At 54.7% G+C, this 922,746-nt stretch carries 815 protein-coding genes, 21 tRNA genes, 3 rRNA genes, 2 other RNA genes, 1 pseudogene, 1 riboswitch and 2 other annotated features (2 of these 845 cut by a window edge); of the genes and pseudogenes, 514 read left to right on the top strand and 328 right to left on the bottom strand.

Annotation, left to right across the window (positions count from 1 at the left end; genetic code table 11):
• From P6287_RS16275 to mrdA, 7 genes are all read left to right on the top strand, one after another.
• Positions 1 to 883 carry the 3' portion of a DUF6363 domain-containing protein gene (locus P6287_RS16275; RefSeq protein WP_110867276.1) on the top strand. Its footprint begins 170 nt before the window's first position, so the window shows 883 of its 1,053 coding nt (coding positions 171–1,053); its start codon lies beyond the left edge, outside the window; the stop codon is at positions 881 to 883.
• Positions 880 to 1,659, top strand: coding sequence for a TatD family hydrolase (locus P6287_RS16270; protein ID WP_192412101.1), 780 nt, complete (start codon positions 880 to 882; stop codon positions 1,657 to 1,659). The genes P6287_RS16275 and P6287_RS16270 overlap by 4 nt, the downstream gene beginning before the upstream one ends.
• Before the next feature lie 291 nt (positions 1,660 to 1,950).
• On the top strand, positions 1,951 to 2,730 hold the full coding sequence (gene deoC, locus P6287_RS16265; RefSeq protein WP_277974105.1) for a deoxyribose-phosphate aldolase: 780 nt from the start codon (positions 1,951 to 1,953) through the stop codon (positions 2,728 to 2,730).
• Between the two features lie 64 nt (positions 2,731 to 2,794).
• On the top strand, positions 2,795 to 4,117 hold the full coding sequence (deoA, locus tag P6287_RS16260; RefSeq protein ID WP_101761828.1) for a thymidine phosphorylase: 1,323 nt from the start codon (positions 2,795 to 2,797) through the stop codon (positions 4,115 to 4,117).
• A 94-nt stretch (positions 4,118 to 4,211) separates the two neighbouring features.
• Positions 4,212 to 5,435 carry a phosphopentomutase gene (deoB, locus tag P6287_RS16255; protein ID WP_277974104.1) on the top strand — a complete coding sequence of 408 codons (1,224 nt, stop codon included), beginning with the start codon at positions 4,212 to 4,214 and terminating at the stop codon, positions 5,433 to 5,435.
• Positions 5,436 to 5,468: 33 nt separating this feature from the next.
• Positions 5,469 to 6,182 carry a purine-nucleoside phosphorylase gene (gene deoD, locus P6287_RS16250; RefSeq protein WP_008103284.1) on the top strand — a complete coding sequence of 238 codons (714 nt, stop codon included), beginning with the start codon at positions 5,469 to 5,471 and terminating at the stop codon, positions 6,180 to 6,182.
• Between the two features lie 223 nt (positions 6,183 to 6,405).
• The gene (gene mrdA / locus P6287_RS16245) at positions 6,406 to 8,280 is read left to right on the top strand and encodes a penicillin-binding protein 2 (protein ID WP_277974103.1); all 1,875 of its coding nucleotides are present in this window, start codon (positions 6,406 to 6,408) and stop codon (positions 8,278 to 8,280) included.
• A gap of 74 nt (positions 8,281 to 8,354) precedes the next feature.
• On the opposite strand, the gene P6287_RS16240 is transcribed toward mrdA, so the two are convergent.
• Complete coding sequence (locus P6287_RS16240) at positions 8,355 to 9,677, bottom strand: PAS domain-containing methyl-accepting chemotaxis protein (RefSeq protein WP_277974102.1); 1,323 nt, start codon at positions 9,675 to 9,677, stop codon at positions 8,355 to 8,357.
• A 193-nt stretch (positions 9,678 to 9,870) separates the two neighbouring features.
• Between P6287_RS16240 and P6287_RS16235 the strand changes: the two genes are divergently transcribed.
• Positions 9,871 to 9,946: transfer RNA gene (locus P6287_RS16235), tRNA-Phe, on the top strand.
• A 131-nt stretch (positions 9,947 to 10,077) separates the two neighbouring features.
• Here P6287_RS16235 and tssD read toward each other — a convergent pair.
• From tssD to P6287_RS16220, 3 genes are read right to left on the bottom strand one after another with little or no spacing between them, the layout of a single operon-like run.
• Positions 10,078 to 10,569, bottom strand: a complete 492-nt coding sequence (gene tssD, locus P6287_RS16230; RefSeq protein WP_277974940.1) for a type VI secretion system tube protein TssD — start codon at positions 10,567 to 10,569, stop codon at positions 10,078 to 10,080.
• A gap of 1 nt (position 10,570) precedes the next feature.
• A complete protein-coding gene (locus tag P6287_RS16225) occupies positions 10,571 to 10,834 on the bottom strand; it encodes a hypothetical protein (RefSeq protein WP_277974101.1) in 264 nt (87 codons plus the stop codon).
• Positions 10,812 to 11,330: a DUF2778 domain-containing protein gene (locus P6287_RS16220; RefSeq protein WP_222185473.1), complete on the bottom strand. Its 519-nt coding sequence runs from the start codon at positions 11,328 to 11,330 to the stop codon at positions 10,812 to 10,814. The genes P6287_RS16225 and P6287_RS16220 overlap by 23 nt, the downstream gene beginning before the upstream one ends.
• A 360-nt stretch (positions 11,331 to 11,690) precedes the next feature.
• Between P6287_RS16220 and P6287_RS16215 the strand changes: the two genes are divergently transcribed.
• Positions 11,691 to 12,149, top strand: a complete 459-nt coding sequence (locus tag P6287_RS16215; RefSeq protein WP_277974100.1) for a GNAT family N-acetyltransferase — start codon at positions 11,691 to 11,693, stop codon at positions 12,147 to 12,149.
• A 6-nt stretch (positions 12,150 to 12,155) separates the two neighbouring features.
• Here the strand turns inward: P6287_RS16215 and P6287_RS16210 are convergent, their stop codons facing one another.
• The 7 genes from P6287_RS16210 to P6287_RS16180 form a co-directional block, all read right to left on the bottom strand.
• Complete coding sequence (locus P6287_RS16210; protein WP_277974099.1) at positions 12,156 to 14,198, bottom strand: pyridoxamine 5'-phosphate oxidase family protein; 2,043 nt, start codon at positions 14,196 to 14,198, stop codon at positions 12,156 to 12,158.
• Positions 14,199 to 14,208: 10 nt separating this feature from the next.
• Positions 14,209 to 14,826 (bottom strand): glutathione S-transferase, encoded by a 618-nt coding sequence (locus P6287_RS16205; protein ID WP_101761859.1) that lies wholly within the window; start codon positions 14,824 to 14,826, stop codon positions 14,209 to 14,211.
• Between the two features lie 129 nt (positions 14,827 to 14,955).
• Complete coding sequence (locus P6287_RS16200; protein WP_137386456.1) at positions 14,956 to 15,468, bottom strand: DUF892 family protein; 513 nt, start codon at positions 15,466 to 15,468, stop codon at positions 14,956 to 14,958.
• A gap of 70 nt (positions 15,469 to 15,538) precedes the next feature.
• Entirely contained in the window at positions 15,539 to 15,721 is a 183-nt protein-coding gene (locus tag P6287_RS16195) for a general stress protein (protein ID WP_110867269.1), read from the bottom strand.
• A gap of 414 nt (positions 15,722 to 16,135) precedes the next feature.
• The gene (locus tag P6287_RS16190) at positions 16,136 to 17,542 is read right to left on the bottom strand and encodes an MFS transporter (RefSeq protein ID WP_277974098.1); all 1,407 of its coding nucleotides are present in this window, start codon (positions 17,540 to 17,542) and stop codon (positions 16,136 to 16,138) included.
• A gap of 160 nt (positions 17,543 to 17,702) precedes the next feature.
• The gene (locus P6287_RS16185) at positions 17,703 to 18,791 is read right to left on the bottom strand and encodes a tartrate dehydrogenase (protein WP_192412092.1); all 1,089 of its coding nucleotides are present in this window, start codon (positions 18,789 to 18,791) and stop codon (positions 17,703 to 17,705) included.
• Positions 18,792 to 18,809: 18 nt separating this feature from the next.
• A complete protein-coding gene (locus tag P6287_RS16180) occupies positions 18,810 to 20,120 on the bottom strand; it encodes an MFS transporter (RefSeq protein WP_101761864.1) in 1,311 nt (436 codons plus the stop codon).
• A 130-nt stretch (positions 20,121 to 20,250) separates the two neighbouring features.
• Between P6287_RS16180 and P6287_RS16175 the strand changes: the two genes are divergently transcribed.
• Positions 20,251 to 21,159 (top strand): LysR family transcriptional regulator, encoded by a 909-nt coding sequence (locus P6287_RS16175; RefSeq protein WP_277974097.1) that lies wholly within the window; start codon positions 20,251 to 20,253, stop codon positions 21,157 to 21,159.
• A 134-nt stretch (positions 21,160 to 21,293) separates the two neighbouring features.
• Here the strand turns inward: P6287_RS16175 and P6287_RS16170 are convergent, their stop codons facing one another.
• Entirely contained in the window at positions 21,294 to 22,448 is a 1,155-nt protein-coding gene (locus tag P6287_RS16170; RefSeq protein WP_277973747.1) for an IS481 family transposase, read from the bottom strand.
• Positions 22,449 to 22,657: 209 nt separating this feature from the next.
• Between P6287_RS16170 and P6287_RS16165 the strand changes: the two genes are divergently transcribed.
• The 11 genes from P6287_RS16165 to P6287_RS16115 all read left to right on the top strand — a co-directional run bounded on the left by P6287_RS16165 (position 22,658) and on the right by P6287_RS16115 (position 32,015).
• On the top strand, positions 22,658 to 23,617 hold the full coding sequence (locus tag P6287_RS16165; RefSeq protein WP_199559714.1) for a LysR family transcriptional regulator: 960 nt from the start codon (positions 22,658 to 22,660) through the stop codon (positions 23,615 to 23,617).
• Positions 23,618 to 23,968: 351 nt separating this feature from the next.
• Entirely contained in the window at positions 23,969 to 25,423 is a 1,455-nt protein-coding gene (locus P6287_RS16160; RefSeq protein ID WP_277974096.1) for an NAD(P)/FAD-dependent oxidoreductase, read from the top strand.
• On the top strand, positions 25,420 to 25,902 hold the full coding sequence (locus P6287_RS16155) for a hypothetical protein (protein WP_110867263.1): 483 nt from the start codon (positions 25,420 to 25,422) through the stop codon (positions 25,900 to 25,902). Before P6287_RS16160 ends, P6287_RS16155 begins: the two co-directional genes overlap by 4 nt.
• Positions 25,899 to 26,465: a peroxidase-related enzyme gene (locus tag P6287_RS16150; RefSeq protein WP_137386449.1), complete on the top strand. Its 567-nt coding sequence runs from the start codon at positions 25,899 to 25,901 to the stop codon at positions 26,463 to 26,465. The genes P6287_RS16155 and P6287_RS16150 overlap by 4 nt, the downstream gene beginning before the upstream one ends.
• 10 nt (positions 26,466 to 26,475) lie before the next feature.
• Entirely contained in the window at positions 26,476 to 27,213 is a 738-nt protein-coding gene (locus P6287_RS16145; protein WP_277974095.1) for an amino acid ABC transporter ATP-binding protein, read from the top strand.
• Between the two features lie 20 nt (positions 27,214 to 27,233).
• Positions 27,234 to 28,049, top strand: a complete 816-nt coding sequence (locus P6287_RS16140) for a transporter substrate-binding domain-containing protein (RefSeq protein WP_277974094.1) — start codon at positions 27,234 to 27,236, stop codon at positions 28,047 to 28,049.
• A gap of 82 nt (positions 28,050 to 28,131) precedes the next feature.
• The gene (locus P6287_RS16135; protein WP_277974939.1) at positions 28,132 to 28,818 is read left to right on the top strand and encodes an amino acid ABC transporter permease; all 687 of its coding nucleotides are present in this window, start codon (positions 28,132 to 28,134) and stop codon (positions 28,816 to 28,818) included.
• 15 nt (positions 28,819 to 28,833) lie between these two features.
• Positions 28,834 to 29,526, top strand: coding sequence for an amino acid ABC transporter permease (locus P6287_RS16130; RefSeq protein ID WP_192412085.1), 693 nt, complete (start codon positions 28,834 to 28,836; stop codon positions 29,524 to 29,526).
• Between the two features lie 172 nt (positions 29,527 to 29,698).
• Positions 29,699 to 30,244 (top strand): helix-turn-helix domain-containing protein, encoded by a 546-nt coding sequence (locus tag P6287_RS16125; protein ID WP_277974093.1) that lies wholly within the window; start codon positions 29,699 to 29,701, stop codon positions 30,242 to 30,244.
• Positions 30,245 to 30,286: 42 nt separating this feature from the next.
• The gene (gene fabF / locus P6287_RS16120; RefSeq protein ID WP_277974092.1) at positions 30,287 to 31,549 is read left to right on the top strand and encodes a beta-ketoacyl-ACP synthase II; all 1,263 of its coding nucleotides are present in this window, start codon (positions 30,287 to 30,289) and stop codon (positions 31,547 to 31,549) included.
• A 43-nt stretch (positions 31,550 to 31,592) separates the two neighbouring features.
• On the top strand, positions 31,593 to 32,015 hold the full coding sequence (locus P6287_RS16115; RefSeq protein ID WP_265299140.1) for a MarR family transcriptional regulator: 423 nt from the start codon (positions 31,593 to 31,595) through the stop codon (positions 32,013 to 32,015).
• Here the strand turns inward: P6287_RS16115 and P6287_RS16110 are convergent.
• The 4 genes from P6287_RS16110 to P6287_RS16095 all read right to left on the bottom strand — a co-directional run bounded on the left by P6287_RS16110 (position 31,998) and on the right by P6287_RS16095 (position 37,754).
• Positions 31,998 to 32,411 carry an ester cyclase gene (locus P6287_RS16110; protein WP_277974091.1) on the bottom strand — a complete coding sequence of 138 codons (414 nt, stop codon included), beginning with the start codon at positions 32,409 to 32,411 and terminating at the stop codon, positions 31,998 to 32,000. The two genes, P6287_RS16115 and P6287_RS16110, sit on opposite strands and share 18 nt — an antisense overlap.
• Positions 32,412 to 32,645: 234 nt before the next feature.
• Positions 32,646 to 33,710: a mannonate dehydratase gene (gene uxuA, locus P6287_RS16105; RefSeq protein ID WP_192412082.1), complete on the bottom strand. Its 1,065-nt coding sequence runs from the start codon at positions 33,708 to 33,710 to the stop codon at positions 32,646 to 32,648.
• A 118-nt stretch (positions 33,711 to 33,828) separates the two neighbouring features.
• Positions 33,829 to 34,533: a response regulator transcription factor gene (locus P6287_RS16100; protein WP_277974090.1), complete on the bottom strand. Its 705-nt coding sequence runs from the start codon at positions 34,531 to 34,533 to the stop codon at positions 33,829 to 33,831.
• Positions 34,530 to 37,754, bottom strand: coding sequence for a transporter substrate-binding domain-containing protein (locus P6287_RS16095; protein WP_277974089.1), 3,225 nt, complete (start codon positions 37,752 to 37,754; stop codon positions 34,530 to 34,532). The genes P6287_RS16100 and P6287_RS16095 overlap by 4 nt, the downstream gene beginning before the upstream one ends.
• 350 nt (positions 37,755 to 38,104) lie before the next feature.
• Between P6287_RS16095 and P6287_RS16090 the strand changes: the two genes are divergently transcribed.
• Positions 38,105 to 39,052, top strand: a complete 948-nt coding sequence (locus tag P6287_RS16090; RefSeq protein ID WP_192236376.1) for a sensor domain-containing diguanylate cyclase — start codon at positions 38,105 to 38,107, stop codon at positions 39,050 to 39,052.
• A gap of 159 nt (positions 39,053 to 39,211) precedes the next feature.
• Here the strand turns inward: P6287_RS16090 and treF are convergent, their stop codons facing one another.
• Together treF and P6287_RS16080 are read right to left on the bottom strand one after the other, a co-directional pair.
• The gene (gene treF / locus P6287_RS16085; RefSeq protein WP_052026007.1) at positions 39,212 to 40,870 is read right to left on the bottom strand and encodes an alpha,alpha-trehalase TreF; all 1,659 of its coding nucleotides are present in this window, start codon (positions 40,868 to 40,870) and stop codon (positions 39,212 to 39,214) included.
• Positions 40,871 to 41,283: 413 nt separating this feature from the next.
• The gene (locus P6287_RS16080; RefSeq protein ID WP_110867251.1) at positions 41,284 to 42,138 is read right to left on the bottom strand and encodes an SDR family oxidoreductase; all 855 of its coding nucleotides are present in this window, start codon (positions 42,136 to 42,138) and stop codon (positions 41,284 to 41,286) included.
• A gap of 97 nt (positions 42,139 to 42,235) precedes the next feature.
• Here P6287_RS16080 and P6287_RS16075 point away from each other — a divergent pair, with 97 nt between their 5' ends.
• Complete coding sequence (locus P6287_RS16075) at positions 42,236 to 42,598, top strand: helix-turn-helix domain-containing protein (RefSeq protein WP_110867250.1); 363 nt, start codon at positions 42,236 to 42,238, stop codon at positions 42,596 to 42,598.
• 33 nt (positions 42,599 to 42,631) lie between these two features.
• Here P6287_RS16075 and yghX read toward each other — a convergent pair whose 3' ends face one another.
• Positions 42,632 to 43,522, bottom strand: coding sequence for a YghX family hydrolase (yghX, locus tag P6287_RS16070; protein ID WP_277974088.1), 891 nt, complete (start codon positions 43,520 to 43,522; stop codon positions 42,632 to 42,634).
• Positions 43,523 to 44,088: 566 nt separating this feature from the next.
• Between yghX and P6287_RS16065 the strand changes: the two genes are divergently transcribed.
• The 7 genes from P6287_RS16065 (at position 44,089) to P6287_RS16035 (ending at position 49,856) form a co-directional block, all read left to right on the top strand.
• Complete coding sequence (locus P6287_RS16065; protein WP_277974087.1) at positions 44,089 to 45,510, top strand: cytochrome ubiquinol oxidase subunit I; 1,422 nt, start codon at positions 44,089 to 44,091, stop codon at positions 45,508 to 45,510.
• Position 45,511: 1 nt separating this feature from the next.
• Entirely contained in the window at positions 45,512 to 46,516 is a 1,005-nt protein-coding gene (cydB, locus tag P6287_RS16060) for a cytochrome d ubiquinol oxidase subunit II (RefSeq protein WP_064738586.1), read from the top strand.
• Position 46,517: 1 nt separating this feature from the next.
• Positions 46,518 to 46,685 carry a DUF2474 domain-containing protein gene (locus P6287_RS16055; RefSeq protein WP_101761885.1) on the top strand — a complete coding sequence of 56 codons (168 nt, stop codon included), beginning with the start codon at positions 46,518 to 46,520 and terminating at the stop codon, positions 46,683 to 46,685.
• 222 nt (positions 46,686 to 46,907) lie between these two features.
• Positions 46,908 to 47,774 (top strand): helix-turn-helix domain-containing protein, encoded by an 867-nt coding sequence (locus P6287_RS16050; RefSeq protein WP_277974086.1) that lies wholly within the window; start codon positions 46,908 to 46,910, stop codon positions 47,772 to 47,774.
• Between the two features lie 252 nt (positions 47,775 to 48,026).
• Positions 48,027 to 48,170 (top strand): hypothetical protein, encoded by a 144-nt coding sequence (locus tag P6287_RS16045; protein WP_162129952.1) that lies wholly within the window; start codon positions 48,027 to 48,029, stop codon positions 48,168 to 48,170.
• Positions 48,171 to 48,444: 274 nt separating this feature from the next.
• Positions 48,445 to 49,227, top strand: coding sequence for a siderophore-interacting protein (locus tag P6287_RS16040; RefSeq protein ID WP_277974085.1), 783 nt, complete (start codon positions 48,445 to 48,447; stop codon positions 49,225 to 49,227).
• An 89-nt stretch (positions 49,228 to 49,316) separates the two neighbouring features.
• A complete protein-coding gene (locus P6287_RS16035; protein ID WP_217549367.1) occupies positions 49,317 to 49,856 on the top strand; it encodes a PadR family transcriptional regulator in 540 nt (179 codons plus the stop codon).
• A 69-nt stretch (positions 49,857 to 49,925) separates the two neighbouring features.
• Here the strand turns inward: P6287_RS16035 and P6287_RS16030 are convergent, their stop codons facing one another.
• Positions 49,926 to 50,213: a SelT/SelW/SelH family protein gene (locus tag P6287_RS16030; RefSeq protein ID WP_101761890.1), complete on the bottom strand. Its 288-nt coding sequence runs from the start codon at positions 50,211 to 50,213 to the stop codon at positions 49,926 to 49,928.
• Positions 50,214 to 50,433: 220 nt separating this feature from the next.
• On the opposite strand from P6287_RS16030, the gene P6287_RS16025 reads away from it, so the two are divergent.
• The 5 genes from P6287_RS16025 to P6287_RS16005 all read left to right on the top strand — a co-directional run bounded on the left by P6287_RS16025 (position 50,434) and on the right by P6287_RS16005 (position 56,546).
• Positions 50,434 to 52,767, top strand: a complete 2,334-nt coding sequence (locus P6287_RS16025) for a TonB-dependent receptor (RefSeq protein ID WP_277974084.1) — start codon at positions 50,434 to 50,436, stop codon at positions 52,765 to 52,767.
• 48 nt (positions 52,768 to 52,815) lie between these two features.
• Positions 52,816 to 53,838, top strand: a complete 1,023-nt coding sequence (locus P6287_RS16020) for a ChuX/HutX family heme-like substrate-binding protein (RefSeq protein ID WP_277974083.1) — start codon at positions 52,816 to 52,818, stop codon at positions 53,836 to 53,838.
• The gene (locus P6287_RS16015) at positions 53,835 to 54,677 is read left to right on the top strand and encodes a hemin ABC transporter substrate-binding protein (RefSeq protein ID WP_137386433.1); all 843 of its coding nucleotides are present in this window, start codon (positions 53,835 to 53,837) and stop codon (positions 54,675 to 54,677) included. Before P6287_RS16020 ends, P6287_RS16015 begins: the two co-directional genes overlap by 4 nt.
• A gap of 95 nt (positions 54,678 to 54,772) precedes the next feature.
• Complete coding sequence (locus P6287_RS16010) at positions 54,773 to 55,774, top strand: iron ABC transporter permease (RefSeq protein ID WP_277974082.1); 1,002 nt, start codon at positions 54,773 to 54,775, stop codon at positions 55,772 to 55,774.
• Positions 55,767 to 56,546: a heme ABC transporter ATP-binding protein gene (locus P6287_RS16005; protein ID WP_277974081.1), complete on the top strand. Its 780-nt coding sequence runs from the start codon at positions 55,767 to 55,769 to the stop codon at positions 56,544 to 56,546. Before P6287_RS16010 ends, P6287_RS16005 begins: the two co-directional genes overlap by 8 nt.
• A 72-nt stretch (positions 56,547 to 56,618) precedes the next feature.
• On the opposite strand, the gene P6287_RS16000 is transcribed toward P6287_RS16005, so the two are convergent.
• On the bottom strand, positions 56,619 to 57,602 hold the full coding sequence (locus tag P6287_RS16000; protein ID WP_277974080.1) for an MDR family oxidoreductase: 984 nt from the start codon (positions 57,600 to 57,602) through the stop codon (positions 56,619 to 56,621).
• A gap of 303 nt (positions 57,603 to 57,905) precedes the next feature.
• Between P6287_RS16000 and P6287_RS15995 the strand changes: the two genes are divergently transcribed.
• Complete coding sequence (locus tag P6287_RS15995) at positions 57,906 to 60,056, top strand: ornithine decarboxylase (RefSeq protein ID WP_277974079.1); 2,151 nt, start codon at positions 57,906 to 57,908, stop codon at positions 60,054 to 60,056.
• Between the two features lie 85 nt (positions 60,057 to 60,141).
• Here P6287_RS15995 and P6287_RS15990 read toward each other — a convergent pair whose 3' ends face one another.
• The 4 genes from P6287_RS15990 to mutY all read right to left on the bottom strand — a co-directional run bounded on the left by P6287_RS15990 (position 60,142) and on the right by mutY (position 63,978).
• Positions 60,142 to 61,296, bottom strand: coding sequence for an IS481 family transposase (locus tag P6287_RS15990; protein WP_222233525.1), 1,155 nt, complete (start codon positions 61,294 to 61,296; stop codon positions 60,142 to 60,144).
• A 190-nt stretch (positions 61,297 to 61,486) separates the two neighbouring features.
• Positions 61,487 to 62,566 (bottom strand): membrane-bound lytic murein transglycosylase MltC, encoded by a 1,080-nt coding sequence (gene mltC / locus P6287_RS15985; protein WP_192236401.1) that lies wholly within the window; start codon positions 62,564 to 62,566, stop codon positions 61,487 to 61,489.
• A 54-nt stretch (positions 62,567 to 62,620) separates the two neighbouring features.
• Complete coding sequence (locus P6287_RS15980) at positions 62,621 to 62,893, bottom strand: oxidative damage protection protein (RefSeq protein ID WP_007890330.1); 273 nt, start codon at positions 62,891 to 62,893, stop codon at positions 62,621 to 62,623.
• Positions 62,893 to 63,978: an A/G-specific adenine glycosylase gene (gene mutY / locus P6287_RS15975; RefSeq protein WP_277974078.1), complete on the bottom strand. Its 1,086-nt coding sequence runs from the start codon at positions 63,976 to 63,978 to the stop codon at positions 62,893 to 62,895. The genes P6287_RS15980 and mutY overlap by 1 nt, the downstream gene beginning before the upstream one ends.
• A gap of 154 nt (positions 63,979 to 64,132) precedes the next feature.
• On the opposite strand from mutY, the gene trmB reads away from it, so the two are divergent.
• From trmB to P6287_RS15955, 4 genes are all read left to right on the top strand, one after another.
• Positions 64,133 to 64,852, top strand: a complete 720-nt coding sequence (trmB, locus tag P6287_RS15970; protein ID WP_008107230.1) for a tRNA (guanosine(46)-N7)-methyltransferase TrmB — start codon at positions 64,133 to 64,135, stop codon at positions 64,850 to 64,852.
• Positions 64,852 to 65,178 (top strand): YggL family protein, encoded by a 327-nt coding sequence (locus tag P6287_RS15965; RefSeq protein ID WP_008107231.1) that lies wholly within the window; start codon positions 64,852 to 64,854, stop codon positions 65,176 to 65,178. The genes trmB and P6287_RS15965 overlap by 1 nt, the downstream gene beginning before the upstream one ends.
• Positions 65,179 to 65,335: 157 nt before the next feature.
• On the top strand, positions 65,336 to 66,052 hold the full coding sequence (locus P6287_RS15960; protein WP_277974077.1) for a DUF2884 domain-containing protein: 717 nt from the start codon (positions 65,336 to 65,338) through the stop codon (positions 66,050 to 66,052).
• A 176-nt stretch (positions 66,053 to 66,228) separates the two neighbouring features.
• Complete coding sequence (locus P6287_RS15955; RefSeq protein ID WP_277974076.1) at positions 66,229 to 67,992, top strand: Ig-like domain-containing protein; 1,764 nt, start codon at positions 66,229 to 66,231, stop codon at positions 67,990 to 67,992.
• Between the two features lie 40 nt (positions 67,993 to 68,032).
• Here P6287_RS15955 and hemW read toward each other — a convergent pair whose 3' ends face one another.
• From hemW to P6287_RS15935, 4 genes are read right to left on the bottom strand one after another with little or no spacing between them, the layout of a single operon-like run.
• A complete protein-coding gene (gene hemW / locus P6287_RS15950; protein ID WP_277974075.1) occupies positions 68,033 to 69,184 on the bottom strand; it encodes a radical SAM family heme chaperone HemW in 1,152 nt (383 codons plus the stop codon).
• Entirely contained in the window at positions 69,177 to 69,770 is a 594-nt protein-coding gene (locus P6287_RS15945) for an XTP/dITP diphosphatase (protein ID WP_110868025.1), read from the bottom strand. The genes hemW and P6287_RS15945 overlap by 8 nt, the downstream gene beginning before the upstream one ends.
• A gap of 20 nt (positions 69,771 to 69,790) precedes the next feature.
• Positions 69,791 to 70,345 (bottom strand): YggT family protein, encoded by a 555-nt coding sequence (locus P6287_RS15940; RefSeq protein WP_008107240.1) that lies wholly within the window; start codon positions 70,343 to 70,345, stop codon positions 69,791 to 69,793.
• 12 nt (positions 70,346 to 70,357) lie between these two features.
• Positions 70,358 to 71,065, bottom strand: a complete 708-nt coding sequence (locus tag P6287_RS15935; RefSeq protein WP_101761905.1) for a YggS family pyridoxal phosphate-dependent enzyme — start codon at positions 71,063 to 71,065, stop codon at positions 70,358 to 70,360.
• 16 nt (positions 71,066 to 71,081) lie between these two features.
• On the opposite strand from P6287_RS15935, the gene P6287_RS15930 reads away from it, so the two are divergent.
• Positions 71,082 to 72,074, top strand: coding sequence for a type IV pilus twitching motility protein PilT (locus P6287_RS15930; protein ID WP_101761906.1), 993 nt, complete (start codon positions 71,082 to 71,084; stop codon positions 72,072 to 72,074).
• Between the two features lie 144 nt (positions 72,075 to 72,218).
• Here the strand turns inward: P6287_RS15930 and ruvX are convergent, their stop codons facing one another.
• The 8 genes from ruvX to metK form a co-directional block, all read right to left on the bottom strand.
• Entirely contained in the window at positions 72,219 to 72,635 is a 417-nt protein-coding gene (ruvX, locus tag P6287_RS15925) for a Holliday junction resolvase RuvX (protein WP_277974074.1), read from the bottom strand.
• Positions 72,635 to 73,198, bottom strand: a complete 564-nt coding sequence (locus tag P6287_RS15920) for a YqgE/AlgH family protein (protein WP_101761908.1) — start codon at positions 73,196 to 73,198, stop codon at positions 72,635 to 72,637. The genes ruvX and P6287_RS15920 overlap by 1 nt, the downstream gene beginning before the upstream one ends.
• Positions 73,199 to 73,280: 82 nt before the next feature.
• Positions 73,281 to 74,225 (bottom strand): glutathione synthase, encoded by a 945-nt coding sequence (gene gshB, locus P6287_RS15915; protein WP_101761909.1) that lies wholly within the window; start codon positions 74,223 to 74,225, stop codon positions 73,281 to 73,283.
• A gap of 77 nt (positions 74,226 to 74,302) precedes the next feature.
• Complete coding sequence (rsmE, locus tag P6287_RS15910; protein ID WP_008107252.1) at positions 74,303 to 75,034, bottom strand: 16S rRNA (uracil(1498)-N(3))-methyltransferase; 732 nt, start codon at positions 75,032 to 75,034, stop codon at positions 74,303 to 74,305.
• Between the two features lie 73 nt (positions 75,035 to 75,107).
• The gene (gene endA / locus P6287_RS15905) at positions 75,108 to 75,815 is read right to left on the bottom strand and encodes a deoxyribonuclease I (protein ID WP_277974073.1); all 708 of its coding nucleotides are present in this window, start codon (positions 75,813 to 75,815) and stop codon (positions 75,108 to 75,110) included.
• Positions 75,816 to 75,903: 88 nt separating this feature from the next.
• The gene (locus P6287_RS15900) at positions 75,904 to 76,416 is read right to left on the bottom strand and encodes a SprT family zinc-dependent metalloprotease (protein WP_277974072.1); all 513 of its coding nucleotides are present in this window, start codon (positions 76,414 to 76,416) and stop codon (positions 75,904 to 75,906) included.
• 82 nt (positions 76,417 to 76,498) lie between these two features.
• Positions 76,499 to 77,893 carry a sugar porter family MFS transporter gene (locus P6287_RS15895; protein ID WP_110868021.1) on the bottom strand — a complete coding sequence of 465 codons (1,395 nt, stop codon included), beginning with the start codon at positions 77,891 to 77,893 and terminating at the stop codon, positions 76,499 to 76,501.
• A 460-nt stretch (positions 77,894 to 78,353) separates the two neighbouring features.
• Complete coding sequence (gene metK, locus P6287_RS15890; protein WP_061720231.1) at positions 78,354 to 79,508, bottom strand: methionine adenosyltransferase; 1,155 nt, start codon at positions 79,506 to 79,508, stop codon at positions 78,354 to 78,356.
• A gap of 782 nt (positions 79,509 to 80,290) precedes the next feature.
• On the opposite strand from metK, the gene speA reads away from it, so the two are divergent.
• The 10 genes from speA (at position 80,291) to P6287_RS15840 (ending at position 111,605) form a co-directional block, all read left to right on the top strand.
• Entirely contained in the window at positions 80,291 to 82,270 is a 1,980-nt protein-coding gene (gene speA / locus P6287_RS15885; protein WP_101761914.1) for a biosynthetic arginine decarboxylase, read from the top strand.
• Between the two features lie 714 nt (positions 82,271 to 82,984).
• A complete protein-coding gene (locus tag P6287_RS15880; protein ID WP_277974071.1) occupies positions 82,985 to 83,674 on the top strand; it encodes an EAL domain-containing protein in 690 nt (229 codons plus the stop codon).
• A gap of 376 nt (positions 83,675 to 84,050) precedes the next feature.
• Positions 84,051 to 100,076, top strand: coding sequence for an Ig-like domain-containing protein (locus P6287_RS15875; RefSeq protein WP_277974070.1), 16,026 nt, complete (start codon positions 84,051 to 84,053; stop codon positions 100,074 to 100,076).
• Positions 100,077 to 100,150: 74 nt separating this feature from the next.
• Positions 100,151 to 101,602 (top strand): TolC family outer membrane protein, encoded by a 1,452-nt coding sequence (locus P6287_RS15870; protein ID WP_277974069.1) that lies wholly within the window; start codon positions 100,151 to 100,153, stop codon positions 101,600 to 101,602.
• On the top strand, positions 101,599 to 103,770 hold the full coding sequence (locus tag P6287_RS15865) for a type I secretion system permease/ATPase (RefSeq protein ID WP_277974068.1): 2,172 nt from the start codon (positions 101,599 to 101,601) through the stop codon (positions 103,768 to 103,770). Before P6287_RS15870 ends, P6287_RS15865 begins: the two co-directional genes overlap by 4 nt.
• Positions 103,767 to 104,993, top strand: a complete 1,227-nt coding sequence (locus P6287_RS15860; RefSeq protein ID WP_277974067.1) for an HlyD family type I secretion periplasmic adaptor subunit — start codon at positions 103,767 to 103,769, stop codon at positions 104,991 to 104,993. Before P6287_RS15865 ends, P6287_RS15860 begins: the two co-directional genes overlap by 4 nt.
• A gap of 490 nt (positions 104,994 to 105,483) precedes the next feature.
• The gene (locus P6287_RS15855) at positions 105,484 to 106,632 is read left to right on the top strand and encodes a capsule biosynthesis protein (protein ID WP_277974066.1); all 1,149 of its coding nucleotides are present in this window, start codon (positions 105,484 to 105,486) and stop codon (positions 106,630 to 106,632) included.
• Positions 106,633 to 106,655: 23 nt separating this feature from the next.
• Positions 106,656 to 108,332 carry a polysaccharide biosynthesis/export family protein gene (locus P6287_RS15850; RefSeq protein WP_277974065.1) on the top strand — a complete coding sequence of 559 codons (1,677 nt, stop codon included), beginning with the start codon at positions 106,656 to 106,658 and terminating at the stop codon, positions 108,330 to 108,332.
• Between the two features lie 12 nt (positions 108,333 to 108,344).
• Positions 108,345 to 110,375, top strand: a complete 2,031-nt coding sequence (locus P6287_RS15845; RefSeq protein WP_277974938.1) for a capsular polysaccharide biosynthesis protein — start codon at positions 108,345 to 108,347, stop codon at positions 110,373 to 110,375.
• A gap of 3 nt (positions 110,376 to 110,378) precedes the next feature.
• Positions 110,379 to 111,605 (top strand): capsular biosynthesis protein, encoded by a 1,227-nt coding sequence (locus P6287_RS15840; RefSeq protein ID WP_277974064.1) that lies wholly within the window; start codon positions 110,379 to 110,381, stop codon positions 111,603 to 111,605.
• 98 nt (positions 111,606 to 111,703) lie between these two features.
• Here the strand turns inward: P6287_RS15840 and P6287_RS15835 are convergent, their stop codons facing one another.
• From P6287_RS15835 to P6287_RS15810, 6 genes are all read right to left on the bottom strand, one after another.
• Entirely contained in the window at positions 111,704 to 112,345 is a 642-nt protein-coding gene (locus tag P6287_RS15835) for an acyltransferase (protein WP_277974063.1), read from the bottom strand.
• A gap of 84 nt (positions 112,346 to 112,429) precedes the next feature.
• Complete coding sequence (locus P6287_RS15830; protein ID WP_277974062.1) at positions 112,430 to 113,548, bottom strand: Stealth CR1 domain-containing protein; 1,119 nt, start codon at positions 113,546 to 113,548, stop codon at positions 112,430 to 112,432.
• A gap of 57 nt (positions 113,549 to 113,605) precedes the next feature.
• Entirely contained in the window at positions 113,606 to 114,526 is a 921-nt protein-coding gene (locus tag P6287_RS15825) for a hypothetical protein (RefSeq protein WP_137386410.1), read from the bottom strand.
• The gene (locus P6287_RS15820; RefSeq protein WP_277974061.1) at positions 114,523 to 116,925 is read right to left on the bottom strand and encodes a glycosyltransferase; all 2,403 of its coding nucleotides are present in this window, start codon (positions 116,923 to 116,925) and stop codon (positions 114,523 to 114,525) included. The genes P6287_RS15825 and P6287_RS15820 overlap by 4 nt, the downstream gene beginning before the upstream one ends.
• A 46-nt stretch (positions 116,926 to 116,971) precedes the next feature.
• On the bottom strand, positions 116,972 to 117,655 hold the full coding sequence (locus tag P6287_RS15815) for an ABC transporter ATP-binding protein (protein ID WP_277974060.1): 684 nt from the start codon (positions 117,653 to 117,655) through the stop codon (positions 116,972 to 116,974).
• Entirely contained in the window at positions 117,652 to 118,428 is a 777-nt protein-coding gene (locus P6287_RS15810) for an ABC transporter permease (RefSeq protein WP_277974059.1), read from the bottom strand. The genes P6287_RS15815 and P6287_RS15810 overlap by 4 nt, the downstream gene beginning before the upstream one ends.
• 488 nt (positions 118,429 to 118,916) lie before the next feature.
• Here P6287_RS15810 and speB point away from each other — a divergent pair, with 488 nt between their 5' ends.
• Entirely contained in the window at positions 118,917 to 119,837 is a 921-nt protein-coding gene (speB, locus tag P6287_RS15805) for an agmatinase (RefSeq protein WP_101761932.1), read from the top strand.
• A gap of 54 nt (positions 119,838 to 119,891) precedes the next feature.
• Positions 119,892 to 120,296, top strand: a complete 405-nt coding sequence (locus tag P6287_RS15800) for a YidB family protein (RefSeq protein ID WP_277974058.1) — start codon at positions 119,892 to 119,894, stop codon at positions 120,294 to 120,296.
• Between the two features lie 160 nt (positions 120,297 to 120,456).
• Here the strand turns inward: P6287_RS15800 and P6287_RS15795 are convergent, their stop codons facing one another.
• Positions 120,457 to 121,209 carry a M48 family metallopeptidase gene (locus tag P6287_RS15795; RefSeq protein WP_101761934.1) on the bottom strand — a complete coding sequence of 251 codons (753 nt, stop codon included), beginning with the start codon at positions 121,207 to 121,209 and terminating at the stop codon, positions 120,457 to 120,459.
• Between the two features lie 273 nt (positions 121,210 to 121,482).
• Here P6287_RS15795 and tkt (P6287_RS15790) point away from each other — a divergent pair, with 273 nt between their 5' ends.
• The 6 genes from tkt (P6287_RS15790) to argO all read left to right on the top strand — a co-directional run bounded on the left by tkt (P6287_RS15790) (position 121,483) and on the right by argO (position 129,052).
• Complete coding sequence (gene tkt, locus P6287_RS15790) at positions 121,483 to 123,474, top strand: transketolase (RefSeq protein WP_277974057.1); 1,992 nt, start codon at positions 121,483 to 121,485, stop codon at positions 123,472 to 123,474.
• Between the two features lie 343 nt (positions 123,475 to 123,817).
• Complete coding sequence (gene epd / locus P6287_RS15785; RefSeq protein ID WP_277974056.1) at positions 123,818 to 124,837, top strand: erythrose-4-phosphate dehydrogenase; 1,020 nt, start codon at positions 123,818 to 123,820, stop codon at positions 124,835 to 124,837.
• A 51-nt stretch (positions 124,838 to 124,888) separates the two neighbouring features.
• A complete protein-coding gene (pgk, locus tag P6287_RS15780) occupies positions 124,889 to 126,052 on the top strand; it encodes a phosphoglycerate kinase (RefSeq protein ID WP_101761937.1) in 1,164 nt (387 codons plus the stop codon).
• Positions 126,053 to 126,156: 104 nt separating this feature from the next.
• Complete coding sequence (fbaA, locus tag P6287_RS15775; protein ID WP_110868001.1) at positions 126,157 to 127,236, top strand: class II fructose-bisphosphate aldolase; 1,080 nt, start codon at positions 126,157 to 126,159, stop codon at positions 127,234 to 127,236.
• A gap of 188 nt (positions 127,237 to 127,424) precedes the next feature.
• Entirely contained in the window at positions 127,425 to 128,300 is an 876-nt protein-coding gene (gene mscS / locus P6287_RS15770; RefSeq protein ID WP_277974055.1) for a small-conductance mechanosensitive channel MscS, read from the top strand.
• A gap of 128 nt (positions 128,301 to 128,428) precedes the next feature.
• Positions 128,429 to 129,052 (top strand): arginine exporter ArgO, encoded by a 624-nt coding sequence (gene argO, locus P6287_RS15765; RefSeq protein WP_110868000.1) that lies wholly within the window; start codon positions 128,429 to 128,431, stop codon positions 129,050 to 129,052.
• Here the strand turns inward: argO and P6287_RS15760 are convergent.
• Positions 129,049 to 131,310 (bottom strand): FAD-dependent oxidoreductase, encoded by a 2,262-nt coding sequence (locus tag P6287_RS15760; protein ID WP_277974054.1) that lies wholly within the window; start codon positions 131,308 to 131,310, stop codon positions 129,049 to 129,051. The genes argO and P6287_RS15760 overlap by 4 nt on opposite strands.
• A 54-nt stretch (positions 131,311 to 131,364) precedes the next feature.
• Between P6287_RS15760 and P6287_RS15755 the strand changes: the two genes are divergently transcribed.
• A complete protein-coding gene (locus tag P6287_RS15755; protein ID WP_101761942.1) occupies positions 131,365 to 132,063 on the top strand; it encodes a transcriptional regulator in 699 nt (232 codons plus the stop codon).
• Here the strand turns inward: P6287_RS15755 and P6287_RS15750 are convergent.
• Positions 132,050 to 133,357, bottom strand: coding sequence for an MFS transporter (locus P6287_RS15750; RefSeq protein WP_277974053.1), 1,308 nt, complete (start codon positions 133,355 to 133,357; stop codon positions 132,050 to 132,052). The two genes, P6287_RS15755 and P6287_RS15750, sit on opposite strands and share 14 nt — an antisense overlap.
• Positions 133,358 to 133,574: 217 nt before the next feature.
• Here P6287_RS15750 and P6287_RS15745 point away from each other — a divergent pair, with 217 nt between their 5' ends.
• Positions 133,575 to 134,303, top strand: a complete 729-nt coding sequence (locus P6287_RS15745; RefSeq protein WP_101761944.1) for an oxidative stress defense protein — start codon at positions 133,575 to 133,577, stop codon at positions 134,301 to 134,303.
• 39 nt (positions 134,304 to 134,342) lie between these two features.
• On the opposite strand, the gene P6287_RS15740 is transcribed toward P6287_RS15745, so the two are convergent.
• Positions 134,343 to 135,248 carry a LysR family transcriptional regulator ArgP gene (locus P6287_RS15740; protein ID WP_007890292.1) on the bottom strand — a complete coding sequence of 302 codons (906 nt, stop codon included), beginning with the start codon at positions 135,246 to 135,248 and terminating at the stop codon, positions 134,343 to 134,345.
• Between the two features lie 181 nt (positions 135,249 to 135,429).
• Here P6287_RS15740 and rpiA point away from each other — a divergent pair, with 181 nt between their 5' ends.
• Complete coding sequence (rpiA, locus tag P6287_RS15735; protein ID WP_137386398.1) at positions 135,430 to 136,089, top strand: ribose-5-phosphate isomerase RpiA; 660 nt, start codon at positions 135,430 to 135,432, stop codon at positions 136,087 to 136,089.
• 278 nt (positions 136,090 to 136,367) lie between these two features.
• A complete protein-coding gene (gene serA / locus P6287_RS15730) occupies positions 136,368 to 137,606 on the top strand; it encodes a phosphoglycerate dehydrogenase (RefSeq protein ID WP_137386397.1) in 1,239 nt (412 codons plus the stop codon).
• Between the two features lie 38 nt (positions 137,607 to 137,644).
• On the opposite strand, the gene P6287_RS15725 is transcribed toward serA, so the two are convergent.
• The 3 genes from P6287_RS15725 to zapA form a co-directional block, all read right to left on the bottom strand.
• Positions 137,645 to 138,241: a 5-formyltetrahydrofolate cyclo-ligase gene (locus tag P6287_RS15725; RefSeq protein ID WP_137386396.1), complete on the bottom strand. Its 597-nt coding sequence runs from the start codon at positions 138,239 to 138,241 to the stop codon at positions 137,645 to 137,647.
• Positions 138,242 to 138,321: 80 nt separating this feature from the next.
• A non-coding RNA gene (gene ssrS / locus P6287_RS15720) (6S RNA) lies at positions 138,322 to 138,505 on the bottom strand.
• Between the two features lie 40 nt (positions 138,506 to 138,545).
• On the bottom strand, positions 138,546 to 138,875 hold the full coding sequence (gene zapA / locus P6287_RS15715) for a cell division protein ZapA (RefSeq protein ID WP_007890288.1): 330 nt from the start codon (positions 138,873 to 138,875) through the stop codon (positions 138,546 to 138,548).
• A gap of 170 nt (positions 138,876 to 139,045) precedes the next feature.
• Here zapA and P6287_RS15710 point away from each other — a divergent pair, with 170 nt between their 5' ends.
• From P6287_RS15710 to P6287_RS15670, 9 genes are all read left to right on the top strand, one after another.
• Positions 139,046 to 139,627: a YecA family protein gene (locus P6287_RS15710; RefSeq protein ID WP_277974052.1), complete on the top strand. Its 582-nt coding sequence runs from the start codon at positions 139,046 to 139,048 to the stop codon at positions 139,625 to 139,627.
• Between the two features lie 50 nt (positions 139,628 to 139,677).
• A complete protein-coding gene (gene pepP / locus P6287_RS15705; protein WP_137386394.1) occupies positions 139,678 to 141,000 on the top strand; it encodes a Xaa-Pro aminopeptidase in 1,323 nt (440 codons plus the stop codon).
• Positions 140,997 to 142,175 carry a 2-octaprenyl-6-methoxyphenyl hydroxylase gene (ubiH, locus tag P6287_RS15700; RefSeq protein WP_277974051.1) on the top strand — a complete coding sequence of 393 codons (1,179 nt, stop codon included), beginning with the start codon at positions 140,997 to 140,999 and terminating at the stop codon, positions 142,173 to 142,175. The genes pepP and ubiH overlap by 4 nt, the downstream gene beginning before the upstream one ends.
• A 20-nt stretch (positions 142,176 to 142,195) precedes the next feature.
• Complete coding sequence (gene ubiI, locus P6287_RS15695; RefSeq protein WP_101761951.1) at positions 142,196 to 143,398, top strand: FAD-dependent 2-octaprenylphenol hydroxylase; 1,203 nt, start codon at positions 142,196 to 142,198, stop codon at positions 143,396 to 143,398.
• Between the two features lie 422 nt (positions 143,399 to 143,820).
• Positions 143,821 to 144,918, top strand: coding sequence for a glycine cleavage system aminomethyltransferase GcvT (gene gcvT / locus P6287_RS15690; RefSeq protein ID WP_192412046.1), 1,098 nt, complete (start codon positions 143,821 to 143,823; stop codon positions 144,916 to 144,918).
• A 23-nt stretch (positions 144,919 to 144,941) separates the two neighbouring features.
• Entirely contained in the window at positions 144,942 to 145,328 is a 387-nt protein-coding gene (gene gcvH, locus P6287_RS15685; RefSeq protein WP_101761953.1) for a glycine cleavage system protein GcvH, read from the top strand.
• A gap of 99 nt (positions 145,329 to 145,427) precedes the next feature.
• Complete coding sequence (gene gcvP / locus P6287_RS15680; protein ID WP_277974050.1) at positions 145,428 to 148,301, top strand: aminomethyl-transferring glycine dehydrogenase; 2,874 nt, start codon at positions 145,428 to 145,430, stop codon at positions 148,299 to 148,301.
• Between the two features lie 185 nt (positions 148,302 to 148,486).
• On the top strand, positions 148,487 to 149,230 hold the full coding sequence (locus P6287_RS15675; protein ID WP_277974049.1) for an SDR family oxidoreductase: 744 nt from the start codon (positions 148,487 to 148,489) through the stop codon (positions 149,228 to 149,230).
• Positions 149,231 to 149,437: 207 nt separating this feature from the next.
• Positions 149,438 to 150,091, top strand: coding sequence for a hemolysin III family protein (locus P6287_RS15670; protein ID WP_101761956.1), 654 nt, complete (start codon positions 149,438 to 149,440; stop codon positions 150,089 to 150,091).
• Between the two features lie 60 nt (positions 150,092 to 150,151).
• Here P6287_RS15670 and ygfZ read toward each other — a convergent pair whose 3' ends face one another.
• Positions 150,152 to 151,135, bottom strand: coding sequence for a tRNA-modifying protein YgfZ (gene ygfZ / locus P6287_RS15665; RefSeq protein ID WP_101761957.1), 984 nt, complete (start codon positions 151,133 to 151,135; stop codon positions 150,152 to 150,154).
• A gap of 218 nt (positions 151,136 to 151,353) precedes the next feature.
• Between ygfZ and sdhE the strand changes: the two genes are divergently transcribed.
• The gene (gene sdhE, locus P6287_RS15660) at positions 151,354 to 151,620 is read left to right on the top strand and encodes an FAD assembly factor SdhE (RefSeq protein ID WP_192412043.1); all 267 of its coding nucleotides are present in this window, start codon (positions 151,354 to 151,356) and stop codon (positions 151,618 to 151,620) included.
• A 34-nt stretch (positions 151,621 to 151,654) separates the two neighbouring features.
• Positions 151,655 to 152,014 (top strand): protein YgfX, encoded by a 360-nt coding sequence (locus P6287_RS15655; RefSeq protein WP_271461227.1) that lies wholly within the window; start codon positions 151,655 to 151,657, stop codon positions 152,012 to 152,014.
• On the opposite strand, the gene fldB is transcribed toward P6287_RS15655, so the two are convergent.
• Entirely contained in the window at positions 152,011 to 152,529 is a 519-nt protein-coding gene (gene fldB, locus P6287_RS15650; RefSeq protein ID WP_101761960.1) for a flavodoxin FldB, read from the bottom strand. The genes P6287_RS15655 and fldB overlap by 4 nt on opposite strands.
• A 100-nt stretch (positions 152,530 to 152,629) precedes the next feature.
• On the opposite strand from fldB, the gene xerD reads away from it, so the two are divergent.
• Genes xerD through recJ form a run of 3 tightly spaced genes read left to right on the top strand, consistent with a single transcriptional unit; the run spans position 152,630 to position 155,993 of the window.
• Positions 152,630 to 153,523, top strand: a complete 894-nt coding sequence (gene xerD, locus P6287_RS15645; protein ID WP_277974048.1) for a site-specific tyrosine recombinase XerD — start codon at positions 152,630 to 152,632, stop codon at positions 153,521 to 153,523.
• Positions 153,524 to 153,545: 22 nt separating this feature from the next.
• On the top strand, positions 153,546 to 154,259 hold the full coding sequence (gene dsbC / locus P6287_RS15640) for a bifunctional protein-disulfide isomerase/oxidoreductase DsbC (protein ID WP_101761962.1): 714 nt from the start codon (positions 153,546 to 153,548) through the stop codon (positions 154,257 to 154,259).
• Between the two features lie 6 nt (positions 154,260 to 154,265).
• Positions 154,266 to 155,993 carry a single-stranded-DNA-specific exonuclease RecJ gene (gene recJ / locus P6287_RS15635; RefSeq protein ID WP_277974047.1) on the top strand — a complete coding sequence of 576 codons (1,728 nt, stop codon included), beginning with the start codon at positions 154,266 to 154,268 and terminating at the stop codon, positions 155,991 to 155,993.
• A gap of 95 nt (positions 155,994 to 156,088) precedes the next feature.
• Here the strand turns inward: recJ and P6287_RS15630 are convergent, their stop codons facing one another.
• Positions 156,089 to 158,851, bottom strand: coding sequence for an autotransporter domain-containing protein (locus P6287_RS15630; protein WP_277974046.1), 2,763 nt, complete (start codon positions 158,849 to 158,851; stop codon positions 156,089 to 156,091).
• A 554-nt stretch (positions 158,852 to 159,405) separates the two neighbouring features.
• Between P6287_RS15630 and prfB the strand changes: the two genes are divergently transcribed.
• The 9 genes from prfB (at position 159,406) to P6287_RS15585 (ending at position 167,503) form a co-directional block, all read left to right on the top strand.
• Positions 159,406 to 160,504 (top strand): peptide chain release factor 2 gene (prfB, locus tag P6287_RS15625; protein ID WP_277974045.1). Its coding sequence is split into 2 segments (ribosomal slippage): positions 159,406 to 159,480 and positions 159,482 to 160,504, totalling 1,098 coding nucleotides; the frame shifts between segments, so codons are not numbered across the junction.
• Positions 160,505 to 160,513: 9 nt separating this feature from the next.
• Entirely contained in the window at positions 160,514 to 162,034 is a 1,521-nt protein-coding gene (lysS, locus tag P6287_RS15620; RefSeq protein WP_277974044.1) for a lysine--tRNA ligase, read from the top strand.
• A gap of 248 nt (positions 162,035 to 162,282) precedes the next feature.
• Entirely contained in the window at positions 162,283 to 163,134 is an 852-nt protein-coding gene (locus P6287_RS15615) for a MurR/RpiR family transcriptional regulator (protein ID WP_277974043.1), read from the top strand.
• A 262-nt stretch (positions 163,135 to 163,396) separates the two neighbouring features.
• The gene (locus tag P6287_RS15610; RefSeq protein WP_277974042.1) at positions 163,397 to 164,233 is read left to right on the top strand and encodes a transporter substrate-binding domain-containing protein; all 837 of its coding nucleotides are present in this window, start codon (positions 163,397 to 163,399) and stop codon (positions 164,231 to 164,233) included.
• 2 nt (positions 164,234 to 164,235) lie between these two features.
• Positions 164,236 to 164,868, top strand: a complete 633-nt coding sequence (locus tag P6287_RS15605) for an urea carboxylase-associated family protein (protein WP_101762022.1) — start codon at positions 164,236 to 164,238, stop codon at positions 164,866 to 164,868.
• Complete coding sequence (locus P6287_RS15600) at positions 164,852 to 165,499, top strand: urea carboxylase-associated family protein (protein WP_277974041.1); 648 nt, start codon at positions 164,852 to 164,854, stop codon at positions 165,497 to 165,499. The genes P6287_RS15605 and P6287_RS15600 overlap by 17 nt, the downstream gene beginning before the upstream one ends.
• A gap of 3 nt (positions 165,500 to 165,502) precedes the next feature.
• A complete protein-coding gene (locus P6287_RS15595) occupies positions 165,503 to 166,153 on the top strand; it encodes an amino acid ABC transporter permease (protein WP_192412037.1) in 651 nt (216 codons plus the stop codon).
• Entirely contained in the window at positions 166,153 to 166,818 is a 666-nt protein-coding gene (locus tag P6287_RS15590; RefSeq protein WP_101761970.1) for an amino acid ABC transporter permease, read from the top strand. The genes P6287_RS15595 and P6287_RS15590 overlap by 1 nt, the downstream gene beginning before the upstream one ends.
• A gap of 13 nt (positions 166,819 to 166,831) precedes the next feature.
• Positions 166,832 to 167,503, top strand: coding sequence for an urea carboxylase-associated family protein (locus tag P6287_RS15585; protein ID WP_277974040.1), 672 nt, complete (start codon positions 166,832 to 166,834; stop codon positions 167,501 to 167,503).
• 196 nt (positions 167,504 to 167,699) lie between these two features.
• Here the strand turns inward: P6287_RS15585 and P6287_RS15580 are convergent, their stop codons facing one another.
• The gene (locus P6287_RS15580) at positions 167,700 to 168,326 is read right to left on the bottom strand and encodes a hypothetical protein (protein WP_101761972.1); all 627 of its coding nucleotides are present in this window, start codon (positions 168,324 to 168,326) and stop codon (positions 167,700 to 167,702) included.
• 362 nt (positions 168,327 to 168,688) lie between these two features.
• Here P6287_RS15580 and P6287_RS15575 point away from each other — a divergent pair, with 362 nt between their 5' ends.
• Complete coding sequence (locus tag P6287_RS15575) at positions 168,689 to 169,852, top strand: MFS transporter (RefSeq protein ID WP_277974039.1); 1,164 nt, start codon at positions 168,689 to 168,691, stop codon at positions 169,850 to 169,852.
• Here the strand turns inward: P6287_RS15575 and P6287_RS15570 are convergent.
• Positions 169,849 to 170,769 (bottom strand): LysR family transcriptional regulator, encoded by a 921-nt coding sequence (locus tag P6287_RS15570; RefSeq protein ID WP_277974038.1) that lies wholly within the window; start codon positions 170,767 to 170,769, stop codon positions 169,849 to 169,851. The two genes, P6287_RS15575 and P6287_RS15570, sit on opposite strands and share 4 nt — an antisense overlap.
• Positions 170,770 to 170,879: 110 nt before the next feature.
• Here P6287_RS15570 and lysA point away from each other — a divergent pair, with 110 nt between their 5' ends.
• Both lysA and P6287_RS15560 read left to right on the top strand, forming a co-directional pair.
• Positions 170,880 to 172,133, top strand: coding sequence for a diaminopimelate decarboxylase (gene lysA, locus P6287_RS15565; protein ID WP_277974037.1), 1,254 nt, complete (start codon positions 170,880 to 170,882; stop codon positions 172,131 to 172,133).
• Positions 172,133 to 172,582, top strand: a complete 450-nt coding sequence (locus P6287_RS15560; protein ID WP_277974036.1) for a GNAT family N-acetyltransferase — start codon at positions 172,133 to 172,135, stop codon at positions 172,580 to 172,582. Before lysA ends, P6287_RS15560 begins: the two co-directional genes overlap by 1 nt.
• A 151-nt stretch (positions 172,583 to 172,733) precedes the next feature.
• Here P6287_RS15560 and galR read toward each other — a convergent pair whose 3' ends face one another.
• Positions 172,734 to 173,735, bottom strand: coding sequence for an HTH-type transcriptional regulator GalR (galR, locus tag P6287_RS15555; protein WP_036649453.1), 1,002 nt, complete (start codon positions 173,733 to 173,735; stop codon positions 172,734 to 172,736).
• Positions 173,736 to 173,931: 196 nt separating this feature from the next.
• Between galR and P6287_RS15550 the strand changes: the two genes are divergently transcribed.
• The 12 genes from P6287_RS15550 to lplT all read left to right on the top strand — a co-directional run bounded on the left by P6287_RS15550 (position 173,932) and on the right by lplT (position 197,327).
• Positions 173,932 to 176,193 (top strand): molybdopterin-dependent oxidoreductase, encoded by a 2,262-nt coding sequence (locus tag P6287_RS15550; RefSeq protein ID WP_277974035.1) that lies wholly within the window; start codon positions 173,932 to 173,934, stop codon positions 176,191 to 176,193.
• 273 nt (positions 176,194 to 176,466) lie between these two features.
• Positions 176,467 to 178,197, top strand: a complete 1,731-nt coding sequence (locus P6287_RS15545) for a penicillin-binding transpeptidase domain-containing protein (protein WP_101761978.1) — start codon at positions 176,467 to 176,469, stop codon at positions 178,195 to 178,197.
• Between the two features lie 405 nt (positions 178,198 to 178,602).
• On the top strand, positions 178,603 to 178,791 hold the full coding sequence (locus P6287_RS15540) for a hypothetical protein (protein WP_061719884.1): 189 nt from the start codon (positions 178,603 to 178,605) through the stop codon (positions 178,789 to 178,791).
• Positions 178,792 to 179,094: 303 nt separating this feature from the next.
• A complete protein-coding gene (locus P6287_RS15535) occupies positions 179,095 to 180,231 on the top strand; it encodes an efflux RND transporter periplasmic adaptor subunit (RefSeq protein ID WP_277974034.1) in 1,137 nt (378 codons plus the stop codon).
• Between the two features lie 9 nt (positions 180,232 to 180,240).
• The gene (locus P6287_RS15530) at positions 180,241 to 183,378 is read left to right on the top strand and encodes an efflux RND transporter permease subunit (protein WP_277974033.1); all 3,138 of its coding nucleotides are present in this window, start codon (positions 180,241 to 180,243) and stop codon (positions 183,376 to 183,378) included.
• Positions 183,365 to 184,765 carry an efflux transporter outer membrane subunit gene (locus P6287_RS15525; protein WP_277974032.1) on the top strand — a complete coding sequence of 467 codons (1,401 nt, stop codon included), beginning with the start codon at positions 183,365 to 183,367 and terminating at the stop codon, positions 184,763 to 184,765. The genes P6287_RS15530 and P6287_RS15525 overlap by 14 nt, the downstream gene beginning before the upstream one ends.
• A gap of 142 nt (positions 184,766 to 184,907) precedes the next feature.
• Positions 184,908 to 186,155, top strand: coding sequence for an MdtA/MuxA family multidrug efflux RND transporter periplasmic adaptor subunit (locus tag P6287_RS15520; RefSeq protein ID WP_277974031.1), 1,248 nt, complete (start codon positions 184,908 to 184,910; stop codon positions 186,153 to 186,155).
• Positions 186,152 to 189,304 carry an MdtB/MuxB family multidrug efflux RND transporter permease subunit gene (locus P6287_RS15515; RefSeq protein WP_277974030.1) on the top strand — a complete coding sequence of 1,051 codons (3,153 nt, stop codon included), beginning with the start codon at positions 186,152 to 186,154 and terminating at the stop codon, positions 189,302 to 189,304. Before P6287_RS15520 ends, P6287_RS15515 begins: the two co-directional genes overlap by 4 nt.
• Positions 189,301 to 192,405: an efflux RND transporter permease subunit gene (locus P6287_RS15510; protein ID WP_277974029.1), complete on the top strand. Its 3,105-nt coding sequence runs from the start codon at positions 189,301 to 189,303 to the stop codon at positions 192,403 to 192,405. The genes P6287_RS15515 and P6287_RS15510 overlap by 4 nt, the downstream gene beginning before the upstream one ends.
• Positions 192,406 to 193,800 (top strand): efflux transporter outer membrane subunit, encoded by a 1,395-nt coding sequence (locus tag P6287_RS15505; RefSeq protein ID WP_277974028.1) that lies wholly within the window; start codon positions 192,406 to 192,408, stop codon positions 193,798 to 193,800.
• Between the two features lie 189 nt (positions 193,801 to 193,989).
• Positions 193,990 to 196,140 (top strand): bifunctional acyl-ACP--phospholipid O-acyltransferase/long-chain-fatty-acid--ACP ligase, encoded by a 2,151-nt coding sequence (gene aas, locus P6287_RS15500; RefSeq protein ID WP_137386371.1) that lies wholly within the window; start codon positions 193,990 to 193,992, stop codon positions 196,138 to 196,140.
• A complete protein-coding gene (gene lplT, locus P6287_RS15495) occupies positions 196,137 to 197,327 on the top strand; it encodes a lysophospholipid transporter LplT (RefSeq protein WP_192412026.1) in 1,191 nt (396 codons plus the stop codon). The genes aas and lplT overlap by 4 nt, the downstream gene beginning before the upstream one ends.
• A gap of 47 nt (positions 197,328 to 197,374) precedes the next feature.
• On the opposite strand, the gene P6287_RS15490 is transcribed toward lplT, so the two are convergent.
• The 3 genes from P6287_RS15490 to mutH all read right to left on the bottom strand — a co-directional run bounded on the left by P6287_RS15490 (position 197,375) and on the right by mutH (position 199,569).
• The gene (locus P6287_RS15490) at positions 197,375 to 198,415 is read right to left on the bottom strand and encodes an NADP(H)-dependent aldo-keto reductase (protein WP_110867968.1); all 1,041 of its coding nucleotides are present in this window, start codon (positions 198,413 to 198,415) and stop codon (positions 197,375 to 197,377) included.
• A 144-nt stretch (positions 198,416 to 198,559) separates the two neighbouring features.
• A complete protein-coding gene (locus P6287_RS15485; RefSeq protein WP_101761992.1) occupies positions 198,560 to 198,778 on the bottom strand; it encodes a YgdI/YgdR family lipoprotein in 219 nt (72 codons plus the stop codon).
• 104 nt (positions 198,779 to 198,882) lie between these two features.
• Positions 198,883 to 199,569 carry a DNA mismatch repair endonuclease MutH gene (mutH, locus tag P6287_RS15480; protein WP_110867967.1) on the bottom strand — a complete coding sequence of 229 codons (687 nt, stop codon included), beginning with the start codon at positions 199,567 to 199,569 and terminating at the stop codon, positions 198,883 to 198,885.
• Positions 199,570 to 200,251: 682 nt separating this feature from the next.
• Here mutH and rppH point away from each other — a divergent pair.
• From rppH to recD, 12 genes are all read left to right on the top strand, one after another.
• The gene (rppH, locus tag P6287_RS15475; protein ID WP_007890933.1) at positions 200,252 to 200,779 is read left to right on the top strand and encodes an RNA pyrophosphohydrolase; all 528 of its coding nucleotides are present in this window, start codon (positions 200,252 to 200,254) and stop codon (positions 200,777 to 200,779) included.
• A 12-nt stretch (positions 200,780 to 200,791) separates the two neighbouring features.
• Positions 200,792 to 203,038, top strand: coding sequence for a phosphoenolpyruvate--protein phosphotransferase (ptsP, locus tag P6287_RS15470; RefSeq protein WP_277974027.1), 2,247 nt, complete (start codon positions 200,792 to 200,794; stop codon positions 203,036 to 203,038).
• Positions 203,039 to 203,132: 94 nt separating this feature from the next.
• On the top strand, positions 203,133 to 204,014 hold the full coding sequence (lgt, locus tag P6287_RS15465; protein ID WP_008109262.1) for a prolipoprotein diacylglyceryl transferase: 882 nt from the start codon (positions 203,133 to 203,135) through the stop codon (positions 204,012 to 204,014).
• Positions 204,011 to 204,805 carry a thymidylate synthase gene (gene thyA, locus P6287_RS15460; protein WP_277974026.1) on the top strand — a complete coding sequence of 265 codons (795 nt, stop codon included), beginning with the start codon at positions 204,011 to 204,013 and terminating at the stop codon, positions 204,803 to 204,805. Before lgt ends, thyA begins: the two co-directional genes overlap by 4 nt.
• Before the next feature lie 177 nt (positions 204,806 to 204,982).
• Positions 204,983 to 205,453, top strand: a complete 471-nt coding sequence (locus tag P6287_RS15455) for a prepilin-type N-terminal cleavage/methylation domain-containing protein (RefSeq protein WP_101762023.1) — start codon at positions 204,983 to 204,985, stop codon at positions 205,451 to 205,453.
• Positions 205,444 to 205,983 carry a prepilin peptidase-dependent protein gene (locus P6287_RS15450; RefSeq protein WP_277974025.1) on the top strand — a complete coding sequence of 180 codons (540 nt, stop codon included), beginning with the start codon at positions 205,444 to 205,446 and terminating at the stop codon, positions 205,981 to 205,983. The genes P6287_RS15455 and P6287_RS15450 overlap by 10 nt, the downstream gene beginning before the upstream one ends.
• On the top strand, positions 205,980 to 206,402 hold the full coding sequence (locus tag P6287_RS15445; protein ID WP_110867963.1) for a DUF2509 family protein: 423 nt from the start codon (positions 205,980 to 205,982) through the stop codon (positions 206,400 to 206,402). The genes P6287_RS15450 and P6287_RS15445 overlap by 4 nt, the downstream gene beginning before the upstream one ends.
• The gene (locus tag P6287_RS15440) at positions 206,335 to 206,676 is read left to right on the top strand and encodes a prepilin-type N-terminal cleavage/methylation domain-containing protein (RefSeq protein WP_110867962.1); all 342 of its coding nucleotides are present in this window, start codon (positions 206,335 to 206,337) and stop codon (positions 206,674 to 206,676) included. The genes P6287_RS15445 and P6287_RS15440 overlap by 68 nt, the downstream gene beginning before the upstream one ends.
• Before the next feature lie 69 nt (positions 206,677 to 206,745).
• Positions 206,746 to 210,126 carry an exodeoxyribonuclease V subunit gamma gene (recC, locus tag P6287_RS15435; protein WP_277974024.1) on the top strand — a complete coding sequence of 1,127 codons (3,381 nt, stop codon included), beginning with the start codon at positions 206,746 to 206,748 and terminating at the stop codon, positions 210,124 to 210,126.
• A 107-nt stretch (positions 210,127 to 210,233) separates the two neighbouring features.
• A complete protein-coding gene (gene ptrA, locus P6287_RS15430; protein WP_277974023.1) occupies positions 210,234 to 213,131 on the top strand; it encodes a pitrilysin in 2,898 nt (965 codons plus the stop codon).
• Complete coding sequence (gene recB / locus P6287_RS15425; protein WP_277974022.1) at positions 213,128 to 216,667, top strand: exodeoxyribonuclease V subunit beta; 3,540 nt, start codon at positions 213,128 to 213,130, stop codon at positions 216,665 to 216,667. Before ptrA ends, recB begins: the two co-directional genes overlap by 4 nt.
• Positions 216,664 to 218,502 (top strand): exodeoxyribonuclease V subunit alpha, encoded by a 1,839-nt coding sequence (gene recD, locus P6287_RS15420; RefSeq protein ID WP_277974021.1) that lies wholly within the window; start codon positions 216,664 to 216,666, stop codon positions 218,500 to 218,502. Before recB ends, recD begins: the two co-directional genes overlap by 4 nt.
• Before the next feature lie 142 nt (positions 218,503 to 218,644).
• On the opposite strand, the gene argA is transcribed toward recD, so the two are convergent.
• Positions 218,645 to 219,973: an amino-acid N-acetyltransferase gene (gene argA, locus P6287_RS15415; RefSeq protein ID WP_007891884.1), complete on the bottom strand. Its 1,329-nt coding sequence runs from the start codon at positions 219,971 to 219,973 to the stop codon at positions 218,645 to 218,647.
• 233 nt (positions 219,974 to 220,206) lie between these two features.
• On the opposite strand from argA, the gene amiC reads away from it, so the two are divergent.
• Complete coding sequence (amiC, locus tag P6287_RS15410) at positions 220,207 to 221,442, top strand: N-acetylmuramoyl-L-alanine amidase AmiC (RefSeq protein WP_277974020.1); 1,236 nt, start codon at positions 220,207 to 220,209, stop codon at positions 221,440 to 221,442.
• A gap of 73 nt (positions 221,443 to 221,515) precedes the next feature.
• Here amiC and P6287_RS15405 read toward each other — a convergent pair.
• From P6287_RS15405 to P6287_RS15395, 3 genes are all read right to left on the bottom strand, one after another.
• Positions 221,516 to 221,592, bottom strand: a tRNA-Met gene (locus P6287_RS15405).
• A 51-nt stretch (positions 221,593 to 221,643) separates the two neighbouring features.
• Positions 221,644 to 221,720 (bottom strand) — tRNA-Met (locus tag P6287_RS15400).
• 53 nt (positions 221,721 to 221,773) lie between these two features.
• Positions 221,774 to 221,850: transfer RNA gene (locus P6287_RS15395), tRNA-Met, on the bottom strand.
• Between the two features lie 204 nt (positions 221,851 to 222,054).
• Here P6287_RS15395 and mltA point away from each other — a divergent pair.
• Together mltA and tcdA are read left to right on the top strand one after the other, a co-directional pair.
• The gene (gene mltA / locus P6287_RS15390; protein ID WP_101762003.1) at positions 222,055 to 223,203 is read left to right on the top strand and encodes a murein transglycosylase A; all 1,149 of its coding nucleotides are present in this window, start codon (positions 222,055 to 222,057) and stop codon (positions 223,201 to 223,203) included.
• Positions 223,204 to 223,231: 28 nt separating this feature from the next.
• The gene (gene tcdA, locus P6287_RS15385; RefSeq protein ID WP_101762004.1) at positions 223,232 to 224,038 is read left to right on the top strand and encodes a tRNA cyclic N6-threonylcarbamoyladenosine(37) synthase TcdA; all 807 of its coding nucleotides are present in this window, start codon (positions 223,232 to 223,234) and stop codon (positions 224,036 to 224,038) included.
• On the opposite strand, the gene csdE is transcribed toward tcdA, so the two are convergent.
• Both csdE and csdA read right to left on the bottom strand, forming a co-directional pair.
• Positions 224,026 to 224,481 (bottom strand): cysteine desulfurase sulfur acceptor subunit CsdE, encoded by a 456-nt coding sequence (gene csdE / locus P6287_RS15380; protein ID WP_110867956.1) that lies wholly within the window; start codon positions 224,479 to 224,481, stop codon positions 224,026 to 224,028. The genes tcdA and csdE overlap by 13 nt on opposite strands.
• Before the next feature lie 4 nt (positions 224,482 to 224,485).
• Positions 224,486 to 225,691, bottom strand: a complete 1,206-nt coding sequence (csdA, locus tag P6287_RS15375; RefSeq protein ID WP_277974019.1) for a cysteine desulfurase CsdA — start codon at positions 225,689 to 225,691, stop codon at positions 224,486 to 224,488.
• A gap of 206 nt (positions 225,692 to 225,897) precedes the next feature.
• Here csdA and P6287_RS15370 point away from each other — a divergent pair, with 206 nt between their 5' ends.
• The 4 genes from P6287_RS15370 (at position 225,898) to rlmM (ending at position 228,909) form a co-directional block, all read left to right on the top strand.
• Positions 225,898 to 226,122 (top strand): YgdI/YgdR family lipoprotein, encoded by a 225-nt coding sequence (locus tag P6287_RS15370; protein ID WP_008109575.1) that lies wholly within the window; start codon positions 225,898 to 225,900, stop codon positions 226,120 to 226,122.
• A 331-nt stretch (positions 226,123 to 226,453) separates the two neighbouring features.
• On the top strand, positions 226,454 to 227,371 hold the full coding sequence (locus P6287_RS15365; RefSeq protein ID WP_101762006.1) for a transcriptional regulator GcvA: 918 nt from the start codon (positions 226,454 to 226,456) through the stop codon (positions 227,369 to 227,371).
• Positions 227,372 to 227,420: 49 nt separating this feature from the next.
• Entirely contained in the window at positions 227,421 to 227,816 is a 396-nt protein-coding gene (locus tag P6287_RS15360) for a DUF423 domain-containing protein (RefSeq protein ID WP_101762007.1), read from the top strand.
• Complete coding sequence (gene rlmM, locus P6287_RS15355; RefSeq protein ID WP_101762008.1) at positions 227,809 to 228,909, top strand: 23S rRNA (cytidine(2498)-2'-O)-methyltransferase RlmM; 1,101 nt, start codon at positions 227,809 to 227,811, stop codon at positions 228,907 to 228,909. Before P6287_RS15360 ends, rlmM begins: the two co-directional genes overlap by 8 nt.
• Before the next feature lie 380 nt (positions 228,910 to 229,289).
• Here the strand turns inward: rlmM and xni are convergent, their stop codons facing one another.
• The 3 genes from xni to queF form a co-directional block, all read right to left on the bottom strand.
• Positions 229,290 to 230,060 carry a flap endonuclease Xni gene (gene xni, locus P6287_RS15350; protein WP_101762009.1) on the bottom strand — a complete coding sequence of 257 codons (771 nt, stop codon included), beginning with the start codon at positions 230,058 to 230,060 and terminating at the stop codon, positions 229,290 to 229,292.
• Positions 230,061 to 230,098: 38 nt separating this feature from the next.
• A complete protein-coding gene (ppnN, locus tag P6287_RS15345; RefSeq protein WP_101762010.1) occupies positions 230,099 to 231,463 on the bottom strand; it encodes a nucleotide 5'-monophosphate nucleosidase PpnN in 1,365 nt (454 codons plus the stop codon).
• Between the two features lie 182 nt (positions 231,464 to 231,645).
• Positions 231,646 to 232,491, bottom strand: coding sequence for an NADPH-dependent 7-cyano-7-deazaguanine reductase QueF (gene queF / locus P6287_RS15340; RefSeq protein WP_277974018.1), 846 nt, complete (start codon positions 232,489 to 232,491; stop codon positions 231,646 to 231,648).
• Positions 232,492 to 232,553: 62 nt separating this feature from the next.
• Here queF and syd point away from each other — a divergent pair, with 62 nt between their 5' ends.
• The 4 genes from syd to P6287_RS15320 all read left to right on the top strand — a co-directional run bounded on the left by syd (position 232,554) and on the right by P6287_RS15320 (position 235,259).
• The gene (gene syd / locus P6287_RS15335) at positions 232,554 to 233,102 is read left to right on the top strand and encodes a SecY-interacting protein (RefSeq protein WP_192412009.1); all 549 of its coding nucleotides are present in this window, start codon (positions 232,554 to 232,556) and stop codon (positions 233,100 to 233,102) included.
• Positions 233,103 to 233,694: 592 nt separating this feature from the next.
• Entirely contained in the window at positions 233,695 to 234,021 is a 327-nt protein-coding gene (locus P6287_RS15330) for a YqcC family protein (RefSeq protein WP_101762014.1), read from the top strand.
• Positions 234,021 to 234,800 (top strand): tRNA pseudouridine(65) synthase TruC, encoded by a 780-nt coding sequence (truC, locus tag P6287_RS15325; RefSeq protein ID WP_210081674.1) that lies wholly within the window; start codon positions 234,021 to 234,023, stop codon positions 234,798 to 234,800. Before P6287_RS15330 ends, truC begins: the two co-directional genes overlap by 1 nt.
• 12 nt (positions 234,801 to 234,812) lie before the next feature.
• Complete coding sequence (locus P6287_RS15320) at positions 234,813 to 235,259, top strand: flavodoxin (protein WP_277974017.1); 447 nt, start codon at positions 234,813 to 234,815, stop codon at positions 235,257 to 235,259.
• A gap of 123 nt (positions 235,260 to 235,382) precedes the next feature.
• On the opposite strand, the gene garD is transcribed toward P6287_RS15320, so the two are convergent.
• Complete coding sequence (gene garD / locus P6287_RS15315; RefSeq protein WP_277974016.1) at positions 235,383 to 236,942, bottom strand: galactarate dehydratase; 1,560 nt, start codon at positions 236,940 to 236,942, stop codon at positions 235,383 to 235,385.
• A 509-nt stretch (positions 236,943 to 237,451) separates the two neighbouring features.
• Between garD and P6287_RS15310 the strand changes: the two genes are divergently transcribed.
• From P6287_RS15310 to P6287_RS15285, 6 genes are all read left to right on the top strand, one after another.
• On the top strand, positions 237,452 to 238,798 hold the full coding sequence (locus P6287_RS15310) for an MFS transporter (protein WP_101762584.1): 1,347 nt from the start codon (positions 237,452 to 237,454) through the stop codon (positions 238,796 to 238,798).
• Positions 238,799 to 238,807: 9 nt separating this feature from the next.
• A complete protein-coding gene (locus tag P6287_RS15305) occupies positions 238,808 to 240,148 on the top strand; it encodes an enolase C-terminal domain-like protein (protein ID WP_277974015.1) in 1,341 nt (446 codons plus the stop codon).
• A 16-nt stretch (positions 240,149 to 240,164) separates the two neighbouring features.
• Entirely contained in the window at positions 240,165 to 241,496 is a 1,332-nt protein-coding gene (gene gudD, locus P6287_RS15300) for a glucarate dehydratase (RefSeq protein WP_192412005.1), read from the top strand.
• Between the two features lie 52 nt (positions 241,497 to 241,548).
• Entirely contained in the window at positions 241,549 to 242,316 is a 768-nt protein-coding gene (gene garL / locus P6287_RS15295) for a 2-dehydro-3-deoxyglucarate aldolase (protein WP_101762587.1), read from the top strand.
• 19 nt (positions 242,317 to 242,335) lie between these two features.
• Positions 242,336 to 243,220: a 2-hydroxy-3-oxopropionate reductase gene (gene garR, locus P6287_RS15290; RefSeq protein ID WP_064738030.1), complete on the top strand. Its 885-nt coding sequence runs from the start codon at positions 242,336 to 242,338 to the stop codon at positions 243,218 to 243,220.
• 84 nt (positions 243,221 to 243,304) lie between these two features.
• Positions 243,305 to 244,444 carry a glycerate kinase gene (locus P6287_RS15285; protein ID WP_277974014.1) on the top strand — a complete coding sequence of 380 codons (1,140 nt, stop codon included), beginning with the start codon at positions 243,305 to 243,307 and terminating at the stop codon, positions 244,442 to 244,444.
• A gap of 145 nt (positions 244,445 to 244,589) precedes the next feature.
• Here P6287_RS15285 and barA read toward each other — a convergent pair whose 3' ends face one another.
• Complete coding sequence (gene barA, locus P6287_RS15280; protein ID WP_277974013.1) at positions 244,590 to 247,319, bottom strand: two-component sensor histidine kinase BarA; 2,730 nt, start codon at positions 247,317 to 247,319, stop codon at positions 244,590 to 244,592.
• A 90-nt stretch (positions 247,320 to 247,409) separates the two neighbouring features.
• Here barA and rlmD point away from each other — a divergent pair, with 90 nt between their 5' ends.
• From rlmD to queE, 6 genes are all read left to right on the top strand, one after another.
• Positions 247,410 to 248,726 carry a 23S rRNA (uracil(1939)-C(5))-methyltransferase RlmD gene (rlmD, locus tag P6287_RS15275; protein WP_277974012.1) on the top strand — a complete coding sequence of 439 codons (1,317 nt, stop codon included), beginning with the start codon at positions 247,410 to 247,412 and terminating at the stop codon, positions 248,724 to 248,726.
• A gap of 32 nt (positions 248,727 to 248,758) precedes the next feature.
• On the top strand, positions 248,759 to 250,990 hold the full coding sequence (relA, locus tag P6287_RS15270) for a GTP diphosphokinase (RefSeq protein WP_101762592.1): 2,232 nt from the start codon (positions 248,759 to 248,761) through the stop codon (positions 250,988 to 250,990).
• 112 nt (positions 250,991 to 251,102) lie between these two features.
• Positions 251,103 to 251,894: a nucleoside triphosphate pyrophosphohydrolase gene (mazG, locus tag P6287_RS15265; protein ID WP_277974011.1), complete on the top strand. Its 792-nt coding sequence runs from the start codon at positions 251,103 to 251,105 to the stop codon at positions 251,892 to 251,894.
• Positions 251,895 to 252,135: 241 nt separating this feature from the next.
• Positions 252,136 to 253,773, top strand: a complete 1,638-nt coding sequence (pyrG, locus tag P6287_RS15260) for a CTP synthase (glutamine hydrolyzing) (RefSeq protein ID WP_007891723.1) — start codon at positions 252,136 to 252,138, stop codon at positions 253,771 to 253,773.
• Positions 253,774 to 253,848: 75 nt separating this feature from the next.
• On the top strand, positions 253,849 to 255,147 hold the full coding sequence (gene eno / locus P6287_RS15255) for a phosphopyruvate hydratase (RefSeq protein WP_101762594.1): 1,299 nt from the start codon (positions 253,849 to 253,851) through the stop codon (positions 255,145 to 255,147).
• Between the two features lie 149 nt (positions 255,148 to 255,296).
• Positions 255,297 to 255,968: a 7-carboxy-7-deazaguanine synthase QueE gene (gene queE / locus P6287_RS15250; RefSeq protein ID WP_110868307.1), complete on the top strand. Its 672-nt coding sequence runs from the start codon at positions 255,297 to 255,299 to the stop codon at positions 255,966 to 255,968.
• A gap of 54 nt (positions 255,969 to 256,022) precedes the next feature.
• Here queE and queD read toward each other — a convergent pair whose 3' ends face one another.
• Positions 256,023 to 256,382, bottom strand: coding sequence for a 6-carboxytetrahydropterin synthase QueD (gene queD / locus P6287_RS15245; RefSeq protein ID WP_167391191.1), 360 nt, complete (start codon positions 256,380 to 256,382; stop codon positions 256,023 to 256,025).
• A 297-nt stretch (positions 256,383 to 256,679) separates the two neighbouring features.
• Here queD and cysJ point away from each other — a divergent pair, with 297 nt between their 5' ends.
• The 3 genes from cysJ to P6287_RS15230 are packed head-to-tail and all read left to right on the top strand — an operon-like array spanning position 256,680 to position 260,937.
• Entirely contained in the window at positions 256,680 to 258,482 is a 1,803-nt protein-coding gene (cysJ, locus tag P6287_RS15240) for an NADPH-dependent assimilatory sulfite reductase flavoprotein subunit (protein WP_277974010.1), read from the top strand.
• Positions 258,482 to 260,206, top strand: coding sequence for an assimilatory sulfite reductase (NADPH) hemoprotein subunit (gene cysI / locus P6287_RS15235; RefSeq protein ID WP_101762597.1), 1,725 nt, complete (start codon positions 258,482 to 258,484; stop codon positions 260,204 to 260,206). Before cysJ ends, cysI begins: the two co-directional genes overlap by 1 nt.
• The gene (locus P6287_RS15230) at positions 260,203 to 260,937 is read left to right on the top strand and encodes a phosphoadenylyl-sulfate reductase (RefSeq protein ID WP_192236506.1); all 735 of its coding nucleotides are present in this window, start codon (positions 260,203 to 260,205) and stop codon (positions 260,935 to 260,937) included. Before cysI ends, P6287_RS15230 begins: the two co-directional genes overlap by 4 nt.
• A 318-nt stretch (positions 260,938 to 261,255) precedes the next feature.
• On the opposite strand, the gene P6287_RS15225 is transcribed toward P6287_RS15230, so the two are convergent.
• The gene (locus P6287_RS15225; protein ID WP_277974009.1) at positions 261,256 to 261,540 is read right to left on the bottom strand and encodes a YciI family protein; all 285 of its coding nucleotides are present in this window, start codon (positions 261,538 to 261,540) and stop codon (positions 261,256 to 261,258) included.
• 9 nt (positions 261,541 to 261,549) lie between these two features.
• Complete coding sequence (locus P6287_RS15220; protein WP_277974008.1) at positions 261,550 to 262,572, bottom strand: aminopeptidase; 1,023 nt, start codon at positions 262,570 to 262,572, stop codon at positions 261,550 to 261,552.
• 248 nt (positions 262,573 to 262,820) lie between these two features.
• Between P6287_RS15220 and cysG the strand changes: the two genes are divergently transcribed.
• The 15 genes from cysG to P6287_RS15145 all read left to right on the top strand — a co-directional run bounded on the left by cysG (position 262,821) and on the right by P6287_RS15145 (position 276,452).
• Positions 262,821 to 264,236, top strand: coding sequence for a siroheme synthase CysG (gene cysG, locus P6287_RS15215; protein WP_192236509.1), 1,416 nt, complete (start codon positions 262,821 to 262,823; stop codon positions 264,234 to 264,236).
• Positions 264,237 to 264,245: 9 nt separating this feature from the next.
• Positions 264,246 to 265,154 (top strand): sulfate adenylyltransferase subunit CysD, encoded by a 909-nt coding sequence (gene cysD / locus P6287_RS15210; RefSeq protein WP_007893231.1) that lies wholly within the window; start codon positions 264,246 to 264,248, stop codon positions 265,152 to 265,154.
• Positions 265,155 to 265,164: 10 nt separating this feature from the next.
• Positions 265,165 to 266,592, top strand: coding sequence for a sulfate adenylyltransferase subunit CysN (gene cysN, locus P6287_RS15205; RefSeq protein ID WP_277974007.1), 1,428 nt, complete (start codon positions 265,165 to 265,167; stop codon positions 266,590 to 266,592).
• On the top strand, positions 266,592 to 267,197 hold the full coding sequence (cysC, locus tag P6287_RS15200) for an adenylyl-sulfate kinase (RefSeq protein ID WP_008104549.1): 606 nt from the start codon (positions 266,592 to 266,594) through the stop codon (positions 267,195 to 267,197). Before cysN ends, cysC begins: the two co-directional genes overlap by 1 nt.
• 55 nt (positions 267,198 to 267,252) lie before the next feature.
• Positions 267,253 to 267,573 (top strand): DUF3561 family protein, encoded by a 321-nt coding sequence (locus P6287_RS15195; protein ID WP_101762603.1) that lies wholly within the window; start codon positions 267,253 to 267,255, stop codon positions 267,571 to 267,573.
• A 171-nt stretch (positions 267,574 to 267,744) separates the two neighbouring features.
• Entirely contained in the window at positions 267,745 to 268,062 is a 318-nt protein-coding gene (gene ftsB, locus P6287_RS15190) for a cell division protein FtsB (RefSeq protein ID WP_101762604.1), read from the top strand.
• Between the two features lie 3 nt (positions 268,063 to 268,065).
• The gene (gene ispD, locus P6287_RS15185; RefSeq protein ID WP_192411996.1) at positions 268,066 to 268,782 is read left to right on the top strand and encodes a 2-C-methyl-D-erythritol 4-phosphate cytidylyltransferase; all 717 of its coding nucleotides are present in this window, start codon (positions 268,066 to 268,068) and stop codon (positions 268,780 to 268,782) included.
• On the top strand, positions 268,782 to 269,264 hold the full coding sequence (gene ispF, locus P6287_RS15180; protein WP_061719965.1) for a 2-C-methyl-D-erythritol 2,4-cyclodiphosphate synthase: 483 nt from the start codon (positions 268,782 to 268,784) through the stop codon (positions 269,262 to 269,264). Before ispD ends, ispF begins: the two co-directional genes overlap by 1 nt.
• On the top strand, positions 269,261 to 270,304 hold the full coding sequence (truD, locus tag P6287_RS15175; protein WP_277974006.1) for a tRNA pseudouridine(13) synthase TruD: 1,044 nt from the start codon (positions 269,261 to 269,263) through the stop codon (positions 270,302 to 270,304). Before ispF ends, truD begins: the two co-directional genes overlap by 4 nt.
• The gene (gene surE / locus P6287_RS15170; protein WP_222185583.1) at positions 270,285 to 271,046 is read left to right on the top strand and encodes a 5'/3'-nucleotidase SurE; all 762 of its coding nucleotides are present in this window, start codon (positions 270,285 to 270,287) and stop codon (positions 271,044 to 271,046) included. Before truD ends, surE begins: the two co-directional genes overlap by 20 nt.
• A complete protein-coding gene (locus P6287_RS15165) occupies positions 271,040 to 271,666 on the top strand; it encodes a protein-L-isoaspartate(D-aspartate) O-methyltransferase (RefSeq protein WP_008104533.1) in 627 nt (208 codons plus the stop codon). The genes surE and P6287_RS15165 overlap by 7 nt, the downstream gene beginning before the upstream one ends.
• Before the next feature lie 166 nt (positions 271,667 to 271,832).
• A complete protein-coding gene (gene nlpD / locus P6287_RS15160) occupies positions 271,833 to 272,954 on the top strand; it encodes a murein hydrolase activator NlpD (protein WP_277974005.1) in 1,122 nt (373 codons plus the stop codon).
• 48 nt (positions 272,955 to 273,002) lie between these two features.
• Positions 273,003 to 274,001, top strand: a complete 999-nt coding sequence (rpoS, locus tag P6287_RS15155; protein WP_007893257.1) for an RNA polymerase sigma factor RpoS — start codon at positions 273,003 to 273,005, stop codon at positions 273,999 to 274,001.
• Positions 274,002 to 274,459: 458 nt separating this feature from the next.
• Complete coding sequence (locus P6287_RS15150) at positions 274,460 to 275,635, top strand: MFS transporter (protein WP_277974004.1); 1,176 nt, start codon at positions 274,460 to 274,462, stop codon at positions 275,633 to 275,635.
• Positions 275,636 to 275,705: 70 nt separating this feature from the next.
• Positions 275,706 to 276,452, top strand: a complete 747-nt coding sequence (locus P6287_RS15145; RefSeq protein WP_101762610.1) for a GolD/DthD family dehydrogenase — start codon at positions 275,706 to 275,708, stop codon at positions 276,450 to 276,452.
• 108 nt (positions 276,453 to 276,560) lie between these two features.
• On the opposite strand, the gene mutS is transcribed toward P6287_RS15145, so the two are convergent.
• Positions 276,561 to 279,104, bottom strand: coding sequence for a DNA mismatch repair protein MutS (mutS, locus tag P6287_RS15140; RefSeq protein WP_192236515.1), 2,544 nt, complete (start codon positions 279,102 to 279,104; stop codon positions 276,561 to 276,563).
• 366 nt (positions 279,105 to 279,470) lie between these two features.
• Here mutS and mltB point away from each other — a divergent pair, with 366 nt between their 5' ends.
• Both mltB and P6287_RS15130 read left to right on the top strand, forming a co-directional pair.
• Complete coding sequence (gene mltB / locus P6287_RS15135; protein WP_277974003.1) at positions 279,471 to 280,553, top strand: lytic murein transglycosylase B; 1,083 nt, start codon at positions 279,471 to 279,473, stop codon at positions 280,551 to 280,553.
• A gap of 85 nt (positions 280,554 to 280,638) precedes the next feature.
• The gene (locus P6287_RS15130; RefSeq protein ID WP_277974002.1) at positions 280,639 to 280,974 is read left to right on the top strand and encodes a zinc ribbon domain-containing protein YjdM; all 336 of its coding nucleotides are present in this window, start codon (positions 280,639 to 280,641) and stop codon (positions 280,972 to 280,974) included.
• A 32-nt stretch (positions 280,975 to 281,006) separates the two neighbouring features.
• Here P6287_RS15130 and P6287_RS15125 read toward each other — a convergent pair whose 3' ends face one another.
• Entirely contained in the window at positions 281,007 to 281,894 is an 888-nt protein-coding gene (locus P6287_RS15125; RefSeq protein WP_277974001.1) for a dihydrodipicolinate synthase family protein, read from the bottom strand.
• 166 nt (positions 281,895 to 282,060) lie between these two features.
• Here P6287_RS15125 and tam point away from each other — a divergent pair, with 166 nt between their 5' ends.
• The 15 genes from tam to luxS all read left to right on the top strand — a co-directional run bounded on the left by tam (position 282,061) and on the right by luxS (position 292,860).
• Positions 282,061 to 282,837, top strand: coding sequence for a trans-aconitate 2-methyltransferase (gene tam / locus P6287_RS15120; protein WP_192411990.1), 777 nt, complete (start codon positions 282,061 to 282,063; stop codon positions 282,835 to 282,837).
• Between the two features lie 102 nt (positions 282,838 to 282,939).
• Complete coding sequence (pncC, locus tag P6287_RS15115) at positions 282,940 to 283,434, top strand: nicotinamide-nucleotide amidase (RefSeq protein ID WP_192411989.1); 495 nt, start codon at positions 282,940 to 282,942, stop codon at positions 283,432 to 283,434.
• 93 nt (positions 283,435 to 283,527) lie between these two features.
• On the top strand, positions 283,528 to 284,598 hold the full coding sequence (gene recA / locus P6287_RS15110) for a recombinase RecA (protein ID WP_137386329.1): 1,071 nt from the start codon (positions 283,528 to 283,530) through the stop codon (positions 284,596 to 284,598).
• A 115-nt stretch (positions 284,599 to 284,713) separates the two neighbouring features.
• Positions 284,714 to 285,229, top strand: coding sequence for a regulatory protein RecX (locus tag P6287_RS15105; RefSeq protein ID WP_192411988.1), 516 nt, complete (start codon positions 284,714 to 284,716; stop codon positions 285,227 to 285,229).
• A gap of 135 nt (positions 285,230 to 285,364) precedes the next feature.
• Positions 285,365 to 287,992, top strand: coding sequence for an alanine--tRNA ligase (gene alaS, locus P6287_RS15100; RefSeq protein ID WP_192411987.1), 2,628 nt, complete (start codon positions 285,365 to 285,367; stop codon positions 287,990 to 287,992).
• A 249-nt stretch (positions 287,993 to 288,241) separates the two neighbouring features.
• Positions 288,242 to 288,427: a carbon storage regulator CsrA gene (csrA, locus tag P6287_RS15095; RefSeq protein ID WP_008104508.1), complete on the top strand. Its 186-nt coding sequence runs from the start codon at positions 288,242 to 288,244 to the stop codon at positions 288,425 to 288,427.
• Positions 288,428 to 288,732: 305 nt separating this feature from the next.
• A tRNA-Ser gene (locus P6287_RS15090) sits at positions 288,733 to 288,825 on the top strand.
• 8 nt (positions 288,826 to 288,833) lie between these two features.
• Positions 288,834 to 288,910: transfer RNA gene (locus tag P6287_RS15085), tRNA-Arg, on the top strand.
• A gap of 85 nt (positions 288,911 to 288,995) precedes the next feature.
• Positions 288,996 to 289,072 (top strand) — tRNA-Arg (locus tag P6287_RS15080).
• A 55-nt stretch (positions 289,073 to 289,127) separates the two neighbouring features.
• A tRNA-Arg gene (locus P6287_RS15075) sits at positions 289,128 to 289,204 on the top strand.
• A gap of 44 nt (positions 289,205 to 289,248) precedes the next feature.
• Positions 289,249 to 289,325: transfer RNA gene (locus P6287_RS15070), tRNA-Arg, on the top strand.
• 241 nt (positions 289,326 to 289,566) lie between these two features.
• The gene (yqaB, locus tag P6287_RS15065) at positions 289,567 to 290,133 is read left to right on the top strand and encodes a fructose-1-phosphate/6-phosphogluconate phosphatase (protein WP_008108985.1); all 567 of its coding nucleotides are present in this window, start codon (positions 289,567 to 289,569) and stop codon (positions 290,131 to 290,133) included.
• Positions 290,130 to 290,558 (top strand): YqaA family protein, encoded by a 429-nt coding sequence (locus P6287_RS15060; protein WP_101762620.1) that lies wholly within the window; start codon positions 290,130 to 290,132, stop codon positions 290,556 to 290,558. The genes yqaB and P6287_RS15060 overlap by 4 nt, the downstream gene beginning before the upstream one ends.
• Positions 290,559 to 290,589: 31 nt before the next feature.
• Positions 290,590 to 292,194 carry a glutamate--cysteine ligase gene (gene gshA, locus P6287_RS15055; protein ID WP_110868328.1) on the top strand — a complete coding sequence of 535 codons (1,605 nt, stop codon included), beginning with the start codon at positions 290,590 to 290,592 and terminating at the stop codon, positions 292,192 to 292,194.
• Positions 292,195 to 292,344: 150 nt separating this feature from the next.
• Entirely contained in the window at positions 292,345 to 292,860 is a 516-nt protein-coding gene (luxS, locus tag P6287_RS15050) for an S-ribosylhomocysteine lyase (protein WP_192236523.1), read from the top strand.
• A gap of 53 nt (positions 292,861 to 292,913) precedes the next feature.
• Here the strand turns inward: luxS and P6287_RS15045 are convergent, their stop codons facing one another.
• Positions 292,914 to 294,200: an HlyC/CorC family transporter gene (locus P6287_RS15045; RefSeq protein WP_110868330.1), complete on the bottom strand. Its 1,287-nt coding sequence runs from the start codon at positions 294,198 to 294,200 to the stop codon at positions 292,914 to 292,916.
• Between the two features lie 10 nt (positions 294,201 to 294,210).
• Positions 294,211 to 295,005, bottom strand: coding sequence for an inner membrane protein YpjD (locus P6287_RS15040; protein WP_101762623.1), 795 nt, complete (start codon positions 295,003 to 295,005; stop codon positions 294,211 to 294,213).
• Positions 295,006 to 295,172: 167 nt separating this feature from the next.
• Here P6287_RS15040 and ffh point away from each other — a divergent pair, with 167 nt between their 5' ends.
• From ffh to tyrA, 7 genes are all read left to right on the top strand, one after another.
• Positions 295,173 to 296,534: a signal recognition particle protein gene (gene ffh, locus P6287_RS15035; RefSeq protein WP_277974000.1), complete on the top strand. Its 1,362-nt coding sequence runs from the start codon at positions 295,173 to 295,175 to the stop codon at positions 296,532 to 296,534.
• 142 nt (positions 296,535 to 296,676) lie between these two features.
• Positions 296,677 to 296,925 carry a 30S ribosomal protein S16 gene (gene rpsP, locus P6287_RS15030; RefSeq protein ID WP_007893313.1) on the top strand — a complete coding sequence of 83 codons (249 nt, stop codon included), beginning with the start codon at positions 296,677 to 296,679 and terminating at the stop codon, positions 296,923 to 296,925.
• Positions 296,926 to 296,943: 18 nt separating this feature from the next.
• Positions 296,944 to 297,492: a ribosome maturation factor RimM gene (rimM, locus tag P6287_RS15025; protein WP_277973999.1), complete on the top strand. Its 549-nt coding sequence runs from the start codon at positions 296,944 to 296,946 to the stop codon at positions 297,490 to 297,492.
• 35 nt (positions 297,493 to 297,527) lie between these two features.
• A complete protein-coding gene (gene trmD / locus P6287_RS15020) occupies positions 297,528 to 298,292 on the top strand; it encodes a tRNA (guanosine(37)-N1)-methyltransferase TrmD (protein ID WP_192236546.1) in 765 nt (254 codons plus the stop codon).
• 42 nt (positions 298,293 to 298,334) lie between these two features.
• Positions 298,335 to 298,685 (top strand): 50S ribosomal protein L19, encoded by a 351-nt coding sequence (gene rplS, locus P6287_RS15015; protein WP_007893316.1) that lies wholly within the window; start codon positions 298,335 to 298,337, stop codon positions 298,683 to 298,685.
• Positions 298,686 to 299,072: 387 nt separating this feature from the next.
• Positions 299,073 to 300,152 carry a 3-deoxy-7-phosphoheptulonate synthase gene (locus P6287_RS15010; protein WP_101762625.1) on the top strand — a complete coding sequence of 360 codons (1,080 nt, stop codon included), beginning with the start codon at positions 299,073 to 299,075 and terminating at the stop codon, positions 300,150 to 300,152.
• 6 nt (positions 300,153 to 300,158) lie between these two features.
• Positions 300,159 to 301,280, top strand: coding sequence for a bifunctional chorismate mutase/prephenate dehydrogenase (tyrA, locus tag P6287_RS15005; protein ID WP_061719956.1), 1,122 nt, complete (start codon positions 300,159 to 300,161; stop codon positions 301,278 to 301,280).
• Positions 301,281 to 301,312: 32 nt separating this feature from the next.
• On the opposite strand, the gene pheA is transcribed toward tyrA, so the two are convergent.
• The 4 genes from pheA to bamD all read right to left on the bottom strand — a co-directional run bounded on the left by pheA (position 301,313) and on the right by bamD (position 304,063).
• Positions 301,313 to 302,476 (bottom strand): bifunctional chorismate mutase/prephenate dehydratase, encoded by a 1,164-nt coding sequence (pheA, locus tag P6287_RS15000; RefSeq protein WP_277973998.1) that lies wholly within the window; start codon positions 302,474 to 302,476, stop codon positions 301,313 to 301,315.
• Positions 302,477 to 302,498: 22 nt separating this feature from the next.
• Positions 302,499 to 302,623: a sequence feature (Phe leader region), on the bottom strand.
• Positions 302,575 to 302,622, bottom strand: a complete 48-nt coding sequence (pheL, locus tag P6287_RS14995) for a pheA operon leader peptide PheL (protein ID WP_100703679.1) — start codon at positions 302,620 to 302,622, stop codon at positions 302,575 to 302,577. (Overlaps the previous feature by 48 nt.)
• A gap of 96 nt (positions 302,624 to 302,719) precedes the next feature.
• Entirely contained in the window at positions 302,720 to 303,046 is a 327-nt protein-coding gene (gene raiA / locus P6287_RS14990; RefSeq protein WP_008109009.1) for a ribosome-associated translation inhibitor RaiA, read from the bottom strand.
• Positions 303,047 to 303,322: 276 nt separating this feature from the next.
• A complete protein-coding gene (bamD, locus tag P6287_RS14985; protein ID WP_277973997.1) occupies positions 303,323 to 304,063 on the bottom strand; it encodes an outer membrane protein assembly factor BamD in 741 nt (246 codons plus the stop codon).
• A gap of 130 nt (positions 304,064 to 304,193) precedes the next feature.
• Here bamD and rluD point away from each other — a divergent pair, with 130 nt between their 5' ends.
• The 9 genes from rluD (at position 304,194) to P6287_RS14940 (ending at position 315,957) form a co-directional block, all read left to right on the top strand.
• On the top strand, positions 304,194 to 305,174 hold the full coding sequence (gene rluD / locus P6287_RS14980; RefSeq protein ID WP_008109013.1) for a 23S rRNA pseudouridine(1911/1915/1917) synthase RluD: 981 nt from the start codon (positions 304,194 to 304,196) through the stop codon (positions 305,172 to 305,174).
• Positions 305,171 to 305,899, top strand: a complete 729-nt coding sequence (gene yfiH / locus P6287_RS14975; protein ID WP_192411984.1) for a purine nucleoside phosphorylase YfiH — start codon at positions 305,171 to 305,173, stop codon at positions 305,897 to 305,899. Before rluD ends, yfiH begins: the two co-directional genes overlap by 4 nt.
• Before the next feature lie 126 nt (positions 305,900 to 306,025).
• On the top strand, positions 306,026 to 308,599 hold the full coding sequence (clpB, locus tag P6287_RS14970; RefSeq protein WP_277973996.1) for an ATP-dependent chaperone ClpB: 2,574 nt from the start codon (positions 306,026 to 306,028) through the stop codon (positions 308,597 to 308,599).
• A gap of 474 nt (positions 308,600 to 309,073) precedes the next feature.
• A 16S ribosomal RNA gene (locus P6287_RS14965) occupies positions 309,074 to 310,622 on the top strand.
• Between the two features lie 73 nt (positions 310,623 to 310,695).
• Positions 310,696 to 310,772, top strand: a tRNA-Ile gene (locus tag P6287_RS14960).
• 117 nt (positions 310,773 to 310,889) lie between these two features.
• Positions 310,890 to 310,965, top strand: a tRNA-Ala gene (locus tag P6287_RS14955).
• 203 nt (positions 310,966 to 311,168) lie between these two features.
• Positions 311,169 to 314,079, top strand: a 23S ribosomal RNA gene (locus P6287_RS14950).
• A 225-nt stretch (positions 314,080 to 314,304) separates the two neighbouring features.
• Positions 314,305 to 314,420: ribosomal RNA gene (rrf, locus tag P6287_RS14945) — 5S ribosomal RNA — on the top strand.
• Together the 16S, 23S and 5S rRNA genes with 2 tRNA genes alongside form the textbook arrangement of a ribosomal RNA operon.
• A gap of 232 nt (positions 314,421 to 314,652) precedes the next feature.
• Complete coding sequence (locus tag P6287_RS14940; protein ID WP_277973995.1) at positions 314,653 to 315,957, top strand: MFS family transporter; 1,305 nt, start codon at positions 314,653 to 314,655, stop codon at positions 315,955 to 315,957.
• On the opposite strand, the gene P6287_RS14935 is transcribed toward P6287_RS14940, so the two are convergent.
• The 5 genes from P6287_RS14935 to trxC all read right to left on the bottom strand — a co-directional run bounded on the left by P6287_RS14935 (position 315,958) and on the right by trxC (position 321,714).
• Positions 315,958 to 316,278, bottom strand: a complete 321-nt coding sequence (locus P6287_RS14935) for a YfiM family lipoprotein (RefSeq protein WP_101763428.1) — start codon at positions 316,276 to 316,278, stop codon at positions 315,958 to 315,960.
• A 3-nt stretch (positions 316,279 to 316,281) separates the two neighbouring features.
• Positions 316,282 to 317,637: a CDP-diacylglycerol--serine O-phosphatidyltransferase gene (gene pssA / locus P6287_RS14930; protein ID WP_101763429.1), complete on the bottom strand. Its 1,356-nt coding sequence runs from the start codon at positions 317,635 to 317,637 to the stop codon at positions 316,282 to 316,284.
• A gap of 116 nt (positions 317,638 to 317,753) precedes the next feature.
• Positions 317,754 to 320,411, bottom strand: a complete 2,658-nt coding sequence (locus tag P6287_RS14920; protein WP_192411948.1) for a bifunctional acetate--CoA ligase family protein/GNAT family N-acetyltransferase — start codon at positions 320,409 to 320,411, stop codon at positions 317,754 to 317,756.
• Positions 320,412 to 320,498: 87 nt separating this feature from the next.
• On the bottom strand, positions 320,499 to 321,203 hold the full coding sequence (locus P6287_RS14915; RefSeq protein ID WP_110868291.1) for a tRNA-uridine aminocarboxypropyltransferase: 705 nt from the start codon (positions 321,201 to 321,203) through the stop codon (positions 320,499 to 320,501).
• Between the two features lie 91 nt (positions 321,204 to 321,294).
• Positions 321,295 to 321,714 carry a thioredoxin TrxC gene (gene trxC, locus P6287_RS14910; protein WP_110868290.1) on the bottom strand — a complete coding sequence of 140 codons (420 nt, stop codon included), beginning with the start codon at positions 321,712 to 321,714 and terminating at the stop codon, positions 321,295 to 321,297.
• A 156-nt stretch (positions 321,715 to 321,870) separates the two neighbouring features.
• Between trxC and P6287_RS14905 the strand changes: the two genes are divergently transcribed.
• Complete coding sequence (locus tag P6287_RS14905) at positions 321,871 to 322,983, top strand: tRNA/rRNA methyltransferase (RefSeq protein WP_137386321.1); 1,113 nt, start codon at positions 321,871 to 321,873, stop codon at positions 322,981 to 322,983.
• Positions 322,984 to 323,020: 37 nt separating this feature from the next.
• Here the strand turns inward: P6287_RS14905 and emrB are convergent, their stop codons facing one another.
• The 11 genes from emrB to P6287_RS14850 all read right to left on the bottom strand — a co-directional run bounded on the left by emrB (position 323,021) and on the right by P6287_RS14850 (position 335,610).
• Positions 323,021 to 324,556 carry a multidrug efflux MFS transporter permease subunit EmrB gene (emrB, locus tag P6287_RS14900; protein ID WP_101763434.1) on the bottom strand — a complete coding sequence of 512 codons (1,536 nt, stop codon included), beginning with the start codon at positions 324,554 to 324,556 and terminating at the stop codon, positions 323,021 to 323,023.
• A gap of 17 nt (positions 324,557 to 324,573) precedes the next feature.
• The gene (gene emrA / locus P6287_RS14895) at positions 324,574 to 325,746 is read right to left on the bottom strand and encodes a multidrug efflux MFS transporter periplasmic adaptor subunit EmrA (RefSeq protein ID WP_110868299.1); all 1,173 of its coding nucleotides are present in this window, start codon (positions 325,744 to 325,746) and stop codon (positions 324,574 to 324,576) included.
• Positions 325,747 to 325,894: 148 nt separating this feature from the next.
• Positions 325,895 to 326,425, bottom strand: a complete 531-nt coding sequence (gene mprA, locus P6287_RS14890; protein ID WP_008101638.1) for a transcriptional repressor MprA — start codon at positions 326,423 to 326,425, stop codon at positions 325,895 to 325,897.
• Between the two features lie 707 nt (positions 326,426 to 327,132).
• A complete protein-coding gene (gene proX / locus P6287_RS14885; RefSeq protein WP_101763435.1) occupies positions 327,133 to 328,128 on the bottom strand; it encodes a glycine betaine/L-proline ABC transporter substrate-binding protein ProX in 996 nt (331 codons plus the stop codon).
• Between the two features lie 63 nt (positions 328,129 to 328,191).
• Complete coding sequence (gene proW / locus P6287_RS14880; RefSeq protein WP_210081438.1) at positions 328,192 to 329,373, bottom strand: glycine betaine/L-proline ABC transporter permease ProW; 1,182 nt, start codon at positions 329,371 to 329,373, stop codon at positions 328,192 to 328,194.
• 2 nt (positions 329,374 to 329,375) lie between these two features.
• Positions 329,376 to 330,566: a glycine betaine/L-proline ABC transporter ATP-binding protein ProV gene (gene proV, locus P6287_RS14875; RefSeq protein WP_277973994.1), complete on the bottom strand. Its 1,191-nt coding sequence runs from the start codon at positions 330,564 to 330,566 to the stop codon at positions 329,376 to 329,378.
• A gap of 482 nt (positions 330,567 to 331,048) precedes the next feature.
• Entirely contained in the window at positions 331,049 to 332,008 is a 960-nt protein-coding gene (gene nrdF / locus P6287_RS14870) for a class 1b ribonucleoside-diphosphate reductase subunit beta (protein ID WP_036647504.1), read from the bottom strand.
• Between the two features lie 8 nt (positions 332,009 to 332,016).
• Positions 332,017 to 334,098 (bottom strand): class 1b ribonucleoside-diphosphate reductase subunit alpha, encoded by a 2,082-nt coding sequence (gene nrdE / locus P6287_RS14865; protein ID WP_254633558.1) that lies wholly within the window; start codon positions 334,096 to 334,098, stop codon positions 332,017 to 332,019.
• A 35-nt stretch (positions 334,099 to 334,133) separates the two neighbouring features.
• Positions 334,134 to 334,538: a class Ib ribonucleoside-diphosphate reductase assembly flavoprotein NrdI gene (gene nrdI / locus P6287_RS14860; protein WP_061718050.1), complete on the bottom strand. Its 405-nt coding sequence runs from the start codon at positions 334,536 to 334,538 to the stop codon at positions 334,134 to 334,136.
• A gap of 3 nt (positions 334,539 to 334,541) precedes the next feature.
• On the bottom strand, positions 334,542 to 334,784 hold the full coding sequence (gene nrdH, locus P6287_RS14855) for a glutaredoxin-like protein NrdH (protein ID WP_008101624.1): 243 nt from the start codon (positions 334,782 to 334,784) through the stop codon (positions 334,542 to 334,544).
• A gap of 505 nt (positions 334,785 to 335,289) precedes the next feature.
• Entirely contained in the window at positions 335,290 to 335,610 is a 321-nt protein-coding gene (locus P6287_RS14850; RefSeq protein WP_008101623.1) for a DUF883 family protein, read from the bottom strand.
• Between the two features lie 150 nt (positions 335,611 to 335,760).
• Here P6287_RS14850 and P6287_RS14845 point away from each other — a divergent pair, with 150 nt between their 5' ends.
• The 4 genes from P6287_RS14845 (at position 335,761) to P6287_RS14830 (ending at position 339,077) form a co-directional block, all read left to right on the top strand.
• Complete coding sequence (locus P6287_RS14845; RefSeq protein ID WP_008101622.1) at positions 335,761 to 336,099, top strand: DUF2002 family protein; 339 nt, start codon at positions 335,761 to 335,763, stop codon at positions 336,097 to 336,099.
• Positions 336,100 to 336,232: 133 nt separating this feature from the next.
• Positions 336,233 to 337,648: an S-methylmethionine permease gene (gene mmuP, locus P6287_RS14840; protein ID WP_101763440.1), complete on the top strand. Its 1,416-nt coding sequence runs from the start codon at positions 336,233 to 336,235 to the stop codon at positions 337,646 to 337,648.
• Positions 337,638 to 338,573 carry a homocysteine S-methyltransferase gene (gene mmuM, locus P6287_RS14835; protein ID WP_277973993.1) on the top strand — a complete coding sequence of 312 codons (936 nt, stop codon included), beginning with the start codon at positions 337,638 to 337,640 and terminating at the stop codon, positions 338,571 to 338,573. The genes mmuP and mmuM overlap by 11 nt, the downstream gene beginning before the upstream one ends.
• A gap of 84 nt (positions 338,574 to 338,657) precedes the next feature.
• Entirely contained in the window at positions 338,658 to 339,077 is a 420-nt protein-coding gene (locus tag P6287_RS14830; RefSeq protein WP_008101619.1) for a hypothetical protein, read from the top strand.
• 101 nt (positions 339,078 to 339,178) lie between these two features.
• Here the strand turns inward: P6287_RS14830 and speG are convergent, their stop codons facing one another.
• Genes speG through P6287_RS14800 form a run of 6 tightly spaced genes read right to left on the bottom strand, consistent with a single transcriptional unit; the run spans position 339,179 to position 344,703 of the window.
• Positions 339,179 to 339,724, bottom strand: coding sequence for a spermidine N1-acetyltransferase (gene speG, locus P6287_RS14825; protein ID WP_008101618.1), 546 nt, complete (start codon positions 339,722 to 339,724; stop codon positions 339,179 to 339,181).
• Entirely contained in the window at positions 339,721 to 340,413 is a 693-nt protein-coding gene (locus tag P6287_RS14820; RefSeq protein ID WP_137386313.1) for an ABC transporter ATP-binding protein, read from the bottom strand. Before P6287_RS14820 ends, speG begins: the two co-directional genes overlap by 4 nt.
• On the bottom strand, positions 340,406 to 341,239 hold the full coding sequence (locus tag P6287_RS14815) for an ABC transporter ATP-binding protein (protein ID WP_061718038.1): 834 nt from the start codon (positions 341,237 to 341,239) through the stop codon (positions 340,406 to 340,408). The genes P6287_RS14820 and P6287_RS14815 overlap by 8 nt, the downstream gene beginning before the upstream one ends.
• On the bottom strand, positions 341,229 to 342,086 hold the full coding sequence (locus tag P6287_RS14810; RefSeq protein WP_101763443.1) for an ABC transporter permease: 858 nt from the start codon (positions 342,084 to 342,086) through the stop codon (positions 341,229 to 341,231). The genes P6287_RS14815 and P6287_RS14810 overlap by 11 nt, the downstream gene beginning before the upstream one ends.
• Positions 342,083 to 343,135, bottom strand: coding sequence for an ABC transporter permease (locus P6287_RS14805; RefSeq protein WP_192411360.1), 1,053 nt, complete (start codon positions 343,133 to 343,135; stop codon positions 342,083 to 342,085). Before P6287_RS14805 ends, P6287_RS14810 begins: the two co-directional genes overlap by 4 nt.
• A complete protein-coding gene (locus P6287_RS14800) occupies positions 343,135 to 344,703 on the bottom strand; it encodes an ABC transporter substrate-binding protein (protein WP_277973992.1) in 1,569 nt (522 codons plus the stop codon). Before P6287_RS14800 ends, P6287_RS14805 begins: the two co-directional genes overlap by 1 nt.
• Before the next feature lie 806 nt (positions 344,704 to 345,509).
• Between P6287_RS14800 and mgtA the strand changes: the two genes are divergently transcribed.
• Positions 345,510 to 348,233, top strand: coding sequence for a magnesium-translocating P-type ATPase (gene mgtA, locus P6287_RS14795; protein ID WP_277973991.1), 2,724 nt, complete (start codon positions 345,510 to 345,512; stop codon positions 348,231 to 348,233).
• Positions 348,234 to 348,367: 134 nt separating this feature from the next.
• Here mgtA and P6287_RS14790 read toward each other — a convergent pair whose 3' ends face one another.
• Entirely contained in the window at positions 348,368 to 349,027 is a 660-nt protein-coding gene (locus tag P6287_RS14790) for an epoxyqueuosine reductase QueH (RefSeq protein WP_008101584.1), read from the bottom strand.
• 122 nt (positions 349,028 to 349,149) lie between these two features.
• On the bottom strand, positions 349,150 to 349,506 hold the full coding sequence (locus tag P6287_RS14785; RefSeq protein ID WP_110868297.1) for a hypothetical protein: 357 nt from the start codon (positions 349,504 to 349,506) through the stop codon (positions 349,150 to 349,152).
• A 224-nt stretch (positions 349,507 to 349,730) separates the two neighbouring features.
• Between P6287_RS14785 and P6287_RS14780 the strand changes: the two genes are divergently transcribed.
• Positions 349,731 to 349,898 (top strand): hypothetical protein, encoded by a 168-nt coding sequence (locus P6287_RS14780; RefSeq protein ID WP_192411362.1) that lies wholly within the window; start codon positions 349,731 to 349,733, stop codon positions 349,896 to 349,898.
• Here P6287_RS14780 and P6287_RS14775 read toward each other — a convergent pair.
• The 5 genes from P6287_RS14775 to P6287_RS14755 form a co-directional block, all read right to left on the bottom strand.
• A complete protein-coding gene (locus tag P6287_RS14775; RefSeq protein ID WP_192411363.1) occupies positions 349,865 to 350,719 on the bottom strand; it encodes a PA4780 family RIO1-like protein kinase in 855 nt (284 codons plus the stop codon). The two genes, P6287_RS14780 and P6287_RS14775, sit on opposite strands and share 34 nt — an antisense overlap.
• Before the next feature lie 244 nt (positions 350,720 to 350,963).
• On the bottom strand, positions 350,964 to 351,656 hold the full coding sequence (locus P6287_RS14770) for a hypothetical protein (RefSeq protein ID WP_277973990.1): 693 nt from the start codon (positions 351,654 to 351,656) through the stop codon (positions 350,964 to 350,966).
• A gap of 1,184 nt (positions 351,657 to 352,840) precedes the next feature.
• Positions 352,841 to 353,446, bottom strand: a complete 606-nt coding sequence (locus tag P6287_RS14765) for a GNAT family N-acetyltransferase (protein ID WP_277973989.1) — start codon at positions 353,444 to 353,446, stop codon at positions 352,841 to 352,843.
• A gap of 181 nt (positions 353,447 to 353,627) precedes the next feature.
• The gene (locus P6287_RS14760; protein ID WP_277973988.1) at positions 353,628 to 354,761 is read right to left on the bottom strand and encodes an aminotransferase; all 1,134 of its coding nucleotides are present in this window, start codon (positions 354,759 to 354,761) and stop codon (positions 353,628 to 353,630) included.
• A gap of 1 nt (position 354,762) precedes the next feature.
• Positions 354,763 to 355,725: a hypothetical protein gene (locus tag P6287_RS14755; RefSeq protein ID WP_277973987.1), complete on the bottom strand. Its 963-nt coding sequence runs from the start codon at positions 355,723 to 355,725 to the stop codon at positions 354,763 to 354,765.
• A 275-nt stretch (positions 355,726 to 356,000) separates the two neighbouring features.
• Between P6287_RS14755 and P6287_RS14750 the strand changes: the two genes are divergently transcribed.
• From P6287_RS14750 to sugE, 3 genes are all read left to right on the top strand, one after another.
• Positions 356,001 to 356,627 carry a PAS domain-containing protein gene (locus P6287_RS14750; protein ID WP_277973986.1) on the top strand — a complete coding sequence of 209 codons (627 nt, stop codon included), beginning with the start codon at positions 356,001 to 356,003 and terminating at the stop codon, positions 356,625 to 356,627.
• Between the two features lie 371 nt (positions 356,628 to 356,998).
• Positions 356,999 to 357,400: an ACT domain-containing protein gene (locus P6287_RS14745; RefSeq protein WP_277973985.1), complete on the top strand. Its 402-nt coding sequence runs from the start codon at positions 356,999 to 357,001 to the stop codon at positions 357,398 to 357,400.
• A gap of 286 nt (positions 357,401 to 357,686) precedes the next feature.
• Positions 357,687 to 358,004 (top strand): quaternary ammonium compound efflux SMR transporter SugE, encoded by a 318-nt coding sequence (sugE, locus tag P6287_RS14740; protein ID WP_191938891.1) that lies wholly within the window; start codon positions 357,687 to 357,689, stop codon positions 358,002 to 358,004.
• Between the two features lie 423 nt (positions 358,005 to 358,427).
• Here the strand turns inward: sugE and P6287_RS14735 are convergent, their stop codons facing one another.
• The 9 genes from P6287_RS14735 to P6287_RS14695 all read right to left on the bottom strand — a co-directional run bounded on the left by P6287_RS14735 (position 358,428) and on the right by P6287_RS14695 (position 365,343).
• The gene (locus tag P6287_RS14735; protein WP_191919577.1) at positions 358,428 to 358,997 is read right to left on the bottom strand and encodes a TetR/AcrR family transcriptional regulator; all 570 of its coding nucleotides are present in this window, start codon (positions 358,995 to 358,997) and stop codon (positions 358,428 to 358,430) included.
• A 105-nt stretch (positions 358,998 to 359,102) separates the two neighbouring features.
• On the bottom strand, positions 359,103 to 359,939 hold the full coding sequence (locus P6287_RS14730) for an enoyl-CoA hydratase/isomerase family protein (RefSeq protein WP_277973984.1): 837 nt from the start codon (positions 359,937 to 359,939) through the stop codon (positions 359,103 to 359,105).
• 386 nt (positions 359,940 to 360,325) lie between these two features.
• The gene (locus P6287_RS14725) at positions 360,326 to 361,042 is read right to left on the bottom strand and encodes a biotin--[acetyl-CoA-carboxylase] ligase (protein ID WP_277973983.1); all 717 of its coding nucleotides are present in this window, start codon (positions 361,040 to 361,042) and stop codon (positions 360,326 to 360,328) included.
• Positions 361,043 to 361,147: 105 nt separating this feature from the next.
• Positions 361,148 to 361,291: a hypothetical protein gene (locus P6287_RS14720; protein WP_277973982.1), complete on the bottom strand. Its 144-nt coding sequence runs from the start codon at positions 361,289 to 361,291 to the stop codon at positions 361,148 to 361,150.
• 147 nt (positions 361,292 to 361,438) lie between these two features.
• A complete protein-coding gene (locus tag P6287_RS14715; RefSeq protein WP_277973981.1) occupies positions 361,439 to 363,763 on the bottom strand; it encodes a phage/plasmid primase, P4 family in 2,325 nt (774 codons plus the stop codon).
• Between the two features lie 14 nt (positions 363,764 to 363,777).
• A complete protein-coding gene (locus P6287_RS14710) occupies positions 363,778 to 364,101 on the bottom strand; it encodes a DUF5375 domain-containing protein (RefSeq protein ID WP_277973980.1) in 324 nt (107 codons plus the stop codon).
• Positions 364,098 to 364,322 carry a hypothetical protein gene (locus P6287_RS14705; RefSeq protein ID WP_110867847.1) on the bottom strand — a complete coding sequence of 75 codons (225 nt, stop codon included), beginning with the start codon at positions 364,320 to 364,322 and terminating at the stop codon, positions 364,098 to 364,100. The genes P6287_RS14710 and P6287_RS14705 overlap by 4 nt, the downstream gene beginning before the upstream one ends.
• Positions 364,319 to 364,858 (bottom strand): host cell division inhibitor Icd-like protein, encoded by a 540-nt coding sequence (locus tag P6287_RS14700; protein ID WP_277973979.1) that lies wholly within the window; start codon positions 364,856 to 364,858, stop codon positions 364,319 to 364,321. The genes P6287_RS14705 and P6287_RS14700 overlap by 4 nt, the downstream gene beginning before the upstream one ends.
• Before the next feature lie 218 nt (positions 364,859 to 365,076).
• Positions 365,077 to 365,343 carry an AlpA family transcriptional regulator gene (locus tag P6287_RS14695; protein WP_277973978.1) on the bottom strand — a complete coding sequence of 89 codons (267 nt, stop codon included), beginning with the start codon at positions 365,341 to 365,343 and terminating at the stop codon, positions 365,077 to 365,079.
• A gap of 628 nt (positions 365,344 to 365,971) precedes the next feature.
• Here P6287_RS14695 and P6287_RS14690 point away from each other — a divergent pair.
• Complete coding sequence (locus P6287_RS14690) at positions 365,972 to 366,241, top strand: ogr/Delta-like zinc finger family protein (RefSeq protein WP_271460760.1); 270 nt, start codon at positions 365,972 to 365,974, stop codon at positions 366,239 to 366,241.
• Between the two features lie 242 nt (positions 366,242 to 366,483).
• Here the strand turns inward: P6287_RS14690 and P6287_RS14685 are convergent, their stop codons facing one another.
• From P6287_RS14685 to smpB, 5 genes are all read right to left on the bottom strand, one after another.
• Positions 366,484 to 368,253, bottom strand: a complete 1,770-nt coding sequence (locus tag P6287_RS14685) for an ATP-binding protein (RefSeq protein WP_277973977.1) — start codon at positions 368,251 to 368,253, stop codon at positions 366,484 to 366,486.
• A complete protein-coding gene (locus P6287_RS14680; protein WP_277973976.1) occupies positions 368,241 to 369,365 on the bottom strand; it encodes an SIR2 family protein in 1,125 nt (374 codons plus the stop codon). The genes P6287_RS14685 and P6287_RS14680 overlap by 13 nt, the downstream gene beginning before the upstream one ends.
• Positions 369,366 to 370,568 carry an integrase domain-containing protein gene (locus P6287_RS14675; protein ID WP_277973975.1) on the bottom strand — a complete coding sequence of 401 codons (1,203 nt, stop codon included), beginning with the start codon at positions 370,566 to 370,568 and terminating at the stop codon, positions 369,366 to 369,368. It lies immediately after the preceding gene.
• Between the two features lie 193 nt (positions 370,569 to 370,761).
• Positions 370,762 to 371,124: a transfer-messenger RNA gene (ssrA, locus tag P6287_RS14670) on the bottom strand.
• Positions 371,125 to 371,168: 44 nt separating this feature from the next.
• Positions 371,169 to 371,651 (bottom strand): SsrA-binding protein SmpB, encoded by a 483-nt coding sequence (gene smpB, locus P6287_RS14665; protein WP_007886141.1) that lies wholly within the window; start codon positions 371,649 to 371,651, stop codon positions 371,169 to 371,171.
• Between the two features lie 159 nt (positions 371,652 to 371,810).
• Here smpB and P6287_RS14660 point away from each other — a divergent pair, with 159 nt between their 5' ends.
• Both P6287_RS14660 and P6287_RS14655 read left to right on the top strand, forming a co-directional pair.
• A complete protein-coding gene (locus P6287_RS14660; protein WP_008101549.1) occupies positions 371,811 to 372,245 on the top strand; it encodes a type II toxin-antitoxin system RatA family toxin in 435 nt (144 codons plus the stop codon).
• Complete coding sequence (locus P6287_RS14655) at positions 372,238 to 372,528, top strand: RnfH family protein (RefSeq protein WP_137386307.1); 291 nt, start codon at positions 372,238 to 372,240, stop codon at positions 372,526 to 372,528. The genes P6287_RS14660 and P6287_RS14655 overlap by 8 nt, the downstream gene beginning before the upstream one ends.
• A 54-nt stretch (positions 372,529 to 372,582) precedes the next feature.
• On the opposite strand, the gene bamE is transcribed toward P6287_RS14655, so the two are convergent.
• The 3 genes from bamE to nadK form a co-directional block, all read right to left on the bottom strand.
• On the bottom strand, positions 372,583 to 372,930 hold the full coding sequence (gene bamE, locus P6287_RS14650; protein WP_101763449.1) for an outer membrane protein assembly factor BamE: 348 nt from the start codon (positions 372,928 to 372,930) through the stop codon (positions 372,583 to 372,585).
• A 187-nt stretch (positions 372,931 to 373,117) separates the two neighbouring features.
• Positions 373,118 to 374,779 (bottom strand): DNA repair protein RecN, encoded by a 1,662-nt coding sequence (recN, locus tag P6287_RS14645; protein WP_217548991.1) that lies wholly within the window; start codon positions 374,777 to 374,779, stop codon positions 373,118 to 373,120.
• An 85-nt stretch (positions 374,780 to 374,864) separates the two neighbouring features.
• On the bottom strand, positions 374,865 to 375,743 hold the full coding sequence (nadK, locus tag P6287_RS14640; protein ID WP_061718023.1) for an NAD(+) kinase: 879 nt from the start codon (positions 375,741 to 375,743) through the stop codon (positions 374,865 to 374,867).
• Positions 375,744 to 375,865: 122 nt separating this feature from the next.
• Here nadK and grpE point away from each other — a divergent pair, with 122 nt between their 5' ends.
• Positions 375,866 to 376,444 (top strand): nucleotide exchange factor GrpE, encoded by a 579-nt coding sequence (gene grpE / locus P6287_RS14635; protein WP_277973974.1) that lies wholly within the window; start codon positions 375,866 to 375,868, stop codon positions 376,442 to 376,444.
• A gap of 46 nt (positions 376,445 to 376,490) precedes the next feature.
• Here grpE and ung read toward each other — a convergent pair whose 3' ends face one another.
• Positions 376,491 to 377,168 carry a uracil-DNA glycosylase gene (ung, locus tag P6287_RS14630; protein WP_008101537.1) on the bottom strand — a complete coding sequence of 226 codons (678 nt, stop codon included), beginning with the start codon at positions 377,166 to 377,168 and terminating at the stop codon, positions 376,491 to 376,493.
• A 265-nt stretch (positions 377,169 to 377,433) separates the two neighbouring features.
• On the opposite strand from ung, the gene grcA reads away from it, so the two are divergent.
• A complete protein-coding gene (grcA, locus tag P6287_RS14625; RefSeq protein WP_008101535.1) occupies positions 377,434 to 377,817 on the top strand; it encodes an autonomous glycyl radical cofactor GrcA in 384 nt (127 codons plus the stop codon).
• A 186-nt stretch (positions 377,818 to 378,003) separates the two neighbouring features.
• Here grcA and srmB read toward each other — a convergent pair whose 3' ends face one another.
• Positions 378,004 to 379,332 (bottom strand): ATP-dependent RNA helicase SrmB, encoded by a 1,329-nt coding sequence (srmB, locus tag P6287_RS14620; RefSeq protein ID WP_101763453.1) that lies wholly within the window; start codon positions 379,330 to 379,332, stop codon positions 378,004 to 378,006.
• A 141-nt stretch (positions 379,333 to 379,473) separates the two neighbouring features.
• Between srmB and P6287_RS14615 the strand changes: the two genes are divergently transcribed.
• Positions 379,474 to 380,223: a tRNA1(Val) (adenine(37)-N6)-methyltransferase gene (locus tag P6287_RS14615; RefSeq protein WP_277973973.1), complete on the top strand. Its 750-nt coding sequence runs from the start codon at positions 379,474 to 379,476 to the stop codon at positions 380,221 to 380,223.
• Here the strand turns inward: P6287_RS14615 and nadB are convergent.
• Positions 380,189 to 381,826 (bottom strand): L-aspartate oxidase, encoded by a 1,638-nt coding sequence (nadB, locus tag P6287_RS14610; RefSeq protein ID WP_101763455.1) that lies wholly within the window; start codon positions 381,824 to 381,826, stop codon positions 380,189 to 380,191. The genes P6287_RS14615 and nadB overlap by 35 nt on opposite strands.
• 440 nt (positions 381,827 to 382,266) lie before the next feature.
• Between nadB and rpoE the strand changes: the two genes are divergently transcribed.
• The 11 genes from rpoE (at position 382,267) to acpS (ending at position 391,613) form a co-directional block, all read left to right on the top strand.
• A complete protein-coding gene (rpoE, locus tag P6287_RS14605; protein WP_007886161.1) occupies positions 382,267 to 382,845 on the top strand; it encodes an RNA polymerase sigma factor RpoE in 579 nt (192 codons plus the stop codon).
• Between the two features lie 27 nt (positions 382,846 to 382,872).
• On the top strand, positions 382,873 to 383,529 hold the full coding sequence (gene rseA / locus P6287_RS14600) for an anti-sigma-E factor RseA (protein ID WP_277973972.1): 657 nt from the start codon (positions 382,873 to 382,875) through the stop codon (positions 383,527 to 383,529).
• Positions 383,529 to 384,485, top strand: a complete 957-nt coding sequence (rseB, locus tag P6287_RS14595) for a sigma-E factor regulatory protein RseB (protein WP_110868278.1) — start codon at positions 383,529 to 383,531, stop codon at positions 384,483 to 384,485. Before rseA ends, rseB begins: the two co-directional genes overlap by 1 nt.
• Positions 384,482 to 384,946 (top strand): SoxR-reducing system protein RseC, encoded by a 465-nt coding sequence (gene rseC, locus P6287_RS14590; RefSeq protein ID WP_217548987.1) that lies wholly within the window; start codon positions 384,482 to 384,484, stop codon positions 384,944 to 384,946. The genes rseB and rseC overlap by 4 nt, the downstream gene beginning before the upstream one ends.
• A gap of 218 nt (positions 384,947 to 385,164) precedes the next feature.
• The gene (lepA, locus tag P6287_RS14585) at positions 385,165 to 386,964 is read left to right on the top strand and encodes a translation elongation factor 4 (RefSeq protein ID WP_101763458.1); all 1,800 of its coding nucleotides are present in this window, start codon (positions 385,165 to 385,167) and stop codon (positions 386,962 to 386,964) included.
• A gap of 9 nt (positions 386,965 to 386,973) precedes the next feature.
• Complete coding sequence (gene lepB / locus P6287_RS14580) at positions 386,974 to 387,945, top strand: signal peptidase I (protein ID WP_101763459.1); 972 nt, start codon at positions 386,974 to 386,976, stop codon at positions 387,943 to 387,945.
• A 118-nt stretch (positions 387,946 to 388,063) separates the two neighbouring features.
• Positions 388,064 to 388,744, top strand: coding sequence for a ribonuclease III (rnc, locus tag P6287_RS14575; protein WP_036620136.1), 681 nt, complete (start codon positions 388,064 to 388,066; stop codon positions 388,742 to 388,744).
• 49 nt (positions 388,745 to 388,793) lie between these two features.
• Positions 388,794 to 389,699: a GTPase Era gene (era, locus tag P6287_RS14570; RefSeq protein WP_008101512.1), complete on the top strand. Its 906-nt coding sequence runs from the start codon at positions 388,794 to 388,796 to the stop codon at positions 389,697 to 389,699.
• Between the two features lie 3 nt (positions 389,700 to 389,702).
• Positions 389,703 to 390,431: a DNA repair protein RecO gene (gene recO, locus P6287_RS14565; protein WP_008101510.1), complete on the top strand. Its 729-nt coding sequence runs from the start codon at positions 389,703 to 389,705 to the stop codon at positions 390,429 to 390,431.
• 70 nt (positions 390,432 to 390,501) lie between these two features.
• The gene (gene pdxJ / locus P6287_RS14560; protein ID WP_007886179.1) at positions 390,502 to 391,233 is read left to right on the top strand and encodes a pyridoxine 5'-phosphate synthase; all 732 of its coding nucleotides are present in this window, start codon (positions 390,502 to 390,504) and stop codon (positions 391,231 to 391,233) included.
• On the top strand, positions 391,233 to 391,613 hold the full coding sequence (gene acpS, locus P6287_RS14555) for a holo-ACP synthase (RefSeq protein ID WP_101763460.1): 381 nt from the start codon (positions 391,233 to 391,235) through the stop codon (positions 391,611 to 391,613). The genes pdxJ and acpS overlap by 1 nt, the downstream gene beginning before the upstream one ends.
• On the opposite strand, the gene P6287_RS14550 is transcribed toward acpS, so the two are convergent.
• Both P6287_RS14550 and P6287_RS14545 read right to left on the bottom strand, forming a co-directional pair.
• A complete protein-coding gene (locus tag P6287_RS14550) occupies positions 391,610 to 391,858 on the bottom strand; it encodes a YfhL family 4Fe-4S dicluster ferredoxin (protein WP_101763461.1) in 249 nt (82 codons plus the stop codon). The genes acpS and P6287_RS14550 overlap by 4 nt on opposite strands.
• 55 nt (positions 391,859 to 391,913) lie before the next feature.
• Complete coding sequence (locus P6287_RS14545) at positions 391,914 to 392,753, bottom strand: MurR/RpiR family transcriptional regulator (protein ID WP_101763462.1); 840 nt, start codon at positions 392,751 to 392,753, stop codon at positions 391,914 to 391,916.
• Between the two features lie 167 nt (positions 392,754 to 392,920).
• Here P6287_RS14545 and yfhb point away from each other — a divergent pair, with 167 nt between their 5' ends.
• Both yfhb and tadA read left to right on the top strand, forming a co-directional pair.
• Positions 392,921 to 393,559: a phosphatidylglycerophosphatase C gene (gene yfhb, locus P6287_RS14540; protein WP_277973971.1), complete on the top strand. Its 639-nt coding sequence runs from the start codon at positions 392,921 to 392,923 to the stop codon at positions 393,557 to 393,559.
• A gap of 64 nt (positions 393,560 to 393,623) precedes the next feature.
• On the top strand, positions 393,624 to 394,118 hold the full coding sequence (gene tadA / locus P6287_RS14535) for a tRNA adenosine(34) deaminase TadA (protein WP_192411380.1): 495 nt from the start codon (positions 393,624 to 393,626) through the stop codon (positions 394,116 to 394,118).
• Here the strand turns inward: tadA and mltF are convergent.
• On the bottom strand, positions 394,115 to 395,572 hold the full coding sequence (gene mltF / locus P6287_RS14530; protein WP_222233815.1) for a membrane-bound lytic murein transglycosylase MltF: 1,458 nt from the start codon (positions 395,570 to 395,572) through the stop codon (positions 394,115 to 394,117). The two genes, tadA and mltF, sit on opposite strands and share 4 nt — an antisense overlap.
• A gap of 270 nt (positions 395,573 to 395,842) precedes the next feature.
• Between mltF and purL the strand changes: the two are divergent.
• From purL to glnB, 5 genes and pseudogenes are all read left to right on the top strand, one after another.
• Positions 395,843 to 399,735: pseudogene (gene purL, locus P6287_RS14525) on the top strand (phosphoribosylformylglycinamidine synthase).
• Between the two features lie 319 nt (positions 399,736 to 400,054).
• Positions 400,055 to 401,482, top strand: a complete 1,428-nt coding sequence (locus tag P6287_RS14520) for a HAMP domain-containing sensor histidine kinase (protein ID WP_101763467.1) — start codon at positions 400,055 to 400,057, stop codon at positions 401,480 to 401,482.
• A gap of 3 nt (positions 401,483 to 401,485) precedes the next feature.
• Entirely contained in the window at positions 401,486 to 402,157 is a 672-nt protein-coding gene (qseG, locus tag P6287_RS14515) for a two-component system QseEF-associated lipoprotein QseG (RefSeq protein ID WP_277973970.1), read from the top strand.
• Positions 402,158 to 402,159: 2 nt separating this feature from the next.
• Positions 402,160 to 403,491 (top strand): two-component system response regulator GlrR, encoded by a 1,332-nt coding sequence (gene glrR / locus P6287_RS14510; protein ID WP_101763469.1) that lies wholly within the window; start codon positions 402,160 to 402,162, stop codon positions 403,489 to 403,491.
• Between the two features lie 75 nt (positions 403,492 to 403,566).
• A complete protein-coding gene (gene glnB, locus P6287_RS14505; RefSeq protein WP_007886217.1) occupies positions 403,567 to 403,905 on the top strand; it encodes a nitrogen regulatory protein P-II in 339 nt (112 codons plus the stop codon).
• A gap of 51 nt (positions 403,906 to 403,956) precedes the next feature.
• On the opposite strand, the gene hmpA is transcribed toward glnB, so the two are convergent.
• Positions 403,957 to 405,141 (bottom strand): NO-inducible flavohemoprotein, encoded by a 1,185-nt coding sequence (gene hmpA / locus P6287_RS14500; RefSeq protein ID WP_277973969.1) that lies wholly within the window; start codon positions 405,139 to 405,141, stop codon positions 403,957 to 403,959.
• Positions 405,142 to 405,480: 339 nt separating this feature from the next.
• Here hmpA and glyA point away from each other — a divergent pair, with 339 nt between their 5' ends.
• Entirely contained in the window at positions 405,481 to 406,734 is a 1,254-nt protein-coding gene (gene glyA / locus P6287_RS14495; RefSeq protein ID WP_101763471.1) for a serine hydroxymethyltransferase, read from the top strand.
• Positions 406,735 to 406,862: 128 nt separating this feature from the next.
• On the top strand, positions 406,863 to 408,002 hold the full coding sequence (locus P6287_RS14490) for a 3-phenylpropionate MFS transporter (protein ID WP_222233811.1): 1,140 nt from the start codon (positions 406,863 to 406,865) through the stop codon (positions 408,000 to 408,002).
• Here P6287_RS14490 and csiE read toward each other — a convergent pair.
• Positions 407,999 to 409,267, bottom strand: a complete 1,269-nt coding sequence (csiE, locus tag P6287_RS14485) for a stationary phase inducible protein CsiE (RefSeq protein WP_110868270.1) — start codon at positions 409,265 to 409,267, stop codon at positions 407,999 to 408,001. The two genes, P6287_RS14490 and csiE, sit on opposite strands and share 4 nt — an antisense overlap.
• A gap of 155 nt (positions 409,268 to 409,422) precedes the next feature.
• Between csiE and P6287_RS14480 the strand changes: the two genes are divergently transcribed.
• The 3 genes from P6287_RS14480 to P6287_RS14470 all read left to right on the top strand — a co-directional run bounded on the left by P6287_RS14480 (position 409,423) and on the right by P6287_RS14470 (position 412,225).
• Positions 409,423 to 410,049 (top strand): DUF1007 family protein, encoded by a 627-nt coding sequence (locus P6287_RS14480; protein WP_101763474.1) that lies wholly within the window; start codon positions 409,423 to 409,425, stop codon positions 410,047 to 410,049.
• The gene (locus P6287_RS14475) at positions 410,040 to 411,020 is read left to right on the top strand and encodes a nickel/cobalt transporter (protein ID WP_277973968.1); all 981 of its coding nucleotides are present in this window, start codon (positions 410,040 to 410,042) and stop codon (positions 411,018 to 411,020) included. The genes P6287_RS14480 and P6287_RS14475 overlap by 10 nt, the downstream gene beginning before the upstream one ends.
• Before the next feature lie 191 nt (positions 411,021 to 411,211).
• Positions 411,212 to 412,225, top strand: a complete 1,014-nt coding sequence (locus P6287_RS14470) for a hypothetical protein (protein ID WP_277973967.1) — start codon at positions 411,212 to 411,214, stop codon at positions 412,223 to 412,225.
• A 37-nt stretch (positions 412,226 to 412,262) separates the two neighbouring features.
• Here P6287_RS14470 and suhB read toward each other — a convergent pair whose 3' ends face one another.
• Positions 412,263 to 413,066, bottom strand: coding sequence for an inositol-1-monophosphatase (gene suhB / locus P6287_RS14465; protein ID WP_008108283.1), 804 nt, complete (start codon positions 413,064 to 413,066; stop codon positions 412,263 to 412,265).
• A gap of 121 nt (positions 413,067 to 413,187) precedes the next feature.
• Between suhB and trmJ the strand changes: the two genes are divergently transcribed.
• The 5 genes from trmJ (at position 413,188) to sseB (ending at position 417,991) form a co-directional block, all read left to right on the top strand.
• Entirely contained in the window at positions 413,188 to 413,931 is a 744-nt protein-coding gene (gene trmJ, locus P6287_RS14460; protein WP_110868266.1) for a tRNA (cytosine(32)/uridine(32)-2'-O)-methyltransferase TrmJ, read from the top strand.
• 135 nt (positions 413,932 to 414,066) lie between these two features.
• On the top strand, positions 414,067 to 414,564 hold the full coding sequence (gene iscR / locus P6287_RS14455; protein ID WP_008108287.1) for a Fe-S cluster assembly transcriptional regulator IscR: 498 nt from the start codon (positions 414,067 to 414,069) through the stop codon (positions 414,562 to 414,564).
• Positions 414,565 to 414,652: 88 nt separating this feature from the next.
• On the top strand, positions 414,653 to 415,825 hold the full coding sequence (locus P6287_RS14450) for an IscS subfamily cysteine desulfurase (RefSeq protein ID WP_110868265.1): 1,173 nt from the start codon (positions 414,653 to 414,655) through the stop codon (positions 415,823 to 415,825).
• A gap of 62 nt (positions 415,826 to 415,887) precedes the next feature.
• Positions 415,888 to 417,174, top strand: a complete 1,287-nt coding sequence (gene pepB, locus P6287_RS14445; RefSeq protein ID WP_101763480.1) for an aminopeptidase PepB — start codon at positions 415,888 to 415,890, stop codon at positions 417,172 to 417,174.
• A gap of 49 nt (positions 417,175 to 417,223) precedes the next feature.
• A complete protein-coding gene (gene sseB / locus P6287_RS14440; protein ID WP_137386289.1) occupies positions 417,224 to 417,991 on the top strand; it encodes an enhanced serine sensitivity protein SseB in 768 nt (255 codons plus the stop codon).
• A 30-nt stretch (positions 417,992 to 418,021) separates the two neighbouring features.
• Here the strand turns inward: sseB and sseA are convergent, their stop codons facing one another.
• Entirely contained in the window at positions 418,022 to 418,861 is an 840-nt protein-coding gene (sseA, locus tag P6287_RS14435; RefSeq protein WP_101763482.1) for a 3-mercaptopyruvate sulfurtransferase, read from the bottom strand.
• Between the two features lie 147 nt (positions 418,862 to 419,008).
• Here sseA and P6287_RS14430 point away from each other — a divergent pair, with 147 nt between their 5' ends.
• The 13 genes from P6287_RS14430 (at position 419,009) to P6287_RS14370 (ending at position 439,155) form a co-directional block, all read left to right on the top strand.
• Positions 419,009 to 423,895, top strand: coding sequence for an alpha-2-macroglobulin (locus P6287_RS14430; protein ID WP_277973966.1), 4,887 nt, complete (start codon positions 419,009 to 419,011; stop codon positions 423,893 to 423,895).
• Between the two features lie 6 nt (positions 423,896 to 423,901).
• Positions 423,902 to 426,226, top strand: a complete 2,325-nt coding sequence (gene pbpC / locus P6287_RS14425; protein ID WP_277973965.1) for a peptidoglycan glycosyltransferase PbpC — start codon at positions 423,902 to 423,904, stop codon at positions 426,224 to 426,226.
• 168 nt (positions 426,227 to 426,394) lie between these two features.
• Positions 426,395 to 426,826 carry a nucleoside-diphosphate kinase gene (gene ndk, locus P6287_RS14420; protein WP_007884899.1) on the top strand — a complete coding sequence of 144 codons (432 nt, stop codon included), beginning with the start codon at positions 426,395 to 426,397 and terminating at the stop codon, positions 426,824 to 426,826.
• 188 nt (positions 426,827 to 427,014) lie between these two features.
• The gene (locus P6287_RS14415) at positions 427,015 to 428,184 is read left to right on the top strand and encodes a bifunctional tRNA (adenosine(37)-C2)-methyltransferase TrmG/ribosomal RNA large subunit methyltransferase RlmN (protein ID WP_007884898.1); all 1,170 of its coding nucleotides are present in this window, start codon (positions 427,015 to 427,017) and stop codon (positions 428,182 to 428,184) included.
• A gap of 75 nt (positions 428,185 to 428,259) precedes the next feature.
• Positions 428,260 to 428,994 (top strand): type IV pilus biogenesis/stability protein PilW, encoded by a 735-nt coding sequence (gene pilW / locus P6287_RS14410; protein ID WP_277973964.1) that lies wholly within the window; start codon positions 428,260 to 428,262, stop codon positions 428,992 to 428,994.
• The gene (gene rodZ, locus P6287_RS14405; RefSeq protein ID WP_192411389.1) at positions 428,984 to 430,000 is read left to right on the top strand and encodes a cytoskeleton protein RodZ; all 1,017 of its coding nucleotides are present in this window, start codon (positions 428,984 to 428,986) and stop codon (positions 429,998 to 430,000) included. The genes pilW and rodZ overlap by 11 nt, the downstream gene beginning before the upstream one ends.
• A 38-nt stretch (positions 430,001 to 430,038) precedes the next feature.
• Positions 430,039 to 431,160 carry a flavodoxin-dependent (E)-4-hydroxy-3-methylbut-2-enyl-diphosphate synthase gene (ispG, locus tag P6287_RS14400; protein WP_101763487.1) on the top strand — a complete coding sequence of 374 codons (1,122 nt, stop codon included), beginning with the start codon at positions 430,039 to 430,041 and terminating at the stop codon, positions 431,158 to 431,160.
• Positions 431,161 to 431,265: 105 nt separating this feature from the next.
• Positions 431,266 to 432,540 (top strand): histidine--tRNA ligase, encoded by a 1,275-nt coding sequence (gene hisS, locus P6287_RS14395; RefSeq protein WP_277973963.1) that lies wholly within the window; start codon positions 431,266 to 431,268, stop codon positions 432,538 to 432,540.
• Between the two features lie 39 nt (positions 432,541 to 432,579).
• The gene (locus P6287_RS14390; protein WP_101763489.1) at positions 432,580 to 433,197 is read left to right on the top strand and encodes a YfgM family protein; all 618 of its coding nucleotides are present in this window, start codon (positions 432,580 to 432,582) and stop codon (positions 433,195 to 433,197) included.
• A gap of 19 nt (positions 433,198 to 433,216) precedes the next feature.
• Complete coding sequence (gene bamB / locus P6287_RS14385; RefSeq protein ID WP_110866466.1) at positions 433,217 to 434,398, top strand: outer membrane protein assembly factor BamB; 1,182 nt, start codon at positions 433,217 to 433,219, stop codon at positions 434,396 to 434,398.
• Positions 434,399 to 434,576: 178 nt separating this feature from the next.
• Positions 434,577 to 436,067: a ribosome biogenesis GTPase Der gene (gene der, locus P6287_RS14380; protein WP_101763491.1), complete on the top strand. Its 1,491-nt coding sequence runs from the start codon at positions 434,577 to 434,579 to the stop codon at positions 436,065 to 436,067.
• A gap of 94 nt (positions 436,068 to 436,161) precedes the next feature.
• Positions 436,162 to 436,389, top strand: a complete 228-nt coding sequence (locus tag P6287_RS14375; protein ID WP_210081469.1) for a zinc ribbon domain-containing protein — start codon at positions 436,162 to 436,164, stop codon at positions 436,387 to 436,389.
• A 327-nt stretch (positions 436,390 to 436,716) separates the two neighbouring features.
• A complete protein-coding gene (locus tag P6287_RS14370) occupies positions 436,717 to 439,155 on the top strand; it encodes a glucose/quinate/shikimate family membrane-bound PQQ-dependent dehydrogenase (protein WP_192411392.1) in 2,439 nt (812 codons plus the stop codon).
• A gap of 86 nt (positions 439,156 to 439,241) precedes the next feature.
• Here P6287_RS14370 and P6287_RS14365 read toward each other — a convergent pair whose 3' ends face one another.
• The 4 genes from P6287_RS14365 to xseA all read right to left on the bottom strand — a co-directional run bounded on the left by P6287_RS14365 (position 439,242) and on the right by xseA (position 442,287).
• Positions 439,242 to 439,424 (bottom strand): general stress protein, encoded by a 183-nt coding sequence (locus tag P6287_RS14365; RefSeq protein WP_045814915.1) that lies wholly within the window; start codon positions 439,422 to 439,424, stop codon positions 439,242 to 439,244.
• Positions 439,425 to 439,527: 103 nt separating this feature from the next.
• A complete protein-coding gene (locus P6287_RS14360) occupies positions 439,528 to 439,854 on the bottom strand; it encodes a protealysin inhibitor emfourin (protein WP_192411393.1) in 327 nt (108 codons plus the stop codon).
• Entirely contained in the window at positions 439,839 to 440,864 is a 1,026-nt protein-coding gene (locus tag P6287_RS14355; RefSeq protein WP_277973962.1) for a M4 family metallopeptidase, read from the bottom strand. The genes P6287_RS14360 and P6287_RS14355 overlap by 16 nt, the downstream gene beginning before the upstream one ends.
• A gap of 49 nt (positions 440,865 to 440,913) precedes the next feature.
• Positions 440,914 to 442,287, bottom strand: a complete 1,374-nt coding sequence (gene xseA / locus P6287_RS14350) for an exodeoxyribonuclease VII large subunit (protein ID WP_277973961.1) — start codon at positions 442,285 to 442,287, stop codon at positions 440,914 to 440,916.
• A gap of 169 nt (positions 442,288 to 442,456) precedes the next feature.
• On the opposite strand from xseA, the gene guaB reads away from it, so the two are divergent.
• The 3 genes from guaB to P6287_RS14335 all read left to right on the top strand — a co-directional run bounded on the left by guaB (position 442,457) and on the right by P6287_RS14335 (position 446,523).
• Positions 442,457 to 443,923 (top strand): IMP dehydrogenase, encoded by a 1,467-nt coding sequence (guaB, locus tag P6287_RS14345; protein ID WP_101763497.1) that lies wholly within the window; start codon positions 442,457 to 442,459, stop codon positions 443,921 to 443,923.
• A gap of 72 nt (positions 443,924 to 443,995) precedes the next feature.
• Positions 443,996 to 445,576, top strand: a complete 1,581-nt coding sequence (gene guaA / locus P6287_RS14340; RefSeq protein ID WP_101763498.1) for a glutamine-hydrolyzing GMP synthase — start codon at positions 443,996 to 443,998, stop codon at positions 445,574 to 445,576.
• A 170-nt stretch (positions 445,577 to 445,746) separates the two neighbouring features.
• Positions 445,747 to 446,523, top strand: a complete 777-nt coding sequence (locus P6287_RS14335) for a DUF3750 domain-containing protein (protein WP_008108318.1) — start codon at positions 445,747 to 445,749, stop codon at positions 446,521 to 446,523.
• A 27-nt stretch (positions 446,524 to 446,550) separates the two neighbouring features.
• Here the strand turns inward: P6287_RS14335 and P6287_RS14330 are convergent, their stop codons facing one another.
• A complete protein-coding gene (locus P6287_RS14330) occupies positions 446,551 to 446,730 on the bottom strand; it encodes a DUF2158 domain-containing protein (RefSeq protein ID WP_101763499.1) in 180 nt (59 codons plus the stop codon).
• 216 nt (positions 446,731 to 446,946) lie between these two features.
• Here P6287_RS14330 and P6287_RS14325 point away from each other — a divergent pair, with 216 nt between their 5' ends.
• Positions 446,947 to 447,204: a hypothetical protein gene (locus P6287_RS14325; protein ID WP_277973960.1), complete on the top strand. Its 258-nt coding sequence runs from the start codon at positions 446,947 to 446,949 to the stop codon at positions 447,202 to 447,204.
• Between the two features lie 13 nt (positions 447,205 to 447,217).
• On the top strand, positions 447,218 to 447,718 hold the full coding sequence (locus tag P6287_RS14320) for a DNA-binding protein (RefSeq protein ID WP_277973959.1): 501 nt from the start codon (positions 447,218 to 447,220) through the stop codon (positions 447,716 to 447,718).
• Here P6287_RS14320 and mgtE read toward each other — a convergent pair.
• The 5 genes from mgtE to ppk1 form a co-directional block, all read right to left on the bottom strand.
• Positions 447,715 to 449,148 (bottom strand): magnesium transporter, encoded by a 1,434-nt coding sequence (gene mgtE / locus P6287_RS14315; RefSeq protein ID WP_277973958.1) that lies wholly within the window; start codon positions 449,146 to 449,148, stop codon positions 447,715 to 447,717. The genes P6287_RS14320 and mgtE overlap by 4 nt on opposite strands.
• Before the next feature lie 121 nt (positions 449,149 to 449,269).
• Positions 449,270 to 449,455 carry a YfgG family protein gene (locus tag P6287_RS14310; protein ID WP_110866478.1) on the bottom strand — a complete coding sequence of 62 codons (186 nt, stop codon included), beginning with the start codon at positions 449,453 to 449,455 and terminating at the stop codon, positions 449,270 to 449,272.
• A 153-nt stretch (positions 449,456 to 449,608) separates the two neighbouring features.
• Complete coding sequence (gene tehB, locus P6287_RS14305) at positions 449,609 to 450,208, bottom strand: tellurite resistance methyltransferase TehB (protein WP_245250861.1); 600 nt, start codon at positions 450,206 to 450,208, stop codon at positions 449,609 to 449,611.
• Positions 450,209 to 450,235: 27 nt separating this feature from the next.
• Entirely contained in the window at positions 450,236 to 451,762 is a 1,527-nt protein-coding gene (gene ppx, locus P6287_RS14300) for an exopolyphosphatase (protein WP_101763505.1), read from the bottom strand.
• Positions 451,763 to 451,767: 5 nt separating this feature from the next.
• On the bottom strand, positions 451,768 to 453,828 hold the full coding sequence (gene ppk1, locus P6287_RS14295) for a polyphosphate kinase 1 (protein ID WP_101763506.1): 2,061 nt from the start codon (positions 453,826 to 453,828) through the stop codon (positions 451,768 to 451,770).
• Positions 453,829 to 454,010: 182 nt separating this feature from the next.
• Between ppk1 and P6287_RS14290 the strand changes: the two genes are divergently transcribed.
• From P6287_RS14290 to pstB, 3 genes are read left to right on the top strand one after another with little or no spacing between them, the layout of a single operon-like run.
• The gene (locus tag P6287_RS14290) at positions 454,011 to 456,104 is read left to right on the top strand and encodes an ABC transporter permease subunit (RefSeq protein WP_277973957.1); all 2,094 of its coding nucleotides are present in this window, start codon (positions 454,011 to 454,013) and stop codon (positions 456,102 to 456,104) included.
• On the top strand, positions 456,101 to 457,699 hold the full coding sequence (gene pstA, locus P6287_RS14285; RefSeq protein ID WP_192233025.1) for a phosphate ABC transporter permease PstA: 1,599 nt from the start codon (positions 456,101 to 456,103) through the stop codon (positions 457,697 to 457,699). The genes P6287_RS14290 and pstA overlap by 4 nt, the downstream gene beginning before the upstream one ends.
• 11 nt (positions 457,700 to 457,710) lie before the next feature.
• On the top strand, positions 457,711 to 458,478 hold the full coding sequence (gene pstB, locus P6287_RS14280; protein WP_101763509.1) for a phosphate ABC transporter ATP-binding protein PstB: 768 nt from the start codon (positions 457,711 to 457,713) through the stop codon (positions 458,476 to 458,478).
• Positions 458,479 to 458,587: 109 nt separating this feature from the next.
• Here the strand turns inward: pstB and purN are convergent, their stop codons facing one another.
• Both purN and purM read right to left on the bottom strand, forming a co-directional pair.
• Positions 458,588 to 459,226 carry a phosphoribosylglycinamide formyltransferase gene (gene purN / locus P6287_RS14275; protein WP_277973956.1) on the bottom strand — a complete coding sequence of 213 codons (639 nt, stop codon included), beginning with the start codon at positions 459,224 to 459,226 and terminating at the stop codon, positions 458,588 to 458,590.
• On the bottom strand, positions 459,223 to 460,263 hold the full coding sequence (gene purM / locus P6287_RS14270; RefSeq protein ID WP_277973955.1) for a phosphoribosylformylglycinamidine cyclo-ligase: 1,041 nt from the start codon (positions 460,261 to 460,263) through the stop codon (positions 459,223 to 459,225). The genes purN and purM overlap by 4 nt, the downstream gene beginning before the upstream one ends.
• Positions 460,264 to 460,492: 229 nt before the next feature.
• Here purM and upp point away from each other — a divergent pair, with 229 nt between their 5' ends.
• The 3 genes from upp to hda all read left to right on the top strand — a co-directional run bounded on the left by upp (position 460,493) and on the right by hda (position 463,388).
• Positions 460,493 to 461,119, top strand: coding sequence for a uracil phosphoribosyltransferase (gene upp / locus P6287_RS14265; RefSeq protein WP_008108331.1), 627 nt, complete (start codon positions 460,493 to 460,495; stop codon positions 461,117 to 461,119).
• A gap of 190 nt (positions 461,120 to 461,309) precedes the next feature.
• Positions 461,310 to 462,593 carry a uracil permease gene (uraA, locus tag P6287_RS14260; RefSeq protein ID WP_192233027.1) on the top strand — a complete coding sequence of 428 codons (1,284 nt, stop codon included), beginning with the start codon at positions 461,310 to 461,312 and terminating at the stop codon, positions 462,591 to 462,593.
• A 93-nt stretch (positions 462,594 to 462,686) separates the two neighbouring features.
• The gene (hda, locus tag P6287_RS14255; protein ID WP_036649513.1) at positions 462,687 to 463,388 is read left to right on the top strand and encodes a DnaA inactivator Hda; all 702 of its coding nucleotides are present in this window, start codon (positions 462,687 to 462,689) and stop codon (positions 463,386 to 463,388) included.
• On the opposite strand, the gene arsC (P6287_RS14250) is transcribed toward hda, so the two are convergent.
• Positions 463,385 to 463,732, bottom strand: coding sequence for an arsenate reductase (glutaredoxin) (gene arsC / locus P6287_RS14250; protein WP_277973954.1), 348 nt, complete (start codon positions 463,730 to 463,732; stop codon positions 463,385 to 463,387). The two genes, hda and arsC (P6287_RS14250), sit on opposite strands and share 4 nt — an antisense overlap.
• Before the next feature lie 4 nt (positions 463,733 to 463,736).
• Positions 463,737 to 465,200 (bottom strand): M48 family metallopeptidase, encoded by a 1,464-nt coding sequence (locus tag P6287_RS14245; RefSeq protein ID WP_277973953.1) that lies wholly within the window; start codon positions 465,198 to 465,200, stop codon positions 463,737 to 463,739.
• 641 nt (positions 465,201 to 465,841) lie between these two features.
• On the opposite strand from P6287_RS14245, the gene P6287_RS14240 reads away from it, so the two are divergent.
• The 9 genes from P6287_RS14240 (at position 465,842) to P6287_RS14200 (ending at position 474,540) form a co-directional block, all read left to right on the top strand.
• Positions 465,842 to 466,447, top strand: a complete 606-nt coding sequence (locus P6287_RS14240) for a DsrE family protein (protein ID WP_192411400.1) — start codon at positions 465,842 to 465,844, stop codon at positions 466,445 to 466,447.
• Positions 466,448 to 466,470: 23 nt separating this feature from the next.
• Positions 466,471 to 467,079, top strand: coding sequence for a DsrE family protein (locus tag P6287_RS14235; protein WP_101763515.1), 609 nt, complete (start codon positions 466,471 to 466,473; stop codon positions 467,077 to 467,079).
• A gap of 126 nt (positions 467,080 to 467,205) precedes the next feature.
• Complete coding sequence (locus tag P6287_RS14230; RefSeq protein ID WP_110866487.1) at positions 467,206 to 468,231, top strand: substrate-binding domain-containing protein; 1,026 nt, start codon at positions 467,206 to 467,208, stop codon at positions 468,229 to 468,231.
• Positions 468,228 to 469,241, top strand: a complete 1,014-nt coding sequence (locus P6287_RS14225; RefSeq protein WP_192411401.1) for an ABC transporter substrate-binding protein — start codon at positions 468,228 to 468,230, stop codon at positions 469,239 to 469,241. The genes P6287_RS14230 and P6287_RS14225 overlap by 4 nt, the downstream gene beginning before the upstream one ends.
• Positions 469,241 to 470,104, top strand: coding sequence for an ABC transporter permease (locus tag P6287_RS14220; protein ID WP_192411402.1), 864 nt, complete (start codon positions 469,241 to 469,243; stop codon positions 470,102 to 470,104). Before P6287_RS14225 ends, P6287_RS14220 begins: the two co-directional genes overlap by 1 nt.
• Positions 470,101 to 470,913 carry an ABC transporter permease gene (locus P6287_RS14215; protein ID WP_192411403.1) on the top strand — a complete coding sequence of 271 codons (813 nt, stop codon included), beginning with the start codon at positions 470,101 to 470,103 and terminating at the stop codon, positions 470,911 to 470,913. Before P6287_RS14220 ends, P6287_RS14215 begins: the two co-directional genes overlap by 4 nt.
• Positions 470,910 to 471,893: an ABC transporter ATP-binding protein gene (locus P6287_RS14210; RefSeq protein ID WP_110866491.1), complete on the top strand. Its 984-nt coding sequence runs from the start codon at positions 470,910 to 470,912 to the stop codon at positions 471,891 to 471,893. Before P6287_RS14215 ends, P6287_RS14210 begins: the two co-directional genes overlap by 4 nt.
• Before the next feature lie 58 nt (positions 471,894 to 471,951).
• Complete coding sequence (locus P6287_RS14205; protein WP_277973952.1) at positions 471,952 to 472,782, top strand: phosphodiesterase; 831 nt, start codon at positions 471,952 to 471,954, stop codon at positions 472,780 to 472,782.
• Positions 472,783 to 472,947: 165 nt separating this feature from the next.
• On the top strand, positions 472,948 to 474,540 hold the full coding sequence (locus P6287_RS14200; RefSeq protein ID WP_101763522.1) for a sensor domain-containing diguanylate cyclase: 1,593 nt from the start codon (positions 472,948 to 472,950) through the stop codon (positions 474,538 to 474,540).
• 32 nt (positions 474,541 to 474,572) lie between these two features.
• Here the strand turns inward: P6287_RS14200 and bcp are convergent, their stop codons facing one another.
• A complete protein-coding gene (gene bcp, locus P6287_RS14195) occupies positions 474,573 to 475,040 on the bottom strand; it encodes a thioredoxin-dependent thiol peroxidase (RefSeq protein WP_277973951.1) in 468 nt (155 codons plus the stop codon).
• Between the two features lie 140 nt (positions 475,041 to 475,180).
• Positions 475,181 to 475,747, bottom strand: coding sequence for a glycine cleavage system transcriptional repressor (locus P6287_RS14190; RefSeq protein WP_101763524.1), 567 nt, complete (start codon positions 475,745 to 475,747; stop codon positions 475,181 to 475,183).
• A gap of 143 nt (positions 475,748 to 475,890) precedes the next feature.
• Between P6287_RS14190 and dapA the strand changes: the two genes are divergently transcribed.
• The 6 genes from dapA to ypfH all read left to right on the top strand — a co-directional run bounded on the left by dapA (position 475,891) and on the right by ypfH (position 482,603).
• Positions 475,891 to 476,769, top strand: coding sequence for a 4-hydroxy-tetrahydrodipicolinate synthase (gene dapA, locus P6287_RS14185; RefSeq protein WP_101763525.1), 879 nt, complete (start codon positions 475,891 to 475,893; stop codon positions 476,767 to 476,769).
• A gap of 14 nt (positions 476,770 to 476,783) precedes the next feature.
• The gene (gene bamC, locus P6287_RS14180; RefSeq protein WP_101763526.1) at positions 476,784 to 477,812 is read left to right on the top strand and encodes an outer membrane protein assembly factor BamC; all 1,029 of its coding nucleotides are present in this window, start codon (positions 476,784 to 476,786) and stop codon (positions 477,810 to 477,812) included.
• 266 nt (positions 477,813 to 478,078) lie between these two features.
• Positions 478,079 to 478,792, top strand: coding sequence for a phosphoribosylaminoimidazolesuccinocarboxamide synthase (gene purC / locus P6287_RS14175; RefSeq protein WP_176971088.1), 714 nt, complete (start codon positions 478,079 to 478,081; stop codon positions 478,790 to 478,792).
• A gap of 214 nt (positions 478,793 to 479,006) precedes the next feature.
• Positions 479,007 to 479,876 carry a neutral zinc metallopeptidase gene (locus P6287_RS14170; RefSeq protein ID WP_110866495.1) on the top strand — a complete coding sequence of 290 codons (870 nt, stop codon included), beginning with the start codon at positions 479,007 to 479,009 and terminating at the stop codon, positions 479,874 to 479,876.
• A gap of 26 nt (positions 479,877 to 479,902) precedes the next feature.
• Entirely contained in the window at positions 479,903 to 481,834 is a 1,932-nt protein-coding gene (locus P6287_RS14165; RefSeq protein WP_277973950.1) for a GNAT family N-acetyltransferase, read from the top strand.
• A gap of 73 nt (positions 481,835 to 481,907) precedes the next feature.
• The gene (ypfH, locus tag P6287_RS14160; protein WP_101763528.1) at positions 481,908 to 482,603 is read left to right on the top strand and encodes an esterase; all 696 of its coding nucleotides are present in this window, start codon (positions 481,908 to 481,910) and stop codon (positions 482,601 to 482,603) included.
• Between the two features lie 47 nt (positions 482,604 to 482,650).
• Here ypfH and P6287_RS14155 read toward each other — a convergent pair whose 3' ends face one another.
• The 6 genes from P6287_RS14155 to narQ all read right to left on the bottom strand — a co-directional run bounded on the left by P6287_RS14155 (position 482,651) and on the right by narQ (position 490,759).
• Complete coding sequence (locus tag P6287_RS14155; protein ID WP_277973949.1) at positions 482,651 to 482,839, bottom strand: YpfN family protein; 189 nt, start codon at positions 482,837 to 482,839, stop codon at positions 482,651 to 482,653.
• 19 nt (positions 482,840 to 482,858) lie between these two features.
• Positions 482,859 to 483,986 (bottom strand): succinyl-diaminopimelate desuccinylase, encoded by a 1,128-nt coding sequence (dapE, locus tag P6287_RS14150; RefSeq protein ID WP_277973948.1) that lies wholly within the window; start codon positions 483,984 to 483,986, stop codon positions 482,859 to 482,861.
• Position 483,987: 1 nt separating this feature from the next.
• Positions 483,988 to 484,356 carry an ArsC family reductase gene (locus P6287_RS14145; RefSeq protein ID WP_101763530.1) on the bottom strand — a complete coding sequence of 123 codons (369 nt, stop codon included), beginning with the start codon at positions 484,354 to 484,356 and terminating at the stop codon, positions 483,988 to 483,990.
• Positions 484,357 to 485,016: 660 nt separating this feature from the next.
• Positions 485,017 to 488,133 (bottom strand): multidrug efflux RND transporter permease AcrD, encoded by a 3,117-nt coding sequence (acrD, locus tag P6287_RS14140; protein ID WP_277973947.1) that lies wholly within the window; start codon positions 488,131 to 488,133, stop codon positions 485,017 to 485,019.
• Between the two features lie 195 nt (positions 488,134 to 488,328).
• The gene (locus tag P6287_RS14135) at positions 488,329 to 488,961 is read right to left on the bottom strand and encodes a response regulator (RefSeq protein ID WP_110866498.1); all 633 of its coding nucleotides are present in this window, start codon (positions 488,959 to 488,961) and stop codon (positions 488,329 to 488,331) included.
• Between the two features lie 109 nt (positions 488,962 to 489,070).
• A complete protein-coding gene (gene narQ / locus P6287_RS14130) occupies positions 489,071 to 490,759 on the bottom strand; it encodes a nitrate/nitrite two-component system sensor histidine kinase NarQ (protein WP_277973946.1) in 1,689 nt (562 codons plus the stop codon).
• A gap of 244 nt (positions 490,760 to 491,003) precedes the next feature.
• Here narQ and P6287_RS14125 point away from each other — a divergent pair, with 244 nt between their 5' ends.
• The 8 genes from P6287_RS14125 (at position 491,004) to nudK (ending at position 498,286) form a co-directional block, all read left to right on the top strand.
• Positions 491,004 to 491,276 carry a YdgH/BhsA/McbA-like domain containing protein gene (locus P6287_RS14125; RefSeq protein WP_101763534.1) on the top strand — a complete coding sequence of 91 codons (273 nt, stop codon included), beginning with the start codon at positions 491,004 to 491,006 and terminating at the stop codon, positions 491,274 to 491,276.
• Positions 491,277 to 491,555: 279 nt separating this feature from the next.
• Complete coding sequence (gene ansP / locus P6287_RS14120) at positions 491,556 to 493,058, top strand: L-asparagine permease (protein WP_101763535.1); 1,503 nt, start codon at positions 491,556 to 491,558, stop codon at positions 493,056 to 493,058.
• A gap of 164 nt (positions 493,059 to 493,222) precedes the next feature.
• Positions 493,223 to 493,693: a ferredoxin-type protein NapF gene (napF, locus tag P6287_RS14115; RefSeq protein WP_277973945.1), complete on the top strand. Its 471-nt coding sequence runs from the start codon at positions 493,223 to 493,225 to the stop codon at positions 493,691 to 493,693.
• A complete protein-coding gene (locus tag P6287_RS14110; protein WP_176971097.1) occupies positions 493,683 to 493,961 on the top strand; it encodes a chaperone NapD in 279 nt (92 codons plus the stop codon). The genes napF and P6287_RS14110 overlap by 11 nt, the downstream gene beginning before the upstream one ends.
• A complete protein-coding gene (gene napA, locus P6287_RS14105; RefSeq protein ID WP_277973944.1) occupies positions 493,958 to 496,444 on the top strand; it encodes a nitrate reductase catalytic subunit NapA in 2,487 nt (828 codons plus the stop codon). Before P6287_RS14110 ends, napA begins: the two co-directional genes overlap by 4 nt.
• Before the next feature lie 11 nt (positions 496,445 to 496,455).
• Positions 496,456 to 496,887 carry a nitrate reductase cytochrome c-type subunit gene (gene napB / locus P6287_RS14100; RefSeq protein WP_277973943.1) on the top strand — a complete coding sequence of 144 codons (432 nt, stop codon included), beginning with the start codon at positions 496,456 to 496,458 and terminating at the stop codon, positions 496,885 to 496,887.
• Positions 496,888 to 496,894: 7 nt separating this feature from the next.
• Positions 496,895 to 497,479, top strand: coding sequence for a cytochrome c-type protein NapC (gene napC, locus P6287_RS14095; RefSeq protein WP_101763540.1), 585 nt, complete (start codon positions 496,895 to 496,897; stop codon positions 497,477 to 497,479).
• Between the two features lie 228 nt (positions 497,480 to 497,707).
• Positions 497,708 to 498,286 carry a GDP-mannose pyrophosphatase NudK gene (gene nudK / locus P6287_RS14090; RefSeq protein ID WP_101763541.1) on the top strand — a complete coding sequence of 193 codons (579 nt, stop codon included), beginning with the start codon at positions 497,708 to 497,710 and terminating at the stop codon, positions 498,284 to 498,286.
• A gap of 103 nt (positions 498,287 to 498,389) precedes the next feature.
• Here nudK and P6287_RS14085 read toward each other — a convergent pair whose 3' ends face one another.
• Genes P6287_RS14085 through P6287_RS14050 form a run of 8 tightly spaced genes read right to left on the bottom strand, consistent with a single transcriptional unit; the run spans position 498,390 to position 506,316 of the window.
• Positions 498,390 to 499,352 carry a ribokinase gene (locus P6287_RS14085; protein ID WP_277974937.1) on the bottom strand — a complete coding sequence of 321 codons (963 nt, stop codon included), beginning with the start codon at positions 499,350 to 499,352 and terminating at the stop codon, positions 498,390 to 498,392.
• Complete coding sequence (alsK, locus tag P6287_RS14080; protein ID WP_101763543.1) at positions 499,352 to 500,245, bottom strand: allose kinase; 894 nt, start codon at positions 500,243 to 500,245, stop codon at positions 499,352 to 499,354. Before alsK ends, P6287_RS14085 begins: the two co-directional genes overlap by 1 nt.
• Positions 500,242 to 500,934: a D-allulose 6-phosphate 3-epimerase gene (alsE, locus tag P6287_RS14075; protein WP_061717928.1), complete on the bottom strand. Its 693-nt coding sequence runs from the start codon at positions 500,932 to 500,934 to the stop codon at positions 500,242 to 500,244. The genes alsK and alsE overlap by 4 nt, the downstream gene beginning before the upstream one ends.
• Complete coding sequence (locus P6287_RS14070; RefSeq protein WP_277973942.1) at positions 500,934 to 501,983, bottom strand: ABC transporter permease; 1,050 nt, start codon at positions 501,981 to 501,983, stop codon at positions 500,934 to 500,936. The genes alsE and P6287_RS14070 overlap by 1 nt, the downstream gene beginning before the upstream one ends.
• A gap of 16 nt (positions 501,984 to 501,999) precedes the next feature.
• Complete coding sequence (locus P6287_RS14065; RefSeq protein ID WP_277973941.1) at positions 502,000 to 502,989, bottom strand: ABC transporter permease; 990 nt, start codon at positions 502,987 to 502,989, stop codon at positions 502,000 to 502,002.
• Entirely contained in the window at positions 502,982 to 504,487 is a 1,506-nt protein-coding gene (locus P6287_RS14060; RefSeq protein ID WP_277974936.1) for a sugar ABC transporter ATP-binding protein, read from the bottom strand. The genes P6287_RS14065 and P6287_RS14060 overlap by 8 nt, the downstream gene beginning before the upstream one ends.
• Positions 504,488 to 504,489: 2 nt before the next feature.
• Complete coding sequence (locus P6287_RS14055; RefSeq protein WP_110866506.1) at positions 504,490 to 505,473, bottom strand: substrate-binding domain-containing protein; 984 nt, start codon at positions 505,471 to 505,473, stop codon at positions 504,490 to 504,492.
• 12 nt (positions 505,474 to 505,485) lie between these two features.
• The gene (locus tag P6287_RS14050) at positions 505,486 to 506,316 is read right to left on the bottom strand and encodes a DeoR/GlpR family DNA-binding transcription regulator (RefSeq protein ID WP_101763547.1); all 831 of its coding nucleotides are present in this window, start codon (positions 506,314 to 506,316) and stop codon (positions 505,486 to 505,488) included.
• A 488-nt stretch (positions 506,317 to 506,804) separates the two neighbouring features.
• On the opposite strand from P6287_RS14050, the gene P6287_RS14045 reads away from it, so the two are divergent.
• Complete coding sequence (locus P6287_RS14045; RefSeq protein WP_277973940.1) at positions 506,805 to 507,878, top strand: DUF1176 domain-containing protein; 1,074 nt, start codon at positions 506,805 to 506,807, stop codon at positions 507,876 to 507,878.
• 92 nt (positions 507,879 to 507,970) lie between these two features.
• On the opposite strand, the gene ampH is transcribed toward P6287_RS14045, so the two are convergent.
• The 3 genes from ampH to tal form a co-directional block, all read right to left on the bottom strand.
• The gene (gene ampH / locus P6287_RS14040) at positions 507,971 to 509,140 is read right to left on the bottom strand and encodes a D-alanyl-D-alanine-carboxypeptidase/endopeptidase AmpH (protein ID WP_137386250.1); all 1,170 of its coding nucleotides are present in this window, start codon (positions 509,138 to 509,140) and stop codon (positions 507,971 to 507,973) included.
• A 146-nt stretch (positions 509,141 to 509,286) separates the two neighbouring features.
• A complete protein-coding gene (tkt, locus tag P6287_RS14035; RefSeq protein ID WP_277973939.1) occupies positions 509,287 to 511,296 on the bottom strand; it encodes a transketolase in 2,010 nt (669 codons plus the stop codon).
• A gap of 69 nt (positions 511,297 to 511,365) precedes the next feature.
• Positions 511,366 to 512,316 (bottom strand): transaldolase, encoded by a 951-nt coding sequence (tal, locus tag P6287_RS14030; RefSeq protein ID WP_101763551.1) that lies wholly within the window; start codon positions 512,314 to 512,316, stop codon positions 511,366 to 511,368.
• A gap of 341 nt (positions 512,317 to 512,657) precedes the next feature.
• Between tal and maeB the strand changes: the two genes are divergently transcribed.
• Complete coding sequence (gene maeB / locus P6287_RS14025; protein ID WP_277973938.1) at positions 512,658 to 514,937, top strand: NADP-dependent oxaloacetate-decarboxylating malate dehydrogenase; 2,280 nt, start codon at positions 512,658 to 512,660, stop codon at positions 514,935 to 514,937.
• A 104-nt stretch (positions 514,938 to 515,041) separates the two neighbouring features.
• On the opposite strand, the gene hemF is transcribed toward maeB, so the two are convergent.
• Positions 515,042 to 515,962 carry an oxygen-dependent coproporphyrinogen oxidase gene (gene hemF, locus P6287_RS14020; RefSeq protein WP_277973937.1) on the bottom strand — a complete coding sequence of 307 codons (921 nt, stop codon included), beginning with the start codon at positions 515,960 to 515,962 and terminating at the stop codon, positions 515,042 to 515,044.
• Between the two features lie 48 nt (positions 515,963 to 516,010).
• A complete protein-coding gene (gene amiA, locus P6287_RS14015) occupies positions 516,011 to 516,868 on the bottom strand; it encodes an N-acetylmuramoyl-L-alanine amidase AmiA (protein WP_277973936.1) in 858 nt (285 codons plus the stop codon).
• A gap of 211 nt (positions 516,869 to 517,079) precedes the next feature.
• On the opposite strand from amiA, the gene P6287_RS14010 reads away from it, so the two are divergent.
• The 11 genes from P6287_RS14010 to P6287_RS13960 all read left to right on the top strand — a co-directional run bounded on the left by P6287_RS14010 (position 517,080) and on the right by P6287_RS13960 (position 526,887).
• Positions 517,080 to 517,505: a GNAT family acetyltransferase gene (locus tag P6287_RS14010; protein ID WP_061717913.1), complete on the top strand. Its 426-nt coding sequence runs from the start codon at positions 517,080 to 517,082 to the stop codon at positions 517,503 to 517,505.
• A gap of 8 nt (positions 517,506 to 517,513) precedes the next feature.
• The gene (locus P6287_RS14005) at positions 517,514 to 517,966 is read left to right on the top strand and encodes a DUF2919 family protein (protein WP_277973935.1); all 453 of its coding nucleotides are present in this window, start codon (positions 517,514 to 517,516) and stop codon (positions 517,964 to 517,966) included.
• Positions 517,967 to 518,029: 63 nt separating this feature from the next.
• A complete protein-coding gene (locus P6287_RS14000) occupies positions 518,030 to 518,650 on the top strand; it encodes an RpoE-regulated lipoprotein (RefSeq protein ID WP_192411420.1) in 621 nt (206 codons plus the stop codon).
• Between the two features lie 101 nt (positions 518,651 to 518,751).
• Positions 518,752 to 519,648, top strand: coding sequence for a Dyp-type peroxidase (locus P6287_RS13995; RefSeq protein ID WP_277973934.1), 897 nt, complete (start codon positions 518,752 to 518,754; stop codon positions 519,646 to 519,648).
• A gap of 270 nt (positions 519,649 to 519,918) precedes the next feature.
• Positions 519,919 to 520,935 carry a sulfate ABC transporter substrate-binding protein gene (locus tag P6287_RS13990; RefSeq protein ID WP_277973933.1) on the top strand — a complete coding sequence of 339 codons (1,017 nt, stop codon included), beginning with the start codon at positions 519,919 to 519,921 and terminating at the stop codon, positions 520,933 to 520,935.
• Entirely contained in the window at positions 520,935 to 521,768 is an 834-nt protein-coding gene (gene cysT, locus P6287_RS13985; RefSeq protein ID WP_064739484.1) for a sulfate/thiosulfate ABC transporter permease CysT, read from the top strand. The genes P6287_RS13990 and cysT overlap by 1 nt, the downstream gene beginning before the upstream one ends.
• Complete coding sequence (gene cysW, locus P6287_RS13980) at positions 521,768 to 522,640, top strand: sulfate/thiosulfate ABC transporter permease CysW (protein ID WP_277973932.1); 873 nt, start codon at positions 521,768 to 521,770, stop codon at positions 522,638 to 522,640. Before cysT ends, cysW begins: the two co-directional genes overlap by 1 nt.
• A complete protein-coding gene (gene cysA, locus P6287_RS13975) occupies positions 522,630 to 523,718 on the top strand; it encodes a sulfate/thiosulfate ABC transporter ATP-binding protein CysA (protein WP_277973931.1) in 1,089 nt (362 codons plus the stop codon). Before cysW ends, cysA begins: the two co-directional genes overlap by 11 nt.
• Positions 523,719 to 523,790: 72 nt before the next feature.
• Complete coding sequence (gene cysM / locus P6287_RS13970) at positions 523,791 to 524,672, top strand: cysteine synthase CysM (protein WP_110866517.1); 882 nt, start codon at positions 523,791 to 523,793, stop codon at positions 524,670 to 524,672.
• A 176-nt stretch (positions 524,673 to 524,848) separates the two neighbouring features.
• Complete coding sequence (locus tag P6287_RS13965) at positions 524,849 to 525,529, top strand: response regulator transcription factor (protein WP_008107810.1); 681 nt, start codon at positions 524,849 to 524,851, stop codon at positions 525,527 to 525,529.
• On the top strand, positions 525,526 to 526,887 hold the full coding sequence (locus P6287_RS13960; RefSeq protein WP_210081296.1) for an ATP-binding protein: 1,362 nt from the start codon (positions 525,526 to 525,528) through the stop codon (positions 526,885 to 526,887). Before P6287_RS13965 ends, P6287_RS13960 begins: the two co-directional genes overlap by 4 nt.
• A gap of 224 nt (positions 526,888 to 527,111) precedes the next feature.
• Here the strand turns inward: P6287_RS13960 and crr are convergent, their stop codons facing one another.
• The 5 genes from crr to cysZ all read right to left on the bottom strand — a co-directional run bounded on the left by crr (position 527,112) and on the right by cysZ (position 532,058).
• A complete protein-coding gene (gene crr, locus P6287_RS13955; RefSeq protein WP_008107804.1) occupies positions 527,112 to 527,615 on the bottom strand; it encodes a PTS glucose transporter subunit IIA in 504 nt (167 codons plus the stop codon).
• Between the two features lie 41 nt (positions 527,616 to 527,656).
• Positions 527,657 to 529,384 carry a phosphoenolpyruvate-protein phosphotransferase PtsI gene (gene ptsI / locus P6287_RS13950; protein WP_110866519.1) on the bottom strand — a complete coding sequence of 576 codons (1,728 nt, stop codon included), beginning with the start codon at positions 529,382 to 529,384 and terminating at the stop codon, positions 527,657 to 527,659.
• A gap of 157 nt (positions 529,385 to 529,541) precedes the next feature.
• The gene (gene ptsH / locus P6287_RS13945; RefSeq protein ID WP_137386243.1) at positions 529,542 to 529,799 is read right to left on the bottom strand and encodes a phosphocarrier protein Hpr; all 258 of its coding nucleotides are present in this window, start codon (positions 529,797 to 529,799) and stop codon (positions 529,542 to 529,544) included.
• 388 nt (positions 529,800 to 530,187) lie between these two features.
• Positions 530,188 to 531,159 carry a cysteine synthase A gene (cysK, locus tag P6287_RS13940; protein ID WP_277973930.1) on the bottom strand — a complete coding sequence of 324 codons (972 nt, stop codon included), beginning with the start codon at positions 531,157 to 531,159 and terminating at the stop codon, positions 530,188 to 530,190.
• 140 nt (positions 531,160 to 531,299) lie between these two features.
• Entirely contained in the window at positions 531,300 to 532,058 is a 759-nt protein-coding gene (cysZ, locus tag P6287_RS13935; RefSeq protein WP_101763578.1) for a sulfate transporter CysZ, read from the bottom strand.
• A gap of 217 nt (positions 532,059 to 532,275) precedes the next feature.
• Between cysZ and zipA the strand changes: the two genes are divergently transcribed.
• The 3 genes from zipA (at position 532,276) to P6287_RS13920 (ending at position 535,560) form a co-directional block, all read left to right on the top strand.
• Complete coding sequence (zipA, locus tag P6287_RS13930) at positions 532,276 to 533,253, top strand: cell division protein ZipA (RefSeq protein ID WP_277973929.1); 978 nt, start codon at positions 532,276 to 532,278, stop codon at positions 533,251 to 533,253.
• A gap of 68 nt (positions 533,254 to 533,321) precedes the next feature.
• Complete coding sequence (ligA, locus tag P6287_RS13925; RefSeq protein WP_277973928.1) at positions 533,322 to 535,340, top strand: NAD-dependent DNA ligase LigA; 2,019 nt, start codon at positions 533,322 to 533,324, stop codon at positions 535,338 to 535,340.
• A gap of 1 nt (position 535,341) precedes the next feature.
• Complete coding sequence (locus P6287_RS13920) at positions 535,342 to 535,560, top strand: DUF3820 family protein (RefSeq protein WP_101763581.1); 219 nt, start codon at positions 535,342 to 535,344, stop codon at positions 535,558 to 535,560.
• Positions 535,561 to 535,591: 31 nt separating this feature from the next.
• Here the strand turns inward: P6287_RS13920 and P6287_RS13915 are convergent, their stop codons facing one another.
• Positions 535,592 to 536,593, bottom strand: a complete 1,002-nt coding sequence (locus P6287_RS13915; protein WP_101763582.1) for a bile acid:sodium symporter family protein — start codon at positions 536,591 to 536,593, stop codon at positions 535,592 to 535,594.
• Between the two features lie 102 nt (positions 536,594 to 536,695).
• Between P6287_RS13915 and P6287_RS13910 the strand changes: the two genes are divergently transcribed.
• Positions 536,696 to 537,616: a LysR family transcriptional regulator gene (locus P6287_RS13910; RefSeq protein ID WP_101763583.1), complete on the top strand. Its 921-nt coding sequence runs from the start codon at positions 536,696 to 536,698 to the stop codon at positions 537,614 to 537,616.
• Here the strand turns inward: P6287_RS13910 and P6287_RS13905 are convergent.
• The 5 genes from P6287_RS13905 to P6287_RS13885 form a co-directional block, all read right to left on the bottom strand.
• Positions 537,613 to 537,942, bottom strand: a complete 330-nt coding sequence (locus tag P6287_RS13905; protein ID WP_101763584.1) for a FlxA-like family protein — start codon at positions 537,940 to 537,942, stop codon at positions 537,613 to 537,615. The genes P6287_RS13910 and P6287_RS13905 overlap by 4 nt on opposite strands.
• Before the next feature lie 161 nt (positions 537,943 to 538,103).
• Positions 538,104 to 538,179, bottom strand: a tRNA-Lys gene (locus tag P6287_RS13900).
• 4 nt (positions 538,180 to 538,183) lie between these two features.
• Positions 538,184 to 538,259 (bottom strand) — tRNA-Val (locus P6287_RS13895).
• Positions 538,260 to 538,300: 41 nt separating this feature from the next.
• A tRNA-Val gene (locus tag P6287_RS13890) sits at positions 538,301 to 538,376 on the bottom strand.
• A gap of 49 nt (positions 538,377 to 538,425) precedes the next feature.
• Positions 538,426 to 538,501 (bottom strand) — tRNA-Val (locus P6287_RS13885).
• Between the two features lie 273 nt (positions 538,502 to 538,774).
• On the opposite strand from P6287_RS13885, the gene gltX reads away from it, so the two are divergent.
• On the top strand, positions 538,775 to 540,196 hold the full coding sequence (gene gltX / locus P6287_RS13880; protein WP_101763585.1) for a glutamate--tRNA ligase: 1,422 nt from the start codon (positions 538,775 to 538,777) through the stop codon (positions 540,194 to 540,196).
• Positions 540,197 to 540,231: 35 nt separating this feature from the next.
• Here the strand turns inward: gltX and P6287_RS13875 are convergent, their stop codons facing one another.
• A complete protein-coding gene (locus tag P6287_RS13875; protein WP_110866524.1) occupies positions 540,232 to 540,585 on the bottom strand; it encodes a YfeC-like transcriptional regulator in 354 nt (117 codons plus the stop codon).
• Positions 540,586 to 540,696: 111 nt separating this feature from the next.
• A complete protein-coding gene (locus P6287_RS13870; RefSeq protein WP_277973927.1) occupies positions 540,697 to 541,485 on the bottom strand; it encodes a formate/nitrite transporter family protein in 789 nt (262 codons plus the stop codon).
• Between the two features lie 362 nt (positions 541,486 to 541,847).
• Here P6287_RS13870 and P6287_RS13865 point away from each other — a divergent pair.
• Together P6287_RS13865 and P6287_RS13860 are read left to right on the top strand one after the other, a co-directional pair.
• Positions 541,848 to 541,923 (top strand) — tRNA-Ala (locus P6287_RS13865).
• A 42-nt stretch (positions 541,924 to 541,965) separates the two neighbouring features.
• Positions 541,966 to 542,041 (top strand) — tRNA-Ala (locus tag P6287_RS13860).
• A gap of 124 nt (positions 542,042 to 542,165) precedes the next feature.
• On the opposite strand, the gene P6287_RS13855 is transcribed toward P6287_RS13860, so the two are convergent.
• From P6287_RS13855 to P6287_RS13840, 4 genes are all read right to left on the bottom strand, one after another.
• Positions 542,166 to 543,782, bottom strand: a complete 1,617-nt coding sequence (locus tag P6287_RS13855) for a rhodanese homology domain-containing protein (RefSeq protein ID WP_277973926.1) — start codon at positions 543,780 to 543,782, stop codon at positions 542,166 to 542,168.
• Positions 543,775 to 544,365 (bottom strand): cysteine dioxygenase, encoded by a 591-nt coding sequence (locus P6287_RS13850; protein WP_192411429.1) that lies wholly within the window; start codon positions 544,363 to 544,365, stop codon positions 543,775 to 543,777. The genes P6287_RS13855 and P6287_RS13850 overlap by 8 nt, the downstream gene beginning before the upstream one ends.
• Before the next feature lie 5 nt (positions 544,366 to 544,370).
• Positions 544,371 to 545,459: an LLM class flavin-dependent oxidoreductase gene (locus tag P6287_RS13845; protein WP_277973925.1), complete on the bottom strand. Its 1,089-nt coding sequence runs from the start codon at positions 545,457 to 545,459 to the stop codon at positions 544,371 to 544,373.
• A 192-nt stretch (positions 545,460 to 545,651) separates the two neighbouring features.
• Positions 545,652 to 546,842 (bottom strand): NupC/NupG family nucleoside CNT transporter, encoded by a 1,191-nt coding sequence (locus P6287_RS13840; protein ID WP_101763591.1) that lies wholly within the window; start codon positions 546,840 to 546,842, stop codon positions 545,652 to 545,654.
• A 369-nt stretch (positions 546,843 to 547,211) separates the two neighbouring features.
• On the opposite strand from P6287_RS13840, the gene P6287_RS13835 reads away from it, so the two are divergent.
• Positions 547,212 to 548,453 carry an Nramp family divalent metal transporter gene (locus P6287_RS13835; RefSeq protein WP_008101352.1) on the top strand — a complete coding sequence of 414 codons (1,242 nt, stop codon included), beginning with the start codon at positions 547,212 to 547,214 and terminating at the stop codon, positions 548,451 to 548,453.
• Between the two features lie 45 nt (positions 548,454 to 548,498).
• On the opposite strand, the gene P6287_RS13830 is transcribed toward P6287_RS13835, so the two are convergent.
• On the bottom strand, positions 548,499 to 548,855 hold the full coding sequence (locus P6287_RS13830) for a DUF2502 domain-containing protein (protein WP_101763592.1): 357 nt from the start codon (positions 548,853 to 548,855) through the stop codon (positions 548,499 to 548,501).
• A 159-nt stretch (positions 548,856 to 549,014) separates the two neighbouring features.
• Entirely contained in the window at positions 549,015 to 550,004 is a 990-nt protein-coding gene (mgrA, locus tag P6287_RS13825; protein ID WP_277973924.1) for an L-glyceraldehyde 3-phosphate reductase, read from the bottom strand.
• A gap of 213 nt (positions 550,005 to 550,217) precedes the next feature.
• Between mgrA and P6287_RS13820 the strand changes: the two genes are divergently transcribed.
• Positions 550,218 to 551,870, top strand: a complete 1,653-nt coding sequence (locus P6287_RS13820; protein WP_277973923.1) for a thiamine pyrophosphate-binding protein — start codon at positions 550,218 to 550,220, stop codon at positions 551,868 to 551,870.
• A gap of 160 nt (positions 551,871 to 552,030) precedes the next feature.
• Positions 552,031 to 552,996 (top strand): glucokinase, encoded by a 966-nt coding sequence (gene glk / locus P6287_RS13815; RefSeq protein ID WP_101763595.1) that lies wholly within the window; start codon positions 552,031 to 552,033, stop codon positions 552,994 to 552,996.
• A 31-nt stretch (positions 552,997 to 553,027) separates the two neighbouring features.
• On the opposite strand, the gene P6287_RS13810 is transcribed toward glk, so the two are convergent.
• Entirely contained in the window at positions 553,028 to 553,753 is a 726-nt protein-coding gene (locus P6287_RS13810; RefSeq protein ID WP_277973922.1) for a LytTR family DNA-binding domain-containing protein, read from the bottom strand.
• Positions 553,750 to 555,441, bottom strand: coding sequence for a sensor histidine kinase (locus P6287_RS13805; RefSeq protein ID WP_110866529.1), 1,692 nt, complete (start codon positions 555,439 to 555,441; stop codon positions 553,750 to 553,752). The genes P6287_RS13810 and P6287_RS13805 overlap by 4 nt, the downstream gene beginning before the upstream one ends.
• 270 nt (positions 555,442 to 555,711) lie before the next feature.
• Here P6287_RS13805 and P6287_RS13800 point away from each other — a divergent pair, with 270 nt between their 5' ends.
• Entirely contained in the window at positions 555,712 to 556,236 is a 525-nt protein-coding gene (locus tag P6287_RS13800; RefSeq protein WP_101763598.1) for a GNAT family N-acetyltransferase, read from the top strand.
• A 118-nt stretch (positions 556,237 to 556,354) separates the two neighbouring features.
• Positions 556,355 to 557,593 carry an alanine transaminase gene (gene alaC, locus P6287_RS13795; protein WP_008101332.1) on the top strand — a complete coding sequence of 413 codons (1,239 nt, stop codon included), beginning with the start codon at positions 556,355 to 556,357 and terminating at the stop codon, positions 557,591 to 557,593.
• 41 nt (positions 557,594 to 557,634) lie between these two features.
• Here alaC and ypdK read toward each other — a convergent pair whose 3' ends face one another.
• From ypdK to P6287_RS13780, 3 genes are all read right to left on the bottom strand, one after another.
• Positions 557,635 to 557,706 (bottom strand): membrane protein YpdK, encoded by a 72-nt coding sequence (gene ypdK, locus P6287_RS13790; protein ID WP_099686956.1) that lies wholly within the window; start codon positions 557,704 to 557,706, stop codon positions 557,635 to 557,637.
• 202 nt (positions 557,707 to 557,908) lie between these two features.
• The gene (locus P6287_RS13785; protein ID WP_101763599.1) at positions 557,909 to 558,937 is read right to left on the bottom strand and encodes an HlyD family secretion protein; all 1,029 of its coding nucleotides are present in this window, start codon (positions 558,935 to 558,937) and stop codon (positions 557,909 to 557,911) included.
• 5 nt (positions 558,938 to 558,942) lie between these two features.
• On the bottom strand, positions 558,943 to 560,544 hold the full coding sequence (locus P6287_RS13780; RefSeq protein WP_192411437.1) for an MFS transporter: 1,602 nt from the start codon (positions 560,542 to 560,544) through the stop codon (positions 558,943 to 558,945).
• Between the two features lie 150 nt (positions 560,545 to 560,694).
• Here P6287_RS13780 and P6287_RS13775 point away from each other — a divergent pair, with 150 nt between their 5' ends.
• The 4 genes from P6287_RS13775 to P6287_RS13760 all read left to right on the top strand — a co-directional run bounded on the left by P6287_RS13775 (position 560,695) and on the right by P6287_RS13760 (position 563,287).
• Positions 560,695 to 561,480: an IclR family transcriptional regulator gene (locus P6287_RS13775; RefSeq protein WP_008101326.1), complete on the top strand. Its 786-nt coding sequence runs from the start codon at positions 560,695 to 560,697 to the stop codon at positions 561,478 to 561,480.
• A gap of 7 nt (positions 561,481 to 561,487) precedes the next feature.
• Positions 561,488 to 561,940, top strand: coding sequence for a universal stress protein (locus tag P6287_RS13770; RefSeq protein WP_101763602.1), 453 nt, complete (start codon positions 561,488 to 561,490; stop codon positions 561,938 to 561,940).
• A 9-nt stretch (positions 561,941 to 561,949) separates the two neighbouring features.
• Positions 561,950 to 562,753, top strand: a complete 804-nt coding sequence (locus P6287_RS13765; RefSeq protein ID WP_277973921.1) for a hypothetical protein — start codon at positions 561,950 to 561,952, stop codon at positions 562,751 to 562,753.
• A 252-nt stretch (positions 562,754 to 563,005) separates the two neighbouring features.
• Positions 563,006 to 563,287 (top strand): membrane lipoprotein lipid attachment site-containing protein, encoded by a 282-nt coding sequence (locus P6287_RS13760; protein WP_008101319.1) that lies wholly within the window; start codon positions 563,006 to 563,008, stop codon positions 563,285 to 563,287.
• A gap of 515 nt (positions 563,288 to 563,802) precedes the next feature.
• On the opposite strand, the gene P6287_RS13755 is transcribed toward P6287_RS13760, so the two are convergent.
• Positions 563,803 to 565,020, bottom strand: a complete 1,218-nt coding sequence (locus P6287_RS13755) for an MFS transporter (protein WP_277973920.1) — start codon at positions 565,018 to 565,020, stop codon at positions 563,803 to 563,805.
• 269 nt (positions 565,021 to 565,289) lie between these two features.
• On the opposite strand from P6287_RS13755, the gene P6287_RS13750 reads away from it, so the two are divergent.
• The gene (locus tag P6287_RS13750; RefSeq protein WP_008101313.1) at positions 565,290 to 565,529 is read left to right on the top strand and encodes a hypothetical protein; all 240 of its coding nucleotides are present in this window, start codon (positions 565,290 to 565,292) and stop codon (positions 565,527 to 565,529) included.
• Between the two features lie 38 nt (positions 565,530 to 565,567).
• On the opposite strand, the gene P6287_RS13745 is transcribed toward P6287_RS13750, so the two are convergent.
• On the bottom strand, positions 565,568 to 566,467 hold the full coding sequence (locus P6287_RS13745) for an EamA family transporter (RefSeq protein WP_277973919.1): 900 nt from the start codon (positions 566,465 to 566,467) through the stop codon (positions 565,568 to 565,570).
• A gap of 180 nt (positions 566,468 to 566,647) precedes the next feature.
• On the opposite strand from P6287_RS13745, the gene P6287_RS13740 reads away from it, so the two are divergent.
• The 3 genes from P6287_RS13740 to P6287_RS13730 all read left to right on the top strand — a co-directional run bounded on the left by P6287_RS13740 (position 566,648) and on the right by P6287_RS13730 (position 568,170).
• Positions 566,648 to 567,517, top strand: a complete 870-nt coding sequence (locus tag P6287_RS13740) for an AraC family transcriptional regulator (RefSeq protein WP_277973918.1) — start codon at positions 566,648 to 566,650, stop codon at positions 567,515 to 567,517.
• A gap of 187 nt (positions 567,518 to 567,704) precedes the next feature.
• Entirely contained in the window at positions 567,705 to 567,935 is a 231-nt protein-coding gene (locus P6287_RS13735; protein ID WP_137386900.1) for a hypothetical protein, read from the top strand.
• Between the two features lie 25 nt (positions 567,936 to 567,960).
• Entirely contained in the window at positions 567,961 to 568,170 is a 210-nt protein-coding gene (locus P6287_RS13730; protein WP_192411441.1) for a hypothetical protein, read from the top strand.
• A gap of 108 nt (positions 568,171 to 568,278) precedes the next feature.
• Here P6287_RS13730 and P6287_RS13725 read toward each other — a convergent pair whose 3' ends face one another.
• The 17 genes from P6287_RS13725 to P6287_RS13645 all read right to left on the bottom strand — a co-directional run bounded on the left by P6287_RS13725 (position 568,279) and on the right by P6287_RS13645 (position 575,799).
• A complete protein-coding gene (locus tag P6287_RS13725; RefSeq protein ID WP_064739444.1) occupies positions 568,279 to 568,473 on the bottom strand; it encodes a hypothetical protein in 195 nt (64 codons plus the stop codon).
• Positions 568,474 to 568,650: 177 nt separating this feature from the next.
• The gene (locus tag P6287_RS13720) at positions 568,651 to 568,944 is read right to left on the bottom strand and encodes a hypothetical protein (protein ID WP_277973917.1); all 294 of its coding nucleotides are present in this window, start codon (positions 568,942 to 568,944) and stop codon (positions 568,651 to 568,653) included.
• Positions 568,945 to 568,990: 46 nt separating this feature from the next.
• Positions 568,991 to 569,224, bottom strand: coding sequence for a DUF4060 family protein (locus P6287_RS13715; protein ID WP_167135515.1), 234 nt, complete (start codon positions 569,222 to 569,224; stop codon positions 568,991 to 568,993).
• Positions 569,208 to 569,492 carry a DUF5405 family protein gene (locus tag P6287_RS13710; protein ID WP_277973916.1) on the bottom strand — a complete coding sequence of 95 codons (285 nt, stop codon included), beginning with the start codon at positions 569,490 to 569,492 and terminating at the stop codon, positions 569,208 to 569,210. Before P6287_RS13710 ends, P6287_RS13715 begins: the two co-directional genes overlap by 17 nt.
• 63 nt (positions 569,493 to 569,555) lie before the next feature.
• Positions 569,556 to 570,188, bottom strand: coding sequence for a hypothetical protein (locus P6287_RS13705; protein ID WP_277973915.1), 633 nt, complete (start codon positions 570,186 to 570,188; stop codon positions 569,556 to 569,558).
• Between the two features lie 97 nt (positions 570,189 to 570,285).
• Positions 570,286 to 570,657, bottom strand: a complete 372-nt coding sequence (locus P6287_RS13700; protein ID WP_277973914.1) for a hypothetical protein — start codon at positions 570,655 to 570,657, stop codon at positions 570,286 to 570,288.
• A 98-nt stretch (positions 570,658 to 570,755) separates the two neighbouring features.
• The gene (locus P6287_RS13695) at positions 570,756 to 571,313 is read right to left on the bottom strand and encodes a hypothetical protein (RefSeq protein WP_277973913.1); all 558 of its coding nucleotides are present in this window, start codon (positions 571,311 to 571,313) and stop codon (positions 570,756 to 570,758) included.
• A complete protein-coding gene (locus tag P6287_RS13690; RefSeq protein WP_277973912.1) occupies positions 571,310 to 571,690 on the bottom strand; it encodes a hypothetical protein in 381 nt (126 codons plus the stop codon). Before P6287_RS13690 ends, P6287_RS13695 begins: the two co-directional genes overlap by 4 nt.
• Positions 571,683 to 571,880: a hypothetical protein gene (locus tag P6287_RS13685; protein ID WP_277973911.1), complete on the bottom strand. Its 198-nt coding sequence runs from the start codon at positions 571,878 to 571,880 to the stop codon at positions 571,683 to 571,685. The genes P6287_RS13690 and P6287_RS13685 overlap by 8 nt, the downstream gene beginning before the upstream one ends.
• The gene (locus P6287_RS13680) at positions 571,880 to 572,308 is read right to left on the bottom strand and encodes a hypothetical protein (protein WP_277973910.1); all 429 of its coding nucleotides are present in this window, start codon (positions 572,306 to 572,308) and stop codon (positions 571,880 to 571,882) included. Before P6287_RS13680 ends, P6287_RS13685 begins: the two co-directional genes overlap by 1 nt.
• A gap of 50 nt (positions 572,309 to 572,358) precedes the next feature.
• Positions 572,359 to 572,691 carry a hypothetical protein gene (locus P6287_RS13675; protein WP_277973909.1) on the bottom strand — a complete coding sequence of 111 codons (333 nt, stop codon included), beginning with the start codon at positions 572,689 to 572,691 and terminating at the stop codon, positions 572,359 to 572,361.
• A gap of 26 nt (positions 572,692 to 572,717) precedes the next feature.
• The gene (locus P6287_RS13670; RefSeq protein ID WP_277973908.1) at positions 572,718 to 573,113 is read right to left on the bottom strand and encodes a single-stranded DNA-binding protein; all 396 of its coding nucleotides are present in this window, start codon (positions 573,111 to 573,113) and stop codon (positions 572,718 to 572,720) included.
• 2 nt (positions 573,114 to 573,115) lie between these two features.
• Entirely contained in the window at positions 573,116 to 573,613 is a 498-nt protein-coding gene (locus P6287_RS13665; RefSeq protein WP_277973907.1) for an HNH endonuclease, read from the bottom strand.
• Positions 573,613 to 574,242, bottom strand: a complete 630-nt coding sequence (locus P6287_RS13660; RefSeq protein WP_277973906.1) for an ERF family protein — start codon at positions 574,240 to 574,242, stop codon at positions 573,613 to 573,615. Before P6287_RS13660 ends, P6287_RS13665 begins: the two co-directional genes overlap by 1 nt.
• Positions 574,220 to 574,384, bottom strand: a complete 165-nt coding sequence (locus P6287_RS13655; RefSeq protein ID WP_277973905.1) for a hypothetical protein — start codon at positions 574,382 to 574,384, stop codon at positions 574,220 to 574,222. Before P6287_RS13655 ends, P6287_RS13660 begins: the two co-directional genes overlap by 23 nt.
• 273 nt (positions 574,385 to 574,657) lie before the next feature.
• Positions 574,658 to 574,795, bottom strand: a complete 138-nt coding sequence (locus tag P6287_RS13650) for a protease FtsH-inhibitory lysogeny factor CIII (RefSeq protein WP_277973904.1) — start codon at positions 574,793 to 574,795, stop codon at positions 574,658 to 574,660.
• Between the two features lie 32 nt (positions 574,796 to 574,827).
• On the bottom strand, positions 574,828 to 575,799 hold the full coding sequence (locus P6287_RS13645) for a hypothetical protein (protein ID WP_277973903.1): 972 nt from the start codon (positions 575,797 to 575,799) through the stop codon (positions 574,828 to 574,830).
• A gap of 119 nt (positions 575,800 to 575,918) precedes the next feature.
• Here P6287_RS13645 and P6287_RS13640 point away from each other — a divergent pair, with 119 nt between their 5' ends.
• Positions 575,919 to 576,185: a hypothetical protein gene (locus P6287_RS13640; protein ID WP_277973902.1), complete on the top strand. Its 267-nt coding sequence runs from the start codon at positions 575,919 to 575,921 to the stop codon at positions 576,183 to 576,185.
• 102 nt (positions 576,186 to 576,287) lie between these two features.
• A complete protein-coding gene (locus P6287_RS13635; protein WP_277974935.1) occupies positions 576,288 to 576,431 on the top strand; it encodes a DUF2256 domain-containing protein in 144 nt (47 codons plus the stop codon).
• Positions 576,432 to 576,444: 13 nt separating this feature from the next.
• Here the strand turns inward: P6287_RS13635 and P6287_RS13630 are convergent, their stop codons facing one another.
• From P6287_RS13630 to P6287_RS13610, 5 genes are all read right to left on the bottom strand, one after another.
• Positions 576,445 to 576,768, bottom strand: a complete 324-nt coding sequence (locus tag P6287_RS13630; RefSeq protein WP_277973901.1) for a hypothetical protein — start codon at positions 576,766 to 576,768, stop codon at positions 576,445 to 576,447.
• A 60-nt stretch (positions 576,769 to 576,828) separates the two neighbouring features.
• Positions 576,829 to 577,050: a hypothetical protein gene (locus P6287_RS13625; RefSeq protein WP_277973900.1), complete on the bottom strand. Its 222-nt coding sequence runs from the start codon at positions 577,048 to 577,050 to the stop codon at positions 576,829 to 576,831.
• A gap of 67 nt (positions 577,051 to 577,117) precedes the next feature.
• On the bottom strand, positions 577,118 to 577,348 hold the full coding sequence (locus P6287_RS13620) for a hypothetical protein (RefSeq protein ID WP_277973899.1): 231 nt from the start codon (positions 577,346 to 577,348) through the stop codon (positions 577,118 to 577,120).
• A gap of 236 nt (positions 577,349 to 577,584) precedes the next feature.
• On the bottom strand, positions 577,585 to 577,845 hold the full coding sequence (locus P6287_RS13615; protein WP_277973898.1) for a hypothetical protein: 261 nt from the start codon (positions 577,843 to 577,845) through the stop codon (positions 577,585 to 577,587).
• A 354-nt stretch (positions 577,846 to 578,199) separates the two neighbouring features.
• Complete coding sequence (locus P6287_RS13610; protein WP_277973897.1) at positions 578,200 to 578,913, bottom strand: S24 family peptidase; 714 nt, start codon at positions 578,911 to 578,913, stop codon at positions 578,200 to 578,202.
• Between the two features lie 107 nt (positions 578,914 to 579,020).
• Here P6287_RS13610 and P6287_RS13605 point away from each other — a divergent pair, with 107 nt between their 5' ends.
• The 40 genes from P6287_RS13605 to P6287_RS13410 all read left to right on the top strand — a co-directional run bounded on the left by P6287_RS13605 (position 579,021) and on the right by P6287_RS13410 (position 609,116).
• Positions 579,021 to 579,218: a Cro/CI family transcriptional regulator gene (locus P6287_RS13605; RefSeq protein WP_061718632.1), complete on the top strand. Its 198-nt coding sequence runs from the start codon at positions 579,021 to 579,023 to the stop codon at positions 579,216 to 579,218.
• Between the two features lie 113 nt (positions 579,219 to 579,331).
• Entirely contained in the window at positions 579,332 to 579,622 is a 291-nt protein-coding gene (locus P6287_RS13600; protein WP_277973896.1) for a CII family transcriptional regulator, read from the top strand.
• 34 nt (positions 579,623 to 579,656) lie between these two features.
• Positions 579,657 to 579,800: a hypothetical protein gene (locus tag P6287_RS13595; RefSeq protein ID WP_277973895.1), complete on the top strand. Its 144-nt coding sequence runs from the start codon at positions 579,657 to 579,659 to the stop codon at positions 579,798 to 579,800.
• Positions 579,797 to 580,885, top strand: coding sequence for a replication protein (locus P6287_RS13590; protein WP_277973894.1), 1,089 nt, complete (start codon positions 579,797 to 579,799; stop codon positions 580,883 to 580,885). Before P6287_RS13595 ends, P6287_RS13590 begins: the two co-directional genes overlap by 4 nt.
• Positions 580,882 to 582,267, top strand: a complete 1,386-nt coding sequence (locus P6287_RS13585; protein WP_277973893.1) for a replicative DNA helicase — start codon at positions 580,882 to 580,884, stop codon at positions 582,265 to 582,267. The genes P6287_RS13590 and P6287_RS13585 overlap by 4 nt, the downstream gene beginning before the upstream one ends.
• A gap of 51 nt (positions 582,268 to 582,318) precedes the next feature.
• On the top strand, positions 582,319 to 582,603 hold the full coding sequence (locus P6287_RS13580) for a hypothetical protein (RefSeq protein ID WP_277973892.1): 285 nt from the start codon (positions 582,319 to 582,321) through the stop codon (positions 582,601 to 582,603).
• Positions 582,584 to 583,051, top strand: a complete 468-nt coding sequence (locus P6287_RS13575; protein WP_277973891.1) for a hypothetical protein — start codon at positions 582,584 to 582,586, stop codon at positions 583,049 to 583,051. The genes P6287_RS13580 and P6287_RS13575 overlap by 20 nt, the downstream gene beginning before the upstream one ends.
• Before the next feature lie 90 nt (positions 583,052 to 583,141).
• Entirely contained in the window at positions 583,142 to 583,459 is a 318-nt protein-coding gene (locus tag P6287_RS13570) for a DUF3850 domain-containing protein (RefSeq protein ID WP_277973890.1), read from the top strand.
• A 3-nt stretch (positions 583,460 to 583,462) separates the two neighbouring features.
• Positions 583,463 to 583,639, top strand: coding sequence for a hypothetical protein (locus tag P6287_RS13565; protein ID WP_277973889.1), 177 nt, complete (start codon positions 583,463 to 583,465; stop codon positions 583,637 to 583,639).
• The gene (locus P6287_RS13560; protein ID WP_277973888.1) at positions 583,611 to 584,039 is read left to right on the top strand and encodes a recombination protein NinB; all 429 of its coding nucleotides are present in this window, start codon (positions 583,611 to 583,613) and stop codon (positions 584,037 to 584,039) included. Before P6287_RS13565 ends, P6287_RS13560 begins: the two co-directional genes overlap by 29 nt.
• A 3-nt stretch (positions 584,040 to 584,042) precedes the next feature.
• Complete coding sequence (locus P6287_RS13555; RefSeq protein WP_222182475.1) at positions 584,043 to 584,237, top strand: hypothetical protein; 195 nt, start codon at positions 584,043 to 584,045, stop codon at positions 584,235 to 584,237.
• A 572-nt stretch (positions 584,238 to 584,809) separates the two neighbouring features.
• Positions 584,810 to 585,100 (top strand): DUF1364 domain-containing protein, encoded by a 291-nt coding sequence (locus P6287_RS13550; RefSeq protein ID WP_277973887.1) that lies wholly within the window; start codon positions 584,810 to 584,812, stop codon positions 585,098 to 585,100.
• Positions 585,097 to 585,462: a RusA family crossover junction endodeoxyribonuclease gene (locus P6287_RS13545; RefSeq protein ID WP_277973886.1), complete on the top strand. Its 366-nt coding sequence runs from the start codon at positions 585,097 to 585,099 to the stop codon at positions 585,460 to 585,462. Before P6287_RS13550 ends, P6287_RS13545 begins: the two co-directional genes overlap by 4 nt.
• A 111-nt stretch (positions 585,463 to 585,573) precedes the next feature.
• Complete coding sequence (locus P6287_RS13540; RefSeq protein ID WP_277973885.1) at positions 585,574 to 586,062, top strand: antiterminator Q family protein; 489 nt, start codon at positions 585,574 to 585,576, stop codon at positions 586,060 to 586,062.
• A 725-nt stretch (positions 586,063 to 586,787) separates the two neighbouring features.
• Positions 586,788 to 587,030 carry a phage holin gene (locus tag P6287_RS13535; RefSeq protein ID WP_224934050.1) on the top strand — a complete coding sequence of 81 codons (243 nt, stop codon included), beginning with the start codon at positions 586,788 to 586,790 and terminating at the stop codon, positions 587,028 to 587,030.
• A gap of 4 nt (positions 587,031 to 587,034) precedes the next feature.
• The gene (locus tag P6287_RS13530) at positions 587,035 to 587,538 is read left to right on the top strand and encodes a lysozyme (protein ID WP_277973884.1); all 504 of its coding nucleotides are present in this window, start codon (positions 587,035 to 587,037) and stop codon (positions 587,536 to 587,538) included.
• 55 nt (positions 587,539 to 587,593) lie between these two features.
• Positions 587,594 to 587,986, top strand: a complete 393-nt coding sequence (locus P6287_RS13525) for a lysis protein (protein ID WP_277973883.1) — start codon at positions 587,594 to 587,596, stop codon at positions 587,984 to 587,986.
• A gap of 195 nt (positions 587,987 to 588,181) precedes the next feature.
• The gene (locus P6287_RS13520) at positions 588,182 to 588,466 is read left to right on the top strand and encodes a hypothetical protein (RefSeq protein WP_277973882.1); all 285 of its coding nucleotides are present in this window, start codon (positions 588,182 to 588,184) and stop codon (positions 588,464 to 588,466) included.
• Between the two features lie 59 nt (positions 588,467 to 588,525).
• A complete protein-coding gene (locus P6287_RS13515) occupies positions 588,526 to 588,720 on the top strand; it encodes a hypothetical protein (protein WP_277973881.1) in 195 nt (64 codons plus the stop codon).
• A gap of 202 nt (positions 588,721 to 588,922) precedes the next feature.
• The gene (locus P6287_RS13510; RefSeq protein ID WP_277973880.1) at positions 588,923 to 589,357 is read left to right on the top strand and encodes a ubiquitin carboxyl-hydrolase; all 435 of its coding nucleotides are present in this window, start codon (positions 588,923 to 588,925) and stop codon (positions 589,355 to 589,357) included.
• Positions 589,354 to 590,607, top strand: a complete 1,254-nt coding sequence (locus P6287_RS13505; protein ID WP_277973879.1) for a phage terminase large subunit — start codon at positions 589,354 to 589,356, stop codon at positions 590,605 to 590,607. The genes P6287_RS13510 and P6287_RS13505 overlap by 4 nt, the downstream gene beginning before the upstream one ends.
• Positions 590,608 to 590,625: 18 nt before the next feature.
• Positions 590,626 to 591,963, top strand: a complete 1,338-nt coding sequence (locus P6287_RS13500) for a DUF1073 domain-containing protein (protein ID WP_277973878.1) — start codon at positions 590,626 to 590,628, stop codon at positions 591,961 to 591,963.
• Positions 591,914 to 592,876: a phage minor head protein gene (locus tag P6287_RS13495; protein WP_277973877.1), complete on the top strand. Its 963-nt coding sequence runs from the start codon at positions 591,914 to 591,916 to the stop codon at positions 592,874 to 592,876. The genes P6287_RS13500 and P6287_RS13495 overlap by 50 nt, the downstream gene beginning before the upstream one ends.
• A 13-nt stretch (positions 592,877 to 592,889) precedes the next feature.
• Positions 592,890 to 594,164 carry a hypothetical protein gene (locus P6287_RS13490; protein ID WP_277974934.1) on the top strand — a complete coding sequence of 425 codons (1,275 nt, stop codon included), beginning with the start codon at positions 592,890 to 592,892 and terminating at the stop codon, positions 594,162 to 594,164.
• The gene (locus tag P6287_RS13485; protein ID WP_277973876.1) at positions 594,164 to 594,616 is read left to right on the top strand and encodes a hypothetical protein; all 453 of its coding nucleotides are present in this window, start codon (positions 594,164 to 594,166) and stop codon (positions 594,614 to 594,616) included. Before P6287_RS13490 ends, P6287_RS13485 begins: the two co-directional genes overlap by 1 nt.
• Before the next feature lie 14 nt (positions 594,617 to 594,630).
• On the top strand, positions 594,631 to 595,728 hold the full coding sequence (locus tag P6287_RS13480) for a major capsid protein (protein WP_277973875.1): 1,098 nt from the start codon (positions 594,631 to 594,633) through the stop codon (positions 595,726 to 595,728).
• Positions 595,729 to 595,737: 9 nt separating this feature from the next.
• On the top strand, positions 595,738 to 596,034 hold the full coding sequence (locus P6287_RS13475) for a hypothetical protein (protein ID WP_277973874.1): 297 nt from the start codon (positions 595,738 to 595,740) through the stop codon (positions 596,032 to 596,034).
• 57 nt (positions 596,035 to 596,091) lie between these two features.
• Positions 596,092 to 596,493: a hypothetical protein gene (locus tag P6287_RS13470; RefSeq protein WP_277973873.1), complete on the top strand. Its 402-nt coding sequence runs from the start codon at positions 596,092 to 596,094 to the stop codon at positions 596,491 to 596,493.
• Positions 596,490 to 596,657 carry a hypothetical protein gene (locus tag P6287_RS13465; RefSeq protein ID WP_277973872.1) on the top strand — a complete coding sequence of 56 codons (168 nt, stop codon included), beginning with the start codon at positions 596,490 to 596,492 and terminating at the stop codon, positions 596,655 to 596,657. The genes P6287_RS13470 and P6287_RS13465 overlap by 4 nt, the downstream gene beginning before the upstream one ends.
• A gap of 1 nt (position 596,658) precedes the next feature.
• A complete protein-coding gene (locus P6287_RS13460) occupies positions 596,659 to 597,006 on the top strand; it encodes a hypothetical protein (protein WP_277973871.1) in 348 nt (115 codons plus the stop codon).
• Positions 597,007 to 597,008: 2 nt separating this feature from the next.
• Complete coding sequence (locus tag P6287_RS13455; protein ID WP_277973870.1) at positions 597,009 to 597,377, top strand: HK97 gp10 family phage protein; 369 nt, start codon at positions 597,009 to 597,011, stop codon at positions 597,375 to 597,377.
• Positions 597,374 to 597,757 carry a hypothetical protein gene (locus P6287_RS13450; RefSeq protein ID WP_277973869.1) on the top strand — a complete coding sequence of 128 codons (384 nt, stop codon included), beginning with the start codon at positions 597,374 to 597,376 and terminating at the stop codon, positions 597,755 to 597,757. The genes P6287_RS13455 and P6287_RS13450 overlap by 4 nt, the downstream gene beginning before the upstream one ends.
• A 26-nt stretch (positions 597,758 to 597,783) precedes the next feature.
• On the top strand, positions 597,784 to 598,530 hold the full coding sequence (locus P6287_RS13445) for an Ig-like domain-containing protein (RefSeq protein WP_192233194.1): 747 nt from the start codon (positions 597,784 to 597,786) through the stop codon (positions 598,528 to 598,530).
• A 59-nt stretch (positions 598,531 to 598,589) separates the two neighbouring features.
• Positions 598,590 to 599,267, top strand: a complete 678-nt coding sequence (locus tag P6287_RS13440; protein ID WP_277973868.1) for a DUF6246 family protein — start codon at positions 598,590 to 598,592, stop codon at positions 599,265 to 599,267.
• A 43-nt stretch (positions 599,268 to 599,310) separates the two neighbouring features.
• A complete protein-coding gene (locus P6287_RS13435) occupies positions 599,311 to 602,769 on the top strand; it encodes a tape measure protein (RefSeq protein ID WP_277973867.1) in 3,459 nt (1,152 codons plus the stop codon).
• Between the two features lie 2 nt (positions 602,770 to 602,771).
• Positions 602,772 to 603,269 (top strand): hypothetical protein, encoded by a 498-nt coding sequence (locus tag P6287_RS13430; protein ID WP_277973866.1) that lies wholly within the window; start codon positions 602,772 to 602,774, stop codon positions 603,267 to 603,269.
• Positions 603,269 to 603,739 (top strand): DUF1833 family protein, encoded by a 471-nt coding sequence (locus tag P6287_RS13425; RefSeq protein WP_277973865.1) that lies wholly within the window; start codon positions 603,269 to 603,271, stop codon positions 603,737 to 603,739. The genes P6287_RS13430 and P6287_RS13425 overlap by 1 nt, the downstream gene beginning before the upstream one ends.
• Positions 603,732 to 604,151, top strand: coding sequence for an NlpC/P60 family protein (locus P6287_RS13420; protein WP_277973864.1), 420 nt, complete (start codon positions 603,732 to 603,734; stop codon positions 604,149 to 604,151). Before P6287_RS13425 ends, P6287_RS13420 begins: the two co-directional genes overlap by 8 nt.
• Positions 604,111 to 606,603 (top strand): host specificity factor TipJ family phage tail protein, encoded by a 2,493-nt coding sequence (locus tag P6287_RS13415; RefSeq protein ID WP_277973863.1) that lies wholly within the window; start codon positions 604,111 to 604,113, stop codon positions 606,601 to 606,603. Before P6287_RS13420 ends, P6287_RS13415 begins: the two co-directional genes overlap by 41 nt.
• 56 nt (positions 606,604 to 606,659) lie before the next feature.
• On the top strand, positions 606,660 to 609,116 hold the full coding sequence (locus P6287_RS13410) for a tail fiber domain-containing protein (RefSeq protein ID WP_277973862.1): 2,457 nt from the start codon (positions 606,660 to 606,662) through the stop codon (positions 609,114 to 609,116).
• A gap of 29 nt (positions 609,117 to 609,145) precedes the next feature.
• Here the strand turns inward: P6287_RS13410 and P6287_RS13405 are convergent, their stop codons facing one another.
• From P6287_RS13405 to P6287_RS13395, 3 genes are all read right to left on the bottom strand, one after another.
• Entirely contained in the window at positions 609,146 to 610,438 is a 1,293-nt protein-coding gene (locus tag P6287_RS13405) for a hypothetical protein (RefSeq protein WP_277973861.1), read from the bottom strand.
• Positions 610,439 to 610,448: 10 nt separating this feature from the next.
• Entirely contained in the window at positions 610,449 to 610,784 is a 336-nt protein-coding gene (locus P6287_RS13400; RefSeq protein ID WP_277973860.1) for a hypothetical protein, read from the bottom strand.
• Positions 610,785 to 610,907: 123 nt separating this feature from the next.
• A complete protein-coding gene (locus P6287_RS13395; protein WP_277973859.1) occupies positions 610,908 to 612,056 on the bottom strand; it encodes an acyltransferase in 1,149 nt (382 codons plus the stop codon).
• 207 nt (positions 612,057 to 612,263) lie between these two features.
• Between P6287_RS13395 and P6287_RS13390 the strand changes: the two genes are divergently transcribed.
• The 4 genes from P6287_RS13390 (at position 612,264) to P6287_RS13375 (ending at position 614,656) form a co-directional block, all read left to right on the top strand.
• Entirely contained in the window at positions 612,264 to 612,461 is a 198-nt protein-coding gene (locus P6287_RS13390) for a hypothetical protein (RefSeq protein ID WP_277973858.1), read from the top strand.
• Positions 612,462 to 612,858: 397 nt separating this feature from the next.
• Positions 612,859 to 613,098, top strand: a complete 240-nt coding sequence (locus P6287_RS13385; RefSeq protein ID WP_192413970.1) for a DNA polymerase V — start codon at positions 612,859 to 612,861, stop codon at positions 613,096 to 613,098.
• Positions 613,098 to 614,360: a translesion error-prone DNA polymerase V subunit UmuC gene (umuC, locus tag P6287_RS13380; RefSeq protein WP_277973857.1), complete on the top strand. Its 1,263-nt coding sequence runs from the start codon at positions 613,098 to 613,100 to the stop codon at positions 614,358 to 614,360. Before P6287_RS13385 ends, umuC begins: the two co-directional genes overlap by 1 nt.
• Positions 614,357 to 614,656: a hypothetical protein gene (locus P6287_RS13375; protein WP_277973856.1), complete on the top strand. Its 300-nt coding sequence runs from the start codon at positions 614,357 to 614,359 to the stop codon at positions 614,654 to 614,656. Before umuC ends, P6287_RS13375 begins: the two co-directional genes overlap by 4 nt.
• A 6-nt stretch (positions 614,657 to 614,662) precedes the next feature.
• Here the strand turns inward: P6287_RS13375 and P6287_RS13370 are convergent, their stop codons facing one another.
• The 3 genes from P6287_RS13370 to P6287_RS13360 all read right to left on the bottom strand — a co-directional run bounded on the left by P6287_RS13370 (position 614,663) and on the right by P6287_RS13360 (position 617,059).
• Positions 614,663 to 615,820: a tyrosine-type recombinase/integrase gene (locus P6287_RS13370; protein WP_277973855.1), complete on the bottom strand. Its 1,158-nt coding sequence runs from the start codon at positions 615,818 to 615,820 to the stop codon at positions 614,663 to 614,665.
• A 162-nt stretch (positions 615,821 to 615,982) separates the two neighbouring features.
• Positions 615,983 to 616,057, bottom strand: a tRNA-Arg gene (locus tag P6287_RS13365).
• 87 nt (positions 616,058 to 616,144) lie between these two features.
• Complete coding sequence (locus P6287_RS13360) at positions 616,145 to 617,059, bottom strand: formate/nitrite transporter family protein (RefSeq protein WP_137386225.1); 915 nt, start codon at positions 617,057 to 617,059, stop codon at positions 616,145 to 616,147.
• A gap of 243 nt (positions 617,060 to 617,302) precedes the next feature.
• Here P6287_RS13360 and ccmA point away from each other — a divergent pair, with 243 nt between their 5' ends.
• The 10 genes from ccmA to mlaA are packed head-to-tail and all read left to right on the top strand — an operon-like array spanning position 617,303 to position 625,061.
• Complete coding sequence (ccmA, locus tag P6287_RS13355; RefSeq protein WP_192411448.1) at positions 617,303 to 617,917, top strand: cytochrome c biogenesis heme-transporting ATPase CcmA; 615 nt, start codon at positions 617,303 to 617,305, stop codon at positions 617,915 to 617,917.
• Positions 617,917 to 618,576: a heme exporter protein CcmB gene (gene ccmB, locus P6287_RS13350; RefSeq protein WP_192411449.1), complete on the top strand. Its 660-nt coding sequence runs from the start codon at positions 617,917 to 617,919 to the stop codon at positions 618,574 to 618,576. The genes ccmA and ccmB overlap by 1 nt, the downstream gene beginning before the upstream one ends.
• A 57-nt stretch (positions 618,577 to 618,633) precedes the next feature.
• Positions 618,634 to 619,374, top strand: coding sequence for a heme ABC transporter permease (locus P6287_RS13345; RefSeq protein WP_277973854.1), 741 nt, complete (start codon positions 618,634 to 618,636; stop codon positions 619,372 to 619,374).
• Complete coding sequence (ccmD, locus tag P6287_RS13340; RefSeq protein WP_210081314.1) at positions 619,371 to 619,604, top strand: heme exporter protein CcmD; 234 nt, start codon at positions 619,371 to 619,373, stop codon at positions 619,602 to 619,604. Before P6287_RS13345 ends, ccmD begins: the two co-directional genes overlap by 4 nt.
• Positions 619,601 to 620,086, top strand: a complete 486-nt coding sequence (gene ccmE, locus P6287_RS13335; protein ID WP_008101293.1) for a cytochrome c maturation protein CcmE — start codon at positions 619,601 to 619,603, stop codon at positions 620,084 to 620,086. The genes ccmD and ccmE overlap by 4 nt, the downstream gene beginning before the upstream one ends.
• A complete protein-coding gene (locus P6287_RS13330; protein ID WP_277973853.1) occupies positions 620,083 to 622,041 on the top strand; it encodes a heme lyase CcmF/NrfE family subunit in 1,959 nt (652 codons plus the stop codon). Before ccmE ends, P6287_RS13330 begins: the two co-directional genes overlap by 4 nt.
• Positions 622,038 to 622,595, top strand: a complete 558-nt coding sequence (locus tag P6287_RS13325; protein ID WP_101763614.1) for a DsbE family thiol:disulfide interchange protein — start codon at positions 622,038 to 622,040, stop codon at positions 622,593 to 622,595. Before P6287_RS13330 ends, P6287_RS13325 begins: the two co-directional genes overlap by 4 nt.
• Complete coding sequence (locus P6287_RS13320; RefSeq protein ID WP_101763615.1) at positions 622,592 to 623,047, top strand: cytochrome c-type biogenesis protein; 456 nt, start codon at positions 622,592 to 622,594, stop codon at positions 623,045 to 623,047. Before P6287_RS13325 ends, P6287_RS13320 begins: the two co-directional genes overlap by 4 nt.
• Complete coding sequence (gene ccmI, locus P6287_RS13315; protein ID WP_192411451.1) at positions 623,047 to 624,258, top strand: c-type cytochrome biogenesis protein CcmI; 1,212 nt, start codon at positions 623,047 to 623,049, stop codon at positions 624,256 to 624,258. The genes P6287_RS13320 and ccmI overlap by 1 nt, the downstream gene beginning before the upstream one ends.
• Before the next feature lie 35 nt (positions 624,259 to 624,293).
• Entirely contained in the window at positions 624,294 to 625,061 is a 768-nt protein-coding gene (mlaA, locus tag P6287_RS13310) for a phospholipid-binding lipoprotein MlaA (RefSeq protein WP_101763617.1), read from the top strand.
• Positions 625,062 to 625,107: 46 nt separating this feature from the next.
• Here mlaA and fadL read toward each other — a convergent pair whose 3' ends face one another.
• A complete protein-coding gene (fadL, locus tag P6287_RS13305) occupies positions 625,108 to 626,391 on the bottom strand; it encodes a long-chain fatty acid transporter FadL (RefSeq protein ID WP_101763618.1) in 1,284 nt (427 codons plus the stop codon).
• A 359-nt stretch (positions 626,392 to 626,750) separates the two neighbouring features.
• Here fadL and P6287_RS13300 point away from each other — a divergent pair, with 359 nt between their 5' ends.
• From P6287_RS13300 to sixA, 4 genes are all read left to right on the top strand, one after another.
• Positions 626,751 to 627,047 carry a YfcZ/YiiS family protein gene (locus P6287_RS13300; RefSeq protein WP_101763619.1) on the top strand — a complete coding sequence of 99 codons (297 nt, stop codon included), beginning with the start codon at positions 626,751 to 626,753 and terminating at the stop codon, positions 627,045 to 627,047.
• Positions 627,048 to 627,213: 166 nt separating this feature from the next.
• Positions 627,214 to 628,524 (top strand): acetyl-CoA C-acyltransferase FadI, encoded by a 1,311-nt coding sequence (fadI, locus tag P6287_RS13295; RefSeq protein ID WP_277973852.1) that lies wholly within the window; start codon positions 627,214 to 627,216, stop codon positions 628,522 to 628,524.
• Entirely contained in the window at positions 628,524 to 630,653 is a 2,130-nt protein-coding gene (gene fadJ / locus P6287_RS13290; RefSeq protein ID WP_277973851.1) for a fatty acid oxidation complex subunit alpha FadJ, read from the top strand. Before fadI ends, fadJ begins: the two co-directional genes overlap by 1 nt.
• 195 nt (positions 630,654 to 630,848) lie before the next feature.
• Positions 630,849 to 631,331: a phosphohistidine phosphatase SixA gene (gene sixA, locus P6287_RS13285; protein WP_101763719.1), complete on the top strand. Its 483-nt coding sequence runs from the start codon at positions 630,849 to 630,851 to the stop codon at positions 631,329 to 631,331.
• 51 nt (positions 631,332 to 631,382) lie between these two features.
• Here sixA and smrB read toward each other — a convergent pair whose 3' ends face one another.
• Positions 631,383 to 631,931, bottom strand: a complete 549-nt coding sequence (smrB, locus tag P6287_RS13280; RefSeq protein WP_101763622.1) for an endonuclease SmrB — start codon at positions 631,929 to 631,931, stop codon at positions 631,383 to 631,385.
• Positions 631,932 to 632,091: 160 nt separating this feature from the next.
• On the opposite strand from smrB, the gene prmB reads away from it, so the two are divergent.
• The 6 genes from prmB to P6287_RS13250 all read left to right on the top strand — a co-directional run bounded on the left by prmB (position 632,092) and on the right by P6287_RS13250 (position 636,845).
• On the top strand, positions 632,092 to 633,024 hold the full coding sequence (gene prmB, locus P6287_RS13275; RefSeq protein ID WP_110866547.1) for a 50S ribosomal protein L3 N(5)-glutamine methyltransferase: 933 nt from the start codon (positions 632,092 to 632,094) through the stop codon (positions 633,022 to 633,024).
• Positions 633,025 to 633,070: 46 nt separating this feature from the next.
• Positions 633,071 to 634,156 (top strand): chorismate synthase, encoded by a 1,086-nt coding sequence (aroC, locus tag P6287_RS13270; protein ID WP_101763624.1) that lies wholly within the window; start codon positions 633,071 to 633,073, stop codon positions 634,154 to 634,156.
• 8 nt (positions 634,157 to 634,164) lie between these two features.
• Positions 634,165 to 634,989: a penicillin-insensitive murein endopeptidase gene (mepA, locus tag P6287_RS13265; protein WP_277974933.1), complete on the top strand. Its 825-nt coding sequence runs from the start codon at positions 634,165 to 634,167 to the stop codon at positions 634,987 to 634,989.
• Between the two features lie 133 nt (positions 634,990 to 635,122).
• Positions 635,123 to 635,920, top strand: coding sequence for a sulfite exporter TauE/SafE family protein (locus P6287_RS13260; RefSeq protein WP_137386214.1), 798 nt, complete (start codon positions 635,123 to 635,125; stop codon positions 635,918 to 635,920).
• Positions 635,921 to 635,987: 67 nt separating this feature from the next.
• Positions 635,988 to 636,533, top strand: a complete 546-nt coding sequence (locus tag P6287_RS13255) for an elongation factor P hydroxylase (protein WP_101763626.1) — start codon at positions 635,988 to 635,990, stop codon at positions 636,531 to 636,533.
• Between the two features lie 30 nt (positions 636,534 to 636,563).
• Entirely contained in the window at positions 636,564 to 636,845 is a 282-nt protein-coding gene (locus P6287_RS13250; protein WP_008101252.1) for a YfcL family protein, read from the top strand.
• Positions 636,846 to 636,874: 29 nt separating this feature from the next.
• Here P6287_RS13250 and mnmC read toward each other — a convergent pair whose 3' ends face one another.
• Entirely contained in the window at positions 636,875 to 638,887 is a 2,013-nt protein-coding gene (gene mnmC / locus P6287_RS13245; RefSeq protein WP_277973850.1) for a bifunctional tRNA (5-methylaminomethyl-2-thiouridine)(34)-methyltransferase MnmD/FAD-dependent 5-carboxymethylaminomethyl-2-thiouridine(34) oxidoreductase MnmC, read from the bottom strand.
• A gap of 153 nt (positions 638,888 to 639,040) precedes the next feature.
• Here mnmC and fabB point away from each other — a divergent pair, with 153 nt between their 5' ends.
• Both fabB and P6287_RS13235 read left to right on the top strand, forming a co-directional pair.
• Positions 639,041 to 640,261, top strand: a complete 1,221-nt coding sequence (fabB, locus tag P6287_RS13240) for a beta-ketoacyl-ACP synthase I (protein WP_101763628.1) — start codon at positions 639,041 to 639,043, stop codon at positions 640,259 to 640,261.
• Positions 640,262 to 640,492: 231 nt separating this feature from the next.
• Entirely contained in the window at positions 640,493 to 641,674 is a 1,182-nt protein-coding gene (locus P6287_RS13235; protein WP_277973849.1) for an MFS transporter, read from the top strand.
• A 115-nt stretch (positions 641,675 to 641,789) separates the two neighbouring features.
• Here the strand turns inward: P6287_RS13235 and flk are convergent, their stop codons facing one another.
• Together flk and P6287_RS13225 are read right to left on the bottom strand one after the other, a co-directional pair.
• Positions 641,790 to 642,821: a flagella biosynthesis regulator Flk gene (gene flk / locus P6287_RS13230; RefSeq protein ID WP_101763630.1), complete on the bottom strand. Its 1,032-nt coding sequence runs from the start codon at positions 642,819 to 642,821 to the stop codon at positions 641,790 to 641,792.
• 112 nt (positions 642,822 to 642,933) lie between these two features.
• The gene (locus tag P6287_RS13225) at positions 642,934 to 643,839 is read right to left on the bottom strand and encodes an EamA family transporter (RefSeq protein ID WP_137386208.1); all 906 of its coding nucleotides are present in this window, start codon (positions 643,837 to 643,839) and stop codon (positions 642,934 to 642,936) included.
• A gap of 94 nt (positions 643,840 to 643,933) precedes the next feature.
• Here P6287_RS13225 and P6287_RS13220 point away from each other — a divergent pair, with 94 nt between their 5' ends.
• The 15 genes from P6287_RS13220 (at position 643,934) to hisP (ending at position 658,087) form a co-directional block, all read left to right on the top strand.
• Complete coding sequence (locus tag P6287_RS13220; protein ID WP_192411461.1) at positions 643,934 to 644,713, top strand: helix-turn-helix transcriptional regulator; 780 nt, start codon at positions 643,934 to 643,936, stop codon at positions 644,711 to 644,713.
• Between the two features lie 56 nt (positions 644,714 to 644,769).
• Positions 644,770 to 645,894, top strand: coding sequence for a 4-phosphoerythronate dehydrogenase PdxB (gene pdxB / locus P6287_RS13215; RefSeq protein WP_277973848.1), 1,125 nt, complete (start codon positions 644,770 to 644,772; stop codon positions 645,892 to 645,894).
• A gap of 101 nt (positions 645,895 to 645,995) precedes the next feature.
• A complete protein-coding gene (locus tag P6287_RS13210; RefSeq protein ID WP_277973847.1) occupies positions 645,996 to 647,006 on the top strand; it encodes an aspartate-semialdehyde dehydrogenase in 1,011 nt (336 codons plus the stop codon).
• Positions 647,006 to 647,812: a tRNA pseudouridine(38-40) synthase TruA gene (gene truA, locus P6287_RS13205; RefSeq protein WP_277973846.1), complete on the top strand. Its 807-nt coding sequence runs from the start codon at positions 647,006 to 647,008 to the stop codon at positions 647,810 to 647,812. Before P6287_RS13210 ends, truA begins: the two co-directional genes overlap by 1 nt.
• A gap of 36 nt (positions 647,813 to 647,848) precedes the next feature.
• Entirely contained in the window at positions 647,849 to 648,502 is a 654-nt protein-coding gene (locus P6287_RS13200) for a DedA family protein (RefSeq protein WP_061717855.1), read from the top strand.
• Positions 648,503 to 648,634: 132 nt separating this feature from the next.
• Positions 648,635 to 649,543: an acetyl-CoA carboxylase, carboxyltransferase subunit beta gene (gene accD, locus P6287_RS13195; protein ID WP_008105205.1), complete on the top strand. Its 909-nt coding sequence runs from the start codon at positions 648,635 to 648,637 to the stop codon at positions 649,541 to 649,543.
• 126 nt (positions 649,544 to 649,669) lie between these two features.
• The gene (folC, locus tag P6287_RS13190) at positions 649,670 to 650,935 is read left to right on the top strand and encodes a bifunctional tetrahydrofolate synthase/dihydrofolate synthase (RefSeq protein WP_192411464.1); all 1,266 of its coding nucleotides are present in this window, start codon (positions 649,670 to 649,672) and stop codon (positions 650,933 to 650,935) included.
• Positions 650,925 to 651,674, top strand: a complete 750-nt coding sequence (gene dedD / locus P6287_RS13185; RefSeq protein ID WP_192411465.1) for a cell division protein DedD — start codon at positions 650,925 to 650,927, stop codon at positions 651,672 to 651,674. The genes folC and dedD overlap by 11 nt, the downstream gene beginning before the upstream one ends.
• Positions 651,675 to 651,924: 250 nt before the next feature.
• Positions 651,925 to 652,410, top strand: coding sequence for a colicin V production protein (gene cvpA, locus P6287_RS13180; RefSeq protein ID WP_064739347.1), 486 nt, complete (start codon positions 651,925 to 651,927; stop codon positions 652,408 to 652,410).
• Between the two features lie 36 nt (positions 652,411 to 652,446).
• Positions 652,447 to 653,964: an amidophosphoribosyltransferase gene (gene purF / locus P6287_RS13175; RefSeq protein ID WP_101763639.1), complete on the top strand. Its 1,518-nt coding sequence runs from the start codon at positions 652,447 to 652,449 to the stop codon at positions 653,962 to 653,964.
• 116 nt (positions 653,965 to 654,080) lie between these two features.
• A complete protein-coding gene (locus P6287_RS13170; RefSeq protein ID WP_277973845.1) occupies positions 654,081 to 654,650 on the top strand; it encodes a UbiX family flavin prenyltransferase in 570 nt (189 codons plus the stop codon).
• 278 nt (positions 654,651 to 654,928) lie between these two features.
• Complete coding sequence (gene argT / locus P6287_RS13165) at positions 654,929 to 655,711, top strand: lysine/arginine/ornithine ABC transporter substrate-binding protein ArgT (protein WP_101763640.1); 783 nt, start codon at positions 654,929 to 654,931, stop codon at positions 655,709 to 655,711.
• Positions 655,712 to 655,905: 194 nt separating this feature from the next.
• Positions 655,906 to 656,592 carry a histidine ABC transporter permease HisQ gene (locus P6287_RS13160; protein ID WP_008105192.1) on the top strand — a complete coding sequence of 229 codons (687 nt, stop codon included), beginning with the start codon at positions 655,906 to 655,908 and terminating at the stop codon, positions 656,590 to 656,592.
• Entirely contained in the window at positions 656,589 to 657,305 is a 717-nt protein-coding gene (locus P6287_RS13155; protein WP_008105190.1) for an ABC transporter permease, read from the top strand. Before P6287_RS13160 ends, P6287_RS13155 begins: the two co-directional genes overlap by 4 nt.
• Before the next feature lie 8 nt (positions 657,306 to 657,313).
• Positions 657,314 to 658,087 (top strand): histidine ABC transporter ATP-binding protein HisP, encoded by a 774-nt coding sequence (gene hisP, locus P6287_RS13150; RefSeq protein WP_101763641.1) that lies wholly within the window; start codon positions 657,314 to 657,316, stop codon positions 658,085 to 658,087.
• A 146-nt stretch (positions 658,088 to 658,233) separates the two neighbouring features.
• Here hisP and P6287_RS13145 read toward each other — a convergent pair whose 3' ends face one another.
• Entirely contained in the window at positions 658,234 to 659,181 is a 948-nt protein-coding gene (locus tag P6287_RS13145; RefSeq protein ID WP_192233261.1) for a sugar-binding transcriptional regulator, read from the bottom strand.
• A 195-nt stretch (positions 659,182 to 659,376) separates the two neighbouring features.
• Between P6287_RS13145 and dalD the strand changes: the two genes are divergently transcribed.
• Genes dalD through P6287_RS13130 form a run of 3 tightly spaced genes read left to right on the top strand, consistent with a single transcriptional unit; the run spans position 659,377 to position 663,554 of the window.
• A complete protein-coding gene (dalD, locus tag P6287_RS13140; protein WP_277973844.1) occupies positions 659,377 to 660,771 on the top strand; it encodes a D-arabinitol 4-dehydrogenase in 1,395 nt (464 codons plus the stop codon).
• 10 nt (positions 660,772 to 660,781) lie between these two features.
• Positions 660,782 to 662,251: a xylulokinase gene (gene xylB / locus P6287_RS13135; RefSeq protein WP_137386202.1), complete on the top strand. Its 1,470-nt coding sequence runs from the start codon at positions 660,782 to 660,784 to the stop codon at positions 662,249 to 662,251.
• 22 nt (positions 662,252 to 662,273) lie between these two features.
• Complete coding sequence (locus P6287_RS13130) at positions 662,274 to 663,554, top strand: MFS transporter (protein WP_192233267.1); 1,281 nt, start codon at positions 662,274 to 662,276, stop codon at positions 663,552 to 663,554.
• 32 nt (positions 663,555 to 663,586) lie between these two features.
• Here the strand turns inward: P6287_RS13130 and P6287_RS13125 are convergent, their stop codons facing one another.
• Entirely contained in the window at positions 663,587 to 664,480 is an 894-nt protein-coding gene (locus P6287_RS13125; protein WP_277973843.1) for a TIGR01777 family oxidoreductase, read from the bottom strand.
• A 204-nt stretch (positions 664,481 to 664,684) separates the two neighbouring features.
• Here P6287_RS13125 and yfcF point away from each other — a divergent pair, with 204 nt between their 5' ends.
• The gene (gene yfcF / locus P6287_RS13120; RefSeq protein ID WP_008105173.1) at positions 664,685 to 665,326 is read left to right on the top strand and encodes a glutathione transferase; all 642 of its coding nucleotides are present in this window, start codon (positions 664,685 to 664,687) and stop codon (positions 665,324 to 665,326) included.
• A gap of 111 nt (positions 665,327 to 665,437) precedes the next feature.
• Positions 665,438 to 665,983: an NUDIX hydrolase YfcD gene (gene yfcD, locus P6287_RS13115; RefSeq protein WP_007889295.1), complete on the top strand. Its 546-nt coding sequence runs from the start codon at positions 665,438 to 665,440 to the stop codon at positions 665,981 to 665,983.
• Positions 665,984 to 666,029: 46 nt separating this feature from the next.
• Here yfcD and P6287_RS13110 read toward each other — a convergent pair whose 3' ends face one another.
• From P6287_RS13110 to ackA, 3 genes are all read right to left on the bottom strand, one after another.
• Entirely contained in the window at positions 666,030 to 667,289 is a 1,260-nt protein-coding gene (locus tag P6287_RS13110) for a 4-aminobutyrate--2-oxoglutarate transaminase (RefSeq protein WP_277973842.1), read from the bottom strand.
• 129 nt (positions 667,290 to 667,418) lie between these two features.
• Positions 667,419 to 669,563 carry a phosphate acetyltransferase gene (gene pta / locus P6287_RS13105; RefSeq protein WP_277973841.1) on the bottom strand — a complete coding sequence of 715 codons (2,145 nt, stop codon included), beginning with the start codon at positions 669,561 to 669,563 and terminating at the stop codon, positions 667,419 to 667,421.
• A 73-nt stretch (positions 669,564 to 669,636) separates the two neighbouring features.
• Positions 669,637 to 670,839 (bottom strand): acetate kinase, encoded by a 1,203-nt coding sequence (ackA, locus tag P6287_RS13100; RefSeq protein WP_277973840.1) that lies wholly within the window; start codon positions 670,837 to 670,839, stop codon positions 669,637 to 669,639.
• Positions 670,840 to 671,178: 339 nt separating this feature from the next.
• Between ackA and yfbV the strand changes: the two genes are divergently transcribed.
• The 3 genes from yfbV to P6287_RS13085 all read left to right on the top strand — a co-directional run bounded on the left by yfbV (position 671,179) and on the right by P6287_RS13085 (position 672,950).
• A complete protein-coding gene (yfbV, locus tag P6287_RS13095) occupies positions 671,179 to 671,631 on the top strand; it encodes a terminus macrodomain insulation protein YfbV (protein WP_101763650.1) in 453 nt (150 codons plus the stop codon).
• Positions 671,632 to 671,781: 150 nt separating this feature from the next.
• Positions 671,782 to 672,276 (top strand): YfbU family protein, encoded by a 495-nt coding sequence (locus P6287_RS13090; RefSeq protein WP_101763651.1) that lies wholly within the window; start codon positions 671,782 to 671,784, stop codon positions 672,274 to 672,276.
• Positions 672,277 to 672,290: 14 nt separating this feature from the next.
• Positions 672,291 to 672,950 carry a sugar phosphatase gene (locus P6287_RS13085; RefSeq protein WP_192233271.1) on the top strand — a complete coding sequence of 220 codons (660 nt, stop codon included), beginning with the start codon at positions 672,291 to 672,293 and terminating at the stop codon, positions 672,948 to 672,950.
• 27 nt (positions 672,951 to 672,977) lie between these two features.
• On the opposite strand, the gene yfbR is transcribed toward P6287_RS13085, so the two are convergent.
• Both yfbR and P6287_RS13075 read right to left on the bottom strand, forming a co-directional pair.
• Positions 672,978 to 673,577, bottom strand: coding sequence for a 5'-deoxynucleotidase (gene yfbR, locus P6287_RS13080; RefSeq protein WP_277973839.1), 600 nt, complete (start codon positions 673,575 to 673,577; stop codon positions 672,978 to 672,980).
• 70 nt (positions 673,578 to 673,647) lie between these two features.
• Positions 673,648 to 674,865, bottom strand: a complete 1,218-nt coding sequence (locus tag P6287_RS13075) for a pyridoxal phosphate-dependent aminotransferase (protein WP_277973838.1) — start codon at positions 674,863 to 674,865, stop codon at positions 673,648 to 673,650.
• 966 nt (positions 674,866 to 675,831) lie between these two features.
• On the opposite strand from P6287_RS13075, the gene lrhA reads away from it, so the two are divergent.
• From lrhA to P6287_RS13000, 15 genes are all read left to right on the top strand, one after another.
• Complete coding sequence (lrhA, locus tag P6287_RS13070; RefSeq protein ID WP_021509211.1) at positions 675,832 to 676,755, top strand: transcriptional regulator LrhA; 924 nt, start codon at positions 675,832 to 675,834, stop codon at positions 676,753 to 676,755.
• 660 nt (positions 676,756 to 677,415) lie between these two features.
• Positions 677,416 to 677,859: an NADH-quinone oxidoreductase subunit A gene (locus P6287_RS13065; RefSeq protein ID WP_277973837.1), complete on the top strand. Its 444-nt coding sequence runs from the start codon at positions 677,416 to 677,418 to the stop codon at positions 677,857 to 677,859.
• 15 nt (positions 677,860 to 677,874) lie between these two features.
• Positions 677,875 to 678,555: an NADH-quinone oxidoreductase subunit B gene (locus P6287_RS13060; RefSeq protein ID WP_008105151.1), complete on the top strand. Its 681-nt coding sequence runs from the start codon at positions 677,875 to 677,877 to the stop codon at positions 678,553 to 678,555.
• A gap of 116 nt (positions 678,556 to 678,671) precedes the next feature.
• The gene (gene nuoC / locus P6287_RS13055; protein ID WP_101763654.1) at positions 678,672 to 680,471 is read left to right on the top strand and encodes an NADH-quinone oxidoreductase subunit C/D; all 1,800 of its coding nucleotides are present in this window, start codon (positions 678,672 to 678,674) and stop codon (positions 680,469 to 680,471) included.
• 2 nt (positions 680,472 to 680,473) lie between these two features.
• The gene (nuoE, locus tag P6287_RS13050; RefSeq protein WP_101763655.1) at positions 680,474 to 680,989 is read left to right on the top strand and encodes an NADH-quinone oxidoreductase subunit NuoE; all 516 of its coding nucleotides are present in this window, start codon (positions 680,474 to 680,476) and stop codon (positions 680,987 to 680,989) included.
• Positions 680,990 to 680,991: 2 nt separating this feature from the next.
• Entirely contained in the window at positions 680,992 to 682,332 is a 1,341-nt protein-coding gene (gene nuoF / locus P6287_RS13045) for an NADH-quinone oxidoreductase subunit NuoF (RefSeq protein ID WP_176519213.1), read from the top strand.
• Between the two features lie 103 nt (positions 682,333 to 682,435).
• The gene (gene nuoG / locus P6287_RS13040) at positions 682,436 to 685,159 is read left to right on the top strand and encodes an NADH-quinone oxidoreductase subunit NuoG (RefSeq protein WP_277973836.1); all 2,724 of its coding nucleotides are present in this window, start codon (positions 682,436 to 682,438) and stop codon (positions 685,157 to 685,159) included.
• Positions 685,156 to 686,133: an NADH-quinone oxidoreductase subunit NuoH gene (nuoH, locus tag P6287_RS13035; RefSeq protein WP_008105140.1), complete on the top strand. Its 978-nt coding sequence runs from the start codon at positions 685,156 to 685,158 to the stop codon at positions 686,131 to 686,133. The genes nuoG and nuoH overlap by 4 nt, the downstream gene beginning before the upstream one ends.
• Before the next feature lie 11 nt (positions 686,134 to 686,144).
• Positions 686,145 to 686,687: an NADH-quinone oxidoreductase subunit NuoI gene (nuoI, locus tag P6287_RS13030; RefSeq protein WP_007889332.1), complete on the top strand. Its 543-nt coding sequence runs from the start codon at positions 686,145 to 686,147 to the stop codon at positions 686,685 to 686,687.
• Positions 686,688 to 686,697: 10 nt separating this feature from the next.
• Positions 686,698 to 687,249: an NADH-quinone oxidoreductase subunit J gene (gene nuoJ / locus P6287_RS13025; protein WP_008105138.1), complete on the top strand. Its 552-nt coding sequence runs from the start codon at positions 686,698 to 686,700 to the stop codon at positions 687,247 to 687,249.
• Entirely contained in the window at positions 687,246 to 687,548 is a 303-nt protein-coding gene (gene nuoK, locus P6287_RS13020) for an NADH-quinone oxidoreductase subunit NuoK (protein ID WP_007889334.1), read from the top strand. Before nuoJ ends, nuoK begins: the two co-directional genes overlap by 4 nt.
• Entirely contained in the window at positions 687,545 to 689,380 is a 1,836-nt protein-coding gene (gene nuoL / locus P6287_RS13015; RefSeq protein WP_137386193.1) for an NADH-quinone oxidoreductase subunit L, read from the top strand. Before nuoK ends, nuoL begins: the two co-directional genes overlap by 4 nt.
• 84 nt (positions 689,381 to 689,464) lie before the next feature.
• Positions 689,465 to 690,985, top strand: coding sequence for an NADH-quinone oxidoreductase subunit M (gene nuoM, locus P6287_RS13010; RefSeq protein WP_192411474.1), 1,521 nt, complete (start codon positions 689,465 to 689,467; stop codon positions 690,983 to 690,985).
• Positions 690,986 to 690,991: 6 nt separating this feature from the next.
• Positions 690,992 to 692,449 carry an NADH-quinone oxidoreductase subunit NuoN gene (gene nuoN / locus P6287_RS13005; RefSeq protein WP_008105131.1) on the top strand — a complete coding sequence of 486 codons (1,458 nt, stop codon included), beginning with the start codon at positions 690,992 to 690,994 and terminating at the stop codon, positions 692,447 to 692,449.
• A 189-nt stretch (positions 692,450 to 692,638) separates the two neighbouring features.
• Complete coding sequence (locus P6287_RS13000; protein WP_277973835.1) at positions 692,639 to 693,091, top strand: GNAT family N-acetyltransferase; 453 nt, start codon at positions 692,639 to 692,641, stop codon at positions 693,089 to 693,091.
• Positions 693,092 to 693,120: 29 nt separating this feature from the next.
• On the opposite strand, the gene P6287_RS12995 is transcribed toward P6287_RS13000, so the two are convergent.
• Positions 693,121 to 694,779 carry a glucan biosynthesis protein gene (locus P6287_RS12995; protein WP_277973834.1) on the bottom strand — a complete coding sequence of 553 codons (1,659 nt, stop codon included), beginning with the start codon at positions 694,777 to 694,779 and terminating at the stop codon, positions 693,121 to 693,123.
• Between the two features lie 291 nt (positions 694,780 to 695,070).
• On the opposite strand from P6287_RS12995, the gene elaB reads away from it, so the two are divergent.
• Both elaB and P6287_RS12985 read left to right on the top strand, forming a co-directional pair.
• The gene (gene elaB, locus P6287_RS12990; protein ID WP_008105125.1) at positions 695,071 to 695,379 is read left to right on the top strand and encodes a stress response protein ElaB; all 309 of its coding nucleotides are present in this window, start codon (positions 695,071 to 695,073) and stop codon (positions 695,377 to 695,379) included.
• Between the two features lie 144 nt (positions 695,380 to 695,523).
• Positions 695,524 to 696,720 carry a nicotinamide mononucleotide deamidase-related protein YfaY gene (locus P6287_RS12985; protein WP_277973833.1) on the top strand — a complete coding sequence of 399 codons (1,197 nt, stop codon included), beginning with the start codon at positions 695,524 to 695,526 and terminating at the stop codon, positions 696,718 to 696,720.
• A gap of 37 nt (positions 696,721 to 696,757) precedes the next feature.
• Here P6287_RS12985 and yfaE read toward each other — a convergent pair whose 3' ends face one another.
• The 4 genes from yfaE to ubiG form a co-directional block, all read right to left on the bottom strand.
• The gene (gene yfaE / locus P6287_RS12980) at positions 696,758 to 697,018 is read right to left on the bottom strand and encodes a class I ribonucleotide reductase maintenance protein YfaE (protein WP_061717835.1); all 261 of its coding nucleotides are present in this window, start codon (positions 697,016 to 697,018) and stop codon (positions 696,758 to 696,760) included.
• 2 nt (positions 697,019 to 697,020) lie between these two features.
• Positions 697,021 to 698,151: a class Ia ribonucleoside-diphosphate reductase subunit beta gene (gene nrdB / locus P6287_RS12975; protein ID WP_101763665.1), complete on the bottom strand. Its 1,131-nt coding sequence runs from the start codon at positions 698,149 to 698,151 to the stop codon at positions 697,021 to 697,023.
• A gap of 53 nt (positions 698,152 to 698,204) precedes the next feature.
• Positions 698,205 to 700,490, bottom strand: a complete 2,286-nt coding sequence (gene nrdA / locus P6287_RS12970) for a class 1a ribonucleoside-diphosphate reductase subunit alpha (RefSeq protein WP_110866577.1) — start codon at positions 700,488 to 700,490, stop codon at positions 698,205 to 698,207.
• A gap of 842 nt (positions 700,491 to 701,332) precedes the next feature.
• Entirely contained in the window at positions 701,333 to 702,058 is a 726-nt protein-coding gene (gene ubiG, locus P6287_RS12965) for a bifunctional 2-polyprenyl-6-hydroxyphenol methylase/3-demethylubiquinol 3-O-methyltransferase UbiG (protein WP_061717833.1), read from the bottom strand.
• Between the two features lie 176 nt (positions 702,059 to 702,234).
• On the opposite strand from ubiG, the gene gyrA reads away from it, so the two are divergent.
• Both gyrA and rcsC read left to right on the top strand, forming a co-directional pair.
• Complete coding sequence (gene gyrA / locus P6287_RS12960; RefSeq protein ID WP_277973832.1) at positions 702,235 to 704,874, top strand: DNA topoisomerase (ATP-hydrolyzing) subunit A; 2,640 nt, start codon at positions 702,235 to 702,237, stop codon at positions 704,872 to 704,874.
• Positions 704,875 to 705,038: 164 nt separating this feature from the next.
• Positions 705,039 to 707,894 (top strand): two-component system sensor histidine kinase RcsC, encoded by a 2,856-nt coding sequence (gene rcsC / locus P6287_RS12955; RefSeq protein WP_101763669.1) that lies wholly within the window; start codon positions 705,039 to 705,041, stop codon positions 707,892 to 707,894.
• A gap of 48 nt (positions 707,895 to 707,942) precedes the next feature.
• Here the strand turns inward: rcsC and rcsB are convergent, their stop codons facing one another.
• The 3 genes from rcsB to P6287_RS12940 are packed head-to-tail and all read right to left on the bottom strand — an operon-like array spanning position 707,943 to position 712,442.
• A complete protein-coding gene (gene rcsB / locus P6287_RS12950) occupies positions 707,943 to 708,593 on the bottom strand; it encodes a response regulator transcription factor RcsB (RefSeq protein WP_007889370.1) in 651 nt (216 codons plus the stop codon).
• Between the two features lies 1 nt (position 708,594).
• Positions 708,595 to 711,264, bottom strand: coding sequence for a phosphotransferase RcsD (rcsD, locus tag P6287_RS12945; protein ID WP_277974932.1), 2,670 nt, complete (start codon positions 711,262 to 711,264; stop codon positions 708,595 to 708,597).
• A gap of 23 nt (positions 711,265 to 711,287) precedes the next feature.
• Positions 711,288 to 712,442, bottom strand: coding sequence for an MFS transporter (locus P6287_RS12940; RefSeq protein WP_110866581.1), 1,155 nt, complete (start codon positions 712,440 to 712,442; stop codon positions 711,288 to 711,290).
• 562 nt (positions 712,443 to 713,004) lie between these two features.
• Here P6287_RS12940 and P6287_RS12935 point away from each other — a divergent pair.
• The 4 genes from P6287_RS12935 (at position 713,005) to ompC (ending at position 719,883) form a co-directional block, all read left to right on the top strand.
• Positions 713,005 to 714,789, top strand: a complete 1,785-nt coding sequence (locus P6287_RS12935; RefSeq protein ID WP_277973831.1) for an Ig-like domain-containing protein — start codon at positions 713,005 to 713,007, stop codon at positions 714,787 to 714,789.
• Between the two features lie 72 nt (positions 714,790 to 714,861).
• Positions 714,862 to 716,994 (top strand): type I secretion system permease/ATPase, encoded by a 2,133-nt coding sequence (locus P6287_RS12930; RefSeq protein WP_277973830.1) that lies wholly within the window; start codon positions 714,862 to 714,864, stop codon positions 716,992 to 716,994.
• Complete coding sequence (locus tag P6287_RS12925; RefSeq protein ID WP_192233289.1) at positions 716,991 to 718,160, top strand: HlyD family efflux transporter periplasmic adaptor subunit; 1,170 nt, start codon at positions 716,991 to 716,993, stop codon at positions 718,158 to 718,160. Before P6287_RS12930 ends, P6287_RS12925 begins: the two co-directional genes overlap by 4 nt.
• Before the next feature lie 598 nt (positions 718,161 to 718,758).
• Positions 718,759 to 719,883, top strand: a complete 1,125-nt coding sequence (gene ompC, locus P6287_RS12920) for a porin OmpC (protein ID WP_101763675.1) — start codon at positions 718,759 to 718,761, stop codon at positions 719,881 to 719,883.
• A gap of 24 nt (positions 719,884 to 719,907) precedes the next feature.
• Here the strand turns inward: ompC and P6287_RS12915 are convergent, their stop codons facing one another.
• Positions 719,908 to 720,471 carry a TetR/AcrR family transcriptional regulator gene (locus tag P6287_RS12915; protein ID WP_192233291.1) on the bottom strand — a complete coding sequence of 188 codons (564 nt, stop codon included), beginning with the start codon at positions 720,469 to 720,471 and terminating at the stop codon, positions 719,908 to 719,910.
• A 93-nt stretch (positions 720,472 to 720,564) separates the two neighbouring features.
• Between P6287_RS12915 and P6287_RS12910 the strand changes: the two genes are divergently transcribed.
• Positions 720,565 to 721,020: a nuclear transport factor 2 family protein gene (locus P6287_RS12910; RefSeq protein ID WP_217548719.1), complete on the top strand. Its 456-nt coding sequence runs from the start codon at positions 720,565 to 720,567 to the stop codon at positions 721,018 to 721,020.
• Positions 721,021 to 721,023: 3 nt separating this feature from the next.
• Here the strand turns inward: P6287_RS12910 and P6287_RS12905 are convergent, their stop codons facing one another.
• A complete protein-coding gene (locus P6287_RS12905; protein ID WP_168197464.1) occupies positions 721,024 to 721,182 on the bottom strand; it encodes a hypothetical protein in 159 nt (52 codons plus the stop codon).
• A gap of 402 nt (positions 721,183 to 721,584) precedes the next feature.
• Between P6287_RS12905 and apbE the strand changes: the two genes are divergently transcribed.
• The 3 genes from apbE (at position 721,585) to P6287_RS12890 (ending at position 725,442) form a co-directional block, all read left to right on the top strand.
• Positions 721,585 to 722,622 carry an FAD:protein FMN transferase ApbE gene (gene apbE / locus P6287_RS12900; protein WP_277973829.1) on the top strand — a complete coding sequence of 346 codons (1,038 nt, stop codon included), beginning with the start codon at positions 721,585 to 721,587 and terminating at the stop codon, positions 722,620 to 722,622.
• A gap of 11 nt (positions 722,623 to 722,633) precedes the next feature.
• Positions 722,634 to 723,275 carry a DNA oxidative demethylase AlkB gene (gene alkB / locus P6287_RS12895; RefSeq protein ID WP_192411484.1) on the top strand — a complete coding sequence of 214 codons (642 nt, stop codon included), beginning with the start codon at positions 722,634 to 722,636 and terminating at the stop codon, positions 723,273 to 723,275.
• Positions 723,276 to 723,789: 514 nt separating this feature from the next.
• Positions 723,790 to 725,442: a multidrug ABC transporter permease/ATP-binding protein gene (locus P6287_RS12890; protein ID WP_277973828.1), complete on the top strand. Its 1,653-nt coding sequence runs from the start codon at positions 723,790 to 723,792 to the stop codon at positions 725,440 to 725,442.
• Positions 725,443 to 725,598: 156 nt separating this feature from the next.
• Here the strand turns inward: P6287_RS12890 and P6287_RS12885 are convergent, their stop codons facing one another.
• Together P6287_RS12885 and P6287_RS12880 are read right to left on the bottom strand one after the other, a co-directional pair.
• Positions 725,599 to 726,324: a 4'-phosphopantetheinyl transferase superfamily protein gene (locus P6287_RS12885; RefSeq protein ID WP_277973827.1), complete on the bottom strand. Its 726-nt coding sequence runs from the start codon at positions 726,322 to 726,324 to the stop codon at positions 725,599 to 725,601.
• 77 nt (positions 726,325 to 726,401) lie between these two features.
• Positions 726,402 to 726,605 (bottom strand): hypothetical protein, encoded by a 204-nt coding sequence (locus P6287_RS12880; protein ID WP_008105079.1) that lies wholly within the window; start codon positions 726,603 to 726,605, stop codon positions 726,402 to 726,404.
• Between the two features lie 291 nt (positions 726,606 to 726,896).
• Here P6287_RS12880 and P6287_RS12875 point away from each other — a divergent pair, with 291 nt between their 5' ends.
• The 4 genes from P6287_RS12875 to P6287_RS12860 all read left to right on the top strand — a co-directional run bounded on the left by P6287_RS12875 (position 726,897) and on the right by P6287_RS12860 (position 730,205).
• Entirely contained in the window at positions 726,897 to 727,217 is a 321-nt protein-coding gene (locus tag P6287_RS12875; protein WP_277973826.1) for a metalloregulator ArsR/SmtB family transcription factor, read from the top strand.
• Between the two features lie 41 nt (positions 727,218 to 727,258).
• Positions 727,259 to 728,548 carry an arsenic transporter gene (locus P6287_RS12870; protein WP_277973825.1) on the top strand — a complete coding sequence of 430 codons (1,290 nt, stop codon included), beginning with the start codon at positions 727,259 to 727,261 and terminating at the stop codon, positions 728,546 to 728,548.
• 12 nt (positions 728,549 to 728,560) lie between these two features.
• Positions 728,561 to 728,986: a glutaredoxin-dependent arsenate reductase gene (arsC, locus tag P6287_RS12865; protein ID WP_277973824.1), complete on the top strand. Its 426-nt coding sequence runs from the start codon at positions 728,561 to 728,563 to the stop codon at positions 728,984 to 728,986.
• 289 nt (positions 728,987 to 729,275) lie between these two features.
• Positions 729,276 to 730,205 (top strand): hypothetical protein, encoded by a 930-nt coding sequence (locus P6287_RS12860; RefSeq protein ID WP_277973823.1) that lies wholly within the window; start codon positions 729,276 to 729,278, stop codon positions 730,203 to 730,205.
• A 65-nt stretch (positions 730,206 to 730,270) separates the two neighbouring features.
• On the opposite strand, the gene P6287_RS12855 is transcribed toward P6287_RS12860, so the two are convergent.
• From P6287_RS12855 to P6287_RS12845, 3 genes are all read right to left on the bottom strand, one after another.
• A tRNA-Pro gene (locus P6287_RS12855) sits at positions 730,271 to 730,347 on the bottom strand.
• A 70-nt stretch (positions 730,348 to 730,417) separates the two neighbouring features.
• Positions 730,418 to 732,172 carry an LPS biosynthesis-modulating metalloenzyme YejM gene (yejM, locus tag P6287_RS12850; RefSeq protein WP_101763685.1) on the bottom strand — a complete coding sequence of 585 codons (1,755 nt, stop codon included), beginning with the start codon at positions 732,170 to 732,172 and terminating at the stop codon, positions 730,418 to 730,420.
• A 22-nt stretch (positions 732,173 to 732,194) separates the two neighbouring features.
• A complete protein-coding gene (locus P6287_RS12845; RefSeq protein ID WP_036648480.1) occupies positions 732,195 to 732,422 on the bottom strand; it encodes a YejL family protein in 228 nt (75 codons plus the stop codon).
• 158 nt (positions 732,423 to 732,580) lie between these two features.
• Here P6287_RS12845 and yejK point away from each other — a divergent pair, with 158 nt between their 5' ends.
• Positions 732,581 to 733,585: a nucleoid-associated protein YejK gene (gene yejK, locus P6287_RS12840; RefSeq protein WP_101763686.1), complete on the top strand. Its 1,005-nt coding sequence runs from the start codon at positions 732,581 to 732,583 to the stop codon at positions 733,583 to 733,585.
• Positions 733,586 to 733,620: 35 nt separating this feature from the next.
• Here yejK and P6287_RS12835 read toward each other — a convergent pair whose 3' ends face one another.
• The 3 genes from P6287_RS12835 to P6287_RS12825 all read right to left on the bottom strand — a co-directional run bounded on the left by P6287_RS12835 (position 733,621) and on the right by P6287_RS12825 (position 739,820).
• Entirely contained in the window at positions 733,621 to 737,433 is a 3,813-nt protein-coding gene (locus P6287_RS12835; RefSeq protein ID WP_277973822.1) for a S6 family peptidase, read from the bottom strand.
• Between the two features lie 216 nt (positions 737,434 to 737,649).
• The gene (gene rplY, locus P6287_RS12830; RefSeq protein WP_101763688.1) at positions 737,650 to 737,934 is read right to left on the bottom strand and encodes a 50S ribosomal protein L25; all 285 of its coding nucleotides are present in this window, start codon (positions 737,932 to 737,934) and stop codon (positions 737,650 to 737,652) included.
• Positions 737,935 to 738,065: 131 nt separating this feature from the next.
• Positions 738,066 to 739,820 (bottom strand): DEAD/DEAH box helicase family protein, encoded by a 1,755-nt coding sequence (locus tag P6287_RS12825; RefSeq protein WP_101763689.1) that lies wholly within the window; start codon positions 739,818 to 739,820, stop codon positions 738,066 to 738,068.
• A gap of 166 nt (positions 739,821 to 739,986) precedes the next feature.
• On the opposite strand from P6287_RS12825, the gene rsuA reads away from it, so the two are divergent.
• The 3 genes from rsuA to P6287_RS12810 all read left to right on the top strand — a co-directional run bounded on the left by rsuA (position 739,987) and on the right by P6287_RS12810 (position 742,579).
• Positions 739,987 to 740,709 carry a 16S rRNA pseudouridine(516) synthase RsuA gene (gene rsuA / locus P6287_RS12820; RefSeq protein ID WP_101763690.1) on the top strand — a complete coding sequence of 241 codons (723 nt, stop codon included), beginning with the start codon at positions 739,987 to 739,989 and terminating at the stop codon, positions 740,707 to 740,709.
• 12 nt (positions 740,710 to 740,721) lie between these two features.
• Entirely contained in the window at positions 740,722 to 741,915 is a 1,194-nt protein-coding gene (locus P6287_RS12815) for a Bcr/CflA family multidrug efflux MFS transporter (protein WP_137386172.1), read from the top strand.
• 337 nt (positions 741,916 to 742,252) lie between these two features.
• Complete coding sequence (locus P6287_RS12810) at positions 742,253 to 742,579, top strand: hypothetical protein (RefSeq protein WP_101763692.1); 327 nt, start codon at positions 742,253 to 742,255, stop codon at positions 742,577 to 742,579.
• Here P6287_RS12810 and yejF read toward each other — a convergent pair.
• The 9 genes from yejF to yeiP all read right to left on the bottom strand — a co-directional run bounded on the left by yejF (position 742,573) and on the right by yeiP (position 753,505).
• Positions 742,573 to 744,162, bottom strand: coding sequence for a microcin C ABC transporter ATP-binding protein YejF (yejF, locus tag P6287_RS12805; RefSeq protein WP_277973821.1), 1,590 nt, complete (start codon positions 744,160 to 744,162; stop codon positions 742,573 to 742,575). The two genes, P6287_RS12810 and yejF, sit on opposite strands and share 7 nt — an antisense overlap.
• A complete protein-coding gene (locus P6287_RS12800; RefSeq protein ID WP_101763694.1) occupies positions 744,163 to 745,185 on the bottom strand; it encodes a microcin C ABC transporter permease in 1,023 nt (340 codons plus the stop codon).
• The gene (locus P6287_RS12795) at positions 745,185 to 746,276 is read right to left on the bottom strand and encodes a microcin C ABC transporter permease YejB (protein WP_137386169.1); all 1,092 of its coding nucleotides are present in this window, start codon (positions 746,274 to 746,276) and stop codon (positions 745,185 to 745,187) included. The genes P6287_RS12800 and P6287_RS12795 overlap by 1 nt, the downstream gene beginning before the upstream one ends.
• A gap of 10 nt (positions 746,277 to 746,286) precedes the next feature.
• A complete protein-coding gene (locus P6287_RS12790) occupies positions 746,287 to 748,095 on the bottom strand; it encodes an extracellular solute-binding protein (RefSeq protein WP_277973820.1) in 1,809 nt (602 codons plus the stop codon).
• Between the two features lie 65 nt (positions 748,096 to 748,160).
• Positions 748,161 to 749,726 carry a cyclic di-GMP phosphodiesterase gene (locus P6287_RS12785; protein WP_277973819.1) on the bottom strand — a complete coding sequence of 522 codons (1,566 nt, stop codon included), beginning with the start codon at positions 749,724 to 749,726 and terminating at the stop codon, positions 748,161 to 748,163.
• A gap of 280 nt (positions 749,727 to 750,006) precedes the next feature.
• Positions 750,007 to 750,582, bottom strand: coding sequence for a bifunctional murein DD-endopeptidase/murein LD-carboxypeptidase (gene mepS / locus P6287_RS12780; protein ID WP_008105015.1), 576 nt, complete (start codon positions 750,580 to 750,582; stop codon positions 750,007 to 750,009).
• A gap of 514 nt (positions 750,583 to 751,096) precedes the next feature.
• Positions 751,097 to 751,804 carry a phosphatase PAP2 family protein gene (locus tag P6287_RS12775; RefSeq protein WP_101763698.1) on the bottom strand — a complete coding sequence of 236 codons (708 nt, stop codon included), beginning with the start codon at positions 751,802 to 751,804 and terminating at the stop codon, positions 751,097 to 751,099.
• Between the two features lie 44 nt (positions 751,805 to 751,848).
• The gene (locus tag P6287_RS12770) at positions 751,849 to 752,823 is read right to left on the bottom strand and encodes a GTP-binding protein (protein ID WP_277973818.1); all 975 of its coding nucleotides are present in this window, start codon (positions 752,821 to 752,823) and stop codon (positions 751,849 to 751,851) included.
• A gap of 106 nt (positions 752,824 to 752,929) precedes the next feature.
• Positions 752,930 to 753,505 carry an elongation factor P-like protein YeiP gene (gene yeiP / locus P6287_RS12765; RefSeq protein WP_008105009.1) on the bottom strand — a complete coding sequence of 192 codons (576 nt, stop codon included), beginning with the start codon at positions 753,503 to 753,505 and terminating at the stop codon, positions 752,930 to 752,932.
• Between the two features lie 152 nt (positions 753,506 to 753,657).
• On the opposite strand from yeiP, the gene P6287_RS12760 reads away from it, so the two are divergent.
• From P6287_RS12760 to fruA, 4 genes are all read left to right on the top strand, one after another.
• Positions 753,658 to 753,912, top strand: a complete 255-nt coding sequence (locus P6287_RS12760; RefSeq protein WP_008105007.1) for a YkgJ family cysteine cluster protein — start codon at positions 753,658 to 753,660, stop codon at positions 753,910 to 753,912.
• Between the two features lie 278 nt (positions 753,913 to 754,190).
• Complete coding sequence (gene fruB, locus P6287_RS12755; protein WP_101763701.1) at positions 754,191 to 755,321, top strand: fused PTS fructose transporter subunit IIA/HPr protein; 1,131 nt, start codon at positions 754,191 to 754,193, stop codon at positions 755,319 to 755,321.
• Positions 755,318 to 756,256, top strand: coding sequence for a 1-phosphofructokinase (gene fruK, locus P6287_RS12750; protein ID WP_101763702.1), 939 nt, complete (start codon positions 755,318 to 755,320; stop codon positions 756,254 to 756,256). Before fruB ends, fruK begins: the two co-directional genes overlap by 4 nt.
• A 16-nt stretch (positions 756,257 to 756,272) precedes the next feature.
• On the top strand, positions 756,273 to 757,970 hold the full coding sequence (fruA, locus tag P6287_RS12745) for a PTS fructose transporter subunit IIBC (protein WP_277973817.1): 1,698 nt from the start codon (positions 756,273 to 756,275) through the stop codon (positions 757,968 to 757,970).
• 55 nt (positions 757,971 to 758,025) lie between these two features.
• Here the strand turns inward: fruA and nfo are convergent, their stop codons facing one another.
• On the bottom strand, positions 758,026 to 758,871 hold the full coding sequence (gene nfo, locus P6287_RS12740; RefSeq protein WP_101763704.1) for a deoxyribonuclease IV: 846 nt from the start codon (positions 758,869 to 758,871) through the stop codon (positions 758,026 to 758,028).
• A 57-nt stretch (positions 758,872 to 758,928) separates the two neighbouring features.
• Positions 758,929 to 759,972, bottom strand: coding sequence for a YeiH family putative sulfate export transporter (locus P6287_RS12735; protein ID WP_277973816.1), 1,044 nt, complete (start codon positions 759,970 to 759,972; stop codon positions 758,929 to 758,931).
• A gap of 138 nt (positions 759,973 to 760,110) precedes the next feature.
• Here P6287_RS12735 and yieE point away from each other — a divergent pair, with 138 nt between their 5' ends.
• The 4 genes from yieE to P6287_RS12715 all read left to right on the top strand — a co-directional run bounded on the left by yieE (position 760,111) and on the right by P6287_RS12715 (position 764,614).
• Positions 760,111 to 760,977 carry a DNA-binding transcriptional regulator YeiE gene (gene yieE / locus P6287_RS12730; protein WP_101763706.1) on the top strand — a complete coding sequence of 289 codons (867 nt, stop codon included), beginning with the start codon at positions 760,111 to 760,113 and terminating at the stop codon, positions 760,975 to 760,977.
• Positions 760,978 to 761,113: 136 nt separating this feature from the next.
• Positions 761,114 to 762,580, top strand: a complete 1,467-nt coding sequence (locus P6287_RS12725; RefSeq protein WP_101763707.1) for an amino acid permease — start codon at positions 761,114 to 761,116, stop codon at positions 762,578 to 762,580.
• A gap of 169 nt (positions 762,581 to 762,749) precedes the next feature.
• The gene (locus P6287_RS12720) at positions 762,750 to 763,829 is read left to right on the top strand and encodes an iron ABC transporter permease (protein ID WP_101763708.1); all 1,080 of its coding nucleotides are present in this window, start codon (positions 762,750 to 762,752) and stop codon (positions 763,827 to 763,829) included.
• Positions 763,829 to 764,614 carry an ABC transporter ATP-binding protein gene (locus tag P6287_RS12715; protein WP_277973815.1) on the top strand — a complete coding sequence of 262 codons (786 nt, stop codon included), beginning with the start codon at positions 763,829 to 763,831 and terminating at the stop codon, positions 764,612 to 764,614. The genes P6287_RS12720 and P6287_RS12715 overlap by 1 nt, the downstream gene beginning before the upstream one ends.
• Before the next feature lie 171 nt (positions 764,615 to 764,785).
• Here P6287_RS12715 and fghA read toward each other — a convergent pair whose 3' ends face one another.
• The 3 genes from fghA to P6287_RS12700 all read right to left on the bottom strand — a co-directional run bounded on the left by fghA (position 764,786) and on the right by P6287_RS12700 (position 767,744).
• Positions 764,786 to 765,628: an S-formylglutathione hydrolase gene (gene fghA, locus P6287_RS12710; protein WP_222233712.1), complete on the bottom strand. Its 843-nt coding sequence runs from the start codon at positions 765,626 to 765,628 to the stop codon at positions 764,786 to 764,788.
• Between the two features lie 12 nt (positions 765,629 to 765,640).
• Positions 765,641 to 766,765 (bottom strand): S-(hydroxymethyl)glutathione dehydrogenase/class III alcohol dehydrogenase, encoded by a 1,125-nt coding sequence (locus P6287_RS12705; RefSeq protein WP_064739274.1) that lies wholly within the window; start codon positions 766,763 to 766,765, stop codon positions 765,641 to 765,643.
• Positions 766,766 to 766,832: 67 nt separating this feature from the next.
• Positions 766,833 to 767,744, bottom strand: a complete 912-nt coding sequence (locus tag P6287_RS12700; protein ID WP_101763711.1) for a LysR family transcriptional regulator — start codon at positions 767,742 to 767,744, stop codon at positions 766,833 to 766,835.
• Positions 767,745 to 767,843: 99 nt separating this feature from the next.
• On the opposite strand from P6287_RS12700, the gene P6287_RS12695 reads away from it, so the two are divergent.
• The 7 genes from P6287_RS12695 to mglC all read left to right on the top strand — a co-directional run bounded on the left by P6287_RS12695 (position 767,844) and on the right by mglC (position 776,070).
• Entirely contained in the window at positions 767,844 to 768,971 is a 1,128-nt protein-coding gene (locus tag P6287_RS12695) for a YbfB/YjiJ family MFS transporter (protein ID WP_101763712.1), read from the top strand.
• Positions 768,972 to 769,088: 117 nt separating this feature from the next.
• Positions 769,089 to 769,754 (top strand): GTP cyclohydrolase I FolE, encoded by a 666-nt coding sequence (folE, locus tag P6287_RS12690; RefSeq protein ID WP_049852430.1) that lies wholly within the window; start codon positions 769,089 to 769,091, stop codon positions 769,752 to 769,754.
• A 53-nt stretch (positions 769,755 to 769,807) separates the two neighbouring features.
• The gene (gene yeiB / locus P6287_RS12685) at positions 769,808 to 770,968 is read left to right on the top strand and encodes a DUF418 domain-containing protein YeiB (protein WP_277973814.1); all 1,161 of its coding nucleotides are present in this window, start codon (positions 769,808 to 769,810) and stop codon (positions 770,966 to 770,968) included.
• Positions 770,969 to 771,110: 142 nt separating this feature from the next.
• Positions 771,111 to 772,151 carry an HTH-type transcriptional regulator GalS gene (galS, locus tag P6287_RS12680; RefSeq protein WP_277973813.1) on the top strand — a complete coding sequence of 347 codons (1,041 nt, stop codon included), beginning with the start codon at positions 771,111 to 771,113 and terminating at the stop codon, positions 772,149 to 772,151.
• 303 nt (positions 772,152 to 772,454) lie between these two features.
• The gene (mglB, locus tag P6287_RS12675) at positions 772,455 to 773,450 is read left to right on the top strand and encodes a galactose/glucose ABC transporter substrate-binding protein MglB (RefSeq protein ID WP_101763715.1); all 996 of its coding nucleotides are present in this window, start codon (positions 772,455 to 772,457) and stop codon (positions 773,448 to 773,450) included.
• Between the two features lie 70 nt (positions 773,451 to 773,520).
• Positions 773,521 to 775,041 carry a galactose/methyl galactoside ABC transporter ATP-binding protein MglA gene (mglA, locus tag P6287_RS12670; RefSeq protein ID WP_110866613.1) on the top strand — a complete coding sequence of 507 codons (1,521 nt, stop codon included), beginning with the start codon at positions 773,521 to 773,523 and terminating at the stop codon, positions 775,039 to 775,041.
• A gap of 18 nt (positions 775,042 to 775,059) precedes the next feature.
• Positions 775,060 to 776,070 carry a galactose/methyl galactoside ABC transporter permease MglC gene (mglC, locus tag P6287_RS12665; RefSeq protein ID WP_007889502.1) on the top strand — a complete coding sequence of 337 codons (1,011 nt, stop codon included), beginning with the start codon at positions 775,060 to 775,062 and terminating at the stop codon, positions 776,068 to 776,070.
• A gap of 128 nt (positions 776,071 to 776,198) precedes the next feature.
• Here the strand turns inward: mglC and sanA are convergent, their stop codons facing one another.
• The 5 genes from sanA to P6287_RS12640 form a co-directional block, all read right to left on the bottom strand.
• Positions 776,199 to 776,918, bottom strand: a complete 720-nt coding sequence (gene sanA, locus P6287_RS12660; protein ID WP_008104952.1) for an outer membrane permeability protein SanA — start codon at positions 776,916 to 776,918, stop codon at positions 776,199 to 776,201.
• Between the two features lie 134 nt (positions 776,919 to 777,052).
• On the bottom strand, positions 777,053 to 778,750 hold the full coding sequence (locus P6287_RS12655; RefSeq protein WP_176972365.1) for an NAD-dependent malic enzyme: 1,698 nt from the start codon (positions 778,748 to 778,750) through the stop codon (positions 777,053 to 777,055).
• A 160-nt stretch (positions 778,751 to 778,910) separates the two neighbouring features.
• On the bottom strand, positions 778,911 to 779,807 hold the full coding sequence (cdd, locus tag P6287_RS12650; protein WP_277973812.1) for a cytidine deaminase: 897 nt from the start codon (positions 779,805 to 779,807) through the stop codon (positions 778,911 to 778,913).
• A 124-nt stretch (positions 779,808 to 779,931) separates the two neighbouring features.
• On the bottom strand, positions 779,932 to 780,624 hold the full coding sequence (locus tag P6287_RS12645; RefSeq protein WP_101763323.1) for a CidB/LrgB family autolysis modulator: 693 nt from the start codon (positions 780,622 to 780,624) through the stop codon (positions 779,932 to 779,934).
• Complete coding sequence (locus tag P6287_RS12640) at positions 780,617 to 781,000, bottom strand: CidA/LrgA family protein (RefSeq protein ID WP_110866616.1); 384 nt, start codon at positions 780,998 to 781,000, stop codon at positions 780,617 to 780,619. Before P6287_RS12640 ends, P6287_RS12645 begins: the two co-directional genes overlap by 8 nt.
• A gap of 152 nt (positions 781,001 to 781,152) precedes the next feature.
• Here P6287_RS12640 and P6287_RS12635 point away from each other — a divergent pair, with 152 nt between their 5' ends.
• Positions 781,153 to 781,461: an endonuclease domain-containing protein gene (locus tag P6287_RS12635; protein ID WP_277973811.1), complete on the top strand. Its 309-nt coding sequence runs from the start codon at positions 781,153 to 781,155 to the stop codon at positions 781,459 to 781,461.
• A 206-nt stretch (positions 781,462 to 781,667) separates the two neighbouring features.
• Here the strand turns inward: P6287_RS12635 and P6287_RS12630 are convergent, their stop codons facing one another.
• Together P6287_RS12630 and metG are read right to left on the bottom strand one after the other, a co-directional pair.
• Entirely contained in the window at positions 781,668 to 782,822 is a 1,155-nt protein-coding gene (locus tag P6287_RS12630; RefSeq protein WP_277973810.1) for an IS481 family transposase, read from the bottom strand.
• Positions 782,823 to 782,935: 113 nt separating this feature from the next.
• Complete coding sequence (gene metG, locus P6287_RS12625) at positions 782,936 to 784,969, bottom strand: methionine--tRNA ligase (protein ID WP_210081971.1); 2,034 nt, start codon at positions 784,967 to 784,969, stop codon at positions 782,936 to 782,938.
• A gap of 161 nt (positions 784,970 to 785,130) precedes the next feature.
• Between metG and apbC the strand changes: the two genes are divergently transcribed.
• Entirely contained in the window at positions 785,131 to 786,243 is a 1,113-nt protein-coding gene (apbC, locus tag P6287_RS12620; protein ID WP_110866619.1) for an iron-sulfur cluster carrier protein ApbC, read from the top strand.
• On the opposite strand, the gene P6287_RS12615 is transcribed toward apbC, so the two are convergent.
• Entirely contained in the window at positions 786,240 to 786,692 is a 453-nt protein-coding gene (locus tag P6287_RS12615) for a GNAT family N-acetyltransferase (RefSeq protein WP_110866620.1), read from the bottom strand. The two genes, apbC and P6287_RS12615, sit on opposite strands and share 4 nt — an antisense overlap.
• Before the next feature lie 226 nt (positions 786,693 to 786,918).
• Here P6287_RS12615 and ahpC point away from each other — a divergent pair, with 226 nt between their 5' ends.
• Positions 786,919 to 787,482, top strand: coding sequence for an alkyl hydroperoxide reductase subunit C (ahpC, locus tag P6287_RS12610; RefSeq protein WP_101763328.1), 564 nt, complete (start codon positions 786,919 to 786,921; stop codon positions 787,480 to 787,482).
• Positions 787,483 to 787,549: 67 nt separating this feature from the next.
• Entirely contained in the window at positions 787,550 to 789,118 is a 1,569-nt protein-coding gene (ahpF, locus tag P6287_RS12605) for an alkyl hydroperoxide reductase subunit F (RefSeq protein ID WP_192233344.1), read from the top strand.
• Between the two features lie 69 nt (positions 789,119 to 789,187).
• On the opposite strand, the gene P6287_RS12600 is transcribed toward ahpF, so the two are convergent.
• The 6 genes from P6287_RS12600 to P6287_RS12575 form a co-directional block, all read right to left on the bottom strand.
• Positions 789,188 to 789,391, bottom strand: a complete 204-nt coding sequence (locus P6287_RS12600) for a hypothetical protein (RefSeq protein ID WP_277973809.1) — start codon at positions 789,389 to 789,391, stop codon at positions 789,188 to 789,190.
• 185 nt (positions 789,392 to 789,576) lie between these two features.
• Positions 789,577 to 791,442 carry a GNAT family N-acetyltransferase gene (locus P6287_RS12595; RefSeq protein WP_192411513.1) on the bottom strand — a complete coding sequence of 622 codons (1,866 nt, stop codon included), beginning with the start codon at positions 791,440 to 791,442 and terminating at the stop codon, positions 789,577 to 789,579.
• Complete coding sequence (galE, locus tag P6287_RS12590; RefSeq protein WP_277973808.1) at positions 791,442 to 792,473, bottom strand: UDP-glucose 4-epimerase GalE; 1,032 nt, start codon at positions 792,471 to 792,473, stop codon at positions 791,442 to 791,444. Before galE (P6287_RS12590) ends, P6287_RS12595 begins: the two co-directional genes overlap by 1 nt.
• A gap of 56 nt (positions 792,474 to 792,529) precedes the next feature.
• Entirely contained in the window at positions 792,530 to 793,654 is a 1,125-nt protein-coding gene (locus P6287_RS12585) for a sugar efflux transporter (RefSeq protein ID WP_192411515.1), read from the bottom strand.
• A 53-nt stretch (positions 793,655 to 793,707) separates the two neighbouring features.
• Positions 793,708 to 796,371 carry a beta-N-acetylhexosaminidase gene (locus P6287_RS12580; protein ID WP_192411516.1) on the bottom strand — a complete coding sequence of 888 codons (2,664 nt, stop codon included), beginning with the start codon at positions 796,369 to 796,371 and terminating at the stop codon, positions 793,708 to 793,710.
• A gap of 51 nt (positions 796,372 to 796,422) precedes the next feature.
• Positions 796,423 to 797,820 carry an OprD family outer membrane porin gene (locus P6287_RS12575; RefSeq protein WP_192233354.1) on the bottom strand — a complete coding sequence of 466 codons (1,398 nt, stop codon included), beginning with the start codon at positions 797,818 to 797,820 and terminating at the stop codon, positions 796,423 to 796,425.
• A gap of 266 nt (positions 797,821 to 798,086) precedes the next feature.
• Positions 798,087 to 798,182: riboswitch (TPP riboswitch) on the top strand.
• 33 nt (positions 798,183 to 798,215) lie between these two features.
• Between P6287_RS12575 and thiM the strand changes: the two genes are divergently transcribed.
• The 3 genes from thiM to fbaB all read left to right on the top strand — a co-directional run bounded on the left by thiM (position 798,216) and on the right by fbaB (position 800,998).
• On the top strand, positions 798,216 to 799,001 hold the full coding sequence (gene thiM / locus P6287_RS12570; RefSeq protein WP_277973807.1) for a hydroxyethylthiazole kinase: 786 nt from the start codon (positions 798,216 to 798,218) through the stop codon (positions 798,999 to 799,001).
• Positions 798,998 to 799,798, top strand: a complete 801-nt coding sequence (gene thiD / locus P6287_RS12565) for a bifunctional hydroxymethylpyrimidine kinase/phosphomethylpyrimidine kinase (RefSeq protein ID WP_137386135.1) — start codon at positions 798,998 to 799,000, stop codon at positions 799,796 to 799,798. Before thiM ends, thiD begins: the two co-directional genes overlap by 4 nt.
• Positions 799,799 to 799,945: 147 nt before the next feature.
• A complete protein-coding gene (gene fbaB / locus P6287_RS12560) occupies positions 799,946 to 800,998 on the top strand; it encodes a class I fructose-bisphosphate aldolase (RefSeq protein ID WP_176972393.1) in 1,053 nt (350 codons plus the stop codon).
• A 156-nt stretch (positions 800,999 to 801,154) separates the two neighbouring features.
• Here fbaB and P6287_RS12555 read toward each other — a convergent pair whose 3' ends face one another.
• From P6287_RS12555 to P6287_RS12535, 5 genes are all read right to left on the bottom strand, one after another.
• A complete protein-coding gene (locus tag P6287_RS12555) occupies positions 801,155 to 801,841 on the bottom strand; it encodes a GntR family transcriptional regulator (protein ID WP_101763339.1) in 687 nt (228 codons plus the stop codon).
• A 98-nt stretch (positions 801,842 to 801,939) separates the two neighbouring features.
• On the bottom strand, positions 801,940 to 803,400 hold the full coding sequence (locus P6287_RS12550; protein WP_277973806.1) for a mannitol dehydrogenase family protein: 1,461 nt from the start codon (positions 803,398 to 803,400) through the stop codon (positions 801,940 to 801,942).
• A 44-nt stretch (positions 803,401 to 803,444) separates the two neighbouring features.
• Complete coding sequence (locus tag P6287_RS12545) at positions 803,445 to 804,728, bottom strand: MFS transporter (protein ID WP_101763341.1); 1,284 nt, start codon at positions 804,726 to 804,728, stop codon at positions 803,445 to 803,447.
• 84 nt (positions 804,729 to 804,812) lie between these two features.
• Positions 804,813 to 805,823, bottom strand: coding sequence for a Zn-dependent oxidoreductase (locus P6287_RS12540; RefSeq protein ID WP_277974931.1), 1,011 nt, complete (start codon positions 805,821 to 805,823; stop codon positions 804,813 to 804,815).
• Positions 805,824 to 806,031: 208 nt separating this feature from the next.
• Positions 806,032 to 806,107 (bottom strand) — tRNA-Asn (locus tag P6287_RS12535).
• A gap of 306 nt (positions 806,108 to 806,413) precedes the next feature.
• Between P6287_RS12535 and P6287_RS12530 the strand changes: the two genes are divergently transcribed.
• Positions 806,414 to 807,535, top strand: a complete 1,122-nt coding sequence (locus tag P6287_RS12530) for a Gfo/Idh/MocA family oxidoreductase (protein ID WP_217548664.1) — start codon at positions 806,414 to 806,416, stop codon at positions 807,533 to 807,535.
• 77 nt (positions 807,536 to 807,612) lie between these two features.
• Here the strand turns inward: P6287_RS12530 and yegS are convergent, their stop codons facing one another.
• The 10 genes from yegS to P6287_RS12480 all read right to left on the bottom strand — a co-directional run bounded on the left by yegS (position 807,613) and on the right by P6287_RS12480 (position 821,910).
• Positions 807,613 to 808,512, bottom strand: coding sequence for a lipid kinase YegS (yegS, locus tag P6287_RS12525; protein ID WP_110866633.1), 900 nt, complete (start codon positions 808,510 to 808,512; stop codon positions 807,613 to 807,615).
• A gap of 249 nt (positions 808,513 to 808,761) precedes the next feature.
• Positions 808,762 to 810,129 carry a tRNA 5-hydroxyuridine modification protein YegQ gene (yegQ, locus tag P6287_RS12520; RefSeq protein ID WP_101763345.1) on the bottom strand — a complete coding sequence of 456 codons (1,368 nt, stop codon included), beginning with the start codon at positions 810,127 to 810,129 and terminating at the stop codon, positions 808,762 to 808,764.
• A 145-nt stretch (positions 810,130 to 810,274) separates the two neighbouring features.
• The gene (gene baeR, locus P6287_RS12515) at positions 810,275 to 810,982 is read right to left on the bottom strand and encodes a two-component system response regulator BaeR (protein WP_101763346.1); all 708 of its coding nucleotides are present in this window, start codon (positions 810,980 to 810,982) and stop codon (positions 810,275 to 810,277) included.
• A 9-nt stretch (positions 810,983 to 810,991) separates the two neighbouring features.
• Entirely contained in the window at positions 810,992 to 812,377 is a 1,386-nt protein-coding gene (gene baeS / locus P6287_RS12510; protein ID WP_101763347.1) for a two-component system sensor histidine kinase BaeS, read from the bottom strand.
• Positions 812,374 to 813,780 carry a multidrug transporter subunit MdtD gene (gene mdtD, locus P6287_RS12505; RefSeq protein ID WP_192411522.1) on the bottom strand — a complete coding sequence of 469 codons (1,407 nt, stop codon included), beginning with the start codon at positions 813,778 to 813,780 and terminating at the stop codon, positions 812,374 to 812,376. The genes baeS and mdtD overlap by 4 nt, the downstream gene beginning before the upstream one ends.
• Positions 813,781 to 813,796: 16 nt before the next feature.
• Positions 813,797 to 814,195: a tRNA(fMet)-specific endonuclease VapC gene (vapC, locus tag P6287_RS12500; RefSeq protein WP_217548660.1), complete on the bottom strand. Its 399-nt coding sequence runs from the start codon at positions 814,193 to 814,195 to the stop codon at positions 813,797 to 813,799.
• The gene (gene vapB, locus P6287_RS12495; protein WP_101763423.1) at positions 814,195 to 814,428 is read right to left on the bottom strand and encodes a type II toxin-antitoxin system VapB family antitoxin; all 234 of its coding nucleotides are present in this window, start codon (positions 814,426 to 814,428) and stop codon (positions 814,195 to 814,197) included. Before vapB ends, vapC begins: the two co-directional genes overlap by 1 nt.
• 71 nt (positions 814,429 to 814,499) lie before the next feature.
• Complete coding sequence (gene mdtC / locus P6287_RS12490) at positions 814,500 to 817,571, bottom strand: multidrug efflux RND transporter permease subunit MdtC (RefSeq protein WP_277973805.1); 3,072 nt, start codon at positions 817,569 to 817,571, stop codon at positions 814,500 to 814,502.
• Positions 817,568 to 820,690, bottom strand: a complete 3,123-nt coding sequence (locus tag P6287_RS12485) for an MdtB/MuxB family multidrug efflux RND transporter permease subunit (RefSeq protein ID WP_277973804.1) — start codon at positions 820,688 to 820,690, stop codon at positions 817,568 to 817,570. Before P6287_RS12485 ends, mdtC begins: the two co-directional genes overlap by 4 nt.
• Positions 820,690 to 821,910 (bottom strand): MdtA/MuxA family multidrug efflux RND transporter periplasmic adaptor subunit, encoded by a 1,221-nt coding sequence (locus tag P6287_RS12480; protein WP_277973803.1) that lies wholly within the window; start codon positions 821,908 to 821,910, stop codon positions 820,690 to 820,692. Before P6287_RS12480 ends, P6287_RS12485 begins: the two co-directional genes overlap by 1 nt.
• A gap of 240 nt (positions 821,911 to 822,150) precedes the next feature.
• Between P6287_RS12480 and P6287_RS12475 the strand changes: the two genes are divergently transcribed.
• Both P6287_RS12475 and P6287_RS12470 read left to right on the top strand, forming a co-directional pair.
• A complete protein-coding gene (locus tag P6287_RS12475; protein ID WP_110866641.1) occupies positions 822,151 to 823,113 on the top strand; it encodes an aldo/keto reductase in 963 nt (320 codons plus the stop codon).
• 218 nt (positions 823,114 to 823,331) lie between these two features.
• Positions 823,332 to 824,666: a carbohydrate porin gene (locus P6287_RS12470; RefSeq protein ID WP_167391199.1), complete on the top strand. Its 1,335-nt coding sequence runs from the start codon at positions 823,332 to 823,334 to the stop codon at positions 824,664 to 824,666.
• Between the two features lie 56 nt (positions 824,667 to 824,722).
• Here the strand turns inward: P6287_RS12470 and yegD are convergent, their stop codons facing one another.
• From yegD to P6287_RS12455, 3 genes are all read right to left on the bottom strand, one after another.
• On the bottom strand, positions 824,723 to 826,075 hold the full coding sequence (yegD, locus tag P6287_RS12465) for a molecular chaperone (protein ID WP_110866643.1): 1,353 nt from the start codon (positions 826,073 to 826,075) through the stop codon (positions 824,723 to 824,725).
• Between the two features lie 77 nt (positions 826,076 to 826,152).
• Entirely contained in the window at positions 826,153 to 828,717 is a 2,565-nt protein-coding gene (locus P6287_RS12460; protein ID WP_277973802.1) for a diguanylate cyclase, read from the bottom strand.
• A gap of 161 nt (positions 828,718 to 828,878) precedes the next feature.
• Positions 828,879 to 829,490 carry a phosphatase PAP2 family protein gene (locus P6287_RS12455; protein WP_101763357.1) on the bottom strand — a complete coding sequence of 204 codons (612 nt, stop codon included), beginning with the start codon at positions 829,488 to 829,490 and terminating at the stop codon, positions 828,879 to 828,881.
• A gap of 230 nt (positions 829,491 to 829,720) precedes the next feature.
• Between P6287_RS12455 and udk the strand changes: the two genes are divergently transcribed.
• From udk to asmA, 3 genes are all read left to right on the top strand, one after another.
• Positions 829,721 to 830,359 (top strand): uridine kinase, encoded by a 639-nt coding sequence (udk, locus tag P6287_RS12450; RefSeq protein WP_008104883.1) that lies wholly within the window; start codon positions 829,721 to 829,723, stop codon positions 830,357 to 830,359.
• Positions 830,360 to 830,431: 72 nt separating this feature from the next.
• Positions 830,432 to 831,013 carry a dCTP deaminase gene (gene dcd / locus P6287_RS12445; protein ID WP_007888946.1) on the top strand — a complete coding sequence of 194 codons (582 nt, stop codon included), beginning with the start codon at positions 830,432 to 830,434 and terminating at the stop codon, positions 831,011 to 831,013.
• Positions 831,014 to 831,159: 146 nt separating this feature from the next.
• A complete protein-coding gene (asmA, locus tag P6287_RS12440) occupies positions 831,160 to 832,959 on the top strand; it encodes an outer membrane assembly protein AsmA (protein WP_277973801.1) in 1,800 nt (599 codons plus the stop codon).
• A 36-nt stretch (positions 832,960 to 832,995) separates the two neighbouring features.
• On the opposite strand, the gene P6287_RS12435 is transcribed toward asmA, so the two are convergent.
• Positions 832,996 to 834,552: a TerC family protein gene (locus P6287_RS12435; protein WP_277973800.1), complete on the bottom strand. Its 1,557-nt coding sequence runs from the start codon at positions 834,550 to 834,552 to the stop codon at positions 832,996 to 832,998.
• Between the two features lie 786 nt (positions 834,553 to 835,338).
• Here P6287_RS12435 and wbaP point away from each other — a divergent pair.
• From wbaP to P6287_RS12310, 25 genes are all read left to right on the top strand, one after another.
• Positions 835,339 to 836,772, top strand: coding sequence for an undecaprenyl-phosphate galactose phosphotransferase WbaP (gene wbaP / locus P6287_RS12430; RefSeq protein ID WP_101763360.1), 1,434 nt, complete (start codon positions 835,339 to 835,341; stop codon positions 836,770 to 836,772).
• A 273-nt stretch (positions 836,773 to 837,045) separates the two neighbouring features.
• The gene (locus P6287_RS12425) at positions 837,046 to 838,176 is read left to right on the top strand and encodes a polysaccharide export protein (protein WP_101763361.1); all 1,131 of its coding nucleotides are present in this window, start codon (positions 837,046 to 837,048) and stop codon (positions 838,174 to 838,176) included.
• A 9-nt stretch (positions 838,177 to 838,185) separates the two neighbouring features.
• Entirely contained in the window at positions 838,186 to 838,620 is a 435-nt protein-coding gene (locus P6287_RS12420) for a protein tyrosine phosphatase (RefSeq protein WP_101763362.1), read from the top strand.
• A gap of 12 nt (positions 838,621 to 838,632) precedes the next feature.
• Positions 838,633 to 840,810, top strand: a complete 2,178-nt coding sequence (wzc, locus tag P6287_RS12415) for a tyrosine-protein kinase Wzc (protein WP_137386121.1) — start codon at positions 838,633 to 838,635, stop codon at positions 840,808 to 840,810.
• Between the two features lie 181 nt (positions 840,811 to 840,991).
• Complete coding sequence (locus P6287_RS12410; protein WP_277973799.1) at positions 840,992 to 842,128, top strand: EpsG family protein; 1,137 nt, start codon at positions 840,992 to 840,994, stop codon at positions 842,126 to 842,128.
• Between the two features lie 15 nt (positions 842,129 to 842,143).
• A complete protein-coding gene (locus tag P6287_RS12405) occupies positions 842,144 to 842,866 on the top strand; it encodes an SGNH/GDSL hydrolase family protein (RefSeq protein ID WP_277973798.1) in 723 nt (240 codons plus the stop codon).
• 24 nt (positions 842,867 to 842,890) lie between these two features.
• Entirely contained in the window at positions 842,891 to 844,069 is a 1,179-nt protein-coding gene (locus P6287_RS12400; RefSeq protein ID WP_110866650.1) for an acyltransferase, read from the top strand.
• A 74-nt stretch (positions 844,070 to 844,143) separates the two neighbouring features.
• Complete coding sequence (locus tag P6287_RS12395) at positions 844,144 to 845,061, top strand: glycosyltransferase family 2 protein (protein ID WP_192411530.1); 918 nt, start codon at positions 844,144 to 844,146, stop codon at positions 845,059 to 845,061.
• 73 nt (positions 845,062 to 845,134) lie between these two features.
• On the top strand, positions 845,135 to 845,887 hold the full coding sequence (locus P6287_RS12390; RefSeq protein ID WP_277973797.1) for a glycosyltransferase family 2 protein: 753 nt from the start codon (positions 845,135 to 845,137) through the stop codon (positions 845,885 to 845,887).
• A gap of 50 nt (positions 845,888 to 845,937) precedes the next feature.
• Positions 845,938 to 846,972, top strand: coding sequence for a glycosyltransferase (locus P6287_RS12385; RefSeq protein ID WP_101763369.1), 1,035 nt, complete (start codon positions 845,938 to 845,940; stop codon positions 846,970 to 846,972).
• A 57-nt stretch (positions 846,973 to 847,029) separates the two neighbouring features.
• Complete coding sequence (locus P6287_RS12380; protein WP_110866652.1) at positions 847,030 to 849,240, top strand: phage tailspike protein; 2,211 nt, start codon at positions 847,030 to 847,032, stop codon at positions 849,238 to 849,240.
• 232 nt (positions 849,241 to 849,472) lie between these two features.
• Positions 849,473 to 850,735 carry a colanic acid biosynthesis pyruvyl transferase WcaK gene (gene wcaK, locus P6287_RS12375; protein WP_101763371.1) on the top strand — a complete coding sequence of 421 codons (1,263 nt, stop codon included), beginning with the start codon at positions 849,473 to 849,475 and terminating at the stop codon, positions 850,733 to 850,735.
• Between the two features lie 4 nt (positions 850,736 to 850,739).
• Positions 850,740 to 851,963, top strand: a complete 1,224-nt coding sequence (locus P6287_RS12370; protein ID WP_192411955.1) for a glycosyltransferase — start codon at positions 850,740 to 850,742, stop codon at positions 851,961 to 851,963.
• Entirely contained in the window at positions 851,960 to 853,300 is a 1,341-nt protein-coding gene (locus tag P6287_RS12365) for an MOP flippase family protein (RefSeq protein ID WP_008104858.1), read from the top strand. The genes P6287_RS12370 and P6287_RS12365 overlap by 4 nt, the downstream gene beginning before the upstream one ends.
• A 326-nt stretch (positions 853,301 to 853,626) precedes the next feature.
• On the top strand, positions 853,627 to 854,520 hold the full coding sequence (galF, locus tag P6287_RS12360; protein WP_101763372.1) for a UTP--glucose-1-phosphate uridylyltransferase GalF: 894 nt from the start codon (positions 853,627 to 853,629) through the stop codon (positions 854,518 to 854,520).
• Between the two features lie 48 nt (positions 854,521 to 854,568).
• Positions 854,569 to 855,582 (top strand): UDP-glucose 4-epimerase GalE, encoded by a 1,014-nt coding sequence (gene galE, locus P6287_RS12355; protein ID WP_137386113.1) that lies wholly within the window; start codon positions 854,569 to 854,571, stop codon positions 855,580 to 855,582.
• A 325-nt stretch (positions 855,583 to 855,907) separates the two neighbouring features.
• Positions 855,908 to 856,975, top strand: a complete 1,068-nt coding sequence (locus tag P6287_RS12350) for a glycosyltransferase family 4 protein (RefSeq protein ID WP_277973796.1) — start codon at positions 855,908 to 855,910, stop codon at positions 856,973 to 856,975.
• Between the two features lie 19 nt (positions 856,976 to 856,994).
• On the top strand, positions 856,995 to 857,807 hold the full coding sequence (locus tag P6287_RS12345; RefSeq protein ID WP_277973795.1) for an ABC transporter permease: 813 nt from the start codon (positions 856,995 to 856,997) through the stop codon (positions 857,805 to 857,807).
• Positions 857,797 to 859,185: an ABC transporter ATP-binding protein gene (locus tag P6287_RS12340; RefSeq protein ID WP_277973794.1), complete on the top strand. Its 1,389-nt coding sequence runs from the start codon at positions 857,797 to 857,799 to the stop codon at positions 859,183 to 859,185. The genes P6287_RS12345 and P6287_RS12340 overlap by 11 nt, the downstream gene beginning before the upstream one ends.
• 4 nt (positions 859,186 to 859,189) lie before the next feature.
• Positions 859,190 to 861,136 (top strand): hypothetical protein, encoded by a 1,947-nt coding sequence (locus P6287_RS12335; RefSeq protein ID WP_277973793.1) that lies wholly within the window; start codon positions 859,190 to 859,192, stop codon positions 861,134 to 861,136.
• Between the two features lie 62 nt (positions 861,137 to 861,198).
• On the top strand, positions 861,199 to 862,392 hold the full coding sequence (locus tag P6287_RS12330) for a glycosyltransferase family 4 protein (RefSeq protein ID WP_277973792.1): 1,194 nt from the start codon (positions 861,199 to 861,201) through the stop codon (positions 862,390 to 862,392).
• Positions 862,393 to 862,397: 5 nt separating this feature from the next.
• Positions 862,398 to 864,419 carry a hypothetical protein gene (locus tag P6287_RS12325; RefSeq protein ID WP_277973791.1) on the top strand — a complete coding sequence of 674 codons (2,022 nt, stop codon included), beginning with the start codon at positions 862,398 to 862,400 and terminating at the stop codon, positions 864,417 to 864,419.
• A 109-nt stretch (positions 864,420 to 864,528) separates the two neighbouring features.
• Complete coding sequence (gene gndA / locus P6287_RS12320) at positions 864,529 to 865,938, top strand: NADP-dependent phosphogluconate dehydrogenase (protein ID WP_277973790.1); 1,410 nt, start codon at positions 864,529 to 864,531, stop codon at positions 865,936 to 865,938.
• Between the two features lie 122 nt (positions 865,939 to 866,060).
• Positions 866,061 to 867,116, top strand: coding sequence for an acyltransferase (locus tag P6287_RS12315; protein WP_277973789.1), 1,056 nt, complete (start codon positions 866,061 to 866,063; stop codon positions 867,114 to 867,116).
• A 16-nt stretch (positions 867,117 to 867,132) separates the two neighbouring features.
• On the top strand, positions 867,133 to 868,662 hold the full coding sequence (locus P6287_RS12310; protein ID WP_277973788.1) for a hypothetical protein: 1,530 nt from the start codon (positions 867,133 to 867,135) through the stop codon (positions 868,660 to 868,662).
• Positions 868,663 to 868,696: 34 nt separating this feature from the next.
• Here P6287_RS12310 and P6287_RS12305 read toward each other — a convergent pair whose 3' ends face one another.
• The 15 genes from P6287_RS12305 to hisL all read right to left on the bottom strand — a co-directional run bounded on the left by P6287_RS12305 (position 868,697) and on the right by hisL (position 881,883).
• A complete protein-coding gene (locus P6287_RS12305) occupies positions 868,697 to 870,046 on the bottom strand; it encodes an NAD(P)/FAD-dependent oxidoreductase (RefSeq protein ID WP_277973787.1) in 1,350 nt (449 codons plus the stop codon).
• Complete coding sequence (locus tag P6287_RS12300) at positions 870,039 to 871,007, bottom strand: lysylphosphatidylglycerol synthase transmembrane domain-containing protein (RefSeq protein ID WP_277973786.1); 969 nt, start codon at positions 871,005 to 871,007, stop codon at positions 870,039 to 870,041. The genes P6287_RS12305 and P6287_RS12300 overlap by 8 nt, the downstream gene beginning before the upstream one ends.
• Positions 870,994 to 871,947, bottom strand: coding sequence for a glycosyltransferase family 2 protein (locus P6287_RS12295; RefSeq protein ID WP_277973785.1), 954 nt, complete (start codon positions 871,945 to 871,947; stop codon positions 870,994 to 870,996). Before P6287_RS12295 ends, P6287_RS12300 begins: the two co-directional genes overlap by 14 nt.
• A gap of 44 nt (positions 871,948 to 871,991) precedes the next feature.
• The gene (locus tag P6287_RS12290; RefSeq protein WP_277973784.1) at positions 871,992 to 873,104 is read right to left on the bottom strand and encodes a succinylglutamate desuccinylase/aspartoacylase family protein; all 1,113 of its coding nucleotides are present in this window, start codon (positions 873,102 to 873,104) and stop codon (positions 871,992 to 871,994) included.
• 112 nt (positions 873,105 to 873,216) lie between these two features.
• Positions 873,217 to 874,014: an ABC transporter substrate-binding protein gene (locus P6287_RS12285; RefSeq protein WP_277973783.1), complete on the bottom strand. Its 798-nt coding sequence runs from the start codon at positions 874,012 to 874,014 to the stop codon at positions 873,217 to 873,219.
• 67 nt (positions 874,015 to 874,081) lie between these two features.
• On the bottom strand, positions 874,082 to 874,558 hold the full coding sequence (locus P6287_RS12280) for a YbaK/prolyl-tRNA synthetase associated domain-containing protein (RefSeq protein ID WP_277973782.1): 477 nt from the start codon (positions 874,556 to 874,558) through the stop codon (positions 874,082 to 874,084).
• An 88-nt stretch (positions 874,559 to 874,646) separates the two neighbouring features.
• Complete coding sequence (hisIE, locus tag P6287_RS12275; protein ID WP_101763386.1) at positions 874,647 to 875,258, bottom strand: bifunctional phosphoribosyl-AMP cyclohydrolase/phosphoribosyl-ATP diphosphatase HisIE; 612 nt, start codon at positions 875,256 to 875,258, stop codon at positions 874,647 to 874,649.
• Complete coding sequence (gene hisF, locus P6287_RS12270) at positions 875,252 to 876,028, bottom strand: imidazole glycerol phosphate synthase subunit HisF (protein WP_101763387.1); 777 nt, start codon at positions 876,026 to 876,028, stop codon at positions 875,252 to 875,254. The genes hisIE and hisF overlap by 7 nt, the downstream gene beginning before the upstream one ends.
• Positions 876,010 to 876,747, bottom strand: coding sequence for a 1-(5-phosphoribosyl)-5-[(5-phosphoribosylamino)methylideneamino]imidazole-4-carboxamide isomerase (hisA, locus tag P6287_RS12265; protein ID WP_192411542.1), 738 nt, complete (start codon positions 876,745 to 876,747; stop codon positions 876,010 to 876,012). Before hisA ends, hisF begins: the two co-directional genes overlap by 19 nt.
• Complete coding sequence (gene hisH / locus P6287_RS12260; protein ID WP_101763389.1) at positions 876,747 to 877,337, bottom strand: imidazole glycerol phosphate synthase subunit HisH; 591 nt, start codon at positions 877,335 to 877,337, stop codon at positions 876,747 to 876,749. Before hisH ends, hisA begins: the two co-directional genes overlap by 1 nt.
• On the bottom strand, positions 877,337 to 878,404 hold the full coding sequence (gene hisB, locus P6287_RS12255) for a bifunctional histidinol-phosphatase/imidazoleglycerol-phosphate dehydratase HisB (RefSeq protein WP_192233424.1): 1,068 nt from the start codon (positions 878,402 to 878,404) through the stop codon (positions 877,337 to 877,339). Before hisB ends, hisH begins: the two co-directional genes overlap by 1 nt.
• A complete protein-coding gene (gene hisC, locus P6287_RS12250) occupies positions 878,401 to 879,477 on the bottom strand; it encodes a histidinol-phosphate transaminase (protein ID WP_061717707.1) in 1,077 nt (358 codons plus the stop codon). The genes hisB and hisC overlap by 4 nt, the downstream gene beginning before the upstream one ends.
• The gene (gene hisD / locus P6287_RS12245; RefSeq protein ID WP_277973781.1) at positions 879,474 to 880,781 is read right to left on the bottom strand and encodes a histidinol dehydrogenase; all 1,308 of its coding nucleotides are present in this window, start codon (positions 880,779 to 880,781) and stop codon (positions 879,474 to 879,476) included. Before hisD ends, hisC begins: the two co-directional genes overlap by 4 nt.
• Positions 880,782 to 880,785: 4 nt before the next feature.
• Complete coding sequence (hisG, locus tag P6287_RS12240; protein WP_008104821.1) at positions 880,786 to 881,685, bottom strand: ATP phosphoribosyltransferase; 900 nt, start codon at positions 881,683 to 881,685, stop codon at positions 880,786 to 880,788.
• Between the two features lie 53 nt (positions 881,686 to 881,738).
• Positions 881,739 to 881,860, bottom strand: a sequence feature (His leader region).
• The gene (hisL, locus tag P6287_RS12235) at positions 881,836 to 881,883 is read right to left on the bottom strand and encodes a his operon leader peptide (protein WP_100396937.1); all 48 of its coding nucleotides are present in this window, start codon (positions 881,881 to 881,883) and stop codon (positions 881,836 to 881,838) included. (Overlaps the previous feature by 25 nt.)
• Before the next feature lie 176 nt (positions 881,884 to 882,059).
• Here hisL and P6287_RS12230 point away from each other — a divergent pair, with 176 nt between their 5' ends.
• Positions 882,060 to 882,887 (top strand): SDR family oxidoreductase, encoded by an 828-nt coding sequence (locus P6287_RS12230; protein ID WP_277973780.1) that lies wholly within the window; start codon positions 882,060 to 882,062, stop codon positions 882,885 to 882,887.
• Positions 882,888 to 882,987: 100 nt separating this feature from the next.
• On the opposite strand, the gene P6287_RS12225 is transcribed toward P6287_RS12230, so the two are convergent.
• From P6287_RS12225 to puuD, 3 genes are read right to left on the bottom strand one after another with little or no spacing between them, the layout of a single operon-like run.
• Positions 882,988 to 884,265: an FAD-binding oxidoreductase gene (locus P6287_RS12225; RefSeq protein ID WP_137386093.1), complete on the bottom strand. Its 1,278-nt coding sequence runs from the start codon at positions 884,263 to 884,265 to the stop codon at positions 882,988 to 882,990.
• Between the two features lie 24 nt (positions 884,266 to 884,289).
• Positions 884,290 to 884,847: an HTH-type transcriptional regulator PuuR gene (gene puuR / locus P6287_RS12220; protein ID WP_277973779.1), complete on the bottom strand. Its 558-nt coding sequence runs from the start codon at positions 884,845 to 884,847 to the stop codon at positions 884,290 to 884,292.
• Entirely contained in the window at positions 884,844 to 885,608 is a 765-nt protein-coding gene (gene puuD / locus P6287_RS12215) for a gamma-glutamyl-gamma-aminobutyrate hydrolase (RefSeq protein ID WP_277973778.1), read from the bottom strand. Before puuD ends, puuR begins: the two co-directional genes overlap by 4 nt.
• Positions 885,609 to 885,818: 210 nt before the next feature.
• On the opposite strand from puuD, the gene P6287_RS12210 reads away from it, so the two are divergent.
• Complete coding sequence (locus P6287_RS12210) at positions 885,819 to 887,237, top strand: glutamine synthetase family protein (RefSeq protein ID WP_192234497.1); 1,419 nt, start codon at positions 885,819 to 885,821, stop codon at positions 887,235 to 887,237.
• A gap of 371 nt (positions 887,238 to 887,608) precedes the next feature.
• Complete coding sequence (locus P6287_RS12205; protein ID WP_101763400.1) at positions 887,609 to 888,967, top strand: APC family permease; 1,359 nt, start codon at positions 887,609 to 887,611, stop codon at positions 888,965 to 888,967.
• Positions 888,968 to 889,132: 165 nt separating this feature from the next.
• Here P6287_RS12205 and ygbI read toward each other — a convergent pair whose 3' ends face one another.
• Positions 889,133 to 889,894, bottom strand: a complete 762-nt coding sequence (ygbI, locus tag P6287_RS12200) for a DNA-binding transcriptional repressor YgbI (protein WP_277973777.1) — start codon at positions 889,892 to 889,894, stop codon at positions 889,133 to 889,135.
• A 259-nt stretch (positions 889,895 to 890,153) separates the two neighbouring features.
• Between ygbI and ltnD the strand changes: the two genes are divergently transcribed.
• The 5 genes from ltnD (at position 890,154) to P6287_RS12175 (ending at position 895,197) form a co-directional block, all read left to right on the top strand.
• Positions 890,154 to 891,062, top strand: coding sequence for an L-threonate dehydrogenase (ltnD, locus tag P6287_RS12195; protein WP_101763402.1), 909 nt, complete (start codon positions 890,154 to 890,156; stop codon positions 891,060 to 891,062).
• Between the two features lie 2 nt (positions 891,063 to 891,064).
• Positions 891,065 to 892,324, top strand: coding sequence for a 3-oxo-tetronate kinase (gene otnK / locus P6287_RS12190; RefSeq protein ID WP_277973776.1), 1,260 nt, complete (start codon positions 891,065 to 891,067; stop codon positions 892,322 to 892,324).
• Positions 892,321 to 892,947 carry an aldolase gene (locus tag P6287_RS12185; RefSeq protein ID WP_222184835.1) on the top strand — a complete coding sequence of 209 codons (627 nt, stop codon included), beginning with the start codon at positions 892,321 to 892,323 and terminating at the stop codon, positions 892,945 to 892,947. The genes otnK and P6287_RS12185 overlap by 4 nt, the downstream gene beginning before the upstream one ends.
• Positions 892,947 to 893,726, top strand: coding sequence for an HPr family phosphocarrier protein (locus tag P6287_RS12180; protein ID WP_277973775.1), 780 nt, complete (start codon positions 892,947 to 892,949; stop codon positions 893,724 to 893,726). The genes P6287_RS12185 and P6287_RS12180 overlap by 1 nt, the downstream gene beginning before the upstream one ends.
• A 118-nt stretch (positions 893,727 to 893,844) precedes the next feature.
• Positions 893,845 to 895,197 carry a GntP family transporter gene (locus P6287_RS12175; RefSeq protein ID WP_101763406.1) on the top strand — a complete coding sequence of 451 codons (1,353 nt, stop codon included), beginning with the start codon at positions 893,845 to 893,847 and terminating at the stop codon, positions 895,195 to 895,197.
• A 128-nt stretch (positions 895,198 to 895,325) separates the two neighbouring features.
• Here the strand turns inward: P6287_RS12175 and sbcB are convergent, their stop codons facing one another.
• Complete coding sequence (gene sbcB / locus P6287_RS12170; protein WP_110866679.1) at positions 895,326 to 896,747, bottom strand: exodeoxyribonuclease I; 1,422 nt, start codon at positions 896,745 to 896,747, stop codon at positions 895,326 to 895,328.
• Positions 896,748 to 896,949: 202 nt separating this feature from the next.
• Here sbcB and dacD point away from each other — a divergent pair, with 202 nt between their 5' ends.
• From dacD to tmaR, 3 genes are all read left to right on the top strand, one after another.
• Entirely contained in the window at positions 896,950 to 898,116 is a 1,167-nt protein-coding gene (gene dacD, locus P6287_RS12165) for a serine-type D-Ala-D-Ala carboxypeptidase DacD (RefSeq protein ID WP_192233442.1), read from the top strand.
• A gap of 308 nt (positions 898,117 to 898,424) precedes the next feature.
• On the top strand, positions 898,425 to 899,483 hold the full coding sequence (locus P6287_RS12160; protein WP_110866681.1) for an FUSC family protein: 1,059 nt from the start codon (positions 898,425 to 898,427) through the stop codon (positions 899,481 to 899,483).
• A gap of 161 nt (positions 899,484 to 899,644) precedes the next feature.
• Positions 899,645 to 899,965 (top strand): PTS system regulator TmaR, encoded by a 321-nt coding sequence (gene tmaR, locus P6287_RS12155; protein WP_008110563.1) that lies wholly within the window; start codon positions 899,645 to 899,647, stop codon positions 899,963 to 899,965.
• A gap of 84 nt (positions 899,966 to 900,049) precedes the next feature.
• On the opposite strand, the gene P6287_RS12150 is transcribed toward tmaR, so the two are convergent.
• From P6287_RS12150 to P6287_RS12140, 3 genes are all read right to left on the bottom strand, one after another.
• Complete coding sequence (locus P6287_RS12150) at positions 900,050 to 900,877, bottom strand: glycosyltransferase family 8 protein (RefSeq protein ID WP_271460772.1); 828 nt, start codon at positions 900,875 to 900,877, stop codon at positions 900,050 to 900,052.
• An 18-nt stretch (positions 900,878 to 900,895) separates the two neighbouring features.
• Positions 900,896 to 902,278, bottom strand: a complete 1,383-nt coding sequence (locus P6287_RS12145) for a D-arabinono-1,4-lactone oxidase (protein WP_277973774.1) — start codon at positions 902,276 to 902,278, stop codon at positions 900,896 to 900,898.
• A gap of 74 nt (positions 902,279 to 902,352) precedes the next feature.
• Positions 902,353 to 902,994, bottom strand: coding sequence for a TetR family transcriptional regulator (locus P6287_RS12140; protein WP_210082094.1), 642 nt, complete (start codon positions 902,992 to 902,994; stop codon positions 902,353 to 902,355).
• A 214-nt stretch (positions 902,995 to 903,208) separates the two neighbouring features.
• Here P6287_RS12140 and P6287_RS12135 point away from each other — a divergent pair, with 214 nt between their 5' ends.
• From P6287_RS12135 to P6287_RS12105, 7 genes are all read left to right on the top strand, one after another.
• The gene (locus P6287_RS12135; RefSeq protein WP_110866684.1) at positions 903,209 to 904,036 is read left to right on the top strand and encodes a MetQ/NlpA family lipoprotein; all 828 of its coding nucleotides are present in this window, start codon (positions 903,209 to 903,211) and stop codon (positions 904,034 to 904,036) included.
• A 12-nt stretch (positions 904,037 to 904,048) separates the two neighbouring features.
• Positions 904,049 to 905,179 (top strand): ATP-binding cassette domain-containing protein, encoded by a 1,131-nt coding sequence (locus P6287_RS12130; RefSeq protein ID WP_277973773.1) that lies wholly within the window; start codon positions 904,049 to 904,051, stop codon positions 905,177 to 905,179.
• Positions 905,160 to 905,816, top strand: a complete 657-nt coding sequence (locus P6287_RS12125; protein WP_192233454.1) for a methionine ABC transporter permease — start codon at positions 905,160 to 905,162, stop codon at positions 905,814 to 905,816. The genes P6287_RS12130 and P6287_RS12125 overlap by 20 nt, the downstream gene beginning before the upstream one ends.
• Before the next feature lie 97 nt (positions 905,817 to 905,913).
• Positions 905,914 to 907,113 carry a M20 family metallopeptidase gene (locus P6287_RS12120; RefSeq protein ID WP_277973772.1) on the top strand — a complete coding sequence of 400 codons (1,200 nt, stop codon included), beginning with the start codon at positions 905,914 to 905,916 and terminating at the stop codon, positions 907,111 to 907,113.
• Positions 907,114 to 907,124: 11 nt separating this feature from the next.
• On the top strand, positions 907,125 to 908,429 hold the full coding sequence (locus tag P6287_RS12115; RefSeq protein WP_277973771.1) for an NtaA/DmoA family FMN-dependent monooxygenase: 1,305 nt from the start codon (positions 907,125 to 907,127) through the stop codon (positions 908,427 to 908,429).
• A gap of 417 nt (positions 908,430 to 908,846) precedes the next feature.
• Entirely contained in the window at positions 908,847 to 909,104 is a 258-nt protein-coding gene (locus tag P6287_RS12110; protein ID WP_075808466.1) for an antitoxin, read from the top strand.
• The gene (locus P6287_RS12105; RefSeq protein WP_277973770.1) at positions 909,105 to 909,437 is read left to right on the top strand and encodes a type II toxin-antitoxin system PemK/MazF family toxin; all 333 of its coding nucleotides are present in this window, start codon (positions 909,105 to 909,107) and stop codon (positions 909,435 to 909,437) included.
• A 768-nt stretch (positions 909,438 to 910,205) separates the two neighbouring features.
• Here P6287_RS12105 and P6287_RS12100 read toward each other — a convergent pair.
• Positions 910,206 to 910,281: transfer RNA gene (locus P6287_RS12100), tRNA-Asn, on the bottom strand.
• 507 nt (positions 910,282 to 910,788) lie between these two features.
• Here P6287_RS12100 and P6287_RS12095 point away from each other — a divergent pair.
• The 6 genes from P6287_RS12095 to P6287_RS12070 all read left to right on the top strand — a co-directional run bounded on the left by P6287_RS12095 (position 910,789) and on the right by P6287_RS12070 (position 918,035).
• A complete protein-coding gene (locus tag P6287_RS12095; RefSeq protein WP_110866691.1) occupies positions 910,789 to 911,712 on the top strand; it encodes a sugar ABC transporter substrate-binding protein in 924 nt (307 codons plus the stop codon).
• A gap of 33 nt (positions 911,713 to 911,745) precedes the next feature.
• A complete protein-coding gene (locus P6287_RS12090) occupies positions 911,746 to 913,230 on the top strand; it encodes a sugar ABC transporter ATP-binding protein (protein WP_101763420.1) in 1,485 nt (494 codons plus the stop codon).
• A 14-nt stretch (positions 913,231 to 913,244) separates the two neighbouring features.
• Positions 913,245 to 914,276 (top strand): ABC transporter permease, encoded by a 1,032-nt coding sequence (locus P6287_RS12085; protein ID WP_101763421.1) that lies wholly within the window; start codon positions 913,245 to 913,247, stop codon positions 914,274 to 914,276.
• 569 nt (positions 914,277 to 914,845) lie between these two features.
• On the top strand, positions 914,846 to 915,763 hold the full coding sequence (gene nac, locus P6287_RS12080) for a nitrogen assimilation transcriptional regulator NAC (protein WP_101763422.1): 918 nt from the start codon (positions 914,846 to 914,848) through the stop codon (positions 915,761 to 915,763).
• A 352-nt stretch (positions 915,764 to 916,115) separates the two neighbouring features.
• Positions 916,116 to 917,075, top strand: a complete 960-nt coding sequence (gene cbl, locus P6287_RS12075) for an HTH-type transcriptional regulator Cbl (protein ID WP_101762578.1) — start codon at positions 916,116 to 916,118, stop codon at positions 917,073 to 917,075.
• Positions 917,076 to 917,189: 114 nt separating this feature from the next.
• A complete protein-coding gene (locus P6287_RS12070; protein WP_277973769.1) occupies positions 917,190 to 918,035 on the top strand; it encodes a GNAT family N-acetyltransferase in 846 nt (281 codons plus the stop codon).
• Between the two features lie 196 nt (positions 918,036 to 918,231).
• Here the strand turns inward: P6287_RS12070 and P6287_RS12065 are convergent, their stop codons facing one another.
• Positions 918,232 to 922,746: the 3' portion of an Ig-like domain-containing protein gene (locus tag P6287_RS12065; RefSeq protein WP_277973768.1), read on the bottom strand. 456 nt of this gene lie beyond the right edge of the window; only the last 4,515 of its 4,971 coding nucleotides appear in the window; the start codon falls outside the window, past its right edge; its stop codon occupies positions 918,232 to 918,234.

Genomic DNA, 922,746 nt, shown 5'->3' with positions numbered 1-922,746 from the left:
ACTCGGCACCTCGGCCGGGGCGCAAAACCTGTCGGCGTTTGTCTGTGGCCAGCCTGGCTACGCGCGACGCGTGATCTCCCGTTACACCACCAGCAAACTGTTCTTTGATCCGCTACGATTCGTGCGCGGCGGGCATCTTATCGATCTCGATTGGCTGATCGATATCACTAAACAGGAATTCCCGCTGGCGCTCAATACCGCCGAAGGGCTGTTTGCCAAAGGCAGCGAATTCTATATGTGCGCCTGCCGCAGCGATGATTACCGCGCCGAGTACTTCAACCCGATCAGCACCAACTGGCACGACATCCTAAAAGCGTCCAGCGCGATCCCCGGTTTTTACCGCAGCGGCGTGCAGATGGACGGCGTGAGCTATCTTGACGGCGGCATCAGCGATGCCATTCCGGTACGCGAAGCTGCGCGCCGTGGCGCGGATACCATTGTGGTGATCCGCACCGTGCCGTCGCAGGTGTCCTACACGCCGAAGTGGTTTAAACGCATGGAACGCTTTTTGTCCGACAGCGCATTGCAGCCGATGATCAACATCCTGCATCAGCATGAAGAGAGCTATCGCGAGATTCAGCAGTTCATCGAGCAGCCGCCGGATAATCTGCGCATCATCGAAATCTGTCCGCCAAAACCGCTGGCGAGCATGGCGCTTGGCAGCCGCTTGTCATCGCTGAATCAGGATTACCATTTAGGCCGCCGCAGCGGGCGCTATTTCCTCGCCACGCTTGGTCAATGGCTAAGCGATGCTGAGCCGCTGGTGCGTTCAACCACGGTTACGCCGCCGGCAGCAGTGGCGAATGCGCCCGACAATCGCCCGCTGATTACGCCCGCGCTGGCGGAAAACGATGCCGATTTTGATAAAGGCTCGCTGGCATGAAGTTTATCGACACGCATTGCCACTTCGATTTCCCGCCGTTCGTTGATGATGCGCACGCCAGCATCGCGCGCGCTGCGCAGGCCGGCGTGGAACGCATCATTGTACCGAGCGTGGATGCCAGCCGTTTCGCGCTTGTGACGCAACTGGCGCAGCAGCATCCGGCGCTGTATGCCGCGCTGGGCCTGCATCCAATCAATATTGCTGAGCATCAGGAAGATGCGCACCTTGATGAATTAGCGCGCTGGCTGAAAAAGCCCGATAGCAAGCGTGTGGCGATCGGCGAGATCGGTCTCGATCTCTATATGGACGATGCGCAATTTGCCAAACAGACGCGGCTGCTCGATAAGCAGCTCAAGCTGGCGAAGCAATACGATCTGCCGGTGATCCTGCACTCGCGCCGCACCCACGATCAATTAGCGCTGCATTTACGTCGTCACGATCTGCCGCGTCGTGGCGTGGTACACGGTTTTGCGGGCAGCCAGCAGCAGGCGGAGCGCTTTATTCAGCTTGGCTATGCCATTGGCGTTGGCGGCACTATCACCTATGAACGCGCCAGTAAAACCCGCAACACCATCGCCAACCTGCCGCTCAAGGCGTTATTACTGGAAACCGACGCGCCCGATATGCCGCTGCACGGTTTTCAGGGCCAGCCCAATCGTCCGGAGCGGGCGCGCAACGTGTTTGACGTGCTGTGTCAGTTACGCAGCGAATCCCCTGAAGCGATCGCCGATGCGCTTTGGCATAACAGCCAGCAGCTGTTCGCCTTGCCTGCCTGATTCTCACCCGACAGATTCTGCATTTACGCTGCCTTACGCCTGATTAGCTACATTGATAAAGCTGAGAGTACACTTTTGCGTCCATTTTTGTGATAATAATAACAATGTCCATCACGGCGCATTCCCGCCTGGTTAGCAATTATTTGTGATAATCATCACTAAATAATTGTATTTAAATGACAGGTTTTCTTTTTCGTGTGACGTGAAGCGCAATTTAACGTCACGGTATTTGTTAGAATTATCACATTCCCCGGTGGGTTGTGCCCGCCGATCTGAATTTTGGAGAGCATCATGACCGACTTGAAAGCAGCAGCACAGCGCGCATTGCAACTGATGGATTTAACCACCCTGAACGAAGACGACACCGACGAGAAGGTGATCGCGCTGTGCCGTCAGGCGAAATCCCCAGCCGGTAACACCGCTGCCATCTGCATCTATCCGCGTTTCATCCCGGCAGCACGTAAAGCGCTGCGCGAGCAGGGCACGCCGGAAATCCGCATCGCCACCGTCACCAATTTCCCGCACGGCAACGATGACGTTGAGATCGCGCTGGCCGAAACCCGCGCGGCCATCGCCTACGGCGCTGACGAAGTGGATGTGGTGTTCCCGTATCGTGCGCTGATTGCTGGCAACCGCGATATCGGTTTCGAGCTGGTGAAAGCCTGTAAAGAAGCCTGCACGGCGGCGAACGTGCTGCTGAAAGTGATCATCGAAAGCGGCGAGCTGAAAGACGAAGCGCTGATTCGTGCCGCTTCGGAAATCGCTATTGATGCGGGTGCCGATTTCATCAAAACCTCCACCGGTAAAGTGCCGGTCAACGCGACGCCAGAAGTGGCGGCGATCATGATGCAAGTGATCCGCGACAAAGGCGTGAAGCAGCAGGTTGGTTTCAAACCGGCGGGCGGCGTGCGCACTGCAGAAGACGCGGCGCTTTATCTGCAGCTGGCGGACGACATTCTGGGTGAAGGCTGGGCGGATGCGCGTCATTTCCGCTTCGGTGCCTCCAGCCTGCTGGCAAGCCTGCTGAATACGCTGGGCCACGAAACCGCGACCAGCAAAGCCGGTTATTAAGTTCACATCATTCTTTGTAGGGTCGCCATTTATGGTGACCTCTTTTTTATTCCGGGAGGCCATTGTGTTCCTGCCACAAGAAATTATTCGAAAAAAACGCGACGGCCAGGCGCTGAGTGAAGCGGAGATTCGCTTCTTCATCAACGGCGTGCGCGACAACAGCGTTTCGGAAGGTCAAATTGCCGCATTGGCGATGACCATCTATTTCCATGATATGACGCTCGACGAGCGCGTGGCGCTGACTATGGCGATGCGCGACTCCGGCACGGTGCTGAACTGGAAATCGCTGAATCTCAACGGCCCGATTGTTGATAAACACTCCACCGGCGGCGTTGGCGATGTCACTTCGCTGATGCTCGGCCCGATGGTAGCAGCGTGCGGCGGTTATGTGCCGATGATCTCCGGGCGCGGCCTCGGCCACACCGGCGGCACGCTGGATAAACTGGAAGCGATTCCGGGCTTTGATATCTTCCCGAGCGATGATCGTTTCCGCCAGATCATTAAAGACGTCGGCATCGCGATTATTGGTCAGACCAATTCGCTGGCGCCGGCCGACAAACGTTTTTACGCCACGCGCGATATCACCGCCACCGTGGACTCCATTCCGCTGATCACCGCGTCGATCCTCGCCAAAAAACTGGCGGAAGGATTGGATGCGCTGGTGATGGACGTGAAAGTGGGCTCCGGCGCCTTTATGCCGACCTTCGAAGCCTCAGAAAATCTGGCACAGGCGATTGTTGGCGTCGCCAATGGCGCAGGTTGTAAAACCACCGCGCTGCTCACCGACATGAATCAGGTGCTGGCTTCTACCGCCGGTAATGCGCTGGAAGTGCGTGAAGCGGTGCAGTTCCTGACCGGCGAGGCGCGCAATCCGCGCCTGCTGGAAGTGACGATGGCGCTGTGCGCGGAAATGCTGATCTCCGGCAAACTGGCTGAGAATGACGCCGATGCGCGCCAAAAGCTGCAGCAGGTGCTGGATAACGGCAAAGCCGCTGAAGTATTTGCCCGCATGGTGGCGGCGCAAAAGGGTCCGGTAGATTTCATCGAGCGCATGGACAGCTATCTGCCCGCGCCAACGCTGAGCAAAGCGGTATACGCCGATGGCGCCGGTATCGTCAGCGCAATGGATACGCGTGCGCTCGGCATGGCGGTGGTTGCGCTCGGCGGGGGGCGCCAGCGCGCCAGCGACAGCATTGATTACAGCGTGGGCTTGAGCGATGTGACCACGCTCGGCACGCAGATTGACGCGCAGCGTCCGCTGGCAATTATCCACGCCGCGTCGGAAGCGCAGTGGCAGCAGGCCGCCGCCGCCGTTAAAGCAGCCATCACGCTGAGCGATACTGCGCCAGCGATCACGCCGGTAGTTTATCGTCGCATTAGCGAATAACTGGCGCTTCTTCGTGCCAGGCAGCGGCCGTTCGGGTATACTGATCTGATCGCTTTTTTTTGACTTGTCATCGCGCATTGCGCAGGAGACTTGCATGAAACGTGCTTTTATTATGGTTCTCGACTCCTTCGGGATCGGCTCCAGCAAAGACGCCGATAAATTCGGTGATGAAGGATCGGACACGCTCGGCCATATCGCCGAAGCCTGTTTCGAAGGCCGCGCCAATGAAGGTCGCGAAGGCCCGCTGCACTTACCTAACCTGACCAAACTGGGCCTCGGCAAAGCGGCTGAGCTCTCTACCGGTCGTTTCCCGCCAGGCCTCGATCCCAACGCGGAAATCATCGGGGCGTATGCTTACGCCAGCGAATTGTCGTCCGGTAAAGATACGCCGTCGGGCCACTGGGAAATCGCCGGCGTGCCGGTGCTGTTTGATTGGGGCTACTTCAGCGATAAAGAGAACAGCTTCCCGCAGGCGCTGCTGGATACTCTGGTGAAACGTGCCGATCTGCCGGGATATCTCGGTAATTGTCACTCATCGGGCACGGTGATCCTCGACCAGCTCGGCGAAGAGCACATGAAAACCGGCAAGCCGATTTTCTACACCTCGGCGGATTCGGTTTTCCAGATTGCCTGCCATGAAGAGACCTTTGGCCTTGATCGTCTGTACGAACTGTGTGAAATCGCCCGTGAGGAGCTGACCAATGGCGGCTACAACATCGGCCGCGTGATTGCGCGTCCGTTCGTGGGCGACAAAGCGGGTAACTTCGAGCGTACCGGCAACCGTCACGATCTGGCGGTGGAGCCGCCTTCAGCGACCATGCTGAAAAAACTGGTCGATGAGAAGGGCGGTGAAGTGATTTCGGTGGGTAAAATTGCCGATATCTACGCTGAGCAGGGCATCACGCAGAAAGTCAAAGCCACCGGCTTAGACGCGCTGTTCAACGCTACGATTGAGCAGATGAAGAAAGCGCCAGATACTTCGATTGTGTTCACTAACTTCGTTGATTTTGACTCAACGTGGGGACATCGTCGCGATATCGCCGGTTATGCGGGCGGACTGGAGTTGTTCGATCGTCGTTTGCCAGAGCTGATGGAGTTGGTGCAAGAGGGCGACATTCTGATCCTCACCGCCGATCACGGCTGCGATCCAAGCTGGAAAGGCACCGAGCACACGCGTGAGCACATTCCGATTCTGATCTACGGCCCGAATGTGAAGCCAGGATCGCTGGGATACCGCGATACCTTCGCGGATATCGGCCAGACCATCGCAAAATATTTTGGCCTGTCCAGCATGGACTACGGCAAGAGCATGCTGTAAAACAGCGCCCCAAATTTAATAAGGAAAATAACCATGGCAACGCCTCATATTAATGCAGAAATGGGTGATTTCGCGGACGTCGTGCTGATGCCAGGCGATCCGCTGCGCGCAAAGCACATTGCGGAAACCTTCCTCGAAGATGTGGTGGAAGTGAACAACGTGCGCGGCATGCTGGGTTACACCGGGACTTATAAAGGCCGCAAGATTTCGGTGATGGGTCACGGCATGGGCATTCCATCCTGCTCGATCTACACCAAAGAGCTGATCACCGATTTCGGCGTGAAGAAGATTATCCGTGTCGGTTCTTGCGGCGCAGTGCGCGCAGACGTGAAACTGCGCGACGTGGTGATTGGTATGGGCGCCTGCACCGATTCCAAAGTGAACCGCATGCGCTTCAAGGATCACGACTTCGCGGCGATTGCTGACTTCGACATGGTGCGTAACGCCGTTGATGCCGCGAAAGCGCTGGGCGTTGATGCGCGCGTGGGTAACATCTTCTCCGCCGATCTGTTCTATACGCCAGATCCGCAGATGTTCGACGTGATGGAGAAGTACGGCATTCTGGGTGTGGAGATGGAAGCGGCGGGTATTTACGGCGTGGCAGCAGAGTTTGGTGCGAAAGCGCTGACCATCTGTACCGTGTCGGACCACATCCGCACCCACGAGCAGACCACGGCGGCTGAGCGTCAGACCACCTTCAACGATATGATTAAGATCGCGCTGGAGTCAGTGCTGCTGGGCGATTAATCTCTTTTCCCTCACCCTAACCCTCTCCCGCACGCGGGAGAGGGGACCAGTCGGCGCTTTTTTTCTCCCTCTCCCGGTGGGAGAGGGCCGGGGTGAGGGCACCAGACCGCACCATCCCGTAAACATCTGACACACTTTTACCCAGGCTTGTGCATCTTCGTGCTGGCTCTGAAACAATCTCTGCTTATCATTAGCGTGATAACAAAGAGATTAAGCCCACCTGATGAATTTCCGTAATTTCGAAGCAGAAGAAAAGCTGTTTGCCCGCCGTGCGATTGTCGCTTTTGCCCTGGTTGTCATCTGCTTTACCATTTTAGGCATCAACCTGTATCGCCTGCAGGTCGATCAGCACAGCTATTACCAGACGCGTTCCAACGAAAACGACATCAAAATGATCCCCATCGCGCCCACGCGTGGATTGATCTTCGATCGCAACGGCATTCCGCTGGTGCGCAACGTCAGCTGGTATGACATTCACATCACGCCGTACAAAATCGACAACATGCAGGAAACGCTGAAAGAGCTGACGCCGATTGTCGATCTTACGCCGGAAGAGATTGAAACCTTCGAGCACGAGCTCAAACAGAACAGCCGCTACAAGCCGGTTGAACTGAAAGCGGAACTGACTGACGAAGAAGTCGCGCGCTTCGCCGTCAATCAATTCCGCTTTAGCGGCGTCACCGTCGATACCTATCAGGACCGTGAATATCCTTACGGTGCCGACCTGGCGCACGTGCTTGGCTATGTTTCGAAAATCAACGATAACGACTACAAACGCCTGAACGCAGAAGGCGTTGGCGAGAACTACGCGGCTGACCACAACATCGGTAAGCAGGGCATTGAAGGCTATTATGAATCGCTGCTGCACGGCAAAACCGGCTATCAGGAAGTGGAAGTGGATAACCACGGCCGCATCGTGCGCGTGCTGAAAGAGGTGCCGCCGGTGGCCGGTCAGAACATCACGCTGACGCTCGATCTGCATCTGCAGCAGTACGTCGAGAGCCAGCTAGCCGGGCAACGTGCGGCGGCGCTGATTGAAGATCCGCACGACGGCAGCGTGCTGGCGATGGTTTCCGCGCCGAGCTACGATCCCAATCCGTTCGTCAAAGGCATCAGCTACAAAGCCTATAAAGCCCTGCTGCAGGATAAAGATCTGCCGCTGATCAACCGCGTTACGCAAGGCTTGTATCCACCGGCGTCCACCGTGAAGCCTTATATGGCGATGTCGGCGCTGCTGACCAAAGTCATCACGCCGAGCTTTACCCTATTTGGCGCGCCGACCTGGACGCTGCCGGGCACCGATCGTAAATATCGCGACTGGAAAAAAACCGGTCACGGCATGCTGGACGTCACCAAAGCCATCGAAGAGTCGGCGGACAGCTTCTTCTATCAGGTGGCGTTTATGATGGGCATCGATCGCATCCACACCATGTTGAGCCAGTTTGGCTACGGAAAATCGACCGGCATCGATCTTAACGAAGAGTACGCCGGATTGCTGCCGAGCCGCGAATGGAAGCAGAAGGTGCACAAACACGTGTGGTATCAGGGCGATACCGTTTCAGTGGGCATTGGACAAGGTTATTGGGTGGCGACGCCAATTCAGATGGTGAAAGCGATGGTGGCGCTCATCAACAACGGGCGTGTGATCAATCCCCATCTGCTGGAGAAATCACAGCGCGGCAAGGAGGTGCAGCTCTACCAGGCAAAACTACCCCAGCCGCAGATTGGCGATGCTAAATCGCCGTATTGGTCGCTGGTGCGCCACGCCATGTTCGGTATGGCGAATGCGCCGAACGGCACCGGCTACAAATACTTTCACACCGCGCCGTACGGCATTGCGGCGAAATCCGGCACCTCGCAGGTATTCAGCCTGAAACAGAATCAGGTGTATAACGCCAAAATGACGCCGATGCGCCTGCGTGACCACATCTTCTACACCGCATTTGCGCCGTTTAGCGATCCCAAAGTGGCGGTGGCGTTGATTCTTGAAAACGGCGGCAACGAAGGCGTCACGGCGGCGCCGCTGATGCGCAATATTCTCGACCACATTTTTATGCCGGAAGCCACACCGCCGCCGGTGGCGACGGCGGCGCACTAAACCATGCGGCCTTGGCAGGTTATTGTCATGCCGCCTGGTTTGTGGGGTCGCGGTGCATTGCGACCTGCAACGCATCACTCCTCTCGCAATGTCGCGGTAACATGCCCAATCGCGCGCACCACTTCGCTGGAACTGTCACGAATATCCGCCATCATGCCGCCGGCTTCTTTCGCCAACCCCACGCCCTGATCGGCGCGTTTCAGGTTGGAGGCGATACCTTTCAGCGCTTTCTCCGCCAGCGTATGGTTCTGCTGCACCATGTTCTCAATTTCGGAGGTGGCGCGGTTGATGTTGGCCGCCAGCGTGCGCACTTCATTGGCCACCACGGCAAAGCTGCGACCATGCTGACCGGCGCGCGCCGCTTCCACCGCGGCGTTCAGCGCCAGCAGGTTAGTTTGATCGGCAATCCGGCGAATACTCTCAACAATGGCGCCAATGCGATCCGACGACTGACTCAGATCGTTGATATCACCAGAAATGCCGTGCAGCTCGCCCGCCAAATCATTCATGGTCTGCACGCTGTTCTCAATCACCGTGGCGCCAAGGCGCGTGCTTTCGCTGGTTTGCAGTGCGGTTTGATACGCCTGCTGCGCCGCGTCGCGCTCTTGCTGATTCTTCTCCACCTGCGCGGTGACATCGGTAGCGAACTTCACCACTTTGTACAGCTCGCCGGTTTCGTTAAACACCGGGTTGTAAGTGGCGCGCAGCCACACCGTTTGGCCGCGTTTATTTACGCGCTGGAACTGGCCGGAGATAAATTCGCCCTGATTCAGCTTGTGCCAGAAGCGGCGATATTCGTCGCTGTTGCGCATATCCGGCGGGCAGAACTGGCTGTGATGCACGCCGATCACTTCTGACGCGTTATAGCCCATGGTTTTCAGGAAGTTGTCGTTGGTCATCAACACTTCGCCCTTGAGATTGAAGGCGATCACCGCCATCGAACGCTCAATCGCAGTGGTCATGGCGCGCTGCTCTTGCGCGTCCATGATGCGCGCGGTGATATCGCTCGCCAGCTTGACGATTTTAATCACGCGGCCGCTGCGATCCTGCACCGGCACGTAATTCGCCTCCAGCCAGATAGGACGGCTGTGTTTTGCCACGCGCAGGAATTTATCGCTGAAGCCTTCGCCGCGATTCAGGCGTCGCCAGAAGTCGCGGTATTGCGGCGAGTTAAGCATATCGGCGGTGCAGAACATGCTGTGATGCTGACCAACAATCTCTTTGAGCGTGTAACCCATACGCTCGAGAAACAGCTCGTTGGCGGTAAGGATCTTACCTTCTGGGGTGAATTCGACCATGGCGATGGCATCTTGTAATGAACTGAGCGTTGCCTTGCTGTGACCGCGTTTTTGCCACGCAAGGCGTGACAGTATTCCTGATGTAATAGTGCTGAACATGGTGGACCTTATTATTGGTATCGGTTGTCAGCAAGGTTATCGGCACAAGCGACTAAAAATTCACCTATACCAGCGATAGGCGAATGAATTTTTACCGGTTGGTCTGAAGGTTGCTGTAAAAGGCATCAGTCAGCTGATTTTTGCCGAAAAGCGTTTGACGGTGCCGCGCGAGTAGGGTTTAATGCGCCCCGTTGCCCGGATAGCTCAGTCGGTAGAGCAGGGGATTGAAAATCCCCGTGTCCGTGGTTCGATTCCGCGTCCGGGCACCAACATTCTGAAAACCCAGCTTATGGCTGGGTTTTTGCTTTTCTGGGTTTCATCACTCTTCATACAACCTTGCGACGATTACGGCTCGATGCGGTGCTTGAGTCTCTGTATCTCTAAAGCAGGAAAGGTTGTTCTAAGCGGTTGGACGCTCGTTCCAAGCATCGGTGTACTGGATGTTGCCATCCACAATTCGCCACGTGATTTTTTCATACTGCAAACTGACGCTTTCCGTATGGTTTAGTTTGTCATTGCCTGCAAGCTTCACATTTGCCACGCCGCAGTTAACGCCGGTGACTTTCACGTTTTCCATCAGCACTGTGTAATAGCAAACCTCCTGGCCAGCATCGCTAATGTTATAGAAGCGAAGTTCAGCGCTTTTTAGCGTCTGCCCGGTGGCTGCTGCCTTGTACAGATAAGGCGTGGAGCTATCCACTTCTTTCTCAATCATCATTGATGAATGCTGGCGCGTACCGGTGATCCTACCGTTAGATCCGTCCACTGGCAGGTTAATGTCGTGGCTCATGCCGATAATTTCAATGCTGCCTTCACGGTCGTGAACATCGACAGATCCTCGAATATCTGCGCCACCATCATCTTTAAGCCACATATACGGAGGGATTGGTATTTTACTTGCTCCTTATTTTTTTGATTAACTTCATGGTTATTAAGTAAACAGCCGTGGTGATGGACATCACGATGACAACATCAATGTAGAAATAGGCGTCGTAGAGAGTTTCAATGTTGGATTCGCCGCTTATTAACACGGCAACCTTTCGTGCGAAATTCTGTGAGATGTACGTTTCAGCGCCACCGAGCGATCTGCCCACAGCCAGCGTTACTAGTATGAAGAAAACGCATTTTGCGGCCCTACGGGCAAGTGTTTGAGCCATTGGCAACAACCTCAATTAATCCTCGGGCCATCAGCGAAGGCTTGCCTGGCACGGGCACCATTAATGTGTTCATAAACGCCTGGCGGATACGCGCATAATCGGAGTTGTGGGGGATGGTGATGCAACCTTCTGACACGGTTCCCGGATGAAGCCGGAATAATTCGCGGCGCACGCCCTCATACCATGTTTCATCGTCAATGGCTGCATCCTCCCGATAGAGTGCAAACCATTCACTTCGGCCAAAGGCCACGCCTTTCGTGTACTTGTTCCAGGCGTCCTGTAATTCCGCCTTTCGCTTACCAAAGAAACCACCCGCGCCGCGATCGACAACCCAGTATTTCCCCGGTGGCAATGGGCCGTCACCCGAAACTGCGCCGCATCCACCTCGATTTCGATAAGCGCCATTACCAGAAAACGCCATGAAAACGCCGACGCCATAGATGTTTAACGGTGCGTAATCCGCGCCGTTAAGAATAAGTGTTCCATTCAATGCCATCGTTCCCTCATTAACCATGTAATAACCGTGGGTGATAGTAACAATGAATGGAATATAGTGCCAAAAATTGTTAGGGCTTCTTATGGGTTGATCTAACGTTTTGAACTAATGTTTTTTTTGAATGGCGTAGTTTTTATTTTTTTTATTTAATATAAAACAGTTGGATATAAATATTTATCTCTAAAATTTGTTTGATAAAACCAGCACTGCCAATTGAATTATTGATAAGACTTTAAAAAGGTTAACTCCAGAAATCAGTCTAACCACAGCAGCTATGTCCAAATAAAGAATCGCTTGTCGCCCACAACAATCCTTCATAAATTCTCTTACACCCCAACCCAATTATCGTAGGCCGCAGAGATGAGTGAGTTCGTCATAGAAGAGTGGAACAAAGAGGGTTATTTGATCAGCACGGATGAAAATAAACTGGACCTCGCCGCCATACACCGTTATCTCACCACTTCGACATGGGCAGCAGGTATTGATGAAGAGACGGTTAATGCTTCGATACAAAACAGCCTTAACTTTGGTCTTTACCATCAGAGCGAACAAATTGGCTTTGCGCGGCTCATCACGGATTACGCCACCTTCGCTTATCTGTGCGATGTTTATGTGCTCGACGCGTATCAGGGAAACGGCCTGGCACGCTGGTTGATGGCGTGCATTCATGCGCATCCGGTTTTTGCGCGGCTGCGCAGAATTACGCTGTTCACCAGCACGGCGCCGTGGCTGTATGAAAAGTTTGGCTATCAACCGGTCAACCAGCCGAACTACGCGTGGACGATTACCCGGCCTGATATCTACAAAAACAAAGCGTGATAAATCTTACAGCGCCAGCTGAATCGCCTGCACCTCATCCTCCTGCTGCGCCGGCCGCGCGCAGCAGATCAGCACTTCATCATCCGCCACTTGCGCGCTCGGTGGCGTTGGGTAAGTCACCGCGCCTTGCAGCAGTTTGGTTTTACAGCTGCCGCAATGTCCGGCGCGACAGCTGTACGCTGGGCTCAGGCCACGCGCTTCAGCCAGCTCAAGCAGCGAACCGGTATCCGGCGTCCAGCGCGCCTCTTTCAGTGAATCCATGAACTTCACCGGCACCGATTGGGTTGCTATCGGCAATAGCGGTTTTGCTTCTTTAACAATATCGTTGGTGCGCTGCAGCGACGACGGCCCAAAGGCTTCGGCGTGAATGCGATCGTCGGCGATATTCAAGGCGCGCAGCCCGTCGTACAGCGCCTGGGTAAATTGCGGCGGACCGCACAGATAGAAGTCGTAATCGTTAAACGGCAGCACCCGCGAGAGCAGCGCCATATCGATGCGGCCGGCAAAATCGTAATCAACATCCGGTTCTGCATCCGCCGTCTGGCTTAGCACGCGCACCAGTTTCACCGCGCCGTGCGCCGCCGCCAGCAACTGGTCGAGTTCGCGCACAAAAGGGCGCTCGGCTTTGCTGCGCGCCGACTGGAACAGAAACGTAGGGCTCAGGCGCTGTTTGCGCGCTCCTTCGTATATCAGATGGCGCAGCATCGCCAGCATCGGCGTGATGCCCACGCCAGCGGCAAGCAGCACCGCCGGACGCGGTTCGCTGGCGTCGAGAGTAAAATCACCCGCCGGCGCACGCGCTTCCAGCGTATCTCCGGTGTGGAGATGATCGTGCAGGTAGCACGAAACCACGCCTTCACGCTTGACGCTGATGCGGTAAAAATTCTCCGATGGCGCGACCGAAAGCGTGTAGGCGCGCATCAGCGGCTTATCCGTACCGGGCAACTGCAGGCGAATCGGCAGATGTTGACCGGCCAGATGCGGCAACAGACCCGCGCCATCATCCGGCACTAAATGAAACGAGCGGATCGTGGCGCTCTCATCCACCACCTTAATCACCTTGAACGGACGCCAGCGCGAAGCCAGATCTGCTGCACGCAGGCGTTCGGCGGCGGCTTGCCAGTCGCCGGTCATCAGCGAACTGGGTGCGACGCCATCCGGCGGCGTTAACCAGCGTAAGGCGAGGGCGGCACGACGACGCACGATACGGCGCGCACGAAACGTCCACAGCCGCTCGGCACCCTGAAAGGCGGCGATCTCGGGCGAGTCGAGAATCACTTCGGCATCGCCGCTCAGTTGCAGCGTGTCGCCGCTGGCGTAATCAACAAACAGCAATCCCGCTTTGCCATTCTGGTGAATGTTGCCCAGCGTGGAGAAAAACAGATTGCCGTTGAAGTCGGGAATGGTCAGCAGGCCATCTTCACTGACGCGTACGAAACCCGGTTTACCACCGCGATGCGAGGCATCAACCTGGCGTTCGGCATAGGTGGCGACGTAGAAGGTATCCGCCGCGCCGATGCTGGCGCGCGCGGCATCATCCAGCGCGCTCAGGGTTTCCACCTCACCGCGATAAGGTTCAGCGGGAGGATGTGCAAAGTGAAAGTCACGCAGCTGGATATAGCGCGGGCAGTTGCCAAAACTCTGTTCCACCTGCACGCGAAAACCAGCGCCAATCGCCTGCAGCACGCCGTTCATGCGGTTACGTCGCCGCGTATGCAGTTCGATGCCCAGCAGCCCAATCGGCGCGCCATCCTGCATGCCCGCCGCCGCGGGATCGCCTTGATGCGGACGCGCCTCGATATCCAGCGTGGTGGCATTGGGCGAGAAGATAAAACCGGGTTGGCCTTCCAGCAGCGTGGCCCACGCATCGCCGTGCGCATCCACGCTGCCCGCCACAATAAACGGCAGCTGCGCGTAGAAGTCGCGGTGTTGATCGGGCATGTGATCGCGGATCACGCGCTGGCCGACGTCCGCCATGCGCTCCGCCACACCCGCCTGTTGCTGAAGCGCAATTTCACCCTGATGCCAAACCGGTAGTTTCTTGCTCATGATGGTGGACTCAGGCGATGCTGCGCAGGCCAGCCGCAGTTTGAGGGAAGGGCACAAAGCCCGGCAGCGCTTCGATGCGACGCAACAGCGCGTTCACCGCCGGATAGCCGGAGAGATCGACATTGCCTTCTGGCGCACCCACGATATAGCTGTACTGCGCAACGTCGGCAATAGTCGGGCGATCGCCAACCAGCCATTCACGGCCTTCAAGATGCTGCTCAATGCGTGACAGCACCAGATGCGCGCGGGCAATCACCTCTTCAGGATTGAACGGGCGGCCAAACACGGTAATCAAACGCGCCGCGGCTGGACCAAAGGCGATATCACCGGCTGCCACGGTGAGCCAGCGCTGTACCGCCGCCGCGCCCAGCGCATCTTCCGGCAGCCATTCGCTGCGACCGCTTTTCTTCGCCAGATAGACCAGAATGGCGTTGGAATCGGCAATAAACACGCCGTCATCTTCCAGCACCGGCACCTGACCAAACGGATTCATGGCGAGGAATTCCGGCGTTTTGTTTTCGCCAGATTTGAGATCAACATCGATGACTTCATGCGGTAAATCCAGCAGCGACAGGAACAGACGTGCGCGGTGAGCATGACCAGAAAGCGGGAAGTGATAGAGTTTCATGTTGCGGTTCCTTAGGTGTTGCTCGGGATAATCCCGAGCCTTGCCATAAGGTTCGCATAGACAATTTAGCGGCAGAATAGCCGGGTTAGCGAAGTCATTGTTGCGAAAAATGGAAGAATCGTGCCGGAGCTACTTCTTAGCTTCCACGCCTGGCGTAGCGGAGCGAATCAAATACTGTTCGGTCACGTCCGGCAAATGCGTCAAGGTCCAGTCGGCCATGGCGATTTCCTGCTCGCGGATGCGCGAGAAGATATCGGCACTTTCGTGATCGTTGAGATGCTGCGCCGCCGCAATCAGTGAGGTGTAGCTGGCAATCTCAAGGTGCTCAAACACGTGGCCGCTGATCGCGCCTTTCACCACTTCATCTTCCACCATCACGCCGCCAATCGACTGACCGAAAGCGGAGATTTTGCCGGCGAGATCTTTCAATACCGATTGAGAAGTGGAGTAGCGATCGATCACGCTCTGCACCAGCGTCTGATGTTCACGGGTCTCAACAATATGCTGTTCGATACGCAGTTTAAGGTCGGGATAGTGTTCAAGGCGCGAGGCCATTTTTTCCAGCATGCTTTCAGCCTGTTTTTCCATGGCATGGGCATCTTTTACCCAATCGAGAAAGTGCTCTTCGCTGTTGTGGCTCATAATATTTTCCTGACAAATAAATAAAAGGAGATTGCGGCTGTTGCCGAATTACCGGCCAGCCGCAATAACGTTATGCGGGAGATTTATCGACGACTCGACGGCTTTTTTTACCGCCTTTTCGTCCCGCTTCAATCGCACGCTCTGGATTATTACGAAAATTGCCGCCGCTTAATTGGCCGCCTTTTTTACCCGCTTCGCGGGCTCTTTCCGGGTCCATGGCAAAATTGCCAGAACCGCCACGTGGTGTTGTCATAATGAATACCTCAGATAAAGGGGATAACGCATATTTCATTTGCTACTTAAGGTTAGCCCTAAAAGCCAAACGTACAACCAATTGCAATTAGGAATTATCCTAAGATGGTTGAAATCGTTAAGTTATTTTACATACTTAAAATAATTTGATTTGGCAAAAAAGATAATTAAAGCTTCGCGATTAATGGGTGAGAGAAAATAATTGACCGCTGCGCTTATAACTTTTTTCTCTTCCAACGTGATGAAATAAATTAACATTCCTGATGCTTTTATTTATTTCTCAGACAGAGAGTGGCGACCAGATCATTAGCCATAATCTTAAAAGGGGTTTAATAAATATAAATGCTAATAAAAAGGGATTATTTTAAGCGAAGCGCACTATTTCTGCTTTTTAACCATAAATAGTGCGTTGGGATTATTTTACCAGCACCTGCGCACCGGCGTTTTTCTCCAGTCGCGTTACGTCAAATAGCGACAGCAGCACCAACAGCGCCACACCGGCAAAGGCGATATGAATATCGCTTTGCGCAATTTCGCTATGCTCCTGCCACAACATGGATGCGCGCAGGAACAGCGCCGCCAGCGCAATACCCGCGCTCATGCTGAACTGGAAGAAGATGCTGAACACCACCGAGGCATCGCTCATCTTGTTTTGCGGCACATCGGCGAAGCCCAAGCTGTTGTAGCAGCTGAACTGCAGCGAGCGCGACAGCCCGCCAACAAACAGAATCGCGGCAATCGCGAAGTAGCCCAGCGACGGAGTGAGCAGCAAGCAGCCGAGCATCGCCGCAAGGCTGATCATGCCATTGAACATCAGCACGCGACGAAAGCCCCAGCGCTTCATCAACCAGGTTGTCGCTGGCTTCATCGCCAGGTTTCCGGCAAATACCCACAGCACCATCGCACCGGCCTGCGCCGCGCTCCAGCCAAAGCCAAGCTGAAACAGCAACGGCAGCAAATAGGGCACCGCGTTGATTGAGGCGCGGAAGAACGAGCCGCCAATCACCGCATTACGGAAGGTGGCAATTTTCATCGCGCTAAACGGCAGCAGCGGCTGCGCATGGCGGAAGCTGTGACGATACGCCAGCCAGCTGCACAGCATGCCCAGCAGCAGCAACGGAATGCCAAAACTGAGATGCATCTGCCCGAGCGCTTCCAGCGCGATAATTAATGAGGTGCAGGCGGTGGCGGTAAGCACAAAGCCGCGCACATCAAATGGCCGCCGCCGTTCGGCTTTGAACTGTGGCACCAGATAAGCGGTGGCGATGATAGCAAGGATGCCGAGCGGAATATTGAGCCAGAAAATCCACGGCCAATGGCCGTAAGTGACAATCAATCCGCCCAGCGGCGGGCCGAGCACCGGCGCAATCAAGCCCGGCCAGGTAATAAAGGCGATGGTTTTCACCATCTCCTTTTTTTCGGTGACGCGCAGTACTACCATGCGACCCACCGGCACCATCATCGCGCCGCCAATGCCTTGCAGAATGCGGCTCAACGTGAACATCGCGAGCGTGTCGCTCAATCCACACAGAATCGACGCGAGGGTGAAAATCAGGATCGCGCTGGCAAAAACCGTACGCGCACCAAAGCGCTCTGCCAGCCAGCCGCTCATGGGAATGAACACTGCCACCGCCAGTAAATACGCGCTGACGCCAATGTTCAGCGCTACCGGGCTGGAAGCGAAGTCGCGCGCCATCTGCGGAATCGCGGTGGTGATCACCGTGGCATCGAGGTTTTCCATAAAGAAGGTCACGGCAACCAACAACGCTAACAGCAGGGTGCGATGGGAATTCGGTCGGGCTTCTCTGCCTGAGTCGATCATGCGAGGTCCTGCGAAAACAGAAGGATGCAAAGACTTTTAATGAAAAGCGCAGCAGGTGCAAATCAAAATCACAGAATGCATGAGTCGTAGCGGCGCAATTCATTGCGCGATAAACGCGCCGCTAAGCAATGTGCGATGACAGGATGCGCACTGGATAAAATCAGATGGCTTCTGCCACAGTAGCTTTTGCCTCAATAAACTCCACCACCGCACGCGTTACCTCAGCGGTATTCGCCGTGCCGCCGACATCCGGTGTCAAAATGCCCTGAGCGCAGACATATTCAATACCTTGCATAATCAGCGCCGCAGCATCCCGCTCGCCGAGATGCTCCAGCATCTGCACCGCCGTCCAGAACGTGGCGATCGGGTTGGCGATGCCTTTGCCGGTGATATCAAACGCCGAGCCGTGAATCGGTTCGAACATCGACGGGAAGCGACGTTCAGGATCGATATTGGCGGTGGGCGCCACGCCCAAACTGCCCGCCAGCGCTCCGGCCAGATCCGACAAAATATCGGCGTGCAGATTGGTGGCGACAATGGTATCGAGGCTCTGCGGATGCAGCGTCATGCGATGCGTCATCGCATCCACCAGCATTTTGTCCCACTGCACATCCGGGAACTCCTGCGCCACTTCGGCGGCAATCTCATCCCACATCACCATGCCGTGACGCTGGGCGTTGGATTTGGTCACCACCGTCAGCAGCTTGCGTGGGCGTGACTGCGCCAGTTTGAAGGCATAACGCATTATGCGCGTCACGCCAACGCGGGTGAAGATCGCCACTTCGGTGCCGACTTCTTCCGGCAAACCACGATGCGCGCGCCCACCATTACCGGAATATTCGCCTTCTGAGTTTTCCCGCACAATCACCCAGTCGAGATCGCCGGGGCCGCGATTGCGCAGCGGCGAGGTGACGCCCGGCAGAATTTTGGTCGGACGCACGTTGGCGTACTGGTCAAAGCCCTGACAAATTGGCAAACGCAAACCCCACAGCGTGATGTGATCCGGCACGTCGGGCGCGCCGACCGCACCAAAGTAAATCGCATCAAACGTCTTCAGCGTTTGCAGGCCATCTTCCGGCATCATTACGCCGTGTTGCTTGTAGTAATCCGAGCCCCAGTCAAAGGTTTGCACCGTAAACGTCAGCTGCGGATCGCGGCGCGTCAAGGCGTGCAGCACGGCAACGCCAGCAGAGATCACTTCCGGGCCAATACCATCCGCAGGAATCGCGGCAATTGAGTAGTTACGCATGATGTTTCTCCAGTTAGGTCAATGTGTATGAGGATGAGCAAGCTCTGCGGGATGCGGTGTTTTGCCGCGGGCAGAGAGAATCAGAACCACAATCGCCGATAGCACCAGCAGCCCGGCAACAAAATAGAGGCCCCACGTATAGCTGCCCGTTTGCTGACGGATCACGCCAATCATCATCGGGCCGACAAAACCGCCAAGGTTGCCGATAGAGTTGATGGTGGCGATGCCCGCGGCCGCCGCGGGACCGCTCAGGAACAGCGTCGGCATGCTCCACAGCGGCGGTTTGGAGGCGCTGATGCCGACGGTGACCAGCGTCAGGGCGATAATCACCGTAAACAGCGTGCTGACGTTCCCGGCATAAATCAGTCCGGCAGCCGCCAGCAAACAGGCACCGATAACATGCCAGCTGCGCTCTTTGGTGCGGTCCGAATGTCGCGCCCACAGAATCATGCCGATCACGCCCAGTACCGCCGGGAAGGCGTTGAGGAAACCAATTTCTATTGAGGACGCGCCGAAGCTGCGGATGATTTGCGGTGACCAAATGCCCAACGTGTACAAGCCTGCGGATGTGCCGAAATAGACCAGCGCCAGCGCTAACACACGCTTATCGGCTAGTCCGCGCCAGGCGCTGCTGTGGCTTTGATTGGCCGCGCGCGCCTGTTCTTCGGCCTGCATGGTCTTTTCCAGCCACGCCCGTTCTTCATCGGTGAGCCACTTGGCTTTCGCCGGGCGATCGGTGAGGTAAAACAGCACCACGATGCCGAATATCAGTGCCGGTATCGCTTCGAGCACAAACATCCATTGCCAACCGGCGTAGCCAAGCAGGCCATGCATCTCCAGTAATGCGGCGGAAATGGGCGAACCTAACGCAGTGGAAAGCGGGGCCGCAGCCATAAAGATGGCGGTAACCTGGGCACGTTTTGCCGCCGGGAACCAGTAGCTGAGATAGAGGATGATGCCGGGGAAGAAACCGGCTTCTGCCACGCCAAGCAGAAAGCGCAGCAGGTAGAAGCTGGTGGTGCCCTGCACAAATGCCATGCAGCCGGAAACCAATCCCCATGTGATCATGACGCGCGCAATCCAGATGCGGGCGCCGACTTTATGCAGAATTAAATTCGACGGCACTTCAAACAGAAAATAACCGAGGAAAAAGATTCCAGCACCAAAGCCAAATACCGTGGGCGAGAAACCTAAATCCTGATTCATAGTTAATGCAGCAAAACCAATATTGACGCGATCGAGAAAAGCGATGAAGTAGAGCAGCATGATGAAGGGCACAATGCGTAACGTCACTTTACGCATCACCCTTTTTTCGAGGTGAGAGTTCATATTAAAGTGCTCCAGATTGTGTAGGGTGGTGTTATTTTTTTGTAATCGAGTTCAGTATGCAGTTTTGCTTTGGCTTATCATCAGATGTGGATTATATAAACTATTTGCATAATCAGCAGGTGAGGGGAATGTGGATATAAATCAATTGCGTTGCTTTATTGCGGTCGGTAAAGAACTGCATTTTGGCCGCGCCGCACAAAAGATGGAAATGATGCCTGCGTCACTTTCTCGCTTCATTCGTTTACTGGAAGAGGACCTCGGCGTGCGTCTGTTAAATCGATCGACGCGTAATGTTTCATTAACTGCCGAAGGCGCGCTCTTTTTTGACGACGCCAGAAAATTAATCGATCAATTTGATGCGCTGGCGAAACGTTTTAAAGTGGGATTAAAAGATGAACGCCGCACATTACGTATTGGTGCGATTGATAGTGCCGCGCGTGGGTTAGTTCCGGCGTTACTTAATTTATTTGTTCCGCTGCATCCGCACAGCGATATTCATATTATTGAAGACAAAACCATTAATTTAATTCCGAAATTAAAGTCGGGTTGGCTGGATATGATTTTTATTCGCGAGCCGCAAAGTATTGATGCGTCATTAGCGGTGCGCTTTATCACGCGCGAAAGCTGCGTGCTGGCGGTGCCGATTCAGCATGCCCTGGCGGATCGTGAACGGGTGGCGGTGGCTGATTTTCAACACGAAGCGATGATCATTCCAGACCGCCGCACACGCCCGCACAGTCACGATCTGACCATGAGCCTGTTTAAACTGGCGGGATTCACGCCGCACATCGCGCAGTTTGCTGAAGAGAAGCAAACCATCCTGAGCCTGGTTGCTGCGGGGCTGGGATTGGCGGTGGTGCCCGCCTCGTATCGCACCATGAACAGCGACAGCGTGCGCTATATCGCGCTGGATCTGCCGGAGCAGATCAAAGGTTTGCCACTGAGTATTGCCTGGCAGAAGGGCAACGAAGATCGGTTTCTGCGCGAGATGCTGCGCCTGTTGCATGAGCATCAGCGTGAGCTGACGGATAAGTTGTGATTTCCCTCACCTTAACCCTCTCCCAGAGGGAGAGGAAACTGGCCGCTGCGGAGTTTAACAATTCCCTCTCCCGCCTGCGGGTGTACAGTCCGGGGACATGGTAGACAGGTGTTCGGGGACATGGTGAACACTTTTTAACATCCTTTACCCATGGTGATCGACTTTTTCTTCAGGTCGATCACCCCCACTTTTGTGCTGTACCACCATACCTCGTAGCACCCGTCTTCCTGCATCTCCTTCAGGCCAACGTGCTCTCCCCTGAACGCCTTGCCTGCCTTCAGACTCAGGCCTTTTATAGTCAGCTTCCCACTGATATCTACCTTCCTGACCATCACGCCCTCGTCGTATTCCGCTGACGTTACGCTGGCGCTGTACTGCCGAGCCGATGGCTGATAGCGCGACGCCGGCACCGCCATATCCAGCGCCTCATGCGGGCGTTCAAGGTTATAAACCGTCCGCCAGTGGTCGAAGGCGCGCTGCAGCTCACCGTCGTCCGCGAACCACTTCCCCTGCAGCACTTCAGCCTTCAGGCTGCGGTGAAAGCGCTCCAGCTTGCCCTGCGTCTGCGGATGATAAGGCCGGGAGTGCCCCACCCGGATACCCTGGCGCATAAGCCACAGCTCGACGGCCGTCCAGGTCCCGGTAGTGTCGCCCCACGGTGAACCGTTATCCATCGTCATCCGGTCCGGCAGGCCGTAACGTTCAAAGACTCTGACCAGCTGCTTCTGCACCGTCTCACGCCGCTCATCAGCGCAGTGTACGAGGCAAAGCGAGAAGCGGGAGTGATCGTCAAGGAGGGTAAGCGGGTGGCAGCGGCCGCCGCCAAAGGGAAAATGCCCCTTGAAATCCATCTGCCAGAGCTGGTTCGGGGCCGCATGTTCAAACCGGCCCGTGGCCGGGACACCCGGAGGTGAGCCCGGCAGCAGGTCGTGGCGGGCCATCAGGCTGTGGACGGTGCTGAAGGCGGGCATGCGGTGTCCGCGGTCTTCGAGCCAGCGCTTTATCTTGCGCGCGCCCCAGTGCTGATGAAGTTCATGCGCCATACGAAGCAGGTCAGTGATGTCGTCAGACGAGCGGTTGGGAGAGTGATGGGGTATGCAGGGGCGGTCCTCAAGACCGGATTCTCCCTCTTCAGCCCAGCGGCGAAGCCACTTGTAGGCAGTGGCGGAAGAAATGCCGTAGTGACGGCAGAGTGCGCGGATGTTCGCCCCGTCTTGCGAGGCGAACAGAACAAACTCTTTACGTAATGACATGGTATCTCTCGCATCCCAGGACATAAGCGACTCCATAAACGGGTTCTTATGCCTTAGTTGTAAGTGTCTACCATGTCCCCGAACAAGTGTTCACCATGTCCCCGGACTGTACATGCGGGAGAGGGCCAGGGTGAGGGGCAAAGCGCACTTTCCACCCTGTGGCTAATTCCCACCACTCTCTCTATGATGAAAACTTTCCCGCGCCAATGTCGGGAACGATCAATGAGTTAGGGAAAAATTGCGCGATGACCATTTTAAACGACCTGGATTTGCGGCAGCTGGAAGCCTTTTCGGCGGTGATCTCTGCCGGTAGCGTCACGGCGGCGGCGAAGGCGCTCAATCGCTCGCAGCCGGCGGTGTCGCGTTTGATTCAGGAGCTGGAACAATCGCTGGGTTATCCGCTGTTTATCCGCAACGGGCCGCGCATTCATCCTTCGGAAGAGGCGCTGCAGCTGCATCAATACGTGCAGAAAGCGCTGCTCTCACTGCAGCAGATTCGCCTGCGCGCGCAGGAGATCGCCCATCAGCAGCATCGTCCGCTGAGCATCGCCGCCACGCCGGCATTGGCGGCGGGTTTGCTGCCGCAGGCGCTGGCCGCGCTGAATCTGCAGAACAAAGTGCAGATCATCAGCGAATCCGCAGTGCAGACGGCACATGCGGTGATCACTGCCGAAGCCGATCTCGGTTTATGCAGTTTGCCGCTGGAGCATCACGCGGTGGAGCTGCACTGGATTGGCCAGTCGCAATGCGTGGTGGCGCTGCCAGAGCATGACGAGCTGGCGGCGCAATCTCAGCTGTCGTTGAGCAGCCTGGCGGGACGCCGTTTGATTGCACCGTGGAGCCCGCAGCGGTTGCGCGGGCGCTACGAAAAGGCGCTGAAAATGGTCAAAACGCCGCTGCACGAAACCATCGAAACCAACTCCTCCGCCAATATTCTTGGCTGCGTGCGCGCCGGGCTGGGCGTGGCGATTCTCGAACCGGTCACCGGTTGGGGCATGCCGCTGGCCGGTGTGGCGATCCGTCCGATTGAGGAGGATATTCCCTACTACTTTGGCGTGATCACGCCGCAGGGAAGACAGATTTCAGCTGCCGCGCAGGCGCTGGTTGAGGCGTTAGCCAGCGTGGCCGCCGATTTGCTGCCGGGTTTTGAGCGTCTGCCCGCCAGCGAGCATCCGCGTATTATGCGGTTGATTAATCAGGATTAAATATCTCACCCCAATCGTATTTTGTAGCGGCGCAATGTTTTGCGCGATAAATCGCGCCGCTACGGAATGTACGTGATTTCAGTCATCAGCCTGCGTATGAAAATCTTCTTTTAAAAGCCTTATAACATTTCCGGCATAAGATATAAGAAATCCATTGGTCAAAAGCTGAGCGCGATTATTGACTCTGTTTTAGGGCAAGAGGACTATGCGAAACCTTAGCTCTTACTATGTGATTTAGTGATTAATGACCATTAACTATGTGTTATCAGGATAATGGAAATGCACAATCACTTACGCGATTTGGTGGTTTCGTCCGCACCCTGGCCGCCGCTTATTTCTGGGAAAACATGTATGACTTATGCCGCCGATGGCCTTGCCGCGCTGGAAGCTCAGCTTCAGCAGGATCTGGAATATCTTGAACTGCCCGCTAAATCCTGGGTGCCCGAGCGCACGCAGGATGGCGCACCCGTGCGTGACGTGGTGGTGATCGGCGCGGGCATGTGCGGGCTGGCGGCGGTGGCGAAATTGCAGTTCAGCGGCATCAGCAATGTGGTGGCGTATGACGCCGCACCCGCCGGGCTGGAAGGTCCGTGGGTGACCTTTGCGCGCATGGAAACGCTGCGTTCACCTAAATCTCTACAAGGCCCGGCGCTCGGCATGGCGCAACTGACGTTCCGCGCGTGGTTCACCGCGCAGTGGGGCAAAGAAGCCTGGCAAGCGCTGGATAAAATTCCCAAAGCGCAGTGGATGGATTATCTGATTTGGTATCGCAAGGTGCTGAATCTGCCGGTGCGCAACAATGTGCGCGTCACCCATATTGGCTTTGCTGGCGATCTGATTGCGCTCGATGTAAGCGGTGCCGAAACCGGCCGCATATACACTCGCCGCTTGGTGCTGGCCACCGGACGTTCTGGTCTTGGCGGCTTCGCCGTGCCGGATTTCCTGCAAGGTATTAGCCGCCAGTTCTGGGCGCACTCCGCTGACGACATTGATTTCTCAGCCCTAAAAGGCAAACGCATCGCGGTGATTGGCGCAGGTGCATCGTCAATGGATAACGCCGCCACCGCGCTGGAAAACGGCGCGGGCGCGGTGGATCTGCTGATTCGTCGCAAGCAGATGCCGCGCATCAACAAAATGACCGGCATCGGCAGTCAGGGCGTGGTGCACGGCATGCATCAGCTGCCGGACGCGTGGAAGTGGAAGTTTGTCGATTACACCGCCACCACGCAAACGCCGCCGCCGCGCTCCTCGACGCTGCGCGTATCGCGTCATGCCAATGCTCGCTTCTTGCTTAATTGCGGCATCAAAGCGGTTAAGCAAGAGGCCGATGGGCTGCTGATCGAAACCACGCAAGGCGCGCTGCGCTACGACTACCTCATTGCGGCTACCGGCTTTAGTAACGATTTCCACGACCGCCCGGAGTTTGCCGCGCTCGCGCCACATATCCGCAGCTGGCGCGACGGACGTTATCAGCCCGAAATGGGCGCGCCGCGAGCCAATCTGCTGGAAGCGCCGGATCTCGGCCTCGCCTTTGAATTCCGCGAACTGACACCAGGCGCATGCCCGCTGTTGGCGCACATTCACTGCTTCAACGATGCCGCGATGCTGACGCACGGCAAAGTCTCCGGCGATATCCCGGCGGTGAGCGCCGGTGCCGATCGTCTGGTGCGCGGCATTACCGCTTCGCTGTTTGCCGAAGACGTCGAGCAGCATTACGCCAACTTACAGGCTTTTGACACCCCTGAATTGCAGGGCGATGAATGGGTGGATTCTACGCCCTTACTCAACCAGGAGAACGCGCAGTGAGTGACGCAATTGATCGCGCAGTCGGTTTAAACGCTGAAGATGCGCTGTACGGCACGCGCCGCCTGCGCCCGGAATTTGTTGACGGCGCGGAGCAGTGCCGCATCTCGGTGCTGGCACCCAACGACGATCAGGGCTTAGCGCCGGATGTGCGTTTAGCGCTGGCGCAGCGCATGGCGCAGCTGAATAACGATGCCGCGCTGCAACAGGATTATCAGACGCAGCTGGCGGCGTTGCAGCCGTCAGAGGCGCTGCTGGCGCTGGCGGCAGGCGCCACCGACCTGCCAGAACCGCTGGCGACCATCGCGCGCCACGCCGATCTCATTACCCAGCAGCCAATGCACGCCACCGAGCAGCACATTCGCCTGCTGGAGCAAGCCGGATTGAGCAATTCACAGATTGTGGCGCTCTCCGAGCTGATCGCTTTTATTAACTTCCAGACGCGCGTCGCGGCCGGATTACGTTTGTTGAGGTCTGCATGATTCCGTCGGTTAATCTCAAGCCGCTGCACTGGCATCCGTATATCGCGCCGGTTGAGGTAGAGGAGGCCACGCCCGCGCAGCTCGATGCGATGAAAGTGACGCCATCGAATAAGAAGATCTCCGAATATGTGCGCACGTTAGCGCACGATCCCGACAGCTACGTGGCGCGTACCGTGCTGTTCAACGCCATTATGTATGTCGATGGCGGGCTGGATCGCGCGGATCGTGAACTCGGCGCGCTGGGCGCGTCGATCGTTAACGGCTGCAAATATTGCGCGGTGGTGCATGCGCGTCGCCATGCGCAGCTGGCGGAGAGCGATGCGGTAGTGAGCGCCATCTACTTTGATCGTGCGGATGTGCTCGGTGAGCGAGATGCGGCGATCTACCGTTTTGCCCGCCGCCTGTCGGTGACGCCGTCAGAAGCCAGCGTCGAAGATATGGCGGCACTGCGCGCGGTCGGCATGAACGATCAGGAGATTATCGATCTGATCCACGCCATCGCCATTTTTGGCTGGGCCAACCGTCTGATGCATGTGCTTGGCCATGCTGACCTGCACAAATAAGGGCTGCTGCATGTTAGAACTCAACGATATTACGCTCTCTTACGGCAGCACGCCGATTCTGAAAGGTGTCGATCTGTCGGTGAAACGTGGCGATGTGGTGTCGATCATCGGGCCAAGCGGCACCGGCAAAACCACGCTGCTGCGCTGCATTAACTATCTGGCGAAACCGGCGTCGGGCACCATTCAGCTCGATCAGATCCGCATGGATTATCAGTCACCGGATAAAGCGGCGATCCAGGCGATCCGCCTGCGCACCGCGATGGTGTTCCAGCAGTTCAACGTGTTCAAAAACATGACGGTGCTGGAAAACGTGATGGATCCGCTGATCGTCATTCAACGCAAAAGCAAACAGCAAGCGCGCGATATCGCCGTGCAGGAGCTGGAGCGCGTCGGATTGGGCGCCAAACTCGATCACTATCCGTCGCAGCTTTCCGGCGGTCAGCTGCAGCGTACCGGCATCGCCCGCGCGCTGGCGGTGCGTCCTGATGTGATGTTGTTTGATGAACCGACCTCATCGCTCGATCCGGAGCTGGTGGGCGAGGTGCTGAAAGTGATTAAAGATGTGGCGTCCTCCGGCATTACCTCGCTGCTGGTGACACACGAAATGCAGTTCGCCAAAAGTATCTCGAACCGCATCGTCTTTATGGATCAGGGCGTGGTGGCCGCGCAGGGCAGCCCGACTGAGATATTTGATAATCCAACCCTGCCGCGACTTGCTCAGTTCCTCAATTCAGAACGCGTATTCTAATAATCAAAGGAATCAATGACATGCCTGCAATCAAAACCACTTTACGTCGCCTGGCTGCGCCTGGCATCATCGCGCTGGCACTCATCAGCGGTAACAGCTTCGCCGACGCGGTGCGCACTATCAAAATCGCCACTGCGGCGGAGTCTAAACCGCTGTCGTGGGGCGCGATTGGTCACGAGCCGCAGGGCTACGAGCCGGACGTGCTGAAAGCCATCAACGCTAAACTGCCGCAGTACAAATTTGTGATGGAAGGTGCGGCGGATATCGCCCAGGAAACCGGCCTCGCCACCGGCAAATATGACATGGCGACCGGCGGTTATTACAAAGCGCCAACGCGCAGCAAACAGTTCCTGATTCCGGATGCACCGATCGGTGCCAGCCTGATGAAAATCTACAGCCGCAGCGATAGCACCATCAACAGCATGAAAGATCTGGTCGGCAAGAAGATTGTGCCGGTTACCGCCGGCGGCGGCGTGTACAAATTCGTGACGCAGTGGCAGCAGGACAACCCGAACAACAAAGTTGAGATCAAAGCTTCGAGCGCAGGCGTGCCTTATCCGGATCGTCTGAAAGAGGTGCAGCGTGGCAAATATGATGCGCTGATCCTGCCTTCGAACCTCGGCGAGCAAACGGTGATCGACAACCAGAAACTGGCGATCAAAGCCAGCGAGCCGGTTGCCATTAACAACACTTACGTGCTGATTCACCGTTCAGCCGAGAACCAGGCGCTGAACGATGACATCAACAAAACGCTGCAACAGCTGAAAGCGGACGGCACGCTGGATAAGCTGGCGCAGAAGTGGTTTGGCGAAGACGTCACGAAGTACATGAAGTAAGGATTCACTAAAGCTGCGCCCGGTGCTGAGCCGGGCGTTGCTTCATTGTTAGCAGGAGTGTTTCACCGTGAATCTGACTTCGATGATTCCCGAGCTGCTCTCGGCGCTGCCGTTGACGCTTGGCATAATGTTTGTCGCGATGATCGTCGGGTTCTTCCTGGCGCTGATCGCCACCGTGTTCCGCGTGCGCCGCATCCCGGTTATCAGCCAGTTTGTGGATTTGTACGTCTCGTACGCGCGCAGCGTGCCGGTGGTGCTGCAGCTGTTTGTCGCGTTTTATGGTTTGCCGCTGGTGGCCGAGCAGTTTGGCTTCAGCGATTTTGTCACCGCCAACGTCGCGGCGATGATTGGCCTGAGCCTGTATCACGGCGGTTATCTGTCGGAAGTGATGCGCCCGGCGTTCCTCGCCGTGGAGAGCGGTCAGCATGACGCCGCCGACAGCATGGGCTACAGCTTCCGCCAGAAAATGCTGCGTATTGTCGGTCCGCAAGCGGTGCACTATGCGCTGCCGGGTTACGGCAATGCGATTATCTATCTGATTCATAACGTGGCGCTGGTGATGTACATCGGTGCGGCGGATGTGATGGCGACTGCGCATCTGATCATGGAACGCGACTACAACCAATATCAGTTCGGCACTTATCTGGTGCTGGCGGTGCTCTATTCGCTGCTGTGCGGCGTGGCCTGGTTGATTATCCGTTTCTTCGAACAACGTCACGCGAAGTACAGCTCGAAAACTGCTGCACGCGTCAAATTCACCAGCGTCTGATAAGGGAGAGAAACCATGTTTGATCTTGAGGTTTTACTGCCGGACTTCTGGAGCATTCTCGATGCGGTGCCGGTGACGCTGCTGATGGCGGTGACGGTGTTTATCTGCTCAACGCTGCTCGGCGGGTTGTTTGCCTTTATTGAACATCGCCGCATTCCTGTGCTGCGCCAGTTGGTGATCGCGTACAAGATTGCCTTCAAAGGCGTGCCGATGGTGGTGGTGATTTTCCTCGCCTATTACGGTTTGCCGCCGGCGCTGGATTTCGTCGCCACGCTGATTGGCGTGAAAGTGAATGCGCACTCGCTGCCGAACTGGGTGATCATCATCGTCGCCCTGAGCGCCTGCGTCGCGGCGTTTCAGGCGGAAGTGTGGAAGGGCGCGCTCAACTCCTTTGATAGCGGACAATCGGATGCGGCGCTGTCGCTCGGTTACAGCGGCGGCCAGCTGTTCCGCCGCGTGATGTTCCCGCAGATTATCGTGGCGGCGATTCCCGATCTGGCCAACGCCTTTATGGTGATCATGAAAGCGCTGTCGCTGGCGTTTGCCATCGAAGTGGTGGATATCTTCGCCCAGGCGCAACTGACCGCGGCGCTGAATTTCTACTACCTCGAAGCCTTCCTGGTGGCGGTGGTGTTTTACATGGTGATTGCCTATGTGGTGACCAAGATCGCCGATAAGATTGAGGCGAGATTGCGGGTACGGACCTGACCCAATCCGCGCGATAAATCGCGCCGCTACGATCAAGTGCGCCCAACCGTAGCGGCGCACTTTGTTGTGCAAAGAAGCCACCGCCAAATCACTTTCATTCTGCAAGTTACTTGCAAAATGAAAGTCACTCTGCAACAGTATCCGCCATCAAACCGATGTGGGATAGCCAACCTTGAAAAACCAAACGCTCCACAACATGCCTTGTCCCATCGCGCGCAGCCTTGGGCGCATTGGCGATGGCTGGAGCATACTGATTATGCGCGATGCGCTGGCCGGTTTTACGCGCTTCGATGAGTTCCAGAAAAGCAGCGGTATAGCGCCCAACATATTGTCGCGGCGCCTGAAAGAGCTGGTGGACGATGGCTTGCTGGAGAAGGTGTGTTACAGCACCAGCCCGGCGCGCTTCAAATATCACCTGACGGCCGTCGGTCGCGATTTTCGCGGCGTGATTCTGGCGCTCACCGAGTGGGGCAGCACGCATTTCTCGCCGGAAGGTCGCCAGATGCAGCTGGTGGAAAGCGCTACGCAGCGTCCGGTGAAGATGCAGCTGGTCGATAGCGAAAACGGCCAGCCGCTGACGCTGGATAACTATCAGATGGTGCCCGGCCCGGCAGCGGAGCCGATGATGCACTATCGCCATGATTATCTGCAGAAAAAACGCGCTGGAGATAACACCCAGAAATTTGCGCCGCCGCCGCTGCACCAGCCGCAGTCATAACGCTAACGCGCAAGTAAGCATCCGCAGATTAAGGAATGAAAAATGAAACGAATTGTCATTACCGGCATGGGGCTGGTATCGCCGCTGGGCTGCGGCACGGTAGCGGTTTGGCAGTCGCTGCTGGCGGGAAAATCGGGCATCAGCGCCTTGCCGCCAGAGATGGTGCAGGACATCGCCTGCAAAGTGGCGGGACAGGTGCCGACGCTGGAGCAGGATCGCCAGCACGGTTTTAATCCCGACGGCATTATCGCCGCCAAAGATCGCAAGAAAATGGATCGCTTTATTGAGTTCGCGCTGGTGGCGGCGCATGAAGCGCTGACGCAGGCCAGCTGGTTCCCGCAGGACAGTGCGCAACAGCAGCGCACCGCCACGGTGATCGCCACCGGCATCGGCGGCTTTAACGAAATCGCCAACGCGGTTGAAACCACCGCCGAGCGTGGGCCGCGTCGCTTGTCGCCGTTTACCATTCCTTCGTTTCTCGCCAATCTGGCCGCCGGACACGTTTCGATTGCACACGGTTTTCGTGGGCCAATTGGCGCGCCGGTAACCGCGTGCGCGGCGGGTGCGCAGGCGATTGGCGATGCAGCACGGCTAATTCGCAGCGGCGAAGCGGATATTGCGCTGTGCGGCGGCACCGAAGCGGCGATCCATCGCGTGAGCCTGGCCGGATTTGCCGCAGCGAAAGCGATGTCGGGCGGCTTTAACGATCGTCCAGAGCAGGCTTCGCGTCCGTTTGATCGCGACCGCGACGGTTTTGTGATGGGTGAGGGCGCGGGATTGCTGGTGATTGAATCGCTGGAACATGCGCAGGCGCGCGGCGCGACACCGCTGGCGGAGCTGGTGGGTTACGGCACCAGCGCAGATGCTTACCATCTCACCGCCGGTCCGGAAAATGGTGAAGGGGCACGCCGGGCAATGGAAACCGCGCTGGCGCAGGCGGGCATTACGGCGAGCGAGGTGCAGCATATCAATGCACATGCTACGTCGACGCCGGTCGGCGACAAGGGCGAACTGGCAGCAATTAGCTCACTGTTCGCTGGCAGTAAGGTAGCGATCACCTCCACTAAATCGGCCACCGGACATCTGCTCGGTGCGGCGGGTGGCGTGGAAGCGATCTTCTCGATTCTGGCGCTGCGCGATCAGGTTGCTCCGCCGACGCTCAATCTGCAGTATCCGGATGGTGCGGCTGTTGGGCTGAATCTGGTGGCGCTCACGCCACAGCCGACGGTGATGACCTATGCGCTATCCAACGGTTTTGGCTTTGGCGGCGTGAATGCCAGTTTGTTGTTTAAAGCCTGGCAATAGGTTTCCTATAATGGACCGACGATAGCGCGCAGGAATCGCCCCTTTGAGCACTGAAAATGAAACCCAGCAGCTGGCGGAAGAGCTCCGTAAGATGGTCAGTCATTTGGTACGTAACGTCCGCGTCAGCACCGCGACCGTGCGCACCTCGCAATATGAAACCTTAGATCTGCTCGACAGCCATGACGCGCTTTCTATCGCCGATCTCGCGCGGCTGCGCGGCGTGAAGCATCAAAGCATGCGATTAGTGATTAACGAACTCGAGGCGCAAGATTTGGTGCTGCGACAAAAAAGCGCGCAGGACGCGCGGGCGCAGGTGATTGTGCTGAGCGATCAGGCGCGCGCTGCGTTGGCGGCCGCACGTCAACAGCGTGCCGACTGGCTTGCGGCGCGCATCAATCAAACACTCGACCAGCAGGATCGCGACGATCTGCAAAAAGGGCTGGCTGCGTTACGCAAACTGCTTTAACTGCGTCATCACCGCCGCCAGCGTGTTCATGCCCCAATGCTCCGCGTATTTTCCCTCTTCAATTCGCACCATATCGATCACCGCGATCGTTACAGGTAAACCGGTGGGCGTGATGCCCATCAGCGATCCGCTGTGAACGCCGGTTATTGTTTTGCGCGTGGTGACCCAATCGCGCTCGGCGATTTGATCTTCAATGTGCACCTGAAGATGGGAGAAAGCGGGGCGCAGGATCTGATCGAAGGTGTGCCAAAGACTTTCGCGATCGCTGGGCGTGCTGGCTGGCGCTGAGCGGTTAATGAAGTTTTCGCCGACGAGTTGATCGAAAGCCTGGCGATCGCCTTCGGCAATCACCTGCTGATTGAAACGACGCACAACGGCTTTGTTATGTTCTGACATGGTGTTTCCCCGCTGAATATGTACAGTTTGACTGTATATATTTAACAGCAAGTGGGAAGGGGGAGTTTGATAGCTTGTGCGGTGAAGGCTGCTGCGCGTTGATGCCCTCACCCCGGCCCTCTCCCACAGGGAGAGGGAGTAAAAAATCCCATCTCCCACAGAGGGAGAGGGAGCAAAAAATCCCCTCTCCCGCTTGCGGGAGAGGGCTAGGGTGAGGGACAAAGCGCACTCAACTCAGCGCTTACCCAGCGCTTCCCACAATCCCAGCAGATAGGTGGTGCCCAGCGCGCGGTCGTACAAACCGTAGCCCGGACGGCCGGTTTCGCCCCAGATAAAGCGGCCGTGATCTGAACGGATGTAGCCATCGAAGCCGTTGTCATACATCGATTGCAGCACTTTATACATATCCAGCGAACCGTATTCGGTTGGGTGCGCGCATTCGTAGAAATCTTTATCCCGAATAATCTTGATGTTACGCACATGGGCGAACGGAATACGTTTGCGGCGCGAGAACTCCGCCAGAATGGCGTACACATCATTACTCGGATCTTCGGCAATCGATCCGGTACACAGCGTGATGCCGTTAGCCTCGGAATCGACCACGTTACAGATCCAGTCGAGATCGTCGCGGTTCTTCACCACGCGCGGCAGGCCGAAGATCGAATACGGTGGATCGTCCGGGTGGATCGCCATCTTCACGCCCACTTCTTCACATACCGGGATCACCGCTTTCAGAAAGTAAGCGAGGTTTTCACGCAGCTTAGCGTCATCAACATCTTTGTATTGGGCAAACAGATCCTGCACTTTTGCCAGACGCTCCGGTTCCCAGCCCGGCAGGGCGAAACCATTGGCGTTGCCCAGCACTTCCTGCACCACTTCGTCGAGGCTCTTATCAATGCCTTTCTTCTCGAACGCCATGGTGAGCGAGCCGTCTGGCAGCACGTAGTTCATGTCGGTCTTCATCCAGTCAAACACCGGCATGAAGTTGTAGCAAATCACTTTCACACCCGCTTCGGCCAGGTTACGGATGCTTTGCTGATAATTTTCGATGTAACGATCGCGGCTTGGCAGACCGATTTTGATGTCGTCATGAATGTTGACGCTTTCGATCACTTCCACGGTCAGCCCGGCGGCATGCACCTGCTCAACCAGCGCGTTAATTTTCTCTTTCGGCCAGGTTTCACCCACCGGCACGTCATACAGCGCGCCCACGACGCCGCGCACGCCCGGCACCTGACGAATATATTCCAGCGAAACTTTATCTTCTTTCGGACCAAACCAACGCATTGTCAGCTGCATAATGTCATCCACCGTTATCGTGTCTGTGATAACTGATAAACTACCATTCTAGTAAACATCATGACAGCGCAGCGCGGCCAATAAGCCTTGATCCGCGTCACAGAACACAATTTATGCATCAGTGATGCAGCACAATTTCACCGAAATGCTCTTTGTATTTGAATAATTCCAAATCAGATCGCAGACCCAATTTACGCAGTGCAGTCTGTTTTTGCCCGCTGATGGTTTTACGGCTGCGCGCATATTTTCCGGCGATTTGCGTAATGCTTAATCCATCCAGATAGCAACGGATCACCTCGATCTCACGTGGGCTGAGATTGCGCAGCAGCAGCGTGATATCTTCGCCAGTTTGACGCGGCAATAAATAGTCATGCATTTCCCGATCGCTTTCCTGAAACTTATCCATTTCCAGCAGCATATCGGCGGTGAGAAAACGCTTGTTACGGCATACCTGATGCAGGGCGGTAATCAGCACTTCCTGGTCTTCACTTTTACCCACAAAGCCATGCACACCCGCTTTTAACAGCAGTTGCACTATTGCCGGTTTTTCTACTGCCGAGGAGATCAGGATTTTTAAATCGGGATATCGCGCGCGCAGCTGTTTCACCATCTGCAGGCCGTCGAGTTCGTCTTCGCCAAGCATGTAGTCCAGCACCAGCACGTCCACTGAATGACGCTGTAGAAATGCCATCAGCTGTTGGCGTTGCGAAAAGGCGCCAGCCAGGTCCAGCAGCGCTTCCTGCGCCAGACGATACTGAATTGCTTTGCCGATCAGGGGATGATCGTCTAATACGGCAACCTGCCAGATTGCATCTTGTTTCATGGTTTCACCTCATTATCAGGATTATTTTTTAGTGCGTGGAGGAAGATCGCTTCCAGTTCGGCCACTGCTGTAGCGACTGCGGGAATCAGCTGCTGCAGGAACGCACTCTCTCGTTGTTCGGCTGCCTGCTCGGCGGCAAGGCAACTCTGTTGTAGGCTTTCAGCACGCAGTAATTTGGCGCTGCCAAGTAATTGATGTGCAGCGTGGTGCGCGCTTGGGAAGTCCTCCGTCATGGCAGCTTGCTCCAGTTGTGCAAGATCGCGCGCATTTTGCTGCTGAGCGGTGGTGACCAGATCGCGCCAGGCTTGCGGATCATTGGCCGCGAGGTTTTCCAGGGTAAGCAGGGTTTCATTGCGCACACTGCTGGCAGCGCTGCCGGTGACCACTCGCAGCAGTTGGGTGCGCTCCAGCGGTTTAAACAGGCAACCATCCATGCCAGCCTGCGTCGCGAGTTGTGCAACGCGCTCTTCTGCCATCGCCGTCAGGCCATAAATCGGGACTGCGCGGCGATTCAGCAGCTTCTCCTCAATACGTAACTGGCGGGTAAATTCAAAGCCATCCATACCAGGCATATTGCAATCGGTGATGACACGATCAACGTCATGTTCGCGCCACAGTGCCAGCGCCGCTTCACCGTCTTCTGCCACCAACACATGATGCCCGGCGTAACGCAACTGTTGTGCCAGCAGCAGGCGATTGGTGGCGTTGTCATCCACAACCAGCATTCTTAAGGATGCGTGCACAACGTCATCAACTGGCTCAGCTTCTGCTTCAGTCAGCGTGGCGGGCTGGGCGATGAAGCGCAGCATAAACACGCTGCCCTCATCGGGCTCGCTCTCTACATGCAGCTCGGTTCCCAGCATCACCGCCAGACGGCGACAGATATTGAGACCCAGTCCGGTGCCACTGACGCGATTAGTGCCCTGATCCACCTGAACAAAGGGCTCGAAAATCGCCTTTTGCTGTTCTGGCGTGAGACCCACCCCACTGTCGCAGACTTCCAGTACGTATTCGGGTTTAGTGATATCTGCCTGGTAAAGCGCCACTTCAACTTCACCCTGCGCGGTAAACTTAATGGCATTGCTGACCAGGTTCGCCAGGATCTGCTTCAACGCCACGGGATCAAACAGCACGCTGTCCTGATCGATATCCAGCATGACATTGAGCGCCAGCCCTTTATTTAGCGCCACCTGACGGAATAGCGCTTCAGTGTCGTAAACCACATCGCTCAGTGACATCGGCATGTGGCGAATGCTGAAATGACCGGATTCGATTTTCGCCAGGTCGAGAATATCGCCGACCAGCGAGAGCAGTGAACGAGAAGATTCCCATGCCAAATCGATATTCTTTTGCCGCTGCGCTTCGTCGCTCTGACCTAAATGTTCAATCTCCAACAGGCCAATCAGTGCCGCCAACGGCGTGCGGATTTCATGGCTCATATGTGAAAGGAAAGTACTTTTCGCCTCGCTGGAGCGCAGTGCCGCACGCTTCGCTTTACGCACGTCTTCTAACAACGTTTCGATCGTGTGCAGTTGGTTACTGATTTCACGCTCGTGCTGGCGCTGCCTCGCCAGCGACGATTTCAGCAGATGGTTGCGCCACAGGAAAAACAGCAGGCAAATGCCGGCCACCGCAGCAATACGCAGCACGTAACTGCGATAGCTCTGCCAGGACGTGCTGGTTGCGGGCGGCGTGTACTTGATCCAGCGCTCCATCAGTGACTGCATGGTTGGCTGCGGAATATCGGACAGCGCTTTATTCAGGATGGAATTCAGATGCTCATCTGCCACATTGGTGGCCATCGCCATGCGAAACATCGGCAACGGTGCGACAAACGCCACTTTGAAGCGATCGTTGAAGTGGTTATTCAGCAAATATTGCGCCGATTCGTAGGGCACGATAAAGCCGTCAACCTCTTTGTCCTGCAGCTGCCCGAGGGAGTCGAGCGAAACCGCATTTTCACTAAAATCGATGGTTGGCCAGCGGCGACGCAGATCAAAGCGATAGTAAGAACGCTCGTAGATGCCGATGCGTTTCCCTGTCATCTCATCGAAATTGTGCCAGTTACTGTCGCTGCGGGTCATCACCACCCAAGGCGAATAGACATAAGATCGCGTGTATTGAATCTGCGGGCTCTGCTTTGACGCGCCGTCACTCACCACAATCAGGGAATCGCGTTGATTAACCAGCGCATCGCGCATATTGCTCAAGCCCCGCATTGGGTTGTAATGAAAACGAATACCGGTGCGTTGCGAGATGAGATTTAACAAATCGACGCTGAGTCCGGCGACACGCTGTTTGCTGTCGAGAAAGGTGAAAGGCAGATGTGTAGGGTCGTAATTCACCGTGATGTCGCGGTGCTCCGCCAGCCATTTTGCTTCGGCTTCGCTAAGGTCCAAAGGATGATTCTTCACCACCGACCGGTAATCAAGCCCCCAGGCTTCGGCAATTTGTACGGCATTACGTAGCGGGATATTTTTAAGAATTTCATTAATGGCGTCGATCAGCTCAGCATTGTCCGCGCGGGCGGCAAAGCGTGCATCCACATCGTTCATGTAAGGCGTGCTATGGCCTTCAATGATGTTCTGCAAGCCGCGCTGCGACAAATAGCGCTGCGTGGCGGAGTTACTCCAGAACACCATGTCCTCATTAAAAGCGGTATCGGTATAGGCCCAGAGCGGCGGTGAGGCGGGCGCTAATGTGGCTTCGGGATAGCGTTTATGCAGCAGCGCTTTCAGTTCGTCGTCACCGTAGTACATCAGGCGATAGCGGCTGTCATTCAGCTGACGATCAAATTTTGCCTGGCGGCGGCTAATCAACACGCTTTGCGCCAGCGAATAGGGAATACTCAGCGCCAGTTTGGTTTCATGATTAGCAGCCTGCGGGTAGTAAGGAATTAAATCGACTTGCTTGTTATTGAGCGCGTTAACCAGATCGAGACGGGTGTTATAGCGCTTAACTTCGACCGGGCGATTCAGCGTTTTCGCGATGATGGCCAGATAATCGGCGGACAGTCCTTCAAAGGTGTCCTCTTCGAATTCAACCGAATAGGGCGGTAACGTATGGCTCCATACGCCGACGCGCAGCACCGGATGACGTTTTAGCCACTGCTGTCCCTCTGCATTCAGCGTCACTTCAGGGGAAACCAGACCGTAACGCGGCGTGAATTTTAAGGTGGTGGCGCTCCAGGCCGACAGGCAAAAGCCCAACAAAAAAATCATGCTAAAAATGCGTTTGACCACGAATTGATTCTCAGTTTTCTTTGCTGCTGTAGGCACTGCCGTGCGGCGGTGCGGCCCTCTGGCTGCGCTTTAATGCGCCAGTGACCCTTCACAGCGGCACGAAACTCAACGGTTATTAAATACTTTTTAAGAAATTTCTTACGTATGTAGGCGGGGCTTACTACAGGCTGGTACTTAAGTAAGTTAAGTCAGCTGTTTTGACAGGAAACTTTCGACGTAACTCCTGAAGTTTCTCCAATTTGCCGCTGCTAATCGGCTTTTCATTTGTTTTATTTACAGAAACTTCCCGGCAGGCAAAATAGCGCTTATTTCCTCTCCTTCAGCCAACCATGTCAGAAGAAGCGCTGCGTCAGCAGATTCAGAACCTGAAAAAGCATAATGCGCGGTTAAAGCGTATAGCGCATGACGCGCGTAATAAGCTGAGTGCAGCGCTGGATGGAACCGGTTTATGTTTGTGGCAGCTGGATATTCCCAGCGGCAAGCTGGTGATTTTTAATCGTCGCTGGGGTGCGATGCTGGGTTTTCAGCCGAAAGAGACCAAAGCGCAGTTCGATGTGTGGCGCGAACGCCTGCATCCGGATGACGCCGACGAAGTGCTCAAAGCTTTTTACGATCACATTGAAGGGCGCGCGCCTTATTACGAAGCGCTGCACCGTATGCTGGGCAAAAACGACAACATTAAATGGGTGCTGGATCGCGGACGCGTTACCGAATGGGACGCAGCGGGCAATCCGCTCAAAGTCACCGGCACGCACATCGATATGACCAAAGAGAAGCAGTACGAAGCGCAGCTCTCATCGCTGGCGCATCACGATCCGCTAACCGGACTGACTAATCGCCATGCGCTAAATACGCAGTTCAGCAGGATGAAAGCGCTGGGCCCACTGTGCGTGGCGTTTATCGATCTTGATAACTTCAAACACGTCAACGATACCTTGGGACATCGCAGTGGTGATGAGGTGTTGATTCAACTGAGCCAGCGCATCATCGACGTGGTGCCGCCAAACGTGGTGATTGGCCGACTCGGCGGCGACGAGTTTGTGCTGCTGATGCCGTTCCTGATCGACTATCCGAAAGTGCGCATTATGATGCAGGCGGTGCTGGATGCCGCGCTGACGCCGTTTGATATTGATAATGGACATGCGCAGATTGGTGCGTCGATTGGCATTGCGCAGGTGCAGGAACGCGACAGCTTTGATGAAGCCCTGACGCGGGCCGATGAGGCGATGTATCAGATTAAGAAAAATGGTAAGCAGGGGTTTGGGTTGGCGGGGTAGTTTTTACCCTCACCCTAACCCTCTCCCGCAGGCGGGAGAGGGGACCGATCGAGCGAATACGTGTGGATATGTGGCAGCGTTTCCCTCTCCTCAGGCCCATCGAGCTTACTTATGGCAGCATTTAGAGGGCCAGGGTGAAGGCATCAAGCCGCACCAATCTCAATCCGCCAGCAAATGCCCATACATGGTCATCAATCTGCGGGTGACGCCATTAGTCCAGCCGAAGCCGTCCTGCAGCGGATATTCGCCGCCGCCACCCGGACGGGCGCGATCGCCGCTGATGTCATACTTCTCCACCAGCTTATGATGCAGTGAATAGAAATTATTTACCGTATTCAGCCAGTTAACGGCAATTTCTGTCGCCAGCGTCTCTTCACCGTAGTGATTCAAACCGACCACCGCCATCCACTGCAACGGCGCCCAGGCATTGGGTTTATCCCATTGTTCGCCGCTCTCCACCATTGAGGTCAACAAGCCGCCTTGCGTCAGTAACAGATGACGCAGCGCAACGGCCTGCAGGTGCGCCTGCTCGGGCGAGGCGAGGCCGAGGAACAGCGGCACCACCGCAGCAGCGGTGAAGGCGCCAAAGCGTTCGCGACGCCAGTCGTAATCGCGGTACACCCCGGCAGTGTTATCCCACAGATAGCGATGAATCGCCTGCTTACGCGCATCGGCTTTTTTCTGCCACGCCAGCGCCGTTAACTCTTCACCTTTAGCGTGCGACAGCGTCGAAATCATCAGCTCCAGCTTGTAGAGGAACGCGTTGAGATCGATCGGAATAAATTGCGTGGTGCGGATGCTCGCCAGACGCTGCGGATCGCGCAGCCAGCGTGAAGAGTAATCCCAGCCCGATGCGGCACCGGCACGCAGATCGCGATAAACCTCGTTGGCCGGACGACCTGATTTCTTCGCGGTTTCAATATCTTCCAGCCACGACTCATCGCGCGGCGTGTCGCGATCGTCCCAGTAACGGTTGAGCAGCGAACCATCTGGCATGCGCACCACGTGGCGATAGGCCTGATGCGGCATCAGCTCACCCGCGCCGTCCATCCAGAACTGGTACTCTTTCATCAGTTGATCGAGATAGCGTTTCGCACCGCGAATGCCATCTTCTTCAAACAGTTCCACCATCAGCGCAAACACCGGCGGCTGCGAACGGCTGAGGTAGTAAGTACGGTTGCCGTTCGGCACGTGACCGTAGTTATCAATCAGCCAGGCGAAGTTATCCGCCATATGACGCAGCAGATCGTCACGGCCTGCATCGGCGAGGCCGAGCATGCTGAAGTAGGAGTCCCAGTAATAGGTTTCTCCAAATCGGCCGCCGGGCACCACGTAAGGTTTCGGCAACGGCAGCAGCGATGAGTGTGCCAAATGTTGCTGTGGCATTTTGGTTAACACCGGCCACAGATCGTCAATATGTTCAGTTAAAGTTTTGTCTGGATTGGAAACATAAAAACTCTCATTCACCTGAGGTGAATAAAAATGTTCGTGCACGAATGCTTCCAGATCAAAATCCGCTGCGCGTTTACGGCGACGAAAACGGATTAAAATATCCAGCGGATCGAATTTTGGTGCGCAGTCCGGAAACGTTTTGCTGTCAGCAAATATGTGCGATGTCTGTACCTGCTCAAACAGTTCCATGTAGCGATCGGCAGGCGTCAGCGCATCCGGCGCGGGCAAACCTTCAATCAGCTCGGGTTCCGGCTCCGAATCCTGCATACCTTCGCGAACGAACTCGTGAGGATTATATTGATACTCCAGTTCAGCATCAGCGCGTCGATCCTCGAAAGCGTTATATTGCTGTTGGTTAGTATTAATAGCAGCCTCCTGGTAAATTCTTGAATGCGTAAAGAACAAATTATAGAGCTCTGAACGGGCGAAACAACAATGCGATTTATCTATGAACGTAATAAATCATGTCGATGGATCCGGTGTTTTTATGATTTTTCAGTGATTACAACGGACTATATTTCAGGAAATGAAAGCGGCTTTTAAGATGGATGTTTAAATAGCTGCACAGAAATATCTGTATTTAAGAAAATCGCTAAAATTTGCGCAAAAAAGCGTGGAATGGCTTGATCAATTTATGGCAAACGCAGCGGAAATAGAGCTGTATTTCCCTCACCCTAACCCTCTCCCGCAGGCGGGAGAGGGAACCGATCGAGTTAACATGTGGCAGCGTCGCCCTCTCCCGGTGGGAGAGGGCCGGGGTGAGGGCATCAGACCGCACCTTACTTCTGCAACGCCGCCTTTATCACGTCCGCATACGGCGTGGTGGGGCGGCCAATCAGTTTGCTTAGCGTATGGCTATCGTCAAACAAACCGCCTTTTTCGGCGCCGGCATCTGAATCTGCCAGCATCTCTGACAAGCCCTCTGGCAAACCGGCACCTTTCAGCGCGGCGGCAAATTCGGCTTGTGGCAGATTGATGTAATCCACTTGCTCGCCAGACTGTTTAGCAATCTCGGCGCTGAACTGCGCCAGCGTGTAGCTGTCGTCGCCAGCCAGTTCATACACCTTGCCCGCCTGATCGTCACGGCTGATCACTTCGGCCGCTGCCGCCGCATAGTCAGCGCGCGCCGCGGAAGCGATGCGACCTTCGCCGACCGCACCAATAAAGGCATGATGCGCCAGCGCGGGTGCAATACTCGCGGCATAGTTTTCGGTGTACCAGCCGTTACGCAGCAGCGCGAAAGGAATGCCCGAGGCTTTCAACTGGGCTTCAGTCGCACGATGCTCAACGCCTAATCCCAACGGCGAGGTATCGGCATGCAGTAAGCTGGTGTAGGCGATAAAGCCAACGCCAGCGGCTTTTGCCGCATCGATCACCGCCTTGTGCTGCACTTCACGCTGGCCGACTTCACTGGAAGAGATCAGCAGCAGTTTATCGACACCGGCAAAGGCGCTTTGCAGCGTTTCCGGTTGGCTGTAATCCGCCGCTCGCAGCGTTACGCCCAGCGCCTGCAGATCGGCCGCTTTCTCGGGCGAACGCACCGCCGCAATGATTTCGCTAGCCGGCACTTTTTTCAATAACGCGTTAATCACCAGACGGCCCAGTTGGCCTGTGGCACCTGTAATCGCAATCATGTTGTTCTCCTTTTGAACTGGTATGAAAACAGCCTAAGCGATAAACTAACTTTTAGTAAGTACTTACAGATTTGTTAGTTTGGAGAAGCTGAGTTAAATGTCTGAAAAGTTGAGTGTAAAATTTACGCGCGGTGAGTTGCTTAACGTGAATTGCCCGTCACGCGACGTTTTGAAGCGCATTACCAGCCGCTGGAGCGTACTGATTTTGCTGGCGCTGCGCGAAGAAACCCTGCGTTTTAGCGAGCTGCGCCGCAAGATTGGCGGCGTCAGCGAACGTATGCTGGCGCAGACGCTGCGCCATATGGAAGAGGATGGTTTTGTGGAACGCATTGCCTATGACGTGGTGCCACCGCACGTTGAGTATCGTTTGACGTCGTTAGGCCGCGAAGTGGAAGGGCAGGTGACTGGACTGGCGGATTGGCTGGAGAGCAATGTGCATCGGATTTTGAAGGCGCATTGAGAAGGGCCGCCATTTATGGCGACCGCCGCACCCTCAAGCGCGTAAATACTTCTCAAACCAACCCAGCGTGCGGCTCCATGCTAATTCGGCGGCGGTTTTGTCATAACGCGGCGTCGAATCATTGTGGAAGCCATGATTCACACCGGGATAAACATAGCCTTCATAGATTTTGTGATTGGCTTTCAACGCCTCTTCATAGGCTGGCCAACCTTCGTTGATGCCTTTATCCAGCGCGGCGTAGTGCAGCAACAGCGGCGCTTTGATGCGTGGCACATCTTCCGCTTTAGGCTGACGGCCGTAGAACGGTACCGCGCAGGCCAAATCAGGGAACGCGACGGCCGCCGCATTGGCTACGCCGCCGCCGTAGCAGAAGCCGGTGATACCCACTTTGCCGGTGCCCTCTTCGTGGTGCATCAGGAAATCAATCGCGGCGAAGAAGTCATTCATCAACTTGGTGGGGTCGACTTTGGCCTGCATCACTTTGCCTTCATCATCATTCCCCGGATAACCGCCCAGCGAGCTCAAACCATCGGGTGCCAGCGCGATGTAACCGGCTTTCGCTATCCGTCGCGCCACGTCTTCGATATAGGGATTGAGGCCACGATTCTCGTGCACCACTGCCACCGCAGGCACTTTGCCGGATGCATTGGCCGGTCGCACCAGATAGCCGCGCACCTCGCCGTGACCTTGCGGTGACGGATAGTGAATGTATTCCGGTTTGATCGCCGGATCGGTAAATTCCACCTGCTGCGCCAGCGCATAATTGGGGCTCATGGCGCTGAGCAGCGTGGCGCCGGTCATGCCAGCGATGGTGAATTTCGCCGCCATCGCAATAAATTCACGTTTGCTGATTTTGCCGTGGGCGTAGTAATCGTAAAGCTCGAGCAGTTCCTGAGGGAAATCCTGTGCAGTAAGACGGGCCATAACCTCTCCTTCGCTGTTTAACTGGTTGATTACTGCTCTAAAAAAGCACAGCTTGTCGCCGCTGGCAAATACCATGCCGCAGCAGGTTAACGTCACTGCGTTTACATCACCTGTTTAATAAACAGCAGAAATATATCTTTTTGTTCTAAAAATATTAGCTTTTAATTAACAATTCTGATCATTCTGCGCTGTCCGGAAATATTTACATGCTCAACGTATTTACCGTAAATAACGCCATTTTTTCTTCGCACTAAAAAATAAATAAATGAAGTGCTTACCTGATAAGCACAGCGGGAATAGGCGGAAAACAATAACAATATTGTCACAATGAATGAGGGTGTTTAACCTTAACGTCGTGATTTTTAAAGTATTAGTTTCTGCTGAAAACAATGATCGAAATCAAAAAACACTGTTATAGTTTTACCGACTTCCCCTGTATCTTTTTGTTCGCACCACTTCCTTTTACATTGGCGCGACATTTCTTTAAGCACGGCGAAATAACCGCTGCGCTCTGCTTGTTAATTATAAGTAAAAATTCGGTGTAATTTGTGGCAATGAGGTAAGCAATGTTTGGATTAGACGCCTTTCATCTGGCCAGGATTCAGTTCGCATTTACTGTTTCCTTCCATATTATCTTTCCAGCCATCACCATCGGTCTCGCCAGTTTCCTGGCGGTGCTTGAAGGGATGTGGCTGAAAACCCGTAACGAGACCTATCGCGATCTCTACCATTTCTGGTCAAAAGCGTTTGCCGTTAACTTCGGCATGGGCGTGGTATCCGGATTGGTGATGGCGTACCAGTTCGGTACTAACTGGAGCGGTTTCTCACAGTTTGCTGGCAGTATCACCGGCCCGCTGCTCACCTATGAAGTGTTAACCGCCTTCTTCCTTGAAGCGGGCTTCCTTGGCGTAATGCTGTTTGGCTGGAACCGCGTCGGTCCAGGCTTGCACTTCTTTGCAACCTGCATGGTCGCGCTCGGCACCATCTTCTCCACCTTCTGGATTCTGGCGTCAAACAGCTGGATGCATACGCCGCAGGGCTATATCATCCAGAACGGCATCGTGGTACCGGAAGATTGGCTGAAAATTATCTTCAACCCCTCGTTCCCTTATCGCTTGTTCCACATGTCGGTCGGTGCCTTCCTGGCCAGCGCCTTCTTTGTCGGCGCGTCGGGCGCATGGCATTTACTGCGCGGTAACGACAATCCAGCGATTCGTAAGATGTTCTCGATGGCGCTGTGGATGGCGCTGATCGTGGCACCGATTCAGGCGATGATCGGTGATGCGCACGGCCTGAACACCCTTGAGCATCAGCCTGCGAAAATCGCGGCAATTGAAGGACACTGGGAAAACAAGCCGGGTGAAGCCACGCCGCTGATTCTGTTTGGTGTGCCGGATATGGAGCAGGAGCGCACCAAGTACGCACTGGAAATCCCGTACCTCGGCAGCCTGATTCTGACGCACAGCCTGGAGAAGCAAATTCCTGCGCTGAAGAGCTTCCCGAAAGAGGACCGTCCAAACTCCACCATCATCTTCTGGTCATTCCGCGTGATGGTGGCGCTGGGCCTGCTGATGATTACGCTCGGCGTGGTGTCTTTGTGGCTGCGTTTCAAAGGCCGTTTGTATCACTCGCGTCCGTTCCTATGGTTCACGCTGCTGATGGGTCCATCGGGTTTGATCGCCATTCTGGCCGGTTGGTTTACCACCGAGATTGGGCGTCAGCCGTGGGTGGTATATGGCGTGCAGCGCACCATTGATGCGGTCTCGGCGCATGGCGATATGCACATGAGCATCAGCCTGCTGGCGTTCATTCTGGTCTACTCGTCGGTGTTTGGTGTCGGTTACCTCTACATGATGCGTCTGATCAAAGAGGGTCCGGTGACCGGCGAAGGTAAAGAGGTTGATCACGGTGGTCCGGGTCAGCATTACACGCCAGCGCGTCCGTTGTCGGCGGCCAAAACCCATAGCGAAAAGAGTGGGGAGCACTAAGATGATCGACTTTTCAATTATCTGGTTTGCCATCATCGTGTTTGGCACCTTGATGTACATCGTGATGGATGGTTTCGATCTCGGCATTGGCTTGCTGTTGCCGTTCAATAAAGATCCCATCGAACGCGACATGATGGTTAATACCGTTGCCCCGGTTTGGGATGGCAACGAAACCTGGCTGGTGCTGGGCGGCGCGGCGCTGTATGGCGCGTTCCCGCTGGCCTACTCGGTGCTGCTGGATGCGCTGTCGATTCCTTTGACGGCGATGCTGATTGGCCTGATCTTCCGTGGCGTAGCGTTTGAGTTCCGCTTTAAAGCCACGCTAGAACACCGTGCATTCTGGGATAAGTCATTCATTGCCGGTTCACTGCTGGCCACCTTCAGTCAGGGCGTGGCCGTGGGCGCTATTCTGAATGGTTTCCCGGTGGTGGGCCGTGAATATGCGGGTTCAGCGATGAGCTGGTTAGCGCCGTTCCCGCTGTTCTGCGGCGTCGGTCTGGTCATCGCCTATGCACTGCTGGGTTGTACCTGGCTGATCATGAAAACCGAACACGATCTGCATCGTAAGATGTCTGCGCTGGCGACGCCGCTGACGCTGACGTTGCTGCTGGTGGTGGGCATTATCAGTATCTGGACGCCGCTGACGCACGCGGATATCGCGCAGCGCTGGTTCTCGCGTCCGAACCTGTTCTGGTTCCTGCCGGTTCCGGTACTGGTGGTGCTGTGTTCGTGGGGGATTGTGCGCGCCATCAAACGTGAAGCGCATTACTCGCCGTTCATCCTGACATTGGCGCTGATTTTCCTTGGCTTCTCGGGCCTCGGTATCAGCATCTGGCCGAACATCATTCCACCGTCGATCACCATTTGGCAGGCGGCGTCTCCGGCGAGCAGCCAGGCGTTTATGCTGGTGGGCGGCTTGCTGATTATTCCGGTAATTCTGGGTTACACCTTCTGGAGTTACTACGTGTTCCGCGGAAAAATCAAAGCCGACGAAGGATACCATTGATATGAAAACCGAGGTCAGCAACATGAAAACTCACTCTGAAACGAAGATTCCGTGGTGGAAGCAGGTGATGTGGCTGGTAGTCATTTACGGCGCAAGCGTGCTGGCACTCGGTGTGGTGGCATCACTGTTTCGTATGATGATGACGGCAGCGGGCATGCGTTCGCACTGAGCCCGCGCACCGCTTCAATCTGTTGATATCACCGTAAGGTCGTCATTCGTGACGACCTTTTTCTTTTCGTGCGCGATAAAAACGTTAGTAACCTAAGCAATTAATGCTTTTCCCGCTGCGCTACCTTTACTCTTCCTTACGTTGGTAATACGTTTTTGTTATATTTATGTGACGAATAACGCAAATTCATGACGTTAACCACCTCATTCGACTATCAAAATCATGCTCAGCCTGAATGTAAAAAAACAGTACATCAACGATCTGGTGGACTGGATAGAAGCGAACCTGACCGACGAGCTCAACATCGATCTGATTACCCTGAAATCCGGTTACTCCAAATGGCACATGCAGCGCATGTTCAAAGAGATGACCGGACAAACGCTGGCGTCCTACACGCGCAAACGTCGTCTGACCATGGCGGCGATGGCGCTGCGTCTGACCAGCATGCCGCTGATCGATATTGCGGTGCGCTTTGGTTTTGATAATCAGCAGAATTTTACCCGTGTGTTTAAAAGTCACTTCTCGATGACGCCGGGTGCTTATCGTCGCATTCCGGAAATGCTGATGAAGGATTTCCACAGCCGCATCTCCACGCAGCGTGAGTGGGTCAATGCGCGTCTGGCGCAGAAGCCGGAGATTCAGCTGTGTGGCGAAGTGATTGAGTGGGAATGCCGTTTCGGGGAATACATCGATCATCAAAATCATGTGGTGGCGCAGCATACGCGCGATTTCATCGCTTTTGCCGGTCAGCATGTGAACCGCGGCTGGCTGGGCTTTCAGTTTAGTCCGGGCGTGCATTCTGCCGACCAGCAACACATCAGCCTGTTCCAGGCGCTGGAGAGTCAATACGCCGATGTGCTGCCGTGTAACGTGCAGAACTGGACCGGCGAGAGGGGTTTGTATGCGGAGATTGACTGGCACGGCGCGCCGGAAGAGATCAACGCATTCACCGCGGAGATTTACTACAACCATTTGCCAGCGCTGGGCGTGGCACGCCGTACGGGCAAAGATTTGCTTAAGCTGGATCTGAAATACAGCACGCCCGATCTGCTGCAAGGCACCTTCTATATTCCGGTGACGGATAAGTAATGCATAATTCGTGCGGTAAACCGTGACAAACCGCACGATTTTATAAACTCACTGACGTAATGAGCGTAAAATTCTTCATCGAAACCTGATTGGCCGCGTAAATCACCAGCCGCCATACATCAGGCTGGATAATCACCTGCATTTCTGGTCCATTCCGGGCCGCTATAGTGAACAGACAAAAAAATTATGCGACTTCTACCGTTGTTCCTCATGACAGCGCTTGTAGCGTTTTCTTCGCTGGCAAGTGCACAAATGGCTGAGCCTTTTTCACCGCCGGGCGGACTGCATCCGCATCAACCGCACTGTGCGCAGCATGAAATCCTGGGCGACAATGTGCTGCCGAAACATAGCCAGGATGATGGCAGTTTCGTGACCTGCGGCAATCACCAGGCGTAATCCGGCTTTAAAATCCGTGACCGCTGCAATCTAAGCGCGGTCTCGGCAGTCAAACGCATTTATGTATTGCGTAGTAAATTGCGCCGCTACACTTTCTGCTTGTCATTTGCACCTTATCCCTCACTGCTCTTCATCGTAGCGGCGCGATTTATCGCGCTGTTTTAACGTGCCAATTTTCCAATAGCATTTTTCGGCATTGCGTCGAAGATATATCATAACTATTCTCTCCCCATCAGATGAGAATGACTTTCACTATCTTTTAGGGAGACACCACTTGCAAACTCACCCTTCCGAACGCGCGCCACGTCGTGTGCGCAATGAACTGCGTTTCCGCCACATCAGCGTGGTCAGCAAGACGCTGATTGCCGGTGAATTCTGGCGCATTGTTTTCAACGGCAGCGATCTGGCCGGCTTCAACTCGCCATCGTTTGACGATCACATCAAAGTGTTCTTCCCGGAACATGATGGTGCAGAGCTGGCGCTGCCGCAGATCACCGATGAAGGCATCGTTTGGCCGAATGGCGTGCGTCCTGCCGCGCGTGATTACACGCCGCTGGAATTTAACGGCGTCGATTCTCTGACCATCGATTTCTACATCCACGACGGCGGCGTTGCCAGCAGCTGGGCAAACCAAGCCAAAGTGGGCGATCGAATCGCGATGGGCGGTCCGCGCGGTTCGTTGGTGATCCCGGCGGATTACGCCTGCCAGATTTACGTCTGTGATGAGACCGGTCTGCCCGCCTTTAAACGTCGTTACAGCGAAATCCAGGCGCAGGAAATTCACCTGCTGGCCTATGCCGATGAAGCCACCGGCCGCGATTATCTCGGTGATCTGCCAAATGTACAGGTGAGTTGGTTGGGCAGCGGCACCATGCAGGCCGATAACCTGGCACCGATTAAGGCGCAGCTGGATAGGATTGCGCTGCCTGCCACTGAATACTTCATCTGGCTGACGGGCGAGGGCGAAGCGGTGAAACTGCTGAGCGATTACTTCACCCAAGGACGCGGTGCACATACCGATTTCGTGCGCGCCGTAGCTTATTGGCATCAGAAATAACGCCAACGTCGCGCGCGCTGCCGCCTGTGTTGAATTTTGCCAGGTGGCAGACTACTATCAACCTCCCTTAATTAGCGCTCAGGAAGGCAATGAAACAGCAGCGGGATTTTCCATGGCAGTCCGATCACGCACAGCGCACCGTCTGTACAGGCGCACGTAAGAAGCGTCGGGAGCGGATGCTGGATGCTAGCGATATCCGCCTGTTAATGCTGCACTTTCTCGCCATCAGCTCTGCGCATGGGTATGAGTTGATCAAATCGGTTGAAGAGCTCTCCAAAGGGGAATACTCACCCAGCCCCGGCATTATCTATCCCAACCTTACGTTGCTCGAAGAGATGGATGCGATTCGCGTGGTCGATGCCCAAGCATCTCGTAAAGCCTATGCGCTGAATGAAGGCGGCGAGGCGCTGCTGGCGGAGAATCGTGACAATGTGAATGCGATTATCGAGCGCTTAACCTCGCTGGCGATTCTGGTGAATAACCGCAGCATTCCGCAGGTTGAACAGGCGATTCATCTGATCAAACACACCTTGAATCATCGTCTGGCGCAGGAAGAGATTTCGGATGAGGCGCTGGAGATCGTGATCAGCGCGCTGCAGGAAGCGGCGGAAAAAATCGCTAAAAGTTAGCAGGTCGCCATGAATGACGACCTTAGGTGCGTGTACATCCGTTTATTCCGATAACGCACGAACCCCAAATCAACTCTTCTTCTTATCCACATGCCCCAACGCGCGATCCGGCCAGCAGAGGTCGCGCACGCGCTGCTTCAGCGCTGCCGCATCCGGGAATCCGCCTTCCTGCTTACGCTCCCAAATCACCTGACCATCAATGGTAATCTCAAACACGCCGCCGGTTCCCGGCTGTAGCGTTACCGCGCTTAAATCCTCGGCAAAGGTATGCAGCAACTCCTGCGCCATCCAGGCGGAACGCAGCAGCCAGTTACATTGTGTGCAGTAATGAATGGTAATCGCCGGTTTCTGTGACATAACGTGTCTCATTTAGATAATGAAGTTAACAAAATGTGCGGTCCAAGATACATCTTAGCTTACTGCTAGTTGATAATGATTACCACTTGCATTACATTCCTTTCGACATCATTTATTACAAAAAATAAGTCCATAATTTTTACGGTCTTTTAACCAAGGTCCGTACTTTCCGGCAGCAAGCAAGTGAGCGAATACTAACAATTAACCAGGTATTTCGCGCATGTCTTCACTCTTTCAGGGAACGGCCCAGCAACGTCTTTTTAAAGTTGCCATCTTATCTTCAGCTATTCATGCCGCTTGCAGCTTTGCCGCCAGCGATAGCACCAGCAATGAACCGGTTCTCACCGTCACCGCGCCAAAACAGCAGGCCGGCAATAAAACCACCATCACGGCACAAGAGCTGCAAAAACGCGGTGCGAACGATTTCGGTTCGATCATGCGTTATGAGCCGCTGATCAGCGCCACCGGATCCAGCGGCGGATCCTCTGCCGGCAAAAGCGGTTTTGACCGCGCGGGTTACACCGGTTACAACATTCGTGGTCTGGAGAGTAATCGCGTCGGCATGGATATCGACGGCATTCCGATTCCGGATGCCACCGGCCGCCCTTACGTCAGCCGCACCGGCAACAACACCTTTGGTATTGGCCGCGATTACATCGATCCCTACCTGTTCGGCAGCGTTGATATTGAGAAGGGCGCCACGGCGGTGGATCAGCCGAATACCTCGATTGGCGGTAACGTCTCGTTCCACAATAAAACCGCTGACGATTACCTTAGCAGCGACAAAAATAGTTACTTCGGTTACCAGAGCGATTACGACTCATCGAATCGCAGCTGGCACAACGGCATCACCGCCGCTGCTGGCGATGACGAGCTGCGCGGCCTGTTTGTTTACAGCCGTCGCGACGGCCAGGAAACCCGCAACAACAGCGACGTGAAACAGGCTTATCCGGCCAACTGGCACTCTGACGCCTTTATGACATCCGGGATCTGGCAGCCGAACGATCAGCACAAGCTGAGCGCCACCTTTGATTACTATCACAAAACCAACCACAGCCATTACGATACCTGGGACACCAGCGGCAACACCGTTTGGGGCACCGCGCAGCAGCAGAGCGATACGCGCCGTTGGGGCATCAATCTGGCGGATGAGTGGACGCCGTATAACGACTTTATCGATACGCTGACCACGCGCCTTTACTGGCAGCAAACTCAGGCGCACGACAATACCTATCTGCCGACCAGCGCGAGCGAGTACGGCTTTGTCTATTCCGATTTCAACGTCGATACCTACGGCTTCGACACGCGCGGCACCAAAACGCTTGGCCGCCACGAGCTGAGTGCCGGCGTCAATGCGCGCCTCGACAACAGCGAGCGTCCGTTCCGCCAGGAGCCAGCGCCGAGCGCCTTTAGCGCCATCACCCAACCGCAGTCTGACAGCCGCACTTTCGCGGTGGCAGGATACCTGCAAGATAAGATCAATTTCGATCTTGATAGCCACAACTTCGCGGTCATTCCCGGCGTGCGCGTAATGTATCAAAGCACCAAGCCGAAAAATCTCGGCGATCTCACCACCGGCAGCACGGTGCTGACCGAAGAGCAGGTTGATGCGCTGTATGGCAAAACTAACTCCGATACGCAGGTGCTGCCATCGCTGACCTTCCAGTACGATTTAACGCCAGCGCTGACCACCTATCTGCAATACAAACGCGGCGTGCAGTTCCCCACTACCAGCCAGCTGTATGGCTCATGGAACCTGGGTTCCAGCTATGCGGGTAGCGCGCAATATGCGCTGATTGGTAACACCGATCTGAAAACCGAAACCAGCAACAACTTTGAGTGGGGCCTGAAAGGCCAGGCGACAGAAGGCGTAACGGTCAACACCTCGGTGTTCTATAACCAGTACAAAAACTTCATCGCCTACACCCGCTACCGCCGCGCCACCAATCCGGAGATGTTCGTCAACGTTCCGAGCAACATCTACACCAGCTATCAGGCTGAAAACCGCGATAAGGCCTACATTTATGGTGCTGAGATATCCACCAAAGTGAATTACGGCACCTGGTTCCCGCAGGTCGATGGCCTGAGCAGCACCTTTGCGCTGGGCTATAACGAAGGTAAATCCAAGTCCAGCTACGCCGGTGACAAGTACATCGATCTCGATAGCGTCGCGCCATTGAAAGCGATTGTTGGCCTGGCGTGGGATGACAAAGCGCGCGGCTACGGCGCCGCGCTGACCGCCACCTTCGTGAAAGGCAAGCAGGCCACGGCGACCAACCGCGAAAGCTACACCAACACCGGCACGGCGATCACCGATTCCACCACGGAATATATGCGCGTGCCGGGTTACGGCATGGTGGATGCAACGGCTTACTGGCAGGCGACGAAAAACGTCAAGCTGAGCGGCGGTATCTACAACATTACCGATCGCAAATACTGGGATTACACCAGCAGCCGCACGCTGACCAGCAGCAACGCCCAGGAACGCAACGACATCAACCTGGCGGTGATGCCAGGCCGCACCTTCCAGTTGGGTGTGAACGTCGATTTCTAATCCCTTTTCGCCCTGCGGCAGCGCAGGGCATTTTCATGGAGCAAGGCAATGAACTCACGTTACGATCACTATCTGGCGCTGAAAGGCGAGCATCCGAAAAAGTACGCGCGCGATTTCGCCGCGCTGATGGGCATTGGCGAAGCGCAGCTGTGTGAAGCGCGTGTCGGCCAGGATGCAAAGGCGTTAAAAGCTGATTTCCCTGCGCTGCTGGCAGCTCTGGCGGCGGTGGGTGAAACCAAAAGCATCACCCGCAATGCATATGCGGTTCACGAGCAGGTGGGCAAATATGAAAACCTGCACCTCGGCGAACACGCCGGACTGATTCTCAACCCGCGCGCGCTCGATCAGCGTCTGTTCCCGCATCAGTGGCACAGCGCGTTCTTCCTGCGTGAGCAGAGCGCCCACGGTGAACGTCAAAGCATCCAGATTTTTGATCGCCACGCTGATGCGGTGCTGAAAATCTACACCACCGACAACACCGATTTCGCCGCGTGGGATGCGCTGATTGCGGCGTTTGTGCTGGAGAACGCAGCGGCGCTAGATCCGCAGCCCGCCAGCGCGCCGCAATACAGCGGTACGGTTGATGCCAGCAAAGTGGAAGCCGAATGGCGCGCCATCACCGATGTGCATCAGTTCTTTGGTCTGCTGAAGCGCCACAACATCTCGCGCCCGCAGGCGTTTCGCGCGGTGGCGGACGATCTGGCGCGTCAGGTGAGTAATGACTCGCTGGCGCAGCTGCTGGATCTGGCGCAGCAGGATGGCAATGAAATCATGATTTTTATCGGCAACCGTGGCTGCACGCAGATCTTCACCGGCGCGGTGCAGAAGCTGATGCCGATGGATAACTGGATCAACATTTTCAATCCCACCTTCACACTGCATTTGATGGCGGATCACATCAGCGAAAGCTGGGTGACGCGCAAACCGAGCGGCGACGGCTTCGTCACCAGCCTGGAACTGTTTGCCGCCGACGGCACGCAGATCGCGCAGTTGTACGGTCAGCGCAGCGAAGGCACGCCGGAGCAGGCGCGCTGGCGCGAGCAGGTGATGTCGCTGGAGGCGTTAGCATGAGAAAACTTCTGTTGCTGCTGACTGCGCTGGCGCTGCCCGCTGTTGCGGCCGAGCGGGTGATCTCGATTGGCGGTGACGTCACGCAAATTATCTATGCCTTGGATGCGCAGCAGGATCTGGTAGCGCGTGACAGCACCAGTCAGCATCCGGCGCAGGCCAACAAGCTGCCGAATGTCGGTTATATGCGGCAGTTGAATGCCGAAGGGATTCTGGCGCTGAAACCGACGCTGGTGCTAAGCAGCGAGCTGGCAAAACCGTCGCTGGTGCTGCAGCAAGTGGCGCAAGCTGGCGTAAAAGTGGTGGATGTCACCGGCAAAAACAGCCTCGACGCCATCGCGGAAAAAATCGCTACCATCGGCAAGGCGCTGCATCGTGAAGAGGAAGCCAACGCGCTGATCGAGAAGGTCAACAAGCAGCGCGCGCAGATCCCACAAAAACCGTTGCCGATCAAAGTGCTGTTTATCATGGCGCACGGCGGTATGCGCACTCAGGCGGCGGGCGCACAAACTGGCGCGGACGGCGCGATTCGCAGCGCGGGTCTGATCAATGCGATGGCGGCGGTGCCGCACTATCAGCAGCTGTCGCAGGAAGGTGTGATTGCGGCGGCACCGGATTTGATCGTGGTGGGTGAAGATGGCCTGCGTACGCTGGGCGGCGAAGAGAAAGTGTGGTCGCTGCCAGGTTTGGCACTGACGCCAGCCGGTCAGCATCGCGCGTTGCTGGTGGTGGATGAGATGGCGCTGCTGAGCTTTGGCCTTGATACGCCGGGCGCGATTATCAAACTGCGCCACGCAGCCGAAGCGGCTTCCCCGTCATACTTCAAGCCGCAGGCGCGTTAGCTGCGTGTTCTCACCCCAGTCACTTACTTGTGTAAGCTCCTGGGGATTCGAACACTTGCTGCCTTCCTGCACCTTGAATTATTTAGGGGAAAAATATGGCAACTACATCCGTGATGCGCTGGCTCGGTTTGATGGCCATCAGCACGCTGATATTAATGCTGATGGCGGCCAACTTCGGCGCGATGCCGCTTTCAATGCGCACTTTGTTGCGTGCGCCGCTCAGCGATATGGCGTGGCAAATCTGGATCAACATCCGCCTGCCGCGCGTGCTGCTGGCGGTGCTGCTCGGCATGGCGCTGGCGGTGTCCGGCGCGGTGATGCAGGGATTGTTTCGCAATCCGCTGGCCGATCCCGGTTTGCTCGGCATCAGCAGCGGAGCGGGTTTAGCGGTGGCGATATCGATCGTTATCCCGCTCGGCTTGCCGCCGCTGCTGGCGCTGTGGCTACCAACACTCGCCGCCTTTGTGGGCAGTTTGGTGGTGACGCTGCTGATCTTCAGCTTTAGCCGTCTGGCGCTGGGCAATTTGTCGCGCTTGCTGCTGGTCGGGATCGCCATCAACGCCTTATGCGGCGCGGCGGTCGGCGTGCTGTCGTGGTTGAGTAACGATCAGCAGTTGCGTCAGTTGGCGTTGTGGGGCATGGGCAGTTTGAGTGCGGCGCAGTGGCCGAGCCTGGCGGTGTGCGCGGTGCTGATTCTGCCGGCGCTGATAGCGATTCAGCTGCGCGCGCGTCGTCTCAATTTGCTGCAACTCGGCGAAGAGGATGCACATTACATGGGCATCGACGTTAAGCGCACGCAGCGTCAGCTGCTGGTGTTGAGCGCGTTGCTGGTAGGCACCGCCGTGGCGGTGAGTGGCATTATCGGCTTTGTCGGTTTAGTGGTGCCGCACCTGATGCGTTTCTGTCTCGGCAGCGATCATCGCTGGATGCTGCCCGGTTCGGCGCTGGCGGGCGCGATTTTGCTGCTGCTGGCCGATACGCTGGCGCGCACCGTGGTGGTGCCGGCGGAAATGCCGGTGGGCCTGTTAACCAGCCTGCTGGGCGGCCCGTGGTTTCTCTGGCTGATTCTGCGTGAGCAAAGGGGGATGAATGAGTGACTGCATGCAGGCGCGCGGGCTGCGATTTAGCCACGGCTCACGCGCGTTGATCGACGACGTTTCCCTGACTTTGCAGCCTGGCGAAATGATCGCGCTGATCGGCCCCAACGGCGCGGGGAAATCCACGCTGCTGCGCTTGCTGACCGGCTTTCTCACACCGCAAGCGGGCGAGTGCTGGCTCGGCGATCGTCCGCTAAACAGTTGGCCGCGCGAACCGCTGGCGCAGCGCCGCGCGGTGATGCGTCAGCAAAATAGCGTCAGTTTTCCGCTGCCCGCCGCCGATGTGGTGGCGATGGGCCGCGCGCCCTGGCCGCGCGCTCAATCCAGGGCGGTGATTGACGAGGTGATGCACATTACCGGCAGCCTTGAGCTGGCACAGCGCGATTATCGATCGCTTTCCGGTGGTGAACAGCAGCGCGTGCAGCTGGCGCGCGTGCTGGCTCAGCTGTGGCACGATGACGGGCCACGCGGCTGGCTGTTTCTCGACGAACCCACTTCCGCGCTGGATCTGTTCTGGCAGCAGCACAGTTTGCGTTTGCTGCATCGCCTGACGCGCAACGGACGCTTCAGCGTCTGCACCGTGCTGCACGATCTTAACCTCGCGTCGCTGTGGTCGGATCGCGTGCTGTTACTGCATCAGGGCAAGCTGGTGGCGGAAGGCGCACCCAATGAGGTGATGACCGAACACACGCTGACGCGCTGGTATCAGGCGGAGTTGGATGTGGTGATGCAAGATGAGAAGGGCAGACCGCAGATTCAACTGCGTGCCTGAAACCGTAGCGGCGCGATTTATCGCGCTCTGTGAAAAGACGCGCCATAAATTGCGCCGCTACGTATTGTGCGATTATCTGCAATCGACGATCAATCTGCCGCGTACTTTACCGGCCAGCAGCTGCTCGGCACCTTCGCGCGCTTCGCTCAGCGGAATCACCTTGGTTAACTGCTGTAGCAGGTCGCCATCCACCAGTTCCGCCAGGCGCTGCCACGCCTGCTGCCGCAGCGGTTTTGCACACATCACGCTATCCACGCCCGCCAGCACCACGCCGCGCAGGATGAACGGCGCGACGCTGGTCGGCAAATCCAAACCTTGCGCCATGCCGCACGCCGCCACCACGCCATCGCGCTTGATGCCCGCTAACACATTGGCCAGCGTGTGGCTGCCGACGCTATCAATCGCCGCCGCCCAGCGCTCTTTCGCCAGCGGTTTGCCCGGCTCGCTCAGCTCTGCGCGATCAATAATCGACGTCGCGCCCAGCGTGTTAATCAGGTAATCGCTGTCGCTGGCGCGACCGCTGGAAGCAATAACCTCATAGCCGAGACGTGCCAATAGGCTAACGGCAAAGCTGCCAACGCCGCCACTCGCGCCAGTGACTAAAACCGGGCCGTGCTGCGGCGTGATGCCCTGTTTTTCCAGCGCCAGCACGCACAACATGGCGGTGAAGCCCGCGGTGCCAATTGCCATGGTTTGTAGCGGGCTGAGTGCGGCCGGCACTTTTACCAGCCAGTCGCCCGAGACGCTGGCTTTCTGCGCCAGTCCGCCCCAATGCTTTTCGCCTACGCCCCAGCCAGTGAGCAGCGCCACGTCGTCCTGCTGCCATTCGGCATGGCGGCTGCTGATCACCCGACCAACAAAGTCGATGCCCGGCACCATCGGGAATTGCCGCACAATCGGGCCTTTGTTGCAGATGGCGAGCGCGTCTTTGTAGTTGAGCGTGGAGTAGCTTACTTCGAGGGTGACATCCTGATCGGGCAGTTGTTTTTCTGACAGATCTTTCAGGGATGTGCGACATCCCTGTTCATCATTTTCAATGACCAATGCCTTGAACATGCAGCCTCCGGCTGGTTGAGGAAAGTGGGGGTATAGTACTCCTTTTTTGCCCTCACCCTAACCCTCTCCCACAGGTGGGAGAGGGAACTGATCCAGCATACCTTAACTCTCGCTCGGACGGCGCCCTCGCCCGCTTGCGGGAGAGGGCTGAGGCGAGGGGCCAGCGCAGCGGTTGTTCCGGCAAAAAAAAGATGACATGATTGCGCCCCAGTTAGTGTTCAACTCCCAGATTGACTTCGCCGAGGAAACCTCCTCATTGCTGTGCCATCGGCACCCACTCATCCTCTCTCAGGGATTTGTGTTATGAACCCATTGAAAATTGCTGCCAGCGTTGCTGTAGCGCCAACCCTTAGTCTTAACACTGCGCGCGACGTGGTGACGCTGGACAATACCGACTTTACCGATGTCGCTGCGGTCGTGATCACCTTGTCGGACACGCGCAGTGGCGTGCTGACACTATTGCGCAAGGTCGGCTTTAATCTGCCGGTGTTTGTCGCCAATGCGTTCGATGAAGAAGTGCTGAAGCTGCCGGGCGTCACCGGCGAAATCAACGGCGCGCCAGAAGAGTGGGACGCGCTGGAGGACGCCGCGCAGGCGTATGAAGCCGAGTTGCTGCCGCCATTTTTCGACACGCTCACGCGCTACGTCGATATGCAGAACAGCACGTTTGCCTGCCCGGGACATCAGGGCGGTGCCTTCTTCCGCAAACATCCGGCGGGACGTCAGTTCTATGAGTTCTACGGCGAGAACGTCTTCCGTTCGGATATGTGCAACGCCGACGTCAAGCTCGGCGATCTGCTGATCCACGAAGGCTCAGCCAAAGATGCGCAGAAGTTCGCGGCGAAAGTGTTTAACGCTGACAAAACCTACTTCGTGCTTAACGGCACCTCCAGCGCCAATAAAGTGGTCACCAACGCGCTGCTGACGCGCGGCGATCTGGTGCTGTTTGACCGCAATAACCACAAATCCAACCATCACGGCGCACTGATTCAGGCGGGCGCCACGCCGGTGTATCTGGAAGCGGCGCGTAATCCGTTTGGCTTTATCGGCGGCATTGATGCGCACTGTTTTGACGATGCTTATCTGCGCGACCAAATCGCCAAAGTGGCGCCCAATCGTGCCAACGATCAACGTCCATTCCGCCTGGCGATTATTCAGCTCGGCACTTACGACGGCACGGTGTACAACGCGCGTCAGGTGGTCGATCGCATCGGACATCTGTGCGATTACATCCTGTTTGATTCGGCGTGGGTTGGCTACGAGCAGTTTATTCCGCTGATGGCCGGCTGTTCGCCGCTGACGCTGGAGTTGAACGAGAACGATCCGGGCATTTTTGTCACGCAGTCGGTACACAAGCAGCTGGCCGGTTTCTCACAGACGTCGCAAATCCATAAGAAAGACAATCACATCCGTGGGCAGCAGCGTTTCTGTCCGCACAAACGCCTCAACAATGCGTTTATGCTGCACGCCTCAACCAGCCCGTTCTATCCGCTGTTTGCCGCGCTGGATATCAACGCCCGCATGCATAAAGGCGAGGCCGGACGCAGCATGTGGCACGAGTGCGTCACCATCGGCATTGATGCGCGTAAAGCGATTCTTGAACGTTGCGAAATGATTCAGCCGTTCCTGCCGGAGAAAGTGCACGGCAAGCTGTGGCAAGCTGCGGAAACGGAAGCCATCGCCATCGATCCGGCATACTTCAGCCTTGAGCCGGGCGCAAAGTGGCACGGTTTTGAAGGCTATGCGCAGGAGCAGTATCTGGTGGATCCCTGCAAGCTGCTGCTCACCACCACGGGGATTGATGCCGCCAGCGGTGAGTACACCAGCTTCGGCATTCCAGCGACCATTCTGGCCAACTATCTGCGCGAGAACGGCATCGTGCCGGAGAAGTGCGACCTCAACTCGATTCTGTTCCTGCTGACGCCAGCAGAAACGCCTGAGAAGATGGCGCATCTGGTGGCGATGCTGGTGCAGTTTGAGCAGCACGTGCGCGAGGATGCGCTGCTGGCGGAAGTGCTGCCGAGCGTGTATCGCAAGAATATTGAGCGTTACAAAGGCTACACGCTGCGCCGCTTGTGTCAGGAGATGCACGATCTCTACGTCAGTTTTGACGTTAAGGATCTGCAGAAAGCGATGTTCCGTTCAGCCTGCTTCCCGCCGGTGCAAGTGAATCCGCAGGATGCACATCAGGCTTATATTCGTGGCGAAGTGGAGCTGGTAAAGATTGCCGATGCTGAAGGGCGCATAGCGGCCGAAGGCGCGTTGCCATATCCGCCCGGCGTGTTGTGCGTGGTGCCAGGCGAAGTGTGGGGCGGCGCGGTACAGCGCTATTTCCTCGCGCTGGAAGAGGGCATCAATCTGCTGCCGGGCTTCTCGCCAGAGCTGCAAGGGGTTTACACCGAAGAAGATGAGCACGGGCGTAAGCATCTGGTGGCGAATATGATGGTGAGCTGATTGCACTTGCCCTCACCCTAACCCTCACCCGCTGTACAGTCCGGGGACATGGTAGACAGGTGTTCGGGGACATGGTGAACACTTTTTAACATCCTTTACCCATGGTGATCGACTTTTTCTTCAGGTCGATCACCCCCACTTTTGTGCTGTACCACCATACCTCGTAGCACCCGTCTTCCTGCATCTCCTTCAGGCCAACGTGCTCTCCCCTGAACGCCTTGCCTGCCTTCAGACTCAGGCCTTTTATAGTCAGCTTCCCACTGATATCTACCTTCCTGACCATCACGCCCTCGTCGTATTCCGCTGACGTTACGCTGGCGCTGTACTGCCGAGCCGATGGCTGATAGCGCGACGCCGGCACCGCCATATCCAGCGCCTCATGCGGGCGTTCAAGGTTATAAACCGTCCGCCAGTGATCGAAGGCGCGCTGCAGCTCACCGTCGTCCGCGAACCACTTCCCCTGCAGCACTTCAGCCTTCAGGCTGCGGTGAAAGCGCTCCAGCTTGCCCTGCGTCTGCGGATGATAAGGCCGGGAGTGCCCCACCCGGATACCCTGTCGCATAAGCCACAGCTCGACGGCCGTCCAGGTCCCGGTAGTGTCGCCCCACGGTGAACCGTTATCCATCGTCATCCGGTCCGGCAGGCCGTAACGTTCAAAGACTCTGACCAGCTGCTTCTGCACCGTCTCACGCCGCTCATCAGCGCAGTGTACGAGGCAAAGCGAGAAGCGGGAGTGATCGTCAAGGAGGGTAAGCGGGTGGCAGCGGCCGCCGCCAAAGGGAAAATGCCCCTTGAAATCCATCTGCCAGAGCTGGTTCGGGGCCGCATGTTCAAACCGGCCCGTGGCCGGGACACCCGGAGCTGAGCCCGGCAGCAGGTCGTGGCGGGCCATCAGGCTGTGGACGGTGCTGAAGGCGGGCATGCGGTGTCCGCGGTCTTCGAGCCAGCGCTTTATCTTGCGCGCGCCCCAGTGCTGATGAAGTTCATGCGCCATACGAAGCAGGTCAGTGATGTCGTCAGACGAGCGGTTGGGAGAGTGATGGGGTATGCAGGGGCGGTCCTCAAGACCGGATTCTCCCTCTTCAGCCCAGCGGCGAAGCCACTTGTAGGCAGTGGCGGAAGAAATGCCGTAGTGACGGCAGAGTGCGCGAATGTTCGCCCCGTCTTGCGAGGCGAACAGAACAAACTCTTTACGTAATGACATGGTATCTCTCGCATCCCAGGACATAAGCGACTCCATAAACGGGTTCTTATGCCTTAGTTGTAAGTGTCTACCATGTCCCCGAACAAGTGTTCACAATGTCCCCGGACTGTACACCCGCAAGCGGGAGAGGGAATGTTTAGAGGGCGCTCATTGTTACGTACGTGCTGGATCGGGCCCTTCTCCCGCGGGCGGGAGAAGGTTGGGATGAGGGACAAACCGCATCAGCTTAAAATCGTCGATAACTGCGCTGCGCCTGGCTCACTTTATACAGATAACGCCGTGATTCTGCCGATGGATGGTTGGTGGTCAGCGTCTGGTAAACTTCCGTCGGCGACATACTATTTATTGACGAGAACGCGCGATCCTTATCGCTGGAGAACACGCGTAGCACGCTGCCCGCGCCGCCGTTGTACGCGGTGATCACCGCATAACGCCGTGATGTCGGATCCTGAATCCCACCTAAATAACTTCTCTGCAGCAGCGACAAATACGCGGTGCCCGCATCAATATTATTCTCAGGATCAAGCAGATAGCTGCGGCTCGGTTTGCCACCTTTGCCCTTCATACGGAACACATCAACACCGGCGGTATGCTGCACCACCTGCATTAATCCCAGCGCATCAGCGTGGCTCACCGCATACGGGTTGAAGCTCGATTCAATCTGCATAATCGCCAGAATCAGTGACGCATCCACGCCATATTGTTCAGCGGCTTTACGCACCATTGGCAGATATTTGTGCGCACGTTTGTCGAGGTGGTTTGGCACCATCGGAATGGTAACCGACCAGATGACGTGCAATCCGGAGGTGCGTTTCTGCAGTTTGTTTTGAATCAGATAATCAGCAAAGCTGCCGGCGCGGCCCTGCCAGCGGATCGGCTGGCCGGTATTATCCAGCACCTGGCCGTACAGCAGCGGCTCTTTACTGATTTGAATATCGTTGGCATCGGAGTAGAGATCGACATTGCCCGGATCTTCGCCAATCAACAGCGTGGTGATGATCGCCTGACGCAGGCTGGCCATCGGATCGGTGCCGGAAATGGTCTCAATGGTGATGCTACCGCTGTCAAAGTTGATGTGACTGCGGGTGTAATAACCGTCGCTATATTTGACGTAATCTTTCGGTCCGGCGATCAGAACTTCATTGATTCCCCAAATGTTTTCAATATTGTGGGCAAACTGGCCCATCAAAATATCGAAACCGTTGGTGTCCTTGACCCACTCTTCATGAAACTGCGATTTTTTTTGTCCGGAGCAGGAGACCAAAAGTGGTGCAATCACCAAGAGCGCTATCAGTTTTTTATTCATTGTTAATGCGTGCCTGAATCGAAAAAGAGGGCCTCAAAGGGAAGCCCTGAACGGTTATTTTTCTGGCGGGGTGTAACCTTCAATGTGCACATCTTTGCCTTCGAACAGGAAATTGATCATCTCCTTCTCCAGCACTTTGCGATCTTCCGGGTTCATCATGCTCAATTTCTTCTCATTGATCAGCATGGTTTGCTTGGACATCCACTGCTGCCAGGCCTCTTTGGAGATCTCATTAAAGATGCGCTTACCCAATTCGCCAGGATAGAGCTGAAAGTCCTGACCTTCAGCGTCGCGTTGCAGATAAGTACAAAAAATGGTGCGGCTCATTACTCTTCCTCTTCGGTCACGTCTGCTCGACGCGTAAGCTGCTGGGGATGGCGCAATTCATGCAGCAAGCGCTCAACCGGCGCCGCCAAACCCACTGACGGTGGTTGCGCTAAGTTATACCAGAGACCGCCCGCTTCATCCATCAGCGACCCAGCGGAAGGCTTTGCGAGCCACATAGGCACAATATCTAAGTGGAAATGGCTGAAGGTGTGGCGGAATGCGGTGAGCTGCTGCGGTTTAACATGAATGCCGCGCTCAGTTAGCCAGTCAGTTAGCGCTTGCTCACTTGTAAACTGCGGGAAGCAGAACAGTCCGCCCCACAGGCCAACCGGCGGGCGCTGCTCTAACCACACGTCATCGTCATCCTGCATCATCAGCATCCAGCCGCTACGTTCTGGCAAGGTCTGTTTGGGTTTCTTACCGGGATACTCCGCCCAGCTGTTGTTGGCATAAGCAACGCATCTGCTATTAAGCGGGCAGATTTCGCATTTAGGGCGTGAGCGAGTACATACTAATGCGCCAAGGTCCATCATCGCCTGATTGAACTGGCTGACGCCTGCCGCTGGCGTCACTTCTTCGCTGATCTGCCATAGCCGTTTTTCAACCTCCTTTTTACCCGGCCAGCCGCCCACCGCGTAGCAGCGCGCCAGCACGCGTTTTACGTTGCCATCCAGAATTGGGAAGTGCAGACCGAGCGACAGCGATAACACCGCGCCCGCGGTAGAACGGCCAATGCCCGGCAGCGCCGCGACATCGTCGAAGTTTCGCGGGAACTCGCCGCCGTGCTTCTCCACCACCTGTTTCGCGGCTTTGTGCAGATTGCGCGCGCGCGCGTAATAGCCGAGACCGGTCCACAGATGCAGCACTTCGTCCAGCGGTGCCGCTGCCAGATCGGCCACCGTCGGGAAGCGCGCCATAAAGCGTTCAAAATAGGGAATGACGGTAGCAACCTGGGTTTGCTGCAGCATCACTTCAGAGAGCCATACCTTGTACGGCGTTTTCTCCTGCTGCCACGGCAGGGTTTTGCGACCAAAGCGCTGATACCAATCCAGCACTTGTTGCGCGAACGTCGGCGCTTGCATCATAAGAAGGAAATTTTCCGTGTTTACTCTACAATCAGGCAGGAATTCCAGCACAGAGACCTCAGGGTGTAAACCGGAACATTGCAAAGGCTTGCTTCTGCTTCCTAACTTTGCATAATGCCCGTTTCCCAGAACAGGCTAACCAGCAGGCTTCAACATGATTAATGACGTCATCACCCCAGAATTTGATGAGAACGGGCGGCCATTACGCCGTATCCGCAGTTTTGTGCGCCGTCAGGGGCGCTTAACGAAAGGACAGCAGCTCGCGCTCGATAATTTATGGCCGGAGATGGGCGTGGAGTTCCAGCAGGAGCCGCTGGATCTGGTGACGCTGTTTGGCCGTGACGCGCCGGTAGTGCTGGAGATCGGTTTCGGCATGGGCGCCTCGCTGGTGACCATGGCGCAGAACAATCCACATCAGAATTTCCTTGGCCTGGAAGTGCATGCGCCGGGCGTGGGTGCTTGCCTGGCGTCGGCGAAGGAAGCGGGCGTGGAGAACCTGCGCGTAATGTGTCACGACGCGGTAGAAGTGCTGCAGAAGATGATTCCGGATAACTCGCTGCGCATGGTGCAGCTGTTCTTCCCGGATCCGTGGCACAAAGCGCGCCATAACAAACGTCGCATCGTACAGGTGCCGTTTGCTGAGCTGGTGATGCGCAAATTGAAGCTGGGCGGCGTGTTCCATATGGCGACCGATTGGGAAGCCTACGCCGAACATATGTTGGAAGTGATGAGCAGCATCGACGGATATAAAAATCAGTCGGAAAGTAACAATTACGTGCCGCGTCCTGAAACGCGTCCGTTAACCAAGTTTGAGCAGCGCGGGCAGCGACTGGGCCATGGCGTGTGGGATCTGATGTTTGAGAGGGTGAAATAATGGCCGTACAGCGTAGCCGTCGTTTGCGTAAAAAACTGCATATTGATGAGTTTCAGGAATTAGGCTTCTCCGTCGCCTGGCGTTTCGCCGAAGGCACCACCGAGGAGCAAATCGACGCCACTGTTGATCAGTTCATTAATGAAGTGATCGCGCCGAACGGTCTGGCGTATGACGGCAGCGGTTATCTGGTGTGGGAAGGTCTGGTGTGCTTGCAGGAAACCGGCAAATGCACCGACGAGCACCGCGAACTGGTGCGTAAGTGGCTGGAAGCTCATAACCTGACGGATGTGCAGGTGACTGAACTCTTCGACGTTTGGTGGGACTAAAGATCGTATCGGGCTAGCTTACTTGCCCTTGTTGCACCGGGCAGTGCTCGCATTCCTCACGTACTTATGTACGCTCCGGATGCTGCGCGCTGGCCGCCACAAAAATGGCTGCGACGCTCAACGCCCGACCTTTCAGCGCGTAAAAAAGGGAGATTTCATGGTTCGTAAGGTACTTATCGCCGCGCTGCTGCTGGCGGCAACTCAGGCTCAGGCTGCATACGAATGCAGCGTCAAGCCACAGGATGATGTGATCATTAAACCGCAGAGCGTGCAGGTGGTGGGAACCAACGGCAACCTCGAAATCACTCCGCAGGGTGACGTGCAGTTTAATGGCCAGAAGGTCAACGTTGATAACGCCGCGCGCCAGAAAGCCATCGACTACCAGACCGCGCTGCGTCGCGATTTGCCGTGGATCGATAGCGGCGCAACCTCGCGTCTGGAACGCAGCCGCGTGGCGCTGGATAAAGTGATTGTCGAAAAGCTCGGCGCGAACAGCAATGTGCGTAACCGTCTCACTAAACTGGATGGCCAGCTCAAGCAACAAATGAACCGCATTATTGAGCATCGTCCCGACGGACTGACGTTCCATCATCAGGCTATCGATCAGGTGCGCGCGGAAGGCGAGAAGCTGGTGCAGAGCACGCTAGGCGGCATCATGCAGGATAGTCTCAACGAAATGGGCAGCAGCCAGGCGGCGAGTGGCAGCAATCCACTGCAGGCCATTATGGGCAACCTTGGCGGTTTACAACAGTCGGTGCAGGCGGAGTGGAATAAGCAGGAGCAGGATTTCCAGAACTTCGGCCATGAAGTATGCAACCGCGTAACCGTGCTGGAAGAGCAGCGCAAAGGACTGATGCAGAACGTTAAAAGCTAATGATTTGCTTCAGCTAACAAAGCCAGCCCAGTCCCGGCTGGCTTTTTGCTTTTAAGATGCACTGCATTTAAGAACCTTAGATTCGGGACGAATCTGATAACCGTAAAAACACCAAAATAATAAAGATGAAAGTGAGTTAGCAACTCATTGAAATTATTTATTTTTAAGGAGTTTTTATGTTATTTTTTAACGCCTCTGCTTCCAGTAATACCCCTTCACCTCACACCGTGCATATTCAATCCGACTGGTATAACGATGCGCAGAAGCGATGGGAAGGCAGTGCGCATTCGCCAGATACCGTTGCAGTCATCATCATGGTCAATGGTAAAAACCCAACAAGTGTGCCAGTGAGTGGCGGCCGTTTTTCCTGGACGCCTTCTCAACCGTTGCCTGACGGTGAACATGTGCTGACCTTTGTTGCCGTTGATCGCGCTAATAACCAAAGTGATATCGTTTCGGTCAATTACAACATTGATACTATCGCGCCTGACAAGCCGCAAATTACTGCAATCGAAGACTATGCAGCGGGTGGAATACATAACGGCAATAGCATTAAGCGACATGGTTACACCAACGACGCAAATCCTGTCGTGCGTGGCGAGGCAGAAGCAAATAGCCTGGTATACATCTACAACAAAAACAGCAAAACGCCCCTGGCTTCGGTAACCGCTAATCAGCATGGTAAATGGGAGGTGGAAGTGAACCTGCCTAACGACGGTGCATATGAGTTGAGTGCCGTGGCAGAAGACCGGGCAAATAATCGCAGCCAGCCGTCGCTAAAATGGCCATTTCAGCTTGATACCGAGAAACCGGATAGCGCCACCATCAATTACTTTGAGGATGATGTTGGTTTGTATCGCGGACAGTTTGATCTCATCCGGGCTACTGACGATCGCCGCCCTGAGCTGTACGGCACTGGCGACCCTAATGAATATGTACGCGTTCAATACGCCAGCAAAAACGGCAATTGGGTAACAACCGCGACCGTTGCGGTAGACAGTGATGGCACCTGGCTGTGGACTCCACCGCAAAATCTCTCCGATGGCGAATGGAATTTTCGCGTACGTAACATTGATCATGCTGGCAACGTCAGTAAATGGAGCAGCACCGTCACGCTGCTGATTGATACCACAACAATTCAGCCCCTCATTATGCAGGTGCTCGATGATAGGGGACCGATTGAATCGGTATTGCCAGGGCAAAATACCGACGATGCACGTCTGGATTTTATCGGTAAGGCCGAAGTTAACAGCCTGGTGATTCTGTATCAGGATGGTACGGCGGTGGGATCGGCTTATGCAAATAGTCAGGGTGACTGGAGAATGACTCCGCAGCAAGATATGCGTGCAGGGCTGAATAATTTTGGTGTGAAGGCGATAGATGAAGCTGGGAATGAAAGTGCCTACTCTGCAAATTATCCGGTGAGATTCATCCCGTCACCCCAATATGAAGCCAATTATGAAAGTGAATCAAGAGATGATGGGAATGGGACGAGCTATTTGCCCATCCCAGGAGAACGCCACATTTATGATGTCGCGAGCTGGTTAAATACTTATCCGTCTCATTATCTGGTGAAAGCGGCAAATATTATTTTTTCGGGTGAAAACCAGATAATTGATTTTGCTGCGCTAAGTGCACGTGTGGAAGGTTTGCAGAAAATAGATATAAGTGGCAAAGGTAATAATCTGCTTAATCTCGATCTGCACTCGTTACTGAATGAAGGCGGTGAGGGGCTATTTATTAACGACGATAGTCAGCAATTGATGATTGATGGCGACATGGGCGATCGCATCACGCTTGATCGCACGCAATTCAGCGACGGCTGGTTAACTTCGCAGAATAAAGTCCAGATCGGCGGGGAAAACTGGACACTCTTAACCCATAGCCAGGCGCATTACACACTGTTAGTGAATCAGGAAATTGAAATTACTTACGGCTAATACGCGAAAAAAATGCCCGGTATAAGCCGGGCATTTTTCATTACTCTTCCGTCAGGAACAGTTCCAGCAGCGAGTTCAGGAACAGTTTGCCTTTCTCAGTGATCTGCCAGCTCTCCGTGGTTTCCTCCACGTATCCTGCACTTATCGCCGCATCAATTTGCGGGCGAATCACTTGCTCATCCATGCCGGTATAGCGGCGGAAATCGGCGCGCGGTGCGGCTTCCAGCAGACGAAAACGGTTCATAAAGAACTCGAACGGTTTGTCGTTCTCGGCCACATCGTGCTGCTTATCGAGATAGTTGCCTTTCATAAAGCCGCGCGGATGACGGGTTTTCACCGTGCGCACGATGCGACCATCGGCTTGCGTCAGCTTACCGTGGGCACCACAGCCAATGCCGAGGTAATCCCCGAAGCGCCAATAGTTGAGATTGTGCTCGCAGCGATAACCCGGTTTGGCATATGCCGAGGTTTCATATTGCTGATAACCTGCGGCGCTCAGCAGTTGATGACCTTGCTCAAAAATATCCCACAGCGCATCGTCATCCGGCAGTTTTGGCGGGCGCGAACCGAATAATGTGTTCGGCTCAATCGTCAGCTGATACCAGGATAGATGCGGCGGATTAAGCGCAATCGCCTGGCGCAGATCATCCAGCGCTTCCTCCAGTGACTGATCCGGCAAGCCGTGCATCAGGTCGAGGTTAAAACTGCGCAGGCCTAATCCTTCCGCCAGCTGTGCGGCGCGCACGGCTTCTTCCGGCCCGTGAATGCGGCCTAAACGCTCAAGCTTCTGTGGACTGAAACTCTGCACGCCAATCGAAATACGGTTAATACCGGCTTTCTGGTAGGCGCTAAAGCGATCGGCTTCAACGGTGCCTGGATTGGCTTCCATGGTGATTTCCGCATCGGCCGCCAGCGGCAAACGCGCACGCACGCCGTCCATCAGCATCTGCATCGCATTGCTGCTCAACAGGCTTGGCGTGCCGCCGCCGATGAAAATCGTGCGCACTTCACGGCCGCCGGTCAGCGGTAAATCCTGTTCGAGATCGTTGAGCAGGTGCTGCACATACTCAATGTGCGGCACCTCGCCTTTTAACGCGTGAGAGTTGAAATCACAGTACGGACACTTCTGCACGCACCACGGAATATGGATGTACAGGCTTAATGGCGGCAACGTAGGTGAAAACTCAGGCATTGCGCATCGCTTCCAGCAGCAGCGTCAGTGCTTTACCACGGTGAGAGACGGCGCGCTTTTCGTCTTTACTCAGCTCTGCCGCCGTTTTACCCAATTCAGGGACATAGAAGATGGGATCGTAACCAAAACCGCCTGCGCCCGCTGCCGCGCGGGTGATTTCCCCAGCCCAGCTACCGTGGAACACCAGCGGCGTGGGATCGGCAGCGTGACGCAGGTAAACCAGCACGCAGTGGAACTGAGCCTGACGTTTGCCATCCGGCACGTTTTCCAATGCCACCAGCAGCTTATCCAGATTTTGCTGGTCGCTGGCATCAACACCCGCATAGCGCGCGGAGTAGATCCCCGGCGCGCCGCCCAGCGCATTGACCGCCAGACCGGAATCGTCGGCAATCGCCGGTAAACCGGTAATCTCAGCCGCATGACGCGCCTTCAGGATGGCGTTTTCGATGAAGGTCAGGCCGGTTTCTTCCGCCGACTCAACGCCGAGTTCGGTTTGCGCCACGATATCAAGTCCGAAGGCCGCTAACAGATCGGCCAGTTCGCGGACTTTGCCGGGATTTCCGGTCGCGAGTACAACTTTTTGCATAACAGTTCCAGATAGACGAATTACAGCAAATACCAGAGACCTGGGAACAGGTCCATGCCGAGGAAATTCAGCGCGTACAGCACCAGAATCACAATCATGGCAGAGAAATCGATACCGCCCATCGCCGGCAGAATACGGCGAATCGGTGACATCAGCGGTTCAGTCAGCTGCATCAGAACCTGATCCACCGGGCCGCGACCCTGGCTGATCCAGCTCATCAGCGAACGAATGATGATCACCCAGAACACCAGATAACCGGCGGACTTCACCAGCGACAGCAGGCCAACCAGCAGGTTGGTGGGATCAACGGAGAACACGCCGACCTGAATCAGCAGCAGGATCGGATATTTCAGCGTGGTCAGCACAAAGGCCAGCAGCAGCGATGCGGTATCAATCGGGCCAATGGCCGGAATGACGCGGCGCAGCGGCTTGATAATCGGTTGGGTGATCTTCACGACAAACTGCGCCAGCGGGTTGTAGAAGTCACAGCGCGACCACTGCATCCAGATGCGCAGCAGCAGCACCATCACGTACAAATCGATCAGCGTTTTGACTAAAAACGTCAGTGTTAACATGAGGTTCCTCAATTATTGTTGTGAAGGTCGCGCATAATCCCGCGCGCCAAAAACGGCGGTGCCAATACGCACCATGGTGCTGCCCGCGGCGATTGCCGCGTCCATATCGTCGCTCATTCCCAGAGAAAGCGTATCGACGTCAGGATAGTCCTGTTTTAAGGTTTGAAACGCGGCGGCCATCTGCTGACACACCGCCAGTTGCCGTGCGTATTCTGACTCTGGCGCCGGAATCGCCATCAGCCCACGCAAGCGCAAATTCGGCAGTGCGGCGATCTGCTGCGCCAGCTCCGGCAACGCCTCCAGCATGATGCCAGATTTGCTGTTCTCGTCACTGATATTTACCTGAATTAACACGTTGAGCGGCGGCAACGACGCCGGGCGCTGATCGTTCAGACGCTGCGCGATGCGCTGGCGGTCCACGGTGTGGCACCAGGCGAAGTTTTCCGCCACCAGACGGCTTTTATTGGATTGCAGCGGGCCGATAAAGTGCCATTGCAAATCAGGATGTGCGGCCAGCTCAGCCACTTTTTCAACCCCTTCCTGCACGTAATTCTCACCGAACGCGTGTTGTCCAGCGGCAATGGCTTCTGCGACCGCGCTCGCAGGTTTGGTTTTGCTCACTGCAAGCAGCGTAATTTCTTCTGGCGCGCGGCCGCAACGTGCGGCGGCGGCGGCGATACGCTCACGCACTTGCTGTAAGTTGTGCTCAATGGAAGTCATAGTCAGGAGAAGCTAAATGGAGTTGGATGAAATAGTGGCCCTTAGTGTAAAGCATAACGCCGCCGATCTGCACCTTTGCAGCGGACATTTGCCGCACTGGCGGCGACAAGGCGTGCTGGAGCCGATTCCGCAGCAGAGCGCGCTGGATGGCGGCTGGCTGGAAGCCTTTATGCAGCAGTGGCTCACGGCGTCGCAGCAGGCCGAGCTGGAGGAGAACGGCCACGTTGACTTCGCGATTACGCTTGCCAGCGGCATACGGCTGCGCGCCAACCTGTTTATGCAGCGTCACGGCTTATCGCTGGCGCTACGGCTGATTGCCAGCCAGGCGCCCGATCTCAGCAGCCTGCATCTGCCCGAGGTGGTGAGCCAGCTGTTACAGCTGGAAGAGGGACTGATTTTAATTACCGGCGCCACCGGCAGCGGCAAATCGACCACGCTGGCGGCAATGGTGGATTGTCTGAATCGTCAGCAGGCGCGGCACATTCTGACGCTGGAAGATCCGATTGAGTTTGTGCATCGCAGCCAGCGCTCGCTGATTCAACAGCGCGAAGTAGGTGCGCACTGCGCCTCGTTTCAACACGGGCTGAAAGCCGCGCTGCGTGAAGATCCTGATGTGATTCTGCTCGGCGAACTGCGCGACAGCGAAACCATCCGCCTGGCGCTCACTGCAGCAGAAACCGGGCATCTGGTGCTGGCTACGCTCCATACGCGCGGCGCAACCCAGGCGGTTGATCGGCTGGTGGATGTCTTTCCCGCCGAGGAGAAAAACCTGGTGCGCACTCAATTAGCGGGCAGCCTGAAAGCGGTGCTGGCGCAACGTTTAGTGCCGGCAAAAGCGGGCGGGCGGATTGGCTTGTTTGAAGTGTTGGTGGCGACGCCAGCGGTGGCAAACCTGATCCGCGAAGGCAAGATGCATCAGTTGCCTGGCGTGTTGCAAACCGGCGCGCAGGCTGGCATGCAAACTTTTGCGCAGAGCGAGCAGGGGCGTCAGGCGGCGGGGATGATTTGAAGAGATCCAGTTACGCCATCAGAGGCGGAAAACCAACCCATTGTAGCGGCGCGATTCATCGCGCATGTTTATGCCGCTGTCCTGCTCATCCGTGGCAATGCGCAATAAATGCGCCGCTACGCCATGTGCCAGATCTGGATGGCTTTAATGCGTATCAAACCAATCTTCGAGGATAATCACCGCGGATTGGGAATCAACCTGGCCTTTCTGCAACGCGCGAAAGCCGCCGCGTTCAAACAGATCGGCACGCGCTTCAACGGTGCTCAGGCGCTCGTCCTGCAGCTCGACGCGTACGCCAAAACGACCATGCAGGCGATTGGCGAACTTACGTGCGCGCGCAGTAAGTTCCTGTTCGGTGCCATCCATATTCAGCGGCAAGCCCACCACCACATAATTGGGCTGCCACTCTTTCAGCAGCTTTTCGATCAGCTTCCAGTCCGGCGTGCCATCCTGCGCTTTTAGCGCCGTCAACGCGCGCGCGGTGCCCGTTAATTGCTGACCGACAGCAACGCCGATGCTTTTGGTGCCGAAATCGAAGCTCAGTAAAGTTTCACTGGCCATCAGGCGTGCCCTGCATCGGTGGCAATGTTGTGAATATCGACGCCCAATCCGCGTGCCGCTTCACGCCAGCGTTCAGCGATGGGCGTCTGGAACAGAATATTGGTGTTAGCGGGCGAGGTGAGCCAGGCATTCTCCAGCAACTCCTCTTCCAGCTGACCTTTCTCCCAGGCGCAATAACCCAGCGCCACCAGCACGTTATCGGGCTGTGAAGTGGTGCCGATCGCTTCCAGCACATCACGTGAGGTGGTGATTACCGTGGTGTCTGAAATACGAATGCTCGAGGAGTAAATGCGCTGCGCCGAGTGCAGTATGAAACCACGATCTTCCGCCAGCGGACCACCGGCAAACACTGGCTTGTCCAGTTTGATGGCAGGATCGCGTTCGGATGGGCTAATTTTAAGCTTTTTAAGGATGCCTTCGACCGTCAGGTTGTCCATTGGCTTATTAACGATCAAACCCATGGCGCCATCTTCATTGTGCTCGCAGATATAGACTACCGAGCGTTTGAACAGTGGGTCCTGCAGCGACGGCATCGCAATTAGAAAATGATGCTGTAAATTCATTATCACTCGTATACCAAAAATAACCGGCGCAGCCGCGGCAGCGCCGGTTTTGGGTGTTCACGGAGTGGAGACTCCGACGGCATCAGCCCAGGCGTTTCTCAATGGCATCCATCAGCATGCCAGTGATCGATATCGGGAACGCGGCCTCGATTTCACGTACGCAGGTTGGGCTGGTCACGTTAACTTCAGTCAGTTTATCACCGATAATATCCAGGCCGACAAAAATCAGCCCTTTGGCTTTCAGCGTTGGGCCAACGCGACGCGCAATTTCCCAGTCGCTGTCGCTCAGCGGACGCGCTTCACCACGGCCACCGGCTGCCAGATTACCGCGCGTTTCGCCGCCTTGCGGAATGCGCGCCAGGCAGTAAGGCACAGGTTCGCCATCCACCACCAACACGCGTTTGTCGCCGTCTTTGATCGCCGGCAGATAGTTCTGCGCCATGCAGAAGTACTGACCGTGATTAGTCAGGGTTTCGGTGATCACGCCGAAGTTGGGATCGTCCTGTTTCACGCGGAAGATCGAGGCGCCGCCCATGCCGTCCAGCGGCTTAAGGATCACGTCGCCATGCTCCTGCCAGAAGGCGCGCAGCTGCTCTTTATTACGCGTGACCAGCGTATCTGGCGTCAGGTCGGCGAACCATGCGGTATACAGCTTCTCGTTGCAGTCGCGCAGGCTCTGCGGTTTGTTCACGATCAGCGTACCTTGCTCTTCTGCGCGTTCCAGCAGGTATGTGGCATAGATAAATTCGGTGTCGAACGGCGGATCTTTACGCATCAGCACCACGTTAAGATCGGCCAGCGGGATATTCTGCTCGCTGCCAAACGTGTACCAGTTGTCGTAGTTCTGCTCAACGCTCAGCAGACGCGTGCGCGCGTAAGTCACACCGCCGCGCAGGGAGAGATCGCCCATCTCCATGTAATGAATTTCGTAACCACGGCGCTGTGCTTCCAGCAACATGGCGAAGCTGGTGTCTTTTTTAATATTGATGGACGAAATCGGGTCCATAACGATGCCAAGCTTAATCATTATTCTCTCCTAAATGGGGAAGCATTTACCCCGAAAGCGTTGTGCTGTGAAGTTACGTTCGAACCCGAAAGTATCGCTTAACCGAGGTCACCAAACCTCACCTGAAGTGCCGTAATGGCGGTGAGTGCGGTGGTTTCGGTGCGCAACACGCGGGGTCCAAGCAGAATATCGGTAAAACCCTGCTGCGCGGTCATGGCAATTTCATCGGCGGTTAAGCCACCTTCCGGCCCAATCAGCAAGCGCAGGCGCTCTACCGGCTGCGGCAGCGTGTTGATGCTGTGGCTGGCGCGCGGATGCAAATTGAGCTTCAAACCGTCTTCGGCTTCCGCGCACCAGGCTTGCAATGTCATCGGCTCGCGAATTTCCGGCACACGATTACGGCCGCACTGTTCACAGGCGGCAATCGCGATTTTCTGCCATTGCTGAATTTTTTTTGCCAGCCGCTCGGCGTCCAGCTTTACGCCGCAGCGTTCAGAAAACAAGGGCGTAATCACATTCACGCCAAGTTCGATCGATTTCTGGATAGTGAATTCCATTTTTTCACCGCGCGACATCACCTGACCGAGATGTAAATGCAGCGGGGATTCACGGTCATCAGCCTGGCTGGCAAGGACCCTTACTTTTACACGCTTTTTATCAGCCTGGGTGATTTCGGCGCTAAAAGTCAGATTACTGCCATCAAACAGCTCAATTTGCTGACCGGCCGTCATGCGCAGCACGCGTCCAACATGGTTAGCGGCATCCTCATCGAGGAAGACTTCACTGTTAACTTCGAGAGATTCGGGATGATAAATGCGAGGTATACGCATGCGGTTCCTGCCAGCGTTATGCCGTGTCAGCGGACACGGCGCAATCGAAAAAAGCTAGTGTAGGGTAGCGCTTTTAGCGCTGGCAAGCCTGCTGTACGTAGGAATTGTGATTTCCCTGCACTTTGGCGATGCGATTGTCGCGCTCACACTCCCAGCTCGTCACCGGATATTGCTTATCCCACGCGGTAAACAGCTGGGTTTGCTGACGCGACAGGCGCAGGTGATATTGGTCGCGCATATAGAAGTAAGTGCGGGCAATGGCGCCACGCGCACGCTCCGGCGGCTGCGCCAGTTTCTGCTTAAAATCGATCTTCATGCTGCATTGACCGTACTGCTGTTCGCCGCCGTTCCATTGGCTGTACTGGAAATTATTACGGTCGCCGTTCACTTCACCAATCGCCGGCTGCAGGTTATGCAGATCGCTCTCAATGCGGCGGTAATCGGCATCTTTGCTGCAGCTTTTGCGGCCGCCGTTTTGCCAGCACTGACGCTGATGGCCGAACTCCCACGCGGGCATCACATGTTCCCACTCAATGCGTTCGGCGCGATTGGCGTTCTTACGCACGCTGTAGCCGCAACTGCTTAGATCCGGTACGCCCTTTTTGCCGTGCCAGCTGATTTTGCAGCCGCAGTAAAAGTCGGCGGGCGCATCTGCGTTGATCTGCGCGGCATAGGCTTTGGCCTGACTAAAATTGTTTTGATGATAGTGAGTGAAACTGAGGCTGTAAGCGCTAAGTGGGGCAACTAACAAGGTAAGTAACAGCAACGTTTTGCGAGACATATTCCAAAAATTAACCTGGTCCTGAAAAAGGGCGGCAGGGTAACAGAATGATGACGCACGGGATATGAGATTAGGCTAGGTTGCTGAACTAATTCGATAAATACTCACCGGGTTGCAGCAGGGATTTGCAGTGCACACAGCGATATTCGCTTTCTCCGCGCAGCACACGATTATGGCGCCGTACGGTGAGCTGATGCTGCTGACAGCGGCAGCGATAGGGGAAGGTGTTGCTGCGCACCGAGGCGATTTCAAACTGGTGGGTGCGGCGCGCAGGCACGCCGAGCACGCTCTCCATCATCCATTTCCACTCTTTGCCGTGCGGCGGCACGCGACCAAAGGTTTTCCACACCAGCAGATGCGCCAGTTCGTGCGGCACCACTTCATCAACGAATGCCTGCTGATTCTCCAGCAGCAGCACCGGATTGATGCGGATTTCCCACTTCTCCAGCCATGCGGTGCCCGCAGCGGTGCCGCGCTGCTGATAAACCAGCGAGGGCTCATCAAAGCGGCGTTCCAGCTTTTCGTTGGCCTGCTGTAAATAGTGGCGCAGCGAGCGCATAACGGCTTGTTGTAAGGCGATGGGAAGGCGCGGTGTTTTCATGGAGGGCAGCATAAAAGGTTGCCGGAACGATCTCAAATAAAAAGGGCTGCCAATTGGCAGCCCTTGCATTCGCTCATCGGGATTACTTCTGACCGATATCGCGCAGTTTTTTGCCGGACATCAGGTTGCGCTCGATGTGCTCCAGCGAAACGTTTTTGGTCTCTGGAATCAGCGCCAGCGTCAGCAGAATGAAGAACACGTTCAGACCGGCGTAAACCCAGAAGGTTGGCGCGTTGCCCAGCGTATTCAGCATGGTCAGGAAGGTAGCACCGACAATCATGTTGGCAATCCAGTTGGTCGCGGTGGACACCGTGATACCGAAGTCGCGGCCTTTCAGCGGCTGAATCTCGGAACACAGTACCCAAATCAGCGGGCCAGCAGACATCGCAAAACCAATGATGAACATCAGCAGCATCGCCACCGCGAAGTATTGCGCTTCTTGAGAATGGATGCCGATGTGCAGCATGGTGCCGAGAATGCCCATACCCAGCGCCATCACCAGGAAGCCCAGCAGCAGCGTAGGTTTACGGCCCCAGCGATCCACCAGACCGATAGCAATAAAGGTCGCCAATACGTTCACCAGACCAACAATCACCGTGCCCCACATTTGTTGCGTGGTGTTGGCAAAGCCAGCGATTTCGAAGATCTTCGGTGCGTAGTACATGATGACGTTCATGCCGGTGAACTGCTGCATCACCTGCAACAGCACGCCAAGGAACACTGCGCGGCGGAAGTTGCTGTTGCTCTGGAACAGCTGCCAGCCCGACTGTTTAATTTTCAGGCTTTCACGGATTTCATCCAGTTCACGTTTTGCTTGCTCGCTGGTATCACGCAGACGCGATAATACGCGCTCAGCACTGCGGAAATCACCTTTAGCCGCCAGCCAGCGTGGGCTGTTGGGCAGGAAGAAGACGCCAACCAGCAGCAGTACCGCAGGAATAGTGATGATGCCCAGCATCCAGCGCCATGCGCCAGCGTCGCTGAACGCGGTATCGGAGAGATACGCCGCCAGAATACCGATGGTAATCATCAGCTGATACAGCGAAATCATACTTCCGCGAATCTTCTCTGGTGCGATTTCCGAGAGATACAGCGGCGCGGTGTAAGAGGCAACACCCACGGCCAGGCCAAGCACCACACGCGCGGCGATCAGCATTTCCGGGCTGGTTGCACCCGCAGACCACAGTGAACCGATAACGAAAAGAATCGCACCGGCCATCAGGCTCTTTTTACGACCCAGACGCGATGACATCCAGCCGCTGCCGACAGCACCGACGGCAGCACCAAACATCATTGAGCTGACGATCCACTCTTGCTGGTGGGCAGTGACGTTAAAGTCTTTCGCGATGAAAGGCAGAGCACCGGCGATAACACCGATATCCAGACCAAACAGCAAGCCGGCCAGCGCCGCTAAGAAGCAGACAAACAAGGTCATGACCTTATTTGAAGTTCTGCTCTTGTGATTATTACCAGGCATGAAGCCTCCAAAGTTTATCCATCGTTGTTGTTATCAATGTTATGAAACCTGTCGGCGGAAAAAAGTGAGTAAGATCACATCAGTGTAATCGGTTACACACGCTGAAACCCTGCAATCCAGCATTTTCCGCCCGAAATAGTTACGTAACCAGTAAGGTATAGCACCCTTTAAGTTTCTGACATCGCACTAAATACCGGCTATCAGACGACGCTGAAAATAACGCATTTTCAGAGTAATAACTACGCTGAAAAATCTCTAAATTGCCGATTGATAAAGGATTTCAAAATGTAATCGTTATCACTAAGTTGTAAGCGAGGTGAAAGAAGTGTAGACGGCGGAGAAAAATGTGCCTGACGATGCAAAGGCATAAAAAAAAGCCCGCCAAAAGCGAGCTTCGATGTCAAATTGTGCAGCGTCGCCCTCTCCCGTGGGAGAGGGCATCAGCCCGCAGAGGAGTCTGTTACTTCAAACCCGCCGCTTCGCGCAGCTGCGCGGCTTTGTCAGTCTGCTCCCACGGGAAGTGCTCACGACCAAAGTGACCGTATGCTGCGGTCTCTTTGTAGATCGGTTTCAGCAGATCCATCATCTGAATCAGGCCGTATGGACGCAGGTCGAAGAACTCGCGCACCAGCAGCGTCAGCTGCTCGGTGGAGACTTTCTCGGTACCGAAGGTTTCAACCATGATCGAGGTTGGCTCAGCCACGCCGATGGCGTAAGAAACCTGGATTTCACAACGGTCAGCCAGGCCAGCCGCGACGATGTTCTTCGCCACATAACGTGCAGCGTAAGCGGCAGAACGGTCGACTTTTGACGGATCCTTACCTGAGAACGCGCCGCCACCGTGACGCGCCATGCCGCCGTAGGTATCAACGATGATTTTACGACCGGTCAGACCGCAGTCGCCCATTGGACCACCGATGACAAAACGGCCAGTTGGGTTGATGTGGTATTTGGTGCTGGCGGTGATCCACTCAGTCGGCAGAACCGGCTTGATGATCTCTTCCATCACCGCTTCACGCAGATCGGCGGTGGTCACATCTTCAGCATGCTGGGTCGAGAGTACAACTGCATCGATACCGACAATTTTGCCGTCATCGTACTGGAAGGTGATCTGGCTTTTTGCATCCGGACGCAGCCACGGCAGTGAACCACTTTTACGCACTTCAGCCTGACGCTGCACCAGACGGTGCGCGTAGGTGACCGGCGCTGGCATCAGCACATCGGTTTCGTTGCTGGCGTAGCCGAACATCAGGCCCTGATCGCCCGCGCCTTGTTCCAGCGGATCGGTACGGTCAACGCCCTGATTGATGTCTGGAGATTGCTTACCAATCGCGCTCAGCACTGCGCAAGAGTTCGCATCAAAGCCCATATCGGAATGGACATAGCCGATTTCACGTACGGTATTACGGGTGATCTCTTCGATATCCACCCATGCGCTGGTGGTGATTTCACCGCCAACCAGCACCATACCGGTCTTCACGTAAGTTTCGCAGGCCACGCGCGCTTTAGGATCCTGCTCGAGGATCGCATCCAGCACGGCATCGGAAATTTGGTCAGCGATTTTATCAGGATGTCCTTCTGATACGGACTCAGATGTAAAAAGGTGTTTAGCCATTCTGTTCTTTACCTTAAAAATGGTTTGAATACGACTGCATAGCGTAAGCGGGATCAGACCGACTCGACGCCCCTTCAGGCAAAGCCGCAAGCAGTGGCAGCGAGAGCATTAACTCACACCGCCTGGATGTTAATCAGTTTAGATGGAAAACCATCTGGACGGCTATTCTAGGTTACTCAGTGAGCACTTTTCCAGTGCTTTTTCCGATCCCGCATTTTCCGCAACATCCTAAGTGGAATCATTTCCTGACACCGCGCGCAGTTACTGACAAAGATTTTGCAATTTACCCCGCGTGGCTGTATAAAACGCCGCTGCTGTCGACCACAGCCGCAAAGGATGACGCCGCCGTGCGTCGCGCTGTCAGATGCCATTTAATCTGACCTTCACCCAAGCCGTTTCTCGCATGCTTTAAGCAGGCGATGGAGGTGATTAAAGTAATGAACCACTCTTTCTCTCGCTTTGGTTCACTGCGCTGTTCCGGCGCGCTGGCACTCCTTTCACACTCCAAACCCGTTCTTTTCTCTTATCGACGTTGTGTTCATTCTCCCGACACGCGCGCCGGTTAACATTTCTCTGCATCTATTACTCTATTTCGCTGTCTACTGACCGTGGAAGTCTCAGGCTATTTGCCCCGACTTTGGCGCGGTGTTTTACACTTAGAGTCAGCATTGCACAGTGCAACCTTACAGAGGCAGCAAGCAGGATGAGGCAATTTTTACCTGGCGCCACCATGAAAAAACTCGGTAACAAATTCATATTTCAACGGAAAATTGAGGTTCGCGATGTCTGACGACATGAAGAATATCAAGGGTTCGTCAGCTGGCGAACAAGGTGTACTCCGCTCCATGCAGGAGGTGGCAATGAACGATCAGGAAGCGAGCAGAATGCTGCGTACCTACAACATTGCCTGGTGGGGAAATAACTATTACGACGTCAACGAACTGGGGCACATCAGCGTGTGTCCCGATCCGGATCAGCCGGAAGTGCGCGTTGACTTAGCGAAGCTGGTGAAAGAGCGCGAAGCCGACGGTCAACGTCTGCCGGCGCTGTTCTGCTTCCCGCAGATTCTCCAGCATCGTCTGCGTTCGATTAATGCCGCCTTCAAACGCGCGCGTGAATCTTACGGCTATAAAGGTGATTACTTCCTGGTTTACCCAATCAAGGTGAATCAGCATAAGCGCGTGATTGAGTCGCTGGTCAACTCTGGCGAACCGCTGGGCTTGGAAGCCGGTTCGAAAGCCGAGCTGATGGCTGTGCTGGCCCACGCCGGCAAAACCCGTTCGGTGATTGTCTGCAACGGCTATAAAGACCGCGAATACATTCGTCTGGCGCTGATCGGTGAAAAGCTCGGCCACAAAGTCTATCTGGTGATCGAGAAGATGACCGAGGTGCGTCTGGTGCTGGAAGAGGCCGAGCGTCTGAATGTGATTCCACGTCTCGGTATCCGTGCGCGTCTGGCGTCGCAGGGCTCAGGCAAGTGGCAGTCAAGCGGCGGTGAAAAATCGAAGTTTGGTCTGGCAGCATCGCAGGTGTTACAGCTGGTCGATATCATGCGCAAAGCGGGCCGTCTCGATAGCCTGCAACTGCTGCACTTCCATCTCGGTTCGCAGATGTCCAACATCCGCGACATCGCGACCGGTGTGCGTGAGTCGGCGCGTTTCTACGTGGAGCTGGCGAAGCTGGGCGTTAACATCAAATGCTTCGATGTGGGCGGCGGTTTGGGCGTGGATTATGAAGGAACCCGCTCGCAGTCAGATTGCTCGGTCAACTACGGTCTGAACGAATACGCCAACAACGTGATTTGGGCGATTGGCGATGCCTGTGAAGAGAACGGGCTGGAACATCCAACCGTGATCACCGAGTCAGGTCGTGCGGTGACGGCACACCACACCGTGCTGGTGTCCAACATCATTGGTGTTGAGCGTAACGAGTTCAGCACGCCGGTGGCACCGGATGCCGATTCACCGCGTCCGATTCAGAGCCTGTGGGATACGTGGCAGGAGATGCACGAACCTGACGTGCGTCGTTCGCTGCGCGAATGGCTGCACGATAGCCAAATGGATCTGTTCGACATCCATACCGGTTATTCATCAGGCACCTACGATCTCGGCCAGCGTGCCTGGGCAGAGCAGCTTTATCTGAGCATCTGCCACTACATTCAGCAGCATCTCGATCCCAGCAACCGCGCGCATCGCCCGATCATCGATGAGCTGCAGGAGCGCATGGCGGATAAGATTTACGTCAACTTCTCGCTGTTCCAGTCAATGCCGGATGCGTGGGGCATCGATCAGCTGTTCCCGGTGCTGCCGCTGGAAGGGCTGAATAAAATGCCGAAGCGTCGTGCGGTGTTGCTCGACATCACCTGTGACTCCGATGGCACCATCGATCACTACGTCGATGGCGATGGCATTGCCACCACCATGCCGATGCCGGAATACGACATCGACAATCCGCCGATGCTCGGCTTCTTTATGGTAGGCGCGTACCAGGAAATTCTCGGCAACATGCATAACCTGTTCGGTGATACCGAAGCGGTTGATGTGTTTGCGTTCCCGGATGGCAGCGTGGAAGTTCAGCTGTCGGATGAGGGCGATACCGTGGCGGATATGCTTGAGTACGTGCAGCTGAATCCTAACGATTTGATGACGCTGTTCCGCGATCAGGTAACGCAACAAACGGATATAGATGAAGAGCTGCGCGCGCAGTTCTTGTCTGAATTCGAGAGTGGCTTGTACGGTTATACCTATTTAGAAGATGAGTAATTAATTGTTCTTAAACCGAGCTCGCAAGGGCTCGGTTTTCGCTTTTCCTGCTATATCCGCGCCTGAAAATAATAATTTAATTTGATTTGTGAAGACGATCACCTTTGGCTTATTTGTAACCCGCCACGTAAATCCCACATTTACCTCCCCAAATGTTATCTCCTTCTTTTCTCTAATAAAGCGAGTCGGCAACGCTGATTATTTTCTTAATATCCTTACCTTACTTACTGATTCATCATGGATTAAGCAGTTATTCTGTTATGTATTCTTTGTAATGCATAATAAAAATTTAAACATTAATGTTTTAATAGTCACCATAGAAATTAGTGGTTATTGGCGCTTTTTGGAAGCATAGATGCCAGATAAAACATTTTGCAATTTGAGTTAAGGAGAGCTATTAAATCGTGCAGAATCTTTTTTTATCGTTATTTTTCAATTCGATAAGGTTTTTACAGATCTCTTAAAGTAAACGATAAGTTAAATTATATTAAGAATTTTCTGAGCTTTTGTGAATTTTAGAGAAATTTACTTACGTTATTGATTGATTTAAACGATTGAAGTTACCTAAAGTGTTTACTGAAATCTATTTCTCAAAGTGTAAGTAGTACGTTAACCTTCAGTTAAGACATTAAGTTTTATCAATGTTTACCTTACTTCTTACATGAGAAATCCTGACAGTTTAAGGCTATCAGGCAGTTGCAGTAAGGATATGAAATGAGCAATCAACCGAAGACAGTGTTCTTGTTGGAGCCGGTTTACGATTTATCCGGCCAGGTGATTGCCAGGGAATTGTTAACGCGTCTTGCAGACGACGCAGATATCAATAATAAGCGTAACCCTGAAAGGGATGTTGGGTTCTTCAGTCAGCTTTCTGCTGACGTTAAATGGCAGTTATTCCTCCACCAGATCGAAAAACTTATTCAGCTATACCAGAAAGGGTTCGACCAGATTGTCAGTGTCAATGTTGATAGAGATATCGTAGCCAGCATTTTTAAAGATGCTGAAATACAAGAAAAACTGGCTCAACTGACGCTGTTGCGTCTGGAAATATCAGCATTCTTTACTGCGCGATTTAATAGCGCCGATCTGTTGATTTTAAAAGGTGTCGCGAAAGTGACGCCGGCCCCTTTATGGCTCGATGACTTTGGTCCGGGTTATTCCAACCTTTCCATGTTTGATAGCGGAATATTTGAAATCGTCAAGATTGACAAAGAATTTTTTTGGCAATTTGGCGACGGTCGCACCTTTGACATTCTGCTCGACCATCTCAACGAATTATGCAACGGCGTCATCGTTGAGGGTGTTGAAAATCAACAACAGGTCGACCTGCTGTCGCATAAAGCAATTTATGGCATGCAGGGCTATTTGTGGCAGAGCGTCTATCTCGATAATTTATTAGCTTAATCCTGAAATTATTGGGTTGGTTTCATCCCTCGGGGAAGTAAAAAAATGTCAAAGCCTGGGCTTTATGCGTTTCACGTCATTTGTGCCCGGCCGCTTGAGAATAAATATATTTTTCCCGCGGTGATTTTAAGAAATAAAACCAATCAGTTATCAGGATGGCGGCTAAACAAAACTCAACGCGATTTCATTCTCAGCCTGTATGAAATCGATCAAGAGAAGAAGTGAATAATCGTCGCGATTATTCGCTGTAAAAGCCGGTGTCTGCTGATACCGGGCGTGATTATGGAAACTGCGGGATCTCGATAACATGAATAATATCTCAGTAACCCCAAAAGGTGGGACCGTTGCTTCTGAGCTGAGTGGAAATCAAGTTAATTTGACCGCTCCGAGTTTGGTGAAGCTGCATCTTAATCAGTCTGATATTAAGTCTTTCACACGCAATGGTAATGATTTAGTCGTCACCACGAAGTCTGGTGAAGTGGTTGTTATTCATAATTTTTATAGCCCGAATGGCGATAGCGATCTGGTTCTGCAGGACTATCGCGGCGCCATGTGGTGGGTTGAAGATCCCGGTACAGAAGGTTTCCAGTACGTTTCAATCGACAGCACCGAAGGGCTGTTAGCGGAAAACACCACCAATAACGGCACCATTGCCGCCTTTGGTATCGGTGGTGCGGCGCTGGCGGGCTTAGGTGCGCTGTTTGCCGGTTCAGGTGGTGGTGGCGGTAATGCCTCGCCGACCAATCCCGATGACGGTAACAACGGCGGCAATCCCACCAACCCAACTAATCCTACCAACCCAACCAATCCCACCGATCCCGGTGGAAACGACACTACGCCGCCAACCGCCATCGCGGATTTGGTGATCAACGACGCCGTAGGTCCGTACCAGGGCGCGATTGGCGCGGGTGCCATTACCGATGACAACACACCCACGCTGAGCGGCACCGCTGAAGCGGGCGCGATTGTCAGCATTTACGATGGCAGCACGCTGCTCGGCACTGTCACCGTTGGCGCTGATGGCCGCTGGAGCTTTACCACGCCAGCGCTGGCGGAGGGTCAGCATAGTTTGACCGCTACCGTCACCGACGCGGCGGGGAACACCAGCCCAGCGACCAATCCGGTGGATTTCACCGTGGATACCGTGGCGCCCGCAACGGTTGGCGACCTGAGCGTCATTAACAACAGCGGCTCGACTGCGCAGCCCATCACCAACGGCGGCGCGACCAAAGACACCACGCCAGTGCTGAGCGGAACGGCGGAAGCGGGCTCGATTATCACCATCCGCGATGGCGATACGGTGCTCGGCAGTGTCACCGTGGGCAGCAACGGTGCATGGAGCTTTACCAGCCCAACGCTGGGCGAGGGCAGCCATACGTTGAGCATCACCGCCACCGATGCAGCGGGCAACGTCAGCACGCCAGCGACCATCACCTTCACCGTGGATACGCAAGCGCCAGCAGCAGTCATCGACCTGCAGGTTAACGATAATTCAGGCGGCAGCGGCGGCACCGTAACTAACGGCGGGACAACCGATGACAATACGCCGACGCTTACCGGCAGCGGTGAAGTGGGCGCGATTGTCAGCGTTTATGATGGGCAAACGCTGCTGGGTACGGCGGTCGTGGGTTCCGATGGCAGCTGGAGTTACACCACCAGCGCCCTGAGTAACGGCAGCCACAGCCTGACTGTGACCGTGACCGATGCGGCTGGCAACGTCAGCGCGCCATCAGCCCCTCATGAAATCACCGTGCAGGCCGCTATTCCGCCTGCCACAACGTCGCTGGAAATCACCGATGACTCCGGCAACACGCTGGTGCAGCTCAGCAACGGCGCCAGCACTCAGGATAACACGCCAACGCTGAGCGGCCTGGCGACGGCGGGTGCGCTGATCACGCTGTATAACGGCACCACGGTGCTGGGTAGCGTGGTTGCGGGCAGCGATGGTCAGTGGACCTTTACCCCAACTGCGTTGGCTGACGGTGCCTACGCGCTGCACGCCACCGTTGATAACAACGCGGGCAGCGTGACGCAAACGCCAACCATCACCATCACGGTGGATACCGTCGCGCCCGCTGCAGCTGGTGGCGTAACGCTGAGCGATAACGATGGCAGCACGCTACAACCGATTGCCGCCGGTGGCGCGACCAATAACACCACGCCGGTGCTGAGCGGCACCGCTGAACCGGGTAGCACCGTCATCGTGCGTGATGGCGATAGCGTGCTCGGCACGGCAATCGTGGGCAGCAATGGGTCATGGAGCTTCACTGCGCCGACCTTAACCGAAGGCGGTCACAGCCTGACCGCCACGGTCACCGACGCGGCAGGTAATGTGGGTCCAACCTCGACGCCGATCGCCTTCACCGTGGATACTCAGGCACCTGCGGGTGCCAGCAATGTGGTGATCAGCGATAACGTCGGTGCTGCAACCGGCCCAATCACCGCGGGCGGCACCACCGACGACAGCACACCCACGCTATCCGGTAACGGTGAAGCCAACGCCATCGTCAAAATTTATGATGGCAGCACGCTGCTCGGCAGCGTCACCGTTGGCAACGACGGCACCTGGAGCTTTACCACGCCAACGTTGAGCAACGGTAGCCATTCGCTCAGCGTAACGGTGACCGATGCGGCAGGTAACGTCAGCCCGGCGACAACCGGTGTTGGCTTCACCGTCAACGCTGGCGTACCGCCAACCACCAGCACGCTGGAAATCACCGATGACAGCGGCAGCACACTTCGCCTGTTGCCAGAAGGTTCCAGCACGCAGGACACCACGCCAACCTTGAGCGGTCTGGCCTCGGCGGGCGCGCTCATCGAGTTATATAACGGCACCACGCTGCTCGGCAGCACCGTCGCGGGTGCGGATGGGCAATGGAGCTTTACGCCAGCTACCGCGCTGGCTGACGGGACTTATGCCTTCCACGCCACGGCCACTGATACCAATGGCAATGTGACTGATTCCGGCACCCTTAACATCACTATTGATAACACCGCGCCGGCAGCGGCTGGCGACTTGCAATTGAGCGATAACAGCGGCAGCACCGTGGTACCCATTGCCTCTGGCGGCACCAGCAATGACAACACGCCAACCTTGAGCGGCACCGCAGAACCGGGTAGCACCGTTACCGTGCTGGATGGCACCAACGTGCTCGGCAGCGTAACGGTGGGCAGCGACGGCAGCTGGAGCTTCACCTCGCCAACCCTGAGTGACGGCAACCACAGCCTCACCACCACCGTCACCGATCCGGCCGGCAACACCGGTCCGGCGTCGCCTGCCGTTACTTTAACAGTGGATACCACGCCGCCAGCCGTTATTGCCGATCTGGTGATCGAAGATAGCGTCGGCGCGGTACAAGGACCGTTAACGTCCGGCGATACCACCGATGACCGCGCACCAACCCTGAGCGGCACCGGCGAGCCGAATGCCACCATCAGTATTTACGATGGCACCACGCTGCTGGGTAACACCACCGTGGACACCGACGGCACATGGCGTTTCACCACGCCAGCGTTGAGCAATGGCAGCCATACCTTCACCGTCACCGCCACGGACAGCGCCGGTAACGTTGGTCCAGCCAGTCCACCCATCGTGATTAACGTTGATGCGGCTATTCCGCCAGCCACATCGTCGCTGGAAGTGACGGATGAAAACGGCAATACCGTGGGTCAGCTGACTGACGGCGCCAGCACCAACAATGACAGCCCGGTATTAACCGGTTTGGCGGGGCCCGGCAATATCATAACCCTTTATGACGGCACCACCGTGCTGGGCAGCACCACGGCGGGCAGTAACGGTCAGTGGATTTTCTATGTCACCGGTTTAGGCAATGGTCCGCATGCGTTGCACGGCACCATTACCGATGCCAACGGCAATGTCACTGATACCGCCACCATCAACATCATCGTGGATACCATCGCGCCCGATGCCGCAACCGACGTGGAACTCACCAACGATGCGGGCAGCATTACGCAGCCAGTTACCGCCGGCGGTGCCAGCAATGACGCGACACCAGTCTTAAGCGGCAGCGCGGAAGCGGGCAGCACCGTCACTATCCTTGATGGCACCACCGTGTTGGGTACCGTGACGGTCGGCAGCGACGGTAACTGGAGCTTTACCACACCGACGCTGGCGGAGGGCAATCACAGCCTGAGCACCACCGTGACCGATGCGGCGGGCAACGTCAGCCCGGCGACCACACCGATCGCCTTCAGCGTAGACACCACCGCGCCAGCGCCGGTCAGCGGTTTGGTGGTAAACGATAACGTCGGCGGCAGCACCGGTCCGTTGACTTCGGGCACCATCACCGACGACAGCACGCCAACTTTGAGCGGCAGCGCCGAAGCGGGATCGGTGGTGCGCGTCTATGACGGCACCACGCTGCTGGGCTCAGCGACAGCGGGCAGCGACGGTAGCTGGAGCTTCACGCCAGATGCCGCGCTGACTAACGGCCAACACAGCCTGACCACCACCGTTACCGATGCGGCAGGCAATGTTAGCCCGTCGTCGCCGGTATTTACCCTCAATGTCGATGCTGGCGTTCCGGCGACCAGCAGCCTGCTGGTGGTGACCGACGACAGCGGCAGCACGCTGGTTGAACTGCCAAACAACTCCAGCACTAACGACACCACGCCGATTCTTAGCGGCCAGGCAGGCGCGGGCGATCTGATCACGCTGTATAACGGCACCACCCTCATTGGCAGCACGGTCGCGGGTAGCGATGGGCAGTGGAACTTCACACCTGCGGCGCTGGCCGATGCCACTTACGCTTTCCACGCGGTCGCCACTAACGCCACAACCGGCGTGGAGACCGATTCGCCAACCATCAACATCACCATTGATACCGTGGTGCCGACCGCGCCAACCGGCGTGGCGCTGGAAGATGGTGCGGGTGTGCCGATCCCGGAAGGCAGCAGCACCAACACCAACACGCCAACCTTGAGCGGCAGCGGTGAAGCGGGCAGTACGGTCACCATCTCGGATGGCACCACCGTGCTCGGCACCACCACGGTGGGCAACGATGGCAGCTGGAGTTACACCACGCCACCGCTGAGCGATGGCGATCATAGCCTGACCTCAACCGTTACCGATGCCGCTGGCAATACCGGCCCGGCTTCTACGCCGGTGACGGTGACCATCGATACCCAGCCGCCTGCCGCAGCGGGCAATGTGCAGTTCACCAACGACGACGGCACGCCGCTGGCTTCAGGTAGCACCACCGGCGACACCACGCCAACCCTGAACGGCACCGCCGAACCGGGCAGCACCGTGACGGTGAGCGATGGCACTACGGTGCTGGGCACCGCAATCACCGGCATCGACGGCAACTGGAGCTTTACACCAACCGATCCGCTGACTGAAGGGCAGCACAATCTCACCACCACCGTCACCGATACGGCCGGTAACGTCGGCCCTGCGTCGTCGGTGGTGATTGTGATTGTGGATACCACGCCACCGGCAGCGGCTACCGATTTGCAACTGAGCAACGATGGCAGCGGCACGCTGGTGCCGGTCGCGGATGGCGGCACCACCAACGATGTCACGCCAGTGTTGAGCGGTCGTGCGGAACCAGGCAGCGTCGTGACGGTGTCTGATGGCAGTACGGCGTTGGGTTCGGTGACCGTCGGCAACGATGGTAACTGGAGCTTTACCTCTCCGGCGCTCGGCGATGGTTCACACAGCCTGACCACCACCGTGACCGATGCGGCGGGCAATACCGGCGCGGCCAGCACGCCATTGACCTTCACCATCGACACCACGGCACCGCCAGCACCGGGCGGTGTGCAGCTGAGTAACGACAGCAGCGGCACGTCTGTACCTATTCCCTCTGGTGCGGCCACCAACGATGCAACGCCAGTATTGAGCGGCACCGCAGCAGCGGGCAGCACCATTACCGTTTCTGATGACGGTACCGTACTCGGTACCGTCACCGTTGGCAGCGGCGGAACATGGAGCTTCACCACGCCAGCACTGAACGAGGGCAATCACAGCCTGACCGCCACCGTTACCAGTCCGGCGGGTAACACCGGTGCGCCCTCTGCGCCCATTGTGGTCACTGTGGATATCACGCCACCTGCGGCGGCAACGGGTCTGCAACTCAGCAACAATGAAGGAGCGACGCCGGTACCGATTGCTGCGGGCGGCACCACTAATGACACCACACCTGCGCTGAGCGGCATCGCAGAAGCGGGCAGCATCGTCACGGTGAGTGATGGCACTACCGTGATCGGCAGCGCAGCCGTTGGCAGCGATGGCAGCTGGAGCGTGATCCCAACCGCACCGTTGACGGCGGGAGAGCACACGCTTACTGCGACCGTCACCGATCCGGCCGGTAACGTTGGCCCGGCATCGGCCCCCATCGTCGTCAATATCGACACCGCCCAACCGCCAGTCGCAGCTGATCTTGAGCTGAACAATGACAACGGCGGCACGCCAGTTCCGATTGCGTCCGGCGGCGCGACCAATGACACCACGCCGGTGCTCAGCGGTAGCGCAGCGGCGGGCAGCACCGTCACCGTACTGGATGGCACCACCGTGCTCGGCACCGTTGTGGTTGGCAGCGGCGGCAGCTGGAGCTTCAGTACGCCGGCGTTAAGCGAAGGCGCGCACAGCCTGACCACCACCGTCACCAGCGCATCGGGTAATGTCAGCGATCCGTCTGCGCCGATTAACTTCACCGTGGATACGCAGCCACCAGCAACCTCAACCGGTCTGCAACTGAGTAACGACGGCGGTACGGCGATTGCCGCTGGCGGTATCACCAACGACAACACGCCCGTGTTGCGCGGCAGCGCCGAAGCGGGCAGCACCGTCACGGTACTGGATGGCACCACCGTGCTGGGCACCGCCACGGCGGACACCGACGGCAACTGGAGCTTTACGCCAACGATCGCGCTGGGCGAGGGCGCACACAGCCTGACCACCACCGTCACCGATGCGGCGGGCAACAGCAGCGGCGCATCCACGCCGGTTACCTTTACCGTGGATACCTCACCGCCAGCCGCCGCCACCGATCTGCAGCTCAGCAATAACAACAGCGGCACGGCGATTCCTGTTGATACCGGCGGTCGCACCAACGACACCACGCCAGTGTTGAGCGGCAGTGCCGAAGCGGGCAGCGTCGTCACGGTGCGTGATGGCACCGAGGTGCTGGGCAGCACCACCGTCGGCACCGATGGCAAATGGAGCTTCACTCCGGCCAATCCGCTGGACGAGGGCGCGCACAGCCTGACCGCTACCGTCACCGATCCGGCCGGTAACGTCGGCCCGGCCTCTACGCCGTACGCGGTTACCATCGATATCACCGCGCCGCCAGCCGTGATTACGGTAGCACTCAGTAACGATCAGGGCAGCACGCCAACGCCAATCGTCTCGGGCGGAGCCACTAACGACACCACGCCGGTGCTGAGCGGTACCGCCGAGGCGGACAACATCATCATCGTGCGTGACGGCACCACCGTGCTGGGCTCGACGATTGTTGGCACCGATGGAACCTGGAGCTTCACTTCACCAGCGCTGAGCCAGGGCGCGCACAGCCTGACGGCAACCGTCACTGACGCCGCAGGCAACAGCAGCGCTCCGTCTACGGCAATCGCCTTTATCGTCGATACCGAGGCACCGAATGCGGCGACAGGGCTGCAACTGAGCAATGATTCCGGCCAAACGTCGGTACCGATTGCTGCAGGCGGCGCTACCAACGACACCACACCGGTGTTGAGCGGCAGCGCTGAAGCAGGCAGCATCGTGATTGTTTCTGACGGCAGCAACGTGCTGGGCTCGGTTGTGGTCGGCAGCGGCGGCAGTTGGAGCTTCACTTCGCCGGAGCTGGGCGAGGGCGATCACAGCCTGACCACCACGGTGACCGATGCTGCAGGTAACGTCAGTTCGCCGTCCGCGGCCCTGAACTTCAGTATTGATACCACGCCGCCAGTGGCGCCGGGCGCGATCGCGCTGAACAACAACAACGGCAGTTCACCGGTTACGATTGCGGCAGGCAGCACCACCAACGATGCCACACCGGCGATCAGCGGTACCGCTGCAGCCGGCAGCACCGTGACCGTGCTGGATGGCGCTACCGTGCTGGGCACCGCGATTGTTGGCAGTAACGGACAGTGGAGCTTCACCACGCCAACGTTGGGTGAAGGTGCGCACAGCCTGACGGCGACCGTCACCGATCCTGCGGGTAACGTCGGTCCTGCCTCCGCAGCAATCGCCTTTAACGTTGATACCGTTGCGCCTGTTGCGGCAACCGGACTGGTGCTGAACAACGACAACGGCGGTTCGCCGGTGCCGATTGCTAACAACGGCACCACCAACGACAACACGCCAGAGTTGAGCGGTACCGCAGAAGCCAACAGCATTGTGATTGTGTCTGACGGCACCACCGTGCTGGGCAGCACCGTCGCCGATGCGCAGGGCGCCTGGAGCTTCTCACCCAGTCTGACCGATGGCACGCACAACCTGAGCGTGACGGTGCGTGACGCCGCAGGTAACACCGGACCGGCAAGCAGCACCATCACCGTCACCGTAGATACCGTGGCACCACCAGCGGCGACCGGCCTGACGCTGACCAACGATATTGGTACACCCGTTAGCATTCCGAACGGCGGGCTCACCAACGACAGCACACCGGTGCTGAGCGGTTCTGGACAAGCGGGCAGCATCATCACCGTATCCGATCAAAACGGCGTGTTGGGATCCACCACCGTCGGGGCGGGCGGAACCTGGACCTTCACGCCGGCGAACGCGCTGGCGGATGGAACCCATACCTTTAGCGTCACGGCCAGCGATGCGGCAGGAAACGTCAGTGCGCCGAGCACCATTGGCGTCGTGATTGATGCCACACCGCCAGCGGCGGCGCTGAACGTGGTGGCCAGTAATGATGAAGGCACGTCGCCAGTGGCTATCACCAACGGCGGCTTCACCAACGACAACACGCCATTCCTCACCGGTACCGCCGAAGCGGGTAGCACGGTGATTATCCGTGACGGCACAACCATCATCGGTAGCGCTTCGGTGGGCAGCAACGGCCAGTGGAGCTTCACCTCACCCACGCTGGATGAGGGCGCGCACAGCCTGAGCACCACCGTGGTGGATGCGGCGGGCAATGTGAGTACAGCGTCACCGGCGATTGATTTTACCGTCGACAGCGTGGTTCCAGCGCCAGCCACGCTGGTGGTGAACAATGACAACAGCGGGACGCCCGTACTGGTGCCGAACGGCGCCACCACCAGCGACAACACGCCGTTGCTGAGTGGCACAGCGGAAGCGGGCAGCCTGGTCACTCTTTATGATGGCACCACCGTGATCGGCTCGACCACCGCAACGGCGGGCGGAACCTGGAGCTTCAGCTCACCGACCTTAACTGAGGGTTCGCATACGCTGACCGCCACCGTAACCGACGAGGTCGGCAACGTCAGTTCGCCATCCTCGACCTTTACCGTGGTGGTGGATGCCACCGCACCGCAACCGGCTGACGATCTGCTGCTGCAAAATAACAATGGTGGCTCACCGGTGACCATTGCCGATGGCGGCATTACCAATGACAGCACGCCAGCCATCAGCGGCACGGCGGAAGCCAACGCGATCGTTCGCGTTTATGACGGCACCACCTTAGTGGGTTCAGCCGTAGCAGGCAGCAACGGCGCATGGAGCATCACCACCAGCGCGCTGACGGACGCCACCCATACGCTGAATGTCACCGTGACCGATGCGGCGGGCAACGTGAGCGCCAATGCCTCGGTATCATTGACGGTGGACACCTCTACGCCGGCAGCGGTGTCGAGCTTCGCTATTTACAATAATGCGGCCACTACCACCGTGCAGGTGGCGGATGACGGTGACTCCAACGACAACACGCCTTTGCTGAGCGGAACCGGTGTAGCGGGCACCATCATCAACATCTACGAGGGCAGCGATCTTCTTGGCACCACCACGGTAGGCGACAACGGCGAGTGGCGCTTTGAAACTGCGGCTTTAGATGATGGCCAGCACAGCTTCACCGTTTCAGTCACCAACGCTGCGGGCACCACGGGCCCGGAAGCGATACCGATTACGATTAATATTGATACGGCTGCACCGGCAACGGTCAGCAATCTTGTCGTAACAGACGATGAGGGGGGCAGCACCGGTCCGTTGCTGTCGGGTGACACCACCGATGACAACACGCCAACGCTGAGCGGCTCCGCTGAAGCGGGCAGCCGAGTGTCGGTTTACGATGGCACCACGCTGCTGGGCACCGTGATCGCCACTGGCGGCACATGGAGCTTCACGCCGGGCAGCGCGCTCTCAAACGGCGAGCATAACTTCACCTTCACAGTGACCGATGTAGCAGGCAACGTCAGCGCGGCAAGCAGTCCGGCGTTTACGCTCAATATCACGGCGGATCTGCCGCCAGCGGTCAGTACGCTGGTGATCACCGACGATAGCGGCAATTCACTGGTTACCGTGAATGACGGCGCCAACATCAAGGACGGTACGCCGGTATTAACCGGCGCGGCAGATGTGGGGGATGTGATTACCATTCACGATGGTGCTACCGTGTTGGGTAGCGTTACCGTCGGTGCGACCGGACAGTGGACCTTCACGCCAACGCTGAATGATGGACCGCACGGCATCTATGTCACCACGGTCAATTCAGTGGGTAATCCGGGCGCAACCTCGCCAACGGTGAACTTCACTATTGATACCGTGGCACCGCTTGCAGTAACTAACCTCTCTGCCGCTAATAACAACGACGGCGTAACCGTGCCCATTGCTAACAATGGCACCACCAACGACAGTACCCCGCGGCTCGCCGGTCTCGCGGAAGCCAACGGCATTGTTACGATTTATGACGGCAACACGGTTATCGGCTCAACGGTCGCCAATGGTAGCGGTGAGTGGGACTTCACGTCGCCAACGCTGAGTCAGGGCGGACATGCGCTGAGCGTCACCGTGACGGATGCGGCGGGTAACGTCAGTCCACGCTCTGATGTTGTGAACCTCACGGTCGATACCGTGGCACCCAACGCTTCGACGCTGGTGGTCACCAACGACGTCACCAGCACAGTGGTGCCAAATGGCGGTTCGACCAACGACAACACGCCGACGCTGAGCGGTACCGCAGAAGTGGGCAGTGTGATCACCGTTTACGACGGTACGACCTTGCTCGGTTCGGTTGCTGCCGGAACAGGCGGAGCATGGAGCTTTATTTCACCGGTACTGGGCGAAGGCAGCCATTCGCTCACCGTTCGCGTAACAGATGCCGCCGGTAACACCAGCGCGGCATCCAGCACGGCAACGGTGATCGTAGATACCGTCGTACCAACGGCGGTGAGCGGTTTGACTGCTGCCAACAACAACGGCAGTTCGCCGGTGACCATTGCTGCGGGGGGTAGCACCAATGACAACACGCCAGCACTGAGCGGTACGGCAGATGCGGGCAGCGTGGTGGTGATCCGTGATGGCACCGACGTTATCGGTTCTGTCACCGCAGGCAGCAACGGCGCATGGAGCTTCACGTCACCCACGCTGGCTGATGGTCTGCATACCCTGAACGTGACGGCGACCGATCTCGCCGGTAACGTCAGCCCGAATGCGGCGATCAGCTTCACTGTGACCACAGCAGCACCAACGCCAGTCACCGATCTGGTGGTTTCTGACAACGTAGGTGCAACACAAGGGGCACTCACCAGCGGTGCGGCGACCGATGACAACACGCCAACGCTGAGCGGTAATGCTACCGCTGGCAACATCGTGATTATCTCGGAAGGCACCACGGTGCTGGGTTCTGTGGTGGCGGGCAGCAATGGTGCGTGGAGCCTTACCACAGCCGCATTGAGCGACGGATCGCATCCGTTGAGCGTGACGGTACGCGATGCAGCCGGTAACACCAGCGCGGCGACCAACTTCACGGTCAATGTCGATACGGTGGCGCCAGCCAACGCAACCTTGTTAATCACTAATGATCTCACCAGCACCACGGTACCGAATGGTGGTGCAACTAACGACAGCACGCCAACGCTGAGCGGTACGGCGGAAGCCGGCAGCCGCGTGTCGATTTACGATAGCGGCACCCTGCTGGGTACGGCGGTGGCAGGCAGCAACGGCGCATGGACCTTCACCACCGATGTGCTGACGCAAGGCGCTCATCCACTGAGCGTCACGGTTACCGATGCGGCGGGTAACGTCAGCGGCAGCACCTCGGCCACGGTGATTATCGATACCGTCGCGCCGGGGGCGGTAACCGGTCTGGCCGCGGCCAACAACAACGGCAGCACGCCGGTGGCGATTGCCAATAACGGCAGCACCAATGACAACACGCCAGCGCTGAGCGGTACGGCAGAAGCGGGCAGTCTGGTGATTATCCGCGATGGCACCTCGATTATCGGTTCTGTTACCGCAGGCACTAACGGCGCATGGAGCTTCACCACGCCAACGCTGGCGGAGGGGGCGCACACCTTCAACGTCACGGCGACGGATGCAGCGGGCAACGTCAGCCCGAATGCGACGCTTACCCTGACCGTGGATACCGTGGCACCTGCGCCCGTCACTAACCTGGTGATCAACGACGATGTGGGCGGCATTCAGGGGCCGCTGGCGAACGGTGCGGTGACCGATGATGCCACACCAACGCTGAGCGGTACGGCGGAAGCGAATGCGATTGTCACCATTTACGACGGCACCACGGTGCTGGGTTCAGTGGTGGCCGGCGCGGGCGGTGCGTGGAACTTCACCACTGCCACGCTAGGCAACGGTGTGCATCCGCTGAGCGTAACGGTGAAAGATGCAGCGGGTAACACCAGTGCCGCCACCACGCCGGTTTCCATCACGGTAGACACCGTGGCGCCAGCGGCCTCAACGCTGGTGATCACCAATGACATCACCAGTACCACGGTGCCGAGTGGTGGCTTCACCAACGACAACACCCCAACGCTGAGCGGCGTGGCGGAAGCGAGCAGCCGCGTGTCGATTTATGATGGCGCGACGTTGCTGGGGACGGCGATTGCGAATGGCACAGGCGCATGGACCTTTACCACCGGCGTGCTCACCACCGGCACGCATCCACTCAGCGTCACGGTCACTGACGCGGCGGGTAACGTTAGTGGCAGTATCTCGGCCTCGGTAACCATCGATACCACGCCGCCAGCGGCAGTCACCAATCTGGTGGCCGCTAACAATAACGGCAGTACAGCGGTGACCATTCCGAACAACGGCGTGACCAACGACAATACGCCGCTGTTGACCGGATCCGGCGAGATTGGCGCGAAGATCAGCGTTTACGATGGCACCACGCTGCTGGGCACCACCACGGTGGGCAGCGGTGGCACATGGAGCTTCGTCTCGACGGCGCTGAGCAACGGTGTACATACGCTGAACGTCACGGCAACCGATGCGGCGGGCAACGTGAGCCCGAACGCCTCAACCATCCTGACGATTGATACCGTGGCGCCGAATCCGGTGACCAATCTGGTGATCAATGATGACGTCGGCACTCTTCAGGGGCCGCTGGCGAACGGTGCCTTTACCGATGACGCCACGCCAACCCTGAGCGGCACGGCGGAAGCCAACGCGATTGTGACCATCTACGACGGTACCACCGTGATTGGTTCCACCACCGCCAATGGTTCAGGTGCATGGAGCTTCACCACCGCGACCCTGAGCAACGGTAGCCATCCGCTGAGCGTGACGGTGACCGATGCAGCGGGTAACACCAGTGCGGCATCGGCGACGGTTTCCATTACGGTGGATACCGTGGCACCAGCGGCGTCAACGCTGGTGATCACCAATGATGTCACCAGTACCGTGGTACCGAGCGGCGGTGCTACCAACGACACCACGCCAACGCTGAGCGGCGTGGCGGAAGCGGGCAGCCGCGTCTCGATCTACGATGGTGGCACCTTGTTAGGCACGGCGATTGCGGGTAGCACTGGCGCATGGACCTTCACCACCGCCGCGCTCACGCAGGGCACGCATCCATTGAGCGTGACGGTAACGGACACGGCCGGTAACGTCAGCGGGACGACGTCGGCGTCGGTCATTATCGATACCACGCCGCCAGCGGCGGTCACTAACCTGGTTGCCGCCAATAACAACGGCAGCACGGCGGTGACCATCCCGAATAACGGCATTACCAACGACAGCACGCCGCTGTTGACCGGTAACGGCGAAGTCGGGGCACGGATCAGCGTGTACGACGGCACCACACTGCTGGGCACCACCACGGTGGGCAGCGGTGGCACATGGAGCTTCGTCTCAACTGCGCTGAGCAACGGCACCCATACGCTGAACGTGACGGCAACCGATGCGGCGGGCAACGTCAGCCCGAACGCCTCGACCACGCTGCGCATCGACACTGTGGCACCAACGGCCAGTACGCTCACCATTACCGACGACGCCGGCAGCACGCCGGTGACGTTGACCAATGGCGCGTACACCCGTGACACCACGCCGGTGTTGAACGGCACGGCGGAAGTGGGCGCGATTGTCACCATCTACGATGGCACCACCGCGCTGGGTTCAGTAACGGTTGGCGCCGGTGGCAGCTGGACTTACACCCCCAGCGCACTGGCGAACGGTGCGCATCCGTTGAGCGTAACGGTGACTGATTCGGCGGGTAACGTCAGCACCGGTAACACGGCGGTGACGGTGAACGTCGATACTGTGCCGCCTGCGGCGGTAAGTGGCCTGGCAATCAACGGTGCCGGTACCACGGTCACCGGTAGCGGTGAAGTGGGGGCAACGGTAACGGTACGTGATGCGGGCGGTAACGCGCTGGGTACAACGACGGTAGGCAGCGGCGGTTCATGGTCGGTGAGCCTGAGTACGGCGCAAACCACCGGTGCTTCGCTGTCGGTGATTCAGACTGACCGCGCAGGCAACATATCGACCAGCACCCCGCTGACCGGTGCGATTCAAATCGTGGCAGCGAATGATGTCAACGAAGTGGATTACACCACCCAAATCGGCACCATCACCAATGCCAATACCAGTTCGACCAGCGTCGCATTGCTGAGCGTTAACCTCGGCAGCGTGCTGGGTGTGGGAGTATTGAGCAGCACTAACGCCTATATGTTTAACGTTGGCGCAGGGGATACGCGCACGGTGACATTACACGCCTCGGCCACCAGCCTGGCGGCGCTGACATCGACTTATACCTTGTACCTCTATCAACAGCAGGCGAACGGCACCTGGGCGCTGAAATCCAGCAACGCCAACTACATCACCACGGTTCTGACCATTGGTACACAAACCGGTGGCAACGTGACTTACAGCAACCTCGGTACAGGTAACTATGCCGTGCTGTTGGGCACCAGCACCGGTGTTGGTGTGTTGCCATCGACTACCGTCACCACCACGTCGGATATTACGACGCTGGCGTTGACCGTGGCGGCAACTGTCACCGGCAACCTGTTGACCAACGATACCAGCTCCGTCGCCGGTACGGTGCCGAACGGTACGGTGGTCACCCAGGTGACTGGCAATGCGATTGCGGCCACCGGTAACACGGTGATCACCAGCAGCTACGGTACGCTGACCATCGATTCGCACGGTAACTACACCTATACGCTGAAGGCGGGACTGGATGCCGATCTGGTGCCAGCCACCGACGTCTTCACCTATTCGGTGCGTGATGCCAGCGGCGCGGTGACCTCGGCGAGCCTGACGGTGAACCTGCACAACGGTGCATCCACCAGCACGCTGCTGGCGACCAACAGTCTGGTGGCCGAAGCCACCAATGACCACGATGCCAGCGGCAGCATCTACGGTTCAGCATCGGGCACGCACACCGGAACCTTGAGTATCACTAATGAACACGGCGATATCACCACGGTTCACAGCGTGGGTACGACGTCGATTGCCGGCGACTTTGGTGTGCTGAGTATTGCCGCCAACGGTAACTACACCTATTCACTGAATGCGGGCGTGGATGGACAATCCATTACCCATAAAGAGGTGTTCAGTTACACCCTGGCGGCGAGCGATGGCACCATCACCACGCAGTCGTTCACCATTGAGCTGCATCCAACTATCACAGGAACCACGGGGGCTGACACGCTAACCGGCGGTGCCTACGACGACACCATCACCAGCGGTGCCGGCGCAGATACGTTGGTATATCACTTACTGGCGAGTGCGGATGCTACCGGCGGTAACGGTCACGATACCTGGACCGACTTCAATGTCGCGCAAGGCGACAAAATTGACGTCAGTAACTTGCTTATCGGCTGGAATGATTCCACAAGTAATATTAATGATTTCGTGAAAGTGGATCATACTTCAGATGGCAATACGGTGCTCTCCATTGACCGTGATGGTACCGGTACGGGTTACAGCACCACTCAGCTGATTACGCTGGAAGGCGTGAACGTTTCTCTGGAGGAGCTGCTGCAACAACCGCACCAAAACCACACGGCGTAATCGCTCTGTGATGCAGGGATGCAGTTAGGGCACAGGGATGTGCCCCTTTCTCTTTATTGACTGGTGGACTATCGATGGAACTGATGCACTCAGGCGCAACTTTTCGCCGTTCGTTTAAGCTCAGCGTTCTCTGTGCGGGCATGGCTTTACTTTACAGTTCTCCACTTTTAGCGGCCAGTGACGCGTTAACCCGGGCGGGGCACATCACCTCAGCAGGTTTAGCGCAACAGCAAGAACTGCCTTCATTAACCGGTGAAGTGGCGGAACCCGCCCTCGCCAACGTCCCCGACTTTCTCACCATCAACCAGGCGGTACAGCGCGCCATTCAGTGGCATCCCGATATCGCTCAGGCGGTGGGGAAAATGCTGGAGCAGGCCAATCAGGTTGATGTGGCGAAAGCCAAATACTATCCACAAATCAGTGCCGGCATGAACAACGGCTACAGCAATGCTTACAGCGAAAAGGGCTTCAGCCCATCGTTTGTGCTGTCGGTTTCACAGATGTTGTATGACTTCGGCAAGGTCAGCAGTTCGGTGCGTTCCGCCGAAGCGGGCGTGGCGCAGGAGCAGGCCAACGTGCTGGTGAGCATTGATACCGTGGCGCACGATACCGCCGCGGCGCTGGTGGAAGTGCAGGGTTATCAGCAACTGGTCAAAATTGCGCGTGAGCAGCTCACGGCGCTGAGTAAGATTGGCGATCTGGCGCGCCAGCGTAATGAAGAGGGCGCGGCGTCGCTTTCGGATGCCACCCAAACCGATGCGCGTATCGAAGGCGCGCGTACCACCCTAACGCAGTATCAAGCCAACCTCGACCGCTGGCGCGCCACGCTGGCAACCTATCTTGGCTGGCCGCTGGTGAAAAAGGTCAGCGACGATTTTCCCACCAAACTCACCCAGTCCTGTCAGGTGGCGAAAGCCGATGACAAGCTCAATCCGTCGGTGCTGGCGGCCTGGGCGCAGGCCAATCAGGCGCAGGCCAAACTCGATAATGCTAACGCGCAAAACATGCCAACCATCTCGCTGGAACCGCAGGTGACGCATTATCTCAATAATCACTATTCCGGCAGCGAATCGCTGGATCGCACCCAATATTCGGCGTTTGTGAAAGTGGAAATGCCGCTCTATCAGGGCGGCGGCATCACCGCCAGCCGGGACGCGGCCGCCAATGCATTGCAGGCCGCCAATGCGGCCGTCAACTCGGCGCGGCTTAAAGCGCGTCAGCAGCTAAGCGAGTCGCAGAACGCGTCGCAAAGCCTGGCGCTCAGCCTGGCGATCATGGGACGGCAACAGACGCTGGGCGAGAAAACCCAGTCGCTCTATCAGGATCAGTATCTGCAACTCGGCACCCGTCCGCTGCTGGACGTTCTCAACGCCGAGCAGGAAGTGTTCCAGACCCGTTTCACATTGCAGCAAACCATCAGCCAGTTACGCTCACTGCAGCTCGATTGTCTCTACAGCACCGGGCATATGCGGTCGGCGTTTGCTTTGAATAATCAGCGGATCCAGTCCGTGGAGATCCAGCCATGACGCAATTACAGATTCCCGACGCGCCTGATAGCGCGTCCGGGGGAAACGTGCCCTTACACGGATGGGCCACCGCAATCATCCTGATCGCCAGCCATTATCGCTTGCCCTGTTCGCCGGGCATGATCATGGCCGCTGCCGAATGGCAGGGCAAACAGTCACGCGATAAAGCGTTACGCCATCTGGCGCGCCAGGCCGGCTTATCGCTGCAATTATATGAAGAGAATAAGTGGGAGATCACCAGCTGGCGCTTGCCGCTGGCGATTGAGCTGGCCGACGGTCAGGTGGGCGTTATCACCCAGTTTGATGGCGACGATGACGTGCGGGTGCATTTTGCCGGTGATGAACAGCCAGCACCAATTGCGCTGGAGACGTTGCTGCCGGAAATCCGCTTTGCCGCCGCGCTGCGTCCGGTTACCGCCGCCAAAGATAGCCGCGTCGATCGCTATCTCGCCACGGTAAAACCGGATTGGCTGCGCCGTCTGGTGCTGCACGATCTGCGGCCGTACGGCTACGTGATGCTCGGATCCTTCCTGATCAACCTGCTGGCGCTGGTCGGCATTATCTTCTCGATGCAGGTGTACGATCGGGTGATTCCGGCGCAGTCCTATCCCACGCTGTATGTGCTGTATATCGGCGTGATCATCTCGGTGGTGTTCACTTATATTCTGCGCGTTGGGCGCGATCACGTGACCGATCTGCTGGGCAAGCGTGCCGATATGCGCGTCTCCGATCGGGTATTTGGTCACGCGCTGCGGCTGCGTAACAGCGCGGTGCCGCGTTCGACCGGCACCTTTATCTCGCAGCTGCGCGAGCTGGAGGCGATCCGCGAAATGGTTACGTCCACCACGGTCACCTCGATTGTCGATATGCCGTTCTTCCTGCTGTTCATGCTGGTGATGGCGATTATTGCGCCGCAGCTGGCGTGGATTGCGCCGGTGGCGGTGCTGCTGATGATCCTGCCGGGCGTGCTGAGCCAGAAGAAGCTGGCGAAGCTGGCGCAGCAGAACCTGAAAGAGTCGACGCTGCGAAATGCGGTGCTGGTGGAGAGCGTGCAAGGGCTGGAAGATATCAAGCTGATGCAGGCGGAAGATCGCTTCCTGCAACAGTGGAACAGCTACATTCGTATTACCGCGCAATCCGGCGTGGAGATGCGCAAAGTGATGCACTCGCTGATTACCTGGGGCGTGACGGTGCAGGGTTTGGTATACGCCAGCGTGATTGTGATCGGTGCGCCGATGGTAATCAACGGCGATATTACCACCGGTGCGATTGTGGCGGCGTCGCTGCTCTCCTCGCGCATGATTGCGCCGATGGCCACGCTGTGTGGCGTGCTGGCGCGCTGGCAGCAGGTGAAGGCGGCGAAAGGCAGCCTTGATGCGCTGATGAATTTGCCGGTGGAAAACAGCAAAGACGAAACGCGGATCCACACGCCGGTGCTGTTTGGTCACTACCAGTTCACCGACGCAATGTTCCGTTACTACACCGATTCGATGAACATCGCGCTGCGCATTAAAAGCCTGACCATCAAACCGGGCGAGCGCATTGCGGTGCTGGGACGCAACGGTTCGGGTAAATCGACCTTGCTGCAGGCGATGATTGGCGGCATCGATCTGGTCGGCGGTGAACTGCGGCTGGATAACCTCAGCCTGCCGCACATTGATGTGGCGGATGTGCGGCGTAACGTTGGCCTGTTGACGCAAAACGCGCGGCTGTTCCACGGCACGCTACGCGAGAATCTCACTATGGGCGCGGCGCACGCCACCGATGATGCGATCTTTGGCGCGCTCACCGTCAGCGGCGGCGCAGATTTCATTCGTCGTCTGCCGCTCGGCCTCGACCATCCGATCATGGAAGGCGGCGTTGGGCTTTCCGGCGGACAGCGTCAGTCGCTGCTGCTGGCGCGCATGCTGCTGCGCGATCCCAACATCATCCTGCTGGATGAACCGACGGCGGCGCTCGACGATCACACCGAGAAAGAGTTTATCGAACGTCTCGGTCAGTGGCTCAACGGGCGCACCTTGATCGTGGCGACGCACCGTGCGGCGATCCTCGCGCTAGTGGATCGTGTGCTGGTGTTGAAAGAGGGACAACTGGTGATGGACAGCCCGAAAGAGAACGCCTTGCCAACACCGCGTACTAACGGCAACCTGTCGGAGGCGCAATCATGATCAAACAATTACCGGCAAGACTGCGCTTAGTGACGGCGGCAGAAGTGGATTCCTCCGACGATCTGCTCGGCGAGCTGCGATCCGAAACCCATTACACCGGCGCGGTGCGGCTGATCGTCATCAGCACCGCACTGATCCTCGTTGCGGTGATCTGGGCCTGGTTTGGCGTGCTGGATGAAGTCTCAACTGGCACCGGCAAAGTGATTCCTAGCTCGCGCGATCAGGTGCTGCAATCGCTGGAAGGCGGCATCCTCACCGAGCTGTATGTGCACGAAGGCGATCAGGTGCAGGCCGGGCAAGTGGTGGCGCGCCTCGATGCCACGCGCTCGCAATCCAACGTCGGCGAAAGTGCGGCACGCTATCGTGCGGCATTGGCTGCCGCCGCGCGTCTCAATGCGGAAGTGAACGATCAGCCGCTGAGTTTCCCGGCAGAGTTGAATAAGTTTCCCGATCTGATGGCGTCAGAAACGCGGCTGTATAAAACCCGCCGCGCACAGCTCAGTGATGCGACTGCGCAGTTTAAAGAGTCGCTGGCGCTGGCTAACCGCGAGCTGGCCATCACGCAGCGTCTGGCCAAAACCGGTGCCGCCAGTAGCGTGGAAGTGCTGCGTTTGCAGCGCGATAAATCAGATCTGGAGCTGAAACTCACCGATATGCGTTCGCAATATTACGTGCAGGCGCGTGAGGAGCTGGCGAAAGCCAACGCCGAAGCTGACAGCATGGCGCAAGTGGTGAAAGGGCGTGAAGACACGGTGACGCGACTGACCATCCGTTCGCCGATGCGCGGCATCGTAAAAAACATCAAAGTCTCCACCGTGGGCGGCGTGGTACCGCCGAATGGCGAGCTGATGAACATTGTGCCGATGAACGATCGTCTGCTGATTGAAGCGCGTTTGTCACCGCGCGATATCGCCTTTATCCGTCCCGGCCAGCGGGCGGTGGTGAAGATCTCGGCGTATGACTACGCCATTTATGGCGGCCTGAACGGCGTGGTGGAGAGCATCTCGCCGGATACCATTCAGGATGAGGTGAAACCGGAAATTTACTATTACCGCGTGTTTATCCGCACCGATAACGACTACGTGCAGAATAAAGCCGGTAAGCGCTTCTCCATCAGTCCCGGCATGGTTTCTACCGTGGATATTAAAACCGGTGAGAAGACGGTGATGGATTATCTGATTAAGCCGTTTAACAAAGCGCAAGAGGCGATGCGGGAACGCTAATTGGAACGGTATAACGCGTTAGTTTAAAACCGCTGTTTTCCTCAGGAAACGGCGGTTTTTTATTTGGGTGATTGATGAGGGCACCATGAAGTTTCGGCAACTATTACACGAACCGTTAAATATCAAATTCCGCACTTATATAATTAATTACAGCAAGAAATGTCTTGAGCTGGCTTGTTATTAGAGAAAAGGGTTTCCCGAAGTGAACGATAACAAGCCGTTTCTCAAAGGCGCTAAGTGCGCTTAACGCTAAGCTGAGCGCTTTGATACGTTACGCACATGAAATTATGAACAAATCAATGTGGTTTTATTTTCGAGCGCGGGAAGACGGACGCGGTACTTTTCTTTAATGCGCTGCAATTTTCCACCAAAAAACATCCCGAAATATTGGATTTTCCTCGAGGGGCGGCAGGGTTATTAATGCGCAGAGCCGCAGGCCGAACCTCAATGATGTGCTACGGCACGCTTATGAATATTTGATGATTGCTCCATGTTAATAAAAGAGAATTCCACCTTATCAAAATTTGAAAAAAGATTAGGCGTTGTTTCTTTCGCCAATCTTAAACGGCACCTCGGAAAAGCGATCATTTTTCTCCCAATGACGTTGCTGATTATTTATCTGGCAATATTCAGTCAGCCGCGTTTTGTGAGCGAATCCAAAGTCGCGATTAAACGCTCAGATGATCTTGCCAGCAATAGCGTGAATTTTGGCTTGTTGTTAGGGGCGATTAATCCCAGTTCGGTGGAAGATGCACTCTACTTAAAGGAGTACATCAATTCGCCGGATATGCTGGCAGTGCTAGATAAACAACTTAATTTCCGTCAAGCCTTCAGCCAAAGCGGGCTGGATTTCTTGCACCATCTGTCTCCTGATGAAACTGCCGAAAAATTCCTGCGTTATTATCGTGAACGTATCAGCGTAACGTATGACGATAAAGCGGGATTGCTGGCTATTCGCACGCAAGGCTTTACGCCGGACTTTGCCCTTAACTTTAATAAAGCGGTGCTGAAAGAGTCCGAACGCTTTATTAATGAGTTGTCGCACCGTATTGCGCGTGATCAGCTGACCTTTGCGGAAAAGGAGATGGAAAAGTCCCGCTCACGCCTGAATAACAGTAAATCCGAGCTACTGGCGTATCAGAACAGCAACAATGTGCTGGATCCTGAAGCGCAAGCGTTAGCAGCCAGTTCACTGGTTAACACGCTGATGGGGCAGAAGATCCAGATGGAAGCGGAGCTGCGTACTCTGCTGACCTATCTGCGTGATGACGCTGCGCAAGTTGTCAGCGTACGTAACGCCATTGCCTCGATGCAGGCGCAGATCGATAACGAGAAAGGCAAAATCACCGCGCCGCAGGGCGACAAACTTAACCGCATGGCGGTGGAGTTTGAAGAGATTAGATCGCGTGTCGCCTTTGATAATGAGCTTTACAAGCTTGCGCTGACCTCTATCGAAAAAACACGCGTGGAAGCCGCTCGTAAACTGAAAGTGCTTTCGGTGATCAGTTCACCGCAGCAGCCGCAAGAGTCCACTTTCCCCAACATTCCGTATTTGATCGCCTGCTGGTTGCTGGTGTGCTGCTTAATGTTTGGCACCCTGAAACTGTTATTGGCGGTGATTGAAGATCATCGGGATTAATGCTGTCGCAGAATGAGTCTGTTATGAAAATTTTAAAATCATTTGTAATGATCGCAGCTTGCTTCACTGCGCAGGCCAGTGCGGCCTTAAATATTAACGCTGATGCAAACTTAACCGGCGTTAAAACACAATCTCTGCTCAATTCGGCACCGGCAAATATCAGCAGCAATAACAGCGGATTTGATGATACGCCTCTGCCAGCCGCACCTGTGGTACTTAGCCGTATGTTTGGTGCTCAGCTGTTTAATGGCAATAGCGGAGAGAACGGGGCAAGCGTAGGTTTCAATCCCGGCTATATCCTGAATCCAGGAGATAGCGTTCAGGTGCGTTTATGGGGCGCATTTACTTTTGACGGCGCGTTGCAAGTTGATCCCAAAGGCAACATTTTCCTGCCAAATGTGGGGCCGGTAAAAGTCGCTGGCATCAGTAACAGCCAGCTAAACGCGCTGATTACCAGCAAAGTGAAGCAGGTCTACCAAGCCAACGTCAGTGTGTATGCATCGCTATTACAGGCACAGCCTGTGAAAGTCTACGTCACCGGTTTTGTCCACAGCCCGGGTTTATATGGCGGCGTGACGTCGGATTCCCTATTGAACTATTTGATTAAAGCGGGCGGCGTTGATCCTGAACGTGGTAGCTACGTCGATATTGCAGTGAAACGTGGCAATAAAGTGCGATCCAATATCAACCTGTATGATTTTTTGCTTAACGGTAAATTGGGATTATCACAATTTGCCGATGGCGACACCATTGTGGTCGGGCCGCGTCAGCATACGTTCAATGTGCAAGGCGATGTATTCAATAGCTATAACTTTGAATTTCGCAACAGCACTATTCCTGTCACCGAAGCTTTGAGCTGGGCGCGAGTCAAACCGGGTGCGACGCATATTACTATTGTGCGCCAGCAAGGTTTAGCAAAGCGCAGCGAATATTATCCAATTCGCGAGGCGAACGGCCGCTTCCTGCAAGATGGTGACAGACTGATTGTGAGCACCGATCGCTATGCCAGCACGATTCAGGTCCGCGTTGAAGGCGCACACTCAGGTGAACACGCGATGGTACTGCCTTACGGATCCAACATGCAGGCGGTGTTGAAGCAGATTCGACCTAATAGTATGTCGCAGATGAGTGCCATCAAGCTGTATCGTCCCTCCGTGGCCTCCCGCCAGAAAGAGATGATGAACCTGGCGTTGCAGAAGTTAGAGGAAGCCTCGCTTTCTGCGCAATCATCCACCAAGGAAGAGGCTGGCCTTCGCTTCCAGGAAGCGCAATTGGTCAGCCGATTTGTGACGAAAGCGCGTCAGGTCGTGCCAAAAGGTGAAGTCATTCTGAACGAAAAAAACCTCGCGGCCACCCTGCTGGAAGATGGTGATGTGATTAGCATTCCTCAGAAAACCTCACTGGTGCTGGTACATGGTGAAGTGTTGTTCCCGAATGCAGTGAGCTGGGAGAAAGGCTTACGAGCGAAAGATTACATCGCCAAAAGCGGTGGCTTTACGCAGAAGTCCGGCAATGCGCGCGTCATCGTTATTCGCCAGAACGGCGCGGCTGAAGACGCGGAAGATGTCGGTGCGCTGAATCCAGGTGATGAGTTAATGGTGCTGCCGAAGTATGAATCGAAGAGCATCGAAGTGACGCGTGGCATTTCCACCATCCTGTATCAATTAGCCGTTGCGGCGAAAGTGGTTCTTACGCTGTAAGGGTGCATCGTGATGATTGGTATATTCTCTTCAGGCATCTGGCGAATTCCATTTTTGCGTAATTTCCTGGCCCAGCCGTGCCAGAAATTATCGCGGCAACGGCCTGTTTCCGATGCCGTGACCACCATTGCAGTGTGGGGATATCGTCCCAATACACGTCAGCCGGTGGCGTGGGCGCGTGGTGTAGGAAAATCAGTCCTGCGACTGGAAGATGGCTATATCCGCTCGCTGGATCTTGGCGTTAATGGCGCGCCACCTTTTTCACTGGTGCTGGATAGATTGGGGATCTATTACGATGCTAACCGGCCCAGCGAGTTAGAGAAGATGATCCAGGAAAGAGCCGTTAATCAACGGCTTGCCGATGACGCCAAACGAGCAATGAGCATTATCGTTGAGCAAGATTTATCGAAATATAATCAGGCTCCGGCTTTTATTGCTGGAGCACATGCAACCAGCAATGTGGTATTGGTTATTGACCAAACGCTAGGTGACATGTCCGTCACCTATGGCAATGCGGGGCCGAATAATTTTGTCCTGATGTTAGAGGCGGCGATACGGGAAAATCCTGGTGCCATGGTGTGGATAAAAGTCCATCCGGACGTACTACAAGGCAAGAAGTCAGGATATTACCACTCCTTTCAATCCACGCATCGTATACATCTCATGGCTGATGATGTGAGCCCACAATCTCTGTTGCGGCATGTCTCACGTGTCTATGTCATGACTTCGCAGTATGGATTTGAAGCATTGATGGCAGGTAAACCGGTGACGTGCTTTGGCCAACCCTGGTATGCCGGTTGGGGATTGACCGACGATCGCCATCCACAAGCTAAGCAGCTAAGTGAACGGCGTGGCAACGCTACGCTTGAGCAACTGTTTGCGGCGGCCTACTTGCGCTATAGCCGCTATATCCACCCGTTGACCGGCGAGCCCGCAACGCTGTTTGATGTTTTGCATTGGATCCAATTGCAACGCAACTATCAGTTACCACGTATCGGACATCTCTGGGCGCCGGGTCTATCGATGTGGAAATACACCATCCTTAAACCGTTTTTGCGTACCGCTACCAATACGTTGAGTTTTTCAAAAAGTAATAAGCTGGCTACCGCGTGTGTGGTATGGGGAATTGCTGGCGAGCAGCGTTGGTTGGAAAAAGCGCAAGCCCAACAATTACCTGTTTGGCGGATGGAAGATGGTTTTTTACGCTCTTCGGGCCTGGGTTCAGATCTTCTGCCGCCGTTGTCCTTGGTATTGGATAAACGTGGTATTTATTACGATGCCACGCGACCCAGTGATTTAGAGATGTTGCTCAATGAAAGTGAATTAACCGATGCTCAATGTTCGCGGGCGAGGAAGATTCATCATCGGCTCGTAAATAACAGAATCAGTAAATACAATCTTGGCGCTGATTTTACTTTGCCAGCCGATTCAAAAGGTAAACGCGTATTATTGGTGCCAGGCCAGGTAGAAAATGATGCATCTATTCAGACTGGCACCTTTACAATCTGTACTAATCGGGATTTGTTACGAACCGTACGGGAGCGTAATCCTGCGGCATACATTATTTACAAGCCACATCCAGATGTAGTAGTAGGCAACCGCAAAGGGCATATTACTGATAGAGAAATTAATCAATATGCTGATTATCAGGCGCTGGATGCAGACATTATTCAATGTATTCAGGTTTCCAATGAAGTACATACGATGACATCGCTCTCAGGATTCGAAGCTTTATTGCATGGCAAACGCGTGTACTGCTACGGCATGCCATTCTATGCTGGATGGGGATTAACATATGACGAGCATGATTGTTTCCGCCGAGTGAAACAATTAGGCCTTTACGATTTGATCTATCAAGCATTAATTGCCTATCCGACTTACATTCATCCGTTACGACTGGATGCTATTTCAGTAGAAGAAGCCATTGAAATTCTCATCAATACGCCACGAGCAAATATGGTGATTGATAAAAATTGGCGAGACAGACTTATGCGGATGGGAAAAAAGTTATCAATGTTTATTAAGGTTAAATTAGCATTTTAAACCATGAGTGAAGCTATTAAAAAGCTGCTAAAAGGAAAGCAGTTCCTATTGTTGCAAGGGCCAATGGGACCTTTCTTTAATGACATGGCTTATTGGCTGGAGTCATTAGGGCGTGAAGCCGTGAATGTCGTATTCAACGGCGGCGACCGCTTCTATTGCCGTAAACGTAAATACCTCGCGTTCATGCAAACAGAAAAGGAGTTTTCGGCTTGGCTCAACCAAGTTAAGCGGGATTATGACTTTGATACGATTTTGTGCTTTGGCGATTGCCGGACGCTGCATAAGGTAGCGAAGGGCTGGGCGCATACGCAAGGGGTAAGATTTTTCGTATTCGAAGAAGGATATCTGCGACCAAATTTTATTACGCTCGAGGAGGGCGGTGTCAATGGCAACTCTTCATTGCCGCGCGATGCTGAGTTCTATCGACAGCTACTGGCGCAGCCAGCAGCGAAAATAGAGGCATGTTATCCATCTAAAATCCGCAGGATGGCGCATGCCAGTTGGTATTACTTCATTAGCTGGTATTATCGACATACCTTTGACCAATATTGTCACCATAAACCATTTTCACCTTGGCGCGAAGCCACATATTGGTTTCGTGCTGGGTGGCGCAAGACATTATATCAGTTTAAGCAGAGATATATACTTAATAGATTAACGATTGAGCTAGATCAGCGCTATTACCTGGCGATTTTACAAGTTTATAATGACAGCCAAATAGAGCATCATAGCCCTTATAATGATGTGCGGGATTATATCCTTGAGGTAATGTGCTCTTTTGCGCAGCATGCACCAGCGGATACTTATCTGGTGATTAAACATCATCCAATGGATTGCGGGCATCGCAATTACGCAGCGCTGATCAACGAGCTCTGCAAGCGTTTAAATATTATAGATAGAGTAGTTTATATTCATGATCTCCCTTTGCGGGAATTAATTTCACATGCTCAAGGTGTGGTAACGATTAACAGCACCGCAGGGATTTTAGCGTTGATGCATGGTAAGCGGCTAAAAGTGATGGGCGAGGCATTGTACGACATTCGAGGAGTAACGTTTCAGTCGGGATTGGATTTTTTTTGGCGGGATCAGTTTATTACAGATGATTATTTATTCAAAAATTTTATGTCACATTTGACCTGCCAGACGCAAGTTAATATCCATTATTACCAATGGAACGTTTTTTCGAGTAAAGTTTGGTGTGAATTAGAAGACGTGCAAAACTTTAAATGAGCTCAATTTCAGCGTTGTTAATTAACGCCATGCTGACACTCAGGCGCAGCATGGTTCGTCAATTACGGGTTCCCATTCAATATTTAGCCCATTTTAGTTTAGTAAGGTTCTGCTGGCAGGAAGTCCATAGGAATGAGTGTACGCTGCCACCTGACGTTTTCTCTGATTATTTTTGCAGGAATACCAACGGCTAAACTTCCTGGCGGAATGGTTTTTGTCACTAAAGCTTTTGAGCCAATTATACTATTCTTTCCAATCGTAATGCCTTTTTGAATTGTGACATTCTCACCCAGCCATACTGAATCCTCAATGACAATACATTTGGCAGGATTTATTCTTTCTCCAGTCATATCATCAATGATTGAATGCCAATCTGTCGTAGACATCGTTATGTCAGAGAAGAGGCAATCCTTGCCTATGGTGATTGATGCGCCTTCAGTAGCAACAATAAGTACATGACGATTCATTGCTGTTTGATCTCCGATTTCAATTTTAGATCCAGCACCAATAAAGTAACGTCCGCGAATGTAGGTTTTTTTACCAACTTTCCATTCACCGTTACCATTTTCCATATTAATAGATACATTATTTAATATGCATCCTTCGCTGAAAGTAATGCTGGAGTTCTTACCTGATTGAAAATTTAGACTGAAATCACCTAAAACTTTTTCGGGTTTACCTATAACAACATTTCCTGCTGCAATGAAGCTTGCAATCTGTTTCTCATAACTATCATTCATAACAACGTTGATCCTATTCATTTTAAGTGTTTTTCGATTGCAATCACTATAAAGAAGCTTTGTCATTCTTTTTACGTCATGACTTTACGAGATAAAAAATGATGATAGAAATTCATTTAATCTTTCACTGTAACCATCATGATTAAATTCATTAGAGCTAAAGTCATTTGCACAAAATGAATGTGGGAGATTATTGTCTTTTTTGCCATTAATAAGCGCTCGATAGAAACTGCCTGATGCAGGAGAACGGATATTAAAATAAAAACAGATGTCCAGATTCGGCGCGGATTTACCCAGAATATATTGATGATATGGAACGAGGAAGGTAGCAACATTTAAGTCATTCGTCGCTCTGAATTTGTTTCTGGAAAATGCAGCGATTTCATGTTGAAACATAGACGTACTTTCTTCAAAAACAGATTTAATCAAAGGTACATAAGTATGAGTCAGTGTATTGTCAAATCGAACAGCAAATTTTGATTCGAAGATATCGTTACAATTCTGACATGCTGATAAAGTTGCTGTTGTTCTTTCTTTCCCTGGAGAATATGAAGTGCTTTTGTTACCAACAAATAAACTCGCTATCCCATTTGACTTGAAGAAATGCTCAGGGTTGTTTTTTTGAGCAACAAAGAAGTCATCGTTAAAGTAAATAAAGTGTTCTGATAATCCCTTAATTTTGTATAGGTAAGCTTCAATTACATGTGAGTTAAATGTAGGCAAATATTGTTGTGGAATGATTTCGGAATGGTCAACTAATACCACTCTATCCTTGAGGCTATCTGGAATTAATGGTGTTTGATGGTCAGTGACTATAAATATCCTGTTTACCCACGGTATATTTTTTTCAATACTGAGTAGGGAGTAATAGAGTTCATTATGGTTACTGAATCTTGATTCTTCAGTTGCATAAAGTGCATATGATATATTTGCATTGCTGTGCAGCCTTTTTTTTTGCAACCATGCTGAATCATTTGCATCGACCCAGGTGTATACAACATCGATTTTGAAGTTAGGTTTGAAGGAAGATATTGAGTTTTGTAAAGCACTAACAATAATACCTTCTGTTGCATTGATTATATTGTTATGATTTAAGATTAAAGGGTGTCGTTTTAGTAGGTAGTCTCTCAAAAAGAGTATTGGTGCTCTTTTGAATTTCCTGATTTTTCTAAGAGAAATAGTTAGCATCTTATTGGGTTTCATTTTTAAAATTAATCCACCCTGTAAATTTTGAGAATGGACTAATTTATTTTTTTTATTTCAATGACTCAATTCCTGCTTCACGGATAAATAGTGTTCGTCACGTGAAACATGAGGAACAATCGTATCTAAAAACATAGCATAGTCATCGTTTTTATCATTCATCTTGTTGAATGTTACGGCGAGAGGACATCGTTTCGAGCCATGCACAGATTGTATCCAGATGAATTTTTCTTCATATCCTCTATCAAGCAGGGCAAACTGAATGGGTGATTTAATTATACTTTGCTCTCCCTTAGTCATAGTGTTAGAAATGGGTAAGAACTCGAATAAGTAATCGTGTGGGTTACTGACAGACTCAAGTATGTTGTTGTAATGACAAAGTTGCATATTATCAACGCAACAGAATTTTTCAGCGGGTGAAAAATTATAATCAAATTCACAGAAGTGTTCTGCGAAGGTGTTTTTTACTCGGTCGATGTTTCTTTTTTTATTCTTAATAAAAGTATAAGGAATACCCGTTGGAGATATAAAATCTTTATTCGTAACCTTCTTAAGGAATAGAAAGTTTAAATCTATAAATATAAATAATTCTCGTTTTGGACTGATGTTTCTTATCTTATTTTTGAAAGCCTCACTGTAGTTTTTAAAAACACTTATGTCACTGTTGTTGCTTATTATACTTTGGCTAATGTATGAGAGACTTTTAAAATTAGTGTACTTAATAATACTACGATACTGATACCTTACTAAGCTTTCTTTGAATTTTATTTTATCACTTATAGTGTCGATGACTATTAAATGAATGTTTAATTTTTCATTATCATATTTTAGTAATGGAGGCTCAGTGATTGTTTCAACCGTTGGCGTTGTGTTTACTGCATTAATTATTTCTTTTGATCTTCCACCCAGAATATTCTTAAAAGCATCCTTAACGAAAAGACCGGGGGTATTTAATAATTTTGATGTTTTAGTCATCATTCACACTCCTTTAATAGCTTATCCATAACTTTAGATATTTCGTATTTTTCAAGATAGGTTTTTCGACTGTTCTCTCCAAGTTGAATTAGTAAGTTCTCATCAGCCATAAGTCTTTCCATGTTCATGGCAAAGTGTTGTGTATCAAAACAGGGAGAAACTAAAGCGTTATATTCATTCACCAGGAAATCTTTAGGACCATAGCCTATATCATAACTAACCACAGGTTTGCTCATGCTAAATCTTTCAATATAGACCATCCCAAAAGCTTCTTTAGCAGATGTGAGTGCGCAGAATGCACTATTGTAGATCTCTTCATAAACTAATGATGTCGGTGGATGAATGGTAACTTGTGATGTTAAACCTAGCGTTGCAATTTGATTGATAAGGTTTTCTTTTTCATCACCGTCACCAAAAATATCTAAAATCCAATCTGGGAATTTTTTTGCTATTTTTGCAAAAGATTCTATTAATAAATTGAATTGTTTTAACTCAATCAAACGACCAAAAGAAACAATTCTTTTCTTCTGAGTATCCCTACCCGATTGTGAAATTAGTGGAAACTTATCTTCGAGTCCATTTGGAATGGGGGTAACCTTACTAATTCCTTGAGCATTGTACTCTTCTTTTTGAAAAGAGGTGAGAGTAAGTACCTTGTAAGCTTTAGGATAGTTTCTTAACAAAGTTATCTGTATTTCTTTAGAGTGTGAGCTAAATTCACGATGTTCTTGAACAATGACTTTATTCGACTTATGGGCATGCTTGATGATATTCACACATAGGCCTGGGAATGTGCCTATAATTATTGCGTTCTTAATAGTTTTTAAAATGCTTACCAGTTTGAAGTCTGTCAACAAAGATAAGCCATTGTAAAGATCTTCTGATTTTTTAAAAATCTTTGAAGAATATTGAGCGAGGTGACTATCCAGCTTTGTGCGGAACTTGCCATTGCTGCGTGCGTCATTGAGATATTCAATACGTACACTGGGATCAAGTTGTAGCTTAGGTGTATCACTGGTGCGCCGCATTGAGATAATGGATACCTGATAGCCAACAGAAACCAGATAATTTGCCTGGTTTATAACTGTTTGTACTGTTCCACCTACGCCATAGATATTATAACAGCAGTAAACAATGTGCTGTTGTTTATCGGCAATCACGTTATCCAGAAATTTATTAGTTTTATTAAAATTTTCATAATCACGGATGACTTTAAGGAAATCCTTTCTGGCTCGATGTTTGATCTTGAAATCAATGCTTTTGTCTGAAAATAGGTCTTCAAGTTCATCAATAGTACGCACGACTGAACCGTTGAATTCATAGGGGGATTTTAAAAAATGACCTCGTTCAAACTTGTAATTATCATAGTCAAATTGTAGGAAAATAACCGGTGTTTTTATCAGGTTAAATTCAAAGGCAATTGATGAGTAATCTGTTATGCATACAGCCGTATCTTTTAATACTGCTGAAAAGTCATCATGCCCGACAAATGAAATAGCTCCATCAAAGAGTTTTTCTATCATTGGTTTAAGATGGAGTATCTTTTCATGCAAATAAAATGCGATGTTTAAATTTCTTTTATTTGCATAATCAATTATTCCTTGGCTGTTTTTAATCTGCTGGACTATGTCTAAAAATGGATTGTCATCGCCAGGTTTTGTCCACTCTTCACGCCAGGTAAAAAAGAATAATATGTTTTTTTCATTTTTCTTCTTCATTGGTAGTAGCTCATGTCGCGACAAGCCACTATTGATCACTCTTTTGTCGAGGAAACCAATATTCAGTATGAGTTTCTTTAGCGCCTGTAAATCATCGACCTCAACAGAATTTTTGTTAACGTAATAGCGCTGGAGTAGCAAGATGTAGAAATCTTCCAGGTTATTCCTGGAAAAAAAGTCATCGTAGTGTGGTATTTTGTATTTGATGGCTAATCTTTTTGTTTGGTTAATATCTTTTTGTGTTTGTAGTGTATTGATAACGATATTTTTTTCTGACTTCAACGAAGTGCTAAAATATCTTATTCTACCGTTGTAGTGACCTTTAAATATGAATATTCTCTTGTAAGAGATGATTCCGTGTTGAAGGTACACGATGGGAGCCCAGCCCTTTTCTAATGGTTTTTTATTAAAAGAGGGGAAAGTATCAAGATATCCGTCATTAAGCAGGAGGTAATCTGCATTAAAAAATATCTTATAATGCTTTTTGCTATCCTTAAGTATGATGTTTTTATTAAAAGGTAAAAGTTTTTCTATGTCGACATTCTGTTTGCTATATATGAAAAAAGTGTTTTTAAATCCTGACTTCATTCTATGCTGAAAATAACAAAAGCCATTATCACGGGCCTGCAACCCTCCTTTTTCTCCAATGAGTATCAACAAATCTTGATGTTCGATTCCCTTCATTTCTCTTACCTAAAATAGATTGTTGTAAAATGATCAGCGGTGTTATTTATATTGGAATAGTATTTTTGTTATTTTCACTTCTTAAGTAAGCTTCAATAGCATCATTTACCGAGTCATAATAATTGACATAATTATCCCTACCAATGAAAATAGCTGCGTCACAATACTCTTTGAGCGTACTTAAGCTATGCGACACCATCAAAAAACTCGCACTTTTATGTCGTTCCTGGAACATCTTTGAGCATTTTTCTTTGAAGCGCGCATCACCTACCGCGGTGACTTCATCCACAAGATAATAATCAAAATCAAAAGCCATGCTTAAACCAAAACTTAATCTTGATTTCATTCCGGATGAATAAGTTTTGATCGGCATATTGAAGTATTTACCCAATTCAGCAAATGACTCAACAAAATCTATTTTCTCTTTCATCTCATTATGTTTGGCATATAAACGCGCGACGAATTTAACGTTTTCCCTACCGCTAAGACTGCCCTGAAAACCGCCAGTAAGGCCAACCGGCCAGGAAATCGTTTTATTGGTAGTGATTGCGCCGCTATCAGGCCGGTCAATACCACCAATCATGCGCAATAATGTTGATTTACCTGCGCCATTTCGGCCAACCAACGCCACACTTTTTCCACTTGGAAGGGTGAGGTTCAAATCTTTAAACACGAAGTGCCGGCCTGATGAGGTGCGGTACGACTTTGTAAGATTTTCAATCTTAATCATGATGTCAGCATTGCCTCTTCACGGGTGCGATAGATGGCAAGCCCCAAAAATAATGTCGTTAGTGTGAGAATGGCGAGATAAACGAGGCTGACGCCTTCGCTACTATAGCCCGGCATCACTGCTGCTCGGCTGAGTTCCACCACATGCAGGAGGGGATTCCAGATTAGAAATGGCCAGTAATCTTTCGGCACTGCGTGCAGTGGAAACATTATTCCCGAGATGAAATAGAGCGGTTTAAGGAGAATTGGCAAAAGCTTCTGCGTTTCTGTGTAGGTTTTACCTATCACCATAAAAATGAGTCCAGCGCCACATGAGAAAATAATCAAAAGACTCCATGCACCCACTAATTGCAGTAGATTTGCCACAGAAAAATACTCCCCGGCAGCCCAAACAATCAACATCAGAAATATATAGACAGTTACGTAGATAATCGTCTCTAACATCGCCCTTGCTAAAACAGTATCGATGGGTTTAACCGGACGATAGTTAAATAAGCCTTGGTTCGCGTCAATTGCTCCAAGTGATCGAGTAGAGATATTAGAAAAAATGAAAAAGGGAATAATCCCATTAAGTAAGAATACAGGGAAGGAAATGTCTGGCATTATCCTATGCATGATGAAGCCAAAAATGGCCATCAATATTAATAAATGGGCTGATGGTTCTAGTATCGCCCAGAGATACCCCAAACGGAACTTACCGAATCTGGTTCTTATCTCTCTAAAAAACAATGCGTTAATCGTGGCGCTTTGTACATTTAATCCACTTCTTGCCATTTAAAACTCACAGTATTCTTGATTAATAGATATGCTACCGCCCTTGGCTTAACAGTTACCAATGCGCTGAAGATAAGATAATAGATAATAAGCAGACTCGAATGGTCGCGTTGATTTGCCATCTACAGTTAGCTGATTAAATGGGTTGTTATTTGATTTGTATCGTATTTGCTACTTTTCAATCGATGAAATTATTGCCTGCCTTCCTATGAAGATAATTGAGAAAAGGCTCAATTTTCCTTATTCACTTTGCTCAAAACATTCTTGATTAAATTATTATCGTTTGTGGTTTCAAGCTCTCTCCAGCCGAAATGATTGACCTTGATTTTTCTGGAGGCTTACCACGTCAAAGCATTGATTGCACCCAACTTCAATCTTCGTAATAATCACGCCCATCTATCCCTTCCTCGTAGTATTTACGTTGAGGGGATTTTTTTCATCTATACCTAAACAGACCTATCGACTTACGGATCTTAAGAGGACCAGTTATGCATAACACCTTGGGCAATCAGTATGATAACTCATTGGTTTCTAACGCTTTTGGTTTCATGCGCTTCCCCCTCAACTTCCAGCCTTACGACAGTGACGCTGAGTGGGTGATCACCGGTGTTCCTTTCGATGCCGCGACCTCCGGTCGTCCAGGCAGCCGTTTAGGTCCGGGGGCAATCCGCCAGATTTCCACCAACCTGGCGTGGGAAGGCTGTCGCTGGCCGTGGGATTTCGATCTGCGCCAGCGTTTGAACGTGGTGGATTGCGGCGATCTGGTTTATGCCTTTGGCGATTCACAGGATCTCTCTGACAAACTGCAGGCGCACGCCGAGAAACTGCTAGCGAACGGTAAGCGCATGCTGACCTTTGGCGGTGACCACTACGTCACTCTGCCGCTGCTGCGTGCACACGCTAAGCACTTCGGCAAAATGGCGCTGGTGCATTTCGATGCGCACACCGATACCTATTCCAATGGTCCTACTTTCGATCACGGCACCATGTTCTTCACCGCGCCAAAAGAGGGTTTGATCGATCCGCAGCACTCTGTACAGATCGGTATTCGTACCGAGTTCGATAAGAGCTTGGGCTTCAACGTGCTGGATGCCGCGCAGGTCAACGATCGCAGCGTTGATGACATTCTGGCGGAAGTGAAGCGTACCGTTGGCGATCTGCCGGTGTATCTGACCTTTGATATCGATTGTCTGGATCCCGCCCATGCACCGGGCACCGGCACGCCAGTGATTGGCGGCTTGAGCAGCGATAAAGCCACCAAGCTGATTCGCGGTTTGCAGGGCATGAATATCGTCGGTATGGATCTGGTGGAAGTGGCGCCGGGCTACGATCACGCCGATCTGACCTCGCTGGCCGCAGCCACACTGGCGCTGGACATGCTGCACGTGCAGGCGGCAAATAAAGGTTAATCCTTTCTCCTGCGGCTACACTTATTGGCGGTTAATTAATCTGCGGAGGCGACTATGGGTTTACTGGACGATTTAGCTGGATCGCTGGGAAACAGCAACGGAAGCGGGCAGGGCAACCAGATGCAACAGCTGATGGCAATCTGGAACTGGGTGCAGGAACAGGGCGGCGTTGAAGTGCTGCTGCAGAAGTTTCAACAGGGCGGACTCGGGCAGGTGCTGAATAACTGGCTTGGCAGCGGCAGTAACATGTCGATTGATGGCGGCGAGATTCAAAATGCGCTTGGCAATGATCAGCTGCAGTCGCTAGCGGATAAGCTCGGCACCGATGTACAGGGTGCGTCCGGTACGCTGGCTGCCTTATTGCCGCAGGTGATTGATAAGCTGTCGCCGCAGGGCCACATTAAGACGTCGAATACCCAGGATTTGGGTGCGATGGTGGATGGATTGTTTAAGCGTTGAAGATTGTTTGCTTTGATCTTTGCTTATGTCCCCCATCCCGGCCTTCCCCCATGAATGGGGGAAGGAGAAGCAGCTAAATGCAGCTTCCTCACTGACATGTGGCAGCATCTTCCTCCCCCATTCATGGGGGAGGACCGAGGAGGGGGACAGCAAGCACGATCTATTTCCCAGCCGCAATACGCTCACGAATATGCTGGGCGCGGGCTTCCGAATCCGGATGCGAATCAAACATCGAACTCTGTCTTCCTTGCTCCAGTTTCGCTAGCTTCTCAAAGCTGGTCGCTAATCCCATCGGATCAATGCCGCGCTTTTTCAGCAGGTCGAACGAGTAGTCATCGGCTTGTGTTTCCTGAGTTTGCGAGAATTGCGCATTCACCAGCTTCTCACCCATTTCACCCAATTGTGATTGTGACAGCGAGCCAATCACGCCGCCGACAGAAGCCGCAGCGGTGCGCGTTGCGGTGGTCGTCAGCGCCACCTGCATCGCTTTGCGCGTATGGCCCAGCGCGACGTGGCCCATTTCATGGCCCAGCACACCTTCGACTTCGTTATCGGTCATCATATCCATCAACCCGCTATAGACGCGGATACAACCGTTCGCCATCGCCCAGGCGTTAACGTCTTTGGTCTGATAAACCTTGTAGTTGGCAGGCACGCCGTTGATGTTGTCGCCTAGCGCCGCCGCGATTTTGTTCAGGCGCTGCTGGTATTCACTGTTAGCGGGCGCAACCTGATTGTCTTTATCCATCTGCGCACAGGATTGATCGCTCAACTCTTTTACCTGCGTATCGTTCAGCGCATAGGCCTGATAAGCCTGCGCACCCGATTGTAGCAGCGCATTGTTATCAAACCCCTCGCAGCCGCTCAGCAGCGAAGCCATTCCCAGAGCAACAATTGTGGCTCTCATTTTCATATCGGCATCCTTTGGGTAACAAGGTAAAGAAAACAAACACCTGAAACTGGCCCAGGTGTTTAAACGCTTTGGTTATAGCTCGCATGTTGTTCAATGACTAGCAGACAAGCCCGGAAATGCAAACGGTTACCCGTGATTTAGCACCCAGATGCATGTACTTTTGTCCTGATTTTCATGTACATTGATGTGCGACTTTTTTCTCGCTTCGCCTTATAACTGATTAATTACAATAAGTTAAGCGTGGCGGAGCATTAATCCGACCTGGAGTAGAAGATGCCCTCTCGTAAAGAGCTTGCCAACGCCATTCGCGCGTTAAGTATGGATGCAGTACAGAAAGCCAATTCGGGACATCCGGGTGCCCCAATGGGCATGGCGGACATTGCCGAAGTGCTGTGGCGTGACTTCCTGAACCATAACCCTACTAACCCGCTGTGGGCAGACCGCGACCGCTTTGTGCTGTCGAACGGTCACGGCTCAATGCTGATTTATAGCCTGCTGCACCTCACTGGCTACGATCTGCCAATGAGCGAGCTGCAGAACTTCCGTCAGCTGCACTCTAAAACTCCAGGCCACCCGGAATATGGCTACACCGCAGGCGTTGAAACCACCACCGGCCCGCTGGGTCAGGGCATCGCTAACGCAGTGGGTTTTGCCATTGCCGAGCGCACGCTGGCGGCGCAGTTCAACCGTCCGGGTCATGACATCGTAGACCATAACACCTACGTGTTTATGGGCGACGGCTGCATGATGGAAGGCATCTCACACGAAGTCTGCTCCATCGCCGGTACGCTGAAGCTGGGCAAACTGGTTGCTTTCTATGACGACAACGGCATCTCCATCGACGGTCACGTTGACGGCTGGTTCACCGACGATACCGCCAAACGTTTCGAAGCCTACGGCTGGCACGTGGTGCGCGGCGTGGACGGTCACGATGCGGACGCGATTAAAAAAGCGGTGGAAGAAGCCAAAGCGGTTTCCGACAAGCCTTCACTGCTGATGTGCAAAACCGTTATCGGTTTTGGTTCGCCGAACAAAGCCGGTACGCACGACTCGCACGGCGCGCCGCTGGGTGCCGATGAAATCGCGCTGACCCGCAAGCAGCTGGGCTGGAACCACGGTCCGTTTGAAATCCCTTCAGACATCTACGCGCAGTGGGATGCCAAAGAAGCCGGTCAGGCGAAAGAGTCCGCGTGGGACCAGAAGTTTGCCGCCTACGCCGCCGCACATCCGGAGCTGGCTGCCGAGTTTAAGCGCCGCGTGAACAATGAGCTGCCGGCGAACTGGGCCAGCGAGTCGCAGAAGTTCATTGAGCAGCTGCAGGCCAGTCCGGCGAAAATTGCCAGCCGTAAGGCCTCGCAAAACGCCATCGAAGCCTTCGGCAAAATCCTGCCGGAATATCTGGGCGGCTCCGCTGACCTCGCGCCGAGCAACCTCACCATGTGGTCCGGCTCGAAGCCGATCAACGAAGATGCGGCGGGCAACTACATCCATTACGGCGTGCGCGAGTTCGGTATGACCGCGATCGCCAACGGTATCGCGCTGCACGGCGGCTTCCTGCCGTACACCGCCACCTTCCTGATGTTCGTCGAGTACGCGCGCAACGCCGCACGTATGGCCGCGCTGATGAAGATCCGTCAGATTATGGTCTACACCCACGACTCAATTGGTCTGGGCGAAGATGGCCCGACGCACCAGCCGGTTGAGCAGATGGCCAGCCTGCGCGTGACGCCAAACATGAGCCTGTGGCGCCCGTGCGACCAGGTTGAGTCAGCGGTGGCGTGGAAGTACGCGATTGAGCGCGTTGACGGCCCGTCGGCGCTGATCTTCTCGCGTCAGAACCTGGCGCAGCAGGATCGTAGCGCTGAGCAGCTGGCCAACGTGGCGCGCGGCGGTTACGTGCTGAAGGACAGCCAAGGTACGCCAGAGCTGATCCTGATCGCCACCGGTTCAGAAGTGGAACTGGCAGTGGCTGCGTTTGATCAGCTGACGGCGGAAGGCCGCAAGGTGCGCGTGGTGTCTATGCCATCCACCGACGCCTTCGACAAGCAGGACGCGGCGTACCGTGAATCCGTGCTGCCAAAAGCGGTTGCCGCACGCGTGGCGATTGAAGCGGGTATCGCGGATTACTGGTTCAAATACACCGGCCTGAACGGCGCGATCGTCGGTATGACCACCTTCGGTGAGTCAGCGCCTGCGGATCAGCTGTTCAAAGAGTTTGGTTTTACGGTTGAGAACGTGGTGAAAACGGCGAAATCGATTCTGTAACTTTGCGCAGTAAATTGCGCCGCTACCGGTTAAGCACAGCCTGTAGCGGCGCGATTCATCGCGCGCACCTGCAATGCAGGCGTATCTAACCTGAAACGGTTCAATTATTCCTGCAGTAATAATCCGTCAGTGGAAAATTTGTGACGTAGATCCAATATTCAGCCACTCACTTGATCGCAATCATTCCCGTTATTCCTCTCTTGCATTACTCTAGCTGAACCGTTTCAGTTGTGAGCGAAATCGTGCATCTCACTCATGTGGGTAAGCAATAATTCCCTGTACAAACCGGTGTGAAACGCTCAGGCTAATCGGCACGTTTTTTCGGGTGTGGTTGAAGGTAGAGATGACCGTTCGCGTAGCAATAAATGGTTTTGGTCGTATCGGGCGTAATGTGTTGCGTGCCCTGTATGAAACCGGTCGCCGGGCTGAGATCACCGTGGTCGCCATTAATGAGTTGGCAGACGCCGCCGGCATGGCGCATCTGCTGAAGTACGACACCAGCCACGGCCGTTTTGCCTTTGATGTGCGCCAGGAGCGCGATCAGCTGTTTGTCGGTGACGACACCATTCGCATCCTGCATCTGGCCGAAATAGATGTGCTGCCGTGGCGCGAGCTGAGTGTCGATATCGTGCTGGATTGCACCGGTGTGTATGGCAGCCGTGATGATGGCGAAGCCCATTTACAGGCGGGCGCGAAGAAAGTGTTGTTCTCGCATCCGGGCGGCAACGATCTCGATGCCACTGTCGTGTTCGGTGTCAACGAACAAGCTCTTAAACAAACTGACCGCATTGTCTCCAACGCATCCTGCACCACCAACTGCATTATTCCGGTGATCAAGTTGCTGGATGACGCCTTTGGCATTGAGTCGGGCACCGTGACCACCATTCACTCGGCGATGCACGATCAGCAGGTGATCGACGCCTATCACAGCGATCTGCGTCGTACCCGCGCCGCCAGCCAATCGATCATTCCGGTAGATACGCGTCTCGCTGCTGGCATTACCCGTATTTTTCCGAAATTTAACGATCGCTTTGAGGCGATTGCCGTGCGCGTGCCCACCATCAACGTGACAGCCATTGATCTGAGCGTGTCGGTGCGCGAAGCGGTGAAGGCGTGTGAGGTCAACGCGTTGCTGCAAAACGCGTCAGAAGGGGCGTTTCGTGGTATAGTTGACTATACGGAATTACCGTTAGTCTCAGTAGATTTTAACCATGATCCGCACAGTGCCATAGTCGATGGCACGCAAACGCGGGTCAGTGGTCATCACCTTATCAAAACGCTGGTTTGGTGTGACAACGAATGGGGCTTTGCTAACCGCATGATCGACACCACGTTAGCAATGGCCGCAAGCGGTTTCAGGTAAGACGCGGACTGCGTCTGGCAAAACTTATGAGAATCAACGAGAGGGTTCACCATGTCTGTAATTAAGATGACCGATCTGGATCTTGCTGGTAAACGCGTTCTGATCCGTGCCGATCTCAACGTGCCAGTGAAAGAAGGGAAAGTGACGTCAGATGCACGTATTCGTGCTTCTCTGCCTACCATCGAAGCGGCGTTGAAACAGGGCGCGAAAGTGATGGTTACCTCTCACCTGGGTCGTCCGACCGAAGGTGAATACAACGAAGAGTTTTCCCTGCTGCCGGTTGTTAACTACCTGAAAGATAAACTGAACGGCACCAACGTTACCCTGGCAAAAGATTACCTCGACGGCGTTGAAGTCGGCGCGGGCGAATTGGTTGTGCTGGAAAACGTGCGCTTTAATAAAGGTGAGAAAAAAGACGAAGAAGGGCTGTCGAAGAAATATGCCGCACTGTGCGACGTGTTCGTGATGGATGCCTTCGGTACCGCGCACCGCGCACAGGCTTCTACCCACGGCGTGGGCAAATTTGCCCCAATCGCATGTGCCGGTCCGCTGCTGTCAGCTGAGCTGGAAGCGCTGGGCAAAGTGATGAGTAATCCAGAGCGTCCGCTGGTTGCTGTGGTTGGCGGTTCTAAAGTGTCGACCAAATTTGATGTGCTGCAGTCGCTGGTGAAGATTGCTGACACCGTTATTGTCGGCGGCGGTATCGCGAATACCTTCGTGGCTATCGATAACAACGTCGGTAAATCTCTGTATGAGCCAGACTTCGTCGAAGCAGCAAAAGGTCTGCGTGATCAGTTTGGTATCCCGGTTCCTACTGATTCTCGCGTAGGCACGGAATTCTCTGAAACTGCCCCGGCAACCGTGAAAAAGGTTTCCGAAGTGGCGGATAACGAAGAGATTATGGACTTCGGCGACGAAACCGCACAGGCGATGGCCGCTATTCTGAAAGGCGCGAAAACCATTCTGTGGAACGGTCCGGTTGGCGTGTTCGAGTTCCCGAACTTCCGTAAAGGTACCGAAATCGTGGCAAATGCAATCGCCGATAGCGATGCATTCTCAGTGGCAGGCGGCGGCGATACGCTGGCTGCAATCGATCTGTTCGGTATCGAAGATAAGATCTCTTACATCTCTACCGGCGGCGGCGCATTCCTCGAGTTCGTGGAAGGTAAAAAACTGCCAGCAGTTGCTATGCTGGAAGAGCGCGCGAAGCAGTAACTCTTTGGGGGCGACGCTTGGGCGTCGCCTGAAGGCTAGCCCTTTATGGGGCACACAAATCGCAATCCCTTCGGGGATGAACGGTAACGAAACGGGACACAAACATGTCTAAAATTTTTGATTTCGTAAAACCCGGCGTTGTCACTGGTGACGACGTTCAGAAAATTTTCCAGGTAGCGAAAGAGAACAAATTCGCTCTGCCAGCAGTTAACTGCGTCGGCACGGATTCTATTAACGCGGTATTGGAAGCTGCGGCCAAAGTGAAAGCGCCGGTCATCGTTCAGTTCTCCAATGGTGGTGCTGCCTTCATCGCCGGTAAAGGTTTCAAAACCGACAAGCCGCAGGGCGCGGCTATCTTCGGCGCTATCGCGGGTGCATACCATGTGCATCTGATGGCTGAACAGTACGGTGTGCCAGTAATCCTGCATACCGACCACTGCGCCAAGAAACTGCTGCCGTGGATCGACGGTCTGCTGGACGCGGGTGAAGAGCACTTCAAGAAAACCGGTAAGCCGCTGTTCTCTTCTCACATGATCGACCTGTCTGAAGAGTCACTGGAAGAGAACATCGAGATCTCTTCTAAGTATCTGGCGCGCATGGCCAAACTGGATATGACCCTGGAAATCGAACTGGGTTGTACCGGTGGCGAAGAAGACGGCGTGGACAATAGCCACATGGACGCTTCTGCGCTGTACACTCAGCCAGAAGACGTTGATTACGCTTACACCGAGCTGAGCAAAATCAGCCCACGTTTCACCATCGCTGCTTCATTCGGTAACGTGCACGGCGTGTACAAGCCAGGCAACGTGAAACTGACGCCGACCATCCTGCGTGATTCTCAGGAATACGTGACTAAAAAACACAACTTGCCGCATAACGCGCTCGATTTCGTGTTCCACGGCGGTTCAGGTTCATCTCCAGAAGAAATCAAAGAATCAATTGGTTACGGCGTAATTAAAATGAACATCGATACCGATACCCAGTGGGCAACATGGGACGGTATTCTGAAGTTCTACAAAGAAAACGAAGCATATCTGCAAGGCCAATTGGGCAACCCTAAAGGCGTGGATAGCCCGAACAAGAAATACTATGATCCACGCGTATGGCTGCGCTCAGCGCAGGCTTCCATGGTGACTCGCCTGGAGCAGGCTTTCAAAGAGCTTAACGCTGTCGACGTACTGTAATTTTTCCGTACAGTACAAAAAAGGCCCGCAAGGGCCTTTTTTTATGCGTCTCATCCAGAAAATCCCACGAATTCAGGCCATTTTTGGCGCTTCGCCTTATTTTTGTTTACCCTTGTATTCGGAGTGTCGGAGTCAATCTGGCAGTTTTTGGCAATTTCCCGCGGGAAACTCAACAACAGGGCTAACAAATGGAAGATTTACATGTCGTTGATGGCATTAATAGTGCTGGTGGATGGCTGATACGTAATCAGGCGTTGATCCTGAGCTATGCGGTCAATATTGTGGCGGCGATTATTACCATCATCATTGGTATGTTCATTGCGCGCATCGTCTCCAATGCGATTAACCGCGTTCTGCTAGCGCGTCATATTGATGCCACTGTGGCAGATTTCCTTTCTGCAATGGTGCGATACGGAATTATCGCTTTTACCGTCATTGCTGCACTGGGACGCGTTGGCGTACAAACCGCCTCAGTGATTGCCGTACTGGGTGCTGCTGGCTTGGCTGTGGGTTTGGCGCTGCAAGGTTCGCTGTCCAACCTGGCTGCTGGCGTGCTGTTGGTGACCTTCCGCCCGTTCAAAACCGGTGAGTTTGTCGATCTCGGCGGCGTGATGGGTACCGTACAGAACGTGCAGATTTTCTCCACTACGCTGAAAAGCGCTGATGGCAAAATCGTGGTGGTACCTAACGGTAAAATTATCGCCGGCAATATCGTTAACTATTCACGTGAACCGATCCGTCGCAACGAGTTCATTATTGGTGTGGCTTACGATGCGGATGTCGATCAGGTTATTAGCCTGTTACGTGAAGTGGTTGATGCGGACGAGCGCGTACTGCAAGACCTCGGCGTACAGATCGGCCTAAATGAACTGGCGGCTTCATCGCTCAATTTTGTGGTGCGTTGCTGGAGTAAAAGCAGCGATCTGCAAAACGTCTATTGGGATCTGATGAAGAACTTCAAACGTACGCTGGACGCGAACGGCATCGGCATTCCTTACCCGCAGATGGATGTGCATCTGCATCAGGTGAAGAGCGAGCAACAACAGCCTTCACGCAGCGAATAATAGAGAAGGGCACCTGCGGGTGCCTTTTTTATTACACATTCTAATAGCCTATTAAATATTTCAATTTCCTCTAATATCTTCGCGTCACTATACTGCATCGCATCTCCTCAGTTATTAAGGTTATTTCCGTGTTATCTGTTTATTTACAAGGGCTTGCCCTTGGTGCTGCGCTGATTTTGCCGTTAGGCCCGCAAAATGCTTTTGTGATGAATCAGGGCATTAAGCGCCATTACCACTTGATGACCGCATCGCTGTGTACCCTTAGCGATATTGCGCTGATCTGTGGTGGGATTTTTGGCGGCAGCGCGTTGCTGAATCAATCGCCTCTCTTACTGATGCTGATCACTTGGGCGGGCGTGGCGTTTTTGCTGTGGTACGGTTGGGGCGCGCTGCGCGCTGCATGGCAAGGTGATGTGTCGCTGGCATCTGATGCGGAGATAAAGCAAGGTCGCTGGCGCATCATCGCTACTATTCTGGCGGTGACCTGGCTCAATCCGCACGTCTATCTCGACACCTTTGTGGTGCTCGGCAGCCTCGGTAGCCAGCTTCCGTCTGAAGACGCGCGTCGTTGGTTTGCATTTGGCACCGTGAGTGCCTCAATTATTTGGTTCTTCGGCCTGGCGCTGCTGGCCGCGTGGCTGTCGCCGCGGCTGCGCACCGTGCGGGCGCAGCGCATTATCAATTTGCTGGTCGGCGGCGTGATGTGGTTTATCGCCATTCAGCTGGCGCGTCAGGGCATTGCTGCACTCTAATGCAGATGTAATCCGTACAGTGCGGGCAGCGCGCCCGCACTGGCGAGCAACTCAAGTCGAATCTGGCTAAAACTCACGCCTTCTGGTACCAAGTGATGACACAGCGAGTGATGATTTTCCGTCACGTCTGCCAAAAGCATCTCATCCAGCCATACGCGATAATGCGTGGTGCAGTGCGGCGTCACAGCCAGCGCGTGGCCCATTTGCACCGTTTCCATCGCATGGTCGAAGTCGTTGTCAAACAGCAAGGTAATGTGTTTCGCCTGCTGCGGTTCATTCCAATGCCAGCTGACGTTGGGATGCGTGTCATCCTGCGCCGGCACCCAGCAGTTAGTGTGCTGTTCCGGCCGCAGCTTGCCGTTGAGCAGATAGTCGCGGTGCCAAAGCTGCAGCGGCGTTTCCAGCGCAAAGGCCAGCAGGATTTGCTGTGGAGCCCGGCGCGGCAGCCAGAAATCAAACTCATCAACGCCGTAATCGCCATCGTTAATCTGGCGTGTGCGTTTCGCCACGCGCGGATTGAGACTGTTGAACACCATCATCACGCCCGGCAAACGCTGGCTGGTTAATGCAACCTCAATCGCAGCGTTCTCCTCAAAGGCGATAAACAGATAGCGATCGCAATCGGCGCGATAATCAAAGCTCAGTCGATAAGTGCCTTGCTCAGTAACCGTGATGCTTTGCGTGCTCAGTTGGCAGTCGCCGCAGGTATTGGCCGGATTAGCGCTGGTGAGCAGCGATACCTGTAATTTTTGCGCGTTGGCGGCGCGCAGCTGCACACTGATTGCCGGCAAGCGTTCGCCCGCTTTGAGCGGCAGCAGCAACGCACAGCGAGATTGCAGCGGCTGCCAATCGGCATCGGCGGGCAGGGCGCGCAACTCTAAGGTGCTGCTCACCGTGACATGCGCCTGGCGCGCTGGGTTGGCCAACGGATGTCGCGGGATAAACGCACCCTGACGCAGCAGATGCTGCTGCAGCTGCCCAACGCGCTCAGGCTGCGCCAGTTCGGCGGGCGTGATCTGCTGTTGCTGGCACAGCGCCGCCGCGCGGCCCACCACTTCGCCCAGCACGCCGCAGGTGCACATGACGCGTGCGCTGCCAAAGGCTACGTGCGTAGCGGAGATCAATCGGCCGGTGAGCAGCAGATTGTCCAGCGACTGGCTGTAGAGCGCGCGGAAGGGAATGGTGTAAGTCCCTTTGCTGTGGAACTGACGACAGCCATCGTGTTCGCTGTAGACGCCGTCGGCCGGATGCAGATCAATCGACCAGCCACCATACGCCACTGCATCATAGTGGTCGCGTTGTTCGATGATGTCCTGTTGGCACAGCATCGTCTCGCCGAGAAAACGCCGGCTCTCGCGCTTGCCGGGAATCAGGCCCACCCATTCGATGGTGAGGTTATCGGCATCGGGAAATTCACCGGAGTTTTTGATGTAATCCCACACGCCCCAGACAATTTTCCACAGTTCCCACTTGATGGTTTCGCTCTCATGCACGGTATCGAGCCGTCCGCCCCACTCCAGCCACCATAAATCGCAGCCGTTCAGCTCTGAACTCAGCCGTTTATAGCGCGGAATGGCGGTGATCTCTTTTAGTGCGAAAGAGGGCGCAACGAAGCGTACCGGTTGTGCCGTGCGCTTGGTGTAGAAGTAAATCGAATGTCCGAGCTTATGGCCGAAATTCTCGCCCGGCGCCATCTTCTCGCCAAACTCCTCCACGGATTCCGCGCCCACGCGATGCGCTGCACCGGCCAGATAGCCCAATACGCCATCGCCGCTGGCATCGATAAATTGTGTAGCCGAAACCCGATAACGCGTTTGATTAATGGCATTGAACGCCTGCACTGACAGCAAACGGCGGCCAGATTTTTCGATATCGGTCACCACCGTATTGAGCAGCAAAGTCACGCCGGGCTGCGCCTGTACGATGTCCAGCAGCACCATATCGAACAGTACCGGATTGCCCTCTTTATTGCGCCACAGGTTCTCCTCCATGATCTCGCCCATGATGCCGCCTTCGCGCGCCCAACGATTGTTATTGCCCATGTGTGAGGTCGCACCGTTGGCCCACAAGCGCACTTCGCTGGAAGCGTTGCCGCCCAGCACCGGGCGATCCTGAATCAGCACCACATCAAGGCCATCGCGTGCGGCGGCCAGCGCGGCACACACGCCCGCCAGTCCACCGCCGACGATCAGTAACTCCGCTTGTAGTCGTTGTTGCGGAAAGTGGCGCTCATTTTGCGTAGAGAAAGTCTGCATCATTTCATTCCTCTGACTCTAAGGCTAAGATTGGAGTTTGCCCGCCGCAGGTGATCTATGTCTTCTCAACCGAACCAAAGCCTGATTGACGGTATTCGCTGTCTGCAATATCTGGTGTCCAGTGATAAGGCCGTGGGTTGCCGTGAACTGGCGCGCCAGATGGGGATGAACAGCACGCGTGTGAATCGACTGCTGATGACCATGGCGTCGATTGGACTGACGACGCAGGATGAGCATCGACGCTATCTGCCTGGCCCCGGTATTCACGCGCTGGCGGCACAGGCGATTCGCGGATCTTCGCTGTTCGCGCAGGCGTTGCCGCAGCTGGAACGTCACGCGCCGCGCGATATCGTGGTGGCGCTGGGCGTGCTGTGGGAGGATCAGGTGATCTATATCTGGCACTCGGAACCCGGTGAACGCATCAACGCCAGCCAGGCGCTGGCCGGTTTCCGCATGCTGCCCGCGTGGCAATCGGTGATTGGCGTGTCGTTGCTGGCGGCGGAAAGTGACGAGGCGCTGCGCCCGCGTTTTAGCGAAGAACAGTGGCTGCAAATCGCGCCGCTGCTGGCGCGTAAGCGTGCTGAGGGTTACCTGATCTGGCACCGCGATGATGGCGAAATCAGTATGGCGCAGCCGATTGATCACAATCGCGCGGCATTGGCGTTCGCCAAAATCTGGCAGGACGATGAGGCGCACCTCGCGCAGCGCCTGCAACAGTTGCAATCGCTGGCGCAAACCGTGTTCACCCCGCGTTAACATGATCGATTTTCCCGACAATAAACAGGTAACTGCAGATGCCAATCGCGGCCAGCACGGCAATAAATGCCAGGGCTGGCGCGAAGTTATCGCCGTCGATTAACGCACCAATGGCAATCGGCACCACGATGGATGACAGCGCACCGGTGAAGTTAAATACCCCGCCCGCCAGACCAATTAAGTGGCGCGGCGCCAGCGCCGTGACAAACACCCAGGTAATGGTCGCCAGGCCGTTGCCGAAGAACGCCAGCGACATAAACAGAATAATCAGCGTGGAATCGTCGGTGTAATTGGCGCCAAGGATAAACAGCGTCAGGAACAGGCCGAGAATCACCGGTAGCTTGCGCGCCACGCTAGCGGAGATACCGCGACGTATCATGCGATCTGAGGCAAATCCGGCCAGCAGCACGCCACAGAAGGCGGCGAAGTAGGGCACCGAAGCAACATAGCCGCTTTTGATGAAGCCCATGTGACGATACTCCACCAGATACGTCGGGAACCAGGTAAGGAAGAACCAGAAGGTGGCGGAAATGGTGAACTGGCCAATATAGATGCCGACCAATTTACGACTGCGGAACATCTGCGCCAAATCGCCCCAGCGCGCTATGGGCTGCTGCGAATGTTGTCGACTCTCCAGCAGCGCACCGTTGTCACGCAGATAGCTGAGCTCAGCTTTTGACACGCCTTGATGTTGATTCGGCTCGCGGTAGAGCCAATACCACACCAGCGCCCAAATCATCCCCGCAAGTCCGGTGATCAAAAACAGTCCGCGCCAGCCAAAAGCATCCTGCAGATGAAACAGCAGCGGCGTCATACACGCCAGGCCGACAAACTGCGCTGAGGAGTAAATGCCGATGGCACTGGCGCGCTCTTGCTCCGGGAACCAGCTAGAGATCACCCGGTTGTTGGAGGGCATCACCGGCGCTTCAAAAGCACCGACGCCGAGCCGCAGACCAAATAGCGCGCCAAAGCTGTTGGCAAGCGCATGCAGCGCGGTGATCAGCGACCAGGCAAATAAACCGACGCCATAAACGACGCGCGCGCCAAGGCGATCGATGAGGAAGCCGCCGGGAATCTGTAGCGCAGCGTAGATCCAGCCAAAGGCGGAAAAGATCAATCCCATCTCCATGGGCGAGAAGCGCAATTCGCCAGCCATTGCCGTAGCGGCAACCGACAGGTTAGTGCGATCCATATAGTTGATAATGATGTTAATAAACACCAGACCGAGCATCAGAAAGCGCGTGCGTCCCGCGCGAGCGCTGGCAACGGTTTGGCTAAGTGGCTGTTCTGTCATTGGCAACTCTCCCGAACTCAGAGGTGTTTCTTTAATAGAAACGAATAAGTGTTTTATTGGCGAATCCGTACAGCTAAATTTGCGATCGCGGCTACGTTAAAAAGGAGATTGCTCGAACTTTTGAGCCGTTTACTAATCAGATAAGCACACATGTTAATGTGTTTTGGGTTTAGCCATAATGGCGACCTGCAAATTGAATCCCTCAAGGAGGACTTTCGTGAAACTGAAAGCACTGGCGCTGGCCGCCGTAATGAGCACGGGCGCACTGTCCGGTTTAGTTCAGGCAGGCGAATTGCCGAATGGACCGCATGTGGTGACTTCTGGACAGGCAAGCGTTGATGCCACGCCAGATCTCGCGACGCTCGCGATTGTGGTGAATGTTTCGTCGAAAGACGCGGCAGAAGCGAAGAAACAAGCTGATGACCGCGTGGCGCAATATTTCGATTTCCTGCAAAAGAACGGTATCGAGAAAAAAGATATTGATGCGGCAAACCTCAGCACGCAGCCAGAGTACGATTACACCAAAGAAGGTAAGTCGGTACTGAAAGGCTATCGTGCCGAGCGTCAGGTACAGGTAACACTGCGCCAGCTGGACAAACTCAACGAGCTGTTGGATGGCGCGTTAAAATCTGGCCTGAATGAAATTCGTTCGGTCGAGTTAGGTGTGGCGAATCCGGACAGCTATAAAGAGAAGGCGCGTAAAGTGGCCATCGCGAATGCTACGCAACAGGCTAACGCGCTGGCAGAAGGGTTTAACGCTAAATTAGGTTCGGTTTACAGCATCCGCTATCACGTGGCGAACTATCAACCGATGCCGATGGCGCGCATGTATAAGGCCGCCGCAGTACAAGCTGATACCACCGCGCAGCAAACTTACGAGCAGCAGAGCATTCACTTTGACGATCAGGTGGATGTCGTCTTTGAAATCAAACCAAACACGCCGTAAGGTTTGATATCAGGTCGCCATGAAGGGCGACCTGAATCTTTACGCTGGCAACACATCCTGACGCAGCACGCGATGTCCGTGCGCAATCAGCGCGTCGGTCACGCTGCGCATTAAACGACTTTCCGGCGCAAACCGGTGCCAGTACAGCATACGACGCTGATACAGGCCTGGCGTCAAATCCACCAGTTCACCTTGCGCTAACTCGCGCTCAATCTGCAGATGCGGAATCATACAGCACACCGAACCCTGACGCGCCAGCTGCACAAAGGCTTCTGACGAGTTAACGATGTGGCAAGGCACGCTGCCCGGCGACAGGTCAAAGTTCTGCTGTAAAAACGCCTGATGCATATCGTCCAGATGATCAAATGCCACCGCCGGCGCTTTCAGCAGCGCAGAGCGTGTTACGCCGTTCGGGAAATAGCGAGCAGCAAAATCAGGTGAGGCGCAGAACAGATAATCGAGCGCACCCAGTTGATCCACCAGACAGCTTGGCAGCGGCTGCGGCTGAATACTCACCGCGCCGACCACTTCACCGCGACGTAGACGTTCCTGCGTGCGGGTTTCATCTTCCACCTGCAAATTCAGGCGCACTGGCGAATCGGCCAGCACGTCTTTCAGCGCGGGCAGCAGCCAGGTGGCCAGGCTGTCGGCGTTGACCGCCAGCGACAGCAACAGCGGCGTGGTTCCACCGTTATCATCACCCAGCCACTCCTCTTCCAGCAGTTCAACCTGATGCAACAACGCCAGTAACTTTTGTCCCTGCTCGGTCGGACGCGGCGGCACGGTGCGCACCAGCAGCGGCTGACCAAATAAATTTTCCAGCTGTTTAATACGCTGCGAAACCGCCGATTGGGTAATGCAGAGTTTTTGTGCCGCACGCTCAAAGCCGCGCTCGCGAATCACAGCATCCAGCGCCTGAAGCGTTCGATAATCCGGGCGTTTCATTGTTGTTCTCTCTCGTTCAGGGTGGACATTACTATGCCATAAAACTGTCAAATTGTGCTGCGGCGCATTTTTGCGGGCTGGCTTCCAAAGCGTTAAATCGGCTGTCTAACTGTCGCGCTTTTTTACAGCGCCTTGTTTTATACTACGCGCACTTCGATGTCGCACAGGTTTTAAACATACCATGACCCAGGATGAACTGAAAAAAGCGGTAGGTTGGGCAGCCCTGCAGTACGTAGAGCCCGGCACTATTGTCGGCGTAGGCACGGGATCGACGGCAGCGCATTTTATTGATGCACTCGGCACCATGAAGAATCAGATTGAAGGTGCGGTTTCCAGCTCGGAAGCCTCAACGGAGAAACTGAAAGCGCTGGGCATTCACATCTTCGATCTCAACGAAATTGATGAGCTGTCGGTGTATGTTGATGGCGCCGATGAGATCAATCCGCAGATGCAGATGATCAAAGGCGGTGGCGCAGCGCTGACGCGTGAGAAAATCGTTGCGGCGGTGGCGAAGAAATTTGTCTGCATTGCCGATGCATCGAAAGAAGTTGATGTGCTGGGCCGTTTCCCGCTGCCGGTTGAAGTGATTCCGATGGCGCGTTCGTATGTGGCGCGTGAACTGGTCAAACTCGGCGGCTTGCCGGAGTATCGCCAGAACGTCATTACCGACAACGGCAACATTATTCTCGACGTGCATAATCTGCGTATTCTCGATCCCATCGAACTGGAAAAAACCATTAATGCGCTGCCGGGCGTAGTGACCGTTGGCCTGTTTGCGGGACGTGGTGCGGATGTCGCACTGATTGGTACCGCAGAAGGCGTGAAAACCATCGTAAAATGATCTGTCCGGCGCGCGTAATGCGCCGGTTATTTCCATCCGAAAACATCTTTTCTCACCAGGCTGAAATTTGGTGACTTATGTCACAAAAGATTCATCAGCAGTAAGTTCGTACTTCGTCCATTAAGGATGTCACGATTTTGTACGGCATTGTGCTGTCTCCGCGTGGGCGCGTGCTGGCTCCCAGGCAATCGTTTGTATTGCTGCGCACGAAATTTTTGATATTTTGACAGAAGGCTACCTTATGGTAGTCCTCATTGAATTCTGAATAGGGTCGGGAAATGGCAAAGGTATCACTGGAAAAAGACAAGATTAAGTTCCTGCTGGTGGAAGGCGTTCACCAGAGTGCGCTGGAAAACCTGCGTGCAGCAGGCTACACCAACATCGAGTTTCACAAAGGGGCGCTGGATGCGGAGTCGCTGAAATCCTCCATCCGCGATGCGCACTTCATTGGTATCCGTTCCCGTACCCAACTGACTGAAGAGATCTTTGCTGCCGCTGAAAAGCTGGTAGCAGTCGGCTGCTTCTGTATCGGTACCAACCAGGTTGATCTCGGTGCAGCGGCGAAACGCGGTGTGCCGGTGTTCAACGCGCCGTTCTCCAACACCCGTTCTGTTGCAGAGCTGGTGATTGGCGAAATGCTACTGATGCTGCGTGGCATTCCGGAAGCCAACGCCAAAGCGCACCGTGGCATCTGGAATAAAGTCGCCAACGGTTCGTTTGAAGCACGCGGCAAGAAACTGGGCATCATCGGTTACGGTCACATCGGCATGCAGCTGGGTGTACTGGCAGAAAGCCTCGGTATGCATGTGTTCTTCTACGATATCGAAAGCAAGCTGCCGCTGGGTAACGCCACTCAGGTGCGTCATCTCTCCGATCTGCTCAACATGAGCGACGTGGTCAGCCTGCACGTTCCTGAAACGCAATCCACTCAGAACATGATTGGCGCGGAAGAGCTGGCGCTGATGAAGCCGGGCGCGCTGCTGATCAACGCCGCGCGCGGTACCGTGATCGATATTCCGGCGCTGTGTGATGCCCTGGCGAACAAACATCTGTCTGGTGCCGCTATCGACGTCTTCCCGGTCGAGCCTGCGACTAACAGCGACCCGTTTAACTCACCGCTGTGCGAGTTCGATAACGTGATCCTGACGCCGCACATTGGTGGTTCAACGCAGGAAGCGCAGGAAAACATCGGTATCGAAGTGGCTGGCAAGCTGGCGAAATACTCCGACAACGGTTCTACGCTGTCTGCGGTTAACTTCCCGGAAGTCTCACTGCCGATGCATGCGGCAAGTGCTAGCCGTCTGCTGCACATCCATGAAAACCGTCCGGGTGTGCTGACCGCTATCAACCAGATTTTTGCCGAGCAGGGCATCAACATCGCCGCGCAGTATCTGCAAACCACGCCAATTATGGGCTACGTGGTGATCGATATTGATGCTGAGCAGGATGCAGCGGATAAAGCGCTGCAGGCGATGAAGGCGATTCCGGGCACCATCCGCGCCCGTCTGCTGTACTGATTAAACAGGGCGCCATTGGCGCCCTTTGTTTTTCCTGCTCACGCTTCCCACTGCCATAGTTTCGATGGCGTCAGAATCGCGGGGAGCGGCACATCCCAGGCGGCGACCGGCAATGCTTCTACGCGCTGACAATCATGTGCGATGCCCACCGGAAGAAAACCATGCTGCTGCCAGTTTTGCAGCGTGCGATCGTAGAATCCGCCACCCATTCCCAAACGTTGGCCAGCATAGTCAAACGCCACCAGCGGCACCAGCATCACATCCAGCTGATCCAGCGTGGCCAGTTGCGTGATATCCAGCGGCGGTTCCGGGATGCGAAGTTTATTTGGCGCGAGTGGCGTTTCTGGCGTGTAACGGATAAACAGCAGATTGCCCGGCGAGAAGGGATGAAGCACCGGTAAGTAAACCTGCTTTTTTTGCTGCCAAAGTTTGGCGATTAGCGGGCGGGTGTTGATCTCTCCATCGACAGATAAAAACAGCGCAATGCGTTGGGCATTAGCGATCGGCGCAATGTTGATGGCGTGTTCAGCCAACTGATCGGCGGCTTGTTCCTGTTGCTCAGACGTGAGATTACGGCGCAAATGGCGCACATGCTGACGGATGTCTTGACGGTCGAGAAGGGAGGGCGCTGGCATGATATCTAAATCCCCGGAATAATCGCTTCTTAAAAGCGATTATATCATGCGAACCGGGGAAACAGACTTGCTACTAAATGGAGATCTCCGAGATGCCGCCGCAGGCTGTAACCCTTGAACCCTTGGTTCAAGGTGAACATGCCGTCACAACTATTAGGCTTCTCGGACGAACCGAGCATGCGCACAAATTGTGGAGCGTCACATTCTGTTGGTATGAAATATCGGCTCAGGGGACTGGCCCGCTTGCAAACATCTCAGAGAAAATTTACTTCACCGTCACTATAGCATGAGTGACCATGAAGCTTTATTCAAAATTAGGGCCCTGGCGGTCAGTTATGCGACCTTGCTCTACTAACGCTTGTTCAATGGTCTGCTGCAGCATGCGGATACGTTGTTCCATGTTTGCTGCATAGTCGCGCGTCTTACCTTTCTCTTGTGCCAACTCGTGGCAGATGTTTAACGCGGCGATGAACACCAGTTGCTCTGTATTGGTGACTCTAGTGCGAACTTTTAAATCTTGCAACCGTTGATTGAGATCCTCTGCGGCCAGATTCAGCGCATCTTGCTGTTCAGGCGGGCAATTCACTCTTAACGAACGACCAAAAATTTGAATATCTACTGGTTGTGCAGACATGCCACCATCCTAACTGATTACTTCGATCGCATCTCCCTTACCGGTCAATGGGTTGGGAGGTGCGAAACTATATATACCCGAGTTATAAGTTACAACCCCTTTTCTGGAAACCCAGAGGCACCTGGTGGTAGCATAACACGAACTTATTCTGCCAACGACGACCAAAGCTTATGTCTTTACAGAACGCAACGCCGAGTTACAACGTGCTGGCCGCGGCCCTTTCACAGCAGGGCGTGGGCATGACGCCAGCCGAAATGCATGGTCTCCTTTCCGGGATTCTGTGCGGCGGCAATCAGGATACCAGCTGGAAAACCATGGTTCACGATCTCACCAACGAAGGCATGGCGTTTTCGCAAAGCCTGTCTCAGCCGCTGCAGGCGCTGCATGAAAGCCTGGCGACCACGCTGGAAGACGAAGGTTTTATGTTCCAGCTGATGTTGCCGGAAGACGATGACATCACGGTATTCGATCGCGCGGATGCGCTGGCCGGTTGGGTAAACCACTTCCTGCTCGGTTTGGGGGTCACGCAACCGAAGCTGGAGAAAGTGACCGGCGAAACTGGCGAAGCAATTGACGATTTGCGCACCATCGCACAACTTGGCTATGACGAAGATGAAGATCAGGAAGAGCTGGAGCAGTCACTCGAAGAGGTGATTGAGTACGTGCGCGTTGCCGCTCTGCTGTGCCATGACACCTTCACGCGTCCGCATCAGCCAACGGCACCAGAAGTACAGAAACCTACGCTACATTAAGCGCGTCAATGCGGGTGCGTTGTGGCCCGTCTTCAACAGGGAGTGCAAACATGATTACCTTGGATACGTTTCAACAACGTCGTCAGGCGCTGATTGCCCGCATGGCGCCAGGCAGTGCGGCGTTAATTTTTGCTGCACCTGAAGTGACGCGCAGCAACGACACCGAATACAGCTTTCGTCAAAACAGCGACTTCTGGTACTTCACCGGTTTTAATGAACCGCAGGCGCTGCTGGTCTTAATCAAAAGTGATGATAAGCACAATCACAGCGTGCTGTTCAATCGCGTGCGTGACCTGACGGCCGAAATCTGGTTTGGTCGCCGCCTTGGCCAGGATGCCGCACCGGCGAAACTGGGAGTCGATCGCGCTTTGCCGTGGGATGACCTCGGCGAGCAGCTGCATCAACTGCTTAACGGCCTGGATGTGGTTTACCACGCGCAGGGCGAATATGCAGAAGCCGATCAGCTGGTGTTCAGCGCGCTGGACAAACTGCGTCGCGGCTTCCGTCAAAACCTTAGCGCGCCCAACACAGTTACCGACTGGCGTCCGTGGGTGCACGACATGCGCCTGTTCAAAAGCGCAGAAGAGATTGAGATTCTGCGCCGCGCCGGAAAAATCAGCGCGCTGGCGCACACGCGAGCGATGCAAGCCTGTCGTCCGGGCATGTTTGAATATCAGCTGGAAGGCGAAATTCATCACGAATTCAATCGCCATGGCGCGCGTTTCCCCTCGTACAACACCATTGTCGGTTCGGGCGAAAACGGCTGTATTCTGCACTACACCGAAAACGAATCGGAAATGCGCGATGGCGACTTAGTGCTGATTGACGCAGGCTGTGAATTCCACGGCTACGCGGGCGATATCACCCGCACCTTCCCGGTCAACGGCACCTTTAGCGAGCCGCAGCGCGCCATCTACGACATCGTGCTGGCTTCGCTCAACAAAGCGTTGTCGATGTTCCGTCCGGGCATCAGCATCCATGACGTCAACGACGAGGTGGTGCGTATTATGATTACCGGCCTGGTCGATCTCGGCATTCTGGATGGCAATATCGATACGCTGTTTGAAGAGCAGGCGCATCGTCCTTTCTTCATGCACGGTTTGAGTCACTGGCTGGGGCTGGATGTGCACGATGTCGGCCATTACGGCACGCCAAGCCGCGACCGCGTGCTGGAGCCGGGCATGGTGCTGACGGTTGAGCCTGGCTTGTATATCGCGCCAGATGCCAAAGTACCGCCACAATATCGCGGCATTGGCATTCGCATCGAAGATGACATCGTCATCACCGCCGACGGCAACGAAAATCTCACCGACAGCGTAGTGAAAGACGCCGATGCGATTGAAGCCTTGATGGCGGCGGCACGTCACGCATGAGCATTTTGATTGCCGGCGGCGGCATGACCGGTGCGACTCTGGCGCTGGCGATTTCACATCTGACGCAAGGCCAACTGCCGGTTACCCTGATTGAGCGCAGCCAGCCCGACAGCCGCGCACATCCTGGCTTTGACGGACGCGCGATTGCCCTGGCTGCTGGCACCTGTCAGCAGTTAGCAGATATCGATCTGTGGCGCTCGCTGGCCGATTGCGCCACGCCCATCACCGATATTCACGTTTCCGATCGCGGTCATACCGGCTTTGTTTCGCTTAAAGCGCAAGATCATCAGTTGCCTGCGCTCGGTCAGGTGGTTGAACTGTTTGATGTCGGCCAGCGGCTGTTTCAACGCCTGCAAAAAGCGCCGGGCGTCACGCTGCGCTGCCCGGATCATGTAACTTCGGTAGCGCGTACGGCGGATAATGTGCAGGTGATGTTGAACAGCGGCGAACAGCTGGCAGGCGCATTACTGGTGGCCGCCGACGGTTCGCGTTCACCTTTAGGCGCGTCCTGCGGTATCACCTGGCAGCGCGACGATTATCAGCAGTTGGCGGTTATCGCCAACGTGTCGACGCAGTTGCCGCATCAGGGCCGCGCCTTTGAGCGCTTTACCGAATACGGCCCGCTGGCGCTGTTGCCGATGTCCGGCAACCGCATGTCGCTGGTGTGGTGCCACCCGCTTGAGGCGCAAGCAACGATTAAGCAGTGGGATGATGCGACCTTCCTGCAAGAACTGCAACGCGCATTCGGCTGGCGTCTGGGGCGCTTCACGCATACCGGTCAACGCGAGCATTATCCGCTGGCGCTGCAAACCGCTGAACGTCAGGTGACACATCGTCTGGCGCTGGTGGGCAACGCGGCGCAAACGCTGCATCCAATCGCCGGACAAGGCTTCAACCTGGGTCTGCGCGACGTGATGTCGCTGGCGGAAACGCTGGCAGGCGCATATCGTCAGCAGCAAGATCCCGGCAGTTTCGCGGTATTACAGCATTTTGCCGCGCGACGTCAGCCCGATCGTGCCGCCACTGTTGGCGTCACTGACGGTTTAGTCCGACTGTTTGCTAACCGCTATGCGCCGTTGGTAGCAGGACGAAATCTTGGGCTGGTGGCGATGGACCATCTGCCTTGGCTACGAAATCCACTTGCCGCGCGCACGCTCGGCTGGGTTAAGCGTTAAGCACGAATTAAGGGGCAGCAATGCAAACTTTTGATGTGGCAATTGCCGGAGGCGGCATGGTGGGTTTGGCCGTCGCCTGCGGACTTCAAGGCAGCGGCTTACGCGTTGCCGTGCTGGAAAAAGCACCCGAGCCACAGTTTGATCCGGCGGCCAATGCGTCGATTCGCGTCTCCGCCATCAACGCTGCCAGTGAACGTCTGCTGCAAAAGCTCGATGTCTGGTCGAGCATTCTGGCGCTGCGCGCCAGCGCCTATCACGGCATGGAAGTGTGGGATCAGGACAGCTTTGGCTCAATCAGCTTTGATGACGAGCAGCAGGGTTTATCCCATCTTGGCCATATTATTGAAAACGAAGTGATTCATAGCGCGTTGTGGCAGCGTGCCAGTCAGAGCAGCGATATTACGCTGTTTGCCCCGGCGCAGCTGCAGCAAGTGGCGTTTGGCGACAACGAAGCCTTCATTACGTTGCAGGATGGCAGCATGATGAGCGCACGTTTGCTGGTGGCGGCCGACGGCGCCAATTCGTGGCTGCGCGATAAAGCGGATATCCCGCTGACTTTCTGGGATTACGAGCATCACGCGCTGGTGGCGAACATCCGCACCGATATGCCGCATGATGCGATTGCGCGTCAGGTGTTTCACGGCGACGGTATTCTGGCGTTCCTGCCGATGCAGGATCCACACTTATGCTCGATCGTCTGGTCGCTCGCGCCACAGGAAGCGGCACGCCTGCAATCGATGCCGGAAGCGCTATTTAATCAGCAGCTGTCGGTGGCGTTTGATATGCGTCTTGGCTTGTGTCAGGTCGAGAGTGAACGTAAAACCTTCCCGTTGACGGCACGTTATGCGCGTAACTTTGCCGCGCACCGTTTGGCGCTGGTCGGCGATGCCGCCCACACCATCCATCCGCTGGCCGGGCAGGGCGTAAATCTCGGCTTTATGGATGCGGCTGAATTAATTGGTGAAATTCGTCGATTGCATCAGGAAGGCAAAGACATTGGTCAGCATCTCTATCTGCGTCGCTATGAGCGCAGCCGCAAGCACAGTGCGGCGATGATGCTGGCGGGGATGCAGGGTTTTCGCGAGCTGTTTGCCGGCACCCATCCCGCGAAAAAGCTGCTGCGTGATGTTGGCCTCAAGCTCGCCGACACGTTACCTGGCGTTAAACCGCTGATGCTGAAACAGGCGATGGGGCTTAACGATCTACCCAGATGGATACGCTAATCATCTCAGCTAACGGCGCCCCATTGGGCGCCGTTTTTCTTTGCTGCACCCCAATGATGCAGCGATGCACCGCGATCGCGCCTCGTTTGATTTATTCTAATTTGACGCCTTAATTCGCATTAGATTAATTCATGTCACGGCCCTGCGCATGCCGGACCATTTCTTAATCCTGTGGCGTGTATTCCCTCAATTTGCTGCATGAAAGTAATTTAGTCGTATTTTGTGCGAGGCTAATCACAATAATGCAGTGATTTATGCTGGGCGCTGTTCGATGATTTGATGAAAGGTGGTAGTGTTTCGCCCTCGTTTTCCTCATAGTTAATTGCCACATTAGGTGATAACTTCAGCACAAAGAGAACGTTTGCGTCAGCCTCATTAGGCGACGCAGGCGCGTCACACTCACTTGTCTTCACAGGATGGTTATGACTCAGCAAACGCCTCTATTCGAACAGCATCAGGCAAGCGGTGCACGCATGGTGGACTTCCACGGTTGGATGATGCCGCTGCATTACGGCTCGCAAATGGATGAGCATCACGCGGTGCGTAACGATGCCGGCATGTTTGATGTTTCCCACATGACCATCGTCGATCTGCACGGCGCACGCACCCGCGAATTCCTGCGCTATCTGCTGGCAAACGATGTCGCCAAGCTGACCCAGCCGGGCAAAGCCCTGTATACCGGCATGTTGAATGCCTCTGCTGGCGTCATTGATGATTTGATTGTTTACTTTATGAGCGAAGATTTCTTCCGTCTGGTGGTGAACTCCGCTACGCGAGAGAAAGATTTAGCCTGGATTAAACAGCATGCGCAGCCGTTTGGCGTTGAGCTGACCGAACGTGACGATCTGGCGCTGATTGCGGTGCAAGGTCCAAACGCGCAGCAGAAAGCACAAACGCTGTTGAGCGCCGCTCAGCGTGATGCCGTTGCCGGCATGAAACCCTTCTTTGGCGTGCAGGCCGAAAACCTGTTTATCGCTACCACCGGCTACACCGGCGAAGCGGGTTATGAGATTGCCATGCCAGCGACTGAAGCCGCCGCTTTCTGGCAGCAGCTGTTGGCCGCAGGCGTTAAACCGGCTGGACTCGGTGCGCGTGACACGCTGCGTCTGGAAGCGGGCATGAACCTGTACGGTCAGGAGATGGATGAGGGCGTTTCGCCGCTCGCCGCCAATATGGGCTGGACCATCAGCTGGGAACCTGCCGATCGCGATTTCATTGGCCGTGATGCCCTGCAAGCGCAGCGCGAGCACGGAACCGAAAAGCTGGTTGGCCTGGTGATGACCGAAAAAGGGGTGCTGCGTAACGGGTTAACGGTGCGCTTCACCGATCAACAAGGTCAGCCGCAGCAAGGTATTATTACCAGTGGTTCCTTCTCACCAACCCTGGGTTACAGCATCGCGCTGGCGCGTGTGCCAGCCGGCATTGGTGAGCAGGCGATTGTGGAAATCCGCAACCGTGAAATGCCAGTGAAAGTCACCAAACCGATTTTTGTTCGCGCCGGTAAGCCGGTTGCCCAGTAATTTTTTTTCAGGAGAAATGGCCAATGAGCAATGTGCCAAATGAATTGAAATACCGCGATAGCCACGAATGGGTCCGTAAAGAAGCCGACGGCACCTTCACTGTGGGTATCACCGAACACGCACAGGAACTGCTGGGCGATATGGTGTTTGTCGATCTGCCAGACGTCGGTGCCACCTTCTCGGCCGGTGATGACTGCGCCGTTGCGGAGTCGGTAAAAGCGGCTTCAGACATCTACGCGCCACTGAGCGGTGAGATTGTGGCGGTGAACGACAATCTGGGCGATTCGCCAGAGCTTGTGAACAGCGCGCCGTACGCCGATGGTTGGCTGTTCCGCATCAAAGCCAGCGACGAATCAGAACTCGACGCGATGCTGGATGCCGATGCCTATAAAGCCGCAATCGACGAGTAACCGGTAGTGGCAGAAGGTGGCGCGCTGCGTCGCCTTCTTTTTTATCTGCCTGATTTAACGCCATTTTTGTAACCCAGCCCGATTCAGGATTTACTGCAAATGACCCAGACTCTCAGCCAGCTTGAACACAACGGTGCTTTCATTGAGCGCCACATCGGTCCTACGCCGGAACAACAGGCCTTAATGCTGGAAGCGATTGGTGCCAGTTCGCTCTCCTCATTGATCAGTTCTATTGTGCCTGCCGACATCCAACTGCCAGGCCCGCCTGCAGTAGGCATTGCGGCGACCGAGCAGCAAGCGCTGGCAGAGCTGAAAGCCATTGCCAGTCAGAACCAACGCTACAAATCCTGGATCGGCATGGGCTACAGCGCGGTGATCACGCCGCCCGTCATCCTGCGCAATATGCTGGAAAATCCAGGCTGGTACACCGCGTATACGCCGTATCAGCCAGAAGTGTCGCAGGGCCGTCTTGAGGCGCTGCTCAACTTCCAAACTCTGACGCTGGATCTGACCGGTCTGGACATCGCTTCCGCATCACTGCTGGACGAAGCGACCGCTGCTGCCGAAGCAATGGCGATGGCCAGGCGCGTTAGCAAACTGAAAAGCGCCACCAAATTCTTCATCGCCGATGACATCCATCCACAGACGCTGGATGTGGTGCGCACCCGCGCAGAAACCTTTGGTTTTGAACTGATTATTGATCGTGCTGACAAGGCGCTGGATCACGACGATCTGTTCGGCGTGTTGCTGCAACAGGTGGGTACGCACGGTGAAGTGCACGATTACCGCTCACTGATTGCCGAGCTGAAAAGCCGCAAAGTGGTGGTGAGTGTCGCCGCAGACTTCATGGCACTGGTGCAGTTAGAGGCGCCAGGCAAGCAGGGCGCAGATATCGTCTTTGGTTCTGCCCAGCGTTTCGGCGTGCCGATGGGTTACGGCGGACCACACGCCGCGTTCTTCGCCAGTCGCGACGAGCACAAACGCTCAATGCCTGGCCGCATCATTGGTGTATCACGCGATGCCGCCGGGAACACCGCGCTGCGTATGGCGATGCAAACCCGCGAGCAACACATTCGTCGTGAGAAAGCCAACTCCAACATCTGTACATCGCAGGTGCTGCTGGCGAACATCGCCGGTCTCTACGCGGTGTATCACGGTCCGGTTGGCCTGAAACGCATTGCCTCACGTATTCACCGTCTGACCAGCATTCTGGCCGCGGGCCTGCAAAACGGTGGCCTGAAGCTGCGCCACAACAGCTGGTTCGATACGCTGACGGTTGAAGTGGCCGATAAAGCGGCGGTGCTGAACCGCGCGCAAAGCTTCGGCGTCAACCTGCGCAGCGATATCCACAATGCAGTTGGTATTACGCTGGATGAAACCACCGCCCGTGAAGATGTGCTGGCGCTGTTCGCCATTCTGTTGGGCGATGCGCACGGTCAGGACATTGATGCGCTGGATGCCGCTGTTGCTGCGGAAAACAGTGCGATTCCGGCTGGTCAGGTGCGTGAAAGCGCCTTCCTGACGCACCCGGTGTTCAACCGTCATCACAGCGAAACTGAGATGATGCGCTACATGCACAGCCTGGAGAAAAAAGATTTGGCGCTTAACCAGGCGATGATCCCACTCGGTTCGTGCACCATGAAACTTAACGCCGCGGCGGAGATGATTCCAATCACCTGGCCGGAATTTGCCGAACTGCATCCATTCTGCCCGGCTGAGCAGGCGTCGGGTTATCTGCAGATGATTGGCCAGTTGTCGCAATGGCTGGTGCAGTTGACTGGCTACGATGCGCTGTGCATGCAGCCCAACTCAGGTGCGCAGGGCGAATACGCCGGCCTGCTGGCGATTCGTCGTTACCACGAAAGTCGTAACGAAGGCGGCCGTAATGTTTGCCTGATCCCGAGCTCGGCGCACGGCACCAATCCGGCATCGGCGCAGATGGCGGGCATGTCAGTTGTGGTGGTGGCGTGTGATAAACAAGGCAACATCGATCTTGGCGATCTGCGTGAGAAAGCCGCGCAGGTGGGTGAGCAGCTGTCGTGCATCATGGTGACCTATCCGTCAACACACGGCGTTTATGAAGAAACCATTCGCGAGGTGTGCCAGATCGTGCATCAGCACGGCGGCCAGGTGTATCTCGACGGCGCCAACATGAATGCGCAGGTCGGTATCACCACGCCAGGTTACATCGGCGCGGATGTATCGCACCTTAACCTGCACAAAACCTTCTGTATCCCGCACGGCGGTGGCGGTCCGGGTATGGGCCCAATCGGCGTGAAAGCGCATCTGGCACCGTTCGTGCCAGGTCACAGCGTGGTGCAAATTGATGGCGTGCTGACACAGCAGGGCGCGGTATCTGCCGCACCGTTTGGTAGCGCATCGATTTTGCCAATCAGCTGGATGTATATCCGTATGATGGGCGCAGAAGGTCTGAAGCAAGCGAGTTCGGTGGCGATCCTGAACGCCAACTACATTGCCAGCCGTCTGCAATCGGCCTATCCGATTCTGTATGCCGGCCGCGATGGCCGCGTGGCGCACGAATGTATTCTCGACATTCGTCCGCTGAAAGAGCAGACCGGTATCAGCGAGCTGGATATTGCTAAGCGTCTGATCGATTACGGTTTCCACGCACCAACGATGTCATTCCCGGTTGCGGGAACGCTGATGGTTGAACCCACGGAATCGGAAAGCAAAATCGAGCTGGATCGCTTTATCGATGCGATGCTGGCTATTCGCATGGAAATCGATCGCGTTGCCGATGGCGAATGGCCGCTGGAAGATAACCCGCTGGTGAACGCACCGCACACGCAGACAGAAATCGTCGGCGACTGGGCGCATCCGTATACCCGTGAGCTGGCCGTATTCCCGGCCGGTAGCGCCAATAAATACTGGCCGACGGTGAAACGTCTGGATGATGTATTTGGCGATCGCAATGTCTTTTGTTCGTGTGTACCAATGAGCGAATACCAATAATTTAGCCGTCATACTTTGAGCCACAGCGGCGTTGGCTGCGCTCATTCACCCCGGTCACTTACTGATGTAAGCTCCCGGGGATGAATGAACTTGCCGCCTTGCTGTATCTCAAATTATTTAGGCTAAAGTTGCGGGTGATATTTATGAAAGGGCCGATTGTTCGGCCCTTTTTTGTGGAGGCAAAAATGGATCTGGCTTTGATTACCGGCGGTAGCCGCGGCATTGGACGCGCAACCGCATTATTGCTGGCGCAGGCGGGTTATCGCGTGGCGATCAACTATCGTCATCGTGCAGCCGAAGCGGCAAGCGTGGTGGCAGAGATTGAAGCGCAGGGCGGCAGTGCGTTTGCGCTGCAGGCCGATATTGGCGATGAAGCGCAGGTCATACGTATGTTTGCCGAATTGGATCAGCAAAAGGGCGCGCTGCGAGTGCTGGTGAATAATGCCGGTATTTTGTTTACCCAATGTCGGGTGGAAGATCTGGATGCCGAACGTATTCAGCGCGTGTTCGCCACCAATGTCACCGGCACGTTCATCTGCTGTCGTGAGGCGGTAAAACGCATGGGCACGCATCATGGCGGCAAAGGGGGCGCCATCGTCAATGTGTCATCCGCTGCGTCACGTCTCGGTGCGCCAGGCGAATATGTGGATTACGCCGCCTCAAAAGGGGCGATGGATACGCTGACTAAAGGGTTGTCGCTGGAAGTGGCATCGCAAGGCATTCGCGTCAACAGCGTGCGTCCTGGCCTTATCTATACCGACATGCACGCCGATGGCGGCGAGCCGGGTCGAGTCGATCGCCTGGCGAGCGCATTGCCAATGGGACGCGGCGGCCAGGCAGAAGAGATTGCTGCAGCAATTGCCTGGCTAGCGAGCGATGCCGCGTCATACGTGACGGGCACCTTTATCGATGCGGCTGGCGGACGATAATCACCAAGCCGGTATCAATACCGACCCCATAAAACAGTATCCGTGCGGAGTGTCGCCATGCATGGCGACCGATTCATTCAAACCCTCGCCTGTCACACCCACTCACAGATTTATTTTAGCGTACATGTGTACTCTGAAAATTATCCCGGTTACTCTGGTTGCTCAGAAATAGCACACTCGCTTTTTCCGTTGTTCAGGAATCCCCTCATGGTACAAACCCCAGTTCTTGCCCAAGGCTACTCATTGGCCGAAGAGATCGCCAATAGTATCAGCCACGGAATCGGCTGCATTTTCGGCATCATTGGCCTGGTGTTGATGTTGACGCAAGCCGTTGAATCCCAAGCTAACGTTACCGCGATCACCAGTTACAGCCTGTACGGCGGCAGCATCATTCTGCTCTATCTCGCCTCAACGCTGTATCACGCCATTCCCCATCAAAAAGCCAAATACTGGCTGAAGAAATTTGACCACTGCGCTATTTATCTGTTGATTGCTGGCACTTACACGCCGTTCTTGCTGGTGGGGCTCAATTCGCCGCTGGCACAGGGCTTAATGGTGGTGATCTGGAGCCTGGCGCTGGCCGGTATCCTGTTTAAAATCGCCTTTGCCCACCGCTTTGAAGCGCTGTCGCTGGTGACCTATCTCGGTATGGGATGGTTGTCGCTGGTGGTGATTTATCAGCTGGCGATCAAACTGTCGCCGGGCGGGATTTGGCTGCTGGCTGCCGGTGGCATTGTCTATTCGCTAGGAGTGATATTCTACGTCTCGCGCCGTATTCCTTACAGTCACGCCATCTGGCACGGTTTTGTGCTCGGCGGCAGCGTGTTGCACTTCTGCGCGATTTATTTTTACGTGATGTAAGCTCAATCCAGGTCGCCGAAAATGGCGACCTTACGTGTTTAGTACGGACCCGGCCCGCAATTATTCGGTTAATGAATACGGCAGCGGCTGAATGGTCAATTTGCCACTTTCGTCGCCTTCCACGCGCAGTACGCTATCCGGCTCCAAATCATTATTCATCACCACCTGCACCCAAACGCTGCCGTCATCCAGCTGCACGCCGCTCAATACGGTGCCGGTGCGACGCCATTTATCGCCCATCTGCAGCTCCATCGAACCGCCAACCTCCGGCACTTTGCTGGCTTTACCTGCCAGCCAATAGAGTGCGCGTTTGTTCGCACCGCGGAATTTGGCGCGTGCCACCATCTCCTGGCCGGTGTAACACCCTTTTTTGAAGCTGATGGCATCCAGCGCCTGTAGGTTAGTGGCTTGTGGAATCAACTGCGCGCTGGTGGCGCTTTCAATCACCGGAATGCCCGCTTCGATATCCAGCGCCAGCCATTGCAGGCTGTCGTTGAACTGTGCTTCTCCCGCCAGTTTCTCTTTCAACGCATTCGCCTGTTCAGGCGTGGTCACCAGCAGGAAACGTTCGGCTGGCTGATCAAACCACAAAAGCGTGCTCTCACCTTGCTGTACTACCGGCGTTTCGGCATCCGGCAGTGTGCTGAATACGCCTGCCAGCGCGGCGCGCGCCTGGAAACCGGCAACGCCGAGCAGCACCGCTTCATCGTCAGCCACGATGGTGACTTTGGCGAACACCGCGTATTTCTTCAGTTCGGTAAGCTGCTGCTCACGCAGGTTGCGACGCACCACGTAAGCGTAACCTTCGCTGCGATGGAACAGACGAATGTTGCTCCACATTTTGCCTTTGGCATCGCAGTGCGCGGCGGGACGATGCTGCGTCTCGCCCATCGCCGCGACATCCAGCGTCAACTGACCTTGCAGATAAGACGTGCTGTCGTTGCCTTGCACCTTAACCAGCGCCCATTCGTCGAGCGAAATCAGGGTTAAAGGCAGGCGTGACGATGCAGCAGGCTGGCGAGGTGGAAGGGTAAAAATCGACATGTCTCTTTCCTGATTAATGAGGTAATAGGTTGCAATGGTAAAAGAGCAGTGCGGCTTTGCAACCTGTTTACTGAATATGGCGCACAAATCGCGTGATACCCATTGCAAACTGGGGGATGTAACGCCGAGGTATTGCACAGGGTTAAGCACAGCGCCTGCAGCGAGAAAAAAAAGCAGGTACACTGAGCCCCACTGTTTTTAGTCATGGAACCTGAGACATGGAAATTAACGACAAAGCCCGCGTCCAATGGGCATGCCGTCGCGGCATGCTGGAGCTGGATATGGCTATCATGCCGTTTTTCAAATTTGAATATGATTCGCTGGACGACACCGATAAGCAGGTTTTTATCGCGCTACTAAAGAGTGACGATCCCGATCTGTTCAACTGGTTGATGAATCACGGTGAACCGGTTGATCCCGAGTTCAAACGTATGGTGAAACTGATTCAGCAGCGCAACCGTGAACGCGGTCCGGTGGCAATGTGATCTGCGAGCGTCACGCAGTGCGCGCGCACTGAATGTGACGCTTTCTCTACTGTGCACCGGTTTGCTGCTGGCGCTGGAGTGGCCTGACGCGTGGGCGTGGAGCAAAGCGCCGGTGTTAGTGCTGCTGCTGGCGGAGTGCTGGCGTAACGAGCGTCGTCTGGTACAGCGCGTAGGTCATTTGGGGCTGGACGTGAAGGGCAATTGGCTGTGGCGCGGCGTGCGCTGGCGAGCGGAACGTAAGGCGGATTGGTTGCCGTATGGCGTTTTGCTGGTGCTGCGTAATCAGCAGGGAAAACGCTGGCGGCTATGGTTAATGCATGACAACCTGCCGCCCGGTGAATGGCGCACGCTGCGCGCCTGCTGTTTTCTAAGGGATGGTCAAACGCTGCCTTAAAGCAGCGCTGCGGTTTCCGTCAGAATCTGTTCGCACCACTGCTCAATGCGCTCATCGCTCTGTTCGAACTGGTTAACATCGTCGAGCGCCAAACCGACAAACTGCGTGCCATCGGCGGTCAGCGGTTTTTTGCTGGTGAACTCATAGCCTTCCAGCGGCCAGTAACCCACAAACTGCACGCCCATCGGCTGCAGCAGTTCGTGCAGCATGCCCAGCGCATCAAGGAACCATTCGGCGTATTCGCCCTGATCGCCCATGCCGTACAGCGCCACGATTTTTCCGCGCAAATTCAGCGCCGGAATCTGCGGCCAAATCGCTTCCCAATCTTCCTGTAACTCACCGAAATCCCACGTCGGAATGCCGAGGATCAGCAAATCGTACTGCTCCATCAGCGACGGATCGTCATCTTTCAAATTGTGCAGCGTGACTAATTCTTCACCGATAAAGTCGCGAATCTTCTCCGCCGTCATCTCGGTGTAACAGGTACTCGAACCATAAAACAAACCAATATTCATGCAATTAATGCTCTGTCTGAACCTGACTCGGGGGCAATTGTACCAGAAGCAGGCTACTTTCAGGCATAATGAGCACGATTTCACACGGGCGGAGAGTACAGTGCAGGACAGCGATCTGATCGAACAGTTTCTGGATGCGCTTTGGATTGAGCGTAATCTGGCGCAGAACACGCTCGCCTCTTACCGGCAGGATCTGCAAACGCTCACCGGCTGGCTGCATCACCACGATCGCACGCTATTAACGCTTGAAGCGATTGATTTGCAGCAGTTTCTTGCCGAACGCGTTGAGGGCGGCTACAAAGCCACCAGCTCGGCGCGCACCCTCAGCGCCATTCGCCGCTTGTGCCAATATCTCTATCGGGAAAAAGTGCGCAGCGACGATCCCAGCGCGCTGCTGTCGGCACCGAAACTGCCGCAGCGTCTGCCGAAAGATCTCAGTGAAAACCAGGTCGAACGCTTGCTACAGGCACCGAGCATTGATGTGCCGCTCGAACTGCGCGACAAGGCGATGCTGGAGCTGCTGTACGCCACCGGTTTACGCGTAACGGAGCTGGTGGGTTTGACCATCAGCGATATCAGCCTGCGTCAGGGCGTGGTGCGCGTGATCGGTAAAGGCAACAAAGAACGTCTTGTGCCGTTAGGTGAAGAAGCGGTTTACTGGATTGAATACTATATGGAACATGGTCGGCCGTGGCTGCTCAACGGGCAAACGCTGGACGTGATGTTTCCCAGTCAACGCGCGCAGCAAATGACGCGGCAGACCTTCTGGCATCGCATTAAACACTATGCGACCCTTGCCGGTATCGATAGCGAAAAGCTGTCGCCGCACGTGCTGCGCCACGCATTTGCCACACATTTACTGAACCACGGCGCCGATTTACGCGTCGTACAGATGTTGCTGGGCCACAGCGACCTCTCGACCACCCAAATTTATACGCACGTCGCCACTGAGCGCCTGCGTCTGTTACATCAACAGCATCATCCGCGCGCTTGAGATGCGGTAACAAGGATTTAAGATGAAAAAGCAGCTAACGATGCTGGCTCTGCTGGTCAGTGCATTCACTGGATTGGCGCATGCCGATGACAACGCTATTCAGCAAACGCTGAAAAAACTGGGATTGCAGCAGGCTGAAATCCAGCCGTCCCCGCTGCCGGGTATCAAAACGGTGCTGACCGAAAGCGGCGTGCTTTACGTCTCCGAAGACGGCAAGCACATGATTCAGGGCCCGCTATATGATGTCAGCGGCACCCAGCCGATCAACGTTACCAACCAGCTGCTGGACAAAAAAGTCACTGCGCTGGCGCCAGACATGATTGTCTATAAAGCGCCGAAAGAGCAGCACGTCATCACCGTGTTCACCGACATCACCTGCGGCTACTGCCGCAAGCTGCATGAGCAGATGGCCGACTACAACGCGCTCGGCATCACCGTGCGCTATCTGGCCTTCCCGCGTGAAGGTCTGAATGGTCAGGTAGAAAAAGCCATGCGCGCCATCTGGTGCAGCGCCGATCGTAACAAAGCTTTCGATGCAGCAATGAAAGGCGATGCGCCGCAGATGGATGCGCCAGCGACCTGCAAAATCAATATCGAGCAGCAGTACAAACTCGGCATCCTGTTTGGCATTCAGGGTACGCCAGCCATTCTCACGGATAGCGGCATGATGATTCCTGGCTATCAGGGACCGCAAGAGCTGAAGCAGGTGCTTGACGGCCAGAAGCGTGGCGGTTAACGCACAGTGATTCATTCTGTTGAATTGCGTCGGCGCGAAGCCGAGACCGAAGCCAGCTTACCCGCTGATTTGCCCCCTTTGCTGCGCCGCTTGTATCTGCAACGCGGCGTGAAAGAGGCGATGGAACTGGAGCGCGGCGCTAAACATCTGCTGCCGTGGCAAACGCTGGGCGGCATCGAAGCCGCCGTAACGTTGCTGCATCAGATGCTGCTGGCGGGCAAACGTATCGTGGTGGTGGGCGATTTCGATGCCGATGGCGCCACCAGCACCGCGTTAACCGTGCTGGCGCTGCGCAGCCTCGGCGGTAATGTGGATTATCTAGTGCCAAACCGTTTCGAAGATGGCTACGGTTTGAGTCCGGAAGTGGTCGAGCAGGCTAAAGCGCGCGGTGCGGAGATGATCCTCACCGTCGATAACGGCATCTCATCACATGCCGGAGTGGATACCGCGCATCAGCACGGCATTCCGGTGCTGGTTACCGATCACCACTTGCCGGGCGAAACCTTGCCCGCCGCCGAAGCGATTGTTAATCCGAACCTCAACGACAGCGAATTCCCCTCACGTTCGCTGGCGGGTGTTGGCGTGGCCTTCTATCTGATGCTGGCGCTGCGTGCGCACCTGCGTCAGCAAAACTGGTTTAGTGAGAGCCGAGCCGAGCCAAATCTGGCGGAGCTGCTGGATCTGGTGGCGCTGGGCACCGTGGCCGATGTGGTGCCGCTGGATGCCAACAACCGCATTCTGGTGTGGCAAGGTTTGAGCCGTATTCGCGCGGGCAAATGCCGTGCCGGGATTCGCGCGCTGCTGGAGATTGCCAACCGCGATGCGCGCCAACTCGCCGCCAGCGATCTCGGTTTTGCCGTGGGCCCGCGCCTGAATGCTGCCGGTCGTCTGGATGATATGTCAGTCGGCGTGGCGCTGCTGCTCACCGAAGATATTTCCCAGGCGCGCATGCTGGCGAATGAACTCGATGCGCTGAATCAGACGCGTAAAGAGATTGAGCAGGGCATGAAGAGCGAAGCGCTGGCGCTGTGCGATGAGCTGGAGCGTCAGCATACCGATCTGCCGCTTGGACTGGCGTTCTACCATCCCGAGTGGCATCAGGGCGTGGTGGGGATTCTGGCGTCGCGCCTGAAAGAGCGCTTCCATCGCCCGGTGATCGCTTTCGCCCCCGCCGGAGACGGCACGCTGAAAGGTTCGGGCCGCTCAATTGCGGGTTTGCATCTGCGCGATGCGCTGGAGCGTCTCGACACGCTGTTCCCAGGCTTAATGATCAAATTTGGTGGTCACGCCATGGCGGCCGGATTGTCACTGGAAACCGCGAAGTACGAGGAGTTCCGTGCGCGATTTGCCGCGTTGATTGATGAGTGGCTGGATGGCGAAGCGTTGCAGGGCGTGATTTGGTCGGACGGCGAACTGCATGCGCAGGAGTTTACCCTGCATACTGCCGAAATGCTGCGCGAGGCCGGTCCGTGGGGCCAGGCATTCCCGGAACCCGTGTTCGATGGCAAGTTCAAGCTGTTACAACAGCGGTTAGTGGGCGAGCGTCATTTGAAAGTGATGGTCGAGCCGCTCGGCGGCGGCCCGCTGTTGGATGGGATTGCCTTCAACGTGGATACCACGCTGTGGCCAGACAGCAGCGTGCGTCAGGTGCAGCTGGCCTACAAGCTGGATATCAACGAATACCGCGGCAATCGTTCGGTGCAATTGATCATCGATCACCTTTGGCCGATGTAGTTCACTACCAAAACGCGCAATGCATCGCGCCGCTACCTGTGCACGTATCCGTAGCGGCGCGATTTATCGCGCTCAGTTGACCGATTAAACGTTTATCAGAAACTCACATCCACACCGCCGCGCAGCACTTTTTCGTCACCGCGATCGGCGAAGTGCTGATCGGCGCGCAGGAACAGGCGCGCGCGTGACGTCTGCGCCACATCCAACCGCACACCTAACCACTGCGAACGGCGATCAAGCTGCATGCCGGGAATCGTGAAACGGTTCTGGTCATCGCCAAATCCGCCCCAGCGCGCGCTGACATCCATCGACGGATTGTTGAATGCGTACTGATATTCGCCATAAAGACTCAGCATGCTCCACAATCCAGCCGACCAATCCTGCCGTGCGCTGATACTCAAACCGCTATAACCGACGCTGCGTCGATAGCTGTCGCCGTCGCCGCTTAGACCAAACGCGCTGCCCTTATCCTCAAACGCACCGGTATCCAGCCCGGTTTCACGCCAGCCGAGATAGGGTTCGAGGCGATAATTCTCCTCAATTGTCCAGCGATAGCCGCTTTGCAGCGCCGCCTGCCAGCTGTTGCTGCTGGTGGTCGATGACACCGGCGAAGCTTCATCCAGCAACACCAGACGCTTTAACTCATCGCGACCATGTTGATAGCTGAGATTGCCCTGCAGATACCATGCTGGCGTCAAATCGTAGCGGCCATACAGCATCGCGCCTTGCAGGCGATTACGGCTGGTGCCGCCGCTTTGGTCGTAGGTTGAGTCGATCTGATTCTGCGTCCAGGCCACGCCCACACGCAGACCAGAAATACCCAAATCGCTATCCACGCCCAATGCGGTAAGCGTGTTGCGGTAATCGGTGCCGAGGTAGCCCGCCTGATCCAGTGAACCGCGCAGTTGACCGCTCTCCAGCCAGAAACCGTAACGATTGTCAGCGCTGGCATCGGCGATACGGTTACTCAACAGGCGGCTTTGATAATCCAGCGCGTTAAACAGTACCGCGTTGCTGGAAGCGTGCGCCTGACCGGAAAGTGAATTGATGGCGGCCTGCGCACTGCGGGCATCTGCCAGCGACTGAAACGCTCCTGCTGCGCCCAGCGCTGACTGCTGCGCACTGCTCAGTGAACCCTGTTGCTGCCAGCTGTCCGCTACGCTAAACGCCTGCTCCAGATTCGCGGCCGTTTGCTGAGTGCTGGCGCTGTTCATGCCCAGCGCTGCCGCTACTGCTGCGGTATTTTTACGCGTCAGCTGGCCAGTGACGCTGTTAGCGTTGTAGCTGACCGAACCATCAAGAAACACGCCAGTATTGACCTGGCTGAACTGACCGCTAACACCCGCATCGCTGGTCAGCAGCGTTTCCTGCTGTTTCACCACATAAGTTGATGAGGGGGGCGCGAGGTTCATCGTGCCGTCCAGCGTCGAGTGGCCCGCTACACGCAGCGGGCTGTTTAACGCGATATTGAGCACGCCATTACTGCGTTGCTGGTAATCGCCTTGCACCTGCAAACCGCCGTTGACCGTTCCCTGATTGAGTAAGCTGCCGCCAATCACACCGCTGCCACCTAAAGTGCCACTGCCGCTGACGTTGGCACTGCCAGCAATCGCACCCTCAATCAGCAACGTATTGGCGGCAACGCTGGTCTGGCCGAGGTAACTGTTGTTAGCGGTTAACCGTAGCACGCCGCCATTATTGGCGCCGTCGAGTATCAGGCCACGATCGCCGCTGATGGCATTCGAGAAGACATAGCTACCCGCATCCAGGCTGGCGTGAAAATCATTGGCCCAGAACATTGCCGGACCGTTGAGCGCTTTCGCCTGGTTGAGGTCGCCCCAGCCGAAGGTGTTGTTGTAAGGCCGCCCGTTGGCGCTATCCGCAGCGCCTGCGTAAGCATCACTGCGATAAGTGGCGGTGGTCAGCAACGTTTGCTGCAGGTTGTAGCCGCTCATCCACGGAAAGCGCTGCAACACTTGCGAAGCGGCCGCAGCGGCGCGCGGCGCGGCAAACGAGGTGCCGTAGCTGCGCGCATTCACCCAGGTACCATCGGCGTTCTGAAAGCGATAATCGGTGTATCCCGGTGCGCTCAGGCACCATGCCGCGGCGTTACCACAGGCATCAAACGGCCCGGTTAACGCCGCGCGGTTCGCCGTGTCGTATGAGGTGCTGTCCATCACGCCGGTAACGGCCAGCATATTCTTTTGCAACGCGCTGTCCTGATAAATCAGCGGCAGCTGCGCGTTAGGGGACGGTGTTGCAGTGCCGCCATTGCCGGTGATCACCACCGCCAAACCGTTAGCGGCCGCAATCTCACGCATGCTTTGCACCAGCACCTGATAGTGCGGCTGCGCATCGGATAGCGCCTGTGCGGAGGTTAAGCGCTCGTTGGAGGCATACGACATATTGAAAACCCGCACGCCCTGGCTCAGCAGGCCGCTCACCGCACGGGCGGTATCGTCGTATTGAAAGATATTGTTCTGCGATGCCTGCGCCACATACAGTGTGCTGCCCGGCGACAGGCCTAATAACGTCAGCGCCACCACGGTGCCGTGACCGTTAATGCCCTGATTATCATTCAAACTACTGCCGCCGCCGACGTAGCTGGTGAACTGCACGTTGGCGTAATTGATTTCACTGCGATCGGGCGATAACCCTGAATCAATAATGCCGACTTTGCTGGCATTGCCTGAAGCGCTGGGCTGAGCTGGCGTGGGTGTCTCAGGGGTGCCGGTGGTGGGCGAGGTTGCCGCGCTACCGCCACCTCCGCCGCCGCCACCGCCTCCGCAGGCGGTAAGTAACAAAGGCATTAACAAGGCAAGCAGGCGCGGTGAAGTGCGCAAACCGGGAATAAACATCGATACTCCTTCATGTCTCTCAGGACATGTTGTGCCCGCTCACGTTTACGGGCGCTGATTACTGTGTCATTCCCTGTCGAAGCTGCGCATTCCTGGCGATCGTGGTGACAAACGGTCTGGACGTCAGTGATGTCCATCGGGGGGATAGTCACTGAGCAAAATGATAAAAGGGCGCTAATAAATCGATAGGCTGAATATCAGCTGCTTAATGGCGTTATTTGAGACGTGTCTGCTTTCTTGCAGGAAATTTCTCACAAGACAATTCTTAATGATTTATCGTTATAAATCATGATCTTTAATGACGTCATCTGGCGCCAATTGCCTAATTTTTGCAGGAAAACTCCTAAGAAGGTTCTGAAGGCGAGGTATTTGCGGGGGTGTTTGGGAAAGCGTAGCGGGTAAAGCTTTCCAGAAGGATAAGAACTTTTTTTCTTACGGCGGAGGCGCGCTCACTCAGGCGGCGTGCAATGCTACAAAGTGCGCACACTTTCGGGTAAACTAGCGCGTTAGTTTTTATCTCCTTTCACCGAATCGTCAAAAAAGACTGAAAAGCCATGTTTGAAATTAATCCGGTCAAAAATCGTATCCAGGACCTCAGTGAGCGCAGCGACGTTCTTCGGGGGTATCTTTGACTACGATGCCAAGAAAGAACGCCTCGAAGAAGTAAACGCCGAGCTGGAGCAGCCTGACGTCTGGAACGAACCTGAGCGCGCGCAAGCGCTGGGTAAAGAACGTGCTTCACTGGAAGCGGTAGTGGAAACCTTAGATCACATGACGCAAGGCCTGGAAGATGTGCAGGGCCTGCTGGATCTGGCGGTGGAAGCTGACGACGAAGAGACTTTCAACGAAGCGGTTGCCGAGCTTGATGCACTGGAAGTGAAGCTGGGCGAACTGGAATTCCGTCGTATGTTCTCTGGCGAATATGACAGCGCCGACTGCTACATGGACATTCAGGCCGGTTCCGGCGGCACTGAAGCGCAGGATTGGGCCAGCATGCTGCTGCGCATGTATCTGCGCTGGGCGGAAGCCAAAGGCTATAAAACCGAAATTATTGAAGAGTCAGACGGTGAAGTGGCCGGAACCAAATCCGCCACCATTAAAATCATCGGCGACTACGCGTTTGGCTGGCTGCGTACCGAAACCGGCGTTCATCGCCTGGTGCGTAAGAGCCCGTTCGATTCCGGCGGCCGTCGTCACACCTCATTCAGTTCGGTGTTTATCTACCCGGAAGTGGATGACAACATCGATATCGATATCAATCCTGCCGATCTGCGTATCGACGTTTACCGCGCCTCCGGTGCGGGTGGCCAGCACGTAAACAAAACCGAGTCTGCGGTGCGTATTACCCACTTGCCGACCAACATTGTGGTGCAGTGCCAAAACGACCGTTCACAGCACAAGAACAAAGATCAGGCCTTCAAGCAGTTACGCGCCAAGCTGTACGAATATGAGATGCAGAAGAAAAACGCGGATAAGCAGGCAGCGGAAGATAACAAATCTGATATCGGCTGGGGCAGCCAGATCCGTTCTTATGTTCTCGACGATTCACGCATCAAGGATCTGCGTACCAACGTAGAAACCCGCAACACCCAAGCGGTGCTGGATGGCGATATCGATCGTTTTATTGAAGCAAGTTTAAAAGCAGGGCTATAAGGAACCGACATGTCTGAACAACAACCGCAGAGCGCTGATGCCGCCCTTGAGTTAAACAACGAACTGAAAGCGCGTCGCGAAAAACTCAGCGCGCTGCGTGAAAAAGGCGTGGCGTTTCCTAACGATTTCCGCCGCGATACCACGTCCGATGTGCTGCACGCCAGCTATGACGCGAAAGAGAATGAAGAGCTGGAAGCGCTGGGCGTTGAAGTGAGCGTGGCCGGTCGTATGATGACGCGCCGCATCATGGGTAAAGCGTCATTCGCGACCCTGCAGGATGTCGGCGGCCAGATTCAGATCTACGTCTCACGCGACGATCTGCCAGAAGGCGTCTACAACGAGGAGTTCAAGAAATGGGATCTCGGCGATATCCTCGGTGCGCGCGGTAAGCTGTTCAAAACCAAAACCGGTGAGCTGTCGATCCACATCACTGAGCTGCGTCTGCTGACCAAAGCGCTGCGTCCGCTGCCGGACAAATTCCACGGCCTGGCCGATCAGGAAACCCGTTATCGTCAGCGTTATCTCGATCTGATCTCCAACGACGATTCGCGCAAAACCTTTAAAATTCGCTCACAAATCATGGCTGGCATTCGTCAGTTCATGGTTAACCGCGACTTTATGGAAGTGGAAACCCCGATGATGCAGGTGATTCCGGGCGGCGCATCTGCGCGTCCGTTCATCACCCATCATAATGCGCTCGATATCGATATGTACCTGCGTATTGCGCCAGAGCTGTATCTGAAGCGTCTGGTGGTTGGCGGTTTTGATCGCGTGTTCGAGATCAACCGTAACTTCCGTAACGAAGGGATTTCGCCACGCCATAACCCAGAGTTCACCATGATGGAACTCTATATGGCGTATGCGGATTACAAAGATCTGATCGAACTGACCGAAAGCCTGTTCCGTACGCTGGCGCAGGATGTGCTGGGCACCACGGAAGTGCCGTATGGCGATCACAGCTTCGATTTCGGTAAGCCGTTCGAGAAGCTCACCATGCGTGAAGCGATCAAGAAATACCGTCCGGAAACTGACCTGAGCGATCTGGAAGACTTTGATAAAGCGGTAGCGATTGCCCAATCACTGCACATCAAAGTTGAGAAGAGCTGGGGCCTGGGCCGCGTCGTTACAGAGATCTTCGAAGAGACCGCTGAAGCGCACCTGATTCAGCCAACCTTCATCACCGAATACCCGGCTGAAGTATCACCGCTGGCGCGTCGTAACGACGAGAACCCGGAAATCACCGACCGCTTTGAGTTCTTCATCGGCGGCCGCGAAATCGGTAACGGCTTCTCAGAGCTCAACGATGCAGAAGATCAGGCTGAGCGTTTCCTGCAGCAGGTGAATGCGAAAGAGTCTGGCGATGACGAAGCGATGTTCTACGACGAAGACTACGTCACCGCGCTGGAGCACGGCCTGCCGCCAACCGCTGGTTTGGGTATTGGTATCGACCGTATGGTGATGCTGTTCACCAATAGCCACACCATCCGCGACGTGATCCTGTTCCCGGCACTGCGCCCGACCGGTAAGTAGTATTTCGCCGCAGTCCCCCATCCCGGTCCGTGCTGGCTGTCCCCCTCCTCGGTCCTCCCCCATAAATGGGGGAGGAAGATGCTGCAAAATGTGACTTCTGAAGCTGCATGTGGCAGCGTCTCCTTCCCCCGCTAGCGGGGGAAGGCCGGGATGGGGGACAGCCAGCACATTCCCCCCAACACAAAATTCCTGATGACAACCCGGCACGCTCTGTGCAGGATGGTTTTTTTCTTTTTCAGGGAATCACCATGAGTGCAAAAGCGGCAACGTTAGAGGGCCGGATTCGTCAGCACTGGGATCAACTCTCCAGCCACGAGCAGCGACTTGCCGATGTGCTACTCGCCGCACCAGGCCAGTTAGCCATGAACACCGCCACCGAACTGGCACACAGCGCGGGCGTGTCCAAAGCCACCACCACGCGCTTCTTCCGCCATCTCGGCTATGAAAGTTATGAAGCCGCACGTCGCCAGGCGCGTGACATGCAAAGCAGCGGTTCACCGCTCTATCTGCAACCGGCACCCAGCGCGTCGCCGCTGGCGAGCATCATGCAGCAGCATCTGGAAAGAGAGATCGCCAACCTGGTCAACAGCTATCGCACGCTGGACAGCGAACAGCTGCAGCAGGCGGTCAGCGCCATCAGCCAGGCGCGACGCGTGGTGGTCATGGGTTGGCGCCACAGCCAAACCATCGCGCATCTGATCTATCGTGACCTGATCCATATTCACTCCGATGTGCGTCTGCTGCCGCGTCCCGGCGATTCGCTGGCGGAACATGTAGCGGCGTTGACTGCCGAGGATGTGGTGATCTGCGTCGGTCTGCGTCGGCGCATGCCCGCGCTGGAGGCGGCGATGAACGCGCTGGCCGAGCGCAACGTGCCGATGTTGTATATCGCCGACGTGCTCTCCGGCAAACCGGCGCGCCATGCGCGGTGGGTAATCCGCTGTCACACCGACAGCAGCCTGATTTTCGACAGCACCGCCGCGCTCTCTGGCGTGTGTAATCTGCTCTGTTCACTGGTGGCCCGGCAAATGGGTAAAGCCAGCAACGATCATCTCGCGCAAATCGAAGCGCTGCACCAATCCCTCGATGAACTGGAATAATGCGCCTTGCTGGCGCATTGTGCGCCAGAAAAATCACCAAAACGGTGCAATTCTGTCCAGTGCCCACCCATCCAATTATCCCCGTCTTACCGTGTGTGAAATAACAGAAACTAAAAATAAAAATTAAGAAACAAATGTTTCCATTTGATTTTATTCAATAAAAGATGGTTTTTATCAGGTCTCCCTGCATGGTAGTGAAAAAGCTGGCACAAAATATGCTCATTAGAAAATGACATTTCACCAACACCAGGGAAACACCATAATGAAAAAAACAGCACTGCTGATTGCCGCACTTCTCTCCGTCGGCACCATGGCGCAGGCACAAGCCGATACGCTGGCCGACATCAAAAGCAGCGGCAAAATCACCGTCGGTATCGATCCAACCTTTCCTCCCTACGAATACACCGATGACAAAGGTGAGATCACCGGTTACAGCGTGGCGATCATGCAATCCTTTGCCAACGATCTCGGTGTGAAACTGGAGTTTCAGAAAACCGCCTTCAGCGGCATTCTGCCGGGCCTGATTTCGGGCTCTTTCAATGCCGAAGGTTCATCCCTCAACGTCACGGCGGAACGCGCGAAAAAAGTGCTGTTTACCGTGCCGTACAGCAAAACCGTCAACGGCGTGCTGGTGCGTGAAGCCGAGGCGAAATCCTTCAGCGGCAAAACCCTGAGTCCGGAAAGCTTGTCGGGTCTGCGCGGTGCGGTGAAAACCGCCAGCGTGCCAGAGCAGCTGTTGAAGGGCTTCAACGAACAGTTGAAGAAGGAGGGTAAAAAACCGATCACCATCATCAATGTCGATTCACTCGATCAAACCGTCAGCACCTTGATGACCAAACGCGCCGACTTCGTTTATGACGACATCTCGGTACTGGCGCCGGTAGCAAAAAAATATGCCGGCAAAGTGGCGCAGGTGGGCGAAGTCGGCCCGTCGCAGTGGATGGGTTGGGCGACTCGCAAAGAAGATGGCAGCCTGAACAAAGCCATTAGCGACCACATCCTCGCGATGCAGAAAGATGGCGAACTGACCAAACTGCAACAGCAGTATCTCGGCACTACCTTTACCGTGCCCGCCAGCGACTTCATTCCGCAGGAGTAATTATGTGCCAGTCCAACCTGACGGTGCCTGCCGGCTTTGGCAAAACCTTCCGCGTGCGCAAGGGCCAGTTTATTACCGTGATTGACAGCGAAGGGCAGCAGGCGGCCGATTTTGTCGCGGTGAATGCCGATGACCTGAACGAGAAGCTGTCGCCGGTGCACACGCGCCAACAGCTGCGCTCGCTGTTCTTTAAGCCGGGCGACGCGTTGTGGTCGAGTGAAAACCGCCCGATGCTGCGCATTCTTGCCGACAGCATCGGCATCCACGACGCCAACGTACCGGCCTGCGATCGCACCCGTTTCAGCATCGATTTCGGTGTCGAAGGGCATCGCAACTGCGTCGATAACCTGCTGGAGGGGATGAAGGCGTTTGGCGTCACCTACTTCTCGCTGCCGGAACCGTTCAACCTATTTCAGAACGGCCCGGTCACCGCCGATGGTCGCATGGAAGTGACCGATCCCAACAGCAAAGCGGGCGATAGCATCACCTTTGAAGCGCTGTGCGATCTGATCTGCGCGGTCTCATCCTGCCCGCAGGACATTATTCCCGGCAACGGCCTGCAGGTGACGCCAATCGACATCGTGGTCAGCGACCATTTTCACGCTCAGGAGATGAATCATGCTGTTAATGCGTGAAAGTTATGAAGAAACCGCCGTGCGCACGCTGGCTGAACCGGTGCAGGTTGCAGCGGGCAGCATCGGTTCGATTAGCGTGCTGCGCGGTCAGTTGCTGCGCATCACCGCTCAGGGCGACGGCGCGGTGGCTTCGCTGTTTGGCTTTAGCCTGGCCGATCCCGCCGTGTGGCTGTCGGTGCACCACACGCGGGTGTTTAGCAACAGCTACCTGCTCGGTTCCGGCATGCGTCTGGTGAACAACCGTCGTCGTCCGATGATGGTGCTGGGCAAAGACAGCGTGAAGCGTCACGACCTGCTGTTGCCGGCCTCCACCACGGCGTTTCTCGCTGAGCGCGGTTATCCGGGCGAAGGTTGCCTCGATGCGCTGCGCGGCGAGCTGGCGCGTCTGGGCATGGTGGTGCCGAAGCTGCCGGATCCCATCAACCTGTTTATGCACGTCAAGCTGACGCGTGAAGGCGAGATTCTGCCGGAAACCAACCTGACCCAAGCTGGCGACAGCATTACCTGTCGCGTGGTGATGGACACGCAGTTCATCGTCTCCGCCTGCAACACCGGCATTGAGGGCAACGATCGTCCCGCGCCGCTGCTGGTGTCGGTGGCGGAAAACCTGCACGACTTTAACGCGGAGTAACGCATGGGGCTGGATCAACAGGTAGTGGCCGCGCTGCCGGAACTCGGACACGGCCTGCTGATGACGCTGGTGCTCACCGTGCTGGCGTCATTAGTCAGCGTGGTGATGGGGCAGCTCGGCTGCTTCCTGCAGCTGCGTCGAGCCTGGATCTGGCGCGCCATCGGGCGTTGCTATGTCAGCGTGATGCGCGGAACGCCAGCGATTGTGCAGCTGTTTGTGGTGTTTTTCACCTTGCCGCGGCTGGGATTGGGCGGTCAGCCGATGCTGGCGGCGGTGATTGCCATTGGCCTCAACAGCGGCGCGTACGTGGCGGAAATCCTGCGCGTGAATCGCAGCCTGGTGACGCGCGGACAGCTGGAAGCGTCGCGCACGCTGGGTCTGAGCCGCCTGCTGACGTGGTGGTACGTCATCAATCCCCAAGTGATGCGCGCCAGTCTGCCGATGCTGGTGAATGAATTCACCATTCTGCTGAAAACCACGCCGCTGGCGTCGGTGGTGGCGCTCACTGAACTGACCTACGCCGGACAGATCGTCATCGCCCGCACCTACGAAGCCACGCAGGTGCTGCTGCTGGTGGCGGCCGGTTATCTGCTGATCGCCATGCCGTTAATTGCGGCGGCGCGTCGTTTAGAAGCGAAGCGGAGGTTGGCGTAATGGATTGGCAGGCAATTATCACCTCTTTGCCGTCACTCGGTGACGGCCTGCTCGCCACCTTGCAGCTTTGTCTGGTGGCGGCGCTCTGCTCGCTACTGTGGGGCGCGCTATTGGCCGTGCTGCTGATGCGTGCCTCGCGGTTCTGGCTGCGTTTGCTCAATCTTTACAGCGGCTTAACCCTCGCGCTGCCGCTGCTGGTGGTGATTTATCTGCTCTATTTTGTGTTGCCGGAATATGACATCACGCTGTCGTCGCCGGTGGTGGGCGTGCTGGCATTGACGCTCTACTACGCGCCTTACATTGCGCAGGTGATCCGCTCGGCGATTGATGCGCTGCCGCAAGGGCAGTGGGAAGCGTGCCGCGTGTTGGGCCTGAGCCGCAGCGAACAACTGCGTGACGTGGTGCTGCCGCAAACGCTGCCGCAGATGTTGTCGCCGCTGGTCGGGCTGATGATCGGGTTGATTAAAGACTCCGCGCTGCTGTCGATTGTCTCGGTGCAGGAGTTTATGTACGCCGCCAAACAGGCGATTTCGGATACCTACGCGCCGCTGGAGATCTATCTCACGGTGGCGCTCTGTTACTGGCTGCTCAACAGCATTATCGACTGGCTGGCGCGCGGCCTTGAATCTCGCATGACGCGCTATCGTCGTGCCATGCAGCATTAATCAGGAGAACAACATGTCGGCTGAATTTCAGCATCGTGAAGCGATGACCATCCCGGCGCGCTACGGCAAAGCGGTGCGCCTGAAGAGAGGTGAAGCGGTGCAGGTGATTAACCTGCACGGCACGCAGGTGGTGGATTGCTGGGCGTACAACGCTGAGGATGTGAGTGAATATATGTGTATGGAGGCGACGCGCGTGTGGAATCAGCGTCTCAATCCCAAAGTGGGCGACAGCTTTATCACCAGCCAGCGCCATCCGATTTTGACGCTGGTGGCGGATACCTCGCCAGGCGTGCACGACACCTTTATGGCGGCCTGCGATGCGCGTCGTTATGAGCTGCTCGGCTGCACCGAACCGCATCGCAACTGCCATGACAATCTGTTTGAAGGCATGCGTGAACTGGGCGTGACGCTGCCGCATGGCAATCTGGCCTCGTTTAATATCTTTATGAATATTCAGGTGCAGCCGGATGGCATCACGCTGAAGACGCTGCCGGTGGTGACGAAGCCGGGTGACTATATTGTGCTGCGCGCCGAGATGGACTGTTTTGTGGCGTTTTCCGCCTGTCCGCAGGATATCGTCAGCATTCAGGGGCAGGGCGACAACACCCCGCGCGATGCCGAACTGCGTATCCTGACCAGCGGTTTCCCGCAGGTGCAGGTGCAGGGGGCGTGGGTTCCGGCTTGACTGTGCACGCTGTCCCCCATCCCGGCCTTCCCCCATGAATGGGGGAAGGAGACGCTGCCACATGCAGCTTCAGAACTATCATATTGCAGCATCTTCCTCCCCCATTTATGGGGGAGGACCGAGGAGGGGGACAGCAATCACCGACCGAGGAGGGGGACAGCCAGCACCGACCGAGGAGGGGGACAGCCAGCACGATCTAAGACTTCACCACCCCATCCAGCCACGCCTGAAACCGTGCGTACGGCACATACAGCGCCACATTCTTAAACAGCGTTTTGCCGCTTTTATTGTCATCAATCTGGCTGCTGTAACCGACAATCACCCCCGCCAGCGTATCATCGCTGGCGTTATACACCGCGCCGCCGGACATACCTTTCACCACGCCGGCATTGGCCGCCACCACCACACAGCTGGCTTTGTTCCAGTCATTCGCCAGCGTGGTATTGATCAGATTCTTGCCGCTTGACGCTACCGGCATCGCGGAAATAAAGCTGTAGCCATACAGATTCACGTCGTCGCCGATATGGCTATTGCGGAACGGCGGCGGCAAATTGGCTTCGCTGTTTTTATGGTACACCACAGCGATATCGCATTCGGGATGCCAGGCTTTCACCCGATAGAGTGAATACTTCGCCACGTGGGCCGCCGTCAGGCTGTATTCGGGCGTGAGAGGAATGGTGGTGCCAAGCGCACCAATGCCCAGCACCGTTGGAATGCCGGTGACGGTCATATCGACGCGTTTTGCTGCTTCTTTGCTGTATTCGTAATGCCCAACAGAGCAGCCGCTTAGGCAGCCAACCGTTAGCGCGATGAGCCATCGCATACGCTTTCCCCTCGATTTTTGACACCCCATAACCGGGCAATCCATTGAGGTATCGGCAGTGCACGTCCATCTTTTACTGTTTGATTTTGCGTCAAAAGCTGACTCACTGTGATAACGATCACATCCTTTTCAAGCGTAGCGCGGAAACCTCCATCTGTCTCAATGGTTAGTCAGTGACATTTTCGCGCGCAGGGATTATTGCTGCGGGCGCAAAATAGTCTTGCGGCGCGCAGGGTGGTTGGCATGGAAGGGCTATGCTTTAATAACAATGTGACGCAGTTCAAATTTTAATAAGCGTCTGTTGTTACCGTACTGCGTTCGCAGTGCGGCCCGCCTGCAAAAAATTATTGGGAGAGTGTGTTATGCCTGTTGCATTACTGGCGCTGGCGCTGAGTGCGTTCGCCATCGGCACTACGGAATTCGTCATTATGGGATTGCTGCCCGAGGTGGCTGGCGATCTGCAAGTGACCATTCCTTCTGCGGGATGGCTGATCAGCGGCTATGCGCTGGGCGTCGCTATTGGCGCGCCGATCATGGCGTTGCTGACCGCCAAACTGCCGCGTAAACGTACTCTGATTCTGCTGATGATCATCTTCATCATCGGTAACGTGCTCTGTGCATTGGCCTACACCTACAACCTGCTGATGCTGGCGCGTGTGGTGACGGCGCTGTGTCACGGTGCGTTCTTCGGCATCGGTGCAGTGGTGGCGGCGAGCCTGGTCGCTCCAGGTAAACAAGCTTCTGCCGTGGCGCTGATGTTCACCGGTTTGACGCTGGCCAACGTGCTCGGCGTGCCGCTCGGCACCTGGTTTGGTCAGATGTTTGGCTGGCGCGCCACCTTCTGGGGCGTGGCGATCATCGGCATCTTCGCCTTTATCGCGCTGATGGTGAGCCTGCCGACCAACAAAGAAGAGAAGCCGGTGCATCTGGCGAGTGAAATCAGCGCGCTGGCCAACGGCAAACTGTGGCTGTCGCTGCTGATGACGGTATTCTTTGCGGCGGCGATGTTTGCGCTGTTTAGCTACATTGCCCCGCTGCTGTTGCAGGTGACCGGTATCTCGGATCGAGGTGTTAGCTGGACGCTGTTCCTGATTGGCGCGGGTCTGACCGTCGGCAACATCCTCGGCGGCAAGCTGGCCGACTGGAAAGTGTCGTTCAGCCTGATCCTCAGCTTTGTGCTGATTGCAGTGTTCTCGCTGCTGTTCAGCTGGACCAGCCATGCGCTGTGGCTGGCGGAAATCACGCTGTTCCTGTGGGCGATGGCGACCTTCGCCACCGTGCCGGGCTTGCAGATTAACGTGGTGCGCCACGGCAAAGATGCACCCAATCTGGTCTCCACGCTGAATATCTCCGCCTTTAACGTCGGCAATGCGCTCGGCGCGTGGGTCGGTGGCGCGGTGATCGAGAAAGGTTATGGCCTGACGTCGGTGCCGGTTGCCGCTGCTGCGCTCGCCGCGGTCGGACTGGTGATCTGCCTGATCACCTTCCGCAAATCGGGCGGGCAGGGCGAAGCGGTCAACGCTTAAGCCAGCCGCTCGGCAATACGTTGTGGAAACGCCGCCACGTGCCGTTGCAGGTGGTCGCAGAAGTGATCGACCAGCGCCGAAGCCGGTCGATGCTGCGGCCGCACCAGGCTAACGGTGAAGGGCACAGCAATACTGAAGCGACGCATCACCACACCGCTGTCGGCGTAATCCAGCGCCGTCAGCGGATTCACAATTGAAATCCCCACGCCCGCGCGCACCATCGCGCACACTGAAGCCGCACTGTGCGTCTCCAGCACCAGACGACGCTCCACATTCTGCTCATGAAACAGCGAATCCAGCAGCTGGCGATAGCTATCGCTGCGCGACAGGCTGACGTAGTTTTCACCGTGGAAATCCTGCGGCATCAGCACCTCGCGCTGACACAGCGGATGCTGTGGCGGCAGCACGCACACTTCGTCACAGGTCAGCAGCGGCAAGCGTTCGGTGCCCGCCGGTGCGTGTTGGGTTTCGGTCAGGCCGAGATCGTAACGCTGTGCCGACAGCCACTCTTCCAGCAGCGGCGACTCCTGCGGAATGATATTCAGGCTAACCTGCGGATAGCGCTGAAGAAAGGGCTGTAGCAGCGGCGGCAACAGCGACTGCGAAAACACGGGCAGGCAGGCGATCGACAATTCACCCTGACGAAACTGACGCAACCCTTCGGCGGCATCCATGATGCGATCCAGTCCGTACCACGAGCGCTGCACCTCTTCGTACAGCCGCAAGCCTTGCACCGTGGGCTGCAGGCGGCCGCGCACCCGTTCGAACAGCTGCAGGCCGAGCTGCTGCTCGAGGCGCGCCAGTTCGCGGCTCACCGTGGGCTGCGAAGTATGCAGCAGCGTCGCCGCCTGCGTCAGGTTGCCGCTGGTCATCACCGCGTGAAAAATTTCGATATGTCGCCAGTTAATTTTTGCCATTGTCTCCTCCAGATAACCCATATCATATTTGTATAGACGTCGCTAAAACAGATATTTTTCTGAATTGATGCGCTGTGGCTAAATAGCACCGATGACACAGGAGAATTGACATGCCACGCCCACTCAACAACACCGAAACCGCGTTAACTGCCGCCAACTTACTGCCGCTGGCGCAGCGTTATGCCGGCCCATTCTGGGCTTACGATGCGGCGATTATTCAGCAGCGCATTGCGCAGCTCGGCGCCTTCGACGTGGTGCGTTTTGCGCAGAAAGCCTGCTCCAACATTCACATTTTGCGTCTGATGCGTGCGGCGGGCGTCAAAGTCGATTCGGTATCGCTGGGTGAAATCGAGCGTGCCATTGCCGCTGGTTATCAGCCGGGCGGCGAAGATATCGTCTTCACCGCCGATGTGTTTGATCAGCCAACCCTGACGCGTATCGCCGAGCTGAAAGTGCCGGTCAATGCCGGTTCGGTGGATATGCTGCATCAACTGGGCGAGCTGTCGCCGGGCCACGCGGTGTGGCTGCGCATCAATCCGGGTTTTGGTCACGGTCACAGCCAGAAAACCAACACCGGCGGTGAGAACAGTAAACACGGCATCTGGCACAGCGATCTGCCGCTGGCGCTGGCGGCGATTCAGCAGCACGGCCTGCGTCTGGTCGGCCTGCATATGCACATCGGTTCCGGCGTGGATTATGGCCATCTGCAGCAGGTGTGTGACGCGATGGTCGATCAGGTGGTGGCATTTGGGCAGGATTTGGAAGCGATTTCTGCCGGTGGCGGTTTGTCGATTCCGTATCGTTTTGACGAAGAAGCCATTGATACCCAGCACTATTACGGCTTGTGGAACGGCGCGCGTGAGCGTATCGCTGCGCACCTCGATCATGCGGTGAAACTGGAGATTGAGCCAGGCCGCTTCCTGGTTGCTGAATCGGGCGTGCTGGTGTCACAGGTTCGCGCGGTAAAAGAGATGGGCAGCCGTCACTTTGTGCTGGTCGATGCCGGTTTCAGCGATTTGATGCGTCCGTCAATGTACGGCAGCTATCACCACATTTCTCTGCTGCCGGTCGATGGCCGCGCGCTGGGCGACGCCACCGTGGAGAGCGTAGTGGCCGGTCCGCTGTGTGAATCGGGCGACGTGTTCACGCAGTTGGAAGGTGGCAAAGTAGAAACCCGTGCGCTGCCTGTGGCGCAGGTCGGCGATTATCTGGTGTTCCACGATACCGGCGCATACGGCGCGTCGATGTCGTCGAACTACAACAGCCGTCCACTGATTCCGGAAGTGCTGTTCGAGAATGGCGCGGCGCGTGAAATTCGTCGTGCGCAGACCATTCAGGAGCTGCTGGCGCTGGAGCTGATTTGATGAAGATCGTTGCGCTCAGCGAGGTGCCGCATCACGCCACGCAGATCACCGACTGGCTGTGGCAGGCGTTTGGTGACGGTACGTCGCGTGAGTTTTACCACAGCATTGTGCGCAGCAGCCTCAACGGCGCCGACTTTCCGGTGACCTTCGTGGCGCTTGACGGCGACATACCGCTCGGTACGGTGGGATTCTGGCGCTGCGATTTGATCAGCCGTCAGGATCTCACGCCGTGGGTGGCGGCGCTGTTTGTTGAGGAGTCCGCGCGCGGCAAGGGATTGAGCAAAGCGCTGCAGCAGCATGTGATCGATTTCGCGCAGCAGCGCGGTCATGACAAGCTGTGGTTATGGTCCACCTTTGGCGGCTATTACGAACGTTTTGGCTGGCAGTATCAATGCGACGCGCTGGATTTCCCGGATGTGCGGGTGAAGGTGTATTCGCGGGATTTGTGATGGGTGCGCGTTGTCCCTCATCCCAGCCTTCTCCTGCAAGCGGGAGAAGGAGCCGCCCGAGCAAGCTGTAAATCCGAGGTCCACTCCACCTAATCATTCCCTCTCCCGCTTGCGGGAGAGGGTTAGGGTGAGGGAAAGCGCGCACCAGGATTTAACCCGGCCCACTCACCGAATGCCGTCTTACCAGCGTGGGGCTAAACATATTGGTCACTTCCGGCATCTCGCTGCCATTGGCTAACGCCAGCGCCAGTTGCGCCGCCTGTTGCGCCATCGTGACAATCGGATAACGCACCGTCGTCAAACGCGGGCGCACATAGCGCGACACCAGCACATCATCGAAGCCAATCAGCGACATCTCTTCCGGCACGCGAATGCCGTTATCACTCAGCACCGCCAGCGCACCGGCGGCCATCGAATCGTTGTAACAGGCCACCGCCGTGAACTGCTTGCCGCGTCCCATCAATTCGGTCATCGCCTGCTCGCCGCCCACTTCGTCCGGTTCGCCCCACGCCACCAAACGGTCATTACACGGCAAACCGTGCTCTTTCAGCGCGTCGTAATAGCCTTGCAGACGATCTTCGGCATCGGAAATGGTGTGCGTGGAGCAGATAAAGGCGATTTGCGTATGGCCTTGCTGAATCAGATGACGCGTTGCCAGCCAGGCGCCGTAGCGGTCATCCAGCGCGATGCAGCGATGTTCAAAGCCTTTCAGCAGGCGATTCAGCAGCACCATGCCCGGCACCTGCTTCATCAGCATCTCTAAATCGTCGTCGGGGATTTTCTTGGCGTGCACCACTAAGGCGGCGCAGCGATGGCGCATCAGTTGCTCAATCGCCTGACGCTCTTTTTGCTCATTGTGGTAACCGTTACCAATCAGCAAAAAGTTGCCGGTCTGGCCCGCAACTTCATCCACCGCTTTGACCATCGCGCCAAAAAACGGATCGGAAACATCGCCCACCACTAAACCCAGGGTTTCGGTGGATTGCTGCGCCAGGGCGCGTGCGTTGGCGTTCGGGTGATACTGCAACTGCTCCATTGCCGCCGTAACGGCGAGGCGAGAACTCTCGCTGGCTTTGGGCGAATTATTGATGACGCGGGAGACGGTCGCAACCGACACCCCAGCCATTCGGGCAACATCCTTAATGGTAGCCATGCGATTATCGACATCCGGGAAAACGTTTACACATGCCACCAGTGTTACGGAAAACCCACCCTGTAGCAACCCGGCAGAATGCCAGCGCTGTCGCAAAAGCACGGAAAATCAGGCGCTCACAGCCGCGCTTTAGCTCGGTTACAGGCTCATGTTATGCTGCCAGACATAATCACACCTGCCTGCCGGACCAAAAACCATGAAAACTCGCGTGCCACACCTGGCGCACTGGGGCGCATTCACTGCCGTCACCGAAAACGATCGCCTGATTGGCTGTGAACCCTTCTTCGCCGATGCCGATCCCTCGCCGATGCTCAACACCATTCCTGAACTGGTCTATTCGGATAAGCGTATTCGCCAGCCGATGGTGCGCCGTTCATGGTTGAAGTCGCGCGAGAACAGCGATCGCACCTTACGCGGTCGGGAAGACTTCGTGGCGGTAGATTGGGATACCGCGCTGGATTTAGTGGCTGAAGAGAATCGCCGCGTGCGCGATCGCTACGGCGCAGCGGGCATTTTCAACGGCTCTTACGGCTGGTCATCGGCGGGACGCGTCAACCACGCGCGCACGCTGATTCGTCGCTTCTATTTTCAGGGCGGCGGCGGCGTCGACCAGCAAGGTAACTACAGCTGGGGCGCGGCTCAGTTCTTCCTGCCGTACGTGATTGGCACCTACATGCCGCTCACCGGCCGCGTCACCGACTGGCCGGAAGTGGTGCAGCACGCCGACATCTTTATCGCCTTCGGCGGCCTGGCGCTGAAAAACGCGCAGGTGGCGTCCGGCGGCGCAGGGCAGCACAGCCTGAAACCGGCGCTGGAGCAGCTCAGCGCCAAAGGCACGCCAATTATTAACATCAGCCCAATGCGCGATGACTGCCCGGCGTTCGTCAATGCCGAGTGGATTCCGATTCGCCCGAACACCGACGTGGCGCTGATGCTGGCGCTGGGTTTTGAAATCACCAGGCGTAACGCGCTGGATGAAAGCTTCCTCGCCAGCCACTGTACCGGCTGGCCGCAGCTGCGCGGCTATCTGCTCGGTGAAAGCGATGGCATCGCCAAAACGCCTGAGTGGGCCAGCAGCATTACCGGCATTCCGGCGGCGCGCATTGCTTTGCTGGCGCAGCAGCTGATCGGCAAACGCAGCTTTATTACCTGCTCCTATTCGGTACAGCGCGCCCATCGCGGCGAGCAGCCGTATTGGATGATGATTGCGTTGTCATCAATGCTCGGTCAGCCAGGCTTGCCGGGCGGCGGTTTCTCCTTTGGTCATGGCTCGATGAACAGCGTCGGCAATCCGCGTCAGGATGGCCCGGCACCCATGATGAGCACCGGCCCGAATCCGGGCAATTTGTCGATTCCGGTGGCGCGCATCAGCGACATGCTGCTCAATCCCGGCCAGGCGTACGCATTCCAGGGTGAAACCCAGCACTATCCGGATATCCATTTGGTGCACTGGGCGGGCGGCAATCCGTTCCATCATCATCAGCAGCTCAATCGTCTGGTGGAAGGCTGGCAGCGCCCGGATACCGTGATTGTGCAGGATATCGTCTGGACGCCGGCGGCGCAGATGGCGGATATCGTGTTGCCCGCCACCACCACGCTGGAGCGTAACGACATCGGCGGATCGTCGCGCGATCGCTTCGTGCTGGCGATGCATCAGGCGATCAAGCCGCAGCATCAGGCGCGCAATGATTTCGACATCTTCGCTGATATCGCCGATCGCCTCGGCTATCGTGATGTGTTCACCGAAGGGCGCAATGAGATGCAGTGGATTGAGCATCTGTATCAGCAGTGCGCGGTAGCGCATGCGCGCCGTGATATTCCGTTCCCGGAGTTCGGGGAATTCTGGGAGCGCGGTTTTGTCGAGATTCCCGAAGGCGGCAAGCCGTTCGTGTTTATGGATGATTTCCGCGCTAACCCAGAAACGCATCCGATTCAAACCGCCAGTGGCAAGATTGAGCTGTTCTGCCAAACCATTGCCGATTATCAGCTGGAGGATTTCGCCGGACATCCCGAGTGGCGCGAGCCGCAAGAGTGGCTGGGCGCGCCGCTCAGTTCACAGTTCCCGCTGCATATGATCTCGATTCAGCCATCCGATCGTCTGCACAGCCAGATGGACGCCACCGCCACGGTGCAAGGCAACAAAACCGCCGGACATGAGACGCTATATATGCATCCGCAGGATGCGGCAACGCGTGATATTCAGGATGGCGATGAGATTGAGGTGAGCAATGCGCGCGGGCGCATGCTGGCCGGTGTGCGCCTGACCGACGGTGTAACGCCGGGCGTGGTGATCATCGCTACCGGCGCCTGGTTCGATCCTGGCTTTGGTCGCGCCTGGCAACCGTGGGATCGCGCCGGCAACCCGAATGTCCTGACATTGGATATCGGCACCTCGTCGTTAACGCAGGGTCCTAACGCCATGAGTTGCCTGGTGGAAATCAAAAAACATCTGATGTGAATGGGCAACGAATAATCTCATCGCTGGTTACATTTTGCCGGTAACTGTTGCGTTTAGGCGATGGTTTCCCAGCGTGCCACCTTGCTACAGTCAGGGTCCCAGAGGTATTGATGGGTGAACATCAAAAAGTTTTCTTGATTACACCGACCTGCGCAGATGCGCAGGTTTTTTTTTGCTTAACGAATCGAAACACAGTTTTCCTGTCAACTCGCTTTACGTTTCTTTATAACTGCAAGCAATAAGCTTCAGATTCACTTACAGCAGCGGATTGCCATGCCTCAAATAAAAAAATTTCTGGGAAAAGACCAGATAAAAGCGCCCTTTAACCCGTTTCGTTTTCGCCTGATCTGCCTTGGCGTTTTCTGCTGTTTGGTGCTGTTGCTGATTTGCGTTGGTGACCTGCAGCTGATCAAGCATCCGATGCTGGAGCACGAAGCCGATCAGCGCTCGCTGCGTACCGTAACGTTGCCAACTAACCGTGGCACCTTGCTGGATCGTGACGGCCAGGCGTTAGCGCTGAGCGTTCCGGCACGTGACATCATCGCCGATCCAATGCGCGTGCTGGAGGCAAATCCCGATTTCACCAGCGCCAAATGGGCTTATCTGGCGGCCGCGCTCAATCAGCGTCCGGAAGATCTGCGCGCGGCCATCACCGCCAACCCGAAAAAACGCTTCCTCTATCTGGGCCGCAAAATCGAACTCGGCATCGCCAAAGATATCGCCGAGCTGAAACTCAAAGGTATCAGCTCGGTGTATAACGACAGCCGTTTCTATCCGATGAGTGAAGCAGCTGCGCCGCTGATTGGCATTGTAGGGGCCGACAGCAACGGCCTGAACGGCATCGAGAAGGGCTTCGACCATGTGCTGCAGGGCGATCCGGGCAAAGAAGTTTATCGTCAGGATGGTGAAGGCAACATCATTGCGATGATCGATTACCAGCCGCCACAGCAGCCGCCAACCGTGCAGCTCAGTATCGATAAGTTCGACCAATTCACGCTCTACAGCAAACTGCGCGACGGCGTGCTGCTTAACAAAGCGGATTCGGGTGCGGCGGTATTGGTGAAAATCGATACCGGCGAAATTCTGGCGATGGCCTCTTATCCGTCGTTCAACCCGAACAACTATGAAAATGCCACGCCGGCGCAGATGCGTAACTCGGCGATCAACGACAGTTACGAACCCGGCTCCACGGTGAAACCGCTGGTGGTGATGGAAGGGCTGGAACGCCATCTGGTGCGCGCCGATTCGGTGATCGATACCACGCCTTACAGCGTCAACGGCCACTTAATTCGCGACGTTGGTCACTGGCCGCGCCTCACCATGACCGGCATTTTGCAGAAATCGAGTGACATCGGCGTCTCGCACATTGCGCTGGCGATGCCCGCTGAAGCGCTGGTTAATACCTATCAGGCATTTGGCCTGGGTAAACCTACCGGGCTGGGATTGACCGGTGAAAGCGTGGGGTACTTCCCGCTGCACCGCGAGCGCTGGGCCGATATCGAACGCGCCACCTTTGCCTTTGGCTACGGCCTGCGCGTCACGCCGCTGCAGATTGCGCGTGAATACGCCACGCTTGGTTCGTACGGCGTTTATCGTCCATTGTCGATCACCAAAGTGACGCCGCCGGTGTTAGGCAAACAGGTGGCGAATCCGCAGGTGGTGCAAACCGTGGTGCATATGCTGGAGAGCGACGTACTGCCGGGCGGGACCGGGGTAAGAGCGGCGGTGCCGGGTTATCGTCTGGCGACCAAAACCGGTACCGCAGAGAAGATGGGCACCAGCGGCAAGTACGATGGCGGTTATATCAACTACACCGCCGGCATCGCGCCCGCCAGCCATCCGGAAGTGGCGCTGGTGGTAATGATCAACCATCCCACCGCGGGCGATCACTTTGGTGGCTCGGTGGCGGCACCGATCTTCGGCAACATCATGGGCCCGGTACTCAAGCACATGAACGTGGCACCCGATGCGATCTACAGTAAACCTTCTTCAGACAAATCTTAGTTAAATCAAAAGTGTAAGTGAGGTGTGGAGAATATTAACACCTCGTTTCACTTCCCCAAACACCGTTGCTTTTTGCACCTGTCTTTCACCGACTCATCGGTGCGAGTATGGAGATCCCAGAGGTATTGATGGGTGTGAAACAAGCTGCTTTGGCAGTACCCTGTTATTACACCGACCCACGCAGAAGCGTGGGTTTTTTTTGCCTGTAATTTACTGCCGTGCGAACTCGCTCACACCTCTTGTCTGAGTCTTAACACTTCCCCGGCAACATAAAAATATCGGGTTGTGTAACCTGTAGGTAACGCACCGCGATGTCGCATTCCATGGCGGTTCGCTAGCCCCTTACGGTGTTGGTAGCGCTTTAAGGGGCGATTTTTTATTGCGACTCGTTGAGGCCAACCCGCGATGCCAAAAACCAAAGACCGCACGCCAAAAGGCGAGGGCCGTTCTTCGGCGTTTCAGTTACGTATTCACCCAGAGCTGCACGAGCAGCTGCGCAGTGTGACCGACGACGACAACGTCACGCTGTCGTGCTGGTTAAAAGAGCTGGCGCGCCGCGAGCTGCGCCGCCGCGGCATTGAACCCAAAGGTTGAATCGGTTGTTATTGCGTGCACATAACCGTAGCGGCGCAATTCATTGCGCTCCGTTGACCTTTTTCCCGCTGTTATCTTGCGCAATAAATTGCGCCGCTACGAAATTTTCGATAATCGATTTCGGGGCTGAAAACCCGCAAAACGCTAAAAATCCCAACCCTTTATGGCACGAAAGGTTTACCATTTTCCTTTGGAAAATATATTTTACGCAACCTTAACAACCCCGCTTAACCCGCCTCCCTACAATGGCTTTCAAGTCATTACCTTCGTGACTATTCCCTTCCTATCTTTTAGAGAACAACTATGCGCCTGAAACTTCTTTCTGCCAGCGTGGTGTTTTTACTGGCAGCCTGTGACCAGGGCGGAGCAAAGCCCGCCGCATCCGCCACCCCGCAAGTGGGGGTGGTCAACCTGAAAGCGCAACCCGTTACGCTTGTCAGCCAATTGCCAGGCCGCACCACGGCGGTGAGAACTGCGCAGGTGCGTCCGCAGGTGAGCGGCGTAATTGAAAAAATCCTGTTTACCGAGGGCGGTGAAGTGAAAGCCGGCCAGCCGCTGTATCAAATCGATCCGGCCACCTATAAAGCCGCCTACGACAAAGCCATGGCGACCTGGCAGAACGATGCGATGGTGGTGAAGCGCTATCAGCCGCTGGCCAACGCGCACGCCATCAGCCAGCAAACCTACGACGATGCGGTCGCCGCCGCGCGTGAAGCGCAGGCCGACGTGGAAACCGCCAAAGTGAATCTCGACTACACGCTGGTGAAAGCACCGATTTCCGGCCACATTAGCCGCTCGCTGTACACCGCCGGTGCGCTGGTCACCAACGGGCAAACCGATTATCTCGCCACCATCACTCAGCTTGATCCGATCTACGTCGATGTCAGCGAATCCTCCACCGATCTGCTGCGCCTGCGCCGTGCGCTGGCCGATGGCAAAATCGCCAAAGTGGCCGACAACACCGCCGCCGTGGGCTTGTCGCTGGAAGATAACAGCCAGTACGCCGAGCAGGGCAGGCTGGCGTTCTCGGAAGTGAACGTCGATACCGCCACCGGCACCGTGGTGCTGCGCGCGGTGTTCCCGAACCCGAATAACGAACTGCTGCCGGGCATGTACGTGCATGCCAGCTTCCCGCAGGGCATTCAGCAGCAAGGCATTTTGCTGCCGCAAGAGTCGATCATGCATGACACCAAAGGTCAGCCGTATGTCTTTGTGGTGAAAAGCGACAACACCATCGAGCAGCGCAGTATCCACACCGGCGAGATGATCAACGGAGAATGGCTGGTGACCTCGGGCCTGCAGCAAGGGGAAAACGTGGTGGTGAACAACCTGCAAAGCGTGCGCAGCGGGGTGAAAGTGACCACCACCGCCGCCAATACCAACGACACGCCATCCGCCAATGCGGTGAGTCTTTCGATGACTGACGCAGCGGCGCAATAAGGGGGCGGCATGTCGAAGTTTTTTATTGAACGTCCAATCTTCGCCTGGGTTATCGCCATTATCGTGATGCTGGTCGGCGCGATTGCCGCCATCAGTTTGCCGGTCAATCAATATCCCAATATCTCCGCGCCAGCGGTCTCTATCTCGGTGACCTATCCGGGTGCCAGCGCCGAAACCACGCAAAACACCGTGGTGCAGGTCATTGAGCAGCAGCTGAATGGCCTGGATGGTTTGCGTTATCTGGAGTCGAGCAGCGCCTCGGACGGCAGCGCGCAGATCATCGCCACCTTTAATCAGGGCATCAATCCCGATATCGCCCAGGTTCAGGTGCAGGATCGCGTGTCGCTAGCGGAGTCGCAGCTGCCCACCGATGTCACCCAGCAAGGTATCCGCATCCGTAAGTACCAGAAAAACTTCATGATGGTCATCGGGCTGATCGCCAAAGACGGCAAGCTGACTAACGGCGATCTGGCCGACATGCTGGTGTCGAAACTGGAAGATCCGATCTCGCGTACGCCGGGCGTCGGCGACTTCATGGTGCTGGGATCCGAATACGCGATGCGCATCTGGCTCGATCCGGCCAAATTGTACAAATACAACCTGATGCCGAGCGATGTCACCACGGCGATTGATAACCAGAACGTGCAGGTGTCGTCCGGTTCACTCGGCGGTTTGCCGACCATTCAGGGCGCAAAAACCCAGGCGACGATCCTCGGCAAAACCCGTTTCACCACCGTGCAGCAGTTTGAGAATGTGCTGCTGAAGGTGAATAGCGACGGCTCGCAGGTGCGGCTGAAAGATGTGGCCAGCGTCGCGCTCGGGCCGCAAAGCTACGGCATCGATGCCACCATGAACGGCAAACCGGCCGCCGGTATCGCGCTGCGTCTGGCAACCGGTGCCAATGAACTGGATACCGCCAAGGCGGTGCGCCAAACCATCGCCGACCTGAAAGATTCGCTGCCGGATAACGTCGAGATTCAGTATCCGTACGACACCTCGCCGGTGGTCAGCGCCTCAATTGAAGAGGTGGTGAAAACGCTGATCGAAGCGGTGGTGCTGGTGTTCTTCGTGATGCTGATCTTCCTGCAAAACCTGCGCGCCACGCTGATCACCACGCTGGTGGTGCCGGTGGTGCTGCTGGGCACTTTTGGCATTCTTTCGGCGTTTGGTTACAGCATTAACACCCTCACCATGTTCGGCATGGTGCTGGCCATCGGGCTACTGGTGGATGACGCCATTGTGGTGGTGGAGAACGTTGAGCGCGTAATGCACGAAGAGCAGCTCGACCCAAAAGCCGCCACCATTAAATCGATGCAGCAGATTCAGGGCGCGCTGTTTGGCATTGCGCTGGTGCTGTCGGCAGTGCTGCTGCCGATGGCGTTCTTTTCGGGATCGACCGGCGTGATTTACCGCCAGTTCTCGGTCACCATCGTCTCGGCGATGGCGCTGTCGGTGATCATGGCGCTGATCTTCACGCCTGCGCTGTGCGCCACCTTGCTGAAACCGGCAGCGGCGGAGCACAAAACCACCGGATTCGCCGGTTGGTTTAACCGCAAGTTCGACAGCGGGGCAATGCACTACACCCACGGCGTCAGCAAAGTGATTTCCCGTCGCGGCCTGTTCCTGATGATCTATCTGGTGATCGTTGGCGTGACGGGATTTTTGTTCACCCGTGTACCGACCACCTTCCTGCCGGGTGAAGATCAGGGCTTGATGATGGTGCAGATCACGCTGCCGGTGAACTCGTCATCGCAGCGCACTCAGCAGGTGATCAACGATCTCAACGCCTATCTGCAACAGAACGAAGCGTCGGTGGTGACCACCACCTTTGGCGTGGCGGGCTTTAACTTTGCCGGTCGCGGCCAGAGCAACGCCATGGCTTTTGTGCGCCTGAAAGATTGGGGCGACCGCACGCACAGCGGGCAAAGCGTGCAGGATTTGGCGAACCGCGTGATGGCGCACTTCGCCAACTATCAGAACGCCAAAATCTTCGCCATGGTGCCGCCGGCAGTGATGGAGCTGGGCAACGCCACCGGTTTCGATCTCTATCTGCAGGATACCGGCGCGCACAGCCATCAGCAGATGATGGATGCCGCGCATCAGCTGATTACGTTGGCGAACAACGATCCACATCTGGCGCAGGTACGTCTTAACGGGCTGGAAGATGAGCCGCAGTATCAGCTGGAGATCAATGATGAGAAGGCCAGCGCGCTCGGCCTGAGCATGACCGACATCAACAACACTTTGTCGGTGGCGTGGGGCTCCAGCTACATCGATCAGTTCATGTATAACGGCCGCGTGAAAGAGGTCTATCTGATGGGCAAAGCGGACTCGCGCGTCACACCGTCGGATCTCGACAAATGGTACTTCCGCAACAGCAGCGGCACCATGGTGCCATTCTCCGCCTTCGCCTCTGGCAAATGGGTGTACGGCTCGCCGCACTTTGAACGCTTTAACGGCTTAACCGCTGAGGAGATCCTCGGATCGCCCGCGCCGGGCCAGAGTACCGGTGAAGCGATGAAGGCGGTGGAACAGCTGGCGAAGCAGCTGCCGCACGGTTTCCGCGTGCAGTGGTACGGCATTTCGTATGAGGAGCAGGCATCTGGCAGTCAAACCACGCAGTTGTATCTGATCTCGATTCTGGTGGTGTTCCTGTGTCTGGCAGCGCTGTACGAGAGCTGGTCGATTCCGTTCTCGGTGATCATGGTGGTGCCGCTCGGCATCCTCGGCACCATTAGCGCGGTGCTGCTGCGTGGCCTGCAGAACGATGTTTTCTTCCAGGTTGGCCTGCTGACCACCGTGGGGCTGGCGGCGAAAAACGCCATCCTGATCGTGGAGTTCGCCAAAGAGCTGCATGAGCGCGAGGGCAAAACGCTGGTGGAAGCGGCGGTAGAAGCGGCGCGGCTGCGTATCCGTCCGATTATCATGACCTCAATGGCGTTTATTCTCGGCGTGCTGCCGCTGACCATATCCAACGGCGCGGGCGCAGGCAGCCAGCATTCGATTGGTACGGCGGTGGCGGGCGGTATGATCACCGCGACTTTCCTCGCCATCTTCTTTGTGCCGATGTTCTACGTGGTGGTTTCGCAGTTCTTTGCGCGTAAGAAACAAACATCCGCAGAGGGGGTTAAAAATGAACATGAATAACTTCCGTCTGGCGCTGTTGCCGCTCGCGCTGGCATTGGCCGGTTGTACGCTGGCACCGCACTATCAGCGCCCGGCGCTGCCGGTGGACGCTAAATACGATCAGGCGACGCCCGTCGGCAACGTCGCCGATTTGCCGTGGCAGAACTTCTTCACCGATGCCACGCTGCGCAACCTGATCCAGCTGTCGCTCGATAACAACCGCGACCTGCGCGTGGCGGCGCTGAACGTGCAAGAGGCGCAGCAGGGCGTCACGGTGCAGCGCGCTGCGCTGATGCCGTCGATCAACGCCACGGCCAGCCAGACTTCGGCGCATGAACCGGCCAATCTCTACAACACCAAAACCAGCGGCGCGGTGACCTATCACGAGCTGAACAGCGGCTTGAGCGTCACCTCGTGGGAGCTGGATTTCTTCGGCCGCCTGCAAAGCCTGAGCGATCAGGCGCAGGAAACCTATCTGTCGAGCGCCGCCACCGAACGCGCCACGCGCATTTCACTGATCGCGGAAGTGGCGACGGCGTGGCTGACGCTGAGTTCGGATAACGATCTGCTGCATCTGGCGCAACACACCGCGCAAAGCCAGCAGGAATCGTATCGCCTGACCAAGCTCAGCTACGACGGCGGTGCCAGCAGCGATCAGGATCTGGCGCAGGCCGAAAGCACGGTGCGGGCGGCGCAGGCGGACGTGGCGAGTTACACGCGGCAGGTGCGGCAGGATGTGGATGCGCTGCGCTTGCTGGTCGGCACCGATCTGCCCGCCACGCTGCTGTCACACGCCACGCTGGACGCCAACTGGCACTTCCCGGCCACGCCCGCTGGCTTACCGTCGGATCTGCTGACGCGTCGCCCGGATATCATGGCGGCGGAGCACACGCTGAAGGCGGCTAATGCCAATATCGGCGCGGCGCGTGCCGCCTTCTTCCCGAGCATCACGCTGACCGCGTCCGGCGGCTCCACCAGCAGCTCGCTTGGCAGCCTGCTGGGCGGCGGCACCGGCGCATGGTCATTCATGCCATCGATTAACCTGCCGATTTTTGACGGTGGTAAAAACCAGGCCAACCTAAATATCGCGCATATCGAGAAACGCATTGAGATTGCTGACTATGAGAAGGCGATCCAGACCGCGTTTAAAGAGGTGAACGATGCGCTGGCCGGTCAGGATACCTGGCAGGATCAGCTGACGGCGCTGCAACAGGAGGTTGGCGCCAATCAGCGCGACTACGATTACTCCACATTGCGCTTCAAGCAAGGCGTCGACAATTATCTCAATGTGTTAGTGGCCCAGCGATCGCTTTACAGTGCGCAGCAGTCGCTGATCAGCGCGCATCTCGGCCAATTGAACCAGAAAATCACCCTGTACAAGGCGTTAGGCGGCGGCTGGAAATCTTAATCACCTTAACGAAACCCTTACGGTTCGCGTATGGAATTCGCGCGGGCATTCAACCGATAATGCGCGTAGTGATGATTTCCCCTTGAAATAGTCCCCTGTTTTACAGGGGATTTTCCGTTTTCTGGCTAACCTGAAGATCCTGATGACTAACAACGCTTTCCGCTCCCCGTTTTCCCGCTGGCTGAAATGGCTCCTGTTGTTGCTTGTGCTGTTGATTGTGGCGGGCGTGATCTGGCGCGTGGTCGGTGGTCACGGCGGCATGCCGGGCGGCGGAAAGCCGCCGGGCGCACGCGGCGGTCATCGCGGTGGCGCGGGTGGCCCGCCGGGCATGGCGACGATGATGGGCGGTGCCACGCTGGTACACAGCGGCGTCGCCAGCAGCGCTGATGTGCCGGAATACCTCAACGCGCTCGGCACGGTGATCCCTAACGCCAGCGTCACGGTCACCAGCCGCGTCGCTGGACAGCTGGAAAAAGTGTTCTTTACCGAAGGGCAAAAAGTTAGCGCCGGCCAGCTGCTGGCGCAGATCGATCCGCGCAGCTATCAGGCCACGCTGGCGCAGTATCAGGGCGATCTCAATCAGAATCAGGCGTTGCTGAAAAGCGCACAGTTAACGCTGGCGCGCTATCAGAAACTGGCGGCGCAGGACTCGCTATCGCGCCAGGATCTCGATACCCAAACCGCCACCGTCGGCCAGTACAAAGGCGCGGTCGCCGCTGATGAAGCGCAGATCGCCAGCGCCAAACTGGATATCGAGTATGCGCGCATCACCTCGCCAATCAGCGGACGCGTCGGTTTGCGTCTGGTCGATCCCGGCAATATGGTGCAAACCACCGATACCACCGGCATCGTGGTGGTGACGCAGATGCAGCCCGCCGCCGTGACCTTTAGCGTGCCGCAGGGCAACATTCCGCAGCTGACCAAAGCGCTGCACGGCGGGCAAAGTCTGCCCGCCACCGCCTTTGATCAGGACAACAGCCGCGCGCTGGCGCAGGGCGAGGTGAAGTTCATCAGCAACCAGATCGATACCGCGACCGGCACCATTGAGCTGAAAGCCACCTTCCCGAATGAAGACGAATCGCTGTTCGCTAACCAGTTCGTCAATCTGCGGCTGCAAACCAACATCCTGAAACATGCCACGGTGATCCCGGCGCAGGCGCTGCAGCTGAGCAGCGACGGCAGCTTCGTGTTTGTTATCAATAAAGACAACACCGTGACGCGCAAAGCGGTCACCACCGGGCCAACGTTTGGTGAAGATCAGCAGGCGATTCTCAACGGAGTGGAACCGGGCGATCGTCTGGTCACCGAAGGCATCGATCGCCTGACCAACGGCAGCAAAGTGCAGCTGGCGGATGAGCGCAAAACCACCGCGACCGCCGAGGCCAAATGAATCCGTCTCGCCTGTTTATCCAGCGTCCGGTCGCCACCATTTTGCTGATGGTCGGCGTGCTGATCGCTGGGATCTTCTCTTACCGTTTTCTCTCCACCTCGGCGCTGCCGCAGGTGGATTACCCAACCATTCAGGTCACCACGCTCTATCCCGGTGCCAGCCCGGATGTGATGGCGTCGTCCGTCACCTCGCCGCTGGAGCGCCAGCTGGGTCAAATGGCTGGGTTGAGCCAGATGACGTCAACCAGCTCAAGCGGATCGTCGATCGTCACGCTGAAGTTCAGCCTCGATCTGTCGCTGGATGTCGCCGAGCAGGAAGTGCAGGCGGCGATCAATGCCGCCAATAATTTGCTGCCGAGCGATCTGCCCAATCCGCCTACTTACAAAAAGGTCAATCCAGCCGATACCGCCGTGATTACGCTGGCGGTAAGTTCCGACACGCTGCCGCTGACGCAGGTGCAGGATCTGGTGAACACGCGCGTGGCGCTCAAGCTGTCGCAGATTAACGGCGTCGGCATGGTGACGCTGGCGGGCGGCCATCAACCGGCGATTCGCGTGCAGATGGACCCGAAAGCGCTGGCGGCGCATCAGCTGTCGCTGGAGGACGTCAACACGCTGATCGGCAACAGCAACGTGAACGGCTCGAAAGGCGGCTTCGACGGCAAATATCACTCGGTGACCATCGACGCCAACGATCAGCTGCGCACCGCCGATGAGTACGGCAATTTGATCATCACTTACCAAAACGGTGCGGCGCTGCGGCTGAAAGATATCGCGCATATCGAACAGGGACCGGAGAACAGCTTCCAGTCGGCGTGGGCCAACAACAGTCCGGCGATTGTGATCAGCGTGCAGCGCCAGCCGGGCGCCAACGTGATTCAGGTGGTGGACAGCATCAAAGCGCAGCTGCCGAAGCTGCAGGCGGCACTGCCGGACGGCGTGAAGATGAGCATCTTGTCGGATCGCACGCAAACCATTCGCGCCTCGATCAGCGACGTGCAGTTTGAGCTGATGCTGTCGGTGGCGCTGGTGGTGATGGTGACGTTCCTGTTCCTGCGCAACGTGGCGGCGACGCTGATTCCCAGCGTGGCGGTGCCGCTGTCGCTGATTGGTACCTTCGGCGTGATGTATCTGGCCGACTTCAGCCTGAATAATCTTTCGCTGATGGCGCTGACCATCGCCACCGGCTTCGTTATCGACGATGCGATTGTGGTGGTGGAGAACATTTCACGGCGGCTGGAAGAGGGCGAAACGCCGATGCAGGCGGCGCTGAAAGGCTCGCAGCAGATTGGCTTCACCATCATCTCGCTGACCTTCTCACTGATTGCCGTGCTGATCCCGCTGCTGTTTATGGGCGACGTGGTTGGGCGGTTGTTCCGCGAATTTGCCATCACGCTGGCGGTGTCGATTCTGGTGTCGATGGTAGTGTCGCTAACGCTGACGCCGATGCTGTGCGCCTATCTGTTGCAGCACATTCCGCCAGAAAAACAGTCGCGCTTCTCGCGTAAAGGCGGCGAACTGTTCGACAAGCTGGTGCGCGGCTACGACCGCATGCTGACGGTGGTGCTGAACCATCAGAAGCTGACGCTGCTGGTGGCGCTGGCGACCTTTGCGCTCACCGCGCTGCTTTACATCGCCATCCCAAAAGGCTTCTTCCCGACCCAGGATACCGGGCTGATTCAGGGCGTCACCGTGGCGTCGCAGGATGTGTCGTTTAGCGAGATGTCGAAGCGGCAGCAGGCGCTGGCGAAAGTGATTCTGCAAAATCCGTCGGTGGAGAGTTTGTCCTCAACCATCGGCATTGATGGCAGCAACACCAGCCTGAATAGCGGGCGCATCCAGATCAACCTCAAGTCGTTTGAACAGCGCGACGACAAAGCCGACGTGGTGATTAAACAGCTGCAACAGGCGGCGCAGCAGGTGGCGGGCATTCAGCTCTATCTGCAACCGGCGCAGGATTTGACCGTTAACGATCAGGTGTCGCCGAGCCAGTATCAGTTCACGCTGGATGATGCCGACAGCGAAAACCTGGTGCGCTGGACGCCAAAGATGGTCGCCGCCTTGCAGCAGCGTCCGGAGTTTAACGGCGTGGTGAGTAACCTGCAGGATCAGGGCCGCGTGGCCTATGTCGAGCTGAATCGCGATAAAGCGGCGCGCTACGGCATTACCGCCGCCGACGTCGATACCGCGCTTTACAACAGCTTCGGTCAGCGTTTGGTCTCCACCATCTTTACCCAGGCCAATCAATATCGCGTGGTGCTGGAAGTGGCGCCGCAGTATCAGCAATCGCCCGCTTCGTTTGATGATGTCTATTTGCCGGTGACCAGCGCGAGCAGCAGCACTTCCACCACGGATGACACCACCACAACCACCACCGGCATGGTGAAGCTCACGTCCATCGCCACCATTCACCAGCGCACCGGTTCACTGATGCACATGCGGCTCAATCAATTCCCGGCGGTGATGGTGTCGTTCAATCTCAATAAAGGCTATTCGCTGGAAGAGGGGCAGAAGGCGATTGCCGCAGTGACGCAGCAGCTGAATTTGCCGTCGAGCATCACCTTGCGTTATCAGGGCGAAACCTCGGCATTCCAGAGCGCCATCGGCAACACCCTGTGGCTGATTCTGGCGGCATTAATCACCATGTACGTGGTGCTCGGCATTCTCTATGAGAGCTTTATCCATCCGGTGACCATTCTCTCGACGCTGCCGTCGGCGGCGGTCGGCGCGCTGTTGACGCTGCTGCTGGCGGGCAGCGAGTTCAGCCTGATTGCGCTGATTGGCGTGATTCTGCTGATCGGTATCGTCAAGAAGAACGCGATTATGATGATCGACTTCGCACTGGAGGCGGAAAACAAGCAGCACATGAGCGCGCGGGACGCGATTCATCAGGCCTGTTTGCTGCGCTTCCGCCCGATTCTGATGACCACCATGGCGGCGCTGCTCGGTGCGCTGCCGCTGATGCTGGCGTCCGGTTCCGGTGCCGAGCTGCGGCAGCCGCTCGGTCTGGTGATTGTTGGCGGTTTGATCGTCAGCCAGGTGCTGACGCTGTTCTCTACGCCGGTAATTTACCTGTGGTTTGATGGCATCGCGCAGCGCGGCAAGCGCTACATGCAGCGCAAGCAGCAGCAGGCGCGGGGCGAGCGATGAACCTCACCCGGCTGTTTATCTTCCGCCCGGTTGCCACGTTATTGCTGACGCTGGCGATCCTGCTGCTGGGCGCGTTGGGCTATCGGCTGCTGCCGGTGGCGCCGCTGCCGCAGGTGGATTTCCCCACTATCATGGTGAGCGCCAGCCTGGCCGGTGCCAGCCCGGAAACCATGGCAGCCACCGTCGCTACGCCGCTGGAGCGTTCGCTGGGGCAGATTGCCGGCGTCACCGAGATGACCTCGACCAGTTCGCAGGGATCGACCAGCGTGATTTTGCAGTTTGACCTCGATCGCGACATCAACGGCGCAGCGCGTGACGTGCAGGCGGCGATCAACGCCGCACGCAGTTTGCTGCCGAGCGCGATGGAGTCGCTGCCGACCTATCGCAAAGCCAATCCATCGGATGCGCCGATTGTGATGCTGGCGCTGACGTCCGCCACGCGCACGCCGGGCGAACTCTACGATCTGGCCGAAAGCAAAATCGAGCAGGCGATGGGCCAGGTGAAAGGCGTGGGCGAAGTGTCGCTGATGGGCAGCGCCTTACCGGCGGTGCGCATCGATCTGCAGCCGCTGAAGCTGGCGCAGTATGGTATTTCGCTGGATACGGTGCGCAGCGCCATCGCCAACAGCACCAGCAATAAGCCGAAAGGGATTTTGCAGGGCAGCAGCCAGTCGTGGGTGGTGGACAGCAACGGTCAGCTGGATAAAGCCGCGCAGTATCAGGATTTGATTGTCACGTATAAACAGGGCAAAGCGGTGCGGCTGCATGATGTCGCCACCGTGTATGACTCGGTTGAAGATCAGTATCAGGCCGGTTTCCTCAATGCCATGCCATCGGTGATGGTGGGCATTAAGCGCCAGGCCGGTGCCAACATGCTCGACACCATTGATGCCATCAAAGCGCAGCTGCCGGCGCTGGAAAAAAATCTGCCCGCCGATACGCAACTGAAAGTGGTGGTGGATCGCTCGCCGACGGTGCGCGCCTCGCTGTATGACACCGAAGAGACGCTGCTGGTGGCGATGCTGCTGGTGATCGCCGTGGTGTTTGTGTTTCTGCGCAACGTGCAGGCGGTGATTATCCCGGCGCTGGCGCTGCCGGTCTCGCTGATTGGCACCTGCGCGGTGATGTATCTGCTGGGTTACAGCCTCGATAACCTGTCGCTGATGGCGCTGATTATCGCCACCGGCTTTGTCGTCGATGACGCGATTGTGGTGCTGGAAAACATCACGCGCCATATCGAAGAAGGGCTCAGTCCGCTACGCGCGGCGCTGCGTGGCGCGCAGGAAGTGAGTTTTACCGTGCTGTCGATGACTATGTCGTTGATTGCGGTGTTCATCCCGATACTGCTGATGGGCAGCATCGTCGGACGCTTGTTCCGCGAATTTGCCGTCACGCTGACGGTATCGCTGCTGATTTCGATGTTTGTCTCGCTGAGCCTGACGCCGATGCTGTGCGCGCGCCTGCTGAAGCCAAAGCCCAAAGTCACGCAACGCCCGCATCCGCTGTATCAGTTTATCGAAAACCAACTTAACGCATTGCTGGCGGCTTATTCGCGCGGGTTAACCTGGGTGATGGCGCACCAAAAGCTGACGATGTTCAGCCTGGTGCTGACCGTGCTGCTCAACCTGTTCCTGTTTTCCGTGGTGCAGAAAGGCTTTTTCCCCAATCAGGATACCGGCCTGCTGATGGGCGCGCTGCGTGCCGATCAGAACATCTCCTTCCAGGCGATGAAGCCGAAAATGCTGCAGTTCACCCACATCATCCAGTCCGATCCGGCGGTGGAGAGCGTGATGTCGTCGATGGGCAGCGGCATGTTCGGCTCGCGCAACAGCGCCAACTTCTTTGTGCGCCTCAAGGATTTTGACAAGCGCGATGCCACCGCCACCGAAGTGGCGAACCGCCTGAGTATGAAAACCAGCCATATCGCCGGCGCGCAGATGTTCCTGATGGCGGCGCAAGATCTGCACATCGGCGGGCGCAGCGCCAACGCAACCTATCAATACAGTTTGCAGGCCGACGATCTCGATCTGCTACGTGAGTGGACGCCCAAAGTGCAGGCAGCGCTGGCGGCAATCCCGCAGCTGAACAGCGTCGATTCCGACTCGCAAACCGGCGGTCAGGAAGTGGTGATTAATATCGATCGTGACCGCGCGAAACGGTTGGGCGTGGATGTGCAGATGCTCGACATTCTGCTGAATAACGCCTTCAGCCAGCGTCAGGTCGCCACGCTCTATCACACGCTTAATCAGTATCATGTGGTGATGTCGCTGCAGGATAGCTATACGCGCGATCCGGCGATTTTGCAGCAGCTGTATGTGATTAACGACAGCGGCGATCGCGTGCCGCTCGCCGCGTTCGCCAGCTTCAAGGGCGGCAACGCGCCGCTGTCGGTGGCGCATCAGGGCCAATCCGCCACCAGCACCGTGGCGTTTAACCTCAACGATGGCGTGTCGCTGGAGCAGGCGCAGGCGCTGATTAAGCAGGCGATGGCGCAGCTCGGTTTACCCTCCAGTATTCAGGCCGGTTTTGCCGGCACCGCCGCCGCCTTCGCCCAGCTTACCGCCACCATGCCGTGGCTGATTATCGCGGCGCTGGCGGCGGTGTATATCGTGCTCGGCGTGCTATATGAGAGTTACATCCATCCGCTCACCATTCTCTCAACACTGCCGTCGGCGGGTGTGGGCGCGTTGTTGTTGCTGTTGCTGACCAACACGCAGCTGACGGTGATCGCGCTGATCGGCATCATCCTGCTGATTGGTATCGTGAAAAAGAACGCCATCATGATGATCGACTTTGCGATTCACGCCGAGCGCAGCCAAGGCATGACGCCGCAGCAGGCGATCACCCAAGCCTGCTTGATGCGTTTCCGGCCGATCATGATGACCACGCTGGCCGCCTTCTTTGGCGCGCTGCCGCTGGCGCTGGGCAGCGGCGGCGATGCCGACTTACGTAGCCCGCTCGGGCTGGCGATTGCCGGTGGTTTGGCGCTGAGCCAATTATTAACGCTGTTTACTACGCCGGTGGTTTATCTCTGGCTCGACCGTTTAAGCCGCGCCACGCAACGTCAGTGGCAGCGGTTGCGTCATGTGGAATCCCGATAGATGAAAATGTCTCTGAAAATTACGCCGTTGCTCACCGTGATGTTGCTGGCGGGCTGCGCGGTTGGCCCCGATTATCAGCGCCCGAGCATGGCGATGCCGACCCATTTCAAAGAAGCCAAAGGCTGGACGCAGGCGACGCCGCAGGATGCAAACAGCAAAGGTGAATGGTGGCAGGTTTATCATGATGCCACGCTGGCTAGTCTGCTGAAGCAGGTGAGCATCTCCAACCAGAACGTTGCCAGCTATGCCGCGCAGTACCGCGAAGCACAGGCGCTGGCTGGGCAATCACGCGCGGAGTTGTTGCCGTCGCTAGGCTACGACGCCAGCAGCACGCGCAGCGGCAGCCGCGCCAGCGCCAGCGATCAACGCAGCGTCAGCAACAGCCATGCCGCCGATCTCAGCGCCAGCTGGGAGCTGGATGTGTGGGGCAAACTGCGACGCACGCTGGAGGAGAACCATGCCAGCGCCGAAGCCAGCAAAGCCGAGCTGGCGAATATCACCTTGAGCGCGCAGTCCGAACTGGCGCAGGACTATTTCCAGCTGCGCATCATCGACGAGAAAATCGCGCTCTATCAGCGCAGTATCGCGGCCTATCAACGCTATCTGACGGTGATAGAAAACAAATACGCGGCGGGCAGCGAATCACGCGCCACCTTAGCGCAGGCGCAGATGCAGCTGGAGAGCGCCCGCGCCTCGGCGCAGGATTACCAGTGGCAGCGTGCACAGATGGAGCACGCCATTGCGTTGCTGCTGGGCCGAGCTCCGGCGGATTTCTCCTTGCCGGTGGCGAAGCTGGAGGCCGCGCTGCCCGCGATCCCGAACAGCGTGCCGTCGCAGCTGTTGCAGCGCCGTCCCGATATCGCCTACGCCGAGCGCAACGTGGCGGCGGCGAATGCGGCGGTCGGCGTGGCGATTGCCGGTTACTACCCCGATTTGACGCTGAGCGCCAGCGGCGGCGTGAGTTCATCGGCGATCAACAGTTTGTTCTCGCTGCCCAATCGCGTCTGGTCTTTGGGGCCGGAGCTGAGCGGTACGCTGTTAGATTTCGGCGCCACCTCAGCGAAAGTCGAACAGGCGCGCGCCGCCTATGATGCCAGCGTTGCCAGCTATCGCCAGTCGGTGCTGACCGGCATGGGCGAAGTGGAGGATTATCTGGTGCAGCTGAATACTTTGCAGGGCGAAATCGCCGCACAGCAGCGCGCCACCGACGCGGCGCAGGAATCGGCGCGCGTAACGCGTAATCAGTATGATGCCGGAATGATCGACTATCTCGACGTCGCCACCACCGAAAACAGCAGCCTGAGCGCGCAGCAGAGTTTGCTGTCGCTGCAGAGCACGCAGTGGGTCAGCAGCGTCGGTCTGATCGCCGCGCTGGGCGGTGGCTGGCAGCCATAAATCAGGTCAACACTGCGCGATAAATCGCGCCGCTACAAAAGCGCGCCTATTCCGTAGCGGCGCAATTTATTGCGCAATGTTGGTCGGGGCTAAGAATGCCAAACCAGCACGAATATCACCACGCCACTTGTCGAAAATCCCCAGATCCTGCATCGTAAGAGCCATTTTTACGATTGCTAAGGAGCTGGCATGCTACTCACTTTTTTCCGTTTCCTGTTCCGCCTGCTGTGGCGTGTGGAACTGCGCGGCGACCTCGCGGCACTGCATAAAGAGAAAGTGCTGATCACCCCCAATCACACGTCGTTTCTGGATGGGGTATTACTGGCGCTGTTTCTGCCGATCAAACCGGTGTTCGCGGTCTATTCCTCGATCAGCGATCAATGGTTTATGCGTCTGCTGAAGCCGATCATCGACTTCGTTCCGCTCGATCCCACCAAGCCGATGTCGATCAAACATCTGGTGCGCATGATCAATCAGGGCCGTCCGGTGGTGATCTTCCCCGAAGGGCGCATCACCGTGACCGGATCGCTGATGAAGATCTACAGCGGCGCCGGCTTTGTGGCGGCGAAATCCGGTGCCACCGTGGTGCCGATGCGTATCGAAGGCGCGGAATATACGCCGTTTGGTCGTCTGGCGGGCGTGTTTAAACGGCGCCTGTTCCCGCGCATCACCTTAACGGTGCTGCCGCCAACGGTAATCCCGATGCCTGAAGCCAGGCGCGCGCGCGATCGTCGCACGCTGGCGGGCGAGCACCTGCATCATGTGATGATGGAAGCCCGCATGGCGGTGCGTCCACGTGAGACGCTGTTCGAAGCTTTCCTGAATGCGCGTCAGCGTTATGGCGCGATGAAGCCGTGTATCGAAGACGTCAACTTCAAACCGGATAGCTACACCGGTTTGCTGAAGAAAGCGCTTGGCGTGGGCCGCATTCTGGAGCGCTACAGTCAGCAAGGTGAATACGTCGGTCTGCTGCTGCCGAACGCCACGGTGACGGCGGCGGCGATTCTCGGTGCTTCGCTGCGCGGCCGCATTCCGGCGATGCTCAACTACACCGCAGGCGTGAATGGCATGCGTGCGGCGTTGACCGCATCGCAGGTGAAAACCGTGTTTACCTCGCGGCAGTTCCTCGAAAAAGGCAACCTGTGGCACTTGCCGCAGGGACTCAGCGAAGTGCAGTGGATCTATCTGGAAGATCTGAAAGATACCGTTACGCTGCAGGACAAGTTGTGGATTGTGGCGCATCTGCTGATGCCGCGCCGTGCGCTGGTGGCGCAGCAGCCGGAAGATGCGGCGATGGTGCTGTTTACCTCCGGTTCGGAAGGCCATCCCAAAGGTGTGGTGCACTCGCATAAAAGTCTGTTGGCGAACGTTGAGCAGATTCGTACCGTGGCGGATTTCACCCCGCGTGACCGCTTTATGTCGGCGCTGCCGCTGTTCCATGCTTTTGGTTTAACCGTTGGCCTGTTTACCCCGTTGCTGACCGGCGCACAGGTGTTTCTCTATCCGAGCCCGCTGCATTACCGCATCGTGCCGGAGCTGGTTTACGACCGTAACTGCACCGTGCTGTTTGGTACCTCAACCTTCCTTGGCAACTATGCGCGTTTCGCCAGCCCGTACGATTTTGCGCGTCTGCGCTATGTGGTGGCGGGCGCGGAGAAACTGCAGGAAGCGACGCGTCAGATCTACATGGAAAAATACGGCATCCGTATTCTCGAAGGCTACGGCGTGACGGAGTGCGCGCCGGTGGTGGCGATCAACGTGCCGATGGCGGCGAAAAATCACACCGTGGGCCGCATTCTGCCGGGCATGGATTCGCGTCTGATTTCGGTGCCGGGCATTGAGCAGGGCGGTCGCCTGCAGCTGCGCGGTCCGAACGTAATGAACGGGTATCTGCGCGTGGAAAATCCAGGCGTGCTGGAAGTCCCGGTCGCCGATAACGGCGAAGGCGAGATGGAAGCGGGCTGGTACGACACCGGCGATATCGTCAGCTTTGATGAAGGCGGTTTCTGCCAGATTCAGGGCCGTGCGAAACGCTTCGCCAAAATTGCCGGTGAGATGGTGTCGCTGGAGATTGTGGAGCAGATTGCGCTAAAAGCCTCTAACGAGAAGCAGCATGCGGCGTCGCTGCGTCCGGACGGTAATCGTGGTGAAGCGTTGGTGCTGTTTACTACCGACAGCGAGTTGGGCCGCGACACGCTGCTGAAAGCGGCGCGTGAAATTGGCGCGCCGGAACTGGCGGTGCCGCGCGATATCCGCGTGATGAAGCAGCTGCCAATGCTGGGCAGCGGCAAACCGGACTATGTCAGCCTCAAGCAGCTGGCGGAAGAGGAGCAGGCATGAGCCAGGCGTTAAATAAGGATGCACCGCTGTTATCGCGCAACATGCTGGCGGTGATTGTGGCGCAGTTCTTCTCGGCATTTGGCGACAACGCGCTGTTGTTTGTGACGCTGGCGGTGCTGAAAAATCAGTTCTATCCGGACTGGAGTCAGCCGATCCTGCAAATGCTGTTTGTAGCCACTTACATTCTGCTCGCGCCGTTCGTGGGCCAGATGGCGGATAGCTTTGCCAAGGGGCGGGTAATGATGTTCGCCAACAGTCTTAAGCTGCTCGGCGCGCTGGTTATCTGTTTCGGCTTCAATCCGTTCCTCGGCTATACGCTGGTGGGGATTGGCGCGGCATCCTATTCGCCGGCCAAGTACGGCATCCTGACGGAGATCACCAGCGGTGAAAGGCTGGTAAAAGCCAACGGCTTAATGGAAGGTTCGACCATTGCGGCGATTCTGCTGGGTTCGGTAGCGGGCGGTATTCTGGCGGACTGGAACCTGGTCGCCGCGCTGGTGGTGTGTGCCATGACCTATGCGATGGCGGTGGTGGCGAACATCTTTATTCCGCGCCTGACGGCGGCGCGTCCCGGCCAGAGCTGGCATTTTGGCGCCATGCTGCGCAGTTTCATCGCGGCCACTAAGCTGCTGTGGCGCAACGGCGAAACGCGCTTCTCGCTGCTCGGCACCAGCTTGTTCTGGGGCGCGGGCGTGACGCTGCGTTTCCTGCTGGTGCTGTGGGTGCCGGTGGCGCTCGGCATTAGCGATAACAAAACCCCGACCACGCTGAATGCCATGGTGGCGATTGGCATCGTGATTGGTGCGGCAGCGGCAGCGAAGCTGGTGACGCTGCAAACCGTGCGTCGCTGCATGCCAGCCGGTGTGCTGATTGGCGTGATGGTGGTGGTGTTCGCGTTGCAAACCAGCTTGCTCAATGCCTATCTGGTTTTGATGCTGATTGGTGCGCTGGGTGGTTTCTTCGTGGTACCGCTCAATGCGCTGCTGCAGGAGCGTGGCAAGGCATCCGTGGGTTCGGGCAACGCGATTGCGGTGCAAAATCTCGGTGAGAATACCGCGATGCTGCTGATGCTGGGATTGTATACCGTGGCGATTAAGCTGGGCGCGCCTGCGGTGGCGACCGGCGTCGGATTCGGCGCGATTTTCGCCGTGGCGATTGCGGTGTTGTGGTGGAAAGCGCGGCGGTAGATGGTGAGGTAATTAATAAGGTCGCCTTGAATGGCGACCTTACGGTTTTACGGGGCTGGATAGGTAAACTGGCGATGAATCGCTTCCAGTTCCTCTAACACCTCGGCATTCAGCGTCAGATTGAAACTCTCTACGTTAATCTTCAGCTGCTCCAGCGTGGTGGCGCCCAGCAAGGTGCTGGCGACAAACGGCTGTTGACGCACATACGCCAGCGCCATCTGCGACGGATCCATATTGTGCTTCTGCGCCAGCGCAACATAGGCAGCAATCGCCTGCTGTGACTGATCGCCGCTGTAGCGGGTAAAGCGGCTAAACAGCGTATTGCGCGCACCGGCTGGTTTCGCACCGTTCAGGTATTTCCCGCTCAACGTACCAAACGCCAGGCTGGAATACGCCAGCAGCTCAACGCCTTCATGCTGGCTGATCTCCGCTAAACCGACCTCGAAGCTGCGGTTCAGCAGGCTGTACGGGTTCTGGATGGTGACGATACGCGGCAGCTCATGCTTTTCAGCCAGCTGCAGGTAACGCATCACGCCCCACGCGGTTTCGTTCGACACGCCAATGTAGCGAATCTTACCGGCGCGCACCTGTTCGGTCAGCGCTTCCAGCGTTTCCAGCAGCGTCACCGGCACGCTGGAATCGGTGTATTGATAGCCCAGCTTGCCGAAGTAGTTGGTCTGACGCTGCGGCCAGTGCAGCTGATAGAGATCGAGATAATCGGTGTTCAGGCGTTTCAGGCTGGCATCCAGCGCTTCGCGGATGTTTTTGCGATCCAGCGCCTGGTTCGGGCGAATCGACGCATCCGCGCCGCGTACCGGACCGGCTACTTTGCTGGCGAGGATGATTTTGTCACGGCTGCCGCGCTTCTTCAGCCAGCTACCAATGTATTGTTCGGTTAATCCCTGGGTTTCCGGGCGCGGCGGCACCGGATACATTTCTGCGGTATCAATCAGGTTGATGCCACTGCTAACCGCGTAATCAAGCTGTGCGTGGGCGTCGGCTTCGCTGTTCTGCTCACCAAACGTCATGGTTCCAAGCCCCAGCTGACTCACTTCCAGCGTGCTATGGGGAATACGGTGATAGTGCATGTGCCGGCATCCTTTTTTCATTATGAAAGGGAATGTTGTGTCCTTTGGGACTATAGCGTGTGAAGCGGCGCGGAAGGAAGAGGGGAAAGTTCGGGAAATCGCCTGCACAAGGGGAAAACGCGTGCAGGCAGGGCAATTTGGCACTTAACGCTCAATGATGGTTGAAACCTCGTCACCATTGATCTGCATCTGATGGCCTTGCTCATCGGTGTACTGTACCAATCCGGTCTCTTTATCGATGGCGGGTTTGCCATCTGTCATGATCATGCGGCCATCTTTGGTCGCCATGACGTAATCACTGCTACAACCACTCAATAACAGCGTCACCAAGGTTAAACCTACTGCACTCACCAACCCTTTCATTCTTATCTCCTTCTCGCGACTTCAACAGCAAAAGTGTAGTAATAAATGCTTTCGTCGTTAGGAGTAATCGCATCATTCCTAAAATTATCGGCAGCAATATGCATTTACAGTAAAAAATGTCGCGCCAAAAGCGGACCGGTGAAGCTCTTCTTCAGATAAAAGCCGCGCGGCAGCGTCATGATCGGCTCGCCGTGTTCGCCAATCGCTTCGGTCAACGCTTTGCTGTTGGCGGCTTTAGGGCGGATTTGCAGCCAGGCACCGTGACGTGCGGTGATGCGCTCCACCTGACCGAGCACAATCATGTCCATCAACTCTTCCCAGTCTTCGCGCAGCTGTTGCTCCTCTTCTGCACTCGGATGCCACAGCAGCGGCGAACCGACGCGGCGCTCGGCCAGCGGCAAAGCACGATCGCCTTCGATCGGGATCCACAGTACCCGCGCCAGTTTGTGCCGCACATGGCTGGTTTGCCAGGTTACGCCACTATTGCCGGTTAACGGCGCGACGCACACGAAGGTGGTCTCCAGCGGTTTGCCCTGCGCATCTACCGGAATCGTTTTCAGCTCAATGCCGAGATGGGCGAAATCCTGCTCGGCTTTGCTGCCAGCGCTGGCACCCAAATGCAGCTCTAACAGCATGCCAACCCAGCCTTTGTCGCGTTTCAAATCTGCCGGAATCGGCAGGTTAATCTGCGCCGCCAGCGCGGCAAAGGTCTGTCCCGCCAGCTGCTGTGCGCGCTGCAGTAATTCCGCTTCGTTTTCAGGTGGCGATGGCAATAACGGTGAGAAGTGCATGCTAAAACTCACATTGGTTAAAGAGTGAACAGTAAACGCGAGCCGGGTTTGTCCACATGGCAGTTAGTTGAATAAAGGTGATAATAGCATGATTCAGCATGCTTTTTTATTTCAATAGAATGGGACGATCCAGTGATATGGCCCGGTTATCCCAGCTTGTTATCGACAATGAACAGGTGTTGAACCTGGTTATCCACAGAAAAGTGGGGTAACACCCTTTTGGGCATACCCCTGTTTCCATTTACAGCCTTGACTTTCGCGTTTTGAACGCTTTTTTTCCTTTCTTTGACCAGGTTTAGGGCATTCTCTGTGGATAAAAACGTCGGTGATGGATCTTTAACCGATCGAAAAAACTGAGCGGAGTATAACTACGGATCCTGGTAACGATTTAACGGTTAATAAGTCATATCCCGATGAATATGATGATTTTTTTGCGTATTGTTATGTTGGGTGATGAGATTTATCCGAAGGGGTTATTCAATTCATTCCCGTGTTCTGCACAAAGCTATCCACAGAAAAGGTGAATAAGATCGCCGATAAATGGGGGCATCTGTTTATAACTTGGCTAATCTCTGTGAGTTATCCTGTTTTTATTCCGCCTGCGGCCCGCTATCCAGTGGTTTACCGCCTGTAAGGAGTGTGAAACAATCAGGCTATTCAAATTTAGCTTTGAGGTAGTCCAGTGATCGATGATGATGGCTACCGCCCGAATGTTGGTATCGTAATCTGTAACAGGCAAGGACAAGTGTTGTGGGCCAGGCGCTTTGGACAGCACTCCTGGCAATTTCCTCAGGGAGGCATCAATCCGGGTGAAACTGCTGAACAGGCGATGTATCGCGAACTGTTCGAAGAAGTGGGTTTACACCGCAAAGATGTTCGAATACTTGCTTCAACCCGAAACTGGTTACGCTACAAGTTGCCAAAACGTTTGGTGCGTTGGGACACAAAGCCGGTGTGTATCGGCCAGAAACAAAAGTGGTTTCTTCTGCAGTTGATGTGCAGTGACGCGGAAATCAATGTGCAGCACAGCAGCACACCCGAGTTTGATGGTTGGCGCTGGGTTAGCTTCTGGTATCCGGTACGTCAGGTGGTCTCTTTCAAGCGCGATGTATATCGCCGCGTAATGAAAGAATTCGCGGGCGTAGTGATGTCTATGCAGGAGAGTGCGGGGCAGCGTAATAACGCCGCCCAACGACGTAAAAGAGGATAGGCCACGCCCTTTATGCTCACTCAGTTACGCGAAATAGTAGAGAAAGTGGCGAGTGCTCCACGTCTGAATGAAGCACTCGACATTCTGGTAAACGAAATTTGCCTTGCGATGGAAACCGAGGTTTGCTCGGTTTATCTCGCCGATCACGATCGTCGTTGCTACTACCTGATGGCGACACGCGGGCTAAAAAAGCCGCGTGGTCGTACGGTCACGCTGGCGTTTGACGAAGGCATTGTTGGCCTCGTTGGACGCTTAGCCGAGCCGATCAACCTCGCCGACGCGCAGAGCCATCCCAGCTTCAAATACATTCCTTCTGTTAAAGAGGAGCGTTATCGCTCCTTCCTCGGCGTGCCGATTATCAGCCGCCGCCAGCTGCTTGGCGTGTTGGTTATCCAGCAGCGCGAACACCGTCAGTTTGATGAAAGCGAAGAGTCATTCCTCGTCACGCTCGCCACGCAAATGGCGGGATTGCTGTCGCAGTCGCAGCTCGGTCAACTGTTTGGTCAATTCCGTCAGACGCGGGTAAAAGCGATTGCCGCTGCGCCGGGCGTGGCGGTCGCGCCGGGTTGGGTGGATGAAACTCAGCCGCTGCTCGATCAGGTTTCCGCTGCGTCCACGCTTGACGTGCAGCGCGAACGCGAGCGTCTGGTGCTGGCGATGGGCGAGGCCGGCAACGAATTCCGCCGCTTCAGCAAACGCTTTGCTGCCAGCGTGCAGAAAGAGAGCGCGGCGATCTTCGATCTCTATTCGCACCTGCTCACCGATGCACGGCTGAAAAAAGATCTGTTTGATGAGATCGAGCGCGGATCGGTCGCGGAGTGGGCGGTTAAAACGGTGATCGAGAAGTTCGCCGAGCAGTTCGCCAACCTGCAGGATCAATATTTACGCGAGCGCGCTGGCGATCTGCGCGTGCTCGGTCAACGTCTACTGTTCCACCTCGATGATTCGCTGGTCGGCACCAATGCCTGGCCGGAACGCTTCGTGTTAGTCGCGGATGAACTCACCGCCACCACGCTGGCTGAATTGCCGCAGGAGCGTCTGGCTGGCGTGGTGGTGCGCGACGGTGCCGCCAACTCGCATGCGGCGATTTTGACGCGCGCGATGGGCATTCCCACCGTGATGGGCGCTGATATCCTGCCGGCGCAGCTTAACAAGCGCTTGCTGATTGTTGATGGTTATCGCGGCGAAGTGCTGATCGATCCGGAACCGGTGCTGGTGCAGGAGTATCAGCGCTTAATCAGCGAAGAGAACGCGCTGAGCAAAATGGCCGAAGGCGTGGTCGAGCAGCCCGGCGAGCTGAAAAGCGGTGAGCGCGTTCAGGTGATGCTGAATGCCGGCCTCAGCCCGGAACACGAGCAGGCGCTGGATAACTGGGTGGATGGCATTGGCCTGTATCGCACCGAAATACCGTTCATGCTCCACAACGGCTTCCCGTCCGAAGAGGAGCAGGTGGCGCAGTATCAGGGCATGCTGCAGCTGTTCTACGACAAACCGGTGACGCTGCGTACGCTGGATGTCGGTGCGGACAAACAGCTGCCGTATATGCCGATCAGCGAAGAGAATCCGTGCCTTGGCTGGCGTGGCATTCGCTTAACGCTCGATCAGCCGGAAATCTTCCTGGTGCAGGTGCGCGCGATGCTGCGCGCCAACGTGGCGTCTGGCAACCTGAGCATTCTGTTGCCAATGATCAGCCACATCGATGAGATCGATGATGCGCGTCGTCTGATTGATCGCGCCGGCCGCGAAGTGGAAGAGATGCTTGGCTATGTGATTCCCAAGCCGCGCATTGGCATCATGATTGAAGTGCCGTCGATGCTGTTTATGATCCCGCATCTGGCGGATCGCGTCGATTTCGTCTCGGTTGGCACCAACGATTTGACGCAATATCTGCTGGCGGTTGATCGCAACAATACGCGCGTGGCGAACCTGTATGATTCGCTGCATCCGGCGATGCTGCGGGCGCTGCACACTATTGCCAGCGAAGCCCGCCAGGCCAAGCTGGAGCTCTGTTTGTGTGGTGAAATGGCTGGCGATCCAATGTGTGTCGCGCTGTTAGTGGGCATGGGATATCACCATCTCAGCATGAACGGCAAGAACGTGCCGCGGGTAAAATATCTGCTGCGCCATCTCAATTTTGAAGAGGCGCAGAAGCTCAGCGAGCATGGACTGGCCGCGCATACCGCCTCGGAAGTGCGCCATCTGGTCTCCACCTTTATGGAGCGCCGTGGTTTAGGCGGTTTGATTCGCGGCGGGCGTTAACGGTTACAACTTCACGACCTGTAAAAAAAGTGGCTGTGCTATCATGCGCAGCCTTTTATTGTCCCGTTTCAGGGCAGAAAAATGATGGTGAAAGATGACTGACGGCTACATTTCGTTTCCCCAATTCGATCCGGTAATTTTCTCTATCGGACCGGTTTCGCTTCACTGGTACGGCTTGATGTATCTGGTGGGCTTTGTATTTGCTATGTGGCTGGCGACGCGACGCGCCAACAAACCTGGCAGCGGCTGGAAAAAAGAGGAAGTGGAAAACCTGCTGTATGCGGGCTTCCTCGGCGTATTCCTCGGTGGACGTATCGGCTATGTGTTGTTCTACAACCTGCCGCTGTTCCTGGAGAATCCGCTGTATCTGTTTAAGGTCTGGGATGGCGGCATGTCGTTCCACGGCGGCCTGATTGGTGTGATTGTGGTGATGCTGATTTTCGCACGCCGTACCAAGCGCACGTTCTTCCAGGTAGCGGATTTCATTGCCCCGCTGATCCCGTTTGGTTTGGGTGCCGGTCGTCTCGGTAACTTCATCAACGGCGAACTGTGGGGCCGCGTGGCGCCCGATTTCAAATACGCGATGTTGTTCCCCGGTTCACGCAGCGAAGACATCGCGCTGGCAGCCAACAATCCGCAGTACCAGGAGTTGCTGAACACCTACGGCGTGCTGCCGCGTCACGCGTCGCAGCTGTATGAGCTGTGCCTCGAAGGCATTGTGCTGTTCATCATTCTCAACCTGTTCATTCGCAAGCCGCGCCCCATGGGCAGCGTCTCGGGCCTGTTCCTGATTGGCTACGGCGCATTCCGCATCATCGTGGAGTTCTTCCGTCAGCCGGATGCGCAGCTTGGCCTGTTTGAAGGCGGCGTCAGCATGGGACAGATTCTGTCGATCCCAATGATTCTGGCCGGTGTAATTATGATGATCTGGGCGTATCGTCGTCGCCCGCAGCAACAAACTCGTGAGGTAAAATGAAACAGTATCTGGACCTAATGCAACATGTGCTGAATGAAGGCGCAGAAAAGGCCGACCGTACCGGCACCGGCACGCTCTCCATCTTTGGCCACCAGATGCGTTTCAATTTGCAGGATGGTTTTCCGCTGGTCACCACCAAGAAAGTGCACCTGCGCTCCATCATTCATGAGCTGTTGTGGTTCCTGAAAGGTGAGACCAACATCGGTTACCTGAAAGAGAACAAGGTTACCATCTGGGACGAATGGGCCGATGAGAACGGCGATCTCGGCCCGGTCTACGGCAAGCAGTGGCGCAGCTGGGGCAGCGCCTCGGGTGAAGAGATTGATCAAATCAGTAAAGTGATTGAGCAGCTGAAGCGTGACCCCGATTCGCGTCGCATCATTGTCTCGGCGTGGAACGTGGGCGAGTTGGATCACATGGCTCTGGCGCCTTGCCACGCCTTCTTCCAGTTCTACGTGGCTAATGGCAAGCTCTCTTGCCAGCTCTATCAGCGCTCATGCGATATCTTCCTGGGGCTGCCATTCAACATCGCCAGCTATGCGCTGCTGGTGCATATGGTGGCGCAGCAGTGCGATCTCGATGTGGGCGATTTTGTCTGGACCGGTGGCGATACGCATCTGTACAGCAACCATTTAGAGCAGGCGCGCCTGCAGTTAACGCGTGAGCCGCGCCCGTTACCGAAGCTGGTAATCAAGCGTAAACCGGCTTCTATCTTCGATTATCAGTTCGATGATTTCGAGATTGAAGGCTACGATCCGCATCCAGCCATTAAAGCGCCCGTCGCCATTTAACGCCACTCCCGCAAGGTCGCCATTCATGGCGACCACGCCCAAATCGCACCTTAATCCTGAATCTGTCTCACAAAACGCTGTATCTCTCTGCACCTCTCCTCGATTTCCTGCGCAACGTTTCCCAACGTCGATTTCTCTCCCTTGTTGAACTTCATGTTGCTGGGCACATTAGCCGCCATGAACAGAAACGTTAACCACGGCTTCACTTTGCCCGAACTGTTATTGGTGATGGTGATCGCCGGCATACTTAGCGTCGGCGCGCTGCAGGGTTGGCAGCGCTGGCAGCAATATCAACAGCTGCGCGACAGCGTACTGCAACTGCAGGGATTTCTTCTGCGCTTGCGCGCCCATGCTAACTGGCACAACCGCGATCTCACGCTGTGGGTACAGAGCGGTGAAAACGGCTGTCTTGGCGCAGGACCTAAACCTGCAGAAGGCTGCGCACTGCCCTCGCGCTGGTTATTTAAACCGCCGCACGACAGCGTGCGCCTTGTCGGCATCAATGGTGACGTCGGTTTTTACGGTCGGCGTGATGTCGCGCGTCCTGGCAGCATCGATCTCGCCAGTGCGGCGGGGCGCTGGCGCTTAATTATCTCCGCCAGAGCGCGCATCCGTGCCTGTCAGCCGGGAGAGAAAGGATGCGAATAACACAACGCGGATTCAGCCTGCTGGAGATGCTGATTGCCATGGCGATTGGCGCGGTACTGATGATCAGCGTCGGGCGATTTTTACCGCTGCTGCTGGAGCAGAATCTGCGCCTGCAACAGCGCGTACAGTTACAGCAGGAGCTGCAGCAGATCGCCAATACGCTGCAAAAAGCGCTGCGCCGAGCCGGCTATTGCCACGGCCAGTGCAGCGGTTCGGCGCTAACGATTGCCGCCAGCGGCAGCTGCGTTTTACTGCGCTGGGATGAGAACAGCAACGGGCGCTGGGAAGGCGTGGGTCACAGCGAAAGTGACTATTACGGCTATCGGCTGCGCAGCGGACAGCTTGAAATGCAGCGTGGCGTGGATGAGTGCAACAGCAGCGGCTGGGAGAAACTCTCCGATCCGGCGTTTCTCACCATCGATACCTTCAAGCTTGAACGGCAGGGATCGCGTCTGGTGCTGCTACTGGCGGGACACGCCAACAGCCAAAGCGTAGAGCTGGCAAGCTGGATAGAAGGAATCAATCTGTGAAGCAGCGCGGCAATAGCACGCTGGGTATGGTGCTGATGATGTTACTGATGGGCGGATTGACGCTACACGCCACGCGAACGCAGCTCTCGCAAGGCATGGTGTTAGTGGCTGATGAGCAGCTGCACAGTCAGGATTTCTGGCAGGCGCAGGCGGCGTTAACGTGGGGCAGCGTGCAAAACTGGCCGCAGGCCACCGGCTGGCAATGTCAGCAATGGACAGCAGAACAGTGGCAAAGCTGCCTGCTACGAATGGAGGATGACAATGCGTTGTTATCGGGACATGGAGAAGGGCGCGCGCTGTGGCTCTATCGTTGGGTATCCATCCCCAACACGCAACCCCAGCCGCAAGCGCATGGCTGGATCGATTACTGCCCGCTGTCGCAGCCGGCGCTGTGCCAGCCAGAAGCAGCAGGGCTTTAGCCTGGCGGAAACGCTGGTGGCGATGCTGTTGCTGGCGATGACCATCAGCACATTACTGCAATATCATCGCGCGCTGGCGCTGGGGTTTAGCCAGCAGTGGCAGCAGCGTCAGGCGTGGCGCGTTGCCGGCCAGGCGTTGCTTGGCCGTGACGTTGAGGGATGGCAGAGTCAGCGCCAGCAGCAGAGCCTGGCGGGCGGCTGCACGCTGGAGCGCGTCACGGTTACGGGGCCACAGCAGCGTTCCGCCTCACTGGCGCAGCTCAATTGCCACTAGCGGTAGGCATCGCAGGTGATAAACGGTAGAGTGGCTCGGCTGCGTTGTTGTCTTGTATTTAGGAGAAATATGTTCCGGGTCTATCACTCTAATCAGCTTGATCTGTTGAAAAATCTGGCAGGTATTCTGATTGAAAATCAACCGCTGGCCGATCCGCTGGCGGCTGAGCAGGTGCTGGTACAAAGCCCAGGCATGGCGCAGTGGCTGCAAATGGAACTGGCTAACAGTTTCGGCATTGCCGCCAACATTGATTTCCCGCTGCCTGCGAGCTTCATCTGGAACATGTTCGTTAAGGTGCTGCCCGATATTCCTGAAGAGAGCGCCTTCACCAAGGCCAGCATGAGCTGGAAGCTGATGCATCGCTTGCCAACTTTGCTGGAGCAGGACGCTTTCCAGCCGCTGCGTCACTACCTCAATGATGACGACGACAAGCGCAAGCTGTATCAGCTCAGCGCCCGTGTTGCCGATCTGTTTGACCAATATCTGGTGTATCGCTCGGACTGGCTCAACAGCTGGGAGCGCGGTGAACGGATTGATGGCTTAGGCGAATCGCAGCAGTGGCAGGCGCTGCTGTGGTGCGATCTGGTTAACTTTACTGAAAGCCTGGGTCAACCGATGTGGCATCGCGCTAACCTCTATGCGCGCTTCATCCAAAAGCTGGAACAGGCGCAAATGCCGCCGCCGGGCTTGCCGCAGCGCGTGTTTATTTGCGGTATCTCCGCGCTGCCGCCGGTTTATTTGCAGGCGTTGGAAGCGCTGGGCCGTCACATTGATATCCATCTGCTGTTCACCAATCCCTGCCGTCACTATTGGGGCGACATTCAGGATTATGCCTTTTTGGCGAAGCTGCAAAGCCGCCAGCGCCGCCGCATCCAATCGGATGAGCTGCAGCCGCTGTTCCGCGATCCGGCTAGCGCGTCAGCATTGTTCAACGATATCGGCGAGCAGCAGCTGACCAATCCGCTGCTGGCGTCATGGGGCAAGCTGGGGCGCGATAACCTGTTTCTGCTGAGCCAGATGGAATCCGCCGCCAACGACATTGATGCTTTCGTCGAGGTGCCTCAAGACAATCTGCTGCACAGCGTGCAAGCGGATCTGCTCAATCTGGACGATAAAGCGATCATTGGCCTCAACGCCGGTGAGCTGGCGAACAGCGCCGAAAAACGGCTGCTTGATCCTGAAGATCGCTCGATCACGCTGCAGGTGTGCCACAGCGCACAGCGTGAAGTTGAAGTGCTGCAGGATCATCTGCTCACGCTGATGGAAGCCCATCCCGAACTCAAACCACGCGACATCATCGTGATGGTGGCGGATATCGACAGCTACGCCCCTTTTATTCAGGCCGCTTTTGCCAGCGCGCCGAGCGAACGCTATTTGCCGTTCGCCATCTCCGACCGCCGCGCCAGTCAGGCGCACCCGGCAATTCTGGCGCTGCTCAGCTTGCTGTCGCTGCCTGAAAGTCGCTTTGCCTCCGAAGATGTGCTGGCGCTGCTTGAGGTTCCCGCATTAGCGCAGCGCTTCTCGGTGGATGAAAGCGGGCTGCGCCTGCTGCGCCGCTGGGTGATGGAATCCGGCATTCGCTGGGGACTGGACGATGCCAGTGTGGAAGCGCTGGCGCTGCCGGTAACCGGACAACACACCTGGCGCTTCGGCCTGCAGCGTATGCTGCTCGGCTATGCGCTGGAGAGCCGCAACGGCGACTGGCAAGGGATCCTGCCGTATGACGAATCCAGCGGTTTGATCGCTGAGCTGGCGGGGCATCTGGCGGAACTGCTATCGCGACTCGAAGAGTGGCGTGCGCGTCTGGCAGAAGAGCGCACGTTAGCGGAGTGGCAGCCGCTGTGTCGTGAGCTGATTGAGTGCTTCTTTAGCGGAGACGCCGAAAGTGAAGCCGCGCTGCTGCTGGTGGAAACGCAGTGGAAACAGATTATCGAGCAGGGCATGCAGGCGGCGTATCAACAGCCGATTCCGGTTACGCTGCTGCGTGATGAGCTGCGTTCACGCCTCGATCAACAGCGTATCAGCCAGCGTTTCCTCGCCGGTCCCATCAACTTCTGTACGCTGATGCCGATGCGTTCGATTCCCTTCAAAGTGGTGTGTTTGCTGGGCATGAACGATGGCGTCTATCCGCGCACCTTAGCGCCGCTGGGTTTCGACCTGATGCAGCAACAGATGCGCAAAGGCGACCGTAGCCGCCGCGATGATGATCGCTATCTGTTCCTTGAAGCGCTGATCTCGGCGCAGCAGCAGCTCTATATCAGTTACATCGGCCGGGCGATTCAGGACAACACCGAGCGCTATCCATCGGTATTAGTGAGCGAGCTGGTGGATTACCTGGGGCAAAGCTTCCGTCTGCCGGGTGATGAAGCGCTCGAACCTGATATCAGCGAGCAGCGCGTGCGTGAACATCTGCAAAAGCTGCATAGCCGCATGCCGTTTGCCGCAGAGAACTTCCAGCCGGGCGCTCACGGGCAAAGCTTTGCTGCGGAGTGGTTGCCCGCAGCCACCGGCAGCGGCGTGGCACAGCCGGATTTTGTGCAGCCCTTGCTGCCTGCACCGATAGAAACCTTGTCGCTGGAGCAACTGCTGCGTTTCTGGCGCCATCCGGTGCGCGCCTGGTTCCAGCAGCGCTTGGGGGTGGCTTTCTGGATGGAAGAGAGCGAGCTGCCCGACAGCGAACCGTTCGCGCCTGACAGCCTGGAACGCTACCAAATCAACGCCCAATTGCTGAATACGTTGGTCAACGGTGACGATCCGGCGCAGCTGTATGCGCGTCACCGCGCCGCTGGCAATCTGCCTTATGGCGCGTTCGGGGAACTTTTCTGGCAGAGCCAAACCGAAGAGATGCAGGAAGTGGCCGCCGAGGTGAGTGGTCAACGCCAGCCCGCTGAAAGTTGGGAAATCAATCTGACGATCGGCGCAGTGCAATTGACCGGCTGGCTGACGCAGGTGCAAGCTGATGGCCTGCTGCGCTGGCGTCCGGGCGTGCTGAACATGAACGATGGTCTGCTGCTATGGCTGGAACATCTGGTGTATTGCGCGTTGGGCGGCAGCGGTGAAAGCCGCATGTACGGCCGTAAACAGAGTCACTGGCGCTTCGCGGCGCTGCCTGCTGAACAGGCGCTGTCGTTTCTGCATGCGTATGTTGCGGGTTACCTGGCCGGATTAGTCGAGCCGCTGATGCTGCTGAATAAATCCGGCGGAGCCTGGCTGGAAGCCAGCTTTGATAGCAAGTCGCAGCAGTTGCTGGAAGACGAAGCCACGCAGAAAAAGGCACTTAATAAATTACTGCAAGCCTGGCAGGGTGGTTTCCAGGTGGAAGGCGAGGGCAGCGATCCCTATCTGCAACGCCTGAGTCGGTCTTTGGACGATGATGCCGTGCAGGCGATTACTGCCGCCGCACGCCAATGGTATTTGCCGGTGCGCCTGGCGCATCAAAATGATGAATAGCAAGGGGATACGCCCTCGTTTGAGGTTGTTCCTGACACGATAAGAAAGTTTGTCTATTTCACTGCTGGGCACACAGCCAGCGGAAAAGGGTAATGTAAGGGGTTTAAATGCGGATTTACGCACGCTGGATTGGAGCGCTGCTGCTGAGCACGTTAGCGCTGAATGCCTTTGCCGATACCGATCGCGGCTGGCAACCCATCAATGACACCATTCGTAAAAGCGATCACGATCCACGCCGTTATCAGGCGATTACGTTAAACAACGGCATGACCGTGCTGCTGGTCTCGGATGCCGAAGCGCCTAAATCGCTGGCGGCGCTGACCTTACCGATCGGTTCGCTGGATGATCCTAATCAGCAGCTGGGTCTGGCGCACTATCTCGAACACATGGTGTTAATGGGCTCAAAGCGTTATCCGCAGCCTGATAATCTCGCCGAATTCCTGAAAAAAAATGGTGGCAGCCACAATGCCAGCACCGCGTCGTATCGCACGGCGTTCTATCTGGAAGTGGAAAACAGCGCGTTGCAGCCCGCAGTTGATCGTCTGGCCGATGCGATTGCTGAACCGCTGCTCGATCCGGTTAATGCCGATCGTGAACGCCATGCGGTTAATGCAGAGCTGACCATGGCTCGCTCACGCGATGGCTTGCGTATGGCACAGGTGGGTGCAGAAACTCTCAACCCTGCGCATCCCGGCTCGCGCTATTCCGGTGGCAACCTTGATACGTTGAGCGACAAGCCAGACAGCAAATTGCATCAGGCGCTGACCGATTTTTATCACAGCCACTACTCCGCCAATCTGATGAAGGCGGTGATTTACAGCAACAAACCGCTGCCAGAGATGGCCGACATTGCGGCAAAAACCTTTGGTCGTGTGGCTAATCATCAAACGACGGTGCCAGAGATTGACGTGCCGGTAGTGACCGACGCGCAGAAGGGCATCATTATCCATTACGTGCCCGCACAGCCGCGCAAGCAGTTGAAAATTGAGTTCCGCATCCCGAACAACAGCGGCCAGTTCCGCAGTAAAACCGATACGCTGATCAGCTACATTCTGGGCAATCGCAGCAAAAACACCCTCAACGACTGGCTGCAAAAGCAAGGGCTGGCGGATGGCGTCAGCGCCGGTGCAGACCCGATGACCGAGCGCAACAGCGGCGTCTTCGCTATCAGCGTGTCGTTAACCGACAAAGGTCTGGCGCAGCGCGATGAAGTGGTGGCTGCGGTGTTCAACTACCTTGATATGCTGCGCACCAAAGGCATCAGTAAAGAATACTTCGATGAAGTCTCCCACGTGCTGGCGCTGGATTTCCGCTACCCATCAATTACCCGTGATATGGATTACATCGAGTGGCTGGTAGATACCATGCTGCGGGTGCCAGTTGAACACACGCTGGATGCGCCTTATCTGGCCGATCAGTTCGATCCCGCGGCAATCAAAACGCGTCTCGACGAAATGACGCCGCAGAACGCGCGCATCTGGTACATCAGTCCGCAGGAGCCGCATAACAAAGAAGCCTACTTTGTGAATGCGCCCTATCAGGTGGACAAAATCAGCGACGCCCAAATTAGCGACTGGCAGCAACGTGCCGCGCAGCTCCAGCTGTCGATGCCCACGCTGAATCCCTACATTCCGTCGGATTTCGCCATTATCCCCTCCGATGGCAAAACCTACGATCATCCGGTCGCACTGACCAATGGCGACAGCATGCGTATTTACTGGATGCCAAGTCAGCAGTTTGCCAGCGAACCGAAAGCCGCTATTACCTTAGCGCTGCGCAACAAATCGGCGATCAGCGACGCGCGCCAGCAGGTGCTGTTTGGGTTGAATGACTATCTCTCCAGCCTGGCGCTGGATGAAATGAATTCGCAGGCTTCGGTTGGCGGCATCAGTTTCTCAACCGGGGAAGATGATGGCATCGTGTTTAGCGCCAGCGGGTTTACCCAACGTCTGCCGGAATTGCTGAAGAAGCTGGTGGAGGGTTACGCCACCTTTACGCCGGACCAGCAGCAGCTGGAACAGGCCAAATCCTGGTATCTGGATCGACTGGAAGCGGCTGAGAAGGGCAAAGCGTTTGAGCAGGCGATTCAGCCGATGCAGATGTTGTCGCAGCTGCCTTACACCCAACGTGAAACGCGCCGCAATCTGGTGAAAGATATTACTCTGAAAGAGGTCACCGATTACCGCGATGCGCTGATTCATCATGCAACCCCGGAGATGATGGTGGTGGGCAATCTCTCTGCAGAGCGCGTGAAACAGCTCGGCGATGAGCTGCAGCAACAGTTGCACAGCGATGGCCACGGCTACTGGCACAGTGATTATGTGACGGTGGATAAAGCAATGAAGGCCAATCTGCAGAAAGCCGGCAGCAGCACTGATTCAGCGCTGGCCGCGCTGTATGTGCCGTTGGGCTACAGCGAATATCAAAGCATGGCCAACAGCACCATGCTGAGCCAGATCGTTCAACCCTGGTTCTACAACCAGTTGCGCACCGAAGAGCAGCTCGGCTATGCGGTTTTTGCTTACCAGATGCCGATCGGACGCCAGTGGGGCATCGGTTTCCTGCTGCAAAGTAACAGCAAGCAGCCAGCGTTTTTACTGCAACGCTTCCAGGCGTTTTATCCGCAGGCTGAACAGCGTCTGCGCAGCATGAAAGCAGAGGATTTCGCCCAGTATCAGCAGGCGCTGATCAACGATATGAAGCAGCGTCCGCAAACGCTGGATGAAGAGGCGAACCGCTTTAACCGTGACTTTAAACGTCAGAACTTTGCCTTCGATACGCGTGAAAAAGCGATTGAGCAAATTCAGCAACTAACGCCAGCCGGCCTGGCCGACTTCTTCAATCAGGCGGTTTTAGCGCAGCAAGGCATGGCGATGATTTCGCAGATCGGTGGCAGCCATGATGGCGCGACCAAAGATGACTACGCCCAGCTGCCGGGCTGGACCACATGGGATGAGGTCCAGAAGCTGCAGCAGTCGTTGCCCGTGAAGAGTGATGCCCAATGAGTCTGCTACCTGAATCGCTCAATCCTCTGACGCTGCCGCTGCGCGGTGAGCGTCTGATTGAGGCCTCAGCCGGCACCGGCAAAACCTTCACCATCGGCCTGCTCTATCTAAGGCTGCTACTGGGATTGGGCGGACAACATGCTTATTCGCGCCCGTTGTCGGTAGAAGAGATTCTGGTCGTGACCTTTACCGAGGCCGCGACCGCTGAACTGCGCGGGCGTATACGCGCCAACATTCACGAGCTGCGGCTGGCCTGCCTGCGCGGCGTCAGCGGCAACCCGATGCTGATGCAGCTGCTGCAGGAGATTCCACAGCCCGCCGATGCGGCTTCGCTGCTGCTGGCCGCTGAACGACAGATGGATGAAGCCGCCATCTTCACCATCCACGGCTTCTGCCAGCGCATGCTGAATCTCAACGCCTTTGAGTCCGGCATGCTGTTTGAACAGCAGCTGATTGAGGATGAACAGCTGCTGCTGCGCCAGGCGACTGCCGATTTCTGGCGTCGTCACTGCTATCCGCTGACGCTGGATGTCGCGCGAGTGATTGTCAGCGAATGGAACGGCCCGGAGCAGTTGCTTTCCACCTTGCGTCCGTGGTTGCAGGGCGAATCGCCCAGCCTGCGTCTGCCGCCTACCGACAGTGAAACCCTGGCTTCGCGCCACAGCGAAAACCTGGCGCGTATCGCCGCGATGAAAGCGCAATGGCTGACGGTGGGTGACGAAGTGCTGACGCTGGTGGGGCAATCTGACGTGGATAAGCGCAGCTACAGCAGCAAGAATTTGCCGGTTTGGGTCAATAAAGTCAGCTTTTGGGCGCAGAGCGAAACGCTTGATTATCAGGTGCCCGCCGAACTGGCGCGCTTCGGTCAGCGCATGCTTGAAGAGAAGACCAAAAAGGGCAATCCGCCGCATCACAGTGTGTTTGACGCCATCGACACTTTCCTTGTTCAGCCGCTGTCGCTGCGCGATCTGGTGATTGCGCGTGCGCTGGTAGAGGTGCGCGCTGCGGTGCGCAAAGAGAAACGTCAGCAGGCACTGTTGGGTTTTGATGACCTGCTGAGCCGCCTCGACGAAGCACTGCAGCAGCCGAGCGGTGAGCAACTGGCTCAGGCTATTCGCCAGCGTTTCCCGGTGGCGCTGATTGATGAGTTCCAGGATACCGATCCGCTGCAATACCGCATTTTCCGCACGCTTTATATCAATCAGCCAGCGCATGCGCTGCTGTTGATTGGCGATCCCAAACAGGCGATTTACGCCTTTCGTGGCGCGGATATTTTTACTTATATCCGCGCGCGCAGTGAAGTCAGTGCGCACTACACACTGGATACCAACTGGCGCTCGTCGCCTGCGATGGTCAACAGCGTTAACCATCTATTTGCGCGCCTCGACGCGCCCTTCCTGTTCGCTGAGATCCCGTTCCAGCCGGTGCAGTTTGCGCCTCCCAACCAGCAACTGTCGCTCAGTATCGATCAGGTTGAGCAAGCGGCGTTACGCTTCTGGCTGCAGCCGGGTGAAGGCTGCAGCGTTGGAGATTATCAACAACGTATGGCGCAGCAGTGTGCGGCCGATATCAGTCGCTGGTTGCAGGCCGGGCAGCAGCAGCGCGCGATGCTGGGCAAAGCGCCCAATTTGCGGCCGGTACAAGCCTCTGACATCACAGTGTTAGTGCGCAGCCGTAACGAAGCTAACCTGATTCGCGAAGCGCTCAATCTGCTCGGTATTCCGTCGGTTTACCTGTCGAATCGCGACAGCGTTTACACCACGCCGGAAGCGCGAGAGCTGTTATGGCTGTTGCAGGCGGTACTGGCACCGGAGCAGGAGCGTATGCTGCGCACTGCACTGGCAACCTCGCTGTTTGCTTTTGATGCCTCGCAGCTGGATGCGCTGGATCAGGACGCGCGCGGCTGGGATGAACTGGTGGATACCTTTGCCCGCTGGCAGCTGGTGTGGCAGCAGCGTGGCGTCTTGCCGATGCTGCGCGAGATGATGCTGGAGCGTCAGCTGGCGGAAAATCTGCTGGCATCGGAGAACGGCGAGCGTCGTCTGACGGATTTACTGCATCTCGGCGAACTGCTGCAGGAAGCGGCTGCGCAGCTGGATAGCCCACACGCGCTGGTGCGTCATCTGGCACAGCAGATCGCCCGCCCGGATAGCCAGTCTGCCAGCCAGCAACTGCGTCTGGAGAGCGATCGTCATCTGGTGCAGATTGTCACCATCCACAAATCTAAAGGGCTGCAATATCCGTTAGTGTGGCTGCCATTCGCCGCCGGTTTTCGCGAGGCGGATACCGCGCTTTATCACGATCGTGAGAGCTTTAACGCGGTCCTGGATCTGCAAGCCGATGAAGAGAGCCTGGCGCTGGCCGAACAGGAGCGTCTGGCGGAGGATTTGCGTCTGCTCTACGTGGCGTTGACCCGTTCGATCTATCACTGCAGCGTCGGCGTGGCACCGCTGTTTCGCGGCACGCGCAAGAAAGAGGGCGAGAGCGATTTGCATAAAAGCGCGCTCGGTTTTCTGTTGCAGCGCGGTGTAGCGGCAACAGCCGAACAGCTCGGCGCGTTGCTGCATAACATGGACGCGGCGGGCACCGAAGTGGTGCTGGCCGAAGATATGCAAGCCGAGCGCTGGCAGGTTGAGGCGGTCGCCGATAGCGAGTTGGGGGCGCGAAGCGTAACGCGCGTGCTGGCCGACCCGTGGCGCGTCACCAGTTATTCCGGTTTGCAGCAGCACAGTTCTCACCGTCTGCTTGAGGTGATGCCGAATTTCGATGTGGAAGCAGCCGGCGAAGAGGATCGGGAAGAGGAAGGGGAAGCGGCGCTCACGCCCCATCACTTCCCGCGCGGTGCCGCGCCGGGAACGTTTTTGCATGAGCTGTTCGAATCGCTGGATTTCCCGCAGCCGCCTTCCGAGGAGAAGCTGGCGCAACATCTGCAGCAAAACGGCTATCCGCTGCACTGGCAGCCGATGCTCAGTGCGTGGATCAGGCGTGTATTGAGCACGCCGCTTAACGTGCAGGGTATTCATCTGGCGCAGGTGCAGAGCAGCGATCGTTTGGTGGAGATGGCGTTCTATCTGCCAATTGACAACGTGCTGACCGCGCGTGAACTGAGCGCGTTGATTGCTCAGGATGCGTTATCGGCGCAGGCTCCGCCGCTCGATTTCCGTCAGGTGCAGGGCATGCTGAAAGGCTTTATCGACCTGGTGTTCCGCTGGCAGGGCAAATATTACCTGCTGGATTATAAATCCAACTGGCTCGGTGACAGCCATGAAGCTTATACGCCGCAGGCAATGGCGCAGGCGATGATCGACCACCGCTACGATTTGCAGTACCAGCTCTATACGCTGGCGCTGCACCGCTATTTACAACATCGCGTGCCGGATTACGATTATGAGCAGCATTTCGGCGGCGTATTTTATCTCTTCCTGCGTGGCATGGACGGCAGCTCGCCAGACAACGGCGTGTTTCATACCCGTCCCACCTTCGACTTCATTTCACAACTGGATAGCCTGTTTCGCGGGCCGGGAGCGACAGCATGAGCGGTATGACCGCGCTTTTAGCACAGGCGGCTGAGCTGCGTTTGTTGCGCTCGCTGGATGTCCAGTTCGCTCAACTGCTGGCGGATGATGATCAACCGGCGCGTTTGCTGCTGGCGGCCTGCCTGAGCGCGGAAGCGGGAGATGGGCATGTCTGTTTGCCGTTATCACAGCTAAGCCGCGACAACCTGTTTAAAGGGCGTCATGCGGAGCTGGCCCAGGCCATCTGGCAAGCGGCAGGCGAACCGCAGGATTGGCCTGCAATTTTAGCCGGCTGGTCGGCGCTGAGTAGCAGCGAGCAAGCGGCACCCATCGTGCTGAGCGAAGATCGTCTCTATCTGCATCGCCTTTGGCACAACGAAGGGCAGGTGGCACGCTTCTTTCAGTCACAGTCAACAGCACAGCCTTTTGCGCCTGAACGGGTCAGGGAAGTGCTGGATCAGCTGTTTGGCAGCGAGCCGGATAACTGGCAGAAGATTGCGGCTGCGGTGGCGCTGACGCAGAAAACTGCGGTGATCTCGGGCGGTCCCGGAACCGGAAAAACCACCACGGTGGCAAAACTGCTGGCGGCACTGATCCGTCTTAGTGAAGGCGCGTTACGTATTCAGTTGGCTGCACCAACCGGCAAAGCGGCGGCGCGTCTCACCGAATCGCTGGGCAAGGCGCTGCAAAAGTTGCCGGTGAGCGAGGCGGAGCGGCAGCGCTTTCCGGCCGATGCCACCACGCTGCACCGCTTGTTAGGCGCGCAGCCGGAAACGCAGCGCCTGCGCTATCACGCCGGCAATCCGCTGCATCTGGATGTGCTGGTGGTGGATGAAGCCTCAATGGTCGATCTCAGCATGATGGCGAATTTGATTGCCGCATTGCCAGCGCAGGCGCGCGTGGTGTTCCTCGGCGATCGCGATCAGCTGGCATCGGTGGAAGCGGGCGCAGTGCTCGGTGATATTTGTCGCTGTGCGGAAGCCGGTTACAGCCCGATGCGCGCTGCGCAGCTGAGCGAGCTCACCGGCTGCGGGGTGGCGGGCATCGATGACAGCAGCGCACCCGCGGTACGCGACGCGATTTGCCTGCTGCGTAAAAGCTACCGCTTTGACGCCAACTCCGGCATTGGCCAACTGGCCGCAGCGGTTAACGCCGGTGATGCAAAGGCGGTTGAAGCCGCATTCAAGGCTGGTTTCAGCGATATCACCCGTCAACCTTTGCAGGATGCTGATGCGTATCAGGCGATGCTGACGGAGATTGCCGCCGGTTATCAGCCGTTCCTGAAACTCATTCGCCAACGCGCTGATCCTGCTGAGATTATCGCGGCGTTTGGCCGATATCAGCTGCTGTGCGCACTGCGTGAAGGGCCGTTTGGCGTGCAGGGATTGAATCAACGTATTGAGCAGAAGCTGATGCAGCTGCAGCTGATTCGTCGCCCAACCGGCGGCAGTCGCTGGTATCAGGGACGTCCGGTGATGGTGACGCGTAACGACAGCGCGCTGGGCCTGTTTAACGGCGATATCGGCATTACGCTGTTTGATGAGGAAGGTCTGCTGAAGGTGTTCTTCCCGTTGCCGGATGGCAGCATCAAAGCGGTGCAACCGAGCCGCTTGCCGACGCACGATACCGCGTGGGCGATGACGGTGCATAAATCGCAGGGTTCGGAGTTTGACCACACGGCGTTGGTGATGCCGGCGCAGTTCCTGCCGGTGTTAACGCGCGAGCTGATTTATACCGCGATTACCCGCGCGCGTAAGCAGCTGACGTTGTACAGCGATGACGGCGTGTTCCGTCGTGCCGTGCTGTTGCGTACCCAGCGACGCAGCGGATTACTGGAGCGGTTGAGCGGGGAGTAATTAAATATCGATTCAGCACAATCCGTAACGGCGCAATGAATCGCGCATATCAATGGCGGCAGCTTGCCCATGCGGATATTGCGCAATAAATTGCGCCGCTGCGGTATGTGCAACTACGCAACGGCACAGTTAAATGATGCGACTATCCCAAATCCGCCATCAGCACTTTTGAACGGCGCTGGTAGTTATACATCTGCTTCTTGCTCTCGGGCAGGGATTCAATATCCACCGGCGTAAAACCGCGCTCCTGGAACCAGTGAATGCTGCGCGTGGTTAACACAAACAGCTTCTTTAGCCCCATCTGACGTGCCTGCAACGCCACGCGATCCAGCAACAGTTCTCCACGCGACGAGCTGCGATAATCCGGATGCACTGCCACACAAGCCATCTCACCAATCTGCTCGTCCGGGAACGGGTAGAGCGCGGCACAGGCGATGGTTAAATTATCGCGCTGAATAATGGTGAACTTATCAATCTCCATCTCCAGTTGCTCACGGGAGCGACGCACCAGAATCCCTTGCTGCTCCAGCGGGCGAATCAGTTCGAGAATACCGCCGATATCGTTGATGTTGGCGCGACGAATCTGCTCGGCCGACTCCATCACGATCTGGGTACCGATACCGTCGCGCGAGAACAGTTCTTGCAGCAACGCACCATCTTCCTGATAGCTAATCAGGTGGCTGCGGCGTACACCGCTGCGGCAGGCTTTGACCGCACCACGTAAGAACCGCACGGTGCCTGAGAGGAAATCGCCGTCGCTCTCCATTTCGTCGATGCGCGCCTGAGCTTCGTTCGGAAACAATTCAGAAATAATCGCGCCTTCGCGGTTGGTCACGCCCTGCTCGGAGCAGAAACCAATCATCTTCTCGGCCTTCAATTTAATTGCCAGCTGCGTCGCCACTTCTTCTGACGTCAGGTTAAAACTTTCGCCGGTCACAGAAACCGCTACCGGACCGAGCAGCACAATCGCATCGTTATCCAACTGACGATGGATCGCTTCCTCATCAATACGACGAATACGCCCGCTGTGGCAGTAATCAACGCCATCATCCACCCCCAGCGGCTGCGCAATGATGAAGTTGCCGCTCACTACGTTAATGTGCGCGCCTTGCAGCGGCGTGTTATTGAGGCTCATCGACAGACGCGCGGTGATATCCAGCTGTAAACGACCGGCGGCCTGCTTTACCAGCTCAAGCGACTGCGCATCGGTAACGCGCGTATGTTTGTGGTAAATCGGTTCCAGCTGTTGCTGGGCCATGCTGGCGTCAATCTGCGGACGCGCACCATAAACCACCACTAAGCGAATGCCGAGGCTATGCAGCAGACCGATGTCATTAACGATGCTTGAGAAGTTCTCATGCTCGATGGCTTCGCCACCCAACATGATGACAAACGTCTTGTCACGATGGGTATTTATATAGGGAACGGTGTGGCGAAAACCCTGAACCAGTTCTGTACTGCGTTCCTTCACGGCAAAGCCCTCTGTGCATGTTTATTCGTAATTTTCGTATTTTTATGCTCTTTTGCTCTTTATTGCAAGCGCCGGGCCTGACGTTACTTTACGATTTTCATGATGCAACACGCGCTAACAGACTGCATTATCTGGTTTTTCCGGCAAGACAAGACAATTCTCATCGAGTAAAGTTTTCACTTTCTTGCCATCGAGTGATGATTTTTTAGACATAACACAGCAGTTGGAGCGGCATGTCCGAAGCTTTTACACGACGACGATTATTACAGGGCGCTGGCGCATTATTAATGCTAAGCGTGACGCGTACCGGGCTGGCTGCCAGCCAGCATATTGTGGCGGTGCGCATCTGGCCCTCATCGACTTACTCCCGCGTAACCCTGGAATCAAACGTTCCCCTCAAGTACAAACAGTTCACGCTGGGGAGTCCCGATCGTCTGGTTATTGATATCGAAAATATGCACATCAACCCGGTCCTGAAAGGAGTCGATAAGCTGGTGCGCGTGGACGATCCCTATATCAAAACCGCACGCGTCGGTCAGTTTGACGCTAACACGGTGCGACTGGTGCTGGAACTCAAGCGTAGCATTGCGCCCAAGACATTTACTCTTGCGCCAGTGGCAGGTATCAAGCATCGCTTAGTGGTCGATCTCTATCCTAATCAACAAGCACGGGAAGAGGATCCGCTACTGGCATTACTGCAGAATTACAATCAGGGCGATCTTGAACGCGATCAGCCGGTGCAGGCGGCGCTGCCGGGCAAAGCGGGGCGCGATCGACCGATTATCATCATGATCGATCCTGGCCATGGTGGTGAGGATCCCGGCGCGCATGGCAAATATAAAACGCGTGAGAAAGATATCGTGTTGAAGATCGGTAGCTATCTGAAGGCGCTGATCGACAAAGAGCGCAACATGAAAGCTTACATGACGCGCAATGAGGATGTGTTTATCCCGCTGCGTGTCCGCGTGGCGAAAGCGCGAAAGCAGCGTGCGGATCTGTTCATTTCGATCCATGCTGATGCCTTCACCAGTCGGGCCGCGCGCGGTTCGTCGGTGTTTGCCCTTTCGACCAGCGGCGCTACCTCAGCGGCGGCGCGCTTCCTCGCACAAACGCAGAATGAAGCCGATTTGATTGGCGGTGTCAGCATGAGCGGCGATCGTTATCTCGACCACACCATGTTCGACATGGTGCAGCGGCAAACCATCAGCGACAGCCTGAAGTTTGGTAAAGAGGTGCTGTCACGCATGGGACATATCAATCACCTGCACAAGCGCACCGTCGATCAGGCGGGATTTGCGGTGCTGAAAGCCCCGGATATTCCCTCGATTTTGGTGGAAACCGCGTTTATCAGTAATGTCGAAGAGGAGCGCAAGCTGCGCACGTCGCGCTATCAGCATCAGGTGGCTGAGGCGATTCTGCATGGGATTAAGGCGTATTTTGATAAGGGTGCGGCACTAGCGCATCGCTGAGGAGGGCGGCAGCAATGCCGCTTTTTTCCGGACGCCAGAAACAAAAAAACACCCGTTAAGGTGTTTAAATGATTGGTTGCGGGGGCCGGATTTGAACCGACGACCTTCGGGTTATGAGCCCGACGAGCTACCAGGCTGCTCCACCCCGCGTCCGTCTGTCGCATTAAGCGACTTTTCACATTGTATTCTTCTTAAGACAATTGGTTGCGGGGGCCGGATTTGAACCGACGACCTTCGGGTTATGAGCCCGACGAGCTACCAGGCTGCTCCACCCCGCGTCCGACTGACGCGTTACACGACACTTCACATTGTCTCTTCATTTAAGAAGAATTGGTTGCGGGGGCCGGATTTGAACCGACGACCTTCGGGTTATGAGCCCGACGAGCTACCAGGCTGCTCCACCCCGCGTCCGTGGATGCGCACTATACTCTGGACGCGCGGCGATGCAACCCCTTTTTGAGACAAAACGTCAAATTTACAGTCAGTTGATGAATAAACTCGCCATTGGGTGGATTATTGTACAGATGTGAGCGTGACCGCTGATGGCAGATTTCATTCTCTCTGCCCCTTTGCTATCGTCGCCGGGCAAACAATCGATAAAAAGAGAAGGTTATGAAAGGACATTGGGCGAAGTATGCACTTACTGGCGCATTTATCGCGCTGTTAGCGGGCTGTAGTTCCAAACCGACCGACCGCGGTCAACAGTATATCGATGGCAAGCTGGAGCAACCGCTTGGGCTGGTCAACCAACCGAATGCTAAAGGGCGTCCGGTGAACGGCAAAGACTTTAGCGATCAGGTAGTGCAGATTCAAACCGCCTCATCCGGCCTGTTCGGGCGCAACAACGGTACTTACAGCGCAGTGCAAAACTGGCTGCTGTCCGGCGCGGATACGCGCCAGCTCAACCAGTTTGGTTTGAATGCTTATCAGATGGAAGGCACTGACAATTACGGCAATGTGCAGTTCACCGGTTACTACACGCCGGTTGTGGAAGCGCGTTATACCCGTCAGGGCGAGTTCCAGTATCCGATTTATCGTATGCCACCGCGTCCGCGTGGACAGAAACTGCCGAGCCGTGCTTCTATCTATAATGGTGGGCTCGACGATCGCTACATCATTGCCTATAGCAATTCGCTGATCGATAACTTCATGATGGATGTGCAGGGCAGCGGCTACGTTGATTTTGGTGATGGTCGTCCACTGCGCTTCTTTGGTTACGGCGGCAAAAATGGCTGGGCTTATCACAGCATCGGCAAAGAGCTGATCGATCGCGGTGAAGTGAAGCGCGAAGATATGTCGATGCAGGCGATTCGTCAGTGGGCGCAAGAGCATTCGCCACAGGAAGTGCGTTCGGTGCTTGAAACTAACCAATCCTTCGTCTTCTTCAAACCGGAAGAGTATGTGCCGGTGCGCGGTGCCAGCGCGGTGCCGCTGATTGCCAAGGCTTCCGTTGCCTCCGATCGTTCATTGATTCCGGCCGGAACCGTGCTGTTAGCCGAAGTGCCGCAGCTGAACGAGAAGGGCAAGTTTAATGGCAAATATGAGATGCGTCTGATGGTGGCGTTAGACGTGGGTGGCGCGATTAAAGGCCAGCACTTCGATATCTATCAGGGCGTTGGCCCGGATGCGGCGCATCTGGCCGGTTTCTACAACCATTATGGCCGCGTCTGGGTGCTAAAAGCCGCGCCGGGCACCGGTCAGCCGCTGTTTAGCAACCCACAAAATGGCAACAACGGTTCGCTGCTGTTAGGTTCTAATTAATGTCCCGTTTTCCCGGAAAGGTTTGGTTATGACAGTAGTAAGCGACGCCTGGCGACAACGTTTTGGCGGCACGGCGCGTCTCTATGGCCAGGACGCGCTGCAGCGTTTTGCCGACGCGCACTTTTGCGTGATTGGTATTGGCGGCGTGGGTTCGTGGGCAGCGGAAGCGCTAGCGCGCACCGGTATCGGTAAAATCACCCTGATTGATATGGACGATGTCTGCATCACCAATACCAACCGCCAGATTCACGCGCTGCAGGGCAAAGTGGGCCAGGCGAAAACCGAAGTGATGGCCGAGCGTATGCGCGCCATCAATCCGGAATGCGAAGTGATCTGCATCGATGATTTCATCACACCGGAAAATACCGCTGAACTGTTATCGGCGGGTTTTGACTACGTGATTGATGCGATTGACAGCGTGCGCCCCAAAGCCGCGTTGATCGCTTGGTGTCGTCGCAACAAGATCCCGCTAATAACCACCGGCGGCGCGGGCGGCCAGATCGATCCCACGCAGATCCAGGTGAGCGATCTGGCAAAAACCATTCAGGATCCGCTGGCGGCAAAGCTGCGTGAGAGATTGAAAGGGGATTTTGGCGTGGTGAAGAACAGTAAAGGCAAGCTCGGCATCGACTGCGTATTCTCGACGGAAGCGCTGATGTATCCGCAGCCGGACGGCAGCGTGTGCACTTCACGCTCCACCGCCGAAGGCCCGAAACGCATGGATTGTGCCGCCGGATTTGGCGCGGCGACCATGGTTACCGCCACGTTCGGGTTTGTGGCGGTTTCCCATGCATTGAAGAAGTTTCTGGCGAAGGCAGCGCGTCAAACGGCCTGAGCGTGCTGACGGGCAGCGCGTTGCACTGCATCCGCCAGCGCCTGTAAACCGCTGCTGCGCGACGCACTGAGCTGTGCGCGCAGACCTAACGTATCAAACAACGCCAGCGGATCTTGCTGCAGCAAGTCGGCTGGCGTTTTGCCTTCCACCGCCGTCAGTAACACCGCTAGCAATCCGCGCACGATGCGTCCTTCGCTGTCACCATAAAAGTGCAGCGTGCCGTTGTTCAGCAACTGGCTGCTTAGCCACACGCGATTTTCACAGCCCGTGAGTTCGATATCTGGCGTCTTTAACTCTTCCGCTAACGCAGGCAGCTGGCGGCTGAGCTGGATCAGTTGACGATAGCGATCTTCCCACTGATGAAAATGGGTGAATTTTTCCGTCAGGCTGGCGGCGGTAATCAGATCGCCGAACGGATGCGGGGCGAGCAGGGTTGATGTCATGGGCTTATTCACTCAGTAAGTCTACGGCATGGCGCATGGCGTGCACCAGCGCATCCACGTCCTGCAAATTATTATAGGGGGCGAACGAGACACGCAGCGTGCCGGTGACGCCCAGCGCCGCCATCAGCGGCTGCGCACAGTGCTGCCCGGCGCGCAATGCGATGCCATGCTCGGCGAGCAGCGTAACGATATCGCTGTGGTGAATGCCGGCAATATCAAACGCCAGCAGGCTGGCATTGCCACAGCGGAAGCTGCGAAAACCGGGGATCTCGCTCAGTTGCTCCTCGGCGAGGCTCGCCAGTTGCTGGCTCCACATTTCGGCCTTTTTGTCATCATGTTGCGCCAGCCACTCTAGCGCGGCACTCAACCCCACCACGCCGGCAACATTAGGCGTTCCGGCTTCAAAACGCCACGGCACCGGCTGCGGTGTAAAACTGTCAAAATCGACCTGCGTCAGCATTTTGCCGCCGCCTTGCCATGGATCCATCGCTTCCAGCAGTTCCGCTTTGCCATACAGCACGCCAATGCCCATTGGGCCGTAAAGCTTATGGCCGGAAAAAGCATAGAAATCAATATCCAGCGCCTCTACATCCGGCGGACAATGCACCACACCTTGTGCGCCATCGACCATCACTTTGGCACCGACGTCATGGGCTAAACGGATCGCCTGCGCCAGATCCGGACAGCCGCCGGTGACGTTCGACATCTGACCAACGGCCAGCAATCGGGTACGTGAATTGAGCAGTGCTGGCAACAGCGTGATATCCGGCAAACGATCGTCGCCCAACGGCCATTTCACCACTTTTGCGCCCGCCGCTTTTGCCACCATCAGCCACGGCACCAGATTGGCATGGTGTTCGGCTTCGCTAACCACGATTTCATCGCCAGCCTGCAATCGCGGAGCCAGCCAACTGTTCGCCACCAGGTTGATCGCTTCGGTGGTGCCGCGCGTCCAGACAATCTGCCGATCGTCCGCAGCATTGAGCCAGCGCGCCACTAATCCGCGCGCCTGTTCGTATTTTTCCGTTAATGCGCGAGCGGCAGCGAACTGGCTGCGATGCACGGTGCCAGCGCTGAGGCTGTAGAACTGTGCGGTTGCGTCGATCACCGCCTGCGGCTTGAGCGCAGTAGCCGCGCTATCGAGGTAGATTCCGGCATCGCTCAGCGCGGGGAACTGCTGGCGGAAGGCGCCGGGAGAAAAAATGGTCATACTCAGCCCACTGTTAATCATGTTAGGACCAGGCTGAAAGCTGGCCCGTTGCCTGGCAAAGCTGGAAAAGCGCGTTATGCTAATTATTGCAAGGTTTGAACCGAAACCCGCATAACGCGTCGCTATTCATAGTCGATTTCACTGGCGCTACCCTTGGTGAGCGCATGCGGGTGGTTTAATGCAATTAATCTGCAAGGAGATAGAAGATGAATAAACTCACCGCAGTGCTGGCCGTGTGTACTCTGGCCTTTACCCTGTCCGCATGTTCCAGCAATTACGTAATGCACACTAACGATGGTCGCACCATCGTCGCCGATGGCAAACCTAAAGTTGATGACGAAACCGGTATGATCAGCTATCAGGATGCCAATGGCAACAAGCAGCAGATTAACCGCTCTGACGTCAAAGAGATGGTGGAGATGGGGCAGTAAGGCAAAAAAAAAGCACCGCAATTTGCGGTGCTATTTAAAATCACTATGGACAGACAGGGTAAATCTACAGGAATTAAAAGCTTGATCTGCAAGCGTCAGATCAAAATGCAAACACAACATCACGACCACAAGCCAAAAGCTCTCCAAAAGTCTGCGATCTCTCGCACGTTTCCAGAAATCTTTTCGTTCCGGCTCAGGAAGTGCGGCAACTATAGGTATTTGCTGGAGCTTCCTCAACGGACAAATTATAATGTCTCGGATTAAAAAAACTAATACGTAGCGACTTTGTATAAGTTGAAGTATTACCTTGTCAATCCGGATACGGAAAACCATGTCTAAACGCCTTCCGCCGCTTAATGCTTTACGCGTCTTTGATGCTGCTGCCCGTCATTTGAGCTTCACCAAAGCCGCTGAAGAGCTGTTTGTTACCCAGGCTGCTGTCAGCCATCAGATCAAATCTCTGGAAGATTTCCTCGGTCTAAAGCTGTTTCGCCGGAGGAATCGTTCGCTTTTACTGACAGAAGAAGGTCAAAGCTACTATTTAGATATTAAGGAGATTTTCTCCGCTCTTAACGATGCCACGCGCAAGTTGCAGGCGCGCAGCGCTAAGGGTGCGCTGACCGTCAGTTTGCTGCCGAGTTTCGCCATTCAGTGGCTGGTTCCTCGCCTTTCCAGCTTTAATATGGCTTATCCGGGCATCGACGTGCGTATCCAGGCGGTGGACCGTGATGAGGAGAAATTGGCGGACGATGTCGACGTGGCGATTTTCTACGGTCGTGGCAATTGGCCAGGCCTGCGGGTTGAGAAATTGTATGCCGAATATTTGCTGCCAGTCTGCTCACCGATGTTGCTGACGGGTGATCATCCTCTCAAATCGCCGGCCGATTTGGCGCACTGCACGCTGCTGCATGATGCATCGCGTCGTGACTGGCAATCCTATACGCGTCAGCTGGGCGTGCAGCATATTAATGTGCAACAGGGCCCGATCTTCAGCCACAGCGCCATGGTGTTGCAGGCGGCGATTCATGGTCAGGGCGTGGCGCTGGCGAATAATGTAATGGCGCAGAGTGAAATTGAAGCCGGTCGTCTGGTGTGTCCTTTTAATGACGTGTTGGTCAGTAAAAATGCTTTTTATCTGGTTTGTCATGACAGCCAGGCAGAACTGGGTAAAATAGCCGCCTTTCGTCAGTGGATCCTGGAAAAAGCGGCCAATGAACAAGAAAAATTCCGTTTTCGCTACGATCACTAATGCGTTGCTGGCTGCACAATGATGTGCGCATTACCTTGAGGATTGTTTGATGTCCAGTCGTGCCATGTTTGTTTTTGCTGCCATTAGCGGATTTATGCTGGTGGCGTTTGGTGCTTTCGGCGCGCATGTGCTGAGCAAATCGCTCGGCCCAGCCGAAATGGCGTGGATACATACCGGCCTTGAATATCAGGCGTATCACACGCTGGCAGTGATTGGCCTGGGTGCCGCTATGCTGCGTCGTGCCAACATCTGGTTTTACTGGAGTAGCGCCGCGATGGCGCTCGGTATCGTGTTGTTCAGTGGCAGCCTCTATTGTCTGGCGCTGTCGCACATGAAGTTTTGGGTTTTTGTTACGCCGGTGGGAGGCTTATGCTTCCTTATTGGCTGGTTCTTGATGTTGATTGGCGCACTGCGTCTGAAACGAAAGGCAGATCGCCATGAATAAAGTTTTACTCTATTGCCGTCCAGGATTTGAGAAAGAGTGCGCGGCAGAAATCAGCGCGAAAGCGGCTGAGCGCGAGATTTACGGCTTCCCGCGCGTCAAAGATGACTCAGGTTACGTGCTGTATGAGTGCTATCAGCAGCAAGATGCTGAAAAGCTGATCCAAACGCTGCCGTTTGCCGAACTGATCTTTGCGCGGCAGATGCTGGTGGTGGGAGAGCTACTGCGCGATCTGCCACCAGAAGACCGCATCACGCCGATTGTCGGCATGCTGACCGGTGTGGTGGAGAAGGGCGGTGAACTGCGGGTTGAAGTGCCGGATACCAATGAAGCGAAAGAGCTCACCAAGTTCTGCCGTAAATTAACCGTGCCGCTGCGTGCCAGCCTGCGTGAAAGCAAAATCCTGCTTAATTACGAAACGGCTAAGCGTCCGGTAGTGCACGTGTTCTTTATTGCGCCGGGCACCTGTTACGTCGGCTATTCGCTGCCGGAAAACAACTCGCCATTCTACATGGGCATTCCGCGCCTGAAATTCCCCTCCGATGCGCCGAGCCGTTCTACGCTCAAGCTGGAAGAGGCGTTTCACGTGTTTGTGCCTGCGGATGAGTGGGATGAGCGTTTAGCCAGCGGCATGTACGCCGTCGATCTCGGCGCTTGCCCCGGCGGCTGGACCTATCAACTGGTGAAACGCAGCATGTGGGTTTTTGCGGTAGATAACGGCCCGATGGCGCCAAGCCTGATGGACACCGGACAGGTGACGCACTGCCGCGAAGATGGTTTTAAATTCCGTCCGCCGCGTACCAATATCAGCTGGCTGGTGTGCGACATGGTGGAAAAACCGGTGCGCGTCGCAAGCCTGATGACCGAATGGCTGGTGAATGGCTGGTGCCGCGAGGCGATATTCAACCTCAAGCTGCCAATGAAAAAGCGCTACGAAGAAGTGACACAGAACCTGGCGATGATTGATGACGCGCTGAAAGCGCAGGGTATTAATGCCCAGATTCAGGCGCGCCAGCTTTATCACGACCGAGAAGAAGTGACCGTTCACGTACGTCGACTTTGGGCGGCTGTTGGCGGCCGTCGCGACGAGCGCTAATCCTGCTTCATACTTTGCACTACAGCGGTCCTGCTTCATACTTTGCACTACAGCGGCGTTGGCTGCGCTTGCTCGCCCCGGTCACATACTGATGTATGCTCCCGGGGACTCGCGCACTTGCCGCCTTGCTGTAGCACAAATTATTTCGCAGGATGCCAGCTTTATACTTTGCACTACAGCGGCGTTGGCTGCGTTTGCTCGCCCCGGTCACATACTGATGTATGCTCCCGGGGACTCGCGCACTTGCCGCCTTGCTGTAGCACAAATTATTTCGCAGGATGCCAGCTTTATACTTTGCACTACAGCGGCGTTGGCTGCGTTTGCTCGCCTTGCTGTAGCACAAATTATTTCGCAGGATAACTGTTTTGCACAGTCGCCATTTATGGCGACGGCTGTTTCGTTTGAAATCTCAATGTATTGAGATTGCCTTGCAGTACCAAATCACGCTTTAACGTCGATACTTTGCGGCAAATTTCTGCCATTTCCCGCTGTTCCTGCAATTTTCCCTGCCATTTGCTCGGTACCTGATCCCATTGCTGGTAGATCGCATCCAGCGATCCAAACTGCATCAACAACTCACGGGCGCTTTTCGGGCCAATGCCGGGCACGCCGGGAATTTTACTGCTGCTGATACCACACAATCCCCAATAGTCGGGCAACTGCGCGGGCGTTACGCCAAACTCTTGTTCAATAAAAGGCACATCCAGCCAGCGCTTCTGGAAATAGTCGCGAATACGAATGTTAGGTGCCAGCAGCTGGCAATAACCTTTATCGGTAGAAACAATCGTTGCTTGATGACCAGCGTCCGCCATTTTCACCGCCAGCGTGGCGGCGAGATCGTCGGCTTCGTCTAAATCAGCCACCCAGCAGTTAACGCCTGCTGCGCGGAAGGCGTCCTGCAGCGCGGGCATCTCTAGATGCAAATCCTCCGGCATCGGCGGGCGACCCGCTTTGTAATCCGGTAATAGCTGATGGCGCCAACCGGGCTGACGCTCATGGCTATCAAACACCGCCACCACGTGCGTGGGTTGTGTATGTCCCAATAACTGATGCAAGGCGGCAACGCAGCTGTCGCGGCACGGCGAACCCTGAACAGCGTGCAGACGGCGAATCAGATTGAGTGCATCAATGATAAGAAGATGAAGCGACATAGCGATAGCGGCAGCCCGCAGGCTGCCTTCCTGATGGGTTATTTGATGATTTCGTAGCAAGGCGTGTAGGCGCTGCCCGGCAGCTTCATGCGCTGCTGTGCGACAAAACCTTGCAACAGTTCGTCCATGCGGTGCATGAGATTGGCATCGCCGTGCAGTTTGTACGGGCCTTTCTCGCGAATTTCACGAATTCCGATCTCTTTGACGTTACCCGCCACAATGCCGGAGAAGGCGCGACGCAGATCGGCTGCCAGCAGCTCGGCGGGCTGATCCGGGAACAGCTTCAGGTTTGCCATATTCTCGTGCGTCGGCAGGAAGGGCACCTGCAATTCGGGTGCGATACGAATCGACCAGTTGAAGCTGTAGGCATCGCCGGTTTCGCGGCGATACTCTTTCACCTGCGGCATGGCTTTCTTCATCAGACGCGCCACTTCAGCGGCATCATCAATGATGATTTTATAATGCTTACGTGCGGCTTCGCCCAGCGTATTTACGATGAAATCATCCAGCACGCGGAAGTAGTCGGCGCTCTCTTTGGGTCCGGTCAGAATCAGCGGCAATACCTGATCGCTGTTGTGCGGATTCATTAAAATACCCAACAAATACAGCAGCTCTTCTGCTGTGCCCACGCCGCCAGGGAAGATCACGATACCGTGGGCGATACGCACAAAGGCTTCAAGGCGTTTTTCGATATCCGGCATGATGATCAGCTCATTGACCAGCGGATTCGGTGGTTCGGCGGCAATGATTGAGGGCTCAGTCAGGCCGATAAAACGGCTGTCATGATAGCGCTGCTGCGCATGTCCCACCGCCGCACCTTTCATCGGTGCTTCCATGACGCCAGGTCCGCAACCGGTACAGATGTTGAGTTCGCGCAGGCCCATTTGCGTGCCGACGTTGCGGCAATATTGGTATTCCACCGCATTGATTGAGTGGCCGCCCCAACACACCACGGTATTCGGATATTCGCCGATGTGCAGTGCACGCGCGTTACGCAGAATCGAAAACACCTGATTGGTGATATGCGCAGAGTCTTCCGGCTCCTCGTTCTGGTAGCGTTCTGTTGCCGCCAGTTGTCCGTTTACAAACAGAATGTCGCGCAGCACGGCAAACAAGTTTGCCTGCAGCGAACGAATAATCCGGCCATCAACAAATGCCTCTTCCGGCGGGTTGATCAGCTCCAGTTTCACACCGCGCTCACGGCGCAACACGTTGATGTCGAAGTTTTCAAAACGCGAAAGCAATTCCTGGCTGCTGTCGGTCTGGCTACCGGAGTTGAGTACCGCAAGAGAACAGTTACGAAACAGCTGATAAAGGTCGCTGCTAGCAGTGCGCTTCAGCATGTCGACTTCAAGCTGGGAGAGCAGATCCATCGAGCCAAGTGGGCTGATATGTGTAATCAAGAGAACTCCTTTACACGCAAATGCGTGGCTGGTGACGCTGCGCTTAACTCATTAACGCAGCGACGAAAATCCCTGGTCGCGCATGCTTCGATCGCGCCTTCAACAGAGTAACGTTGTCCGCTGTGAATGCTCAAGGGGAACCGCGCATCCGTGCAGCGGCCTGCGAGGCGTCTCGCAAACTATTACTGGCGAACCAGGCGGGAAAATCCCGGGGAGAAGGGCACGTTACTGCGCCACGGATTGATATCCAGACCACCGCGCCTGGTGTAGCGTGCATAAACGCTCAGGGCTTCTGGCTGACAAAAGCACTGAACGTCGTTGAAAATGCGCTCAACGCACTGCTCATGAAACTCATTATGCTGACGGAATGAGATGAGATAACGCAGCAGCGCTTCACGATTAATACGCGGGCCTTTGTAGCGAATCATCACCGAGCCCCAATCGGGCTGATTGGTAATTAAGCAGTTCGATTTCAGCAGATGGCTAACCAGCGTTTCTTCAACAATTTCACGGCCTGCAGCCTGCGCCAGATAATCCGCATTGAAGGCGTAATCGTGAATTTCGATATCCTGTTCATCAATCACTTCGCCACTGAAGTGGCCGATCGGCTGGCCTTCCACTTCGCTGAGACGAAACAGCGCCACGCTGACCTGACCCTTCGCGCAGGCGCTGAGATCACGCTCCAGCGTCTGACGCACTTCGCCCCAGTCGGCGAAAACGCTCTGATTAAAACTGTTAAGATAGAGCTTGAAACTCTTCGACTCGATCAGGTTTTGGCTATCGGCGCGCAGTACCACTTCGCCCACTGCGACCTGCGGAACGCCTTTGCTGTTGAGCCAGGAGAGTTCGTAGAGCGTCCAGATATCTGCGCCAGTAAACGGCAGATTATCGGGATACAGCCCCAGCGGCTCACGGTTAAGGCTGCGCGGCACGGATTGCAGCAGCGTGTTATCGTAGCGATCAACATAAGCCGTGGGCTTACCTAAGGTCAGGCCGCTTAATGCCTGATCCCGGTTTTCAGAAGACATAACGGTTACCACTGAATTTCATCAAAGTGGTTAAGTGTAACCTAACACTTGCGAGAATATGAATGATGCAGCAAACCGTAGATGCTCTGCGTGAGTTTACCGCCCGGTACGTGGAACATTGGCAGCAACAAACCGGACATTTTCCCGCCAGCGCCGATCTGCTTGGCGTTCCCTCCGACTGCATTATCAGCACGCTGGATGACCGCGTGTTGTGGCAGCCGCAGCCGTTTACGTTACCGGCCACGCTTGAAGCGGTAGAGCGTGCGCTGGATCTGCAACTGCAACCAGAAATCAGTGCGTTTTACACCAGCCAGTTTGCAGGTGATATGACGGCAACCTTTGAACTGCAGCCGATTACCCTGCTGCAGGTATGGAGTGAAGCAGATTTCACTCGCCTGCAGGAAAACCTGATTGGTCACTTGGTTATGAAGCGCCGCTTAAGACAAGCGCCAACGCTGTTTATTGCCACCACCAACTCAGAGAATGATGTGATTGCGCTGTGCAATCTTACCGGCGAGGTCATTATTGAGGAGCCTGGCACTAAAAAGCGTGAAGTCCTGGCGACATCGGTTAAGACATTTCTTAATGCTTTACAACCGGTTACTCAGTGATTTGCAGATTTTTAGGCTGCGCTTTGTGAGAGATCTCTCACGTTAGGTGTGAGAGATCGCTAGATCATTGCGCAGACTTGCGGAAGCCCTAAATGTAAAAATATTGTGAATCATGAACTTATGGCATCAATCTGAAAATTAAGACAGGACTTAATCCATTAACGCTTCTTACTGGCTTGTTATTGCGATGGTTTCTGGGAGAATAGTCACCACTGGCAGGATGCTGGGGATTAAGAGACGTTCAGGAGAATGTCAGCCATGAGGCGGGAACGTAACGGAATTTACGGCACACGGAAGGCTTTAGGACGAAGCAGGACACTCAGGATTGAGTATAAAGGACACCTCCAGGACGGAGAATGAGAGCCACGCGGAACGTGGCGGGCCAGGATGCTAAGGACCAATGTCATGATGACAAGCGACGGAAAGCGCAGGAAAAGTTGTCATGGATGAGCAGGGAGCACAGCAGTAGCTGGAATGCTGCAAACGAAAACCGGGAGCACTGTAATCACAGTGCTCCCTTTTTTTATGCCATTTTTACGCCGGGCGTGACTGATGGTATGCTTGCCGCCCAATTTTTCTCTGGAGGTGGCGCATGTCGTCGCAAATGATTTTTCAGCGCCTGCAGCAGGTCGAAGCGGTGATGCGTGAACACGGCCATTGGCAGTCACAATCCCCCGAGGCGGGCGCCTTCGCCAGTACCGAACCTTTCTGTCTTGATACCATGGAGCCGCTGCAATGGCTACAATGGGTGTTCATGCCACGTTTTTATGCGCTGCTCGAAAGCGGCGCGCCGTTGCCGCAGAATTTTGCTATCGCTCCCTATTATGAAGTCGCATTGCCAGCCGACACGCCGGGCTATGCGGTGCTATTGCTGACGCTCAACAAGTTTGATGCGCTGTTCCAGGAACCTTCCGCCTGATGCTCGAAATCCTTTATCAAGATGCGTGGCTGGTCGCGGTGAATAAGCCGGCCGGCTGGCTGGTGCATCGCAGCTGGCTCGATCGCAATGAAAAAGTGGTGGTGATGCAAACGGTGCGCGATCAGATTGGCCAGCATGTGTTCACTGTGCACCGCCTCGATCGCCCAACGTCCGGCGTGTTGCTGATGGCCTTATCGAGTGAAGTCGCCCATTTACTGGCGCAGCAGTTTGAACAGCACCAGATGCAGAAAACCTATCATGCGGTGCTGCGCGGCTGGCTGGAAGGCGGCGCGACGCTGGATTATCCGCTGGTGGAAGAGCTGGATAAGATTGCCGACAAATTTGCCACCCAGGAACCTGTTGCCCAACCGGCGGTAACGGATTACCAGGCGCTGGCACACGTTGAGATGCCGGTCGCCATCAGCCGCTATAACACCGCGCGCTATACGCTGGTGGAGATGGCGCCGCACACCGGGCGTAAACATCAGCTGCGTCGCCACATGGTGCATCTGCGTCATCCGATTATTGGCGACAGCGCGCACGGCGATCTGCGCCAGAATCGCGGTGCGGCGGCACATTTTGGCCTCAATCGCCTGATGCTGCACGCCAGCGCACTCAGCTTTACCCATCCCGTTACCGGCGAGCCCATAGTGATTCGCGCCGGGTTGGATCGCGTCTGGCAGCAGATGCTTGAGCAGTTTGGCTGGCAGGATCAGATCCCTGATGTTCCCAGGGTTGAGTTTGCCAGTGATGCAGTCCAGGATAAGCCGACAGAATAAAGGAGCGGCAAGATGGCAAAGATTGGCATTTTTACAGGTACGGTTTACGGCAATGCGCTGCTGGTAGCTGAAGAAGCACAGACGGTGCTGGAAGAGCAGGGCCACGACGTGAAGGTGTTTGAAGATCCGTCGATGGCGGATTGGCAGGCATACAGCCAGGATGTGGTGCTGATTGTCACCTCAACCACCGGTCAGGGCGACTTCCCGGATAACATTGCCCGCCTGTATGTTGCAGTGCGTGATCAGCTGGGTTATCAGCCAGAATTGCGTTATGGCGTGATTGGCTTGGGTGACAGCAGCTATGACAATTTCTGCGGTGCAGCTAAAACCTTTGATACCACCTTGCAGGAGCAGAGCGCGCAGCGCATCGGCGAGGTGCTGTTGGTGGATGCGACGGAAGATCCGGAGCCCGAATCAGTGACCTCACCGTGGGTGGAGAACTGGGGTAAGTTGCTGTAAGGACTTTTCCCTCACCCTAACCCTCTCCCGCCAGCGGGAGAGGGAATATTTAGAGGGTGCAGCCCGCACGGTTTGTTCCCTCTACCGCGAAGTGGGAGAGGGCCAGGGTGAGGGCAATAGCCATCACGTCACCGGCGCCGGATTAAACACCGCCAGCTGATTACGAATCCCCCAACGATCCGACCATGTCTGCTTGCGCCCGCTGGCAATCTCCAGAATCAACTCAAACAGTCGCCAACCGACCTGTTCAATACTCTCTTCGCCCGTTGCAATGGTTCCGGCATTAATATCCATCAAATCATGCCAGCGTTCGGCCAGCGCATTGCGCGTTGCCATCTTGATTACCGGAATGGCGGCCAAACCGTAAGGCGTGCCGCGCCCGGTAGTGAACACCTGCAAGGTAATGCCCGATGCCATCTGCTGCGTGCCACACACGAAATCGCTGGCTGGTGTGGCCGCATAAATCAGCCCGCGTTTGGTGGGGCGCTGTCCGGGCGATAACACTTCAACAATCGGACTGCGACCTGACTTGGCAATCGAACCCAGCGCTTTCTCCACCACATTCGCCAGCCCGCCTTTTTTGTTGCCCGGCGAGGGATTGGCGCTGCGATCGGTTTGGCCCTGGCTGAGGTAATCGTCATACCACGCCATCTCTTCCAGTAGTCGTTTACCGACCGCTTCATCCATCACGCGCGGCGTCAGCAGATGGATAGCATCCCGCACTTCGGTCACTTCCGAGAACATTACCGTTGCGCCGCAGCGCACCAGTAAATCAGAAGCAAATCCCACGGCGGGGTTCGCCGTTACGCCCGAGAAAGCGTCGCTGCCGCCGCACTGCGTGCCGATCACCAATTCCGATGCTGGACAGGTTATGCGCTGACGTTGATTAAGCTTTTTCAGATGGCGTTCGGCGACCTGCAGGATTTCATCCACCATCGCGCCGAAGCCCACCAGCCGCTCATCCTGCAATCGCACAATGTCGTTGTCATCCAGCGAAATGGCCTGCACATCCGGTGTGCCGGTCAGCAGACGTTCGGGCTGTAACTTCTCGCAGCCGAGGCTGACGATCATCACTTCGCCACCAAAATTGGGATTCAGCGCCAGGTTATGAATGGTGCGAATCGGCACCACCGCGGCGGGCGCATTGATTGCCACGCCGCAACCGTACAGATGATTCAGCGCCACCACGCCATCGACATTGGGATAACGCGGCAGCAAATCACGCTCAATGATCTGCACTACATAATCCACCACGCCCGCCACGCAGTGAACGCTGGTGGTGATGCCGAGCAGGTTGCGCGTGCCCACGCTGCTATCTGCATTGCGATAGCCTTCGAAGGTATAACCTTCCAGCGGCGGCAGCGCGGGCGGTACATTGTTTGCCAACGGCAAACTGTTGAGTGGCGGCGCTTCGGGCAGCGCTACCAGTGATTCTTCAATCCAGCTACCTTGTGGGATGGGACGCAGCGCGTAGCCAATCACTTCACCGTAGCGCAGGATCGCGCCTGCTTGCGGGATATCGCTGAGCGCGACTTTATGTCCCTGTGGCACATGCTCAGTCAGTTGCAGTCCGTCGTCGAACAGGGTGCCAGACGGTAATCCCTGATTGTTGACCACGATCGCCACGTTATCGGCATCGTGCACTTTGATATAGAGCGGTTTTTCTGTCAGAGGACGGTTCATTGCTCACCTTCCAGTTCGTCGCACCGTACGTAGCAGCGCGGTTTAAAATACGTCCATCACGTCATCGTTTTTTGCCAGCCTCAGTATATGCAGGGGTATTTGCCGTATGCATTGTGCAACTGACTGGCTTTAAGGAGATTTATCAGGGGAATTTGGTTCGTTTATCCAAACACAAGTGAAGGGACTCACAAACTGCCGTTATCCTGTACGTTAACCAGGCAAAATCAGGGAGCAAAAAAGCGTTCCGTGAGCCACGCCGCAGCGTTATGTGCAGATGCCATAAAATCATTCTCTTTCAACCCTAATCCTCATGCGTTCTTCCAGTGTTTCGCCGCCAGGCTGTTCCTATACTGATTCTCGTTCTTCAACGTTAGGTTATTCGTCACGACGCATCATCGTATTGCCAAATATAAAAATCGCCGTGTTTAACCCGACTTCATTCTGATACCCAACGCGATGTGTATGCAGTCAGAGTGGATGTAGCGTTCGCTATATTTCAGGAGTGCATCATGAATAGTTTCAGCCAGACAGCGGAAGCGGTGCAAAAGCGCACCAATGCCCGTTACTGGATTGTGGTGATGTTATTTATCGTCACCTCGTTCAACTACGGTGACCGCGCAACCATTTCGATTGCCGGTTCGGCGATGTCCAAAGAGATCGGCCTTGATTCGGTCGGCCTTGGCTATATCTTCTCCGCCTTTTCCTGGGCGTACGTGATTGGGCAGATTCCGGGCGGCTGGCTGCTCGACCGCTTCGGCTCAAAACGCGTCTACTTCTGGAGCATCTTCCTCTGGTCGCTGTTTACCTTGCTGCAAGGCTTCGTCGATCTGTTCAGCGGTTTTGGCATTATCATTTCGCTGTTCCTGTTGCGCTTCCTGGTCGGCCTGGCTGAAGCGCCATCCTTCCCCGGCAATAGCCGCATTGTTGCGGCCTGGTTCCCGGCACAGGAGCGCGGCACCGCCGTCGCAATCTTTAACTCGGCGCAATACTTTGCCACGGTAATCTTCGCGCCGATCATGGGTTGGCTGGTCTCCGAAGTGGGCTGGGCGCACGTGTTCTGGTTCATGGGCGGATTGGGCATCATCCTCAGCTTTATCTGGCTGAAAGTGATCCACGATCCCACCGATCATCCGGGCGTCAACAAAGCCGAGCTGGAGTACATGGAGCAGGGCGGCGCGCTGATCAACATGGACGTCAAAAAGGATGACCGCAAAGTGAGCTGGAGCGAGAAGTGGTTCCAGATCAAACAGCTGCTGACCTCACGCATGATGCTGGGCATCTATCTCGGCCAATACTGCGTCAACGCCTTAACCTACTTCTTTATTACCTGGTTCCCGGTGTATCTGGTGCAGGCGCGCGGCATGTCGATTCTGAAGGCCGGCTTTATTGCTTCGATCCCTGCGGTGTGTGGCTTCCTCGGCGGCGTATTGGGCGGCGTGATTTCTGATTACCTGATGCGTAAAACCGGTTCGCTGAACATCGCGCGTAAAACGCCCATTGTGCTCGGTATGCTGCTCTCCATCTCGATGGTGATGTGTAACTACACCGACACCGAATGGGTGGTGGTGTTCTTTATGGCGCTGGCATTCTTCGGCAAAGGCATTGGTGCGCTGGGTTGGGCGGTGATGGCAGATACCGCACCGAAAGAGATCAGCGGTTTGAGCGGTGGCTTGTTCAACATGTTCGGTAACTTCTCCGGCATCGTCACGCCAATTGCCATCGGTTACATCATCGCCACCAGCGGATCCTTTGAGGGCGCGCTGATTTATGTCGGTATCCATGCCTTTGTCGCCGCATTTAGCTTCCTGGTGATTGCTGGCGATATCAAACGCGTTGAACTGAAAACCAGGCCATAAGGACGGAATATGACTACGCAAAGCACGCCGGTCATCACCGATATGCAGGTGATTCCGGTTGCCGGTTACGACAGCATGCTGCTCAACATCGGTGGCGCGCACAGCGCCTGCTTCACCCGCAATATCGTGGTGCTCACGGATAGCGCGGGACACACCGGCGTCGGTGAGGCCCCGGGCGGTGAAACCATCTACCAAACGCTGGTTGAGGCGATTCCGCAGGTAAAAGGTCAGCAGGTTGCCCGCATGAATCGTCTGGTGCAGCAGGTGCACAAAGGCAATCAGTCGGCGGATTTCGATACCTTCGGCAAGGGCGCGTGGACCTTCGAACTGCGCGTCAATGCGGTGGCCGCGCTGGAAGCGGCGCTACTGGATTTACTCGGCCAATGTCTCGGCGTGCCGGCGGCGGAACTGCTCGGTCCGGGCCAGCAGCGCGATGAGGTCACGGTGCTCGGCTATCTGTTCTATCTCGGCGATCGTCGCAAAACCGATTTGCCGTATCTGACCGGCGAAAATGCTAGCCACGACTGGTATCACTTGCGTCATCAGGAGGCGCTGACGCCGGAATCTGTGGTGCGTCTGGCGGAAGCGGCGCAGGACAAATATGGCTTCAAAGATTTCAAACTCAAAGGCGGCGTGCTGCCGGGCGAGCAGGAGATTGAGTCGGCGGTGGCGCTGAAAAAACGCTTCCCCGATGCGCGCATCACCGTCGATCCCAACGGTGCCTGGATGCTGGATGAAGCCATTCGCTTGTGTAAAGGCATGGGCGATGTGCTGACCTACGCCGAAGATCCGTGCGGTGCCGAGCAGGGCTATTCCGGCCGCGAAGTGATGGCCGAATTCCGCCGTGCGACGGGGTTGCCGGTCGCCACCAACATGATCGCCACCAACTGGCGCGAGATGAACCACGCGGTGATGCTCAATGCCGTCGACATCCCGCTGGCCGATCCGCACTTCTGGACGCTGAGCGGCGCAGTGCGCGTGGCGCAGCTGTGTGATGACTGGGGGCTGACGTGGGGCTGTCACTCCAATAACCACTTCGATATTTCACTGGCGATGTTCACCCACGTTGGCGCCGCTGCGCCGGGTAAACCCACCGCGATTGATACGCACTGGATTTGGCAGGAGGGCGATCAGCGCCTGACCAAAGAGCCGCTGCAGATCCGCAACGGCAAAATCGCCGTGCCGGATAAGCCGGGCCTCGGCGTCGAGCTGGATTGGGATCGCCTGCATCAGGCCAACGCATTGTACAAATCACTGCCAGCGGGCGCACGTAATGACGCCACCGCGATGCAGTATCTGGTTCCCAATTGGGCATTCGACCGCAAGCGTCCAGCCTTTGGTCGCGGCTAAGTTTAAGGAGCAGGAAATGAGTCAGACACCGAAAATAACATCGCTGCAGGTCATTCCGGTGGCCGGTCACGACAGCATGTTGCTTAACCTGAGTGGCGCGCATTCGCCGTTCTTTACCCGCAACATCGTCATCATTAAAGACAATGCCGGACACACCGGCGTCGGTGAGATTCCGGGCGGCGAAAAGATTCGTCAGACGCTGGAGGATGCTGCGGCGCTGGTGGTGCAGAAAACCGTTGGCGAATACAAGAACATCCTCAACCTGGTGCGCAGCACCTTTGCCGACCGCGATTCCAGCGGACGCGGCAACCAAACCTTTGATTTGCGTACCACCATTCACGTGGTTACTGGCATCGAAGCGGCGCTGCTCGATCTGCTGGGACAGCATTTAGGCGTGAACGTCGCCTCGTTGCTTGGCGATGGTCAGCAGCGCGACCGGGTAGAAATGCTCGGCTATCTGTTCTATGTCGGCGACCGCAAGAAAACCTCGCTACCGTATCAGAGCCAGGAAAATGACAAATGCGATTGGTATCGCCTGCGCCACGAAGAAGCGCTGACGCCGGATACGGTGGTGCGCCTGGCGGAAGCGGCCTATGAAAAATATGGCTTTAACGATTTCAAACTGAAAGGCGGCGTGCTGCGCGGTGGCGAAGAGGCCGAAGCGGTGACGGCGCTGGCGAAGCGCTTCCCGCAGGCGCGCGTGACGCTTGATCCTAACGGCGCCTGGTCGCTCAACGAGGCGATTCTGCTCGGTAAGCAGCTGAAAGGTGTGCTGGCCTATGCGGAAGATCCGTGCGGTGCTGAGCAGGGCTATTCCGGTCGCGAAGTGATGGCGGAATTCCGCCGCGCCACCGGCATGCCGACCGCCACCAATATGATCGCCACCGACTGGCGTCAAATGGGCCACACGCTGTCGCTGCAGTCGGTCGATATCCCGTTGGCCGATCCGCACTTCTGGACGATGCAGGGTTCGGTGCGCGTGGCGCAGATGTGTCACGACTTCGGCCTGACGTGGGGCTCGCACTCTAACAACCACTTCGACATTTCACTGGCGATGTTTACCCACGTTGCCGCCGCCGCACCAGGTGCGATTACCGCCATCGATACGCATTGGATTTGGCAGGAAGGCAATCAGCGCCTGACTAAAGAGCCGCTACAGATTAAAGGCGGCATGGTGCAGGTGCCGCAAAAACCGGGTCTCGGCGTCGAGCTGGATATGGATCAGGTGATGCAGGCCAACGCGCTGTATCAGAAACACGGTTTAGGCGCGCGCGACGATGCGCAAGCCATGCAGTTCCTCGTACCGAACTGGACCTTTGATAACAAGCGTCCGTGCCTGGTGCGCTAACTTTTCCGGCTCCCCGCGCGGGAGCCTGCTGTAACCGACAGGAGTGAAGACAATGAGCAATGCCTGGCCGAACCCTTTTCGTCGCCGTTTGCTGGCAGGAGAAACCCTGATTGGCAGCTGGTGCGCGCTGGCTAATCCCCTTACCACTGAAGTGCTGGGCCTGGCGGGCTTTGACTGGCTGGTGCTGGATGGCGAACACGCGCCGAATGACATCACCACCTTTGTGCCGCAGCTAATGGCACTGAAGGGCAGCCACAGCGCGCCGGTGGTGCGTCCGCCGTGCAACGAACCGATCATCATCAAGCGCTTGCTGGATATCGGCTTCTACAACTTCCTGGTGCCATTTGTGGAAACCGAGGAAGAAGCGATTCGCGCGGTGGCATCTACTCGCTATCCACCGGCGGGCATTCGCGGTGTGTCGGTTTCACACCGCAGCAACATGTACGGCACGCTGCCGGATTACAACAGCACCATTAACGACAACATCACGGTGCTGGTGCAGATCGAAACGCAACAGGCGGTGGACAACATCGATGCTATCGCCGCGGTGGAAGGTGTTGATGGCATCTTCGTTGGGCCGGGCGATCTCTCGGCCGCGCTCGGCTATCTGGGCCAGCCTGCGCATCCCGAAGTATTGAAAGTGATTAAACACGTCTTCGAACGCGCCAAAGCGGCGGGGAAACCGAGCGGCATTCTGGCGCCGGTGGAAGCCGATGCGCGCCGCTATCTGGAGTGGGGCGCCAGCTTTGTGGCGGTAGGCAGCGATCTGGGTGTGTTCCGTAACGCCACGCAGGCGCTGTGTGACAAATTTAAAAAATAACTGACTGAGAGGAAAGGCAATGAAAATTGGATTTATCGGCCTCGGCATCATGGGCAAACCGATGAGTAAAAACCTGGTGAAAGCCGGTTATTCGCTGGTGGTGCGCGACCATAATGTTAGTAACGAAGCAGAGTTGGTGGAGCTGGGCGCCACCGTAGCCAAGACGCCAAAAGAGGTGGCTGAACAGGTGGATGTGTTGATCACCATGGTACCGAACTCGCCACAGGTTAAAGAGGTGTGCCTCGGTGCTAACGGCATCATCGAAGGCGCGAAGCCGGGCCTGATCGTTATCGACATGAGTTCCATTGCGCCGTTGGCCAGCCGCGAAGTGCATGATGCGCTGGCGGCGAAAGGCATCAAAATGCTCGATGCGCCAGTCAGCGGCGGCGAGCCGAAAGCGATTGAAGGCACGCTGTCGGTGATGGTGGGCGGCGATAAGGCGGTGTTTGATCAGTGCTACGACATCATGAAAGCGATGGCGGGTTCAGTGGTCCACACCGGTGACATTGGTGCGGGGAATGTGACTAAGCTGGCAAATCAGGTGATCGTGGCGCTTAACATCGCGGCGATGTCAGAAGCGCTGTCGCTGGCGACCAAAGCGGGCGTTAATCCTGAGCTGGTTTATCAGGCGATTCGTGGTGGTCTGGCAGGCAGCACCGTGCTGGATGCCAAAGCGCCGATGGTGCTGGATCGTAACTTCAAACCGGGCTTCCGCATCGATCTGCATATCAAAGATCTGGCCAATGCGCTGGATACCTCGCACGAGATCGGTGCGCATCTGCCGCTGACTGCCGCAGTGATGGAGATGATGCAGGCGCTGAAAGTGGATGGACAGGGCACTTCCGACCATAGCGCGCTGGCCTGCTATTATGAAAAATTAGCGAAAGTTGAGATCACCCGGTAGTGCAATCGTCCGGCGTCTACGGATGTCGGGCGGCTCGCTGCCTTCGCAGGACGGATGTCCGTCATCAACCGCGCTGGATTGCCTATGAAAATTGTCATCGCACCGGATTCATATAAAGAGAGTTTATCCGCCCTGGAAGTGGCTTCGGCGATTGAAGCGGGATTCCGCGAGATCTTTCCCGAAGCTGAGTACGTGAAAATACCGGTTGCCGACGGTGGTGAAGGCACGGTTGAAGCGATGGTGGCGGCAACGCAGGGAAACATTGTCCGGCTGACGGTTACTGGACCGCTCGGCAAGCCAGTGGAGGCGTTCTACGGTTTGTCAGGTGATGAGCGTACCGCATTTATCGAAATGGCGGCAGCCAGCGGGCTGGAGTTAGTGCCCGCGGCACAGCGCGATCCGCTGATTACCACCTCGTTCGGCACCGGCGAGCTGATCAAAGATGCGCTCGATCGCGGTGTCGATCACTTCATTATCGGCATTGGCGGCAGCGCCACCAATGATGGCGGTTCCGGCATGATGCAGGCGCTGGGCGCACAACTGCTGGATGAGCACGGCAAGCAAATCGCCTACGGCGGCGGCGCATTACCGCAGCTGGCGCGCATCGATATCGAACAGCTGGATACGCGTATTAAGCAGTGTCGCTTTGAAGTCGCCTGCGATGTCAGCAATCCGCTCACCGGCGATAAGGGCGCTTCGGCGATCTTCGGTCCGCAGAAAGGTGCGACGCCGGAACTGGTGCAGCAGCTGGACAAAGCACTGGAACATTACGCCAACCTGATTCATCGCGATCTGGATATTGATGTTTTACACATTGATGGCGGCGGCGCGGCGGGCGGCATGGGCGCGGCGCTGCATGCGTTTTGTCAGGCCGAGTTACGCAGCGGCATTGAGATTGTCACTGAAGCCTTGGGCCTGGCCGAGCAGGTGAAAGATGCCGATCTGGTGATTACCGGCGAAGGGCGCATTGATAGTCAAAGCATTAACGGCAAGGTGCCGATTGGTGTGGCAAAGGTCGCGAAGCAGTTTAATAAACCGGTGATTGGCATTGCCGGAAGTTTAACCGCGGATGTCGGCGTGGTGCACCAACATGGGCTGGATGCGGTGTTCAGCGTGCTGTTTAGCATCTGCTCATTGGATGACGCGCTGGCCAACGCGGCGCAGAACGTGCGCCTGACGGCGCGCAATGTGGCGGCGGTGATAAAGCTGGGGAAAGGGAGATAGTTTTCCCTCACCCTAATCCTCTCCCAGAGGGAGAGGGAACCGATCGGAGCGATGGAATAAGTTTGCACGTAACTTAAGCATGCTCAGGGCAACTCCCTCGCCCGCTTGCGGGAGAGGGCTGGGGTGAGGGGAAAATCGCACCGCACTAACCCAACGCCAACAATTTCCTCGCTTCACGCGCCACGTTCGCCATCTCATCACTCAACTCCAGCAGCTCCGGCTCCAGCGCGTCGATATCGCTCTCCTGATGTAAACTCTTCTCCAGCTGCTGACACAGCTGCTTCAAGCGCGGCACGCCGCTGTAGCTGGCGCTGCCGTGCAGCTTGTGGATAATCTCGCGCAATCCCACCACATCATTGCTCGCCATTGCACTCTCTACGCGCTCTTCCACTTCCGGCAGGAAATCGAGCAGCATTTGCAGCAAATCGCGGGCTAAATCGGGTTTATTGGCGGCCTGACGTAGCGCCAGCGACCAATCCAGTGACGGCGCCACGTGCGGCTGTTGCGGCTGTGGCATGACCCGGTTCGGCGCGTAACGCTGCAGCAGTTGGCTCAGTTTGTCCTCATCAATCGGCTTCGCCAGATAGTCATTCATACCAGCGTTAATGAGCTGCGCTCGTTCGCCATCCAGCGCATGCGCAGTAACGGCGACAATCGGTGTGGTGGCGTGCAGCGGCAGGCTGCGGATGATTTCGCTGGCGCGGATGCCATCGATATCCGGCATCTGAATATCCATCAGAATCACATCCAGCTTGTGCAAGCGCGCCTGGCGAATCGCCTGCTCGGCGTTATCACACAGAATGATGTGCTGCACCTGCTCCTCCAGCAGCGCGCCAATCAGTTTCAGGTTGGCGGGATTGTCATCCACCGCCATTACCGTCAGCGGCTGACGTGCACCGCGCGGCAACGCATCGCTTTGCCAGTCATGTAAGTCCAGCAGCATCGGCAGCAAGCGCGTCAACGAAACCGGTTTGGCGATACACCCGGCAATGCCGCGCGCCCGTAAGTCATCGGCAAACAGCATCATTTCACTCGGCAGCGCCAGCAGCACCGAGTCGGCACGCGCATGCAGACGTTTAATCAATGCATCCGGCAACGTCGCAGGATGCGGCTCGGTGACCGGCAAACCCATCAGCAGCAGCGGGAAGTGCGTCTCGGGCATCTCTTCCAGGCTGGAGAAGTGCTGCACCTGCAGCGGCGTGATGCTTAGCATCTCCTGCACCGCTTTCGCCACCGCTGGATGTGGCTCGATATACGCCAGCGGCGTGGCGCGCAAATCGTCCAACATGCGCGGAATGGCTGGTGCATTGGGATTGAGATCGAGATGAATATGCACCCAGAAGGTTGAACCCTGATTCGGGCGGCTGTGGAAGGCAATTTCGCCGCCCATTTCGCTCACCAGTTTCTGCGTGATCACCAACCCTAAACCGGTGCCGCCATGACGGCGCGTAATGCTGGCATCGGCCTGACGAAACGCCTGGAATAGCTGCGACTGCTGCTGTTCAGAGATACCGATGCCGGTGTCATGCACCTGAATCTCCAGCTCGACGCGCGTAGTGTTGATGCTGCGCAGCTCAACGCGCAAATCGATATGACCGTGCTCGGTGAACTTGATCGCGTTACCAATCAGGTTAATCATGATCTGCTGCAGGCGCAGCGGATCGCCAATCACATTATCCGGCACCTGTTTTTCCAGGCACACGGTAATTTCCAGCCCTTTGTCATGGGCGGACGGCGCCAGCAGCACCAGGGTTTCATCCAGCGTGGCGCGCAGCGGGAACGGGATCGACTCCAGCACCAGCTTGCCGGCTTCCAGTTTCGAGAAATCGAGCACGTCATTAATGATGCTCAGCAGGTTATTCGCCGAACGCTCGATGGTGCTCATGTAGTCGCGCTGGTTGGTGCTCAGCCCGGTTTTTAGCATCTGACGGGTAAAGCCAATTACGCCGTTCAGCGGCGTACGCAGCTCATGCGACATGTTGGCGAGGAATTCCGATTTGATGCGCGCCGCTTCCTGCGCGCGCTTCTTCGCCAGATCCAGCTCCACGTTCTGAATCTCCAGTTGCTCCAGCGTTTCACGCAGATCGTAAGTCGCCTGATCGATGTTTTGCTGCATCTCTTCGTGATAGGCGGTGAGCGACATCGCCATGGCGTTGATGCCGTTTTTCAGAATGCTCAGCTCGCCCAGCATGTAGCCATCGACGCGGCTGTCCAGCTGGCCACGACGAATGCGGTCCACGGTGGTAACCATATTGCGAATGGGACCGGTGACGTCGCGCATCAGGCGATAGGCAAACAGCATGGCGATGCACAGGCAGAACAGCAGCAGCAGCGTGGCGACAAATACTTCTTTGTACTGCTCCAGCCGCACTGATTGCAGATCCAGTTCGATCGCCACATAACCCAGCGGATTCCCGGCTGGTTTGGCATCTTCGCCCGGCAGCTCATCCACCGAATAGCGTTCAGAGATAATCGGCGTGCGCAGAATCATAATTGTGCCTTGCCGCTCCACCGAGACGCCATCTTCCAGCGTGGAGATGTCCTCTTTTTGCAGCAGCGCCAGATTCTGATTGTTATTCGAGGTGACGTAGACGTGATTGTTGTTGTCGAAAATGGTGATGGCACGGACAATATCGGAGTGGCGGCGATGCAGCAGACTGACTAACTCGCGAATCGCATCGCGGTTGTGCCACGTCATGCCGTATTCACTGGAGACCGCCAGCGGTTCGATGATGTTCGCTCCCGCGTCGTGCACCTGATGCTGTAATTCGTTGTAGCGGTGCACCACAAAGAAGGTACTGAGCAGCAGACCAATCATCAGCGTTGGCGCCAGTATCAAAATCATCATTCGCGCCCGCAGGCTGTATTTGGTCATAATTGTGGCCTGGCGACTCCTGGCATTTTTTCCCTGTGCGAGCACGGTTGGTGGCTGCACACCCAATTAACGTAGAGATTTCACAATACTATGGCGCAATTTTACTCCGCAAAACAGCGTGTGACGACGAAGGCTCGCATATCCGTCACCATTGAAGACCTCGATCCTTTCGGACAAGGTGTTGCGCGCCATAAAGGCAAGGCGATGTTTGTTAGCGGCGCGCTGCCCGGTGAACAGGCGGAAGTGACGGTGTTCGAGGATAAAAGCAAATACGCACGCGCCAAAGCCAACAAGATCATTAATCCCAGTCCACAGCGGGAAACACCGCGCTGCGTCCATTTTGGCGTGTGCGGCGGCTGCCAGCAGCAACATGCCTCGGTGGCTTTGCAGCAGGAGAGTAAAGCGCGCGCCTTGAGCCGCATGTTAAGCCGCGAAGCGCCGCTGCCGGTGAAGGTCGATGAGATCATCAGCGGCAGCGCGTGGGGCTACCGTCGCCGGGCGCGTTTAGGATTGCAGTGGCAGCCAAAACAGCAGCGTTTGCAAATGGGGTTCCGTCAGGCCGCCAGCAACGATCTGGTTGAACTGAAGCAATGCCCGGTTTTGGTGCCCGAACTTGAAGCGTTGCTGCAGCCGCTGCACCAGTGCCTCAGCGATTTACAGGCAGTTAAACGGTTAGGCCACGTAGAATTGGTGCTGGCGGATAATGGCCCGCTGATGGTACTGCGTCATCTTGATGCATTATCTGCAGGCGATCGCGCAAAACTGGAACGCTTTTCGCATGAGCAGCAACTGTCGCTCTATCTGGCTGATGGCAGTGAAAGTTTGCTGGCGCTGAATGCGCGCGAACCTTTTTATCACTCGTTGAATTTGCCACTATCCTTTAGCCCGCAGAATTTTATTCAGGTCAACGATGGTGTGAATCAGCAGATGGTCGCCAAAGCCATTCAATGGCTGGATTTGCAGCCAGAGGATCGTGTGTTGGATTTGTTCTGCGGCATGGGAAACTTTACCTTGCCATTAGGAAAGTTCGTACAAAATGTTGTAGGTGTGGAGGGCGTTGCAGCATTAGTGCAGCAGGCAGCGTATAATGCTGAGCAGACTAATCTCAAGAATGTTCGCTTTTTCCAGCATAACCTGGAGGAAGATGTATCGCGTCAGCCGTGGGCGACGCAGGGATTTAACAAGGTGTTACTGGATCCAGCGCGTGCTGGGGCCGCGGGCGTAATGGCGCATGTGGTTAAACTTGCGCCGCAACGTGTGGTCTATGTTTCCTGTAACCCTACAACGCTGGCGCGTGACAGTCAGACATTGCTGTCAGCGGGCTACCATTTGGAAAGGGTCGCGATGCTGGATATGTTTCCCCATACCAGTCATCTCGAATCCATGGTGCTGTTTAGCAAAGCATAAGCGATGTCCACATCGCTGTGGCAGGAGAGGATATGGTTGCGGTTAGAAGTGCGCATTTAAATACGGCGGGCGAATTTGCCCTCGACCAGTGGATCGCCAGTTTGAGTATCAACAATCCGCAATCCTGTCAGCGACTGGCGGATGCGTGGCGCTACTGTGAAGCCGAAACGCACAACCATCCTGATCAAGCTCTGCTGCTGTGGCGCGGTATTGAGATGGTGGAAATTCTCACCATGCTCAGCATGGACATTGACAGCCTGCGCGCGGCGCTGCTGTTCCCGCTCGCCAACGCCGATGTGGTGAGCGAAGAGGATCTCGAAAAAGCCTTTGGCAAAGAGATTGTGATGTTGGTGCACGGCGTGCGCGACATGGATGCCATTCGCCAGCTGAAAGCGATTCACAACGATTCGATGGCCTCCGAGCAGGTGGATAACGTGCGCCGCATGCTGCTGGCGATGGTGGAAGATTTTCGCTGCGTGGTTATCAAGCTGGCAGAACGTATCGCCCATCTGCGTGAAATGAAAGACGCGCCAGAAGATGAGCGCGTGCTCGCGGCGAAAGAGAGCACCAATATCTACGCGCCGCTGGCCAACCGCTTGGGTATCGGCCAGCTCAAATGGGAGCTGGAAGATTACTGCTTCCGCTATCTGCATCCCGATGAATACAAACGCATTGCTAAGCTGCTGCATGAACGCCGTATTGATCGCGAAGGCTACATTGAAAGCTTCGTTGCCAACCTGCGTGCCGAGATGCAGAAAGAGGGCGTGCGTGCTGAAGTGTATGGTCGTCCGAAACACATCTACAGCATCTGGCGCAAGATGCAGAAGAAGTCATTAGCGTTCGATGAGCTGTTTGACGTGCGCGCGGTGCGTATCGTGGCGGAACGGCTGCAGGATTGCTACGGCGCGCTTGGTACGGTGCATACGTTGTTTCGCCATCTGCCGAGTGAGTTTGACGACTACGTTGCCAATCCCAAGCCTAACGGCTATCAATCGATTCATACCGTGGTGCTGGGTCCGCAGGGCAAAACGGTGGAAATCCAGATTCGTACGCGCCAGATGCATGAAGATGCCGAGCTGGGCGTCGCCGCACACTGGAAGTACAAAGAAGGTCCAACCTCCAGCAACGCGCGCGGCGCGGCAGGACATGAAGGGCGCATCGCCTGGCTGCGTAAGCTGATTAGCTGGCAGGAAGAGATGGCTGATTCCGGCGAGATGCTGGAAGAGGTGCGCAGCCAGGTATTCGACGACCGCGTGTATGTGTTTACCCCGAAAGGTGACGTGGTCGATCTGCCGGCGGGATCAACGCCGCTCGACTTCGCCTACCATATTCACAGCGATATCGGCCACCGCTGCATTGGCGCCAAAATCAGCGGGCGCATCGTGCCGTTTACCTATCAGTTGCAGATGGGCGATCAGATTGAAGTGATCACCCAGAAACAGCCAAACCCAAGCCGCGACTGGCTGAACCCGAACCTCGGCTATATCACCACCAGCCGCGGACGCTCGAAAATTCACGCCTGGTTCCGCAAACAGGATCGTGACAAAAATATCATTGCTGGCCGTCAGATCCTCGAAAGCGAGCTAAATCAGATGGATATCAGCATGCGCGAAGCGGAAAAACTGCTGCTGCCGCGCTATAACGTCAGTTCGCAGGATGAGCTGCTGGCGATGATTGGCGGCGGCGATATTCGCCTCAATCAGATGGTGAATTTCCTGCAGGGCAAGCTCAACAAGCCGAGTGCCGAAGAGGAAGATCGCGAGGCGCTGCGCCTGCTGACGCAGAAGTCACATGCGCCGTCCGCGCGCAAAGAGAGCGGTCGCGTGGTGGTGGAAGGCGTGGGCAATCTGCTGCACCACATCGCCCGCTGCTGCCAGCCGATTCCTGGCGACGATATCGTGGGCTTTATCACCCAGGGGCGCGGCATCTCGATTCACCGCGCCGACTGCGACCAGTTAACCGAGCTGATTTCGCACGCACCGGAACGTATCGTTGATGCGGTGTGGGGCGAGGATTACTCCAGCGGTTATTCGCTGGTGGTACGCGTTACCGCCAACGATCGTAGCGGCCTGCTACGCGATATCACCACCATTCTGGCTAACGAGAAGGTCAATGTGCTCGGCGTCTCCAGCCGCAGTGACACCAAAAAGCAGCTGGCGACCATTGATATGGATATTGAGATCTATAACCAGCAAGTGCTTGGCCGCGTGCTGGCACGTCTCAATCAGGTGCCGGATATTATCGACGCGCGCCGTTTGCATTGATTCAGAGCCGTTTGTCCCCCATCCCGATCTTCCCCCTTTCGCGGGGGAAGAAGACGCTGCCGTATGTGTAACCGTCGCAGTATCTCCCAAAATTTTCCCAAAGGATCCTTTCATGACGCCCTTAAATCGCCTGCTCACCATCATGCAAACCTTGCGCGACCCGGAGCGCGGCTGCCCGTGGGATCGTCAGCAAACCTTCGCCTCGATCGCGCCTTACACGCTGGAAGAAACCTACGAAGTGATCGATGCCATCCAGCGTGAAGATTTTGCCGATCTGCGCGGTGAACTTGGCGATCTGCTGTTTCAGGTGGTGTTCTACGCGCAGATGGCCGATGAGCAGCAGCGCTTTAATTTCGATGACATCTGCAACGCCATCAGCGACAAACTTGAGCGCCGTCATCCGCACATTTTTGGCGATGTTCAGGCTGCAACCAGCGAAGAAGTGCTGAAAAACTGGGAAGCCATCAAGCACAGCGAACGCGCAGAAAAATCGCAGCACTCGGCGCTGGACGACATTCCTAAAGCGCTGCCGGCATTGATGCGCGCGCACAAAATTCAGAAGCGTTGCAGCTCGGTGGGCTTCGACTGGAACAATCTCGGCCCGGTGCTGGATAAAGTGCATGAAGAGATCGATGAGGTGATGCACGAAGCGCAGCAAGCGGTGGTGGATAACGCGAAGCTGGAAGAGGAAATCGGTGATTTGCTGTTCGCGACCGTCAATTTGTCGCGCCATCTAGGCAGCAAAGCGGAAATCGCATTGCAGAAAGCCAATGATAAATTTGAGCGCCGCTTCCGTGAAGTTGAAGCCATCATCGCCTCACAAGGGTTAGCCATGAGCGATGCGACCCTGGACCAAATGGAAGCCGCCTGGCAGCAGGTGAAAGTGAGCGAGAACAAACAGTAAGCGAATCTGGCGATTATTCCAGCGCTGCGCATAAATTCGCCGCTTGAGCTTACTCGATTCAGCCTTGCGGCGACTTTGTGACGTACATCAACATTTCGCACCATGCTATCCGCTATGTTACCGGCTTACCTGTGGAGGACGATGGTGTGATTCATCAATTGTGGCTTAAGACGACTTCAAGTATACTATTTTCCCGTCTTGGTTATTCCACCGTCTTTAAACCTAAACTCTCAGGTTCAGCATGACAACGAATTATATTTTTGTGACCGGCGGGGTTGTTTCCTCTCTGGGCAAAGGCATTGCCGCAGCCTCCCTCGCAGCCATCCTTGAAGCACGTGGTCTTAATGTGACCATCATGAAACTCGATCCGTACATCAACGTCGATCCGGGTACCATGAGCCCAACGCAGCACGGTGAAGTATTTGTTACCGATGATGGGGCCGAAACCGATCTGGATTTAGGTCACTACGAGCGCTTCATCCGCACTAAAATGTCGCGCCGTAACAACTTTACTACCGGTCGTATCTACTCAGAAGTGCTGCGCAAAGAGCGTCGCGGTGACTATCTGGGCGCCACGATTCAGGTTATTCCACACATCACCAACGCCATCAAAGAACGCATTATTGAAGGCGGCGAAGGTCATGACGTGGTTCTGGTCGAGATCGGCGGTACCGTGGGTGATATCGAATCTCTGCCGTTCCTCGAAGCGATTCGCCAGATGGCAGTCGATGTCGGTCGTGAACACACCATGTACATGCACCTGACGCTGGTGCCGTATATGGCGGCCGCAGGCGAAGTGAAAACCAAGCCAACCCAGCATTCAGTGAAAGAGCTGCTGTCGATCGGGATTCAGCCAGACGTGCTGATCTGCCGTTCTGACCGCGCGGTGCCAGCGAACGAACGCGCTAAAATCGCGCTGTTCTGTAACGTGCCAGAAAAAGCGGTTATTTCCCTGAAAGATGTGGATTCCATCTACAAGATTCCAGGCATGCTGAAATCGCAAGGTCTGGATGATTACATCTGCAAGCGTTTCAATCTGAACGCGCCGGAAGCGAACCTGGCCGAATGGGAACAGGTTATTTACGAAGAAGCCAATCCGGGCGGCGAAGTGACCATCGGTATGGTCGGCAAATATGTCGAACTGCCGGATGCGTACAAGTCAGTGATTGAGGCCTTGAAACACGGTGGCCTGAAAAATCGCGTTACCGTGAATATCAAATTGATCGACTCGCAGGATGTTGAAACGCGCGGTGTCGAATTACTGAAAGATCTGGATGCTATTCTGATCCCTGGCGGCTTCGGCTACCGCGGTGTGGAAGGCAAAATGATGACGGCGCAATACGCCCGTGAGAACAACGTGCCTTACCTGGGAATTTGCCTGGGCATGCAGGTTGCGCTGATGGAATTCGCCCGCAACGTTGCCGGTATGGAAGGCGCGAACTCTACGGAATTTGTGCCAGACTGTAAGTATCCGGTGGTTGCGCTTATCACCGAATGGCGTGACGAAGAGGGCAACGTTGAACAGCGTACTGAGCAGAGCGATCTGGGCGGCACCATGCGTCTGGGCAGCCAGCAGTGCCAGTTGACGCCGGAAAGCAAAGTGCGTCAGTTGTACGGTTCTGAAATCATTACCGAACGCCACCGTCATCGTTACGAAGTAAACAATATGTTGCTGAAGCCGATTGAAGCGGCGGGTCTGCATATTGCCGGTCGTTCTGGCGACGATCAGCTGGTTGAGATCATTGAGATCCCGAACCACCCGTGGTTTGTTGCCTGTCAGTTCCACCCGGAATTCACGTCGACCCCACGCGATGGTCATCCGCTGTTCGCTGGCTTTGTGAAAGCCGCGCAGGAACACCAGAAGCGTTTAGCGAAGTAAGTTTCACGAACAACGCGCGAACTTTTCGCGCGTTGTTTGTCTTAGGATTGACTAACTTGTACTGAGGAAAATCGAATGTCCAAAATCGTAAAAGTCATCGGTCGCGAAATCATCGACTCCCGTGGCAACCCAACTGTAGAAGCAGAAGTGCATCTGGAAGGCGGTTTCGTTGGTCTGGCTGCTGCGCCATCAGGTGCATCAACCGGTTCTCGCGAAGCTCTGGAGCTGCGTGACGGTGACAAATCTCGTTTCCTGGGCAAAGGCGTAACCAAAGCGGTTGCGGCTGTTAACGGTCCAATCGCTAACGCGGTAACCGGTAAAGATGCCAAAGACCAGGCGAACATCGATAAGATCATGATCGAGCTGGACGGTACTGAGAACAAATCTAACTTCGGTGCTAACGCCATTCTGGCGGTTTCACTGGCTGCTGCTAAAGCTGCTGCTGCCTCTAAAGGCCTGCCGCTGTACGCACACATCGCTGAACTGAACGGCACCCCAGGCAAATACTCTATGCCGCTGCCAATGATGAACATCATCAACGGTGGTGAGCACGCCGACAACAACGTCGACATCCAGGAATTCATGATTCAGCCGGTTGGCGCGCCAACCCTGAAAGAAGCGATCCGCATGGGTTCTGAAGTCTTCCATCACCTGGCGAAAGTGCTGAAGTCTAAAGGCATGAGCACTGCAGTTGGTGACGAAGGTGGCTACGCGCCAAACCTGGGTTCTAACGCCGAAGCGCTGGCTGTTATCGCTGAAGCGGTAAAAGCAGCAGGCTACGAACTGGGCAAAGACATCACCCTGGCGATGGACTGCGCAGCATCTGAATTCTACAAAGACGGCAAATATGTGCTGGCTGGCGAAGGCAACAAAGCCTTCTCTTCAGAAGAGTTCACCCACTTCCTGGAAGACCTGACCAAACAGTACCCAATCGTTTCTATCGAAGACGGTCTGGATGAATCTGACTGGACTGGTTTCGCCTACCAGACCAAAGTGCTGGGCGACAAAATCCAGCTGGTGGGTGACGATCTGTTCGTAACCAACACCAAGATCCTGAAAGAAGGTATCGATAAAGGCATCGCTAACTCCATCCTGATCAAATTCAACCAGATCGGTTCACTGACCGAAACTCTGGCTGCAATCAAGATGGCAAAAGATGCGGGTTACACCGCGGTGATTTCACACCGTTCAGGTGAAACCGAAGATGCAACCATCGCTGACCTGGCGGTAGGTACGGCGGCTGGCCAGATAAAAACCGGTTCTATGAGCCGTTCTGACCGTGTTGCTAAGTACAACCAGCTGATTCGTATCGAAGAAGCGCTGGGCAGCAAAGCACCGTTCAACGGTCTGAAAGAAGTTAAAGGCCAGGCGTAATCGCCTTAGTATGCTGCCTGCGCGCAGCATCGTCTGAATGAAGCCCCGCCTTGTGCGGGGCTTTTGCTTTTATTTGGCACGAAGCAACTGTGACCTGGCGCATAAGATCTGCCATAATCTGCGCCTCAAATTTTAGACGTGAGTAAATAATGTTCTACCCGATTAACGAAATGTTCCAGACGCTGCAGGGCGAAGGTTTTTACACCGGTGTTCCGGCGCTGTTCATCCGCTTACAAGGATGTCCGGTGGGCTGTAGCTGGTGTGATACCAAACATACCTGGGAAAAGCGGGCGGATCGGGAGACCTCGCTGGGTGATATTCTGGTCAAAACCGTGGAAAGCGATGCGTGGGGCAGCGCCGATGCGGCCATGTTGATCGACACCATCCAACGTCAGGGCTGGACCGCACGTCATGTGGTGATCACCGGCGGCGAACCGGCGATTTTTGATCTGCGCCCTTTGACGGAACAATTAGAAGCGGCGGGTTTTGCCTGCCAGATCGAAACCAGCGGCACGCACGACGTGCAGTGTTCCGACGCAACATGGGTGACGGTTTCACCCAAGGTGAACATGCGCGGTGGCTATGATGTTTTGCCGCAGGCACTGCAGCGTGCAGATGAGATTAAACATCCGGTGGCGCGTGAGCGTGATGTGGAAGCGTTAGATGCGTTGCTGGCAGGATTACACGACGATAAAAAGCGCATTGTGGCACTGCAACCGATCAGCCGTGGTGATGCGGCAACGAAACTCTGTATTGAAACCTGTATCGCCCGCAACTGGCGGCTTTCGATGCAGACGCACAAATACCTGAATATTGCCTGAGTTCTAAGGTCGCCATGCATGGCGACCTCACTCACGGTTACGGCTTCACTGACCTCAACCGCGATAAACGCAGCCAGCGGTGCAGGTCTCTTTAATCATTACCGCACTCAATTCCGGCAGAATCGGCTTCATCTGATCCCAAATCCATTTCGCCAGCACTTCACTGGTAGGATTCTCCAGACCCGGAATGTCATTCAGATAGTGATGATCGAGGCGTTCATACAGCGGCTTGAACTTCGCCTTCAGTTCGGCAAAATCCATCACCCAACCGGTATGCGCATCCACTTCGCCGGTAATTTCTAATCGCACCAGGAATGAATGGCCGTGCAAACGCCCACATTTATGGCCTTCCGGCACGTGAGGTAAGCGGTGGGCAGATTCAAACTGGAACTCTTTAAATAACGTGGTAGACATAATGGCTCTCAGACTTAAAAACCGCTGAAGTCTACCTGAATTGCAGATTTTTCGCACCCGCTGGCAACGAAAAGGGCATTTTGCGCCATCCCGCCAGCAAAACGCCTAATTAACTCATTGAATCATATCGCCTTCATTTACCACTTTTGCTGGTTAACATTACCCGAAAAACCACTTAGTCATTTTGGTTATTTAATATGTCGAAGGCGTATTTAATCGTTAATATACAGCCCGGTAACCTACGCACTCTTTCGCAACATATTGATCCGGACTTCTGACACTGGAATTTTTAACGTAATGACGACTCAGGCACCAGGTTCACTGCTTCCGTTATCACCGGAGCAACTCGCGCGCTTACAGGCGGCGACCACGGATTTCAACACCACTCAGATGGCCTGGCTCTCCGGCTATTTCTGGGGCATGGTCAATCAGACGCCGGGTGCGGCTGCCGCGCCAGCGCCTGTGCAGGCAGAAACCCCGACCATCACGCTGATCTCCGCCTCGCAGACCGGTAACGCGCGTCGCCTGGCTGAGCAACTGCGTGATGACCTGCTGGCTGCCAAGCTGAGCGTCAATCTGGTTAACGCCGGCGATTATAAATTCAAGCAGATCGGTCAGGAAAAGCTGCTAGTGGTGGTGACTTCCACGCAAGGCGAGGGCGAGCCGCCGGAAGAGGCGGTGGCGCTGCATAAATTCCTGCTGTCGAAGAAAGCGCCGAAGTTTGCAGGCACAGCGTTTGCGGTATTCGGTCTCGGCGATACCTCTTATGAGTTTTTCAGCAAAGCCGGTAAAGACTTCGATGAACGTCTGGCTGAGCTGGGTGCAGAACGTCTGCTGGATCGTGTGGATGCCGATGTTGAATACAAAGAGCAGGCGAACGCCTGGCGTCAGCAGATCACCGAGATTCTGAAAGCGCGTGTGCCGAGCGAATCGCCAGCACAGGCCGCCATCACCGCGGCGGGCAGCGTTAACCTGGTCGACAGCAGCCCGTACACCAAAGAAGAGCCGCTGGTGGCCAGCCTGGCGGCCAACCAGAAGATCACCGGACGCGATTCGGATAAAGATGTGCGTCACATTGAGATCGATCTTGGCGATTCTGGCCTGCGCTACCAGCCGGGCGACGCACTCGGCGTGTGGTTTGAAAACGATGACGAGCTGGTGCAGGAACTGCTGCAGCTGGTGTGGCTGAAAGGTGACGAGCAGGTAGACGTGCAGGGCAAAACCCTGCCGCTGGCCGAGGCGCTGAAAACCCATTTCGAACTGACGGTCAACACGCCACAAATCGTCGAACAGTATGCCACGCTGTCCCGCAATGACGCGCTGCTGGCGCTGGCCGGTGATAAGCCGAAGCTGCAGAGTTATGCGCAGAGCTTCCCGATTGTCGATATGGTGCGTCAGGCACCGACCGAACTGAATGCCGAACAATTAACCGGCCTGCTACGTCCGCTGACGCCGCGCCTCTACTCCATCGCCTCATCGCAGGCGGAGAACGAAACCGAAGTGCACATCACCGTAGGTGCGGTGCGCTTTGAAATCGACGGTCGTCAGCGCGGCGGCGGCGCCTCAACCTGGTTGGCGGATCGTATTGAGGAAGAAGGCGAAATTCGCGTCTTCATCGAGCACAACGATAACTTCCGTTTACCGGCTAACCCGGAAACGCCAGTGATCATGATTGGTCCGGGCACCGGCATCGCGCCGTTCCGCGCCTTTATGCAGCAGCGCGATAACGATGGCGCAGGCGGTAAAAACTGGCTGTTCTTCGGTAACCCGCATTTCACCGATGATTTCCTCTATCAGGTGGAGTGGCAGAAGTATGTCAAAGATGGCCTGCTGACCCATATTGATCTGGCATGGTCGCGCGATCAGGCCGAGAAGGTTTACGTACAAGATAAAATCCGCGCCAAAGGTGCGGAGGTGTGGAGCTGGTTACAGGAAGGCGCACACCTTTACGTCTGCGGCGACGCCAATCGTATGGCGAAAGACGTTGAGCAGGCATTACTGGATGTGGTGGTCGAACACGGCGGCATGGATCGTGAAACGGCTGACGAATTTTTAAGTGAGCTGCGCATTGAGCGCCGTTATCAGCGAGACGTTTACTAATGAGCGAAAAACATCCTGGACCGCTGGTCGTTGAAGGCAAGCTGGTCGACGCTGAGCGTCTGAAAAAACAGAGCAACTACCTGCGCGGCACCATCCTCGACGATCTCGACGATGGCCTGACCGGCGGCTTCACTGGCGACAACTTCCTGCTGATCCGTTTCCACGGTATGTACCAGCAGGATGACCGCGACATTCGTGCCGAGCGTGTAGCGCAGAAACTCGAACCGCGTCACGCTATGATGCTGCGTTGCCGTCTGCCGGGCGGCATCATCACGCCAACGCAGTGGCTGGCGATTGACAAATTCGCCACCGATAAAACCATTTATGGCAGCATCCGGTTGACCAACCGCCAGACCTTCCAGTTTCACGGCATTCTGAAGAAGAACGTCAAGCCGACGCACCAGATGCTGCACGAAGTCGGGCTGGATGCGCTGGCGACCGCCAACGACGTGAACCGTAACGTGCTGTGCACCTCGAATCCGGTGGAATCAGAGCTGCATCAGGAAGCGTACGAGTGGGCGAAAAAGCTGTCAGAGCATCTGCTGCCGCAAACCCGCGCTTACGCGGAAATCTGGTGGGACAAAGAGAAGGTCGCCACCACCGATAAAGAGCCGATTCTTGGCGAAACCTATCTGCCGCGTAAATTCAAAACCACGGTGGTGGTGCCGCCGCATAACGATGTCGATCTGCACGCCAATGACCTGAACTTCATCGCCATCGCCGAGCAGGGCAAGCTGATTGGCTTTAACCTGCTGGTGGGCGGTGGCTTGTCGATTGATCACGGCAACAAAGCAACGTATGCGCGCACCGCAAGCGAATTCGGCTTTCTGCCGGTCGAGAAGATCCTCGACGTGGCGGCTGCGGTGGTCACCACGCAGCGCGACTGGGGGAATCGTACCGATCGTAAAAATGCCAAGACCAAATACACGCTGGAACGCGTCGGTGTTGAAACCTTCAAAGCGGAAGTGGAAAAGCGTGCCGGTCTGACCTTCGAACCGATTCGTCCGTATGCGTTCACCTCGCGCGGCGATCGCGTTGGCTGGGTGAAAGGCATCGATGAGAAATGGCACCTGACGCTGTTCATTGAGAACGGCCGTCTGCTGGATTATCCTGGCCGTCCGCTGAAACGCGGCATCGCCGAAATTGCCAAAATCCATCAGGGCGATTTCCGTCTGACGGCTAACCAGAACCTGATTGTGGCTGGCGTGCCGGAGAAGCAAAAAGCGCAGATCGAAGCCATCGCCCGTGAACACGGTTTGATGGAAGCGGTCACGCCGCAGCGTGAGAACTCGATGGCGTGTGTGGCGTTCCCGACCTGTCCGCTGGCGATGGCCGAAGCCGAGCGCTTCCTGCCGTCGTTCGTGACCAAAGTGGAAGAGATCATGCATAAGCATGGTGTCGGCGAAGAGCACATAGTGTTACGCGTTACCGGTTGCCCAAATGGTTGTGGCCGTGCTTTGCTGGCGGAGTTGGGTCTGGTGGGCAAAGCGCCGGGCCGTTACAACTTACACATTGGCGGCAACCGCGAAGGTACGCGCATTCCACGCATGTACCGCGAGAACATCAACGAAGGCGAAATCCTCGCCAGCATTGATGAGCTGGTGGCGCGCTGGGCAACCGAGCGTCAGGCCAACGAAGGCTTCGGCGACTTCGTGATTCGCACCGGCATTATTAAAGCCGTGGTTGATCCCGCCCGTGATTTCTGGGACTCGGAGGCAGTATGACGGTACTCGATCTCGCAGCACTGAATGGTTCATCAAAAGTTGACCGCATCATGGCGCTGGCGGAAAGCAACGTGCAGCTGGAGAAACTCTCCGCTGAACAACGCGTGGGCTGGGCATTAGAACAGCTGCCGGGCGCATTTGTGCTGTCATCCAGCTTTGGTATTCAGGCGGCGGTTTTGCTGCATATGGTGACGCAGCAGAAGCCGGACATTCCGGTGATCCTGACCGATACCGGTTATCTGTTCCCGGAAACTTACCGCTTTATTGATGAGCTGACCGACAAGCTCAATCTCAACCTGCAAATCTTCAGTGCGGAGACCTCAGCGGCATGGCAGGAAGCGCGTTACGGCAAACTGTGGGAGCAGGGCGTCGAAGGGATTGAGCAGTATAACCAGATCAACAAAGTGGAACCGATGAACCGCGCGCTGGAAACGCTGGGCGCGCAAACCTGGTTTGCTGGCCTGCGCCGCGATCAGTCTGGCAGTCGCGCCAGTTTGCCGGTGCTGGCGGTGCAGCGCGGCGTGTTCAAGATTCTGCCGATCATTGATTGGGATAACCGTCAGGTGCATCAGTATCTGACCCAACACGGATTGAAATACCATCCGCTGTGGGATGAAGGTTATCTGTCAGTGGGCGATACGCATACCACCAAAAAGTGGGAACCGGGCATGGCAGAGGAAGAGACACGCTTCTTCGGCCTGAAGCGCGAGTGCGGGTTGCATGAAGGTTGATTGGTAGGTGCTCGTTGTCCCCCGTCTTTGGTTTGTGCTCGCTTTCCCCCTCCTCTGTCCTCCCCCATAAATGGGGGAGGAAGATGCTGCCAGTTGGTGCTCGCTTTCCCCCTCCTCGGTCCTCCCCCATGAATGGGGGAGGAAGATGCTGCCAGTTGGTGCTTGCTTTCCCCCTCCTCGGTCCTCCCCCATGAATGGGGGAGGAAGATGCTGCCACATGTGAGTGTTGAAGTTGCATGTGGCAGCGTCTCCTTCCCCCGCTTGCGGGGGAAGGCCGGGATGGGGGACAGCCAGCACAATCTGGGACGGCCAGCACAATCAAACCCCCTGTAACCCCGCAAACTCTTCCGCCGCACGCGTCACATTCACTTTCGTCACTTCATAATGCGCCACCGCCACAAACGGATCTTCCGCCAGGATGGTATCTAATCGCGCACGATCAATATCCTTCACCAACAGCACGCCGCCGATGCGCGGATCTTTGCGTCCCGCCGCGATAAACACGCCGTTAGCGAAATAGCGATCCAGCCAGCTAATGTGCGGTTCCAGTAACGCTTCCACTTCTTCTACCGGACGAAAATAGTTCAGATATACCACGTACATAGGGAATCCTCAGGTTGTCGGATTAGCAAGCTCGGTCAGCAGCGGCAGCAGAATCTTCACGCTGTCACGCGTGCGCTGGGTGATGCGGCCAGGCAGCCAGTGATCGAGGTAGTTGAGATTATCGCGCTCGGTTTGATGGCGCACATTGCCTTCCGGGAAGTGGCTGGAACGCGCGCGCTGCTGCTGCCCATCTTTGTTGCCCAGCGTCCAGTTGGCGGCGGTGACATCCATCAGTGGCATGCCGGCTTTGTCGAACGGATTGACGCCGGGATAATCGCGTGCGGTCATCGCGTGGCTGGCGGCGGAGATACCGTAACGGTGCGCCAGCTGCACGGCACGCGCGCTGGTCTGTTTGCGCACTGCCGCTGGCGTATTGATACCGCTGTTAAAGTAGAGATGATCGCCGACAATCAGGCTATTCAGATCGATCACCAACAGCGTGTTCTTCTTCTCCTGCACGCTCATACGCGCCAGATAATCATCCATGCCTTGCAAACCCGCTTCACCGGCGCTCAGCGCCACAAAGCGCACGCCGTAGTGCAGCGGCGTTTTGCTGAGCGCCTGCGCCAGCTCCAGCATCACGCCAAGCCCGGAGGCATTGTCATCCACGCCCTGCAAACGCAGGCCGCCGAGATTGTTATCGGCTTCGTGGCGGCTGAGCGGCGTCCAGGTATCCAGGTGCGTAACGATCAGGATCTCCTGCGGCACTTCACCGGCACGCGCGGCAATCACCGACGTGGCCGTAACTTTGTGGGTGCGGCTCTCGCCCTTTTTCTCCAGCCAGCTATAGCTGGTTTTAAACTGGCGGGTATTACTCTGATATCCCAGCTGGCTGAACTGCTGCTGCAGATAATCGGCAGTCAACAACTCGGCGGGACTGCCGCTCATGCGGCCGGGGAAATAGGTGGCGATATGGCGAAGCTGCTGTTCGGCAAAATGCCCTGGCGCGCTTTTGCTCGCAGCCTGAACAAAGAAAGGCAAACCGCCCGCGAGCAGTGCAGCCAGCACAGTGCGGCGGAGAGTGGCAAACATAGTTAGCGTCCTTTTCTGACATCCGGTCATGCTAAAAAAATTCCGACTTAGTATGAAACTGTGACGACGCTTGCACAATTTGATTTGCACCGAAACACCAGCAATATCATTTGTTAAGCACAAAATGTTATCAGCAATCCTGGGTCGTTATTCCATTCGGTAACTACTCATTCCAATTCGTAATTTCATCTGCTGGAAGGCCGGGACGTATAGTCGCGTTAACTTATTGTAAAACTAGCAAGGTTAACGTGGATTATCTGCCTCTCTTTGCCGATCTCAAAAGCCGTCCGGTGCTGGTTGTCGGCGGTGGCGACATCGCGGCGCGCAAAATAGAACTGCTGCGGCGTGCCGGTGCGCGCGTGCTGGTCGCCGCGCGCGAACTCGGTCATGAGCTGCAGGCGCTGCTGGAAATTGAGGCGATTGAATGGATCGCTGAACGCTTTGATCCGGCGCAGCTGGATGGCGTGTTCCTCGTGATTGCCGCTACCGATGACAACGCGCTTAACGCGCAGGTGTTCGATGCCGCCAATGCGCGCCACAAGCTGGTGAACGTGGTGGACGATCAGCCGAAGTGCAGCTTTATCTTCCCGTCGATTGTCGATCGTTCACCGCTGGTGGTGGCGATCTCCTCTAGTGGCACCGCGCCGGTGTTGGCGCGTCTGCTGCGTGAAAAAATTGAAGCGTTACTGCCGGCCAATCTCGGACAGATGGCGGAAGTGGCTGGGCAGTGGCGCGACAAGGTGAAGCAGCGCTATCACCGCATGTCTGACCGCCGTCGCTTCTGGGAGCGCGCCTTTAACGGTCTGTTCGCCAGCCAGATGGCGGCGGGTAACGTCCATGAAGCGCGGCGCACGCTGGATCACGAACTGGAAAACGATAGCGACAATCAGGGCGAAATTACGCTGGTAGGCGCCGGTCCAGGCGACAGCGGTTTGCTGACGTTGCGTGGCTTGCAGGTGATGCAGCTGGCCGATGTGGTGCTGTATGACCATCTGGTCAGCGACGAAGTGCTTGAGCTGGTGCGGCGCGATGCCGACCGCATCTGCGTCGGTAAACGCGCTGGTGCGCATTCGGTGCCGCAGGAAGAGACCAATCAGATGCTGGTGACGCTGGCGCAACAGGGTAAACGCGTAGTGCGCCTGAAAGGCGGCGATCCGTTTATTTTTGGCCGCGGTGGCGAAGAGCTGCAGGCGGCGCAGGCCGCGGGCATTCCGTTCCAGGTGGTGCCGGGCATCACCGCTGCAGCAGGCGCAACCGCCTATGCCGGTATTCCACTGACCCATCGCGACCACGCGCAGAGCGTGCTGTTTATTACCGGTCACTGTCGCGCGGATGGCGACGGCATTGATTGGCCGTCGCTGGCGCGCGCACGTCAAACCTTAGCGATTTATATGGGCACGGTGAAAGCGGCGGAAATCGCTGCCGGGCTTATCGAACATGGCCGCGCCGCCTCCACGCCGGTGGCGGTGATTGGGCGCGGCACGCGTCAGGATCAGCAGGTGCTGACCGGCACATTGGATCAACTGGAGGCGCTGGCTGCGGCCGCGCCCACGCCAGCACTGTTAGTGATTGGCGAAGTCGTAAATTTGCACGGGCAATTGGCCTGGTTCCAACATTCGGCACAGCAGGGGGCTCGCGAGTCCGCCGTTGTCAATTTGGCTTGAGGAAAAATTATGGACCAAAATCGACTTACTCATCTGCGCCAGCTGGAGGCAGAGAGTATCCATATCATCCGCGAGGTGGCGGCCGAGTTCAGCAATCCGGTGATGATGTACTCCATCGGTAAAGACTCCTCGGTAATGCTGCATCTGGCGCGTAAAGCCTTCTATCCGGGCACGCTGCCGTTTCCGCTGCTGCATGTTGATACCGGCTGGAAATTCCGTGAAATGTACGAGTTCCGCGATCGCACCGTGAAAGCGATGGGCGCGGAGTTGCTGGTGCATCGCAACCCGGAAGGCGTGGCGATGGGCATCAACCCGTTTGTGCACGGCAGCGCCAAGCACACCGACATCATGAAAACCGAAGGCCTGAAGCAGGCGCTGAACAAATACGGTTTTGATGCGGCATTTGGCGGCGCACGTCGTGATGAAGAGAAGTCGCGCGCGAAAGAGCGTATCTACTCCTTCCGCGATCGCTTCCACCGCTGGGACCCGAAAAACCAGCGTCCTGAGCTGTGGCACAACTACAACGGCCAGATTAACAAAGGCGAAAGCATCCGCGTGTTCCCGCTCTCCAACTGGACCGAGCTGGATATCTGGCAGTACATCTTCCTCGAGAATATCGAGATCGTGCCGCTCTACCTCGCCGCGCCGCGTCCGGTGCTGGAGCGTGATGGCATGCTGATGATGATCGATGACGACCGTATCGATCTGCAGCCAGGTGAAGTGATCAAGCAGCGCATGGTGCGTTTCCGTACGCTCGGCTGCTGGCCGTTGACCGGCGCGGTGGAATCAGAGGCGCAGACGCTGCCGGAAATTATTGAAGAGATGCTGGTCTCCACCACCAGTGAACGCCAGGGACGCGTGATTGACCGCGACCAGGCCGGTTCGATGGAAATGAAGAAACGTCAGGGTTATTTCTAAGGAGACGCAGATGAATACCGTTATTGCACAACAGATTGCCGATCAGGGCGGCGTAGAAGCCTGGCTGACCGCGCAACAACATAAAAGCCTGCTGCGTTTCCTGACCTGCGGTAGCGTCGACGACGGCAAAAGTACGCTGATTGGTCGCCTGCTGCACGACACGCGTCAAATTTATGAAGACCAGCTCTCCTCGCTGCACAACGACAGCAAACGTCACGGGACGCAGGGTGAGAAGCTGGATCTCGCGTTACTGGTTGATGGCTTGCAGGCCGAGCGCGAGCAGGGCATCACCATTGATGTGGCGTATCGCTATTTCTCCACGGAGAAGCGCAAATTTATTATTGCCGACACGCCAGGACACGAGCAGTACACCCGCAACATGGCGACCGGTGCATCGACCTGCGATTTGGCGATCCTGCTGATCGATGCGCGTAAAGGCGTGCTGGATCAGACGCGTCGTCACAGCTTTATCTCCACGCTGCTGGGCATTAAGCATCTGGTGGTCGCCATCAATAAGATGGATCTGGTGGAGTACAAGCAAGAGACCTTCGAGCAGATCAAACAGGATTACCTCGATTTCGCCGCGCAGCTGCCGGAAGACCTTGATATTCGCTTTGTGCCAATGTCGGCGCTGGAAGGCGATAACGTGGCAACGCCCAGCGTCACCATGCCGTGGTACAGCGGCCCAACGCTGCTCGACGTATTAGAAACGGTTGAATTGAACCGCGTGGTGGATCATCAGCCAATGCGTTTCCCGGTGCAGTATGTGAACCGTCCTAACCTCGATTTCCGTGGTTATGCCGGTACGCTGGCTTCGGGCGTGGTCAACGTCGGTCAGCGCGTGAAAGTGCTGCCATCGGGCGTGGAATCGACCATCTCGCGCATCGTCACCTTCGATGGCGACCTGCCTGAAGCGGGTGCCGGTGAAGCGATTACGCTGGTGCTGAAAGATGAGATCGACATCAGTCGTGGCGATCTGCTGGTGGATGCGGAAGCCGAGCTGCAAGCGGTGCAATCCGCCACCGTTGACGTGGTGTGGATGGCGGAACAGCCGCTGCAGCCCGGGCAAAGTTACGAAGTGAAGATCGCCGGTAAGAAAACCCGCGCGCGCGTTGAGAAAGTGATCCATCAGGTGGAGATCAACTCGCTGGAGAAGCGCACCGTGGACAGTCTGCCGCTTAACGGCATTGGCCTGGTCGAACTGACCTTTGACGAACCGATGGTGCTGGACGCGTATCGCCAGAATCCGGTGACTGGCGGCATGATCTTTATCGATCGTCTGAGCAACGTGACGGTGGGCGCGGGCATGATCAATCAGCCGCTGACCGATGTGCGTACGCAATCAGGTCAGTTCAGCGATTTCGAGCTGGAGCTGAACGCGCTGGTGCGTCGTCACTTCCCACACTGGAACGCGCGCGATCTGCTGGGTGGCAAGTAATGGCGCAACACGATGAAAACGTGGTGTGGCACGATCATCCGGTAACGCGCGAGGAGCGCGAACAGCAGCACGGCCATCAAGGCGTGGTGCTGTGGTTCACCGGGCTTTCGGGCTCGGGGAAATCCACCGTGGCCGGCGCGCTGGAGCAGGCGCTGCATCGGGCCGGTGTGAACACCTATCTGCTGGATGGCGACAACGTGCGTCACGGTTTGTGCCGTGACCTCGGCTTTAGCGATGACGATCGTAAAGAGAATATTCGTCGCGTCGGCGAAGTGGCGAAACTGATGGTCGATGCCGGTTTAGTAGTGCTGACCGCATTTATCTCGCCGCATCGCGCGGAACGCAACATGGTGCGCGATCTGCTGGCTGAAGGGCAGTTCATCGAAGTGTTTGTCGATACGCCGTTGGCCGTGTGCGAAGCGCGCGATCCCAAAGGTTTATACAAAAAAGCCCGTGCCGGTGAGCTGCGCAATTTCACCGGTATCGATAGCGTTTACGAGGCGCCAGACGCCCCGGAAATCCACCTTGATGGCGAACAATTGGTTACAAAACTCGCCGGCCAATTGTTAGACCTGCTGCGTCACCGCGATATCATCAGATCCTGAACCGACAGCGGCAAATCCCTTTGGGTTTGCCGCGCTTAGCGTCAACAGGATCTCTATGCAGAACGTAACGCCCATGCTAGCCCGTAAAGATGAACGCACCCCGGATGAGTCTCGCTCATCACTGCCGGGCGGCGTGTTTGGCTTTCTCTCGTACTGGTGCGCACTGGCGATTCCGTTCATGCTCTACGGCTCCAACACGCTGTTCTTCTTCCTCTACACCTGGCCATTCTTCCTCGCGCTGCTGCCGGTTTCGGTACTGATTGGTATCGTGCTCAGCCTGATGATCCGCACTCACTTATTCTGGAGCGGGATCGCCACGGCGATTGTGGTGGTGTGCTTGTTCTGGCTGCTGTTCTCATTTCTCTCCGGTTGGTAACGCCCAGCTGATGTGCAAACGCATCGGCAGGTTACAAAACTTTACCTGCCGTCTCGCCTCCCACTCTGGCATTATTTGCACGGCTAAACGCCCGTGCGCGGCATTTTCGCCGTCGCAGTGGAGTCCAGCGTCAAGTTATGGGATGATTGGGCCGTTTTTCAGGGGGCGGGGATGGGAAAACTGACGTTACTGCTACTCGTGCTGCTGGGATGGCTTCAATATTCCCTGTGGCTGGGTAAGAACGGTATTCATGACTATACGCGCGTCAACGAAGACGTCGCGACACAACAGGCGAATAACGCCAAGCTTAAAGCGCGTAACGATCAGCTATTCGCCGAAATTGACGATCTCAATGGCGGCTCTGAAGCGATCGAAGAACGCGCACGTAATGAACTGGGCATGATTAAGCCCGGTGAGACTTTCTATCGTCTGGTGCCAGACCAGAACAAACGTAACGCGCAACAAGCTGCGCAAAATCAACAACGATAAGCCATGAACAAGCGCCCGATCCTTGCGGATGTGATTGCCGTGGTGCCCGCCGCAGGTGTGGGCAGCCGAATGCAGGCTGCCTGCCCAAAACAGTATCTGACCATTGGTCAATTCACCCTTCTTGAACACAGCGTCGCACGTCTGCTGGCACATCCTGCGGTAAAACAGGTGATTGTGCCGGTCAGCAATGATGATGGCTGGTTCGATTCACTGCCGCTGGCGCAGGATTCCCGTATTCTCCGCGTGACCGGTGGCGACACGCGCGCCGAATCAGTGCTGGCGGGCTTAAACGCCATTCAACACAGCGAATGGGTGCTAGTGCATGACGCTGCGCGTCCTTGCCTGCATCCGGACGATTTAGCACGTCTGCTGGCGGTACGTGAGTACAGCAAGGTTGGCGGAATTCTGGCGGCGCCGGTGCGCGACACCATGAAACGCGCCGAACCGGGCAAAACCGCCATCGCTCACACCGTTGAACGCGAGGATTTATGGCACGCGTTAACGCCGCAATTTTTCCCGCATCAACTGCTTACCGCTTGCCTGACGCGCGCACTCCATGAAGGCGCTACCATTACCGATGAAGCGTCGGCGCTGGAGTATTGCGGTTATCACCCGGAATTGGTGAGTGGACGCAGCGACAATATTAAGGTGACGCGGCCAGAAGATCTGGCGCTGGCGGCCTTCTATCTTACCCAGATTCAGTTACAGGAGAGCGCATGATGCGTATCGGTCACGGTTTTGACGTTCACGCTTTTGGCGGCGAAGGTCCGTTAGTGATTGGCGGGGTGCGTATTCCCTTCGAACACGGTTTTATTGCCCATTCTGATGGTGATGTGGCGCTGCATGCGTTGACGGATGCCTTGCTCGGCGCGGTGGCGATGGGCGATATCGGCAAGTTGTTCCCGGATACCGATCCGGCGTTTAAAGGCGCTGACAGCCGCGGTTTGCTGCGCGAAGCCTGGCGTCGGATTCAGCTGAAAGGCTATCGCATCGGTAACGTTGATGTGACCATCATTGCGCAGGCACCGAAAATGTTGCCGCATGTGCCGCAGATGCGCGTCAATATCGCCGAAGATCTTGGTTGCCATATGGATGACGTCAACGTCAAAGCCACCACCACCGAAAAGCTGGGCTTTACCGGGCGTGGCGAAGGCATTGCCTGTGAAGCGGTTGCGCTGCTGATAAAGGCCGATCAGGCATGAGTGAACTGCATTACCTGCACGGCGTGCCGACTGCCACCGGCGTCATCAAAGCCAATCCCGAAGATTTCGTGGTGATTGAAGATCTTGGCTATCCCTATGATGGCGAAGGTGAACAGCTGTTGGTGCGCATCCGCAAAATTGGCTGCAATACGCGCTTTGTCGCTGAAGCCATCGCCAAATTTCTCGGTGTGCCGGTGCGCGACCTTAGCTATGCCGGCATGAAAGATCGTCATGCAGTCACCGAGCAAACACTCTGTTTCCGCGTGCCCGGCAATGGCATGCCGAATCTGGCGGGATTCCAGTTGGAAGGCGTTGAAATCCTGCAGGTGATTCGCCACAAACGCAAACTGCGTACCGGCGCGCTGGCGGGCAATGCGTTCCGCTTAGTGGTGCGTCAGATCTCCAATCGCCGTGAAGTCGACGCACGTTTACAGCAGATTCAACAGCGCGGCGTGCCGAACTACTTTGGTGAGCAGCGCTTTGGTCGTGGCGGCAACAACCTGACGCAGGCGAAACAGTGGGCGAAAGAGACATTCCGTCCGCGCGATCGCAATATGAAAGGTTTGCTGTTGTCAGCGACCCGCAGCCATCTGTTTAATCAGGTGACCAGCGCGCGTTTGCAGCGTGATGGCGCACTGGATGTGGTGCAGGTGGGCGATGCGGTACAGCTGGCCGGTCGCGGCAGCTGGTTCGTGGCGCAGGCGGAAGAGTTGCCTGACTTGCAGCAGCGCATCGATAATCATCAACTGCGCATCACTGCGCCGCTGCCGGGTCGCGGTGATGCGGGTCCGCAAGGCGACGCGCTGCTTTTTGAGCAGCAAAGCCTGGCAGGCGCAGAAGAATTGATTACACTGCTTGAGCGCGAGCGGGTTGATGCCGCGCGTCGTGCAATGCTGGTGGTGCCAAAGGATCTGCGCTGGGAATGGTGGGACGATGTGACGCTGGAGATGCAGTTCTGGCTGCCCGCGGGCAGTTTTGCCACCAGCGTGGTGCGTGAGCTTCTCCAACAAGAAGGTAACGATGCGGATATTGCTGAGTAACGATGATGGAATCCATGCGCCGGGTATTCAGACGCTGGCGCGTGCTTTACGTGAGTTTGCCGAGGTGCAGGTTGTCGCGCCCGATCGCAATCGTAGCGGCGCATCAAACTCGCTCACGCTGGAGACGCCGCTGCGTACCTTTACACATGAAAACGGCGATATCGCGGTGCAGATGGGCACGCCGACCGACTGCGTGTTCCTCGGCGTGAACAAGCTGATGCAGCCGCGTCCCGATATCGTAGTGTCCGGCATCAACGCCGGTCCAAACCTTGGCGACGATGTGATTTACTCCGGTACCGTCGCTGCGGCAATGGAAGGGCGCCATCTTGGCTTGCCTGCGCTCGCTGTTTCACTCAATGGACATCAGCATTACGACACCGCCGCATCCATCACTTGTACGCTGTTACGTGCGCTGTCGCGCGCTCCGCTGCGTACCGGCCGTATTCTTAATATCAACGTGCCTGATTTGCCGTTAGCGGAGATCAAAGGTTTCCGCGTGACCCGCTGCGGCAGCCGCCATCCCGCCGATCAGGTTATCTGCACCGAAGACCCGCGCGGCCAGCCGCTTTACTGGATTGGCCCGCCGGGGCAAAAGCTGGATGCAGGCCCGGATACCGATTTCGCTGCGGTGGATGCGGGCTACGTTTCGTTGACCGCGCTGCATGTGGATTTGACCGCGCATGCTGCACAAGAAGTATTAAGTGACTGGCTGACCCAGGCAGAGGTAAAACTCGCATGGTGAATCGCCGCATCGAAACGCTTTTGGAGCAGCTGCGCGCGCAGGGCATTCATGATGAACACCTGCTGAAAGCCATTGCCGATGTGCCTCGTGAGCGTTTTATCGATGAGGCGTTTGAGCATAAAGCGTGGGAAAACGTTGCGCTGCCGATTGGCAACGGCCAGACCATTTCTCAGCCTTACATGGTGGCGCGCATGACCGCCTTGTTAGAGCTCACGCCGGAATCGCGCGTGCTGGAAATCGGCACCGGTTCTGGCTATCAGACCGCGATCCTGGCGCATCTGGTTAATCATGTTTATTCCGTCGAACGCATCAAGGGCTTGCAGTGGCAGGCTAAGCGTCGCCTCAAGCAACTCGATCTGCATAATATCTCTACCCGGCATGGCGATGGCTGGCAGGGCTGGGCGACGCGAGGTCCGTTTGATGCCATTATCGTGACCGCCGCACCGCCTGAAATTCCGACTTTGCTGATAGCGCAATTAGGTGACGGCGGCAAAATGGTGCTGCCGGTTGGTGAGGATCAGCAGGTATTGAAGCGTTTGCGTCGTCAGGGCGATGAATTGATTGAAGAAATCATCGAACCCGTGCGCTTTGTGCCGTTGGTTCAGGGCGATCTGGCCTAGGACAGCATTACGCAATTCTTCACAACTGTTACATGGCACGGCACAGTTGATATTGTTACTATCCTTGTTTATCAATGCTAAAAACCGTTTTTAACGTTACGCGCAGTGGATAATGCGGTTAACGCCGTTACACATTTATATTCAGGGTTGCCATCACGGGGGATCAGTGAGCATGGGAAGCACAGCATTTCAATTACGCCGTTTGGCGGCACTTTCTTTGGTAGGTTTTTGGCTGGCGGGCTGTAGTTCTGGCGATAATACACAGGCACCCATTAGCCAGATTGGTGGTAATAGCGGCGATAGCGGGATGGCTTCAGCCCCAGGCGGCGGCATGATCTCTTCGCAAAACAGCGCTGTGCCCGCGATGCCACGTGGCGGAATGTTAAGCGGCGGCACACCATCCCCACAACCGTCAGGTGGAATGGTAAGTGACAATAACAATGTGGCCACGGAAAATGGTCGCATTGTGTACAATCGCAATTATGGGAATATTCCTAAAGGTAGCTACGGTGGTGAAACCTATACCGTAAAACGTGGCGATACCCTGTTCTACATTGCCTGGATTACCGGCAACGATTTCCGCGATCTGGCACAGCGTAACAATATTGCAGCCCCGTATGGCTTGAACGCTGGGCAAACGCTGCAGGTTGGTAATGGTAACGGCCAGACCATTACCGGTGGAAACGCGATTACTGCTGCCGATGCAACGCAGGGCGGCGTGCCAGTTACACCGAGCCAGACGCAAATTAAATCCACCCCTGTTGCACAGCAACCTGTTATTACGTATTCTGATGATTCGGGTAATTCGTCGGGTAGCAAATTGCTGCCGTCGAAAGGAGCAAATAATGTGGCAACGACCACAGCTCCGGTTGTCGCACCACCTACAGTCAGCAGCACGACTAATAGCACAACTCCAGTGGGAAGCTGGCGTTGGCCGACTGATGGGAAGATCATCGATAACTTCTCCGCTGCGGAAGGCGGAAATAAAGGGGTCGATATCGCCGGTTCGCGTGGACAACCTGTTGTCGCCACAGCTTCGGGAAGAGTGGTGTACGCAGGCAACGCGCTCCGTGGGTACGGTAATTTAATCATCATCAAACACAATGATGACTACCTGAGCGCCTACGCCCATAACGACTCTATGCTGGTCCGGGAACAACAGGAAGTTAAGGCGGGGCAAAAAATCGCTACCATGGGTAGCACCGGTACCAGTTCAGTACGATTGCACTTTGAAATTCGTTACAAGGGGAAATCCGTAAACCCGTTGCGTTATTTACCGCAGCGATAATCCGGCAGAACCTTGGTTCTGCCCTTGGATCACGGGTAGGAGCCGCTAATGAACCAGAATACGCTGAAAGTTAACGATTTACATGAAGATGCGGAATTCGAGGAAAACAACGGAGCTGAGGTTTTTGATGAGAAGGCTCTCGTTGAGAACGAACCTGGTGATAACAACGACGTAGCGGAAGAAGAGCTGTTGTCACAGGGTGCGACGCAACGCGTTTTGGATGCGACGCAGCTTTACCTCGGAGAGATTGGTTATTCACCGCTGCTGACGGCAGAAGAAGAAGTCTTCTTTGCGCGCCGTGCACTGCGGGGTGACATTCCATCTCGCCGCCGCATGATTGAAAGTAACTTACGTTTGGTAGTAAAGATTGCCCGTCGTTATAGCAATCGTGGTCTGGCGCTGCTGGATCTGATTGAAGAGGGTAATCTCGGCTTGATTCGCGCCGTAGAGAAGTTTGACCCAGAACGTGGGTTCCGTTTCTCAACTTACGCCACGTGGTGGATTCGTCAGACAATTGAACGGGCGATTATGAATCAAACCCGTACCATCCGTCTGCCAATCCACATCGTTAAAGAGTTAAATGTTTACCTGCGTACCGCGCGTGAACTTTCGCACAAGCTTGATCATGAGCCAAGTGCTGAAGAGATTGCCGAGCAGCTAGACAAGCCTGTTGATGACGTGAGCCGTATGCTGCGTCTCAATGAGCGCATTACCTCGGTCGATACACCTTTGGGTGGCGATTCCGAAAAAGCGCTGCTGGATATCCTGGCCGATGAGAAAGACAACGGTCCGGAAGACACCACGCAAGACGATGATATGAAACAGAGCATCGTTAAGTGGTTGTTTGAACTGAATGCCAAGCAGCGTGAAGTGCTGGCGCGTCGTTTCGGCCTGTTAGGCTACGAAGCGGCAACGCTTGAAGATGTCGGTCGTGAAATCGGTTTGACCCGTGAACGCGTACGTCAGATTCAGGTGGAAGGACTGCGTCGTCTGCGTGAGATTCTGCAGACGCAAGGTTTGAACATCGAAGCACTGTTTCGTGAATAACAGAATACGTGGTTAATACAAGAAGCGGTGGTGAAAACCACCGCTTTTTTATTGGTTAAAATAAACAGACAGCACTTTGTTAATTGATCGAAGTAAAATCTTTTAACGCTATCACTTAAATCCTCACCTAAATAGATAAACGTAAACTAAATCCATTAGATGTTAATTAAACATCTAATAAATGCTCAATTTATCTTGCTCTCATTTAGAGAATTGTAATGCTGCGCACGACTTTCTTTGCAATTTTGCCTTATTTCCTTTCTCCGTGTCACTCTGATAAAAGTTTTTAACACGGTGCTATGCCATTTTCTTGCTCGCTGTATCACCAGGATATTCAAGCAATGAATAACTAAAAGGGAGTGAGAAGAACAATGCGTGTGCAAAGCAGCAGTACAAAGTCACAATACTCCAGAGTGGTTTTTGGGATGCCAATATCTCTGCTATGGGGATATATTGCGATGGCCATCTTCATGACCGGCGATGGCATCGAACTGGCTCATCTCTCCCGATATCTCTACGATCTCGGCTATGGAGAAAAACAAGTTTCATTAGTTTTCACCGTTTATGCGTTAACGGCAGCAGTTTCAAGTTGGCTTTCCGGTGCCGTGAGTGAAATTTATGGTCCGAAGAAAATTATGCTCACCGGCGCTATTTGGTGGATGGTGTTACATGCCGTATTTGTTTATTTTGGCGTAAGTGAAAATAACTTTACCTTGATGTTGGTGAGTTATACGTTGCGCGGCTTCGCTTATCCGCTGTTCTTTTATGGATTCTATGTATTAGTGGTGCAGCGCACGCCTGAGCATCGACTTGCCTCCGCAACCGGCTGGATATGGTCGATGTTTACCATTGGTTATGGCATTACCGCTTCCTTCCTCTCCGGCCTTCTGGTGCCTGAAATTGGGTTCATCAATACGCTTTGGCTTTCACTGCTGTTTGCTGCGGTGGGCGGTGTGATTATATTGTTTACGGTTAAAAATCAGAGTGAACACAATCTAAATAGTGACGGCGTCAGTCGCAAAGAAAAATTGCGGGAAATATCGCGCGGAATAACCTTGATCTTCGAAGACCGCAGTATGTTCTTTGCGCTGATAACACGCATCTTATGTAATGTGGCATTATTTGGCCTGCCGGTATTTATGCCGATCTATTTCACCCGTGAATTAGGATTTTCTACTAAAGAGTGGGCGACTATCTGGGGCGTATTTTTCCTGGTTCAACCAATAACCAATGTGCTTTGGGGCATTATTGGCGATCGTATTGGCTGGATTTTTCAAATGCGCTGGTTTGGTTTCTTCGGATGCACGATTACCACTGCCGCTTTCTATTATTTACCCTCATTTTTCCCAGGTAATCTGGCGTTAGCCATTGTCTGCGCGCTGTTATTAGCCTTAACGCTTACCTCCTTTGTGCCAATGGGGGCTATTTTCCCGATGCTGGCGCCGCAGCATAAAGGCGCTGCGGTTTCGGTGCAAAATCTGGGTGGTGGTTTCGGTAATCTAATTGGTCCGGCGGTTGCCGCACTAATGTTCGGCCTGTCATTTGAAATCAAGCACGTGATTATTACTTTCTCCGTTCTCTATTTTGCTGGCGGCGTCATGACATTCTTTATTCGTGATCCCCAACCAAAATAGAGCGTAACGCTCCTTTCAAGACCACGGCCAGCGAATCCGAATAAATACCCCCAATGAAAAGGACCACAATATGACAACACCATTTTCACTGCAAAATAAGGTCGCCATCGTCACCGGCGCCGCATCGGGAATTGGTTACGCCATTGCCCGCTGTTTAAGTGCTGCGGGTGCCCAAGTGGCGATGATCGATCGCGCAGAAGAGGTAAAAACGGTTGCCAGCAAGATGGACAACCCTGCGCGAGGTTACGTTTTCGATCTGGCTAATGTCGAAGCGCTTGGCGAACTGGTTGAGCAGATTCACCATGATTTTGGCCGCATTGACATCCTGGTCAATAACGCCGGTATTGGCATGCTGGAATCCGTGGGCGAAGTGCAACTCGCCAGCTGGAATACCACGATGTTGATTAACATGACCGCGCCATTCTTCCTCGCTCAGCATTGTGCTCGATATATGAAAGAACACGGTTTTGGCCGCCTGATTAACATCGCCTCACAGGCCAGCGTCATTGCACTCAATGAGCACGCGGCATATTGCACCAGCAAATCAGGTATGGTGTCTTTCACGCGGGTGTTGGCAGCGGAGTTGGGGCCGTTTGGTATTACCGCTAATGCCATTTCACCAACGGTGGTTGAGACGGAATTAGGTAAGCGTTACTGGCATGGGGAGCGAGCGGAGCAGATGAAATCAAAAATCCCATCACGACGTTTTGCCACACCTGACGAAGTCGCGAGTACGGTGTTGTATCTCAGCAGCAATGAAGCGGCAATGGTCAATGGCGAGAATTTAGTGATCGATGGGGGATATAGTGTGATTTAAAGCCGGGCGAGTTGATTAGTATGAGCCCGCTGAAATTGCTTAACACCAGGGAATTGTAAGAAAGAAAAAATGGCCCGCACAGAACGTTGCTTCTGGGCGGGCGAATAACTACACCAGCGTTTTCAAGCGATAGATCCATTCCAGCGCTTGCTTCGGCGTTAAGCTGTCTGGGTCCAGTGCCTCAAGCGCATCAACCGCCGGTGAGGTTTCTGCCACCAGCAACTGCATTTGCGAACCTTCCACTGTGGATGCGGCGGAGCTGCCAGATAACGCTTCCAGCTCCTTCAGCTTGTTACGCGCGCGCTTAATCACTTCCTTCGGCACGCCCGCCAGCGCCGCCACCGCGAGACCATAACTTTTGCTTGCTGCACCATCCTGCACGCTGTGCATAAAGGCGATGGTGTCTCCGTGTTCGACCGCATCCAGATGCACATTCACGACACCTTCCATTTTTTCCGGCAGCGTGGTCAGCTCGAAATAGTGGGTGGCAAACAGCGTCATGGCCTTAATGCGATTCGCTAAACTTTCAGCGCAGGCCCATGCCAGCGACAAACCATCATAAGTTGAGGTGCCGCGCCCGATTTCATCCATCAGTACCAGACTGTTTTCGGTAGCGTTATGCAGAATGTTGGCGGTTTCCGTCATCTCCACCATAAAGGTCGAGCGTCCGGAAGCCAGATCATCAGCAGCCCCGACGCGCGTGAAGATGCGATCGATAGGGCCGATGACGGTCTCCTCTGCTGGCACATAGCTGCCTATCCACGCCATCAGCGCGATCAACGCTGTCTGGCGCATGTAGGTACTTTTACCACCCATATTGGGGCCGGTAATGATCAGCATGCGACGCTGCGGTGAGAGTGACAGCGGATTCGCGATAAACGGCTCTTTCAATACCTGCTCGACCACCGGATGGCGGCCTGCAGTAATACGGATGCCGGCTTTTTCTTGCAGCACCGGGCGGCAATAATTCAGCGTCCATGCACGTTCGGCCAGGTTTGCTAGCACGTCCAGCTCAGAGAGTGCAGCCGCACTGATTTGCAGGGCTTCAAGATGCGGTAGCAAGCGGTCAAACAGCTCATCGTAAAGACCTTTCTCCAGTGCCAGCGCTTTGCCCTTCGACGTCAGGACCTTATCTTCATACTCTTTTAGTTCAGGAATGATATAGCGTTCAGCATTTTTCAGCGTCTGGCGGCGAACGTAATGAATCGGCACCAGATGGCTTTGACCACGGCTGACCTGAATGTAGTAGCCGTGAATCGCGTTAAAGCCGACTTTCAGCGTATCCAGCCCGAGTTTCTCGCGCTCTCGGATTTCCAGACGATCAAGATAATCGGTGGCACCATCGGCTAGCGCACGCCACTCGTCGAGTTCAGCGTTGTATCCCGGAGCGATCACGCCACCGTCGCGCACCAGCACTGGCGGCGATTCAATGATCGCCTGTTCCAGCAACTCACGCAGTTCGGTAAATTCGCCCATCTGAGAGCGTAGATTAATTAACTGCGTGGCCTCAACGCCTTCAAGTTGTTGATTTAACGCTGGCAACTGCTGGAAGGCATGGCGCATACGTGCCAAATCGCGTGGGCGCGCGGTGCGCAGTGCCAGTCGCGCCAGAATACGCTCCAGATCGCCCACCTGGCGCAGCACCGGCTGCAGCTCCTGACTAAGCGATTGCAGTTCTGCGATAGACTCCTGACGCCGGGCAATGGTAGTGACATCGCGCAGCGGCATATGCAGCCAGCGTTTCAGCATACGGCTGCCCATCGGCGTGACGGTTTTATCCAGTATCGCCGCCAGTGTATTCTCGATGCCGCCGGCCAGGTTTTGCGTTATCTCCAGGTTGCGGCGCGTAGCAGCATCCATGATCACGCTATCCTGCTGACGTTCCATGCTCAGTGAGCGAATATGCGGTAACGACGTGCGTTGCGTGTCTTTAACATATTGCAGCAGACATCCTGCAGCGCGTAGCGCCAGATGCGCCTGCTCAACGCCAAAACCACTTAAGTCGCGGGTGCCAAATTGCAGATTGAGCTGCTGGCGCGCCGTATCGATTTCATATTCCCACAGCGGGCGGCGACGCAGGCCACGGCGTTGATCGATCAACGTCATTGCCTGGAAATCTTCGGGATAGAGCAGTTCAGCCGGATTGGTGCGCTGCAGTTCTGCTGCCATCGTCTCCAGATCGCCGGGTTCACTCAGGCGGAAGCGGCCAGAACTGATGTCCAGCGTTGCATAACCAAAACCGCGCTGGCTCTGGAAGATGGCGGCGAGCAGGTTATCCTGGCGCTCTTGCAGCAACGCTTCATCGCTGATGGTGCCGGGTGTAACGATACGCACCACTTTTCGCTCAACCGGGCCTTTGCTCAAGGCTGGGTCGCCAATCTGCTCACAGATCGCCACCGATTCGCCGAGCTGGACCAGTTTCGCCAGATAGCCTTCAACCGCATGGTAAGGCACGCCCGCCATCGGAATCGGTTCCCCAGCAGAGGCGCCGCGTTTAGTCAGAGAGATTTCCAGCAGTTGCGAGGCGCGTTTCGCGTCATCGTAAAACAGCTCGTAAAAATCGCCCATGCGATAAAACAGCAGGATGTCAGGATGATCGGCCTTCAGGCGCAGGTATTGCTGCATCATCGGCGTATGGCCACTAAAGTCCATTTGCTCTGCTCCTTTCATCTCATTCTCACTCAACATTCATTCTTTTAATTACCTGAGGCTGGGTCAATGCAGCCCGGAAGTGTCGTTATCACTTGGGCGGATAACGAAAGCGGGATATTACCATTTTTGCCGCGTAACCTTCATCCGCCAGCAGGGCTTTATGGCTGCCGACCATAACAAATTGCCGCAAACGGTAAAAAGCAAAATTTAATGAAAAAGGTAAAGTGTGGAGCGGTTTCGCAAATTCGCGTTGCAACCGGCTGAAACGGGCGGGAAACGGCTAAATTTTAAGATATTGCTCTGTATGTCACCCCGATGAACGATTACCATGAGTGCTTCCGGTTTCACCTGGCTTATGGATATCCAATGCGTTTTAAGGTTGCTCTTCTTCCGCTTATTACTCTGCTTGCTGCCTGCAGCAGTAAGCCTGCATCCCATCAGCAGCCCGCCGTTGTGCCTGCACCGAAAGGCGGTTTTTTGCTGGAACCTTCGCACGCGGTTCAACCGATGTTTGGCGATTTTGCGGGTAACCCCGCCGCTGAACAGTTCATTGATCAAATGGTGGCAAAACACGGTTTTAACCGTGAGCAATTGCATGCGGTTATCGGCCAGGCGAAGCGTCTGGATTACGTGCTGCGTTTGATGGATCAGCAAGCCCCGAGCTATACGCCGCCAACCGGGCCAAATGGCGCGTGGATTCGCTATCGCAATAAGTTTATTACTCCGGATAACGTGCAGAACGGCGTGGCATTCTGGAATCAGTATCAGGATGCGCTAATGCGTGCGCAGCAGGTTTACGGCGTGCCGCCGGAAATCATTGTTGGCATTATCGGCGTTGAGACGCGCTGGGGCAGGGTAATGGGCAAAACGCGCTTGCTGGATGCGCTGGCAACCTTGTCATTTAGCTATCCGCGTCGTGCAGCTTACTTCAGCGGTGAGCTGGAAACCTTCCTGCTGATGGCGCGAACAGAGCAAGACGATCCGCTGGATCTGCGCGGCTCCTTTGCCGGTGCGATGGGTTATGGACAGTTCATGCCATCCTCTTATAAGCAATACGCAGTCGATTTTAATGGCGATGGTCATATCAACCTTTGGGATCCGGTTGATGCGATTGGTAGCGTAGCCAACTACTTCAAAGAACATGGCTGGCGTGCGGGCGAGAACGTTGCGGTACCAGCCAGCGGGCAGGCTCCGGCATTGGAGAATGGCTTTAAAACCAAGTACCCGGTCAGCACCTTAGCCGCGAGTGGGTTAACGCCGCAGGGATCGCTGGGCGGCAATACTCAGGTCAGTTTGCTGCGTTTGGATCTCGGCACCAGCTATCAATATTGGTATGGTCTGCCCAACTTCTATACCATTACGCGCTATAACCACAGCACCCACTATGCAATGGCGGTGTGGCAGTTGGGTGAAGCCGTGGCTAAAGCACGCCAGGGCAGCCTGTTTTAATGCTGTCCATATAAAGTGTGAGGGTATAAGATGGCGCCCCATTTGCGGTGCCATCTTCACCGCATCCGACTTCTGAGGAGCGCTTATGAGTACCTTTCCTGCCTGTCCTGTCTGCCACGCCGATTACACCTGGCAAGATGGCGAGAACCTGAATTGCCCATCTTGCGGCCATATCTGGACGGCAAACGCCGATGATGCATCGGAAGGTATGGTGGTACGCGATGCCAACGGCAACCTGTTAGCCGATGGCGACAGCGTCACTGTCGTTAAAGATCTTAAGGTTAAAGGCAGCTCTTCGACGTTGAAAATTGGTACCAAAGTCAAAAGCATTCGCCTGGTCGAAGGCGATCACAACATTGATTGCAAAATTGATGGTTTTGGCCAGATGAAACTCAAATCTGAGTTCGTCAAAAAGAATTAATTATGGGACGGCTTTGCGCCGTCCTGTTTGTTTCAACTCAGTAAACGATCCACTTCCTCGCACTGTTCCGCTGTTAGCTCGCCACCATAATTGCGCGAGTCGCTGCGCATTGAATCAAATCGACGTGCAACAGCCGTTTTTATGGTGGTAACAAAATCATCGCCGATAGTGTAAATCGCCATCAGTTTACCAATACGTTGCTGAATCTCACTGAGCTGCGCTACATCGCCCGCCCGCCAGGCCTGCATCGCACGGGCAAATAGCTCCGGTACAATATTGGTCAAGCCGGAAATCACACCTGAACCGCCAGCCAGTAGATTGGGCAACAGATATTCGTCATAGCCGGAAAGCACGGTGAAATCACTGCGCACCTGCTTCGTTTCTTCAATCATTGCGCGGTTGTGCGACAAGCAATCCATGGTGTCTTTGATGCCAATAAAGTTGGGCAGCTCTGCCGCCAGTTCTGCGACCAACGCAGGCGTTAAATCACAGCCGGTGCGTGCGGGGAAATTGTAGGCGAACCACTTGCCGCCCAGCTGTGTATCCAGCGCTTTGAAATAGCGCAGCAGCTGTTTATGTGTCTGCCCGTAATAGTAAGGAGGCAGCACCATTACAGCATCAAATCCGTTCTGCCAGGCCGCATCTGCCAGTTGCAGCATGTCCGCAATACAGGTGCTGGAGACATTTGCCACCATGGTCAGGGGCGAGAGTTGACGCGCCTCGCGGGTCAGTAACAGGCGCTCCTGCTGCGAGAGCGAGGCAAATTCGCCAATACTGCCCATCAGCAGCAAGGTATCAATGCCTGATTGGCTCAGGCGAGAAAAATGGCGGCCAAGCGCATCAATATCGAGATTATTGTTGCTATCAAAGGGCGTTACTGACGGACACCATACGCCGGGCAATGCGGGTTGTGCAGACATATCAAGCTCCTTGGTTGGAAAATGAAACGTCGTTTTAACTTAATGCTATCTGCACAGGCTAACCAGCTAACGAGGGCAAAAAGGTGAGATATCGCACTTTTCTCTTTCTATAAACGCATGAAAAGCAGGTAGTGTTTAACCCCTCAGCCAAGACAGGAGCATTGCCATGCAAGACTGGAATCCACAGCTGTATCGCCAATTTGAATCAGAGCGAACCCGCCCGGCGCGCGAGCTATTGGAGCGCATTCCGCTCGATGATGTGCGCTTTGCCACCGATCTTGGTTGCGGACCCGGCAACAGCACCGAGCTACTGGCACAAGCCTGGCCGGAGGCGCAGATAACCGGCATTGACAGTTCTGCGGCAATGTTAGAACAGGCGCGCGAACGTCTCCCCAACTGCCATTTCCTGCAGGCCGATATTCGTCGCTGGCAGGCTGAACAGCCGCAGCAGGTTGTCTATGCCAACGCCTCGCTGCAGTGGCTGACCGAGCATCACACCTTGCTGCCGCATCTGGTTGATCAATTGGCCATCGGTGGCGCGCTAGCGATTCAGATGCCGGATAATCTTGAAGAACCATCGCACCGTCTGATGCGTGAAGTGGCGGCGAATGAAAAATGGCAGGCGCTGATTTCGCCACAAGCGGCGGATCGCAAACGTCTGCTAACCACCGATCGCTATTACGATCTGCTGACCGATGCGGGTTGTCAGGTTGATGTCTGGCGCACTACTTATTATCACCCGATGGCAGATGCGCAGGGCATCATTACCTGGTTGCGTGCCACCGGGCTGCGTCCTTTCCTCGCGGGGCTGGATGAAACGCAGCAGGCAGCATTTCTTCATGATTATCATCAGGCCCTCATTCCGGCTTACCCCGCACGCAGTAACGGCCAGGTTTTGTTAGCCTTCCCGCGTCTGTTTATGGTTGCAGTGAAAACAGGTTGAGGTATCTGGAATCCACTGCGCAGAAATGATGGCTGAAGGTTGAAAAGGGCTTTTCAGTGCACCATTTACTGCTAACGTGAAGCGCCACAACGGGAGAAGGCGATGAACGATGAACAGTTACAGCAGCTAAGCCACCGCATTGGCGAACAGCTGAAGAGACGTCAGGCCACGGTGACCGCTGCAGAATCCTGCACCGGCGGCTGGATTGCGAAAGTATTTACTGATATCAGCGGTAGCTCTGCCTGGTTTGAGCGCGGTTTCGTTACTTACAGCAATGAAGCTAAGCAGCAGATGGTCGGCGTACAGGAGACAACGTTGCAGCAGCATGGCGCCGTAAGTGAACAGACGGTGCGTGAGATGGCTACCGGTGCGGCTAAAGCGGCAGCGGCAGAATACGCCATCGCCGTAAGCGGTATTGCCGGTCCTGAAGGTGGCACGCCCGATAAACCGGTGGGCACCGTGTGGTTTGCGATTGTGGGTCCAGAGGGGCGCGTACTAGCGCAGCGCCAGATCTTTGCTGGCGACCGTGATGCGGTACGCCGTCAGTCAGTGGCTTGGGCGCTGCAAACGCTGCTTGATGAATTTCTGATAAATTAAAACTTGATACTGTATGACTATACAGTATAATTAGCTGCAACAGAACGAGCGACATACTTGATGTCGACTCACCCAGCATGATTAGGAGTGGAAATGGCGATCGACGAGAACAAACAGAAGGCTTTAGCTGCCGCACTGGGCCAGATTGAGAAGCAATTTGGTAAAGGCTCCATCATGCGCTTGGGTGAAGACCGCTCAATGGATGTCGAAACCATCTCTACCGGCTCACTGTCACTGGATATCGCGCTGGGCGCGGGTGGCTTGCCGATGGGCCGTATCGTTGAGATTTACGGACCGGAATCTTCGGGTAAAACCACGCTGACGCTGCAGGTCATTGCTTCTGCACAGCGTAAAGGTAAAACCTGTGCCTTTATCGATGCTGAGCACGCACTGGATCCGGTGTACGCGAAAAAACTGGGCGTTGATATCGATAACCTGCTGTGTTCACAGCCGGATACCGGTGAGCAAGCGCTGGAGATTTGTGATGCGCTGGCGCGTTCAGGCGCAGTTGACGTCATCATCGTCGACTCCGTGGCGGCGCTGACGCCGAAAGCGGAAATCGAAGGCGAGATTGGCGATTCGCACATGGGTCTGGCCGCTCGTATGATGAGCCAGGCAATGCGTAAGCTGGCGGGTAACCTGAAGCAGTCCAACACGCTGCTGATCTTCATCAACCAGATTCGTATGAAGATTGGTGTGATGTTCGGTAACCCGGAAACCACAACAGGCGGTAACGCACTGAAATTCTACGCTTCTGTTCGTCTGGATATCCGCCGTATCGGTGCGATTAAAGAGGGCGACGAAGTGGTAGGTAGCGAAACCCGCGTGAAAGTCGTGAAGAACAAAGTTGCGGCACCGTTTAAGCAGGCTGAATTCCAAATCATGTACGGCGAAGGTATCAACACCTTTGGCGAGCTGGTGGATCTTGGCGTGAAGCACAAACTGGTTGAGAAAGCCGGCGCGTGGTACAGCTACAACGGTGAGAAGATTGGTCAGGGTAAAGCTAACTCCACCAACTTCCTTAAAGAGAACCCGGCGATTGCGAATGAAATCGACAAGAAGCTGCGTGACTTACTGCTAAGTGGTGATGCCGCCGCCGCAGACACCGCGAAAATCTCCGCGGATGATCGCGAAGAAGCCAGCGAAACCAACGAAGATTTCTAAAATATTAACGGGAGCAGAAATGCTCCCGTTTTGCTTTTCCCCGCCAGCGCTTTTCCTCTCTGCCTTCTTGCTTTACTCTGCGACCCTGCACGACTGTTAGAACAAGGTTGATCCTATGTCATCATCACCATCTGCGGCACCGGTGCCAACATATTCCCGTTTACTCGACCGCGCTATGCGCATCCTTTCGCAGCGCGACCACAGTCGTGAAGAGCTGAAGCGTAAATTACAGCTCTCTTCCCAACGTGCGGCTTATCTGCAGCAGCAGGAAAATACGCCCATTCCCGACGAGTTACTGGAAAAAGTGCTCGACTGGTGTCAGGAAAGCGGTTGGCTCAACGATGAGCGCTTTACCGAACGCTTTATTCAAAGCCGTGCACGTAAAGGATATGGTCCACAGCGCGTGCGTATGGAATTGCAGCAAAAGGGCATTGGCCGTGAGGAGATCAATCAGGCGCTATTCGATACCGAAGTAGACTGGAGCCAGTGCGCAGCCGATCTTGCCAAACGCAAATTTGGCGAACCCTTACCGCAAACCTGGACTGAGAAAAGCAAGGTACAGCGTTTTTTAATGTCGAAAGGCTTTATGATGGAAGATATTCAGGCTGTTTTCAGAAATAGTGACGACTGAAAGGCGATGTGATTTTACTTCCCACTGAAGAAAATTTATCTTATTCCCACTTTTTGTTCCTCAGTCAGCGGCAGGCCGGATGGATAGGGTTTGCCAGCGAAAGGGAACGTTCGTTAGCGTGATTCCAGGAATTTTATGAGCAAGAGCACTGCTGAGATCCGTCAAGCGTTTCTCGACTTTTTTCATAGCAAGGGACATCAGGTTGTAGCCAGCAGCTCCCTCGTACCGAACAACGACCCGACTTTGCTGTTTACCAATGCCGGGATGGTCCAGTTTAAAGACGTTTTCCTCGGTCAGGATAAGCGCGACTATGCGCGTGCAACGACGTCGCAGCGCTGTGTGCGTGCCGGCGGCAAGCATAACGACCTCGAAAACGTGGGCTACACGGCACGTCACCACACCTTCTTTGAAATGTTGGGCAACTTCAGCTTTGGTGATTACTTCAAGAAAGAAGCGATCGCTTATGCATGGGAACTGCTGACGGGTGAGCAGTGGTTCAAGCTGCCTAAAGAGCGCCTGTGGGTGACCGTCTATGAAACAGACGATGAAGCCTTCGAAATCTGGGCTAACGATATTGGTGTGCCGCGCGAGCGCATTATCCGTATCGGTGACAACAAAGGCAGCGCTTTCGCATCAGACAACTTCTGGCAGATGGGCGACACCGGACCTTGCGGTCCATGTACCGAAATTTTCTTCGATCACGGCGATCATATCTGGGGCGGCCCACCGGGCAGCCCGGAAGAAGATGGCGATCGTTACATCGAGATCTGGAACATCGTCTTCATGCAGTTCAACCGTCAGGCCGACGGCACCATGGAGCCGCTGCCTAAACCGTCAGTGGATACCGGCATGGGTCTGGAGCGTATTGCTGCCGTGTTGCAGCACGTTAACTCCAACTATGAAATCGATCTGTTTGCCAAACTGATCAAATCAGTTGCGCAGGTAACTGGCGCAACCGATCTGGATAACAAGTCGCTGCGCGTTATCGCTGACCATATTCGCTCTTGTGCCTTCCTGATCGCCGATGGCGTAATCCCATCGAATGAAAACCGCGGCTATGTGCTGCGTCGCATTATTCGTCGCGCGGTACGTCACGGCAATATGCTGGGTGCGAAAGAAGCCTTCTTCTACAAGCTGGTTGCGCCACTGATTGAAGTGATGGGAGCTGCAGGCGAAGACCTGAAGCGTCAGCAGAAGCATGTTGAAAACGCGCTTAAAAACGAAGAAGAGCAGTTTGCCAAAACGCTGGAGCGTGGACTCGCGCTGCTGGATGAGGAATTGGCCAAGCTGCAGGGCGATACGCTTGATGGCGAAACGGTGTTCCGTCTGTACGACACCTTCGGTTTCCCGGCGGATTTGACCGCTGACGTGTGCCGTGAGCGCAATCTGAAGATTGATGAAGCGGGTTTTGAAGCCGCGATGGAGCAGCAGCGTCAGCGTGCGCGTGAAGCCAGCGGTTTTGGTGCCGACTATAACAATGTCATTCGCATTGATGCCGCAACCGACTTTAAAGGCTATGACCATCTGGAACTGAATGCGACAGTCGAAGCACTGTTCGTCGACGGTCAGCAAGTTGAGCAGATCAGCGCAGGTCAGGACGCGGTGGTCGTGCTGGACGAAACGCCGTTCTACGGCGAGTCAGGTGGACAGGTTGGCGATACTGGCGTGCTGGCTGGGCAGAATGCTGAATTTAGCGTTCAGGATACACAGAAGTATGGTAAAGCGATTGGTCATATCGGTAAGCTGAGCAACGGTCAGTTACGCGTTGGTGACCGTTTGCATGCGCAGGTTGATGAAACGCGTCGCGCGCGCATCCGTTTGAATCACTCCGCCACGCACTTACTGCATGCAGCACTGCGTCAGGTGTTGGGTGATCACGTAGGACAAAAAGGCTCGCTGGTTAACGATAAATATCTGCGTTTCGACTTCTCTCATTTTGAAGCCATGAAACCGCAGGAAATCCGTCAGGTCGAGGATATTGTTAACGCGCAGATTCGCCGCAACCTTGTCGTTGAGACCGAAATCATGGATCTCGATGATGCAAAACAGAAGGGCGCAATGGCGCTGTTTGGTGAGAAATACGATCAGCGCGTACGTGTGCTGACCATGGGCGATTTCTCTACCGAACTCTGTGGTGGTATTCACGCGCTGCGTACCGGTGATATTGGCCTGTTCCGCATTCAGTCTGAATCGGGCACTGCTGCAGGTGTACGCCGCATTGAAGCCGTAACCGGCGAAGGTGCGTTGGCACAAGTGAATGCGCAAAGCCAACAGTTGCTGGATGTGGCGCAATTGGTGAAAGCCAATAGCAGTAACCTGAATGAGAAAGTGCGCGGCTTAGTTGATCACGTCCGCGCGCTGGAAAAAGAGTTGCAGCAACTGCGCGATCAGCAAGCTGCGCAGGAAAGCGCGTCACTGAGCAGTAAGGCGATTGACGTTAAAGGCACGAAGTTGCTGGTCAGTGAACTGAGCAACGTTGAGCCGAAAATGTTGCGTACCATGGTTGACGATCTGAAGAACCAGTTAACGTCTGCCATTATCGTGCTGGCAACGGTTGATGATGGCAAAGTTTCATTGATTGCTGGCGTGACCAAAGATCTTACTGACCGTGTAAAAGCCGGCGAGCTGATTGGCGAACTGGCCTCTCAGGTTGGTGGTAAAGGCGGTGGTCGCCCAGATATGGCTCAGGCCGGCGGTACAAATCCGCAGGCGCTGGCTGGCGCGCTGGCAGGCGTGCAGGAATGGGTCAGTGACCGACTGTAACGTATAAAATTTCGCATTGTGATAAGCGCCAGAAGCCCGTTTTCTGGCGCTTTTTTAACGCGGTGCACACCAGGTAATGACAAAGTCCGGTTGATGTAGTGTATTTCGGCTAAACTAACTATCAGCAGAATGTATTGGCATGGCGAAGCACAATGGTGTATTTGTCATAGGCATTGTTCAGCGTTATATGATGGATACGGCCGGGAGACCGAACAAGCCCGACTCTTTTAATCTTTCAAGGAGCAAAGAATGCTTATTCTAACTCGTCGAGTTGGTGAAACCCTCATGATTGGCGATGAGGTGACTGTAACGGTGCTGGGTGTAAAAGGTAACCAGGTCCGCATTGGGGTTAACGCGCCTAAAGAAGTTTCGGTACATCGCGAAGAGATCTATCAGCGTATTCAAGCCGAAAAAACTCAAGCCTCGAGTTACTAACGGATTCAGCGCCTCGCTCATGAGCGAGGCGCTACCGGTTTTTCCTCTCCAGCCCCACACATCTTCCGCTTTTCGCTCTCTATTACCAATTCTCTTTAACGCCCATTTCTGTTCTCCAGCAGGCTTTCTTTGTTGATAAATCACTCTTTTTGTCGCTAAAGCATCCGAATTGAGTGTCATTTGTGCAATCAAACAAAAGGCTGGAAATAAATGTTTGACTTATAAGTCCGGGAAAGTAATATGTGCGCCACGCAGTGCCGATGAGCAGAAACAAGTTCAGAAGCACGGTTCGGAAGAACGCGTAAGGTGAGGTGGCCGAGAGGCTGAAGGCGCTCCCCTGCTAAGGGAGTATGCGGTCAAAAGCTGCATCCGGGGTTCGAATCCCCGCCTCACCGCCATTTCCGATGCATCCATAGCTCAGCTGGATAGAGTACTCGGCTACGAACCGAGCGGTCGGAGGTTCGAATCCTCCTGGATGCACCATTCGGAAAGGTGAAGTAAGAGTGAACGAGCAGTTCCTTTCATGGTGAGTTGTTAGCACCCTGCGTTGTACAAGAATTAACTCGATGCATCCATAGCTCAGCTGGATAGAGTACTCGGCTACGAACCGAGCGGTCGGAGGTTCGAATCCTCCTGGATGCACCATTCTTCGTATCATCCTCAGGTTGTTTCAGTTAGTCCATCGTAAGAAAACCTCAATGCATCCATAGCTCAGCTGGATAGAGTACTCGGCTACGAACCGAGCGGTCGGAGGTTCGAATCCTCCTGGATGCACCATTCCTCTTCAAACTTCTCAAAATTTTCTTCAGCAGTAACTCAATGCATCCATAGCTCAGCTGGATAGAGTACTCGGCTACGAACCGAGCGGTCGGAGGTTCGAATCCTCCTGGATGCACCATCTCTTCTTCGATACCTTTCTGTTTTTGACTCTCAGTTTCTGAATCCTGCAGCAATCAAATCAACTTGTAAAAAAATCGCTGAATTTACCGGCGTTTATCCACGGCATTGCACTCTGACCTTTTTCTGAAAACGAAAAAAACTAATGCTTTCAAAGCATTTGCGGTTAAGCGTGCCTGGCGACAACCTGAGCGCATTACGCTAAAGTAATGGCTCATTTTGTGGTGCTCGATGGAGTGACAATGTACGACCAATATGACGCCCTGATTTTCGATATGGACGGCACAATTCTGGATACTGAGCCGACACATCGAAAAGCCTGGCAGCAGGTGCTTGGCCGCTATGGTTTCACCATGGATGAAGAAAAAATGGTGGGCTTCAATGGCGCTCCAACCTGGCAACTGGCGCAGTTCATTCTTGAGCAGAACAATGCAACGCACGATCCGCATCTGCTGGCGGCGGAAAAAACCGCTGCACTGAAAGCGATGTTGCTGGATGACGTGCGTCCGCTGCCGTTGATGGACGTGGTAAAGGCTTATCATGGTCGCCGTCCGATGGCGGTGGGCACCGGCAGTGAACACAGCCTGGCAAAAGCCTTACTCGAAGAGTTAGGTGTTTACCACCTGTTTGATGCGGTGGTCGGAGCGGATGACGTACAGCGTCATAAGCCGCAGCCGGATACCTTTTTACGCTGCGCTGAATTAATGGGTATCGCACCCGAGCGCTGTGTAGTGTTTGAGGATGCTGACTTCGGCGTACAAGCCGCCAAAGCAGCAGGCATGGACGTGGTTGATGTCCGTTTACTGTGAATGAATTTCTGACCTATGGATCGTTATTCGGCAGCAGCTTTCTTAGCGCGACTCTGTTACCGGGAAGCTCGGAAGCGGTGCTGGTTGCACTGCTGATCGCCCAAAAAGGTTCGGTTTATGGATTGTTATTGGCTGCATCAGTGGGAAACACGCTGGGTGGCCTGACCAACATTCTTCTTGGTCGCCTGATGCCGCCAAAAGGGCAAGGGCGATGGCACGACACAGCAATGACGTGGTTACACCGATTAGGACCTGCAGCACTGATTTTTAGCTGGCTGCCGGTAGTGGGCGACTTACTCTGCGTGCTCGCAGGTTGGTTGCGCTTTGCCTGGCTACCTTCAGTGCTGTTCCTCGCCATGGGTAAAACGCTGCGTTATATCGTTATCGCGACCGCCACATTGCAAACAATGCAATGGTGGCATTGATTCGCACAGATTCGAGGCTACGGCTAACATTATGCTGAACAAAAATAAATTATTAACACAGCGGGAGGTTAACGTGATCCCGGACGTATCTAAGGCACTTTCCTGGCTGGAGGCGCATCCTGACGCGTTAAAGGGTATCGGCCGTGGTATTGAGCGCGAATCATTACGCGTAAAACCCGATGGTCACCTGGCAACCACAGGACATCCTGAGTCACTCGGTTCGGCGCTTAAGCATGATTGGATCACCACCGATTTTGCCGAAACGCTGATGGAGTTCATCACGCCAGTTGATCAGAGCATCGATCGCTCACTGGCGTTTCTGCGCGATATTCACCGTCATGTGGCGCGTGAGTTAGGCGAGGAGCGCTTGTGGCCTTTCAGCATGCCGGGCTTCATTGATGACGTTGATAGCATCGAGTTGGCGCAGTATGGCAGCTCGAACATTGGCAAAATGAAAACGCTGTATCGTCAGGGGCTGAAGAATCGCTACAGCGCGCTGATGCAGATTATCTCTGGCGTGCACTACAACTTCTCGTTGCCGCTGTCGTTTTGGCAGGAGTGGGCGGATGTAAAAGATGCCGAAAGCGGTAAAGAGACCATCTCTGCCGGCTATCTGCGTTTGATTCGCAACTACTATCGTTTCGGCTGGGTCATTCCGTATCTGTTCGGTGCATCGCCAGCGATTTGCTCCTCGTTCCTGCAAGGGCGCGAGAGCAATCTGCCGTTTGAAGGTGATGGCAAGGGTACGCTGTGGCTGCCTCACGCCACCTCACTGCGCCTGAGCGACCTTGGTTATACCAACAAATCGCAGAGCGGTTTGGGTATCACTTTTAACTCGCTGGAAGGTTACGTTGCAGCGCTGAAAGCGGCGATTAAAACGCCGTCGGAAGAGTATGCCGCCATGGGCACCAAAGACGCCGATGGCAACTGGCTGCAGTTGAACACCAATGTGCTGCAAATTGAAAACGAGCTGTACGCGCCGATTCGTCCGAAACGCGTTACGCGTTCAGGCGAGGCACCATCCGATGCGCTGTTGCGCGGAGGTATTGAATACATTGAAGTGCGTTCGCTGGACATCAACCCATTCTCCGCGATTGGCGTAGATGCCGATCAGGCGCGCTTCCTCGATCTGTTCCTGATTTGGTGTACGCTGGCTGATGCGCCAGAAATGAGTGCGGATGAGCTGCTGTGTACGCGCAAAAATTGGAATCGCGTGGTGATGGAAGGGCGTAAGCCTGGCCAGGTCATTGCTGTAGGTTGCAGCGAAAAAGAACACACGCTGGTTGAAGTGGGTAAAGCGCTGTTTGCCGATCTGCGTCGCGTGGCGGAAGTGCTCGACAGCAATCACGGCAACACGCAATATCAACAGGTTTGCGATCAACTGGTGGCATCTTTCGACGATCCTGAGCTAACCTATTCGGCGCGCATCCTGCATGCGATCAAAGAAAACGGTTTGACCGGCGCGGGCGTGGCATTGGCAGAGCAATATCGTCATCTGCTGTGTGAAGAGTCGTTAGAGATTCTGACTGAAGAAGATTTTAGTCGTCAGGCGCTGGAGTCGGTGCAGGCACAAGAGAAGCTGGAACAGAGCGATACGCTGGATTTCGAAAGCTACCTTGCGGGTCGCGAAGGCTAGAAAAGAAAATGGCCACATCAATGTGGCCAAAATAAACATCTCTGTTGTCAGGGATGATGATAACAAATGCGCGTCTTTCATATATTCAGACGCTGGACGAACAGAAAAGTTTCATCGTTTTAAAAAAAATCTCAAAACAGGAGGTGACGTATGCCACTACTGGATAGTTTTACTGTTGACCATACCATCATGGGCGCACCTGCAGTACGCGTAGCAAAAACCATGAAAACTCCGCATGGCGATACCATCACCGTTTTCGACCTGCGTTTTTGCCGTCCGAATATTGATATTCTGACTGAGCGTGGCATCCATACGCTGGAGCACCTGTTTGCTGGCTTCATGCGTAATCATCTGAATGGTGATGGCGTTGAAATCGTCGACATCTCGCCAATGGGTTGCCGCACCGGCTTCTACATGAGTTTGATTGGTACGCCTGACGAGCAGCGTGTTGCGAAAGCCTGGAAAGGCGCGATGGAAGATGTTCTGAAAGTCAAAGAGCAGGGCCAGATTCCAGAGCTGAACGAATATCAGTGCGGCAGCTACAAACTGCACTCACTGGATGAAGCGCAGCAGATCGCGCGCAATGTGCTGGCGCACGACATCGGCGTGAACCGCAACGAAGATTTGAAGCTGCCAGCGGAAAAGCTGAAAGAGCTGCACATCTAGTTGAGACACCATGAAAAACGCCGCGATTATCGCGGCGTTTTTGTTTACAGGCTTCAGGAGCCGATGGTGGATTTCAGTGCGTGGTGTGGCGTAATGCGCACCTGCTTCACCATGTTGTCCTGCACATCAAGGATATCGATATCGTAGGCGCCAAGAGTGACGCGAGTATCGACCAGCGGAATCTCTTCCAGTGCTTCCAGCAGCATGCCGTTAATGGTGCGCGCATCCTCTTCCGGTAACGTCCAGTTAAAGGCTTTGTTGATTTCACGCACATTGGCGCTGCCTTCAATCAATACCGAACCATCATTTTGCGGCATGACTTCTTCGGCCAACGACGGCGACATGGAGGTGGTGAAATCGCCGACGATCTCTTCCAGAATATCTTCGATCGTCACTAAGCCTTTAACATCGCCATATTCATCAACCACCATGCCGACTTTCTTTTTGTTGCGCTGAAATTTAACCAGCTGCACGTTAAGCGGCGTGCCTTCCGGTACATAGTAAATCTCATCAGCAGCACGCAGCAGGCGATCTTTGTTGAACTCTTTCTTCTCGGTCATCATGCGCCAGGCTTCACGCACGCGCAGCATACCAACACAGTCATCCAGCGAGTCACGGAACAGGACGATACGCCCATGCGGCGAATGACTCAGCTGGCGCTCAATCGATTTCCAGTCATCATTGACGTTGATGCCGACGATCTCATTGCGCGGCACCATGATGTCATCCACGCTGACTTTCTCCAGATCAAGCACTGACAGCAGCATGTCCTGATTACGCCGCGACATCAGCGAGCGCGATTCATGCACAATGGTGCGCAACTCTTCTTTGCTTAACGCCGAACTGATGGAACCGTCGGTTTTAATGCCCACCATGCGCATCAAAATGCGGGTAATGGTATTCAGCAGCCACACCAGCGGCAGCATCACATACTGCAGCGGAGCCAGTAACACGCTGCTGGGATAGGCCACTTTTTCTGGATAGAGCGCCGCGACCGTTTTCGGCAGCACCTCGGCAAATACCAGCACGACAAAAGTCAGAATGCCGGTAGCAATCGCTACGCCAGCATCACCATACAGGCGCATACCGACAATGGTGCCGAGTGCGGAGGCGAGAATATTAACGAGGTTGTTGCCAATTAAAACCAGGCTGATCAGACGGTCGGGACGACGCAGAAGTTTTTCTACCCGACGCGCACCGCGATTGCCGCTTTTGGCTTTATGGCGCAGTTTGTAGCGATTAAGCGTCATCATGCCGGTCTCTGAACCGGAGAAATAGGCAGAGACCAGCACCATGATGACCAGCGTAATGATCAGCGTGGTGGTTGAAACGTGTTCCAACACAAAATCCTTAGTGAGAGGTGAGCAGGTGCTGAAGCACGCGGCTGCCGAAGTAGGCCATGGTTAGCAGCAATGCGCCGCCACAGTTAAACCACACGACGCGGCGTCCGCGCCAGCCTTCACGATAGTGTCCCCAAAGCAGAACGATGTAGACAAACCAGGCAATGATGGAGAGAACCGCTTTATCCACATTCTCAGCGCTAAACAGGTTATGCATGAAGAGCAAACCGGTGCACAGCACCAGCGTCAACAGCACAACGCCAATCTGCGTGATGTGGAACATTTTGCGCTCAATGCTGAGCAGCGGCGGCATATCCTGAGTGAAAGCCAGTTTCTTATTTTTCAACTGGTAATCGATCCACGCCAGCTGCAGCGCATACAGTGCCGCGATGATCAGCGTGGCATAGGCAAACAGCGACAGACCGATGTGAACCATCATGCCCGGCGTGGTTTCCAGATGCGTAATAAAGGCATTGGGCACAAAGGTGGCAAAGGCCAGATTAATCAATGCAAAGCTGTAAACAATCGGCAGCAGCAGCCAGCCACGATTGCGCGAGGCGACAATTGTCATGATGGCGCAGATCAGCAGGCTAACCAGCGAGCCGATATTAAGCAGGCTGAGGTTTTGCCCGTTATCAACAGCAAAAATGCGCTGCTGCAGAGCAATGGCGTGCGCAATCAGCGCCACGCAGGCAGAAAGCACAGCAAAACGACGCCAGCCACCGTTGCGTTTAAGCAGGCTGGGAATGATCAATGCAAGGCTGAGGGAGTAGGCGAACAGCGCCACGATCGCGAAAACGAACATAGATCCTTTCAGGTATCGGTCAGATAAGGAAAAAAGCAGTATAGCGCCAGCAGCAGCAGGCTCCAAACGATCTGACGGTCAATTGCAGAGATCGCTTCGTCTTCGTGTTATAATCCGCCGCATTGTGTCGCCTATGGCGGCCTCGCTACGGTTCTAAGTGAGAGAGCATGTTTGATAATTTAACCGATCGTTTGTCGCAAACCCTGCGCAATATCAGCGGCCGCGGAAGGCTGACTGAAGACAACATCAAAGACACGCTGCGTGAAGTCCGCATGGCGCTGCTGGAAGCTGACGTTGCGCTGCCGGTAGTGCGTGAATTTATTAATCGCGTGAAAGAGGCCGCCGTTGGCCACGATGTGAACAAAAGCCTGACGCCAGGCCAGGAGTTCATCAAAATCGTGCGCAACGAACTGGTTGCGGCGATGGGCGCTGAAAATAATGCGCTCAATCTGAATGCTCAGCCGCCAGCCGTGGTGCTGATGGCAGGTTTGCAAGGTGCCGGTAAAACCACTAGCGTGGCGAAACTGGGTAAATTCTTGCGCGAGAAGCATAAGAAAAAAGTGCTGGTAGTTTCTGCTGACGTTTATCGCCCTGCGGCGATCAAACAGCTGGAAACCCTGGCTGGCCAGGTCGGCGTGGATTTCTGTCCGTCCGATCTGACTCAAAAGCCGGTCGATATTGTTCAGAACGCGCTAAAACAAGCCAAAGTGCAATTCTACGATGTGCTGCTGGTGGATACCGCCGGTCGTTTACACGTCGATGAAGCGATGATGGACGAAATCAAACAGGTACACGCCGCGATAAATCCGGTGGAAACCCTGTTTGTGGTCGATGCCATGACCGGCCAGGATGCCGCCAACACCGCGAAAGCCTTCAACGAAGCGCTGCCGCTGACCGGTGTGATCCTGACTAAAGTCGATGGTGATGCGCGCGGTGGTGCGGCGCTGTCGATTCGTCACATTACCGGCAAGCCAATCAAATTTATGGGGATGGGCGAGAAGACCGAAGCGCTGGAAGCTTTCTATCCAGAGCGTATCGCGTCGCGCATTCTTGGCATGGGCGATGTTCTGTCGCTGATCGAAGATATTGAGAGCAAAGTTGACCGCGATCAGGCGGAGAAACTGGCGAAGAAACTGAAAACCGGCGACGGTTTTGATCTCAACGACTTCCTTGAGCAGTTGAAGCAGATGCGCAACATGGGCGGCATGGCGAGCCTGATGGGCAAACTGCCGGGCATGGGGCAACTGCCTGACAACGTGAAATCGCAGATGGATGATAAAGTGCTGGTCCGCATGGAAGCCATCATCAATTCGATGACGCGTAAAGAGCGTGAGAAGCCAGAAATTATCAAGGGGTCGCGCAAACGTCGTATTGCGTTGGGCTCAGGCATGCAGGTGCAAGATGTCAACCGACTGCTGAAACAGTTCGATGATATGCAGCGCATGATGAAGAAAATGAAGAAAGGCGGCATGGCCAAAATGATGCGTGGCATGAAAGGTATGATGCCGCCTGGATTCCCTGGTCGCTAAGGCGACCATCATAAAGCCGGAAATTTGGCACGCTTAGGTTGCTTTTTGCGCCAAAATGAGTAAAATTTTCGGGCTTTTTATATCGCGCTCGGGCCCCGTTCCTCGATGGGGCCCGAGCGCTTTATTAACTAATGAGGATGTTATGGTAACAATTCGTTTGGCACGTCACGGCGCTAAAAAGCGTCCGTTCTATCAGGTCGTCGTCACTGACAGCCGCAATGCTCGTAACGGTCGTTTCATCGAGCGCGTAGGTTTCTTCAACCCGATCGCTTCTGGTCAGGCTGAAGGTCTGCGTCTGGATCTGGACCGTATTGAGCACTGGGTTGGCCAGGGCGCAACGCTTTCTGATCGCGTTAACGCGCTGATCAAAGAAGCAAAGAAAGCAGCTTAATCTGTCACGGTGGTGAGCATGAGCATTAAACCTGCCGGGCAGCCTCCCGTTAACCCGATTGTATTGGGAAAAATGGGCGCGGCTTACGGAATTCGGGGTTGGCTCAAAGTGTTTTCCTCCACTGAAGACGCTGAAAGCATCTTCGACTACCAACCTTGGTTCATCCAGCGCGCCGGTAAATGGCAGCAGGTCGAACTCGAGGGCTGGAAGCACCACAATCAGGACCTGATCATCAAAGTCAAAGGCATTGACGATCGGGATGCTGCGGCACAGTTGACCAATTGCGAAATTACGGTCGACTCCACGCAGCTGCCAGCGCTGGAAGTAGGCGATTACTACTGGAAAGACCTTATGGGAATGAAAGTAGTGAACCTCGAAGGCTACGAGATGGGCAAAGTCATTGATTTGATGGAAACCGGATCGAACGACGTTCTCGTCGTTAAGGCAAACCTGAAGGATGCATTCGGTGCGCAAGAGCGGTTAATCCCGTTTCTTGATGAACAGGTTATCAAGAAAGTCGATCTCTCTACTGGCCTTATTGAAGTAGATTGGGATCCTGGTTTTTGATCTCCGGACAATCCGGTAACGTAACGGCGAACGCGATGTGGATTGGTGTTATTAGCCTGTTTCCAGAGATGTTTCGCGCTATTACCGAGTACGGGGTAACTGGCCGGGCAGTAAAAAATGGCCTGCTCGACATTCAAAGCTGGAGTCCTCGTGACTTCACGCATGACCGGCACCGTACCGTGGACGATCGTCCTTACGGCGGCGGACCGGGAATGTTGATGATGGTGCAACCCTTACGGGACGCCATCTCAGCAGCGAAAGCAGCGGCGGGAGAAGGTGCTAAGGTGATTTATCTTTCACCTCAGGGACGCAAACTGGACCAACAGGGCGTTTGCGAACTGGCGACCCATCAGAAGTTGATTCTGGTGTGTGGTCGCTATGAAGGGATAGATGAGCGCGTGATTCACACTGAGATTGATGAAGAATGGTCAATCGGTGATTACGTGCTCAGTGGCGGTGAGCTGCCAGCCATGACGTTGATTGACTCGGTCGCGCGGTTTATTCCCGGCGTACTGGGAAAACAGGCGTCAGCCGATGAGGATTCGTTCTCGGATGGTTTGCTGGATTGCCCGCACTACACCCGACCTGAAGTGTTAGAAGGGATGGAAGTTCCGCCAGTTTTACTGTCGGGCAACCATGCCGATATTCGCCGCTGGCGCCTGAAACAGTCGTTAGGCCGTACCTGGCTAAGAAGACCTGAACTTCTGGAAAACCTGGCTCTGACTGAAGAGCAAGCACGGTTGCTAAATGAGTTCCAGCGTGAACATCAGCAGCAACAAAACGATGAGGCGGGAGAGTAATCTTCCCTCACTATCAGTTTACCCAGGATAAGAGATTTAATTATGAGCAACATTATCAAGCAACTTGAACAAGAGCAGATGAAGCAGGACGTACCTTCATTCCGTCCGGGTGATTCCGTGGAAGTGAAAGTATGGGTCGTAGAAGGTTCTAAGAAGCGTCTGCAGGCATTCGAGGGCGTGGTTATCGCTATTCGTAACCGCGGTCTGCATTCTGCATTCACTGTTCGTAAGATTTCTAACGGCGAAGGTGTTGAGCGTGTCTTCCAGACTCACTCTCCAGTAATTGACAGCATTGCTGTTAAACGTCGTGGTGCTGTGCGTAAAGCCAAACTGTATTACCTGCGTGAGCGTACCGGTAAGTCAGCTCGTATCAAAGAGCGTCTTGGCGCGTAAGCGACTTCTCAAAGTTAATAGCAAACAAGGGGTTGGCCATTTGGCCAGCCCCTTTTTTTATGGGCGTATAAGGGCGCAGGATCATCCCTAAGATGGAAAGTGTATGTTTCCTGAAAACAATGAAAATCAAAATGTTATACCAAACTTTTAGTTGAGAGCATCATCAGAACATAATCAGGTGTAACCTTTAGTTTACAGTGCCATCCTTTCACTATTTATGTTATTAGTATGATTCTAATGAATATTTAGATTTTTTCTGTGTTTTTTATTTGATGTGGTAATAAATGTGTACATAGGTGGATTGCAACCTGTACAGGGTGTGATAAAGTAAGCGCCATCCTCAGTGAGGATCCCAAACCGCATAAACGAGTAAAAAGGATCGCAATCATGCAAAAAGACGCGCTGAACAATGTGCATATCGCCGACGAACAAATTTTGATTACCCCGCAAGAGCTGAAAGCCAAATTCCCGCTCACTGCGGCGCAGGAAGCGCAAATTGCGTCTTCTCGCCAAACCATTGCCGACATTATTGCGGGCCGCGATCCGCGTCTGTTGGTGGTTTGTGGTCCTTGTTCGATTCACGATACTGAAGCCGCACTTGCCTATGCCCGTCAGTTGCAATCTCTCTCTGCACAGTTGAAGGATCAGCTGTACATCGTTATGCGCGTTTATTTTGAAAAACCTCGAACCACCGTCGGCTGGAAGGGGTTAATCAACGATCCTTACATGAACAACTCGTTTGATATGGAAGCTGGCCTGCATATCGCGCGTCAACTGCTGGTTAATCTCGTGGAGATGGGTTTACCGCTGGCGACCGAAGCGCTGGATCCGAATAGCCCGCAATATCTTGGCGATCTGTTTAGCTGGTCAGCGATTGGTGCGCGTACCACCGAATCACAAACCCACCGTGAAATGGCTTCAGGCCTTTCTATGCCGGTTGGTTTTAAAAATGGTACGGATGGCAGCCTGGGCACCGCGATTAACGCCATGCGCGCCGCCGCAATGCCGCACCGTTTTGTTGGCATCAATCAGGCCGGCCAGGTTTGCTTGCTGCAAACGCAGGGTAACCCAGATGGACATGTGATTCTGCGCGGCGGTAAAGCACCTAACTACGGTCCAGAAGATGTCGCTCAGTGTGAAAAAGAGATGCTGAAAGCGGGACTGCGTCCGGCCTTAATGATAGATTGCAGCCATGGTAATTCTAATAAAGACTATCGTCGCCAGCCTGGCGTAGCCGAATCGGCTATTGCGCAGATTAAAGATGGAAACCGTTCCATCATTGGCCTGATGTTGGAAAGCAACATTCATGAAGGCAACCAGTCTTCTGAACAGCCACGTAGCGAAATGAAATACGGTGTGTCCGTCACTGATGCCTGCATCAACTGGGAAACCACTGAAACATTGCTGCGTGAAATCCATCAGGATCTGCAGGGAGTGCTGTCGGCGCGTCTGTCACACGAGGTGTAATGAGTCATGGTGGCTGAACTGACCGCGCTACGCGATCAAATCGATGAAGTAGATAAAGCACTGCTTGGGTTACTGGCAAAACGACTGGAGCTGGTAGCCGAAGTAGGGGAAGTTAAAAGCCGCTACGGTTTGCCGATCTATGTTCCTGAGCGTGAGGCCAGCATGCTGGCTTCACGCCGCCAGGAAGCTGAAGCGCTCGGCGTGTCGCCGGACTTGATTGAAGATGTATTGCGTCGTTTGATGCGTGAATCCTATGCACATGAAAATGACAAAGGCTTCAAAACGCTGTGTCCGACGTTGCGTCCGGTGGTGATTGTAGGTGGCCGCGGCCAGATGGGGCGTCTTTTTGAAAAGATGCTGACGCTTTCTGGCTATCAGGTCCGCATTCTGGATAAAGGCGATTGGGAACGCTCTGACGAGCTGCTGAAAGATGCGGGCATGGTGATCATCAGTGTGCCAATTCATCTGACCGAGCAAATCATCGGTGAGCTGCCGAAATTGCCAGAAGACTGCATTCTGGTCGATCTGGCTTCGGTGAAGAATCGCCCACTACAGGCGATGCTGGCCGCGCACACCGGACCGGTTCTGGGCTTGCATCCGATGTTTGGCCCGGACAGCGGCAGCCTGGCAAAGCAGGTTGTGGTTTGGTGTGATGGCCGTCAGCCGGAAGCTTATCAGTGGTTTCTTGAGCAGATTCAGGTTTGGGGCGCGCGGCTGCATCGTATCAGTGCCGTTGAGCACGACCAGAATATGGCGTTTATTCAGGCACTGCGTCACTTTGCGACTTTCGCTTACGGTCTGCATCTGGCGGAAGAGAACGTTAATCTGGATCAGCTGCTGGCGCTATCTTCACCGATATACCGCCTTGAACTGGCAATGGTTGGACGTCTGTTTGCGCAGGATCCACAGCTTTACGCGGACATCATCATGTCCTCGGAGAGCAATCTGGCGCTGATTAAACGTTATTACCAGCGATTTGGCGATGCGATCAAACTGCTCGAGCAGGGCGATAAGCAAGCCTTTATCGATAGCTTTGAGCGCGTCGAACACTGGTTTGGTGATTACGCGAAACGCTTCCTGGTCGAAAGCAGAAGCATGCTGCGATCGGCGAACGACAGCCGGCAGTAAAAAAAAAGGCATCCGTGAGGATGCCTTTTTGCTTAGAGGCGCGGCTCAACCGGCACCACATTCTCGCCTGGGTAGCAGCCAAGAACTTTTAATGAACGGGTTAAGCCGCTCAACTCGGTTAACGCCAGCTGCATATTTTCTGACTGCAGATTGCCCTGCACATCAATATAAAACATCTCTTCCCACGGATTGCCGTTGATGGGACGGTTTTCCAGTTTGCTCATGATGAGGCCGTGGTTACGTAATACCATCAGCGCTTCCACCAATGCGCCTGCTTGTTGACCCGTTGCCATGATCAATGTTGTTTTCGCTGGAACCTGACCCGAAACTTCGATCGCTTTGCGTGCCAGCACGATGAAGCGCGTGTGGTTCTGCTGTTGATTGGCCAGATTGCGCTCCAGCACCTGCAATCCATACAGCTCACCGCCCGCTTCGCTACCCAATGCGGCAACCTTTGGTGAATTCATCGCTGCCACTTTCTCCATCGCTGCAGCGGTGCTTTCGGTGTATTCGATTTTCCACTGCGGGAAACGATTAATGAACTGGCTGCACTGCTGGAATGGCTGTGGATGGCTATATACCGTTTCGATCTGCTGCAAATCGGTGCTGCCGTTGACCAGCACACAGTGCTCAATTGGAATGGTCAGTTCACCCACAATCGATAGCGTGGTTTGCTGAAGCAGATCGTAAACGTCGTTGATCGAACCAGAGCTGGTATTTTCAATCGGCATCACCGCGTAGTCCGCTTGTCCACTTTCCACCTGATGGATGATGTCATGGAATTTCAGGCAGCCGATCTCAACCATTGAATCAAAATGTCGGGTGGCGTATTTGCGCGCCGCAAGATGTGAGTAGGAACCTTTCGGACCGAGGAATGCAATGCGCGGTGCGTGAGCATGTGGATGGTTGAGATTCTTTTGCAACAAGGCTTGCTGAGTAAGAACCGAATCTTCAATCACCAACTGAAACAGGCGAGTGATGTAATGCGCATCAAGCTGATGCTTTTTACCCAGTGAAATTAAGTTTTCCAGCAGAGCGCGTTCACGCTCAACATCGCGGATAGGGCGATGCGTTGCCAGTTTAGCCTGCGCAACTTCAACGGCCAGTATGCGACGCTCCGACAAAAGCGCTAAGAGTTTTTCATCAATGGCGCTGATTTTATCGCGTAATGCCAGCAGCGGATTTTCGGGATTCATAGGGCTCACCTGTAAAATGTCCAATAAAAAAGCCTCCCATTTGGGAGGCTTTGTTGTTCGTCTTCGCATTCATTTTCACATGACGAATCGCCTCCCAATCAGGGGAAGGTAAAAAAGAATGCGAAGAAGAACGGCAGATGTTTCATGATTGTTTCCATAAATAAAGTGGCTTGAGAGTAACCGCAGTGATTTAAAGCTGTCAATAAAAAACGCGCCCGGAGGCGCGTTACTAAAGATGTTTGCTTATTCCGTAGGAAGAAAATCTTTCACACTGCTGTTGGCGCGACGGGCTTCGGGTTTGTGTTGCGCTTTATTGAGTTGTCGCTCCAGCTTGGCAATCAAGTCATTGATGGCCGTATACATATCATCATGTTTCGCGCTGGCAACCAGCGTACCGTTAGGCGTATTAATGGTGGCATCAGCCACAAACTCCTTCGGCTCTTTCGATAACACAATGTGAGGGTTTATCAGATGTGTTTGCCATTTTTCCAGCTTGGCGAGACGCTCTTCAACGTGGTTACGGATGGCCTCGGTGATTTCCATTTGTTTGCTGGTAATGTTCAGAATCATAGTTAAACCTCTCTGTCATTTCCGTGTGGGTAGGTCCAGCATACCGCGGAAATTAAGAAAATGTGTGATCTAAATCACATTGAAATGTCACTTTTTGTCAATGCCGCTTAATTGTGAGAAAGGCCGGGAAAGTGGCGGGAAATACTTGAAGACGACTGGGGAAGGGCGCATGATTGACTGGATAACTGCAGCGATAAATCTGTAAAACTGCTGAATTATCCACAAAGTGGCATAAAAAAAGCAGCCTCATGGGCTGCTTTTTTGTGGGTGTAATAATCAGGACTGATTATTTGCCGCAATGATTTTTGCCACTTTGTCGGCTTCAGCCGTCAACTGCAGCTGGCGGTAAGCATTCTCCATCAACGGCAACGCTTCATGGGTCGCCTCAGTATCCGGATAATCCTTCATCATTGTTTCCACTCGGTTAACAACAGCGACATAGGCACCGCGCTTGGTATAGAATTGCGCCACCGAGAGTTCATACTTCGCCAGGCGCTCTTTCAGGAATGCCAAACGTTTCTGCGCATCCGCAGCATATTGGCTGTTTGGATAACCGCGCAGTAATTGCGAGAAGTCACGGAAAGCATCACGAGCGTGCGTCGGATCACGATCGGAACGATCGATACCGAAGAAGCCCTGCAGTGCAGAATCGTCCAGCGCCATATCCGTCAGGCCTTTCATATAGATGACATAGTCGATATTCGGATGGGTTGGATTCAGACGCATAAAGCGAGATATAGCGGCTTGCGCCAGTGGCAGATCGGCATTTTTGTAATACGCGTAGATTAAATCCAGCTGTACTTGCTGCGAGTAAGGACCAAACGGATAGCGGTTATCCAGTGCTTCCAGTTGCTTAATCGCCGCTTTAAAGTTACCGTCCTGCAGCTTTTGCTGGGCCGTGGCGTAAATTTCAGACGGCGGGCTGTCCGGGACTGGATCTGATGAGCCAGAACAACCCACAAGCGACAGGCTCAGGCTCAGTGTGGCAGCAGCCACCAGATGTTTCATACGCGTCATGACGAAATGATTATCCTCAAAGTGTTGTAGCAGAAGCTGTCCGTATAGCTCCCAGTTATGACCAGGTACGATAGCACATTATATTAAACGGCATCGCCGTGAAAACCCAACGTTAACGAAGAAGCTGTATATGGCACAACAAGTTCAACTCACCGCAACGGTGTCCGAAGCACAGCTTGGACAACGCTTAGATCAGACTTTGGCAGAATTGTTCCCTGATTATTCACGTTCTCGCATAAAAGAATGGATTCTTGAGCGCCGAGTCAGCGTCAACGGCACTATCATCGATAAACCAAAAGAAAAAGTTTTTGGCGGTGAGCATGTCTCGATTGATGCTGAGATCGAAGAAGAGCAACGCTGGGAAGCGCAAAACATCCCACTGAATATCGTCTATGAAGATGACGACATTCTGGTCATTAACAAACCTCGCGGTTTGGTGGTACATCCTGGCGCCGGTAATCCTGATGGCACAGTGCTTAACGCACTGCTTTATCACTATCCACCGATCGCTGACGTACCTCGTGCAGGCATTGTTCATCGTCTGGATAAAGATACCACCGGTTTGATGGTGGTCGCGAAAACCGTTCCTGCGCAAACGCATCTGGTTGAAACGCTGCAGCTGCGCGAAATCACGCGTGAATATGAAGCGGTGGCTATTGGCACCATGACTGCGGGCGGTACGGTGGATCAGCCCATGGCGCGCCACTCAACCAAACGTACGCACATGGCGGTGCACCCGATGGGTAAACCGGCAACCACGCACTATCGCATCATGGAGCATTTTCGTGCCCATACGCGTTTGCGTTTGCGTCTCGAAACCGGTCGTACCCATCAGATTCGTGTGCATATGGCGCATATCAACCATCCGCTGGTGGGCGATCCGCTGTACGGTGGCCGTCCACGTCCGCCAAAAGGGGCATCTGAAGCTTTCATCACTACGCTACGGGGTTTTGATCGCCAGGCGCTGCATGCCACGATGTTACGTCTCTATCACCCAATCACCGGTATTGAGATGGAATGGCACGCGCCGTTGCCGCAGGATATGGTCGATTTAATTGATGCGCTGAAAGCCGATACCCTTGAATTCCGCGATCAGATGGATTGGCTATGAGTGAATGGATCATCCCGGATTGGCCTGCGCCGCAGCATGTTCGGGCATGTTCCACCACGCGTTACGGCGGCGTCAGCGCTGCTCCATGGGATTCGTTGAATCTTGGTGGGCATGTTGGCGACGCTGAGGCGCATGTTGCTCAGAATCGTCAACGCCTGGTTGAACAACTGACGTTACCTGCAATGCCGCAATGGCTGGATCAGATCCATGGTCAAGTGGTTGCGCGTTTACCCGCCAGCGATCCGCTGCCGCGCGCTGATGCCGCAATCACGCGTGAAAGCGGGGTGGTTTGCGCAGTGATGACGGCGGATTGTTTGCCGGTGCTGTTCTGCAGCAAGGATGGCAGTGAAGTCGCGGCAGCACATGCCGGTTGGCGTGGACTCTGTAATGGCGTGCTGGAACAGACGTTGTCACAGTTTCACTGCGCGCCAAATGACATTCATGCATGGCTTGGTCCGGCAATTGGGCCGCTGGCATTTGAAGTTGGCTCGGAAGTCAGAACGGCATTTATGGCCCATGATTCACAAGCGGAAGAGGCTTTCCGCCCGGCGGGTAACCAATACTTCGCCGATATTTGGCTGCTGGCGCGTCAGCGTCTGCAGGCCGCCGGCGTGCATTCCATCAGCGGTTCAACGCGATGTACCTTCCATGAGCGCGATGATTTTTTCTCCTACCGACGCGACGGAATCACCGGGCGTATGGCAACTTTGATTTGGCTGAGATAACCTTACGCCACAAGACGGTCCAGTTAGCGTATTTTTTGCTCACAACTCAGGTCATTAACCTTGAAAAATTTGAGGGATGACCTCATTTAATCTCCAGTAGCATTTTGACCTGTAATGGGAGGAATTATGCGTCTGGATCGTCTTACTAATAAATTTCAACTGGCACTTGCCGATGCACAGTCCCTTGCTCTGGGACATGACAATCAATTCATTGAACCCCTTCATTTGATGAGCGCATTGCTCAACCAGGAAGGCGGATCGGTGCGTCCGTTGCTCAGCGCAGCGGGTGCCGACGTGGCTGGCCTGCGTACCAGCATTGAACAAGCGATTAATCGACTACCTCAGGTTGAAGGCACGGACGGCGATGTGCAGCCATCCGCCGATCTGATTCGGGTACTCAATCTGTGCGACAAGCTGGCGCAAAAGCGCGGCGACAACTTTATATCATCTGAATTATTTGTATTGGCGGCCCTTAATTCACGTGGCTCGCTGGCTGATCTATTGAAATCAGCTGGCGCGACTCCGGAAAAACTCTCTGCGGCCATCGAGCAAATACGGGGAGGAGACAGCGTGAACGATCAAGGGGCTGAAGATCAGCGTCAGGCATTAAAAAAATACACCATCGACCTTACAGAGCGTGCCGAACTCGGCAAGCTGGATCCGGTTATCGGTCGTGATGAAGAAATTCGCCGCACCATTCAGGTGTTGCAGCGTCGTACCAAAAATAACCCGGTGCTGATTGGTGAACCCGGCGTCGGTAAAACGGCTATTGCCGAAGGTTTAGCGCAGCGCATCATCAATGGCGAAGTACCGGAAGGGCTGAAAGGCCGTCGCGTGCTGGCTCTGGATATGGGTTCGCTGGTGGCGGGCGCCAAATATCGCGGTGAATTTGAAGAGCGCCTCAAAGGCGTGCTTAGCGATTTGGCGAAGCAGGAAGGCAACGTCATTCTGTTTATCGACGAACTGCATACCATGGTGGGCGCAGGTAAAGCCGATGGCGCCATGGATGCCGGCAACATGCTGAAACCCGCATTGGCGCGTGGTGAGTTGCACTGTGTCGGCGCAACTACGTTGAATGAGTATCGTCAGTTCATAGAGAAAGATGCGGCGCTGGAACGTCGTTTCCAGAAAGTCTTCGTTGCTGAGCCGAGTGTCGAAGATACCATTGCCATTCTGCGCGGACTGAAAGAACGCTATGAGCTGCACCATCATGTGCAGATCACCGATCCGGCGATTGTGGCTGCGGCGACGTTGTCGCATCGTTACATCTCCGATCGTCAGCTGCCGGATAAGGCCATCGACCTGATAGACGAAGCGGCCTCAAGCATTCGTTTACAGATGGATTCGAAGCCTGAATCCCTTGATCGCCTTGAGCGCCGCATCATCCAGTTGAAACTTGAGCAGCAGGCGCTGAAGAAAGAGTCTGATGACGCCAGCGTGAAGCGTCTGGAAATGCTGGAAAGTGAACTTGACCAGAAAGAGCGTGAATATGCTGAGCTGGAAGAGGAGTGGAAAGCGGAAAAAGCCTCATTAACCGGCACGCAAAACATTAAAGCCGAGCTGGAGCAAGCGCGCCTGACGATGGAGCAAGCGCGTCGCGTTGGTGACCTGGGTCAGATGTCTGAGCTGCAGTACGGTAAAATTCCGGAGCTGGAGAAACAGTTAGCCATCGCTACGCAGTCTGAAGGTAAAACCATGAAGCTGTTACGTAATCGCGTAACGGATGTGGAGATCGCCGATGTACTGGCGCGTTGGACCGGAATTCCTGTCGCACGCATGATGGAAGGCGAGCGCGACAAGTTGCTGCGTATGGAGCAGGATTTGCATTCACGCGTCATTGGCCAGAACGAAGCGGTAGAAGCGGTTTCGAATGCGATTCGTCGTAGTCGTGCCGGCTTGTCCGATCCGAATCGTCCAATTGGTTCCTTCCTGTTCCTCGGACCAACGGGAGTAGGGAAAACCGAATTGTGTAAAGCGCTGGCCAGCTTCCTGTTCGATAGCGATGACGCGATGGTGCGTATTGATATGTCCGAGTTTATGGAAAAACACTCGGTGTCGCGGCTGGTGGGTGCACCTCCGGGATATGTCGGCTACGAAGAGGGTGGTTATCTGACCGAAGCGGTACGTCGTCGGCCTTATTCGGTGATTCTGCTGGATGAAGTGGAGAAGGCGCATCCTGATGTGTTCAACATTCTGTTGCAGGTGCTGGATGATGGTCGCTTAACCGATGGACAGGGCCGTACGGTCGATTTCCGCAATACCGTGGTGATCATGACCTCGAACCTTGGCTCCGATCTTATTCAGGAACGTTTCGGTTCTCTGGATTATGCGGAGATGAAACAGGTGGTGATGACGGTTGTGGGGCAGCATTTCCGCCCAGAGTTTATCAACCGTATCGATGACATGGTGGTGTTCCACCCATTGGGCGAAAAACACATTGCTTCAATTGCGCAGATTCAGCTGCAACGTTTGTATAAACGTCTTGAGGAGCGTGGCTATCAGCTGCATATCTCCGATGAGGCGCTCAAACTGCTCGGCGAGAATGGCTACGACCCGGTTTATGGTGCGCGTCCATTGAAACGTGCTATTCAGCAGCAGATTGAAAACCCGCTGGCTCAGCAAATTCTTTCTGGTGCCCTGGTTCCGGGAAGAACCATCGAAATGGATGTAAAAGACGATGTGATCGTTGCTCATCAGTAATCCCTTCCGATTTAAACGGGCCCGCGGGCCCGTTTTTTTTGCCTTTATGCAAGAATTAGCTGCTTTTTGCAACGTATAGCCTGGAAAGTGAGCGGTCGCGCAAAAACTTCAAATTAGCACTTGTCAGCTGAAATGAACTCCCTATAATGCGCCACCACTGAGACGGCAAAGCGGCAACGCAGACGGCTTGGCAGGGAGTGAAGAAATTCATCCCGCCGGATGAAAACGCTGAAAAAAGTGTTTGACTCCGAAGGAGAGTAGCGTAGTATACGCCACCTCGCGACAGACGGTTCAGTCGCTGTTCGCAACGCTCTTTAACAATTTATCAGACAATCTGTGTGGGCACTCGCAGGATTGATATCCGCGTCTCCGGACGCAAAAAAATATCAAAGCCTCACGAGTGAACACATAATGAAATTCATTATGACGTTTTACAGATGAGCATCGCTGAACTGGTTTCAGCAAATCAAACTTAAATTGAAGAGTTTGATCATGGCTCAGATTGAACGCTGGCGGCAGGCCTAACACATGCAAGTCGAACGGTAGCACAGAGAGCTTGCTCTCGGGTGACGAGTGGCGGACGGGTGAGTAATGTCTGGGAAACTGCCCGATGGAGGGGGATAACTACTGGAAACGGTAGCTAATACCGCATAACGTCGCAAGACCAAAGTGGGGGACCTTCGGGCCTCACACCATCGGATGTGCCCAGATGGGATTAGCTAGTAGGTGGGGTAATGGCTCACCTAGGCGACGATCCCTAGCTGGTCTGAGAGGATGACCAGCCACACTGGAACTGAGACACGGTCCAGACTCCTACGGGAGGCAGCAGTGGGGAATATTGCACAATGGGCGCAAGCCTGATGCAGCCATGCCGCGTGTATGAAGAAGGCCTTCGGGTTGTAAAGTACTTTCAGCGGGGAGGAAGGCGGTGGAGTTAATAGCTTCACAGCAATTGACGTTACCCGCAGAAGAAGCACCGGCTAACTCCGTGCCAGCAGCCGCGGTAATACGGAGGGTGCAAGCGTTAATCGGAATTACTACTGGGCGTAAAGCGCACGCAGGCGGTCTGTCAAGTCGGATGTGAAATCCCCGGGCTTAACCTGGGAACTGCATTCGAAACTGGCAGGCTGGAGTCTTGTAGAGGGGGGTAGAATTCCAGGTGTAGCGGTGAAATGCGTAGAGATCTGGAGGAATACCGGTGGCGAAGGCGGCCCCCTGGACAAAGACTGACGCTCAGGTGCGAAAGCGTGGGGAGCAAACAGGATTAGATACCCTGGTAGTCCACGCCGTAAACGATGTCGACTTGGAGGTTGTTCCCTTGAGGAGTGGCTTCCGGAGCTAACGCGTTAAGTCGACCGCCTGGGGAGTACGGCCGCAAGGTTAAAACTCAAATGAATTGACGGGGGCCCGCACAAGCGGTGGAGCATGTGGTTTAATTCGATGCAACGCGAAGAACCTTACCTACTCTTGACATCCAGAGAACTTAGCAGAGATGCTTTGGTGCCTTCGGGAACTCTGAGACAGGTGCTGCATGCATGGCTGTCGTCAGCTCGTGTTGTGAAATGTTGGGTTAAGTCCCGCAACGAGCGCAACCCTTATCCTTTGTTGCCAGCGGTTCGGCCGGGAACTCAAAGGAGACTGCCAGTGATAAACTGGAGGAAGGTGGGGATGACGTCAAGTCATCATGGCCCTTACGAGTAGGGCTACACACGTGCTACAATGGCGCATACAAAGAGAAGCGACCTCGCGAGAGCAAGCGGACCTCATAAAGTGCGTCGTAGTCCGGATCGGAGTCTGCAACTCGACTCCGTGAAGTCGGAATCGCTAGTAATCGTAGATCAGAATGCTACGGTGAATACGTTCCCGGGCCTTGTACACACCGCCCGTCACACCATGGGAGTGGGTTGCAAAAGAAGTAGGTAGCTTAACCTTCGGGAGGGCGCTTACCACTTTGTGATTCATGACTGGGGTGAAGTCGTAACAAGGTAACCGTAGGGGAACCTGCGGTTGGATCACCTCCTTACCTGAAGATACCTTCCCGCGAAGTGCTCACACAGATTGTCTGATGAAATTAAAGAAGAGCGTAAAACGCCTGCAGGCTTGTAGCTCAGGTGGTTAGAGCGCACCCCTGATAAGGGTGAGGTCGGTGGTTCAAGTCCACTCAGGCCTACCAAATTCTTCCAGTTTCCGCGTTGTGCCGATAGCCCGCATACTTCAGTATGCTTCGCGTCGTCACGCCTTGTCTGTGAAAGAATTCTCCTGGTAAGCACGCGTTTTACAAAAACTCTATGGGGCTATAGCTCAGCTGGGAGAGCGCCTGCCTTGCACGCAGGAGGTCAGCGGTTCGATCCCGCTTAGCTCCACCATCAACGACCCCACGTTGATAACTAACTTCAGAATGTATCCTCGGGTACATTGCGAAGTTATTGCTCTTTAACAATCCGGAACAAGCTGAAAATTGAAACGACGTATCGTCTTCATTCTCCGTAATAAGAATGAAGCGGCGATATGTTCGAGTCTCTCAAATGCTTGCAGTCTGCGCGCGTTGCAAAACGCCTGTGGGTTGTGAGGTTAAGCGACTAAGCGTACACGGTGGATGCCCTGGCAGTCAGAGGCGATGAAGGACGTGCTAATCTGCGTAAAGCGTCGGTAAGGTGATATGAACCGCTACAGCCGACGATGTCCGAATGGGGAAACCCGGTGCACCCAGTGCATCATCGCAACATGAATACATAGTGTTGCGAGGCGAACCCGGGGAACTGAAACATCTAAGTACCCGGAGGAAAAGAAATCAACCGAGATTCCCCCAGTAGCGGCGAGCGAACGGGGAACAGCCCAGAACCTGAATCAGTTTGTGCGTTAGTGGAAGCGTCTGGAAAGTCGCACGATACCGGGTGATAGTCCCGTACACGAAAGTGCACATTCTGTGAGTTCGAAGAGTAGGGCGGGACACGTGGTATCCTGTCTGAATATGGGGGGACCATCCTCCAAGGCTAAATACTCCTGACTGACCGATAGTGAACCAGTACCGTGAGGGAAAGGCGAAAAGAACCCCGGCGAGGGGAGTGAAACAGAACCTGAAACCGTGTACGTACAAGCAGTGGGAGCCTCTTTAATGGGGTGACTGCGTACCTTTTGTATAATGGGTCAGCGACTTATATTCTGTAGCAAGGTTAACCGTATAGGGGAGCCGCAGGGAAACCGAGTCTTAACTGGGCGTTAAGTTGCAGGGTATAGACCCGAAACCCGGTGATCTAGCCATGGGCAGGTTGAAGGTTGGGTAACACTAACTGGAGGACCGAACCGACTAATGTTGAAAAATTAGCGGATGACTTGTGGCTGGGGGTGAAAGGCCAATCAAACCGGGAGATAGCTGGTTCTCCCCGAAAGCTATTTAGGTAGCGCCTCGTGAACTCATCTCCGGGGGTAGAGCACTGTTTCGGCTAGGGGGCCATCCCGGCTTACCAACCCGATGCAAACTGCGAATACCGGAGAATGTTATCACGGGAGACACACGGCGGGTGCTAACGTCCGTCGTGAAGAGGGAGGGAAACAACCCAGACCGCCAGCTAAGGTCCCAAAGTCATGGTTAAGTGGGAAACGATGTGGGAAGGCACAGACAGCCAGGATGTTGGCTTAGAAGCAGCCATCATTTAAAGAAAGCGTAATAGCTCACTGGTCGAGTCGGCCTGCGCGGAAGATGTAACGGGGCTAAACCATGCACCGAAGCTGCGGCAGCGACACTATGTGTTGTTGGGTAGGGGAGCGTTCTGTAAGCCGTTGAAGGTGTGCTGTGAGGCATGCTGGAGGTATCAGAAGTGCGAATGCTGACATAAGTAACGATAAAGCGGGTGAAAAGCCCGCTCGCCGGAAGACCAAGGGTTCCTGTTCAACGTTAATCGGAGCAGGGTGAGTCGACCCCTAAGGCGAGGCTGAAAAGCGTAGTCGATGGGAAGCAGGTTAATATTCCTGCACTTGGTGTTACTGCGAAGGGGGGACGGAGAAGGCTAGGTTATCCGGGCGACGGTTGTCCCGGTTTAAGCGTGTAGGCTGATATCTTTGGTAAATCCGGGGTATCTTAAGGCTGAGGCGTGACGACGAGCCACCACGGTGGTGAAGTAACTGATGCCCTGCTTCCAGGAAAAGCCTCTAAGCTCCAGGTAACACGAAATCGTACCCCAAACCGACACAGGTGGTCAGGTAGAGAATACCAAGGCGCTTGAGAGAACTCGGGTGAAGGAACTAGGCAAAATGGTGCCGTAACTTCGGGAGAAGGCACGCTGTCGGTAGGTGAAGTCCCTCGCGGATGGAGCTGAAGGCAGTCGAAGATACCAGCTGGCTGCAACTGTTTATTAAAAACACAGCACTGTGCAAACACGAAAGTGGACGTATACGGTGTGACGCCTGCCCGGTGCCGGAAGGTTAATTGATGGGGTTATCCGCAAGGAGAAGCTCTTGATCGAAGCCCCGGTAAACGGCGGCCGTAACTATAACGGTCCTAAGGTAGCGAAATTCCTTGTCGGGTAAGTTCCGACCTGCACGAATGGCGTAATGATGGCCAGGCTGTCTCCACCCGAGACTCAGTGAAATTGAAATCGCTGTGAAGATGCAGTGTACCCGCGGCAAGACGGAAAGACCCCGTGAACCTTTACTATAGCTTGACACTGAACATTGAGCCTTGATGTGTAGGATAGGTGGGAGGCTTTGAAGCGTGGACGCCAGTCTGCGTGGAGCCAACCTTGAAATACCACCCTTTAATGTTTGATGTTCTAACGTAGGCCCGTAATCCGGGCTGCGGACAGTGTCTGGTGGGTAGTTTGACTGGGGCGGTCTCCTCCCAAAGAGTAACGGAGGAGCACGAAGGTTGGCTAATCCTGGTCGGACATCAGGAGGTTAGTGCAATGGCATAAGCCAGCTTGACTGCGAGAGTGACGGCTCGAGCAGGTGCGAAAGCAGGTCATAGTGATCCGGTGGTTCTGAATGGAAGGGCCATCGCTCAACGGATAAAAGGTACTCCGGGGATAACAGGCTGATACCGCCCAAGAGAGTTCATATCGACGGCGGTGTTTGGCACCTCGATGTCGGCTCATCACATCCTGGGGCTGAAGTAGGTCCCAAGGGTACGGCTGTTCGCCGTTTAAAGTGGTACGCGAGCTGGGTTTAGAACGTCGTGAGACAGTTCGGTCCCTATCTGCCGTGGGCGCTGGAGAATTGAGGGGGGTTGCTCCTAGTACGAGAGGACCGGAGTGAACGCACCACTGGTGTTCGGGTTGTCATGCCAATGGCACTGCCCGGTAGCTAAGTGCGGAAAAGATAAGTGCTGAAAGCATCTAAGCACGAAACTTGCCCCGAGATGAGTTCTCCCTGACTCCTTGAGAGTCCTGAAGGGACGTTGAAGACTACGACGTTGATAGGCCGGATGTGTAAGCGCAGCGATGCGTTGAGCTAACCGGTACTAATGACCCGTGAGGCTTAACCTTACAACGCCAGAGGCGTTTTGGTCCGAGAGACCGGATTTTCAGCTTGTTTTACCGGATAAAGAATACAGCTTTGTTCTGCGGACGAGAGTCCGAAGGATTTTGCGCTGAAGCAAGGCGGCAAGCGAGACGACGTGAAGGAGCATACTGAGGTATGTGACTGAGCGGCGCGAACGCAGCTAACGCGGCAGCAGCGTAAAAGACGCAGGACGGAGCACAAAGAATTTGCCTGGCGGCTTTAGCGCGGTGGTCCCACCTGACCCCATGCCGAACTCAGAAGTGAAACGCCGTAGCGCCGATGGTAGTGTGGGGCCTCCCCATGCGAGAGTAGGGAACTGCCAGGCATCAAATAGTGAAGAAGCCCCGGACGAAAGTCCGGGGCTTTTTTACGTCTGCATATAGCGAATTAAAGCCGGCAGATGGCTGAATTTGCATGAAAATCAGTAATAAATTGCACTAAAAACTCCGCGGCAATCACATTTTGTACTCCAGGAATAGAGACAATTCCCGCAACCAGTTAATAGATGCTTTACTCAATCCTTTGGCGCTAATTCTTCGCAAGGAAAAGAGGTAAGCATGACTGACTCACAACAACAAAAAGTGGCTATATCTGAAACGGCAGCCGACAGTAAAAAGCGCATCTGGTCGATTGTCGGCGCATCATCTGGCAATTTAGTCGAATGGTTCGATTTCTACGTCTACTCCTTCTTCTCACTCTATTTTGCCCATGTATTCTTTCCAAGCGGTGATACCACCACCCAGTTGCTGCAAACAGCAGGCGTCTTCGCAGCTGGTTTTCTGATGCGTCCGATTGGCGGATGGTTATTTGGCTATATTGCCGATCGCCACGGTCGCAAAGCCTCAATGCTGATCTCAGTGTGCATGATGTGTCTGGGATCATTAGTGATCGCCTGTCTACCGGGCTACGGAGAAATTGGCCTGGCCGCGCCTGTTATTCTTCTGCTGGCACGTATGTTTCAGGGATTATCGGTTGGTGGGGAATACGGTACCAGCGCCACTTATATGAGCGAAGTAGCACTGGAAGGACGAAAAGGATTTTATGCCTCTTTCCAATATGTGACGCTCATCGGCGGCCAACTGTTAGCGGTGCTTACCGTTGTAGTCTTACAGCAAATTCTCAGCGATGAAGAACTTCGCAGCTGGGGCTGGCGTATTCCGTTCTTCCTCGGGGCGGCGCTCGCTGTGGTGGCATTGTGGTTGCGTCGTTCTCTCAACGAAACTTCAGAGAAAAAACACCGTGAACATCGTGACGCCGGCAGCATTACGGGATTACTGCGCAATCACACCCGCGCATTTCTGATGGTGCTGGGGTTTACCGCAGGCGGCTCGCTAAGCTTCTATACCTTCACCACCTACATGCAAAAATATCTGGTAAATACTGCCGGGATGGATGCGCGCAGTGCCAGTGGATTAATGACCGGTTGCTTATTGGTATTCATGTTGATTCAGCCGATAGTTGGCGCACTGTCAGACAAGATTGGTCGTCGTGCCTCAATGATGATTTTTGGTGCCGGGGCAGCTATCTGTACGGTACCTATTCTGCTATTGCTGCAAAATGTGCAAAGCAGTTGGCTGGCATTTGCCTTGATCATGCTGGCGCTAATCATCACCAGTTTCTACACCGCTATCAGTGGCATTTTGAAAGCAGAGATGTTCCCGCCGGAAGTCCGCGCGCTGGGCGTTGGGCTTTCCTATGCGGTGGCGAATGCTATTTTTGGTGGTTCAGCAGAGTACGTAGCCTTACTGCTGAAAAGGGAAGGTATTGAAACCAGCTTCTTCTGGTATGTTTCGGCAATGGGCGCTTTAGCATTCCTGGTATCGCTGATGCTGCATCGCAAAGGGAAGGGGATTGCGCTGTAGTTACTGACTGAGATTCCACAGTGCGATACCGCTGGCGGCGCCGGCGACATCCCAGCTAAGATCTTTCCAACTCCAGCCGCTCCCCGCTGAGCGGCTGTCATATAACTCTTTCCCCACACCGAAACTCAACGAAAACAAAAAGCCGAAACGCAAATTCTGCCCGCGGCTGTGATTTTGATGCTGAGAAATCTCGCTTCCTGCAGCAGCCAGAACAGCAGAAGAGAAGTAGTGTTGCGCTTTGTCTTTGCCGGTCCAGTTATCCTGAGCGACATGCGCACATCCACTACACAGCAAAACCACGCAGAGGATAGGCGCACGCATCGGCTAAAGCAGACGGCTAATCAAGCGATCGATGCGAATACGGCGCAGGCGACGAATCAGCTTGCGCACCTTTGCCGGATAATCGGAGATACTTTCCAGCTCGCGATAATGCTGCACCACGGAAGTATGCTCACGAATCAGCGCCAGCTCTTTTTCACGCTGCTCGGCCAATTGATTGAGAGGATCGTGAATCAGCACCGCATTTTCCAGATCCAGTCGCCACGCGCGTGGATTGAGGTTATTACCGGTGATCATCATCCATTCGTCATCCACCCAAATGCCTTTCAGGTGATAACTGTTTTCGCCATCTTTCCACAAGCGTACCGTCAGCTGACCATTATTGACGTAATACTGCAAACGGCTCAGGAAGCGACGCAGGTTAATCTCATAAAGATAAGGCAGAGCCCCGATAATCTTAAACGGCTGTTCTGGCGGGATGTAGAAGTCATTCGCCGTTTTGTCGCCAATGATGATTTCAACTTCTTTACCCTGACGCAGTAAATGAATCAGGTTACGCACCAGAATGGCCGGCAGGTTAAAATAGGGCGTACACAGCGTCAGCTTGCGCTCAGCGCAGGGCATCAAATGGAAAATGGTTTTGTTCAGCAGGCTACGTTTGCCCAAGCCAACCAACGGCGTGACGGCAAGGCAATCATTATCTGCATTGCCGGTAAACTGATAGTTAAAGCTGCGCAGCTCCTGACGGAACTGACGTGTTTCGTTTTTGATTTCCGGGCTGGAAGGGCGCTCAGTTTTATCGAGCCGGTTAACCGCATCGGAATCCTTGAGATTTTCGCAGATCCACGCATACATGGTATCGGTAAGCTGTGGATTGCGGATCAGCTGATAACGGTCATAACGGTATTTATCATGCTGATGCAAATAGACATCGTTCAAGCTCGCGCCGCTGTAGAGCAGCGTATCATCAATGATAAACCCTTTCAGATGCAGCACACCGAGCGCTTCGCGGGTGTTAACCGGAATGCCATAAACCGGAATAGCGATATCCGGGTGCTGAGTCGCCATTTCGCAATACCAGTCAGCGTTGGTCACGCCGCGAGCAGCGCCAATACGACCACGCTGCGCACGATGCCAGTCAACCAGAATACAGACATCCAGCTCCGGACGTGCCTGACGCGCTGCGTACAGCGCCTGCATTATTCCCCGACCGCCGTCATCATTCTCCAGATACAGCGCGGTGATACAGATACGCTTTTCTGCTGCGGCAATTTTCGTCAGCAGGGTTTCGCGAAACTCGGCAGGCGAGTAAAGCGTCGTCAGATCCGACACGGATTGTGACAGTTTAGGCAGCTGTGCGAGGTGTTGTTGGTGTTTATTACGTTTAAATTTAGACAACATCACAGTGCACTTCTTCTCTGTTCATTGCATGGCCTTTTGCCATCAAATCATGATCCTAACGGTAAATAATACCATCAACCGACCTGTAGAGGAGGAATTTTACCTTTCTGTACAGGTTAGCTGATGACATCACCGAGCGGCAAATTCAGGCTGACAATGCCATCATCCAGTTGAATATTCACGCGAAAATTGAGCTTTCGCGCCAGCGTGATCATGCCGCTATTATTTGGCATGGTGATACCGTTCAATTGTTGCAGGCCATGATCGCGCGTATAGCGAATCATCTTCTCCAGTAAGCGCCTGCCCATGCCCAAGCCTTTTAGGTCAGACCGCACCAGCACGGAGAATTCAGCATCGATATTATCGGCATCGGAGATCGCACGTGTTACGCCAATGATCTCGTCGACGCCGTTGTGCTGCCGTACAGCGACAATCGCCATTTCGCGGTCGTAATCAATTTGCGTCATATTCGCCAAATCTTCATGGGTGAATTCATTGATTTCACTGAAGTAACGATAGTAGAGATCTTCTTTCGTTACCTGGGCGATAAAAGCGCGCAGCTGCGGTTCATCTTCCGGCAGGATCGGGCGAAACAGACAATATTGCCCATTTTTCAGCTGCACCTGCTCTTCAAGATGATGCGGGTAAGGACGAATCGCCAGCCGTGTTTCGTTATCACCATTAAAAGGCGCCAGCTGCAGCGTGACATCCAGCAGCGTGAATTCGTCGGCTGATGCCAGCAGCGGATGAATATCCAGGCGCTGAATCTCCGGACAATCGACCACCAGGTTTGAAACCTGCACTAACAGCTGGCTAAGCCCGGTGATATCCAGTGGTCGCAACGCGCTACGGCTGCGGACTTTGCCGCTTTTCATCGCCTGAATCACCAGATAGCGCGCCAGCGTCATATTCAGCGGCGGCAAAGCCACGGCGGCTTGCTTGTCGGGCTGCCACTCCACGCCGCCTTCGCCCAGCAGGATGATAGGACCAAACAGCGGATCCTGTTCGACCACCACACGCAACTCCTGCGCTCCGGCGCGATTCGCCATACTCTGCACCAGCAAACCATCAACATGCGCCTGTGGATGGGTTTCACGCACGCGATCAAAAATGGCTTCAGCCGCTTGTTCCACCTCTGCGGCGCTGCGCAGATACAGCATGACGCCTTGTACCTCGGACTTGTGCGGAATATCCGGCGAACGCAGCTTGAGCGCGACCGGATAGCCAATCTGATCGGCGATGCTGGCAGCCGCGGCGCTGTCGCTGGCAATCCAGGTGGGCAGCGTCGCCAGGCCATAAGCTTGCAACACCGGCTGCACTTCGTGGGTGTCCAGCGTAGTGATGCCTTTATCCAGCGCTTGCTGAATCAGCTGATGCGCCTGCGCGCTGTTCTGCGTCAAACCAATCGGCAGCGCGGGCGTCTCACGCAGTTGCTTCTGGTTGCGGCGATATTCCACCTGATGCATGAAAGCGGTAACGGTACCTTCCGGTGTGCGCCAGGTGGGAATGCCAGCCTGAGTAAACGCGCGTCGTGCACTCTGCGAAGAGTATTCGCCGCACCAGTTCGTCAGCAAAGTAACCTGCTTGCCACGCGGATGTTTGGCAACCGCAGCGATAATCTGCTCGGCGGTCTCGCTCGAAGGTGAAACGGCGCTTGGCGCATGAATGATCATCAGTGCATCAAGTTCATGGCTATCCAGCAGCCGTTCAATGCAGGCGACATAGCGCGCTGGTGTCGCGTCATCTTTCAAATCCAGCGGATTGCCGCGGCCAACGCCTTCTGGCAGCAGGGTGGCCAGCGCCTGCAAGGTTTCGTCACTTAACGTCGCCAGCTTACCGTTGCGCGCATACAGTTCATCCAGGGCCAGCGCCGCCGGGGCCGCGCCGTTGCTGATGATCATCAGTCGATCGCCGCGTAATGGACGCATATGGCTCAGCGACTCAACCGCCGTAAACAGTTCATGCGTATCTTGTACGCGCAGTAAACCGGCGCGCTGAATCGCCGCATCCCAGGCAGCGTCCAGTCCGCTGTGAGTACCGATCATCGCCTGCGCCTGATGGCTGCGACCACTTTTTATCACCAGAATCGGTTTATTACGCGAGGCGCTGCGCGAAGCGGAAACAAAGCGACGCGCATCGCTGAGGTGTTCGAGGTAGAGCAGAATGGCGCTGGTTTTACCGTCGCGCGCGAGGAAATCCAGCAGATCATCAACGTCGATATCCAGGCTATCACCCAAGGCGATAAACCATGAGAAACCGAGGTTACGCTGCTGCGCCCAGTCGAGAATGGTGTTAGAAACCGCGGCGGATTGCGAAATAAAAGCAATGCGACCTTTAGCAATCGGCACCGGCGAGAAGCTGGCATTCAACCCTTGCCACGGCGCCAGCAAACCTAAGCTGTTGGGCCCAAGCAGGCGAATTTGCCACTGACTGGCGCAGGCTTTCAGCTCTTCCAACTGGCTGGATGGCGCCGAGAGAATAATACAGGCCTTACAGCCTTTTTCGCCCAATTGTTGCAGCAGTTCGAGATTACGTTTGGCGTGGGTACAGATGATGGCGAGATCGGGCGCGAAGGGCAGGCTGGCGATATCCGGCCAGGCCAGCACGCCGCTCACCGCTTTATACTTCGGCGTCACCGGCAATACCGGACCGCTAAATCCACCGGCCAGCAGGTTACGCATCATAAAGTAGCCGGCGCGCCCCGGTGTAATTGACGCACCGATTACCGCGATTGATTTAGGTCGTAACAGCGCTTCCAGTCCGCGTTGGCTCATCATCCGCTCCTGCTATCAAGATTGGCATGATTGTAAACGCTTTTTAGCGCGCGTGCCGATTCACCGATCGCAGGCTGAGAGCCAGCTTCAGATTCCGCTACTCAATGCTTCTTCCAGAGCATGAATCGGATGATGCGGTTTCCCCGCCAGATAAGCATGACGGAAGCGGGCGAAATAGTGCTGCAATTCTGCGGCGGCGGCGAGATCCCCGGCCTGTTCCAGCAGCGCGGCAGCAACTTCGGCGGTGCAGTGCTGGCCTTCGCCGTGGGCCTCGCGCAGCGTGTAGCGCGAGGGCGCAGACACGTTGAGCGACATCACCGGCAACGCATCCAGCCACGGACTTTTGCGGAACATCTTGCGCGCTTCCGTCCAAGTGCCGTCGAGCATAATAAACAGCGGCGGTTTGCCGGTGAGCGGCGGGCTAGTGAGCACTTCGCGATCGGCATCTGCGTAAGACGCCGGGAAAACCACCAGCGGCTGATAATGCGCGTTCTTCACCGCCGCCAGCAGCGCGGCATCCGGCTCGGTGCGTGACCAGCCAAACGCCTCGGTGTCCGGCAGCACATCGGCAATTAACCTTCCGGTATTGCTCGGCTTCATCGGCTCGGTATCGAACATCACCAGACAGAAGCGACTGCGCGCTTGCTGAGGCTGGATGGTGGCACACAGACAGTTTTTCTGCGGCAGCAGGCAGCGTTGGCAACGAATGACACGATTACCGCGCGCAAGAAACGGGCGCGTGGCGCGCGCTAAACGTTGCGCACGTAAGCGCAGAACGGCATTTTCAAACATAAATTCGCAGGCAGGAGAAAAAACGCCAGTGTAATGGAATTAGCCGGGAAAGGTAATAAGGAAGGCCAGCTCGCGGCTGGCCATCAGCGGTTTACAGCGATTCGTCGAGCCACTCGTTGAAGGGCGCTTTCGGCATTGCGCCGTTCAGCATGTCGACCATCTCGCCGTTCTTGAACAGCATAATAGTAGGAATGCTGCGAATGCGGAAACGCGAACTAAGCGCCGGTTCGGCTTCAGTATTCACTTTCACGAAGCGCACCTTGCCGCGACGCTCGTCGGCGACATCTTTAAACACCGGTGCGAAGTTAACGCACGGGCCGCACCACGGCGCCCAGAAGTCGATCACCACCGGCAGATCGTCTTGCAGATACTTATCCAACGTGGCTGCGGTCGCGTTGGCGACTTCACCGTTGAATAGCTCGCCGCCGCAACGACCACATTTTGCTCCATCAGCCATGCGCGACTCGGGCACGCGGTTGGTTGCCTGACAGGAGGCACAAACTGTATTCATATTTACCTCAACCCGGACCTGTAAATCTGATGATTGCCGGACATTATGAAAAGGTTGAGTGCTATGCTCAATCTGGATTGCCCAATAGGTTCAATAGTTGATAGCTAAGCACCGACACATCAGGTAATCTTCGCGCTCTCAATGCTGGAGGAACAGATGAACGACGAATTTAAAGGCAAAAGCGGCAAGGTAAAAGTGATGTACGTACGTGATGAGGAGAGTGGTCAAAAGCCGAATCCCCGTACCGGCAAAGGCGGCCGTCCTGCTGCGCGCCAGGAAGATAATCGTCGTTCTGGTCCTCGCAGCGGTGCACGTAATAATGAAGAAGGTGGCCGTAGCGGCGCACGCAGCTCGGCACCGCGCGGTGCGAGTAATACCGAACGCGGTCGCAGCTTTGGTCGTCGTGACGATCGTGGTGACGACAACCGCAGCTTCGGTGATTCGCCGTGGCGCACCGTTTCTCGTCCGCCGGTCGCGGATGATAGCCAACTGGATGATGTCGCGAATAAGCCGGTCATCGATCCCGAGCAGATTCGCCGTCAGCGTCAGGAAGAGACGCGCGTCTACGGTGAAAATGCCTGTCAGGCGCTGTTCCTGAGCCGTCCGGAAAGCATCGTGCGTGCCTGGTTTATTCAGAGCGTAACACCGCGTTTCCGTGAAACCCTGCGCTGGCTGGCGGCCAACCGCAAAGCCTATCATGTGGTTGAAGATGCTGAGCTGACCAAAGCTTCAGGTACTGAACACCACGGTGGCGTGTGCTTCATCATCAAAAAACGTATGGGCATGCCGGTTACCGAGTGGCTGACCAAGGCCCCCACCAAAGATTGCGTGCTGGCACTGGAAGATGTCAGCAACCCGCACAACCTTGGCGGCATTATGCGTAGCTGCGCGCACTTCGGTGTGAAAGGTTTGCTGGTGAATGATGCTTCGCTGCTGGAGTCAGGTGCGGCAGTACGTACCGCCGAAGGTGGCGCTGAACACGTACAGGCAATCAGCGGCGAAAGCTTTGCCGATGGCCTGGAAGCGTTCCGTAAAGCGGGTTACACCATCGTTACCACCTCAAGCCACGAAGGCACACCGCTGGCGAAAGCTGAGCTGCCTGCCAAAATGGTGCTGGTGTTGGGTCAGGAGAGCGAAGGTCTGTCAGACAGCGCTTTCCAGCAGGGCGATCTCAGCCTGTCGATTGGTGGCACCGGCAACGTTGAAAGCCTCAACGTGTCAGTGGCAACCGGTATTCTGCTCGCCGAATGGTGGCGTCAGAACGCATAAAAAAACGGGCCGCAAGGCCCGTTTTTGTTTGTCTCGCTTAGTGAGCGCCACCGCCGCCACTGCCCGCACCAAATGGTGGACGCGCAAACCACACCAGCACCAGCAAGATCAAGAACACGCCCGCCGATGCCCAGAAGATCTCATTCGCCGAAATAATCAGACCCTGATTGGTAATTTGCTGCGCGATATATGCCGAGGCCTGCTGCTGGGTCATGCCCATGCTTTGCAACTGGTCATACATCTGCTGTGAATTGACGTTGTACGGATTCACCGACTCCGACAGATAGCTATGATGCATCGATTCACGGTTACTCCACATGGTGGTAGTAATCGAGGTACCGATGGAACCCGCCAGCGTACGCACGAAGTTCGACAGGCTTGATGCCGCCGCCATACGTTCTGGCGGTAAGCCTGACAGCGTAATGGTGGTGAGCGGCATAAAGAAGCACGCCACCGCAAAGCCCTGAATAAACTGCGGCCACGCTGATGCACCAAAATCCATCCCCGGCTCAAATGTGTAGGCGCGCCAGTAAAAACAGACGGCATACATGATGAAGCTAAAGGTCACCAGCTTACGCATATCCAGCTTGTGGGCGAAGCGGCCAATGATCGGCGACAGGATCACTGGCAGAATCCCCACCGGTGCCGACGCTAATCCGGCCCAGGTGGCGGTGTAGCCATATACCTCCTGTAACAGCTGCGGCAGCAACACTATCGAGCCGAAGTAAAGCATATAGGCCAGGCTGATCGACAAACAGCCGATGGTGAAGTTGCGCATCTTGAACAACGACAAATCGACTATCGGATGGTCGTCGGTGAGCTCCCACACCAGCAACACCAGCAGCGCCACCACGGCGACCACCATCAGCACAATGATCTCGGTTGAGCTAAACCAGTCGAGCTCTTTTCCGCGATCCAGCATCACCTGCAGCGAGCCAATGCCCACCACCAGCAGTACCAACCCCACCATATCGATCCGACGGATTTCGGTTTTGGTTTCACGTCCACGCAGCGTTTGCAGCGTCAGTAACACCACCACCAAACCAATCGGTACGTTGATGAAGAAGATCCAGCCCCAGTGATAGTTATCGCTGATCCAGCCGCCGAGAATCGGACCGCAGATCGGTGCCACAATCACCGTCATCGCCCACAGCGAAAGCGCCACGCTGCGTTTCGCTGGCGGATAGTTGTTCAGCAGCAAACTCTGCGACAGCGGAATCAGCGGACCGGCAACCACGCCCTGAATGACGCGGAAGAAGATCAGCATCTCCAGGCTTTCGGACATGCCGCAAGCCCAGGACGCCAATACAAACAGGATGGTCGACCAGGTAAACAGCTTCACTTCACCGATGCGCTTGGCCAGCCAACCGGTAATCGGAATCGAGATGGCGTTCGCCACCCCGAAAGAGGTAATCACCCAGGTGCCCTGCGAGTTCGAGGCACCGAGGTTACCGGCGATGGTCGGAATCGCCACGTTAGCGATGGTGGAGTCGAGTACCTGCATGAACGTCGCCAGCGACAGGGCGATGGTCATCAGGACTAACGGCGCACCTTCAAGCGGTTTTTGTGCCATAACAGCCTCCCGCGGCGTTAGTCAGCGTTGGCACGAACGATGTCAGTAATCAGCTGGTTAACCGGCGCGAGGTCGATTGCCAACGCATTACTTTCATACGCGGCTTGCGAACGCACGGTGCTGGCCAGCGTGGCACCCTCTTTATTTTGGGTATCCACTTTCACCAGCGTGGAGAGGCCGATACGCAGCGGATGTTCCGCCACTTGTTTCGGATCCAGCTCGATACGCACCGGCAGACGCTGGACCACTTTAATCCAGTTACCGGTGGCGTTCTGCGCAGGCAGCAGCGAGAAGGCGCTGCCGGTACCCATATCCAGACCCACCACTTTGCCGTGATACTCGACGTCATCGCCGTAGATATCACTGATCACCGTGGCCGATTGGCCGATACGGACACCTGCAAGCTGGGTCTCTTTGAAGTTTGCATCGATCCACAGATTAGTGGACGGCACCACCGCCAACAGCGGGGTGGTGGTGGAGATTTGCGAGCCAACCTGTACGCTGCGACGTGAAATGAAGCCATCAATCGGGCTACGGATTTCAGTACGCTGCAGCGCCAGCCAGGCATCGCGCAGCTCAGCCGCACTCTGCTGTACCGCGGGCTGATTTTCCAGCGAGGTATTCAGAATCATCGCCTGGTTAGCGTTGTATTGCTGCACTGCCACATCCAGCTGCGCTTTGGCTGTCGCCACGGCATCACGCGAGTGTTGCAGCTCTTCGCGGCCAATCAGATTAGACGCGCCCAGCGGCTCGCGGCGTTTCAGGTCAGCTTCGGCCTGTTCCAGCGCGGTTTGCTGCAGCTTGATGGTAGCTTGATACTGCTTGCCATTGATCATCAGCTGGTGGGTTTGACGCACGCTGGTGGCTAACGCGGTCTGCGCTTTTTCAAACGCCTGCTCGGCATCGGTTTTATCCAGCGACACCAGGACGTCGCCTTTCTTCACCACGTCGGTATTATCAAACCACACTTTGTTTACGCTGCCAGAAACCTGCGCCATCACCTGCACCTGGTTGCCCGCCACGTACGCATCATCGGTTTCCTGGAAGTGACGCAGCACCAAATACCAGTAAGCCAGATACGAAACACCAATAATTACAAACACGATAGCCAGCAGGATCAGCACACCTTTGCGCTTCTTCTTTTTATTCGCTGGCTGTTGCGGGCTTTGAGCTTCCGCTGTCGCACTCATGTCGTTCTCCACGTTTTCCATTTAGTCGGGATGTGCCGATCCTTCAACACGGTTGCCCGAGTCAAAAAAGCCAGCACTTAAGCGCTGGCCGGACAAAAGGGGATTAAAATAGCGATTTCGGAAGGTGATTGTGTCGCACTTCTTGCTATTAGCGCGACAGGGAAGCGATAACCTGATCTTCGTCCATTTTATCGAGACGGTTAAGTAACTTACGGGTAATCGATTCCAGCTGATCCTGTTCGTTCGTGGAGAGCGAAGACCACAGGTATTGCAGGCTCTGATGCTGCGGTGGCAGCAGCTGACGCAGGAATTCATTGCCTTTTTCGGTCAAATGCAGATGCAGGCAGCGACGGTCGTTCTCGCTTTCACGACGTTCGATCCAGCCGCGCTTCTCCAGCTCATCAGCGATACGCGTGGCATTGGTGCGTGAAGAGCCGAGGGCAGAACTCAGTTCTGAAGGCTGAATGCTCTGATTTTCCTGTGCATCAAGGGTAATCAGCGCCATGAATAAGGTCTCGTTAATTCCCTGCGCCTTCAACATTTTGTTGCGATTATCCAGCAGTTTACCCTGCATGTGCATGCACAAGCGGGTCAGAATGATCTCCTGCAGCGGAAAATCTTTATGGCGGTTAGCACGGATGTTGAGCATCTGTTCAATGGGAGTAAACGAACTTTCCATTTTAAAAAAACCTCTTAGTTGCAACTGGTATAGTAATGATGGTGACAGATTAAGCGTAGTCACAATTTCCGCAGGTGATTGTTAGCACGATCACATAGTCAACATCTGACATTCCAGGTTGTTCCTTAACCCTGGGCATTTTGCCCTGACATCCCACCTGAACATACAGGCAGCTGATGCCATCAATTCATCTCGGGAAACCTTTTTACAGATAAATAATTTCGCGAGAAAAAATAACTCTGGTGAATAACTGCGCTGCTAACCATAACAAACCCAATCATTAATGAATAGTATTGCTCAGCGGTTTAGAACCATCTTTACGATTTCTAAACACTTTTCGCGCGCCACTTATCCACGTAAATCAATCTGTTGATTAACATGCTCTTAACAACGCCCGCGCGAATGCGACACCAGCCAAGGTGATGGAATTTGATCGCTAAACGGGAAGCAGTCATTGCGTGCGGATAAGAGAGATAATCATTTGTAGGTAATAGTAACCGAAAAAATTATTTCAATGGTGTGTTAATTAACAGGACGTACCAGTGCGCTATAGCGCACGCTTCGCTTATTGAGTGAAAGGAAAAGGGGAAGGCAGCCATTTGCCGTAGCGGCGCAATTTATTGCGCTGAGTTCTTGAAGTGGATTTCTTGCATGAAAAACGGCGCGATAAATCGCGCCGCTACAATACCAACGCTAATGTAAATGCGTTACTTCGCTGCCGCCAGTGCGTCCTGAATCCACTTATCGAATTCCGCCTGGTGACCTTTGATCCAGCCATCAACGTGGCCATTGATATCGGCTTCAGAAGCATGGCCCGCATGCATCGCCGCATTCTCGGCGTTGATGTCGCCAATCGGCAGCTTCATCTCAGCAAACAGCTTTGCCGCGGCCGGATTTTTCTCGGTCCAGGCTTTGTTAGCGACGATATGCATGGTGTTCACCGGGAAACCGTAGTTAGCCCCGTTCGCCAGCTTGGTATCGACTTTGCTCTGCTCGCCCGGTAGTGAAGAGAACGGCACCTGCAGCCATACCACATCTTTACCCGGCTTCAGCACGTCGCTGACCCAATACGGCGTCCAGGTGTAATAGAACACCGGTTTGCCCTGTTTAAAGCGCGTGATGGTATCGGCGATCATCGCCGAGTAGTTGCCCTGATTGTGCTCCACGGTGTTGCTCAGCTTGTAGGCATCAATCTGGTGATTAATCACCGCTTCACAGCCCCAGCCTGGCGTACAGCCGGTCAAATCCGCTTTGCCATCGCCATTGGTATCAAACAGTTTGGCGATCTTGGGATCTTTAAGCTGTTCAATATTGGTGATGTGATACTGCTCGGCGGTTTTCTTATCGATCAGGTAACCCTGAGCCGCGCCACCGACGTAAGTGCCCTGGCGATAAAACTTGGCATCGCCGCCCGCGGCTTTATACATATCGTCGTGCAGCGGTTGCCAGTTGGTGGCAATAAAGGTGGCATCACCGGCTGCGATGGTGGTGTACGCCACGTTGTAATCAATCTCGCTTGGCTTCTCAACGGTATAACCGAGTTTCTCCAGCGCGCGGCTCACCAACAGCGTTTGGAAGGTCTCTTCAGAGATGGTGCTCTGCGTCGGTTTAACGGTGATGCCTTTACCGGGCAGGTCGGCGGCGGACACGTGCGTCGCGGCGAACGTCGTCAGGACGGCGGCGATGAGAGCTGTCTTGCGCATAGTCATTCCTTATTTTACGTGTTACGTCGAAGACGGGCGGCCGCAGCGGACCGCCCATTGAAATCAGGCTTTTTTACTGAAAGGGCGCATCAGCAGACCGAGCGGGCCAGTGCTGTACCAGTGACGGCTGCCACGGCTGCGGCTGTCGCGGCCCATCGACTGCGTCAAGCGATCGAGGATAATGGCGAGGATCACGATGCCCACGCCGCCGACGGTGGCGAGGCCCATATCCAGGCGACCAATGCCGCGCAGCACCATCTGACCGAGACCGCCAACCGCGATCATCGAGGCGATCACCACCATCGACAGCGCCAGCATCAGCGTCTGGTTTACGCCAGCCATGATGGTCGGCATCGCCAGCGGCAGCTGCACTTTGAACAGCATCTGACGCGGGCTGGCACCGAAGGATTCACTCGCTTCAATCAGGTCGGCTGGCACCTGCTTAATCCCAAGAATGGTGAGGCGCACAATCGGCGGCAGCGCAAAGATAATGGTCACCACTACGCCCGGCACGTTGCCGATACCAAACAGCATGACGATCGGCACCAGATAGACGAAGGCTGGCGTGGTCTGCATCGCATCCAGCAGCGGACGAATAATGCGCGCGGCACGTTCACTGCGCGCCAGCCAGATGCCGAGCGGCAAGCCGATGATGATGCAGAACAGCAGGGCGGTTAGCACCAGCGCCAGCGTCACCATCGCCTGCGACCAGGCACCAATCGCGCCAATGGCAATCAGCGAGACCAGCGTAGCAATGCCCATCGCCGGGCTGGCAATCTGCCAGGCGATCAGTGCGAACACCACAATCGCTACCGGCGCGGGCATGCCGAGCAGTAACTGCTGGAACGCGCTGAGGATGTAATCCACCGGCACGCGAATGCCCTGAAACACCGGGCGGAAATGGCTGACCACCCAATCGATGCCTTCAGTCACCCAGCTATCAAGCGGAATCCAGGTTTTATGGAACGGGTCCATGAGGTTGAAATGTTCCGGCGCGGGAGCGGGTGCGCTGCTCAGCCAGTCGCTGCTGCTGCTGGCAGCATTGCTGGCAGCATCGTGGCCACCGCTGCTGGCGGCGGAGGGATCGCCCCATGCATCGGCGCTGCCGGAGCTGCTATCTGCAGGCGCGGCACCGCCGCTCGCCCAGGGATCGCTGCTGCTGGCGGCGGGGCTGGTATCAGTGGTGGCAGGTTGCTGGGTGGTTTGGCTGGCGCTTTCCCACGGATTCGCTGTTTGTTCGCTCATGATTAGGCTCCTTCACGGTCTAAAGCACGCAACAGCATGCTTTTCGAAATGATACCGACGTACTGATTCTCTTCGCTGACCACCGGCACGGCGCAGGGCGCTTGTGCCACATGCGACAGCAGATCGTTCAGGGAGGTATCGGCAGGAACCGCTAAGGGCGTGTCGAGTAGCGCGCTATCCAGCCCTTCACCGGCCGCCAGCGCGGCTTTCAATGAATCGGTGGACACCACGCCAACAAACTTCTGTTTCTCCAGCACGTAGCCATATTCGCGATCTTCATCCTGCAGCAGCTTGATGGCGGATCGCGGACCAAAACCGGCGGCTTTGCGGATCAGAGAACCCGCACTGCGACGCGCAATATCTTTGGCGCTAAACACGTGACTAATATCGACGCCGCGGAAGAAGGTGCGCACATAATCATTGGCAGGATTATTGAGGATTTCATCCGGCGTGCCGACCTGTACCACTTCGCCGCCCTGCATAATGGCAATGCGGTCGCCAATACGCATCGCTTCATCGAGGTCGTGAGAAATAAATACAATGGTACGCTGATGTTTGGCCTGCAGTTTTACCAGTTCATCCTGCATTTCGGTACGAATCAACGGATCAAGTGCTGAGAAAGCTTCATCCATTAATAAAATATCAGGATTAATCGCCAATGCGCGGGCTAATCCAACGCGTTGACGCATGCCGCCAGAAAGTTCATCGGGATAAGAGTGAGCGTAATTATCCAGGCCAACCTGACGCAATGCTTCCAGCGCTTTTTCCTGACGTTCGGCTAAAGGAATACCGGCTAATTCCATGCCAAAGGCGGCATTATTTAGCACCGTCATATGTGGCATCAGCGCGAAGGATTGAAATACCATACTGATCTTATTTCTGCGGACTTCACGCAGTTCCGATTCCGATATTTTGGCAATATCGACACCGTCTATGATTACCTGGCCGCGAGTGGGCTCGATCAGACGATTGAGAAGGCGAACCATGGTGGACTTACCTGAACCTGAAAGCCCCATGATGACGAAGATCTCGCCTTCTTCAATGGCCAGACTGGCATTTTTGACGCCAACAGAGAGGCCGGTTTTTGCCAGAATACGCTCTTTGCTTTCGCCTTTATCGATCAGCTTAAATGCCTTTTCGGGATTATCCCCAAATACCTTATATAAATTCTTTACTTCGAGTTTAATTGCCATGCAGTAATTAATTTCCCGGTTAAATGTTTAACTATTTCTTGTTGTGGTCCTGATTAAAATTAAGCGCCCTATACCCTAACATAGTGAAATTATCTGACAACCCTGAATGGCGATATTCGGCGGCGCGCGTAGCGGTCAATCGCTAAAATCGCCAGTGCTCACAAGGGATGCGCGCGGATTAATTTTTTGCATTTGAGAAGTGAATTTATGTGCGTTTCAGACTGTTTCTGGTGCAGAGCGGCCGAAAATCAATCCAAAAAGAAGAAATATAAGTGAAATAAATGGGTGAGAAGAGCGGAAATAAGATTGGTTTAAAAAATAATGATCACTGAATTAATACGCTAAATAATTCGCGTCACAGCATGGCGACAAGCCCGCTCGACCCAGCAGCATAGTGAACTCTGTGACTGGGAAGAGTGGGCGCAGTCAACGCTGCTGTGCCAAAAGTAGGTGCCTCCAGGCAGCGCGAAGTATGACGCGTATTAGAAATTCCAGTCTTCGTCTTCGGTTTCTACGGCTTTCCCCATTACGTAAGAGGAGCCAGAACCTGAGAAGAAGTCGTGGTTTTCATCGGCGTTGGGCGACAGCGCGGACAAAATCGCCGGGTTCACGGCGGTCAGTTCGGCCGGGAACAGCGCTTCGTAGCCGAGGTTCATTAGCGCTTTATTGGCGTTGTAGTGCAGGAAGGTTTTCACCTCTTCCGCCCAACCGACTTCACCGTACAACGCTTCGGTATACACCACTTCGTTTTCGTACAGCGCCAGCAGCAAATCAATCGCAAACTGCTGCAACTCCTCGCGGCGGCCAGCATCGACGTTTTCCAGCGCCTTTTGGTACTTATAGCCGATGTAGTAACCGTGTACCGCTTCGTCGCGAATGATCAGGCGAATCAGATCTGCGGTGTTGGTCAGCTTGCCACGGCTTGACCAGTACATCGGCAGCCAGAAACCGGAGTAGAACAGGAACGATTCAAGGAACACGCTGGCGATTTTCTTCTTGAGCGGATCCTCGGCGCGATAGTGCTCCAGCACAATCTTCGCCTTGTTCTGCAACGCTTCATTCTCTTCACTCCAGCGGTACGCCGCATCGACATCTGCGGTGTTACACAGCGTGGAGAAAATCGAACTGTACGAACGAGCATGCACTGCTTCCATAAAGGAGACGTTCGACAGCACGGCTTCTTCATGCGGCGTAATCGCATCTTCCATCAGACCCGGCGCACCAATCACGTTCTGGATGGTGTCGAGCAGCGTCAATCCGGTAAACACGCGAATAGTCAGCTGCTGTTGCTGGTGGTCCAGCGACTGCCATGCGGGCAGATCGTTGGAGAGCGGCACTTTTTCCGGCAGCCAGAAGTTACTGGTCAGTCGGTTCCACACTTCGAGGTCTTTTTCGTCCTGGATGCGGTTCCAGTTAATCGCTTGAATTTGTTTGAGTTGCATAGTTTTCATCACAGTGAGCAGGAGACGCAGCCCTGCACCTCGGTGCCTTGAAGCGCCATCTGGCGCAGACGAATGTAATAGAGCGTTTTGATGCCTTTTTTCCACGCGTAGATCTGCGCTTTGTTGATATCGCGCGTGGTGACGTCGTCGCGGAAGAACAGCGTCAGCGACAGGCCTTGATCGACGTGCTGCGTGGCTTCGGCGTAGGTATCAATAATCGCTTCCGGCCCAATGGAGTACGCATCCTGATAGAGGTCGAGATTGTCGTTGGTCATAAACGGCGCCGGATAATAGACGCGGCCGGTTTTGCCCTCTTTACGGATCTCAATGCGCGACACAATCGGGTGAATGCTGGAGGTCGCATGGTTGATGTACGAGATCGAACCGGTGGGCGGAATCGCCTGCAGGTTCTGGTTGTACAGCCCATGTTGCATCACCGCTGCACGCAGCGCTTGCCAGTCGGCCTGCGTTGGCAGAGTCAGTCCGGCATCGGCGAACAGTTTTGCCACGCGCGCGGTGCGCGGCAGCCAGCGCTGTTCGACATATTTATCGAAGTAACTGCCGCTGGCGTATTTCGACTCGGCGAAACCGTCGAAACTCTCCTGATGCTCCTGCGCCAGCAGATTCGAGGTGCGCACGGCGTGATAGGTGACGCAATAGAAGTAAAGATTGGTGAAATCCAGCGCCTCTTCTGAACCGTACGCCATGCCTTCGCGCGCCAGATAACCATGCAGGTTCATCTGACCGAGGCCAATCGCGTGCGAGCGGCGATTGCCTTCCGCCACCGAAGGCACCGAATTGATCTCACTCATCTCGGAAACGGCGGTCAGTGCACGCACGGCGGTTTCCACGGTTTGCGCCAGATTGCGCGAATCCATGGCATGCGCAATGTTGAGCGAGCCGAGGTTGCAGGAGATATCTTTGCCGACGCGACGATAGCTAAGATCGTCATTGAATTCGCTGGCGCTGTTAACCTGCAAAATCTCGGAACAGAGATTACTCATGTTGATGCGCCCGGCAATCGGGTTGCTGCGGTTCACGCTGTCTTCAAACATGATGTACGGGTAGCCCGATTCAAACTGAATCTCCGCCAGCGTCTGGAAGAAATCGCGCGGCTTGATGTAGGTTTTGGTGATGCGATCGTCCGCCAGCATCTCGTCGTAATGCTCGCTGATGCTGATATCACCAAAGGCTTTGCCGTAGATGCGCTCGACATCGTACGGCGAGAACAGCGCCATATCGCGATTCTCTTTCGCCAGCTGGAAGGTGATATCCGGGATCACCACGCCGAGCGACAGCGTTTTGATGCGGATCTTCTCGTCTGCGTTTTCACGTTTGGTATCGAGAAAGCGGAAAATATCCGGGTGATGCGCATTCAGCCACACCGCACCTGCGCCCTGACGTGCACCCAGCTGGTTAGCGTAGGAGAACGCATCTTCCAGCATCTTCATCACCGGAATTACGCCGGACGACTGGTTCTCAATGCGCTTAATCGGCGCGCCTGATTCACGCAAATTGGAGAGCAGGAACGCTACGCCGCCGCCGCGTTTCGACAGTTGCAGCGCCGAGTTCACCGCGCGACCAATCGATTCCATGTTGTCTTCGATGCGCAGCAGGAAGCAGGAGACCAGCTCGCCGCGCTGCTGCTTACCGCAGTTAAGGAAAGTTGGCGTAGCCGGCTGGAAGCGACCGCTCAGCATCTCCGCCAACAGCTCGCGCGCTAAGGTTTCATTGCCGCGTGCCAGCGTCAGCGCCACCATGCAGGCGCGCTGTTCGAAGGTTTCCAGATAGCGTTTGCCGTCGAAGGTTTTCAACGTGTAGCTGGTGTAAAACTTCCACGCCCCGAGGAAGGTGTGAAAGGCGAAACCTGCCGCATCAGCTTCATCGTGCAGCTGACACAGGAAATCGAAAGCGTACTGATTTAGCACCTCGGCTTCGTAGTAGCCTTCGGCCACCAGATAGCGCAGGCGCTCGCCTGCCGAGGCAAACTGTACGGTATTGGGTTGTACATGCTGCAGGAAGAACTGGCGCGTCGCTTCGTGATCTTTACTGAACTGGATGCGGCCATCGGCGTCATACAGGTTCAGCATCGCGTTAAGCGCGTGGTAATCAGTCAGCGAGCTGTTTAGGGTGTCTGTCGTTGCCAAAATTGGGTCACTCCCGCTTTTACATTAGCGATATCGTCGGGGGTTCCCATCAGCTCAAAGCGGTAGAGATAGGGAACCTGACATTTCTGCGCAATGATGTCGCCCGCCAGGCAATAGCCTTCACCGAAGTTGCGGTTACCGGCAGCGATCACCCCGCGAATCCCGCGTCGGTTGGCATCATCATTGAGGAATTGAATCACTTGTCTCGGCACCGCACCGCGCGAACTGCCGCCGCCGTAGCTCGGCACCACTAAAATGTAGGGCTGTTCGATATGCAGGCGCTGCTTGCCGTCAACCGGAATGCGGCGGGCAGGCAGCCCAAGACGCGTGATGAATCGGTGCGTGTTTTCCGACTGGCTAGAGAAATAGACCAGTGGAAACATGGCTTATCCCCCGACGGCCGCGAGCTGGCGCAGGCTGGCAATTTTGTCGGGACGGAAGCCACTCCAGTGATCGTCTTGCGTCATCACCACTGGCACCTGGCGATAGCCGAGAGATTTGAGGTTGTCGATGGCTTCAGGTTGGGTATCAAGGTTGATCAGCTGATAGTCGATACCTTTGCGGTCCATGGCATTTTTAGTCGCATTGCACTGGACACAGTTGTCTTTGGTGTAAATAATAATGCGCATGATTCGTATTTCCCTTTGATTGCGGTCAGATTGCGAGATACGAAGCAAATTCCTGTTTGCATCGAACTTCGTCCTTGACGACATTTGGTAGTTAGTTGATGGGTTGAATACTAGATGTAGTGGGTAAAAGGGTCAAGCCCACCAGATATAGGGTTTTGTGATTTTGATCTTCGGATATTCGCTAAGACCAGAGATCATGCGCCTTCCAGGCCGGAAAAATTTTTTGTAAAGGGAATGAGATGGGAGAGGTGGTTGGATTTTGTGCGATTTGGCCCTCATCCCAGCCTTCTCCCGCAAGCGGGAGAAGGAGCCGATCCAGCATAGGTGTTACAGTTGAACGCCACCTAATCATTCCCTCTCCCGCCTGCGGGAGAAGGCGCTAATCAAGCTAACTATTCCCTCTCCCGCCTGCGGGAGAGGGTTAGGGTGAGGGAAAGCGCGCACTATCTCGCGCCCACAAAAAAGCCCCGCATCAGCGAGGCTCATTGCATCAACGAACACAGGCTTATCGGCGTGAAGACACCAGCAGCGCGCCAAGCACTAAACCTATCGCTGCACCGACGCCCACGCCGTGCCACGGCTTGTCGTGGACATAGGCGTCAACCTGCGTACCCGCATCACGTGCCGCTTGCGATACGCGACTCTGTCCGCCGCTCAGTTTGGCACGCGTCTGCTTCAACAGCGCCTGCGCCTGGCTACGGGCATTATCAACTTCGTCTTTAGCTTCACTGCCATAAGATTTAAGTAACGCCTCTAGCGAATCGGCCAGTTCGTTTACATCCTGATTGATATCAATGTCATCGTTTTTTGCGCTTCGATTAAACATTTTTTAGCTCCCTTTGATTTAACACGTAATACTTAGTGTAGACGAAGCGTGATTAAACGCAGGGATGTGCCAGGCTTTAGGGAAAATTCCGAATGCCCATGCCATCCTGCTGCTGTAAGGTTGCGGGGCTGTGAGAAGAGAGGAGCAAGCATGTATTTACGACCAGATGAGGTAGCGCGCGTACTTGAGAAAGTGGGCTTCGAAATGGATACCCAAACGCCAAAAATTTACGGTTATCGTCGCGGCGAAAACTATGTGTACGTCAATCGCGAAGCGCGTATGGGACGGACCGCCTTAATCATTCACCCGACGCTGAAAGAGAAAAGCCAGAGCTTTGCTGAACCGGCTTCAGAGATGAAAACCTGCGATCACTACACGCAATTCCCACTCTATTTAATGGGCGATTCTCAGGAGCATTACGGCATTCCGCACGGCTTCAGCTCGCGCGTTGCGCTTGAGCGTTATCTGCAGGGCGTATTTGGCGCCTGAACTTGCGCCCCGTTTCACGCGGGGCCGCAAACCCTGACTCAATCCTCTCCTTCTGCCCCGTTGCAAATCCGCACGCTGACGCGTATAACCTTGTGTCCATATAGATGTTCAGACGTCCATACGGATAAATATCATGCAAACTCAGGATACGCCTCCACAGGAAAACTTTAAGCGCACCATGAAAGTGCGGCATCTGGTGATGCTGTCGCTGGGCGGTGTGATCGGAACCGGGCTGTTCTTCAATACCGGCTACATCATCTCAACCACCGGTGCAGCTGGTACCTTGCTGGCCTATCTGATTGGTGCGCTAGTGGTGTGGCTGGTGATGGTCTGTCTTGGCGAACTGGCTGTGGCGATGCCGGAAACCGGCGCGTTCCACGTCTATGCCGCGCGCTATCTCAGTCCGGCCACCGGTTATACCGTCGCCTGGCTTTACTGGCTCACCTGGACGGTGGCGCTGGGTTCCAGCCTGACCGCCGCCGGGTTCTGTATGCAGTATTGGTTCCCAAGCGTGCCGGTGTGGACGTGGTGTCTGGTGTTCTGCATCGCTATTTATCTGCTGAATATCGTCTCAACGCGCTTTTTTGCCGAAGGTGAATTCTGGTTCTCCATCATCAAAGTGATCACCATCATCGCCTTTATCATTCTCGGTGCGGGTGCGATCTTTGGTTTTATCCCGATGAAAGACGGCAGCGCTGCGCCGGGATTACACAATCTCACCGCTTCCGGCTGGCTGCCGCACGGCACGTTGCCAATTCTGATGACCATGGTGGCGGTCAACTTCGCTTTCTCGGGCACGGAATTGATCGGCATCGCCGCCGGTGAAACCGAGCAGCCACAAAAAGCGCTGCCGCTGGCGATCCGCACCACCGTCGCACGGTTGATCATCTTCTTTATCGGCACGGTATTTGTGCTGGCGGCGCTGATCCCGATGGATCAGGCCGGGATCGTTAAAAGCCCGTTTGTGCTGGTGTTTGAAAAGATCGGCATCCCGTACGCGGCGGATATTTTCAACTTCGTGATCCTCACCGCCATTCTCTCCGCCGCCAACTCCGGCCTGTATGCTTCTGGCCGTATGTTGTGGTCGCTGGCTAATGAGAAGACGCTGCCGCGCTGTTTTGCCCGCGTCAACCGTCGTGGCATTCCCGTGCTGGCGCTGACCGTGAGCATGATTGGCGGCTTGCTGGCGCTGTTCTCCAGCGTGATTGCGCCGGACACGGTGTTTGTGGCGCTGTCGGCGATTTCCGGTTTTGCCGTGGTGGCGGTGTGGCTCAGCATCTGCGCCTCGCACTATGTGTTCCGTCGTCGCCATCTGCAGGCGGGCGGCAGCTTACAACAGCTGGCGTATCGCGCGCCGCTCTATCCGCTGACGCCGATTCTGGGCTTCCTGTTATGCCTGCTGGCGTGCGTCGGACTGGCATTCGATCCATCGCAGCGTATTGCGCTGTGGTGCGGCATTCCGTTTGTGCTGTTCTGCTATGCCGCATACCATGTCACGCAACGACGCAAGTCATCCCTTAAGGCTGAGGAGGCCAACGATGTCGCGTAATCCTATCGCGCAGGCTCTAACCCAAACTGACACGTTGATTCTGGATGGCGCGCTGGCGACCGAGCTGGAGGCGCGCGGCTGCAATCTGGCCGATGCGCTGTGGTCGGCCAAAGTGCTGATGGAAAATCCTGAGCTGATTTATCAGGTGCATCACGACTACTTTGCTGCCGGCGCGCATGTGGCGATCACCGCCAGCTATCAGGCCACGCCGCAGGGTTTTGCCGCACGCGGCTTAGATGAAGCGCAGGCGCTGGCACTGATCACCCAGAGCGTACAGCTGGCGCAGCGCGCGCGTGATGACTATCGCACATCCTCCGCCAGCACCGCGCCCTTGCTGGTGGCCGGTTCGGTCGGGCCGTATGGCGCTTTTCTGGCCAATGGCGCGGAGTATCGCGGTGATTACGCGCTGCCGGAAGAGGAGATGAAAGCGTTCCACCGTCCGCGCGTGAAGGCGTTGCTGGAAGCGGGTGTCGATCTGCTGGCCTGTGAGACGTTACCGTCCTTCGCCGAAGCGAAGGCGCTGGTGAGTTTACTGGCCGAATTTCCTGCTAGTAGCGCGTGGTTCTCCTTTACCCTGCGCGATGCCGAACACATCAGCGACGGCACGCCGTTGAGCAAAGTGGCTGAGCTGGTGCATGCGGCACCGCAGGTGGTGGCGGTTGGCATCAACTGCGTGGCGCTGGAGAGCGTAACGCCCGCTCTGCGCCGCTTCCAGGCGCTGTGTGATAAGCCGCTGCTGGTCTATCCGAACTCCGGCGAGCAGTACGATGCCAGCAGCAAAACCTGGCACTCCGCGCCGTCGGGCTGCACGCTGCATGACAAATTCGCTGAATGGCAGCAGGCGGGCGCACGCCTGATTGGCGGCTGCTGCCGTACCACGCCGCAGGATATCGCGGCGATTGCTGCCTGTTGTCAACCGCAATAAAGCGCAGAAAATCATCAGTGATAGCGCGATTAAGCACAGAAGGGCAGTTTACACTGTCCTATCTGATGCTGAAGCGGACCTGCTATGAACCTGCGACCTCTTTTTCCTGCCTGTGCGCTGCTGCTGAGCGGCTGCGCCACTATTGTCGGCACTGAAACGCAACCGGTAAAAATCGACTCCCTGCCGCAAGGCGCGCGTTTCACCGTGCAGGATGAGACCGGCCGCGCGGTGGCGCAGGGCTATACGCCGCAAACCGTCGAGCTGGCGAAATCGACCGGGAATTACTTTGGTAAGAAGCACTATCAGGTGATGCTGGAGAGTCCGGGCTACGTGCCGCTAACCTTGCCGATCGAGGCCAATGCCAATCTGTGGTATTTGCTCGGCAATATTCCGCTGTTGGGCTTCCCCGGCTGGCTGCTGGTCGATCCCTTCTACGGCGGCATGTACGATCTCAAACCAGAACATCCACAGCCGAAGCTGAACGTCGTCGGCGCGCGGGGTTAATAAGCCCGCACCGATCGTAGCGGCGCAATTTATTGCGCAATCTTACCGCGAAAAAAACAGCGCAATTAATTGCGCCGCTACAAATCATTCAACAGTTTGAGTTACTGCGCGGTAGGCTTCACCATCGCATTGGCGCTTTTATGCTGCGCCAGATGCTGCTGCTGGAAAATGCACATGCGGATGGTGTTGCGGTATTCGCCGTTGATGAAAAATTCGTGCTTCAGTACGCCTTCCACCTCAAATCCCAGCTTGGTGTAGATATGCACCGCCTTCTTATTCTCTTCATCGACAATCAGATAGAGTTTGTAGAGATTTAGCACCGAAAAGCCGTAATCCATCGCCAGCTTTGCCGCTTTGGTGGCTAAGCCTTTGCCCTGATGGGAAGGATCGATAATGATCTGAAACTCAGCGCGGCGATGCACGTGATTAATCTCGACCAACTCCACCAACCCGGCTTTGTGTCCATCATGCTCCACCACAAAGCGGCGCTCGGTCTGGTCATGGATATGTTTGTCATACAGATCCGAAAGCTCAACAAACGCTTCGTACGGTTCTTCAAACCAGTAACGCATCACGCTGGCGTTGTTATCTAATTGGTGCACAAAGCGTAAATCTTCCCGCTCCAGCGGACGTAACTTAACCGTCATACGGTGTTCCTTGTTGTTGAATGTTGCTCCACGATGCGGCCCTGCGCCATACGCGCCGCGCGATCGCACATGTGATCGATCACATCCGGATCGTGGCTGACCAGCACCATGGTTAAACCATCTTTTTGCTTTAGATCGTTGAGCAGGTTGAGGATCTCGGCCTGCACCGACATGTCCAGCGCCGAGGTCGGCTCATCCAGCAGCAGGATCTTGGGTTCCAGCAGCAAGGCGCGCACAATCGCTACGCGCTGCCGCTGACCGCCTGAAAGCTGATGCGGATAGCGATCCGCCAGCGCCGGATCGAGCCCGACATGGCGGAACCCGGCATTAATGCGGTCGTCGATGTTATCACGTTTGAGCATTTTCAGCGGTTCTGCCAGCGTGCGACGCAGGCGATGGCGCGGATGCAGCGAAGCGTAGGGATCCTGAAACACCATCTGCACATCGCGGCGCAGCTGGCCGGTAAACGCTTTGCCGGGCTGCACGGCGGTGCCCGCCAGCGACATGCTGCCGCTCCAGTGCGGATTCAATCCCGCCAGCACCCACAGCAGCGACGACTTGCCGCAGCCGGACGGGCCAACCAGACCAAAACACTCACCGGCCGCGACCTGCAGCGACACATCGTGCACCACGGTGCGCAGCTCGTAACCTTGCTTGTGCGAAACGCTGAGGTTCGCTAACTCAATCATAATTCTTCTCCAGCGCGGCACGATCCAGCACCGGCAAACGCTCGCCGTGCGTGGCTTTACTCGGGCGACAGGCCCACAAGGTGCTGGTGTAAGGATGGCTGGCGTTGGAGAGTTCGGACGCCGGCAAGGTATCCAGCACGCGGCCCTGATACATCACCATCACACGTTCGCAGTGCTCGGAAACCTGTTGCAGATCGTGGCTGATCAGCAGCAAACCCATGTTGCGCTGTTCAACCAGACGACGAATCAGCGCCAGTACCTGATCGCGCATCGCGTGATCGAGCGCCGACGTAGGTTCATCGGCGATCAGCAGTTCAGGATCGGTGATCAGGGCGATCGCCAGCATCACGCGTTGCCCCATGCCGCCAGAAAGTTGATGCGGATAGCGTTTCATCAGCTGACGCGGGTCGGGCAAGCCCACCGCATCCAGCATCTCGCACACTTTCTCTTTACGTTCAGCGCGGCTCAATTTGTGGTGCAGCACCAGCGGTTCTTCCACCTGCCAGCCAATGGTGCGCGTGGGATTAAGCGCATATTTCGGATCCTGCATCACCATCGCTACTTTGCTGCCGCGCAGTTGAATCCAGTCACGCTCGCGCAGGCTCAACGCATCGGTGCCGACAATCTGCAAACGGTCGGCCTGCAAGTGCAGCGAAGGTGACAGCAAGCCCATCAGCGTGCGCGCGGTGAGTGATTTACCGGAACCGGATTCACCCACCAGCGCTACGCGCTCGCGGCCAATTTGAAAGCCGATGTTATCGACCAGCAGCGCATCATCGCTGCGAATCGTCAGGCCTTGTACATCAATTAACAGATCATTTGGCATGGCGAGTATCCAGTCGGTCACGCAGGCCATCGCCTGTCAGGTTAAACGCCAGGCTGGCGAACAGAATCGCGCCGCCGGGTGCGGCGGCTACCCACCATTGGTCGAAGATCACTTTACTGCCTTCTGCCACCATCGAACCCCATTCGGCGGTAGGCGGTTGCACGCCCATGCCAAGGAAGCCGAGGCCCGCCGCTGAAAGAATGATTCCGCCGAGGCTTAGCGCGGCACGTACCACCGCCGTTGGCATACACAGCGGCAGAATGTGGCCAAACATCAGGCGTAAACCGGTGATGCCCTGCATGCGCGCGGCGGCGAGGTAATCACTGCGGCGCAGCGCCAGCGTTTCCGCGCGCGCCTGACGGGCAAATGGCGGCCAGCTGGTGAGCGCCAGCGCCAGTGCGCCATTCATCAAGCCGGGGCCGAGCATGGCGACCAGCGCCAGCGCGATCACCAGATTCGGCAGCGACAGGAAGATATCGGTTATGCGCATCAACACGCGCTCGGTCCAGCCGCCCACGTAACCGGCGGTGATGCCGACCAGCAGGCCAACCGGAATGGTCAGCACCAGAATCAGTGACACCAACAGCAGCGTGGGGCGCGCGCCATAAATCACGCGTGACAGCAGATCGCGGCCAAAGCCATCGGTGCCAAACCAGTGCAGCGCCGATGGCGCCTGCAAACGCTGGGAGATGATCTGCGCATTGGGATCGAAAGGCGCCAGCAATGGCGCGAACAACGCCATCGCCACCACAATCAGCACCAGCGTCAGGCCGATGGAAAGCGAGGTCACGCGCGCGCGGCGGCGGCGCGGACGCAGCGTTTCCAGTTCAGAGAGTTGTTGAGTCATCGGGTTCTCGGATCGGTTAACCAGGTCAGGGCATCGGCCAGCGCGTTGAGCAGAATAAAGCAGCTGCCAATCAGCAAGGTCGAGCCGAGAATCGCCGGTACATCGGAGGAAAACAGCGCGTTAGTCATGTAGCGACCAACGCCCGGCCAGGCAAATACCGTTTCGGTGAGTACCGAACCTTCCAGCAGCGTGGCGTAGGAGAGGGCGATAACGGTAATCAGCGTGCCCAGCACGTTGGGGAAAATATGACGCAGCAAAATGCGGCCACGGCTGGCACCTTTCGCACGCGCCAGCACCACATACTCTTTGCTGCTCTCTTCCAGCAGCGCCGCGCGCAGCAGGCGCGTGATACCCGCCATCGCCAGCAGGCCGAGAATCACCACCGGCAGCCACAAGTGGGCAATCGCATTGTGGAACATCTCGGGATCGCCGGACATCCAGCTATCAATCAGTACAAAGCCGGTTTTTGGCTCCAGCGTGTAGATCCAGATGTCATCAAGCTGGCCCGGTCCGGCGGACCAGTGCAGCACGGCATAAAACAGCAGCAAACCCAGCAAGCCGAGCCAGAACACCGGCACCGAGTAGCCGAGCAGCGAAACAAAACGCGCCACGTTATCGATGATGCTGCCCGGCTTCCACGCCGCCATCAGCGCTAAGGCAATGCCGAACACCGCGGCAAAAATCATCGCGCAGGTGGCCAGCTCAATGGTGGCCGGGAAGGTGCGCATCAGGTCGGCGCTGACCGGTTGATTGGTCAGATGCGATAAGCCGAGATCGCCGCGCGCCAACTGGCTGATATAGCGCCAGAACTGCACCAGCACCGGCTGATCAAGACCGAGATCGTGTCGCACCTGCGCGTAGGTGGCTTCGCTGGCGTGATCGCCTGCGATCTGTTGCACCGGATCGACAGGTGACAGGTGCGACAGCATAAAAGTGAACGCTAACAAACCGACCAACGTCACCAGCAGCGAGAGCAGGCTGGTGACGATGTGGCTAACGCGTTGCCAAAGTGGCCGGGCGAACCCGGCCTGTGAAGCTGACACTGCCATTACTTAGAAACCTGCGAGTAATACACCATGTCCGGGTTGATGCCCTGCACATAGCCTTGCAGATTGTCGCGCAGCGCAATCAGGTTTTTCGCCTGCAAGCCAATCACGTACGGCGAGTTCTTCAGCACTTCACGCTGCATCGCCTGATAGAGTTCGACGCGCTTGTTGTTATCGCTCTCGGCGGTGGCGGCCAGCGTTTGCTTGTTCAGCTCCGGGATGTGCCAGTCAGAACGGTAAGCCACGGTTTTGCTGCCATCTTCCGGGTTGTAAGCGAAGGACGCGGCGTTGGTGTTGGGATCGAAATAGTCTGCGCCCCAGGCGTTCAGGGTGGCTTCATATTTGTGCGCCTTCACGCGGGTCGAGACTTCAGAGCTCAGGCCAGGTTGCACTTCCACCTTCACGCCGCCTTTGGCAAAGCTGCCCTGCAGCGCCTGCGCGATATCGAGGTAAGGCGGCTGGTTGCTGGTGGAAAGCGTGAAGCTGACGTTGGTCAGACCGGCTTTCTTCAGAATCGCTTTGGCTTTCTCAGGATCGTAAGTGTACGGCGTGTCGTTGATTGCGCCGAGGAAGCCTTTCGGCAGGAAGGTTTGATGCACGTCGAACTGGCCTTTCAGCAGGTCGTTAGCGATACCTTTATAGTCGAATAGGTATCGAGCTGCTTCCCACAGCGCCGGGTTCTTCAGCACCGGGTTTTCACCGATGTTGAACTGGATGTAATAGAGCGACGCCATCGGAATCGCTTCGGTCTTCACGCCCGCTTTGCCTTTCAGCGAGGCGATCTGATCCGCACCGAGGTTACGCGCGATATCCACATCGCCCTGTTCCAGCAGCAGACGACGCGCAGCCGGTTCCGGAACGTTTTTAATCAGGATATTTTTCAGCTTCGGAGCGCCCTCTGGCGAAGTTGGATTCGCGCTCAGCAGAATCGCTTCGTGCAGCACCACTTTACGAATCTGATACGGGCCGCTACCGGCAGAGTGAGTACCGAGCCATGCGTGGCCGAAGTCACCGTTCTTCGCGTTGGCCTGCGCGGTTTTCTCATCAACAATTGAAGAGACCGGCGCGGAGAGCAGGCTGAGCACATACGCCGGGCTGACGTTGGCGCTCCAGCTAATCTGTACGTGGTTGTCATCAACCTTCTTCAGGAAGGTATCGACGTTATCTTTATTCCAGCCGAGCTGGGTAAGAATAAAGGAGGGATCGAGATTGAGTTTAACCACGCGACCCAGCGAGAAGATCACATCTTCCGGACGCAGCGGATTACCGCTGGCGAACTGAGCACCTTTGCGCAGTTCAAATGTCAGGCTGCGATTATCGCTGCCCGCTTGCCAGGACGTGGCCAGCGTTGGCTGTAAATCGGTTGGATTGGTGGGATCGGACTGAACCAGGCGCTGATAAATGTTAGTGAACGCTTGCACCGTGGTCAGCTCAAAGCCCTGCGCGGGATCGAAGCTGTCGGCGTCATCGGTAGACTGGGCAATAACCAGCGTATCTTTCGGCGTCGCTGCCTGAACAGAGAAGGCGGCTACCAGCGATAACGCCAGCAGTGATGGAATAATTTTTTTCATGTTGTTTCCTTGCCTAAAAAAAGTAACGCGAGTTTACGAGAGCGCAGCAGTGAAGAATAGTCAATTTCAGGCTATGCATATGCATTAATGATCTAAGACGCATGGTTCAGTTATAAGGGGAAACCGCACAATCCGTAGCGGCGCAATTCATTGCGCAATGTGTGGACGGGCTTTGGGTGCAGGATCGTTAACGCAAAATCGCGCGATTAATCACGCCGCTACGGAATGTGCATGTGAGGTAATATCAACTCAACTGCAACGGAATATAAATGATGGGTGACTAACCGATAATTAACTTTACTTCGTTACTTGCCAGAATATAATGGCCGCAATTTCAAAGCAGGAGAGTTCAGTTGGACAGTCACCCTTTTAGTTGGCATCACAAGGCAAGCTGACGCGCGAACTTTTTTGTCGCTGCTTGCCAACACGGCGGGCAGCAATCCTCTCTTTTCTGATGATTGTTCCCTTTAAACGACATTGTAACGGGCCAAAGCCCGTGGGGGTATCATCATGCATATGATTTTTAACACACTTTTCCCTCCGCCTCGATACGCGCGCTGAACTTCAGCGTGCTGATTGACGCTGCACATTAGACGGCTTTTCGCTGTTCGATTGCGTGGTGTTTACCTTCGTCTTTATTTATTACTCGTTATTTTGCGAGCGACTCTTTTCGTCTTTAATTTCCGGGAGGTGATATGGAAATTCCCGACAGGTTATTTTTAATTTAATAAACGCATTGCCGTTAATTTAATTTGTGTGCCTCGCACGCAGGGGTTTTTATTGCCGTAATAAAGAGGAATGTCACTATGACTGACATGAAACTCAACCAGGACAAAAAAGCCTGGAACACCACGCGCCAGCCGCGTCAAAAAACACCGCGTTACCTGATTGAAGATGAAGCCGGTTTTACTGCCGACGAAACGCTGGTGCGTCTGCGCAGCGATGCGCTTGGCCTGAGTGAACGTGAAGCCGAGGCGCGCCTGAATGTATATGGCCGTAATCAGGTCGAACACGACAAAGCGCCACCGGCGTTGTTGCAGTTGCTGCAGGCATTCAACAATCCGTTTATCTATGTCCTGATGGCGCTGGCGCTGGTGAGCTTTTTCACTGATTTCTGGCTGCCGCTGCGCAACGGCGAGGAGACCGATCTGACCGGTGTCATCATCATTGTGACGATGGTAACGCTCAGCGGTTTGCTGCGCTTCTGGCAGGAGTTCCGTACCAATAAAGCGGCGCAGGCGCTGAAATCGATGGTGCGCACCACCGCCACGGTGCTGCGTCGTGAGTCAGCGCAGCAAGCGCCGCTCAAACAGGAAGTCGATATCGCCACGCTGGTGCCGGGTGACATCATCTATCTGTCGGCGGGGGATTTGGTGCCAGCCGATGTGCGGCTGCTGGATTCACGCGATCTGTTTATCAGCCAGGCGATTTTGACCGGCGAATCGTTACCGGTTGAGAAGTATGACGTCACCGGCCACGTCACCAGCAAAAGCAGCGGTGCCAGCGAACAGGGCACATCGCTGCTGGAACTGGGCAGCGTCTGCCTGATGGGCACCAACGTGTCCAGCGGCAGCGCCAAAGCGGTGGTAGTGGCAACCGGCAGCGAAACTTACTTCGGTAGCCTGGCGAAATCGATTGTGGGTAATCGCTCACAAACCGCCTTTGACCGCGGCGTCAACAGCGTGAGCTGGCTGCTGATCCGCTTCATGTTGGTGATGGTGCCGGTGGTGTTGCTGATTAATGGCCTAACCAAAGGCGACTGGCTGGATGCTTCACTGTTTGCGCTGGCGGTAGCGGTAGGTTTAACGCCGGAAATGTTGCCGATGATCGTCAGCTCCAACCTGGCGAAAGGCGCCATCGCCATGTCGCGGCGTAAAGTGATCGTCAAACGTCTGAATGCGATTCAAAACCTCGGCGCGATGGATATTCTCTGCACCGACAAAACCGGCACGCTGACGCAGGACAACATCATTCTGGAGCATCATCTGGATTGTGCTGGCGTGGAGAACTCACGCGTGCTGATGCTGAGCTGGCTCAACAGCCACTATCAAAGCGGCACGCTGAATCTGATGGATCGCGCCATTTTGCAGTACGGCAAAAACCGCGTCAGCGAAGCGGTAAGCGATACCTATATCAAAGTGGATGAGCTGCCGTTTGATTTCATTCGCCGTCGCGTCTCGGTGGTGGTGCGCGATCGTCGTCTCAATCAACAGATGCTGATCTGCAAAGGCGCGGTGGAAGAGATGCTGAGCATCGCGACTGCCGAGCGTGAAGGCAAACTGGTGCAGCCGCTGAACGAAACGCGTCGTGCAGAACTGCTGGCGCTGGCACATCAATACAATGAGCAGGGTTTTCGCGTGCTGCTGGTGGCGAGCCGCGTGCTGGCGGAGCCAGGTTTACAGCAGCCGCTGAGCGTGGCGGATGAGCAAGGCTTAACGGTAGAAGGGCTGCTGACCTTCCTCGATCCACCGAAAGAGAGCGCCGCCAAAGCCATCGGCGCGCTGCGCGACAATGGCGTTAGCGTCAAAGTGCTGACCGGTGATAATCCGGTGGTGACCGCGCGCATTTGCCAGCAGGTTGGCATCGACAGCGGCGCGATCGTCACCGGCGACCAAATTGCCCTGATGAGCGACGAGCAGTTGGCAGACGCCGCCGCACAGAGTTCGGTATTCGCTAAACTCACGCCGCTGCAGAAATCACGCATCCTGCGCGCGCTACAGCAACAGGGCCACACCGTTGGCTTCCTCGGCGACGGGATTAATGATGCGCCGGCGCTGCGTGATGCCGATGTGGGGATTTCCGTCGATAGCGCGGCGGACATCGCTAAAGAGTCTTCCGATATCATCCTGCTGGAAAAAGATTTGATGGTGCTGGAAGAGGGCGTAATGAAGGGACGCGAAACCTTCGGCAACATCATTAAGTACCTGAACATGACCGCCAGCTCGAACTTCGGCAACGTGTTCTCGGTGTTGGTGGCGAGCGCCTTTATTCCGTTCCTGCCGATGCTGGCGATTCATCTGCTGATTCAGAACCTGATGTACGATCTGTCCCAACTGGCGCTGCCGTGGGACAAAATGGACCGCGAGTTCCTGCGTAAGCCGCGTAAATGGGACGCGCGTAATATCAAACGCTTTATGCTGTGGATTGGGCCAACGTCGTCGATTTTCGATATCACCACCTTTGCGCTGATGTGGTACTTATTCGCGGCGAATACGCCAGAAATGCAGTCGCTGTTCCAGTCCGGCTGGTTTATTGAAGGCTTGCTGTCGCAAACGCTGGTGGTGCACATGCTGCGCACGCAAAAGATTCCGTTTATCCAGAGCCGTGCGGCGCTGCCGGTGCTGCTGACCACTGCGTGTGTGATGATCGCCGGCATTCTGCTGCCGTTCTCACCGCTGGGCGCGATGGTGGGATTGGTGCCGTTGCCATGGGCTTACTTCCCATGGCTGGTGGCAACGCTGCTCGGGTATTGCGTGGTCGCGCAGGGCATGAAAATGCTCTACATCAAGCGCTTTGGTCAGTGGTTTTAAACACATGGAGGTGAAATGCGTAACCGCAATCTCAATAAGGTGGTGTTTCACCTGATAATGATGATGGTTGTCATGGTGGTGTTAACGCTGGTGTTTCGTTAATGAAAAAAGGGCAGGATTTCCTGCCCTTTTCTTTACTCTTCGTCGGGCTGGTAATACTGCACGCCGATCTCAATGCGCTCGCGGCCGCTAGCTACACGATGGCGATTGCTGTCGCGCAGCGAATAGATGCAGCCGCAATACTCCTGCTGATAGAAACGTTCGCGCTTGCTGATCTCAATCATGCGTGACGAGCCGCCACCTTTCCGCCAGTTGAACTCCCAATAAAGCATATCGGGATAGTGCGCCGCCGCGCGCACGCCGCAATCGTTAATCTGCTGCATATTCTTCCAGCGCGAAATACCGAGTGAACTGGTGATTACCGGGAAACCGTTTTCATGTGCATACAGCGCGGTGCGTTCAAAGCGCATGTCGAAACACATGGTGCAGCGCACGCCACGTTCCGGTTCCCACTCCATGCCACGTGCCCGCTCAAACCAATTGTCTTTATCGTAATCGGCATCAACAAAGGGCACGCCAAACTGCTCGGCAAAGCGGATATTCTCCTCTTTACGCAGCTCATACTCTTTCAGCGGATGAATGTTTGGGTTGTAGAAGAAGATGGTGTAATCGATGCCGGAAGCCAGCATCGCTTCCATCACTTCGCCCGAGCAGGGCGCACAGCAGGAGTGCAACAGGACTTTGTTATGACCGTTGGGCAAGGGCAGCGGCTGGCGGGTAAAGGTGTCAGACATGAGCATTATTGGTTAATGGAGTGTTGGGTAAAGTCTAAGGGGATAGCGTTAAAGATGCAAAGTTGAGGAAAACAGGCAATAAAAAAGGCCGCAAACGCGGCCTCTGGATTGAGCGACGAACGTTATTCAGTCACTTTCTTTTTCAGATCGCTGGCACCTTCTTTGGTTTTATTCCAGCCTTTCTGCGTGCCTTCTTTGGTGGCATCCCAACCTTTCTCAGAACCTTCTTTGGTTTTGTTCCAGGCTTTCTGCGTACCTTCGCTGGCTTTGCTGGTCAGGTTATCGCTTTTGCCTTCTGCCGCATGCTTCGCTTTCAGCTGCTGCTCTTTACCTTCGTTCTGCGCCTGATGCAGTTTTTCTTTAGCGGTGTTCGCACCGGCCTGCGCGTTAGCGACAGTTTCATCAGTTGCATGTGTGGTCGCGGCAAAAGCCGAAGATGCCATCAGAATGGCTGACAGTGCAATAATAGTCTTTTTCATAATTCCCTCTTTCATGAAATATGTCGTCTCAGGTAATCATCCTGGCACAGGCCGGGATGGAAAGATTTAAGAATAAACCAGGAATGAAAAAGGTCTAGTTTCGCTGGCAAAATCACCAGTAGATAGCATTTTAGGTTGTTGCAGGAAGGGATAAGAGCCACCTGAGCGGTGGCTCTGCAATATTAATCTGCTATCTGTCTGGCGCAGCATAGCAGTGGCGCAACGTGCAACGGTTGCGTACCGAGGTTGGCAATCAGGGATTGAACGTTACGCTGGTAACGTTGTGGAATCCGGGTGGCAATAAACACGCGATAGTCGAGGCGTTTATCGCCAGCCTGCCAGAGCTGTGGAGCCGCCTCTACTCTTCGTCACGCTCTTTAGCGGCGCGCTGACGATCATAGAACTCATCTTCGGCGGCGATGATCTCATCCATCAATGAGTTCATATCCACTTCATGCACCTCTTCTACGAAGAGACCGGTGAGCGGCGTTTCTGGCGTCAGCTTTCCATCTTCATATAACTGCCAGATCTCTTTCGCATAGCGCGTTTGCAAAATCTGCGGAGCATATTGCCCGTAATAGGCGGTGATATTGTTCACATCGCGCTCAAACATCGATTCAGCGTGGTTGTTTGCCGCGGCATCAACCGCTTGTGGCAAGTCGATAATCACCGGTCCGTTGGCATCCTGCAGCACGTTGAATTCCGACAGGTCGCCATGAACAATGCCGGCGCACAGCATGCGCACGATATTGCGGATCATGGCATCGAAATCCTTCAAGGCGTTCTCTTCAGTCAGGAACACATCGCTCAGGCGTGGCGCAACCAGACCTTCTGCGTCTGTGACCAGCTCCATCAACAAAACGCCGTCGATGCAAATGTAGGGCTGCGGGACGCGTACGCCAGCATTCGCCAGGCGGAATAACGCATCAACTTCCGCGCTTTGCCAGGTCTCTTCTTGCTGCTTGCGCCCGAATTTCGACCCTTTTTGCATCGCACGTGAATTACGGCTGTTGCGGACTTTGCGCCCTTCCTGATAATGCACGGCCTGCTTGAAACTTCGTTGTGTGGCGTCCTTGTACACTTTCGCACACTGGATTTTGCCGCCCGTTAACACGGTATAAACGTCAGCTTCTTTGCCGCTTCTTAGTCTTTGTAGTACTTCATCTACCAGGCCATCATCGACGAGAGGCTGGAGTCGGTTTGGGATTTTCATGCGAGTCGCCTTGAAAGAGTCCAGATACAAAAAAGCCCGTAAGGCTTGCGCCATACGGGCTCTTAGGACTTCATCGAATGACTCTGGTAATCATCGATGGAGAATTTTGGTGGGCTGGCGGAGTCTGAATAAGGAATATAACTTAATGAAAATAAAATGTTTTATTCAATTCAAGTTTCCTTTGTATACCTAAACGTATACCAATTCAGGAAAGTAACAAGCCAAAACTCGAAATTGGACCATCTTATCTCATCAGCGAAATAGCTGATTTAATATACTCTTCATGAGGTTTGAACCTCGACATATGCCGCACACACACAACCGGAACCCGCTGGCTGTGGAATTTAGCATAAAAGGCGTATGTGGTGTAATACCCTTTAGGATGCGAATACTTCAATGTACCAGCCTCGCCAAAATGTTTAAGTAACAAACTGGCGGCGGACAGTGAAGTCAGCCCATTGCTATAAGCGATAATCACCTCTGGATTGCAAAGCTGCAGCGTTACATTTTCGAAGAAGCCCATAGAATTTTTCACCAGTTGCTCAACGGATAAATTCTGCTTCAATGCTTCCTTTTGAATGGATGCTGCATTTTGCGAGCACATCATAAGAGCGTTAGTGTAAACGACATCCTGCCAATCATAACCAAGCCCTACAGGGATTTGTTGCAACCTCTTCGCGAGGTGAGTTATTCCCCAAGCACCTTCGATTCCATTCTGAACATTTGAGATGGTAGGGGACTCGAAATCTTTCTGAATGGATTGCGCGTTGGTAATGTGAGCATCTACGAGGGAACCATTGAATCCCATCATTATTACGCGCTTTCGATCTGGAGGAGATGCTAAAAGTTCAAAGGCACTGTCGTAAGGCCTTCCTGGTAAATCGCTTAAGCCAAAGTCTGCTAAACCATCTAAGATGAATTTTTTTGTGGCTTCCATTTGAATCCCTTCGATGAAAATCATCACTTAATAATACGTGAAAAAAGTTTTTTTTGGATTTATCCTTCACAATGTTCACCTTGTATTTTTTACAGTTAAAAACAATGGATTAAATGATGATTAATCCATGAATGGTGAGCTGTATCGTTCACCGCTGGTGAAGCATAGCCGCAAAAAAACGGCATCCGCAGGTTCTGGTTAATCTTATTGCAATTGGATCATCACATTTCGGCAGGCATTCGCTGCCGTGCATCTCCAGCTTGGTGGGTAGCTTCAGGTTGTGATGCGCACACTCCCGCATGATGCTCTCAAGCGACAAACCAAACATCTTCATACTTTGCGAATTTTTGTAGCGTTGGCCCCCAATATAGGTAACCGCAAAAATCGACTATTGAATCGACGTCTCGTTTGAGGCCTATGGCTTCATCCGAATTTTGCCAGGACGGAAGCGTAACTCTTGCGTACTGTGGCAAGCTGAAATACTGCATAAGCTGGCACATGATGACGGCAAGCTCTCCGCTGATTTTTCTTTTAGCTGCGTAGCGTGCTCGTTTGCCGAGATGATTTCCGGGAAGAGCAGGGTAGCCCGACGGCTCAATGAGCTGCAGCTGTGGTCAGTGAAGCGCATCGGATGTTTGGTAACGGCAAGTATTATCACCGGAATATACGGTGAGTTAACGTCCCTACGCTTCTGATTGACAGACACCGCATCACCGCCGGGATTGGCCTTTAAGCATGCATCAGCATCGCTCCATGTCTTCTATTTGGGAAAAGGTATCAGCGAGTAGCGAATCAATGCAGCGGGCACGCAAAGATTCCAGCGTCTCGATGTATGCTCACACCGCATTATCCCCTCCGGCCAACATGGTCGAGATTTCCGCCATGATGCTTTTGCCGCTGCCTCAGGGACCGGTAACCTCCAGAAATAACTGTCTGTCGTAGCAATTCGCCATGACCATAAATAGAGCAGCGAGATGATGCTGCGCTTAATTAATCTGCGTCCCGCGATGCGGCCCTGTCACTGTATGAAACTGGCCCGTGAGGTTTTAGCGTTTAACCTTCTGCCGGGCTCACGTAACCGAATGTCCGCTTTGTGCCAGAAGCGGACATTCATAATCGTTATCGCTTTCTGGGTCAGAACTGATACGTATAACGTTCTTTGGCAATAAATGGATTACAGATTTTTAAACAATAAGGGGGACGTGTTGGGCAACTTCAGCTGGCAGGTGGCCTGTTATTCGTGGGTCAGCCACTATTTCTATTTCTGTTGCATAAGCCCTGAACCCTACACGTTGATAGAATCGCAGAGCAGCAGGATGATCGAAAGTGCAGGTATGCACCCAGAAACGTTCAACTGGACGGGCCCAGACCCTGTCCATCACTGCGTTCATCAATGCTTTACCAAGTCCCTTGCCGGTCAGCGAGGAATCAACTCCAAAAAAAGACAATTCGCACTGACCGGGCGTATTGAAGTCCAGTTCAAACATGCCGACATCTTCATTATTGCTCTGTACTAAAAAAACCTCTGTGCCGTGGCTGGTAAGTATGTTTTCCAGCTCCTTCTCACTGATCATTAGCCGCGAACACCAGAGCCAGTCTCCGCCAATTTTACGGTACAATTTTTTAAACTCTTCAGGGTCAGGGTTAATGATCCTGCGTAAAGTAATACCTTCAGGAAGCTCTAAGTCGGTTCGCTCGGGCCTTTTTAACATTTCAAGATGCGTGACGATGCAGGCGATATGTCCGGCAGGAACGGCTGTCTGTACTGAGTAGAAGGTTTTGTCATGCATGAGTTATATCCTCTCCATGGTTAGAGCGACGTCAGAATCTTTTCAGCAACACGCCGCTTTGCCGGTTAAAGCGCTTTTCAGATTTTGCCAGCGCACTATACGCGCAGGGCTGCACGTTATTAGCTAAACCGCCGGAATGTCCTGTGTACCTACGTACAAAGGAGATTTGGGCGAAAGCCGATTAACGTATATCTTCTGCCAGCTCTTGAATGAAGCGACTCACAAGAGGCAGCCCCTGCTTCAGAACTTCAATGTTGTTTGCAAATCCGATGCGTACATATCCCTCCATATCCATCGCCTCGCCAGGGGTGAACATCACGCCGTAACGTTCCAGCAGATGGATGCAGAAGTCTCGCGAACTGATCGGCAGCTCATATTTCAGCAGTGCAGTGGTCCCGGCGCGGGGTCTGACGTAGCTGATGAGCGGCTCTGAATTGACCCAGGCGTCAAGCACCTGAAGATTATCACGTAGTATTTTATGATTGCGGGACAGAATTTTGTCCCGATTCTCCAGCGCCAGTGAGGCGAAGTAGTCATCCAGCACGCCCACGCTGATCGTTGTATAGTCCCGATAAATTTCAACCTCTTTGAGCAGAGAATGAGGACCGGCTATCCATCCAAGGCGTAGACCGGCCAGCGAGTAAGACTTGGACATGCTGGCGGTGCTGATACCTTTCTCATAAAGGTCAGCGATTGCGGGACCATAACCATCCCCTTCCTGATTAGTACCGCGATAGACTTCATCGCACAGCAGCCAGGCATCTGCTGCTCGCACAACTTCGACGATTTCCTTCAACAGTGTTTCATCTATCAGAGATCCGCTCGGGTTGTTCGGATTATTAATGGCAATAAGTTTTGTTTTGTCATCAATGAGCGATTTCAGCTCCTCCGGGTCGGGAAGAAAATTATTTTCTTCACGTAAGGCCAGAATCCTGACATTCGCCCCATAACTTGCAGGGATAGAATAGTGTTGCTGATAGGTTGGCAAAACGGAAATTATCGTGTCACCTGGCTCAACAAGGGTTTCATAAATCAGGGCGTTAGCCCCGATTGCGCCGTGCGTGATAAGAATGTTTTCAGCCGACTGTTTGCTGTATTGCTCAGAGATGAGCTGACGCAGTCTTTGTGAACCGGTGATATGCCCGTAAGTCATTTTAATATTCAGCATGTTATCCAGAACCTCCCGGCTTTTACCGGTCATGTCCAGCAGTTGCTGCATGGTCAGGGATTCAACGCAGGTTTCGGCAAGATTGTATTTACAGTGATTTTCCCACTCGTTCATCCACTGCTCAACGCCAAACGGTCTGATATTCATCTCAATTATCCTGTTTTTTAAGGTAAGACAGAACGCTGTCCGCGATGGCGATATCTTCCAGCCCCAGCCCCAGAGAGCGGAAGAACACATGTCGTTTGTAAAAGGGTCTGGCGGCCCTTCCGGTGACCAGCTCCGGTAAATCTCCACGGATATCTTCAGATCTCCAGTCCGCCTCTCGCGCTGCAATTATCATCTCACCGGCGTGAGCAGGCGTGGTCTGCCGGTAGTCACAGTACACGTCCATTTCCGGCAGTGCCCGAGGGGAGATTTCGTGCGCGCCTGGTGCGTTGGTGCTTATAGACGTAATCAGGCAGGGGCGGGTCAACTGCTTCAGATCAATGACCGGTATTGGCGAGGAGGTACACAGCATCAGAACGTCAGTATCTTTTACCGCATCTTCTGCGCTAGCGCAGACTTTCAGCAGCCCTTCTGGCAACCCGTCCTCCCGCGCGAGTGTGTCTGATTCCTGTGAGCAGCTCCGGCTCCAGATCCGAATCTCTTTCCACTTACGCAGCGTCAGGGCATGGCGAAGGTGGGCACGGGCGACGTGCCCTGTGCCGAATATGGTCAGCGTCTGTGCCTCCGCCGGGGCCAGTAGCTCAACAGCCAGGGTTGTAGTTGCCGCCGTGCGCTCTGTTGTCAGCAAAGAGGCATCGCACAGCATCAGCGGCATACCGTCGGCAGTGGACATCAGTAACGTCCAGGCGGTGATCACGGGTTTATGCTGAGTGACCAGATAAGGCGATATCTTCGTGCCAATCAGCTGGCGGGAAATATCCACACCAAAATAGTTGATGAAGTCTCCCCGGCTATCCGGCAGCAAAACGACTTTCTGCTCCGGCTGTACAGCCTGTCCATGTGCCAGGCTCGTGAATACACGGCGCATGGCCTCTTTAACATCAATATGCCTGAGAATGTCCGCAGTCTGCTCCGCGTTGATAACCGGAATACCTTGAGTGTGCATATATTTCCCTGTCAGGTCTGCAAGACAGCTTACCTGTGATATGGTGTGAACTGAAAAGTACATTATGCACAGTATGTTTACAATATGGTTTTTCAGATCCGCGGTTTATAGCAAATCAGGTCGCTGATAAAGTACATGCCGTGGCTGCAGTCGGTGGTACGGTAAGCGGGGTAAAGGTCAGTTAAAACAGCAGATTCAGCCTCTTTCTGAGGTAACGTGATAAAGTAAAACCTGGAAGGCATAACTCTGCCGTAACGGCACTGGATGAGGATAAAATGGTGAAAAATTCAGGCCCGGACAATGCACAACTATGTCTGCTGAAGTCAGTTGCAGACGGTATTGCCGCGCTTTTCTTCCCCAGCGTGGAAGTGGTAATTCACGATGTTGAGGCTGATACCGTAGTTTACATTGCCAACAACCTGTCAAAGCGAAAGCCGGGCGATGAGGCCGGTCTGAACGATTTAAAGCAGGATCCGCTGGCACCAGTAACGGGTCCCTATGAAAAGCTCAACTGGGACGGAAAGAAAATGCGATCGGTTACCATCGCAACCGGAAATGACGATACGCCAGGTTACCTGCTTTGCATTAACCTCAGCACAGCGGTATTCGAAGAGGCCAGAAATGCCCTTGAAATGTTTCTTTCAGTTACGCGCCTTCAGCCGCAGCCTGAACAGCTTTTTAAGGATGACTGGCAGGAGAATATAAATACGTTCCTTCATGAATGGATACGGCAGGAAAATACGTCCCTCAGCGCGCTAACGCGTGAGCAGAAAAAAACGCTGGTACAAAATTTGCACAATGAAGGCGCATTTCGCGCGAAAAATGCAGCAGATTATATTGCGAATGTTCTTTCACTGGGCCGTACGACCGTTTATAAATATTTAAGAGAGCACAGAATATAAAATTGAAATAAAAGGAAGTCGTGTTTATTCAATCGGTGGCTCTCAATGCATAAACTTATTTATTCTGGATCTCTGAATATCCATTTACAGGTATATGGTCCGCTCTGAGTAAAAGACAGACGTCAGAGTAAACATTCTTATACGCACTTAGAAAAATAAAAATAATAAGTCATGCAGCAACATTTAATATAAATTTTCTTATCAATGGATAATTTTCTGGATTTTACGTTTGTCTTCTTTGCTGAAGAAGATAAATAATCAACTGCATTCACATAAGATTTTTTTATGCCTCATTAGAATTTATAACTACTATTCATGGAGATAAATGTTTTAAATCAGCATCTCTTACATGTTAAAAAAAAGGTCAAAAAATGTCCGGTGAAAAAAACCTCCATGAGCTACTCCAGCATGCCAGCCCTGAACATAATCCGGGCAAATACGTTTTTACCACTCTTCAATCACCATCAACCGAGTTAACAGAATCTTCAGTGGTGTTCATACGTGAAGCAGAAGGTATTACTCTTGTACTTCCCAAGGACATCGCCGATCAATACGGTGTTGGCTATGAATATGTCGCCAGCTGGATCACTTTGAAAATTCACTCCTCGCTGGCTGCTGTAGGCCTTACTGCGGCATTCTCCCGCGCACTTGCCGACAGGGGGATCAGCTGTAACGTTGTGGCCGGATATTATCATGACCATATTTTTGTCGCATATGACGACACGATTGTCGCGATGGAGGTATTGTCGTCCTTAAGGGCAATACCTCATTGATCGAGGGTGTGTATCGGAACCTCAGCGCTAAGTCCCTGCTATACATTCCGCACTATGGCTGCAGGCTGCGGAATCAGGTTCAATTAATAAATCAGCCGTCAGAAATGTTGATTGCAATTTTGAGCATTAATATCGTTTACTTTTAAGGATATTACGGCTATCTGAATCTGAGTCAGCATTGCGTTTTTTGCACTCTCCGATATCTGTTGCTAATATTGACTTTGCTGCGGGACGACCTGATAGCATTCCTATCTCTTCGGGACGACCCGCTAATCAGGATCTCAATATGGCATGGTTATTTTTAGTGCTGGCAGGTATTTTTGAAGTTGTATGGGCATCTGCGATGAAGGAATCTCACGGATTCTCACGACTTATCCCCAGCGTAATTACCATAACCTTTATGCTTCTTAGTTTTGGCCTCCTGGCCTACGCAATGAAGACACTCCCGCTTGGTACGGCTTATACCATCTGGGTTGGTATAGGGGCAGTTGGCGCATTTGTAGTCGGGATAACTATGTTTGGTGAAGCACTCAACTTTATACGGTTAATCGCCGCCGGACTAATCGTTACCGGTGTAATTATGTTGAAAATAGCGGCTAAATAATTTCCGGCTTATTACGCTATTACAAGTCCGTACTTATGCTGGTTCCATGGTACCCATGATGGATATTTGCAATGTGCATCAGAGCATTTCTGTTTTTTTGCCTGCTGATACCGATCCAGATAAGGGCAGGAACCATTGTTTTCACCGATGCTCAGTACCCTCCCCTTAACGCCGATACTGAAATTGTCTGGCTGGAGGGTTCCTGTAGCCTGCACGACCTCTGTTCTGGCCGTTACGCACCAATGTTCGATACATCTTTGCCTGAGAGTACTCCAGCTTATTGAAGAACACTCTGCGACAATTTACTCCTACCTAAAGGTGCCTTCCGATAATAATGGCCAGTATTCGCTAACGAGCAACAGTGGCTTCCAGAGGTCAATGCGAGTGCTTTACTCCGCGCACAATGACACGCAATGCAGGCTGCTAAAGTTCTTTCAGTGCCGTTGCGGTTTCCTGGAGAATCTCATCGGAAAGACTACCTTCGCCGATTGCACGTGCCATAACAAGGGCACCAACCAGTGAACTGAGTACCAGGCAGGAGCGACGTCGATCACCATCGGCGTCCGTACCCGGCGTCAGCTCTGCCAGAAGCTCAAGGTATTGTTTGACTTGACGTTGATAGGCAGAGCGGGTTCGGTCGTCCGCGCGCGAAACATCCTCTGCCAGCCCGGCCACTGCGCATCCGGACTCAGGGTGGGATCGGTGGGACGGGCTGAGATAGTCGTCGATGATTGCTTCGAGCGCTCGTCTGCCACCCTGGCTTGACGTCGCCACAGTCCGCGCACTTCCCTGAGCCAGGGCGCGTTCTACCGCAGCGCTGACCAGCTCATCCCGGGATGCGAAATGACGGTAAAACCCGCCGTGTGTCAGTCCGGCTTCCCGCATCATTTCTGCGACTCCCACACCGTTTATGCCACTGCTGCGCATTCGAGCCGCAGCGATTTCGACGATTCGATCGTGGCTTGCCGCTTTGTCTGCTTTTGAACTACCCATGAATAAACCTCCGACCGCGATACGATACCTGACAAATTTAATAACAATCCACTTTAGGCGAACGGACGTCAAGGCGCCGGCTCCCCTGAGGAGCCGACGTTGATATTATTGGTTATCGGTGCTGAGCTTGCCGAGGTGATAACCCATACGAGCCTCGAAGTCTGCACCCACTTCTTCGCGCTTTTGCGCTATCCGTGCTCCCCGCTCAGGGACCGTTGGCCATGAGAATGCGTTAAGAAAAACGCCCTGTGTCTCCATCAGATCATCAGCAGACGGCAGGGTTCTGCGGTTGATTAGCCGCTTAGCCTCGGCAAGCGCAGACCTGTCGAACGACGCGATGCGCCGGGCGAGGTTGTCGACATGAGCGTCGAGCTGGTCATCCGGGAGTGCGCGGTTCACCCACCCGTAGTTCGCTGCCGTCGCAGCGTCGAAATCGTCACTTCCGAGAACGATTTCGAGTGCCCTGGCCCGCCCGACAAGTAGAGGCAGGCGTTCAGTTCCTCCTCCGCCCGGAAAGACGCCTGCCCCGACTTCTATCTGGGCAAAGATTGCTCGCTCCAGGCTGGCGAAGCGCATGTCACATGCAAGAGCAATCTCAGAACCGCCGCCGCGGGTTCGCCCCCTAATCAACGCGATGGTCACGACCGGGGAGGCGGTCAATCGAGTGGTGGTATCGATGAACGTCGGCAGCCCAGTTGGCCCCGGTGTCAGTGGGAAATCGGCGAACCGGGAGACGTCATAGTGGTTGACAAAGAAGTCAGGGTCAGCACTATCGAACACGACCACCCGCAACGTGTCATCGGACTCGATTAGACTGACGATCTGCTGCAGCTCGACAAGGGTTTCTGGATCGCAAAAGTTCAGCGGCGGATTATTGAAGGTTACACGCCAGTATCCAGGTGCCGTCTCGGTAATAGTAAACTGTGTCAGTGGAGCACTCATATGAAAGATTCCTTCGTTCGAGGACCGTGGGCACCAGAAGTATCGGGTGCGCAGACCATCTGGTTGAACATATTTGGATGACGATGATCATCCAAAATGAAGATGATTGGTATCATCCTCATTGTCAACAATTTGATCTTGTCTAGGCTACCGCAATCCATCCGCCGAAAGCGGACATCTAATCAGATGCTCTTTTACATTCTTGTAAGACAGTAATGCCTGCATTTCGCTCAAAGCAGACATTGGCTTTCGCAGTGTCCGCTTTGTGCCAGTAGCGGACCCGCTGATAAGAGTGCAGATGTAATTGATGGAGAGTGTGAGTGAGATTGAATTATGGTTGAACGTTTTATTGTATCGATTTAACTAAAGAGCGTAGGCATCAGAGCCTACTCAGACGCAATAAATTGTATCTCACCATAATTATAAGCCGTGATCTCACCGCTATCTTTTGCGATAAGCAAATTACCAAAGTCATCGACACCTCTGCATACACCACCGACTTTGTTTGTTTTCTGTGCATCGAAAGCAATTTCTATGTATTCATTCAATCGACACATACGGGTTATGTATGAATTTTTAAGGCTGCCAAATCCAAAGGTTTGCCAGGCATCAAAATAATTACACCAAAGTTTTACCAGTACATCGACCACTTCCTCCGACTCCTTAAATGTGAACTGCTCTAAAGTAGCTGTGGCATAAGGAACGTCTACAGGAGTGGCTATACGATTAATACCAATGCCAACGTAAAGTGCGCGGCTATCAGCCTCTATTAACGTGCCGCTAATTTTGGCCCCATTAATAAGAATATCGTTTGGCCATTTGATGCGAATATCAGCATTTTTAACAAAAAATGACAGTGCATCATGAATAGCTATGCCTGTCATCAGGGAAATGGATGGCAGGGCGGATGTTTCTGTTGGCAGCGGAACAACGATAGTGACAGCGACATTTCCTTCCGGAGTTTGCCATGCTCTTCCAAAACGCCCTCTGCCTGCAGTTTGCATACCAGCTGAGACAGCAAAAAAGGTTTCCCCTGTTTTATCTACTTGACGCTTAGCCTCACTGTTAGTGCTGTCAGTAGTTTTCAATTTGATTATTTTCATGCTCAGACACCTTGTAAACCGAGCCTAATTATACCAATGTCAATTAAAAATATCGAATTGGGTTTACAGTTATCCGGTCATAACACAATCATCGGCAGACTATTTTCAGTTTAAAACCTGGCTTACAGGTTCATCGTACATCGCATTTGCTGCAACATTGGTGAGTGCCACTTCAGCATTATGGGTCAAATCGCGACAGGGCTGGTTTTTACATTCCTGTTGGATCTGCAACGTCTGCTCTTCGCTCATAGCAGCCTTAAGTCTTATTCGTAGGATCTGGTTACCAAAACACTCTTATAAAAGTGGTGAAGAGATTTTACAGGCGGCCAATTAGATTTAACGGCCTCTTTTTGTGCACAAAAACCGGCTCTCGCCGGTTTTTATCACTTATTAACTTTAGATGACCTCGCACTTTGGCAGCCAGTCGCTGCTGCTTTCCTCAGTCAGATCGAGATTGGTCTGCATTCCCAGCTTCGTGCGCCGCTTCAGGTAATGGTGCCCGTACTCGCGCATAATGCTCTCCAGCGACAGACTGAACATCTTCATGCTGAGTGGATTCCTGTAGCCGTTCGCCTCCATGTATGCCAGATAGGCGTGATAAAGATAGCGTCTCGGCTGTAAGGGCCTGATGCTGGCGTTCCCCATATAAAGTGAAGTAGGCTCCGGCGTGGTGAACAGATAGCCGCAGAAGTCCACCATCGGATCCGCGTCGCGCTTGATGCGCATCGCCTCATCAGAGTTCTGCTGCGACTGAAGCAACGCTCTTGCGTCCTGCGGCTGGCTGAACTGCTGCATCAGCTGGCGCACGATAACGGCCAGCTCGCCGCTGATTTTTTCCTTCAGCTGCGGGTCGCGCTCGTTTGCCGGGATGATTTCCGGGAAGTGCAGGATAACCCGGCGGCGCGATACGCCCCCGCTGCGGTCGGTGAAGCGCATCGGATTGTTGTTCACCGCCAGTATCACCGCCGGAATGTGCGTTGAGTAGGCATCGCGGTACTTCGGGTCCACGGATACCGCATCCCCGCCGGTAATCGCTTTAATGCCCGCGCCGTCGCCGCTCCACTTCTCCTGGTCGGGCAGAATTATCAGCGAGAAGCCAATCACCGCCGCGCGCTCGCGCGATGACTCCAGCGTCTCGATGGTCGCGGAGGTGGTGTTGTCCGTTCCGGCCAGCATGGTGGCGATTTCGGCCATGATACTTTTTCCGCTGCCGCCGGGGCCCGTGACCTCCAGAAACAGCTGCCAGTCGTAGCGGTTTGCCAGCACCATAAACAGCGCCGCGAGAATAATATCGCGCTTTGCCGCGTCGCGTCCGGCGGCGCGGTCCAGCCACTGCCAGAAGTGCGGCGCGTGGGCTGCCAGCGTCTCGCCCTTAACCGGCGGGGTAAAGTCCACCTCGCTGACCGTGCGCAGCCAGAAGCGTTTGCTGTGCGGGCTGAAGCTGCCGGTGCGCGTATCAAGCACGCCGTTACGAAAGCCTATCAGGCGGCGCGCCGGGTCGGACTGCTGCGGCAGCATCAGCTTCAGCGTGTCCACCACGCCTGAAATTTTGCCCGCCGAGAACGGCGCGCGCAGCCGCTGGAACAGCTTCGCCACGTCGCGCTCAAACTGCTTCCCCGAAATGACCTTCCACGCGCCTGCCCTGTAGCGTGACAGGATTTCGCCGCTGGCATCCACCGCAAGCGCATTGCGGTAATGCTCAGCAACGCGCTCCGCTTTTTCGCTGGCGCTCATCGCCGAAAACTCCGCTTCGCTCATCACGTCAAACGGGCTGGCGGGGGCGGGTGCGGCGGCCTCAGCAAGCGCCTGCTTCGTCGGAACGTCGCCGAGCTGCACAAAGGCGTCGTTCCAGTCGCCAAACACGGGCGGCAGCGCGACGACGGCGTTACTGACATCAGCGGCCTTCTTCGCCTTGTCCTGACCGTTGCCGTTAAGGTCGCGGTCGGCGGCAATCATCAGCGGCAGCGTGGCGTGCTTTTCCCGGGCAAGGCCAGCCAGAGAAAGGAGGTTGCCCGATGAGAGCGCAACCCACACCTCATCACCGGTCAGGTTATGCACCGTCAGGCCGGTTGCGTAGCCCTCTGCGAGCCAGATGCGCTTTGCGGGCTTAGCGCTGCTGAGAACGTGGCAGGCACCTTTCACCTGGCCGCCCTTGAGCGTGCGCTTCTCTCCGCTGGCATTAATGAGCTGCACGTTAACCAGCTGGCCGCTCATGTCGTGCAGGGGCACAACTAAATCGCCGGTGCGGTAGGACGTTAACGCGACCCTGTGCGCCTTCGAAAGCGTAAGGCACGCCTGCTCTGGCAGCCCCTTCCGGGACAGGTAGGCGTTGCCCGCCGTTTCCTTTGCCGTGCTGACCAGCTGCTGCGCCAGTGCAGCCGCTGCGGCGCGGGATGCCTCGTCCGTTTCGGGACCGGCTGCCGTACTGTTGCCTGTCGCTACCGGCGGCAGGTTGCCGGTCAGGTCGTTTACGCGCGCGACGGCCTCGCTAAGCGTAATGCTGAGCGCCTTTTTCACCAGGTCCATGCCGTCACCGGCTCCGCACTGATTACAAATCCACGTGCCGCGCCCGTCTTTATCGTCGAAGCGAAAGCGGTCCGTCCCCTGACAGACCGGGCAAGGCATGTGGCGGTTTTTGATTACCTTCACGCCCAGCGCGGGCAGAATGCGGGGCCAGTGGCCCCGCGCCGCGGTGGCCGCCTCTGATACGGTCATCTTCATCGTTCTTTTCTCCCTCAGTGCAGCACCGGCGCGTCTGTCATACGCCCGCAGAGTTCATCCATCATCACCTGGCCGAGAAAGCTCAGGCGCGGGGCCGACTTCAGCGGCCCGGTGGACAGCAGGTCATCCAGCAGCGCGCAGGCAATCTCCTGACCGCGCAGGCGTCCGTGCTGGCGCAGGTAAAAGCCCTCCAGCTCGGCTTCAATGACGTGCTCGAGACGCGCCAGCGTCAGGCCGGGGTAGCGCTGCTGTTCACGGCAGACGGTCAGCCATGCGCAGGCGACGGCGCGGCGTGAAAGCGCGGCGCGCAGTTCAGGCGAAAGGGTGAGGTCTTTCATGATTCAGCCTCCGCGTTCATCCAGTTGTTCTGGCAGCGCGTCACCACGTCATCCAGCTGTTCGGTGATGAGAAAGACCAGCGAAGCCAGTTGCGCGCGCTGAGCGGGCTGCGGCAGTTCGTGGCACTCCTGAAAGGCCGTCATATCGCTGACAAAGCGCCCGGCGTTGCGCAGGTGCTCAAGGCGTACCAGGTCGGCGTGAGAAATCGTGGCGTGAGTCATGCGCGCACCTCCTGAACCGGCAGGCGGGCGGCAAAGGACAGCACGTAGTCGCGGGCCAGCGAAAGGCGGGCGGCGCGCTCGTCGGCGGCAACGGTGCGGAGCATATGAATTTGCTGCTGGCGCTCGCAGCGGCGCACGGCGGCAAAGACGAAAACAAACTGAGGGTATGGGGAATTAAGGACCGTAGCCATGGTGGCAGTCTCCAATGTTAGTAGCATACAGCTACCACCGGAAACGCCAATTTCACTGGTGGTAGCCCAGACGGGGTTGGCGTAACCGGCAACATTGGAAACCGGCGCTTCGTGAGAAGCCCCCGCCTGAGCCACCATTACGCGGAGGGTACAACGGATAAAGAACCGTCGCCCGGAAAATGGGTGCATCAAGGCACAGACACAAAAAAAGACGCAAGGCGCGTCTGGTGTCGCCAACGTTATATTCAGGACGCCAATCCCGGCTGCCGATTTTGCGACAGCGAAATTACTGTACCAGGGAATGGCCCCGGCGCGCAAGCCGGAGGAAGCAGTTAAAAATGACATCAGGCAACCTCAGCAGCTGGCGGGATGAATCTCGCCACGGGAAACAATCCGGATACCGGAGGGCGGGACGCCTGTGCTTTGCAGGCCTGAGGCTGGCTTCGTTGCGCAAAAGCACTGCGGCTGTAGCGGTTTACCCATCCCGGCACCAGTCACATACATTAGGGGGATTGCGTGCGCGGCAGAGGGTTGGCGTGATTTACCGGCATGGTTCAAAAACCTCATGCGGTACGCTCCTGACCGCGTGCTGCAATGCGATCGCTCATCCAGACGCTGATTTCGCTGGCGAGCCAGGCCACGTTCTTGCCGCCAAGCGACACCTGCGCCGGGAAGGCGTTACGGCTGATAAGGTCGTAAATGGTGGAGCGTGACAGGCCGCAGACGTGCATGACTTCCGGCAGTCGCAGGAAGCGATCGTTCAGCGCCGGGTTTACGGGTAAAGCCGGAGCCGTAAGAGCGGAAGAGTTTGCGGATAATACGGTGTGCATGAGCTACCTCTTATTGAGTCCGTGGTGATACGGACAGATACGTCCGGAGTCGGGTAGCTCTTTATTCTCAGCATATTTACTGCCAAAGCAACAAGGCAAAAGGGTGCTGCGGCTGGCACAAACGCGCAAAAATTAGCCGGCTATTTTTTGCACAGGTAAATATAGGGCAATATAGACCAATAGTGCCGAGATGAATTATGCAAGTCGCTTTTAATGATTAATCCTTGCTGAATCAATCGAAATAAACACTCGAAAAGGTTTATCTGCATAAAAAGCCGGGTGAAGCATGGTGAACACTGGGTGAAGGGATAATCATTAATTATTCACCCTTTAATGTATTGTATTTACTCTCTTTTTTATTAAGGTGAAGAATGGTGAAGGATATATATAAATCTAAAAGTTGAGCAGATAGCCAATATGTCACCTTGCTGCCAGCCAGAAGAAGGTCATTTTGTCTGGGCCATCACACAACGCCATCCGATAGCTCGCCTGTGCCAGCAACGGCACAATGCATTCACCGGAGCCGCCATTGGCTCTCCCTCGACAAAGAAAGCTAACGATAACGGCTTTTATAAACCGTAACTCCAGCCTGGACGGGGACTGGCGTTAAACAGAAGGATAAAACGTGATGGCAATGAAATGCCCTGAATGCAGCATGACCGCACACACACGTACCAGCGAATATCAGACAGGTACGTTAAAAAAGACGTGGTATCAGTGTCGTAATATCGACTGCTCCTGCACGTTTACAACGCTTGAGAGCCTGGACACCATTATCATGAAGCCGCAGAAGGTAGCTGAAGACGTCCCTGAGAAAGAATCACCGCCACCACGGCAGACGCTAAACCGTTATGGAGCTGCAAGCAGGCTTTCGAACCGCCAGAACGCCCCCTGCTGAGTTTTATCAGCAATACCTGACCGGTCATCGTACCGGTTTTTTCATCTCTTTTCTCTGGCAAGCCTGATTCGCATGAGTGCATGCCTATGCTGCATGAAAACGCATGAATAAATGCAGCTGAGTTTATGCAATTCAGGCCAGCAGTGGCGCGGCCTGAAGGGACTCATGCAGCCGCATGAAAACTGCTACATAAAGCGGGCAGGCGTGGCGGGGGTACGAGCGCGCGCAATGGGTATAATTCGTCATACTCCCCATAGTTTCTCCAAGTCCAATGTTTCGCTCTGTGGAGCTTTTTCTGATTCTAATTTATCAATCTGAACTAGCAGAGGTGTATGGAAAGCTGTACCTGATATCACGCAGCCACCCGGAGGCAAGGTAGGGATCATTGAGCGCGATGCTGCATCAAGAGTGCTAAGTGTATTTTTTAGTAAAAAAAGGTCATTCTCATTCACAAGTCTGTGAATGAAGTAATTATGCAGTTGCGAAATTATGGTTGGTGATATGTCATATGGCCTCTGACTAGAAATTGTCACAAAATATCCAAACTTTCGACCTTCTTTAATTATTTCTTCAAATAGTTCTAGTCTGTAGTCTTTCCATGTTTCAGCTTCTCTGCCAGATTCCTCAGAAAGAATATTGTGAGCCTCATCGATTATTAGATGAAAGCTTTTAATGTGGTTGCTTGATGACTTGTGTTCTAGGAACGAGCATTTTGCTATCATCATAGGGATAGTCTTTTTAATTTGTTGATTGCAGTCCTTGAGGGAAATTATCAATATAGGTTTCTTTTGCATTACGGCATTTTGTATTTCAACTACTCGCGCAAGCGGTTTGCTCATTGCAGATATTTTACTGATCAATGGTGAAATGTGTTCATACTGAACATAATTTCGCGAGACGGAATTTATTAACTGGAGAGTGGCCCGTATGGAAATTTCCTCAAAAACATTATTGGTTTCGAGTTTTGCGCCGAAGAGGTTTGTTAGATGAGCTATAGCATCATCAGACTTATCAATATACTTGGCCACTGGGTGGAGGAATTTATCTTGCCCAGAGTGCCAGGTGAATTTTGATATCTCCTCGTTAATAGAGTTTTGGACCGCGGGGTCAAAGTAAATAATTAAACTTTTCAGTAGGTTAATTGTTTCCTTGTGAGGGTTAGGACCAAACATTACTCGAATCGTATTATGCAGATAGTCATTTACTTCATTGTCGAAAGTGAACTTATTTCTAATTAAATGAGTTAAGAATGGTTTTTGCGTTTTCTCTGTGGCTGAAAATAATACCGACAGAAGCTCATCGTCCCAAAATTCAGATGGTGTCAAAAATAATTTATCACCATCTTCTCTGGTAGTTAATTTGATGGAGTGAGAAATCTCAGGAAAACTCTTTGAAATTGTCTCATACTCGCCATTGAAATCAATTACTACAAATCTTGATTTATTGATTTCGTCTTTATCTTTTATTTTATCGAACAATGAAGAGTATAGCTTTGCTAAAGTATTTGACTTACCGCTCCCCGTATTTCCAAAAATACCCATATGAGAGTTGAAAACCCCATTCAGAGGTATTTGTATAGGTAGTTCCTCTAAGCTTGAAACACCAATATTTATAACTGACTTTTTTCCTTCTGTTTTGAAATTATAAATTTCACTAATTTTTTCATCTGAAATAAGGTGTAGGCTATCGTTAATTATGGGGAGATACTTTATGCCGGAGTGGAACTTCCCTTCAAAAAAATATCCGATGATATTGAGTTCAACATAGCGGTCAAACTTTTTCTGTTCAATCTCATCGCTTCTGAAGTTAATGTTTTCTATTATTTCCTCGCCGATTATTTTCCCTGCTATGTCCTGGTAACCTTTTCTCATTAATACAAATTCATTTATAGCTATGCCACGAAGTATTTTTCCATTAAAGAAATATGTAGTTTGATAAAGCTCGTGAGCTATTTTAGCCTTAACAACAGTGCCTTTTACTTGAGTTACAAATCCAACTGTTAATTCGTCCATGAGATCCAATCTCCATTATCATTTCTGAATACTCTATCAATGAATTTATCAAAGTTTATATTATGACCATCATTTTTAGGGTAGATAAAGCTGATGCGACTATCATTTACTAACGTACTAATTTGAGCTTTGCTTGCATTACTATAGCAAAATACAAAAACTCTCAAGGTAGGGTTGCTTAAAGATCTTTTTATAATTTCTAAAATGTGTTCATCTTGGAAGGAAAAACCAAAACATATTAATACAGTTTGCGGCTTTTCTAATTCGTAACTAAGAAGCCTCAGGGATTGATAGTAATGTTGCTGGAATACAGTCTCGGAGAATTTTTCTTTTGTGGGATTTACTATAGCTAAAGACTTGTAGAAACTTACAAAATTTTTTAAATCATCAGAGTCATCTTCTGAAAGGTTTAGAAATCTTTTTAGACCTTCTCCAGTTTCAAAAACTGCTTCCGCAAACTCAGAGATTGTTTTTTCACATTCCAGCTCTATCACATCAGGAGAGGTGGAAGGGTAATTGATTGTTATTTCTTCACTTTCATTTCTTTTCCATGAAACTGAACCATGCATTTTGATTAGGTTAATGCTAGGTAGCTCATGTTTATACATATCATGAGTTCCTTGATGCCAAGTGGTTAAATGAAAGTTACTTATGCTAAGTTTTCTTTTTTTGAAACCTAACGCACCATCATTAAAGTTAAATGTTTTTTTCTGGAGAATATTGTCGGCTGCGTTTTCAAAAAAAAGATCATAATTAGTTGTGAAGATATTTGCTCTTCTGATTTGAGTTGAACCTTTTTTTTCCAAAAGGAGAACCAATTCTTCTAAAAAGTCAGAGTAGCTTTTGATAGTGTCAGTATAGTTTTGCGGGAAAGGTCTTTTGGGAGTGCAAAAGGTTTTTTCAATAATGTTTGTATAATAAGAATGCAATATGAAATTTATAAAATCATCATCTTTTTTTACATCAGGATCGGTTAGTAAGTCTTCGTATGTTTTGCCATTCCTCACATGTAAGGTCGGGATATATGATGCCGAAGCTCCCGAGCCGAAGAGGAAATTAATGTTTTTGTCATATATGTTTGATGATTTACAAGGGAAGTCATTGGTGCCCATTTATATTCCTTTTTTAACATTATTAATGTAGCATCCCCACCAATCCATTAAAACAATACGTTGCTCTAAATATATTGAGCGATTGTAAGCCCGACGGATTTCATTTTTGTCTACATGAGCTAATGCAGCTTCAATCACATCAGGATTTAAACCCGCTTCATTCATAGTGGTGCTTGCTATAGCCCGAAGCCCATGAGCCACTAATTTACCTCCAAAACCTATACGCTTTAAAGCAGCATTTGCAGTTTGGCTATTCATAGGTGACTTGGGGTCGTTGCGGCTAGGAAAAATGTGCTCTCGATGAGCGCTAATTGTTTTCATCACTTCAAGGATACTTATTGCTTCCACCGATAAAGGAACAATGTGCTCACGTTTAGACTTCATTCGATTAGACGGTATCGTCCAAATCTTACTATCGAAGTTAATTTCAACCCATTGAGCGCCTGATGCCTCTGAAGGCCTGACTAATGTCAGAAGTTGCCATTCAATCAAGCAACGAGTTGACACCGTCAAATTTGAGGTATGCAGTGCCCTTAAGAGCTTAGGCAACTCTTTGGGTGTTAAGGTTGGCATATGCTGTTTCTTAGGTTTTTCAAAAGCCATGCCAATACTTGATGCTGGATTAGCATCAATTAAACCTGTGTTTACTGCATAAATCATTACTTCGTTTATACGTTGTACTAAGCGGCGGACCGTCTCAAGCGCACCTCGCGCTTTGATAGGTTCAAGAGCTTCAACTAATGTTCTGGCTTTAATTTGCTGAACTGGGATTTCGCCAACGGCTGGAAATACGTCCTTCTCTAATGAGCGCCAAATATCTTTTGCGTAATCAGGCGTGACGCTTTTGCTTTTGAGCTGGAACCAATTAGCAGCCACTGTTGAGAAAATACTATCCAGAGCAATCTGGTTCTGTTCCTCTGCAACCTCTGCCTGCACTTGTGGATCGATTCCATTGGCTAATAGGGCAAGGTAATCGGCCCTCAAGCTGCGTGCATTGGCGAGTGTAAGGGCGGGAAAGGCACCTAATCCGATCATTGTCCGTTGCTTCGTGGCGGGACGTTGATAGCGGAAGCGCCAAAGCTTCTTGCCGCTGGTTTTGATGACTAAGAAAAGCCCGTCACCATCATGCAGCGTCAAATCTTTATCATCTGCTTTAGCGCGTAGAACTTCTGTGTTGGTTAATGGGCGCGTAGTCCTTGCCATGTCTACATTTCCTGCATGAATTGGTATACGGAATTGGCATACATTCTAGCGTATACCAATTCGTATACCAATTATCACTGGATTCAGGCGGATCGTCTCGGAAGGTTACAGACACAAAAAAGCCCGCAGGGCTTGTGCCGTGCGGGCTTTCAGGACTTCTACGGATGACTCTGGAATCATCTTCGAAGGATTTTGGTGGAGCTGGCGGGAGTTGAACCCGCGTCCGAAATTACTACACCGTCGGCACTACATGCTTAGTCAGTCTTTACATTCGCCGGCCAGCTGCGGACAGACACGCCACTGACAAACTAGCCTGATTAGATTTAGTGCTTCAACCCCAGGCAAGGCATCCACACGATCTCTTTTGGGTTTGACCTCTCTTGATCCCCGTCTTAAGAGCGGAAGCTAGGGAGAGAGGGCTTCAAAGCAGGTTATTAAGCTGCTAAAGCGTAGTTTTCGTCGTTTGCGACTATTTTTTTGCGGCTTTTTACGAGGCAAACCGCCCCTCGGCATGCTCCTAAGGCTTCACAATCCCGTCGAGTCCAGAATCAGCCCCAAGAAATTTCAATACTACAGACAAGCGACGCCAAAATCCAGCGCTTAACGCTTTGAATTCTTCATAATACGCGCTTTGTCCATCTTCCATTCGCGTTCTTTCACGTCGTCACGCTTGTCGTGCTCTTTCTTACCGCGTGCCACACCGATTTTCAGTTTGGCCCAGGCATTTTTCCAGTACATCGACAGCGCAACCACGGTAAAACCTTCGCGGTTGACGCGACCGTACAGCGAATCGAGTTCGCGTTGTTTCAGCAGCAGCTTGCGGCTTCGCGTGGGATCACACACCACATGCGTCGAAGCAACCGCCAGCGGCTGGAAAGTAGAGCCGAACAGGTAAGCTTCACCATCGCGCAACAGAATGTAGCTATCGCTGATGTTAGCCTTACCGGCACGGAGTGATTTGACTTCCCATCCTTGCAACGACATACCCGCCTCGAACTCTTCTTCAATGAAGTATTCATGACGTGCGCGTTTATTGAGGGCAATAGTGGCTGAACCGGGTTTGTTAACTTTTTTCTTTGTCATAGTGCGGCGTAGTCTACATCACTCAGTTTATGGGCGCATCCCCTGTCCTGCAGGGCGGTAAAAAACACTCCATTTTAGCACAGCAAGCAAAGCCGTGAATTTTTGTTTGGTGACTGAAAATGGTATTATTCAATGGTTTTGTGATGAACAGGAACCATTATGGCCCAGATTAGCCGTTCAGCGCTGGTCCCTTATAGCGCTGAACAGATGTACCGTCTTGTGAATGACGTGGATGCTTATCCTCAGTTTCTGCCGGGCTGCACCGGCAGTCGCGTGCTGGATAACAGCGGAGATCAAATGACCGCGGCCGTTGATGTCTCGAAAGCGGGCATCAGTAAAACTTTCACCACGCGCAACACGCTGATCAGCAACCAAAGCATATTGATGCAGTTGGTTGATGGCCCGTTTCGTAAATTGACCGGCGGCTGGCATTTCACTTCATTAGGTGATGATGCCTGTAAGGTTGAGTTGAACCTCGATTTTGAGTTCACCAATATGCTGGTAGAAATGGCGTTCGGCCGCATCTTTAAAGAGCTGGCAAATAGCATGGTGCAGGCGTTCAGTCAGCGCGCAAAAGAGGTTTATCGTGCCTGATATCAGCGTGGAAGTGGTTTACGCACTGCCAGATAAGCAGTATTTGCGTGCTGTAACGCTTGAAGAAGGCGCAACTGTGGAGCAAGCGATTAAGGCTTCGGGGTTGCTGTCACTGCGTAAAGATATTGACCTGAACTCGAATAAGGTTGGGATTTATAGCCGCCCGGTAAAATTGGGTGATGCCGTCCAGGATGGTGATCGCATTGAGATCTATCGTCCGCTGATTGCCGACCCGAAAGAGTTACGGCGTCAACGCGCAGAGCGGTCAGCTGAGAAGAAATAGTCGGAATGTAAAAACGAAAAAAGGCGCTTAAGCGCCTTTTTTATTGCCGTTCACTTAGCCTTCTTTGCCTGAGAGCTTCGGCTTATTGTCGATGTTAGTCAGCGTTCCGTTGCTGTCAAAGGTCAGCGTCAGCGTTTGCTGTTTCACACCTTCATGGCCAGGTTCCTGACGGAACACGTAATACCAAACGTTGCTGCCAAACGGATCGCGCATCATCGGCGTACCGAGCGTATAGGCAACCTGCTGCTGCGTCATGCCGTTGTGAATCTTCGACACATCGTTGGCGACCAGGTAATTCCCCTGATTGATATCCGGACGATACACAACGCGCTCAAGGGTGGAACATCCAGCGGTCATCATCAACATTACTACTGCCGCGGCAGTCAGCGTTTTACAGCGCATCTATACATTCCTTTTCTGGGGCCAAACGCCTTTCAGCAGGCTATTTTTTTGCCATCAAATTCTGAACTCTGCCTGCGGCAGGCTTTATTACTCAGACGACATAACTGCCGATGATAATAAACCTTTTCGCTATTTGAAACCTCTACAGAGCAAGCATATGACCACCAGCCGGGAAAAAAGTGCGGTATCAGGCGGCTAAAAGTTCTTTAGCATTGGCCAGCGTGTTGCGCGTCACCTCGCTGCCGCCCAGCAAACGCGCCAACTCTTGCAGACGCGCGCGTTTATCCAGCGGCTGCATATGCGTTTCTGTCATCGCACCATCGGTCTCTTTGCTGACGTAAAAGTGCTGATGACCGCAGCCGGCAACCTGCGGCAGGTGCGTGACACACATAACCTGTGTTGACTCGCCCAGCTGACGCAGCATTTGACCGACAACAGCGGCGGTTGGGCCGCTGATGCCAACATCTACTTCATCGAAGATCATTGCCGGTGTTTCCATTTTCTGTGCGGTAATCACCTGAATCGCCAGAGCGATACGCGACAGCTCACCGCCGGAAGCCACTTTGCCCAGCGGCTGGAGCGGCTGGCCTGGGTTCGTCGTAACGCGGAAATCAATGCGCGTTGCGCCATCTGCGGTGAGTTGATCGGCATTGAACTCCAGCACAATGGCAAACTGGCCGTGCGGCATTGCCAGCGTGCGCATGCTTTGCGTTATCAGCTGGCTCAATTCTTGAGCGGAATGCTCACGCAGTTGATGCAGATTTTCAGCGCTGGCTAACGCGGCTTTGTGGTGAGCGACAACTTCAGACTGCAAAGTTTCCTGATCGCTCTCTTGCTGCGAAAGCAGTTCCGCTTCATCCAGCAACTGCTGATAAAGCACCGGCAAGGTTTCAGGTGCGACGTGGTGCTTACGTGCCAATGCAATCTGCCGTGACAGACGTTGCTCCAGCTCATGCAGGCGATTGGGATCGAGATCCAGACGTTCGCAGTAGTGACGCAGTTCATCGCTGGCTTCACTGAGTTGAATCGCGGCTTCCTCCAGCAGATTGAACACGCCGCTGACTTTATTATCCAGCGTCACCAGTTCGCCCAGCATGTGACGAGCGCTATAAAGAAGGCTCTGCAGGTTGGTGTCATCCCCATCGGCGAGAATTTGCAGCGCTTGCTGGCTGGTGGACAGCAACTGGCCACTGTTCGCCAGGCGTTTGTACTCTTCATCAATCTGTTCAAATTCGCCCAGCTGCGGGGCAAATTCATTGAGTTCTTTCAACTGATACTGCAGTAGCTCGCGACGGGATTCACGCTCTTGCGAAAGCTGCTGATGTTGTGCCAGCGCGCGGCAACTCTGATGCCAGCGCTGATAATGCTGGCGCATTTCAGACAGCAAATCATCGTGGGCTGCATACGCATCCAGCAGATGTTTTTGGTGATCGGATTTGAGCAGCAATTGGTGAGCATGCTGGCCGTGAATCTGAATCAGCAACTGGCCCAGTTCACGCAACTGCGACAGCGGCACCGATGTGCCGTTGATAAAGCCACGCGAACGACCATCCGCGCTAATCACACGCCGCAGCAGACACTCATTGCCCTCATCCAGCTGATTCTCCACCAGCCAGCGTTGTGCGGAAGGCGAAGCTTTGAGCTGGAAGCGGGCGCAGATATCAGCGCGGCTGGCACCCTGACGCACCATATCTGCTTCAGCGCGGCCGCCCAGACACAGGCCCAACGCATCGATGGCGATAGATTTACCTGCGCCGGTTTCACCCGTGATCGCCGTCATACCACGATGAAAATCGATCTCCAGTTCACGAACGATAGCAAAGTTACTGATGGTCAGTTGTGCCAGCATAGAATCACCTGTATGTAAAAACAGATATGGTTTTACGTACAGTATATCCTGGTTTTTTATACAGTAAAGTAGTCAGCGCTGATTTTCAGAACAATTTTTTAGACCAGCCCAACTTTGAACTTAAGGTATTAAAATAGTTGTAATTTTTAGGATGGATAAGATTGAGATGATTGGCGCTACGGCGGATCAGGACATCTTCACCTTCCTGAATTGGCAAGGCAATCTGGCTGTCGCAACTGATCTCGAGATCGCTGCGCAGGGAAGAAAAACGCAGGCGGATGGTGCTGCTGCTGTTGATGACCAGCGGACGCGCAGAAAGCGTATGCGGGAACATGGGCACCAGCGTAATCGCATCCAGCGACGGCGTCAGAATAGGGCCGCCCGCCGAAAGCGAATAGGCGGTGGAGCCGGTCGGTGTGGAGATAATCAAACCATCGGAACGCTGTGAAAAGGCAAACACCTCATCAATATAGACTTCAAATTCAATCATATGTGCAACTTTACCGGGATGCAGCACCACTTCATTAATGGCGCTACCAATGCGCGGCGAGCACGCTTCTTTGCACACCTGCGCCTCCAGCAAGAAGCGGCTCTCGACGAAGTAATCGCCCTGCAGCACATCGTCCAGCTGCTGTTGCGCATTGTCCGGATCGAGATCGGTGAGAAAACCGAGGTTGCCACGGTTGATGCCAATCACTTTGATGTCATAGCGCGCCAGCACACGGGCAGCACCAAGCATGTTGCCATCGCCACCAACCACCACAGCTAAATCAGCGCGTTGACCAATATCCGCAAGGCTGCCGGTTTGGGCATTTTTCAAATCCAGTTCGCGCGCAATCTGCTGCTCGACAATCACCTCATAACCCTTTGCCGTTAGCCAGCGCCAGAGCATTTCATGGGTGGTTAACGCAGTAGGATGGCGCGGATGGCCGACAATCCCGATGCAGTTAAAGTGTTTGTTCATTTAGCGCGAGTTCCTTATAAGCCAAAACGGCCAGGCAATGTGATGGGTTTACTTGAAACCGTCAAACTGATCCCCATAATAAGCCAACCAGCGAGATGAATGTGCAAAACGCGGAGAAATTCATGAGTAGTAAAGAACAGAACACCCCAAACGAGCAAGTCTCAGACGAAATTCAACAGGATCAGCATCACGTGGACGCAGAGACAACCGCTGAGGTGGATCCGCGTGATGAGCGTATCGCGCAACTGGAAGCCGAGTTAGCCGTGTCGCAAACCGGCGTGCGTGATGCACAGCTGCGTGCGCAGGCGGAGATCGAAAATATTCGTCGCCGTACTGAAATGGACGTGGAAAAGGCGCATAAATTTGCGCTGGAGAAATTTGCCAACGAGCTGCTGCCCGTGATCGATAGCCTGGAGCGCGCGCTGGAAGTGGCAGACAAAGAGAACGCTGAACTGGCTTCGATGATCGAAGGTATCGAGCTGACGCTGAAGTCGCTGCTGGGCGCGGTGCGTAAGTTTGGCGTGGAAGTGGTGGGCGAAACCAATGTGCCATTCAATCCAGAGATCCATCAGGCGATGTCGATGATGGAATCAGAAGATATGGCGCCAAATCACGTGCTGATGGTGATGCAGCGCGGTTACACCCTTAATGGTCGCCTGCTGCGTCCGGCGATGGTGGCAGTGACCAAAGCCAAAGGCTAATCTGTCGCTGTAATAACAACGGCCGCTTAATGCGGCCGTTTGTTTATTAAGGCAACACCGGCATCCAGTCAATCGGTGACTGGCCCGATTGACTGAGCAGCGCGTTTGCCTGCGAGAAGTGTTTACTGCCAAAAAAGCCACGATGCGCGGAGAGCGGAGAAGGGTGCGGCGCTTTCAATACATGATGACGTTGCGTATCAATGATGCTGCCTTTCTTCTGCGCATGCGAACCCCACAGCAAGAAAATTACCCCTTCGCGATGCTGATTGATGGCGCTGATGACGTTATCGGTAAAGGTTTCCCAGCCAAAGCGCGCGTGCGAATGCGCCTTACTGGCTTCCACTGTTAACACGGTGTTCAACAGCATCACGCCTTGTGTTGCCCAGCTTTCAAGAAAACCGTGCGTAGGACGCACAAAGCCAGGCATATCCTGCTCCAGCTCTTTGTACATATTCAGTAATGACGGCGGGATCGCCACGCCGGGCAGAACGGAAAAAGCCAGACCATGCGCCTGATTCGGGCCGTGATAGGGATCCTGCCCCAAAATCACCACTTTGATATCGCCCAGTTCGGTCAGCCGAAAGGCATTAAACACATCCTTCTGCGGCGGATACACCGTTACGCCGGCAGCGCGTTCATTGGCCACCGCTTTCAGCGTTTCCACGAAGTAAGGTTTCTCTTTCTCTTCAGCCAGCACGTCGTGCCAGGTCAGCTTCTCAGCCATCGTTGACTCCCTGCAAAATAGTGCGCCTAGCTTAACGTGTCGGACTCAACAGCAGAAGGATAAAAATAATTTGAATATTTACGTAAAATTTTAATTGGCGAAGTTGTTATGAATCAATTTGTTAGGTTTTCAGCGTGTAATCGTGACTGGACGAAATTGATACAGGTCAAAACGGCGCATTTCCTGCAGTGATATACCACAGCATTCCAAAACCTTATGAACCTCGCTGCCCAGTTGCGACAGCGTAAAGCCCTGGAGACCTACTATGATTACCGGTATTCAAATTACTCAGGCAAATAATCCACAGCTGTTGAACTCATTCTGGCTGCTGGACGATGATAAAGCCGAAGCGCGCTGCCTGTGCGCCAAAGGGGATTTCGCAGAAGATCAGGTTGTTGCTATCAGCGATCTCGGCGAAATCGCTTACCGTGAAATTCCACTTGAGCAGAAACCGCAGGTGCGCATCGAAGGTGGTCAGCACCTGAACGTTAACGTGCTGCGCCGCGAAACGCTGGAAGATGCCGTCAATCATCCGGAAAAATATCCGCAGTTGACCATTCGCGTATCTGGCTATGCCGTGCGCTTTAACGCGCTGACGCCAGAGCAGCAGCGTGACGTGATTACACGTACATTCACCGAAAGCCTGTAATTGCAGCGCTGACGAAAAGACACACAGCAATACAAGCCGCGCCAATGTTGATTGGCGCGGCTTTTTTTATCTGGCGAGTTTAAAAGAACGGTTCTTCAGGGCGGATGATAGCGAAAGCGCGTTTTCGCTACGCTTAAAACAAAAAAATCGCCTCAAAAGAGGCGATTAATTACAGCGAGTGCTGTTTTATTCCGCACCAGACTTTGGTGCATCGCTACCGCTTGGTTTGCGGCGTTTACCCACATTTTTGGTATCGCGATGACGTTGCTTGACGCGCGGTTTCTCTTGTTCTTTCTCTTTACGCTCTTGACGCTTCGCAAGTGCTTTTTTCGACGGTTTTCCCGTCACTTTAGCACTTGGCGCACGGCTTTCTGGACGCAGCTCATCAATCACACGCGCTTTTAACGGCTCGTTGATGTAACGGGTGATTTTGCCCAGCAGCACGTGATCGTGCGCTTCAACCAGCGAGATCGCGGTACCTTTACGGCCCGCACGCGCGGTGCGGCCGATGCGGTGCAGATAGGTATCTGCGGTGCGCGGCAAATCGTAGTTAATCACGTGCGAGATATCGTCGATGTCGATACCGCGCGCAGCAACGTCGGTGGCAATCATCACCTTTACGCGGCCATCATTCATACGCTTGATGGCTTCGTTACGGTTGACCTGCACCATTTCGCCTTCGAGGTAGCTGGTGCGGATGCCCGCTTCATGAAGCCAGGTAACCAGCTCATGCAGGCGCTCACGTTTGCGCACAAACACAATGACGCGCGTGGCATCTGGCTGTTTCAACAGGTGAATCAGCAGCTTGTTCTTATGCTCTAAATTATCGGCGCGGTAATACCATTGCTGGATTTTTTTGCGTTCGCTTTTGCTTGGGTCGGCCTCAATAAACACAGGCTCGTTGAGCAAACGCTCGGCGAAGTCTTTGATGTGATCACCTTCCAGCGTCGCCGAGAACAGCAGCGTCTGTTTGCGCCAGCGGGTTTCTGCGGCGATGGTCTCGATGTCCTGCGCAAAGCCCATATCGAGCATGCGGTCAGCTTCATCGAGAATCAGCGTTTCTACGGCGCGGCAGTCAAAGTTCTCTTCTTTGATGTACTGCAGCAAACGGCCGGTGGTCGCGACGACAATGTCCTGGTTTTCACTGAACACTTCGGCATGGTTCATATACGCCACGCCCCCGGTGATGGTGGCGATATCCAGATGCGTGTGTTTAGCCAGCTCGCGCGCGTGATCGGCAACCTGCATCGCCAGTTCGCGCGTTGGGGTGATGATCAGAATGCGTGGTGGGCCTGATTTCTTGCGCGGGAAATCGAGCAAATGCTGTAAAGCGGGCAGCAAAAACGCTGCAGTTTTCCCCGTCCCGGTTGGAGCCGAACCCAGAACGTCACGGCCTTCCAGCGCGGCAGGAATGGTCTCGGCCTGAATAACAGTAGGGCGAGTGAAGCCTTTTTCCTGCAAAGCTTGTAGCAGGCTTTCGTCGAGTTCGAGTTCGGAGAATGTGGTTACGGTCATGGTCTACCTCAGTTTGGGGCGCTGATTATAGACAGAACGAATATAATCTTCATCTGTTTGTGTAGGTATTACCGGCGCAGGTGAATTCCCATCGCCACCACGTTACACTTCCGGCAGTAAAAAATTCAATGGTAGTGAAGTATGTCTCAGGACCAGCCGCACGCGCGGCCGACGTTAAGAAAAGACGGTTTTACCTTTAAGCAATTTTTCGTGGCGCACGATCGCTGTGCGATGAAAGTCGGCACCGATGGCGTGTTAATCGGGGCCTGGGCGCCAGTAGCTGGCGCGCGTCGCATCCTCGATATTGGCTGCGGCAGTGGCTTGATTGCGCTGATGCTGGCGCAACGTACGCCCAATTCGGTAGAGATTGATGCCGTCGAACTGGAAGCCAGCGCAGCGCAGCAGGCGCAGGAAAATATGCAGGCTTCGCCGTGGGCGGATCGCATCCACGTCCACCATCAGGATATTGTCAGCTGGAGCGAACAGTGTGAAAAACGCTTCTCGCTCATCGTCAGTAATCCACCTTTTTTCGCGCCCGGTATGGCAAGCGGCAGTGTCGCGCGCGATACCGCGCGCAGCACCGCCACGCTCGACCATCTGACGCTGCTGCGTTGTGCCGCCCAGTTGATTGAAGAAGAAGGGCTATTTTGCGTGGTGCTGCCGGCTGAAGCTGGCGAAGCATTGATTTCACTGGCGCTGGCGGATGGCTGGCATTTGCGTTATCGCTACGATGTCGCCGCCTATGCGCAGCGCCCGCCGAATCGCGTGGTGTTAGGTTTTTCTCCCTCCGCCGGCGAAACCTTGCTGGAACGTCTCGCCATTCGTGATGAAGATAAAAGCTATTCAGCCGACTGGCTCAGCCTGGTGAAAGACTTTTACCTGTTCCGCTAGCTTCGGGCTGCAGGATGGTCGGTAACGCTTCATCCAGCAGATCGGGATTGTCGAGGGTAAAGTGTAACCCTCGGCTCTCCTTGCGCTCCAGCGCACAGCGCACCATCAGTTCGGCGACCTGCACCAGATTGCGCAGCTCGAGCAGATTGTTAGAGAGGCGGAAGTGCGCGTAGTACTCGTCAATCTCCTGTTGCAGCAAATTAATGCGCCGCAGTGCGCGCTCCAGACGCTTGGTAGTACGCACAATTCCCATGTAATCCCACATGAATAATCGCAGTTCATGCCAGTTATGCTGGATTACTACGCGCTCATCGGCATCATCAACGCGGCTTTCATCCCACGCGGGCAGATGTTCTACCGCCGCGATGTCCGGCAAGCGGGCGATCATATCTTCAGCCGCAGACCAACCGTAAACCAGGCACTCGAGCAGGGAGTTGGACGCCATGCGGTTTGCGCCATGTAAGCCGGTGTAACTCACTTCGCCAATCGCATACAGTCCGTCAACATCTGTACGGCCTTGCTGATCGACCATCACGCCGCCGCAAGTGTAATGCGCGGCTGGCACAATCGGAATCGGCTGTTTAGTGAGATCGAGGCCAAAGGTCAGCAATTTTTCGTAAATCATCGGGAAGTGCGCGCGCACAAAGCTTTCCGGCTGGTGGCTAATGTCGAGATACATGCAATCGACGCCCAGCCGTTTCATCTCATGGTCAATGGCGCGCGCCACAATATCGCGCGGTGCCAGCTCGGCACGCTCATCAAAGTCAGGCATAAAGCGAGTGCCGTCAGGACGCAACAGCCAGGCACCTTCACCGCGCAGCGCTTCAGTCAGCAGGAAGTTTTGCGCTTGTGGATGGAATAAACAGGTGGGATGGAATTGATTAAATTCGAGGTTCGCTACGCGGCAACCGGCGCGCCACGCCATCGCAATGCCATCGCCAGACGCTACGTCCGGATTGGTGGTGTACTGATAGACTTTCGCTGCGCCGCCGGTGGCTAACACCACGGCGCGCGCGCGGCAGGTTTCCACCTGTTCACGTTTACGGTTCCAGATCCACGCGCCAACTACGCGGCGCTTGCCGGGCAGGCCAAGCTTATCGGAAAGGATCAAATCCACCGCATTGGTGCGTTCAATAATGCGGATGTTGGGATGGCTCAGCGCCTGGCTTACCAGCGTGGTTTCCACCGCGCGGCCAGTGGCATCGGCGCTGTGCAGAATGCGGCGATGGCTGTGCCCACCTTCGCGCGTGAGGTGGTAACGCGCTTCACCCTCAGCCTGCGGCTCTTTATCGAAGGCAACGCCGTTATCAATCAGCCACTGCACGCAGTGACGCGCGTTGCTGGCGATAAAGCTCACCGTATCGCGGTCGCACAAGCCGGCACCCGCAACCAGCGTGTCTTCAACGTGTGATTCGATGCTGTCCGTTTCATCAAACACCGCCGCAATCCCGCCCTGCGCATACAGCGTTGAGCCCTCATTCACCTGCGCTTTACTCAGCACGGTAACCTGATAATGCGGCGCTAAGCGCAGCGCTAACGATAAACCTGCCGCACCGCTGCCGACGATGAGGACATCACACTGATATTCCGGGAGAGAAGTCATGATGTTTAATTTACTAAACAAAAGGTGGCTTGAGCATAAGCCGTGATGGGGGTGCTGTGAAGTATTTTGAACCAACTGCGCGGAAAAATTATTCAGCGGGTAGAGATAGTAGCGTGTATTCAGTGAGTTAACTCTGAAATTGAGCACAATGTGTTTTTTATATCAAACACTCTGAAAATTCAGGGAATAAAGGTGAAAATGACGGCGTCATAAGGTACTCTGCCAGCGATTATCGGTGCCGCAAAAGACACCACCAGCGTGGCAAGTCGCTACACTGAAAGACAATCAACAACAATGATGTCGTGGTTCCGATACGGAAAATTCTGGTCGTAGTGAACTTCGGGCCAAAGGGCCACTCTAAGCGCATGCTTGCTCAGAATAATGAGATGTGCTGGCAGTTCACTTACGCATAAAAAAGTTTTGGGGAGATATTACCTCGGATGAGCGAGCAGTTAACGGATCAGGTTCTCGTTGAGCGGGTTCAGAAGGGAGATCAAAAGTCCTTTAATTTACTGGTGATTCGATACCAGCATAAAGTGGCGAGCCTGGTTTCACGCTATGTTCCGTCAGGCGATGTGCCTGATGTGGTTCAGGAATCTTTTATTAAAGCGTATCGCGCACTGGAATCGTTCCGTGGCGACAGCGCCTTTTATACATGGCTGTACCGCATCGCGGTAAACACAGCGAAAAATTATCTGGTTGCTCAGGGGCGACGTCCGCCATCCAGTGATGTGGATGCTATCGATGCGGAAAATTTCGAAAGTGCGGGTGCACTGAAAGAAATTTCGAACCCTGAGAACTTAATGTTGTCTGAAGAACTGAAACAAATCGTCTTTCGTACCATTGAGGCGCTTCCCGAAGATCTTCGTATGGCCATCACCCTCAGGGAATTGGATGGTCTGAGTTACGAAGAGATTGCCGTCATCATGGATTGTCCGGTCGGTACCGTACGTTCGCGTATCTTCCGTGCTCGAGAGGCTATTGATAATAAAGTTCAACCGCTTATCCAACGTCAGTGATAACGGCTACTGGAAGGGTACCAAGGCATGCAGAAAGAAAAACTTTCCGCTTTAATGGATGGTGAAACTTTAGATAACGAGCTGTTGGCATCGTTGTCGAAGGATGCGGATCTTCAGCACAGCTGGGAAGGCTACCATCTCATTCGCGACACCTTACGCGGTGATATCGGAGAAGTGCTGCATTTTGATATCTCCGCACGTGTGGCGGCGGCCATCGAAAACGAGCCGGCACGCAAAGTCACTCCGCTGATCCCTGAAGCGCAGCCTGAACCGTCACGCTACGAGAAGATGCCGTTCTGGCGTCGTGGTGGCAGTTGGGCGGCACAGCTGACGCAAGTTGGTGTTGCTGCGTGCGTCTCACTGGCGGTGATTGTCGGTGTTCAGCACTACAACAGCTCTCCAACTGGCAGCGCGACTGAAGCGTCCGATTCACCGGCATTCAATACCTTGCCGATGATGGGTAAAGCGTCTCCGGTCAGCTTAGGTGTGCCTTCTGAAGCCTTCGACACCAACAGCTCTAATCAGCAGGTGCAGGAACAGCGTCGCCGCGTGAATGCCATGCTGCAGGATTATGAACTGCAACGTCGTCTGCATGCCGATCAGGTTCAGTTTGAGAAAAACGATCCGCAACAGGCTCAGGCTAATGTTCCCGGAAATCAGTCGTTAGGAACTCAGCAGCAGTAATGAAGCAGCTTTGGTGTGCCGTTAGCCTGCTGGCAGGCAGCCTGTTTTGCTCATCTATCGCCTCGGCGCAGACCTCTGCGTCCGGGGCGTTGTTGCAACAGATGGAGCAGGCAAGCCAGAACCTCAACTACGAATTTGCCTACATCAATGTCTCGCGTCTTGGCATTGAATCTCTGCGTTATCGCCACGCGGTTATCGACAATCGTATCTTCGCCCAACTGTTGCAGATGGACGGGCCGCGCCGTGAAGTGATTCAGCGCGGAAACGACATCAGCTATTTCGAGCCGGGATTAGATCCCTTCTCGCTGCCGGGCAATCACATCATCGATGCGTTACCTGGTTTGATGTTTGCCGACTTCTCCCGTTTGGGTGAGGCCTACGATTTCATTCCGGTGGGCCGTTCGCGCATGGCCGATCAGATGTGCGAAGTGGTGCGCATCGTGTCACGTGATGGCACGCGTTACAGCTATGTCGTGTGGCTGGATGTGGACACTAAATTGCCGCTGCGCATCGATCTGCTCGATCGGGACGGTGAAACGCTGGAACAGTTCCGCGTCATCAGCTTTGCCGTCGATGAAGGCGTACGCAATCTGATGCAAGGGCTGGAAAAGGCTAACTTGCCGCCATCGCTGTCGTTACCTGCTGGTGACAAAGTGGAACTCAGCTGGCAGCCAAACTGGCTTCCGGCGGGCATGAAACTGATCTCACAAAGTCGCCGCGATATTCCGTCGATGAACAAAACTGTCGAATCGCGCCTGTACAGCGATGGCCTGTTTAGCTTTGCCATTAATGTTACGCCAGCAGATAAAAGCAGCAGCGTGCAGGCATTGCGCACTGGACGTCGCACGGTGCAGACAGAAGTGCGCAATAATAACGAAATCACGGTGGTGGGCGAGTTACCGCCAGCCACTGCCAAACGTATTGCGGACAGCATAGATTCGGGTTCACCAAAATGATGAAAGAATGGGCCACCGTGGTGGCGTGGAAAGAAGGCATTGCCACTCTGCACACGGAAGCGAAAACGTCTTGTAACAGCTGCTCGGCGCGTAAAGGCTGCGGCAGCCATGCGCTTAATCAGCTGGGGCCGAAAAATGCCCACGTGATGACTATCGCCAGTGCGGAGCCGTTACAACCCGGCCAGCGCATTGAGTTAGGCATTCGCGAAAGCAGCCTGCTGGGTTCTGCCTTGCTGGTTTACATGACGCCGCTGTTTGGCCTGTTTTTAGTGGCTGGCATCTTCCAGATGCTGTTCGCCAGCGATCTGGCAGCGGCCTGTGGCGCGCTGTTGGGCGGCATTGGCGGCTTTATCGTGGCGAAAGGGGTATCCAAACTCTTCGGCGATCGCCAGGCTTTCCAGCCGGTGATTCTCAGCGTTGCGTTACCGCCTGATGCGTTGCGCGTGGAAAGCGAAGCTTGATCCCCGTCCAGGCCGCGTTTGATGCGGCCTTTCCCAATCAGCTTAACCGCTGAAATCTGTTGCGATTCCCCACAGTTCCATTCTTTAACGCGCGGCGTTAACAGTGTAATATGCGTCGTCATTAATGAGGCCGACAGGGTTCCGGGTTAAGCTCACTTTCCTGAATGTGTTCGTGCTCAAGTTTCCCACTGATTTTCTACGTGAAGATATTCATATAAATGAAGCACATACGAAATTTCTCCATCATCGCTCACATTGACCACGGCAAATCAACGCTCTCTGACCGTTTGATTCAAATTTGTGGTGGCCTGAGCGATCGTGAGATGGCGGCGCAGGTTCTGGATTCCATGGATCTGGAACGCGAGCGCGGCATTACCATTAAAGCGCAGAGCGTGACGCTCGATTACAAAGCGCAGGACGGTGAAACTTACCAGCTCAATTTTATCGATACTCCTGGTCACGTTGACTTCTCCTATGAAGTTTCCCGCTCGCTGGCGGCGTGTGAAGGAGCATTGCTGGTGGTCGATGCAGGGCAGGGCGTTGAAGCTCAGACGCTGGCAAACTGCTACACCGCAATGGAAATGGATCTGGAAGTGGTACCGGTACTGAACAAAATCGACCTGCCTGCCGCCGATCCAGAACGCGTAGCGGAAGAGATTGAAGATATCGTCGGCATTGACGCCACCGATGCGGTGCGTTGCTCGGCGAAAACCGGCGTCGGCGTGCCCGACGTGCTGGAACGTCTGGTGCGTGACATCCCGCCGCCAGAAGGCGATCCGGAAGGCCCGCTGCAGGCGCTGATCATCGATTCCTGGTTCGATAACTACCTTGGCGTAGTATCGCTGATTCGTATTAAGAACGGCACGCTGCGTAAAGGCGACAAAGTTAAAGTCATGAGCTCCGGTCAAAGCTACAACGCTGACCGTCTCGGCATCTTCACGCCGAAGCGTGTTGATCGCAACGAGCTGAACTGCGGTGAAGTAGGCTGGCTGGTGTGTGCGATTAAAGACATCCTCGGCGCACCGGTGGGCGATACGCTAACCTTGCAGCGCAATCCGGCGGAGAAAGTGTTACCTGGCTTCAAGAAAGTGAAGCCACAGGTTTACGCCGGTCTGTTCCCAATCAGTTCTGACGACTATGAAGCGTTCCGTGATGCGCTGGGCAAATTGAGCCTGAACGATGCGTCACTGTTCTACGAGCCAGAGAGCTCAACGGCGCTGGGCTTCGGTTTCCGCATCGGCTTCCTTGGTCTGCTGCACATGGAGATCATTCAGGAACGTCTGGAGCGTGAATACGATCTGGATCTGATCACCACTGCACCAACCGTAGTGTATGAAGTGGAAACCACCGACGGTGAAACTATCTATGTTGATAGCCCGTCGAAGCTGCCACCGCTGAATAATATTGCCGAGCTGCGTGAGCCGATTGCTGAGTGTCACATGCTTCTGCCGCAGGAGTTCCTCGGCAACGTCATTACGCTGTGTATTGAAAAACGTGGCGTGCAAACCAACATGGTTTACCACGGCAAGCAGGTTGCGCTGACGTATGAGATTCCGATGGCGGAAGTGGTTCTTGACTTCTTCGACCGTCTGAAATCAACCTCGCGCGGTTATGCTTCGCTGGATTACAACTTCAAACGTTTCCAGACCTCTGACATGGTGCGTGTCGACGTGATGATTAACTCAGAACGTGTTGATGCGCTGGCGCTGATTACTCACCGTGATAACTCACAATATCGTGGCCGCGACCTGGTGGAGAAGATGAAAGATCTGATCCCACGTCAGCAGTTCGATATTGCGATTCAGGCGGCAATCGGCAACCACATTATCGCTCGCTCAACGGTAAAACAGCTGCGTAAAAACGTCCTGGCGAAATGCTATGGCGGTGACGTGAGCCGTAAGAAGAAACTGTTGCAGAAGCAGAAAGACGGTAAGAAGCGAATGAAGCAGGTCGGCAACGTTGAGCTGCCGCAGGAAGCATTCCTTGCCATTCTGCATGTCGGTAAAGACAGCAAATAAGGATTTTTAATGGCTAACATGTTCGCCCTGGTTTTAGTGATCGCAACGCTGATCACTGGCGTTATCTGGTGTATCGATCGCTTTAAATGGGCACCGGCGCGTCGTGCGAAGCAGGCTGCCGCGCAAGCGCAGGCCGGCAACGCACTCGACAGTAAAACGCTGGCGAAAGTAGCCGCGCAGCCGGGTTGGGTTGAAACCACCGCATCGGTGTTCCCGGTGCTGGCGGTGGTGTTGATCGTGCGTTCGTTTATTTTTGAGCCGTTCCAGATTCCATCGGGCTCAATGATGCCAACGCTGCTGATTGGCGACTTCATCCTCGTGGAGAAGTTTGCTTACGGTATTAAAGATCCGATTACCCAAACCACGCTGATTCCAACTGGCCATCCGCAGCGCGGTGATGTCGCGGTATTCAAATACCCGAAAGATCCCAGCGTGGACTACATCAAGCGCGTGATTGGCTTGCCGGGTGATAAAGTGGTGTTTGATCCTTACAGCAAAACCCTGACCATCAATCCGGGTTGCAGCAGCGGCAGTTGCGACACGGCGCTGCCAGTGACTTACACTAACGTTGAGCCAAGCAACTTCATTCAAACCTTCAGCGGCTTTGATGGCAATGAAACCGGCAACGGCTTCTTCCAGGCGCCACAGGGCGAAACCATGAAGGGCGGCCTGCGTCTCGGCACCCGCAAAGAGACATTGGGCAACGTAACGCACGATATCTTGCTGGTAAACGAAGCGCAAAGTCAGGCAAGCATGTATTATCAGCAGCCGGGCCAGCCGCAATCGACCTGGATTGTGCCGCAAGGGCAATATTTCATGATGGGTGATAACCGCGATAACAGCGCCGACAGCCGCTACTGGGGCTTTGTGCCCGAGAAGAATCTGGTCGGCAAAGCGGTGGCCATCTGGATGAGCTTCGAGAAACAAGAAGGACAGTGGCCGACCGGCGTGCGCTTTAGCCGCATTGGTGGGATTCACTAATTAGTTTCAAAAAAGGTTGGCCTCTCTTTCGGGAGGCCAGTGCACACGAAACAGACCAGGTTGGAACCTCAGCCCTGTTTCGTATGCAGTGATAGGCGCACAGAACAACTGGAATAGCATGAACCCCATCGTCATTAACAAGCTGCAGCGCAAACTGGGCTACACTTTTACTCATCCGGATTTATTGCAACAGGCACTGACGCATCGTAGCGCCAGTAGCAAACACAATGAACGTCTTGAATTTCTTGGCGATTCTATTCTCAGCTACGTGATTGCCAATGCGCTCTATCACCGCTTCCCGCGTGTGGATGAAGGCGACATGAGCCGTATGCGTGCCACGCTGGTGCGCGGCAATACGCTGGCAGAGATGGCGCGAGAGTTCGACCTTGGCGAATGTTTACGCCTCGGTCCGGGCGAGCTGAAAAGCGGCGGTTTCCGTCGTGAATCGATCCTCGCGGATACCGTTGAAGCCTTAATTGGCGGCATCTTCCTCGATAGCAGCATTCAAACCGTCGAAAAGTTAATTCTCGACTGGTATCACTCACGACTGGAACAGATCAGTCCGGGCGATAAACAAAAAGATCCGAAAACGCGCCTGCAGGAGTATTTGCAGGGACGTCATCTGCCGCTGCCGTCGTATTTGGTGGTACAGGTGCGTGGCGAAGCCCACGATCAGGAATTCACCATTCACTGTCAGGTGAGTGGCATGGCAGAACCGGTGGTGGGCATTGGCTCCAGCCGCCGTAAAGCCGAGCAAGCAGCCGCCGAACAGGCGTTAATTAAGCTTGGCCTCGAATAAATAGTCACATTGCAGCGTCGAAAGCGGCGCTGCCCAAGTCAGGACTCGAATGAGCGAACTCGAAACATATAGCGGCTTTGTCGCGATTGTAGGCCGACCAAACGTCGGTAAATCCACTTTGCTGAACCAGTTGCTGGGGCAGAAAGTGTCGATCACGTCACGCAAGCCGCAAACCACGCGTCACCGTATTATGGGCATCCACACCGAAGGCGCTTATCAGGCGATCTACGTGGATACGCCAGGGCTGCACATGGAAGAGAAACGGGCGATCAACCGCCTGATGAACCGTGCCGCCAGCAGCTCCATTGGTGACGTTGAGCTGGTGATCTTTGTGGTTGAAGGCACGCGCTGGACACCAGACGACGAGATGGTGCTCAACAAGCTGCGTGATAACAAAGTTCCGGTGGTATTGGCGATCAATAAAGTCGACAACATCCAGGACAAGAGCATTCTGTTACCGCATCTGCAGTTCCTTAGCCAGCAGATGAACTTCCTTGAAATCGTCCCTATCTCAGCGGAAAGCGGCAAAAATGTCGACGCGATTGCGGCGATTGCGCGCAAATGCCTGCCAAAATCTGAGCATCATTTCCCGGAAGATTATGTCACCGACCGCTCGCAGCGCTTTATGGCGTCTGAGATCATCCGTGAAAAGTTAATGCGCTTCCTGGGTGCAGAACTGCCTTACTCCGTTACCGTAGAAATTGAGCAGTTTGTTTCGAACGATCGCGGCGGCTACGACATCAATGGCCTGATCCTTGTTGAGCGCGAAGGCCAGAAGAAAATGGTCATCGGTAATAAAGGCGCCAAGATCAAAACCATCGGCATTGAATCGCGTAAAGACATGGAAGAGATGTTTGAAGCGAAAGTGCATCTCGAACTGTGGGTTAAAGTGAAATCGGGCTGGGCGGACGATGAACGTGCGCTGCGCAGCTTAGGTTACTCTGACGAAGGTTAAGTAATGGAAGGCTGGCAACGCGCCTTTGTGCTGCATAGTCGCCCTTACAGCGAAACCAGCCTACTCCTCGATCTGTTCAGCGAAAGCGAAGGGCGCGTCCGCGTCCTTGCCAAAGGCGCCCGCTCGCGCCGCTCCCAACTAAAAGGTGCACTGCAACCCTTTACGCCACTGCTGGTGCGCTGGGGTGGACGCGGTGATGTCAAAACGCTGCGCAATGCCGAAGCCGTTTCGCTGGCATTGCCGCTCAGCGGCATTACGCTCTATTGTGGGCTCTACGTCAACGAGCTGCTGTCGCGCGTGCTGGAGCAGCAAATTCCCTTCTCTGATATGTTCTTTGATTACCTGAATTGCATCCAAACGCTGGCGGCAGGCAACGGCTCGCCTGAACCGGCGCTGCGCCGCTTTGAGCTGGCGCTGCTCGGGCATCTCGGTTACGGCGTGGATTTTCTGCACTGTGCCGGCAGCGGCGAAGAGGTGGCCGATGGCATGACCTACAGCTACCGCGAAGAGAAGGGTTTTATTGCCAGTTTGGTGGTCAATCAACGCAGCTTTACCGGCCGCCAGCTGCGTGCGTTGTGGGAGCGCGAATTTCCCGATGCTGATACCCTGCGCGCCGCTAAACGCTTTACGCGCATGGCGCTGAAGCCCTATCTTGGCGGCAAACCGCTGAAGAGTCAGGAACTATTTCGCCAGTTTGTGCCAAAAAAGAAACCCGATGTGGCAAACGACTAGCGCTGGTCGTACCGCCTGATATATTCAGCGCGGTACACTGCAAACACACTGAACACATTTAAGGATTGTCATGGCTGAGTTGCTGTTAGGCGTCAACATTGACCACATTGCCACCGTACGTAACGCACGTGGTACAAACTATCCCGATCCGGTGCAGGCCGCGTTTGTTGCTGAGCAGGCCGGCGCTGACGGCATTACCGTGCATCTGCGTGAGGATCGCCGTCACATCACCGATCGCGATGTACGCATTTTGCGTGACACCATCCAGACGCGCATGAATCTGGAGATGGCGGTAACGGACGAGATGATCGACATTGCCTGTGAAATCAAGCCGCACTTCGTTTGTCTGGTGCCGGAAAAGCGTCAGGAAGTGACCACCGAAGGCGGGCTGGATGTGGCGGGTCAGCAGGATAAAATCAATGCTGCGGTGCGCCTGTTAAGCGACGCCGGCATTCTGGTGTCACTGTTTATCGATGCCGATCACCGCCAGATTGAAGCGGCGGTTGCCAGCGGCGCGCCTTATATCGAAATTCACACCGGTGCCTATGCCGAAGCGCCCGAAGGTCTCGCGCGCCAGGCTGAGCTGTCGCGCATCCGCAAAGCCGCGACTTTCGCCGCCAGCCTGGGCCTGAAAGTCAATGCCGGCCACGGTTTGACTTACCACAATGTGCAGCCGATTGCTGAATTGCCGGAAATGCACGAGCTGAATATTGGCCATGCGATTATTGGTCGCGCGCTGTTCAGCGGTTTGGCCGATGCGGTCAGCGAAATGAAGCAGCTGATGCGGGAAGCGCGTCGCTAATGGCGATTCTCGGGCTCGGCAGCGATATCGTAGAGATCGAGCGCATTGCTGGCGTCATTGAGCGCTCCGGCGACCGTCTGGCGCGTCGCGTATTAAGCGAAGCCGAGTGGCAGCAATATCAGGCGCACCAGCAACCGGTGCGCTTTCTGGCTAAGCGTTTTGCGGTGAAAGAGGCGGCAGCGAAAGCGTTTGGCACCGGCATTCGCGGTGGCCTGGCCTTCAATCAGTTCGAAGTGTATAACGATGCGCTGGGCAAACCGGGATTACGTTTCTTTGAGCAGGCCAGGGTGATTGCCAGCCAGCTCGGCGTGAAGCATGTGCATGTGACGTTAGCGGATGAACGCCATTACGCCTGCGCAACGGTGATTATCGAGAACTAAGGGTGCAACACCACGAACTTCTCCCACAGCGCCTCGCGGCTTTCCGGGTGCTGTGGATCGGTAATGATGGTGTTATCAATCGGACAGACGCTTTGGCAGGTCGGCACATCATAATGGCCCACGCACTCGGTGCAGCGGTCGACATCAATTTCATAGATCGCGTCACCTAAGCTGATTGCCTGGTTTGGGCATTCAGGTTCGCACATATCGCAATTGATGCATTTGGTGGTGATGAGCAAGGCCATAGCAGAAGTCCAATAACAGCAGAAAAGGCGCGGGTATTATACGCGCCTGATCTCATCAGACCAGCTTTTTCACCAACGCTTCGCTGTGGCGAATGTGGCTGGAGGCGCGTTCAGGATCGTTTTGTACCAGCGCCATAAACAGCAGATCGGTCAACGCCAGCTGCGCGCTGGTCGACGAGATCGCCGCACTGCGCGTGCTCTGCTCTTCCGCCACGGTGTAGAGGCAAACCGTGGCGCACTGCTGCAGAGCATTCGGCGTAAAGCCGGTAAAGGCCAGCACATCGGCACCGACCTGCGCCGCTTCCTGCGCCGCCAGATTGATTTCGCGACGTTCGCCAGTATAGGAAATCGCCAGCAGCACATCGCCCGGCGCCATCGCTTGCACGCTGGCGAGCAAAGCGTGCATATCCTGCTCCGCCACCGCATTGATGCCGATCTTCATCAGCTTCCACGAAAAATCTTTCGCCACTAAACCGGACGCGCCGATGCCAACCAGCAAAATACGATTGGCATTTTTCAGCAGCTGCAAGGTTTGCAGCAGCTTCTCTTCGCTATTGATGTCCAGCGTGGCGCGGATCGCCGAGATCTTTTCGGTCAGCAGCTTTTCGCCGACCACTTTCAGCGGATCGTCGCTGAGAATATGGTTATGCACGGTAATCGCATCGCGATCGGCCATCGATTCGCTCAGCGCCAGCTTCAGCGCTGGAAACCCTTTGTAGCCCAGCTTCTGGGCAAACTTCACCACGCTGGACTGGCTAACGCCCGATTCCTCAGCGAGTTTTTGTGAACTGAGATGCCGTGCACGATCCGGCTGCGACAGCAAAAAATCCGCCAGCCGACGCTCATTTAGCGCCAGTCGAGGGTAGAGCTGACGAATGCGCAGCAATGAACTCATGGTTCGATCCTTAATTCCTTTATCCGCAAACAGCGCGTAAACGCGAAGAATAAACTATTCAAATGGCATTGTAGTCACTGGAATTAAAAATAGCAGCTTTCGCCCTGAACGCCGAAGCTGGCTACACTGTAGTGCAGAAACCACGAAGGATAGAGAAGGAGTGCTGTTTGACAAAGGGTACACAACGACGCGTGGTGTTTTTCGATCTCGATGGCACGCTGCATCAGCAAGACATGTTTGGCACCTTTATGCGCTATCTGCTGCGACGTCAGCCGATCAATCTGCTGCTGGTGGTGCCGCTGTTACCGGTGATTGGTCTTGGCATGCTGATCAAAGGGCGCGCCGCACGCTGGCCAATGAGCTTATTGCTGTGGGCGATTACCTTTGGCCACAGCGAAACACGACTGCGCCAGCGTGAGGCGGAATTCGCTGAGTGGTTCCGCCAGCGTGTTACTGCGTTTCCGGTGGTGCAGCAGCGACTCACCGACTATCTCAGCAGCAGCGATGCCGATGTCTGGCTGATTACCGGTTCGCCGCAGTCGCTGGTGGAGCAAGTCTATTTCGACTCGGCCTTCCTACCGCGCGTACAGCTGATTGCCAGCCAGATGAAACCGGGCCGCGGCGGGCGTTTGCTGTCGATGCGCTGCCTCGGCCATGAAAAGGTGGCACAGCTGGAGGAGAAAATCGGCACGCCGCTGCAACTGTATAGCGGCTACAGCGACAGCAAACAGGACAACCCGCTGCTGTTCTTCTGTCAGCACCGCTGGCGCGTCACGCCGCGCGGTGAGCTGCAACAGCTGGAATAACGCTTCGATTCCAGCCGCAGCATCGCTATAATGCGCCGCCTTTATTGCCCGCAGGAGTTGCCCGGTGAACCCACAAACTGATGAATATTGGATGCGTTATGCGCTGGAACTGGCGAAGCGCGCGTGGGAGCAGGGCGAAGTGCCGGTTGGTGCGGTGCTGGTGCAGGGCGACAAGGTGATTGGCGAGGGCTGGAACCGGCCGATTGGCCAGCACGATCCTACCGCACATGCCGAGATCATGGCGCTGCGTCAGGGAGGCAAAGTACTGGAAAACTATCGTCTGCTGGATACCACGCTGTATGTCACGCTGGAACCCTGCGTGATGTGCGCCGGTGCGATGGTGCACGGCCGCATCACGCGGCTGGTGTACGGCGCTAAAGATGAGAAAACCGGCGCGGCCGGTTCACTGCTGGATGTGATTGGTCATCCCGGCATGAATCATCAAATTCAGATTGATTGCGGTGTGCTGGCGGAAGAGTGTGCCGGGATGCTGAGTGACTTTTTCCGCATGCGTCGCGAGCAGAAGAAGGCGCTGCGTCAGGCGCAGCGCACCGGTTAATTCATCGCAATTTTCGGTTCGACCGCCGGATAACCGGCGCCTAACTCCGCTTCCAGTGCCGACTGCTGCGCTAAACGCTTCTCCTGTTCCTGCAAATATCCCACCAAACTGATCTGATATTTACGGATATTCTCCACGTAGTTATAAGCTTCGTGGCCGCGCGCGTAGCCGTAGGTGGTTTGCATGTAATAGCGCTTCTGGCTCAACATCGGCAAACGCAGCTTCACGTCGGCCCAGCTGTCGGGATTGCCGCCCTGTTTCGCCGTCAGCTTGCGTACGTCCAGCATGTGCGCGTAGCCCATGTTATATGCCGCCAGCGCGAACCAGATACGTTCATCTTCAGGAATCGTTTCCGGGACTTTCTCCATCATGCGCTTGAGATATTCGCTGCCGCCGCGAATGCTCTGTTCGGGATCGAGGCGATCGTTAACGTCAAGGCTGTCGGCGGTATTACGCGTCAACATCATCATGCCGCGCACGCCGGTTGGCGATGTGGCCTGCGGATTCCAGTGCGACTCCTGATAAGAGATTGCCGCCAGTAAACGCCAATCCATGCTGGCGGAATATTTCTCAAACAGCGGTTTGATATCCGGCAGCGTGTTATCAATGGCGCGCAGGAAGGTGCGGGTATCAACGTAATCAAAGGTGCCAACGTGGCCGAGATACTTCTCTTCCAGCCGCGCCATCGTGCCTTCCTCGCCCATCTGGCTGTAGAAGTCGAGCATCGCCGCACTCAAGCTGTCGTCTTCGTTACGTGGTAAATACCAGGTGACCGGCTCTTCGTCGGTCACATCAAACGCCACCGCCAGCTGCGGATGAATGCGCTGCAGCAGGCCGATGGTGACCGAATCGCCCACCGTGTAATCGAGTTTTCCGTCAGCAACCGCTTCAAGCAGCGCTTTCTGGCCCTGATCGGTGGAGATCGCCCAGTCGAGATCGGGATAGCTGTCAGCTTTGGCGGAACGTAAAGTTGACAGATATGCCGAACCGGACTGCACAATCAGGCGGCCTTTGAGATCGCCGAGATTCTTCGGGCGAGGCTTATCAATGCGGTACACCAGCTGCTGCGACACCGAATAGTAGCTCGGGCCACTTTGGTAGTGCGCGAGGCGCTCGCTGTTGTAGATCAAGCCGGCCGCCAGCAAATCCGCTTTACCGTCATCGAGGTCGTCAAACAGATCGCCGAGATTAGGACGCACCTCAACTTCCAGTTTCACGCCAAGGTAATCGGCGAAGCGCTTCGCCAGCTCGTAATCCATACCGGCTGGTGCATTGTTAATGGTGTAGTAAGTCAGCGGAGAGTTAACGGTACTGATGCGCAGCACTCCGCGTGATTTGATCTGTGATAGCGCGTCTGTTCCGCCCCCGTACCACGGGATTGAAGGCCACAATGCTAGCGCAAGTAGCACGGTGATCAGACCGATAAACAGATAGTTTATTTTTAGGCGTTTCAAATAGTTGTCTCGTAATGGCTCACAGGCCTCTGTCTTTTAAAGGCAGTATTTATGTTGTTTTAACTCCCAGAGCGAGGGGCATTTTGCGCAACAAAAAGGGGCAGGGCAACTTTTATAGCAAGAATTGTGCAAAATTCAGCCAAACGCCAGGCGCCAGAATTTATGCGCAAACGGTTTCGTAACCCGAGCTGTTTCTCTATAATACCGCCCGTTTTCCCCTGTTGCGCCCAATGAAGCGTCGCCCGGCACTTCAAAGACGAGAGATCTTTAATGATGGAAATTCTGCGTGGTTCGCCCGCTCTGTCGGCATTTCGTGTAAACAAACTGCTGACCCGCTTTCAGGACGCTCACCTTCCGGTGAGTGATATTTACGCCGAGTACGTCCATTTTGCCGATGTTAGTGCACCGCTCAGCGCGGATGAGCAAGCCCGCCTGCAACGCCTGCTGAAATACGGTCCTTCTCTCGCCGAACACGCGCCACAAGGGCGTCTGTTGCTGGTAACGCCGCGTCCCGGTACCATTTCACCGTGGTCATCGAAAGCCACCGACATCGCCCATAACTGCGATCTGCCACAGGTCTTGCGTCTTGAGCGCGGTATGGCCTTCTATGTGCAGGCACCTGAGCTGACGGAAGCACAGTGGCAGCAGCTGGCGAGCCTGTTGCATGACCGCATGATTGAAACGGTGTTCGCTGATCTCAACGATGCGCAGCAGCTGTTTGCTCACCATCAGCCGCAGCCGCTGAAAAGCGTTGACGTGCTGGGCGCTGGCCGCAGCGCGCTGGAGCAGGCCAACACCACGCTGGGCCTGGCGCTGGCTGATGATGAGATCGATTACCTGCTTGATGCCTTTACTAAGCTGGGCCGCAATCCAAACGACATCGAGCTCTACATGTTTGCGCAGGCAAACTCCGAGCACTGTCGTCACAAGATCTTCAATGCCGACTGGATTATCGACGGCGAAAAGCAGCCGAAGTCGCTGTTTAAAATGATCAAGAACACCTTTGAACACAATCCTGAGCACGTGCTGTCTGCCTATAAAGACAACGCTGCGGTAATGGAAGGTTCTGAGGTTGGCCGCTTCTACGCCGATGCGCAGAAGGGCGAATATGAATTCCATCAGGAAGCCGCACATATCCTGATGAAAGTCGAAACCCATAACCACCCAACCGCCATTTCACCATGGCCGGGTGCCGCGACCGGTTCCGGTGGCGAAATTCGTGACGAAGGCGCAACCGGACGTGGCGCGAAGCCCAAAGCCGGTCTGGTCGGTTTCTCGGTATCGAACCTGCGTATTCCGGGCTTTGAACAGCCGTGGGAAGAGGATTTCGGTAAGCCGGATCGCATCGTCACCGCGTTGGATATCATGACCGAAGGTCCATTGGGCGGCGCGGCGTTCAACAACGAATTTGGTCGTCCAGCCCTCAACGGCTACTTCCGTACCTACGAAGAGCGCGTCAACAGCCACAATGGCGTGGAGCTGCGCGGCTATCACAAGCCCATCATGCTGGCGGGCGGCATCGGTAATATCCGTGCCGATCACGTGCAGAAAGGCGAGATCGTGGTCGGCGCCAGGCTGATCGTGCTGGGTGGCCCGGCTATGAACATCGGTCTGGGCGGCGGCGCGGCATCGTCAATGGCATCAGGCCAATCGGATGCCGATCTCGACTTTGCGTCAGTACAGCGCGACAACCCAGAGATGGAACGTCGTTGCCAGGAAGTGATCGACCGCTGCTGGCAGCTGGGCGAAGCCAACCCGATTCTGTTCATCCACGACGTCGGCGCGGGCGGTCTTTCGAACGCCATGCCAGAACTGGTGAGCGACGGTAATCGTGGCGGTAACTTCAACCTGCGCGACATCCTCAGCGATGAGCCAGGCATGAGCCCGCTGGAAGTATGGTGTAACGAGTCGCAGGAACGTTATGTGCTGGCGGTCGCGCCGGAGAAACTGGCGCTGTTTGACGAGCTGTGTCAGCGTGAACGCGCGCCTTATGCGGTCATCGGTGAAGCCACCGAAGAGCTGCATCTGAACCTCGCCGACAGCCATTTCGACAACAAGCCAATCGACATGCCTCTCGACGTACTGCTGGGCAAAACACCGAAGATGACGCGTGATGTTGCCAGCCAGCAAAGCGAACGGCGAAAGCCTCGACCTGCAAGGTGTGACGGCGTTGCGAGGCGGTAAATCGCGTTCTGCATCTGCCGGCTGTGGCAGAAAAAACCTTCCTCGTTACTATCGGTGACCGCAGCGTAACCGGCATGGTGGCTCGCGACCAGATGGTTGGCCCGTGGCAGGTTCCGGTCGCGAACTGCGCGTGACCACCGCCAGTCTCGACAGTTACTATGGTGAAGCGATGGCGCTTGGCGAACGCTCCCCCGGTTGCCCTGCTGGACTTCGCGGCCTCTGCCCGTCTGGCCGTAGGTGAAGCGCTGACCAACATCGCCGCTACCCCATTGGCGACATCAAACGCATCAAGCTCTCTGCCAACTGGATGGCCGCAGCGGGTCACCCGGGCGAAGACGCGGGGCTGTACGAAGCGGTTAAAGCGGTAGGTGAAGAGTTGTGTCCGGCGCTGGGCCTGACCATTCCGGTGGGTAAAGACTCCATGTCGATGAAAACCCGCTGGCAGGAAAGGCAGCGAGCAGCGCGAGATGACGTCGCCGCTGTCGCTGGTGATCACCGCCTTCGCCCGCGTGGAAGATGTTCGTCATACCATTACCCCGCAACTCTCTACCGAAGACAACGCATTGCTGCTGATGGATCTCGGTAAAGGCCACAACGCACTGGGCGCCACCGCGCTGGCGCAGGTTTATCGCCAGCTGGGGACAAGGCTGCCGACGTGCGCGACGTGGCGCAGCTGAAGGGCTTCTACGACGCCATTCAGGCGCTGGTTGCCCAACGCAAAACTGCTGGCTTACCACGACCGTTCTGATGGTGGTCTGCTGGTGACGCTGGCGGAGATGGCCTTTACCGGCCACTGTGGCGTAGAAGCCAACATTGCCAGCCTGGGCGACGATCGTCTGGCGGCGCTGTTTAACGAAGAGCTGGGTGCCGTGATTCAGGTGCCTGCAGCCGAACGCGAGCCGTGGAAGCGCTGCTGGCGCAGCACGGTCTGGGCGACTGCGTACATTATCTGGGTAAAGCGGTGACCGGAGATCGCTTTGTCATCGAAGCCAACGGTCAGGCCGTCTTTGCCGAAAGCCGCTCCACGCTGCGCATGTGGTGGGCAGAGACCACCTGGCAGATGCAGCGTCTGCGTGACAACCCGGCATGCGCCGATCAGGAGCACGAGGCGAAAGCCAACGACGAATGATCCGGGCCTGAACGTGAAGCTCTCGTTCGACATCAACGAAGACATCGCTGCGCCGTATATTGCCAGGGGGGCGCGTCCGAAAGTCGCCGTTCTGCGCGAGCAGGGCGTTAACTCCCACGTTGAGATGGCGGCTGCCTTCCACCGTGCGGGCTTTGATGCCATCGACGTACACATGAGTGACCTGCTGGCTGGGCGTACGGGTCTGGCCGATTTCCAGGCGCTGGTGGCGTGCGCGCGGCTTCTCATACGGTGACGTCCTGGGCGCGGGCGAAGGCTGGGCGAAATCCATTCTCTTCAACGACCGCGTTCGCGACGAGTTCGAAAACCTTCTTCCACCGTCCGCAGACCCTGGCGCTGGGCGTCTGTAACGGCTGCCAGATGATGTCGAACCTGCGTGAGCTGATCCCGGGTAGTGAAGCCTGGCCGCGCTTTGTGCGTAACCAGTCCGACCGCGTTTCGAAGCGCGTTTCAGCCTTGTGAAAGTGACCCAAAGCCCGTCTCTGCTGCTGCAGGGGATGGTGGGATCCAGATGCCAATCGCGGTATCTCACGGTGAAGGACAGGTTGAAGTGCGTAACGCCGCGCATCTGGCGGAGCTGGAGAGCAAAGGTTTGGTGGCGCTGCGCTTCGTCGATAACTTCGGCAAAGTGACAGAAAGCTATCCGGCTAACCCGAACGGATCGCCTAACGGCATCACTGCGGTAACCAACGAGAGCGGACGCGTCACCATTATGATGCCGCACCCAGAGCGTGTGTTCCGTACCGTGAGCAACTCCTGGCATCCGGCAGAGTGGGGCGAAGACAGCCCGTGGATGCGTATCTTCCGCAACGCGCGTAAGCAGTTGGGATAAGTTTATTGGCACGATACTTGCTATAATCCCTACGTGGCTCATTCACCTGTTTATGATTGCCCCGCTTCAGCGGCTGAGCTCATAAAAACCGAATGACGCACCAAACGGAGCCTGTCGTCCACCTCACCGATAATCGTTTGCTTTGCAACGTTATCAAACATCGGGCGCAACGTTGAGTTAGGCTCCACCTATTTTGCAAGCGATGCTGCGGCGTCGCTCTCACGGCAGGCCAAAAGGCCTGCCGTTTTCATATCTGGCCTTTCTTCCGTTTTGATACTTCGCTAGCATGCCTGCAGCTCACATTTAAGGAAGCGCGGTTGTGATGAAATGGCGTCTGTTTCCCCGATCCCTGCGGCAGCTAGTGTTAATGGCTTTCCTGCTGGTACTGCTGCCGTTACTGGTGCTGGCATGGCAAGCGTGGGAAAGTCTTTCGGCGTTAAGCAACCAGGCGGCGGATACCAACCGCAATACCTTTACCGATGTGCGTCGCAGCGAAGCGATGGCGCGTACCGCGCTGGAGCTGGAGCGCAGCTACCGCCAATATTGCGTGCTCGGCGATGCGTCGCTGGCGAAGCTGTATCAAACGCAGTGGACGCGCTACGGCCAAATGCTCAGCAGTCACGCTGCCAGTTTGCCCGATCTGCCTTCCTTCAAAGTGCTGCAAACCACCTTGCCTTCGCTGCAGCAACTGCAGTGCGATAACGGCAATCCTGAGGCGCAAGCCGCCAGCGCGCTGGAGCGTTTTTCCGATACCAACACGCAAATGGTGCAGGCAACGCGTGAAGTGGTATTTTCGCGCGGCTTACAGCTGCAGCGTGAAATCGCCGATCGCGGTCAGTTTTTTGGCTGGCAGGCGCTGATTCTGTTCCTGATTAGCCTGGTGCTGGTTTTGCTGTTCACGGGGATGATCATCGGTCCGGTGAAGCGGGTTGAACGCATGATTAATCGATTGGGCGAAGGTAAGGCGCTGGGCGATAGCGGCAGTTTCCGTGGTCCGCGTGAGATCCGTTCGCTGGGGCAGCGCATCGTCTGGCTGAGTGAGCGGTTAAGCTGGCTGGAAGAGCAGCGCCACGAATTTTTGCGCCACCTGTCGCATGAGCTGAAAACGCCGCTTGCCAGTCTGCGTGAAGGCACAGAACTGCTGGCCGATCAGGTCGCTGGACCACTGAATGCCGAGCAGCAGGAAGTGGTGGCGATTCTCGATACCAGCAGCCGTCATTTACAGCGGCTAATTGAGCAGTTGCTCGATTACAACCGCAAGCTGGCCGATGGACCGATGGCGCTGAAGCCCGTGGCGCTAAATGAGATCATTGATTCGGTGGTAAAAGTGCACTCGTTGCCAGCCAATGCGCGTGAGATGACCACCCACGTTGATCTGCAAGTGCATCATTGTCTGGCGGAAGCGACGCTGCTGCAGCGGGTGATCGATAACCTCTATTCGAACGCCGTGAACTACGGCAGTGAATCCGGTAACATCTGGCTGCAGAGCCAGCAGAAGGGCAACCAGGTGTGGATTGAGGTGGCAAACACCGGCACACCGATTCCGGCTGAAGAGCAGGCGATGATTTTTGAGCCCTTTTATCAGGGCAGCCAACAGCGCAAAGGGCCGGTCAAAGGCAGCGGGCTGGGCTTAAGCATCGCCAAAGATTGTCTGCGCAGGATGCACGGCGATCTGCAGTTAGTAACGCGCAAGGATGCGGATGTCTGTTTTCGTATCATTCTGACGACCAGCGCCGGGAATGCCTGATTAATGAAACTAACCCTATTCAAACTTGTGGCCAGTGCAGTGCTGGTTTTCGGCGTCAGCGCCTGCCAGGCACCGTCACAAGATCGTACGCAGCATAATGGCGTTAGCGTGCCTGAACCGGAGGTACGCCTGCCGGATTATCTGGCGACCGATTGCCAAAACGTGTGGCAAATCGAAACGCCAGCCGCCGCAGGCAATCCGCTCTATTGGCAGCGCGCCATGGATTGCGCCGAGCGCTTATCGCCGGCCGAAGCGCGTGCAGAAGCGCGTCGTTGGCCGGTGCAAGGCTGGGCGCGCGCCTTCAAGCAGGGCATTTTGCTCGTGAACGGTAACGTCACGCCAGTTGAGCGGCGTGATTTCGTCACCACTTTAGACGGTTACAGCGCGGCTTATCCGGCGTCGGTGCGTCCGCTGCTCCAGCTGTGGCGCAGCAATCAGGCGGCCCAACTCGAGCTGAGCGAAGCGCGTGGACGCTACGCCGCTTTGCAGCAGAGTAATGACGCGGAGATGGATAACCTGCGCCAGCAGCAAACCAAAATGCGTCAGTCGCTGGCCGATACCCAACGCAAGTTAGAGCGTTTAACCGACATTGAACGCAAGCTGTCGTCGCGTAAAGCGCCTGATAGCAGCGACACATCGCACGGCGGCAGCGATGTGCAAAGTGAGGATCAGTAACCATGAAACAAGCCGCGCGTTTATTGCTGGTGGATGATGATCCGGGCTTATTGAAACTGCTCGGCATGCGTCTGAGCAGCGAAGGCTATCAGGTGGCGACGGCCGCCAGCGGGCCGGAAGCCCTGCGCCATCTGCAGAAAGAGAAGGTCGACTTGGTGATCAGCGACCTGCGCATGGACGAAATGGATGGTCTGGCGCTGTTCGGCGAAGTGCAGAAACGTCATGCGGGCTTGCCGGTGATCATTCTCACCGCGCACGGTTCGATCCCGGAAGCGGTATCCGCCACGCAACAAGGCGTCTTCAGCTTTCTGACCAAACCGGTCGATCGTGACGCTTTGTATAAAGCAATAGATGAAGCGCTGGCCCAGCGCGCACCGATCAGCGATGACGGCTGGCGCGAAGCGATTGTGACACGCAATCCGCAGATGCTGCGGTTGCTGGAGCAGTCGCACATGGTGGCGCAATCTGACGTCAGCGTATTAATCAATGGTCAAAGCGGCACCGGTAAAGAGGTGCTGGCGCAGGCGATTCACGCCGCCAGCCCGCGCGCCACCAAGCCGTTCATCGCCATCAACTGTGGTGCGCTGCCGGAACAACTTTTAGAGTCCGAACTATTTGGCCACGCTAAAGGCGCCTTTACCGGCGCGGTCAGCGCACGTGAAGGTCTGTTCCAGGCGGCGGAAGGCGGCACGCTGTTTCTTGATGAGATTGGCGACATGCCACAGGCGCTGCAGGTGAAACTGCTGCGTGTGCTGCAGGAGCGCAAAGTGCGGCCGTTAGGCAGCAACCGCGATCTGGATATCAACGTGCGGATTATTTCCGCGACGCATCGCGATTTGCCCAAAGCGATGGAGAAGAAGAGTTTCCGCGAAGATCTTTACTATCGTCTTAACGTGGTGAATCTGAAAATTCCCGCGCTGCACGAGCGCGCTGAAGATATCCCGCTGCTGGCGAATCATCTGCTGCGCCAATCCGCCGATCGCCATAAACCTTTCGTGCGTAGCTTTTCGGTTGATGCGATGAAGCGGCTGGTCAGCGCCGCCTGGCCGGGCAATGTACGTCAGCTGGTCAACGTGATTGAACAGTGCGTCGCCTTGAGTACCGCGCCGGTCATCGGTGATGCCCTGGTTGAACAGGCGTTGGCGGGGGAAAATACCGCGCTGCCCACTTTCGTCGAAGCGCGTAATCAGTTTGAGCTGAACTATCTGCGTAAATTGCTGCAGATGACCAAAGGAAATGTCACCAACGCTGCGCGTCTGGCTGGACGTAACCGCACTGAATTCTATAAGCTGCTGTCGCGGCATGAATTGGACGCCAGCGAATTTAAAGAGTAGCTTGCTGCGGCAGCGTCAGGAACATTTATACTAACGGTATCCGTCCATCATGGAAGGAGTAAAAAAGGATCTGTCATGAAAAAGATCGATGCAATTATCAAACCATTCAAACTCGATGATGTACGTGAAGCCTTAGCTGAAGTAGGCATCACCGGGATGACCGTCAGTGAAGTGAAAGGCTTTGGTCGTCAGAAAGGTCACACTGAGCTGTATCGCGGCGCTGAATACATGGTCGATTTTCTGCCAAAAGTGAAAATCGAAATGGTGGTAGGTGACGATATCGTCGATACCTGCGTAGAAACCATTATGAAAACCGCGCAGACCGGCAAAATCGGCGACGGCAAAATCTTTGTCTTTGACGTGGCGCGCGTAGTGCGTATCCGTACCGGTGAAGAGGACGAAGAGGCGATTTAAGCCCCTTCGCGCATTGCCTGTAAAAGCCTGCCTTGCGCAGGCTTTTTTGTTTTACAGCACCTTGTGCGGGCCAAATACTTCGTAGTGGATGCGAGCGGCATTGATGCCGGCATCGACCAGTTGACGTGCGACAAACTGCATAAACGGCAGCGGACCACAGATCCAGAACTGGCGATCGGACTGGTTCAGCGCGGAGGACACGCTCGCCAGATCCATCAAGCCTTGCGCATCATAACGCCCTGCATCTGCACTTTCTGGTTGCCGATACCAAACGTGGCTGGTGAAGTTTGGCAGGCGCGCGCCGAGGGATTTTACCTCTTCAGCAAACGCATGCTGCGAACCGGCTTCCGCAGCGTGTAGCCAGTTAACCGCCTCCGGATGTTGCTGCTGCGCCAGAGTAGCCAGCATCGCCAGCATGGGAGTTTGGCCGACGCCAGCAGAGATCAGCGTAATCGGCGTAGCGGCTTCAGCCTGCAGGAAGAAATCACCGGCTGGTGCCGCGCATTGCACGATATCGCCCACCTGCGCGCGGTCATGTAGCCAGCCCGACACGCTGCCCAGCGCTTCGCGTTTAACCGCGATGCGATAAAATTGCCCATTTGGCTGGTGCGTCAGCGAATACTGGCGATGCTGAATATTTTCACAGCCTGCCGGTTGTAAGCTGATGGCCAGATACTGCCCTGGCAGAAAGGTTGCCACCGGCTTACCGTCGTTTGGCACCAGTTCAAAACTCTTGATCACCGAACTCTCCTGATTGATAGCGCGAATACGAAAATCACGCGCACCGCGCCAGCCGCCGGTTTTCTCTTCGGAGGCCGAATAGATGGCATCTTCACGCTGGATAAACACATCAGCCAGCACGCCGTACGCTTTGCCCCATGCGGTCAGCACTTCTTCACCCGGATGCAGTAGCTCATCAATTGTCGCCAGCAGATTTTCACCCACAATCGCATACTGCTCGGGCTGAATGTTCAGGCTGGCATGCTTCTGCGCGATTTTCTCCACCGCCGGCAACAGCACGGCCAAATTTTCCAGGTTGCTGCCGTAAGCCACAATGGCGTTGAACAACGCTTCCCGCTGATTGCCGCTGCGCTGATTGTTCATGTTGAACACGTTTTTCAGTTCAGGATGTTGCGTCAGTAAACGTTGGTAGAAATGGCCGGTCAGCTGCGGTCCAACCTGGGCAATGGCGGGCAAGGTCGATTTGATGGTAGCGATGGTTTGCGCGTCGAGCATGGTGAAATCCTCAGAGTGAATTTAAACATGTATTTTAAATGCATCTTATGAGTAATCGAAGCGCCTGTAAATCCCTTGTTGTGATTAAGGATTAAGCAAGAAAGGTGCGGGCTGGCGCGCAAAGCTGAAATTCTTTCGCCATGAAAGTGAGCAAATTTCGTGATTTTCTGGCTTGCAAAAAAGCGTAAAAAACCCGTTCCAGCGCCATGCCAATCGTTTGCGCAAAAAGAGGGGATTGACGCTACCGTCACCTGTCAAAACCGTTTACACTGTTCGCCTTCGCCCCCTAGCCGGGGCCTAAACTGCCGTTAAAAAGTTAGCTGAGTCAGGAGAGTCCGGATGTTAAAGCGTGATATGAACATTGCCGATTATGATGCCGCGTTGTGGCAGGCTATGGAGCAAGAGAAAGTGCGTCAGGAAGAGCACATTGAACTGATTGCTTCTGAAAACTACACCAGCCCACGCGTAATGCAGGCCCAAGGTTCACAGCTCACCAACAAATATGCCGAAGGCTATCCGGGCAAACGCTATTACGGCGGATGTGAATACGTCGATATCGTTGAGCAACTGGCGATCGATCGCGCTAAAGAGCTGTTCGGCGCAGATTTCGCTAACGTACAGCCGCACTCCGGTTCTCAGGCCAACTTCGCGGTTTACACCGCGCTGCTGCAGCCAGGCGACACCATTCTGGGTATGAACCTGGCGCACGGTGGTCACCTGACGCACGGTTCCCCGGTAAACCTGTCGGGTAAGCTGTACAACGTTATCCCTTACGGCATCGATGAAACCGGCAAAATCAACTACGAAGAGCTGGCTGAGCTGGCACAAACCCACAAGCCAAAAATGATCGTCGGCGGCTTCTCTGCTTACTCTGGCGTGTGCGACTGGGCCAAAATGCGTGAAATCGCAGACAGCGTTGGCGCCTACCTGTTCGTCGATATGGCACACGTTGCGGGCCTGATCGCCGCAGACGTCTATCCGAACCCAGTTCCTCATGCCCACATCGTGACTTCAACCACCCATAAAACCCTGGCGGGTCCGCGCGGCGGCCTGATCCTGGCGAAAAACGGTGACGAAGAGCTGTATAAAAAACTGAACTCCGCGGTGTTCCCGGGTGGTCAGGGCGGTCCTCTGATGCACGTGATCGCCGGTAAAGCGGTGGCGTTCAAAGAAGCGATGGAGCCAGAGTTCAAGACTTATCAGCAGCAGGTGGCTAAGAACGCGAAAGCGATGGTGGAAGTTCTGCTGGAGCGCGGTTACAACATCGTTTCCGGTGGTACACACAACCACTTGTTCCTGATCGATCTGGTCAGCAAAAACCTGACCGGTAAAGAAGCCGATGCCGCTCTGGGCCGCGCCAACATTACCGTGAACAAAAACAGCGTACCTAACGATCCGAAGAGCCCGTTCGTGACCTCTGGCGTGCGTATCGGTACCCCAGCGGTGACGCGTCGTGGCTTCAAAGAAGCTGACGTTCGCGAGCTGGCTGGCTGGATCGCTGACGTGCTGGACAACATCAACGACGAAGCGACCATCGAACGTACCAAACAGAAAGTGCTGGAAATCTGCAGCCGTCTGCCGGTGTACGCGTAAGCTTTACGCTTCTCGATGCAGTGCAAAAAAGGATGGTGCAAGCCATCCTTTTTTATTGCCGTCGCAGCAGTGCTCTGACAAAGTAGCGCCCACTCGTGCTGCTCAGCAGCATTTTTGCTGGAGGGAATATGGCAATCGGCTCCGCCAAATGGCTCGGTTTGGGCTACTTCACTTACTTCTTCTGTTACGGCATTTACCTTCCTTTCTGGAGCGTGTGGCTCAAAGGCACCGGACTCGATGCAGAAAAAATCGGTCTGCTGCTGGGGTGCGGCATGGTGGCGCGCTTTGTCGGCAGTTTGCTGATTGCCTCGCAGGTAAAAAATCCCTCACAGCTGATCACTGCGCTGCGCTTGCTGGCGCTGATGACGTGCCTGTTCGCTATCGGTTATTGGCTGGGACAACAGTGGATGTGGCTGCTGTTCGTGATGATCGGCTTCAACCTGTTTTTCTCACCGCTGGTGCCGCTGAGTGATGCGCTGGCCGCCACCTGGACGCAGCAAATTGGTCTGACATATGGCCCGGTTCGTTTGTGGGGCTCGCTGGCGTTTGTCATCAGCTCTGCCTTAACCGGCATGCTTGTCACGGCGTTCTCATCGCAGGCGATTCTGGTGCTGCTGTCACTGGGCGCGATCGGCATGTTAGGTGGGATGATGTTAACGCCAGCGACGAAGCCGCAGGGCAGTGAACGTCAGACGTCAACCGATGGTGGCTGGCAGGCATGGCGTGATTTGCTGCGCGAAAATGCGGTGTGGCGTTTCATGTTATGCGTGACATTGTTGCAGGGCGCGCATGCGGCTTACTACAGCTTCAGCGCGATCTGGTGGCAGGAGAGCGGTTATTCCGCGTCGATTATTGGCTACTTGTGGTCGCTGGGCGTGGTGGCTGAAATCATCATTTTTGCTCTTAGCAGCCGGCTGTTCCGCCGCTGGAGCGCGCGCGATTTGCTGCTGTTATCGGGCGTGTGCGCCATTATCCGCTGGACGATGCTCGGCTCCAGCACCGCCTTGCCGTTGCTGATCGTGGCGCAGATTCTGCACTGCGGCAGCTTTACCGTCTGCCATTTAGCGGCGATGCGATTTATTGCCGCGCGCAAAGGTGCGGAAGTGATTCGTCTGCAATCGCTTTACTCGGCGCTGGCCATGGGCGGCGGTATTGCGGTGATGACCATGATATGCGGCGTGCTGTTTACGCATCTGCAAGGACATCTGTTCTGGGTGATGGCGTTAGTGGCGCTGCCGGCGCTGTTCCTGCGTCCGCGCGCCGCTTAACTCTCCAGCAACTGGAGAATACGCTGCTGCTGATGACGACTCAGCGGCAGCTCCGCCTGGATTAGCGGCGGTGAGAACAGCGGCAATGAAATGGCATACGGCGTGATCACCAGCGCGATATCGCGCGGCGCGCCTTCACGCTGAAAATGCACGACGTCCTGATAGCTGATGTTGATCGGTAGCAGCGTCATTTCCCGCAGCTGCTGCTCCAGCAACTGCTCCAGCGCCGCATCCGCGCCCGTCAGCAGCAGCACCTGCTTTTCCTGCAATGCACTCTCCTGCATCAGCCAGGCACCAAATAACACCGCCACCAGACTTATCTCTTCAGCACTAAAGCGCGTGGCAAAGTTACGGCTGAAATGCTCAAGTGCGCGTTCCGTGGTGCGCAGCAGACGCGGGTAGAGCCGTGCGACATCCAGCGCCACGCTGTTATCGATGCCGATGGCAAAATGGCTGCGATCCAGCGCCTGCGCCAGATGCGTAAAGAGTTGCTGAGTGAGTTCGGCGCGATTTCTGAAGGTGGTTTGTGCCAACTGCTCAAAGCGCGCAATCAGCGCTTCCACTGACTGCATCAGCTTTACTGCCTGCGGATGCTCCAGCTGCGTAGCGGTTGGCGCGTGAATCAGGCTAAATAGCAGCGTCCAGAAGTCGGTCTCGCTTACATCCGGCGCTAAGTGGCAGCGCTTCTGCCAGTGATGGATTACGTCGTCGGCGGCAGCTCGTTCGACTTTTTCCGCCAGCCACGCGCGCTGTCCGTCATTGAACAAGGCGTTTTGGCGCTGGCACAGCGCATACTTCATGAATATTTGCAGAAACAGGCGGTCGCGCGGGCTGAAGTCGCGCGCCAGACGCAGGCTGCAGTGCTGAATCAGCGCCTGCAGGTTGGTTTCATCCCACAACGCTTTCTCGATTTTCAGGACTTTCAGGCGCTGACGCAGCACCGGGGCAAAATGCTCGCAGACAAAATCCTGCGACAAACGCAGCGCGCGTCGCAGCCAGTGGATCAGGCACAGCCGCCTGTCCAGTTCCGTCCCGTGTATGCGAAAGCTGCCATCGACCATCTGGTGTAGCTCCAGTTGATGGTAACGCTGTATCTCCTCTCCCACATCCGCGATATCCTGTCGGGCGACAACAGGCGCCACGCCATTTAACTGGCAGAGCTTTTCAAGCGTCAACGCGGGAGCGGGCAGAAATAGCAGCAGTAACAGATGACAACGACGCTGGGAACGGCTGAAGAGTGGTGCAGAGGAGGGTGCAGAACTCATCAATGGTTTATCCGCAGGTCACTTTTGAGCTAAGAATAGCTAACTCCACGCGGTAACCTTGCACTTTGTCGTGACTTTTGTTCAGAGCTTTAGGGCGGGTCACAATTTTTCTGGGCCACTCTACACTTCACTTTAAAATTGTTACTTTATAACACATGAAAATTGCACTCATTACGTTTACGCTGTTGTTCAGCACCGCAGCCTGGTCACATCCGCATAGCTTTATTGACATGAAAACCGAGTTCATCAGTGACAACCAACATCTTAGCGGCATGAAAATGGTGTGGACCATGGATGAGATAACCTCCGCCGATCTGTTATACGACGCAGGTAAAGCCAAGCCCGGTGATGTAGTGTGGAAAAAGCTGGCGGCGCAGGTGATGGCAAATGTGCTCGGTCAGCACTATTTCACCGAAGTGTGGCAGGACAAAAATCGGGTTAAGTTTCTCAATCTGCCGAAAGAGTACAACTTATCGCGCAACGGCAACAAAGCGGTGCTGGAGTTTATCGTGCCGTTTGGCGAGCCTCAGCTATTGAGTGCGAAGCAGTATCGCATTCAGACTTTTGATCCCAGCTACTTTGTTGATATGTATTACGATAATCCACAGGCATTAACCATGGACGACACCGTTAAATCGCATTGCCAGATCGATCTGCATACGCCGAAACCGGATGACTCGCTGAAGCAATATGCGCTGTCGCTGGATAAAGCCGATGCACCGCCAGAGGATATGGATCTTGGCCAGCAATTCGCCCAAACGGTAACACTGACATGTCACTGATTTCGCTTCCCTCCCGTTCACGTCGTTTATGGCCGCTGTGGCTGATGGCGGTGTTATTGCTGCTGGCGGGCGTGCTGCTGTGGCAGCACTGGTCGCAGATTTTGCTGCAAAGTGTGCTGTGGCAAAAAATCCTCAATCGCGAAATGACGCAGCTTTTGCAGCAGGTGGCTGAACAACCGCAGCAGGCGGGCGTGACGCTGATGCTGTTCAGCCTCGCTTACGGCGTGCTGCATGCGCTGGGGCCGGGACACGGCAAAGTGGTGATCACTACCTTTCTTGCCACCCATCCGGCAAGGTTGAAAACCAGCATGAAGCTAACGCTGCTGGCGGCTTTGCTGCAAGGCGGCGTGGCGATTGGTCTGGTAACGCTGATGCTGGTGGTGCTGCAAACCTCGTCGCGTCAGATGCATCTCGGCAGTTACTGGCTAGAGAAGGGCAGTTATCTGTTAGTCGTCGCGCTGGGTATTTGGGTCGGTTGGCGTGCACTGCGGTCGCTGCGCCAGCAATGGCGTCCTCAGCCAAAGTTGCAGATCCACGCTATTCGCCCAGCGCATCAGCACGATGAACACTGCGGCTGCGGACATGCGCATCTGCCCAGCGCTGCGCAGATGGATCAGGCAGTTAGCGCTAAAACGCAGGCGCTGGTGGTGTTTTCCATGGGGCTGCGGCCCTGTTCCGGCGCCATCATGATGCTGCTGTTTGCCAAAGTGATTAACGTGTATGCGTGGGGCGTCGCCTCTGCCGTCGCGATGGCGGTGGGCACTGCTGTGACGGTTTCGGCGCTCGGCTTGTTAGTGCAGCGCTCCCGTCTGCTGGCTCAGCGCTTAGGGCAGGCCGGTGGTACTCATCCTGCGACCAAGCTGCTGGTGCCGCTGCTCGCCATGTTAGGTAGCGTGCTGTTAATCGTTGCGGGCGTTGCATTATGGCAAAGTGCCTCGCCGGGCATCGGCGGTGGAATTCGTCCTTTCTGACATTAAGGATATTTGGGTAGTGTAAATATTCCACTGTTGCAAGTATTCTCCCCCTCAACAGTTAATTAAATATCTCCGCTTAGCGCGCTGGTGAAAATAGATTTCTCTGTCTAAGCTCAATTACACCAGTCAATATCCTGGTGGATTAGCAATTATAAAATTTCAGCGAAATATTCTGCGAGGAGAAAACGATGCCTGAAACTCGGATTAATAATGGCAGCGTAGATACGGTGCACGACGTGCATGGCGGCCTACCATTAAAACGTATTTCATGGAGCGCAGTATTTGCCGGCGTTATCGCTGCGCTAATCATTCATATTTTATTGGGGATATTGGGTACAGCGATTGGTGCAACAACCATCGATCCACAACAGGAACAAAATCCGCTGCAGCATCTGGGAACCGGCGCGTTAATCTGGACCGGCGTGAGTATGCTGATTGCCATGGGCGTAGGTAGCTACGTTGCGGGGCGTCTGGCGCAGCGCGAAGGAGCGATGCATGGTTTGTTGATGTTTGGTGTTAGCACCATTTTGACATTATGGCTCGCGATTACCCTGGCAACTGGCGTTATTGGCGGTGCGTTTAATATTTTAGGCGCCGGCGTAAATGCTGTTGGTAATGGAATTTCCGCAGCGGCGCCATCACTGACCAATATGGCAAAAGAGAAGCTGCAGGAAAGTAATATCAATTTAGATGATTTAAAAAACGAATTACAAACTACGCTGCGTCAAACCGGCAAGACAGAATTACAACCTGAGAATCTGCAAAGGGATGTAAATAACGAAGCCAATAACGCGCAAAATCAAGCAGAGCAAACGGCACAAAATCCACAGAATGCTGATAATGATCTGGCTAATTGGTTGAAAGGCGTTATGAATCGTCACTCAGATACATTGCAAGCTGCCGATCGTGATGCGCTGAAAAATATTATCAAAGCGCGCACCGGTAAAAGCGATCAAGAGGTTGAGCAGATTGTGACTCAAACCGAGGAGAGCTATAAAAAAGCCGTGCAACAGTATCAGGAGTTGAAACAGCAGGCGGAGCAAAAAGCCCGTGAAGTGGCTGAGCAAGCGGCGGCCGCAACGGCGAAAGCGAGCTGGTTCACCTTCTTTATGCTGGTGATTGAAGCAGTACTGGCAGCATTGCTGGGGCGCGTGGGTCGCAAGACGCAACCGCGTCAGGTATTAAGCCACGAACGTCGGTAACAAAAAAAAGGCGGCTGATTCAGCCGCCTTCTCGCTTCTAGCGCTTCAGCGCCTCACTCAACTCTTCACGCATCGATGCCAGCATCGCTTTCACTACGCGTGGGTTACCCGCAACGATGTTACCTGACATCACGTAACCGTGGTTGCCGGTAAAGTCAGTCACCAGGCCGCCCGCTTCACGCACCAGCAGCTCGCCCGCCGCAAAATCCCACGGCTTCAGGCCAATCTCAAAGAAACCATCAACGCGACCTGCAGCGGTGTAAGCCAGATCCAGCGCCGCCGAACCGGTGCGACGGAAATCAGCGCACTGGGTGAACAGTTTGCCAACGATGTTGATGTAAGGCGTTGCGTGCTGCTTCAACTTGAACGGGAAGCCGGTCGCCAGGATGGTGCCATCCAGATCGCGCGCCGTGCTGCCGCGCAGGCGATAGCCATTCAGCTGAGCGCCCTGACCGCGTACGGCGGTAAAGAGTTCGTTGCGCATTGGATCGTAAACCACAGCCACTTCGGTGCGGCCTTTGATGCGCACAGCGATAGAAACGGAGAAGTGTGGTAAACGTTTGATGAAGTTGGTGGTGCCATCCAGCGGATCGATTACCCATTGAATGTCTTGATCTTCGCCCGCCAGCTCACCGCTTTCTTCGGTGATGATGGTGTGTTTCGGGTACGATTTACGAATTACTTCGATAATCAGACGTTCTGCGTCACGGTCAACATTGGTAACGAAGTCGTTGCTGCCTTTCTGGCTGGCTTCGACAGCGTCCGGGGTTTCATAATTCTTGGCAATTAAATTTCCGGCCTTGCGCGCGGCGCGCACGGCTATGTTGAGCATCGGATGCATCGGTATCTCTCGCTGGATGTTAAAGAACGGGGAAAACGGCGCGGAGTATATCAGCGTGTTCAGCAAATGTCCTCTTTTTATGTTAGGATGCGCGCCATCATTTCCCTGACCGCCTCTAATTATGCTGCAGAATATCCGAATCGTACTGGTAGAAACGTCGCACACCGGCAACATGGGCTCCGTCGCACGCGCGATGAAAACTATGGGCTTAACCAACCTTTATCTGGTCAATCCGCTGGTGAAACCAGATTCACAGGCCATTTCCCTCGCCGCCGGTGCCAGCGATGTCATTGGTAATGCGCGCATTGTCGATACCATGGATGAAGCCATTGCCGGTTGTAGTTTGGTAGTTGGCACCAGCGCACGTTCACGTTCACTGCCGTGGCCCATGTTGGATTCACGCGAGTGCGGCATTAAAAGCGTGGAAGAGGGCCAGCAGGCGCCGGTGGCGTTGGTGTTTGGCCGCGAGCGCGTGGGCCTGACTAACGAAGAGTTGCAGAAATGTCACTATCACGTCGCGATTCAGGCGAACCCGGAATACAGCTCACTGAATCTGGCGATGGCGGTGCAGATTATCGCTTACGAAGTGCGCATGGCCTGGCTGGACGCGCAGGAAAAAGCCGCGCCGACGGAAGAGCCTGTCGAATCACCGTATCCGCTGGTTGACGATCTGGAGCGCTTCTATCAGCACATCGAACAGATGATGCTGAACAGCGGCTTTATCCGTGAAGGCACGCCAAGCCAGGTGATGAGCAAGCTGCGTCGTTTATATACACGTGCACGCCCCGAACGCGATGAACTGAACATCCTGCGCGGCATGATGGCATCGTTCGAAAAGCGCAAAGGTAATGTGGATAATAGTTGAGTAAAACAGTTGGTTAAATAGTTGAGCAATTTACTTGGTTAAATAGTTGACCGTTTTACTCAGGAATGTCAGACTGGCGTCAATTCTTCAGATAACCCGCCGATAACCGGACGGACGCTTACGAGGTTGTATGCTATGAGACTGACATCCAAAGGACGTTATGCCGTAACCGCTATGCTGGACGTTGCACTGCACTCCAATGAGGGCCCGGTGCCGCTAGCTGACATTTCTGAGCGTCAGGGCATCTCATTGTCCTATCTGGAACAGTTATTCTCACGTCTGCGTAAGCATGGCTTAGTGGCCAGCGTTCGTGGTCCAGGTGGCGGTTATCTGTTAGGCAAAGATTCAAGCGCGATTGCTGTGGGCGCGGTTATTACCGCCGTTGACGAATCTGTCGATGCCACCAAATGCCAGGGCAAAGAGGGCTGCCAGGGCGGCGAGCGTTGCCTGACCCACGTTTTGTGGCGTGATCTGAGTGAGCGCATCAGCGACTTCCTCAACAACATCACGCTGGCGGAACTGGTGAATAATCAGGAAATCCTCGAAGTGGCCGATCGTCAGAACACCGTCGACAATCGTCGTTTCCAGCAGCATCGTGTGCAAGAAACCATCAACGTTAATCTGCGCGCTTAATCAGTTCTCCTTCGGCCTTTCCTGTTCATACGGGCGAGGCCGAATGTGCTATAAAGACGTATGATTTTTTATACGGAGTTTTAGCGCAATGAAATTACCGATTTACCTGGATTACGCAGCCACTACGCCTGCGGATCCGCGTGTTGCCACCAAAATGATGCAGTTCCTCACAATGGATGGCACTTTCGGTAACCCCGCGTCCCGTTCCCACCGTTTTGGCTGGCAGGCTGAAGAAGCTGTTGATGTGGCTCGCAATCAAGTTGCTGAGCTGGTCAATGCCGATCCCCGTGAAATCGTTTTTACCTCCGGCGCGACCGAAGCGGACAACCTTGCGATCAAAGGTGCCGCGCAATTCCATCAGGCGCGCGGCAAACACATTATTACCAGCCAAACCGAACACAAAGCGGTGCTCGACAGTTGCCAGCAACTGGCGCACGAAGGCTTTGATGTCACCTTCTTACAGCCGGGCAGCGACGGTATCGTTACGCCGCAGATGCTCGAATCTGCACTGCGCGACGACACGGTGCTGGTGTCGCTGATGCACGTCAATAATGAAACCGGTGTGATTCAGGACATCGCCGCACTCGGCGCGCTGTGCCGTGCACGTGACATCCTGTTTCACGTTGATGCCACGCAAAGCGTCGGCAAATTGCCGATTGACGTCACTGAACTGCCGGTGGATTTGATGTCGTTCTCAGCGCACAAGCTGTATGGACCGAAAGGCATCGGCGCGCTGTGGGTGCGTCGTAAACCGCGTCTGCAAATTGATGCACAGATGCACGGTGGCGGTCACGAGCGCGGCATGCGTTCGGGCACGTTGCCGGTGCATCAGATTGTCGGCATGGGCGAAGCCTACCGGATTGCGCGTGAAGAGATGAGCAGCGAAATGGCGCGTCTGGCCGAGCTGCGCCAGCGTCTGTGGCGCGGTATTAGTCAATTGGGTAACGTGAACCTCAACGGTTCGCTGGAGCAGGGCGCTCCGAACATCCTCAATATCAGTTTTGCCCACGTCGATGGCGAATCGCTGATTATGGCGCTGAAAGATTTGGCGCTGTCATCCGGTTCCGCCTGTACCTCGGCCAGTCTCGAACCTTCCTATGTGCTGCGCGCGATGGGCGTTGAGCAGGAGCTGGCACACAGCTCGCTGCGTTTTTCGCTCGGACGCTTCACCAGCGCAGAGGAAATTGAGTACGCTATCGAGCTGGTCAACAAAGCGGTAACACGTCTGCGGGCACTTTCGCCTGCGGCAAACGCCCGCTAATTCATGCACTCCTTGCGCCGGTTCTGGCGCAAGGTGACACCTAACGCAAACGGAGCCACGCGATGACAACACAACCGATGATAATTACGCTCAGCTCCCAGGCCGCCGATGCGCGCTGGGGTGACAAAGCGCTGCTGAGCAGCAACGAAAGTGGCATGACCGTTCACCTGACTGGCGCAGACGCGCTGATGAGCATCCAGCGCGCGGGGCGCAAGCTGGACGGCCAGGGCATTCGTCACGTCTCGCTGCAGGGCGAAGGCTGGGATGTGGAAAAGTGCTGGGCGTTCTGGCAAGGCTACCGCAGCCCGAAAGGCAAACGTCAGGTCGAGTGGCCGGAATTCAATGAGGACGATCAGGCTGAATTTGCACGTCGTCTGAAGATTGTTGACTGGGTGCGCGACACCATCAACCTGCCGGCGGAAGATCTTAGCCCGGAACAGCTGGCGCACAACGCGGTTGATCTGATCAACGAAGTGGGCGGCAAAGCAGTCAGCTATCGCATCACCAAAGGTGACGATTTGCGTGTTCAGGGTTACGCCGGTATCCACACCGTGGGCCGCGGCTCCACGCGCGCACCGGTGTTGCTGGCGCTGGATTTCAATCCAACTGGCGATGAAGATGCGCCGGTTTACGCCTGTCTGGTCGGTAAAGGCATCACCTTTGATACCGGCGGTTACAGCCTGAAGCAGAGCGCTTTCATGGACTCAATGAAGTCTGATATGGGCGGCGCGGCAACGCTGACTGGCGCACTGGCGCTGGCGATTTCACGCGGTCTGAATAAGCGCGTGAAGCTGTATCTATGCTGCGCAGACAACATGGTCAGCGGCAACGCCTTCCGTCTGGGCGACATCATTCGCTATCGCAACGGTAAAACCGTGGAAGTGATGAACACCGATGCGGAAGGTCGTCTGGTATTGGCCGATGGCCTGATCGATGCCAGCGAGCAAAATCCTGAACTGCTGATCGATGCGGCAACGCTGACCGGCGCGGCGAAAACCGCGCTGGGTAACGATTATCACGCGCTGTTTACCTTTGACGATGTGCTGGCGGAGTCGCTGCTTGGCAGCGCAACCGGCGAAAACGAAGCTTTCTGGCGTCTGCCGCTGGCCGAGTTCCATCGCAGCCATCTGCCTTCGAACTTTGCCGATCTGAATAACATCGCCAGCCCGTCACATGCGGCGGGTGCCAGCAGTGCGGCGGCGTTCCTGTCGCATTTCGTCAGCAAATATCAGCAAGGCTGGCTGCACATTGACTGCTCCGCGACGTACCGCAAAAGCGCGGTGGATCAGTGGTCCGCGGGTGCGACCGGTTTGGGTGTACGCACCGTCGCCAATCTGTTACTGAAATAATCCTCATCACGGCAGGCGCAAGCTTGCCGTCTTTTTTGGAATACGATAAATGAGTAACCGTCTTGAAGAGGTGCTGAAGCTGGCGGCTACTGAGCCTGCGCACCGTCCGGAATTTTTCCAGCTGCTGCTGGAAGCCGATGTGTGGGTGCCAGGCGAAAGTCCCGCCGAACAGTTTGATGCGACTTCGCCGGTCGAATTACAGCATTGGGAAAAAGAGGATGGCGGCAGCGTGATCCCGTTCTTCACCTCGGAAGAGGCGATGGGCGAGGCCATCAAAGATGAACAACCTTACCTGCGCATGCCGGTGCGCACGCTGTTTGAAATCACGCAAGGCGAAACGCTGTTCCTCAATCCGAAACTGCCTGCGGGTAAAGAGTTTTCGCCGGGTGAAATCGCCCATTTGATTGGCGAAGAGGGCAGTGCGCTGAGCCAGCAAACCGTGCTGGAAGGTGGTCATGCGTTGCTGTTGTCCGAAGTGGCCGAGCCGCCAGCGCAGATGATTGATTCGTTAACGCAACTGTTTGCCAAGTACAAACAGGTACGCCGTGCTTACATCGCCAGCATTCGTGAAAGCGCCAGCGAAGCACCGAACCTGCTGATTGGTATCGAAGCTGATAGCGATATCGATGAGATTATTCAGGCGGCGGGCGGTGTAGCGACGGATACGCTTGCGGATGATGCGCCCATTGATATCTGTGAAGTGGTTAATGAAGATCGCGGCGTGAGCCACTTCTTTACTGCCCACATCACGCCGTTCTATGAACGTCGCTGGGGCAGTTTCCTGCGCGATTTTAAGGGCAGTCAGCGGATTATATAATGCGTGGTCGCCATTGATGGCGACCTGCTATCACTTCTCGATCGGTAAATCGTCGCGGCTGCCCCATTCGCCCCACGAACCGTCGTACAGCGTCACATCCCGCACACCCAGCGAGGTGAGCGCCAGAATCACCACCACCGCCGTGACACCCGAACCGCAGCTGGCAATCACCGGCTGATCCAGTTTTACCCCTGCCTGAGCAAACAGATCGCGCAGTTCCGCTGCCGGTTTCAATTCACCATTTACCACTAAACTGTTCCACGGCACGTTCAGGCTGTTGGGAATATGCCCGCGCAGCAAGCCCGGACGCGGTTCATCCACTTCGGCGTTAAAACGGTTCGCCGCACGGGCATCGACAATCTGCGCGCCGCCTTCGTGGCTGATCAGCAGCACGTCGGTCAGACGTTTCACCTGTGCGCCATCATAAGTCGCTTCGAATTCACCTTCCGGCAAACTAACCGGGCCGGTTGCGACATCGAAACCGGCTGCCTTCCAACCCTGTAATCCTCCGGCCAGAATCGACACGTTTTCGCAGCCAAAGGCGCGCAGCATCCACCACGCACGCGGAGCCGAAAACAGGTTGCCTTCGTCATACACCACCAGATGTTTGTCCTGGCTGACGCCCAATTCGCGCATTGCCACCGCAAAGGATTCGGCGCGGGGCATCATGTGTGGATAAGCACTGGTGTGATCGGACAAGGCTTCAATATTGAAGAACGGCGCATTCGGCAGATGACCAGCCAGATATTCAGCCTGCACATCACGTACGGCTTCCTGGCCAGGCGGTAACATGCGGGCATCAAGCACCTGCAATGTTTCCTCGGTGTAATGTTCTTTCAACCAATCAGCGGACACAAACATGGCTGTCATAGCAACCTCTTCTCAGCAAACGGGAAACGACCAGTCTCCGGGAATGTGAACGCTATCTCAAGGGTGTGATTGCTAAAGTTGGCGGGTTGATGTGAAATTGCGCGGAATGACGTTTTCTTAACTTCTGGGACTGGTGAGGGAATTACCATGGCAAAACGTTTTAACCGGCTGCTGCTCAGCGCGCTGATCGGTACTGGATTACTGGGCGGCGGGACCTTGACGAGTCACGCGGAGGAAGCGGCAACCGCAACAGCAACGCAGAAATCGCTGTCGGTTATCGATCTCTCCGAGCTGCAACTCGACGGCGCCGCCGCGCTGGTATTGACCTTCAACACGCCGCTTGAAGCGAAGCAGGATTTCGCTGCGCGCGTGCAGATTATCGATGAGAAAAGCGGCAAGGTTGATGGCGGCTGGGAGCTGGCGCCAAACGGTAAAGCGTTGCGTTTTCGTCATCCTGAACCGTCGCGCAAGTTGACGGTTAACGTCGATGCCGGTCTCAAAGCGGCCGATGGCAGCACCTTATCGAAATCTTTCAGCCAATCGCTCACCACGCGCGATATCCAGCCGATGGTGGGTTTTGCCAGTCGCGGATCGCTGCTGCCGCTGCGTCTGACGCAGGGATTGCCGGTGCTGGCGCTGAATGTGAATAACGTCGACGTCGATTTCTTCCGCGTGAAAAGTGCCTCGCTGGCCGATTTTCTCGCTCAGTGGAATTACGGCAACAATATGTCGTACTGGGAATCACGCGAGCTGCTGAAAAATGCCGATCTGGTTTACGGCGCCCGCTTCGATCTTAATCCGGCACGCAACACGCGCGAGAAAATGCAGCTGCCGCTGGGCGATGTCGATGCGCTGAAGCAGCCGGGCGTTTATCTGGCGGTGATGAAACAGGCCGGAACCTACAACTACACGCAACCGGCGACACTGTTTACGTTGAGCGACATCGGTTTGTCGCTGCACCAATTCCCTGAACAGCTGGAACTGTTTGCCCAAAGCCTGACCAATGGCGCGCCACTTGATGACGTTAGCGTGCAGCTGCTGGATGAGAAAGGCAAACAACTCGCCAGTGGCATCAGCGACAGCTACGGTCATTTGCGTTTACCGGCGAATGCTAAAGGCAAGCTGCTGCTGGCGACACAAAAGGAGCAAACCTCGCTGATCGATCTTAATCGTCCGGCGCTGGATCTGGCGGAGTTCCCCATTGATGGTCCGCAAGGCTACGACAAACAGTTGTTCGTATTTGGTCCGCGCGATCTCTATCGTCCGGGTGAAACGGTGATCGTCAACGCGCTGCTGCGTGATGCAGATGGCAAACCGTTGCCGCCGCAGCCGGTGAAAGCCGACGTGGTGCAGCCGAATGGCGAAGTGTCGCAGACCTTTGTCTGGCAGCCAGAGAACGGCGTCTATCAACATCGCTTCGCGATACCGGCTGCGGCGATGACCGGCGAATGGACGCTGCGCATCAACAGTGGCGACAACCAGCCGCGCAGCTGGCCGTTCCACGTCGAAGACTTCCTGCCGGAGCGCATGGCGCTGGATTTGACCAACAGCGCGCAGCCGGTGGCGCCGGATGACGATATTACCTTTGCCGTTGAAGGCCGCTATTTGTATGGCGCGCCGGCAGCGGGTAACGAGCTGCAAGGGCAGCTGTTCCTGCGTCCCGCGCGTGATGCGGTTGCCGCGCTGCCTGGCTATCAATTTGGTGACATCACTGAAGAGCTGAAACGTTCGCTCGATGATGTGGATGAGAAGCTGGATGAGAGCGGCAAGCTGCAGCTTAACGTTGAGAGCAGCTGGAAAGAGAGCCATTCGCCGCTCAATCTGATTCTGCAAGCCAGCCTGCTGGAAACCGGCGGCCGTCCGGTGACGCGCCGCGCGACTCAGGCGATTTGGCCGGCAGCGGCGCTGCCCGGCATCCGTCCGCTGTTTAGCAGTGAATCGGTATATGACTATCGCAGCGATCGTTATCACGATGAGCCGACCGTGGCAGAAAACAGCCTCGCGGAATTCGACGTGGTCTACGCCAATCCGCAGGGCGAAAAACTGGCGGCGTCAGATCTTGATGTGCGCCTGATCCACGAACGCCGCGACTATTACTGGAGCTTCTCTGACAGCGAAGGATGGCAATCGCGCTTCGATCAAAAGGATCTGCAGGAGGATCAGCAGCGCATCTCTATTGCGGCGGGCGGCAGCCAGAAAGTGAGTTTCCCGGTAGAGTGGGGCACCTATCGCCTGGAAGTGCATGCCGGCAACAACATCATGAGCAGCGTACGCTTCCAGGCCGGATATGGGTGGCAGGACAATACCAACGGCACCGGCGCGCTGCGTCCGGATCAGGTCAAACTGAAAATTGATAAAACCGCCTATCAGACGGGCGACATCGCACACGTACAGGTGGAGTCGCCTGCTGCCGGCAAAGGCTATCTGATGGTGGAATCCAGCAGCGGCACGCTGTGGTGGCAACCGCTGGAGGTTCCGGCGGGCGGCGCAACCATTGATGTACCGATTAGCGACAGCTGGAAGCGACACGATCTTTATCTCAGCGCCATCGTGGTGCGCGACGGCGACAAGGCCAGCGGCGTCACGCCGAAACGCGCGGTGGGCTTGCTGCATCTGCCGATGGCGACCGAAGCGCGCCGCCTCAGCTTAGCGCTCGACGCGCCGGATAAGATCCGTCCTGAGCAGACGCTAAAAGTGCAGGTCAAAGCCAGCCGTGAAGGTGGCGCATTGCCGAAGCAGGTTCAGGTATTACTCTCGGCGGTGGACAGCGGCGTGCTTAACATCACTGACTACAAAACCCCGAATCCGTGGGAAGCGTTCTTTGGCCGCAAGCGCTATAACGCCGATCAATACGATGTGTTTGGTCAACTGATTGAAGGCGGTGGCAAACTGGCCGCGCTGCGCTTTGGTGGTGACGGCGACGATGCGGATGCGCTGTCGCGCGTCGGCAAAAAACCGGTCACCGACGTGCAGATCGTGGCGCAGCAGTTGCAGCCCGTAACGCTGGATGCCAATGGCGAAGGTACGCTGGAACTGCCGATTCCGGCGTTTAACGGCGAACTGCGTTTGATGGCGCAGATGTGGAGCGACGACAGCTTCGGGTCGGCCGATCGTAAGCTGGTGGTTGTCGCGCCATTGATCAGCGAACTGGCGACGCCGCGCTTCCTGGCCAGCGGCGATCAATCTACGCTGGCGCTGGATCTCACTAACCTCACCGATCAACCGCAAACGTTGAAAATCAACGTCAGCGCCAGCGGCCAGATCGTCCTGAACGGCAAAATCCCTGCCAGCGTGCAGCTGGCGCAAGGCGCGCGCACCACCTTGCAAATTCCAGTCAAAGCGCTGGGCGGCTTCGGTGAAGGCGAGGTACAGGTCAAGGTTTCCGGCATGAGTTTGCCGGGTGAAACGCTGGCAGCGAGCGAGCGTAAATGGAAAATTGGTGTGCGTCCGGCGTATCCGGCACAAACGTTGAGTTTCGATAACGTGATGCAAACCGGCCAGAACTGGCAGGTGATGGCCAGCGCCTTCAATGGCTTGCAGCAGGATACCTTGAGCGGACAGCTGTCGCTCAGCAACCGTCCGCCGTTGAATATCGCCAGCTATATCCGTTCGCTGTATGCCTATCCTTATGGTTGCCTTGAACAGACCGCCAGCGGCATTTGGCCGTCGGTGTTCACCAATCATGCGCAGCTGACGGCGATGGGCATCAAAACCAGCAACGATGAAGCACGTCGCGCCTCGATTGATACCGGCATCGCGCGTCTTGCCGGCATGCAGCGCGGCAACGGCAGCTTTGGTTTGTGGAGCAAAGAGAGTCAGGAAGAGTTCTGGCTGACGGCTTACGTCACCGATTTTCTGCTGCGCGCCAGCGAAGCCGGTTACAGCGTGCCGGATGGCGTAATTACGCGCGCCGACGAACGTCTGCTGCGCTATCTGCAGGATCCCGCGCAGATCGAAACCAGCTGGAGCAGCGATGCCGATGGCTTGCGTTTCAGCGTGCAGGCTTATGCCGGATTGGTGCTGGCGCGTCAGCAGCAGGCGCCGCTCGGTGCGTTGCGTGCGCTGTATGAAAAGCGCGATCGGGCTAAATCGGGCCTGGCGATGGTGCAGCTTGGCGTGGCATTGAAGCTGATGGGCGATCAACAGCGCGCACAACTGGCGCTGGCGCAGGGCATTGGCCTGGAACGTAAACCCAACAGCTGGCTCGGCGATTACGGCAGCCCGGTGCGCGATCGCGCGCTGATTCTGTCGCTGCTGACAGAAAACCAGCTGCTGCCGGAGATGCAAGGTCCGTTGTTGATCGAGCTGGCAAAAGCCGTGCACGGACAGCGCTGGTTCTCGACCCAGGAAAACAACGCGTTGTTCCTCGCCGCTCGCACCTTGCAGCAGCACAAAGGTGAAAGCTGGCAGGCGACCCTGCAGGGTAAAGCGGAACCGCTCAGCAGTGATCAGCCGCTCAATATTGGCATGACGGAAGATCAGCTGCGTCAGGGCGTGTCGGTGAAAAGCGACAACGCGTCGCCGCTTTACGGCACGCTAAATGTGGTGGGTTATCCGCGCACCGCACCGTCGCCTATGAGCAACGTGCTGCAGATCAGTCGTGAGTACTTCACGCTGGAGGGTAAGCCGGCGGATCTCACCAACCTGAAAAGTGGCGAACTGCTGGTGGTGCGGCTCAAAGTCGCGGCCAGCGAGCGCGTCAGTGATGCGCTGGTGGTGGATCTGCTGCCTGCCGGACTGGAGCTGGAAAACCAGAACCTGAGCGACAGCAGCGCCAGTTTAGGCGACAGTGCCGATGCGCTGAAAGAGAGCATGATGGATATGCAACAAGCCAACATCAAGCACATCGAATTCCGTGACGACCGCTTCGTCGCCGCGCTGGCGCTCGATGGCTACACGCCGGGCACGCTGCTGTATCTGGCGCGAGCGGTGACGCCGGGCAGCTATCGCCTGCCGCCGCCGCAGGTGGAATCGATGTATGTGCCGGAATGGCGCGCGATTGGCAGCACGCCGGAAAAACTCAATGTGCGTTAAGCATTGATGTCTGGAAGTAAGCGACTAAAGCGGTGGCGCTGGCTGCCGCTTTTTTTACTGCTGCTGCTGGCCGCGCTGTGGCTACTGGATCGCCTTACACCGCTACCGCTGCATGAGTTACAGCCGGCGCGCGTGGTGGTGGCTGAGGACGGTACGCCGCTGTGGCGCTTTGCTGACCCGCAAGGCATTTGGCGCTATCCGGTGACGCTGGAGGATGTCTCGCCTTCCTATATTGAGGCGCTGCTGACCTACGAAGATCGCTGGTTCTGGCATCATCCCGGCATCAATCCGATGGCGATTATGCGTGCAGTCGGGCAGAACGTGCTGCATCACGGCGTGGTCTCCGGCGGTAGCACGCTCACCATGCAGGTGGCGCGGCTTATTGATCCGCAACCGCGCACCCTGCGCGGCAAAGTGGTGCAGGCGTGGCGCGCGCTGCAGCTTGAATATCATCTCTCAAAACGCGACATCCTCACGCTGTATCTCAATCGCGCCCCTTTTGGCGGCACGGTTGAGGGCGTTGGCGCGGCGAGCTGGATGTGGCTGGGGAAACCGCCTTCGCAACTTACCCAAGGTGAAGCGGCGCTGCTGGCGGTGTTGCCTCAGGCACCAAGCCGCCTGCGTCCGGACCGCTGGCCTCAGCGCGCCGAAGCAGCACGCAATAAAGTGCTGGATCGCCTCGCGCAATATCACGTCTGGTCAGCGCAGGTTGTCGCCGATATCAAACAAGAAGCGGTGTGGCTGCCGCCGCGCCAAATGCCGCAACGTGCGCCGCTGCTGGCCCGACGCCTATTGTCGCTGTCACCCGACAACAAAATCACCTCAACCATTGATGTGTCGCTGCAGCGCGAACTGGAGAATCTGGCGACGTCGCTGAAAAACAACTTACCGCCGCGCACCTCGCTGGCGCTGCTGGTGGTGGATCACCAAAACATGAAAGTGCGCGGCTATGTCGGATCGGTGGATTTCAATGACGACAGCCGTTTTGGTCATGTCGATATGATCTCGAGCGTGCGATCGCCAGGATCGGTGCTGAAGCCTTTTGTCTATGGCATGGCGCTGGATGATGGGCTGATTCATGGCGAATCACTGCTGCAGGATGTGCCGCGCCGCTTCGGCGACTATCGTCCCGGCAACTTTGACTCGGGCTTTCACGGGCCGGTGAGCGCCAGCGCTGCGCTGGAGCGGTCGCTCAATCTCCCGGCGGTGCAGTTACTGGATGCGCTGGGGCCAAAAAGTGTCGCTGCGCGCTTGCGTAACGTGGGATTAAATCTGCGCTTTCCCGCTGGCGCAGAGCCCAATCTGTCGCTGGTGCTGGGCGGCACCGGCGCACGCATGGATGAGATTGTGGCGGCCTACAGCGCCTTTGCCCGTCACGGCAATGCGGCGCAGTTGCGCTGGCTGACGACACAGCCGCTGCAGGAGAGGCCGCTGTTGTCGCCGGGCGCGGCATGGATTGTGCGGCGCATTCTGGCTGGCGCGGCGCAACCTCCGGCCAGCGGCGCGGTGGCGGAGATTGCGCCTTTGGCTTGGAAAACCGGTACCAGTTACGGCTACCGTGATGCATGGACGATTGGCATCACGCCGCGCTATCTGATTGGCGTGTGGGTTGGGCGGCCGGATGCCACGCCGGTCGCCGGGCAATTTGGTTTTGCCTCGGCGGTGCCGGTGATGAATCAGGTCAATAATGTGCTGACGGGACATATGCCGGTGAGCGGTGCGCCGCGCGATCCGCGTCCGCTTGCGGTCAGCGCCATGAGCATTTGCTGGCCTGGCGGTCAGCCATTGCCTCCCGGCGACGAAAACTGTCGCCAGCGTCGTCAGAGTTGGGTGTTGAATCAAACTGTGCCACCGACGCTGCTGGCGCCGGGGCAGGAAGGCGTCAATGGCTTGCGTCAGCGCTACTGGCAGAACAGCCGGGGATGGCGTGTGGCGGCAGATTGCCCGGATGCACAAAGTCGGGAGCGCCTGATGTGGCCGCTGCCGCTTGAACCCTGGCTGCCGGTTGCTGAACGCCGTGCGCAGCGCTTGCCGCCGATCGATCCCGCTTGTCCGCCGCGCAATCAGGGCAATGCGCCGCCGATGGTGATTACTGGTGTGATCAACGGCCAGCGCGTACAGCCGCTGCCGGGTAAAGTGGTGCTGGTGATGCCGGTTGCGGTGCAGGGCGGGCAAGGTGAGCAGCGCTGGTGGTTCTTAAACGGACAGCCGCTGGAGCGGGACGCGAATGATAAGAGTGCGGCGCTGGTGCTGGATGAGCCGGGCAGTTATCAATTGGTGGTGATGGATGAAGCGGGGCAACTCTCATCGGTGGCCTTTACGCGCGGTTAAGTGCATGGATATGGCATACTTTTTGCCTGCGCGCCCCGACAAAAATCAATTATTTTCAATAATTCCGCCAATCGCTAATAGGCAACGCGCTGCGATATCCCTATAATCGGCGCGTTTTCTTACCGGGAGGAGCTCCCGGATTCTTCAGGATGCTAACTAGAGGTCAACATGGCAATCGAACGTACTTTCTCAATCGTGAAACCAAACGCCGTCGCTAAGAACGTGATTGGTGCAATTTATAACCGTTTTGAAAGCGCGGGCTTCAAAATCGTTGGCGCAAAAATGCTGCACCTGACCAAAGAGCAGGCTGAAGGCTTCTACGCTGAGCACAAAGGCCGTCCATTCTTTGATGGTCTGGTTGAATTCATGACTTCTGGTCCGGTTGTGGTTTCTGTACTGGAAGGCGAAAACGCCGTTCAGCGTCACCGCGATCTGATGGGTGCAACTAACCCAGACAACGCGCTGGCAGGGACCCTGCGTGCGGATTACGCGGACAGCTTCACCGAGAACGCGACCCACGGTTCTGACTCTGCTGAATCTGCAGCACGCGAAATCGCGTACTTCTTCGCAGAAAACGAAGTCTGCCCACGCACTCGCTAAGTGCGTTGATGGCCTGAGCGGACACCCGTCTTTACAGCTGTTCAACCTCTGTGAAACGGTTCCCCTGGCATCATGCAGCAGATGTAGTACAATTATGCGCCCTTGTTGAGCCAGCCTCAGCGAGGGCGCTGTTTTTTTCCTACTATTAACCAGAGCCGTAACGTGTAACAACGAGGCCAGAGAACATTATGTCCGAACAGATTGTGACGCCGTCGTCCGCTTCCCCCGTGGTTGTTTCCCCAAAAAACGAAAAAATTAACCTGCTGGATCTTAATCGTCAGCAGATGCGCGAATTCTTTCTTGAGATGGGCGAAAAGCCGTTCCGTGCCGATCAGGTCATGAAGTGGATGTACCACTACTGCTGCGATGATTTCGAGCAGATGACCGACATCAACAAAGTGCTGCGCGGTAAGCTGATGCAGCGCGCTGAAATCCGTGCGCCGGAAGTAGCGGAAGAGATGCGTTCCACCGATGGCACCATTAAATGGGCGATTCGCGTGGGCGACCAGCTGGTTGAAACCGTCTACATCCCGGAAGCGGATCGCGCAACCCTGTGCGTTTCTTCACAGGTAGGCTGTGCGCTGGAGTGCAAATTCTGTTCGACGGCGCAGCAGGGCTTTAACCGCAACCTGCGCGTATCAGAAATTATCGGCCAGGTATGGCGCGCCGCGAAAATCATCGGTGCCGCGAAAATTACCGGTCAGCGCCCGATCACCAACGTGGTGATGATGGGCATGGGCGAACCGCTGCTGAATCTGAACAACGTGGTGCCGGCGATGGATATCATGCTGGACGACTTCGGTTTCGGCCTGTCAAAACGTCGCGTTACGCTGTCAACCTCTGGCGTGGTGCCGGCGCTGGATAAGCTGGGCGATATGATCGACGTAGCGCTGGCGATTTCACTGCACGCGCCGAACGATGCGATTCGTGATGAGATCGTGCCGATCAACAAAAAGTACAACATCGAGACTTTCCTTGCGGCGGTCAAACGCTACATCGGCAAGTCCAACGCCAATCAGGGCCGTGTGACCATCGAGTATGTGATGTTGGATCACGTCAATGACAGCACCGACAACGCGCATGAACTGGCGGCACTGCTGAAAGAGACGCCGTGCAAAATCAACCTGATTCCGTGGAACCCGTTCCCGGGCGCGCCGTATGGCCGTAGCTCCAATAGCCGTATCGATCGCTTCTCCAAAGTGCTAATGGATTACGGTTTCACCACCATCGTGCGTAAAACCCGTGGTGATGATATCGACGCCGCTTGTGGTCAGCTGGCGGGCGATGTGATTGACCGTACCAAGCGTACGCTGCGTAAGAAAATGGCGGGCGAAGCCATCTCTGTGAAGGCGCTCTGAAAGCCAGCGCCTGCTGATATTCAGCGGGCGTAACTCATGTCAGTCTCTCCGCATATTTTTCATGGAGAGACTGAAATGCATAAAGGATTACCCGCCGCGATTCTGGCTGGCTTTGTTGTAACCGGTTGTGTCAATCATCCTGCAAAGCAGAGTGCAGCGGATATCCGTCTGCAGCTCGGATTGCATTATCTGGCGGTGAAGGATTATGCCGCTGCACAGCGCAATTTATTGCGTGCTCAGCAGGCAGCGCCGAAAGATTATCGCGTGCCGTTGGCCCTGGCCCGTGTGGCGCAGGCGCAGCTGAACAGCGCACAAACCCGCTGGCACTATCAGCAGGCGCAGCAGTTAGCGCCGCTGAATGGTTATGTGGCTAACAATTACGGTGCGTTTCTCTGCGGTTTAAGGCAGTATGACGAAGCGCATCAACAGTTTAAGCTGGCAATTGAGGCGCAGGAAATCGATGCTCGTCAGGATGCATTCCTGTTTTCGGGCTATTGTTACCTGCAGGCTGATGAGAGTGCCTCAGCGCGCGAGCAGTTAGGTTACGCGCTGGATGCCGCACCGGAGCAGGGCAGTCAACTGCTGAGGGAAGTGGAAAGGCGGCTTGAACAGCAGGAACAGCAGTCGGTTCCGCTGCTTTTAGAAGTGTACCACCAGCGTTTGCCCGCAACGGCAGAGAGCCTGTGGTTACAGATACGTTTCGCCGCGCAACAGGGAAACGCTGCTGACGTTACACGTTATGGCGACCGGTTGGCGCGAAGTTTTCCACAATCGATACAGTACCAGCGTTATTTAGCTAATGAATACTGAAGCCACTCAAGAGAATTCTGCAGTACATTCCACAGGTGAACGCCTGCGTCTGGCCCGTGAGCAGATGGGGCTGACCCAGCAAAACGTCGCTGAACGCCTGTGCCTGAAACTTACTACCGTGCGTGATATTGAAGAGGATAAGTCACCTGCTGATTTGGCTTCGACATTCCTGCGCGGTTACATTCGCTCCTATGCCCGTCTGGTGCATGTGCCGGAAGATGACCTGCTGCCGATGATGGCAAAACAGGCTCCGGTGCGCGCTGCCAGGATCGAGCCGATGCAGAGCTTCTCATTGGGTAAGCGTCGTAAAAAGCGCGATGGCTGGCTGATGATCTTCACCTGGTTGGTGGTTTTCGTCGTAGTCGGTTTGACCGGTGCGTGGTGGTGGCAAAACCATAAAGCGTCACAGGCTGACTTGGTGTCGATGGCCGATCAAAACGGCAGCGGCGACAATAGCCAGTCCATTCCATTGGGCGACAACAGCACCGACAGCAATACCGATGCGGACACTAACGCTGCCGGTACGCCAGTCGATAACGGTGCTGGCGCAGCGGCCACGCCTGAAAGCAACGCCGACGCACCTGCGTCGAGCATGAGCAACAATGCGCAAACCACCGGCAGCGACAACGCCGTGGTTTCGCCAAGCCAGGCTCCGATTGATACAGCGCCGCCAGCAGCGACCTCTCCGGCGCCAGCAAACAGTGTTCCTGCTGGTCAAATGCCTACCGCGAATGCGGCAGTCAGCCAACCGGCAGGCGATCCGAATGCCATCGTAATGAACTTCAAAGCCGACTGCTGGCTGGAAGTCAGCGATGCGACCGGCAAGAAGTTGTTCAGCGGTTTGCAACGTAGCGGCGGTAAGCTGAGTTTGTCCGGAACGGCTCCGTATCGTCTGAAAATTGGCGCACCGGGTGCGGTTGACGTGCAATATCAGAATCAGCCCGTTGATTTAAGTCGTTTTATCCGTAATAACCAGGTTGCCCGTCTGACGCTGGGTGCGCAATAACGCGCAGCGCGCTTTCCGGGTAATTGTGGAGAGAGAATATGCATAACGAAGCACCCATCATCCGTCGCAAATCAACACGGATTTACGTCGGCAAGGTGCCAGTTGGCGATGGTGCGCCCATCGCCGTTCAGTCAATGACCAACACCCGCACCACTGACGTGGACGCCACCGTTAACCAGATTCGCCAGCTTGAGCGCGTCGGGGTTGATATCGTGCGCGTCTCCGTTCCCACTATGGATGCGGCTGAAGCCTTCAAACTGATTAAGCAACAGGTCAACGTGCCGCTGGTCGCGGACATTCACTTTGACTATCGCATCGCACTGAAAGTCGCTGAATATGGCGTGGATTGTCTGCGTATCAATCCAGGCAACATCGGCAACAATGAGCGTATTCGCCAGGTGGTGGATTGTGCGCGTCATTACAACATTCCGATCCGTATCGGCGTTAATGCCGGTTCGCTGGAAAAAGATCTGCAGGAAAAATATGGCGAGCCAACGCCGCAGGCGCTGCTCGAATCCGCGATGCGCCATGTGGATCACCTTGATCGCCTCAACTTTGATCAGTTCAAAGTGAGCGTCAAAGCCTCTGACGTCTTCCTTGCCGTTGAATCTTATCGTTTACTGGCGAAAGCCATCGATCAGCCGCTGCACCTCGGTATTACCGAAGCGGGCGGCGCGCGTGCGGGTTCCGTGAAATCGGCGATCGGTTTAGGTTTACTGCTGGCCGAAGGCATCGGCGATACGCTGCGTATTTCGCTGGCGGCCGATCCGGTTGAAGAAGTGAAAGTCGGCTACGATATCCTCAAATCTCTGCGCATCCGCTCCCGCGGTATCAACTTTATTGCCTGCCCGACCTGTTCGCGTCAGGAGTTTGATGTCATCGGTACGGTCAATGCGCTGGAAGAGCGGCTGGAAGACATCATCACACCGATGGATATTTCCATTATCGGTTGCGTGGTGAACGGTCCGGGTGAAGCGACAGTTTCTACCCTCGGCGTGACCGGCGGAGCCAAGAAAAGCGGCTTCTACGAAGATGGTGTGCGCCAGCGCGATCGTCTCGATAACAACGACATGATCGACCAGCTGGAAGCGCGTATTCGCGCTAAAGCCAGCATGCTGGATGAAAGCCGCCGTATCAACGTGCAGCAGTTGGAAAAATAATCGTGGTGCGCGCCTGTCGCGTGCCAGTTTGTGATTGAACCTGTGCGGTTTCATCCTCATAAGGTATGATGCCGCTCAGGTTTTTTTGTCTTAAGAGATTCTAACGTGGCGAAGAATATTCAAGCGATTCGCGGGATGAACGATTACCTGCCGGCGGATACCGCGATTTGGCAGCGTATTGAAGGCACCCTTAAGCAGGTGCTGGCCAGCTATGGTTACAGTGAAATCCGTCTGCCAATCGTTGAGCACACCCCGTTGTTCAGCCGCGCGATCGGTGAAGTCACCGACGTGGTTGAGAAAGAGATGTACACCTTTGAAGACCGCAACGGCGAAAGCCTGACGCTGCGTCCGGAAGGCACAGCAGGTTGCGTGCGCGCCGGTATCGAGCACGGTCTGCTGTACAATCAGGAACAGCGTCTGTGGTACACCGGCCCGATGTTCCGCTACGAGCGCCCGCAGAAAGGTCGTTATCGCCAGTTCCATCAGATGGGTGTCGAAGTCTTCGGCCTGCAAGGCCCGGACGTAGATGCTGAGCTGATCATGATGACCGCGCGCTGGTGGAAAGCGTTGGGTATTGCCGAGCATGTTGAGCTGGAGCTGAACTCTATCGGTTCGCTGGACGCGCGTGCCAACTATCGCAGCGCGCTGGTGGGATTCCTTGAGCAACATCAGGACGTACTCGACGAAGATTGCAAACGCCGCATGTACACCAATCCACTGCGCGTGCTCGACAGCAAAAATCCTGACATCCAGAAACTGTTAAACGATGCGCCAACGCTGGGCGAATTCCTTGATGAGGAGTCGCGCGAGCACTTCAGCGGCCTGTGTGCCTTGCTGGACGACGCGGGCATTAGCTATCGCATTAACCAGCGCCTGGTGCGCGGCCTCGATTACTATAACCGTACCGTGTTTGAATGGGTGACCAGCAGCCTCGGTTCGCAGGGCACCGTGTGCGGCGGCGGACGTTACGATGGTTTAGTTGAACAGCTGGGTGGACGTGCCACGCCAGCGGTTGGTTTTGCCATGGGTATGGAGCGTCTGGTGTTGCTGGTGCAAGCAGTTAATCCAGAATTTGAACCGACGCGCATTGTTGATGTCTATGTTATCGCTTCGGGGCAGGGCGTTCAGTCCGCCGCGATGCAACTGGCGGAAAAACTGCGTGATGCTGATCCGGCACTGAAGATGATGACCAACTTTGGTGGCGGTAACTTCAAGAAGCAGTTTGCCCGTGCAGACAAGTGGGGCGCACGCATTGCGCTGGTGCTGGGCGAAGATGAAGTGAAAGCGGGCCAGGTTGTGGTGAAAGACCTGCGTACCGGCGATCAACAGACGCTGGCTCAGAGCGACGCCGCAGCAACGTTGCGCACGCTGCTGCAGTAAGCGCAGCACTGCAATAGCCATTTTAAAGAGAGGGATTGCGTGGAAGTTTACAGCAACGAAAACGAACAAGTTGACGCGCTGCGTCAGTTCTTTGCCAACAATGGCAAATTTCTGGCCGTTGGCGTAATCATCGGTATCGCTGCGCTGGGTGGCTGGCGTTTCTGGTCCAGTCATCAGGAAGGCACCGATAAAGCGGCATCAGCCGAATATCAACAGCTGACCAGTGCGATGCAGGCGGACAAGCCTGATTCGCTGGAAGCGGTCGCCACTTTCGCCAGCGAAAACAACAACACCTATGGTGCGTTGGCTTCGTTGGATCTGGCTAAGCAGTATGTTGAAACTAATCAGCTCGATAAAGCTATCACTCTGTTACAGAGTGGGCTGAAAGATACCAAAGATGCCAACCTGCAGGCGGTGATTAACCTGCGTCTGGCTCGCATTCAGTTGCAGCAAAGTCAGGCCGATGCCGCACTTTCTACCCTTAACAATGTTAAAGGTGATGGCTGGACAGCCATTGTGGCGGACATTCGTGGCGAAGCACTGCTGAGCAAAGGCGATAAGCAGGGCGCGCGTGATGCCTGGAGCAAAGGTGCTGAATCGCAGGCCTCTCCCGCGCTGAAGCAAATGCTGCAGATGAAGATGAATAACTTAAGTTAAGCCAGTCAAGAGAGCGCACATGGAATTACGTAAATACCTGCTGCCAGGGCTGATTTCAGTCACTCTGCTCAGCGGTTGCTCGCTGTTCAGCGGCGAAGAAGATGTAGTGAAAATGGCCCCGCTGCCTAAAGTGGAAAACCAGTTTACGCCGCAGACCGCGTGGAGCACCTCGGTTGGCGATGGCGTTGGTGATTTCTATTCCAATCTGCATCCAGCCTGGCTGGACGGTACCGTGTATGCTGCGGATCGTTTTGGTGTGGTTAAAGCGCTTGATGCCAGCAATGGTAAAGAGAAATGGAAAGTCGATCTCTCTGAGAAAACCGGCTTCTTCTCGAAAAACATCTCGGCACTGCTCTCTGGCGGCGTCACCGCCAGCGGCGACCGCATCTACATCGGTAGCGAACGTGGTCAGGTATTTGCGTTGAATACCAGCGATGGTGGCATCGCCTGGCAGACCAAGGTCGCCGGTGAAGCGCTGTCGCGTCCGGTGGTGAGCGACGGTTTAGTGCTGGTTCACACCAGCAACGGTATGTTGCAAGGCCTTGATCAGAGCACTGGCGTGATCAAATGGACCGTTAATCTTGATATGCCTGCGCTGTCACTGCGCGGTGAATCAGCCCCGACCGTGGCCTTTGGTGGCGCAATTGTGGGTGGCGATAATGGCCGCGTGAGCGCAGTCATCGTCAATCAAGGTCAGCTGATTTGGCAGCAGCGTATTTCGCAGCCAAGCGGCGCCACGGAAATCGATCGCCTGAGCGACGTCGATACTACGCCAGTCGTGGTAAACGGTGTGGTTTATGCGCTGGCGTATAACGGTAACCTCACCGCGCTGGAACTGCGTTCTGGTCAGGTGCTGTGGAAACGTGAGATTGGCGGCGTGAAAGACATGGTGGTGGATGCGGGTCGTATCTATCTGGTCGATCAGGATGACCGCGTGATTGCCCTGAATGCTGATGGTGGCGTAGCCATCTGGCGTCAAAGCGATCTGCTGCATCGTAATCTGACCTCGCCGGTGCTGTTCAACGGTTATCTGGTTGTCGGTGATAGCGAAGGTTATCTGCACTGGATTAACACCCTTGACGGCCGCTTCGTGGCGCAGCAGAAACTGGACAGCGATGGCTTCCAGACTGAACCGGTTGTTGCCGGTGACAAGCTGCTGATCCAGGCGAAAGGCGGAGAAGTTTACGCCATCACCCGTTAAGGATTTGGCTCTGCGGGAACGCGTTTCCCGCTCGCTTACACGGCTCCTGATTCGTCAGGGGCCGTTTCGTTTTTAGTCAGGCATGGTATTCTTTGCGCCTTCAGCCTGACGCCTGGCGTCAAATGTCGTTATAATCACGCCATTCGGGCGAATTATTTTAAAAACTGAGGCAAGTGTTATGGTACCTGTGGTCGCGCTGGTTGGGCGTCCCAATGTGGGAAAATCTACGCTATTTAACCGTTTAACACGCACACGTGATGCGCTGGTGGCGGATTTTCCTGGACTGACTCGCGATCGCAAATATGGTCGCGCCGAAGTGGAAGGGCGCGAATTCATTGTTATTGATACCGGCGGTATTGATGGCACCGAAGAGGGCGTAGAAAACCGCATGGCGGAGCAGTCGCTGCTGGCGATTGAAGAAGCCGATGTGGTGCTGTTTATGGTGGATGCGCGCGCGGGCGTAATGCCGGCGGATCAGCAAATCGCTAATCATCTGCGTGCCCGTGAGAAAGCCACCTTTGTTGTCGCCAACAAAACTGACGGTATCGACCCGGAAGCGGCGGTGCTGGATTTCTATGCGCTGGGCTTAGGCGAGATTCACGCCATTGCAGCTTCGCATGGCCGCGGCGTTAACAGCCTGCTGGAAACCGCACTGTTGCCGTGGATGGAAGAAATCGTTCCAGAAGTCGAGCTCACTGAAGAAGAAGAGAACGCTGCTTATTGGGCCGATTTAGAAGAAGAGAGTGAGAAGGCGCTGGAGGAAGAGGAAGAAGAAGATTTCGACCCAACCACACTGCCAATCAAACTCGCTATCGTTGGCCGCCCGAACGTGGGTAAGTCAACGCTAACTAACCGCATTCTTGGCGAAGACCGTGTCGTGGTCTTCGACATGCCGGGCACCACGCGCGACAGCATCTATATTCCGATGGAACGTGACGGACGTGAGTATGTCCTGATTGATACCGCTGGCGTACGTAAGCGCGGTAAAATCACCGAAACCGTCGAAAAATTCTCAGTTATCAAAACGTTGCAAGCGATCGAAGATGCTAACGTGGTAATGCTGGTGATTGATGCCCGTGCCGGAATCTCCGATCAGGATCTCTCGCTGCTCGGCTTTATCCTGAACAGTGGGCGCTCACTGGTGATCGTGGTCAACAAGTGGGATGGCATGACGCAGGAAGCCAGAGATGAAGTCAAAGAGATGTTGGACTTCCGCCTGGGCTTTATCGATTTTGCGCGCATCCACTTTATTTCCGCCCTGCACGGCAGCGGCGTCGGCAACCTGTTCGAATCGGTGACCGAAGCGTACGACTGCTCTACCAAACGTGTGGGCACCGCAATGCTGACGCGCATTATGACCATGGCCGCCGACGATCACCAACCGCCGTTGGTGCGGGGTCGCCGCGTGAAGCTGAAGTATGCGCACGCCGGTGGTTATAACCCGCCAATCGTGGTGATTCACGGCAACCAGGTGAAAGATCTGGCTGATTCCTATAAGCGTTACCTGATGAACTACTTCCGTCGTTCACTCAACGTTATGGGTACGCCGATTCGCATTCAGTTCAAAGAAGGCGATAACCCGTACGCGGGCAAACGCAACCTGTTGACGCCAACGCAGCAGCGTAAACGTCAGCGTCTGATGTCGCATCTGAAGAAGAACAAGCGTTAAGATGAGAAGGGCCCAGCAGGGCCCTTTTTTTTCACCTGTAACTTGTAGTGGCGCCATTTATGGCGACCGCCATCCAAAGCGCAGAGGATAATGGATGAACTTTTCCTGCCCAACCTGTCAGCAACCACTCACTCTCAGTGAAACCGGTTTTGACTGCCCCAATTGTGAACGTCATTTCGATCGTATCGCCTTATGCCCGGATTGCCATCAGCCGTTACAAGTGCTGAAAGCCTGTGGCGCTGTCGACTACTTTTGTCAGCACGGCGACGGTCTCATCTCGAAAAAGCGCGTCGAATTTACGCCTGACTTCATCGCAGATTAAAAACTCCGGATTCCACGCCTAGAGTTATTAACAAGTTACGCCTGGATTTGTAGCAAAAATGCTATTAACCAGTGACTGCCGCGTTATGGATATTCACTTTTTATTGTACCAGGTGGTACAATCCTGCCGCCTTGTCGCGAGAATCACTCTCACCTACGTTGTGTCCTCGCTCACAAGCGCCGAATCACGGGCATTGCACCCGTATCAATAGATATAAAATAAAGCGTAACGGAATAGTTCCTGTCTCCCGCTGCGGCTGGGGCCTTGTCATCGGCTGCCACAGATTTATCGGCGCCAGCGCTTTATTTTTTCAGGAGAGTTTTTGTTATGGCAGAAAATTCCGCTCGTCCCGGCAAAGGGCTGAGCATCTGGTCCGTACTGTTTGGCCTGGTCTTGCTGGCAATCGGCTTGTTCTTCGCAATCGGCGGCGGCAAGCTGGTCGCGCTGGGCGGCAGCTGGTACTTCCTCATCGCCGGTATCGTTATGTTGCTGGCGGCCATTCAGTTCTTCCGTCGCAAATCATCCGCCGTCACCCTGTTTATTCTGGTGTTTGCTGGCACGCTGATTTGGTCACTGTTTGATGCAGGCCTGCATTTCTGGCCGCTGGTCTCGCGCTTGATGGTGCCGGCCGGCTTGATGCTGTTTGCATTCCTCACCTGGCCAGCCCTGCGTAAAAGCGAAGGCAAAAGCTCCCTGGCAAAAGTCTCCTATGTGCTGTCTGCGGTGATCGTGGTGGGCATGGTGGCGACTTTCGTGCAGATGTTCCAGCCGCATCCTACCGTGGCATTTGACGGTAAACAGCTGCCGCTGATTCCGGTCGATAAATCAAAACCTCAGCAAGACTGGAGCAGCTACGGCCGTACGCCGGGTGGCGACCGCTTCGCTGCCATCGATCAGATTACCCGCGACAACGTGAAAGACCTGCAGGTTGCCTGGACTTTCCACACTGGCGATACGCCAATCAGCCCAACCGGTAACGGTGCGGAAGATCAGCAAACCCCGCTGCAGGTGGGCAACACGCTGTTCCTGTGCACCCCGCATAACAATGTGATTGCGGTTGCCGCAGACAGCGGTAAGGAAATCTGGAAACGCGAAATCAACGCGCAGGCAGAAGTGTGGAACCGCTGCCGTGGCTTAGCCTATTTCGATGCGACTAAACCCCTGCAGCAGCCAACCGAGCCGGGTTCAACGCCGGTTACTGCCGCTGTGCTGCCTGCTGGCGACACCTGTCAGCGTCGTATTCTGATGAACACCATTGATGCGCGTCTGATTGCTATCAACGCCGACAACGGTGAGCTGTGCGACACCTTCGGTACGCACGGTGTGGTTGATCTGAAAACCGGTCTGGGCAGTGCGCCAGATCCGCAATATCAGCTGACGTCACCGCCAGCGATGGCCGGTACCACCGTAGTTGTGGGTGGTCGTGTCGCCGATAACGTACAGACCGACATGCCTGGCGGCGTGCTGCGCGGTTTTGACGTCATCACCGGTCAGATGCGTTGGGCGTTTGACCCAGGCAATGACGACCCCAATGCGGTGCTGATGCCGGGTAAAAATTACACCCGCAGTACGCCAAACTCGTGGGCGCCAATGTCTTACGATCCGGCAATGAACACCGTGTTCCTGCCGATGGGTAGCTCGTCAGTGGATCTGTGGGGTGCGAATCGTACCAAACTGGATCACACTTACGGCGCATCAATCCTGGCGTTGGATGCCACCACCGGTAAGCAGAAGTGGGTTTATCAGACCGTGCATAACGATCTGTGGGACTTCGACCTGCCAATGCAGCCGAGCCTGGTCGACTTCCCGATGAAGGATGGCACCAACAAGCCAGCCGTCGTTATCGGCGCGAAAACCGGCATGATCTGGGTGCTAGACCGCCTGACCGGCAAGCCTTTGACCAAAGTTGAAGAGCTGCCGATGCCGCAGGGTCACATCCCGAACGAGCAGTACACCAAAACTCAGCCGCACTCTGTGGAAATGCCAAATATCGGCAACCAGAAAATGACGGAGTCGGATATGTGGGGTGCAACACCGTTTGATCAGCTGGCGTGTCGTATTGCCTTTAAAGGTATGCGTTACGATGGTCTGTTCACCGTGCCAGATACCGATAAATCCCTCAGCTTCCCAGGTTCACTGGGCGGTATGAACTGGGGCGGTATCTCGTTTGACCCGAACAACCAGTACATGTTCGTTAACGACATGCGTCTGGGCCTGTGGGTACAGATGATCCCACAAGACACCAGCAAAACGGCGGCCAGCAACGGCGGTGAAGCCATCAACACCGGTATGGGTGCGGTTCCGCTGAAAGGCACACCGTACGCGGTGAACAAAAACCGCTTCATGTCGCCGCTGGGCATTCCGTGCCAGGCTCCTCCGTTCGGTACGCTGTCAGCGATTGATATGAAAACCCGTCAGATCGTGTGGCAGGTGCCGGTGGGTACGGTAGAAGATACCGGTCCGTTTGGTATCAAAATGCGCGCGAAAATGCCAATTGGTATGCCGACCTTAGGCGGCACGCTGGCAACGCAGGGTGGCCTGGTGTTCATCGCGGGTACGCAGGATTACTATCTGCGCGCTTTCGATAGCTCAACCGGTAAAGAAGTGTGGAAAGCACGTCTGCCAGTCGGCAGCCAGGGCGGTCCAATCAGCTATGTTTCGCCGAAAACCGGCAAACAGTACATCCTGATCTCCGCAGGCGGTGCACGTCAGTCGCCAGACCGTGGTGATTACGTGATTGCTTACGCGCTGCCAGACAGCAAGTAAGTTAAAAAAGGAGAAAGGCCGACATCATGATGTCGGCCTTTTTTTTATCACCCTCCGTGGCACATCTCTTCCTTAAGGCACCTTAATCACTGCTGCTTAGAAGGGCGACGGCTTTTTTGACCTCCTTTTCTTCCAGCTTCCCTGGCTCTTTCAGGATCGTTTCTGAAATTACCCCCACTGACTTTGCCGCCAGCGCTACCGGCTTCCCTGGCGCGCTCCGGGTCCTCTGCAAAGTTCCCGGCACCACCTCGTTGCTTTTTTTGTGTCATAGCAGAGACCTCATCTAAGGGTGTTTTCTTCGACGTGGACTAGCTAGCCACATAATGAGTATAGTCAATCAGTTACGTTCTGCCTTGAGAGATCTCCGATAACCTATTCACCGTCTCGCCACAGCGATTGCAGCTCGGGGGGCGCCAGTTGTTCGGGAATTAAAATCACGAAACTTCCCGCTTCGCGATGGGTCGCATAGGTGATTTGAATGCGGTAGTAGCGCTGATCGCCACGACCGACATTTGCCGCCTGATCTTCCGTTTCCCCCAACGGCATTGCCTGTTCCAGTACTTCGCAGACGCGCTGCTTTTGCGGTTCCGGCAGTTCCCCCAGCGCAAAGCGCCGTTCGCCGCGCAGTTTAGGGATAAAAGCGATTCCGCCTTCCCGCGCCAGCTCGATGATTGCGTCATCGGTCAGTTGGATGTCCATGTTACGCCTACCTGCTGCCAGGCGGATTGGATCTTTTCCGCCATTGAGCTGTTGAATCGTTGATTAGCGTGCTGCACGGTAAAGCGCGCAAAGGTGCTGAAATCGGCATCCTGCGGCAGCGTTTTGTCGCACAGCGTGTCGTACCAGGCTTGACCGGCCTGTTCCCACGCAAAGCCGCCCAGCGCTTTAGCAGCGAGGTAAAAGGCACGATTGGGAATGCCAGAATTGAGGTGCACCCCGCCGTTGTCGTCACGCGTTTCGATGTAGTGCGCCATATCGGCCGGTTGCGGATCTTTACCCAGCACCGGATCATCGTAAGCCGTTCCCGGTGACGACATCGAGCGCAATCCGCGCCCGTTGATGCCCTGCGCCAGTAGACCTTCGCCGATAATCCAGTCGGCCTGATCGGCGCTCTGCTTGAGGTGAAATTGCTTCACCAGCGAACCAAACACGTCAGACATCGATTCATTCAGCGCGCCTGCCTGCTGGAAATAGATCAATCCCGCTTCGGTTTCTGTCACGCCGTGCGTCAGCTCGTGCGCCACCACATCCAGCGCGATAGTGAAGCGATTGAAAATCTCGCCGTCACCGTCACCAAACACCATCTGCTGCCCGTTCCAGAAGGCGTTCTGATACTCCTTGCCGTAATGCACGGTGCCATCGAGCTTCAGGCCTTTATTGTCCAGCGAGTTGCGTTGGTAGATTTGCCAGAAGAAATCGTAGGTAATGCCGAGATAGTTCCAGGCTTCTTCGGCTGCAACATCACCATTTCCCGGCTGGCCTTCTTCGCGCACCAACGTGCCGGGCAGATTTTGCGTCCCTTCGGCGTCATAGATAGCACGCAGCACTGTGCCTGGCTGAGCGGTGGTGGTGCTTGCTGGTTTAGCGTTATGTTCGCCCATCAAGTGCTGGACGTGGGTGAGGGTGCGGCGCGCGTAGTCTTGCTGCGCGCCGGAGCAGTTATCAATGATATTGCGCAGAATGTAGGGAGGAATAACGCTGTAAGACATAAAAAAACTCCTGGCCATTGAGGTACATGCCAGAAGTATAGTTTTCCCGCTATGAACGCGCTTTGCGGCTCCGGGATTTCTGCGGTTCGAGTGCGGTAACCTGGCTTTCCACCCAACCATCGTCCAGCCGGGTGCGCAGCAAGTCGCCTTTGCTCAGCTGTTGAGTTTTCTTCACCACCTGACCTTGGGTGTCGGTGGTTACGCTGAAGCCACGCGCCAGCGTTGCCAGCGGGCTCACGCCTTCCAGCTGTGCCGCCAGCGTGCCAAAGCGCTGACGATTGTGATTGAGCTGCTTCTCCATGCCCTGCTGTAAGCGATAGTGCCATTGCTGGAGCTGCTGCTGAGCGCGCAGAATACGTCCCTGCGGCTGCTGGGCGTTAAGGCGTTGCAGCAGGCGATCCTGCTGACGATTGGCCACACGCATGCGCTGGTCCATCGCTTCACCGAGACGGCGCTGCAGCTGGAAGAGCGCGGTTTGCTGGCGTGCCAGACGCAGCTGTGGATGCTGCTGCTGCAAGCGGTGCTGAATGCGCGTGAAGCGACGCTGCTGCTGAGCCAGATAGAAATCCATCGCCATCTCCATGCGCTGCTGCTGCGACTGCAAACGGCGCAACAGTTCAAGCTGATTACGGCTCACCAATTCTGCCGCAGCAGACGGCGTCGGCGCACGTAAATCCGCTACGAAGTCAGCGATAGTGACATCGGTTTCATGCCCAACGGCGCTGACAATCGGCAGGCGGCTGGCAAAAATCGCCCGCGCCACGCGCTCGTCATTGAAACTCCACAAATCTTCCAGCGAACCGCCGCCACGACCGACAATCAGCACGTCACACTCATCGCGCTGGTTAGCCAGCTCAATGGCACGCACAATGCCAGCCGGCGCATCCACGCCTTGCACCGCGGTGGGATAGATAATCACCGGCAGTGAAGGATCGCGTCGATGCAGCACGCGCAGCACGTCGTGCAGCGCCGCGCCGGTGGCGGAGGTAATCACGCCCACCTGACGCGCCGGATCCGGCAGCGGCTGTTTGAACTGTTGATCGAATAAGCCTTCCGCGGCTAAACGCGCTTTCAGCTTCTCGAATTGCTGCTGCAGCAAGCCTTCACCGGCCGGATGCATGCTTTCGATAATCAGCTGATAATCGCCGCGCGGTTCATACAGCGTGATGCTGGCGCGCACTAACACCTGCTGGCCATGTTGAGGACGGAAGGTGACGCGACGATTGCTGTTGCGGAACATTGCGCAGCGCACTTGTGCGCCATCATCCTTCAACGTGAAGTACCAATGACCGGAAGAGGGCTGAGTGAAATTTGAAATTTCAGCGCTGAGCCACACCAGGCCCATCTCATTTTCCAGCAGTTGGCGCACCGTGGTGTTCAGGCGGCTGACGGTAAAAATATTGGCGGTTGGCGGTAGCGACATGTGATGTAGATCAAATTTTAAATCAGAGGGTTAATCAACTGATACTACATTGCTTGCCCCGAGGATCAAGACTTTTTCTGAAAAAACACTGGAGGCAATCGGTTTCGGCCTGTATAATGCCGCGGCAATATTTTATCTGTTTTAATCGCCCCCAGGTGGAGATATTGCAATGTTAAGAATCGCTAAAGAAGCCCTCACATTTGACGACGTTCTGCTCGTTCCCGCTCACTCCACTGTCTTACCGAACACCGCTGATCTCAGCACTCAACTGACGAAAAACATCCGTCTCAACATCCCCATGCTCTCCGCTGCAATGGACACCGTGACCGAAGCCGGTCTGGCAATTGCGCTGGCGCAGGAAGGTGGTTTGGGCTTTATTCACAAAAACATGTCAATTGAGCGCCAGGCGGATGAAGTTCGTAAGGTGAAAAAACACGAAAGCGGCGTCGTTACCGATCCACAAACCGTGCTGCCAACCACCGCGCTGGCGGCGGTGAAAGAGCTGACCGAACGTAACGGCTTCGCCGGCTACCCGGTCGTGAACACCGACAACGAGCTGGTAGGCATCATCACGGGCCGTGACGTGCGTTTTGTTACCGACCTGACCTTACCAGTTTCCGCGGTGATGACCCCGAAAGAGCGCCTGGTAACGGTGAAAGAGGGTGAAGCACGCGAAGTTGTGCTGCACAAAATGCATGAAAAACGTGTTGAGAAAGCGCTGGTTGTTGATGACAGCTTCCACCTGCTGGGCATGATCACCGTTAAAGACTTCCAAAAAGCCGAACGTAAACCTAACGCGTGTAAAGATGCGGAAGGCCGTCTGCGCGTAGGCGCTGCGGTTGGTGCCGGTGCGGGCAATGAAGAGCGCGTTGATGCGCTGGTTGCTGCCGGTGTTGACGTGCTGCTGATTGACTCATCACACGGTCACTCTGAAGGCGTGCTGCAGCGTATTCGTGAAACCCGTGCAAAATACCCGAACCTGGAAATCATCGGCGGCAACGTTGCCACCGGCGCAGGCGCATTGGCGCTGGCGCAGGCCGGCGTGAGCGCGGTGAAAGTGGGGATCGGTCCTGGCTCAATCTGTACCACGCGTATCGTCACTGGTGTTGGCGTGCCACAGATCACCGCGGTTTCTGATGCGGTTGCCGCGCTGGAAGGCACCGGCATTCCGGTTATCGCTGATGGCGGCATCCGCTTCTCTGGCGACATCGCTAAAGCGATTGCAGCAGGCGCAGCGGCCGTCATGGTCGGTTCTATGCTGGCTGGTACCGAAGAGTCTCCGGGCGAAATCGAGCTGTATCAGGGCCGTTCGTTTAAGTCTTATCGCGGTATGGGTTCACTGGGCGCGATGTCTAAAGGCTCTTCAGATCGTTACTTCCAGAGCGATAACGCCGCTGACAAACTGGTACCGGAAGGTATCGAAGGCCGCGTGGCCTATAAAGGCCGCCTGAAAGAGATCGTGCATCAGCAGATGGGCGGCTTACGCTCTTGCATGGGCCTGACGGGTTGCCAGACCATTGACGATCTGCGCACCAAAGCGGAGTTCGTGCGTATCAGCGGCGCGGGCATCAATGAAAGCCACGTGCATGACGTGACCATCACCAAAGAGTCACCAAACTACCGCATGGGTTCATAATCCCGTAAAATTTAGCGCCCGGCACCCGCCGGGCGCTTTTATTATTAAGTCCATCCCAATGGAAACGCCTCAATGACGACTGAAAATATTCATAAACATCGCATTTTGATCCTCGATTTTGGTTCTCAGTATACGCAGCTGGTTGCGCGCCGCGTGCGCGAGCTGGGTGTCTACTGCGAACTCTGGGCGTGGGATGTCACCGAAGAGCAAATTCGCCAGTTTAACCCGAACGGCATCATTCTCTCTGGCGGTCCGGAGAGCACCACCGAGCTGAACAGCCCGCGTGCGCCGGAATACGTGTTTAACGCGGGTGTGCCAGTGTTGGGCGTCTGCTACGGCATGCAGACCATGGCGATGCAGTTGGGCGGCAAGGTTGAAGGCTCTAACGAGCGCGAATTTGGTTATGCGCAGGTTGAAGTGCTGACTCAGAGCGCGCTGGTGCGTGACATCGAAGATGCGATTAGCGCAGCAGGTAAACCGCTGCTGGACGTTTGGATGAGCCACGGCGACAAAGTCACCGCCATCCCAGCCGGTTTCGAAACCGTTGCCAGTACCGAAACCTGTCCGTTTGCCATCATGGCTAACGAAGAGAAGAAATTTTACGGCGTGCAGTTCCACCCGGAAGTGACGCACACGCGTCAGGGCCTGCGCATGCTTGAGCGTTTCATTCGTGACATCTGCGGCTGTGAAGCGTTGTGGACACCAGCCAAAATCATCGAAGATGCGGTTGAGCGTATTCGTCAGCAGGTTGGCGATGACAAAGTGATTCTCGGTCTGTCTGGTGGTGTGGACTCTTCTGTGACCGCGATGCTGCTGCATCGCGCCATCGGCGAGCGTCTGACCTGCGTGTTCGTGGATAACGGCCTGCTGCGTCTGAATGAAGCTGAGCAGGTGCTGGAAATGTTCGGTGACCACTTCGGTCTGAACATCGTGCACGTTGCGGCAGAAGCGCGCTTCCTCGATGCGCTGGCAGGCGAGAACGATCCCGAAGCCAAACGTAAAATCATCGGCCGCGTATTCGTAGAGGTGTTTGACGAGCAGGCGCTGCGTCTGGAAGACGTGAAGTGGCTGGCACAAGGCACCATCTATCCTGACGTGATCGAATCGGCGGCTTCTGCCACCGGTAAAGCACACGTGATCAAATCGCACCACAACGTGGGCGGTTTGCCGAAAGAGATGAAGATGGGCCTGGTTGAGCCGCTGAAAGAGCTGTTCAAAGACGAAGTGCGTAAAATCGGTCTGGAACTCGGCCTGCCGTACGACATGCTGTATCGTCATCCGTTCCCAGGTCCAGGTTTGGGCGTGCGCGTGCTGGGCGAAGTGAAGAAAGAGTACTGCGACCTGCTGCGCCGTGCAGACGCCATCTTCATCGAAGAGCTGCATAAAGCTGACCTGTACAACAAAGTCAGCCAGGCGTTCACCGTGTTCCTGCCAGTACGTTCTGTTGGCGTGATGGGCGATGGTCGTAAATATGATTGGGTAGTTTCACTGCGTGCGGTGGAAACCATCGACTTCATGACAGCGCACTGGGCGCACCTGCCGTACGATTTCCTCGGCCGCGTCTCTAACCGCATCATCAACGAAGTTAACGGCATTTCCCGCGTTGTTTATGATATTTCAGGTAAACCACCTGCGACGATTGAGTGGGAATAAATCCTGCTTTGATTACTGCGTAAAAACGAAGCCCGCTTAATTGCGGGCTTTTTTTTTCAAACCTTCTGATGGCAAATCATGCGGCTAAATGTATCGCATAGTTCGTGAATACAAACCCCCCCGTTTCGATGCAAGATAGCGAGTAATTTTTACTCATCAGGATGCCGTCGATGTTGCCTTTCAAAGCCGTACTGATCTCTTTTCTTTGCATCATCTTGCTTTCATTAGGCGCGAGCTTGGCGCAGGCAACGCGAAGCGGTGAGCTCACCTCTGAACGCGGTGGCTGGGCATCCGCAAGGCGCGATTCGGCCGGTATCGCACCGGATCCGCAGCGTTATGCGGCAGAAGCTATCGTGCAGGTTTATGCTGCGCCGACTTATGGCTGGAAGGGCGCGGTGGCGGTGCATCCGTGGATTATCTTCAAGCGCGCCGGTGAAACCCGCTACAACCGTTACGAAGTGATTAGCTGGGGCAGCGGCGATAAAGTGCGTCGTAACAGCAATCTTCCCGATGGTTATTGGTACGGTGCGAAGCCGCGTCTGCTGGTTGACCATCGCGGCAGTAGCGCAGAAGCGATGATTCCGCAGATCGAAGCGGCCATTAAATCCTATCCCTGGCCGACCACGTATCACGCCTGGCCGGGACCCAACAGCAATACTTTTATGGCACATATTGGCCGCGAGGTTCCGGCGTTGAAGTTGGATCTACCGGCTAACGCGCTCGGCAAAGATTATCGCTCGCTGCTTAATCCGGTAGGTTTACCGCCGTCAGGTCGCGGCGTGCAGCTTTCCCTGCTGGGTGTGTTGGGTGTGACGGTTGGAGCGGAAGAGGGGCTGGAAGTGAATCTGCTGGGATTAAACATGGGGCTGGATTTCACACCATTCAGGCTGCGTCTGCCGTTTATCGGCGGCATCGGTCAGAATAATGTGCAGCGAGACAATCCCTAAAAATGGCCCCGATTTGGGGCCATTTTTTTAACAGACGCCGAAATCGCCGTCTTCGTGATACAGATTCACGCTATCGGCTCTGACTTCAATTTCACGCTTGATGTGATCGTCAACGCGAGCGCACCACAGCATATCGCCTTCCACGCGCAGCACCTGCATCTTTGGGCCACCGGTCTTAGACTGCACAAAATCATCCACGTTAAACATGCTTCTTCTCCGTCAGGTCAGTGATAACAACAGAGTCTATATGCACTTCAGGCGCTGTGCGCTTGATTTTGTGCGCTGTCTTCCAGCACAAAACTGAATCAAAGCGCGTTGAGACCGTTCTGGTTATTTTCTGCAGCATTCGCCGCTGAAATAGTACCGAAACACTTCGCGGTTGTCAGTTGACAACTTATTGCGGTGAGCATAAGGTAGCCAGCGATGTCAGAGAGGAAGCGGCATCCGCATAAAGCGGTCGAAGGAGCTTTGCGATATGCAGAAGCGAGAGGTTGGAAGATTGCAGTTGGCGGTCACCATGCGTGGGGCAAGATGTACTGCCCAGATAATTCGACAGAGTGTCGATGTGGGGATTACTGCATTACCTGCATCTGGAGTACGCCAAAAAATCCTGAAACGCATGCCAAACTGTTACGGCGCGTGGTGGATAACTGCAGTGAAAACCCTCAGCGGGTTAAGTGACGAGGAGTGAAACATGGAATTTGAGTTTACGCTGCGTTTTCAGCTCAATGATGAGAGCGACATCGATGAAGTGATCGAACGGCTCGGCTCGCAAGGCTGCACTGATGCGTTAATTGGCGCGGGGGTGGCGGGAAAATTAAGCATGACGTTCTGCCGCGAAGACAGCACTGCACAGGACGCGGTGCGCAGCGCGCTGGAGGATGTTTTTCAGGCATTGCCAGATGCGGAACTGATTGAAGCCGCGCCAGATTTAGTCGGGCTGACGGATATCGCAGAGTTGATAGGTGTTTCGCGGCAGAACATGCGCAAGCTGATGCTCAGCCATAGCCCGCAGTTTCCGCGTCCGATTCATGATGGAAAAACAGCCATATGGCATTTAATCGATGTGCTGGAGTGGTTAAATCAGCGTGGTTCAACGCGGGTCAATCCAGCAATGAGTGAACTGGCGCGCGCAACGTTGCAACTCAATTTACAGCAGATGCTGCAACGTTACGCACACTGTTTAAAGCCTTAATGATGCAGCAAAAATATCGTCGCCAGACCAAGGAAGATAAAGAATCCGCCGGTATCGGTGATCGCGGTGATCAGCACGCTGGAGCCAACGGCGGGATCGCGTTTCATCCTGGTCATGATTAACGGAATCAGCACGCCCATCAGCGCGGCCAGCAGCAGGTTCAGCACCATCGCCAGCATCATCACGCCGCCGAGTTGCAGGTTGTCGTACATCAGCCAGGTGACGCCGCCCATAATGCCGCCCCAGAACAGGCCGTTAATCAATGCCACGCCGAGTTCACGCATGATCAGGAACGAGAAGTTACCCGGTTCAACCTGATGCAGCGCCAGCGCACGCACAATCATGGTAATGGTTTGATTGCCGGTGTTGCCGCCGATGCCGGCGACAATTGGCATCAGCGCCGCCAGCGCAACCAGCTGCGATATGGTGGCTTCGAACAGGCCAATCACGCGCGAAGCGACAAATGCAGTACACAGGTTAACCGCCAACCACGCCCAGCGTTTGCCCACCGCTTTGCGCACCGGCGCAAACACGTCTTCGCCCTGGCTGATCCCCCCCATTTTACGGATGTTGCTTTCGTTCTCTTCGTTCACCAAATCGACCACGTCTTCAATGGTGATACGGCCAATCAGTTTGCCTTGAGCATCGGTGACCGCAGCGGAGATCAGGTTATAACGTTCAAACGCGCTGGCGGCGTCTTCCGCTTTATCGTTGAGCTGAAACGTGGTGGGATGCGAATTCATCACTTCTGCGACCAGCATCTTCGGTTTGTTGAGCAGAATATCAGTGAGCGTTAACTCACCTACCAGTTGATTTTGTTCGTCGGTGATAAAGATCTTATCGGTGCCGTTAGGCATTTTTTTGCCTTTACGCAGATAGCGCTGCACCGTGGCTAAGGTCACGTCAGAGCGCACCGTCAGGATATTGAAATCCATGATCTGCCCGACGCGATCGCGATCCAGCTCGATCACGCTCATCAGCCGCGCGCGCAGGCTTGGTTCAAGGGTAGTGAGCAGACGTCCGGTTAAATCGCGCGGCAGGTAGCGCGCCAGATATACCTGATCGTCGATATCCAGCGGCTCGATGGCGTGCAGAATATCGCGATCAGACATTTCTTCCGTCAGGCTGGCCCAAACGGTTTCTGAAGCCTCAACCAGAACGTGACCGCGCTGCGCCGTCGGCACTAAACGCCACAGCGCCTGACGCTCTTCTTCCGGCAAGGCTTCGAGGATGTCGGCTAAATCCGCGGCGTGCAATTGCTGCAGCTCACGCTCTAATTCATGACGCCAGTCGGTGATATCACGCAGTTCGGCGGCATTCAGATCGACGGATTTATCCAGCAGAACATCAACCAGATCGTGCTCGTTGAGCAGCAGGTTGAGAATGTGATGACGGGTTTCAGCTAATTTTTGTGAATGCGAAGCAGACATAACGCGTTCCTTGTGTCTGTAAAGTCAGCTCACAGTGTAGCGCGTTGCGGGTAACAGGACGTAAAAAGCAGCATTGTCTCAAAGGACAATGTTTAGCAGCGACAGCCGACCCGCAAATTATTTAGCGCGAATCACTGGTGCTCAGCGTGACCGGTTCAGGGATGGCTTTCTTTTGCTGATGATGCTCGATGGCACCGGGAATGATGAAAAGCAGGCGGCCAAACAAAATTAAGAAGCTGACCAGTAAAACAATGCGGGTCATGGTGCCAGTTTTGGGACGTCTTCGTGCAGAGATAGCGCTGTTCACGCGGGGTGGATCCTGTAAATGCCCGATGGGCGGAGGCAATATTTAGTCACACTTAGATCGCTAAAGCAATCGCTGTGTGAAAAATGAGCAAAAAAGATTCAGCGCACTGATCGACATCAGACAATCTAACGGCCGCACAAAGCGGCCGTTAATTCAGTAACTGGCTTTCTGCGCCAGCAGCGTGGCGAAACGGGTTTTAATGCGGTTACCGTTTTCATCACGACGATGCAGTTCACCGACCTCTTCGTTGTATTTCACAATATGCCAGTTGCGGTAATAGTGGCTGAGTTCACCAGATTTAAACGCAAACGGGAAGTTTTGCGTATTGGGATAATCATCGGTATCCATCGCCGCCACAATCAGGTTGTAGCCATATTTACGCGTGCTGGCCTGCATATCGGCAATCAGCTGCGGAATGGTTGCCGGCTGCAGGAACATCATCACCACGGTCGACAGCACAAACTGATAACTGCCGTTGAAGCGCACGCTATTGAGATCGCACAGCTCGGTGTGAATGTTCTGTAGATTCTCTTCCGCGATGATGCTGTTCAGGCGCTCCAGACTGGCGGGATTGCTGTCCCAGGCCGTCACGTCAAAGCCATGCTGATTGAGAAACAGACTATTGCGGCCCTGGCCGCAGCCCAAATCCAGTGCTTTCCCTACTTCAAGATGAGGCAGGGCCGCCAGCACTTCAGAATGGGTCGGCGTGAGGCCGTATTTTTCAGCGTAATAGTTATCGGGGCGTGTCGTCATAACCAGATTGCGGGCCAGCTGCCCGCATTACTCCTCTTCTTCCAGCATCAGTTTCCAGCCGGTGACATCATTCCAGTAAGCTTGCTCGCGCTCCAGATCCAGCTGCACCAACGTATTCTGGCTCAGGAAGCCGGCAGGGAAGGTCAGCGTCCAGTGGCCGTCGTCGGTGCTGAGCTTGAGCGAATCTGGTTTGGTGGTCGCCTGGCGCTGATTATTCAGCAGCGTGCCAAGACGCAGCAGGAATACCATCGGCAGAAACTGTTTCTTTTTAAACAAGGTGAAACGCGGCATCTCATCCTGCTTCACCGCTTTGCGGTGATAACGTACCAGCGTGGCCAACAGCATCTGTTGATCCTGATTAAAGCCCGGCATGTTGGAGTTCTGCAGGATGTAAGCCGAATGGCGCTGCATACCGCTGTGATTGATGGTCAATCCCACTTCATGCAGCAGCGCGGCCCATTTCAGCAGCGCCGACAGTTGTGGATTAGCTTGCTTGGGATTCTGCTCCTGCCACTGCAAATAGAGCTTCTCGGTGGTTTCCAGCACGCGACGCGCCTGATCGCTATCAATCGCATAGTGATTTGCCAGACTTTGCGCGGTGCGGCTGCGGATGTCCTGATGACGGAAACGGCCCTCCATCTCATACAGCACGCCTTCACGCAGTGCGCCGTCAGAGAGACGCAGCTCGCGAATCGCTAACGCATCAAACACGCCACACAAAATTGCTAAGCCCGGTACAAATACCGCCTTACGCTCTTCCGACAAGCCCGGCAGGCTCAGCGCATTAAACGACTTATGCTTCAGCACTTCGCTGGTCAGCAACTCCAGCGTTTCTGGCGTGATCAGCTTCTCTTTTTCGCCCATCGCCAGCAGCACTTCACAGGCCGCTTTGATGGAACCCGAAGCGCCCAGCGCATATTGCCAGCCGTGCAGACGATATTGCCACGCCATGGTTTCCAGTTTCTGCGCAGCGGAGAGGCGCGCACGGCGGAAGTTTTCTGGCGTAATTTCGCCTTTGGGGAAGAAGAGATTGGCGAAGCTGACGCAGCCCATGCGGCGGCTCTCTACCAGCTGCGGCTCAAAGTCTTCCCCAATCACCAGTTCGGTGGAGCCGCCGCCGATATCGATCACCAGCTTGCGGCCTTTTTCCGGCTGCGTGTGCTCCACGCCCATAAAAATCAGACGCGCTTCTTCGTTGCCGGAGATCACTTCGATCGGATAGGGAATCACCTCGGCCGCGCGCTGCAGAAACTCTTCCGCATTGCTGGCGATACGCAGCGTGTGCGTGCCGACGATCGTCACGTTGGCGGAACTGAAGCCCTGCAAACGTTCGGCGAACAACGCCAGACAGCTCAGCCCGCGCTCAATCGCTTCTTCGCTCAGGCGATTGTGCGCATCCAGCCCATCGGCGAGATGCACGCGCTGTTTCAGGCGTCCCAGCACTTGCAAAGCGCCATCCACCACGCGGGCAATGACCATATGGAAGCTGTTCGAGCCGAGGTCGATTGCCGCGAATTCCTGAGGTTTCGGCGTACTTTTATGTGAGATTGGCATAGGCGTTATTCGGGTTGTTCCAGTTTCTTGATGTAGTCATAAATGGCCAGCTGCGAACGCACCTTTTTACGGTTGCCGCGCGGCACATAACGATTACTCAGCTCTTTATCGACGATGCGGGCTTTCACCGTATCACTAAACAGAATGGCGATGATGTCCAATATGCGCTGCTTCACGCGGGGATCAAGAATCGCCACGGCAACTTCAATGCGGTGATCAATGTTACGCGTCATCCAGTCCGCGGAAGAGAGGAACACCTTTTTCTCGCCGCCGTTCTCAAAAATATAGACGCGGTCGTGTTCGAGATAGCGGTCAACGATGCTGGTAATGCGAATATTTTCACTGATGCCCGGTAAATCAGGGATCAGCGAACACATGCCGCGCACCAGCAGATTCACTTTCACGCCTGCCGACGAGGCGGCGTAAAGTCGATCAACTAAACCATTATCCACCAGGTTGTTGATCTTCAACGTAATGCCAGCAGGGTTGCCTTGCTGCGCGTTGGCGATCTCGGCATCAATGAACTTATACAGCACGTCACGCGAGTTCTGCGGTGACACCAGCAAATGCTCGAAGGTGACCGGACGATACGGATTCTCAATGAAGTTGAACACGCGACGCACTTCATTGGTGATGCGCGCATCGGCGGTCAGCAATGAATAGTCAGTATAAATGCGCGCGGTTTTTTCGTTGAAGTTCCCGGTACCGATATGCGCATAACGCACCACTTCTTCGCCTTCACGGCGCGAAATCAGGAACAGCTTGGCGTGAATTTTCAGACCCGGCGCGGAGAAGATCACATGCACGCCCGCTTCGGTCAGGCGTTTCGCCCAGCGGATATTGGCCTCTTCATCGAAGCGCGCCTGCAGTTCTACTACCACCGTGACTTTCTTACCGTTATAGGCGGCGTGAATCATCGCATCCATGATGCGCGAGTTTTTCGCTACGCGGTAAATATTGATCTTAATTGCCAGCACGTTCGGGTCGAACGAGGCCTGACGCAGCAGCTCCAGCACATGCTCAAAAGTGTGATACGGATAGTAGAGCAGCACATCGCGATTGCGGATGGCGTCGAAACCGTTGCGGAAGCCGTCAAAGCCGATGTGGCGAATCTGCGGCAGCGGACGGTTTTCCAGATTGCTTTTACCAACGTTCGGGAAGCCGATGAAATCTTTGAAGTTATGGTAGCGGCCGCCGGGAACAATCGAATCGTAGTTCGAAATCGACAGCTTATGGCGCAGCATTTCCACCATCGCATCCGGCATATCGCGCTGATAAACAAAACGAACCGGCTCGGCATTGAGACGCTGCTTCAGGCTCGACGACATCAGCTCCAGCAGGCTCGATTCCATCTCTGTAACCAGATCGTATTCGGCGTCGCGCGTCATCTTCATCGAATAGGCGTTCAGCGTATCGTAATCGAAGAAGCCTTTGAAAATTTCATCGAGGCAATAGCGCAGGATGTTATCCAGCAGAATCATTGGCTTGCGCCGGCGTGGCGACTCAGCCGGCAAGTTTATAAAGCGCGGCACTTTATCCGACGGGATCTCCAGCAGCGCATAACGAATATCGTCGCCGCGAATGATCTCCACCGCCAGATAGGTGTAATCGTCTTTCAGGAATTCGATCAGATCGGTGTCATGGTTAATCAGAATCGGCGTAACGTGCTGGCGTAATTGATGTTTGAAGTAGTAGCGCAGCCACTCTTGCTGATTCGGTGACAGTTGACGTTCGTTAATCAGGAAGATCTGATTACGCGCCATTTCCAGCAGCAGATCGTTGTAGAGCGCATCAAACTCCTGATCCGATTTCTGCACCCGCAGCTGAATTTTCTTTAACAGATGCCGCAAAGAGGTCGGTTTGCCTTGCTCTTCGCTGATCAGAATTCGCCGCTTGAGATCGGCAAAGCGCACTTTATAGAACTCTTCGAGGTTATTGGAGTAAATCCCGAGGAAGCGCATGCGTTCAATCAGCGGATTACTTTTATCCGAGGCTTCCTGTAACACACGTTCATTGAAGCTTAACCAGCTTAATTCTTTTTCTATATACAGCTTATCCTGACCCATTCTGACTCCGAGATGCTGATGCTGGACGGAATGTCCGGCGGAAAAGACGCAAAAATGCGTTACCGCTCAGTGTCCGTCACCATTATGGCGAGAGTATGGCAGGCTTGTCCAACGTCAAAGGTTGTCTTATCAATCAGCTACGGGCAACATAGCGACTTGTTTCCATCGGTAACCTGGCCTGCATGAGCATAAATCGTATTCCCGTCCACTTTAGCGACCGTCGTCGACGCGCCACTGATAATTTAGTGCGCCGCGTCGTCACAGCTTGCGGCGTGGGAATTTTGCTGCTGATGTTACTGCTGTTCTTCTGGTTGATCTGGGTGGTGTTGCCGCTGTTTAGCGCGCCGGGGATGCATGCCACCACCAATATTCAGCTGTGGGACAAAACCCCAATGCTGGCGATGGGCAGCGACGGCCATTTGGGCTGGCGCATTAGCCGCAACGAAGCGCGCTTTATTCCGCTTGATGGTCAACCTGCCGCTCCCGCACTGGCGCTGAATGGCAAACCCGATGCGGCGATCGCAAGCTTTGACAACCGCAGCGTGCTGCTCAATATGCAGGGCGAACTGCTGTTAATGCAACCGGTTATCCGCAACGGCAGCGGCGAATGGGGCTTCCCGCTCGGCGATCGTCCGCTGCGCTTACCGCAAGGCCCGGTCAGTAATATGGCGCTGACGTCGCTCAACGACCATCAATGGTTGATCGCGGCGCAAACCGCAGATGGCATCAGCCTGCTGACGCTGGAAAATCAGCAAAAAGTGAATCAGATTCTGTTACCACAGCAGCAGGCCGATCATCTGCTGCTGTCGCCGGATGGCTCTTTGCTCTACGCCAGCAGCGGGCGTTTGCTGCGCGTGTGGCAAATCACATCTGATGGCGCACAGTTACGTGAAACGCAAACCCTCAATCTGCCGCCGCAAAGCCTGCATATGCTGGCCGGTGGACGCACCTTGCTGATTCAGGATGCGCAGGGCGTACAGCAATGGTTCGCTATCGCCAGTGATAATGGGCCGCGCTTACAACAGATTCACACCTTCAACGGTAGCCAGCAGGTACGCGGAATAACGCCGGAGCCGCAGCGCCGCGTGTTTGCCACTTACGATGCGCAGGGCAAGGTTCAGCTATTTGCCAGCAAGCAGCAGGGCGCGATTTTAACGCGTCAGCTGGCACCGGGCATTCAGGCGCTGGCCTTCGCGCCGCACGGTGATGCCTTGATCATTGAACGCGCCGGGGAATGGCAACAGTTTGCGCTGGATAACCCGTGGCCGGACTTCACCTGGCGCAACCTGTGGCAAAAAATCTGGTACGAAAACTATCCGCAGGCCGATTGGGTATGGCAATCCACCGCGGCGGGCGACACCTATCAAGCCAAGTTCAGCCTGATGCCGCTGGTACTGGGCACGCTGAAAGCCGCCAGTCTGGCGCTGCTGTTTGCCACGCCGCTGGCGCTGGCCGCCGCGATGTACACCGCGTGGTTTATGTCGCCGGGTTTACGTCGCTGGGTTAAACCGGCGATCGAAATGATGGGCGCGCTGCCCAGCGTGGTGATTGGTTTAATCGCTGGCGTGTGGCTGGCGCCGCACATCAGCACCGCGCTGGTTGGCGTGCTGCTGCTGCCGCCGGTGTTGGCCGCGACCTTATTATTGTGCGGCGTGCTGAGTCCGCGTTTGCCGGCCAGCTGGCGACGTCCTGGTTTTGAAGTGATTCTGCTGCTGCCACTACTGTTAGTGGTGACGTTGCTGACGCTGTGGCTGCCGACGCTGTTCTGGCCGGAGATTGGCGAGCGTTTAGCGCATTACGAACAGCGCAACTTATTAGTTGCTGCGCTGGCGATGGGTTTTGCACTGGTGCCGCTGATTTTCACCCTATCGGAAGATGCGCTGTTCAGCGTGCCGGGCGCGCTCGGGCAGGGCTCGCTGGCGCTGGGCGCCACGCCGTGGCAAACCCTGACGCTTGTGGTGCTGCCGGGTGCCTCCGCGGGCATCTTCGCCGCCTTGATGATTGGCTTTGGCCGCGCCGTCGGCGAGACGATGATTGTGCTGATGGCCACTGGCAACACGCCGGTTAGCGAAGGCGGCTTATTTGCTGGCCTGCGTGCGCTCTCCGCCAACATTGCCATTGAGATGCCCGAAGCCGCAGCGGGCAGCGCGCATTATCGCATTCTGTTCCTCAGTGCGTTGTTGCTGTTGATCTTCACCTTGGTGATCAACACCATCGCCGAGTTGATTCGTCAGCGCTTGCGCCAACGCTACAGCCAGCATGAGGGCCACGGATGACGGCAATGAAACAAAACGATCGCTGGCGCTGGCTCACCGCCGGCGCCGTCGCGGTTTGCCTGCTGGCGTTTACCTTGCTGATTGGTTTGCTCGGCTGGCAGGGCGTGCGTGCCTTCTGGCCGCAGCCGGTCGATCAATATCAGTTCCAGCCGCCGCAAGGCAGCCCGGTGATGGTGCTGGGTGAAACCTTGCAAAAGCAGCAGCAGGGCGAACAGTGGCGCTATGTGGTGAAAACCGGCAACCGTGATTTTGCCGCGCCGGATTTCCGCGTGCTCTACAGTCAGGGCGAGGCGAAAACCCGTCGTCCTGCTGATGTGTTGGTGCTGCAGCGCCGCAACGGCGGCAACGCCTATGGTTGGCTGGTGGAGCTGCGCCAGGATAACGAAGTCATGACCGCTCAAAGCCGCGATGCCTTGCTGCATCAGCGTTTGCAGCAGGTACATGAGCAGTTGCGCCAGGCGAGTAACATCCGCCGCATTGAGATGGCGCGCCTTAATGCACAGCTGGAAAGCTTGCAGCAGCAGGCCGATGAGCAGCAGCGTAACGGCCGCTTCAGCCTGGAGGTGCAGTCTGAGTTTGATGCCAATCGCACGGCGTTACAGCGCCGCTTTAACGCGCTGGCGCAGCAGTTAACTCATCTGCAGCACGAAAGTCAGCGCGATACGCTGGTGCTGCGCGATGTGAACGGCGTGGATCACACCATCCTATTGGCGCAGGTGGTAGATGCGTGGTATCCGAATGCCATGACCTTAACCAACAAAACGCTGCACTTCTTCGGTCAGATTTGGCAATTCGTCAGCGATTCACCGACTTCCGGTGGCGGCGAGAGCGGGGCGTTTCCGGCAATTTTTGGCACCGTGCTGATGGTGCTGTTGATGTCGATCATCGTCATGCCGCTCGGCGTCATCGCGGCGGTATGGCTGCACGAATACGCCGGACGCAATGCGTTGACGCGGCTGGTGCGCATCGCGGTGGTGAATCTTGCGGGCGTGCCGTCAATTGTCTACGGCGTGTTTGGCCTCGGTTTCTTTGTCTGGCTGATTGGCGGCACCCTCGACCAGCTGTTTTTCTCCAGCGCCTTACCCAATCCGACTTTTGGTACGCCGGGATTGCTGTGGGCCGCGCTGACGCTGGCGCTGCTGACGCTGCCGGTGGTGATCGTTGCCACCGAAGAGGGATTGTCGCGCATTCCGGATAATCTGCGTCAGGGATCGCTTGCGCTGGGCGCAACGCAGGCGGAAACGCTGTGGCGCGTGGTGCTGCCGCTGGCGGTACCGGCCATGCTCACCGGCTTGATTCTGGCGGTGGCGCGTGCGGCTGGAGAAACCGCGCCGCTGATGCTGGTGGGCGTGGTGAAGATGGTGCCTGAGCTGCCGGTTGATGCGGTGTTCCCTTATCTGCACCTCGATCGCAAATTCATGCACCTCGGTTTTCAGATCTACGATTTGGCGTTCCAGAGCCCTAACATCGATGCTGATCGACCGCTGGTTTACGCCACCGCTTTGCTGCTGGTGGTGATCATCCTGTCGCTCAATCTGCTGGCGATGGCGTTGCGCCATCGGCTGCGTGAGCGTTACCGGATTATGACGCACTAAAAAGGTTTCTGATGACGCCCGATTACGACATTGCCCTTAGCGTTAATCAGCTGTCGCTGTGGTATGGCGAACGCCAGGCGCTGAATAACATTGATCTGCAGATTCCGAAGAACCGCATCACGGCGTTGATTGGTCCTTCCGGCTGTGGCAAATCGACGCTGCTGCGCTGTTTCAATCGCATGAATGATGTGATCGATCGCTGCCGCATTGAAGGCGAGATTCTGCTCGGTGATTACGCGGTGATGCAGGCGAATCAGGATCTTCCCGCGCTGCGTCGCCGCATTGGCATGGTGTTCCAGCGGCCGAATCCGTTTCCTAAATCGATCTACGAAAACGTGGTATACGGTCTGCGCTTGCAGGGCGTGCGCGATCGTCGCGTACTAAATGAAGCCTGTGAGCGTGCGCTGCGCGCGGCGGCGTTGTGGGGCGAAGTGAAAGATCAGTTGGGGCAGAACGCGTTAACGCTCTCTAACGGCCAGCAGCAGCGTTTGGTGATTGCGCGCGCCATTGCCATCGAGCCGGAAGTGTTGCTGCTGGATGAGCCCACTTCGGCACTTGATCCGATCTCAACGCTGGTGATCGAGGAGTTGATGACCACGCTGAAGCAGCATTTCACGCTGGTGCTGGTGACGCACAATATGCAGCAGGCGGCACGCGTGTCGGATTACACCGCGTTTATGCATAACGGACAGTTGGTAGAGTTTGACGAAACCGACAGAATCTTCACCTCACCGAAAGCGCGGCGAACCGAAGATTATATTACGGGACGGTTTGGTTAAAAAAGTCTGCGATTTGTAGCGGCGCAATTTATTGCGCCATGCCCGGATGGGCACGATGTTGCCATCGAAATGCGCGATAAATCGCGCCGCTACGGAATATGCATAACATTCAATCGTGAGCATAGCCTTGCGTCGGTAATAACTGACCATCCAGCCATGCCTTACCTTCACGCATCTGCAAACGCCCATCAACAAACCAGCTGATCACCAGCGGATAGATCGCGTGTTCCTGATGCTGCACGCGCGCGCTGATCTCGTCTTCGCTGTCGCCAGCAAACACCGGCACACGCGCCTGCAAAATAATCGGTCCGCCATCCAGCTCGTCAGTGACAAAATGCACTGAGGTGCCATGCTCCTCGTCGCCGTTTTCCAGCGCCTGACGATGCGTGTGCAAGCCTGGATATTTCGGCAACAGCGACGGATGAATATTCACCAGACGATCGTGATAGTGCGCGACAAAAGCGCTGCTGAGGATGCGCATATAACCGGCCAGCACCACCAAATCCGGCGCGTAAGCATCAATCTCCTGCATCAGCTGGCGATCAAAGGCTTCGCGGTCGGCAAAATCACTGGCGGCTAACGCATGCGGCGGGATATTGGCTTCCCGCGCGCGCGTTAAACCATAGGCGCTGGCTTTATTACTGAAAACGGCAGCGACGCTGCCGTTGATACGCCCGCTTGCACAGGCGTCGAGGATGGACTGAAGATTGCTTCCGTTGCCGGAGATCAGTACAACCAGTTTTTTCATGGATTGATAACCACACGCTCTTCTGAATCAGACGCTTTAATCACACCGATTTTCCACGCTTTTTCGCCTGCGTCGGTCATCAGCTGTACCGCTTTATCGGCTTCTGCCGGGCTCAGCGCAATCACCATGCCCACGCCGCAGTTAAAGGTGCGGTACATTTCGTAGCGGCTGACGTTGCCCGCCTGCTGCAACCAGCTGAACACAGACGGCCACTGCCAGCTGCTCTCTTCCAGCACCGCCTGGGTGTTGTCTGGCAGCACGCGCGGGATATTTTCCCAGAAGCCGCCGCCGGTCAGATGCGAAATCGCATGCACATCAACCTGTTCGATCAGGCTAAGGATGTTTTTCACATAGATGCGGGTTGGCGCCAGCAGGTGATCGGCCAGTGATTTGCCATCCAGCTGTTTGGTGGCCGGATCGGTCTGGCTGACTTCAAGAATCTTGCGCACCAGTGAATAACCGTTCGAGTGTGGGCCGCTGGAACCCAACGCGATCAGCACGTCGCCGTCCTGCACTTTCGAACCGTCAATGATCTGTGATTTTTCCACCACGCCGACGCAGAAACCCGCCACGTCGTAATCTTCGCCGTGGTACATGCCTGGCATTTCAGCGGTTTCACCGCCGACCAGCGCACAACCCGACTGCAAGCAACCTTCGGCGATGCCGGTGATCACCGATGACGCGGTATCCACATCCAGCTTGCCGGTCGCGTAATAATCGAGGAAGAACAGCGGCTCAGCACCCTGAACAATCAGGTCGTTAACACACATCGCGACCAGATCAATGCCGATGCTGTCGTGGCGTTTGAGATCCATCGCCAGACGCAGCTTGGTGCCGACGCCATCGGTTCCGGAGACCAGCACCGGCTCGCGGTACTTCTGCGGCAGCGCACAGAGCGCGCCGAATCCGCCCAATCCACCCATCACTTCCGGGCGGCGGGTTTTTTTCACTACGCCTTTAATACGGTCAACCAGATCGTTACCAGCATCGATATCAACACCGGCGTCTTTGTAGCTGAGAGAGGTTTTGTCGGTCACTGCGGAATCCCCACGCGAGTTGCGGTTGGTGGCAAAAATTAAGCGCGGCAATTCTAACAGCGCAGGCAAACGTTTGCGAGTCCCATCTCATGCTGCCTTTGCATCGCCTCAGATTTTCGCCAATCCTTAGATGACGCAGGCTATTGACCGATGACAAGTGGCGCAGCAGCGAAAAGGCGGTATAATCCGGCGATTTTTTTTAGCTCAACTCAATTCCGGGAGAACAATCATGAAGATCGTGGAAGTCAAACACCCGCTGGTCAAACATAAACTGGGCCTGATGCGTGAGCATGATATCAGCACCAAGCGTTTCCGCGAGCTGGCCTCGGAAGTGGGCAGCTTGCTGACCTATGAAGCCACCGCCGATCTGGAAACCGAGCGCGTCACCATCGAAGGCTGGAATGGTCCGGTTGAAATCGATCAGATCAAAGGTAAAAAAATCACCGTGGTTCCGATTCTGCGTGCGGGTCTTGGCATGATGGAAGGCGTGCTTGAGCACGTTCCCAGCGCGCGCATCAGCGTGGTGGGCGTGTATCGTGATGAAGAGACGCTGGAGCCGGTTCCTTATTTCCAGAAGCTGGTTTCGAACATCGAAGAGCGCCTGGCGCTGGTGGTCGACCCGATGCTGGCAACCGGCGGTTCGATGATCGCCACCATCGATCTGCTGAAAAAAGCCGGTTGTACCAGCATTAAAGTGCTGGTGCTGGTGGCCGCACCTGAAGGTATTGCCGCGCTGGAGAAAGCGCATCCGGATGTGGAGCTCTACACCGCATCTATCGATCAGGGATTGAACGAGAAGGGCTACATCATTCCTGGACTCGGCGATGCCGGGGACAAGATTTTCGGAACCAAATAAAAGAAACCAGCCGGCCAGAGAGTCGGCTTTTTTTTGGCAAAAACACAACATTGTCATCCTCGAGTTATTCGAGCCAGGGCAAGGCGGCAAACGAGTTCATCCCGATGAGCTTACTTAAGTAAGTGATTCGGGTGAACGAGAGCAGCCAACGCAGCCATGGCTCGAAGAACGAAGAGGATAGGGGATAATAATGACTCGTCGTGCTATTGGTGTGGGCGAACGTCCGCCACTGTTGCAAACCATTCCACTCAGCTTACAGCATCTGTTCGCCATGTTCGGCGCAACCGTGCTGGTGCCGATTCTGTTCCACATCAACCCGGCCACGGTGTTGCTGTTTAACGGTGTCGGAACGCTGCTCTATCTGTTTATTTGTAAAGGCAAAATCCCCGCTTATCTCGGATCGAGCTTTGCCTTTATTTCGCCTGTGCTGCTGCTATTGCCGCTGGGTTATGAAGTGGCGCTGGGCGGCTTTATTCTCTGCGGTTTGCTGTTCTGTATGGTGGCGCTGATCGTCAAGAAAGCCGGTACCGGCTGGCTGGACGTGATGTTCCCACCGGCAGCGATGGGCGCGATTGTCGCGGTTATCGGTCTGGAACTGGCGGGCGTGGCGGCGAATATGGCCGGCCTGCTGCCTGCTGACGGCACATCGCCAGACAGCAAAACCGTGATCATCTCGATGGTGACGCTGGCGGTGACCGTGTTTGGTTCGGTGCTGTTCCGTGGTTTCCTCGCCATCATCCCGATTTTAGTCGGCGTGTTGGTCGGCTATGCGCTCTCTTACGCGATGGGCATTGTGGACTGGACCGCGGTGGAAAATGCGCCTTGGTTTGCGCTGCCAACCTTCTACACGCCGCGTTTTGAATGGGTGGCGATGCTGACCATTCTGCCAGCCGCACTGGTGGTGATTGCCGAGCACGTGGGTCACTTGGTGGTCACCGCGAATATCGTGAAGAAAGATCTGATCCGCGATCCGGGTCTGCACCGCTCGATGTTCGCTAACGGTTTATCCACCATGATCTCCGGTTTCTTCGGCTCCACGCCGAACACCACTTACGGCGAGAACATCGGTGTAATGGCGATTACCCGCGTGTACAGCACCTGGGTAATTGGCGGCGCGGCGATCTTTGCCATTCTGCTCTCGTGCGTCGGCAAGCTGGCGGCGGCGATTCAGGCGGTTCCTGTGCCGGTGATGGGCGGCGTATCGCTGTTGCTATACGGTGTGATTGGCGCGTCCGGTATTCGTGTGCTGATCGAGTCTAAAGTGGATTACAACAAAGCGCAGAACCTGATCCTGACCTCGGTGATCCTGATCATCGGCGTGAGCGGTGCCAAAGTGCATATCGGCGCGGCCGAGCTGAAAGGCATGGCGTTGGCGACTATTGTAGGCGTGGGTCTGGCGCTGATCTTCCGTTTAATCAGCGTGTTGCGCCCGGAAGAGGTGGTGCTGGACGCTGAAGAGAAGCGCGAAAGTTAAGGCTGCAAGCCGGGCAGGGAAGCCCGGTTCATCTCCGGCAAAGATCGTGATAAACTTGCGCGGTTTTCTGCCCGCTCATCCGTTGAGGTACTTCTGAACACGCCGGCACAGCTCTCATTGCCACTCTATTTACCCGATGATGAAACCTTCGCCAGTTTCTGGCCGGGGGAAAACACGTCTCTGCTGGCGGCGCTGCAAGGCGCACTCTCTCAGCAACACGGTAGCTATCTCTATTTCTGGTCGCGCGAAGGCGGTGGCCGCAGTCATCTGCTGCATGCCGCCTGTGCGGAACTCTCGGCGCGCGGCGAAGCGGTGGGCTATGTGCCGCTGGATAAGCGCACCTGGTTTGTGCCGGAAGTCCTGGAAGGCATGGAGAATCTGGCGCTGGTGTGCATCGATAATATCGAGTGCATCGCGGGCGATCCGGAGTGGGAAATGGCGATCTTTGATCTCTACAATCGTATTCTGGAAATCGGTAAAACGCGTTTGCTGATTACCGGCGATCGACCGCCGCGCCAGCTCAATCTCGGCTTACCGGATCTGGCTTCACGTCTCGACTGGGGACAGATTTACCGTTTGCAGCCGCTTTCTGATGACGACAAATTACAGGCGATGCAGCTGCGTGCCGGATTGCGTGGTTTTGAGTTGCCGGAAGATGTCGGGCGCTTCCTGTTGAAACGCCTCGACCGTGAGATGCGCACGCTGTTTGATACGCTGGATCGTCTCGATCGCGCCTCCATCAGCGCCCAGCGCAAACTCACCATTCCTTTTGTTAAAGAAGCGCTGGAGCTTTAGATAATCTCCAGCACCGCTTCGGGTGGACGACCAATACGCGCCTGTTCGCCCTTGATCACAATCGGGCGTTCGATCAGTTTCGGATGATCCACCATCGCTTGCAGCAGATGAGACTCGCTTAACGCGCTATCCGCTAAAGCCAACTCTTGATACAAGTCCTCTTTACGCCGCATCAGTTCGCGCGCGCTGTGCATGCCGAGCTGTTTCAACAGACGTTTTAGCGTGGGGACATCGGGCGGCGTCTCAAGATAAAGCACCACATCGGGCTCGATACCTCGCTCCTGCAACAGCACCAGCGTTTCGCGGCTCTTGCTGCAGCGCGGGTTGTGATAAATGCTGACCATCTTCTTATCCTTTTTGATAAACCTTAAAACGCTTCTGCAGTTCACGGAACTGGTCGATACGTGCGTCATAGCGCGCTTGTTTCAGGCTGCCGAGCGGCACCTGCGCGCTGGCGCTGCTCAAGGTGGAGATCGCCTGATCGAGCTGGCCGTTGAGCGCCAAACCTTCCGCGCGCGCCGAAAGTTCTTCATCGCGCAAACCCTGCGCCGCAGAGGCCTGCGCCAGCAGATCAAAGGCGTTAACATCGTCTGGATGGGCAAAGGTGTAGCGATTGAGGATGCGGCTGGCGTTGGCGGGCTGCTTCGCTTCAACATAGGCATTAGCCAGATTCAACTGCAACACCGGATTGCTGTTGCTGCCTTTGGCGCTGCTGAGCATGGCGATCGCCTGCTGCGGCTGATTCAGGCCGATGTCGATGTCGGTCATGATATCAAGGAACCAGACGTTATCCGGCTGCTTCGCCAGCAGCGGGGCGATCACCCGTTTGGCGCTATCAAAGCTTTTGGCCTGCAGGAACTGTATCGCTTTGCCGTACTGTGCCGCCTGCTGCTCGCGCACGTTGCCTTTGGCGTATTCGTTCAGCAGGTCATCAGTTAGCTGATTGCGGCCAGTGGCGTACATGCCGAGCGAGCGCACTTTCGCCATGTAGAAATCCTGCGACGATTGCACCACCACCGGACGCATCTGGTTGGTGCGGTTACGCGCATCGGCAAGTCGGCTGTCGGGTAACGGGTGCGTCAGCAAAATTTCCGGCGGCTTGGAGGAGAAGCGGCTCTGATCCGCCAGCTTCTGCAAGAAAGTCGGCATCGCTTGCGGATCGAATCCGGCGCGTTGCAGCACCTGAATACCGATGCGGTCGGCTTCCTGCTCGTTGCCCTGGGTAAAGCTGATAATGCCTTGCTGCGCACCCGCCAGCGTACCGGTCAACGCCGCCATGCCGGCTTGCGGGCTGGCCATTGCCAGCAGAATCGATCCCAATGCGCCGACCCAGGTCAACGGCGCAGTGCGTCGCTGCTCTTCCATGGCGCGTGCCAGATGGCGCTGCGTGACGTGCGAGATTTCGTGCGCCATCACCGACGCCAGCTGGCTTTCGTTATCGGTATAGCGGAACAGCGATGAATGCAGCACCACGTTGCCGCCAAAGAAGGCGAAGGCGTTGAGTTCGTCGTTCTGGATCAAAAAGAAGTGGAACGGCGTCCGCACCGAGTTGGCATGCGCCACCAGTCGCTGACCAAGCTCGTTAATGTATTGATTCAACAGCGGGTCGTTGATCAGAGGCGCACTGGCGCGCAGCTGGCGCACGTAGAAATCGCCCATCTGCAGTTCCTGATTAATCGAAAGCGTTGAACCTGCTGTGGTGCCCATGTCGGGCAGCGTATCACTCACGTCAGCGCGCGCACTCAGCGCAGGCGTCAGCAGCAGCGTAGGAATAAGGGCCGCCAGCACTGATTTTTTCAACCGGTTAAACATGCCTTGATCCTGTAAAAGTCACCCGAAATTGGACAGGTAAGTGGTTCAAATGTTCTGCACTATTTTTCCCTTTGCGGAACGCGCTCTATCTTAACCAGACTGCGGCGACAAGCAAACGATGAAGATTCATGAGCTTTAAATGAAAAAAGGGTTACAGCATGACGAAATTGCAGCAAAAAATTGAATAGCACGCCGCGATTTAAACAGGCTTCTTTATCCGCAGAAGTTAAAGTTACGTAAAGTTGCTCAAAATTATTGAATTTGGCATGAACTTTTCCAGGTTTACTCTGAAAAGCGGCGGTAAATCAGCGGTGTTGGCCCGCTTTATCCATCAGTGTTTTTAATCGTGAAGACGACACGCAGAGCATGCTACACAGTTATCATCGGACGGATTTTAAACGCACGTAAACTTACTCCCTCTGTATTAGGATCACAATTTCACGGCCACGCATTTCTCAACTTCTGCCAAAGCGACAATCGAAACCCTTTTTCAATTAACCTTGCTAATTATTTTTCACGCAATGAAAACGCCGGACAGCCCGTCACTACAGGACTTTTGCCTTGCTCACGCTGTGGTATAGATAAGGCACTTTATTCAAACGGACTGTGAATTGACGCGCAGTGTAAGCCGGAGAGTTTTTATGCGTTCTGTAGTTTCATACGCCCTTATCGCAATTGTCGGTGGCTTTGTTGGCGCCACCGTGAGTAAAGGTGATGACCTGTATCAGCGTGTTGTCAGCCATTTCTCCTCTGCACCCACCGATCCCGACGGCTTCTGGAGCACGCCCGCCGTCGACGGCTACGGCAAAATCCATTACGAACCGGATGCGGCTTTCAAACCGGTGGTCGGTTTAAGCAACAAAGTGGTGTTTCAAATTACCCGCAGTGAAGGGGAGATGACGCGCCCAAATCTTGGACTGGAGCGCGTAGCGCGCGTGGTCAATCTCTATATCGCTTCGGGCGTGCCCGCTGACGACCTGCACTTTGTGGTATCGGTCACCGGTGATGCCACGCCAGCGATGCTGGATAACGCGCATTTCCAGCAGTTCTACCAGGCGGACAACCCCAATCTGGCGCTGATCGGCGCACTGAATAAGTTGGGCGTGAAGGTTTCCGTATGCGATCAGTCGGTGGCGTTCCATCACTTCCCGAGAGCGTGGATTGACCCATCGGTGATTCATGCACTCTCCAGCCCGACCACCGTGTCGACGCTGGAAAATCAAGGTTATGCACTCTTACAGATGTAAATTTCAGGCACAGGAGAAGTGAAATGCGTCCAGCATCCTATATCGTTATTGCGGCTCTGGCAGGGTTTGTCGGCGGCAATGTATTACAGCTCCCCGATTTGGTCGACAAGGTTAGCGACAAATTTGCTGACAAGAAAAGTGAACCGGCGGATTTCTGGAGCACGCCGGCGATCGAAGGTTACGGCAAAATCCACTTTGTGAATGTGCCGGACTACAATCCGGCCACCACGCCAGGGTTGAGCAATAAAATCGTCTTCCAGATCAACCGTAATGAAGGCGATGTGCGTCAGCCGAACCTTGGGCTGGAGCGCGTGGCACGCGTCACCAATCTCTATTACGCGGCGGGCGTGCCGCTCGATCAGCTGAAATTTGTGGTGTCGATTAACAGCGATGCGGTTCCTGCGGCATTGAATAATGAGCAATTCCGCAAAACCTACGGCACCGATAACCCCAATCTCAAGCTGATTGATGAGCTGAAAAAAGCCGGCGTGAAGGTGACCATTTGCGATCAGTCGGTGGCTTTCCATCAGCTGGAGCGCAACTGGATCGACACGCGCGTCACTCACACGCTGTCGAGCGGCACCACCGTGGCGTCGCTGCAGAACGAAGGTTACGCCTTCCTGATGCTCTGATTTCTGCCTGACAGCAGTTCGCGCTGCTGTCATCCCGCTGTCATTTATCCGCGATGTTGCTGTCACAGTTCGCCGCTACTTTAAGCGCCAATGAGATCGATCTCATTGGCACTTTACGAGGCGAACATGTCCGATTTAATCAGCGTGGCCAAACTGGCTGGCGTTTCTCGCGCTACCGCCGCCCGCGCATTCTCTGATCCGCATCTGCTGCGAGCTGACACGCTGGAAAAGGTGTTGAGCGCCTCTGAGCAGCTCGGCTTTCGCCCCAATCACATTGCTCGCCAACTGCGTACCCAAAGTTCAACCACCTTCGGCGTGCTGCTGCCGTCGCTGCTGAATCCGATTTTCGCCCGTCAACTGCAAGCGATGGAGCGTCAGGCGCGTGCCGCCGGTTACGGTCTGCTGGTGGCAACCAGCGATTATCAGCCCGAGCGGGAAGCGGCGATGGTGGAGCACATGCTGAACCAGCGCGTTGCCGGTTTGGTTCTTACCGTCGCCGACGCCGACAACAGCGCCATCCTGCATACGCTGCATCAAGCCAGCATGCCGTTTGTTCTGACGCATAACGTGCCGCAGGCCACGCACTGGCCCGCAATTTGCGTCGATAACCGCCAGGCGATGCAGCAAGCCACCGAACACCTGCTGCAGCTCGGCCATCGCCACATCGGTATGGTGGCCGGTCCCATGCTGCAATCGGATCGCGCCCGTCTGCGCTATCAGGGCTATTGCGATGCCATGCAGCAGGCCGGATTGCGCGCGCTGCCGGTACTCGAAATGCCCAGCCATACCCAATCTGATTTCGCGCTGCTGCAGCCGCAACTGAGTGGCGACACGCCGCTCAGCGCGGTGATCTGCACCAACGATCTGCTCGCCATCAGCCTGATTGGTGCTGCGGCGCGCGCCGGAGTGCGCATTCCGCAGCAGCTGTCGGTGATGGGTTTTGATGGCATCGATATCGGCGAGCACATCGCGCCGTCGCTGGCGAGCGTAAGTCAGCCAGCTGACATGCTCGGCGCCGGGGCGATCGACATGCTGTTACAACAAGCCAGCCACGGCACGCGCGTGCTGCCACATCGATTAAGGCTCGGGGCCAGTATCGCCGCGCCAGCAACCTCTTTTTCTTCCATTGCCACTATCAGGGAACCATCATGAAAAAAGTCACAATGATTGCCGGGGCGCTCGCACTGACCGCCGGTTCGCTGTTCAGTTCGCTGGCGCAGGCCGCCGATACGGCGATTTGCTACAACTGTCCTCCCGAATGGGCGGACTGGGGAACCCAGCTTAACGCCATTGCTAAAGACACTGGCATTCAGGTGCCGCAGGACAATAAAAACTCCGGCCAGGCGCTGGCGCAGCTGGTGGCGGAGCAGGGTAATCCGGTGGCAGATGTGGTGTATTACGGCGTCAGTTTTGGCATCCAGGCGGATAGCGCCGGTGTCATCAGCGCCTATAAACCCGCGCATTGGGACGAGATCCCAGCGGGAATGAAAGATCCCGACGGCAAATGGGTGGCGCTGCACTCCGGCACCATGGGCTTTATGGTTAACCTTGATGCGCTGGGCGGCGCGCCGGTGCCGCAATCCTGGGACGATCTGCTGAAGCCTGAATACAAAGGCATGATTGGCTACCTCGATCCGGCTAGCGCCTTTGTCGGTTACGTGGCGGCCGTGGCGGTCAACCAGGCGAAGGGCGGCAACATGCAGGACTTTACACCCGCGCTGACATGGTTCAAAAAACTCCAGGCTAACCAGCCGATCGTACCGAAGCAGACCGCCTACGCGCGCCTGATCTCCGGTGAGATTCCGATCCTGCTCGACTACGACTTCAACGCCTACCGTGCGAAATATAAAGATCACGCCAATGTCGCCTTTGTGATCCCGAAAGAGGGCACGGTTACGGTGCCGTACGTCATCAGCCTGGTGAAGAACGCGCCGCACGCAGACAACGGCAAGAAAGTGATCGACTACGTGTTGTCGGATAAAGGTCAGGCGATTTGGGCCAATGCCTTCCTGCGTCCGGTACGCACCTCGGCGATGTCCGCTGACGCGAAGAAATTCTTCCTGCCAGACAGCGATTATGCGCGTGCGCAAACCGTGAACTATCAGCAGATGGCCGATGCGCAGAAGGCCTTCTCGGCGACATACCTGAGCGAGATGCGTTAATGTCGATGGCTGACACGCTGGCGGCCTCGCGCCGCCAGATACCTACGCAACCGGGCAGCCGCTGGTTGTGGCTGACGCTGCCCGCGCTGCTGTTCTTCTGCGCTTTCTGGCTGCTGCCGTTTGCCCGCCTGCTGCAAATCGGCATGCAGGACGATCGCAGCACCCAGCACAGCGGTTACTGGACGGTGATCACGCAGCCGCACTATCTGCTGAGCCTGCTGAACACTGTGCTGCTGTCGCTGGCGGTCACGCTGGTGACGTTACTCATCGCCGCTATCGTCGGCTGCTTTCTGGCACGCCAGCGCTTTGCCGGGCGCGGCACCTTGCTGGCGTTGCTGACCTTTCCGCTGGCGTTTCCCGGCGTGGTGGTGGGTTTTCTGGTGGTGATGCTGGCTGGACGTCAGGGATTGCTGGCGCAAATCAGCATGAGTTTGGTGCATGAACGCTGGACGCTGGCCTATTCGCTGGCGGGTCTGTTTATCGGTTACCTCTATTTCTCGCTGCCGCGCGCCATCGTCACGCTGGTAGCAGCCAGTGAAAAACTCGATCGCTCGCTGGAAGAAGCAGCACGTTCGCTCGGCGCCAGCCAGTGGCGCATCACCTGGGATGTGATTGTGCCCGGCCTGCAACCGGCGCTGCTCTCCACCGGCGCACTGTGCTTCGCTACCAGCATGGGCGCTTTTGGCACCGCCTTTACGCTCGGCACCGATTTGGCGGTGCTACCACTGACCATTTACGGCGAGTTCACCAATTACGCCAACTTCGCCACCGCCGCCGCGCTGTCAGTGTTGATGGGTGGATTCGCCTGGCTGGCACTGATGCTGGCGCGCCGTCTGGCGCAGGCTAAGGAGGCGCAATCATGAAACGTCGTGGACTGTTTAGCCTGCAACTGCTGATCACCGCCATCACCGCGCTGTTTATGATCGTGCCGGTGGTGCTGTCAATGCTGGCGGGCGTCACCAATAACTATTTCATCGGCCTGCGCAGCGGCTTCACGCTGAAGTGGGTGGAGCAAGTGTGGCAGATGTACGCCGATACTTTCTGGCTGTCGCTGCTGATCGCGCTGTTCTGCCTGCTGGTTACCTTGATGATTGGCGTTCCCGCCGCGTGGGGATTGCTGAAAGCGCCGGGTCGCTGGGCGGCGCGTATTGAAGAGTGCTTGATGCTGCCGGTGGCGCTGCCCGGTCTGGCGACCGCGCTCGGCATCATTCTGCTCTACGGCCAGTTTTCCGGCCTGCGTGATAGCTGGCTGTTCATCTTGATTGGTCACGTGCTGTTTACCTTGCCGTTTATGATGCGGCCGGTGCTGGCGGTGATGCAGGCGGTGGATATGCCGCGCCTGGAAGAAGCATCGGCCAGCCTCGGCGCCAGCTTGTGGCAGCGCTTCTTTACTGTGGTGGTGCCGAACTGCCGCAACGGCATTCTTGCTGGCGCGTTTATGGTGATCACGCTGTCGGTGGGGGAATTCAACATTACATGGATGCTGCACACGCCGCTGACCAAAACCTTGCCGGTCGGCCTTGCCGACAGCTATGCCTCAATGCGGCTGGAAGTGGGTTCCGCCTACACGCTGATTTTCATTCTGATGATTCTGCCGCTGCTGCTGATGCTCAATGCCGTGAATCACTGGCTTAACCGCGCGGTTTCGCGCCAACACAAGGAGGCAGCATGAACCCTGCGGCCGTTACCGTGACGCTGCGCGGCTGCGCACGTCATTTTAATCATCATCAGGCGCTGCAACCGCTCGATCTCACAGTGCATGCCGGCGAAACGCTGGTGCTGCTGGGGCCGTCCGGCTGCGGCAAAACCACCACGCTGCGCATTATCAGCGGGCTGGAGAGCTGCGATGTCGGCGGCGAAGTGTGGTTTGACGATCGCAACGTTACCGCTTTACCGATTGAAAAACGCAACGTCGGCATGGTGTTCCAGAACTACGCGCTGTTCCCGAATCTCAATGTGGCCGGGAACGTAGCGTACGGCCTGAAAGTGCAGGGCGTGGCGCGTGCCGAACGGGAAGCGCGCGTACAGGAGATGCTGGCGCTGGTGGATCTCACCGCGCTGGCGCAGCGTAGCATCGACAAACTCTCCGGCGGCCAGAAGCAGCGTGTGGCGCTGGCGCGCGCGTTAGCCGCGCGGCCCAAAGTGCTGCTGTTTGATGAGCCGCTGGCGGCGCTGGATGCGCGCCTGCGCGATCGTCTGCGTCTGGAGATCGGCGCGCTACTGAAGAAGCTGGCGATCACCGCCGTTTACGTGACGCACGATCAGCAGGAAGCGATGGCGCTCGGCGACCGTATTGCGGTGATGGAGCAGGGACGTTTGGTGCAGATCGATACGCCGCAGAAAATTTATCAGCATCCGGCGTCAAAATTTGTCGCCGATTTTGTGGGCGCGATTAACTGCGTGGATGTGGATACGCGCGGCCATCCGCAGCGCTTTTGCCGCCCGGAAGATGTGCTGCTGGCCAGCGATGAGCGTTATCCGCGCCAGGGTTTTATTGTTGCCAGCACTTTTCTGGGCGCGTCGCAGCGGTTGATGATCGACATCGGACTGGCGACGCCCATTCAGGTGGATCGCCACGCGCGTGAAGCCTGGCATGCCGGACAAGCGGTGAGCTGGACGCTGGCGCAGGACGCCGCGCTGCAGTTTTCTTAATTGGCCCGATTGCCATAAATGGCGACCGCCGCGCTTAAACATCCAAAGGAAAAAATTCGTGTCTGAAGCAATGACGCTCATCGCGCAAATCAGCGATTTACACATCAAGGCCAACGGCCGTTTATCCTACAAAAAAGTCGACACTCAAGCCGCGCTACTGCGGGTGATTGAGACGCTAAACCGCCTTGCGCCGCGCCCCGACATGATGGTGATTACCGGCGATCTGGTCGATTTCGGCACCGCGGCAGAGTATCAAACGTTAAAGCAGGCGCTGCGTCAGCTGCAGCTGCCGTTTCTGCTGATGCCGGGTAATCACGACGATCGCCAGGCGCTGCGTGCGGCGTTTCCAAATCATCACTATCTGCAGCACGGAGCAACCCTGAACTGGCAGATGCAGGTGAAAGGCGTGCAGCTGCTGGCGCTCGATTCCAGCGTGCCACAGCAGCCGTGGGGCTATGTGGATGAAGCGCAGTTGCGCTGGCTTGATGAGCAGTTGCAGCGCCAGCCGCAGTTGCCGACGCTGGTGATGCTGCATCATCCGCCGTTTCTTTGCGGCATCGAACATATGGATAACCAGCCGCTGCGCAATCCGGCGGCGCTGGCGGCGATTATTCAGCGCCATCCACAGGTGGAACGCGTGCTGAGCGGCCATCTGCACCGCTCGGTGCAGGCGCGTTTTGCCGGTACGCTGGCGTGCGTGGCGCCGGGTGTATCGCATCAGGTGGCGTTTGATCTCGCGGAAAATGCACCGGCGAATTTTATGCTGGAGCCGCCCGGTTTTCTGCTGCATCGCTGGCATGCGCAGCAGGGCATGAGCACGCATTTGTGTGCTATCGGCGATTATCCCGGTCCGTGGCCGTTTTACGATGCCAACGGTTTGATCGATTAGCGCCAGCGCAGAGAAAGAATTGTGTGAGGCTGACAGGATGCTTCGTGCTCAATTTGCGTTGTGGGTGTACAATCGCCCGTTAGCTCACCAGGGCAAGTGCATCCAACTATAACAAGACTGTCAGGCACACATATCGATGAATCTATTCACTAAGGTCGGTGCGCTATGCTAACGCGCCTGCGGCCAAAAACTGACCTGCGCACGCTGATCGCGCTGTTGGCGATCACCAGCATCGTCATCACACTTGCCAACACGCTGTACGCCACCTGGCGCGTGCAACGTATGGTCCTGATCGAAAGCACTCTCGAAGCCAATCGCGCTTACGCCACTAAACTGGCGGCGACGACGGAGGTCTTCTTTCAGCTGGCTCAGTCGCAGCTGCACTACAGCGCGACGCAGCTGGGCAATGATTTTGATGATGCCGATTTAGCGCAGCAGGAAGTTAATCGCCTGCGTGAGCAAACTAACAGCTTCAACTCGGTGGCGGTGGTGGACAGCAACGGCATCGTGAAAGCCATTTCACCCGAATCGCTGATGCTGAAAGGCATGCAGCTCACCAGCCAGGCTTCGCGTGAAGCGCTGGCGCAGCGTCAGCCGATGGTCAGCAAACCCAGCATCTCCGCCGCCAATAATCTGATTGTGTTTGTCTCCTGGCCGATCTGGAGCAAAGACGGACGTTACCTTGGCTACGTTGGCGGCACCATCTATCTGAAGAAGAAAAGCATCCTCAACGCGCTGCTCGGCGAGCAGTTCTATCGCGATGGCACGCATGTTTACGTGCTGGATCGCAATAATCAGGTGCTGTACCACCAGAATACCCAGCTGATTGGTAAAAGCGTACCGGGCATCGTTAGCGATCGCCAGCGCGAGGAGAAAACCAACGGTGAAGTGCAACTGACGGAAGAGAACGTGCCTAAGCTGGCCGGTTACGCCATCGTGCCCACCACCGGCTGGATGGTGGTGGCGTTGAAACCCACCGATGTGACGCTGGCGCCGCTCACCGGCTTGCTGCTGAAAGTGTTGAAAAACTCGGTGCCATTTGCGCTGCTGACCTTACTGGTGGCGGTGATTCTGGCGCGTCTGATTGCGCTGCCGCTGTGGCAACTGGCGCGCAAAGCCAGCCAGATGGATTCCCAGGGCGTGTCGAACGAGATTGGCGGCATTCGCGCCTGGTATTTCGAAGCGGCGCAGGTCAAACGCGCGCTGCTCACCGGTATTGGTTTAGTGCAGGATAAGATTGGTCGCCTGAAATCGGAAGTGCAGAGCGATCCCATGACCAATCTGCTTAACCGTCGAGGCCTGAGCGCGGTGCTCGACTACTTCGCCACCATGCGCCAACCGTTCTCGGTGCTGGCGCTGGATATCGATCACTTCAAACGGGTCAACGATACCTTCGGTCATGACGTCGGCGATGAGGTGATTAAACATGTGGCGCGAACCTTACGCAGCAGCGCCCGTCAAACCGATGTGGTGTGCCGTAACGGCGGGGAAGAGTTCCTGATGTTGCTGCCTGCGACGTCGGTGGAAGACGCTCGCATTCTGGCCGAGCGCGTGCGCATCAGCATTGCAGAAAACTGGATTGATCAGGTTGGCAATGTCACGCTGTCGGTGGGCATCGCCGACTGGCAGCCGGAAAGTGGTTCGCAGGAGCAGAGCCTCAAGCAAGCCGATGCCGCGCTTTATCAGGCGAAAAATGCCGGACGTAACTGCGTGATGATCTCCGGTCAGGATGCGTTGGTCAGCAGCATTACGCATTAACGCTCCGGGTGCGGCCTGCGCACCCGTTTATCTCAGGCTGACTTCAGATAATCCAGCACGATGTCGTGGTGATTGGAGGTTTTGAAATCGTCGAACACTTTCTCAACTTTGCCGTTGGCATCAATCAGAAAGCTGATGCGGTGAATGCCGTCATAGGTTTTGCCCATAAAGGTTTTCTCGCCCCAGACGCCAAACTGCTCGCACACCTGATGATCTTCATCCGATAACAGCGTGAAGTTCAGCAGCTCTTTATCGGCAAAGCGTGACAGCTTTTCCGCTTTGTCGGTGCTGATACCCAGCACAACAACGCCCTCAGTTTTCAACGCATCCATGTTGTCGCGCAGACCGCAAGCCTGCACGGTGCAACCCGGCGTCATGGCTTTCGGATAGAAATAGACCAGAACGCGCTGTCCCTGGAAGTCGGCCAAATTTACTTGTTCGCCGTCTTGATCGGGCAAACTAAATTTCGGTGCGGTATCACCGGCTTTCAGTGGATTCATCACAACTCTCCATTTTTTTACATGCTGTGGGTAATACACCATCAAGAGCAAAAGTGCCAGGTGGTGTTTACCGTCAGGGTTATTTCACCACACGGTTTGCCGCAGCGGCAGAGTGTGTGGCGAAATAACCCGGAGCCTGATTAAACGGTGCTGTTAGCATCGTCGGTGACACTATAAAGACGAATTGAGCCTTGTGCATGCAGTTCTTCGCACAGCTGATTGAAAGCCTGCTCGATGGGCGCACTGAATTGATTGGCTGGGCTGTGCGCCGTTATTTGAATATAGAGCGTCGGTGCCACGCCATCCTGCGCCGGTTTAATTCTGGACACCAGTTCGGCAATGTTCATCTGATGTTTATCGAACAGATCGGTGAAGCGCTCAATGATATGCGGTGAATCCGGCACTTCAATCTGCACCCACACGGTGGCGGGCATCGGTGGCGTGGCGCGCGCATTGGTGCGCTTCATTACAATCAGCAACTCCAGCTCGGCACCTTTCATCGGCAGCGTCGATTCAATCAGGGTTATCGCGTTCCAGCTACCGGACAGCAGCATAATAAAAGTGAACTCATCGCCCAGCATCGCTAAACGGCTGTCCTCGATATTGCAGCCGCAGCTGCTAACGTGACGGGTGATGGTATTGACGATACCCGGACGATCAACGCCCAGTGCGGTGATCACCAGATGGTGAGGCTGTGACTGCGACAAAATGGCATTTCCTGTACGTTCGCTAATAACTATAAGGTAAACATAAAAAAAACTGCTGACAAGCGCGGGAATGGCGTGGCTCGCTTGCTTTTCTTTCAATGTAAAACGTAACATGAGGCACTTGTTTGTCGAGGGGATAGCCCATGTTCACCGGAAGTATTGTTGCGCTCATTACGCCAATGAATGAAAAAGGTAATGTCTGCCGCGAAAGTTTGAAAAAACTGATTGATTATCATGTTGCCAGCGGCACCGCGGCGATTGTTTCTGTTGGCACCACCGGCGAATCAGCCACGCTCAGCCATGACGAGCACGGTGATGTGGTTATGCAAACCCTGGAACTGGCGGATGGCCGTATTCCGGTTATCGCCGGCACCGGCGCAAATGCCACGGCTGAAGGCATCTCTCTGACCAAACGCTTTACCGGCAGCGGTGTGGTGGGCTGTTTAACGGTCACGCCTTATTACAACCGTCCGACGCAGGAAGGTCTGTTCCAGCACTTTAAAGCTATTGCGGAAAGTACCGATCTGCCGCAGATGCTGTATAACGTTCCTTCGCGTACCGGTTGCGACATGCTGCCGGAAACCGTCGCGCGTCTGGCCGAAATTAAAAATATTATCGGAATCAAAGAGGCCACCGGGAACTTATCGCGTGTCTCACAGATCCAAGAGCTGGTTAATGATGAGTTCATCATCGTCAGCGGCGATGACGCTACGGCGCTGGACTCCATGCAACTGGGCGGCAAAGGCGTAATTTCGGTCACGGCTAACATTGCAGCGCGTGAAATGGTTGAACTCTGTGCCTTAGCGCAGCAGGGCAAATTCGCCGAAGCGCGTCGCCTGAATCAGCGTCTGATGCACCTGCACCAGACGCTTTTCTGTGAACCCAATCCAATCCCGGTGAAATGGGCAGCAAAACAGCTAGGATTAATCGCGGATGACACGCTGCGCTTGCCAATGACGCCACTGACCGAAGCCGGTCAGACGAAAACGGCGCAAGCGTTGATTAAAGCGGGTCTGCGATAATTTAGGGAGAATCAATGAGTTATTCAGTTAAGCGCTCGACGCTGGCAACGGTAGTGGGCCTTTCCACCCTGATGCTGCTCACAGCGTGTTCCAACGATCAGCGTTATAAGCGCCAGGTCAGCGGGGATGAATCTTACCTGCAGGCGCCTGAGCTGCATGATTTAAAAGCCCCCGCGGGCATGATTCTGCCGTTGCAGAATGGGGATTACGATGTTCCGCACAGCGTGGCGAAAGGCGCGGTTGGTAAAGAGCTGGATATTCGTCCGCCAGCCCAGCCGCTGGCGCTGCTGAACGGCACGCGTGCGCAGTTCACCGGTAACACGGGCGTGCTGGCCGTGGAAAGCAGCCGCGGTTCTATCTGGTCGCAGGTTGTGGGTGTGATTCAGTCTTACAAGTTCCCGATTGCCCAGCGTGATGACGCTTCGCAACAGCTGACCACCGATTGGGTGCAGTGGAACCGTGCTGACGAAGATAACCAGTATCGCGGTCGTTATCAGATCAGCGTGCAGAATCAGAGCTATCAGCAAGTGCTGACCGTACGTTTGCTGGAACTGCAGCAGTCTGGTCAAGCCGTTACTTCTCCGGCACAGATTCAACGCTATACCGGCCAGATGTTGAACGACATCAGCACCGGTCTGGATAAAGTGGATTCTGCCAGCCAGGATGCGGCGGCCAACCGTGCCACCGGACAGATTGATGTGCAGAGCGGCGCGGATGACACCGGTTTACCGCTGTTGATTCTGCGCGCACCGTTTAACGTCACCTGGCAGCGTTTGCCAGCGGCGCTGAAACGCGTGGGCATGGAAATCACGGATGACAACCGTTCGCAGGGCAGCCTGAAAGTGACCTACAAACAGCCGGGCAGCGGCGTGTGGGATCAGATTGGCGCCAAAGATCCAGAACTGCCAAACGGCGATTACAAGTTGCAGGTTGGCGATCTGGATAACCGCAGCAGTCTGCAGTTCATCGATCCGAAAGGTCACGTGCTAACCCAGGCGCAGAACGACGCGCTGGTGCAGGTGATTCAAGGGGCGCTGAAATAAATTGCCAAAGGGCCGGAGATTTCCGGCCTTTTTGTTTTGATTTGGCATATACACAAATCCTTCAAGCTGCAGATGCGTTGGCTGCTCTCGTTCACCCGAATCACTTACTTGAGTAAGCTCATCGGGATTCATTCGTTTGCCGCCTTCCTGCATCTCGAATGATTTTGTGTATAATAGCGCCCGGCGAAGTAAACGATTGCGTCACGCAATCGGCGCGCGGTGAAACACCGCTGAACACGGGTTCTTTCATGTTTGGAGTTAACAAGATGCAAAAGCGAGCTGAGTTGTATCGCGGTAAAGCGAAAACCGTATACAGCACCGATAATCCGGATCTGCTGGTACTTGAATTCCGCAACGATACGTCAGCAGGAGACGGTGCACGAATCGAGCAGTTTGATCGCAAAGGAATGGTAAACAACAAGTTTAACCATTTCATCATGACCAAATTGCAGGAAGCGGGCATTCCGACCCAGATGGAAGCGCTGCTGTCGGATAACGAAGCGCTGGTGAAAAAGCTGGAGATGGTGCCGGTGGAGTGCGTGGTGCGCAACCGTGCGGCAGGATCGCTGGTAAAACGTCTGGGTGTGGAAGAGGGCATTGTGCTCAATCCACCGCTGTTTGATCTCTTCCTGAAAGATGACGCCAAACACGACCCGATGGTCAACGAATCCTATTGCGAAACCTTCGGCTGGGTGAGCAAAGCGAATCTGGCGCGCATGCAAGAGCTGACCTTTAAAGCCAATGATGTGCTGAGCAAACTGTTTGATGACGCAGGTTTGATTCTGGTCGACTTCAAGCTGGAGTTTGGTCTGTTCAACGGCGAAGTGGTGCTGGGCGATGAGTTCTCGCCAGATGGCGCGCGTCTGTGGGACAAAAACACCATGGATAAAATGGACAAAGACCGTTTCCGTCAGAGCCTTGGCGGCCTGGTTGAAGCGTACGAAGAAGTTGCACATCGTTTGGGTGTGAAGCTGGATTAAGTCCTGTTTGCACCGGCCCGTAGCGGCGCGATTTATCGCGCTCTTTTACGGTCGGTGCACCTTCCAGACATTGCGCGATAAATCGCGCCCCTACAAATTCCTTCCTCCTTTATCACACCGTTTCTCTCATTCTTACCGTGCTGTCACTACAACACTGGTGCTTACCGCTGCCGCCAACTAAAATCATGCCAAACATGTTTAAAGGAGTTAGACCATGCGCTGGCAAGGGCGTCGTGAAAGCGACAATGTAGAAGATCGACGCAATGATTCACCTGGCCTTGGCGGCGGCGGGGGACGGCAAATCCGCATTCCACGCGGCAAAGGCGGCCTTATCTTGCTGGTGGTGGTCGCTGTTGCCGGCTATTACGGCTACGACCTCACCGCGTTATTGGAAGGCGGCGGCAGTGTCGCGCCAACGTCGCAGCAGCGTCAGGTAAACACCGCGCAGAGTAACGAAGATGCCAAATTCACCTCGGTGATTCTGGCGACCACCGAAGATACCTGGAGCAAGCTGTTCCAGCAGATGAACAAACAGTATGTGCCGCCGAAGCTGGTGATGTATCGCGGGGCAACGCGCACCAACTGCGGTACCGGCCAATCGGCGATGGGGCCGTTTTACTGTCCTGCCGATCAAACCGTGTATATCGATTTGTCATTCTACGATGACATGAAAACCAAACTCGGCGCCGGTGGCGACTTTGCGCAAGGCTACGTGATTGCGCATGAAGTGGGGCATCACGTACAAAAGCTGCTGGGCATTGAGCCAAAAGTGCGTCAGATGCAGCAGGGCGCGAGCCAGGCGCAGGCGAATCAGCTGTCGGTGAAAATGGAGCTGCAGGCGGATTGCTTCGCCGGCGTTTGGGGCCATTACATGGAGCAGCAAAACGTTCTGGAAGTGGGCGATCTGCAGGAAGCACTCAACGCGGCTGAAGCGATTGGCGACGATCGTCTGCAGCAGAAAGGTCAGGGCCGCGTAGTGCCGGATAGCTTCACCCATGGCACCTCTCAGCAGCGTTACACCTGGCTGAAACGCGGTTTCGATAGCGGCGATCCTGGCCAGTGCAACACCTTCGCTAGCAAGTGATCTCCCTGGTTGAACAAACGGCGGCGATGCAGCGTGCAGGCATTCGCCGCCTTTGCGTGATAGCGGGTGATGCGGAGTGGGCGCAGCAGCAGGCCACAGGTTGGCACACCGCGCTGCCCGGCGACTGGCTGACGGTGAGCGACAGCACCGATTTCTCGCACGCCGTTGCGCCCGCGGCTTTACGCACCTTGCTGGGGCGTGAATTCCAGCATGCGATATTTGATGCCCGCCGCGGTTTTCACGCCGAAGCTTTTGCAGCACTGGCCGGAACCTTACGCGCGGGCAGCTGGTTATTGCTGTTAACGCCTGATTGGGAAAGCTGGCCCAGGCAGACCGATGCCGACAGCTTGCGCTGGGCGGATGTCGCTGAACCGATCGCCACGCCGCACTTTATCCACCATCTGCAATCGCTGATGCGGCAAGACGCGCAGGTGATGTTGCAACGTCAGCATCAAGCGGTGCGTTATCCGGTGGAAACGCATCTGCCCGACTGGCGCTGTCAGGTACCGCAGCAGCAGGCGCGAATCCTTGAACAGCTTGAAGCGATGCCGCCGGGCGTGGCAGTGATCACCGCCGCGCGCGGTCGCGGCAAATCGGCGTTGGCCGGCATGCTGGCGCAGCGCAACCAACACTGTTTAGTCACGGCACCGGCCAAAGTCTCCACGGCGGTGCTGGCAGAATTCGCTGGTGAGCATTTCAGTTTCATGGCTCCCGATGCCGTTCTCGCGCAGGAAGCGACGCCTCAGGCGCAGTGGCTGATTGTCGATGAAGCGGCCGCCATTCCCGCGCCCATCCTGCAACAGCTGGTGCAACGTTTCCCGCGCGTGCTGCTTATCACCACCGTGCAAGGTTATGAAGGCACCGGACGCGGCTTTATGCTGCGCTTCTGCGCCACCTTGCCGGATGTGCGCCTCTTCCAGCTCGACGAGCCGTTGCGCTGGTCGCCGAACGATCCGCTGGAGCAGTGGCTCAGCCAGGCGTTGCTGTTTGAAGATGCGCAGGAGAGCCGCGCAAGCGGTGAGATCGCCATTTACCCGGCCACACCGGACCACAACATAACGGCGCTGGAAGCGGGCTATCGCCTGCTTGCCAGTGCGCACTATCGCACTTCGCCACTGGATTTACGGCGCATGCTGGATGCGCCCGGCATGCGTTTTTGGTTGGCGGGTGCAGCCGAACAGGTAACCGGCGCGTTGTGGCTGGTGGAAGAGGGCGGATTGGATCAGCCATTGGCTGACGCGGTGTGGGCCGGTCATCGTCGGCCGCGTGGCAATCTGGTGGCGCAATCGCTGGCGGCCCATGCCGGTTTCGCGCAGGCGGCAACGCTGCGCTCACTGCGCATTAGCCGGATTGCGGTGCAGGCGTCACAGCGTCAGCGTGGGATCGGCAAAGCGCTGGTGGCCACCGCACGACAGCAGGCGCAGAACTGTGATTATCTCTCGGTGAGTTTTGGCTACACCGAATCTTTGTGGCGCTTCTGGCGCGCCTGCGGTTTTACGCTGGTGCGGATTGGCTCGCAGCGCGAAGCCAGCAGCGGCTGCTATGCCGCGATGGCGCTGCTGGCAATCTCTGCGGCAGGTGAAGCGCTACAACAGCAGGCAGCGCAGCGCCTGGCGCGTGATTGGCTGTGGCTGCAAGCGATTATAGATTTACCGTTAACGCTGGTAAGCGATGCCAGCCAGCAGCTAAACGAGGATGACTGGGCGCTGCTGGCCGGCTTTGCCTGGGCGCAGCGCCCGTTCGAAGCCAGCTACGCGGCGCTACAGCGGCTGGTGCGCCAGTCTCCTTCACCGTTGTTGAATGCCATCCTGCTGCAAAAACAGACGCTAACCGATGCCGCGCAACATGCCGGTCTCAGCGGGCGTAAAGCCTTGATAAACCAGCTGCGATCGGAAGCTGGCGCAGCACTGATTCGCCTCAATCCCGACGCGGCGCAGCGGCTGCGTTCATTGCAATAAATCCATTATCTCGTTCAAATTTTCCCGATATCTCTGTGCCAGCAGCGGCGTATAGTGATTTGAGGAGGATCTTATGGCACTACGATATGTAATTGTTCAGCAACCCAGCAGTGCAGCACAGCTGTTTCTGCTGTATCACGGCATCAACGACAACCCGGATTCGATGGCGCAGATTGGTAGCTGGTTCGCGAAAGCGTTCCCGCAAGCGCTGGTGGTGTCGGTCGGAGCACCTTACGCGGGCAGCGTGCCGCAAGGACGTCAGTGGTTTGCCGATATTCCGCCGCACGATCGTTCGGAACAGCAGGGCGTGGATGCGATCATGCCTGAGTTCGTGGCATCGGTGCGTCACTGGCAGCAAGAGAGCGGCGTGCGTGCCGAAGCCACGGCGCTGGTGGGCTTTTCCCAGGGCGGCATTATGGTGCTGGAAGGCATGAAAGCGCAGCCGGATTTGGCGGGACGCGCGATTGTGTTCAGCGGCCGCTATGCCACGTTGCCGTTGCGGGCCAGCACGCGTAACACCATTCATCTGATTCATGGCGATTACGACGAACAGATCCCGCTGCAGCACGCTGAAGAGGCGAAGCAACGTCTGATTTCGTTGGGCGGCGATGTCACGCTGGATGTGGTGGAAGATTTACCGCACGCGATTAACGATCGCAGCATGGAGCTGGCGCTGAATCATCTGCGTTATACCGTGCCGCGTCGTTACTTCGATGAGGCGCTAAGCGGTGCGAAGCCGGGCGATGATGATGTGGTGATGATGATGTAGCAGGATGCGTAACGGCGCGAGTTATCGCGCCGTTCGCGATATGACGATTATTTCTTTTTCGGCCAGTCGTCCTCGTCATCCCATTTATCGTTGAAATCACGATGCGGCGGTAACGTCGGTTTGTTGTCCATGAATTTTTTATGGTCGATACGTTTTAGGTCTTTGTAAACGTTCATCAAAATACCAACCATCAGCAGGATCACCAGGATCCACCAGTACTCTTTAATGAATTCCATCCCCTTTCTCCTTTCGCGCTTAGGCGATCAGCTGTTCCATGATGCGCTGATACATACGGCTCAGCATCTGCAAATCTGACGCTTTCACGCACTCATTGATCTTATGAATGGTGGCGTTCACCGGGCCCAGTTCCACCACCTGCGCACCCATGCGCGCAATGAAGCGCCCATCGGAGGTGCCGCCGGTAGTCAGCAACTGCGGCTTAATTTCATTATAGTGCGCCACAGCGTTCACCACGGCATCCACCAGCTTACCGCGTGATGTCAGGAATGGCTGGCCGGAAACATTCCACTCCAGCGTATAGCGCAGCTTATGACGATCAAGCAGCTCCGCCACGCGATCTTTAATCATCTGATCGGTCAACTGCGTGCTGAAACGGAAGTTGAACTGCACAAAGAATTCGCCAGGAATTACGTTGTTGCTGCCGGTTCCGGCCTGCACGTTGGCGATCTGCATGCTGGTCGGCGGGAAGAATTCGTTGCCTTCATCCCACACGGTTTCTACCAGCTCATTCAGCGCCGGCATGGCGCGATGCACCGGATTATCCGCCAGATGCGGATAGGCTACGTGGCCCTGCACGCCGTGAAGGGTGAGATTCGCGGTCATCGAGCCGCGACGGCCATTCTTCACCACGTCACCCACAATCTCGGTGCTCGATGGTTCGCCGACCAGGCAATAATCCATGCGTTCGTTGCGCGCCATCAAGCGCTCAACCACTTTCACCGTTCCGTTAACCGCGCTGGCTTCTTCATCGGAGGTAATCAGAAACGCCAGACGACCTTTATGCTGCGGATTAGCGGCCACAAAGCGTTCCGCTGCCACCACCATCGCCGCCAGCGAACCTTTCATATCGGCGGCACCGCGGCCAAACAGCATGCCGTCGCGGATGCTGGGTTCAAACGGCGGGCTGATCCAGCGGTTGGCGTCGCCCGGCGGCACCACATCGGTATGACCGGCAAACGCCAGCGTTTCGCCCTGGCCGCGCGTCGCCCAAAAGTTCAGCGTATCGCCAATGTGCATTGGCTCAACCGTGAAGCCGATGGCTTCCAGACGCGCAATCAGCAGCGCCTGACAACCGGCATCATCCGGGCTGAGTGACGGGCGACGGATAAGCTGCTGAGCCAGCTCAATAACCGGACAGAACATGTTATGACTTCTCCTGGATAAAGGCGGAATAAAGGGAATCTTTGAAGCCGACCAGCAGATCGCCATTCGGCGCGGCTAACACCGGACGCTTGATGATGGCAGGCTGCGCCAGCATCACCGCTTTGGCGCTGGCGGCATCGTTTACCGCGTCGCGTTCGGCTTCCGGCAGCTTGCGCCACGTGGTACCGCGCGTATTCAGCAGCGCCTCATAACCGAGTTGATCGATAAACGATTGCAGCAGCGCGTCGTCAATGCCCTCCACGCGATAGTCGTGAAAACAGTAGTCGATACCGGAAGACGCTAAATAGTTGCGTGCTTTTTTAATCGTGTCGCAATTTTTAATTCCGTACATCACCCACTGCGCTGTCATCGCTTATTCCCGTTGAGTAAAAAATAAAGCGCGAGTTTACCACAGCGCTCTAAGGGCTGTGAGCGCTGACGGTGAAAGCCGGCCTTATTCACCCATTTTTCATGACCCTTAAGCCGTTATAAATTTTATTACTTAGGGCCAGGAAGCGCTTTCACTTACGCACTTAATAATTGCCTGCGACATCATTAAGCCACTAAGGATTATCCTAAATGCAGATTTCTGCTACCCGATTTAAGTCAGCCATTTTTCCTGCCGCATTATAGAGTTGCTGAAATGTGCGTCAGTACACAATTTCAAAAGATTGAAGCTTTTCTACGCTTTTGCCGATAGTGATAACAGGTGGAAACGTATTCACCACCAGAAAAAAACGGCGTAGAATTGCCGCTACAATAAGAGAGGGTTTTATGGTCGACACCGAAATGGGAAACTGGAAAGAATTCATCGAAGCGATGTTACGTAAGTAACGCGTGAAGAGAAAAGCAGGGCACTTCCCAACTTGCTGTAATTCTTACCACACACAACAATAAAGCCGCCATGGATGTTCATGGCGGCTTTTTTATTCATTTAACCGCGCGCGATGAATCACGCCGCGACAAGTGTGTGCACTTGATATGCGCGGAACCTGATGTCCGCACAAGCCTTAGCGGCGCAATGGCCTGCTTAATCGTGCGGCTTCTCTTTCAGCGGGAAGCGGCGGCGTACCACCACAAAGAACAGCGGCACAAAGAAAATCGCCAGCACGGTGGCAGAAATCATCCCGCCCATCACGCCGGTACCCACCGCGTGCTGGCTACCGGAACCGGCACCGCTGCTGATGGCCATCGGCAGCACGCCGAAGATAAACGCCAGCGAAGTCATCAGAATCGGGCGCAGACGCTGACGCGAGGCTTCCAGCGTCGACTCCATCAGCTCGCGGCCTTTACTGTTGATCTCATTGGCGAACTCGACAATCAAAATGGCATTCTTCGCCGACAAGCCAATCACCGTGAGCAAGCCCACCTGGAAATAGACATCGTTCTCCAGCCCGCGCATCCAGGTTGCCACCAGCGCGCCCACCACGCCGAGCGGCACCACCAGCATCACTGAGAATGGAATCGACCAGCTCTCATACAACGCCGCCAGACACAGGAACACCACCAGCAGCGAAATCGCATACAGCGCCGGCGCCTGAGAACCGGACAAACGTTCCTGATAGGAGGCGCCGGTCCACTGGAAGCCTACGCCCAGCGGCAGCTGCCCAACCAGTTTCTCCATCTCGTCCATTGCGGTACCGCTGCTGACGCCGTTCGCCGCTTCACCGACAATCTCCAGCGCAGAGTAACCGTTGTAGCGCTCCAGACGCGGTGAACCGGTTTGCCAATGGCTGGTGGCGAAGGCAGAGAAGGGCACCATGCTGCCGCTGTTGTTACGCACATACCACTTATTCACGTCTTCCGGCAGCATGCGGAACTCTGCCGCCGCCTGCACGTAGACTTTCTTCACGCGACCGCGATCGAGGAAGTCATTAACGTAGGTTGAGCCCCACGCGGTGGTTAAGGTGTCATTGATGGTGTCCAGCGACACACCAAGCGCCTGCGCTTTGCGCTGGTCGACATCAATCTGCAACTGCGGACTGTCATCGAGGCCGTTGTGACGTACCCGCGACAGCGCCGGATTGCTGTCAGCCATCTCCAGTAACTTATCGCGCATTGCCATTAGCTGCGTGTGGCCGATGCCACCGTGATCCTGCAACTCCATATCGAAGCCCGACGAACTGCCCATGCCGGTAATCGCGGGCGGGCTGCTGGCGATAACGCGCGCTTCGTTGATCGTGTGGAAGGCTTTTGTCGCACGCTCGATGATGGCGAAAGAGGTGCGATCGCTGCCCGGACGCTCCTCCCAATCTTTCAAGCGAACGAACAGGCGCGCGACGTTTTGACCGTTACCGCCAGGACCCGCTCCGATGGTGGAGAACACCGAAACCACATTGTCTTTCTCCTGGGTCATATAATAATTTTCGACCTTCGCCACCACGTCCGAGGTTTGTTGCAGCGTCGAACCGGCCGGCAATTGCACCTGCGTCAGGAACACGCCGCGATCTTCCAGCGGCAGGAACGAGGTGGGCAGACGAATAAACAGGAACGCCATCACGCCGATAATCGCCAGATAGAGCAGCAGCCAGCGGCCGCCTTTACGCAGAATTTTGGCGACGCCGCGCTCGTAACGTTCCGCGCTGGCGTTGAAGGTGCGGTTAAACCAGCCGAAGAAGCCACGACGACCGTGATGATGTCCTTGCTCCAGCGGTTTCAGCAGCGTGGAACAGAGCGCGGGCGTCAGAATCATCGCCACCAATACCGACAGTACCATCGCCGAAACGATAGTGATCGAAAACTGGCGATAGATGGCGCCGACGGTGCCGCCGAAGAACGCCATCGGCACAAACACCGCCGACAGCACCAGCGCAATGCCGACCAGCGCGCCCTGAATCTGGCCCATCGATTTACGCGTAGCGGCGCGCGGCGACAGACCTTCCTCGCTCATGATGCGCTCGACGTTTTCCACCACCACGATAGCGTCATCCACCAGCAAGCCGATGGCGAGCACCATGGCGAACATCGTCAGGGTGTTGATGCTGTAGCCGAAGGCGTAGAGCACCGCAAAGGTGCCGAGCAGCACCACCGGCACGGCAATAGTCGGAATTAGCGTGGCACGGAAGTTTTGCAGGAACAGATACATCACAAGGAACACCAGCAGGATCGCTTCCAGCAGGGTCTTCACCACGTCTTTAATCGAGGCCTTAACGAACGGCGTGGTTTCGTAAGCGACTTTGGCTTCCAGCCCGTGCGGGAAGTAGTGCGACAGTTCAGCAATACGCTCACGCACCAGTTTGTCGGTGTTCATCTCATTGGCACCGGAAGCCAGCTTAATGCCGAGCCCCGAGGCCGCCTGACCATTATAGCGGCTGAGGAAGTCATATTTTTCCGCGCCCATCGCCACATCCGCCACATCGCCGAGCGTCACCACCGAGCCGTCGCTGTTGGTTTTCAGCGTCACCGCTTTGAACTGCGCCGGGGTTTGCAGCATCGACTGCGCATTCACCGTGGCGTTGAGCGCTTGCTTGTCCACCGACGGCAATCCGCCTACCTGACCCACCGCCACCTGCGCATTTTGCGATTCAATCGCGCTCACCACGTCTTCGGTGGTCAGCGCGTAGGCAATCAGCTTGTTGGGATCGAGCCAGATCCTCATCGCATATTGCGAGCCGTAAGCATCCACCTGGCCGACGCCATCAACACGGCTGAGCGGATCCTGAATGTTACTGGCGACGTAATCTGAAATATCCTGTTTGTCCATGCTTCCGTCGGTAGAGACGAAGGCAATCATCAGGATATTGCTGTCACCGGTTTTATTCACCGTCACACCTTGTGACTGTACCGCCGCAGGCAACTTACGCAGCGCACTTTGCAATTGGTTTTGCACCTGCTGGCGCGCTTCGTCGGGGTTAGTGCCAGCGGTAAAGGTGAGGGTGATCTGGGCTTGGCCGGTGTTGCTGCTGTTGGAGGACATGTACATCAAATTATCGATGCCGGTCATGTTCTGTTCGATAACTTGCGTAACGGTGTTTTCCAGCGTTTCCGCGGATGCGCCGGGATAGTTGGCGGTGATACGCACGTTAGGCGGCGCGAGGTCGGGATATTGCTCAACCGGTAGCGAGATGATCGCCAGCGTACCGCACAGGCAGAGCAGAATAGACAGAACCCAGGCAAAAATGGGCCGGTCGATAAAGAAATTCGACATGAAACCGACACTCCTCAACTGCGTATTTTTTACTTTTATTATGATGAGCGCGATGCGCGGACGGCGTCACGCTGGCGGAGTGCAAACTGCTCTCTCGAAAGACTCCTGCTGCAGACACTCTACGCGGCACAAATTAGAGAATCGTGAGTAAATTATGGAGAAAGTGTAAATATAGTGACGGTTTTTTGTGCGCGACTACAGATGTCGGCTTTCGAGCCACAGTACCGTAGCGGCAACGCGCGAACGGACATCCAGCTTGCGCAGCAGGTTGCGAATGTGCACTTTTACCGTCTCTTCGGAGATATGCAAGGTGGCAGCAATTTCCTTATTCGATAAGCCACGCGCCACTTCCTGCAGTACATCCAGTTCGCGTTCGGTGAGCTGTTTGAACGGGTTTGACGTCGGCTGGCGCGTCGCCAGATAATCGGCCACCACCTCGCTAAACACGTTTTCACCTTTAGCGCCGCGCATCACTTGCGCCAGCAGTAGTTCGGGTTCGCTGTCCTTGAGCAGATAGCCATCGGCACCGGCATCCACCATCGCATAAATATCACTGCGCGCATCGGAAACCGTCAGCACCAAAATGCGTGCGGCGATGCCTTCATTACGCAGCGCTTTCAGCGTGTCCAGTCCGGACATGCCTTTCATGTTAAGATCCAGCAGAATGACATCCGGCGACAAACGGCGTGCTTCGGCCAGCGCTTCAGTGCCATTATTGGCTTCCGCTACCACGTCCAGCCGGGGCTCCAGCGCCAGCAACTGGCGAATACCACGGCGCATCAGTGGATGATCGTCAACGATCATAATAGTCAGGGAAGGGTTAGCCATAATATCTCCAGTATCAAAGGCAACTTTCTTTCATTAACGCATCTGCCGTAGCGGCGCAGTTTATTGCGCGATGAATCGCGCCGCTACAGCAGGTGCGCTCTATAATCTGTCAGCTCAACCGGTGCGTCGGGCGCGGTGGAAAACGCAGCGTGACGCGCGTGCCTTGCGCCTGCGGGGTGATCATCAGCGTGCCGGATAATCGCGCGGCGCGCTCCGCCATGATGGTGAGACCATAATGTCCTGGCGGCTCTTCGAGGCTGCTGATGCCGCAGCCATCGTCTTCGATGGTCAGTAAGTGGTCCTCATCAGCGACACGCTGATAGTGAATCTGAATATTGTGCGCCTGCGCATGGCGAATCGCGTTGAGCAGCGCTTCGCGCGCAATCTGCAGCACATGCACTTGCTGCTGCGCATCCAGCATCTGCAAGCCGGGCTGATAATCGAAGTCGATTGCCGCCTGCGATTGCTCCTGCAGCGGCGCAATCATCGCCTGCATCGCCTGCACCAAATCAGCCTGTTCGATGGTCAGACGGAAGGTGGTCAGCAGTTCGCGCAACTGCTGATAGGCTTCGGCCAGCGCGCGATCGAAATCAGCGATAATCGCCAGCGCCTGCGGTTGCGACCCATCGACATTGCGTCGCAGCAGCGCCAGCTGGATGCGCAGGAAAGAGAGCGACTGCGCCAGCGAATCGTGCAGTTCGCGCGCAATGGTGGCGCGCTCTTCTATTAATAGCATCTGCTGATACTGCTTTTGCGTCTGCCAAATCCACAGTGCGCGCGCCAGCATGTTCGCCAGGCTCTGCATCAGTTCGTCGGCGGGCGGTGCGCGGTGGGTTTGCCAGCACAGTTCGCCCAGCCGCTGCTCTTCCTGCATCAACGGCAAACGCTGCCAGCTCACCTCATCCGCCGCCACACCGGCCTGAAACTCAATCCCTTCGCTATCAATTTTCAGCACCGTCAACGCTTCACGGCGCTGTACCAGACGCAGCAATCCCTGAAACAGTTCGGGATTGGGTGGGCTGCTGGTGAGAATTTGTGAGCTTTCATACAGTAGAGAAAGTGTGCGATTGGCCTGAGTGAGATCTTCGGTTTTATCACGCACCGCGCACTCCAGCAGGCGATAGTGCGAATGCAGCCGTTCGGCCATGGTAGTAAAAGCCTGCGCCAGCACACCCAGTTCATTCGGCTGTTGCACTGGCAGCGGCGGAAAAGCGAAATTCGCCTGCTCAACATATTGGCTGGCGGTCACCAGCGCGTTGAGCGGTCGCACCACGTTGCGGCGGATAAAGCGAATCGTCCACAACGCCAGCGCCACAATCGCCAGAAAACCGAACAGGCTGCTGGCGGCAACCAGATGCATCTTCAGTTCAGCATAATGCTGCAATGCCAGCACGAAGCGGTCGATCTCGCTGACGTAGCCCGCGACACGCTGCTGGTAGATTTGTGCTCGCCTGGGCTGCAACGTCTCCTGCAGCATCGGCCAACTGTGACGCAGATAGCGATAGCGGCTACTCACTTCAAGCGGTACCCACGCGCGCTCCAGATGCTGCAGCGCCGGGGATTCCAGCGTTTGTCGGTAGAGTTGGATGTGATGATCCAACTGCTGCGGATCGCGCGTGCTGTCCCACGCCAGACGGTATATCTGCATGCGCAGCGATCCGGCGACATTCACCGCTTCGGCATCGCGCAGGCTGCTGGAGAGCGTCATCAGCGCCAGCCCGGTGGTCAACAGCGACAGCAGCACAATCACGCTGAGTGCGCGCGCAATGGTACGAGTAACGGGACGTTTCACAATCACAGTAATAACCCTTGTAAGAGCGGGGGATTATAGGGCAGCCGTGCGGTGACGGCGAGTGACATCTCGTCACATCAGGTTACTTTTAACAGAGAAAACTCTTTCTCTTTACCTTTCTCTAAATAACCCGCGCTAAGCTGGCGAATTATTAAACGGCTTTACGGCTTGCTCAACCTGGTTTTCATTCCCTGCGTGATAATAAGTCCTGTAACGCTTAACCCTTAACGGAAGACAACAGGAGCATCACATGAAGAGACGTTATGCCGTTCTGACTGCTGCACTGCTTGCCACCGCAAGTTTCTCGACGCTGGCGGCCCAGCCTGTAAGCGCTACGCAAGCGCAAAACCTGCAAAGCGCGGGCACCGTTTCCATCAGCGGCGTACGCGGCTCGCTGGATGACGCAACGCGCCATCTGTCGCAAAAAGCGCAAGAGGAAGGTGCCAGCGGCTATCGCGTTATTGGTGTACAAACCCCAGGTGATTCCAGCCTGTGGAGCGGCACCGCAGAGATTTATCGTTAATTCCCTCCAGTAGTTATCCCTGTAGCCATCCCTTTACCGGTCAGCCCTCTGGCCGGTTTTTTTGTGCACCGCGACGGATTATTACAATTCATCTTGTGCAGCCTGGCGGTATTTTTTGCTTCGTTCTTGCAGAACGGGTAGGATTCATCGCCGTAAATTCCCACCCCGCCACGCGACATCGTTCCGCCGCTGTGACACCGGGTTTTTACCCCATTTCGCACCGCCATACGCAATCGTTTGGTTACGCGGTGATTGATGGTCAGGACAAACAGGATAGCTATGAAATCAACTAAAAAAACCGCAGCCGAACAACGCGCTGCGAAAAGACGCTGGCTCAACTCGCACGACAGCGGTTACCACAAAGCAATGGGTAACCGCCAGGTACAAATGATCGCCATCGGCGGTGCTATCGGTACCGGTCTGTTCCTCGGTGCTGGCGCGCGCCTGCAAATGGCCGGTCCTGCACTGGCGCTGGTTTATCTGGTGTGCGGTATCTTCTCCTTCTTTATCCTCCGAGCGTTGGGCGAACTGGTGTTACATCGTCCTTCCAGCGGCAGCTTTGTTTCTTATGCGCGTGAATTCCTTGGGGAAAAAGCGTCTTACGTTGCGGGCTGGATGTATTTCGTTAACTGGGCGATGACCGGTATCGTCGATATCACCGCAGTCGCGCTTTATATGCACTATTGGGGCGCGTTTGGCGATGTGCCGCAGTGGGTGTTTGCGCTAGGCGCGCTGGCGATTGTCGGCACCATGAACATGATCGGCGTGAAGTGGTTCGCCGAGATGGAGTTCTGGTTCGCGCTGGTGAAGGTGCTGGCTATCGTGGTGTTCCTGATTGTCGGCGTGGTGTTCCTCGGCAGCGGTAAACCGCTGGACGGCAATACCACCGGCTTCCATCTGATCACCGATAACGGCGGCTTCTTCCCGCACGGCTTGCTGCCAGCGCTGGTGTTGGTGCAGGGCGTCGTGTTCGCCTTCGCCTCGATTGAGCTGGTGGGTACCGCAGCAGGCGAATGTAAAGATCCCAAGACCATGCTGCCAAAAGCCATCAACAGCGTGATCTGGCGTATCGGCCTGTTCTACGTCGGTTCCGTGGTGCTGCTGGTACTGCTGCTGCCGTGGAATGCCTATCAGGCGGGGCAAAGTCCGTTCGTGACCTTCTTCTCCAAACTGGGCGTGCCTTATATCGGTAGCGTAATGAACATCGTGGTGCTGAGCGCCGCGCTGTCGAGCCTCAACTCAGGTCTCTATTCCACCGGCCGTATTCTGCGCTCCATGTCGATGGGCGGTTCTGCGCCACAGTTTATGTCGAAGATGAGCAAGCAGCAGGTGCCGTATGCCGGCATTCTGGTCACCGTTGCCGTTTACATCATCGGCGTGGTGCTGAACTACTATGTGCCGTCGCAGGTGTTTGAAATCGTTCTGAACGTGGCGTCACTCGGCATCATCTCGTCGTGGGCCTTTATCGTGGTGTGCCAGATGCGTCTGCGCAAAGCGATCAAAGAGGGCAAAGCCGAAGATGTCAGCTTTAAGCTACCGTGGGCGCCGTTCACCTCCTGGTTGACGCTGCTGTTCCTGGTGAGCGTGCTGGTGCTGATGGCGTTCGACTATCCGAACGGCACTTACACCATCGCCTCGATTCCCCTGATTGCCGTGGTGCTCGTGCTGGGTTGGTTTGGCGTGCGCAAACGCGTTAATGCCGAAGCGATGAAAGAGCACGAACATCATGCTGACGACCAGGATGATGTATCGCCGAAACTGGCGGACGATAACGCGCGTTAATCGTAGCGATTCTCATCTTACGGGGGCCTTTTGGCCCCCGTTTTTATTTCAATTCCCCTTCACTTGATCCCACGTCGGGATTTACCCCTTTGGGGTGATATAGCCCTCTTTAGCGTCAGGTTATTTTACGCACCATCTCTCTTTCCCCCGTTTAAGGTGAACCGATGGCGCTGTCGCGACGTGAACTCTTTACCGGGCAGCGCGTAGCGTCTGCTGACGGCATCGCTTTGCCATGGTGGCGGGGAGAGAAGGGGTGTGATGGCTGCGGCAAATGCGTCTCGGCCTGCGAAACCCACATCATCCGTCTGGCTGTCGGTGAAGTGCCGCACCTCGATTTTCTGCAGGGTGAATGCACGTTTTGCGCCGCGTGCGTGGACGCTTGCCCGCAGCCGCTGTTCCACGCGCGTGAAACCGAGCCGTTTCCACAGCGCATTCGCATCGACAACCGCTGCATCACCTTCCTTGGCGTGAATTGCCGCAGCTGTCAGGAGAGTTGTGAACAGCAAGCCATCCGTTTCTACCTGATGCCGAACGGCATCGCACAGCCTGAAACCCTTCCGCAGCATTGCACCGGTTGCGGCGCCTGCATCGCGCCTTGCCCGGTCTCAGCCACAGGATTACATCATGAACCATGAAAACAGTTGGCACGTCTGCGGCCTGGTGATTCAGGCGCGGCCGGCGTCGATTCCCGCCGTAAAAAGTGCGCTGCTGGCCTTTGCCGATTGCGACATCGCCGCGGAAGACGCCGCGCGCGGCACGCTGGCGGTAACGCTGGGTGCCGCGGATAGCGCCGCACTGCTGCGCAATATTGAAGAGAGCCGCAACATCGCTGGCGTGTTGGCGGTATCGCTGGTCTATCACCAGCAAGACGAAATTGAAGAACCTTGTAAGGAAGCATCATGAGCATAAGTCGTCGTGATTTTATGAAGGCCAATGCGGCGGCTGCTGCTGCAACGGCTGCAGGACTCACCATTCCCACCGTCACCAAAGCCGCGACCTCGCTGGCTGCGCCAATTCGCTGGGAAAAAGCGCCGTGCCGATTCTGCGGCACCGGCTGTGGCGTGCTGGTTGGCACCCAGGATGGCCGCGTAGTGGCGTCGCAGGGCGATCCGCAGGCAGAAGTGAACCGCGGTCTGAACTGTATCAAAGGCTATTTCCTGCCGAAGATCATGTACGGGAAAGATCGTCTGACCCAGCCGCTGCTGCGCATGACCGACGGTAAATATGCCAAAGAGGGCGAGTTCACCCCGGTCAGCTGGGATCAAGCCTTCGACATCATGGAAGAGAAGTTCAAAGCGGCGCTGAAAGCCAACGGCCCGGATTCGGTCGGCATGTTCGGTTCCGGTCAGTGGACGGTGTGGGAAGGTTACGCGGCCTCCAAGCTGATGAAAGCCGGTTTCCGCACCAACAATCTCGATCCCAATGCGCGTCACTGCATGGCTTCAGCGGTGGTTGGCTTTATGCGCACCTTCGGCATGGACGAACCGATGGGCTGCTACGACGACATCGAGCAGGCCGACGCCTTTGTGCTGTGGGGCTCGAACATGGCGGAGATGCATCCGATTCTGTGGTCACGTATTACCGCGCGTCGTCTCAGCAGTGAGAATGTCAAAGTGGCGGTGCTTTCCACCTATCGTCATCGCAGTTTTGAGCTGGCCGACAACGCGATGGTGTTCACACCGCAGAGCGATCTGGCGATCCTCAACTTCATCGCCAACTACATTATTCAGAACAACAAGGTCGATAAAACCTTCCTGCAGAACCACGTTACGCTACGCAAAGGCGTGACCGACATCGGTTACGGTTTGCGCCCCACCGATCCGCGTCAGGCTTCGGCGAAGAACCCGGACAGCGGCGAATCCACGCCGATGAGCTTTGACGAGTTTGCGAAGTTTGTCTCTGAGTACACGGTGGAAAAAGCCAGCGCAATGAGCGGTGTGGAGAAAGATCAACTCATCGCCCTCGCCGAGCTGTATGCCGATCCGAAAGTCAACGTGGTGTCGTACTGGACCATGGGCTTCAACCAGCATACGCGCGGCGTGTGGGCCAATAACCTGTGCTACAACCTGCACTTATTGACCGGCAAAATTTCACGTCCGGGCACCGGTCCGTTCTCGCTCACCGGCCAGCCATCGGCGTGCGGCACGGCGCGTGAAGTCGGCACCTTCTCGCACCGTTTACCGGCGGACATGGTGGTCAATAATGACAAACACCGCGCCACCGCCGAGAAGCTGTGGAAGCTGCCGCAGGGCACGGTGCCGGCCAAAATTGGTTTGCACGCCGTGGCGCAGGATCGCGCGCTGAAAGATGGCAAGCTCAACGCCTACTGGGTGATGTGTAACAACAACATGCAGGCCGGTCCGAACCTGACGCAGGAGCGTATGCCGGGCTGGCGCGATGAGCGCAACTTCATCGTGGTTTCCGATCCCTATCCCACCGTCAGCGCCTTGTCGGCTGACCTTATTCTGCCCACTGCGATGTGGGTGGAGAAAGAGGGCGCGTATGGCAACGCCGAGCGTCGCACTCAGTTCTGGCATCAGCAGGTGAAAGCGCCGGGCGACGCAAAATCCGATCTGTGGCAGCTGGTGAATTTCTCCAAACGTTTCAAGGTAGCGGAGGTGTGGCCGGAAGCGCTGCTGGCGCAGAATCCGGAGCTGCGCGACAAAACGCTGTTTGATGTGCTGTACGCCAACGGCCAGGTCAACCAATTCCCACTGAGTGAAGTGGCAGATGATCAGTTGAATGATGAAGCGCGCGAGTTTGGCTTCTACATCCAGAAAGGCTTGTTCGAGGAGTACGCCAGCTTTGGTCGCGGTCACGGCCACGATCTTGCGCCGTTCGATGCTTACCATCAGACGCGCGGCCTGCGCTGGCCGGTGGTGGATGGCAAAGAGACGCGCTGGCGCTATCGCGAAGGTTACGACAGCTACGTCAAAGCCGGTGAAGGCGTGCGTTTCTACGGCAAGCCGGATGGTAAAGCCACCATTTTTGCGCTGCCTTACGAAGCGCCAGCCGAATCGCCGGATGAAGAGTTCGACCTGTGGTTCTGTACCGGTCGCGTGCTGGAACACTGGCACACCGGCACCATGACGCGTCGCGTGCCGGAGCTGCACCGCGCAGTGCCGCAGGCGCTACTCTATATACATCCGCTGGATGCCAAAGAGCGCAATTTCCGTCGCGGCGAGAAAGTCCGCGTAGTGTCGCGTCGTGGTGAAACCCTTGCCACCGTGGAAACGCGCGGTCGCAATCAGCCGCCCAAAGGTCTGGTATTTATGCCGTTCTTTGATGCGGGCGTGCTGGCCAACAACGTCACGCTGGACGCCACCGATCCGCTGTCGAAGCAGACCGATTACAAAAAATGCGCCGTCAAGCTGGTTAAAATTTAAGGCAGGATGCTATGAAACCCTTAATCACACTTGTTACTTTAGCCGCCCAGATACTGGGCGGCACGGTTTACGCCCACAACGGCGTCGATCTCAATCAGTCACCGGAAGTGACGGCCACGCAGCAGGGCACCATTCATCAGCCCAAAGAGCAGAGCCGCAAGCCGTTGAACTACGTGAATCAGCCGCCGGTGATCCCGCATAGCGTCGATGGCTATCAGGTGACGAAAAACGTGAACCGTTGTCTGCAGTGTCACGGCACGCAGAGCTATCTCACCACCGGCGCGCCACGCGTTAGCCCAACGCACTTCACCGATCGCGATGGACTGGTGAGCAGCACCGTGTCGCCGCGTCGCTACTTCTGCCTGCAGTGTCACGTACCGCAAACCGATGCCAAACCGGTGGTGGAAAACACCTTCAAACCGGCTGACGGCTTCGGTAAGTGAGGACATGATGAAAGAGAAACTTCTGCGCATCTGGCGCTGGTGGCGGCGTCCGAGCCGTCTGGCGCTCGGTACGCTACTGATTCTGGGCTTTGCTGGCGGCATCATTTTCTGGGGCGGCTTCAACACCGCAATGGAGATGACCAACCGCGAGCAGTTCTGTATCGGCTGCCATGAGATGCGTAATAACGTCTATCAGGAATATATGCAGACGGTGCACTACAACAACCGCAGCGGCGTGCGCGCCACCTGTCCGGATTGTCACGTGCCGCACGAGTGGGGCCCGAAAATGCTGCGTAAGATCCAGGCGAGCAAAGAGGTGTATGCCAAGATTTTCGGCATCATTGATACGCCGCAAAAGTTCGAGGATCATCGCATCAAGCTGGCGCAAAACGAGTGGCGCAGGATGAAAAACAATAATTCGCAGGAGTGTCGTAACTGCCACAACTTCGATTATATGGATTTCACCGCGCAGAAAACCGTCGCCGCGAAGATGCACAGCAAAGCAGTTGAGGAAGGGAAAACCTGTATCGATTGCCACAAAGGTATCGCGCACCATCTGCCCGATATGAAAGACCAACCCAACGGTTTTTGAGGCCTAACAACGCGGCATAAATTGGCGTAATGCCGATCACTACCGCAGCGCATCAAACCACTGCACAATCCGTAGCGGCGCGATTTAACGCGCAACCCATTGCGCCGCTACAATCTGTGCACTGAGTCAGGAGCGCCCATCACGGCGACCGGCCTCACAATTCAGATAGTTTTCCCCACCGCTTCGGCCTATCATCTCAGGCTCCCTCAATTTAGCAGTGGAGCGGTTATGTCGTTAAAGATCAACATCATCAAAGACAAGTTGCTGTCAGAAAACTGGTTTGTGCTGCGCAACTTCACCTACGAACTCACCCGCAACAACGGCGAAGTCGTGCGCCATAAGCGAGAAGTGTACGATCGCGGAAACGGTGCCACCATCCTGCTGTACAACACTGAAAAAAATAGCGTGCTGCTGGTGCGTCAGTTCCGCATTGCCACTTATGTCAATGGCAATGAAAGTGGCGAACTGATTGAGACCTGCGCCGGGCTGCTGGATGACGACTCGCCGGAAGATTGCATCCGCAAAGAAGCGATAGAAGAGACCGGCTATCAGGTGGGTAAGGTCGATAAAGTTTTTGAAGCCTACATGTCGCCGGGCGGCGTGACTGAACTGATCCACTTCTTCGCCGCGGAATACAGCGATGCACAGCGCGCCAACAAGGGCGGTGGCGTTGAGGATGAAGAGATTACCGTGCTGGAGCTGAGTTTCCCGGAGGCGCTGGCGATGGTGAAAGATGGCCGCATTCGTGACGGTAAAGCCATTATGCTGCTGCAGCATGCGCAGATCGCCGGTTGGTTGCAGGCGTAGTTTTGACCGTAGCGGCGCAATTTATTGCGCTCTTTTGACCTTTTCATCGAGGTGAAAATGCGCAATAAATTGCGCCGCTACAGCAATGTGTGGCCATCTTGCCTTACATACACTCTCCCAACGTTTCCGGGACACATTGCGGATACGCCTGCAATCTTGCCAGCGCTTCGGCATACGAAGGCATCGAGTGCGCTGCACCGGAGCGTTCCACACACAGCGAAGCATAAGCTGAAGCAAACAGCGCCGCCTGTGGCAGTTCATCGCCGGAAGCCAGCCGCGCCGCCAGTGCGCCATTAAACGCATCGCCCGCGCCGGTGGTATCCAGCGGCTGAGCCGGGAACAGCGGAATACGCAGCGGCGGCTGGTCTGCTACTGACAGCAACGCACCGCAAACCCCCAACGTAATAATCACCTGACGCGCCCCTTTGCGATGCAGCTTCTCTGCGGCTTGATGCGCGCTGGCGAAGTCGGTGACCTTCACGCCGGTCAGCTGCATCGCTTCGGTGCTGTTAGGCGTCAGCAAATCCACTTTTGCCAGCAGCGCATCGGTGACCTTCTGCCACGGCGCAGGATTCATAATCACAAAGGTGCCACCGGCGCGCGCGTTGTCGATCATGCGCTGAATGGCGCTGAGATTATTCTCCAGCTGCACCAGCAGAATATCGGCTGCCGCAACGGTGGGTTGGCAGCGCGTCACCTCGGCGGCAGTTACGGTGGTGTTCGCGCCGGGATAGACCGAAATCATGTTCTCGGCATCGTCACCGGCGACATAAATCAGCGCATTGCCGGTCGGTTTCTCCTTGCAGGTAAACAAGGTAATGGCATCGAAACCGGTCTTTTCCAGATGGCGACGCGCAAACATGCCGAAGTCATCATTACCAATCTTACCGATATAGTGCACGCGCGCGCCGGCGCGCAGCGCGGCCGTCGCCTGATTCGCGCCTTTGCCGCCCGGTCCCATCATGCTGGTATGGGCGGTGAGCGATTCGCCCGGCATCGGAAAGCGGTTCATTACCGCGACTACGTCGAGGTTGAACGAGCCAAACACACACACTTTTCCTTTCATCATGCACTCCTGAACAGACGTTCGGCGGCTAAACAGGCACCGCGACAACCGGTGTGGTCGGTGGATTGGCTAAACACGATCTTCAAACCCTCACGCGTGGCGGGTGGACGAAGATGCTGCTGAATCTGGCTGCGCAGCTGTGCCAGCGGGAAGTCCGCCATCGCCAGCACGCCGCCGCCCAGAATCAGGTATTCCGGATCGAGTATGTTCATCTCGGTGGCAATCAGTTGCGCCAGCCGCTGTACAAAAGCCTGCAGCTCCGGATGCTCACGATGCTGGGTAAACAGCGCCGACATGTTGGTTTCCGGCACATGGGTGCTCGCCCAGCGACTCAGCCAATGGCCCGACGTCACGGTTTCCGCACAGCCACGATTGCCGCACGGGCAGGGCAGATCGTTGCCGGCAACAGGCACATGACCAAGCTCACCCGCGCCACCGTGTTGACCATGATAAAACTGGCCGTTAAGCCACAGGCTGTTGCCCATGCCGGTGCCGGGATACAAACCCACCGCGCTGTCTGGCAGCTGCTCCAGCTGCAGTAAATCCCACAGCATCAGATGATTAACATCTTTGTCCATCGCCACCGGTACGCCAAGGCGTTCGGTGAGCCGCGCGGCAACCGGTTGCTGGTCCAGCGCCTGAATAAACGGCAGCGAAATCACCTGCTGGCGGTCACGGCTGAGAATGCCGGGTAATCCGAGCATCACGCCGCTAACCGGCTGCTGCTCCAGCGTTTCGCTGATTAACTGGCCCAACGCGTTAAGTGCATCAGGCTGCTGCGCCCAGCTGGCCGTCGGCACTTTACGGAAGCTCGACCAAACGCGCTCCTCTTCCATCAGCTGCAGACGTGTGCCGGTGCCGCCAATGTCGATACCGAGCCAGCATTTTTTCATGCGGATACCTGCGCCAATCCCTGAGCCTCATCAATGCTTTCGCGCATCATATTCCAGGCGGTTTCCAGATCGTCGTGAATATTGAACAGACCGGAGGTGCCGACAATCAGCACTTCTGCGCCCGCACCGACCAGCGTGTTATAAGTGCGGGTATTGCAGGAACCGTCGATCTCAATCAGATATTGATAGCCGTTGGCCTGCTTCAGCGCTTTCAGCTCCTGTACCTTCTGCACCATTTCCGGAATAAACGGTTGTCCAGCGTAGCCGGGATCCACCGTCATCACGGTGATCTTATCCACCAGATGAATGTAGTGGTGGATAAAGGAGACCGGCGTAGCGGGATTGAGCACCACACCCACTTTCTTGCCGAAGCTGCGGATCATATTGATTACCCGGAACGCATCGCGGTTGATGGTTTCGGCGTGCGGGCAGATGTAATCGGCACCCGCTTTAGCAATCACTTCTATGAAATCGGTAGGCTGCTCGACCATCAAATGGACATCCAGCGCCACTTTGGTGAACGGGCGAATCTGCTCAATAAAGAACGGTGACAGCGTGATATTTTTCACGTAATGACCATCCATAATGTCGATATGCAGGAAGTCGGCGCGGGAGTCCAGCACGGCGAGCTGGTGCTTGATCTCCATCAGATTCATACACATCAACGACGGGGAGACTTGAATACGCATCATACTTCCTTTTTTTCGGTCAAAGGGTTAAGCGTCGCCGCCAGATTGCTGAGCTTGACGGCACGATGTTCGTTAAAGCGAGTTTTGAATTGTTTGAAGGCCAACACCACAATCAGCACCGCGCCCCACATTGCCAGGCTAACGTGCTGGCTGATGTTCATCAGGTTGAAGCCGGTGGAGAGCACTTGCAGGGCGATCAACGCCAGCACTACGCCGGTCACGCGACCAAAGCCGCCATTCGGGTCGGTGCCGCCGAGGATGATGGCCAGCACCGTCAGCAGCAGATACGCATCGCCGTAACCCATACGCGCCGAGTTGAAGCGCGCCATCATGATCAAACCGGCCAACACGCACAGCAGGCTGGAGATGACGTACACCAGAATCACCATGCGATGGGTGTTGATGCCGCTAAACCAGGTGGCGTTGATGTTGCTGCCGCCCATGTAGATGCATTTACCGGCGCGGGTTTTGCCGAGGAACAGCGCCAGCAGCGCGGCGGCAAACAGGAACAACCACAGCGGCAGCGGAACGCCGAGCAGCGTGTTGGAACCGAGCGCCTGCACCACCGACGGCATGCCGCTGACGGCCGCGCCTTTGGTCAGCCAGATGCCGATACCGTTCAGCGTCATCATGGTCGCGAGCGTCACCAGAATCGGGTGCGCACCGATGCGCGTCACCATCACGCCGGTAATCACGCCGATCACCGCCGCAATCAGCATCGCGCCGATAATCGCAATAAACAGCCACAGCAGTTGCATGCCAGTGCCGGCATCGGCGGGCAGGGCGCGCATCAGCGTCCAGGCGATAAACAGCGCCGTCAGGTTGGCGGTGGCGATGATCGCCAGATTCAGTCCGCCGCTGAGAATGGCGATAAACATCGCCAGCGTCAGCAAGCCCAGCTCAGGCAGCTGAAATGCCATACTCATAAAGGTCGAATCAGTGAGAAAGCGACCCGGCAACATGACGGTAAAGATCGCCAGCGCCAGCGCGATTAACAGCATCAGGCCGATATTGGTGCCGTCCGGACGCAGAGCAGAGAGTGATTTCATGTTGATGCGGCTCCCGTTAGACGAAACTGACATCAGTTTCTTTACGTTTTTTGTAGTGAGTCACGGCAATAGCCACCATGATCACGCCGCCCACCACGATGTTCATGAAGTAGTTGGAGACGCCAATCAGGTTGAGGCCGTTCTTCAGGATGGCGATAAGAAAGACACCCATCAGCGTGCCGCTCACCGTGCCTTTGCCGCCCATCAGGCTGGCACCGCCAAGAACGGTGGCGGCCAGCACATCCAGCTCGCCGCCGACCAGCGCATTTGGCACCACTTCGCCCATGCGATAGACCTGCACCAAGCCGCCAATCGCCGCCATGGCACCCAGCCAGCCATAGGCGAAGACATGAATCAGACCGACGCGAATACCGATGCGGCGCGCCGATTCCGCATCGCCGCCCACCGCATACAGTTGGCGACCGAGATTGGTTTTGTTCAGCAGCAGCGCGGTGAGTCCGGCAATCACCAGCATGGTCACCAGCGGCAAGCCAATCTGGAAGCTGTTACCTTGCCAGGTGAATGGCAGCACGCTGCGCAGCGTGATCCACCAGTCCGGCAGCGAATAGAGGCTTTTGCCGCCGGTTACCCACATCAACATGCCAAACAGCAGCGACTGCATGCTGATGGTGATGATGATCGAGACGACGCGCAGCGTGGTGATCAGCAGGGCGTTGATCACGCCAAACAGCGTGCCGCACACCACCGCCAGCAGGATGCTGAGCAGGGCGTTATCAAACTGGAACTGCACAAACAGCGAGGCGATCAGGTATTGCACCACCGACGCCACCGCAGCAAAGGAGATATCGATGCCGCCGGTCACCAGCACCACAAACAGGCCGAGGGCAAAGATGCCGGTCACGGCGTAGCTTTCTGCCAGATCCAGCAGGTTTTGCACCGTCAGGAACTGATCGCTGGCGGCAGAGAAAAACACAATGAACGCCAGCAAAACCCAGGCCAGCCAGCCCTGGCTGGAGCTCGGACGTAAACGAGAAAAATCAGGCATTGATCACCTCCGCCAGCTGCTGTTGCTCAACGGTATCGGGTTGGTATTCGGCATGAACGGTGCCATCACGGAAGTGCAGGATGCGGTCGCAGTTGTACCAAACCTCCGGCACTTCGTCGGAAATCAGGATGATCGACAAACCCTCTTTCGCCAGCAGATGAATCAGTTGATAGATGCTGGCTTTAGCGCCGACATCCACGCCAACGGTGGGCGAATCGAGGATCAGGATGCGCGGCTGGGTCAGCACCCATTTCGCCAGCACGATTTTCTGCTGGTTGCCGCCGGAGAGCGTGGAGATAGCCAGATTGGGATCGGTGACGCGTACGCCAAGCTGCTGAATCCACTGCAGGATCAGCTTGTTCTTACGGTATTCATCAATCAGGTGGAAACGGCTTTGCAGCTTGTCGAGGATCGGCAGCACCATGTTGTCGGCCACCGATTGTTGCTGCACCAAACCCAGGGTTAAGCGATCTTCGGAGACGTAGCCGATGCCGGCTTTGATCGCATCTTCGTGCCCACGGAAGCGCACCGGTTTGCTGTCGAGCCAGATCTTGCCGCTGTCCGGTTTGGTCATGCCAAACAGCGACAGCGCCAGTTCGGTGCGGCCCGAGCCCAGCAGGCCGCACAGGCCCAGCACTTCGCCCTGATAGAGTTTGAAATTAACGTCATGGTATTGTCCGGCGCGCGTCAGTTTTTCGACTTCGAGGATCAGGCGATCGTCATGGCGCGTCGGCGTTTTCAGCTGATAGTCGAGCTTCAGGCCGGTCATCAGTTCGGTCAGATGGTGCGGCGTCATCGCTTTTGCGGGCCAGCAGCCCATTTTGCGGCCGTCGCGGATCACCGTCACGCGATCCGAGATCTCCAGCACCTCATCCAGTCGATGGCTGACAAACACCACGCAGATGTTTTTGTCTTTCAGGTAACGCACGGTGCGCAGCAGCTGATTCACTTCGGTGCGCGTCAGCGACGCCGTCGGCTCATCCATGATCACCAGCCGCGCATCGGCGACCAGCGCGCGGCAGATCGCCACCTGCTGACGCTGCGCAATCGACAGCGACGCCACTTTCTCATCGAGATCGAGTTCAAACTTCAGTTCATCAATGATGCGCTGCGCGGTTTCACGCAGTTTGGCTTTGCGGTGCCAGCCGAGCAGGCTATTCAGGTTGTGCTCGAAGGCGATGTTTTCCGCCACGCTGAGGTTGGGGAACAGCGACAGATCCTGATAAATCACCTGGATACCGAAGTCACGCGCCTGGCGAGTGGTCAGACGCGGAAAGCTCGGGCCTTCGCCCAGCGTGATGCGGCTACCGCTATCCGGGGCGTGCACCCCGGAAATGACTTTGATTAAGGTGCTCTTGCCACAGCCGTTGGTGCCAGCGAGACAGTGCACTTCGCCAGCCAGTAAGGTCAGCGAGATATCGCTCAGTGCGCGGTTGCCACCAAATGTTTTCGACAGGTTGTCGAGCGCAATCAGCGTCTGTGGGATCACCTCATTCATCATTACAGCCCCATTTTCACCAGTTTTGGCAGGTTCTCTTTGTCCAGGCTTTCGGTGTTGTTGCCGAGGATGGTGTGGGTCGCCTCGTCAACTTTCACTTTGCCCAAACCCTCGATGGTCATTCCGTCGGTGATTGGCTCTTTCTTCTGCATCATGTCGGCGATACGTACGAACACTTCGCCTGCGGTTTGTGGATTCCAGATGTAGCCGCCTTTGATCGCGCCACGCTGCACCAGCGATGCGCCCTGGCCAGGACTAAAGGCGCCAATTACGCAGACCTGATCGATCTTGTTACGGTTCATCACCGCGCGACCGGCGCCAATCGGACCTTGTGAACCAAAGGCCATAATTCCTTTCAAATCCGGATACTTGGACATCAGTTCGTTAGTGGTGCGAATCGAGTCATCCAGCGATTCGCCGACGCCAAACTTGTCGGTGACCATCTGCATCTTCGGATAGTGTTCTTTTTGATAATTCAGCGCGGCGTCGGTCCACTGCTGGTGCAGCGGCACGGTCAGGCTGCCGACGTACATGGCGTATTTGCCCTCTTCATGCATGCATTTCGCCAGCGCTTTCATATGGTTGATGCCGTGCGTCGGCGCATCCACCAGTTCGAAGTCCCAGTTAGCGCCTTTCTGATCCGGCGATTCGTGGGTGATCACTTCAATGCCAGCATCACGGGCGCGCTTCAGCACCGGTTCCAGCACTTTCGGGTCATTCGGCACCACGCCAATGATGTCGACCTTCTGGGCAATCAAATCTTCGATAGCGCGCACCTGCAGAGCCGGATCGGCCGCCGTTGGTCCCACCATCCAGGCGTCAATGCCGCGTTTCGCCGCTTCACTCTTGATGCCCGCTTCCATGGCGTTGAACCACGGAATACCGCCAATTTTCACCACGATGCCCATGCGTAATTTGTCAGCAGCCTGCGCGCCGGAGGCGGCAAACAGGGCGAGCAGAGAACAGGCGATAAGATGTTTTTTCATAAAGACTCCGATTTAATTTTTTATTAGCTGCATAGAATGGCTGCGCTGGGAGCAATCAATAATATTGACGCCGTTCCACGCTAATTCTTGTTCCAGCTCTTTGTCTTTTAATTGGTCAGTAATGAGAAAGTCCACATCGCGATAATGACAAATACGCGCGAATGAGGGCCGCAGGAATTTACTCCCGTCCAGCAGCAGATGTTTTCTTTCCGCTGCTAATAACATTTGCTGTTTTAAATGTGCGTTGTTTTCGTTACCTTCACGTAAATAACCGTCATTGCCTAAACTGCTACAGGAGAAAAAGATCTTATTGATCTGAAATTCCCTGAGCGGTTGCTCGGCGACGACGCCGTGGAAATCTTCATAACGGTCAGAATATTCTCCCCCCAGACAGATGGTGCGGATGCTGCCGCGCGCCGCAAGGGTTTGCACAATCCTGATGGAATTGGTTAATACCGTTAATTCAATATCCGGCAGCTGTCGCGCTAAATACCAGCAAGTGGTGCTGCTATCGAGTAATATACAATCGCCGGGGCTAATGAAATCGAGTGCGCGTTTGGCAATAGCCATTTTTGCATCAACATGTTCATTGACTCTCTGGCGGAAAGATAATTCATACTCGTTAACACCTCGCGTATTTCCCTGAATGTTGGCGGCCTGTCGTTTTGCTGGTACCGCGCCACCGTGACTGCGTTGTAACAGACCACGTTTCTCCAGCTGCGTTAAATCACGCCGAATAGTTTCTTGTGAAACCTGACATAACGTGACTAATTCAGCGACAATGACCCGACCATTTAAATTTAATTCGTCAATAATTCGCTGCTGTCTTTCAATCGGCAACATAACTAACCTCCGATGGCTATAAATTACTGGATAGCGCATTTAGAAAGTGTGGGCTGCGCACGAGTCCACAGTCACCAAAACGCCTTAGCTGATTAGAGTGATCTGGATCTGTCTTATATGTAAATGAGATGTCTGGTTATCAAAATTAAGTGATGTGTCTCACATAAATAAGCCTAATGGCGCGAAATCCGCGTTCTACGCGCGTTGCATATCCAAAACATGAATTTAACCTAGCATGACCGCTTATGACCGTTTGTGTGTATTTGACCGTTTTGTGATGAGTTAACAAGAGTCCGACGAATCCGATTGAGCAGTTATCGGTCAAAACGGATGATGAGCGCTTGCCCCATCCAGTACCCGTTCGCCACAGGTGACGGCTTTTTCAGCGGTTAACCTCGCTTTTAGGGCCGGCTCACAGTTTAGGCCTGCTGACAGCGTTCCCGTTGCGCTATTATTTTCTTTCCAGGAATTTGGGGACCGATTTTTTGATGTCGTATTGGATGAAGTTACTGCTTTTATTGCCCTTTCTTTTTGTCGCGTGCGTTCAGGCTCAGCCACTGCAAAAGTCATTTTCTGACTGGCAACTGACCTGTAACAACGCGGCTTTTTGCGTGGCACGCAGTTTTCCCGGTGACAACGGCTTAGTGATGACGCTCTCACGTCATGCTGGCGTCAACGATCGTCCCTTGCTGCGTATTGATTACGGCAGCGCCTACAGCGGCGAGCTGCCGGGCGGCCCGCTCAAGGATAACCTGCTACTCGATCAACGCCGTCTCACACCAGACCTTAAACACTGGACGGTGGAACCGCATCATCTGGCGACCAGTAATGCTATCGCCATCGACGAGTTTCTGGCGCAGACGCTGGATGCGCAAAATCTGCAGCTGACCTATAAAGCCAACGCCACCATTCCGCTCAGCGGTATGAAGGCGGCATTACTGTTGATGGATGACGTGCAGGGCCGCGTCAACGGTGCCAGCGCCTGGGTGAAGCGTGGCGACCGCGTGCAGTGGGATGTGCCGCCGCAGCCAGCGTTGCCGGCGTTACCTTCGCCATTACCGCCGCCGCCGCCGCTGACGCAGGAAGAGACCAGCGGTTTAATTGATTTTGGTACCTGGCGGGTGAATACCGATAACTGCTCGCTCGATCCACTGCGGCGTGAAGTGAGCGTGTCGCCGCTGACCGACAGCAAAGCGCTACTGCTGATCAGCTGCGAAACCGGTGCGTATAACGTGATCGATCTGGCCTTTGAAGTGACGCGCACGCAGCCTTATGTATCGCGCGGTCTGAGCTTAACGCTGCCGTTTACGCCGCCGTCACGCGGGGATAATCAGCTGGAGTTGGTGAACGCGGAATTTGATGCCAGCCATGGATTGCTCTACACCTTCAGTAAAGGACGTGGTTTGGGGGATTGCGGCGTGGCAACGCGCTGGCAGTATGACGGCAACGAGTTTGTGCTGGCGGAGTATGCGGAAGAGAAGACCTGCGATGCGTGGCACAGTAGTGAGGATTGGCCAACGCTATGGGTTACTGAATCGCAAAATCCGGTGCAGTCGCGTTAATACCACGTGCAGCGTTAAATCATTGCACATTACGTAGCGGCGCGATTTATCGCGCAATGAATTGCGCCGCTACAGCCTGCACCACAACCCAATTAGCGGATGGCTTGCACCGTCATCGGTGAACCCGACTGATTACCCACCAGCTCGGTCAGCATATTATTCACGCCATCACTCATCGGGGTGAAACGCGTTAACGGCGAGCGAGTCACCACCACAAACACGCCGACGTTGTGCTGCGGCACCATCGCCATATAGGTAATGAAGCCGCCGCCACCGCCGGTTTTCTGAATAATCCCCGGACGACCTTCCTTCGGCCCCATATAGACCCAACCCATGCCCAGCGCATCGGCGCGGCCCGGCACATCCATGCCTTCCACTTTGGTTAGCTGGTCACGACGATAAATCAGCGTTTGCAGGCGATCAATTTGCGGCGTGCGGTGATTCACCGCCGAGTTAAGGAACTGCTGCATCCAGCGGCCCATATCGTCTGGCGTTGAGTAAACGCCGCCGCTGCCGATGGCCGCCAGCGTGTTGTTACACGGACTGGCACCTTTCTCGGCAATCATCAGACGCTGACACTGATCCGGTGACGGCGTAAAGGTGGTGTCTTTCATGCCCAGCGGACGCGTTATCAACTGCTGGAACAGTGCTGGATAGGGCATGCCCGCCGCTTTGGCGAGCGCATCGCTCAGCAGATCAAAGCCCAGGTTGGAGTAGGCGGCATTGGTGCCTGGCGCGGCCTTTAATGCCGCTCCGCTCAGCCACTGCCAGCGATCGGACCTGGTCGGCCAGACAAACACCGGACGATGCGGTTTACCGCCGGGCTGCTCGCGCGGCAGGCCGCTGGTGTGGGTGGAGAGGTTAATCAGGCGAATCGGCTGGCCGTTATAGCTTGGCACGCGCGCGCCAGGCGGCGCGTATTTGCTCAGCGGATCGTCAAGACGCAGTTGACCGCGTTCGGCCATCTTCACCATCACTTCGCTGGTCATCAGCTTGCTGAGCGAGGCAATACGAATCACCGAATCGGGCTGCGGACGCACGTTGTTGCCGGGGCGCGTATCACCAAAGCTGGCGAAAACCCGCTGATTGCCATCAATCGCCACCAGCGCCATGCCGGTTGCGCCGCTGCCATAGAAAATGTGCTCGGCGTAGCGATCAACAATTTGCGATGCCAACAGCGGATCGGGCGACGACTGCGCCATGCTTTTTAATGGAAGCACTGTAACCATTAAGGCCAGTAAAAAAGGAGTACGTTTTTTCAACGGGAAAGCGTCCGCTATAAGAATCGGAGGAAAGCTTATAGTAATCAGTTTGCGCGAGGCGTGAAGGGGGCAGGGCGGATTTTTTTCTGTTTCAGGCTGTGATCAAAAAATGGCCCTTACGCCAAAAAGACGCAGGGCCAGATCGATTAGTGCGGCTTGAGTAAAGCTTCAGTATGGCTGACGATGTTCTCGACGGTGAAACCGAATTCCGGGAACAGTTTGCCGGCGGGGGCTGACTCACCAAAGGTGGTCATACCGACAATCGCGCCATCCAGACCAACATACTTGTACCAGTAATCAGCAATACCGGCTTCGACCGCCACGCGCGCTTTCACGCCGGATGGCAGCACCGATTCGCGATACGCGACGTCCTGCTTATCAAACACGTCGGTGCTCGGCAGCGAAACCACGCGAATCTTGTGGCCAGCAGCGGTGAGTTTATCTGCCGCGCCCAGCGCGATTTCAATCTCCGAACCGGTGGCGATGATGATCGCATCCGGCGTGCCGTTGCTGTCCTGCAGCACATAGCCACCGCGCGCAATATTCGCCACCTGCTCTTTGCTACGCTCTGGCTGCAGCAGGTTCTGACGCGACAGGATCAGCGCGGTTGGCCCATGATGGCGCTCAACGGCGGCTTGCCACGCCACGGCAGTTTCCACCTGATCGCACGGACGCCACACACTCATGTTTGGCGTAACGCGCAGGCTGGCAATCTGCTCAACTGGCTGGTGTGTCGGACCATCTTCGCCGAGGCCGATGGAGTCATGCGTATAGACCAGCACCTGACGCGCCTTCATCAGCGCCGCCATGCGCACCGCATTACGCGCGTATTCGACGAACATCAGGAAGGTAGCGGTGTATGGCACGAAGCCGCCGTGATGCGCGATGCCGTTGCCGATCGCCGTCATACCAAATTCACGTACGCCGTAGTGAATGTAGTTACCGGCAGTATCCTCTTTGATCGATTTTGAGCCCGACCAGATGGTGAGGTTACTGGGTGCCAGATCCGCTGAGCCGCCGAGGAATTCCGGCAGCAGCTTGCCAAACACTTCCAGCGTATTTTGTGAGGCTTTACGGCTGGCGATTTTCTGTGGATTAGCCTGCAGCTCTTCAACAAACTTCTGCACTTCGCTACTCCAGTTAGCCGGCATTTCTCCGCTCAGACGACGGGTAAACTCCTGCGCCAACTCGGGGTGTGCCTCTTTATAAGCGGCAAACTTATCATCCCAGGATTTCTCGCGCTGCGCGCCCGCTTCTTTGGCATCCCACTGCTGATAAATCTCTTTCGGGATCTCAAACGGCGGATAGTGCCAGCCCAGTTTCTGCCGCGTCAACGCCACTTCTTCTTCGCCCAGCGCCGCGCCGTGCGACTCCTCTTTACCGGCTTTGTTCGGCGAGCCGAAACCGATAGTGGTGCGACAGATAATCAGTGACGGCTTGTCGGTAACGCTTTGCGCCTCTTTAATCGCCGCAGCGATCGCTGCCGAATCGTGGCCGTCGATACCTTCTGAGCTACCGATGACGTGCCAGTTGTAGGCTTCGAAACGTTTGTGCGTGTCGTCGGTGAACCAGCCTTCGGTTTCACCATCGATGGAAATACCGTTGTGATCGTAGAAGCCAATCAGTTTGCCGAGGCCGAGCGTACCGGCCAGCGAGCTCACTTCGTGCGAGATGCCTTCCATCAAACAACCATCGCCCATAAACACGTAGGTGTGGTGATCGACGATGTCGTGGCCGGGACGGTTAAACTGCGCCGCCAGCGTGCGTTCGGCAATCGCTAAACCGACCGCATTGGCCAGGCCCTGGCCGAGCGGACCGGTGGTGGTTTCCACGCCTGGCGTGTAACCGAGTTCGGGATGCCCCGGCGTTTTAGAGTGCAGCTGACGGAAGTTTTTCAACTCTTCCATCGGCAAGTCGTAGCCGGTGAGATGCAGCAGGCTGTAGAGCAGCATCGAGCCGTGACCGTTGGAAAGAATAAAGCGGTCACGATCGGCCCACGCCGGATTGTTGGGATTGTGTTTCAACACATCGCGCCATAACACTTCGGCGATATCTGCCATGCCCATCGGCATACCTGGGTGCCCGGAATTTGCTTTTTGTACCGCATCCATGCTGAGTGCACGAATTGCGTTAGCCAACTCTCTGCGTGAAGACATAAGGTTCTCCCTTGTGATTTGGCGATAGCGGATGAGCCAATGCCCATCCGCCATAAGAGTGAGTGCGGATTACAGACGAGAAGAGAGCACGTCTTCCAGCTTCTGCTGGTCGACGGCGAACTGACGGATACCGTCTGACAGTTTTTCTACCGCCATCGGATCCTGATTGTGTTCCCAGCGGAATTCCGCTTCAGACAGTGAAGCCGGCTGATGGAAACCTTCGGTTGATGGCTCCAGCTTACGCTCCAGCGGCGCGTCGCTGTTGGCCAGCTCTTCCAGCAGGTTAGGGGAAATGGTCAAACGGTCGCAGCCGGCCAGCGCCTGAATCTGTTCCACTTTGCGGAAGCTGGCGCCCATGATGACGGTGCTATAACGGTGCTTCTTGTAGTAATCGTAGATGCGGCGCACAGATTTCACGCCCGGATCTTCATCGACCACATACGGATCCATCGGTTTGCGGGTGTTGTACCAGTCGTAAATACGGCCAACAAATGGCGAGATCAGGAACACACCGGCTTCGGCACAGGCACGCGCCTGAGCGAAGGAGAACAGCAGCGTCAGGTTGCACTGAATGCCGTTTTTCTCCAGCTCCTCAGCAGCTTTGATGCCTTCCCAGGTTGACGCCAGTTTGATCAGAATGCGTGAGCGGTCGATGCCGTGCTCTTCGTACAGACGCACCAGCTTCTCAGCTTTGGTGACACACATGCCACGATCGAAGGAGAGGCGCGCATCCACTTCGGTCGAAACACGGCCCGGTATGCTTTTCAGAATTTCCATACCGAGGTTGATCGCCACTTTGTCGCTGGCGTTGATGATTTGCGTCTCTTTGCTGCCGCCCTGTTTTTTCGCGTAGTCGATGGCGTCATCAATCAGATGTTTATAACCCTCAAGACCGGCGGCTTTCAGAATCAATGAGGGGTTGGTGGTCGCGTCTTCTGGATTGTAATGGCGAATGGATTCGATATCGCCGCTGTCCGCCACCACGGTGGTGTATTGTTTCAATGCATCTAGCTGGTTCATCACTTAACTCCTTGATTAGCAATAATGTGGGCAAAGGTGTTGCACCCATTCCTGTTAAGTATTGGTCCAACACAGTGCTACAGACGTTACACGAAGAAAATGCGTTTTCTCTGATTGTGGCGTCGTGGCGCTTAAGAGGTGCGATAGTGAAAGGAGGACTGGCCTAAACGGTTCAGCTACGCTTTTTGCCATCAATAAGGATAGCAGGCTGTGCCGATCCCGCAGGCGAAGCGGTGGCAATCCGTGCCTTTCAGTCTGTGCGTTCTTTGAGCGCCTTCACCCTCTTTTGTGCCCCACATTCCTATACTGAATGCCTATTTAGCGATGCCAAAGGATGCCCAATGGACGATCAACTCAAGCAAAGCGCGCTCGATTTTCATCAATTCCCTACGCCCGGAAAAATTCAGGTTTCACCCACCAAACCGTTAGCCACGCAGCGCGATCTGGCGCTGGCCTATTCGCCCGGCGTCGCTGCGCCTTGTCTGGAAATTGCCGCCGATCCGCTGGCGGCGCGCAAATACACCGCGCGTGGCAATCTGGTGGCGGTGATCTCCAACGGCACCGCGGTGCTGGGGCTGGGTAACATTGGCGCGCTGGCGAGTAAGCCGGTGATGGAAGGCAAGGGCGTGCTGTTCAAAAAGTTCGCCGGCATTGACGTGTTTGATATCGAAATTGATGAGCGCGATCCCGATAAGTTGATTGAGGTGATTGCCGCGCTGGAACCCACTTTTGGTGGCATCAATCTGGAAGATATCAAAGCGCCCGAGTGTTTCTATATTGAGCAACAGCTGCGTGAGCGCATGCAGATCCCGGTATTCCACGACGATCAGCACGGCACGGCGATCATCTGTACCGCGGCGGTGCTCAACGGCTTAACCATCGTTAAAAAAGCCATCAGCGAGGTGCGGCTGGTGGTTTCCGGCGCAGGCGCTTCGGCGATTGCCTGTCTGAATCTGCTGGTGGCGCTCGGCATGCAGCAGCACAACATCGTGGTGTGCGATTCCAAAGGCGTGATCTATCGCGATCGCGAGCCGAATATGACGCCGACCAAAGCCGCATATGCGGTGGCCGATAGCGGCGCACGCACGCTGGACGAGGTGATTGGCGGCGCGGATATCTTCCTTGGCTGTTCCGGCCCCAAAGCGCTGACGCCGGAGATGGTGCAGAAGATGGCGCAGGATCCGCTGATTCTGGCGCTGGCCAATCCCGAGCCGGAAATCATGCCGCCGCTGGCCAAACAGGTGCGGCCCGACGCGATTATCTGCACCGGGCGCTCTGATTTCCCCAATCAGGTGAACAACGTGTTGTGCTTCCCGTTTATCTTCCGTGGCGCGCTGGACGTGGGTGCCACGGCAATCAATGAGGAGATGAAGCTGGCGGCAGTGCACGCGATTGCGGCGCTGGCACAGGCGGAACAGAGCGATGTGGTGGCGTCGGCGTATGACGATCAGGATTTGAGTTTCGGCCCGGAATACTTGATCCCCAAACCGTTCGATCCGCGTTTAATCGTGCAGATCGCGCCCGCGGTGGCGAAAGCGGCGATGGAATCGGGCGTCGCCACGCGACCGATCGAGTATTTTGATGCTTATCGTGAGCAGCTCACCGAGTTCGTCTATAAAACCAACCTGTTTATGAAGCCGATCTTTTCGCAGGCGCGTAGAGATCCCAAACGCGTGGTGCTGGCAGAAGGCGAAGAGGTGCGCGTGCTGCACGCCACGCAGGAGCTGGTGACGTTAGGGCTGGCGAAGCCGATCCTGATTGGCCGGCCGAATGTCATCGCTATGCGTCTGCAAAAGCAGGGTTTGAAGATCGAGGCCGGCAAAGATTTTGAGATCGTCAATAACGAATCGGATCCACGTTTCAAAGAGTACTGGAATGAGTATTACCAGATCATGAAACGGCGCGGCGTGACGCCGGAAACTGCCCAGCGCGCGGTGATCGGCAATCCCACGCTGATTGGCGCGATCATGGTGCATCGCGGTGAAGCCGATGCGCTGATCTGCGGCACCATCGGCGATTATCAGGAACATTATGATGTGGTGGAGAAAGTGTTTGGGCTGCGAGAGGACGTGAAGGTGGCGGGCGCGATGAATGCGCTGCTATTGCCGAGCGGCAATACCTTTATAGCTGACACCTACGTTAATGAAGATCCCAGCGCAGAACAACTGGCGGATATCACGCTGCTGGCGGCGGAAACGGTGCGACGCTTCGGCATTGAACCGCGCGTGGCGCTGCTGTCGCACTCCAGCTTTGGCACCTCAAATGCGCCGGGCGCGCGCAAAATGCGTGACGTACTCGCGTTGATTCAGCAACGCGCCCCGGACCTGGAGATTGACGGCGAAATGCACGGTGATGCGGCGCTGGTCGAGAGCATTCGCCGTGAACTGATGCCGGACAGCCCGCTAAAAGGCACCGCGAATTTGCTGATTATGCCGAACGTCGAAGCGGCGCGTATCAGCTATAACCTGCTGCGCGTTTCCTGCTCCGAAGGTGTCACGGTGGGACCGGTGTTGATGGGGATCAGCAAGCCGGTACATGTGTTGACGCGTATCGCCTCGGTGCGGCGCATCGTGAATATGGTGGCGTTAGCGGTGGTGGAGGCGCAGACCGAGCCGTTGTAACGACTTGATTGGCGAATGTGTTGCGCCGCAATGAAATTCTGCAAACCTTTTCGCGGCGCAATTCATTGCGCGATAAATCGCGCCGCTACGGGGTGTGCGGTTGGTTAATTATGTCGCTTCAACCAATCTTTGACTGGCAGGAAATCACGGTACAAGGCGGCTTCGGGGGAATCGGCTTCTGGCTGATAATCGTATTCCCAGCGCACCAGCGGTGGCATCGACATCAAAATGGATTCGGTGCGGCCGCCGGTTTGCAGGCCAAACAGCGTGCCGCGATCCCACACCAGATTGAACTCGACGTAGCGACCACGACGATAGAGCTGGAACTGGCGCTCGCGATCGCCCCACGGCAGCGCTTTGCGCCTGGCCACAATCGGCAGGTAGGCGTTGGCGAAACCGTTGCCGACTGCCTGCATGAAATCGAAGCAGTAATCGAAATCGGGCGTGTTCAGGTCGTCATAAAACAGACCGCCGATACCGCGCTGCTCGTCCCGATGCTTAAGGTAGAAGTAATCGTCGCACCACTTTTTGTAGCGCGGATAAACCTCCTCACCAAACGGCTGGCATAGATCGTGCGCGGTTTGATGCCAGTGCAGCGCATCCTCTTCGAAGCCGTAATAGGGCGTAAGATCGAAACCGCCACCAAACCACCACACCGGATCGGCGCCCGGTTTTTCCGCAATAAAGAAGCGCACGTTGGCGTGGCTGGTGGGCACGTAAGGATTGGATGGATGCACCACCAGCGATACGCCCATCGCTTCAAAGCTGCGCCCGGCCAGTTCAGGACGATACGCGGTGGCGGACGCGGGCATTTGATCGCCATGCACGTGCGAGAAGTTAACGCCGGCTTGTTCAAACACCGCGCCATCACGCAATACGCGACTGCGTCCGCCGCCGCCGCCGGGACGTTGCCACTCATCTTCGGCAAAGCTCGCCTTGCCATCTTCCGCCGCTAATTGGGCGCAAATATCATCTTGCAGCGCCAGCAAAAAGGCTTTGACGCGGGAAATATCGGGATTGCTCATCAGTCACTCGTTCCGGAAATTTGCCGCGATTCTACCACAGGATGAAGGCTATGCTTCGCGACGATCGACCTCATCGAAGTAGCGGGCGATGCCGTCGGCAATGGCGCTGGCAATTTTCTGGCGGAACGCCTGCGTGCCAAGCAACTGCTCTTCACGCGGATTGGTAATGAAGGAGGTTTCCACCAGCACCGAAGGAATCGACGGCGATTTCAGCACCGCAAACGCAGCCTGTTCGGTGTGCTGGCTGTGCAGATGATGCACCGGGCGAATCTGATCGAGGACGTGTTTACCCAGCGTCAGGCTGTTGCGAATGGTATCGGTCTGCACCAGATCGAACAGAATCTGGTTGAGGTAATGATCTTTATCCTGCACCTCAGCACCGCCCACTTTGTCGGCATCGTTTTCACGCTGCGAAAGGTAACGCGCCATCGCGCTGCTGGCACCGCGATTGGAAAGGGCAAAAACCGATGCGCCGTTAGCATCCGGGCTGGTGTAGCCATCGGCGTGAATCGACATAAACAGGTTAGCGCCGTGCTGGTGGGCGATTTCGACGCGCTGATAGAGCGGAATAAAGTGGTCGCTGTCGCGCGTCAGGCGCACTTCGATGCGTGGATGCGATTGCAGCAGCGTCTTCACGGTGTTAGCGATCGCCAGCACAATGTGTTTCTCTTCCGAACCCTCTTCGCCGACGGCGCCGGAATCGATGCCGCCGTGGCCGGGATCAATCATCACGATACGTTTGCCGTTGCTGGCGGGTTTCGGTGGCGTATGACGCGGACTAACGCGCAAATCGCTGTTCTGTTCTTTGGCCTGCACCGCACGCGGTGACAACACCGCCAGCGCTAAACCGGAAAGTATCAGTTGGCGACGATTGGTAAGGCGCTTAAGCAGTGAAATCTTCATCATTTACGGGTCCATGGCAGGTAAATCCTGCCCCGTGTTATAGCGTAACAATTGCCAGGCGGCGACCTCGCAACTATTTCAAGTGTTTACTTTCTATTGCAACAGACTAACAGCGATGTCGCGCTTTTTTTGCTCCGTTGTCACGCGTGAGGGTTGCGCCTGGCAAAGAATGCGTGATAATCAGCGAATTGTGCCTAACAGCAGGGTAACGTCGATGGAAATCCGTTCTTTCCGCCAGGAAGATTTTGAAGAAGTGATCACGCTCTGGGAGCGTTGCGATTTGTTACGCCCATGGAACGATCCGGAGCTGGACATTGAACGCAAAATGAACCACGACGCGGAACTGTTTCTGGTCGCGGAAGTCGGTGGCGAAGTGGTCGGCACGGTGATGGGCGGCTACGACGGCCATCGCGGCTCCGTCTACTATCTGGCGGTGCATCCTGATTATCAGGGCCGTGGCTTTGCCAATGCGTTGATGAATCGTCTTGAGAAGAAGCTGATTGCGCGCGGTTGCCCAAAAATCAATTTGATGGTGCGCGAAGAGAACGATCAGGTGGTGGCGTTTTACGAAAAGCTCGAATACGAGCCGGTGGACTCGCTGCTGCTGGGCAAGCGTTTGATTGAAGATCGCGAGTATTGAGAGTCGGTTTGAAATACCTTCCCGAAGAGTACGATGCGAAAGGGCAGCTGCGGCTGCCGTTTCTTTTCTGGCTGATCCTGTTATTGCAGGCGCGCACCTGTCTGCTGCTGGTGATGGCGGGCGCATCACGCCAGCAGGGCAATGATTTGCTGGCGCTGTTCTATCCCGACCGCCAAAGCTTCTGGCTGGGGATGGCGTTAGGCATTCCGGCGGCTATCGGCTTATTGCTGACCGGCTATCGCCAGCGCTGGCCGCGCTTGTGGCAAAGCTGGCGTCATGTGTTGAGCGCATCGCTACTTGTCAGCCTGCTGTTGCAGGGTTCCAGCCTGCTGCAAGGCGCCTTTCCCGACTCGCCGCTGCCGCTGTTATTGACGCTATTTGACCTGCTGGCGTTGTTCTGGCTGCAAACGCAACCTCGCCTGCGCGACTGCTTTCTGCCGGAACATCAGCAGGTCGAATAAACTTTTTGCCGGTTTGTGACTCCAACAGGCACGCCAATCGGCTTAGCAGATCAAGGAGTTTTCATGAAAGTTGTTCGTCACGCACTGCTGGTTAGCAGCATGGTTCTGGCCGGCTGCGCCAGTTCGGGTTCCTCTGGCAGCGCGAGCGATAGCGAAAGCCATTGGTACAATCCGCTTAGCTATCACTGGTCGGCGCTCAATCCACTCGGCTGGTTTGGTGGATCGCTGGAGGTTACCGAGCAAGGCGTTGCAGGCCTGACGAGCACCACCTCAATGTCGGAAGACGCCATCCATAAAGCGCTGAACGGCGATTACAAACTGCGTCAGGGCATGCGCACGCAGAGTGGTCAGGTGGTGGATTTCTGGCAGGCGCTGGATGGCGACAACGTTAAATTGGTGATTAACGGCAGCAGCAGCGTGGAGCGCATTGAAGTGCAGGATGCCGATGCCAAAGCGGCGGACGGCAGCAAGATCGGCGATCTGTTCAGCGACAAGTTCAGCAAAGCCTTTAACAACTGCAAAATGGTCACCGGTCTTGATGCACGCGATGTTGAGTGCCGTGCGCCGGGCAGCCAGCACATCTCCTACATTTACAGCGGTGAATGGCATGGTCCGGAAGGCTTGATGCCGTCGGACGATACCCTGAAAAGCTGGAAAATCAGCAAGATCGTCTGGCAGCGTTAAACCAGATAAAACTTGCTTAAAAACCCACTCAAAAAGTGTGGCTTTCCGGTATGATGCGGGCGAAAAAATGTCGTCTAATCTTCATGCCGGAGAGCATAGCAATGTCTCAGTTTCAGAGCGGGATCCTGTTGGAGCACCGCCGTTTCGCCATTTGGCTCGAAGCCCGCGTCATGGGAGATCTTGACGCGCTGCGCCAAGGCAGCAAATTCTTCTTACAGCAGCTTGCAGCGCTGCAGACGCAATTCAGTGATGCCGGATTGGGCGCGGTGATCGCCTTTGGTGATGCGCTGTGGCGCGATCTGCAAGGCAACGCTTCTGCACCTGAACTCAAAGCTTTCGCCGCGCTTGGCAACGGCATTGCGCCTGCCACGCAGCGCGATTTGCTGATCCATATTCAATCTCAACGACACGACGTGAACTTCGCGCTGGCTCAGGCGGCACTTAGCGCCTTTGCCGCTGCGGTCAATATCGAAGAAGAGACGCACGGTTTCCGCTGGATTGAAGATCGCGATCTGTCGGGCTTCGTCGATGGCACGGAAAATCCGCAGGGCGAAGCGCGCAAGGAGGTAGCGATTATCAGCGCAGGCGCGGATGCGGGCGGCAGCTATGTGTTTACCCAGCGCTGGGAGCACAACCTTAAGCTGTGGAACCGCATGGCGGTGGAGAAACAGGAAGCGATTATTGGCCGTACTAAAGAGACGGATGAAGAGCTGCCGGGCGATCAGCGTCCTGCGACATCGCATCTCAGCCGCGTCGATCTGAAAGAAGAGGGCAAAGGGCTGAAGATTCTGCGCCAGAGCCTGCCATACGGCAGCGCCAGTGGCACGCATGGGCTGTACTTCATCTCTTACTGCCATCGTCTCTACAATATCGAGCAGCAATTGCTAAGCATGTTCGGCGAGCGCGACGGCAAAATGGACGCCATGCTGCGCTTCACCAAACCGGTTAGCGGCAGCTACTTTTTTGCGCCGTCGCTGGATGCTTTGCAAGCGCTGTAACCTTTATGTATTAAGGTCAACCTGGCGCGATTCATCGCGCCGCTACGGATATCAGCACTTAATTTGTCGCGGCGCCATTTATTGCGCAATGAATCGCTTAGTGCCGATTTACATTTCCATTCGCCGCATAAACTCTCCCGCCGTCTTATGCCTTTTTAGACTTTGAAATCCCTAAACGATATATAAAACCGTTACAGCTTTCCCCTGAGTTATAAATACACTGACAGCATCTAATGGCATTGGCTTAACTGCCGTCTTTCAGGGTGCAGCATGACACTTCCGATTTCGAAAAAATGGCTTGGCGGTATCGCGCTGTCGTGTGCTTTAGCCGGTGCGGCGCAAGCGACCGAGTTGCTGAATAGCTCTTACGACGTTTCGCGCGAACTGTTCGTTGCCCTGAATGCACCCTTTGAAAAACAGTGGGACGCTGCCCATCCTAATGACAAGCTGACCATCAAGCAGTCGCACGCCGGTTCTTCTAAGCAGGCGCTGGCGATTCTGCAAGGGCTGCGCGCCGATGTGGTGACCTACAATCAGGTGACCGATGTGCAGGTGCTGCACGACAAAGGCCAACTGATTCCCGCTGACTGGCAACAACGTCTGCCAAACAGCAGCTCACCGTTTTACTCCACCATGGCGTTTCTGGTGCGTAAAGGTAACCCAAAGCAGATTCACAGCTGGGCCGATCTGGCGCGCGATAACGTGAAGCTGATTTTCCCTAACCCAAAAACCTCGGGTAACGGCCGTTACACTTATCTCGCCGCGTGGGGCGCTGCCGATCAGGCGGATGGCAAAGATAAAGCCAAAACTGAAGCCTTTATGGCGAAGTTCCTCAAGAACGTGGAAGTGTTTGATACCGGCGGTCGCGGTGCGACCACCACCTTTGCCGAGCGCGGTCTGGGCGATGTGCTGATCAGCTTTGAATCGGAAGTGAATAACATCCGTAATCAGTACGGCAAAGACGACTACGAAGTGATCGTGCCAAAAACCAATATTCTGGCGGAGTTCCCGGTGGCGTGGGTCGACAAAAATGTCGAGCACAACGGCACCGCAGACGCGGCCAAAGCTTATCTTAATTATCTCTACACGCCTGAAGCGCAGAAAATCATCACCACTTACTACTATCGCGTGAATAACCCGCAGCTGATGGCGGAGCAGAAAGATCGCTTCCCACAGACTGAACTGTTCAACGTCAAAGACGCCTTTGGCGGCTGGGATAACGTGATGAAAGTCCATTTTGCCAATGACGGCGATCTGGACAAATTACTGGCAGCGGGGCGCGGTTAATGTTCGCGCTCGCTCAAAAACGTGTTTTGCCCGGCTTTGGATTGAGTCTCGGCACCAGCTTACTCTTCACCTGTCTGATTCTGCTGCTGCCAATCAGCGCGCTGCTGATGCAGCTGTCGCAGATGACGCTGGCGCAATACTGGGCGGTGATTAGCCATCCACAGCTGATCGCCGCGTATAAAGTGACGATTCTGGCGGCGGGCGTGGCCTCGCTGTTCAACGCCGTCTTCGGCATGCTGATGGCGTGGATTCTGACGCGTTATCGCTTCCCCGGCCGCACGCTGCTGGATGGTTTGATGGATCTGCCGTTTGCGCTGCCGACTGCGGTGGCAGGTTTAACGCTGGCGGGTCTGTTTTCGGTCAACGGCTGGTACGGTCAGTGGCTGGCGCATTTTGATATTAAAGTCTCTTACACCTGGCTCGGCATCGCTGTGGCGATGGCCTTTACCAGCATTCCGTTTGTGGTGCGTACCGTGCAGCCGGTGCTGGAAGAGTTAGGTCCGGAATATGAAGAAGCCGCGGAAACGCTGGGCGCAACGCGCTGGCAGAGCTTCCGTCGCGTGGTGCTGCCAGAAGTGGCGCCGGCATTGCTGGCCGGCACTGCGCTGTCGTTTACCCGCAGCATCGGTGAGTTCGGCGCGGTGATCTTTATCGCCGGCAACATCGCCTGGAAAACGGAAGTGACCTCGCTGATGATTTTCGTGCGTCTGCAGGAGTTTGATTATCCGGCGGCGAGCGCCATCGCCTCGGTGATCATGGCGGCTTCTTTGCTGCTGCTGTTCGCGATTAACACCTTGCAGAGCCGCTTCGGCCGTCGCTTAGGAGGCCACTGATGGCGGAGATTTCACACATCAACCACGCCGACCGCCAGCCAATCAACTGGGGCAAGTGGCTGCTGATTGGCATCGGTGCGCTGGTTTCCATCCTGCTGCTGATGGTGCCGATGGTTTCCATCTTCTGGGAAGCGCTCAACCAGGGTTGGGTTGCCTCGCTGAGTAACCTGAAAGATGGCGACATGCTGCACGCCATCTGGCTGACCCTTTTGGTGGCGCTGATTACCGTACCGGTCAACATGGTGTTCGGTACGCTGCTGGCGTGGCTGGTGACGCGCTTCACCTTTCCCGGCCGCCAGCTGCTGTTGACGCTGTTTGATATCCCGTTTGCCGTGTCGCCGGTGGTTGCCGGTTTGATGTATCTGCTGTTCTGGGGCGTCAACGGTCCTGCCGGTGGCTGGCTGGATGCGCATAATATTCAGATTATGTTCTCCTGGCCGGGCATGGTGCTGGCCACCATCTTCGTTACCTGTCCTTTTGTGGTGCGTGAGTTGGTGCCGGTGATGCTGAGCCAGGGCAGTCACGAAGATGAAGCGGCGGTGTTGCTCGGCGCATCCGGCTGGCAGATGTTCCGCCGCGTGACGTTGCCGAATATCCGCTGGGCGCTGATGTACGGCGTGGTGCTGACCAACGCACGTGCGATTGGCGAATTTGGTGCGGTCTCGGTGGTTTCGGGATCGATTCGCGGCGAAACCTATACCTTGCCGCTTCAGGTTGAATTACTGCATCAGGATTACAACACCGTGGGCGCCTTTACTGCCGCCGCGCTGCTGACCCTGATGGCAATCGTAACGCTGTTTCTGAAAAGCGTGGTGCAGTGGCGATTAGAGCATCAGCAGAAGCGCCTACAGGAGGAAAATCATGAGCATTGAGATTAAACAAATCAACAAATCGTTTGACCGCACATCGGTTCTTAACGACATCTCTCTGGATATTCCTTCCGGCAAGATGGTGGGGCTGCTGGGGCCATCCGGTTCTGGTAAAACCACGCTGCTGCGTATCATCGCTGGGCTGGAACATCAGAACAGCGGACAGATCCATTTCAATGGCAAAGACGTCAGCCGCATTCATGCGCGCGATCGTCAGGTGGGCTTTGTGTTCCAGCACTACGCGCTGTTCCGCCACATGACGGTGTTCGACAATATCGCCTTTGGCCTTACTGTTCTGCCACGTCGCGAACGTCCAGGTGCTGCTGAGATCAAACAGCGCGTTACGCGTCTGCTTGAGATGGTACAACTTTCCCATCTGGGCAACCGCTTCCCGGCGCAGTTGTCCGGTGGACAGAAGCAGCGTGTAGCGCTGGCGCGTGCATTGGCGGTAGAACCGCAAATTCTGCTGCTGGATGAGCCGTTTGGGGCGTTGGATGCGCAGGTGCGTAAAGAGTTGCGTCGCTGGCTGCGTCAGTTGCATGAAGAGTTGAAATTCACCAGCGTGTTCGTGACCCACGACCAGGAAGAAGCGATGGAGGTGGCGGACACCGTGGTGGTGATGAGCCAGGGCAACATTGAACAGGTTGGTACGCCAGATGACGTATGGCGCGATCCATCGACGCGCTTTGTGCTGGAATTCCTTGGCGAAGTGAATCGCTTTACAGGCGAAGTACACGGCTCGCAGTTCCATGTGGCCGCGCATCGCTGGTCGCTGGGCTACACGCCTGCGCATCAGGGCGAAGTTGAACTGTTCCTGCGTCCGTGGGAGATCGATATTTCACGCCAGAGCAGCCTGGAAACGCCTTTGCCGGTGCAGGTGCTGGAGATCAGCCCGCGCGGCCACTTCTGGCAGTTGGTAGTTCAGCCGAGCGGCTGGCAGGGCGAGGTGTTCTCCGTGGTGTTCGACGGCGATCACCATGCGCCGATGCGTGGTGAACGCCTGTTCGTTGGCCTGCAACAGGCGCGAATTTACCATGGCACTACGCCGCTGCGCCCGGTTGCCTTTGCCGAGAGCGCCTGATATTTTTGACACTCCTTCGGGCGGGACTTTCCCGCCCGTTTTATTTGCCCCTCTTTCGTCTGGAATTAAACCGTGACCACACTGGAAAATACCATCGGCAATACGCCGTTGATAAAGTTGCAGCGGCTGACGCCTGATAACGGCAGCGAGATCTGGCTAAAGCTGGAAGGCAACAATCCAGCCGGTTCCGTCAAAGATCGTGCGGCCTGGTCGATGATTCATCAGGCGGAGTTGCGCGGTGACATCAAACCGGGCGATACCTTAATTGAAGCCACCAGCGGCAACACCGGCATTGCGCTGGCGATGATCGCCGCGATGAAGGGCTACAAGCTGCGCCTGCTGATGCCCGATAACATGAGCCAGGAGCGCCAGGATGCGATGCGCGCCTACGGCGCTGAATTGCTGCTGGTATCGCGCGAGCAGGGCATGGAAGGGGCACGCGATTTGGCGCAGGCGATGGCCGATCGCGGCGAAGGACGCGTGCTGGATCAGTTCAACAATCCCGATAATCCCCTGGGCCACTATCTCACCACGGGCCCGGAAATATGGCAGCAAAGCGCTGGCCGCATGACGCATTTTGTCTCCAGCATGGGCACCACCGGCACCATTACCGGCGTTGGACGTTACCTGAAAGAGTTCGCGCCAGCGGTGCAGATAATTGGCCTGCAGCCACAAGAGGGCAGCAGCATTCCCGGTATACGTCGCTGGCCGGAAGCCTATCTGCCCGGCATCTTCCGCCCGGAGTTAGTGGATGAGGTAATAGATATGGCGCAGCGCGAGGCGGAAGAGACCATGCGCGCGCTGGCGCAGCGTGAAGGGATTTTCTGTGGCGTCAGCTCTGGCGGCGCGGTGGCCGGCGCATTGCGTATCGCCACGGCCCAGCCTGGCAGCGTGGTGGTGGCGATTGTGTGCGATCGCGGCGACCGCTATCTCTCAACCGGCGTTTTCCACTGATCCCACTTTCCCACCGATGATTTGGCCTGCGCGTACTGTGATGGTACGTCCAGGCCATTTTTGTCTATAGTCTTCGTAATATTCGTCTGACGTAAGCAACGTAAGGATCGCGTAAAACCGGCTGCGTTCGTTGTGGACTCAGGACAAAATAGCGGCAATTTACACGAGAGATAACGATGAAAATTCTGCTGGTTGATGATGATGTAGAACTTGGCACCATGTTGAGCCAATACCTGATTGCTGAAGGTTTTGAAACACAACTGGTTTTAACCGGTAGCGCCGGGGTGGAAGGCGCGTTATCGGGCAACTATACCGCAATGATTCTCGACATCATGCTGCCTGATATGAGCGGCATCGATGTGCTGCGCCAGGTGCGACAGAACAGCCGGTTACCGGTGATTATGCTGACGGCGAAAGGCGACAATATTGATCGGGTGATCGGCCTGGAAATGGGGGCGGATGATTACATGCCGAAACCGTGCTATCCGCGTGAACTAGTGGCCCGTCTGCGCGCCGTGCTGCGTCGCTTTGAAGATCAGACTCCGCTGCCGGATAAGAAAGAGCTGCTGCGCTGGGGCGATCTCAGCCTCAATCCCGCCACGCGTATCACCGAATGGCAGGGCAAAGCGTTCGATCTGACGGCTTCAGAGTTTAACTTGCTGGATTTGCTGCTGCGTGCGCCGGATCGCGTGGTGTCGAAAGATGAGCTGTCGGAAAAAGGCCTTGGCCGTCCGCGCGAAGCTTACGATCGTAGCGTTGATGTGCATATCAGCAACATCCGTCAAAAGCTGGCAGCGTTAACTGCCGACAGCGTCAACATTGAAACTGTGCGCAGTATTGGTTATCGCATTCGATGAAACACAGCTATCGCGGCCGCATGTTCTGGAAAATTTTGCTGGGCTTCTGGATTGTGTTTGTCATCATCAGCCAACTGTTGTGGCTAGGTTTTACGCTCTCCGGTAATCGACATGAGCCGCCAGAGCTGGTGGCGATTCGGCGTATCGTTAATCTGCAAATGGCGTCAGCGGTTTCAGTGCTGGAGCGCGGTGGTCCCAGCTCGCTTGATGACATGATGGCGGACTGGGAACCGAACGATCGGCAATTCTTCTCGGTGATCCAGCACGAAAAACCCGCTGCGACGCCCAACAATGCGCCGCCAGAAAGCATCAACGAACCCTTTCAGGGACCGTTTCCTGATGTGATTGTGCGTTGGGTAAAAGGGCAGGATAGCAAACAGTACGAGCTGCGTTACGACGTTAAAGGTCTGCGCGAAGACAGCTCAATGGGCGGCGGCCGCCCGCGCCGCATCCTGAATATCCCCGAACCGATGTTTACCTTCGCTGGCGCATTGGGGCTGCTGTTTAGCCTGCTGCTGGCGTGGAACCTGACGCGACCAATGCGGCAGCTGCGTGAGGGCTTTGCGCGCGTCTCCAGCGGTGATTTGTCGGTACGGCTCTATCCGGTGATGCGTAAACGCCATGATGAGCTCTCGAACGTTGCGCAGGATTTTGATGCGATGGTGGAGCGCCTCGATACGCTGGTGAAAGCACGTGAGGAGCTGCTGCATGATATCTCCCACGAGCTGCGTTCACCGCTGGCGCGCTTGCAGCTGGCGACCGGCCTGGCGCGGCAGACGCCGGAATCCGTCGAATCCTCGCTCAATCGCATTGATGAGGAAGCCCGACGCCTCGACAAGATGATTGGCGAGCTGCTGACGCTTTCGCGCGCTGAGCACGAAAGTATGCCGGGAGAACAATATTTCGACCTTACCGGCCTGCTGCATGCGGTGGTGACCGATGTGCGCTACGAAGCGCAAATTCCCGGCGTGATTGTCGATTTCCAGGTGGATGAGAATGCCGATTACACCGTTCACGGCAATGCGGAACTGATTCGTCGTGGTGTGGAGAATGTGCTGCGTAATGCGCTGCGATTCTCGCACAAAGGGCAGCACATCAACGTGCGGCTGCAGGCGGAAAATCAGTGGCTGGCAATTAGCGTGCGCGATCAAGGGCCGGGCGTGGACGATGAGAAGCTTTCGAGCATCTTCGATCCTTTTGTACGGGTTAATTCTCCGCTGATGGGCAAAGGCTACGGTTTGGGGTTATCGATTGTGCGTAAGGTCATTCTGGCGCATCACGGCGAAGTTCAGGCGGTAAATCGCCCGGAAGGTGGTCTGGAGTTAACGTTAAGGTTACCGCGCTGGAAACAGGAATGATTTTTCCTGATAACGCGCACATTTGCTACACCGGGCAGGACGACGGGGCAGAGGAGTAAAGCGTCCCGCGCCATGGACGGCGCGGGCCGAGGCCCAGGGACGGTTTATGCCGTCTTTACGATCTGACCCGTCGTCCTGACCGCTCCTCGCACATACAGAGTTAAGTAAACAAAAAACGGCACCCATTGGGTGCCGTTTTGCAATTCTCACGAATCAGCCGAAGCTTACTTTTTAATGCGGATAACCGGAGTCTCGCCCACAGTTACCTGACCGGAGAGTTTGATCAGGTCTTTAATCTCGTCCATGTTCGAGATTACAACCGGCGTCAGCGTGGATTTCGCTTTCTCTTCCAGCAGTGCCAGATCAAACTCGATCACCACGTCGCCTTTCTTAACCTTCTGGCCTTCTTCAGCGATGCGTTTGAAACCTTCACCTTTGAGCTCAACCGTGTCGATACCGAAGTGAACAAACAGTTCGATACCGTTATCAGACTCGATTGAAAATGCGTGGTTAGTTTCGAAAATCTTGCCGATAGTACCATCAACCGGTGCAACCATTTTGTTGCCGGTTGGTTTGATTGCGATACCGTCACCCACGATTTTCTCAGCGAATACCACATCAGGTACGTCTTCGATATTTACGATTTCGCCTGACAGAGGCGCAACGATATCAATAGTGCCTGACGCGCTCTCTGATTTTTCGCCAAAAAGTTTAGAAAACAAACCCATGATCTTCTCCTAAGCAGTAATTTGAGGCTAGCGTCCGTGGATCAGCAGAGCGTTTTTTCTTTAATGAACTTGTTGACCAAATTCATCAAATCATCCGCTGTTGGTTGATCCAGAGCCTGCTCCGCCAATGCCTTCGCATCTTCGAAATTAGTATTACGAATGATTTTCTTGATGCTTGGGATTGAAATGGCGCTCATGCTGAATTCGTCCAGCCCCATTCCCAGTAACAGTAGTGTAGCACGTTCATCACCAGCCAGCTCACCACACATGCCGGTCCATTTCCCTTCGGCATGTGATGCGTCGATCACTTGCTTAATGAGGCCAAGAACAGATGGCGTCATTGGGTTATAGAGGTGTGAAATCAAATCATTACCACGATCGACCGCCAGAGTATACTGCGTCAGGTCATTTGTCCCAATACTAAAGAAGTCGACTTCTTTCGCCAGATGGCGAGCAATCACTGCGGATGCTGGCGTTTCAACCATGATGCCGACTTCGATGGTCTCATCAAAGGATTTGCCTTCTTCACGCAGTTGCGCTTTCAGCAGCTCCAGTTCGCCTTTCAGAATGCGAACTTCTTCTACTGAAATGATCATTGGGAACATGATGCGCAGTTTACCGAATGAGGATGCACGCAGAATCGCGCGCAGCTGCGCATGCAGAATCTCTTTACGGTCCATTGCGATACGAATCGCGCGCCAGCCGAGGAACGGGTTGTCTTCTTTCGGCAGGTTCATGTAAGGCAGATCTTTGTCGCCGCCGATGTCCATGGTACGCACGATAACCGCCTGCGAACCCACGGCTTCAGCCACGGCTTTATAAGCCTGGAACTGTTCTTCTTCGGTTGGCAGTGAATCACGGTCCATAAACAGGAACTCGGTACGATACAGGCCAACACCTTCCGCGCCGTTGCGCTCAGCACCGGCAACATCACGCACGGTACCGATGTTAGCGCAGACTTCAACCTGATGGCCGTCCAGCGTAATGGCTGGCAGATCTTTCAGTTTCGCCAGTTCATGCTTTTCAGACAGATATTGAGTCTGAATTGCTTTCAGTTCTTCCTGCACGTCATCAGTTGGATTGACGTAAATTTTGTTGTTCACGCCATCAATGATCAGGAAATCACCGTTTTTTACGGTGGCAGTCACGTTGCCGGTGCCGACAATCGCAGGCAGCTCAAGCGAACGCGCCATGATCGAGGTGTGAGAAGTACGCCCACCCAGATCGGTAATAAAGCCCAGCACCTTCTTCAGGTTCAGCTGTGCGGTTTCTGACGGCGTTAAATCTTTCGCCACCAGAATAGATTCGTCAGCAATCGCGCTCAGGTCGACAATGTGCAGACCGAGAATGTTCTGCAGCAGACGCTTACCAATATCACGTACGTCAGCCGCACGCTCTTTCAGGTATTCGTCATCCAGCTCTTCCAGTGCAACGGCCTGGCCTTCAATCACGGTGTGAGCAGCGGCGTCCGCGGTAGCGTGGTCTTTCTTGATGAGGTCGATGATTTCCTGCTCAAGCTCTTCGTCTTCGAGCAGCATGATGTGACCTTCAAAGATCGCCGCTTTCTCTTCACCGAAGGTTTCACCGGCTTTAATGCGAATGGCTTCGAGCTGTGAAGCAGCTTTGCTGCGTCCATCAAGGAAGCGCTGGACTTCCTGCTCAACCTGATCGTCAGTAATTTTTTTACGGCTGATGACGATCTCATCTTCCTTCAGCAAAAGTGCGTTGCCGAAAGCGATACCCGGTGATGCTAAAATGCCTGAAATCATAACCCTACCTTTTAATCACGATGGCTCATTGACCCGATGCGTCGCCACTTTCGCGGAGCAGTACTCTAAAGATGCAATAACGCGGACAGATTGTCCGCGATCAAGATATTTGCACTCAATGGGGCAAAGGGGTTGGTTTAGTTGCGAACTGAGCCGGTTACTCCAGCTCAGCCATCAGCTTGACCAGGTGCTCAACCGCTTGCTGCTCGTCTTCACCTTCAGCAGACAGCGTAACAACCGTACCTTGAGTCAGACCCAAAGTCTGCAGTTTGAACAGGCTTTTCGCGCTGGCAGATTTGCCATTAGAGGTCACATTGATTTCTGAATTAAAAGCCTTTGCTTCTTTAACGAACTGGGCTGCAGGACGAGTATGAAGGCCGTTAGGTGCGGTAATGGTAACTTCTTGCTGGAACATTCTATTTCCCCAACTTTATCAGGTTTGGTGTTATGGATCTAAAGTCTAGCCTGGAGCCGTAACTTTAGCCTGTGTAGGTGCGCTGGTATGGCTTTAAGCTCACCATAAAATGCGCTCGAATGAGTACGTCATTAACAGTGACAGATCAAAAACTGCACGAATGCGTCACTCTTCTCATTATGCCGTGATTCGCCGTTTCGCCAAATCAGTAAATCGATTCAGCTTGATCCACTTCAAAGGCAGATTAATTTCAGGCACCGAAATAATTGGAAGCTTAAATACCAGAGCCGCATCACTGAAAGCAATCTGTCTGGTGATAAAAGTGAGATCTGCACCACAAAAAAGCACCCATTCGGGTGCTTTTTTCGTCAGTTTCAGACTTTAAGCATCACTGCTGGAGTTCTTTCTCAGTGAAGAGATCGGCAAACAGTGCGGTACTTAAATAACGTTCGCCAGAGGAGGGCAGAATCACCACGATGTTCTTGTTGGCGAAGGCTTCATCTTCTTGCAGCTTCAGCGCGGCAGCAACGGCAGCACCTGAAGAGATACCTGCTAAAATACCTTCTTCTTCCATCAGCTTACGGGCGGTGCTAATGGCTTCTTCATTGGTGATCGCCACTACGCGGTCGATCAATTCCAGATCAAGGTTGCCAGGAATGAAGCCGGCACCGATGCCCTGAATTTTATGTGGGCCTGGTTTGATCTCTTCGCCCGCCAGTGCCTGAGCAATAACCGGTGAATCGGTTGGCTCAACGGCAACGGTAACCAACTCGGTCTTGCCTTTGGTATTCTTGATGTAGCGGCTCACGCCTGTCAGCGTACCGCCGGTGCCCACGCCCGCAATAAACACGTCCACTTCGCCGTCGGTGTCTTCCCAAATTTCTGGACCGGTGGTTTTTTCGTGGATCTCCGGGTTGGCTGGGTTACTGAACTGCTGCAACAGCACATATTTGTCCGGATCGCTGGCGACAATCTCTTCCGCCTTTGCGATGGCACCTTTCATGCCTTTAGGACCTTCGGTTAGCACCAGGTTAGCTCCCAGCGCTTTCAGCAGCTTGCGGCGCTCAATTGACATGGTTTCTGGCATGGTTAGCGTCAGCTTGTAACCGCGCGCTGCGGCGACGTAAGCCAGCGCAATACCGGTGTTACCGCTGGTTGGTTCAACCAGCTCAACGCCCGGCTTCAAAATACCGCGTTTTTCCGCGTCCCAAATCATATTGGCACCGATACGGCATTTGATGCTGAAGCTCGGGTTGCGCGACTCGACCTTAGCCAGAATGCGGCCGTTACCGATGCGGTTCAGTCGAACCAGCGGCGTATGACCAATTGTCAGAGAGTTGTCTTCATAGATCTTACTCATAGCTCGTCCTTAACTGTATGAAATATTGGGAACCCTCAGAGCATACCTTTTCTAATGATGTGCGGAAGGAAAGAAATCGCATATCTATATAGCGCACAACCATAAGCCTTACGCAAAAATGCATAAGACGATTTAAAGCTTTAGCGGCGTGCATGTTGTGCATGATAACGATCCACCCACATGGCCGTTGCACCGCATACCGCAACCGGCAGAATCGCCAGATTGATAATCGGGATCATGGTGAACAGGCTAACCAGCGCACCAAATTGCATATTTGCGCTTTTGTGCTGGCGCAACGCCTGGCGCATCTGCTGGAAACTCACTTTGTGGTTATCAAATGGGTAGTCGCAATACTGCACGGACAGCATCCACGCACTGAATAAAAACCATAGAACGGGCGCCACCGTTTGTCCAAAGCCGGGGATAAAGTGCAGCAACAGCAAACCAAGCGCACGCGGCAAATAGTAGCCGAGCTTCTGAAACTCTCGCTTCATGATGCGCGGTATGTCTTTTATCAGGCCCACCCAACCGCTATCTGGTAATGGCGTTCCGGTCAATCGCCCTTCAAGCTGCTCGGCGAGCAAGCCACAGAAGGGCGCGGCAATCAGATTTGCCAGAGTCGAAAAGAAGTAACTGAATACCAACACAATCGAAATCACTGAGAGCGGCCATAGCAGATAACTCAGCCACTGCAGCCAGTCAGGGATATGTGACATTAAAGCCGGGATCCACTGCCCCAAGCGCTGAAACAACCAGATAAAGGCACCGCCAAGTAGCACGATGTTGATCAGTAGCGGCATGATGACATAGCGACGAATGCCGGGCAGGCGCACCAGTTTCCATCCTTCAGCGAAGTAGTGAACACCATTAAATGTTGAGACCGAATTTCCTGCGGGCATAGCGAGCCTTTCTCCTAAATATAGCGGCGCGACCATCATAACCTGGCTTTTTATCGGCTTCAGGCAGTGTTTGCGCGAAAAAACAGCAAAAAAGCGTGGGGCAGCTATCTAATTTGTCAGAAAATACTGCACAGACTTGCACTTGTTTAGCTGGGCAAATACAGTTAGAGGATAAAGTTTGCCGTGGTGGCAAGGTATTGGAACAACAGAGAATACAATGATGCAGGATTTGCGTCTGATATTAATCGTTGTTGGCGCGATCGCCATAATAGCGCTGCTACTTCATGGACTGTGGACCAGCCGTAAAGAGCGCTCCTCCGTGTTTCGTGATCGCCCGCACAAACGTCTGAAACAGCGCGAAGAAGCCGATGAAGATCTGCTGAGCGAAGAAGATGATGGCGTCGGCGAAGTCCGTGTACGTCGTCCTCGTGATGCGGATGAAGAACCTGAATTCACTGCACGTCCAGCGAGCGCGCCGCGTGCGCCTGAACCTGTACGTCAACCGGCATCACGTCAGGCTGACCCATTATTAGGCGATCCGCTGCTGGATGACGAGCCAGAAGTGCGTAAGCCGGCTGCGCCGCAAGCGCCAGTGGCGAAGCCAACGGCAGCGCCTGCACCACAACCGATTCAGGCCGATCCTTTGCTGGATAACGAACCGCTTTCCGCGACTCAACCTGCACCTGAATTCCTCGCCGCAGAAGAGCCAGAATTCGAACCTGAAGCGCCAGTTGCACATCAACCAGAAGCGCCACAGCCAGCGGCTGCTGCGCCTGGCAGTAAAAAAGAAGCCGTATTAGTGCTGCACGTCGCTGCACATGCGGGCGGCGAACTGAACGGTGAAGCGCTGTTGCAGGGCATCCTGCAGGCCGGATTCCAGTTTGGTGAGATGAACATTTTCCATCGCCATCTTAGCCCAGCCGGCAGCGGTCCGGTGCTGTTTAGCCTGGCGAACATGGTGAAGCCGGGTTCATTCGATCCGGATCAAATGGGGAATTTCTCAACGCCTGGCGTCTCGATCTTCATGATGGTGCCGTCGTACGGCGATGCGAATCAGAACTTCAAGTTGATGCTGCAATCCGCGCAGCGTATCGCTGATGATGTAGGCGGCGTGGTGCTGGATGATGAGCGTCGCATGATGACGCCGCAGAAGCTGGAAACCTACAAAACGCGTATTCGCGAAGTTATCGGTTAATCGCCGCTAGCTGAGTCAAAACAAATATAACCCCCGCCTGTCGGGGGTTTTTTATCGGATAAGAGACTATGAAATCGGTTCAGGAGCAGATCACCGCGCTGCGCACCACGTTACGTCACCACGAATATCTCTACCACGTGATGGATACGCCGGAAATTCCGGATGCAGAGTATGACCGATTGATGGTTCAGCTGCGCGAGCTGGAAAGCGCACATCCTGATTTGATTACCCCTGATTCACCCACCCAACGCGTGGGTGCGGCACCGCTGGCGGCTTTTGAGCAAGTGCGTCATGAAGTGCCGATGTTATCGCTGGACAACACCTTTGATGAAGCGGGCTTCCTTGCCTTTAATAAACGCGTGCAGGATCGCCTTAAAAGCACTGACGAATTGACTTACTGCTGCGAGCTCAAGCTGGATGGTCTAGCCGTGAGCTTGCTGTATGAAGATGGCCTTCTGGTGCGTGCGGCGACGCGCGGAGATGGCACCACCGGCGAGAACATCACGGCGAACGTGCGCACAATTCACGCCATTCCGCTGCGGCTGCATGGCGATAACATCCCCGCACGCGTTGAAGTGCGTGGCGAAGTGTTTATCACCGAAAGCGGTTTTGAAAAGCTGAATGAAGAAGCACGTCGCACCGGCGCGAAAGTCTTTGCTAACCCACGCAACGCCGCGGCCGGTTCACTGCGCCAGCTCGATTCGCGCATCACCGCTAAACGTCCACTGACCTTCTTCTGCTACGGTTTTGGTCTGCTGGAAGGCGGTGAAATGCCTGCCAGCCATTGGCAACGTCTGCAACAGTTTAAGGCGTGGGGATTGCCAGTCACCGATCGTATTCGCCTGGCACACAGCGCCGATGAAGTGCTGGCGTTTTATCGTCAGGTTGAGCAGGAGCGCCCGTCGCTCGGCTTCGATATCGATGGCGTGGTTATCAAGGTCGATTCGCAGGCGCTGCAGGAGCAGCTCGGCTTTGTGGCGCGAGCGCCGCGCTGGGCTGTAGCCTTTAAATTCCCGGCGCAGGAACAGATGACGTTCGTGCGCGATGTCGAATTCCAGGTGGGCCGCACCGGCGCGATTACGCCCGTCGCGCGTCTGGAGCCGGTTCAGGTTGCGGGCGTTGTGGTAAGTAATGCCACGCTGCACAACGCCGATGAAATTGCCCGACTGGGTTTGCGCATTGGCGACAAGGTGGTGATTCGCCGCGCCGGTGACGTGATTCCGCAAGTGGTCAACGTGGTGGAATCGGAGCGCCCGGCAGAGACGCGTGAAATCGTCTTCCCAGGTCATTGCCCGGTGTGCGGTTCAGACGTTGAACGCGTGGAAGGTGAAGTTGTGACGCGCTGCACCGGCGGCCTGATTTGTGGCGCGCAGCGTAAAGAAGCACTTAAACACTTCGTTTCGCGTCGTGCGATGGATGTCGATGGCATGGGCGATAAGATCATCGATCAGTTGGTGGAGAAAGAGTACGTCTTAACGCCAGCCGATCTGTTCCGCCTTACTGCCGGTAAGCTAACCGGACTCGATCGCATGGGCCCTAAATCGGCTCAGAACGTGGTTGATGCGCTGGAAAAGGCCAAATCCACCACGCTGGCACGTTTCCTCTATGCGCTGGGTATTCGCGAAGTGGGCGAAGCCACTGCCGCCAACCTTGCCAATCACTTTGGCGAGCTGGAAAAGGTGATGAACGCCGATCTCGATGCGCTGATTGAAGTACAAGATGTCGGCAAAGTGGTGGCGACGCATGTGCGTAACTTTATGGATGAAGAGAGCAACCGCGCCGTTATTCGCGATCTTACTGAAGAGATTGGCGTGCACTGGCCGCAGGTTGAAGTGGTCAATGTCGAAGAAATTGATAGTCCATTTGCCGGTAAAACCGTGGTACTGACCGGCTCTCTGTCGCAGATGAATCGCGATGATGCCAAAGAGCGTCTGGTAGCGTTGGGCGCTAAAGTGAGCGGTAGCGTGTCGAAGAAAACCGATTTGCTGATTGCGGGGGAAGCGGCCGGTTCCAAGCTGGCGAAAGCGCAGGAGCTCGGCATTCCGGTGATCGACGAAGCGGAAATGATTCGCCTGCTCGGAGCGTAACATGGATAAACAGCAACTGGTTGAAATTGCCAACACCGTGATGCCGTTCGGCAAGTACAAGGGCAGAGCGCTGATTGATGTACCGGAGGAGTATTTGCTGTGGTTCGCTCGCAAAGATGAATTCCCGGCCGGTAAGTTAGGCGAATTGATGCAGCTGACGCTGACCATCAAGATCGAAGGGCTGGAAGGTTTAATCAAACCGCTCAAGCGCAATGAATAACAAAACGGCCCGCTTTTGCGGGCCGTAATATTTAGGACTTCTGCGCTTCTACTTGCTGCTGCGCCAGCCGTTTTTCATTGCCGGCTTTGTAGCGCTGGGCAATGAAAGAACACACCATTAACTGCACCTGATGGAAAATCATCAGCGGCAGCACGATTATCCCCACGGAACTGGCCGGGAACAGGATGTTGGCCATCGGGACACCGTTCGCCAGACTCTTTTTCGAGCCACAGAACAGCACCACAATCTCGTCCGCACGGCTGAAGCCAAACAGGCGCGATGCCGCCAGGTTAATCGCCAGTGCGATAAACAGCACCAGCACGCTGCCAACCAGAATCCATAGCAAGGTATCCACGCCCACGCGATGCCAAATGCCGTTCACCACCGCTTCACTGAAGGCGGAGTAAACCACCAGCAGAATCGAGGTTTGGTCGGTTTTACCAATCAGGCTGCGATGCTTCTCGACCCACGCGCCAATCCAGCGACGCGACAGATGTCCTAAAACAAACGGCACCAGCAGTTGCAGCATAATTTTGCCAATCTGCTCCAGACCGTTGCCCGGCATTTCGCTATGCACATTCATCACCAGATTCACCAGCAGCGGCGAGACAAATACGCCGAGCAGGCTGGAGGCTGAAGCTGCACAGACCGCAGCGGCGACGTTGCCGCCCGCCATTGAGGTGAAGGCGATTGAGGATTGCACGGTCGCTGGCAGAATACACAGATAGATAAAGCCGGTGTAAATCTCCGGGCTGACGTTAACCGGATGCCACCAGACAATCAGCAAACCAATAATCGGGAAAATTACAAAGGTGCTGCACATAATCCACAAGTGCAAACGCCAGTGGCTGCTGCCGGCAATGATCTTCTCGCGCGACAGTTTGGCGCCATGCATAAAGAACAGCAGGGCGATGGCGGCGGTGGTCAGATATTCGAAGATATCGACAAAGACGCCTTTGGCAGGAATAAAGCTGGCCAGCAGCACGGTAATGATGAGTTTAATCATCATCGGATCGAGGCGTAAAAATCCCATTGTTAAAATCCGGTTAAATTTAAAAAAATGATGGTGCTGATTGTGCGCCTGCTGGGTTTAGAAATAAAATTGATTTATTGCATCAATCTATGAGCGATATCGATGAATTACACCTTACGTCAGTTGCGCACCTTTGTCGCGGTGGCGCATCACGGCAGCTTCAGTCTGGCCGGCCAAGCGATTGGTTTGAGTCAATCGGCGGTCAGCCACAGCATTAAAGAGCTGGAAGCGGAAATGGGCGTGCGCTTACTCGATCGCACCACGCGGGAAGTAATGCTGACCGAGGCGGGGCAGCAGCTGGCCACACGGCTTAATCGTCTGCTGGACGACCTCAATACCACCGTGTTGGATGTGCGCAGCTATGGCGAACAGCGCAGCGGCACGGTGCGTGTTGCCGCCAGCCAAACGCCTTCTGCCCATCTGATGCCGCAGTGCCTGGCCAGCAGCCAGCAGCGCTATCCGGATATCCGCGTCATCCTGCATGACCGCGTACAGCAATGGGTGCTGCAAAGCGTACGCAATGCGGAGGTTGATTTTGGCATTGTAATTGGCCCGCTCAACGACACTGATTTCGACAGCGAAGAGATTTTGCAGGAGCCTTTTTTACTGCTGTGTCATGAAGATGACGAGCTGGCGCAAATTGAACAGGCGCAATGGTCGATGCTGGCGGGACGCAATATGGTGCTGCAGGATTATGCTTCTGGCAGTCGCGTGTTAGTTGATGCCGCGCTGCAACAGCTGGCGTTGAGTGTGCATGTGGTGCAGGAAATCGGTCATCCCGCTACGCTTTATCCGATGGTGGAAGCGGGAATTGGCATCAGTATTCTGCCTGCGCTGGCCTTGCCGCTGCCGTCAGGACGCAAACTCACGGTGCGGCGTCTTTATCCGGAAATTAATCGCAGCCTGATGCTGATAAAGCGCAAAAACCGCTCGCTGACACCCGCCGCAGAAGCGATCTGGCAGGAAGTGCGCCAGCAGGCAGCCCTGCTGACGCAACAACGCATGCTAAAGCCGGCGTTTTAAACGTACACGTTGATTTGATTGGTATCAGTTGGGCGGTTAATACCATCAGCTTTGGTGGCCGCAGGTTGCTGTGCTTCCTGTTTCTGTTGCGCTTTCTCAGCTTGCTGCTGCTCAATCTGCGCGATTTGCGCTTCAATCATTTGAATCTGTGATTGCAGCATCTGCTCCTGTTCAGACTTTTGCTCATCGGTGAGCGTATCGTCGCTGGAAAGATCTTTCAGCTGCTTAGTAATGGATTGAATCTGTTTATAGAGGCTGGCGATTTCTGAGGTGGAACCGCCGCCGCTACTTGCGGTACTGACACTACCTACGCTGGATATAGACATGGTTTTCTCCTTGCAATAGACCATTATCGTTATCGGTCAGAGTATAAGGAGGCTTGAGGGCAGGGAGTGTTAAACTTGCGAAAAGGTTTTGTTGGGATTTGTCGCATTAACCACAGATTTAACGCATAGCAAAAAGGCGCCTTTAGGGCGCCTTTTTACATTGGTGGGTCGTGCAGGATTCGAACCTGCGACCAATTGATTAAAAGTCAACTGCTCTACCAACTGAGCTAACGACCCGAAGTGGTGGGTGATGACGGGCTCGAACCGCCGACCCCCTCCTTGTAAGGGAGATGCTCTACCAACTGAGCTAATCACCCACTTCGGTACTGCTTAACAAGAGTGTCATCTGACTAAGATATGGTGGGTGATGACGGGCTCGAACCGCCGACCCCCTCCTTGTAAGGGAGATGCTCTACCAACTGAGCTAATCACCCATATCTTATCTCTTGTTCACTGCGGGCCATCTTTAAACCTTCTAAAGAGTGGTGGGTGATGACGGGCTCGAACCGCCGACCCCCTCCTTGTAAGGGAGATGCTCTACCAACTGAGCTAATCACCCCCGCTGTGTGGAGTCGCATTATAGGGATCCTTCAAAGTGAGTCAACGGTTTTTAAAACTTAAATGTGCGTTCGCTTTAAAAATAATCATCGTGGGGCGCTTTTCGCCAATGTGCTGGTTTCATTAGCAGAAAAGCGCACAGCAAACCGGGATGCCACCGCGACAATCATTGAGGAATCAGCCTCACCTGCTAGAATGTGCGCACTGTTTTTTCGCGTTAACCCGTTTTTTTGTCATCCAGACAATGAAACCTGCGCATTTAAGGCAATGCTGAATGAAAATCAAAACTCGCTTCGCACCCAGCCCAACGGGCTATCTGCACGTAGGCGGTGCTCGTACTGCTCTTTACTCCTGGCTTTATGCTCGCCATAACAAAGGCGAATTCGTTCTGCGTATCGAAGATACCGATCTGGAGCGTTCCACACCGGAAGCCATTGAAGCCATCATGGATGGTATGAACTGGCTGAGCCTTAACTGGGATGAAGGTCCGTATTATCAGACCAAGCGTTTTGATCGCTACAACGCGGTGATCGACGACATGCTGGAAGCGGGCACGGCCTATAAATGCTACTGCAGTAAAGAACGTCTCGATGCGCTGCGTGAAGAGCAGATGGAAAAAGGCGAAAAACCGCGTTATGACGGTCGCTGCCGCGACAGCCATGAACATCACGCCGCTGATGAGCCGTGCGTGGTGCGCTTCCGCAACCCGCAGGACGGTTCTGTCATCTTTGACGATCAGATTCGTGGTCCGATTGAATTCAGCAACCAGGAACTGGATGACCTGATCATTCGCCGTACCGACGGTTCACCCACCTATAACTTCTGTGTGGTGGTGGATGACTGGGATATGGGCATCACTCACGTGATTCGTGGTGAAGACCATATCAACAACACGCCACGCCAGATCAATATCCTGAAAGCGATCGGTGCAGAAGTGCCAACCTACGCGCACGTATCAATGATCCTCGGCGATGACAGTAAGAAGTTGTCCAAGCGTCATGGCGCTGTTGGCGTGATGCAGTATCGTGATGACGGTTATTTGCCGGAAGCGCTGCTCAACTATCTGGTACGTCTTGGCTGGTCACATGGCGATCAGGAGATTTTCAGCGTGCCGGAAATGGCAGAGCTGTTCACTCTGGATGCCGTGAGTAAGTCGGCCAGTGCTTTCAATACTGAAAAACTGCAGTGGCTAAATCATCACTACATTAATACGCTGCCGCCAGAGTACGTTGCTACGCAGCTGCAATGGCATATTGAGCAGCAGAAGATTGATACCCGCACCGGTCCGGAGTTGGCAAAGCTGGTTACCTTGCTGGGCGAGCGTTGCAAAACCCTGGTAGAGATTGCGGCATCTTGCCGTTACTTCTATGAAGAGTTTGAAGCCTTTGATGCTGACGCGGCGAAGAAGCATCTGCGTCCGGTCGCGCGTCAGCCGCTGGAAGTGGTGCGCGACAAACTGGCTGCAATCAGCGACAGCAACTGGAACGCAGAGAATGTGCATCATGCAATTCAGTCTGCGGCAGATGAGCTGGAGCTGGGGATGGGCAAAGTCGGTATGCCACTGCGTGTAGCGGTGACCGGTTCTGGTCAGTCACCGGCGCTGGATGTGACGGTGGAAGCAATTGGTCGCAGCCGCAGCGTTGCGCGAATCGAAAAAGCTCTGGCATTCATCGCGGAGCGCGAAGCAAACGCATAATATGAAAAAGCCGGAAGCATCTGCTTCCGGCTTATTTATTCTTCCTGAATCCCCAGACGTTCCAGTACGCCTCGAATTCCCTCCCGCAACAACAACGCCGCAAATTGCTCTTGCTCCGCTGCCGTCATTTGCTGGACAGAATTTATTAATAACGCAGGTAACGTATTTTGTTGTGCACCGTAATTAGCCGCCGGTTCGTTCGCGTGGCGGGTGGATTGAACAAAGCTCTTTACGCGCTCATCTATATGGATCAATCGCGCTTTACCGCCCTGAACACCGGGCTTTGGCGTGGTTGTCCAGTTTTCACGCTTAATCCATTTATTCACCGTTTGCCGACTGTAGCCCGTTTCCTGCGCGAGCTCCTCGGGGGTAAGCCATTCCTTTTTCACGATGCTGTCCCTGTTAAATACATTAGTTCTACATATTACAACAAAACGTAACGGGGAAAAGTAACCTGAACAGAAAATGCCTTCTGCTCTCCAACAAAAGGCAAAATTCGGTTATTGCGGCTGGCTCACTGCGGCTTGTTCCGGACGGAAAGCGATGAAATAGGTGAGGCCAACAAAAATTGCACCGCCCACGCCGTTACCGAGGAACACCGCGATCACGTTTGGCGCAAATTCCGCCCAGCTCATCTGGCCGGCAAAAATCGCTGCCGGAACAATAAACATGTTTGCGACGACGTGCTGGAAGCCAATCGCCACGAACGCCATCACCGGGAACCACATACCGAAAATTTTACCCACTACATCTTTACTGGCGAAGGCGAGCCACACCGCCAGACACACCAGCCAGTTGCAGCCCACGCCGGAAATAAAGGCGTGCAGGAAATCGGCATTCACTTTTGCGTGCGCAATCGCCACGGTTTTTTTCAGGTAATCGCCTTCGGTCATGCCCAGCATGTGACCAAAGAACCATGCAACCGCAACGCTGCCAATGAAATTGGCGAGGGTAACCCAAAACCAGTTACGCAGAACGCTGAAGCCACTGATGCGACGAGCGAACCAGGCGATGGGCATCGTCATCATATTGCCGGTAAGCAGCTCACCGCCCGCCAGTACCGTCATGATCAACCCGACCGGGAACACCGCAGCGCCGAGTAGCACGCCGAATGAACCCCATTCAGCAGGCAGTTGGTTAATGACATGCAGATCGAGCAGGAAGCCAGTGGCGATAAACGCACCGGCCATAAAGCCAAGAATCAACAAGGTGGAGATAGGCAGGCGGCTTTTAGCCACGCCAGCTTGAATCGCCAGTTGGGCGATCTCTTTAGGTGTATGCAGCGACATAGTTCACTTTTCTTTTATGGATTAATGGGGACGTTGCTGGCCGGTCATTGAGAGAACACCCTGGTAGGATGACCGGTTAATTAGCGCGCTAAGTTTTACACGCACTTTTAACGAAAACAAGACTGCTTCTAACATCTTTAACCTAAAGTTAACGCAGGGTTGAGGTTGGAGTGGGGAAGCATTGCCGGATGGTGCATATAAATAGTCGCGAAGCGGGATGGCGTGTTGAAAAAAAAGCCATGCTGACGCGGGGTTGACGCCTTTTTCAGCGATCAAACACAGAACGAGAATTTGACGTTGACACTCAAGGGGCGGTTTCATATTATCCCGTCCGTCGAGTTTACTCGGCAGTTTTTCGGTTCGGGGGTATAGCTCAGCTGGGAGAGCGCTTGCATGGCATGCAAGAGGTCAGCGGTTCGATCCCGCTTATCTCCACCAAACCGCTCCCAACGGTTTGACCGAAAAATGATTTCCAGATGTGGGGGTATAGCTCAGCTGGGAGAGCGCTTGCATGGCATGCAAGAGGTCAGCGGTTCGATCCCGCTTATCTCCACCAAATCTCTGTTTTTCCTGAACACTTTCAAAAAATCACCTTCCTAAACGCAAAGTAATAAATTGCGATTTTGTCGTTTAAAGGGCCGCCATTTTGGCGACCTCATCACTCACCACGCAAATTATCATCAGGCCGAAACAGCCTGCGGCTGCCATTGCAGCACCCGGAAACCGTGCGTGCCATCGCGATCCAGCTGCGCCACCAAACCGTATTCCCAGTCCAGATACGCCTGCATCACGCCCGCTTCAATATCGGTGCCTTCATACGGGCGACGATAGCGATCAATGGCCGGGGACAACAGTTGCTGCTCTCCTTGCTCCGTCGGCAAACCCGCTTCGCGCCAGGCAGCGTTACCGCCCTCCAGCACAAACACCGGCTTGCCGGTCAGCTCAGCCACTTGTTGCACCGCATAACCCGCTAGCAGGCTGCTGCCGCAGGTCAGAACATAGCGACGTGCCTCCGGCAACAATGCTTTGCCTTGCTGCTGCAGGGTAGAGCGCAGCAACCAGGCCGCGCCCGGAATATGGTTGTGGAGATGGTTCGCGCGCGTGGTGAAATCCAGTACCTGCGTTTGCCCTTCCTGCAACCATTCCGCTAACTGCTGCGGTGAGATGAATTCAGGTTGAGCGACGGGCGGCACCTGCGCTTTCCAGTTACCGCGTTCACTGAAATCACTGGCCTGCAGCTCCTCCAGCACCGAAACCTGCCAGCCAAGCTGCGCCAGCCAGGATGCGGTCATATTGGCACGCACGCCGTCATCATCAATTAGCACAATGCGCGCACCGCGCACGCTGGCGTAATGATCGGTCTCCTGCACCAGTTGACCTCCCGGCACATGGCGGCTGCCAGGCAGATGCCCGGCGGCGTATTCGTCGGCATCACGCACATCAAACAGATAAGTGGTGCGCGTCTCCTGCTGCCAGCGTTTCAGCTTGGCGAGTGGGATACGTTCCACACCGGCGCGATCGGCGATGATGCGCGCATTGTTCGCCGCCTGACGCTGTGCGGTTTCGCTGGCCTCACCGTAGCGGCGCGACTGGCCTTTATCCAGCGCATGCCCGGCCAGCGTCCAGCCGATGGTACCATTACGCAGTGCGAACACCGGATTGCGAATCCCGGCGTTCACCAGCGATTGCGTACCAATGATACTGCGCGTGCGGCCGGCGCAGTTCACTATCACCGTGGTCTCCGGCGATGGCGCGATGTCACGTACGCGCAGCACCAGTTCACCGCCCGGCACACTGGTGGCGCCTGGAATACTCATGGTTTGATATTCATCGAAACGACGCGCATCGAGCACCACCACGTTAGCATCGCTGTTAATCAGCTGATGCACCTCGTCCGCAGACAAAGAAGGTGTGTGATTGTGATGCTCAACCAGCTCGCCAAAGGCTTTGCTGGGTGAATTCACGTCGATAAACAGTTCGCCGCCCGCCGCTTGCCAGCCGGCCAAATCATCTGCCAGCAGCGCGACATGGCTGTAACCCAGCGCGGCAATCCGTTCGGCAGCGGTTTGCGCCAGGCCTTCGTTACCGTCATACAGCGTGATCGCGGTGGTGCGCTGCGGAATGCGGTCCAGCAGCTCAAGCTCCAGTTTTGACAGTGGAATATTCACCGCAAACAACGGATGCGCGGTGGCAAACAGCGCTTCATCGCGCACATCGACAATCGCCACTTCCTGCTGCTGACGCAGGGCCTCAATAATTTCCGCCGCCTGGCGTAAAGGGAAAACCGGTTTAGTCATGTGAAAGGTCCCAAATGTTCGGTAAGTAACGGTTGCTGTAACCGGAGATAAACGTTTTTTCACTGCCGTCTTCGCGGTAGACCGCGCGTTTGACCGCGCCAATGTTGGCGCCATAAACGTGAATGCTGATGGAGACGCGGTCGTCATAGGCGTTGCTGACGCGATGAATATCGCCTACCGTCGGCGACACCGCTTCAACGCGGCCGGGATCGAGTCGGACTGGCGCGCCTTCCGGCTGCAATCCGTTTGGCCCCGGCTGCCAGGATTGTGAAATCTCTGCGCCGCGCAGCATGCCAATCAGTCCCCATACGCGATGGTCGTGAATCGGCGTTTGCTGGCCTGGCCCCCAGACGAAACTCACCACCGAAAAGCGTTGCTGCGCATCGGCATACAACAAATATTGTTGATAGTGTTCGGGATGAGGTTGGGTAAAGGCGTCGTCCAGCCAGTCGTCGTGGCGAATCAACTCGCCAAGCCACGTGCTGCCACGCTGCAACACTGTGGCCTCCTCCGGCTGTGCATCCAGCAAGTTGGCAAGATTGGTGACAAAATCACGCAGGCGCTGGTGCTGATACTGGCTCATAAGCTTCAGGCGCTCCTTTTATCGGCGGCTGAGAGCGCATCGACTTTCTCGCGCGTCAGCGGAATCAGCTCGCGACCATATTCCACCGCATCGTTAAGCGGATCGAAGCCGCGAATCAGCACGCTATGAATGCCAAGGCGATAATATTCCAGCAGTGCATCGGAAACTTGCTCCGGCGTTCCCACCAGCGCAGTGGAGTTGTAGCCGCCCTGGACCAGTTTTGCGACGCCGGTCCACAGCACTTTATCCAGACGATCGCCTTCATTGGCGGCGGCGAGTAAACGCTGCGCGCCAACGCTCTGCGGCTTCGCCTTACCAAAGGCAAAGCCACTTTCGTTAAGCTGTTTTTCGGCCGTGGCGCGGATGTGCTCCGCACGTTCCCAGGCTTCTTTTTCAGTTGTGCCAAGAATCGGCCGGAACGAGATGTTGAAGTTAATTTCGCGGCCCTGTCTGGCGGCAGCGGCATGCACGTTGCGTACCGTCTCTTCCGCGCCTTTCAGCGGCTCGCCCCACAGCGCAAACACATCGGCATGGCGTGCTGCAACATCAATCGCCTCCTGCGACGATCCGCCAAAATAGATGGGCAGTTTGTTCTGCAGCGGTTTGATGGCTGAGAACGCCTGCTCGGCCTGATAAAACTGGCCTTGATGATCGTACGGCTGCGCGGATTCGAGGCTCTGCTTCAATACGGTGAGGAACTCATCGCTACGCGCATAGCGCTCGGCTTTATTGAGGAAGTCACCGTCGCGGCGCTGCTCAGCATCGCTGCCGCCGCTGATGATGTGCACCGCTAAGCGACCGTCGGTGAGGTGATCAAGCGAAGCCAGTTTGCGCGCCGCTAACGTCGGCGAGACAAAGCCGGGACGATGCGCCAGCAAAAATTTCAGCGTCGAGGTGTGCGCCGCCGCGTGCGCGGTGACCAGAAAACCATCCGGCTGATCCGACCAATAGCCCACCAGAATGCGATCAAAACCGGCGTCTTCGTGCGCGCGCGCAAAACGCGCAATGTACTCTTTATCGAACAGCGGGCCGCTAGCCGGAATGATTTCGGAAGCGAGGCGGTGGCCAATCATGCCAAGGAATTGAATGCTCATGCGGTTCTCCTGAAGTGACGTCATGGAGAAAAACTACGGGCGCAGGCGGTGTGAACGGAAATTCAATATTGTGCAAAGGTTTTGCGTTTAACAGTGAAGCGGGTGATAGCGGGGGAAAAGCGGAAGCGACGCGGATTAGAACTGATGGAAATAATTAAGAACAGAAGGGCGAGCCGCAGCTCGCCCCGTATATCAGAAGGCCAACACCAGACCAGCGATAGCGGCTGACAGCACGCTCACCAGCGTTGAACCGTACAGCAGTTTCAGGCCGAAGCGTGAAACCACGTTACCTTGCTCTTCGTGCAGACCTTTAATCGCGCCTGCCACAATCCCGATTGAGGAGAAGTTAGCAAAGGAGACCAGGAACACAGAAAGAATACCTTCCGAGTGTGGCGACAGCTGACCGGCGATTTTCTGCAGATCCATCATTGCCACGAATTCGTTGGAAACCAGTTTGGTTGCCATGATGCTGCCTACTTGCAGCGCTTCGTGTGAAGGAACACCCATCACCCACGCAAATGGATAGAACACATAGCCCAGCACGCCCTGGAAGCTGATGCCGAAAATCAGGTCGAACAGCGCGTTCAGACCGGTGATCAAGGCGATAAAACCAATCAGCATTGCGGCAACAATCATCGCAACTTTAAAACCGGCGAGGATGTATTCGCCCAGCATTTCGAAGAAGCTCTGGCCTTTATGCAGGTCCTGCAGTTGCAGATCTTCTTCGCTATCCACGCGGTACGGGTTTATCAGCGACAGCACAATAAAGGTGCTGAACATGTTCAATACCAGCGCGGCCACCACATATTTTGGCTGCAGCATGGTCATGTAGGCGCCGACAATCGACATCGAAACCGTCGACATGGCAGTCGCTGCCATGGTGTACATACGGCGCTGTGACATTTTGCCAAGGATATCTTTATAGGCGATGAAGTTTTCTGACTGTCCCAAAATCAGAGAGCTCACGGCGTTAAAGGATTCCAGTTTGCCCATACCGTTTACTTTGGACAGCACGGTACCAATGCCGCGAATCACCCACGGCAAGATGCGGAAATGCTGCAAAATACCGATTAACGCAGAGATGAAAATGATGGGGCAAAGCACGTTGAGGAAGAAGAAAGCGAGACCTTTTTCGCTCATATTGCCAAACACGAAGTTGGTGCCTTCGGCGGCATATTTGAGCAGATGATCAAAGAATCCTGCGAAGCCCTGCACAAAGCCGAGACCGATGGAGGAGTTCAGGAAGAACCAGGCCAGCAGAATTTCGATTACCAGAAGTTGAACGATATAACGAAGACGGATGCTTTTACGATCGTGGCTGACCAGCAAGGCCAGCACCGCTACCACCACTAGTGCTAAAAGAAAATGCAAAACATGGGACATGTCGGCTCCAAATTTGAGGAGGGTTGTATTTTGTTGCGTATTCTATGTAACGCGTTACTTAAAAACGAGATCAAAACCACATTATAAGTATTCGCTATCGCGTTTTTTCTCAGATAAGTCTGACCGCTCACAACCCTATTACAAATTCATCACAAGAAATATCCACAAAAACATTGTCTATAAAATAACCCAAGAGTAGAGTCTTTTGCGTTGCACTTGTTTTAAGCAAGAACTGACTTTACCGCAATGTATAGCAATGGCTATACTTTATAGCACCATCTATTACTACAATAACTATAACCAAATTTCATCTGCCTTGAATGACCCTTAATCTGGACAGGTCAACAAGCATTAGGACAGGGTAAAACTATGCTAGAAAGCCGCACCGCCGAGCGCGCCGCTCGCGGAGCCAGAAAGATCAAACTCGCGCTGCTGGGCCCCGCCTTTATTGCGGCGATTGGCTACATCGATCCCGGCAACTTCGCGACCAACATTCAGGCCGGCGCCGCCTATGGCTACAAGCTGTTATGGGTGGTGGTGTGGGCCAACGTCATGGCGATGCTGATCCAGCTGATGTCCGCCAAGCTGGGCATTGCTACCGGCAAAAATCTTGCAGAACACATCCGCGATCGCTTCCCGCGTCCGGCGGTGTGGTTCTATTGGGTGCAGGCGGAAATCATCGCCATGGCCACCGATCTCGCTGAATTTATCGGCGCGGCGCTCGGCTTCAAGCTATTACTTGGCATTTCCCTGCTGCAGGGTGCGGTGTTAACCGGTATCGCGACCTACCTGATTCTGATGCTGCAAAGTCGCGGGCAGAAGCCGCTGGAACTGGTGATTGGCGGTCTGCTGCTGTTTGTAGCGGCGGCTTATATTGTGGAGCTGTTTTTCTCCCAGCCCAAAGTGAGTGAGCTGGTGGTTGGCATGGCGCTGCCATCGCTGCCAACATCGGATGCGGTATTCCTCGCTGCTGGTGTGTTAGGCGCCACCATTATGCCGCACGTGATTTATCTGCACTCGGCGCTGACGCAGCACGGCAATAAAGGCAGCAAGGCGCAACGTTACAGTTCAACCAAGCTGGATGTGGCTATCGCCATGACCATCGCTGGCTTTGTGAATCTGGCGATGATGGCCACCGCCGCTGCGGCATTTCACTTTAGCGGTCACTCCAGCATCGTCGATCTCGATCAGGCATACCTAACGCTGCAACCGCTGTTGGGTGAAGCGGCAGCGATTGTGTTCGGTTTGAGTCTGGTGGCTGCTGGTCTCTCCTCAACCGTGGTTGGCACGCTGGCGGGACAAGTGGTGATGCAGGGCTTTATCCGTTTCCACATTCCGCTGTGGTTCCGCCGCACTATCACCATGTTGCCCTCTTTTATAGTAATTTGGGCGGGCTGGGATCCCACGCGCATTCTGGTAATGAGTCAGGTGCTGTTGAGTTTCGGTATCGCGCTGGCGCTGATTCCGCTGCTCTCCTTTACCGGCAACCGCGAATTGATGGGCGATGAGATGGTGAACTCACGCCTGATGCAAAATGCCGGGCGGCTGATTGTGGTGCTGGTGATCGCCCTCAATCTCTATTTGCTGGTCGGCGAAGCGCTCGGTTGGTAACTGCCAGAGAAAAGAAAAATCCCGCCATTGTGCGGGATTTTTTGTTTAGTGATGATGGTGATCGTGGTGACCTCGACGATCATCATGGCGATGATCGTGGCGGTGATGTTCACGACGTTCACGCTCATGCCAGCGGCGTTCGCGCTCACGTTCATAGGCGCGATGACGTTTCCACTCTTCGTGACGCCACCAGCGATGATCGTTGTACTGATAACGATCGTTCCACCAGCGCGGCTCGCGCCAGCGCCCCCCGTCCCAGTAATTACCGTGACGATCGCGATCGCCGAGATGCAGCGTAACGCCCGGACCCAAATTGATGGTGGCGCTGTCGGCTTGTGCTGTGCTGATAGCCAATGGGGATAAGGTTGCCAGCAAGGCGGCAAACAAAATGGCACGTTTCATAACTTCTCCTTTTCAGTAGCTTATAACTGCCACCGTTGCGCTAGTTTGCCACATCGGACCAGGGAAGCCTTGAGAATCCGTCTGAAAACGCTGAGGGAAATCTGAAATGAGAATTTTCTGCTGCGGAAAACGCCCGACCAATGCCGGGCGGGTAAACGTTTACACTAAGATATTATGGATAGCGTCGATCTCATCCTGGCTTAGTTCCGGCTGGCTCAACATCTCAACCGCATCATCAATTTGCGTGGTTTTACTGGCGCCAATCAGCACCGAGGTAACACGCGCATCGCGCAGCACCCAGCTCAGCGCCATCTGCGCCAGCTTCTGGCCGCGCTGTTGGGCAATCGCCTGCAGCTGACGCACTTTTTCCATCTTCTCTTGCGTCAGCTGGTTTTCATTCAGGAACTTACTGCCGCTGGCGATGCGCGAGTCTTGTGGAATACCCTGCAAATAGCGGTCGGTTAACACGCCACCCGCCAGCGGCGAGAAGGCGATGCAACCAACGCCGTTGTCGCCCAGCACATCCAGTAAACCCTGCTCAGGCGTACGTTCAAACATCGAATAACGCGGCTGGTGGATCAGGCAAGGCGTGCCGAGGTCGCGCAGAATCGCAATCGCTTCGGCGGCTTTGTCTGCCGGATAGTTGGAGATGGCGGCATACAGCGCTTTGCCCTGACGCACCACCTGATCCAGCGCACGCATGGTCTCTTCCAGCGGCGTTTCGGGATCGGGGCGGTGATGATAGAAGATATCAACGTACTCCAATCCCATGCGCTTCAGGCTTTGATCGAGACTGGAAATCAGATACTTGCGCGAACCCCAATCGCCGTATGGGCCGTCCCACATGGTGTAACCGGCTTTAGTTGAAATCACCAGCTCGTCACGCAGTCCCTGAAAATCCTCGCGCAGAATGCGACCAAAGTTGGATTCCGCCGATCCCGGCGGCGGGCCGTAATTATTGGCGAGATCGAAATGGGTAATGCCGCGATCAAAGGCATGGCGCAGCAGTTCACGGCTGTTATCGACGCGCGTACTGTCGCCAAAGTTATGCCACAAACCCAGTGAAATCGCCGGTAACTTCAGGCCGCTACGGCCACTGCGGCGGTATTGCATCTGTTGATAACGTTCGGGATGGGGAAAAGCACTCATGCAGCGTTCCTGTCTCATAGGGGAGAAAGTGACATCAGCATATCAGTGTATGCGTTTACACTAAGGCGAAACGCGCCGAAGATCGCAACTTACAGAATTATCTGTCGTCGTAACGAATGCTTGCCACAAATCACCACGCCACGATGATGAATATCTCGCCAATTCAGCCACATCGCTAATACTCGTGATTATCCCCTTAACAAGGAGCTGTCGATGAAAAACCCGAACGTTGGCGATTATTTACTGCACCGATTACAGCAAGCTGGCATCCGTCATCTGTTCGGCGTGCCCGGCGATTACAACCTGCAATTTCTCGACAGCGTGATTGCGCATCCCGACATTGCCTGGGTTGGCTGTGCCAATGAACTGAATGCGGCGTATGCGGCGGATGGTTACGGGCGCTGCAACGGTGCGGCGGCACTGCTGACCACCTTTGGCGTCGGCGAGCTCAGCGCTATCAACGGCATCGCCGGCAGCTATGCCGAATATGTGCCGGTGATTCATATCGTTGGCGCGCCCGCCAGTCAGGCGCAACAGCAGGGCGATTGTGTACACCATTCGCTGGGCGACGGCGATTTTGGTCACTTCCTGCGTATGGCGCAGGAAGTAAGTGTGGCATCGGCGGTGCTGACGGCGGAAAACGCAGTGACTGAGATTGATCGCGTTATCAGCGAGGCGCTAACGCAACATCGCCCCGGCTATTTATTGCTGGCGGTGGATGTGGCGGCGGCTGAGATTTCGCTACCAGAGGAAAAAGCCACAGCCGCAGATAACCATCAGCAGGTTGCCGCGGCCTTTGCCGATGCGGCAGAACGCTTGCTGGCACCGGCACAGCGTGTGGCGCTGTTGGCCGATTTCCTGGCCTCACGCTGGCAGTTGCAGCCACAGCTTGAGGTGTTGCGCCAGCTGCGTGCGATTCCTGCCGCCACCTTGTTGATGGGCAAGGGCGTGCTGAACGAGCAGCAGCCGGGCTTCGTCGGTACGTATGCCGCGCAAGGCAGCAGCGATGCGGTGCGTCAGGCCATCGAAGATACCGACGTTACGCTGTGCGTCGGCGTGCGGTTTACCGACACCTTAACCGCCGGCTTCACACAAAATCTGCCCGCCGAGCGCGTGATCGATCTGCAGCCGTTTCAGGCCACGGTCGCTGGCGAGGTGTTTGCGCCGTTGAGCATGCAGCAGGCGCTGGCGGCGCTGACGCCGATTTATCAGCGTCACTGCGCGCACTGGCGGCTGGCAGATGCGCCTGAGTGCGAGGAAAGTGAGCAAATTGCTGCGGCGGTAATCAGTCAGCAGGCATTCTGGCAGGCGATGCAGCGCTTCCTGCAACACGGTGATATTATCCTTGCCGATCAAGGCACTGCGGCCTTTGGTGCGGCGGCGCTGCGTTTACCGCAGGATGCACAACTGTTGGTGCAACCGCTGTGGGGATCGATTGGCTATACTTTACCCGCCACTTTTGGTGCGCAAACCGCGCAGCCAGATCGGCGGGTCATCCTGATCATTGGCGATGGCTCTGCTCAGCTGACGATTCAGGAGTTAGGTTCGATGCTACGCGACGGCCAGCAGCCGATTATCTTCTTGATTAATAACGATGGTTATACCGTTGAGCGCGCGATTCACGGTGCTGAGCAACGTTACAATGATATCGCGCAATGGAACTGGACCGCGCTACCGCAGGCGCTGAGCCAGCACTGTGCGGCGCAAAGCTGGCGCGTCAGCGAAACGGTGCAACTCGACGCGGTGATGGAACAATTAATGCGGAATCGACGTCTGTCGCTGGTGGAAGTGGTGATGGACAAACAGGACTTGCCGCCGCTGCTGCGTAAAGTCACCGCCGCACTGCATCAGCGTAATAGTGGCTAAATTTCGGAAAGTTGCCGCTGGGAAGTCGGGCAGGTGATCGGTAGGCTGTGCAGCATCTTTGAATGGATTACGCCCATCGTGCAGGTGGGCGTTGTTGTTTTATTGGCAGGCTTTTATAGTGTCCTGCAATTGTTTATGACCCAAGCGGAGCAGCAGAAGAATGACAACATACGCCCTGGTCGGCGATGTGGGCGGTACCAATGCCCGTCTCGCATTGTGTGAGGTAGAAAACGGCGCTATCTCGCAAGCCCAAACCTTCTCAACATCAGACTACGACAATCTCGAAGCGGTGATTCGCCACTATCTGGACGAGCAAAAACAGGACATTAAGCACGCCTGTATCGCTATTGCCTGTCCGATTACCGGCGATTGGGTGGAGATGACCAACCACGATTGGGCGTTCTCGACCAAAGTGATGAAAGAGCATCTGGCGCTGGAAAGCCTGGAAATCATCAATGATTTCACCGCCGTTTCGATGGCGATTCCGATGCTGAGCGAACAGGAAGTGATTCAGTTTGGCGGTAGAGCGCCGGTTGAAGGCAAGCCTATCGCGATTTATGGTGCGGGTACCGGCCTCGGCGTCAGCCATTTAGTGCACGTGGATAAGCGCTGGATCAGCTTGCCGGGCGAGGGCGGTCACGTTGACTTCGCGCCAAATAGCGAAGAAGAGGGTGAAATTCTCGAAGTGCTGCGCGCGGAGATTGGCCACGTTTCGGCGGAACGCGTGCTGTCCGGTGCCGGTTTGGTCAATCTGTATCGCGCCATCGTGAAGTCTGATGAGCGTGAGCCAGAAAACCTCAAGCCTAAAGATGTTACCGAACGCGCATTAAAAGATACCTGCATTGATTGCCGTCGCGCGCTGTCGCTGTTCTGCGTGATTATGGGCCGTTTTGGCGGCAACCTGGCGCTGAATCTGGGCACCTTCGGCGGCGTTTATATCGCGGGCGGTATTGTGCCGCGCTTCCTCGATTTCTTTAAAGCCTCCGGTTTCCGCGCGGCATTTGAAGATAAAGGTCGCTTCCGCGATTACCTGGTCGATATTCCGGTATATATGATCACCCACGATCAGCCGGGCTTACTCGGCGCCGGTGCGCACCTGCGTCAGGTGTTGGGCCGCGAGCTGTAAACACGCAGGCGAGCGGCATCCGCCGTTCGCCTTATAATCTCATCAACTGCCGGAAGGCTTTCACCTTGCTGCGACTCACCGGCACCTGCGCATCCAGATCACGCAACTTCACCAAATAGGTATTGTTAAACCACGGCTCGATTTCACGAATCTTGCTCAGGTTGACGCAGTAAGAGCGATGGCAGCGGAAGAACTGCTGTTCCGGCAAACGGCTGCAAAACTCACTGATCACCATCGACATCACATAGGCTTCGCGCCGCGTATACACAAACGTCAACTTCTCGTGCGCCTCAACGTAATAGATCTCGTTGATATCGGTGACGATAATGCGTTCGTCTTTCACCAGATTGACGGTTTGTGGCGAGTTGGCCGCCGCGTTTTGTGGTTGCAACTGTTGTTGCGCGCTGGCTTCTAGTTTTTGCAGCATGGTCATGATGCGCGACTCATGATACGGCTTGAGAATGTAGTCAAACGCGTCCAGCTCAAATGCTTCAACCGCATGCTCTTTCCACGCGGTGATAAACACAATCAATGGCTTATGAGCAAACTGATTGATGTTTTGCGCCAGCAGCATGCCATCAAGCGAAGGAATGTTGATATCGAGGAAAATCACATCCACACGATGGTTCTGCAGATATTTCAGCACTTCCAGCCCATCATCAAAGCAGGCCTCAACGCTGATTTGGCTATGTTGCTGAATCATCCAGCTTAACTCTTGCTGGGCGAGAAATTCGTCTTCAACGATGATGGCTTTCACGTGGCGGTTTCCGTGGTGGGGCGCAGCGGGGCAGGCAGCCGCTGGCCATTCTTGCTAAGCGTAAAGGCGATTTCCGTGCCGGGATGATGGCGGGTGATGACCAAACCCTGGCCGGAGAGCAGCTTAACGCGATGATGCACATTCAGCAGACCAATTTTGTTGCCGGGCATCTCGTTTCGCGCCACGCGGCTCATCACATCATCGCTGATGCCATCACCGGTATCGCGCACCGCAACGCGCACCCGATCGCCTAAATCCTTCACGCTCAGCGTCACTACGCCTTTGCCGCGGCAAGGCTGAATGCCGTGCACAATCGCGTTCTCTACCAGCGGCTGAATCAGCAGGCTGGGCAGCGTGAAGTGCAGATCTTCATCCACGTCATAAATCATCGACAGCTTATCGCCGAAACGCGCCTGCTCAATCGCGATGTAATCCTTCACCTGCCACAACTCTTTCTTGATATCGATAAGCTCGTCATCGTTGAGTTCGAGGTTGTAACGCAGATAACGTGACAAATTGATCACCAACTGGCGCGCGGTGTCCGGATTAAGGCGAATCGAAGAGGAAATAGCATTCAGGGCGTTAAACAGGAAATGCGGGTTAATTTTGCTCTGCAGAGCGCGCAATTCTGCCTTGTTCGCCATCTCGCGCAGCTGTTCAGCCCGCGAGACTTCCAGCTGGGTGGAGATGATTTGCGACAGCCCAATCGCCATCTCTTTCAGCGACCCGGTGATGCGATGCGCACGGCGATAATAGATTTTCAGCGTGCCTGTCACTTCCCCTTTTTCCCAAAGGGGAATAACCAGCATCGAGTGAATATCTTTGGTGCGATGTGCCTCGTCGTTGTTTTTAATAATGATTTTACCGCTGGCGATTGCCTGCGCGGTGGTTGGGCTAATGGCATCATCGCCGTTGTGATAGTTCTGCTCGCCGTAGCCGACGTAAGCGAGAATCTGTTTGTTATTGGTGATGGCGACCGCATCGGCGTGAATGTCGGTGCGGATGATATCACACACTTTATGCAGCGACTGGCTATCAACCTGGCGAAACAGCGGCAATGTTTTGTTGGCGATCTCCAGTGCTAGCTTGGCCTGACGCGCCGCAATCGCCTCTTTTTCACCTTCGACGCTCTGCACCAGCAGCACGATTAAACCGATGCTCGATGCGCCCAAAATCATCGGCAGCGCAATCTCGGACACAATCGCCAGTCCCAGCGTCATTGGCTTGGCCCACAGCACAATTAGCAGCATGGTCAGGCTTTCGCACAACATGCCGCCAAGAATACCGGCGCGCCAGCGCTGCTCTTTATTCACCCGGCGGTTGATCACGCCCGAAGCGATGCCAGCAATGATGCTGGTGATCAGGCAAGGCACCGCCGTGACGCCATCCATATCAATTAGATAGCGATGCAAACCGGCAATCACGCCGGTGGCGATGCCTACCCACGGACCAAACAGAATGCCGCCGGACATCACCGCAATCACGCGCACATTGAGCAGCGAGCCGTCGACGTTAATGCCTGACCAGGTGCTGAACAGCGCAAACAGCGAGAATATTGCCGTCACCACCAGTTTTTCTCGCACCGAATGCTCATCTTTTTGCAACAGCTGACGAAACACCCGCGTGCGCGTGAGGAAGAACAGACAGATCAGCATCAGCGCCGCGCGGTCAAAAACCGCCAGCAGCATGTCGAAGTGGGAAGGCAAGGGCATCTCTCAGGCAAGAAACGGGAGGCTATGATAAAAAATGTGGTCACGATCCGCCAGCCTCACGGCAATCTGCAGACCTTTCTCGTAGCCGGGATCAATTTTGAGCATGCCTGGTCGCCATAAATAGCGACATCCGCCAAAAGAGGAAAACTTGAGTAACAAAAAGAGGATTAGCGAAAGCGTGCGCCGATCGCTGGTTGTCAATACGCCGGTTTGCTATGTTGCCGGATAAAAAAGGGGAGCTCAGCCATGCAATTACTCACGCCACGTTTGTCCCTCAGTCGGCTTCAACCTGAAGACTGGCGGATTTTCAAAGCGGTACATCAGGACCGCGCGACCATGACGTGGGTCAGTGAAATCCCGGATGAAAACGATATTCGTCAACGCTTTACTGAGCGTCTGGCGCCATGGCAGGCGAGCAGTTTTCATATGCTGTGTCTGGTGGCGCGCATCCGGGAAACCGGCGAGCCGATTGGCCTGTTTGGCTGTAGCGCCGAGTGGCATCCTTATCGTCAGGCCGAAGTGGGTTACATGCTGCGCGCGGCGTTTACCGGAATGGGTTATGGCAGTGAAGCGCTCGACGCGCTGTGCCAGTTTTTGCTGCAGGCAGAATTTCATAAGCTGAAAGCGATGGTGATTGAGGGGAATTGGCCGTCACGCCGCATTCTGGAGAAGAATGGTTTCGTCCTTGAGGGTACGCTGCGGGATAATTATCTGCTAAACGGCCAATGGGTAAGCGATTGGGTGTTTGGCCGCCTGAATCCGCAACATTAAAAAAATTTCCGTCTGCTCTCGACAATCTTGTTATCAGCGCGTTATGTTCTTGGTGCGGTCACCACAGTGACCCACGTCGCTCGGACGGTCCGGGCGCTAACGTAAACCAGAGGACATCATGGCTGATAACAGCACACCCCGTCGTTTCTCGCGTATTGAACGCCTTCCCCCGTATGTTTTTAACATTACCGCTGAATTGAAGATGGCTGCGCGTCGGCGCGGCGAAGACATCATCGATTTTTCGATGGGCAATCCGGATGGCCCCACGCCGCCGCACATCGTCGAAAAACTCTGCCAGGTGGCGCAGCGCGAAGACACGCACGGTTACTCAACCTCGAAAGGTATTCCCCGTTTGCGTCGCGCGATTTCGCGCTGGTACGCAGACCGTTATCAGGTAGAGATCGATCCAGAATCGGAAGCAATAGTCACCATCGGCTCCAAAGAGGGTTTGGCGCACTTGATGCTGGCCACGCTCGATCACGGCGACACCGTGCTGGTGCCGAATCCCAGCTATCCAATTCACATTTACGGCGCGGTCATTGCCGGCGCGCAGGTGCGTTCTGTTCCTTTGGTAGCGGGCGTTGATTTCTTCAACGAGCTGGAGCGGGCGATTCGCGAAAGCTATCCCAAACCGAAAATGATGATTCTCGGCTTCCCGTCGAACCCTACAGCGCAATGCGTTGAGCTCGACTTCTTTGAGCGCGTCATCGCGCTGGCGAAGCAGTACAACGTGCTGGTCATCCACGATCTCGCCTACGCTGATATCACCTACGATGGCTGGAAAGCGCCGTCGATTATGCAGGTGCCAGGCGCGCGTGATGTGGCGGTAGAATTCTTTACCCTGTCGAAAAGCTACAACATGGCGGGCTGGCGCATTGGCTTTATGGTCGGTAACAAAGAGCTGGTCTCCGCGCTGGCGCGCATCAAAAGTTATCACGATTACGGCACCTTCACGCCACTGCAGGTCGCGGCGATTGCGGCGCTGGAAGGCGATCAACAGTGCGTGCGCGATATTGCTGAACAATACAAACGCCGCCGCGATGTGCTGGTGAAAGGCCTGCACGAAGCGGGCTGGATGGTCGATCTGCCGAAGGCGTCGATGTACGTCTGGGCGAAAATTCCCGATCACTACGCGCATCTCGGCTCGCTGGAGTTCGCCAAATTACTGATGCAGGAGGCCAAAGTGTGCGTCTCGCCGGGCATCGGTTTCGGTGATTACGGTGATACCCACGTGCGTTTCGCGCTGATTGAAAACAGCGATCGTATTCGTCAGGCGGTGCGGGGGATTAAATCGATGTTCCGTGCCGATGGCATTTTGCCGGGAACGGTGAAAGCACTGGAAGAAGAAGAGGAATAACCATTAAGTGGGGCGACTCAGCGTCGCCCCGCCTGGCGGCTCTACAGCATCAGTACAAAAGTACCGACCCAAAGCAACAGGAAGAAAGAAATTCCCATCAAAGCGTATCTCACAAAACAACTCCTCTGAGCGGCTACCCGGCGGGCGATCCCAAACCCGCGTAACCCGAACAGAATAAGAGAAAGGTGGAGTTCATCATCGCTACACGCTTTCTTCTCAGGTCGCTCCAGGCAAGCCCGGAACAGGATCGAGGGCTAATTTACGCGGAATTGTCCCAAAAATAAATAGGCCGCTTCTGAGATATCGCTCACATTTTCAGCGGGTCTCAATCTCCGGTATCGCCGACATCCCCACGCGCAGTTTTGCCAGATCCGGCTGGTTCTCATCGAGCACAATTTTCACCGGTAAACGCTGTACCACTTTGGTGTAATTGCCGGTGGCGTTGTCCGGCGAAATGGCGGAAAAGGTCGCGCCCGTCGCCGGAGCGATGCTGTCGACGCGGCCGCTAAATACCTTGCCCGGCAAGGCATCCACCTTCACGCTCACTTTCTGCCCTTGCTGCACATCCGCCAGCTGGGTTTCCAGATAATTAGCGGTGATATAGGTTTGCTGCAGCGGCACCACCGCCAGCAAACGCGTGCCTGCGCTAACGTAAGCGCCGAGGCGCACCGAACGTTGACCGACCATGCCATCCACCGGCGCCACAATCCGTGTATAGGAAAGATTGAGCTGCGCCTGATCGACGCTGGCCTGCGCGGCAGCGACATCGGCAGCGGCCTGACGCACCGCAGCTTGTAGCACGCCAACCTGCTTGACGGCGGAAGCCAGCGCCGCTTCGCTCTGGCGGACGGTAGCCGAGGCGGAGCGCTGCGTTGAGTTGGCTTTTTGCTGATCGTCTGCGGCGATGGTGCCACTTTTATACAGCTGGTTGTAACGCGCGGCGCTTTGTCCGGCGTACTGCGCGGAAGCCTGGCTCGCCGCTAACGTGGCCTTCGCCTGGTCGATAGTGGATTGCTGCTGTTCCAGCTGCGCCTGGCTACTCAAACGCTTCGCCTCGCTGACCTGCAAATTGGCCTGCGCGGTCTCTAACGCCACGCGGTAATCGCGATCGTCGAGTGTCGCCAGCAGTTCGCCGGCCTTTACGCGCTGGTTGTCTTGCACGTTGACGCTGGCGATGTAGCCGGAAACTTTCGGTGCAACCAGCGTGTAATCGGCATTCACGTAGGCATCGGTGGTGCGGTGATCGTTGCCGGTCATTGATGACCAGACAAAAAAAGCCATCGCTAATAACACCAGTAATAAGGCGCTCAACAGCACCGTTCTCTTCAAAGCAAAAGCTTGCATATCAATTATCTCGACGTCGTCGTAACAGGTTGAATCAGTGTTTGTGGTGGCCAGACGCGTTTTGGCAGCCAGGCGGTTAACAGTACAAGCAGGGCGGCGAAGGCAATCAGCATCTGGTAGCAATCACTCAGGCTCAGCACCATCGCCTGCTGTTTTAGCAAGGTGGCGAAGCCGCTGAGGTTCTCCGCGCTGCTGGCGCTGCCGTCCGGCAGCAATGGCATGCTGCTGCTGGATTGTGCGCTGTTCGGTGCCGTCATCAGCCATGAACGGCTGGCGGCGCTATCGACCAGCACGTTGGAGTGGAATTTTTCACGGTGGCTGATAAACCATTCCACCAGCGTGCTGGCGGCGATGCTGGAGAAACCGCGCACCGTGTTGAACATCGCCGAGGCAAAGGGGCCTTCTGGTGGTGCAACCACGCTGGTGGCGCTCATCAGCACCGGCAAAATCACCATGGGCTGGCCGAACGCCTGCAAAATCTGAATCAGCCAGAAATTCTGCCGCGCCCAATCGGTGGTGATGTGCATGCCCATCAGGCAGGACGTCACCAACAGCGCTACGCCCGCTGTCAACATCCAGCGGCAATCCACCCAGCGAATATTCAGCAGCGCGGCAACAAAAGGCGCGATCAGCAACTGCGGCAATCCGATGGTCAACGCCAGCGGGGCGAACTGCAGTGTGCGGAAGCCTTGCACCTGCGCCAGATAGGCCGACGGCAGCGCCGAACCTGACAGCGACAGAATCAGCACGCCCGCCAGCACCAGCAAGCCGTGCGCGAGATTGCGCCGCCCCAGCATCTGCAATTTGAACAGCGGTAGCGGATGAAACCATTCATTAATAAAGAACACAGTCAGCAACGCCAGCGCGCTGAATAATAGGCCGCAGAATAACGGCGATTCGAGCCAGTCGAGTCGTTCGCCCTGCGTCAGCGCCAGGATCAGCAGCGCCATACCGGAGCAGCCGGTCAGCATGCCGAACAGGTCGATCTGTTTAAAACGCTCAAGGCGCAGCGGATCCTGCGGCAAACCCCAGCTAATCAGCAGCATGGCAATCAGCATGGCGGGCACCACTTGCCAGAAGACAAACAGCCAGCTGACGTCATCGGTCCAGAACGCCGCCAGCGAAGCGGCCATATTCGGACCGAAGGTGGCGGTCAGCGCATATCCGGCTAAACCGTATAATTTGATCGGCGGCGGAAGAAAGCGCAGCGCAACGGTCATCAGCATTGGCGGCAGCGCGCCGCCAAATAACCCCTGCACCACGCGCAATGCGATAAACAGCGTGGCGTTAGGCATCAGCGGCAGCAGCAGACCGCTCAGCATAAAACCAGCGGAGACGGTGAGCGCAAAGCGGCGCAGCGAAAAGGTGACGGCGAACCAGGGCGCAATCATCATTGCCGCCACTTCAGCGGCCTGATACGCGGAGATGATCCAGCTGCCTTGATCGTAACTGATGCCGATGGCAGCGCGGATATCGGCTAACGCGATATCGGTGACGCGATCGTTTAATCCCGATGTGAGCGCGGCAATCAGCACGCCAACCAATCCCAGCGCCAGGCGCAGAGTAAACGGATGGGGGGCCGGAGCCGCAATGGGCTGGGCGTTCATAGCAGGCTTCTCGTTATGATGTTGATGCAGTGTATTGCGATGTGATACAGGTGGCATCTTACATATCGATATGCTGTATTGCAATGTGATACAGGGTGTAAAAGTGCGATCATTCGCGTTAAAGTAGGGCAGGCCAAAAAGGAACGCATCATGGTTGAACTTCCCTCAAGCCGTGAGGATGAAAAAGCGGGTGGCATTCAGGTCATCGCGCGTGCGGCAAAAATTCTGAACGCGCTGGGTGAGCATCCCGGCGGCATGAGTTTGGGTGAAATTGCGCAGGTGGTTGATCTGCCGCGCTCGACGGTGCAGCGCATTATTGGTGCGCTGGACAGCGCACAGCTGGTGCGCAGCAGCGGTGCTGGCGGGTTACGTCTCGGTCCGGCGCTGCTCAAGCTGATCTCCAGCGTGCACAGCGACGTGGTGGAAATCGTGCGTCCATTCCTCGAACAACTCTCTGCAGAGATTAACGAAACGGTATCGCTGGCGCGGGCCAGCGGCACGCAGCTGGCTATCGTGCATTATGTGGTGGCCTCGCGCGAACTGCGCGTGGTGCCGCGCATCGGGCTGAATTTGCCGCTTTACAGCACATCGGGCGGCCGCGCGTTGCTGGCGCTGGAGAGCGATGAAGATGTGCGCGTGATGGTGGGCGAAGCCTATAAAGAGTTAACCGAGATGACGGTGAAAACGCTGCCGCAATTGCTGGAGCTGATTGCCGAGGTACGCGCTAGCGGATTGGCGATCGATCGCGGTGAGACGCTGGAGGGCATTTCGACCATGGCGGTCGCCATTGATACGCTGTTTGGCCGCTTCTCCATCTCATTATTGGTGCCGACCGCGCGTTTTCATAAGCAGGAAGCGCATTATCGTGAGCAAATCATCAAGTGCAAAGACGCCTTGATTCGTGAAATTGGCAAAATGACCGCTGTGGAAGGATAACCAACTGATGAAAACCTTGCTGATGGCCATCGATAACTCTCCGGTGGCGGAAAAAGTGATTGCGTTGACCATTGAACAAGCGCTGGCGCATCAGGCACAGGTCACGGTGCTGTGCTGCGTTGATCCCGCATACTCCTCCTGCAATCAACCGATTGAGATTGATGCCGGTGAAGATCCGGATGATTTTGTGGCGGCGAAAGATGAGCAGAACACCGCCGAAATGGTGGTGCGTCACGCGCTGGCGCCGCTTTTACGCGCGGGCGTGGCGGCAAAGGGGTTGATTCTGGCGGGGGAAGCAGCGGAAACCATTGTGGCGCAATCCACACTTTTGCATGCCAGCATGATCATCATGGGACGCCGTCATCTGTCGCCGTTTAATCGTCTGCTGAAAGGTTCGGTCAGCGCTGCGGTGATTGAACGCGCCAATTGCCCCGTTTTAATTGATGTACGTAAGGATTAACCCCGCTCGATGCTCTCGCTTTTTCCGATTACGCTAGCGGCGTTCGCGCTGCTGGCGATCATTATTATTCTGCTGGTGCGCACCACCTCGCTGCGACTGTGGCAAGGCGTTCTGTTGTTTATCTTGCCGCTGATACTGGCGAATTTACTGTGGTTCAGCTGGCTTCATCCACGTCAGGAGCGGCAGGCGCTGATGGAAGAGGTCGCAACCCAACTCAGCCTTGCGCCCGGTTATCGTCTGCTAAAAATTCAGGAACCCGCATTGTGGCAGTTGCTTAATCGCGAGCTGCTGCATAAACGGCTGGAAGGTGTGCCCGCCAATCAGGCGCTGGGAGATATGCGCGGCTGGTTGATGGATCTGGTTAATCAGCGTCTGACGCGCGCCAGCGATGCGGCGATCATTGATTACATCCGCGTCTCGGTCGAGGAAATGCGGGCGTTGCAGCAGCAGGAACCGCAGCGCTGCTTCCGTTTCCTCTATCCGCAGGTGAATGGCGGCGTCAATTTGCAACAGGTGCTGTCACCGGAACTGAATCAGCGCGATGCGCAAGCACTCGAAACGCTGCTGCAGCAAAGTACCGGCAATGAAAAGCCGCTGGATCAGGCTGCGGCGCAGCGCGATTTACAAAGCGTGGTGGAAAAACTGTATGGCAAGTGGGGCGATCGGCTGCAACAGCTGAATATGCCGGCGGACACCGCGGTTGATCGCGGCGCCATGTGCGCGATGTCGATTGATCTCTACAGCGGCATTCTCGCATTGCCTGACAAACAAGCGGCCAATCTTTTACGTAAGATGGTCAGCCTTACTGGTTAGCAGGCAAAAAAAAAGCCCGCTCAGCGCGGGCATGAAGGTCATTATCAGTATGTTTATTATTAATTCACCTGGTGTGGTGCAGACTTCGTTTTGTCTGAACAGATAATCGCACCCTTACCTTGATAAGTGAAACCGTTTGGTTTTATCGATTTGATTGGCGAAAGCTTCACTAATCCCGGACATTTCGCGCTTTATTCCTATAGATAAGCGCGGCGTTGCCTTTTAGACTGCTACGCTCAAGAGGAAACCCTAATGAAAAAAATGCTTATTAGCGCATTGGCGCTTTTTATGTTGGCGGGTTGTAGCGTCAGCAAACCAGGAGGATTTGAGCGTGTTGATGAAGATACCAGCTCAAATACCGTGCAGTATCGTTACGATCCGCACACGCTGAATAAAGACGCAATGGAGATCGACCTTGCTAATTATTGCAGTCAGCGTGGATTTGATAAGGTGGAATCCCTGCCGTCGCAAAATAGCCATTTGCCCGGACTAAAGAAAGCCTGGTATCAATGTAATTACGCGGTAAAAAGCTAAAAAAATAGGGCGGGATAATTTCCCGCCCTTTTTATTTTCTTATTATTTGCTGTGTGTGCTTTGCCCAACTATCTGCGGTGTCCATGACCGCCGTGCCCATGATGCCAGCCGCCGCCACCACCATGATGGCCCCAGCCTGGGCCGCCGCCTCCACGATGATGATCGATAATACAGCCACTCAACATCGTCATAATGGCTACAACCGATGCAAGCTTAATTACTTTCTTCATGGAGAGTCCTCCTCTGTTCCAATGACGCCAGATTACAGGGGAATAGTGGAGTGAAGATGCAGGAAATGTAGAGTTATTACGGAATGTATTACGGAGTGTGTCAATTAAATGCTAAAAAAGTCGCGGGATAAAATAAACCAATCGGAATAAGCTGAATGCCTGATAATAATAACGAGATTACTCCGAAAGGCAAGGCTTAATAATAGTGGTTCTCAATTAACTTTTTATTGTGGATCAATTGTGGAGAAATGGGATACCGCATATTCATGCGGCATCCCAGCGAATTTAATTATGCAGTAAAGGTTCTGCCACGTTTTGGCGATTTGGCAGACGGATGCTCAGCGACAACACCAGCGAAATCACCAGCAAGGTCATAATCAGGCTGAAGGTGACGGTGAAGCCGCCAAAGGCGGAAGCAACCAGCGAACCCAGCACGCTGCCGATACCGAAGCCCAGGTAAATCAGACCATAGTTTTTGGTCAGGTTGTTCAGGCCAAAGAAATCGCTGACCAGCGATGGGAACACGGTAATGGTGCCGCCGAAGCTGAAGGCTACGCAGGCTAAGGAGAGGAAGAAGGTCGATTCACTCATATGGGTGAATAGCAAAATGCTCATGCCCAGCAGCGAGACGATTTGCGCCAGCATAATCACGCGGATGCGCGCCATTTTATCCGATAGCACGCCAAGAATCAGACGGCCGCTGAGGTTGGCAATCGCAATCACCGTGACCGCATTGGCGGCGGTTTGCGCGCTCAGATGCACCATGCCTTCACCGATATCTTTCGCCACGCCAATCACGTACAGGCCGCTCATGCAGGCAGTCAGGAACATCAGCGCCAGCATCCAGTACTGCGGTAAACGCACCGATTGCGCCAGCGTGTAATCTTTGGCTTCCAGCTGCGTATTACCTCTGTTCTTCTGCATCGGTGCGTCACGCATCAGCAACGCGCCGACAATGATCATGCTCATCGCCAGCACGCCCCAGATCATGAAGGTATTCTCCAGACCTTGTGCGCTCAGCAGTGCGCCGCAGATGAATTTAAAGCCGAGGCTACCCAAACCGTACGCACCAATCGAGCAGGCGGAAATGAGCCCTTTGCGCTCCGGGAACCACTTCACGCAGTTAGAGAGCGTCATCAGATAACCGGCGCCATCGGCCAATCCCACCAGAATCCCCGCGCTGAGGTAGAGCATCATCAGATTATCGGCATGCGCGGTCAGCCAGAAACCTACCGCCATCAGCATGCCCGCACCGATGGTGACGTTGCGCACGCCAAAGCGCTCCTGCAATTTCCCGGCAAGCGATGACGCAATCGCTAGGCCAAGACTGAGTAAACCGAACGAGAAAGCCACTTCACTGATCGGCGCATTCAGCTTATTTGCCAGCGGGCCGTTAAACAGGCTCCAGGTATAAACCGAGCCCAAAGCGAACTGCGTGATAATAGTGCCGATAAGGGTGAGCATGCGAGTACGTTGGTCATTCGCGGGGGTTGCTGTTGTCATTTTTATCTCTCACTCGAGAAAGCGGAATCTGTGGAGATAATAAATTGCTCTCGCGCGTGCGGGGGATGCAGAGGCGTGAATGAACCGGATGGTGGAACGAAATGCAGTAAAGCGGGTATGAATGGCATTGTGATGACAGTAAGTGATGTCATTTAAGCCGTAGCGGTTGCTACGGGTAACCATCTGTAAGTGTTTGTATCGATAGCGCCGTATCGCCTGCAAAGTTGTGGATGTTTGCCAGGCTTAGAATTCATTCAAAAGGAGGAAATATGAAAGACCGAACATATGAATCCGCGTCAAATGAGGATGAGGTTTGCTGCATTATCGGTCAGGCGGTGATCGAGTTAAGCGATGAGCATCAACCAGTGAATAAATCCACGTTGTCGCTGAAATTACTGGCAATGGCCGACCGCGACAAAGATGATGAACGCGTCCTGCTTTACTGGATTGCCAGAAAAGCCATAACTAAACCTCACCAGCTCAATATCGGCGTTCAGGGCTGGCGCTAGAGGAACAAAAGAGCGGGCGCAATGCCCGCTCTCGTTATTTATGCGGTCCGTAATCGCCCCATCGTCGGCCAGCGTACAAACATCACCATATTCCCCGCCAGAATCATCACCAACCCGACAATCGCATTACTGTGCCAGTGATAACCTTCGTATAGCGTGGAGAGCGTTAGCGCCACCAGCGGGAACAGCAAAGTACTGTAAGCGGCCTGGCTGGCACCAATACGGCCCACCAGCGTGAAGTAGGCCCCAAATCCCAAGACCGAACCAAATATCGCCAGGTAGCTCATCGCGCCTAACCACTGCATATTCAGCGCTGGCGCCAGCGAATCGCCGTTAATGAATGCCAGTGCGGCCATCACCAAAGCGCCATACAGCATCGCGTAGCTATTGGTGGTCAACACATCACGCTGACGGCGTTGATGGCGCAGCGAAATCATATTGCCGAAGGAGAAGCCCAGCGTGCCAAGCGCGCTGAGGCCCACGCCCCATAGCAACTGTGGAGCCGGATGCGCCGCCTGAATATCATTCCAGAACAGTGCGACAATACCGCCCAGGCCAAGCACCGCCGCTGGCAACAGGCGAAACGATGGGCGCTGACGGAAGAAGATCCAGCTGTTAAGCGCGTTATACAGCAAGGCCATCGAGAATATCACCGACTCGAGTCCGCTGCTGATCCACGCGGCAGCATGATAGAAGCAGACAAAGTTGAAGCCAAACACGCAGCAGCCCTGCAGCAGACAAAACAGATGATCGCGTTTATCCAGTATTCGCAGGCGACGCAACAGTTTAAGGATCACCAGCATCACCAGCGACGCCAGTAAGAAACGCCAAAATACCGCCACTAAAACGGGCGTATCGCCCGCTTCCTGCTGCAGGAAAATGGCAATCCAGGTGGTTCCCCAAATCATCACCACGGCAAGGTATAACATCACATTCATAGCGCACTCTCCGACATAATCTGGCCCGCAGTGTGGCGTGAAAAGCAACCTGCGGCTTGCACGTTTTTGCGCGGCAATTGCAAAATCTTGCGCTTTTTACTTCTGTGTCCGGCTGTGACCTGTTTTCTGTCTGCGGAGATCCGTACACTGGGCGCTCATGAACTTCGAGTGATATGAACCATGGCCGATTACCAGACCTTCAACATGCTGCAGCGCCACAAAGCGCAGCTGCGCGACAGTGTGCAGTTGTCGAGCGGCATTAAGCTGGCGGCCTGGTTTAACAGCGGCGATCGCGTCACCAATCTTAGCGATCATCATACGCTGAGCCTGTATACCGCCGACGGCTATGAAACCTGGCATAAAACCCAAAACGGCTGGCGCAACGGCGGCGGCCCGGATCGCTTTTGCCTGATGCCCAGCGGGGTAGAATCGGTGTGGGATATTCGCGCCGATTTGTCGTTTGTGCATCTCTATTGCACCGACGAACATCTGCGGCATTTGGGCGAGCAGATTTGGGATCGCAGTCCGTCGCGGCTCAATCTGCATGAAAAGATCTTCGCGGCGGACGATCGCATCACCCAACTTTATCGCCACTTCTTGCTGAGCACCGACTGGCAACAGCCAGCGAACCAATTGATGCTCAGCAGTGCATCAACGTTGCTGATGACGCATCTGCTGCAACGCTACAGCGATGTGCAATGGCAAGCGCCGCAGGTGCGTGGCGGACTGGCGCCCGCCGTGTTGCGGCGAGTCATGGCGTATATTGATGCGCAGCTCGATCAGCCATTAACGCTGGCGCAACTGGCAGCTGAAGCGGCGCTGAGCGAATACCATTTTGCCCGCATGTTCCGCAGCAGCGTTGGCGAGGCCCCGCATCAATATGTGATGCGCCGCCGCATGGATGCGGCGCTGCAGTTGCTGAAATTCAGCCGTTTACCGCTAACAGAAATCGCATTGCGCTGCGGTTTTCACTCCTCGAGTCACTTCAGTAACCGCTTCCGTCAGCTGCATGGCGTGACGCCATCGGCATGGCGCCAAGATCACGTCTAATTACGATCTCACTTTTAAAACGTTGTAATCGGCTGCAAGAACCCCTGTTTTTTTCTGAACACACCTCTCAATTAGGCATTCTCACACTCAGTGAGGCATTTTTTCGATGGATTTCGGAGTAGGATGCTTTGCAGGAAATTCAATCTATCCCATTGATTAAAATAACAAGTTACGAGAAGCCATAATTATGGAAAAGCGCGTGTCAAAGCTGGAAGCGGATATTCATGAAATGAAAATGGATATCGCGGTGATCAAATCGAATTACGTCACCAAAAGCGATCTTTATCAGGAGATCGGCAAAGTGCATCAGGATATTGGGAGAATTCATCAGGAGTTGAGCAAACAGACAAAATGGATAGTCGCGGGGATGCTGAGTACCGCAGGTATGACGCTGGCACTGGCTCGCTGGTTGTTTTGAGTGAATTGATGATCAAGGAGTGAACATGGAAAAGCGCGTTTCAAAGCTTGAAGCGGATATCGACGATATCAAAACCGATATGGCGCTGATGAAAACGGATATTGCGGAGATTAAATCGAACTACGCCACTAAAAGCGATCTTCATCAGGCGATAAATCAACAAACGAAATGGATTGTGGCGGGAATAATGAGCACCGCTGGACTGACACTTGCTCTGGCGAGATGGCTGTTTTAGGCGGGAGAACGATGAAAATCTGGTGTCCCCTGCAGACGTCTAATCCAACGCCTAACAAGTTGCACCATATAGAGTTTTTCAGATTGTAAGAATTCTTTACCCAGCATTTTACCCGCCGCAGCCGGAAATGAGCTTGTTTTTGAACTCCAGGTGATCGCGATATTTCCAGCGAGAGCGCCCGCTGATTTTGATGGGCTTGCAGAGAGTGCCGTCTTTTACACGGTCATAAATGTAGGTCTTGCCGAAACCAGTATCGGCCATGATGAATTTCAGGTCAACGAGCGTGTCTTCGCGCAATTCCATAATTGAATTCTCCAGTGTCGGTATATAGCAACAACTCCACCTAATCAGAGCAAATGTGACCATATAGCCACACTCACTCCTTAGGTGGTTTGCCGAGGATAAAAGCGATGATTACTGCAGCGAGAAGGCTGAAATCGATGATGACCTCAGCCGGGGTGATGTCTTCGCAGGTGGTGGTCACAGAATGCCTTTGCGGTATTCCGCTTCGATTGGGTGCTCCTTCGCCACCGCTTCAATTACTCCACCAAGAATGCGTCGGTTAACCTGACCTATTGGCGAGTCAGGATGGATGTCCAGACCGGCTAGAGGCTTCAATCGTGAGGCTTCACGCTCAATTAAATCCGCGCGCTTCGCATCGACAAGCTTTATCACTTCTTCAAAATGCTCTTCGCATGAAGTGAAGCCGCGATATTCATATGCGCTGTAATCGTCGAGCAGTTTTTTACAGCGACAGCATTGATATTCAGACATAACAACTCCTCACGCAGAGCGCGATAAAGGTAATGGGAAGGGGGGATTAGGCTGTGTGGTGAACGCAGCCCAAGCTACGAGCTCCGGTGATGATGTTCGCAGCCATGGTTACTCGACGCGTTGTCACTTCAACCTGATAATGCTTATTGCGGTATGAAATTGAGTAGAGGATTGGGTGGTTCTTATTGCCCTCGCCATACCTGGCTTTGTGCGCTTCCAATGCGCGATGTGCGACTACGAGGTGGGCAGGCTCTTTGTCGCCTCTAATTACTTGCTTCATCGACATTGTTGAATGCCTTTTCACACTGCAATGCTACGCGGTTAATGTGCTGTTCCATTGCCTGCAGCGACTGCACATCTGACAGGCGGGCGCTCAGGCCAATGAGTGCTGCAACTACCCCCGGTATGCTCTGATAAAAACCTACAGGCTGGAGATAATCGTCACCGGCATTCTCGCCGGCCTTTTCGCCTTTAACTTTCCTCTCGTTCAGAACGTACTGCCTTGCATCGCCAGTGATGGCGTATTTTTCGCCGATATCGATTTGCATGATTTTCTCCAGAATTTAGGCAATAAAAAACCCCGCAGTGGCGAGGTTGTTGTGATAGAAATTTTATTTTAGTGGTGGTGGGTTGTTCATTAACCACTTGAGGGCATCTTCAAGGTGAAAGAAAAAACTCAAAACTCCTACCGATGAAATGAATACTGCAAAGGCTAAAATGAATTTTTTAGATTGCACATAGGACACTTCACCTTTCTTTACAACCTTCCATTCTGTGCTTAAAATGCAAGAAGTATGGTAGTATATGTTTTTTGATAGTGCTTCTGACTCGTTAATGTTTCTATTTTTCAGAAGCTTATCAAGGAGGCTCTCAACTTCCTTTTCATGGATGCTTCTTCTGTTTGGATCGGAGTTTAAGCGCAGCTTTATTTTGCCAATATATCTTTCAATCTCTCCTTTGGATTGACTTTCAACTTCCATAAGCAACTTTGACCTCTCAGTGAAATTTCGTATTGAAATTTCATCAGTAAGGGTGTGGTGGTTGATTGAAAGCTGAATGGAATAATGCTTTTCATTATCCACCCACCTCTTGTAAGCCTCAATTAAATAGGAAACTTCTTCACGAAACTCATTAATCCAAGCCTGCCTGAATTCAGAAACTTTATTTTCCTTAGTGATTATCATTCCAATAAAAGCTATAAATCCCGCAATCATAGCTGCGATAATTGGTCCCCATGGATTCATATATCCTCCTTTTGATAAACCGGATCGCTTCCACGCGGAAACTGCAACGCGACATTGCTGTAATGCTGCAAGCAAATCATGACATGAAAGTTTGAACTTAAATTCGTTTTTTTAAAGCTTCAAGCCGCATAATCTCTGCGCTGAGGGCTTGTTGCAACTCATTGTTGCCACTGTTGGCTGCTTCAGTTTCTTGTGGCAAAAGAGCATTAATTTTTCTCTGCAATTCTTCCGGTCTGCTATATGAGTCACCGCTGAGGCACAGTCCAATTCTGTCTACTATCCTCTCGCCATCCCAAACCTTCAAGATAGTGAATTCGTTCGATTCAAAATCAGGAGTACGGTCGAAAGGGCTATTGGATTTTTTCATCTCAGGTCGAGCCATATAATGAAAGCTATAAGCATCATCTCTGACAGTGATATCCATCTCTTCACCACACCACCCTGCACCATAGAGATAATATTTCGGCATTTTTTGAGCTCCACTTTCTTAGGTAAAATATTTATACCATTAATGCCCAACCATTTTTCGACTAAATGCCACAGAATCATTAATCGGTAGGTGAGCACTCAAGTGGTACTGTCGGTGGGTTTGCGGTAGAGCGGTACCCATACGCCAGATTGCTTCCTGGCATCCTCAATTACAGAGTTATTCAGCTTTGCGCCTGTTGTCTGGTGAATCCAAACAATCGGCTGCGTGAACGCCTTTCGCAGCGCCAGCAGTTCCTTCGCCATCGAAGAAACCTCACGCATCGTCTCAAGCGCAGATAGTTGGCTAAGCCTGTCACTACTCACCCACTCTGCACCACTTGTGGCACATATAGGCTCTATTGGTGCTGTGTGTGGGGCATCAGGTGATGCATATATCATGTCCTTCCATATGCTGTACACACCACCATCAACTGCGCTACCTGCCGCAATCATGTCTTCCGTTGGTTCGTTAGGCACCGCCACCCAACCATCTGGCAACTTCAAAGCCGGGCTTGCAGGTTGGGTGAGTGCGGCAAGTTGCTCCGCCAAGCCCCGAATGTCGTTGATAAATTTCTGCGCACTCTCATCGGTGGCTGCATGACGAACATCGACGCACGTCAGGCAAATACGGTCGATTAACTGCTCTTCGGTCATCATGATTTCACTCCGTTCAGGCGTTTGAAATCGTAGATGCAGGCATTCCATCCCTCGCATTGGCCAAGACTTCTGGCTTCGTCCCATTCCTTTGGATTGAATCCATTACATGAAATTTTCTCTGGCAGCTTCAGTTCTGGCAATGGCGGCGCTGCGTAAAGATGATTAATTCCTTCCGGCAACAACCCCAAGTCCGGTCGCTCATCACCTTCAATTCGCCCAGAGTTAGTCCAATCATCTCCCTCAATTTCAACGAAGAATACAGGCTTAGCCTCCAGGCTCGCCAGCGCCACTCTCGCCATATCCACCACCCAATCCAGATGGCCTTGCGGATTAGCGATAACGTCTTCGCAATGTGCTTTTAGTTGCTGGTTAGTCATGGGCATATTCCTTGATTAACTCGATGAGTTTTTCCGCGTCAACGGTGAAACGCTTGAGTGTTTCACACCCACCGACTTTTGCTCCCTGAACTCGATATCCCGTGTCGTTATCACTGACGCACAGTGATAGTCCGCCCTCTTGGTTATGGGATATCTCAACGTGAACTTTCTTTCCGGTTAACTTACCCATCACACACCTCCTTCGGTGCTGCCGGCGCGTAGTTGGGCGGCGAAATCTTCAGCTCGGCTTTCGACCTGATAGTCGTACCATTCCCGAAGATGAACGCCGCATGCAATTGCACCCTCCGCCCGCACCTCGTTGATAAACGCATCGGTTGCTGCGAATGGATTTTCGCCATCAACATCGCGCTCAACAAAAGTGTTGATTGCCGACACATACTCCAATGGAATCAGCGCATGCATCATGTCGTCGTGAGTGCATTCTTCGTGGTAGCGGCAGATATCGTTCAGCAGGCCCAGCATCTTTCCGCATTCATGGCCCATCGCATCCAGCTTCTGCTGCAGGGCGGCGTAGTCTTCGTAAAAGACATAAACGCCTTTGTCATCGAAGAAAGGCAATCCCTTGTGGTCAATCTCTACGCGTTTAATATCAGTCATCTCTTTCCCCTCATTCGCCAACCGGGTACGGGCCAGCGTCGATTAATCTGCTAGTCGCCATGGAAGTGCTTATCAGCCCATTCCGGATATGCGGCGTTATTGTCTTTAACCTGCTTGATTGCCGGTCGGGCAGGGTAGTAGGCGGTCAGCCGAACCTGCTGGCGCAACCTCTTGCGCTCCATCGCTTCTTCGTAGAATTCTTCCTTTTCCTGTACGGTTTTCAGCGCTCGCAAGGCCTGATGCTCTTCCCATGAGAGAATTGAGCGGCTGATTTTTGCTCTCAGCATTCCCGCTCGCCAGCAATCCGGCCCAAAGAAAGGCAGGCCATGACTGTCGCATCGATTCAGATGTGCGGGCGCCGCCGAGTCATCGGTGATATTCATGGTTTCTGCCTTATTGGTGGGTTAAATCAGAAGGGGATCGAATCGTCGTATTCAGGTGCGGTAGATTGCCCACGAGCTTGCTGCTGATTCGATGGCGCTCCGTTTCCCGCTTGTTTCGGTGGCAGGTCGATGTCACGAACCAGAATTGTGGGGATAGACGCCTTGCTGCCGTCATCGCGATCCCACTCTTCAAGAACAAACTCACCGCTTACCGTAACCTTCGCGCCCTTGGTGATGCTCTGAGTTAATTTCTCGGCCATCGCGCCGAACATTTTGCACTGCAGCCAGGTGGTTTTCTCTTTATCGCCAAAGCCAGATTTGGCCGGCAGAGAGAAGGTGGCGATGTGCTTGCCGTTTGGGGTGACGCGCAATATTGCGTCCTTGCCGACAAAGCCAGAAATGGTGATAGTGTTAATGGCCATGATTAATCGTGCCTCGTAAAGTTGTTGTGTAATTTTTCTCTCGCCTCTGAAGCAACCAACGATGCGAGCTCCAAATCTTCGTAGTAGCCAAGATGGATGCATTTCTTCCTGATTGTTATCTGGGCTTTCCACTTGGAGATCTGACTATTCCATGACACGCCCTTTACGCCAGACTTGTTCCTGACGCTCCTTTTCATGTTCCACATGTTGGAGAAGAGGTCGCAGGCTCGGAGATTTCCCATGCGATTGTCTGACCTTATTCCATTTATATGGTCAATCATGGGTGGCATTACTCCATGAACAAACAACCAAGCTAATCGATGCGCTTTATATACCCTCCCTTTTATTTTTATTTGCCAGTAGCCATCGCCGCTCATACTTCCCGCTATATCTCCGATGCATACATGAGACTGTATGCCAGGACTCACTTTCCATGTGAGCAAGCCCGTTTTAGGGTCAAAGTTGAAAAGGTTGTGAAGATCCTGCTGACTGATTGGCATTATGCTGCTGCTCCTTCCAGTTCAGATTTCCTGATTTCGTAAACTTCCTTCGCCTTTGCTTGCTCTGGCGTGCCATCAAGCATCTGCCATGCTTTGGCGAACGCCTGTTTCAACTCTTCCAGTGTTGCTTTCTTCATTGCAGCTTCAGTGAACGCCGCCAGCGCTGCATCCGGCGCAGACTTGGCTTTTTGTTGTGGCGCCACATGGTGAACTTCTGCATCAGGATCAACTGCGGTTTCTTCCGTAGGAATACAGAAAGCCTGAAACGCTGCGTACTTGTAGGCGATCGACATAGCCTTGTTGGTCGCCTTGTCGCCGCTATCCATGGCTTCACCGTATGTCGTCACGGTATGAATGCTGCCGTCTTCAGTGGCAACGAAATCGAACTCAGCCTTCACCACAACGTAAAACAGGACGCCGCCTTTCTGTGTGGTTCGCTCAGTTACGGTGCGCTCTGTAATTCGGGGCAAGATTACCAGCCCGTGCTTTGCCAGCATTGGCGCCAGAGCGTTGTAAACCTGATCGATGCCGCGAAACTGGAAGTTCTGCTGCACGTTCTTGCGGTCCTTGCTAATGCCTTTCTCCGCCATTTCCTTGGCTACAGCGCTAATCGCCTTGTAGACGCTCATTCATGCCTCCCATCATTTCAAACTGGCGTTCCGTGCGGTGATCGGCAATCGCATCCTTTGCGGCTTGCTCGTATGTCATAGGGTCGGCTAATTCACCTAGCATTCCCTGTACAAAATCATTCCAGACAGCTTCGTCACTCACGCTGCTGTCTTGGTGTGAAGGATGGTTATGCATTTGCGCGTCTCTGATGCCATTGAAAGAAGGTGTGCCGCTGATTCGCGGTCGCCATTGCTGCGGCTCTCTCTTGCCAAAACCAGGTAGTGCCGGTGCCATGAAATAAGCGCGATTCGTGACTGAGGGAATTTCATTTGATAGCTCTCCGCAAAAGATTCATCGCCACCGCCCACTTGGCGGGGCTGCTATACAGGACGGCTTCACGCGAAAGCTCCTGAGCCTTTCTGAAATGACGTGTTCTCATGGTTCGCCTCGCTGATTCAGAGTGTCCAAAAGTGAGCGCAGGCCAGAACGTAGGCGGCGCACTAAACGGTCGAGTTGTGATTCATTAAACTGAGCAGCGCCCACGATGGCGCCGCCCGCGATGGCATAGTTCATCGTGGGTTTCCTTGGTGTTGGTTAAATGGTGATTAGTAGGTGATGCGGGTATGCGGGATTTTGCTGTCTTTCAGCGCAACCAGAACTTCAATTGCCTGCTCACGGGTTAGGCTGGTGTGGCCCAATAGAGCGGTGACAATCTCAGTGCCAATCTTCTTGCGGTGCGCTTCATTGGCTGCACGCGCAACTGCTTCGTTGGCGATGCGTTTCTCTTCAGCCAGGCGGGCATCTTCAGCTGCTTTGGCCTTGCGTTGCTCTTCGGCAATTGCCGCCTGTTTCTCACGCTCAGCCTGCTCACGCGCTTCCTGCGCCAGTCTTGCGGTGCGCTCCTGCGCTTCTTTGGCTTCACGCTCCGCACGCTCCTGTGCGGCCTTTGCATCGGCCTCAGCTTTTTCCTTCGCTGCCTTCAAATCAGCCTCACGACGTGCTGCTGCTTCGCGTTCCTGCTGTGCTTTCTGCTCAGCCTCAATACGTGCCTGCTCGACAGCCTGACGCTTAATCTCTTCTTCGTGAGCAATGCGCTGGCGCTCTGCTTCGGCTTTCGCTTCCGCTGCGTCACGGTCGAATTTGTCATTCAGGAGCAGGGCGATTTCATGATCGGATTCGATTTGTGCTGCCAGCTTTTGAGCTGCAATGCGCGCATCTTCCCCTGCCTTAATGCGTTCCTGGTCAACATCCCAAGCTGCACGCGGTGCAAGAATCTGATCGCGTATGGTGTCGCATTCACGCGTAAAGCGACGAAGTTCATCTTCCGCTGGCTTCACGGCTTCTTTGAGCTGCTTCAGATACGCACGACCCGGCTCTTCGATAGCTTTTTTGCTGGAGCCAACCATGCGGGCCAATGAACCGATGCGATCACGACCTTTCTTCGTCGTCACATCAGGAACTTCAGCGGCCAGCTCGCGAATCTGGTCAAGATATGCATCAAGTCCATTCGCTACATAAAGCGCTGGCGCTTGCTCAGGCTTGATTTCGAGTACTGCTAAATCCGTTGTTTCACTCATTTCCTTCTCCTGTGAGCAAAAAAATACCCGCACATAGGCGGGTGTATTTAGGAAATCCCTATCACAGCAAGACCCATAACTGGCTTGTAAAGAATCAGAGGGTTAGGGATTATCAAATCATGACTACATACCGTGTAAGAGTGGGTTTTCATAACCCAACAGGCCTGACATTCAGGCAACTTGATGAGGTGCTTGAACCTCTACGTTTCTGGAGAACAGAGTCGTGCGGAGGAAATTTCCGTTATTACATGGAGTACGAATACCAGACAGAAGTCAGGAGTATTTGTGACGTATGTGAGTTGGCATATTCACAAGCATGTAAGGTTAGGAAGTGTCCGCTGATTCTTGTTGAGGCCAAGCCTCGTGAAGAGAATTCACATACTTAGTCCCTTAATGCGGAATATTTGCCTTCTATTGCAAATAATTTGGCTTGCCAGAAAAGGGCTGGCAACCTGATGAATCCGTTTTGAATGCTTTCTTTTCACACTATGCATAGGAGGAACGTCGTGAAGAAAAACGAACTACCAACCAAAATATGCACCGTGTGTGGACGACCTTTCACTTGGCGTAAAAAGTGGGAGAAGTGCTGGGGTGAAGTACGTAAGTGCTCGGAGCGATGCCGGAGGCAGTGAGCGTTGTCAGTGGTTACTGGCCAAGCGCCTTGGCTATCGCTGAATTGGCTGCCTCGCGCTGCTCTGGCGTCAGAATTTTCAATACCTCAGCGTCAGTGGTCACGATGTTTTGCAGCACATCCAGCAAATCAGTTGCTGCAGCCATAACCATGCCGTTCTCATCCTCATCACCGTTAATCACTAAATCAGCAATGAGCCCGGCATGGTCACTTTTGATTTCCCCGAGCGCCGGCGAATAACTCCACTTGCCTTTAGTTCCCCTAAAATTATTCATCAAATCCTCGCTATCATCGCCAACCCCATCAGCAAAAAAATCACTACCCAGCAGATAATGCAATCTTGTGTGCTCATGGTTTTGGCCTTTGTGTAGGTAAAAAGAAACCCGCTCGGGGCGGGCTTAGTTGTTTGAATCTTCGTACTCGAAATCGTCATCCCAACCATCGTCATCATGCTCGGGGCAATCAGTGGTCAGATAGATGAATGTGCCGGCCTCGGCGAAACCGTTTACTGTCGCGGTTGCATCCACCTCTTCCGCCTGCGCCGTTACATCCTTATCCAGAAAGTCAGGCCGTTTTTCTGCTTCTTCCTGAAGTGCCTGAATCAGATCTCTAACTTTCATACTCACCTCTTATCAGTTCTGCTGCGTCCACGCTGTTTAGTGAACAGGTGGCGTTAAAAAGGCCGCACTAGGCAGCCTCGATGTTGAATCCTTTCTCTGTGAAGAACCTTAGTCCTTCTGCATATGCAACGATTAGCTCCTGAGAATCCGGTTCGCTTGCAAACTCAGGCGACCACGATTTCTGCTCTTCAATTCCGCGCTTAAGCTTTCCTACAATGGCCCGCTCGATATATTCACGCCGACTTTCAAGAAGCTCTGGCGATGCCTGTGTCATATAAAAATTAAGCTGCTCAATCATGCTCAACCTCTCGCCGTCACGTTGTCTCTAGATTTCCGATAGCCAATAAAAAAGGCCGCCGTTAGGCAGCCTTGGATGCGTACTCACGAGCCTGTCGCCGGTTTTTCCATGCCAGTTGCAGGTAGCATGTGCGGAGACCAATGCTGTCGCGGTGGCGAACTGCTGATGCGCGATATTCAGCAACCGCAGCGCGGCACTCACTAGCGTAATAACCATTGTTGTTTGTCATGCTTCCCTCACTTAACAATGTGAACCGCGTCTTTGCGGACAGTGCGGTATCCCGCGTTATAAATTGCGATTTCCGGCAAACAAACCCCTCCACCTTCCTGCTTATCACGCAGACTAGGGGAGGAGGTGGCGCGGGCAACCTTCGCCGAGCAGCCCAATGAGAGCTTCGTGAAGGCCCGATCGATTTTTTTGGTGTAACCGTCACGCTCAATCTGTTCAGTGGCTTTACGTGCGTTGTACGCAGCCATACGGCGTTGATTTCTGTTCATGGGTATTCCTCGATGAGTGCTTGGGTGCAAGAGCCGGAACCCGTGACGTTTCCGAACTTCATAGGCTTCTCAGGTCCACCATCCTGACTGGCGTAAGCTCCACCTATCTCTTGCCCGAAGCACTCGCCTCGGCCTGTGTATTCACAGGGCTAAATTTTTAAAGAGCTGAAATCCGTTTCGTTGTTCGCCAGCGTCCTGCTGATGGGATAAACAATACTCTAGGTATTATTTTATGGCAATACCCAGAGTATTAAAAATAATATGGTAAGTATTAAAATGATGATTGTGAAATGAATTTATTTTTTGCAGGTAATAAAAAAGCCGCTCTAGGCGGCTAAATTAGGCGGGGTGTTGCTACACGTATCTAACTTTGGATTCAACAACCACACCAATGATGCGGCAGTTGCCGTTGATGGGTGTCATAGGCCATGCAGGATTAAGGCCTTTTAGGTAACGCTGCCCGCCGTCGATGACGAGCTTCTTAAATGTCGCTTCATTAGCATCAATTAGTTTGGCGACGACAAGCGATCCATTTTTTGCTTCTCTACCGGTATCAACCAGCACACTGTGGCCTTCGGGAATGCTTTGCCCGATCGGTGCCGTCATCGAATCGCCCTCGACTTTCAGCCAGAATCCTGTGCCCTGAATCGGCACATCAGATTCATACCATTCATTTATCTCGCTGATCGAATAGGGTTCCATTGCTTCTTCCCATTGTCCTGCGCTGACCCAACTGAGCATAGGATACCTTCCTTTTGGTTCGTATGGTCCAGCGAAGGTCACGTTTTTATCGAGCGCGGGCGCAGAGGCTCCATCCACTTCTTTTGCCAACGATGGACTGAAATCAGAAACAGGAACCTGGAGTAAGCGAGAAAAAGTTAAAGCTGCGCTTAAGTTAAGCGCGTTGCGGCCATTCAGGTAATGACCTACGGCACCCTGTGTTATGTCCAGAGCGTCCGCGATATGTTGCTGGGTAATGCCCAGGCTTTTCTTCTTCGACTCGTACAGAGCCTTGAGGCGCTTAGCGTCTTCCAGCTGTTCCGGCGTCAACGTCTTTGTGTTTTTCATTCCCTGATTCTAATACCTCAGTTATTAAAATATGAAATACCGTAGGTATTGATTTAATTAATACTCGTAGTATTATTACTCTATCGGTAATCACGCGGAGGAAACCGATGGAAAAGATCACTCTCGCTGATTACGTCAAGGAGAACGGTCAGGCAAAAGCCGCCGACATCATCGGCGTTCACCAGACGGCAATCAGCAAAGCAGTACGAGTTGGCCGGAAGATTTTTATCACGACCTTGCCTGATGGTCAGGTTGTTGCAGAAGAAACCCGACCATTCCCAAGCAGCAAAAACGCCGCCGCATAAGCGGCACCGCTCTTTATCAATCTGACCGCCCTCGGAACACCAGGGCAAAACCCAAGTGACTTGCTCACCGCAATGTCACGCAACCAATTAACTAACAAGGACAAGTATCAACTATGGAACAAGCAACTCAAAGCAAGAACGCACGCCGCATCGAGTCGGCGCTGCTGAATAAGCTGGCATCAATCAGCCAGAAAACCTTCGCTGAAAGGCTGGGTATCGCCGAGTACCAGGTCAGCCGCATGAAGAAAAATTTCTTCCGGCAGATGAGCATGGCAATCGACATTCTGGAATACGGGATTGTTGATGACGACGCAGCGCAACTGGCTAAAGCAGTGGCGAAAGAAGTGGCCCTGATTTTGGGCAAAGAAAAGACCGAGATGAGCGGTAACTCATTCTCGGCCTGATGCGAAATGACTGGATCAAATCACAGGGGTAATTATGACAAAGAAACACGTCGTGTACCAGGCAGAAATGCACAAAAACCTTGCCCGCATCGAATTCTGCAAAGCGTTCAACCCGAAGGTGGCTGAGAAGTTGAAGCAAATTCTGGAAGAGCACAGAGCGAAGGAGAGGGCAAAATGAACAACGTAGCCTATGCAAATTTCGGGGCCAATCAGCAGCCCGTGGAGCGCAGAGTGGTCGATATCGATGATGGTTATACCAAAGTCGCTAACGAGCTCCTGGAAGCCATTGCAAGCGCTGATCTGACCGCTCGCCAGTTGAAGATAATGCTTGCCTATATGCGCAAGACATATGGTTTCAACAAGAAGTCAGATCGCATCGCTGATGAGCAAATATCTGCCATTACCGGCATCTCTCGCCAGAACGTGAACAAGGCGAAAAAAGAGCTGCTGGAAATGAATTGCCTGTTCAGAAATGGCAATCAAATCGGCATTAACAAGGAGGTTTCAGCGTGGCATTTCAGCAAGAGTCTCCAAGTTAGCAACCTTGTCTCTAATCTGGAGACAAAAAAAGTCTCTAATCTAGAGACAGCGCGAGTCTCTAAGTCAGAGACACACAAAAGACATTCTTTAAATACAAAAGAAAATACCCCCCTAACCCCCCAAGGGGGCGATTCAGATCTCGCTCAGGAATGTCTGGATTTTTATAACCAGACGACCGACAGCAGATGCTCATCAACAGCCCCGTTTGAAAAAGCCCTTAGCACTGTGAAAGCCAAAGGTGTTTGTTACAGCGCTGAAGAGGTCAAGCTGGTAACGGAGTGGGCATTCAAGGTCTGGAAGAACAAACCATCGCCAAACAACCTGTGCCGCATGACGCGGTTCGATACCTACCTGTCTGACGCCCTCAAATGGAATGACTGCACAGAACGCAACCCGGCGCCATGCCCCCATGACGAACTGGTCAATCTCTGGAATGCCAAATTCCCGGAGCGAGCAGTGGAATCACATGAATGGAACAAATCGCGGCCGGCATACCGTGGAATGGAGCGCGTGTGGAATGGGAAAACCAATAACGGCGCATGGCGCGAAGTGAAGCACATCGCCACCGTGTTCGACCTGATCCGCAAATCCAAGCTGTGTGACGGATTACATGAAAAAACATGGCTGACACTGGACTGGATCCTCGATGCCAAAAACTGGGCGAAGGTCTACGAGCAAGCCCGCCGCGAGTACAAGCAGTCAAAACAGGGAGTGATGGCATGAATCAAATTACCAGATATTCAGACATGTACGTTGAACAGAGCGTTATTGGTTCAATGATGCTGGCATCCTCAATCGAGGATTTGCAGGACAGCGCGATGGACGCAATCGAGAACCTGACGGCTGATGACTTCACCAGCTCATCACACCGCTTGGTAATCGGGGCCATAAAGCGACTGCACCTGAGTGGCGCCAAAATCGACCTGCTGACGCTCAGTGCCGAACTGGAGCAAACCGGTGAAATCGATATGGCTGGCGGCTTCGCATACCTTGCTGAAATCACCAAAAACACTCCATCCGCGCGCAACCTTGGCGCCTACAGTGCGAAGCTAAAAGAGTTAACGCTTGGTCGTCGTGCGCAGGCAACGCTGAACGCCGGCATAAGCAAACTGCAGGACCCGGGTATTGTTCCGCTGGTAGATATCATCGGCAGCATTCAATCGGAGATTGGCGCCATTGAGACGCAGCAGGATGACGGAACACGTCACATCATGGACGGCATCAACATCTCCATCAACGAGATTGAGTCGATCATTAACGGCGACATCTGGAAGCACCGCACCCAGCTCGGTATGAAGACAATCGACGATGCATTTGGCGGCTTCAATAACACCGATTTCATCGTGGTTGGCGGTCGGCCAGGCATGGGTAAAACCATGTTCAGCACAACGGTGACAGAGTGTGTGGCGCTTCACAGCAAAAAGCCTGTGCTGTTCTTCAGCCTTGAAATGCCTATCGAGCAGATTTCCCAGCGCATCGCTTACCACCGCGCCCGGATCAGCAAAGAGCAACTTCTCAACGAGGGCGACAAAATCGCTTGTGATGCGGCGTGGGCAAAGCTAAGCATGGCTCTTCAGGATTTTCAGGGGGCGCCAATTCACATTAACGACAAGACAGCATTAAGCGTCCATCAGATTCGCTCTGAAGCGAGGCGCATGCATAAGCAAACTGGCGGGCTGGGTGTGATCATCGTGGATTACCTCCAGAAGATGAAAATGACAAACCCGGAAAACATGAATCAGTCAGTAGGGGAGATCGCCACCGGCCTGAAAAACCTCGCTAAGGAGTTGCGTTGCCCTGTCATCGCACTGGCGCAGTTAAACCGAAACCTTGAGCAACGAGCCAATAAACGCCCGGTCAACTCTGACCTGCGTGAATCAGGCGTTATCGAGCAAGAGGCTGACGTAATTTTCATGGTTTATCGCGACGACAAATACAACCCGCAGACCGAATTCAAAGGCATCACTGAAATCATCTGCACCAAATCACGCCACGTTCCGGGCGCCGAAAAGCCGTATTACTTCAGCAGCGCATTATCCGGGCTGGATCCGGTCAATCTCAGTCAGATTAACCAAGAGGGATATGAGCATGAAATTGAATGTTGATTCCCGTTCCGAAAAAGGCGGCAAGAGCAAAACTAAGGGTGGAGGTGGATTTTGAGTATCGAATTTAAATGGGTACCACAGGAGCAAAAATATGCTCGCGGTGAGAACCTGATGGTTGGTAAGTGGTGCGTGGGAAGCATTAGCCCAGACGTCGTTAATTCTGAATTTGGCAACGTTTGCGTTTATGCCAATCTGCCTGGGCTCAAAACGCGCCTCAGAAACAGGCCAAATGACCTTCAAGCCAAGGCGGCTCTTGAGCACGCTGTATCTTACTGGTTTCAGGAGTGCGGATTAGCAGCTAACCAAGGAGTCGCCAATGAACAAAATAACCGCTGAGAAGTGCAGGGAGATTCTGACGCACTTCAAATCACTAAATATTCAAGGTCACTTGCTGGAAGAGGGAAAGCAAATCCTGCAAGCCCTTGAGATTGCCCTGCAGGTGCTGGAAGCCGAACCAGTGGCTGATGTGGTTGCATGGAATCATCCAAGCGAAGAGAGAAAGTGCAGCGTCCAGTTGCGCCGATTTGACCTGAAACCCGGACCGTTATTCATGCTGGCACCGCAGACCACAACGGACACCTACCGCCAGATTGAAAATGATGACTGGATTGAGTGGGGTGGTGGTGCCTGCAAATTACCAGGTAACTCAGATGTAGAAATCCGGCAGAGAGGAGGTCGAGTAATCCGCTGCAAAGCTGACATGCACACTTGGTGGTGGAGAGGCGGAGCAAACGACATCATCGCCTATCGGGTGATTGAAATGATGGGAGGGAAGGATGAGTAATTTCTTCAATGAACACGTGATTCGATATCACTGGGAGACTCTCAAACGTCGTCACGCTGAATGGCTGTCCCGAGCTAAACAGGAGAAATCATGACAATCCAAACCACCGGCGATGATTGCCGTGAAAGTGGAGAGGGGGAAACCAAAGTGGAGCATCACTTAAAAATTCTTCCAGAGCACTTTGCTCCAGTTGATGCAGGCATCAAGCGGGCAGAGCTTCGAAAAAATGACCGAAACTACCAGCAGGGCGACACACTCAATCTTTGCGAGTGGGACGGACACAATTTCACTGGCAGATTTGCTATCCGAAAGATTTCACATATTGCGGATGTCTCTGCTTACCTACCTGGCTATGTGCTACTGAGCATGGACGATTCGGAGCCGGCGCACGATGACTTAATGTGGTGATTCATGAACAACGTAATCCCTATCCGCAAAGACCCACTCCGCAATCTCTACGAACTAATCGACAGCATCCACGACACCAACCCTACACCAGAGACTAAGCGCATCGCTGATGAGGCTTTGGCATTGTTGCAGAAAATGATTGAGGCCAAGCATGGAGACACAACGTTACCTGTTGCGTAACAGCAACGTCCGGCAACGCTGCATCAGCGTCATCCAGCAATTACCCACCGATACCGACAAACCTCTGCAAGTAACTATCCAGGAAGACACCCGCAGCCTTGCGCAGAACCGCATGCTTTGGGCTTGCCTGCATGACGTTTCATCACAGGTTGTCTGGTATGGGCGAAAGCTGGACTCGGAGAGCTGGAAGCACGTTTTCAGCGCCGCGCTGAAGAAGCAGGAAACCGTGCCGGGTATCGACGGCGGCTTTGTAGTGCTGGGCCAGTCAACCAGCAAGATGCGCGTCGGCGAGATGCGCGACCTGATAACCATCATCCACGCATTCGGCGCAGAGCATAACGTCAGATTCAGCGATGAATCAGCACGCGCTGCTGAGTGGGCCTCACGCTTCGGAAGTTAATAAATGACACCCTTTACCGATATTGGCGCAGCCATCGAAGAAGCTGCGTGGCTGGCGTACGTCCATAAGAAACCTCACTGCGTTTACCAACGCTTTGACGGGCTGATGGAAGTGAAGCCAGAGCATCCCGATCGCAACGCAATGTTCACCACCGGCACGCCGGGAACCGTAACCACTGAATACAGGTGCGCAGCATGAGCAAAGGCAGATACCAACACCACACACAGGAAGAGTGCAACAAGGTAGGGAAGCTGAGAAAAATGGGGCTGACATACGCAATCATCAGCCAGCGAATGGGGTGCAGCATCGATACATGCCGCCATATGTGTGCGAGGGCGAGATGAAGAGACGCAAATCCATCTGGGAACGCTACGAAAACCACGCCATCTACGACACCAAATCACCCCGCAAGAAGCGCCAGCCACAACCCACCGAATCCCAAGTAACCACTTTCAGCTATCTGGAAGGGCTGCGCCAATCTGTGGCTAACAGAGTGAGGTTCACGCGATGAGAGAACGCTGCCACCGCTGCCACACCATCCTCACCAGTGAAGATAAGCACTTTCACGGCATAAGCTGCCACACATGCGAAGAGGATGCCTGGTATGCAGAACACTTCGAATACGTCCCACTCCACGCCATCTGGCGATACGCCTGTTATCAGGTGCGTTGGCTGTCCTGCGTTACTCACCACGCAGGAAGTTTACTGCTGCGCTGCCTGCGTAGATGCATGGGTAGAAAGCGATCCGAATGGGAAAATGGGAGTGGACGATGACCAAATTACGCAATGAAGCCCGCGGGAGAGAATGCCAGGTGAGGTTGATTGGCATATGCAACGGCAACTCAGAGACAGTGGTGCTGGCGCATTACCGCATGCCCGGCATTTGCGGAACCGGAATGAAGCCTGATGACCTTTTCGGCGCGTGGGCCTGTTCAGCGTGTCACGACGAAATAGATCGCCGTACGCGCCACTGCGAAGTGACAGAGACACGACTTGCTCACCTTGAGGGCGTTATCAGAACGCAGAGCGCATTACTGCAGGAGGGGAAGCTTAAGCGATGAACGAATACAGGCTTACGCTACCGTGGCCGCCCGGAAATAATAACCTCTTCTCAGTGTTCCGCGGTCGAAAGATAAAAAGCAAAAAGGGAAGGGAATACACCTCAGCAGTAACTCAGCAAATCACCGATGCAAATCAGCAATTCCAACTGGCCGGCAGGCTGAAAGTAAAAATTCTCGCATATCCACCTACACGCGCCCGGCGCGACCTAGACAACCTTTTCAAAGCACCCCTCGACTCGCTCACACAAGCAGGCGTCATAGCTGACGACAGCCTGATTGATGACGTGCGCATGGTGCGCTGCGAAGTGGTAAAGGGCGGCAGGTTGGAAATCATCATCACAGAATTGGAGCAGGCCGCATGACCGACTACCTCAGACAGAAGTGGCAGTTGCTGCGTATGTACCGCGCCCGCCGCATGTTCGAAATCAACTACCGCATATTGCGTAACACAGCGAAAATCATGGGGGTAAAACATGCCAGTACGCGAGCTTAATCTCAGCAAAGAGCAGCATGACTGGCTGAATGGCTGGTTAGAACTGTGGGGAGCGTGGGTGTATTCAGGAAGGCTGGAAAAGCGCATGACCAGCGTCATAGCGCAATACATGGCTACTGTTGAACCACAATCATATCCATACCGGCCAATGTGCAACGATGATGACGGACTCTTGATTTCTCAGGTCGTGGACTCCGTCATGTGCATCGATAAGAAAGCACTTGGCATCCTGCTCAGTTACTACGCTCACGGCTCTTCCAAGCGTGCGATCGCATCTTACTATCACAAGTGCGCAAGTCCTCGCAAAATGTCGGGTCGCGGTGGTGAAAGCTATCGCATACCATCGATGATTACTTGCCGGCGAGAAGTGGACGAAATACTCAATGCGAGTTTGTATCTTCTCTACACCCCGTTGCTAAATGCATTCAACGATCGCAAACGTGTAGTGAAAATTAGAAAAGTCGCATAGTAGGGGTTGACTCCATTGAGCCAATGAGCCACAATTTGGATGTAAGATGCCGTAAGTGTTCTTAAATGAGCCAGCAGCGACAAATTCCATCACAGTGAGATAGTTAAAGAGCCTCGTAGCCTCACCAGCTAGCGGGGCTTTTTTGCGATATTGACACCCGAAAAAAGTTTTTGTAAAAAGTGAATCGCCTGATGTGTATTGTTCTTTAGTCCAATCATTCATCTCGCATATCAGGCCGAAAGCCCCGTCTTAACCGATGGGGCTTTTTGTTTTTCTGGATTCTGGCAGCCAGCTGGAATGCCCCGCATCTGAAAGGATGATGCGGGAACCAACGCGGCTGATGGGTCATGAGGCTTCCGCGCTGGACGGTTCGAAACTGCGGCATCCAGCAACTAGCCCGAAATCATTGAAGTTATGATGATCACTCAGTAATCTACCTGTTGTGGAGAACAGTACCGTAGTTTAACCGAGCAAAACGGCTGCTGCCGATCCGGCGATAGGTAGAAGCAGATGGTGAGTTCGATGCTCCCCGTGCTGTCGCTCCACAACCAAATCTCAAAATCAGGCATTTTTGCGATTGCCTGAGATTACTCAAAGGTCAGCCATAGAGCTGGCCTTTTCTTTTTTGCGCCATCCCAAAACTTATTCAGACTCTCGTTGCTGTGTGGGGATGCGCGCACTTTTCTTACGACTACAGGCGGCACCAAGCGAACAGCGAGGTGTATATGAGTATCGATATGAGCAAACTGGCATCGGGCGCGGCATACGGCGCATCTGCCGGGACAATTGCCAACGGTCTGCTGACCCGGCTAAGTCCCGATGAATGGAGTGCTGTTGGCGTGCTGGCCGGTATTCTGGTTGCGCTATTCACGCTCGGCATCAACTGGTATTACAAACGCAAGGCCACAATGGCGCAGATTAAAGCGCTGCAGCGCTGGCCTACCGCGCCCGACCTCACCGAGGATTAAACCAATGGCAATGTCTAACACACTGCGCAACAGGCTTATTGCTGCTGCAGGCGGCGGAGCCATGCTTATCGCAACGGTATTCCTCGGCGGAAAGGATGGGGTAGAAGGACGAGTGTACGAGCCCTACAAAGATGTGGCTGGGGTATGGACTGTCTGCGATGGCCATACCGGTGCTGACATCGTGAAGGGAAAGAAGTATACCGACCGCGAATGCGACCGCCTGATGTGGAGTGACCTGCAGCCAGTTAAGAAGGCGGTCGATTCCATGATCAAGGTGCCGCTGGGTGAATATCCCCGCGCCGCGCTATACAGCTTCACTTATAACGTAGGCGCATCTGCCTTCTCCAAATCCACGCTGCTGAAAAAGCTTAACGCTGGAGACCAGGCTGGAGCATGCGAAGAGCTCCGCCGCTGGGTATATGCCGGTGGCATGAAGTGGAAAGGCCTGATGAACCGCCGCGATATGGAGCGTTCTCTCTGCCTGGCGGAAAGCGCAAATGATATCTAAGGCGACTATAGGGCTGCTACTTTTCTTGCTGGCAGGCACAATTGCCGCTGGAAGCATGGCCCTCTACTACCGTGGCAACGCCATCGACTATAAAGCGCAGCGTGATAAAGCGTCTGATGCGCTTAAGCGGGCTAATGCCACCATTGATGACATGCAGGTGCGTCAGCGTGACGTTGCTGCGCTTGATGCCAAATACACGAAGGAATTAGCAGATGCGAATGCTGAAAATGACAGGCTTCGCGCTAAGCTGGCTAATGGTAGCCGGGTGCGGGTCGCAGGCGAGTGTAAGAACGAAACCTCCAGCGCCGGCGGCGTGGGCAATGCAGGAACCATCGAACTCTCTCCACGTGCTGGATCAAACGTTCTTGATATCCGAGCCGGAATCATCAGCGACCAGGCCAAAGTGAGATACCTGCAGGAGTACATCATTGAGCAGTGCATCAGATAATCTAAACCCGCAAACATTCGTATAGAAACGTTCTGATTTGTAAGCTTAATGAAAAGAAATTTTTCAATTGAAGATCAACAGGTAACAGAGTGTTGAGAAATTTCTTCATACCTTGTGAGAATTTCTCTCTTCAATCGGAGCATTCTTAATAGTAATCTTGCGACTTACAAAAATTTCGCTAGGAAGTTGTCGCTCATGCAGCAACTGGAAGAAATAAGAAAACAGATCAGTTCGATGCAGACTGTCCTGACGCTGCTCAACAAGAGTGATGAGATGAGAGGCATGGCTGATGCTACTAGCGCCGAGTCTGCGATCATTTCTTATGCCTCATGCTCAGTTCGAACAAAAGCAGCTGCCGGTGTTTATAAAGAGATATTCGCGCTTCATGCAGCCTACATGAGGCAACTTAGGCTGAGTACGACGTTCAAAAAGAGCGAAGAGCCCATGCTTCACAGCGCATACACAGAAGTTGGACTTTAAGGCCACATCTCACACATCGAAACTAAACCGCCTCCGGGCGGTTTTTTATTGGAGCCAATATGACTGACACCTACCGCATCACAGTAACAACAAAGTCAGGTGAAACTCACATTGGCCTGATGAACAGATCACAACCTGAAATCGTAAACGGCTTCATTGGTGTCGCTCAGGAAGATGGCGCTTGGGTATACCTCGCGCCGGATGACGTGCAGAAGATGGAGTACGTGCCCGAAGAAGTGCAATCCGATAGCTAGCGTATTCACAAATCACACCCACGATTGCATTGATCGCTGTGGCGAACTGTGCCAACCAAACCAAATTTTCCCAATCCATTAAACCTCCTTTTCCACTACATATAGATACGAAAGCCACTGCGCTGGGCGAGTAGCACTTGTGTTCTATTGAAGTGGTTAATCTCAAGGAGGCATTTGTCTCTCATAGGAGACAGGAGAAAGCATGGCGACCAAAGCTAAAACTGGCCGCCCTTCTGATTATCTACCAGAGGTGGCTGCTGACATCTGTTCACTGCTTGCCAACGGTGAAAGCTTACGCAAAGTTTGTGAGCGACCGGGCATGCCAAGTAAGACTTCTGTCTTCCGCTGGCTTGCTGAACACTCTGAGTTTCGTGACCAGTACGCAAAAGCCACTGAGACGCGCGCCGATGCGATTTTCGAAGAGATGTTCGATATTGCCGATAATGTTGCTGAAGAGGCCGCAGCGGTAGGTAAAGCGCGATTGCGCATCGACACCCGCAAGTGGGCATTAGCCCGCATGAATCCGAAGAAGTACGGCGACAAGGTCAGTCAGGAAATCGACCACAAATCGTCAGATGGCAGCATGGCGACCAAGCCGACAACCATCCAGCTTCTACCTGTTGAGCCAAAAGCATGAGTGAAGCCGTTCAACTTCCGATCCCTGCGAAACTAGCTCCACTGTTCACTGCAGTCGGTAAACGTTATCGCTGCTCACATGGTGGTCGTGGCAGCGCCAAGACGCGCACATTCGCACTGATGACAGCCGTGAAGGCTTATCAGGCAATGATGAATGGCGAGAGCGGCGTAATCCTGTGTGCGCGTGAGTTTATGAACTCGCTGGAAGAGTCCAGTATGCAGGAAGTGAAGCAGGCGATCCTGTCAGTACCGTGGCTGGCTTCGAACTTCGACATTGGTGAAAAATACATTCGCACCATCGACAAGACGGTGACGTACGTTTTCGCCGGGCTGCGTCATAACCTCGACAGCATCAAGTCGAAAGCACGCATCCTGTTGTGCTGGGTAGATGAAGCCGAATCTGTCAGTGAAATCGCCTGGCAGAAGCTGAACCCGACAGTGCGTGAAGAAGGCTCAGAGATTTGGGTGACTTGGAATCCGGAGCGCGATGGTAGCGCCACGGATAAACGCTTTCGCAAAGAGGCTGGTGACGACTGCATAACGGTCGAGATGAATTACACCGACAACCCGTGGTTTCCTGATGTGCTGGAAGGCGAGCGCCTGAACGACCAGCGCCGTCTCGATCCGGCAACCTATGCATGGGTGTGGGAGGGTGCTTATCTCGAAAACTCAGATAAGCAGGTGCTGGCCGGCAAATACCGCATAGCTGAATTCAGTGACACGCTTTGGCAAGAAGCCGATCGCCTGTTCTTCGGTGCTGACTTTGGTTTCGCCAAAGACCCGAATACTCTGACCAGATCATTCATTCTGCATAACCGGCTTTACATCGAATACGAGGCATACGGTCAGCAAACCGAACTAGACCACATGCCCGCGCTTTACGACACGATTCCCGGCGCCCGTGAATGGCCCATCAAGGCCGACTCCGCGCGACCCGAAACAATCAGCTATCTCAAGCGTCAGGGTTTCAAAATATCAGCTGCTGAAAAGTGGCAGGGCAGCGTGGAGGATGGCATTGCCCACCTTCGCGGCTTTGACGAAATCATCATCCATCCCCGCTGCAAGAACGTGGCGCGTGAAGCGCGTATGTGGTCGTACAAAACCGACCGCATCACTGGCGAGGTGCTGCCGAAATTGGCGGATGGTTATGAGCACTGCTGGGACGGGATTCGCTACGGTCTCGACGGCCACATCAAACGCAAAGCTCAGACGATGGGCATGATGATTCCAAAACGCCTGCAAGGCAGATAACCCACCGACGGACAAACCATGACTGACAAATTAACGCTAGCCGTCAATCACGCGCTGAATGACGTCAGGCTTGCCCGTGCGCGCGCCATGCTAATCAACCCCGGCATGGGACTGGATGCTAAGCGTGAAAGCGCATGGTGCGAATACGGCTTTAAAGACGAGCTGACGTTTGATGACCTGTACAAACTTTATCGCCGCGGCGGTATCGCTCACGGTGCAGTTAATAAGCTCGTCTCAAACTGCTGGAAAACGAATCCTCAGGTAATCGAGGGTGATCAATCCGATGATTCACGCGAGTTAACCGCATGGGAGAAGGCCAGTAATCAGATCTTCACTCACCGATTCTGGCGAACCTTCGCCAAAGCTGACACGCGTCGCCTTGTTGGTCGCTGGGCTGGCATCCTCCTGCACATCAGGGACAGCAAGAATTGGGACCAGCCAGTTATCAAAGGTAAGGCGCTTCAGAAGATAACGCCGGTGTGGGCCAGTGCATTGAAAGTAGGCAGCCGTGACAACAATGGCGCCATCACGATGTGGCAGTACAATGAATCGTTATCTGACGGCAGCACGGCACAGCGCAACATTCATCCCGATCGCGTGCTGATTATCGGTGATATGTCCGATGATGAAATCGGCTTCCTTGAGCCTGGTTATAACGCCTGCGTTAGCCTGGAGAAAGTTGAAGGCGGTTCGGGTGAGTCATTCCTCAAGAACGCCGCGCGCCAGCTCAATATTAACTTCGAGAAAGATATCGACTTCAACAATCTGGCATCGCTTTATGGCGTTAGCGTGGATGAGCTGCAAGCTCGGTTTGATGAGGTGGCGGTCGAGGTTAACCGTGGGAATGACACCACGCTGACAACTCAGGGCGCGACTGTTACGCCACTGGTATCTGCCGTCGCTGACCCGTCGCCAACGTATGACGTAAACCTGAAGACATTCAGCTCATCCGTGGACATGCCATCGCGCATCATCGTTGGCAACCAGTCAGGTGAGCGAGCCAGCACTGAGGACCAGATTTACTTTAATGGCCGCTGTCAGTCACGCCGTGGCGACCTGTCGTTCGATATTGAGGACATGGTCGACAAGCTGACCTATCTGCAAATCATCAAACCTGTCGGCAAGTTCAGCATCGTGTGGGATGAGCTCAACGAGCAGTCACCATCTGACAAGCTGGATAGCGCCACCAAAATGAGCACCATCAACCAGACCTCACTTGCTTCAGGTGAGCAGGTCTTCACGGTTGATGAAATTCGCGTTGCTGCAGGTTATGAACCGGGCGGCAGCGAACCACTGCCGGAGATTGATGATGGCGAAGAGGACGAAAACGCCCAAACCGGCGATCCTGCCCAGTAATAAGCAAGACCCAACCGGCATCGACCGGTTAGAGCGTAAGGCGATGAAGGATTTCGCCAGCCGCATGAAGCGGATCGGCAAAGCCTACATAGCCGCTCTTGACCGGTTCCCAGCAACACTCGTCGTTAACGCCAGCTACGAATACCAGATCGACCCTCTGATTCTCACCATGACGCTCAATGATGCCAGCGTGCTTACGGACTCTGTTCTTCTTGAGGGAGACCAGAGCCACAACTGGTTCACTGAGGCCTATGTTGAGGCGGCGGTGGTTCGCGGCACAGCACAGACATTTGCAAACCTTTCACAGCAGTCAGCAACGTACCTGGCTGACCGGCAATCACTTCATTCACTTCTGCTTAGCGAGCCGTATCAGCGTCGAATGTCGCTGGTTTACGCGCGCGAGTTTGAGGAAATGAAAGGGCTGTCCGCTGAGACAAAGCGAAACATGGCTCGTGTGCTGACTGATGGCATGGGGCGCGGGTTGCACCCATCAGTGGTGGCTCGAAACCTCAGAGCTCAGGTAGGCATTGATACGCGGCGTGCTAACACGATTGCACGCACTGAGCTGACTACAGCGTTGCGCAGAGCAAGATGGGATGAATCGGACGAGGCAAAGAAAAATCTCGGGCTGAACATCCGTCTGATGCACTTCTCTGCGCTCAGCCCGACAACGCGCCAGTCTCACGCGTTCCGTCATGCTCACATCTACACCGTTGAAGACGTAAGAGCGTGGTACGCAACAGGCGCAAATGCAATCAACTGCAAGTGTTCGCAGGTTGAGGTGCTGGTCGATGCCAAAGGCAACCCGGTTAATTCGAAAGTCGTCGAGATGGCGCAGAAAGAATTCAGGCAGTGGAAATCACTTGCCGCAAACCAATCACATCACTGCTGCGGACATAAGCACGCGGCTTAATCGAGAGATAACCATGACTATGCAGGTCAACGTCACCACAAAGGTGAACAGTCAGGCTATTCGCCGCGAAACGCATAACGGCCGTGCGCATCTGGTGCTGCCAAGTTACACGCTGCCGGCAAACGTTGTGATGAACGGCGGCCTGTATTCGGCGGCAGAAATCGACGCCCACTATCAGGGGCTGGAAGGAACGCTCGCACCGCTCGGACACCCAACTGTAGACGGACAGTTTGTTTCAGCTTTTTCACCTGAAGGAATCAATGCCGGTCACATCGGGGCATGGAATCGCAACGTGAAGAAATCCGGCAATCGCATCTACGCGGAGAAGTGGGTAGACACCGTTGTTGCCAACCAGAGCCAAGGCGGCCGTGAGCTTCTGGAGCGCGTGGCAGCCATTGAGCGCGGCGAAGATGTCCCACCAATTCATACCAGCGTTGCTGTATTCCTTGAGCAGCTCGAAGCCAATGAAGAGCAGAAGGCGCAGGGCATAGAGTGGGTAGCGAAGATTAACGCTATGGACCATGACGCGATCCTTTTGCATGAGGTTGGCGCCGCGCAGCCAGAGCAGGGCGTTGGCCTGATGGTTAACGCCGACCAGGCCAAATCACTGAAAGCCAACTCTGGTGCGCTGGTTGGCGAATCATACCGCGAGCGAGAGCGACGTATCGAACAGGCTGCCCGCGATAAGTTTGTAACCGGACCCGACGACTATGCGTGGATTGCTGACTTCACAGATTCGCAGGCGATCGTGATTCGTAATGGCGGCGACGCACAGGTTTACGGTTACAGCAGCGACGGCGGAAAAATCACATTCGATGATGCCGGTTCAAAAGTTGCTCGTCAGGAATCATGGGTTGCGATTGCTGCAAACAAATTCAAATCACTTTTTACTCCGCAGGACGCTCCTGCAACAAACCACCAAACGGAGGGCGATATGCCTTTAACCAAAGAAGAACTGGAACAGATTGGCACTATCGTCAGCGGCGCTATCGCTGCGAATAACGAAGCGTCACTGAAGCCTATCACCGAAGCACTGGCAGGCATTCAGGCCAACCAAAAAAACCTGTCTGACTCTCTGACTGCCAACTCACGCGCTGAAGAGAAAACCAAGCGTGATGCTGTCGCCGCAGTGCATGGCGAAATCGTCGCTAATGCTCTGTCAGGTGAAGCGCTGGACGCAATGTTTAAGTCTCTGGGTGAAGCCACTCACATCGGTACTAACAATGCCAAAAACCCACCAGTGACCGGCGCACCGGATCCGGCTGCTTACTTTGGAGGTGCTGCGTAATGGCACGTTATCGTCGCGTTAATATCGACGGTCAGTCTCTGTACAAGACCGAAACCCGCGTTACCGCTGCAGCATTGCAGCCTGGCACCGCGGCAGTCATCAATGACGACAATGAGTTCGTGCAAGCCACCGCGCTGACTGGTCGTATCTACATCATCGACGTTGCTTATCACCAAGGCCTAAACATCACCGAGGCAGTGCCTGCTGGTGATTCCGCTATTGGTAATTACGTTGAAGAAGGTCGTGAGCTGGCTCTGCGCTGTGTGCCGGGAACCTATGAGAAGGATTCCCCGATCAAGCTCGCCACCAATGGCAACTTCACGCTGGCAACTGACGACACTGATTCGGTGATTGGTTACAGCCAGGATGAAGCTACAATTGCGTCCGCCTCTTTCGATTTCATCCGTGTCCGTACGCGCGTCGGTACTGTTGCCGCTGCCGTAACCCCGTAATCAGGAGATAGATAATGTATTTTACCGCTGAAACACTGGCTGCTAACAGCCGACTGCGCGGGCACTGGAATGAGCTGTGGGCTAACCGTGACATCTTCAATGCTCAGCACGACATGATGGTCAACGCGACCCGTGCGCGCATGACGCATGAAATGATGGCAGCGAATGCCATTGGCGGCTTAACTCGCGAATTTTGGGCTGAGATTGACCGCCAGATTATCCAGATGCGCGATCAGGAAATTGGCATGGAAATCGTCAATGATTTGATGGGCGTGCAAACCGTTCTGCCGATCGGCAAAACAGCGAAGCTTTACAACGTTTCAGGCGACATTGCTGAAGACGTATCAATCAGCATTGATGGTCAGGCTCCTTACTCCTTTGACCACACCGAATTCGGTTCAGATGGCGATCCGATTCCGGTATTTACTGCTGGTTATGGCGTTAACTGGCGTCATGCTGCAGGCCTGAGTACTGTTGGTATTGACCTGGCGCTTGAATCACAGTCCGCGAAGATGCGCAAGTTCCACAAGAAGCGCGTCAACTTCTACCTAAATGGCGATGCGAGCATTGTTGTTGATGGCCTGCCAGCGCAGGGTATGAAGAACCACCGCAACACTCAGAAAATTAATCTGGGTAGCGGCGCGGGCGGCGCGAATATTGATCTGACCACAGCAAACCCGGCGCAGCTGCTGGCGTTCTTTGGTCCGGTTGGTCCGTTCGGCGTGAATGCGCGTACCAACAAAGTGACCGCTTACGACAAGATGTGGGTCAGCCCTGAAATATGGGCGAACATGGCTAAGCCGTATCTGGTCGACATCAATACCGGCACCAATGCAATCCTGAGCGGTACCGTACTGGATGCGATTAGCAAATTCATCCCGGTTAAGTCCATTCAGATGACCTACGCATTGTCAGGCAACGAGTTCATCGCCTATGAGCGTCGTCAGGACGTGATTTCTCCGCTGGTTGGCATGGCTGTTGGTGTTGTGCCTCTGCCGCGCCCGATGCCGCAGAGCAATTATAACTTCCAGATCATGTCTGCAGAAGGTTTGCAGATTAAGAAGGATGGCGAAGGCCTGTCCGGAGTGGTCTACGGCGCTAACCTAGCTTAAGGAGCAATCATGGCTGATAAATACGAAGTAATTAAGCCGTGGCACGGCGTGGCATCTGGCGACGTGGTCGAGCTTAAAGCGGTTCATCCCTCACTAAAATCTCATGTTCGCAAGCTTTCGGATAAAGCATCAGCATCTTTGGTCCCGGCGACGCCTAACGCTGGCACCGATAAGCAGGCACGCAAAGAAGTGATCGCCAAACGTCTGGATGAACTCGGTATCGAGTACAAAGGCACTCTCGGCGCCGACAAGCTGGCGGAGCTTTTGCCAGATGGGGAACTCGAAAAGCTTTTCCCTGCTGAATAACAGCCGCCGAGATGGCGGTTTTTTTATGCCCTGTTTCGGCAGGGCTGAGAGGTATTCATGGTTACCCAGGAACAGGCAAAAGAGTATCTGGTGAGCCAGGGGATTACGCTGCCAGATTTTATCCTCACGGCGCTGGTTGAACAGGCAAACAGCATTCAGGAATGTCTGGAGGCTAACTACACGCCAGCGACAGCATTACTGATTCAGATGTACCTGTTAGGACTGATGGGGCTGGGGCAGGGCGATAAATACATCAGCTCTCAGTCAGCCCCATCTGGTGCTTCGAGGTCATTCCGCTATGGCTCATTCGCCGATCGGTGGAAAGGGTCGCTCGGGTTGCTGCGAGGGCTGGATAAGTTCGGTTGCGCTTCCGCATTGATACCGCCTGACCCGACTCAACAGGCGTTTGCCGGAATCTGGATTGGTAAGGGTGGTTGTATGTGCGGTGATAAGCGATGAGCTGGCAACTGGCATCAAAACCGCCCAAGCCATTCGAGCGCGTGTGGGTGAAGACCTCAAACGGCCGGCAGACAACCGGCTACGTGAACAGCGGCGGCGATTGGGTGATTAACTGCCCGCGAATTGCTGCTCAAAAGCCCGAAGTGACCAGCTGGAGGAAATGACATGTCATCTTTAGCCAATTGGTCATACACCGCTCAGGCGACGATCTGGAAACGCTCAGGCGCAAGCAATGATTACGGCGACCCTGTGTTCGAAGCGCCACTGGTGATTGCCTGTGATTATCAGGGCGGGCTTTCAAAGCGGCTTGGCGACATCGGCGGTGAGAAGGTGGTTAAAAGCACGGTGTGGACAGAGTATGCGCTGGCTGACACCGGCGATTACCTGCTCATTGGAGTGTCTGACAATCCTGACCCAATTGCGGCAGGCGCCGATGAGGTTATGCAGGCTATCCGCTATGCAGACACCTTTGAGCGCACAGCAGACGATTTCGCGATTATCACTGGAGTGTAGCCATGGGCGTGAAAGTAAAAGGCATCAGGCAGGTATCACGCAACGTTAACCGCGCTATTGATAACATCCAGGACCGGCGTGTTGTTCGCGCTCTATCAGTGGCAATGCTCATTGGCGCCACTCGTGCGGCGCTTTATACCGCCATCGACACCTCTTTTCTGATTAACAGTCAGTTTAGGGAAATCATCGTGAATGGTACGCGTATAACCGGACGCGTGGGCTATACGGCCAGTTATGCAGCTTACGTCCATGACCCAGCGAACCCGCAGAGATTCCGTCGCGCCACGGCTAAAAAAGAGTTTCTGACACTCGGGTTTGAGGATGAGCGATCGCTGATTGATAGCTCAGTCCATAAGGAGATGTCACTTTGAATCCTCCAATGCATACGCGCGTGCGCAATCACTTTGTTGATTCCGGGCTTACCACTGGGTTTACCACGCAGTTGCTGGTCTGGAATGACAGCGGCAAATTGACCGACTCATTCATGGTGTTCAGGCCAAATGGCGGCTCACCAATCCGCGATGAATTGGGCGCCGAATATTACGTGATGGTTGACGTGATTGGAGCGAAGGGCGCCAACGGCGCAGTCGATGAGCGCGTTCAGCAGATTATCAGCAGCATTCAAAACAACTCCATTTCAGATAGCTGCATCGGCTATATCGAAAACTTTGGCGGAATACCCGCGCCAGTTCTCACCACCGAAGGCCGCTTGGTCTATCGGCTTCAGTTTGCAATCAAGTACGGCGAATAGCCGATAACACCAAAGAGGAATTACCCATGGCAGCAAATTGCCCAACGGACAACACCAAGTTGTTTGGCCGCGCCATTGTGCTCGAAGTAGCCGATGGTTGCGCCGATGCGGTACCGCTGGAGTCGGAGTGGAAAGCTCTGGCCGCTGGCACAAGTAAAGGCTTCGACTTCTCGCCAAACAGCGTGACCTCGGATGCAGATGACACCAAGGGCTACGTTGAGAACATCGTTACCAACGCTGACTTCACTATTTCCTTTGAGGGTGAAGTGCGCCGCAATGACAAACTGGATCAGTACGGCGTAGGCCGCCTGATTAAGTACTTCAACACTGAAATTCAGGCAACTCGCCAGCCAACGCTGTGGGTGCGCATGGAATTTGGCCCGGTGACATTCATCGGCTATATGCTGATTAACGCCCTGAGTTCAGACGGCGGCACTAACGACATCATCACGTTCTCTACTGAGTTCAAAGTTGCAGATGCCGACACCATTCAGGTGATCGACACTGACAACGAAGTTCCGGTAACCGGCGTTGCTCTGACCCCTGCAACCACTTCTGTAGTTGTGGGCGCCACCCGTCAGTTGACGGCTACCGTGTCACCAACTGATGCGACTGATAAAACCGGCGTGTGGGCATCTTCTGACACATCGAAGTTCACCATCAGCACATCAGGCCTGATCACCGGCGTAGCGGCGGGAACCGGCAACGCAACGTTCACCACCACGGACGGCGCGAAGGTTGGCACGACCGCAGTAACCGTCACCGCCTCGTAATTGCCATTTCAGGGGCTACCGCCTGGTGGCCCCGAGAATGATTTTTACCGGAATAACTTATGACCCCGATGAAAGAGATTGGCGAATGCCTGATTTCAACGCAGGACGCCGATTACATGTTTCGCCCATCCTTTGCCAACATGATGCGAATTGGCGAACCACAGGAGATTGTGCAGGCGTTTTACGATCTGCACAGTGATGAGGTGACGCCATTGATTGAGCGCGCGGTAGTGGCTTATGGTCACGTGCCAGCATGGTTGATCGAGCATGTCCGCAACTCCACTTACGGCAAACGCGCACTGATCGCAGCTCTTACCGTGATGGAGGCGTGCAGTGAGTGCGATATTTCATCGCTGATAGGTGAGTTCCGACCTGCAAAAGCGAAGGGGAAGCCCTTCAAGCGCCGCGCCGGGAAGATGGGAGACTTCGAGATATTGCTGATCGCCCAATCCCTCATCACGCATGGCATCATCGGTAAAGCGAAAGTGCGCCAGTTGCAGCGCCATGAAAGCAGCCAGGGCACATCAGAATTCTCGGCTTTCGAATATATCAGCGCCGCACGCAATCACTTCGGCATTAGCCGGCAAGAGGCGGAGCGACTGACCATGACTGAGTTTCAGCACATGCTGAACGCCAAATATCCAGACCAGAAAGGCTTTACGCGAGATGAGTATGACGCGGTGGCAGATGATTACATGGCGAAGAAAGCGAGGCGTCTCGCTAAAGCAAAAAAATAACCAACCTGCTCCGGCAGGTTTTTTTATGCCCGGAGAATAGCGAATGGCTGGCACTTTAAACGCAGGCAGCATCATCTATGAAGTGGATATGGACACCGCTCGCCTGCTGGCGGCTCGTCGCGAAGTAGACGCCGCGCTTAGTGGCATGAACGGAACTGTTGGTCGTCTTGATGCCACGGTAACGCGAGCGGAGCGCTCAGTCGCTTCAATGCAGCGCACCATGTCCAACCTGAGCGCAGTTGCCCGTGGTGTTATCGCGGCCATTTCTGTTCAGCAGGTAGCCGCGTATGGCAATGAGTGGGTAACGGTCAACAACAAGCTGGCTAACTCAGTCAGGGCCAACGAATCACTGGCTGAAGTGACTCAGCGCGTTTTCGACATTTCCCAAAACACCATGAGCAGTCTGACGGCCACTGCAACTTTGTATGGTCGCCTCGAGCGTGCAACCCGCAGTGCCGGCACAAGCACCAAAGACCTAATCACACTTACCTCGACAATCAACAAAGGTTTGGCGGTTTCCGGTGCAACAACAGAAGAAGCCAGCTCGACGATGACGCAGCTTTCACAGGCTCTCGCTTCAGGCGTCCTTCGCGGCGAGGAATTTAACTCAATCTCCGAGAACGGTAGCCGCCTTGCGGTGGCACTTGCCGATTCTCTTGGCGTCACCATTGGCCAGCTTCGTGGCATGGCTGCGCAGGGTAAATTGACAACGGAAGTGGTAGTTAACGGTCTGCTCAAGCAGAGCAGCGCAATCGCAAAGGAATTCGCAAACACCACGACCACAATGGGCCAGGCGTTTACGATCGCCACCAACAACATCACTAAATTCGTCGGCGAAAGCTCCAGCGTTTCCACTTCAATTCGTGTGTTTAACGAGGGCGTGATTTCACTCAGCCAGAATCTGGATATCGTGGCCAACGCGATTGCTGTCGCTGCAGTAATTTTTGGCGGCCGTTTTGTCGGAGCGTTGGCACTGGCAACCAAAGCCCGCATTGATGATTCACTGGCGGCGAAGGCTCAGACAGCAGCGACAGCCCAATCAGCAGCGGCTACAGCTAACGCCGCGCGCGTGACGGCGTTGAAAGCAGGTCTCGACAAAGAGCAGGCGCTATCTAACCTTGCGCTAGCTCAGACTGAATACAACGTTGCAAGAGGATCGGCAGCGGAGGCATTCGCGCTTGAAAATCTGGTTGCCGTTAAATCCGTAGCTATTCAGAGATCGGCTGCATATGCAGAAGCGCAACTGGCAGAAGCGGCCGCAACCAGAACAGCAGCTGCGGCTTCTGCTGCTGCGACCACCACGATTGGCGGTTTAGCCAAAGGCGCTCTTGCGTTGATTGGCGGACCGGCAGGGCTGGCGGTTATTGCCGCTGCAGGCATCTTCTACTTCTACCAGAAAATGCAGCAGGCCCGTCAGGAGAGCATCGATTTCGCTGACAAGCTTGATGGTGTGATCGCCAAGATGAAGAGCATGAGTCAGGTTCAGCTTGCAGCTGAAATCGACAATGCGACCAAATCCATCAAGGCGCAGGCCGATGCGATAAAAGATAACCAGTCCAGCCTTGAATCCAACGAGCTGCAGCAATACCGCCTTCGCCGCACGCTTAGTTATCTTCAGGAAGGCAGCCTGCTCTACAAAGTCACGCTTTCAGAACTGACAGATGCACAGAGCGAGCACACCCAACTACTCGCGCAGAATGAGACAGCTCAGAACAAGCTGAGTCAGACGGTTAGCAAGACAGGCATTTTGCGCGCACAGATGAATGGCACCTTCGCGCAGGGTATCGACCTGCTTAAACGAGATGGTGAGGCTGCTGGCGTTGCAACTGGCCTGATGAATCAGTTTGGGAATGCGATTGATTTTGCCAGCAGGGCCAAGGAGAAATTTAACTCAACCAGCCTGCAGCTGCCACGTAGCGATCAGGCGGATGCCTATAACAAAGACCTTGAAACTGAAAACGCCTTACTTGCCATTACAGACAAGCGACTCCGTGCTGTAACCAAAGCTCGCATGGAGGCAAACGCAAAAGGTGGCAATCAAAACCAAATTAACACCGCCGGAGAACTGGCTGGGGCCCAGTACGATCTTCAGCAGGCCGAGGCAAATCGCAACAAAGAGACGCGCGCAGGAATAGCTGAAGGAAAGAGGGCGGAAACACAGGCTGATTCTGTCGCTCAGAAGCTAGCTAATCTGAAGCAGCAATCAGAATTGGTTGGCGATTCGACTCGTGAGCTGAGTCGTGAACAGGCTATTCTTACCGCACAGCAATCGCTTGGCAGCGCTGCAACTCAAAAAGATATTGAGCTGGCTGGCAAGTATGCTGCTGCAAAGTGGGATACCGGCAATGCAATCCGCGCACAGGCAGCGGCAGAGAAGTTATTGCCTGAAGCGAAGGAGAACGCCAGCTACAAGCAGGATGTAGACGATCTGAATGCTGCATTATCCGCGAAGAAAATCAGCCAGGAGCAGTATAACGCCACCGCTGAGCAACTGGAGCAGCAGCACCAGACCAACCTTGCGAAAATACGCTCCGAGCAGGTTGTCACTCCACAACAGGCCGCCGCCGGCACTGTCGATCCAGTTCAGCAGCTTGCCAATGAGAATGCGCAGAAACTAGCGCTCATCCAGCAGTTCGAGAACCAAAAAGTTCTTACCGAGCAGCAAAGCCTTGCCCTGCGCAATTCACTGAACACACAGTACGACCAGCAGCGAACAGCTGCAATGTGGGCGATGTGGCGCAATCAGAGTGTGGGCAACGAAGCAGTAGCAGCTTCGTTTGATTCGCTGGCGGGCAATGCATCAAACGCTTTTACCGGAATGGTTACTGGCAGCATGACAGCCCAAGAGGCTATGCAGTCACTCGCCAGCAACGCTATCAACAGCCTGATTAACTCCTTCGTCCAGATGGGCGTTGAGTGGGTTAAATCTGCTGTGATGGGTTCGACTGCTCAAATCTCAGCAACAGCTGCCACAACGTCCGCATCGGTTGCAGGAATAGCCACAACTACCGCAGCAAGCACAGCATCTGCAGCAACAACTACGGTCGCATGGTTGCCAGCGGCTGCGGCGGCATCAATTGGTTCGTTTGGTGGTGCGGCGATAATCGGTATTGGCGCTTTGATTGCAGGTATGGCGCTGGCGGGCGGGTTGGCTGGAAAGCGTAAGAACGGCGGACCAGTGTCAGCTGGCTCGATGTATCAGGTGGGTGAGGGTGGCATGCCTGAAATCTACCGTGCCAGCAATGGCAGCCAGTACATGATACCCGGCGACAACGGCTCAGTTATCAGCAACAAAGACCTGAGCTCAGGCGCCGGTGCCTCAGCCAGCGGTGGTGTTGTCATCAATATACAGAACTACACCTCTGCGACTGTTGATGCGCAGGCAAGCAATGACGGCAACGGTGTAACGATTGACGTGATAGTTGCAGACCTTAATCAGGGTGGGAGGATCAGCAATGCGCTGACAAATAACTTCCAGGCTCCACGAAAAGCAAAAGGATAACCATGGCAATTCCCTATCCTGACTGGCTTCCTCTCGCTCAGAAGTCGAATAAAAACGTCACCAACGACACGGGGTTTCGCACCGATCAGCCACAGGTCGGTGCCCCAATATTTCAAAAACTCACTGATGACCTGAAAGCTTCATTCAACCTTACCTGGATTTTTACCGCCGCCCAGCATCGTGCCTTTTATCAGTGGTTGCGAAGTCCTAACTATCTGGATAACGCCAATCAATGGTTCAGCATGAGGCTTTCAACCGGTACGGGTGACACAGGGCTGGAAATGCAGGAGCTTCACTTTACAGCTTATCCGACGTGGAACCAGAGCGGTTCGACGTTCACCTGGGCTGGCACGGTCATCGCGCGTGAGCTTAAAAACTCCGATGATGACTTTGACGACATTCTTATTGAATTGCCGCCGCCTTGGGCTAGTTGGCTGGATATTGTGGTGACTGGCTATCCGGATAATCGAGATCCTGAATCATTGCCGAGGGTGCCGTAATGCCGACATTTAGAGAAGTTAAAAGCCAGCGGCCAAATCAAATCCTTTTCGACACGCTAACTTTCAATAGTCCGGTGTTTGGTTCGGTTCGTCTGGTAAATCGCCAGATATTCCCAAAAACATTCGCCGGACAGGTTTATCAGCCATGCCGAATGGAAGTTATTGAGAGCCAGCAGAGCAGCACGCCGGTTATCGACTGCTCCGTCAAGTTCGGGAGACTAGCGCAGGACTTCAAGCAAAAGCTGAAAGCGTGGAAAGCATACGCGCGTCTGACGCCTATATCTGCAACTTACCAGCAATTCGATGCGCGAGATATGAACACGCCACTCAAGCCGTGGACCCTGTACGTGTCTGATGTGTCAATGGATGACACTGACGTTACCTGTACATTGACCCTGAAGAATCCGGTTAACAACAATGTTGGCCGCCTCTATACGATCGAAGAATTCCCCGGATTACAAAATGCTTAAAGATGAATTTCTTGAAAAGGTTGAGGGGATTCCCTGGCGCAATCGCGCCTGTAATTTTGAAGGGGCCGATTGTTGGGGATTGATTGTGCTGTATTACCGTCACGTGCTTGGAATTGAGCTGCATGATGTGCCTGGATATGAAGCAGACAGCGATTTTGCCACCTGCTTTTTTAACGAGATCGTTTACTGGCGCAAAGGTGAAACCTTCTGTGACGGCGATATGTTTGTTGCCTTCTACGGAGCACAACCGGTTCACGTTGGGTTAGTGATTGATGGGATGGCACTGCATAGCCGTGGAGAGAGCGGCCACGTCCGTTCTGATCACATGCGCACTATCCAGAAGCTGTTTACCAAAGTGGAGTTTTATTCGTATGCCAGTAATCAAGATCCAGCGCATTCCGGGGCTGCCTAAAGAACGCGTAGAAGTTCCTGCGGGGACACTACTGAGTGAATGGCTGGGCGAATCAAACTTGCATGCTGAAATGCGCGTGAACGTCAATGGACGTGAGCTGCATGATGATGATGAGGTCGGTTTTGCGCTCAATGAGAACGACAAGATTATCATATTTGACCAGCCTAAAAGCGGCGGCCTGGTAGGAACGCTGCTTAACCCTCTGGAGCACTTCAACCCCATCAAGTTTACCCAGAAAGTAATGAGTGGGCTGATCAAGCAGCCAAACGCCAGCGCCGCGGCTGGAAACAGTAAGACCTCACCAAACAACAGTGTGAAAGGGCAAACGAACATTGCCCGCAACGGCGAGGCCAAGCCAGATAGCTTTGGGCTTATTCGCTCATTCCCGGACCTTATTCAGGAGTCGTTATTTGAGTATTCGAACAATGACAAATACATCACTGAATGGATGAACTTCGGCCTTGGAAAATATGACGTAAGCAGTATCAGGTATTCGGAGTCAAACCTTTCGTCACTTGCCGGCGCAAGTTATACAGTTTTCCAGCCTGGCGAGAATATCGGATCGGTTAATGTCGGATTTGCTTTTGACGGAATAGACGGGCAGGAAGTTCTGGGTGCCAACGAGAATGATGGTGTTGTCGTTGAAACTGCCACCTCAACAAGCCTGATTGAAGCTGGATTCATCAATAATCAGGCAAGAATTAAGATTACAAGACAGTCTTCATTTGCATACTTCTTCGATTTGCCGAAACCCCATGCCGTGACTTTTACAGTCAACGTCACATACAACTCAGGAAGTGGCTCAGTAACGCGCGATGCAACATTCAGCGGTACGCTGATTAGCGCAACTCAGAGCGACAACGGGTCGGTTACGGCTCCAATCTATTACTACACATTTGTGATTGGATCGCTGTCAGGTGCTGACGCCGGTATCGTGCCAGCAAATGCTACGATTAACCTTGTGAAGTTCATTCTGAACGATAACGAGGGGCTCGTTTCAGGGCCTTACTTTTCTGCTGTGGCATCATCGCAGCTATGGGTACACATGGTTTCCCAGCTCGGTCCAACCGATGGTACGACAGATTGGGTAACGAAAATATGGAAGGTGGACGACGATAATAATCAGATCCCGGGAACGGAGCAGTCTTTCACCTATAGCGTTGACAACCCCTACAACGTCACCACAAAAACTTATTACAACACATACAAGCTAACGCCGGCCGCTGGCGCCGGAAGGTATGCAGTCTCGTTTTACCGCACGAATAACTCTAATTCCGGCAACAAGCTGACAGTCGAGGCCATTCACTCTGTGAACATCAGATCAAATGTGGTCTATCAAAACGACTGTATTGTGCGAGTGACAGTTAAGGGAACGGAGAACGCTACAAGCGAAAGAGAGAGGAAATACAACGCGCTGATTAATCGATATGTCATCAGCTACAACGCTACGACACAAGCAGTTGATTACGCTCTGCGGCCCTCTCGAAAATTCTCTGATATCGCCTTGTTTAACTGGCTGGTAGTTGGCGGGCAGGCGGAAAGCAGCATCGACATTTACGGCCTTTACCAGATTCAGGCCAAGTTAGATGCAAAAGATGTTCGCCTCGGTTACTGCGATTACACATTCGATGATGAGGATGTATCACTGGGTTCTCGCATGGAGACGATATGCGATGCGGCCGGAGTGAGTGTTTTCTGGGACGACGGCGTATTGTCATTCACTCAGGATGAAAAGCGCGACAGGCCTGTGACGGTTTTTAATAGGTCCAACACAGTTCAGTCAGGATATTCACTCAGCTATGAAATGACGCTGCCCGGTGATTACGATGGCGTTGAGGTTCAGTATCGAGACCCCAACACCAATAAGCAGGCCTTTGTGCGTTACCGGGTAGCTAACAACCAGATAGTGCTGGGCCAGCCCGCTAAAGCTAAGAAGTTCGAGATGATGTATATCCGCAACGCTTTCCAGGCTGATTATCGTGCTCAGAAGGAATGCCGCCGGTTGCTTTATTCGCGTATGAGCATGGCAATTACCGCGCTGGCAGATGGAGAGTGGGTGAACGTAGGCGATATGGTTCAGGTGCCAGACACCTACGACACCAACCAGCAGGCTGGTTATATCGTTTCCCGCAGTGGCAATACGTTCGAAACCAGCGAACGCATCAACTTCGCTGGATCGATGTTTGTGGTCATCACCGATTCGCTGGGCAACAGTTCTGCCAGATATGCCGCCACGCCGCGCACCGATACCGCGTTTGGGTTTACTGCTGCGATTCCTGACATGGCGTTAAACATCTTCGACGGCTATGACGTTCAGTCTCCATCGAGATACGTCATCGCCACAACTGAAGAGCTCAATGCGACTCAGTGGATCATCAGCGAGAAGCAGCCTAACAGCGATGGCACTACCGCATTAACCCTCGCAGAGTATAGCGACCTGATTTACCCCTGACAGCAACCAATCCAACACAGGCCAGCCACAGAGCTGGCTTTTTTTATGGGAAAAATATGGCTACGCAACCTACTAATAATGCTGTACCTAGTGAATCACCTCGCGACCTAAAATTCAACGCAGGTAAAATTGACGAGTTTGTTACTTCGCTTGAACAACAATATATAGACCGCTTTGGTATAAGCCACTACACCATAGAGGGTCTAAAAATGTGGGCCCAGCAAGCAATTTCAGCTTATGGTTGGGTGCCTGTAGGCACATTCCAAGCTGGTGCAAATCTAACACTGCCTAATCAGATTCTTAAAGATACAACTGACGGTGAATATTATCGCTGGGATGGGGTGTTCCCGAAGAATGTTCCTGCCAACTCGACTCCTTCTTCAGCGGGGGGAATTGGTTCTGGTAAATGGATTGCAGTTGGTATCGGCGCATTGGCAGGAGAGGGGATAAACGAAGGTGACGCATTAATTACTGTCAAGCAGCCTTATGCAGGGTCCGTGGCTAGAACTCAGCATAATTTTAATGCGCAATTCTCAAGCATTCTTGATTTTCTAGGTGATACCTATAACGGCACAACCAATGCGGCGGCTGCGTTTAATGCTGCAAATACATTGGTTCCAAAGGGTAGGCAAATTCTTGTTCCAGCAGGAAATTATTTGCTCAGTACAGATGTGGATTGTTACGGTCGCCACTTCATCTTCGAAGAGCCTGTGACCTTTTCCGGCTCCGGCTATCTGCGACGTGCTGTAATCCACCGCTATGATGGTTCAACTGGTTCGGTGAGCGTTGCCAGTAATGGTGTGCGTGGCGGAGATGGCAATCCTCAATATGGCACCATGTTCAGGTACGGTGGTAACGCCGGTAACGTGACGGGGTTCCAGATTGGTGGGGCGGATCCAATCCATGGCACTGATGGAATTGTTCCATTCATTGATGGGTATTCAAGCTGGCTGACTATGCAGCCTAGCAAGTACCCCAGCCCGGTAGAATTGGCTATTCAACCGTCTTCTCGAGCAGGTAAATGCACGACTGTTGCAGGCACTAATCAGGTAACTATTATCGGCGGTGCGGGCCTAACTTCAGCTGAAGTAGGTAAAACAGTCTGGCTAAAGGATGCTGGCTATACCGTAGCAAGTGTGGGGAATAATACATTTACCGTAACGAACCTGAACGGCACCGCTGTCAGCTTCTCTTCATCGGCAACAATGACTTATATCTGTTGTTATATCTGGGGGCGCGGTAAGTGCAATGTCAGCGGTACTGCCATCACAAGAATATCCGGAGACCCATTTATTCCACTCAACAACATCGTAACCACTTTCGTTGTTAATGGCGTAACAACCACGCAAGCCGCTTATACAGACTCCTGGTCAGCAACGCTATCAGCTTCAGCTGGCACCGCGAGCAACGTTGATTATTACTGGTGGGGTAGCGTTGATAACCTTGTCTCAGCCTTACGCGTCCATCGCTTGTCTGGTGCTGGGTTTGAGGAAAATGTATCCATCATTGCCTCTGCTCGCGGTTTCTATCATTTCCATGCAGCATCAGGCAGCACAGATCAATATCCCCTTTATATTGGCAGTGGTTATGACTCTGACGGAACCGCCCGCAGGCAAATCACCGTTGACGGTACGAATGGTGTAACCACTGTTGGAGGTGGCTACGGGAGATCCGCAGCAGAGTTTGGTTACCGAAATTTTTCCACCGGAGATGTTAACCGATTTAGATTTGATGGCGGCACAGCTGGCAACCCAGCCTCTCTATCAGCTGTAGGTCCAGACACTAATATCAACACAGTGATGGTTGCTAAAGGTTCAGGATTTATCCAGTTCAACAGCGTCATACGGCCAAACGCGGCAATTGTTTTCAATGTCGATAATGCCTACACCATTGGTGCATCTGGAGCGAGGGCATCTCAGGTTTGGGCGGCGAATGGAGCAATTCAAACGTCTGACGGTAACCTGAAAACTAATGTGGTTGATTCAGAGCTGGGGCTCGAATTCATTAAAGGGCTGCGACCAGTGTCATACCGGTTTATCAGTGGCGGTAACATTGTTGAAGAGGTTGAAGACGGTTACGAGGAAGTCGAGCGGCAGGTCACAGAAATTACCGATTCTACGGAAATGGTCCAAGAGCTTGTGGAAATTGATGGCGTAAAAAAATACGTTCGTTCATATGTCACTAAGCAGGTTGAGCGTCCTGTATTTGATTCAATAGACGTCGTGGATGAAAGTGGCAATTACCTGGAAACCATCAGTCAGCCCCGCATGGAAATAGTAAAGGTTCCAAAGATGACGCAAAAAATTACGTCGGTTGCTGGCAAGCGCACACATTTTGGCTTTATTTCTCAGGAGGTGAAGGCATTACTGGATAAGCTTGGCGTGAAGGACTTTGGAGGATATGTCGAAGGCGAAGATGGCACTCTAGGATTGCGATATGAGCAGTTCATTGCTCCGGTTGTGAAAGCTATAAATGAGTTGGCCGAGCGACTTGACGCATTAGACCAAAAGTAACAAAAGGGGGCGAAAGCCCCCTCATGTTTTTAGCGCTTAACGATACGCTTAATCTCTGCCACCTGCTTGCGCAGTGAGAGAATTTGAATCAGCATAAATACGAAGACAATCAGCAGAATCACACCCACTGGAATGCCTACCTTCATAAGGTTGAAGCCTTTAAACCATACGCTTCCACCTACACCAAATCGCCACACAGGCTCGCCATTTGGCGCGGCAATTGTGAGACCCTCCTGACCCGGCTGAATGAACAACTCGCGGCCTTTAGAGTAAATCTGACCACCATCATAATGAGTGAAACTGATGCCCGTTTTAGGGCCTTCAGAATTAATTTTGATAGCACTGTCTGAGTAATGAGTCTGCTCGAAATCCAAACCTGTTTTACCTGCTGGAGTAGCTGAGTAAATTAAGGTTGAATCTGGGTTAAGCGAATTGTATGCAATGATTCCGTAATGCCAAGTGCCTTTACGCTCACCTGGCTTTTTCGACATATCGTCTGAATCTTCAGATCGCAGTTCGATTGCTGCAGTGTTAGTGTTGCCGAAGCCGACGATCTGCAAACCAGACTTGGACAGAGGGCGTCCAATTTTCTCGGAAACCTGTCCATTAGGAAGGCCGCCATTCAGCACGTCAATTTCTAAGCCAACCAACTGTGCGTCGAAATCTTTATCTTCGAATGAAGGAGTGCCTTCTGGAACGTATTTTTCCCAATGCACCGGCCATGAGCGTGCTGACAGGAACCCGCCCCATGTTTTTGCTCCGGGGTAAAACGCGCCGCTATCACCCCAGATTGACACACCATTAACTGTAGGGGAGAACGTCCAAACCTCACTAAGGAAGTTTTGATAGTGGTTATGTGAGTTGGAATACTCGTGTGAATCCTGATGCCTGTTTGGGTTGTCAGCATGCGGGTTCATTGGCTCGCCTTTCCATGACTCCACTTTCGCATCGTATGGAACTACATCAGAAATAACGAAGTTTTTCCCTAAGCCAACACCAAGATTACTATACTGCGGCCACTGACCCTCGAGACGAGGGTGATTACCACGGACAATATCAATGCCGCCGTTGTAGCGCTGATCTACAATTCGGGTATTGTCGTTTGGCTTCACAGGCATCGCGCCGCGCGGAACGTCAGGAGCCAGAACAATTACACCGCCGTTCTTGTTGGCTTCGTTAATGGCTTCAGAAAGCTCACCATAATTGGCGGCGTTGATCGTAGTGGTTTTACCAAGAATGGTTTCCTGGTAATCGAGCGCGTGCGCTGATAGAGACAGCGCCATTGCCGCAGAGGCAATCAAAGATGCAAAAATTCTCTTCACTTTTACTCCATTAGTATCGTGTAAACTTCAGTCCGTTACTGCAGGACCACTCCTTAGGCTTAGGGTTGGTGGCTAAACGCCCACCATCTATTTCGAGGCTACGCGCCTCATTATCCGGTTGAGAAATGTAACATTTTTCTTTTATAGAGTAATCATTCCATTGCTTTAATTCTTCCATGTTTTGTGAAATCAAAAACAATAGAAGCATAGATAAAGAAATAACGAAACCTATCAATAGCAACTTTGTTATTGAGCCTATTGATATGTTGTTGAATGAAAATACATCGCGTCTGTCATGAATCATTTTCTTTTCCTTTCTTCTCTTTTCGATACCACTCAAACTCACTTACGATCCATAGAGCAATGGCAAGTACTTCTAAGTAAAAGAAGGATTTATTTTCCCATGCATATGATTTAAGCACTAGCATGTTGTATAAGCAATAAAGTGCTATTAGCCTGATTATATTTTTCATATGAATTTTGCCTTTTCTCTTCCAATTCTGCGCATTGGTTCTTCAATAAATCTGTGCGTCATTTCTGCCATGAATACAGCCGTTGCAATTCCAACTGGAAGCATTATATATCCCTTGTTGGCAAAGTAGTTGTCATGGTGAATGTTATACCTATGAGCCAGCTCAACAATAAGAAAGTACGAAGGGATATGGGCAAGGTAAAGAGAATAAGCTCTGGCACCAATCCACATTGATATTGATTTTGTTAAACGACTACCCGTGAAATAGTCATGATTGAAGCTTGCCATCCATACCATAATCGCAGAAACAATTGCGATCAGGCCGGTTGAGAATCCGACGGGTACGGTTTTAGACGAGCCAAGAAGTGCAAGGAAGGCAGTGAAAAGCCAGAACGTTGCAAATGCAAATGCTCTGTTACGCAAGAACGCTGGATTAAACTTTTCGTACAGGACGCTTGAAGAGAATATCGCTAAAGCTACACCAAGAGAAATTGCATCGGTTCGTATAAATCCAAGCCATGAGCCACCTCTGTTCAGTGGTATTTGTATGGCAGCAATCAAAAGAACTGTAATAAGTGTTTTCTTTTTTCCAAGGAAGAAAAATATAAACGGGAAAATTAAATAAAACTGCTCTTCAAGTGCCAGGCTCCAGTAAACCAGATTGGAACCACATATCCTGTCTCCGCCTGTAACCTGAAATGTATTAAAGCAAACATTTCCATAAGCATTGGCGACATTAAGCATGGCGTAAACCTGATACATCAAATTACGTATCGGGTCAGCGAAAATTCCGCTCTTATTAAGGAATATTGAGGCGACGGTGACAAATGTCAGCCAAAACCATGCTGCTGGCCACAGCCTGAACATTCGCTTAACCCAAAAAGGCAATGCAAAACTCACAAACCCAGCAGCATCTTTTTTCTCGATTTTATACTTCAACAAATTACTGGTGATGATGAAACCAGAAATGCAAAAGAACAGGTCAACACCTGTCCACCATCCGAAGTAGTCCTGCAGCATCCCCATGAAGCCAACACCTGGTACATAATCAGGCAGCAGCTTACGAGAATGGGCGATCATCACGAATATGATTGCAATAGAGCGCAGCGCTTCAATGTCTGTGTTCTTTCCGGAACTCGTTACCATTGAGATAATCCTTAAAAAATTTATGCGCACAGTCTACAAGTTAACAGATACTTATCAATTGAATCATGCGCTTGATGTGCAATCCTCGAAGTAGTTTTTTAATTCTCTGTAAAAAGCAACTACCTTTGCCGTAAAGGTCTTTGAGCCGTTTCTTATACCAACACTCAGCTGCAGGCGTACCCTGAAGACTCCACAACAGGAGGATGCATGGATATTGAAGTTTGCGACCTTGCGATGGATGCTGTGCGTAACGTCATGGGGCAGGCGGTGATTAACATGCTTGATGAGGGAATCCCGATCACTAATGAATCCCTGGTCGGGTACATGGCGGCAATGTTTGAAGATGAGGACGGGAGCTGCGTGGCTGAGTTAGCGATGTATCTCTTTGGAGTCAGCAAGCACTGAATTGTGCCTGCTGACTTTCAATCATGCCTGAGGCTGGCCAACCGGTCCTTTACCTAATGGTCCGCCTGGTACTGACTCTCCACTTGGCGCGTGCGGTCTGCCATCCGGGCCTACAGCAGGGCTTTCATGCTGGCAACCAGCTAATGTCATTAGACTTGTAATTATGATCATCCCACCTAAGAAGCTCTTCATCATTTCCTTTCCCCGTCAAGGCAACGATATGTTGCTAATTAAGCGTAGATTTCTAATCGCTTAAGTCAAAACGCCACCATTTAAAAAACTAAATTTCTTTACCCACCAATGGCTTTACAAATTACCCAAGCGCAGCGACTTGATCGATCCTACCGATCGATATTACTGTATTTATATACAGTATCTATCAGGGAGGGAGATGACCATGCCCCGCGACTACGAAATAAAAGACGCCTTCAGGTTCGCAATCAAACGCGATGCCGCTGGCCGCTACACCGTAAGCACACTCGACTTTGTCAGTGAACTTGAGCGCCTAAACTGGCATTACACGCCACGACAAGCGAATAACTGGATCGAGGCTCACAAGTCAGTATTCCGGGATATCTCAACATCGGAAGGTGATGAGCGCGTGTTTCAGGTTTTCAATCCAAACGGCGGCATGTGATGTTTGCGCTCGTTGACGTGAACTCGTTTTACGCCAGCTGCGAGACGGTTTTCAGGCCTGATTTGCGCGGCAAGCCGGTTCTGGTGCTCAGCAACAACGACGGTTGCGTAATCGCCCGCAGCGCCGAAGTGAAAGAGCTGAAAATCCCTATGGGTGCGCCTTACTTCAAGCTGAAGGACGAAATCCGCCGGCACAAGATTCACGTATTCAGCAGCAATTACGCGCTTTATGCAGACATGAGCAACCGGGTCATGACCATACTCGAAGATATGGCGCCGTCGGTTGAGGTCTATTCGATCGATGAGGCGTTCATGGACGTAACCGGACTGGACAGACTGCAGTCATTCGATGAACTCGGACGAAAGGTGAGAGCGCGAATAAAGCAGGAGGCGCACCTCACTGTTGGCGTTGGCATTGCGCAGACAAAGACGCTGGCGAAGCTGGCTAACCACGCTGCTAAAAAGTGGACGAAGACCGGCGGCGTACTTGACCTGTCGGACGTTGAGCGCCAGCGCAAGCTTATGGCGCTGATTGACGTAGAGGATGTATGGGGCGTAGGAAGGAGAATCGCTAAACGGCTAAAAATCATGGGCGTTAACACAGCCCTGGATTTAGCGAACAGCCCCATCAAGCTGATGCGCGATAACTTCACTGTCGTAATGGAAAGAACCATCCGTGAGCTGCGCGGCGAGCCATGCCTTGAGCTGGAAGAGTTCGCGCCGACTAAGCAGCAAATTGTCTGCTCACGTTCATTTGGGTCGCGCATCACTGAATACGAGGACATGAGGCAGGCTGTTTGCTCTTATGCTGAGCGCGCGGCTGAGAAGCTAAGGCGAGAACGCCAGTATTGCGGTCAGGTAGCTGTGTTCGTCCGAACAAGCCCTCATGCTGAAGGTGAAGTTTTCTATGGAAACCAAGCCATGGGCAGACTCCTGACTCCAACGAATGATACGCGAGAAATAATACGGGTTGCCATGCAGGGTCTGGACCACATATGGCGCGACGGGTGCCGGTATATGAAAGCAGGCGTGATGCTGGGCGACTTCTACAGCCAGGGCGTCTCGCAGCTCAATCTCTTTGACGAATTCAAACCACAGGCCAACAGCGAATCTCTGATGCGTGTTGTTGATGGTCTCAACCAGAGCGGGAAGGGGAAATTATGGTTTGCAGGACAGGGTATCCAGAAATCCTGGGAGATGAAGCGCGAAATGTTGTCGCCGGCATACACAACCAGACTGTCGGACCTGCCAGTAGCGAAGTGAAGTTTCTGCTTCAGCCGCTGCAGCACATCCTGTCTACGCGTGACACTTCCAGCATGGTGGAGCTTAACGGCCGCAGGTGCATAATCGATAAGCAGCGTTACCCGGTAAACGGTGACACGGTGCTGATTGATATGTCAGGCATGTATGAGTGGGCGATGATCATGATTCATCCGCGGCGCCTGATTACTGACGATGGCGCATTCCTGATGGATGACCTGCTGGAAGATATCGCGGTGGTGGGAGTGGTGACGCATGAAATCACGACCATGCACGAGGATGACAGGCCGACAATTTGAGGGGCATTACGCCCCATTTCCTTCCAGATAATCCGCCCACCACTGCATCATCTCTCTGCGCTTTTCCAGGTACTGCGCGTGGTTATAGATTCCTCGGATGTTATTGCGATCGACGTGAGCCAGCTGGCGCTCTATCGCATCATGCGGCCAGCCGTGCTCGTTCAGAATCGTGCTGAACTGGTGCCGGAAACCATGCCCACTGGCAAGCCCCTCATAGCCGATCTGGCGAATTACCAGCAGCACGGCCGCGTCACTGATTGATTTTGATTTGTCATTACGACCGGGGAATACGAATGCAGATGTGGAGGTGATTGGGTGCAGAAACTTCAGCAACGCCTTTACCTGACGTGACATCGGCACCACGTGCTGCTTGCGATTTTTCATGACGTCAGCGGCGATCGTAATCAGGTCGTTTTCGAAATCGACGTCTGTCCATTGCATACTACGCATCTCTTTAGTGCGCAGGGCGGTGTACTGAAGGATTTGAGTAGCAACGCGGGAAATGACGCTTCCTGAATAAGTGGCGAGCGCTGCGTTAAACGCTGGTATCTGGTCGGCCGGCAGGAACGGATAGTTCTGTTTGCGATATCCTTTCATTGCATCAGCAAGGTCTGGCGCCGGATTGTATTTGCAACGTCCGGTAACGACTGCATAGCGAAACACTTCACCGCAGCGGCGCCGCGCTTTGTTGGCTCGCTCCATCGCGCCCCGATCCTCAAACCTGCGCAACACCTTCAGCAGAGCCATCGGCTCAATGTCATCCATCTGCAGCTTGCCAATATAAGGAAGGATGTCATCATCAAACATGCGCCTGAGTTCACTGGCGTACTTTTCAGACCAAACCTGCTTCTTATGCTTGTACCACTCCTCGAAAATTGAACCAAACGAGTCCGGTTCCTTTCCCTTCTGTTTTTTCTTCACGGCCGGATTCAGGCCGACAGCCAAATCGCGTTTTAGCTCAAAAGCCATACTTCGGGCATCCGCCGGTCCAATCTCCGGATATTTCCCGATCGTGTGCACCTTCTCTTTTCCTTCGAACTGGTAGCGCACCTGCCAGACCTTCTTTCCGGATGCGGGCACATAGAGGAATAGTCCATTTCCATCTGCAACCCTGTAGGGCTTCTCTTTGGGTTTTGCAGCGTCAATCTGCTTTATCGTGAGCATTGGGTAAAATCCGGGTGGGTAAAATTGATTTACCCAGAATTTACCCAGCCAATAGTCTGGCTGTCAACGAACTATGGCGAACGATTGCGAACGGTAATTTGGGTGAGTGCTTGGTGCAATGGGGTTTTAGCGAACGGAGAAGGATGGGTGCGAACTGCTATATGGTGTCCCCTGCAGGAATCGAACCTGCAACTAGCCCTTAGGAGGGGCTCGTTATATCCATTTAACTAAGGAGACGCCGGGCGCGCAGTATAGCGCACCGCGAACCTGATTTTAACTATGTAGCGGTTGTTTGCTCAATCTATCAGCAATTTAAGACCAGGCTTACGCCTGTTTTTGCTTCTCTTTCCGCTTCTGTTCCGCACGCGCTTTGGCTTTCGCCGCTTCACTCATGTCGTTACGAATCTGCGCATGGCTGATCAACGCAAATATCAGCGTACCGCCCGTGATGTTGCCAAGCAGCGTAGGCAAGGCAAATGGCCAAAAGAATTCGTACCACGGCAGCGTGCCCGCAAACACCAGATATAGCACCTCGACCGAACCGACCACGATATGCGCTAAATCACCTAACGCCACCAGCCAGGTCATCATCACAATCACTACAATCTTTGCGCCACCCGCATACGGGAACATCCACACCATGGTGGCGATAATCCAGCCTGATATCACCGCATTAGCGAACATTTCGCTTGGTGAGTTCACCATCACTTTTTCACTGATGGCGGTAAAGGCCTGACGCGTCGCATCGTCGAATATTGGCATATGATTAAAGGCCAGCGCCCCCAATGCAGTGCCAATCAGATTGCCGAGCAGCACCACGCACCAGAGCCGTAACAGCAGCGCAAAGTTGCTGCCGGTCGGTTTGTGCATCACCGGCAAAACGGCGGTAACGGTATTCTCGGTAAACAGTTGCTGGCGCGCCATAATCACGATGACAAAGCCAAAGGTATAACCCAAATTTTCCAGTAAAAATGCGCCCGGCACGCCTTTAAGATGGACCTGAAAAATGCCTTTCGCCATCAGCGAAGCGCTCATTGACAGTCCCGCCGCAACCGCGGACCAGAGCAGCGCCATGCCGTCACGCTCGAGCTCTTTTTCCCCATCCTGGCGTATCTCTTCATGAATCGCCGCAGCCTGCGAGGGCAGGGCATCTTCATCGACTTCTATCTCCTTACCTTGCTCCTTCTCATCACTCTCTACATCGTTGTCACTGTTTGAAATCGATGGTGATTGTTTCATGTTTTCCTCAGGTGATAATGCCATTGCGTCATAAGCGTAGCTGGTTTTTGCAAGGTCGATTTGTTACGAAGATTCAAATTAAGAGTAACGAAATTTTAACTGAGTTGGATTTTTGAGCAATTTGTTGATCTGGGGCGCACGAATACCCCATTTGGGGTAAGTGGGAGCCAGCTCACAGACTTCGGCCCACAGATTCAATGTGGTATTATCCCCGCCTCATTCATTGCCGCGATTCTCCCTTCTATGCTCGAAGTCATTAATCTCTCATGCGTTCGTGATGAGCGAACCTTGTTTCATGGGTTGAGCTTCCGCGTGCAACCGGGTGACATTGTGCAAATTGAAGGGCCAAACGGAGCCGGGAAAACTTCGCTGTTGCGCCTGCTGGCCGGATTAAGCCGGGCGGAAGAGGGCGACGTAACGTGGCAGTCACAGCCCCTTCGTCAACAGCGCGAAGTATGGCAACAAAATCTGCTCTATCTTGGCCATCACCCCGGCGTGAAATCGGTACTCTCACCGCTGGAGAACCTGCATTTCTGGCACGGTAGCAGCAAAGAAGACGCGATTTTTGCTGCGCTCGAGCAGGTCGATCTGCTGGGTTTTGAAGAGGTGCCGGTGGCACAACTCTCCGCCGGACAGCAGCGGCGCGTGGCATTAGCACGCTTATGGCTTAGCCCAGCGTCGATATGGATCCTCGATGAACCCTTAACCGCCATCGATAAAGGCGGTGTGGAAAAATTAATGGCGCGATTCGTCAGCCATGCCGATAACGGCGGAGCGGTGATTCTGACCACGCATCAGGATCTGCCCGATCACAGCGCGCGCGTGCGTAAAATTCGTCTTACTTCGGAGTGGGCTTGATGTTAGGCCGGGTCATTCAGCGTGAATTAAAAATCGCCTTTCGTAGCGGCGGGGAAGTGATCAATCCGCTGTGGTTTTTCCTGATTGTTATCACGCTGTTTCCGTTAGGTATCGGACCGGAGCCACAGCAGCTGGCGCGGATTGCGCCGGGCGTGGCGTGGGTTGCCGCGTTACTCGCCTCATTGCTGGCGCTGGAACGGCTGTTTCGTGACGATTTTCTTGATGGTTCGCTTGAGCAACTACTTCTGTTGCCGACGCCGCTGCCGATCACGGTGCTGGGCAAAGTGATTGCGCACTGGCTGATTACCGGGCTACCGCTGATTTTATTGTCGCCGCTGGCAGCATTGTTGCTGTCGCTAGATTTTGCCGGCTGGCGCGCGATGGCATTGACGTTATTACTTGGCACGCCAACGCTGAGTTTTCTCGGCGCGATTGGGACCGGATTAACCGTTGGGTTGCGGCGCGGCGGCGTATTACTGAGTTTGCTGGTATTGCCGTTGTCGATACCGGTTTTGATATTCGCCAGCGCGGCGATTGATGCCGCCGCAATGGGATTGCCGATCGGGGGTTATCTGGCGATTCTTGGCGCGATGCTGGCGGTAAGCGCAACGCTGTCGCCGTTCGCGACGGCAGCGGCCTTGCGTATTAGTCTGCATTAATTCGTGCCGCCCCAGAGCGGTCGAAACCTGAATTCTCTTTATTGTGAGCTATGCAAAATGTGGAAATGGTTACACCAGTGGGCAAAGCCTGAGCGGCTTTACCAGCTATGCGGTCGCTTTATTCCGTGGTTCGCGGTGCTGGGTGTTGGCACGCTGTTACTCGGTTGGGTCTGGGGATTCGGCTTTGCACCGGCGGATTATCAGCAGGGCAACAGCTTCCGGATTATGTACATTCATGTGCCTGCAGCGATGTGGTCGATGGGCGTGTATGCATCAATGGCTATTGCGGCATTTATCGGCCTGGTGTGGCAGATGAAGATGGCCGATCTGGTCTCAGCGGCGATGGCGCCGATTGGCGCGGTGTTCACCTTTATCGCGCTGATTACCGGTTCCGCTTGGGGTAAACCGATGTGGGGAACCTGGTGGATCTGGGATGCACGCCTGACATCTGAGCTGGTGCTGCTGTTCCTCTATATGGGCGTTATCGCGCTGTATCACTCCTTTGAAGACCGCCGCACCGCCGGGCGCGCCGCCGGCATTTTGATTCTGGTTGGCGTGGTTAATCTGCCGATCATTCACTTCTCGGTGCAATGGTGGAACACGCTGCATCAGGGCTCATCAGGCATTCTGCAGCAGGCTATCGATCCAAGCATGCGCACACCGCTGCGCTGGTCCATTCTCGGTTACCTGCTGGTGTTTGGTGCGCTGACCTTAATGCGCCTGCGTAATTTGATTCTATTCACCGAGCGTCATCGTCCGTGGGCGATTGATGTGGCGCAGGGAGGAAGCAAATTATGACGCCAGCCTTTGCATCGTGGAGCGATTTCTTCGCCATGGGCGGCTATGCCTTTTACGTCTGGCTCGCCGTTATCCTCACGTTGATCCCGTTATTCGGTCTGGTGCTGCACACCGTGCTGTTCCGTCGCCGTTTGCTGGCGGAAATTCGCCAGCGTCAGTTCAGGGAGCGCCGCATTCGCGCGGCTAAATCGAAAAAAGCTGCCAGTGGAGCAGCGGGAGAATCCGTGTGAATATCCGTCGTCGTAATCGCCTCTATGTGGCGATCGCGGTGTTGATCGGGCTTGGCCTGGCGACCGCGCTGGTGATGTACGCGCTGCGTTCCAACATCGACCTGTTTTATACCCCGAGTGAAATTATCAACGGCAAAGGTGAAGATCATCAGAAGCCTGAGCCAGGCCAGCGCTTGCGCATTGGCGGCATGGTGATGCCGGGCAGCGTAAAGCGCGATCCGAAAACCCTCGCCGTCTCTTTCAAACTGTATGACGCCAACGGCGTGGTCAGTGTGACCTATGAAGGCATTCTGCCGGACCTGTTCCGTGAAGGGCAGGGCGTGGTAGCGCAAGGCGTGCTGGAAGAGGGCAATCTGGTGAACGCCAAAGAAGTGCTGGCGAAACATGATGAAAAATATACGCCTCCCGAAATTGAAGATGCCATGAAGAAGAATCACACAGGACCTGCAGCAGCCTATCAGCAGTCGGGTGCGCAATCATGATGCCGGAAATTGGTAGCTTTCTGCTGTGTCTGGCGCTGGCTTTAGCGCTCCTGTTGAGCGTCTATCCGCTGTGGGGCGCTGCGCGTCAGGATGCGCGTTTGATGGCGATGGCGCGCCCATTAACCTGGGGCATGTTTATCTGTGTCGCCGCCTCTTTTGTGGTGTTGGTGCACGCCTTTGTGGTGAATGACTTTACCGTTGGCTATGTCGCCACCAACTCCAACACCTTGCTGCCGGTCTATTATCGCATCGCGGCAACCTGGGGGGCGCACGAAGGTTCACTGCTGTTGTGGGTGCTGCTGCTCAGCACCTGGACGCTGGCGGTGGCGATCTTCAGTCGCGGGATGCCGCAGGATGCGCTAGCACGCGTGCTGGCGGTGATGGGCATGATTAATCTCGGCTTCCTGCTGTTTATCATTCTCACCTCGAATCCATTTACCCGCACCTTGCCAAACTTCCCGATTGACGGGCGCGATCTCAACCCAATGCTGCAGGATATCGGGCTGATCTTCCATCCGCCGCTGCTGTACATGGGTTACGTCGGCTTCTCGGTGGCCTTTGCGTTTGCTATTGCCTCGCTGATGGCCGGACGTCTGGATACCGCATGGGCGCGCTGGTCACGTCCGTGGACTACCGCCGCGTGGGTCTTCCTGACAATCGGCATCGTGCTCGGTTCGGCGTGGGCTTATTACGAACTCGGCTGGGGCGGCTGGTGGTTCTGGGACCCGGTCGAAAACGCCTCCTTTATGCCGTGGCTGGCTGGTACCGCGCTGATGCACTCGCTGGCGGTAACGGAAAAGCGCGGCAGCTTCAAGTCCTGGACGGTGTTACTGGCGATCACCGCGTTCTCGTTAAGCCTGCTTGGCACTTTCCTCGTGCGCTCCGGCGTGCTGGTTTCCGTGCACTCGTTCGCCTCCGATCCGGCGCGCGGCATGTTTATCCTCGCCTTCCTGGTGATTGTGATTGGCAGCTCGCTGCTGCTGTACGCGCTGAAAGGTAGTCAGGTGCGCAGCCGCGTACAGAGCGAAGCCTGGTCACGCGAATCCTTCCTGCTGGGTAATAACGTGCTGCTGATCGCCGCGATGCTGGTGGTATTACTCGGTACGCTGCTGCCGCTGGTGCATAAACAGCTTGGTCTCGGCAGCATCTCGGTGGGCGAGCCGTTCTTCAACACCATGTTTACCTGGCTGATGGCACCGTTCGCGCTGATGCTCGGTATCGGTCCGCTGGTGCGCTGGCGTCGTGACCAACCACAGAAACTGTGGAAACGCCTTGGAGTGGGCCTGTTAGTGACGCTGATTCTGTCGATCGCCCTGCCGTGGCTGCTGCAGGATCGCATTGAGGCGATGACGGTTATTGGCCTGCTGATGTCGATCTGGGTGATCATGCTGACGTTGATGGAACTGCACGAGCGCGCCACCCATCGCCACTCTTTCTTCAAAGGTTTACGACATCTATCGCGCAGCCATTGGGGCATGGTGCTGGGGCATTTAGGCGTGGCGGTGACCGTGGTTGGTATCGCCTTTAGCACCCAATACAGCGTTGAGCGTGATGTGCGCATGAAGGCGGGTGATACCGTTGATATCCACAATTATCACTTTACCTTCCACGGCGTGCGCAACCTGCAAGGGCCGAACTACAGCGGCGGCGTGGCGGTGATTGAAGTGACGCGCAACGGCAAGCTGGAAGCGGTGATGCAGGCGGAAAAACGCTTCTATGCAGCCGCGCGCACCATGATGACCGAAGCGGCGATCAGCGGCGGTTTCACCCGCGATCTGTATGCGGCGCTGGGCGAAGAGCTGGATGACGGTTCGTGGGCGGTGCGGATTTACTACAAACCGTTTGTGCGCTGGATCTGGTACGGCGGCGTGTTTATGGCGGTGGGCGGCTTGTTCTGCCTGTTCGATCCGCGCTATCGCTCACGCAAAAAAGAGCAGCGCGAGGAGCTGGCATGAACAAAAAAATCCTGTTTATCCCGTTAGTTCTGTTTTTGCTGCTGGCCGCGGCGCTGCTGTGGCAGCTGTCGCGCAACGCCAACGGCGATGATCCAACGCGTCTCGAATCAGCGTTGATCGGCAAACCGGTACCCGTATTCAAACTGGAAGCGCTGGATCAGCCCGGCAAAATCTACGATCAGCAGGTGCTGACCGACGGCAAACCGATTCTGCTCAACGTCTGGGCAACCTGGTGCCCAACCTGCCGCGCGGAGCATCAATACCTCAACACGCTGGCGGAAAAAGGCATTCGCGTGGTTGGCCTCAACTATAAAGACGATCGCACCAAAGCGGTGACCTGGCTGAACACGCTGGGCAATCCTTATGCGCTCAGCCTGTATGACGGCAACGGGATGCTCGGTCTCGATCTCGGCGTTTACGGCGCACCGGAAACCTTTCTGATCGACGGCAAAGGGATCATTCGTTATCGCCACGCAGGCGACATGAACGATCGTGTCTGGCTCGAAGAAGTGAAACCGCTGTGGGACAAATACAACAAGGAGGCGGGCGTATGAAACGGCTGCTTCTACTGTTAGCGGGCATTCTGCTCAGCACCAGCCTGTGGGCGGCGATTGATACGTATCAGTTCGATTCGGTGCAGCAGGAAGAACAATACCGCGATCTCACCGCATCGCTGCGTTGCCCAAAATGCCAGAACAACAGCATTGCCGATTCCAATGCGATGATCGCGTCGGATATGCGTCTCAAAGTCTACGAGTTAATGAAGCAGGGCGAAAGCCGCCAGCAGATCATTGATTACATGGTGGCGCGTTACGGTAATTTCGTGACGTATGAGCCGCCGGTAACGCCTTCCACGCTGATTTTGTGGGTGGGGCCAGCGCTGTTTGTGGTGCTGGGCGCGCTGATCATTATTCTGCGTAATCGTCGCGGCAAAGCGCGTAGCGAACTCGACGACAGTGAACAACAGCGCCTTGCGGCGTTACTCAAGCGTGACGGGAAGCCGTAATGACTGGATTCTGGATTACCCTGATTATTTTACTGCTGGCGGCTATCGCGCTGTTTCTGCGTGCTGGCTGGCGTCAGCGCGAGGCCAGCAGTGGCGATCGCGATCGTCTCAACACCGATTTCTATCAGCAACGCCTGCGCGAGCTGGAGCGTGATGAAGAAGAGGGCGTGGTGGCTGAGCGCCCGGAAATGGTGCGCGAACTGCAACAAACGCTGTTAACCGATGTGCCGCAGCAGGATGCCGCGACCATTCATCGCAGCAGTCGCTGGGTGTTGCTGCCGGGCGTGATTGTGCTGCTGGTGGTGTCGGTTGGCATGTATCTGAAAACCGGCGGACTTACGCAGCAAACCGCGTTTGTCAGCGTACAGCAGGAGTATCCTGCGTTACGTGCGCGCGTGATGGATACTAAAGCTCAGCCGCTAACCATGGAAGAGTTGGCGCGTCTGCAACTGGGTCTGCGCAGTTCGCTGCAGCACGACGCAACGAACCTCAACGATTGGGCGATGCTGGGCCGCTTAGGCATGGTGCTGAATAATGCCACCGATGCCAGCCAGGCATTTGAACATGCGCTACAGCTGGCGCCAGACAATATCGAACTGCAGCAGGATTATGCCGAAGTGCTGACGCGCTCCAGCGATCCGCAGGATAACCGTCAGGCCAACGTGTTGCTGAAAGCGCTGCTTAAACGCGATCACAGCGATGTGCGCACGCTGAGTCTGCTGGCGTTTAATGCCTTTGAGCAGCAGCAGTACAATGAGGCGATTGGTGCATGGCAGGTGATGTTGAAACTGTTACCGGCAGGCGATCGTCGCATCACCATGATCGAGCGCAGCATTGAACAAGCGAAAACTGACGCGGGACAGCAAAATAGCAGCCTGGCATTGACGGTGAGTTTGACGCCGCCGGCAGAAAAAATGTTACCGCAAGGCGGAGTGTTGTATATTTCTGTGTCTGACGGTGTTTCACCGGTGCCTGTGGCTGTGAAGCGTTTACCGCTGAGCCACTTCCCGTTATCGCTCACGCTCGATGACAGCAATGCCATGATGCCCGATCGCCTGCTTTCGGCACAGCATCAGGTGCAAGTCAGGGTGCGCATTTCGCGCGATGGCAGTGCCAATCCACAGTCTGGCGACTGGTTGGGTTTAAGCGCGGTCACACCCTGGGATGGTCATCAGCAACTGGCTGTGGAAATTAATCAACAGCAGCCCTGAAGCGATACCTTACTGATCCGCACAGGGAGAGAAGAATGAATAACCGCCTGACCGGTTTGGCGCTAGCCAGCTTACTGCTGGTGGGTTGTGCCAGCTCAAAACCGGCTGAAAATACGGAACCTGCGCAGCGCAGCGATCCGCTGGAAGGCTTTAACCGCACGATGTTTAACTTCAACTACAACGTGCTGGATCCGTATGTTCTGCGTCCGGTGGCAGTCGCCTGGCGCGATTATGTGCCGGTGCCGGCACGTAGCGGCATCAGTAATGTGTTATCCAACGTTGAAGAGCCCGCCAGCATGGTCAACGCCATTCTGGTGGGTGAACCGCGCCAGGCAGGCATCCACTTTACCCGCTTCTTCCTGAACACCGTGTTAGGGCTGGGTGGCTTTATCGACGTGGCGGGCAAAGCCAATCCGGCACTGGCGCGTGAAGTGCCGCATCGCTTTGGTAGCACGCTGGGACGTTATGGCGTCGGTTACGGCCCGTATGTTGAATTGCCGGCCTACGGTAGCTTCACCATCCGTGAAGATGGCGGTGACTTCGTTGATACGCTCTATCCGGTCTTAAGCTGGTTGAGCTGGCCGATCTCGGTAGGTAAATGGACGCTGGAAGGGATTGAAACCCGTGCGCAGTTGCTGGATTCGGACGCCATTTTGCGTCAGCAGCAAGATCCGTACGCCTTTATTCGTAATGCCTACTTCCAGCGACATGACTTTATTGCCAACGGCGGTAAGCTGAAGCCGGAAGATAATCCGAACGCCAGTGCGATTCAGGACGATCTGAAAGATATTGATTCTGAATAAAACAAAAAGGCGACTCAATGAGTCGCCTTTTTTATCAAGCTACGTATCAGAACTTGTAGTTAAAGTTCGCGCCGTACAGCCAGGCTTTACCTTCAGAGTTAAAGGTATACGGGCCTTCTTTCACGGTGACTTTCTGACCGTGCATGTAAGAAATACCCAGGTCGACAGAAGCATCTTCATTGAAGGCGTAAGACGCACCGGCACTCAGCCACAGACGATCCTGATCCGGAATAGAGATAGAACGCTTATCGGCCGGAACCGGGCTGTCATCAAAGGCGATACCGGTACGGAAGGTCCAGTTATCGTCGTAGAAGTAAGTGGTACCCAACGCGATACGGTAGGCATCGTGGAAACTTTCATCCTTATAGAACAGCGTCTGGCCATTGCTGCCGGTGGCTTTCAACTCCTGAAATTGGCTCCAGCTGGTATAAGTCAGGCTATAGTGAACCGCCCATTGCGGCGCCACTTTATGCCAGCCTGACACTTCCCACATCTCTGGCAGATTCAAAGTCAGAGAACCCGGAATTGTGGTGCCGCTGGTGCCGTAAGGCAGGCCTAAAGCCAGTGCCTGCGGTGTACCGTTAAAGGCGGTGGGGATGTTGCTCTTGTAGTCACCGTCAAAGTCGACTTTTACTTCTGAGCGGTAGGTAAAGCCAAAGCGGTTATTTTTATCCACTTCGTACAGGATGCCGGCGTTCCAGCCGTAACCCCATTCATCACCTTTTAAATGCGCAATCTGGGTATCGGCTGGCAATCCTGCCACGGCACCTGCTTCACCGGCATAGCGCTCAATTTTCGCTTTTGCATAGACCGCATCAAAGCCGATACCGAAGCTGAAATTCTCATTCAGTCGATAAGCCGTGCTGATATTAAAATTACCGGTCATCAGGTCGGTTTTGCCGCCATAACCACCTGCGGTATAGCCGTCATTAAATTCGGTTGCTAAACCATAGTTTGAGGTCGCAGATGCGCCAATCCACCACTGATCGTTAATTGGGTGCACATAGTGAAGATTAGGGATCCACTGATTTGGGGCGATATTTTTGGCATCGAGGCTGCGACCTGTCGGGCTCTGACCGCTAATATCCACTTCGGGATCAATATAAACCGCGCCGATAGAGAAAGAAGGGCGATCCATTAATGCCATGGTTGCCGGGTTACGGCTGGCAGAGGCGGCGGTATCACCCATCGCACCTTCGCCGGAATATGCACGACCTAAACCAATTGCTGAGAATTCATTCAGTTGAAAGCCCGCGGCGTAAACATGAGAACAGACGAGCGTTACTGCAGCTGCCACAGCTGACTTTGCAAACAGGTTTTTATGGTTCATGACCACAACCTCATCCAGATTTATTATTTAACGTTGTTACGTCGCGTAACAAAGAGCGGCGAATTGTAGGGACTGATGGCAAAACCACATATCAGACCAGTGCGACGAGTATAGGTCCGACCTGTGTATTTGTTGCAATATTGTTTTTTAAATATTTCTGATTTGATCGATAAAATCAGATCTGCTTAACAAAATCTTAGCGGTTCGACTTAAACATAGCGTTCAATTTTGCTTTGGATCAATTTTTAGTGTGATATTCGTCACTTAGCGGCTTGAGCGTGGATGTGAAAACGCAGCAGGCGTACACTTTGCGGCAGAAAATAATCCGATTACGTTGAAATTATCGTCAGGAGAGAATCATGACTGATGCCATTAAAAAGTGTAATGCCAACGAAACGGCGGCCTGCTGCTGTGTCGATGTGGGAACCGTGATGGATAACACCGATTGCACCGCAAGCTGGTCTGGCGTGTTTGCCGATCGCCATGCGGCGGAAGCGATGCTGGCGCATTTGACTGAACGCGCGCGTCAGGTGGAATCCGATCCTTGCGATATTCGCGCGGATTTTGCCAATGAAGGCGACGCGGTGCGCCTGTCTATCGACTTCACCTTTGCCTGCCAGGCCGAAACCCTGATTTTCCAGCTCGGCCTACGCTAATCATGCCGCTGCCGAAACCCCTTCGGCAGCCTTAACTCATTTTCGTGTATTCCCTCGCACTTTTTTCCTCTGCTTATTGGCTACTTAGCAACACTTAGTTAACACTGATGATCAGGTCAGACCTGTTTGGCAATGATGCCCCGGTCGAAAAATACAGGTGATTGCAATGAGCAAAGCGCAGCCGCTGCTGACGCGTCAGGGCGAACGTATCGCCATAACCCACGGATTACGCACCCCTTTTACCCGTCAGGCGACCGATTTCCACGGCATTCCCGCGCTGGAGCTGGGGCGCATGGTGATCAGCGAACTGATGGCGCGCAGCGAATTACCGGTCGAGTTTATCGATCAACTGGTGTTTGGCCAGGTGGTGCAGATGCCGGAAGCGCCCAACATTGCGCGTGAAATTGTTCTGAGCAGCGGATTAGGCGTGCATACCGATGCCTATAGCGTTAGCCGCGCCTGCGCCACCAGTTTTCAGGCGGTGGCAAACGTAGCGGAAAGTTTGATGGCGGGCACCATCGATGCCGGCATTGCCGGTGGCGCGGATTCATCCTCGGTGCTGCCGATTGGCGTCAGTAAAACTCTGGCGCGTGCGCTGGTGGATCTCAACAAAGCGCGCAGCTTTAGTCAAAAACTCAGCATCCTGCGTCATTTGCGTCCGCGCGATCTGTTGCCGGTGCCACCGGCGGTAGCGGAGTATTCCACCGGATTACGCATGGGTGATACCGCCGAGCAGATGGCGAAAAGTCACGGCATCACGCGTGAACAGCAGGACGCGTTAGCGCTGCGTTCGCACCAGCATGCGGCGCGCGCCTGGCAATCGGGCGTGTTAAGCCAGGAAGTGATGCCCGCATTTGTGCCGCCGTGGAAAGCGCCCATCGAGCAGGACAACAATATTCGCTTCAACGCCAGCGCCGCCGATTACGCCAAACTGCGCCCGGCGTTTGATCGTCGCCACGGTTCGGTGACCGCCGCCAACAGCACGCCGCTGACCGATGGTGCCGCAGCGGTGATCCTGATGCGTGAAGGGCGCGCGCGCGAACTCGGCATTCAGCCGCTCGGCTATCTGCGCAGCTATGCTTTTACGGCGATTGATGTCTGGCAGGATATGCTGCTTGGACCGGCCTACGCCTCGCCGCTGGCGCTGGAGCGCGCCGGCATCACGCTCAACGATCTGACGCTGATTGATATGCACGAAGCCTTTGCCGCACAAACCTTAGCCAACCTGAAAATGTTCCGTGACGAACGCTTTGCGCGCGAGGTGCTGAATCGTCCGCATGCGTTAGGTGAAGTCAATGAAGAACGCTTTAACGTGCTTGGCGGATCGATTGCTTATGGTCATCCGTTTGCCGCCACTGGCGCACGCATGATCACGCAAACGCTGCAGGAACTGCGGCGGCGCGGTGGCGGATTGGGATTGGTCACCGCCTGCGCGGCGGGCGGCCTGGGCACGGCAATGGTTTTGGAGGCCGAATAATGAGTGAATCCGCCTTTCATTTACACATGCGCCTCGACCACGTCGGTGTGATCACCATCGATGTGCCGGGCGAGAAGATGAACACGCTGAAGGCCGAGTTTGTGCCGCAGATCAAAGCGGTGCTGGACGAAGCGCGCAGCCATCAGCAGTTGGCTGGATTAGTGTTGATCTCCGGCAAGCCAGACAACTTTGTTGCTGGTGCGGATATCAGCATGATCGCCAACTGCAAAACGGCGCAGGAAGCTGAGGCGCTGGCAAAGCAGGGACAAGATGTGATGGCGATGATTGCCGCGCTGCCGTTTCCGGTAGTGGCGGCGATTCACGGTGCCTGCCTCGGCGGCGGTCTGGAACTGGCGCTGGCCTGCGATGCGCGCATCTGTTCGCTGGATGACAAAACGCGCCTCGGTTTGCCGGAAGTACAGCTCGGTCTGCTGCCGGGTTCTGGCGGTACACAACGTTTGCCGCGCCTGATTGGCGTACAGCAGGCGCTGCCGCTGATCCTTACCGGCAAACAGCTGCGCGCTAAACAGGCGCTCAAGCTGGGGATTGTCGATGACGCGGTGCCGCAATCAATTCTGCTGGAAACGGCGATTGCGCGCGTACATAAAGGAAAAGGCGCGCGCCGGGAGCTTTCGCGCCGCGATCGTTTGCTGCAGGGACCAATCGCGCGTCAGGTGCTGTTATCGCTGGCGCAGCGGCAGACTCACAGCAAAACCCAGGGCAACTATCCAGCGGCCCAGCGCATTCTTGACGTGGTGCGCATCGGTCTGGAGCAGGGCAGCAGCGCCGGGCATGAAGCGGAAGCGCGCGCCTTTGGCCAACTGGTGATGACGCCAGAATCGGCCGCGCTGCGCAGTTTGTTCTTCGCCTCAACGGCCTTAAAGAAGGAGTCGATGGCCAGTGTCGAGCCGCAAGTGCTGAAGCAGATTGGCGTGCTCGGCGGCGGTTTGATGGGCGGCGGCATCGCCAGCGTTACGGCGCTGAAAGCCGGTTTGCCGGTGCGCATTAAGGACATCAATCTGGTCGGCGTGAATCATGCGCTGCAATACAGCTGGGATCTGCTGAGCAACAAGGTGAAGATGCGACAGCTAAAAGCCGCCGAACGTCAGCAGCAGATGGCGCGCATCAGCGGCGGCACCGATTATCAGGGATTCAGCCAGCGCGATCTGGTGATTGAAGCAGTATTTGAGGATCTGGCGCTCAAGCAGCAGATGGTCAGCGAAATCGAAAGCCATTGCCAGCCGCACACCATTTTCGCCTCCAATACTTCGTCGCTGCCAATTGCTGATATCGCAGCCAAAGCCCAGCGGCCTGAAAACGTAATCGGTCTGCATTTCTTCAGTCCTGTGGACAAAATGCCGCTGGTGGAGGTGATTCCTCACGCCAATACCTCGGCGCAAACGCTGGCAAATACGGTACAGCTGGCGCGTCAGCAGGGCAAAACGGCGGTGGTGGTGGCGGATCGTCCCGGCTTTTACGTTAACCGCATTCTCGCGCCCTATATAAATGAAGCGATGCACTGCTTGCAGGAAGGTGAGCCGATTGAGCATATCGATCGCGCTCTGGTCAAGTTTGGTTTCCCGGTTGGGCCGCTGCAGCTGCTGGATGAAGTGGGCATTGATGTCGGCAGCAAAATCAGCCCGATTCTTGAGCAGGCTTACGGTTTGCGTTTCAGTGCCCCCAACGCCGCGAACGCCATTCTGGCCGACGGCAGAAAAGGGCGCAAAAATCACAAAGGGTTTTACCTCTATCAACGTTCGCGCTGGCCGGGAAAACGCAAAGTCGATGCTTCCCTTTATTCACTGCTGAATATCAAACCGCAGGCAAGGCAGAGCGAAGCGCAGATCGCTGAGCGCTGCGTCTTGATGATGCTGAACGAAGCGGCACGCTGTCTGGATGAAGCGGTGATCCGCAACGCGCGTGATGGCGATATTGCGGCGGTATTTGGCATCGGTTTTCCGCCGTTCCTTGGCGGTCCGTTCCGCTATATGGATCAGCGCGGCATTGGCGATATCGTCAAAGCATTAAGGTCATTAATGCAGCAACATGGCGAGCGTTTTGCGCCGAGTGAGGCGCTGCTCGCAATGTCAGAACAGCAAACGAATTTTTACACTTCTGCACAATCGTGAATAGGCGCACAGATTCAGCGGGTTAGTCAGCGGGCCGCGCAGCGGCAAGCGCGGCACCATTCTGAGATATGCTTATTTAATAAACAACCGGTTGACTATACTGAAGCCATTGGGGTAAAACACACCGTTCATTCGCAGAATGAAGCGTCTGGTGCTGTGGTACCGGCCGATATCGACAAACAACAGCGGTGCTTTATGCAAGTTTTTATCATGCGTCATGGCGATGCAGCTCTGGAAGCAGCGAGTGATTCCGTTCGACCTCTCACACTCTGTGGCTGTGATGAATCGAGAGCGATGGCGAGCTGGCTCAACGGCAAAACGCCAGAAATTGATCGGGTATTAGTCAGTCCTTACCTGCGTGCCGAGCAAACGCTCGCCACGGTGCGCGAAACCCTGAAATTGCCAGAAGGGCAGGATGTCTTGCCGGAACTGACGCCGGGCGGCGATCCAGGCATGGTGGCCTGCTATCTGCAGGCGCTGGCACAAAAAGGGGTTAAATCGGCGCTGGTGATTTCGCATCTGCCGCTGGTGGGTTATCTGGTGTCTGAACTCTGCCCGCAGGAAGCGCCGCCGATGTTCGCGACCTCGGCAATAGCCTGCGTAAACTTTGATGCAGAGGCCTGCGAAGGCAAGCTGGAGTGGCAGGTCAGCCCGTCAAAATTGGCTAAAGCGATGTAATTCCGCTCTATGGGCCGCAAACGCGGCCCTATCCTTTTGTAGCGCGGCACGTCACGGCAATTCTGGCGGCTGCCACTCTTCCACCTCAATCAACACCAACAATGCGGCGTCGCCGCCAAACATTTTCGGTGCCTGATGAAACGCCATCACATGCGGATGTTGTGCCAGCCACAGCGGTGTTTGCTGCTTGAGGATGTGTTTGCCGTGCCCGGTCATCACGCTGGCGCAGAACAGATGTTCGCGGCGACAGGCGGCAATCAACGCGCCGAGCTCCTGCTTGGCCTGCATCTGTGTTAAGCCATGCAGATCGAGAAAAATTTCCGGCGTGTAATCGCCACGACGCAATTTCTTCTGCTCGTAATGGCTGACATCCGCCCGCACATAGCGCACCGGACCTTCGCTCGACAGCAACGGCTGAAACTCGTCTGAAAAATAATGGCTGTTATCGACCTGTTCTGAAAGCAGGCGTTTAAGCGGTACTTCGCGCGTTTTCACTACCGGTTTATGCACGATAGTGTCCTGTTTCAGCTTGCGGGTTCCACTCATTAACTGGCGGAACATCTCCTGATCGTCCTGGCTTAGCGGCGTTTTCTTACTCATGGCTCTGTGATTGGGTCAGAAAAGGCTGGTTAAACAGCCGGTGGCATACCTTAACCGTTACTGTTAACAAATGTCAGCTTTTTCGCCTCGCTGCGCTGAATTCTGCCCGGCTTCGTGGCACACTATCGGCCGATTGATTTTATGGCCTGCGGAGGGCTACGTGGACAAGATATTCGTCGATGAGGCAGTGAATGAACTGCACACCATTCAGGACATGCTGCGCTGGGCTGTCAGCCGTTTTTCGGCGGCAGGCATTTGGTACGGCCACGGCACGGATAATCCCTGGGACGAAGCAGTCCAACTGGTTCTGCCAACGCTGTGGCTGCCGCTGGATATTCCAGAAGATATGCGCAATGCGCGCCTGACTGCCAGCGAGCGTCATCGCATTGTTGAGCGCGTGATTCGCCGCGTCAACGAGCGCATTCCGGTGGCGTATCTCACCAACAAAGCCTGGTTCTGCGGCCACGAATTTTACGTTGATGAGCGCGTATTAGTGCCGCGTTCACCGATTGGTGAACTGATTGAGAACCGCTTTGCCGGTTTGATCAGCGATTCGCCTCATCACATTCTCGATATGTGTACCGGCAGCGGCTGCATCGCCATTGCCTGCGCTTACGCCTTCCCGGAAGCGGAAGTGGATGCAGTCGATATCTCCACCGATGCACTGGCTGTCGCCGAGCAGAACATTGAAGAGCATGGCCTGCTGAACCACGTCACGCCAATCCGCGCCGATCTGTTCCGCAACTTGCCGCCGGTGAAATACGATCTGATCGTCACCAATCCGCCGTACGTGGATGCGGAAGATATGGACGATCTGCCGAACGAATATCGCCACGAGCCGGAACTGGGTCTGGCGGCGGGCAGCGACGGCCTGAAACTGGTGCGTCGCATTCTGGCCTGTGCGCCGGATTACCTCACCGAGCAAGGCGTGCTGATTTGCGAAGTGGGTAACAGCATGGTGCACATGATCGATCAGTATCCAGACGTTCCGTTTACCTGGCTGGAGTTTGATAACGGCGGTGACGGCGTGTTTATGCTGACGCGCGAGCAAATCGTGGCGGCACAGCATCACTTCTCATTTTACAAAGACTAAATAAGAGGGCGAGCGCTCGCCCGCAACATCGCAACAAGGAACCAGCATGGCCGGAAACAGCATCGGACAAGTTTTTCGCGTAACCACTTTTGGCGAGTCGCATGGTATTGCGCTGGGCTGCATCGTTGACGGTGTGCCACCCGGCATTCCGCTGACGGAAGCCGACATCCAGCACGATCTCGATCGTCGTCGTCCTGGCACTTCGCGCTATACCACGCAGCGCCGCGAGCCGGATCAGGTGAAAATTTTGTCTGGCGTGTTTGAGGGCGTGACGACGGGAACCTCAATCGGTTTGCTGATTGAGAACACCGACCAGCGTTCACAGGATTACGGCACCATCAAAGATCTGTTCCGTCCTGGCCATGCCGATTATACCTACGAGCAGAAATACGGCCTGCGCGACTACCGTGGCGGCGGCCGCTCTTCTGCGCGTGAAACCGCGATGCGCGTGGCAGCAGGGGCGATTGCCAAGAAGTATCTGCAGATGAAGCACGGCATCGTGGTGCGCGGCTATCTGGCGCAGATTGGCGATGTGGCCTGCGAGCTGAAAGACTGGAGCATCGTGGAAGAGAACCCGTTCTTCTGCCCGGATGCCTCCAAACTGGAAGCGCTGGATGAGCTGATGCGCGGCCTGAAAAAAGAGGGTGACTCTATCGGCGCCAAAGTTACCGTGCTGGCAGAGAACGTGCCGCCGGGCCTGGGCGAGCCGGTATTTGATCGTCTGGATGCGGATTTAGCGCATGCGCTGATGAGCATCAACGCGGTGAAAGGCGTGGAGATCGGTGACGGTTTTGCGGTGATCAATCAGCGCGGCAGTCAACATCGCGATGAGATCCGTGCCAACGGTTTCCAGAGCAATCACGCGGGCGGCATTCTGGGCGGCATCAGCAGCGGCCAAACCATTAGCGCCAATCTGGCGATGAAACCGACCTCCAGCATCACCGTGCCAGGCAACACCATCACCCGCGAGGGTGAAGAAGTCGAGATGATCACCAAAGGTCGTCACGATCCCTGCGTCGGCATTCGCGCCGTGCCGATTGCCGAAGCGATGATGGCGATTGTGTTGATGGATCACCTGCTGCGCCAGCGTGCGCAAAACGGTGACGTCAACAGCAGCGTTCCGCGCTGGTAAACCCGATGATGCGCCGTCTGCTCATTATCTATGCCGCGCTGCTATGCAGTGCGGCCGCCGTTGCCGCCACGCCGTGGCAGCAAATTCATCAGCCGATTGCCGGCAGCCCGCAGTCGATTGGCGGCTTCGCCAACGGCTGTATTGTGGGTGCGCAGCAGTTGCCGCTTAACTCACCTAATTATCAAGTGATGCGCCAGGATCAGCGCCGCTATTTCGGCCATCCCGATCTGATCGCCTTTATTCAGCGTCTTAGCACCCAGGTTCATCAGCTTCAGCTGGGACAAGTGCTGATTGGCGATATGGGCATGGCGGCGGGTGGACGTTTTAGCAGCGGCCACGCCAGCCATCAAACTGGTTTAGACGTCGATATCTGGCTGCAGCTGCCGAAAACCCGCTGGACGGCGCAGCAGTTGCTCAAGCCGCAGCCGCTCGATCTGGTTTCTGCCGATGACAAACAGGTGATTGCGCGTCACTGGCAGCCGCAAATCGATAGCCTGATTAAACTGGCGGCGAAAGATGATGAAGTGACGCGTATCTTCGTCAATCCAGCGATCAAAAGGCAGCTTTGTGCCGATGCTGGCAGCGATCGTGCGTGGCTGAATAAAGTGCGTCCGTGGTTTGCTCATCGTGCGCACATGCACGTGCGTCTGCGTTGTCCGGCGGGGAGCCTTGATTGTGAAGACCAGGCACCTCAACCGGCGGGTGATGGCTGTGGCGCTGAGCTGGACAGCTGGTTCCTGCCGAAAAAGCCAGGCAGCACGCCGCCGGTGAAGAAAACGCCGCCGCCACTTCCGCCGTCTTGCCAGGCTTTATTAGACCGTCATTTATTATAACCGTGAGAATTTGAGTTGCGGCAAGGCGGCAAGTTCGTTCATCTCCAGGAGCTTACTTAAGTAAGTGACTGGAGTGGGCGAGCGCAGCCAACGCAGCTGCAGCTCAAAGGATCGCGGTTATTTGAGGATTAAAATGGATTGGTTCGTTGTCAGCCCACTGATCATCTGTGTGCTGTTTTTTGTGGCAATGCTGGCGGCGTTTATCGACTCCATTGCCGGTGGCGGTGGTTTACTCACCGTGCCTTCCTTATTGGCTGCTGGGCTGTCGCCTGCACAGGCGTTAGCCACCAATAAGCTGCAATCGGTCGGCGGATCGTTCTCCGCCAGCCTCTATTTCATCCGACGTGGTGCGGTGAATCTGAGCGAGCAGTGGCTGAATATCGCCATGACCTTCCTCGGCGCGATTGCTGGCACCATTCTGATTCAGCACTTACAAGCGGATGTGCTGCGCCAAATCTTACCGCTGCTGCTGATCTGCATCGGTTTGTGGTTCCTGCTGATGCCGCGTTTAGGTGAAGCCGATCGCGAACGTCGTCTGCACGGTTTGCCCTATGCGCTGGTAGGCGGCGGCTGCGTCGGCTTCTACGATGGCTTTTTTGGTCCCGGCGCCGGCTCGTTCTATGCGCTGGCCTTTGTTACGCTGTGCGGCTTCAATCTGGCGAAAGCCACCGCCCACGCCAAAATCCTAAATTTCACCTCGAATTTTGGCAGTTTGCTGTTCTTTATGTTCGGCGGAAAAGTGGTGTGGGGCACCGGCGCGATTATGTTGCTCGGCGCCTTTATTGGCGCGCGCCTCGGCGCCAGGCTGGTATTGAGCCGTGGTCAGAAACTGATTCGCCCCATGGTAGTGATCGTTTCTGCGGTAATGAGCGCTAAATTGTTATGGGACAGTCATGGCGCAGAACTGATGGCCTGGCTGGCCACGCTGTAATCCAACACTCGTCAAGACCGGCTGCCAATGCGACAATGGCGCCGGTTTTTTTTTAAGATTAAAAATTATGAGTACAACACACCATTACGATCAGCTGATTACCATCTTTGATGGCTGCTTCGTTGACGATTTTCAGACCCGTCTAATTAAAGGCGACGACGAACCTATTTATCTTCCAGCGGATGAAACCTCACCGTGGAATCGCGTGGTGTTCGCGCATGGCTACTACGCCAGCGGACTGCATGAAATTTCCCACTGGTGCATTGCCGGTGAAGCGCGCCGCAAGCTGGTGGATTTTGGTTATTGGTATTGTCCGGACGGACGCGATGCGCAAACGCAGAGCCAGTTCGAATCGGTTGAGGTAAAACCGCAGGCGCTGGAGTGGTTATTCTGCGTGGCGGCGGGCTTTCCCTTCAACGTAAGTTGTGACAATCTCGAAGGCGATTGTGAGCCAGATCGCATAGCGTTTCAGCGCAAAGTGCATGCACAGGTGATGACGTATCTGCAGCAGGGCATTCCGGCACGACCAGCTCGCTTCATCGATGCACTGACGAATTATTACGGCACGCCGCCACTGACGGCGGCACAATTCCCCTGGCCGGAAGATCTGTAATCCGCGAAGGTTATAAGAAGAGAGGAAGAGATGATCGTAGAATTTGAAACCCGCATTCTGGCCCTGATTGATGACATGGTCGATCACGCCAGCGATGACGAGCTGTTTGCAGGCGGCTATCTGCGTGGTCATCTGACCCTGGCAGTGGCGGAGATTGAGCTGAGCGGTGAACACACGCCGGAAGCGCTGCAAACTCACGTCACCAACAGCCTGCAAAAAGCCATTGCTGCTGGCGAACTGTCACCACGCGATCAGGCGCTGGTCACCGGCATGTGGGACAATCTGTTCCTGCAGGCTCGTCAAACCGCTTAACGTCTCGGGGCGATCGCTCGCCCCGCAGATTATCGACCCGCTTTTTTACCCTTCAGCAGTTTTCGCACCCAATAGCGATTTGGATTCATCGCCGCCAGCGTGGCTGCATCCAGCGGCTGCGGTTCGCCGCTCATCTGCGCCGCCAGCACTTCGGCCGCCAGCGGTGCGCTGCACAAACCACGCGAACCTAATGCGCCCAACACAAACAAACCGTTATGCACCGGCGCATCGGCTACGCTTGCACCGCGCGCACGCTGTTCTGGCAGATCGGCGTATTGCGTGAGTGTCGCTTCATAATCTGGCGCGCTGCCGCTCATCGGCAGATGATCGCGCGTGGCACAGCGCACGCCGTTGCGCGCCTGGTTATCGGACACATCAACCTGATGCGGCCATTGGCTCTGCGGCAGACAGTTAATCAGCCGTTGGCGATTCTCCTGCTGATCGTCGGCGCGGAAATCTGTGGCGGTATCGCCGCGATGATAGCTGGCGCCGATGCAATGGGTGGCGAAGTTCGGGCTGACCGGCGTGAGATAGCCGTCGTAACACAGCACGGTGCGCAGCGCGCCCAACGACGGATTAGTCGGCGCGTGGCTCACTTGTCCCGCCACCGCGTACACCGGCAGCGTTTTGCTGTGCTCAAGTTCCAGCAACGCGTGACCATTCGCCAGCACCACTTGGGAATGCTGCACCGGCGGCTGCTCATCAAAGTGCAGCGTCCAGCGATCTTCATCGCGCGTTAATTGCGTGATGCGATGTAGCCAGTGCAGGCGTAATCCCCGCGATTGCGCGTACTCCAGCAGATTGCTGGTCAGCTGTGCAGGCGACAGCCAGCCGCCTTGCGGATAAAAAATCCCGCCGACATCAAGTTCAACGCCCGCCAGCTGTTGCGCTTCTTCTTTATTAACGCCGTACGCGATGTCATGCGGCAGTGCCATGTTGAGCATCTGCGCAATTTTCTCCGCGCTTTTATCATCCCAGCCCAGCTGCAACACGCCGCTCCAGTCATGCTCAAACTCCACTGGCAGCCGATCATACAGACGTCGGGCAAAACCAAAAGCGGCCGGGAAGAAGGTGGCCAGCGCGGGATCGTGCTGGTTGAGCAGCGGATAGAGCGCGCCCTGACGATTGCCGGATGCGCCCAGCGCGGGCGCGTCATCGGCGCAGTAGAGCGTTACGCGCCAACCGCGTCGCAGCAGCGCCAGCGCCAATACTGCGCTGGCGACGCCGCCGCCAATCAGCGCTACTTTATTGCTGCCTGCCGGTGGGCGTGCATACCACGGCTGGCTGTGCGGCAATGCAGCGGCTTGCTCCAGCACGCCGACCAGCATTTCACGCTTGTGACCAAAGCCTTTGCGCTTCTGCATACTGAAACCGGCGTCCTGCAACCCGCGTCGCACAAACCCCGACGCGGTAAAAGTCGCCAGCGTGCCGCCCGGCCGGGCGAGGCGCGCCATCGCGGCGAACAGATCTGGCGTCCACATCTCAGGATTTTTTGCCGGCGCGAAGCCATCAAGGAACCACGCATCCACCTGACGATTGAGGCTGTCATCAAAGGTGTGAATTAGCGCGTTAATATCACCAAGCCAGAGGTCCAGCGTGACTTCGCCGCCGTTAAACAGCAGGCGCTGACAACCCGGCAACGCCTGCGGCCACTGCTGTTGCAGCTGTTCGGCCCACGGCTTTAGCTCCGGCCAATGGGCATGCGCAGCCACCAGATCGGCGTGCGTCAGCGGGAATTTCTCGCAGCTGATGAAGTGCAGACGCTGCAAAGTGGCGTTGGGTTGCTCATTGCGGAAGCGATCGAAGGCTTGCCACAGGGTGAGAAAGTTCAGACCAGTCCCAAAACCGCTCTCGGCGACAATAAATAAATCGCGTGAATGTTCAGCAAAACGGTGCGGAATATGGTTGCCATCGAGGAACACATAGCGCGTTTCCTCCAGTCCATTATCGTTGGAGAAATAGACGTCGCCGAACGCTCGGGACACAGGTGTACCCTGTTCATTCCAGTTTATTTGGGCGTGTTCAACCGGGGTTAATTTCACGGGAAAGGCTCATATTTCAGGCAGTGGCGCGAGTTTAGCGATAGACGTCACATGACGCAAATTTACAAAGGGAAATGGCTGATCGGACTTGTTCGGCTTACAACTGTACGCTAGAGTGCACCACATCCAAATATGTGGAACGAGGATTATTGAATGAAACGTGCAGTGATTACTGGCCTGGGTATTGTTTCCAGCATTGGTAATAACCAGCAAGAAGTGCTGGCTTCTCTGCGTGAAGGCCGTTCCGGTATTACTTTCTCTGAAGAGATGAGAGATGCCGGTATGCGCAGCCACGTATGGGGCAACGTCAAACTGGATACCAACGGGCTCATCGATCGCAAAATCGTGCGTTTTATGAGTGATGCCTCTATTTATGCCTACCTTTCAATGGCCGAAGCGATCAAAGACTCAGGCCTGACTGACGAACAGTATCAGCAAAACCCACGTGTGGGTTTGATTGCCGGTTCTGGCGGCGGTTCTCCGCGTTATCAGGTATTTGGTGCTGACGCCATGCGTAGCCCACGCGGCCTGAAAGCGGTCGGTCCTTATGTGGTGACCAAGGCGATGGGTTCAGGCGTTTCTGCTTGCCTGGCAACCCCGTTCAAAATTCACGGCGTGAACTACTCCATCAGTTCAGCCTGTGCTACTTCTGCACACTGCATCGGTAACGCGGTTGAGCAGATTCAGCTGGGTAAACAGGACATTGTGTTTGCTGGCGGCGGTGAAGAGCTGAGCTGGGAAATGGCCTGTGAGTTCGATGCGATGGGCGCACTGTCGACCAAATACAACGAAACGCCAGAAAAAGCCTCACGTACTTACGATGCCAACCGTGACGGTTTCGTCATTGCCGGCGGCGGCGGTATGGTGGTGGTTGAAGAGCTGGAGCACGCTCTGGCACGTGGTGCACACATTTATGCTGAGATCGTGGGCTACGGCGCAACCTCAGATGGCGCAGACATGGTAGCTCCTTCAGGCGAAGGCGCAGTGCGCTGCATGAAGATGGCGATGCAAGGTCTGGATACCCCAATCGATTACCTCAACACCCACGGCACTTCTACGCCGGTTGGTGATGTGAAAGAGCTGGGTGCGATTCGCGAAGTGTTCGGCGATAACTGCCCATCACTGTCTGCTACCAAAGCCATGACCGGTCATTCACTGGGTGCGGCGGGCGTGCAGGAAGCGATCTACACTTTGCTGATGCTGGAGCACGGTTTCATCGCGCCAAGCATCAACGTGGAAGAGCTGGATGAAGCGGGCAAAGGTCTGAACATCGTGACCAAACCGACTGATAAAGCGCTGACCACCGTGATGTCGAACAGCTTTGGCTTCGGCGGGACTAACGCCACTCTGACCATGCGTAAGTATCATGCGTAAGTTGCCAGCATAATCCCGTAGGATCGCCATTCATGGAGACCTGATTATGCTAGCAATATCACAAGGGCCGGTTATCCGGCCCTTGTTGTTTTGACATTCCACCTTCAGCTTGCCTACACTCCCACTCCATCCGAAACAAAATTATCGCTTTTAGCTTAGTGTGAACCAAATATCCCGTTTCTGTTTTGGCAGCAAGCGCGTGTCTGGTTATTACAAGGAGTTCGACCCACCATGACCACGACTGCTGACGCGCAAACGCAATCCGTTATGCCGCTGGCCTGCACCTCCTTTGCGGTATTCCTCACCTATCTGACCGCTGGCCTCGCGCTACCGGTCATCCCGCTGTATGTCCATCATGAACTCGGCATGAGTAACCTGATGGTTGGCGTGGCGGTGGGGATTCAGTTCTTCGCCACGCTGTTGACGCGCAGCTTTGCCGGGCGTCGAGCCGATCAGCACGGTGCGAAACTCACCACGCAGCACGGCATACTGGCCATCGCGCTGGTGGGCGTGGCGTATCTGGCGGCCGCGTTGTTACCGGTTTCTCCGTGGATGAAGTTTGGTTTGCTGGCGGTAGGGCGCTTGCTGTTAGGATTCGGCGAAAGCCTGCTGCTGACCGGCAATCTGACCTGGGGCATGGGATTGGTGGGCAGCAAACGTTCCGGATTAGTGATGTCATGGAACGGCATGGCGATTTATGGATCGCTGGCGGCTGGCGCACCGCTCGGCTTGCAGATCAATCAGCACGGCGGCTTTGCTGCTCTCGGTGCGGTTGCGCTGCTGTTGCCGCTGCTGTCGCTGGCGATAAATGGCTGGATCCGCAAAGTGCCGGTGGTGGGCGGCGAGCGGCCATCGCTGCTTAGCGTAGTGAAAACCATCTTTCAGCCGGGACTGGCGCTGGCGCTGCAGGGCACCGGTTTTGCGGTGATCGGCACCTTTACGTCACTCTATTTTGCTGCGGAAAACTGGGGCAACGCCGGTTTTGCGCTGACCGCCTTCGGCTGTGCGTTTGTGCTGGTGCGCGTGTTCTTTGGCGGCTTGCCGGATCGTCACGGCGGCGTAAAAGTAGCGATGATCTCTTTGCTGGTGGAAACCGCCGGTCTGCTGCTACTGGCGTTCGCCACTTCTGGCTGGATGGCGCTGATTGGCGCGGCTTTGACCGGCTGCGGCTGCTCGCTGATCTTCCCGGCGCTGGGCGTTGAAGTGATTAAACGCGTATCGCCACAGATTCGCGGCACCGCGCTTGGCGGTTTCTCTGCATTTCAGGATATCGCGTACGGTGCCAGCGGCCCGTTGACCGGCTTACTGGCGACGGCGCTGGGTTACGGCTCGGTCTATGTTGCGGGTGCCTGTTGTGCGGCGCTGGGCATTCTGGTTACCTGGAGCTTTGCGCGGGCTGTGACAACAGCGTAACCAGCTTATCGCAGGCGCTGACAATCTCCCCGGGTGTCAGCGCCGCAAAGCCCAGTCGCTGGCTAACTGGCAGCTGGACCGCAATTCTCGCCACGCCCGCTGCACACTGCGGCTGCTAAATAAACAGCCACAGCAGGAAGATAAACAGGAAGATGCCGACAATCAGCGTTAACGCCGGGCGCTGCGCCAGCGGTTGCGGCAGCATCTGGATAAACGGCGACCAGATGGGCTGCGGCCGAATTTCGCTATCGGCCAGCGGCTGTTCGTGCAGTTTCTCGGCGCGGCGGCTAAACAGCAGATTCAGCAGATCCTGCGTCTGCGCTGGCGTCAGCACGGTGGTCGGCAGCGCCTGGAAACGTTGCTGGCTGTAATCTTCCAGCAGCCGCTGCTCATCATGGGTTAACGGCTGGCGCAGTGAGGTTTCCAGCATCTGTAAGGTTGGCGCACTGTGCTGAGCCAGCGTCTGGCGCACCTGCAAATATTGCGTCAGCAGCGGGAAGTGGCGTGAGGGAATCGGATCGCCACTTTTCAGATTCACCAGCTTCAGCGTATCGGCCAGCAGTTTCACCGGCGATTCACCGGTTTTCGCCGCAAGGCGCGTCACCTGCTGATTCAGCGACTGCTGTTCTGCCGGCAGCAAGCTGCGATCGGAGACGCGCGTTTGCTGCGGCTGCGGGATCGCCATCTGACCGTTTTGCAGCATGGTCAGCACCTGACGCAGCTGATCCTGCGACAACGCGCTCAATACCGTTTGGTTAAACTGCTGACGAATAAAATCGCTCACCGCCTGGCGATTATTGCCCTGCGGCAATTTTTCCAGCAGCTGTTGCAGCAGCTGGCGCGTAGCAAGACTGTTTTGCACCTGGGTTAAGCGACCGTTAAGATGCTGCTCCGCCGCCGGGAAGTGGCGCGATTGCAGCTCCGCCTCACTCTTCACCCCGACTTCATGCCGCACGCCAGCCCAGAGTTCCGGCGCTTTCAGCGTACTCAAAGACATAATGCGAACAATCAGACGTTCCAGCGTGGTGCGCTGGGCTGGAGAAAGCGGCTGCTCACCGGCTGGACCGCCAGGACGCGTCGGGCCAGTGGCCTGAGATAAAGGGGAACGATCGCCCGCGGGCACACCGGGACCGCTGAGAGGTTGCATGGCGGAATCCTTGAAAACGGGTCAGATCCGGGTGCGCCGGAAAAAAGAGGCCACATCATAGCAAAAGCCCCCAGGAAATCCACGGGGGCTGCGGCCTTTCCGGATAATAAAGTCAGGCGGCGGGATCGGGAAGGGTCGCGCTGCGCGGCTTACGCAGCGGGGTTTTCAGCCGTTGCGCCAGAATAACGCCGACTAACGTCATGCCGCCGCCAATCCAGTGATAGCCATGCAGCTGCTCATGCAGGAACATCACGGCAATAATGGCCGTAAACGCCGGTACGAAGTTCATAAAAATGCTGGTGGTGCTGGCGCCCAGACGCTGCACGCCAAGGATCCACAGGAACGGCGCGATGATCGACGCAAACAGCCCGGCATACAGCACCAGCGGCAGATTGTGCTCGTTGAGCGTGACATCCGGCGCGCGCAGGAAGCCAGGCAGCAATAGCAGCACGCCAAAGAAAATCTGCACATACAGGCTTTGCCAGGTCGGCAGCGGAATCGCCCAACGTTTGGTCAGCACGCCGTACAAGGCGTACGAGGTCGATGCTGCCAGCATCATCAATTCGCCATTGCCGAGCCGTTGATTTAGCAACTGTGCCGGGTTGCCTTCGCTCACCAGCCATACCAAACCGGCGAACGACAACACGCCGCCAATCAGAATGCCGCGCGTCGGCGCGAGGCGCAGCACAACCAGACTGAGCAGGATGGTCAGCAGCGGAATGGTCGCGCCGAGAATTCCCATCATCACCGCAGAAACGCTGTGCGCCGCGTAATAGGCGAGACTTTGATACAGCACCATGCCAAGCAGACCCAGGAACAGCAATCGCCAGCCGTTGGCTTTAATGGTGTGACGATGGCGCCACACGCCCGGCAGGCAAAACGGTGTTAGTACTACCAGCGCCAGCAGCCAGCGATAGAAGGAGATCGCCGCAGGATCGATACTTCCAGCCGAGAGTTTGCTGACGATAGTGTTGATCGACCAGATCAGCACTGCGATCAGCGGAAACAGTAAATTCATGATACAGCTCCTCAAATAATCGCGAATAGTTTACGTTTGACCGGTTTAACGCAGATAGTTAAAATCGGACAATATTTGTTAGTGACCGGACAGAATGAATCTACAAGTCGAATACCAGCCGCCGATTGATGCGCCTTTGCTGCGCTTCTTCATGCGCTATGACGAGGTCAACGCCAAAACCGAATACCTCACCCATGCGCATGATTGGGGCCAGGTGATTTTCGTCACCAGCCACGTGCTGGAGATGGAAGTGGAGGGCGAACGTCTGCTGACGCCCGCAGATATCCCAATCTGGATTCCGGCCGGCCATCGTCACAGCAGCTACAACCACAACGAAGCGCGTTTTCGCACCTTTAATCTTGCCGCCGATCTCTGCGCGGGCCTGCCGGATAAAGCCTGTTTATTGCATGTCGATGCCATTGGGCACGCCATCATGAATGATTTTGCCCGCCGTGAACTGGAGCAGCCGCAAACGCAAGCCGACTGGCGCATGTGTGAAGTGTTGATCGATCGCCTGCGTCTGGCGCCGGTGCATAACAGCTATTTGCCGATGTCAGATGACAAATTCCTCGCGCCGATTCTGCGCGCGCTTGAAGCGCATCCCGGCGATAACACCACGCTGGCACAATGGGCGAAGCGCGTGTTCACCACCGAGCGTACGCTAGCGCGACGCTGTCAGCAGCAGTTGAATATGTCATTCAGCGAATGGCGGCAGCGTTTACGCTTTCTGCGTGCTATCGCGCTGCTGGAGCAGGGTTGCAGCGTGCAGGGCATCGCTCACGAGCTGGGTTACAGCTCGGCGTCGGCGCTCATTGTGATGTTCCAGCAGCAGGCCGGTACCACGCCCGATCGCTATCGCAGTCGGTTAGGTTAATCCCCGGCTTTATGGCAAAATACGCGCCTTAAATTTTTGCAGACAGGACCGCCGCAGTGAAAATTCTCGTCGATGAAAATATGCCTTATGCCCGTGAACTCTTCAGCCGCACCGGCGATGTGCTCGCGGTGCCGGGCCGTCCGCTGCCGGAAGCTGAGCTGCAGGATGCCAGCGGGTTAATGGTGCGTTCCGTCACCAAAGTGAATGCGGCGCTGCTGGCCGGTACGCCGGTGAAGTTTGTCGGCACCGCGACCGCCGGCACCGATCATATTGATGAAGCATCACTGGCGGCGGCAGGCATCAGCTTCTCTGCGGCGCCTGGCTGTAATGCCATTGCGGTGGTGGAGTATGTGTTCTCCTCGCTGCTGCTGCTGGCGGAGCGCGATGGTTTTGAATTGCGCGATCGCACCGTGGGCATTGTTGGCGTGGGGAATGTTGGCGGCCGCCTGCAGAAGCGTCTGCAAGCCTGGGGCGTGAAAACGCTGCTGTGCGATCCGCCGCGCGCCGATCGTGGCGATCAGGAAACCTTCCATTCGCTGGATGATCTGGTGGCGCAGGCCGACATCCTGACCTTCCACACGCCGCTGTTTAAAGATGGCCCATATAAAAGCTGGCATCTGGCCGATGCGGCGCTGCTGATGGCGCTCAAACCCAACACTATTCTGATCAACGCCTGCCGTGGTGCGGTGGTAGATAACGCGGCGCTGCTGGCAGTGCTGAAGATGCGCCACGATCTCAGCGTGGTGCTGGATGTGTGGGAGCCGGAGCCGGATCTGTCGCTCGATTTACTGGATAAAGTCGATATCGCCACCGCGCATATCGCTGGCTACACGCTGGAGGGTAAAGCGCGCGGCACCACGCAAGTGTTTGAAGCCTGGTGCGACTTTATCGGCCAGCCGCAACAGGTGGCGTTGGAAAGCCTGCTGCCGGCACCTGAATTCGGTTCTGTCACTCTGCGCGGCAAACTCGATCAGCCAACGCTAAAACGCTTAGTGCATCTGGTGTATGATGTGCGCCGCGACGATGCGCCACTGCGTAAAGTGGCGGCAAAGCCAGGCGAGTTTGATCGCCTGCGCAAGCAATATCAAGAGCGTCGTGAGTGGTCATCGCTGCAGGTGCATTGCGATGATGCGGAGACGGCGGCGATGCTCAATCAGCTTGGCTTCCGCGCCAGTTTGTAAAGAAATTTCAATCACCTGCACTATTGCGGGGGATAATTCCTAAATCTCGGGCGATGTTTTCATCGCCTTCTGTTTTTGTGTCAATCTCTGGAGTAACCAACATGTCTGACGGCTGGAATATCGCGCTTTTGGGCGCAACAGGCGCAGTAGGGAACGCTGTACTGGAACTGCTGGCTGAACGCCAGTTCCCGGTTGGTGAGTTGTATTTGCTGGCGAGTGAAAACGGTGCCGGTGAGAACAAACGTTTTGAGGGACGTACCGTGCTGGTGCAGGACGTGGCCGAATTTGACTGGACGCAAGTGCAGCTGGCGTTCTTCACTGCGGGTCGTGAAGCCTCGGCGCGCTATGCCGAAGAAGCCGCCAGCCAGGGTTGTCTAGTGATCGATAGCAGCGATCTGTTTGCGCTCGAACCGGATGTGCCGCTGGTGGTGCCGGATGTGAATCCACAGGTGCTGGCGGATTACCGCAATCGCAACATCATTACCGTTGCCGACAGCCTGGTAAGCCAGCTGCTGTGCGCAATCAAACCGCTGGTGGATCTGGCTGGTCTGAGCCGTTTGCAGGTAACCAACCTGATTGCGGCCTCCAGCCATGGTAAAGCGGCGGTTGATGGCCTGGCCGGTGAAAGTGCGCGTTTGCTGAACGGCGTGCCGGCGGAAACGCACTATTTTGGCCGCCAGCTTGCGTTCAACATTTTGCCGCTGCTGGCGGACAGCAATGGCAGCGTCGAGAGCGAACGTCGCGTGGTTGAGCAGGTACGTAAAGTGCTGCAGGACGAAGGTTTGCCGATCGCGGTAAGCAGCGTGCAGGCGCCGGTGTTCTACGGCAATGCGCAGATCGTACACGTGGAGAATCTGCGTCCGCTCTCTGCAGAAGAAGCGCGCGATGAACTGGGCCGCTCCGGTGATATCAACCTGACTGAAGAGAGCGATTACCCCACGCAGGTGGGCGATGCTTCCGGCAGCGACGTGCTGAGCATTGGCTGCGTGCGCAATGATTACGGCATTCCAGAGCTGCTGCAGTTCTGGTCTGTGGCAGACAACATCCGCTTCGGCGGTGCACTGATGGCGGTGAAAACGGCTGAGAAACTGGTGCAGGAGTATTTCTATTAATGTTGCCTGAAGGGAAAACGCTTAAGCTGGCGTTGGGTATTGAATACGATGGCAGCCGTTATTACGGCTGGCAGCGGCAAAATGAAGTGCGCAGCGTGCAGGAAAAGCTGGAAAAGGCGTTGTCGAAAGTGGCCGATCATCCGGTGGTGGTGTTCTGCGCGGGCCGTACCGATGCTGGTGTGCATGGCACCGGACAAGTGGTGCATTTCGAAACCACCTCACCGCGTGCTGACGCAGCCTGGACGTTGGGTGTGAATGCCAATCTGCCTGATGACATCGCGGTGCGCTGGGTGAAAGCGGTGCCGGACGAGTTTCATGCGCGTTTTAGCGCCACGGCACGCCGCTATCGCTACGTGATTTACAACCATCGGCTGCGTCCGGCGATTCTGGGCAATGGCATTACCCATTATTATCATCCGCTGGATGCAGAGAAGATGCAGCGCGCTGGTCAGGCGCTGATTGGCGAGAATGACTTCACTTCGTTCCGTGCGGTGCAGTGTCAGTCACGCACGCCGTGGCGCAACGTGATGCATCTCAACGTCACGCGTCATGGGACGTATGTGGTGGTGGATATCAAAGCCAATGCATTTGTGCATCACATGGTGCGTAACATTGTCGGCAGCCTGATGGAAATCGGCACCGGCAACCAGCCGGAAGAGTGGATGGCGACGCTGCTCGCGGCCAAAGATCGTAAGCTGGCGGCGGCGACCGCCAAAGCCGAGGGGCTTTATCTGGTAGCGGTGGATTATCCATCCCACTTTGCATTACCTCAGCCTGCGTTGGGACCGTTGTTCCTCGCGGATTAACCGTTAATTGTTGGGTGTTAGGGGAGTTGTGGTTATATGGATTTCATCCACTTTTTAGTCGATTTTATTCTGCATATTGATGTGCATTTGGCCGAGCTGGTGGCGCAGTACGGCATCTGGATTTACGCCATTCTGTTCCTGATTCTGTTTTGTGAAACGGGTTTGGTGGTCACGCCGTTCCTGCCAGGCGATTCCCTGCTGTTTGTTGCCGGTGCGCTGGCGGCCTTGCCGGGTAACGATCTCAACGTGCACCTGATGGTAACGCTGTTGGTGATCGCTGCCATCCTGGGTGATGCGGTGAACTACACGATTGGGCGTCTGTTCGGCGAGAAGCTGTTCAGCAATCCGAACTCGAAAATTTTCCGTCGCAGTTATTTGGATAAAACCCACGCGTTCTACGATCGCCACGGCGGCAAAACCATTATACTTGCGCGCTTTGTACCAATCGTGCGAACCTTTGCCCCCTTTGTGGCGGGGATGGGACACATGTCTTATCGCCACTTCGCGCTCTACAATGTGACGGGCGCACTGCTGTGGGTGCTGCTGTTCTCTTACGCCGGTTATCTGTTTGGCGACCTGCCGATTGTGCAGGAGAACCTGAAGCTGCTGATTGTCGGCATCATCGTGGTTTCGATACTGCCAGGCGTAATTGAAGTGTGGCGTCATCGCCGCCAGCAGAAGTCGCAGTAAGCTCGTTACCAGATTTTTATCCACAGCGTGAACGGGTTGTGGTTTAATGAGCGACATTTACGGCCTGCTGAAGGTGATTTCAGCAGCAATGAGAAGACTGGACCAGGTCAGCATTAAATAGAAAGGTCATCAATGAGCTGGATTGAACGCATACTGAATAAAAGCACTGCCACGCCAACGCGCAAAGCCAGCATCCCGGAAGGGGTGTGGACCAAGTGCGATAGTTGTGGGCAGGTGCTGTACCGCGCCGAGCTGGAGCGTAACCTCGAGGTCTGCCCGAAGTGCGACCATCACATGCGCATGCACGCCCGTGAGCGTCTGCATAGCATGCTGGATGAAGGTTCGCTGGTTGAGCTGGGCAGCGAGCTGGAACCGAAAGATCTGCTGAAGTTCCGCGACTCGAAGAAGTATAAAGACCGTTTGGTCGCCGCACAGAAAGACACCGGTGAGAAAGATGCGCTGGTGGCGATGAAAGGCACGCTGCACGGCATGCCAATTGTCGCTGTGGCCTTTGAGTTCTCCTTTATGGGCGGCTCAATGGGTTCAGTGGTTGGCGCGCGCTTTGTGCGTGGCGTTGAGCAGGCGTTGGAAGACAACTGCCCACTGATCTGCTTCTCCGCGTCAGGCGGTGCACGTATGCAGGAAGCGCTGCAGTCGCTGATGCAGATGGCGAAAACCAGTGCGGCACTGGCGAAAATGCAGGAGCGCGGCTTGCCGTATATCTCCGTGCTGACTGACCCAACCATGGGCGGCGTTTCAGCCAGCTTCGCGATGCTGGGCGATCTCAACGTGGCGGAACCGAAAGCGCTGATTGGCTTTGCCGGTCCACGCGTTATCGAGCAGACCGTGCGTGAAAAACTGCCGCCGGGCTTTCAGCGCAGTGAGTTCCTGATCGAGAAAGGCGCGATCGACATGATCATCCGTCGTCCGGAAATGCGCTTTAAGCTGGCAAGCCTGCTGGCGAAAATGATGAACCTGCCAGCGCCGCAGCTGGATGGTGATCAGCCAAATGTGGCTGAGCCGGAGAGCAACGAAGCCTGACAGGCAACGGAATGAGGCAGTAATGTTTCCTTCCTCCAATGCACCGTCTACATAGAATACTTAAGGTTGCATCCAACGTGGTCCGCGACCTTAAGTTACTCGATGTATTGATTTTGAACGGGACACATGGACAAATCTCTTCCTCAAGCCACGTCGCCTTTGGCCACGTGGCTTCATTATCTTGAGCATCTGCATTCGCAGGCCATTGAACTGGGTCTGGATCGTATTCAACGCGTCGCCGCACGCCTCGACCTGCTCAAACCCGCTCCTTTTGTCTTCACCGTCGCCGGCACCAACGGCAAAGGCACCACCTGCCGCACGCTGGAAACGCTATTGATGGCCGCGGGCTATCGCGTGGGCGTTTACAGCTCGCCACATCTGGTGCGTTACACCGAACGTGTACGGGTGCAGGGCGCTGAACTGGATGAAGCGCAGCACAGCGCCAGTTTTGCCGCGATTGAAGCCGGGCGCGGTGATATTTCGCTCACCTATTTTGAGTTCGGCACCTTGTCGGCCTTCAATCTGTTCCGCGCGGCGAATCTCGACGTGGTGATCCTTGAAGTCGGCCTGGGCGGACGTCTTGATGCCACCAATATTGTCGATGCCGACGTGGCAGTGATCACCAGCATCGCGCTCGACCACACCGATTGGCTGGGTCCGGATCGTGAAAGTATCGGCCGGGAAAAAGCCGGCGTGTTCCGCGCAGGTAAACCAGCAATTGTCGGTGAAGCCGATATGCCGGGCACCATCGCCGACGTTGCAGCGGAGAAGGGCGCGGTGTTGCTGCAGCGCAATCGCGACTGGCAGTGGCAGCAAACGGGTACCAGCTGGACGTTGCAGGATGCGCACGGCGAGCTGCGCGATTTACCGCTGCCGCAGGTGCCGTTACCCAATGCCGCCACCGCGCTGACCGCGCTGCGTGCGTCGGGTTTAACGGTAAGCGAAGCGATTATTCGTCAGCATCTGCCGCTGGCGATTTTGCCGGGGCGCTTCCAGACCGTCAGCGAAGCGCCGCGCGTCATTCTCGATGTGGCGCACAATCCGCATGCCGCTTATTATCTGGCTTCGCGTCTGGCTGAAGAGCCGCACAGCGGTGAAGTGCATGCGGTGGTCGGCATGCTGCACGACAAAGATATCGCGGGCACGCTGGCGGCGCTGGCACCACAGGTTGATCGCTGGTACTGCGCGCCGCTCGACGGTCCGCGCGGTGCCTCCGCCGATGAGCTGCTGGCTCATCTGGACGGCGGTGTGGCTTACAGCAACGTTGATGCAGCCTGGCAAGCGGCGCGTCAGCAGGCGCGTCCCGAAGATGTGATTCTGGTGTGTGGCTCTTTCCACACCGTAGCGCAGGTTATGGAATCGATGGCAGCGGAGAACGGCAGTGGCAAGTAAGTTCCAAAATCGCTTAGTCGGTACGGTCATTCTGGTGGCGATTGGTGTCATCGTCTTGCCCGGCCTACTGGACGGTAAGAAGAAACATTATAAAGAAGAGTTCGCCGCCATTCCGCTGGTGCCAAAACCGGACGATCAGCAGGATAGCGAAATGGTGCCGCCGGTGACGCAACCCTTGCCGGCGCAGCCGCCGGAAGGGGCGGGCGCGGCCCAGAATCAGAACGGTGGTAAAACCGCCACTAACGGCAGCGCGCAGCCCACGCAGAATAGCGAGCCCAGCGTGGTTACGCCGCCGCCGGTGCATCAGCAAGTGCAACCGAAACCGGTGGAACAGCCGAAGCCAAAAGCGGTCGAGCAGCCGAAACCGAAGCCGGTTGAACAGCCAAAGCCAAAACCGGTGGAGCAACCGAAGCCGAAGCCCGTCGAGCAGCCGAAACCGGTAGAGCAGGCGAAACCGGTGGAAACGCCGAAGCAGAGCGAACCCGCAGCGCCAGCTGGTCAGGCATTTGTGGTGCAGCTCGGAGCGCTGAAGAATGCGGCGAAAGTGAGCGAGATTGTGGCGCAACTGCGTCTTTCCGGTTATCGCGCCTTTACCGTGCCGTCTACGCCGGTGCAGGGACAAATCACCCGCATTTACGTCGGTCCGGATGCCAATAAAGCGAAGCTGCAAGGCTCGCTGAGTGAGTTGCAAAGCATCTCCGGCCTCGGTGGCGTGGTGAAACCGTATAGCGCGCGATAACGCGCTGATAAGCCGCGCCAATAGCAGAAAAAGGCGCGGCTTTACAAAGTTTTTGTAGCGAAGCGCGACAGGAAAATCATTGAATATCAGTGGATTAAATCACTGATAATACACAGGGCGAGGAAAGTTTTTTTCATCGCCCTTTTTGCGGAAACAGAACCGGAAAACCCTACGCAAACGTTTTCTTTTTCTGTTAGAATGCGCCCCGAACTGGATGCAGGGGTGCGATAGCACTGGGCTGGAAGAGTTCATGATCTGGATTGATTACGTCATTATTGCGGTAGTTGGTTTTTCGGCTCTGGTCAGCCTGATTCGCGGGTTTGTCCGGGAAGCCTTATCTCTCGTTACCTGGGGATGCGCGTTTTTTGTCGCCAGTCATTATTACGCCTACCTTGCAGTCTGGTTTACAGGTTTTGACGACGAACTGGTTCGCAACGGCATCGCTATCGCGGTGTTGTTTGTTGCCACCCTGATTGTGGGTGCCATCGTGAACTATGTGATCGGCTCGCTGGTTGAAAAAACCGGCTTGTCGGGAACCGACAGGGTGTTGGGTGTCTGTTTCGGGGCGTTGCGCGGTGTGCTGATCGTGTCTGCTATGCTGTTCTTTCTCGATACATTCACCGGCTTTTCTAAAAGCCCGGACTGGCAACAGTCGCAACTCATTCCCCAGTTCAGTTACATCATCAGGTGGTTTTTCGATTACCTGAAAAGCACGTCGAGTTTTTTACCCCGGTGACACCATCGGGAGTGCGGCTAATGAGGAAATGACAATATGTGCGGTATTGTTGGTATCACCGGTTTCATGCCAGTAAACCAGTCAATCTATGACGCGTTAACGGTGCTTCAGCACCGCGGGCAGGATGCCGCCGGCATTTGTACCATCGATGCTATTAACTGCTTCCGTTTGCGTAAAGCCAACGGCCTGGTCAGCGATGTGTTCGAAGCGCGCCATATGCAGCGTCTGCAGGGCAACATCGGGATTGGTCATGTGCGCTACCCAACGGCAGGCAGCTCCAGCGCCTCTGAAGCGCAACCTTTCTACGTGAACTCTCCTTACGGCATCACGTTGGCGCATAACGGCAACCTGACCAACGCCCACGAACTGCGTAAACAGCTGTTCGAAACGGGTCGCCGTCACGTTAATACCACCTCAGATTCCGAAATCCTGCTGAATATCTTCGCGCAGGAGCTGGACCGTTTTCAGCACTATCCGCTGGAAGCTGACAACATTTTTGCTGCGGTGGCGGCTGTGCATCAGCAGGTGCGCGGCGCTTACGCAGTGGTTTCAATGATTATCGGACACGGAATGGTCGCCTTCCGCGATCCCAACGGTATTCGTCCGCTGGTGCTGGGCAAGCGCGTTATCGCCGATGGCCGCACCGAATACATGGTGGCGTCAGAGAGCGTCGCGCTGGATACGCTGGGCTTCGAGTTCATTCGTGACGTAGCGCCTGGCGAAGCCGTGTACATCACCGAGCAGGGCCAGCTCTCTACGCGTCAATGCGCTGAGAACCCGAAAACCAATCCGTGCCTGTTTGAATACGTCTACTTTGCGCGCCCGGACTCGTTCCTCGACAAAATCTCGGTGTACAGCGCACGCGTGCGTATGGGCACCAAGTTGGGTAACAAAATTGCCCGCGAGTGGGAAGATCTGGATATCGATGTGGTGATTCCGATTCCGGAAACCTCAACCGATATCGCGCTGGAAATCGCACGTATCCTCGACAAGCCATATCGTCAGGGCTTCGTGAAGAACCGCTACGTTGGCCGTACCTTTATCATGCCCGGCCAGCAGCAGCGCCGCAGCGCCGTTCGCCGCAAGCTGAACGCCAACCGTGCTGAGTTCCGTGATAAGAATGTGTTGCTGGTGGATGACTCCATCGTACGCGGCACCACATCCGAGCAGATCATTGAGATGGCACGTGAAGCGGGCGCGAAAAAAGTCTATCTCGCCTCGGCGGCACCGGAAATCCGTTTCCCGAACGTCTATGGCATTGATATGCCGAGCGCTACCGAACTGATTGCGCATGGCCGTGAAGTGAATGAGATCTGCCAGCTGATTAAAGCGGATGCGCTGATTTTCCAGGACCTGAACGACCTGATTGAAGCGGTGCGTGAAGAGAACCCGGATATCGCCAACTTTGAGTGCTCGGTATTCAACGGCATCTACGTCACCAAAGATGTCGATCAACAGTACCTTGAGTATCTGCAGTCGCTGCGTAATGACGATTCCAAAGCCATCGCGCGTCAGACAGAAGTGGAAGGCCTGGAGCTGCACAACGAAGGCTAAGCCAGAGGTTATGGCAGAGTAAAAGCAGGGCGGGCGCAATCCCGCCCTGTTTGTTTTTGTATTTTTGTTCAGTGAGCCGCTATCATTGCCGCAATCTGAACCTGCAAGGCTGAATTATGAAACGACTGATCATTGGTATTTCCGGCGCCAGCGGCGCGATCTACGGCGTACGCATGTTGCAAGTGCTGCAACCGCTGGCGGAGGTGGAAACCCATTTGGTGATCAGCCCCGCCGCGCGGCAAACGCTGGCGCTGGAGACCGATTTCAGCCTGCGCCAGGTGCAAGCGATGGCCGATGTGGTGCATGACGTGCGCGACATCGCCGCCAGCATCTCATCCGGATCTTACAAAACTCTCGGCATGGCGATCGCGCCGTGCTCGATGAAAACGCTGTCAGGGATCGTGCACAGCTACAGCGATAGCCTGCTGACCCGCGCCGCCGATGTGGTGCTAAAAGAGCAGCGTAAGCTGGTGCTGTGCGTACGTGAAACGCCGCTGCATTTGGGACATCTGCGCATGATGACCACCGCCGCAGAGCTGGGCGCGCTGATCATGCCGCCGGTGCCAGCGTTCTATCATCGTCCGCAATCGATCGGCGATTTAGTCGATCAAACGGTGAATCGTGTGCTCGATCAGTTCGATATTGAGCTGCCAGAAGATCTTTTCACTCGCTGGAGTGGCGCATAATGGTGCATTAATGCACTGCTCGTGTGCAAATTCGCGTGTGCGATCACTCTTCGTGCATCTTGTGCACCAAAAGTTAACAATGTCGCTTTTTCTTCCTCACACCACTGTTATATTTCCCTCACAAACTAAGTGCTTGCGCCGCTAACCGGCGCAGTATTTAGCGCGCTTGCGCAGCGTTTAGCCAATTCGCACAACTGGCATGAAACGTGCACAGCTTACAGCGCAAACCAACACATCACGCACCACATAACAATAAGCACTTCACTTGAGGGTTAACTATGAAAAAGCGAGTTCTGGCTCTTTCTCTGATGCTGACAATGGTAAGTAGCGCGAGCGTCTTCGCCGCTGTGCCGCAGTCGCTGCGCATTGGAACTGACCCGACTTATCCGCCATTCGAATCCAAGAACGCGCAAGGTCAGCTGGTGGGCTTTGATATCGATCTGGCGAACGAAATTTGTAAACGTATCAAGACTAAATGTACTTATGTGGAAAGTGATTTCGATGCGCTGATCCCGTCGCTGAAAGCGAAGAAGATCGACGCCATCATCTCTTCTCTGTCAATTACCGAAAAGCGTCAGGAAGAGATCAACTTCTCTGAAAAACTGTATGCGGCAAACGCGCGTTTAGTGGCACCGAAAGGTTCTACGCTGCAACCGACCATTGAATCCCTGAAAGGGAAAAACATCGGTCTGCTGCAGGGCACCACCCAGGAAACCTATGCAAAAGAGTACTGGCAGCCAAAAGGTGTCACCGTTACGCCTTACGCTAACCAGGATCTGGTGTATCAGGATCTGAATGCCGGTCGTATTGATGCCGCGTTCCAGGACGAAGTGCAGGCGAGCGAAGGTTTCCTGAAGCAGCCTGTTGGCGCTAAATATGCGTTTGCCGGCCCGGCAGTGAAAGACGACAAGATCTTTGGCGTCGGTACCGGTATGGGCTTGCGTAAAGATGATGCCGATCTGAAGGCCGCGATCGATAAAGCTTTTGTTGAGATGCGTAAAGACGGCACTTACGACAAGATTGCTAAGAAGTACTTTGATTTCAACGTGTACGGCGATTAATTATCCTGTTTCCTAATCCTGGTCTGTGAAAGGCAGGAAGGTTGCACATAAGTATTCACTCCGGGCGCTTACCTATGTAAACTGCCCGGCTTCATACGCTTGCCGCCATCCATCCTGCGATTCAAATTTCCTGGTTAGGACTGTCCGTCAGTTGGGCAGCGTTTGTAACTTACCCTCACGACAGGATTGAACCCATGTTGTATGGCTATTCCGAAGTAATCCTCAAGGGCACCCTTGTAACGCTGGAGCTGGCGCTCAGTTCCGTGTTGCTGGCGGTGGTGCTCGGCTTGATTGGCGCTGGCGCCAAACTTTCCCGCAGTCGCCCGCTGGCGATGCTGTTTGAAGGCTACACCACCTTAATCCGCGGTGTGCCCGATTTGGTGTTGATGCTGCTGATCTTCTACGGTCTGCAGATCGCCTTGAATACCCTCACTGATGCGCTGGGACTGGCGCAATTTGATATCGACCCGATGGTCGCCGGTATCATCACGCTCGGCTTTATCTACGGTGCTTACTTCACTGAAACCTTCCGTGGTGCGTTCCTCGCGGTGCCAAAAGGGCAGATCGAAGCGGCAACCGCCTTCGGTTTCACCGGCTCGCAAACCTTCCGTCGCATTCTGTTCCCGGCCATGATGCGCTTCGCGCTGCCGGGCATCGGCAACAACTGGCAGGTTATTCTCAAAGCCACGGCGCTGGTTTCGCTGCTGGGGCTGGAAGATGTGGTGAAAGCCACGCAGCTGGCAGGTAAAAGTACCTGGCAGCCGTTCTACTTCGCCATTGTGGCAGGTGTGATTTATCTGGTGTTTACCACGCTGTCGAATGGCGTGCTGTGGTGGCTTGAACGTCGCTACACGGTGGGTGTGAAAAGGGCAGAGCTATGATTGAGATTATTCAGGAGTATTGGAAACAGCTGCTCTGGACCGATGGTTACCGTTTTACCGGCATCGCGATTACGCTGTGGTTATTGATCATCTCGGTGGTGATTGGCGGTTCGCTCGCGGTGCTGCTGGCGATTGCGCGCGTCTCCTCTAACCGCTTTATCTCCACGCCGGTTTGGCTGTTCACCTATGTGTTTCGCGGTACGCCGCTGTATGTGCAGCTGCTGGTGTTCTACTCCGGCATGTACACGCTGGAAGTTGTGAAGGGCACCGAGCTGCTGAACGCCTTCTTCCGCAGTGGATTGAACTGTACGCTGCTGGCGTTCACGCTGAACACCTGCGCCTATACCACCGAAATCTTTGCCGGTGCGATTCGTTCGGTGCCGCACGGTGAAATCGAAGCGGCGCGCGCCTATGGCTTCTCACCGTTTAAATTGTATCGCTGCATCATTCTGCCGTCGGCACTGCGCACCGCGCTGCCGGCGTACAGCAATGAAGTGATCCTGATGCTGCACTCCACCGCGCTGGCGTTTACCGCGACGGTGCCGGATCTGTTAAAAATCGCGCGCGATATCAACTCGGCCACCTATCAGCCGTTTACCGCGTTTGGCATCGCTGCGGTGCTGTATCTGATTATCTCTTACGGGCTGATTAGCTTGTTCCGCAAAGCTGAACAACGCTTCCTGGCGCACGTAAAACCTTCTTCATCGCATTGAGTATCACTATGGCTGACAATAAATTAAGCGTTACCGAACTGCACAAACGTTACGGTGAACATGAAGTTCTGAAAGGCGTATCGCTGCAGGCAAATGCCGGCGATGTGATCAGCATTATTGGCTCGTCCGGTTCCGGGAAAAGTACCTTTTTACGCTGCATTAACTTCCTCGAGAAACCGAGCGAAGGCACCATTGCGGTCAACAACCAGCAGATCAATCTGGTGCGCGACACCGATGGTCAACTGAAAGTCGCGAACAAAGAGCAGCTGCGTATGCTGCGCACGCGCCTGACCATGGTGTTTCAGCACTTCAACCTGTGGAGCCACATGACGGTGCTGGACAACGTTACCGAAGCGCCGATTCAGGTGCTGGGGCTGAGCAAGGCGGAAGCGCGTGAGCGTGCGATCAAGTATCTGGATAAAGTCGGCATTGATGCGCGTGCGCGTGCCAAATATCCGGTGCACCTTTCCGGTGGTCAGCAGCAGCGCGTGTCGATTGCGCGGGCGTTGGCGATGGAGCCCGAAGTCTTGCTGTTTGACGAACCCACTTCTGCGCTCGATCCGGAACTGGTCGGCGAAGTGCTGCGCATTATGCAGAAACTGGCGGAAGAGGGCAAAACCATGGTGGTGGTAACGCACGAGATGGAGTTTGCTCGTCACGTCTCTAATCATGTGATCTTCCTGCATCAGGGCAAAATTGAAGAGCAGGGCACGCCGGATGAGCTGTTCGGCAATCCAAAAAGCCCACGTTTGCAGCAGTTTTTGAAGGGATCGTTGAAGTAGTTTTGTGCCCGCTGTCCCCCATCCCGGCCTTCCCCCGCCTGCGGGGGAAGGAGACGCTGCCATATGCAGCACCAGAACGAACATATGGCAGCATCTTCCTCCCCCATTTATGGGGGAGGACCGAGGTGGGGGACAGCGAGCACCCTCTACCCCCGCAACAACTTCAGCGCCGTATCCTCATCGGTCACCAGACCTGACACCCAGCCGCCCTGCAACGCCGCGCGAATCGCCGGATATTTACGCTCGCTGCCGGCAAAGCCAATGATCTGGCGTTGCGTCTGGCTCTCCAGCAACACGCTGGTGAGCAGTTCATCGGTTTCACCCCACACGCGTTCACCTTGCTGATTGAAAAAGTGCCCGAGCATTTCGCCCACCACGCCGCGCGCGTTGAGCGCAGCAACTTGCGCATCGGTGATAAAGCCTTCGGCATGCAGCGGGCAGCCGGGCTGCACTTCGCCGATGCCAACGAAGGCCACATTCGCCTGCAAGGCGCGTAACGTCACGCGCTGATAAACCTGATGCTGAATCCACATCTCTTTATCTTCGGGCGTATCCGCATACAGCGGCGCAGGAATGAAGAAATACTTGCCCTGCATCTTCTCCGCCATCTTCAGCGGCACGTCATAGCGCGTACCCGAGTCGTCCCGTGCAATCGCGCCAATCATCGAAACGCACTGATGCTGCGGTCGCTCAACCCAGGGAAGTGCATCAATCATCGAGCGCAGCGTCTTACCGGAACCAATGCCAAACACCTGCGGCTGCTCCTCGCTGATGTATTGCGCCATCACCGCCGCGCCTTCCACTGCCAGCATCTGCTGAATAGCGTCATCATCCAGATTGGCGGATGGCACCACACGGCACAGTTGCAGGCCAAATTTCTCCTGAACGTCGCGCGCCAGATGCAAGCAATGGGTAACCGGATGATCAATCTTTACGCTCACCATGCCCATTTCACGCGCGCTGGAGACCAATCGCTGCGCCACCTGACGTGACAATCCTAACGCGCGTGCAATCTCTTGCTGCGTCACGCCCGCCACGTAATACATCCAGGCCGCACGTGCTGCCAGTTCTTGTTTTTTCTCTTCTCTGCTCATCGCGCTGTTCCGTCAAAACCGGTGCGCCATGTTAACGCGAGATGCCGATGAAGTGTTAATTGAGCAAAAGCCCGAAAAATGAGCAAAAGTATTAATTGTGACTAAGCTCGCAGAACAAGGCTGCTCGCTCGCACTATGCTACGCCTTATCGGGCAAATGCCCTTAATCGTGGCAAATGTTTATTTTGAGGCGACTATGACCAATCAATCAGTGTGGATGCATATCGGCGCAGGCTCTTTTCACCGCGCGCATCAGGCGTGGTATCTGCATAAACTACGCGAGCAGGGCGATGACAGCTGGAGCATTGCCCTCGGCAATATCCGCAATGATGCCGCGCCGTTGCTAAAGCAACTCGCTGCGCAAGAGGGTGAATATGTGCTGGAAACCGTTACACCCGATGGCGAACGCGCCTATGAAACCATCACGTCATTGCGCAAAATCCTGCCGTGGGATAGCGACATCAGCGCGCTGGTGGAGCAGGGAGCGAAAAGTGAAACCCGCGTGATAGGTTTTACCGTCACCGAAGCCGGTTACTATTTGACACCGGAATTCGAACTGGACCTGACGCAGCCGGATGTGCAGGCCGATGTGAAAGGCGACATCCGCACGATTTATGGCGCGCTGGCACGCATCCTCACGCAGCGCGTGGCCAACGGTGGCGCGCCCGTTACGCTGCTCAACTGCGATAACCTGCGCCACAACGGCGAACGTTTCCGTCACGGCTTCCTCGCGTTTCTTACCGCCAAAGGTGACAACGCCTTAGCGAATTGGGTGCGCGAAAATACCACCTCGCCCAACACCATGGTGGATCGCATTACGCCGCGTCCAACGCCGGATGTGGCTGAGCGCGTTAAAGCCGCTACGGGTAAAGAGGATGGTGCATCGGTGATGGCCGAATCCTTTATTCAATGGGTGATTGAAGATGACTTCATTGCCGGTCGGCCGGCGCTGGAGAAGGTTGGCGTTGAGCTGGTGGAATCGGTATTGCCGTGGGAAGAGGCGAAAATCCGCATCCTTAACGCCACGCATGCGGCGATTGCCTGGGCAGGCACGCTGATTGGCCGCAATTACATTGATGACAGCACGCGTCAGCCAGCGATTTACCAACTGGCCTATGACTACGTGACCCAGGATGTGATGCCATCGCTGTCGCCGAGCCCGCTGGATTTAGCCGATTATCGCGATGTGGTACTGGCGCGTTTTAGCAATCCCTACATTAAAGACACCAATCAACGTGTTGGCGCGGACGGTTTGTCGAAAATCCCCGGCATGGTGACGCCAACACTGCGCGAATGCTATCAGCGTGGCGCAGAACCGGCGGCCACGGCCGTGCTGCCTGCACTGTTCTTCCTGTTCCTGCAACGCTGGGCCTGTGATGATTTGCCTTACACCTATCAGGATGGCGTGCTGCAAGCCGATGCGCTACGCCAGCAGTTTAGCCGCTCCGATGCACTGAACGCTTTCCTCAGCGATAGCGCGCTATTTGGCGAACTGGCACAGGACAAGGCGTTTCATGCGCTGGTGACGCGCAGCGTGGCGGATCTGCAACTGTGGCTGAAACAGCCAGAACGCATGCTGGCTGCGGTGTAAGGAGCGCGTTATGTATCTTGGGATTGATATTGGCACCTCCGAGCTCAAAGCGCTGATCATCAATGCGCAGGGTGAGATCATTGCCTCGAATCACGCCACGCTCAACGTGCAGCGCCCCCATGCGCACTGGGCAGAACAGGATCCCGAGCGCTGGTGGCAAGCGTGCGGTGATGTCCTTGCTGGATTGCGCCAGCAGGATGCGCTGGCCTGGAGCGAGATTCGCGCGATGGGTTTGTCCGGGCAGATGCACGGCGCGGTGCTGCTGGATGCGCAGGGCAAGGTGCTGCGCCCGTGCATTCTGTGGAATGACACGCGCAGCGCGCCGCAATGTGCCGCGCTCAGTGCCCAACATCCGGAAATGATGCAGCTCAGCGGCAATATGATTATGCCGGGCTTCACCGCACCTAAACTGCGTTGGGTGGCAGAACATGAGCCTGAGATTTTCCGTCGCATCGATAAAGTGCTGCTGCCGAAAGATTACCTACGCTGGCGTTTAACCGGACAATTTATCAGTGAACCTTCAGACGCGGCAGGCACGTTGTGGCTCGATGTAGCTCAGCGCGACTGGTGCGACGAACTGTTAGCCATCACCGGTCTCACGCGCGCCAATATGCCGGCGCTAGTGGAAGGCAGCGCGGTGAGCGCCCCATTGAAAGCCGAACTGGCAAGTGAATGGGGCTTGTCGGCCGCGGTCTGCGTGGCGGGCGGCGGTGGCGACAATGCCGCATCGGCGGTTGGTGTGGGCGCGGTTAATCCGGGTGATGCTTTTATCTCGCTGGGTACCTCCGGCGTGATTTTTGTCGTCAACGATCGTTTGCTGGCCGATCCGCAATCGGGCGTGCACGCCTTTTGTCACGCCTTGCCCGGACGCTGGCACCAGATGAGCGTGATGCTCAGCGCCGCCAGCTGCCTGCGCTGGCTGTGTAATCTGCTCTCCGTTACCGAAAGCCAACTGATGGAAGAGATGGCACAGCTCAGTGAAGAGCAGCGGCGTCATGCCCCGGTTTTCCTGCCCTATCTTTCCGGTGAACGCACGCCACACAACGATCCTGACGCCTCCGGTTCTTTCTTCAATCTGCGCCACGAAACACCGCGTGCGCTGCTCGGCTACGCAGTAATTGAAGGCGTAGCTTTTGGTCTGGCCGACGGGTTCGCGGTGCTTGGTGATGCGCAGCGCCAGATTCAGCAGTGCAGCCTGACCGGCGGTGGGGCGCGCAGCACGTTGTGGGCGCAGTTGATCGCCGATGTGCTGCAACTGCCGATCGTCACGCATCCCGCCAGCGCGTCCGGCGCATTGGGGGCTGCGCGTCTGGCATGGCTGGCCGCGGGTGGTGTGGAGAGCGAAGTTTGCCTAAAACCGCCGGTGCAGGCGCGATATCAACCAGATGCTGCGCGCGGCAAGGTGCTGCAGCAGCGATTGCAGCTGTTCCGCACGCTCTATGCACAACAGCAGCAGGCGCGAGTGTTGTTGCCTGAATAATTCCAGACAGAGGATGAATGAGATGCAATCGAATGATTACTGGTTTGGCTTACCGAAAAAGATGTTCTGGGGCTTCCTCGCCATCGCTATTTTTATGGCGGGTGACGGCTTTGAAATGGCATTTCTGTCGCGTCACATCACCGATATGGGCTTCACGCCAGCGCAGTCGGCGGTAGTATTTACTTTTTACGGACTGGCGGCAGCGCTAGCGGCGTGGGCATCGGGCGTGGTAGCGGAACTGATTACGCCCCAGCGTGCCATGATGATTGGCTTCGTGCTGTGGATTGTCATGCACACGCTGTTTATGTCGCTGGGACTTGGCATGCGCAACTATCCGCTGATGGTGCTATTTTACGGCATTCGCGGTCTGGCGTATCCGCTATTCATTTACTCATTCATGATGATGCTGGTGCAGGTGCTGCCGCGTGAAAAACTGGCGGCAGCCACCGGTTGGTTCTGGGCAATGTATTCCGTCGGTATCGGTGTGGTCGGCAGCTATTTACCGAGTCTGACCATCCCGATGCTCGGCGAAACCGGTACGCTGTGGCTGGCGATTATTTGGGTTGCCTGTGGTGGCGTGCTGGCCTATTTCAGCTTGCGCCATGTGCCGGTTGATCGTTCGCGCGTCAATTTGCCGATGCGCGATAAAATGACCGAAATGTCGCGGGCAGTAACTATTCTGTTTACCAACCAGCACGTGTTTTATGCTTGCCTGATTCGCATCATTAATACGCTGTCACTGTTTGGTTTCGCCATTATCATGCCGCTGCTGTTCGTTGATCGTCTTGGTTTTACCATTTCCGAATGGCTGCAAATCTGGGCGGTGTTCTTCTTCGTTACCATTTTTACCAACATCTTCTGGGGCATTACCGGCGAGAAGCTGGGTTGGATCCGTCAGGTGCGCTGGTTTGGCTGTCTCGGTATGGCCATCTCCAGTCTGGCGTTTTACTACCTGCCGCTGTATGCCGGGCATAACTTCTGGGTGGCGCTGATTCCGGCGGTGATGTTAGGAATTTTTGTCGCCGCCTTCGTGCCGATGACCGCAGTGTTTCCGACACTGGAGCCGCATCACAAAGGCGCCGCCGTGTCGATTTATAACCTGTCGGCCGGACTGAGTAATTTTGTCGCGCCCGCGATTGCGTCGGTGTTGCTGCCGTTTTTCGATATCGTCGGCGTGGTGTGGGCGTATACCGCGCTGTACGTGTTTGCTGGCGTACTGACCTTTATCATCCGCGTGCCGCAGCCGGGACATACGCATGAACCGGCGGCAGTGAAATCACGCGTGGCGCAGCAAAGGAGTTAATCTGTGATAGGCGGGCGCCATTAATGGCGCCCCTACACGACATCCCGCAACGCTTCCTCCAAATCGTACCAGCGAAAACCAAAGCCTGACTCTTCCAGGCGCTTCGGCAACACATGTTGGCCGCCGAGCACCAGTACCGCTGATTCGCCCATCATCAGCTTGATGGCGCTGGCGGGCGTGCGCATAAAGGCTGGGCGATGCATCACATGGCCGAGCGTGGCGGCGAACTGCTCATTGCGCACCGCATAGGGCGCAACCATGTTGAACGGGCCGCGCAGTTCAGAGTGATCGATCAACCACAGCAGCGCGTTAACCAAATCGTCGATATGAATCCACGGTAAATACTGTTTGCCGCTACCAATCGGACCGCCTACGCCAAGTTTAAACGGCAGTTTCATCTTCGATAACGCGCCGCCTTCTTTCGCCAGCACCACGCCGGTGCGCAGCAAACAGACGCGCGTGCGATCGCTCTGTGCAGTTAACGCCAATTGTTCCCAACGCGCGCACAGCGTATGGGTAAATTCATCCTGGCCCGGATCCTCTTCGGTCAGCACCAGGTCGCCGGTATCGCCATAAAAGCCGGTAGCCGAGCCGGAAATCAAAAATTGCGGGGGATTGCTGCTGGCGTGAATCAGCGACACCAGCTGCTCGGTGATCAGCCAGCGGCTTTCGCACAGCCGCTGCTTCTGCTGTTCGGTCCAGCGTTTATCGGCGATCGGTTCGCCCGCAAGATTAATCACACCATCAATACCGTTTAAATCGGTTTGCTGATTGATGCCGGACCACAGCGCCACGCTGGCGTCGAGTTTCTCGCGTGCGGCGGCGACATCGCGCGTGACGACGCTCACCTGATGGCCAAGCTGCAACAGACGCGGAATCAGATGGCGGCCAATCAGGCCGGTGCCGCCGATGATCAGTAAATGCATGTTGAGCCTCCTTGTCATTTTTTATCTGCTCAGATTGAGCATAGAAGAGAAGCGTGCGCGCGGCGTGACTCGGCTTACGCTTATGAAGAAAAAGGAAAAGTCAGCGCTGGTCTTAGCCGCTAAAGATCCGACCAGCGCACCATTGCCTTAATAAATAAAAATCGGTAAACATGATGCACACCTGACGCTTTTCTGAGGCAGCCAATGAATTATCCAACCATTACTTTGTGGTCAGATTCTTGCTTTTTCAGCCCTTACGCCATGTCGGTTTATGTTGCGCTCACCGAGAAAGGCATTCCCTTCACCCTTAAGCGCGTCGATTTATCGCAGAATGCGCAGTGGGATGAGGAATACCGCGCGCTGTCGCTGACCTGCCGTGTGCCGACGCTGCAAATCGATGATGTGCTGCTGACGGAATCTTCAGCGATTGCTGAGTACCTGGAAGAGCGTTTTCCGGCGCCAGAGTTCGAGCGGCTCTATCCGCGCGATCGTGAGAAACGGGCGCATGCGCGCGAAGTGCAGGCATGGCTGCGCAGCGACTTAATGGCGCTGCGCTCTGAGCGTCCAACCGAAGTGCTGTTCGCCGGCGAACGCTTTGCGCCGCTTACGCCGGCAGGTGAGCAAGCTGCCAACAAACTCATTGCTGCGGTGCAGCGCCTTTTGCCTGATGGACAGCAAAATCTGTTTGGCGAATGGTCGATTGCGGATACCGATTTAGCCGTGATGATTAATCGCCTGGCGCTGCACGGCGATGCGCTGCCGGTGAAGCTGCAACACTATGCGGAGTTCCAGTGGCAGCGTGCTTCGGTGCAACTCTGGTTAGCGGAATCGGGTAAAACACGCTGAGCACGATGCGCCTTGCGATGGCGAAAAGAACGCTTTACCTTACCGCTCATTCTAATAAAGCATGGCAAACAGGCGCGTGCTGGGCACGCCGAAAACAGAAAAGGGTTACGGATGGTGGATCAAACGGCAGGTGACGGTATCGAGTGGGTTGATATCGTTAACGAAGAGAACGAAGTCATTGCGCAGGCCAGCCGTGCGCAGATGCGTGCGCAGTGTCTGCGTCATCGCGCTACTTATATTGTGGTGCACGATGGTATGGGCAAAATTCTGGTGCAGCGTCGTACTGAAATCAAAGACTTCATGCCGGGTATGCTGGACGCCACTGCCGGTGGCGTGGTGCAGAGTGGGGAAGACCTGCTGGAATCGGCGCGTCGTGAAGCGGAAGAGGAATTGGGTATCGCGGCCGTTCCATTCGCCGAACACGGCCAGTTCTATTTTGAAGATCAGCATTGCCGCGTATGGGGCGGGCTGTTCAGCTGCGTTTCCCATGGCCCGTTTGCCATGCAGGAAGAGGAAGTGGATGAGATCTTCTGGATGACGCCGGAAGAGATCACCGCGCGCTGTGACGAGTTCACCGATGATTCGCTTAAGGCGCTGTCGCTGTGGCTGAGCCGAAACAGTGATGCTGCACGTCGTAAACAGAGCAGCGAAGCGTAATCTTGCCGTAAGGTCGCCATTTTTGGCGACCTTATACACATCATTGTTAATGTTCCCGCAGAATCCCCGCCAACAGTGCCAACGCATCCTCGAACTGCGCATCGGGAATAGTCAGCGGATAGAGGAAGCGGATCACGTTGCCGTACACGCCACAGGTTAGCAGAATCAAACCTTTTTCCAGCGCCTGCTGCTGAATAGCTTTGGCAATCTCCGCCGACGGCTTGCCCGCCGCATCATTGAATTCCGCCGCCATCATTGAGCCATAACCACGAATTTCCGCCAGCGCTTTACAATCTGCTCGCTGCAACGTCTGTTTTAATCGGCTGCCAAGCTGGTTGGCGCGGCTGCACAGCGCCTCTTCTTCGATAATGTCTAACACCGCCAGCGCCGCCGCAATCGCCGGTGGACTGCCAGCATAGGTTCCGCCCAGGCCGCCGGGTTCTGGCGCATCCATGACTTCTGCGCGTCCCGATACCGCCGAGAGCGGGAAACCGCCGGCCAGACTTTTCGCCATGGTGATGATATCGGGCTGCACGGCGTAATAGTCGCTGGCGAACAGCTTGCCAGTGCGCGCAAAACCGCTCTGGATCTCATCGGCGATCAGCAGTATGTCGTGGCGATCGCACAACTCCCGTAGCGCAACGACAAACTCTGGCGGCGCAGCGTAGAAACCGCCTTCGCCCTGAACCGGTTCAAAGATAATGGCTGCCACCTGCTGCGGGGTGATATCGCTGCGGAAAATCGCTTCCAGGCTGTCGAGCGCATCGCTCACGCTGACCTTGTGCAGCGCGTTGGGATAGCGCGCGTGAAACACCGGGCTGGCGAAGGGGCCGAAGCCGGTTTTATACGGCACCACTTTCCCGGTCAGCGACATTGTCATATTGGTGCGGCCATGAAACGCGCCGGTGAAGGCGATGATGCCGGGCCGACCGGTGGCCGCACGCGCAATTTTGACCGCGTTTTCGACCGCTTCAGCACCGGTTGAGAAAAAGGTGGTTTTCACCGGCCCGCTAATCGGCACCAGCGCATTTAATCGCTCAGCGAGATGAATGTAGTTCTCATAAGGGATGATTTGAAATGCGGTGTGGGTAAAGCATTCTAGCTGCTGTTGCACCGCAGCCATTACTTTCGGGTGACGATGCCCGGTGTTAAGCACTGCGATGCCTGCGGCAAAATCGGTGTATTCGCGGCCATGTTGATCCCAAACCGTGGCATTCTCGGCTTTTACCGCATAGAAATCACACATCACACCTACGCCGCGCGGCGTGGCTTGTAAACGACGGCGGTGCACATCACTGTTGCTCATTATTCACCTCGCAATTAGCGGCAGACTTCAATCAGTGTTAACGCAGCGTGAGGTTTATGCCAGTGAAGTACGGGGCAAAAAAAAAGCACGCACCGAAGTGCATGCTTTTTTGGTGGGCGGGAAAGGGGATTAGCCTTCGGCCTGCTGCGATTGAATCGCCGTCAATGCGATGGTGTAGACGATATCATCCACCAGTGCGCCGCGCGAGAGGTCGTTCACCGGCTTACGCATGCCTTGCAGCATCGGTCCGATGGAGATCAGATCGGCAGAACGCTGTACCGCTTTGTAAGTGGTGTTACCGGTGTTCAGATCCGGGAAGATGAACACGGTAGCGCGGCCGGCAACCGCAGAGTTTGGCGCTTTGGATTTGGCGACGTCTTCCATAATCGCGGCGTCGTACTGCAGCGGACCATCGATCACCAGATCCGGGCGCTTTTCCTGCGCGATGCGCGTGGCTTCACGTACTTTCTCAACGTCGCTACCGGCACCGGAGTTACCGGTTGAGTAGGAGATCATCGCGACGCGTGGATCGATACCGAAGGCTTTGGCTGAGTCGGCAGACTGAATCGCGATCTCTGCCAGCTGTTCTGGATTGGGATCCGGGTTGATGGCGCAGTCGCCATACACCAGAACCTGCTCCGGCAGCAGCATGAAGAACACCGACGACACCAGCGAGCTGTTTGGCGCGGTTTTGATCAGCTGCAGCGGTGGACGAATGGTATTCGCAGTGGTGTGAACCGCGCCGGAGACCAGACCGTCAACTTCGCCGCTCTCCAGCATCATGGTGCCGAGCACCACGTTGTCTTCCAGCTGCTCCTGCGCCACCACTTCGGTCATGCCTTTGCTCTTACGCAGCTCAACCAAACGTGGCACGTAATTTTCACGCACTACTTCTGGATCCACGATCACAATGCCTATGCCGAGTTCAACACCCTGCGCCGCCGCAACACGCTGAATCTCTTCCGGATTGCCGAGCAGCACACAGGTAGCGATGCCGCGTTCGGCGCAAATTGCTGCCGCTTTGACGGTACGCGGCTCGTCGCCTTCTGGCAGCACGATGCGTTTGCCGGCTTTGCGCGCCAGCTCGGTGAGCTGGTAGCGGAATGCCGGTGGAGACAGGCGACGGCTGCGCTCGGACGTGGCGGTCAGCGATTCCACCCAATCTTCGTTAATGAAGCTAGCTACGTACTCCTGCACTTTCTCGATGCGCTGCGTATCGTCAGTCGGGACTTCGAGGTTGAAGCTTTGCAGGCTAAGCGACGTCTGCCAGGTGTTGGTTTTCACCATAAACACTGGCAGGCCGGTCTGGAACGCACGTTCACACAGGCGTGCGATGGGCGCTTCAATCTGATAGCCACCGGTTAACAGCACTGCACCGATTTCTACGCCGTTCATTGCGGCTAAACAGGCTGCAACCAGTACATCAGGACGATCGGCGGAGGTTACCAGCAGTGAACCCGGACGGAAGTGCTCCAGCATGTGTGGAATGCTACGCGCACAGAAGGTGACAGATTTCACACGGCGCGTCTGGATTTCACCTTCGTTGATGATATCGGCGTTCAGGTGACGGCACATATCGATGGCGCGAGTGGCGATCAGATCAAAGCTCCACGGTACACAACCCAGCACCGGCAGCGGACTGTTGGCAAACAGCTGCTTTGGATCGATGTTGGCGATGCTGGCTTTAGAGGAGTCATCAAAAATTTCTGACAGATCCGGGCGCGTACGACCTTGCTCATCCACCGGCGCATTCAGTTTGTTGATGATCACGCCAGTGATGTTTTTGTTTTTGCTGCCGCCAAAGCTGCTTTGCGTCAGTTCGATACGCTCTTTGAGCTGCGCCGGAGAATCGTTGCCCAGCGCCATCACGAAGACGATTTCGGCGTTCAGGGTTTTAGCGATCTCATAGTTCAGAGCAGATGCGAACTGATGTTTACGCGTGGGGACCAGACCTTCAACCAGCACCACTTCCGCGTCTTTAGCGTTTGCGTGATAGTTGGCAATGATCTCTTCCATCAACACGTCTTGCTGGTTAGATCCAAGCAGCGACTCAACGCGTGACATCTGCAGCGGTTCTGCGGCAGGAATCGCGGAGCTTTTACGGATAATGCTGGTGGTTTGGTCTGGCGCATCGCCACCCGCACGTGGCTGGGCAATTGGCTTGAATACGCTCAGGCGCACGCCTTTGCGCTCCATGGCACGGATCACGCCGAGGCTGACGCTGGTCAGACCGACGCTGGTGCCGGTAGGAATGAGCATAATTGTACGTGACACGATAGAAACCTCTCAGGTGTTGCAGACTGTCTAAAACAACTCCGTCAGCCTAAGCTGACGGAGAGAAGTGTTTTTAAGCGGTGAGACGCGCGGCGTCTTGAGCAATCACCAACTCTTCGTTGGTTGGGATCACCACGGCTGCGCGCGTGCCTTCTTTGTTGATGAAACCCGATTTGCCGAAGCGTGCTGCCAGGTTGCGCTCGTGATCGACTTCGAAGCCGAGCAGACCCAGTTTCTGCAGCGCCAGCTCGCGCACCATCGCCGCGTTTTCACCAATACCACCGGTGAAGACCACGGCGTCCAGACGGCCTTCCATCAGCGCAGTGTAGCTGCCGATGTATTTCGCCAGGCGGTGGCAGAACACATCCATCGCACGCTTAGCATCTTCTTTGGTGCTGTAGTTGTCTTCCACATAGCGGCAGTCGCTGGTGACTTCGGTCAGACCTAACAGGCCAGACTCTTTGGTCAGCAACTTATTGATGGCATCAACGCTCATGCCCAGGGCATCATGCAGGAAGAAGATAATCGCAGGATCGATGTCGCCACTGCGCGTGCCCATCACCAAACCTTCCAATGGCGTCAGGCCCATGGAAGTATCAACACACTGACCATTGCGAATAGCAGAAACGGAACCGCCATTACCCAAGTGGCAGGTGATGACGTTCAGTTCGCTAACGGGTTTGTTCAGCATTTTCGCGGCTTCCTGCGTCACATAGTAGTGGCTGGTGCCGTGTGCGCCGTAGCGACGAACGCCGTGCTCTTTATACAATTTGTACGGCAGAGCATAGAGATAGGACTCTTCCGGCATTGTCTGATGGAATGCGGTGTCAAAAACCGCGACATTTTTATCAGAAAGATGTGGGAAGTTTTTCAGCGCTTCATCTATACCGATCAGATGCGCAGGATTGTGCAGCGGCGCAAAAGAAGAGGCGTCTTTGATGCCCTGAATAACAGATTCGTCGATGATGACTGATTTGGTCAGCTGCTCACCGCCGTGAACAATACGATGGCCGATTGCAGCGATTTGTGCCGAAAGCTCTGGTTTTTGTGCCAGAATAGTTTTGACCATGAAATTCAGTGCTTCGCTGTGTGCCGCACCCGCGCCAAGCTGAGCTTCTTGTTTGCTGCCGTCCAGTTTCCACTTAATACGTGCTTCCGGTAAATGGAAACATTCAGCCAAACCGGAGAGGTATTCGTCGCCGGTAACAGGGTTAAGGATGGCAAACTTTAGTGAAGAACTGCCGCAGTTCAGAACCAGAACTAACTTCGTCGACATGGAAGTACCTATTTTTGTTAAATAGTGGCTAAAAAAAACGCAATCAGACTAACAGCGTAGCCCATGAAAGCTGGTAGGTTAATGATAAACATCATGTGCTAGTCAAAAATTCAGTGACATGCAAAAAATTTTGGTGATTTTACGCTTATTTTTGATAAGCACTTAGCGAAACATGGCTCTGGCCGCTCTTTTATTGAGCTAAAGCTTCCGGTAATGTTACTCAAACGGCGTCAGAATACTCACTGTCACCCGCAAAGACAAAAACTTTTGAAGGATGTCACGTAAAGTTGTGTAGTTATCGGTTTATTTTAAATATTGCAGATTTAGTTGAGGTCTATCATGGCGAATGAGACAGACAAACCCGGCTGGTTCGGCTTGTTCCAGCGCGGACAGCGATACATGAAGACCTGGCCTGCAGACAAGCGCCTGGCGCCGGTATTTCCTGAAAATCGCGTGGTGAATGCAACGCGTTTTGCCATTCGCTTTATGCCGCCGCTGGCGATTTTCACCCTAACCTGGCAAATCGCGATGGGGGGACAACTTGGTCCAGCAATTGCCACCGCGCTGTTTGCCTGCAGCCTGCCGATGCAAGGATTATGGTGGTTAGGTAAACGTTCGGTAACGCCGTTGCCGCCGACGCTGCTGCAGTGGTTCCATGAAGTGCGTACCAAACTGCAAGAAGCGGGGCAGGCGATTGCACCCGTTGACGGTAAGCCGACATATCAGTCGCTCGCCGATGTGTTGAAGCGCGCGTTTAAACAGCTTGATCGCACTTTCCTCGACGATCTTTGATCCGCGGACGCTTTTACCTGCCAGAGAATTTGAGCCAAATCCCGGTTCAAATCAAAGAAAAGTGGTGCGGACATACACGCATCACTCTCCTTGTGTAATCATTTCTTCATTGTTTAAATCTTAAGCGGCCGCCTGGCCCGGGAGCAAACCATGGAAATGACCCACGCACAACGATTGATCCTCTCCAATCAATACAAAATGATGGCCATGCTGGAACCCGATAACGCCGAGCGCTATCGTCGTTATCAAACCATTATTGAACGCGGCTATGGCTTACAGTTACGCGAACTCGATAAGGAATTCGGCGAGCTAACCGAAGCGACCTGTCGCTCACTGATCGATATTATGGAAATGCATCATGCGCTGCATGTTTCGTGGTCGAACCTCAAAGATGGCAGCGCGATTGACGAGCGTCGCCTGGCGTTTCTCGGCTTTGATGCGGCCACCGAAGCGCGTTATCTCGGCTACGTGCGTTTTATGGTGAACGTAGAAGGGCGCTATACCCATTTTGATTCCGGCACACACGGCTTCAATGCCCAAACGCCGATGTGGGAAAAATACCAACGCATGCTTACGGTGTGGCACACTTGTCCGCGTCAATATCATCTCAGCGCGAATGAGATCGCGCAGATTATCAATGCCTGAATAAGGAGCGACGCGTGAAGTACAGGGGTTTTCTGTTTGATTTAGACGGTACGCTGGTGGATTCACTGCCTGCTGTGATTCGCGCATGGTCATTGTGGGGTGAGCGCCATGGTTTGTCTGCGGAAGAGGTCCTGAGCTATATCCATGGGAAGCCTGCGATCAACTCGCTGCGCCATTTCATGGCGGGACAATCTGAAGAGGCGATTCAGGCGGAATTTCTCTGGCTTGAACGCCTCGAAGCGGAAGACACGCATGGCGTACAGGCTATTCCGGGCGCATTAGCGTTACTGTCAACGTTGAACGAGTTGCAGATCCCATGGGCGATTGTCACATCGGGGTCGATCCCTGTTGCCTATGCGCGCCATAAAGCCGCCAATCTACCCATGCCAGAGGTGTTCATCACCGCGGAGAACATCAAGCACGGTAAGCCGAATCCCGAGCCTTATTTGCTGGGCGCCGAGCGTTTGGGGCTTTCAGCGACGCAATGCGTGGTGGTTGAGGATGCGCCAGCGGGCATCATTTCAGGATTGGATGCGGGCAGTGCGGTGATCGCTATAAATGCGCCAGCCGATGCGCCGCGCATTGATGAAGTCACCTTCCGCGTCGCTTCGCTTGAACCGTTAAATGTCACTAAAGAAGATAGCGGTGAATTTACCCTTTCTATCACCGCATAAAAAAACGGGCCGCTGCGGCCCGTTTTTTTACAGCGGCGTATCCTGTGAGATTTCATCCAGCGACAGGCTAAAGCTGGGAATAAACACCTCAACAAAATAATCCATTTCCGGCGAGTGCCGCTGCGTCAGGGTTTTCTCCAGGCGCGCTTTGGCCAGCAAAAACTCGTTATTACCCGCCGACAACTCTTCCAGACACTTCACATAGGCGCAAAGTGCATCCGCTTGCTTAACCACGGATTGTTCACTTTCGCTATGCATGTGTTCATCTATCAGCGGCCGATAAGCGTCCTGCAGTTCGGGCGGCAGCATATCGATGAGTTTCTGCTGGGCAATTTTCTCGATCTTTTTATATTCGTGCGCAATTTGCGCGTTGTAGTACTTCACCGGCGTCGGTAAATCCCCGGTCAATACTTCGCTGGCATCATGATACAGCGCTAGCATGGCAATGCGCTCGGCGTTGAGGTTGCCGTTAAACTTTTTGTTTTTGATGATGGCGAGCGCGTGAGCAACCATCGCCACCTGCAGACTATGCTCGGAAACGTTTTCAGTGCGCACATTGCGCATTAATGGCCAGCGGTTAATCAGTTTGAGACGGGAGAGGTGGGCGAAAAAATGGCTACGAGTCATGGACGGTTCCTGTTCGCACGGCGGGGAAGATATCTTTTCCCCGAAATGCGAACAGTATACGCGTCACAATTTACTGGCGATACCCTTGTAAGAAACGACCAAACTTGCTGACGGCCATTTCCAAATCGTCCACGCGCGGCAGCGTAACGATGCGTACGTGATCCGGCCACGGCCAGTTGAACGCGGTGCCCTGAACCAGCAGCACTTTTTCCTGCAACAGGAAATCCAGCACCATCTTCTGATCGTCGAAGATGTTGAATTTCTTGGCGTCAATACGCGGGAACATATAGAGCGCACCTTGCGGCTTCACACAGCTGACGCCAGGAATATCATTAATTAATTCCCACGCACGCTGGCGCTGTTCATACAAACGTCCGCCGGGCGCGATAAATTCACTAATGCTTTGATAACCACCCAATGCGGTCTGAATCGCGTGTTGTGCAGGAACGTTGGCACACAGGCGCATCGACGCCAGCATCTCCAGACCTTCAATGTAACCTTTAGCGTGTTTCTTCGGACCATTCAAAACCATCCAGCCCTGACGGAAACCCGCCACGCGATAGGTTTTGGACAAGCCGTTGAAGGTCACCGTCAGCAGATCGGGTGCCAGCGCAGCAATCGAATGATGTTGTGCTTCGTCGTAGAGAATCTTGTCGTAGATTTCATCGGCGAAAATAATCAGATTGTGCTGGCGCGCAATTTCAACAATCTCAAGCAAAAACTCTTTGCTGTAAACCGCGCCGGTCGGGTTATTCGGGTTAATGATGACAATGCCACGCGTGCGCGGGGTGATCTTGCTGCGAATATCATCCAGGTCAGGGAACCAACCTGCTGATTCATCACACAAATAATGCACCGCTTTACCGCTTGACAGCGAAACGGCAGCGGTCCACAGCGGATAATCCGGCGCAGGCACCAGCATTTCATCACCGCTGTTGAGCAATGCCTGCATCGCTTGCACAATCAGTTCGGATACGCCGTTACCTATATAGATGTCTTCGACAGTGACATCGCGCATGTCACGCGCCTGGTAATGCTGCATGATCGCTTTACGCGCCGAATACAGCCCCTTTGAATCGCAATAACCCTGCGAGCTCGGCAGATTGCGAATGACATCGACCAGAATTTCATCAGGTGCTTCGAAACCAAACGGGGCAGGGTTGCCGATGTTCAGCTTGAGAACTTTGTTGCCTTCTTCTTCGAGACGTTTAGCTTCTTTCAGTACCGGGCCACGGATGTCATAACAGACATTTTCCAGCTTGCCGGATTTATCAATTTGAAAATTCATTGTTACCGCCTTTATGGGCAGAGTCCTTTAACCTGCCACCAAAAATCAAACTCGCCCAATTTACTCTTCTCACCTTAACAAAAGAAGGGCAGCGCTTGGTTTTGGCGTGTTTGCCATTTTTTCCCCTTTCACGTGGCGTAAAAGTCATTGGAAATCGATTAATCTGGTTCATTAGTCCACAAATGTGAAGAATGTTAATATTAAACGCTGGTAAGGTGTGCCTGACGTGTAAATGCCTTCTTCCATCGACATCCGAGACTATTCAGAAATTTTTCAGTCAAAACTGGCTTAAAAAAACATTAGCGACCAGACGAAATAGTTAAATGAATCTTGTTGGATGGCGAAAAATTGTCTGGTAATGATTAAGCACTGTTTGGCGTCACAAAATAGAGTTCATTCTCATACACTTTTTATTGGCAGAATTAAGCACCACCATCAGCTGCAACTCAGTGTAAAACACGCGTAAAATAGCATTTGCGCTGTATCTTTAACGTAAGTGTTTGAGATTCAGAACCTGGAGGGGTTAAAAAAAGAGCAGCATTATGGCAGGATGTGTGCGAAAAGACTTTTGGTCAAAAATTGCGATGTTTTGAACAAAAACATTTCCATTTATAGCGTAAAAATGATTAAGTATAATTTATTATTTGATGCACTTTATCGCTTCGCATCTACATAACATGATGTTATTTCTTTTAACCCGCAGGGACTTTGTGCGGGAGACATAGACAACTACGCAGCTTCCAGCACCTGTACGACTTACGTTTTCGGCCCAGAAGTTCTGCTGTCTATAATGACGACGCTGCTCTGATCTCAGAGTGGTGCGATCGTCGGCATCCGCCTGACAAATTTTTTCATGGCAGCTCCACACAGGGCTGTCATTAAGCACCATTGCCTCTTATCTCTTTGATAAATCGGGTAATACACCAGGGTAGTAGTTTTAAAAAATCTTATAAGTGAAGAAAAAACATGACTAATGCAAATCGTCCGATACTGAATCTCGACCTCGATCTGCTGCGTACATTTGTTGCCGTTGCCGATCTGAACACTTTCGCAGCCGCCGCTGCCGCCGTGTGCAGAACGCAGTCCGCAGTGAGCCAGCAGATGCAACGTCTGGAACAATTGGTAGGTAAAGAGCTGTTTGCCAGACATGGACGTAATAAATTGCTGACGGAGCATGGCATTCAACTGCTGGGTTACGCCAGGAAAATCCTTCGTTTTAATGACGAAGCTTGCACCTCTTTAATGTACAGCAACATCCAGGGCGTTCTGACCATTGGCGCTTCAGATGATACCTCAGATACCATTCTGCCGTTCCTGCTTAACCGCGTAACGTCGGTCTATCCGAAGCTGGCCATTGATGTGCGTGTTAAGCGCAACCCGTTCATGATGGAAATGCTTAATCAAGGTGAAGTCGATCTGGTTGTGACCACGTCCAGCCCAGGAAACTTTACTTATCAGGTACTGCGTACTTCACCAACGTTGTGGTACTGCGCGGCAGATTATATCTTCCAGCGTGGAGAGGCCATTCCTTTGGTTCTGTTGGATGAGCCAAGCCCGTATCGTGATATGGCCATTGATCACCTCAACGAGGCTGGCATTCCGTGGCGCATCTCGTATGTTGCTTCAACGCTGGCTGCCGTCCGTGCAGCGGTTAAAGCCGGTTTGGGTGTGACAGCGCGTCCTGTTGAGATGATGAGTCCAGAACTGCGCGTGATGGGCGCGGCAGAAGGTTTGCCAGTATTGCCTGACACCCAGTATCTGCTGTGCCGTAATCCAGACAGCGATAACGAACTGGCGCTGGCGATCTTCAATGCCATGCAGTCCACCAACGATCCTTATAATCTGAGTGCTAATCCAGACGGTACCTTGTTACTGGATGATGAAGAGTAAGGGTTGCAGTTACTGGTAATTCCTCTCAATTGGAATACCGGTTAATTGTTAAAACTGATAAAAAAAAGCCTTAGCGGGATAATTATCCGCTAAGGCTTTTTTTATGCCTTTTAACACGTCCTTTTTAGAGCGATTTCCAGAAAAAGATTTCACTCAACATCTTAAAAATGAAATGTGTTCCATTTTTGCTCCACATGGAATGATTTTATCAATTCGTGCCAACTTTCCCAGGGCAATTGCCCGTCCACTCCGCTGTTTTTTGCAGCATAAAACCCAGTTATGTGCTTTAGATCAAAAAAATACCCCTGATAAGGGGGGGGAATCTCGGGCGAGACCTGTCAAAATATGATTGTTAAATGCACGATCCACGCATGTGAATACCCGCTACACTAAAATTAACCTCACAAACTGAAGCGATTTAGCTGGCGCTCAGAGGGTTGAATGTTAATAATATGATGCAGCTGTAAAATAATGTTTGGATACTTTTGTCAAAGTTGACAAAAGGTTATAGAAAGGAGTAAAAACCCCTATAAAATTGCTGCTTTATGGCTAATGACAGCAAAATTTATAAGGTTTTTTATCCTTCCCTTGAATCGATGTGGTGTGTTTGCTGCAACAGCGCAGGATGCCATCACCACTTTTGATGAGTAAGCAAAGAGTATGTCGACAACTACAGAAGTGATCGCTCATCACTGGGCATTTATTATTTTTATCGTTATCGCATTCGGCCTGTGTGCCTTTATGTTGACCGGTGGCTGGTTGTTAGGTGGTCGTGCGCGTGCGCGACACAAGGACACCCCGTTCGAATCGGGTATTGAGTCGGTCGGTGACACTCATATTCGCCTCTCTGCAAAATTCTATCTGGTTGCGATGTTTTTCGTCATATTCGACGTCGAAGCCCTCTATTTATACGCATGGTCGACTTCCATTCGCGAAAGCGGTTGGGTCGGCTTTGTCGAAGCCGCAATTTTCATTTTGGTGCTCTTGGCAGGCCTGGTTTATCTGGTGCGCATCGGTGCGCTGGATTGGGCTCCTGCGCGTCGTCGCGTAGTGGTCAAATCTGTCCCGGTCAGTCACAGCCACACCAACCCTCATAAGCAGTAAAAGCGAGGCAATAAGATGGACTACACGCTGACACGCGTAGACCCGAACGGGGGCGGCGATAACGATCGTTATCCTCTACAGAAACAGGAAACGGTTACCGATCCGCTGGAGCAACACGTTCACCGCAGCGTCTACATGGGCAAGCTCGAGCACGCCCTGCATGACATGGTGAACTGGGGTCGTAAAAACTCACTCTGGCCGTATAACTTCGGCCTTTCCTGTTGCTACGTGGAAATGACCACATCCTTCACCGCAGTGCATGACGTGGCACGTTTTGGCGCCGAAGTTATGCGCGCCTCGCCACGCCAGGCTGACTTCATGGTGATCGCCGGTACGCCATTTACCAAAATGGCGCCGGTTATTCAGCGTTTATATGACCAAATGCTGGAGCCGAAATGGGTGATTTCCATGGGCGCATGCGCTAACTCGGGTGGCATGTATGACATCTACTCGGTGGTGCAGGGCGTGGATAAATTCCTGCCGGTTGACGTGTACATTCCTGGCTGCCCGCCGCGTCCAGAAGCGTATATGCAGGCATTGCTGCTGCTGCGCGAGTCGATTGGCAAAGAGCGTCGTCCACTGTCTTGGGTGGTCGGTGATCAGGGTGTTTATCGCGCCAATATGCAGCCAGAGCGTGAAAGAAAGCGTGGCGAGCGCATTGCCGTCACCAACCTGAGATCGCCAGACGAAGTTTAAGCTTCCCGTACACGGATGGAGCCACGGCCACAGCAAAACATCACAATTTAATGTGCGCCGCCATCCTGACGCCTTCTTTTGAGCGCCTGATTACAGGCCGGAATGGTGAGTAACGTATGACTGATTTAACCACGCAAGATCTCGCTCAGCCTTCATGGCAAACCCGCGATCACCTGGATGACCCAGTGGTCGGCGAGCTGCGTAACCGTTTTGGGCCGGACGCCTTTACCGTTCAGGCTACCCGCACCGGGATTCCGGTTGTCTGGGTGAAGCGTGAACAGCTATTAGAAATCGTTGAATTCCTGCGCAAGCTGCCAAAGCCCTATGTCATGCTGTATGACTTACACGGTTTTGATGAGCGTTTACGCACTAACCGCGCCGGTTTGCCCGCCGCGGATTTTTCCGTTTTCTATCACCTGCTTTCAATTGAACGCAACCGCGACATCATGCTCAAGGTCGCTTTATCTGAAAACGATCTGAATGTGCCAACCATCACCAAAATTTTCGCTAACGCCAACTGGTATGAGCGCGAAACCTGGGAGATGTTTGGCATCACTTTCAATGGTCACCCGCACCTGACGCGCATCATGATGCCGCAGACGTGGGAAGGCCATCCACTGCGTAAAGATTATCCGGCGCGCGCTACCGAGTTCGATCCCTTCGAGCTGACCAGGCAGAAAGAAGATCTGGAGATGGAGGCACTGACCTTCAAGCCTGAAGATTGGGGCATGAAGCGCAGCACCACCAATGAGGACTTCATGTTCCTCAACCTCGGTCCGAACCACCCCTCTGCGCACGGTGCTTTCCGCATCATTCTGCAGTTAGATGGTGAAGAAATCGTCGATTGCGTTCCCGATGTCGGCTACCACCATCGTGGCGCGGAGAAGATGGGCGAGCGCCAATCCTGGCACAGCTACATTCCGTACACCGACCGTATCGAGTATCTCGGCGGCTGCGTGAACGAAATGCCGTACGTGCTGGCGGTGGAAAAACTGGCGGGCATTACCGTGCCGGATCGCGTCAATGTGATCCGCGTGATGCTGTCTGAGCTGTTCCGCATTAACAGCCATCTGCTCTATATCTCCACCTTTATTCAGGACGTCGGCGCGATGACGCCAGTGTTCTTCGCCTTTACCGATCGTCAGAAAATCTATGATGTGGTGGAAGCGATTACCGGTTTCCGTATGCACCCGGCGTGGTTCCGCATCGGCGGCGTCGCGCATGACCTGCCGAAAGGCTGGGAACGTCTGCTGCGCGACTTCCTCGACTGGATGCCGAAGCGTCTGAAAGAGTACGACAAAGCCGCACTGCGCAATACCGTGTTGATGGGCCGTTCGCAAGGTGTTGCGGCGTACAACATGGACGAAGCACTGGCGTGGGGCACCACCGGCGCAGGTCTGCGCGCCACTGGTTTAGATTTTGACGTGCGCAAATGGCGTCCATATTCAGGTTACGAAAACTTCGATTTCGAAATTCCGGTTGGCGCTGGCATCAGTGATGCGTACACCCGCGTGCAGCTGAAAATGGAAGAGATGTGGCAGTCACTGCGCATTCTGGAACAGTGCCTGAACAACATGCCTGAAGGCCCGTTCAAAGCGGACCATCCGCTGACAACGCCGCCGCCGAAAGAGCGCACGCTGCAGCACATTGAAACCCTGATCACTCACTTCCTGCAGGTTTCGTGGGGCCCAATCATGCCGGCCAACGAATCCTTCCAAATGATTGAGGCGACCAAAGGGATCAACAGTTACTACCTGACCAGCGATGGCAGCACCATGAGCTATCGCACCCGCGTGCGTACGCCGAGCTTCCCGCATCTGCAGCAGATCCCATCGGTGATCCGCGGCAGCCTGGTATCCGACTTGATCGTTTACCTCGGTAGTATCGATTTTGTTATGTCAGACGTGGACCGCTAATTATGCACGATCAAAAAATTGCTATTCACACCATCGACCCTACTGAGGTCTTCGTGCTGAGCGAGGCCGAGCACCACGCTATCGAGCACGAGAAACACCATTACGAAGATGCACGCGCCGCTTCGATCGAAGCGTTGAAGATCGTGCAGAAACAGCGTGGCTGGGTGCCGGACGGCGCGATTAACGCCATCGCAGATGTTCTGGGGATTCCAGCCAGTGATGTTGAGGGCGTAGCGACTTTCTATAGCCAAATCTACCGTACGCCGGTTGGCCGTCACGTTATTCGCTACTGTGACAGCGTGGTGTGCCACATCACGGGTTATCAGGGGATTCAGGATGCGCTGGAGCAAAATCTGAACATCAAGCCGGGCCAGACTACGGCGGATGGACGCTTTACGTTGCTGCCAACTTGCTGCCTGGGTAACTGCGATAAAGGGCCAACCATGATGGTGGATGAAGATACCCACGTTCATCTGACGCCTGAAGGCATCGCCAACTTGCTGGAGCAGTATCAATGACCATTAAACAGATCATTCGTACTGCCGAAACGCATCCACTGACCTGGCGTCTCCGTGACGACAAGCAGCCGATCTGGATCGATGAATATCGCAGTAAAAACGGTTATGTCGGCGCAGAAAAAGCGTTGAAAGATTTCAGCCAGGACGAAATCGTCGCGGCGGTAAAAGACTCGGGTCTGAAAGGCCGCGGTGGTGCAGGTTTTAACACCGGCCTGAAGTGGAGCCTGATGCCGAAAGACGAATCCATGAACATCCGTTACCTGCTGTGTAATGCCGATGAAATGGAGCCGGGCACTTACAAAGACCGCTTGCTGATGGAGCAACTGCCGCACCAGCTGGTGGAAGGCATGCTGATCAGTGCGTTCGCGCTGAAAGCCTATCGTGGCTATATCTTCTTACGTGGTGAGTACATCGAAGCGGCCGTTAATCTGCGTCGCGCGATTGCTGAAGCCACCGAAGCGGGCTATCTCGGTAAAAATATTCTTGGTACCGGTTTTGATTTCGAGCTGATCGTCCACACCGGCGCAGGCCGTTATATCTGCGGCGAAGAGACAGCGCTGATCAACTCGCTGGAAGGACGTCGTGCGAATCCGCGTTCCAAGCCGCCATTCCCGGCCAGTGCCGGCGTGTGGGGCAAGCCGACCTGCGTGAACAACGTGGAAACGCTGTCGAACGTGCCTGCCATCTTCCTTAACGGCGTTGACTGGTACAAAAACATCTCTACCAGCGAAGACACCGGCACCAAAATGATGGGCTTTTCCGGCCGCGTAAAAAATCCTGGCGTCTGGGAATTGCCGTTCGGCACTACCGCACGTGAAATCCTTGAGGATTACGCCGGTGGCATGCGCGATGGCCTGAAATTCAAAGCCTGGCAGCCAGGCGGCGCAGGAACTGACTTCCTTACCGACCAGCACCTCGATCTGCCGATGGAATTTGCCAGTATTGGTAAAGCTGGCAGCCGTTTAGGTACTGCGCTGGCGATGGCGGTCGATCACGAAATCAACATGGTTTCACTGGTGCGTAACCTGGAAGAGTTCTTTGCGCGCGAATCCTGTGGCTGGTGTACGCCGTGCCGTGATGGATTGCCATGGAGCGTGAAGATCCTGCGTGCGCTGGAGCAGAAGAAAGGTCAGCCGGGTGATATTGAAACCCTGCAGCAACTCTGCCGCCAGCTTGGCCCAGGTAAAACCTTCTGTGCCCACGCACCGGGCGCCGTCGAGCCATTGCAGAGCGCGATTAAATATTTCCGTGAAGAGTTTGAAGCTGGCATTGCGCCGCAGGTGTTTGGCAATACCCGAGCCATTGGCGGTATTCAGCCCAACCTGCTGAAAGCGCGCTGGTAATCAGCCGCCGTACACGGAATTCACCTCATGCCGACATGGCGTGGGGAAAGAATTAGATGTTTAACGCTCGTCTTAGGGCGAGCCTTACGGAAGCATGTTCACTATGGCTACAATCCATGTAGACGGTAAAGAATATGATGTGAACGGAGCGGACAACCTGCTACAGGCGTGTCTCTCTCTGGGCCTTGATATTCCTTATTTTTGCTGGCATCCGGCGCTGGGAAGCGTAGGGGCCTGCCGCCAGTGCGCGGTGAAGCAATTCCAGAATGCCGAAGATACCCGCGGTCGCCTTGTCATGTCCTGCATGACACCAGCGTCGGACGGCACCTTTATCTCCATCGACGATGGCGAAGCGAAAGAGTTTCGTGAAAGCGTGGTGGAATGGCTGATGACCAACCATCCGCACGACTGCCCGGTGTGCGAAGAGGGCGGTAACTGCCATCTGCAGGATATGACGGTAATGACCGGACACAGTTTCCGTCGTTATCGCTTCACTAAACGTACTCACCAGAACCAGGACCTCGGCCCGTTCATTTCGCATGAAATGAACCGCTGTATCGCCTGCTATCGCTGCGTGCGTTACTACAAAGATTATGCCGACGGCAAAGATCTTGGCGTTTATGGCGCTCACGACAACGTCTACTTTGGTCGTCCGGAAGATGGCACGCTGGAAAGCGAATTCTCCGGTAACCTGGTGGAAATCTGTCCGACCGGCGTTTTCACCGATAAAACGCACTCCGAACGCTATAACCGTAAATGGGATATGCAGTTCGCACCAAGCATCTGTCAGCAGTGCAGCGTGGGTTGTAACACCAGCCCGGGCGAACGCTATGGCGAATTGCGTCGTATCGAAAACCGCTATAACGGCACCGTAAACCACTATTTCCTCTGCGATCGCGGTCGTTTCGGTTACGGCTACGTCAACCGCAAAGATCGCCCACGTCATCCGGTACAGCAACGCGGCAACGATTGGGTCAGCCTGAATGCTGAACAAGCGGTGAATGCGGCGGCGGATGTGTTGCGTCGGGCGAAAAAAGTGATCGGTATCGGTTCTCCGCGCGCCAGCATTGAAAGCAACTTCGCGTTGCGTGAGCTGGTTGGCGCAGAAAACTTCTCAACCGGTATGCCAGCCGGTGAGCAAGCTCGCGTTGAGCTGATGCTGAAAGTCCTGCAGGACGGCGGCATCTACACGCCATCACTGCGCGAAATTGAGAGCTACGATGCGGTGCTGGTGCTGGGTGAAGATTTGACTCAGGTTGGCGCACGCGTGGCGTTGTCTGTACGTCAGGCAGTAAAAGGTAAAGCGCGTGAGATGGCTGCGGCACAGAAAGTGGCTGACTGGCAGATCGCGGCAATCCTTAACATCGGTCAGCATGCCAAACATCCGCTGTTCGTAACCAACGTCGACGAAACCCGCCTGGATGATATCGCTGCGTGGAGCTATCGCGCACCGGTGGAAGATCAAGCTCGTCTCGGCTTCGCGATTGCCAATGCACTGGATGAAAGCGCGCCGGCAGTCAGCGGCTTCGACAGCAAACTCAACGGCAAAGTTGATGTGGTGGTTCAGGCGCTGGCAGGTGCAAAAAAACCGCTGATTATCTCCGGTACCCATTCCGGTAGCATCGCGATGATTGAAGCTGCTGCTAACGTGGCAAAAGCCCTGAAAGCGCGCGGTGCCGATGTCGGTATTACCTTCCTCGCGGGTGCGGCGAACAGCTTTGGCCTCGGCCTGATGGGCGGTCAATCGCTGGACAGCGCGCTGGAACAGCTGAGCAAAGGCGAAGCCGATGCGCTGGTGGTGCTGGAAAACGATCTCTATCGTCATGCACCGAAAGCCAACGTGGATGCGGCGCTCGATACTACCGCTAACGTGATTGTGGTCGATCATCAGCGTACCGCAACGCTGGAAAAAGCCGGTTTGGTACTTTCAACCGCCAGCTTTGCGGAGAGCGATGGCACCTCAATCAACCACGAAGGCCGCGCGCAGCGCTTCTTCCAGGTTTACGATCCCGCTTATTACGATGACAGCGTAGTGATGCTGGAGAGCTGGCGCTGGTTGCGTTCGCTGCACAGCGCGGTTGAGAGCCGTCACATCGACTGGACTCAGCTGGATCACGTGATTGATGCCACCGTTGCGGCGCTGCCACAGCTGAAAGGCATTAAGGATGCCGCGCCAGACGCGAGCTTCCGTATCCGTGGTCAAAAACTGGCACGTTCACCGCACCGCAACAGTGGCCGTACTGCGATGCGCGCCAACATCAGCGTGCATGAACCGCGTCAGCCGCAAGATAAAGACACCATGTTTGCCTTCTCGATGGAAGGGAACAACCAACCCAGCGCACCGCGTTCGCAGATTCCATTTGCCTGGGCGCCGGGCTGGAACTCACCGCAGGCATGGAACAAGTTCCAGGCTGAAGTGGGCGGCAAACTGCGTCATGGCGATCCGGGCGTGCGTCTGTTTGAAGCCAGCGATCGTTCATTGCCGTGGTTTACCGCGATTCCTGAAAGCTTCGTTGAAGGCAGCCAGTGGCGCGTTGCACCTTACTACCAGCTGTTTGGTAGCGAGGAGATGACCCAGCGCTCAACCACCTTCCAGAAACGCATGTCCCCGGCCACGCTGGTGATCAACCCGGCTGATGCTGAGAAACTGGGCGTTAATAGCGGTGCTTCCGTTGAGCTGGTGTGTGCAGGCGAAACACTGCGCTTGCCGGTACGTTTCTCTGCGTCGCTGCAAGCAGGGCAGGTTGGTTTACCGCTCGGTATGCCGGGCGTGCCGCCGTTCCTCTCAGGTGCGCACATTGACAAACTGCAGGAGGCCGCGCAATGAGTTGGCTGACACCGGACGTTATTGAAATCCTCATCAACATCGGCAAAGCGCTGGTCATCTTGTTGGTGGTTGTCGGTTGCGGTGCTTTCATGAGTTTCGCCGAGCGTCGTCTGCTCGGCCTGTGGCAGAACCGTTATGGACCAAACCGTGTTGGCTGGGGCGGCTCGCTGCAGCTGGCTGCTGACATGATCAAAATGTTCTTTAAAGAGGACTGGGTTCCGCCGTTTACCGACCGCTTCATCTTTACGCTGGCACCGGTTATCGCCTTCGTATCGCTGCTGCTGGCTTTCGCCATTGTGCCAGTTTCGCCGACCTGGATGGTCACCGATCTGAACATCGGTCTGCTGTTCTTCCTGATGATGGCGGGCCTGGCGGTGTATGCGGTGCTGTTCGCTGGCTGGTCGAGTAATAACAAATACTCACTGTTGGGTGCGATGCGTGCATCGGCGCAGACGCTGAGCTACGAAGTGTTCCTTGGTCTGTCACTGATGGGCGTGGTGGCGCAAGCCGGCTCGTTCAATATGAATGCCATTGTCGAAAGCCAGGCGCATCTGTGGAACATCATTCCTCAGTTCTTCGGCTTCCTTACCTTCTGCATCGCGGGCGTAGCGGTATGTCACCGTCATCCGTTTGACCAACCAGAAGCGGAGCAGGAACTGGCGGACGGTTACCACATCGAATACGCCGGTATGAAGTTCGGCCTGTTCTTCGTCGGTGAATACGTGGCGATCACCACCGTTTCAGCGCTGATCGTGACGCTGTTCTTCGGTGGCTGGCACGGCCCGTTCCTGCCGCCATTCATCTGGTTCGCTCTGAAAACAGCGTTCTTTATGGTGATGTTTATCCTGATTCGTGCTGCGCTGCCGCGTCCACGCTATGACCAGGTGCTGTCGTTCGGCTGGAAAGTGTGTCTGCCGTTGACGCTGTTGAACCTGCTGGCGACCGCCGCAGTGATTCTGTACACCGCGCAGTAAGGGACATTGAGATGACTTTAAAAGATATTGTCGTTGGCTTCGGCACGACAGTGCGCAGTATCTGGATGATAGGCATGCATGCCTTCGCCAAGCGCGAAACCCAAATGTATCCGGAAGAGCCTGTTTATCTGCCGCCGCGTTACCGTGGCCGTATCGTGCTGACGCGCGATCCGGACGGCGCAGAGCGTTGCGTTGCCTGTAACTTGTGCGCGGTAGCTTGTCCTGTCGGCTGTATCTCGCTGCAGAAAGCCGAGACGCAGGATGGACGTTGGTATCCTGAGTTCTTCCGCATCAACTTCTCACGCTGCATCTTCTGCGGCCTGTGTGAAGAGGCTTGCCCAACCACCGCGATTCAGCTGACACCCGATTTCGAACTGGGTGAGTTTAAGCGTCAGGATCTGGTGTATGAGAAAGAAGACTTGCTGATTTCCGGTCCGGGTAAATATCCGGAGTACAACTTCTATCGTATGGCTGGTATGGCGATCGACGGAAAAGAGAAGGGCGAAGCGGAAAACGAAGCCAAGCCGATCGACGTCAAAGGGTTGTTACCTTAAGGAGCCAGGTATGGAATTTGCGTTTTATCTTTGCGGACTGGTGGCGGTGCTGACGACGCTGCGCGTCATCACCCACACCAATCCGGTACATGCGCTGCTGTACCTGATCGTTTCGCTGCTGTCGATTGCCGGCGTGTTCTTCTCAATGGGCGCCTACTTTGCCGGTGCACTGGAAATCATCGTCTACGCGGGTGCCATCATGGTGCTGTTCGTCTTTGTGGTGATGATGCTGAACCTCGGCAAAACTCAGCAGGATCAAGAGCGCGAGTGGCTCAAACCTTCGCTGTGGATTGGTCCGGGCATCGTCTCTTTACTGCTGCTGGCAGTGATGATTTACGCGATTAGCACGGCAACCGATCAGGGCATTGATGGCACCGTCATCGACGCGAAAGCAGTCGGTATCAGCTTGTTTGGTCCCTATGTTCTGGCGGTTGAATTGGCATCGATGCTACTGCTCGCGGGTCTGGTCGTGGCCTTCCATATTGGACGTGAAGAGCGTCACGGCGAAGTGTTGAGCAATCGTCAAGCTGATGCGCAAGCAAATAAGGAGGATCACGCATGATCCCGTTACAACACGGCCTGATGCTGGCCGCTGTGCTGTTTGTTCTCGGCCTGACCTCCGTGGTGCTGCGTCGTAACATCCTGTTTATGCTGATTGGTCTGGAAATCATGATCAATGCCTCCGCGTTAGCGCTGGTGGTAGCAGGCAGCTATTGGGGACAAGCTGATGGTCAGGTGATGTACATCCTGGCGATCAGCCTTGCGGCGGCGGAAGCGAGTATTGGTCTGGCGCTGTTGCTCCAGCTCTATCGTCGTCGTCAGACGCTGAACATTGACACAGTGAGCGAGATGCGCGGATGAATCTTCTCTATTTAACCGTATTATTTCCGCTGATTGGCTTCCTGCTATTGGCGTTTTCACGCGGTCGCTGGTCGGAGAACCTGTCGGCAGCAATCGGTATGGGTTCTGTTGGTCTTGCCGCATTAACCACTATTTATGCCGGTTTCGACTTCTTCAATCAGGGTCAGCAGCCGTTCACTCAGGCGCTGTGGACCTGGATTCACGTCGGCAACTTTGACATTAAAGTGAATCTGGTGCTGGATGGTCTTTCTCTGACCATGCTGTCCGTCGTCACCGGCGTTGGTTTCTTCATCCACATGTTCGCTTCATGGTACATGCGTGGTGAAGAGGGTTATTCGCGCTTCTTCGCTTACACCAACCTGTTCATCGCGAGCATGGTGGTGTTGGTGCTGGCCGATAACCTGATGCTGATGTATCTCGGTTGGGAAGGCGTGGGCCTGTGCTCCTATCTGCTGATTGGCTTCTATTACAGCAATCCAGAGAACGGCAAAGCGGCGATGAAAGCCTTTATCATCACCCGTGTCGGTGATGTGTTCCTCGCTTTCGCCTTGTTCATCCTCTACAACGAACTGGGCACGCTGAACTTCCGCGAACTGGTGGAACTGGCACCCGCGCACTTCGCTGCAGACAACCACATGCTGCAGTGGGCAACCCTGATGCTGTTGGGGGGCGCGGTCGGTAAATCGGCACAGCTGCCATTACAAACCTGGCTGGCGGATGCGATGGCCGGTCCAACCCCGGTTTCGGCTCTGATTCACGCCGCGACCATGGTAACCGCCGGTGTTTATCTGATTGCACGTACTCACGGCCTGTTCCTGTTGACGCCGGAAGTGCTGCATCTGGTGGGTATCATTGGTGCGATTACTCTGGTGCTGGCAGGTTTTGCTGCGCTGGTGCAAACCGACATCAAACGCGTGCTGGCTTACTCCACCATGAGTCAGATCGGCTACATGTTCCTCGCGCTTGGCGTGCAGGCATGGGACGCGGCGATTTTCCACCTGATGACGCATGCATTCTTCAAAGCCTTGCTGTTCCTCTCTTCAGGCTCGGTCATTCTGGCTTGCCATCACGAGCAGAATATTTTCAAAATGGGCGGCCTGCGTAAGAGCATCCCGCTGGTGTATGTCTGCTTCCTGGTGGGCGGTGCCGCGTTGGCTGCGCTGCCGCTGATCACCGCAGGTTTCTACAGTAAAGATGAAATCCTGTTTGGTGCGATGGCGAATGGTCACATCAATCTGATGGTGGCGGGTCTGGTGGGTGCATTCCTCACTTCGATCTACACCTTCCGCATGATCTTTATCGTGTTCCACGGTGAAGAGAAAATTCATGCCCACGCCGGTAAAGGCATTACGCATCACCTGCCGCTGATTGTTCTGATGGTGCTCTCCACCTTTATTGGTGCGCTGATCACGCCTCCTCTGGCGGGGGTTCTGCCGCAGAACGAGTTTGGTGAAGGCGGCAAAGTGATGCTGGAAATCACCTCAGGCGTGGTGGCCATTGTCGGTATCCTGATCGCAGCAGCTCTGTGGCTGGGTAAACGTCAACTGGTGACCAGTATTGCTAACAGCGCGCCGGGTCGTTTCTTCGGCACCTGGTGGTTCGCGGCCTGGGGCTTCGACTGGCTGTATGACAAGGTGTTTGTAAAACCTTATCTCGGCATTGCCTGGTTGCTGAAGCGCGATCCGCTTAACTCACTGATGAACCTGCCTGCGCTGCTGTCGCGTGTTGGTAATAAAGGTTTGGTGGTGAGCGAAAACGGTTATCTGCGCTGGTACGTGGCCTCGATGAGTGTGGGTGCCGTTGTGGTGCTGGCGCTGCTGCTGGTGATTTAAAGATTGATGAGCGGGGCGGGTTCGCTCGCCCAATTAGAATGTCAAAAATTGCCTGAAGTAAGGCAATAAAAAGGGAAGTTTGCCGTGTTATTACCTTGGCTAATTATCATACCTTTTGTCGGTGGCTTGCTCTGCTGGCTTGCGGAGCGTCTTGGCGCAAAAGTTCCGCGCTGGATTGCCATGATCACCATGGGCCTGACGCTAGCGCTTGGTCTGCAGCTGTGGTTGCAGGGAGGCTATTCACTGACGCAGGCTGCGGGCATTCCGCAATGGCAATCGACTTTCTCCGTACCGTGGATTCCGCGCTTTGGCATCAACTTCCATCTGGCAATTGATGGTCTGTCGCTGCTGATGGTGGTGCTAACCGGACTGCTCGGTTTGATGGCGGTGCTGTGTTCCTGGAACGAAATTGAGAAATATCAGGGCTTTTTCCACCTCAACCTGATGTGGATTCTCGGTGGTGTGATTGGCGTGTTCCTCTCCATCGATATGTTCCTGTTCTTCTTCTTCTGGGAAATGATGCTGGTGCCGATGTATTTCCTCATCGCACTGTGGGGCCATAAAGCATCCGACGGTAAAACGCGTATCAGCGCGGCGACCAAGTTCTTCATCTACACCCAGGCATCGGGTCTGATCATGTTGGTGGCGATTCTGGCGCTGGTCTTTGTCCATTACAACGCCACCGGCGTATGGACTTTCAGCTACGAAGAACTGCTGAAAACCCCGATGTCGCACACCGTTGAATATCTGCTGATGCTTGGCTTCTTTATTGCCTTTGCGGTGAAAATGCCGGTGGTGCCATTACACGGTTGGTTACCCGATGCGCACAGCCAGGCACCAACCGCTGGTTCAGTTGACCTCGCAGGTATCTTGCTAAAAACTGCGGCTTACGGTTTGCTGCGCTTTAGCCTGCCGCTGTTCCCGAATGCGTCAGCAGAGTTCGCACCGATTGCCATGTGGCTGGGTATCATCGGCATCTTCTACGGTGCGTGGATGGCATTCTCACAAACTGATATCAAGCGACTGATCGCTTACACCTCTATTTCGCACATGGGCTTCGTGCTCATCGCCATCTACACTGGCAGCCAGCTGGCCTTCCAGGGCGCGGTGATTCAGATGATTGCGCACGGTCTCTCTGCTGCGGCACTGTTCATCTTGTGTGGTCAGCTGTATGAACGTCTGCACACCCGCGACCTGCGTCAGATGGGCGGTTTGTGGTCACGTATCAAATGGATTCCGGGTCTGTCACTGTTCTTCGCGGTTGCAAACCTTGGTATGCCGGGCACCGGTAACTTTGTTGGCGAATTTATGATTCTGACCGGCAGCTTCCAGGTGGTACCGGTGATTATCGTCATTGCAACCTTTGGTCTGGTGTTTGCTTCGGTTTACTCCCTGATCATGATGCAGCGCGCTTACTTCGGCGAAGCAAAGTCGAAAGATCCGCTGCCAGGCATGTCACCGCGTGAGTTCATGACTATCGGCGTATTGGTGATGTTGCTGGTACTGCTGGGGATTTATCCTCAGCCGATCCTCGACACATCCCATGCTGCGATGAGCAATATTCAGCAGTGGTTTACCGCTTCAATTTCAACTACAAGGCCGTAATTCGCCATGACAATAACTCCTCAACATCTGATCGCGTTACTGCCGCTGTTGATCGTCGGATTGACGGTGGTGGTGGTGATGCTGTCCATTGCGTGGCGACGCAATCACTTTGTTAATGCCACGCTGACGGTGATCGGACTTAACATTGCGCTGTTTTCTCTGTGGTTTGTAGGCCAGGCGGGAGCGATGGACGTCACGCCGCTGCTGCGCGTTGATGGCTATTCGATGTTCTACACCGCGCTGGTGGTGCTGGCGAGTTTAGCCACCTGCACCTTCGCTTATCCGTGGCTGGCCGGTTTCCCGGACAACAAAGATGAGTTCTATCTGCTGGTGCTGATTGCAGCACTCGGCGGGATCGTGCTGGCGAGCGCCAATCATCTGGCAGCGCTGTTCATCGGTATCGAACTGCTGTCACTGCCGCTGTTTGGTTTGATTGGTTATGCTTTCCGCCAGAAACGTTCGCTGGAAGCGTCGCTGAAATACACCATTCTGTCGGCGGCGGCCTCATCGTTCCTGCTGTTCGGTATCGCGCTGATTTATGCTGATTCCGGCAGCCTGAGCTTTGTGCAGCTGGGCAAAAGTCTGAGCGATAGCATGATTCAGGAGCCGCTGTTGCTGCTCGGTCTGGGCATGATGATTATCGGACTGGGCTTTAAACTGTCGCTGGTTCCTTTCCACCTGTGGACGCCAGATGTTTATCAGGGTGCGCCAGCGCCGGTTTCAACCTTCCTCGCTACCGCCAGCAAGATCGCCATCTTTGGTGTGATTATGCGCCTGTTCATGTACGCGCCCGTCACTGACAGCGAAGCGGTGCGTACCGTGCTGGGCATCATTGCGTTTGCGTCGATTCTGTTCGGCAACCTGATGGCGATTTCCCAGAGCAACATCAAGCGTCTGCTCGGTTACTCCTCTATCGCGCACCTTGGTTATCTGTTGGTGGCGCTGATTGCGGTGAAAACCCATCAGCTGTCGCTGGAAACCGCAGGCGTTTATCTGGCCGGTTACCTGTTCAGCAGCCTTGGCGCGTTCGGCGTAGTGAGTCTGATGTCGAGCCCTTATCGCGGTCCGGATGCCGATACGCTCTATTCCTATCGTGGTCTGTTCTGGCATCGTCCGATTCTGTCTGCAGTAATGACGGTGATGATGTTGTCACTGGCGGGTATCCCAATGACGCTCGGCTTCATCGGTAAGTTCTACGTTATCGCCTCGAGTGTGAACGCACATCTGTGGTGGTTGAGTGGTGCGGTGGTAGCGGGTAGTGCGATTGGGCTTTATTACTATCTGCGTGTGACGGTGAGTCTGTATCTCAGTCCGCCGGAACTGCACAACCGCGATACGCAAGCCAATTGGGCATTTACGGCCGGCGGCGTTGTGGTGCTGATATCTGCGATTCTGGTGCTGCTGCTTGGTGTTTATCCGCAGCCGCTGATTACACTGGTGCAGATGGCTCAGCCGCTCATGTAATTCAGATTCACGAAACCACTGAATCAGGCCTGCGGGCCTGATTTTTTTTGCCTGCAGTTCACGGCGTAGTGAGAGGTTGAGCACAGAGTCACCACGAGGTTTTCAGCTGCCGCTGCTGCTCACTGCGTTTGGCGTAGCCGGTGTGATATTCTCATCGGATCCCTTTTTTCGCTCAGACAAGGAAGCACCATGGAAATGCTTTGGCTTGATTGCCACCACAGTGAACTGACAACGCAACAACTCTACACTTTGCTGGCACTGCGCAATCATGTCTTCATCGTGGAACAAAACTGTCCTTATCAGGATATTGATGGCCAGGATCTAGCTGCCGAAAATCGCCACATTCTCGGATTTCTCGACGGTAAGCTGCTGGCCTATGCGCGCGTGTTAACGCCAGCGCTAGACTCTGCGCCGGTAATGATTGGTCGTGTGATTGTTTCTGAAGAAGCACGCGGTTTGAAGCTGGGCTATCGCTTAATGGAGAAGGCGCTGGAGAGCTGTGAAAAGTATTGGTCGCAGCGCGCTATTTATCTCTCTGCGCAGGCACATCTGGAAGGGTTCTACGGTCGTCTGGGCTTTAAAGCGGTGACTGAAGTCTACATGGAAGATGACATTCCGCACATCGGCATGCAAAAAGCATAACGGCGAGGATTGCTCCTCGCCGTCAATCATCAGCCTGGCGTCATCTGCCGGTCATCAACGTATTTACGTTGATCTGGCGGCGGCGGGAAGTACTGATAAAGCCAGGTTTCACTCAGCGTTTCATCTTTGGTACGTAGGAACAGGCGCATATCAACCGGTTTGGTCGAGTCGCTGTTTGGATACCAGTCAAACAGAATGCGGTAACCGTTGAGTGGCTCGACGTAGAGAATCTCAACCTGCTTAAATGTGCCTTCTGAAACGGTAATCACCGGCTCAATACCTTTCGGCGCTGCGGCTTTCAGATCGCCACCAACAAAATCAATGGCAAAGCGACGTGACCAGGTTTCCGGGAAGTGTTCGCCTGGCGCCCAACCTTCCGGGAATCCGCCGATACCGGTGCGCGTGGCATCGACACGCGCCAAACCACTGCGCACTGGTGGCAACTGGCTCCAGTAGAGTTTGTACTGGAAGCTGAACTCGCTACCGGCTTTTACCGGTTCTGACGGCTGCCAGAAGCACACCACGTTATCCAGCGTTTCCCCGGTGGTAGGAATCTCCATCACGTTAATGGCGCCTTTGCCCCATTTACCAATCGGTTCTACCCACAGGCTTGGACGTTTGTCGTACCAGCCAATCACATCCTGATAATTTTTGAAGTCATGATCGAGCTGCAACAGGCCAAAACCACGCGGGTTTTCGTCCTGATAGGCGTTGAACTGCAAACGCTGCGGGTTGTTCAGCGGACGTGCAATCCATTCGCCTTCACCGGTCCACATCGCCAGACGATCGGAGTCATGGATTTGTGGATGGTAAGTGTTACACATGCGGCGCTCGTTGGTGCCACAACTGAACATGCTGGTCATTGGCGCAATGCCAAGCTGGCGAATGTCGTTACGCGCAAACAGGTGGTTTTCCACCTCCATCACTACGCGCTTCTCCTCGCAGTGAATGGTGAACTTGTAGGCACCAGTGACGCTCGCGCCATCCAGCAGGGCGTAGACCACGAAAGTAGTGTCATCCGCTTTTGGTGTTTCGAACCAGAACGCGGTGAAGTCCGGGAACTCTTCTTTGCCGTTGCTGAAGGTGTTGACTGCCACGCCGCGCGCGGAAAGGCCGTACTGGAAGGTTTCATCAACCGCACGGAAATAGCTGGCGCCAAGGAAAGAGACGATATCGCGGCGCGCCAGTTCAGGTTTCTTAAACGCACGGAAACCGGCAAAGCCGAGATCGGTTTTACCAACCAGCTGCCTGGTATCAACGTTGGCGTTGTGATAATTGAACAGCTCCGGACGGAAGTGGATCTCGCGCGCTTCACGGCTCTGGGCATCGACCGAGAACATGCGGATGCGGCGCTTGAAGCCCATACCGACGTGGAAGAATTGCACGTCCAGCTGACGATCGGGGATGTTATTCCACAGCGAGTGGTTGGCGTCGTACTGAATTTCGTTATAGGCCTGTGGAGTGAGATTGGCCAGGGTGTCGGGCAAGGGGCCGGGGGCGCCGCCCCAGGGCTGTTTTGCCAGCGCGGAGGCTTTCTTTTTCAGTGAGTCGAAATCGAAGCGAACCGCGGTACCGTCGGCGATACCATCATCGGCCCAGGCGGATTGTGCAAACAGCGTGGAGAGACCCGTCATGCCGCTAACAGCGGAGAGGGCCATGGACGCTTTCATAAATTTTCTACGATTCATGCCGGAAATCTAATCCTTAGCTGCTCGGGTGTATTTTGACTCTCGTAAGACGAGAAGCGTCTGACTACAGGGGGTTACGACAGTCGTGAAAATAAATAATTCAGTCTGCGGAAAATTTATCAGATTAATCAAATAAGCGAAGCAGAATTCGCGTAGCGGCAGCGTACATGACACAACTTTGCACTGTGGTGGATGAAACTTGGTGAAAACCTTGCAGTCGCCATCCAGCAAATCTGCAATTTATGACTATAGTTAAACCACAACGAGCAAGGAACATGGAGGAACTACATAGTGTCATCTTCAGATCAATTTGAAACGCACCTTGACGACGACCTGGCGCTGCTAACGGAAACGCTGGAAGAAGTGTTACGCGCATCAGGCGACCCGGCCGATCAGAAATATATCGAGCTGAAACTCAAAGCTGAACAAGCGCTGGAAGACGTGAAATCGCGCGTTAGCCAGGCGTCAGACAGCTATTACTATCGTGCCAAGAATGCGGCCTACCGCGCCGATGATTATGTGCATGAAAAACCGTGGCAGGGGATTGGCATCGGTGCCGCCGCTGGCCTGTTTGTCGGTTTACTGCTGGCTCGACGTTAAGTTCCAACGGGCGCGACACGCTTCGCGCCCGCTTCCTGATTTCCTCGCCGCTTTTCCCGCTAAATCCCTGTTTCGCATCATCCGCGATTGTGTTTCGCCTGCGCGCTTCCTACAGTAAAGCGACAGGGAAAAGGAGAACGCAACGTGATACGTGTAGAAATGCTCTCAACGGGCGATGAAGTGTTACATGGGCAGATTGTCGATACCAACGCCGCGTGGCTGGCCAATGTGCTGTTCCAGCACGGTTTGCCGATGACCAGCCGTAGCACCGTCGGTGATGCAATGACCTCGCTGGTGGAGGCGCTGCAGAGCCGCAGCCAGATTGCTGACGTGCTAATCGTGAATGGCGGTTTAGGACCGACCAGTGACGATCTCAGCGCGCAGGCCGCAGCCATTGCCAGCGGCAGCGAGTTAGTTATCCAGCAAACCTGGCTGGAAAAAATGGAAGCCTGGTTCACCAGCCGCGGACGTGTGATGGCGCCGAGCAACCGCAAGCAGGCAGAAATCCCTGCCATTGCTGAGATGCTGGATAATCCGGTCGGCACCGCATGCGGCTTCGCGCTGCAGCTCAATCGCTGCTGGATTTTCTTCACCCCTGGCGTGCCGTCGGAATTTAAAGTGATGGTTGAGCAGGAGATTATTCCGCGCCTCAAAGCACGCTTTGAACTGCCTGAGCCACCATTGTGTTTGCGCCTCACCACCTTTGGACGTGGGGAAAGTGACATTGCCGCCGAGCTGGAGCCGCTCCCGCTGCCGGAAGGCGTGGTGATGGGCTATCGCTCATCGATGCCGATTATTGAAATCAAACTCACCGGGCCCGCCAGCCAGCGCGTGGCAATGGAGCAAGTGTGGCAGCAGGTAAAACTGTTGCTGGCTGAATGCACCATCTTTGAGGGCACCGAAGGTTTACCGGCGCTGCTGGCGCGCGAGTTGCAGCAGCGTGGCTTCCATTTGGCGCTGAGCGAGCAGTTCACCGCCGGCTTACTTAACTGGCAGCTGGCCGCAGCGGACGTGGCGCTCAGCAAAGCAGAGATTCTGCCGTCGCAGGATGAAGATCTGGAAGCGCAGGTTGCGCGCACGCGTGACTGGGCGAAACAGCAGGGCGCGGCGCTGGCGTTGTCGGTGGGAAATTTAGTGGAAGGCGAAGTATCGATCGCGCTGCATACGCCGGAAGCCAGCTGGGGCCAACGCGTAAAGTTCACTCATGGACGTCATAACGTGGAAACGCGGCAGAAAGTGGTGGCGATGATGGCGATGAACATGTTGCGTCGCTGGCTGCACGGCAGTGAAGTCAGCACCGGTCACGGTTGGATTGATGTGCTGGAAACGGTGAAACGTTGATTGATCACCAGGTCGCCATAAATGGCGGCCTGGTCAATCACAGCTCGATCTCAATCTCCCCTTTGGCGCGACAGCAGCACGGCAAAATCTCGCCTTGCTGCACAAACGCCAACGGGGTTTCGGCATAATCCACTTCGCCTTTTAGCAAACGCATGCGGCAAGAGCCGCAGTAGCCTTCGCGACACTGAAACTCAACGCACAGATTATTAGCTTCCAGCGTCGCCAGCAGATTGGGGTGATCTTCTGCGCACTCCAGCCGGGAGCCGGAGCTACGCAGAATAACAACAGAGCGGCTCATGCTTACAGCTGGAAGCCGTCGAAATCGTCTTCGCCCACTTCAGAATCAATCTGACCGACCAAATACGAGCTCACTTCAACTTCCTGCGGTGCAACCTGTACGTTGTCCGACACCAGCCACGAGTTGATCCATGGAATGGGGTTGGAACGCGTCTGGAACGGCAGATCGAGACCCACCGCCTGCATACGGATGTTGGTGATGTACTCGATATACTGGCACAGAATGTCTTTGTTCAGGCCAATCATCGAGCCGCCGCTGAACAGGTATTCTGCCCACTCTTTTTCCTGCTCGGCTGCCTTCTTGAACAGATCGAAGCATTCATCACGACACTCCGCGGCGATAGCTTTCATCTCTGGATCGTCTTCACCGGTGCGCAGCAGGTTCAGCATATGCTGGGTGCCGGTCAGATGCAGCGCTTCATCGCGTGCAATCAGCTTGATGATTTTGGCGTTGCCTTCCATCAGCTCGCGCTCGGCGAAAGCAAATGAACAGGCGAAGCTGACGTAGAAGCGAATCGCTTCCAGCGCGTTGACGCTCATCAGGCAGATATAGAGCTGCTTTTTCAGATCGCGCAGGTTAACGGTAACGGTTTTACCGTTGACCTGATGCGTACCTTCACCCAGCAGATGCCAGTAACTGGTCATCTCGATCAGGTCATCGTAGTACTTCGAGATATCTTCGGCGCGCGCCAGAATCTGCTCGTTGGTGACGATATCGTCAAACACCACCGCCGGATCGTTAACGATGTTACGGATGATGTGCGTGTAGGAGCGCGAGTGAATGGTCTCGGAGAACGCCCAGGTTTCAATCCAGGTTTCCAGCTCAGGGATGGAAATCAGCGGCAGCAGCGCCACGTTCGGGCTACGTCCCTGAATCGAGTCCAGCAGCGTTTGATACTTCAGGTTGCTGATGAAGATGTGCTTTTCATGCTCCGGCAGCGCCTGGTAATCGATGCGATCGCGCGAGACGTCCACTTCTTCCGGACGCCAGAAGAAGGAGAGCTGCTTCTCAATCAGCTTTTCAAAGATGTCATATTTCTGCTGATCGAAACGGGCAACGTTGACGGACTGGCCAAAGAACATCGGCTCTTTCAGCTGGTCATTTTTGTTCTGCGAGAATGTGGTGTAAGCCATTTTGAGTCCAAATGTGAAGAGGGCCGACCAATGTCGGCCCTGACAAGATGAGATTAGATCTTACATGCGCCGCTTTCGCAGCCATCATCCTGAATGGAAGGTGCCAGATCGTCCTGTGCATCTTCCGCACCGTCGCGGGTGTTTTGATAGTACAGGGTTTTCACGCCGAACTTGTACGCGGTCAGCAGGTCTTTCAGCAGCTGTTTCATCGGCACTTTGCCATTCGCAAAGCGGCTCGGATCGTAGTTGGTGTTCGACGAAATCGCCTGATCGATGAACTTCTGCATCACGCCAACCAGCTGCAGATAACCGTCGTTAGACGGCATTTCCCACAGCAGTTCGTACTGGTCTTTCAGACGCTCATACTCTGGCACCACCTGACGCAGAATGCCGTCTTTCGATGCTTTGATGCTGATGTGTCCGCGCGGCGGCTCAATACCGTTGGTGGCGTTCGAAATCTGCGAAGAGGTTTCAGACGGCATCAGCGCAGAGAGCGTTGAATTGCGCAGACCGTGCGTGGTGATGGACTCACGCAGGCCTTCCCAATCCAAATGCAGCGGCTCGTTGCACACTGCGTCGAGATCCTTTTTATAGGTATCGATCGGCAGAATGCCCTGCGAGTAAGTGGTCTCTTTAAACCACGGGCACGCACCTTGCTCTTTCGCCAATTCGTTCGAGGCTTTCAGCAAGTAGTACTGAATGGCTTCGAAAGTTTTGTGCGTCAGATTGTTGGCGCTGCCATCAGAGTAACGCACGCCGTTTTTCGCCAGGTAATACGCGTAGTTGATCACGCCAATACCCAGCGTACGACGGCCCATGGCGCCGCGTTGTGCTGCCGGAATAGGGTAATCCTGATAATCCAGCAGTGCATCAAGCGCACGCACCGCAAGGGTGGCCAGCTCTTCCAGATCGTCAAGGCTGTTAATCGCGCCCAGGTTAAAGGCAGACAGCGTACACAGGGCGATTTCGCCGCTTTCGTCATTGACGTCGTTCAGCGGTTTGGTCGGCAGTGCGATCTCGAGGCACAGATTCGACTGACGAACTGGCGCGATGCTTGGATCGAACGGGCTGTGCGTGTTGCAGTGATCGACGTTCTGAATGTAGATACGGCCAGTTGATGCACGCTCCTGCATCATCAGTGAGAACAGCTCAACGGCTTTCACGCGCTGCTTGCGGATGCTGTCGTCTTTCTCGTATTTGGTGTACAGACGCTCGAACTCGTCCTGATCGGCGAAGAACGCATCGTACAGGCCAGGCACGTCAGACGGGCTGAACAGCGTGATGTCTTCACCTTTCAGCAGGCGGGTGTACATCAGTTTGTTGATCTGTACGCCGTAATCCATGTGACGCACGCGGTTGCCTTCAACACCGCGGTTGTTTTTCAGCACCAGCAGGCTTTCAACTTCCAGATGCCACATTGGGTAGAACAGCGTCGCTGCGCCGCCACGTACGCCGCCTTGTGAGCAAGACTTCACGGCAGTCTGGAAATGTTTGTAGAACGGAATACAACCGGTGTGGAACGCTTCGCCACCGCGAATCGGGCTACCCAGCGCACGAATGCGGCCGGCGTTGATGCCGATACCGGCGCGCTGAGAGACGTATTTCACAATGGCGCTGGAGGTGGCATTGATAGAGTCGAGGCTGTCGCCGCACTCAATCAGTACGCAAGAGCTGAACTGACGCGTTGGGGTACGCACGCCGGACATGATTGGCGTTGGCAGCGAGATTTTGAAGGTTGAGATCGCATCGTAGAAACGCTTCACGTAATCCATACGGGTTTCGCGCGGATAGCCAGAGAACAGGCACGCCGCCACCAGAATGTAGAGGAACTGGGCGCTTTCGTAGATTTCGCCGCTGACGCGGTTCTGCACCAGATATTTCCCTTCCAGCTGCTTAACCGCTGCGTAGGAGAAATTCATGTCGCGCCAATGGTCGATAAACGCGTCCATCTGCTCGAACTCTTCGGTGCTGTAATCTTCCAGCAGATGGCGGTCGTATTTGCCCATCTCAACCATTTTCACCACCTGATCGTACAGCTTCGGCGGCTCAAACTGGCCGTAGGCTTTTTTACGCAGGTGGAAGATAGCCAGACGCGCAGCCAGGTATTGGTAATCTGGCGCATCACGAGAGATCAGGTCTGCGGCAGCCTTGATGATGGTCTCATGAATATCAGAGGTTCTGATGCCATCGTAGAACTGAATGTGTGAGCGCAGTTCAACCTGTGAAACTGAAACATTGTTCAGCCCTTCGGCTGCCCAATCCAGTACACGATGAATTTTGTCGAGATCAATGCGCTCCTGGCGGCCATCGCGTTTAGTAACGAGCAGACTTTGGTTCATGTCGCGTTTTTACCTGTCCATGCATGAATGACGTATTTATCCCCCATGTATGCACAAGGTTTATGCACAAGCCGCTCGTTGTGAGTAAGCCTGTGGATAAACACTATATATAGGGGGTGCGGGAAGTTTGAACAACAATATGGTGAGTATTCTAGTCAGCAATCTCTTCTTAACAAGAGTTGATTTTCACTAAAAAATCGTCATTACCGGCTGGCTAAAATCCTGGATCCGCATGCCGCAAGGCCTGCACTTAGTGTCAACCGCTCAACACTTTTTTTTCACTTTATGATCGGACGCGTGTTTCTTGCTCAACCACCGCGCTTCAGGAATTTTCTTAGACAAAAAAAGCCCCGACAAGGCCGCCAGCAGCGAACTTATCTAAAAGTGCTTATGAATTTTTTGTGACTTGCTTAGCCTATAAAAAAGGCTGGTACGCGTCTAAAAGGAAATTGATCTGGATAGGGCCAAAATTGGGGGATAAGAGGTCGCCATGAATGACGTAATGTTTGTTAGTTAAGCCAACGACGAGTGCGCTGGCCGGGGCCACTTTTGGGCCGGCGGTCCTCGCGCCGCTAGCGCGGTACCTTCACTTCGTTCGTCTGCCTGACGGACCGGCGGAGACGGGACTTCCATGTCCCGGCTCCGCCTTTCGCCCGCGTCCTGCGGGCTCTCCTGGCTTCCTCGCTTCGTTCAGCGCTGCGGATTGCCGGACCAAAAGTGGTCCCGGCCTGCTCGTAAGCTCCAGTGCGTGTTGTTGAAAAGGGCTCATTTGCCCGTGAAGCAGATGTGCAAGGGCCCGCACGTATGATGAACGTACTTTCTGAAATCTAAGCTGGCAGTCATCACTCCTGACGATGCGTATGAATCATGTAGTTCACATCGACACCGCGACCCAGACGGAACTGGTTGGTCAGCGGATTGTAGTGCAGGCCAATCATATTTCTTTCACGCAGCGGGGTTTCATCCACCCAGTTCAGCAACTCGGCGGGACGGATGAATTTCTTCACGTCGTGCGTCCCGCGCGGCACCATGCGCAGCACATACTCGGCACCAAATACCGCCAGCAGCCAGGCTTTTGGATTGCGGTTGATGGTGGAGAAAAACACTTCGCCGCCGGGCTTCACCAGCTGCGCGCAGGCTAAGACTACCGAGCGCGGATCCGGCACATGCTCCAGCATCTCCATGCATGTCACCACATCATACTGCCCGGCGTGACTTGCGGCGTGATCTTCCACGGTTTGCTGCACGTAGTTAACGCTAACGCCGCTCTCCAGCGCATGCAGACGCGCCACTTCCAGCGGCTCAGCGCCCATATCCAGGCCGGTAACCTCAGCGCCTTCACGCGCCATGCTCTCCGCCAGAATGCCGCCGCCGCAGCCGACATCGAGCACTTTCTTGCCGAACAGGCCATTACTGTGCTGCGCTATCCAGCCAAGTCGCAGGGGGTTAATACGGTGCAACGGCTTAAATTCACCCTCTAAATCCCACCAGCGGGATGCCACGGCCTCAAACTTGGCGATCTCGGCGTGGTCAACGTTCTGGCGGCTTTCCTGCGGTTGTTCACTCATTGAATCATCACTCCAGACAAAATATTCCCTCAGTATAAACGCTTAACTCACGCGAACGCATCTCTCACGCTCAAGGAAAAGCGGGATTAAGGCCTGGTTAACGTTCACCGAAGGGAAGCAATGTGATATACTTTCGCACCTTTAAATCCGGGATTATGTAGAGGGATAGCGGCTCCATGAGCGACCTTGCGAGAGAAATTACACCGGTCAATATCGAAGAAGAGTTGAAAAACTCCTACCTCGATTACGCCATGTCGGTCATTGTTGGCCGAGCCTTACCCGATGTGCGTGATGGTCTGAAGCCGGTACACCGCCGTGTGCTTTTTGCCATGAGCGAACTGGGCAACGACTGGAATAAACCCTATAAAAAATCCGCCCGTGTGGTCGGTGACGTCATCGGTAAATATCACCCGCACGGCGATTCCGCGGTATACGAAAGTATCGTGCGTATGGCCCAGCCATTCTCCCTGCGCTACATGCTGGTTGACGGTCAGGGTAACTTTGGTTCGGTCGACGGCGATTCCGCCGCAGCGATGCGTTATACCGAAGTCCGCATGGCAAAGATCTCTTCGGAGCTGCTGGCTGACCTGGAAAAGGAAACCGTCGATTTCGTGCCGAACTATGACGGCACCGAGCAGATCCCTGAAGTCCTGCCAACTAAAATTCCTAACCTGCTGGTAAACGGTTCTTCCGGTATCGCCGTTGGTATGGCAACCAACATTCCACCGCACAACCTGACGGAAGTGATCAACGGCTGTCTGGCGTTTATCGAAGATGAAGACATCACCGTTGAAGGCCTGATGGAGCACATTACCGGGCCAGACTTCCCGACGGCGGCCTTCATCAATGGTCGTCGTGGTATTGAAGAAGCCTATCGCACCGGGCGCGGTAAGATTTACATTCGCGCACGTGGCGAAGTGGAAACCGATGCCAAGACCGGCCGTGAAACCATCATCGTGCACGAACTGCCGTATCAGGTGAACAAAGCGCGTCTGATCGAGAAGATCGCCGAGCTGGTGAAAGAGAAGCGCGTGGAAGGCATCAGCGCACTACGTGACGAATCTGACAAAGACGGCATGCGTATTGTCATTGAGATCAAACGCGATGCGGTGGGTGAAGTGGTTCTCAACAACCTCTATTCGCTGACACAGCTGCAGGTCTCTTTCGGCATCAACATGGTGGCGCTGCATCAGGGCCAGCCGAAGATCATGACGCTGAAAGGCATCATCGAAGCCTTCGTGCGTCACCGTCGTGAAGTGGTTACGCGTCGTACCATTTTCGAACTGCGTAAAGCGCGCGATCGTGCTCACATCCTTGAAGGCCTGGCGATTGCGCTGGCTAACATCGATCCGATCATCGAACTGATTCGTCGTGCACCAACGCCAGCCGAAGCGAAACTAGGCCTGCTGGCGCAGTCGTGGGATCTGGGTAACGTTGCCGCGATGCTGGAACGTGCCGGTAATGACGCTGCACGTCCGGAATGGCTGGAAGCCGAGTTCGGTATTCGCGATGGTCAATATTATCTGACTGAACAGCAAGCGCAGGCGATTCTGGATCTGCGTCTGCAGAAACTGACCGGCCTCGAGCACGAAAAGCTGCTCGACGAATACAAAGAGCTGCTGGATCAGATTGCTGAGCTGCTGCACATCCTGCAAAGCGCTGAGCGCCTGATGGAAGTAATCCGTGAAGAGCTGGAGCTGATGCGCGATCAGTTCGGCGACGCACGTCGTACTGAAATTACGGCGAACAGTGCAGACATCAACATCGAAGACCTGATCAATCAGGAAGACGTTGTGGTGACGCTGTCGCATCAGGGTTATGTCAAATACCAACCGCTGACCGACTATGAAGCCCAGCGCCGCGGTGGTAAAGGCAAATCCGCCGCACGTATTAAAGAAGAAGACTTTATCGATCGTCTGCTGGTGGCCAACACCCACGACACCATTCTGTGCTTCTCCAGCCGCGGCCGTCTCTACTGGATGAAGGTCTATCAGCTGCCGGAAGCCAGCCGTGGTGCGCGCGGTCGTCCAATCGTCAACCTGTTGCCGCTGGAAGCCAACGAACGTATCACCGCCATTCTGCCGGTGCGTGAATACACCGAAGGCTTCAACATCTTCATGGCTACTGCGAGCGGTACCGTGAAGAAAACCGCGCTGCAGGAGTTCAGCCGTCCGCGTAGCGCGGGCATCATCGCCATCAACCTGCGTGAGGATGACGAGCTGATTGGTGTGGCGCTGACCAACGGTAGCGACGAAGCGATGCTGTTCTCTGCCGCCGGTAAAGTGGTGCGCTTCGCTGAAACGGCAGTACGTGCGATGGGCCGTTCGGCTTCGGGCGTTCGCGGTATCAAGCTGGCTGAAAGCGACAAAGTGGTGTCGCTGATTGTGCCACGCGAAGAGGGCGCGATCCTCACCGTGACGCAGAACGGTTACGGTAAACGTACCGCCAACAGCGAGTATCCAACCAAGTCGCGTGCGACCCAGGGCGTGATCTCGATTAAAGTCACCGAACGTAACGGACCGGTTATCGGCGCGGTACAGGTGGTGGATGGCGATCAGATCATGATGATCACCGATGCCGGTACGCTGGTGCGTACTCGCGTATCGGAAGTCAGCGTGGTAGGCCGTAATACTCAGGGCGTGATTCTGATCCGTACAGCGGAAGATGAAAACGTGGTGGGTCTGCAACGCGTCGCGGAGCCGGTGGAAGAGGAAGAACTCGACGCCATCGACGGTAGCGTAGCGGAAGGCGAGGAGGATATCGCGCCGGAAGTGGACAGCGACGACGATGCACCAGAAGCTGACGACGAAGAGTAATTCGTAACGGCTTTAATAAGCGGCAGGTCAGGAAACTGGCCTGCCGTTTTTTTATCTGAGTTTTCCCCTAAAGGCGCGGGCTAGCTGGCTTTTTAGGGCCGATAAAGCTAGTGTATGGAAGCTTTTCAACATCCTGATAACCTCTTACCGCCAGTGAGCCTCTTTTGAAATATCTTGTCTCCTTTCGCACTACGCTTCGAATTTCGCGCTATCTGTTTCGTGCGCTGGCGTTGCTGCTCTGGGCGCTGGGTGCGCTGCTGACCACTTTCTACATCATCAACGTGCTGCATGAGAAAGAGAACGCGGTGCGTCAGGAGTTTGCCGCCAATTATGGTCAGGCTGAGTGGTACGTGCGCCATTCGGCGGACGTGATGCGCGAGCTGAAATACATCACCGAAAATCGCCTGAGCAGTAGCGCTAATGGTCTGGATGTGCTCAACGGTTTGCCGCCGGGCAAAGGTGCGCTGCCGCAGTTCACGCCGCTGTTTTCCGATGGCGACTGCACGTCAATGAGCAATACCTGGCGTAACTCGCTGGACTCGCTCAGCTACTACATCAATTACTGGAAAAGCAATTTTGCCTCGGCGTATGAATTGAACCGCGTGTTCTTCATCGGCGGAGAGAATCAGTGTCTGGCTGATTTCACCATCGGCAGCAACAATTCGGTCGATCGTGAACGTAGCCTGAAAGCGCTGCGCGAACGCGTGCTGCATTATCGCAACGGCAATGAAGAAGAGCGCCGTCAGCCGATGTATTGGATCACCAGCAGCGCGCAGCCGGGCGTCGGCAACTTCTATATGGTGATGCCGGTATATGTGGCGAACAAGCTGCAGGCGCTGCTGGGCGTGGAGCAGAATATTCGCCTTGATGAGTTTATTCAGCCGGGCGGTTTGCCGCTGGTGGCCACCATCACCGATGAAAACTACCGTCCGCTGATCAGTTCGCGTCGCGGCGGGCCGGGCTACTCGCTCGACGATCTGCCGGATAACAGCACCTGGTTCGGCTATCTCGACAGCTATCGCCAGCTGGTGCTGAAAAAGCCGCTGCCGCCGTCGAATCTCAATGTGGTGTGGTCGCTTTCCACCGACGTGTTAACCGATCAGCTCAAGCTGATGCTGATCAACGCGCTGCTACTCAATATCTTAACCGCGGTGATTTTGTTCACGCTGGCGTGGATTTTTGAGCGCCGCATGTTCCTGCCGGCCGAGGAGAATGCGCATCGGCTGGAGGAGCACGAGCAGTTCAACCGCAAGATTGTCGCCTCGGCGCCGGTCGGCATCTGTATCCTGCGCACCAGCGACGGCACCAACATTCTGAGTAACGAACTGGCGCACAACTATCTGACGCTGCTGACGCAGGAAGATCGCCAGCGTCTGAATGAAATTATTGGCGGTCAGCAGGTCAACTTTGTCGATGTGCTCACCGGCAGCAACACCAACCTGCAAATCAGCTTTGTACATTCGCGTTATCGTAATGAAAACGTGGCGATTTGCGTGCTGGTGGATGTTTCGGCGCGCGTGCGTATGGAGCAGTCGCTGCAGGAGATGGCGCACTCGGCCGAGCAAGCCAGCCAGTCGAAATCGATGTTCCTCGCCACCGTCAGCCATGAACTGCGCACGCCGCTGTACGGCATTATCGGTAACCTCGATCTGCTGCAAACCAAAGTGCTGCCGAAAGGCGTCGATTCACTGGTGACGGCGATGAACAACTCGTCGAGCCTGCTGCTGAAGATCATCAGCGACATTCTCGACTTCTCGAAGATCGAATCCGAACAACTGAAAATTGAACCGCATCCGTTCTCGCCGCGTGAAGTGGTCAATCACATTGCCAGCAACTATCTCTCGCTGGTAGTGCGTAAGCGCCTGGCGCTGTATGTGTTTATTGAAAACGATGTGCCCCTGATTATGGATGGCGACGCCATGCGTCTGCAGCAGGTGATATCCAACCTGCTGAACAACGCCATTAAATTCACGCATACCGGCTGCATCATCCTGCATGCTTATGTCAAAGAGGGTTATCTGGCATTCCGCGTACGCGATACCGGCGTCGGTATTCCGGCCAAAGAGGTAACGCGCCTGTTCGATCCGTTCTTCCAGGTGGGTTCTGGCGTGCAGCGTAACTTCCAGGGCACCGGCTTAGGGTTGGCGATCTGCGAAAAGCTGATCAACATGATGGACGGCGACATCGAAGTCGATTCCGAACCGGGTATGGGCAGCCAGTTTATCGTGCGTATTCCGATCTATTCCGGTCAGCTGGCGGCGCCACCGCTGCTCGACGGCTTGCAGGAAAAAGCCATCTGGCTGGATATGCGTAATGAGTATCTCGCCAGCTTCCTGCTGCGTCTGCTGCAACAGCAGGGCATTCAGGCAGCGTATTACCACGGCCAGGCGGCGGCTGATGATGTGATCATCAGCGATCACGATGAACCTGCCGCGCAAACTGGACGCGCACATATTCGTATCTGTGGTGAGCACATCGATATGCCGCACGAAACCGCGCCGGGGCAATGGATTCAGAGCAGCGCGATGCTCCACGATCTGCCGCAGCTGCTGGGCCGCATCTACCGCATCAACATTAATAGCCAAACCGCCACGCCGCTGCCGTTAACCGCGCCAAAAGCCGCCGCGACCTTCGAAGATATTATCGTGCTGATTGTTGATGACCATCCGATCAACCGCATGCTGCTATCGGAACAGCTCGGCACCGTCGGCTATCAAACCAAAACCGCGCAGGATGGCGTTGATGCGCTGAACGTGCTGAGTCGCAACCATATCGATATCGTGCTGAGCGACGTGAACATGCCGAACATGGATGGTTATCGCCTGACGCAACGTCTGCGTCAGCTGGGACATACTTTCCCGGTGATTGGCGTCACGGCAAATGCGTTAGCGGAAGAGAAGCAGCGCTGTATGGATGCGGGCATGGATAACTGTTTGTCGAAGCCGGTTACGCTGGATGTGTTGAAAAGCACGCTGGCGGTGTATGCGGAACGCGTCAGAAAGGGCAGGGTAGAGGCGTAAAGCGGATACTAAAAAATGGGCGGTGCCAGAAGACGCCGCCCATCTGTATTACTCTTTGTCGACCTGAGTGGCGCTGACAGAAGAGAGATAGTTCAGCAGCGCGATATCGTTTTCCACGCCCAGTTTCATCATGGCTGATTTCTTCTGGCTACTGATGGTTTTGATACTGCGGTTAAGTTTCTTAGCGATCTCAGTCACCAGGAAACCTTCTGCGAACAGACGCAGTACTTCACTCTCTTTCGGCGACAGACGTTTGTCACCGTAACCACCGGCGCTGATGCGCTCCAGCAGTTTTGCCACGCTTTCCGGCGTATATTTTTTGCCTTTCTGCAGAGCCGCGAGTGCTTTTGGCAGATCGGTTGGTGCGCCTTGCTTCAGTACGATCCCTTCGATATCCAGATCCAACACCGCGCTCAGGATCGCTGGGTTATTGTTCATGGTCAGAACGATAATCGAGAGGTCCGGATAGTGACGTTTGATGTATTTAATCAGGGTGATACCGTCACCGTACTTCTCGCCTGGCATGGAAAGGTCGGTAATCAGGACATTAGCATCCAGTTTGGGCAAGCTGTTTACCAGTGCTGTTGAGTCTTCAAACTCACCTACAACGTTAACCCATTCAATCTGTTCCAGTGACTTACGGATACCGAACAGAACGATCGGATGGTCATCGGCAATAATTACGTTCAAGTTATTCATCTTATTGGTTACCTTGCTGCAGCAGTTGGCTGACGTAAGCGTCAATTTCACTGGTGGTATTTTTAATGGTTAAATCGTCACATACTTTAATGTGTTGTTCTAACGCTTCACAAAGCTGTTTACCTGAACCCAGATTGAGCATGGCAAACACGCCTTTCAGGCGATGTGCTGTCTGAGCAAGCGAGGGATAATCCTTTTCCGCCGCTTCAGTATACAGTCTCTTCACATCTGGCGGTACTGTCTCGGTAAACAGCTGGAAATAGCCTCCGCTCATTAGCGGCGTGGCTTCTTCATCTTCGCGACTCTCCTCTAACAAATCATGAGAAAGTTGCTTTTCAATCAGGGCCAGCAGCGCATCAAGCAGTGCATTACTGAGATTGAAGTTGACCCGGAATTGCTGATCGTTCAACGCGTGATGACCCATTTCGTCACCGGCCAGCAGCAGCGCCCAGCCGTTCAGGCGCGCCGGATCGTCGGTCACCAGCACATCATGATCCTGACCAGTTAAACGCTCATCCGAGGTCAGGCATTTCGCTCCCCAGTTTTCGAGGTGGCGACAAACGATCTTGTGTACGTCTTCTACGGCGATATCCACCAACGCGGTCACCCCTTCCAGCAGTTTCTCTTCCTGCTCGCCTTGCTGCTCTAACGCCAGCGGCAGCTGAATATTGTAGCGTGTGCCGATATCGGGTTTAGCGATGATCTCCAGCTGGCCGCCCATCTGTTTGCACAGCTGCTTACAGAGGAAAAATGCCATGCCGGACGCCTGGCCAAAACGATCTTGCGTGGTGTCGCCGAGATAGGGGAAATCGACATTCGCCAGTTCATCGACGCTCAAGCCGGAGCCAGTATCCACCAGCTGCAGCAAGACCTGGTTGGGCTTGTCTTCACTGGTTTTGATCTCCAGCGAAATCTTGCCCCAGCGCGTGGTGGTCAGCGAATAGTGCATCAGCGTGGTCAGCACTTTACGCAGCGCACGACGATCGCCAAAACGCATCTCGTCATTGGCTAAATGGTTATTCACCACCAGCGCTAAACCTTTACGACGCAGCAGCGGCAGGCTTTCCAGCGCGATTTCGTCCAGCATATCCTGCAGGTTGAACACGCTGGCATCAGGCGACCAGTCATGCGCTTCCAGGCGATTAAGCAGCACAATGTCATCCACCAGGCGCGCCAAACCCTGGCTCTCGTCGAGCAGATCGAGCACGCTTTCGTCATCGTCACGCTGGCTAAGTTGTACTAGTTGCTTAACCATGCTTTGCAGTGGACCATTGAGGGCGTGACCGAGGTTATGCATTAACTGCTGACGCATCTGGTGATTACGATCCAGCACCTGTTGCGCCTTCTGCAACTTCTTATTCACCAGTAATTCGCGGTCCTGATCGCGCATCATAAATAGCTGAGTATGCGGCGACAGCACGCTGCGCGCGTGGCGAATTTCATACACTTCGTTATTGATGGTCGCCTGCAATACGCCCTGATGTTGATCGGACATATTGATGATTTTCTGCAGATTCAGGTGCGGCAACAGATGTTCAGCGATTTTATTGCTGAGCAGCGTGCGGTTAGTGGCGAAGTCGTACACCAGCAAGCCGACCGGCAAACTGGCGACGATCTCTTCGTTAAGCATGCGCAGTGAATCCAGCTCGGCGCTCTGATTCTCGTTCGGGCGCAGCGATTGCTGACGCAGCAGCGTAATGCCCGCAATCGACAGTAAAAACAGCACAAGGTTGATCAGCAGCGGCCACATCAGATTATGCAGCGTATCCAGCGCCAGGCTGGTGAGCGGCACGCGATACACTAGCTGCAGCGAAGTGCTAGGCAGCGAGGCGGCGATCTCCAGATTCGGGTTTACCAGCGCCACGTGCGTGCTTTCGCTGCTGGTGTCGTCGCTGGTGGTGGTGGTGGTGGTGGTCGACGTTTGCGTCGCGTCCTGACGCAGTTGGAAGTTCTCCAGCGGCATATTACGCGGAATCAGATCGTTAACCGGCAAATCAAATGCCACCACGGTGGCTAAATGGCCCGGCTGATTGAAAGTGGTGCGCAGGGTAAAGTAGTGATCGTTCTGCCAGGCGAAGTGACGCAGCGGCGAGAAGCTTTCGCGCTCATCCAGCGCATTGGCCTGCTGCAGCATCTCGGCGCGGCGGCTATCAACCAGCGAATTGATCGCACTCTCTTTATAACGTGTCGCCATGTCTTTCAGCGGCAGCGTGGAGATCATAATCAGGCTGTTATCCTGACCATTGAGGAAGTACATCGACCAGGTCGGATTTTCCGCGCCCCACAGCGTATCGAGATAGTTGGACATGCGCATGGTCATATCCAGCGTGCTGCTATCGTGCGAACCGAAAATCAGTGCTTCGGTTTTGCGGCGGGTTTTTTCCAGATAATAGACATCCGGGCGCAGGCGGGTTTCCTGAAGATTACTGTTCGGCGACGAACCGGCGGCGCTGGTGGCCAGGTTCTCATAGATCTGCCACGTAGCGAAGCGCGACGCATCGATGCGTTTCTGCATCGCACGCGCCAAATCGGTCATCGCATAGCGCTTCTCTGTCATCCAGGCATTCACGCTGTTGTGCACCATCGCGCCCAGCGCCAGAAAAAGCACCAGGTTAAACACCACGAAAAAGCGCGTTACATTGCCGGATGTCAGTGGAAATTTATAAGGCAGCATAGTGTCTCAGGATCATGGAATTAGCGCGCAACCCGTCGGGCACTGGCAGCGACGGCCAGCAGCAGCAGAGCGATAAGCAAAAATGCACCACTCAAGCTGATCCACTGGGAAATTAATCCGATTAAAGCCGGACCTGAAAGAATACCTGCATAGCCTAACGTTGTCATGGCCGAAATCGCCAGATTCGACGGCATATCGTGTTGATTCCCGGCAGCATTGAACAACATCGGCACCGTATTGGCCAGGCCAAAACCCACCAGCAGGAAAGCCAGCAGCGCAATTTGCGGCCACGGCAGCAACACCGCCAGCGTCATGCCTGCGGCAGCGGCTAACGCACCGGTCAACATCACCGGATAACGGCCGAAGCGCTGAATCACTTTATCGCCGGTCAGACGACCAATGGTCATTGCCACCGAGAACACCGCATAACCTAAACCAGCGTGCGCCGGGCTCATCTCCGGGCTTTGCAGCAGCAACAGCGCGCCCCAATCCAGCACCGCACCTTCGGCAAGAAACAGAATAAAGCAGAGTAAACCGAGGAATGCCACCCAACCGCGCGGAATAACCAGCCACGGCTGATCGGGCTGATGCAGGCGTTCGGTCATCAGCGTCGGCAGGCTCCACACCAGCAGCAGCACAATCAGCACCATCACCGCGCCAACGGCTTGCAACGGCGTCAGGCCGCTGCCGAGTAACAGGCTGACGGAGCCGGCGCCGATAATCCCGCCGAGGCTAAAGAAACCGTGGAAACCGGACATCATCGGCTTGCGTGCGGCTTTTTCCACTTCGACAGCCTGCACGTTCATTGCGACATCCAGCATGCCGAGTCCGGCACCAAACACCATTAAAGTGGCGGCCATCAGCCACATCACATCAAGCGTCGCCAGCAGCGGTAACATCGCCAGCACCACCAGCGTGGAGCACAACATCACCCGACGACCACCGAAGCGCGCAATCAAACCGCCGGTAATCGGCATCGCCGCCAGCGAGCCAATTCCCAAACACAGCAGCAAACCGCCCAATGATGCGCCGCTCAATGCCAGACGCTGGCTGGCGAACGGCACCAGCGGTGCCCATGCGGACATGCCCAATCCAGCGATGAGGAAAACGATACGTGTCCCGAGGTTGACACGGTGATGCAATTTATTTTGCGGCGCGGCGTCCAGTGCTGTCATAAAGAGTAGTTTTCATTAGCGGGTGAAGCGACGAAGTTTAGCATCAAAGCGCATGTCACACCGCGCATCAGACCCTATCAGATGGCAGCGATTAAACGCCAGAAACAGGCATATTACCGATTTTTTACGCATCGCTGCGCTTTTCCAGAACTTTCCTGGCATGTGCCAATCATTACTGGAGTGACTTAAGTAAAATTTTTTCTGCCGAATGATGCAGTATACTGATGAAAGATTCCGCGCCACATGCGGCCTGGACGTCAATTTTTTGGCGCTGTCGCAAAGCATGCATTTCCGGATTTTCGCCAATAGGCAGCGACCACGTAAAACCGATATGTTAGTCATCCCATCAGCTCCCGATGCGGAATATAGCGAGATCGAGATTATTTCTCCCCCTTTGGGAGAATTTTGCTGTGCCTTATTTTAGTCCTTGTTACCTGCGGGTAACCCGTTTTCATCAGGCGAAGCGGGCCATTGATTAATGGCCTGTATGGCGCACCGGTACGCTTAAAACATTAATAAGCTTAATGACCGTTGCAATACCTTCCCTGTAACGAGGTTACCTATGTCTTCACGTCAATCCGAACAACAATTAGCGGCGATTCTGCACTCTGCGGTCACTCTTTATCCGCTGGCAGACGACACATCATCTTTGCAAACGCGCAGTGTGGATACCACGCCGCCCGCGCCGTTACGTCCTTATGAACCTATTGCACAAGATGGCGTGATTGCCGCATGGGAATCCGGCAGGAATATTCACCTGCGAGGTCGCGCCGAATCTGAGCCAGGCGCCACCGTAACGCTGACCTTTAACGGCGAAGTCTGGCACAGCACGGTAAATAAATGGGGTTACTGGAATGCTTCGATGCCGCCGTCGGTGCTCAACGGATTGTCCGACGGTGCTTATTCGCTGACGCTAACCCTCACCGACAAAGCCGGTAATAGCACCGATACGCAGGTGGGCTTTGGGGTTTACGTAGATAAAACCATCAAGCCTACGCTGACGTTGGATCCGATCAGCGGTGATAACGCGGTCAGCGTGGCAGAAGGCATTTACGGCGTGGAGGTGCACGGCAGTGTTACGCACATGCCGGCGAACAGCCATATCACGGTGATTTTAGCCGGGAAAAAATACTCTGGCGGCGTTAACGATAAAGGCGAATGGACCGCCGCTATTCCTTCACAGGATCTTCAGGCGTTACAGGATGGCGTCTACAGCCTGAAAGTCAGCGCTACCGATCCCAACGGCAAAACCACCGCTTATCTGCAGGATGTCACCTTAATTACCCACGTTAGCAGCCTGCCGCACATCAGCTTCGATAAGGTCACGGCAGACAACGTGATCAATAAAGAAGAGAGCCAAAACGATCTCACCTTCAGCGGCGATCTCTCGGTGGTGGTACCGGGCCAGCAGCTGTTGCTGTGCAGTGGAGATGCGGTTTATCACGCGCAGATTGGCAGCGACGGTCACTGGCAGGTGACGATTCCGGCCAGTGAAGTGGCGAGCTTTATTTCACTGGGCGAAATCCGGGTTTATGCGCAGGATGGCGCTGGCAACACCACTGACGCAATGCTGGAACTGAACGTGGTCACCCAACTGCCAGACATCTATTACGAAATCAATATTGGCGGTGATACCACGCTGAATCAGCAGGAAGCGCAGCACGATCTCAGTTTCTATCTCGAAGGCGTGAAGGAGCTGACGCTCAACGGCAAAAACTACACGCCGGTCAACGGCATGGTCACCATCAGCGCCGAAGACCTGCAGGCGCTGCCGGATGGCGAAGTGTCGGCGCTGGCCACGCGCTGGGATGAGTACGGCAACCACGACACGCAGATTATTGAGAACCTGTTCAACGTTGCCACGCATCAGGTGCCGACCATTACGCTGAATCAACCGTTTGGCGACGGGGTGCTGGATGCGGCGGAGCTGAATAGCTGGCATCTGATTCAGGGCAGCAGTAGCCATCTCGATCAGGGCAGCCTTGTGACGTTGACGCTGGGCGATCAGAGTTACACCGCCACGGTTAAAGCCGACGGCAACTGGGCGCTGACCATTTTGGCGGGTCAGCTGGCACCGCTGGATGATGGCAGCTACCAAATGAAGGTCAGCGCGCAGGACAAAGCAGGCAATGTGGCGATGGCGACGCAGCCGGTGACCATCGATAGCCATGAGGCGGCCGCCAGCGTCAGCAGCGAGCCACTGAATACGCAACTGGTCGACGCAGGCGACAGCGCCGCCGCTCAACCCAGCGATGCGCGCGCCACGGAAAGCCACTACAACGCCAGCGATAGCAGTTACACCCTCGGCGATCATCTGCAGCAACATCAGGTTCAGAGCCTGGCGTAATCCGCCCATCAACCGCTAGCAACATCGGCTAGCGGTTGCCAGCCCACTCTCATTGCTCACGGGACAACAGGGATGACAGCACAACCCTTCAACAGCGACAACGGCATCGCGGCGATGCTGCGCGTGGCGGCACGCTTCGGTAAACCGGCGGACGGCAGCACGCTGCGCCAGCAGATGCGCTGGTTTCAACATCTGGCCCCGACGCAACAGTTAGAACGTTTAGCCCGGCTGTTAGGCCTGCATTTGATGTTGGTGCCGCACAGCAAACTGCGCTGGCGGCAGGAAATTGTGCCGGTATTGCTGCTGCTGGAAAACGGCAGCGTGGCGTTGATAGAAGAGGTGGATAGCAACGGTGGCGTGCGTTACTGGCTGAGTGAAAGTGGCGATGTGGTGCGCGCAGGTCAGCTGCAGGATTTGCTCATGCAGGCCGACATGCAGGTCGGCGTCGTTGGTGTGGCGGCGCGGGCGCGTGATGCGCGCATCGATGAGTTTGTGCAGCCGTATCAGCCGCACTGGTTCTGGCATCACTTTCGTGGCATGAAGCGGCGCATTGCGGAAATCAGCCTGGCCTCGCTGGTCGGCAACGTGCTGGCGCTGGCGGGCATTCTGTTTTCCATGCAGGTGTACGATCGGGTGATTCCGGCGCAGTCGCAGCCAACGTTGTGGGTGCTGTTCGCCGGCGTGGTGCTGGCGGCCGCCATTGAGTATCTGATTCGTCTGATGCGCACCCAGGTTTCTGATCTGATGGGCAAACGCATCGACCTGAAAATATCCGCCATGCTGTTTGCGCGGGCGATGAACATCCGCAACGAAGCGCGTCCGCGTTCCACCGGCTCCTTTATTGCCCAACTGCGTGAAATTGATCAGGTCCGCGAGCTGCTGACCTCCACTACGGTGAATGCCGCCGCCGACCTGCCGTTTGTGCTGCTGTTTCTGCTGATCATGGCGTCAATTGGCGGCTGGCTGGTGCTGATTCCGTTACTGGCAATCCCGCTGATCGTCATTCCTGGCTTGCTGGTGCAGATCCCGATGGCGCGGCTGGCGCAGGAAGGGCTACGCGAAAGCGCGCTGCGTCAGGCGGTGCTGGTGGAAACCCTGGAAGGCGTCGAGGACATCAAAGCGCTGCAAGCGGAACCCTATTTTCAACGCCAGTGGGAGCAAACGCACGAAGTTAGCGCGGCCATCAGTAATCAGCAACGTTTATGGGGTGCGCGCCTCACCGGTTGGTCGGCCAGCGTGCAGCAGCTCACCTATGCCGGCATGTTGGTGTTCGGCGTCTATCTGGTGTTCGACAATCAGATCACCACCGGCACGCTGGTGGCGTGCAGCTTGCTCTCATCACGCACCATCGCGCCGCTGATGCAGCTCACCATGGTGTTTTCGCGCTGGCAGCATGCGAAATCGGCGATGAAAGGGCTGGATGAACTGTTAAAGAAGCCGCTCGACCAACCCGATCACGCCACGCTGGCGCACTGTCCGGTGCTCAGCGGCCACTATCTGCTGCAAAACGTGCATTACCGCTACGAAGAGGAGAGCGGTAATAGCGTGCTCAACATTCCGCAGTTGCAGATCACGCCCGGCGAACGCGTGGCGATTCTCGGTAAAGTCGGCGCGGGCAAATCGACGCTGCTGAAGATGCTGGCCGGTCAGGCGCGCGCCAGCCAGGGCAAAGTGCTGGTGGACGGCGTCGATCTCACCTGCATCGATCCGGTCGATCTGCGGCGTCAGCTTGGCTGGCTGTCGCAGGATGCGCGGCTGTTTTTCGGCACGCTGCGCCAAAACCTGCTGCTCGGGAATCCGCACGCCAGCGAGCAGGAGATGCTGCAGGCGCTGCGCATTAGCGGCGCGTTAGCTTTGGTGCAGCAGGATGCCGCCAGCCTCGATCGCATTATTCACGAAGGCGGACGCGGCTTGTCCGGCGGCCAGCGGCAAATGGTGCTGCTCAGCCGGTTGATTCTGCGCCAGCCGCAGGTGGTTTTGCTGGACGAACCGACCGCGGCGATGGATGAACAGCTGGAAGCGCAGGTGATTCGTCAGCTGGCGCAATGGGTCACCGGGCGCACGCTGGTACTGGTCACGCATCGTCCCGCGCTGCTGCGCATGGTTGATCGCATCATTGTGATGGATAAAGGCCGCATCGTGGCCGATGGCGCGCGCGACGAGATTCTGCGCCACGCCGCCAGTAAAAAAGGAGATGCGGCATGAGCGTGGTGCTGTTGGATAAAGATCTGACGCGGCGTGAGCGTCGCACCTCGGCGATCATCTGGCTGTGCGTGGTGGCGCTGCTGCTGTTTCTGCTGTGGGCGTACTTTGCGGTGCTGGACGAAGTCACGGTTGGCATCGGCAAAGTCACGCCTTCCAGCCGCGCGCAGATCATTGATAGCCTTGATGGCGGCATCGTCAAACAGCTCAATGTGCACGAGGGCAATATCGTGCAGCGCGGCGAGGTGCTGGCAACACTCGATCCCACGCGCTTTCAAACCAACTTTGGTGAGGCGATTGCGCGGGTGCGCACGCTGCGTGCCTCCTCTGAACGTTTACAGGCCGAGCTCAGCGACACGCCGCTGAGGTTCAGCGCCGATATCCTGCAACATCCCGAACTGGTGGCGCGCGAAACGCAGCTCTATCAGGCGCGGCGGCAGAATTTTGTCGAGACCATCGGCAATTTGCAGCAATCCCTTGCGCTGGTGCAGGCAGAACTCAACGTGACGGAGCCGCTGATGCTGCGCGGCGCGGCGGGTAAGGTGGATGTGATTCGCCTGCGTCGCCAGGTTAGCGATCTGCGCGGCAAAATCGACGAAGCGCGCAACGATTATTACGTGCGAGCCCATGAAGAGCAGGTGAAGAACAACGGTGAGCTGGATGCGCAGTTGCAGGTGGCGGCAGGGAAACAGGATCTGCTGACGCGCACTACGCTGATTTCGCCGGTGCGCGGCATTGTGAAGGATGTGCGCGTCACCACCGTGGGCGGCGTGCTGGAGCCGGGTGGCAAGCTGATGGAGATTGTGCCGCTGGAGGATCAATTGCTGATTGAGACGCGCATCAATCCACGCGATATCGGCTATATCCGGCCGGGTTTACCCGCGGTGGTGAAGATCACCGCCTACGACGCGTCGATTTATGGCGATCTGCACGGGGAAGTCGAAACCGTTTCGCCTGATACGCTGCAGGACGAGGTGCGGCACGACGAGTTTTACTATCGCGTCTATGTGCGCACGCAAAAAGCCGAGCTGACCAATAAAAGCGGACGCAGATTCGCCATCATGCCCGGCATGGTGGCGAATGTTGAGATTAAAACCGGTCAGAAAACCGTGATGGATTATTTGCTTAAGCCGCTGAATAAAGCCAGGGAATCACTGCGTGAGCGTTAACAATATGCACCGGCTATTATTGCAGCGATCTTTGTTACGTGCCGAAATTAACATTGCCGATTTAAGGCTATGAATTGAACAAAATGTGCGAAAAGAGACAAATAATGCGCGGCAGTTATTGTGGTTAATTTAACCCGTGTAATTAACTTTACGCAATATAATGCGATGTCTGAATTGCGGGCAAAAAAATGCCGGACCATCTGGTCCGGCGGGAAATTAGGGTAAATCAAAACATTCGGGGTGAATGAAGGTAATAATGAAATAAATGATGATAGCGGAGATAATTGTATGCTCTGGATGGGTTTGAGTTTTGTCATTCAGTGCGGAAATGTAACTCATGTAATTTGATGTTTTTAAACAATTAAAATATGTGTTGTCAAAAAGTGCTATATTTTTTACCTATCTGTGCTGGTTATTAGTTCCCCTGAATTTACATCCTGAAATAACTATTTAATATACTGAAACAGTTTTGGAAATTTAGTAGCATTTTCGTGATAGATTATTGCCCAACATAAAATAACAATGGCTTGCCGGCTGAATTTTTAATCATTCAGTTCGCAGTGGCAAAAATAAAGGCACATTAAAGAGGGTAATAAAAATGAAACGTCGCGTTCTCTCCCTGATGATTCCTGCATTGCTGGTGGCAGGATCAGCAAGCGCAGCTGAAATTTACAATAAAGATGGCAACAAATTAGACCTCTACGGAAAAGTGGACGGTCTGCATTATTTCTCTGACAACTCTGGCTCAGACGGTGACCAGTCTTACCTGCGTTTTGGCTTCAAAGGTGAAACTCAGGTGACCGATCAGCTGACCGGTTACGGCCAGTGGGAATACCAGGCTGCACTGAACACCGCAGAAAGCGAAGGCACCGCGAACAGCTATACGCGTGTTGGTTTTGCCGGTCTGAAATTTGGTGATGCAGGTTCATTCGATTACGGCCGTAACTACGGCGTGATGTACGATCTCGGCGCATGGACTGACGTTCTGCCAGAGTTCGGTGGCGATACCTACGGCGCGGACAACTTCCTGTTCCAGCGCAGCAACGGCCTCGCTACCTATCGTAATACCAACTTCTTCGGTTTAGTGGATGGCTGGAACTTCGCGGTTCAGTATCAAGGCAAAAACGATAACCCAACCGAATCTACTGGCTCTGGTCGTGATGTGTTGGGCGAGAACGGTGACGGCTACGGTCTGAGCACCACTTACGATCTGGGTTCAGGTTTCGGTATTGGTGCAGCGATGTTCCAGTCTGACCGTACCAATAACCAGAACGGTAACAATCCACGTACTGCCAACATCCTGGGTCGCGGTGATAAAGCCGAAGCTTACAGCGGCGCGCTGAAGTATGACGCTAACAACGTTTACCTGGCCGCAATGTACAGCCGTTCATACAACGCAACGCGTTTCGGCGCCAGCGATAGCGGCACCGTTTACGGTTACGCCAACAAAGCGGATAACTGGGAATTGGTGGCACAGTACCAGTTCGACTTCGGCCTGCGTCCATCTCTGGCGTTTGTCTCTTCTCGCGGCTCTGACATCGAAGGTTACGGCAGCCAGAACCTGAAGAAATACATTGATGTAGGCGCAACTTACTACTTCAACAAAAACATGTCGACCTACGTTGATTACCAGATCAACCTGCTGGACGACAACAACTTCACCGACGCAGCCGGTATCAATACCGATGACGTCGTAGCACTGGGCTTGGTTTACCAGTTCTAAGGGTGATGGAGCGTGACTTGCCGGTCACGCTCCCGTTTTCAGCAGCGCATCCAGCGCGGCACGCAGCACGTCGACCACCCGTTCCGCCTCCTCGCCAATCTGTACCTGCACAATCGCGCCCTCAACCAGCAACACAATCTGCGCCGTTTTGACCTGCTGATCGGGCATCAACTTGTCGCTGATCGCCTGCGCCATCTCACGCTTATGTTGACGAATCAGTTCGCTGGCTTCTGCTAACGTGTCGCCCAGCTCCGCAGCGGTATTGATAAACGCACAGCCGCGATAATCGTCATCCCTGAACCAGCTCAGTAACGCCGCGGGCAGCGCATCGATCAATGCCGCATGCTGATTCAGCGCATGGCGAAACGCCAGCATCCAGCGCTGATGGCGCTGCTGTAAAAACGCCAGCACCAGCGCATTCTTCGCCGGAAAGTGACGATAGAAAGTCACTTTGGTCACGCCTGCTTGCGCAATCACCTTATCCACACCGGTGGCGCGAATGCCTTGTTGGTAAAACAGCTGCTGCGCGCATAGCAATATACGATCGCGCGCGGAGGCGGTGGCATCAAAGATCAGAGGCTCAAGCATAAAAATTCCTGTGTTTGCATGTAGACAGAATTGTCTACATACGGCAGGATGAATCAAGTAGACAGACCTGTCTACATAATAGGGAGAAATAACATGCTGGTGCCACCGTTCAATCAACAAACCGCATTACAGAAAGTCCGCATGGCGGAAGATGCCTGGAACAGCTGCGATGCGCAGCGTGTTTCGCGGGTGTACAGCGAAGATACGCGCTGGCGCAATCGCAGTGAATTCGTCAATGGACGCGCAGAAGTCGTGACCTTCCTGCAGCGTAAGTGGATCAAAGAGTTGGATTATCGACTGATCAAAGAGCTATGGGCGTGGCATGAAGATAAGCTGGCGGTACGCTTTGCCTATGAATGGCATGATGACAGCGGTAACTGGTTTCGCAGCTATGGCAATGAGAACTGGCACTTTGGTGCCGATGGTTTGATGATTCAGCGATTCGCCTGCATCAACGATCTGCCGATCAGCGCAGATCAGCGTCTGTTCCACTGGCCAGCCGGCACGCGCCCGGACGATCATCCGGGCCTGAGTGAGTTGGGACTGTAGCGGTTACTGCATACCGCGCCATTTTTTGGCTTTGGGCGCCGGTTGCGGCGGCGGGTTGGTGATGGCGCTCAGGCTACCTTCCATCGCGACGCCCGCCAGCGTAAAGGCCGAGAAGCTCAGCCAGTGCTGCCATTTACTGTTTTGTGTTTTGCTATTTTCCATTCTGCACCTCGCTGAAGTTCAACTCATCTTCAACAATGCAGCATTCATGCCAGCGCACCGCTCTCAGCGCCACGCGGCTTGCAGCGACTTTGCTACACTGCGCCAGCGCTGAAGCGGTGCAGAAGGGTGATTTTCTGGTGCAATAATTTAACGTCGGCGTGCAGGATAGTGCTGAATCAGGCGATGGCGGTACGTCTGCCAACATTTGAAACTGCCATAAAAAAACAGCCCGGCGGTTACGGCAATAATTATATAAATCATCTGATGCTCCTGTAGGCATAACGTTGCAGGAACCGGTTATCCTGTGTCAGCGTTTATCGAACATCAAGCAGCTTTAGACTGCTTTACAAGCGAGTTATGCTTTGTAATTGGCTGTAGTAATGGGTTACAGATGAGGAATTGATGCGTTTTCAGAACATTCTGCTAATTAGCCTGCTGGCATTAGGACTCAGCGGTTGCGAAAAAAACAGCAGCCAACCCGCGATGGTGCTGGAAGGCAAAACCATGGGCACCGTGTGGCGCGTCAGCGTCGCCGGCGTTGATCCGCAGCGTAAAGCGGCGTTGCAACAGCTGATCCAGCAACAGCTGGATCGCGATGACGGCGAACTCTCGACGTGGAAAAGCGATTCGGTGCTGTCGCACTTTAATCAGTATCAAGGCAACGCACCGCAGCCGGTAAGCGCTGACATGGCGGACATCGTCACTGAAGCGCTGCGAATCGGGCATAAAACGTCGGGTGCGATGGATATCACCGTGGGCCCGCTGGTCAATCTGTGGGGTTTTGGCCCGACGAAGCAACCGGCGCATACCCCCAGCGAGGCAGAAATCGCCGCTGCTAAAGCGCGGACCGGTTTGCAGCATCTGCGCGTGATTCAGGGCGTTAACGGTCAATGGCTGCAGAAAGATCTGCCCGGCTTGTATGTCGATCTCTCCACCATGGGAGAAGGCTATGCCACCGATCATCTGGCGCGTCTGATGGAGCAGCAAGGCATCACCGATTATTTGGTTTCGGTGGGCGGCGCGGTATTGAGCCGTGGCGTCAATGCTAATCAGCAGCCGTGGCGCGTGGCGATCCAGAAACCCACCGATCGCGAAAACGCGGTGGAAGCGCGCGTCGATCTGCAAGGACACGGCATTAGCACCTCCGGCAGCTATCGCAACTATTATGAACTGGATGGCAAACGCATTTCGCACGTCATCGATCCGACTACCGGAAGACCGATTGAGCACAAGCTGGTGTCGGCAACGGTGATAGCCACCACCGCGCTGGAAGCGGATGGCTGGGATACCGGTTTGATGGTGCTCGGCAGCGAACGTGCTAAAGCGTTGGCGTTAAAAGAGCATCTGGCGGTCTATTTGATCAGCAAGCAGGGCGACGGTTTTACTCACTGGATGTCGCCGCAGTTTAAAACCTTCCTCATCGATCAGGCATCTCAATAAAGGAGGCGCACATGCTGGATTTATTTAGTGACGAAGCGCCGTGGCAGGAACCGCTGGCGGATGGCGCGGTGATTCTGCGACGTCGTGCCCGCGAACAGGCCGACGCGCTGCTGGCGGCGATTCACGATATCGCCGCGAAAAATCCCTTTGCCCATCGCATCACGCCCGGTGGCCATCGCATGTCGGTGGCGATGACCAACTGTGGTGATTTTGGCTGGTCCACCGATTCGCGCGGCTATCAATATACCGAGCAAGACAGCAACAGCGGACACCATTGGCCGCCGATGCCCGCGCTGTTCCGCGAGCTGGCGCAGCAAACCGCGCGCGAAGCGGGCTTTGCCGGTTTCAACCCGGATGCCTGCCTGATTAACCGCTATGAACCCGGCGCAAAACTGACGCTGCATCAGGATAAAGATGAGAAGGATCTGCGCCAGCCGATTGTGTCGGTTTCGCTGGGATTGCCTGCGGTATTCCAGTTCGGCGGTTTCGAACGCGGCGATGCTACCCAGCGCGTGCTGCTGGAACATGGCGATATCGTGGTGTGGGGCGGGCCATCGCGCCTGCGTTATCACGGCATTCTGCCGCTCAAACCTGGTATTCATCCGCAGGCAGGCGCGTTCCGCTACAACCTGACCTTCCGCCGTGCTTTTTAGCGCATTTTCGTCTCGGCGCAATTAATTTGGAATGCATGTTGTTAAGCCATTGATGAAGGCGCTGGCCGGTGCCACTTTTGGTCCGGCGGTCCTCGCGCCGCTTACGCGGTACCTTCACTTCGCTCGTCTGCCTGACGGACCGGCGGAGACGGGACTTCCATGTCCCGGCTCCGCCTTTCGCCCGCGTCCTGCGGGCTCTCCTGGCTTCCTCGCTTCGTTCAGCGCTGCGGATTGCCGGCCCAAAAGCGGCCCCGGCCTGCTCATCAACTTCAGTGCTTATTATTGAAAAGGGCTCATTTGCCAGAGGCGCAGACGTGTCAGAGCCCGCACAGATAATGCATTTTCAAAACAAAATACCTTCTTATCTGACAAGCATTTCGCAATAAATCGCGCCGCTACCAAACGAGCGGCGAGAAACATTTTACTCAGGCAAATTTGAGATGAGAATTATTCTTGCTATCAGCCAAGGCGACATTAAACTGCAGGCTGCTTTATTGACCGCTGGAACCCTTTGATGGCATTGCTGCAAGTCGTTTTTCGCCAGTACCGCTGGCCTTTTATTGGCGTCATTCTTCTTACATTGTTAAGCGCCGTGCTTGGTATTGGTTTGATTGCCTATATCAATAATGAGCTGATCGTCGCGGTGAATACTTCGATTTCGGTGCTGCCGAGTTTCCTTGGCCAGCTGTTCCTGCTAATGGCGGTGACGCTCGGCTCCCAGCTGGCGCTGACTATGCTCGGCCATCACTTTGTCTGGCGGCTGCGCGGCGAATTCATCAAACGGATTCTTGATACGCGCGTGGAGCGCATCGAACAGATTGGCAATGCCCAACTGCTGGCCGGTCTCACCAGCGATGTGCGCGCCATCACCATCGCCTTCGTGCGTTTACCCGAGCTGATTCAGGGCATCATTATTACGCTCGGTTCGGCGCTTTATCTCGCCTGGCTTTCGCCAAAAATGCTGTTGATCACCTGCCTGTGGCTGCTGGTGACGCTGGTTGGCGGCTGGTTGCTGGTATCACGCGTTTATCAGCACATGGCTAAGCTGCGTGAAATCGAAGATGACCTGTATCGCGATTTCCAGACCATTATCGAAGGGCGTAAAGAGCTGCAGCTTAACCGCGAACGTGCGCAGCTTATTTACGACAGCGTTTATCAGGAGAATGCCAAAAGCTATCGCCACCACATCGTGCGCGCCGATACCTTCCACCTCAGCGCGGTGAACTGGTCGAATATCATGATGCTCGGCGCGATTGGCATCGTGTTCTTTATGGCGAACGGGCTGGGCTGGGCAAATACGGCGGTGGCGGCAACTTATTCGCTGACGCTGCTGTTCCTGCGCACACCGCTGCTGGCGGCGGTCGGCGCCTTGCCAACGCTGCTCAGCGCGCAGGTGGCGTTTCGCAAGCTCAACAGGTTTGAACTGGCGCCCTATGAAGAAACGTTCAAGGCGCTGCCAAAAGTCAGCGACTGGCAAACGCTGGAGCTGCGCGACGTCTGCTTCCACTACGGCGAGCACGGATTCCAGGTTGGGCCGATCAATTTGACGCTGCGCCGCGGCGAGCTGGTGTTCCTGATTGGTGGCAACGGCAGCGGAAAATCGACGCTGGCGATGCTGCTCACCGGCCTCTATCAGCCGCAATCGGGCAGTTTGCTGCTGGATGGCAAGGTGGTGGATTGGCAAAACCTCGATGCGTATCGCAAACATTTCTCGGCGGTGTTTACCGACGTGCATCTGTTTGATCGCCTCATCGGCGATCAAGGGCAGCCAGCCAATCCTGCGCTGGTGCAGCAGTGGCTGGAGCGTCTGAAGATGCAGGACAAGCTCAAGCTGGAAGGCAACAGAGTGCTTAATCTGCAACTGTCGAAAGGGCAGAGCAAACGTCTGGCGCTGCTGCTGGCAGCCGCCGAAGAGCGCGATATTCTGTTGCTCGACGAATGGGCGGCGGATCAGGATCCGCATTTCCGTCGCATCTTCTATCGTGAGCTGCTGCCATGGTTACAGGAATCGGGTAAAACGGTATTCGCTATTAGTCATGACGATCACTACTTTATTCACGCCGATCGCTTGCTGGAGATGCGCGAAGGTCAACTAAGTGAGTTAACCGGTAACGAACGCGAGATGGCAACGCTGGATGCGGTGCAACGTACCGATACCGGCCATTAACGCCAGCCGGGAAAGCTTAGCAAAAACCCTTATTGGGCAAGAAGTTGCGGAGTGAGTAAAGTTACTCCCAGCAGAAATCCTCGTTTCTGCGTCCCTGGAACACTTTTCTGTCGTCTTGTGTTGTCACCGGCTCAGGTTTATTTCTGAGCCGGTTTTTTATTTTGTCGGGAGCGGATGCGTCAGCAGCGTAATCACGCGATCTCCAGCCAGCCAGAAACGCGCCTGCAGCAGCGCTTTGGTGGTGAAATACTCATCAAAATCCTGACACAACCGCAGCGTTGCGCGGCCTTGCTGCACGTCCAGTTCCAGCACTTCCGCCTGAAGAAAATCCATTGGCTGATGCAATTGCGGCCACAGCGCTTTGTACACACTCTCTTTCAATGAAAACAGCAGTGTAGCGGCTTGGGCAAAGGGCATAGGCCGCGCCAGCAGGCGCTGTTTTTCCGCCGGGCTCATCAACATCTCAGCGGTTTCATCGGCGGTTTCCTCCGCCATAATCTGCTCTACATCCACACCCACGCACAGTGGCTCGCGCGTCGCAGCCATCACCGCAACGCTGTGCGTATGCGACAGCGACGCCTGAATGCCGGCGGGCCACAACGGTGAACGATCGGGCGCATTACACAACACAAAGTGCGGTAAACCGAAGTGCGCAAAGTTTTGCTGCACCAGCCAGCGACTCGCCAGATGCTCGGCTTTGCGTTTCGTCACCGCGCTCTGTAGCGACGCGGGCAGCGGCAGTTGCCACGCCAGATGCAATTCAGCATGCCAGTGATGTTGATCGAATTCGCACCAGGCGATCGGCAATGTATCCAGCGACATGCCAGCAGCGCGGATAAACGGGGAAGAGGGCAGAGCAAGCGGCGTTTCAGAGGCGAACATAAAAAATCACGGCTGACGGAAAACGTAGTTTTACCAGCCAGCCGGATGGAGAGCAAGCCAAAGGGGCTCGCCCACTTTTAGTTATTTGGCGGAATAGCCATGCCTTTAATCTGCACCACGAAGTGCTGATGGCCTTTGGTGATGCGCGCACCGCGATCGCACCAGCGCGAGGCGAGACGGAAGAAATCGTCGCTGCCGATATCGTAAGCCAGTTCAACTTTATTGATACCCGAGTGCAGGAGTTCTTCCGCATCCTGCAGGTTTTTTGCTTTGATGACCATAATGGTTTCCATCGAAAAAACAGGAGCCCTAAGAGTAAGAGAAGTCTGTGACAGTTTTGTTTCAATATGATGAAGCGCTGTCATATTTATCCAGAAATGTGATCTGGCTCGGATTGGGTTGCATTCAGTAAGTTACTGATTAAAAGCCAATAATCAGCATTTCTTTGGCGATAATCTGAGAATGCTTTATTGCATGGAAAACATATGAAATCGCCAGACTTTATATTCTGCCTTTACTTCCAACACATATGAATTACCATATATAATAGATTTTTACTGGAACCTGGCCCAATGCTTCCTGTTCAACTTTTCAAGCTGCTTGCCGACAAAACGCGTACGACGATCGTTTTATTATTACGAGAGGCCGGAGAGCTGTGTGTCTGCGATCTCTGCACCGTTACCCAACAATCACAGCCAAAGATTTCACGCCACATTGCCTTGCTGCGCGATGCTGAGCTGATTCTGGATCGACGTGAAGGCAAGTGGATACACTATCGCCTTTCTCCGCATATGCCGGCCTGGGCTGCATCGATTATCGATACGGCCTGGAATAGCCAGCGTGAGGAAGTGCGTGAGTCGCTGAAGAACGCCGCTGCTACGGGTTGTGAATAATCATTAAACACATTCGATTATTCGAATGCATTGGAGGCGTGATGTTTCTGGCAGGCGCAATATTTGTTTTGACCATCGTGTTTGTCATCTGGCAGCCGCGCGGCCTGAGCATTGGCTGGACAGCAACGATAGGGGCTTTACTGGCGCTGGTGACCGGCGTTATCCAGTTAAACGATATTCCCGCTGTGTGGCATATCGTCTGGAATGCGACAGCGGCTTTTATCGCCGTCATTATCATCAGCCTGTTGCTGGACGAATCCGGTTTTTTTGAGTGGTGCGCTTTGCACGTAGCGCGCTGGGGAAGTGGGCGAGGGCGGCTGCTTTTCACCTATATCGTGTTGCTCGGTGCATGCGTTGCCGCGCTTTTCGCCAATGATGGTGCGGCTCTGATATTGACGCCGATCGTCATCGCAATGCTGCTGGCACTGGGCTTTAGTAAAGGTGCAACGCTGGCTTTCGTCATGGCAGCAGGATTTATCGCCGATACCGCGAGTTTGCCGCTGATCGTATCCAATCTGGTTAACATCGTTTCCGCAGATTTCTTCAAATTGGGATTCAACGCTTACGCGGCGGTGATGGTTCCGGTTGATATTGCCGCTATTATCACCACGCTGATAGTGCTGCACCTTTTCTTTCGCAAAGACATTCCCGCCAGCTATGAGGTTTCACGCCTCAAACTACCAGATGAAGCCATAAAAGATCCCGCTACCTTTAAAGCCGGTTGGCTGGTGCTGTTGTTGCTATTGGTGGGATTTTTCCTGCTGGAGCCGCTGGGCATTCCAGTCAGTGCTATCGCCGCACTGGGCGCGTTAATTCTGTTTATCGTTGCCAAAAGAGGTCAGGCGATTAACACCGGTAAAGTGTTACGCGGCGCGCCCTGGCAGATCGTGATTTTTTCGCTCGGCATGTACCTGGTAGTTTATGGCCTTAAAAATGCCGGGCTGACGCAACATCTCACCGACTTACTCAACCTCATTGCCAGCCACGGCTTATGGGCCGCCACCTTGGGTACCGGTTTGGTGACGGCGCTGCTTTCTTCAGTAATGAATAATATGCCAACGGTGCTGATTGGTGCGCTGTCGATTGATGCCAGCAGTGCGCAGGGCGTGATAAAGGAAGCGATGATTTATGCCAATGTTATTGGTTGCGACCTGGGGCCAAAAATTACGCCGATTGGCAGTCTCGCCACGTTGCTATGGCTGCACGTACTCGACCAGAAGAACATCAACATTAGCTGGGGTTATTACTTCCGCGTGGGTGTCGTGATGACATTGCCCGTGCTGCTCGTCACCCTTAGCGCGTTGGCCTTGCGCCTAACGTTGTCCCATTAGGAAGAGAGCACCATGACTGACATCACCATTTATCACAATCCCGCTTGCGGCACATCGCGCAACACGCTGGCGTTAATACGCAATAGCGGCGTTGAACCTACCGTTATTCTTTATCTTGAGACTCCGCCAAATCGTGAGCAGCTTAAGGCGTTGATTAGCGCGATGGGGATCGATGCGCGCGCTTTATTACGCAAAAATGTCGAACCCTACGAAAAATTAGGTTTGGCTGAAGAGCGTTTAAGTGATGAGCAACTCATCGAGGCGATGTTGAATTATCCCATCCTGATTAACCGCCCGATTGTTGTCTCCCCGCTGGGAACGCGTTTGTGCCGGCCTTCAGAAGCCGTGCTCGATATTCTTCCCGATGCGCAGCAGGGCGAATTCAGAAAGGAGGATGGTGAGAAGTTGATAGATAAGCACGGAAATCGATTTGTTTAGACCGAATTAGAAACAATAAAAAAGCAGCCGTTAAGGCTGCTTTTTTTGGCTTTTGGTTGGCACGGGAGGATTTGAACTTCCGACCTTGGACACCTCATATGCTTAGGGCGTTTCCATCACTTAGCTAGGTGGCAAAGTGAGTAAGGGTGATGGGAGTGTTTCTATAGTAGAGATATTAGTGTGATTAAGATCAAATTTCCGACAATTGAGAAGTGTATAAATACGTCAACTTATTATTCGCTACGAATAAACCGAGCCCTGACGAGATTTTCAATTCGGAAATTAACAAATGAAAAATACTATGCTTGCTTTACTGGTAATGAGTTCATTTTCTACCGTGGCTGCTGGCTTATCTCAGGCACAGGAAGCAGTAAGCCACACAGACCGCTACGGCGATTCGATTAACAACCGTCCAGAGGGTTCGGCGGGTGTACGTGGCGATTCACAGGATACTATGGGCGCTGCTATTGGTGCTGAACGAGCTCAGGCCCATGCTGATTTGAACAGTGCTCAAACTGTTAGCCAGAATCGGGCCGCTAACATGGCTGCCGTAGCTCGTGCTGATCAGGCCCAAGCTGTAGCTGACCGGTACGGTGATATTTCTGCACATCCTGCAGTAAATCAGGCTCCATACGCTACGCCTACTAAAAACCCTACGGCTGTTCCGAACATGCAGCCTCAAGCCGTACCGCAAGCAACACCACATAAAACACCATCTTACAGTGTGCCTACTCCTACAGCACAGTTAACGCCACAGATCGCACCTAATGAACAGTTCACTCCTTCCTACAGTGTTCCGACTGTTAAGCAACAGCTCACCCCGCAAGCCGTACCAACCAAACAACCTCAGATTACCGGTGCTTCTTACCGTGCCTATATCAATCAGCTTGAGCAAGCACAAACAATAAACGTCGCTGTTAGCAGCCTGAAACCTTCAACACTGGTTAACGTCACTGTGAACGGGATAACTAAAACTACAACGGCTGGAGTTATTGCGGCTGTTAATCCATCCGTACAAGTTGCAGTCCCGCACGTTCCCGCGTTTCAGGTTAATACGGGCAAAGGTTCCAAAAATGATAAGGCTTCATCACATTCTTTTGGCGGTAGCGGTAATGGTGCTAATAATGCTGCTAACACTAATAGCGCTCACGGCTTAGGCGGTGGGCCGCATATTGGTGGCGGTTCAGCGATGGGCGGTGGATTCCACGGTAGCTGGTAAGCGAGAAAATTCAGATATGAAAAAGGGATTATCTCGAAAGATAATCCCTTTTTTCGAAAGGATTTTGGTCGGCACGAGAGGATTTGAACCTCCGACCCCGGACACCCCATGACCGTGCGCTACCAGGCTGCGCTACGTGCCGAACGTGGAAGAATATTACTGTTTCTACGCACGATTGCAATATGAGCCGCATTTAACTGCCTCATAATTAATCAGTTTGCGACGAAACGCTTCTCTTCCGTCAGCACCTGCAGCAACAACGCCAGCTGCGGTTTATGATCTTTCAGTTTGTTACCCTGTGCATCGTAAGCGCTGTAGCTGCCATTGTTATTCAGCACCAGCGTCACGGTTGGCGTGGTCACTACCAGCTTGCCATCTTCGCTGCTCGCCACCCAATCGTGGCTGCGTTGTGCGGCAAACAGATCTTCACCCTGCGAGAAGTTAGCGGGATTAGTGCGCACGTGCAGTAAACGCTGCATCAGCGTGGTCATCACATCCTGCTGATCGGTCAGGCGATCGATGGTTTGCGCTGGCGTATTCGGCCAATGCACCACCAGCGGCACCTGTAACGTCGCACGATTGCCTGGATTGTCATCGTTGCTATCCAGATTGACCGCACGCTGCGCCGTGATCACCACCACGGTATTTTTCAGCAAATCGCGATCCTGCAAGGTTTGCAGCACCGCCTTAATCTGCTCGTCGACACCGCTTGCCTGACGCGTATAGCTACGCTGGCGCGCTTTTAGGTTGTCGCCATTGACCGTCACACCGTTAAGGGCAATCCACGAGAACCACGGCGCATTGTTTGATTTGTGGCCATTGAGCCAGTTCTGCCACTGCGTCACCGTGGTGCTATTCGGTTGGGTATCGGCCTGCGGCAGCGAGTAATCGGCTAACAAAGCCTGACGATACAGCGGTTGGCTGAAGCCGTCCGATGAGAACAAGCCAAACTGATAGCCTTGCGCGTTCAGCGCATTCAGCAGCACGGAAGGCGTACGCGACGCTAACACGCCATCCATATAGCTGGAAGAGATGCCGTAGAACAGGCCAAATAACCCTTTTTCCGGCTGTAGCCCCGCGCTGAAGTGCTGGGTGAAGCGCACGTTCTCACTGGCGAATTGATGAAGCGACGGCAGCGCTTTTTCCACCGTGGCGTTGTTCAGACCATCAACAGTTAGCACCAGCAGATTGTGGCGCGTACCGCCATCGCGGAAGGTAATGTCACTCAGTGGATACTGCACTGACAACGCTTCCGGATCACCCTGTTGCACCAGACGGCGCTGATACTCTTGCGCATCCAGCAAACCGTGACGCTCAAGGAAGCGACGCGCGGTCATTGGATAGGAGAGCGGCAGGTTGGCGCGCTGCATGGTAATTGGGCGATAGAAATTGGCATCGGCCCAGATATAGAGCAGGTGACTGGCGAAGAAGGCGCTGATAAACAGCGCAGCCAGCGGCTTGCCGAACGAGCGCCGATTAAGGCTGCGCAGCTTTTGCCAGCTCCAGGTCGCGAACAGCATTTCGACGAGGAAAATCAGCGGCACGCTGATAAACATCAGCTGCCAGTCGCGCGCCATCTCGCTTTGATCAGGGTTTATCACCAGCTCCCACACCACCGGATTGAGGTGCAAGTGGAAGCGGCTGAACACCGCGCTGTCGACCATAATCAGCGTCAGTCCGGCGGTGGCGACAATCGCCGACAACACCCTAAGCAATCGCTGTGACATCACCACGAAAGTGAGCGGGAAGATGATGAGCAGATAACCGGCGAAGACGATGAAACTGAAATGACCGATCCAGCTGGTATAGGCATAGATACGTCCCGCGAGTGACGCGGGCCAGTCGGCGACCAACAGGTAGCGGCTGCCTAAAATTAACGCGAAGATAATATTAAACAGGGCAAACCAATGCCCCCAGCTGATCATCTGGGAGACTTTTTCACGGTAGCGCTGCCGGTTGGTTACCATATTATGAGGTCAAATCTGCATATTAATGAGCGTTATCATCGCGTACGGATGACTGCAACGCATCCGCGAAAGATCGAGCCAGTGTGCGGCGTTGAGCCGGTGAAACGCTGGTATTGATCAAGTTAGTTACCATGTTACCCAATACCATCAGGGAAAGGTCGGTTGGCGCTTTGTCTTTTTCAAGAATCTGCGCCATCTCTGCGAGGAGCTTTTCCACGCGTTCGTCACTGTAACGGGATGATTGTGGCATATCGTCGTCTAATCAAGGGTGAAAAGGCGGTATATTACCGTAACAACGCATTTTTTTCCGCAATTTTATCGCAAGCAGAGCGATCAGTTTGTGCTGGCAGTTGAAAGCGGCTGCGGGCGGTGTTTGAATACGCGCCTGAGCTAAAAGGAGAGTCTACCATGAGTCTGGATATCGACCAGATTGCCCTGCATCAGTTAGTTAAACGTGATGAAAACCAGCTTGAACTGGTACTGCGCGACACCTTGCTGCCTGCAACCCGCGCGGTTGAAGAGATGGCAGAAGAGCTGCACCGGGTTTATAGCGCCAAAAGCAAAGCTTACGGCCTGTTTAACGAAGATAGCGAACTGGCCGATGCGTTGCGTAACTGCCGCAAAGGGGAAGATGACTTTCTGGCGTTTAGCCGTGCGGCAACTGGACGTCTGCGTGATGAACTGAGCAAATATCCGTTTGCGGAAGGCGGCGTGGTGCTGTTTTTACACTATCGCTATCTGGCCGTGGAATATTTGCTGATTGCGGTTCTCAACAGCCAGTCGAGCATGCGCGTTAACGAGCAGCTGGATATCAGCAGCACCCATTATCTCGATATCAATCATGCGGATATTGTGGCGCGTATCGATCTCACCGAGTGGGAAACTAACCCGGAATCCACCCGTTATCTGACCTTCCTGCGCGGTCGCGTGGGGCGTAAAGTAGCGGATTTCTTCATGGATTTCCTTGGCGCTAGCGTCGGTCTGGACACCAAAGCGCAAAACCGTGGGCTGCTGCAAGCGGTTGATGATTACTGCGCCGAATCGGATCTCGATAAAAACGAGCGTCAGAACTATCGTCAGCAGGTTTACAGCTACTGTAACGATCAGCTGCAGGCCGGCGAAGAGATTGCGCTGCACGATCTCTCCAGTGAATTACCGCCGCTGGGAGAAAAAACGTTTCAGGCCTTTACCCAGGAGCAAGGTTACGAGCTGGAAGAGACTTTCCCTGCGGATCGTAGCACCTTGCGCCAGTTGACCAAGTTTGCGGGCAGCGGCGGCGGATTAACCCTGAACTTTGATGCCATGCTGCTCGGCGAGCGCATCTTCTGGGATCCCACCACCGACACGCTGACCATTAAAGGCACGCCACCGAATTTGCGCGATCAGCTGCAACGCCGCACCAGCAGTAAATGAAAAAAGCCGGGTCACCAAAGTGCCCGGCTTTTCTATTAGAACGAATAGTTTATGCCACTGCTGATGAGAGAATCGGTACGGAACTTGCCACCAAAGCTATGCTTCGCGCCAATATTCGCTGACCAGTTGTCGCTGATTTTCCCCTCTAAACCCAGATGAACCCGATAACGATCGTCGTCCAGCGCGCCATAAATGCGCCGGCTGTGGCGATCCTCAAGGGTTAGTGAAGAGCCAGAACGGCCCGATGAAAATTGTTTTTCAACGGTGGCGTTGAATCGCACGCGTGGCAGCAGCGTACCGAGCCCCTGCTTGCTGACTTCAATACCCGGCGCGAGTCCCCACGGCATGGCTGAACTCAGGGCAATGCTGGCCTCTCTGCTTTCCAGCGTGTATCCCGGTAAATAGCCTGCGCTGGCTTTCAGGTAAGGCGATAGCGTGAAAGACGCATCCAGCAGAGGGTAGGATTTACCCCATTTTGCACTGCCTGCCAGCATATGGCTGGTTTTTGAGGTGCTTTTTACTCCCAATACCGGGTCAAGGTGAATGTCCTGACGCAGATGCAGGTAGCTGGCAGCAAGATCCATAAACCATCCTTCATCGCTCATTCCGCTCGCATACAGGCCCAGAGTGCTCAGTTTATGGCTAATGCTGGCTTCTTCCCCGGCATTTCCCAGGCTGTAACTGGCGGTCACGCCATAAAGCCAGGCATCCGCTTGCGCATCGGCACCGATCTCTAGCCTGCTGTCTTTTAACGTTACGCTATCCATTCTGCCGCGATTTTGGCTGAGGCTGGCCCATGCGCCGCTATTTTCATGGTTACCGCGCAGTAGCTGAGCGCGATCGGTCAGCATATTGCTGATTTCACTGAACAGGTAGTGGCGCGAAGCGAGCAGGGCGCGAGTACTCTGCACCAGCGGCTGATTATCAATGATCTCAAACCAGTCTTCTGCAGTACCCGGATTTGGCGTGATCTCGGGCTCAGGTTTCACTTCTGGTTCAGGCTTAACTTCCGGTTCAGGCGTAATGTCGGGTTCGGGATGAGTCTCCGGATCGGGGTCAATTACCGGATCGGGTGGTAACACCGGATCCGGCGTTTTGGCAATGATCCATTTCACGCGACCATTCTCTTCCACAACCTGATAATCAGCGGTATAGAGCGAGAAACCGCGTTTGACTGGTGGTAGCGTGAAATAGTCGTGCGCGGTTCCGGCGGGCGCGTTCACCAGCACGATCTCTTTCGCGATGCGGTTGGGGAAGGTTTCACCCAGCATAAACCCAAGATCGAGGGTGTTGCTGCCGCCCTGCACGCTGGATCCAATGTATAAACTGTCGCTGATGGCGGACTGTGGCGCGATGCCGAAACCAAGCTGCAGATGATTTGCCGTCAGATGTTCCACAGAGAGCAGCTTCGGCGTCCAGGCCATTTCATCTGCAGCAAGAAGCGAGATGATACCGCCTTTACCTGCATCCATCCGATGCAAGCGGCTGTTACCATTCATGTTCCAGAATGTTTCACTGCTCAGGGTGACTCTCGCTGAGTGACTGTCGTTGATGTGGCCGTGGTAATCGACTTTGCCAAGATGAAGCAATGCGTTATCGCCCAGCGTGATATTGCCCTCAACCGAGCTGGCGGGAAGGAAACGCAACTCTTCCGCGTTTCGCTGTGCAACTTTGCAGCTGCCCTTAGTGCTTTGCACCGGCGAGGTGCAGCGTAAAATTTGCTGCTCATCAGCAGCGTCGGGATGGTAGCCAAGGATAACCTGGCTGTTGTCGCCCGCCTGGATATCGGCTTTAACCTGCGCGTATTCACCGACCTGTAAACGTGCATTGTCATTGACTACAATGTTATTGGCGGTGAAAGAGGAAGTGTACCAATCGTTGTCAATGATCAGGCCGCCGGCATGAGGAACGGGTTGCCCGGACAGCAGAAGAATCCCCTTATTGACGCTGATATTTCCATTTAAATGGATATTACCGGTCAGTGCGAAATGTGTATTTCCACTCTCCGGAGATAAATTCACATCTAATGCACCATTATTTTTATCCGACGAGCGCGTGCCAATGTCTCCGCGGAAAACTAAATCATTTAACTGTGATAGTCGATAATCGACGGCTTGAACCAAATCATATCCCAGATACTTCCAGTCTTCATTGTCCTGCTGATTTGTGGGGAAGTACCAATACTTCTCTTTTTTTAATTGAAAATACTCTTTACGTTGCGTTCTCGAATTATAATATTCATAAATATCACCAATATTACCAATGTCGACACTGCTCCAGGTGTTAATGTTGATATCGCTACGTGAGTACCCTGTAAGCGTTAGACTGGCCGAGGTTAACTCACTCTGATTGATCACTGCCGCACCGCTATCCGTGTGATTAATCTTTCGCATTATGAGATTATTACCATTAAGATCCAATGTCCCCCCACGATAACCAAAATAAATGTTATCAGGATTAACCTGGTCTTCGCTCGCTAAAATAACGGTAGGCCGACCGCTCGCTAAATACAGTCGAGAAAATGCCTGGCGATTTCCTTGCGCATCTTTTTGTTGATCCAGAATAACGGTGCCATCGCCGATATTCAGTCCGCCTTCATTGACACCTGTAGCATTAATATGTAAGACGCCACCGCCAATTTTGTGTAAATCATCATCTTTTAGTCCATTCACTTGCCAGATGACTTTTTTCCCTTCATCGATTTCAACGCCGCCGCCCACCCAGGTTGCGCCCACATTCTCTGCAGATTTCAGGGTGTAGTTATTAGAAAACTGTAGTTTTCCTGCTCCCAGATTAACGGCCTCATTAAGAATAATGTCTCCGCCCGCGCCGTTAAAGCGAATATCTTTGGTTGCATCAAGTTCAATAAGGCTGGCTTTGCCTGGCGCCAAATGACGATATGTGTTGTCTAAACCTTGCCAACCCCAGTTTTTACTACCTTGGACCAGCTTATCTGCATTCCAGTAAATTGGGCCATTATTCGCAAAATCAGTGACATCGGGAGAGATATTGTTGGCAATAATCCCATTAAAATATTCTTCATTAAAACGTGTTGAGATAACTTTGCGACCATAAGGCGTTGCGCTACCATAACCACCATAATGTACACCAGCAAGTTTCCATTTTTTATCAACATTGTCGTAGACATAAATAGGGCTGCCACTGTCACCGCCGCCGGTTGATATTGATAAAGCGGATGAATATTGATGGCCAGGTTCATATTGAATCCAATAGAAATCGTCATTTTTTTCTTTGTTGAAGGTAATGGTGTCAATATTAATTGTTCCACCCGCTAACCATTTATAGGCACTGGCCAGGAGCTCTTTCTCAGTGAGGTCATTTGTGACCTGTGTCATTTCACCAGCACCCGCGCGCACATAAGCAATATACCGAGAGCCATGTCCTTTCTGAAGCTCATTACGTTCCACATAATCTATTGGCGCTACTTCGGTTACAACTTTGTTTAACCGTGGCAGAATATTATCCTGAACGGCGGATTGATTGCGGTTAATAAAAAGATAACGGGTGGAATAAGCAGAAGGACCGCCAAAATAAACGCTACCCAAAGCGGTTACGTGCCGTGTGGTGGTTACATAGGATGGATTAATTAATGTGGCAAACCCGCGACGAGATACACTGCTAAGGTCGGGCATGGCAAAATCAAGATAACCACTCAGCTCGCCATCTTTTTTAAAAATGGGAATATTGCTTAAGCCGACACGATATTTACCCATATTTTCGGCAAAATCACGGTATTCTTGCACGTTAATGTCATGACGCATTACGCCCGCATAGCCAGAAAATGAGATGAGTATGATGCCATAGCCCAAGGCAGTTATTTTTTTCACTTGAAGTCCTTGCAGACAAATTCTGGAGAAATGTTAAAACGGCATTCTCCATGGTTTGTGAAAGCTTCATGGCAAAGAACAGTCTCAAATAAACGAAAGCAGAGAGAAATGAAAGACAGGGGTTTTTAGGAAGGGAAGATATCGGGTTATTTTTTATGCCTAAAATAAAAGGGCCGGTTTCGCAACCGGCCCTTCTACCTTCAACTCATTCAGCGATTAAGCGCGAACGAAGTCGATGTGGAAAAGTTTTGGCTTGAACGGATGACGCTGTACCGCCTGAGCTTTAACTTTAACTTCTTTGCCATCAACCGCGATGGTCAGCACTTCGCTGTAGAACTCAGGTTTAACCTGTACGTTCATCACTGCATCGTGGTCGAGTTCGATAGCAATTGGTGCTTCATTTCCGCCATAGATGATGGCTGGGAATTTGTTTGCTACACGCAGGCGGCGGCTCGCACCCTTACCCTGGTCTTTACGTACTTCAGCGTTAATAGTGAACATTTGATGTCTCTTCAATAGTTCCTGCTACAGGCGACCCAGCAACAGGACGGTTATTCAAACTGCTTTTACGGATGCAAAAGCGGGCGGCATTATAGCCCCAATGATGCTGCAGGGGCAAATGATTCCGCCGCTTAACGCAGTTCGTTGGCACGGCGATAACGGCCCTGATAATCAAACATTTTTTCGCGAATCTGCCAGAAATGGCCTTTTGCGCGTGCCACCACAAAGTCCGGATGACGCAATAAAGGCTGTAAGGCGATGACATCCGCTGCGGTTTGCCAGCCAAGTTCCACGCCCGGCGCGCGCTGATGCGGGCGCATAAACAGCTGCTCAAAGGCTTTACGTTGTGCCGGCGTTTGCAGGCGAAAACGTTCGCTGACGCTGGTGCCATCTTCATCGAAATAGGTGGCTTTCAGCCATTCGCCTTTATCATCGCGTCCTTGCTCCAGCGTCATGCCGGCGCAGCGCAACACGCGCGCATCTTTCAGTTTCAGCGCCGCTTTCAGCATGTCATCCGGATCGACCAGAATTTTGTCGCATTGATGGCAGCGTCGCGCGGCGATGTCATTCTCGGCGCCGCAATCCGGGCAGCTTTTGAAGCGAAAGCGATAATCACACTGTTCGCGCTCGCCTTCATCATCTTCCAGTACGCCCTGACAGCGGCGGCCAAAATGCTCGATGATGTGTCCATCTTCGGTGGTTTTGCCCCAGAAGGTATTGGCGAAACCGCAGGCGGGACAAAAAACCTGCACCGGCTGATTGTCGCTGGCCCCTTTCGGCGCGCCGACTTCGGGGGTGAAAAGATCGTGTGGATTACCGGCGTAATCCAGCACCAGACAATCGGTTTTGCCGGGTGACAAGCGTAAACCGCGACCGACGATCTGCTGGTAGAGGCTAACGGATTCGGTAGGGCGCAAAATGGCGATCAAATCCACGTGGGGCGCGTCAAAGCCAGTGGTCAGAACGGCAACGTTGACCAGAAACTTCAGCTGCTGCGCTTTAAATGCACCAATCAAGCGGTCACGATCCTTTACTGCCGTTTCCGCCGAGACCAGCGCGCTGTTTTCAGGCAGCAGCGTGAGGATTTCACGGGCATGTTCCACGGTGGAGGCAAACACCATCACGCCACGGCGATCTTCAGCAAACTCAATAATCTGGCGAATAATATGCGGCGTTACGCGATGCTGTTGTTTCAGCTCGCGGTTGAGATCGGCTTCGCTAAACAGGCCATTATTTTGCGGGATCAGGCGGCTGAAATCGTACTGCACCACCGGCATATCTAAGCGCTCCGGCGGCACCAGAAAGCCGTGTTTGATCATATAGCGCAGCGGCAGCTCATAAATGCAGTCGCGGAACAGCGCTTTTTCATCGCCGCGCACCATGCCGTGATAGTGGAACTGGTAGATCCAGCCTTTGCCGAGTCGGAAGGGCGTGGCGGTCAAACCCAACAGGCGCAACTGCGGATTGTGCTGCCGCAGGTGGGCGAACAGCAGCTGATACTGGCTCTCTTCGTTATCACTGATGCGGTGACACTCATCAACGATCACCAGTGAAAAGGCGCTATCGAAGCGGTTGAGATTGCGCGCCACCGACTGCACGCTGCCAAACACCACTTTGCTTTCGCTCTGCTTGCGCTGCAAACCCGCGGCGAAGATGTCTGCTTCAAGTCCATAAGCCTGATATTTGCTGTGATTCTGCTCCACCAGCTCTTTGACGTGAGCCAGCACCAATACCCGTCCACGCGCTAGCCGCGCCAGTTCAGCAATCACCAGACTCTTACCCGCACCGGTCGGCAGCACAATCACCGCAGGCGTGGTATGGCGACGAAAGTGGTTGAGGGTGGCGTCAACCGCCTCTTGTTGGTATGGGCGCAGGGAGAATGACATTGGGGCAAACTTTTTTCTGGAACGGACGCGCATTATGCCATGAAAGCCAGTTAAACGCAGGTTCACTACTGTTAGCACTCTAAGGATCAAGCTATACTGCCCACACTTTCTTAACGGACAAAAACACCGTTTCAGTTTCCCCCGCAGTAACAGGCAAAGCGAATTCATGCGACTCGAAAAATTCATATCTCAGCAACTGGAAGTTAGCCGTGCTATCGCCGGACGCGAAATCCGCGCCAAAAAAGTCACCATTAACGGCGAAGTTGTGCGCGATGCGGCATACAAAGTACAGCCAGACGATGAAGTCGAATACGACGGCAATCCGCTGGTGGTGCAGCAAGGACCGCGCTATTTCATGCTGAATAAGCCGCAGGGTTACGTCTGCTCAACCGACGATCCCGATCATCCCACCGTGCTGTTCTTTATCGAAGAACCCGCGGCGTTCAAGCTGCATGCGGCGGGCCGTCTGGATATCGACACCACTGGTTTGGTGCTGCTGACCGACGATGGCCAATGGTCACACCGCATTACCTCACCGAAGCATCACCTGGAAAAAACCTATCTGGTGGAAGTGGAGGAGCCAATCGATCCTGTCCTGGTTGAGAAGTTCGCTGCGGGTGTACAGCTGCACAATGAAAAAGAGCTCACCAAGCCGGCCGTGCTAGAGATTCTCGATGAGAAAGCCGCCCGTTTGACTATCAGCGAAGGGCGTTACCATCAGGTCAAACGCATGTTTGCGGCGATGGGTAACCATGTCTCAGCGCTGCATCGCGAACGTATTGGTGACATCGAGCTGGATGAAGATCTCGGCGAAGGTGAATATCGTGAACTGACCCAGCAAGAGGTCGACAGCATCGGCCTGCCAGAAGAACTCAAACAACGTAAATAGCGGGAGAACGCGGTGCGCAAGGAAAAGAATTCACCGGTCGGTTTAGTGGTCATCCTCGGATTGCTGGCAATGCTGATGCCGCTCTCTATCGATATGTATCTGCCGGCCATGCCGCAAATCGCCCATGAGTTTGCGGTTTCAGCGGGCAGTGTGCAGATGACGCTCAACCTTTACATCCTCGGTTTCGCCATTGGCCAGTTAGTTTATGGTCCACTGGCAGACAGCTACGGACGTAAACCGGTGATTGTGCTGGGAACGCTAATTTTTGCCTGCGCCGCCGCGGCTTGCGCGCTGTCACAAACCATCGATCAGCTGATCTTTATGCGCTTCCTGCACGGCTTATCGGCCGCCGCTGCCAGCGTGGTGATCAACGCCTTGATGCGCGACACCTACTCGAAAGAGGACTTCTCGCGCATGATGTCATTCGTGATGCTGGTGACCACCATCGCGCCGCTGCTGGCACCGATTATCGGTGGCTGGCTGCTGTTGCTGTGGAACTGGCACGCCATTTTCTGGACGCTGGCGGGCGCTGCGCTGATCACCACGGTTCTGGTGGTGACGCAAATTCGTGAAACGCTTAAGCCCGAACAGCGCCAGCGCTTTCATCTGCGGACCACGCTGGGCAACTTTGTGGCGCTGGTGCGCCACAAGCGCGCCTTCAGTTACATGCTGGCAAGCGGTTTCTCCTTTGCCGGATTATTCACCTTCCTCAACGCCGGTCCGTTTGTCTACATCGAAGTGAACCACGTTTCCCCGCAGAACTTTGGCTATTACTTTGGCCTGAACGTGGTGTTCCTGTTCGTGATGACGTTGATCAACAGCCGCGCCGTGCGCCGTTTTGGTCCGGTGAAAATGTTCCGCATGGGATTGTTGATTCAGTTCGCGATGGGCGTTTGGCTGCTGATTTCCAGCGCGCTGGATTTAGGCTTCTTGTCGCTGGTGTTTGGCGTGGCGATGTTTATTGGCTGCGTCTCGACGGTGTCGTCGAATGCGATGGCGGTGATTCTGGATGAGTTTCCGCATATGGCGGGCACCGCTTCCTCGCTGGCGGGAACGCTGCGTTTTGGTGTCGGTGCTTTAGTCGGCGCGCTGCTCTCATTAGTCAGCATTAACAGCGCCTGGCCGATGGTTGCCACCATTGCGCTGTGCGCCACAATTTCGATTGTGCTGTTCACCTATGCTTCGCGGCCTCAACAGCCGGCGTGACATCCCCAGGGTCGTCATAAATGGCGACCTGGCCTCTCTTAATTCTTCTCCCTCACTCGCTAATCCCCATTCATTCGTTATGCTTAATGTTTCCATTATGTGAAAATTTAGAGATAAAAAAGTAACGATAATGCGTCTAAAATGATTGTTAACCGCAGCCGAACACGGTAAACATAGGCATAAATGTGAGAAGCCTCGCAAATTATAAATTGGCTACACGCTTTGTGTTTAAAACGAGAAGGCAGACTGAATTGGTATTCAGAGCTAATCAGGTTGGGATTCACCACGTTGTGCCGTCGTCGTGAATAAAGTTAACGTCTCTGGGGGCCGTATAACTATGCTGCAACTTTCCGTTGTGCATCGCTTGCCACAACATTATCGCTGGTCGCTGGAACATGCGGGTGAAATTGTGCGTCAGGAAGCAGCGAATGGCGTGCATGCCGAAGATTTAGTGGTGCTGCGCCTGCTGAGTCATGATGGTCATCCGGCGCTGGAAATTCTGCACCAGCTGAAGGAGACGCTGGCGCAAATTCAGGTCGAGTGCAAAATCGCCGAGTGTGAAGGGCAGCCTTGCCTGCTGATTCAACGTGATGACGAAAGCGCGACCAACTGCTGCCTGAAAAATCAGGGTGTCGCTATCGCCGAAACCTTTGATGGTCACTGACTTAGATCTTTTCCCTGCGCAGACGCCAGTAGCTGCCGCGTGTAATCGGCTGCTGGTGCGTTAAACAGCGTTTCGCAATCACCTTGCTCCACCACTTCACCCTGACGCAGCACAATCAGCTGATGACAGAGCGCGCGCACCACCTGCAAATCATGGCTGATAAACAGATAGGCGAGCTGATGCTGCTGCTGCAAACGGCGCAGTAAGGTGAGAATTTGCTTCTGCACCGAGCGGTCCAGCGACGAGGTGGGTTCATCCAGCACAATCAGCTGCGGCTCCAGGATCAACGCGCGGGCGATGGCGATGCGCTGGCGCTGACCGCCTGAAAACTCCGCCGGATAGCGCGAGCGGCTGTCGGCATCGAGTCCTACTTCCTGCATCACCGCAATCACTTTGGCTTCCTGCTCCGCACTGCTCAGTTCCGGGCGATGCACCGCTAAACCTTCCGCAATCACCTGTTGCACCGTCATGCGCGGATTGAGCGACGAATTGGGATCCTGAAATACCACCTGAATGCGCTGGCGCAGCGGCAATAACTGCTTTGGCGACAGCTGATGCAGCGGCTGATCCTCGAACCAGATTTCACCGCGCGCGCTAATTAAACGCAGCAGCGCCAGGCCCGTTGTACTCTTGCCCGAACCCGATTCGCCCACCAGTCCGAGGCTTTCGCCACGCCGCAGGGTAAAGCTAAGATCCTTCAGCGCTATCTTCTCTGCCACGGTGCGACGCAGCAATCCCCGCCGGATCGGGAAACCAACCTGTAAATTCTTCACCCGCAACAGCGGTTGCGCATCCAGCAGCGGCACCGGTTCGCCATCCGGCTCGGCGGCGATCAGTTCGCGCGTATAGGGCTGCTGCGGCTGGCAGAACAGTATATCGCAGCGATTGTGTTCCACAGCGCGGCCATTGCGCATCACCGTGACGCTGTGCGCCAGCTGACGCACGATATTGAGGTTATGCGTGATGAACAACATGCCCATGTTGAGTTCACGCTGCAGTTCGCGCAGCAGTTGCAGAATCTGCGCCTGAACCGTCACATCCAGTGCGGTGGTCGGTTCATCGGCGATCAGCAGCTTCGGCTGGGTTAGCAGCGCCATGGCGATCATCACGCGCTGTCGCTCACCACCAGAAAGCTGGTGCGGAAAATCTTGCAAGCGCGATGCCGCATGGCGAATGCCGACGCGATCCAGGCAGCTCAGCATTTCGCCACGCGCGGCTTCGCGCCGCATGCCGCGATGCACCGACAGCACTTCATACAGCTGCTTCTCCACGTTATGCAGTGGATTGAGCGACACCATCGGTTCCTGAAAAATCATCGCCATCTGGTTGCCACGCAGCCCGCGCAGGGTGCGTTCGCTGGCTTGCAAAATATCCTGGCCGTTAAACAAGATTTCGCCTTGCGGATAGTTGACCGGCGGTTGCGGCAATAAGCGCATGATCGACAGCGCAGTCACGCTTTTACCTGAACCGGATTCGCCCACCAGCGCCAGCGTTTCGCCGGCGTCAATCTGCAGCGAAATGTCTTCTACCACGCGGCGATCCTGAAAGGCCACCGCCAGATGATTCACCGTTAACAGGCTCATTTAGCGTCCTCGACTCGGGTCAAAGGCATCGCGTACCGCTTCGCCGATAAATATCAGTAACGACAGCAGCAGGGCGAGGGCAAAGAAGCCCGCCAGTCCAAGCCACGGCGCCTGTAAATTGTTTTTGCCCTGTAACAGCAGCTCGCCGAGCGATGGCGATCCCACTGGCAAACCAAAACCCAGGAAGTCCAGCGAAGTTAGTGTGGTGATTGAGCCGCACAGAATAAACGGCAAAAACGTCAGCGTGGCGACCATAGCGTTGGGCAGCATGTGGCGCAGCATAATGCGGCTATCGCTGACGCCGAGCGCACGCGCCGCACGGATATAATCGTAGTTGCGCGCACGCAGGAATTCGGCGCGCACCACGCTTACCAGGCTCATCCAGCCAAACACCACTGTTACCAGCAGCAGCCACCAGAAGCCGGGCTGAATCACGCTGGAGAGCAGAATCAGCAGGAACAGCGACGGCATGCCGGACCACACCTCAATCAGGCGTTGACCCACCAAATCGATGCGGCCGCCAAAGTAGCCTTGCACCGCGCCAACCACGATGCCAATCACGCTGGAGAACAGCGTCAGCATGATGCCGAACAGCAATGAGATGCGCGTGCCATACAGCAAGCGTGCCAGCACATCGCCACCGTTAGCATCGGTGCCAAGCCAGTTTTGTGCCGAAGGTGGCGAAGGGAAGGGCACATCGGTGGCGAAGTTGATGGTGCTGTCGCTGAAGCGAATCGGTGCCCAGATCGCCCAACCTTGTTGATCGATGCGCTGCTTCAGCCAGGGATCCTGATAATCAGCGGGTGTGGAAAAATCGCCGCCGTAATCACTTTCGCTGTAGTTGAACAGCAGCGGCACGTACCAGCGCTGCTGATAATGCACCAGCAGCGGTTTGTCGTTGGCCAGCAACTCAGCGCCCAACGACAGGACAAAAATGATCAGGAAAATCCACAGCGACCAGTAACCGCGACGGTTATGGCGAAAACGCTGCCAGCGCTGCTGGTTAACCGGAGATAAGCGCATCAGCGTCCCTCAAAATCAATGCGCGGATCGACCAGCGTGTAGGTCAGATCGCTAAGAATGTTCATCAACAGGCCAATCAAGGTGAAGATATAGAGCGTGCCAAACATCACCGGATAGTCGCGCTGAATAGTGGCGTCATAGCCGAGCAGGCCCAAACCATTGAGTGAGAACATCACCTCTATCAACACCGAGCTGGTGAAAAACATGCTGATAAAGGTGGCGGGGAAACCGGCGATCACCAGCAGCATGGCGTTGCGGAACACGTGGCCGTACAGCACGCGCTTCTCATCCAGCCCTTTGGCGCGCGCGGTGACCACATATTGTTTGCGGATCTCATCAAGGAACGAGTTTTTAGTCAGCATGGTCAGCGTGGCGAAACCGCCAATCACCGTAGCCAGCACCGGCAGCGTGATGTGCCACAGATAATCGCTGATTTTGCTGTACCACGGCAGCGCATCAAACTGCGGTGACGTCAGGCCGCGCAGCGGGAACCAGTCGAAATAGCTGCCGCCGGCGAACAGCACTATCAGCATGATGCCGAACAGAAATGCCGGGATCGAATAGCCAATGATGATAAAAGTGCTGCTCCAGATATCGAAAGCGCTGCCGTTACGCACCGCTTTTTTGATGCCCAGCGGAATTGATACCAGGTAAATGATCAAGGTGCTCCACAATCCCAGGCTGATGGAGACCGGCAAACTCTCTTTGATCAGCTGCAGCACCGATGCGCTGCGGAACAGGCTGTCGCCGAAATCAAAACGAATGTAGTTCCACAGCATTTCACCGTAACGCTGCAGCAGCGGTTTATCGAAGCCATAGCGATGCTTAATTTCCGCGATCACTTCCGGATCGAGTCCGCGAGCGCCGCGATATTGGCTGTCGCCGGGATTGTCACGCATCAGCGCACCGCGCGCGCCGCTGTCGCCGCCGCCTGAGCCGGGAATGCCGGTGCTGTGACCAAACTGCACGTTGGCTAACGCCTGATCCACCGGTCCACCCGGCGCAATCTGCACAATAAAGAAGTTCAGGGTGATGATCGCCCAAAGTGTCGGGATGATCAGCAGTAACCTGCGAAGAAAATAGGCTGCCAAACCGTGCTCCTCAGCGTCGATTGGCCGGCAATCGCCCGGCTTTGTTCACATCGTACCACCAGTTTTCCAGACCGGTAGCAAACGCGGGTTTAATCTCGGGATGGGAAAACTTGTCCCAATACGCCATGCGATCTTCCGCGCTGCACCACATCGGAATCATGTAGGCATTCCACAGCAGGATGCGATCCAGCGCCTGGCCGAGCGGCAGCAGCGCTTTCTCATCGCCCTGATGCTCAACGATCTGCTGCACAAAATGGTCGACGATGGGATCTTTCACGCGCGGCCTGTTCCAGGAAGAGTCAATAAATTGAGATTGCCAAATCGTTTGCAAGCTGGTCGAGGGCCATGGCATGGCGTAATAGAGCGATGGGATCATGTCGTAGTCGCCTTCGCGCATACGGCGGAGATATTGCGAGCTGTCAATCTGGCGCAGCGAGACCTGGATGCCAAGCCGTTGCAAGCTGTGCTGGAACGGCAACGCCCAGTCGTTTTGCGTACCGCTGCGCATCAGTAATTCGAAACGGAACGGCTGGCCGGATTTCACATTCACCAATTGCTGATTTCTGATTTCCCAACCCGCCGCTTTCAGCAAGTTCATGGCTTGCAACAGGTTGCCGCGATCGAAACCGCTGCCGTCAGAACGTGGCGGGGCATACTCATTGTTGAACACTTCGGGCGGCAGCTGCGCTTTGTAGGGCGCCAGCAGGATCAACTGCTCGGCTTTGGGATAGCCAAGCGCTGCATATTCAGTGTTCTGGAAATAGCTGCGCGTGCGTTTATAAGCACCATAGAACAAGGCTTTGTTCATCCACTCGAAATCGAACGCCAGCGTGATGGCTTCACGTACGCGACGATCGGCGAACAGCGGTTTTTCGTTGTTAAATGCCAGCCATTGCGTGTCGGTGGAAACGGTGTTGGGAATGGTCGATTTGACGATGGCGTGACTGTCAAAGTTGCGACCGCGATATTGTGTCGCCCATTTCTTCGCTGAACTCTCTTCGCGCAAATCGTAAGCGCCGGCTTTAAAGGCCTCAAACGCCACGTTGTCATCAAGATAATAGTCATAACGCAAAGTATCGAAGTTAAAACGCCCGCGATTCACTGGCAGATTGGCGGCCCAGTAATCTTTCACCCGGCTGTACTGGATAAACTGACCCGATTTATAGGAGGTGACGCGATAAGGCCCGCTGGCCAGCGGCGGATAACCAATCGGCTCGTTAAAGTTTTTGTTTTGCCAGAATTTTTCCGGGATGACCGGCAGCGTTAGCCAGCTGAGAATCCGATCTTTGTCCGGTTTCGGCATGTCGATACGCACGGTGAGACGGTTTAGCGCTTTCACTTGCACGTCACGAAACGCCACGCGGAACTGCGGCACACCTTCCGTCATGAATTTCTGGAAGGTGAAAGCCACATCCTGCGCGGTAATCGGTGTTCCGTCCTGAAACTGTGCATGAGGATTGATCGACACTTCCATCCAGCGATAGTCGTCGGGATAGCGCGCTGATTCCGCGATCAGCGGATAGTAGCTGCCAGGTTCATCATCGGAGGTGGTAAACAAGCCGTCATACAGCGTATCGGTACCGATGCCGGGATTGCCGCGCGAGGCGAAACGATTGAAGTTGTCGTAGGTGCCCACCACCGCCAGCGTGATTTTGCCGCCTTTGGGCGCGGCGGGATTGGCGTAATCGTAGTGAGTGAAATTCACCGCATATTTCGGCTCGCCCAGTTTAGCGAAGGCATAGCTTTCATTGATGGTGGCGGCATGCAGCGGCGCAATGGCGCTACAAATGAATAACGCTGTGACAAGACGCAGCAGCATAAGTGGGGCGATCTCCTGTGGTGTTCCGCACTTTATGGTAGCAGTTTCATGGGGTTCGCGTGATGTTAACTCAGTGCGCGCTGGCGTTGATAATAGCTGACGAGGTTTTCGGGGCGTAACGGACGACTAAACAGATAGCCCTGCAAATGCGTCACGCCGCGATTCACCAGCCACGCCGCCTGATCGCCCGTTTCGACCCCTTCAGCGACGGTTTTGAGATTGAGTTTTTTCGCCAGCAGCAGCACTGCATCAAGCACCGGTGAGGTGACAGTTTCTGTACCAATGCTTTGCACAAAACCGCGATCGATTTTCAGGTAATCGAACGGATATTTTTCCAGATAGATCAGCGCGCTATGCCCGGTGCCGAAATCATCAATCGCTATTTTAAAATTGTTCTCATGTAGCCAGGCGAAGATTTCTCCCGCGCTTTTTTCACCGACCATGGTGCGTTCGGTAATCTCAAACACATAGTTGAAGTGATCGGTGGGCATGATGTTAATCCATGCCTGGACATCGCGCCGGAAGCTCTCTGAGGCGAGATGCAGCGGCGAGAGATTGAGGCTCAGGCGCGTGCCGCGCGGCAGCTGTTTACAGAGAAACTGGGCATCGCGCGCCACCAGCGTGAACAGATGTTGAGTTAGCGGAATAATCAGGTTTTGCGCTTCGGCGTAGCTGATAAAGGCATCCGGCGGAATCATGCCTTCAGTGGGATGCGTCCAGCGCAGCAGCGCTTCCACGCCGTAGGGTTGTCCATCGTGCGCAGTGACCAGCGGCTGGTATTCAACATGAAACTGGCCACGTTTAATGCCCTGCATGATCTCTTTGCCCGGCCGCTGATGTCGCGTCAGCAATAACCCGCTTAGGCCGGAAACCAGCAGTGAGAAGAGGATGCCGGTCAGCAACGTCAGTGAGTAATCGCGTGGCGCTAAGGTGGTGCCAAACAGCATGAAGCGTAGATCGCTGTTATTAAAGGCTATTTCATGCAGCGATGCCGGTAAATCACTCGCGCGTACCACATTGTTGCTGCCGCTCAACAGCGCTTTGTTGCCGACCACCAGCGCCATGCCGGTGATTTCGGGATGATAAGAGGCCAGCAGCTGATAAGGCGTCAGGCTGATGTTCATGGTGGCGAAAAGGCCGGTCTCGGCTGAACCTGGATTTTTCACCCATAGCACCAGCGCCGGTTTCTTCGGTAGCAATGGCGTGCCTTCCAGCAAGCGCATATCGCGATCGCGTTCCAGTTCAGACTCAGGAGAAATATCGTTTGCTGGCATCAGAAAAGCGCCGGTGGCAGAAGAGCAGTAAGCGTTGCCATCACGCACCAGCAGGATGGCGCGGATATTACCGGCAAAGGCGGCGCGAGAAGTGAGCTCACGACTGACGTTGTTGCAGGCTAACTGGGTGTATTGCTGTAAGGGATAAAGTGTATCGACCAGGCTTGCTATCACCTGTTGTAAATCGTCGCGGCTGTGTGCCAGAAGCTGTTCGTGTTGTTGTACACGTTTTTGCCAGGTGAGTGTTAATAGCACGGTGACAAAAAGCAGAAAGAATGCCGCGCCGATAATCGCACTATGCCAGGCGATACGGCGTGAATAACTGCTGTGGTGTTTTAATGTCCCTGACAGTGGCATGGAGTGCATTCCCCTTGTCTTGCCATTTTTTATTATGTTTATCGTTTGGTCACTACCCACTTCAGACCGCAGCCACGGTGATAACGGTGTCTGCAGCGCAATATCTGGGTATCAGGAAGTCAACGAGAATATAACGAGAGCGCGAAGAATGTCTCGTTATATTTTTGATTCTCAATTACTTTTTATCGGTTGGATTTGAGTTAAAAACTACGGGCGAAAAAAAACGCTGCCGGGGCAGCGTTTCTGATTCTCTGGCTGAGAGGATCATCAAAGAAATACGTTAGCTTGGGTTTTTAGCAAGAACCCGACGCGCTTCGCGGTAACGATTTTTCCAATAACTGTCATTCAGGTTGGAAATCATTACGCCACTGCTGGTGGACGCGTGAACAAAGTTATCGTTGCCAAGATAGATGCCCACGTGGCGACCGGTAGAACCGGCGCGGAACAGCACTAAGTCACCTGCGCGCAATTTATTGCGTGAAATTTCTTTGCCGGTGTCTTGCTGTTCTGACGTTGAGCGTGGCAAATCTAAACCGAACTGCTCGCGAAAGGTGCGCTGAACAAAAGCAGAACAATCAATGCCGCGTTTGGTGTCGCCGCCTAAGCGATAACGTACACCTTTCCAGTCACTGTACTGTTCCATGATGCGGGACTTAACGTCCACGTTCTGCACCATCTGTTCAAATTCGTCCTGAGACGCTTGAAGTAAAAAACCATTCTGGTTGTTAACTTCATGATTCTCGTTATTCGCGTTCTGACCGTTATGGGTACTGCTGCATGCTGATAAAAGTGTTGCGAGTGCTACCGCGGGAATGATCCGCCTGAGGTATCTCAGAATTGGTTGAGACTTGACCATTGTACGTGTTTTCCTTCGATTTCCTTACGACAGAATGTCGTCAGCCAGATGACAAAACGGGTTGAGATTAATAAGTACGACCGTCTAAGACAAATCCTTAATTACTAAAATGTGTTAATGCACACATTTTTGTCGCTTTCAGCACCGCATTTTATGCTGTTGCTTACTAATCGGATTCGAGGTTAACCGATTACAGACCGCGTGGCGAGTGCTTTTATATAAATATTCAAAGGTTTTTTCGATGTGAAATCAATCTGTAACACAATGGCGACTTTATCAGCAATTGGCAGCGATTTAATAGCCAAACAGCGGTGCAATAAGGGGGTAATTCTGGCGCTAAGGCCGATTTTAAGAGGGTTCGGGCTGGACAACTTAGGATTAAGGCTATTGTTCCGCGTTTTTCATCATAATCTTTTCTTTTACCTGAATAATGTTAGTTTGCTAATAGTTTATTCAGGTTTTAAATAAGCGCGAGCGACTGACTTTTTGTTCTATGATCACTCGCGCTTAACAATTACGTGCGCGGCTTATATTTGCCCGGCAACGAACGGTTCAGCCAATTCACCAGCTTGTCGCTGAAGGGCGTTAACAGGCACCAGCTCATGCCAACCAGCACCACTGACAACGAACCCACAGCGATATCAGTAAACCAGTGCGCACCCGCCATCACACGTGGCAGAGCAAACACCACGGTAATCATCAACCCCACCAGAAACGCGCGGAAGCCGAAATAGCGCCACATAAAGCAGGTGAAGATCATCAGCATCATGCCGTGGTCGCCAGGGAAGCTATCTTTCGAGGCATCTTTGGCCGGGATGCCGGTCAGTTCGCTTACGCGATGCACATTCTCAAAGAACAGCGTTGGGCTGGAGTGCTGTACCGGCAGCAGATGACCGAGTTGGTTCAGTACTACCGCGCTCAGCAGCATCGTGATGCCAATGGCCAGCAAACGGCGGCGACCTTGCGGTGTCTCGCGACGCCAGTAGCTTAAATAGAGCAAACCCATGGCCAGCAGCGAAACCACATCGAAACCGCGGAAGTTAGTGATGGCCACTAACAGTGCGAAACCGTGATGATCAACCATCTGGTCATTGAAGCCATAAAAGATGGCTTTATCGATACCAAACCAGAACCCGTGATCCGGCGGCAGGTACCATGAAAGGAAAAGCATCACACCCAGCGCATTCAGCAGCAGGATGGTGACTAATCGAGAAGCGCGCATAGAAAATAGACTCAAAGTGAAAACAACGGGGCAACCTAACGCATCTAATTTAAACGAATCTTCAACAAAGCGGTCTGCAAAAGGTTCCAGTCAGCAGGCTGATGATGAATCAATTCGATGCGGCTATCCGGCGGTGTGGTAGGGCGGGTTTCTATAAACAGATCGTCGCCCTGGCGATTGATATTCACTAAACCATCGGCAGTGCGCAACACACCTTTAACGCGATCAACTGGCGCATGCCTTGCCCACTCTAGCGCTTTGATCGTATCAAACACGGTTTCACCATCGAAAATCCAGCCACAGGAAGCATAGCCCTGGCCTTCATTTAGCGCACGACGCCAGCGCGCCTGGCCATCCAGTTTCAGTGCGGCCAAGCCTTGTGGACGTAAATTATGGTGGTGATGTGCTGCATCGGGAACCGCACGATCCGCCAAGGCGGGTTGAGTCAACAGCGCGGGATTGATGTGTCCCCACGCCGCTTCCACCATCTGACGTTCGCCCAAAAATTGCTGCTGCCAATCCTGCAAACGCTGACGATCATTATCGCTCCAGCGATCGCTTTTGTTCGCCACGATGATATCGGCCGCCACCAGCTGATCGCGGAAATTCTCATTCTCCACTACGCGTGCGTCGGCAAGCTGGCGCGGATCGAGCAGCGTTAAGGTGGCATCCACCTGAATCCAGGGTTGATAGACGGCAGCACGCAGCATATTCAGCAGCTGTTTGGGATGGCCAAGGCCGGTGGGTTCGATAATCAGACGATCGGGTTTAGCCTGTTTCAGCAGCATGTTCAGCCCAACCTGCAGCGGCAAGCCGTTAACGCAGCACATGCAGCCGCCGGGAATCTCTTTCAGCGTGGCACCGCGATCGGCGAGCAGTGCGCCGTCGATGCCAATTTCGCCAAATTCGTTGACCAGAATCGCCCAGTTTTCATCCGCGGGTTTATTGGCTAACAGATGCAGCAGAGTGGTGGTTTTTCCGCTGCCGAGAAATCCGGTGATGAGGTTTACGCGCGTCACAAAAGGTCTCCCAAAAAAAGAGAATAAATCGCACGCGGATGAGAGGCATCCGGCGCGCACGGCCTTGTTATACTATAACAATCACCGGGCGCCGGACGGAAGCACGTTATGAATCAGCGCGTCCCATATAACGACGTTCCGCAATATGAATGCGGATGCGATCGCCATTGCTCAGGTATTCCGGCACCTGAATGGATAAGCCGGTGCTCATGCCTGCGGGTTTGGAGCGAGCGCTGGCGGAGGCGCCTTTAATGCCCGGCGAGGTATCAACAATTTCCATATCGACGGTTTGTGGCAGTTCAAGCGCCAAGACCTGGCCATCCATCGTCAGCACCTGAATGCCGGGAATGCCACCTTCAGGAATAAACAGCAGCTCTTCTTCAATTTGCTCTTTTTTGAAGTTGTACGGCGTGTAGTCTTCGTCATCCATAAACACATACTCATCGCCATCTATATAAGAGAAGGTGACGGCGCGGCGACTGAGCGAAATGGCGTCAATAATATCGTCGCCTTTGAAGCGTTCTTCCACTTTCAGGCCGGTGCGGACATCGGTAAAGCGCATCTTATAGAGCGTCGCGGCACCGCGAGCACTTGGGCTCTGTACATCAATGTCTTTCACCAGTAACAGTTTGCCGTTCCAGGTGACAGCCATCCCTTTTTTGATCTCATTTGCCTTTGGCATGGTGGTTTTCTCGCTGACAGGAGGTTAATGCGCGTCACGTTACTCGCGCGGCGAAAAACTGGCAAGTCAGCCAATGTAAAATTGTTGCCGGTGCATGGCATTCGCGGTCTGGGACTGTTATTGTCGCGGCGAATTCCTTGCAGGAGCGCATGATGTTTTGTCGTGACCAGTGCGGTGCCTGTTGCACAGCCCCCTCAATCTCGTCCCCGATTCCTGGCATGCCGCACGGCAAGCCGGCCAACACGCGTTGCGTGCAGCTTGATGAGCAACAGCGTTGCAAAATCTTTGGTTCACCGCTGCGTCCGGCGGTCTGTGCTGGCTTACAGCCCAGCGCCGAAATGTGCGGCAGCAGCCGTGATAGCGCCATGACATTTCTGCTTAAACTGGAAGCCGATACGGCGCCCTGAAGCACTGCTGACGCATAGCTGAAGAATTGGGCTTAGTGCCGTTGGTCTGTACAGCAAAAGCATCAGCCTGCCTGCCGGTAAAAATCTTAAATCCAACATGAAGTGTGCGGAACGTCAAAAATCTGCTACTCAGATCGCGCATTTTCTTGCCTGCTGCACGTGGCTGTACCATATTCCCTGAAACGTTTCAGCGTTGTCACTCCGGCTAAGTCCGCGATGCACAGCAGCTTTTTTCACCATCTAGCTGAAACGATTCAATACAGCAAGCGAGGAGAGATATGTTCCAGCTCGAAGTTCAGGCCATTCATACCGGTGCTAGCGCACAGAATAAAGAAGAGGCCATTCGTCAGGTTGCCGCTGCGTTAACCGCTGCAGGCAATGTGGCCGAAGGCTACGTTAACGGCATGCTGGCGCGCGAACAGCAAACCACCACTTTCCTGGGTAACGGCATCGCCATTCCGCACGGCACCACCGACACCCGCGACCTGGTGCTGAAAACCGGTGTCCAGGTTTATCAGTTCCCGCAGGGCGTGGATTGGGGCGAAGGGCAAACGGCGTATGTGGCGATCGGTATTGCCGCTAAATCGGATGAACACCTCGCGTTGCTGCGCCAGCTCACTCACGTATTAAGTGATGACAGCATTGCTGAACAGCTGAAAACCGCCTCGGCGGAAGATCTGCGTGCGCTGCTGATGGGCGAAAACCAGGCCGCAGAATTCAAATTCGATACCTCGCTGATTGCCGTTGATGTGGCGGCCAGCGATTTAATCACGTTACAGGCACTGAACGCCGGACGTCTGCAGGCTGCAGGCGCGGTGGACGCGTCATTTATTGCTGACGTGATTTCCCGCGCCCCGCTGAGCCTCGGTCAGGGCATCTGGCTGAGCGACAGCGCCAACGGCAATCTCGGCAGCGCAGTGGCCGTAAGCCGCGCGGCAGCGCCATTCCAGCATCAGGGCGAAAACGTCGCGCTGTTGCTGACCGTGGCGGCTAACGATCAGCGTCCGTTGGAAGTGCTGGGCTATCTCAGCAATCTGCTGCTCAGCAACAAAGCTGAACGTCTGCTGAAAGCCGATGCCGCCGGTATCCTGGCGCTGCTGACCAGCGAAGTCGATGAAGCTGCCGAGCTGCTGACCGCTGAATTCACCATCCGCAACGAACACGGTCTGCACGCGCGTCCGGGCACGGCGCTGGTGACCGTCATCAAACAGTTCAACAGCGACATCACCGTAACTAATCTCGATGGCAGCGGTAAGCCTGCTAACGGCCGCAGCCTGATGAAAGTCGTTGCGCTCGGTGTGAAAAAAGGCCATCGCCTGCGCTTCACCGCCAGCGGCGAAGATGCACAGCAGGCGCTGAACGCAATTGAAGAAGCGATCAATTCTGGTTTAGGCGAGGGGGTTGCATGAGCCGTCGTGTCGCAACAATTACCTTAAACCCGGCTTACGATCTGGTCGGATACACGCCAGAAATTGAGCGCGGCGAAGTTAACCTGGTGAAAACCACCGGCCTGCACGCGGCGGGTAAAGGCATCAACGTTGCCAAAGTGCTGAAGGATCTCGGTATCGATGTCACCGTCGGCGGTTTCCTCGGCAAAGAGAATCAGGACGGCTTTCAGCAGCTGTTCAGCGAACTCGGCATCGCCAACCGTTTTCAGGTGGTGCAGGGCCGTACGCGTATTAACGTTAAGCTGACCGAAAAAGACGGCGATGTGACCGACCTGAATTTCTCTGGCTTTGAGGTCACCGCGCAGGATTGGGAGCGCTTCACCGCCGATTCTCTGACCTGGCTCGGACAGTTCGATATGGTGTGCGTCAGCGGCAGCTTGCCAGCCGGCGTGGCACCAGAAGCGTTCACTAAATGGATGAGCGATCTGCGCACGCTGTGCCCGTGCATCATCTTCGACAGCAGCCGCGAAGCGCTGGTCGCCGGTCTGAAAGCCGCGCCGTGGCTGGTGAAACCGAACCGCCGCGAGCTGGAGATTTGGGCTGGTCGCAAACTGCCTGCGCTGCAGGACGTGATCGGTGCTGCACATGAACTGCGTGAGCAAGGTATTGCGCACGTAGTGATTTCTCTCGGTGCGGAAGGTGCGCTGTGGGTGAATGCCTCCGGCGAATGGATCGCCAAACCGCCTGCCTGCGAAGTGGTCAGCACCGTCGGTGCCGGCGATTCGATGGTCGGCGGCCTGATTTACGGCTTGCTGATGCGTGAATCCAGCGAGCACACGCTGCGTCTGGCGACGGCAGTGGCGGCGATGGCCGTCAGCCAAAGCAACGTTGGCGTGAAAGATCGTACCCAGTTGGCCGCGATGATGGCGCGCGTCGACTTACAACCCGTTAACTAACAGCAGGAGAGCGATAATGAAAACGCTGCTGATAAAAGATTCTTCACTGGGACTGGCGTCAGGACATCTGGCGCTGGAACGTTTACGCGCGACGGCGGCACAAGCTGGCCTGACGCTGACCGATAATGCCGCCGAAGCAGAATTGGTGCTGGTTGCTGGCCACAATATGCCGCACGACGCAGAGCTGGCCGGTAAATCGCTGGCGCTGGTTGATGTGCAGCAAGCGCTGCGCGATCCGCTGGCGGCAATCAATCAAGCCAAAGCGAGTGCCAAAACCTGGCAGCCTGCGGCTGCAACCGCTGCCGCGCCAGTAGCTGCGCAGAGCGCTGCACAGAAACGCATTGTGGCGGTGACCGCCTGCCCAACCGGCGTGGCGCATACCTTTATGGCTGCTGAAGCTATTCAGGCCGAAGCGACCAAGCGTGGCTGGTGGGTGAAAGTCGAAACCCGTGGTTCTGTGGGCGCAGGCAACGCGATTACCCCAGAAGAAGTGGCGGCGGCCGATCTGGTGATCGTCGCGGCTGATATCGATGTGGATCTGGCGAAATTTGCCGGTAAGCCGATGTACCGCACCTCAACCAGTCTGGCGCTGAAGAAAACTGCGCAGGAGCTGGATAAAGCGCAGGCCGAAGCGAAAACCTATCAGCCGAGCAGCAATCAGGCTGCCAGCGCACAGGGCGACAGCAAAGAGAAAGCCGGTGCCTATCGTCACCTGCTGACTGGCGTTTCGTACATGCTGCCGATGGTGGTTGCCGGTGGTTTAAGCATCGCGCTGTCATTTGCCTTTGGTATCACCGCATTTAAAGAGCCGGGCACCTTAGCGGCTGCACTGATGCAGATCGGTGGCGGCAGCGCCTTCGCGCTGATGGTGCCGGTGTTAGCCGGTTTCATTGCCTTCTCGATTGCGGATCGTCCGGGTCTGACGCCTGGTTTGATTGGCGGTATGATCGCCACCAGCATTAACGCCGGTTTCCTGGGCGGTATCATCGCCGGTTTCATTGCCGGTTACGCTGCGAAAATGCTGAGCAGCAAAGTGAAACTGCCGCAGAGTATGGAAGCGCTGAAGCCGATTCTGATTATTCCGCTGGTGGCGAGTTTAATTACCGGTTTACTGATGATTTACGTGGTAGGTAAGCCGGTGGCGGGCATCATGACTGGCCTGACAACCTGGCTGGCCAATATGGGTACCGCGAACGCAGTGCTGCTGGGCGCGATTCTCGGTGGCATGATGTGTACCGACATGGGCGGTCCGGTGAACAAAGTGGCCTATGCGTTTGGTGTTGGTTTGCTGAGTTCACAAACCTACGCACCGATGGCGGCCATTATGGCAGCCGGAATGGTGCCACCGCTGGCGATGGGCCTGGCGACGCTGGTTGCGCGTCGTAAGTTCAACAAAGGTCAGCAGGAAGGGGGTAAAGCGGCGCTGGTGCTCGGGCTGTGCTTCATCTCTGAAGGTGCGATTCCGTTTGCGGCGCGTGATCCAATGCGTGTGCTGCCGTGCTGTATCATTGGCGGCGCGGTAACCGGTGCGATTTCCATGGCGATTGGCGCGAAACTGATGGCACCGCACGGTGGTCTGTTCGTCCTGCTGATTCCAGGCGCGATTACCCCAGTATTGGGTTATCTGCTGGCGATTGTGATTGGTACTGCGGTAGCGGGACTTGGCTACGCCATCCTGAAACGTCCGGAAGAAGAGCTGGTTAAAGCCGCGTAATCTTCGTCAGACATAAAAAAAGGGAGCTGCGGCTCCCTTTTGTTTAATCAGATAATTAACCCTGCTGCTCCGACTTCAACCACGCAATCTCATCCTTCCAGATATCCGGATTAATGGTTTCCAGAATCATGGGAATGCCGTCAAAACGTTTATCTTTCATCAGCCAGCTAAACGCGGTTTTACCGATATTGCCTTCACCCAGACTGTGATGGCGGTCGACGCGACTGCCCAGCGTGCTTTTGGCATCATTCAGGTGCATACCGCGCAAATACTGGAAACCAACGATGCGCTCAAAGTCGCTGAAGGTCTCGGCGCAGGCTTCTTCGGTACGCAGGTCGTAACCGCCCGCAAAGGCGTGGCAGGTATCAATGCACACGCCAACGCGCGACTTATCTTCCACGTGCTCAATAATGGTGGCGAGGTGCTCGAAGCGGAAACCGAGATTGCTACCCTGACCGGCGGTGTTTTCGATCACCGCCACCACGCTGCTGGTTTTATCCAGCGCGATGTTGATCGATTCGGCGATACGCTTCAGGCAGGCTTCTTCTTCAATCTGCTTCAGATGGCTGCCCGGGTGGAAGTTCAGCAAGGTCAAACCCAACTGCTCGGCACGCTGCATCTCATCGAGGAAAGCCTCGCGCGATTTCTCCAGCGCTTCCATCACCGGATGGCCGAGGTTAATCAGATAGCTATCGTGCGGCAGAATCTGCGCGGACGTGAAGTTGTAACGATCGCAGGCGGTTTTGAACGCATCGATCACTTCTCCTGACAGCGGTGCGGCTTTCCACTGGCGCTGATTTTTGGTGAACAGCGCAAAGGCTGTGGCTTCGAGTTCGTGGGCACGGATAACTGCCTGGTCCACGCCGCCTGATGCACTGACATGTGCGCCGATATATTTCATGCCGCTCTCCTGATTGGGCGATTGCTGCTGCAAAGCTGCCCATCATAGCGGATGCGGTTACGCCATGAAATGTTGCACCAGCACATTGAGTGCTCCGCCGCCGAGAATTAACCAGCCAAACATCACCAATCCCAGCAGCAACGGTTTACAACCGGCCTGTTTCAGGGCGGTGAAGCGCGTAGTCAAACCCAGCGCAGCCATCGCCATCGCCAGCAGCAGATTGGCCAGCTGATTCAGCGTGCTAACAATATTGGCAGGCAGCAGATGCAGCGAGTTAAACAGCGCCACCACAATAAACAGCAGCGCGAACCAGGGAAAACGAATCGCTTGTTGCTGTGCGTTGTGGCTACGCTGACGTTTCAGCCAGCTTCCCAGCATCAGCAAGAAGGGCGCTAACATCATCACGCGTAGCATTTTGGCAATCACGGCGGTGTTTTCTGCCTCGGCACCCATCGCGTGTCCTGCCGCAACGACCTGCGCCACTTCATGCAACGTCGAACCCGTGAAGATACCGAAATGTTCCGCGCTGACCGTTGGCAGCAGCGACCACAACATCGGATACAGCACGATGCCAACGGTACCAAACAGCACCACAGTCGCAACAGCCACCGCCACTTTTGACGGCGCAGCCTTAACGATAGGTTCACTCGCCAGCACCGCCGCCGCGCCGCAAATACTGCTGCCCGCTCCAATCAGCCACACGGTTTCGCGATCCATCTTCAGCAGACGAATGCCGATAAAACAGGTCAGCAGGAAAGTGGAGCTGAGAACCATCACATCAATCAATACGCCGCTAAGACCGACATCAGCAATCTGCTGCACAGTAATACGAAAGCCATACAGGATGATGCCGAGGCGCAGCAAACGCTGTTTCGCCAGCATTACGCCGCTGTCACAGGCGCCGGCCATCTGCGGATAAAGGGTGTTACCGAGCACGATGCCCAAAATAATCGCTAACGTCAGCGCACCGAATCCGGCCCCGGCCAACCAAGACTGATTGCTTAACCACGCCGCGGTACCGGCAATCGCCACAGTCAACAGCAAACCCGGCAGCCAGTGATGTAGATGAAACGGGGTTTTATTCACGCTTAACTCAGCCATACTTTTCTCCTGTAGGGGTACCATTCCTGGCGACCTTCTAACATTCAATCTCTGCCTCAAGCCTGCGCTGCGCTGGTATAAAAGTAAAATTGATAATATATTTATAATTAACCAGAATAAGTAATATAAGGGAACCGCATGCACATCACGTTGCGCCAGATTGAAGTGTTTACCGAAGTGCTGAAGAGCGGCTCGACGACGCAGGCCTCGCAGGTGCTGGCGCTGTCGCAGTCGGCGGTGAGCGCCGCGTTAGCAGATTTGGAAAACCAACTCGGTGTGCAGCTGTTTGACCGCGTCGGTAAGCGACTGGTAGTGAATGAGCATGGCCGTTTACTCTATCCGCGCGCCGTGGGTTTGATGGAGCAGGCGGGCGAAATCGAACAGCTGTTTAAGGAAGATAACGGGGCGATTCGCCTGTTCGCCAGCAGCACCATCGGTAATTACCTGCTGCCGGGCATGATCGCCGCCTATCGCCGCGATTTCCCGGCGTTGCCGCTGGAGCTGAGCGTCGGCAACAGTCAGGATGCGATTAATGCGGTGGCGGATTTCCGCGTCGATATCGGTTTGATCGAAGGTCCGTGCCACGAGCTGGATATTATCAGCGAGCCGTGGCTGGAAGATGAGCTGGTGGTGTTTGCCGCGCCGGATGCCGCCATCCTGCAGCAGCCGATTACGCTGGAAGCGCTCGCCGCCGCGCCGTGGATTCTACGCGAGCGCGGTTCAGGCACGCGCGAGATCGTTGATTATCTGCTGCTGTCGCATCTGCCACAGTTTCAGCTCGGCATGGAGTTAGGCAATTCAGAGGCGATTAAACACGCGGTGCGTCACGGCATGGGCATCAGCTGTTTGTCGCGGCGGGTGATTGAGGATCTGCTGGAAGCCGGCACGCTGGTGGAAGTCGCGATCCCATTGCCGCGCCTGACGCGCACGCTGTATCGCATCCATCATCGACAGAAGCACGTGTCCAAAGCTTTAAGCCGTTTCCTGTCGTATTGCCGTGAATAATCACAGCGCTGATCACGCTGCGGCTAATAATTCCCGGCCGATCATGAAGGTAACTAATAACCCGACGTGAATGCTATACAGCTTGGGGCTAGCTGCTACAATCTCGCCTCATTTTTATCCAGCATAGCGTTTACACATGCATAATGACTCAAAAACAACACAACAACCTGGATTGCGCCGTGAATTAAAAGCGCGTCATCTCACCATGATCGCCATTGGTGGTTCCATCGGTACCGGCCTGTTTGTCGCCTCGGGTGCCACCATTTCTCAGGCCGGACCCGGCGGCGCGCTGCTCTCCTATGCGCTCATCGGCCTGATGGTTTACTTCCTGATGACCAGCCTCGGCGAACTCGCGGCCTTTATGCCGGTTTCTGGCTCCTTCTCCACCTACGGTTCAAAATATGTTGAAGAAGGCTTCGGCTTCGCGCTGGGCTGGAACTATTGGTACAACTGGGCGGTGACCATCGCCGTTGACCTCGTCGCCTCGCAGCTCGTCATGAACTACTGGTTCCCGGACACGCCCGGCTGGATCTGGAGCGCACTGTTCCTTGGCCTGATGTTCCTGCTCAACTACATCTCAGTCAAAGGCTTCGGCGAAGCGGAATATTGGTTCTCGCTGATCAAAGTGACCACCGTCATCATCTTTATTGTGGTTGGCGTGTTGATGATCACCGGCATCATGCGCGGCGCAGAAAACGCCGGCTGGCATAACTGGACCGTGGGCGAAGCGCCGTTCGCCGGTGGTTTTGCTGCGATGATAGGCGTGGCGATGATCGTTGGCTTCTCCTTCCAGGGCACCGAGCTGATCGGTATCGCGGCCGGTGAATCTGAGGATCCGGCGAAGAACATTCCGCGCGCGGTGCGTCAGGTATTCTGGCGAATTCTGCTGTTCTATATCTTCGCTATTCTAATCATTAGCCTGATTCTGCCGTACACCGATCCGAAGCTGCTGCATAACGATGTCACCGATATCGCCATCAGCCCTTTCACGCTGGTGTTCCAGAATGCCGGTCTGCTCTCAGCGGCAGCGGTAATGAACGCGGTAATTCTGACGGCGGTACTGTCAGCGGGTAACTCCGGCATGTACGCCTCAACGCGTATGCTGTTCAACCTGGCACGCGAAGGTAAAGCGCCACGCATTTTCGGCAAGCTGTCGAAAGGTGGCGTGCCGCGTAACGCGCTGATTGCTACCACCGTAGTGGCGGGATTGTGCTTCCTGAGCTCGAAATTTGGTAACCAGGAAGTTTACCTGTGGCTACTGAACACCTCAGGCATGACCGGTTTTATTGCCTGGTTGGGTATCGCCATTAGCCATTACCGTTTCCGTCGCGGTTATATCGCTCAGGGTCACAACCTGGCCGATTTGCCGTACCGTTCGGGCTTCTTCCCGCTGGGACCGATCTTCGCTTTCATTTTGTGTCTGATCATCACACTGGGTCAGAACTATCAGGCGTTCCTTGCTGACCGCATTGATTGGTATGGCGTGGCCGCAACCTATATTGGTCTGCCGCTGTTCCTGATTATTTGGTTGGGCTACAAGCTGACACGCGGTTCGCGCTTCGTGAAATACAGCGAGATGGAGTTCCCGACGTTTAAAGAGTAGTCATACCCTTGCGCGATAAATCGCGCCGCTACGAATAAGGTGCACGTGTAGTAGCGGCGCAATTTATTGCGCATTGTTTTGGATTTTGTTACTCAGATTGAATTGATAATTATTATCACCTGCACTATTGTGGCTGCCGTTATGATTTCGACAAGAAACGGGTAGAACAATGCGTACCACCGACGCCACGCTGCTGGCGGAAAACGGCCTCGAAACCGACACCATGACGCGTTATCGTCAGGTACTGCGCCAGCGACTGATGTTAATTGGCGTGCTGGCGCTGGCGATATTAGCGTCAGTGATTCTTGATTTCACCCTCGGCCCGGCTGGGCTCTCCCTCGACACCTTATGGCAAACGCTGACGCATCCCGATGCGGTCGATGCGGGCACCCGCGTGATTGTCTGGGATATTCGTTTACCGTACGCCTTGATGGCGGTGGTGGTGGGCTTCTCGCTCGGCCTTGCCGGTGCAGAGATGCAAACCATCCTGAATAACCCGCTTGCCAGCCCGTTTACGCTCGGCGTTTCATCGGCGGCGGCCTTTGGTGCGGCGCTGGCCATCGTTCTTGGTATCGGCATTCCTGGCGTGCCGGATCAGTGGTTTATCTCCGCCAACGCGTTTGTGTTTGCGCTATTTGCCGCCTTGATGCTGGATGGCGTGACGCGCTGGACCAAAGTTTCGACCTCTGGCGTGGTGCTGTTTGGTATCGCGCTGGTGTTCACCTTCAACGCATTAGTCTCAATGATGCAGTTCATCGCCAGTGAAGATACTTTACAGGGCCTGGTGTTCTGGACCATGGGCAGCCTCGCGCGCGCCTCGTGGGAAAAGCTCGGCGTATTAACCGCCGCCTTTGCCATCCTGATTCCGTTCTCGATGCTCAGTAGCTGGAAGCTGACCGCGCTGCGCCTCGGCGAAGATCGCGCGGTGAGTTTTGGTATCGACGTGCGCCGTCTGCGCCTGGCAACGCTGCTGCGCATCAGTATTCTCTCTGCGCTGGCGGTGGCGTTTGTCGGCCCAATTGGTTTCATCGGTCTGGTCGCGCCGCACATTGCGCGCATGATGTTTGGTGAAGATCACCGCTATTACCTGCCAGCCAGCGCGCTGGTCGGTGCGCTGGTGCTGTCGCTGGCTTCGGTGGCGTCGAAAAACCTGATTCCCGGCGTGATCATTCCGGTGGGAATTGTGACGTCGCTGGTCGGCGTGCCGTTCTTCCTCAGCATTATTCTGCGTCATCGGGGGACGGTGTAATGGAGCAGGGATTACGTCTTAAGCATTTCTCCGCCGGTTATCCGAAGCGCAAGGTGATTGACGATCTCAACGTGCCGGAGCTGCCGCAGGGCAAAATCACCGTGTTGCTTGGCCCCAACGGCTGCGGCAAATCGACGCTGTTGCGCGCGCTGGCTGGTTTGGGCAAAGGGCAGGGCGAGCTGTGGCTGAACGGTGAAGACCTGATGAGCCAGCCGTTTGCGCGCCGGGCGCAGCGTGTGGTTTATCTGCCGCAAAGTTTGCCGGCGGGCGTGCATCTGCACGTGCTGGAGTCGATTATCGTGGCGCAGCGTGCGTCGGGTGGCTTGCACAGCGCCTCGAGCGAAGCGGAGATCATGCATCTACTCGAGCAGCTTGGCATCGCGCATTTAGCCATGCGTTATCTCGATCAGCTATCGGGCGGGCAGAAGCAGTTGGTGGGTCTGGCGCAATCGCTGATTCGCCGTCCGGAACTTCTGCTGCTGGATGAACCGCTTAGCGCGCTGGATCTTAACTACCAGTTCCACGTGATGGATCTGGTGCGTCGTGAAACCCGGTTGCGCAATATTGTGACGGTGGTGGTGGTGCACGATATCAACATCGCGCTGCGTCATGCGGATCACGCGCTGATGCTGAAGGATGGCAATCTGCTGGCGGACGGCGAGCCGTCGCAGGTGATTACGCCGGAGACGTTGGCGCAGGTGTATGGCGTGCGCGGCCGTATCGAGCACTGCTCACGCGGCATGCCGCAGGTGATGATCGACGGGCTGGCGGAGACGTTGGTGTAGTTAGGTGGGTGCACGCTGTCCCCCAATATGGTGCACGCAGTCCCCCTCCTCGGTCCTCCCCCATTAATGGGGGAGGAAGATGCTGCTATATGTGAGTTTGGAAGCTGCATGTGGCAGCGTCTCCTTCCCCCGTTTACGGGGGAAGGCCGGGATGGGGGGCAGCCAGCACCATCACACCAACAAATGCTTCGCGTGGAAACGCAGATGATCTTCCACGAAGCTGGCGATAAAGAAGTAGCTATGGTCATAACCTGGCTGAATGCGTAGCTCCAGCGGGAAACCTTGCTCACGCGCCACCGCTTCCAGTCGCTCTGGACGCAGCTGATCGGCGAGGAACTGATCGCTATCCCCTTGATCAATCAGAATCGGCAAGCGCTGTTCCACGTCGCGCATCAACAGGCAACTATCCCATTCACGCCACGTCTGACGATCTTCACCCAGATAAGCGGCAAAGGCCTTCTGGCCCCACGGCACTTCGGTAGGATTGACGATTGGCGCGAAGGCAGAAGCAGACGCAAAACGTCCGCCAAGACGCAATGCCAACACCAGCGCACCGTGACCGCCCATTGAATGACCCATCACCGACTGACGATCGCTCAGCTTAAAGTTATCCGCCACCAACTCCGGCAGCTCCGCGCTGAGGTAATCGAACATGCGGAAGTTCGCCGCCCACGGCTGCTGCGTGGCGTTGAGGTAGAAACCTGCGCCCTGGCCGAGATCGTAACCGCTGTCGTTTGCCACATCGTCACCGCGCGGGCTGGTGTCTGGCATAATCAGCACCAAACCCAGCTGCGCAGCCACGCGCTGGGCGCCGGCTTTGGTGGTGAAGTTCTCATCGCTGCAGGTCAATCCGGCGAGAAACCACACCACCGGCGGCGGTGCGTCACTCTGCGGCGGCGGCAGAAAAATGCTGAAGGTCATCGGACAGTTCAGCACGGCCGACTGATGACGCCAGCGCTGCTGCCAGCCACCAAAAATGCGATGCTCTTCTAACAGCTCCAAAGTGGAAGCCATAACGTCTCCTGATTACTTAGTAAAATGCACCACCGTACGGATGGATTTCCCTTCATGCATCAGATCAAAGGCGTCGTTAATCTCTTCCAGCGGCAGGTTGTGGGTGATGAAATCGTTCAGGGCGAATTTACCGTCGAGGTAATCCTGCACGATGCCCGGCAACTGTGAACGGCCTTTAACGCCACCAAAAGCGGAACCACGCCATACGCGACCGGTCACCAGCTGGAATGGACGGGTAGAAATCTCCTGGCCCGCACCAGCAACGCCGATAATCACTGATTCGCCCCAACCTTTGTGGCAGCACTCCAGCGCCGAACGCATCACGTTAACGTTACCGATGCACTCGAAGGAGAAATCGACGCCGCCGTCGGTCAGTTCAACGATCACATCCTGAATCGGTTTATCGTGATCTTTCGGGTTGATCAGATCGGTGGCACCCAGTTTGCGCGCCAGATCGAATTTACTGGTGTTGAGATCGATACCGATGATGCGACCGGCTTTCGCCATCTTCGCGCCGATAATCGCCGACAAACCAATACCGCCGAGGCCGAAGATCGCCACGGTGTCGCCTTCTTTTACTTTGGCCGTGTTCATCACCGCGCCCATGCCGGTGGTGACGCCGCAGCCCAGCAGGCACACTTCTTCCAGAGGCGCTTCTTTGCTGATCACCGCCAGCGAGATTTCCGGTACTACGGTGTATTCAGAGAAGGTTGAGGTGCCCATGTAGTGGAAAATCGGCTTGCCGTCTTTGAAGAAGCGGGTGGTGCCGTCTGGCATCAAACCTTTGCCCTGGGTGGCGCGAATTGCCTGACACAGGTTGGTTTTGCCCGAGAGACAGAACTTACACTTGCCGCACTCTGGGGTGTAAAGCGGGATCACGTGGTCGCCGACGGCCACGCTGGTCACGCCTTCACCCACCGCTTCCACCACGCCGCCGCCTTCGTGGCCGAGGATCGCCGGGAATACGCCTTCCGGATCTTGTCCCGACAAGGTGTAAGCATCGGTGTGGCACACGCCAGTAGCCACGATGCGCACCAGCACTTCACCTTTTTGCGGTGGCATCAGATCCACTTCTTCGATTTTCAGCGGTTCGCCAGCTGCCCAGGCAACGGCGGCGCGGGTTTTAATCATGTTCATGCAATCCCTCTTCCTGTAGATGCGGGGTAAGTGGCCCCGATGGTCGTGATGTCGATAAAACAGAAACTCACTCGGCAACGTGCAGCGGATGCCGCAACTCGTCGTTAACCGGGCGATCGTCAAACAGTTCAATAATCAAATATTTCAGCGCTTCCACGTTGGGCGTAAACGCATCGCGCCGCCACATCAGCCAGGTGGCGGTATCGCGGTAAGCGGGCGGTAACGCATGCTCCTGCACGCGGGCGCGGGCTGGCATTTGCGCCAGCACCGAGGCGGGAATCATCGCTACGCCTGCGCCGCCGGCCACACACGCCACCATCGCGTGGTAAGACTGTATCTCCATCACGCTGCTCGGCGCGGTCTGGCTTTCGCGATACCAGGCTTCCAGCTTGGTGCGGTAGGAACAGCTGTTGCGAAAAGCAAACAGCGTGTCGCCTTGCACATCGCGCGCGCTGGCAATCGGCGCATGTTCCGGGCTGGTGATCAGCACCATCTGCTCATTAAAGGCAATGCAGCCATTGAGATCGTCGTGCGCCACCGGACCATCCACCAGCGCGGCGGCCAGCGTGCCTTCCCGCACTTTGTCGATGATTTCACCGGAAGTATTGGTGATCAGCGACAGTTCCACGGCGGGAAAACGCTGGTGATAGGCCGCCAGGAGGGCAGGGAGGCGCGTCGCGGCGGTGCTCTCCATCGAACCGAGCGCGAAATTACCGCCCGGCTCACCGGCGCGCGCCATGTTCAGCGCTTCATCGCTCAATGCCAGGATGCGCTGCGCATAGTTAAGAAAATTGTGGCCCATTGGCGACAGGCGAATGCGTTGCTTCTCACGAATAAACAGATCAACGCCAATTTCATCTTCCAGCTGGCGCAGACGCGTGGTGAGATTGGAAGGTACGCGATGGAGTTGCTCGGCGGCACGCGCCAGCGAACCGGATTCGGCCACGGAGCAAAACATGCGGAGCTGTACTAAATCCATATTCTCTTCTCGTAAACAACTTGGTTAGTATTATTCACTTTCCGTGAGTTTAAACGTCATGCATGCTAGTGACAAGTGATAAAACATTCTGAGGTCGGTATGGCGTTTCGTGTCGCGCTTAGCGCGTTCTTAAGTTTAGTGGTTGCGATGGGGATTGGGCGATTTGCTTTCACGCCGCAGGTTCCGCTGATGATTCAGGACCATCAACTGACGCTCACCAGCGCCAGTCTGGTGGCGGCACTCAACTATCTCGGCTATCTATTTGGCTCGTTTGATGCGATGCGTGCGCGCACCCGCGTCGAGTGGCGTTTACAGGCGGGCGTGTGGGGCGCAGTGATTTTAACGCTGCTCTCGGCCTGCGTCAGCGGTCCGTGGTTACATGGCCTGATTCGTTTCCTGATTGGCTGGGCCAGCGGCTGGGCGATGGTGTTGCTGGCGGCATGGGCCAGCGACCAGCTACATCATCACGGACGTCCCGGCTTGCTGGCGGCGGTGTTTGCCGGACCCGGCACCGGCATCTTTATCAGCGGCATGCTGGCGGTGGCGCTGCACGCCAGCGGTGTCAGCGCGGCCTTTGCGTGGGCGGCTTACGGTTTGCTGGCGCTGTTGTTGATTGCCGCGATTGCGCGATTCCTGCCGCGCACCGGCCAGTTACATCGCCCCGATCACGCTGCATCGCCGCTGGTGCTGAATGGCAATCTCAAGCGCCTGGTGCTGAGTTACAGCCTCGCCGGCTTTGGCTACATTCTGCCCGCCACTTTTCTGTCGCAAATGGCGGCGGCGCGTTTTCCTGACAGCGCGTTTGCCCAGTTTGTCTGGCCGGTGTTTGGTGGCGCGGCGGTGATCGGCATCGTGTTAGGTATTCTGACACGTCACTGGGGCAGCAGCCATCTGCGGCTGGCCATAGTGTTGTGGGCGCAGGCGCTGGGCGTTATCGCCGCGATTGTGCTGCCCGGCTTGAATGGCCTGATGCTGGGCGCAGCGCTGATCGGCGGCGGCTTCCTGTGTGTGGTGCAGCTGACGCTGCAATATGGGCGCGAGCTGGCACCACAGCATGCGCGCTATCTTGCCGGTTTGCTCACCACCGGTTATGCGGTCGGGCAATTGGGCGGTCCGCTGCTGTCGTGGATTTCCAGCATGCTATGGCATCAGCTGGAACCCGCGCTATGGGTAGCGGGCGCCAGCTTAATCCTTGCGGGAATGCTGGTTTTACGTCGCCGTACGTGATGAAAAGCTTATCAGAATGATTACTGGATTAAGGGCGCGGAGTATTTCACAATACGCGCTCAGAATTTCCCCCGTGGGCGAAAACCCGCGGGCGCATCACCTGTCGGAGAAGAGTAAATGAGCACCTTAAGTCAGGAAGCCGCCCTGGTTCACGAAGCGCTGTTGGCGCGTGGTCTGGAAACACCGTTACGTGCCCCGGTGCGTGAAATGGATGACGCCGCGCGCAAACGCGAAATTGCCGGCCACATGACGCAAATCATGCAGCTGCTGAACCTGGATCTGGAAGATGACAGCCTGATGGAAACGCCGCACCGCATCGCCAAGATGTATGTGGATGAGATTTTCTCAGGTCTGGATTACGCCAACTTCCCGAAAATCACCGTCATCGAAAACAAGATGAAAGTGGATGAGATGGTGACGGTGCGTGATATCACGCTGACCAGCACCTGCGAACACCACTTTGTGATTATCGATGGCAAAGCCACCGTGGCCTATATCCCGAAAGAGAAAGTGATTGGCTTGTCGAAAATCAACCGTATCGTGCAGTTCTTTGCCCAGCGTCCGCAGGTGCAAGAGCGCCTGACGCAGCAAGTGCTGGTGGCGCTGCAAACGCTGCTCGGCACCAATAACGTTGCGGTGTCAATTGATGCGGTGCATTACTGCGTGAAAGCGCGTGGCGTAAAAGATGCTACCAGCGCCACCACCACCACCTCGCTGGGTGGCTTGTTCAAATCCAGCCAGAACACGCGTCAGGAGTTTTTGCGCGCGGTTCGTCACAGCTAATCTGTTTGGGCAACAACCTGTTGCCCGATTTCCTCTCTCCGTCAGGGCACTCGATGCAACGCTATCTCGCGCTGGATTTCATTCGTGGTTGCGCCATTCTCGGCATCTTGCTGCTGAACATTGTCGGCTTTGCGTTGCCATCGGCCGCCTATCTCAATCCGGCGTGGCGCGGCGAGGCTGCTACGTCTGATGCCTGGACGTGGGCGATCATGGATGGCCTGGCGCAGCTGAAATTCCTCACGCTGTTTGCCTTGCTGTTTGGTGCCGGCCTTTATATGCAGGCGCCGCGCGGCAGCCGCTGGATGTCGGCGCGTCTGACGCTGCTGGTGCTGCTCGGTTTCATTCACGGCATCTTTTTCTGGGAAGGCGACATCCTGCTGGATTATGGCCTGATTGGGCTGATTATCTGGCGCATGCTGCGTGATGTGCCTTCCGACCGCGCGTTGTTACAAACCGGCGCATTACTCTATCTGGTCGGCTGCGGCGTGCTGCTGATTTTCGGCGCGGTCTCCAGCCCCAATCCCACGCGATCCTGGCTGCCGGGTGCGGCGGATCTGCAATATGAGAGCTACTGGAAACTGCTCGGCGGCTGGGAAGCGGTGCAGAACCGGCTGGATCATCTGTCATCAGGCCTGATGGCACTGGCATCACAATATGGCTGGCAACTGGCGGGTTTGATGCTGATGGGTGCGGCATTGATGCGCAGCGGCTGGCTCAGCGGGCAATTTAGCGTGCAGCACTATCGCCGTTCGGCGGCGCTGCTGCTGACTATCGGCTGGCTGATCGCCATTCCCGGCATCGCCGCGCAGTGGATGATTGGCTGGGAATTCCGCTGGACCGGCTTTTTCCTGCAGGTGCCGCGCGATCTCGCCAGTCCGTTTATCAGCCTCGGTTATGCCGCACTTTGCCTGGGATTCTGGCCGCAAATTGCGTCAACGCGCGTCAGCTACGCCATTCAATGCGTTGGCCGCATGGCCTTGAGCAATTACCTGTTACAGACGCTGATTTGCACCACGCTGTTCTACCGCTTTGATCTGTTCCTCAGGTTCGATCGACTGCAGCTGCTGGCCTTTGTACCGGCTATCTGGCTGGTTAATATCCTGTTTTCCGTGCTGTGGCTGCGCGTCTTCCCGCAAGGCCCAATGGAGTGGATCTGGCGCAAACTGACACGTCTTGCCGCGGGAAAAGCTGATCCTTCCTCCTCGCTCAGATAATGATGTTCATCACAAAGGTTGCAGAATTGTATGTAACCGTTTTCATTGCTGTGACGTGATTCACGTAGTCGTTTCACATGCCCTGACAGAATAGCGCCGTTACGCGCTTGTCGCGCATTTTCAGCCTCTGTGGAACAGCTGCATGATAACGATTCGTGATGTCGCCCGTCAGGCCGGTGTGTCAGTAGCCACCGTGTCGCGTGTGCTCAACAACAGCAGTGCAGTCACCGCCGATACCCGGGAAGCCGTGCTGGCCGCCGTTGACGCGTTAGGCTATCGCCCGAACGCCAACGCGCAGGCGCTGGCTACGCAAATCAGTGACACCATTGGCGTGGTGGTGATGGATGTTTCCGATCCCTTCTTTGGCGCGCTGGTGAAAGCGGTGGATACCGTGGCGCAGCGCGTGCATAAACACGTGTTAATCAGCAACTCCTGGCATCAGGAAGAGAAGGAACGTCACGCAATTGAGGTGCTGATACGTCAACGATGTAACGCATTGGTGGTGCACGCGAAAACGCTTTCAGACGCCGAACTGATGCAGTTTATGGATCAGGTTCCCGGTATGGTATTGATTAACCGTACAATTCCCGGTTACGAACACCGCTGCGTCTGCCTGGATAACGTTACCGGCGCTCAGGTAGCCACGCGCATGTTGTTACAACAGGGACATCAACGCATCGGCTTTCTTAGCTCCAGCCACCCGATTGAGGATGTAACGCAACGACGTGAAGGCTGGCTGCAGGCCTTGTCAGAACAGGGAATTCGCCCGCAGGAGTCATGGATTGCGCATGCTGAACCTGATATGCAAGGCGGCGAAGCAGCGATGGTGGAGTTGCTGGGTCGTAACTTACATTTAACAGCGGTGTTTTCCTACAATGACGGCATGGCGGCGGGTGCATTGACCGCTTTAAAGGACAACGGCATCCAGGTTCCGCAGCATTTCTCTGTCATTGGCTTTGATGATATTCCCATCTCCCGCTATACCGATCCGCAGTTAACCACGGTCCGTTATCCTATTGTTTCTATGGCGAAACTCGCCACGGAATTAGCGCTCAAAGGTGCCGCAGGTGAGCTGGATCAGCTGGCTGTACACTGCTTTATGCCAACGCTGGTGCGTCGCCATTCTGTCGCCCAGCGGCAAATTGTGGAGTCGGTCACTAATTCAGGCGATAGCTCAGTGTAACCGTTTCCAATCTGTGATTGCATTCACAGTTAATTAACATGCCGCTCACTATGATGGCAGCGTCTTACCGGACTGAAACATCATGTAACGCTGGGAATTCCTTCTCCCAGCCGGTTTCAGTAGCCGATTGAAATAGTTCACAACACTCTTCAGGAAGCGTTTACCTACAGGGAAGTCAGGATTGCGATGGTGGCCCGGCTTTGCGTTACGCGTCCGCCCATTATCAGGTTTACAACCGACGGCGCTGTTTGCCCGCAGGCAAATAGCGCAATGAAATGCCCTACATAAAAAACCGGAGATACCATGAATAAGAAGGTTTTCACGCTCACAGCACTGGTTGCCAGCATGATGTTTGGTGCAACTGCGCACGCCGCCGATACCCGCATTGGCGTGACCATCTACAAATACGACGACAACTTCATGTCGATGGTGCGTAAGGACATCGAGAAAGAAGCAAAATCATTGGGCGGCATTCAGCTGTTGATGAATGACTCCCAGAACGACCAGTCTAAACAGAACGACCAGATTGACGTGCTGATGGCGAAAGGCGTGAAAGCGCTGGCCATCAACCTGGTGGATCCGGCTGCTGCGGCAGTGGTGATTGATAAAGCGCGTGGCAACGATGTGCCGGTGGTGTTCTTCAACAAAGAACCTAACGCCAAAGTGCTGGCCAGCTACCCGAAAGCGTATTACGTCGGTACCGACTCTAAAGAGTCAGGCATCATCCAGGGTCAGCTGATTGAGAAGCACTGGAAAGCCACGCCAGCCTGGGATCTGAACAAAGACGGTACCATCCAGTTCGTGCTGCTGAAAGGCGAGCCGGGCCATCCGGATGCCGAAGCGCGTACTAAATACGTGATCGATACCCTGAACAAAGACGGCTTGAAAACACAGCAGCTGGCGATGGATACCGCGATGTGGGATACCGCACAGGCAAAAGACAAAGTTGACGCCTGGCTCTCTGGCCCGAACGCCAACAAGATTGAAGTGATCATCGCTAATAACGATGCGATGGCGATGGGTGCGGTTGAAGCGCTGAAAGCGCACAACAAAACCAGCATTCCGGTGTTTGGTGTCGATGCACTGCCAGAAGCGCTGGCGCTGGTGAAATCAGGCGCGCTGGCCGGTACCGTGTTGAACGATGCGGAAAACCAGGCGAAAGCGACGCTGGATATTGCTAACAATCTGGCCAATGGCAAAGAGCCAACTGCAGGCACTAACTTCAAGATGGACAACAAAATCGTACGTGTTCCTTACGTACCAGTAGATAAAGAAAATCTGTCGCAGTTTGTGAAGTAATTCATCCTGGGCGCGGCATTTCGCCGCGCCTTATTGCATCTGACCAACGCTTTATTTAGCCAGGTAAATTATGGCCAGTGAGAATCCGACCACACAGCGTGAATATCTGCTGGAGATGACGAATGTCTCGAAATCATTTCCAGGGGTTAAAGCCTTAGATAATGTGAATTTAAAAGTGCGGCCGCACTCTGTTCATGCATTAATGGGCGAAAACGGCGCCGGGAAATCTACATTATTAAAATGTCTGTTTGGGATTTATAAAAAGGATACGGGGAGCATCCTGTTTCAGGGTGAGGAAATTGATTATAAGAGCTCCAAAGAAGCGCTGGAAAATGGCGTTTCCATGGTGCACCAGGAATTAAACCTGGTTCTGCAACGCAACGTCATGGATAACATGTGGCTTGGCCGTTATCCACGTAAGGGCGTGTTTGTCGATCAGGATAAAATGTATCGCGATACCAAAGCGATCTTTGATGAATTAGATATTGATATCGATCCGCGCGATAAAGTTGCCACCTTATCGGTGTCGCAGATGCAAATGATCGAAATCGCCAAAGCCTTCTCCTATGATGCCAAAATCGTCATTATGGATGAGCCGACATCATCGCTGACCGAAAAAGAAGTGAACCACTTGTTCACGATTATTCGTAAGCTGAAAGATCGTGGCTGCGGCATTGTGTATATCTCGCACAAGATGGAAGAGATATTCCAGCTGTGTGATGAGATCACCATTTTGCGTGACGGACAGTGGATCGCCACCCAGCCGCTGGAAGGGCTGGACATGGACAAAATCATCTCGATGATGGTTGGCCGTTCATTGAACCAGCGCTTCCCGGACAAAACCAACGTGCCGGGGGAAACCATTCTTGAGGTGCGCCATTTAACCTCACTGCGTCAGCCGTCGATTCGTGATATCTCGTTCGATCTGCGTAAAGGTGAAATTCTTGGTATTGCCGGTTTGGTGGGCGCCAAGCGTACCGACATCGTCGAAACCCTGTTTGGCATTCGCGAGAAGTCAGGCGGTACGATTAAGCTGCACGGCAAGAGTATTAATAACCACAGCGCCAACGAAGCCATTAACCACGGCTTTGCGCTGGTGACGGAAGAGCGTCGCTCCACCGGTATTTATGCGTATCTGGATATTGGCTTTAACTCGCTTATCTCCAATATTAAAAAGTATAAATCCAGCATGGGGCTGCTCGATAATAAACGCATGAAAAGCGATACCCAATGGGTCATTGATTCGATGCGCGTGAAAACGCCGGGTCATCATACGCAAATTGGTTCGCTTTCCGGTGGTAACCAACAGAAAGTGATTATTGGTCGCTGGTTATTAACGCAGCCGGAAATATTGATGCTTGATGAACCGACGCGCGGGATTGATGTGGGCGCGAAATTCGAAATCTACCAACTTATTGCCGAGTTGGCGAAGAAAGAGAAGGGCATCATTATTATCTCTTCTGAAATGCCAGAGCTGTTGGGTATTACCGATCGTATTTTAGTGATGAGTAATGGCCAGGTAGCAGGCATTGTTGATACCAAAACGACCTCGCAGAATGAAATCCTGCGTTTAGCGTCATTACACCTTTAATGAAGCAAGGGCTTTAACATGAAAGCGACTACTAAAAAGAATGCGCTAACCTGGTTAAAAGAGGGCGGCATTTACGTTGTCCTGTTTGTACTGCTGGCAATTATTATTTTCCAGGATCCAACCTTCTTAAGTTTAATGAACCTGAGTAACATTCTGACCCAATCTTCGGTGCGTATTATTATCGCACTGGGCGTGGCCGGTTTGATTGTCACGCAGGGTACCGACCTTTCAGCGGGTCGTCAGGTTGGCTTAGCGGCGGTGGTGGCAGCTACGCTGCTGCAGGCAATGGATAACGCGAACAAGGTGTTCCCGCATCTGGATACCGTGCCCATTCCGGTGGTTATCCTGACCGTATGCATCATCGGCGGTGTGATTGGTCTGGTGAACGGGGTGATCATCGCTTACCTCAAAGTAACGCCATTTATCACCACGTTGGGCACCATGATTATCGTTTACGGTATCAACTCACTCTATTACGACTTTGTGGGTGCATCGCCAATTGCCGGTTTCGATCCTGGCTTCTCCAAATTTGCCCAAGGCTTCCTGCGTTTCGGTGATTTCAAACTGTCGTTTATCACCTTCTACGCTGTGATTGCCATCGTCTTTGTTTGGGTGCTGTGGAATAAAACTCGCTTCGGTCGCAACATTTTCGCTATCGGTGGTAACCCGGAAGCGGCGAAAGTGTCTGGCGTGAACGTGCCGTTCAACCTGATTCTGGTGTATGCCTTGTCTGGCGTGTTCTACGCGTTCGGCGGGATGCTGGAAGCAGGCCGTATCGGCAGCGCCACCAATAACCTCGGCTTTATGTATGAGCTGGATGCGATTGCGGCTTGTGTGGTCGGCGGCGTGTCGTTTGCCGGGGGCGTGGGTTCGGTGGCGGGCGTGGTGACCGGTGTCATCATCTTCACCGTGATCAACTACGGTTTGACCTACATCGGCGTTAACCCTTACTGGCAGTACATCATCAAGGGCGGCATCATCATCTTCGCCGTGGCGCTGGATTCATTGAAGTACGCACGTAAGAAGTAGTGGATTTCCCCTCACCCCAACCCTCTCCCGCTCGCGGGAGAGGGAGCAGACCGAGTTCTAACTTAAAACCTGCATGACACGGTTCCCTCTCCCGCAGGCGGGAGAGGGCCAGGGTGAGGGAACAAACATTACTTCTGCAGTTTCTCTTCTAACTCCAAAAGCTGCTCCGGCGTCACCGCCGGATAACTCTGCGCATCTTCCGGCACTTCATGCACCGCAGGAATCGGCACTAACGGGCCAAGGAAGCGCGGCTCGCGCTTCATCAAATACAAATCCGCCAGCGCCCCTAAACGCGCACCCACTTCGCGGAAACGCACCGACAACATGTTTTTCGGCGACGGCACCGCATAGCACTGCGCTTGAATGCCTAAATGCTGCGCGATATACAGCGCTCGCTCGCAGTGGAAGCGCTGAGTAATGATGATGAAATCGTTGGTATCAAACACTTTGCGCGTGCGCACAATCGAATCCAGCGTGCGGAAGCCGGCGTAATCCAGCACGATGTCCGACGGCGCGACGCCCGCTTTGATCAAATCGCGGCGCATGGTCATCGGTTCGTTATAACTTTGCTGCGCATTATCACCGCTCAGCAGCAGGTAATTGACCTTGCCGCTGTTATAGGCGTTCAACGCGCCCTGAATGCGATAGAGGTAATACTGATTGATAACGCCCGTGCGGTAATACTTCGCCGTGCCCAAGACCACACCGACCTGACGATGTGGCAACGAGGTGACATCTTCGTAAATAAAGGGCGCGGTTTTCCAGCTGATCCAGCGATCCAGGCCGAGCGCGGTCGCCACCATCAGTAAGATGATGAAAAACAGACCAAAGAAAACGCGTTTAATCATGCGCGCGGGCACTCGATTGGCAGAATTCAGAATGGATAAAGGCTACTTGAGGCGGGCGGGGGAAGCAAGTAAACGCCCGTTGGCTGACGTTTTTTTAAACGTTGCCGGATCTAAATGATCCGGCAACAAATTTATCAGATCGAAGTACGCCGATAATTACGATACTGCGGCAGCCAGAAGTTGTTGCTGACGGCTTTCGACAATACATCTTCCGACGTCACCACCGCCACGCCCGCCAGCTGCGCGGCTTTACCCACCTCGATGGCAATCAGCTTGGAAACGCCCTGAATGTCTTTGATCTCCGGCAGAACCGGACCTTCGCCATCGTTAACCAGCGGCGAGCAGTCGGCCAATGCGCGGCTGGCGGTCATCAGCATCGAATCCGTCACGCGACTGGCGCCCGCGGCGATAACCCCCAAACCGATGCCAGGGAAGATATAGGAGTTATTGCACTGGGCGATGGGATAGGTTTTCCCTTTCCAGGTGACCGGCGAGAACGGGCTGCCGGTGGCAACCAGCGCGGCGCCGTCAGTCCAGGCGATGATGTCGGCTGGCGTCGCTTCAACGCGTGAAGTCGGGTTCGACAGCGGCATAACAATCGGACGCTTGGTGTGCTTGTGCATCTCGCGAATGATCTCTTCGGTGAACAGGCCAGGTTGGCCAGACACGCCGATCAGAATATCCGGCTTGGCGTTGCGTACCACGTCGAGCAGAGAAATGGAGTCGCTGCTGGTGTCCCAATCTTTCAGGCTGTCACTCTTCTGCACCAGCTTGCTCTGGAAATTGAGCAGGTTCGGCAGCTTGTCGGTGAGCAAACCGAAGCGATCGACCATCATCACGCGGGCACGTGCTTCATCATCGCTCAACCCTTCCGACTTCATCTGCGCGATGATCTGTTCGGCGATACCGCAACCGGCAGAACCGGCACCGAGGAACACCACTTTTTGCTCGCACAGGCGGCTGCCCGCAGCGCGGCTGGCAGCGATCAGGGTACCGACGGTCACTGCGGCGGTGCCCTGAATATCGTCGTTGAAGCAGCAGATCTCATCGCGATAGCGCTCCAGCAGCGGCATGGCGTTTTTCTGCGCGAAGTCTTCGAACTGCAACAGCACGTTCGGCCAGCGACGATTCACTGCCTGAATGAACTCATTGACGAACTCTTCGTACTCTTCGCCGGTAATGCGTGGATGACGCCAGCCCATATAGAGCGGATCGTTCAGCAACTGCTGGTTGTTGGTACCAACATCCAGCACCACCGGCAGGGTGTAAGCCGGGCTGATGCCGCCACACGCGGTATACAGCGACAGTTTACCGATTGGGATGCCCATGCCGCCGATACCCAAATCGCCGAGGCCGAGAATACGTTCGCCATCGGTCACCACGATAACTTTGACATTCTGCTTGGTGGCGTTCTGCAGCATGTCTTCAATGCGGTCGCGATTGTTATAAGAGATGAACACGCCGCGCGCGCGACGGTAGATTTCAGAGAAGTGTTCACAGGCCGCGCCGACCGTTGGGGTGTAGATGATCGGCATCATCTCTTCCAGATGATTGTCGAGCAGGCGGTAGAACAGGGTTTCATTGGTATCCTGGATATTGCGCAGATAGACATGCTTGTCGTTGTTGTTTTTAAAATCCAGGAACTGGCGCCAGGCACGTTCTGCCTGCTCTTCGATGGTTTCTACCGCTTCCGGTAGCAGGCCGTTGAGGTTAAATTCGTTACGTTCTTCGAGGGTGAAGGCGCTGCCTTTATTCAACAGCGGAAATTCCAGCAGGATCGGACCCGCATAAGGAATATACAGCGGGCGTTTACTTTCGTAGTCGAGTTCCATGCAGTGCTTGCTCCGGTTGCAGTGTTTTCTGACGTATCGCCGGGAAAAGGTAACGCCAGTCCATCTTGAAGTGAAGAGGTTCTGGCGCCCGATCCTATGAAAATTCCTGCAGATGTACAGCTTTTGTTAACAGGAGGTCACAAAAGCGGTAAAAGGATCACTAAACTGATGTTTTCGAAACTAAAGTAAGTGAGAAATCCTCACATCCTAACGCCTTAAGCGTCGCGCGGGTCGCGTCAAGCTGACTCAGCGTGCTGTCCTGACATTCCGCCAAAACCGCTTGCTGAATTGTCTCCAGCGCTTCGTTGCTCATGTTCATCAAAATCAGTGCAGCCTGCAGCGGCGGCAAGCTGGGGTTAAAGGCGGCGTTTTCCGCATAGCGACCGGTGAAGACCTTGCCGCTCTGGCTGCGCAGCGCCACGCCGCTGTAACTCTGGCTGTAAGGCGCGTGACTGTGATTGGCGGCGGTAATGGCGGCCTGTTGCAATGCATCGCCCGCAACCGCAAAACCATGATCGACCGGCGTTAGAAGACGTTCGGTGATATTCAGATCGGCAGGGCCAAACGCATCCGGCAGATAGTCGCCCAGCGTGCTAACCGCGCGTCCCGGCAGGCTGATGCGAATCGCCGTGCCGCTGTTCAGCTCGTTCATAAACTGACGGCAATGTCCGCACGGCGTGTAGTTGACGGTAATCGCCGCCAGCTTCTCTTCACCGCGCAGCCAGGCGTGCGTAATGGCGCTCTGCTCGGCATGCACCGTTTGCTGCAGCGGGGTATGCAGGAACTCCATGTTAGCACCAAAGTACCAGTGGCCGCTGACGCCGCGCGAAATCGCGCCGACATTGAAGTGAGACACCGTTGCCACGGCGCAGCTCGCCGCCAGCGGCAGCAGTTCCAGCGCCAGCGCATCTTCATCCAGTCCGGTAAGCTGTTTCAGTTGCGCGACATCCTGCGGACGCAATACGCCATGGAAATCCGGCGCATCCAGCAGCGGCTGAATCGCAGCTTGCAGCGCAGCGGGCAGGGCGGAAAAAGCAGTAAGGAATCGTGAATGCATGATGTGATGGCCTCAGTTACGCGTTAGCGGCGATGCGCCGCCTGACGTTTTATATGTGATCCAAGTCGCTCTGACAATGCAAGCTGATTGGGTTGTTTCAACTTTGCGAGATCTCTCGCAAGTTTTAGCCCCACCAATGCATTAATAGCGGAAAAAGCAGCGGCGCCAGTAACGAGGTGATGATGCCGCAAATCACCAGCGCAAGGGAGCTGAACGCGCCTTCCTGGTAATCGATCTCGGCTGCGCGCGCGGTACCTAACGCGTGCGATGCGTTACCAATTGCTAACCCGCGCGAGGATTTGTTTTTCACCTTAAACAGATTGAGCAGCATATGGCCAAACACCGCACCCAGCACACCGGCGATAAGCACGCAGATGGCGCTGATGGCAGGAATACCGTGCAGCGATGCGGAGACCGCCATCGCAATCGGCGTGGTGACAGATTTCGGCATGATGGTGGCGGCGATTTCCGGCGTTGCGCCCATCCACAGCGCAATCGCGGTGCCCGATACCATTGCCGTGATGCTGCCGATGAAGCAGACGCTGATGATGGTTTTCCAGCGCGCGCGAATCTGATGCATCTGCTCATACAGCGGCAACGCCAGCGCTACGACTGCCGGTTGCAGCAACTGATTGAGCAGGCTGCTGCCGGCAAAATAGCGCGTGTATGGCAGGTGAGTCAGCAGCAGAATCGGAATGACAATCGCCATCGCCACTAACAATGGATTAACGATGGAGATATTGATTTTCGCCGCCAGTTTACGCGCCAGGAAATAGGCGATCACCGTCAGCGGCAGCGACCACCATGCATCACTCATTCGGCTTCTCCTGCGGGCGCTGCAGGCGCTCTGCGCTGAGCCCGACAATCAGCAGCACCATAAAAGTACTGACAATGCATGACACCACAATCGGCCCAAACTGCGCGGTGAGAATATCGGTATAGCCCATTACACCAACGCTAATCGGCACAAACAGCAGTGCCATATAGCGAATCAGTAAATGGCATCCGGGTTTCACCCACTCAACCGGCATGATTTGCAGACCCAGCAGCAGGAATAGCAGCAGCATGCCGATGATACTGCCGGGAATGGTTATTGGGAGCAGGGCAGAAATCCCCATTCCAGCGTAAAGCGCCGCATAGATGATGACGAAGGCGCGCACATAGCGCCAACAAGCAGTGAGAACGGCAGGCATGTCAGGCTCCTGTTTTCGTAGCGCTTTATCATACGCATTAAGCGATTAGCGTGCTAGCGATCACATTGGAATGCAGATTCCAGCTTTTTCATCGCGTTATTTTCCTCCTGCAAACATGGCGTAGGGTAAGCCGATATCGCGAAAGGGAGGCGATGATGAAAGCGATTACGCGGCGGCGACAACAGCGCCAGGCAATGCCTGAAGCGGAGCATCTTTTGTGGCGTTTTTTACGTAATCGGAATTTATGCGGAGTGAGGTTTCGGCGTCAGCATCCGACTGGCGGTTATATCGTGGATTTCGCCTGTATTGAAAGGAGGGTGATAGTTGAGCTAGACGGCGGGCAGCATAACGAAGATGAAGCGAAGATTTATGATCAACAACGAACGGCTTTTTTAGAGCGAGGTGGCTGGAGAGTGATTAGATTCTGGAATCATCAGGTTTTGAAGAGTTTGATGCGGTGATGGAGGAGATATATCGGCAGTTGATGTTGCCTGAGCCCTCACCCTAGCCCTCTCCCGCCAGCGGGCGAGGGAATGGTTAGGTGGAGCAGGCTAACAAAAATGGAGTGAAAAATTAAATGGCTGCTTTGAACGGTTCCCTCTCCCGCGCGCGGGTGTACAGTCCGGGGACATGGTAGACAGGTGTTCGGGGACATGGTGAACACTTTTTAACATCCTTTACCCATGGTGATCGACTTTTTCTTCAGGTCGATCACCCCCACTTTTGTGCTGTACCACCATAACTCGTAGCACCCGTCTTCCTGCATCTCCTTCAGGCCAACGTGCTCTCCCCTGAACGCCTTGCCTGCCTTCAGACTCAGGCCTTTTATACTCAGCTTCCCACTGATATCTACCTTCCTGACCATCACGCCCTCGTCGTATTCCGCTGACGTTACGCTGGCGCTGTACTGCCGAGCCGATGGCTGATAGCGCGACGCCGGCACCGCCATATCCAGCGCCTCATGCGGGCGTTCAAGGTTATAAACCGTCCGCCAGTGATCGAAGGCGCGCTGCAGCTCACCGTCGTCCGCGAACCACTTCCCCTGCAGCACTTCAGCCTTCAGGCTGCGGTGAAAGCGCTCCAGCTTGCCCTGCGTCTGCGGATGATAAGGCCGGGAGTGCCCCACCCGGATACCCTGTCGCATAAGCCACAGCTCGACGGCCGTCCAGGTCCCGGTAGTGTCGCCCCACGGTGAACCGTTATCCATCGTCATCCGGTCCGGCAGGCCGTAACGTTCAAAGACTCTGACCAGCTGCTTCTGCACCGTCTCACGCCGCTCATCAGCGCAGTGTACGAGGCAAAGCGAGAAGCGGGAGTGATCGTCAAGGAGGGTAAGCGGGTGGCAGCGGCCGCCGCCAAAGGGAAAATGCCCCTTGAAATCCATCTGCCAGAGCTGGTTCGGGGCCGCATGTTCAAACCGGCCCGTGGCCGGGACACCCGGAGCTGAGCCCGGCAGCAGGTCGTGGCGGGCCATCAGGCTGTGGACGGTGCTGAAGGCGGGCATGCGGTGTCCGCGGTCTTCGAGCCAGCGCTTTATCTTGCGCGCGCCCCAGTGCTGATGAAGTTCATGCGCCATACGAAGCAGGTCAGTGATGTCGTCAGACGAGCGGTTGGGAGAGTGATGGGGTATGCAGGGGCGGTCCTCAAGACCGGATTCTCCCTCTTCAGCCCAGCGGCGAAGCCACTTGTAGGCAGTGGCGGAAGAAATGCCGTAGTGACGGCAGAGTGCGCGAATGTTCGCCCCGTCTTGCGAGGCGAACAGAACAAACTCTTTACGTAATGACATGGTATCTCTCGCATCCCAGGACATAAGCGACTCCATAAACGGGTTCTTATGCCTTAGTTGTAAGTGTCTACCATGTCCCCGAACAAGTGTTCACAATGTCCCCGGACTGTACACCCGGGAGAGGGTTAGGGTGAGGGCAACGAAATCCGTTACTTAACCGGCATGCCCGGTACTGCGCCGCTATCAACGGACAGCACAAACAGGTCTTTGCCGCCTGGACCCGCTGACAGCACCATACCTTCGGAAATACCGAAGCGCATTTTACGCGGCGCGAGGTTGGCGACGATGATGGTCATCTTGCCAACCAGCACCGACGGATCCGGATACGCAGCGCGAATGCCAGAGAAAATCTGACGCTTCTCGCCACCCAAATCCAGCTCCAGACGCAGCAGCTTGTCAGAACCCTCAACCAGCTCCGCTTTCTCGATCAGCGCCACGCGCATATCGACCTTGGCAAAATCATCAATGGTGATGGTGTCGCCAATTGGCGCATCAGCCAGCGGACCAGTTGCTGCAGGCTTATTCGCCGCCGCCGCATCTTCTTTCGAGGCCTCAATCAGTGCATCAACTTTGGTCATTTCGATACGGCCATACAGCGCTTTGAACGGCGCCACTTCATGATCCAGCAGCGGTTGGGTAATTGCATCCCAGCTCAGCTCGCTCTGCAGGAAGGCTTCGGCACGCTCGCTCAAAGATGGCAGCACTGGCTTCAGCCAGGTCATCAAGACGCGGAACAGGTTAATGCCCATGGAGCAAATCGCCTGCAGGTCGGCATCGCGGCCTTCTTGCTTTGCTACCACCCAAGGTGCCTGCTCATCGACATAGCGGTTGGCCAGATCGGCCAGCGCCATGATTTCACGGATAGCGCGGTTATATTCGCGGCTGGCCCAGGCTTCGCCAATCTTCTCTGAGGCCTCCACAAAGGTTTGATACAGCGCGGGATCGGCCAGTTCACTCGCCAGCTTGCCGCCAAAGCGTTTGGTCAGGAAGCCGGCATTACGTGACGCCAGGTTCACCACTTTGTTCACCACGTCTGCATTCACGCGCTGCACGAAATCTTCCAGATTCAGGTCGATGTCGTCGATGCGTGAAGAGAGCTTGGCTGCGTAGTAATAACGCAGGCTATCGGCATCCAGATGCTGCAACCAGGTGCTGGCTTTAATAAAGGTGCCGCGCGATTTAGACATCTTCGCGCCGTTCACCGTCACATAACCGTGTACGAACAGATTGGTTGGCTTGCGGAAGTTGCTGCCTTCAAGCATCGCTGGCCAGAACAGGCTGTGGAAATAGACGATGTCTTTACCGATGAAGTGATACAGCTCAGTAGTGGAATCTTTCTTCCAGAACTCGTCGAAATCGATATCGCCGCGTTTGTCGCACAGGTTTTTGAATGAACCCATGTAACCGATTGGCGCATCCAGCCAGACGTAGAAGTATTTGCCCGGCGCGCCAGGGATTTCGAAGCCGAAGTAAGGCGCATCGCGGGAGATATCCCACTGCTGCAAGCCAGACTCGAACCACTCTTGCATCTTGTTAGCCACCTGCTCTTGCAGTGCGCCTGAACGCGTCCACGCTTGCAGCATCGCGCTGAAAGAGGGCAGATCAAAGAAGAAGTGCTCGGAATCGCGCAGCACCGGCGTCGCGCCTGAGACCACTGATTTCGGGTCGATCAGCTCGGTTGGGCTGTAGGTCGCGCTGCACACTTCGCAGTTATCGCCATATTGATCCGGTGACTTACATTTCGGGCAGGTGCCTTTGACGAAACGGTCCGGCAGGAACATGCCTTTCTCAGGATCGTACAGCTGCGAAATAGTGCGGTTTTTAATGAAGCCGTTCTCTTTCAGGCGACCATAAATCAGCTCGGACAGCTGACGGTTTTCGTCACCGTGCGTCGAGTGATAGTTGTCGTAGCTGATATTGAAGCCAGCAAAATCCGTTTCGTGCTCCTGCTTCATCTCCGCGATCATCTGCTCCGGCGCGATGCCAAGCTGCTGAGCTTTCAGCATGATAGGCGTGCCGTGAGCGTCGTCTGCACAGATAAAGTGAACCTGGTTGCCACGCATTCGCTGGTAACGGACCCAAATGTCAGCCTGAATGTGTTCAAGCATGTGACCGAGATGGATTGAACCGTTTGCGTACGGCAGTGCGCACGTTACCAGAATTTTTTTAGCGACTTGAGTCATGTTTGCGTAGCGTTCCGTTGAAGAAAAATCGGTGTTAGATGTTAACCGAAGCACCCTCTGGCGTAAACACAGCTGGACATCCACGTCACTTTTAGCGCCTATCTGATATTATTGAACAGACACCGCCGCAATCTGGCGTGATGAATAAACAAGGAGAGGGGATGACTTCACAATCCCAGCAACATCATTCACCTGAGGCGCTGCGAGCATTGGTTATCGGCGTGTTGAGTGACTTTGAACATCCGACGCTGCAACATAACCTGACCACGCTGAAAGCCCTGCGCCATGTCGCGCTGCTGGATGACAAGCTGCATATCGAGCTGGTGATGCCGTTCGCGTGGGCCAGCGCTTTTGAAGAGCTGAAAGCGCAAACCAGCGCCGAACTGTTGCGCCTGACGGATGCCAGCGCCATTGACTGGCGACTGCGCCACGACATCGCCACGCTGAAGCGGGTGAAAAACCATCCGGGCGCGACCGGTGTGAAGAACATCATCGCCGTGAGTTCTGGCAAAGGTGGCGTGGGCAAATCCAGCACCGCTGTGAACATGGCGCTGGCGCTGATCGCTGAAGGCGCGCGCGTGGGGATTCTCGATGCGGATATTTACGGTCCGTCGATCCCTAATATGCTCGGCACCGAAAATCAGCGTCCCACCTCGCCGGATGGCACGCACATGGCACCGATTATGGCGCACGGCCTGGCAACCAATTCGATTGGTTATCTGGTCACCGACGACAACGCCATGGTGTGGCGTGGTCCAATGGCCAGCAAAGCCCTGATGCAGCTGCTCAACGAAACCCTGTGGCCGGATCTCGATTATCTGATCCTCGATATGCCGCCAGGTACCGGCGATATTCAGCTGACGCTGGCGCAAAACGTGCCGGTGACCGGCGCGCTGGTGGTCACCACGCCGCAGGACATCGCCTTGATTGACGCGCGTAAAGGGATGGTGATGTTCGAGAAAGTGAGCGTGCCGGTGCTGGGCGTGATCGAGAATATGAGCATGCACATTTGTAGCCAATGCGGACATCACGAGCCGATTTTCGGCACCGGCGGTGCGCAGAAGCTGGTGGAAGATTACAGTACCCGTTTGCTGGCCCAGTTGCCGCTGCACATTACGCTGCGTGAAGATCTGGATGATGGCGAACCGACCGTGGTGCGCCGTCCGGACAGTGATTTCACCGCGCTCTACCGCCAACTGGCGGGTCGCGTTGCAGCGCAGCTCTATTGGCAGGGAGAGATTATCCCTGGCGATATCGCGTTCCGCGCCGTTTAACGCCTTCCAGTTCCGCTGGTGCGCGTCGCCAGCGGAAAATGCATCAGCACATATTTTCCCTGCTCGCTCTCGCCAACCGCTTCGCGCCGCCAGCCGTGTTTGAGATAAAAATCCATCGCCGCCTGATTCTGTTGCAGGCATTTTAAGGCGCCCGTCGAGCTAAATCGCGATTGCACTTTTTCTAACAGCGCGCTGCCCACGCCTTGTCCCTGCGCATCGGGGTCGACATACAGACTATGCAGGAAGTTGTCATTATCCAGCACCGCCGCAAACCCCACGCGATGCCCATTCAGTTCAGCGACCAGCACGGTTTCGCCCAAAATCACCGCATCGAAATCTTCTAACTGCCAATCATCGCCATCCAGCCACGTCCAGTTATGGCGTCGCGCGGCAAGATACAGTGTGCGCAGAAAAGGTCGATCGGCTTCGTCAAAAAAACGTATGTGCACCTATTTGCTCCGTCAGTTAGGTATTTGAATAAAAGTAGCAGTTTCACCGCAAAAAGATAAAGCCTGACAGAACCGCGCCCTTTTTGTGTAGAATGCCTCCGCGAGCCGCATGAAATCAGGTGTCGGCGCTTTGATAGCTTTTGGTTATCTGATTGATAACGTCTGCATATTAGAAGTTGGCCCGAAAATTCTGTAGCCTGCATCACATCTTTTAACGGAGGTCACCATGTCCATCATTAATACCAAGATCAAACCATTTAAAAACGCAGCGTTCAAAAACGGCGAATTCATCGAAGTCACCGAGAAAGACGTTGAAGGTAAATGGAGTGTTTTCTTCTTCTACCCGGCTGACTTCACCTTCGTATGCCCAACCGAACTGGGTGACGTTGCAGACCATCACGAAGAGTTCCAGAAACTGGGTGTAGATATCTACTCTGTTTCTACTGACACGCACTTTACCCACAAAGCCTGGCACGGTTCTTCTGACACCATCGCGAAAATCAAATACGCAATGATCGGTGACCCAACTGGCGCGCTGACCCGTAACTTCGAAATCATGCGCGAAGACGAAGGTCTGGCAGACCGCGGTACCTTCATCGTTGACCCGCAAGGCATCATCCAGGCGATCGAAATCACTGCAGAAGGCATTGGCCGTGACGCATCTGACCTGATCCGTAAAGTGAAAGCCGCTCAGTACGTTGCTTCTCACCCAGGTGAAGTTTGCCCGGCAAAATGGAAAGAAGGCGAAGCAACTCTGGCTCCATCACTGGACCTGGTTGGCAAAATCTAAGTTAGCTGCCATTCGATCTTTCTCTATCGGGTGCTACGGCACCCGATTTTCATGACAGGAACTCACTATGCTCGACACCAATTTAAAATCCCAACTCAAGGCTTACCTTGAGAAACTAACGAAACCGGTTGAGTTGATTGCCACATTGGATGATGGCGCCAAATCGGCAGAGATTCGCTCTCTGTTGGCCGATATCGCGGGCTTGTCAGACAAAGTCAGCTTCCGCGAAGAGAACGATCGTCCGGTGCGTAAACCCTCTTTCCTGATCACTAACCCAGGCAGCCAGAGCGGTCCGCGCTTTGCCGGTTCGCCAATGGGTCACGAATTTACTTCACTGGTTTTAGCCCTGCTGCAAACCGGTGGACACCCTTCGAAAGAAGCGCAGAGCCTGCTGGATCAGGTTGTGGCTTTGGAAGGCGACTTCCACTTCGAAACTTATTATTCCCTGTCGTGCCACAACTGTCCTGACGTGGTACAGGCGCTGAACCTGATGGCGGTGCTGAACCCGCGTATCAGCCATACCGCGATTGACGGCGGTATGTTCCAGAACGAAATCACCGAGCGCAACGTGATGGGCGTGCCGGCGGTATTCCTCAACGGTAAAGAGTTCGGTCAGGGCCGTCTGAGCCTGGCGGAAATCGTCGGTAAAGTGGACACCAACGCCGACAAGCGCGCGGCGGAAGAGCTGAACAAACGTGAAGCCTACGAAGTGCTGATCGTCGGCAGCGGCCCGGCGGGCGCAGCAGCGGCCATCTACTCGGCACGTAAAGGCATCCGTACTGGCCTGATGGGCGAGCGTTTCGGTGGTCAGGTGCTGGACACCGTAGACATTGAAAACTACATCTCCGTACCAAAAACCGAAGGCGCGAAGCTGGCCGGTTCTCTGCGTGCCCACGTTGATGATTACGATGTTGATGTGATTGATACCCAGAGCGCCATCAAGCTGATTCCGGCGGCGAAAGAGGGCGGTCTGCACGCAATTGAAACCGCATCTGGCGCAGTACTGAAATCCCGCAGCATCATCATTGCTACCGGCGCACGCTGGCGCAACATGGGCGTACCGGGCGAAGAGCAGTATCGCACCAAGGGCGTAACTTATTGCCCGCACTGCGACGGCCCGCTGTTTAAAGGCAAACGCACCGCGGTGATCGGCGGCGGTAACTCAGGCGTGGAAGCGGCAATCGATTTGGCCGGTATTGTTGAGCACGTGACGCTGCTGGAATTTGCCAGCGAAATGCGCGCCGACAAAGTGCTGCAGGACAAACTGCGCAGTCTGAAAAACGTCGATGTAATTCTGAACGCACAGACCACCGAAGTGAAAGGCGACGGCAGCAAAGTTACCAGCCTGACCTACATTGACCGTAACAATCAGAGCAGCCACGAAATCGCGCTGAGCGGCATCTTCGTGCAGATTGGTTTGCTGCCGAACACCACCTTCCTGGAAGGTGCGGTTGAGCGCAACAAGATGGGCGAAATCATCATTGATGCCAAGTGCGAAACCAGCCTGAAAGGCGTGTTTGCCGCAGGCGACTGCACTACGGTGCCGTACAAGCAGATCATCATCGCCAGCGGTGAAGGCGCGAAAGCCTCACTCAGCGCCTTTGATTATCTGATTCGCACCAAACCGGCTGAATAAGTTTTGCGATAGCCACGCAATAGCCCTGCAACGCATGTTGCGGGGCTTTTTTTTATTTAGAAACAATGATTAGCCTAACCAGCGTATGGCTTGCGCATCGCTAATATCGCGGTAATAGATTTTATGCAGCCGTTTGCCACAGCCTTTACATTGTGCTTCAACATGAGTTGAGAAGTAGGCTCGCCCGGTGGGAGAAATAGCGCCTTTGCGGGAAATACGGATGTTATGCCATTTGTGTGCATGCGGAATAAAGCTGAAGAATTTTAATTTCATTATCGCTACCGGAATGGAGTGGGCGGTGTTTATCTTCAAATCCGGAGCGCAATTAGGCCCGTTTTCTGGCCTAATAAATTTGATAAGTATCAAGGTGATTAAAACTTTGCTTATTTCACCGCGCTTCTGTTGCTTCCGGTGCGAATAAAAATAGATTCGCACCGGATTATTTGATCGCGGAAGGATTACAGCATTAGCGCCATAAACACGATTTCATCACTAAACCGTGCAACCTCCTGTTTCATTCTGCTCACCACCTTAAAACCTTTCTTGCGATAGATCATAGCTGCCGGGTTCGATTGCCAGACGCATAAGGTGATGCGGCGCATTTTTTGCTGTTTGGCTTGATCCTTAAGCTTTGACAAAATTTGATTGAAATAGCCTTTTCCCTGTTCCTCGGGCTGCAGCGCCACGCTGCAAATGAAGAAATCGTCCGGCTGGCGATGCTGATTCACGAAACTGTCGTAAGCCACATCCAGTGGAAAAACCTCCTGACGATAGCCATATTGCACCTTGATGTGATCGTAATCCTGAATCGGCGCAGCGTTAACGAAACCCACCATTTTTCCCTGCGGATTATAAATCACGGCAATCTGTTGCAGGAAAGGCTGGATATTTTGCCGCTGCTGTAGGGTGGTTATATCAGTGGCATAAATATTATCGACCGAGCAGTATTCCAGATAGCTGGTGGTGAAAATTAATTTCGCCATCGCGAGCTGTTCTTGCTTGTCTGTAATACTTCCCGGTTTGAAGATCAGTGGCGACACTTTCTGACCATCAATCGGCTGCCAGAAATCACCTGCTTTAATATTCTTTGCGGTAAGCGCAATTAAAAAATCGCTGAATAATGCATTCACTTTATCCAGTTGCGGATCCTGAGAGAGCACGCCGTAATAGTGATAATAGGGAATTTCAGCACGCAGCTGCGGCGCATAAGCAATTTGCAGGATATCGCATTCAGAAAGCAAAGGTACCAGTTCACCTAACTGCAGAGGATCGCTTAATTGCCAGTCGCGTTGTGCTAGCTGAGTAATCGTATGCTGATAATGCTGCTGCTCTTCACCACTCAGCGGGCGACGTTCACCGCTGAGAATATCCTCAGTCAGGCGCATGCCTTTAATCCCGCTCACGCGATGCTGCTGAACATCAAAACCCCATACGGCAAACCGGCTGAAATCCTGATGGCTGAGCTGCGTGACCTGCAATTGCTCGCACCATAACTGGTAAAAAGGTTCGAAGATGGCGCGTTCGCTTTCCGGCGTTTTTGCTGGAATTGGCTGAGGCCAGCCGCGATACACCGCACTGAGCTGCCGTTGTAAATTCTGCAACACCGGATTGTTTTGATGACTGATGATCATGCCGGTTTCATCGGTGAAGAGATTCAGCCAATTTATTTGCTGCTGTTCTGCCGTAAAATCAGGCAGTTCAGGATGACAGAGAAACAGCGTCGCAGGCTGAGCGGGAAGTGTATCGGCATCCATATAAACGCCGCCGCACCGATTGAGAATCGCCAGGCGGAAGAAGTCAGAGAGCGTAGCGTAATAGCGCTTATCATGCAGTTGCTGCAGCACATCGATCAGGGCGCCATCAAATGACTGCATCAGTGCGCTCAGGCTGTTGACCTGCACCAGCGCATCAGGCAGAAACAGCGTGCCAGCATGAAAGGGGCTATTTCCCTGCTGAGCGACGAAGCGATCCTCTGCCGCCAGATGCTGTGCATTCCACACCCATAGCGTTTGCCGGAAATCACTGCGACTGGCTTCTATCGCGCGTTGCCATTGGGCAATGGTGCGGTTGACGTTGAGTGGTGATGGTCCGCCGAGCCAGACGCGATGGAGCGTGCATTCATTACCTGTCAGTCGGCTGGTGGGCACCGCGAACATCGAAGAGAGTTCCGCAACGCACACCTCGTGCGGCTGATGTTCCACTTGCCACTGTTTAAACTGCCGTAACGCTTGTTGCCAGTCTGCTGTCGCGGGATAGGTAAAGCGCTTTTTAAGCGCGGCGAGTTGGCGTTCGTAATGAGGTAAAAACGTTTCGCGCGTCATCATCAGATTTCGCTCCCGGCTGGTTGAGCAACATAGCCTTGCGGATTCTGCGTATGCCAGCGCCATGCGTCGCGCAGCATGTCTTCGAGGCCGCGAGTTGCTTGCCAGCCCAGTTCTTTTTTCGCCTGACCGGGATCGGATAAGCAGATGGCGACATCGCCGGGACGACGCGGGCGCATATCGAGCGGCACGCTTCGGCCGCTCACCTGTTCAAACATCTGCACGATTTCCAGCACCGAGTAGCCTTGTCCGGTACCCAGGTTGTAATGGCGATAGCCCGGTTTGAGATGATTTAGCGCCTGAATATGACCTTCGGCTAAATCCATCACGTGGATGTAGTCGCGCACGCCGGTGCCGTCGGGCGTTGCATAGTCATCACCAAATACCGGCAGATGGCTTCTTAGTCCATTGGCAACCTGAAACAGATAGGGCAGCAAATTGTTGGGAATCCCTTCAGGATGCTCACCAAGCTGGCCGGAGGGATGTGCGCCGGCAGGATTGAAATAGCGCAGTGCGGTAATGGCTAACTCAGGTTGTGCATCAACCACTTCACCCATGATCTTCTCCACCATATATTTGGAGGCGCCATAAGGGTTGGTGGTATTGCCGGTATCACAGTTCTCACACAGCGGAATCTTTACCGGAATGCCATAAACCGTGGCGGATGAGCTGAAAATAAGTTTTTTCACCTGATGCTGCTTCATGGTTTCCAGCAGCATTAGCGTTCCGGCAATATTGTTTTGATAATACTTCACCGGTTTCTGCAGCGATTCATTTACCGATTTCAGCCCAGCCATATGAATAACCGCATCAATCGGCTGATGGCTAAATACCAGATTTAGATCGGCGCGGCGGCGAATATCGCCCTGATGAAACGTCATTTTCTTTCCGCTTAACGCTTCGACACGCGTTAAGGCCAGCGGTGAGCTATTACACAAATTATCCAGCACGATCACACGATGGTTTTTCTGCAGCAGGCTAAGGGCAATGTGTGAGCCAATATAGCCCGCACCGCCAGTAATTAAGACATTCATTTACGTACACTCCATGTGTTTTGTTGCGCGCAGCGGTGCGCGACGAATGAGGGTGTTTAAACATTGTCGACCTTTGTTATCAGTAGTAATGACATCACCAACAGCACACAGGCTGCCGGCCAGATGGCCAGCGGTGAGACGGTGGTGATAATTCCCTGTAAAACGCCAGCCAGCAGCACGCCGATGGACATCGAATTGGTATACAGCGTGGCCGCCATTCCCTGACGATGTTGCAGTAAATCCTGAAACCAGAACATGCCAACGGTAGCGATGATAGCGATGAAAATGGCATTGAAAATTTGCAGTAACATCAGTGGGATAAAACTTTGACTGAAGTAAATTCCCACATAAAACATCATGCCGCACAGCATGGCTGCCTGCATTTGCGTTTTCTTACCCCAGCGTTTGAGCATGCTGGCGCTGAGCAGCATGATCGGTATTTCCAGCGCCGCGGCGAGGCCAAAAAGCACGCCACTCCAGTCGGCAGACAAGGTTGGCTGTTCTGCCAGATGCAAAGGAAACGCAATCAGATAGAGTGCGCTGCAGCTCCATACCAGCAAGGTGGCAAACATCAGGAAGCAAAGGTTTTGCCCCAGCGGCTGCCGGTCCGGTTGCTTTGCAGGAGTAGCGCTTGCCAGCCGCTCGCCAGGCGGCAAGGTGACAGCCAGCAGCGTCACGCTCAGTAACAGCACGAACATGACGGCATAAAGCCAGGTGAAGCCGGCCAACTGAACAATCCAGAATGCCAGCGGTGGGCCGAATACCCACGCCAGCGAAAATTGCGCGCGTAAAATGGCGCTGAAAGCATTGTCACTGCGGGTTTGCCGTGCCAGCGCGAACAGTTGCGGTATCGCCGCACTGCCGCAAGCATTGAGCAGCGAACCGAGCGAAATTAACAGCAGATAATCGCGGCAGAAGATAAACAGCAGCGCATTGAGCGCCTGTGCGAATAAGCACAAGAGCAGTAGCGGGCGACGCTGCGTGACACGATCTGAATAACGGGCAATCAGTAAGCTCATCGCAATACTGCTGAGCGCATTAACGCTGAAGAAGGCGCCGATTTTCCAGGCTGCCACGTTAAGTTCACTGGCTAGAAATAAGCTGAGCGTCGGAATGAACAGGGCGCCGCTTAAACCGGCACCCAGCGCAACAACATAAAAAGAGAAGGTTGAGTGTTTCATCGACATCCTTGTCAGTGTTCGCCCCAGGCACTCCAGCGAGGGGCAGAAAGTTTTTAAAGTGCTTCAGCGCGGCTGAAGCGTTTGCCATCCGGACTCACGCTACGCACCCAGACTTTATCGCTAGCAGTAATTGCCGGTTTAGCATGTGGTTGATAACGCTGCCAGCGCTTACCCTTATCCAGGCTGTACTCCAGCGGCAGACCCGGCAGCGCAATGTTCATGGTCAGTATGCCATTCTCGACGCGCGCCCCCGGCACCGGTAAACGGTAGTGAATACCGGCTTTATCCATCTTGCCCAACTCACGCTGGCCTAACAGATTGGCGAAACGCTGCCAGTCCTGATTGCGCTGCTGCTGGTTAACGAAGTGGGTTTCACCGCCTTTAAAGGTGCGGCCTTGCTGATAATTCAGCTCCCACTCCGCGCGATGCCAACCGCGTTCGGCCACCGACAGCAGGCGCGGGAATACCATGTAATCCATCTGCTGATCGGTACGCGTGGTTTCACTCCACAGCTGTACTGAAATGCCGTATGCGCCTGACCACGGCTTATTCGAGGTGGCATCAAAGGTCTTCCCGTCGCGATCCACCGAGGTTTCAGCGTTCTGCGGCAGGTTGTCCGGCGCGAAGCCAAACATCTTGCGCTCATCGCTGAAGCGTGTGCCCCAGTAATAGCCGCGCTCGTTAGGATTCACCTCATACGGGAAGTCCATGTAGACGTAATCCGGATTGGATATCACCACTTCATAATCTTTCAGCGTCCAGTCGTTGGCGGTGTCAAAGCCGCCCCAATAGAGCGTGTCCCAGAAGTTAACGCGTACGCGCGAAGTGGCGAAGGCGTGCGCGTCAGTGGCATCTTTCAATCCATCCTGCCAGGCCTGCATCACCGGAATGCCGTGCGCTTTCACCATCTTGCTCACTTCCAGCGCGAAGTGACTTGGCAAGTGCTCCAGATCTTCCACCTTGCCGGATTTCACCACCGCCTGGCAGACCTGAGATTTTGCCCAGGGTTTGTCCTCTTTGCTTTGGTCTAAAATGCCCGTTCCCGCTTTCGGGTTCTTAACATCGCTGTAGCCGCTACCGAGGCGAATGTTTTTCGCTTCATCACCGCCAAAGTGCCAGGTGGTCAACGGTTGGCCGGCTTCGCGGTGCATCGCCTGCACTTCACCCATCACTTTATCGACAAATCGCTTCGAGGAGTCGAGGCAAGGATTGAGATAGCTGGTGCGGTCGTACAGCTGCACGGAACGGGTATTCGAGGTATCCGTAGGATCCACCAATCGATATTCACTGGCCTGCTGCGGTTTACCCGCTTTCATCAGTTGCTGATATCGCGCCTCCATAGAGATCACCGCCGCGCGTGCATGCGCGGGCATATCGATTTCCGGGATCACTTCGATGTTGCGCGCCTGCGCATATTTGACGATCTCGATATAATCGGCGCGGCTGAAATGTCCGGTTCCGTTGTTATCCGTGAACGGACCGGAGCCCAATTGCGGCAGAAGACATTGCTGCTCAGTCAGATCGTGACAACGCTTACTGCCTACGTCGGTCAACTCTGGCAGACCGGGGATTTCGATACGCCAGGCTTCGTCATCGGTCAGGTGGAAGTGGAATTTATTCATCTTCCATGCCGCCATTTGATCGAGCATGCGCAGCACCGCTTGCTTGCTGTGGAAATTACGCGCCACATCGAGGAAGGCACCGCGATAGGCAAAGCGCGGTGCGTCTTTCGCTTCAAGCGTGGCGATAATCGGTTTACCTTCAGCCGGCACCAGCGACAGTAACGACATTAAGCCGTAGTAAACGCCAGCTTGATCGTAACCAATGATATCGGTGCCGCGCGGTGTGATGCGCAGTTGATAAGCACCGGAAACCGCCTCTGCGCCGTGGAAATGATTGACGGCGATACGGGTATGAATGTCATAACCCGCTGACTGCGGTTTGAGCCCCATCAAATCGAAACGCTGTTTAACCGCATCGGCCTGGTTGTCCGCCAATACCTCAAGATGCAAGGCAACGCCACGGCTCAGATCGACATCCGCCGCATGAACTTTTACCGAACGCGGCGTTGGGGTGATTTGTCCGCGCAGCGCGCTGGCAGGCAGTTGCACCACATCGGCATTCTTTGTGAAACGACTTTGCGGCAGCATTAGCACGTTTTTATCGTCGGCAATGCGCTTCCATTGGCCGCCAAACGGCTTAACAAAGTCGCTGAGGTTTTCGGTATCGGTGCTGGTGATAATTTTTGGCGTGGCATTGGCGGCGGTGACATACCAGCGCGGCATCACGTCGGTGATAAACAGCTGCCAGTATTCATTGACGATAGGGATCTCAATCGACTCACCCGCCGCGATACCTTTGAATTTCTCCGTCGGTTCCAGACGGGTTAAATCGCCGACGATATGGGTCATTTTGAACTGATCGTTATCCACCCGCAGCGTTTCGTGCACGTTGCTCATGTAGATTGCCCAGTTTTTACTGGTGAGCGCCGGACCGTTGTTGGTCAGCGTGATGGTAGCGGTGTTGCAGGATGCCCAATCGGCACCGAGTTTCGCGCAGTTCACGCCGTGATCGGCCGCCTGGTTGTCAGTGACCTGATACTGCACGCCGAAATGACTGATTTGATCGACGACCTGCTGATTACTGCGCGGGGATGAACTGCAGGCGGCAAGGCTCATCACGCTCAGCGCCAGTAAACTGATTTTTAACTTTTTCATGTTGTTATCCTTCTCCACGGAGGTAAGTCTCTGGCTCCTGCCAGATCGGGGTCAAAACAGGGTGAATGGCGCGACGACCATAAATTTGATGTCTTTCTCGTCCTGGAAGATGTTGCCGTAGCCGCCGCTATAGCTGGGAAGATCGCTGTGATTGTCGTAGCGGGTGTAGTGCAGTTTGAATTGGGTGTCTTTGGCGCGGCCTTGCTGGATGGTGTAAACCAGGTCGAGGCTCCACGCTGATTCTTTCAGGCGCTGATTTTGGTCGTAGAGGGGATTGGTGGAAGGCTTCGCGTCCCAACCGTAGGCGTACGATGTACCGACTTGCCAGCCAGGTAATTGCCAGTGTCCCAGATCCACCATCACACCGGCGAAGAGCGCTTTCTCACCGTTGGCGTTCCAGTCTGAGCGAGAATCCCACCACACGTCCATGCGGCCATTCGAGCTGGCGTAAGACGGCGTCATACGTTGCAGGAAGAAGCCCTGATTACCCTCGGCTTTTACCCATGTGCCTTCGAGGCGGAAATCGAACGCGCCGAGCGTGTAGCCGAACGTCAGCGCCTGCAGCCACGCGAGGCCATCGTAAACATCGTTCACCTGGCCAACGCCGCTGTTGTCACGATCCTTCGCGCCATAAAATTGATAACTGGTGCGCAGCGGTGCATCGGCCAGCGGCAGCTGATAAGAGGCTTTGGCAAAATACTGATCCATGTAATTTGCCGCCTGGCCGTAGGCGCCTTCCAGCACCAGCGCGTTTTTAAAATCGTATTTGGCACCAAAGGATTGCAGCCACGGAATCTCCGTCACGCCATCGGCTTTACGGAAGTTGTACATGTCGCGATACCACGGCGCTTTGTATTCGTCAGTCCACATCCAGGAGACGGAAAGGGCGCCGGCGTCGCTAAAATCAAAGGTGGTGCCGGCCTCAACGCCGCGATAGGTGCCGGGCAGGAAGCTCCAGTGCGGTGCCAGCAGCGTCTGCCCGGTGGGCTGCAGATAGCCTGCGCGCAGCCAGTTATCCTGCCATTTTGCCTTGATGGCGGCTTTATAGAGACTTAAGCCGCTCTTATCTCCGCTCCAGTCCTCATCCCAGCGCGTACGGGCATTGCTGAAACCAATTTCATTCGGTGCCGCCGGGCCGCCGTTGCTTAACTCCAGCGCGCCAAACGCTGCCAGATCGAGGCCGATCACCTCACCGGCGTAACCGGATGAGAAGTCGAGATTGGCATTCGCAGAGGCGTGATGCAGATTGGCATCATACTGACCGTACGAGCCTTTTTGCGGATCCATCTCTTTGCGATCGCGCTGGCGTTGCCAGTAAAACAGATTGCCAGAGAGAGTGGCGTCTTCGACAAAACCCACGGCGTGGGCGGAGGGAACCGGCACAAAAGTGCCGGCAAACAGGGCAGAGACAATGGCCGCAGAGAGCGGCGCGCGTGGAATCCGACGCATAGCAAATCCTCCGTGATGCTTCCATAAACAATTAACAAATCCGTATTGTTTCGTCATAAAACAAGTTGCCGGGGATGCTATTTTTCGCGACGCGAATTATCAATGGGATTTATTACAAAGTATGACGCAGCACGCAAAAAAGCGTCGTTTTAAGGCGTTTTATCAATAAGTTACATGAATGTGTAATTTGTTGCTTTGTGAGCCAGATTCCAGGAAAGCGGCGTTTACTTGCTTTACCCCAACTTGTTCCCTATGCTCGCCAACGTAGTTTTGACTCGGGGTGCCCCTTTAATACAGGGCTGAGATACACCCGCCGACCTGATCTGGATAATGCCAGCGTAGGGAAGTCAGATGCCTGACCGCATTCGCCTTCTTGATCGCCGGTTGGGAGCCTTATGAAACAGCCTGACCTTCTTTCCCCCGCGCAACTCGCGCACTCTCTGCAACTGCTGCGTCAGCAAGCGCCGCTGGTGCACTGCATGACCAATGACGTGGTGCAAACCTTTACTGCCAACGTGCTGCTGGCACTGCAAGCTTCGCCCGCGATGGTGATCGATCCTGAAGAAGCGGCGCAGTTTGCCGGTTTTGCCGATGCGTTGTTGATAAACGTAGGTACGCTGACGCGCGAACGTCGTGATGCGATGTGGGCGGCGGTGCAAGCGGCGCAAACCGCAGGCACGCCGTGGACGCTGGATCCGGTGGCGGTCGGCGCACTAACGCTGCGCACCACATTCTGTCAACAGTTACTGAGCCTGCAACCGGCGGCGATTCGCGGTAACGCTTCAGAAATTCTCGCACTGGCGCAACAGGCTAGCGGCGGACGCGGTGTCGACAGTCTGCATCAGGCCGATATCGCGTTAAGCGCTGCCCAGCAGCTGGCGCGTGATTACCACACCGTTGTGGCGGTGACCGGTGAAGTGGATTATGTCACTGACGGCGTGCAGACATTCGCCATCCCCGGCGGCAGCCCGCTGATGACGCGCGTGGTTGGCACCGGCTGCGCGTTGACGGCGGTGGTTGCCGCCTGCACCAGCTTGCCGGGCGATCGCCTGCAGCATGTCGCTGCGGCCTGCCGCGTGATGTCGCTGACGGGTGAGCAGACAGCGCGCCAGGTCGCCGGGCCAGGCAGCTTTGCCGCTGCTTTCCTCGATACGCTGTGGACGCTGGAGGTCGAGGCATGAAACGCATCAATGCATTGACCATTGCTGGCACCGATCCGAGCGGCGGCGCAGGTATTCAGGCCGACCTCAAAGCTTTCTCCGCGCTGGGCGCGTATGGCACCAGCGTCATCACCGCGCTGGTGGCGCAGAACACCTGCGGCGTGCAGTCGGTGTATCGCATCGAACCTGATTTTGTTGGCGCACAGCTCGATTCGGTGCTGAATGATGTGCGCATTGATGCTGCGAAGATAGGCATGCTGTCCGAAACCGCGATTGTCGAGGTGGTCGCCGAGCGGCTGAAACGGGCCAGCCTGCCGTTTGTGGTGCTGGATACGGTGATGATTGCCAAAAGCGGCGATGCGCTGCTGTCGCCGGATGCGGTGGCGAGCGTGCGCGAATTGCTGCTGCCGCAGGTATCGCTGATCACACCAAACCTGCCGGAAGCCGCCGCGCTGCTGGGACGCGCGATGGCGCAGGATGAGAAAACCATGTTGCAGCAGGGCGATGCGCTGCTCGATCTTGGCTGCGAAGCGGTGCTGATGAAGGGCGGACATCTTAGCGATGCCGAAAGCCCGGACTGGCTGATTACCCGCGACGGACGTCAGCGCTTTACCGCGCCGCGCGTCAATACGCGCCACACGCACGGCACCGGATGCTCGCTTTCAGCCGCGCTGGCGGCGTTGCGTCCGCGCCATGATAGCTGGGCAGCGACGGTCGCTGAAGCCAAGGCGTGGCTGCAACAGGCGCTGCTGCACGCCGATTCGCTGGAGGTCGGTAAAGGCATTGGGCCGGTGCACCATTTCCATCAATGGTGGTAGGGCGTAACGCCAGATTGCCGCTTTTTCACTGCGCATCCGTCTGAAAAATGGAGTCAGCAATTTGCCAGCCTGGCGCTTTCCGGTCCAGGCTGTTGGGGGCGAATCGGCAACGGCCGGTTCCAATCCAGCCATTTATCAGGAGCGAACATGACGGACATCGTACAGTTATTGGGCAAAGAGGCGGATAGCCTTCTTCAACATCGCTGCATGACCATTCCAGCGGATAGCCTCTATTTACCCGGCGCGGATTATGTTGATCGCGTGATGATCGACAACAATCGTTCTCCTACCGTACTGCGCAACATGCAAACGCTGTACAACACCGGACGTTTAGCCGGCACCGGCTATTTGTCGATTTTGCCGGTCGATCAGGGCGTTGAGCACTCGGCGGGCGCATCCTTTGCGGCCAATCCAGCTTATTTCGATCCAAAAAACATTGTTGAGCTGGCGATTGAAGCTGGCTGTAACTGCGTCGCCTCTACCTACGGCGTGCTGGCTTCGGTTTCTCGTCGCTACGCGCACCGCATTCCGTTTATGGTGAAGCTGAACCACAACGAAACGCTGAGCTATCCGACGCAATACGATCAGACGTTGTACGCCAGCGTGGAACAGGCCTTTAATCTGGGCGCGGTGGCGGTTGGCGCCACCATCTACTTCGGTTCCGAACAATCACGTCGCCAGATTGAAGAGATCTCGGCGGCCTTTGAACGTGCGCACGAGCTGGGCATGGTGACGGTGCTCTGGGCCTATCTGCGTAATGATGCGTTCAAGAAAGAGGGCGTCGATTACCACGCCAGCGCCGATTTAACCGGCCAGGCCAATCATCTGGCGGCGACCATCGGTGCGGATATCGTCAAGCAGAAGATGGCGGAGAATAACGGCGGCTATAACGCGGTGAAGTTTGGTCACACCGATGAGCGCGTCTACAGCAAGCTGACTACGGAAAACCCGATAGATTTGGTGCGTTACCAGCTGGCGAACTGCTATATGGGACGCGCAGGTTTGATCAATTCCGGCGGCGCTTCTGCGGGTGAAACGGATATCGCGGAGTCGGTGCGTACGGCGGTAATCAATAAGCGTGCCGGCGGCATGGGGCTGATTCTGGGGCGCAAGGCGTTTAAGAAGACGTTGAAAGAGGGCGTGCAGCTGATTAATGCGGTGCAGGATGTGTATTTGTCGAAGGATGTGACGATTGCTTGATTGAGTGGGGTCTGTGCTCGCTGTCCCCCATCCCGGCCTTCCCCCGCGAGCGGGGGAAGGAGATGCTGCCATATGCGGCTTCAACACTTACATTTTGCAGCATCTTCCTCCCCCATTAATGGGGGAGGACCCAGGAGGGGGACAGCGAGCACTAAATCAAGGCGCCTCAAACCACTCACTATTACGCTCGGCAATCGGCGTAATGGTCAAAATCATCTCCTGCAGATGACGGCGCATTGCGCTTTCAGCTGCGTCAACATCATGCGCTTTCAAGGCGTTATAGATATCTTCATGCTGCTGAATCAAACGCTCCGGCGGTGACACTTCGCTCAGGGTCAGAAAGCGCACGCGGTCCATGGTAGCTTTGATGTTCTCCACCGTTTCCCACGCCAGCAGGCAATTAATCCCTTCAGCAATTAAGCGGTGAAACTCATCGTCCAGCCCCAGGAAAGCCTGGCTGTCATGACGTTCAGCGGCGAGACGCTGCAGCTGCAGGTTATGCTCCAGCGCCATCAATCCGGTCGCACCCATCTCCTGCGCGGCGCGGCGAACCACGGCGATCTCTACCGCTTCCCGGATAAAGCGACCGTCGGCCACGCGCTGAGCGGAGATTTTGCGCACGAAGGTGCCGCGCTGCGGTAGCACCTGCACCAGTCCGGCTTCCGCCAGCTTGATAAAGGCTTCACGTACCGGCTGACGTGACACGTTGAAACGCGCCGACACTTCCTTCTCCGACAGCAGCGAGCCCGGATGAATAACGCAGGTCACAATATCTTTGCGCAGATAACGATAGATCTGCTGATTTACCGGTTCGCTGGTGGTTATGGTATAGGCAGTCGACATGCAGCAATATCCGTATTACGGCTGGCATCTGCCAGCCCGTTAAGAAAGGTTCAGTCTAATCAGCACGCTGCGTCTGCGCTACACATTTGTGCAGGCGCTTAGCCTTGTGTGACGAGGCTTTGAACGGTGGCGCGCGCGCCCTGTTTAACCAGTTGCTGATAGAGTTCAGTCACGCGTGAGACAAAGGCGGGCTGCTGCTGCAGATCGTCACCGAACACGGCGTTGAGGCTGAGCAACGCCTTAACACGTGGCGCACCGTCCTCACTGTGGGCCACAATGTCCGCCAGCTGATCTTTCAGCGGATCGCGAATCTCAATGGCCTGACCTTGCTCATCCACGCCGCTGACGTAGCGCATCCAGCCCGCCACGCCCAGCAACACGAAATCGCACGAGGTGCCATTGCGCAGATGCCAGCGCGCGCTATCCAGCAGGCGCTGCGGCAGTTTTTGCGTGCCATCGGTGGCGATTTGATAGGTACGATGTTTGATGGCGCGATTCTCGTAACGCGCAATCAGGGAATCAGCGTAGGCTTCGAGATCGACGCTTTGCGTGCGCAGCGTCGGCGCCTGATCCTGCAACATCAACGCGCGCGCCGCCGCACAATAGCTGGCATCGGCCATGCAATCGCTGATGTGTTCATAACCGGCGAGAAAACCGAGATACGCGAGGAACGAGTGGCTGCCGTTGAGCATCCGCAGCTTCATCTCTTCGAACGGCAGCACATCGCTGACCAGCTCCGCCCCCGCGTTTTCCCACGCCGGACGTCCGTTAACGAAGTTGTCTTCGATAACCCACTGGAAAAACGGTTCGGCTTCAACCGCCACCGGATCGCGGCTGCCCAAACGTTCCGCCAGCGTGTCGAACGCCGCATCGGTCATGGCCGGGACGATGCGATCAACCATGGTCGAAGGGAAGGTGATGTGCGCCTGGATGTACTCCGCCAAAGCGGGGTTGTGGCGCTCGGCCAACTGGGTGATCACGTTGCGCGTGACATGGCCGTTTTCCGGCATATTGTCGCAGGACATCACGCTAAACGGCGGAAAATTGCGTTCGCGGCGGCGGATAATGGCCGCCAGAATCAAGCCGGGCAGCGAACGTGGCTCACCAGGATGAGCGAGGTCGTGCACAATATCGGGATGATCGGGATTGAGCTTGCCGCTCGACGGCATGTAGCAATAACCTTTCTCGGTTACGGTCATCGAGACAATCGCCACGTCCGGCTGGCTCATCGCCTCGATCACCGCCTCAATGCCGTCGCCTTTGCCATGCAGCGCTTGCGTCACCACGCCAATCACCCGCGTGTGTAAACTCTCATCCGCCATTTCGGTTAGCGTGTAGAGCAGATCCTGCTGACGCAGCGCCTGAATCAGCGTGCCGCTGTTGAGATTCACTTCGCAATAACCCCAGTCGCTGCCCTGAGCGGCCAGCTTATCGGTCGCCAGTGCCTGATGCGCACGGTGGAAGGCACCAAAGCCGATGTGCACCATGCGGGTTTTGAGTTGGCTGCGATCGTAAGCGGGGCGTTGGACATCAGCGGGGAGGCGTTCAAGCTCTAACATAGTCATTCCTTTTAGCAAATGGGGCGCTCAGCGCCCCATGAGATTTACACTGAAACCGGTTTATTAGTGGCTTTAGGTTCACGAATCACCAGCAGTACCAGCAGCGCGCCGACGCCAGCCACCGCACCTGCGAGGATAAAGGCGCTGTCAAACTTACCGGAGTGCTGCACGATGAAGCCAGTCACCACCGGGCCGATCACACCGGACAAGCTACCTATCAGATGGATAAAGCCACTGATGCTGCCGACGCGGCTTTTGTGCACCACGTCCTGCACAATCGCCCAGTAAATTGCGCCGGTGATGTAGAGGAAGAAGATCGAGATCGACATCATGATCACCGCCGAGTTGACCTCTTTTATCGTACCTGCCAGCGCCACGCAAATCGCCGCGGCGGTAAGTGAAACCACCAGCACAATTTTTCGTGAAAGCAGCAGCTTGCCGGTGATGTTGAAAATCTTATCGGAGATCCAGCCACCCAGCGCCAGGCCCACGAAGCCAACAATCCACGGGATCATGGTGGTGATGCTCATCGCTTTGATATCAAGGCCGTGCGCCTGCACCAGATACGCCGGGAACCAGCTCAGGAAGAAGAACAGAATGTAGTTGTAGCAGAAGAAGGCAAAGGCGGTGACCAGAATGATCGGCTGGCGCAGATAAAAGCCTAAACCATGCGCGGCGCCGCTTGAGTCGATCACGTCGGCCGGTTCTTCGGCTTTCAGTTTTTCTACTAAGGCACGCTCTTCTGCCGAGACGCGCTTACTTTTCGCCGGATTATCTGACGCGAAGAAGAACCACAGCGCCAGCCAGACGAAGCCAATCGCGGCGATCACTACAAATGCCGGACGCCAGCCGAACGACAGCGCCAGATAGCCAACAATCGGACCGGCAACCGCGCCACCCAGCGGTGAACCCGAGCTGAGTAAGCCCATTGCGGTGGCGGCCTGTTTTTTCGGGAACCAGCCGTTAATGGCTTTGTTCGCTGAGGCAGAGATGGGGCCTTCCGCCATGCCAAACAGCACGCGCAGAATCATCATCGACCAGAAGCCAGTCGCCATCGCGGTTAGGCCGCAGAACAGCGACCACATGCCAACGGCGGTGCCGAGCACGATGGTCGGGCCAAATTTATCGGTCGCTAAGCCACCGATGAAGTTAAACAGGGCATAACCGAAGAAGAAGCTGCCGAAAATCATGCCGAACTGCTCGGCGTTGATCATCAGGTCTTTTTCCACCAGCGGTACCGTCAGAGAGAGGGCGATACGATCAAGGTAGTTGATCATAAACACCAGGAACAACAGCAGTACGAGGGTCCAGCGCAGGTTCTTAAACATAGAAACTCCGTCATCGTCATTTTTTATAGTAATAATGCCGGCAGGTAAGGGACCGGCATGGGGACACCTGGTGTGCGGGTTAACTTAACCCATTTGTAGGATCACTTTGCAGCAGGTGCGGGGATCTTTTTCGAACAGCGTCATGGCTTGCTCAACGTCTGCCAGCGGGAAATAGTGCGTCACCAGTTTCTCCGGCTGGATCTGGCCTTGCTCAATCCACTCAATCACCTGCGGGAAGCGATTGCTGTTGAGACGCGAGGTGAACAGCGACAGCTCTTTGCTGGTGAGACTTTGCTGCGTGATGCTGCACGGCTCGCCAGAAAAACCCAGCAGGCCGATACGCGCCGCCGGTGAGGCGAGGGCGGCGGCTTCTGCCAGGATCGAAGGGTGACAGGCGGCGTCGATAATCAGCGTTGGCTGCACGCCTTCCAGCTGCGCGGCGAGTGGAATTTCGCTGTTGTTGAACACCTGATCGGCACCGTTTTCCTGCGCCAGCGACAGCCGTTCTGGCAGACGATCAACCACTAATACCTGTTCAACGCCATACACGCCTTTCAGCACCTGAATGGCGGTGAGGCCCATTGGCCCGGCACCGTAAATCAGCGCCACATCGTTTGGCTGTGGTTTGAGGAAGGCGGTGATATTGGCCGCGATGGTGAAAGGTTCGACCATGCTTGCGAGTTTGTCGGGAACGCTATCCGGCAGGCGGAAGGCGTTTTTTGCTGGTGCCACGGCATATTCGCTAAAGCCACCGTCGCGGTGCACGCCAATCACCTGCAACGCTGTGCAGACGTTCGGGCGACCAATCGAGCAGGGATAGCAGTGACCGCAGCTGACCACCGGATCGACCGCCACACGTTCGCCAATGCGGCTGGCGGCAACGTCATCGCCGACCGCATCAATCAGGCCGAAGAATTCGTGACCAATCACGCGCGGATATTTAGCGAAAGGATTGTGACCGTGCCAGATATGCACGTCGGAACCGCAGATGCTGGCAAATTGCACCTTCACGCGTACTTCACCTGCAGCGGGTTGCGGCAGCGGACGTTCTGCCAATACCAGTTTACCCGGTTGCTCAATCACTACACTTTTCATCATCTACTCCAACGGGAATGCAATGATGAAAAAATACGCGTACAAATACTACCATACAAGTCGGCGTTAAAGAGTTGTGAAGAGAATCACAGAGGAACAGTTACGTAGGGGCGCCATTCATGGCGACCAGGGAATCACGGCCACCCTAAATGGCGACGCTGAAATGACAAAAACCCGCTCAGGTTTCCCTGAGCGGGTTTTTTAAATTTGGCTCCTCTGACTGGACTCGAACCAGTGACATACGGATTAACAGTCCGCCGTTCTACCGACTGAACTACAGAGGAATCGTTTGAACGGGGCGCATATTATCGAGCGGCCCTCGCCTTGTCAAAACTCTTTTTCACAATTCGTTCTGACTGCTGAATAAAGCGTCAATTGCGCGCCATGAGCGGACTCAGCGCGGCAAAATCACAACTGATACAACATCTTTTGTGACGATGATCACCATCTCTATGCAAAATTACATTCTGATTTGTCGATTTTGTCAGATACCTCGCATGCATGATCACAGATATTTCATTTCGCCGTTGTCGGGGCCAAAAGCGAAACATATATTCCAGATCAACTCTTAAGCGAATGCGGGAATAGTCATGAACAAAGTCAGAATTGGAATGATTGGCAGTGGTTACATCGGTCGTTGTCACGCGATTGCTTACGCTCAGGCACCTACGGTTTTTGCCCTGAAAGGCGAGATCGTGCGTGAAATGCTGGCGGAAGTGAACCCAGAGCTGGCAGCAAAACAGGCGGCAACTTTTGGCTTTGCCCGTTCTACCGGCGACTGGCACGAGCTGGTGCGCGATCCGAACATCGATGTGGTTGATATCTGCGCGCCGAACTTCCTGCATAAAGAGATGGCGCTGGAAGCGATTCGCAACGGCAAGCACGTTTACTCTGAGAAACCGCTATCGCTATCAGTGGCCGATGCGGAAGAGATGGTACAAGCGGCGCAGCAGGCGGGCGTTAAAACGCTGGTCGGCTTTAACTACATGAAAAACCCCACCAGCCAACTGGCGCGCGAAATTATCGCGCGTGGTGAAATCGGCGATGTGGTGCACTTCTACGGCACGCACAATGAAGATTATCTGGCACGGCCGGAAACGCCGCTCGATTGGCACTGCCAGAAAGCGTTGGCCGGATTAGGCGCGCTTGGCGACCTCGCTGCGCATATTGTGAATATGGCGCACTATTTGGTCGGTGATATTGAAGAAGTCAGCGGCGATATGATGACGGTGATTAAAGAGCGTCCGGATCCGAAGGATGCTTCACGCCTGCTGCCGGTGGAAAACGAAGATCAGGCCAGCGCCTTGCTGCGCTTTAAAAACGGTGCGCACGGCGTGTTTGAAACCTCGCGAATCGCCTGCGGCAGCAAAATGGGCCTGACGTATGTGGTCACCGGTACCAAAGGCACGCTGCGTTATACCCAGGAACGTATGGCCGAGCTGGAGCTGTATATTCACGATGAACCGGCAGGCCGCCAGGGTTTCAAAACCATTTTGACCGGTCCGGCGCATCCGGATTACGCCAACTTCTGCGTCTCTGCCGGGCACGGCATCGGTTTCAACGATCAGAAAACCGTCGAGATTCGCGATTTAATCAATGGCATTGCCGCTGGCGATCGCATGTGGCCAGATTTCGCCGAAGGATTGCAGGTGCAGAAGGTGCTGGAAGCTGTTGCGGTTTCCGCACTGGAACGCCGCTGGATGAAAGTGTAATTACAGTTAACTGAATAACATCGTAGCGGCGCAATGTATTGCGCGCCGTTGAAAGCGCGCCGCTACGGTAATGTGCATTAAGCAAGTAACGGGCATTGCGGCGGCAAACGGCAGCTCAGTGCGCCCGCCATCACTTCAATCTCAAACTCACTTCCCGTCAGCGGTTCGCCATCCAGATTAAACGTCATCTCATGGGGTGAACGGATGGTGAGCGACTGCAGCTGCGCCGTGACGATATTCGGATTTTCATCATCACGCGTCAGCGAATGCAGCAACGTTGGCAGCAGCTCTTGCGCGGTGACGATGCTGAGGTTGAGCTGTCCATCATTGATAAGTGCATCCGGGCAGAGCTTTTGTCCGCCGCCGGCCTGACGTCCATTGCCGATGCCAATTACCAGCGCATCGCCTTGCCAGTTAAAGCCGGGGCCGCTGATTTCACAGCGATCCGGTTTCAGCGCATCGACGCGCATCAAACCATGAATAAAGTACGACACGCCGCCGAGTGCCGATTTCAGCTTTTCAGGCGTTTCGGTGGTGATGCGTGTACCAAATCCGCCGGTCGCCATATTGATAAAGTAGCGATCGCCGTTCACGCGCGCCAAATCGATAGCCGTGGCTTTTCCCACCAGCGCGAGACGTAAAGCCGGTTCCATCCCTTCAGGAATACCGACGCTGGTGGCGAAATCATTGGCGGTGCCGAGCGGTAAAATGCCCAGCGCCGGACGCTGCTGCTCGGGCAATCCCGCCAGCGCGGTGGCGATCTCATTGATGGTGCCATCACCGCCGCCAGCCACCACGGTTTCTGCCTGCAAAGCGACCGCTTCTTGTACATAACGATCGCCATCACCTTTTTCCCAGGTGACGCGCACCGCCAGATTAAAGCCTTCATCACGCAGCGTATTCACCGCAGCGCGCAAATCTTCATTACCTGCGCCTTTCCCGTTGAGGATCAGCAGCGTCAGCGGTTTGTTTTGCATTATCAGTTCCTTGATGCGAGAGACAGAGCACTGGTTATAGCATAGCTGGAGAGAGAACTTTATCGGCGGGCGACGAAAAAATCGGTGGGCGATCAAAAAAGAAAACCCGCACGGGGGAGCCGGGCGGGTGAATGAGGTGGTTCCTGGTACTACCTGCTTTTATTCTTACTCGTTAGCAGCAGGCGAGATTCTAAAGCGAGGCGAAGAAAGGGTCTGTGATCCTACTCTAACTTCGCCATTTTCTTTTCTTTATGTGCGATTTTTCCCGTGTGGATCGTAGGTGCTGTGGCCATCGGTGAAATTACGCAACAGCAGGGCAAAGGCGAGGTTGACCGATTCCGGGACCGGGATCCACACGCGGTGTCCATCGCCTGGCGCCACGTCCACCGCCGATCCTTTATCGTTCTGCATGGTTTCCAGCGTGCAATTAAGGTTGCCTTCGGGCGTCATGATCTCGACAGAATCCCCGAGCATAAACTTATTCTTTACCGCAATCTGCGCCCAGTCACCGCGACGTTCGCCGGTGAATTCGCCGACAAACTGCTGGCGCTCGGAGATGGAGAAACCTTGCTGGTAGTTCTGATAGCTGTCATGGGTATGACGACGCAGAAAGCCTTCGGTGTAACCGCGATGCGCCAAACCTTCCAGCGTCTCCAGCAGCGCTGGATCGAAGGGTTTACCCGCAGCGGCATCGTCAATGGCACGGCGATAAACCTGCGCGGTGCGCGCGCAGTAGTAGAAGGATTTGGTGCGGCCTTCGATTTTCAGCGAGTGAACACCCATTTGGCTCAGACGTTCAACGTGCGCCACCGCGCGCAGATCTTTAGAGTTCATGATGTAGGTGCCGTGTTCATCCTCGAAGGCGCTCATCACCTCACCCGGCTTCATCTTCTCTTCCAGCAGGAACACCCGGTCGGTGGTGGCGCCGACGCCCAAAGTCGGCTCCTGCACCTTAACCGGCTCATGGAAACCGACGATATTGCCCATCTCATCCTGCTTGCCTTCTTCCACTTTGTATTCCCAGCGGCAGGCATTGGTGCAGGTCCCTTGATTAGGATCGCGTTTGTTGAGGTAGCCCGAGAGCAGGCAGCGGCCGGAGTAAGCCATGCACAGCGCGCCGTGCACGAAGATCTCAATCTCCATTTCCGGCACCTGCTGACGGATTTCTGCAATCTCATCCAGCGATAGCTCGCGTGAAAGAATCACGCGCGTCAGCCCCATCTGCTGCCAGAATTTCACCGTGGCCCAGTTGACCGCGTTGGCCTGCACCGACAGATGAATCGGCATCTGCGGAAAGGCTTCACGCACCAGCATAATCAAGCCGGGATCGGACATGATCAGCGCGTCCGGCTGCATGGCAATGACCGGCGTCAGATCGCGGATAAAGGTTTTCAGTTTGGCGTTGTGCGGGGCGATGTTGACCACCACGTAGAATTTCTTACCGAGCGCATGGGCTTCATTGATGCCCTGCGCCAGAATCTCGTGGGTGAATTCGTTGTTGCGCACGCGCAGGCTGTAGCGCGGTTGGCCAGCGTAGACGGCATCAGCGCCGTAGGCAAAGGCATAGCGCATATTCTTCAGCGATCCCGCTGGAGAAAGCAGTTCAGGTTTTAACATGGATTTTCTCACTGATGTCAGGTCAGCATGCCATCGTGGATGGCAGGTGCAGCGGCCGCATTATACGGCCCTGCAAAAGGTGGGGAATTGTAGGCAGGCCCGCACCCGATGTAAATTGACCTGGATCAATGTAAGCCGTTGCAGGCTACAGCAAGCGGCAGACGTCCGCTTCCCAGCGATACCCCATGCCGTACACCGCGCGGATAAACGGCTGTTCCGCATCGAGGCTTTCCAGCTTGCGGCGCAGGTTTTTGATGTGACTGTCGATAGTGCGATCGGTGACTACGCGGTAATCGTCGTAGAGATGATTGAGCAACTGCTCGCGCGAGAACACTTTTCCCGGCTCCAGCGCCAGCGTTTTCAGCAGACGAAATTCGGCGGGCGTCAGCTCCAGTTGTTGTTCACGCCAGCTGGCCTGAAAGCGGCTCTCATCAATATGCAAAGGCGATTCCTGCTGCGCCTCTTCCGGCGAACGTTTGACGCGGCGCAAAATGGTTTTGACGCGCGCCACCACTTCACGCGGGCTGAACGGCTTGCAGATATAGTCATCCGCGCCGATTTCCAGCCCCAGCAGGCGATCAATCTCCTCGGTGCGCGCGGTCACCATGATGATCGGCAGTTCCGAGAAACGTCGAATTTCGCGGCACAGCGTTAAGCCGTCGCGGCCGGGCAACATCAAATCCAGCAGCATCAGGTCCGGCGGCGTGTGCTGAACATAGCTCAACACCGCGTTACCGTCGGCGATGTGGTGCGTGCGATAGTTGGACGCCTGCAGATAATCAATCATCAGCTGCGCCAGTTTGGGTTCATCTTCTACAACAAGGATCAGAGGATCGCTATTTTCCGGGCTCATAAGTGGCGTCTAGTGAGGAACATACGGCAAGTTTAGCGTGATTTGCAGTCCACCTAAATCAGAGTGATCCGCACTGATGCTGCCGTCATGCGCTTCCACGATGTTTTTACAGATCGCCAGGCCAAGCCCAGAGCCGCCGCTGGCGCGATTGCGTGAACTTTCCGCGCGAAAAAATCGTTCAAATAATTGTGCCTGATGGGCCGGATCAACGCCCGGCGCGCTATCCGCAAACCGCAGTTGCCAGTTTTCGCCCGCCAGCTGCATCGAGAGCTGCACCGCGCCGCCGCTGTCGGTGTAACGCAGGCTGTTTTCCAGCAAATTGGTGAACAGCTGCATCAGGCGATCGGGATCGCCAAAGCTCTCCGCCTGCGCGGGTAACGCCAGATTGAGTGCTAAGCCGCGGCTGCGATAGCGTTCGCCGAAGCTGCCGGCCACCACTTCCAGCAGAGTGACCAGATCAACTGGCTGCTTGCGATAGGCGAGGGCGCCCGCGTCGGACAATGACAGCTGATGCAGATCCTCCACCAGTTTGGTCAGCACCACCACTTCGCTTTGTAGCGAGCTGATGGCTTCCGGCGTCAGCTTGCGCACGCCATCCTGCATCGCTTCCAGCTCACCGCGCAGAATCGCCAGCGGCGTGCGCAGTTCATGGGAGATGTCGGCCATAAAGGCGCGGCGGTTGCTTTCGTTCTTTTCCAGCGAACTGGCAAGCTGGTTGAAGTCGCGGCCCAGTTGGCCGAGTTCATCGCTGCTGCCGACTTCCACGCGGGTAGCGAAATTGCCCGCCGCCAAATGGTGCGTGCCATCCACCAGCCGTTTTACCGGTGCCAGTAAACCGCGCGCCAGCAGCCAGGTGACCAGCGCGGCGAGTAACCCGGTCAGCGCCACAATCATCCAGCTGGTGCGTCGCTGCTGCTGATCAAAGTTAATGTCGGTGCTGCGCGTCAGACGTTCAGCCGGTGAGGCAATCACCCAGCCAACAATTTTGCCGTTGCTGGTGGTGATATTGCGCCGGGTACCTTCCGGCGGCACCGGCTGGCGCGGCCCTGACAGCACTTTGTATTGCTGATCGATAATCCAGAACTGCGTGCGCCAGCCGTGCGGCGGTAACTGATTAACGCTGCCCGGATTCTGCTCCAGCGAGCGCAAAATAGAAAAAATCAGCTTGTCATTGCTGCGCAGAAAATCCCAGCTACCGTGCTGCTCATACTGATCGGCCAGCGCATCGCTCAGCAGGGTTAAGCGCTGCTCATTGCCCTTTTTGATGTAATCCACAAAGCCGTGCTCAAAGCTAAGCCGCACGCCCCAATGCATGGTGATGATCACCAGCATGCAAGTGGAAAAAATCGCCGCAAACAGCTTGGCGCCAATGCCCCATTTTACCGGCCGCTTCATCCTTTGCTCCTGCCTCTAAGGTCAACGTTTTTACTGACATCCTTCGGTACGCGCCAGAACACCAGCGCCGGCAGCGCAATCACCAGCGCCATGCACAGATAGGTGTAAATGAAGGTTTGATGCGCCGCCGCGCTGTCGGTTACCACGCCGTGGCCAAATGCGCCCAACAGCAAACCGGCCACGGTGACGCCAATACTCATCGACAGCTGCATGATCATCGACAACAACGAGTTGCCGCTGGAAGCCAGATCGTCCGGCAGCTCTTTGAGCGTCAGCGTGTTCATCGAAGAGAAGCGGATGGCGTTGACCATGCCCTGCAGCAATAACACCACCGGTAGCAGCCAAATCCATCCCAGCAGCGCCACCAGCGGGAACAGCAGCACCACCAGCGCCAGCGCCAGGGTCGCGCCGACCAGCGCATTGCGATAGCCGAACAGGTTGACGATGCGCACCACCACGCGCTTAGTCCCCATATTGCCGAGCACCATTGGAATCATCATCAATCCGGCGTGGAATGGGCTGTAGCCGAGGCCGACCTGCAGGAAAATGGGCGTCATAAACGGCAGCATGCCGCTACCGATGCGGCCGGTAAAACTGCCGATCAGGCCAATTGAATAGATGCGGTTATCAAACAGTTTCAGGCTGAACAGCGCGTTATCGTTGTTGCGGCCGTGCATCAGGTAGAACAACAGTGAAAACACCCCAACCAGAATCAGTAAGCCGAGCAACAGCGGCGATCCGCCGGCGCTGCGCTGACCATCCAGCGCCAGCGTTAAGGTCGCCATGCCGACGGCCAGCAGCACAAAACCGAGGAAATCGAAGCGCCGCGTCTGCATGGTGTAATTCGGCATCAGCGTCAGCGTGGCAATCGCACCAATGATGCCAACCGGAATGTTGATCAGGAAAATCCAGTGCCAGCTGGCGTACTGCACCAGAATCCCGCCCAGCGCCGGGCCGAGCAGCGGACCAATTTGTCCCGGCGTGGTGACGAAGGTCATCGCCGACATATATTGCTCGCGCGGCACAATTTTCATCACCGTTAAGCGGCCAACCGGCACCATCATCGCGCCACCAATGCCTTGCACCACGCGCGCCATAATCAGCTCATCGAGCGTGGCGGAGAAGGCGCACAGCAGCGAGCCGATGCTGAACAGCACAATCGCGCAGAAGAAGATATTGCGCACGCCAAAACGGTCCGCCAGCCAGCCGCTGATCGGCAACGTAATCGCCACGGTCAGCACATAAGAAACGATCACCGAGTGCATATTCAGCGGGCTGACGTTGAGATCGCGCGCCATCGACGGGATCGCGGTATTGACGATGGTGGTATCCAGCGCCTGCATAAAGAAGCCAAACGCGACGATCCACAGCTGCCAGCGCACGGTGGCGTTTTGAGGTGACATGCAGGTACCCGTTATGTCAGATCCAGTTTTCGCAGATCAGCCCATTCACGCGTGAAAATTCACGCAAATTGTTCGATACCAACGTGAGGGCAGCACTGCGGGCATGAGCGGCGATGTGAAGATCGTTCAGACCGATAGGCGTGCCATTTTTCTCAAGCTCTGCGCGGATAGCGCCATAGTGGAAAGCGGCTTTGGCATCGTAATTCAGCACATCAAGGCGTGAGACAAAATCTTCAACGGTACGTAAGTTCCGCTCTGGAAAGGCGCTCTTTTCTGAGCCATGAAACAGCTCCGCCAGGGTGATCGTCGAGATAACCATCCGGCCGACATTGGCGTTGAAACGTTCGAGCACTTCAATCGGCCGCCGCTTGATGACGTAGATAACAATATGGGTATCCAGCATGTAGCGATGCATTAAAACGCTTCCCGCTCAGATTGTTCCTGCGAAGCACGCTCATCCATAAAATCATCGCTCACCGTCGGACCGTCGAGGAAAAAACTGTCCCAGGCGTTCTCTATGGGCGTGAGGATGCGCTCCTTGCCAATCGCTCTGACGGTGACGTTTTTTACATCATCAGGAAAACGAACGTCTGCTGGAATGCGAACGTTTTGTGTCCTGTTGCTGGTAAACACGGTACCTTGTGACATATAAACCTCCTCAGTATTGAACTGGTTAAAGTTTACGCTCTTGGTGCTACATAGCAAGCGTATGTAGCAAGTCATTCAGCTATCAGTTGAACCTTTTTCTTACGCCGCCGCAGCTTATCCATCATCAAATAGACCACCGGCGTGGTGTAGAGCGTCAGCAGCTGGCTCATCACTAAACCCCCGGCGATGGTGATGCCGAGTGGCTGACGCAGCTCCGCGCCGTCACCGCTGGTCAGCACCAGCGGCAGTGCGCCAAACAGTGCGGCGAGCGTGGTCATCAGAATCGGGCGGAAACGCAGCTGGCACGCCTGGAAAATCGCGTCGCGCGGCGACAGATTGCCGTTGCGCTCGGCATCCAGCGCAAAGTCGACCATCATGATGGCGTTCTTCTTCACGATACCGATCAGCAGCAAAATGCCGATCAGCGCAATCAGGCTGAACGGCGTGTTGAACAGCTCCAGCGCCAGCAGCGCGCCGACGCCCGCCGACGGCAGCGTGGAGAGAATGGTCAGCGGATGCACGTAGCTCTCATACAGAATGCCCAGCACGATATACACCGCCGCAATCGCCGCCAGCATCAGGTAGAGCTGATTGGATTGCGACTGCTGGAACACCTGCGCGGTGCCGGCAAAGCTGCCGCGCACGCTGGAAGGCACGCCAAGCGCGGTGATGGTGCGGTCAATAGCTTCAGACGCCTGCGACAGCGATACGCCTTCCGGCAGGTTGAAGGAAACGGTGGATGCCGCCGACAAGCCTTCGTGGTTCACCGACAGCGGCGCGTTGGCCGGTTGCCATTTGGCAAACCAGCTCAGCGGAATCGCTTTGCCGTCGCTGTTAATCACAAACATCTGATCGAGTGAACTGATGTCCTGGGTGTAGCGCGGATCAACTTCCATCACCACTTTGTACTGATTAAGCGGCTGATAAATGGTGGAGATCTGGCGCTGACCAAAGGCGTTATTCAGCAGGGCATTAGCGGCAGAGACATCAATGCCGAGCCGCGCCATGCTTTCACGGTCGTAGGTCAGATTCATTTCGCTGCCGTTGTCCTGCTGATCCGAGTTGACGTCCGCCAGCTCGGGCAGGGCGGCGAACGCCTGACGGATTTTCGGCTCCCATTCGCGCAAATCATTCAGGTTATCCGACAGCAAACTGTACTGATAGCTGGCGTTGGACTCACGTCCGCCAATGCGAATGTCCTGCACCGCGTTGAGATAGAGATTGGCACCGGGCTCTTTCGCCAGCTTGATACGCAGCCGGGCGATCACTTCCTGCGCGCTTTCGCTGCGCTCGGAGAGTGGCTTGAGCGAGACGAACATCGAGCCACTGTTAGTGCGCGAACCGCCGGTAAAGCCGGTGACGTTATCCACTGCCGGGTCGGCTTTGATGATGTTCATGAAATCCTGCAGCTTGCCGCGCATCGCCTGGAACGAAATGCTCTGATCCGCCGAGATAAAACCTTGTAAGCGACCGGTATCCTGCTCCGGCATAAAGGTTTTCGGGATCGAGATGAACAGCCACACGGTGAGCGCCACGGTGCCGAGCAGCAACATCAGCACCCAAATGGCGTGATTCAGCACCCAACCCAATGAGCGCGCGTAGCCGTTTTGCACCTTCATCAGCAGCTTGCCAAAACCGCGGAGACGCGGCTGGCTGCGTTTGACCTGCGGTTTCAGCAGATAGGCGCACATCATCGGCGTCAGCGTGACCGAGATAAACAGCGAGATCAGAATCGCCACCGACAGCGTAATAGCGAACTCCGAGAAGAAGCGGCCAATAATACCGCCAATCATCAGCAGCGGCAGGAACACGGCAATCAGCGACAGGCTCATCGACAGCACGGTAAAACCGACCTCGCGCACGCCGGTCAGCGCCGCCTGCAGCGGCTTCATGCCCGCTTCGACGTGGCGCGCAATGTTCTCCAGCACCACAATGGCGTCATCGACAACAAAACCGGTGGCGATGGTCAACGCCATCAGCGACAGGTTATTCAGGCTGAAGCCACACAGATACATGGCGGCGAAGGTGCCAATCAATGAAACTGGCACCGCAGCGGCGGGAATCAGCGTGGCGCGCCAGTCACGCAGGAAGGCAAACACCACCAGAATCACCAGCGCGACGGCGATGATCAGCGACTGCTCCACTTCATGCAGCGAGGCGCGAATCGTTGGCGAACGGTCCTGCGCAATTTGCAGATCGATGGCGGCGGGGATCACGTCGTGCAGTTCCGGCAATTCGCCACGAATGCGATCGACGGTATCGATGATGTTGGCTTCCGGCGATTTACGCACCACCAGCAGCACCGCCGCTTTACCGTTGGTCATCCCGGCGTTGCGCACATCCTGCACCGAATCCTGCACGTTAGCGACATCGCTGAGGCGCACCGCCGCACCGTTGTTGTAATGCACCACCAGCGGCTGATATTCGCTGGCGGTTTGCAATTCTCCGTTGGTACGTAACTGCCAGCGCTGCTGCACATCGTCAATCGCGCCCTGCGGACGGCGCTGGTTGGCGTTGCTGATGGCGGTGCGCACCGCATCCAGTGATACGCCCTGGTTGAACAGCGCCTGCGGATTGAGTTCAACGCGCACCGCCGGCAGCGAACTGCCGCCGACTGTCACATCGCCCACGCCCTCAATCTGCGACAGTTTCTGCGCCAGTTGCGTTGAGGCGTAATCATACAGCTGACCGGGATTATAAATGTCTGAGGTCAGCGTCAGGATCATGATTGGCGCATCGGAAGGGTTGGCTTTGCGATAGCTGGGACGACTCGGCATGCCGGTTGGCAGCAGGCTTTGTGCGGCGTTGATCGCCGCCTGCACATCGCGCGCCGCACCGTTGATGTCGCGATCAAAATCGAACACCAGAATGATGCGCGTGCTGCCTAGCGAGCTGGTGGAGGTCATTTCGCTGACGCCCGCGATGCGCCCCAGCGAGCGCTCCAACGGCGTTGCCACCGATGCCGCCATGGTTTCCGGCGACGCACCGGGCAGCGAAGCCGAAATCAAAATCACCGGGAAATCCAGCTGTGGCAGCGGCGCCACCGGCAGCAGACGGAAGCCGAGAATACCGGCCAGCGCAATCGCCAGCGTCAGCAAAGTGGTGGCGACCGGACGATGGATAAACAGCGCGAAAAACTTCACGACTGCGCCTCCGGGCGCTTAAAGCGACGGCGCGTGGCGTGCGACAGGCGATCAAACAGCAGATAGATCACTGGCGTGGTGAACAGCGTCAGCACCTGGCTCACCACCAAACCGCCCACCATGGCGATGCCCAGCGGACGACGCAACTCCGCGCCAACGCCGGTGCTCAGCATCAGCGGCAGTGCACCGAGCAGTGCCGCCAATGTAGTCATCAGAATTGGGCGGAAACGCAGCAAGCACGCCTGATAAATCGCCTCGCGCGGCGGCATGCCTTGCTCACGTTCCGCTGCCAGCGCGAAGTCGATCATCATGATGGCGTTTTTCTTCACGATACCGATCAGCAAAATAATGCCGATAATGGCGATGATATCCAGCTCATTACCGCTCAGCATCAGCGCCAGCAGCGCGCCGACACCGGCGGTGGGCAGCGTCGAGAGAATGGTGATGGGATGGATAAAGCTCTCATACAACACGCCGAGCACGATATACATCGCCACCACCGCCGCCACAATCAGCCACACGGTGCTGGACAGCGCCGCTTCAAAGGCCAGCGTGCTGCCCTGGAACTGCGTCATCATTTCGGCGGGCATGCCCACCTGATCTTCCGCTGCGCTCACCGCTTTCACCGCATCGCCCAACGAATACCCTTCCGCGACATCAAACGAGAAGGTCGCCGACGGGAACTGGTCGAGATGGTTGATGCTGAGCGCGGCGTGGCGCTGCTCAATCTGCGCGATGGCGCTAAGCGGCACGCTGCCGCCGTCGCTGCTGGTCAGGCGAATGCCGTCCAGACTCGCCAGTCCTGGCGTGGCATCGCTGTTCTGCTCCAGCACCACGCGATATTGGTTGGCCTGAGTGTAAATGGTGGAGATCAGGCGCTGGCCAAAGGCGTTATAGAGCGCGTTATCCACGTCGGCCATGCTGATGCCGAGGCGGCTGGCGCTGTCACGATCGACTCTTACAAAAGCTTCCAGACCTTGATCCTGCCAGTCGCTGCTGACGTCGCGCAGTTGCGGCAGCGTGTTAAGTTGCGCCAGCAGTTTCGGCACCCACAAACTCAGCGACTCCAGCGAACCCGATTGCAGCGTGAACTGGTACGGCGTGCGACTCGCCTGGGTATCAATGGTCAAATCCTGCACCGGCTGCAGCCATAGGGAAATGCCGGGCACTTTGGCTAACGCCTGTTGCAGACGCTGCTGCACGGCCGGAATGCGATCGTCACGCTCATCCAGCGGCTTCAGGTTGATTTGCAGGCGCGCGCTGTTGAGCGCGGCGTTGGTGCCATCGACGCCGACAAACGAGGTCATGCTCTGCACCGCCGGATCTTTCATGATGATCGAGGCGATATCGCGCGTGCGCTCAGCCATGTTGGCGTAAGAGACCGACTGCGGCGCCTGCAAGGTGCCCTGAATAATGCTGTTATCCTGCTGCGGGAAGAAGCCTTTGGGGATCACGATCCACAGCAACACGGTGATCAGCAAGGTGCCGAGCGCTACCGATAAGGTGATCCACGGATGCAGCAGCACGCGCGTTAAGCCGCGTCCGTAACGGGCAATAATGCGGTCAAACATCGCTTCGCTGGCCCGCGAGAAGCGGTTCTGCTTGCGCAGCGATTCAGCGCTTAACATGCGGGCGCACATCATCGGCGTCAGCGTCAGCGACACCACGGCGGAGATCAAAATCGCCACCGCCAGCGTCACGGCGAATTCGCGGAACAGGCGGCCAATCACATCGCCCATAAACAGCAGCGGGATCAGCACCGCAATCAGCGAGAAGGTGAGGGAGATAATGGTGAAGCCAATCTCGCCCGCGCCTTTCAGCGCCGCCGTCAGCGGCTTTTCGCCTTTTTCGATATAGCGCGAGATGTTCTCGATCACCACGATGGCGTCATCAACCACAAAACCGGTGGCGATGGTCAGCGCCATCAGCGTCAGGTTGTTGATCGAGAAGCCCAGGAAATACATCGCGGCAAAGGTGCCGACCAGCGACAACGGCACGGCGACGGCGGGAATGAGGGTCGCCGGAACGTTACGCAGGAACAGGTAGATGATCATCACCACCAAACCCATCGCCAGCATCAGTTCGTGCTGGGTATCGCTGACCGACGCGCGGATGTTGGTGGTGCGGTCGGTAAGCAGTTTCACCTCCACCGATTTCGGCAGCGTGGCGGTTAATCCGGGCAGCATGGCGCGAATATTATCGGCGGTGGCGATGATGTTAGCGCCGGGCTGGCGCTGCACGTTCAGCACAATCGCCTGCTGACGGTTCGCCCAGGCGCCCAGCCAGCTGTTTTCGGCACCTTGTTCGATTGTCGCCACATCGCCCAGTCGCACCGGCGCGCCGTTGTTATAGCTGATGATCAGCTTGCGATAGTCTTCCGCCGAGGTCATCTGATCGTTAGCCGACAGCGTAATTGAGCGCGTTGGGCCGTCGAGGCTGCCTTTCGCCGAATTGACGTTAGCGTTAGTAATGGCGGTGCGCACCGATTCGCTGGTCAGGCCGAGCGCAGCCAGCGCCTGGGTGTTCATCTTCACGCGCACCGCAGGGCGTTGCCCGCCCGACAGCGTGACTAAACCCACGCCCGAAACCTGAGAAATCTTCTGCGCCACGCGCGTTTCCACCATGTCCTGCACCTGCGTGAGCGGCATGCTGGTGGTGGTAACGGCGAGCGTCATGATCGGCGGGTCGGCCGGATTTACTTTGCTGTAGACCGGTGGATTTGGCAGATCGCTCGGCAGCAGATTGGTGGCGGAGTTGATCGCTGCCTGCACTTCCTGCTCGGCAACATCCAGTGGCAGCGTCAGCTGAAACTGCAATGTGACAACCGACGCGCCGCCCGAACTCTGCGACGCCATCTGCTTCAGGCCGGACATCTGGCCAAACTGGCGTTCCAGCGGCGCGGTAATGGAAGAGGTCACCACATCGGGAGAAGCGCCGGGATAGAGCGTAACCACCTGAATGGTCGGATAATCGACTTCAGGCAACGCGGAGACCGGCAGAAAACGGTAGCCGAGCACGCCGGCTAACAGAATGGCGATCATCAGCAGCGTGGTGGCGACCGGGCGCAGAATAAACAGGCGCGAAGGTCCACCGCTGCTGTCAGGAGGCATCACCTGCATTATTGACGCTCTCCGCGTGCGGGCTGCGCAGCGCGCGTGCTGTGGGTCGCGACGCTTTGCGGTGCCACCACTTCAACGGTGGCACCTGCCGTCAGGCGATCGAGCCCGTCGGTCACCACGCGTTCGCCTGCTTCGAGGCCCGCGCTGATCACCACTTTCTGGCTGTCCTGTAACCCAGCGGTGACGCGTTTTTTGCTCACTTTGTTATCACTGTTGACCACCCAGACAAAGTGACCGTCATTGCTCATCTGCAACGCGGCGGTGGGGATCACCACCGCATCCTGCAAGGTGTCCACTTTCAGACGCGCATTGACAAACTGATTAGGGAACAGCGTGTCATCTTCGTTGCTGAAGCGTGCTTTGAGTTTGATGGTGCCGGTGGTGGCATCAATCTGGTTATCGAGGCTCAACAGCGTGCCGCTGGTCAGCAGCGTTTTGTTGCTGCGATCCCAGGCTTCGACGATCAGCGGCTGTCCGCTTTTCTGCGCTTTGAGGATTTGGCTGATGTTGTTCTCGGCGACGCTGAACACCACGTCAATGGGGTGCGTTTCGGTGATCACCACCAATCCGGTGGTATCGCCGGAGGTGATGTAGTTGCCGACATCCACCTGCTTCAAGCCGACGCGTCCACCAATCGGCGCAGTAATGCGGCTGTAGGTGAGATTAAGCTGGGCGCTGGCGACGTTGCCTTCATCAGCTTTAAGGGTGCCGAGCGTTTCGCTCACCAGCGAACGTTGCGTATCGAGTTCCTGCTGCGATACCAGCGAGGTTTTCGCCAGTTTTTCATAGCGACTGAGATCGCGGCGCGCGTTGGCAAGCGTAGCCTGGTCTTTTGCCAGTTGGCCCTGCGCCTGAGTTAATGCCACCTGATAAGGGCGTGGGTCGATTTCCGCCAGCAGCGCGCCAGCGGCCACTTGCTCTCCTTCCTGGAAGTGCAGCGCCATCAATTGGCCGTCAACGCGGCTGCGCACCGTAACGGTGTTGGCGGCGGTCACGGTGCCAAGGCCACTGAGGAAATACGGCACGCTTTGGGTGGTGGCAGCGGCGGCTTGCACTGGCGCTAAGGGGCGTTTGCCACCTGCGCCGCGACCACGCTGCTGCTGACCTTCGGCCTGCGGCTGTTTATTCGGTTCCGCTGGATGCTGCCACCAATAATATCCGCCCGCCAGCACGGCAATCACGGCTACGGCCAGTAAGCTTGTTTTAATTCGACGGTTCATCAAGGCGTGTGCTCTCCAGCATTTTTCGTTTTCCCCAATGCGAAATATAAAAATAGCCATTTCGCAAACGAATGATTGTAGTCGCCCGGACCGGGCAAAAATTGAAGGAAATAAGAATATCGCCCCATTGAAGGTAAGTATTCATATTCTGTAAATATTCTGCCAGCAATAGGCATAAGCGCGGCAATTTCCTTTGCTAAGCTCAATACAGACCTGTCTCGTTTGAATAAGGAGAACAAAATGAGTCAACAGAAACTCCGCCAGCTCGGCGACAGCGGTATTGAAGTTCCCCGTCTCACCTTTGGCGGCAATGTGTTTGGCTGGACGGTGGATGAGAAAACCTCATTTTCCCTGCTTGATGCGCTGGTGGAGAAGGGCTTGTTCTTCATCGATACCGCCGACGTTTATTCGCGCTGGGCGCCGGGTAACGAAGGTGGCGAATCGGAAACCATCATCGGTAAATGGCTGAAGAAAAGCGGCAAGCGCGACAGCATCGTGCTGGCAACCAAAGTTGGCATGGAGCTGTCGCCGGAGAAAACCGGCCTCAAACCGGCTTACATTCGTCAGGCGGTAGAAGATTCGCTGCGCCGCCTGCAAACCGACGTCATCGATCTTTATCAGGCGCACCGCGATGATGACGCGACGCCGCTGCTGGACACGCTGAAAGCCTTTGATTCGCTGATCAAAGAGGGCAAAGTGCGTGCCATTGGCGCGTCTAACTACAACGCTAAACGTCTGCAGGAAGCGCTGGACGTGAGCAAGCAACATGGCCTGGCGCGCTATGAAACCCTGCAGCCGGAATACAATCTCTACGATCGCCAGGAGTATGAAAGCGGTCTGGAGCAGGTTGCGGTGAAAAATGGCCTCGGCGTGATTAACTACTATTCGCTGGCCAGCGGCTTCCTCAGCGGTAAGTACAAAAAGCCAGAGGATGCCAGCAAAAGTCAGCGCGGGCAGGGCATCGTCGACAAGTACCTGAATGAACGCGGTAAGCGCATTGTTGAAGCGCTGGAAGATGTCGCCGCCTCGCACGATGTGTCGGCAACGCAGGTGGCGCTGGCGTGGCAGATTGCCCGTCCGAGCATTACCGCCCCGATTGTCAGCGCCACGTCGCTGGAGCAGTTGGATGAGTTGGTGAAAGCCACCCAGCTCGAGCTCAGCAAGCAAGAGATCGAAGAGCTGGCGAGCGCCAGCAAACTGTAAGGTTTTCAGGGACGCTGCGGCGTCCCGCTATTTTCCAGCTCTGCCTCACAAAAAATGCCATTTCCCACAAAAGATTTTCAATCATCGACAGACGTCACAATTGCGCTAACGCACTATCATCCTGCGGTAAACTGCGCACATATTTGCAAAAACTGACAAATCCTCAGCACTATCCTCTGTTCGATCCATTCCAGTAACTTCATATAAGAATAACCATCATGAACAGAAAAGAAGCAGTGCAGCATTTACCCCGCCTGGCAGCGGGAACTCTGATGTTTGCGATGCTGAGTGCATCTGCGCTGGCCGCTGATGCTTTCAGTTACGACTCTCCCTATATGTTTGGTGATTGGGGCGGTTACCGAACGCAGCTGGAAAATGACGGCATAAAATTCGACGTTAACTACACCATGGAAAGCGGCTCCAATCTGGCGGGCGGCGCCGATACCAACACCTCAATGCGCTACAGCGATCAGTGGGCGTTTGGCGCTAACTTCGACCTGGAAAAACTGCTCAACTGGCAGGATGCGCAATTCCAGATGACGATTACCGATCGTAATGGTCAGAACATTTCCGACCAGGTCGCCGATCGTCGCACCGGCATGTTGTCCTCCACTCAGGAAGTGTACGGACGCGGCCAAACCTGGCGTTTAACCCAGTTCTGGTTAAGCAAAGGTCTGTTCGATAACACCGTGAACCTGAAAGCCGGTCGCGTTACCGTCGGTGAAGATTTCGATAACTTTGACAGTAAGTTCCAGAACCTGGCGTTCGGTAGCGGCCAGGCCGGTAACTGGCGTGGCGATCGCTGGTTCAACTGGCCGGTGTCCCAATGGGGCGGCCGCGTGAAGGTGAATATCACACCTGAGGTGTTCTTCCAGGTGGGCTTCTATAACCAGAACCGCGCCAACTACGATCGCGGCGACGGCTTCCGTCTCGATACCAGCAACTCCGAAGGCAATCTGGTGCCGGTAGAGTTGGGCTGGAAACCGACGTTAGGCGCCGACAAGCTGCCGGGTAATTACCGTATCGGCTATTACTACTCTTCGGCTAACGGCGACAACTACGGCAGCTGGCGCGATGGGGCTTATCAAAGCCAGGATCACGCATACGGTGGCTACGTGCTGTTGCAACAGCAGCTGACCGCGCAGGGCGGCGATGCCAGCCGTGGTTTGGGCGTCACCGTTCAAGCGGTGATGAACGACCATAAAACCTCGAAAACGGATAACTATCAGTCGGTGAGCTTCACCTGGAAAGGGCCGTTTGATGCGCGTCCGCAGGATGAGATTGGTGTGGGTGCGGCACGTATTCACGTTAACAGCGCTTACACGCGTTCGCAGCGTGAGCAGAACAACGCGAACGGTGAGACCGACTTCAATAGCCCAACCTATCTGCCGATTCAGGATGGATCAGAGTATAACTATGAGATCTACTACAACGCGCAGCTGACCAAATGGCTGCAATTGCGTCCGAACCTGCAATATGTGGTGGCGCCGGGGGCGGTAAGTGAAGTGAAAGATGCGTTTGTGGGTGGGATCAGTGCGAACGTGAATTTCTAATCTGGCAGAATGTGTGACTTTGCCCTCTCCCTTTGGGAGAGGGCAGGGAGAGGGAATTATCTGAACATCACTTCGGCCCAGCGGGCGAGGCCGGCGGTCACCGAGGCGAAGTCATCGCCGCTGGCGATAGGCGTATCGGGCAGCGCCTGTTGTAGCGCCGCGCGCAACACCGGAGAACGTGCGCTACCGCCGGTGAGATAAATCACTTCCGGCTTGGTTTCGCAGGTGGCGAGCGCCAGATGCACTTGCTCCAGAATGCGTTCCAGCGGTTGATTAATCGCTTCTTCCAGCTGCGCAGCGCTGATTTGCGCCTGCAATTGCGCGGCGATAAACGCCAGCGAGGCATCGGTCTCTTTCACCTCCGACAGCGCAATCTTGCTCTCTTCCGCCGCACGCACCAGACGATAGCTCAGCTTCTGCTGCCACACTTTCAGCAGGTGCGCCACTTTGTCGCTGTGTTCAGCATCGCGGATCAAATCGCGCAGCAGTTTGCCGCTGGCCGCGGAATAGAAGTCGCTTTGTGCCGGAACGTCGTTGATCGCCACCGCATTCCACCACGGCAGCGCGGGCAGCGCGGTGCCTTTTTGCGTATTGCCACCGAGCCCCAGCAGCGGCATCAGGGTTTTAAACGCCAGCATAATGTCGAGATCGTTTCCGCCCACGCGGCATCCGCTGTGGCCAAGTAAACTTTCACGGCGATCGGTTTTATGACGCCATTCCGGCCCCATCAGCAGCATCGAGCAGTCGGTGGTGCCGCCGCCGATATCGACGACTAATACGCGCGTCTCTTTCTGCAGCGTGGCTTCGAAATCGAGGCCCGCCGCCACCGGCTCAAACTGGAACTCCACATCACGAAAACCGGCGCGCTGTGCCGCACGCAGCAGAATGCCTTGCGCCTGCTGGTTAGCCTCTTCGCCGCCTAAACCCTGGAAGTTAATCGGGCGGCCAATCACCGCTTGCTCAATCGGGCGATCGAGCTGGGTTTCGCCTTGCTGACGAATGTGCAGCATCATCGCGCACACCAAATCTTCAAAGAAGGCGATCTGCTGTGGCTTCAGGCCGTTAGCGCCGAGGAAGGATTTCGGTGACTTCACGAACCACACTTCTTCGGGATCGACCATATATTGCTGCAGCGCGGTCAAACCGAACTGCACGCTGCCTGGCGTGACGTCGATATCTTCTTCGCGGTTATAGCGCAGCGCACGCTGCAATAAGGCGGTGCCTTCGCTGTCGGGCGTTGGCACCTGATGATGGCGATGCAGCCATTCGCTGATCGCTTCACGCGTTGGCGCGCAAATCATGGAGGGAAGCAAGCGCTGACCATTCTCCAGTGTCAGCAGGCGCGGCGTGCCATTATCGCTGACCGCAATTGAGCAGTTTGCTGTGCCGTAATCGAATCCGATAAACATATTTATCCCCCATGCCGGAAAAAAGGGGGCGACTTTAGCGCAGCCAGCACGGGCTGGCAATGGGCAGACGTGGCAGATTACATCTGCACTTCCTGATAAACGTGATACTGACCACGGCCCGCGTGTTTTGCGCTGTAACAGGCGACATCGGCCTGTGACATCACCACATTGCTGATGCAGTTACGTTGATCAATTTGCGTGATGCCGGCACTCGCGCCGACGTGATAAGTCTGCTCCTGCCACATAAAGCGATATTCGCTCACGGCGGTGACGATACGCTGCACCACGTCGCGCACCTGATCCACTTCGCAATTCGGCATTAGCACGCCAAATTCGTCGCCGCCCAAACGCGCCAGCATATCGCTGCTGCGCAGATGATGCGGCATCAGCTCTGCCAGTTCGCGCAGCAGCGCATCACCGGCGGCATGCCCGGCGGTATCGTTCACCGCCTTGAATTTATCCAGATCGATAAATACCAAGACGTGATGGGTGTGGTTGGCCGCCGCATCGTTCACCAACTGCTTCAAACGCTGCTCGAAGCTGTGGCGATTTGGCAGGCGCGTCAGCATATCGTGTGAAGCGCTGTAGCTCAGGCGCTTCATCACCTTGCGCGATTCACTGACGTCCTGAATAACCATCACCGCGCCGATGCTGGCGCCGGTCAGGGTTTTCAGCGGCGTGATGCTGTAGTGGATCTCCACGCGCGTGCCGTCTGGTGTATGCAGCACCAGCTCTTCATCGAGTTCGGGAGAGATTTTTTCGTCCGGCAGCTGGCACAACAGCAAATTATCGACGCGCGGGCCGCTCGCGCCGCGCGTGATGTTAAGCAGTTCGGTAATGGGTACGCCTGCGGCTTTTTCCTGTGGCCAGCCGCTCAGCGTTTCGGCCACCGGATTCATAAAGGTGACGCGCATTTCATCATCGGTACTGATCACCGCTTCACCGATGGAATCGAGGGTGATCGCCATGCGCTCTTTTTCCTGGAACAGCGCTTCATTCAGCGCGCGCAGCGGCGTGATGTCCTGACAGATGCCGAGCATACGTTCAATCTGACCATCCTGACTCAGAATGCGGTTGGCCTCAGAGCGCACGTAGCGCGGGCCTTCCGGTAAATTAATCCGGTATTCCAGCTGGAAAGCGCTGCGGCGTTCGATGGCCTGCTGCACCGCAAGCGTGGCGGTTTCCCGCTCGGCCGGATCAAGCAGATGCACCCACAGATCGTAGGTGGGCGTCTGGTGCGGACTTAAGCCAAATAGCTCATACATGCGCTTGTCCCACAACATCTCGCCGGTCAGCAGATTCCACTCCCAGACGCCAATGCCGCCAGCTTCATTGGCCAGCGTGATGCGCTCCATCAAGCGTCGATTAATCTGCTCACTCTGCTTCAATTCGGAGATATCGATAATCTGCGCGATGAAGTAGTGCGGCTGTTGCGCGGCGTCGCGCACCATCGATACCGTCAGGCGCGCCCAGACGATTTCGCCATCCTTGCGGAAATAGCGCTTCTCCATGGTGTAGGTCATGATTTCACCCGCCACCAATCGCTCCAGCTGCTGTAAATCGTTGTTGAGATCGTCGGGATGGGTGATTTGCTGGAAGGTGAGCTTTTTCAGCTCATCGGCCGGGAAACCCAGCGTCTGGCACAGCGAATGATTGACCTGCTGCCAACCGCCATTCGGCGAAACCAGCGCCATGCCAATCGCGGAGTATTCCATAGCGTTACGGAAGCGGGTTTCACTCTCGCTGATATGATGCTTCTCGCGCTGGAAGGCATCCATCACCAGCGCCATCACGTGGCTCGGCAGCAGCACCAACAGAAATGGCAGCCATGTGCTGACCTGGCCGAGCAGCATGCCGTTTTGCGCCAGGTTGACCCAGTTAAAGGCCAGCAGAATCGAGATGAAACTGGCGTTGAGGAAGAACAGCAGAAACGCTTCGAACTTGGGTAGCCGCACCGAGCACCAAAAAAGAATCACCACAATAAAAGTGAAGGGCCACGGCAGAAAACGCAGCGACAAATAGCTGGCGAGCAGCGTGACAAGCAGCGTCAGGCCGGTTTCCAACTGACGGCCTGGCGTCAAAATCTGGCGCAGCGGTTTATTTGGCCACAGCAATAACACCGGGCCAAACGCCAGCACGCCGATCACCTCAGAAATCACCCACGTCGAGAAGAAGGGCAGTGACGCATTGCTGCCCACATGCAGCATCCACAATGCCACGACGCCACCTAACAGCGGCGCAATCAGGCCGGCGCACAGGGCAAAGCGCACCCAGTCGAGTAAAGAATTGAGCGGGGCGCGGCGATCGAGCAGCGCGCGCAGCATCACGCCGCCCAGAATCGCCTGCACCATATTTAAGATGGCGAACTTAATGTTGCTGAGCGCGGGGCCAATAATGATCAGATTGGCTAACGCGGTACCCAGTACGCAGGCAAGCAGCAGCAAGGGAACGTGTTTGGAGTGGGCGCGAAACACGATCACCGTCATCAGCGCGGTGGAGTACCAAAGCGGCGAAATACGGCCACTGACAACAATCAGTTCCAGGCAAAATAGCGTCAGTAGAAAAGTGAGCCCGCCAATGAACAAGGCATTGAGCCAGGTTCGCTGTGGCCTTTCCTGTGAAGTTAGTATCTCGAGGGTCATGCAAGAATCCAGCAGCGCGCACCTGATTCACGATGGAAAATGCGCCAATCAATCACTATTTTGCATGCTAGCACATCTGTTTGAGATGTCTGCGGGGAATTCGACTTTAGTCGTTATTCACTGAATTGATTGGCCCTTTGCGCGCAAAGGGCCAAACGGGATTAGCGAAAAAGATCGGCGCGGGTAAACGGCTTTTCTAAGCCGGCAAGATTGGCAGAGAAGCGTTCGAGGAACTGTTGCGTGGTGGCGACGCGGCCGTGGCTCAGCAGCAACAGCGGCACCAGCAGCGCGACGCCAATCTGCGGCAGGCTAAAGCCCTTTAGTGAAGTGCGGCGCTGCGTCAGCAGGAATGCGGTGCTAAGCGTAAAGCCGAGCATCAGGCCCGCCAGCACTTCGCTTTTGGAATGCGCGTGGATGACCAGGCGCGACAGGCCAACCATCAGCGGGATCAGATAGCCGATGCCAATGGTAAACAGGCGCCAGCGCGGCGACCAGCGGCCGGAGATCAGCCACATCATCACCGGCCAGAGCGTGGCCGACATCGCGCTGTGGCCGCTGAAGCCGGTAAAGTTGAATCGGGCGCTACCAATGCCAAAGCCGAGAAACAGGATTTTCGAGACGCTCACCACCAGGCCAGCCAGACCAAACGCCAGCACCCAATACCAGACGGTTTGGCGGTTGTCGCTTTTCCATGGCAAGACCAGCGCGATGATCACCGCGGTCGGGATCAGCAACATGCTGTCGCCAAAATAGGTCAGGGTTTTCCAGCTCATACTTTTCCTTGCGGCTATATTCGGAGTGCCAACGCCGGCTGCAGTGTTGGCAGATCAACAGTGTATCGATTAAGCGTCTGGCTGCAAAAGGGGATATTCTGAAAAGCCGTTGGCCCATTTCTCTGGCATCAACCCGGTGAAATACCTATAATTGCCGCCAACTAACCCTCTCATTCGGCCCGTTGCAGCTTCGGCTTAGGCAGGCTCCAGTTATCAGGTCTTAAAAAAGTATGACTGACAAGTCTCATCAGTGCGTGATCGTTGGCATCGCAGGTGCATCCGCATCCGGAAAAAGTCTTATCGCCAGCACGCTCTATCGTGAAATCCGTGACCAGGTCGGTGACGAGCATATCGGTGTGATCCCCGAAGATGCCTACTATAAAGATCAGAGCCACCTCACCATGGAAGAGAGGGTCAAAACCAACTATGACCATCCGAGTGCGATGGATCATGATCTGTTGTTGCAGCACCTGCGCGCGCTTAAAGCTGGTCAGGAAATTGAGTTGCCGGTTTACAGCTATGTTGAGCACACCCGCACCAGCGACTGTATTCATCTCAAATCGAAAAAAGTCATCATTCTCGAAGGCATCTTGCTGTTAACCGATGCGCGCTTGCGTCAGGAGATGAATTTCTCCATCTTCGTCGATACACCGCTGGATATCTGTTTGATGCGCCGCATGAAGCGCGATGTGAATGAGCGCGGTCGCTCCATGGATTCGGTGATGAGCCAGTATCAGAAGACCGTGCGTCCGATGTTCCTGCAATTTATTGAACCTTCCAAGCAGTACGCTGACATCATTGTGCCGCGCGGCGGAAAAAACCGTATCGCCATTGATATCCTCAAGGCCAAGATTAATCAGTATCTTTGACGACATGGCGTCCGCCCCGGCGTGACGCGCTGTCGTAGCCATTCGCTACACTTAATTCATGGAGTACCTGCGATGAGATTATGCGATCGCGATATTGAAGCCTGGCTGGACAACGGAAAGTTGGCGATTGAGCCGCGCCCGCCAGTGGAACGCATCAACGGCGCCACGGTGGATGTGCGCCTCGGCAATCAGTTCCGCACTTTTAGCGGTCATACGGCGGCGTTTATTGATTTGAGTGGTCCAAAGCATGAAGTCAGTGCCGCGCTGGACCGTGTGATGAGCGACGAGATTGTGCTGCCGGAAGGCGAAGCCTTTTTCCTGCATCCTGGCGAGCTGGCGCTGGCGGTGACGCTGGAATCGGTCACCATTCCTGACGATCTGGTCGGCTGGCTGGATGGCCGCTCGTCGCTGGCACGCCTGGGTTTAATGGTGCACGTCACGGCGCACCGTATCGATCCGGGCTGGCAAGGCCGCATCGTGCTGGAGTTCTATAATTCAGGCAAACTGCCGCTGGCGCTGCGTCCAGGTATGTTAATTGGTGCATTGAGCTTTGAGCCGCTGTCGGGCCCGGCTGCGCGACCGTATAACCGTCGCGAAGATGCCAAATATCGTGGTCAGCAGGGCGCGGATGCCAGCCGCATAGACAAAGACTAATGCCAACTTATGCTTGCCAAAATAATTCGAGGTGCAGCAAGGCGGCAAGCGAGTAAATCCCCGGGAGCTTACATCAGTAAGTGACCGGGGTGAGCGAGCGCAGCCAACGCAGCTGCACCTTGAATTATGACGGCAATGAGGATGTGATGAGAAGAGTGATAACTACGCTGGCCATCCTGTTAGTGGTGGTGGTAGCGGGCATGACGGCATTGGTGTTGCTGGTCAATCCCAACGACTTTCGCACCTACATGGTAAAGCAGGTAGAACAGCGCAGTGGTTATCAGCTTCAGGTAAGCGGCGATCTGCGCTGGCACGTCTGGCCGCAGCTTAGCATTCTCGCCGGACGCATGAGTCTGACCGCGCCGGGTGCGACGCAGCCGATGGTCACCGCCGATAATATGCGCCTGGATGTCCATCTCTGGCCGCTGTTGTCGCATCAGCTTAGCGTCAGCCAGGTGATGCTGAAAAACGCCATCATCCGCGTCACGCCAGACAGCGCCGCACAAAAGCCGAGCGGCGCGCCAGTGGGGCCGGGTGATGCCGAGCCAGTGAGCAGCAGCGATAACGGCTGGTCATTCACGATTGGCAAACTGCGTCTTGCCGACAGCCTGCTGATTTGGCAGCAGCCCGGCGGCGACGAATATAATTTCCGCGACCTCAATCTCAACCTCGATCAGGATGCCAGCAAGCAGGCCAGCATCAATCTGGCTACCCGGATTTCGCGTAATCAGCGCAATGTTAGCGTCAATCTCAAAGGTCAGATGAATGTGGCGCAATACCCACATCGTCTGGTCGGACAGCTGGATGAGTTGAATTACGCCATCGACGGCGCCAATCTGCCGACGCAGGGCATCAAAGGCACCTTGAGCGGGCAGGGCGAATGGAACGGTGACAATCAGCGTTTCTCCCTACAGAAGATGCAGCTCACCGCCAATGACAGCGCCTTGGATGGCAGCGCCGAGGGGCGTCTGGCGCTGCCGCAGCAGCTTAATCTGGCGCTACACGCCACCCGTTTAGACATCGACGCGTTGATGGCGAATGCACCGGTGACGGATAGCAGCGCGCCGCAGCGAGCCAATGTGGTGAGCACGCCAGTGATTGCTGAACCGCGAATGCGTGATAACAGCAACTCGCCGCTGAATCAGCTGGATTTGACGCTCAATCTCACCGCCGATAGCAGCGTGTGGCGCGGCCTGACGCTGACCAACTTGCAGATCGATGCCAGCAATCAGCAAGGTTTGATGACGCTGAGTAAGCTACAAGGCAAATTTGGCGAAGGCCATTTCTCCGTTCCCGGTTCGGTGGATATCCGCAAACCGGTGACGCAAGTGGCATTCCAGCCTGAGCTGGATAACATCGCCATTGCGCCGCTGCTGAAAGCATTAGAACTGCCAGAAACGCTGCAAGGCACGGTTTCACTGCAAGGCGATGTGAGCGGTGCTGGATTGAGCATTGAAGAGGCAAAACGTAACTGGCAGGGCAGTGCGGATCTGGAAGCCACTAATTTGCAGCTTTCGCAGCTGAATCTGCAGCAGATGGTGCGCCGTGCGGTGGCGCGCGTCAGTAATCGTGTCACCAACGATCAACCCGACGACCAGGGCATTCAGCAGTTGAGTGGGCGCGTGAGTCTCAAGCAAGGCATCTTCAGCCTGCCGGATCTGCAGGGCGGCAACAGTCGTCTGGCGGTGCAGACCAAAGGCAATGTCGATATGGTTAAACAGCAGCTCGACGTCACCATTAATATGATGCTGCGCGGCTGGCAGGGCGACGATAAATTAGCCTCGCTGCTGAACCAGCAAACTATTCCGCTGCGCATGTACGGCGGCTGGAATAATCTGCAGTACTCGTTGCCGGTGGATGACGTGGTGCGTCAGCAACTGCAAAGCGAAGCGAAGTCGCGGCTCAATCAGTGGCTGGATCGCCAACAACCGGCGAAGCAGCCGTGACTGAAACCAGGTCGCCATTTATGGCGACCTGGTTAATTACGGTGCTATCGGCACTATCTCCACTTTCTGCACACGGTGATTTTCTACCTGCAACGTTCGCAGCAGATAATCACCGATCTGTAACTCTTCGCCTTCCTGCGGCACATGTTGCAGGCTGTCCATCAGTAATCCTGCCAGCGTGTGGTAATTGCGCTTTTCATCAAGTGGCAGCTGCACGTAGACGGCTAAATCCTCTAACGGCATATGACCATTCGCCACCCAACCGCCGTCGGGCAGCACTTGAATATCATAGCGCGCATCGATTTTTTCCCCTTCATTCGGCAGATTGCCGGCGATGGTTTCCATCAGATCGCTCAGCGTGACCACGCCTTCCACCGAACCAAACTCATCCACCACAAAGGCGAAGTGGGTGCGCGCGTTGCGGAACTGTTCCAGCGCCTGTAATAAGGTGACGCGCTCAGGAAAGATCAACGGCTGGCGAATCAGCGAGCGTAAATCCAGTGATTTGCTGTGCAACGATTGATGCAGGAGATCAATCACGTGCACCACACCGAGCGGGTCGCGGCCCTGTTCGGTCACCAGAATACGCGTGTGTTGATTGCGATCGAGCTTCGCCATGATCTCCGCCGGATCTTCGGTGAGGTCGATATGCTCGACGTCGTGGCGCGACGTCATGATGCTATTAATCTGGCGCTGACCCAGCCCCAGCACGCGCGCAATCATGCGCCGTTCCTGACGGTTAAATAGCGCGCCCTCTTCGCTATCGCTTACCAGTGACGCGGTATCGGCGTCCAGTTCCGCACGCTGCGCCTCGCCGCGCAGAATGCGCAAAACGGCTTCTGACGTGCGCTGACGCAGTGGACGGCCGGCAGTGAGAAAGCGGCGGCGATTGAACATCGCCAACTGATTGAGTATCTCAATGACGATAGAGAAACCAATCGCCGCGTAAAGATACCCTTTCGGAATAATGAAGCCTAACCCCTCGGCCACCAGGCTGAAGCCGATCATGAGCAGGAAGCTCAGACAGAGAATCACGATGGTTGGATGGCCGTTAACGAAACGCGTCAGTGGCTTACTCGCCAGCAGCATCAGCAGAATCGCCACCGTTACAGCCGCCATCATCACCGGCAGCTCGTTGACCATGCCAACGGCGGTAATCACCGAGTCCAGCGAGAAGATGGCGTCCAGCACCACTATTTGCGCCACCACCGGCCAGAATTTAGCACCGTTCTTATTTTGACCAGTTTCCTCGTCAGCGCCTTCCAGGCGACTGTTTAACTCGGTGGTGGCCTTATAAAGAAGAAAGAAACCACCGCACAGCAGCAGCAGATCGCGGGCGCTGAAGTCGTGGTGCAACAGAGTAAACAGCGGTTGTGTCAGGGTTACCAGCCAGGAAAGTGAGGCGAGCAGCACTAAACGCGACACCAGCGCGAGAAGCAGGCCGATAATGCGCGCACGGTCGCGTTCCTTCGGCGGCAGCTTTTCGACGAGGATGGCAATGAAAACCAGGTTATCAATGCCCAACACCAGCTCCAGAACGATTAGCGTTACTAATCCTGCCCACAGCGACGGATCAATGATCCACTCCAACATGTGTTAATCACCTTAATGTCTGTGTTATGCGCTTAATCTGATGATAGTGAAACGGCGTTAAGCCTGTAAATAGCCGCTGACTCGGTCAATTGGCGGGTCAGCCATGAGAGAAGAATATCCCTGATTGCCGATTTGCACCGATAAGATGAAAGTATGGATAAAGATTGCACCTGAATGAAAGAGACAATTATTTTTTTTCAGCAGATAACCACGTGCATTTTTAATGCAGTCTATTGCGTGGTTGAGTATCGAATTAATCTGAATTTTGCAGGGGAATGGCCTGAAAGGGCTGGCATCAATACTTATCGCTGGTAGTCTTTTTCCTAAAATAGTGCAGGGAACACGGGGCCTACTTGTAAACAAGCCAGTAATAACTAGTATAGCAACGTGTTAGTAAATGTCTGCGCCAAAGTTGTTTATAGCGTGCTCCTTAGCCTCTTAATGTTGCGAACTGTGATCGCACGCGGACCACGGCCAGTAATTAGCGCAAAAATGCCGCATAAAACAAGTTGTAATTAGGATGAAAGCGGTATTGGCAGCGACAGCCAAGGGCGGTAGCGTGCCTGAATCGCCTTTCTCTTGGTTTAATGGTCTGCCACTGTGGTAAGGGAAGTCGGACTAATCTGTTGGTATTAATCACAATTCTCTTGCTTACTATTGTGAGAATTGATTTGGCCTCAGAGAATTTACCGCAGATTGCCTCAACAAATGCAGTGAATATTTCGCTCATTTATCAAACAGCGTTGAGGCATTAGGGATTAAAGAAATAATATAAAAGAGTTAACTATGCGCGATAACGAAATTACATATAAAAGTCTTCTGACAAAAATTTTACTGGCGTGCTCGGATTTAATTTGTTTCAACGCAGCATTATTTATTGCGATGGCATTGATTAATTCGTTTACCCATTCTCCACTGGCAGATATATCTGAAAAATACCTGCATTTAAAAATTGCTACGCACATTGCGCTTTCCGTTATTTGCGTGGGCTGGTTCTGGGTTCGCCTGCGTCATTATACCTATCGCAAGCCATTCTGGTTCGAGCTCAAAGAGATCTTTCGTACCATTCTTATTTTCTCTGTCATCGATTTGTCAATTTCAGCCCTTTCACAGTGGCAAATGTCGCGCTTTGTCTGGGTAGCGACCTGGGTTCTGGCGTTGATTATGATCCCTTTAGCGCGCGCCATCTCTAAGCGTGTGCTGAATCATTACGGCATGTGGAAGAAGCAAACCATCATCATCGGCAGCAGCCGCAATGCCCAGGAAGCCTGGCAGGCGCTGCAGAGCGAAGAAGTAATGGGCTTCGATGTTATCGCCTTCTTCGATGTCGATAAGAGCAGCCCACAGGCCAGCATCTCAGGCGTGCCTGTGCTGCACAATGAACAAGAGTTATGGCAGCTGACCAACAGCGAAACCCAATTCATCGTGGCGGTGGAGTTCGAACAGAGCCAACACCGCGACCACTGGCTGAAAACCCTGGCGATGCACAATTGCCGCTCGGTTTCTGTTATTCCAACACTGCGCGGTGTACCGCTGTACGGCACCGACATGGCTTACATCTTTAGCCATGAAGTGATGATTCTGCGTGTGAATAACAATCTGGCCAAGCGCACGTCACGTTTCCTTAAGCGTGCATTCGATATCGTCGGCGCGCTGAGCATTATCCTCGCGCTGTCCCCGGCGTTGCTGGTCCTTGGATTTATGGTTGGCCGCGATGGCGGACCACCGATTTACGGTCATGAACGTGTGGGCTTAGGCGGCCGTAAGTTCAAATGCCTGAAATTCCGCTCAATGGTGATTAACTCGAAAGAGGTGCTGGAAGAGGTACTGCGTACCGATCCTGTTGCCCGCGCCGAGTGGGATAAAGATTTCAAACTGAAGAACGATCCGCGCATCACCAAAGTCGGCCATTTCATCCGTAAAACCAGTCTGGATGAGCTGCCGCAGCTGTGGAACGTGGTCCGTGGCGATATGAGCCTGGTGGGGCCGCGCCCGGTGATTGAAGATGAGCTCTGCCGTTATGCCGGTGATGTCGATTATTACCTGATGGCGAAACCAGGCATGACGGGATTGTGGCAGGTTAGCGGTCGTAACGACGTTGACTATGAAACACGCGTCTATTTCGACTCGTGGTATGTCAAGAACTGGTCGCTGTGGAATGACATCGCGATTCTGTTTAAGACGGTTGGCGTAGTGCTGAAACGCGATGGCGCCTATTGATAGACAGCGAAGCCGGGGAGGGCATGAAGCTTCCCGGTTGAAAACTGCGGGTGCTGGGTGTGTCGTTATTAGACAGCTGCACTGATTGAGTCTGTATAACCATTTTAATTGATGTCGTCTTTAGACTCGGTGACAACATAAAACCAAGGGAGCGCATAATAATGACCCACAGTTTCAGTGTTTAACCCGTCACATTCCATTTTTGTAAGACGCTACACAGCGGGCGATTTCGCCTCTATCAATCAATAACTGATAGCGAAGAATCAGATGATAATGAAAATTAAATTGATACCTTTACTGGTATCCGCGACTTTTCTCTCCGGATGCACCATTGAGCCGGGTTCTCACCTTTCCACCAGTGGAAAAGATGTCATAGAGCAACAGGATAGCAACTATGACATCGACAAATATGTCAACGTCTTCCCGCTGACGCCGCGTCTGGTTGAACAGATGCGTCCGAAGCCGTTAGTCGCGCAGGCTAACCCGATGCTGCAAAATGAAATTCAGAGCTACGAATACCGTATCGGTGTCGGCGACGTGCTGAACGTCACGGTCTGGGATCACCCAGAGTTGACCACACCTGCCGGTCAGTACCGTAGCGCCAGCGACACCGGTAACTGGGTACAGGCAGATGGCACCATTTTCTACCCGTACATCGGTAAAGTGCGCGTAGCAGGCCGAACGGTTACCGAGATCCGCAGCGAAGTGGCGCGTCGTCTGGCGCAATACATCGAAAGTCCGCAGGTTGACGTTAACGTCGCCTCGTTCCGTTCGCAGAAAGCGTACGTCACCGGTTCGGTCACCACCTCCGGACAGCAGGCGATCACTAACGTGCCGCTGACCGTGCTGGATGCCGTCAACGCCGCCGGCGGTTTAGCGGCTGACGCTGACTGGCGCAACGTGGTGCTGACGCACAACGGCAAAGAACAACGTCTTTCGTTGCAGGCGCTAATGCAAAACGGCGACCTGAGCCAAAACCATCTGCTCTATCCGGGCGACATCCTTTACGTGCCACGTAACGACGATCTCAAAGTCTTCGTGATGGGTGAAGTGAAGCAGCAGTCAACGCTGAAGATGGACCGCAGTGGCATGACGCTGGCCGAAGCACTGGGCAACTCGCAGGGTATGGATCAGACCACCTCTGATGCCACCGGCGTGTTCGTGATTCGTCCGATTCGCGGCGCCAACCGCACCAAGATCGCCAACATCTATCAGTTGAATACCAAAGATGCGGCATCGATGGTGATGGGCACCGAATTCCAACTGGAGCCGTACGACATCGTCTATGTCACCGCGACACCAATCACCCGTTGGAACCGTGTGATTTCGGGCCTGCTGCCGACCATCGTAGGTATTGACGATGCCAGCTCCTCGGCTCTTCGTTTCCGCAACTGGTCGAACTAAGGGTTCGCCATGATTAAGTCCGTGTTAGTCGTCTGCGTCGGCAATATCTGCCGCTCCCCCACCGGGGAGCGTCTGTTCAAACGCGCGCTACCAAACATCCGGATTGCCTCCGCAGGGCTCAGCGCGCTGCAAGGCTATCCGGCGGACCAGAAAGCCCTGGCTGTGGCCGCCGAACACGGCGTGTCGCTGGAAGGGCATCAGGCTCAGCAATTAACGGCCAGCATGTGCCGTGACTATGACCTGATTCTGGTAATGGAAAAGCGCCACATTGAACAGGTGAATCGCATCGATCCAGCCGCACGCGGAAAGACCATGCTGCTTGGCCACTGGCTCAATCAGCAGGAAATTGCGGATCCGTACAAAAAAAGTCGCGAGGCCTTTGAAGAGGTCTACGGGTTACTGGAAAACGCTACCCAGAAATGGGTCAACGTATTAAGCCGATAGTTGGGAATATCCATGAATATCAAAAACAAGGTTATGACCGCGCCAAAGGAAGATTCGAATGGATGGGATCTGGCGCATCTTGTGGGACAGCTGATTGATCATCGCTGGATCATTGTTGCCGTTACCGCCTTCTTCATGCTGGTAGCCACGCTCTACACACTGTTTGCTACACCAATCTACAGCGCGGATGCGTTAGTCCAGGTTGAACAGAAGAATGCCAGCTCAGTACTGAATGAGTTAGACAGCATTCTGCCGCCAACGCCGGCGTCCGATACCGAGATTCAGATTCTTGAATCGCGCATGGTTATCGGTAAAACCGTTGACGATCTGGGTCTGGACACCGTTGTCACCCAGAACTATTTCCCGGTGATTGGTAAAGGTCTGTCGCGTTTGATGGGTAACAAGCCATCAACCGTCGCCATCTCCCGCCTGGAAATTCCACGCACCATCGATAAGCGTACCGTTGAACTGGAAGTGACCGGTCCTGACTCGTATACCGTGTCAGCGGACGGTGATGAGCTGTTCAAAGGTAAAGTTGGTCAGCTGGAAACGCACGGTGATGTGACCATGCTGGTAAGCGGCATCAATGCCGATGAAGGCACCAGCTTCAGCGTTACCAAACTGAACGAGCTGCAGGCGATTAACTCCGTGCTGGCCAACCTGACCGTTGCGGATAAAGGTAAAGACACGGGCGTGCTGGGTCTGGAGTATCTGGGTGAAGATCCGGAGCAGATCAGCAAAGTGCTGAACCAAATCGTCAATAACTATCTGCTGCAGAACGTTGAGCGTAAATCTGAGCAAGCGGAAAAAAGCCTGGAATTCCTGCGCAATCAGCTGCCGCAAGTGCGTGGCAAACTGGATGATGCCGAAGACAAGCTGAATACCTTCCGTCGCCAGAACGAGTCGGTTGACCTGTCGCTGGAAGCGAAATCGGCGCTGGATTCTTCTGTCAGCGTGCAGAGCCAGTTGAACGAACTGACCTTCCGTGAAGCCGAAGTGTCTCAGCTGTTTACTAAAGATCATCCAACCTACCGCGCCTTGCTGGAAAAACGCAAAACGCTGGAAGGTGAGCAGGCGCAGCTGAATAAAAAGATTTCTCAGATGCCACAGACGCAGCAAGAGATCTTGCGTCTGACGCGTGATGTGCAGTCTGGTCAGGAAATCTACATGCAGTTGCTGAACCGTCAGCAAGAGCTGGGTATCAGTAAAGCCAGCACCGTGGGTGATGTACGCATCATCGATGGCGCAGCAACCGGCAACAGCCCGGTGGCACCGAAGAAACTGCTGATCATCGCGGCGAGCGTGATTCTGGGTCTGATGGTTTCTGTTGGTCTGGTGCTGCTGAAAGCGCTGCTGCATCACGGCATCGAAAATCCAGAGCAGCTGGAAGAGCTGGGCATGAACGTCTATGCCAGCGTACCGCTGTCAGAATGGCAACGTAAGAAAGATACCGAAGCACTGGCGCGTCGTGGCAACAAGGTGAAAACCGATCCCCACGAAACGCTGCTGGCGCTGGGCAATCCGACTGATCTGTCAATCGAAGCGATTCGTAGCCTGCGTACCAGCCTGCACTTCGCGATGATGGAAGCGAAAAACAACATCCTGATGATCACCGGCGCCAGCCCAGGTATTGGTAAAACCTTTATCTGTGCCAACCTGGCAACGCTGGTCGCCAAAGCGGGCCAACGTGTGCTGTTCATCGATGGTGATATGCGTCGCGGTTACACCCACGAACTGCTGTCAGCCGATAACAAATCCGGTCTGTCTAACGTGTTGTCAGGCAAAACCGAGTTCAGCCCGGCGCTGATTCAGAAAGGCCCGTACGGTTTTGACTTCCTGCCACGCGGTCAGGTACCACCAAACCCATCTGAGCTGCTGATGCATCGTCGCATGGGTGAGCTGCTGGATTGGGCGAGCAAGAACTACGACCTGGTGTTGATTGATACGCCTCCGATTCTGGCGGTCACCGATGCGTCCATCATCGGTAAGCTGGCCGGTACGTCGCTGATGGTGGCGCGTTTCGAAACCAACACGCCGAAAGAACTGGATGTCAGCTTCAAGCGCTTTGCCCAGAACGGTATTGAGATTAAAGGTGTGATCCTTAACGCCGTGGTGCGTAAAGCCGCCAACTCTTATGGTTACGGTTACGACTATTACGACTACGAGTATGGCAAACCGACCAAAAGTTAATTTGCCCGTCATTCACAGTTAATGATGAGGGTAATCCGGTGAAGAAAGGGGCGGGTTGACCGCCCCTTTTGATCGCACCGTTTGAATGACGACACGCAACGATTTACACAGGTGATTCTCTCTATAACGCCATTAAAAGCCACCGCTGGCACGAGAACTTGTGGAATTAAGGAATCACACCATGGCTCCATATTGGTATTTATCAGGGTTTTTGCTGTTGCTTGCGCTGGTCGAAATCCTGTTGAAGAAAGACGAACGCACCACCCATATTCTGACTTACCTGCTGTGCATCGCCACGGTCACGCTGATTATTTTTGCCGGTATTCGCGGTCTCGGTACCGGGATGGACGACTATCAATATCGCAGCTTCTTTGCCGACTTCGTCCGCCGTATTGAGGTCAACGGTTTTGCCAACACCGTCGCCTTCTTCCGTTATGAACCGCTGATTTTTGCTATCGCGTGGATCACCAGCCTGTTTTCACACAATGCCAGCGTGTTCCTGTTTGTGTTCAGTATTCTGGCAGTTTCAACCAACGCCATCTTTTTCAAAAAGATGTCACCGTATCCGGTGTTGGCATTGGCGCTTTATTCGGCGCATATCTTTATCAACAAAGATGTAAACCAGATTCGTTTTGGCCTGAGCTCGGCGCTGTTCCTTGGCGTGATCTGGACTATCTACCTCAAGCAATACTGGTGGGCGTTTGCCTTCTTTATTCTGTCCTTCCTCAGCCACAACACCGCAGTAATGGTGGTGACCATCATTCCGTTCCTGTTTATTCGGGAATCGCGCTGGTGGCCGGTGGCCATCATCCTGTTAAGTGTGCCACTTTCGGTGGTGGGCGGGACCGGCTTTATTGCCTTGATCGCCGGACATCTGGGATCGATGGGCGAAAGGGCCGCAGGCTACAGTAATGAAGCCTCGAATGCCGGTGACGGCAGCGTGGTGTCAGTGTCCAACCTGAAAAACATCATGCTGGTGTTTATCTTTGTCTACTTCATGCTGAGCAACCAGCTCAAGCGCGAACAGTACGACGTGTGGAAGCTGAACTACCTGTTGATTCTCACTTTTGCCATCGGCGGCGGCATCAGGATCTTCTTCTACAACTACTCATCGGGTGCGCGCCTGTCGAACTACCTGCTGCAGGTCGAACCGATTATTTTGACATCGCTAATCTTCCAGTCAAAACGCGTACTGAAACCCGCGATGTTTGCGATGTTCGCTTTCTTCCTTGTTTATTACCTCTACTACAACACGATCTCACTGAAGCAGGCCGTTGTGGGCTATGAAGTTGCTCGTGAATTCAAATTGTTTCATTAACCGATGAGAGGAAATATGCGGAAGACTTTACTGGCAGTTCTGATCACCTCTGCGCCGCTACTGGCGCAGGCAGAGGATCATCCCGGCACATTTATCATCGCCGCCTACGGTGACTCCACCACCGCCGGCGTTACCGCGTCGGGCAATCGCAATATCCTCAGTAAAAATAATGAAGTGAGTTTTTTGCAGCAGATGTTGCGTGAGAAATACGGCAACAACATTGAGGTGAAGAACCACGGCATGCCGGGCGCACAGGTTTCGGTGCTGGTGTACAACAAAGACAATACGCCGATGGATTGGTCAGAACGCATGGCGAAATCCGATGCCAACATGATTCTGATTAACTATGCCATCAACGATGCGCGCATCAACTTCTTCAAAGACAAAGGCGAGCGCATTGAAACGCCGCAAGAGTATAAGCGCATTATCACCGAGCTGGTCAAAGGCGCGAAGGCGAATAACAAGCTGGTGGTGTTACAGGAACCGAATCCCATTTGTGGCAAAGCCGAGCGCTGGAACGTCTGGCCGTATGTTTATCAGTTAAATGAAGTGGCTAAAGAGCAGCAGGTACCGATTGTGAAGCAGTACAGCGCCATCAAGCAGAACCGTGACTGGCAATCTGAGATGTCGCCTGATTGCATTCACCCGAACGAGATGCTTTATAAGCAGAAAGCAGAAAGAACCTTCAACGTCTTAAGCAGCACTTTCGATAGCGTTTTGTCGCGGCACAGCAGCTAACCCAACTCAGATTCAGGAGCTGACATGTATGTATTAATCATGGTGCTGTCATTTTGTCTGGCGCTAATCATTCTGCGAGTATTCTCCTTCCACAAAGGCGTGTACAACAGTAGCGGTATTAAAAGTATCTCTGGTATGCGCGCGCTGCTGGCCAGCATCGTGGCGTTCTCACACTTCGCGCACTACATCTATTCGCTGGATGGTCAGTGGGTGTTCGATAAAGACTATTTTGCCTGGTTCTCCGAAGGCAACTTCTTCGTTAACTCCGGTAAATTCGGTGTACTGCTGTTCTTCATGATCTCCGCCTTCCTGTTCTATCGCTGGCTGGATAATGAAACCCTGACGCCAGGGCAGCTGACGCACAAGCTGCTGAAGTCGCGTATCCGCCGTATCGTCCCGATGTTCTGGTTCTCCGGTTTTGTCATCATCGCGGTAGGCGTGGTGCAGGGCGATCTCACTTATAGCCTCACGGCAGTGAAAGATGCCGTGCTGTGGTTGCTGTTTATTGGCAGCTATCGCATGGGTGATTTCCTGACGGCGGATGTCAACGCCGGTGTGGAATGGACGCTGCGCCTCGAATGGTTGCTGTACCTGTCGATTCCGCTGATTTACGTGCTCAACCGCGCCACCAAAGGTAAATACAAAACGCTGCTGATTCTCGGCTCGATCGGCGTGATTTTCTGCGTGGCGGTTGGCCTGCGTCTGTGGGGCAAAACCTATACCGATCCGCGTCCGGTGCTGGGCTTCGCCATGGGTTATCTGGCGTATAAGTATCGCGACATGTTTGCGCACTACAAAACCTCCAGCCTGGCCGGTTTTGCGGTGATTGTGCTGTCGCTGTTCTCGCTGTCGTTCACCAGCAACACCTTCTGGTATCTGATTTTCCTCTGCTGCCTGACGGTGATCTTCTTTATTGTCAGCAGCGGCAACGCCGTGTTTGGCATTCTGGAAAACAAAACCCTGATGTCGATTGGTGAGGTGAGTTACAGCCTGTATCTGATTCACGGTGTGGTGCTCTATTTCATCAAGCAGATCCCGGAAACGCTCTATCCGCATTCGTTCCTGTTCTACACCTTGCTTTCAACGTTGTTCTTTGTCGCCTCCTTCTATGTGGCGAAATTGACGTATCTGTTTGTCGAGAAACCGTTTATCGGCAGTAGCAACAAGAAGAAAGTGGCGATGAAGACCTCGCCGACAAATTAGGACATCACCCATTATTCTTTTGAGCCCACAAGTTATATCATTGATTTTGTAACTTTTTTAATGAGGTGCTGGCAATGCAGGAGATTCGCTTCTCAATTGTTATTCCCGCGTATAACGCGTCGAAATCGATTGTCACGACGCTAGATTGCGTCAAAGCGCAAACCTATCGCAATTTTGAAGTCATTATTGTTGATGACAAATCGGCCGATGCGGCTGAACTGGCGCAGGTGGTACGCAGCGAACGTTATCAGGATTTGGCTATCAAACTGGAGCTGTCTGAGGTCAAACTCAACGGCGCTGGCGCCCGTAACAAAGGTATTGAGCTGGCAACCGGCGACTTTATCAGCTTCCTCGATGCCGACGATGAGTGGCATCCGGACAAGTTATTGGTGGCGAGTGAAACCATCGCCAAACTGGAAGCGCAGGGCAAATCGCGCTACGTCATCTTTAGTCAGGTGAACATCCATCAGGATGGCAGCTTCCTCAAGGTGATGCCGATGCAACCGCCCGGCAAAAACGAAACCGTCGCCGAGTATCTGTTTGGCTGTTACGGCTTTATTCAAACCAGCACCATTGTGCTGAAGCGCGAAGATGCGGCGCAGATCCAGTTTGATGCGCGCTATATTCGCCATCAGGATTATGACTTCTGCATCCGCGCTGACCGCATGGGTTACGACTTCGTGATGATCGACAAGCCGTTGGCAACCTACCATCTGGTGACCAAATTTGGTTCCAAGCACAAAGGCGAATCGGTCAAATACTCGTTCTTCTGGCTCGATACCATGAAGCCGCACCTGACCACGCGTGACATCCATACTTACAAGGCGTTCAAGCTGCCGCTGCGCTACAAGATGGATGGTAAATCGCTGCAGGCCAGCCTCAGCTTTGCACGCTACTTCTTCCTCACCAACCGTGACAATCGCGCCTACTTCATGAATCGCCTGCTCGATAAGGTGAAGTCGCGCTTCTCGGGCAGAAGAGCCGTCTCCTGATTCACTTTTAAACACTTTCACTTGCTCCCTACACGGGGGCAATTTTTTGGTTCCTGAAACTCCGGGTAGACAAATGACAAATCATGTTGGCACCGTCGGTATTGTGATGCCGATGTATAACGCGCGAAATACCGTTCTGCGCGCGGTTGAGTCGATCATCAACCAGACCTACAGCGACTGGCATCTTTACCTGATCAACGACAAATCCACCGATGATTCACTCGCCTTGGTGCGTGAACATTGTCAGGACGCGCGTATCACCATTCTCGACAACGAGGTCAATCAGGGCGCAGCCGAAACCCGTAACGTGGGGCTGCGCGCGGCGAAAGAAGAGATCATCGCGTTTCTCGACAGCGATGACGAATGGCACCGCGAAAAACTGGCCGAACAGACGGCCGCGATCGCCGCCGGCGACGATTTCGTGATCACGCATTATCACTACAAAACCAAAACCGCTGACCACGATATCAACTACAGCAAACCCTACCTGCAGCAGGAAAACTTCGTGAAGAAGCAATATCGTGTTTGCTTCTCCTCGGTGTGTTTCCGCCGTCCTCCACAGGGCATCTTCTTCCAGCGTAAAGGCCACGAAGATTTCCTGTTCCTCTATGAGTTGTTCCTCCGCTACAAACAAGCCCGCGTGATCCAGAAAACCCTGGTCAACTATTACGAGTTGGGCGATTCACTGTCGCGCAACAAAAATAAAGCGGCGAAGTGGCACCTCGAATTATTAAGAATTATCTATAAAAACAATCCGTTAAAAGTATATTACTATTATGTCTGGTATATGGTGAATGGGGTTCTTTTTGCCTTAAAACACCGCTAAGCGCAACGGTGATTTAGCTGCTTTTATATTTTTGAGGTGGAAAGGATTGTATGAAAAAGATCGTTTTGGTGATTAAAGATGCCTACTCGTATGCGGGCACGGAAAACATCTGCAACTTTATGTCTGAGTGCCTCGGCGAGCAGCATGAAGTCACCATTTACTCGCTGGAAGGCCATGGCAAAACCTTTTATCCGTTCGAACGGGTGAAAAAAATTGTCAGCTTTGAAGGCCACAGCAACCCAATTAAAAGCGCCGTTAGCAGCATTCATCAGGAAGGCTTTGACAGCGTATTCCTGATCAGCATGGGTCGCCTGAGCGTGATGTTCGCCTTCTGGAACCTGATGGCGCTGAAGAAGAAGCGCTTCAAGGCGTATGCCTGCGAACACATTGCGATTAACTCGTTCAGCAAGCCGATTAAACTGCTGAAGTGGCTGATGCTGCGCTATTACGACCAGGTGATCGTCCTGACCGACAAAGATCATCAGGTGTTTAACCGCTGGAATATTGCCAGCCAGCAAATCCCCAATCCGGTGGTGTACAAAGCGTTTCAACGTCAAACGCGCAGCCGTCAGGCGCTGGCGGTGGGACGTCTTGATAACCAGAAAGGCTTCGACCTGCTGCTGGATATCTGGGCCGACTTCAGCAAGAAACATCCCGAGTGGAAACTGGTGATTGCCGGTGACGGCGAACTACGCCAGCAGCTACACGATCAGGCTGCGGCGTTAGGTATCACCAATAGCGTTAACTTTGTCGGCAAAGTCAGCAACATCAACGATTACTACCGCGAAAGCGACATGGCGCTGATGACGTCGCGCTATGAAGGCTTGCCGCTGGTGCTGCTGGAAGCCAAATCCTGGTCGCTGCCGGTGGTGGCGTACGATTGCCCAACCGGGCCCCAGGAGATCATCAACCACGGTGAAGATGGCTTCCTGGTGCCGATGAATGACAAAACCACCTTTATCAAGCGGATGGAGCAGCTCGCCAGTGATGATGGCCTGTTCTACGCCATGAGTGAAAAAACCAAAGAAACCGCGCTCAAGTTTGACGGTAATCAGATCAAGCAGAGCTGGCTCGCCCTTGTTTAGCGACAATTATCGTGCCTCGGGAATCCTTTTTGGCCGCACAACCACGGGAATTGAAGCATGAAAAGAAGAGAAGTCTTGCAGGCCGCAGCCTCCTCGATTGTTACTGCGCTCTCAGTGAGTGCGTTTTCCAGCTACGCCGCAAAAAGTGGTCAGCCAACGTTAAAATCCGTCGATCCCGCCAGCGTTCCGGCGGGCGACGTGCCGATTCTGACGCCAGAAAACGTCTATACCATGCCGCCGCAGTTCTGGCAGAACTTCGAGGGCAAACTGTGGATCGGTAAAGCGGGCAGCGATGCCAGCCAGGCCGGCAATCAGATCCCGGTGTTTCTGCGCGATGCTAATGGCAAAGTGTCACAAATCAGCCAGCCGATTGCGCTGAACAAAGGCAACTTCGCCCAGTTCATTCACGACAATGCGGCGTTGATCGCCAATCCCGCGCACTCAATGGTGGTGGAGGACGATCAGGGCCACACGCTGTTCTCCATTAGCGATGTCTCGCGCCCCAATCAAAGCAACTTCAGCCAGCGTCTGGCGCAGCCGAATGGTTACCAGCTGATTGGTGAAATCCCATCGGTTGAAGAGCTGCGCAAAACCCGTCCGCTGTTTGCCGGTGCCAAAATCAAGCTGAAAAGCTGGCACGAAGGGCTGGAAGTGGGCGGCGGCGAGTTCGTCGGCACCTTCGGCGATGGCAAAGATGATGGCGGCGTGAACTTCAGCGGCAACGGTTTTACCTGGCGTCGCGTGGTGGAAGATTTTAATCGCCTGACGCTGTTTGATTTCGGTGCTATTGCCGACGGCAAAACCGACACAGCACCGGCGATCAAAGCCATGTATCAATGGTCGATTGATGCCAGCCAGCAGATTTGCGTGCAATTCCCGGCTGGCACCTTCTTTGTCTCTGAATGTGATTTCGGTGACGAAGGACGTCGCTTCTTCCGCATTTCCGGCGCGATGGTCAACTTCGGTTATTTCCCGGCGACCACGCTGGTTTCCGACGGTCGCTCTGAATTCCTGTTCCAGGTGAATGCGCGCTGGACGGAAATCTCCAACCTGAATTTCAACGGCAACACCGACAAGCGTCCAAACAAGCAGGGTTTGTTCCGCAATACCTGTCCGGGCGGCCAGTTCTTCCGTGGTGCCTGCCTGCGCTTCAATCAGGTGGGCGGCGTTTCGCTTAGCCTGCTGGATACGCTGGATTGCAAAATCGATCAGTGGTACGCCAACGCCTGTACCGGCGATGTGATTAAAGCCAGCTGGTCGGGGCAAAAGGCCGGTGCCTGGGATCACAGCACCGCGATTGAGCTCTCCAACTTCAACGCCCAGCACTGTAAAGGCGGCATGGTGTTGAATCTGCCGCGCTGCAGCCAATCCATCATTCATAACGGCTGGATTGAGCACAGCGATTTCCCTGGCGACATCTCGAACGGCCAGTGGATTGTCGATGCGCTAAGCATTGAGGATTGTAAGAACCCGCTTAACGCGCGTAACTCGCGCCTTAATATGCGCCAGACCAATCTGCAGTCGGGCAGCTGGATTGATAACTCGCTGGAAGGCGAGCGCTGGCTGAACATCTGGGAAATGGGCTCAACGCGCGTTGAATCCTACGGCGTCGCCATTGATGGCAGTCTGAAATACAACTACATCACCTCGCGCTTCCGCCTGACCAACAACAGCGATCAGCAAACCTGGTTTGAACTCGGCAACTTCTACTCGCCAACGGTGGGCGATAGCTGGGAGATCGAGGTATTTGGTCAGTCGCAGTTCAATAACGGCACCGCCAATCAGCCGCTGATGGATGTCATTGACGGCAAAGGCACCGGCGGCCGCGCGGTGATTCATCTGCAGCGCAAGAAAAACAAAGCGGAAGCCAGCTGGTCAGCGGAAGGTAGCTCGCCGGTGGTGGAGGTACGTTTCGAACCGCGCACCGATACCGACACCAAAGTGTTCGTGAAGTTAGCGGGCTGGACGCCGACCACCGCTGTGCTGATCAAAAGCACCGCCAAGGATCGCTTCCTGACCGGTCGCTGCGCGCGCGTTGACGCCGTGATGGACAAAGGCGCGCCGGGCAGCGCAGCGCAACAGGCCCCGCAGCGTTTTAGCCTGCACAACGGCAAAGCCGGCGTCGGCGGTAACGAGCAGGGCGATCTGCTGCTGGCCTCGCGTGCGCTGAAGCCGGAACAGGTGGATACGCGCGAACCCAAAGGTTTCATCTCGGTGGTGATCAATGGCGAGCAGGTGGCTATGCCGTATTTCGCCGTTAAATCGTAACGCACACTAATTGTAGCGGCGCAATTCATTGCGCAATGCCAATGTCAGGTACGCGCGATGCATCGCGCCGCTACGGAATGTGCATAGTTTGTAAGCAGTACTGAATAGAAATGCAATTAGCACCACTTTTTTGGGGTTTACTCCCATTGCAGTCCTTTGAATCAGAGTTCACTTTGCCAGTGCAGCTATTGGCGGCTTGTAAAAATTACAAAAATTTTTCCGGAGTTTTTTTATGAAGATTTTATTGGTAGGAAACCATACCTGTGGAAATCGTGGGGATGGCGCGATTTTACGTGGGCTGATTGATTCACTCAAATCCGCGCGTGCGGATTTGGATATCGATGTGATCAGCCGTTATCCAACAAGCTCTGGCTATTTACTGCAGCAGGATATCCAGCAGGATTCCCTGTTCCTGCACAACAGCAAGTCGGGCAAAGGGTTAGTGGGCAGCCTGAAACGCAAGGTGGCGAACCGCTTGATGCCGGACATCATGATGGCGCACCTTGGCAAAGGCGGCGTATACAAATCTTTCTCGGTGCCACCGCATCTGGCGGCGTTCACCCAAAGCCTTGCGCAGTACGACGCGATTATTCAGGTTGGCGGCTCGTTCTTCGTCGATCTCTACGGCGTGACCCAATTCGACCACGCGCTTTGTGCGCTGATGGCGAAAAAGCCGCTGCATATGGTCGGTCACTCGGTCGGTCCGTTCGAGAACCCGCGCGTTAATGCGCTGGCGAACTTTGTCTTTGATCGCGTTGACAGCCTGGTGCTGCGCGAAGAGGTGAGCTACGACCGCCTGAAGCAAGATGGCGTGACCACCAGCAAAGTGAAGAAGGGTGTTGATACCGCGTTCCTGGTTGAAGCGCGTGAAGTGGCTAATCCTAGCCATAACCTGCTGCACTGGCAGGCGATTATCAGCGCACGCAAAACCATTGCGATTACCGTGCGTGAACTGGCGCCGTTTGACAAACGTCTCGGCGTCACGCAAAAAGAGTATGAAGCTGCCTTTGGCCGCGTGATTAACGCGATGATTGCCGAAGGTTATCAGGTGGTTGCCTTCTCTACCTGTACCGGTATTGATAGCTACGCCAAAGATGACCGCATGGTGGCGCTGACGTTGCGCGATCATGTCGAGCATCCCGAGCATTACCATGTCATCATGGACGAGTTCAACGACCTCGAACTCGGCATCCTCCTCAGCCATTGTCATCTGACCATTGGTACCCGCCTGCACTCCGCCATCATCTCCATGAACTTTGGTACGCCAGCCGTGGCCATCAACTACGAGCACAAGTCGCTCGGCGTGATGAAACAGCTTGGCCTGCCGCAGATGGCCACCGATGTGCAGAGCCTGATGGACGGTTCGCTCATCGATAAAGTGCAGACGGTGCTGGCCGACTACGACAACGTGAAACACAAAGTTGATACCGCGGTGGCGCAGGAGCGTGAGATTGGTAACCGCATTACAGCAGAAATTCTCAACGTCCTGGGGTGAAGTGATGAAGCTGACCTTTTTCACCATGCGTTTTCCTGTTGCCTCTGAGACCTTTGTGCTCAATCAGGTGACGCATTTCATCGACGCAGGCTACGACGTGGAGATTATCTCCGTGTTTCCGGGCGATATGATTAATCGCCATGCCGCGTTCGATGACTACAATTTGGCAGCGAAAACCCACTATTTACTGCCGGAAGAGAAAGTATCCAACCTTGATAAGCTGACGCAGCGTATCGGGTTGATACTGCCGAAAATCACCAAAGGCGCGCTGCTCAAGTCGCTGAATGTGCGTCGCTACGGCGCACAGGCCAGCAAACTGCTGCTGCCGGCGATTGTCGCCAACACTAAACAGCCTTACACCGCCGATGTGTTTCTGGTGCACTTTGGCTATGCCGGCGCGCTGGCTAACAAGCTGCGCGAACTCGGCGTGCTGAAAGGCAAGCAGGCGACGGTGTTCCACGGCGCGGATATTTCGCGTCGTCACATCCTCGAAGAGCACAAGCTCGACTACGTCAACCTGTTCAAACAGAGCGAACTGATGCTGCCTATCAGCCACCTGTGGGAGAACAAGCTGATTGAGATGGGTTGTCCGCGTGCCAAGGTGCATGTCACGCGTATGGGCATCGAGCCGGAGAAGTTTAACTTCCGTCCGCGCGAGGCGTTCCATCAACCGTTGCGCATCGTCTCTGTTGCGCGTCTGACCGAGAAGAAAGGGTTGGATGTGGCGGTGAAAGCCAGCGAAATCCTGCGCAATAATGGCGGCCAGTTCCAGTTCACCATCATCGGTAACGGCGAGCAGGATGGCATGATGCGCGAGCACATCGCGCGCGCTGGATTGCAGGATTACGTCACCATGCCGGGCTTCAAGCCGCAGGATGAGATTCGTCAGGCGCTGAACGAGGCGGACATCTTCCTGCTGCCGTCTAAAACCGCCGCAGATGGCGATATGGAAGGCATTCCGGTGGCGCTGATGGAAGCGATGGCGGTTGGCTTGCCGGTGGTGTCGACCTATCACAGCGGCATTCCTGAACTGATTGAGAATGACGTCAGCGGATGGCTGGTGGCCGAAAACGATCCTGACGAGCTGGCAGCGACGTTGCTGCGCCTTTCGCGTGGCGATGTGGATGTGGCACCGGTGGTCGCCGCCGCGCGGCAGAAAGTCGAAACTGAGTTCAATCAGCACATCGCTTACGGTGAGCTGGCGAAAATTCTGGAGCGCATGGTGTGAGCGGATTAAAAAAACAGGCCGTTTGGCTGTTTGGTAGTACCTGTTTTGCCGCATTGCTTCAGGTGTTACAGCTCGCCGTGCTGGCGCGCAAACTGGAAACGCACGAGCTGGGTTTACTGGCGATCATCAATGCGATTCTGGCGGTGGCGACCGTGCTGCAGGATATGGGCATGAGCAGCTATATCGTGCATCGCCAGGATATTAATCGCCGCGAGCAGAGCACTATTTACTGGGTGAACGTGTCGCTCAGTTTCTGCACCGGCTTGATTATGCTGGCGATTGCCTATCCGGTGGCGTGGTTCTATCACTTGCCGGAGCTGGTGGGCTTGATCATGCTCACCAGCCTCAACTTCCTGGTATTGGGACATCTGTCGCAGTATCAGGCGCACTATGTGAAAACCAAACGCATGGTAACGCTGGCGAAGATTGAGATGGCCACCAAGCTGTTCGCGTTCCTGTGTACCGTGGCGATGCTGTATTATACCTCGCTTACCGTGGCGGCGGCGATTCTTGGTCTGTTCATCAACGCCTTCACGCGCATTCTCTGCATGATCTACTTCGGCGAGAAATCGTGGCGTCCGACCTGGGAGTTCGACGGTAAAACCTTCGTCAGCGCCGTACGTTATGGCGTGTATCAGCTTGGTTCGCAGACCATCAACCAGCTGCGTACCCAGGCCGATGCGCTGATCGTCGGTAAAGTGATGGGTGCGGAGATGCTGGGGATTTACTCGCTGGCAAAAGAGCTGATTCTGCAACCGCTGAAGCTGGTTTCGCCGGTGATTAACCGCCTGGCACTGCCGCGCTTCGCTGAGAAGCAGCACGATCCAGAGCAGCTGAAAAAGCTGTTCCTGAAAGGCACTTTCGTCATCATGCTGTTCAGTAGCGCGATGTATCTGGCGATTGGCATTCTCTCCCCGGTCATTGTGCGCGTGCTGTACGGCGCTTCACATGAGCAGGTTTACCATCTGATTCCGCTGATGCTGCTGTTTGGCATGCTGCGTCCGATGGGCGGCTTAACCGGCGCGATTTCGCAGGCCAACGGCCGCACCAATGTTGAGTTCTACTGGAACATTGTGGCGAGCCTGGTGGTGGTTGCGGTGCTGGCGACAACCTACATCTGGCCGAACGTGCTGTATGTGGCGCTGACGCTATCGATCTCGCAGGTGCTGATTTCTGCCTTTGCCCATCCGTTCTTCATCAAGCCGGTGATTGGCATCCGCTTTATGCCGTATGCGCGTCAGTGGGTTTCGGTGTCGGTGGTGTTTGTTGCGCTGATGATGCTGGTAAACCACTTCAACCTGTTCGTGATGCCGGAATGGTTTGAGGGCTGGCTGTAGACATCAACATCCAACCCGCGTGATGAATCGCGCCGCTACAGATGACTCAATGTTTACACGGTCCGTAGCGGCGCCATTTATGGCGCATTATCAACTCAGCTTTCAGTCAATCTCTGGTCTCGTCATCTCAAATCCTTTCACGATTTTTCAGCGGTTTAGCGCATCGGTTCCTCATCGGCATTTCGGCGTTTTTACCGGCCAAATTGGCGATTTTTGATGGTGTGACAGAGAGTTAGTGCCGGTTTTTCAGATAAAGATTATACTTGCTCGACCGGCCGATCCTGCATAATCGACCCCACGTATTCACTTCATGAAATGGAATAAATATGACCAAGCTTAAAGCAGTAATCCCCGTTGCGGGTCTCGGTATGCATATGCTTCCTGCGACGAAAGCCATTCCGAAAGAGATGCTGCCAATTGTCGACAAACCAATGATTCAATACATTGTTGACGAATGCGTCGCGGCTGGCATCAAGGAGATTGTGCTGGTCACCCATGCTTCCAAAAATGCAGTGGAAAACCACTTCGATACCACTTACGAGCTGGAAGCGCTGCTAGAAGCGCGCGTTAAACGTCAGCTGCTGAGCGAAGTGCAGTCAATCTGTCCGCCGGGCGTGACCATCATGAACGTGCGTCAGGCCAACCCGTTAGGCTTGGGCCACTCTGTGCTGTGCGCGCGTCCAATGATTGGCGACAACCCATTTGTGGTGGTGCTGCCAGACGTGCTGCTGGATGACTCCACCGCTGACCACCTGCGTTATAACCTTGCCTCAATGGTTGCGCGTTTCGAAGACACCGGCCACAGCCAGGTGCTGGCGAAACACATGCCGGGCGAAGATCTTACTGAATATGGCGTGCTGACTACCGAAGAGCCGATTGATAACCCAGGCGATATCAGCACCATCACCAGCTTTGTTGAGAAGCCAGAAGCGGGTTCTACCGACTCTGACCTGACTGCAGTTGGCCGTTATGTGCTCTCTGCCGATATCTGGGAAGAGCTGGAGCGCACTGAGCCGGGCGCATGGGGCCGCATTCAGCTGACCGATGCTATCGCCTCTCTGAGCAAGAAGAAGCCAGTTGATGTGCAGCTGCTGACCGGTACCAGCTACGACTGCGGTCGTAAACTCGGTTATATGCAGGCATTCGTCTCTTACGGCTTGCGTAACAACGATCAGGGCCGCGATTTCCGCGAATCTATTCAGAAAATCCTGGCGAAATAAGCTTTCTCATTCTCTACCGCGCCTTTAGCGCGGTTTAAAGGAGTACACATGGCTATTTTGGTAACGGGCGGAGCGGGTTACATCGGCTCCCATACGGTGCTGGCGCTGTTAGAGCGCGGCGACGACGTTGTGGTCCTGGATAACCTTTGCAATGCTTCCCGCGAAGCCATCAACCGCGTGGAAAAGCTCTCAGGCAAAAAAGCGGTGTTCGTTGAAGGCGATATCCGCGATCGCGCCTGCCTGCGTGACCTGTTTGCCACTAACGATATCAGCGCTGTGATTCACTTCGCCGCACTGAAGGCCGTTGGTGAATCCACGCGCATGCCGCTGGAATATTACGAAAACAACGTGGCTGGCACCGTGGTGCTGCTGGAAGAGATGCGCGCTGCTGGCGTGTGGAACTTCATCTTCAGCTCATCTGCGACCGTTTATGGCGCCGATGCACCGGTTCCTTACGTGGAAACCACGCCAATTGGCGGCACTACCAGCCCGTATGGTACTTCGAAACTGATGATCGAATTCGTGATGCGCGATTTCGCTAAAGCCGATCCGAATTTCAAAGCCATCGCGCTGCGCTACTTCAACCCGGTTGGCGCGCATGAGTCTGGCGAAATCGGTGAAGATCCAACCGGCATTCCTAATAACCTGCTGCCGTACATCGCGCAGGTGGCGATTGGCCGTCTGGAGAAGCTGGGCGTGTTTGGCGATGATTACGACACGCCAGATGGCACCGCACAGCGCGACTACATTCACGTTGTCGACCTGGCAGAAGGGCACCTGAAAGCGCTGGACCACTTAGCCAAAGTTGAAGGCTACAAAGCTTACAACCTCGGTGGCGGCGTGGGCTTCTCCGTGCTGGAGATGATCAAGGCGTTTGAGAAAGCGTCCGGTAAGCCGATTCCGTTCGAGTTTAAGCCACGCCGTGACGGCGATCTGCCAGCGTTCTGGGCAGATGCGACACTAGCGAACAACGAACTGGACTGGCGCGTGACGCGCGGGATTGATGCCATGATGCGTGATACGTGGAACTGGCAGAGTAAGAATCCCAACGGTTTCAGATAGTTATTTTTTTTAATGTTAAAGCCTGTCAATGGACAGGCTTTTTGCTTTTTTGCATTCGCAAAATTTGACGCTTAACAAAGCTCTTCTTCCACATAGAATTATTCAGTGTTAGGATTTCGACAAAATTATAGCAATAATAAAATATTAATAATTGTATAAAAAACAGGCAGTTGGTCACAGGCTGCACTAAAATGTAGGTGAGTGTTTTGGTAGCTAGAGCCAAGGGCGGTAGCGTGCTTAAAAGAATCAATAAACTGAGGGTGGAATGAGGATAATCTATTTTGTTAACACGGCATGGTATTTTGAGTTGCACTGGATCGACCGTGTGAACAAATTGGTAAAAATTGGACATGAAATACACCTGATCTCTAATTTTTCGGATGAAAAAATAAAAAAAAATCTTGAGCAGCAAGGCATTATATGTTGGGATTTGGATATTGACAGGTTTTCAACTAATGTATTTTCTAATGCCAAAATACTTATCGGTTTTTATATTCTTTTGAATAAGATTAAGCCTGACTTGATCCATACCATCACTATAAAGCCAAATATAATTGGTGGTTTAATTTCAAGGATGAAAACCATTCCTCAAGTTATTAGCGTTGTAGGATTAGGACGAGTCTTTTTAAAAGAGAATATAGTTAAAAAGCTCGTTAAATTTTTATATAAAGTTATTTTATACAAAAATAGAAATATACAGTTAATATTCGAGCACTCTTCAGATAAAGATACGCTAGCAGGTATTACGGCTATAGATAAATCAAGACTCAATGTTATTGATGGTGCAGGAATTGATACAGAAAAATACGCTTATGCACCTGAAGAGGAGAGTGAGAGTACTAAAGTACTTTTTGCGAGCAGACTGCTTAAATCTAAAGGATTAGAGTTATTAGTTGAAAGTATTCGCAAATTAAAAAAAGAAGGTATCAAAATAGAATTGTCTGTTGCGGGTATTGTTGATGATGAAGATCCGGATCGCATTCCCCTTAATCAAGTGAAGAGCTGGACGGATGAAGGTTTGATTCACTGGTTAGGAACACGAAATGATGTTGATGTTTTGTTAAAAAAATGCAATATCATGGTATTACCAACTAAATATGCGGAAGGAATTCCAAGAATCATACTTGAAGCTTGTTCTATAGGAAGAGCTTGCATTGTAGGTAATATGCCAGGTTGTCAAAGCATTATTACCAACAAAGTTAACGGCATTGTTCTAAAGAATCATACAATTGAATCATTGAGCGATAGTTTAAGGTTTTTGGTGAATAATCCCATTATTCGCAAGGATTATGGATTAAAGTCATCTAATTTGATAAAAGATAAGTTTTCAAAAGAAATTGTAATAAGTAAAACTATTCAAGTATATCAGAATGCTTTAATTAAAAAGACATAATGTTAAAACGGGAATGAAAATGTTAGTTGCAACTAAATCTATGCTGGATAGCTTTCGTCGTCATCGTGGGCTTATTTGGCAAATGACTAAGCGTGAAGTAACAGGTAGATACAAAGGCTCATTTTTCGGTCTGGCTTGGTCTCTTTTTAACCCTCTAATGATGTTAATTGTTTATACGTTTGTATTTTCTATTGTATTTAAAACCCGGTGGGGGACTGATCCTAATGCAGGGAAAGCAGATTTTGCGATTGTGTTATTTATTGGTCTAATAGTTTTTAATTTATTTTCAGAGTGTATTGGTCGAGCACCTACTTTAATCACATCCAACGTAAATTATGTGAAGAAAGTCGTTTTTCCTCTTGAAATATTATCGTTTGTTAATTTTTTTGCTGCGCTTTTTCATGCGATTATTAGTTTTACGGTTCTATTACTCGCCATAATAATCTTTAAACAACATATACATATTACGATACTATTATTGCCCATTATAATTTTACCTTTAATGTTGGCAATATTAGGCTTGAGTTGGATACTTGCAGCTTTAGGTGTTTTTGTTAGAGATATTGCCCAAACAATAGGTATTATTATTAGTGTTTTAATGTTTATGTCACCAGTTTTTTATCCAATAGCAGCATTGCCTCCAACGTTCCAAAAAATAATATTGCTTAACCCACTGGCATATATGATTGAAGAAGCGCGTAAAGTGGTTTTCTGGGGTTATGAGCCAAATTGGGTGATGTTAACCATCAATTTAGTAATAGGTAGTATTGTTTGCATAATTGGGTTTTCATTTTTTCAAAAAGTAAGAAAAGGATTTGCTGATGTCTTGTAATGATAATGTGATTTGTGTAGAAAACATCAGTAAATGCTATCAAATTTACAATAATCCGCGTGATAGGTTAAAACAATTTTTCATACCAAAATTTGAAAGTCTAGTCGGTAGAGAATCTACACAGTTTTACAGTGAGTTCTGGGCATTACAGAATATCAATTTTGAAATAAAAAAAGGTGAAGCTGCGGGTATTATAGGTCGTAATGGATCGGGTAAAAGCACATTACTGCAGATAATAACAGGAACATTAACCCCTTCCTCTGGGAAAGTATTAACTAAGGGTAGAATTGCAGCCTTATTGGAATTAGGTTCTGGCTTTAATCCTGAGTTTACTGGACGAGAAAATATATATTTAAACGGTGCAGTTCTGGGATTAACTAAAACAGAAATTGATAATAAATTTGATTCTATTGCAGGCTTTGCTGATATTGGAGCGCATCTCGATCAGCCAGTAAAAACTTACTCAAGTGGTATGATGGTAAGGTTGGCGTTCGCCGTTCAAGTTCAATTAGAGCCTGACATTTTGATAGTAGATGAAGCTTTAGCTGTTGGTGATGCTCTCTTTCAAAAGCGCTGCTTCCGACAAATCGAGAAATTGACCAGCAATGGTGTCACTTTGCTTTTTGTATCGCATGATCAGGAATCCGTGCGCACATTAACAAACAAATCGGTTCTGCTTGATCGAGGCAGACAGATGATGAGTGGACTATCATCTGAAGTCTTACTCGAGTATCGTCGTTTATTACATGATGAAGAGAATAAGTTTTATTCAAATTTAACAGAAGAAATTTCAGAGAGAACAAACACTGAAACAGTTCTTGAAATAACAAAATCGGAAAGCATTAGTGTCTCAAGTGATGGTGAACAAATTGAAACTTTACGTTCAGACAAGCTCTCATTTGGAGAGGGAGAGGCTGTTATTGATAAAGTTGAACTTTTCAACATCCAAAATGAAAAAGTGAATGTTTTTAACCCTGGTGAAAATATTAAGATAAGAGTTCATTTCACTGTTAATCAGCAAATTGATAAGTTAAATGTTGGAGTAAGAATAAGGAATAAAGAAGGGGTAAAGATTTATTCTTGGGGTACGCTTAATCAAGATATGTTTAAATTAAGTAATGGTGAAAAAGACGATCTTTTCTGGAGTAAAAAGTTCAATAAAGGTCAAAAACATTTTGTAGACCTTGAGTTTGATTGCTCCCTAGGGAGTAATTTATATGAAATTCAAGCTTCTGTATCATATGAAGAAACACCGGATTATTTCTCACAGAGAATATTGCACTGGAGGGATGAAGCTGCTTTTTTCCACGTTCATGTATTGCGTGATGTTTATTTTTTTGGTGGTTTGACTGATTTAAAAATGAAAGCTAAATGGTGAGAGTATGACAAGTCCTGCGTTAGTTGAGAAGTTTTATGGCCTTGGGAATTATATCCTTATCGATTGTAATCATGATTTCACAAAATATTTTTTACTAACCGGCTACAATATTTTATCGATAAAAAGAAATGATATTAATAGAGTAAATGTTGAAGGAAACATAGAATATAAATTTGCAATTATCTCCATTAATAGACATTGGAATGAATCAGATTTCAACGGCTTAAACCAGTTACTGAGTCGAATCCAGACGCTGCACAACATATTTGTAACAACGGTGGATGCTGAAGCGGATAAAATTGAGTTTAACGCAGCTACTAATGTAATTTTTAAAGCAGGTTTTGAAATAGATAGTTCTTTACATAAAGAGTCAAACCCTGGCTACTCATTATTTATGAGGCGTTGTATTAATAATGAGTTAACTGAAAAAAGTATTTTAGATCATCTTGCTGAAGTTGAACTTTGTGCTGAACTGAATGGCTACATTCGCCCTAATGAACATATCTGCATAGTGCATAATAGTTATGATATTTTTCTAGGGTATTTTAATCAGTATTCAAATGCTGGGCGAGTCGAGGGATATTCAACAAACGAGGATTTTTATAATAATTGCAAAATAAATGAAATAGGATGGGGCGGTGGTGTTTCCCAATTAGAAAGTTATTATGATTGCATATTTCTACTCAACGATGATAACAAATTTAATGGTTTTGAATCTCTTGAGGATTTAACTAAATGTTTGTCTCCGGGTGGTCGAGTTATAATTTGTTCAGATAGATTCAACCCATTAAGTTTGAACTCTGATTTTGAGATCGAAGTCGCCTATCATTTGCAACATAATCAGGATTTTATAAAGAAATTCGGCTGTAAAGAAGTAATTGGAAAGTTTAAAAATTACTATGTACTGATGAAAAACCCATTTAATAATTTATCTCAATTTAATTTCCATGAGAAGACTTACCTTTACAGTAAGCCACCTAAAAACTTGCTTAATTTTGCTAATGATTACGTGAACCCATGGCTTATTAAATCCATGGTTGAATTTCCGACTCGAAATAAAAATGAGTTTGCGTTAGCTAGATATGCGAAACAAATATTGAGAGACTACAACAATTTGAGTCCTGATTATGGTGCAGCGCTAGCAATTCTTGGTTATCAAGAACTTAAGAAAGAGCAGCATGATCGTCAAGTACTAAATGATATAATTAATTACATCAATAGTGTAAGCATTATATCCCAAAAAAGCCCACATCAGATTAGGTGGCTTATATCATTATCGGTACTAGCAGCTGAACTTCTTAAAATAAGAAATCTCCGTGATGAGGCCTTAAATTTATATTTAAAAACTCTAACTTTAGATTATCTGGAATTCAGCCCGACTATTGGTACTAAAGTACTCCAAGCTTACTATAATATTGTTGTTATTCATTATTGTAATGGTAACATATATGAAGCTGAAAAGTATTTGATTGAATCTCTTCACCAAAGTATAAAACTCCTAAATGTATCATTTGAAGAGCTACTTGGTAATGTTGAAAAGCCGCTTACTTTTACTCTCTATATCTATCATGATATCCTTGACTGGATGATCAAGTTGACAAATTTAAAGAATAATTTGGGGAAAAAAAATAATTTAATACCAAGACTAAATTTGCAGACGTGGTCAGGAATGCTTAAAGAGCGCTTGGATGCGATTTCTAATATGAATAATCTAATTCAATCAAGAGATGAGGCAATATCTTCTCAGGGAGAAATGCTGGAAGAGAGATGGCTGGCAATGCAAAATATGAATGAAGTCATAAATTCGCAAAAGATCTTGATTGAAGAGCGATGGAATGCGATGCAAGATATGGAGCGATTAATAGAAGAGCGTTGGAATTCGATGATGGAAATGGAAAAAATGATTATTGAAAGGGATAAAATAATAGAACAACTCTCAAAGCCGCAATGAATTCTAGCTGCATTTCATTTCAGTAAATTCTTGAATATCTTAATTTAGGCTGGTTATTAATTATGTCTACTATTTCATGGTTTATCCCAAGTTTGATAAAAGGTTCTGGCGGACATCGAACTATTCTGCAGCATGCCAGTTATTTAGAAAATAAAGGTCATGTTTGTATTATTTATCTTGAAGACGAGATTGGTATAGGTGATGCTTCAGAAAAAATAGCATCTCTATTCAATATAAAGTTTTCCAATGTAATTTATGGTTGGAAAAATGCTAAGCCTTCTGATATTGCAATTGCTACCGTTTGGTATTCGGCTGCCTTTGTTGCTTCTTTAAACTTTGAATGCAAAAAAGTCTATTTTGTGCAGGATTACGAAGCTTGGTTTAATCCGATGGGTGATGCGTACTTAATGGCTGAAAATTCTTACCAATATGGTTTAACCCCCATAACGATTGGTAGATGGTTAAGGCATACTTTAAAAAATAGTTTTAATGTTGATGGATACCATTTCGAATTTGGTGCTAATTTAGACATCTATAAAAAAATCCATTCTATTAAGGAAGAAAAAGCCGTCTGCTTTATCTACCAGCCAGATAAACCTCGTAGGTGTTCACGGCTAGGACTTGAGGCATTAGGTATTGTTAAACATCGCCTGCCAAATGTAAAAATCTATCTCTATGGCTCGGATACAAAAGATCATGTTTGGTTTGAACATGAAAATCTAGGATTAATCGATCTTGAGCAATGTAATGAACTTTATAATAAGTGCCAAGTTGGTTTATGCTTAAGCTCTTCGAATCCATCACGAATTCCTTTTGAAATGATGGCAGCAGGTTTACCTGTTGTTGAAATGTGGCGCGAAAATAACTTTTATGATTTACCTGAAAGTGCTGCTCTACTAGCCCAACAAACTCCTGAAAGCCTTGCAGAGGCCATTATCAGACTACTATCTAACGATGAACTCAGAGATAAAATGTCTCAATCTGGTCAGGAATTCATGTTAGATCGAAATCTGTCTGTAGAAACCGAACAATTTAGCAATGCAATTAAAAATGTTTTAAGTTGCAAGGCTTTTGGCGATAAAACAATCATAAAAATGTATAACGCTGAAGCAGTAAAAGCTGAATTTACACGTGAAGCCACACTTTCTGCAATTCATATTGTCGCTCCATCACGTCTAAAGAAAATCGCTATGTTACTCCCGATTAGATTAAGAGAACCATTAAGAAAAGCATATCGGATTGTTAAAGGTAATTGATTCCAATGAAATTAAAACTAAAAACTGTTGACGTTTGGGACACTTTGTTGAGAAGGAAATGTCATCCGGATACAATTAAGTATGCCACTGCACGCTATCTTTATTTTAAATATTTCAGTAAACATAACATCTCAGATCTTGATGTCCTGTTTAATAAAAGAATTGAAATCGAAAGAGAAATTGGCAAACGAACTCAAGCAAGTGCTTTTGATGATGAATATCTTTTTGAGGAAGTTATTCATGAATGGTGTGTTTATTTATTTAATAGCATTACTTCTAAAGAGCTTGCTGATATAGAACATGAAGTTTGCCAGTATGAATTTGATCTTGAACTCATATTAACAGAGCCAGACTCAACAATAGCTAACCTTTTAAATGAATATCCATCAGAAAAAACACTATTTTTATCTGATTTTTATATGTCTAAGTCTAGGCTACAGGCTCTGATTGATAAAAATGGCCTTCACGATTTAGTGCATGATGGAATATCTTCAGCTGATATTAAATTGAACAAGCGTTCAGGACGTCTGTTTGATTATGTGAAAGAAAATTTTGCCATTTCAGCTAGTGAGTGGTTGCACATTGGTGATAATGAATGGTCGGATGTAAAGCAACCTGAAAAACGGGGCATAAAGTGTATCCATTATGTACCGTCAGAATCACATGAAATCAGATTACAGCATGAATCTAATTTTCACGATAAGAGCAAAATTTTCCAACATGCTTTGGATGTTATTGAATCTTCTTTGCCAAATGAAAATAATAATCATGATAACTTCAAGCTTGGAATAAAATGCTCACCATTCATTGTAGGCTATGTTTTATTCATTTTGGAAAAAGCTTTTGAAAATAACTGCGAAAAAATCTTCTTTTTCACTAGAGAAGGTGAGTTTTTCATTAAAGCATTTGGGATAATCATCGAGAAACTAAAATTTGATTTAATTAATGTTAAGTTTCCAGAATATGAAATACTCGAAGTTAGCCGATTAGCTACTTTTGCTGCCTCCATCGGAGAAGTCAATGTTCAGGAAATGATGCGAGTCTGGAATCTTTATAGCACTCAGTCTATTCATGCACTTTTTAAAACTTTAAACATTGATGAACTCCTATTCACTGAATTATTGGAAAAGTATAGTATCGATCCTGCTGAACTTATTCGTTATCCTTGGCAAGATTCAAGAGTGCAGAAACTTTTCGCAGACTCAAAATTTATTCATCTGATATCTTCCCATCGTGATACTAAAAAGGAAGAATTACTCTCTTACTTGAAAGGAAAAGGCCTTAGCGAAGAGACAAAGAATGTCTGTGTAGTAGATGTCGGATGGAGAGGGACAATTCAGGATAACATTGCCCTTGTATTACCAAATGTATTATTTCATGGTGTCTATCTGGGTTTGGCTAAGTATCTGAATCCTCAACCTAACAATAGTTTTAAATATGCATATGGTCCGGATCTAAATCATTCTCAAGACTTGCCTCATTATCTCGACTCAGTCGCTCCAATAGAGATGATTACTAACTCACCCTCTGGAAGTGTGGTGGGTTATACCAAAACTGATGAGGGCGTTGTAGCATTAAGAAAAGTTGATGCAGAGGAGAATAAAGCTTGGGAAAACTTCACTCAAGACTTCCAAAACGGTATTCTGACTTCTTTAGAGACGTGGAAGAGTGATGTTTCTATACATGTATTAACTAGTAAAGATTTCAAGCCACTCGCGATGAAAATATGGGGTGGGTTAATTAGTGGCTCAAGTGAAAATTTGAATGATGCTTTTGAAAACCTCAATCATAATGAAACGTTTGGACTTGGTGGCTATGTTGAAAAAAGTAACGTACCTTCATTTATTGATATTTTTTCGTCACCATTTAATTGGAAAAAAAGAAAGGTATTGATTGATTTTGTTGTTGCTAACCAATGGAGCGATGGCATTAGAAAGAAAAGGGATATTTCCTTCTTAAAACGCCATTTACTTGCATCGATTATCGATTTCGCAATTTTTTACAAACATAATCTTATGCGTAGATAATATCACTTGATTGGTGGTTTTTCGTGCTTATGGCATAAGCTTATATTGAGATCTACATCACTTGATGTTAAAAAAACGTATCTCAAATTTCTTTAGACAGGAGTTGAAAATGTCCAAGCAACAAATAGGTGTTGTAGGTATGGCAGTAATGGGCCGCAACCTAGCCCTTAACATTGAGAGCCGCGGTTACACTGTTTCTATCTTCAACCGTTCGCGCGAAAAGACCGATGAAGTCATCGCTGAGAACCAGGGCAAGAAACTCGCGCCTTTTTACACTGTAGAAGAGTTCGTTCAATCACTTGAGAAACCGCGCCGCATCCTTCTCATGGTACAGGCAGGTGAAGCTACCGATAAAACCATTGCATCGCTGACTCCGCACTTGGACAAGGGCGACATCCTTATCGATGGTGGAAATACCTTCTATAAAGACACCATCCGTCGTAACAATGAATTGTCTGATCAGGGCTTCAACTTTATCGGTACCGGTGTTTCTGGTGGCGAAGAAGGCGCATTGAAAGGTCCTTCAATCATGCCTGGTGGCCAGAAAGAAGCTTACGAGCTGGTTGCACCAATCCTCGATAAAATCGCTGCACGCGCGGAAGATGGGGAAGCCTGTGTTGCTTACATCGGCCCGAACGGTGCTGGTCACTATGTGAAGATGGTGCATAACGGCATCGAATACGGCGACATGCAGTTGATTGCAGAAGCCTACGCATTGCTGAAAGGAGCATTGGGCCTAAATAATGAAGAGCTCGCTGAAACCTTTACCGAGTGGAACAACGGTGAGCTAAGCAGCTATCTGATCGACATCACCAAAGATATCTTCACTAAGAAAGATGAAGACGGTAAATATCTGGTTGATGTGATTTTGGATGAAGCAGCTAACAAAGGCACTGGTAAATGGACCAGCCAGAGCTCATTGGATCTGGGCGAGCCACTGTCATTGATCACCGAATCAGTGTTTGCGCGCTATTTGTCTTCTCTCAAAACTCAGCGTGTTGCAGCTTCCAAAGTACTCAGCGGCCCGCAGGCAAAAGCCTTTACCGGTGATAAAACTGAGTTCGTAGAAAAAGTGCGCCGTGCATTGTACCTGGGCAAAATCGTTTCATATGCACAAGGCTTCTCTCAGCTGCGTGCAGCTTCTGAAGAAAACAACTGGGATCTGCATTACGGTGAGATTGCTAAAATCTTCCGTGCTGGTTGCATCATCCGTGCTCAGTTCTTGCAGAAAATCACCGATGCATATGCAACAGATTCAAACATCGCCAACCTTCTTTTAGATCCGTACTTCAAGAATATTGCAGATGAATATCAGCAGGCTTTGCGTGATGTTGTTTCTTACGCGATCCAGAATGGTATCCCTACACCTACCTTCTCTGCGGCTATTGCATACTACGATAGCTATCGTTCAGAAGTTCTGCCGGCTAACCTGATTCAGGCTCAACGCGACTATTTCGGTGCACATACTTATAAGCGCATTGATAAAGAGGGTGTATTCCACACCGAGTGGTTGGATTAATTTTCTCAAATTTGATAAAGCCTGTAGGTTTATGCCTATAGGCTTTTTTTTTAATATAAACTTTACATTATCTTCTCGAAAACTTAATATAAAAAATCACATTATAAAATTATGATTACAAAATGGAAATTAGAAAACATAGAATTGAAGCTTTAGATGGGCTAAGGTTTTTCGCTTTCGTCATGGTAATGTTTTATCATTATTTATTTATAGCTCCCCTTCAAGGTTTTATTCCCAGAGAATACGCTATCAATGCATTCTCTTTTGGTGATTTTGGTGTCGATTTGTTTTTTTTGATTAGTGGTTTTGTAATTACGTTATCATCTGAAAATAGAACGCCAAAAAAGTTCATCATTGCAAGGTTGAATAGAATATTTCCCCTTTTTGTGATTTGTGCGTTAATTATTTTCTTTTTCAGTATCTCTTTACCGATGGTAGATCCCAAAGAAAGGTTTATTTCTTTAGTTTTTAGTTTGAGTTTTTACCCCGGTGTTTTTGGAAAAGATTATTTTAGCTCAGTATACTGGACTATAGCTATCGAGGTTACTTTCTATATTTGGGTCTTTATTTTAATGAAGTTAAGATTATGGAATAACTTTAGAAATGAAATATGCTTTGTTTGGTTAGCATTGTCGCTATTAAACAACTTCATAATACATAACACTTTGATATCCAATATCTTTATTACTCATTTTGCTGGGCATTTTGTTATTGGTGTTGTTATATTCGAGCTAAGAACATCTAAAATTCAGCCCAAACATTCTTTGCTTATTCTCATATCTTCAATATTTATCTATAACAATATGATTGGGCATCAAAAATGGATTGATTCTTTTGGAGTTAGTTACGATCATGCTTCACTTTTATTTATGACTTTTTTTATAATAGCATTGGTGTGGATAACATCGCATGTAGAATCTTTAGGGAAATATTATAATTCTATTAAAGTCTTGGGTGCAATGACATATCCATTGTACTTGGTACATGCTGATTTAGGTTTTTGGTCTCACGCAATCTTCGAAAGAAAGATATGGAGTATCTTCCCTATGACTAAACAATATGTTGGTTATCATTTAATGGTTTTTATTGCTATTATTTTATCATTTTTGACTTCCTATTTATTAGTTAAATATATCGATCCACCAATGCAGAAATTACTTAAGAAATGGCAGTCTTGATTTTAAGGAATTAGTCGTGAACCAAAATAATTATTTTTTCTCAAGATGTATTTTAATTTTAGTGTTATTTGTTATTGTTACAGTATTATATTACCCGCAATTTTTTGGTTTTGTTGGAACTGATGGTGGTGTGTATTATGAGGTTGCCAATCGTTTAAAGATTGATGGTGGGCTACATTTATGGAAAAACTATTGGGATCATAAACCTAATCTTACTTATTACCTGATCTACCCATTTACTTTCTTAAGTATAGTTGAAATGGAATCCATAGGTATCAAGTTAGCTTTCCTGACTTATTATATATTAGGTGGAGCAATATCTCTTTTAGCTATTAATATGATTAATGGTAAAAACCAGATTATCTTATTGATATCTTTTGCTATTATATTCCAGTTCTTATTAGGCGATCTTGACCTGGTTTCAAATGGTGTCTTTTTCTCACTGAGTTTATTCTTAGAGTTTTCTGGTTTAGTTTTAGCCTTGTACGGTTCAAAGAAATCGCATCTTTTTTTTTCCGGTATATTCTTGGGCTGTGCTCCATTTTTAAGGCCAACATCTATTATTGCTTGTTTCATTCTAGTCGTATATTTTTTAATAAATTTCATATCTAGAAAGAACAATAACGAAGTGCGAAAATTAGCGAGAGTATTTATAACGATATTTTTTATATCTTTGTTTTTGCTTTTTTTATTGGTCCTTCAATCTGGTAATATTTCAAATTTCTTTGATACATTTATTAAATTCAACTCAACGTATGGCGGTTTTTATAGAAATAAAACATTAATTTCAGATTTTTTCACTCAAAACTACGTTGCATTTTTCTATTTTGCAATTTCCTTTATTTTAATGATTTATTCGTTTTTTGTTTCCAGGAAAAAAAACTCTCTCCTATTAGTTCTTTGGGCGTGTTTAGAAATCATCTCTTTTGTTTATCAACGTAAAATTCAAAGTTTTTATGTTTTTGGTTTTTTGCTTCCTACATTGTTGGTGTTTATAACACTAATAAATGATCAGTTTAATTCAAAAACTCAAAAGTTTATATATTCAGTATTCCTTTGTTTTTGTCTGTTAATTAATCTGAATTCAATATATACGAAATATAAACTCATTCTTGAGGGGAATAATTTTGGAACTCAAGTAAATCAGTTTACATATCTGATTCCTCAGGAAATGGCAAGGTTGTTATGTGGGGAGAAAAATAAAAATATCCTTGTTTATGGTAACCGAGCTCAGCTATACACATTTTCAGAAAAAATGGGCATTTTACCGTATAAATGGCCTGTTTATTTAAATCCACTAGTTGATGGCTCTATATTTTCTGGTGTAGCTAACGAGTTTATGGACGGGCTGCGCAATGACCCTCCTATTTTTATCGTATATTCGGGTGGCCCTGGATGGGATCCGAATATAGATGGGCGGATTTTAAAATTAGAAGAGTTTATTAACGAGCATTATAGAGAAGTGGAGCTCAAACCTAAAGTTTCAAATGAGTACCCCTATAATTACATTTACAGATTATATATTAATAAAAATTGCAGCGCCTGAATTTAAAGTTGCCCCGGTGGGGCAACTTTAATGGTTAAATTAATTCAAGCAGTTCTCTTGCCATAGCCCTTCCTTCTCTAATTGCATAATTAGTACCTCGATCTTCAGGGTAGATCATTGCCATTGAAGATAAATGCAGCCCACCAATCGGATGGTGCTTTTCAGGAATCAATTCACTGTATTTTTTTACAACGATAGGTTGTGACCATTCTTCTTTCCATAAATGATGTTTCACTATGCATGAAGAATCAAAGTCCGGGAACATTCTTTTAATATATGGTAATGAGTATTCAAGGAACTCATCTTTATTTTTTTTATACAGTTCATCACTTACTGGTAGATACTTAGATAGATAAACTATATGCTTTCCTTGATAATTCTCTGGACCTTCAAAATTAGTATGCTCAATGACACCTACAAAAGGAAAAGTTGGGTCATTCACGTTAATCCAATAAAGTGATGATAAAGAACGGTCTAATTCCAATACTAAACAAGTGTTACCGATGTAACTTATTTTATTTAACTTTTTAATATATTCTGGTTCTGCCCAATGTTGGATTAAATTAGCTGTTAGCGGTAAGGGCGTTGTGCAGACGACATGTTTTGCTATAAGTGTTTTATCAGGCACGTTAGACTCAATAATCCATAGGCCCTTTTTTTTTGTTAATTTTTTAATTTTAGAATTGAGTATTAAATCTGAGTTATTATTTGATTCTATGAACTCCAGCATTATTTTTGCAAGAGCAATAAATCCACCTTCAAAATATGCAAGTCTTTCCTCACCACCTTTACCCCGACTTCCACCGCGCAACTTTAATTTGTTCCAAAACCATACAGCTGAAATATCATCAGCATAATGACCAAATTTGCCACGAAGTAGTGGTTCCCATACTGTTTTATAGACTTCTTTACCTCCTAATGAACATAACCACTCTGATGCACTAAGTGTTTCGAGTTCATGCCAGTTTTTAACTCTTCTTGCTCGTAATGCCAAAAGCCCAAGACGTATTCTATTGATCATATTGAGTGGTTTAAATTTTAATAGATCGAATGGTGTCGATAATTTGAAGAAGTTATTGGCAAAGAAAATACCAGTATTTGAAGGGTTAATTTTTACCTTGTCTAGACAACCTAATTCTGATACCAGCTCCATAACGTATTCATCGTTGGTAAACCAATGATGATAGAATCTGTCTAACTTATTTCCTCCAACATCAAAAGCCGATGCCAATCCTCCAATATCACTTTGGGCCTCAACAATTGCGATTTTCAAGTTTTTACGCTGTTTAGTAAGTTCATAAGCGACACTTAGACCCGTGAATCCAGCACCTATAATGACTACGTCATAAACAGAGGTTGTTTGATTATTGGATTCATTACACATTATTTTTACCTTTGAGAATAAGCATAATACCGCCAGCGACTGTAATAGGCAGCCAAATTACAACGTGTACAAGCAGTGCATATGCAGATGCGACAGTTGAATTGTTGCCCGATATTTTCATTGTTTGCGAAACAAAGTAATCGAATGTTCCGAAATAGCCTGGGCTTCCAGGAATTAAAGTTGAAAAAGTACCTATTGGCATTGCAAATAGTGCTGATTCATTATTTATGATTTCTATTATGGATAATGAAGTAATATAAAATACCAAGGCTTCAAATGACCACGCTATTAGTGATAAAACCAGTAGTTTCGAAGTTATCCTCAAAGAGGAAGTATTATTGACTAATGAAGTAAAGTTATTCAGACCTTGTTCAAATCGGTATAGGTTTACGTTTGCTGTTTTTTTCAATAAATTACTCAAGAAATGCAATGTAAATGTATAGACTTGTGGCTTTATTAATAACAATAAAATGCAAAAACAGCCTAACAAAGGTAATTGTTGAGTGATGTTATTAGTGTAAGGTATATTGACAAAAAACAGACTAACCCATAGGAAGAACAGTATGCAAAATAAATCAAGGAATCGTTCGATAACCATACTCGCTAATATTGATGAAGTTGATTTGTTGATTTCCTTGTTATAAAACATAACTCGTGCAATATCACCAGCTCTCAATGGGAGTATGTTATTCATAGCAGTTGTTATGAATATTATTTTCACACATTTGTGGTAGCATATTTTTTCGTTCTTGTATTCGAGCATTATCTCCCAACGTTTTGCACGAAGTAAATATCCAACAAAAAAGAAAATAACTGCTAAAGTTAACGGCAATATTGACGCGTTGGAAATTATCTCATTTAACTCCGCTAATGATAATTTCCCTATTGTTAGATATAGGAAAATCAACGAAATTAAAATGCCTGCAACAAAGCGAAATTTTCTATTATTACTTATTCTCATTTTCGAAACCGTTTTTATTTTTAATTATATATAAAGGCCTTGCCTTTATTTCATTGTAAATACGGCCAATATATTCCCCAAGAATACCAACTGATACCAACTGAACACCTCCAATAAAAAGAACTGCTATCATCAAAGCTGTCCATCCTTCAACCCAATTATTTGTTAAAACACGCATTAAAATTGCATATAAAATACCAAGTAGTGAAATGCTCGCGCAAATAAGACCAATTCCAACGGAAATTTTAAGTGGTTTTGTAGAAAAAGATAAAATACCGTCTAGAGCAAACTTAATCATCTTTCTAAGGGGATATTTACTTTCACCGGCAAAGCGAGGTTGACGATTATATTCGATAGCTATCTGATTAAATCCAACCCAGCTGATCATACCGCGTAAAAATCTATCTTTTTCTGGCATTGACCTTAATACTTCTATAACTTTTTTATCCATAAGGCGGAAGTCACCTGTGTCATGAGGTATTGCCGTATTTGATAGATAATTCAATGATTTATAAAAGTATTTTGCTGTCAATAATTTGAAGTAACTTTCTCCCGCACGTTCTTTTCTTTGACCATATATAACGTCATAGCCGGAATTCCAAATTTTAATCATTTCAATTATGACTTCAGGTGGATCTTGTAAGTCTGCATCGATTAAAACTACTGCATCACCATCAGCTAGATCAATCCCCGCAGATACGGCAATCTGGTGTCCAAAGTTTCGAGAAAAGCAAACTAACTTGATTCCATTCTTATTGATATTGCTGTCGATAATATTAACTGTATTGTCAGTGCTACCATCATCTATGAATAATAACTCAAGGTCATAGTCATTAATCTCTTTTTTTAAGAGAGTTAGCCTGTCAATTGTTACCTGAATACTTTCAGCTTCATTGAAGCAAGGAATAACAATTGAAATTTTTTTCTTTCTTACATTCATTACATAGTCTGCTTAGATTTGTTTTCAACATCAATATGCTTATATTATACCAACAACTCCCCCCGTCTCCCAGCATTCTCCCCAGCCAACCGCACCACCAGCATCCCCGCCGTCACAAACTTGGTCAAATTCCTCGCATACAACACGCCACCAAACTCTGCCACCAGCGGCATCACCTGGTCAGTAATCGGGTCAACAACCTCAGCTACCACTTCCCCAGCCTTAATCCACTCGCCCAAATTACGTCGGTAAAACACCAATCCAGATTGCGCTGCATGAATATACTCACATCCCGCCAGCGCCGTCGCTGGATGAATCAGGGCAGGGGATTCACCCACTTCACCGGCAATATATCCGCCCTCAATCAGTGCATTGATAATCGCGTCAGCATCTTTCTCCGCCATCTCAGGCGATACATCCGCCACACCGCGCAGTTCCAGCGTCACCGGCAGCAAGCCGCGCGGCATCGGATACTCATCACCAAAACGCTCTGCCAATGTTAGCCACGGCTCACAGCAAGCCTCATCAAACGGTTCACCGCCAGATATCTGCGCCAGCAACTGCACTTCACTGCCTAACCAACGCGCCAAAGGTTCAATGTCCGGCCATGCGTGCGGCGTGGTGTAGAGGTGCGGCAGCGCATCCCAGTCACAATGCAGATCAATCATCAAATCGGCCTGGCTCGCCATACGCATCAGCGTAAAGCGCTGGGCATCCAGTTCGGTGCGGGCAATGCGGTCACGATAATGGCGATCAATCGCTTCCCTGATCAGGCGTTTGTTTTCGTATTCACTTTGCGTCAGTGAGCCAGCGAGTTCCTCAACCAAGGCTTCACCCAATGCCGGGAAGCGGCGGTTAAAATCTTGTCCTGATAACGTATGGAAACGCCCCAAATGGCTACCATGCCAATGCTGTCCCATGGCTAAAGGATTCGCCACCGGCACCAATGTGATTTTGGATTTGAGTTGTCCGGCAGATTCCAGCGCCAGCAGTTTCTGTTTCAAGTACCACGCCACCGCCATGCCCGGCAGCTCATCGCCGTGCAATGCAGCCTGAATGTAGACGCGTTGCTGTGAATCCGTACCGAAGTGGAAGCTAACAATTTCGCGTTGCGTGCCCAGCGAGGCGCTTAATAGAGGATGATGTTGTTGTTGCATAACGCTATCGATGTCCTTTATTCATGGCACGCTTTCAGCGACGCCAGATGCATTTTCTGATGGAATTATAGTGCTGAGTGCAAAAAGGGCGGCAAAAAAGCCGCCCAAAAGATTACTGCTGGATGGAGATGTCCGTTGCGAAGTACTGTTTCTGAATTTTATCGAAAGTGCCGTTCTTCTTCAGTTCGGCAAACGCGTTATCCAGTGCGGTTTTCAGTTCGGTGTCGCCTTTACGCAGACCAATCGCGGTGCCCGGACCGATAATTGGGTCCTGCACAATCGGGCCGGCTAATTCGAAATCTTTGCCCTGCGGATGTTTCAGGAAGCCATTTGCGGCTTGAGCGGCATCAGTAAACACCACGTCAAGTCGACCTGAAATCAGGTCGCTTTCTACCTGCGCCTGATCGCCATAAGGCACAACCTGCACGCCATGCGGCTGCCATTTGGCCAACGCATAACGCTCCTGCACGGTGCCTTGCTCAACGCCCACGGTTTTGCCTTTTAGCGATTCAGCAGTTGGCAGCAAGCCAGAACCTTTACGCGCAATCAGCTGCGTATGGGTGTCGTACAGCGGCACGGTGAAATCAATCTGCTTCAGACGTTCTTCGGTGATACCCATATCAGACAGGATGGCGTCGAACTTACGCGCTTTCAGCGCCGGGATCATGCCATCGAACTGGCTCTCCACCCACACGCATTTGGCCTGCATCTGCTCGCATAGCGCATTGCCGAGATCGATATCAAAACCGACCAGTTTGCCCTGTGGCGTTTTGGATTCGAAAGGAGGATAGGTAGGATCAACCGCGAAACGCACCTGATCAATTTTTGCCTGCGCACTAAACGCGCAACCTGCCAGCACAGCCAGCGCCAGCGTGTGACGCAGGCGGGCGGTTAAACGAGAACTTGCCATAATATTCGGTCTTCTTTTGATGTGATGTTGAGTCAGAAAGAGTACCGCTCAGGGCCTGGCAAGGCAATTAGAGGATTATTTTCATCACGTTACCATTATGCAGCGCCTGATAATCCGTTACATTCAGCACTACCGATTGCTCCAGCAATCCGGCATTGAAGGCGATTTCGTCATAGCGTTCAAACAGCAGCGGATCGACCACCAGCTGTAAATCAGGATGGAAGCTAAACGACGGAATAGCCCCGAATACGCAGCCTGTCAGCGTATCCACTTCCGCAGGCGAGGCCAGCGAAGCACGGCGACCGCCAACCGCTGCAGCAACCTTGCTGAGATCCGCTTGCTGATCGGCAGGCAGCACCGCCAGCACATGTTGCTTGATGCCGTTGCCTTTCACATGACACACCAGCGCCTTCGCACCTTGACCCACTTGCGTACCACGAATCGCTGCCACCGCTTCGCACTTGCCGGTCGCTTCATGCTCCATCACGCGATAGCGCGCCTGATGTTGGTCAAGCAGGGCGATTAATTTTTCATGTGTGGTCATGGTGTTTTCCATGCTGATGAATAGCGTAGGGTGCGCATTTATGCGCGCCTGGGACATTGGTCGCCATGAATGGCGACCCTACGAAACGTTATTTATGACGCGCGCGCAGATTATTGATGATGGTGCTCAAATCCAGCTCCTGATCCTGCAGCAGCACCATCAGGTGATAAAGCAGATCCGAAGCTTCATTGGTTAGCTCGTGACGATCGTTAACCGTTGCCGCCAACGCCGTTTCCACGCCTTCTTCCCCCACTTTCTGCGCGATACGCTTGGTGCCGCTGGCATAAAGCTTCGCAGTGTACGAACTCTCAGGGTCGGCGCTTTTGCGCGAAGCCAGCAGCTGCTCGAGCTGATAGAGGAACGTCCAGTCTGGCGCAGCCGGTGAGAAGCAGCTGGAAGTGCCGAGATGGCAGGTTGGGCCAATCGGATTGGCCAGCACCAGCAGCGTGTCGTTGTCGCAGTCCGGGGTAATACTCGCCACTTGCAGGAAATGTCCCGAGGTTTCTCCTTTGGTCCATAAACGGTTTTTGGTGCGTGAGAAGAAGGTGACGTTGCCCTCGCTGAGGGTTTTTTGCAGCGCTTCTTCGTTCATATAACCGTGCATCAGCACTTCGCCGGAAACGTTGTGCTGGACGATAACGGGCATCATGCCCGCGGTTTTGACCCAATCCAGCCTGGCCAGTTGTTCTGCAGTTAACACGCGCGAATCTCCACACCGTTGTCGATCAGGAAGTTTTTCAACTCGCCGATATTGATAATTTGTTTGTGAAACACCGAAGCCGCCAGCGCGCCATCGACGTTCGCCTGCACAAAGGCGTCAAGGAAGTGCGGCATCGTGCCTGCGCCGCCGGAGGCGATCAGCGGCACTTTGCACACATCGCGCACTTTCTTCAGCTGCACCAGATCGTAGCCGTTACGCACGCCATCCTGGTTCATCATGTTGAGTACGATTTCACCCGCGCCCAGCTTCTGCACTTCCTGTACCCAATCCAGAGTTTCCCACGTGGTCACTTTGGTGCGCGCTTCGTCGCCGGTGTACTGATTGACGTGATATTTGCCGCTCACTTCGTCAAACCAGGTATCGATGCCCACTACGATGCACTGCACGCCAAAGCGATCGGCCAGGCGCGTAATCAGCGTCGGATCGGCTAATGCTGGCGAGTTGATGGAAATCTTGTCGGCACCAAACTGCAGAATGCGCGCCGCGTCTTCTTCGCTCTTAATGCCGCCCGCCACGCAGAAAGGAATATCGATCACTTCCGCCACGCGCGACACCCAGCTTTTGTCCACGACGCGGCCATCTGATGAGGCGGTGATATCGTAGAATACCAGCTCGTCCGCACCTTCCTGCGCATAACGCTGCGCCAGCGGCACAATGTCACCGATGATTTCGTGGTTGCGGAACTGAACGCCTTTCACCACTTGCCCGTCACGCACATCGAGACAAGGAATTATCCGTTTTGCCAGCATGCGATTGCCTCCGCCACCGTGAATTTATCTTCCAGTAACGCGCGACCAACGATCACGCCCTGTGCGCCGCTGCCGCGTAACGCCGCGATGTCATCCAGCGAACCGATGCCGCCTGAAGACTGAAAAGCGATGTCCGGGAAGGCCGCAGACACTTCTTTATACAGCGCGACGTTGGATCCGCTCAGCGTACCGTCACGCGAAATGTCAGTGCACAACACATGCTTGAGGCCAACCGGCTGATACCAGCCAATCACCTCTTCCAGCGTCACGCCCGCCGCTTCCTGCCAGCCGCTGATTGCCACCTCTTTGCGGTTGTTGGCATCAATGCGCACATCTAATGCCAGCACAATGGCGTCGGCGCCAAACTCGTTAAACCAGCTTTTGACTTCTTCCGGTTGCTTCACCGCGGTGGAACCGACCACCACGCGCGTGGCACCCGCTGCCAGCAGCGCCGCCACGTCATCGCGATGGCGGATGCCACCACCAACCTGCACCGGCACGGTCACGCCGCGCAGTAAGGTGGTGAGCAGAGGAATCTGACGTTTGGCCGGATCTTTCGCGCCGGTCAAATCCACCAGATGCAGTACTTCAGCACCCTGGCGTTGGTAATCCTGTAAGCGCGGCAGCGGATCACTACCGTAATCGCGCTGCTGGCCGTAATCGCCCTGATGCAGGCGCACCACTTTGCCGTCGATTAAATCTAATGCGGGGATAATCATCACATCTCCAGGAAATTTTTCAGCAGCTGCGCGCCGGCTTTGCCCGAACGCTCCGGGTGGAACTGCACGCCGAAGAAGTTATCTTTCTGCAGGGCAGCGGTGAACGGATAGCCGTAATCGCACTGGGCGATAGTGGCGGCATTCACCGGCATGGCGTAGCTGTGCACGAAGTAGAAGTAGCTGCCATCGGGAATGTCGCGGAACAGATGATGGCCGGCTTTAGCGGTGATCTGGTTCCAGCCCATGTGCGGCAGCGGTAAATCCTGCGTATCCATCAGCGTGACGGGCTCATCAACCAGGCCGAGCGTGGTGACGCCGCCATTCTCATCGCTACCGCGACCGAGCAGCTGCATGCCGAGGCAAATACCGAGCACCGGCTGAGTACAGGCTTTGATTAAGTCGATGAGATCGCGCTCCTGCAGCTGATTCATCGCCGCCTGCGCGGTGCCCACGCCGGGCAGCAGCAGCTTGTCGGCATGCAGCACCACATCCGGGTCGCGGCTCACCTGCGGCGTGTAGCCGAGGCGCTCAATCGCCCACTTCACCGACGACAGGTTGGCGCAGCCGGTATCGAGGATCACCACGTTCATCACAGCACTCCTTTCGAGCTCGGCAAGGTGTTGCCTTCCACGCGAATCGCCTGGCGCAGCGTGCGGCCAAAGGCTTTGAACAGGCTTTCCACACGATGGTGATCGTTGCGGCCTTTGGTTTTCAGGTGCAGCGTGCTCATCATGGCGTAGGAGAGGGAGCTGAAGAAGTGCTCGACCATCTCGGTGCTGAGATCGCCGACACGCTGGTAGCTGAACTCGGCTTTGAATTCGATGTGCGGACGGCCGGAGATATCCAGCGCGCAGCGAGCCAGGCACTCATCCATGGGCAGCACAAAGCCGAAGCGGCCGATGCCACGTTTGTCGCCCAGCGCTTTCAGCAGCGCTTCGCCGAGCGCCAGACCGGTATCTTCCACGGTGTGGTGATCGTCGATGTAGAGATCGCCTTTCACATCAATGTTCATGCGAAAGCCGCCGTGCACCGCAATCTGGTCCAGCATGTGATCGAAGAAGCCGACGCCGGTGTTAATTTTGCTGCCGCCTTCACGATCCAGCCACACTTCGACTTTAATCTGCGTCTCTTTGGTGTTGCGTTGCACCAGCGCGTAACGATCGCGCTGGGTCAGGCGCGCCTGAATCGCATCCCAATCTTCGCCTTCCGCGCCGTAACGCAGGCCCTGAATGCCCATGTTCTGCGCCAGCTGGATATCGGTGAGACGATCGCCAATCACGTAGCTGTTGGCGGTATCGAGCGCACCGGCGGCCAGCCAGGCTTCCACCATTTTGGTCTTTGGCTTGCGGCAATCGCAGTTATCTTCCGGCATATGCGGGCAGATCAGGATGTCGCTGAAATTCACGCCTTGTGAGCGGAGAATCTGCATCATCAGGTTGTGCGGGCCGTCAAAATCGGCCTGCGGGAAGCTGTCGGTGCCGAGGCCATCCTGATTGGTGATCATCACCAGCTGATAGCCCGCTGCCTGCAACGCCAGCAGCGCCGGAATGGCGTTCTTCTCAAACGCCAGTTTCTCCATGCGATCCACCTGATAATCAGTGGGTGGCTCAGAAATGATGGTGCCGTCGCGGTCGATAAAAAGGATCTTCTGACTCATGCTTGCTCCACTGATAAGGCTTGCAGCGCGGCGATCAGGCGCTCGCACTCTTCACGGGTGCCGATGGAGATGCGCAGGCATCCCGCAAGGCCGGGGTTTTTATTTTGGTCGCGCAGAATAATGCCTTGATCCCACAGCGTTTTAAACACTTTTGGCGAATCAGTGAAGCGCGCCAGAATATAGTTGGTTTCACTCGGGAACACCTGCTGCACTACGCTAATCTGCGGCAACTGCTCAAACAGCCAGGCACGATTGGCGTTCAACTCGGCAACGTGTTGACGCATCAGCGCAATGCCTTGTTCGCTCAGCGCTTGCCCAGCCACATCCGCCACCGGCGTCGCCAGCGGATAGGGCGCAATCACCTTCATCAGCAGATCGATCACCGGCTTGTTCGCCAGAGTGAAGCCGCAGCGCAAACCGGCCAGCGCGAAGGCTTTGGACAGCGTGCGCAGAATCACTAAGTGCGGATATTCCTGCAGCCATCCCGCCAGCGTCGCGTCCGGGCAGAACTCGATATAGGCTTCATCGGCCACCACCAGCGCTTTACCGGCGGTCATCGCCAGCAGCGCGCGGATATCATCCTGATTAATCAGGTTGCCGGTCGGATTATTTGGGCTGCACATATAGACAACTTTCACGCCGTCGAGCTGGTCAGCAATCGCCGGCAAGTTCAGCTGCCAGTCATCAAGTGCCGCTACGGTGCGGTATTCAATGCCGATGGTTTCGGCGCTGACGCTGTACATGCCGTAGGTTGGCGGGCAGAACAGAATCGCATCTTTGCCCGGCTCACAAAACGCGCGCATCAGCAGTTCGATACCTTCATCCGCACCGCGGCTGACCAGAACCTGCTCCGGCGTCAAACCGGCGTAAGCGGCATAGCGCTCAATGACAATCTTTGGCTGGCATTCCGGATAGCGGTTCAGCGTCTGCTGCGACAGCTCAAACGGCACCGGCAGCGGGAATTCGTTGGCATTCAGCCACACATCACCGTTACCACCCAGACGACGCGCCGATTGATACGGCGTCAACGCTCGCACGTTGGCGCGCGCTAACTCTTCAATATTCAGGCTCATGCTTGCTCCTTTAGCGCGGCAACACGCAGGGTAACGGCATTTTTGTGGGCTTCCAGCTGCTCGGCGGCGGCCAGCGTTTCAATCGTCGCGGCAAGATTGAGGAAGCCTTGCGGCGTCAGCTCTTGCACCGTCATACGTTTCTGGAAATCGGCCAGGCCAAGGCTGGAACAGGTCGCGGTGTAGCCGTAGGTCGGCAGCACGTGGTTAGTGCCGGACGCGTAATCGCCCGCCGATTCCGGGGACCAGTCGCCAAGGAATACCGAACCGGCGCTGGTGATGCTTTCGACCAGATCGCGCGGCTGACGCGTCTGAATGATCAGGTGCTCCGGGCCGTACAGGTTGGAGATCTCGATGCACTGCTCCAAATCGCGCAGCACAATCAGGCGGCTGCTCGCTAACGCCTGACGCGCGGTAGCCGCACGCGGCAGCTGCGCCAGTTGCTCTTCAACCGCTTGCGCCACGCCTTCGGCCAGTTGCAGCGATGGCGTCAGCAGAATTACCTGCGAATCCGGGCCGTGTTCCGCCTGCGACAGCAAATCAGATGCCACGAATGCGGGCGTGGCGCCTTCATCGGCGATCACCAGCACTTCCGATGGACCGGCTGGCATATCAATTGCCGCGCCATCTAAACGCTGGCTAACCTGACGTTTGGCTTCGGTGACGTAGGCGTTGCCAGGGCCAAAAATTTTGTCCACTTTCGGCACGGTTTCGGTGCCGAAGGCGAGGGCGGCGATGGCTTGTGAACCGCCCACCTGAAACACCTCTTTCACGCCACACAGCTGTGCCGCGTAAAGAATTTCATCGGCAATTGGCGGCGGCGAGCACAGCACCACGCGACCGCAACCGGCGATGCGTGCCGGTGTCGCCAGCATCAATACGGTTGAGAACAGCGGGGCGGAACCGCCAGGAATGTACAAACCCACCGATTTCACCGGACGGGTAATCTGCTGGCAGCGCACACCAGGCTGGGTTTCCACATCCACTTCCGCCAGAACCTGCGCGTTGTGGAAAGTCTCGATATTACTCACGGCCACGGCCATCGCCTGCTTCAGTGTGTCACTCAAACGATCGCTGGCCGCTTGCATCTCTTCAGCGCTGACGCGCAGGTTATCCACCTGCGCTTTATCGAAGCGCGCGCTAAATTCACGCAGCGCCGTATCGCCGCTCTCTTTCACATTAACTAACACGTCGCGCACGATCTGGCTGATAGTTTCTGAAGCCGAAATCGCCGGACGCATCAGCAGCGCTTGCTGCTGCTCTGCGCTGCATTGCTGCCAATCAATGGGTGTCATCAGCGTGCTCATCGTATTACTCCAACATTTTTTCAATTGGCAGCACGAGGATCGAGCTGGCACCCAGCGACTTCAACTTTTCCATGGTTTCCCAGAACAGCGTTTCGCTGCTCACCATGTGCATCGCCACGCGGCTCACATCGCCGGCCAGCGGCAGCACGGTTGGACGCTCAGCGCCCGGCAGCAGCGCAATCACTTCATCCAGGCGCTCGCTTGGCGCGTGCAGCATGATGTATTTGGATTCACGCGCTTTAATTACGCCCTGAATACGCGTCATCATTTTGTCGACCAGCTCTTGCTTGGCGGCCGGCAGTTCGCCATCGCGCTGAATCAGCACCGCTTTAGAGCGGTAGATCACTTCCACTTCGCGCAGGCCGTTGGCTTCCAGCGTGGCACCGGTTGAAACCAGGTCACAAATCGCATCGGCCAGACCCGCGCGTGGTGCGACTTCAACCGATCCGTTCAGCAGGCAGGATTTAAAGGCGACGCCTTGTTTATCGAGGTATTTCTTCAGCAGGTGTGGATAAGAGGTGGCGATGCGTGCGTTATTCAGGCATTGCGGGCCGGTGTACTCTTCATCAACCGGCATCGCCAGCGACAGGCGACAACCGCCGAAATCCAGACGACGCAGCGTGAAGTAACGCGGATCTTCGCCCTGAGCACGGCGATTCAGCAGCTCCTCTTCCAGCACGTTTTCACCGACGATACCGAGATCGACCACGCCATCCATTACCAGGCCAGGGATATCGTCATCGCGCACACGCAGGATGTCGATCGGCATGTTCTCCGCAAACGCAATCAGACGCTGCTGCTGAAGGTTAATTTTGATACCGCAGCGTGCCAGCAGTTCGCGTGATTCATCACTTAAACGGCCAGATTTCTGCATAGCTATGCGAATACGGGTGTTATCTAACATGGTTCCTGTCCTCTTATTCAATCCTGTCTGAACGTGTTGGTTGGCGTTCGCCCATAAAAAAACCCCCGGAAGATGATCTTCCGGGGGCTCTCTTTGCGTTCGCACCACTGGAAGATCCTAATCGTCTCCCAGCACACATCGCCTGAAAGACTAGTCAGGGTGATGGTGATGATGGTGGTTGAACTGAACGCGTGTCATAGTAAATTCCGTTGCTGAATGAGTATTCATTTGCGTGCTGAATAACCTAACGAAGATGGTGACAATTGGCAACCCTTTTTTAACCGTCAATTTCCGGAATCTCCCGAAACAGTTTGCGCTGGTTTGGCACATCTACCCGCACTAAGATGAAGTGTGAGCCCATAGCAGGAGTCGATATGAAAAAGGTCGCGATTGTAGGTCTGGGATGGCTGGGTATGCCGCTGGCGATGGCGCTAACGGCACGCGGCTGGCAGGTCACCGGCAGTAAAACCTCGCCGGATGGCGTGGACGCCGCACGCCGCTGTGGCATTGAAGCCTTCCAGCTGGTGCTGACCCCCGAACTGGAGTGTGAAGCCGAAGAGTTAGATACGCTGATGGCAGTCGATGCGCTGGTGGTGACGTTACCTGCCAGCCGCACGGTGAAAGGCGGTGAAGATTACATGCAGGCGGTGCAGAACGTGGTGGATACCGCGCTGGCGAAGAAAGTGCCGCGCATTATTTTCACCAGCTCAACCTCAGTGTACGGCAGCGGTGAGGGCGTAATGAAAGAGAGCAGTCCGCTGCAGCCGGAAACCGTCGCCGGCAAGACGTTAGTGGAGCTGGAGAACTGGCTGCACGATCTGCCCGGTACCAGCGTAGACATTGTGCGTCTCGCGGGATTAGTGGGGCCGAATCGTCATCCGGGGCGTTTTCTTGCGGGCAAAACCGGGCTGGAAAACGGCGGTCATGCGGTCAATCTGGTGCATCTCGATGATGTGGTGGATGCGATTGTGCTGCTGTTGCAAACCCCGAAAGGCGGGCATGTTTACAATTTGTGTGCCTCGAAACATCCGTCGCGCGACAGTTTCTATCCCAGCGTTTCGAAGCAGCTGGGGCTTGAGCCACCGACGTTTGTCGCTGAGCCGGAGCGTTCTAACGGCAAGGTGATTGATGGCTCGAAGATCGCGAGTGAGCTGGGGTTTGAGTATACGTATGATGACCCGATGAAAATGCCGCTGGAGTGATTTCCCCTCACCCTAACCCTCTCCCGCAGGCGGGCGAGGGAATCTTTTGCTCCCTCTCCCGTAGCAGAGGGCCGGGGTGAGGGCATCAGCGCGCAGCAGATTAAACCCCAAACCGATCCCTTAACGCATACCACGCCGCTCCCATCGCGGTAAGCGGCACCTTAAACCGTCTCCCACCTGGAAACGGCAGATGCGGCAATTTTGCGAACGCATCAAATCTCTCGGCATGCCCACGCAGCACTTCAGCAATCAACTTCCCTGAAAGATGGGTACAGGTCACGCCGTGTCCGCTGTCGCCCTGCATAAAGAACGCATTCTTCTCCACCTGCCCAAACTGCGGCATGCGCGATAGCGTGAGCAGGAAATTGCCGCTCCAGCGGTGGCTGATTTTGATGTCACGCAGCTGCGGAAAGGTGCGCAGCAGCTTAGGGCGAATCAGCGCTTCGATATCATCCGGCTCGCGTGCGCCATACACTACGCCGCCGCCGTAGAGCAGGCGGTTATCGGCGGTGAGGCGGAAGTAGTCGAGCAGATAGTTACAATCTTCAACGCAGTAATTGTTCGGCAGCAAACCCAGCGCCTGATCGCGCGTTAAAGGTTCGGTGGTGACGATCTGCGAACCGCACGGCATGCTTTTGCCTGTCAGGCGCGGTTCAAGCTGTGACGGCAAATAAGCGTTACCGGCAAAAATCACGAAAGTGGCGCTGACTTCGCCCTTAGCAGTTTTTATGCGATGCGGTGCGCCGTATTTCACTTCAATCGCCGCCGACTGCTCATAAATGCGCCCGCCGTGACGACGAATCGCTTCGGCTTCGCCCAATGCGAGATTAAGCGGATGCAGATGCCCACCGCGCTTATCGAGTAAGCCGCCGACGTAGCGATCGGTCGCCACTTCGCGCCGAATACCGCGTTCGTCGAGCAGCTCTAAATCGTGATTGCCGTAGCGTGCCCAAAGGGCTTTTTGGCTGCGCAGATGGCCCATTTGCCGCTGATTCAGTGCGGCGAAAATGCCGCCGGGGCGATAGTCGCAGGCGATAGCGTAACGGTCGATGCGGTCGCGAATGATCTCCGCGCCTTCAAACATCATGCTGCCAAGCATTTGTGCGGTCTGTTTGCCGTAGCGCTGCTCAATCACATCCACGTCGCGGCTGTAGGAGTTGACGACCTGGCCGCCATTGCGGCCGCTGGCGCCAAAGCCGATTTTCGCCGCTTCAAGCAGCACCACGTCGTAACCGGCTTCGGTGAGAAACAGCGCGGACGAGAGCCCGGTAAAGCCGCCGCCAATGATGCAGACATCGCACTGCACTGACTCTTGCAGCTCCGGCCACGGCTCATGGGCGTTGGCGGTAGCGGCGTAATAACTTCCCACATGTTGCATGACATCCTCCTTAAGCGCGAAACCTTAGAAATTGGCGGGCGTATGCGCGCTAACAATGCGACACGGCTGATCTGAGGTATTGGTAAAACTGTGCGGCAAGCCGGTATCAATCACATAGCTTTCACCGCGATAGAGATGGTAACTCTGGCCGTTGACCACCAGCATGATTTCCCCTTCCAGCACGGTGCCGGTTTCCTCGCCGGGATGGCGTAACTTCTCGCCGGTGCTGGCGCCGGGTTCATAACGCTCCAGTAGCATCGCCAGCGCGCGTCGTGCGGCACCGTTATCGATCAGCATCAGCGATACGCCAAGGCTGCCGATCTCCACGCACTCTTCCGGGCGCACAATCACCCGCGGCGTGGCATTGATTTTGGGTTCGGAGAAAAACTCTGAGAGCGAAAGCCCGTAAACTTTCAGCAGCTTCTGTAAGGTGCTGACGGCCGGGCTCACTTTGTCCTGTTCAATGGTGCTAATGGCGCTGTGCGTTAAACCTGATAACTCAGCGACGCGACGCTGAGACAATCCCAACTCCTGCCGGATCTGCGATAAGCGACGTCCGGGTGCCAGAGTGGCATCATTCATGGCTGTTTTTCCTTGTGATAACAGACCGCGGCGTGGATAAAGGCCTCAAACAGACGGCGCGAGACCGGATCACGTTCGGAGTGCCATTCCGGATGCCATTGCACCGCAAGGGCGAAAGGGTGCTTTGGCAGGCTTACGGCTTCAACCAGCCCGTCAGGCGCGCGTGCTTCGATACGCAGCTGTGGACCGGTTTCGCGGATGCCTTGCCCGTGCAGCGAGTTGACCGCAAAAGGTTCGGCGCTGCCGAGCAGTTGGCTCAGCATGCCATCCACTTCTGGCTGCACAGTATGTGCCGGCGCGTATTGCTCATCCAGCGGCAGCGCGTCATTTTCACGGTGCTCCTGAAACAGATGTGTCATATGCAGCTGGCGATGCAGCGCACCGCCATTAGCGACCACCAGCTCCTGCAAACCGCGACAGATACCGAACATCGGCATCTTTTTACCCATCGCATGGGTGATGAGCCCAAAGGCGAGGCGATCGCGCGCCGGATCGGCATGCGCCTCTATACCGTCTGCGCCATAATGCCAGGGCTCGATGTTGCTGGGGCTGCCGGTCAGCAAAATGCCATCCAGCACGGTCATACTGTTTTCTAATAGATGAGGTGCCTGCATCAGTTGATGCGGCAAGGGCAGCGGCACGCCACCGGCAAGCACGATAGCGTCGAGATATTTGTTGTGAACGGTTTGCCCTGCGTGGCTGCCAATAAAATTCTGGCACATCACTACGCCAATCAAGGGCTTGTCAAAAATAATGCCCATAACGTCTCCGCGTTGCTGTTCAATATTTTCGCCGAAAATGCGCGGCTGGCCTTAAAAGTGTGCAATATTTTGTCAATCTAGCAACCGATCGTTCATTCCTCAAACAGAATTGTTACATTTGCACACTTTTTGCGTTAGCGCTATGTTAATGGAGTGGCTGTTATTTTGAGCATTGCGCGCACCAATATTAAACGGTAAAGGGCGGGTGGGATCATGACGAACCTCGTAGAAGTAGAAGACTTCACGCGACACAGTGAAGAGAAGCGAACAAGCGCGTTCCAGCTGGAGGTCAAAACCTGGCTGGAACGCCATCCTGAAACGCAGTATGTCGATATTCTTCTTAATGATTTAAATGGGGTATTTCGCGGTAAACGCATTCCCATCTCCGCATTGGCAAAACTGGAAAAAGGGTGTTACTTCCCGGCCTCGGTTTTCGCTATGGATATTCTCGGTAACACCGTCGAAGACGCCGGACTGGGTCAGTCACTGGGCGAACCCGACCACCTCTGCATGCCGGTGCCCGGCACCTTAATTCCTTCTGCCGCCGATCCCACGCACATCGCTCAGCTGTTGCTGACCATGTGTAACCAAGATGGCACTCCCTTTGACGTTGAACCCCGTAATGTCCTCAATCGACTGTGGCAACAGCTGCGTAATCGAGGATTGTTCCCGGTGGTAGCGGTAGAGCTGGAGTTCTATCTGGTGGATAAAAAGCGTGATGCGGAGGGCTTCATTCAGCCGCCGTGCTCGCCGGGCAGTGACGAACGCAATATGCAGAGCCAGGTGTATTCGGTGGATAACCTTGATCACTTCGCCGACGTACTGCGGGACATCGACCATCTGGCCAAGCTGCAAGGCATTCCCGCCGATGGCGCGCTGGCGGAAGCCTCGCCCGGCCAGTTCGAAATCAACCTGCATCACACACGTGACGTGTTAAAAGCCTGCGATCACGCTATTCAGCTGAAACGGCTGGTGCGTCAGGTGGCGGAAAATCACGGCATGACCGCCACTTTCATGGCCAAGCCTTATGAAGAGTACGCAGGCAGCGGCATGCATGTGCACATCAGCATGCTGGATGCCGCCGATCACAACGCCTTTGCGCTTGATGACGGCAGCGATTCACCGCTGATGAAACGGGCGCTGGCGGGCATGATCGATTTAATGCCGGCTTCAATGGCGTTGCTGGCGCCGAATGTGAACGCTTATCGCCGCTTCCTGCCGGAAGCCTATGTACCGCTACAGGCGTCATGGGGACACAACAACCGCACGGTTGCGCTGCGTGTGCCTTGTGGCGATGCGGATAACCATCGCATCGAGTATCGCGTGGCCGGTGCGGATGCAAATCCCTATCTGGTGGTGTCAACAATTCTTGCCGGTATTTTGCACGGTCTGGATAATCAGCTACCTTTACCGCATGCGGTGCAGGGCAATGGACATGAAGCAGAAGGGCTGGCATTACCGATTCGGCAGAGTGATGCACTGTATGAATTCGAGAATAGCTATCCGCTGCAAAAGCTGCTGGGCGAGCGTTTTAGTGGGGTGTGGCACAGCTGCAAACAGTACGAACTGATGCAGTTTGAGCGCTTAATCACCTCGACGGAAATCGACTGGATGCTCAAGAACGCCTGAGTGCCGGAAGAATTGATCTAACGTCTTGTGCCGATGGCATAAGTTGGGGCAAAATACGCGCCCTGCAAAATGAGAACTAACCGACGTTAACCGCGTCGGTTATTTTTTTGCATGATGTACTCACTGACATTCACACGAGGCCGGACACGCATCCGGATAGATAGATACTGACAAACACGCTTGTGCGTGAGATTTGAGGAAAACAAAGATGGGACTGTTTAACATTGCACCAGCGCAGGCTGGTTCTCGCTTCCGTGATGACTACGGCGCCGCGACAATCGTAAACACTAATATCACTTCTCACTGCAGCAAATTGCGCAGTAGCCCTGTAGCCCAACCGATCGCGGTTGTCGTCTGCGGGGGCCCGAACAATGTCGCTTAACACCTCTGCCGCACCTCAGCGTGCACACCTGAAAAAATCTCTGACCCTGATCCCGGTTGTCATGATGGGCCTGGCGTATATGCAGCCAATGACCCTGTTTGATACTTTCGGTATCGTGTCTGGATTGACCGACGGCCACGTCGCCACCGCTTATGCTTTCGCCCTGATCGCGATTCTGTTTACTGCCGTGAGCTACGGCAAGCTGGTACGCCGCTTCCCATCTGCGGGCTCCGCTTACACCTATGCTCAGAAGGCAATCAGTCCGCACGTCGGCTTTATGGTTGGCTGGTCATCACTGCTGGACTACTTGTTCATGCCGATGATCAACATCCTGCTGGCGAAAAGCTACTTTGAGACGCTGGTGCCGGGCATTCCGTCGTGGATTTTCGTGGTGCTGCTGGTGGCCTTTATGACCATCTCCAACCTGCGTGGAATCAAAACCGTTGCCAACTTCAACAGCGTGATCGTGGTGCTGCAGGTGGTAGTGATGGTAGTGATTACCGGTATGGTGGTTTACGGTGTGGCACACGGTGTTGGCGAGGGGACATTGACCAGCAGCAGACCGTTCTGGTCTGAGAATGCGCACGTAGTCCCGATGATTACCGGGGCGACCATTCTCTGCTTCTCGTTCCTTGGCTTTGACGGTATCAGTTCGCTGTCAGAAGAGACCAAAGATGCTGAACGCACGATCCCGCGCGCGATTTTCCTCACCGCGCTGATTGGTGGTGTGATCTTTATCGGTGTTTCTTACTTCCTGCAGCTGTACTTCCCGGACATCTCGCGGTTCCAGAATCCGGACTCTTCACAGCCAGAGATCATGCTGTTCGTGGCGGGTAAAGCGCTGCAAATTGGCATCCTGATCTTCTCGGTGGTGACGGTGCTGGCATCCGGTATGGCCGCGCACGCAGGTGTTTCACGTCTGATGTACGTGATGGGCCGCGATGGCGTGTTCCCGCAGCGTTTCTTTGGCTTCGTACACCCGAAATACCGCACGCCGTCACTGAACGTGCTGCTGGTGGGCGCGGTCGCGCTGATGGCGATCAACTTCGACCTGGTAACCGCAACTGCGCTGATTAACTTCGGTGCGCTGGTGGCGTTCACCTTTGTAAACCTGTCGGTGATTGCGCAGTTCTGGATCCGTGAGAAGCGTAACAAGACGCTGAAAGATCACATCAACTATCTGGTGCTGCCGGTAATGGGTGCCCTGACGGTGGGTGCGTTGTGGATTAACCTGGAAGAGACCTCCATGGTGCTCGGCCTGGTGTGGGCTGCGATTGGTATTATTTACCTCGCCTTTGTGACCCGCACCTTCCGCAACCCGGTTCCGCAGTTCAGCGAAGAAGTGTGATTTGATCGACGTCGCTGTCCCCCTCCTCGGTCCTCCCCCATAAATGGGGGAGGAAGATGCTGCCATATGTGAGTTCTGAAGCTGCATGTGGCAGCGTCTCCTTCCCCCGCTAGCGGGGGAAGGCCGGGATGGGGGACAGCGAGCACCGACCGGGAACAGCACGCACTATCCCGCCAACACCAACTCCCAACGCCCCGCACTCAACGCCTCGCGTCCCGCTTTACTCAACCCCGCATCGGTAATCAAGGTATCAAACTGCTCCAGCGGCAACGCCAGATGCGTCGCAATCTTGTTGTACTTCGAACTGTCGCTCAACAACACGCGCTTACTACTCACATCGCTCGCCGCCAGCTTCACCGGCACCTTATCCTCATCCGGCGTAAACAGCCCGCGCGGGCCCCAGCAGGACGCGGAGATAAACGCGATATCAATCGCCAGCTGGCGCAAACTTCTGGCGGCCGCTTCACCGACGCTGGAACGGTTCTCACGACATACCGTGCCGCCGGTGTGAATCAACTTACAGCCGCTGCTCTCCATCAGCAGGCGCGCAATCACGAAATCGTTGGTCACCACCAGCAAGTCATCACGCTCAAGCAACTCGCGCGCCAGCGCCAGTGTGGTGGTGCCGGCATCGAGATAGATGCAGCTATTACGCGGAATATGACGCGCGGCATACTGCCCAATCGCCATCTTCTCGCCGCTGTACATATTGGTTTTCGCCAGATGCGATGGCTCCGCCGCCAGGCGATCCGCTGAGCGCACGCCGCCCGAAACAGACAATACCGCACCTTGCTCTTCCAGCTTCTGCACATCGCGACGTATCGTCATATGCGACACACCCAAGCGCTCAGTGAGCTCGGCAATGCTAACCACGCCGCGTTCGCCCACCAGCGCTAAAATTTGTTGATGACGTTCAACCGGAATCACCTTGCTCTCCCTGAATTATCATTTTTTCACATTGTAGATCATCGATTCACAGCCCGCAGCACAATTTATCTTGGCGGAATCTAAGCAGAAATCCCATCTGGACTGACTTCGAAGCGCTGACCTCCGGCTGTGAATCCATGTTAATCATTGAGCGGCTAAGTTAATTTTTGTGATATCACGCACGTTTATTCGCCACTGACTGCGGCAGACTTAACACCAATGAACAAATTATCACTTAAATTAACAATGGAGGTTTGCTATGTCAGCAACCGTGAATAACATCGGCGTGATTGGTTTAGGTTCCATGGGCATGGGTGCAGCGCAGTCTTGCATCCGTGCAGGATTAAATACCTGGGGTGTTGATCTCAATCCGCAGGCGCTGGAAACCCTGCGTCAGGCCGGTGCACGTGATGCGCAAACCTCCGCTGCCCGCTTTGCCGCTGAACTCGATGCGGTGCTGTTGCTGGTGGTGAACGCCGCGCAGGTTAAAGCAATCCTGTTCGGTGAAAACGGCGTGGCGGCGCAGCTCAAGCCCGGCACTGTGGTCATGGTCTCTTCTACCATCTCTTCACAGGATGCGCAGGCGATTGAACAACAGCTGGCGCAGCATCAGTTGCTGATGCTGGATGCACCGGTTTCCGGCGGTGCAGCCAAAGCCGCAGTCGGCGAGATGACGGTGATGGCGTCCGGCAGCGATGAAGCTTTTGCCCTGCTCAAGCCGGTGCTGGATGCGGTGGCGGCGAAAGTCTATCGCGTGGGCAGCGAAATCGGTCTCGGCTCAACCGTAAAAATCATTCACCAGTTGCTGGCGGGCGTGCACATTGCTGTGGGCGCTGAAGCGATGGCGCTGGCCGCGCGCGCCGGGATCCCGCTCGACACCATGTATGACGTGGTGACCAACGCCGCCGGTAACTCATGGATGTTCGAGAACCGCATGCGTCACGTGGTGGATGGCGATTACTCGCCGAAATCAGCGGTCGATATCTTCGTTAAAGATCTCAATCTGGTGGCGGATACCGCCAAGTCGCTGCACTTCCCGCTGCCGCTGGCTTCTACTGCGCTAAATATGTTTACCGAAGCCAGCAACGCCGGCCACGGTCGTGAAGATGACAGCGCAGTGATCAAGATCTTCAGCGGCATCACGCTGCCGCAGGCGAAGGAGCAATAATCATGCGTTTAGGCGTTATTGCAGACGATTTTACCGGCGCAACCGACATCGCCAGTTTTCTGGTGCAAAACGGTTTGCCGACCATCCAGTTCAACGGCGTGCCGGAAAGTCATGACGCGCTGAGCGCGCAGGCGATTGTTATCAGCCTGAAGTCACGCTCATGCCCGGCGCAGCAGGCGATCGATCAGTCGCTGGCCGCGCTGCAGTGGCTGCAACAGCAGGGCTGCGATCGTTTCTATTTCAAATATTGTTCCACCTTTGACAGCACCGAGCAGGGCAATATCGGCCCGGTGACTGATGCGCTGCTGGCGGCGTTGGGCGAAACGCAAACGGTGATCTCGCCGTCGCTGCCGGTTAACGGTCGTACGGTGTATCAAGGCTATCTTTTTGTCGCCGATCAGCTGCTGTCCGAATCGGGCATGCGCCATCATCCGGTAACGCCAATGACCGACAGCAATCTGGTGCGTTTGATGAAGCGTCAGGCCAAAGGCCAGGCCGCAGTGATCAACGCCGCGCAGCTCGATCAAGGTGCTGATGCGGTGCGTGCGCAGCTGGATACCCTGAAAGCGCAGGGCATCAACTATGTGGTGCTAGACGCGCTGCACGAACAGCACTTGCTGACGCAGGGCGAAGCGCTGAAAGAGACGCGCCTGGTGACCGGCGGTTCAGGCCTGGCGATCGGTATCGCCCGCGCCTGGGCAACGCAGCAGCAGAACAGTGATGCTGAACACGCCGGGCGCCCACAAGGCGATCGCGCGGTGGTGATCTCAGGCTCCTGCTCGCAAATGACCAACCGTCAGGTGCAGGCGTATCGTCAGCAAGCGCCCTCGCATGAAGTGCTGGTGGAGCGCTGCCTCGATAACGCCGAAAGCTATGCACAGGAGCTCTGTGACTGGATGGAAGCCAATCATCAGCCCGATCTGGCACCTTTGCTGTTTGCTACCGCCGATGCCCAGCAGCTGCAAGCCATTCAGCAGCAATACGGCGCAGCGCGCAGCAGTGAAGCGGTTGAACAGCTGTTTGCTGCGGTAACCCGTGAACTGAAAACCCGTGGCTGGCAGCGCTTCATCGTTGCTGGCGGTGAAACCTCGGGCGTGGTGGCACAAAGCCTTGGCGTTACCGCATTCCACATTGGCCCGATGATTTCACCGGGCGTGCCGTGGGTACGCGATATCCATCAGCCGCTGTCGCTGGTGCTGAAATCAGGCAACTTTGGCGACGAACAGTTCTTTGCCCGCGCACAACAGGAGTTTTCAGCATGACGGAACAACAAGCACGCGAAGAAATGGTACAGCTCGGCGCGTCCTTCTTTCAGCGCGGTTACGCCACCGGTTCAGCGGGCAATTTGTCGCTGCTGCTGGAGGATGGCAACTTGCTGGCGACGCCAACCGGATCCTGCCTCGGCGAATTGCAGGCCGATCGCCTGTCGAAAGTGACGATTCAGGGCGAATGGATCTCCGGCGACAAGCCGTCGAAAGAGGTGGCTTTTCACCGCGCGCTCTATCTGAACAATCCCGCGTGCAAAGCGGTGGTGCATCTGCACAGCCACTATCTGACGGCGCTCTCCTGCCTCAACGATCTCGACACTGAAAACTGTATTCGTCCGTTCACGCCGTATGTGGTGATGCGCGTCGGCGATGTGCCGGTGGTGCCGTATTACAAGCCGGGCGATCAGCGCCTGGCAGACGATCTGGCCAATCTGGCCTCGCGCTATAACGCCTTCCTGCTGGCCAATCACGGTCCGGTGGTGGTGGGCAAATCCCTGCGCGAAGCTGCCAATAACACTGAAGAACTGGAAGAGACCGCGCGCCTGATGTTTACGCTCGGTGACCGCTCGATTCGTTATCTGACCGATAGCGAAGTCGCGGAATTGAGGAATGTTTAATGCCTAAGTTTGCAGCCAATCTATCTACGCAGTTCGGTGAGTTGCCGTTTATCGAACGCTTTGCCGCCGCGGCCAACGCCGGTTTTCGCGCCGTTGAATTCCTGTTCCCGTATGACTTTCCGGCCAAGGTGATTAAAGCCGAGCTGGAAAAACATCAGCTGGAACTGGTGCTGTTTAACACCGCTGCAGGCAACGTGCAGGCGGGCGAGTGGGGCGTTTCCGCCATTCCGGGCCGTGAACAGGAAGCGCGTGCCGATATCGATCGGGCGCTGGAGTATGCGCTGGCACTCAACTGCCGGCAGGTGCATGTGATGGCGGCAACGGTGCCAAACGGTGCCGATCGTGCAGCCTATGAAGAGACTTTCGTGCGTAATATGCATTATGCCGCCGAGCGTTTTGCGCCGCACGGCATTCGCCTGCTGCTGGAAGCACTTAATCCAGTCACTAAACCGAATTATCTCTACGCCAGCCAGTATCAGACGCTGGCGATGATGGCGCGTATCGATCGGCCCAACGTCTTTACCCAGCTCGATCTGTTCCATGCACAGCTGGTGGACGGCAATCTGACGCATCTGATTCGTGAATACGCTGGTCGTTATCGCCATATCCAGATCGCCTCTGCGCCGCATCGCCACGAGCCGGATGAGGGCGAGATCAACTATTCCTATCTGTTCGACCTGCTGGATGAAGTGGGTTACGACGGTTGGGTGGGATGTGAATACATCCCGCGCGGCCGCACTGAAGCCGGCCTCGACTGGTTCGCGCCTTACGCTAAATAAATTTTTTTAACCACCCAGCACAGGGATTTTCAGCACTGTGCTGGGTAAGTCATACCTGAATTCGTCAATACCAGATAGAGCTGTACCCAAACTATACTAATTAAATCAGAGGATTATCATGTCTACCGCGTTGTTGTTAGCCATTGCTACCGCCAGCATTGTGATCTTGCTGCTGCTGGTGATTAAAACCAAAGTTCACCCCTTTGTGGCGCTACTGATTGTCAGCTTGCTGGTGGCGATTGCGACCGGCATTCCAGCCGACAAAATCATGGAAACCATCTTTAGCGGGATGGGTAACTTGCTGGGGCATATCACCATTATCATCGTGCTGGGGGCGATGCTCGGCGCAGTGATTGAAGCCTCGGGCGGTGCCGAGTCGCTGGCACAACGCTTCAGTAAATCGCTGGGTATCAAGCGTACCGTGGCGGCGCTGACCATGGCGGCGTTTATCCTCGGCATTCCGGTGTTCTTCGAAGTCGGCTTTATCATCGTGATTCCGCTGATTTATGGCTTCACCAAAGTGGCGCGTGTGTCACCGCTGAAGTTTGGCTTGCCGATGGCGGGCGTGATGCTGACGGTGCACGTTGCGCTGCCAACCCATCCCGGCGCGGCGGCGGCTGCGGGCATTCTGCACACTGATATGGGCTGGCTGATGATGCTCGGTATCCTGATCTCGATTCCGGTCGGTATCGTCGGTTATTACGTCGCGAAAGCGATGAACCTGCGTCAATATCATCTTTCCGTTGATGTATTAGAACAGCTGCAGCTAGCGAAGCCGGAAGGCAAGCCGAAGAACGACGCGCCAGCGCCGGGTGCACTGACCATTACCGGTCTGATTGTTGTGCCGATTCTGTTGATCGTCATGGGTACCGTCGCGCATACCACGCTGGAAGAAGGCAGCACGCTGCGTGCGGTGATGACGGTGATCGGTACGCCAGCCATTGCGTTGCTGATTGCGCTGGGACTGGCGGCATGGCTGCTCGGCGTGCGTCGTGGCTGGAGCAAAGAGAAACTGGAAGATCTCACCGGACGTGCGATTCCCAGCTCCGCCAGCGTGATTCTGGTTGCGGGCGCGGGCGGCGCGTTTGGTAAGGTGCTGGTGGAATCGGGCGTGGGCAAAGCGCTGGCGTTGACGCTGGAAACCTTGCATCTGCCATTAGTTCCGGCGGCCTTTATTCTGTCGCTGGCGCTGCGTGCTTCGCAGGGATCGGCAACGGTGGCGATTCTGACCACCAGCGGCTTGTTAAGCCAGGCGGTGGGCGATGTAACGGATATGCAGCGCGTGTTGGTGACGCTGGCGGCCTGTTTCGGCGGGTTAGGTTTGTCGCACGTCAATGATGCGGGTTTTTGGGTGGTGACGCGCTATCTGGGCTTGTCAGTGGCCGATGGCCTGAAGACCTGGACGGTATTGACGACGGTGATGGGGCTGAGCGGTTTCGCATTGACGTGGCTGGTGTGGGGGATGATTTAAGGGTTTTCCCTCACCCTAACCCTCTCCCACAGGGAGAGGGAACCGATCGAGCGCTCACGCCAGCATCTGGCAGCGTCTCCCTCTCCCTGTGGGAGAGGGCCGGGGTGAGGGCATCAAATCGCAGAGGACTATGACACCAGCTCCTGCGCATACAAATACAGCGCCTTCAGCTGCGCCATCTTCTCCGTATTTCCCTCATGCAAACTCGCCAGCGACTCCAGCTCCAGCAAGAACGCCTGTACGCGCTCGGCATTCAGCGCTTCACGGCGATGCTGCAACCAGCGCTGCTGTTCGGCGTCATCCAGGGTGCCGGGGAAGTTGCGCGCACGGTAACGGAACAACAATTTAGCAATGCGCTTGTCGTCGAAGGTCAAATCCAGCGCCGGTAAGTTCTGCGGCGGCGTCTGGCGGATGATATTCATGCCAGCGCGATCGGCATCGCTAAAGAAACCGTCATACAACTGCGCGTCAACATCATCTGACGGGGTAAACGGCTCGGCGTCGGCAAACAGCGCCACCACTTTCTCACGCACTTCCGCGTGGTCACGCAGCAGCTTGAGGTTTGCAAGGCACTGCTGACGATCGATGTTGAGGCGCGCGGCATCTTCCGGACGCAGCGTGCTGGCAGGCGCCAGCACCGGACACTTATTAATGTGCACCAGCTTGATCGGCACCGCAGGCAGATCGCCCAAATCGCTGTGGCGGGTATATAAACGCTCGCGCAGTTCGTCAGATTCCAGCGTCAGCAGCGGCGACATATCACCGGCCAAATCGGCAACAATCAGCGCGTTACGGTTATCCGGATGCCATGCCAGCGGCACAATCCAGCTGGTGTTACCGCGCGCCGCACCGAACATGCCGGAGACGTGCACCAGCGGTTTCATCTGCGGGATATCAATCAGCGTCATCAGTTTCTGTTTGTTGCGATGGGTAAACAGAAACTCAAACAGCTTCGGCTGCTTCTCTTGCACCAGTTTTGCCATTGCCAGCGTGGCATAAACGTCGGACATCGCATCGTGCGCCTGTTCGTGCGCCACGCCGTTGGCTTTAGTGAGATGCTCCAGCTTGAAGCTGGGGAAGCCATCGTCATTCTCCGGCCACTCAATGCCTTCCGGACGCAGCGCGTAGCAGGCGCGCATCACATCCAGCAGATCCCAGCGCGAATTGCCGTTCTGCCAGCTCCAGCCATAGGGATCAAAGAAGTTGCGATAGAAGATATTGCGCGTCACTTCGTCATCAAAACGCACATTGTTGTAACCAATCACACAGGTTTGCGGCTCGCTAAACAGGCCGTGAATGCGTTCGGCAAACGCCGCCTCGGTCACGCCGCGCGCTTTGGCGGTTTGCGGCGTAATGCCGGTGATCATCACCGCTTCCGGCTGCGGCAGATAATCGTCGGCTGGCTGGCAATAAAATACCTGCGGTTCACCTACTGCATTGAATTCTTTATCGGTACGCAGGCCCGCGAACTGCGCCGGACGGTCCAGCGACGGGCTTTTACCGAAGGTTTCATAATCGTGGAATAAGAAGGTGAACTCAGAGGCGGGCACGGCGTTATCCTGGCAATGGAGAATCAACGCACAGGATAGTCGTCCCTGGGTAGCAGTACAACCTCGATCATCCTCGCTGCGAGCAGGCGCGCAGCATTTATGCGCAGTTCATACTTTTTTTCAATTTATTCAGATCTGTAAGCGCTATTTGCCGTAAAACGTGCGGCGGTAAATTCATTTTTTTGATTTTGAGGAAGAAGTGTTGAAAAGGCGTCTGCTGGTAACTGTATCTGGAATAATTATTTGGGCATCGTGGGCGCAGGCTGACGACAGCATGCCGTTTCCCCTGACACCCCCGCCGATTGATGCGGCTTCATGGGTGTTGATGGACGCCACCACCGGACAAATTCTCACCGCTGGCAATCCGGATGAAGAGCGTAACCCGGCCAGCCTGACCAAACTGATGACCGGCTATGTCGTGGATCGCGCTATCGATCAGAATAAAATCAGCCGCGATGACAAAGTCACTATCGGCAAAGATGCGTGGGGCGCAGGCAATCCGGTGTTCAAAGGCTCCTCGCTGATGTTCCTCAAGCCTGGCGATCAGGTCACGGTGCGCGACCTGATGCGCGGCGTGATCATCGATTCCGGTAACGATGCCTGCGTAGCGCTGGCGGATCACGTGGCCGGCAGCGAAAGCAGCTTCGTCACCATGATGAACAGCTACGTGCAGAAACTCGGCCTGTCGCACACCCATTTCGAAACCGTGCACGGCCTCGATGCGCCGGGCCAGCACACCACCGCACGCGATCTGGCGGTGCTGTCGCGCGCCATCATCAGCGGCGAGCCCGATTTCTACGCCATGTACGGGGAGAAAACCCTGACGTGGAACGGCATCACTCAAAACAATCGCAACGGCTTGCTGTGGGATCAAAATCTGCACGTCGATGGTCTGAAAACCGGCCACACCGAAAGCGCCGGTTTTAACATCATCGCTTCTAACGTGGTCGGACGTCATCGCCTGATTGCGGTGATCATGGGCGGCAAGAGCCCGAAAGGGCGTGAAGATCAGGCGCGCAAGCTGCTGGTATGGGGCCAAAACAGCTTTGATACCGTGCAACTGTTCCACGCAGGCAAAAAAATCGGTAGCGAAAACGTCTGGTACGGCAATCCGCATAAGGTCGATGTCGGCACCACGCAGGATATCTACCTGTCGCTGCCGCGCACAGAAGTGGCCAACGTGATGGCGAAATACGTTATCGATCGCAAAGATCTGGAAGCGCCGCTGAAAGCGGGCGAGCAGATTGGCGAAATTCAGGTGATGGACAAAGATAAGCAGCTGGCCAGCTATCCGCTCTACGCGCTACAGGCGGTGGAAGAGGCGGGCATCATTACGCGCATCAGCGATTACGTGAAACAGAAACTGTAATCTGTCGCGTCTTTCCGCGTCATCATCGTCGCCGTGATGCGGCGATGATGACACAATCGCTGTTGGCGTTGCAGACCAGAAAGGTGTGCTGGTGCGCGATGACGTGATTTTCCGATCGCCATTCATGGCAACCGTTTTAATGCGCGCACCAAACCCACTGCGTTACATCAATGTTTCTATTGAGAAAACCTGATGTAACGTCCATGTTGTATTTCAGCAAAACCTGAAAAATAATTGCGTTCGACCCTGATGATGCAGCCGTCACCAGGGTAACATAGCGCGCAAATTTTTAGCGTTCCCGGACAACCATGTTACGCGCTGACAAGCCCATCTCGCAGATTGAGTTCTGGTTCTACCGCCACTATCGCACCGTACACGGCGTGCGTATCGCTATCGCCTTTGTGCTGTGTTTCCTGTTTGTGCGGCTCACCGACATTCCCGAAGGCACCTGGCCGCTGATTACGCTGGTGGTCGTGATGGGGCCGATTTCCACCTGGGGCAATGTGCTGCCGCGCGTGGTGCAGCGTATCAGCGGCACCTTTGCCGGACTGATTTCTGGCCTGATCGCGCTCAAGCTTGAGCTGTTTTCACTGCCGGTGATGCTGGTGTGGTGCGCCGTTGTGATGGTGGTCTGCGGCTATCTGACGCTGGGAAAACATCCCTACATGGCGCTGCTGATCGGCATCACGCTCGGCGTGGTGGTTGGCGCACCGGCCGGGGATTTCACCATCGCCATGTGGCGCGGGGGCGATGTGATTCTCGGTTCACTGATGGCGCTGCTGTTTAGCGCCATCTGGGCGCAGCGCGCCTACACCCATTGGCGCATCCAGTTGTCGGATGCGTTTATCGCCATGGCCAAACTGCATCACACCGGCTTCTCGGCCAATCTGCTGGAGAAGCCGCGGCTGAATAAACCTTTTCAGAAATTGCTGAGCAGCGTGATCAAAATGCGCGCGCTGCTGGAGCCGGCGAGTAAAGAGACGCGCATTCCGAAATCGGTGTTTGAGGCGATCCAGACCATCAATCGCAATCTGGTCAACACCATGCAGATGCAGATTGATGCATGGTGGTCGTCGCGTGAAAGCCACTTGATTATGCTCAACGCGCCTGCGCTGCGCCGCACCCAGCAGATGACCGAAGACACGCTAAATGCGCTGGCCACGCTGATGGTGAAAGGCGAAACCGAGCAGATCACCGCCAACAGCCACGCGCTCGAGGAGATCACCCAGGAACTGGAGCAGCTGATTGCTAATCGCAGCGGACGTTCCGAAACCACGGCGATTTACGGCTACGTCTGGCTGAGCCTCGAACAGGCGCGTCAGCTGGAGCGTATGACTGATTTAGTGCGTCTGGCGCTGCGTAAATAGTTTTCTCAGGCAAGGACTTAATGTGAATCACCCTTTCTTTGCGCTAAGATAAGCGCCAGTCCGAATTTAGCGGTGAGAATTGCAACCCTGGCGGCCAAGCCGCTAAGCTAAACGTTATGACTATTCCGCCTGCCGACGCAGGCCTCAAGAAAGGTGCCAACATGGAAAATGCCAAGCAATCATTTCAGGACGTACTGGAGTTTGTGCGTATGTTCCGTCGTAAAAACAAACTGCAGCGCGAAATCGTGGATAACGAGAAGAAAGTCCGTGATAACCAGAAACGTGTGCTGCTGCTGGACAACCTGAGTGAATACATCAAACCCGGCATGAGCATCGAGGCGGTGCAGGAAATTATCGCCAGCATGCGTGTGGACTATGAAGACCGCGTTGATGAGTACATCATCAAAAACGCTGACCTCTCCAAAGAGCGTCGCGAGCTGTCGAAGAAGTTGAAAGCGATGGGCGAGCCAAAAGCGCAATAAATCGTCTGGTCGCCATTTATGGCGATTTGGCCCGCAGTAATGGGCAATTCATATGAAACAGCGCGACGAATCGCGCTGTTTTTTTTATTCCGCCGCTAACTCCCACCACAGCTTATCCAGCGCGTAGTAGCGGTCGCGTTCCGATTCAGGCTGATTCAGGTCGCGTTTCCACGGCTTCGCCAGAATAAAGTGCAGGTTCTTCACTTCATCTTCGCGCCACATCTTACTGTGCTGGAACTGTAAGGTTTTCAGCGCATTGTATTTGTACGAAAGCGGCAGCCAGCGATCCTCGAACACTTCATTAAGCAAATCCTGCTCGGAGAACGGATAGCGGCGCAGATCGGTAATGCCCGCCACTTTCTCCTGCAGCCACGCAAACACCGCCAGATCCGGCTTCAGCACCAAAAAACCGCCGTTCAGGTAGCGATCGAGCGTGGACGGTGCCGGTTCGCCGCGATCCTGCCAGGTATAGTGACAATTCTCTGGCTGCCAGCTGGCGGGATAACTGGCGATCTTGTTGGGATTGCAGCGACAGGCGTGGCACGCTGCCAGCGCATGCTTGCCCAGATCGAGCGTAAACAGCTCATCCATGTTGCGCAGCACCAGCATGTCGGCATCGAGAAATACTACGCGCTCACAATCAACCAGCTCCCACGCGCGCAGCTTGCTCCACACTTCACCGAACTGCGCCGAGGCGTAATGCTGCTCCAGTTCGGCGTTTGGCATCAGCGGATCCACCGGATGGATCACGCAGCCCAGCGCCTGCAACGCTTCACGCGTCTCCAGATCGATGGCGTCGGTGACCATGACAATCAGCGGCCAGCGGGTTTCGCTGCGCTTCAGCGAGCGGTGCAGCGCCTTCACGCCAATGAAATAGTCCGGCTGCGTTAACAGCGTTACCCATGCAAACATGGTTTCTCCCCTTCAAACTTAATCAAACAAAGCAGTGACATAGTCATTGCTAAAACGGCGTTGTGGATCGAGCTGGTCGCGCACTGCGCGGAAAGCGTCCCACTGCGGATAGATATCGCGCCACTGATAGCGCTGCGGATCGTAATATTTGCCCCAGTGCGGACGTCCGCCTTCGGCCGCCAGCAGCTTCTCGACTTCAGTGAGAAAATGCAGGCCATCCTGCGACAGCGAACCGTCATCAGCGTAATAGACCACAAAGCCAAAGAAGCAAGTGGCGTGCTGATACGCCGGGCTGAGCCAGCCTTCAGACGCGCCGGTACAGCGCAGAATGATCGGATAGTGCATATGCGGGTGATTCTCGGCATACCACGCTTTGATCTTGCTGATAATCTGCGGCGTTTTCTCCAGCGGCACGCCGATCTCGACGTTGATCTGCGGCACGGCAATGCCGCGACAAAATAGCTGATAGATATCGCCGCTGATGTCGGTGAAATCGCGGAAACGCGTCACGGTGCGGAACTGTTTACCCCCTTTGCCGTGAATCTGCGTATCGCGATGCATCTGCGCCAGCGTCTGGTCGATGGTGTCATTCAGGCTGCTGTCGGTGTCATCGCCATGCTCAATCACCTCGCGCTGATTGGCGTGCCATGCCTGCGAATCTTCAGCGCTGGCTTCGTGCGCGTTCCACACGTGCATCAGGTTGTCATCGACAAACCACCAGGCTTTGCTCATCTCATACTGCTGGTTCCATTCGATCATATCGTTCTCCAGCGTATCGGCGGAGACGGCGAATTTGTGGCAGGTAAACAGGCGGAAAGGGCGGGTGCGCAGCGTCACGGCCGTCACAATGCCCAGGGTGCCGAGCGAAACCTGGGCGGCAGCGAAATCGGGCTCACCGCGCACAAATTCACGCACGCTGCCGTCAGCCAACACCATGCGGATGCGCAGCGCTTCATCGGCGATGGAGCTTTGTGCTAAACCCTGGCCGTGCGTGCCGGTGGCCATTGCGCCCGCCAGCGTCTGCACCGCAATCACGCCCGGCGACGAGGCCAGCATGCGATCCATCTCGGTTAAGGAGCTGTAAACCTGCTCCAGCGGCGTACCGGCGGCAAAGGTGACGCTCTCTTCGTCTTGGGCGATCACGCCGTTGAACGCGCTGAGATCCAGCAGCAAATCCTGCTCATCAACGCCCAGCATGCGGCCCGGCGACAAGCGGTTGCCCAGCACGCGCACTTTGCCGCTGGCGGTGCGCAGCAGTTGTTGCAACTCCGCTTCAGTTTGCGGCTGATGTAACTGACTACGCTGACCAACCACCGAGTTTTGCGCCCAGTTCCACAGTGCGCTGTCCCGATCGGTATTCTGCGTATGGCGTAAGGGATAAAGGTGGGGATCTTTGTTCACTACGGCGTTCCTTAGTCTGTGGTCTGTGACGGTCCCAAATTTAAAAGCGTAGACCATCAGCGCGCAGCCGCAGCCTACGGGGCTTTGCGCACATAACGCAGCGTGGCGGTGACGGCTAACTGGCGGTTGCGACGGATGCTGTCTTCCTCGCTATCGTTCGGCGTGAAAAGCGTGTGAAAGGTGTAGCGATTGGAGACGTGATGCACACAAATGCTGCTCAGCAAGCGGTGCACATCCACGGTATCCAGCCCATCCATAAACAGCCCTTGCTGCTGGCCGCGCGTCAGAATGTCATCCAGCACATCGAGTGCACTTTTGTTCAGCGCCTTAATGCGTTCGGATTGCATGATATAGCGCCCGCGCAGCAGGTTTTCGGTACACACCAGCCGCATAAAATCCGGGTGCGAAACGTGGTAATCAAAGCTGGCTTCCACCAGTTTGGTCATCGCCAGTTCCGGTGCCATCTCGGCGAGATTAAGGCCGGTTTCATGCTGCCGAATCGCCTGATACACCTGCTCCAGCACCTCAATATAGAGCTGCTCTTTATTGCCAAAGTGATACACCACCATGCGTTTAGTGGTTTGCGCGTGCTCAGCGATCTGCTCCAGCCGCGCGCCCTGCATACCGAACTCGGCGAACATTTTCAGCGCACCAGCAAGGATGCGTTTCTTGAGCCCTTCAGGGTCATTTTTTCGTTTAGGTGTGGTGTCCGACATAGCGCTTATAGTAACAAGTCCATCAAAAGGGGGAGGATAGCACAGCCATTTCTCGCGTGTGGCGATGCGAGCGGCGCCGCGGCTTTATGCTTTTCAGGAATAGCATTCCTGAATAAATCATAATGCAGGAATAAGCAACTGCGTATACTGCGGTCATCTGTCGTTACGACAGCTAATTTTGACTCGCGCAATTATAACGATTAGGAAGCACTTTATGCACACACGTCTGTCATCAGTAAAAAATAAATTCCTGTTAACGGCTGGCGCCTTGCTGCTGGCCAGCGCGGCGCTGTCGCCGCTGTCCATCGCGCACGCGGCGGACAAAACCTCGGTAAAAGTCGGCATTATGAGCGGCGAAGATGAAGACGTCTGGCGCGAAGTGATCAAACAGGCGGCGGCGAAAGGCTTAACGGTGAAAACCGTCATTTTCAACGATTACAACCAGCCGAACGAAGCGCTGCAAAACGGCGAAGTGGATGCCAACGCCTTCCAGCATCAGCCGTTCCTCAATAACCAAATCAAGGTCAATCACTACGACATCGTACGCGTCGGCGATACCGCCGTGTGGCCGATTGGTCTCTACTCGAAGAAAGTCAAAAGCGCCAAAGCGCTGAAAGAGGGTGCGGTGATTGGCGTGCCAAACGATCCCTCTAACGAAGCGCGCGGTCTGGTGCTGCTTGAGCAACAAGGCCTGATCAAACTGAAGCCGGGGGTCGGCATCGCGGCCACCACCGCCGATATCACCGCCAATCCGCATCATCTGAAAATCAAAGAGCTGGATTCCGGCATCATCGGCCGCTCCGTTCCTGATCTGGATGCCGCCGTCGTCAACACCGATTGGGCGCTGAAAAGTGGCCTGACCGCCGCAGACCGCATTGCGCAAGAGCCGGTAAAAGATAACCCGTACAACAACTTTATTGCGGTGAAAAAAGAGAACGTCAGCGCGCCGTGGGTGAAAACGCTGGTGGCTTCTTATCAGAACGATGCCGTGAAGACCGTGTTTGACAAGGTCTACAAAGGCACGGGCGAAACGGCCTGGTAAGGAACGAACAAGATGACGTTATTCTCAGCAGCCGAAACGCCCTTTACCGCCGTGAAACGCGGCGTGGCGGAAAGTGCCCATGACGAGGCGCAGGTGAAGTTTCGCGACAGCGGCAGCGTGGTGCGCCTGCAAGGTGTGTCACGTCGTTTTGGACAAACCCAGGCGCTGCGCGACATCTCGTTGACGGTGCAGAAAGGCGAAATCCTTGGCCTGATCGGACGCAGCGGCGCGGGGAAATCCACGCTGATCCGCTGTCTCAACGGGCTGGAACAACCTGATGAAGGCGTGATTGAAATCGAAGGCCGTAACATCACCGGCCTGTCAGAAAAACAGCTGCAAACGGTGCGCAGCCGCGTTGGCATGGTGTTCCAGCACTTCAATCTGTTATCAGCAAAAACGGTGGCGCAGAACGTCGCGCTGCCGCTGAAAATCGCCGGCATGGATAAAGCGCAACGCCAGCAGCGCGTGGCGGAACTGCTGGCGCTGGTGGGATTGGCGGACAAAGCACAAAGCTATCCGGCAGCGTTATCCGGCGGTCAAAAACAGCGGGTTGGCATTGCCCGCGCGCTGGCGGCCAGCCCGGCGCTGCTGCTGTGCGACGAAGCCACCTCGGCGCTCGATCCGGAAACCACGCGCTCAATTCTGGCGCTGCTCAAATCCCTGAATCAAAAACTCGGCATCACCATTTTGCTGATTACCCATGAGATGGAAGTGATCAAATCCGTGGCGCATCGCGTGGCGGTGATTGATGCCGGTGAAATCATTGAACAAGGTCCGGTTTGGCAGGTGTTTGCGCATCCGCAATCGGCCCTGACGCGCACGCTGCTGCGCGGTTTGCTGCCGCAGCTGCCGGAAAATATTGCTGCGCGCCTCAGCGATGACAAGCAGGGCGATGCCATCTACAGCGTGCACTTTGCCGGTGACGATGCGCAGGGCGATCTGCTCACCCGCTTTGCCGGTGCGCTGCCGGGCAAATTCCGCCTGCTGCAGGGCGGCATCGATCACATCCAGCACTACGCGGTGGTGCGTTTCTTTATTGCGCTCCCGGCAGCCAACGCGGCCGACGAGCAACAGATTCTCAGCTGGCTGCAGGCGCAGCAGGCTCAAGTGGAGTTGGTGGGTTATGTCGCCAGTCATGATTGATCTTTTACTCAATGCGTTAGGCGAAACGGTATTAATGACGGTGATTTCCGGCCTGTTTTCGCTGGTGGCGGGCTTGCCGCTCGGCCTGATTCTGGTGATGACCAGCCCCGGCGGCATCGCCGAACATCGCGGCGTTAATCGCGTGCTGGGCCTGATCATCAACAGCTTCCGCTCGCTGCCGTTCATCATTCTGCTGGTGGCGCTGATTCCCTTTACCCGTTTTCTGGTCGGCACCTCGCTCGGCACCTGGGCCGCGATTGTACCGCTGTCGATCACCGCCACGCCGTACTTCGCGCGCGTGGCGGAAGTGTCGCTGCGTGATGTCGATCGCGGCCTGATTGATGCGGTGCGCGCCATGGGCGCCAGCAAGCTGCGCATTGTCTGGGACGTGCTGATCCCGGAAGCGCTGCCCGGCATCTTGTCGGGGTTTGTGGTTACGCTGGTGGCGCTAATTGGTGCTTCGGCCATGGCCGGCGCGATTGGCGCAGGCGGACTGGGCGATCTGGCGATCCGTTATGGCTATCAGCGCTTTGAAACCTCAGTGATGATCGCGGTGATCGCGGTGCTGATTGTGCTGGTGTGCGGCATTCAGTGGCTCGGCGACCGGTTAGTGCAGCGTATTGATAAGCGCCATTGATTATCACTGATGCGCGATAAATCGCGCCGCTACGAATAGGTGCATCTACGGTAGCGGCGCAATCTATTGCGCATTGTTTTGCCAAAGGAGAATGCTCATGTCGCTGAATCCACTTCAGCTCACGCTCGAAAACAGCCTCGAACAACACAGCGCCGCTTACCTCAAGGTATCGCAGGCGATATTCCAAAATCCTGAAACCGGCAATAACGAATATTTCGCCAGCGAGCAACTCACGCAACTACTCAGCGCTCAGGGCTTTGCGGTCACGCGCAACGTTGCCGGACATGAAACGGCGTTCTACGCGGTGAAGACCAGCGACAAACCGGGCCCCACCATCGCTTTTCTCGCGGAATATGACGCGCTGATCGGCATCGGTCACGCCTGCGGTCATAACCTGATTGGCACCACCAGCGTGGCGGCGGCCATCACGCTATCGCAGGTGCTGGATCAAACCGGTGGACGCGTGGTGGTATTAGGCACGCCCGCGGAAGAGGGCGGATTAGCCGGACCGGGCGGACCCAAAGGCAACGTGAAAAAACGCTTTGTTGAAGCCGGCTACCTCAAAGATGTCGATGTGGCGCTGATGGTGCATCCTTCGGGCAAAACCCGCCTGACTGAATCCACGCTCGCCAATAACCATCTCTATTTCCACTTCTACGGCAAGCCGTCGCACGCCGCCAGCGCGCCACATGAGGGGATCAACGCGCTGGATGCGCTGGTGCTGCTCTACAACGGCATCAGCGTGTTGCGTCAGCAACTGCCGGATGGCGTGCGCGTGCACGGCATTATTACCAACGGCGGCCAGGCCCCGAACGTGATCCCGGAATACGCTTCCGCGCATTACTACATCCGCGCGGACAGCCGCGAAGTGGTGGAATCCCTTGAGCCGCGTCTGCGTGCCATTGCTGAAGGCGTGGCGCTGGCGACCGGCGCGCGCGTCGAGATTGACCATCAGATTGGCCCGCGCGATTTCAAACTCAACTCAGCGCTGGATGCCTTGCTGCTGGAGGAGTTCACCGCGGCAGGCGAGCAGGTTGATCTCTCGCCGCAGAAAAACAGAGTCTCCACCGATGCTGGCGACATTAGCCACGCGGTGCCGACGGCGCATCCGTGGCTGAAAATCGGCCCCGACGATCTGATTTTCCACACCGTGCCCTTCCGTGAAGCGGCCAACTCTGAGCGCGGCTATCAGGCGCTGCTGATTGGCGCGCGCGTGCTGGCTCGCACCGGCTTACGTCTGCTGACCGATGCGGACGCCTTAAACCATGTCAAAGCGGATTTCGCGCGACAACCATAAAGGAGAGTGTTGTGTCGCAAACCTATCGCAGAAAACTGAAAACGCTGGTCGGCGCCAGCAGTGTGATTTCCGCCGCCAATGACAGCCAGCCTGGCGTGGGCATCACGCGCGCCATCGAACTGGCGAAAATTGCCGAGCGCGAAAAAATCACCGGCCTGTTCACCGCCGATTTGCTGCAGGCCGATGCGGCCGGATTAGCGGGCACCACCGGCACGCAAGATCCGCTGATTGCGCTGGCGGCATTGAGCCAGGTCACTTCGCACATCGGTTTAATCGCTACCGTCAGCACCAGCTGGCTGCATCCGTATAATCTGGCGCGTCAGGTCGGCACGCTCGATCACATCAGCGGCGGTCGCGCGGGCTGGAACGCGGTAACGTCATCGGTAGGTGAGGAGAACTTCGGTGAAAGCCAGCTGCCGCCACCGCAGGAGCGCTACGCGCGCGCCACTGAATTTATTGAAGTGATGAACGCGCTGTATGACGCCAACGAACGCGCGGCAGTGCAGCGCACCGCCAGCGGCGGTATTCGTCTCGACCACAGCAAACTGCATCCGATTCACTATCGCGGCGACTATTTCCAGGTGGCGGGACCACTTAACGTGCCACCGCCGCCACAACGCCGTCCGGTGCAGTTCCAGGCGGGCCAATCCGACGCGGGCGTCACGCTCGGCGCACGTTATGCCGAAGTGATTTACACCTCGCAGCCCACGTTTGATGCCGCGCAAACCTTCGTGGCTGATGTGCAGCAGCGGGCGCGACGTTTTGGCCGCGAACATAATCCGCCGCTGATCATGAACTCGTTCCACGCCATCATTGGTGACAGCGACGCCGATGTGGCGCGCCGTCTGCGCGATAAGCATGAACGCATCAACTATGAACAGGGCAGATTACGCGTGGCCGATATGCTGGGCGGCGAGGTGGATCTGCGCGATGTGCCGCTCGACCAACCGCTGCCCGCCGCGTTAATTCCCGAACTGGCGCAGGTGCATCGTCGTCAGGGGCGCGCCGCCATTTTCCGTGGCTATGCGCTGGAAGGATTAACTCTGCGCGAGCTGATCATCAAAGCCGAAGAGACCGGCCACTGGTTTGTTGCCGGTACGCCAGAAACCCTGGCCGATGCCATCGAACAGCGCTACCGCGCCGGCGTGCTGGATGTGATTTCGTTGCATGGACTCGGCCAGCCCGATCAGCAGGATTTGCTGCTCAACGGCCTGCTGCCAGAACTGCGTCGCCGCCAGCTGATCGATACCGATTATGTCGGCAACGATTTCCGCAGCAGTCTGGAGCTGGCTCCGCTGCCAAACGCTATCGATTAACCCTAACCAGGTGCGCGCTTATGCGCATCTGGTTGGCGGTCGCCATACGAAGTGCCATTTCAAGTTAAAGCTCAGTCACTGCAAGCAAGGTTACGGAAGCTGCGCCGCATTTTGTTTATCCGATCCGTCATAATCCTTTGAACTGCAAAAACAGTTTTCTATTATCGGCCTTCCTTGTTCCGCACTAAGCTCCCGCCTGTACAAAATGCTTCATGACCTGAAAGAAGCGCCTTATGTATCAGGATGGTCGCCGTTTTATCGGCAACGCCGCCTTTGAAAACGGCTGGATCTGTCCTTCGATGGATTAAGGCTTTCTTCACGCTTTATTACGCTAAGGAAATCACAATGAATCAGATGAATAATTGTGCATCGCCTGCTGTAGATGTTATATTAAAATATAATATCAGGAGGTGCTCTATGTATACAACTCGCCTGAAAAAGGTCGGCGGATCCATCATGCTGGCGGTTCCCCCCGCCGTACTGAAAACGCTGGAGCTGTCGATGGGCAGCGAAGTGGGTATGACTATTGATAATGGCTGCCTGATTATTGAACCCCAGAAACGGCCCCGTTATTCGCTTGAGGAACTGCTGGCGCAGTGCGATCCGCACGCCGAAATGAGTGAAGAGGATCGGGAATGGATTGATGCGCCTGCGGTGGGCAAGGAGATCCTGTAAATGGACAGAGGGGAAATCTGGCTTGTTTCACTGGATCCGATTGCCGGCCACGAGCAAAGCGGAAAACGTCCGGTGCTTATCGTATCGAAGGCATCATTTAACACGCTCACCCGGTTGCCCGTTGTTGTCCCTGTGACCAGCGGCGGAAACTTTGCTCGCGAAGCCGGTTTCACCGTTTCACTGGACGGGGCGGGAACAAAAACAACGGGCGTGATCCGCTGCGACCAGCCCAGAACCATTGATATGGGAGCCCGAAATGGTAAGCGACTGGAGCGTATACCCGACGCTGTCGTGAATGAGGTGCTGGCTCGACTGGAAGCCATTCTAAGCTGATATTTTTTATGTAACCTGAACGAGGGCGCTGTCACATACAGCGCCCTCATTTTTTATAACAACAAGTGATTAAAAAATTTTTTGCAGGTAAAAACAGTTTCTCCTTTCCCCCGCCAGCGGCACTGGCGTAGTCTCCCCCTTGCTCTATGCTGTCGTAGACAGCGCCCAACGCTTCACAACCTGAAAGAAGCGCCTGTTATCAGGACGCTTGATCCGTTTACCGGTGCAGACCTCTGCAAACACCGGGTCGCAGAACATCGCGACGAAGGCCCGAGTTTTAACACGATACGTCCTTTACTGCGCCAGCCTGCTAGTCTGAATTTGCACCGTGCCGGAATTCTCCTGGCTAACCTGTACCCTCAGCGCCTTTTACCTTACGGACTGCGGCCTGCATTGCCGCAAGGCTTTCCTGCTGCGTGGTCGTAAAACTGCACCAACAATAAATTTTCAGACACTGCACCAGTCCAGTGCGCCACTTTAACCGCGCAGAGCGGGAAGTGACGCACGCAGCCTTTTCGACCTGCACCAGAAAACTCAACTGCGCCAGCTCACGGCTGGATCCTGACACCGCCTTTTCAGGCCATTTAACCAAAAAGGAGAACATGAACCGATACCAGAGGGGAATCAGGACGATCCGGGGGATGACCCGCTAAGGCGGGCCGCTGCTCAGAGAGCACAACCGAAGCCCCACCACACCTCAACAGCGACCGCCCCGGCGCATAAAAAGCAAAAAGCCCGCTTAGTTTCCTAAGCGGGCTTCTCTAAATTTGGCTCCTCTGACTGGACTCGAACCAGTGACATACGGATTAACAGTCCGCCGTTCTACCGACTGAACTACAGAGGAATCGTGTGAACGAGGCGCATATTAGCGATGCCGATCCCCATTGTCAAAGCCCGACTGCACACTTTTGGTTTAAGTGCGCGTAAAAGCAGCGGAATGCTGCTTTTCTGCCTTGAATGATCAGATTCTAAACTGCCAGCAAGATCTCACTTTAAACGCAATTCCTTTGAGATGTTAGATGCATGTCAAAGTTTTGTTATTTGCCGATTTTAAAACAATCATTTCAGTGCTTTTATGATGAAAGTTTCAAATGCAAGTTAGATGAAATAAATGAACTGCTAATCATCACCGGCGAAATGAGTTGTGTCATCTGAAACGGCATTTCGAAAATAACTGGCTGATTAGTAGCAAGTTACACAGAAAAGATGCAGTAAACCGATAGCGTTAGACCAGAAGCCTTACCTCTACAACCACAAAAAAAACGCCAGCGACGTTGGGTGAATGTAAAAGATATTTTTCATTCGCGGTCTCAGCCAACCTGAGCATGTTAACGAATAAGAAGGGTTACCTATGAAATTCAAAAAAGCGTTATTAACTTCCCTGTTAGTTTGCATGTTACCTGCCGCCGTGATGGCAAAAGACCTTCAGGTAGGCGTTTCTATGGCGCTGTTCGACGACAACTTCCTCACTATTCTGCGCAACGCAATGCAGAAAGAGATGCAAAAAGACAACATCAAAGGCCAGGTTGAAGACGCCAAAGGCGACGTGGCACAGCAGCTGCAGCAGGTGCAGAACTTCATTGGTCAGGGCGTTGACGCCATCATTGTTAACCCAGTGGATACCAACGCGGTGAAACCGCTGGTGGATGCCGCAGCGAAAGCCGGCGTGCCGCTGGTGTTCGTCAACCGTAAACCGGCAGGCGAGTTGAAAGACAAAATGGCGTTTGTCGGTTCGGATTCTGAACTGGCGGGCCGTCTGCAAATGGAAGCGCTAGCTAAAAAGATGAACGGTAAAGGCAACGTGGCGATTCTGCTGGGTGACCTGGCTAACGAATCCACCCGTGAACGCACCAAAGGTGTGGAAGCGGTGGTCGCCAAATATCCGGGCATTAAAGTTGTGCAGAAACAAACTGCTAAATTCACCCGTAATGATGCGGTGGACGTGGTGAGTAACTGGCTGACCGCGGGCGATGACATTCAGGCGATTGCCTCTAACAACGATGAAATGGCAATCGGTGCGCTGCAGGCGCTGGGTAAAAACCCGAATCACATCCTCGTCGCGGGTGTGGATGGTACGCCGGACGCACTGCAGATGATCAAGAACGACAAAATGGTCGCCACGGTCTTCCAGGATGCGAAAGGTCAGGGCGAAGGCGCGGTACAAACGGCGGTCAAGCTGATTAACGGCGAGAAAGTGCAGAAAGTCGTCGATATCCCGTTCCAGCTGATTACCAAAGATAACTACGAAAAATTCGCCAGTCAGAACCAGAAATAAAACGTAACCGACTCAGCCGTACGGAGGTGATGTATGACCGCTTTTGCGCTTGAAGCCGAAGGCATCAGCAAGTTCTTCCCCGGAGTGAAGGCACTCGACAATGTCTCACTGCGTATTAAACCGGGGTCGGTACATGCCCTGATGGGTGAAAATGGCGCGGGCAAATCCACTTTAATGAAATGCCTTATCGGGATGTATCGTCCCGATAAGGGCACCATTCGCATTAAAGGGGAGCCGGTGCAGTTTCAGGACACCATGGATGCGCTGCGTTCCGGCATCTCCATGATTCACCAGGAACTCAATCTGGTGCCTTACATGACCGTGGCCGAGAACATCTGGCTCGGCCGCGAACCGATGAAGTACGGCTTTGTTGACCATGGCAAGCTGAACAAACAGACGCAGGAACTGCTGAACAAACTCAATATCCGTTTGAAAGCCGATCGTCTGGTTGGCGAGTTGAGTATTGCGTCGCAGCAGATGGTGGAAATCGCCAAAGCGGTGTCATGGAATTCGGACATCGTGATTATGGATGAACCGACCTCCGCACTGACGGAAACCGAAGTGGCGCACCTGTTCACGATCATCCGCGACCTGCGTGAGCAGGGCAAAGCCATCATCTATATCAGCCATAAGATGGATGAGATTTTCACCATTACCGATGAGATCAGTATTTTCCGTGACGGATCGTGGGTCGGCAGCAACAGCACCAGCGAATACACGCGTCAGTCACTGATTACGCAAATGGTGGGCCGTGAATTAACCCAGCTGTTCCCGAAATTCAACGGTGAAATCGGTGGGGATGTGCTGACGGTGCGCAATCTCACCTGCAAAGATCGCTTCACCGACATCAACTTCACGGTGCGCAAGGGCGAAATCCTCGGCGTAGCGGGATTGGTGGGTGCCGGACGCAGCGAAGTGATGGAAAGCCTGTTCGGCATGGAGAGTTTCGACAGCGGTGAAATCCTGATTGATGGCGTGCCGGTCAAGATCGATTCGCCGTCAACGGCGATAGAGAAGGGCATGGCGTTCCTGACCGAAGACCGTAAAAAGTCGGGGCTGTTCCTGGTGTTGTCGGTGATGGAGAACATGAGCATCGTCAACATGCCCGATTACACCCATAAAAGCGGTTTTGTCAGCCACATCAAAATGGCGCAGGACTGCATGGATCAGATTCGCAAGCTGAACATCAAAACTCCCACCATGGATCAGATCATCAATAACCTCAGCGGCGGTAACCAGCAGAAGGTGCTGATTGCCCGCTGGCTGCTGGCGCAACCGAAGATCCTGATTCTCGACGAACCCACGCGCGGTATCGACGTGGGGGCAAAAGCAGAGATTTATCGCTTGATCAGTGAACTGGCGAATCGCGGCGTGGCCATCATTATGGTGTCGTCCGAACTGCCAGAAATTCTCGGCATGAGCGACCGCGTGATGGTTATGCACGGCGGACGTATAACCGGCATCCTCGATAAAGAAGAGGCCAATCAGGAATCCATTTTGTCGTTGGCATCCGAGTGAGGCGTGAGACACCTATGAGTAACGTAAAAATTACGGCCCCGCAGGCCGCAGAACAGAGTTCTTTCTTTGGCAATTTGCGTCACAAGTTGCCAAAAGACACCGGTATTTTTGTCGTGATGGTAGGCATTGCCCTGATTTTTGAAATTGCCGGTTGGTATGTACGTGACCAATCTTTCCTGATGAACACCAACCGCCTGGTGCTGATTATTCTGCAGGTGGCGATCATCGGTATTATCGCAGTGGGCGTGACCCAGGTCATCATCACCACCGGTATTGACCTGTCATCCGGTTCGGTTATTGCCCTCACCGCGGTGGTGGCGGCCAGTCTGGCGCAAACTTCAGACAGCCTGTCACCGATGTATCCCTCGCTGGTGAACCTGCCTGCGGTGATTCCCATCGTCGCCGGGATTGGCGTAGGGCTGCTGTGCGGTGTAATGAATGGCGTGCTGATCACCAAAACCGGTATTCCGCCGTTTATCGCCACGCTCGGCATGATGGTGTCGGCACGCGGTCTGGCGCAGTACTACACGCAGGGTAACCCGATTAGCTTCCTGTCAGATGGCTTCACCTCCATCGGCCAGGGCGCGATGCCAGTCATTATCTTCCTGGTGGTGGCGTTCCTGTTCCACATCGCACTAAAACACACTCGCTACGGCAAATATGTCTACGCGATTGGCGGCAACATGACCTCCGCCAAAGTGTCCGGTATCAACGTTAATAAGTACCTGATCATCGTCTACACCATCGCCGGTGCGCTCTCTGGCCTGGCGGGTGTGGTGCTGGCGGCGCGCGTCAGTAGCGGCCAGTCCAGCATGGGGATGGCGTACGAACTGGATGCCATCGCCGCAGCGGTTATTGGCGGCAGCAGCCTGATGGGCGGCGTGGGGCGCATCACCGGTACGCTGATTGGTGCAGTGATTCTTGGCCTGATCAAGAGCGGCTTCACCTTTGTCGGTGTTGATGCTTACGTGCAGGACATCATCAAAGGCATCATCATCGTCGCAGCGGTTTCTATTGATATGCACAGAAACCGTAAAAAACGCTAATACGCTTCATACTTAACGCTGTAGCGGCGTTGGCTGCGAAAATTCCCCCCGGTTACATAGTTAACTATGCTCCCGGGGCTGAATTTTCTTGCCGCCTTGCTACAGCGCGAATTATTTTGCGTAGTGACATTGTGCTCGGTCGGTTCCCTCTCCCGCGCGCGGGAGAGGGTTAGGGTGAGGGACAACGCGCACCGCCCGCCACATAAGTTTTCCAGCTGGCTAACCTCCTTCTTTCCCGCTCGTTTTGTTCTATTCCCGCCGTTTCTGTTCACTTTCTGTGTTTTCTGCACCAAACCTGCTCATCCAGTCATCACTTTTTTGCACGCCTGACTCGCATTTTCTGCCCCACGGCGGTGCATGCTGTTTAAAGCTCACGCGAATCACGTCATCGCCCACGCTTATTAACTCCTTAGAGGTAATCACAAACGCTTATTTTCCGTGCCGTTAGGAAAAATCTGGCAACGCAATTTTGCATCGCGAACAAACCTGGCCTACATATTGCAACTTCATTCCCACAAGCCAGCAGGCTGAAACACCCAACTGGGTATTCGGGGATTGACGGAGGCAACATGAATTTAAGACGACTCAAATATTTTGTAAAAATCGTCGATATCGGCAGCCTGACTCAGGCAGCAGAAGTGCTGCACATCGCGCAGCCTGCGCTTAGCCAGCAGGTGGCGACGCTGGAAAATGAACTCGATCAGCAATTGCTGATCCGCACCAAGCGCGGCGTGACGCCCACTGAAGCCGGAAAAATTCTGTATGCCCACGCTCGCACCATTCTGCGCCAGTGTGAACAGGCGCAAACGGCGGTGATCAACGCCGGCCAGGCACTGAACGGCCAGGTTTCGATTGGTTTAGCGCCGGGCACCGCCGCATCTTCGCTCACCATGCCGCTGCTGCACACGGTGCGTGAGCAGTTCCCGGATGTGCTGGTGTATCTGCATGAAAACAGCGGCACCTCGCTCAATGAAAAAGTGATGAACGGCCAGCTGGATATGGCAGTGCTTTACGACCGTGCGCCAACGGCGGGCATCAACAGCATTCCCTTAATGAAAGAAGAGCTCTATCTGGTGGGTGCAACGGCGTGCCCGGGTGCGACGGTCGATCTGGCCGATGTGGCGCAGATGAGCCTGTTCCTGCCACGCGATTACAGCGCGGTGCGTAAACGTGTCGATGAAGCGTTCTCGCTGCGTCGTCTGAGCGCGCGCATCATTGGCGAAATCGAATCCATTTCGACGCTGACAGCGGCGGTGTCCAGCGGCATGGGCGTGACGGTGCTGCCGGAATCTGCGGCGCGGGCGCTGGTGAGTTCAACCCATGCGTGGATGGCGCGCATTAACAGCCCGTCACTCAATCTGCCGCTGTCGCTGAACATCTCGGCGCGTCTGCCGCTGTCGCCATCGGCGCAGGCCGTGAAGAATATTCTGCTGTCGCTGCTGAATAAGCCAGCGGTAGAGGACCGCGAATTGATGCTGGTGGGATGAGTTAAGCGCACTTTTTCCCTCACCCTAACCCTCTCCCATCAATGGGAGAGGGGACCGATCCAGCCTATATTAGCCAAATAAATCACCTCACCAACCAACCGCTCGATCAACTCCCTCGCCCGCTTGCGGGAGCGGGGACCGATCCAGCGCATATTTAGCAACAATGATCACCTCACCAACCAACCGCTCGATCAGCTCCCTCGCTCGCTTGCGGGAGCGGGTTGGGGTGAGGGCGTCCTTCAAACGACTCCTTATTACTATTCCGCATAACACACCGTTTTTTATTATTTGTTGCGATGACACCAACTTCATAACATGGACGAAACAGGGGCAGGAACCAGGAGAAAAGGGTGTGAATTTCCAGCAACTTAAAATTATACGTGAAGCGGCCCGTTGCGAGTTCAACCTGACCGAAGTGGCAAATACGCTGTTTACCTCCCAATCCGGAGTCAGCCGCCATATTCGCGATCTGGAAGATGAACTGGGCGTAGAAATCTTTATTCGTCGTGGCAAGCGACTGTTAGGCATGACCGAACCGGGCAAGGCGCTGTTGACCATTGCTGAGCGCATCCTTGATGAAGCGGGCAAAGTACGCCGCTTAGCGGATGTGTTTACCAATGAAACCAGCGGCGTGCTGACCATCGCCACCACGCACACCCAGGCGCGTTACAGCCTGCCGCGCGTGATCAAAGCGTTTCGCCAGCTCTATCCCAACGTGCGCCTTGAGCTGAATCAGGGATCGCCGCAGGAGATCGTCGCCATGCTGCTGGCCGGTGAAGCCGATATCGGTATCGCCTCCGAGCAGCTGGTGAACAACAGCAGTCTTGCGGCGTTCCCGTGGTTCAGCTGGCATCACTCGCTGCTGGTACCGCACGATCATGAACTGTTACAGCAGCAGCCCATCACGCTCGCCAGCCTGAGCCGCTATCCGTTAATCACCTATCGTCAGGGCATTACCGGCCGTTCGCGGGTGGATCGGGCATTCCAGGCCGCCGGTCTGCGCCCGGATATCGTGCTCAGCGCGCAGGATTCTGACGTGGTGAAAACCTACGTGGAACTCGGACTTGGCGTGGGGATTCTTGCCGATCAGGCGTGCGATATTTACGAAGGCGAAGATCTGGTGAAAATCGACACCCATCATCTATTCGATGCCAATACCGTGTGGCTCGGCCTGAAGCGCGGCCAGCTGCAACGCAATTACGTTTGGCAGTTCCTCGAACTCTGTAATGCCAACCTGTCGCTGGAGGAGATCAAGCGGCAGGCGCTCTCCTACGAAACCGAAAACGAACCGGCCATCGACTTCCAGATTTAATCCAGCACGGTGCGGCGCAACCCAGCCGCACCGCCACACAACCGCGTTTCCGCTTTCATCCCCGCCCTGAAATGTGCTAAAGACAAGGGCATTTCCCGCACATCAGGAGCAAACATGATCAGGCTACGCGCTATGACGCCACGCGACATCGATTCCGGCGTTGCCCTCACGCAGCAACTGCACTGGCCGCATCGCCGCGAAGACTGGCAGCAGGCGCTGACGTTCGGCGCAGGCACGGTGGCTGAACATCAGGGCGACTACGCCGGCAGCGCGCTGGGGTTTCGCTGGGGTGAGCAGGCGGCCACCATCGGACTCGTCATCGTCAGCCCACGCTGGCAAGGGCAGGGCATCGGCAAACAGTTGATGCTGGCGCTGCTGGAACAATTCCCTGATTACCGGCTGCGGCTGCACGCCACTGAGAGCGGCAAACCGCTGTATCAGAAACTCGGTTTTGCGGTGACGGGCCAGATCCTGCAGCATCAAACGCGCGCGCTGGCGGCGGTGCCGGCGTTAACGGTGCCCGCCGGATTCACGCTGCGTCCCGCGCTGCCCGCAGAGGCACAACAGTTAACCGCCCTCGATCACCAGGCGCACGGCCTGTGGCGCCCCGCGTTAATCACCCACCTGATTGCCGCTGCACAAACCCTGATATTGCTGGATGCGCAGCAGCGCGTGGAGGGGGTTGCCAGCCTGCGCCGGTTTGGTCACGGCTGGTCGATTGGCCCGGTGATTGCGTTGAATCTGGCGAGCGCGCAAACCATGATTGCCGCCCTGATGCAAACCCTGCGCGGCGAGTTTGTGCGCATCGATACCGACGCCGCGTTACCGCTGGCGCCATGGCTGAAAACCCTGGGTCTGGAGCAGGTGGATGCGCCCACCATCATGGTGCGCGGCACGCCATGGATACCGCAGCCCGGCGCGATGCAGGCTTATGGGTTGATGACGCAGGCGATGGGATGATGCCGAGTGGCAAGGGGTGCGATGCCGGTGCCGTCGCGGCGGATGCTGTGTGTCGTGATCGCCGCACAACGTAGCGGCGCGATTTATCGCGCAATGCCAGCCGGGGCGCGATGCCTGAAGTTTCTGAGTGGGTAAACAACAAAAAAAGCCACCGAATTTCGGTGGCTTTCCAGATAAACCTGCAACGATCTAACCGTTAAATCAGCTCGGTTTTCACCCCCTGCTGCACCAGCAGTTCCGCGTCATCGCCGTGGCTGTACACCTCGTACTCCACGCCCGCGACCGTCACCGTGCCCTGCTGATGCTGCCATTCGCTGATATCGCTGCCTTCCGGCAGAATATCTTTCAGCTGCACCACGTCGCCGGCATCGCCATTGACCATCAGCTGGGTTTTACCGTCTTCGATAAACAGATCTTTTTCGCCGTAATGCAGCAGCGCATCCAGATCAATTTTCAGCGTATTGTCCCCGCTGCTGCGAATATCAAAAATCTCCACCGAGTGAATCTCTGCCTGATGCTGAGACAAATCGAGCAGCTGATCTTTACCGGTTAATTGCAGGGTATCAACCTGGGTTTCACTGCCGGTAATGGGGTGATCGGTTAATTGGTCGATGCCGTTGAGGAAGTGGACGATGTTTTCGGGTTCGTCAGAATCCATTAAAGAAATGGGCATGGGGTGTTCAACCGTAAATATATTATCAAAATAAATTCCATCATGATAATTATTAATTTCCAACATGATAAATCTATAGAGAGTACTAGTGCCTAAATAATCTGCGCTGTCGAATGAAAAGCTTTCCCCAGCCTTGACAATAACATCAAATGCACCATCATTATTTATACCTTGGCCATAATAAACTGTAAATGTAGTATCCTGACTGCTACTATTCCAAATGCTAAATCCAAGCTCCGAAATTTTACCACTTTTCCATGATGGTTTTTCTAGCCAAGCGATCAATTCCCCTTTTCCTGAAAAATAAAGACATTGATCACCCCAGCCATTAGGTGCGTCGTCAGGTGTATTGACTATATGTGCAAAATAATTTTTAGTGTCTCCGTCAGAGAATGTTATTTTGGAATTTTCATTGAAAGTCAACATTGACCCATGTCTAAAATTACTTTTTGGCAAATTTTCAAAATCAAGTATTCCCCAAACGCCTGAGTAATCTTTTGTGATATTTAGCTCAAATGATTCCTCCCAGTTCTCCGCTTCGGATTGTTTAACCTGGAAATCCCAGTCCCCTTTCGCCAGACCTTTATCCGGCGTCCAGCTCCACTTCCCATCCGCATCTGCCTGCACGCTGTAAGTTGTCTCACCCGACGCATGCTGCGCACGGATCATCACCACGCTGTCCGCTGGCGCGGTGCCGCGCAGGGTTGGCGTCTGGTCATCGGTGGTGTCGCCGCTGGCGAGGCTGCCGGTCTCGGCACCAAAATCATCAAACGCGTCGGTAATGGTCGGCGCGGGGTTGTTGTACTCCAGCACAAATTTCCCGCTCCAGTCGCTCTCGGCGCCGTCGAGTCTGGCTAACGCCCGGAACTCCCAGGTGGTGTTATGGCTCAGCGCCGGCGAGGTCCACTCCCAGCTGCCGTCGGCTTTCACCACGGTGCTGCCGGCGTTTTCCCACGCGCCGTCCCACGTGCCGCTCTGGAAGTAAATCACGCTGCCGGCCACGCCGCGCCCGCGCAGGGTCGGCGTGCTGTCGTCGGTGATATCACCGCTCTTCAGGCTGCCGGTCACCGCACCAAAATCGTCCCAGGCACCGTCGATGGTCGGCTTGAGGTCCAGCGCCGGATCGACGGTCAGCGTGAAGCTGCTCCAGCCGCTCTGGCCGGCCTTCTGTACCTCAAAGGTCCAGCTGCCTTTCGCCAGCGCGGACGGCGTCCACGTCCACTTGCCTGCGCTGTCCACGTTCACCGTGGTGGAGGCGTAGCTGCCGCCGTCCAGCTTATAGCGCAGCGTGATGGTGCTGTTCGCCGGGCCGCTGCCGCGCAGGGTTGGCGTGGCGTCGTCGGTGCTGCTGCCGCTGCTCAGGCTGCCGGTGTTGGGGCCAGCGTCATCCCAGGCGCTGTCGATGGTCGGGTAGCGGTCGGCGCTGGAGTCAATGTTCAGCTCATAGCTGCTCCACTCATGCTGCCCCTCTTTTTTCACTTCAAAGGTCCAGTTGCCGTCCTCCAGCTGTGGCGCGGTCCACGTCCAGTTGCCGCTGGCGTCCACTTTAATGGTGCCATCAAACAGGGTGGCCAGGCGGAAGTAGCGCAGCAGAATGGTGCTGTTGGCCGGGCCGCTGCCGCGCAGGGTTGGCGTGCTGTCGTCGGTGGTGCCGCCGTTGCTGATGAGGCCGGTGGTGGGGCCCACGTCATCCCAGGCGCTGTCGATGGTCGGTTTACGGTCCACGGTCGGGTCGATGGTCAGCGTGAAGCTGCTCCAGCCGCTCTGGCCGGGCTTCTGCACCTCAAAGGTCCACTTGCCGCTGGCCAGCGCGGACGGCGTCCAGGTCCAGTTGCCGGCCGCATCCACGTTCACGGTGGTGGAGGCGTAGCCGCCGCTGCCGAGCTTGTAGCGCAGCGAAATCACGCTGTTCGCCGGGCCGCTGCCGTTCAGGGTTGGGGTGGCGTCGTCGGTGATGCCGCCGTTAGCGATAATGCCCTTAACGGTTCCAAAATCATCGTAGGCGCCGTTAATGGTCGCGTTGCGGTCCAGCGTGGGATCGACGGTGAGTGTAAAGCTGCTCCAGTCGCTCTGGCCGGTCTTCTGCACCTCAAAGGTCCAGCTGCCCTTCGCCAGCGCGGACGGGGTCCACGTCCAGTGGCCGCTGCTGTCCACGTTCACCGTGATGGAGGTGTAGCCACCGTTGCCGAGCTTATAGCGCAGCGTAATCACGCTGTTCGCCGGGCCGCTGCCGCGCAGGGTCGGCGTGGTGTCGTCGGTGCTGCTGCCGCTGCTCAGGCTGCCGGTGCTGGGGCCCGCGTCATCCCAGGCGCTGTCGATGGTCGGATAGCGGTCCAGGTCCGGGTCGATGGTCAGCGTGAAGCTGTTCCAGCCGCTCTCGCCAGCGTTCTGCACCTCAAAGGTCCAGCTGCCTTTCGCCAGCGCGGACGGCGTCCACGTCCAGTGGCCGGTGCTGTCCACGTTCACGGTGGTGGAGGCGTAGCTGCCGCCGTCCGTTTTGTAGTGCAGCGTGATGGTGCTGTTCGCCGGGCCGCTGCCGCGCAGGGTTGGCGTGGTGTCGTCGGTGCTGCTGCCGCTGCTTAGGCTGCCGGTCACCGGGCCGGCGTTGTCCAGCGCGTCGGTGATGGCCGGCGCCTCCGCGGCGGTGTATTTAAGGATGAACTTGCCGGTCCAGGTGCTGTCGACGCCGCCGTGGCTGGCTTTGGCGCGGAACTCCCAGGTGCCGTTTCTGCTCAGCGCCGGCGAGGTCCACTCCCAGCTGCCGTCGGCTTTTACCACGGTGCTGCCCGCGTCGTACCAGGCACCGCCGGACGTGCCGCTCTGAAAGTAAATCACGCTGCCGGCCACGCCCTTGCCGCGCAGGGTTGGCGTGCTGTCGTCGGTGGCGTCACCGCTCTTCAGGCTGCCGGTCACCGCGCCAAAATCGTCCCAGGCGCCGTCGATGCTGGGCTTCAGGTCCAGCGCCGGATCGACGGTGAGCGTGAAGCTGCTCCAGCCGCTCTGGCCGGCTTTCTGTACCTCGAAGGTCCAGCTGCCTTTGGCGAGCGCGGACGGCGTCCACGTCCAGTGGCCTGAATTGTCCACGTTCACCGTGGTAGAGGCGTACTCGCCCGAACCCAGCTTATAGCGCAGCGTGATGGCGCCGTTCGCCGGGCCGCTGCCGCGCAGGGTCGGCGTGGTGTCGTCGGTGCTGCTGCCGCTGCTCAGGCTGCCGGTGACCGGGCCGAAGTCGTCCAGTGCGCTGTCGATGGTGGCGTTGCGGTCGGCGTCCGGGTTGATGGTCAGCGTGAAGCTGTCGTTCCAGCCGGACTGGCCCTGCGACTTCACGTCAAACGTCCACTGACCGGTGGCCAGGCTGACGCCCGGCGTCCAGTTCCAGTGGCCGGTGCTGTCGGCGTTAACCGTGACGGAAGCGGCCGCGCCGCCCGCCAGCGTGTAGCGGATCACCACCTGGCTGTTGGCCTCCGCGCGGCCCTGGAAGGTCGGCGTGGCGTCATCGGTCATCGCGCCGTTAGCCAGCTGGCCGGTGACGGGGCCGAAGTCGTCCGTCACGGACTCAATGCGGGTACGCTGGGCGATGCCGGCGGTGCCGGCGATTTCCAGCTCGAACAGCACCGAGGCGACCTCGCCGGTGCTGGCCTGGAACTCATAGCGGCCGTCGGGCAGGTTGCTGCCCGGCGTCCAGCTCCAGCTGTCGCCGCTGACGGTGGCGGTGGCGCTGCCGGCCCAGGTCGGGCTGCCGGCGAGGCGGTAATAGACGATAACGGTGCTGCCGGCGGAGACTTCGCCGCGCAGGGTCGGGGTGGCGTCGTCGGTGAGCGCGCCGTGGCCGAGCGAGCCGGTGAAGCTGCCCGCGTCGTCAAGCGCGTCGGTGATGGTAACCTTGACGTCGTCGCCGGCAATCACGATGTCAAACGCCTGAGAAGGCGTGCCGGCGCGCAGCTTGCCGCCGAAGGTCTCTTCGGCCATCAGGCGCAGGCTGTTAACGCCGTCTTTCAGGTCCTGCGATGGCTCTATCACCCACTTGCCGGTGACCTT

Source organism: Pantoea sp. X85 (assembly GCF_029623675.1).
Classification (GTDB): domain Bacteria; phylum Pseudomonadota; class Gammaproteobacteria; order Enterobacterales; family Enterobacteriaceae; genus Pantoea; species Pantoea leporis.
Note: the sequence above shows the minus strand (reverse complement) of the source record. Positions and strands in the feature narration are given on the sequence as shown.

Coding starts and splice junctions, on each gene's coding strand:
- garD (WP_277974016.1), bottom strand. CDS start 236,942: ATGAACCGTCCTCTGACAGAAAAACCGCTCTATATCAAAGTGCACGAT.
- P6287_RS12315 (WP_277973789.1), top strand. CDS start 866,061: ATGGAAATTAGAAAACATAGAATTGAAGCTTTAGATGGGCTAAGGTTT.
- smpB (WP_007886141.1), bottom strand. CDS start 371,651: ATGACAAAGAAAAAAGTTAACAAACCCGGTTCAGCCACTATTGCCCTC.
- P6287_RS12340 (WP_277973794.1), top strand. CDS start 857,797: ATGTCTTGTAATGATAATGTGATTTGTGTAGAAAACATCAGTAAATGC.
- P6287_RS12870 (WP_277973825.1), top strand. CDS start 727,259: ATGTTTCTGGCAGGCGCAATATTTGTTTTGACCATCGTGTTTGTCATC.
- fldB (WP_101761960.1), bottom strand. CDS start 152,529: ATGAATATTGGTTTGTTTTATGGTTCGAGTACCTGTTACACCGAGATG.
- P6287_RS13330 (WP_277973853.1), top strand. CDS start 620,083: ATGATGCCGGAAATTGGTAGCTTTCTGCTGTGTCTGGCGCTGGCTTTA.
- aas (WP_137386371.1), top strand. CDS start 193,990: ATGCTACTCACTTTTTTCCGTTTCCTGTTCCGCCTGCTGTGGCGTGTG.
- P6287_RS13990 (WP_277973933.1), top strand. CDS start 519,919: ATGACACTTCCGATTTCGAAAAAATGGCTTGGCGGTATCGCGCTGTCG.
- P6287_RS13635 (WP_277974935.1), top strand. CDS start 576,288: ATGCATAGGAGGAACGTCGTGAAGAAAAACGAACTACCAACCAAAATA.
- P6287_RS14110 (WP_176971097.1), top strand. CDS start 493,683: ATGAACCATGAAAACAGTTGGCACGTCTGCGGCCTGGTGATTCAGGCG.
- glrR (WP_101763469.1), top strand. CDS start 402,160: ATGAAACAAGCCGCGCGTTTATTGCTGGTGGATGATGATCCGGGCTTA.
- syd (WP_192412009.1), top strand. CDS start 232,554: ATGATGCAGCAAACCGTAGATGCTCTGCGTGAGTTTACCGCCCGGTAC.
- P6287_RS14850 (WP_008101623.1), bottom strand. CDS start 335,610: ATGTTTAATCGAAGCGCAAAAAACGATGACATTGATATCAATCAGGAT.
- metK (WP_061720231.1), bottom strand. CDS start 79,508: ATGGCTAAACACCTTTTTACATCTGAGTCCGTATCAGAAGGACATCCT.
- P6287_RS14230 (WP_110866487.1), top strand. CDS start 467,206: ATGTCCGATTTAATCAGCGTGGCCAAACTGGCTGGCGTTTCTCGCGCT.
- P6287_RS13220 (WP_192411461.1), top strand. CDS start 643,934: ATGAATCTACAAGTCGAATACCAGCCGCCGATTGATGCGCCTTTGCTG.
- P6287_RS14745 (WP_277973985.1), top strand. CDS start 356,999: ATGTCCGGTGAAAAAAACCTCCATGAGCTACTCCAGCATGCCAGCCCT.
- P6287_RS15935 (WP_101761905.1), bottom strand. CDS start 71,065: ATGACTTCCATTGAGCACAACTTACAGCAAGTGCGTGAGCGTATCGCC.
- P6287_RS12775 (WP_101763698.1), bottom strand. CDS start 751,804: ATGCGCGCTTCTCGATTAGTCACCATCCTGCTGCTGAATGCGCTGGGT.
- asmA (WP_277973801.1), top strand. CDS start 831,160: ATGAGAAGAGTGATAACTACGCTGGCCATCCTGTTAGTGGTGGTGGTA.
- P6287_RS14735 (WP_191919577.1), bottom strand. CDS start 358,997: ATGGGTAGTTCAAAAGCAGACAAAGCGGCAAGCCACGATCGAATCGTC.
- P6287_RS13480 (WP_277973875.1), top strand. CDS start 594,631: ATGTATTTTACCGCTGAAACACTGGCTGCTAACAGCCGACTGCGCGGG.
- speA (WP_101761914.1), top strand. CDS start 80,291: ATGTCTGACGACATGAAGAATATCAAGGGTTCGTCAGCTGGCGAACAA.
- fruA (WP_277973817.1), top strand. CDS start 756,273: ATGAAAACGCTGCTGATAAAAGATTCTTCACTGGGACTGGCGTCAGGA.
- P6287_RS14935 (WP_101763428.1), bottom strand. CDS start 316,278: ATGCGTGCGCCTATCCTCTGCGTGGTTTTGCTGTGTAGTGGATGTGCG.
- P6287_RS15490 (WP_110867968.1), bottom strand. CDS start 198,415: ATGCACTATCACCGTATTCCCCATAGCACGCTGGAAGTGAGTCAGCTG.
- P6287_RS12385 (WP_101763369.1), top strand. CDS start 845,938: ATGAAAAAGATCGTTTTGGTGATTAAAGATGCCTACTCGTATGCGGGC.
- P6287_RS15955 (WP_277974076.1), top strand. CDS start 66,229: ATGTTATTTTTTAACGCCTCTGCTTCCAGTAATACCCCTTCACCTCAC.
- P6287_RS13820 (WP_277973923.1), top strand. CDS start 550,218: ATGAAAAACCCGAACGTTGGCGATTATTTACTGCACCGATTACAGCAA.
- metG (WP_210081971.1), bottom strand. CDS start 784,969: ATGACTCAAGTCGCTAAAAAAATTCTGGTAACGTGCGCACTGCCGTAC.
- P6287_RS13130 (WP_192233267.1), top strand. CDS start 662,274: ATGCAATCGAATGATTACTGGTTTGGCTTACCGAAAAAGATGTTCTGG.
- queF (WP_277974018.1), bottom strand. CDS start 232,491: ATGTCTTCTGAAAACCGGGATCAGGCATTAAGCGGCCTGACCTTAGGT.
- P6287_RS15530 (WP_277974033.1), top strand. CDS start 180,241: ATGTCGAAGTTTTTTATTGAACGTCCAATCTTCGCCTGGGTTATCGCC.
- tehB (WP_245250861.1), bottom strand. CDS start 450,208: ATGACGACACGCCCCGATAACTATTACGCTGAAAAATACGGCCTCACG.
- mrdA (WP_277974103.1), top strand. CDS start 6,406: ATGAATTTCCGTAATTTCGAAGCAGAAGAAAAGCTGTTTGCCCGCCGT.
- yfaE (WP_061717835.1), bottom strand. CDS start 697,018: ATGAGCCGCTCTGTTGTTATTCTGCGTAGCTCCGGCTCCCGGCTGGAG.
- P6287_RS14700 (WP_277973979.1), bottom strand. CDS start 364,858: ATGTCATTTTTAACTGCTTCCTCCGGCTTGCGCGCCGGGGCCATTCCC.
- P6287_RS16055 (WP_101761885.1), top strand. CDS start 46,518: ATGAAAACCGAGGTCAGCAACATGAAAACTCACTCTGAAACGAAGATT.
- P6287_RS15305 (WP_277974015.1), top strand. CDS start 238,808: ATGACTACGCAAAGCACGCCGGTCATCACCGATATGCAGGTGATTCCG.
- dapE (WP_277973948.1), bottom strand. CDS start 483,986: ATGTTCTGTCCGGTTATTGAGCTGGCTCAGCAGCTTATCCGTCGCCCG.
- rlmM (WP_101762008.1), top strand. CDS start 227,809: ATGAATAAAGTTTTACTCTATTGCCGTCCAGGATTTGAGAAAGAGTGC.
- P6287_RS16130 (WP_192412085.1), top strand. CDS start 28,834: ATGTTTGATCTTGAGGTTTTACTGCCGGACTTCTGGAGCATTCTCGAT.
- nuoL (WP_137386193.1), top strand. CDS start 687,545: ATGAATCTTCTCTATTTAACCGTATTATTTCCGCTGATTGGCTTCCTG.
- barA (WP_277974013.1), bottom strand. CDS start 247,319: ATGACCAAATACAGCCTGCGGGCGCGAATGATGATTTTGATACTGGCG.
- P6287_RS14660 (WP_008101549.1), top strand. CDS start 371,811: ATGGCCCAGATTAGCCGTTCAGCGCTGGTCCCTTATAGCGCTGAACAG.
- P6287_RS15895 (WP_110868021.1), bottom strand. CDS start 77,893: ATGCCTGGTAATAATCACAAGAGCAGAACTTCAAATAAGGTCATGACC.
- napC (WP_101763540.1), top strand. CDS start 496,895: ATGAAAGAGAAACTTCTGCGCATCTGGCGCTGGTGGCGGCGTCCGAGC.
- P6287_RS13560 (WP_277973888.1), top strand. CDS start 583,611: ATGGAGACACAACGTTACCTGTTGCGTAACAGCAACGTCCGGCAACGC.
- P6287_RS14785 (WP_110868297.1), bottom strand. CDS start 349,506: ATGAAAAAGACTATTATTGCACTGTCAGCCATTCTGATGGCATCTTCG.
- baeS (WP_101763347.1), bottom strand. CDS start 812,377: ATGAAGCGGCCGGTAAAATGGGGCATTGGCGCCAAGCTGTTTGCGGCG.
- sdhE (WP_192412043.1), top strand. CDS start 151,354: ATGGAAATTAACGACAAAGCCCGCGTCCAATGGGCATGCCGTCGCGGC.
- apbE (WP_277973829.1), top strand. CDS start 721,585: ATGCGTTTTCAGAACATTCTGCTAATTAGCCTGCTGGCATTAGGACTC.
- nudK (WP_101763541.1), top strand. CDS start 497,708: ATGTCGTTAAAGATCAACATCATCAAAGACAAGTTGCTGTCAGAAAAC.
- P6287_RS15010 (WP_101762625.1), top strand. CDS start 299,073: ATGCAAAAAGACGCGCTGAACAATGTGCATATCGCCGACGAACAAATT.
- P6287_RS14815 (WP_061718038.1), bottom strand. CDS start 341,239: ATGCCAAATGATCTGTTAATTGATGTACAAGGCCTGACGATTCGCAGC.
- pbpC (WP_277973965.1), top strand. CDS start 423,902: ATGTCTGGAAGTAAGCGACTAAAGCGGTGGCGCTGGCTGCCGCTTTTT.
- P6287_RS12530 (WP_217548664.1), top strand. CDS start 806,414: ATGAACAAAGTCAGAATTGGAATGATTGGCAGTGGTTACATCGGTCGT.
- tmaR (WP_008110563.1), top strand. CDS start 899,645: ATGGAAAATGCCAAGCAATCATTTCAGGACGTACTGGAGTTTGTGCGT.
- mepA (WP_277974933.1), top strand. CDS start 634,165: ATGCGCCGTCTGCTCATTATCTATGCCGCGCTGCTATGCAGTGCGGCC.
- trmB (WP_008107230.1), top strand. CDS start 64,133: ATGATTAATGACGTCATCACCCCAGAATTTGATGAGAACGGGCGGCCA.
- ackA (WP_277973840.1), bottom strand. CDS start 670,839: ATGTCGACGAAGTTAGTTCTGGTTCTGAACTGCGGCAGTTCTTCACTA.
- P6287_RS12715 (WP_277973815.1), top strand. CDS start 763,829: ATGGAGCAGGGATTACGTCTTAAGCATTTCTCCGCCGGTTATCCGAAG.
- P6287_RS13360 (WP_137386225.1), bottom strand. CDS start 617,059: ATGAAACAATCACCATCGATTTCAAACAGTGACAACGATGTAGAGAGT.
- P6287_RS14470 (WP_277973967.1), top strand. CDS start 411,212: ATGCCTGAAACTCGGATTAATAATGGCAGCGTAGATACGGTGCACGAC.
- P6287_RS15630 (WP_277974046.1), bottom strand. CDS start 158,851: ATGTTTATTCCCGGTTTGCGCACTTCACCGCGCCTGCTTGCCTTGTTA.
- P6287_RS14765 (WP_277973989.1), bottom strand. CDS start 353,446: ATGCATGACAAAACCTTCTACTCAGTACAGACAGCCGTTCCTGCCGGA.
- P6287_RS13235 (WP_277973849.1), top strand. CDS start 640,493: ATGACCACGACTGCTGACGCGCAAACGCAATCCGTTATGCCGCTGGCC.
- P6287_RS12995 (WP_277973834.1), bottom strand. CDS start 694,779: ATGAATCGTAGAAAATTTATGAAAGCGTCCATGGCCCTCTCCGCTGTT.
- P6287_RS15230 (WP_192236506.1), top strand. CDS start 260,203: ATGACGGTACTCGATCTCGCAGCACTGAATGGTTCATCAAAAGTTGAC.
- P6287_RS14545 (WP_101763462.1), bottom strand. CDS start 392,753: ATGAGTTCATTGCTGCGCATTCGTCAGCTCTACCCTCGACTGGCGCTA.
- P6287_RS13595 (WP_277973895.1), top strand. CDS start 579,657: ATGACAAAGAAACACGTCGTGTACCAGGCAGAAATGCACAAAAACCTT.
- P6287_RS12420 (WP_101763362.1), top strand. CDS start 838,186: ATGATTAAGTCCGTGTTAGTCGTCTGCGTCGGCAATATCTGCCGCTCC.
- alaC (WP_008101332.1), top strand. CDS start 556,355: ATGGCTGATAACAGCACACCCCGTCGTTTCTCGCGTATTGAACGCCTT.
- P6287_RS12580 (WP_192411516.1), bottom strand. CDS start 796,371: ATGAAAAAGTTAAAAATCAGTTTACTGGCGCTGAGCGTGATGAGCCTT.
- P6287_RS12345 (WP_277973795.1), top strand. CDS start 856,995: ATGTTAGTTGCAACTAAATCTATGCTGGATAGCTTTCGTCGTCATCGT.
- dcd (WP_007888946.1), top strand. CDS start 830,432: ATGAGATTATGCGATCGCGATATTGAAGCCTGGCTGGACAACGGAAAG.
- tkt (WP_277974057.1), top strand. CDS start 121,483: ATGCCCTCTCGTAAAGAGCTTGCCAACGCCATTCGCGCGTTAAGTATG.
- mutY (WP_277974078.1), bottom strand. CDS start 63,978: ATGATGCAAGCGCCGACGTTCGCGCAACAAGTGCTGGATTGGTATCAG.
- P6287_RS15760 (WP_277974054.1), bottom strand. CDS start 131,310: ATGATGCAGACTTTCTCTACGCAAAATGAGCGCCACTTTCCGCAACAA.
- P6287_RS13855 (WP_277973926.1), bottom strand. CDS start 543,782: ATGACTAAACCGGTTTTCCCTTTACGCCAGGCGGCGGAAATTATTGAG.
- P6287_RS13545 (WP_277973886.1), top strand. CDS start 585,097: ATGAACGAATACAGGCTTACGCTACCGTGGCCGCCCGGAAATAATAAC.
- mglB (WP_101763715.1), top strand. CDS start 772,455: ATGAATAAGAAGGTTTTCACGCTCACAGCACTGGTTGCCAGCATGATG.
- mltA (WP_101762003.1), top strand. CDS start 222,055: ATGAAAGGACATTGGGCGAAGTATGCACTTACTGGCGCATTTATCGCG.
- P6287_RS13910 (WP_101763583.1), top strand. CDS start 536,696: ATGAATTACACCTTACGTCAGTTGCGCACCTTTGTCGCGGTGGCGCAT.
- P6287_RS14430 (WP_277973966.1), top strand. CDS start 419,009: ATGGCAAAACGTTTTAACCGGCTGCTGCTCAGCGCGCTGATCGGTACT.
- P6287_RS15610 (WP_277974042.1), top strand. CDS start 163,397: ATGAAAAAAACAGCACTGCTGATTGCCGCACTTCTCTCCGTCGGCACC.
- P6287_RS16165 (WP_199559714.1), top strand. CDS start 22,658: ATGACCATTTTAAACGACCTGGATTTGCGGCAGCTGGAAGCCTTTTCG.
- P6287_RS15710 (WP_277974052.1), top strand. CDS start 139,046: ATGTCTTTACAGAACGCAACGCCGAGTTACAACGTGCTGGCCGCGGCC.
- emrA (WP_110868299.1), bottom strand. CDS start 325,746: ATGAGTGCGACAGCGGAAGCTCAAAGCCCGCAACAGCCAGCGAATAAA.
- thiM (WP_277973807.1), top strand. CDS start 798,216: ATGAAACAGCCTGACCTTCTTTCCCCCGCGCAACTCGCGCACTCTCTG.
- P6287_RS13455 (WP_277973870.1), top strand. CDS start 597,009: ATGGGCGTGAAAGTAAAAGGCATCAGGCAGGTATCACGCAACGTTAAC.
- lepA (WP_101763458.1), top strand. CDS start 385,165: ATGAAGCACATACGAAATTTCTCCATCATCGCTCACATTGACCACGGC.
- P6287_RS16210 (WP_277974099.1), bottom strand. CDS start 14,198: ATGAGCAAGAAACTACCGGTTTGGCATCAGGGTGAAATTGCGCTTCAG.
- P6287_RS15930 (WP_101761906.1), top strand. CDS start 71,082: ATGGAGTTGGATGAAATAGTGGCCCTTAGTGTAAAGCATAACGCCGCC.
- P6287_RS15320 (WP_277974017.1), top strand. CDS start 234,813: ATGGCAAAGATTGGCATTTTTACAGGTACGGTTTACGGCAATGCGCTG.
- P6287_RS16095 (WP_277974089.1), bottom strand. CDS start 37,754: ATGATTTTTTTGTTGGGCTTTTGCCTGTCGGCCTGGAGCGCCACCACC.
- P6287_RS13370 (WP_277973855.1), bottom strand. CDS start 615,820: ATGCTCACGATAAAGCAGATTGACGCTGCAAAACCCAAAGAGAAGCCC.
- grpE (WP_277973974.1), top strand. CDS start 375,866: ATGAGTAGTAAAGAACAGAACACCCCAAACGAGCAAGTCTCAGACGAA.
- P6287_RS13410 (WP_277973862.1), top strand. CDS start 606,660: ATGGCTACGCAACCTACTAATAATGCTGTACCTAGTGAATCACCTCGC.
- trmJ (WP_110868266.1), top strand. CDS start 413,188: ATGCTGCAGAATATCCGAATCGTACTGGTAGAAACGTCGCACACCGGC.
- P6287_RS13225 (WP_137386208.1), bottom strand. CDS start 643,839: ATGAATTTACTGTTTCCGCTGATCGCAGTGCTGATCTGGTCGATCAAC.
- P6287_RS14920 (WP_192411948.1), bottom strand. CDS start 320,411: ATGAGCCAACGCGGACTGGAAGCGCTGTTACGACCTAAATCAATCGCG.
- baeR (WP_101763346.1), bottom strand. CDS start 810,982: ATGAGCCCGGAAAATAGCGATCCTCTGATCCTTGTTGTAGAAGATGAA.
- mlaA (WP_101763617.1), top strand. CDS start 624,294: ATGAATAACCGCCTGACCGGTTTGGCGCTAGCCAGCTTACTGCTGGTG.
- P6287_RS15995 (WP_277974079.1), top strand. CDS start 57,906: ATGAACCCATTGAAAATTGCTGCCAGCGTTGCTGTAGCGCCAACCCTT.
- P6287_RS13515 (WP_277973881.1), top strand. CDS start 588,526: ATGACTGACACCTACCGCATCACAGTAACAACAAAGTCAGGTGAAACT.
- cysJ (WP_277974010.1), top strand. CDS start 256,680: ATGACGACTCAGGCACCAGGTTCACTGCTTCCGTTATCACCGGAGCAA.
- P6287_RS13145 (WP_192233261.1), bottom strand. CDS start 659,181: ATGAGCAGAGAAGAGAAAAAACAAGAACTGGCAGCACGTGCGGCCTGG.
- P6287_RS12925 (WP_192233289.1), top strand. CDS start 716,991: ATGAGCGTGGTGCTGTTGGATAAAGATCTGACGCGGCGTGAGCGTCGC.
- P6287_RS13435 (WP_277973867.1), top strand. CDS start 599,311: ATGGCTGGCACTTTAAACGCAGGCAGCATCATCTATGAAGTGGATATG.
- P6287_RS13620 (WP_277973899.1), bottom strand. CDS start 577,348: ATGATTGAGCAGCTTAATTTTTATATGACACAGGCATCGCCAGAGCTT.
- tkt (WP_277973939.1), bottom strand. CDS start 511,296: ATGTCTTCACGCAGAGAGTTGGCTAACGCAATTCGTGCACTCAGCATG.
- puuR (WP_277973779.1), bottom strand. CDS start 884,847: ATGAATGATGCCACTCTGGCACCCGGACGTCGCTTATCGCAGATCCGG.
- P6287_RS16150 (WP_137386449.1), top strand. CDS start 25,899: ATGATTCCGTCGGTTAATCTCAAGCCGCTGCACTGGCATCCGTATATC.
- P6287_RS15105 (WP_192411988.1), top strand. CDS start 284,714: ATGTCATCATCACCATCTGCGGCACCGGTGCCAACATATTCCCGTTTA.
- P6287_RS13090 (WP_101763651.1), top strand. CDS start 671,782: ATGGAAATGACCCACGCACAACGATTGATCCTCTCCAATCAATACAAA.
- pepP (WP_137386394.1), top strand. CDS start 139,678: ATGATTACCTTGGATACGTTTCAACAACGTCGTCAGGCGCTGATTGCC.
- P6287_RS15870 (WP_277974069.1), top strand. CDS start 100,151: ATGGAACTGATGCACTCAGGCGCAACTTTTCGCCGTTCGTTTAAGCTC.
- P6287_RS13725 (WP_064739444.1), bottom strand. CDS start 568,473: ATGGAATTGCGCGAAGACACGCTCGTTGACCTGAAATTCATCATGGCC.
- pssA (WP_101763429.1), bottom strand. CDS start 317,637: ATGTTGTCTAAATTTAAACGTAATAAACACCAACAACACCTCGCACAG.
- hisD (WP_277973781.1), bottom strand. CDS start 880,781: ATGAGCACGCTGATGACACCCATTGATTGGCAGCAATGCAGCGCAGAG.
- P6287_RS15520 (WP_277974031.1), top strand. CDS start 184,908: ATGACTAACAACGCTTTCCGCTCCCCGTTTTCCCGCTGGCTGAAATGG.
- P6287_RS14050 (WP_101763547.1), bottom strand. CDS start 506,316: ATGTTGCCGATTGAAAGACAGCAGCGAATTATTGACGAATTAAATTTA.
- gcvT (WP_192412046.1), top strand. CDS start 143,821: ATGACTCAGCAAACGCCTCTATTCGAACAGCATCAGGCAAGCGGTGCA.
- P6287_RS14085 (WP_277974937.1), bottom strand. CDS start 499,352: ATGAAAGGAAAAGTGTGTGTGTTTGGCTCGTTCAACCTCGACGTAGTC.
- P6287_RS12300 (WP_277973786.1), bottom strand. CDS start 871,007: ATGAGAATAAGTAATAATAGAAAATTTCGCTTTGTTGCAGGCATTTTA.
- P6287_RS13775 (WP_008101326.1), top strand. CDS start 560,695: ATGGTTGAACTTCCCTCAAGCCGTGAGGATGAAAAAGCGGGTGGCATT.
- nrdF (WP_036647504.1), bottom strand. CDS start 332,008: ATGCAACTCAAACAAATTCAAGCGATTAACTGGAACCGCATCCAGGAC.
- P6287_RS14845 (WP_008101622.1), top strand. CDS start 335,761: ATGTATTTACGACCAGATGAGGTAGCGCGCGTACTTGAGAAAGTGGGC.
- bamE (WP_101763449.1), bottom strand. CDS start 372,930: ATGCGCTGTAAAACGCTGACTGCCGCGGCAGTAGTAATGTTGATGATG.
- ppk1 (WP_101763506.1), bottom strand. CDS start 453,828: ATGGGTCAGGATAAGCTGTATATAGAAAAAGAATTAAGCTGGTTAAGC.
- P6287_RS12475 (WP_110866641.1), top strand. CDS start 822,151: ATGAGTCAACAGAAACTCCGCCAGCTCGGCGACAGCGGTATTGAAGTT.
- hisA (WP_192411542.1), bottom strand. CDS start 876,747: ATGATTATCCCCGCATTAGATTTAATCGACGGCAAAGTGGTGCGCCTG.
- glnB (WP_007886217.1), top strand. CDS start 403,567: ATGAAAAAGATCGATGCAATTATCAAACCATTCAAACTCGATGATGTA.
- P6287_RS16075 (WP_110867250.1), top strand. CDS start 42,236: ATGTCTGAAAAGTTGAGTGTAAAATTTACGCGCGGTGAGTTGCTTAAC.
- P6287_RS12395 (WP_192411530.1), top strand. CDS start 844,144: ATGCAGGAGATTCGCTTCTCAATTGTTATTCCCGCGTATAACGCGTCG.
- P6287_RS14355 (WP_277973962.1), bottom strand. CDS start 440,864: ATGTCTTACAGCGTTATTCCTCCCTACATTCTGCGCAATATCATTGAT.
- P6287_RS15150 (WP_277974004.1), top strand. CDS start 274,460: ATGGCCATCTTCATGACCGGCGATGGCATCGAACTGGCTCATCTCTCC.
- P6287_RS15750 (WP_277974053.1), bottom strand. CDS start 133,357: ATGACAGAACAGCCACTTAGCCAAACCGTTGCCAGCGCTCGCGCGGGA.
- nadB (WP_101763455.1), bottom strand. CDS start 381,826: ATGACTTCTCTCCCGGAATATCAGTGTGATGTCCTCATCGTCGGCAGC.
- P6287_RS12585 (WP_192411515.1), bottom strand. CDS start 793,654: ATGAAACACTCAACCTTCTCTTTTTATGTTGTTGCGCTGGGTGCCGGT.
- P6287_RS12655 (WP_176972365.1), bottom strand. CDS start 778,750: ATGGAACTCGACTACGAAAGTAAACGCCCGCTGTATATTCCTTATGCG.
- yfbR (WP_277973839.1), bottom strand. CDS start 673,577: ATGACTCGTAGCCATTTTTTCGCCCACCTCTCCCGTCTCAAACTGATT.
- cysK (WP_277973930.1), bottom strand. CDS start 531,159: ATGAGTAAGATCTATGAAGACAACTCTCTGACAATTGGTCATACGCCG.
- P6287_RS13325 (WP_101763614.1), top strand. CDS start 622,038: ATGAACAAAAAAATCCTGTTTATCCCGTTAGTTCTGTTTTTGCTGCTG.
- P6287_RS15145 (WP_101762610.1), top strand. CDS start 275,706: ATGACAACACCATTTTCACTGCAAAATAAGGTCGCCATCGTCACCGGC.
- P6287_RS13845 (WP_277973925.1), bottom strand. CDS start 545,459: ATGAGCATTCAATTCCTTGGCATGATTGGCCACCGCCTCGCTTCCGAA.
- lepB (WP_101763459.1), top strand. CDS start 386,974: ATGGCTAACATGTTCGCCCTGGTTTTAGTGATCGCAACGCTGATCACT.
- P6287_RS15900 (WP_277974072.1), bottom strand. CDS start 76,416: ATGAAAACACCGCGCCTTCCCATCGCCTTACAACAAGCCGTTATGCGC.
- P6287_RS13770 (WP_101763602.1), top strand. CDS start 561,488: ATGAAAACCTTGCTGATGGCCATCGATAACTCTCCGGTGGCGGAAAAA.
- P6287_RS13800 (WP_101763598.1), top strand. CDS start 555,712: ATGCAATTACTCACGCCACGTTTGTCCCTCAGTCGGCTTCAACCTGAA.
- P6287_RS13495 (WP_277973877.1), top strand. CDS start 591,914: ATGATGGCGAAGAGGACGAAAACGCCCAAACCGGCGATCCTGCCCAGT.
- epd (WP_277974056.1), top strand. CDS start 123,818: ATGACCGTTCGCGTAGCAATAAATGGTTTTGGTCGTATCGGGCGTAAT.
- P6287_RS14290 (WP_277973957.1), top strand. CDS start 454,011: ATGAGCATAAATCGTATTCCCGTCCACTTTAGCGACCGTCGTCGACGC.
- tyrA (WP_061719956.1), top strand. CDS start 300,159: ATGGTGGCTGAACTGACCGCGCTACGCGATCAAATCGATGAAGTAGAT.
- P6287_RS14915 (WP_110868291.1), bottom strand. CDS start 321,203: ATGTTTGAAAATGCCGTTCTGCGCTTACGTGCGCAACGTTTAGCGCGC.
- endA (WP_277974073.1), bottom strand. CDS start 75,815: ATGTCTCGCAAAACGTTGCTGTTACTTACCTTGTTAGTTGCCCCACTT.
- P6287_RS14750 (WP_277973986.1), top strand. CDS start 356,001: ATGGTGAAAAATTCAGGCCCGGACAATGCACAACTATGTCTGCTGAAG.
- P6287_RS13505 (WP_277973879.1), top strand. CDS start 589,354: ATGAGTGAAGCCGTTCAACTTCCGATCCCTGCGAAACTAGCTCCACTG.
- ccmD (WP_210081314.1), top strand. CDS start 619,371: ATGACGCCAGCCTTTGCATCGTGGAGCGATTTCTTCGCCATGGGCGGC.
- hisC (WP_061717707.1), bottom strand. CDS start 879,477: ATGAGCCTGAATATTGAAGAGTTAGCGCGCGCCAACGTGCGAGCGTTG.
- P6287_RS15980 (WP_007890330.1), bottom strand. CDS start 62,893: ATGAGCCGCACCATTTTTTGTACTTATCTGCAACGCGACGCTGAAGGT.
- P6287_RS12230 (WP_277973780.1), top strand. CDS start 882,060: ATGAAAAAGGTCGCGATTGTAGGTCTGGGATGGCTGGGTATGCCGCTG.
- ccmI (WP_192411451.1), top strand. CDS start 623,047: ATGACTGGATTCTGGATTACCCTGATTATTTTACTGCTGGCGGCTATC.
- P6287_RS12390 (WP_277973797.1), top strand. CDS start 845,135: ATGACAAATCATGTTGGCACCGTCGGTATTGTGATGCCGATGTATAAC.
- P6287_RS14070 (WP_277973942.1), bottom strand. CDS start 501,983: ATGAAATCACTCTCTGCTCTGCGTCCGGACGGCACCAATATCGGCCTG.
- mglA (WP_110866613.1), top strand. CDS start 773,521: ATGGCCAGTGAGAATCCGACCACACAGCGTGAATATCTGCTGGAGATG.
- P6287_RS15580 (WP_101761972.1), bottom strand. CDS start 168,326: ATGCGATGGCTCATCGCGCTAACGGTTGGCTGCCTAAGCGGCTGCTCT.
- P6287_RS16145 (WP_277974095.1), top strand. CDS start 26,476: ATGTTAGAACTCAACGATATTACGCTCTCTTACGGCAGCACGCCGATT.
- ltnD (WP_101763402.1), top strand. CDS start 890,154: ATGTCAGCAACCGTGAATAACATCGGCGTGATTGGTTTAGGTTCCATG.
- fruK (WP_101763702.1), top strand. CDS start 755,318: ATGAGCCGTCGTGTCGCAACAATTACCTTAAACCCGGCTTACGATCTG.
- P6287_RS15740 (WP_007890292.1), bottom strand. CDS start 135,248: ATGAAACGCCCGGATTATCGAACGCTTCAGGCGCTGGATGCTGTGATT.
- P6287_RS15960 (WP_277974077.1), top strand. CDS start 65,336: ATGGTTCGTAAGGTACTTATCGCCGCGCTGCTGCTGGCGGCAACTCAG.
- P6287_RS13555 (WP_222182475.1), top strand. CDS start 584,043: ATGACACCCTTTACCGATATTGGCGCAGCCATCGAAGAAGCTGCGTGG.
- P6287_RS13650 (WP_277973904.1), bottom strand. CDS start 574,795: ATGAACTATGCCATCGCGGGCGGCGCCATCGTGGGCGCTGCTCAGTTT.
- P6287_RS12405 (WP_277973798.1), top strand. CDS start 842,144: ATGCGGAAGACTTTACTGGCAGTTCTGATCACCTCTGCGCCGCTACTG.
- zipA (WP_277973929.1), top strand. CDS start 532,276: ATGATGCAGGATTTGCGTCTGATATTAATCGTTGTTGGCGCGATCGCC.
- P6287_RS13465 (WP_277973872.1), top strand. CDS start 596,490: ATGAGCTGGCAACTGGCATCAAAACCGCCCAAGCCATTCGAGCGCGTG.
- P6287_RS13920 (WP_101763581.1), top strand. CDS start 535,342: ATGGATAAACAGCAACTGGTTGAAATTGCCAACACCGTGATGCCGTTC.
- P6287_RS13830 (WP_101763592.1), bottom strand. CDS start 548,855: ATGAAACGTGCCATTTTGTTTGCCGCCTTGCTGGCAACCTTATCCCCA.
- pncC (WP_192411989.1), top strand. CDS start 282,940: ATGAACGATGAACAGTTACAGCAGCTAAGCCACCGCATTGGCGAACAG.
- P6287_RS14805 (WP_192411360.1), bottom strand. CDS start 343,135: ATGGCAGTGTCAGCTTCACAGGCCGGGTTCGCCCGGCCACTTTGGCAA.
- P6287_RS16215 (WP_277974100.1), top strand. CDS start 11,691: ATGAGTGAGTTCGTCATAGAAGAGTGGAACAAAGAGGGTTATTTGATC.
- P6287_RS16110 (WP_277974091.1), bottom strand. CDS start 32,411: ATGTCAGAACATAACAAAGCCGTTGTGCGTCGTTTCAATCAGCAGGTG.
- cysA (WP_277973931.1), top strand. CDS start 522,630: ATGAGCATTGAGATTAAACAAATCAACAAATCGTTTGACCGCACATCG.
- raiA (WP_008109009.1), bottom strand. CDS start 303,046: ATGATTCTGAACATTACCAGCAAACAAATGGAAATCACCGAGGCCATC.
- lysS (WP_277974044.1), top strand. CDS start 160,514: ATGTCTGAACAACAACCGCAGAGCGCTGATGCCGCCCTTGAGTTAAAC.
- P6287_RS13640 (WP_277973902.1), top strand. CDS start 575,919: ATGACTACATACCGTGTAAGAGTGGGTTTTCATAACCCAACAGGCCTG.
- nuoN (WP_008105131.1), top strand. CDS start 690,992: ATGACAATAACTCCTCAACATCTGATCGCGTTACTGCCGCTGTTGATC.
- mdtD (WP_192411522.1), bottom strand. CDS start 813,780: ATGTCACCTCAAAACGCCACCGTGCGCTGGCAGCTGTGGATCGTCGCG.
- bamD (WP_277973997.1), bottom strand. CDS start 304,063: ATGACGCGTATGAAACATCTGGTGGCTGCTGCCACACTGAGCCTGAGC.
- P6287_RS15605 (WP_101762022.1), top strand. CDS start 164,236: ATGTGCCAGTCCAACCTGACGGTGCCTGCCGGCTTTGGCAAAACCTTC.
- queE (WP_110868307.1), top strand. CDS start 255,297: ATGTTCTACCCGATTAACGAAATGTTCCAGACGCTGCAGGGCGAAGGT.
- cdd (WP_277973812.1), bottom strand. CDS start 779,807: ATGCATTCACGATTCCTTACTGCTTTTTCCGCCCTGCCCGCTGCGCTG.
- proW (WP_210081438.1), bottom strand. CDS start 329,373: ATGAGCGAACAAACAGCGAATCCGTGGGAAAGCGCCAGCCAAACCACC.
- ispF (WP_061719965.1), top strand. CDS start 268,782: ATGCGTATCGGTCACGGTTTTGACGTTCACGCTTTTGGCGGCGAAGGT.
- zapA (WP_007890288.1), bottom strand. CDS start 138,875: ATGTCTGCACAACCAGTAGATATTCAAATTTTTGGTCGTTCGTTAAGA.
- P6287_RS15815 (WP_277974060.1), bottom strand. CDS start 117,655: ATGATTAAGATTGAAAATCTTACAAAGTCGTACCGCACCTCATCAGGC.
- nac (WP_101763422.1), top strand. CDS start 914,846: ATGAATTTAAGACGACTCAAATATTTTGTAAAAATCGTCGATATCGGC.
- recC (WP_277974024.1), top strand. CDS start 206,746: ATGTTCCGGGTCTATCACTCTAATCAGCTTGATCTGTTGAAAAATCTG.
- puuD (WP_277973778.1), bottom strand. CDS start 885,608: ATGGGCATTATTTTTGACAAGCCCTTGATTGGCGTAGTGATGTGCCAG.
- P6287_RS15820 (WP_277974061.1), bottom strand. CDS start 116,925: ATGAAGGGAATCGAACATCAAGATTTGTTGATACTCATTGGAGAAAAA.
- P6287_RS13905 (WP_101763584.1), bottom strand. CDS start 537,942: ATGTCTATATCCAGCGTAGGTAGTGTCAGTACCGCAAGTAGCGGCGGC.
- P6287_RS15560 (WP_277974036.1), top strand. CDS start 172,133: ATGAAGATCGTTGCGCTCAGCGAGGTGCCGCATCACGCCACGCAGATC.
- cysZ (WP_101763578.1), bottom strand. CDS start 532,058: ATGCCCGCAGGAAATTCGGTCTCAACATTTAATGGTGTTCACTACTTC.
- P6287_RS15040 (WP_101762623.1), bottom strand. CDS start 295,005: ATGTTCGTTTTCGCGATCGTGGCGCTGTTCGCCTACTCCCTCAGCCTT.
- P6287_RS16270 (WP_192412101.1), top strand. CDS start 880: ATGAAGTTTATCGACACGCATTGCCACTTCGATTTCCCGCCGTTCGTT.
- deoB (WP_277974104.1), top strand. CDS start 4,212: ATGAAACGTGCTTTTATTATGGTTCTCGACTCCTTCGGGATCGGCTCC.
- ppx (WP_101763505.1), bottom strand. CDS start 451,762: ATGCCAATCTCACATAAAAGTACGCCGAAACCTCAGGAATTCGCGGCA.
- P6287_RS16185 (WP_192412092.1), bottom strand. CDS start 18,791: ATGCGTAACTACTCAATTGCCGCGATTCCTGCGGATGGTATTGGCCCG.
- P6287_RS12370 (WP_192411955.1), top strand. CDS start 850,740: ATGAAGCTGACCTTTTTCACCATGCGTTTTCCTGTTGCCTCTGAGACC.
- rnc (WP_036620136.1), top strand. CDS start 388,064: ATGAACCCCATCGTCATTAACAAGCTGCAGCGCAAACTGGGCTACACT.
- recB (WP_277974022.1), top strand. CDS start 213,128: ATGAGTCTGCTACCTGAATCGCTCAATCCTCTGACGCTGCCGCTGCGC.
- arsC (WP_277973824.1), top strand. CDS start 728,561: ATGACTGACATCACCATTTATCACAATCCCGCTTGCGGCACATCGCGC.
- P6287_RS12410 (WP_277973799.1), top strand. CDS start 840,992: ATGGCTCCATATTGGTATTTATCAGGGTTTTTGCTGTTGCTTGCGCTG.
- P6287_RS14490 (WP_222233811.1), top strand. CDS start 406,863: ATGGCAATCGGCTCCGCCAAATGGCTCGGTTTGGGCTACTTCACTTAC.
- yfcD (WP_007889295.1), top strand. CDS start 665,438: ATGGTGGATCAAACGGCAGGTGACGGTATCGAGTGGGTTGATATCGTT.
- ruvX (WP_277974074.1), bottom strand. CDS start 72,635: ATGGCCAGTGAAACTTTACTGAGCTTCGATTTCGGCACCAAAAGCATC.
- mgrA (WP_277973924.1), bottom strand. CDS start 550,004: ATGAGTGCTTTTCCCCATCCCGAACGTTATCAACAGATGCAATACCGC.
- ansP (WP_101763535.1), top strand. CDS start 491,556: ATGAAATCAACTAAAAAAACCGCAGCCGAACAACGCGCTGCGAAAAGA.
- fabB (WP_101763628.1), top strand. CDS start 639,041: ATGAAACGTGCAGTGATTACTGGCCTGGGTATTGTTTCCAGCATTGGT.
- P6287_RS15675 (WP_277974049.1), top strand. CDS start 148,487: ATGGATCTGGCTTTGATTACCGGCGGTAGCCGCGGCATTGGACGCGCA.
- cysC (WP_008104549.1), top strand. CDS start 266,592: ATGGCGCAACACGATGAAAACGTGGTGTGGCACGATCATCCGGTAACG.
- purC (WP_176971088.1), top strand. CDS start 478,079: ATGCAAAAGCGAGCTGAGTTGTATCGCGGTAAAGCGAAAACCGTATAC.
- yghX (WP_277974088.1), bottom strand. CDS start 43,522: ATGGCCCGTCTTACTGCACAGGATTTCCCTCAGGAACTGCTCGAGCTT.
- ptsH (WP_137386243.1), bottom strand. CDS start 529,799: ATGTTCCAGCAAGAAGTTACCATTACCGCACCTAACGGCCTTCATACT.
- bamB (WP_110866466.1), top strand. CDS start 433,217: ATGGAATTACGTAAATACCTGCTGCCAGGGCTGATTTCAGTCACTCTG.
- alsK (WP_101763543.1), bottom strand. CDS start 500,245: ATGAAAAAATGCTGGCTCGGTATCGACATTGGCGGCACCGGCACACGT.
- glyA (WP_101763471.1), top strand. CDS start 405,481: ATGTTAAAGCGTGATATGAACATTGCCGATTATGATGCCGCGTTGTGG.
- P6287_RS14720 (WP_277973982.1), bottom strand. CDS start 361,291: ATGAGCGAAGAGCAGACGTTGCAGATCCAACAGGAATGTAAAAACCAG.
- P6287_RS15515 (WP_277974030.1), top strand. CDS start 186,152: ATGAATCCGTCTCGCCTGTTTATCCAGCGTCCGGTCGCCACCATTTTG.
- guaB (WP_101763497.1), top strand. CDS start 442,457: ATGTTAAGAATCGCTAAAGAAGCCCTCACATTTGACGACGTTCTGCTC.
- P6287_RS13700 (WP_277973914.1), bottom strand. CDS start 570,657: ATGCCGAAATATTATCTCTATGGTGCAGGGTGGTGTGGTGAAGAGATG.
- P6287_RS14450 (WP_110868265.1), top strand. CDS start 414,653: ATGAAATTACCGATTTACCTGGATTACGCAGCCACTACGCCTGCGGAT.
- P6287_RS16050 (WP_277974086.1), top strand. CDS start 46,908: ATGCTCAGCCTGAATGTAAAAAAACAGTACATCAACGATCTGGTGGAC.
- P6287_RS15725 (WP_137386396.1), bottom strand. CDS start 138,241: ATGCCAGCGCCCTCCCTTCTCGACCGTCAAGACATCCGTCAGCATGTG.
- P6287_RS14200 (WP_101763522.1), top strand. CDS start 472,948: ATGCTAACGCGCCTGCGGCCAAAAACTGACCTGCGCACGCTGATCGCG.
- P6287_RS13260 (WP_137386214.1), top strand. CDS start 635,123: ATGGATTGGTTCGTTGTCAGCCCACTGATCATCTGTGTGCTGTTTTTT.
- ahpF (WP_192233344.1), top strand. CDS start 787,550: ATGCTCGACACCAATTTAAAATCCCAACTCAAGGCTTACCTTGAGAAA.
- P6287_RS13470 (WP_277973873.1), top strand. CDS start 596,092: ATGGTTACCCAGGAACAGGCAAAAGAGTATCTGGTGAGCCAGGGGATT.
- surE (WP_222185583.1), top strand. CDS start 270,285: ATGCGGATATTGCTGAGTAACGATGATGGAATCCATGCGCCGGGTATT.
- P6287_RS15585 (WP_277974040.1), top strand. CDS start 166,832: ATGTCGGCTGAATTTCAGCATCGTGAAGCGATGACCATCCCGGCGCGC.
- proX (WP_101763435.1), bottom strand. CDS start 328,128: ATGCGCAAGACAGCTCTCATCGCCGCCGTCCTGACGACGTTCGCCGCG.
- P6287_RS16200 (WP_137386456.1), bottom strand. CDS start 15,468: ATGAGCCACAACAGCGAAGAGCACTTTCTCGATTGGGTAAAAGATGCC.
- P6287_RS15840 (WP_277974064.1), top strand. CDS start 110,379: ATGAGTGAAGCTATTAAAAAGCTGCTAAAAGGAAAGCAGTTCCTATTG.
- pyrG (WP_007891723.1), top strand. CDS start 252,136: ATGACAACGAATTATATTTTTGTGACCGGCGGGGTTGTTTCCTCTCTG.
- P6287_RS14800 (WP_277973992.1), bottom strand. CDS start 344,703: ATGAAAAAAATTATTCCATCACTGCTGGCGTTATCGCTGGTAGCCGCC.
- P6287_RS16240 (WP_277974102.1), bottom strand. CDS start 9,677: ATGTTCAGCACTATTACATCAGGAATACTGTCACGCCTTGCGTGGCAA.
- P6287_RS13705 (WP_277973915.1), bottom strand. CDS start 570,188: ATGAATCCATGGGGACCAATTATCGCAGCTATGATTGCGGGATTTATA.
- P6287_RS14165 (WP_277973950.1), top strand. CDS start 479,903: ATGCAGCGTGCAGGCATTCGCCGCCTTTGCGTGATAGCGGGTGATGCG.
- rseA (WP_277973972.1), top strand. CDS start 382,873: ATGCAGAAAGAAAAACTTTCCGCTTTAATGGATGGTGAAACTTTAGAT.
- P6287_RS13585 (WP_277973893.1), top strand. CDS start 580,882: ATGAATCAAATTACCAGATATTCAGACATGTACGTTGAACAGAGCGTT.
- P6287_RS13160 (WP_008105192.1), top strand. CDS start 655,906: ATGTTGTATGGCTATTCCGAAGTAATCCTCAAGGGCACCCTTGTAACG.
- P6287_RS15835 (WP_277974063.1), bottom strand. CDS start 112,345: ATGAATGATAGTTATGAGAAACAGATTGCAAGCTTCATTGCAGCAGGA.
- sanA (WP_008104952.1), bottom strand. CDS start 776,918: ATGATTAAACGCGTTTTCTTTGGTCTGTTTTTCATCATCTTACTGATG.
- ptsI (WP_110866519.1), bottom strand. CDS start 529,384: ATGATTTCAGGCATTTTAGCATCACCGGGTATCGCTTTCGGCAACGCA.
- napB (WP_277973943.1), top strand. CDS start 496,456: ATGAAACCCTTAATCACACTTGTTACTTTAGCCGCCCAGATACTGGGC.
- P6287_RS13000 (WP_277973835.1), top strand. CDS start 692,639: ATGGAAATGCTTTGGCTTGATTGCCACCACAGTGAACTGACAACGCAA.
- P6287_RS12470 (WP_167391199.1), top strand. CDS start 823,332: ATGAACAGAAAAGAAGCAGTGCAGCATTTACCCCGCCTGGCAGCGGGA.
- pepB (WP_101763480.1), top strand. CDS start 415,888: ATGACAACACAACCGATGATAATTACGCTCAGCTCCCAGGCCGCCGAT.
- rcsB (WP_007889370.1), bottom strand. CDS start 708,593: ATGAATAACTTGAACGTAATTATTGCCGATGACCATCCGATCGTTCTG.
- P6287_RS13745 (WP_277973919.1), bottom strand. CDS start 566,467: ATGAATGTGATGTTATACCTTGCCGTGGTGATGATTTGGGGAACCACC.
- P6287_RS13670 (WP_277973908.1), bottom strand. CDS start 573,113: ATGGCCATTAACACTATCACCATTTCTGGCTTTGTCGGCAAGGACGCA.
- P6287_RS14365 (WP_045814915.1), bottom strand. CDS start 439,424: ATGACACAAAAAAAGCAACGAGGTGGTGCCGGGAACTTTGCAGAGGAC.
- P6287_RS13805 (WP_110866529.1), bottom strand. CDS start 555,441: ATGCTGCTGGCGGTTTTTGACCGCGCGGCGCTGATGCTGATCTGTCTG.
- napA (WP_277973944.1), top strand. CDS start 493,958: ATGAGCATAAGTCGTCGTGATTTTATGAAGGCCAATGCGGCGGCTGCT.
- rseC (WP_217548987.1), top strand. CDS start 384,482: ATGATGAAAGAATGGGCCACCGTGGTGGCGTGGAAAGAAGGCATTGCC.
- P6287_RS14830 (WP_008101619.1), top strand. CDS start 338,658: ATGAACCTGCGACCTCTTTTTCCTGCCTGTGCGCTGCTGCTGAGCGGC.
- recO (WP_008101510.1), top strand. CDS start 389,703: ATGGAAGGCTGGCAACGCGCCTTTGTGCTGCATAGTCGCCCTTACAGC.
- rluD (WP_008109013.1), top strand. CDS start 304,194: ATGGCACAACAAGTTCAACTCACCGCAACGGTGTCCGAAGCACAGCTT.
- P6287_RS13255 (WP_101763626.1), top strand. CDS start 635,988: ATGAGTACAACACACCATTACGATCAGCTGATTACCATCTTTGATGGC.
- P6287_RS14330 (WP_101763499.1), bottom strand. CDS start 446,730: ATGTTTAACGTGGATGATTTTGTGCAGTCTAAGACCGGTGGCCCAAAG.
- vapB (WP_101763423.1), bottom strand. CDS start 814,428: ATGTCACAAGGTACCGTGTTTACCAGCAACAGGACACAAAACGTTCGC.
- P6287_RS12295 (WP_277973785.1), bottom strand. CDS start 871,947: ATGAATGTAAGAAAGAAAAAAATTTCAATTGTTATTCCTTGCTTCAAT.
- P6287_RS15590 (WP_101761970.1), top strand. CDS start 166,153: ATGGATTGGCAGGCAATTATCACCTCTTTGCCGTCACTCGGTGACGGC.
- truC (WP_210081674.1), top strand. CDS start 234,021: ATGCTCGAAATCCTTTATCAAGATGCGTGGCTGGTCGCGGTGAATAAG.
- wcaK (WP_101763371.1), top strand. CDS start 849,473: ATGAAGATTTTATTGGTAGGAAACCATACCTGTGGAAATCGTGGGGAT.
- csrA (WP_008104508.1), top strand. CDS start 288,242: ATGCTTATTCTAACTCGTCGAGTTGGTGAAACCCTCATGATTGGCGAT.
- P6287_RS14370 (WP_192411392.1), top strand. CDS start 436,717: ATGGCAGAAAATTCCGCTCGTCCCGGCAAAGGGCTGAGCATCTGGTCC.
- P6287_RS13485 (WP_277973876.1), top strand. CDS start 594,164: ATGGCACGTTATCGTCGCGTTAATATCGACGGTCAGTCTCTGTACAAG.
- fbaA (WP_110868001.1), top strand. CDS start 126,157: ATGTCTAAAATTTTTGATTTCGTAAAACCCGGCGTTGTCACTGGTGAC.
- P6287_RS13870 (WP_277973927.1), bottom strand. CDS start 541,485: ATGTCGCTGCATACACCTAAAGAGATCGCCCAACTGGCGATTCAAGCT.
- P6287_RS13525 (WP_277973883.1), top strand. CDS start 587,594: ATGGCCCTCTACTACCGTGGCAACGCCATCGACTATAAAGCGCAGCGT.
- galE (WP_277973808.1), bottom strand. CDS start 792,473: ATGAATGTCTTAATTACTGGCGGTGCGGGCTATATTGGCTCACACATT.
- guaA (WP_101763498.1), top strand. CDS start 443,996: ATGACGACTGAAAATATTCATAAACATCGCATTTTGATCCTCGATTTT.
- P6287_RS13460 (WP_277973871.1), top strand. CDS start 596,659: ATGTCATCTTTAGCCAATTGGTCATACACCGCTCAGGCGACGATCTGG.
- mltC (WP_192236401.1), bottom strand. CDS start 62,566: ATGAATAAAAAACTGATAGCGCTCTTGGTGATTGCACCACTTTTGGTC.
- hisH (WP_101763389.1), bottom strand. CDS start 877,337: ATGAACGTGGTGATCCTCGATACCGGCTGCGCCAACCTGTCGTCGGTG.
- flk (WP_101763630.1), bottom strand. CDS start 642,821: ATGCAACCTCTCAGCGGTCCCGGTGTGCCCGCGGGCGATCGTTCCCCT.
- lgt (WP_008109262.1), top strand. CDS start 203,133: ATGACTGACGGCTACATTTCGTTTCCCCAATTCGATCCGGTAATTTTC.
- P6287_RS12070 (WP_277973769.1), top strand. CDS start 917,190: ATGATCAGGCTACGCGCTATGACGCCACGCGACATCGATTCCGGCGTT.
- yeiP (WP_008105009.1), bottom strand. CDS start 753,505: ATGCCAAAGGCAAATGAGATCAAAAAAGGGATGGCTGTCACCTGGAAC.
- galS (WP_277973813.1), top strand. CDS start 771,111: ATGATAACGATTCGTGATGTCGCCCGTCAGGCCGGTGTGTCAGTAGCC.
- P6287_RS12545 (WP_101763341.1), bottom strand. CDS start 804,728: ATGTTTAAGAACCTGCGCTGGACCCTCGTACTGCTGTTGTTCCTGGTG.
- P6287_RS12915 (WP_192233291.1), bottom strand. CDS start 720,471: ATGCTTGAGCCTCTGATCTTTGATGCCACCGCCTCCGCGCGCGATCGT.
- P6287_RS12875 (WP_277973826.1), top strand. CDS start 726,897: ATGCTTCCTGTTCAACTTTTCAAGCTGCTTGCCGACAAAACGCGTACG.
- gcvP (WP_277974050.1), top strand. CDS start 145,428: ATGACCCAGACTCTCAGCCAGCTTGAACACAACGGTGCTTTCATTGAG.
- P6287_RS12635 (WP_277973811.1), top strand. CDS start 781,153: ATGATGAAAGCGATTACGCGGCGGCGACAACAGCGCCAGGCAATGCCT.
- rpoE (WP_007886161.1), top strand. CDS start 382,267: ATGAGCGAGCAGTTAACGGATCAGGTTCTCGTTGAGCGGGTTCAGAAG.
- P6287_RS13510 (WP_277973880.1), top strand. CDS start 588,923: ATGGCGACCAAAGCTAAAACTGGCCGCCCTTCTGATTATCTACCAGAG.
- mgtA (WP_277973991.1), top strand. CDS start 345,510: ATGACTGACATGAAACTCAACCAGGACAAAAAAGCCTGGAACACCACG.
- P6287_RS12695 (WP_101763712.1), top strand. CDS start 767,844: ATGGCGTTTCGTGTCGCGCTTAGCGCGTTCTTAAGTTTAGTGGTTGCG.
- hemW (WP_277974075.1), bottom strand. CDS start 69,184: ATGCCTGAGTTTTCACCTACGTTGCCGCCATTAAGCCTGTACATCCAT.
- P6287_RS14335 (WP_008108318.1), top strand. CDS start 445,747: ATGTTGCCTTTCAAAGCCGTACTGATCTCTTTTCTTTGCATCATCTTG.
- garL (WP_101762587.1), top strand. CDS start 241,549: ATGAGCAATGCCTGGCCGAACCCTTTTCGTCGCCGTTTGCTGGCAGGA.
- yejM (WP_101763685.1), bottom strand. CDS start 732,172: ATGGTAACCAACCGGCAGCGCTACCGTGAAAAAGTCTCCCAGATGATC.
- argT (WP_101763640.1), top strand. CDS start 654,929: ATGAAAAAGCGAGTTCTGGCTCTTTCTCTGATGCTGACAATGGTAAGT.
- fghA (WP_222233712.1), bottom strand. CDS start 765,628: ATGGCTTCCACTTTGGAGCTGTTAGAAGAGCATCGCATTTTTGGTGGC.
- yfiH (WP_192411984.1), top strand. CDS start 305,171: ATGAGTGAATGGATCATCCCGGATTGGCCTGCGCCGCAGCATGTTCGG.
- emrB (WP_101763434.1), bottom strand. CDS start 324,556: ATGGCACAAAAACCGCTTGAAGGTGCGCCGTTAGTCCTGATGACCATC.
- P6287_RS13720 (WP_277973917.1), bottom strand. CDS start 568,944: ATGTCTGAATATCAATGCTGTCGCTGTAAAAAACTGCTCGACGATTAC.
- mazG (WP_277974011.1), top strand. CDS start 251,103: ATGACGCCCTTAAATCGCCTGCTCACCATCATGCAAACCTTGCGCGAC.
- P6287_RS14060 (WP_277974936.1), bottom strand. CDS start 504,487: ATGAATGAGGTGATCCCACAGACGCTGATTGCGCTCGACAACCTGTCG.
- P6287_RS16100 (WP_277974090.1), bottom strand. CDS start 34,533: ATGAAACAAGATGCAATCTGGCAGGTTGCCGTATTAGACGATCATCCC.
- P6287_RS15220 (WP_277974008.1), bottom strand. CDS start 262,572: ATGTTTGCCACTCTCCGCCGCACTGTGCTGGCTGCACTGCTCGCGGGC.
- iscR (WP_008108287.1), top strand. CDS start 414,067: ATGAGACTGACATCCAAAGGACGTTATGCCGTAACCGCTATGCTGGAC.
- recD (WP_277974021.1), top strand. CDS start 216,664: ATGAGCGGTATGACCGCGCTTTTAGCACAGGCGGCTGAGCTGCGTTTG.
- P6287_RS15800 (WP_277974058.1), top strand. CDS start 119,892: ATGGGTTTACTGGACGATTTAGCTGGATCGCTGGGAAACAGCAACGGA.
- deoC (WP_277974105.1), top strand. CDS start 1,951: ATGACCGACTTGAAAGCAGCAGCACAGCGCGCATTGCAACTGATGGAT.
- P6287_RS13155 (WP_008105190.1), top strand. CDS start 656,589: ATGATTGAGATTATTCAGGAGTATTGGAAACAGCTGCTCTGGACCGAT.
- ftsB (WP_101762604.1), top strand. CDS start 267,745: ATGGGAAAACTGACGTTACTGCTACTCGTGCTGCTGGGATGGCTTCAA.
- P6287_RS13850 (WP_192411429.1), bottom strand. CDS start 544,365: ATGAGCCAGTATCAGCACCAGCGCCTGCGTGATTTTGTCACCAATCTT.
- rimM (WP_277973999.1), top strand. CDS start 296,944: ATGAGCATTAAACCTGCCGGGCAGCCTCCCGTTAACCCGATTGTATTG.
- cvpA (WP_064739347.1), top strand. CDS start 651,925: ATGATCTGGATTGATTACGTCATTATTGCGGTAGTTGGTTTTTCGGCT.
- P6287_RS14325 (WP_277973960.1), top strand. CDS start 446,947: ATGTCAGAGAGGAAGCGGCATCCGCATAAAGCGGTCGAAGGAGCTTTG.
- nrdI (WP_061718050.1), bottom strand. CDS start 334,538: ATGTTTCCACTGGTCTATTTCTCTAGCCAGTCGGAAAACACGCACCGA.
- tam (WP_192411990.1), top strand. CDS start 282,061: ATGCAAGACTGGAATCCACAGCTGTATCGCCAATTTGAATCAGAGCGA.
- P6287_RS15365 (WP_101762006.1), top strand. CDS start 226,454: ATGTCTAAACGCCTTCCGCCGCTTAATGCTTTACGCGTCTTTGATGCT.
- P6287_RS14775 (WP_192411363.1), bottom strand. CDS start 350,719: ATGAAAATCCCAAACCGACTCCAGCCTCTCGTCGATGATGGCCTGGTA.
- P6287_RS13960 (WP_210081296.1), top strand. CDS start 525,526: ATGAAACACAGCTATCGCGGCCGCATGTTCTGGAAAATTTTGCTGGGC.
- P6287_RS12090 (WP_101763420.1), top strand. CDS start 911,746: ATGACCGCTTTTGCGCTTGAAGCCGAAGGCATCAGCAAGTTCTTCCCC.
- P6287_RS13600 (WP_277973896.1), top strand. CDS start 579,332: ATGGAACAAGCAACTCAAAGCAAGAACGCACGCCGCATCGAGTCGGCG.
- P6287_RS13075 (WP_277973838.1), bottom strand. CDS start 674,865: ATGAATTTTCAAATTGATAAATCCGGCAAGCTGGAAAATGTCTGTTAT.
- amiC (WP_277974020.1), top strand. CDS start 220,207: ATGTCCGAAGCTTTTACACGACGACGATTATTACAGGGCGCTGGCGCA.
- P6287_RS12455 (WP_101763357.1), bottom strand. CDS start 829,490: ATGAGCTGGAAAACCCTGACCTATTTTGGCGACAGCATGTTGCTGATC.
- vapC (WP_217548660.1), bottom strand. CDS start 814,195: ATGCATCGCTACATGCTGGATACCCATATTGTTATCTACGTCATCAAG.
- P6287_RS14360 (WP_192411393.1), bottom strand. CDS start 439,854: ATGGACATCCAACTGACCGATGACGCAATCATCGAGCTGGCGCGGGAA.
- P6287_RS12325 (WP_277973791.1), top strand. CDS start 862,398: ATGAAATTAAAACTAAAAACTGTTGACGTTTGGGACACTTTGTTGAGA.
- suhB (WP_008108283.1), bottom strand. CDS start 413,066: ATGCATCCGATGCTCAACATAGCCGTGCGCGCCGCGCGCAAGGCCGGA.
- P6287_RS12175 (WP_101763406.1), top strand. CDS start 893,845: ATGTCTACCGCGTTGTTGTTAGCCATTGCTACCGCCAGCATTGTGATC.
- wbaP (WP_101763360.1), top strand. CDS start 835,339: ATGCGCGATAACGAAATTACATATAAAAGTCTTCTGACAAAAATTTTA.
- P6287_RS13765 (WP_277973921.1), top strand. CDS start 561,950: ATGCTCTCGCTTTTTCCGATTACGCTAGCGGCGTTCGCGCTGCTGGCG.
- smrB (WP_101763622.1), bottom strand. CDS start 631,931: ATGAGTAAGAAAACGCCGCTAAGCCAGGACGATCAGGAGATGTTCCGC.
- speB (WP_101761932.1), top strand. CDS start 118,917: ATGCATAACACCTTGGGCAATCAGTATGATAACTCATTGGTTTCTAAC.
- P6287_RS13835 (WP_008101352.1), top strand. CDS start 547,212: ATGCTAGAAAGCCGCACCGCCGAGCGCGCCGCTCGCGGAGCCAGAAAG.
- nuoJ (WP_008105138.1), top strand. CDS start 686,698: ATGGAATTTGCGTTTTATCTTTGCGGACTGGTGGCGGTGCTGACGACG.
- P6287_RS14810 (WP_101763443.1), bottom strand. CDS start 342,086: ATGACTCAACAACTCTCTGAACTGGAAACGCTGCGTCCGCGCCGCCGC.
- P6287_RS15810 (WP_277974059.1), bottom strand. CDS start 118,428: ATGGCAAGAAGTGGATTAAATGTACAAAGCGCCACGATTAACGCATTG.
- alaS (WP_192411987.1), top strand. CDS start 285,365: ATGAGCAAGAGCACTGCTGAGATCCGTCAAGCGTTTCTCGACTTTTTT.
- sugE (WP_191938891.1), top strand. CDS start 357,687: ATGGCATGGTTATTTTTAGTGCTGGCAGGTATTTTTGAAGTTGTATGG.
- P6287_RS15865 (WP_277974068.1), top strand. CDS start 101,599: ATGACGCAATTACAGATTCCCGACGCGCCTGATAGCGCGTCCGGGGGA.
- nuoG (WP_277973836.1), top strand. CDS start 682,436: ATGGCTACAATCCATGTAGACGGTAAAGAATATGATGTGAACGGAGCG.
- P6287_RS12640 (WP_110866616.1), bottom strand. CDS start 781,000: ATGCCTGCCGTTCTCACTGCTTGTTGGCGCTATGTGCGCGCCTTCGTC.
- P6287_RS13785 (WP_101763599.1), bottom strand. CDS start 558,937: ATGCAAGCTTTTGCTTTGAAGAGAACGGTGCTGTTGAGCGCCTTATTA.
- P6287_RS13680 (WP_277973910.1), bottom strand. CDS start 572,308: ATGACTGATATTAAACGCGTAGAGATTGACCACAAGGGATTGCCTTTC.
- P6287_RS13440 (WP_277973868.1), top strand. CDS start 598,590: ATGACCCCGATGAAAGAGATTGGCGAATGCCTGATTTCAACGCAGGAC.
- rsmE (WP_008107252.1), bottom strand. CDS start 75,034: ATGCGTATACCTCGCATTTATCATCCCGAATCTCTCGAAGTTAACAGT.
- P6287_RS12930 (WP_277973830.1), top strand. CDS start 714,862: ATGACAGCACAACCCTTCAACAGCGACAACGGCATCGCGGCGATGCTG.
- P6287_RS13125 (WP_277973843.1), bottom strand. CDS start 664,480: ATGCATTTACTGATCATCGGCGGCACCGGCCTGATTGGCCGCCATCTG.
- P6287_RS12150 (WP_271460772.1), bottom strand. CDS start 900,877: ATGTTTGCATGGGTAACGCTGTTAACGCAGCCGGACTATTTCATTGGC.
- ygfZ (WP_101761957.1), bottom strand. CDS start 151,135: ATGTCGATTTTTACCCTTCCACCTCGCCAGCCTGCTGCATCGTCACGC.
- P6287_RS12280 (WP_277973782.1), bottom strand. CDS start 874,558: ATGACCACACATGAAAAATTAATCGCCCTGCTTGACCAACATCAGGCG.
- P6287_RS14225 (WP_192411401.1), top strand. CDS start 468,228: ATGAAAAAAGTCACAATGATTGCCGGGGCGCTCGCACTGACCGCCGGT.
- P6287_RS15195 (WP_101762603.1), top strand. CDS start 267,253: ATGCAGAACGTAACGCCCATGCTAGCCCGTAAAGATGAACGCACCCCG.
- P6287_RS12735 (WP_277973816.1), bottom strand. CDS start 759,972: ATGGCTGAGTTAAGCGTGAATAAAACCCCGTTTCATCTACATCACTGG.
- P6287_RS14695 (WP_277973978.1), bottom strand. CDS start 365,343: ATGCACACCGTATTATCCGCAAACTCTTCCGCTCTTACGGCTCCGGCT.
- hisB (WP_192233424.1), bottom strand. CDS start 878,404: ATGAGTCAGAAGATCCTTTTTATCGACCGCGACGGCACCATCATTTCT.
- P6287_RS12885 (WP_277973827.1), bottom strand. CDS start 726,324: ATGTTCGCCTCTGAAACGCCGCTTGCTCTGCCCTCTTCCCCGTTTATC.
- P6287_RS15455 (WP_101762023.1), top strand. CDS start 204,983: ATGAACAGAAACGTTAACCACGGCTTCACTTTGCCCGAACTGTTATTG.
- clpB (WP_277973996.1), top strand. CDS start 306,026: ATGCGTCTGGATCGTCTTACTAATAAATTTCAACTGGCACTTGCCGAT.
- sseA (WP_101763482.1), bottom strand. CDS start 418,861: ATGACAGCCATGTTTGTGTCCGCTGATTGGTTGAAAGAACATTACACC.
- nrdE (WP_254633558.1), bottom strand. CDS start 334,098: ATGCTGAACCTGTATGACGCCGATGGCCGCATCCAGTTCAGTAAAGAT.
- P6287_RS16000 (WP_277974080.1), bottom strand. CDS start 57,602: ATGTTCAAGGCATTGGTCATTGAAAATGATGAACAGGGATGTCGCACA.
- P6287_RS12305 (WP_277973787.1), bottom strand. CDS start 870,046: ATGTGTAATGAATCCAATAATCAAACAACCTCTGTTTATGACGTAGTC.
- P6287_RS14770 (WP_277973990.1), bottom strand. CDS start 351,656: ATGGAAGCCACAAAAAAATTCATCTTAGATGGTTTAGCAGACTTTGGC.
- P6287_RS12910 (WP_217548719.1), top strand. CDS start 720,565: ATGCTGGTGCCACCGTTCAATCAACAAACCGCATTACAGAAAGTCCGC.
- yieE (WP_101763706.1), top strand. CDS start 760,111: ATGCACATCACGTTGCGCCAGATTGAAGTGTTTACCGAAGTGCTGAAG.
- P6287_RS13760 (WP_008101319.1), top strand. CDS start 563,006: ATGAAAAAAATGCTTATTAGCGCATTGGCGCTTTTTATGTTGGCGGGT.
- P6287_RS13565 (WP_277973889.1), top strand. CDS start 583,463: ATGAACAACGTAATCCCTATCCGCAAAGACCCACTCCGCAATCTCTAC.
- P6287_RS15545 (WP_101761978.1), top strand. CDS start 176,467: ATGCCTCAAATAAAAAAATTTCTGGGAAAAGACCAGATAAAAGCGCCC.
- P6287_RS14245 (WP_277973953.1), bottom strand. CDS start 465,200: ATGTTTAACCGGTTGAAAAAATCAGTGCTGGCGGCCCTTATTCCTACG.
- P6287_RS13675 (WP_277973909.1), bottom strand. CDS start 572,691: ATGAATATCACCGATGACTCGGCGGCGCCCGCACATCTGAATCGATGC.
- galR (WP_036649453.1), bottom strand. CDS start 173,735: ATGGCTACCATTAAGGATGTTGCCCGAATGGCTGGGGTGTCGGTTGCG.
- P6287_RS12810 (WP_101763692.1), top strand. CDS start 742,253: ATGCTGCAACTTTCCGTTGTGCATCGCTTGCCACAACATTATCGCTGG.
- P6287_RS14320 (WP_277973959.1), top strand. CDS start 447,218: ATGGAATTTGAGTTTACGCTGCGTTTTCAGCTCAATGATGAGAGCGAC.
- P6287_RS12905 (WP_168197464.1), bottom strand. CDS start 721,182: ATGGAAAATAGCAAAACACAAAACAGTAAATGGCAGCACTGGCTGAGC.
- thiD (WP_137386135.1), top strand. CDS start 798,998: ATGAAACGCATCAATGCATTGACCATTGCTGGCACCGATCCGAGCGGC.
- P6287_RS12335 (WP_277973793.1), top strand. CDS start 859,190: ATGACAAGTCCTGCGTTAGTTGAGAAGTTTTATGGCCTTGGGAATTAT.
- P6287_RS14725 (WP_277973983.1), bottom strand. CDS start 361,042: ATGAAAATAATCAAATTGAAAACTACTGACAGCACTAACAGTGAGGCT.
- relA (WP_101762592.1), top strand. CDS start 248,759: ATGGTTGCGGTTAGAAGTGCGCATTTAAATACGGCGGGCGAATTTGCC.
- P6287_RS14715 (WP_277973981.1), bottom strand. CDS start 363,763: ATGAAGATGACCGTATCAGAGGCGGCCACCGCGGCGCGGGGCCACTGG.
- P6287_RS12285 (WP_277973783.1), bottom strand. CDS start 874,014: ATGGCAAGTTCTCGTTTAACCGCCCGCCTGCGTCACACGCTGGCGCTG.
- P6287_RS12890 (WP_277973828.1), top strand. CDS start 723,790: ATGGCATTGCTGCAAGTCGTTTTTCGCCAGTACCGCTGGCCTTTTATT.
- ubiG (WP_061717833.1), bottom strand. CDS start 702,058: ATGAGTGAACAACCGCAGGAAAGCCGCCAGAACGTTGACCACGCCGAG.
- sseB (WP_137386289.1), top strand. CDS start 417,224: ATGAGTAACCGTCTTGAAGAGGTGCTGAAGCTGGCGGCTACTGAGCCT.
- P6287_RS12180 (WP_277973775.1), top strand. CDS start 892,947: ATGCCTAAGTTTGCAGCCAATCTATCTACGCAGTTCGGTGAGTTGCCG.
- yfcF (WP_008105173.1), top strand. CDS start 664,685: ATGAATTATCCAACCATTACTTTGTGGTCAGATTCTTGCTTTTTCAGC.
- pgk (WP_101761937.1), top strand. CDS start 124,889: ATGTCTGTAATTAAGATGACCGATCTGGATCTTGCTGGTAAACGCGTT.
- tal (WP_101763551.1), bottom strand. CDS start 512,316: ATGAACCAGCTAGATGCATTGAAACAATACACCACCGTGGTGGCGGAC.
- nrdA (WP_110866577.1), bottom strand. CDS start 700,490: ATGAACCAAAGTCTGCTCGTTACTAAACGCGATGGCCGCCAGGAGCGC.
- proV (WP_277973994.1), bottom strand. CDS start 330,566: ATGGCAATTAAACTCGAAGTAAAGAATTTATATAAGGTATTTGGGGAT.
- ptsP (WP_277974027.1), top strand. CDS start 200,792: ATGCTCACTCAGTTACGCGAAATAGTAGAGAAAGTGGCGAGTGCTCCA.
- nuoI (WP_007889332.1), top strand. CDS start 686,145: ATGACTTTAAAAGATATTGTCGTTGGCTTCGGCACGACAGTGCGCAGT.
- xseA (WP_277973961.1), bottom strand. CDS start 442,287: ATGTCGCTACCGCCAACCGCCAATATTTTTACCGTCAGCCGCCTGAAC.
- nuoK (WP_007889334.1), top strand. CDS start 687,246: ATGATCCCGTTACAACACGGCCTGATGCTGGCCGCTGTGCTGTTTGTT.
- nrdH (WP_008101624.1), bottom strand. CDS start 334,784: ATGCGCATTATTATTTACACCAAAGACAACTGTGTCCAGTGCAATGCG.
- P6287_RS12700 (WP_101763711.1), bottom strand. CDS start 767,744: ATGGATTTAGTACAGCTCCGCATGTTTTGCTCCGTGGCCGAATCCGGT.
- mglC (WP_007889502.1), top strand. CDS start 775,060: ATGAAAGCGACTACTAAAAAGAATGCGCTAACCTGGTTAAAAGAGGGC.
- P6287_RS13755 (WP_277973920.1), bottom strand. CDS start 565,020: ATGACAACAGCAACCCCCGCGAATGACCAACGTACTCGCATGCTCACC.
- ispD (WP_192411996.1), top strand. CDS start 268,066: ATGAACAAGCGCCCGATCCTTGCGGATGTGATTGCCGTGGTGCCCGCC.
- P6287_RS15485 (WP_101761992.1), bottom strand. CDS start 198,778: ATGAAAGGGTTGGTGAGTGCAGTAGGTTTAACCTTGGTGACGCTGTTA.
- ubiH (WP_277974051.1), top strand. CDS start 140,997: ATGAGCATTTTGATTGCCGGCGGCGGCATGACCGGTGCGACTCTGGCG.
- P6287_RS12645 (WP_101763323.1), bottom strand. CDS start 780,624: ATGAGTGATGCATGGTGGTCGCTGCCGCTGACGGTGATCGCCTATTTC.
- pdxJ (WP_007886179.1), top strand. CDS start 390,502: ATGGCTGAGTTGCTGTTAGGCGTCAACATTGACCACATTGCCACCGTA.
- P6287_RS14905 (WP_137386321.1), top strand. CDS start 321,871: ATGAACGACGAATTTAAAGGCAAAAGCGGCAAGGTAAAAGTGATGTAC.
- P6287_RS14415 (WP_007884898.1), top strand. CDS start 427,015: ATGTCCGAACAGATTGTGACGCCGTCGTCCGCTTCCCCCGTGGTTGTT.
- cysI (WP_101762597.1), top strand. CDS start 258,482: ATGAGCGAAAAACATCCTGGACCGCTGGTCGTTGAAGGCAAGCTGGTC.
- P6287_RS12800 (WP_101763694.1), bottom strand. CDS start 745,185: ATGCGCTTATCTCCGGTTAACCAGCAGCGCTGGCAGCGTTTTCGCCAT.
- rpoS (WP_007893257.1), top strand. CDS start 273,003: ATGAACCAGAATACGCTGAAAGTTAACGATTTACATGAAGATGCGGAA.
- P6287_RS13210 (WP_277973847.1), top strand. CDS start 645,996: ATGTCTGACGGCTGGAATATCGCGCTTTTGGGCGCAACAGGCGCAGTA.
- P6287_RS13320 (WP_101763615.1), top strand. CDS start 622,592: ATGAAACGGCTGCTTCTACTGTTAGCGGGCATTCTGCTCAGCACCAGC.
- P6287_RS16090 (WP_192236376.1), top strand. CDS start 38,105: ATGTCAGAAGAAGCGCTGCGTCAGCAGATTCAGAACCTGAAAAAGCAT.
- gndA (WP_277973790.1), top strand. CDS start 864,529: ATGTCCAAGCAACAAATAGGTGTTGTAGGTATGGCAGTAATGGGCCGC.
- P6287_RS12095 (WP_110866691.1), top strand. CDS start 910,789: ATGAAATTCAAAAAAGCGTTATTAACTTCCCTGTTAGTTTGCATGTTA.
- P6287_RS12380 (WP_110866652.1), top strand. CDS start 847,030: ATGAAAAGAAGAGAAGTCTTGCAGGCCGCAGCCTCCTCGATTGTTACT.
- P6287_RS13520 (WP_277973882.1), top strand. CDS start 588,182: ATGCAGCAACTGGAAGAAATAAGAAAACAGATCAGTTCGATGCAGACT.
- P6287_RS13300 (WP_101763619.1), top strand. CDS start 626,751: ATGACTGATGCCATTAAAAAGTGTAATGCCAACGAAACGGCGGCCTGC.
- alsE (WP_061717928.1), bottom strand. CDS start 500,934: ATGCGTATTCAAGTCTCCCCGTCGTTGATGTGTATGAATCTGATGGAG.
- uxuA (WP_192412082.1), bottom strand. CDS start 33,710: ATGCAGCTGACAATGCGTTGGTTTGGTCCGAAAGAAGATAAAGTTTCG.
- P6287_RS14710 (WP_277973980.1), bottom strand. CDS start 364,101: ATGAAAGACCTCACCCTTTCGCCTGAACTGCGCGCCGCGCTTTCACGC.
- P6287_RS13250 (WP_008101252.1), top strand. CDS start 636,564: ATGATCGTAGAATTTGAAACCCGCATTCTGGCCCTGATTGATGACATG.
- P6287_RS15940 (WP_008107240.1), bottom strand. CDS start 70,345: ATGTTAACACTGACGTTTTTAGTCAAAACGCTGATCGATTTGTACGTG.
- P6287_RS12110 (WP_075808466.1), top strand. CDS start 908,847: ATGTATACAACTCGCCTGAAAAAGGTCGGCGGATCCATCATGCTGGCG.
- fruB (WP_101763701.1), top strand. CDS start 754,191: ATGTTCCAGCTCGAAGTTCAGGCCATTCATACCGGTGCTAGCGCACAG.
- P6287_RS14615 (WP_277973973.1), top strand. CDS start 379,474: ATGTCTCAGGACCAGCCGCACGCGCGGCCGACGTTAAGAAAAGACGGT.
- P6287_RS13625 (WP_277973900.1), bottom strand. CDS start 577,050: ATGAAAGTTAGAGATCTGATTCAGGCACTTCAGGAAGAAGCAGAAAAA.
- P6287_RS16170 (WP_277973747.1), bottom strand. CDS start 22,448: ATGGAGTCGCTTATGTCCTGGGATGCGAGAGATACCATGTCATTACGT.
- nuoE (WP_101763655.1), top strand. CDS start 680,474: ATGCACGATCAAAAAATTGCTATTCACACCATCGACCCTACTGAGGTC.
- P6287_RS13170 (WP_277973845.1), top strand. CDS start 654,081: ATGAAACGACTGATCATTGGTATTTCCGGCGCCAGCGGCGCGATCTAC.
- mscS (WP_277974055.1), top strand. CDS start 127,425: ATGGAAGATTTACATGTCGTTGATGGCATTAATAGTGCTGGTGGATGG.
- rseB (WP_110868278.1), top strand. CDS start 383,529: ATGAAGCAGCTTTGGTGTGCCGTTAGCCTGCTGGCAGGCAGCCTGTTT.
- P6287_RS13665 (WP_277973907.1), bottom strand. CDS start 573,613: ATGCCAATCAGTCAGCAGGATCTTCACAACCTTTTCAACTTTGACCCT.
- P6287_RS13710 (WP_277973916.1), bottom strand. CDS start 569,492: ATGCAAATCGATATCGGCGAAAAATACGCCATCACTGGCGATGCAAGG.
- P6287_RS13690 (WP_277973912.1), bottom strand. CDS start 571,690: ATGACTAACCAGCAACTAAAAGCACATTGCGAAGACGTTATCGCTAAT.
- P6287_RS14730 (WP_277973984.1), bottom strand. CDS start 359,939: ATGAGTGCTCCACTGACACAGTTTACTATTACCGAGACGGCACCTGGA.
- P6287_RS12940 (WP_110866581.1), bottom strand. CDS start 712,442: ATGACAGCACTGGACGCCGCGCCGCAAAATAAATTGCATCACCGTGTC.
- P6287_RS13345 (WP_277973854.1), top strand. CDS start 618,634: ATGTGGAAATGGTTACACCAGTGGGCAAAGCCTGAGCGGCTTTACCAG.
- P6287_RS14550 (WP_101763461.1), bottom strand. CDS start 391,858: ATGGCCTTGCTCATCACCACCAAATGCATCAATTGCGATATGTGCGAA.
- P6287_RS13390 (WP_277973858.1), top strand. CDS start 612,264: ATGGATATTGAAGTTTGCGACCTTGCGATGGATGCTGTGCGTAACGTC.
- P6287_RS13750 (WP_008101313.1), top strand. CDS start 565,290: ATGAAAGACCGAACATATGAATCCGCGTCAAATGAGGATGAGGTTTGC.
- P6287_RS13740 (WP_277973918.1), top strand. CDS start 566,648: ATGGCCGATTACCAGACCTTCAACATGCTGCAGCGCCACAAAGCGCAG.
- nadK (WP_061718023.1), bottom strand. CDS start 375,743: ATGAACAAACACTTTAACTGCATCGGGATTGTCGGCCATCCGCGCCAT.
- serA (WP_137386397.1), top strand. CDS start 136,368: ATGGCAAAGGTATCACTGGAAAAAGACAAGATTAAGTTCCTGCTGGTG.
- purN (WP_277973956.1), bottom strand. CDS start 459,226: ATGAAAAAACTGGTTGTACTGATCTCCGGCAACGGAAGCAATCTTCAG.
- otnK (WP_277973776.1), top strand. CDS start 891,065: ATGCGTTTAGGCGTTATTGCAGACGATTTTACCGGCGCAACCGACATC.
- csdE (WP_110867956.1), bottom strand. CDS start 224,481: ATGACATCAACCCTGCTCGCCCCGCATCCGTTCGGCGATCTGATTACC.
- yfbV (WP_101763650.1), top strand. CDS start 671,179: ATGGCGAATGAGACAGACAAACCCGGCTGGTTCGGCTTGTTCCAGCGC.
- P6287_RS14055 (WP_110866506.1), bottom strand. CDS start 505,473: ATGAAAAAACATCTTATCGCCTGTTCTCTGCTCGCCCTGTTTGCCGCC.
- P6287_RS13535 (WP_224934050.1), top strand. CDS start 586,788: ATGAGTATCGATATGAGCAAACTGGCATCGGGCGCGGCATACGGCGCA.
- rpsP (WP_007893313.1), top strand. CDS start 296,677: ATGGTAACAATTCGTTTGGCACGTCACGGCGCTAAAAAGCGTCCGTTC.
- P6287_RS12720 (WP_101763708.1), top strand. CDS start 762,750: ATGCGTACCACCGACGCCACGCTGCTGGCGGAAAACGGCCTCGAAACC.
- apbC (WP_110866619.1), top strand. CDS start 785,131: ATGACTTCACAATCCCAGCAACATCATTCACCTGAGGCGCTGCGAGCA.
- P6287_RS12085 (WP_101763421.1), top strand. CDS start 913,245: ATGAGTAACGTAAAAATTACGGCCCCGCAGGCCGCAGAACAGAGTTCT.
- P6287_RS14760 (WP_277973988.1), bottom strand. CDS start 354,761: ATGAATATCAGACCGTTTGGCGTTGAGCAGTGGATGAACGAGTGGGAA.
- P6287_RS15795 (WP_101761934.1), bottom strand. CDS start 121,209: ATGAAAATGAGAGCCACAATTGTTGCTCTGGGAATGGCTTCGCTGCTG.
- ahpC (WP_101763328.1), top strand. CDS start 786,919: ATGTCCATCATTAATACCAAGATCAAACCATTTAAAAACGCAGCGTTC.
- P6287_RS14240 (WP_192411400.1), top strand. CDS start 465,842: ATGCGTTCTGTAGTTTCATACGCCCTTATCGCAATTGTCGGTGGCTTT.
- P6287_RS15535 (WP_277974034.1), top strand. CDS start 179,095: ATGCGCCTGAAACTTCTTTCTGCCAGCGTGGTGTTTTTACTGGCAGCC.
- galF (WP_101763372.1), top strand. CDS start 853,627: ATGACCAAGCTTAAAGCAGTAATCCCCGTTGCGGGTCTCGGTATGCAT.
- folE (WP_049852430.1), top strand. CDS start 769,089: ATGAGCACCTTAAGTCAGGAAGCCGCCCTGGTTCACGAAGCGCTGTTG.
- P6287_RS14045 (WP_277973940.1), top strand. CDS start 506,805: ATGTCGTATTGGATGAAGTTACTGCTTTTATTGCCCTTTCTTTTTGTC.
- P6287_RS12425 (WP_101763361.1), top strand. CDS start 837,046: ATGAAAATTAAATTGATACCTTTACTGGTATCCGCGACTTTTCTCTCC.
- rsuA (WP_101763690.1), top strand. CDS start 739,987: ATGCGACTCGAAAAATTCATATCTCAGCAACTGGAAGTTAGCCGTGCT.
- P6287_RS13530 (WP_277973884.1), top strand. CDS start 587,035: ATGGCAATGTCTAACACACTGCGCAACAGGCTTATTGCTGCTGCAGGC.
- cysN (WP_277974007.1), top strand. CDS start 265,165: ATGAATACCGTTATTGCACAACAGATTGCCGATCAGGGCGGCGTAGAA.
- P6287_RS12205 (WP_101763400.1), top strand. CDS start 887,609: ATGTCGCTTAACACCTCTGCCGCACCTCAGCGTGCACACCTGAAAAAA.
- P6287_RS12630 (WP_277973810.1), bottom strand. CDS start 782,822: ATGGAGTCGCTTATGTCCTGGGATGCGAGAGATACCATGTCATTACGT.
- P6287_RS13645 (WP_277973903.1), bottom strand. CDS start 575,799: ATGAGTGAAACAACGGATTTAGCAGTACTCGAAATCAAGCCTGAGCAA.
- P6287_RS12125 (WP_192233454.1), top strand. CDS start 905,160: ATGTCGCCAGTCATGATTGATCTTTTACTCAATGCGTTAGGCGAAACG.
- P6287_RS12725 (WP_101763707.1), top strand. CDS start 761,114: ATGCATAATGACTCAAAAACAACACAACAACCTGGATTGCGCCGTGAA.
- amiA (WP_277973936.1), bottom strand. CDS start 516,868: ATGATGAAGATTTCACTGCTTAAGCGCCTTACCAATCGTCGCCAACTG.
- P6287_RS15130 (WP_277974002.1), top strand. CDS start 280,639: ATGAGTACCTTTCCTGCCTGTCCTGTCTGCCACGCCGATTACACCTGG.
- pilW (WP_277973964.1), top strand. CDS start 428,260: ATGCATAAAGGATTACCCGCCGCGATTCTGGCTGGCTTTGTTGTAACC.
- crr (WP_008107804.1), bottom strand. CDS start 527,615: ATGGGTTTGTTTTCTAAACTTTTTGGCGAAAAATCAGAGAGCGCGTCA.
- P6287_RS16180 (WP_101761864.1), bottom strand. CDS start 20,120: ATGAACTCTCACCTCGAAAAAAGGGTGATGCGTAAAGTGACGTTACGC.
- yegQ (WP_101763345.1), bottom strand. CDS start 810,129: ATGTTAAAACCTGAACTGCTTTCTCCAGCGGGATCGCTGAAGAATATG.
- arsC (WP_277973954.1), bottom strand. CDS start 463,732: ATGGTCAGCATTTATCACAACCCGCGCTGCAGCAAGAGCCGCGAAACG.
- gshA (WP_110868328.1), top strand. CDS start 290,590: ATGCTGAACAAAAATAAATTATTAACACAGCGGGAGGTTAACGTGATC.
- P6287_RS12105 (WP_277973770.1), top strand. CDS start 909,105: ATGGACAGAGGGGAAATCTGGCTTGTTTCACTGGATCCGATTGCCGGC.
- P6287_RS15920 (WP_101761908.1), bottom strand. CDS start 73,198: ATGAATTTACAGCATCATTTTCTAATTGCGATGCCGTCGCTGCAGGAC.
- alkB (WP_192411484.1), top strand. CDS start 722,634: ATGCTGGATTTATTTAGTGACGAAGCGCCGTGGCAGGAACCGCTGGCG.
- P6287_RS14820 (WP_137386313.1), bottom strand. CDS start 340,413: ATGATTGAGTTAGCGAACCTCAGCGTTTCGCACAAGCAAGGTTACGAG.
- P6287_RS13500 (WP_277973878.1), top strand. CDS start 590,626: ATGACTGACAAATTAACGCTAGCCGTCAATCACGCGCTGAATGACGTC.
- P6287_RS16190 (WP_277974098.1), bottom strand. CDS start 17,542: ATGATCGACTCAGGCAGAGAAGCCCGACCGAATTCCCATCGCACCCTG.
- gyrA (WP_277973832.1), top strand. CDS start 702,235: ATGAGCGACCTTGCGAGAGAAATTACACCGGTCAATATCGAAGAAGAG.
- P6287_RS15285 (WP_277974014.1), top strand. CDS start 243,305: ATGAAAATTGTCATCGCACCGGATTCATATAAAGAGAGTTTATCCGCC.
- P6287_RS14680 (WP_277973976.1), bottom strand. CDS start 369,365: ATGGGCACCAATGACTTCCCTTGTAAATCATCAAACATATATGACAAA.
- P6287_RS14000 (WP_192411420.1), top strand. CDS start 518,030: ATGAAAGTTGTTCGTCACGCACTGCTGGTTAGCAGCATGGTTCTGGCC.
- umuC (WP_277973857.1), top strand. CDS start 613,098: ATGTTTGCGCTCGTTGACGTGAACTCGTTTTACGCCAGCTGCGAGACG.
- P6287_RS16010 (WP_277974082.1), top strand. CDS start 54,773: ATGGCAACTACATCCGTGATGCGCTGGCTCGGTTTGATGGCCATCAGC.
- P6287_RS15570 (WP_277974038.1), bottom strand. CDS start 170,769: ATGGCAAAAATTAACTGGCGACATATCGAAATTTTTCACGCGGTGATG.
- P6287_RS15370 (WP_008109575.1), top strand. CDS start 225,898: ATGAATAAACTCACCGCAGTGCTGGCCGTGTGTACTCTGGCCTTTACC.
- mutH (WP_110867967.1), bottom strand. CDS start 199,569: ATGCACTTCTCACCGTTATTGCCATCGCCACCTGAAAACGAAGCGGAA.
- cydB (WP_064738586.1), top strand. CDS start 45,512: ATGATCGACTTTTCAATTATCTGGTTTGCCATCATCGTGTTTGGCACC.
- csiE (WP_110868270.1), bottom strand. CDS start 409,267: ATGAGTTCTGCACCCTCCTCTGCACCACTCTTCAGCCGTTCCCAGCGT.
- P6287_RS15525 (WP_277974032.1), top strand. CDS start 183,365: ATGAACATGAATAACTTCCGTCTGGCGCTGTTGCCGCTCGCGCTGGCA.
- P6287_RS16135 (WP_277974939.1), top strand. CDS start 28,132: ATGATTCCCGAGCTGCTCTCGGCGCTGCCGTTGACGCTTGGCATAATG.
- ptrA (WP_277974023.1), top strand. CDS start 210,234: ATGCGGATTTACGCACGCTGGATTGGAGCGCTGCTGCTGAGCACGTTA.
- P6287_RS13685 (WP_277973911.1), bottom strand. CDS start 571,880: ATGGGTAAGTTAACCGGAAAGAAAGTTCACGTTGAGATATCCCATAAC.
- bcp (WP_277973951.1), bottom strand. CDS start 475,040: ATGAATCCACTGAAAGCCGGTGATACCGCACCGAAATTTAGTTTGCCC.
- xni (WP_101762009.1), bottom strand. CDS start 230,060: ATGTCGCTTCATCTTCTTATCATTGATGCACTCAATCTGATTCGCCGT.
- P6287_RS15945 (WP_110868025.1), bottom strand. CDS start 69,770: ATGCAAAAAGTTGTACTCGCGACCGGAAATCCCGGCAAAGTCCGCGAA.
- qseG (WP_277973970.1), top strand. CDS start 401,486: ATGAAACTAACCCTATTCAAACTTGTGGCCAGTGCAGTGCTGGTTTTC.
- P6287_RS13445 (WP_192233194.1), top strand. CDS start 597,784: ATGGCAGCAAATTGCCCAACGGACAACACCAAGTTGTTTGGCCGCGCC.
- P6287_RS12760 (WP_008105007.1), top strand. CDS start 753,658: ATGTTTTGTCGTGACCAGTGCGGTGCCTGTTGCACAGCCCCCTCAATC.
- P6287_RS14705 (WP_110867847.1), bottom strand. CDS start 364,322: ATGACTCACGCCACGATTTCTCACGCCGACCTGGTACGCCTTGAGCAC.
- rplY (WP_101763688.1), bottom strand. CDS start 737,934: ATGTTCACTATTAACGCTGAAGTACGTAAAGACCAGGGTAAGGGTGCG.
- P6287_RS12160 (WP_110866681.1), top strand. CDS start 898,425: ATGTTACGCGCTGACAAGCCCATCTCGCAGATTGAGTTCTGGTTCTAC.
- P6287_RS12480 (WP_277973803.1), bottom strand. CDS start 821,910: ATGAACCGTCGAATTAAAACAAGCTTACTGGCCGTAGCCGTGATTGCC.
- ccmB (WP_192411449.1), top strand. CDS start 617,917: ATGTTAGGCCGGGTCATTCAGCGTGAATTAAAAATCGCCTTTCGTAGC.
- gudD (WP_192412005.1), top strand. CDS start 240,165: ATGAGTCAGACACCGAAAATAACATCGCTGCAGGTCATTCCGGTGGCC.
- P6287_RS16030 (WP_101761890.1), bottom strand. CDS start 50,213: ATGTCACAGAAACCGGCGATTACCATTCATTACTGCACACAATGTAAC.
- P6287_RS14170 (WP_110866495.1), top strand. CDS start 479,007: ATGCGCTGGCAAGGGCGTCGTGAAAGCGACAATGTAGAAGATCGACGC.
- P6287_RS12290 (WP_277973784.1), bottom strand. CDS start 873,104: ATGCAACAACAACATCATCCTCTATTAAGCGCCTCGCTGGGCACGCAA.
- P6287_RS15845 (WP_277974938.1), top strand. CDS start 108,345: ATGATTGGTATATTCTCTTCAGGCATCTGGCGAATTCCATTTTTGCGT.
- P6287_RS14125 (WP_101763534.1), top strand. CDS start 491,004: ATGAAGAGACGTTATGCCGTTCTGACTGCTGCACTGCTTGCCACCGCA.
- ompC (WP_101763675.1), top strand. CDS start 718,759: ATGAAACGTCGCGTTCTCTCCCTGATGATTCCTGCATTGCTGGTGGCA.
- P6287_RS14215 (WP_192411403.1), top strand. CDS start 470,101: ATGAAACGTCGTGGACTGTTTAGCCTGCAACTGCTGATCACCGCCATC.
- mmuP (WP_101763440.1), top strand. CDS start 336,233: ATGCAAACTCAGGATACGCCTCCACAGGAAAACTTTAAGCGCACCATG.
- speG (WP_008101618.1), bottom strand. CDS start 339,724: ATGACGGTTAAGTTACGTCCGCTGGAGCGGGAAGATTTACGCTTTGTG.
- P6287_RS12120 (WP_277973772.1), top strand. CDS start 905,914: ATGTCGCTGAATCCACTTCAGCTCACGCTCGAAAACAGCCTCGAACAA.
- hemF (WP_277973937.1), bottom strand. CDS start 515,962: ATGAGCAATCCCGATATTTCCCGCGTCAAAGCCTTTTTGCTGGCGCTG.
- P6287_RS12140 (WP_210082094.1), bottom strand. CDS start 902,994: ATGTCGGACACCACACCTAAACGAAAAAATGACCCTGAAGGGCTCAAG.
- P6287_RS16025 (WP_277974084.1), top strand. CDS start 50,434: ATGTCTTCACTCTTTCAGGGAACGGCCCAGCAACGTCTTTTTAAAGTT.
- P6287_RS12435 (WP_277973800.1), bottom strand. CDS start 834,552: ATGTTGGAGTGGATCATTGATCCGTCGCTGTGGGCAGGATTAGTAACG.
- P6287_RS15860 (WP_277974067.1), top strand. CDS start 103,767: ATGATCAAACAATTACCGGCAAGACTGCGCTTAGTGACGGCGGCAGAA.
- P6287_RS13110 (WP_277973842.1), bottom strand. CDS start 667,289: ATGAGCAACAGTGATGTGCACCGCCGTCGTTTACAAGCCACGCCGCGC.
- P6287_RS13715 (WP_167135515.1), bottom strand. CDS start 569,224: ATGAAGCAAGTAATTAGAGGCGACAAAGAGCCTGCCCACCTCGTAGTC.
- P6287_RS15615 (WP_277974043.1), top strand. CDS start 162,283: ATGAGTGCAAAAGCGGCAACGTTAGAGGGCCGGATTCGTCAGCACTGG.
- P6287_RS15595 (WP_192412037.1), top strand. CDS start 165,503: ATGGGGCTGGATCAACAGGTAGTGGCCGCGCTGCCGGAACTCGGACAC.
- yejK (WP_101763686.1), top strand. CDS start 732,581: ATGAGTCTGGATATCGACCAGATTGCCCTGCATCAGTTAGTTAAACGT.
- udk (WP_008104883.1), top strand. CDS start 829,721: ATGACTGACAAGTCTCATCAGTGCGTGATCGTTGGCATCGCAGGTGCA.
- yejF (WP_277973821.1), bottom strand. CDS start 744,162: ATGAGCCTGTTAACGGTGAATCATCTGGCGGTGGCCTTTCAGGATCGC.
- P6287_RS12555 (WP_101763339.1), bottom strand. CDS start 801,841: ATGTCGACTGCCTATACCATAACCACCAGCGAACCGGTAAATCAGCAG.
- ffh (WP_277974000.1), top strand. CDS start 295,173: ATGTTTGATAATTTAACCGATCGTTTGTCGCAAACCCTGCGCAATATC.
- P6287_RS16225 (WP_277974101.1), bottom strand. CDS start 10,834: ATGGCTCAAACACTTGCCCGTAGGGCCGCAAAATGCGTTTTCTTCATA.
- P6287_RS14210 (WP_110866491.1), top strand. CDS start 470,910: ATGAACCCTGCGGCCGTTACCGTGACGCTGCGCGGCTGCGCACGTCAT.
- acrD (WP_277973947.1), bottom strand. CDS start 488,133: ATGTCGAATTTCTTTATCGACCGGCCCATTTTTGCCTGGGTTCTGTCT.
- mprA (WP_008101638.1), bottom strand. CDS start 326,425: ATGGAAAGTTCGTTTACTCCCATTGAACAGATGCTCAACATCCGTGCT.
- P6287_RS16205 (WP_101761859.1), bottom strand. CDS start 14,826: ATGAAACTCTATCACTTCCCGCTTTCTGGTCATGCTCACCGCGCACGT.
- P6287_RS13200 (WP_061717855.1), top strand. CDS start 647,849: ATGGATTTCATCCACTTTTTAGTCGATTTTATTCTGCATATTGATGTG.
- yqaB (WP_008108985.1), top strand. CDS start 289,567: ATGTACGACCAATATGACGCCCTGATTTTCGATATGGACGGCACAATT.
- ung (WP_008101537.1), bottom strand. CDS start 377,168: ATGGCTGAGAAGCTGACCTGGCACGACGTGCTGGCTGAAGAGAAAGAG.
- sixA (WP_101763719.1), top strand. CDS start 630,849: ATGCAAGTTTTTATCATGCGTCATGGCGATGCAGCTCTGGAAGCAGCG.
- P6287_RS12400 (WP_110866650.1), top strand. CDS start 842,891: ATGTATGTATTAATCATGGTGCTGTCATTTTGTCTGGCGCTAATCATT.
- mltB (WP_277974003.1), top strand. CDS start 279,471: ATGCGTTTTAAGGTTGCTCTTCTTCCGCTTATTACTCTGCTTGCTGCC.
- P6287_RS14690 (WP_271460760.1), top strand. CDS start 365,972: ATGGCAATGAAATGCCCTGAATGCAGCATGACCGCACACACACGTACC.
- P6287_RS13540 (WP_277973885.1), top strand. CDS start 585,574: ATGCCAGTACGCGAGCTTAATCTCAGCAAAGAGCAGCATGACTGGCTG.
- rplS (WP_007893316.1), top strand. CDS start 298,335: ATGAGCAACATTATCAAGCAACTTGAACAAGAGCAGATGAAGCAGGAC.
- P6287_RS14135 (WP_110866498.1), bottom strand. CDS start 488,961: ATGGCTAACCCTTCCCTGACTATTATGATCGTTGACGATCATCCACTG.
- P6287_RS13965 (WP_008107810.1), top strand. CDS start 524,849: ATGAAAATTCTGCTGGTTGATGATGATGTAGAACTTGGCACCATGTTG.
- srmB (WP_101763453.1), bottom strand. CDS start 379,332: ATGACCGTAACCACATTCTCCGAACTCGAACTCGACGAAAGCCTGCTA.
- cysD (WP_007893231.1), top strand. CDS start 264,246: ATGGACCAAAATCGACTTACTCATCTGCGCCAGCTGGAGGCAGAGAGT.
- ligA (WP_277973928.1), top strand. CDS start 533,322: ATGAAATCGGTTCAGGAGCAGATCACCGCGCTGCGCACCACGTTACGT.
- P6287_RS15165 (WP_008104533.1), top strand. CDS start 271,040: ATGGTGAATCGCCGCATCGAAACGCTTTTGGAGCAGCTGCGCGCGCAG.
- bamC (WP_101763526.1), top strand. CDS start 476,784: ATGAGTTATTCAGTTAAGCGCTCGACGCTGGCAACGGTAGTGGGCCTT.
- P6287_RS12845 (WP_036648480.1), bottom strand. CDS start 732,422: ATGCCACAATCATCCCGTTACAGTGACGAACGCGTGGAAAAGCTCCTC.
- yegD (WP_110866643.1), bottom strand. CDS start 826,075: ATGTTTATCGGATTCGATTACGGCACAGCAAACTGCTCAATTGCGGTC.
- P6287_RS14790 (WP_008101584.1), bottom strand. CDS start 349,027: ATGTCTGACACCTTTACCCGCCAGCCGCTGCCCTTGCCCAACGGTCAT.
- ccmA (WP_192411448.1), top strand. CDS start 617,303: ATGCTCGAAGTCATTAATCTCTCATGCGTTCGTGATGAGCGAACCTTG.
- P6287_RS12330 (WP_277973792.1), top strand. CDS start 861,199: ATGTCTACTATTTCATGGTTTATCCCAAGTTTGATAAAAGGTTCTGGC.
- P6287_RS14375 (WP_210081469.1), top strand. CDS start 436,162: ATGAACTTTTCCTGCCCAACCTGTCAGCAACCACTCACTCTCAGTGAA.
- P6287_RS13420 (WP_277973864.1), top strand. CDS start 603,732: ATGCTTAAAGATGAATTTCTTGAAAAGGTTGAGGGGATTCCCTGGCGC.
- P6287_RS16045 (WP_162129952.1), top strand. CDS start 48,027: ATGGCTGAGCCTTTTTCACCGCCGGGCGGACTGCATCCGCATCAACCG.
- csdA (WP_277974019.1), bottom strand. CDS start 225,691: ATGACCATTTTTTCTCCCGGCGCCTTCCGCCAGCAGTTCCCCGCGCTG.
- P6287_RS13575 (WP_277973891.1), top strand. CDS start 582,584: ATGAACAAAATAACCGCTGAGAAGTGCAGGGAGATTCTGACGCACTTC.
- P6287_RS13490 (WP_277974934.1), top strand. CDS start 592,890: ATGACTATGCAGGTCAACGTCACCACAAAGGTGAACAGTCAGGCTATT.
- P6287_RS15880 (WP_277974071.1), top strand. CDS start 82,985: ATGAGCAATCAACCGAAGACAGTGTTCTTGTTGGAGCCGGTTTACGAT.
- P6287_RS12225 (WP_137386093.1), bottom strand. CDS start 884,265: ATGCAACATGTGGGAAGTTATTACGCCGCTACCGCCAACGCCCATGAG.
- P6287_RS13475 (WP_277973874.1), top strand. CDS start 595,738: ATGGCTGATAAATACGAAGTAATTAAGCCGTGGCACGGCGTGGCATCT.
- nuoC (WP_101763654.1), top strand. CDS start 678,672: ATGACTGATTTAACCACGCAAGATCTCGCTCAGCCTTCATGGCAAACC.
- lrhA (WP_021509211.1), top strand. CDS start 675,832: ATGACTAATGCAAATCGTCCGATACTGAATCTCGACCTCGATCTGCTG.
- P6287_RS12880 (WP_008105079.1), bottom strand. CDS start 726,605: ATGGTCATCAAAGCAAAAAACCTGCAGGATGCGGAAGAACTCCTGCAC.
- P6287_RS15510 (WP_277974029.1), top strand. CDS start 189,301: ATGAACCTCACCCGGCTGTTTATCTTCCGCCCGGTTGCCACGTTATTG.
- recA (WP_137386329.1), top strand. CDS start 283,528: ATGGCGATCGACGAGAACAAACAGAAGGCTTTAGCTGCCGCACTGGGC.
- P6287_RS14480 (WP_101763474.1), top strand. CDS start 409,423: ATGAAAATTGCACTCATTACGTTTACGCTGTTGTTCAGCACCGCAGCC.
- P6287_RS12705 (WP_064739274.1), bottom strand. CDS start 766,765: ATGAACATGATTAAAACCCGCGCCGCCGTTGCCTGGGCAGCTGGCGAA.
- P6287_RS12460 (WP_277973802.1), bottom strand. CDS start 828,717: ATGACCCTCGAGATACTAACTTCACAGGAAAGGCCACAGCGAACCTGG.
- der (WP_101763491.1), top strand. CDS start 434,577: ATGGTACCTGTGGTCGCGCTGGTTGGGCGTCCCAATGTGGGAAAATCT.
- garR (WP_064738030.1), top strand. CDS start 242,336: ATGAAAATTGGATTTATCGGCCTCGGCATCATGGGCAAACCGATGAGT.
- P6287_RS13995 (WP_277973934.1), top strand. CDS start 518,752: ATGTCTCAGTTTCAGAGCGGGATCCTGTTGGAGCACCGCCGTTTCGCC.
- rlmD (WP_277974012.1), top strand. CDS start 247,410: ATGGCGCAATTTTACTCCGCAAAACAGCGTGTGACGACGAAGGCTCGC.
- P6287_RS12185 (WP_222184835.1), top strand. CDS start 892,321: ATGACGGAACAACAAGCACGCGAAGAAATGGTACAGCTCGGCGCGTCC.
- P6287_RS13430 (WP_277973866.1), top strand. CDS start 602,772: ATGGCAATTCCCTATCCTGACTGGCTTCCTCTCGCTCAGAAGTCGAAT.
- P6287_RS13385 (WP_192413970.1), top strand. CDS start 612,859: ATGCCCCGCGACTACGAAATAAAAGACGCCTTCAGGTTCGCAATCAAA.
- xylB (WP_137386202.1), top strand. CDS start 660,782: ATGTATCTTGGGATTGATATTGGCACCTCCGAGCTCAAAGCGCTGATC.
- accD (WP_008105205.1), top strand. CDS start 648,635: ATGAGCTGGATTGAACGCATACTGAATAAAAGCACTGCCACGCCAACG.
- P6287_RS13065 (WP_277973837.1), top strand. CDS start 677,416: ATGTCGACAACTACAGAAGTGATCGCTCATCACTGGGCATTTATTATT.
- rodZ (WP_192411389.1), top strand. CDS start 428,984: ATGAATACTGAAGCCACTCAAGAGAATTCTGCAGTACATTCCACAGGT.
- P6287_RS15550 (WP_277974035.1), top strand. CDS start 173,932: ATGAAAACTCGCGTGCCACACCTGGCGCACTGGGGCGCATTCACTGCC.
- uraA (WP_192233027.1), top strand. CDS start 461,310: ATGACTCGTCGTGCTATTGGTGTGGGCGAACGTCCGCCACTGTTGCAA.
- P6287_RS14010 (WP_061717913.1), top strand. CDS start 517,080: ATGGAAATCCGTTCTTTCCGCCAGGAAGATTTTGAAGAAGTGATCACG.
- fabF (WP_277974092.1), top strand. CDS start 30,287: ATGAAACGAATTGTCATTACCGGCATGGGGCTGGTATCGCCGCTGGGC.
- P6287_RS13730 (WP_192411441.1), top strand. CDS start 567,961: ATGGAAAAGCGCGTTTCAAAGCTTGAAGCGGATATCGACGATATCAAA.
- P6287_RS13660 (WP_277973906.1), bottom strand. CDS start 574,242: ATGAGCGTCTACAAGGCGATTAGCGCTGTAGCCAAGGAAATGGCGGAG.
- P6287_RS13840 (WP_101763591.1), bottom strand. CDS start 546,842: ATGTCCCATGTTTTGCATTTTCTTTTAGCACTAGTGGTGGTAGCGGTG.
- tcdA (WP_101762004.1), top strand. CDS start 223,232: ATGACAGTAGTAAGCGACGCCTGGCGACAACGTTTTGGCGGCACGGCG.
- P6287_RS16035 (WP_217549367.1), top strand. CDS start 49,317: ATGAAACAGCAGCGGGATTTTCCATGGCAGTCCGATCACGCACAGCGC.
- P6287_RS13570 (WP_277973890.1), top strand. CDS start 583,142: ATGACAATCCAAACCACCGGCGATGATTGCCGTGAAAGTGGAGAGGGG.
- P6287_RS12540 (WP_277974931.1), bottom strand. CDS start 805,823: ATGAAAAGTGTAGTGATTGAGCAACCGGGTAAACTGGTATTGGCAGAA.
- glk (WP_101763595.1), top strand. CDS start 552,031: ATGACAACATACGCCCTGGTCGGCGATGTGGGCGGTACCAATGCCCGT.
- P6287_RS12785 (WP_277973819.1), bottom strand. CDS start 749,726: ATGCCACTGTCAGGGACATTAAAACACCACAGCAGTTATTCACGCCGT.
- P6287_RS16080 (WP_110867251.1), bottom strand. CDS start 42,138: ATGATTGCGATTACAGGTGCCACAGGCCAACTGGGCCGTCTGGTGATT.
- P6287_RS12485 (WP_277973804.1), bottom strand. CDS start 820,690: ATGCAGGTGATGCCTCCTGACAGCAGCGGTGGACCTTCGCGCCTGTTT.
- P6287_RS14145 (WP_101763530.1), bottom strand. CDS start 484,356: ATGACAGCGCAGTGGGTGATGTACGGAATTAAAAATTGCGACACGATT.
- P6287_RS13060 (WP_008105151.1), top strand. CDS start 677,875: ATGGACTACACGCTGACACGCGTAGACCCGAACGGGGGCGGCGATAAC.
- P6287_RS14675 (WP_277973975.1), bottom strand. CDS start 370,568: ATGGCAAGGACTACGCGCCCATTAACCAACACAGAAGTTCTACGCGCT.
- P6287_RS13695 (WP_277973913.1), bottom strand. CDS start 571,313: ATGATGACCGAAGAGCAGTTAATCGACCGTATTTGCCTGACGTGCGTC.
- nuoH (WP_008105140.1), top strand. CDS start 685,156: ATGAGTTGGCTGACACCGGACGTTATTGAAATCCTCATCAACATCGGC.
- P6287_RS14755 (WP_277973987.1), bottom strand. CDS start 355,725: ATGCACACTCAAGGTATTCCGGTTATCAACGCGGAGCAGACTGCGGAC.
- cysT (WP_064739484.1), top strand. CDS start 520,935: ATGTTCGCGCTCGCTCAAAAACGTGTTTTGCCCGGCTTTGGATTGAGT.
- P6287_RS12135 (WP_110866684.1), top strand. CDS start 903,209: ATGCACACACGTCTGTCATCAGTAAAAAATAAATTCCTGTTAACGGCT.
- hisF (WP_101763387.1), bottom strand. CDS start 876,028: ATGCTGGCAAAACGGATAATTCCTTGTCTCGATGTGCGTGACGGGCAA.
- P6287_RS13915 (WP_101763582.1), bottom strand. CDS start 536,593: ATGGGATTTTTACGCCTCGATCCGATGATGATTAAACTCATCATTACC.
- ispG (WP_101763487.1), top strand. CDS start 430,039: ATGCATAACGAAGCACCCATCATCCGTCGCAAATCAACACGGATTTAC.
- P6287_RS12130 (WP_277973773.1), top strand. CDS start 904,049: ATGACGTTATTCTCAGCAGCCGAAACGCCCTTTACCGCCGTGAAACGC.
- gcvH (WP_101761953.1), top strand. CDS start 144,942: ATGAGCAATGTGCCAAATGAATTGAAATACCGCGATAGCCACGAATGG.
- purF (WP_101763639.1), top strand. CDS start 652,447: ATGTGCGGTATTGTTGGTATCACCGGTTTCATGCCAGTAAACCAGTCA.
- P6287_RS15830 (WP_277974062.1), bottom strand. CDS start 113,548: ATGAAACCCAATAAGATGCTAACTATTTCTCTTAGAAAAATCAGGAAA.
- P6287_RS14940 (WP_277973995.1), top strand. CDS start 314,653: ATGACTGACTCACAACAACAAAAAGTGGCTATATCTGAAACGGCAGCC.
- P6287_RS15505 (WP_277974028.1), top strand. CDS start 192,406: ATGAAAATGTCTCTGAAAATTACGCCGTTGCTCACCGTGATGTTGCTG.
- upp (WP_008108331.1), top strand. CDS start 460,493: ATGAAGATCGTGGAAGTCAAACACCCGCTGGTCAAACATAAACTGGGC.
- fadI (WP_277973852.1), top strand. CDS start 627,214: ATGAGCAAAGCGCAGCCGCTGCTGACGCGTCAGGGCGAACGTATCGCC.
- P6287_RS15850 (WP_277974065.1), top strand. CDS start 106,656: ATGAAAATTTTAAAATCATTTGTAATGATCGCAGCTTGCTTCACTGCG.
- napF (WP_277973945.1), top strand. CDS start 493,223: ATGGCGCTGTCGCGACGTGAACTCTTTACCGGGCAGCGCGTAGCGTCT.
- P6287_RS12790 (WP_277973820.1), bottom strand. CDS start 748,095: ATGCTGCTGCGTCTTGTCACAGCGTTATTCATTTGTAGCGCCATTGCG.
- gltX (WP_101763585.1), top strand. CDS start 538,775: ATGAAAATCAAAACTCGCTTCGCACCCAGCCCAACGGGCTATCTGCAC.
- fbaB (WP_176972393.1), top strand. CDS start 799,946: ATGACGGACATCGTACAGTTATTGGGCAAAGAGGCGGATAGCCTTCTT.
- mgtE (WP_277973958.1), bottom strand. CDS start 449,148: ATGTCTGCTTCGCATTCACAAAAATTAGCTGAAACCCGTCATCACATT.
- fadL (WP_101763618.1), bottom strand. CDS start 626,391: ATGAACCATAAAAACCTGTTTGCAAAGTCAGCTGTGGCAGCTGCAGTA.
- P6287_RS15600 (WP_277974041.1), top strand. CDS start 164,852: ATGCTGTTAATGCGTGAAAGTTATGAAGAAACCGCCGTGCGCACGCTG.
- P6287_RS12825 (WP_101763689.1), bottom strand. CDS start 739,820: ATGTCATTCTCCCTGCGCCCATACCAACAAGAGGCGGTTGACGCCACC.
- queD (WP_167391191.1), bottom strand. CDS start 256,382: ATGTCTACCACGTTATTTAAAGAGTTCCAGTTTGAATCTGCCCACCGC.
- P6287_RS14155 (WP_277973949.1), bottom strand. CDS start 482,839: ATGGAATTCATTAAAGAGTACTGGTGGATCCTGGTGATCCTGCTGATG.
- P6287_RS15125 (WP_277974001.1), bottom strand. CDS start 281,894: ATGTCTGCACAACCCGCATTGCCCGGCGTATGGTGTCCGTCAGTAACG.
- yegS (WP_110866633.1), bottom strand. CDS start 808,512: ATGCAAAACAAACCGCTGACGCTGCTGATCCTCAACGGGAAAGGCGCA.
- P6287_RS16220 (WP_222185473.1), bottom strand. CDS start 11,330: ATGGCATTGAATGGAACACTTATTCTTAACGGCGCGGATTACGCACCG.
- lysA (WP_277974037.1), top strand. CDS start 170,880: ATGCCACGCCCACTCAACAACACCGAAACCGCGTTAACTGCCGCCAAC.
- hmpA (WP_277973969.1), bottom strand. CDS start 405,141: ATGCTCGACGCGCAAACCATCGCTACCATCAAATCGACCTTGCCCGCC.
- ndk (WP_007884899.1), top strand. CDS start 426,395: ATGGCAATCGAACGTACTTTCTCAATCGTGAAACCAAACGCCGTCGCT.
- P6287_RS15855 (WP_277974066.1), top strand. CDS start 105,484: ATGTTAATAAAAGAGAATTCCACCTTATCAAAATTTGAAAAAAGATTA.
- P6287_RS13610 (WP_277973897.1), bottom strand. CDS start 578,913: ATGAAAAACACAAAGACGTTGACGCCGGAACAGCTGGAAGACGCTAAG.
- acpS (WP_101763460.1), top strand. CDS start 391,233: ATGGCGATTCTCGGGCTCGGCAGCGATATCGTAGAGATCGAGCGCATT.
- gshB (WP_101761909.1), bottom strand. CDS start 74,225: ATGATTAAGCTTGGCATCGTTATGGACCCGATTTCGTCCATCAATATT.
- hisP (WP_101763641.1), top strand. CDS start 657,314: ATGGCTGACAATAAATTAAGCGTTACCGAACTGCACAAACGTTACGGT.
- P6287_RS12860 (WP_277973823.1), top strand. CDS start 729,276: ATGAAAAATACTATGCTTGCTTTACTGGTAATGAGTTCATTTTCTACC.
- P6287_RS13735 (WP_137386900.1), top strand. CDS start 567,705: ATGGAAAAGCGCGTGTCAAAGCTGGAAGCGGATATTCATGAAATGAAA.
- P6287_RS12595 (WP_192411513.1), bottom strand. CDS start 791,442: ATGATGACGCGCGAAACGTTTTTACCTCATTACGAACGCCAACTCGCC.
- pstB (WP_101763509.1), top strand. CDS start 457,711: ATGACGCCCGATTACGACATTGCCCTTAGCGTTAATCAGCTGTCGCTG.
- recN (WP_217548991.1), bottom strand. CDS start 374,779: ATGCTGGCACAACTGACCATCAGTAACTTTGCTATCGTTCGTGAACTG.
- dalD (WP_277973844.1), top strand. CDS start 659,377: ATGACCAATCAATCAGTGTGGATGCATATCGGCGCAGGCTCTTTTCAC.
- P6287_RS13590 (WP_277973894.1), top strand. CDS start 579,797: ATGAACAACGTAGCCTATGCAAATTTCGGGGCCAATCAGCAGCCCGTG.
- era (WP_008101512.1), top strand. CDS start 388,794: ATGAGCGAACTCGAAACATATAGCGGCTTTGTCGCGATTGTAGGCCGA.
- fadJ (WP_277973851.1), top strand. CDS start 628,524: ATGAGTGAATCCGCCTTTCATTTACACATGCGCCTCGACCACGTCGGT.
- P6287_RS15990 (WP_222233525.1), bottom strand. CDS start 61,296: ATGGAGTCGCTTATGTCCTGGGATGCGAGAGATACCATGTCATTACGT.
- maeB (WP_277973938.1), top strand. CDS start 512,658: ATGGACGATCAACTCAAGCAAAGCGCGCTCGATTTTCATCAATTCCCT.
- P6287_RS15670 (WP_101761956.1), top strand. CDS start 149,438: ATGGTACAAACCCCAGTTCTTGCCCAAGGCTACTCATTGGCCGAAGAG.
- P6287_RS16140 (WP_277974094.1), top strand. CDS start 27,234: ATGCCTGCAATCAAAACCACTTTACGTCGCCTGGCTGCGCCTGGCATC.
- P6287_RS12935 (WP_277973831.1), top strand. CDS start 713,005: ATGTCTTCACGTCAATCCGAACAACAATTAGCGGCGATTCTGCACTCT.
- P6287_RS14235 (WP_101763515.1), top strand. CDS start 466,471: ATGCGTCCAGCATCCTATATCGTTATTGCGGCTCTGGCAGGGTTTGTC.
- pstA (WP_192233025.1), top strand. CDS start 456,101: ATGACGGCAATGAAACAAAACGATCGCTGGCGCTGGCTCACCGCCGGC.
- nfo (WP_101763704.1), bottom strand. CDS start 758,871: ATGAAATATATCGGCGCACATGTCAGTGCATCAGGCGGCGTGGACCAG.
- P6287_RS16160 (WP_277974096.1), top strand. CDS start 23,969: ATGACTTATGCCGCCGATGGCCTTGCCGCGCTGGAAGCTCAGCTTCAG.
- P6287_RS15360 (WP_101762007.1), top strand. CDS start 227,421: ATGTCCAGTCGTGCCATGTTTGTTTTTGCTGCCATTAGCGGATTTATG.
- P6287_RS15450 (WP_277974025.1), top strand. CDS start 205,444: ATGCGAATAACACAACGCGGATTCAGCCTGCTGGAGATGCTGATTGCC.
- eno (WP_101762594.1), top strand. CDS start 253,849: ATGTCCAAAATCGTAAAAGTCATCGGTCGCGAAATCATCGACTCCCGT.
- trxC (WP_110868290.1), bottom strand. CDS start 321,714: ATGAATACAGTTTGTGCCTCCTGTCAGGCAACCAACCGCGTGCCCGAG.
- P6287_RS16005 (WP_277974081.1), top strand. CDS start 55,767: ATGAGTGACTGCATGCAGGCGCGCGGGCTGCGATTTAGCCACGGCTCA.
- truD (WP_277974006.1), top strand. CDS start 269,261: ATGAGTGAACTGCATTACCTGCACGGCGTGCCGACTGCCACCGGCGTC.
- P6287_RS16065 (WP_277974087.1), top strand. CDS start 44,089: ATGTTTGGATTAGACGCCTTTCATCTGGCCAGGATTCAGTTCGCATTT.
- P6287_RS16020 (WP_277974083.1), top strand. CDS start 52,816: ATGAACTCACGTTACGATCACTATCTGGCGCTGAAAGGCGAGCATCCG.
- dapA (WP_101763525.1), top strand. CDS start 475,891: ATGTTCACCGGAAGTATTGTTGCGCTCATTACGCCAATGAATGAAAAA.
- cysW (WP_277973932.1), top strand. CDS start 521,768: ATGGCGGAGATTTCACACATCAACCACGCCGACCGCCAGCCAATCAAC.
- P6287_RS15225 (WP_277974009.1), bottom strand. CDS start 261,540: ATGTACGTGGTATATCTGAACTATTTTCGTCCGGTAGAAGAAGTGGAA.
- P6287_RS12600 (WP_277973809.1), bottom strand. CDS start 789,391: ATGAAATTAAAATTCTTCAGCTTTATTCCGCATGCACACAAATGGCAT.
- P6287_RS14685 (WP_277973977.1), bottom strand. CDS start 368,253: ATGGACGAATTAACAGTTGGATTTGTAACTCAAGTAAAAGGCACTGTT.
- P6287_RS15575 (WP_277974039.1), top strand. CDS start 168,689: ATGCCTGTTGCATTACTGGCGCTGGCGCTGAGTGCGTTCGCCATCGGC.
- mmuM (WP_277973993.1), top strand. CDS start 337,638: ATGTCGCGTAATCCTATCGCGCAGGCTCTAACCCAAACTGACACGTTG.
- P6287_RS13425 (WP_277973865.1), top strand. CDS start 603,269: ATGCCGACATTTAGAGAAGTTAAAAGCCAGCGGCCAAATCAAATCCTT.
- folC (WP_192411464.1), top strand. CDS start 649,670: ATGGACAAATCTCTTCCTCAAGCCACGTCGCCTTTGGCCACGTGGCTT.
- aroC (WP_101763624.1), top strand. CDS start 633,071: ATGGCCGGAAACAGCATCGGACAAGTTTTTCGCGTAACCACTTTTGGC.
- grcA (WP_008101535.1), top strand. CDS start 377,434: ATGATTACCGGTATTCAAATTACTCAGGCAAATAATCCACAGCTGTTG.
- P6287_RS15330 (WP_101762014.1), top strand. CDS start 233,695: ATGTCGTCGCAAATGATTTTTCAGCGCCTGCAGCAGGTCGAAGCGGTG.
- P6287_RS13605 (WP_061718632.1), top strand. CDS start 579,021: ATGGAAAAGATCACTCTCGCTGATTACGTCAAGGAGAACGGTCAGGCA.
- pheA (WP_277973998.1), bottom strand. CDS start 302,476: ATGAATCCCGAAAATCCGCTGCTGGCATTACGCGATAAAATCAGCGCC.
- P6287_RS15310 (WP_101762584.1), top strand. CDS start 237,452: ATGAATAGTTTCAGCCAGACAGCGGAAGCGGTGCAAAAGCGCACCAAT.
- P6287_RS16015 (WP_137386433.1), top strand. CDS start 53,835: ATGAGAAAACTTCTGTTGCTGCTGACTGCGCTGGCGCTGCCCGCTGTT.
- P6287_RS16195 (WP_110867269.1), bottom strand. CDS start 15,721: ATGACAACACCACGTGGCGGTTCTGGCAATTTTGCCATGGACCCGGAA.
- P6287_RS14475 (WP_277973968.1), top strand. CDS start 410,040: ATGTCACTGATTTCGCTTCCCTCCCGTTCACGTCGTTTATGGCCGCTG.
- deoD (WP_008103284.1), top strand. CDS start 5,469: ATGGCAACGCCTCATATTAATGCAGAAATGGGTGATTTCGCGGACGTC.
- P6287_RS15540 (WP_061719884.1), top strand. CDS start 178,603: ATGCCAAAAACCAAAGACCGCACGCCAAAAGGCGAGGGCCGTTCTTCG.
- mepS (WP_008105015.1), bottom strand. CDS start 750,582: ATGGTCAAGTCTCAACCAATTCTGAGATACCTCAGGCGGATCATTCCC.
- P6287_RS13615 (WP_277973898.1), bottom strand. CDS start 577,845: ATGAACAGAAATCAACGCCGTATGGCTGCGTACAACGCACGTAAAGCC.
- luxS (WP_192236523.1), top strand. CDS start 292,345: ATGCCACTACTGGATAGTTTTACTGTTGACCATACCATCATGGGCGCA.
- dsbC (WP_101761962.1), top strand. CDS start 153,546: ATGAAAAAGCAGCTAACGATGCTGGCTCTGCTGGTCAGTGCATTCACT.
- mutS (WP_192236515.1), bottom strand. CDS start 279,104: ATGGACTTTAGTGGCCATACGCCGATGATGCAGCAATACCTGCGCCTG.
- P6287_RS15825 (WP_137386410.1), bottom strand. CDS start 114,526: ATGATGACTAAAACATCAAAATTATTAAATACCCCCGGTCTTTTCGTT.
- thyA (WP_277974026.1), top strand. CDS start 204,011: ATGAAACAGTATCTGGACCTAATGCAACATGTGCTGAATGAAGGCGCA.
- trmD (WP_192236546.1), top strand. CDS start 297,528: ATGTGGATTGGTGTTATTAGCCTGTTTCCAGAGATGTTTCGCGCTATT.
- P6287_RS13780 (WP_192411437.1), bottom strand. CDS start 560,544: ATGAACGCCCAGCCCATTGCGGCTCCGGCCCCCCATCCGTTTACTCTG.
- P6287_RS14220 (WP_192411402.1), top strand. CDS start 469,241: ATGTCGATGGCTGACACGCTGGCGGCCTCGCGCCGCCAGATACCTACG.
- P6287_RS15965 (WP_008107231.1), top strand. CDS start 64,852: ATGGCCGTACAGCGTAGCCGTCGTTTGCGTAAAAAACTGCATATTGAT.
- P6287_RS13415 (WP_277973863.1), top strand. CDS start 604,111: ATGCCAGTAATCAAGATCCAGCGCATTCCGGGGCTGCCTAAAGAACGC.
- galE (WP_137386113.1), top strand. CDS start 854,569: ATGGCTATTTTGGTAACGGGCGGAGCGGGTTACATCGGCTCCCATACG.
- lplT (WP_192412026.1), top strand. CDS start 196,137: ATGAGCCAGGCGTTAAATAAGGATGCACCGCTGTTATCGCGCAACATG.
- P6287_RS13550 (WP_277973887.1), top strand. CDS start 584,810: ATGACCAAATTACGCAATGAAGCCCGCGGGAGAGAATGCCAGGTGAGG.
- P6287_RS15440 (WP_110867962.1), top strand. CDS start 206,335: ATGGCTGGATCGATTACTGCCCGCTGTCGCAGCCGGCGCTGTGCCAGC.
- P6287_RS12575 (WP_192233354.1), bottom strand. CDS start 797,820: ATGCGTCGGATTCCACGCGCGCCGCTCTCTGCGGCCATTGTCTCTGCC.
- P6287_RS15755 (WP_101761942.1), top strand. CDS start 131,365: ATGTCTTCTCAACCGAACCAAAGCCTGATTGACGGTATTCGCTGTCTG.
- P6287_RS12550 (WP_277973806.1), bottom strand. CDS start 803,400: ATGTTAGAGCTTGAACGCCTCCCCGCTGATGTCCAACGCCCCGCTTAC.
- P6287_RS13395 (WP_277973859.1), bottom strand. CDS start 612,056: ATGGTAACGAGTTCCGGAAAGAACACAGACATTGAAGCGCTGCGCTCT.
- ubiI (WP_101761951.1), top strand. CDS start 142,196: ATGCAAACTTTTGATGTGGCAATTGCCGGAGGCGGCATGGTGGGTTTG.
- rpiA (WP_137386398.1), top strand. CDS start 135,430: ATGACCCAGGATGAACTGAAAAAAGCGGTAGGTTGGGCAGCCCTGCAG.
- hisG (WP_008104821.1), bottom strand. CDS start 881,685: ATGTTAGATAACACCCGTATTCGCATAGCTATGCAGAAATCTGGCCGT.
- yeiB (WP_277973814.1), top strand. CDS start 769,808: ATGCAACGCTATCTCGCGCTGGATTTCATTCGTGGTTGCGCCATTCTC.
- P6287_RS14065 (WP_277973941.1), bottom strand. CDS start 502,989: ATGCCTGATTTTTCTCGTTTACGTCCGAGCTCCAGCCAGGGCTGGCTG.
- ypfH (WP_101763528.1), top strand. CDS start 481,908: ATGGCACTACGATATGTAATTGTTCAGCAACCCAGCAGTGCAGCACAG.
- truA (WP_277973846.1), top strand. CDS start 647,006: ATGTTGCCTGAAGGGAAAACGCTTAAGCTGGCGTTGGGTATTGAATAC.
- nrdB (WP_101763665.1), bottom strand. CDS start 698,151: ATGGCTTACACCACATTCTCGCAGAACAAAAATGACCAGCTGAAAGAG.
- wzc (WP_137386121.1), top strand. CDS start 838,633: ATGAATATCAAAAACAAGGTTATGACCGCGCCAAAGGAAGATTCGAAT.